General features: G+C 58.3%; 796 protein-coding genes, 20 tRNA genes, 1 other RNA gene, 5 pseudogenes and 1 riboswitch (2 of these 823 cut by a window edge). Of the genes and pseudogenes, 380 read left to right on the top strand and 442 right to left on the bottom strand.

What is annotated here, in order from left to right:
- The 5 genes from malQ to DQN55_RS08805 all read left to right on the top strand — a co-directional run.
- Positions 1 to 564: the 3' portion of a 4-alpha-glucanotransferase gene (malQ, locus tag DQN55_RS08825; RefSeq protein ID WP_048383351.1), read on the top strand. It extends 1,518 nt beyond the left edge of the window; the window shows 564 of its 2,082 coding nt (coding positions 1,519-2,082); its start codon lies off the left edge, out of view; the stop codon is at positions 562 to 564.
- On the top strand, positions 561 to 3,329 hold the full coding sequence (locus DQN55_RS08820) for a malto-oligosyltrehalose synthase (protein ID WP_048383350.1): 2,769 nt from the start codon (positions 561 to 563) through the stop codon (positions 3,327 to 3,329). Before malQ ends, DQN55_RS08820 begins: the two co-directional genes overlap by 4 nt.
- Before the next feature lie 16 nt (positions 3,330 to 3,345).
- Positions 3,346 to 3,597, top strand: coding sequence for a DUF2934 domain-containing protein (locus tag DQN55_RS08815; protein WP_048383349.1), 252 nt, complete (start codon positions 3,346 to 3,348; stop codon positions 3,595 to 3,597).
- Between the two features lie 154 nt (positions 3,598 to 3,751).
- On the top strand, positions 3,752 to 5,914 hold the full coding sequence (gene glgX / locus DQN55_RS08810) for a glycogen debranching protein GlgX (protein WP_048383348.1): 2,163 nt from the start codon (positions 3,752 to 3,754) through the stop codon (positions 5,912 to 5,914).
- Positions 5,915 to 6,132: 218 nt separating this feature from the next.
- On the top strand, positions 6,133 to 6,933 hold the full coding sequence (locus DQN55_RS08805; RefSeq protein WP_048383347.1) for an endonuclease/exonuclease/phosphatase family protein: 801 nt from the start codon (positions 6,133 to 6,135) through the stop codon (positions 6,931 to 6,933).
- Positions 6,934 to 7,015: 82 nt separating this feature from the next.
- Here DQN55_RS08805 and glgB read toward each other — a convergent pair whose 3' ends face one another.
- The 4 genes from glgB to DQN55_RS08785 all read right to left on the bottom strand — a co-directional run bounded on the left by glgB (position 7,016) and on the right by DQN55_RS08785 (position 15,543).
- Entirely contained in the window at positions 7,016 to 9,232 is a 2,217-nt protein-coding gene (gene glgB, locus DQN55_RS08800; RefSeq protein WP_048383346.1) for a 1,4-alpha-glucan branching protein GlgB, read from the bottom strand.
- Positions 9,229 to 12,579, bottom strand: coding sequence for a maltose alpha-D-glucosyltransferase (gene treS, locus DQN55_RS08795; RefSeq protein WP_048383345.1), 3,351 nt, complete (start codon positions 12,577 to 12,579; stop codon positions 9,229 to 9,231). Before treS ends, glgB begins: the two co-directional genes overlap by 4 nt.
- A gap of 57 nt (positions 12,580 to 12,636) precedes the next feature.
- Positions 12,637 to 14,634 (bottom strand): alpha-1,4-glucan--maltose-1-phosphate maltosyltransferase, encoded by a 1,998-nt coding sequence (locus DQN55_RS08790; protein ID WP_048383344.1) that lies wholly within the window; start codon positions 14,632 to 14,634, stop codon positions 12,637 to 12,639.
- Between the two features lie 411 nt (positions 14,635 to 15,045).
- The gene (locus DQN55_RS08785; protein ID WP_048383343.1) at positions 15,046 to 15,543 is read right to left on the bottom strand and encodes an MgtC/SapB family protein; all 498 of its coding nucleotides are present in this window, start codon (positions 15,541 to 15,543) and stop codon (positions 15,046 to 15,048) included.
- Positions 15,544 to 15,648: 105 nt separating this feature from the next.
- Here DQN55_RS08785 and DQN55_RS08780 point away from each other — a divergent pair, with 105 nt between their 5' ends.
- From DQN55_RS08780 to mapR, 3 genes are all read left to right on the top strand, one after another.
- Positions 15,649 to 15,888: a DUF3203 family protein gene (locus tag DQN55_RS08780; RefSeq protein ID WP_048383342.1), complete on the top strand. Its 240-nt coding sequence runs from the start codon at positions 15,649 to 15,651 to the stop codon at positions 15,886 to 15,888.
- Positions 15,889 to 16,095: 207 nt separating this feature from the next.
- On the top strand, positions 16,096 to 17,517 hold the full coding sequence (ccoG, locus tag DQN55_RS08775; RefSeq protein WP_048383341.1) for a cytochrome c oxidase accessory protein CcoG: 1,422 nt from the start codon (positions 16,096 to 16,098) through the stop codon (positions 17,515 to 17,517).
- A gap of 122 nt (positions 17,518 to 17,639) precedes the next feature.
- On the top strand, positions 17,640 to 19,049 hold the full coding sequence (mapR, locus tag DQN55_RS08770; protein ID WP_048383340.1) for a GntR family transcriptional regulator MpaR: 1,410 nt from the start codon (positions 17,640 to 17,642) through the stop codon (positions 19,047 to 19,049).
- Positions 19,050 to 19,126: 77 nt separating this feature from the next.
- Here the strand turns inward: mapR and DQN55_RS08765 are convergent, their stop codons facing one another.
- Positions 19,127 to 20,401 carry a Zn-dependent hydrolase gene (locus DQN55_RS08765; protein ID WP_048383339.1) on the bottom strand — a complete coding sequence of 425 codons (1,275 nt, stop codon included), beginning with the start codon at positions 20,399 to 20,401 and terminating at the stop codon, positions 19,127 to 19,129.
- A 51-nt stretch (positions 20,402 to 20,452) separates the two neighbouring features.
- Positions 20,453 to 21,940 carry an NCS1 family nucleobase:cation symporter-1 gene (locus tag DQN55_RS08760; protein ID WP_048383338.1) on the bottom strand — a complete coding sequence of 496 codons (1,488 nt, stop codon included), beginning with the start codon at positions 21,938 to 21,940 and terminating at the stop codon, positions 20,453 to 20,455.
- Between the two features lie 609 nt (positions 21,941 to 22,549).
- Here DQN55_RS08760 and hydA point away from each other — a divergent pair.
- Genes hydA through preA form a run of 3 tightly spaced genes read left to right on the top strand, consistent with a single transcriptional unit; the run spans position 22,550 to position 26,690 of the window.
- Positions 22,550 to 23,989 carry a dihydropyrimidinase gene (gene hydA, locus DQN55_RS08755; RefSeq protein ID WP_048383337.1) on the top strand — a complete coding sequence of 480 codons (1,440 nt, stop codon included), beginning with the start codon at positions 22,550 to 22,552 and terminating at the stop codon, positions 23,987 to 23,989.
- A 58-nt stretch (positions 23,990 to 24,047) separates the two neighbouring features.
- Complete coding sequence (locus tag DQN55_RS08750) at positions 24,048 to 25,415, top strand: NAD(P)-dependent oxidoreductase (protein WP_048383336.1); 1,368 nt, start codon at positions 24,048 to 24,050, stop codon at positions 25,413 to 25,415.
- Positions 25,416 to 26,690, top strand: coding sequence for an NAD-dependent dihydropyrimidine dehydrogenase subunit PreA (preA, locus tag DQN55_RS08745; protein ID WP_048383335.1), 1,275 nt, complete (start codon positions 25,416 to 25,418; stop codon positions 26,688 to 26,690).
- 48 nt (positions 26,691 to 26,738) lie between these two features.
- Here preA and DQN55_RS08740 read toward each other — a convergent pair whose 3' ends face one another.
- Both DQN55_RS08740 and DQN55_RS08735 read right to left on the bottom strand, forming a co-directional pair.
- Positions 26,739 to 27,359, bottom strand: coding sequence for a TetR/AcrR family transcriptional regulator (locus DQN55_RS08740; RefSeq protein ID WP_048383334.1), 621 nt, complete (start codon positions 27,357 to 27,359; stop codon positions 26,739 to 26,741).
- A gap of 147 nt (positions 27,360 to 27,506) precedes the next feature.
- Positions 27,507 to 27,863, bottom strand: coding sequence for a hypothetical protein (locus tag DQN55_RS08735; protein ID WP_048383333.1), 357 nt, complete (start codon positions 27,861 to 27,863; stop codon positions 27,507 to 27,509).
- A 252-nt stretch (positions 27,864 to 28,115) separates the two neighbouring features.
- Here DQN55_RS08735 and csrA point away from each other — a divergent pair, with 252 nt between their 5' ends.
- Positions 28,116 to 28,310, top strand: coding sequence for a carbon storage regulator CsrA (gene csrA, locus DQN55_RS08730; RefSeq protein WP_048383332.1), 195 nt, complete (start codon positions 28,116 to 28,118; stop codon positions 28,308 to 28,310).
- A gap of 295 nt (positions 28,311 to 28,605) precedes the next feature.
- The gene (locus tag DQN55_RS08725; protein WP_048383331.1) at positions 28,606 to 29,151 is read left to right on the top strand and encodes a DUF1269 domain-containing protein; all 546 of its coding nucleotides are present in this window, start codon (positions 28,606 to 28,608) and stop codon (positions 29,149 to 29,151) included.
- A gap of 66 nt (positions 29,152 to 29,217) precedes the next feature.
- On the opposite strand, the gene DQN55_RS08720 is transcribed toward DQN55_RS08725, so the two are convergent.
- Entirely contained in the window at positions 29,218 to 29,532 is a 315-nt protein-coding gene (locus DQN55_RS08720; protein WP_048383330.1) for a YbjQ family protein, read from the bottom strand.
- A gap of 276 nt (positions 29,533 to 29,808) precedes the next feature.
- Here DQN55_RS08720 and ppnN point away from each other — a divergent pair, with 276 nt between their 5' ends.
- Positions 29,809 to 31,182 carry a nucleotide 5'-monophosphate nucleosidase PpnN gene (gene ppnN / locus DQN55_RS08715; protein ID WP_048383329.1) on the top strand — a complete coding sequence of 458 codons (1,374 nt, stop codon included), beginning with the start codon at positions 29,809 to 29,811 and terminating at the stop codon, positions 31,180 to 31,182.
- A 78-nt stretch (positions 31,183 to 31,260) separates the two neighbouring features.
- Here ppnN and DQN55_RS08710 read toward each other — a convergent pair whose 3' ends face one another.
- The 3 genes from DQN55_RS08710 to DQN55_RS08700 all read right to left on the bottom strand — a co-directional run bounded on the left by DQN55_RS08710 (position 31,261) and on the right by DQN55_RS08700 (position 33,155).
- Entirely contained in the window at positions 31,261 to 31,794 is a 534-nt protein-coding gene (locus DQN55_RS08710) for a DUF3087 domain-containing protein (RefSeq protein ID WP_048383328.1), read from the bottom strand.
- Between the two features lie 85 nt (positions 31,795 to 31,879).
- On the bottom strand, positions 31,880 to 32,557 hold the full coding sequence (locus DQN55_RS08705; RefSeq protein WP_053070948.1) for a glycoside hydrolase family 19 protein: 678 nt from the start codon (positions 32,555 to 32,557) through the stop codon (positions 31,880 to 31,882).
- Positions 32,558 to 32,687: 130 nt separating this feature from the next.
- Positions 32,688 to 33,155: an Lrp/AsnC family transcriptional regulator gene (locus DQN55_RS08700; RefSeq protein WP_048383326.1), complete on the bottom strand. Its 468-nt coding sequence runs from the start codon at positions 33,153 to 33,155 to the stop codon at positions 32,688 to 32,690.
- Positions 33,156 to 33,279: 124 nt separating this feature from the next.
- Between DQN55_RS08700 and DQN55_RS08695 the strand changes: the two genes are divergently transcribed.
- On the top strand, positions 33,280 to 34,479 hold the full coding sequence (locus tag DQN55_RS08695) for a methionine gamma-lyase (RefSeq protein WP_048383325.1): 1,200 nt from the start codon (positions 33,280 to 33,282) through the stop codon (positions 34,477 to 34,479).
- Positions 34,480 to 34,566: 87 nt separating this feature from the next.
- Here the strand turns inward: DQN55_RS08695 and DQN55_RS08690 are convergent, their stop codons facing one another.
- The 4 genes from DQN55_RS08690 to DQN55_RS08675 form a co-directional block, all read right to left on the bottom strand.
- Positions 34,567 to 36,810 (bottom strand): GMC family oxidoreductase, encoded by a 2,244-nt coding sequence (locus DQN55_RS08690; RefSeq protein WP_048383324.1) that lies wholly within the window; start codon positions 36,808 to 36,810, stop codon positions 34,567 to 34,569.
- A complete protein-coding gene (locus DQN55_RS08685; protein ID WP_048383323.1) occupies positions 36,807 to 37,319 on the bottom strand; it encodes a sorbitol dehydrogenase in 513 nt (170 codons plus the stop codon). Before DQN55_RS08685 ends, DQN55_RS08690 begins: the two co-directional genes overlap by 4 nt.
- Positions 37,316 to 38,683 (bottom strand): hypothetical protein, encoded by a 1,368-nt coding sequence (locus DQN55_RS08680; RefSeq protein ID WP_048383322.1) that lies wholly within the window; start codon positions 38,681 to 38,683, stop codon positions 37,316 to 37,318. The genes DQN55_RS08685 and DQN55_RS08680 overlap by 4 nt, the downstream gene beginning before the upstream one ends.
- 617 nt (positions 38,684 to 39,300) lie before the next feature.
- Positions 39,301 to 40,215: a LysR family transcriptional regulator gene (locus DQN55_RS08675; protein WP_048383321.1), complete on the bottom strand. Its 915-nt coding sequence runs from the start codon at positions 40,213 to 40,215 to the stop codon at positions 39,301 to 39,303.
- A gap of 311 nt (positions 40,216 to 40,526) precedes the next feature.
- Between DQN55_RS08675 and DQN55_RS08670 the strand changes: the two genes are divergently transcribed.
- The 3 genes from DQN55_RS08670 to pcp are packed head-to-tail and all read left to right on the top strand — an operon-like array spanning position 40,527 to position 42,854.
- Complete coding sequence (locus DQN55_RS08670) at positions 40,527 to 41,252, top strand: DUF969 domain-containing protein (protein ID WP_048383320.1); 726 nt, start codon at positions 40,527 to 40,529, stop codon at positions 41,250 to 41,252.
- On the top strand, positions 41,249 to 42,199 hold the full coding sequence (locus DQN55_RS08665; protein WP_048383319.1) for a DUF979 domain-containing protein: 951 nt from the start codon (positions 41,249 to 41,251) through the stop codon (positions 42,197 to 42,199). The genes DQN55_RS08670 and DQN55_RS08665 overlap by 4 nt, the downstream gene beginning before the upstream one ends.
- A 7-nt stretch (positions 42,200 to 42,206) precedes the next feature.
- The gene (pcp, locus tag DQN55_RS08660; protein WP_048383318.1) at positions 42,207 to 42,854 is read left to right on the top strand and encodes a pyroglutamyl-peptidase I; all 648 of its coding nucleotides are present in this window, start codon (positions 42,207 to 42,209) and stop codon (positions 42,852 to 42,854) included.
- A gap of 128 nt (positions 42,855 to 42,982) precedes the next feature.
- Here pcp and DQN55_RS08655 read toward each other — a convergent pair whose 3' ends face one another.
- Positions 42,983 to 44,188, bottom strand: coding sequence for an MFS transporter (locus tag DQN55_RS08655; RefSeq protein WP_048383317.1), 1,206 nt, complete (start codon positions 44,186 to 44,188; stop codon positions 42,983 to 42,985).
- Between the two features lie 118 nt (positions 44,189 to 44,306).
- On the opposite strand from DQN55_RS08655, the gene DQN55_RS08650 reads away from it, so the two are divergent.
- Complete coding sequence (locus DQN55_RS08650; RefSeq protein WP_048383316.1) at positions 44,307 to 44,927, top strand: TetR/AcrR family transcriptional regulator; 621 nt, start codon at positions 44,307 to 44,309, stop codon at positions 44,925 to 44,927.
- 5 nt (positions 44,928 to 44,932) lie between these two features.
- On the opposite strand, the gene DQN55_RS08645 is transcribed toward DQN55_RS08650, so the two are convergent.
- A complete protein-coding gene (locus DQN55_RS08645; protein WP_048383315.1) occupies positions 44,933 to 45,862 on the bottom strand; it encodes a LysR family transcriptional regulator in 930 nt (309 codons plus the stop codon).
- A 129-nt stretch (positions 45,863 to 45,991) separates the two neighbouring features.
- On the opposite strand from DQN55_RS08645, the gene araD1 reads away from it, so the two are divergent.
- From araD1 to DQN55_RS08620, 5 genes are all read left to right on the top strand, one after another.
- On the top strand, positions 45,992 to 46,990 hold the full coding sequence (gene araD1, locus DQN55_RS08640; RefSeq protein WP_048383314.1) for an AraD1 family protein: 999 nt from the start codon (positions 45,992 to 45,994) through the stop codon (positions 46,988 to 46,990).
- Between the two features lie 71 nt (positions 46,991 to 47,061).
- On the top strand, positions 47,062 to 48,381 hold the full coding sequence (locus DQN55_RS08635; RefSeq protein ID WP_048383313.1) for an MFS transporter: 1,320 nt from the start codon (positions 47,062 to 47,064) through the stop codon (positions 48,379 to 48,381).
- A gap of 28 nt (positions 48,382 to 48,409) precedes the next feature.
- Positions 48,410 to 49,966, top strand: coding sequence for a UxaA family hydrolase (locus DQN55_RS08630; RefSeq protein ID WP_048383312.1), 1,557 nt, complete (start codon positions 48,410 to 48,412; stop codon positions 49,964 to 49,966).
- A gap of 48 nt (positions 49,967 to 50,014) precedes the next feature.
- Entirely contained in the window at positions 50,015 to 51,610 is a 1,596-nt protein-coding gene (locus tag DQN55_RS08625; RefSeq protein WP_048383311.1) for an aldehyde dehydrogenase (NADP(+)), read from the top strand.
- Between the two features lie 86 nt (positions 51,611 to 51,696).
- Complete coding sequence (locus tag DQN55_RS08620; RefSeq protein ID WP_048383310.1) at positions 51,697 to 52,284, top strand: LysE family translocator; 588 nt, start codon at positions 51,697 to 51,699, stop codon at positions 52,282 to 52,284.
- Here the strand turns inward: DQN55_RS08620 and DQN55_RS08615 are convergent.
- Both DQN55_RS08615 and DQN55_RS08610 read right to left on the bottom strand, forming a co-directional pair.
- Entirely contained in the window at positions 52,281 to 53,105 is an 825-nt protein-coding gene (locus tag DQN55_RS08615; RefSeq protein ID WP_048383309.1) for an AraC family transcriptional regulator, read from the bottom strand. The genes DQN55_RS08620 and DQN55_RS08615 overlap by 4 nt on opposite strands.
- A gap of 84 nt (positions 53,106 to 53,189) precedes the next feature.
- The gene (locus tag DQN55_RS08610; RefSeq protein WP_172601023.1) at positions 53,190 to 54,203 is read right to left on the bottom strand and encodes a GlxA family transcriptional regulator; all 1,014 of its coding nucleotides are present in this window, start codon (positions 54,201 to 54,203) and stop codon (positions 53,190 to 53,192) included.
- A 270-nt stretch (positions 54,204 to 54,473) separates the two neighbouring features.
- Between DQN55_RS08610 and DQN55_RS08605 the strand changes: the two genes are divergently transcribed.
- Entirely contained in the window at positions 54,474 to 54,980 is a 507-nt protein-coding gene (locus tag DQN55_RS08605; RefSeq protein WP_048383307.1) for a GNAT family N-acetyltransferase, read from the top strand.
- On the opposite strand, the gene DQN55_RS08600 is transcribed toward DQN55_RS08605, so the two are convergent.
- Positions 54,977 to 55,891: a LysR substrate-binding domain-containing protein gene (locus DQN55_RS08600; protein WP_048383306.1), complete on the bottom strand. Its 915-nt coding sequence runs from the start codon at positions 55,889 to 55,891 to the stop codon at positions 54,977 to 54,979. The two genes, DQN55_RS08605 and DQN55_RS08600, sit on opposite strands and share 4 nt — an antisense overlap.
- Before the next feature lie 198 nt (positions 55,892 to 56,089).
- Between DQN55_RS08600 and DQN55_RS08595 the strand changes: the two genes are divergently transcribed.
- From DQN55_RS08595 to DQN55_RS08570, 6 genes are all read left to right on the top strand, one after another.
- On the top strand, positions 56,090 to 56,839 hold the full coding sequence (locus DQN55_RS08595) for an SDR family NAD(P)-dependent oxidoreductase (protein ID WP_048383305.1): 750 nt from the start codon (positions 56,090 to 56,092) through the stop codon (positions 56,837 to 56,839).
- Between the two features lie 96 nt (positions 56,840 to 56,935).
- A complete protein-coding gene (locus tag DQN55_RS08590; protein ID WP_048383304.1) occupies positions 56,936 to 58,234 on the top strand; it encodes an MFS transporter in 1,299 nt (432 codons plus the stop codon).
- 18 nt (positions 58,235 to 58,252) lie between these two features.
- A complete protein-coding gene (locus tag DQN55_RS08585) occupies positions 58,253 to 59,104 on the top strand; it encodes a transketolase (RefSeq protein ID WP_048383303.1) in 852 nt (283 codons plus the stop codon).
- The gene (locus tag DQN55_RS08580; protein ID WP_048383302.1) at positions 59,097 to 60,101 is read left to right on the top strand and encodes a transketolase family protein; all 1,005 of its coding nucleotides are present in this window, start codon (positions 59,097 to 59,099) and stop codon (positions 60,099 to 60,101) included. Before DQN55_RS08585 ends, DQN55_RS08580 begins: the two co-directional genes overlap by 8 nt.
- A gap of 163 nt (positions 60,102 to 60,264) precedes the next feature.
- Positions 60,265 to 61,161 carry a serine hydrolase domain-containing protein gene (locus DQN55_RS08575; RefSeq protein WP_048383301.1) on the top strand — a complete coding sequence of 299 codons (897 nt, stop codon included), beginning with the start codon at positions 60,265 to 60,267 and terminating at the stop codon, positions 61,159 to 61,161.
- Positions 61,162 to 61,195: 34 nt separating this feature from the next.
- On the top strand, positions 61,196 to 61,576 hold the full coding sequence (locus tag DQN55_RS08570) for a RidA family protein (protein WP_048383300.1): 381 nt from the start codon (positions 61,196 to 61,198) through the stop codon (positions 61,574 to 61,576).
- A 98-nt stretch (positions 61,577 to 61,674) separates the two neighbouring features.
- Here DQN55_RS08570 and DQN55_RS08565 read toward each other — a convergent pair whose 3' ends face one another.
- From DQN55_RS08565 to DQN55_RS08550, 4 genes are all read right to left on the bottom strand, one after another.
- Positions 61,675 to 62,154: a VOC family protein gene (locus DQN55_RS08565; protein ID WP_048383299.1), complete on the bottom strand. Its 480-nt coding sequence runs from the start codon at positions 62,152 to 62,154 to the stop codon at positions 61,675 to 61,677.
- 118 nt (positions 62,155 to 62,272) lie between these two features.
- Positions 62,273 to 62,455, bottom strand: coding sequence for a hypothetical protein (locus tag DQN55_RS08560; protein ID WP_048383298.1), 183 nt, complete (start codon positions 62,453 to 62,455; stop codon positions 62,273 to 62,275).
- Between the two features lie 61 nt (positions 62,456 to 62,516).
- Positions 62,517 to 62,834, bottom strand: a complete 318-nt coding sequence (locus DQN55_RS08555) for a DUF2388 domain-containing protein (RefSeq protein ID WP_048383297.1) — start codon at positions 62,832 to 62,834, stop codon at positions 62,517 to 62,519.
- A 132-nt stretch (positions 62,835 to 62,966) separates the two neighbouring features.
- Positions 62,967 to 63,359, bottom strand: a complete 393-nt coding sequence (locus DQN55_RS08550; protein ID WP_053070947.1) for a DUF1090 domain-containing protein — start codon at positions 63,357 to 63,359, stop codon at positions 62,967 to 62,969.
- Between the two features lie 249 nt (positions 63,360 to 63,608).
- Here DQN55_RS08550 and DQN55_RS08545 point away from each other — a divergent pair, with 249 nt between their 5' ends.
- Together DQN55_RS08545 and DQN55_RS08540 are read left to right on the top strand one after the other, a co-directional pair.
- A complete protein-coding gene (locus tag DQN55_RS08545) occupies positions 63,609 to 64,496 on the top strand; it encodes a winged helix-turn-helix domain-containing protein (protein ID WP_048383296.1) in 888 nt (295 codons plus the stop codon).
- Positions 64,460 to 64,954 (top strand): hypothetical protein, encoded by a 495-nt coding sequence (locus DQN55_RS08540; protein ID WP_048383295.1) that lies wholly within the window; start codon positions 64,460 to 64,462, stop codon positions 64,952 to 64,954. The genes DQN55_RS08545 and DQN55_RS08540 overlap by 37 nt, the downstream gene beginning before the upstream one ends.
- A 13-nt stretch (positions 64,955 to 64,967) precedes the next feature.
- Here the strand turns inward: DQN55_RS08540 and DQN55_RS08535 are convergent, their stop codons facing one another.
- The gene (locus DQN55_RS08535) at positions 64,968 to 65,456 is read right to left on the bottom strand and encodes a hypothetical protein (protein ID WP_048383294.1); all 489 of its coding nucleotides are present in this window, start codon (positions 65,454 to 65,456) and stop codon (positions 64,968 to 64,970) included.
- A gap of 241 nt (positions 65,457 to 65,697) precedes the next feature.
- Here DQN55_RS08535 and DQN55_RS08530 point away from each other — a divergent pair, with 241 nt between their 5' ends.
- A complete protein-coding gene (locus DQN55_RS08530) occupies positions 65,698 to 67,257 on the top strand; it encodes an EAL domain-containing protein (protein ID WP_048383293.1) in 1,560 nt (519 codons plus the stop codon).
- 53 nt (positions 67,258 to 67,310) lie between these two features.
- Here the strand turns inward: DQN55_RS08530 and DQN55_RS08525 are convergent, their stop codons facing one another.
- Complete coding sequence (locus DQN55_RS08525; protein ID WP_074702901.1) at positions 67,311 to 67,712, bottom strand: GFA family protein; 402 nt, start codon at positions 67,710 to 67,712, stop codon at positions 67,311 to 67,313.
- 65 nt (positions 67,713 to 67,777) lie between these two features.
- A complete protein-coding gene (locus DQN55_RS08520) occupies positions 67,778 to 68,143 on the bottom strand; it encodes a winged helix-turn-helix transcriptional regulator (protein ID WP_048383292.1) in 366 nt (121 codons plus the stop codon).
- 153 nt (positions 68,144 to 68,296) lie between these two features.
- Between DQN55_RS08520 and DQN55_RS08515 the strand changes: the two genes are divergently transcribed.
- Positions 68,297 to 68,965, top strand: coding sequence for an isochorismatase family protein (locus tag DQN55_RS08515; RefSeq protein ID WP_048383436.1), 669 nt, complete (start codon positions 68,297 to 68,299; stop codon positions 68,963 to 68,965).
- A gap of 44 nt (positions 68,966 to 69,009) precedes the next feature.
- On the opposite strand, the gene DQN55_RS08510 is transcribed toward DQN55_RS08515, so the two are convergent.
- Both DQN55_RS08510 and DQN55_RS08505 read right to left on the bottom strand, forming a co-directional pair.
- Positions 69,010 to 69,249: a bacteriocin immunity protein gene (locus DQN55_RS08510; RefSeq protein ID WP_074702899.1), complete on the bottom strand. Its 240-nt coding sequence runs from the start codon at positions 69,247 to 69,249 to the stop codon at positions 69,010 to 69,012.
- 285 nt (positions 69,250 to 69,534) lie between these two features.
- On the bottom strand, positions 69,535 to 70,434 hold the full coding sequence (locus DQN55_RS08505; protein WP_048383291.1) for a LysR substrate-binding domain-containing protein: 900 nt from the start codon (positions 70,432 to 70,434) through the stop codon (positions 69,535 to 69,537).
- 110 nt (positions 70,435 to 70,544) lie between these two features.
- Here DQN55_RS08505 and DQN55_RS08500 point away from each other — a divergent pair, with 110 nt between their 5' ends.
- From DQN55_RS08500 to DQN55_RS22615, 3 genes and pseudogenes are all read left to right on the top strand, one after another.
- Positions 70,545 to 71,390: a class II aldolase/adducin family protein gene (locus tag DQN55_RS08500; protein ID WP_048383290.1), complete on the top strand. Its 846-nt coding sequence runs from the start codon at positions 70,545 to 70,547 to the stop codon at positions 71,388 to 71,390.
- Positions 71,391 to 71,502: 112 nt separating this feature from the next.
- Positions 71,503 to 72,819 carry an MFS transporter gene (locus DQN55_RS08495; RefSeq protein WP_048383289.1) on the top strand — a complete coding sequence of 439 codons (1,317 nt, stop codon included), beginning with the start codon at positions 71,503 to 71,505 and terminating at the stop codon, positions 72,817 to 72,819.
- Between the two features lie 384 nt (positions 72,820 to 73,203).
- Positions 73,204 to 73,661: pseudogene (locus DQN55_RS22615) on the top strand (integrase core domain-containing protein); the annotation flags it as partial.
- 178 nt (positions 73,662 to 73,839) lie between these two features.
- Here the strand turns inward: DQN55_RS22615 and DQN55_RS08490 are convergent.
- The 4 genes from DQN55_RS08490 to ilvC form a co-directional block, all read right to left on the bottom strand.
- Positions 73,840 to 74,100 carry a LysR family transcriptional regulator gene (locus DQN55_RS08490; RefSeq protein ID WP_048383288.1) on the bottom strand — a complete coding sequence of 87 codons (261 nt, stop codon included), beginning with the start codon at positions 74,098 to 74,100 and terminating at the stop codon, positions 73,840 to 73,842.
- A gap of 174 nt (positions 74,101 to 74,274) precedes the next feature.
- Positions 74,275 to 75,261 (bottom strand): PDR/VanB family oxidoreductase, encoded by a 987-nt coding sequence (locus tag DQN55_RS08485; protein WP_048383287.1) that lies wholly within the window; start codon positions 75,259 to 75,261, stop codon positions 74,275 to 74,277.
- 71 nt (positions 75,262 to 75,332) lie between these two features.
- Positions 75,333 to 76,877, bottom strand: coding sequence for a Rieske 2Fe-2S domain-containing protein (locus DQN55_RS08480; protein WP_048383286.1), 1,545 nt, complete (start codon positions 76,875 to 76,877; stop codon positions 75,333 to 75,335).
- 122 nt (positions 76,878 to 76,999) lie between these two features.
- The gene (gene ilvC, locus DQN55_RS08475; protein WP_048383285.1) at positions 77,000 to 78,016 is read right to left on the bottom strand and encodes a ketol-acid reductoisomerase; all 1,017 of its coding nucleotides are present in this window, start codon (positions 78,014 to 78,016) and stop codon (positions 77,000 to 77,002) included.
- Between the two features lie 123 nt (positions 78,017 to 78,139).
- On the opposite strand from ilvC, the gene DQN55_RS08470 reads away from it, so the two are divergent.
- On the top strand, positions 78,140 to 78,868 hold the full coding sequence (locus tag DQN55_RS08470) for a GntR family transcriptional regulator (RefSeq protein ID WP_197714159.1): 729 nt from the start codon (positions 78,140 to 78,142) through the stop codon (positions 78,866 to 78,868).
- A 241-nt stretch (positions 78,869 to 79,109) separates the two neighbouring features.
- Here the strand turns inward: DQN55_RS08470 and DQN55_RS08465 are convergent, their stop codons facing one another.
- Together DQN55_RS08465 and DQN55_RS08460 are read right to left on the bottom strand one after the other, a co-directional pair.
- The gene (locus DQN55_RS08465; protein ID WP_048383284.1) at positions 79,110 to 79,943 is read right to left on the bottom strand and encodes an isocitrate lyase/PEP mutase family protein; all 834 of its coding nucleotides are present in this window, start codon (positions 79,941 to 79,943) and stop codon (positions 79,110 to 79,112) included.
- A 199-nt stretch (positions 79,944 to 80,142) separates the two neighbouring features.
- Entirely contained in the window at positions 80,143 to 82,038 is a 1,896-nt protein-coding gene (locus DQN55_RS08460) for a sigma-54-dependent Fis family transcriptional regulator (protein WP_048383283.1), read from the bottom strand.
- 256 nt (positions 82,039 to 82,294) lie between these two features.
- Between DQN55_RS08460 and DQN55_RS08455 the strand changes: the two genes are divergently transcribed.
- Complete coding sequence (locus DQN55_RS08455; RefSeq protein WP_082150772.1) at positions 82,295 to 84,118, top strand: flavin-containing monooxygenase; 1,824 nt, start codon at positions 82,295 to 82,297, stop codon at positions 84,116 to 84,118.
- Positions 84,119 to 84,246: 128 nt separating this feature from the next.
- Here DQN55_RS08455 and umuC read toward each other — a convergent pair whose 3' ends face one another.
- From umuC to DQN55_RS08425, 7 genes are all read right to left on the bottom strand, one after another.
- The gene (gene umuC / locus DQN55_RS08450) at positions 84,247 to 85,527 is read right to left on the bottom strand and encodes a translesion error-prone DNA polymerase V subunit UmuC (RefSeq protein WP_048383282.1); all 1,281 of its coding nucleotides are present in this window, start codon (positions 85,525 to 85,527) and stop codon (positions 84,247 to 84,249) included.
- Positions 85,517 to 85,945 carry a LexA family protein gene (locus tag DQN55_RS08445; RefSeq protein ID WP_048383281.1) on the bottom strand — a complete coding sequence of 143 codons (429 nt, stop codon included), beginning with the start codon at positions 85,943 to 85,945 and terminating at the stop codon, positions 85,517 to 85,519. Before DQN55_RS08445 ends, umuC begins: the two co-directional genes overlap by 11 nt.
- A 259-nt stretch (positions 85,946 to 86,204) precedes the next feature.
- Positions 86,205 to 86,756 (bottom strand): DJ-1/PfpI family protein, encoded by a 552-nt coding sequence (locus DQN55_RS08440; protein ID WP_048383280.1) that lies wholly within the window; start codon positions 86,754 to 86,756, stop codon positions 86,205 to 86,207.
- A gap of 63 nt (positions 86,757 to 86,819) precedes the next feature.
- The gene (locus tag DQN55_RS22610; protein WP_408634585.1) at positions 86,820 to 87,047 is read right to left on the bottom strand and encodes a Rap1a/Tai family immunity protein; all 228 of its coding nucleotides are present in this window, start codon (positions 87,045 to 87,047) and stop codon (positions 86,820 to 86,822) included.
- Positions 87,048 to 87,343: 296 nt separating this feature from the next.
- The gene (locus DQN55_RS08435; RefSeq protein ID WP_048383279.1) at positions 87,344 to 87,613 is read right to left on the bottom strand and encodes a hypothetical protein; all 270 of its coding nucleotides are present in this window, start codon (positions 87,611 to 87,613) and stop codon (positions 87,344 to 87,346) included.
- Positions 87,614 to 87,796: 183 nt separating this feature from the next.
- Positions 87,797 to 88,216: a hypothetical protein gene (locus DQN55_RS08430; protein WP_048383278.1), complete on the bottom strand. Its 420-nt coding sequence runs from the start codon at positions 88,214 to 88,216 to the stop codon at positions 87,797 to 87,799.
- A 240-nt stretch (positions 88,217 to 88,456) separates the two neighbouring features.
- Positions 88,457 to 88,533 (bottom strand) — tRNA-Val (locus DQN55_RS08425).
- Between the two features lie 184 nt (positions 88,534 to 88,717).
- Here DQN55_RS08425 and DQN55_RS08420 point away from each other — a divergent pair.
- Positions 88,718 to 90,001, top strand: a complete 1,284-nt coding sequence (locus DQN55_RS08420; RefSeq protein ID WP_048383277.1) for an NAD(P)/FAD-dependent oxidoreductase — start codon at positions 88,718 to 88,720, stop codon at positions 89,999 to 90,001.
- A gap of 49 nt (positions 90,002 to 90,050) precedes the next feature.
- Here the strand turns inward: DQN55_RS08420 and DQN55_RS08415 are convergent, their stop codons facing one another.
- Positions 90,051 to 90,728, bottom strand: coding sequence for a lipoprotein (locus DQN55_RS08415; RefSeq protein ID WP_048383276.1), 678 nt, complete (start codon positions 90,726 to 90,728; stop codon positions 90,051 to 90,053).
- Between the two features lie 217 nt (positions 90,729 to 90,945).
- On the opposite strand from DQN55_RS08415, the gene DQN55_RS08410 reads away from it, so the two are divergent.
- The gene (locus DQN55_RS08410) at positions 90,946 to 91,125 is read left to right on the top strand and encodes a hypothetical protein (protein ID WP_048383275.1); all 180 of its coding nucleotides are present in this window, start codon (positions 90,946 to 90,948) and stop codon (positions 91,123 to 91,125) included.
- Positions 91,126 to 91,175: 50 nt separating this feature from the next.
- Here the strand turns inward: DQN55_RS08410 and DQN55_RS08405 are convergent, their stop codons facing one another.
- A complete protein-coding gene (locus DQN55_RS08405; RefSeq protein WP_048383274.1) occupies positions 91,176 to 91,931 on the bottom strand; it encodes a TerC family protein in 756 nt (251 codons plus the stop codon).
- A gap of 30 nt (positions 91,932 to 91,961) precedes the next feature.
- Positions 91,962 to 92,204: a lipoprotein gene (locus DQN55_RS08400; protein WP_048383273.1), complete on the bottom strand. Its 243-nt coding sequence runs from the start codon at positions 92,202 to 92,204 to the stop codon at positions 91,962 to 91,964.
- A 136-nt stretch (positions 92,205 to 92,340) separates the two neighbouring features.
- Here DQN55_RS08400 and nhaR point away from each other — a divergent pair, with 136 nt between their 5' ends.
- Positions 92,341 to 93,246 (top strand): transcriptional activator NhaR, encoded by a 906-nt coding sequence (gene nhaR / locus DQN55_RS08395; RefSeq protein ID WP_048383272.1) that lies wholly within the window; start codon positions 92,341 to 92,343, stop codon positions 93,244 to 93,246.
- On the opposite strand, the gene DQN55_RS08390 is transcribed toward nhaR, so the two are convergent.
- Positions 93,227 to 94,396 (bottom strand): MFS transporter, encoded by a 1,170-nt coding sequence (locus tag DQN55_RS08390; protein ID WP_048383271.1) that lies wholly within the window; start codon positions 94,394 to 94,396, stop codon positions 93,227 to 93,229. The two genes, nhaR and DQN55_RS08390, sit on opposite strands and share 20 nt — an antisense overlap.
- 366 nt (positions 94,397 to 94,762) lie before the next feature.
- Here DQN55_RS08390 and sstT point away from each other — a divergent pair, with 366 nt between their 5' ends.
- Positions 94,763 to 95,986, top strand: a complete 1,224-nt coding sequence (gene sstT, locus DQN55_RS08385) for a serine/threonine transporter SstT (RefSeq protein ID WP_048383270.1) — start codon at positions 94,763 to 94,765, stop codon at positions 95,984 to 95,986.
- Between the two features lie 81 nt (positions 95,987 to 96,067).
- On the opposite strand, the gene DQN55_RS08380 is transcribed toward sstT, so the two are convergent.
- Together DQN55_RS08380 and DQN55_RS08375 are read right to left on the bottom strand one after the other, a co-directional pair.
- Positions 96,068 to 96,577, bottom strand: coding sequence for a DUF1993 domain-containing protein (locus DQN55_RS08380; RefSeq protein WP_048383269.1), 510 nt, complete (start codon positions 96,575 to 96,577; stop codon positions 96,068 to 96,070).
- 102 nt (positions 96,578 to 96,679) lie between these two features.
- Entirely contained in the window at positions 96,680 to 97,864 is a 1,185-nt protein-coding gene (locus DQN55_RS08375) for an XdhC family protein (protein WP_048383268.1), read from the bottom strand.
- A 74-nt stretch (positions 97,865 to 97,938) separates the two neighbouring features.
- Here DQN55_RS08375 and DQN55_RS08370 point away from each other — a divergent pair, with 74 nt between their 5' ends.
- Positions 97,939 to 98,634 carry a TetR/AcrR family transcriptional regulator gene (locus tag DQN55_RS08370; RefSeq protein WP_231995661.1) on the top strand — a complete coding sequence of 232 codons (696 nt, stop codon included), beginning with the start codon at positions 97,939 to 97,941 and terminating at the stop codon, positions 98,632 to 98,634.
- Here DQN55_RS08370 and DQN55_RS08365 read toward each other — a convergent pair.
- From DQN55_RS08365 to DQN55_RS08350, 4 genes are all read right to left on the bottom strand, one after another.
- Positions 98,628 to 102,203 (bottom strand): molybdopterin cofactor-binding domain-containing protein, encoded by a 3,576-nt coding sequence (locus tag DQN55_RS08365; RefSeq protein ID WP_048383267.1) that lies wholly within the window; start codon positions 102,201 to 102,203, stop codon positions 98,628 to 98,630. The two genes, DQN55_RS08370 and DQN55_RS08365, sit on opposite strands and share 7 nt — an antisense overlap.
- Positions 102,204 to 102,217: 14 nt before the next feature.
- On the bottom strand, positions 102,218 to 102,706 hold the full coding sequence (locus DQN55_RS08360; RefSeq protein ID WP_048383266.1) for a (2Fe-2S)-binding protein: 489 nt from the start codon (positions 102,704 to 102,706) through the stop codon (positions 102,218 to 102,220).
- 254 nt (positions 102,707 to 102,960) lie between these two features.
- Positions 102,961 to 103,425 carry a MarR family winged helix-turn-helix transcriptional regulator gene (locus DQN55_RS08355; protein ID WP_048383265.1) on the bottom strand — a complete coding sequence of 155 codons (465 nt, stop codon included), beginning with the start codon at positions 103,423 to 103,425 and terminating at the stop codon, positions 102,961 to 102,963.
- A 159-nt stretch (positions 103,426 to 103,584) separates the two neighbouring features.
- Positions 103,585 to 104,637, bottom strand: a complete 1,053-nt coding sequence (locus tag DQN55_RS08350; protein WP_048383264.1) for a 2,5-dihydroxypyridine 5,6-dioxygenase — start codon at positions 104,635 to 104,637, stop codon at positions 103,585 to 103,587.
- A gap of 338 nt (positions 104,638 to 104,975) precedes the next feature.
- On the opposite strand from DQN55_RS08350, the gene DQN55_RS08345 reads away from it, so the two are divergent.
- The 6 genes from DQN55_RS08345 to DQN55_RS08320 all read left to right on the top strand — a co-directional run bounded on the left by DQN55_RS08345 (position 104,976) and on the right by DQN55_RS08320 (position 110,736).
- A complete protein-coding gene (locus tag DQN55_RS08345) occupies positions 104,976 to 106,124 on the top strand; it encodes an FAD-dependent monooxygenase (protein ID WP_048383263.1) in 1,149 nt (382 codons plus the stop codon).
- Positions 106,121 to 106,939 (top strand): alpha/beta fold hydrolase, encoded by an 819-nt coding sequence (locus tag DQN55_RS08340; RefSeq protein ID WP_048383262.1) that lies wholly within the window; start codon positions 106,121 to 106,123, stop codon positions 106,937 to 106,939. Before DQN55_RS08345 ends, DQN55_RS08340 begins: the two co-directional genes overlap by 4 nt.
- Positions 106,940 to 106,953: 14 nt before the next feature.
- Complete coding sequence (locus tag DQN55_RS08335) at positions 106,954 to 107,709, top strand: maleate cis-trans isomerase family protein (RefSeq protein WP_048383261.1); 756 nt, start codon at positions 106,954 to 106,956, stop codon at positions 107,707 to 107,709.
- 9 nt (positions 107,710 to 107,718) lie between these two features.
- The gene (locus DQN55_RS08330; protein WP_048383260.1) at positions 107,719 to 108,351 is read left to right on the top strand and encodes an N-carbamoylsarcosine amidohydrolase; all 633 of its coding nucleotides are present in this window, start codon (positions 107,719 to 107,721) and stop codon (positions 108,349 to 108,351) included.
- A gap of 262 nt (positions 108,352 to 108,613) precedes the next feature.
- On the top strand, positions 108,614 to 109,930 hold the full coding sequence (locus DQN55_RS08325; protein WP_048383259.1) for an MFS transporter: 1,317 nt from the start codon (positions 108,614 to 108,616) through the stop codon (positions 109,928 to 109,930).
- A gap of 134 nt (positions 109,931 to 110,064) precedes the next feature.
- A complete protein-coding gene (locus DQN55_RS08320) occupies positions 110,065 to 110,736 on the top strand; it encodes a YceH family protein (RefSeq protein ID WP_048383258.1) in 672 nt (223 codons plus the stop codon).
- A 39-nt stretch (positions 110,737 to 110,775) separates the two neighbouring features.
- Here the strand turns inward: DQN55_RS08320 and DQN55_RS08315 are convergent, their stop codons facing one another.
- Positions 110,776 to 111,594 (bottom strand): shikimate 5-dehydrogenase, encoded by an 819-nt coding sequence (locus tag DQN55_RS08315; RefSeq protein WP_048383257.1) that lies wholly within the window; start codon positions 111,592 to 111,594, stop codon positions 110,776 to 110,778.
- Positions 111,595 to 111,950: 356 nt separating this feature from the next.
- On the opposite strand from DQN55_RS08315, the gene DQN55_RS08310 reads away from it, so the two are divergent.
- Together DQN55_RS08310 and DQN55_RS22385 are read left to right on the top strand one after the other, a co-directional pair.
- A complete protein-coding gene (locus tag DQN55_RS08310) occupies positions 111,951 to 112,145 on the top strand; it encodes a hypothetical protein (RefSeq protein WP_048383256.1) in 195 nt (64 codons plus the stop codon).
- Between the two features lie 110 nt (positions 112,146 to 112,255).
- Complete coding sequence (locus DQN55_RS22385) at positions 112,256 to 112,450, top strand: hypothetical protein (RefSeq protein ID WP_074702897.1); 195 nt, start codon at positions 112,256 to 112,258, stop codon at positions 112,448 to 112,450.
- Here DQN55_RS22385 and DQN55_RS08300 read toward each other — a convergent pair.
- Positions 112,398 to 112,709 (bottom strand): AzlD domain-containing protein, encoded by a 312-nt coding sequence (locus DQN55_RS08300; protein WP_048383255.1) that lies wholly within the window; start codon positions 112,707 to 112,709, stop codon positions 112,398 to 112,400. The genes DQN55_RS22385 and DQN55_RS08300 overlap by 53 nt on opposite strands.
- Entirely contained in the window at positions 112,706 to 113,401 is a 696-nt protein-coding gene (locus DQN55_RS08295; RefSeq protein WP_048383254.1) for an AzlC family ABC transporter permease, read from the bottom strand. Before DQN55_RS08295 ends, DQN55_RS08300 begins: the two co-directional genes overlap by 4 nt.
- Positions 113,402 to 113,594: 193 nt before the next feature.
- Between DQN55_RS08295 and DQN55_RS08290 the strand changes: the two genes are divergently transcribed.
- Positions 113,595 to 114,110, top strand: a complete 516-nt coding sequence (locus DQN55_RS08290; protein WP_048383253.1) for a Dps family protein — start codon at positions 113,595 to 113,597, stop codon at positions 114,108 to 114,110.
- A 287-nt stretch (positions 114,111 to 114,397) separates the two neighbouring features.
- Here DQN55_RS08290 and DQN55_RS08285 read toward each other — a convergent pair whose 3' ends face one another.
- Positions 114,398 to 115,339, bottom strand: coding sequence for a class I SAM-dependent methyltransferase (locus DQN55_RS08285; RefSeq protein ID WP_048383252.1), 942 nt, complete (start codon positions 115,337 to 115,339; stop codon positions 114,398 to 114,400).
- A 240-nt stretch (positions 115,340 to 115,579) separates the two neighbouring features.
- Here DQN55_RS08285 and pbpG point away from each other — a divergent pair, with 240 nt between their 5' ends.
- Entirely contained in the window at positions 115,580 to 116,518 is a 939-nt protein-coding gene (gene pbpG / locus DQN55_RS08280; RefSeq protein ID WP_048383251.1) for a D-alanyl-D-alanine endopeptidase, read from the top strand.
- Between the two features lie 164 nt (positions 116,519 to 116,682).
- Here pbpG and DQN55_RS08275 read toward each other — a convergent pair whose 3' ends face one another.
- The 8 genes from DQN55_RS08275 to gltX all read right to left on the bottom strand — a co-directional run bounded on the left by DQN55_RS08275 (position 116,683) and on the right by gltX (position 121,179).
- The gene (locus tag DQN55_RS08275; RefSeq protein ID WP_048383428.1) at positions 116,683 to 117,135 is read right to left on the bottom strand and encodes an Hsp20 family protein; all 453 of its coding nucleotides are present in this window, start codon (positions 117,133 to 117,135) and stop codon (positions 116,683 to 116,685) included.
- A 122-nt stretch (positions 117,136 to 117,257) separates the two neighbouring features.
- Entirely contained in the window at positions 117,258 to 118,217 is a 960-nt protein-coding gene (locus DQN55_RS08270; protein ID WP_048383250.1) for a tRNA dihydrouridine synthase, read from the bottom strand.
- Positions 118,218 to 118,261: 44 nt separating this feature from the next.
- A complete protein-coding gene (locus DQN55_RS08265) occupies positions 118,262 to 118,696 on the bottom strand; it encodes an acyl-CoA thioesterase (RefSeq protein ID WP_048383249.1) in 435 nt (144 codons plus the stop codon).
- A gap of 173 nt (positions 118,697 to 118,869) precedes the next feature.
- Positions 118,870 to 118,945: transfer RNA gene (locus DQN55_RS08260), tRNA-Glu, on the bottom strand.
- Between the two features lie 77 nt (positions 118,946 to 119,022).
- A tRNA-Ala gene (locus DQN55_RS08255) sits at positions 119,023 to 119,098 on the bottom strand.
- A gap of 50 nt (positions 119,099 to 119,148) precedes the next feature.
- Positions 119,149 to 119,224, bottom strand: a tRNA-Glu gene (locus DQN55_RS08250).
- Between the two features lie 79 nt (positions 119,225 to 119,303).
- Positions 119,304 to 119,379 (bottom strand) — tRNA-Ala (locus DQN55_RS08245).
- Positions 119,380 to 119,697: 318 nt separating this feature from the next.
- Positions 119,698 to 121,179 carry a glutamate--tRNA ligase gene (gltX, locus tag DQN55_RS08240; RefSeq protein ID WP_048383248.1) on the bottom strand — a complete coding sequence of 494 codons (1,482 nt, stop codon included), beginning with the start codon at positions 121,177 to 121,179 and terminating at the stop codon, positions 119,698 to 119,700.
- A gap of 213 nt (positions 121,180 to 121,392) precedes the next feature.
- On the opposite strand from gltX, the gene DQN55_RS08235 reads away from it, so the two are divergent.
- Positions 121,393 to 122,358, top strand: a complete 966-nt coding sequence (locus tag DQN55_RS08235) for a 2-hydroxyacid dehydrogenase (RefSeq protein ID WP_048383247.1) — start codon at positions 121,393 to 121,395, stop codon at positions 122,356 to 122,358.
- Positions 122,359 to 122,369: 11 nt separating this feature from the next.
- Here DQN55_RS08235 and DQN55_RS08230 read toward each other — a convergent pair whose 3' ends face one another.
- The 3 genes from DQN55_RS08230 to DQN55_RS08220 are packed head-to-tail and all read right to left on the bottom strand — an operon-like array spanning position 122,370 to position 146,174.
- Positions 122,370 to 123,332, bottom strand: coding sequence for an alpha/beta hydrolase (locus tag DQN55_RS08230; RefSeq protein ID WP_048383246.1), 963 nt, complete (start codon positions 123,330 to 123,332; stop codon positions 122,370 to 122,372).
- Between the two features lie 10 nt (positions 123,333 to 123,342).
- Entirely contained in the window at positions 123,343 to 135,111 is an 11,769-nt protein-coding gene (locus DQN55_RS08225) for an amino acid adenylation domain-containing protein (RefSeq protein WP_048383245.1), read from the bottom strand.
- Positions 135,111 to 146,174 (bottom strand): non-ribosomal peptide synthase/polyketide synthase, encoded by an 11,064-nt coding sequence (locus DQN55_RS08220; protein ID WP_048383244.1) that lies wholly within the window; start codon positions 146,172 to 146,174, stop codon positions 135,111 to 135,113. Before DQN55_RS08220 ends, DQN55_RS08225 begins: the two co-directional genes overlap by 1 nt.
- Before the next feature lie 170 nt (positions 146,175 to 146,344).
- Between DQN55_RS08220 and DQN55_RS08215 the strand changes: the two genes are divergently transcribed.
- The 14 genes from DQN55_RS08215 to DQN55_RS08150 all read left to right on the top strand — a co-directional run bounded on the left by DQN55_RS08215 (position 146,345) and on the right by DQN55_RS08150 (position 161,259).
- On the top strand, positions 146,345 to 147,295 hold the full coding sequence (locus DQN55_RS08215; protein WP_048383243.1) for a siderophore-interacting protein: 951 nt from the start codon (positions 146,345 to 146,347) through the stop codon (positions 147,293 to 147,295).
- A gap of 191 nt (positions 147,296 to 147,486) precedes the next feature.
- A complete protein-coding gene (gene tssI / locus DQN55_RS08210; protein ID WP_048383242.1) occupies positions 147,487 to 149,877 on the top strand; it encodes a type VI secretion system Vgr family protein in 2,391 nt (796 codons plus the stop codon).
- A complete protein-coding gene (locus tag DQN55_RS08205) occupies positions 149,874 to 152,117 on the top strand; it encodes a hypothetical protein (RefSeq protein WP_048383241.1) in 2,244 nt (747 codons plus the stop codon). The genes tssI and DQN55_RS08205 overlap by 4 nt, the downstream gene beginning before the upstream one ends.
- 56 nt (positions 152,118 to 152,173) lie before the next feature.
- Complete coding sequence (locus tag DQN55_RS08200; RefSeq protein WP_088500045.1) at positions 152,174 to 153,004, top strand: tetratricopeptide repeat protein; 831 nt, start codon at positions 152,174 to 152,176, stop codon at positions 153,002 to 153,004.
- 50 nt (positions 153,005 to 153,054) lie between these two features.
- Complete coding sequence (locus tag DQN55_RS08195; RefSeq protein WP_408634584.1) at positions 153,055 to 153,942, top strand: tetratricopeptide repeat protein; 888 nt, start codon at positions 153,055 to 153,057, stop codon at positions 153,940 to 153,942.
- A 107-nt stretch (positions 153,943 to 154,049) separates the two neighbouring features.
- Positions 154,050 to 154,892 (top strand): tetratricopeptide repeat protein, encoded by an 843-nt coding sequence (locus tag DQN55_RS08190; protein WP_048383425.1) that lies wholly within the window; start codon positions 154,050 to 154,052, stop codon positions 154,890 to 154,892.
- Positions 154,893 to 155,083: 191 nt separating this feature from the next.
- Positions 155,084 to 156,295 (top strand): PepSY-associated TM helix domain-containing protein, encoded by a 1,212-nt coding sequence (locus tag DQN55_RS08185; RefSeq protein ID WP_048383239.1) that lies wholly within the window; start codon positions 155,084 to 155,086, stop codon positions 156,293 to 156,295.
- Complete coding sequence (locus DQN55_RS08180; RefSeq protein WP_048383238.1) at positions 156,292 to 156,834, top strand: hypothetical protein; 543 nt, start codon at positions 156,292 to 156,294, stop codon at positions 156,832 to 156,834. Before DQN55_RS08185 ends, DQN55_RS08180 begins: the two co-directional genes overlap by 4 nt.
- The gene (locus DQN55_RS08175) at positions 156,831 to 157,175 is read left to right on the top strand and encodes a hypothetical protein (protein WP_048383237.1); all 345 of its coding nucleotides are present in this window, start codon (positions 156,831 to 156,833) and stop codon (positions 157,173 to 157,175) included. Before DQN55_RS08180 ends, DQN55_RS08175 begins: the two co-directional genes overlap by 4 nt.
- Positions 157,172 to 157,726, top strand: coding sequence for a DUF6162 family protein (locus tag DQN55_RS08170; RefSeq protein WP_048383236.1), 555 nt, complete (start codon positions 157,172 to 157,174; stop codon positions 157,724 to 157,726). Before DQN55_RS08175 ends, DQN55_RS08170 begins: the two co-directional genes overlap by 4 nt.
- Before the next feature lie 34 nt (positions 157,727 to 157,760).
- On the top strand, positions 157,761 to 158,705 hold the full coding sequence (locus DQN55_RS08165; protein ID WP_048383235.1) for a metal ABC transporter substrate-binding protein: 945 nt from the start codon (positions 157,761 to 157,763) through the stop codon (positions 158,703 to 158,705).
- Entirely contained in the window at positions 158,702 to 159,454 is a 753-nt protein-coding gene (locus DQN55_RS08160) for a metal ABC transporter ATP-binding protein (protein WP_048383234.1), read from the top strand. Before DQN55_RS08165 ends, DQN55_RS08160 begins: the two co-directional genes overlap by 4 nt.
- Complete coding sequence (locus tag DQN55_RS08155) at positions 159,451 to 160,350, top strand: metal ABC transporter permease (protein ID WP_048383233.1); 900 nt, start codon at positions 159,451 to 159,453, stop codon at positions 160,348 to 160,350. Before DQN55_RS08160 ends, DQN55_RS08155 begins: the two co-directional genes overlap by 4 nt.
- The gene (locus tag DQN55_RS08150) at positions 160,351 to 161,259 is read left to right on the top strand and encodes a metal ABC transporter solute-binding protein, Zn/Mn family (RefSeq protein WP_048383232.1); all 909 of its coding nucleotides are present in this window, start codon (positions 160,351 to 160,353) and stop codon (positions 161,257 to 161,259) included. It begins immediately after the preceding gene.
- A 909-nt stretch (positions 161,260 to 162,168) separates the two neighbouring features.
- Here the strand turns inward: DQN55_RS08150 and DQN55_RS08140 are convergent.
- From DQN55_RS08140 to DQN55_RS08125, 4 genes are all read right to left on the bottom strand, one after another.
- Entirely contained in the window at positions 162,169 to 162,390 is a 222-nt protein-coding gene (locus DQN55_RS08140) for an MbtH family protein (protein ID WP_048382602.1), read from the bottom strand.
- Between the two features lie 82 nt (positions 162,391 to 162,472).
- Positions 162,473 to 163,870, bottom strand: a complete 1,398-nt coding sequence (locus tag DQN55_RS08135) for an aspartate aminotransferase family protein (RefSeq protein ID WP_048382601.1) — start codon at positions 163,868 to 163,870, stop codon at positions 162,473 to 162,475.
- A 151-nt stretch (positions 163,871 to 164,021) separates the two neighbouring features.
- Complete coding sequence (locus tag DQN55_RS08130; protein ID WP_074702895.1) at positions 164,022 to 165,350, bottom strand: ATP-binding protein; 1,329 nt, start codon at positions 165,348 to 165,350, stop codon at positions 164,022 to 164,024.
- Complete coding sequence (locus DQN55_RS08125) at positions 165,347 to 166,027, bottom strand: response regulator (RefSeq protein WP_048382600.1); 681 nt, start codon at positions 166,025 to 166,027, stop codon at positions 165,347 to 165,349. The genes DQN55_RS08130 and DQN55_RS08125 overlap by 4 nt, the downstream gene beginning before the upstream one ends.
- 167 nt (positions 166,028 to 166,194) lie before the next feature.
- Between DQN55_RS08125 and dsbD the strand changes: the two genes are divergently transcribed.
- From dsbD to dsbG, 3 genes are read left to right on the top strand one after another with little or no spacing between them, the layout of a single operon-like run.
- On the top strand, positions 166,195 to 167,943 hold the full coding sequence (gene dsbD / locus DQN55_RS08120; RefSeq protein WP_048382599.1) for a protein-disulfide reductase DsbD: 1,749 nt from the start codon (positions 166,195 to 166,197) through the stop codon (positions 167,941 to 167,943).
- The gene (locus DQN55_RS08115; RefSeq protein WP_048382598.1) at positions 167,944 to 168,795 is read left to right on the top strand and encodes a TlpA disulfide reductase family protein; all 852 of its coding nucleotides are present in this window, start codon (positions 167,944 to 167,946) and stop codon (positions 168,793 to 168,795) included. It begins immediately after the preceding gene.
- Entirely contained in the window at positions 168,792 to 169,574 is a 783-nt protein-coding gene (gene dsbG, locus DQN55_RS08110; RefSeq protein WP_048382597.1) for a thiol:disulfide interchange protein DsbG, read from the top strand. Before DQN55_RS08115 ends, dsbG begins: the two co-directional genes overlap by 4 nt.
- A gap of 59 nt (positions 169,575 to 169,633) precedes the next feature.
- On the opposite strand, the gene DQN55_RS08105 is transcribed toward dsbG, so the two are convergent.
- Entirely contained in the window at positions 169,634 to 182,641 is a 13,008-nt protein-coding gene (locus tag DQN55_RS08105; RefSeq protein ID WP_048382596.1) for a non-ribosomal peptide synthetase, read from the bottom strand.
- Between the two features lie 71 nt (positions 182,642 to 182,712).
- Positions 182,713 to 183,471, bottom strand: coding sequence for a thioesterase II family protein (locus DQN55_RS08100; RefSeq protein WP_048382595.1), 759 nt, complete (start codon positions 183,469 to 183,471; stop codon positions 182,713 to 182,715).
- 349 nt (positions 183,472 to 183,820) lie between these two features.
- On the opposite strand from DQN55_RS08100, the gene DQN55_RS08095 reads away from it, so the two are divergent.
- The gene (locus tag DQN55_RS08095) at positions 183,821 to 184,372 is read left to right on the top strand and encodes an RNA polymerase factor sigma-70 (RefSeq protein WP_048382594.1); all 552 of its coding nucleotides are present in this window, start codon (positions 183,821 to 183,823) and stop codon (positions 184,370 to 184,372) included.
- A gap of 69 nt (positions 184,373 to 184,441) precedes the next feature.
- Here the strand turns inward: DQN55_RS08095 and DQN55_RS08090 are convergent, their stop codons facing one another.
- Both DQN55_RS08090 and DQN55_RS08085 read right to left on the bottom strand, forming a co-directional pair.
- Positions 184,442 to 185,443: a GNAT family N-acetyltransferase gene (locus tag DQN55_RS08090; RefSeq protein ID WP_048382593.1), complete on the bottom strand. Its 1,002-nt coding sequence runs from the start codon at positions 185,441 to 185,443 to the stop codon at positions 184,442 to 184,444.
- Between the two features lie 59 nt (positions 185,444 to 185,502).
- Positions 185,503 to 186,300 carry a substrate-binding periplasmic protein gene (locus DQN55_RS08085; protein WP_048382592.1) on the bottom strand — a complete coding sequence of 266 codons (798 nt, stop codon included), beginning with the start codon at positions 186,298 to 186,300 and terminating at the stop codon, positions 185,503 to 185,505.
- 191 nt (positions 186,301 to 186,491) lie between these two features.
- On the opposite strand from DQN55_RS08085, the gene DQN55_RS08080 reads away from it, so the two are divergent.
- Together DQN55_RS08080 and ppnP are read left to right on the top strand one after the other, a co-directional pair.
- Positions 186,492 to 187,034 (top strand): 3'-5' exonuclease, encoded by a 543-nt coding sequence (locus DQN55_RS08080; protein WP_048382591.1) that lies wholly within the window; start codon positions 186,492 to 186,494, stop codon positions 187,032 to 187,034.
- Between the two features lie 79 nt (positions 187,035 to 187,113).
- Complete coding sequence (gene ppnP / locus DQN55_RS08075) at positions 187,114 to 187,395, top strand: pyrimidine/purine nucleoside phosphorylase (RefSeq protein WP_048382590.1); 282 nt, start codon at positions 187,114 to 187,116, stop codon at positions 187,393 to 187,395.
- A 168-nt stretch (positions 187,396 to 187,563) separates the two neighbouring features.
- Here the strand turns inward: ppnP and DQN55_RS08070 are convergent, their stop codons facing one another.
- Positions 187,564 to 189,366 carry an ABC transporter transmembrane domain-containing protein gene (locus tag DQN55_RS08070; protein ID WP_162199355.1) on the bottom strand — a complete coding sequence of 601 codons (1,803 nt, stop codon included), beginning with the start codon at positions 189,364 to 189,366 and terminating at the stop codon, positions 187,564 to 187,566.
- Between the two features lie 243 nt (positions 189,367 to 189,609).
- Between DQN55_RS08070 and DQN55_RS22285 the strand changes: the two genes are divergently transcribed.
- Entirely contained in the window at positions 189,610 to 189,786 is a 177-nt protein-coding gene (locus tag DQN55_RS22285) for a PA1571 family protein (RefSeq protein WP_048382588.1), read from the top strand.
- A 155-nt stretch (positions 189,787 to 189,941) separates the two neighbouring features.
- Here DQN55_RS22285 and pdxB read toward each other — a convergent pair whose 3' ends face one another.
- Positions 189,942 to 191,084 carry a 4-phosphoerythronate dehydrogenase PdxB gene (gene pdxB, locus DQN55_RS08065; protein WP_048382587.1) on the bottom strand — a complete coding sequence of 381 codons (1,143 nt, stop codon included), beginning with the start codon at positions 191,082 to 191,084 and terminating at the stop codon, positions 189,942 to 189,944.
- 348 nt (positions 191,085 to 191,432) lie between these two features.
- Here pdxB and DQN55_RS08060 point away from each other — a divergent pair, with 348 nt between their 5' ends.
- A complete protein-coding gene (locus DQN55_RS08060) occupies positions 191,433 to 191,819 on the top strand; it encodes a hypothetical protein (RefSeq protein WP_048382586.1) in 387 nt (128 codons plus the stop codon).
- A gap of 32 nt (positions 191,820 to 191,851) precedes the next feature.
- Complete coding sequence (locus DQN55_RS08055; RefSeq protein WP_048382585.1) at positions 191,852 to 192,271, top strand: hypothetical protein; 420 nt, start codon at positions 191,852 to 191,854, stop codon at positions 192,269 to 192,271.
- A 48-nt stretch (positions 192,272 to 192,319) separates the two neighbouring features.
- Here the strand turns inward: DQN55_RS08055 and tusA are convergent, their stop codons facing one another.
- Both tusA and rlmM read right to left on the bottom strand, forming a co-directional pair.
- Positions 192,320 to 192,574, bottom strand: a complete 255-nt coding sequence (tusA, locus tag DQN55_RS08050; protein ID WP_048382584.1) for a sulfurtransferase TusA — start codon at positions 192,572 to 192,574, stop codon at positions 192,320 to 192,322.
- Positions 192,575 to 192,588: 14 nt separating this feature from the next.
- Positions 192,589 to 193,665 carry a 23S rRNA (cytidine(2498)-2'-O)-methyltransferase RlmM gene (gene rlmM, locus DQN55_RS08045; RefSeq protein WP_048382583.1) on the bottom strand — a complete coding sequence of 359 codons (1,077 nt, stop codon included), beginning with the start codon at positions 193,663 to 193,665 and terminating at the stop codon, positions 192,589 to 192,591.
- Between the two features lie 215 nt (positions 193,666 to 193,880).
- On the opposite strand from rlmM, the gene acnA reads away from it, so the two are divergent.
- Positions 193,881 to 196,622, top strand: a complete 2,742-nt coding sequence (acnA, locus tag DQN55_RS08040; protein ID WP_048382582.1) for an aconitate hydratase AcnA — start codon at positions 193,881 to 193,883, stop codon at positions 196,620 to 196,622.
- Between the two features lie 144 nt (positions 196,623 to 196,766).
- The gene (locus DQN55_RS08035; protein WP_048382581.1) at positions 196,767 to 198,332 is read left to right on the top strand and encodes a methyl-accepting chemotaxis protein; all 1,566 of its coding nucleotides are present in this window, start codon (positions 196,767 to 196,769) and stop codon (positions 198,330 to 198,332) included.
- Between the two features lie 46 nt (positions 198,333 to 198,378).
- On the opposite strand, the gene DQN55_RS08030 is transcribed toward DQN55_RS08035, so the two are convergent.
- On the bottom strand, positions 198,379 to 199,089 hold the full coding sequence (locus DQN55_RS08030) for an alpha/beta family hydrolase (RefSeq protein ID WP_048382580.1): 711 nt from the start codon (positions 199,087 to 199,089) through the stop codon (positions 198,379 to 198,381).
- A gap of 73 nt (positions 199,090 to 199,162) precedes the next feature.
- On the opposite strand from DQN55_RS08030, the gene ccoN (DQN55_RS08025) reads away from it, so the two are divergent.
- The 14 genes from ccoN (DQN55_RS08025) (at position 199,163) to hemN (ending at position 213,368) form a co-directional block, all read left to right on the top strand.
- Positions 199,163 to 200,587: a cytochrome-c oxidase, cbb3-type subunit I gene (gene ccoN / locus DQN55_RS08025; RefSeq protein ID WP_048382579.1), complete on the top strand. Its 1,425-nt coding sequence runs from the start codon at positions 199,163 to 199,165 to the stop codon at positions 200,585 to 200,587.
- A gap of 10 nt (positions 200,588 to 200,597) precedes the next feature.
- Positions 200,598 to 201,206 carry a cytochrome-c oxidase, cbb3-type subunit II gene (gene ccoO, locus DQN55_RS08020; protein WP_048382578.1) on the top strand — a complete coding sequence of 203 codons (609 nt, stop codon included), beginning with the start codon at positions 200,598 to 200,600 and terminating at the stop codon, positions 201,204 to 201,206.
- Positions 201,207 to 201,218: 12 nt separating this feature from the next.
- A complete protein-coding gene (locus tag DQN55_RS08015) occupies positions 201,219 to 201,410 on the top strand; it encodes a cbb3-type cytochrome oxidase subunit 3 (protein WP_048382620.1) in 192 nt (63 codons plus the stop codon).
- Positions 201,407 to 202,345, top strand: a complete 939-nt coding sequence (gene ccoP, locus DQN55_RS08010) for a cytochrome-c oxidase, cbb3-type subunit III (protein WP_048382577.1) — start codon at positions 201,407 to 201,409, stop codon at positions 202,343 to 202,345. Before DQN55_RS08015 ends, ccoP (DQN55_RS08010) begins: the two co-directional genes overlap by 4 nt.
- Before the next feature lie 467 nt (positions 202,346 to 202,812).
- Entirely contained in the window at positions 202,813 to 204,255 is a 1,443-nt protein-coding gene (ccoN, locus tag DQN55_RS08005; protein WP_048382576.1) for a cytochrome-c oxidase, cbb3-type subunit I, read from the top strand.
- Positions 204,255 to 204,863 (top strand): cytochrome-c oxidase, cbb3-type subunit II, encoded by a 609-nt coding sequence (gene ccoO, locus DQN55_RS08000; RefSeq protein ID WP_048382575.1) that lies wholly within the window; start codon positions 204,255 to 204,257, stop codon positions 204,861 to 204,863. Before ccoN (DQN55_RS08005) ends, ccoO (DQN55_RS08000) begins: the two co-directional genes overlap by 1 nt.
- Positions 204,864 to 204,868: 5 nt before the next feature.
- On the top strand, positions 204,869 to 205,060 hold the full coding sequence (locus DQN55_RS07995; protein ID WP_003447209.1) for a CcoQ/FixQ family Cbb3-type cytochrome c oxidase assembly chaperone: 192 nt from the start codon (positions 204,869 to 204,871) through the stop codon (positions 205,058 to 205,060).
- Complete coding sequence (gene ccoP, locus DQN55_RS07990; protein WP_048382574.1) at positions 205,057 to 206,034, top strand: cytochrome-c oxidase, cbb3-type subunit III; 978 nt, start codon at positions 205,057 to 205,059, stop codon at positions 206,032 to 206,034. Before DQN55_RS07995 ends, ccoP (DQN55_RS07990) begins: the two co-directional genes overlap by 4 nt.
- A 350-nt stretch (positions 206,035 to 206,384) precedes the next feature.
- On the top strand, positions 206,385 to 207,800 hold the full coding sequence (gene ccoG, locus DQN55_RS07985; protein ID WP_048382573.1) for a cytochrome c oxidase accessory protein CcoG: 1,416 nt from the start codon (positions 206,385 to 206,387) through the stop codon (positions 207,798 to 207,800).
- Positions 207,801 to 207,812: 12 nt separating this feature from the next.
- Positions 207,813 to 208,355 (top strand): FixH family protein, encoded by a 543-nt coding sequence (locus DQN55_RS07980; protein ID WP_048382572.1) that lies wholly within the window; start codon positions 207,813 to 207,815, stop codon positions 208,353 to 208,355.
- 99 nt (positions 208,356 to 208,454) lie between these two features.
- Positions 208,455 to 210,905: a heavy metal translocating P-type ATPase gene (locus DQN55_RS07975; protein ID WP_048382571.1), complete on the top strand. Its 2,451-nt coding sequence runs from the start codon at positions 208,455 to 208,457 to the stop codon at positions 210,903 to 210,905.
- A 20-nt stretch (positions 210,906 to 210,925) separates the two neighbouring features.
- Positions 210,926 to 211,156, top strand: a complete 231-nt coding sequence (ccoS, locus tag DQN55_RS07970) for a cbb3-type cytochrome oxidase assembly protein CcoS (RefSeq protein ID WP_048382570.1) — start codon at positions 210,926 to 210,928, stop codon at positions 211,154 to 211,156.
- Complete coding sequence (locus DQN55_RS07965; RefSeq protein ID WP_048382569.1) at positions 211,149 to 211,832, top strand: sulfite exporter TauE/SafE family protein; 684 nt, start codon at positions 211,149 to 211,151, stop codon at positions 211,830 to 211,832. Before ccoS ends, DQN55_RS07965 begins: the two co-directional genes overlap by 8 nt.
- Positions 211,833 to 211,985: 153 nt before the next feature.
- Entirely contained in the window at positions 211,986 to 213,368 is a 1,383-nt protein-coding gene (gene hemN / locus DQN55_RS07960; protein ID WP_048382568.1) for an oxygen-independent coproporphyrinogen III oxidase, read from the top strand.
- Here hemN and DQN55_RS07955 read toward each other — a convergent pair.
- Positions 213,365 to 213,844: a hypothetical protein gene (locus DQN55_RS07955; protein ID WP_231995660.1), complete on the bottom strand. Its 480-nt coding sequence runs from the start codon at positions 213,842 to 213,844 to the stop codon at positions 213,365 to 213,367. The genes hemN and DQN55_RS07955 overlap by 4 nt on opposite strands.
- Positions 213,845 to 213,996: 152 nt before the next feature.
- Here DQN55_RS07955 and fnr point away from each other — a divergent pair, with 152 nt between their 5' ends.
- Positions 213,997 to 214,731, top strand: a complete 735-nt coding sequence (gene fnr / locus DQN55_RS07950; protein ID WP_111724329.1) for a fumarate/nitrate reduction transcriptional regulator Fnr — start codon at positions 213,997 to 213,999, stop codon at positions 214,729 to 214,731.
- Between the two features lie 55 nt (positions 214,732 to 214,786).
- Positions 214,787 to 215,332 carry an adenine phosphoribosyltransferase gene (locus tag DQN55_RS07945; RefSeq protein WP_048382566.1) on the top strand — a complete coding sequence of 182 codons (546 nt, stop codon included), beginning with the start codon at positions 214,787 to 214,789 and terminating at the stop codon, positions 215,330 to 215,332.
- 173 nt (positions 215,333 to 215,505) lie between these two features.
- Here the strand turns inward: DQN55_RS07945 and recR are convergent, their stop codons facing one another.
- The 8 genes from recR to DQN55_RS07905 all read right to left on the bottom strand — a co-directional run bounded on the left by recR (position 215,506) and on the right by DQN55_RS07905 (position 226,956).
- Entirely contained in the window at positions 215,506 to 216,108 is a 603-nt protein-coding gene (recR, locus tag DQN55_RS07940; RefSeq protein ID WP_048382565.1) for a recombination mediator RecR, read from the bottom strand.
- A gap of 145 nt (positions 216,109 to 216,253) precedes the next feature.
- Positions 216,254 to 216,592 (bottom strand): YbaB/EbfC family nucleoid-associated protein, encoded by a 339-nt coding sequence (locus tag DQN55_RS07935; protein ID WP_048382564.1) that lies wholly within the window; start codon positions 216,590 to 216,592, stop codon positions 216,254 to 216,256.
- A 78-nt stretch (positions 216,593 to 216,670) separates the two neighbouring features.
- Positions 216,671 to 218,710, bottom strand: coding sequence for a DNA polymerase III subunit gamma/tau (dnaX, locus tag DQN55_RS07930; protein ID WP_048382563.1), 2,040 nt, complete (start codon positions 218,708 to 218,710; stop codon positions 216,671 to 216,673).
- 273 nt (positions 218,711 to 218,983) lie between these two features.
- An RNA gene (gene ffs / locus DQN55_RS07925) (signal recognition particle sRNA small type) lies at positions 218,984 to 219,080 on the bottom strand.
- 139 nt (positions 219,081 to 219,219) lie between these two features.
- A complete protein-coding gene (gene ligA / locus DQN55_RS07920; protein ID WP_048382562.1) occupies positions 219,220 to 221,571 on the bottom strand; it encodes an NAD-dependent DNA ligase LigA in 2,352 nt (783 codons plus the stop codon).
- Positions 221,572 to 221,668: 97 nt separating this feature from the next.
- Complete coding sequence (zipA, locus tag DQN55_RS07915; protein ID WP_048382561.1) at positions 221,669 to 222,547, bottom strand: cell division protein ZipA; 879 nt, start codon at positions 222,545 to 222,547, stop codon at positions 221,669 to 221,671.
- A 258-nt stretch (positions 222,548 to 222,805) separates the two neighbouring features.
- Positions 222,806 to 226,294 carry a chromosome segregation protein SMC gene (gene smc, locus DQN55_RS07910; RefSeq protein ID WP_048382560.1) on the bottom strand — a complete coding sequence of 1,163 codons (3,489 nt, stop codon included), beginning with the start codon at positions 226,292 to 226,294 and terminating at the stop codon, positions 222,806 to 222,808.
- A gap of 2 nt (positions 226,295 to 226,296) precedes the next feature.
- On the bottom strand, positions 226,297 to 226,956 hold the full coding sequence (locus DQN55_RS07905) for a GntR family transcriptional regulator (RefSeq protein ID WP_048382559.1): 660 nt from the start codon (positions 226,954 to 226,956) through the stop codon (positions 226,297 to 226,299).
- Between the two features lie 232 nt (positions 226,957 to 227,188).
- Between DQN55_RS07905 and xdhA the strand changes: the two genes are divergently transcribed.
- The 4 genes from xdhA to guaD are packed head-to-tail and all read left to right on the top strand — an operon-like array spanning position 227,189 to position 233,197.
- Entirely contained in the window at positions 227,189 to 228,643 is a 1,455-nt protein-coding gene (gene xdhA, locus DQN55_RS07900; protein ID WP_048382558.1) for a xanthine dehydrogenase small subunit, read from the top strand.
- Complete coding sequence (gene xdhB / locus DQN55_RS07895) at positions 228,636 to 231,008, top strand: xanthine dehydrogenase molybdopterin binding subunit (RefSeq protein ID WP_048382557.1); 2,373 nt, start codon at positions 228,636 to 228,638, stop codon at positions 231,006 to 231,008. The genes xdhA and xdhB overlap by 8 nt, the downstream gene beginning before the upstream one ends.
- A 24-nt stretch (positions 231,009 to 231,032) precedes the next feature.
- Positions 231,033 to 231,890: a xanthine dehydrogenase accessory protein XdhC gene (gene xdhC / locus DQN55_RS07890; RefSeq protein ID WP_048382556.1), complete on the top strand. Its 858-nt coding sequence runs from the start codon at positions 231,033 to 231,035 to the stop codon at positions 231,888 to 231,890.
- 8 nt (positions 231,891 to 231,898) lie between these two features.
- Positions 231,899 to 233,197 carry a guanine deaminase gene (gene guaD, locus DQN55_RS07885; protein WP_048382555.1) on the top strand — a complete coding sequence of 433 codons (1,299 nt, stop codon included), beginning with the start codon at positions 231,899 to 231,901 and terminating at the stop codon, positions 233,195 to 233,197.
- Positions 233,198 to 233,308: 111 nt separating this feature from the next.
- On the opposite strand, the gene DQN55_RS07880 is transcribed toward guaD, so the two are convergent.
- Complete coding sequence (locus tag DQN55_RS07880) at positions 233,309 to 234,076, bottom strand: GntR family transcriptional regulator (RefSeq protein ID WP_048382554.1); 768 nt, start codon at positions 234,074 to 234,076, stop codon at positions 233,309 to 233,311.
- 252 nt (positions 234,077 to 234,328) lie between these two features.
- On the opposite strand from DQN55_RS07880, the gene DQN55_RS07875 reads away from it, so the two are divergent.
- Positions 234,329 to 235,519, top strand: coding sequence for a benzoate/H(+) symporter BenE family transporter (locus DQN55_RS07875; protein WP_048382553.1), 1,191 nt, complete (start codon positions 234,329 to 234,331; stop codon positions 235,517 to 235,519).
- 13 nt (positions 235,520 to 235,532) lie between these two features.
- Here the strand turns inward: DQN55_RS07875 and DQN55_RS07870 are convergent, their stop codons facing one another.
- Positions 235,533 to 236,294: an SDR family oxidoreductase gene (locus tag DQN55_RS07870; RefSeq protein ID WP_048382552.1), complete on the bottom strand. Its 762-nt coding sequence runs from the start codon at positions 236,292 to 236,294 to the stop codon at positions 235,533 to 235,535.
- 176 nt (positions 236,295 to 236,470) lie between these two features.
- Here DQN55_RS07870 and DQN55_RS07865 point away from each other — a divergent pair, with 176 nt between their 5' ends.
- On the top strand, positions 236,471 to 237,475 hold the full coding sequence (locus DQN55_RS07865; protein ID WP_048382551.1) for an NADP-dependent oxidoreductase: 1,005 nt from the start codon (positions 236,471 to 236,473) through the stop codon (positions 237,473 to 237,475).
- A gap of 52 nt (positions 237,476 to 237,527) precedes the next feature.
- On the opposite strand, the gene pyrF is transcribed toward DQN55_RS07865, so the two are convergent.
- Positions 237,528 to 238,226 carry an orotidine-5'-phosphate decarboxylase gene (gene pyrF, locus DQN55_RS07860; RefSeq protein WP_048382550.1) on the bottom strand — a complete coding sequence of 233 codons (699 nt, stop codon included), beginning with the start codon at positions 238,224 to 238,226 and terminating at the stop codon, positions 237,528 to 237,530.
- Positions 238,227 to 238,465: 239 nt separating this feature from the next.
- Here pyrF and DQN55_RS07855 point away from each other — a divergent pair, with 239 nt between their 5' ends.
- A complete protein-coding gene (locus DQN55_RS07855; protein WP_074702889.1) occupies positions 238,466 to 238,633 on the top strand; it encodes a DUF2897 family protein in 168 nt (55 codons plus the stop codon).
- 419 nt (positions 238,634 to 239,052) lie between these two features.
- Positions 239,053 to 240,189, top strand: coding sequence for an acyltransferase family protein (locus DQN55_RS07850; protein WP_048382549.1), 1,137 nt, complete (start codon positions 239,053 to 239,055; stop codon positions 240,187 to 240,189).
- A 49-nt stretch (positions 240,190 to 240,238) separates the two neighbouring features.
- On the opposite strand, the gene DQN55_RS07845 is transcribed toward DQN55_RS07850, so the two are convergent.
- The 24 genes and pseudogenes from DQN55_RS07845 to mtnA all read right to left on the bottom strand — a co-directional run bounded on the left by DQN55_RS07845 (position 240,239) and on the right by mtnA (position 268,206).
- Complete coding sequence (locus DQN55_RS07845; protein WP_048382548.1) at positions 240,239 to 240,568, bottom strand: ComEA family DNA-binding protein; 330 nt, start codon at positions 240,566 to 240,568, stop codon at positions 240,239 to 240,241.
- A gap of 109 nt (positions 240,569 to 240,677) precedes the next feature.
- Complete coding sequence (locus DQN55_RS07840) at positions 240,678 to 242,675, bottom strand: polysaccharide biosynthesis protein (RefSeq protein WP_048382547.1); 1,998 nt, start codon at positions 242,673 to 242,675, stop codon at positions 240,678 to 240,680.
- Positions 242,676 to 242,758: 83 nt separating this feature from the next.
- Complete coding sequence (locus DQN55_RS07835; protein WP_048382546.1) at positions 242,759 to 243,937, bottom strand: DegT/DnrJ/EryC1/StrS family aminotransferase; 1,179 nt, start codon at positions 243,935 to 243,937, stop codon at positions 242,759 to 242,761.
- Between the two features lie 89 nt (positions 243,938 to 244,026).
- Positions 244,027 to 244,584: pseudogene (locus tag DQN55_RS22380) on the bottom strand (NeuD/PglB/VioB family sugar acetyltransferase); the annotation flags it as partial.
- 72 nt (positions 244,585 to 244,656) lie between these two features.
- A pseudogene (locus tag DQN55_RS22375) lies at positions 244,657 to 245,244 on the bottom strand (sugar transferase); the annotation flags it as partial.
- Entirely contained in the window at positions 245,237 to 246,391 is a 1,155-nt protein-coding gene (locus tag DQN55_RS07825; RefSeq protein ID WP_048382543.1) for a glycosyltransferase family 4 protein, read from the bottom strand. The gene DQN55_RS07825 and the pseudogene DQN55_RS22375, both read right to left, overlap by 8 nt.
- Positions 246,392 to 246,428: 37 nt before the next feature.
- A complete protein-coding gene (locus DQN55_RS07820; protein ID WP_048382542.1) occupies positions 246,429 to 247,517 on the bottom strand; it encodes a glycosyltransferase in 1,089 nt (362 codons plus the stop codon).
- 1 nt (position 247,518) lies between these two features.
- Positions 247,519 to 248,310 carry a glycosyltransferase family 2 protein gene (locus DQN55_RS07815; RefSeq protein ID WP_048382541.1) on the bottom strand — a complete coding sequence of 264 codons (792 nt, stop codon included), beginning with the start codon at positions 248,308 to 248,310 and terminating at the stop codon, positions 247,519 to 247,521.
- Positions 248,307 to 249,539 (bottom strand): oligosaccharide flippase family protein, encoded by a 1,233-nt coding sequence (locus DQN55_RS07810; RefSeq protein ID WP_048382540.1) that lies wholly within the window; start codon positions 249,537 to 249,539, stop codon positions 248,307 to 248,309. The genes DQN55_RS07815 and DQN55_RS07810 overlap by 4 nt, the downstream gene beginning before the upstream one ends.
- 1 nt (position 249,540) lies before the next feature.
- Positions 249,541 to 250,776, bottom strand: a complete 1,236-nt coding sequence (locus DQN55_RS07805) for a hypothetical protein (RefSeq protein ID WP_126514205.1) — start codon at positions 250,774 to 250,776, stop codon at positions 249,541 to 249,543.
- Between the two features lie 100 nt (positions 250,777 to 250,876).
- A complete protein-coding gene (gene rfbC / locus DQN55_RS07800) occupies positions 250,877 to 251,425 on the bottom strand; it encodes a dTDP-4-dehydrorhamnose 3,5-epimerase (RefSeq protein WP_048382538.1) in 549 nt (182 codons plus the stop codon).
- On the bottom strand, positions 251,422 to 252,315 hold the full coding sequence (gene rfbA, locus DQN55_RS07795; protein WP_048382537.1) for a glucose-1-phosphate thymidylyltransferase RfbA: 894 nt from the start codon (positions 252,313 to 252,315) through the stop codon (positions 251,422 to 251,424). Before rfbA ends, rfbC begins: the two co-directional genes overlap by 4 nt.
- 152 nt (positions 252,316 to 252,467) lie before the next feature.
- Positions 252,468 to 252,989: a transcription/translation regulatory transformer protein RfaH gene (gene rfaH, locus DQN55_RS07790; RefSeq protein ID WP_048382536.1), complete on the bottom strand. Its 522-nt coding sequence runs from the start codon at positions 252,987 to 252,989 to the stop codon at positions 252,468 to 252,470.
- A gap of 338 nt (positions 252,990 to 253,327) precedes the next feature.
- The gene (locus DQN55_RS07785) at positions 253,328 to 254,653 is read right to left on the bottom strand and encodes a GNVR domain-containing protein (RefSeq protein WP_082150759.1); all 1,326 of its coding nucleotides are present in this window, start codon (positions 254,651 to 254,653) and stop codon (positions 253,328 to 253,330) included.
- 348 nt (positions 254,654 to 255,001) lie between these two features.
- Complete coding sequence (locus tag DQN55_RS07780; RefSeq protein ID WP_048382535.1) at positions 255,002 to 255,238, bottom strand: lipopolysaccharide assembly protein LapA domain-containing protein; 237 nt, start codon at positions 255,236 to 255,238, stop codon at positions 255,002 to 255,004.
- Between the two features lie 24 nt (positions 255,239 to 255,262).
- Positions 255,263 to 255,559: an integration host factor subunit beta gene (gene ihfB, locus DQN55_RS07775; RefSeq protein WP_048382534.1), complete on the bottom strand. Its 297-nt coding sequence runs from the start codon at positions 255,557 to 255,559 to the stop codon at positions 255,263 to 255,265.
- A 366-nt stretch (positions 255,560 to 255,925) separates the two neighbouring features.
- Positions 255,926 to 257,620 carry a 30S ribosomal protein S1 gene (rpsA, locus tag DQN55_RS07770; RefSeq protein ID WP_016780248.1) on the bottom strand — a complete coding sequence of 565 codons (1,695 nt, stop codon included), beginning with the start codon at positions 257,618 to 257,620 and terminating at the stop codon, positions 255,926 to 255,928.
- Between the two features lie 123 nt (positions 257,621 to 257,743).
- Positions 257,744 to 258,430 carry a (d)CMP kinase gene (gene cmk / locus DQN55_RS07765; RefSeq protein ID WP_048382533.1) on the bottom strand — a complete coding sequence of 229 codons (687 nt, stop codon included), beginning with the start codon at positions 258,428 to 258,430 and terminating at the stop codon, positions 257,744 to 257,746.
- The gene (locus tag DQN55_RS07760) at positions 258,430 to 260,652 is read right to left on the bottom strand and encodes a bifunctional prephenate dehydrogenase/3-phosphoshikimate 1-carboxyvinyltransferase (RefSeq protein WP_048382616.1); all 2,223 of its coding nucleotides are present in this window, start codon (positions 260,650 to 260,652) and stop codon (positions 258,430 to 258,432) included. Before DQN55_RS07760 ends, cmk begins: the two co-directional genes overlap by 1 nt.
- A gap of 4 nt (positions 260,653 to 260,656) precedes the next feature.
- Positions 260,657 to 261,769 (bottom strand): histidinol-phosphate transaminase, encoded by a 1,113-nt coding sequence (gene hisC / locus DQN55_RS07755; protein ID WP_048382532.1) that lies wholly within the window; start codon positions 261,767 to 261,769, stop codon positions 260,657 to 260,659.
- A gap of 11 nt (positions 261,770 to 261,780) precedes the next feature.
- The gene (gene pheA / locus DQN55_RS07750; RefSeq protein ID WP_048382531.1) at positions 261,781 to 262,875 is read right to left on the bottom strand and encodes a prephenate dehydratase; all 1,095 of its coding nucleotides are present in this window, start codon (positions 262,873 to 262,875) and stop codon (positions 261,781 to 261,783) included.
- Complete coding sequence (gene serC / locus DQN55_RS07745; RefSeq protein ID WP_048382530.1) at positions 262,875 to 263,960, bottom strand: 3-phosphoserine/phosphohydroxythreonine transaminase; 1,086 nt, start codon at positions 263,958 to 263,960, stop codon at positions 262,875 to 262,877. The genes pheA and serC overlap by 1 nt, the downstream gene beginning before the upstream one ends.
- 203 nt (positions 263,961 to 264,163) lie before the next feature.
- Positions 264,164 to 266,800, bottom strand: coding sequence for a DNA gyrase subunit A (gyrA, locus tag DQN55_RS07740; protein ID WP_048382529.1), 2,637 nt, complete (start codon positions 266,798 to 266,800; stop codon positions 264,164 to 264,166).
- A gap of 329 nt (positions 266,801 to 267,129) precedes the next feature.
- On the bottom strand, positions 267,130 to 268,206 hold the full coding sequence (mtnA, locus tag DQN55_RS07735; RefSeq protein ID WP_048382613.1) for an S-methyl-5-thioribose-1-phosphate isomerase: 1,077 nt from the start codon (positions 268,204 to 268,206) through the stop codon (positions 267,130 to 267,132).
- A gap of 106 nt (positions 268,207 to 268,312) precedes the next feature.
- Between mtnA and DQN55_RS07730 the strand changes: the two genes are divergently transcribed.
- The 4 genes from DQN55_RS07730 (at position 268,313) to DQN55_RS07715 (ending at position 271,863) form a co-directional block, all read left to right on the top strand.
- Positions 268,313 to 269,644: a TRZ/ATZ family hydrolase gene (locus DQN55_RS07730; RefSeq protein WP_048382528.1), complete on the top strand. Its 1,332-nt coding sequence runs from the start codon at positions 268,313 to 268,315 to the stop codon at positions 269,642 to 269,644.
- 63 nt (positions 269,645 to 269,707) lie between these two features.
- Positions 269,708 to 270,406 carry a bifunctional 2-polyprenyl-6-hydroxyphenol methylase/3-demethylubiquinol 3-O-methyltransferase UbiG gene (gene ubiG, locus DQN55_RS07725; protein WP_048382527.1) on the top strand — a complete coding sequence of 233 codons (699 nt, stop codon included), beginning with the start codon at positions 269,708 to 269,710 and terminating at the stop codon, positions 270,404 to 270,406.
- A gap of 3 nt (positions 270,407 to 270,409) precedes the next feature.
- Positions 270,410 to 271,081 carry an N-acetylmuramic acid 6-phosphate phosphatase MupP gene (mupP, locus tag DQN55_RS07720; RefSeq protein WP_048382526.1) on the top strand — a complete coding sequence of 224 codons (672 nt, stop codon included), beginning with the start codon at positions 270,410 to 270,412 and terminating at the stop codon, positions 271,079 to 271,081.
- 41 nt (positions 271,082 to 271,122) lie between these two features.
- A complete protein-coding gene (locus DQN55_RS07715; RefSeq protein ID WP_048382525.1) occupies positions 271,123 to 271,863 on the top strand; it encodes a YciK family oxidoreductase in 741 nt (246 codons plus the stop codon).
- A gap of 72 nt (positions 271,864 to 271,935) precedes the next feature.
- Here DQN55_RS07715 and DQN55_RS07710 read toward each other — a convergent pair whose 3' ends face one another.
- From DQN55_RS07710 to DQN55_RS07680, 7 genes are all read right to left on the bottom strand, one after another.
- Positions 271,936 to 272,721 carry a TenA family transcriptional regulator gene (locus tag DQN55_RS07710; RefSeq protein WP_048382524.1) on the bottom strand — a complete coding sequence of 262 codons (786 nt, stop codon included), beginning with the start codon at positions 272,719 to 272,721 and terminating at the stop codon, positions 271,936 to 271,938.
- Between the two features lie 46 nt (positions 272,722 to 272,767).
- Positions 272,768 to 275,227 carry an EAL domain-containing protein gene (locus DQN55_RS07705; RefSeq protein WP_048382523.1) on the bottom strand — a complete coding sequence of 820 codons (2,460 nt, stop codon included), beginning with the start codon at positions 275,225 to 275,227 and terminating at the stop codon, positions 272,768 to 272,770.
- A 193-nt stretch (positions 275,228 to 275,420) separates the two neighbouring features.
- Positions 275,421 to 277,220: an ABC transporter ATP-binding protein gene (locus tag DQN55_RS07700; protein ID WP_172601049.1), complete on the bottom strand. Its 1,800-nt coding sequence runs from the start codon at positions 277,218 to 277,220 to the stop codon at positions 275,421 to 275,423.
- A 10-nt stretch (positions 277,221 to 277,230) separates the two neighbouring features.
- Complete coding sequence (locus tag DQN55_RS07695; protein ID WP_048382521.1) at positions 277,231 to 277,866, bottom strand: DsbA family protein; 636 nt, start codon at positions 277,864 to 277,866, stop codon at positions 277,231 to 277,233.
- A 2-nt stretch (positions 277,867 to 277,868) separates the two neighbouring features.
- Complete coding sequence (trhO, locus tag DQN55_RS07690) at positions 277,869 to 278,807, bottom strand: oxygen-dependent tRNA uridine(34) hydroxylase TrhO (protein WP_048382520.1); 939 nt, start codon at positions 278,805 to 278,807, stop codon at positions 277,869 to 277,871.
- Between the two features lie 113 nt (positions 278,808 to 278,920).
- Positions 278,921 to 279,217, bottom strand: a complete 297-nt coding sequence (locus tag DQN55_RS07685; protein WP_048382519.1) for a BolA family protein — start codon at positions 279,215 to 279,217, stop codon at positions 278,921 to 278,923.
- An 11-nt stretch (positions 279,218 to 279,228) separates the two neighbouring features.
- Positions 279,229 to 279,744: a DUF2059 domain-containing protein gene (locus DQN55_RS07680; RefSeq protein WP_048382518.1), complete on the bottom strand. Its 516-nt coding sequence runs from the start codon at positions 279,742 to 279,744 to the stop codon at positions 279,229 to 279,231.
- A 192-nt stretch (positions 279,745 to 279,936) separates the two neighbouring features.
- Here DQN55_RS07680 and DQN55_RS07675 point away from each other — a divergent pair, with 192 nt between their 5' ends.
- A complete protein-coding gene (locus DQN55_RS07675; RefSeq protein WP_048382517.1) occupies positions 279,937 to 281,328 on the top strand; it encodes a class II fumarate hydratase in 1,392 nt (463 codons plus the stop codon).
- A 57-nt stretch (positions 281,329 to 281,385) separates the two neighbouring features.
- Here the strand turns inward: DQN55_RS07675 and pap are convergent, their stop codons facing one another.
- Positions 281,386 to 282,900 carry a polyphosphate:AMP phosphotransferase gene (pap, locus tag DQN55_RS07670; protein WP_048382516.1) on the bottom strand — a complete coding sequence of 505 codons (1,515 nt, stop codon included), beginning with the start codon at positions 282,898 to 282,900 and terminating at the stop codon, positions 281,386 to 281,388.
- 139 nt (positions 282,901 to 283,039) lie between these two features.
- On the opposite strand from pap, the gene mnmC reads away from it, so the two are divergent.
- The 4 genes from mnmC (at position 283,040) to DQN55_RS07650 (ending at position 290,187) form a co-directional block, all read left to right on the top strand.
- Entirely contained in the window at positions 283,040 to 285,019 is a 1,980-nt protein-coding gene (mnmC, locus tag DQN55_RS07665; RefSeq protein WP_048382515.1) for a bifunctional tRNA (5-methylaminomethyl-2-thiouridine)(34)-methyltransferase MnmC2/FAD-dependent 5-carboxymethylaminomethyl-2-thiouridine(34) oxidoreductase MnmC1, read from the top strand.
- A 385-nt stretch (positions 285,020 to 285,404) separates the two neighbouring features.
- Positions 285,405 to 287,177, top strand: a complete 1,773-nt coding sequence (locus DQN55_RS07660; protein WP_048382514.1) for an N-acetylglutaminylglutamine amidotransferase — start codon at positions 285,405 to 285,407, stop codon at positions 287,175 to 287,177.
- Positions 287,178 to 287,180: 3 nt separating this feature from the next.
- A complete protein-coding gene (gene ngg, locus DQN55_RS07655) occupies positions 287,181 to 288,926 on the top strand; it encodes an N-acetylglutaminylglutamine synthetase (RefSeq protein WP_048382513.1) in 1,746 nt (581 codons plus the stop codon).
- 73 nt (positions 288,927 to 288,999) lie between these two features.
- Complete coding sequence (locus DQN55_RS07650; RefSeq protein ID WP_048382512.1) at positions 289,000 to 290,187, top strand: osmoprotectant NAGGN system M42 family peptidase; 1,188 nt, start codon at positions 289,000 to 289,002, stop codon at positions 290,185 to 290,187.
- Between the two features lie 61 nt (positions 290,188 to 290,248).
- Here DQN55_RS07650 and cysG read toward each other — a convergent pair whose 3' ends face one another.
- The 6 genes from cysG to DQN55_RS07620 are packed head-to-tail and all read right to left on the bottom strand — an operon-like array spanning position 290,249 to position 297,788.
- Positions 290,249 to 291,643 (bottom strand): siroheme synthase CysG, encoded by a 1,395-nt coding sequence (gene cysG / locus DQN55_RS07645; RefSeq protein WP_048382511.1) that lies wholly within the window; start codon positions 291,641 to 291,643, stop codon positions 290,249 to 290,251.
- Positions 291,644 to 292,924, bottom strand: coding sequence for a serine--tRNA ligase (gene serS, locus DQN55_RS07640; RefSeq protein ID WP_048382510.1), 1,281 nt, complete (start codon positions 292,922 to 292,924; stop codon positions 291,644 to 291,646).
- 16 nt (positions 292,925 to 292,940) lie between these two features.
- The gene (crcB, locus tag DQN55_RS07635; protein ID WP_048382509.1) at positions 292,941 to 293,315 is read right to left on the bottom strand and encodes a fluoride efflux transporter CrcB; all 375 of its coding nucleotides are present in this window, start codon (positions 293,313 to 293,315) and stop codon (positions 292,941 to 292,943) included.
- Positions 293,312 to 294,637, bottom strand: a complete 1,326-nt coding sequence (locus tag DQN55_RS07630; protein ID WP_048382508.1) for a replication-associated recombination protein A — start codon at positions 294,635 to 294,637, stop codon at positions 293,312 to 293,314. Before DQN55_RS07630 ends, crcB begins: the two co-directional genes overlap by 4 nt.
- A 30-nt stretch (positions 294,638 to 294,667) precedes the next feature.
- Complete coding sequence (gene lolA, locus DQN55_RS07625) at positions 294,668 to 295,291, bottom strand: outer membrane lipoprotein periplasmic chaperone LolA (RefSeq protein WP_048382507.1); 624 nt, start codon at positions 295,289 to 295,291, stop codon at positions 294,668 to 294,670.
- Positions 295,292 to 295,343: 52 nt separating this feature from the next.
- Complete coding sequence (locus tag DQN55_RS07620) at positions 295,344 to 297,788, bottom strand: DNA translocase FtsK (RefSeq protein WP_408634592.1); 2,445 nt, start codon at positions 297,786 to 297,788, stop codon at positions 295,344 to 295,346.
- Positions 297,789 to 298,171: 383 nt separating this feature from the next.
- On the opposite strand from DQN55_RS07620, the gene aat reads away from it, so the two are divergent.
- The 6 genes and pseudogenes from aat (at position 298,172) to DQN55_RS07590 (ending at position 305,372) form a co-directional block, all read left to right on the top strand.
- Positions 298,172 to 298,852, top strand: a complete 681-nt coding sequence (gene aat / locus DQN55_RS07615) for a leucyl/phenylalanyl-tRNA--protein transferase (protein ID WP_048382505.1) — start codon at positions 298,172 to 298,174, stop codon at positions 298,850 to 298,852.
- Between the two features lie 54 nt (positions 298,853 to 298,906).
- Positions 298,907 to 299,614, top strand: coding sequence for an arginyltransferase (locus DQN55_RS07610; protein WP_048382504.1), 708 nt, complete (start codon positions 298,907 to 298,909; stop codon positions 299,612 to 299,614).
- A 98-nt stretch (positions 299,615 to 299,712) separates the two neighbouring features.
- On the top strand, positions 299,713 to 299,931 hold the full coding sequence (infA, locus tag DQN55_RS07605) for a translation initiation factor IF-1 (protein WP_002553999.1): 219 nt from the start codon (positions 299,713 to 299,715) through the stop codon (positions 299,929 to 299,931).
- A gap of 524 nt (positions 299,932 to 300,455) precedes the next feature.
- Entirely contained in the window at positions 300,456 to 300,695 is a 240-nt protein-coding gene (locus DQN55_RS07600) for a hypothetical protein (RefSeq protein ID WP_048382503.1), read from the top strand.
- 229 nt (positions 300,696 to 300,924) lie between these two features.
- A complete protein-coding gene (gene mgtA, locus DQN55_RS07595; protein WP_048382502.1) occupies positions 300,925 to 303,639 on the top strand; it encodes a magnesium-translocating P-type ATPase in 2,715 nt (904 codons plus the stop codon).
- A 95-nt stretch (positions 303,640 to 303,734) separates the two neighbouring features.
- A pseudogene (locus DQN55_RS07590) lies at positions 303,735 to 305,372 on the top strand (Na/Pi cotransporter family protein).
- A 52-nt stretch (positions 305,373 to 305,424) separates the two neighbouring features.
- On the opposite strand, the gene clpA reads toward DQN55_RS07590, so the two are convergent.
- Complete coding sequence (gene clpA, locus DQN55_RS07585; RefSeq protein ID WP_048382501.1) at positions 305,425 to 307,695, bottom strand: ATP-dependent Clp protease ATP-binding subunit ClpA; 2,271 nt, start codon at positions 307,693 to 307,695, stop codon at positions 305,425 to 305,427.
- Positions 307,696 to 307,724: 29 nt separating this feature from the next.
- A complete protein-coding gene (gene clpS / locus DQN55_RS07580; protein ID WP_048382500.1) occupies positions 307,725 to 308,087 on the bottom strand; it encodes an ATP-dependent Clp protease adapter ClpS in 363 nt (120 codons plus the stop codon).
- Between the two features lie 224 nt (positions 308,088 to 308,311).
- On the opposite strand from clpS, the gene DQN55_RS07575 reads away from it, so the two are divergent.
- Positions 308,312 to 308,590, top strand: coding sequence for a cold shock domain-containing protein (locus DQN55_RS07575; RefSeq protein WP_048382499.1), 279 nt, complete (start codon positions 308,312 to 308,314; stop codon positions 308,588 to 308,590).
- 73 nt (positions 308,591 to 308,663) lie between these two features.
- Here the strand turns inward: DQN55_RS07575 and icd are convergent, their stop codons facing one another.
- On the bottom strand, positions 308,664 to 309,920 hold the full coding sequence (gene icd, locus DQN55_RS07570; RefSeq protein WP_048382498.1) for an NADP-dependent isocitrate dehydrogenase: 1,257 nt from the start codon (positions 309,918 to 309,920) through the stop codon (positions 308,664 to 308,666).
- Between the two features lie 452 nt (positions 309,921 to 310,372).
- Here icd and DQN55_RS07565 point away from each other — a divergent pair, with 452 nt between their 5' ends.
- The 28 genes from DQN55_RS07565 (at position 310,373) to DQN55_RS07430 (ending at position 345,152) form a co-directional block, all read left to right on the top strand.
- Positions 310,373 to 312,598, top strand: a complete 2,226-nt coding sequence (locus DQN55_RS07565; RefSeq protein ID WP_048382497.1) for an NADP-dependent isocitrate dehydrogenase — start codon at positions 310,373 to 310,375, stop codon at positions 312,596 to 312,598.
- 233 nt (positions 312,599 to 312,831) lie between these two features.
- Positions 312,832 to 313,278, top strand: a complete 447-nt coding sequence (locus tag DQN55_RS07560) for an NUDIX hydrolase (RefSeq protein ID WP_048382496.1) — start codon at positions 312,832 to 312,834, stop codon at positions 313,276 to 313,278.
- 59 nt (positions 313,279 to 313,337) lie between these two features.
- A complete protein-coding gene (gene mnmA / locus DQN55_RS07555) occupies positions 313,338 to 314,468 on the top strand; it encodes a tRNA 2-thiouridine(34) synthase MnmA (protein WP_048382495.1) in 1,131 nt (376 codons plus the stop codon).
- Positions 314,465 to 315,085: a high frequency lysogenization protein HflD gene (gene hflD / locus DQN55_RS07550; protein ID WP_048382494.1), complete on the top strand. Its 621-nt coding sequence runs from the start codon at positions 314,465 to 314,467 to the stop codon at positions 315,083 to 315,085. The genes mnmA and hflD overlap by 4 nt, the downstream gene beginning before the upstream one ends.
- 128 nt (positions 315,086 to 315,213) lie before the next feature.
- Entirely contained in the window at positions 315,214 to 316,584 is a 1,371-nt protein-coding gene (gene purB / locus DQN55_RS07545) for an adenylosuccinate lyase (RefSeq protein ID WP_048382493.1), read from the top strand.
- 83 nt (positions 316,585 to 316,667) lie between these two features.
- On the top strand, positions 316,668 to 317,834 hold the full coding sequence (locus tag DQN55_RS07540) for a ribosomal protein uL16 3-hydroxylase (protein WP_048382492.1): 1,167 nt from the start codon (positions 316,668 to 316,670) through the stop codon (positions 317,832 to 317,834).
- A complete protein-coding gene (locus DQN55_RS07535; RefSeq protein WP_048382491.1) occupies positions 317,827 to 318,249 on the top strand; it encodes a GNAT family N-acetyltransferase in 423 nt (140 codons plus the stop codon). Before DQN55_RS07540 ends, DQN55_RS07535 begins: the two co-directional genes overlap by 8 nt.
- Positions 318,250 to 318,505: 256 nt before the next feature.
- The gene (locus DQN55_RS07530) at positions 318,506 to 319,045 is read left to right on the top strand and encodes a secretin (RefSeq protein WP_408634591.1); all 540 of its coding nucleotides are present in this window, start codon (positions 318,506 to 318,508) and stop codon (positions 319,043 to 319,045) included.
- Positions 319,046 to 319,289: 244 nt separating this feature from the next.
- Positions 319,290 to 320,615, top strand: a complete 1,326-nt coding sequence (aceA, locus tag DQN55_RS07525; RefSeq protein ID WP_048382489.1) for an isocitrate lyase — start codon at positions 319,290 to 319,292, stop codon at positions 320,613 to 320,615.
- Between the two features lie 560 nt (positions 320,616 to 321,175).
- Positions 321,176 to 321,589, top strand: a complete 414-nt coding sequence (locus DQN55_RS07520) for an NADH-quinone oxidoreductase subunit A (protein WP_003446990.1) — start codon at positions 321,176 to 321,178, stop codon at positions 321,587 to 321,589.
- 10 nt (positions 321,590 to 321,599) lie between these two features.
- A complete protein-coding gene (locus tag DQN55_RS07515) occupies positions 321,600 to 322,274 on the top strand; it encodes a NuoB/complex I 20 kDa subunit family protein (protein ID WP_016780200.1) in 675 nt (224 codons plus the stop codon).
- A 71-nt stretch (positions 322,275 to 322,345) separates the two neighbouring features.
- Complete coding sequence (gene nuoC, locus DQN55_RS07510) at positions 322,346 to 324,130, top strand: NADH-quinone oxidoreductase subunit C/D (RefSeq protein ID WP_048382488.1); 1,785 nt, start codon at positions 322,346 to 322,348, stop codon at positions 324,128 to 324,130.
- A 2-nt stretch (positions 324,131 to 324,132) separates the two neighbouring features.
- Positions 324,133 to 324,630, top strand: coding sequence for an NADH-quinone oxidoreductase subunit NuoE (gene nuoE / locus DQN55_RS07505; protein WP_048382487.1), 498 nt, complete (start codon positions 324,133 to 324,135; stop codon positions 324,628 to 324,630).
- Entirely contained in the window at positions 324,627 to 325,982 is a 1,356-nt protein-coding gene (gene nuoF, locus DQN55_RS07500) for an NADH-quinone oxidoreductase subunit NuoF (protein ID WP_048382486.1), read from the top strand. Before nuoE ends, nuoF begins: the two co-directional genes overlap by 4 nt.
- Positions 325,983 to 326,114: 132 nt before the next feature.
- On the top strand, positions 326,115 to 328,829 hold the full coding sequence (gene nuoG, locus DQN55_RS07495) for an NADH-quinone oxidoreductase subunit NuoG (RefSeq protein ID WP_048382485.1): 2,715 nt from the start codon (positions 326,115 to 326,117) through the stop codon (positions 328,827 to 328,829).
- Positions 328,826 to 329,833, top strand: coding sequence for an NADH-quinone oxidoreductase subunit NuoH (gene nuoH / locus DQN55_RS07490; protein WP_048382484.1), 1,008 nt, complete (start codon positions 328,826 to 328,828; stop codon positions 329,831 to 329,833). Before nuoG ends, nuoH begins: the two co-directional genes overlap by 4 nt.
- A gap of 12 nt (positions 329,834 to 329,845) precedes the next feature.
- Positions 329,846 to 330,394, top strand: coding sequence for an NADH-quinone oxidoreductase subunit NuoI (gene nuoI / locus DQN55_RS07485; protein ID WP_016780194.1), 549 nt, complete (start codon positions 329,846 to 329,848; stop codon positions 330,392 to 330,394).
- Positions 330,395 to 330,403: 9 nt separating this feature from the next.
- Complete coding sequence (gene nuoJ / locus DQN55_RS07480) at positions 330,404 to 330,907, top strand: NADH-quinone oxidoreductase subunit J (protein WP_048382483.1); 504 nt, start codon at positions 330,404 to 330,406, stop codon at positions 330,905 to 330,907.
- 1 nt (position 330,908) lies between these two features.
- On the top strand, positions 330,909 to 331,217 hold the full coding sequence (nuoK, locus tag DQN55_RS07475) for an NADH-quinone oxidoreductase subunit NuoK (RefSeq protein ID WP_048382482.1): 309 nt from the start codon (positions 330,909 to 330,911) through the stop codon (positions 331,215 to 331,217).
- Complete coding sequence (gene nuoL, locus DQN55_RS07470) at positions 331,214 to 333,067, top strand: NADH-quinone oxidoreductase subunit L (RefSeq protein WP_048382481.1); 1,854 nt, start codon at positions 331,214 to 331,216, stop codon at positions 333,065 to 333,067. The genes nuoK and nuoL overlap by 4 nt, the downstream gene beginning before the upstream one ends.
- Positions 333,068 to 333,105: 38 nt before the next feature.
- Positions 333,106 to 334,638 carry an NADH-quinone oxidoreductase subunit M gene (gene nuoM / locus DQN55_RS07465; RefSeq protein ID WP_048382480.1) on the top strand — a complete coding sequence of 511 codons (1,533 nt, stop codon included), beginning with the start codon at positions 333,106 to 333,108 and terminating at the stop codon, positions 334,636 to 334,638.
- Positions 334,639 to 334,645: 7 nt separating this feature from the next.
- The gene (gene nuoN, locus DQN55_RS07460; RefSeq protein WP_048382479.1) at positions 334,646 to 336,115 is read left to right on the top strand and encodes an NADH-quinone oxidoreductase subunit NuoN; all 1,470 of its coding nucleotides are present in this window, start codon (positions 334,646 to 334,648) and stop codon (positions 336,113 to 336,115) included.
- Positions 336,116 to 336,722: 607 nt separating this feature from the next.
- Positions 336,723 to 337,349: a response regulator transcription factor gene (locus DQN55_RS07455; protein ID WP_048382478.1), complete on the top strand. Its 627-nt coding sequence runs from the start codon at positions 336,723 to 336,725 to the stop codon at positions 337,347 to 337,349.
- A gap of 329 nt (positions 337,350 to 337,678) precedes the next feature.
- A complete protein-coding gene (locus DQN55_RS07450) occupies positions 337,679 to 338,212 on the top strand; it encodes a fimbrial protein (RefSeq protein ID WP_048382477.1) in 534 nt (177 codons plus the stop codon).
- Positions 338,213 to 338,329: 117 nt separating this feature from the next.
- The gene (locus DQN55_RS07445; RefSeq protein WP_048382476.1) at positions 338,330 to 339,106 is read left to right on the top strand and encodes a fimbrial biogenesis chaperone; all 777 of its coding nucleotides are present in this window, start codon (positions 338,330 to 338,332) and stop codon (positions 339,104 to 339,106) included.
- Positions 339,107 to 339,192: 86 nt separating this feature from the next.
- A complete protein-coding gene (locus DQN55_RS07440) occupies positions 339,193 to 341,880 on the top strand; it encodes a fimbria/pilus outer membrane usher protein (RefSeq protein ID WP_053070935.1) in 2,688 nt (895 codons plus the stop codon).
- Positions 341,877 to 342,899, top strand: a complete 1,023-nt coding sequence (locus DQN55_RS07435; RefSeq protein WP_048382475.1) for a fimbrial protein — start codon at positions 341,877 to 341,879, stop codon at positions 342,897 to 342,899. Before DQN55_RS07440 ends, DQN55_RS07435 begins: the two co-directional genes overlap by 4 nt.
- A gap of 135 nt (positions 342,900 to 343,034) precedes the next feature.
- A complete protein-coding gene (locus DQN55_RS07430; RefSeq protein WP_048382474.1) occupies positions 343,035 to 345,152 on the top strand; it encodes a TonB-dependent receptor family protein in 2,118 nt (705 codons plus the stop codon).
- On the opposite strand, the gene DQN55_RS07425 is transcribed toward DQN55_RS07430, so the two are convergent.
- Together DQN55_RS07425 and DQN55_RS07420 are read right to left on the bottom strand one after the other, a co-directional pair.
- On the bottom strand, positions 345,149 to 346,231 hold the full coding sequence (locus DQN55_RS07425; protein WP_048382473.1) for an AI-2E family transporter: 1,083 nt from the start codon (positions 346,229 to 346,231) through the stop codon (positions 345,149 to 345,151). The genes DQN55_RS07430 and DQN55_RS07425 overlap by 4 nt on opposite strands.
- Positions 346,232 to 346,339: 108 nt before the next feature.
- Positions 346,340 to 347,089 (bottom strand): FadR/GntR family transcriptional regulator, encoded by a 750-nt coding sequence (locus DQN55_RS07420; RefSeq protein ID WP_074703001.1) that lies wholly within the window; start codon positions 347,087 to 347,089, stop codon positions 346,340 to 346,342.
- Between the two features lie 520 nt (positions 347,090 to 347,609).
- Here DQN55_RS07420 and DQN55_RS07415 point away from each other — a divergent pair.
- From DQN55_RS07415 to trhP, 9 genes are all read left to right on the top strand, one after another.
- Positions 347,610 to 348,863, top strand: coding sequence for an OprD family porin (locus DQN55_RS07415; RefSeq protein WP_048382471.1), 1,254 nt, complete (start codon positions 347,610 to 347,612; stop codon positions 348,861 to 348,863).
- A 315-nt stretch (positions 348,864 to 349,178) separates the two neighbouring features.
- Positions 349,179 to 350,006: an NAD-dependent epimerase/dehydratase family protein gene (locus tag DQN55_RS07410; RefSeq protein ID WP_048382470.1), complete on the top strand. Its 828-nt coding sequence runs from the start codon at positions 349,179 to 349,181 to the stop codon at positions 350,004 to 350,006.
- A gap of 47 nt (positions 350,007 to 350,053) precedes the next feature.
- A complete protein-coding gene (locus tag DQN55_RS07405; RefSeq protein WP_048382469.1) occupies positions 350,054 to 350,941 on the top strand; it encodes a glucurono-1,5-lactonase in 888 nt (295 codons plus the stop codon).
- 69 nt (positions 350,942 to 351,010) lie between these two features.
- Complete coding sequence (locus DQN55_RS07400; protein ID WP_048382468.1) at positions 351,011 to 351,994, top strand: TRAP transporter substrate-binding protein; 984 nt, start codon at positions 351,011 to 351,013, stop codon at positions 351,992 to 351,994.
- Between the two features lie 62 nt (positions 351,995 to 352,056).
- A complete protein-coding gene (locus DQN55_RS07395) occupies positions 352,057 to 352,584 on the top strand; it encodes a TRAP transporter small permease (protein WP_048382467.1) in 528 nt (175 codons plus the stop codon).
- The gene (locus DQN55_RS07390) at positions 352,585 to 353,865 is read left to right on the top strand and encodes a TRAP transporter large permease (RefSeq protein ID WP_048382466.1); all 1,281 of its coding nucleotides are present in this window, start codon (positions 352,585 to 352,587) and stop codon (positions 353,863 to 353,865) included.
- Positions 353,866 to 353,986: 121 nt separating this feature from the next.
- Positions 353,987 to 354,901 carry an EamA family transporter gene (locus tag DQN55_RS07385; protein ID WP_048382465.1) on the top strand — a complete coding sequence of 305 codons (915 nt, stop codon included), beginning with the start codon at positions 353,987 to 353,989 and terminating at the stop codon, positions 354,899 to 354,901.
- A 24-nt stretch (positions 354,902 to 354,925) separates the two neighbouring features.
- Positions 354,926 to 355,810 carry an aldose 1-epimerase gene (locus DQN55_RS07380; protein WP_048382464.1) on the top strand — a complete coding sequence of 295 codons (885 nt, stop codon included), beginning with the start codon at positions 354,926 to 354,928 and terminating at the stop codon, positions 355,808 to 355,810.
- A gap of 68 nt (positions 355,811 to 355,878) precedes the next feature.
- Positions 355,879 to 357,219 carry a prephenate-dependent tRNA uridine(34) hydroxylase TrhP gene (gene trhP, locus DQN55_RS07375; protein ID WP_048382463.1) on the top strand — a complete coding sequence of 447 codons (1,341 nt, stop codon included), beginning with the start codon at positions 355,879 to 355,881 and terminating at the stop codon, positions 357,217 to 357,219.
- A gap of 31 nt (positions 357,220 to 357,250) precedes the next feature.
- Here the strand turns inward: trhP and DQN55_RS07370 are convergent, their stop codons facing one another.
- A complete protein-coding gene (locus DQN55_RS07370; protein ID WP_048382462.1) occupies positions 357,251 to 357,979 on the bottom strand; it encodes a dienelactone hydrolase family protein in 729 nt (242 codons plus the stop codon).
- 60 nt (positions 357,980 to 358,039) lie between these two features.
- On the bottom strand, positions 358,040 to 359,944 hold the full coding sequence (gene htpG / locus DQN55_RS07365) for a molecular chaperone HtpG (RefSeq protein ID WP_048382461.1): 1,905 nt from the start codon (positions 359,942 to 359,944) through the stop codon (positions 358,040 to 358,042).
- Positions 359,945 to 360,315: 371 nt separating this feature from the next.
- On the opposite strand from htpG, the gene DQN55_RS07360 reads away from it, so the two are divergent.
- Entirely contained in the window at positions 360,316 to 360,585 is a 270-nt protein-coding gene (locus tag DQN55_RS07360) for a hypothetical protein (protein WP_048382460.1), read from the top strand.
- 93 nt (positions 360,586 to 360,678) lie between these two features.
- Here DQN55_RS07360 and DQN55_RS07355 read toward each other — a convergent pair whose 3' ends face one another.
- From DQN55_RS07355 to sdhC, 11 genes are all read right to left on the bottom strand, one after another.
- Positions 360,679 to 361,416, bottom strand: a complete 738-nt coding sequence (locus DQN55_RS07355; RefSeq protein ID WP_048382459.1) for a DUF599 domain-containing protein — start codon at positions 361,414 to 361,416, stop codon at positions 360,679 to 360,681.
- A gap of 142 nt (positions 361,417 to 361,558) precedes the next feature.
- The gene (gene brnQ / locus DQN55_RS07350) at positions 361,559 to 362,872 is read right to left on the bottom strand and encodes a branched-chain amino acid transport system II carrier protein (protein WP_048382458.1); all 1,314 of its coding nucleotides are present in this window, start codon (positions 362,870 to 362,872) and stop codon (positions 361,559 to 361,561) included.
- A gap of 438 nt (positions 362,873 to 363,310) precedes the next feature.
- Positions 363,311 to 364,192, bottom strand: a complete 882-nt coding sequence (gene sucD, locus DQN55_RS07345; RefSeq protein WP_016780174.1) for a succinate--CoA ligase subunit alpha — start codon at positions 364,190 to 364,192, stop codon at positions 363,311 to 363,313.
- A complete protein-coding gene (gene sucC, locus DQN55_RS07340) occupies positions 364,192 to 365,358 on the bottom strand; it encodes an ADP-forming succinate--CoA ligase subunit beta (protein ID WP_047274270.1) in 1,167 nt (388 codons plus the stop codon). Before sucC ends, sucD begins: the two co-directional genes overlap by 1 nt.
- Before the next feature lie 226 nt (positions 365,359 to 365,584).
- Positions 365,585 to 367,021: a dihydrolipoyl dehydrogenase gene (lpdA, locus tag DQN55_RS07335; protein WP_048382457.1), complete on the bottom strand. Its 1,437-nt coding sequence runs from the start codon at positions 367,019 to 367,021 to the stop codon at positions 365,585 to 365,587.
- A gap of 168 nt (positions 367,022 to 367,189) precedes the next feature.
- The gene (gene odhB, locus DQN55_RS07330) at positions 367,190 to 368,404 is read right to left on the bottom strand and encodes a 2-oxoglutarate dehydrogenase complex dihydrolipoyllysine-residue succinyltransferase (protein ID WP_048382456.1); all 1,215 of its coding nucleotides are present in this window, start codon (positions 368,402 to 368,404) and stop codon (positions 367,190 to 367,192) included.
- Between the two features lie 40 nt (positions 368,405 to 368,444).
- Complete coding sequence (locus DQN55_RS07325; protein ID WP_048382455.1) at positions 368,445 to 371,276, bottom strand: 2-oxoglutarate dehydrogenase E1 component; 2,832 nt, start codon at positions 371,274 to 371,276, stop codon at positions 368,445 to 368,447.
- Positions 371,277 to 371,536: 260 nt separating this feature from the next.
- Complete coding sequence (locus DQN55_RS07320) at positions 371,537 to 372,241, bottom strand: succinate dehydrogenase iron-sulfur subunit (protein WP_048382454.1); 705 nt, start codon at positions 372,239 to 372,241, stop codon at positions 371,537 to 371,539.
- Between the two features lie 11 nt (positions 372,242 to 372,252).
- The gene (gene sdhA, locus DQN55_RS07315; protein WP_048382453.1) at positions 372,253 to 374,031 is read right to left on the bottom strand and encodes a succinate dehydrogenase flavoprotein subunit; all 1,779 of its coding nucleotides are present in this window, start codon (positions 374,029 to 374,031) and stop codon (positions 372,253 to 372,255) included.
- A 3-nt stretch (positions 374,032 to 374,034) separates the two neighbouring features.
- A complete protein-coding gene (gene sdhD / locus DQN55_RS07310; protein WP_048382452.1) occupies positions 374,035 to 374,403 on the bottom strand; it encodes a succinate dehydrogenase, hydrophobic membrane anchor protein in 369 nt (122 codons plus the stop codon).
- Positions 374,397 to 374,771, bottom strand: a complete 375-nt coding sequence (gene sdhC, locus DQN55_RS07305; protein ID WP_074702887.1) for a succinate dehydrogenase, cytochrome b556 subunit — start codon at positions 374,769 to 374,771, stop codon at positions 374,397 to 374,399. Before sdhC ends, sdhD begins: the two co-directional genes overlap by 7 nt.
- Positions 374,772 to 375,133: 362 nt before the next feature.
- Between sdhC and gltA the strand changes: the two genes are divergently transcribed.
- Entirely contained in the window at positions 375,134 to 376,423 is a 1,290-nt protein-coding gene (gltA, locus tag DQN55_RS07300; protein WP_048382450.1) for a citrate synthase, read from the top strand.
- Positions 376,424 to 376,792: 369 nt separating this feature from the next.
- On the opposite strand, the gene DQN55_RS07295 is transcribed toward gltA, so the two are convergent.
- The 3 genes from DQN55_RS07295 to DQN55_RS07285 form a co-directional block, all read right to left on the bottom strand.
- Positions 376,793 to 378,451 (bottom strand): cation acetate symporter, encoded by a 1,659-nt coding sequence (locus DQN55_RS07295; RefSeq protein ID WP_048382449.1) that lies wholly within the window; start codon positions 378,449 to 378,451, stop codon positions 376,793 to 376,795.
- Complete coding sequence (locus tag DQN55_RS07290; RefSeq protein ID WP_048382448.1) at positions 378,448 to 378,759, bottom strand: DUF485 domain-containing protein; 312 nt, start codon at positions 378,757 to 378,759, stop codon at positions 378,448 to 378,450. Before DQN55_RS07290 ends, DQN55_RS07295 begins: the two co-directional genes overlap by 4 nt.
- A 222-nt stretch (positions 378,760 to 378,981) precedes the next feature.
- Positions 378,982 to 379,839: a glycine betaine ABC transporter substrate-binding protein gene (locus DQN55_RS07285; RefSeq protein ID WP_048382447.1), complete on the bottom strand. Its 858-nt coding sequence runs from the start codon at positions 379,837 to 379,839 to the stop codon at positions 378,982 to 378,984.
- 285 nt (positions 379,840 to 380,124) lie between these two features.
- On the opposite strand from DQN55_RS07285, the gene DQN55_RS07280 reads away from it, so the two are divergent.
- Positions 380,125 to 381,684 (top strand): glycoside hydrolase family 17 protein, encoded by a 1,560-nt coding sequence (locus DQN55_RS07280; protein WP_048382446.1) that lies wholly within the window; start codon positions 380,125 to 380,127, stop codon positions 381,682 to 381,684.
- 67 nt (positions 381,685 to 381,751) lie between these two features.
- On the opposite strand, the gene DQN55_RS07275 is transcribed toward DQN55_RS07280, so the two are convergent.
- Entirely contained in the window at positions 381,752 to 382,123 is a 372-nt protein-coding gene (locus DQN55_RS07275) for a hypothetical protein (protein ID WP_048382445.1), read from the bottom strand.
- A 230-nt stretch (positions 382,124 to 382,353) separates the two neighbouring features.
- Between DQN55_RS07275 and DQN55_RS07270 the strand changes: the two genes are divergently transcribed.
- Both DQN55_RS07270 and DQN55_RS07265 read left to right on the top strand, forming a co-directional pair.
- Complete coding sequence (locus tag DQN55_RS07270; protein WP_048382444.1) at positions 382,354 to 383,652, top strand: serine/threonine protein kinase; 1,299 nt, start codon at positions 382,354 to 382,356, stop codon at positions 383,650 to 383,652.
- Positions 383,645 to 384,433, top strand: coding sequence for an MlaA family lipoprotein (locus tag DQN55_RS07265; protein WP_048382443.1), 789 nt, complete (start codon positions 383,645 to 383,647; stop codon positions 384,431 to 384,433). The genes DQN55_RS07270 and DQN55_RS07265 overlap by 8 nt, the downstream gene beginning before the upstream one ends.
- Positions 384,434 to 384,469: 36 nt before the next feature.
- Here the strand turns inward: DQN55_RS07265 and DQN55_RS07260 are convergent, their stop codons facing one another.
- Together DQN55_RS07260 and DQN55_RS07255 are read right to left on the bottom strand one after the other, a co-directional pair.
- Positions 384,470 to 385,618, bottom strand: a complete 1,149-nt coding sequence (locus DQN55_RS07260) for a patatin-like phospholipase family protein (protein ID WP_048382442.1) — start codon at positions 385,616 to 385,618, stop codon at positions 384,470 to 384,472.
- 15 nt (positions 385,619 to 385,633) lie between these two features.
- Positions 385,634 to 386,566: a lipid A biosynthesis lauroyl acyltransferase gene (locus DQN55_RS07255; protein ID WP_048382441.1), complete on the bottom strand. Its 933-nt coding sequence runs from the start codon at positions 386,564 to 386,566 to the stop codon at positions 385,634 to 385,636.
- A gap of 119 nt (positions 386,567 to 386,685) precedes the next feature.
- Between DQN55_RS07255 and minC the strand changes: the two genes are divergently transcribed.
- The 7 genes from minC (at position 386,686) to DQN55_RS07220 (ending at position 393,504) form a co-directional block, all read left to right on the top strand.
- Entirely contained in the window at positions 386,686 to 387,420 is a 735-nt protein-coding gene (minC, locus tag DQN55_RS07250) for a septum site-determining protein MinC (protein WP_111724327.1), read from the top strand.
- A gap of 199 nt (positions 387,421 to 387,619) precedes the next feature.
- Positions 387,620 to 388,432 carry a septum site-determining protein MinD gene (minD, locus tag DQN55_RS07245; protein WP_048382439.1) on the top strand — a complete coding sequence of 271 codons (813 nt, stop codon included), beginning with the start codon at positions 387,620 to 387,622 and terminating at the stop codon, positions 388,430 to 388,432.
- Between the two features lie 3 nt (positions 388,433 to 388,435).
- Positions 388,436 to 388,690, top strand: a complete 255-nt coding sequence (gene minE / locus DQN55_RS07240; RefSeq protein ID WP_048382438.1) for a cell division topological specificity factor MinE — start codon at positions 388,436 to 388,438, stop codon at positions 388,688 to 388,690.
- Positions 388,691 to 388,780: 90 nt separating this feature from the next.
- Positions 388,781 to 389,416, top strand: a complete 636-nt coding sequence (locus DQN55_RS07235; RefSeq protein ID WP_048382437.1) for an RluA family pseudouridine synthase — start codon at positions 388,781 to 388,783, stop codon at positions 389,414 to 389,416.
- 197 nt (positions 389,417 to 389,613) lie between these two features.
- Positions 389,614 to 390,903, top strand: a complete 1,290-nt coding sequence (locus tag DQN55_RS07230; RefSeq protein WP_048382436.1) for a M18 family aminopeptidase — start codon at positions 389,614 to 389,616, stop codon at positions 390,901 to 390,903.
- Positions 390,904 to 391,046: 143 nt separating this feature from the next.
- Positions 391,047 to 391,229: a hypothetical protein gene (locus tag DQN55_RS07225; protein WP_048382435.1), complete on the top strand. Its 183-nt coding sequence runs from the start codon at positions 391,047 to 391,049 to the stop codon at positions 391,227 to 391,229.
- Positions 391,230 to 391,347: 118 nt separating this feature from the next.
- On the top strand, positions 391,348 to 393,504 hold the full coding sequence (locus tag DQN55_RS07220; protein WP_048382434.1) for a mechanosensitive ion channel family protein: 2,157 nt from the start codon (positions 391,348 to 391,350) through the stop codon (positions 393,502 to 393,504).
- A 132-nt stretch (positions 393,505 to 393,636) separates the two neighbouring features.
- Here the strand turns inward: DQN55_RS07220 and DQN55_RS07215 are convergent, their stop codons facing one another.
- A complete protein-coding gene (locus tag DQN55_RS07215) occupies positions 393,637 to 394,299 on the bottom strand; it encodes a UTRA domain-containing protein (protein WP_231995682.1) in 663 nt (220 codons plus the stop codon).
- Between the two features lie 403 nt (positions 394,300 to 394,702).
- Here DQN55_RS07215 and DQN55_RS07210 point away from each other — a divergent pair, with 403 nt between their 5' ends.
- The 6 genes from DQN55_RS07210 (at position 394,703) to DQN55_RS07185 (ending at position 399,972) form a co-directional block, all read left to right on the top strand.
- Positions 394,703 to 395,770 (top strand): ABC transporter substrate-binding protein, encoded by a 1,068-nt coding sequence (locus DQN55_RS07210; protein WP_048382433.1) that lies wholly within the window; start codon positions 394,703 to 394,705, stop codon positions 395,768 to 395,770.
- Positions 395,771 to 395,862: 92 nt separating this feature from the next.
- On the top strand, positions 395,863 to 396,678 hold the full coding sequence (locus DQN55_RS07205; protein WP_048382432.1) for an alkaline phosphatase family protein: 816 nt from the start codon (positions 395,863 to 395,865) through the stop codon (positions 396,676 to 396,678).
- On the top strand, positions 396,675 to 397,511 hold the full coding sequence (locus DQN55_RS07200) for an ABC transporter permease (protein WP_048382431.1): 837 nt from the start codon (positions 396,675 to 396,677) through the stop codon (positions 397,509 to 397,511). The genes DQN55_RS07205 and DQN55_RS07200 overlap by 4 nt, the downstream gene beginning before the upstream one ends.
- A complete protein-coding gene (locus DQN55_RS07195) occupies positions 397,498 to 398,298 on the top strand; it encodes an ABC transporter permease (protein WP_048382430.1) in 801 nt (266 codons plus the stop codon). Before DQN55_RS07200 ends, DQN55_RS07195 begins: the two co-directional genes overlap by 14 nt.
- Positions 398,295 to 399,284 (top strand): ABC transporter ATP-binding protein, encoded by a 990-nt coding sequence (locus tag DQN55_RS07190; protein WP_048382429.1) that lies wholly within the window; start codon positions 398,295 to 398,297, stop codon positions 399,282 to 399,284. The genes DQN55_RS07195 and DQN55_RS07190 overlap by 4 nt, the downstream gene beginning before the upstream one ends.
- Positions 399,285 to 399,318: 34 nt before the next feature.
- Entirely contained in the window at positions 399,319 to 399,972 is a 654-nt protein-coding gene (locus DQN55_RS07185) for an HAD family hydrolase (RefSeq protein ID WP_048382428.1), read from the top strand.
- 134 nt (positions 399,973 to 400,106) lie between these two features.
- Here the strand turns inward: DQN55_RS07185 and DQN55_RS07180 are convergent, their stop codons facing one another.
- A complete protein-coding gene (locus DQN55_RS07180; RefSeq protein WP_048382427.1) occupies positions 400,107 to 401,069 on the bottom strand; it encodes an NAD(P)H-quinone oxidoreductase in 963 nt (320 codons plus the stop codon).
- Positions 401,070 to 401,207: 138 nt separating this feature from the next.
- On the opposite strand from DQN55_RS07180, the gene DQN55_RS07175 reads away from it, so the two are divergent.
- Positions 401,208 to 403,289, top strand: a complete 2,082-nt coding sequence (locus DQN55_RS07175; RefSeq protein WP_172601022.1) for a carboxy terminal-processing peptidase — start codon at positions 401,208 to 401,210, stop codon at positions 403,287 to 403,289.
- Positions 403,290 to 403,403: 114 nt separating this feature from the next.
- On the opposite strand, the gene DQN55_RS07170 is transcribed toward DQN55_RS07175, so the two are convergent.
- The 4 genes from DQN55_RS07170 to DQN55_RS07155 form a co-directional block, all read right to left on the bottom strand.
- Positions 403,404 to 403,859, bottom strand: coding sequence for a tetratricopeptide repeat protein (locus DQN55_RS07170; protein WP_048382425.1), 456 nt, complete (start codon positions 403,857 to 403,859; stop codon positions 403,404 to 403,406).
- Positions 403,859 to 404,227, bottom strand: coding sequence for a hypothetical protein (locus tag DQN55_RS07165; RefSeq protein WP_048382424.1), 369 nt, complete (start codon positions 404,225 to 404,227; stop codon positions 403,859 to 403,861). The genes DQN55_RS07170 and DQN55_RS07165 overlap by 1 nt, the downstream gene beginning before the upstream one ends.
- Complete coding sequence (locus tag DQN55_RS07160) at positions 404,224 to 404,574, bottom strand: helix-turn-helix domain-containing protein (protein ID WP_048382423.1); 351 nt, start codon at positions 404,572 to 404,574, stop codon at positions 404,224 to 404,226. Before DQN55_RS07160 ends, DQN55_RS07165 begins: the two co-directional genes overlap by 4 nt.
- 426 nt (positions 404,575 to 405,000) lie before the next feature.
- Entirely contained in the window at positions 405,001 to 405,723 is a 723-nt protein-coding gene (locus DQN55_RS07155) for an FKBP-type peptidyl-prolyl cis-trans isomerase (protein ID WP_048382422.1), read from the bottom strand.
- Positions 405,724 to 405,990: 267 nt separating this feature from the next.
- Between DQN55_RS07155 and DQN55_RS07150 the strand changes: the two genes are divergently transcribed.
- Together DQN55_RS07150 and DQN55_RS07145 are read left to right on the top strand one after the other, a co-directional pair.
- The gene (locus DQN55_RS07150; RefSeq protein WP_048382421.1) at positions 405,991 to 407,805 is read left to right on the top strand and encodes a di-heme-cytochrome C peroxidase; all 1,815 of its coding nucleotides are present in this window, start codon (positions 405,991 to 405,993) and stop codon (positions 407,803 to 407,805) included.
- Between the two features lie 43 nt (positions 407,806 to 407,848).
- Positions 407,849 to 408,985 carry a catalase family protein gene (locus DQN55_RS07145; RefSeq protein ID WP_048382420.1) on the top strand — a complete coding sequence of 379 codons (1,137 nt, stop codon included), beginning with the start codon at positions 407,849 to 407,851 and terminating at the stop codon, positions 408,983 to 408,985.
- A gap of 55 nt (positions 408,986 to 409,040) precedes the next feature.
- On the opposite strand, the gene cysB is transcribed toward DQN55_RS07145, so the two are convergent.
- The 4 genes from cysB to DQN55_RS07125 form a co-directional block, all read right to left on the bottom strand.
- Positions 409,041 to 410,015, bottom strand: a complete 975-nt coding sequence (cysB, locus tag DQN55_RS07140) for an HTH-type transcriptional regulator CysB (protein WP_048382419.1) — start codon at positions 410,013 to 410,015, stop codon at positions 409,041 to 409,043.
- 113 nt (positions 410,016 to 410,128) lie between these two features.
- On the bottom strand, positions 410,129 to 410,629 hold the full coding sequence (locus DQN55_RS07135; protein WP_048382418.1) for a universal stress protein: 501 nt from the start codon (positions 410,627 to 410,629) through the stop codon (positions 410,129 to 410,131).
- 94 nt (positions 410,630 to 410,723) lie between these two features.
- The gene (locus DQN55_RS07130) at positions 410,724 to 411,641 is read right to left on the bottom strand and encodes a 5'-nucleotidase (protein ID WP_048382417.1); all 918 of its coding nucleotides are present in this window, start codon (positions 411,639 to 411,641) and stop codon (positions 410,724 to 410,726) included.
- A gap of 38 nt (positions 411,642 to 411,679) precedes the next feature.
- Positions 411,680 to 412,006: a YbbN family protein gene (locus DQN55_RS07125; protein ID WP_048382416.1), complete on the bottom strand. Its 327-nt coding sequence runs from the start codon at positions 412,004 to 412,006 to the stop codon at positions 411,680 to 411,682.
- Positions 412,007 to 412,064: 58 nt separating this feature from the next.
- Between DQN55_RS07125 and DQN55_RS07120 the strand changes: the two genes are divergently transcribed.
- Positions 412,065 to 412,511, top strand: coding sequence for a PilZ domain-containing protein (locus tag DQN55_RS07120; protein WP_048382415.1), 447 nt, complete (start codon positions 412,065 to 412,067; stop codon positions 412,509 to 412,511).
- 131 nt (positions 412,512 to 412,642) lie between these two features.
- On the top strand, positions 412,643 to 413,719 hold the full coding sequence (locus tag DQN55_RS07115) for a 3-deoxy-7-phosphoheptulonate synthase (RefSeq protein WP_048382611.1): 1,077 nt from the start codon (positions 412,643 to 412,645) through the stop codon (positions 413,717 to 413,719).
- An 86-nt stretch (positions 413,720 to 413,805) separates the two neighbouring features.
- Here the strand turns inward: DQN55_RS07115 and DQN55_RS07110 are convergent, their stop codons facing one another.
- Entirely contained in the window at positions 413,806 to 414,087 is a 282-nt protein-coding gene (locus DQN55_RS07110; RefSeq protein ID WP_048382414.1) for a GNAT family N-acetyltransferase, read from the bottom strand.
- A gap of 453 nt (positions 414,088 to 414,540) precedes the next feature.
- Here DQN55_RS07110 and oprI point away from each other — a divergent pair, with 453 nt between their 5' ends.
- Positions 414,541 to 414,792 (top strand): outer membrane lipoprotei OprI, encoded by a 252-nt coding sequence (gene oprI / locus DQN55_RS07105; protein ID WP_003172710.1) that lies wholly within the window; start codon positions 414,541 to 414,543, stop codon positions 414,790 to 414,792.
- Positions 414,793 to 414,918: 126 nt separating this feature from the next.
- Here oprI and DQN55_RS07100 read toward each other — a convergent pair whose 3' ends face one another.
- The 3 genes from DQN55_RS07100 to DQN55_RS07090 form a co-directional block, all read right to left on the bottom strand.
- A complete protein-coding gene (locus DQN55_RS07100; RefSeq protein ID WP_048382413.1) occupies positions 414,919 to 415,932 on the bottom strand; it encodes a L,D-transpeptidase family protein in 1,014 nt (337 codons plus the stop codon).
- A 96-nt stretch (positions 415,933 to 416,028) separates the two neighbouring features.
- The gene (locus tag DQN55_RS07095) at positions 416,029 to 416,322 is read right to left on the bottom strand and encodes a hypothetical protein (protein ID WP_003446817.1); all 294 of its coding nucleotides are present in this window, start codon (positions 416,320 to 416,322) and stop codon (positions 416,029 to 416,031) included.
- A gap of 58 nt (positions 416,323 to 416,380) precedes the next feature.
- A complete protein-coding gene (locus DQN55_RS07090; protein ID WP_048382412.1) occupies positions 416,381 to 416,986 on the bottom strand; it encodes an arylesterase in 606 nt (201 codons plus the stop codon).
- Between the two features lie 10 nt (positions 416,987 to 416,996).
- On the opposite strand from DQN55_RS07090, the gene DQN55_RS07085 reads away from it, so the two are divergent.
- From DQN55_RS07085 to greB, 3 genes are read left to right on the top strand one after another with little or no spacing between them, the layout of a single operon-like run.
- Positions 416,997 to 417,680 carry an ABC transporter ATP-binding protein gene (locus tag DQN55_RS07085; RefSeq protein WP_048382411.1) on the top strand — a complete coding sequence of 228 codons (684 nt, stop codon included), beginning with the start codon at positions 416,997 to 416,999 and terminating at the stop codon, positions 417,678 to 417,680.
- Positions 417,680 to 420,184 (top strand): ABC transporter permease, encoded by a 2,505-nt coding sequence (locus DQN55_RS07080; protein WP_048382410.1) that lies wholly within the window; start codon positions 417,680 to 417,682, stop codon positions 420,182 to 420,184. The genes DQN55_RS07085 and DQN55_RS07080 overlap by 1 nt, the downstream gene beginning before the upstream one ends.
- Before the next feature lie 34 nt (positions 420,185 to 420,218).
- Positions 420,219 to 420,716, top strand: coding sequence for a transcription elongation factor GreB (gene greB / locus DQN55_RS07075; protein ID WP_048382409.1), 498 nt, complete (start codon positions 420,219 to 420,221; stop codon positions 420,714 to 420,716).
- Positions 420,717 to 420,732: 16 nt separating this feature from the next.
- On the opposite strand, the gene DQN55_RS07070 is transcribed toward greB, so the two are convergent.
- A complete protein-coding gene (locus DQN55_RS07070; RefSeq protein ID WP_048382610.1) occupies positions 420,733 to 421,506 on the bottom strand; it encodes an AraC family transcriptional regulator in 774 nt (257 codons plus the stop codon).
- 355 nt (positions 421,507 to 421,861) lie between these two features.
- Between DQN55_RS07070 and DQN55_RS07065 the strand changes: the two genes are divergently transcribed.
- The 5 genes from DQN55_RS07065 (at position 421,862) to DQN55_RS07045 (ending at position 428,501) form a co-directional block, all read left to right on the top strand.
- The gene (locus DQN55_RS07065) at positions 421,862 to 423,508 is read left to right on the top strand and encodes an APC family permease (RefSeq protein WP_048382408.1); all 1,647 of its coding nucleotides are present in this window, start codon (positions 421,862 to 421,864) and stop codon (positions 423,506 to 423,508) included.
- Positions 423,509 to 423,562: 54 nt separating this feature from the next.
- The gene (locus tag DQN55_RS07060) at positions 423,563 to 424,489 is read left to right on the top strand and encodes a 4-hydroxyproline epimerase (protein ID WP_048382407.1); all 927 of its coding nucleotides are present in this window, start codon (positions 423,563 to 423,565) and stop codon (positions 424,487 to 424,489) included.
- A 75-nt stretch (positions 424,490 to 424,564) separates the two neighbouring features.
- Positions 424,565 to 425,512: a dihydrodipicolinate synthase family protein gene (locus DQN55_RS07055; RefSeq protein WP_048382406.1), complete on the top strand. Its 948-nt coding sequence runs from the start codon at positions 424,565 to 424,567 to the stop codon at positions 425,510 to 425,512.
- 120 nt (positions 425,513 to 425,632) lie between these two features.
- A complete protein-coding gene (locus DQN55_RS07050; protein ID WP_048382405.1) occupies positions 425,633 to 427,210 on the top strand; it encodes an aldehyde dehydrogenase (NADP(+)) in 1,578 nt (525 codons plus the stop codon).
- 4 nt (positions 427,211 to 427,214) lie between these two features.
- Positions 427,215 to 428,501, top strand: coding sequence for an NAD(P)/FAD-dependent oxidoreductase (locus DQN55_RS07045; protein ID WP_048382404.1), 1,287 nt, complete (start codon positions 427,215 to 427,217; stop codon positions 428,499 to 428,501).
- A 46-nt stretch (positions 428,502 to 428,547) separates the two neighbouring features.
- Here the strand turns inward: DQN55_RS07045 and DQN55_RS07040 are convergent, their stop codons facing one another.
- From DQN55_RS07040 to DQN55_RS07030, 3 genes are all read right to left on the bottom strand, one after another.
- The gene (locus DQN55_RS07040) at positions 428,548 to 428,856 is read right to left on the bottom strand and encodes a hypothetical protein (protein ID WP_048382403.1); all 309 of its coding nucleotides are present in this window, start codon (positions 428,854 to 428,856) and stop codon (positions 428,548 to 428,550) included.
- A 243-nt stretch (positions 428,857 to 429,099) separates the two neighbouring features.
- Entirely contained in the window at positions 429,100 to 429,534 is a 435-nt protein-coding gene (locus DQN55_RS07035; protein WP_048382402.1) for a DoxX family protein, read from the bottom strand.
- Between the two features lie 102 nt (positions 429,535 to 429,636).
- A complete protein-coding gene (locus DQN55_RS07030; protein WP_048382401.1) occupies positions 429,637 to 431,055 on the bottom strand; it encodes an MltF family protein in 1,419 nt (472 codons plus the stop codon).
- A 236-nt stretch (positions 431,056 to 431,291) separates the two neighbouring features.
- Between DQN55_RS07030 and DQN55_RS07025 the strand changes: the two genes are divergently transcribed.
- The 3 genes from DQN55_RS07025 to DQN55_RS07015 all read left to right on the top strand — a co-directional run bounded on the left by DQN55_RS07025 (position 431,292) and on the right by DQN55_RS07015 (position 434,011).
- A complete protein-coding gene (locus DQN55_RS07025; RefSeq protein WP_048382400.1) occupies positions 431,292 to 432,095 on the top strand; it encodes a TatD family hydrolase in 804 nt (267 codons plus the stop codon).
- A 209-nt stretch (positions 432,096 to 432,304) separates the two neighbouring features.
- A complete protein-coding gene (locus tag DQN55_RS07020; RefSeq protein ID WP_048382399.1) occupies positions 432,305 to 433,621 on the top strand; it encodes a methyl-accepting chemotaxis protein in 1,317 nt (438 codons plus the stop codon).
- A gap of 132 nt (positions 433,622 to 433,753) precedes the next feature.
- Positions 433,754 to 434,011 (top strand): hypothetical protein, encoded by a 258-nt coding sequence (locus DQN55_RS07015; RefSeq protein WP_053070934.1) that lies wholly within the window; start codon positions 433,754 to 433,756, stop codon positions 434,009 to 434,011.
- Here the strand turns inward: DQN55_RS07015 and DQN55_RS07010 are convergent, their stop codons facing one another.
- The 3 genes from DQN55_RS07010 to DQN55_RS07000 all read right to left on the bottom strand — a co-directional run bounded on the left by DQN55_RS07010 (position 434,012) and on the right by DQN55_RS07000 (position 435,964).
- Positions 434,012 to 434,809, bottom strand: a complete 798-nt coding sequence (locus DQN55_RS07010; protein WP_048382398.1) for an acyl-CoA thioesterase — start codon at positions 434,807 to 434,809, stop codon at positions 434,012 to 434,014.
- A gap of 79 nt (positions 434,810 to 434,888) precedes the next feature.
- Positions 434,889 to 435,656, bottom strand: a complete 768-nt coding sequence (locus tag DQN55_RS07005; protein WP_048382397.1) for a CHAD domain-containing protein — start codon at positions 435,654 to 435,656, stop codon at positions 434,889 to 434,891.
- 29 nt (positions 435,657 to 435,685) lie between these two features.
- Positions 435,686 to 435,964, bottom strand: coding sequence for a hypothetical protein (locus tag DQN55_RS07000; protein WP_048382396.1), 279 nt, complete (start codon positions 435,962 to 435,964; stop codon positions 435,686 to 435,688).
- A gap of 169 nt (positions 435,965 to 436,133) precedes the next feature.
- Between DQN55_RS07000 and DQN55_RS06995 the strand changes: the two genes are divergently transcribed.
- Positions 436,134 to 437,177 carry a patatin-like phospholipase family protein gene (locus tag DQN55_RS06995; RefSeq protein WP_048382395.1) on the top strand — a complete coding sequence of 348 codons (1,044 nt, stop codon included), beginning with the start codon at positions 436,134 to 436,136 and terminating at the stop codon, positions 437,175 to 437,177.
- Here the strand turns inward: DQN55_RS06995 and DQN55_RS06990 are convergent.
- The 8 genes from DQN55_RS06990 to DQN55_RS06955 all read right to left on the bottom strand — a co-directional run bounded on the left by DQN55_RS06990 (position 437,174) and on the right by DQN55_RS06955 (position 446,985).
- On the bottom strand, positions 437,174 to 437,863 hold the full coding sequence (locus DQN55_RS06990; RefSeq protein ID WP_048382394.1) for a response regulator: 690 nt from the start codon (positions 437,861 to 437,863) through the stop codon (positions 437,174 to 437,176). The two genes, DQN55_RS06995 and DQN55_RS06990, sit on opposite strands and share 4 nt — an antisense overlap.
- A gap of 36 nt (positions 437,864 to 437,899) precedes the next feature.
- A complete protein-coding gene (locus tag DQN55_RS06985; RefSeq protein ID WP_048382393.1) occupies positions 437,900 to 440,566 on the bottom strand; it encodes a sensor histidine kinase in 2,667 nt (888 codons plus the stop codon).
- 81 nt (positions 440,567 to 440,647) lie between these two features.
- The gene (kdpC, locus tag DQN55_RS06980) at positions 440,648 to 441,199 is read right to left on the bottom strand and encodes a potassium-transporting ATPase subunit KdpC (RefSeq protein WP_048382392.1); all 552 of its coding nucleotides are present in this window, start codon (positions 441,197 to 441,199) and stop codon (positions 440,648 to 440,650) included.
- A 19-nt stretch (positions 441,200 to 441,218) separates the two neighbouring features.
- Entirely contained in the window at positions 441,219 to 443,291 is a 2,073-nt protein-coding gene (kdpB, locus tag DQN55_RS06975; protein WP_048382391.1) for a potassium-transporting ATPase subunit KdpB, read from the bottom strand.
- 10 nt (positions 443,292 to 443,301) lie between these two features.
- Complete coding sequence (kdpA, locus tag DQN55_RS06970) at positions 443,302 to 444,996, bottom strand: potassium-transporting ATPase subunit KdpA (RefSeq protein ID WP_048382390.1); 1,695 nt, start codon at positions 444,994 to 444,996, stop codon at positions 443,302 to 443,304.
- An 8-nt stretch (positions 444,997 to 445,004) separates the two neighbouring features.
- Positions 445,005 to 445,094 (bottom strand): K(+)-transporting ATPase subunit F, encoded by a 90-nt coding sequence (gene kdpF, locus DQN55_RS06965; RefSeq protein ID WP_048382389.1) that lies wholly within the window; start codon positions 445,092 to 445,094, stop codon positions 445,005 to 445,007.
- A gap of 168 nt (positions 445,095 to 445,262) precedes the next feature.
- Positions 445,263 to 446,507 (bottom strand): hypothetical protein, encoded by a 1,245-nt coding sequence (locus DQN55_RS06960; RefSeq protein WP_048382388.1) that lies wholly within the window; start codon positions 446,505 to 446,507, stop codon positions 445,263 to 445,265.
- A gap of 28 nt (positions 446,508 to 446,535) precedes the next feature.
- On the bottom strand, positions 446,536 to 446,985 hold the full coding sequence (locus DQN55_RS06955) for a YcgN family cysteine cluster protein (RefSeq protein ID WP_048382387.1): 450 nt from the start codon (positions 446,983 to 446,985) through the stop codon (positions 446,536 to 446,538).
- A 167-nt stretch (positions 446,986 to 447,152) separates the two neighbouring features.
- Here DQN55_RS06955 and DQN55_RS06950 point away from each other — a divergent pair, with 167 nt between their 5' ends.
- Positions 447,153 to 447,746 carry a nitroreductase family protein gene (locus tag DQN55_RS06950; RefSeq protein ID WP_048382386.1) on the top strand — a complete coding sequence of 198 codons (594 nt, stop codon included), beginning with the start codon at positions 447,153 to 447,155 and terminating at the stop codon, positions 447,744 to 447,746.
- Between the two features lie 223 nt (positions 447,747 to 447,969).
- On the opposite strand, the gene DQN55_RS06945 is transcribed toward DQN55_RS06950, so the two are convergent.
- From DQN55_RS06945 to rnd, 3 genes are all read right to left on the bottom strand, one after another.
- Positions 447,970 to 448,902 (bottom strand): D-2-hydroxyacid dehydrogenase, encoded by a 933-nt coding sequence (locus DQN55_RS06945; protein WP_048382385.1) that lies wholly within the window; start codon positions 448,900 to 448,902, stop codon positions 447,970 to 447,972.
- 124 nt (positions 448,903 to 449,026) lie between these two features.
- Positions 449,027 to 449,320 (bottom strand): YcgL domain-containing protein, encoded by a 294-nt coding sequence (locus DQN55_RS06940; RefSeq protein ID WP_048382384.1) that lies wholly within the window; start codon positions 449,318 to 449,320, stop codon positions 449,027 to 449,029.
- On the bottom strand, positions 449,317 to 450,450 hold the full coding sequence (rnd, locus tag DQN55_RS06935) for a ribonuclease D (RefSeq protein ID WP_048382383.1): 1,134 nt from the start codon (positions 450,448 to 450,450) through the stop codon (positions 449,317 to 449,319). The genes DQN55_RS06940 and rnd overlap by 4 nt, the downstream gene beginning before the upstream one ends.
- Positions 450,451 to 450,705: 255 nt before the next feature.
- Here rnd and ampC point away from each other — a divergent pair, with 255 nt between their 5' ends.
- The gene (gene ampC / locus DQN55_RS06930; protein ID WP_048382382.1) at positions 450,706 to 451,866 is read left to right on the top strand and encodes a class C beta-lactamase; all 1,161 of its coding nucleotides are present in this window, start codon (positions 450,706 to 450,708) and stop codon (positions 451,864 to 451,866) included.
- On the opposite strand, the gene DQN55_RS06925 is transcribed toward ampC, so the two are convergent.
- Together DQN55_RS06925 and DQN55_RS06920 are read right to left on the bottom strand one after the other, a co-directional pair.
- Positions 451,863 to 452,510: a class I SAM-dependent methyltransferase gene (locus DQN55_RS06925; protein WP_048382381.1), complete on the bottom strand. Its 648-nt coding sequence runs from the start codon at positions 452,508 to 452,510 to the stop codon at positions 451,863 to 451,865. The genes ampC and DQN55_RS06925 overlap by 4 nt on opposite strands.
- Positions 452,511 to 452,720: 210 nt before the next feature.
- Complete coding sequence (locus tag DQN55_RS06920; protein ID WP_048382380.1) at positions 452,721 to 454,100, bottom strand: glutamine synthetase family protein; 1,380 nt, start codon at positions 454,098 to 454,100, stop codon at positions 452,721 to 452,723.
- Positions 454,101 to 454,650: 550 nt separating this feature from the next.
- On the opposite strand from DQN55_RS06920, the gene poxB reads away from it, so the two are divergent.
- Positions 454,651 to 456,372 (top strand): ubiquinone-dependent pyruvate dehydrogenase, encoded by a 1,722-nt coding sequence (gene poxB, locus DQN55_RS06915; protein WP_048382379.1) that lies wholly within the window; start codon positions 454,651 to 454,653, stop codon positions 456,370 to 456,372.
- 60 nt (positions 456,373 to 456,432) lie between these two features.
- Here poxB and DQN55_RS06910 read toward each other — a convergent pair whose 3' ends face one another.
- Complete coding sequence (locus DQN55_RS06910; protein ID WP_126514204.1) at positions 456,433 to 456,711, bottom strand: hypothetical protein; 279 nt, start codon at positions 456,709 to 456,711, stop codon at positions 456,433 to 456,435.
- A 253-nt stretch (positions 456,712 to 456,964) separates the two neighbouring features.
- Here DQN55_RS06910 and DQN55_RS06905 point away from each other — a divergent pair, with 253 nt between their 5' ends.
- Entirely contained in the window at positions 456,965 to 457,225 is a 261-nt protein-coding gene (locus DQN55_RS06905) for a ParD-like family protein (RefSeq protein ID WP_048382377.1), read from the top strand.
- Positions 457,222 to 458,013 (top strand): type I methionyl aminopeptidase, encoded by a 792-nt coding sequence (map, locus tag DQN55_RS06900; protein ID WP_048382376.1) that lies wholly within the window; start codon positions 457,222 to 457,224, stop codon positions 458,011 to 458,013. The genes DQN55_RS06905 and map overlap by 4 nt, the downstream gene beginning before the upstream one ends.
- 98 nt (positions 458,014 to 458,111) lie before the next feature.
- Here the strand turns inward: map and DQN55_RS06895 are convergent, their stop codons facing one another.
- The 4 genes from DQN55_RS06895 to DQN55_RS06880 are packed head-to-tail and all read right to left on the bottom strand — an operon-like array spanning position 458,112 to position 460,897.
- A complete protein-coding gene (locus tag DQN55_RS06895) occupies positions 458,112 to 458,633 on the bottom strand; it encodes a pyridoxamine 5'-phosphate oxidase family protein (protein ID WP_048382375.1) in 522 nt (173 codons plus the stop codon).
- Positions 458,630 to 458,974: a hypothetical protein gene (locus DQN55_RS06890; protein WP_048382374.1), complete on the bottom strand. Its 345-nt coding sequence runs from the start codon at positions 458,972 to 458,974 to the stop codon at positions 458,630 to 458,632. Before DQN55_RS06890 ends, DQN55_RS06895 begins: the two co-directional genes overlap by 4 nt.
- An 11-nt stretch (positions 458,975 to 458,985) precedes the next feature.
- Complete coding sequence (locus DQN55_RS06885) at positions 458,986 to 460,155, bottom strand: hypothetical protein (RefSeq protein WP_048382373.1); 1,170 nt, start codon at positions 460,153 to 460,155, stop codon at positions 458,986 to 458,988.
- Position 460,156: 1 nt separating this feature from the next.
- Entirely contained in the window at positions 460,157 to 460,897 is a 741-nt protein-coding gene (locus DQN55_RS06880; RefSeq protein WP_053070933.1) for a class I SAM-dependent methyltransferase, read from the bottom strand.
- 321 nt (positions 460,898 to 461,218) lie between these two features.
- Here DQN55_RS06880 and DQN55_RS06875 point away from each other — a divergent pair, with 321 nt between their 5' ends.
- Positions 461,219 to 461,944 carry a putative N-acetylmannosamine-6-phosphate 2-epimerase gene (locus DQN55_RS06875; RefSeq protein ID WP_197714158.1) on the top strand — a complete coding sequence of 242 codons (726 nt, stop codon included), beginning with the start codon at positions 461,219 to 461,221 and terminating at the stop codon, positions 461,942 to 461,944.
- 121 nt (positions 461,945 to 462,065) lie between these two features.
- On the opposite strand, the gene DQN55_RS06870 is transcribed toward DQN55_RS06875, so the two are convergent.
- Entirely contained in the window at positions 462,066 to 462,740 is a 675-nt protein-coding gene (locus DQN55_RS06870) for an MgtC/SapB family protein (RefSeq protein ID WP_048382371.1), read from the bottom strand.
- Positions 462,741 to 463,018: 278 nt separating this feature from the next.
- On the opposite strand from DQN55_RS06870, the gene DQN55_RS06865 reads away from it, so the two are divergent.
- The 7 genes from DQN55_RS06865 to DQN55_RS06835 all read left to right on the top strand — a co-directional run bounded on the left by DQN55_RS06865 (position 463,019) and on the right by DQN55_RS06835 (position 473,048).
- Entirely contained in the window at positions 463,019 to 463,780 is a 762-nt protein-coding gene (locus tag DQN55_RS06865) for an HpcH/HpaI aldolase family protein (RefSeq protein WP_048382370.1), read from the top strand.
- Between the two features lie 26 nt (positions 463,781 to 463,806).
- Positions 463,807 to 465,915, top strand: a complete 2,109-nt coding sequence (locus DQN55_RS06860) for a TonB-dependent receptor family protein (RefSeq protein ID WP_048382369.1) — start codon at positions 463,807 to 463,809, stop codon at positions 465,913 to 465,915.
- 75 nt (positions 465,916 to 465,990) lie between these two features.
- The gene (locus DQN55_RS06855; RefSeq protein ID WP_048382368.1) at positions 465,991 to 467,190 is read left to right on the top strand and encodes an ATP-grasp domain-containing protein; all 1,200 of its coding nucleotides are present in this window, start codon (positions 465,991 to 465,993) and stop codon (positions 467,188 to 467,190) included.
- Positions 467,187 to 468,968 (top strand): IucA/IucC family protein, encoded by a 1,782-nt coding sequence (locus tag DQN55_RS06850; protein WP_048382608.1) that lies wholly within the window; start codon positions 467,187 to 467,189, stop codon positions 468,966 to 468,968. The genes DQN55_RS06855 and DQN55_RS06850 overlap by 4 nt, the downstream gene beginning before the upstream one ends.
- Positions 468,953 to 470,095: an MFS transporter gene (locus DQN55_RS06845; protein ID WP_048382367.1), complete on the top strand. Its 1,143-nt coding sequence runs from the start codon at positions 468,953 to 468,955 to the stop codon at positions 470,093 to 470,095. Before DQN55_RS06850 ends, DQN55_RS06845 begins: the two co-directional genes overlap by 16 nt.
- Positions 470,092 to 471,867, top strand: a complete 1,776-nt coding sequence (locus tag DQN55_RS06840; protein WP_048382366.1) for an IucA/IucC family protein — start codon at positions 470,092 to 470,094, stop codon at positions 471,865 to 471,867. The genes DQN55_RS06845 and DQN55_RS06840 overlap by 4 nt, the downstream gene beginning before the upstream one ends.
- The gene (locus DQN55_RS06835) at positions 471,864 to 473,048 is read left to right on the top strand and encodes a type III PLP-dependent enzyme (protein ID WP_048382365.1); all 1,185 of its coding nucleotides are present in this window, start codon (positions 471,864 to 471,866) and stop codon (positions 473,046 to 473,048) included. Before DQN55_RS06840 ends, DQN55_RS06835 begins: the two co-directional genes overlap by 4 nt.
- Before the next feature lie 105 nt (positions 473,049 to 473,153).
- On the opposite strand, the gene DQN55_RS06830 is transcribed toward DQN55_RS06835, so the two are convergent.
- Positions 473,154 to 474,074 carry a LysR family transcriptional regulator gene (locus tag DQN55_RS06830; RefSeq protein WP_048382364.1) on the bottom strand — a complete coding sequence of 307 codons (921 nt, stop codon included), beginning with the start codon at positions 474,072 to 474,074 and terminating at the stop codon, positions 473,154 to 473,156.
- 116 nt (positions 474,075 to 474,190) lie between these two features.
- On the opposite strand from DQN55_RS06830, the gene DQN55_RS22520 reads away from it, so the two are divergent.
- The 7 genes from DQN55_RS22520 (at position 474,191) to DQN55_RS06795 (ending at position 482,276) form a co-directional block, all read left to right on the top strand.
- Positions 474,191 to 474,322 carry a hypothetical protein gene (locus DQN55_RS22520; protein WP_268876069.1) on the top strand — a complete coding sequence of 44 codons (132 nt, stop codon included), beginning with the start codon at positions 474,191 to 474,193 and terminating at the stop codon, positions 474,320 to 474,322.
- A gap of 3 nt (positions 474,323 to 474,325) precedes the next feature.
- On the top strand, positions 474,326 to 475,366 hold the full coding sequence (locus DQN55_RS06820; protein WP_048382363.1) for an SDR family oxidoreductase: 1,041 nt from the start codon (positions 474,326 to 474,328) through the stop codon (positions 475,364 to 475,366).
- Positions 475,367 to 475,638: 272 nt separating this feature from the next.
- Positions 475,639 to 476,202, top strand: a complete 564-nt coding sequence (locus DQN55_RS06815) for a nucleotidyltransferase family protein (RefSeq protein WP_048382362.1) — start codon at positions 475,639 to 475,641, stop codon at positions 476,200 to 476,202.
- A 41-nt stretch (positions 476,203 to 476,243) separates the two neighbouring features.
- Positions 476,244 to 477,257 carry an XdhC family protein gene (locus DQN55_RS06810; RefSeq protein WP_048382361.1) on the top strand — a complete coding sequence of 338 codons (1,014 nt, stop codon included), beginning with the start codon at positions 476,244 to 476,246 and terminating at the stop codon, positions 477,255 to 477,257.
- A 237-nt stretch (positions 477,258 to 477,494) separates the two neighbouring features.
- Positions 477,495 to 480,428, top strand: coding sequence for a xanthine dehydrogenase family protein molybdopterin-binding subunit (locus tag DQN55_RS06805; RefSeq protein WP_048382360.1), 2,934 nt, complete (start codon positions 477,495 to 477,497; stop codon positions 480,426 to 480,428).
- 2 nt (positions 480,429 to 480,430) lie between these two features.
- A complete protein-coding gene (locus DQN55_RS06800) occupies positions 480,431 to 480,970 on the top strand; it encodes a (2Fe-2S)-binding protein (RefSeq protein ID WP_231984400.1) in 540 nt (179 codons plus the stop codon).
- 10 nt (positions 480,971 to 480,980) lie between these two features.
- Positions 480,981 to 482,276 (top strand): cytochrome c, encoded by a 1,296-nt coding sequence (locus tag DQN55_RS06795; protein WP_048382358.1) that lies wholly within the window; start codon positions 480,981 to 480,983, stop codon positions 482,274 to 482,276.
- Between the two features lie 473 nt (positions 482,277 to 482,749).
- On the opposite strand, the gene cyoD is transcribed toward DQN55_RS06795, so the two are convergent.
- From cyoD to dapA, 10 genes are all read right to left on the bottom strand, one after another.
- Complete coding sequence (cyoD, locus tag DQN55_RS06785) at positions 482,750 to 483,085, bottom strand: cytochrome o ubiquinol oxidase subunit IV (protein ID WP_048382357.1); 336 nt, start codon at positions 483,083 to 483,085, stop codon at positions 482,750 to 482,752.
- Positions 483,082 to 483,714, bottom strand: coding sequence for a cytochrome c oxidase subunit 3 (locus tag DQN55_RS06780; protein ID WP_048382356.1), 633 nt, complete (start codon positions 483,712 to 483,714; stop codon positions 483,082 to 483,084). Before DQN55_RS06780 ends, cyoD begins: the two co-directional genes overlap by 4 nt.
- Entirely contained in the window at positions 483,711 to 485,822 is a 2,112-nt protein-coding gene (locus DQN55_RS06775) for a cbb3-type cytochrome c oxidase subunit I (protein WP_408634590.1), read from the bottom strand. The genes DQN55_RS06780 and DQN55_RS06775 overlap by 4 nt, the downstream gene beginning before the upstream one ends.
- Positions 485,823 to 485,833: 11 nt before the next feature.
- Positions 485,834 to 486,778 (bottom strand): COX aromatic rich motif-containing protein, encoded by a 945-nt coding sequence (locus DQN55_RS06770; protein WP_048382355.1) that lies wholly within the window; start codon positions 486,776 to 486,778, stop codon positions 485,834 to 485,836.
- Positions 486,779 to 486,912: 134 nt separating this feature from the next.
- On the bottom strand, positions 486,913 to 489,186 hold the full coding sequence (locus DQN55_RS06765) for an FdhF/YdeP family oxidoreductase (RefSeq protein WP_048382354.1): 2,274 nt from the start codon (positions 489,184 to 489,186) through the stop codon (positions 486,913 to 486,915).
- Between the two features lie 800 nt (positions 489,187 to 489,986).
- Positions 489,987 to 490,076, bottom strand: a tRNA-Ser gene (locus tag DQN55_RS06750).
- A gap of 92 nt (positions 490,077 to 490,168) precedes the next feature.
- Positions 490,169 to 490,882 (bottom strand): phosphoribosylaminoimidazolesuccinocarboxamide synthase, encoded by a 714-nt coding sequence (purC, locus tag DQN55_RS06745; RefSeq protein WP_048382353.1) that lies wholly within the window; start codon positions 490,880 to 490,882, stop codon positions 490,169 to 490,171.
- Between the two features lie 28 nt (positions 490,883 to 490,910).
- Complete coding sequence (locus DQN55_RS06740) at positions 490,911 to 491,669, bottom strand: MBL fold metallo-hydrolase (protein WP_048382352.1); 759 nt, start codon at positions 491,667 to 491,669, stop codon at positions 490,911 to 490,913.
- A 4-nt stretch (positions 491,670 to 491,673) separates the two neighbouring features.
- Positions 491,674 to 492,789 (bottom strand): outer membrane protein assembly factor BamC, encoded by a 1,116-nt coding sequence (gene bamC, locus DQN55_RS06735; RefSeq protein ID WP_048382351.1) that lies wholly within the window; start codon positions 492,787 to 492,789, stop codon positions 491,674 to 491,676.
- Between the two features lie 17 nt (positions 492,790 to 492,806).
- The gene (gene dapA / locus DQN55_RS06730) at positions 492,807 to 493,685 is read right to left on the bottom strand and encodes a 4-hydroxy-tetrahydrodipicolinate synthase (protein ID WP_048382350.1); all 879 of its coding nucleotides are present in this window, start codon (positions 493,683 to 493,685) and stop codon (positions 492,807 to 492,809) included.
- A gap of 327 nt (positions 493,686 to 494,012) precedes the next feature.
- Between dapA and DQN55_RS06725 the strand changes: the two genes are divergently transcribed.
- Both DQN55_RS06725 and DQN55_RS06720 read left to right on the top strand, forming a co-directional pair.
- Positions 494,013 to 494,573 carry a glycine cleavage system transcriptional repressor gene (locus DQN55_RS06725; RefSeq protein ID WP_048382349.1) on the top strand — a complete coding sequence of 187 codons (561 nt, stop codon included), beginning with the start codon at positions 494,013 to 494,015 and terminating at the stop codon, positions 494,571 to 494,573.
- A 12-nt stretch (positions 494,574 to 494,585) separates the two neighbouring features.
- Positions 494,586 to 495,059: a peroxiredoxin gene (locus DQN55_RS06720; RefSeq protein ID WP_048382348.1), complete on the top strand. Its 474-nt coding sequence runs from the start codon at positions 494,586 to 494,588 to the stop codon at positions 495,057 to 495,059.
- 59 nt (positions 495,060 to 495,118) lie between these two features.
- On the opposite strand, the gene queF is transcribed toward DQN55_RS06720, so the two are convergent.
- Together queF and copI are read right to left on the bottom strand one after the other, a co-directional pair.
- Complete coding sequence (gene queF, locus DQN55_RS06715) at positions 495,119 to 495,949, bottom strand: NADPH-dependent 7-cyano-7-deazaguanine reductase QueF (protein ID WP_048382347.1); 831 nt, start codon at positions 495,947 to 495,949, stop codon at positions 495,119 to 495,121.
- 81 nt (positions 495,950 to 496,030) lie between these two features.
- Positions 496,031 to 496,561, bottom strand: coding sequence for a copper-resistant cuproprotein CopI (copI, locus tag DQN55_RS06710; RefSeq protein ID WP_048382346.1), 531 nt, complete (start codon positions 496,559 to 496,561; stop codon positions 496,031 to 496,033).
- A gap of 153 nt (positions 496,562 to 496,714) precedes the next feature.
- Between copI and DQN55_RS06705 the strand changes: the two genes are divergently transcribed.
- On the top strand, positions 496,715 to 497,395 hold the full coding sequence (locus tag DQN55_RS06705) for a heavy metal response regulator transcription factor (protein WP_048382345.1): 681 nt from the start codon (positions 496,715 to 496,717) through the stop codon (positions 497,393 to 497,395).
- Positions 497,395 to 498,756, top strand: coding sequence for a heavy metal sensor histidine kinase (locus tag DQN55_RS06700; protein WP_048382344.1), 1,362 nt, complete (start codon positions 497,395 to 497,397; stop codon positions 498,754 to 498,756). Before DQN55_RS06705 ends, DQN55_RS06700 begins: the two co-directional genes overlap by 1 nt.
- 220 nt (positions 498,757 to 498,976) lie before the next feature.
- On the opposite strand, the gene DQN55_RS06695 is transcribed toward DQN55_RS06700, so the two are convergent.
- The 3 genes from DQN55_RS06695 to DQN55_RS06685 form a co-directional block, all read right to left on the bottom strand.
- On the bottom strand, positions 498,977 to 500,221 hold the full coding sequence (locus DQN55_RS06695; RefSeq protein ID WP_048382343.1) for a lipoprotein-releasing ABC transporter permease subunit: 1,245 nt from the start codon (positions 500,219 to 500,221) through the stop codon (positions 498,977 to 498,979).
- Positions 500,222 to 500,283: 62 nt separating this feature from the next.
- The gene (lolD, locus tag DQN55_RS06690; RefSeq protein ID WP_162837539.1) at positions 500,284 to 500,967 is read right to left on the bottom strand and encodes a lipoprotein-releasing ABC transporter ATP-binding protein LolD; all 684 of its coding nucleotides are present in this window, start codon (positions 500,965 to 500,967) and stop codon (positions 500,284 to 500,286) included.
- A gap of 7 nt (positions 500,968 to 500,974) precedes the next feature.
- On the bottom strand, positions 500,975 to 502,225 hold the full coding sequence (locus tag DQN55_RS06685) for a lipoprotein-releasing ABC transporter permease subunit (RefSeq protein WP_048382341.1): 1,251 nt from the start codon (positions 502,223 to 502,225) through the stop codon (positions 500,975 to 500,977).
- Positions 502,226 to 502,319: 94 nt separating this feature from the next.
- On the opposite strand from DQN55_RS06685, the gene DQN55_RS06680 reads away from it, so the two are divergent.
- Together DQN55_RS06680 and DQN55_RS06675 are read left to right on the top strand one after the other, a co-directional pair.
- Positions 502,320 to 502,904: a PilZ domain-containing protein gene (locus tag DQN55_RS06680; protein ID WP_048382340.1), complete on the top strand. Its 585-nt coding sequence runs from the start codon at positions 502,320 to 502,322 to the stop codon at positions 502,902 to 502,904.
- Positions 502,905 to 502,957: 53 nt separating this feature from the next.
- Entirely contained in the window at positions 502,958 to 503,680 is a 723-nt protein-coding gene (locus tag DQN55_RS06675) for a glycerophosphodiester phosphodiesterase (RefSeq protein ID WP_048382339.1), read from the top strand.
- A 42-nt stretch (positions 503,681 to 503,722) separates the two neighbouring features.
- On the opposite strand, the gene sthA is transcribed toward DQN55_RS06675, so the two are convergent.
- A complete protein-coding gene (gene sthA, locus DQN55_RS06670) occupies positions 503,723 to 505,117 on the bottom strand; it encodes a Si-specific NAD(P)(+) transhydrogenase (protein WP_048382338.1) in 1,395 nt (464 codons plus the stop codon).
- A 712-nt stretch (positions 505,118 to 505,829) separates the two neighbouring features.
- A complete protein-coding gene (locus DQN55_RS06665; RefSeq protein ID WP_048382337.1) occupies positions 505,830 to 507,293 on the bottom strand; it encodes a glyceraldehyde-3-phosphate dehydrogenase in 1,464 nt (487 codons plus the stop codon).
- 287 nt (positions 507,294 to 507,580) lie between these two features.
- Between DQN55_RS06665 and mfd the strand changes: the two genes are divergently transcribed.
- Together mfd and DQN55_RS06655 are read left to right on the top strand one after the other, a co-directional pair.
- Complete coding sequence (gene mfd / locus DQN55_RS06660; protein ID WP_048382336.1) at positions 507,581 to 511,030, top strand: transcription-repair coupling factor; 3,450 nt, start codon at positions 507,581 to 507,583, stop codon at positions 511,028 to 511,030.
- A 21-nt stretch (positions 511,031 to 511,051) separates the two neighbouring features.
- Complete coding sequence (locus DQN55_RS06655; RefSeq protein WP_048382335.1) at positions 511,052 to 513,754, top strand: DEAD/DEAH box helicase; 2,703 nt, start codon at positions 511,052 to 511,054, stop codon at positions 513,752 to 513,754.
- 29 nt (positions 513,755 to 513,783) lie between these two features.
- On the opposite strand, the gene nagZ is transcribed toward DQN55_RS06655, so the two are convergent.
- On the bottom strand, positions 513,784 to 514,794 hold the full coding sequence (gene nagZ / locus DQN55_RS06650) for a beta-N-acetylhexosaminidase (RefSeq protein WP_048382334.1): 1,011 nt from the start codon (positions 514,792 to 514,794) through the stop codon (positions 513,784 to 513,786).
- A gap of 181 nt (positions 514,795 to 514,975) precedes the next feature.
- Positions 514,976 to 515,683, bottom strand: coding sequence for a TetR/AcrR family transcriptional regulator (locus tag DQN55_RS06645; protein ID WP_048382333.1), 708 nt, complete (start codon positions 515,681 to 515,683; stop codon positions 514,976 to 514,978).
- Positions 515,684 to 515,943: 260 nt separating this feature from the next.
- Between DQN55_RS06645 and lexA the strand changes: the two genes are divergently transcribed.
- Positions 515,944 to 516,552: a transcriptional repressor LexA gene (gene lexA, locus DQN55_RS06640; RefSeq protein WP_048382332.1), complete on the top strand. Its 609-nt coding sequence runs from the start codon at positions 515,944 to 515,946 to the stop codon at positions 516,550 to 516,552.
- 10 nt (positions 516,553 to 516,562) lie between these two features.
- Positions 516,563 to 517,036 (top strand): SOS-induced cell division inhibitor SulA, encoded by a 474-nt coding sequence (sulA, locus tag DQN55_RS06635; RefSeq protein WP_048382331.1) that lies wholly within the window; start codon positions 516,563 to 516,565, stop codon positions 517,034 to 517,036.
- 72 nt (positions 517,037 to 517,108) lie between these two features.
- Here the strand turns inward: sulA and DQN55_RS06630 are convergent, their stop codons facing one another.
- From DQN55_RS06630 to DQN55_RS06595, 7 genes are all read right to left on the bottom strand, one after another.
- The gene (locus DQN55_RS06630; protein ID WP_048382330.1) at positions 517,109 to 517,342 is read right to left on the bottom strand and encodes a hypothetical protein; all 234 of its coding nucleotides are present in this window, start codon (positions 517,340 to 517,342) and stop codon (positions 517,109 to 517,111) included.
- Between the two features lie 117 nt (positions 517,343 to 517,459).
- Positions 517,460 to 517,981 carry a DUF6586 family protein gene (locus DQN55_RS06625; RefSeq protein WP_048382329.1) on the bottom strand — a complete coding sequence of 174 codons (522 nt, stop codon included), beginning with the start codon at positions 517,979 to 517,981 and terminating at the stop codon, positions 517,460 to 517,462.
- 304 nt (positions 517,982 to 518,285) lie between these two features.
- The gene (topA, locus tag DQN55_RS06620) at positions 518,286 to 520,913 is read right to left on the bottom strand and encodes a type I DNA topoisomerase (RefSeq protein WP_048382328.1); all 2,628 of its coding nucleotides are present in this window, start codon (positions 520,911 to 520,913) and stop codon (positions 518,286 to 518,288) included.
- 114 nt (positions 520,914 to 521,027) lie between these two features.
- Complete coding sequence (locus DQN55_RS06615; RefSeq protein WP_048382605.1) at positions 521,028 to 521,264, bottom strand: DUF1653 domain-containing protein; 237 nt, start codon at positions 521,262 to 521,264, stop codon at positions 521,028 to 521,030.
- Between the two features lie 106 nt (positions 521,265 to 521,370).
- Positions 521,371 to 522,546, bottom strand: coding sequence for an acetyl-CoA C-acyltransferase FadA (fadA, locus tag DQN55_RS06610; protein ID WP_048382327.1), 1,176 nt, complete (start codon positions 522,544 to 522,546; stop codon positions 521,371 to 521,373).
- A gap of 27 nt (positions 522,547 to 522,573) precedes the next feature.
- Positions 522,574 to 524,721 (bottom strand): fatty acid oxidation complex subunit alpha FadB, encoded by a 2,148-nt coding sequence (gene fadB, locus DQN55_RS06605; RefSeq protein ID WP_048382326.1) that lies wholly within the window; start codon positions 524,719 to 524,721, stop codon positions 522,574 to 522,576.
- A 262-nt stretch (positions 524,722 to 524,983) separates the two neighbouring features.
- Positions 524,984 to 525,421 (bottom strand): hypothetical protein, encoded by a 438-nt coding sequence (locus DQN55_RS06595; protein WP_048382325.1) that lies wholly within the window; start codon positions 525,419 to 525,421, stop codon positions 524,984 to 524,986.
- Between the two features lie 103 nt (positions 525,422 to 525,524).
- Between DQN55_RS06595 and DQN55_RS06590 the strand changes: the two genes are divergently transcribed.
- A complete protein-coding gene (locus DQN55_RS06590) occupies positions 525,525 to 525,965 on the top strand; it encodes a universal stress protein (protein ID WP_048382324.1) in 441 nt (146 codons plus the stop codon).
- Positions 525,966 to 526,043: 78 nt separating this feature from the next.
- Here DQN55_RS06590 and DQN55_RS06585 read toward each other — a convergent pair whose 3' ends face one another.
- On the bottom strand, positions 526,044 to 527,963 hold the full coding sequence (locus tag DQN55_RS06585; protein ID WP_048382323.1) for an ATP-binding cassette domain-containing protein: 1,920 nt from the start codon (positions 527,961 to 527,963) through the stop codon (positions 526,044 to 526,046).
- Positions 527,964 to 528,177: 214 nt separating this feature from the next.
- Here DQN55_RS06585 and DQN55_RS06580 point away from each other — a divergent pair, with 214 nt between their 5' ends.
- Positions 528,178 to 530,106, top strand: coding sequence for a transglycosylase SLT domain-containing protein (locus DQN55_RS06580; protein ID WP_048382322.1), 1,929 nt, complete (start codon positions 528,178 to 528,180; stop codon positions 530,104 to 530,106).
- Between the two features lie 831 nt (positions 530,107 to 530,937).
- Here the strand turns inward: DQN55_RS06580 and DQN55_RS06575 are convergent.
- The 3 genes from DQN55_RS06575 to yegS all read right to left on the bottom strand — a co-directional run bounded on the left by DQN55_RS06575 (position 530,938) and on the right by yegS (position 533,739).
- Positions 530,938 to 531,744: an MOSC domain-containing protein gene (locus DQN55_RS06575; RefSeq protein ID WP_048382321.1), complete on the bottom strand. Its 807-nt coding sequence runs from the start codon at positions 531,742 to 531,744 to the stop codon at positions 530,938 to 530,940.
- A gap of 74 nt (positions 531,745 to 531,818) precedes the next feature.
- Complete coding sequence (locus DQN55_RS06570) at positions 531,819 to 532,754, bottom strand: chemotaxis protein CheV (protein ID WP_048382320.1); 936 nt, start codon at positions 532,752 to 532,754, stop codon at positions 531,819 to 531,821.
- Positions 532,755 to 532,839: 85 nt separating this feature from the next.
- The gene (gene yegS, locus DQN55_RS06565) at positions 532,840 to 533,739 is read right to left on the bottom strand and encodes a lipid kinase YegS (protein WP_048382319.1); all 900 of its coding nucleotides are present in this window, start codon (positions 533,737 to 533,739) and stop codon (positions 532,840 to 532,842) included.
- A gap of 260 nt (positions 533,740 to 533,999) precedes the next feature.
- Here yegS and DQN55_RS06555 point away from each other — a divergent pair, with 260 nt between their 5' ends.
- The gene (locus DQN55_RS06555) at positions 534,000 to 535,463 is read left to right on the top strand and encodes a mannose-1-phosphate guanylyltransferase/mannose-6-phosphate isomerase (protein ID WP_048382317.1); all 1,464 of its coding nucleotides are present in this window, start codon (positions 534,000 to 534,002) and stop codon (positions 535,461 to 535,463) included.
- A 24-nt stretch (positions 535,464 to 535,487) separates the two neighbouring features.
- Here the strand turns inward: DQN55_RS06555 and DQN55_RS06550 are convergent, their stop codons facing one another.
- The gene (locus DQN55_RS06550; RefSeq protein WP_088500032.1) at positions 535,488 to 536,714 is read right to left on the bottom strand and encodes a molybdopterin molybdotransferase MoeA; all 1,227 of its coding nucleotides are present in this window, start codon (positions 536,712 to 536,714) and stop codon (positions 535,488 to 535,490) included.
- Positions 536,698 to 537,237, bottom strand: a complete 540-nt coding sequence (gene moaB / locus DQN55_RS06545) for a molybdenum cofactor biosynthesis protein B (protein ID WP_048382316.1) — start codon at positions 537,235 to 537,237, stop codon at positions 536,698 to 536,700. The genes DQN55_RS06550 and moaB overlap by 17 nt, the downstream gene beginning before the upstream one ends.
- Positions 537,238 to 537,315: 78 nt before the next feature.
- Between moaB and DQN55_RS06540 the strand changes: the two genes are divergently transcribed.
- Both DQN55_RS06540 and DQN55_RS06535 read left to right on the top strand, forming a co-directional pair.
- Complete coding sequence (locus tag DQN55_RS06540) at positions 537,316 to 537,525, top strand: hypothetical protein (RefSeq protein ID WP_048382315.1); 210 nt, start codon at positions 537,316 to 537,318, stop codon at positions 537,523 to 537,525.
- 78 nt (positions 537,526 to 537,603) lie between these two features.
- Positions 537,604 to 537,825 (top strand): YgdI/YgdR family lipoprotein, encoded by a 222-nt coding sequence (locus DQN55_RS06535; protein WP_048382314.1) that lies wholly within the window; start codon positions 537,604 to 537,606, stop codon positions 537,823 to 537,825.
- Positions 537,826 to 537,885: 60 nt separating this feature from the next.
- On the opposite strand, the gene DQN55_RS06530 is transcribed toward DQN55_RS06535, so the two are convergent.
- Complete coding sequence (locus DQN55_RS06530; protein WP_048382313.1) at positions 537,886 to 538,776, bottom strand: pseudouridine synthase; 891 nt, start codon at positions 538,774 to 538,776, stop codon at positions 537,886 to 537,888.
- A 96-nt stretch (positions 538,777 to 538,872) separates the two neighbouring features.
- Positions 538,873 to 539,109, bottom strand: coding sequence for a glutaredoxin family protein (locus DQN55_RS06525; RefSeq protein WP_048382312.1), 237 nt, complete (start codon positions 539,107 to 539,109; stop codon positions 538,873 to 538,875).
- A gap of 255 nt (positions 539,110 to 539,364) precedes the next feature.
- Here DQN55_RS06525 and DQN55_RS06520 point away from each other — a divergent pair, with 255 nt between their 5' ends.
- The 7 genes from DQN55_RS06520 (at position 539,365) to DQN55_RS06490 (ending at position 548,435) form a co-directional block, all read left to right on the top strand.
- Positions 539,365 to 541,101 carry a cation:proton antiporter gene (locus DQN55_RS06520; RefSeq protein ID WP_048382311.1) on the top strand — a complete coding sequence of 579 codons (1,737 nt, stop codon included), beginning with the start codon at positions 539,365 to 539,367 and terminating at the stop codon, positions 541,099 to 541,101.
- 105 nt (positions 541,102 to 541,206) lie between these two features.
- The gene (locus DQN55_RS06515; protein WP_048382310.1) at positions 541,207 to 541,521 is read left to right on the top strand and encodes an ElaB/YgaM/YqjD family protein; all 315 of its coding nucleotides are present in this window, start codon (positions 541,207 to 541,209) and stop codon (positions 541,519 to 541,521) included.
- Between the two features lies 1 nt (position 541,522).
- Positions 541,523 to 541,900: a phage holin family protein gene (locus tag DQN55_RS06510; protein WP_048382309.1), complete on the top strand. Its 378-nt coding sequence runs from the start codon at positions 541,523 to 541,525 to the stop codon at positions 541,898 to 541,900.
- Positions 541,897 to 542,235: a hypothetical protein gene (locus DQN55_RS06505; protein WP_048382308.1), complete on the top strand. Its 339-nt coding sequence runs from the start codon at positions 541,897 to 541,899 to the stop codon at positions 542,233 to 542,235. The genes DQN55_RS06510 and DQN55_RS06505 overlap by 4 nt, the downstream gene beginning before the upstream one ends.
- Positions 542,236 to 542,456: 221 nt before the next feature.
- On the top strand, positions 542,457 to 543,788 hold the full coding sequence (locus DQN55_RS06500) for a deoxyguanosinetriphosphate triphosphohydrolase (protein WP_048382307.1): 1,332 nt from the start codon (positions 542,457 to 542,459) through the stop codon (positions 543,786 to 543,788).
- Positions 543,789 to 544,182: 394 nt separating this feature from the next.
- The gene (locus tag DQN55_RS06495; protein ID WP_048382306.1) at positions 544,183 to 544,809 is read left to right on the top strand and encodes a response regulator transcription factor; all 627 of its coding nucleotides are present in this window, start codon (positions 544,183 to 544,185) and stop codon (positions 544,807 to 544,809) included.
- A gap of 8 nt (positions 544,810 to 544,817) precedes the next feature.
- Complete coding sequence (locus DQN55_RS06490) at positions 544,818 to 548,435, top strand: transporter substrate-binding domain-containing protein (protein ID WP_048382305.1); 3,618 nt, start codon at positions 544,818 to 544,820, stop codon at positions 548,433 to 548,435.
- 86 nt (positions 548,436 to 548,521) lie between these two features.
- On the opposite strand, the gene DQN55_RS06485 is transcribed toward DQN55_RS06490, so the two are convergent.
- Together DQN55_RS06485 and DQN55_RS06480 are read right to left on the bottom strand one after the other, a co-directional pair.
- The gene (locus DQN55_RS06485) at positions 548,522 to 549,004 is read right to left on the bottom strand and encodes a GAF domain-containing protein (RefSeq protein WP_048382304.1); all 483 of its coding nucleotides are present in this window, start codon (positions 549,002 to 549,004) and stop codon (positions 548,522 to 548,524) included.
- A complete protein-coding gene (locus DQN55_RS06480; RefSeq protein ID WP_048382303.1) occupies positions 548,997 to 549,890 on the bottom strand; it encodes an ATP-binding protein in 894 nt (297 codons plus the stop codon). Before DQN55_RS06480 ends, DQN55_RS06485 begins: the two co-directional genes overlap by 8 nt.
- Before the next feature lie 175 nt (positions 549,891 to 550,065).
- On the opposite strand from DQN55_RS06480, the gene DQN55_RS06475 reads away from it, so the two are divergent.
- Complete coding sequence (locus DQN55_RS06475; protein ID WP_048382302.1) at positions 550,066 to 552,384, top strand: hybrid sensor histidine kinase/response regulator; 2,319 nt, start codon at positions 550,066 to 550,068, stop codon at positions 552,382 to 552,384.
- A 79-nt stretch (positions 552,385 to 552,463) separates the two neighbouring features.
- On the opposite strand, the gene DQN55_RS06470 is transcribed toward DQN55_RS06475, so the two are convergent.
- Both DQN55_RS06470 and msrB read right to left on the bottom strand, forming a co-directional pair.
- Positions 552,464 to 552,946 (bottom strand): glutathione peroxidase, encoded by a 483-nt coding sequence (locus DQN55_RS06470; protein WP_048382301.1) that lies wholly within the window; start codon positions 552,944 to 552,946, stop codon positions 552,464 to 552,466.
- Between the two features lie 16 nt (positions 552,947 to 552,962).
- Complete coding sequence (msrB, locus tag DQN55_RS06465; RefSeq protein ID WP_048382300.1) at positions 552,963 to 553,358, bottom strand: peptide-methionine (R)-S-oxide reductase MsrB; 396 nt, start codon at positions 553,356 to 553,358, stop codon at positions 552,963 to 552,965.
- Positions 553,359 to 553,580: 222 nt separating this feature from the next.
- Here msrB and DQN55_RS06460 point away from each other — a divergent pair, with 222 nt between their 5' ends.
- Positions 553,581 to 554,792: a pyridoxal phosphate-dependent aminotransferase gene (locus tag DQN55_RS06460; protein WP_048382299.1), complete on the top strand. Its 1,212-nt coding sequence runs from the start codon at positions 553,581 to 553,583 to the stop codon at positions 554,790 to 554,792.
- Between the two features lie 372 nt (positions 554,793 to 555,164).
- Positions 555,165 to 556,052, top strand: a complete 888-nt coding sequence (gene htpX, locus DQN55_RS06455; protein ID WP_048382298.1) for a protease HtpX — start codon at positions 555,165 to 555,167, stop codon at positions 556,050 to 556,052.
- Positions 556,053 to 556,109: 57 nt separating this feature from the next.
- Here htpX and DQN55_RS06450 read toward each other — a convergent pair whose 3' ends face one another.
- Positions 556,110 to 556,769, bottom strand: coding sequence for a thiopurine S-methyltransferase (locus DQN55_RS06450; RefSeq protein WP_048382297.1), 660 nt, complete (start codon positions 556,767 to 556,769; stop codon positions 556,110 to 556,112).
- Positions 556,770 to 556,870: 101 nt separating this feature from the next.
- Here DQN55_RS06450 and DQN55_RS06445 point away from each other — a divergent pair, with 101 nt between their 5' ends.
- Positions 556,871 to 557,638 (top strand): DODA-type extradiol aromatic ring-opening family dioxygenase, encoded by a 768-nt coding sequence (locus DQN55_RS06445; protein WP_048382296.1) that lies wholly within the window; start codon positions 556,871 to 556,873, stop codon positions 557,636 to 557,638.
- Between the two features lie 116 nt (positions 557,639 to 557,754).
- Here the strand turns inward: DQN55_RS06445 and DQN55_RS06440 are convergent, their stop codons facing one another.
- Both DQN55_RS06440 and DQN55_RS06430 read right to left on the bottom strand, forming a co-directional pair.
- Positions 557,755 to 559,425 (bottom strand): DEAD/DEAH box helicase, encoded by a 1,671-nt coding sequence (locus DQN55_RS06440; protein ID WP_048382295.1) that lies wholly within the window; start codon positions 559,423 to 559,425, stop codon positions 557,755 to 557,757.
- Between the two features lie 371 nt (positions 559,426 to 559,796).
- Complete coding sequence (locus tag DQN55_RS06430) at positions 559,797 to 560,552, bottom strand: spermidine synthase (protein ID WP_048382294.1); 756 nt, start codon at positions 560,550 to 560,552, stop codon at positions 559,797 to 559,799.
- 159 nt (positions 560,553 to 560,711) lie between these two features.
- Between DQN55_RS06430 and DQN55_RS06425 the strand changes: the two genes are divergently transcribed.
- Entirely contained in the window at positions 560,712 to 562,058 is a 1,347-nt protein-coding gene (locus DQN55_RS06425; RefSeq protein WP_048382293.1) for a class II 3-deoxy-7-phosphoheptulonate synthase, read from the top strand.
- 66 nt (positions 562,059 to 562,124) lie between these two features.
- On the opposite strand, the gene DQN55_RS06420 is transcribed toward DQN55_RS06425, so the two are convergent.
- Complete coding sequence (locus DQN55_RS06420; RefSeq protein WP_048382292.1) at positions 562,125 to 562,346, bottom strand: DUF1127 domain-containing protein; 222 nt, start codon at positions 562,344 to 562,346, stop codon at positions 562,125 to 562,127.
- A 96-nt stretch (positions 562,347 to 562,442) separates the two neighbouring features.
- On the opposite strand from DQN55_RS06420, the gene DQN55_RS06415 reads away from it, so the two are divergent.
- On the top strand, positions 562,443 to 563,300 hold the full coding sequence (locus DQN55_RS06415) for a LysR substrate-binding domain-containing protein (protein WP_048382291.1): 858 nt from the start codon (positions 562,443 to 562,445) through the stop codon (positions 563,298 to 563,300).
- Here the strand turns inward: DQN55_RS06415 and DQN55_RS06410 are convergent.
- The 3 genes from DQN55_RS06410 to earP form a co-directional block, all read right to left on the bottom strand.
- Positions 563,290 to 564,042, bottom strand: coding sequence for a sulfite exporter TauE/SafE family protein (locus tag DQN55_RS06410; RefSeq protein WP_048382290.1), 753 nt, complete (start codon positions 564,040 to 564,042; stop codon positions 563,290 to 563,292). The two genes, DQN55_RS06415 and DQN55_RS06410, sit on opposite strands and share 11 nt — an antisense overlap.
- Before the next feature lie 141 nt (positions 564,043 to 564,183).
- Entirely contained in the window at positions 564,184 to 564,756 is a 573-nt protein-coding gene (locus DQN55_RS06405; protein WP_048382289.1) for an elongation factor P, read from the bottom strand.
- A 49-nt stretch (positions 564,757 to 564,805) separates the two neighbouring features.
- The gene (earP, locus tag DQN55_RS06400; protein WP_048382288.1) at positions 564,806 to 565,942 is read right to left on the bottom strand and encodes an elongation factor P maturation arginine rhamnosyltransferase EarP; all 1,137 of its coding nucleotides are present in this window, start codon (positions 565,940 to 565,942) and stop codon (positions 564,806 to 564,808) included.
- Positions 565,943 to 566,101: 159 nt separating this feature from the next.
- Here earP and DQN55_RS06395 point away from each other — a divergent pair, with 159 nt between their 5' ends.
- On the top strand, positions 566,102 to 566,584 hold the full coding sequence (locus DQN55_RS06395; protein ID WP_048382287.1) for a GreA/GreB family elongation factor: 483 nt from the start codon (positions 566,102 to 566,104) through the stop codon (positions 566,582 to 566,584).
- A 38-nt stretch (positions 566,585 to 566,622) separates the two neighbouring features.
- Here DQN55_RS06395 and DQN55_RS06390 read toward each other — a convergent pair whose 3' ends face one another.
- Positions 566,623 to 566,874 (bottom strand): hypothetical protein, encoded by a 252-nt coding sequence (locus DQN55_RS06390; RefSeq protein WP_003446553.1) that lies wholly within the window; start codon positions 566,872 to 566,874, stop codon positions 566,623 to 566,625.
- A gap of 178 nt (positions 566,875 to 567,052) precedes the next feature.
- Here DQN55_RS06390 and DQN55_RS06385 point away from each other — a divergent pair, with 178 nt between their 5' ends.
- From DQN55_RS06385 to DQN55_RS06375, 3 genes are all read left to right on the top strand, one after another.
- Complete coding sequence (locus DQN55_RS06385; protein ID WP_048382286.1) at positions 567,053 to 567,373, top strand: ElaB/YgaM/YqjD family protein; 321 nt, start codon at positions 567,053 to 567,055, stop codon at positions 567,371 to 567,373.
- A 189-nt stretch (positions 567,374 to 567,562) separates the two neighbouring features.
- Positions 567,563 to 568,765 carry an MFS transporter gene (locus tag DQN55_RS06380; protein ID WP_048382285.1) on the top strand — a complete coding sequence of 401 codons (1,203 nt, stop codon included), beginning with the start codon at positions 567,563 to 567,565 and terminating at the stop codon, positions 568,763 to 568,765.
- A gap of 106 nt (positions 568,766 to 568,871) precedes the next feature.
- A complete protein-coding gene (locus DQN55_RS06375; RefSeq protein WP_048382284.1) occupies positions 568,872 to 569,168 on the top strand; it encodes a DUF6388 family protein in 297 nt (98 codons plus the stop codon).
- Between the two features lie 53 nt (positions 569,169 to 569,221).
- Here DQN55_RS06375 and DQN55_RS06370 read toward each other — a convergent pair whose 3' ends face one another.
- Both DQN55_RS06370 and DQN55_RS06365 read right to left on the bottom strand, forming a co-directional pair.
- Positions 569,222 to 569,752 carry a DUF4142 domain-containing protein gene (locus DQN55_RS06370; RefSeq protein ID WP_048382283.1) on the bottom strand — a complete coding sequence of 177 codons (531 nt, stop codon included), beginning with the start codon at positions 569,750 to 569,752 and terminating at the stop codon, positions 569,222 to 569,224.
- A gap of 509 nt (positions 569,753 to 570,261) precedes the next feature.
- Positions 570,262 to 570,351, bottom strand: a tRNA-Ser gene (locus DQN55_RS06365).
- A gap of 310 nt (positions 570,352 to 570,661) precedes the next feature.
- On the opposite strand from DQN55_RS06365, the gene DQN55_RS06360 reads away from it, so the two are divergent.
- The 3 genes from DQN55_RS06360 to DQN55_RS06350 all read left to right on the top strand — a co-directional run bounded on the left by DQN55_RS06360 (position 570,662) and on the right by DQN55_RS06350 (position 573,405).
- The gene (locus DQN55_RS06360) at positions 570,662 to 571,351 is read left to right on the top strand and encodes a crotonase/enoyl-CoA hydratase family protein (RefSeq protein WP_048382282.1); all 690 of its coding nucleotides are present in this window, start codon (positions 570,662 to 570,664) and stop codon (positions 571,349 to 571,351) included.
- A 217-nt stretch (positions 571,352 to 571,568) separates the two neighbouring features.
- Positions 571,569 to 572,351: a lysophospholipid acyltransferase family protein gene (locus DQN55_RS06355; RefSeq protein ID WP_048382281.1), complete on the top strand. Its 783-nt coding sequence runs from the start codon at positions 571,569 to 571,571 to the stop codon at positions 572,349 to 572,351.
- An 82-nt stretch (positions 572,352 to 572,433) separates the two neighbouring features.
- Complete coding sequence (locus DQN55_RS06350) at positions 572,434 to 573,405, top strand: magnesium and cobalt transport protein CorA (RefSeq protein WP_048382280.1); 972 nt, start codon at positions 572,434 to 572,436, stop codon at positions 573,403 to 573,405.
- A gap of 34 nt (positions 573,406 to 573,439) precedes the next feature.
- On the opposite strand, the gene DQN55_RS06345 is transcribed toward DQN55_RS06350, so the two are convergent.
- Positions 573,440 to 574,165: an amidotransferase gene (locus tag DQN55_RS06345; protein WP_048382279.1), complete on the bottom strand. Its 726-nt coding sequence runs from the start codon at positions 574,163 to 574,165 to the stop codon at positions 573,440 to 573,442.
- Between the two features lie 649 nt (positions 574,166 to 574,814).
- Here DQN55_RS06345 and DQN55_RS06340 point away from each other — a divergent pair.
- Positions 574,815 to 575,624, top strand: a complete 810-nt coding sequence (locus DQN55_RS06340; RefSeq protein ID WP_048382278.1) for a c-type cytochrome — start codon at positions 574,815 to 574,817, stop codon at positions 575,622 to 575,624.
- Positions 575,625 to 575,754: 130 nt separating this feature from the next.
- Here the strand turns inward: DQN55_RS06340 and DQN55_RS06335 are convergent, their stop codons facing one another.
- The 10 genes from DQN55_RS06335 to DQN55_RS06290 all read right to left on the bottom strand — a co-directional run bounded on the left by DQN55_RS06335 (position 575,755) and on the right by DQN55_RS06290 (position 583,584).
- The gene (locus DQN55_RS06335; protein WP_048382277.1) at positions 575,755 to 576,096 is read right to left on the bottom strand and encodes a ribonuclease E inhibitor RraB; all 342 of its coding nucleotides are present in this window, start codon (positions 576,094 to 576,096) and stop codon (positions 575,755 to 575,757) included.
- Between the two features lie 272 nt (positions 576,097 to 576,368).
- Positions 576,369 to 576,971, bottom strand: a complete 603-nt coding sequence (locus tag DQN55_RS06330; RefSeq protein WP_048382276.1) for an START domain-containing protein — start codon at positions 576,969 to 576,971, stop codon at positions 576,369 to 576,371.
- Positions 576,972 to 577,018: 47 nt separating this feature from the next.
- A complete protein-coding gene (locus DQN55_RS06325) occupies positions 577,019 to 577,273 on the bottom strand; it encodes a YkgJ family cysteine cluster protein (protein ID WP_048382275.1) in 255 nt (84 codons plus the stop codon).
- Between the two features lie 153 nt (positions 577,274 to 577,426).
- Positions 577,427 to 577,900 (bottom strand): hypothetical protein, encoded by a 474-nt coding sequence (locus tag DQN55_RS06320; RefSeq protein ID WP_048382274.1) that lies wholly within the window; start codon positions 577,898 to 577,900, stop codon positions 577,427 to 577,429.
- Positions 577,901 to 578,004: 104 nt separating this feature from the next.
- Complete coding sequence (locus DQN55_RS06315) at positions 578,005 to 579,444, bottom strand: aminotransferase-like domain-containing protein (RefSeq protein WP_048382273.1); 1,440 nt, start codon at positions 579,442 to 579,444, stop codon at positions 578,005 to 578,007.
- Between the two features lie 321 nt (positions 579,445 to 579,765).
- A complete protein-coding gene (locus tag DQN55_RS06310) occupies positions 579,766 to 580,581 on the bottom strand; it encodes an OmpA family protein (RefSeq protein WP_048382272.1) in 816 nt (271 codons plus the stop codon).
- Entirely contained in the window at positions 580,578 to 580,934 is a 357-nt protein-coding gene (locus DQN55_RS06305) for a DUF4398 domain-containing protein (protein WP_048382271.1), read from the bottom strand. Before DQN55_RS06305 ends, DQN55_RS06310 begins: the two co-directional genes overlap by 4 nt.
- A 9-nt stretch (positions 580,935 to 580,943) precedes the next feature.
- The gene (locus tag DQN55_RS06300) at positions 580,944 to 581,762 is read right to left on the bottom strand and encodes a substrate-binding periplasmic protein (protein WP_048382270.1); all 819 of its coding nucleotides are present in this window, start codon (positions 581,760 to 581,762) and stop codon (positions 580,944 to 580,946) included.
- Positions 581,763 to 581,902: 140 nt separating this feature from the next.
- Entirely contained in the window at positions 581,903 to 582,832 is a 930-nt protein-coding gene (locus DQN55_RS06295) for an electron transfer flavoprotein subunit alpha/FixB family protein (RefSeq protein ID WP_074702879.1), read from the bottom strand.
- Positions 582,833 to 582,834: 2 nt separating this feature from the next.
- A complete protein-coding gene (locus DQN55_RS06290; RefSeq protein ID WP_074702877.1) occupies positions 582,835 to 583,584 on the bottom strand; it encodes an electron transfer flavoprotein subunit beta/FixA family protein in 750 nt (249 codons plus the stop codon).
- A 557-nt stretch (positions 583,585 to 584,141) separates the two neighbouring features.
- Here DQN55_RS06290 and DQN55_RS06280 point away from each other — a divergent pair.
- Entirely contained in the window at positions 584,142 to 585,806 is a 1,665-nt protein-coding gene (locus DQN55_RS06280) for an electron transfer flavoprotein-ubiquinone oxidoreductase (RefSeq protein WP_048384105.1), read from the top strand.
- Between the two features lie 103 nt (positions 585,807 to 585,909).
- Here DQN55_RS06280 and DQN55_RS06275 read toward each other — a convergent pair whose 3' ends face one another.
- On the bottom strand, positions 585,910 to 586,809 hold the full coding sequence (locus DQN55_RS06275; RefSeq protein WP_048384107.1) for an AraC family transcriptional regulator: 900 nt from the start codon (positions 586,807 to 586,809) through the stop codon (positions 585,910 to 585,912).
- 181 nt (positions 586,810 to 586,990) lie between these two features.
- On the opposite strand from DQN55_RS06275, the gene DQN55_RS06270 reads away from it, so the two are divergent.
- Positions 586,991 to 588,055, top strand: coding sequence for an NAD(P)-dependent alcohol dehydrogenase (locus DQN55_RS06270; RefSeq protein WP_048384108.1), 1,065 nt, complete (start codon positions 586,991 to 586,993; stop codon positions 588,053 to 588,055).
- 51 nt (positions 588,056 to 588,106) lie between these two features.
- Here the strand turns inward: DQN55_RS06270 and DQN55_RS06265 are convergent, their stop codons facing one another.
- The 31 genes from DQN55_RS06265 to DQN55_RS06115 form a co-directional block, all read right to left on the bottom strand.
- Complete coding sequence (locus tag DQN55_RS06265) at positions 588,107 to 588,892, bottom strand: IclR family transcriptional regulator (protein ID WP_048384110.1); 786 nt, start codon at positions 588,890 to 588,892, stop codon at positions 588,107 to 588,109.
- Between the two features lie 62 nt (positions 588,893 to 588,954).
- Positions 588,955 to 590,259 carry an MFS transporter gene (locus tag DQN55_RS06260; protein WP_048384112.1) on the bottom strand — a complete coding sequence of 435 codons (1,305 nt, stop codon included), beginning with the start codon at positions 590,257 to 590,259 and terminating at the stop codon, positions 588,955 to 588,957.
- Positions 590,260 to 590,400: 141 nt separating this feature from the next.
- Entirely contained in the window at positions 590,401 to 591,549 is a 1,149-nt protein-coding gene (dgoD, locus tag DQN55_RS06255; RefSeq protein ID WP_048384114.1) for a galactonate dehydratase, read from the bottom strand.
- 40 nt (positions 591,550 to 591,589) lie between these two features.
- A complete protein-coding gene (locus DQN55_RS06250) occupies positions 591,590 to 592,219 on the bottom strand; it encodes a 2-dehydro-3-deoxy-6-phosphogalactonate aldolase (RefSeq protein WP_048384116.1) in 630 nt (209 codons plus the stop codon).
- Between the two features lies 1 nt (position 592,220).
- Complete coding sequence (locus DQN55_RS06245; RefSeq protein WP_048384118.1) at positions 592,221 to 593,210, bottom strand: 2-dehydro-3-deoxygalactonokinase; 990 nt, start codon at positions 593,208 to 593,210, stop codon at positions 592,221 to 592,223.
- 145 nt (positions 593,211 to 593,355) lie between these two features.
- On the bottom strand, positions 593,356 to 594,324 hold the full coding sequence (gene araH, locus DQN55_RS06240; RefSeq protein WP_048384119.1) for an L-arabinose ABC transporter permease AraH: 969 nt from the start codon (positions 594,322 to 594,324) through the stop codon (positions 593,356 to 593,358).
- Positions 594,325 to 594,344: 20 nt separating this feature from the next.
- Positions 594,345 to 595,877 (bottom strand): L-arabinose ABC transporter ATP-binding protein AraG, encoded by a 1,533-nt coding sequence (araG, locus tag DQN55_RS06235; RefSeq protein WP_048384121.1) that lies wholly within the window; start codon positions 595,875 to 595,877, stop codon positions 594,345 to 594,347.
- A gap of 49 nt (positions 595,878 to 595,926) precedes the next feature.
- A complete protein-coding gene (locus DQN55_RS06230; protein WP_048384123.1) occupies positions 595,927 to 596,931 on the bottom strand; it encodes a substrate-binding domain-containing protein in 1,005 nt (334 codons plus the stop codon).
- Between the two features lie 60 nt (positions 596,932 to 596,991).
- Positions 596,992 to 597,810 carry an SDR family oxidoreductase gene (locus tag DQN55_RS06225; RefSeq protein WP_048384125.1) on the bottom strand — a complete coding sequence of 273 codons (819 nt, stop codon included), beginning with the start codon at positions 597,808 to 597,810 and terminating at the stop codon, positions 596,992 to 596,994.
- A 270-nt stretch (positions 597,811 to 598,080) separates the two neighbouring features.
- A complete protein-coding gene (locus DQN55_RS06220) occupies positions 598,081 to 598,956 on the bottom strand; it encodes an SMP-30/gluconolactonase/LRE family protein (RefSeq protein WP_048384128.1) in 876 nt (291 codons plus the stop codon).
- Positions 598,957 to 599,040: 84 nt separating this feature from the next.
- Positions 599,041 to 599,604, bottom strand: coding sequence for a DUF1285 domain-containing protein (locus DQN55_RS06215; protein WP_048384130.1), 564 nt, complete (start codon positions 599,602 to 599,604; stop codon positions 599,041 to 599,043).
- A gap of 15 nt (positions 599,605 to 599,619) precedes the next feature.
- Complete coding sequence (locus DQN55_RS06210) at positions 599,620 to 600,225, bottom strand: DUF4823 domain-containing protein (protein WP_048384132.1); 606 nt, start codon at positions 600,223 to 600,225, stop codon at positions 599,620 to 599,622.
- Positions 600,226 to 600,364: 139 nt separating this feature from the next.
- Positions 600,365 to 601,558, bottom strand: coding sequence for a hypothetical protein (locus tag DQN55_RS06205; protein WP_231995657.1), 1,194 nt, complete (start codon positions 601,556 to 601,558; stop codon positions 600,365 to 600,367).
- A gap of 36 nt (positions 601,559 to 601,594) precedes the next feature.
- Positions 601,595 to 602,785 (bottom strand): hypothetical protein, encoded by a 1,191-nt coding sequence (locus tag DQN55_RS06200; RefSeq protein WP_074702875.1) that lies wholly within the window; start codon positions 602,783 to 602,785, stop codon positions 601,595 to 601,597.
- Positions 602,778 to 606,107, bottom strand: a complete 3,330-nt coding sequence (locus DQN55_RS06195) for a toxin VasX (protein ID WP_143028882.1) — start codon at positions 606,105 to 606,107, stop codon at positions 602,778 to 602,780. Before DQN55_RS06195 ends, DQN55_RS06200 begins: the two co-directional genes overlap by 8 nt.
- A gap of 93 nt (positions 606,108 to 606,200) precedes the next feature.
- On the bottom strand, positions 606,201 to 607,067 hold the full coding sequence (locus DQN55_RS22280; RefSeq protein ID WP_231995680.1) for a DUF4123 domain-containing protein: 867 nt from the start codon (positions 607,065 to 607,067) through the stop codon (positions 606,201 to 606,203).
- Between the two features lies 1 nt (position 607,068).
- A complete protein-coding gene (locus DQN55_RS06185) occupies positions 607,069 to 609,129 on the bottom strand; it encodes a type VI secretion system Vgr family protein (RefSeq protein ID WP_074702873.1) in 2,061 nt (686 codons plus the stop codon).
- A gap of 146 nt (positions 609,130 to 609,275) precedes the next feature.
- The gene (locus DQN55_RS06180) at positions 609,276 to 610,244 is read right to left on the bottom strand and encodes a GTP 3',8-cyclase MoaA (protein WP_048377813.1); all 969 of its coding nucleotides are present in this window, start codon (positions 610,242 to 610,244) and stop codon (positions 609,276 to 609,278) included.
- A gap of 142 nt (positions 610,245 to 610,386) precedes the next feature.
- Positions 610,387 to 611,028, bottom strand: coding sequence for a TetR/AcrR family transcriptional regulator (locus DQN55_RS06175; RefSeq protein ID WP_048377814.1), 642 nt, complete (start codon positions 611,026 to 611,028; stop codon positions 610,387 to 610,389).
- A 508-nt stretch (positions 611,029 to 611,536) separates the two neighbouring features.
- A complete protein-coding gene (locus DQN55_RS06170; protein ID WP_048377815.1) occupies positions 611,537 to 612,316 on the bottom strand; it encodes a TatD family hydrolase in 780 nt (259 codons plus the stop codon).
- Positions 612,317 to 612,351: 35 nt separating this feature from the next.
- Entirely contained in the window at positions 612,352 to 613,338 is a 987-nt protein-coding gene (locus DQN55_RS06165; protein ID WP_048377816.1) for a DNA polymerase III subunit delta', read from the bottom strand.
- Positions 613,331 to 613,963 (bottom strand): dTMP kinase, encoded by a 633-nt coding sequence (gene tmk, locus DQN55_RS06160; RefSeq protein WP_048377817.1) that lies wholly within the window; start codon positions 613,961 to 613,963, stop codon positions 613,331 to 613,333. The genes DQN55_RS06165 and tmk overlap by 8 nt, the downstream gene beginning before the upstream one ends.
- A 22-nt stretch (positions 613,964 to 613,985) precedes the next feature.
- Positions 613,986 to 615,071 carry an endolytic transglycosylase MltG gene (gene mltG, locus DQN55_RS06155; protein ID WP_048377818.1) on the bottom strand — a complete coding sequence of 362 codons (1,086 nt, stop codon included), beginning with the start codon at positions 615,069 to 615,071 and terminating at the stop codon, positions 613,986 to 613,988.
- 3 nt (positions 615,072 to 615,074) lie between these two features.
- A complete protein-coding gene (pabC, locus tag DQN55_RS06150; protein ID WP_048377819.1) occupies positions 615,075 to 615,893 on the bottom strand; it encodes an aminodeoxychorismate lyase in 819 nt (272 codons plus the stop codon).
- A complete protein-coding gene (fabF, locus tag DQN55_RS06145) occupies positions 615,893 to 617,137 on the bottom strand; it encodes a beta-ketoacyl-ACP synthase II (RefSeq protein WP_048377820.1) in 1,245 nt (414 codons plus the stop codon). The genes pabC and fabF overlap by 1 nt, the downstream gene beginning before the upstream one ends.
- A gap of 111 nt (positions 617,138 to 617,248) precedes the next feature.
- Positions 617,249 to 617,485 (bottom strand): acyl carrier protein, encoded by a 237-nt coding sequence (gene acpP / locus DQN55_RS06140; protein ID WP_003175607.1) that lies wholly within the window; start codon positions 617,483 to 617,485, stop codon positions 617,249 to 617,251.
- A gap of 191 nt (positions 617,486 to 617,676) precedes the next feature.
- Positions 617,677 to 618,420, bottom strand: a complete 744-nt coding sequence (gene fabG, locus DQN55_RS06135; RefSeq protein ID WP_048377821.1) for a 3-oxoacyl-ACP reductase FabG — start codon at positions 618,418 to 618,420, stop codon at positions 617,677 to 617,679.
- Positions 618,421 to 618,436: 16 nt separating this feature from the next.
- The gene (gene fabD, locus DQN55_RS06130) at positions 618,437 to 619,375 is read right to left on the bottom strand and encodes an ACP S-malonyltransferase (protein WP_048377822.1); all 939 of its coding nucleotides are present in this window, start codon (positions 619,373 to 619,375) and stop codon (positions 618,437 to 618,439) included.
- A gap of 126 nt (positions 619,376 to 619,501) precedes the next feature.
- Positions 619,502 to 620,512 carry a phosphate acyltransferase PlsX gene (plsX, locus tag DQN55_RS06125; RefSeq protein WP_048377823.1) on the bottom strand — a complete coding sequence of 337 codons (1,011 nt, stop codon included), beginning with the start codon at positions 620,510 to 620,512 and terminating at the stop codon, positions 619,502 to 619,504.
- Between the two features lie 4 nt (positions 620,513 to 620,516).
- Positions 620,517 to 620,699: a 50S ribosomal protein L32 gene (gene rpmF / locus DQN55_RS06120; RefSeq protein ID WP_003442519.1), complete on the bottom strand. Its 183-nt coding sequence runs from the start codon at positions 620,697 to 620,699 to the stop codon at positions 620,517 to 620,519.
- 13 nt (positions 620,700 to 620,712) lie between these two features.
- Positions 620,713 to 621,240: a YceD family protein gene (locus DQN55_RS06115; protein ID WP_048377824.1), complete on the bottom strand. Its 528-nt coding sequence runs from the start codon at positions 621,238 to 621,240 to the stop codon at positions 620,713 to 620,715.
- A gap of 105 nt (positions 621,241 to 621,345) precedes the next feature.
- Here DQN55_RS06115 and DQN55_RS06110 point away from each other — a divergent pair, with 105 nt between their 5' ends.
- A complete protein-coding gene (locus DQN55_RS06110) occupies positions 621,346 to 621,924 on the top strand; it encodes a Maf family protein (RefSeq protein ID WP_048377825.1) in 579 nt (192 codons plus the stop codon).
- A 117-nt stretch (positions 621,925 to 622,041) separates the two neighbouring features.
- Here DQN55_RS06110 and DQN55_RS06105 read toward each other — a convergent pair whose 3' ends face one another.
- The 3 genes from DQN55_RS06105 to rluC are packed head-to-tail and all read right to left on the bottom strand — an operon-like array spanning position 622,042 to position 624,659.
- A complete protein-coding gene (locus DQN55_RS06105; protein ID WP_048377826.1) occupies positions 622,042 to 623,028 on the bottom strand; it encodes a S49 family peptidase in 987 nt (328 codons plus the stop codon).
- 22 nt (positions 623,029 to 623,050) lie between these two features.
- A complete protein-coding gene (locus DQN55_RS06100) occupies positions 623,051 to 623,713 on the bottom strand; it encodes an HAD-IA family hydrolase (RefSeq protein ID WP_048377827.1) in 663 nt (220 codons plus the stop codon).
- Positions 623,703 to 624,659: a 23S rRNA pseudouridine(955/2504/2580) synthase RluC gene (gene rluC / locus DQN55_RS06095; protein ID WP_048378437.1), complete on the bottom strand. Its 957-nt coding sequence runs from the start codon at positions 624,657 to 624,659 to the stop codon at positions 623,703 to 623,705. Before rluC ends, DQN55_RS06100 begins: the two co-directional genes overlap by 11 nt.
- Positions 624,660 to 625,355: 696 nt before the next feature.
- Here rluC and rne point away from each other — a divergent pair.
- Positions 625,356 to 628,601, top strand: a complete 3,246-nt coding sequence (gene rne / locus DQN55_RS06090) for a ribonuclease E (protein WP_442056968.1) — start codon at positions 625,356 to 625,358, stop codon at positions 628,599 to 628,601.
- A 78-nt stretch (positions 628,602 to 628,679) separates the two neighbouring features.
- On the opposite strand, the gene murB is transcribed toward rne, so the two are convergent.
- The 7 genes from murB to DQN55_RS06055 all read right to left on the bottom strand — a co-directional run bounded on the left by murB (position 628,680) and on the right by DQN55_RS06055 (position 635,087).
- Positions 628,680 to 629,699 (bottom strand): UDP-N-acetylmuramate dehydrogenase, encoded by a 1,020-nt coding sequence (gene murB, locus DQN55_RS06085; protein ID WP_048377829.1) that lies wholly within the window; start codon positions 629,697 to 629,699, stop codon positions 628,680 to 628,682.
- A gap of 58 nt (positions 629,700 to 629,757) precedes the next feature.
- Positions 629,758 to 630,522 carry a 3-deoxy-manno-octulosonate cytidylyltransferase gene (gene kdsB, locus DQN55_RS06080; RefSeq protein WP_048377830.1) on the bottom strand — a complete coding sequence of 255 codons (765 nt, stop codon included), beginning with the start codon at positions 630,520 to 630,522 and terminating at the stop codon, positions 629,758 to 629,760.
- Entirely contained in the window at positions 630,519 to 630,704 is a 186-nt protein-coding gene (locus DQN55_RS06075) for a Trm112 family protein (protein ID WP_048377831.1), read from the bottom strand. Before DQN55_RS06075 ends, kdsB begins: the two co-directional genes overlap by 4 nt.
- 25 nt (positions 630,705 to 630,729) lie before the next feature.
- Positions 630,730 to 631,740, bottom strand: coding sequence for a tetraacyldisaccharide 4'-kinase (lpxK, locus tag DQN55_RS06070; protein ID WP_048377832.1), 1,011 nt, complete (start codon positions 631,738 to 631,740; stop codon positions 630,730 to 630,732).
- On the bottom strand, positions 631,740 to 632,168 hold the full coding sequence (locus DQN55_RS06065) for an ExbD/TolR family protein (protein WP_048377833.1): 429 nt from the start codon (positions 632,166 to 632,168) through the stop codon (positions 631,740 to 631,742). The genes lpxK and DQN55_RS06065 overlap by 1 nt, the downstream gene beginning before the upstream one ends.
- Positions 632,165 to 632,800 (bottom strand): MotA/TolQ/ExbB proton channel family protein, encoded by a 636-nt coding sequence (locus DQN55_RS06060; RefSeq protein WP_048378438.1) that lies wholly within the window; start codon positions 632,798 to 632,800, stop codon positions 632,165 to 632,167. The genes DQN55_RS06065 and DQN55_RS06060 overlap by 4 nt, the downstream gene beginning before the upstream one ends.
- Positions 632,801 to 632,870: 70 nt before the next feature.
- Positions 632,871 to 635,087, bottom strand: a complete 2,217-nt coding sequence (locus DQN55_RS06055) for a DNA internalization-related competence protein ComEC/Rec2 (protein WP_074702869.1) — start codon at positions 635,085 to 635,087, stop codon at positions 632,871 to 632,873.
- Positions 635,088 to 635,221: 134 nt separating this feature from the next.
- On the opposite strand from DQN55_RS06055, the gene DQN55_RS06050 reads away from it, so the two are divergent.
- A complete protein-coding gene (locus DQN55_RS06050; RefSeq protein WP_048377835.1) occupies positions 635,222 to 635,737 on the top strand; it encodes a DUF2062 domain-containing protein in 516 nt (171 codons plus the stop codon).
- Positions 635,738 to 635,779: 42 nt separating this feature from the next.
- Here the strand turns inward: DQN55_RS06050 and DQN55_RS06045 are convergent, their stop codons facing one another.
- The 3 genes from DQN55_RS06045 to DQN55_RS06035 all read right to left on the bottom strand — a co-directional run bounded on the left by DQN55_RS06045 (position 635,780) and on the right by DQN55_RS06035 (position 638,256).
- Entirely contained in the window at positions 635,780 to 636,559 is a 780-nt protein-coding gene (locus DQN55_RS06045; RefSeq protein ID WP_048377836.1) for an ABC transporter permease, read from the bottom strand.
- On the bottom strand, positions 636,556 to 637,488 hold the full coding sequence (locus DQN55_RS06040) for an ABC transporter ATP-binding protein (protein WP_048377837.1): 933 nt from the start codon (positions 637,486 to 637,488) through the stop codon (positions 636,556 to 636,558). Before DQN55_RS06040 ends, DQN55_RS06045 begins: the two co-directional genes overlap by 4 nt.
- Positions 637,489 to 637,632: 144 nt before the next feature.
- Complete coding sequence (locus tag DQN55_RS06035; protein ID WP_048377838.1) at positions 637,633 to 638,256, bottom strand: glutathione S-transferase family protein; 624 nt, start codon at positions 638,254 to 638,256, stop codon at positions 637,633 to 637,635.
- A 149-nt stretch (positions 638,257 to 638,405) separates the two neighbouring features.
- Between DQN55_RS06035 and DQN55_RS06030 the strand changes: the two genes are divergently transcribed.
- The gene (locus DQN55_RS06030; protein ID WP_048377839.1) at positions 638,406 to 640,853 is read left to right on the top strand and encodes an acyl-CoA dehydrogenase; all 2,448 of its coding nucleotides are present in this window, start codon (positions 638,406 to 638,408) and stop codon (positions 640,851 to 640,853) included.
- A 62-nt stretch (positions 640,854 to 640,915) separates the two neighbouring features.
- The gene (locus DQN55_RS06025) at positions 640,916 to 641,332 is read left to right on the top strand and encodes a PA2817 family protein (protein ID WP_048377840.1); all 417 of its coding nucleotides are present in this window, start codon (positions 640,916 to 640,918) and stop codon (positions 641,330 to 641,332) included.
- Positions 641,333 to 641,462: 130 nt separating this feature from the next.
- Here the strand turns inward: DQN55_RS06025 and DQN55_RS06020 are convergent, their stop codons facing one another.
- From DQN55_RS06020 to DQN55_RS05980, 9 genes are all read right to left on the bottom strand, one after another.
- The gene (locus tag DQN55_RS06020; RefSeq protein ID WP_048378439.1) at positions 641,463 to 642,296 is read right to left on the bottom strand and encodes a quaternary amine ABC transporter ATP-binding protein; all 834 of its coding nucleotides are present in this window, start codon (positions 642,294 to 642,296) and stop codon (positions 641,463 to 641,465) included.
- Positions 642,293 to 643,144, bottom strand: coding sequence for an ABC transporter permease (locus tag DQN55_RS06015; protein WP_048377841.1), 852 nt, complete (start codon positions 643,142 to 643,144; stop codon positions 642,293 to 642,295). Before DQN55_RS06015 ends, DQN55_RS06020 begins: the two co-directional genes overlap by 4 nt.
- Positions 643,145 to 643,174: 30 nt before the next feature.
- Positions 643,175 to 644,188 (bottom strand): ABC transporter substrate-binding protein, encoded by a 1,014-nt coding sequence (locus DQN55_RS06010; protein WP_048377842.1) that lies wholly within the window; start codon positions 644,186 to 644,188, stop codon positions 643,175 to 643,177.
- A gap of 264 nt (positions 644,189 to 644,452) precedes the next feature.
- Positions 644,453 to 644,528, bottom strand: a tRNA-Gly gene (locus tag DQN55_RS06005).
- 5 nt (positions 644,529 to 644,533) lie between these two features.
- Positions 644,534 to 644,609 (bottom strand) — tRNA-Glu (locus tag DQN55_RS06000).
- A gap of 174 nt (positions 644,610 to 644,783) precedes the next feature.
- A tRNA-Gly gene (locus tag DQN55_RS05995) sits at positions 644,784 to 644,859 on the bottom strand.
- Positions 644,860 to 644,864: 5 nt separating this feature from the next.
- Positions 644,865 to 644,940 (bottom strand) — tRNA-Glu (locus tag DQN55_RS05990).
- A 103-nt stretch (positions 644,941 to 645,043) separates the two neighbouring features.
- A tRNA-Gly gene (locus DQN55_RS05985) sits at positions 645,044 to 645,119 on the bottom strand.
- Positions 645,120 to 645,121: 2 nt separating this feature from the next.
- Positions 645,122 to 645,197: transfer RNA gene (locus DQN55_RS05980), tRNA-Glu, on the bottom strand.
- Between the two features lie 379 nt (positions 645,198 to 645,576).
- Between DQN55_RS05980 and DQN55_RS05975 the strand changes: the two genes are divergently transcribed.
- Positions 645,577 to 646,335 carry a hypothetical protein gene (locus DQN55_RS05975; protein WP_172601021.1) on the top strand — a complete coding sequence of 253 codons (759 nt, stop codon included), beginning with the start codon at positions 645,577 to 645,579 and terminating at the stop codon, positions 646,333 to 646,335.
- Between the two features lie 237 nt (positions 646,336 to 646,572).
- Here the strand turns inward: DQN55_RS05975 and DQN55_RS05970 are convergent, their stop codons facing one another.
- Entirely contained in the window at positions 646,573 to 646,917 is a 345-nt protein-coding gene (locus DQN55_RS05970; protein WP_048377843.1) for a YggL family protein, read from the bottom strand.
- Between the two features lie 231 nt (positions 646,918 to 647,148).
- On the opposite strand from DQN55_RS05970, the gene dacB reads away from it, so the two are divergent.
- Entirely contained in the window at positions 647,149 to 648,615 is a 1,467-nt protein-coding gene (dacB, locus tag DQN55_RS05965; RefSeq protein ID WP_048377844.1) for a D-alanyl-D-alanine carboxypeptidase/D-alanyl-D-alanine endopeptidase, read from the top strand.
- 94 nt (positions 648,616 to 648,709) lie between these two features.
- Here the strand turns inward: dacB and rlmKL are convergent, their stop codons facing one another.
- Complete coding sequence (gene rlmKL / locus DQN55_RS05960; RefSeq protein ID WP_048377845.1) at positions 648,710 to 650,980, bottom strand: bifunctional 23S rRNA (guanine(2069)-N(7))-methyltransferase RlmK/23S rRNA (guanine(2445)-N(2))-methyltransferase RlmL; 2,271 nt, start codon at positions 650,978 to 650,980, stop codon at positions 648,710 to 648,712.
- Positions 650,981 to 651,519: 539 nt separating this feature from the next.
- Between rlmKL and rmf the strand changes: the two genes are divergently transcribed.
- A complete protein-coding gene (gene rmf / locus DQN55_RS05955; RefSeq protein ID WP_074702867.1) occupies positions 651,520 to 651,735 on the top strand; it encodes a ribosome modulation factor in 216 nt (71 codons plus the stop codon).
- A gap of 120 nt (positions 651,736 to 651,855) precedes the next feature.
- Here rmf and DQN55_RS05950 read toward each other — a convergent pair whose 3' ends face one another.
- The 9 genes from DQN55_RS05950 to ppsA form a co-directional block, all read right to left on the bottom strand.
- On the bottom strand, positions 651,856 to 652,881 hold the full coding sequence (locus tag DQN55_RS05950; RefSeq protein ID WP_048378441.1) for a quinone-dependent dihydroorotate dehydrogenase: 1,026 nt from the start codon (positions 652,879 to 652,881) through the stop codon (positions 651,856 to 651,858).
- Between the two features lie 143 nt (positions 652,882 to 653,024).
- Complete coding sequence (locus tag DQN55_RS05945; RefSeq protein WP_048377846.1) at positions 653,025 to 653,996, bottom strand: OmpA family protein; 972 nt, start codon at positions 653,994 to 653,996, stop codon at positions 653,025 to 653,027.
- A gap of 106 nt (positions 653,997 to 654,102) precedes the next feature.
- A complete protein-coding gene (gene sigX, locus DQN55_RS05940) occupies positions 654,103 to 654,693 on the bottom strand; it encodes an RNA polymerase sigma factor SigX (RefSeq protein ID WP_088499998.1) in 591 nt (196 codons plus the stop codon).
- A gap of 90 nt (positions 654,694 to 654,783) precedes the next feature.
- Entirely contained in the window at positions 654,784 to 655,608 is an 825-nt protein-coding gene (locus DQN55_RS05935) for a mechanosensitive ion channel family protein (protein ID WP_048377848.1), read from the bottom strand.
- Positions 655,609 to 655,610: 2 nt separating this feature from the next.
- Positions 655,611 to 655,856 (bottom strand): hypothetical protein, encoded by a 246-nt coding sequence (locus DQN55_RS05930; protein ID WP_048377849.1) that lies wholly within the window; start codon positions 655,854 to 655,856, stop codon positions 655,611 to 655,613.
- Between the two features lie 63 nt (positions 655,857 to 655,919).
- Complete coding sequence (locus DQN55_RS05925; protein WP_048377850.1) at positions 655,920 to 656,915, bottom strand: CorA family divalent cation transporter; 996 nt, start codon at positions 656,913 to 656,915, stop codon at positions 655,920 to 655,922.
- Positions 656,916 to 656,938: 23 nt separating this feature from the next.
- Positions 656,939 to 657,430: a ribonuclease E activity regulator RraA gene (gene rraA, locus DQN55_RS05920; RefSeq protein WP_048377851.1), complete on the bottom strand. Its 492-nt coding sequence runs from the start codon at positions 657,428 to 657,430 to the stop codon at positions 656,939 to 656,941.
- A gap of 143 nt (positions 657,431 to 657,573) precedes the next feature.
- Positions 657,574 to 658,596, bottom strand: a complete 1,023-nt coding sequence (locus DQN55_RS05915; RefSeq protein ID WP_048377852.1) for an alpha/beta fold hydrolase — start codon at positions 658,594 to 658,596, stop codon at positions 657,574 to 657,576.
- Positions 658,597 to 658,700: 104 nt separating this feature from the next.
- Entirely contained in the window at positions 658,701 to 661,076 is a 2,376-nt protein-coding gene (gene ppsA / locus DQN55_RS05910) for a phosphoenolpyruvate synthase (protein ID WP_048377853.1), read from the bottom strand.
- Positions 661,077 to 661,253: 177 nt separating this feature from the next.
- Between ppsA and ppsR the strand changes: the two genes are divergently transcribed.
- A complete protein-coding gene (gene ppsR, locus DQN55_RS05900) occupies positions 661,254 to 662,072 on the top strand; it encodes a posphoenolpyruvate synthetase regulatory kinase/phosphorylase PpsR (RefSeq protein WP_048377854.1) in 819 nt (272 codons plus the stop codon).
- Positions 662,073 to 662,101: 29 nt separating this feature from the next.
- Here the strand turns inward: ppsR and prpD are convergent, their stop codons facing one another.
- From prpD to DQN55_RS05870, 6 genes are all read right to left on the bottom strand, one after another.
- Positions 662,102 to 663,592, bottom strand: a complete 1,491-nt coding sequence (prpD, locus tag DQN55_RS05895) for a 2-methylcitrate dehydratase (RefSeq protein ID WP_048377855.1) — start codon at positions 663,590 to 663,592, stop codon at positions 662,102 to 662,104.
- Between the two features lie 168 nt (positions 663,593 to 663,760).
- The gene (gene prpF, locus DQN55_RS05890; RefSeq protein WP_048377856.1) at positions 663,761 to 664,951 is read right to left on the bottom strand and encodes a 2-methylaconitate cis-trans isomerase PrpF; all 1,191 of its coding nucleotides are present in this window, start codon (positions 664,949 to 664,951) and stop codon (positions 663,761 to 663,763) included.
- Between the two features lie 47 nt (positions 664,952 to 664,998).
- Entirely contained in the window at positions 664,999 to 667,590 is a 2,592-nt protein-coding gene (gene acnD, locus DQN55_RS05885) for a Fe/S-dependent 2-methylisocitrate dehydratase AcnD (protein WP_048377857.1), read from the bottom strand.
- A 73-nt stretch (positions 667,591 to 667,663) separates the two neighbouring features.
- Positions 667,664 to 668,791, bottom strand: a complete 1,128-nt coding sequence (gene prpC, locus DQN55_RS05880; protein WP_048377858.1) for a bifunctional 2-methylcitrate synthase/citrate synthase — start codon at positions 668,789 to 668,791, stop codon at positions 667,664 to 667,666.
- 145 nt (positions 668,792 to 668,936) lie between these two features.
- A complete protein-coding gene (gene prpB / locus DQN55_RS05875) occupies positions 668,937 to 669,824 on the bottom strand; it encodes a methylisocitrate lyase (RefSeq protein WP_048377859.1) in 888 nt (295 codons plus the stop codon).
- Positions 669,821 to 670,543 carry a GntR family transcriptional regulator gene (locus tag DQN55_RS05870; RefSeq protein WP_048377860.1) on the bottom strand — a complete coding sequence of 241 codons (723 nt, stop codon included), beginning with the start codon at positions 670,541 to 670,543 and terminating at the stop codon, positions 669,821 to 669,823. The genes prpB and DQN55_RS05870 overlap by 4 nt, the downstream gene beginning before the upstream one ends.
- A gap of 285 nt (positions 670,544 to 670,828) precedes the next feature.
- On the opposite strand from DQN55_RS05870, the gene rloA reads away from it, so the two are divergent.
- From rloA to DQN55_RS05845, 5 genes are all read left to right on the top strand, one after another.
- Positions 670,829 to 671,365, top strand: coding sequence for a retropepsin-like aspartic peptidase RloA (gene rloA, locus DQN55_RS05865; protein ID WP_048377861.1), 537 nt, complete (start codon positions 670,829 to 670,831; stop codon positions 671,363 to 671,365).
- Positions 671,366 to 671,370: 5 nt separating this feature from the next.
- Positions 671,371 to 672,903, top strand: a complete 1,533-nt coding sequence (gene rloB / locus DQN55_RS05860) for an osmotic stress tolerance membrane protein RloB (RefSeq protein ID WP_048377862.1) — start codon at positions 671,371 to 671,373, stop codon at positions 672,901 to 672,903.
- Positions 672,903 to 673,886 (top strand): alpha-L-glutamate ligase-like protein, encoded by a 984-nt coding sequence (locus DQN55_RS05855; RefSeq protein WP_048377863.1) that lies wholly within the window; start codon positions 672,903 to 672,905, stop codon positions 673,884 to 673,886. Before rloB ends, DQN55_RS05855 begins: the two co-directional genes overlap by 1 nt.
- A 208-nt stretch (positions 673,887 to 674,094) precedes the next feature.
- Complete coding sequence (gene pabB, locus DQN55_RS05850) at positions 674,095 to 675,438, top strand: aminodeoxychorismate synthase component I (RefSeq protein ID WP_048377864.1); 1,344 nt, start codon at positions 674,095 to 674,097, stop codon at positions 675,436 to 675,438.
- Positions 675,439 to 675,506: 68 nt separating this feature from the next.
- The gene (locus tag DQN55_RS05845) at positions 675,507 to 676,241 is read left to right on the top strand and encodes a phosphoadenylyl-sulfate reductase (protein ID WP_048377865.1); all 735 of its coding nucleotides are present in this window, start codon (positions 675,507 to 675,509) and stop codon (positions 676,239 to 676,241) included.
- Between the two features lie 193 nt (positions 676,242 to 676,434).
- On the opposite strand, the gene DQN55_RS05840 is transcribed toward DQN55_RS05845, so the two are convergent.
- The 4 genes from DQN55_RS05840 to DQN55_RS05825 all read right to left on the bottom strand — a co-directional run bounded on the left by DQN55_RS05840 (position 676,435) and on the right by DQN55_RS05825 (position 676,996).
- Positions 676,435 to 676,511 (bottom strand) — tRNA-Asp (locus DQN55_RS05840).
- A gap of 19 nt (positions 676,512 to 676,530) precedes the next feature.
- Positions 676,531 to 676,606, bottom strand: a tRNA-Val gene (locus DQN55_RS05835).
- A gap of 218 nt (positions 676,607 to 676,824) precedes the next feature.
- Positions 676,825 to 676,901, bottom strand: a tRNA-Asp gene (locus DQN55_RS05830).
- A gap of 19 nt (positions 676,902 to 676,920) precedes the next feature.
- Positions 676,921 to 676,996: transfer RNA gene (locus DQN55_RS05825), tRNA-Val, on the bottom strand.
- 160 nt (positions 676,997 to 677,156) lie between these two features.
- Here DQN55_RS05825 and rdgC point away from each other — a divergent pair.
- The 3 genes from rdgC to sugE all read left to right on the top strand — a co-directional run bounded on the left by rdgC (position 677,157) and on the right by sugE (position 679,623).
- Positions 677,157 to 678,077 carry a recombination-associated protein RdgC gene (gene rdgC, locus DQN55_RS05820; protein ID WP_048377866.1) on the top strand — a complete coding sequence of 307 codons (921 nt, stop codon included), beginning with the start codon at positions 677,157 to 677,159 and terminating at the stop codon, positions 678,075 to 678,077.
- Between the two features lie 146 nt (positions 678,078 to 678,223).
- Positions 678,224 to 679,189, top strand: coding sequence for a bile acid:sodium symporter family protein (locus tag DQN55_RS05815; RefSeq protein ID WP_048377867.1), 966 nt, complete (start codon positions 678,224 to 678,226; stop codon positions 679,187 to 679,189).
- A 119-nt stretch (positions 679,190 to 679,308) separates the two neighbouring features.
- Positions 679,309 to 679,623, top strand: coding sequence for a quaternary ammonium compound efflux SMR transporter SugE (sugE, locus tag DQN55_RS05810; protein ID WP_048377868.1), 315 nt, complete (start codon positions 679,309 to 679,311; stop codon positions 679,621 to 679,623).
- 90 nt (positions 679,624 to 679,713) lie between these two features.
- Here sugE and DQN55_RS05805 read toward each other — a convergent pair whose 3' ends face one another.
- Together DQN55_RS05805 and DQN55_RS05800 are read right to left on the bottom strand one after the other, a co-directional pair.
- Entirely contained in the window at positions 679,714 to 681,588 is a 1,875-nt protein-coding gene (locus DQN55_RS05805; RefSeq protein WP_048377869.1) for an MFS transporter, read from the bottom strand.
- 135 nt (positions 681,589 to 681,723) lie between these two features.
- Positions 681,724 to 682,875 (bottom strand): TDT family transporter, encoded by a 1,152-nt coding sequence (locus DQN55_RS05800; RefSeq protein WP_048377870.1) that lies wholly within the window; start codon positions 682,873 to 682,875, stop codon positions 681,724 to 681,726.
- A gap of 275 nt (positions 682,876 to 683,150) precedes the next feature.
- Between DQN55_RS05800 and DQN55_RS05795 the strand changes: the two genes are divergently transcribed.
- Complete coding sequence (locus DQN55_RS05795) at positions 683,151 to 686,621, top strand: hybrid sensor histidine kinase/response regulator (RefSeq protein WP_048377871.1); 3,471 nt, start codon at positions 683,151 to 683,153, stop codon at positions 686,619 to 686,621.
- A 76-nt stretch (positions 686,622 to 686,697) separates the two neighbouring features.
- Here DQN55_RS05795 and rmuC read toward each other — a convergent pair whose 3' ends face one another.
- Complete coding sequence (gene rmuC / locus DQN55_RS05790; protein WP_162837529.1) at positions 686,698 to 688,062, bottom strand: DNA recombination protein RmuC; 1,365 nt, start codon at positions 688,060 to 688,062, stop codon at positions 686,698 to 686,700.
- Positions 688,063 to 688,234: 172 nt separating this feature from the next.
- The gene (locus tag DQN55_RS05785; RefSeq protein ID WP_048377873.1) at positions 688,235 to 688,558 is read right to left on the bottom strand and encodes an SEL1-like repeat protein; all 324 of its coding nucleotides are present in this window, start codon (positions 688,556 to 688,558) and stop codon (positions 688,235 to 688,237) included.
- A gap of 994 nt (positions 688,559 to 689,552) precedes the next feature.
- Between DQN55_RS05785 and DQN55_RS05775 the strand changes: the two genes are divergently transcribed.
- The 3 genes from DQN55_RS05775 (at position 689,553) to DQN55_RS05765 (ending at position 691,951) form a co-directional block, all read left to right on the top strand.
- Complete coding sequence (locus tag DQN55_RS05775; RefSeq protein ID WP_019407963.1) at positions 689,553 to 689,777, top strand: hypothetical protein; 225 nt, start codon at positions 689,553 to 689,555, stop codon at positions 689,775 to 689,777.
- A gap of 268 nt (positions 689,778 to 690,045) precedes the next feature.
- Positions 690,046 to 690,525, top strand: a complete 480-nt coding sequence (locus tag DQN55_RS05770) for a hypothetical protein (RefSeq protein WP_048377874.1) — start codon at positions 690,046 to 690,048, stop codon at positions 690,523 to 690,525.
- Between the two features lie 145 nt (positions 690,526 to 690,670).
- Positions 690,671 to 691,951 carry an OmpP1/FadL family transporter gene (locus DQN55_RS05765; RefSeq protein WP_048377875.1) on the top strand — a complete coding sequence of 427 codons (1,281 nt, stop codon included), beginning with the start codon at positions 690,671 to 690,673 and terminating at the stop codon, positions 691,949 to 691,951.
- An 85-nt stretch (positions 691,952 to 692,036) separates the two neighbouring features.
- On the opposite strand, the gene DQN55_RS05760 is transcribed toward DQN55_RS05765, so the two are convergent.
- From DQN55_RS05760 to cobO, 14 genes are all read right to left on the bottom strand, one after another.
- The gene (locus DQN55_RS05760; RefSeq protein ID WP_048377876.1) at positions 692,037 to 692,588 is read right to left on the bottom strand and encodes a glutathione peroxidase; all 552 of its coding nucleotides are present in this window, start codon (positions 692,586 to 692,588) and stop codon (positions 692,037 to 692,039) included.
- A 58-nt stretch (positions 692,589 to 692,646) separates the two neighbouring features.
- Positions 692,647 to 692,769, bottom strand: coding sequence for a hypothetical protein (locus DQN55_RS22515; RefSeq protein WP_256930356.1), 123 nt, complete (start codon positions 692,767 to 692,769; stop codon positions 692,647 to 692,649).
- Positions 692,766 to 693,974: an MFS transporter gene (locus tag DQN55_RS05755; RefSeq protein WP_048377877.1), complete on the bottom strand. Its 1,209-nt coding sequence runs from the start codon at positions 693,972 to 693,974 to the stop codon at positions 692,766 to 692,768. Before DQN55_RS05755 ends, DQN55_RS22515 begins: the two co-directional genes overlap by 4 nt.
- Positions 693,975 to 694,026: 52 nt before the next feature.
- Positions 694,027 to 694,440, bottom strand: a complete 414-nt coding sequence (locus tag DQN55_RS05750) for a MarR family winged helix-turn-helix transcriptional regulator (protein ID WP_048377878.1) — start codon at positions 694,438 to 694,440, stop codon at positions 694,027 to 694,029.
- Between the two features lie 71 nt (positions 694,441 to 694,511).
- A complete protein-coding gene (locus tag DQN55_RS05745; RefSeq protein ID WP_048378442.1) occupies positions 694,512 to 695,183 on the bottom strand; it encodes an adenosylcobinamide-GDP ribazoletransferase in 672 nt (223 codons plus the stop codon).
- 59 nt (positions 695,184 to 695,242) lie between these two features.
- Positions 695,243 to 695,821 carry an alpha-ribazole phosphatase family protein gene (gene cobC, locus DQN55_RS05740; protein WP_048377879.1) on the bottom strand — a complete coding sequence of 193 codons (579 nt, stop codon included), beginning with the start codon at positions 695,819 to 695,821 and terminating at the stop codon, positions 695,243 to 695,245.
- Complete coding sequence (cobT, locus tag DQN55_RS05735; RefSeq protein ID WP_048377880.1) at positions 695,818 to 696,873, bottom strand: nicotinate-nucleotide--dimethylbenzimidazole phosphoribosyltransferase; 1,056 nt, start codon at positions 696,871 to 696,873, stop codon at positions 695,818 to 695,820. The genes cobC and cobT overlap by 4 nt, the downstream gene beginning before the upstream one ends.
- Positions 696,870 to 697,391: a bifunctional adenosylcobinamide kinase/adenosylcobinamide-phosphate guanylyltransferase gene (cobU, locus tag DQN55_RS05730; RefSeq protein WP_048377881.1), complete on the bottom strand. Its 522-nt coding sequence runs from the start codon at positions 697,389 to 697,391 to the stop codon at positions 696,870 to 696,872. Before cobU ends, cobT begins: the two co-directional genes overlap by 4 nt.
- Position 697,392: 1 nt before the next feature.
- Entirely contained in the window at positions 697,393 to 698,859 is a 1,467-nt protein-coding gene (locus DQN55_RS05725) for a cobyric acid synthase (protein WP_048377882.1), read from the bottom strand.
- Positions 698,856 to 699,860 (bottom strand): threonine-phosphate decarboxylase CobD, encoded by a 1,005-nt coding sequence (cobD, locus tag DQN55_RS05720; RefSeq protein ID WP_048377883.1) that lies wholly within the window; start codon positions 699,858 to 699,860, stop codon positions 698,856 to 698,858. The genes DQN55_RS05725 and cobD overlap by 4 nt, the downstream gene beginning before the upstream one ends.
- Positions 699,853 to 700,761, bottom strand: a complete 909-nt coding sequence (gene cbiB / locus DQN55_RS05715) for an adenosylcobinamide-phosphate synthase CbiB (protein WP_048377884.1) — start codon at positions 700,759 to 700,761, stop codon at positions 699,853 to 699,855. Before cbiB ends, cobD begins: the two co-directional genes overlap by 8 nt.
- Entirely contained in the window at positions 700,758 to 701,408 is a 651-nt protein-coding gene (bluB, locus tag DQN55_RS05710) for a 5,6-dimethylbenzimidazole synthase (protein WP_048377885.1), read from the bottom strand. The genes cbiB and bluB overlap by 4 nt, the downstream gene beginning before the upstream one ends.
- Positions 701,405 to 702,718, bottom strand: a complete 1,314-nt coding sequence (locus DQN55_RS05705; protein ID WP_048377886.1) for a cobyrinate a,c-diamide synthase — start codon at positions 702,716 to 702,718, stop codon at positions 701,405 to 701,407. The genes bluB and DQN55_RS05705 overlap by 4 nt, the downstream gene beginning before the upstream one ends.
- A 10-nt stretch (positions 702,719 to 702,728) precedes the next feature.
- Positions 702,729 to 703,340, bottom strand: a complete 612-nt coding sequence (gene cobO / locus DQN55_RS05700; protein ID WP_048377887.1) for a cob(I)yrinic acid a,c-diamide adenosyltransferase — start codon at positions 703,338 to 703,340, stop codon at positions 702,729 to 702,731.
- A 79-nt stretch (positions 703,341 to 703,419) separates the two neighbouring features.
- Positions 703,420 to 703,719, bottom strand: a riboswitch (cobalamin riboswitch).
- Between the two features lie 129 nt (positions 703,720 to 703,848).
- Here cobO and DQN55_RS05695 point away from each other — a divergent pair.
- Positions 703,849 to 705,156, top strand: coding sequence for a PQQ-dependent sugar dehydrogenase (locus DQN55_RS05695; RefSeq protein ID WP_048377888.1), 1,308 nt, complete (start codon positions 703,849 to 703,851; stop codon positions 705,154 to 705,156).
- A gap of 84 nt (positions 705,157 to 705,240) precedes the next feature.
- Here the strand turns inward: DQN55_RS05695 and DQN55_RS05690 are convergent, their stop codons facing one another.
- From DQN55_RS05690 to DQN55_RS05670, 5 genes are all read right to left on the bottom strand, one after another.
- Positions 705,241 to 705,780, bottom strand: coding sequence for a C40 family peptidase (locus tag DQN55_RS05690; protein WP_048377889.1), 540 nt, complete (start codon positions 705,778 to 705,780; stop codon positions 705,241 to 705,243).
- Between the two features lie 144 nt (positions 705,781 to 705,924).
- On the bottom strand, positions 705,925 to 706,548 hold the full coding sequence (locus tag DQN55_RS05685) for a C40 family peptidase (protein ID WP_048377890.1): 624 nt from the start codon (positions 706,546 to 706,548) through the stop codon (positions 705,925 to 705,927).
- Between the two features lie 207 nt (positions 706,549 to 706,755).
- Positions 706,756 to 707,460, bottom strand: coding sequence for a DnaA regulatory inactivator Hda (gene hda / locus DQN55_RS05680; protein ID WP_019410803.1), 705 nt, complete (start codon positions 707,458 to 707,460; stop codon positions 706,756 to 706,758).
- Positions 707,461 to 707,685: 225 nt separating this feature from the next.
- Complete coding sequence (locus DQN55_RS05675) at positions 707,686 to 708,756, bottom strand: AI-2E family transporter (protein ID WP_048377891.1); 1,071 nt, start codon at positions 708,754 to 708,756, stop codon at positions 707,686 to 707,688.
- A gap of 34 nt (positions 708,757 to 708,790) precedes the next feature.
- Positions 708,791 to 709,825: a DUF2066 domain-containing protein gene (locus DQN55_RS05670; protein WP_048377892.1), complete on the bottom strand. Its 1,035-nt coding sequence runs from the start codon at positions 709,823 to 709,825 to the stop codon at positions 708,791 to 708,793.
- Between the two features lie 381 nt (positions 709,826 to 710,206).
- Between DQN55_RS05670 and purM the strand changes: the two genes are divergently transcribed.
- From purM to DQN55_RS05650, 4 genes are all read left to right on the top strand, one after another.
- Positions 710,207 to 711,265 (top strand): phosphoribosylformylglycinamidine cyclo-ligase, encoded by a 1,059-nt coding sequence (purM, locus tag DQN55_RS05665; protein WP_048377893.1) that lies wholly within the window; start codon positions 710,207 to 710,209, stop codon positions 711,263 to 711,265.
- The gene (gene purN / locus DQN55_RS05660; RefSeq protein ID WP_048377894.1) at positions 711,265 to 711,915 is read left to right on the top strand and encodes a phosphoribosylglycinamide formyltransferase; all 651 of its coding nucleotides are present in this window, start codon (positions 711,265 to 711,267) and stop codon (positions 711,913 to 711,915) included. The genes purM and purN overlap by 1 nt, the downstream gene beginning before the upstream one ends.
- Positions 711,916 to 711,923: 8 nt before the next feature.
- Positions 711,924 to 712,637: a DUF3108 domain-containing protein gene (locus DQN55_RS05655; RefSeq protein WP_048377895.1), complete on the top strand. Its 714-nt coding sequence runs from the start codon at positions 711,924 to 711,926 to the stop codon at positions 712,635 to 712,637.
- Positions 712,638 to 712,899: 262 nt separating this feature from the next.
- Positions 712,900 to 713,082 carry a hypothetical protein gene (locus DQN55_RS05650; protein WP_048377896.1) on the top strand — a complete coding sequence of 61 codons (183 nt, stop codon included), beginning with the start codon at positions 712,900 to 712,902 and terminating at the stop codon, positions 713,080 to 713,082.
- A 64-nt stretch (positions 713,083 to 713,146) separates the two neighbouring features.
- Here DQN55_RS05650 and DQN55_RS05645 read toward each other — a convergent pair whose 3' ends face one another.
- The 7 genes from DQN55_RS05645 to DQN55_RS05615 form a co-directional block, all read right to left on the bottom strand.
- Entirely contained in the window at positions 713,147 to 713,692 is a 546-nt protein-coding gene (locus DQN55_RS05645; RefSeq protein WP_048377897.1) for a DUF2058 domain-containing protein, read from the bottom strand.
- A 22-nt stretch (positions 713,693 to 713,714) separates the two neighbouring features.
- A complete protein-coding gene (gene mazG, locus DQN55_RS05640) occupies positions 713,715 to 714,548 on the bottom strand; it encodes a nucleoside triphosphate pyrophosphohydrolase (protein WP_048377898.1) in 834 nt (277 codons plus the stop codon).
- A 115-nt stretch (positions 714,549 to 714,663) separates the two neighbouring features.
- Positions 714,664 to 716,916, bottom strand: a complete 2,253-nt coding sequence (gene relA, locus DQN55_RS05635) for a GTP diphosphokinase (protein ID WP_048377899.1) — start codon at positions 716,914 to 716,916, stop codon at positions 714,664 to 714,666.
- 119 nt (positions 716,917 to 717,035) lie between these two features.
- Positions 717,036 to 718,388: a 23S rRNA (uracil(1939)-C(5))-methyltransferase RlmD gene (gene rlmD, locus DQN55_RS05630; RefSeq protein ID WP_048377900.1), complete on the bottom strand. Its 1,353-nt coding sequence runs from the start codon at positions 718,386 to 718,388 to the stop codon at positions 717,036 to 717,038.
- Positions 718,388 to 719,290 carry a cysteine synthase CysM gene (cysM, locus tag DQN55_RS05625; RefSeq protein ID WP_048377901.1) on the bottom strand — a complete coding sequence of 301 codons (903 nt, stop codon included), beginning with the start codon at positions 719,288 to 719,290 and terminating at the stop codon, positions 718,388 to 718,390. The genes rlmD and cysM overlap by 1 nt, the downstream gene beginning before the upstream one ends.
- A gap of 109 nt (positions 719,291 to 719,399) precedes the next feature.
- Positions 719,400 to 720,770 (bottom strand): sensor histidine kinase, encoded by a 1,371-nt coding sequence (locus DQN55_RS05620; RefSeq protein WP_048377902.1) that lies wholly within the window; start codon positions 720,768 to 720,770, stop codon positions 719,400 to 719,402.
- A complete protein-coding gene (locus tag DQN55_RS05615) occupies positions 720,760 to 721,488 on the bottom strand; it encodes a response regulator transcription factor (RefSeq protein ID WP_048377903.1) in 729 nt (242 codons plus the stop codon). Before DQN55_RS05615 ends, DQN55_RS05620 begins: the two co-directional genes overlap by 11 nt.
- A gap of 191 nt (positions 721,489 to 721,679) precedes the next feature.
- Here DQN55_RS05615 and DQN55_RS05610 point away from each other — a divergent pair, with 191 nt between their 5' ends.
- The 4 genes from DQN55_RS05610 to DQN55_RS05595 are packed head-to-tail and all read left to right on the top strand — an operon-like array spanning position 721,680 to position 726,376.
- Positions 721,680 to 724,445 (top strand): response regulator, encoded by a 2,766-nt coding sequence (locus DQN55_RS05610; protein WP_048377904.1) that lies wholly within the window; start codon positions 721,680 to 721,682, stop codon positions 724,443 to 724,445.
- Positions 724,446 to 724,494: 49 nt separating this feature from the next.
- Entirely contained in the window at positions 724,495 to 725,484 is a 990-nt protein-coding gene (locus tag DQN55_RS05605; RefSeq protein WP_048377905.1) for a 2-hydroxyacid dehydrogenase, read from the top strand.
- Between the two features lie 53 nt (positions 725,485 to 725,537).
- Complete coding sequence (locus DQN55_RS05600; RefSeq protein WP_048377906.1) at positions 725,538 to 725,975, top strand: hypothetical protein; 438 nt, start codon at positions 725,538 to 725,540, stop codon at positions 725,973 to 725,975.
- Entirely contained in the window at positions 725,972 to 726,376 is a 405-nt protein-coding gene (locus DQN55_RS05595) for an META domain-containing protein (protein WP_048377907.1), read from the top strand. Before DQN55_RS05600 ends, DQN55_RS05595 begins: the two co-directional genes overlap by 4 nt.
- 48 nt (positions 726,377 to 726,424) lie before the next feature.
- Here the strand turns inward: DQN55_RS05595 and DQN55_RS05590 are convergent, their stop codons facing one another.
- Positions 726,425 to 726,886 (bottom strand): TlpA disulfide reductase family protein, encoded by a 462-nt coding sequence (locus DQN55_RS05590; RefSeq protein ID WP_048378443.1) that lies wholly within the window; start codon positions 726,884 to 726,886, stop codon positions 726,425 to 726,427.
- 125 nt (positions 726,887 to 727,011) lie between these two features.
- On the opposite strand from DQN55_RS05590, the gene arsC reads away from it, so the two are divergent.
- Genes arsC through DQN55_RS05575 form a run of 3 tightly spaced genes read left to right on the top strand, consistent with a single transcriptional unit; the run spans position 727,012 to position 728,391 of the window.
- The gene (gene arsC, locus DQN55_RS05585) at positions 727,012 to 727,365 is read left to right on the top strand and encodes an arsenate reductase (glutaredoxin) (RefSeq protein WP_048377908.1); all 354 of its coding nucleotides are present in this window, start codon (positions 727,012 to 727,014) and stop codon (positions 727,363 to 727,365) included.
- On the top strand, positions 727,362 to 727,967 hold the full coding sequence (gene wrbA / locus DQN55_RS05580; RefSeq protein ID WP_048377909.1) for an NAD(P)H:quinone oxidoreductase: 606 nt from the start codon (positions 727,362 to 727,364) through the stop codon (positions 727,965 to 727,967). Before arsC ends, wrbA begins: the two co-directional genes overlap by 4 nt.
- The gene (locus tag DQN55_RS05575) at positions 727,960 to 728,391 is read left to right on the top strand and encodes a DUF2069 domain-containing protein (protein WP_048377910.1); all 432 of its coding nucleotides are present in this window, start codon (positions 727,960 to 727,962) and stop codon (positions 728,389 to 728,391) included. Before wrbA ends, DQN55_RS05575 begins: the two co-directional genes overlap by 8 nt.
- Here DQN55_RS05575 and DQN55_RS05570 read toward each other — a convergent pair.
- On the bottom strand, positions 728,385 to 729,056 hold the full coding sequence (locus tag DQN55_RS05570; protein ID WP_048377911.1) for a DNA-3-methyladenine glycosylase I: 672 nt from the start codon (positions 729,054 to 729,056) through the stop codon (positions 728,385 to 728,387). The genes DQN55_RS05575 and DQN55_RS05570 overlap by 7 nt on opposite strands.
- A gap of 56 nt (positions 729,057 to 729,112) precedes the next feature.
- Positions 729,113 to 729,937, bottom strand: coding sequence for a tRNA 2-thiocytidine(32) synthetase TtcA (ttcA, locus tag DQN55_RS05565; RefSeq protein WP_048377912.1), 825 nt, complete (start codon positions 729,935 to 729,937; stop codon positions 729,113 to 729,115).
- Between the two features lie 271 nt (positions 729,938 to 730,208).
- Between ttcA and DQN55_RS05560 the strand changes: the two genes are divergently transcribed.
- Both DQN55_RS05560 and DQN55_RS05555 read left to right on the top strand, forming a co-directional pair.
- Positions 730,209 to 730,811, top strand: a complete 603-nt coding sequence (locus DQN55_RS05560) for a Yip1 family protein (protein WP_048377913.1) — start codon at positions 730,209 to 730,211, stop codon at positions 730,809 to 730,811.
- A gap of 171 nt (positions 730,812 to 730,982) precedes the next feature.
- On the top strand, positions 730,983 to 731,477 hold the full coding sequence (locus DQN55_RS05555) for a SprT family zinc-dependent metalloprotease (RefSeq protein ID WP_048377914.1): 495 nt from the start codon (positions 730,983 to 730,985) through the stop codon (positions 731,475 to 731,477).
- Positions 731,478 to 731,525: 48 nt separating this feature from the next.
- Here DQN55_RS05555 and DQN55_RS05550 read toward each other — a convergent pair whose 3' ends face one another.
- The 3 genes from DQN55_RS05550 to DQN55_RS05540 form a co-directional block, all read right to left on the bottom strand.
- Positions 731,526 to 732,860 carry a dicarboxylate/amino acid:cation symporter gene (locus DQN55_RS05550; protein ID WP_048377915.1) on the bottom strand — a complete coding sequence of 445 codons (1,335 nt, stop codon included), beginning with the start codon at positions 732,858 to 732,860 and terminating at the stop codon, positions 731,526 to 731,528.
- Between the two features lie 295 nt (positions 732,861 to 733,155).
- Complete coding sequence (locus DQN55_RS05545) at positions 733,156 to 734,502, bottom strand: ATP-binding protein (protein WP_048377916.1); 1,347 nt, start codon at positions 734,500 to 734,502, stop codon at positions 733,156 to 733,158.
- Complete coding sequence (locus DQN55_RS05540; RefSeq protein ID WP_048377917.1) at positions 734,499 to 735,176, bottom strand: response regulator; 678 nt, start codon at positions 735,174 to 735,176, stop codon at positions 734,499 to 734,501. Before DQN55_RS05540 ends, DQN55_RS05545 begins: the two co-directional genes overlap by 4 nt.
- Before the next feature lie 181 nt (positions 735,177 to 735,357).
- On the opposite strand from DQN55_RS05540, the gene DQN55_RS05535 reads away from it, so the two are divergent.
- The 6 genes from DQN55_RS05535 to DQN55_RS05510 all read left to right on the top strand — a co-directional run bounded on the left by DQN55_RS05535 (position 735,358) and on the right by DQN55_RS05510 (position 742,251).
- Positions 735,358 to 736,098: a 4'-phosphopantetheinyl transferase family protein gene (locus tag DQN55_RS05535; RefSeq protein WP_048378444.1), complete on the top strand. Its 741-nt coding sequence runs from the start codon at positions 735,358 to 735,360 to the stop codon at positions 736,096 to 736,098.
- Positions 736,099 to 736,171: 73 nt separating this feature from the next.
- Complete coding sequence (locus tag DQN55_RS05530; RefSeq protein WP_048377918.1) at positions 736,172 to 737,926, top strand: sensor histidine kinase; 1,755 nt, start codon at positions 736,172 to 736,174, stop codon at positions 737,924 to 737,926.
- A 4-nt stretch (positions 737,927 to 737,930) separates the two neighbouring features.
- Entirely contained in the window at positions 737,931 to 739,256 is a 1,326-nt protein-coding gene (locus DQN55_RS05525) for a sigma-54-dependent transcriptional regulator (RefSeq protein ID WP_048377919.1), read from the top strand.
- 183 nt (positions 739,257 to 739,439) lie between these two features.
- Positions 739,440 to 740,762, top strand: a complete 1,323-nt coding sequence (locus DQN55_RS05520; protein WP_048377920.1) for an MFS transporter — start codon at positions 739,440 to 739,442, stop codon at positions 740,760 to 740,762.
- Positions 740,763 to 741,171: 409 nt separating this feature from the next.
- Positions 741,172 to 741,468: a hypothetical protein gene (locus DQN55_RS05515; protein WP_048377921.1), complete on the top strand. Its 297-nt coding sequence runs from the start codon at positions 741,172 to 741,174 to the stop codon at positions 741,466 to 741,468.
- Between the two features lie 162 nt (positions 741,469 to 741,630).
- A complete protein-coding gene (locus DQN55_RS05510) occupies positions 741,631 to 742,251 on the top strand; it encodes a flavin reductase family protein (RefSeq protein ID WP_048377922.1) in 621 nt (206 codons plus the stop codon).
- 3 nt (positions 742,252 to 742,254) lie between these two features.
- Here DQN55_RS05510 and DQN55_RS05505 read toward each other — a convergent pair whose 3' ends face one another.
- A complete protein-coding gene (locus DQN55_RS05505) occupies positions 742,255 to 742,488 on the bottom strand; it encodes a hypothetical protein (protein ID WP_048377923.1) in 234 nt (77 codons plus the stop codon).
- Between the two features lie 41 nt (positions 742,489 to 742,529).
- Positions 742,530 to 742,859: a putative quinol monooxygenase gene (locus DQN55_RS05500; RefSeq protein WP_048377924.1), complete on the bottom strand. Its 330-nt coding sequence runs from the start codon at positions 742,857 to 742,859 to the stop codon at positions 742,530 to 742,532.
- Between the two features lie 333 nt (positions 742,860 to 743,192).
- Between DQN55_RS05500 and DQN55_RS05495 the strand changes: the two genes are divergently transcribed.
- On the top strand, positions 743,193 to 744,122 hold the full coding sequence (locus DQN55_RS05495) for an AraC family transcriptional regulator (RefSeq protein WP_048377925.1): 930 nt from the start codon (positions 743,193 to 743,195) through the stop codon (positions 744,120 to 744,122).
- On the opposite strand, the gene DQN55_RS05490 is transcribed toward DQN55_RS05495, so the two are convergent.
- Positions 744,117 to 745,754: a 5-guanidino-2-oxopentanoate decarboxylase gene (locus DQN55_RS05490; protein WP_048377926.1), complete on the bottom strand. Its 1,638-nt coding sequence runs from the start codon at positions 745,752 to 745,754 to the stop codon at positions 744,117 to 744,119. The genes DQN55_RS05495 and DQN55_RS05490 overlap by 6 nt on opposite strands.
- A 111-nt stretch (positions 745,755 to 745,865) precedes the next feature.
- Between DQN55_RS05490 and DQN55_RS05485 the strand changes: the two genes are divergently transcribed.
- Positions 745,866 to 746,753, top strand: coding sequence for a LysR substrate-binding domain-containing protein (locus DQN55_RS05485; RefSeq protein WP_048377927.1), 888 nt, complete (start codon positions 745,866 to 745,868; stop codon positions 746,751 to 746,753).
- 64 nt (positions 746,754 to 746,817) lie between these two features.
- On the opposite strand, the gene DQN55_RS05480 is transcribed toward DQN55_RS05485, so the two are convergent.
- Entirely contained in the window at positions 746,818 to 747,432 is a 615-nt protein-coding gene (locus DQN55_RS05480) for an NAD(P)-dependent oxidoreductase (protein WP_048377928.1), read from the bottom strand.
- Between the two features lie 54 nt (positions 747,433 to 747,486).
- A complete protein-coding gene (locus DQN55_RS05475) occupies positions 747,487 to 748,371 on the bottom strand; it encodes an MBL fold metallo-hydrolase (RefSeq protein ID WP_048377929.1) in 885 nt (294 codons plus the stop codon).
- Positions 748,372 to 748,484: 113 nt separating this feature from the next.
- Between DQN55_RS05475 and DQN55_RS05470 the strand changes: the two genes are divergently transcribed.
- Together DQN55_RS05470 and DQN55_RS05465 are read left to right on the top strand one after the other, a co-directional pair.
- Positions 748,485 to 749,390: a LysR family transcriptional regulator gene (locus tag DQN55_RS05470; RefSeq protein ID WP_048377930.1), complete on the top strand. Its 906-nt coding sequence runs from the start codon at positions 748,485 to 748,487 to the stop codon at positions 749,388 to 749,390.
- Positions 749,391 to 749,862: 472 nt separating this feature from the next.
- Complete coding sequence (locus DQN55_RS05465) at positions 749,863 to 751,380, top strand: MDR family MFS transporter (protein WP_048377931.1); 1,518 nt, start codon at positions 749,863 to 749,865, stop codon at positions 751,378 to 751,380.
- A 63-nt stretch (positions 751,381 to 751,443) separates the two neighbouring features.
- On the opposite strand, the gene DQN55_RS05460 is transcribed toward DQN55_RS05465, so the two are convergent.
- The 3 genes from DQN55_RS05460 to DQN55_RS05450 all read right to left on the bottom strand — a co-directional run bounded on the left by DQN55_RS05460 (position 751,444) and on the right by DQN55_RS05450 (position 754,326).
- Positions 751,444 to 752,271: a hypothetical protein gene (locus DQN55_RS05460; RefSeq protein ID WP_048377932.1), complete on the bottom strand. Its 828-nt coding sequence runs from the start codon at positions 752,269 to 752,271 to the stop codon at positions 751,444 to 751,446.
- Between the two features lie 110 nt (positions 752,272 to 752,381).
- Positions 752,382 to 753,380 carry an NAD-dependent epimerase/dehydratase family protein gene (locus DQN55_RS05455; protein WP_048377933.1) on the bottom strand — a complete coding sequence of 333 codons (999 nt, stop codon included), beginning with the start codon at positions 753,378 to 753,380 and terminating at the stop codon, positions 752,382 to 752,384.
- A gap of 52 nt (positions 753,381 to 753,432) precedes the next feature.
- Entirely contained in the window at positions 753,433 to 754,326 is an 894-nt protein-coding gene (locus DQN55_RS05450) for a LysR family transcriptional regulator ArgP (protein ID WP_048377934.1), read from the bottom strand.
- Positions 754,327 to 754,434: 108 nt separating this feature from the next.
- On the opposite strand from DQN55_RS05450, the gene DQN55_RS05445 reads away from it, so the two are divergent.
- The 7 genes from DQN55_RS05445 (at position 754,435) to DQN55_RS05415 (ending at position 763,643) form a co-directional block, all read left to right on the top strand.
- On the top strand, positions 754,435 to 755,037 hold the full coding sequence (locus DQN55_RS05445) for a LysE/ArgO family amino acid transporter (protein WP_048377935.1): 603 nt from the start codon (positions 754,435 to 754,437) through the stop codon (positions 755,035 to 755,037).
- A 307-nt stretch (positions 755,038 to 755,344) separates the two neighbouring features.
- Positions 755,345 to 755,941, top strand: a complete 597-nt coding sequence (locus DQN55_RS05440; protein ID WP_048377936.1) for a superoxide dismutase — start codon at positions 755,345 to 755,347, stop codon at positions 755,939 to 755,941.
- A 217-nt stretch (positions 755,942 to 756,158) separates the two neighbouring features.
- Entirely contained in the window at positions 756,159 to 758,210 is a 2,052-nt protein-coding gene (locus tag DQN55_RS05435; RefSeq protein WP_048377937.1) for a putative bifunctional diguanylate cyclase/phosphodiesterase, read from the top strand.
- Between the two features lie 162 nt (positions 758,211 to 758,372).
- Positions 758,373 to 759,716, top strand: coding sequence for an imelysin family protein (locus DQN55_RS05430; protein ID WP_048377938.1), 1,344 nt, complete (start codon positions 758,373 to 758,375; stop codon positions 759,714 to 759,716).
- 302 nt (positions 759,717 to 760,018) lie between these two features.
- Positions 760,019 to 761,440 (top strand): di-heme oxidoreductase family protein, encoded by a 1,422-nt coding sequence (locus DQN55_RS05425; protein ID WP_048377939.1) that lies wholly within the window; start codon positions 760,019 to 760,021, stop codon positions 761,438 to 761,440.
- Between the two features lie 26 nt (positions 761,441 to 761,466).
- A complete protein-coding gene (locus DQN55_RS05420) occupies positions 761,467 to 762,531 on the top strand; it encodes an imelysin family protein (RefSeq protein ID WP_048377940.1) in 1,065 nt (354 codons plus the stop codon).
- A 14-nt stretch (positions 762,532 to 762,545) separates the two neighbouring features.
- Entirely contained in the window at positions 762,546 to 763,643 is a 1,098-nt protein-coding gene (locus DQN55_RS05415) for a DUF1513 domain-containing protein (protein ID WP_048377941.1), read from the top strand.
- Between the two features lie 121 nt (positions 763,644 to 763,764).
- On the opposite strand, the gene DQN55_RS22370 is transcribed toward DQN55_RS05415, so the two are convergent.
- The 9 genes from DQN55_RS22370 to DQN55_RS05370 all read right to left on the bottom strand — a co-directional run bounded on the left by DQN55_RS22370 (position 763,765) and on the right by DQN55_RS05370 (position 771,380).
- The gene (locus tag DQN55_RS22370; RefSeq protein ID WP_048377942.1) at positions 763,765 to 763,992 is read right to left on the bottom strand and encodes a hypothetical protein; all 228 of its coding nucleotides are present in this window, start codon (positions 763,990 to 763,992) and stop codon (positions 763,765 to 763,767) included.
- Positions 763,992 to 764,708: a lipopolysaccharide kinase InaA family protein gene (locus DQN55_RS05405; protein WP_048377943.1), complete on the bottom strand. Its 717-nt coding sequence runs from the start codon at positions 764,706 to 764,708 to the stop codon at positions 763,992 to 763,994. The genes DQN55_RS22370 and DQN55_RS05405 overlap by 1 nt, the downstream gene beginning before the upstream one ends.
- A gap of 3 nt (positions 764,709 to 764,711) precedes the next feature.
- The gene (locus DQN55_RS05400; protein ID WP_048377944.1) at positions 764,712 to 765,392 is read right to left on the bottom strand and encodes a class I SAM-dependent methyltransferase; all 681 of its coding nucleotides are present in this window, start codon (positions 765,390 to 765,392) and stop codon (positions 764,712 to 764,714) included.
- A gap of 195 nt (positions 765,393 to 765,587) precedes the next feature.
- A complete protein-coding gene (locus DQN55_RS05395; RefSeq protein WP_048377945.1) occupies positions 765,588 to 766,868 on the bottom strand; it encodes a sensor histidine kinase in 1,281 nt (426 codons plus the stop codon).
- Positions 766,858 to 767,541, bottom strand: coding sequence for a two-component system response regulator ColR (gene colR / locus DQN55_RS05390; protein ID WP_048377946.1), 684 nt, complete (start codon positions 767,539 to 767,541; stop codon positions 766,858 to 766,860). The genes DQN55_RS05395 and colR overlap by 11 nt, the downstream gene beginning before the upstream one ends.
- A 332-nt stretch (positions 767,542 to 767,873) precedes the next feature.
- Positions 767,874 to 769,520, bottom strand: coding sequence for a chaperonin GroEL (gene groL, locus DQN55_RS05385; RefSeq protein ID WP_048377947.1), 1,647 nt, complete (start codon positions 769,518 to 769,520; stop codon positions 767,874 to 767,876).
- Between the two features lie 49 nt (positions 769,521 to 769,569).
- The gene (locus DQN55_RS05380) at positions 769,570 to 769,863 is read right to left on the bottom strand and encodes a co-chaperone GroES (protein ID WP_016779794.1); all 294 of its coding nucleotides are present in this window, start codon (positions 769,861 to 769,863) and stop codon (positions 769,570 to 769,572) included.
- Positions 769,864 to 770,109: 246 nt separating this feature from the next.
- A complete protein-coding gene (locus DQN55_RS05375) occupies positions 770,110 to 770,583 on the bottom strand; it encodes an FxsA family protein (protein ID WP_048377948.1) in 474 nt (157 codons plus the stop codon).
- Between the two features lie 71 nt (positions 770,584 to 770,654).
- Positions 770,655 to 771,380: a HugZ family pyridoxamine 5'-phosphate oxidase gene (locus DQN55_RS05370; RefSeq protein WP_048377949.1), complete on the bottom strand. Its 726-nt coding sequence runs from the start codon at positions 771,378 to 771,380 to the stop codon at positions 770,655 to 770,657.
- A gap of 133 nt (positions 771,381 to 771,513) precedes the next feature.
- Here DQN55_RS05370 and DQN55_RS05365 point away from each other — a divergent pair, with 133 nt between their 5' ends.
- Positions 771,514 to 772,272, top strand: coding sequence for an SDR family oxidoreductase (locus DQN55_RS05365; protein ID WP_048377950.1), 759 nt, complete (start codon positions 771,514 to 771,516; stop codon positions 772,270 to 772,272).
- 88 nt (positions 772,273 to 772,360) lie between these two features.
- Here the strand turns inward: DQN55_RS05365 and DQN55_RS05360 are convergent, their stop codons facing one another.
- Positions 772,361 to 773,374 carry a DUF481 domain-containing protein gene (locus DQN55_RS05360; protein WP_048377951.1) on the bottom strand — a complete coding sequence of 338 codons (1,014 nt, stop codon included), beginning with the start codon at positions 773,372 to 773,374 and terminating at the stop codon, positions 772,361 to 772,363.
- Between the two features lie 132 nt (positions 773,375 to 773,506).
- Here DQN55_RS05360 and DQN55_RS05355 point away from each other — a divergent pair, with 132 nt between their 5' ends.
- From DQN55_RS05355 to DQN55_RS05340, 4 genes are all read left to right on the top strand, one after another.
- Positions 773,507 to 773,881: an MGMT family protein gene (locus DQN55_RS05355; RefSeq protein ID WP_048377952.1), complete on the top strand. Its 375-nt coding sequence runs from the start codon at positions 773,507 to 773,509 to the stop codon at positions 773,879 to 773,881.
- A gap of 42 nt (positions 773,882 to 773,923) precedes the next feature.
- A complete protein-coding gene (locus DQN55_RS05350; protein WP_048377953.1) occupies positions 773,924 to 775,468 on the top strand; it encodes an AmpG family muropeptide MFS transporter in 1,545 nt (514 codons plus the stop codon).
- A 103-nt stretch (positions 775,469 to 775,571) separates the two neighbouring features.
- Positions 775,572 to 777,287, top strand: coding sequence for a proline--tRNA ligase (locus DQN55_RS05345; RefSeq protein WP_048377954.1), 1,716 nt, complete (start codon positions 775,572 to 775,574; stop codon positions 777,285 to 777,287).
- A 17-nt stretch (positions 777,288 to 777,304) separates the two neighbouring features.
- Positions 777,305 to 778,258 (top strand): hypothetical protein, encoded by a 954-nt coding sequence (locus DQN55_RS05340; RefSeq protein ID WP_048377955.1) that lies wholly within the window; start codon positions 777,305 to 777,307, stop codon positions 778,256 to 778,258.
- A gap of 25 nt (positions 778,259 to 778,283) precedes the next feature.
- On the opposite strand, the gene dinB is transcribed toward DQN55_RS05340, so the two are convergent.
- Complete coding sequence (dinB, locus tag DQN55_RS05335; protein WP_048377956.1) at positions 778,284 to 779,345, bottom strand: DNA polymerase IV; 1,062 nt, start codon at positions 779,343 to 779,345, stop codon at positions 778,284 to 778,286.
- A gap of 288 nt (positions 779,346 to 779,633) precedes the next feature.
- Between dinB and DQN55_RS05330 the strand changes: the two genes are divergently transcribed.
- From DQN55_RS05330 to DQN55_RS05310, 5 genes are all read left to right on the top strand, one after another.
- Positions 779,634 to 779,710, top strand: a tRNA-Met gene (locus DQN55_RS05330).
- Between the two features lie 160 nt (positions 779,711 to 779,870).
- A tRNA-Met gene (locus DQN55_RS05325) sits at positions 779,871 to 779,947 on the top strand.
- 161 nt (positions 779,948 to 780,108) lie between these two features.
- Positions 780,109 to 780,185 (top strand) — tRNA-Met (locus tag DQN55_RS05320).
- A 257-nt stretch (positions 780,186 to 780,442) separates the two neighbouring features.
- Positions 780,443 to 783,085 carry a bifunctional lysylphosphatidylglycerol flippase/synthetase MprF gene (gene mprF / locus DQN55_RS05315; protein ID WP_048377957.1) on the top strand — a complete coding sequence of 881 codons (2,643 nt, stop codon included), beginning with the start codon at positions 780,443 to 780,445 and terminating at the stop codon, positions 783,083 to 783,085.
- Entirely contained in the window at positions 783,085 to 784,365 is a 1,281-nt protein-coding gene (locus DQN55_RS05310) for a virulence factor family protein (RefSeq protein ID WP_048377958.1), read from the top strand. The genes mprF and DQN55_RS05310 overlap by 1 nt, the downstream gene beginning before the upstream one ends.
- Positions 784,366 to 784,488: 123 nt before the next feature.
- Here DQN55_RS05310 and DQN55_RS05305 read toward each other — a convergent pair whose 3' ends face one another.
- A complete protein-coding gene (locus DQN55_RS05305) occupies positions 784,489 to 786,390 on the bottom strand; it encodes a potassium transporter Kup (protein ID WP_048377959.1) in 1,902 nt (633 codons plus the stop codon).
- A 379-nt stretch (positions 786,391 to 786,769) separates the two neighbouring features.
- Between DQN55_RS05305 and rimO the strand changes: the two genes are divergently transcribed.
- The 5 genes from rimO (at position 786,770) to tsaA (ending at position 790,833) form a co-directional block, all read left to right on the top strand.
- A complete protein-coding gene (rimO, locus tag DQN55_RS05300; protein WP_048377960.1) occupies positions 786,770 to 788,107 on the top strand; it encodes a 30S ribosomal protein S12 methylthiotransferase RimO in 1,338 nt (445 codons plus the stop codon).
- Between the two features lie 107 nt (positions 788,108 to 788,214).
- A complete protein-coding gene (locus DQN55_RS05295) occupies positions 788,215 to 788,679 on the top strand; it encodes a GNAT family N-acetyltransferase (protein ID WP_048377961.1) in 465 nt (154 codons plus the stop codon).
- 71 nt (positions 788,680 to 788,750) lie between these two features.
- Positions 788,751 to 789,461 (top strand): rRNA pseudouridine synthase, encoded by a 711-nt coding sequence (locus DQN55_RS05290; protein ID WP_048377962.1) that lies wholly within the window; start codon positions 788,751 to 788,753, stop codon positions 789,459 to 789,461.
- Between the two features lie 76 nt (positions 789,462 to 789,537).
- Positions 789,538 to 789,999: a YehS family protein gene (locus DQN55_RS05285; protein WP_048377963.1), complete on the top strand. Its 462-nt coding sequence runs from the start codon at positions 789,538 to 789,540 to the stop codon at positions 789,997 to 789,999.
- A 138-nt stretch (positions 790,000 to 790,137) separates the two neighbouring features.
- Positions 790,138 to 790,833: a tRNA (N6-threonylcarbamoyladenosine(37)-N6)-methyltransferase TrmO gene (gene tsaA, locus DQN55_RS05280; protein WP_048377964.1), complete on the top strand. Its 696-nt coding sequence runs from the start codon at positions 790,138 to 790,140 to the stop codon at positions 790,831 to 790,833.
- A 75-nt stretch (positions 790,834 to 790,908) separates the two neighbouring features.
- Here the strand turns inward: tsaA and fpr are convergent, their stop codons facing one another.
- Entirely contained in the window at positions 790,909 to 791,688 is a 780-nt protein-coding gene (fpr, locus tag DQN55_RS05275) for a ferredoxin-NADP reductase (protein ID WP_007923929.1), read from the bottom strand.
- Positions 791,689 to 791,805: 117 nt separating this feature from the next.
- On the opposite strand from fpr, the gene DQN55_RS05270 reads away from it, so the two are divergent.
- The gene (locus tag DQN55_RS05270) at positions 791,806 to 792,732 is read left to right on the top strand and encodes a LysR family transcriptional regulator (protein ID WP_048377965.1); all 927 of its coding nucleotides are present in this window, start codon (positions 791,806 to 791,808) and stop codon (positions 792,730 to 792,732) included.
- On the opposite strand, the gene DQN55_RS05265 is transcribed toward DQN55_RS05270, so the two are convergent.
- The 3 genes from DQN55_RS05265 to DQN55_RS05255 all read right to left on the bottom strand — a co-directional run bounded on the left by DQN55_RS05265 (position 792,729) and on the right by DQN55_RS05255 (position 794,860).
- Positions 792,729 to 793,091, bottom strand: a complete 363-nt coding sequence (locus DQN55_RS05265; RefSeq protein ID WP_048377966.1) for a diacylglycerol kinase — start codon at positions 793,089 to 793,091, stop codon at positions 792,729 to 792,731. The two genes, DQN55_RS05270 and DQN55_RS05265, sit on opposite strands and share 4 nt — an antisense overlap.
- Positions 793,092 to 793,164: 73 nt before the next feature.
- Positions 793,165 to 793,815 carry a response regulator transcription factor ErdR gene (gene erdR / locus DQN55_RS05260; RefSeq protein ID WP_048377967.1) on the bottom strand — a complete coding sequence of 217 codons (651 nt, stop codon included), beginning with the start codon at positions 793,813 to 793,815 and terminating at the stop codon, positions 793,165 to 793,167.
- A 298-nt stretch (positions 793,816 to 794,113) separates the two neighbouring features.
- Positions 794,114 to 794,860: a tRNA-uridine aminocarboxypropyltransferase gene (locus DQN55_RS05255; protein ID WP_048377968.1), complete on the bottom strand. Its 747-nt coding sequence runs from the start codon at positions 794,858 to 794,860 to the stop codon at positions 794,114 to 794,116.
- 227 nt (positions 794,861 to 795,087) lie between these two features.
- On the opposite strand from DQN55_RS05255, the gene DQN55_RS05250 reads away from it, so the two are divergent.
- Positions 795,088 to 795,498, top strand: a complete 411-nt coding sequence (locus DQN55_RS05250) for a PA3611 family quorum-sensing-regulated virulence factor (protein WP_048377969.1) — start codon at positions 795,088 to 795,090, stop codon at positions 795,496 to 795,498.
- Between the two features lie 225 nt (positions 795,499 to 795,723).
- The gene (locus DQN55_RS05245) at positions 795,724 to 796,836 is read left to right on the top strand and encodes an LOG family protein (protein ID WP_048377970.1); all 1,113 of its coding nucleotides are present in this window, start codon (positions 795,724 to 795,726) and stop codon (positions 796,834 to 796,836) included.
- An 87-nt stretch (positions 796,837 to 796,923) separates the two neighbouring features.
- Here the strand turns inward: DQN55_RS05245 and recX are convergent, their stop codons facing one another.
- The 5 genes from recX to DQN55_RS05220 form a co-directional block, all read right to left on the bottom strand.
- The gene (gene recX, locus DQN55_RS05240) at positions 796,924 to 797,391 is read right to left on the bottom strand and encodes a recombination regulator RecX (protein ID WP_048377971.1); all 468 of its coding nucleotides are present in this window, start codon (positions 797,389 to 797,391) and stop codon (positions 796,924 to 796,926) included.
- Between the two features lie 8 nt (positions 797,392 to 797,399).
- A complete protein-coding gene (gene recA / locus DQN55_RS05235; RefSeq protein ID WP_048377972.1) occupies positions 797,400 to 798,512 on the bottom strand; it encodes a recombinase RecA in 1,113 nt (370 codons plus the stop codon).
- An 83-nt stretch (positions 798,513 to 798,595) separates the two neighbouring features.
- The gene (locus DQN55_RS05230; RefSeq protein WP_048377973.1) at positions 798,596 to 799,096 is read right to left on the bottom strand and encodes a CinA family protein; all 501 of its coding nucleotides are present in this window, start codon (positions 799,094 to 799,096) and stop codon (positions 798,596 to 798,598) included.
- A 92-nt stretch (positions 799,097 to 799,188) separates the two neighbouring features.
- Positions 799,189 to 799,530: a phage holin family protein gene (locus DQN55_RS05225; protein WP_048377974.1), complete on the bottom strand. Its 342-nt coding sequence runs from the start codon at positions 799,528 to 799,530 to the stop codon at positions 799,189 to 799,191.
- Positions 799,531 to 799,802: 272 nt separating this feature from the next.
- Entirely contained in the window at positions 799,803 to 800,531 is a 729-nt protein-coding gene (locus tag DQN55_RS05220; RefSeq protein ID WP_074702862.1) for an XRE family transcriptional regulator, read from the bottom strand.
- A gap of 193 nt (positions 800,532 to 800,724) precedes the next feature.
- Between DQN55_RS05220 and mutS the strand changes: the two genes are divergently transcribed.
- Positions 800,725 to 803,304 (top strand): DNA mismatch repair protein MutS, encoded by a 2,580-nt coding sequence (gene mutS / locus DQN55_RS05215; RefSeq protein ID WP_048377976.1) that lies wholly within the window; start codon positions 800,725 to 800,727, stop codon positions 803,302 to 803,304.
- A gap of 129 nt (positions 803,305 to 803,433) precedes the next feature.
- On the top strand, positions 803,434 to 803,757 hold the full coding sequence (gene fdxA / locus DQN55_RS05210) for a ferredoxin FdxA (RefSeq protein ID WP_048377977.1): 324 nt from the start codon (positions 803,434 to 803,436) through the stop codon (positions 803,755 to 803,757).
- An 84-nt stretch (positions 803,758 to 803,841) separates the two neighbouring features.
- Here the strand turns inward: fdxA and DQN55_RS05205 are convergent, their stop codons facing one another.
- From DQN55_RS05205 to DQN55_RS05195, 3 genes are all read right to left on the bottom strand, one after another.
- Positions 803,842 to 804,471 (bottom strand): CoA transferase subunit B, encoded by a 630-nt coding sequence (locus DQN55_RS05205; RefSeq protein ID WP_048377978.1) that lies wholly within the window; start codon positions 804,469 to 804,471, stop codon positions 803,842 to 803,844.
- A gap of 2 nt (positions 804,472 to 804,473) precedes the next feature.
- Positions 804,474 to 805,172 carry a CoA transferase subunit A gene (locus DQN55_RS05200; RefSeq protein ID WP_048377979.1) on the bottom strand — a complete coding sequence of 233 codons (699 nt, stop codon included), beginning with the start codon at positions 805,170 to 805,172 and terminating at the stop codon, positions 804,474 to 804,476.
- 474 nt (positions 805,173 to 805,646) lie between these two features.
- Complete coding sequence (locus tag DQN55_RS05195; RefSeq protein WP_048378445.1) at positions 805,647 to 806,285, bottom strand: TetR family transcriptional regulator; 639 nt, start codon at positions 806,283 to 806,285, stop codon at positions 805,647 to 805,649.
- A 265-nt stretch (positions 806,286 to 806,550) separates the two neighbouring features.
- Here DQN55_RS05195 and DQN55_RS05190 point away from each other — a divergent pair, with 265 nt between their 5' ends.
- The 3 genes from DQN55_RS05190 to DQN55_RS05180 are packed head-to-tail and all read left to right on the top strand — an operon-like array spanning position 806,551 to position 812,309.
- On the top strand, positions 806,551 to 807,702 hold the full coding sequence (locus DQN55_RS05190) for an efflux RND transporter periplasmic adaptor subunit (RefSeq protein WP_048377980.1): 1,152 nt from the start codon (positions 806,551 to 806,553) through the stop codon (positions 807,700 to 807,702).
- A 3-nt stretch (positions 807,703 to 807,705) separates the two neighbouring features.
- Complete coding sequence (locus DQN55_RS05185; protein ID WP_048377981.1) at positions 807,706 to 810,861, top strand: efflux RND transporter permease subunit; 3,156 nt, start codon at positions 807,706 to 807,708, stop codon at positions 810,859 to 810,861.
- Positions 810,858 to 812,309 (top strand): AdeC/AdeK/OprM family multidrug efflux complex outer membrane factor, encoded by a 1,452-nt coding sequence (locus DQN55_RS05180; RefSeq protein ID WP_048377982.1) that lies wholly within the window; start codon positions 810,858 to 810,860, stop codon positions 812,307 to 812,309. Before DQN55_RS05185 ends, DQN55_RS05180 begins: the two co-directional genes overlap by 4 nt.
- Positions 812,310 to 812,372: 63 nt before the next feature.
- Here DQN55_RS05180 and pcaC read toward each other — a convergent pair whose 3' ends face one another.
- The 8 genes from pcaC to pcaR all read right to left on the bottom strand — a co-directional run bounded on the left by pcaC (position 812,373) and on the right by pcaR (position 820,315).
- Complete coding sequence (pcaC, locus tag DQN55_RS05175) at positions 812,373 to 812,765, bottom strand: 4-carboxymuconolactone decarboxylase (protein WP_048377983.1); 393 nt, start codon at positions 812,763 to 812,765, stop codon at positions 812,373 to 812,375.
- Between the two features lie 10 nt (positions 812,766 to 812,775).
- The gene (gene pcaD / locus DQN55_RS05170; protein WP_048378446.1) at positions 812,776 to 813,576 is read right to left on the bottom strand and encodes a 3-oxoadipate enol-lactonase; all 801 of its coding nucleotides are present in this window, start codon (positions 813,574 to 813,576) and stop codon (positions 812,776 to 812,778) included.
- A gap of 25 nt (positions 813,577 to 813,601) precedes the next feature.
- Positions 813,602 to 814,966 (bottom strand): 3-carboxy-cis,cis-muconate cycloisomerase, encoded by a 1,365-nt coding sequence (locus DQN55_RS05165; RefSeq protein ID WP_048377984.1) that lies wholly within the window; start codon positions 814,964 to 814,966, stop codon positions 813,602 to 813,604.
- A gap of 47 nt (positions 814,967 to 815,013) precedes the next feature.
- The gene (locus tag DQN55_RS05160) at positions 815,014 to 816,306 is read right to left on the bottom strand and encodes an MFS family transporter (RefSeq protein WP_048377985.1); all 1,293 of its coding nucleotides are present in this window, start codon (positions 816,304 to 816,306) and stop codon (positions 815,014 to 815,016) included.
- A 134-nt stretch (positions 816,307 to 816,440) separates the two neighbouring features.
- A complete protein-coding gene (gene pcaF, locus DQN55_RS05155; protein WP_172601020.1) occupies positions 816,441 to 817,646 on the bottom strand; it encodes a 3-oxoadipyl-CoA thiolase in 1,206 nt (401 codons plus the stop codon).
- The gene (locus tag DQN55_RS05150; protein ID WP_172601048.1) at positions 817,643 to 818,425 is read right to left on the bottom strand and encodes a CoA-transferase subunit beta; all 783 of its coding nucleotides are present in this window, start codon (positions 818,423 to 818,425) and stop codon (positions 817,643 to 817,645) included. Before DQN55_RS05150 ends, pcaF begins: the two co-directional genes overlap by 4 nt.
- Positions 818,422 to 819,279, bottom strand: a complete 858-nt coding sequence (locus DQN55_RS05145; RefSeq protein ID WP_048377988.1) for a CoA transferase subunit A — start codon at positions 819,277 to 819,279, stop codon at positions 818,422 to 818,424. Before DQN55_RS05145 ends, DQN55_RS05150 begins: the two co-directional genes overlap by 4 nt.
- 193 nt (positions 819,280 to 819,472) lie before the next feature.
- The gene (gene pcaR, locus DQN55_RS05140) at positions 819,473 to 820,315 is read right to left on the bottom strand and encodes a pca regulon transcriptional regulator PcaR (RefSeq protein ID WP_048377989.1); all 843 of its coding nucleotides are present in this window, start codon (positions 820,313 to 820,315) and stop codon (positions 819,473 to 819,475) included.
- 730 nt (positions 820,316 to 821,045) lie between these two features.
- On the opposite strand from pcaR, the gene DQN55_RS05135 reads away from it, so the two are divergent.
- Both DQN55_RS05135 and DQN55_RS05130 read left to right on the top strand, forming a co-directional pair.
- The gene (locus DQN55_RS05135; RefSeq protein WP_048378447.1) at positions 821,046 to 821,246 is read left to right on the top strand and encodes a hypothetical protein; all 201 of its coding nucleotides are present in this window, start codon (positions 821,046 to 821,048) and stop codon (positions 821,244 to 821,246) included.
- 300 nt (positions 821,247 to 821,546) lie between these two features.
- Positions 821,547 to 823,019 (top strand): inorganic phosphate transporter, encoded by a 1,473-nt coding sequence (locus DQN55_RS05130; protein ID WP_048377990.1) that lies wholly within the window; start codon positions 821,547 to 821,549, stop codon positions 823,017 to 823,019.
- Positions 823,020 to 823,181: 162 nt separating this feature from the next.
- Here the strand turns inward: DQN55_RS05130 and ccoM are convergent, their stop codons facing one another.
- The 3 genes from ccoM to DQN55_RS05125 form a co-directional block, all read right to left on the bottom strand.
- The gene (gene ccoM, locus DQN55_RS22565; RefSeq protein ID WP_048377991.1) at positions 823,182 to 823,298 is read right to left on the bottom strand and encodes a cytochrome c oxidase subunit CcoM; all 117 of its coding nucleotides are present in this window, start codon (positions 823,296 to 823,298) and stop codon (positions 823,182 to 823,184) included.
- Between the two features lie 163 nt (positions 823,299 to 823,461).
- On the bottom strand, positions 823,462 to 823,623 hold the full coding sequence (locus DQN55_RS22275; RefSeq protein WP_088499999.1) for a hypothetical protein: 162 nt from the start codon (positions 823,621 to 823,623) through the stop codon (positions 823,462 to 823,464).
- 115 nt (positions 823,624 to 823,738) lie between these two features.
- Entirely contained in the window at positions 823,739 to 824,068 is a 330-nt protein-coding gene (locus tag DQN55_RS05125; RefSeq protein WP_048377992.1) for a hypothetical protein, read from the bottom strand.
- Positions 824,069 to 824,240: 172 nt separating this feature from the next.
- Here DQN55_RS05125 and rapA point away from each other — a divergent pair, with 172 nt between their 5' ends.
- The gene (gene rapA, locus DQN55_RS05120; protein WP_048377993.1) at positions 824,241 to 827,087 is read left to right on the top strand and encodes an RNA polymerase-associated protein RapA; all 2,847 of its coding nucleotides are present in this window, start codon (positions 824,241 to 824,243) and stop codon (positions 827,085 to 827,087) included.
- Positions 827,088 to 827,387: 300 nt separating this feature from the next.
- Here rapA and DQN55_RS05115 read toward each other — a convergent pair whose 3' ends face one another.
- Complete coding sequence (locus DQN55_RS05115; RefSeq protein ID WP_048377994.1) at positions 827,388 to 827,693, bottom strand: DUF2288 domain-containing protein; 306 nt, start codon at positions 827,691 to 827,693, stop codon at positions 827,388 to 827,390.
- 356 nt (positions 827,694 to 828,049) lie between these two features.
- Between DQN55_RS05115 and DQN55_RS05110 the strand changes: the two genes are divergently transcribed.
- The 5 genes from DQN55_RS05110 (at position 828,050) to DQN55_RS05090 (ending at position 833,054) form a co-directional block, all read left to right on the top strand.
- On the top strand, positions 828,050 to 829,177 hold the full coding sequence (locus DQN55_RS05110; protein ID WP_172601047.1) for a branched-chain amino acid ABC transporter substrate-binding protein: 1,128 nt from the start codon (positions 828,050 to 828,052) through the stop codon (positions 829,175 to 829,177).
- A gap of 234 nt (positions 829,178 to 829,411) precedes the next feature.
- Entirely contained in the window at positions 829,412 to 830,335 is a 924-nt protein-coding gene (gene livH, locus DQN55_RS05105; RefSeq protein ID WP_048377996.1) for a high-affinity branched-chain amino acid ABC transporter permease LivH, read from the top strand.
- A complete protein-coding gene (locus DQN55_RS05100) occupies positions 830,332 to 831,588 on the top strand; it encodes a high-affinity branched-chain amino acid ABC transporter permease LivM (RefSeq protein WP_048377997.1) in 1,257 nt (418 codons plus the stop codon). Before livH ends, DQN55_RS05100 begins: the two co-directional genes overlap by 4 nt.
- Positions 831,585 to 832,352: a high-affinity branched-chain amino acid ABC transporter ATP-binding protein LivG gene (livG, locus tag DQN55_RS05095; RefSeq protein ID WP_048377998.1), complete on the top strand. Its 768-nt coding sequence runs from the start codon at positions 831,585 to 831,587 to the stop codon at positions 832,350 to 832,352. Before DQN55_RS05100 ends, livG begins: the two co-directional genes overlap by 4 nt.
- Positions 832,353 to 833,054 carry an ABC transporter ATP-binding protein gene (locus tag DQN55_RS05090; protein ID WP_048377999.1) on the top strand — a complete coding sequence of 234 codons (702 nt, stop codon included), beginning with the start codon at positions 832,353 to 832,355 and terminating at the stop codon, positions 833,052 to 833,054.
- A 67-nt stretch (positions 833,055 to 833,121) separates the two neighbouring features.
- Here DQN55_RS05090 and DQN55_RS05085 read toward each other — a convergent pair whose 3' ends face one another.
- Positions 833,122 to 834,042: a LysR family transcriptional regulator gene (locus DQN55_RS05085; RefSeq protein WP_048378000.1), complete on the bottom strand. Its 921-nt coding sequence runs from the start codon at positions 834,040 to 834,042 to the stop codon at positions 833,122 to 833,124.
- 105 nt (positions 834,043 to 834,147) lie between these two features.
- On the opposite strand from DQN55_RS05085, the gene DQN55_RS05080 reads away from it, so the two are divergent.
- From DQN55_RS05080 to DQN55_RS05070, 3 genes are all read left to right on the top strand, one after another.
- Complete coding sequence (locus DQN55_RS05080) at positions 834,148 to 834,747, top strand: short chain dehydrogenase (RefSeq protein ID WP_048378001.1); 600 nt, start codon at positions 834,148 to 834,150, stop codon at positions 834,745 to 834,747.
- Positions 834,748 to 834,806: 59 nt separating this feature from the next.
- Positions 834,807 to 835,478, top strand: a complete 672-nt coding sequence (locus tag DQN55_RS05075) for a COG3650 family protein (protein ID WP_048378002.1) — start codon at positions 834,807 to 834,809, stop codon at positions 835,476 to 835,478.
- A gap of 119 nt (positions 835,479 to 835,597) precedes the next feature.
- Positions 835,598 to 837,208, top strand: coding sequence for an NAD(P)/FAD-dependent oxidoreductase (locus DQN55_RS05070; protein WP_048378003.1), 1,611 nt, complete (start codon positions 835,598 to 835,600; stop codon positions 837,206 to 837,208).
- 79 nt (positions 837,209 to 837,287) lie between these two features.
- On the opposite strand, the gene DQN55_RS05065 is transcribed toward DQN55_RS05070, so the two are convergent.
- The gene (locus DQN55_RS05065) at positions 837,288 to 838,382 is read right to left on the bottom strand and encodes a PLP-dependent cysteine synthase family protein (protein WP_048378004.1); all 1,095 of its coding nucleotides are present in this window, start codon (positions 838,380 to 838,382) and stop codon (positions 837,288 to 837,290) included.
- 268 nt (positions 838,383 to 838,650) lie between these two features.
- On the opposite strand from DQN55_RS05065, the gene nhaA reads away from it, so the two are divergent.
- Positions 838,651 to 839,832, top strand: coding sequence for a Na+/H+ antiporter NhaA (nhaA, locus tag DQN55_RS05060; protein WP_048378005.1), 1,182 nt, complete (start codon positions 838,651 to 838,653; stop codon positions 839,830 to 839,832).
- Positions 839,833 to 839,927: 95 nt separating this feature from the next.
- On the opposite strand, the gene DQN55_RS05055 is transcribed toward nhaA, so the two are convergent.
- On the bottom strand, positions 839,928 to 840,392 hold the full coding sequence (locus DQN55_RS05055; protein WP_048378006.1) for an outer membrane lipoprotein: 465 nt from the start codon (positions 840,390 to 840,392) through the stop codon (positions 839,928 to 839,930).
- Between the two features lie 185 nt (positions 840,393 to 840,577).
- On the opposite strand from DQN55_RS05055, the gene DQN55_RS05050 reads away from it, so the two are divergent.
- On the top strand, positions 840,578 to 840,859 hold the full coding sequence (locus DQN55_RS05050) for a hypothetical protein (RefSeq protein ID WP_048378007.1): 282 nt from the start codon (positions 840,578 to 840,580) through the stop codon (positions 840,857 to 840,859).
- On the opposite strand, the gene pdxH is transcribed toward DQN55_RS05050, so the two are convergent.
- From pdxH to dinG, 6 genes are all read right to left on the bottom strand, one after another.
- On the bottom strand, positions 840,807 to 841,454 hold the full coding sequence (gene pdxH / locus DQN55_RS05045; RefSeq protein ID WP_048378008.1) for a pyridoxamine 5'-phosphate oxidase: 648 nt from the start codon (positions 841,452 to 841,454) through the stop codon (positions 840,807 to 840,809). The two genes, DQN55_RS05050 and pdxH, sit on opposite strands and share 53 nt — an antisense overlap.
- A 23-nt stretch (positions 841,455 to 841,477) precedes the next feature.
- Positions 841,478 to 842,632, bottom strand: coding sequence for an OmpA family protein (locus DQN55_RS05040; RefSeq protein WP_048378009.1), 1,155 nt, complete (start codon positions 842,630 to 842,632; stop codon positions 841,478 to 841,480).
- Positions 842,633 to 842,741: 109 nt separating this feature from the next.
- Positions 842,742 to 843,887 (bottom strand): serine hydrolase domain-containing protein, encoded by a 1,146-nt coding sequence (locus DQN55_RS05035; protein WP_048378010.1) that lies wholly within the window; start codon positions 843,885 to 843,887, stop codon positions 842,742 to 842,744.
- 211 nt (positions 843,888 to 844,098) lie between these two features.
- Positions 844,099 to 844,314 (bottom strand): hypothetical protein, encoded by a 216-nt coding sequence (locus DQN55_RS22365; protein WP_048378011.1) that lies wholly within the window; start codon positions 844,312 to 844,314, stop codon positions 844,099 to 844,101.
- 111 nt (positions 844,315 to 844,425) lie between these two features.
- Complete coding sequence (locus tag DQN55_RS05025) at positions 844,426 to 846,777, bottom strand: beta-galactosidase (protein WP_048378012.1); 2,352 nt, start codon at positions 846,775 to 846,777, stop codon at positions 844,426 to 844,428.
- A 91-nt stretch (positions 846,778 to 846,868) separates the two neighbouring features.
- Entirely contained in the window at positions 846,869 to 849,013 is a 2,145-nt protein-coding gene (gene dinG, locus DQN55_RS05020) for an ATP-dependent DNA helicase DinG (protein ID WP_048378013.1), read from the bottom strand.
- A gap of 98 nt (positions 849,014 to 849,111) precedes the next feature.
- Here dinG and DQN55_RS05015 point away from each other — a divergent pair, with 98 nt between their 5' ends.
- On the top strand, positions 849,112 to 849,576 hold the full coding sequence (locus DQN55_RS05015; protein ID WP_048378014.1) for a CopD family protein: 465 nt from the start codon (positions 849,112 to 849,114) through the stop codon (positions 849,574 to 849,576).
- A gap of 62 nt (positions 849,577 to 849,638) precedes the next feature.
- Here the strand turns inward: DQN55_RS05015 and DQN55_RS05010 are convergent, their stop codons facing one another.
- From DQN55_RS05010 to DQN55_RS05000, 3 genes are all read right to left on the bottom strand, one after another.
- On the bottom strand, positions 849,639 to 850,397 hold the full coding sequence (locus DQN55_RS05010; RefSeq protein WP_048378015.1) for a hypothetical protein: 759 nt from the start codon (positions 850,395 to 850,397) through the stop codon (positions 849,639 to 849,641).
- The gene (locus DQN55_RS05005) at positions 850,390 to 850,668 is read right to left on the bottom strand and encodes a DUF1145 domain-containing protein (protein ID WP_048378016.1); all 279 of its coding nucleotides are present in this window, start codon (positions 850,666 to 850,668) and stop codon (positions 850,390 to 850,392) included. The genes DQN55_RS05010 and DQN55_RS05005 overlap by 8 nt, the downstream gene beginning before the upstream one ends.
- A gap of 153 nt (positions 850,669 to 850,821) precedes the next feature.
- Positions 850,822 to 851,514, bottom strand: coding sequence for a PA1041 family peptidoglycan-binding anchor lipoprotein (locus DQN55_RS05000; RefSeq protein WP_048378017.1), 693 nt, complete (start codon positions 851,512 to 851,514; stop codon positions 850,822 to 850,824).
- Between the two features lie 165 nt (positions 851,515 to 851,679).
- On the opposite strand from DQN55_RS05000, the gene DQN55_RS04995 reads away from it, so the two are divergent.
- From DQN55_RS04995 to DQN55_RS04970, 6 genes are all read left to right on the top strand, one after another.
- Positions 851,680 to 852,177 carry a DUF6231 family protein gene (locus DQN55_RS04995; protein ID WP_048378018.1) on the top strand — a complete coding sequence of 166 codons (498 nt, stop codon included), beginning with the start codon at positions 851,680 to 851,682 and terminating at the stop codon, positions 852,175 to 852,177.
- A 4-nt stretch (positions 852,178 to 852,181) separates the two neighbouring features.
- Positions 852,182 to 852,658, top strand: a complete 477-nt coding sequence (locus tag DQN55_RS04990; RefSeq protein ID WP_048378019.1) for a YchJ family protein — start codon at positions 852,182 to 852,184, stop codon at positions 852,656 to 852,658.
- A gap of 92 nt (positions 852,659 to 852,750) precedes the next feature.
- Entirely contained in the window at positions 852,751 to 853,236 is a 486-nt protein-coding gene (locus DQN55_RS04985; protein ID WP_048378020.1) for an LEA/WHy family protein, read from the top strand.
- Positions 853,237 to 853,243: 7 nt separating this feature from the next.
- A complete protein-coding gene (locus tag DQN55_RS04980) occupies positions 853,244 to 853,456 on the top strand; it encodes an SEC-C metal-binding domain-containing protein (RefSeq protein WP_074702860.1) in 213 nt (70 codons plus the stop codon).
- A gap of 198 nt (positions 853,457 to 853,654) precedes the next feature.
- Positions 853,655 to 854,296 carry a glutathione binding-like protein gene (locus DQN55_RS04975; RefSeq protein ID WP_048378022.1) on the top strand — a complete coding sequence of 214 codons (642 nt, stop codon included), beginning with the start codon at positions 853,655 to 853,657 and terminating at the stop codon, positions 854,294 to 854,296.
- Between the two features lie 203 nt (positions 854,297 to 854,499).
- The gene (locus tag DQN55_RS04970) at positions 854,500 to 856,962 is read left to right on the top strand and encodes a penicillin acylase family protein (protein WP_048378023.1); all 2,463 of its coding nucleotides are present in this window, start codon (positions 854,500 to 854,502) and stop codon (positions 856,960 to 856,962) included.
- Between the two features lie 120 nt (positions 856,963 to 857,082).
- On the opposite strand, the gene DQN55_RS04965 is transcribed toward DQN55_RS04970, so the two are convergent.
- Together DQN55_RS04965 and dcd are read right to left on the bottom strand one after the other, a co-directional pair.
- The gene (locus tag DQN55_RS04965) at positions 857,083 to 857,283 is read right to left on the bottom strand and encodes a hypothetical protein (RefSeq protein ID WP_048352666.1); all 201 of its coding nucleotides are present in this window, start codon (positions 857,281 to 857,283) and stop codon (positions 857,083 to 857,085) included.
- A gap of 98 nt (positions 857,284 to 857,381) precedes the next feature.
- Positions 857,382 to 857,948 carry a dCTP deaminase gene (dcd, locus tag DQN55_RS04960; protein ID WP_003443164.1) on the bottom strand — a complete coding sequence of 189 codons (567 nt, stop codon included), beginning with the start codon at positions 857,946 to 857,948 and terminating at the stop codon, positions 857,382 to 857,384.
- Positions 857,949 to 858,301: 353 nt separating this feature from the next.
- Between dcd and DQN55_RS04955 the strand changes: the two genes are divergently transcribed.
- Complete coding sequence (locus DQN55_RS04955; RefSeq protein WP_002554837.1) at positions 858,302 to 858,511, top strand: cold-shock protein; 210 nt, start codon at positions 858,302 to 858,304, stop codon at positions 858,509 to 858,511.
- Positions 858,512 to 858,673: 162 nt separating this feature from the next.
- Here the strand turns inward: DQN55_RS04955 and apbC are convergent, their stop codons facing one another.
- A complete protein-coding gene (gene apbC / locus DQN55_RS04950; protein WP_048378448.1) occupies positions 858,674 to 859,768 on the bottom strand; it encodes an iron-sulfur cluster carrier protein ApbC in 1,095 nt (364 codons plus the stop codon).
- 180 nt (positions 859,769 to 859,948) lie between these two features.
- On the opposite strand from apbC, the gene metG reads away from it, so the two are divergent.
- The 4 genes from metG (at position 859,949) to DQN55_RS04930 (ending at position 864,204) form a co-directional block, all read left to right on the top strand.
- Complete coding sequence (metG, locus tag DQN55_RS04945; protein WP_048378024.1) at positions 859,949 to 862,000, top strand: methionine--tRNA ligase; 2,052 nt, start codon at positions 859,949 to 859,951, stop codon at positions 861,998 to 862,000.
- Positions 862,001 to 862,215: 215 nt separating this feature from the next.
- On the top strand, positions 862,216 to 863,208 hold the full coding sequence (gene rsxB / locus DQN55_RS04940) for an electron transport complex subunit RsxB (RefSeq protein ID WP_048378025.1): 993 nt from the start codon (positions 862,216 to 862,218) through the stop codon (positions 863,206 to 863,208).
- A gap of 68 nt (positions 863,209 to 863,276) precedes the next feature.
- Positions 863,277 to 863,915 carry an endonuclease III gene (nth, locus tag DQN55_RS04935; protein ID WP_048378026.1) on the top strand — a complete coding sequence of 213 codons (639 nt, stop codon included), beginning with the start codon at positions 863,277 to 863,279 and terminating at the stop codon, positions 863,913 to 863,915.
- A gap of 106 nt (positions 863,916 to 864,021) precedes the next feature.
- Positions 864,022 to 864,204: a PA3496 family putative envelope integrity protein gene (locus tag DQN55_RS04930; RefSeq protein WP_048378027.1), complete on the top strand. Its 183-nt coding sequence runs from the start codon at positions 864,022 to 864,024 to the stop codon at positions 864,202 to 864,204.
- A gap of 87 nt (positions 864,205 to 864,291) precedes the next feature.
- Here the strand turns inward: DQN55_RS04930 and DQN55_RS04925 are convergent, their stop codons facing one another.
- Entirely contained in the window at positions 864,292 to 864,918 is a 627-nt protein-coding gene (locus DQN55_RS04925; RefSeq protein ID WP_048359026.1) for a response regulator transcription factor, read from the bottom strand.
- Positions 864,919 to 866,146: 1,228 nt separating this feature from the next.
- Between DQN55_RS04925 and DQN55_RS04920 the strand changes: the two genes are divergently transcribed.
- Positions 866,147 to 866,923: a hypothetical protein gene (locus DQN55_RS04920; RefSeq protein WP_053070881.1), complete on the top strand. Its 777-nt coding sequence runs from the start codon at positions 866,147 to 866,149 to the stop codon at positions 866,921 to 866,923.
- A gap of 75 nt (positions 866,924 to 866,998) precedes the next feature.
- On the opposite strand, the gene DQN55_RS04915 is transcribed toward DQN55_RS04920, so the two are convergent.
- Both DQN55_RS04915 and DQN55_RS04910 read right to left on the bottom strand, forming a co-directional pair.
- Positions 866,999 to 868,216 (bottom strand): argininosuccinate synthase, encoded by a 1,218-nt coding sequence (locus DQN55_RS04915; protein WP_048378028.1) that lies wholly within the window; start codon positions 868,214 to 868,216, stop codon positions 866,999 to 867,001.
- A 128-nt stretch (positions 868,217 to 868,344) separates the two neighbouring features.
- Positions 868,345 to 869,250, bottom strand: coding sequence for a flagellar protein MotY (locus tag DQN55_RS04910; RefSeq protein WP_048378029.1), 906 nt, complete (start codon positions 869,248 to 869,250; stop codon positions 868,345 to 868,347).
- A gap of 154 nt (positions 869,251 to 869,404) precedes the next feature.
- Here DQN55_RS04910 and pyrC point away from each other — a divergent pair, with 154 nt between their 5' ends.
- The 4 genes from pyrC (at position 869,405) to bfr (ending at position 872,233) form a co-directional block, all read left to right on the top strand.
- The gene (gene pyrC, locus DQN55_RS04905) at positions 869,405 to 870,451 is read left to right on the top strand and encodes a dihydroorotase (protein ID WP_048378030.1); all 1,047 of its coding nucleotides are present in this window, start codon (positions 869,405 to 869,407) and stop codon (positions 870,449 to 870,451) included.
- Positions 870,448 to 871,119, top strand: a complete 672-nt coding sequence (rnt, locus tag DQN55_RS04900) for a ribonuclease T (protein ID WP_048378031.1) — start codon at positions 870,448 to 870,450, stop codon at positions 871,117 to 871,119. The genes pyrC and rnt overlap by 4 nt, the downstream gene beginning before the upstream one ends.
- 226 nt (positions 871,120 to 871,345) lie before the next feature.
- Positions 871,346 to 871,564 carry a bacterioferritin-associated ferredoxin gene (locus tag DQN55_RS04895; protein ID WP_048378032.1) on the top strand — a complete coding sequence of 73 codons (219 nt, stop codon included), beginning with the start codon at positions 871,346 to 871,348 and terminating at the stop codon, positions 871,562 to 871,564.
- Between the two features lie 198 nt (positions 871,565 to 871,762).
- Positions 871,763 to 872,233 (top strand): bacterioferritin, encoded by a 471-nt coding sequence (bfr, locus tag DQN55_RS04890; RefSeq protein ID WP_048378033.1) that lies wholly within the window; start codon positions 871,763 to 871,765, stop codon positions 872,231 to 872,233.
- 93 nt (positions 872,234 to 872,326) lie between these two features.
- On the opposite strand, the gene grxD is transcribed toward bfr, so the two are convergent.
- The gene (gene grxD, locus DQN55_RS04885; RefSeq protein ID WP_048378034.1) at positions 872,327 to 872,668 is read right to left on the bottom strand and encodes a Grx4 family monothiol glutaredoxin; all 342 of its coding nucleotides are present in this window, start codon (positions 872,666 to 872,668) and stop codon (positions 872,327 to 872,329) included.
- Between the two features lie 462 nt (positions 872,669 to 873,130).
- Between grxD and argF the strand changes: the two genes are divergently transcribed.
- Positions 873,131 to 874,051, top strand: a complete 921-nt coding sequence (argF, locus tag DQN55_RS04880; protein WP_048378035.1) for an ornithine carbamoyltransferase — start codon at positions 873,131 to 873,133, stop codon at positions 874,049 to 874,051.
- Positions 874,048 to 875,157, top strand: coding sequence for an ABC transporter ATP-binding protein (locus tag DQN55_RS04875; RefSeq protein WP_048378036.1), 1,110 nt, complete (start codon positions 874,048 to 874,050; stop codon positions 875,155 to 875,157). The genes argF and DQN55_RS04875 overlap by 4 nt, the downstream gene beginning before the upstream one ends.
- A 62-nt stretch (positions 875,158 to 875,219) precedes the next feature.
- Here the strand turns inward: DQN55_RS04875 and ybaK are convergent, their stop codons facing one another.
- On the bottom strand, positions 875,220 to 875,690 hold the full coding sequence (ybaK, locus tag DQN55_RS04870; protein ID WP_048378037.1) for a Cys-tRNA(Pro) deacylase: 471 nt from the start codon (positions 875,688 to 875,690) through the stop codon (positions 875,220 to 875,222).
- 381 nt (positions 875,691 to 876,071) lie between these two features.
- Here ybaK and DQN55_RS04865 point away from each other — a divergent pair, with 381 nt between their 5' ends.
- The 11 genes from DQN55_RS04865 (at position 876,072) to DQN55_RS04815 (ending at position 888,558) form a co-directional block, all read left to right on the top strand.
- Positions 876,072 to 876,923 carry an MIP/aquaporin family protein gene (locus DQN55_RS04865; protein WP_048378038.1) on the top strand — a complete coding sequence of 284 codons (852 nt, stop codon included), beginning with the start codon at positions 876,072 to 876,074 and terminating at the stop codon, positions 876,921 to 876,923.
- 88 nt (positions 876,924 to 877,011) lie between these two features.
- The gene (gene glpK, locus DQN55_RS04860; RefSeq protein WP_048378039.1) at positions 877,012 to 878,517 is read left to right on the top strand and encodes a glycerol kinase GlpK; all 1,506 of its coding nucleotides are present in this window, start codon (positions 877,012 to 877,014) and stop codon (positions 878,515 to 878,517) included.
- 136 nt (positions 878,518 to 878,653) lie between these two features.
- Positions 878,654 to 879,409, top strand: a complete 756-nt coding sequence (locus tag DQN55_RS04855; protein ID WP_048378040.1) for a DeoR family transcriptional regulator — start codon at positions 878,654 to 878,656, stop codon at positions 879,407 to 879,409.
- Positions 879,410 to 879,658: 249 nt separating this feature from the next.
- Positions 879,659 to 881,197: a glycerol-3-phosphate dehydrogenase gene (glpD, locus tag DQN55_RS04850; protein WP_048378041.1), complete on the top strand. Its 1,539-nt coding sequence runs from the start codon at positions 879,659 to 879,661 to the stop codon at positions 881,195 to 881,197.
- A gap of 345 nt (positions 881,198 to 881,542) precedes the next feature.
- Positions 881,543 to 882,472 (top strand): glutamate/aspartate ABC transporter substrate-binding protein, encoded by a 930-nt coding sequence (locus DQN55_RS04845; protein WP_048378042.1) that lies wholly within the window; start codon positions 881,543 to 881,545, stop codon positions 882,470 to 882,472.
- Positions 882,473 to 882,673: 201 nt separating this feature from the next.
- A complete protein-coding gene (locus DQN55_RS04840) occupies positions 882,674 to 883,420 on the top strand; it encodes an amino acid ABC transporter permease (protein ID WP_048378043.1) in 747 nt (248 codons plus the stop codon).
- Complete coding sequence (locus DQN55_RS04835; protein ID WP_048378044.1) at positions 883,420 to 884,094, top strand: ABC transporter permease subunit; 675 nt, start codon at positions 883,420 to 883,422, stop codon at positions 884,092 to 884,094. The genes DQN55_RS04840 and DQN55_RS04835 overlap by 1 nt, the downstream gene beginning before the upstream one ends.
- Positions 884,091 to 884,825: an amino acid ABC transporter ATP-binding protein gene (locus tag DQN55_RS04830; protein WP_048378045.1), complete on the top strand. Its 735-nt coding sequence runs from the start codon at positions 884,091 to 884,093 to the stop codon at positions 884,823 to 884,825. The genes DQN55_RS04835 and DQN55_RS04830 overlap by 4 nt, the downstream gene beginning before the upstream one ends.
- A gap of 159 nt (positions 884,826 to 884,984) precedes the next feature.
- The gene (gene aauS, locus DQN55_RS04825) at positions 884,985 to 886,889 is read left to right on the top strand and encodes a two-component sensor histidine kinase AauS (RefSeq protein ID WP_048378046.1); all 1,905 of its coding nucleotides are present in this window, start codon (positions 884,985 to 884,987) and stop codon (positions 886,887 to 886,889) included.
- A gap of 44 nt (positions 886,890 to 886,933) precedes the next feature.
- Positions 886,934 to 888,211, top strand: coding sequence for a two-component response regulator AauR (gene aauR, locus DQN55_RS04820; protein WP_231995678.1), 1,278 nt, complete (start codon positions 886,934 to 886,936; stop codon positions 888,209 to 888,211).
- A 20-nt stretch (positions 888,212 to 888,231) separates the two neighbouring features.
- Positions 888,232 to 888,558, top strand: coding sequence for a GlpM family protein (locus DQN55_RS04815; protein WP_162199344.1), 327 nt, complete (start codon positions 888,232 to 888,234; stop codon positions 888,556 to 888,558).
- Between the two features lie 175 nt (positions 888,559 to 888,733).
- On the opposite strand, the gene metE is transcribed toward DQN55_RS04815, so the two are convergent.
- Positions 888,734 to 891,043 (bottom strand): 5-methyltetrahydropteroyltriglutamate--homocysteine S-methyltransferase, encoded by a 2,310-nt coding sequence (metE, locus tag DQN55_RS04810; RefSeq protein WP_048378049.1) that lies wholly within the window; start codon positions 891,041 to 891,043, stop codon positions 888,734 to 888,736.
- A gap of 107 nt (positions 891,044 to 891,150) precedes the next feature.
- Between metE and metR the strand changes: the two genes are divergently transcribed.
- On the top strand, positions 891,151 to 892,068 hold the full coding sequence (gene metR, locus DQN55_RS04805) for a transcriptional regulator MetR (protein WP_048378050.1): 918 nt from the start codon (positions 891,151 to 891,153) through the stop codon (positions 892,066 to 892,068).
- Positions 892,069 to 892,199: 131 nt separating this feature from the next.
- Here metR and DQN55_RS04800 read toward each other — a convergent pair whose 3' ends face one another.
- The 3 genes from DQN55_RS04800 to DQN55_RS04790 are packed head-to-tail and all read right to left on the bottom strand — an operon-like array spanning position 892,200 to position 893,840.
- Positions 892,200 to 892,721, bottom strand: coding sequence for a GNAT family N-acetyltransferase (locus tag DQN55_RS04800; RefSeq protein ID WP_048378051.1), 522 nt, complete (start codon positions 892,719 to 892,721; stop codon positions 892,200 to 892,202).
- Positions 892,722 to 892,733: 12 nt separating this feature from the next.
- Positions 892,734 to 893,372 carry a LysE family translocator gene (locus tag DQN55_RS04795; RefSeq protein WP_048378052.1) on the bottom strand — a complete coding sequence of 213 codons (639 nt, stop codon included), beginning with the start codon at positions 893,370 to 893,372 and terminating at the stop codon, positions 892,734 to 892,736.
- A gap of 24 nt (positions 893,373 to 893,396) precedes the next feature.
- Positions 893,397 to 893,840, bottom strand: coding sequence for an NUDIX hydrolase (locus tag DQN55_RS04790; RefSeq protein ID WP_048378053.1), 444 nt, complete (start codon positions 893,838 to 893,840; stop codon positions 893,397 to 893,399).
- A gap of 374 nt (positions 893,841 to 894,214) precedes the next feature.
- Between DQN55_RS04790 and DQN55_RS04780 the strand changes: the two genes are divergently transcribed.
- The 3 genes from DQN55_RS04780 to DQN55_RS04770 all read left to right on the top strand — a co-directional run bounded on the left by DQN55_RS04780 (position 894,215) and on the right by DQN55_RS04770 (position 902,337).
- Positions 894,215 to 895,834 (top strand): FMN-binding glutamate synthase family protein, encoded by a 1,620-nt coding sequence (locus DQN55_RS04780; RefSeq protein ID WP_048378055.1) that lies wholly within the window; start codon positions 894,215 to 894,217, stop codon positions 895,832 to 895,834.
- 130 nt (positions 895,835 to 895,964) lie between these two features.
- Complete coding sequence (locus tag DQN55_RS04775) at positions 895,965 to 897,068, top strand: OpgC family protein (protein WP_048378056.1); 1,104 nt, start codon at positions 895,965 to 895,967, stop codon at positions 897,066 to 897,068.
- Positions 897,069 to 897,288: 220 nt separating this feature from the next.
- A complete protein-coding gene (locus tag DQN55_RS04770) occupies positions 897,289 to 902,337 on the top strand; it encodes an NEL-type E3 ubiquitin ligase domain-containing protein (protein WP_074702858.1) in 5,049 nt (1,682 codons plus the stop codon).
- 55 nt (positions 902,338 to 902,392) lie between these two features.
- Here the strand turns inward: DQN55_RS04770 and DQN55_RS04765 are convergent, their stop codons facing one another.
- Positions 902,393 to 903,811 (bottom strand): amino acid permease, encoded by a 1,419-nt coding sequence (locus DQN55_RS04765; protein WP_048378057.1) that lies wholly within the window; start codon positions 903,809 to 903,811, stop codon positions 902,393 to 902,395.
- A 369-nt stretch (positions 903,812 to 904,180) separates the two neighbouring features.
- On the opposite strand from DQN55_RS04765, the pseudogene DQN55_RS04760 reads away from it, so the two are divergent.
- The 3 genes and pseudogenes from DQN55_RS04760 (at position 904,181) to DQN55_RS04750 (ending at position 908,759) form a co-directional block, all read left to right on the top strand.
- Positions 904,181 to 907,290: pseudogene (locus tag DQN55_RS04760) on the top strand (transglycosylase domain-containing protein).
- 111 nt (positions 907,291 to 907,401) lie between these two features.
- Positions 907,402 to 907,977 carry a PadR family transcriptional regulator gene (locus tag DQN55_RS04755; RefSeq protein ID WP_048378059.1) on the top strand — a complete coding sequence of 192 codons (576 nt, stop codon included), beginning with the start codon at positions 907,402 to 907,404 and terminating at the stop codon, positions 907,975 to 907,977.
- Complete coding sequence (locus DQN55_RS04750; RefSeq protein WP_048378060.1) at positions 907,974 to 908,759, top strand: siderophore-interacting protein; 786 nt, start codon at positions 907,974 to 907,976, stop codon at positions 908,757 to 908,759. Before DQN55_RS04755 ends, DQN55_RS04750 begins: the two co-directional genes overlap by 4 nt.
- Positions 908,760 to 908,872: 113 nt before the next feature.
- On the opposite strand, the gene DQN55_RS04745 is transcribed toward DQN55_RS04750, so the two are convergent.
- Complete coding sequence (locus DQN55_RS04745; protein ID WP_048378061.1) at positions 908,873 to 909,547, bottom strand: Pr6Pr family membrane protein; 675 nt, start codon at positions 909,545 to 909,547, stop codon at positions 908,873 to 908,875.
- A gap of 7 nt (positions 909,548 to 909,554) precedes the next feature.
- The gene (locus DQN55_RS04740; protein ID WP_048378062.1) at positions 909,555 to 909,785 is read right to left on the bottom strand and encodes a VF530 family protein; all 231 of its coding nucleotides are present in this window, start codon (positions 909,783 to 909,785) and stop codon (positions 909,555 to 909,557) included.
- Positions 909,786 to 909,995: 210 nt separating this feature from the next.
- Between DQN55_RS04740 and DQN55_RS04735 the strand changes: the two genes are divergently transcribed.
- From DQN55_RS04735 to DQN55_RS04725, 3 genes are all read left to right on the top strand, one after another.
- On the top strand, positions 909,996 to 912,032 hold the full coding sequence (locus DQN55_RS04735; protein WP_048378063.1) for a TonB-dependent receptor: 2,037 nt from the start codon (positions 909,996 to 909,998) through the stop codon (positions 912,030 to 912,032).
- A 324-nt stretch (positions 912,033 to 912,356) separates the two neighbouring features.
- A complete protein-coding gene (locus tag DQN55_RS04730) occupies positions 912,357 to 913,694 on the top strand; it encodes a carbohydrate porin (protein WP_048378451.1) in 1,338 nt (445 codons plus the stop codon).
- 119 nt (positions 913,695 to 913,813) lie between these two features.
- Positions 913,814 to 916,228: a glucose/quinate/shikimate family membrane-bound PQQ-dependent dehydrogenase gene (locus DQN55_RS04725; RefSeq protein ID WP_048378064.1), complete on the top strand. Its 2,415-nt coding sequence runs from the start codon at positions 913,814 to 913,816 to the stop codon at positions 916,226 to 916,228.
- A gap of 64 nt (positions 916,229 to 916,292) precedes the next feature.
- Here the strand turns inward: DQN55_RS04725 and DQN55_RS04720 are convergent, their stop codons facing one another.
- The 5 genes in view from DQN55_RS04720 to DQN55_RS04700 are tightly spaced (each overlapping or abutting the next) and all read right to left on the bottom strand, a layout consistent with a single transcriptional unit that may run on beyond the window.
- Entirely contained in the window at positions 916,293 to 917,249 is a 957-nt protein-coding gene (locus tag DQN55_RS04720; RefSeq protein WP_048378065.1) for a DUF6708 domain-containing protein, read from the bottom strand.
- A complete protein-coding gene (locus DQN55_RS04715) occupies positions 917,236 to 918,207 on the bottom strand; it encodes a DUF6708 domain-containing protein (RefSeq protein WP_048378066.1) in 972 nt (323 codons plus the stop codon). Before DQN55_RS04715 ends, DQN55_RS04720 begins: the two co-directional genes overlap by 14 nt.
- The gene (locus DQN55_RS04710) at positions 918,204 to 921,539 is read right to left on the bottom strand and encodes a toxin VasX (protein WP_048378067.1); all 3,336 of its coding nucleotides are present in this window, start codon (positions 921,537 to 921,539) and stop codon (positions 918,204 to 918,206) included. Before DQN55_RS04710 ends, DQN55_RS04715 begins: the two co-directional genes overlap by 4 nt.
- A complete protein-coding gene (locus tag DQN55_RS04705; RefSeq protein WP_048378068.1) occupies positions 921,536 to 922,384 on the bottom strand; it encodes a DUF4123 domain-containing protein in 849 nt (282 codons plus the stop codon). The genes DQN55_RS04710 and DQN55_RS04705 overlap by 4 nt, the downstream gene beginning before the upstream one ends.
- A protein-coding gene (locus DQN55_RS04700; RefSeq protein ID WP_048378069.1) for a type VI secretion system Vgr family protein crosses the window boundary here: on the bottom strand, positions 922,381 to 922,746 show its 3' end. It continues 1,665 nt past the right edge of the window; 366 of the gene's 2,031 nt are visible here — the last part of the coding sequence; the start codon falls outside the window, past its right edge; the stop codon is at positions 922,381 to 922,383. Before DQN55_RS04700 ends, DQN55_RS04705 begins: the two co-directional genes overlap by 4 nt.

The following is a 922,746-nucleotide window of genomic DNA, read 5'->3' as shown; positions in this document are numbered from 1 at the left end:
CCCGAAGGCCTGCGTGACAAACTTGGCGAGCGCTCAATCCTGGGCATGCGGGTGCTGTTGTTCGAACAGGACTACGGCGCTCGTTTCCGCCCCATTCTGGACTGGCCGGACAACGCCCTGGCCACCACCAGCACCCATGATCTGCCGACCCTCAATGGCTGGTGGCTTGGACGCGACATTGACTGGAGTGTACGTCTGGGCCTGCTGGACCCGGCCACCGAGGCACACTGGCGCGAGAACCGCCAACATGAACGCGCAGGCTTGCACGATGCCCTCAGTCATGACCCGCAAAACTTTCAGGAGGAGTCCTCGGGCAGCGATCAGGTCCTTGATGCCAGTGTGCGCTTTCTCGGCCATACCCGGGCGCCGCTGGTACTGCTGCCCATCGAAGACGCCCTGGGCCTCGAAGAACAGGCCAACCTGCCCGGGACGGTCAGCCTCCATCCCAACTGGCAACGGCGTTTGCCCGGCGACTGTGAAACCGTGCTCGATAATCCGGCGGTGGCCCGGCGCCTGGAGTTGCTGGCCTGTGCCCGACTGCAGGCGCAAGAGCGTGACCAATGACGCCCCGCACCTGCACGGCACTGCGCGCCACGATGCGCCTGCAGTTTTACCCGGGGTTCACCCTCGATGATGCTTGCCGGCAGGTGCCGTATTTCGCGCGTTTGGGCATCAGTCATGTCTACGCTTCGCCCTTGCTCACCGCCCGGGAAGGTTCCCTGCATGGCTACGATGTAGTCGACCCGACCCGAGTCAGCCCGGCTCTGGGGGGCGAACCGGCCCTGCGGCGGCTGGTGGCCGGGCTGAGGGCACACGGCATGAGCCTGATCCTCGATATCGTGTCCAATCATATGGCGGTCGGTGGGGCGGATAATCCGTGGTGGCAAGACCTTCTGGCCTGGGGCCGCTCCAGCCCGTACGCCGAATTCTTTGATATCAAGTGGCACTCCTCCGACCCTTTGCTGGAAGGGCAACTGCTGCTGCCCTTTCTCGCCAACGATTACGCAGCCACCTTGCAGGACGGCAGTGTCCGCTTGCGCTACAACCCCGATGCCGGGGATTTTCACGCCGAGCACGGCAGCCATCACTTCCCGATTTGTCCACGGGATTACGGCAAGTTGTTGAGCGGTTCCGGGCAGCCCGCACTCCACGCACTGGCGGCGCGCTTCGAGGGTTTACAGGGCTCTCACGACCCCAGGCACCACGCGCAAGCGTTGCAGGCCGAACTGGCGCACCTGACGCAGGCACCTTCGTGCCGGCAAGCAATTGAACAGCAATTGCTGCAGTACGATGCCCGGGGTGCTGCGGGCTTTGAGCGCCTGCACCAACTGCTGGAGCGCCAGTCGTACCGGCTGGCCAGTTGGCGCACGGCCGCCGATGACATCAATTGGCGACGCTTCTTTGATGTCAACGAGCTGGCCGGGTTACGCGTGGAGCGTCCAACGGTATTTGAAGCCACCCACGGCAAGATATTCCAGCTGATCGCCGAGGGGCTGGTTGACGGTCTGCGCATCGATCACATCGACGGGCTCGCAGACCCCAGGGGCTATTGCCGCAAATTGCGACGGCGGATCGAGCGCCTGGTGCCGGGCCGTCACTTCCCCATTCATGTCGAAAAAATTCTGGGCCTGGATGAACAACTGCCCGGCGACTGGTGGGTAGACGGCACCACCGGTTACGAGTTCATGGATCAGGTTTCGCTGCTGCAGCACGACCCGCAGGGCGCACAACCCCTGGCCGACCTGTGGGCCGCGCACAGCCACCGGATCGGCGAATTCAAACCCGAGGCCTTGCTTGCCCGCCAACAGATCCTGAACGGTTCTCTGGCAGGCGACACGGAACGGGTCGCCCGCGCCCTGATGGACGTTGCCCGCGATGACCTGATGAGCCGTGACCTGACCCTGGGCGCCATCCGCCGGGCATTGAAGGCACTGGTCATACATTTTCCGGTGTACCGCACCTATATCAGCGCGGCCGGGCGCAGGCCGGCCGACGAAGCCGTATTCCAGCAAGCACTGCAAGGTGCACACAGCGACCTGAATGAATCCGACTGGCCCGTACTGGATTACCTGGAGCGCTGGCTTGGCACAGAACGCTGGCGCAGTCGGCTCCCGGGCCGCTCCCGCAAACTCCTCAGGCATGCCTGCGTGCGCTTTCAGCAGCTAACCTCGCCCACGGCGGCCAAAGCGGTGGAAGACACCGCCTTCTATCGCTACGGCGTACTGCTCTCACGCAACGACGTGGGTTTCAGCACCGAGCGCTTCAGTGCGACGCCCGAAGCCTTTCACCAGGCCTGCCAGCAACGGCTCGAACACTTCCCGGACAACCTGCTGGCGACCGCCACCCATGACCACAAACGCGGTGAAGACTGCCGCGCACGACTGGCCGTGCTCAGCGAACGCAGCATCTGGTATGCACACTGTGTCCAGGCGTGGCGCGCCCTGGCGGTCCCGCTGCGCACAGATACCAGCGGGCCGACGCCGGGCGATGAGCTGATCCTCTATCAGACCTTGCTCGGCACCTGGCCACTGGAACTGCGTCCCGATGACGCCGAAGGCTTGCAGCGCTACTACGAACGGCTCTGGCTGTGGCAGCTCAAAGCCTTGCGCGAAGCCAAGCTTGAGACGGCATGGGCGGCGCCGAACGAACCCTATGAGCACGCCGTAGAGACGTTCCTCCAGCGCCTGCTGCTGCAAACTGACGGCTTGGTACTGCGCACGGCAGTGCACAAGGCCTGTGAGTCGATTGCCAGCGCGGGGGCCTTGAACGGGCTGAGCCAGTGCCTGCTGAAAATGACCACCCCCGGTGTGCCCGACTTCTATCAGGGCAGCGAACTCTGGGACTTGAGCCTGGTGGACCCGGACAACCGCCGTGCGGTGGATTTTGACCAGCGCCAGGCAATGCTCGACAGCCCGCGGTCAGCCCCGCAAATGCTCGCCGAATGGCGCAGCGGCGCGATCAAACAGGCCTTGATTGCCCGTACATTGAAATGCCGGGCCGAGCACCCCGAACTGTTCAGTCGCGGCCGTTATCTGCCCCTGAAAGTGACCGGCCCGCATGCGGATCAGGTGCTGGCATTTGCCCGGCAGTCAGGTGATCAATATGCAGTGATCGCGGTGCCCCGGCTCACTGCGAATACCACTCAAAATCATACACTTGGCGAAAACAATCAATCCATATGGATAGATACGGTCATTGAATTACCGTTTGCCGGATCGGGTGACACATTAAAGGGACTTTTGGGAGACACCACAGTCATTAAAAAGAAGGGGCTGAGGGTCTGCGACGCTTTCGATACGTTGCCGGTCAACCTTTTAATATCCATCTGAGTTCAGGAGATGAGTGATGAACAATGACGACAAGCGCATTCGCGAATTTGCTTATCAAATCTGGGAATCCGAAGGACGGCCGGTCGGCCAGGAAGCCCGGCACTGGGAAATGGCCCACAAGCTGGCGCAGGCCGAGGCGCAGGTGCCTTCCGCGACCAAACAGCGCAAGGCGCCCGCCAAGCCGGCGCCAGTCGTGACAGCCAAACCTGCTGCGAAACAACCCGCAGCTAAAAAACCACGGGCACCGCGTAAACCCGCCACGCCCTGACCCTGGCGGCAGGGTTTATCCAGATCCGTTGATGGCCACTGGAAGGTGGCGGTCATTTGACTGTGACGCCTGAAAGCTGAACCTGCAGGAGCTCACTCGCTCCTGCAGAGACCTTTTTCGCTCGACTGACTGGCATTACCCGACAGGAGCCATCATGACCCAGCGCAAGCCATCGCCACCCAAGACACCGGACGTTGAACCCTCACGGCTGCGCGAGGGCTTGCCCTTTCCGTTAGGCGCTACCTGGGATGGACTCGGTGTTAACTTCGCGTTGTTTTCTGCCAATGCCACCCAAGTTGAACTGTGCCTGTTCGATGCTACAGGCGAGGTTGAACTTGAGCGCATCGCGCTTCCCGAGTACACCGATGAGACCTTTCACGGCTATCTGCCGGATGCTCATCCGGGGCTGATTTACGGTTATCGCGTCTACGGGCCTTACGATCCGCAAAACGGTCACCGCTTCAACCACCACAAATTGCTGATCGATCCCTATGCCAAACAGCTGGTGGGAGAACTGAAATGGTCGGAAGCCCTCTTCGGTTACACCATTGGCCACCCGGATGCCGACTTGAGCTTCGATGAGCGCGACAGTGCCCCTTTTGTCCCCAAATGCAAAGTGATTGATCCGGCCCACACCTGGGGACACGACCACCGGCTGGTCGTGCCATGGGAACGCACGATCTTTTACGAAACCCATGTCCGCGGCATCAGCATGCGTCATCCGGCCGTACCGGAAGCCGTGCGTGGCACTTTTGCCGGTTTGATGGTGGATGAGGTCATCGAACATATCCGCACGCTCGGCGTGACCAGCGTCGAATTGCTGCCCGTGCATGCATTCGTCAATGACCAGCACCTGCTGCAAAAAGGCATGACCAATTATTGGGGTTACAACAGCATCGCCTTCTTTGCCCCCGACCCGCGCTACCTGGCCAGTGACAAGATTGCCGAATTCAAGGAGATGGTTGCACACCTGCACGAGGCCGGGCTGGAGGTGATTCTCGACGTGGTCTACAACCACACTGCCGAGGGCAACGAACAAGGCCCGACCCTGTCCATGCGCGGTATCGACAACGCGTCCTACTATCGCCTGATGCCCGAGGACAAACGCTATTACATCAATGATTCCGGCACCGGCAATACCCTGGACCTGAGCCATCCGTGCGTGCTGCAAATGGTCACCGATTCACTGCGCTACTGGGCGCATGAGATGCATGTCGATGGTTTCCGCTTTGATCTGGCGACCATTCTGGGGCGTTATCACGACGGTTTTAACGAGCGCCACAGTTTCCTGGTGGCTTGCCGTCAGGACCCGTTGCTGCGTCAGGTCAAAATGATTGCCGAGCCGTGGGACTGCGGCCCCGGCGGCTATCAGGTCGGGGGTTTCCCGCCGGGTTGGGCGGAGTGGAACGACCGCTTCCGGGATACCGTGCGCGCCTTCTGGAAAGGGGATGACGGCCAGTTGGCCGACTTTGCCGGACGCATGACCGCGTCAGGTGAACTGTTCAATCAACGCGGCCGACGGCCGTACGCTTCGGTCAACTTCATCACCGCCCATGACGGTTTCACCCTGCACGACCTGGTGTCCTACAACGACAAGCACAACGAAGCCAACGATGAAGGCAACCAGGACGGCAGCAACAACAACCTGTCCTGGAACCATGGCGTCGAAGGCCCCACTGACGATCCCGAGATCAACAGCCTGCGCCTGCGGCAAATGCGTAACTTCTTTGCCACCCTGCTGCTGGCCCAGGGCACCCCGATGATCGTGGCCGGCGATGAGTTTGCCCGGACCCAGCATGGCAACAACAACGCCTATTGCCAGGACAGCGAGATCGGCTGGATAAACTGGGACCTGGATCAGGACGGCAAGTCGTTGCTGACCTTCGTCAAGCGCCTGATCAAACTGCGCATAAACTACCCTATTCTGCGCCGCGGACGCTTTTTGGTCGGGCATTACAACGAGACACTGGGGGTCAAGGATGTCACCTGGCTGGCCGCGGATGGCTCGGAAATGACCACCGAACAGTGGGAAGACACACAGGGCCGCAGCCTCGGCATGTTGCTCGATGGCCGGGCGCAGGTGTCCGGGGTTCAGCGTGCCGGAGCCGACGCCACGTTGCTGATCATCGTCAACGCGCATCATGACGGGGTCGACTTCACCTTGCCCGAGGTGCCGCAAGGCATGGGCTGGAGAGGCATCCTCGACACCTTCGATGCGCAGGCAAAAGGCACCAGAACCCTGTCTTTCAACAGCACCTATTACGTCAATGGCCGTTCGTTGGCCCTGTTCGAACTGGAACATGAGGATGACGCCTGAGCATGGACCTGCCCGACTTTTTAAAGCGCTGCACATCGCGCCTGGACTGCAGGGCCAAAGGCGGCTTCGGTGATTATCCGAGATCGCTGCAGGCACTCGCCAATCTTGATCCACGTCAATGGCAAGCTCGCTCCGGAGCGCTATAAAAAACCCGGCATGGAACGGCTAAACTCATTACGAGTCGAACCCGGCGTATGTTTTAAAGCCCAGGAGATGCCATGAGCCTCGATATTGTCGGTAATAACCTGGAACCGCCTGCACCTGCGCCAACACCTGATGTGCATCGAATGAAGGTACTCACGGTGAATACCCACAAGGGTTTCACCGTCTTCAACCGGCGCTTTATCCTGCCGGAGCTGCGTGACGCCGTGCGCAGCACGTCGGCTGATCTGGTGTTTTTACAGGAGGTGCTGGGAGAGCACGAAAAACACGCCTCGCGCTATGACCAATGGCCAGTGATGTCGCAATACGAATTCCTCGCCGACAGCATGTGGAGCGACTTCGCCTACGGGCGCAATGCGGTGTACCCGGACGGCCATCACGGCAATGCCGTGCTGTCCAAATACCCCATCAAGTCGTATCGCAACCTTGATATATCGATCACCGGCCCTGAGCGACGCGGCTTGCTGCATTGCGTGCTGGACGTACCCGGCCACGAACAGGTGCATGCGATCTGCGTGCATTTGAGCCTGCTTGAGAGTCATCGCCAATTGCAGATCGTACTGCTCAATCAGTTGCTCAAATCATTGCCGCCCAAGGACCCGGTGATCATTGCCGGTGACTTCAATGACTGGAAACTGCAAGGCAATGCAGCCCTCGCCCAGCGTGACGACTTGCACGAAGTGTTCGAGCGTCATCACGGAAAACTGGCCAAGACCTACCCGGCACGCTGGCCCTTGCTGCGCCTGGACCGTATTTATTTACGCAACGCCACCAGCCACAACCCGACCGTGCTCGGCAACAAGCCGTGGACGCACTTATCGGATCACCTGCCGCTGGCAGTCGACGTGCATTTGTAACGAATGCCCCTTGCGTACCGCTCAGTCTCCTGCCGAACGCCGGGGTTCGCGGATCCCGGGCTTCGGCAGCGACGGTGAGTTTTCAGCCTTCTTGCGGGCGCAATATCAGCACACCCAGCGGCGGCAGGTTGAGTGCCACTGACACACTCTGGCCATGGCTCGGCCGGTTGTCCGTGCTCACCCCGCCACCATTGCCATAGTTGGAGCCGGCATAGAGGTCGGCATCGCTGTTGATGACTTCCTCCCAGGTACCCGCGAACGGCACACCGATGCGGTAGCCCTCACGCGGTACCGGGGTGAAGTTGGCCACCACCAGCAACGGCTTGCCGTCTTTGCTCCAGCGCAACCAGGCATAAACGCTGTTGGTGGCATCGTCACCGATCAACCACTCGAAGCCCTGCGCCACATCGTCCTGATCATGCAGGGCCGGGTGTTTGCGGTACACCCGGTTCAAGTCTCCGATCAATTTCTGCACGCCTTTGTGCTCGGGGTACTGCAACAAATACCAGTCCAGTTGCTGATCGTGATTCCACTCGCGCCACTGGCCGAACTCGCAGCCCATGAACAACAGTTTTTTACCCGGATGGGCCCACATGAAACTCAGGTAGGCCCGCAAGTTGGCGAATTTTTGCCAGCGATCACCGGGCATCTTGTCGATCAGCGAGTGTTTGCCATGTACCACTTCGTCATGGGAGATCGGCAGGATAAAGCGCTCGCTCCAGGCGTAGACCAGACCGAAGCTCAATTCATTGTGATGGTGTGCGCGGTACACCGGGTCCTGCTGGATGTAATGCAGCGAATCATGCATCCAGCCCATATTCCACTTATAGGAAAACCCCAGGCCGCCCTCTGCGGTGCTTTTGCTGACGCCGGGCCACGCGGTGGACTCTTCGGCAATGATCAGCGCGCCAGGCGCCTCCAGGGCGACCACATCGTTGAGGTGTCGCAGAAAGTCGATGGCCTCCAGGTTCTCCCGCCCGCCATGCCGGTTGGGTACCCACTCGCCTGCATCGCGTGAGTAATCGCGGTACAGCATCGAAGCCACGGCATCCACCCGTAACCCGTCGACATGAAAATGCTTGAGCCAGTGCAAGGCCGAAGCCAGCATGAAACCGTGCACTTCCGTCCGTCCCAGGTTGTAGATCAGCGTGTTCCAGTCCTTGTGAAAACCTTCCAGCGGGTTGTCGTACTCATACAATGCGGTGCCATCAAACTGCGCAAGACCGTGTTCATCATTAGGAAAGTGCGCCGGCACCCAGTCCAGAATCACCCCGATCCCGGCCAGATGGCAGGCATTGACGAACGCCCCGAAGTCATCCGGGGAGCCGTAGCGGGCACTCGGGGCAAATTGTGACAAGGGCTGATACCCCCATGATCCCCCGAACGGGTGCTCCATGATCGGCATCAGCTCAATATGGGTGAAGCCCAATTGCTGCACGTAGGGAATGAGTCGCTCGGCCAGTTCATGCCAGTTGTACTGGCGCTCGACGTCTCCGGCATCATCGACCTCGCACTGCCACGATCCCACATGCAATTCATAAATCGACAGCGGCGCATCAGGTCGCTGATGGGCCGCCCGCGCCTGCATCCAGGCATCGTCCTGCCACTCCACCGCCAGCGGCACAGCCACTTTTGACGCGGTTTCAGGAGGCAACTGAGTGGCCAGCGCCATTGGATCAGCCTTGAGCGGCAGGATCCCGTGAGGGCCCAGAATTTCATATTTGTAAGCTGCTCCCGGCTCCAGGCGCGGAATGAACAATTCCCATACCCCGCTCGGATGCCGCAAGCGCATGGGGTGACGCCGGCCATCCCAGATATTGAAATCGCCCACCACTGAAACCCGTTGCGCATTCGGTGCCCATACCGAAAAGCGCACACCCGGGATGCCATCGACCGCCATCACTTGCGCGCCCAGGCAACGGCTCAAGTCCCGATGGTTACCCTCGGCAAACAGGTACAGGTCCAGCTCACCCAGCAACGGACCAAAGCTGTAGGGGTCTTCGCTGGTGTGTTCGCCGCCGGCCCAACTGGTTTGCAACTCATACGCCTGGGGGCGGGCAAGGTGGCCCACGAACAAACCCGGGACATGCGTGCTGTCGAGGCTGGCGATCTGCTCACCCGAGCCGCGGGCCAGCACCCTGACACTCAATGCCTGGGGCAGGAACGCCCGGATGATCAGCCCGCCCTGCCCGTCCGGATGCGGGCCCAGCACGGAGAACGGATCGCGGTGCCGAGCGGTGATCAGTGCCTCAATGTCCTGGCGCCCCGGCATCAAACCCTTAACGTTGCTGACACTCATGACTGCTCTCCATCCGGTAAAGGTTTCGCCGTATCTGGCAGGTGGTTCAGTAAGTCACTCAGACCTTGTAGAGGCACTCTTATCCAGGCAGGTCGGTTTGTCGCCTCATAAATCACTTCGTAAGCGGCCTTTTCCAGACTGAACAATGCCAGTGCCGCGTCTGGCCCTTCCGGTTTTTTCCACGTCGGAGCAAGACTAGCTGTTGCCAGCCGATAAGCCTGAATCAAAGCACTTCGGGCTTCGCTGACATAGCGCTCGGCTACCCGTTGCCGCGCCTGCTCGGCCTCTATCGAATGGTCGGCTTGCTGCACATTGCTGACCGCCATGGCAGCGGCATAATCAAATGAGCGAAGCAAGCCGCTGATGTCCTTGTAGGGGCTGTGCTTGCCGCGCCGCTGCGACAAGGGGCGTGTCGGCTCGCCTTCAAAGTCAATGAAGTACGCATCGCTCTGGACCACCAGCACTTGCCCCAGGTGCAAGTCACCATGCGCCCGAATCCGCAGCCCGCCAAGGGTATCCTCGGCCAGTTGCTTGATGTAGGCGGTGATCGCACGCTGCCGCGACAACAGCCGCTCGACCCGTTGCTGATCCGCTGGCGGCAAATCGGCCCGATGTTTTTTAAGCTGTTGCAGGGCCTCTTTGACCTGGTGGCCGATATGCGTGGCCCACCGTCGCGCATGTTCAAGGGTGGTGGTCTCGGGGTCAAAATCGGAGTCCGGGGCGGGACGTGCCAGCAAGAGATGCATTTCACCGAGACGCTGCCCCAGAATGGCCGCGAAATCTGCCAGCTCGCTCAGGGCGTTGTAATGCTGTTCATGGGCGGACATAACATCTGCCAGCTCATCACGAATGGCGCGTTCAAGGTTATTCTGGGTCCAGGTCCAAGCATCGCCCTGATTGCTCAAATAGCCTTGGGCAATCATCAGAAGACTTTCATTCCCCTCCCCATCGCGGCGTACGACCGAACCCAGCAACGGCGAAATATTCAGGTAGCCGGCGGCCGTCAGGTAAGCCCCCATTTCCAGCTCGGGGTGCACCCCCATGCTCACCTTGCGAATCAGCTTGAGCACCAGTGACCCACCGATCACCACCGAGCTGTTGGACTGCTCGGCCGTCAGGTAGCGGATCTCGCTGTGCTCATCGAGCGCCAGGGACGCCAGGTTGGGCATGGGCTGAAAGCAGATATCGCCCGCACTGCTGGCGACCGTACTGGCATTTTGCAGACCGGCTATCACCGCGCGGACAAAGGGTTCAAGGTGGAAAGCATCCGTGATAAACCCCACCTCACGCCCACGCCGTACACGGGTCAACACCAACTGTTGGGCCAGCGCGGTGCTGAACTGATCCTCGGACAACAGCCCCATCGGCAGTTGATACCGATACTGTTGCTGGCCGCAGGTGACTTCGACTTCGGTCAGCAGCAGAGGATGCCGCGCCTCACCGAAGCGTGTGCCGTAGATAATCCTGACCTGTTCGATCGGCACGTCCTTTTGCCCGAACCAGCGCCGGTTGGGTAACCATGCGGGGAGCGTCACCTGCTCCAGGGTGGTGCGCGCCGGCGCTTCGAGCAACTCTTCGAGGCGAGCCTTGAGCACCAGGGTCACCAGTTCCGGCAGGCTGTGCGCAGGCTCGGCATGCCAGCTCGGCATCTGGCTTTCACTGGCCAGCAGGAACCAGTAAAAGCCATAGGGCGCCAGGGTCAGCATGAAATGCAATTGGCCGATGGGCGGGAAGGCATTCCCGCCCAGCATTTCCACCGGAACGCGACCGGCAAACTCCGAGAGGTCCAGCTCGACGGCCTGGGCACTGCGTGAGACGTTGGCCACACACAGCAGGGTTTCGTTGCTGCCATCACTGTCTGTGTATTCACGGATGTAAGCCAGAATCCGCCGGTTTCTCGGCGAGAGCATTTTCAAAGAGCCGCGGCCAAAGGCTTTTTGCTGTTTGCGCACCGCCAGCAGGCGCCGGGTCCAGTTAAGTAGCGAATGCGGGTCGCTGGCTTGCGCTTCAACATTGATCGAGTGGTAGCCATACAGCGCATCCATGTTGGGTGGCAGCACCAGGCTGGCCGGGTTGGCCCGCGAAAACCCGCCGTTTCGGTCGATCGACCATTGCATCGGGGTACGTACACCATCCCGGTCGCCCAGGTAAATGTTGTCGCCCATGCCAATTTCATCGCCGTAATACAGGGTGGGTGTTCCCGGCATCGACAACAGCAGGCTGTTGAGCAGTTCAACCCGACGGCGATCGCGCTCCATCAACGGCGCCAGACGTCGGCGAATCCCCAGGTTGATCCGGGCCCGCTGATCGGCGGCGTAGTAATTCCACAGGTAGTCACGCTCCTTGTCGGTCACCATCTCCAGGGTCAGCTCGTCGTGGTTGCGCAAGAAGATCGCCCACTGACAATTCGCCGGGATCTCCGGGGTCTGGCGCAGGATATCGGTGATCGGAAAACGGTCTTCCTGGGCCAGCGCCATGTACATGCGCGGCATCAGCGGAAAGTGAAAGGCCATGTGGCATTCGTCGCCGTTGATGCCATCGGAGTCGCCGAAATACTGCTGGGTGTCTTCCGGCCATTGATTGGCCTCGGCCAGCAGCATGCGGTCAGGGTAGTTGGCATCAATCTCGGCGCGGATCTGTTTAAGAATCTGGTGGGTTTCCGGCAGGTTTTCGTTATTGGTGCCATCGCGCTCGACCAGATAGGGAATGGCGTCCAGGCGCAGGCCATCGATGCCCATGTCCAGCCAATAGCGCATCACGGACAGCACTTCTTTCATGACTTGCGGATTATCGAAGTTCAGATCCGGCTGGTGGGAATAAAACCGGTGCCAGAAATATTGGCCCGCCACCGGGTCCCAGGTCCAGTTGGAGGTTTCGGTGTCGAGAAAAATAATCCGCGTGCCGTCGTACTTCTGGTCCGTATCCGACCACACATAATAATCCCGCGCCCTGGAGCCCGGTTTGGCGTGCCGGGCTTTCTGAAACCACGGGTGTTGGTCCGAGGTGTGGTTGATCACCAGTTCGGTAATCACCCGCAGGCCGCGAGCATGGGCCTCACGAATAAAGCGCTTCACATCGCCCAGCGTCCCATAGTCCGGGTGCACCCCACGATAGTCCGCGATGTCATAACCGTCATCGCGCCGCGGTGAGGGATAAAACGGCAAAATCCAGAGCGTATTGACCCCCAGCTCGGCGATGTAATCGAGTTTGCTGATCAAGCCTTTGAAATCGCCGATTCCGTCGTTATTGGAGTCAAAAAAAGACTTTATGTGCACCTGATAGATCACCGCATCCTTGTACCAGAGCGGGTCTTTGATAAAGCTTTGCGAGTCGGGCTTGTTTGCCATGGGACATACCTGTCGTCTTCGACTGACCAGCGCCTTGAGGGCCGCCGGGCAATGCCTTTAAAGAGGTTTTATGCGCCAGATACCGAAGGGTTGCTGCGAAGGGTCGAGGCGCATCCATTGAGTTTTGCCGTACCAGGTCCAGCGATGACCCGTCATCAGGTCTTCGCCCGCGGTGTGGGCGTCATCGGCCAGGCCCATTTCCCATAAAGGCAGTTCAAAATGCGCCTCCTGCACGTTGTGCGGATCCAGGTTCACCGCCACCAGTACAAAGTTGCTGCCATCGGCGCTGCGTTTGCCAAAATACAAAATGCTGTCATTCCAGGCGTTGTACAGCGTGAGCCCGAGATGACTGTGCAAGGCCGGGTTCTGCCGCCGGATGCGGTTGAGCTGGCTGATTTCGGCCACGATGTTGCCCGGGGCGCTGAAATCCCTGGGGCGAATCTGATATTTCTCGGAGTCCAGGTACTCTTCCCGGCCCGGCAATGCCGCCGACTCGCAAAGTTCGAAACCCGAGTACATCCCCCACAAACCGGACCCCATGCTCGCCAGTACGGCACGGATCAGAAACCCGGGCCGGCCCGAGTCATGCAGAAACGACGGATTGATGTCCGGCGTATTGACGAAAAAGTTGGGGCGAAAGCAATCGCGCAACGGGCTTTGATTCAGCTCGGTGAAGTACGCCGATAATTCAGCCTTGGTGTTGCGCCACGTGAAGTAGGTGTAGCTCTGGGAATAGCCGACCTTGCCCAGGCGCGCCATCATCGCGGGCGTGGTGAAGGCTTCGGCGAGAAAGATGACCTCGGGGTGGACGGCGCGGACATCCGCAATCAGCCACTGCCAAAACGGCAAGGGCTTGGTGTGCGGGTTGTCGACCCGGAAGATTTTCACCCCTTCGACCACCCAGCCCAGCACGATATCGCGCAACTCCAGCCATAACGCCGGGATCGCATCCGGGGCATAAAAATCGACGTTGACGATGTCCTGGTATTTTTTCGGCGGGTTCTCGGCGTAGCGAATACTGCCGTCAGGGCGCCAGTTGAACCACCCCGGATGTTGCTGCAGCCAAGGGTGGTCCTGTGAGCATTGAATGGCGAAGTCGAGGGCTATTTCCAGACCATGATCGGCTGCGTCTGCCACCAGGCGCCGGAAGTCTTCACGAGTGCCCAGTTGCGGGTGAATGGCCTCATGCCCGCCCTCCTCGCTGCCGATGGCGTAGGGGCTGCCGGGATCATCGGGGCCCGCCTGCAGCGAATTGTTCGGACCTTTACGATAGCGCCGGCCGATGGGGTGAATCGGCGGAAAGTACAACACGTCAAAGCCCATGTCGTGAATCATCGGCAACCGTTGCCGGACATCATTGAACGTACCGTGGCGGGACGGATCATCGGTCACCGAGCGAGGAAAAAGCTCGTACCAGCTGGCAAATTGCGCCAGCCCGCGCTCAACCTCCACCGGATAATGCGGACTCTGACTCAGATACGCCCGCGATTGCGCCTGCGCCATCAGTTGCGTGCTGTGCTCACTGATAAACAACGCCACCTGTTCGGTCTCCAGCAAGCCGGACAAATCACGCAGCAGTGCCTGTAGCTGCGTCTGCAATGGCCCTTGCGTTAACTCTATGGCGTGTTGCACCAGCACGCGGCCTTCCTGCAATTCCAGGCTGACCGGAACACCGGCCTGATGTTTTTTCTCCAGTTCATGGCAAAAACTGGCGAAGCGATCAATCCAGGCTTCGATGAAAAACACGTAGCGACCCTTATCCTCAACCGGGAACGCTCCGCACCAGGTGTCATTGCCCATAAACTGCATGGCCGACGTGTTCCACGCCTCAGAACCGGTCACGCGCCAGGACAGGGTCACGGCCAGTTGATCATGGCCGTCAGTGAACACCTTACTGGTCACCGGCACCTGCTGCCCCACCGTCGCCTTGGCGGCAAACTGGCCGCCATCGAGCACAGGTGAAGTGCTTTCAATTGCAATACGGGGCATCAATAACGCCTGAGCCAAAGGCAAGACGGCGCTTGAATCGGGTTCCTGAGGTAAATCAGCAGTCATCGAGCTCACTCCTCACGCCCTTGGACGCTTCTGTGTGGTCGTTTCAAACCCTGTCCGGCCCGTGCACCGGGCATTGAATTGGGAACCGGCAGGCGCTGCAAAAGTTCAGATTGATTTGCGCTCCGCCGTTGGTCGCGGCAGGTGAGCTAGGTCTCCGAAGTTGCGGTCAACCCAGTGTCAGTCTTGACCATGCAGCAAAGAGGCCAGTTTGATGAATATTCCGATTCCTCCCGAAACACCGGACCCCAATATCGACGATCCTGTCCTGCCGCCTTCGCAACCTGAGCCCATACCGGAGCAGGAGCCACCGACGGCCGACCCGAATCCCATTGGCGATCCACCCAATGAAAAGGTGCCCATACGGGGAACCGGAGCTTGACTCACTGGATAACCGGCGTGCTGGCTGTGACGTCAACGCTTTTCCAGAAAGTCTACGATCCTGGGCATCACACTGAAGATAACCAGGGCCAACAGTGTGCTGAGTACCGCGGTGGCCTCACGACCCACCCCGGCGGATACGCCTATGGCGGCGGTCATCCACAAGCCGGCAGCGGTGGTCAGGCCTTTGACGTGCTCAACGCTTTCACCTTCAAGTTTATTTTTGAGAATGGTGCCCGCCCCCAAAAAGCCGATACCGGCAATGACCCCCTGCACGACTCGGCTCATGGCATCGGCCTCGGCACCGGACATTTGCGGCACCAGGACAAACAGGGCCGCACCCAGGGCAACCAGCATGTGGGTGCGCACACCCGCGGCCTTGCCTTGCTGCTCTCGCTCGAACCCCAAGATGCCCCCCAGCAGTGCCGCCATCAGCAAGCGGACGGTAATCTGGGTGATTTGTTTTGCATCGGTAATGTCGGCGAACTCGGCGACTAACGTCAGCCATACCTCGTGCCACCACGCGTCCATGAGCGTCTCCCGGGGCAATGAGCACACTGCCCGCTCATCCATTAATCCGAACCCCACCGACTTCCAGGAGACTAAGGTTTAACTCCCCCCAAAAGGAAACCGGACATGGCTATCAGGATAGAAGAGGCAGATAACACCTGCTGGGTTGATTCCCCCGAAGGTATCGAGCATGTCCGCGTAGAGGACGTCACAGTGGTGACAGATGCTGCAACGCGCATGTCCATGGCGTCGATCAATGGCATGAAAATCGCCATTACCGAAGATGAAGCGGATCGCTTGACGGTGGCCGGGGCCGTCGATGGCAGAAAACACCTGAATGCTACCAGCAGCGATTCACCGATCTAATTGATCCTGATCAATTTCAGCTTTTGGCGTTCGCCCCTTGAATGCCAAAGGCTTGCCATTCAAGGACTTAAATGAGACTGAAGGCCTTGTCGCGGCCCGCCTCATCAAGTATCTGATATGCTTTTTATTCAGATAGCTGAGTCTGTTATGCAAACAGTTCGCTGGTCATAGTGCTCATGCCTGATGGAGGCGGATGAGCGAAAGATCATGAGCGAACATATTCCCGTCCAGAGACTTGAGTCCTTTGAGGCTTCGCGCCCTAGGGCTACACAACTCAAACATACGTCCAGTGACAGCCAGATCCATACCCGCAGTTTCACCGGCCTGTTCCGCACACTTCGAGTATTCGGTGCAGGCTTTCTGTTTTTGCTGTTCTTCGGCACCGTCTGGTTGAACTGGGACGGTCGTCAGGCCGTTCTCTGGGATTTGTCCGAGAGCAAGTTTCATATCTTCGGTGCCACATTCTGGCCCCAGGATTTCATCCTGCTGTCAGCGCTGCTGATCATTGCCGCCTTTGGCCTGTTTGCGATTACGGTCTTTGCCGGACGCGTCTGGTGTGGCTACACCTGCCCGCAAAGTACCTGGACCTGGCTGTTCATGTGGTGCGAAAAGATCACCGAAGGTGACAGAAACCAACGCATCAAGCTGCAGGCCTCACCCTGGAGCCTGAACAAAATCATGCGCCGCACCCTCAAGCACACGCTGTGGCTGGCGATCAGCGTGCTCACAGCGCTGACCTTTGTGGGCTACTTCACCCCGATCCGACCACTGGCGATGGAACTGCTGACCCTGGAAATGGCCGGTGTCAGCTTGTTCTGGATGCTGTTCTTTACCGGCGCCACGTACATTAATGCCGGCTGGCTGCGTGAAGCGGTGTGCATGCACATGTGCCCGTATGCCCGGTTCCAGAGTGTGATGTTTGACAAGGACACGCTGGCCATTTCGTATGACGTCGCCCGGGGCGAAAGCCGGGGGCCACGCAAACGCGGGGTTGAGCCGGCACAGGCCGGGCTGGGCGATTGCATCGATTGCCAGATGTGCGTGCAAGTATGTCCAACCGGCATCGACATTCGCGATGGTTTGCAGATGGAATGCATCGGCTGCGCGGCGTGTATCGATGCCTGTGATTCAGTCATGGACAAGATGGGCTATGCCCGCGGCCTGGTGCGCTACACCTCGGAGCACGAGTTGCAGGGCGGCAAGACCCGCTTGCTGCGCCCACGCCTGATCGGCTACGCCCTGGTGCTGGTGGTCATGATCGGAGCACTGATGGCAGCCCTTGAACAGCGCTCGATGGTGTCACTGGACGTGATCAAGGACCGGGGGCTGTTCCGCGAGAACAGCCAGGGCCAGATTGAAAACATCTACAGCCTCAAAATCATCAACAAGACCCAACAAACGCAGCACTACCGTGTGCAACTGCAGGACGCTGAAGGTTTCCAGCTGCAAGGTAAAACCGGACTGACCCTGGCCCCGGGTGAAATCATCGACGTGCCGGTGTCCGTCGCCCTGCTCGCCGAGCGCCCGACCAGCAGCTCGCAGACCATTACCTTCGAAGTGATCGATACCGACGAGCCAAATGTGCGCAGTGTGGCCAAGAGCCGTTTTGTTGCTCCGCTCAATCGTTGAATGATAAATCCCTGCAGGTGCGGCCTTGCTCGCGATAGCATCGCCCACGGTCACCCCGACAGACCGTGCCGCAGTTACCGCGAGCAACCTCTCGCCTACAGGATCAGCCGAGCCTTATCCCCATGAAACGCTACGAAAAATTCGCCGATGATATTGCTGAGCTGATCCGCTCCGGGGTACTCGGTCCGGGGCAACGCGTGCCATCCGTGCGCTATGCCAGTCAGACCTATGGCGTCAGCCCGTCCACCGTGTTTCAGGCGTATTACCTGCTGGAGCGCCGTGGCCTGATTCGGGCCAAACCGCGCTCCGGCTACTTCGTCAATGTGAATACCCCCAGCCCGTTTTCCGAGCCAGTATTCAGCAGCCATGCGACCGAACCCACTCAGGTAGATGTCAGCGCGCTGGTGTTTTCGGTGCTGGACTCGATCAAGGATCCGCACACCGTGCCGTTCGGTTCGGCATTCCCCAGCCCGATGCTGTTCCCGCTGCAGCGCCTGGCGCGCTCGATGGCCACGGCCAGCCGTGACATGGACCCGCGTATGGTGGTGACGGACATGTCGCCCGGCAATCCGCAGTTGCGCCGGCAAATTGCCCTGCGCTACATGGTCGGCGGGCTGATGCTGCCGATGGAAGAACTGCTGATCACCAACGGTGCGCTGGAGGCCCTGAACCTGTGCCTGCAGGCCGTGACCGAACCCGGTGACTGGGTGGCCATCGAAGCCCCAGCGTTTTATGCATGTCTGCAAGTGCTGGAACGGCTCAAGCTCAAGGCCGTCGAGATTCCCGTCCACCCACGTGACGGTATTGACCTCGGCGTGTTGGCGCAAACCCTGGAACGGCACCCGATCAAAGCGGTGTGGTGCATGACCAACTTTCAGAACCCGATCGGCGCGAGCCTGCCCGAAGCCCGTAAAAAATCCCTGGTCGAGCTGTTGCGCGAGCATCAGGTGCCGCTGATTGAGGACGATGTCTACGCCGAGCTGTATTACGGCCAGCATGCACCGAAACCGGCCAAGGCGTTTGATACCGAGGGGCTGGTGATGCATTGCGGTTCGTTTGCCAAAAGCCTGGCGCCCGGTTATCGGATTGGCTGGGTGGCGGCAGGCCGTTACGCACAAAAGATCGAGCGTCTGAAACTCATGACCTCACTGTGCGCCTCAATGCCCGCCCAGGCCGCCATCGCCGACTACTTGCAACACGGTGGCTATGACCGCCACTTGCGCAAGCTGCGTGATGCACTGGAAGAACAACAAAGCGCGATGCTGGCGGCCATTGCCCGTTACTTCCCTGCCCAGACCCGAGTCAGCCAGCCCGCGGGCGGCTACTTTCTGTGGCTCGAACTGCCGGAGCACGTCGACTCGCTCAAGCTGTTCCAGATGGCCCTGGCCCAGGGCATCAGCATTGCACCGGGCCCCATCTTCTGCGCCACTCAGCGTTTTCGAAACTGCATTCGCCTGAACTACGGCAGCCCTTGGGACGCGGTGAGCGAAAAGGCCATGGAAACCCTGGGCAAGATCATCCGCTCATTTTAGCGCCCTCGCAGCCTTCGGCAGCGGCTACAGGATTGCTCGTAGCCGTTGCCGAGTGAATCGTTACGACCCGGACGCGGCTAGCGCTTGTTCGCCACGGTGTTCGACGCCGCCAGCATGGCTTTCAGTAGCACGGCACAGCCGGCACCGAGGTCTTTGGGGTCGGCGTTTTCGATTTCGTTGTGGCTGATGCCGCCTTCACAAGGCACAAAAATCATGCCTGCCGGCCCGAGTTCGGCGAGGAAAATCGCGTCGTGCCCTGCCCCGCTGACAATATCCATATTGGATAACCCAAGCTCGTTGGCGGCTTCGCGCACGGCGTTGACGCAATCCGGGTTGAAGTACAGCGGCGGGAAATCCGCAGTGGGCGTGAGTTCGAAACTCAAGCCGTGCTGTTCACAGGTGGCTTCGATCACTGCGCGGACTTCTGCAATCATCGAGTCCAGCCGCTCCGGGAGCAAATGGCGAAAATCCAGGGTCATGCGCACTTCACCCGGGATCACGTTGCGCGAGCCCGGGTAAGCCTGCAGGCAACCCACGGTGCCGCAGGCATGGGGTTGATGGCCAAGGGCGGCTTTGTTAACCGCGGCAACCACCGCTGCCGCACCCACCAGCGCATCCTTGCGCAAGTGCATGGGCGTTGGCCCGGCATGGGCTTCTACGCCGCGCAGATTAAGGTCGAACCATTTCTGGCCCAGGGCGCCCAGCACCACGCCGATGGTTTTACGCTCGTCTTCCAGTATCGGACCTTGCTCGATATGGGCTTCAAAATACGCCCCTACCGGGTGTCCGCTGACGGTGCGGCTGCCGGCATAACCAATTGCATTCAGTGCTTGCCCCACGGTCACGCCTTCGGAATCGGTCTTGGCCAGGGTTTCTTCAAGGCTGAATTTCTCGGCAAACACCCCGGATCCCATCATGCAGGGCGCAAAGCGCGAGCCCTCTTCGTTGGTCCAGACCACCACTTCCAACGGTGCCTCGGTCTCGATGTTCAGGTCATTGAGGGTGCGTAACACCTCCACCCCGGCCAGTACGCCAAAACAACCATCGAACTTGCCGCCGGTGGGCTGGGTGTCGATATGGCTGCCAGTCATCACGGGCGGCAAATCAGGGTTGCGTCCCGCACGACGGGCAAAAATATTGCCCACGGCATCCACGCTTATGCTGCACCCAGCGTCTTCGCACCAGCGTACGAACACGTCGCGGGCCTGACGGTCGAGATCCGTCAGGGCCAGACGACACACGCCGCCTTTGACGGTGGCACCGAGTTGAGCCAGCTCCATCAGTGAGGCCCATAGGCGTTCAGTGTTGATGGCAAGGGCGTGTTGCTGCTGAAGGTCTTGTACAGCGTTCATAATCGTTTCCTCAGGCAGTTTCTTATAAGAGTCGAACAGTGATAAAGAACGTCAAACAGCGCCTTTGACGGTGACCGCTTGGGCGCTGCCCAGCCGGCACAATGCGTAATAGATCAAGGCGCCGAGCAACGAGCCGGTGAACCAGCCGTAGTCGTAAAACCAGCTGAAGGCGCTGCTGCCCAATGACAGCACGGTCAACACCACCGGCAGCCCGAAAGCGATGAAGCCGTTCCAGTTCCAGGCCGGGTACACCCCGTCGCGGTACAACCCGGCCAGATCGAGTTTTTGCTGACGGATGATGAAATAGTCGACCACCATGATCCCGGCGATCGGGCCCAACAGGCTGGAGTAGCCCAGCAGCCAGTTGGAGTACACCGTCTCCAGATTCACGTCCGACACCAGCAGGCCAAGCTTTTTCAGCAGCTCATGGGCCATCAGCGCCAGCCCCACCAGACCGGTCAAGATCACCGCAGTGGTGCGGTTGATCAGCTTGGGGGCGATGTTCTGGAAATCATTGGTCGGCGACACGATGTTGGCTGCGGTATTGGTCGAAAGGGTGGCAATCACGATCAGCGCCATGGCCAGGGCAACCCAGCCGGGGCTTTGAATATGCCCGATCAGCGTCACCGGATCGGAGACCGTCACCCCTACCAGTTTCTCCGACGCAGCCGTCAGCACTACACCCAGGGCGGCGAACAGGAACATGGTCAACGGCAGGCCGAATATCTGGCCCAGGATCTGGTCTTTCTGGCTTTTGGCGTAGCGGCTGAAGTCCGGGATATTCAGCGACAGCGTCGCCCAGAACCCCACCATCGCCGTCAGCCCAGCAAAGAAATAGCCGTAGACACTGGCGCCCTCTGGACGCTTGGGTGGCTGGGCCAGCAGTTCGGTCATCGAGACATTGGGCAACGCCCACACCAGCAGGCCTATACCCACCAGGACCAGCAACGGCGCGGAGAGCGTTTCGAGCCATTTGATCGACTCGGCACCGCGCAATACTACCCACAGGTTCAGCACCCAGAACACCATGAAGCCGATCACTTCACCGGTGCCGCCGAGACTCTTCCAGCCCTCGAATACCGACCCCAGAAACAGGTGAATCGCCAAGCCGCCGAATAATGTCTGGATCCCGAACCAGCCACACGCCACCAGGGCACGAATCAGACAGGGCACATTGGAGCCGATGATCCCGAAGGAAGACCGCAGCAACACCGGAAACGGAATCCCGTATTTAGTGCCAGCAAATGCGTTGAGCGTCAGCGGGATCAAGACCACGATATTGGCCAGAAAAATCGCCAGCAAGGCTTCGCCCACCGATAATCCGAAGTACGCCGTCAGCACACCGCCCAAGGTGTAAGTGGGGACGCAAATCGACATACCGACCCAGAGCGCGGTGATGTGCCATTTGTTCCAGGTCCGCTGATGAACTTTGGAGGGGGCGATGTCGTGGTTATACCTGGGACTCTCTAGAACTTCAGGTCCGGCGTCCAACTCATACAAACCGTTACATTCGGTAACTTTGGATCTGCTCGGTTGCATGCTCGTTCACTCTCTTGTTGTCGTGATGAACCCTGCGCGATAGCGCAGAGCGATTCCCTTGCCTGGGCAATAACCTGTGAACTTCGGCCCGTCCGGTCATCGCAGCGGCAATCAAGAACTGTGCCGTGTTAATGAATGCCGCGTTGTGCGCAGTTTTCAAACACCTGCAACTGTCTGGTTTTAAAACGTTTTAAATCTTCCACTGAGTGTCTTTGGCGCGTTAGAAAAATACTTGCCCGGTGACGCCCCGGATTTCGATATAACAAAACGAAACACTTTGGTGCACGCTTATTTTTTTTCTACTCCCTCCGCCGCTTTGCCGACACCGCACAAGCGCCTGATTTAGCATAAGAAACTTCGCTCATATTTGGATCCTGTCAAGTGAGTCAAAATGGTGATTCGACGCACCATTTTGGTAACACTCAATAAATATCCTTATTTATCAAATAGTTATAAACAAAAACACCCATATAAAATAAAGTTTGAACATTTCACCGCAACACACTAGATTTCATTCCTGACACCGGTGACAGGAATCAAGTCTGCACACCTGTCGCAATAACAACACTTAGAACCGGTTATAGCCGGTCTGCCTGCGAGGAACTCGGTATGTCACTGTTAATCCGTGGCGCTACGCTTGTGACCCATGATGAAAGTTATATAGCCGATGTATTTTGCGCGGACGGTCTAATCCGCGCGATTGGCACTGATCTTGATGTTCCGGCCGGCTGCGAAGTGCTCGACGGTCATGGCCAGTACCTTCTTCCAGGCGGTATTGATCCCCACACTCACATGCAATTGCCGTTTATGGGCACCGTGGCCAGTGAAGACTTTTTTAGTGGCACGGCAGCCGGTCTGGCCGGCGGTACAACGTCAATTATTGATTTCGTGATCCCCAATCCACAGCAATCCTTGCTGGAAGCTTTTCACCAATGGCGCGGCTGGGCCGAGAAGTCCGCTGCGGACTACGGCTTCCATGTCGCCATTACCTGGTGGAGTGAACAAGTTCGCGAAGAAATGGCCGAACTGGTCAGCCAGCACGGCGTGAACAGCTTCAAGCATTTCATGGCCTACAAAAACGCGATCATGGCCGCCGACGACACCCTCGTTGCCAGCTTCGAGCGCTGCCTGGAGCTGGGCGCGGTGCCCACCGTGCATGCGGAGAATGGCGAGCTGGTGTACCACTTGCAACGCAAGCTCATCACCCAGGGCATGACCGGTCCCGAAGCGCACCCGCTGTCCCGTCCTTCACAGGTTGAAGGCGAAGCTGCCAGCCGGGCGATCCGGATCGCACAAACCATCGGCACGCCGTTGTATCTGGTACACGTCTCGACCCGGGAAGCGCTGGATGAAATCACCTATGCCCGCAGCCAGGGGCAGCCGGTGTATGGCGAAGTCCTGGCGGGCCATCTGCTGCTGGACGACAGCGTGTACCAACACCCCGACTGGCAAACCGCGGCTGGCTACGTGATGAGCCCGCCCTTCCGACCTCGCGGGCATCAAGACGCGCTATGGCACGGTCTGCAGTCGGGCAACCTGCACACAACCGCCACCGACCATTGCTGTTTTTGCGCGGAGCAAAAAGCCGCAGGACGTGACGATTTCAGCAAGATCCCCAACGGTACGGCGGGCATCGAGGACCGCATGGCGTTGCTGTGGGATGAAGGCGTCAACACCGGTCGGCTGTCGATGCAGGAGTTCGTGGCGCTGACCTCCACCAACACCGCCAAGATTTTCAATATCTACCCGCGCAAAGGGTCGATCCGGGTCGGTGCCGATGCCGATCTGGTGCTGTGGGACCCGCAAGGCACACGCACCATCAGCGCCAAGACCCACCATCAACAGGTCGACTTCAACATTTTCGAAGGCAAGACCGTTCGCGGGGTGCCCAGCCACACCATCAGCCAGGGCCGTGTGGTCTGGGCCGACGGCGATCTGCGGGCAGAACGCGGGGCCGGTCGCTATATCGAACGCCCGGCCTACCCTGCCGTGTTCGATTTACTGAAAAAGCGCGCAGAGCATCACACACCAGTCGCTGTTAAGCGCTGAGTGCAACACCACTGTCCGACAGAGACAGAACGCTTCCCACCACCGTGAGGCAATCAACGTGAACAAGTCCCTGAATCATTTGCCGCATCCCCATGAAGATGCGCTAACGCTCGCGAGTCATTTCACCGACCTGGCGCCGCCACTCAGTGCACGCCAGGCCCAGCTGGAAAGCTCGCGCTGCCTGTATTGCTACGACGCGCCTTGCGTCAATGCATGCCCCAGTGACATCGATATCCCCTCGTTCATTCGCAATATCCAGCAAGAAAACGTCCAGGGAGCTGCACAGAAAATTCTCTCGGCCAACATCCTCGGAGGCAGTTGCGCGCGGGTCTGTCCGACCGAGGTGCTGTGCCAGCAAGCCTGCGTACGCAATAACGCTCAAGAGTGCGCGCCCGTGTTGATCGGCCTGCTGCAGCGTTACGCCGTCGATCATGCGCAATTCACCGCGCACCCGTTCACCCGTGAAGCACCGACCGGCAAGCGCATTGCGGTGGTCGGCGCCGGCCCGGCCGGTTTGGCCTGCGCGCATCGGCTGGCCCTGCACGGGCATGATGTGGTGATTTTCGAAGCCCGGGAAAAGGCTGGCGGGCTCAATGAATACGGGATAGCCAAATACAAACTGGTGGATGATTTCGCCAGGCGCGAGGTGGATTTCGTGCTGGACATAGGCGGTATTGAAATGCGCCACGGCCAGCGCCTGGGTGACAACCTCAGCCTGAGCGACCTGCACCTGCAATTCGACTCGGTATTCCTCGGCATCGGCCTGGCCGCCAGTCGCCAGCTCGGCCTTCCCCACGAAGACGCCCCCGGCCTGCTCGCCGCCACCGACTACATTCGCGAATTGCGCCAAAGCGACGACCTGACGCAATTACCGCTGGCCGACCGTTGCATTGTGCTGGGTGCAGGCAACACCGCGATCGACATGGCCGTGCAGATGGCCCGCCTCGGCGCGCGCGAAGTGAACCTGGTCTACCGTCGCGGGCTGGAAGACATGGGCGCCACCGGGCATGAACAAGACATTGCCAAGGCCAATCAGGTGCGGCTCATGACCTGGGCACAACCACAAGACGTGTTGCTCGATGAACAGGGTCGCGTGCGCGGCATGCGATTTGCCCGCACCCGCCTTGAAGGTGGGCGCCTGGTGAGCACCGGCGAAACCTTCGAGCTTGAGGCCGACGCCGTATTCAAGGCGATTGGCCAAACCTTTGATGATGCTGCGCTGAGTGATCCGCTGGCACAGGCCCTTAACCGCGTGGGCGACCGCATCGAGGTTGACGAGCAACTGCGCACCAGCGTACCCGGGGTCTATGCCGGAGGCGATTGCACCGCACTGGGCCAGGACCTGACCGTCCAGGCGGTACAACACGGCAAGCTGGCCGCAGAAGCCATCCATGCCCAACTCATGCTCAATCAGGAGGCTGCGTAAATGGCCGATCTATCGATTAACTTCGCCGGTATCAAAGCGCCCAATCCTTTCTGGCTGGCCTCCGCACCACCTACCGATAAAGCCTACAACGTCGTACGCGCCTATGAGGCCGGCTGGGGTGGCGTGGTCTGGAAAACCCTGGGCGAGGATCCGGCCGCCGTCAACGTGTCCTCGCGCTATTCGGCCCACTTCGGCGCCAATCGCGAAGTGTTGGGCATCAACAATATCGAGCTGATTACCGACCGTTCACTGGAGATCAACCTGCGGGAAATCACCCAGGTCAAAAAAGACTGGCCGGATCGGGCGCTGATCGTGTCGTTGATGGTGCCCTGCGAAGAGGAATCGTGGAAATTCATTCTGCCGCTGGTGGAAGCCACGGGATGCGATGGCATCGAGCTGAACTTCGGCTGCCCCCACGGCATGCCGGAGCGAGGCATGGGTGCGGCGGTGGGCCAGGTGCCTGAGTATGTAGAGATGGTGACGCGCTGGTGCAAGACGTATTGCTCGCTGCCGGTGATCGTCAAGCTCACGCCCAACATCACCGATGTGCGCCTCAGTGCCCGGGCTGCCCATCGCGGTGGTGCCGACGCGGTGTCGCTGATCAACACCATCAACTCCATCACCAGTGTCGATCTGGAACGGATGGTAGCGATGCCAACGGTAGGCAGCCAGAGCACCCACGGTGGTTACTGTGGTTCTGCGGTCAAGCCGATTGCGTTGAACATGGTGGCCGAGATCGCCCGCGATCCCCTGACCCAGGGTTTACCGATTTGTGGTATTGGCGGCATTGGCAACTGGCGCGACGCGGCTGAGTTCATCGCACTGGGTTGTGGTGCGGTGCAAGTGTGTACCGCCGCGATGCTGCACGGCTTTCGCATTGTCGACGAGATGAAGGACGGTTTGTCGCGCTGGATGGACAGTCAGGGTTACACCCGGCTGGAAGACTTCTCTGGGCGCGCTGTCGGCAATACCACTGACTGGAAATACCTGGATATAAATTATCAGGTCATTGCCAAGATTGATCAGGACGCCTGTATCGGCTGCGGGCGCTGCCACATTGCCTGCGAAGACACGTCGCACCAGGCCATCGCCAGCTTGAAGCAAGCCGATGGCACCCATCGTTACGAAGTGATCGACGACGAGTGCGTGGGCTGCAACTTGTGCCAGATCACGTGCCCGGTCGAGGATTGCATCGAGATGGTGCCGCAGAACACTGGCCTGCCGTTTCTGGACTGGAACCATGATCCGCGCAACCCGTACCGGGTGGCTTCGTAAACCCGGCAACATTGCCGGCTGACCCGCCAAAGGGTCGGCCGGAGCCTTTCAGGGCTCCAGGCCGATCCCGCGCAGGATGACGCTGGTCACGGTCTGCACGGCTCGTTCGAACTGGATGTCGGACAAAGGCTGATGCTGATTGAGAATCTTCACTTGATGGTCGAAGTCAGCGTAATGCTGGGTCGACGCCCAGATCATGTACAGCACGCTGGAAGGCTCCACCGGTAAAATCCTCCCGTCTGCCACCCACTGGCGGATTCTGGCTTCTTTCATCTTTGCCCAGTCATACAAGCTGGCGTCCAGCGTCAGGCCCAGTGTCGGAGCGCCATGAATGATTTCATTGGCCCAGACTTTCGAACCATGGGGCCGGGTACGTGAATGGTTCATTTTGGCGCGAATGTAACTGCTGAGCACAAGCCGCGGATCGTCATAGGTTTCGAAGCACAGCGCGTCCTGCTTCCAGACCTCGAGCAAGCCCAGCAGCACCGCACTGTACAGCTCATGCTTGGTGCTGAAGTAATAATGAAGGTTGGAGCGTGGTAACTGGACTTCTGCGGCGATGTCCGCCATGGCAGTGCCGGCAAAGCCTTTTTCAGCAAAGACCTTTTCGGCACCGAGAAGGATTTTTTCTACATTGCTGCGACGAATTTCAATCTTGTGATTGCTCATGCTTTAGGCCCTTGCCGTCGCGCGTTGCCGATGTGCGCCATGGCAATGAAGGCACCCCACCAGCGTAAAAACAAAAAAATTCCGCCAGAGGCGTCGAATAGCGCCTGTTGCGGCTACGCTTAGGCGACCAGGCGACGCGTCAGCAGATTATTTTGCGGCGGGCAGCTCAACCACGTTGGTTTCAATGCCTTCCAGCTTGGGTTTCAGCTTGATCTGTTCCTGCGCTTCGAGTGCTTGTGCCTCGGTCGCATACGGCCCGATCAGGAAATGTTTAACGCCGTCGCGCTCGGAAATAAAATTATTGAAACCATGTTCGATAAGCCTCCCGGTGGTGTCAGTGATTGTCGCGCGCTGGCCCTGGGTGATCTCTAACGCCCAGTGGGCAACCGGAACCTGGACCGTCGTTGATTCAGAAGCTACTTTAGCCGGCTGGATTTTATCGTTAGACTCCTGACCGCAAGCCGTCAAGGCCAATATTGCTGTCATCACGATGACTTTACGCACTGCGTTTCCCCTGTCTGTTTGAGTAGGTCGATTTTATCACTGGGGCAGCGGCCTTTGCTCTCCTTGAACGAATCTAATCTGCCCCTATTTAAGGCTCGTACGCTAGAGTTTCCCCCATGTAGGGATTTTTACCTCTGGCTATGACGTCAGTAATGAGCGGCGCATTTATATGCACTTAGCAGTATTCTGTAGCCATGACCGAAGCCGCACCGTCTTAGAGACGTGCCTTACAAAGCCATCAAGGAGAAAAAAATGCTGATACTCACCCGCAAAGTTGGTGAAAGCATAAACATAGGTGACGATATTACGATCACAATTTTAGGTGTGAGCGGCCAACAGGTCCGAATCGGCATCAACGCGCCGAAAGATGTTGCCGTACACCGCGAAGAAACCTACCAGCGTATCCAGGCCGGCCTGAATGCACCGGATAAAGCGGATAACACCTAAGCCTCCGAGGCACCAGCCCTTGGAGTGAGTGTCAGGGCTGCCCAGCCAGCCCTCCTCAGTCCGGCGCCAGCCTGCTGCAGCGACGCTTCTTTACCTGCTCGATCCTCTCTCGCGGCTAATTGTTCGAACGATCGACTTGACCGTTTCAAGGTTAGCGACCACGCTCATTCCTCGCACAAGGTTCTCAGCCTCTGACACGCTGCGTATCCCGCGTTATGGCCTCATGACGTCTTGCGAGACGTTTCCCTGTATCAGCCCTTCAGGGCTGGACCTGTACCATCAAGGAATGAAAGACATGTCCGATTTAATCGTAGTGGGATTTTCAGACACGGAAAAAGCAGATCGCGCCCTCACCAAAATGGTTTCGCTCAGCAAGGAGCATCTGGTAGAGCTGGAAGATGCGGTCATTGTGGTGCGCAATGAACAGGGCAAGATCCATATCAAGCAAAGCGTTAACCTGACTGCCCTGGGGGCGACTTCAGGCCTGGTTACCGGCGGACTTTGGGGGGCGCTGGTAGGTTTGCTGTTCCTCAATCCTTTGGCCGGTTTTGCCATCGGCGGTGCCCTGGGCGCCGGCACCGGCGCACTGTCTGGCTCATTGAGCGATTACGGCATTGATGACGATTTCATCAAGTCACTGAGTGAAACCATCCCGAACAACTCATCGGCCCTGTTTGTGCTGCTGCGCAAGTTCCAGCCGGAAAAAGTCTTGCAGGAGCTGGAAGCATCGAACTTCAAGGGCAAGGTTTTACGGACCTCCCTGTCACCCGAGCAAGAACAGAAACTGCAGGATGCATTGTCCAAAAATACCGCAGAGGCACCTGCCGCTACCACGATCTGACGCTGCGCACTTGCGCAACAGAGTGAATCCGGCCGCCACGCAGGGTGGCCGGATCACCCGGCATGCCTAGCTCAGTCGCACCGCAGTCCCTGTGGCAAACACCACCAGCATGCCACCCCGGCCGGACGGCATGCTGATTTCAAAATCCAGTCCCACAATGGCGTCGGCATTGCCTGCCCTGGCGCGTATCTCATCGGTGACTTCCGTCCGCGCTTCCTTGAGTGCCCGCTCCAGCGTCTGAGAGCGACCGCCAAAAAAATCGCGCACACCGGTAAAAAAGTCCCGCACGACGTTGATGCCGTGCACCGATTCCGCACTGACAACCCCCAGATACTCGGTAATCTGACGGCCTTCAATGCTGTGTGTCGTGGTAATAATCATCAATGTATCCCTGGTTGCAATCTGCCGCCGAGGTTACCTCATTCATGGCCGCGTGAACGGGATCAGCGCATCGCTCTGGTCTTATGCGTTGCCAATGTTACTGTAGCCACCGGCTACTGGCGTGAAGTCGCAACGCGTCTACTGCCTGACTATGCTTAAAGCTAATTTATCTAAAGACAAAAGAGTCGGGACGCCTCGCTCGCCTGTTCAGCATCACTGACACGAACTCAACGGCTGCGCCAAGCAACTTTTTGCCCTGCTCACAGGAAGTCAATTATGGTCCAAAGACACGTCATCAACGCTTCGGTCAGCCCAAAAGGCAGCCTGGAGACGCTTTCACAACGTGAAGTCCAACAACTCAGCGAAGTGGGCTCAGGCTCCAGCTACACACTGTTTCGCCAATGCGTACTGGCTATTCTCAATACCGGCGCTCACGTCGATAACGCAAAAACCATTCTTGAGGCATACCAGGACTTCGAGGTCCGCATCCATCAGCAAGACCGTGGCGTACGTCTCGAGTTGCTGAATGCTCCCGCTGACGCGTTTGTAGACGGCGAAATGATCGCCAGTACCCGGGAGATGCTGTTCAGCGCCCTGCGCGACATTGTCTACACCCAAAGCGGCCTCGACAGCCCGCGCATTGACCTGAGCAACTCGCAAGGCATCACCGACTACGTGTTCCATCTGTTACGCAACGCGCGCACGCTGCGTCCGGGCGTCGAGCCCAAGATTGTCGTGTGCTGGGGCGGTCACTCGATCAGCACCGAAGAGTACAAGTACACCAAGAAAGTTGGCCACGAACTGGGCCTGCGCAGTCTGGATATCTGCACCGGTTGCGGCCCCGGCGTGATGAAGGGGCCCATGAAAGGCGCGACCATTTCCCATGCCAAACAGCGTCTGGTCGGTGGACGCTATCTGGGGCTTACCGAGCCGGGCATCATCGCCGCCGAAGCGCCAAACCCCATCGTCAACGAGCTGGTGATCCTGCCGGACATCGAGAAACGTCTAGAAGCATTTGTCCGGGTTGGCCACGGCGTGATCATTTTCCCGGGCGGTGCCGGGACAGCCGAAGAGTTTCTGTACCTGCTCGGCATCCTGATGCACCCCGACAACAGTGAAGTACCGTTCCCGGTGGTGTTGACCGGGCCAAAGGATTCCGCACCCTATCTCCAGCAACTGCATGAATTTGTGGGGGCCACGCTGGGTGAAGCGGCACAGCAGCATTACCAGATCATCATCGACAATCCGGCCGAGGTGGCCCGCCAGATGACGGCAGGCCTCAAGGCGGTGAAGCAGTTCCGCCGCGAACGCAATGACGCGTTTCACTTCAACTGGCTGTTGAAAATCGATGAAGGTTTTCAGCGTCCGTTCGACCCGACGCACGCCAACATGGCGGCGCTGCAACTGCGTCGCGACCTGCCCCCGCATGAGCTGGCAATCAATCTGCGCCAGGCCTTCTCCGGGATCGTGTCAGGGAACGTGAAAGAGAAAGGCATTCATATGATCGAGCAGTTCGGGCCTTATGAAATTCATGGCGACGCTGCCGTGATGGGGCCTCTGGACAAACTGCTGCAAGCGTTTGTCGAACAGCACCGCATGAAACTCCCTGGCGGCGCTGCGTATGTGCCGTGTTATCGGGTGATCAGCTAACCCGTCTTCCCTCAATGGGGCCTGTTGAGCGAAGCGCCTGGATCACTGCGCACATCGCTTGGCCGGCCCATCGATGAATCACTTCAAAGGCGAAAACGCCTTCACCGCCTCAAGCCAGGCAGGGTCCAGCCGTGTCTGTCCGGTCTCGATGCCGAGCGCTTCAAGGCGAGCCTTGTGCACATCAATTTCGCGCACCATCTGGCTCAGCGCACTGGAGTTGGCATCCAGCTGGTACATCTGGGTGATGCCCAGGTGATAAAAGCGCAACAACTTCATTGCACTCACATCGCCGGCCATGACGCCCGCCGTGACGTGGTGCATGACATTCGTCACTTTCATCAGGCTGCGCTTGAGCTGCCAGCCGTAGACCGCCGGTGCCATCCACGGCTGCGACCAGGCGTAATAGCGCACCCAGGCGACCGTCAGGCCCAGGGCCACAATGACCCCGCCCAGGTTCAAACGAAAATTGTCCCCCTCCGGCTCCCCCCACAGCATGACCGCCAGCCCGGAGACCAGCAGCGACAACACCGCAAAGGTCAGCGCGATATAAAGCGTGCTGCGTCGGGTCTGTTGGCGATACAGCTGCGGATCCATCGGTTTTAATTCAAACATCACGGCTTAAGAACTCCTGCATGGCTGGGGATGCTGCGCGGGCATTATGGCCTGATCAGTGCTCATTGCCTGCTGTTACAGCGTATTAATCCAACAGGCGCAGTGCCTTCTGGAACACATCCGCACGTTGGGCGTGACCATTGAGGCCACCATTGATGGCCTGAGTGACACGCGAAAAATCATCACCCTCTGCCAATGCATTCACTTGCCGCCAGTGCCAGTACCACCCGGCCGACTCGATCGCCCAGCGACCTTCTTCGAGCAGTTGCGGGGTCGCGAGCAAGCGTTCATCACCGAACAAATCCAGACTGCAGTGCCGGTAATTGGTCTTGCCGGTGATCTGGATCAAACCGCGTCCCCGGTAGCGCCAGCCATCGCCCGTGGAGGCGTCACCATTACCCAGACGCTCGCTGTACACCCGATTGGCAATGACCTGCGGCTTGCGCTGGATTTTTTCCGCCTCGGCATTCGGCACCCGCCTCAAACGTCCGTCTTCCATGACCTGCACGTAATTGCCGGCCGCATCGGTCTGCGCAAAGCGGTTACCCCAGGTCGCAGCAAGGCCTTGCGCGCTGTAGTTGAGGTTTTCAAGCATAAGACTGAACCCCGCACTTTCATGGCCGACCTGGGATAAAAAAGCGGCCAGACGCCGGGGGGTGTTGATCTGTCGCCGGGCAGCGACGCTCTGCAATGAGTCCAGGTGCACGTCTGTGAACGCGGCACTGTCAGGAAAAAGCAGCAGCATTATTTCGCGGGTTAACATGGGCATCGCTCTTGATTCAAAGGAATCAAAAGTGAAGCACCCAAGTGCTCTCTACAGCACAGCCAGGTGCATGAAGAGAGCTTTGCAATCGGGCTTTGGGATTTATCCTACAGAGGGCCTTGATCGCCGATTACAGAACCGGGATGACCCGCAGTGGCTTGACCGACTTGAACGAAAAGCTTGAATAGATTTCTTTGACCGCCGGCAAGGTCTGCAGTACCTCACGGGTAAATTCCCCGAACGATTCCAGATCTTTGGCCACTACCTCCAGCAAGAAGTCATAGCGACCGGAGATGTTGTGACAGGCCACGATTTCAGGAATCTCCAGTAACCGCTGTTCAAAGCTGCGGGCTGTTTCACGGGAGTGCGAAGCCATCATCAGACTGACGAACGCCGTCACGCCATAACCCAGTTCCTTGGGTGAAATAATCGCCTGGTAGCCGGTGATCAGCCCACTGTCTTCCAGCATTTTTACCCGTCGCCAACACGGCGAGGTGGTCAGGGAAACCCGCTCCGACAGCTCTGCGACGGTTAATCGGGCGTTGCCTTGCAAGGCGCTAAGCAAGGCTTTATCGGTTCTGTCCAGGCTGAGCGGCATGTTTTGCCTCCAATAGGCGAAGCGACGGTTTTTTATCCCAATAAAACCTTGTTATGCAGGCCCATTTGGAATTTTTTACGTTGAGTTTGAGCATAGCATCGTAGGAAATATCGGAGAGTGCGCCATGAAAGATATAAAAAGTGACTTCGGTTTTTCGACACGGGCCATTCACCACGGTTACGACCCGCTGGAAAATGGCGGTGCATTGATTGCGCCCATCTACCTCACCACGACCTTTGCCTTTCCAACAGCCGAATACGGGGCCAGTTGTTTTGCCGGTGAAGAAAGCGGCCATTTCTATACCCGCATTTCCAATCCGACCCTGGCCCTGCTTGAGTCGCGCATGGCGTCTCTGGAAAACGGTGAAGCGGCAGTGGCTTTCAGCTCCGGCATGGGTGCGATTGCGGCGACCTTCTGGACGTTGCTCAGACCCGGCGACGAAATCATCGTCAACCGCACGTTGTATGGCTGCACCTTTGCCCTGCTGCATCACGGCATCGGCGAGTTCGGGGTGGAGGTCAAACATGTCGACATGTCAGACCTGGCCGAGCTGGAGGCTGCCATCAGCCCGGCCACTCGCATGATCTACTTTGAAAGCCCGGCCAACCCCAGCATGCAGCTGATGGACATCAACGCCGTTGCCAGCATTGCCCATGACCACGACGATCTTCTGGTGGTCATCGACAACACTTACTGCACCCCGTACTTGCAACGACCGCTGGAAATGGGCGCGGACATCGTGGTGCATTCGGCCACCAAGTACCTGAGTGGACACGGCGATATCACTGCCGGCATTGTCGTCGCCAGCCAGGCGCTGGCTGATCGCATTCGCTTGCAAGGGCGCAAGGACCTGACGGGCGCCGTGCTGTCGCCACAGGATGCCAACCTGCTGATGCGCGGCCTGAAAACCCTGGCCTTGCGCATGGACCGCCACTGCAGCAACGCCCTTGCCATCGCGCAGTACCTTGAACGTCATCCCGCCGTCGAGTCCGTGACCTACCCTGGCCTGCCCTCCTTCGCCCAATACACACTGGCCTCACGGCAAATGAAACAGTCAGGAGGCATGATCGCCTTTGAGCTCAAGGGTGGCCTGGAGACCGGCCGGCACTTCATGAACGCCCTGCAACTGTTTAGCCGTGCGGTCAGCCTGGGCAGCGCAGAATCCCTTGCACAGCATCCGGCCAGCATGACTCACTCCACTTACACCCGTGAAGAGCGCGCGCGACACGGTATCAGCGAAGGCCTGGTCCGCCTGTCGATCGGTCTGGAAGATATTGACGATTTGCTGGCCGATATCACACAGGCACTGAAAACCTGTATTTGAGGTGATCTGATACCCGCCGGGAGGGCGGCTTGCCCGCGATGACCTCAACGGTCTGGATCGCGGGCAAGCGGGTTGCTTTTTTCCAGCCTATGGCACCGTGCCGAAAGCCACCTGCACCGTCAACGCTCCGCTGTTGTCCTTCAGCCCCGGGCCATAAAGCCCATGCAGATCATCATTGATACACAGTTGCAGTTCACCTTGCTGTCCCGCCGGAACCTGCGCCAGGTTGCCTATCAAAAAGGGCGTGCCCGAGCTGCCGACGCGACCGATCAACGCCCCTTCATTGGCCCCTTCCAAGGTATAGCCGGCCTTGGCAGGCAATCTTGCCTTGCCATTGCCATCGACCCAGCCGCCCACCGGGCTGGCGAACCAAAACCCGCTGACATACTGCACGCGTCGCGGGCTCAACCCGTTGATCTGCACCCCGGTCCCCTGCCAGGGCTGATTCGCCTGGACCTGCACGGTGACAGCCTTCAAGTCGTTGGCCAGGGTATCACCGGCCTGGAACGACAGCGCGGCGATGGTCAGGCTCGGATTGGCCGTGCCGCTGGAAGGAAACACACCATCCCCCACCAAAAACAGGTTGCTGTGATCCCAGCTGCGCTGATCCTTGTCGACCACCGAGGTGGTCGGATCAGTGCCCATGCGGTAGGTGCCCATCAAGTGCCCCGCCCCCTGATAAGCATAGGTCTGGCCATCGTACTTGAACGATGCCGGCACCGCAGGCGCAGGCGGGACGGTGGGTGGCAGCAACTCACTGGTCAGCTCAGTGGCCCCCAGCAACTGCGTAATGATGTGAGTCGACAGGATACGCGCCTGCTTGAACCCTTCCTTGGTGTAGTCCGACAAGTCGTAATGGATCTCGGGACGGGGAATACCCAGCCGATCCTTGTATTGGGCAGACGGCACGATGTAGCAGTTGGCGTTATCCGGATCGTCCTCTACTTGCTCCACCAGGAAGCCGATACGAAACTGGCGCGTCAGCAAATTGTTGAGCTGCTGCACCAGGGCCGTCCCGTACAGCACCTGCGAGGGGCCGCTGCCGTCAGGCAGCGGGTTGGTGCGACTGACGTTGCTGCCATCGATCAGGTCGGCAGCCGTGGTGTAGGGGTCGCCGATTGGCCAGTTGAACCCTTCGTTGCCGATTTCGATCCGCCAGGCTGCGCGCTGACGGCGAAAAGCACCGTCGCGCAAGCTCTCGATCCCGGCGGTGGACACCGGACCGCGATATGGATACACCGCCTTGCCTTCGGGCATCAGCCCCCAGGCCAGGTAAATCGGGTGATCCGCGAGGCTGCGTCCCACCTGGCCACTGCTATTGGCCACACCTTGGGGCCAGGCGCTGGTAGCGGAGTTCAGCAGCAGCTTCGGTGTTTCGATGGCGTGCGCAGCAATGACATAACGCTGGCCGATGGCGATGCCAGTGCCGGTGGGCGGCCCGTCGCCGAGTTGATATTGAATGAACTCGATACCGCTGATGCTCTTGTCTGCCGCCACCGTAACCTTGCTCGCCACGGTCTTGTACAGGACCCGCACATTGCCTGTGTTGAGCGCATTGTTCATCGTCACCGTGGCGTCGTACTTGGCCTGGATCGGACAAATCGGCGTGCAGTTGGTGTTCCCGGCACACACCCGCCGCCCCGCGTAGGGCTGGGAGTTGCGCCCTGCCGGAGTCGGGCTGACCACCAGCGGCAAACCCTCGAACGCCTGCCCTTGAACCGCCGCCACAAAACTGCCGTCGACCAGCGATAGCGGAATACTGGTCATCGGAAATTGATAACCCCCGGGAAAGGTGATGCCCAGATAAGCCTGGTCGGTGACGCTGGCCGACACACCGATCTCGGCCTCGGCCCGGCAATAGGCGCTTTGCAAATCGTTGTAGCTGATCGGCCAGTCCACACCGACGCCATACGCCGACTTCATCCGGAAATCGTTGGGCACCAGGCGCAGGCATGTCGCGACCCAATGCCAAGTGGTCCCCCCTCCTACCCGCTCATAAGTGCTGGTAAAGGGCAGCGGCCCCTTTTGCACCAGATAACTGATATCGGGATCACTCCAACCGAGGATCAAATCCGCGATGGTCGCTCGGGGTGCGTTCTGTAAAGCAGGATTGCGTGCGGGGCTCAAGGTACTGACCGGAGGATACGGTGACTCCGGGGTTTTCAGCGTAGCGGTGTAAAAGCGTTCGAGGTACTGGGTGCGATTGGCCGGTATCTCCGGCCCTGACTCCAGCACCAGCACGTTGACCCCGGCCAGCCCCAGTTGGTAGGCAATGATACTGCCGGCCAGCCCCGCACCGACGATGACCACATCTGCTTGCTCGGTACTCATGACGATGCTCCTGGCTGGTCGCTGGCGGTGACGCCTGTGAAGTCCTCAAGGCTCGGTGGCTCGCTGTTCCAGTAACCGAAGAAAAACTCGCTGTAACCCATGGGATGCGCCTGGGCGATGTTCCATGCCCAGCCCTGGGTATATGCCTGATCCGAAACCACCGTCTGCTCCTGTGCGGTGAAAGTGTCCTGGGTGTAAGGCTGATACCAGACGCCCAGCAACCAGAGCTTCATGATCGAGCGTGCTGCCTGGGCGGTTTGCGTGGGCGCCGGTAATCCGTCCTGCATCAACACGGCTTGGGCGATCTCATCGGGAGTGGCGTGATTGGCCAGCAGCGTCGCGTACTGGTTGAGGAGCGTACTGAGCACGGTCTCACCTACACGGGGCGTGATGAACTCGAGGAATGCCGTCGGCAAACCGATGGGATCGACCCTCGGCGCCAGCAAGTCCTGGCCAATACCGGTCAGAACGGATGACAGGCCTGTGAAGTTTTCCAGATCGGTACTCATGGCTGACTCCTTGTGGCACCCGTGGACTGGGCACGCTCGAGCAGGTAGGTAAAGTCCGCAAAACTGGTGCGCGGAGACTCGGTCACATGGGTGGCGGCATTGCCATGGCAGGCGATGCAGCTGGAAGACGCTTGCGGCACCGTGCCCTGGATGTAGGTTTCCAGGGTCGCGTTGGCGAGGAAGGCCGGCGCCGGCTTGCCCAGCGGAACCGTTTTGGATATCTGGCAAGGTGGCTGGCCGGTGAGCGTTGGCCATTGAGTGCTGATCAACTGATAGTTGGCCCAGACACTGTCCGGGTTCACCGTCCGCAGCAGCGTTTGATAGGTGCTGTTCAGGCTCTTGGTGGCATCGGTCAATGGCTCTTCACGCACAATCTGCGAAGGTGTGGCCTTGACCTGAGGGTTCCACGGCCGGGGTGGCGGCTGATTGACCTCAGCCTGGCTGCTGGCGTTGTAGAACAGATACGGGCCTGTGCGCTCAGACACCGGCGTGGTCTTTTCCGGCACATTGTTGACGTGCTCGAAGGTCGACCAGATCCACTGTGGCGCGCTGCTGGTCTTGTGCACAATGTGCAGCCCCACCAGTCCGACCGGCTCGGCCTTGCAGGATTCCGCCACCACCGGTCCCTTGTTCGGGTCGCTGTTGCCGGGGGTGTAGACCAGCGCAGCGACCGTATGGAAACTGCCCGGGCGATCATTGCCGTCCAGCACTTTCCAGGACGCCTTGACCATCAGCGAGCCCACTTCACTCGTGTCCGTGTTGCCGCAACTGAACGCCACGGCATTGGTCGGGTTGGCGGCGAAAAATGCCTGCTGCCCTTGAATACTGTACAAACCGTTGTTGACGATACTGTCGAACATCGGTTTGTTGACCACGATCTCGTTGCGCGTATACACACCGCTTTGGTCCACCAAAGGGCCGCTCTGGAATGGCTGGATAAACTCATCAAGCACATCCGGGACTTTGCCCATTTGCTGGAGCAAACGCCCGCCTCCCAAGCCTTCGCAGACCTTGGGAATACTGGCTGGGGCTTGCCAGGGTGCCGGCGTCTGGCCTTGGGGCAGGAAGATCTGATAGCTCTCTTTCCAGCTTTCCCAAACGGTCGCGCCATCGTGCTGACCAATCTGGACACCCGTATTCGGCTCGCCATTGGCCAAGGCAGGCCAGTTCAATGCGATGAACGTCTGCCAGGACATATCATCGAAATTGCGTTGCAAGCTGGTCAGGGTAAAAGGCGGGGTCGCCGTAACATCGAAGGGGATTTGCGTGGACAGCGTGGGGGCTGCATTGGCCATCGGGATCAGTAATGCGCTGAACAACGCGCTGCCTAAACCCGGCCAAGGGCGGTGGGCATTGGTTCTCATCGGTCTCTCCTTAGCATCAGCATCCAGGAGATACACCGGCCCTTCATGGACGTTTTGTCTTGGCTCCTGGCACAAATCCAAGACTAGACAAAAAGTTTCTGCCGCAGATCACGACCAATAGACTTATTCGTAATACAGCCGAGAGCTAATGGGTTCATACCCTCCCGGCGTTTTGTGACGGACGCGACGGGACCGAAAACGGCTGGCGGTCGCGCTGCAGATCACGACAGGCGCGGACAGTCAGGCACCACACTGCCGACACTCACTGCCAGCCATGCCTTGTAAAGCACTTGAATGCAGCCCGATGGAACTGCTCAGGTCGAGCGGGCAATCAGCCATGCCCGCTGCAGGTGTTGCTCCGGCCTGCGAATCAACCCGGCGGAATGGTCGCCAGAATACCGATACCAACGGTCAGCACTAGAAAACCGCCTAAAAACCATCCCATCTTGGCCATACGTGTTCCTCTCATCCGCTCAATTTAAAACAGGTACAGAGCAGGCGCTGACACCGTGCGATCAGCATTTCAGCCTCATGTCCCGTTGCGTTGGGCCTTATTGTCTGCCGACTGCTGAGTACATAACAGATGCAGGTGACGACGGAAAATGCGGATCAGTTGCTCAGGGCAATATCAGATGTGCTGGCTGGACGCTGCGCTGATAGGCTTGCACCACGCTCTGGCTCAACTTGACCACTGCCTCGTTCAGCTCCAGGCCCGCCCCTGCCCGCCAGCTGGCATACACCGAAAAACCCGGTGCAGCGTCGATCGGCAACGCAATCATGGCCCCGCTTTGCAGTTCGCGGCTGACCAGCACCGGGGGCAAGGCGCCGATGCCGAATCCGTCCGCCACCAGCTTGATGATTGCCGCCACCGAGTTGATACAGCTGACCCGTGGCGCAGCAATGCCCTGTTGATGCAGAAAATTAAGCACGTCCTGATGGGGCCGCGACTGCCGGGAAAAGGTCAGCAAACGCTCCTGGCACAGATCCGCCAGATTCTCATAAGGGCGATCCAGCACGCCCTCCTTGGCAACCACCCAGCTCAGTGGGTAGTAGGCCAGTTGCACATTACGCACCCCGTCGGCACGTAACAGGTCAGTCTGAAAAATCAGATCCAGCTGACCTTTAAGCAATTGCTCGTTCAGGTTAAGCGCCGTATCGGCCGTCAGTTCGACTTCCACCTGCGGGTAATCACGGCTCAGGGCGCTGATCAGATCACTCAGCCAGCTGTGGATCACCGTGTCCATCACGCCGATGCGCAAGCGTCCGGCAAAGCTGTCAGCCTGCCCGAGCGACTGCAGCAAGCGCTGTTGGGTCGCCAGCATTTCCTCGGCATAGCCCAGGACTTTATGGCCTTCGCGGGTCAGGTTTACGCCGCGCGAATCACGCTGAAACAATTGCACGCCGAGCTCGGTTTCGAGGACTGAAATTCGACTGGAAATGGCCGCTTGGGTGCTTGAAAGCTTTTCTGCGGTCAGGCGAAAACTGCCAAGGCGTGCCACCCAAACGAATGTCAGAAGAAATCGCATGTTCATGTTGGAGCCCTCACATCAGCCAAACCGGGTCGGCACTGTAAACCGTTGCCGGTGACTCAGGCCAGTCGGTTTAAGTCGGTGATTGGTAAAACATTTTCTGTTCAGCGGTGACAACTTTTATTGACTGGACGCCTCACGCAAAGCCACCAAAGATAACGTCCAAATGACACCCGCCCAGCGTGCGTCAACAATAAAAAAACACGCTGAGTCCGGCAGCGTACCGATTTTGCGAAAGTGAGCCCGACCGCTTTCGCCTTGCTCGCGCTAGCCTGCCCTGGCGTTGCAGCAACCAGCCAAGGGATTCCTTCCCCATGCAAACCGTCGTCAATCTATGGCCCTTGCTAGGCGTGCTCGTCATCGTCGCGGGCTTTGTGCTGCGTTTCAATCCATTGTTGGTGGTCACCCTCGCGGCGATTGTCACCGGCTTTGCCGCCAACTTTCCCCTGGAAAAAATCATCACCCTCATGGGCGAAGGCTTCCTGGAAACCCGTGCCCTGCAATTGATCCTGCTGTTGCCACTGGCCGTGATCGGTTTGCTGGAACGGCATGGCCTGCGCCTGCATGCGCAAAACTGGATCGCCGGCTTTCAGCGTGCCACGGTCGGTCGCTTGCTCATCATGTACCTGTTCGTGCGCGAGACCACCGCTGCAGTCGGCTTGACCAGCCTTGGCGGCCATCCGCAGATGGTACGCCCGTTGCTGGCTCCGATGGCCGAAGGCGCTGCCGAGAACAAGTACGGCAAACTGCCGCCTGCCGTGCGGCAGAAGGTACTCGCCATGTGCGCAGCCACCGATAACGTGGGGTTGTTCTTTGGGGAGGACGTATTCGTCGCCTTTGGTGCCATCGCCCTGATGCACACGTTCCTGCTTGGCTCCGGCCTCGACGTCGAGCCGCTGCACATCGCCTTCTGGGGCATTCCAACGGCGATCTGTGCCTTTATCGTGCATGCGCTACGGCTGTACCGCTTTGATCTGATGCTATCGCGCAGCATGGGCGAAGTCGTTCAGGCAGACGTATCGCCACAGGTGGCCAAATGATTATTTCGATTGAGTACTTCTACTGGCTGGCTGGTGTCCTGTTGCTGATTACAGCCGGCATGATTGCCAGCGACAGCAGCCATCCCAAACGCTGGAGCAGCGCCCTGTTCTGGGCCCTGTTCGCCCTGGTGTTCCTGATTGGCGATCGGTTGTCGCCGTTTGTGGTCGGTGTCGGCGTGCTGATCATGGCGGCGATTGCCGGCACCGGTGGCGTAGGCCGTGGCGCCCATGCTGAATTGCACGTCAGCGCCGCTCGGGCGAGCGCAGGTCGCCTGGGCCATAACCTGTTCATTCCGGCCCTGTCGATTCCGCTGGTGACCGTGATCGGTTCGATCCTGCTCAAAAACACCCACATCGGTGGCGTGCCGCTGCTCGACCCGAAGAACACCACCTTCGTTTCATTGGGCATGGGCTGCATCGTGGCCCTGGTCCTGGCCTGCCTCCTGACCCGTGACACGCCGCTGCAGGGTTTGCGTGAATCGCGACGCCTCACCGAAGCCCTTGGCTGGACCATGGTGCTGCCCCAAATGCTGGCCATGCTCGGCCTGCTGTTCAATGACGCCGGGGTCGGTACTGCCGTGGCTCATGTGGCGACGGCGTACATCAATATGGACTACCGCCTGGTGGCGGTGATGGTCTATGTGTTGGGCATGGCGTTGTTCACCGTGATCATGGGCAACGGTTTCGCCGCCTTCCCGGTGATGACGGGCGGTGTCGGTGTGCCGGTATTGGTGGGGATTTACGACGCCAACCCGGCCGTGATGGCCGCTATCGGCATGTTTTCCGGCTACTGCGGCACATTGATGACGCCGATGGCGGCCAACTTCAACATCGTGCCAGTGGCCCTGCTGGAACTACCGGACAAGTACGCGGTGATCAAGGCGCAGATGCCTACGGCGCTGATGATGCTGGTGGTCAATATTGTCCTTCTTTACCTGCTGATGTGAGGCCACCATGCATAACGTACTCCTGACCGGTTTCGAAGCGTTCGACCAGGACACGCTCAATCCCTCCTGGGAAACCGTGCGCCGCCTGGACGGCACCCTGCTGAGCGACGATGTGCGCATCGTCGCCCGCCAGTTACCCTGCGCGTTCGAGCAGGCCCCGGAACGCCTGCGCCAATGCCTGGCAGACGTGCAGCCGATCCTGGTGATTGCTGTCGGGCTGGCCCAGGGTCGCAGTGACCTGTCCATTGAACGTGTGGCAATCAACCTTAACGACGCGCGCATACCCGACAACCTCGGTCATCAGCCGATCGACACCCCTGTCGTCCCCGGTGGGCCGGCGGCGTACTTTTGCAGCCTGCCGATCAAGGCCATGGTCCGCGCATTGCGGGCCGCCGGGATTCCTGCCTCGGTGTCGCACAGCGCAGGCACCTTTGTCTGCAACCAGGTGTTCTACAGCCTGCAACACGCCCTTGCGGGGTCGGCGGTACGCAGCGGTTTCATCCATGTACCCTGGCTGCCGCAGCAAGCGGCACAGGCGGGCTCTGCCCTGCCATCCATGGCGCTGGAGACGTTGGTTGAAGGGCTACGAATAGCTGTCCTCACCGCCCTGAACACCGAGCACGATGTACTGGAAACCGGCGGTCAGGTGAGCTGAGCTTCGCCTCAACAGCGCAAGGTCTCGCCGGTGGTGATGCCGGGTTGTCGGCAACCTCGACGCCATCACGGGAAGCCGCTCGCGCATTGAACCGGGGCTCCGTCAGACGACGGGTTCGATGCCCCTGTTCAATGCCCGGCAACCACCTGCCCTGCTTGCCGTTGACCCTGTGGAAAGCCATGAGTCCTCGCGTTAAAGACAATCCACAGCCCCATCAGTAACAGCACCAGCAGCACCCATGGAAAGACGCCGACGCCCACCTGGTCGAGCAGCACACCTCCGCTCAATGCACCCACGGCTATGGCGCCGTTCCAGGCGACCACGTTCATCGACAGCGCGACATCAGCGCCCTCGCCTGCCGCGTCAGCCAATGCCGTTTGCAACAGGGTCGCAGCGCCACCAAAGGACAGCCCCCAGACGAAAATACCGGCATACACCACGGCCACCGAACGGGCGAACAAACCAAACAGCAAGGCGATCGCGGCGAAGGCCACCAGACAGGCCAGCACGGTCGTGCGCAAATGTCGGTCCACCAGCCGGCCGGTCAGCCAGATCCCGAGCAGCGCGGCCAGTCCGAACACCAGCAGTACCCGATCGACCTCTGCATCGAGCCCGGCGGGGGTCACGAACGGGGCGATGTAGGTGTAGAGAATGTTGTGCGCCAGCATCCAGGCGATCACCACGGCGAGCACCGAACGCACCCCCGGGGTGAACAGCACTCGGCGCAGCCCGATACGCTGATCCGAAGACTGGCCGGGGTAATCGGGTACTTTGACCAGTACCCAGACAATCAGTATCAGCGTCAGGATCGACATCAAACCGAAGGTGGTCCGCCACCCCATGAGTGTCCCCAGCCAGGTCCCCAGCGGCACACCCAGCGACAGCGCAATCGGCGCCCCCAGCATGGCCACCGCCATGGCGCGGCCCTGCTGGTGCGGGGCGACCATACGACGTGCATAACCCGCGAGCAGGCTCCAGGCCAGACCGGCCGAGGCTCCGGCAAAAAAACGCGCCACCAGCGTCACGCCATAATCGGTGGACCACGCAGTAATCGAATTGAACAGCAGAAAGCCCACAATTGTCAGCAGCAGCACATTGCGCCGGCGCCAGCCCTGAGTGGCAATGGTCAGCGGGATGGCCGCCAGCAACGAACCCAGCGCGAACACCGTCACCATCTGCCCCGCCAGTGCAGAGGACACCTCCAGCCCTTGACTGATCTCGTTTAACAAGCCGGCGGGCAAGGTCTCGGTTGCAATGCATATAAACCCCGTCATCGCGAGTGCAAGAAGTGCCCCCAGGGGAAGTCGCCCCGGTCTGTGTTGATTAATTGCCATGTCCTGTGCCGCCCTGCTAGTTATGTATCGATAGGTACAGATGTTGACCACGCAAAAGGTATTGGTCAACGACTTTTGTATCGAATAGTATTTATGTATTGAAATGAAGGAGACTGACATGGCACAGATGGGCCGCCCGCGTACGTTCGACCGCGACGCTGCAATCACACAAGCCATGCACCTGTTTTGGGAGCATGGCTACGATTCAACGTCCCTGAGCCAGCTCAAGGCCAATATGGGCTCCGGCATTTCCGCGCCCAGTTTTTACGCGGCCTTTGGCTCCAAGGAAGCCTTGTTCAAAGAGGTGATGGAGCGCTATCTGAACACTCACGGACGCGTGACCGAAAGCCTGCTCGACACGGCCCTGCCCCCGCGAGATGCCATCGAACTGGCCATGCGCCGGTCGGCCAGGATGCAATGCGAGCCTGATCATCCACGGGGGTGTCTGGTGGCCTTGGGGCTACTCAGTGCCTGCTCGCCAGAAACCGTTGCGATATGCGCTCCGCTCGCCGCCGCCCGGGCCCGCAACCGGGCAGGCTTCCTGGCCTGTGTCGAGCGCGGCATGGCTTCATCCGAGCTGACCGCACAAACGGATGCAGCGGCGCTGGCCACGCTGTTCGAAAGTTTCTTGCTCGGGCTGACAACCCTGGCCCGGGACGGTGTGCCGCATGCTGTTCTGGATGCTTCAGTGACGCAGGCAATGAGCGCCTGGGATGCCATGCGCTCCGATAAAGCCTGAGGTGCTTAGCCCTGCTTTTGGTGGGTCAACTCATCAATCAGCAACTGGGTCGGCGCAGTCAGTGCGACGCCTTGGCGGGTGACTATTTCGTAGGGTTCACTGCGGGACTTCAGCTCCAGCGGCAGATGCACCAGCATGCCGTGGGTGACGGCCATGCGCGCCACGTCGACCGGCATCACCGCCACCAGTTGTGGGTCTTGCAGGAGCAATGACAGGGTGGTGAAGGTTGAAGACGTTTCGATCGGGTACGTCGGGAAGTTGAGCCCGGCTTCACGAAACTCACGCTCCAGGGTCAGGCGCATGGGCATGTTGACCGGAAACACCACCCAACGTGAATCGGCCAGATCGCTCAGTACCAACGTCTCGCTCGCGGCAAATCGGTGGCCGGTGTTGGCCACCACAATCAACGGCTCCTGATCGCGGAGCCGGCAGTCGTAGGCAGCCGGGTGTTTGCTGACACTGGTTCGGCAAATGGCCAGATCCAGCCGCCCTTCATCGAGCAACGCCAGCAAACGGGCGCTGGTGTCCTCGACAATCTCGACCGAGAGTTCTGGCTGTTTGGCCCGCAAGCGCGCCAGACACTCCACCAGCACCGGCACCGCGCCCATGATCACGCCAATGGACAATCGACCGCCGTGGCCTTGCATGATGCCGAGCATTTCTTCGCGCAGATGGGCCACGTCGGTGTGGATCAGACGCGCATAACGGATCACGCAACGCCCCAGATCGTTGGCGACCAGGCCTTTGCTGGTGCGCTCGAACAAGGTCGACCCGAGAGTCGATTCAATTTCATGCAGCGCCCGCGTCGCGCCAGGCTGGGTAATGGCCACGGACTCTGCGGCCTTGTGCAGCGAACCGAATTCGTCCAGGGCGATCAGCAGCCGCAGTTGCTTGAGTCGCAAGCGGGAAATGATGGTGGTCAGAGATGGCAGCATGGGGGATGACAAATAGTTATCGCTCAATCAGCAGCTGTCATTAGGCAGCAATAGTCGCAAAACTTAAAGTGGGCCACACAAGGTTCTCAACGAACCGTCAATAACAACAATCTGCAAAGAGCCCACTTCATGCGTTTGATCCAGTTTGAAACAGCCCAAGGCCAGCGTCACGTCGGTGTCATTGAAGGCGATGTGATCCAGGTGGTTCGTGCAACCGAAAACACACGTGAGCTGGCCCTGAGTGCGATTCGCCAGGGCCATAGCCTGGCCGACGAAGTTCACGCCCGAGGCTGCGAGCCAAGCCCGGACAGCTATCGCCGGACGCTACAGGAAGGCCGGGTTCTGCCGCCACTGGATCATCAGGATCCGGCGCATTGCCTGATCAGTGGTACCGGTCTGACCCACCTGGGCAGCGCTTCGACCCGCGACAAAATGCACCAGCAAAATGCCGCCGATCAAAGTGCCATGACCGACTCGGCACGAATCTTCCAGTGGGGCATCGAGGGCGGACGCCCGCCGGCCGGCACCGCAGGGGTGCAACCTGAATGGTTCTACAAGGGCGACGGTTCGATTGTTGTGCGTCCGGGCAGCGCCTTCCAGACCCCCGCATTTGCCGAGGATGCCGGCGAAGAACCCGAGCTGACCGGGCTGTATGTGGTCGGCGACGATGGCAAGCCCTACCGCGTCGGGTTTGCCTTGGGCAACGAGTTCTCCGACCACGTCATGGAACGCCGTAACTACCTGTATCTGGCGCACTCCAAGCTGCGTAATTGCAGCTATGGCCCCGAGTTGCGCGTGGGGGACTTGCCTGGCCACCTGACCGGCATGAGCCGGATCCTGCGGGGCGAAGATGTGCTCTGGGAAAAGGAGTTCCTCAGCGGCGAGGACAACATGTGCCACAGCCTGGAAAACCTTGAATACCATCACTTCAAATACGCGCAATTCCTGCGCCCGGGTGACGTGCACGTGCATTTTTTCGGCACCGCCACGCTGTCCGTTGCCGACAATATCCAGACCCGTCCCGGGGATCGTTTCGAGATCAGCATGGCCGAGTTCGGCGAACCACTGATCAATGGCCTGCAAGCCGCGGCCCCGGAACTGAAGGCCGGAAAGGTGAATACTCTGTAAAAACGGCGGGCCTGATAACAGGCTCGCATCCCCTGCCCGCTTGATAAAAAACATAAAAAAGCGAGATGAGTATGAACAGTAAAACCGCTGCGCCAGGGCTCACCAAGGCGGCTGATGACGTAGCCGCCGCACGCCCCACCACCGTACGCTGGCGCATTTTCTTGATTCTGCTGCTGTTGTCGGCGATCAACTATATCGACCGCGCCTCACTGTCAGTGGCGATGCCGCTGATTTCCTCCGAGTTCGAAATGACCCCGGCGATGGAAGGCCTGATGCTCAGTGCCTTTTTCTGGTCGTACGCGCTGATGCAAATTCCCGGCGGCATGCTGCTGGACCGTTTTCAGGTGCGCAATATCGTCGGCGTCGCCACGGTGGGCTGGGGCTTCTTCCAGGCCATCGCCGGCGGCGCGCACAGCTGGCTGACCCTGCTGGCCACCCGCATCGGCCTGGGGGTGGCGGAGTCACCGATCATGCCGGCAGGCGCCAAGCTCAATGGCGCCTGGCTAACCCCCAACGAACGTGGACGCGGCGCGACCCTGGTGGACGGCGGTGCTCCGCTGGGCACCGCACTCGGCGCCATCATCATCGCCGGCCTGATCACCTGGTTCGATTCCTGGCGTATCGCATTCGTGATCGCCGGGGTCGGCACCATGATCGTCGGCGTCTGGGCCTGGTGGTACATCCGCAATAACCCTGCCGAACACCCGAAAGTGAACGCTGCTGAACTGGCGTACATCACCAACGCCAATGCCGAGGCCGCCAAGACCAATGGTGAGCGCAAGGCGATCCTCAAGGACCTGCTGAAAAGCCGTTCGGTACTGGCCATGTTCGCCGGCTACGCCTGCTACAACAGTGTGTTCTACGGCCTGTTGACCTGGATGCCGAGCTATCTGCACAAGGCCCATAACCTGGACATCAAGGCCATGGGCGGCGCGACATTTTTGATCTTCATGTGCGGTTTCGTCGGTGAGATCTTCGGCGGCTGGCTGGCAGACAAGTGGAAAGACGCCGGCGGTGCACCGAACAAGGTGATGCGCAGCATGTTCGCTGGCTCGGCCGCGATAGCCGCCTTGTGCATCCTGCTGGTGGCGTACACCCCCGATGCAGTAACCGTGATTGCACTGCTGTGTGTCGCCCTGTTCTTCATCCGCTGGTGCGGCATGTACTGGTGCCTTCCGGCGATCCTCGGCGGCAAGTCCAAGGCCGGCGTTCTGGGTGGCAGCATGAACTTCTGCGGCAACATGGTCGGCGTGATCGTGCCTATCCTCATCGGTCTGATCGTGCAGTTCACCGGGTCCTATTTCCTGGCGTTGATCTTCTTTGTGGTCATGGCCTTCGGCCTGATGCTGTTTTCCTCCCTCATCGACTACCGCGAACGCGGTCTGGCGTGAGTTTGCTCCCTTTATTCAGGTAACCGTGATGCAGCTGATAACTAAAACAGGCGGGGAAAACATTGCCAACGCCGTGATCCGTCTTAACCCGCTCGACGATGTACTGATTGCCCGCCAGCCGCTGCCCAAAGGGCTGGAGCTGGCGATCGAAGGCCTTGTCGCACTGGACGCGATTCCCTCGGGACACAAAATTGCGACCCGGGCCATCGACGCCGGTCAGCCTCTGCGTCGATACGGCCAGATCATTGGTTTCGCCAGCCAACCGATCAAGGCCGGTGAACATGTACACGTGCACAACCTGGCCATGGGCGACTTCTCCCGTGACTACGCGTTCGGTGTGGACGCTCGCGGTATCGGCCATCCGACCCGCGATACCTTCATGGGTATCGTGCGCCCCGATGGCCGGGTCGCCACGCGCAACTATGTGGGGATCCTGACGTCCGTCAACTGCTCGGCAACCGTGGCCAAGGCCATCGCCGATCATTTTCGCCGTGACATCAACCCGCAGGCCCTGGAGGACTTCCCGAACGTCGATGGCGTGGTCGCCCTCACCCACAGTTTCGGCTGCGCGGTAGACCCGGGCGGTGAAGCCCTGGCCATGCTGCGGCGCACCCTGGGGGGTTATGCCATCCACCCCAACTTTGCGTCCGTGCTGATGATCGGCCTGGGGTGCGAAACCAATCAGATTGCTGACTTGCTGGCCGCCCAGGGTCTGGAAAAAGGCGAGTTTCTGCGTGCCTTTACCATTCAGGGCACCGGCGGCACCTCGAAAACCATCGCCAGCGGGATCGCCCAGGTCAAATCGCTGCTGGCGGACGCCAATCGCGTGCAACGTGAGCCGGTGAGTGCCAGGCACCTGATCATTGGCCTGCAATGCGGTGGTTCGGATGGCTACTCGGGCATTACCGCCAACCCGGCGCTGGGCAATGCCGTTGACCGGCTGGTGGCGGCCGGCGGTACCGCGATTCTGTCTGAAACCCCTGAAATCTATGGTGCCGAACACTTGCTGACACGACGCGCCGTCAGCCGTGAAGTCGGTGAAAAACTGATTCAGCGCATCCACTGGTGGGAAGCCTATTGCCAGCGCATGAACGCTGAACTGAACAACAACCCGTCCGCCGGGAACAAGGCCGGTGGCTTGACCACCATTCTGGAAAAGTCGCTGGGTGCAGTGGCCAAGGCCGGCTCCAGCGACCTGGTGGACGTGTACGAGTATGCCGAGACTGTCCGCGCCCACGGTCTGGTGTTTATGGACACCCCGGGGTATGACCCGATCTCGGCCACGGGCCAGGTCGCCGGAGGCGCCAACCTGATCGCCTTTACCACTGGCCGGGGTTCGGCCTACGGCTGCGCACCCGCGCCATCGATCAAGCTGGCGACCAATACCCGGTTGTGGGAAACACAGGAAGAGGACATGGATGTGAACTGCGGCGGCATTGCCGACGGCAGCATGACCATCGAGGAGCGGGGTGAATACATCTACCGCATGATGCTGCGAATTGCCTCCGGTGAGCGCAGTAAAAGCGAGCAGCATGGTTACGGTCAGAACGAATTTGTGCCGTGGCAGATCGGCGCAATCACTTGATCGCCTGCGGGCGCCGTACGCGAACACCCATTTTTTGAGGACACATGCATGACGCAGATTACCGGCCACAACTTTATCGGCGGCCAGCGCAGCGCTGCCGGCACGGTGCAATTGCACAGTGTCGATGCCACCACCGGTGAGGCCTTGCCGTATCAGTTCATCCAGGCAACCGAGCAGGAAGTCGATGCCGCCGCCATGGCGGCAAGCGCGGCGTACCCGTTGTTTCGCAGCCTGGCCGCGGCCCGCCGCGCCGAGTTCCTGGAGGCCATCGCTGAAGAAATAGACGCCCTGGGCGATGATTTTGTCGCCATCGTCTGTCGCGAAACCGCCCTGCCCGCCGGGCGGATCCAGGGCGAGCGCGGCCGTACCAGCGGTCAAATGCGCCTGTTCGCCAACGTGCTGCGCCGGGGGGATTTTTATGGGGCCCGTATCGATCAGGCATTGCCCGAGCGCAAGCCCCTGCCACGGGTGGACCTGCGTCAATACCGCATCGGGGTAGGTCCGGTTGCCGTGTTTGGCGCGAGCAATTTCCCGTTGGCCTTCTCCACGGCCGGGGGTGATACCGCCGCCGCGCTCGCCGCGGGTTGCCCGGTAGTGTTCAAGGCCCACAGCGGGCACATGGCAACCGCCGAACAGGTGGCATTGGCGATTCAGCGCGCGGGCGAACGGACAAGCATGCCAGCGGGCGTGTTCAACATGATCTACGGCGCGGGCGTCGGAGCGACACTGGTCAAGCATCCCGCGATTCAGGCGGTTGGCTTTACCGGCTCATTGTCGGGCGGACGTGCGCTGTGTGACATGGCCGCGGCCAGGCCTCAACCGATCCCGGTGTTTGCCGAGATGTCGAGTATCAACCCGGTGCTGGTGTTGCCGGATGCCTTGAGCGAACGCGGGCAACAGATTGCCCAGGAACTGGGGGCCTCGGTGATGCTGGGTGCCGGCCAGTTCTGTACCAGCCCGGGGCTGGTGCTGGGCATCCGCTCCCCGGCTTTCAGCGATTTTGTCGAAGCGCTCGGGCAGTTCTTCAACGCCCAGCCTGCCCAGACCCTGCTCAATGCCGGCGGGTTGCGCAGCTATGCCCAGGGCATCAGCCGCCTCGCTGCGCAGCCCGGTATCCGTCTTATCGCCGGCCAGCCGCAACAGGGTCGCCAGGCCAGCCCGCAGCTGTTCCAGGCAGATATCCGCCTGTTGCTCGACGGCGCAGAGGTGCTGCAAGAGGAGGTGTTCGGCCCGACCACGCTGGTGGTCGAAGTGGCGGACAAGGCGCAGCTGATTCAAGCCGTGCACAGCCTGCACGGCCAACTGACCGCCACCTTGATTGCGCAGCCCGCCGACCTGCATGCCTTCGCCGAAGTCGTGCCGTTGCTGGAGCACAAGGCCGGGCGTCTGCTGCTCAATGGTTACCCGACAGGTGTCGAGGTATGCGATGCGATGGTTCACGGTGGCCCCTACCCTGCCACCTCGGACGCCCGCGGGACGTCAGTCGGCAGCCTGGCCATCGATCGTTTCCTGCGCCCGGTATGCTTTCAGAACTACCCGGACAGCCTGCTGCCCGATGCCCTGAAAGACGCTAACCCTTTGGGTATCCCGCGCCTGGTCAACGGCCTGCCGTGTGAGCGAACCTCGGGATCAATGCCCGGATAAAATGCCAGCAAGGGAGTTTTGTTCAATACGCCATTCACTCCAGCGTCTACCTTGTACGCTCACTCACAACAAGGATTAGAACGGCGATGAGCGTGTTGATCTCTATGGCAGCGTTTGCCCTGGCGGCATCCATTTCTCCGGGCCCGGTTAACGTCGTGGCCCTGAGTTCCGGGATGCAGTTCGGGCTTGTCCCCAGCTTGCGTCATGTGTTCGGAGCAACGGCCGGCTTTGTGGTACTGCTACTGTTTACCGGCTTCGGACTGCATGAGGTTCTGAAACAGTGGCCAATCCTCACCGAACTGATTCGCTGGGCGGGCGTTGCCTTCCTGCTGTATCTGGCCTGGAAACTGGCAGCCGATGATGGAGAACTGAGGGTTGACCGGGCCACACAGCAGCCGTCATACCTGCGCGGCGCCGTCATGCAATGGCTCAACCCCAAGGCCTGGCTGGCTGCAGTTGCCGGGATGGGAGCCTTCGTCGCCAGCGCAGAAACCACCCTGATCTGGTCATTCGCACTGATCTACTTTGTGGTCTGCTACCTGTCGGTAGCCTGCTGGGCCTTTGCCGGGGCGTTCCTGGGGCAATACCTGCGCAGCGCGGCCCGTATCCGCCTGTTCAACCGCTGCATGGCTGCCATGCTCGCAGGCTGTGCGTTGTCCTTGCTGTTTGTTTAAAGCTTGTACTGGCCCGGTGTGGCCGCCAGATGTTTTTTGAATACCCGCTGAAAATGCGCCTGATCCGCGAACCCGGTGGCCTGGGCGATATCGGCGATCTGTGCACCTTTGCGCAGTTGCGTCTGGGCGTGCTGGATCCGCCGGTTAATCAGGTAGGCATGTGGTGTCATGTGGTAGCGCTGCTCGAAAGCGCGGATCAGATAAGCCTCCGACAAACTCGCAGCCTCGCAGATATCGTGCAGGCGGACTGCATGCAGGAAATGCGCGTTGATGTACTCGGCAGCGCGCTCCACCTTCGGATTGACCTTCTTCAACGGTGGAACCGGACCACCCAGCGTCTGCTGCATCCGCATGAAAAAAGCCACGGCGGCTTCGTATTTGACCAGCGCGTCGAGGCTCGGATCAATCAGCTGTGTGTACAGCCCCATCAGCCCTTCGAACAAAGCGGGGGATGTCGTGTGAGTCGCCGCAAGCGGCTCGAATCCCTGCGCCGCGCCGTTGTCACAGCCCTGCTGAAGGTTGGCCAGCCAGTGCGCATCCACATACATCATCACGTAGGACCAGGGTTGATCCTCAATCGGATTGCAGGCGTGGACTTCACCCGGATTCATCAGCACCACCGTACCGCGACGGATGGTGTGCCGGGTCTTTTCATGCAGGTAGAGACTGCACCCCGAGGTAATCGCACCAATGGAGAAAATCTCATGGGAATGCAGGGCGTAGCAGACCTCACGGCCATCCTCTATCGAACGGGCCTCGATGAAGGGCAGCTGTGCGTCTCGCCAGAATCGGGGGGTAGCCGGCGTGGCCTCTATCGACATGGAAAGTACCTGATCAGGAACACTCATCACCTGCGGGACATCGAGCGCCTGGAGAAGCACCACACCCGCTGCTTGGGTTAACGGCTATTTGATCAACCTCGCTTCCTTGGACGGTCGATAACCAAAGTAGGCGCAGTAACACTTGCTGAAATGGCTGGGTGATACAAAACCGCACGCCACTGAAACGTCGACGATATTCAATGATGTGTGCTGCAGCAAGCGGCGGGCTTCAGTGATGCGCAAATCCATGTAGTAGCGCTGGGGGGTGGTCCCGAGTTGATCTTTAAACAGGCGCTCGATCTGCCGGCGTGAACGCCCGGCATAGAGGCACAGCGTTTCCAGCTCAAGCGGCTCCTCCAGATTGGCGTCCATCAAATTGACCACTTCGCGCAAAGGTCCGCTCACCGATGCATTCAACGACGGTTTTATCCGCCGGTAACGGGACGCCTCAAATGCAAGGATGTCTTCTATCCCGTCGGTAAGCCCCTTGTCGTACAAGGTCCTGATCCATTCCAGAGCCATGTAGAACGAGCCCGTCGGGCTGGAGGCCGTAAGGCGGTCGCGATCCACCACGTACGCTTCACTGGTGACCTGCGCCAGCCGTGCAAGCTCTGCCAACGCGGGACGATGTTCGGGATGAATCGCACACCGATACCCGTCGAGTAGCCCCGCCCGCCCCAGGAACCAGGCGCCGTTCCATATCCCCGCCAGGCTAACGCCCAGCTCACATGCTCCCTGCAGCAAACCCAGAAGCCGCTCATCGGCCTTGAGCTCTGTGCGGTATCCGCCGCAGATCACCAATAGATCCAGGTCTTGTATCTGCGCGTGGGAAAGCTGGTCATCGGGGCGGATCACCAGCCCCAGATCGCTGATCACTTCCCCTTTGGTCAGGCCAAAGGTCTTGCTGGTGAACAGCTCCGGCCTAAGCAGGTTCGCCGTAATGATCGTATCGAGCGCCTGGGTAAATGCAGGTAACGAAAAGTGCTCCAGCAGTAAAAAACCTGCCCGGGCGCCCAAGGCCGCCTGGCCTTCATGCTCTTTCAGATAACGAAGGTTCTTGCCCTTCATTGCACCACTGAACTGACGTCGCTCGATCAACGTTCGCCTCGCTTGGCAGGATTAAGATGAGCCTCCCTCCAGGATCGGTGGTTCCTGACCCGGCGGATCAGCCATCGAGGCAGACGCTGCAACAGCACACTACCGCACCCGGTTATCCACGACAAAGAACCTAAGAGGCCAACCGATCATCGCCTGAACAGGGTGACGTGGCAATGCCACTGCATGCCTCCCGCATCACGGGTCAATGGACCCCAGTCAACCAACGGGTTTTGCGACACAATGCAGCGGTCTAAAGATCTGGAGTATTCAATGTCCACCCTGCACTTTCGTAATGCCAAGCCCTCAGACGCCGTCCGCTGCTATCAAATCGAGTCGTGCGCCTATGAAGGCGACGAAGCCGCGACGCTGGAGAAAATTTCAACTCGCATTGCCCGGTACCCGCAGGGCTTTCTGATTCTGGAACAGGCCGAGGCAATCATCGGATTCATCAACAGCGGCTGCGCCCATCAGGTGGTGATGTCGGATGAAGCCTTCAAGGAGTTGGTGGGCCATGCCGAAGATGCACCCAACGTGGTGATCATGTCGGTGGTGGTAGACCCGGCACAGCAGGGCAAGGGTTACGCCAGCCTGATGATGCGCGAGTTCGTGCAGCGCATGCAGGGTCTGGGCAAGACCCACATTCATTTGATGTGCAAGGAACACCATGTCGGCCTGTATGAGCGAATGGGCTATCGCTACGTACAGCCTTCGCCTTCTGAGCATGGCGGCATGGCCTGGCATGAGATGGTCATGGCGCTGCCGACTACAATCGCCTAATACGTAAAGTCGTGTCCGAGCTCCTGCTGCATCCACTCCAGAAAGCGTCTGACCCGTGGAAAGTTCGAGTGCGCCCTGGGGAAAACCAGATGGTGCGCCGTGATTGAGGCACTCAGTTGCGGCGCAACTTCAACCAGGTCTCTCCGCGCCAGATACGCCTGTGCCAGTAAGGTGCTTTCCAGGGCAAAGCCAAGGCCGTGACTGGCAGCCTCCAGCGTCATGTATGAACGATCGAAGCTCAGCGTATAAGGCTTTTCAGGCCGTGACAGGCCGTATTGCGCGAACAGTTGAGGCCACTTGATCAGCGTGGCTTCCGAGAGGATCAACGGGCTGTCCAGCAAGTCGGCGACAGCGTTTATCGGGCGCTTTGCCAGAAGTTTCGGAGAAGCCAGCACCGCGATTTTTTCGTCGCGAACGGTACGGACTTCGTAGCTCGGCCAGTTGGGCATGCCATGCCGGATGTCGACATCAATTTTGTCACGACTGAAATGCAGCGACTCGTACGAGCATGAGAGATTGAGCTGGATATCAGGATGGCTCTCGCGAAACTGCTCCAGCCGCGGCATCAGCCACAGCAGGCCAAAACTGGGCGACGAGTGCAACCGCAGGCAGTCGAGGCTGACATCACTGGCGGCGCGCTCGGTGGCGACGGCCAGGCTGTGAAGCAGTCCGGAGACCTCGGTCAGGTATTGCTCGCCCACCGGGGTCAACGTCACACCCCGGGCGGTACGCAAGAACAATTGCCGACCAATCATGGCTTCCAGTTTGGCCAGTTGGTGGCTAACAGCCGAGGGCGTCAGGTCGAGCAGTTCTGCGGCACGGGCGACATTGCCAAAGCGTGCTGTTTGCTCGAAGGCCTGAATGGCTTTCAGGGGTGGCAGGATTGAAGGTGCATCGCCAGCTGACTTCATGATCTCGATTATTCCGCTGCAAAAGGCTTGAACCGGGCGTTCGGCTATTCAAGCATCGAAGCAGATCGCTGGCGAGTGCTGAATTTTTTTCAGCACTGAGTGAGAGTCTCGTTATTGCTCGAGCCCCGGCGGGAGGCCAAGCTGAGGCATCGATTCATTGCGGGTCGACCCAATAAGAATAATCAGAGGTTCTCTCACATGCTTCTACAAGGCAAAGTTGCGATCATCACCGGCGCAGCCTCCGCACGTGGCATTGGCCGCGCCACCGCCACCACCTTCGCCCGAGAGGGTGCCCGCGTCGTGATCCTCGATCTGGATCTGGCCGCCGCACGGGACGCCGCAGCGTCTCTGGGTGAAGGTCACCTCGGTCTCGCGGCCAACGTCGCGGACGAATCCCAGGTGCAGCTGGCCGTTGCACGCATCATCGAACATTTTGGCCGCATCGACATTCTGGTCAATAACGCTGGCATCACCCAACCCCTCAAGACCCTGGACATCCGCCCTTCGGATTACGACAAGGTGCTGGATGTCAGTTTGCGCGGCACCTTGCTGATGTCTCAGGCCGTCATTCCCACCATGCGCCAGCAAGCGAGCGGCAGCATCGTGTGCATGTCATCGGTGTCCGCGCAACGCGGGGGCGGCATTTTCGGCGGCCCGCACTATAGCGCGGCGAAGGCAGGCGTACTGGGCCTGGCCCGGGCCATGGCGCGTGAACTGGGTCCGGACAACGTGCGGGTGAACTCGATCGCTCCCGGACTGATTCACACCGACATCACGGGCGGCCTCATGCAGGACGATCGCCGCCACGCGATCATTGATGGCATTCCACTGGGACGTCTGGGTGAAGCCCGGGATGTGGCCAATGCTGCCTTGTTCCTGGCCAGCGACCTGTCCACCTACCTGACGGGAATCACGCTGGATGTGAATGGCGGCATGCTGATTCACTGATGACACCTGGCGGGCCACCCGGCCCGCGGATCTGGATCGACGACGCAGCCAGGCCCCCGGGCCTGGCGGTCAATAAAAACAAGAGATCAGACCATCATGACCACCCTGTCGCTCGAAGCGGTTTCGACCGTGCGCTCCAACGCCTACCGTAAAACCGCATGGCGCCTGATGCCGTTCCTGATGCTGTGTTACCTGTGTGCTTATCTCGACCGGGTCAACATCGGCTTTGCCAAGTTGCAGATGATGAACGATCTGGCGCTCAGTGAAACGGTTTATGGACTGGGCGCCGGTGTCTTCTTCATCGGTTATTTCCTCTGTGAAGTTCCCAGCAACATCATGCTCCACAAGATCGGTGCGCGGATCTGGATCGCCCGCATCATGATCACCTGGGGCATCATTTCCGCGCTGTTCGCTTTTGTCGAAACGGCCTGGCAATTTTATCTGCTGCGTTTTCTGCTGGGGATCGCCGAAGCGGGTCTCGCGCCCGGTTTATTGTTGTATCTGACCTACTGGTTTCCGTCGTACCGGCGAGCGCGCATGACCGTGTTGTGGTTCATCGCCATTCCGCTTTCCGGCATGGTCGGCGGCCCGCTATCGGGCTGGATCATGACGCATTTTGCCGGTGTCCACGGATGGGCGGGCTGGCAATGGATGTTCGTACTGGAAGCCGTGCCCACGGTGGTCGTCGGGCTTCTGGTGTTGAGTTATCTCAAGGACGGCGTACATCAGGCCAGCTGGCTCAGTGACGAAGAAAAGGACCTGGTCAGTCAAGAACTGGCAGAGGATGAACAGCACAAGGTCAAGCATGCTTCTGTGGGGGACTTCATTCGCGACCGTCGCCTCTGGTTGCTGGCCTCCATCTACTTCTGCGTCGTGATGGGGCAGTACGCAATCACCTTCTGGTTACCGACACTGGTGCGTAACGCAGGAGTCTCCGATCCGATGAAAGTCGGGCTGCTGACCAGCCTGCCGTACCTCTGCGCCATTGCCGCGATGCTGCTGGTGGGACGCAGCGGTGACAAACACCGTGAGCGGCGCTGGCACCTGATCGGCCCGATGCTTGCCGGTGCATTCGGCCTGACACTGGCGGCTGCGATGGGCGGCAACTTGCTGCTGTCCATTCTCAGCCTGTGCCTCGCGGCGTCCGGCATTCTGTCTGCCTCATCCATGTTCTGGATGTTGCCCACCACGTTGCTGGGCGGTGTATCCGCTGCCGCGGGTATCGCCGCCGTCAACAGTTTCGCCAACCTTGCCGGTTTCTTTTCGCCCTATCTGATCGGCTGGGTTACCACCCTCACGGGTTCAAGCGCCATCGGCATGTACCTGATTACCGGCGTCCTGGCAGGCGGTGCCTTGCTGGTACTGCGCATTCCCGCCGCCCTGGTCAATCGTTGAGTTAACGGAGTTTTCATCATGACTGCACATTCTTCATCCGCGTCATCCATCCCCTTGGTCGAACGGGCTCACAACATTCGCCGGCATGCGCTGAAAATGGGTCAAGTCCAGGGTCAGGGCTATGTCGGCCAGGCTCTGGGGGCAGCCGACCTGCTGGCCGTGTCGTATTTTCATGCGATGAACTATCGCCCGCAAGACCCTGAATGGGAGGCTCGCGACCGCTTCTACCTGTCGATCGGTCATTACGCCATTGCGCTGTACGCGGCCTTGATCGAAGCCCGGATCATTCCGCTGGATGAACTGGAAACCTACGGTTCGGATGACAGCCGCTTGCCGATGTCAGGAATGGCCGCCTATACCCCGGGCATGGAAATCACCGGAGGCTCGCTGGGTCAGGGGCTGGGCATCGCCGTGGGTGCTTGCCTGGGGCTCAAGCGCAAACGCTCGACGGCATTCGTCTACAACTTGCTGTCGGACGGCGAGTTGAACGAGGGATCGACCTGGGAAGCCGTGATGTCAGCCTCCCACTGGAAGCTCGATAACCTGATCGCCATTGTCGACGTCAACAACCAGCAGGCAGATGGTCACTCCAGTGAAATCCTTTCGTTCGAGCCCATCGTTGACCGCTGGCAAGCGTTCGGCTGGTTCACCCAGCGGGTGGACGGCAACGATCTGGAAGCACTGGTCGCCGCGTTCGATGCCGCGCGCAGCCATGCCGGACCCCAACCTCGGGTCATCATCTGCGATACCCGGATGGGCAAGGGGGTGCCGTTTCTGGAAACCCGCGAGAAGACTCATTTCATTCGCGTGGAAGAGCACGAATGGGACCTGGCACTGAGCAACCTTGAGGAAGGAAAAAACAATGAATAACGCTGCCAATACCCCGGCAAAAAAACGCCTCACGACCTCGGCAATGATTGCCTCGATTGCCTCTGAAGGCCAGGCCACAAAGTCGGCACCCTTTGGTCACGCGCTCGCTGAACTGGCAAATCAACGCCAGGACATCGTCGGCCTGTCAGCCGACTTGTCCAAGTACACCGACCTGCACATTTTCGCCAAGGCCCACCCGGAGCGTTTCTATCAAATGGGCATGGCCGAGCAATTGCTCATGAGTGCCGCGGCCGGGATGGCGCGTGAAGGCTTCGTACCTTTCGCCACCACCTACGCCGTGTTTGCCTCTCGCCGCGCCTATGACTTCATCTGCATGGCCATTGCCGAAGAGAATCTCAATGTAAAAATTGTCTGCGGCTTGCCCGGCCTCACCACCGGTTATGGCCCAAGCCACCAGGCAACCGATGACCTGGCCATCTTTCGCGCCATGCCGAACCTGATGATCGTCGACCCTTGCGATGCGCTGGAAATCGAACAGGCAGTGCCGGCCATCGCCGCACATCAGGGGCCGGTCTACATGCGCTTGCTGCGCGGTAACGTGCCATTGGTCCTGGACGAATACGGTTACACCTTCGAGATTGGCAAGGCCAAGACCCTGCGCACTGGCAACGATGTATTGATCATCTCGACGGGTTTGATGACGATGCGAGCACTGGAGGCCGCCAAGCTGTTACAAGCCGATGGCGTGGACGTGGCGGTGCTGCACGTACCGACGATCAAGCCGCTGGATGAGCAGACCATTCTCGCCGAAGCCCGCAAGCCCGGGCGGTTGGTGGTGACCGCAGAAAACCATTCCATCATCGGCGGCCTGGGCGAGGCCGTTGCGACCGTCCTGCTGCGCAACGGGGTGACCCCCACCTTTCGGCAAATCGCATTGCCCGATGCCTTCCTCGATGCCGGCGCCCTGCCGACCCTGCATGATCGCTACGGTATTTCGACAAATGCCGTCAGTGCCCGGATCAAAGCCTGGCTCTGAGCTGCCTGCGCCAGCGGCTACGGACCGTAGCCGTTGACGAGTGGAACGAGGCTGCGGTCTGCCGGATCAGGTACACGGGATTACGACTGCTGTGCAGCCGGACGCGGCCTCGCTCGCGGCATAGCGTAGAATCCCCACAACTCCTGACGCAGAGCCTTTGTCCATGCTTGTTTCCCTTGTCTCGAACAGTAAGCCGCTGCCACCTGAACAACCCGATGTCGTGGTGCCCTGGTGGAGTTTTACCAAGACGGTGCTGGCGGCAGCTTCTCTGACTCTGGTCCGCGATGGACTGATCGGTCTGGATGATAGCGTGAGCGAAGGCCCGTTCACTCTGCGCCAACTCCTGCGTCATCAAGCCGGGCTCGCGGATTACAGCGAGCTTGCGCATTACCACACAGCCGTATTTCAGGACGAAACACCCTGGCCGGCAGACGACATGCTGCAGCGTCTCGATGCCGCCCGGTTGCGTTACGAACCTGGGACGCACTGGCACTATTCCAATGTCGGCTACCTGTTCGTGGCCCGACTGATTCAACGGATCACCGGCCTGACACTTGAGCAAGCGCTGGCCCAGCGTGTGTTTGCACCGCTCGGCGTGACACAGGTCCGGCTCGCCCGCACCCGGGAGGATTTGAAAGGTGTGCGTCTGGGCAGCGCGCCTGCCTATGATCCGGGCTGGGTCTATCATGGCTTGCTGGTCGGCCCTCTGGCGCAGGCCACCCAGTTGCTGGATCAACTCTTGGGCGGGGCACTGCTGCCTGTTTCGCTGCTGCGCGAAATGCAGACACCGGTTCACCTCGGCGGCCCTATTCCCGGCCGGCCCTGGAACACCCCCGGTTATGCGCTGGGCCTGATGATCGGGGACGTAGACAGTGGCCTGACACTCCGCGGACACACAGGCGCCGGCCCGGGCAGCGTGCTGGCCGTTTACCGGTGTGTTGAAGGAGGCAATACGGCGACCTGCGCGGTCTTCGCTGAAAGCGATGATCAGGGCAGCGCCGAAGCACACGCGCTGGAGCACCTTTCTGCAGCCCTTGGGAGCCGCCAGTCAATCACGTAAACTCGCGTTTTTTACCACTCAGGCAAGCATTCCCATGGCTAACCACGACCTTACCTTCGTTCCGGATCCTGACCCGGAATCCATCTCTTCCGATGTCGCCGGCTCCGGTGGCCTGCTGGTTTCCACGCAAATCCCGACCCGAGCCGATGGCAGCCTGGAGCTGGGCGGGATCATCGAGCAAAGCGAATGCACGCTGCAGGCGCTCAAGGTTGCACTGGAACGTGCCGGCAGTTCCATGGATCGCGTCCTGCACCTGACCATCTACCTCACCGACATGGCGGACCGTGCGGCGTTCAATGAGGTTTACCAGCGGATGTTCGCCAAACCCTGGCCGGTTCGTGCGGCCGTTGGCGTCGCCGCCCTGGCGGTCGAAGGCATGCGTGTGGAAGTCACCGCGATGGCTGCCAAGGGCTGACAGCCAACGCGACGCTGACCTGCCTGCTGATGACATTTATCAACAGGCCATGCCCCTGCAGGGGCCCGGTTAAACTGTCAAAAAGCCATTAAGCGCGGTCAGCCCTTAAGGGCCACTTCGAGCGCTGCAATATCAATTTTGCCCATCGTCATCATGGCCTCGAATGCACGCTTGGCCACTGCTCGATCCGGATGCTTGATCGCGGCTGTCAGGGCACGCGGCGTGATTTGCCAGGACAATCCCCACTTGTCCTTGCACCAGCCGCAAACACTCTCTTGTCCGCCGTTGCCGACAATCGCATTCCATAAACGGTCGGTCTCAGCCTGGTCGTCGGTCGCGACCTGGAACGAAAAGGCTTCACTCTGTTTGAACTCGTCCCCTCCATTCAGGCCCAGACACGGGATGCCCATCACCGTGAATTCGACCGTAAGGACGTCTCCCTTCTTGCCCGAGGGGTAATCGCTTGGCGCATGGAAGATCGACCCCACCGAGCTCTCCGCAAACGTATCGGCATAGAACTTCGCAGCTTCCAGCGCACCGCCGTTGTACCAAAGGCAAATCGTGTTTTTGCTGGTCATCTTGGCTCTCCAAAATGGGTACTGGGGTATTAAGTCTAGACCCACTTCGCTACAGCGCCATTCTGAGAGCCTCTGCAAACGACATGACATCGCCTGGACAGCGATGAGAAAAACTCATTTATTTTTTGACACGTGCCGCCGCCGCATTGGCTCTTTTTATCTTCTCGCCACGCGCTTTTTTATCGTAACTGTCACGCGCTTGCATGACCCCGCCCGCAGCCTGAACCCAGTCACTGGTCGTACATCCAGACACGCACAGGACGGAGATAATCATAAACACCCAAGACAATGAGCCTTTCATCGTTCCACTCCTTATTTACCCGCTGCACCATAAACTGACAAAAAACACCGCACTGACGGCGCTACTCACAACAATTTACAAGCAATATCTGAATGGCCAGTTCCCTAGCGCTGACCGTGCTCTCCGGATGAGCGGCCCGATACTGATTCAGTGACGCCAATAAATAAGGGCCTTGCAGTTCACCGTCACTGGCAACAAAACTAGTTGCATCATCTTGAACAGCCAGCACCTGTTTATTATCCCGCGACGACAAATATGAAGTCCCTACCGTCGTGCTCGAAAATACCGTTTCAAGCCAAAACTTATTGATTGCCATCGCCGAACCAGAGAAAAGCAAAAACACATGAAACGATGCGATCACTGCAAAAACCTTGTACATGCTTCATCCTGCTCGATTATTAAAGATATACCTGCCAGACAACCAAATGGTACGCCTCACTCCTGCCACCTTTTTATCCAGTGCCCCTGCGACTTTGACAACGCTCTAATTCAATACTACGAACCTTTGCAGTTACTGTCCTGTTGAGCCGTGCGCAATCTCCAACTTCCTGAGCGCCAACTCCAACTTGGCGTGGTATTTTTTGATCAGGACCGGTGAATCGGTTTCAATGGCAGCATCGAGTTGATTGCTTCTGAGCTCTACTTCAGACTCGGCACGGGAAATTCTGTCTTCGTGTTTATCAGACACCCTGTCACTGCAGTACCGATTCACATAACTAAGCGCCGTCTCCAGGCCTGATTGTTTATGGGTGTTCCCCTCGGCGCTCGCGTGCTCGATTTTATTCATAATGGCCGCACGCTGTTCTTCGCAGGTATCACCCTGTTGAGCGTTCGCATATCCACCCATTAAAAAACACCCCACGCCTAAAAAAAGCCTGAATATTGATACGCCTCTGCTTTGCATGATTGAAACCCCTGAATGAATTACTGCCCGCAGTATACTGCCCTCACGCGCTCATACCGCACGCGGCCTTACTCGCGGGATGATTCAATCTTAAAAAATCTTACTGGCCCTTTCGCTGAGCAAATTATTGACACTCATCGATACTCAGCCAGCAAAATCAACTCTCGACTCACGTCAAGCTTGACTGATAACAGCCCTTTATGTTCTATTTGCACAAGAATTAATCAAGCTGCGCCAAGGGTATGCAAGATGCTGGACGACCGTAACACTTCAACTGAATGTACTGCGGTTAAATGCACCTATGACCATGACAAACTTCTGCTGCGCTGCCCCCCGCTGGAAGTTACACTCTCGAGCAATGAAGGACATCTATTACTGGCATTGATTGAAGGGGCAACAGACAAAGAAGATTTAATCAGTCGCGTCTGGGGTGACCGAGGACTTATTGTATCGGACAGCAGTTACTACAAGGCACTTCATACCTTAAGGCATTACCTCTCGGAAGTTGGCCTGGACAGGTCCATATTAAAAACACTCCCCAGGCGTGGCGTGGTATTGCTGTTAAAGATCGAAAAGGTCTCTGGCGAGACAAGCACTGATGACGCTCCCGCTCCCATTGAGCACGATATAAACGTTCATGAGCCCGACAATGTCAGCAGCGCACATGAAACAGTGCCCGCCCCGGTTCACCCCCCCTTTGAGTCACGCGCCCGTCAAGACTTTCATCTGGCGGACATACCGGACACACCGGCAGTCCATGCTGACATGATCAACACTTCGCCCGAGAACAGTATTCGCAGGCGCCTGCATCGAACAGCGTACGCGCTGATACTTCTCCTGGGCGCTGCGTTACCGCTCTATTATGCGTATATCACTTTTACCCAGCCCGTCGAACTTGAAGAATGGCGAGTGCTCTGGCAGTCCGGTAATACGCAACTCCATGTTGAACTGGGCGAGCAGTCGTCAAAAGATGACATCCTGGCTTCCCTGTCAGTTTTCAACGCCTCCGTGGGTACTGCAGGGGTGAATTACTATGTCAAGAAAACATTATCCGAGCTTTTGATCAGCTGCGAGAAGCCCGACAGCAAAGGAGAAGCGCTGTGCACCAACTACCTTATCATCGAACAAAAAAAGTAACCCTGCTTCTCGGCCTTGTATCAACCCTCGTTTTTGGTTCACTCATCGCGTGGCAGTCCTATACCTCTTACAAGGACACGCCCCAGGCGCCGTGCTACGCCTCCATTGACTTCGTGTATTCACCAGATAATGAGCAGCGCTGGGTCGGCAAGGGCGACATGTCCATCAACATGAAGTCGGGGGCTATTTACTTGTACTTCAGTCTGTTAGACCCTGCCAAAAATCAATCTATTTACAACCGTAGACTCGACGTGGAATTTGACCATCTGGACAGCTCCAGGTTTTTATTCAATACGTTGAACACCGTCACCTTCGAAGGTGATACCAGCGCACAGAAAGCGCCGTTTATGCGCCGCGGGCTGGAAGGTGGACTGATTACGTATTCGCGTTTCTCCGATGTCGAGTACTTCTACAACATCAACAATATACTAATGGGTGTTTGCCACGTACCGACCTAGTGATGACAAACGTTCAAGTGCCGTAAGCAGCCGCCAACCCTCGTCTTTTAATAGTCAAGGCGCCCACCGTGATCTCCCTCTGAAATTCACGCTGCACAAATAACGAAAAACACGTTAGCGCCCCTCGCCCGTACAAGCTGACGTCCTCACGTTTCGCTTTATACAGCGCCCACAACAAGCAATGGACTGCTTCCCCAATGCTCAACGAACGCTTACTTGAACAGCGTACCAGTTCAATCGCGTTCGCCAAGGCAAGACTGTACTGCGGAAACATGGTCAACGGCCGATAACTGCCACACCGACTGAGATGCGCACTTATCTGATGCACGACTTCGTTAACCTCGTGAGTTGTCATCAAACGACCTTGCCGAGACAGCACATCAAGAAAACGCAATGCATTACGAAAATCAATACACCGATTCTCATCAGACGCTTTAACGTCGACGGTCGCCCTGAACGCAAAATCTCTACCCACCATCGGTATCATATTGAGTCTGCGCATAAATAATCACCTTCTACTGACCTCAGCGTCTATATTTGCACAGCTCCTTCCTGGTTCCCCCACCTGCAACCTTATATAAACTTTCGCCCCCTTACTCTTTCTTACTTTACTTGGGAAACACGCTCGCCGGGTGTTGCTGACAATCAATACCGCCTATTATGACCCCCTGAAATTTGACCACTGCATGACGTTGTTTCCCGCCTGCACATATGCACTGACCGCTATCTTGTAGAGCTGACCCATGAATCGAGCCATTCGTTATTCCTCGAAAAAAGCGCTGCTGATCGCGCTTGTCATCGGCATGATCCCTTCGATTCTGGGAGGGGCTTTAGTGTATCTGAAGTCCAATGCCGACCTTTCCGGCTTGTCCGCCACCGCTGTCAAAGAAGCCGCCAGGCAGATCGATGTGATGCTTGAAGAAGCAGAAAATGCATCCGACATATTATTGACTCGCGCGGGACTTCCCTGCCCAGGAAACATCTCTCGACAACTACAAGAGCTGGTAGCTACTTATCGCTTTCTGCGATCAACTCATCTCGCCATTGACGACAAAATTTATTGCAGTTCCTTGCCGCCCTCCGAAGCGAGTCCAGGAACCGACCCGAACAACTATCTGCACGGGAGACTGCACCTCGGTAACCAAACACTGACGGGATCCAACAGTTCGGCACTGACCTTGCGCTCCGCCCTGAACAATGCAAGTTCTCTGGTGGAAATTGACGGTCGGCATATTCAGGATGCTCTGCACCTGATTGACAGGCATAGCAATCTGGTACTCGAGATCGGTCGCCACTGGATGAGCCAGGACGGTATCATCCATCACGCGTCGTTCGAAAATTACCCCATTGCATCGACCGCACTGTCCTCTGAAAAATACGGCTATACACTTTATGCTGCCTACCCGGCGGGAACACTGTTGACGTATATGCTCAACACCTACCTGCTGCTCCTCGTTCTATTATTGGCACTTGGCCTGTTTGCCGGCGTGTTCACCTATTGGATGTTAGGTCGCGTACTTGCACCCAGCCTCGAACTTCAACGCGCACTTTCAGCCGATGAATTCACGCCGTACCTCCAACCCGTCATTTCGTCTACCTCGGGCAAGTGTGTCGGGTGCGAAGTCCTGGCCAGGTGGTATCACCCGCAAGAGGGCAGCATATCGCCCAATAGTTTTATTCCTCTGGCTGAACAATCCAACCTCATCATCTCCATCACCAAACGGCTCATGGAAAAAACAGCGCAAGAACTTGTGCCTTATGCGTCAAAACTTGAGGCGCCCTTCCACATTGGTTTCAATATTTCCGCCAAACATTTCGAGAGTTTTGAATTGGTGGATGACTGCATTTCATTTCTCAAGTCATTCAAGCCCGGTCAAATCATTCTGGTGCTGGAACTGACGGAGCGGGAACTCATCCAGCCCACCAGGACCGCAACCCGACTCATTGAAAAGCTTCATGCCCTGGGCGTCAAAATTGCGCTCGACGATTTTGGCACAGGTCATTCCAGCCTGAATTACCTTCAGCTCTTCAAGGTTGACTACATTAAAATCGACAAGAGTTTTGTTTCAATGATCGGGGCCAATGCGTTGTCCGTTCATATACTCGATTCCATTCTGGATCTCGCACTGAAACTCGATTTGCAGGTGTTGGCTGAAGGGGTTGAAACGGAAGAACAACGTGATTACCTGGGCGCGTGCGGTGTCGATTTCATGCAAGGTTATTTCTACGCGAAACCCATGCCGGTCACTGACTTCGTGAGCAAGGCGCTTCATCATCCCCAAAAAAATCCGGCACTGCCCTGAGTCCGGGCGGCGCTACAGGCCTCACCTTGGCTGTCTGCGCCGTGCCCACGCCATCAGCCTTGAGGGTGAAAGGGATCGAGTGGCGTGTACCAGTTAACGCTGGATCCGACATACACGTGTTTTTGTTCACGAGGCGTGAAGTGCGTGTCCAGTGTGCCGAGCGCTATAGAAACCCAGCCGGAAAATTCGCCTTGCGTGCGTGACCAGAACAAGGTCGAACCACAGCGTGCGCAGAACTCGCGCAGCACTGATTCGGAGGAGGAATAGGCGGTGATGCTGTCGACGCCGCTGAGTATTCGCAGCGCGCTACGGGGGACGCTTGCATAGGACGCGAATGCCGCACCGTGACCTTTTCGACACTGGCCGCAATGGCAATGACTCACGGCTTTGGGGGCCGTGAGCAGCTCGTAACTGACCGCCTTGCAAAGGCAGCTTCCCTGATAGACCACTGTCATGCCCTCCCCCCTGAATCTGGTCGTCGTTCGACTGCGTTAATACCCCTGGACACGCGTCAGCGCTATCAATCTGCCGGGCTCGAATTCCGGGATGTTCTTTTGGTTTTTTCTTGCCTTGCTTCCAGAAACGTTCCCCAGTCCGCCATCGCATGCAGGATAGGCGACAGGGTGATCCCCAGCGAAGTAATCGTGTACTCAACCTTCGGGGGAACCTGCGCAAAAACCTCACGAGCAATAACGCCGTCCTCCTCCAGTTCACGCAGTTGCTGAGCGAGCGTTTTGGGCGATATGCGCCCCAGACATTTCGCCAGTTCACCAAATCTCTTGGTGTCCTCCAGCAGGAAATGAATGATCAGTACTTTCCATTTCCCGCCAATGACTTTCAGCGTGGTTTCGACGGGACAGCTTGCATCTTTTTTACCGGTAGCCATCGTAACTTCTCAGTACCTTTTGGGAAGTAAGTATCATACATGTGCGTACTTGTGGTTTGGACATCCGGCATCTACTTTGTAATCGATTGGTTAAGGCGCCTCACCGCATGGGTGGGGCACATCGGCGTCACCCTGCACTTACGAGGCAACTACATGGCTACTACCAATGGAATGCTGGACCCGAATGATGCCGTCATTTTGCTTATCGATCATCAGAGCGGATTGTTCAACACCGTTCGCGACGTCCCCATTCCCGATCTTCGCAACTACGTTATAGCCATCGCCAAGACCGCGACGCTGCTGAACATTCCGGTGATCACTACAGCATCCGTTCCGGACGGGCCCAACGGTCCACTGATTCCAGAAGTCCATCAGTACGCTCCTCACGCGGTGTATGTCCCACGCACGGGGCAGATTAATGCCTGGGACAATCCTTTATTTGTGAAGGAGATTGAAAAGACCGGGCGCAAAACGCTGATCATCGCCGGCACCCTGACCAGCGTGTGCATGGCCTTTCCAGCCGTAAGCGCGGTCCAGGCGGGTTACAAAGCCTATTGCGTCGTTGATGCATCAGGCAACTGGAGCAAGTTGGCAACTGACACCACTATCGCCCGAGTCACGCAGGCTGGCGCGATTCCGACCGATACCTTCGCCATCGTCGCTGAACTGATGCAAACGTGGAACCGTCCAGAAGGCTCGCGCTTCGCTCAAATCCTGGCGGACCATGTGTGCCCTGAATACAAATGCCTGATGGAAAGCTTTGGCAAGGCTCAGGCGGTGGTCAAGGATGGCCCTGAGACTCACCTCGACAAGTTTCAGTAACAGCCAGCCGGTAACCTGACCCAGGGCAGCCCGGCGGTCACTTGCTACCGGCCATTGAAAAAGCCCGCCTGCGCGGGCTTTTTCACGGTCCCCGAAAAATAAGGAGTTATTGTGTTTTTTACCACCCGCAGCGGTGTATGTGGCGCATAGAAGCGAGGGTTGAAACCAGGCAGAGCGTTGGCCTTCACGTCACTCCTTGACGGTTTTGCAAGACCTTCAGGCGTGCACGGGATCTCTTCCTCAGGCCAGTAAATAAGATCTGAACCAGCGGGATGCCCCGTCATACGTGCGAAATTATCCAGCAACGGATCTAAACGTTATCGGACTGAACCTCCTCACATTCATGGAACAATCTCCGAGTTCGCGGCGTAAAATTTTCAACCCCTCGGATGCCCCTCTGACTATGTCGACGGCAAGTAACTGCATTTGCAACGGGTCGATAGCAACCCTTCACATCTGCCAAAGAGCGCGTAGCTGATTGCTGCACCTATCATCAGTTGACTTTATCGACGGCCTTAATTTGCGTCAACTCAACTAGCTCGGCCTGCTCTTAAATTGACCATTTGTATTCAGCCTTCATTTTGACAAGCATCAGTTAGCCATTCACGAAAGGCAACGATCTTAGGCGAGTTTCTCTGCGTGTGCCGATAACAAAGAAAATGAACCTCACGCATCACTGAGTTACAGCCTTCAATTTTGTATCTAACCAAACTGCCATTTGCTAGCTCCTGCTGAGAAAACCGTACGCTTTCAAGCGCAAGGCCTAATCCATCCACGGCTGCAGCCAATGCCAGAGCACCCCGGTCGAATGAGGGGCGGTGCATGATTTCCGGAACCGCCTTTCCATGCTGGCGGAAGAAGTCGTGCCAAGAGAGTGGATTGAGTTGCGACTCAATGAGCGGAATAAAGGCAAGTTCGTTGAAGCCGATGTCTACCCTCCCCCCAAAAAGCGTCGGAGCCCCCAATGGACAGCACTCTTCCAATCCCAAACTTTGTACGCAGATATCCGAACTTTTAAATGCCGTACCGTAGGGGATGATCATGTCCAATTCGGGATGTTTGTGAAGGTCTATCGGAGTCGCGCTCGATGACATTTGCAGTGTGAACTGTGGGTATTTGGCGAAGAAGTCAGGAAGACGCGGCCCCAGCCATTTGCTCGCAAAACTGGGCGAGCAATGGACAGCGAGCTTCCCCGTATCTGCAAATGGTCGAAGCTCTGTGCAGATCTGATCAACCGCATCGAAGGCTGGCTTTATGACGCTGAACAAACGCCGGCCTTGATAATTAAGCTCAAGGTGCCTGCTGTGACGGATGAACAATGGAAAGCCAAAGTAATTTTCAAGGCTTTTAATTTGGTGGCTGACTGCAGACGGCGTTTGGTGAAGTTCGGCAGCCGCGACGCTGAAATTTCCATGTCGCGCAGCGGCTTCAAACGCTCTCAGTGCTACCAGGCTGGGTCGATTACTCATTATTCTTATCCTGTGAAATTATTTCACAACACAGTGAAATAGCATCGTTTGTCGCCGCTTGCAAGGTTTGTGAAGGTACAACCTCAATCGAGTCAATGGAGGATGCCCGCATGAATATCAGCGTTAAACAACCCGATAGCGCACTGACTAAATCCAAAAACAGAATCTCTATTTATCAGCCTGAACAAGAGGGCCTGATCTATCCAGAAGTACCTGAATTCGAAACCTATGCAGAACAACGCAAACATCTGAAAGAGCGCCTTGTTGCAGCATGCCGCGCTTTCGCCCAACAGGGTTATGACTATGGTTTTGCTGGTCACCTGACGGTTCGGGATCCTGAGTTTCCAGAGCTGTACTGGACCAACCCGATGTGCGTCCACTTCTCGCAGGTCAAGGTGTCAAATCTGATCTTGGCCGATCACAATGGAAAAATTGTTGAAGGCGACTACGCCATCAACCGTGCCGGTTTCGTACTGCATGCCAATGTCCATGAGGCCCACCCACACATCCTTGCGATGTGTCATGCCCATACCGTCTATGGCGGTGCGTGGGCCAGTACCGGTTTGCCTCTGGAGCCGATTACCCAGGACGCTGCAGCATTTTTCGAGGATCAGTTAGTAATCACTGCCGAGGCTGGTGCCGTAGCGGTCAAGACTGATTCGGGCAAATCCATCGCCTCGCTTTTCGGTAAGCACAAAGCCATCCTGCATCAAAACCACGGCCTACTTACAGCAAGTAGCCACAGTATCGAAAGCGCCGCATTTTGGTTCATTGCGCTTGAACGTTGTTGCCAACAGCAACTGATGATAGCTGCAACAGGTATCAAACCAAAACTTGTGACTGACGAGCGCGCCCGCTTCAGTCGCGAAAACGTGGGCAGTGATTACATCGGCTGGCTGCACTTCCAACCTATCTGGGGGCAACTGTTGCACACCCAGCCAGACATGCTGGATTGAAAAAGTACTGATGTGAACTGCTGAGAAAAATGACACCCCTTGCGACGTTGCAACACTCGACAAGGGGTGAGACGCGAGCCTTATAAATTTAACAATGCTTGGAGGCGTCCCCATGACTACCATTGCCGACCGTGCCCGGCCACTAACAGGAACACTGATTAATGCAGAAGACCTCATCTATAAAAAGGTGATGCTCCGACTCATTCCGTTCCTGTTCCTCTGCTATGTATGCTCCTACCTCAACCGTATCAACGTAAGTTTTGCCAAATTACAAATGGCTCAAGACCTGGCTTGGAGCGATACCGTTTATGGTCTCGGCGCAGGTATGTTTTTCATTGGCTACTTTGCCTTTGAAATTCCGAGCAACATTATCATGTACAGGGTTGGGGCCAGACGCTGGATTGCAAGGATTATGGTGACTTGGGGTTTGATCTCCGCAGCCATGATGTTCGTCAATACACCAACGCAGTTTTACGTCATGCGATTTTTATTGGGCGTAGCTGAAGCCGGGTTCTTCCCTGCCATCCTCCTTTACATCTCCCAATGGTTTCCGTCATCCAGAGGCGCCAAGGTCACCGCGCTGTTTATGGCGGCAATTCCAATGTCCGGCGTGATAGGTGCACCGCTTTCCGGTTGGATCATGCATTCCCTGAGCGGGGTACAGAACCTAGCTGGCTGGCAATGGCTATTCATACTAGAAGGAATACCGACGATTCTCGTGGGTATCTTCGCTTACTTTTATCTGACAGATAGAATCGAGGATGCACACTGGCTGGGCGAAGAGGACAGGAAAATTCTTCGCCACAATCTCGACAAGGAATCTACCGGCAAGCACCTTCACCGGATGATGGACGGGCTCAAAGATCCCAAGATATGGCTGTTGAGCTTTATCTACCTGTTCTTCACGATGGGGCTGTATGGAGTCAGCTTCTGGCTCCCAACGCTTATACAGGCTTCTGGTGTCACCGACTCTATGCATCTGGGGCTGCTCACTGCGATCCCTTATGCGTGCGCTGTGGTCACCATGATTCTAGTAGGTAGGAGCTCGGATCGTTTGAAAGAACGCCGCTGGCACCTCGCCATACCTGGAGTACTTGCAGCGGTTGGCTTCCTGATCAGTGCTTCATTTCAGTCAGATATCCTGATCAGTCTTCCTGCGTTGTGCCTGGCCACAATGGGTGTCATGACCACTATCTCGCAATTCTGGACATTGCCACCTGCAATCTTAACCGGCGCTGCAGCCGCTACGGGTATTGCATTAGCTAACTCCATAGGGAGTGCCTCGGGTTTCATCAGCCCCTTCATCATGGGCACGATCAACGCGGCAACACACAGCACAAGCGCAGGAATCATTATGCTCTCCGGCGTGCTAGTCGGCGGCTGCCTCCTTGTATTCTTCGTCCCTAAAAAACTGCTCACTTACAAATAATATCCAGAGGCCCTCTTTCAGAGGGCCTCTCATTTGCTCCTTATTCATCCGTTCACTGGCTTAGTATCTGCGCCGAAATGTAGCGGCTTAATGATTTCGGGCACTCGTGCAGGCGTGTATACCCGCCTTATCGAGGCGTCAGATGACCCCGCAATACCGTGCCCTTTCCACTGAATTCAAACGCGGGGCTACCGACTTCGTATTCAAGAAATTTTAAAACGAGGCGCAGACCCCAGAGCAGCAAAAGATTCATGAACTTGAAGTCCGAAACGCTCGTCTAGTACGAGAGCAAACGATATTAAAAACGTAACCGCACGCTTGATGTCGGAACCAGAGTTGATCAGCAACAGCCTGCCCCCTACAAAAACAACTGTCTAACAGACTGACATTCCGAACTCGTTGGATCGAGAACTCGATGACCCCGAGCCCAACAAAGTCTGCTACGTGATATCTCCTGCATCTGGGCCCAATCAGGGGAGCCGGATGCAGGCATGGTGATCAAGTCGCTGCACCTGACCTTCAAACAACGTGAAAAGCCTCAAGGGCTGCTGTTTCATTCCAATCAGGGATCGCAATAGGCCAGCTGCCAGTTTCGTCAGCGCCGGCGACGGTATCGCATACGCCAGAGCATGAGTCGCCGAGGTAATTACCACGAAAACTTGCCAATGGAACGTGTCTTACTAAGTTTGAAAAACGAGTGGACACCCTCGGCGGGCTAGATGTCGGCTCCGCAGGTCCAGCGGGGGTATCAGCCATTATTTGATGCACTGCACCGCTACAATCGCATACGGCCTCATCAACTCAATGGCGGTCTAACGCCCGCTCAGGCCGAGAAAAAATGATCATTGTGAGGAAATTAGTTGACCGCTATAACTACCAACCTTACTTGGTGAAATTCGTCATATGAAGTAGCCACAACTACGGGCTGCCTGTAAGTACTTATGACATTATCCAGACAAAAAAAAGCCCAGGCAAAAATCACGTGCCGGGGCTAACGTTTATATGCAACCTGCTACGTCATTAATCACACTCCGAAAGTTCCTCCCTCAGAGCCTTCATAGCATGAACTACCAACCGCGCAACATGCAAAACTTTCATGCCCTCAGGGCTGAGCGTCGTTTTCCGGGATGACCGATCGAAGAGCGCAACACCGAAGTCAACTTCGAGTGAGTTCAGATGCTTGCTCACTGCAGGCTGGCCTATGTTCAGCTTCAACGCCGCAGCGCTGACGGTGCCGCAATCAACCGTGGCCAAAAAACTTTCCAGTTTGATCACATTCATGGCCGTACCCCTAAATCATGAATGGCATCTCGATGCGTATCTAGCGTTACAAGTCCAGGGCGATGGCGTTGAATTCGACGCCAAACATGCACCCCCTGTCTGCACCATTTTCTAACTCTTACTAAATGTAATCATGTGCGAGTTTGGCCAAACACTTGCCGCCCCCATTATCATTCAGAGATCCAGCAGCAGAGTTCCGCCTGCGGCACGAGATACACAGCACGTCAGAAAATCAGGTCTCTCGCTGTCATCAAGAATGAAATCCTGATGATCGACTACTCCTTTCAGATAGCGCACCTTGCATGTCCCGCACAAGCCCGACTGGCAAGACGTTTCCACGGAATAGCCGGCATTGTTCAGAGCCTCTGCCAGGCTTTCGCTGGGCCCTACTTCCAGTTTCTCACCGGTGCTAGCGATCTCGGCAATGAACCCCCCGACAATCGGGCACTCCTCAGTTTCCTTCTTGACCGGCGCCTTGAAATGCTCGAAGTGCACCGATCCGCTCGGCCAATGCTCTGAAGCTTCTTTACACGCCTGCATGAAGCCCCCAGGCCCACAGTAGTAAAGATCGCATTCACCCTTAGGATTTTTCAGGATCGAAGAGATGTCCAGCTTATTGCCAGGATCGCCACCATCGAAATGAAAACTGACGCTGCCAGATTTCGCCAACCCCTCGAGCTCAGCTTGAAACGCTGCGTATTCAGGCCCTTTAGCGCAGTAGTACATCTGGTATTCAATGTTTTGTGCTTCCAGTTGATGCGCCATCGACTTCATCGGCGTCACCCCAATGCCGCCAGCCAGCAGCACGACTTTGGTTGATCCTGGATGCAACTCGAAATTATTCCTGGGCACGCTGACACGAACCCGGTCACCAACCTTGATGGTTTCATGAACAGCCGCAGATCCGCCGCGACCATTTGGATCCTTCAACACGGCGATCATGTAGCGATGTCGCTCTGAAGGAGAGTTGCACAGCGAGTACTGACGAATAACGCCACCACCGACGTGAACATCAATGTGCGCGCCAGCAGTGAATGGAGGTAAATTGGAACCGTCCGCAGAGACGAACTCGTAAGAGTTTACTCCGTTCGCTTCCATCCTGATTTGTTTGACCACCAGTTCTAGATGCGTTGCGGCAGTGCTATCAACTATTGCGTTCATACCTCACCTCGGCATTGCGCTTAAAACTTCCGAGATAAAGCCCATCTCGGAAGTTGATGTGGGCCTTTTTGTTATTTTTTAAAGCTTTGCTCAAGTTGCTCTAGTCGTTCTGTGACGAATGTGGCCCGGTCTTGCCCCCTCAATTGATCCGCCTCGGTAAGAATTACCACCGTTTCTTTGGCCAGTCGACGACGGTTGGCAACCTCCTGTTCTACGGTGCCAGCGATTGGCATTTCAAAAACGTTGCCTGTGCAATAGCTATTGGGTGCCCCGTTCATTGAGCGCAACCATTCTGCGAAACCATGCGCACTTGCTGCTGGATTGGTTCCGCGAATAGCGTCACGTAGCATTTTGCGGAACGCATAAACACCCGCATCGAACTTGGTGGGATTTTCAAGTTTGTGCACAGCGATAGGTCGCTGGGAGATGATTGCCTCATAATCACCAGGCGCGTATTGGGCGTCCTTATAGATCTCACGCTCACGATGGTTCGCAGGAATTGGGGGAATATCTTCCAGCTTGTACTTACCGAAACGCTCTGGTCTGCGCATGGCAACTTGGCCTTCTAGGAAGTCGATGGTCTCGTAGCCAACCATGCTCTTGTCACCAATGCCACGCGTATCGATACCCGGCCCCATTACACGCCAGCCCATCATTTTGCTGTTCTCGTCGTCGACTGGAACAGTCCACCGGACAATGTGGAAGCGACTGAAGAGTTTTTTCGCCGAACCATCTTCGGAGGTGTACGCGTGCAAACTCAGATTGGGCAGTACCTGATGCTGGATGCGCAGGAACATCTTGTCGTCGTTTACTCGACGTGCGCCGGCACAGGCAAGGCTTCGCCCTTGGTGCACAGAAATGAATTGCATGTCCGGCGCGACTTCCATAGAGGCTGCGCCGACCTCATCAAAAGTTGTGCCCTGGAAGTTCTTGTTCACCACGTTTTTGGCCGAGTGTAAGGCGGTGGGGTGGAAATTGTCTGCAGCGTTATCCTGAACCTGCATCCAGTTGCAATGCTGGAAGTTGCTATACGGAACCAACTCATCACCCTCGGCGACAGTGAAGTTTTCCTCCCACTCAGGGAACGGTGGCTCCTCATCTGGAGGCCCCATGTACGCGAAGACCAGGCCATGCCGCTCGAACGCTTTGTACGCACCTTGTCGAATTGAGCAGGCATATTTTTCGGCCTCTTTCTCCTCACCTGCGGGGAAAGGCACGTGCAAGCAGGCTCCGTCGACGTCAAACACCATTCCGTGGTAGCAACACTTAATACCGCGCTCTTGGATAGCGCCATATTCCAATGACGCCCCGCGATGGCAGCAATGGGCATGCAAAAGACCGATCTGGCCACTGCCATCCCGGAACGCAACTAACTCTTCACCCATGATTTTCAGGAAGCGAGGGGTATCTGTCAGCTCTAGCGCCATACATACCGGATGCCAGAAGCGGCGCAGATACTCTCCCATCGGAGTACCAGGGCCAGTTTCAGTCAATTCAGGATCATGACCCGGAACGTTGTTGGTGTGGTACCCACCATAGGCGATCAGTTTCTTGGCAATGGGTGTACCGGCACCGCTCGTTTGTTTGGCTTCGTGCTGCTCTAATTTCTCGGTCATGACCATGTCTCCGTTCTTATTTTGCGTTAGAGCTCAGACTACGGAGCTCTGTATACAGATATTATGGGTGCGATAATGCTATCAGCTTTGCTCTCGGGGTTACTTATTTCCTCATCAATCAGTTAGTTATGTACTTTGTCCACTAAAGCGGATGCCTTAATCCACGGCATCATTGCCCGCAACTGCTCACCAACAGTTTCGATTGGGTGGCGTTTTAGTTGGTTTCTGCGCGCGGTGAGTAGCGAATTTCCTGCCTTGCTTTCGAGAATGAATTGCTTGGCGTACGAGCCGTCCTGGATGAAGGCGAGAACCTCACGCATGGCCTGCTTGGTTTCAGCGGTAACAATCTTCGGTCCGGAGACATATTCGCCAAACTCAGCATTATTGGAAATGCTGTAGTTCATGTTAGAAATACCGCCTTCATAGAGCAGATCAACAATCAGTTTTAGCTCATGCAGACATTCGAAATAGGCAAGCTCAGGCGAGTAACCAGCCTCCACCAATACCTCAAAACCTCCCTTGATCAGCTCTACAGCACCTCCACACAATACGACTTGCTCACCAAAAAGATCGGTCTCTGTCTCTTCTCGAAAATCCGTCTCAATAATGCCTGCTTTTCCGCAACCGATGGCCGAGGCATACGACAATGCCAGTTCCTTTGCGAGATCAGAGACATTCTGGGAAATGGCGATCAATGCTGGCACTCCACCACCTGCCGCGAAGGTCGAGCGTACGGTATGACCGGGTGCTTTAGGGGCAACCATGAACACATCGAGATCACTGCGAGGCGTGACCTGACCATAGTGAACGTTGAAGCCATGGGCGAAGACCAGTGCCGCGCCCTTGCGGATGGCTGGCTCCACATCATTGGTATAAACCTCTGCAATCGATTCGTCTGGAATCAGCATGACAACCAGATCCGCACCACTTACCGCCTCACCTATTTCCATGACAGGCAGACCAGATGCTGCGGCCTTTGTCCAGGAAGCTCCACCTGCTCTTAACCCGACAACGACGTCGATTCCACTGTCGCGTAAGTTCAGCGCCTGAGCATGCCCCTGCGAGCCATAGCCGATGACAGCTACCCGTCGGCTTTCCAGCAAGGCCAGATCAGTATCTTTGTCGTAGAACACTTTCATTGGTATTCCCCTTATGAATTCTATACTCTACATACCGTGTTCTGTATACAGATAATTCATTCTTGGCTCGGACACCAAGATTGTCAAGCCACCCCGTTGGAATCATTTTGGAGAACATGGACAATGACCATCGCAATCAAACCAACGAAGGCACCCCTGAACGTCATGACAACGAAGCTGCAGAGAATTCAAGCGCGCCCCGACTACGTTGATGAAGTCTACAAAGCTCTTCTAGACGCGATTAGTGACGGGACCATGGCCCCCGGTGTTCGATTCACTCAAGAAGAGATTGCGGAACAAATGCATGTTTCTCGATCCCCCGTCCTCCAAGCCATTCGTCTGTTAAAAAAGGACGGGTTGGTTCAAGACGCCCCAGGTAAAGGGGTATTGGTGACACCATTGACCGTTACCTCTATCAGCAACCTTTATCTGATAAGGGGAGCGCTGGATAATTTAGCGGCAAAAATGGCAGCTGAAAGACGTCACCAGATGGATCCCATGATCATTGAAAATGGCCGGCTCGCTGCCCAAGGGAAAGATCTCAAAGCAATGGTTGACGCTGATGTCGCCTTCCATCACGACATTTACGCAGCTTCGGGAAATCCGCTAATTGCCGAGAGTGCCCAAGTCTATTGGGTGCACCTGCGTCGGGCGATGGGAACAGTGCTGCAATCTTCTGCTTCTCAGCGTCAGTCAATCTGGGACGAGCATGAGGCAATCGCCAAGGCGATTGCGGATGGTGACTCGAAAAGGGCTGGCGAGCTTTCTGATGTCCACACCACAAAAGCACGAGAATACCTTGCCTCACAACTTGATGAGTATTTAGAGCAGCGAGAACGCCAAATCCAGTAATCGTTAGCTGTCGATTTCCAGCCACATCTCATAATCGCTATTCAGCGTCGATAACCCTCGGCGTCTTCTGGGGGATCGCGGTTGCTAATCGATAATTCGTCCCACACCTTTGCCTGCAAAATCATCGCATTCCAGATTGCCATTCCAAGAGCAAAGTAAGTTACGCGCCTGCTCATCGGCACTGCTTGGACTGAAGTGGTAAACCACAGTCCTGAGCACCGAAAAACAGTGTGGTGTTGGCTCACATTTCAAATGGCTCCATGAATGCGTTAGCCTCTTGGAAGCTAAGGGCATTGTTGGCAAAACTGAAAGTGCCCATGGTTTTTACCTCATGCGCTGCACGGATAAACTCACCCATTGCAGCCCTGGCAAATGAACTACCCAGACTGATCCTTCGAACACCAACCCCTGCAAGCTCACCCACAGAAAATGTAGAGTCTGCCAATCCGACTACCACGTTGAGTGGTTTTTGTAACGCTTCACAAACAAGCTGGATAGCATTCAAGTTGGGTAGCCCGGGAGCGAATAAAATGTCTGCTCCAGCACTTTCAAATGCGATGAGCCGGCGGATTGTATCGTCCAGATCATTTATCCCAGCACTGAAATTTTCAGCACGAGCCACAAATACAAAAGGGACCGACAAGCTGCGCGCAGCCTCAACCCCAGCGATAACGCGTTCCAGCGCATGCTCGAACTCGTAAACTGGCGATTGTCGGTCTCCAGTGGCATCTTCGATTGAACCGCCAACAAGCCCAATTTCAGCAGCCATGCAAATAGTTCTGGACACCTCTTCAGGTGAATCTCCAAATCCGTTTTCCAGGTCTGCGCTGACTGGTAAATGGGTTGCCTCAACGATGCTTTGAGCATTGGCGAGTATCTCCCTCCGCGACAGGGCGCCTTCCGCATCTCGACGGCCCAGACTAAACGCCAGACCTGCACTCGTCGTAGCTAATGCCTCAAACCCCATGGCGGTCAGAACTCTTGCGCTGCCGGCATCCCACGGATTTGGCAGGATAAGTGGCTGTTTGCGCAAATGAAGTGCTTGAAACGCCATGGCTTTATCAAGATTCTGCATTAAGGCTTCCTATTATTTGATCCAGGCAACCGCTAGGTTAGCCCTGGATGTCCATTAGCGCCGAGCGCTTTAACAGGAGCATCATCGATTACAGAACAAAGGGCATTTCGGATCGTCCCGGACTTTCTAGACACTCAGCCATTGCTCATATGGGAAACAAGCGGGCTGAGTGACTGGGGACGACAACGTCTTTCTGTATTCAGCCAGGTCGGGAAATGCCGTGATGGCGCAGTTTGCGATACAGCGTGTTGCGGCTGATCCCGAGGCGCTCGGCAACATGGGCGATATGCCAGTGTTCTGCCTCAATCAATGAAAGCAGCGTTTGCCGTTCGGATACGCCAAGCGGGTTTTCGGTCAGCGCGACTGCCTCGGGTGTTGTCGGCAGCAACTCTGCCAAGTCGTCTAGCGTGACACGCCCTTCCAACGCCAACGCTACCAGTGTGCGCAGACACGTACGCAGCTGCCGGACATTTCCCGGCCAAGGATGCGTCAACAAGCGATCTCTAACACCCGCCTCCAGCCGGACCCTTTCATCTTTAGCCTCTTCACGCAGCAGAAGGTCGATCAGACGGCCCTTGTCTGATCGTTCGCGAAGCGGCGGGAGTTGTACGGCAAAACCAGCAACTCGATAGAAAAGATCCTCGCGAAAGCGCCCTTCGGCTACACAGGTGTGAAGATCCTGGTTACTGGCACTGATGAGACGTACGTCGAGCGGAGTCGCCGTCGCGCCGCCGAGCGGTACGACCTGCCGCTCCTCCAGCACACGCAGCAGGCGAGTCTGTAAAGCCAGTGGCATATCGGCGATTTCATCGAGGAACAGAATGCCGCCATGGGCCTGCTCCAGCTTACCTATCATCCCGTCCTTGCGTGCGCCGGTGAAACTGCCTCCGCGATAACCAAACAGCTCGCTTTCGATCAGCGTTTCTGGAATGGCCGCGCAATTGATCGCGACAAAGGGCTGGCTCGCGCGTGTGCTGGCGCGATGCAGTGCCGCTGCAAAAGCTTCTTTACCGGTACCGGTCTCCCCTTGTAAAAACACTGGTACGTCACGCTCCAACACACGCAGCGCGCGCGCAAAGCCTCGTTGCAAACGCGGGTCTTCCAGGCACACACGCACATCGTTGATTTCGGAAGAGGCAGGCGTGGCTAGAGGCGTCCGGCGTATAGGCTCTCGCAGCTGCCCATAGAGCAAACGTCCGTCAACCAGCCGTATTGGCCAACAGACACTCGGATGTTCGCTGCCTTGACTCAGCACATGGTCAATAGGCGTTTCCAAAAACGTCGTCAACGCTTGCCCGACCACGTCGCCACGGCTGAGCCCCAACAGCTCCAGCGCAGCATGGTTGACTGAGCAAATACGGGCACTCTCGTCAAAACTGAGCAGGCCTTCACCCAGTAGTCCAACGAAGCCTGCCTCAGGGTGGAAGCGCAGCAAATATCGTTGCGGATCATGCCCCAAGAAAAAACAGCTCTCGATCAAATTGGCTGATAGTTGAGTCAACGCCATAGCTTTGAAGTGCTGCTGAAGACTTTGCTCCTCCCGCACAGAAGAGAGGTTCAGCACGGCAAGCAACTCTCCGCCCGCATCAAATACCGGGCTCGCAGAACAGGTCAAGCCAACGTGTTTGCCCCGGAAATGCTCATCACGACGGATGGTTACATGCTGCCGTTCGACCAGGCAGGTACCGACACCATTGGTTCCCTCGTAATCTTCGCTCCATACCGAGCCAAGCCACAGCCCGGAACGCTGGAACTCGGCTCGCTCGGATTCATTGAACACACTGTCGATCGCAACACCGCGCGCATCGGTGAGGAGCACCACGTGGCCGTCACGCCCGAGCTGTTGGTGCAAACTGCTCATTTGCCAATGCGCCACAGTAATCATGTGTTCCAGTGGCGCACGGTGATCCTGCAAGCGTGGTTGTTCAACCACGTTAGGCGAACGGCGGCTGGCCGGATCGAGCTGATACTGATCGAGGCACCGACGCCAGGATCGGGTAATGGCCAGGTCCGCTATAGGGTTGTGGTTGCCAATAGTGCCCTGCACGGCTTGCAGCACTTGCTGTGCATGGGCGTTGATCAAGGCCGGCTTCATTGTTCTTGTTCTCCGCTACGATCAGGACACGGGTCTGTTCGCAGCTTATATGAAAAGACTGCAACGAGCGCTCTCAACACCGCGTGACACTCTGTCATTCCCCCTTCTCAGATTCGTGACAGAGTTTCGGCTCAAAGCCTCGGCAGTACCGCAGCAATACCGCAGCTACGGCTCTGCAACGGGGCTTTCGCAAAGATGGCCCGCACCTTGCTCAAGGGTAAGTTGTTACAAAAACAACAAGAACGGGAGAAGCCCCATGAACATCGCTATCAAACCACCTCTGCAAGCGCCAACTGATCAGCTCGCGGCTTGGGTCGAAAACCTCAACGAACGTCTCGTCCAACGTGATCTGGATGGTGCACTCGAACTATTTGCCGAAGAGTGTTACTGGCGTGACCTGCTGCTTTTCAGCTGGAACTTAGTGACCCTGGAAAACAAGCCTGCCATCCGGGAGATGCTGGAAACACGCCTCGACCAGACTCGCCCTGAAAAGTGGAAAGTAGAAGGTGAAGCAACGCTGAATAACGGTGTGCTCGAAGGCTGGATCAGTCTGGAAACCGAAGCGGCGCGGGCTAAAGGTTACGTGCGTCTCAAGGAAGGCCTGTGCTGGACGCTGCTGACGAGCATGCGCGAACTCAAAGGGTTTGAAGAACCCAGCGGCCGCCGTCGCCCAATGGGTGCGAGTCATGGTCACGCCCACGCTGACAAGCGCAACTGGCTGGAGCGCCGACGCGATGAAGAGGCTTCGCTGGGTATTACCACCCAACCCTATTGCCTGATCGTGGGCGGCGGTCAAGGGGGGCTGGGGCTCGCCGCGCGGCTCAAGCGAATGGGCGTTCCAACCCTGATCGTCGACAAGGCTGAGCGTCCTGGCGATCAGTGGCGGGGCCGCTACAAGTCGCTGTGTCTGCACGACCCCGTCTGGTATGACCATATGCCTTACCTGCCCTTCCCCGATCACTGGCCAGTCTTTACACCAAAAGACCAGATTGGCGACTGGCTGGAAATGTACACCAAAATCATGGAACTCAATTACTGGCCGCGCACAGAATGCGTGAGCGCCAGCTTTGACAATCACAGTGGCACCTGGAGAGTTGAAGTACAGCGCGATGGCGAGCGCATCACCTTACAACCTACGCAATTGATCCTCGCCACCGGTATGTCCGGCGTGCCCAATATCCCTACTTACCCGGGGGCCGAGGTTTTCAATGGCCAACAGCATCATTCCAGTCGTCATCCCGGCGGAGATGCATGGAGTGGCAAGCGCGCGGTGGTAATCGGAGCGAACAATTCGGCTCACGATATCTGCGCTGATTTGGTGGAGAACGGCGCCGAGGTGACCATGGTGCAACGCTCGAGCACCCACATCGTGCGCTCCGACAGCTTAATGGATCTCGTCTTCGGCGGGCTCTACTCAGAAGACGCCCTCGAGACGGGTTTGACCACGGACAAGGCTGACATGCTGTTCGCCTCGATCCCCTACAAGGTGATGCCCAGCTTTCACCAACCAGTCTTTGACATGATCAAGGAGCGTGACAAGGACTTCTACGAGCGCCTGTCCAAAGCCGGCTTCATGCTCGACTTCGGTGACGACGACTCTGGCCTTTTCATGAAATACGTGCGTCGTGGCTCTGGTTACTACATCGACGTCGGTGCCTCAGAACTGATCGCGAATGGCACGATCAAACTCAAAAGCGCGCCTGGCCTGGGTGTCGAGCGCATCGAAGCAGATGCCGTCGTACTCAACGATGGCAGCCGGCTCCCGGCAGACTTGATCGTCTATGCCACGGGCTATGGCTCAATGAATGGTTGGGCAGCGAAGCTGATTTCCCAGGAAGTAGCTGACAAGGTCGGCCGCTGTTGGGGCTTAGGTTCCGGAACCACGAATGATCCAGGCCCCTACGAGGGCGAACTGCGGAACATGTGGAAGCCAACGCAGCAGGAAAACCTCTGGTTCCACGGTGGCAACCTGCATCAGTCACGGCATTATTCGCTGTATCTGGCGCTGCAGTTAAAGGCGCGCTTCGAAGACATCGACACTTCCGTCTACGGCCTTGCCGAGAGTCACCACACTGGCTGAGTCAAATGGCGCCCGACCATGGTCGGGCGCCACGCCACAATGCAGCGGATACAGCCTGGTCGTAGAGATTGATGGCTGGCAGCAATCTATGGCGTCTGCCGAGGGCGCAGGGCCATTACACCTTTTTCTTAATTACAAGCAACCCGCCACAGTTGATCCAGGCGCGTGGTATAGCCCTGACTCATCATTTCCCGGCGCATGCCCCAGTCCGGTTTGCCTGGAACGCTGGCGGCGCGCAGCGTCCCCCTTCCCCAGCGGCCATTGATCTCGTCCAGCACCGCCATCACCCTTGAGGCTTCAGCGGGCTGGTTAACGGCAAACAGATCATCCGAAAATTCGCCTGGCTGCCTGAGGTCCAGGAGCAGGACCTCCGCCTTGCTGTACCTGAACCCCTGCTGAAAGACATGGTCCAGCGCATCGACCGCAGCCTTGGTCAGCAGCCGCACGTCATCAGTCGGATACGGCAACGTCACCACCACCCCTTTGGCGTATTTGGCTTCGTCCGGATTGAACATGCCGGTACGGATGCTGACCCTTATCTTCTTGCAGTAGGACTTCTGCGCCCGGAGTTTTTCAGAGGCACGCATCATGTAGGTGGCCACCGCCTCTTTGATCGGCGCCAGCTCGGTCAGTCGCTTGCCAAACATGCGGCTGCAGCAGATCTCCTGCTTCGGCGGATCAGGTTCGTCCAGCTCCAGGCATGGCGTCCCTGATAATTCTCGTGCCGTTTTCTCCACGACCACGCTGAACTTCTTGCGCAGTGTCCACGGATCCGTTTTGGCCAGGTCCATGGCGGTGCGGATGCCCATGTTTTCAAAGTGAACCACCATTCGCCGCCCTACCCCCCACACCTCGGACACCGCCGTATTGCGCAACACCCAGTCGCGCTCATGGTCGCCGCAGAGATTCACCACCCCTCCCGTATGAGTCTGGAGACGCTTGGCAGTGTAATTGGCGAGTTTGGCCAGCGTCTTGGTGTGGCCGATACCGACCCCTACAGGAATGCCGGTGTACTTGATAATGTTGGCGCGTAACTGCCGGCCCATTGCACCGACATCCGCAATCCCGGTCAGGTCAGCAAACGCCTCATCGATGCTGTAAACCTCAACCGCCGGCACCATTGACTCAATCAGGCTCATGACGCGCTCGCTCATGTCCCCATACAGCGCATAGTTCGATGAAAACGCAACGATCCCCAACCCCTCTAGACGATGCTTGATCTGAAAATAGGGTTCGCCCATTTTGATATGCTGCTTGGCGTCATAACTGCGCGCGATCACACAGCCGTCGTTGTTACTCAGCACCACGATCGGGACTTTGGCCAGGTCAGGCCGGAAGACACGCTCGCAGCTGGCATAGAAGCAGTTGCAGTCAATCAGTGCGAAAACCGGCTTGGGCTTAATGACCATGGCTGCGCACGCTGTAAGTCACCACACCCCAGATCGACAGATCGTCGCCTTCCATGATGTGCCTGTCCGGGTATTGGGCGTTTTCAGACTTGAGGATCACATCCTTCCCGCGCATGCACAGACGCTTGCAGATCGGATCATTGTTCAACAGCGCCACCACAACATGACCGTGAGCGGGCTCAATAGAGCGATCAATGACCGCCAGATCACCTGAAAAAATCCCGATCCCTTGCATGCTGTCGCCGTCAATTGACGCGAGATAGACATGCGGCGCACGCACGTTAAACACCTGGTCCAGGGAAATGACCTGCTCAATGTGATCCGCAGCGGGAGACGGGAAACCGGCCGGAATCTTGAACGAGCACAGCGGCAAGCCTATCCCGCCTTCAGCAAGAGGACCCAAAAGTGTGAAGCTCATGACGCACGCCTTCATTAAACTGTATGAATATACAGTTAACGGCGTAGGAAGATTCTGGTCAATATTTCTGTCAGAGATTACGACGAGAGGAGCGCCGAGGCCTTTAACCCCGGCAAGCGGCCATCACAACGTGCCAACGATTTGTGCAGTGCCAAGCCTGGCTACGGATCAATGTCACCGGAGAGTTTGGCCAGACAACAAAAATGGCCCACCTTGCGGTGAGCATCACCTGATCGGCTATTTTTACGGGAGCAAGCAGTTACACATGTTCCGCTGCCAACATTGACCTGAACTGAGAAATGATCTCTGACGACAGCCCGGCAGCTTCGAATACTGCGCAGGTGAAGCTAACGGGTGCAGGGCCTGGAGCAGTTATGATGCGGTCTGCAACCACCGCTACAGAACTGTTTCGATAAAACGCGTGCCCTGCATAACCTGCGGCATTCTCTTGTAAGAAGTCAGCGCTGTTCGAGGTATGAGGAATCGTGTCGAGAAGACCGGCCCTCGCAAGCGCCAACGTTCCCCCGCAGATACCGGCAAGTGTCGCTCCACGTGAACGGCAAGCATGCAGAAAATCTCGAATATCCGGGGCTTCTGCACTTTCCCAGACCATTGCTCCAATAACGACAGCAACGTCCGGTTTCCAGTCCAGGCATTGTTGCAAGCTGCTATCGATCGTGACAGCCAACCCGCCCTGCGAGTGGATCTGTCCCGTAGCAGCAGCAAAAAACCTGACGTCGATCCCGTAAAACGGGGACCCGGTTCCAGCAATGAAAGCATATTCCCAGTCCGCAAAACCGGGGCGATTCACTCAGCATATCTCTGCCCCTCAACCATCATCCACATAACTACGAGAATGGACTCCGTGAATTCGTTACTTCTTGCAGGGAAATGCACCCGCATAGGCGATTAAAGTTAGGGCTGCCGCAGGAAGATGTAGTTGGTCTGGGTGTTCCAGCATGTACTTCACAACGATCCTTGCTTTCTGGATATTTGTAGTTCCATTGGCTGGGTAGCAGGTTTTCATGCCTGGCTTTACCGAATCATTCAATATGATTACTGCTCCCTCTACACCCTCAACGATGCCAGTGCACTGACCCACATCGAAAGGAGATACATCCTTGGCACCGTCGGAATACCTAATTGTCGTTTAACAAGCACTAAGCAGCCCATTTCCGTCCAAGGCCACAGCACTGCCGCTTGCCAACAGCCCAACCAGTGCAATAGCCCCAATCCATGCCTTCATGCTGAATCCCTTATGAGTGAGTTTCTCATGCTGCTGGCAGTTATGATTGACCAAGCATCACGCTACACACTCAGCCGAGTGCAAGACGCTAGAGGCCACACTACATCAAGCGGTGCAATTCTGTGCACAGCACCTCGCACAGCTCCTTCAATCTACCCGTTGAACCCATCAAGCCTTGCATCCGAAATCATTGCCAACTGCTTACCGTTGTAGCACTGACGATTGAACATAAGCATTGCGTCGTTTAGCTGACCAGCTCTATGAGTATCAATCCGTGATGCAATTAGGTTCGCCTCTACCTCGCTTGCGCCATCACTTCGTGAAGCCAAGTAGACATAAGCACGTACTGCCTTTTTGCCCCTGCTCATGCTGAACACGAACAGCCCAATGACGACTGCAATTACTACGACGACAATTTCCATTCAGCATGATGCTCCGTGATTTATAAAACGCCACAAGGCCACCCAAAGTAGGGTCTGCAGGAGTACCGGCTACCCATCCAACTCTTTCAGTTCAGGCACGCCGAAACTACAAGTGCAAAAGCTGAGAATGCTAATTCTCCCTACTGAAACCAACTCCAGACAGATCGCACCGCCACGCACTCACTACTTGCTCAGCAACATGTCAACTAACGGCACTACGATTGAGATCAGGAGGGCTATTGCGGACAAGACGGTCGCCCATTGGAATTTGCTGTTTTCCTCTTGCAACCCCGCAAGCACAGATGCAAGAAGCGGGAAGTTTACGCAGTGCCTGTCAACCCCTACACCCAACGAGAAGAATGCGACCCTGCTACCACCTTCTCTTTTATAGCCGTACCTCTCCTCCAAGTGGTAGTAGAGCCTTCCAAAAACGATGTCACTATCCACGCCCAACTCCCTAGCAATCATCTTACAGTCGATGGGCACATGAATTTTACCCACCCGACCGTTTTGAACGTCGGGCTCCTGTGTGAAGCTCTGAAACTCGTCGTAGTACAGCTTGTAGATTACGTCGAGAATCTTAAGATCTGAGGGAGGCTTCATGCGATACATCCTTGTGAGTAAGAATCCAGCTTACCGCATTACATCGGACGTGCTTACTCACACCATCCCACCTTAATTCAGCCGCCTCGCCATACTCAAAACACCTTTCAACGGCATTCACATTGCCCTGTGTGAACGAACCCGATATTTTGTGAACGTTCTGCATGAAATCCAAGACAACAAAAAAGGGCCCACCTTTCGGTGAGCCCTTCTAGACCGCCCAGCAGAGCGGATTTTGTTTGGTAGGCGCGATTGGACTCGAACCAACGACCCCCACCATGTCAAGGTGGTGCTCTAACCAACTGAGCTACGTGCCTGCTGTGGGGTCGCATTCTATAGATTTGCGGAGGGGTGTCAACACCTTTTTTGCAGCTAACCCTATGAATAGTCGAATTTTTTATTTGATAGGCAAAAAAGCGTCGTCCGGGGTGGCTGGCGGGGGGATTTCAACTCAGGTAGCATCGGCGGCACTCGTAAAAAATATAAAACAGAGGCTGCAGAATGTCGAACACTCCCTACCCCCAGTCCTACTATGCAGCTTCGGCCAATCCGGTTCCTGAGCGCCCTGCCCTGCAAAATGATGTCGAGACAGACGTTTGTGTGATCGGTGCCGGTTATACCGGGCTGTCGAGCGCGCTGTTTTTGCTGGAGAGCGGTTTCAAGGTGACGGTACTGGAAGCGGCCAAAGTGGGGTTTGGCGCGTCGGGTCGTAATGGCGGGCAGATCGTTAACAGCTATAGCCGCGACATAGATGTGATCGAGCGAACGGTGGGGGCCAGGCAAGCGCAGTTGTTGGGGCAGATGGCTTTTGAGGGCGGGAAGATCATTCGCGATCGCGTCGCCAAGTATCAGATCCAGTGCGACCTGAAAGACGGCGGTGTGTTTGCAGCCATCACCAGCAAGCAGATGGGGCACCTGGAAGCGCAGAAGAAGCTCTGGGAGCGTTATGGCAATACTCACCTGGAGCTGCTGGATCAGCGCCGGATTCGTGAGGTCGTCGCCTGTGATCACTATCAGGGCGGGCTGCTGGACATGAGTGGCGGGCATATTCACCCGCTCAATCTGGCGCTGGGCGAGGCGGCGGCGGTTGAATCCCTGGGTGGCACGATTTACGAGCAGTCACCGGCCATTCGCATTGAGCGCGGCGCCAACCCGGTGGTGCACACGCCGCAGGGCAAGGTCCGGGCCAAGTTCATCATCGTGGCGGGCAATGCGTATCTGGGCAATCTGGTCCCTGAGCTGGCCTCCAAATCCATGCCGTGCGGCACACAGGTGATCACCACCGAACCGCTGGGCGAAGAACTGGCCAGCACCCTGCTGCCACAGGACTATTGCGTCGAAGACTGTAACTACCTGCTCGATTACTATCGCCTGTCCGGTGACAAGCGCCTGATCTTTGGCGGCGGGGTGGTGTACGGCGCGCGGGACCCGGCCAATATCGAGGCGATTATTCGCCCGAAAATGCTCAAGGCATTCCCGCAACTCAAGGACGTGAAAATTGACTACGCATGGACGGGCAACTTCCTGCTGACATTGTCACGCCTGCCTCAGGTCGGGCGCATCGGTGACAACATCTATTACTCGCAAGGCTGCAGTGGCCATGGCGTGACGTACACCCATCTGGCAGGCAAGGTGCTGGCCGAGGCCTTGCGGGGTCAGGCGGAACGTTTCGATGCCTTTGCTGACCTGCCGCATTACCCGTTCCCCGGCGGACAACTGTTGCGTACGCCGCTGACTGCGCTAGGTGCGTGGTACTACAGCCTGCGCGACAAGTTCGGCTTTTAAGCTAAGCGCCTGCGCACCCTCGCGGTCACCGCTTCAATCACGGCGACCGTCAGGGGCGTGCCTCCAGGGTCCGAATAGCCCGGGCCGCAGCCTGCTCCTGGCCTGCACGGGACAATTCGCTGGCGGCTGTCAGCCAGCGAGCCTTATCGACGTCGGCCGGCAACTGATCCGGCGACATGATCAGCACCGCCCAATTGCCGGCATCTGCCCAGGCCGCTTCAAATGCCTTGAAGCCCATCAGTCGGCGACGGTCCATGCCGGCCCGCAACAACACCGTCTGCTTCGCGCGGTTGTAGCCCACCAGCATGGCGTAGCGCGGTTCGGACCAGATTCTGCCTTCGCTGAATCGCAGCATCACAGGGTACCCCGCCGCCACTTGAGTCAGCAACGCCTGCATGGATGTGTCCAGCGGATACACCATCAGCCCGTACTCGGCGGCCAGTCGTTCCATATTGCCTTGTAATGAAGCCTCCGCCTCTGGCAGCTTCAAGGGCTTGAGCAGCAGTCCCGGGGTCATCCTGATCCGTTGCTCGCCGAGCATGCTGGCCAAGACATGCGGGCCACTTTGGTGGGCATTCCCCCGAAAAAAAGGCACCCCATTGAGTTCGACCCTTTCCGGCAAACCTCGAATTTTCGGTGGCTCGACACTGGCACAACCCATCACCGCCACAGCACAGGCGGCCACCAGCCACTGCCGCACGGATCTCAAACCAATCACTCCCTGCATGTTCCCTCGCTTGAATGAACCCGGACGGCCCGACATGGCTGCTGATCATAGGACGCGAACTGAAAGAGGTATACCCTTACCCCACAGCAGGACTGTTCAGATAGAGCAAATCAGTTAGTCCCACGCGACCTTTGGTCAATAGACTGCAACGCTGCTCAGGCTAGACTGTCCACTGCTTAGACATGTGTTGTGCCCGTTGTGGGCAAGGGAGGCACTGATGAGCCCGGCATTGACTGTTTTTCTGCTGTTTACCGGCTGGCTGGCCGTTGCCGCCGCCATGCTGTGGGGCGTGATGCGCATCAGCCGTCGCCACCATCACCCTGAATCTCACGTAGAACCTGCTCCAAAAAGCCCCCCTGCCAAATCGGCAGTTGGCGCGGCAAACACCCCAATGTAAAAAGCCGCCTTCCTTATGCAGGAGGGCGGCTTTTGGTGTTCGACTCGAGATTACTTCACCAGAGCAGCCTGGCGTTTTTCGCGAATCTTTCGTGCCACGATGTTCAGTGTCTCAACCGTGGCCGAGAACGCCATCGCCGCATACACATAGCCTTTAGGCACATGGAAGCCGAAACCTTCAGCGATCAGGGTCATGCCGATCATGATCAGGAAAGCCAGGGCCAGCATGACGACGGTCGGGTTCTCATTGATGAACTTGGCCAGAGGCTCGGAGGCCAGCAGCATCACCAACACCGCTACCACAACGGCCACCACCATGATCGGCAAATGCTCGGTCATGCCGACCGCGGTAATGATGCTGTCGATGGAAAACACCATGTCCAGCATCAGAATCTGCCCGATGGCCGCGGCAAAGCCCAACGTCACCGTAGACGTCTTGATGGTAGACTCATCCTCCACCACCGGCTGCATGCTGTGGTGCATTTCACTGGTAGCCTTCCACACCAGGAACAGGCCACCGGCGATCAGGATCATGTCCTTCCACGAGAACGCCTGCCCCAACACCTCAAACACCGGCGTGGTCAACTGTACGATGTAGGCGATGGTGCTGAGCAGACCCAGACGCAAGATGAGCGCCATGCCGATGCCGATGCGCCGCGCCTTGGTGCGGAATTGCGCCGGCAATTTATTGGTCAAAATAGAGATGAAGATCAGGTTGTCGATACCCAGTACGACTTCCATCACGATCAAGGTGGCCAACGCGACCCAAGCGGCGGGACTGACCGCCAGCTCTAAAAGATATTCCATAGGTGTACTCAGACTCTGCGGTAAGACAAATTAAATGGTGTGTGACGACGACTCTTGACGCTCTTGCTCAGGCTGTTCCTTTTCGACTGGCCGGCCTGTGGCATCGTGCAGCGCCTGTTCGGCCGCCTTGTGGGTGTCATCAATCGCCTGCTTGGCCGACTCGGCGGTTTTATCCAGCATCTGTTGTGCAGCCTTTTCAGCCTGATCACAGCCACTGATGACGAAAAGAGCCGTCGCCAACAGTACAGCAACACCTGCGTGCTTAATCTTCATCGTGATTTCCTTCTATAAAATCAGCAGTCAACAACATGACCCGTGAATAGCGCGGGATTCTAAAGACTCCAACACTTCAGTAAAATTCGTATTTTCAAGGGTTATACTTCGGTTTTTACGAAGTGGAAAGCGCCCAATGCTTAATTACCGCCAACTCCACTACTTCTGGGTCGTGGCCAAAACAGGCAGCATTGTCCGCGCCTGCGAGCAATTGAATCTCACGCCACAGACCATCAGCGGGCAAATCAGCCTGCTGGAACAAACCTATGGCCTGCCGTTGTTTCGTCGCGTCGGCCGGCAACTGGAACTGACCGAAACCGGGCGCCAGGTCTTGCCCTATGCCGAACAGATTTTCCAGGTCGGCAGCGAACTGGAGAGCATGCTGCGCATGTCCCCCAAAGAACAGCAGGTGCTGTTCAAGGTCGGGGTTGCCGACGTGGTGCCCAAATCGATTGTCTATCGCCTGATCGCCCCGACCATGGAGCTTGATGAACCGATCCGCATCACCTGCCGCGAAGACAAGCTGGACCGGTTGCTGGCAGACCTGGCCATCCAGCGCCTTGACCTGGTGATTTCCGACAGCCCGATGCCCTCTCACCTGGACATCAAGGGTTTCAGCCAGAAGCTCGGCGAGTGCGGCATCAGTTTTTTTGCCGCCCGCAGCCTGGCCAAAGACTATGCCGAGAACTTCCCGCAGTGCCTGCAAGGTGCCCCGCTGCTGATCCCCGGCCCCGAAACCGTGCTTCGCAGTCGCCTGCTACGCTGGCTGGCCGAGCAGCAAATACAGCCGCGAATTGTTGGCGAGTTCGATGACAGCGCCCTGATGCAGGCTTTTGGCCAATCCGGAATCGGGGTTTTTATCGCACCCAGCGTGATTGCCCAGGAAGTGATGCGCCAGTTCGACGTAGAGCTGATCGGACACACTGAAGCAGTCACCGAATCCTTTTACGCCATTACCGTTGAGCGCAAGATCCGTCACCCCGGCATCGTGGCCATCACCGAGAGTGCCCGGCGCGAGTTGTTTACCGGTCCGGGCAGTTGATCACGGGCGACACGGGCTTGCACTTCATCAACCACAGTGCGAGCACGATCGACAGCAGGATCAACCCGGCCGCCGCCAGCCCGAGACTGCCCAGGCCGTAGTTGTCGATCACTCGTCCACCGATCATTGCCCCCAGGCCAATGCCCAGATTGCCGCCGGCAATGTTCAACGAGGCACCGAACGCAGGCGCATGGGCCGCGACTTTCATCAACCGCACATGGCTGATCAGGAACATGGCCGCCTGGGTCACGCCCCAAACCCCCATCGCCGCCGCCAGACCCAAAGTGGAATGGATGCTCGGTACCAGCGCCAGCAGGCCGCCGATCATAAAGGCACAGAACACGATCGAGGCAATCAGCGGATGGCGATCGACCATGCGTCCGCCCAACGAATTGCCAACCAACCCCACCGCGCCAAAGCCCATGAGGCACCAACCGACCACCGTGCCATCGAATCCAGCCAACCGCTCGAGTATGTCGGCCAGATAGGTGTAGGCGGTAAACATGCCGCTAAACACCAGCACCGAGAGCAGGATATGGCCAATGACCAGCGGGCTGCGCAGCATGACAAATTGTGAACTCAGGCTGGACTGCTCATTGACCACCCGGATCGCCGGCAGATACACCCACAACAGCGCGGCCTTGGCCAGCGCCACCACCGCCAGAATACCGAACGCACTGCGCCAGCCCCACGCATCCGAGATCAGCGTACCGACAGGGATACCGAACACCGTCGCACAGACGATGCCAAAGCCTATCTTGGCAATCGCCCGGCCGGCGTATTCAGGTCCTGCGATACCCACTGCCGTTTCACTGGCCAGCGCCCAGAACACCGGCAAACCCAACGCTGGCAACAAACGCGCAAAACCCATCACCCAGATGTTGGGCGCCAGCGCGGCCACAGTATTGGCAAAGGCGAACATCAACAAAATGACAATAAACAGGCGCTTGCGCTCGAACCGCGCAAAGTAGGCAGTCAAGAACGGCCCCAAGGCTGCCACCGTGAAGGCGAACAGCGTGACCAGCAACCCGGCCTGAGGCACGCTCACGTCAAGGTCCCGGGCAATCGCAGGCAGCAGCCCGACAATAATGAACTCGGTCGTAAGCACGGTAAAACCGGCCGCAGACAGCAGCAGGATGGGCAACAGCATGAATAACTCCAGAAACAGCGACGCCAGTGACGACCAAAAGGCCCACTGACTTGAAGAAATATGAGGATGGCAAATAGTAACAGAATGAGTACCCAGCAGGGATCGGTTACCGGGCTGTGGATACACAACGGGTGTGGCAGATTGCCCCTTACCCGGGAATCATCCTGCATCTCTATGATAAAGTCCGCCGCCCGCCATGAGCTTGGTCAGACAGACGTGCCCGGCACGCACGACTAAACTCGGCCGCTGCATCTACCTTAAACAAAACGTTTATGCTTACTGGTTCTCGTCGATCAGCCTGCCCACTTGTTGCTGACCGGCCACACGTTTTCGTATGCGCCACCCAAAACAACTAGAGACGCCTTTATGACCGACACTCCCCCTTCCCTGTTTTACAGGCTAAAACACACCAGCCTGGTGACCCAGATTGTCATCGGACTGATTGCCGGGATTCTGCTGGCCTGGCTCGCGCCTGCCGGGGCACTTTCCGTGGCCTTCATTGGCAAACTGTTCGTCAGCGCCTTGAAGGCCGTGGCCCCGATTCTGGTGTTTGTCCTGGTCATGGCCTCCATCGCCAACCACAAGCACGGACAAGAAACCCACATCCGCCCGATCCTGGTGCTCTACCTGTTCGGCACCTTTGCGGCAGCGGCTGTGGCCGTGGTTGCCAGCATGGCATTTCCGTCCTCTCTGGTACTGGTCACGCAGGACATTCCGGTGTCAGCCCCCGGCGGCATCAGCGAAGTCCTGCAAAGCCTGCTGCTGAGCGTGGTCGACAACCCGGTCAGCGCCCTGATGAATGCCAACTTTATCGGCATTCTGGCGTGGGCCATCGGCATGGGCATCGCCATTCGCCATGCCGGCGACACCACCCGCACGGTGCTTAACGACCTGTCGAACGGCGTGACCGTGATCGTCCGCGTGGTGATCCGCTTTGCCCCGCTGGGCATTTTCGGCCTGGTAGCCTCTACACTCGCCACCGCCGGCTTCAGCGCGCTGCTGGGCTACCTGCACCTGCTCGCAGTGCTGATTGGCTGCATGCTGTTCGTAGCACTGGTGGTCAATCCCCTGATCGTTTTCTGGAAACTGCGGCGCAATCCGTATCCGCTGGTGTTCCTGTGCCTGCGCGAAAGTGGCATCACGGCATTTTTCACCCGCAGTTCGGCGGCCAACATCCCCGTGAACATGGCGTTGAGCGAGCGCCTGGGCCTGCATGAAGATACTTACTCGGTATCGATTCCGCTGGGCGCCACGATCAACATGGCCGGTGCGGCGATCACCATTACCGTGCTGACACTGGCCGCGGTGCACACCTTGGGGATTCAGGTCGATCTGCCCACTGCATTCCTGCTGAGCGTGGTGGCAGCGGTGTGTGCCTGCGGTGCTTCCGGGGTGGCGGGAGGGTCGTTGCTGCTGATTCCGCTGGCGTGCAGCCTGTTCGGCATCCCGAGCGAAATTGCCATGCAAGTGGTGGCAGTGGGCTTCATCATCGGCATCCTGCAGGATTCTGCCGAAACCGCACTCAACTCCTCCACCGACGTGTTGTTTACCGCTGCGGCCTGCCTGGCCAAAGAAGACCAGACCGCCTGAATCAGGGCGTATCCAGGAGCGCCCGCAAGGGCGACTCCTGAACCGCTGGCAGGGCGCTACTCAGCGCCCATGCTCACTCAGTCAGAACGCACCCATGTAATCGCGCTTGCCGACTTCAACGCCATTGTGGCGCAGGATCGCGTAAGTGGTCGTGACGTGGAAGAAGAACTGCGGCAGACCGTAGGTCAGCAGGTAAGACTGGCCACTGAAGCGTTTTTCTTTGGGCGTCCCTGGACGGGTCACGATTTCAATCCCTTCCTTGCCATCGACCTGCTCGGGCTTGATGGTGTCAACAAAGGCCAGCACCTTGCTGATCAGCGCTTGCAGGTCAGCAAATGTGGTTTCGCTTTCGTCGTACTTCGGCAATTCGATTTCAGCCAGACGGCCCGAAACGCCCTTGGCAAAATCAACCGCGATTTGCACCTGACGCACCAGCGGGAACATGTCCGGCGCCAGACGCGCCTGCAGGAACACACTCGGGTCGATGTTCTTGGCCGTAGCATGCGCTTCAGCCTTGGTCAGGACACCGCTCATGGCGTTGAGCATTTGTTTGAACACGGGAATGGAAGCAGCGTACAGAGAGATAGTCATGAAAGTCTCGACAGTCTGTGGGCGGGAAATAAATGTGCGGCGATTATAGACCTGCCCGGGATTTTCAGGCGTATCAAGAAGGCATCGATCTGGGGTTAATCTTCATCGGCAGACATCCGGTTCGCACACGACCGTGCGGCATCCTGGCGTCACGTCATGAATGGTGCTGTTACGGCCCTTCAGCATCCCGCCCTGACGCTGGTTAAAACAGGCCGCGATTTCACTGACAATGGCCAAAGCGACCACTTCAGGGGTATCGCCTCCCAGATCCAGGCCCATGGGATAGTGAACGCGCGACCTTGGCCCGCCAGTCGCCGGACAGATGTCCAGTTCATCAAAAAGCCGCTCACTGCGCTCTTTCGGCCCTAACTGCCCGATATAGAGTGGCGCGCACTCCAGGACGTTTTTGAGCCAGTAACGGTCCTGACGATAACTGTGAGTCATGACCACCACCGCTGCCCCATCAACCACCGGCGACAAATCGACAGGCTGCTCAATAGACATCCTCGCGACATGGTCCGCCTCGGGAAAACGCTCAGGCCGGGCAAAATGCACACGACCGTCAAACACCTGAACATGCCAGTTCAGCGCCTTGGCAAAACGCACCAATGGCTGAGCATCATTGCCGGCCCCAAAAATCACCAGTCGACGTTGTGGGGCTATGTATTCAAGAAATACCTCGACGGCCACGGCACCCAGCTCATAAACCATCCGTGAAGACGTCCTGCGCTCAAGTGTCCTGAGCAGATCCGCTTGAACCCATCTCTGGAAGGCCTCGTCATGAACCCCCTCGCTCGTTTGAATGCCGTCCGCCACCCCCACTCGGGCACCTATCTTCAGACCCGGGCTCGCGCCTGCCGACAGCACGGTCGCCAGCGCGGCAGGTCGGCCGGTGGCACGCACACGCTGCAATAGAGCGTCCAGCAGTGTGGGTTGCCCGGCCTCACGCCGCTCAAGAAGCACATGCACCGTGCCATTACAGCCCAAACCAAATGCCAGTCCGGCACCGCCATCCTCAGATTCGTCATCGTCCCGCGCCGCGGTACTGTAACTACGAATGACCGCCTGGCCCGACTCCGTCAGCCACCAGGCTTTCCTGACCAACTCCTGTTCCAGGCAGCCACCGCTGACCGTCCCCACCGCCTGGCCGCCACTCGGTATCAACATCCGGGCGCCCGGGCGCCGATACGCAGAACCTTCCACCTTGATCACCGTCGCCAGTACGGCATGGGTGCCAGCCTTGTCAGCGCTGTCCATTGCATCCAGCAAGCAAAACAAATCAGACATAACGCCAGCTCCGCACTTTAATCAGTCAATTGTCGTACCATCGCCTGCACAGGCGCAGTGGCGCCGGATAAGGCATGGCCCTGGGTCAGGTCAGCATGAAGGACATACGCTTGAACAAGAAAACCGGGATCAGAGCTCATCAAGCCGATCAAACCAAAGCTCGCATTCTCAAAGCGGCAGTGGCGGTATTCGCCCGCAACGGTTATGCCGGCGGACGGATCGAGCAAATATCCAAAGAAGCCGAATCCAACGACCGGATGATCTATTACTACTTCTCCAGCAAGGAGAACCTGTTCGTCCATGTGCTTGAGCACATTTACGATGCCTTCAACCAAGCCGAAAGCACCCTGCGCCCCGATCTGTCCAAACCAATCGAGGCCTTGCGCGAACAGGTAGCCTTTTTCTGGAACTACTACGTGCACCACCCTGAGTTCGTGGCCATCCTGACGATCGAGAACCTGCACAAAGGCAAGCATGCCCAGCAATCCCGCGAGCTTGGACGCCTGTCCACGACCACCGTAGGCGTGATCCGACCGATCATCGAGGCCGGCCAGCAACAGGGTATTTTTCGCCAGGACGTCGACACCAATCACGTTTACTTGATGATCGCTTCGCTGTGCTACTTCTATAACTCGAACCTGCACACCCTCACCTCATTTCTCGGCCAGGACCTTGCCCATCCTGACCAGCGACAAGACTGGCTGACCTTTATCAGCGATCAGGTGGTTCGCGGAGTCATGACGCTGCCGGCCACCACCGAGCATCAATGAGTTCCAGGGTTGGCGCGCAAGTGCACAACCCGTTGCTGCAAGCCCTGCCAGGCAGGTTCCGCCGGGGCAAAGCGGTTGCGTAAATAAGCCGCCAATTCGCTGATTTGCCGATCCGACAAGCTGTCCTTGAATCCGGGCATGTAGCCCAGGTCTGCCGTCGCCGGGGTCGTAATGCCCTGCAAAATGACTTTTATCAAGTTGTCGGGCAGTGCACTGTGGACATTGCTATTGCTCGCCAGCGATGGACTCACGCCGAACAGTTCTGGGCCCAGGCCATCGGCGTGACAGCCCTGACAAGCGCCCTCGAAAACACGCCGGCCATTGCCCAATGAAACCGTGGATGCACTCGCCTGCTCGCTGGCCTGCAGGGTTGCGGCGGACTCGGCCGCAGCCTCGCCCTTGAGTGAGGCGAGATACACCGCCATTGCACGCCGGTCAGATTCGGGCAGCTTTGCCAGCTCGCTGACCACCGGCCCCATAGGCCCCGCCGCCACGCCATGAGCGTCGGAGTAGCCCGTACTGAGGTAGGTAAACAATTGGTCTTCAGTCCAGGGTGTCGGGGCTTTGGACAAACCGTTGAGTGCCGGCGCCTCCCAGCCATCGACCATGCCGCCGGCCAAAAATGACTGACCTCCCTTTTCCGCCCCCATCAGATTCCGCGGCGAGTGGCACGCCGCGCAGTGCCCCAGGCCATTGACCAGATACGAACCTCGATTCCATTGCGGACTGCGTTGCGGTTGCGGCTTGATTTCACCTTGACGCAGGAACAGTGCATTCCAGCCGGCCATCAACGGTCGCTTATTGAAAGGGAACTGCATCTCGTTGTTTTGGGCCGGCTGGGAGACCGGCGCCTGAGACATCAGGTAGGCATACAACGCCTGCATGTCGGCATCATCAATGTTCCTGAAGGCGGTGTAAGGGAATGCCGGGTACAAATGCTTACCGTCGCGGCTTATGCCCTCGCGCATGGCGCGCTCGAACGCCGTGTAGGACCACTTGCCGATGCCGGTTTCCGGGTCAGGCGTGATGTTGGTGCTGTACAACTTGCCAAAAGGGGTCTGCATCGCCAACCCCCCCGCGTTGGTCACGCCGCCCGGGGCGGTATGGCAGACGGCGCAATCGCCCACCGCCGCCAATAATCGACCACGTTCGAGCGTCGCCGCAGACCAGGTGCCCGCCAAAGGAGGCGTGATAGGGGCAATCTCTGCGCGCCAGGGCAACGCCGTGACAGCAATGCCCGCCAACGCGCCGAACCCGGCCAACAGTGACCCAAACAACCACTTCGAGCGCCTGGGCTTCGGCGCCTCGTCAGGCTCGGGAGTCACACCCGCTTCGTTTGGCGATTGTTTGAGTGCAGCCAGTACCCGCTCCGGAGTAATCGGCAACTCCCTGAAGCGGATGCCGGTGGCATCGTAGATTGCGTTGGCAATGGCTGCCGCACTCGGCACACCCGCCGACTCGCCGGCCCCCATGGGTGGCTCGTGCTGACGCGGCATCATCAGCACGTCGATTTTCGGCACCTGCTTGAACGTCAGGATGGGATAAGCACCCCACTCCTTGCTGGCCACCGTCGACTCTTCGAACGTCACCCGCTCCTTGAGCACACGGCTGGTAGCCTGGATCACATTGCCATGGATCTGATGCTTCACGCCTGCCGGATTGATCATCATCCCCGCGTCATGCCCGATCACGACGCGTGTCACCGACACCTCGCCACTGAGTTTATCAACCGCAACATCCGCCACCCATGCCGCCCATGCGGCACCGAAGCCCGGAAACTTGCTGTGGATATAACGGGCATAGGCGAAACCACGGCCACGCAGCACATTATCCTGCTCAGGTATCTGCATGGGCTCGGTGCGCGCCACCCATTGCGCACGGGCCGCAGTGGCCCGCACCAACTCCGAAGCGCGCTCGTCATTCAGATAACGCAAGCGATACTCGACCGGATCGACTTTCGCGGCAAAAGCCAATTCATCAATATACGACTCATGCGCAAAGGTATTGGGCAGTGCAGAGACACCCCGCATCCATGAAGCCCGAACGATGGGCGCCATGTCATTGATGGTTACGCGCATGTGTTCGAAATCGTACGGCGGGATCGAGGTGCGATCTCCCATCTCGAACATTGCCGCCACCGGCTCCACCCGCCCTGTCAGCAACAGGGCCAGGGTCGGCGCGCCATTGGACGGATAGCTGGTCTGAAAGTCATAGCCCGCCACCGCGCCATCGGCATTGAGCCCGCCGCTCACTTCCATCAATTGTGCCGAGCCTTTGGGCTCCCAGACATGCTCCTGCTCACGGGTCAGCTGCACCCTTACCGCAACCCCCACGGCACGGGACAGCAACAGTGCATCCGCGCACACGTCATCGGCACAATTGCGCCCATAGCAACCCGCAGCCTCCATGCGGATCACTTCAATGCGCTCTTCGGGATACTCCAGCAACCAAGCCAGGTCAGCGCGCAATAAATGCGGGTTTTGCGTACCGGACCACACACGTATGTGGTCGCCCTGATAATCCGCCAGGCCACAGGACGGACCAATGGAGCCATGGATTTGATAGGGCCACAGATAAGTACGGTTCATCTGCTCGCTGGCCTGCTCCAGCGCCTGTTCCACATTCCCCTTGTCCAGCACGACCCTCTGGACCCGCGGGTTGGCACGGATTGCCTGCTCGACATCGTTCATGTCCGGCAGCTTGAAATTCCAGTCCTTCCAAGTGACTTTCAGCGCTTGAGCGGCTTTTACTGCCTGCTCTTCACGCATCGCAACCACGCCCACAAAGTCGCGGATCACCACGACCTTGACGATGCCCGGGATGTGAGCAATCGAGGACTCATCCACCTGCAGCAGGCTATTGCCAACAAAATCACCGCTATCAAGTCCAGCGTAAGGCGGGCGAATGACACGGCCATGCAACATGCCCGGTACGCGCATATCGTGCACATAGGTCAGTTCGCCGGTGGCTTTGCCAGGAATATCGACCCGGGCCGAGTCCTTGCCTACCCGCTGGTAATCTTCCGGTCGTTTGAGCGGAGCATCGCCGGCGATACCGATCTCGAAGTGTTCACCCTCGACCAGTTGAGCGAATGTCAACTGGCGGCCATCGTCACTCTTGACCACCCCATCCTCTATCACCAGGGTGTGAACCTCGACACCGAACTGCGCACCAGCCCTTGCCAGGAGGAAACGCCGCGCTTCGGCCGCCGCATTGCGCAAAGGAATCGCCGTGATCTGAATGGTCGCACTGGCAATGGTGGCGCCCTGGTTAGGCGCACTGGCGGTGTCCCCCAGCACCATGCAAACCTGATCCAGGGTCAAATCCAGTTCTTCCGCAACGATTTGCGCTAACGAGGTTCTGATACCGGTCCCGAGATCCACATGACCGTTAAATGCATACACCAGACCATCATCGTTCACAGCAATAAACAGCCCCAATTCCTTGGGTTTGAACACCGGGACCCCGCCTTTGGGCACCAGCCCGGGGGGTGGCTGAATCTCATCAACCACCAACAAAACGCCGGACTTGGCCAGCAACTGATCACGGGTGAGCGTGGTAAGGGACATAGTCATCAATCCGTTCAAGGCTTTCGGCAAGCGGCAAGCATGACCGCACGAATAATTTCGACATGGGTGCCACAGCGGCAAAGGTTGGCAGACAACTCGTTTCGTACCTGCGCCTCGCTGGGGTGCGGGTTACGGTCGAGCAAAGCCTTGGCAGTCATGATCATTCCGTTCATGCAGTAGCCGCATTGCGCCGCCTGCTCATCAATGAACGCCTGCTGCACAAGGTGCGGGGCAGCCCGCGTACCAAGGCCTTCGAGGGTGGTGATTTCACGCCCCTCAGCCCCGGCCAGCGGAAACACACAAGATCGGGCAGCCACTCCGTCAATGATCACGGTACACGCACCGCATTCACCCAGGCCGCACCCGTATTTGGGGCCGTTAAGCTGTAAATCGTTACGCAGAATCAACAGCAACGGCGTATCAGCCATTGCAGTGACCTCTATGCCCTGCCCGTTCACCTGCAGTGTTACCGTCGTAGTCGGTGCCAGCGTTTGATCACTCATGTCCCGCTTCCCCAGGTGGCATCGTCCGCACTGTTTTAAAGCGGATCTTATTAAGTAATCACTTCATGAAAAGGGCAAAACAAGTCGCCGCGCAGGTCAAGCGTGGGCACGCAAGCGCAGTGCACGTAAAAGGTGCAGGCGTTAAAGGACAAAAATCTATCCAGCGCTCGGCGTTACCTCTGGCACCCTTTTTTTGATGAAGTGACTACTTAACCAAAAAGGAGCAAGAATAATGCCAAGGCCTGCAAGAAAACTCAGTCGCTGCTTTCATCCACCATTTTGCGCAGCAAATAAAGTATCGCCACGCGCTCGGCAGGATTGAGCTTGCCTAACGTCAGCTCACTCACCCGGGCGGCGCTGGGCTGGGTATCACGCACCAACTGCTGACCGGCTTCAGTCAGGCTTACGATGACCTTGCGCCGGTCATGGGCGGCGGGTTCCAGCGTAATCAGGCCACGTCCTTGCAAGCGCTCAACAATGCCGCGAATCGTTGCCTGATCAACGGCCGTGGCCTTGATCAATTCACTCAAGGAACTGGGACCGTGATCATGCACCGCGCACAGGGTGATGAACTGGACGGCAGTCAATTGCGAGTCCCCGATGTTCTGCTGAAAAATGGCCATATTGCGCTGGTAAGCCTTGCGCAACAAATGGCCCACCTGCTCGGAAAAGTCATATGCAACGGTACTGTCCGGGGTTTGGTCTGTCGTATCCGACACTGCAGCCTCTATCGATCAAAAAGGGTTAAAAGGGCAATTCCAGGTGTAAACGGCAACTACCTTAACTGCCAGAATGCCATCAAGGTAAACCTCGTACGCAAAAGGTCTGCGTTCGCAGCCGGGGCCGAGTAAAACAAGGCACCCGGGCTGCGCGGTGTCTCACGAAGCAATAGAACCTTGCGGGGCCACGACTACGCCTGCGGCCACCACCGCCTGGTCATCGAGGTAGATATCGCAGTGGCGCAACGGGATATCCAGATGGCATGGCGTTTTACGTGTCCCTCCCACCTCGGTATTGGGCCCGGTCGAAAATAGGAAGTTGCCGTAAAACGCCCGCGCATCCATGCACATGCCGTCGTTTTTGTCATGCAAGCCCATCGCGGTCCACTGTGCACGCGGCTGCAACCCCCAACCGATGTGAGAGATACCGTAGACCTCGGGGTCATTGAAATACTTCAGGTAATCGCGCAGGTATTCGGCCTCGAAACCGCCGTGAATCGATGTGATGAAGCCCTTGTCGATTTCCAGGGTGATCTGCTCTCGCGAATAATTTTTGAACGGCAGCACGATGTCCCCCACATCGATCACCAGCACTCCTTGCGCGGTTTCTTCATTCGGCCAGCTGAACAGAAAACCGCTGGGCCAGTGATCCCAGCGCCCCGGTTCATCGGCAAAACCATATTCGGTCACTGCGGGATACTGCCCCAGCGCAGCCCTGAAATCACTGCCCGCCTTTGATCTGACATGAATGGAGCGCGCTTGTTTGAGGAGTTTTTCAGCGGCCATCACGCGCTCTTTGTCCGCCAGCGTTGGCAGCATCCGCGCCAGCACTTCCGGTGGTTCGACAGCCAACAAGATACGGGTACCGGTCTTGAGAATCTGTTCCTGTTCCGGGGAGTGCAACAACATCATGGTATCGACCACCAGATCTGCCGCTTCCAGCGCCCGCTGCGCCGCAATATTGCCCGTCAGCGCGGTATCCCCACAGTAAGCCGTCATGTCATTGCCCATCGCCATCGGGTGATTGAACGACGGCAACTCGACGGCATACACCTTGGCCCCGAGCCGCTGTGCCGCATCCATGGCCGCCCGCACGGTACGCGGGTCCGAGTAATGACTTTTCAACACGGCAACGCTTTGGGTCGCGTCGACTTTCGACAATTTCAACACGTGCTCAAACATCTGAGTCAACTCGCAGTCGCTCACCGGCATTTTCTGTTCCTCTCAATTGATGTGCTGAGTGAATGACACGCCCGCCTTTCGATCCAGAAGGACAGCGGCGTTTCATGATTCTAATTTAAAGCGTATACGCTAGTTATTGGTAAGCCTCCAATATTTTTATAGATTTTATAAAAATGAGAAGAAACGTAACACATCGAAAAAAAACCAGCAAATACCGGGTGCAACCTGAAAAAAACCTCGACTGTGGATTAATTTTATTTTCAGGAAGGTATGTACATCGACAAAAACAATAGCGTATACACTACAAATAATCGCTCATGAACCCCATGTGCTTTCCAGCCACCTCAAGAAGAAAAAAGGAACACTGCATGCGAAACACACAAAAAATCGCCATTGTCGGCGCAGGCCTGGGAGGCGCTGCGGCGGCAACATTGCTCCAGAAGGCAGGATTCCAGGTTGACGTTTATGAGCAGGCCCCCGAGTTCTCCCGCATCGGCGCGGGAATTCACATGGGCCCCAACATCATGAAAATTTTCCGCCGCATGGGTATCGAGCAGCAATTGAGCGATATGGGCTCACACCCGGACTTCTGGTTCAGCCGAGACGGCGCCAGTGGTGACTATTTGTCCCGGATCCCTCTGGGTGAACACGCGCGCAAAGAATACGGCGCGGCCTATATCACCGTTCACCGCGCAGACCTGCATGCACTGCAAATGTCGACCATTGCAGCAGGGACCATGCACTTCAATAAGTGCCTGATACGGATTGAAGAGACCGAAAATCTGGTGCGCCTGCATTTCAACGATGGCACCAGTACCGAGGCCGATATTGTGATTGGCGCTGATGGCATCAACTCCAAAATCCGCGAAGAACTGCTCGGTGCAGAAAAGCCGCTTTACAGCGGATGGGTCGCCCACCGCGCACTGATCCGCGGTGAAGCGCTGGCCAAGTACAACTTCGACTTCGAAAACTGCGTGAAGTGGTGGAGCGAGGATCGCCATATGATGGTTTATCACACCACCGCCAAGCGTGATGAGTACTACTACGTAACCGGCGTACCCCACCCGGCCTGGGATTTCCAGGGCAGCTTTATCGACAGCAGCCGTGAAGAAATGTCCGAGGCATTCAAGGGTTACCACCCCACCGTTCAGGCCTTGATTGAATCCAGCGAGAGCGTGACCAAGTGGCCTCTGCTCAACCGTAACCCACTGCCGCTTTGGAGCCGTGGGCGCATGGTATTGCTCGGCGATGCCTGCCATCCCATGAAGCCACACATGGCCCAAGGCGCAGGCATGGCGATTGAAGATGCCGCCATGTTGACCCGCTGCCTGCAAGAAACCGGGCTGACTGACTACCAGACCGCTTTCCAGTTGTATGAGGCCAACCGCAAGGATCGCGCTTCGCGGGTACAGGCCGTCTCGAATGCCAACACGTGGCTGCGGACCCAGGAAGATCCGGCCTGGGTGTACGGCTACGACATCTATAGCCATTCACTCGAAACGGAAGCCCTGGCATGAGTACGTTCATACATGGAGGAAACGTCCAGGCCAACGGCATCCGTCAGCATTATCTGCGCTATGGCGGCCAGGACAACGGCCGCAAACCGGTCTTGCTGCTGATCCCCGGCATCACCAGCCCTGCGATCACCTGGGGGTTTGTTGCAGAACGGTTGGGGGAGCATTTCGACACCTACGTACTGGATGTGCGGGGGCGCGGTTTATCGTGCAGCGCGCCTGAACTCGACTACGGCACCGATGCATGCGCCGACGACATCAGTGCGTTCGCCCATGCCATGGGCTTTGTCGACTACCACCTGGCCGGCCATTCCATGGGCGCCCGCTTTGCCGTGCGCAGCACTGCGCGAAACCCCGCAGGCGTCAAAAGCCTGGTCTTGATCGACCCCCCGGTATCCGGCCCCGGTCGTCGCGAATATCCGAGCAAGCTGGCGTGGTACGTGGACTCCATACGCCTGGCCCAAAGCGGCATGGATATCGAAGCCATGCGTACCTTCTGCCCGACATGGAGCGATGAGCAATTGCAGTTGCGCGCCGAATGGCTGCACACCTGCCATGAACCCGCCATCATCCGCGCTTTCAATGATTTCCATGACGTGGACTTCCACCAGGATCTTCCCAAGCTGCAGGTGCCGACATTACTGATGGTCGCCGGACGTGGCGGGGTCATTCAGGAGGCCGATGAAGCCGAAATTCAGGACCTGCTGCCGACCCTCCAGATCGCCCGCGTCGCACAGGCGGGACACATGATCCCGTGGGATGACCTCGAAGGCTTTCTGGGTGCATTCAATCTGTTTTTCAACCACTCGCCGACCTGAAAAGGAGAACCCCCGTGATCAAGCCTTATCGCATCGGCCAGATTGTGCCGAGTTCCAACACCACCATGGAAACCGAGATCCCGGCGATGCTCACCGCGCGCCAGTTGATCCGCCCCGAGCGCTTCACCTTTCACTCCAGCCGCATGCGCATGAAACAAGTACGCAAGGAAGAGCTCGCTGCAATGGATGGTGAGTCTGACCGCTGCGCTGTTGAACTGTCCGATGCCAGGGTCGATGTGCTGGGCTATGCCTGCCTCGTCGCCATCATGGCCATGGGCCTGGGCTATCACCGCCAGTCCGAGAAACGCCTGACCCGGGCCACCGCCGAAAACGATGCCAACGCTCCGGTCATTACCAGTGCCGGCGCACTCATCGATGGCCTCAAGGTCATGGGGGCAAAAAAAATCGCCATCGTGGCGCCCTATATGAAGCCGCTGACAGAGCTGGTGGTCGATTACATTCGCGCAGAAGGGTTTGAAGTGGTGGATTGGCGCGCCCTGGAAATCCCCGACAATCTGCAAGTCGCCCTGCATGATCCGGCCAACCTGCCAGGCATTGTCAACGGCATGAATCTTGAAGGCGTGGACGTGATCGTGCTGTCTGCCTGCGTACAAATGCAGTCGCTGCAAGTCGTGCCTCAGGTTGAAGCCCAAACCGGAAAGCCGGTGCTGACCGCCGCCATCGCCACCACCTACGCAATGCTCAAGGCCCTCGACCTTGAACCTATCGTCCCGGGTGCAGGCGCATTGCTTTCAGGCGCTTATAAATAGGAGCGAATGATGAATCAGGAACAAAGTGCCGACGCCAACTATGCAGGCGTCTGGGGGCAACGAATCGGCTTTGGCAACAAGCCTGCACTGCTCATGATTGACTTCATGAAAGGCTACACCCAGGAAGGAGCTCCCCTGTTCGCTCCCGGCGTGGTCAGTGCCGTGGCCCAGAGCGTTGAATTGCTGGCCTGTGCCCGCCAGGCGAACATCCTGGTTGTGCATACCAACATCCGCTATCACCCGGGACACTTTGCCGACGGCGGTATCTGGATAAAAAAGGCACCGGTCATGCGGGACATGGTTGAAGGCAATCCTCTGGCAGACTTCTGCGAACCCTTGCAGCCCAACGCTGATGAGGTCGTGATCAGCAAGCAATATGCCAGCTCGTTTTTCGGCACCAGCCTGGCCTCACTGCTGCGCGCCCAAGGCATCGACACCGTGGTGCTGGCCGGCTGCTCCACCAGCGGCTGTATCCGCGCAACGGCGGTGGACGCCGTGCAGCACGGTTTCCGTACCATCGTGGTGCGAGAGTGTGTAGGCGATCGCCACAGCGCACCGCACGAAGCCAATCTGTTCGATATCGACAGCAAATATGGCGACGTCGTGAGTAAACAGGAGGCCATGAACCACTTCAGCCAATGATGCAATTTCAACGCCCTGAACAGCACACTGCAATGAAGGGCAAACCTGACAATGCTGCACGCTCACGCTGCATAAAAAACTGGCGGACAGGGATTTCCGCTCAAGAACCAGGCCGCAGAGCACTGGTCGACAATTACTGGGCGACGACCTGAACCAGGCGCGCCCAGTCTTCTGACACTGCCTTTGGAAGCCGCTGCAAGAGCCTGCCAAAGCACTGATCGCGGCTACATAACAACCATAAAGTCACCGCCAGGAGACACACATGCCCTCTGCAAATGCTGGTACACCCGTTGCAACTGCAACCGCTGACCCTGTTCAGGCGCTCTATCGAAAAATCACCTGGAAGCTGATCCCGTTCCTGTGCTTCTGTTATCTCGCGTCCTACCTGGACAGGATCAACATTGGCTTCGCCAAATTGCAAATGCTCGGGGAGCTGCAATTCAGCGAAACGGCATTCGGGCTGGGTGCCGGCCTGTTTTTCGTCGGTTATATCTTGTTTGAAGTCCCCAGCAATCTGGCACTGGAAAAGGTCGGCGCAAAAATCTGGATCGCCCGAATCATGATCACGTGGGGCCTGCTATCGGCGTGCACCATGCTGGTAACCACCCCGACCCAGTTCTACGTCATACGCTTCCTGCTCGGCGCGGCCGAGGCGGGTTTCCTGCCCGGCGTTCTGTTCTACCTCACCACATGGTTTCCCACCTACCGGCGCGGACGCATCATTGCCCTGTTCATGATCGGCATGCCGCTTTCCAGCGTGATCGGCGGCCCCTTGTCCGGCTGGGTCATGGGCGCATTCGACAATATGGCTGGCCTTAGCGGCTGGCAATGGCTGTTCATCATCGAAGCCATCCCCAGCGTGGCACTGGGCATCCTGACTTTTTGGGCATTACCCAATAATCATCACACTGCCAAATGGCTCAACACTGAAGAAAAAGCGCTGCTTGAACGCGAGCTGCGCCTGGATGACACAGAAGGCAAGAACAGCAAGCACAGCTTTCGCGACGGATTCTTCAATCTCAAAGTCTGGATACTCGGCGGAATCGACTTTTCGATTTTGCTGAGCGCTTATGCCATGGCTTTTTGGATGCCGACCTTTATCCGCAACGCCGGCGTGGCTGACAATTTCCACATTGGTATTCTCACTGCCCTGCCCAGCGCTGCAGCCGTCATCGGCATGTTAATGATCGGTGCCAGCTCGGATCGGCGTCGTGAGCGACGCTGGCACATTATCGTGCCCTTTTTGATTGGTGCAGCCGCGATGGCGTGTACACCGTTCTTCATCCACAACGTATTCGCCACCGTCGTGCTGTTCGCCATTGCTTCAGCCGCCATCATCGGCGCAGTCCCCGTGTTTTTCAGCTTGCCTGCGACCTTTCTCAAAGGTCGCGCCGCAGCAACCGGGTTCGCACTGGCCTGCTCGCTGGCCAATATTGCCGGACTGGTCAGCAACTCCTTGATGGGTATTGCCATTGACCTTACCGGCAGCGGCGCCGGTGCCCTGTGGTTCTTTGCCGGCTGTCTGCTTCTGAGCTGCTTGCTGGTCATTGCCCTGCCCGCAAAACTGGTCAACCGCTAAGGCGCGCGCCTTGATCTCCCGCCGGAACTGGCGGGAGATCGAATCACCAATGAGCTGATCTCACAAAAGTCGCCCTGCTTGCGAAAAAACTCCACAATGGCCGCTGACAACAGTTGCTGAAGATGGAGAAGAAAATGGATGTCCCCGTGAGTCAGTTTCCAGAAACCACACCCACCGAGTCTGGCAGCGAGCCCCGTTTGAACACGGTCGAGCTGCGAGTCCTCGGCTCCCTGATTGAAAAACAGGCCACTCATCCTGACACTTACCCGCTGACCCTGAATGCACTGGTACTGGCCTGCAACCAGAAAACCAGCCGCGAGCCCGTGATGAACCTCAACCAGGGTCAGGTCGGTCAAAGCCTGCGAGCCCTTGAGGGGCGTGGCTTTACCCGTCTGGTCATGGGTAGCCGTGCCGACCGCTGGGAGCATAAGGTCGACAAAGCGCTGGAGCTGGTGCCCGCCCAAGTGGTGTTGATGGGGCTGCTGTTTTTGCGAGGACCGCAAACGCTGAACGAGCTGTTGACCCGCAGCGCACGCATGCACGACTTTGAAGACAGCGCTCAGGTTCAGCATCAGCTCGAACGCTTGATCGCCCGGGATCTGGCGCTGTTGCTGCCGCGCCAGAGCGGCCAGCGCGAAGACCGCTACATGCATGCCTTGGGCGACCCGGCCGACATCGAGGCCATCCTCGCCGCTCGCCAGCAGCCTGCCGAACGCAGCCCGGGGTCAGCAGACACCCTGGAGCGCTTCGAGGCCCTTGAAGCCCGGATCGCAGCGCTCGAAGCCCGCCTCGCCGAACTCGAATAACCCCGTAGCCGGGCGAGACCCTGCTCGCCCGGCGCCGCCTTACCCCCGGGCAAACGCCACTGCCGCCTGGAACTGTGCCTGCGTCGGCCGAACGCCGGTGTAGAGCACAAACTGCTCCAGGGCCTGGATCGCAATGACCTCAAGGCCGGTGATGACCTTTTTGCCCTGATCGCGACCACGCACAATCAAGGGGGTTTCTGACGGGATCGCCACGACATCGAAGATAATCTCGGCACGATCAACCGCATCAGCCTCGAACGCCAGTAAATCGGCCTCCGCCCCGCCTGTCATGCCCACCGGGGTCACATTGATCAGCATCTGCGGCCTGTGCGCACCCAGCGCTGGTTGCCATTCATAGCCGCAGCTCTTGGCCAGGGCAGCACCCGTGGCTTCATTGCGCGCCACAATCACCCCGTTGTCATAACCGCCATCACGCAACGCCGAAGCCACCGCCTTGGCCATGCCACCGCTGCCCCGCAGCGCAAACGTCGTGTCCCGGGGCACATCATGGCTGTCGAGCAACTGCGCAATGGCGATGTAGTCCGTGTTGTACGCCTTGAGGTAGCCATCGGTGTTCACAATCGTATTGATCGACTGGATGGCCTGAGCAGACGCATCCAGCTCGTCAACCAGTGCAATGCAGGCTTCCTTGAAGGGCATCGACACCCCGCAACCACGAATGCCCAGGGCGCGGATCCCTGCGACCGCACCCGCAAGATCCTGGCTGCTGAAGGCCTTGTAGTAAAAGTTCAGGCCCAGCTGTTCGTACAGATGATTATGAAAACGCAGTCCGAAGTTCCCCGGTCGGGCCGACAATGACATGCACAGCTGGGTATCTTTGTCCGGATTCATTTGCATGCTCATCTCCTTGCAAAAGGCTGTTGGATAAACGGCGCACGCCGTCATGGTTTCTTGTCGATATTGTTACCCGCGCGCGTGCTGAAACGCGTCAGCGGAATCAGACCTTACACAAAATCCAGGCCTAGGTGACACTCTGTTTAAATTGCCCCCCCTGCACTGACTCACCGCGCAGCAGAGGCTGCAGTTCAGGCCGGCCCGCTTGCCAAAGGAGCCCGTGAACACGCCTTGCGCTACTCCCGGGATGTCGGCGGCACTGCTGATCGTCGCCGAGGCCATGCAGGCAGGCTTGTACAGCGGATGGCAGGTCTGATAGAAACAGGGAATATCGGCACATAACAACAAGGATGACTGCAATGCCCACACAAAACCCCCATCGCACCGCTGGCCTGTGCACGTCGAGCAAGGTGTACAACACCTTGACCGAGCTCAAGCAGCTTGAAGCCCATCGCAGCGCCAAGCTGGTTTCGTTACTGGCCCAGCATCTGGTGGCCAAGGGCTTGATGAGCGATCAGGACGTCATGCACATGCTCGACCAGGTGGTCGATTAAACCACCGCTCCAAACACCTTCACCGCTATCGATGGCGACTATCACGCGCAATGATTTTTTGTGCGACGGCCCACACCGTAAAGTGATGCCATTGTTTACAGGAGGTGTCTATGTCAAAGCTTCAGGTGATGTCTGTCGTAGGTAGCGCAGTACCCGCTCCGCTTCGCGCCGACGGACTTCTCGCCTGCTGGTATGTGGTCAGCGAAGGTGTTGCCGTCAGCGGCCCCTTTACGTCACGGGCCGCCGCACAGGTCAAAGCCAGCCGCGAAACAGATAAAACAGCGCAACACTGGACGCAACACTGAGCAACACGTTACGGCTCCAGAGCATCAACCCTATCGCACACAGGCCGGCCAGCAGATACGGATTGGTCGGACTCAAGTCCAGCGCATGATCCTTGACGAAAATGATCGGCCCGCAAATCGCAGTGAGCATGCCCGGCACGGCAAACCCCAGGAACTCCCGAACCCCGCGATTCAAGCGAATCGGTAATCGCGGCTCCAAAAACAGGTAGCGATTGAAAAACAGAATCAGCGTCATCCCCCCGATAATCACCCACATCATGCCAAGAGCCCTCCCAGTCGCTTGCACAGATACCCGGCGGTCATGCCCGCCAGCCCGGCCAGCACAATGGCCGACTCCCATTGCCAGTAACTGAACAGCACCACGCTCAACAGTGAAACTGCGACGCACACGACCGTGGGCACGGAGCGCACCACGGGGGTGATCAGGGCGATGAAGGTCGCGGCAATCGAGAATTCCAGCCCCAGTTGATCGAGCCCGGGAATGCTTTTGCCCAGCACCACGCCGAGGCAAGTGAACAGGTTCCAGCCTACGTACATGCACAGCCCGACACCCAGCGCATACCAGCGGTTGAATGTCTGCCGGTCAAACGGGCTGACCAGCGCAAAGAATTCATCGGTGAGCAAGAAACCCAGTCCGCATCGCCACTTGGGTGCCAGCGGCGACAGCACCGGACGCAAGTGCATGGCGTACAGCAGGTGCTGCGACGTGAGCAGCAGGGTCGTGAGCAAAATCGACAGCACACTGGCCCCGCCCTTGATCATGCCAATGGCCACCAGTTGGGCGGCTCCGGCAAACACGAACATTGACAACCCCTGGGCCTGCATCGGGGTCAACTGCGCATCAATGGCGGTCGAGCCTGCCAGCAACCCCCAGGGCGCACATGCCAGCGTCAGTGGAAGACAAGCGATCGTGCCGCGAATGAAGGCGACGCGAGGAAGTGAAGTAGGCATCAAAAACATCCCGGCAGTAAGCAGCGGCAAAGGGTCGCAACAACACCCGCGCAAGTCTTGAATGATCTTGCTCTTTGTCCCTCCGGCAAGGATTTAGCTCCGGGCCGCGGGTTTGACGAAAGCCTGTTCCTGGTCTTAAGTCAGCCGCAATGACACGGTGTGTCCCCTTCAACTGACTGCATGAGGAACCATCATGAAAGACCTGAAATCCGCCAAGGAAAGCAGAAAGGCCGATCTGCGGACCCCTTCAGCGCTAAGTGAAGAAGCGTGCATCAATATCGCCGCCGAACTGAACGCGCTGCTGGCGGACACCTTTGCCATCTACCTGAAGACCAAGAATTTCCACTGGCACATGTCCGGCCCGCACTTCCGCGACTTCCACCTGCTGCTGGACGAGCAGGCGGACCAGATTTATGCCACCGTCGACGCCATCGCCGAGCGCGTGCGCAAGCTGGGGCGCACCACGATCCGCTCCATTGGCCATATCAAGAAGCTCCAGCGACTGCTGGATAACGACGCCGACTTCGTCACCCCGGCAGACATGCTGGCTGAACTGCGGGAAGACAACATCCAGCTCGCAGCCTACATGCGCGAAACCCACGACATGTGCTCGGAACTGGGAGACGTTGCCACCACCAGCCTGCTGGAAAACTGGATCGACGAAGCCGAACGCCGCGTGTGGTTCCTGTTTGAATCGTCGCGCACCTGATTCCCGTAACCACAATCTGTAGCAGCGATCGAGTACAACGAGGTCGCGTCCAGCTGCGCCACATCGGAACCGGGGCGCTTTTGTAGCCGCCGCCGAAGGCTGCGATAAGGTCCGAAGGGACTTCAAGCGTTCAGGGTCGCTTCGCAACCCATCGCAGCCTGAGGCAGCGACTACGGTCGAGATGAATTTTATTTCACTGAACTCGCCGGCTGCAGGTTATAGAGTCGGGATGCTCATTTAATGAACCCTTCGCCCGCACCCTCCCCCGCGGGCTTTTTTTTTGCCTGTCAGATGCCCTGCCTGAACACCAGCGCCTTCAAACCGCACTCCGCATCGGCGTCAGGAAACTCCGGCGGATTTTCAAGCCGCTGCTCAAATCGCAGGCCAGGCGCATCACGGGTCACACCGTCGATCAAAAAGTCCGAACCCAGTGACGGGTCGTTCATGCACGCCAGTACTGTGCCGTTCTCGCTCAGCAACTCCGGCAAGCGCCGCACCACTCGCTGATAATCCTTGGTCAGCAAGAAACTGCCTTTCTGAAAGGACGGCGGATCGATAATCACCAGATCGTAAGGCCCGGTACTTTTGACCTTGCCCCAGGATTTGAACAACTCATGCCCCAGGAATGTCACCCGGGTCATGTCATGCCCGTTCAGCCGATGATTATCGCGACCACGGCTCAAGGCCGCACGGGACATGTCGAGATTGACCACATGTTCGGCGCCCCCTTCAATCGCGGCCACCGAGAACCCGCACGTATAGGCAAACAGATTCAAGACTCGCTTGCCTTCGGCGTTGGCCCGCACCCAGTCGCGACCGTAGCGCATATCCAGAAACAGACCGTTGTTCTGCTTGCGACCCAGGTCCACACGGTAGCGTAAACCGCCTTCGGTCAGGGTCCATTCATCGATTGCCTCACCCACCAGCCACTCGGTATCGCTCTGCAGCGTATAACGATGCTGCAGCACCAGCGTGTGGGCACCACTGGCTTGCCACGCGGGTGATTGAGCAACCTCCAGCAGCAACGCTTTCAGCGCGGCCAGTTGCTCTGCATCCGGTGCCTTGAACAGCGAGACCAGTACCACGCCTTGCAGCCAATCGACTGTCAGTTGCTCAAGGCCCGGCCAGCAACGTCCACGGCCATGAAACAAGCGCCGGGTTTCGTCGGGCGCAGTCTGCAGCGCAGTCAATAAGTGAAGTTGCAGGATGCTTAAGGCTTCAGGGGTCATCGGGCGGGCCGGTCATTTTCAAGAGCCGGCATTTTACACAATTGCCGGCCCTTCAAGCGCTTCCTGCCGCAGCCGCAGGCAGGAAAATCCGCGAACAATTATTCACATGAAAAACACGCTCCAAGCCCCTGCAATGTCAGGCATTTTGAACGTTATTGATCCATACTCTCTAAATGTAACGCAATGTGTAAAACAACCGTTGCGACACAGCACATCCCACCCCTCCTTGAGTCAATCTGCGTGAAAATTCATCTATCCATTTTGAGCCTGTTTCTCGTTCTGACAGGCACTGGCGCCTCTTCAATCGCCGCAGCGGCTGAAAGCATTTCTGCCCCACGGGATACCTCACAACTGCACATCGCCTCCGGTAGCGCGATGTTGATCGACCTGAAAACCAACAAGATCATTTATGCCAGCAACCCGGACGTGATTGTCCCGATCGCCTCGGTGACCAAGCTGATGACGGCCATGGTGGTTCTGGACGCCAAGTTGCCGATGGATGAATTCATCTCGGTCAATATCAGCGACACCCCGGAGATGAAAGGCGTGTTTTCCCGCGTCAAGCTCAATAGTGAGCTGTCCCGTCGGGAGATGATGCTGATCACCCTGATGTCATCGGAGAACCGCGCCGCAGCCAGCCTTGCCCACCATTATCCGGGCGGCTACGTGGCCTTTATTGCCGCGATGAACGCCAAGGCCAAACGCCTGGGCATGATGAGCACCCATTATGTCGAGCCGACCGGCCTGTCGACCCACAACGTCTCGACGGCCCGGGACTTGAGCAAACTGCTGGCCGCCGCACGCCATTACCCGGTGCTCAGCCAGCTCAGTACCACCAAGGAAAAGACCGTCGCATTCCGCAAGCCCAACTACACCCTGGGCTTTCGCAATACCGACCATCTGGTGAACAAGGAAAAGTGGAATATCCATCTGACCAAAACCGGCTTCACCAACCAGGCCGGACATTGCCTGGTGCTGGTGACCGAGATGGGGAATCGTCCGGTGTCGCTGGTGATCCTCGATGCTTTCGGCAAATACACGCACTTTGCCGATGCCGGGCGCATTCGCAAATGGATCGAAACCGGTAAAAGCGGCAGCGTGCCGGAAGTCGCGTTGCGCTACAAAGCCGACAAAAACCTGCAGAACCGCCAGGGCACTGCCAGACAGGCCGCCCAGTAATCGCCCGGTGGCAGGGTCGAGGGCATGAAGGAAAATGCAGGCACTTGCTCCGGGGAGAGGGTCAAAAGCAAATGCCTGCGTACTGCCCGTCAAGACACATGCCTGCACGCTCCCTGACCTTCAAAAGAACCCCGCCTTGACGACGGGGTTCCACGCGGTCCGGATCAGTGCTGCAGTGCAGGCTGTTGCTCCCCGTTGATAGGGATGCGTTTGGCTTTTGCCTCTTCCGGTACGACCCGCTGCAGGTCGATGCTCAGCAAGCCATTGCTCAAGCCTGCGCCTTTGATCTCGATGTGGTCATCAAGACGGAAGGACAACTTAAAGGCCCGCTGGGCAATGCCCTGATGCAGATAGGTCAGGCCTTCGTCGTTAGCAGTTTCACGCTTGCTGCCGCTCACCGTCAGCACACCTTTCTCGACTTGCAGATCCAGGTCTTCTTGCTGGAAGCCTGCTGCCGCTACAACGATGCGGTATTGATCTTCACCGCGTTTTTCAACGTTGTAAGGTGGATAGCCACCACTCGACTCATTGCGCAATGCTGTTTCAAACAAATCACTAAAACGGTCAAAACCGACAGAATTACGGAACAGTGGCGCCATGGAAAATGCGTTGCTCATCATTTAGCCTCCTGATTTCAGCGAGATTTTGTCTCCGCGACCCGGTTTCGGCATCGCGTACTCGCTAAATAAGGATCGGCAATGTCATTTCAAGGGGCTTTTTTGAAAAAAATTCGCCCTGCTCAAACCGCTTGAAAATCTGAGCTGTTAACCAGATGACGGACCTTCTCACAGTCGGTCTCGCGACGCATGGCGTTGAACAGCACTGCCGCCTCAGGGTAATTGCGTGTCAGCATGGCCAGCCACTGCTTGAGACGCCCCGGAGCCGAACGCGGAGTCAACTGAGCCTCTGCCTGGGCCCAAAAGTCACGGATCATGGGCTGCAAGTCCGCCCAGGTCATTTCCACCACCTCTTCGCCCGCCTGCGCCGCAGCGATTTGCCGGGCCAGATCCGGACGTGACACCAGCCCGCGACCCAGCATGATGTCTTGCGCGCCACTGATTTCGCGACAACGGCGCCAGTCTTCCACCGACCAGATGTCACCGTTGGCAAACACCGGCACCTTGACCGCCTCTTGCACCTGGGCGATGTACTCCCAGTGCGCCGGAGGCTTGTAACCGTCCATCTTGGTCCGCGCATGCACCACGATCTGGCTGGCGCCGCCTTCGGCAAGGGCAATGGCGCATTCATTGGCACTGTCAGGCGTGTCAAACCCCAGACGCATCTTGGCCGTCACCGGGATATGCGCAGGCACCGTACGCCGTACTTGCAGCAGGATGGCGTGCAACAGCTCGGGCTCCTTGAGCAGCACCGCACCGCCACGGGACTTGTTCACGGTTTTGGCCGGGCAACCAAAGTTCAGGTCAATCACCTCCGAGCCCAGCTGGCAGGCCAAGGCCGCGTTGTCCGCCAGGCAGGCCGGATCCGACCCCAGCAATTGCACGCGCAAGGGCACACCGGCACGGGTTTTGGCGCCGTGCTGGAGTTCGGGAGCAAGCTTGTGGAAGTAGGCTTCGGGCAGCAGCCGCTCGGTGACCCGAATAAATTCGGTCACGCACCAATCAATACCGCCGGTACGGGTCAAAACATCACGCAGGATGTTGTCGACCAACCCCTCCATCGGCGCCAAAGCAATTTGCATGGGTGACTCTCATAAAAAACGTGCGGCAGTTTACGGGGCTTCGTTCAGCTCGTCACGACCACCGGGCTATAACCTTCGAGAAACTCCGCAGGCAAGCGCTTGGCCTTGCCGCTGGACAGCTCGATACAGACAAACGTGGTTTGAGCGCGCAGCAAGGTCTTGCCGTCACTCGGACGTATCAGCTGGAAGCGCCGCGTCATGCGCAGGCGCTGGTCACAATCGACAATCCAGGTCGCCAGTTGCAACTCGTCGCCTTCATAGGCGCTGGCGAGGTAATCAATCTCGTGCCGGCCCACGGCCATTGCCCGGTCAAGCCTGCGGTACTCGGCAAGGTCGAGCCCCAGTCGTTGCGAATGACGCCAGGCGCAACGTTCCAGCCAGACGACATAGGCGGCGTTATTGGCATGGCCAAACCCGTCGATGTCTTCGGCCTGCACTTGCAGATCAATGATGAACGGTGTCGCCAAATCCCAACTCATGCCTTGTCTCCGTGTGCGCACATAAAGGGCGCAGTGTAACGCACCCCGCCTGCGCAAAGGCATGAGGTGGACTGAGACGGGCGCAAAAGGTCAGGATCGGGCAAACGCCAGACAAACAAAAGGGCCATTCAATAATTGAATGACCCTTAAAAATCCCGCAGAGCGGGTAATCGTGGCGTCCCCTAGGGGACTCGAACCCCTGTTACCGCCGTGAAAGGGCGGTGTCCTAGGCCACTAGACGAAGGGGACACAAACCCTTCTAACAGTGATCAGGCGTTTGGCCTGATCGATTCAACGTCAGTGTGGCCCGACGTTGAACTGTAAATTGGTGGAGCTAAACGGGATCGAACCGTTGACCTCTTGCATGCCATGCAAGCGCTCTCCCAGCTGAGCTATAGCCCCGATTTATCGCCTGGCGGCGGAGCATCACCGAAGTGCTGCTTCTGTAAAACTGGCGTCCCCTAGGGGACTCGAACCCCTGTTACCGCCGTGAAAGGGCGGTGTCCTAGGCCACTAGACGAAGGGGACGTAACCCTTCTATACAACTGACCAGTGCTGAGCGCTGATCGATTCAAGGCCGGTGTGGCCAGACCTTGAACTGTAAATTTGGTGGAGCTAAACGGGATCGAACCGTTGACCTCTTGCATGCCATGCAAGCGCTCTCCCAGCTGAGCTATAGCCCCAAACAGTCAGTGTTGCGTGTTGCTGTGTGGACGGGGCGCATATTAAGACCGGTTCGGGAGGCTGTCAAACTTATTTTAAAAGTTTTTTAAAAAAATTTGCCGTGAGAACAACCACTTACCCCCCTGCCCCCGTAAATACGGGCCCAAGTCTCAACCGCAGTGCCGTAGCAGCTGCCGAAGGAACGAGGCTGCGTTCGATTGCAAAGCCACCGTAAAACCTGAATGCGCGATTTTTCAGTCAAACCTTGCACTCAGCCTTTACGAAGGCTGCGCCCCAAACCCAGCCTTCGCCAGCGGCTACGGATTATTAAACGCGGATCAATTCATCGCGCTGAACAGCTTTTCCCACTCTTTATTTTCTTTCTTGGACACGCCGCCCAGCAGATCCAGTGCCTGGCGCAGACGGAAACGGGTCAGGTCCGGCCCCAGGATCTCCATGGCGTCCAGAACCGAGACCGAGCTGGCCTGGCCCGTGATCGAAGCGAACATCAGCGGCATGGCATCGCGCAGTTTCAATTCAAGGTACTCAACTACCGACTGAATGCAGGCGGTAATCGGCTCTTTTTCCCACTGGCGCAGGCTCTCGAGCTTCCACAGGATCAGTTGCATCAGTTGGCGCACTTGATCATTGGACAGCTTCTTGTGTTCGAACAGCTTGGCATCCAGTTGCAGGCCACCTGCGAAGAAGAACCCGGCCAGTGGCGCGATCTGGCTGAAGGTTTCAACCCGGCCCTGGACCAGCGGCGCGATCTTCATCATGTATTCAGGGTTCAGCGCCCATTGCTGAACGCGACTGGCGAACTCTTCCAGCGGCAGGTCACGCAGCCACTGACCGTTAAGCCAGGACAGCTTCTCGACGTCAAAGATCGGCCCACCCAGCGAAACACGGGACAGGTCAAAGTTGTCGACCATTTCCTGCAACGAGAACTTCTCGCGCTCGTCCGGCATCGACCAGCCCATGCGGCCCAGGTAGTTGAGCATCGCTTCAGGCATGAAGCCCATGCGCTCGTAGAACGTCACCGATGTCGGGTTCTTGCGCTTGGACAGCTTGCTTTTGTCCGGGTTACGCAGCAGCGGCATGTAGCACAGCTGGGGTTTTTCCCAACCGAAGTATTCGTACAGCAGGATCAGCTTCGGCGCCGAAGGCAGCCATTCTTCACCGCGCAGGACGTGGGTGATGCCCATCAAGTGGTCGTCGACCACGTTGGCCAGGAAGTACGTCGGCAGGCCGTCGGTCTTCATCAGAACTTGCATGTCCATGCGATCCCACGGGATCTCGACCTCGCCACGCAGCAGGTCCGGCACCACGCACACACCTTCGGTCGGCACTTTCATGCGGATCACGTGGGGCTCGCCAGCGGCCAGGCGGCTCGCAACTTCTTCTTTCGACAGCAGCAATGCACGGCCGTCGTAGCGCGGGGTTTCACCCTTGGCCATTTGCTCGGCGCGCATCTGGTCCAGCTCTTCAGCGGTACAGAAGCACGGGAACGCATGGCCCATGTCGACCAGTTGCTGGGTGTACTTCTTGTAGATCTCGCTGCGTTCGCTTTGACGATAAGGGCCATGCGGGCCGCCAACGTCAGGGCCTTCGCTCCAGGTAATACCCAACCAGCGCAGGGCGTCGTAGATCTGCTCTTCGGACTCGCGGGTCGAACGCAACTGGTCGGTGTCTTCGATCCGCAGGATGAACTCGCCGCCATGCTGCTTGGCAAAGCAGTAGTTGAACAAAGCGATGTAAGCGGTGCCGACGTGGGGGTCGCCGGTGGGCGATGGCGCGATGCGCGTGCGAACGGTGGTCATGGGCGGTCTCGAAGTGGAGATAAAACAAAGGGCGAATGGTAACAGGCTGACCCGGCCCGGCTCCAGCACAGGACGGCCCGGTGAGCCCAGATCCCCTGCCGCGCAGCCGAAAAACCCGAAAAAACACACTTTTCCTCGACCCGCCCCACGTAAACCCTTGTACCAGAGGTGCTAACCTCGTGCCCTCTCGACATTCCAAGGCTGGAGACACAGATGCCCCATGTAGTGCTGGTGCTGGTTGAAGCGGTAAACGATTACTTGCCGCTGCTGGAGCAAGCGGGTTTTGAACTGATTCGTGCGCCGACACCGGCCAGCCGCGCCGAAGCGATTGCCGAACATGGCGGCCGCATCCAGGCCGTATTGACGCGTGGGCCATTGGGCCTGAGAGCGGATGAAATTGACGCCCTGCCCGCACTCCAGATCATCTGCGTGATCGGCGCCGGTTATGAGCAAGTGGATTTGCAGGCGGCAAGCAATCGAGTGATTACCGTGACCAACGGTGCCGGTGCCAACGCCCCGACGGTCGCCGATCACGCGATGGCGCTGCTGCTGTCACTGGTGCGCAGCATTCCCCAACTGGACGCCAGTGTGCGGCGCAGTGAGTGGAACAAACCCATGCTGCCAACCCTGGAAGGCAAGCGCATGGGTATCCTCGGCCTCGGTGCCGTAGGCCTGGCCATCGCCAGGCGAGCCGCCCAGGGTTTTGACATGAACATCAGCTACCACAATCGCCAGCCCCGTCCCGGTACGCCGTACACCTACTGCGCCAGCGCGCTTGAGCTGGCCAGCACGGTGGATTTTCTGATCGTGGCCACGCCGGGCGGAGGCGACACCCGGCACTTGATCGACCGCAGCGTGATTGATGCCCTGGGCCCGCAGGGCTACCTGATCAACATTGCTCGCGCCAGCGTGGTTGACACCCAGGCCCTGGTTGAAGCGCTGGCCAACGGCCGCATCGCCGGGGCCGGACTGGACGTGTTCGATGACGAGCCTCAAGTGCCTGACGCCCTCAAGGTGCTAAGCAATGTGGTGCTCACGCCGCACGTCGCAGGTCAATCGCCCCAGGCCGCACAGGACACCGTGCAACTGGTGCTCGACAACCTCGAGGCCTTTTATGCCGGACGACCCGTGCTGACCCCGGTGCAGTTGCCCGCCGCCACCCGGCACACAGCGCTATAGGACGGCCGGGATCAGCTCGCCAACTGCTGATCCAGCCACGCAGCCACCCGCGCATGAATACCAGGGATTTCTTCCAGCAGCCCGCTCATGCGCATGAAATCGTGGGTCATGCCCGGCTCTTGCAGCAGCACGACCTCATTGCCTGCCTGCTTGAGCCTCTGGGCATACGCCAACCCTTCGTCATACAGCGGGTCGTAGCCGGCCAGGTACACCAGTGCCGGCGCCAGCCCGCTGACATCGGCCGCCAGCAACGGCGAAAGGCGCCAATCGCTCAGATCGCCGGCGTTGCGGGCGTAATGCTGGTAGAACCAGTCCATGCTCGCGGTTTCGAGCAAATAGCCCTCAGCAAATCGCACATGGGAATCGCGCTTGCGACTGCCGTCTGTGACCGGATAAAGCAACACTTGAGCCCGCGGGATAATGGCCAGTTCCTGCGGATCGGTGACTGCCAGTATCGACAGTACCGTGCTCAAGGTACCGCCCGCGCTGTCACCGGCAAACGCCACCCGCGTCGGATCCAGACCGTGCTCGGTGCCGCCGCGCAGCAGCCAGTTGGCCGCGTCGCACGCATCATGTACCGCGGTGGGGAACAGCCACTCCGGCGCCAGCCGGTAATCCACCGCCAGCAGCGCAAAATGCCCCGCCGAGGCCAACCGGCGGCACAGCGCGTCATGGCTGTCGAGGCTGCCAATCACGTAGCCGCCGCCGTGGAAATACACCACCACAGGCAACAGGCCCGCCTCCAGCCCCGGCCGGCGATACACCCGCGCCCGCAGGCTGAAACCATCGCGCGCCGGAATCCGCAGGTCGTAGCTGTCCACATCGGCTACAGGCACATCAAACACCTGTGAGCTTTGGTCAAATTCAGCGCGGGCCTGGGCCGGTGTCATCTCGTGCATCGGCTGGCTCTTGCCGGTCATGCGGCTCAATTCAGCCAATTCCAAAAACGCTTCCAGTTCGGGTAACACTGACATTTCAATTCCTTCAATTCAGGGAGTCGCTGGCGAGCAGGCATACAGATGCCTGCGCCAATAATTCATCGAGCTGTGCCAGCAATGCCGCGTGATTCAACAACTCGTAGTGACCGCGCTCCACTAAGGTGTGACTGGCCCCGGCACCGGTTTGCGCCGCATGCACCCGGCGCTCGTCCTCGCGGCCGGGCACCCACCAATGGTGAGCAGCCACGTGGGTGCGAGGCAACGCACGCTGCTCCAGGGCCAACTGCTTGAGGCGCGCGCCCACCGCAAAGATCTGGCTCAACTCCGCCGACCCCAGCAGGCCGTGCTCAGCCTGGTTGTCCCGAGACTCGGCCATGGCCGCCTCAATCACCTGCTCCGCGTTCAGCGTCGGATCCTGCGTCAACGTCTGCGCCTCGGCGTCGGGCATGCCCAGTACAAAGCGTAAAAAGTCTTGCAAGTCTTCACGCCCGTCAGTGGCCTCAGCCGTACCGGCGACATAACTGTCCACCAGTCCGGCGAACGCCACCTGCTGGCCTTGCGCTTCCAGCGCCTGTGCCACCAGCAACGTCAATGCGCCGCCCAGCGACCAACCCAGCAAGTGATACGGCCCGTGCGCCTGTTGCTGACGAATGCGCTCGGCATACGCCCGCGCCATGTCCTGCAACGAGCCGTCCTGCCAGTGCGGGTCGAGCAACATGCGGCACTGCACACCATAAACGCTGCGACGCCCGTCCAATTTACGGGCCAGTGGCTCGTAATCGAACACCGTGCCAAAACCGGCATGCAGGCAGAACAACGGCGGCACCGAGCTGACCCGGCTATTGAGTGCCAGCAACGGGTCTGGCGCCCCGGTTTGAACAGCGGGTTCATAACCGCTGAGTTCGCCGATGCAAGGTTTTTGCATCAGGTCGCGCAGTTTGAGGTTCAAGCCCAGCTCAGGCTGATGGCGCACCCGCGAGATGACTTTGAGCACCTGCAACGAGTCACCGCCCAGCTCGAAGAAGTTATCGTCAATACCGACCCGCTCCAGCCCCAGCACGTCTTGCCAGATCCCTGCCAAGGCCTGTTCCAGCGCATTGCGCGGGGCGCGATAAGTGCCCTGGCGCAGTTGCGGCTCAGGCAAAGCGCGACGGTCCAGCTTGCCGTTGGCCGACAGCGGGAAACGCGCCAGCGCCACGATGTGCGCAGGCACCATGTAATCCGGCAGTTGCGCGTGTAATTGCTGTTTGAGATCACGCTCCAGGGTGGCGCTGGCGGTTGCCACCACATAACCCGCCAACTGTTTACCGCTCACCCCGTCGATCACAGTGACCGCCGCATCCTGCACCCCGCTGCACTGACGCAGACGGGCTTCGATTTCCCCCAGCTCGATACGGAAACCGCGAATTTTCACTTGCTGGTCGAGGCGGCCCAGATAGTCGATCAGCCCGCACTCGCGCTGGCGCACCAGATCACCGGTGCGGTACATCCGCCCACCGTCGCCCTGGAACGGGTCCGGGACGAAACGTTCGGCGCTCAACCCCGGCTGGCGATGGTAACCCCGGGCCAGACATTCCCCGCCCAGATACAACTCACCGCTGACACCCACCGGCAACGGGTTCATGTCCGCATCCAGCACGTACACTCCACGCCCGGCCACGCTACGGCCAATCGGCGCGTAAGCCGCATCGCAACACGCTGAGACGTCGGCGCGCCACAGCAGCGGCGTGACCACGGTTTCGGTCGGGCCGTAACCGTTGACCAGACGCTGCGGTTGCAACGCCCGTTTGGCCAGTTCAAAACTGGCATCCGGCACGGCGTCGCCGCCAAAGCAATAGGTGTGAACAGCAGGCGGATTGCCCTGCACCAGCGCCACTTGCGCCAATTGCTGCAAGTACGCCGGCGGGAAGCACGCCACCGTCACCCGCTGTTGGTGCAGCACCTGCAACGTCTGCTCCGGGGTCCACAGCGAATCCTCGCGAATCACCAGGCTGCCACCGGCCAGCAGCACACTGAGCCAGCGCTCTTGGGCGCCATCGAAGGCGAACGACATAAAGTGCAGTTCGCGGCTCTGCGGGCTTAGCTCATACAGACCGATAATGCCCTGGCAGTGCCGAGCAATCGGCTCGCGCGCCACGGCCACACCCTTGGGCTGACCGGTGGAACCCGAGGTGTAGATCAGATACGCCAGGTGTCCGGGCAGCGATTGGACCGCACGCGGCGCGGTGTCTATTTCGCTCAGTTGATCCAGCCACAAACGCGGTGTCTGCACATTAAAGGCCACCCGCTGATCCACATCGCTGTTGCACAACAACAGGCTGGCTGCAGAGTCGGCCAGCATGAAATCCAGGCGTTGCGCCGGGTAATCGAGGTCCAGCGGCAAGTACGCGGCACCGGTCTTGAGCACCGCCAAAAACGCCACAATGGTCTGTTCCGAACGCGGCAACGCCACCGCCACCAGGGCTTCCGGGCCAATGCCATGGGCCTGTAAGTGCGCCGCCAACATATCGGCCTGAGCCTCCAGCTGCGCATAGCTCAGCGCTCGCCCCTCACAGATCAGGGCCACGGCCAGCGGTTGATGTGCCACCTGGGCACTGAAGCCCTGCACCAGATCCGTCACTGGCGCGTCGGCGCGTGGCAACTCCAGTCGCGCCTGCGGCAGGCCGATGTCGCCGATCAGGCACCCTGCATCGTTCGGTAATTGCGCCAACAAACCTTCAAGCCCGGCGCGAACGCGTTGCGCTTCAACCTCGCTAAAACGTTCGCGCAAATACAGGTACTCCACTTCAAGTCCCTGGTCGGTGGCGCTGACCATCAGGTCCATCGGGAAGTTGGTCACACCGCCGCTGCCGACCTCGGCAAACTTCAGCTCGCCATCCTGCTCGCCGCGCAACGCACGGTCCACCGGGTGGTTTTCAAACACGATGATGCTGTCGAACAGCCCTTGCCCGCCCTGCCCGGCCCAGCGCTGAATGTCCGCCAGCGGTGTGTGTTCAAAGTCGCGAATGGCCAGGTTGTAATCCTGCAATTGGCGCAACCAGTCACCCAGCGGCTGCTGCGGGTCGAGGGTCTGAATCACCGGCAAGGTATTGATAAACAGTCCGAGCATGTCCTGGGCCCCGGCCAGTTCGGTCGGACGCCCCGCCACCGTGGCGCCGAAGGCCACGCAGCGCTGCCCGGTGTGACGCTGCAACAGCAACAGCCAGGCCGCTTGCACCAGAGTGTTGAGGGTCACGCGCTGGCGGTTGGCAAACTGCTGCAAACGCTCGCTCGCCTCACGGTCGAGGTAGCTGTACAGCACACCATGACCATGGCCTTCGCTATTGGCTGCATTGGCCAGAATGGTCGGGGTTTGCAGTGGGCTCAGACGCTCGCGCCAGAAGTCTTCGGCCACGCTGACGTCCTGTTGCGCCAGCCAGCTGATGTAGTCGGCATAGCGCCCGGTCAATGCGGGCAACGCCTGATCAGCGTACAGGCGCAGCATTTCCCCAAGCAGGCGTGAAGCACTCCAGCCGTCCAGCAATAAGTGATGGTAAGTCCAGATCATCTGGAACTGACGCTCGCCCAGGCGCACCAGGGTAAAACGCATCAACGGCGGGCAGCTCAAGTCAAAGCCCCGGGCCTGATCCTGCGCCGCCAGGGCCTGCAAGGCGGCCTCGGGTGCCGCGTGTTCGCGCCAGTCCAGCTCGACGATCGGCAAGCTGGCCTGGCGGTAGACCGCCTGCAGCGGGTCGGCCAGACCGTCGCGCCACATAAAGGCTGCGCGCAGCACTTCGTGACGTTCGAGCAAGACCTGCCATGCCGCCCGGAAACGCTCCACCTGCAAGCCTTCCACCGCTACGCTGAGCTGGTTGACGTAGAGGTTCAGCTCCGGGGATTCAACACAGTGGAACAACATGCCCTGCTGCATCGGCGACAGTGGGTACAGGTCGTCCAGCACGCGGCGATCCACCTTCACCGCGCCCGGCACTTGAGCAAAGGCCAGGGTTTGGAGCCCCGGCAATGACTGCCGCCCGATGGTGCTGGCCACCGCCGCCAGCCCGCGAATGGTTTGCGCCTCGAACAATTGCTTAGGGGTAAACGCCAGCCCGCGTTGTCCGGCACGGCTCACCGCCAGCAGCGAAATAATCGAGTCGCCACCCAGGTCGAAAAAGTTCTCGGTCACGCCAATTGCATCCAGCCCCAGCACGTCTTGCCAGACCTCGGCCAGCAAGGCCTCGGCCGGTGTCGTCGGCGCCACCCGCTGCGCGGCCTGACGACTGGCCTCGGGTGCAGGCAAGGCCTGGCGATCGAGTTTGCCATTGGGGGTCAGCGGCAGAGCCGCCAGGCACATCAGGTGCGCCGGTAACATATGGGCGGGCAAGCGGCTGCGCAAATGCGCCAGCAAAGCTTCGCGCAACCCGGCTTCATCGGCCATTGGGTCGCGGGCCACCACGTAGCCCACCAGTTGCCGGCTGACCGGCCCCTCACGGTCGACGACAAAGGCTTCGCGCACCCCTTGGTGTTCCAGCAAGCAGGCTTCGATTTCCCCCAGTTCGATGCGGAAACCGCGAATCTTCACCTGCTGGTCGATACGCCCCAGATACTCGACCACGCCGTCCTCACGCAACCGCGCCAGGTCGCCACTGCGGTACAGGCGTGCCCCCGATACAAAGGGATCGGGCACAAAGCGCTCGGCGGTCAGGGCCGGGCGCTGGTGATAACCGCGGGCAACCCCTTCACCGCCCAGGTACAGCTCCCCGGCCCCCCCCACCGGCAGCGGTTGCAGGCTGCCATCCAGCACATAGGCGCTGCGTTCACCGACCGGACGCCCGATGGGCAAAAACGCCGATTCGAATTGACTGCCCGGGTACGCGCACCAGATCAGCGGGGTAATCACCGTTTCGGTCGGCCCGTAGCCGTTGATGATGCGCGGCGGCTGCAGCACCCGCTGCACTTCATCAAAGGCGTGCTTGGGCATGCCTTCGCCGCCCACGGTGTAGGAACGAATGGGCAATTTGCGCCCGGCTTCGCCCATGTAATCGGCCATTTGCAGCAAGTAACTCGGCGTGAAACAGGCAATGGTGATGCCGTGTCGCTCGATCTCCTCGCAGGTGCGCTGGGCACTCCAGACCTCGTCATCGCGGGGCATCAGTGCCGAGCCGAACACCAGCGGGGTCAGCCAGCGTTCGTGGGCACCGTCAAAACTGATGGAGGCGAACTGAAGCTCGCGGTCGTCCGGGGTCATGCCGTACAACGCGCCAATCGACAGGCAATGCATGGCCAGCGGGCCGTGAGCCACGCTCACGCCCTTGGGGCGGCCGGTGGATCCCGAGGTGTAAATCAGGTAGGCGAGGTTGTGCGCATCGGTCAGGTTGCGCGGGTTGTCGTCCGGCAGATGGCCCACGGCCTCGCGGTCCAGTTCCAGCACCGGCAGACCTTCAATCTGCGGCAGTGCGGCGCGCAACCACGATTGGCTGAGCAGCAGCGCAATGCCGCTGTCCTGCATCAGATAGCCCAAGCGCTCGGCCGGATAGGCCGGGTCCAGCGGCACGTAGGCGCCGCCGGCTTTAAGAATCGCCAGCAGGCCAATGATCATCTGCGGCGAGCGCTCCACCGCGATCCCGACACGGACCTCCGGGCCAACCCCCAGTTCGCGCAGGCGATGGGCCAGACGGTTGGCGCGCTGGTTGAGGTCGGCGTAACTGAACGTGGTGTCGGCAAAAATCAGGGCTGTGGCCTCGGGGCGAATGGCCGCCTGTGCCTCGATCAACTGATGCACGCAGTGTTGCGTCGTGGGGCCTGGCGGCGGATTCCAGTCCTGCAAGAGCCGGGTCTGTTCGCCAGCGCTCAGCAGCTGCAACTCACCCAGACTGGCCTGCGGCGTGGCCACCATGGCGTGCAGCAGGCACGCCAGATGTTCACTCATGCGGGCAATGGCGACCGGGCTGAAATGGCTGAGCAAGAAACTCCACGTCAGGCTCAACTGTCCTTCACTGACGGCTGCCAGGGTCAGCGGGTAATTGGTGCGCTCATGGTTGTCCGGCACCGAAAAGCTCAAACCGTCCGGTGCGCCCTGCTGCAAGGCCTGGGCAATCGGGAAGTTTTCAAACACCAGCAGACTGTCGAACAGCGGCTCGCCCGTACGCCCGGCCCAACGCTGCACATCACTCAGGGCGGTGAATTCATGCTCGCGCAATTCCAGGTTGTGCGCCTGCAAACGGCCCAGCCACTGCACCACGCTTTCGGCGGCTTGCGGCCGGGTGATCACCGGCAAGGTATTGATAAACAGGCCGAGTTGCTGCTCCGCCCCCGGCAAGTCGACCGGCCGCCCGGAGACCGTGGCACCGAACGCGACCGTCTGCTGGCCGCTGTAGCGCTGCAACAACAGCGCCCATGCGCCCTGAACCAGGGTGTTGAGGGTGACCGCATGTTGCCGGGTAAAAGCGGCGAAGGCCGCGCTGCTGCGCGCATCGAACACCTGGCGGTGGTCGGCATGCGCGCTGTCCGCAATCTCATCGGCGGCATGCGGAGCCAGGGTCTGGGCCAGCAAGGTCGGGTTTTCCAGTGTCGCCAGTTGCTCGCGCCAGAACGCCTCATCAGCCATCGCATCCTGAGCCTGCAGCCAGCCGATGTAGTCGGCAAAGCGCCCCTGTTGAGGCGCCACTTCAACCCCGGCGTAGCGTTGCAGGACTTCCCCCAACAGCAAGGCATTGCTCCAGCCATCCAGCAGCAGATGGTGGTGGGTGTAGATCAGTTGCTGACGCTGCTCATCCAGGCGCACCAGTGCCAGGCGCAGCAAAGGCGGCTGGGCCGGGTCGAACTGCAAGCGTTCGCTGCGCGCCAGCAATTGCAGCTCTGCCGAGTGCTCGGCACGGCCACGCCAGTCGAGCACGGTCAACGGCAACGCCAATGCGCGCTGCACCAGTTGCACCGGCGCCGCAGCGCCTTCGGGCCAATGGAAGCCGCTGCGTAAAATCGGGTGTGCATCCAGCGTCGCTTGCCACGCCCGGGCAAGGCGTGCCGCATCCAGCCCCGTGACTTCAACGCTGAGCTGATTGACGTAAGCCCCGGCCTGGGGTTCGTACAGGCTGTGGAATAACAGGCCGCTCTGCATCGGCGACAGCGGGTACAGGTCTTCAATCTGGCGTGGCGCCACTGGCAATTGATCGAGCTGGGCCTGGGTCAGGCTGGCCAAGGCAAAATCGGCTGGGGTCACGCCGCTGTTGTCCGGCGCCAGACAATGTTCGACCAGTGCCTGCAACTGCGCGGCAAATCCATCGGCCAACGCTTGAATGGCCTGCGTGTCAAAACACTCCTGGCTAAAGCTCAGGTCCAGCTTCAGCTCACCGCCATACACCTGGCCGTCCACCGAAAGCCAGTTGGCCAGCGGCGAATCTAGGCTTTGCGTCGCGCCACTGGCCTCACGGGCCGGGACAAACAGCGCATCTTCGCTGAAGCTCTGATCGAACTGACCCAGGTAATTGAAGGTCACCCGCGCTGGCGCCAGCGCCGCAAGGCTGGCCTGGGCAGCGGCATCCCCCTGATAACGCAACAGGCCAAATCCCAGGCCTTTGCCCGGCACCTCGCGCAGCTGTTGCTTGATGGCCTTGATCGAGCCGGCGATATCGGCCGCCGGGGTCAATTTGACCGGGAACAGGCTGGTGAACCAGCCCACGGTGCGGGTCAGGTCGATGCCGTCGAACAGCTCTTCGCGGCCGTGGCCTTCGAGCTGGATCAGTGCGTCGGCTTCCCCGGTCCAGTCGCACAAGGCGCGGGCCAGAGCCGTCAACAGCAGGTCGTTGATCTGGGTGCGATAGGCCGCCGGGGCTTGCTGGAGCAATTGCCGGGTCTGCTCGCGGCCCAACCCCAGGCTGACCACCTGCCGATGACGCAGCGCCTGACTGCCATTGGCCTTAGCCAATGGCAACTCGCCGCTGACGCCGTGCAATCGGGCCTGCCACCACGCCAGCTGTGCCGCCAGCTCCGGGCTTTTGGCGTAGGTATCGAGTCGGGTGGCCCAGTCTTGCAGCGCGCTGGTTTTTTCCGGCAACGCCTGCCCGGCGTAAGCCGCTTGCAAGTCTTCGAGCAGCACCCGCCACGACACGCCGTCCACCACCAAGTGGTGAATCACCAGTAACAAACGCTGGCCGCCGTCTTCATGATCGATCAGCACCACCCGCAGCAACGGGCCGTCATGCAGCGACAGACTGCGCTGGGCCTCATCGCACAAACCTTGCAGCGCCTCGGCGCTTTGCACTTGAGCGGTCCACAGCAAGTCGGTGGCCGCCACGCTGTCCAGCGTCGCATAGCGCGCGGTCCATTGCCCGGCCTGCTGCCGGAACTGCAAGCGCAACGCGTCATGCCGGGCCAATACCTGCTGGACAGCCGTTTGCAGACGCAGCAGCTCCAGGGGTTCGCGCACCTCAAGCAGAACCGACTGGTTCCAGTGCCCGGGCTGCACGCTCTGATTGTCGAAGAACCAGCGCTGCACCGGCGTCAGGGCCTGGAGGCCGACACTCGGTCCCTGGGCAATGGGCGCCACCGTTTGCTGGCTGACCACTGCCGCCAGCGCGTGCAGGGTCGGTTGTTGAAACAGGTCGCGGGGTTGCAAGCGCAGACCAGCGCGGCGGGCCCGGCTGACTACCTGGATAGAAATGATCGAATCGCCGCCCAGCTCGAAGAAGTTGTCCTGGCGCCCGACCTGTTCCAGGCCCAGCACGTCTTGCCAGATGGCCGCCAATTGCCGCTCGTTGTCAGTGCGCGGAGCCTCGAAGACACGCTGGCTGATGCTCACCTGTGGCGCCGGCAACAGCCTGCGCTCCAGTTTGCCATTGGGGCTCAGGGGCATGCACTCGATCAGCACCCAGTGCGTGGGCAGCATGTAGTCCGGCAGGCTGCGCAGCACATGCGCCTTCAAGGTTTCGCGCAATGCTGCCTGGGCCTCGGGTTGCTCACGCCACTGCGGCTCGGCAGGCACCAGATACGCCACCAACTGATTGTCCAGCGCCACCACCACCGTTTCCTGCACCTGCGGATGACCGTGCAGGCACGCTTCGATTTCACCCAGCTCGATACGCAGGCCGCGCAGCTTCACCTGATGGTCGATCCGTCCGCAGTATTCAATGGCCCCGTCAGTGCGGTAACGGGCCAGGTCGCCGGTGCGGTACAAGCGTTCGCCGCTGCCAAAAGGATCAACCACAAAACGGTCTGCGGTGAGGCCCGGTCGGGCGTGATAACCCCGGGCCAGACCGCTGCCCGCCAAGTACAGTTCACCCATGGCGCCCGTGGGCAAGGCTTGCAGTTCGGGGCTCAGGATGTAAGTGCGCAGGTTGGCAATCGGGTGCCCGATCGGCACGCTGTCGCGGCCTTCTTCGACACAGGTCCAATGGGTGACGTCGATCGCGGCTTCGGTCGGGCCATACAAGTTGTACAGCGCCGTCTGCGGCAGGCAGCGCAGGGTCTCGCGCTGCAATTGCATCGGCAGCGCTTCGCCGCTGCAGACCACACGGCGCAGGCTCGTGCACTGCGAGGCTTCGTCTGCACCGATAAACGCTTGCAGCATCGACGGCACAAAATGCAGGGTGGTGATCGCCTGCTCGACAATCAATGCCGCCAGTTGCTGCGGGTCACGATGGACGTCGGGCGCGGCCACCACCAACGTGGCACCGTGCATCAGCGGCCAGAAAAACTCCCACACCGACACGTCAAAGCTGAACGGCGTCTTTTGCAGCACCCGATCCGCCGCCTTCAAGCCGTACGCCTGCTGCATCCAGGCCAGGCGGTTGTACAGCGCGCCGTGGCTATTGCCCGCGCCCTTGGGCTTGCCGGTGGAGCCGGAGGTGTAGATCACATACGCCAGGTTCTGCGGGCAGGCCAGGTTGATCAGGTTCTCATCACCTTGGTCGTCCAGCCACGCCGGCCCTGGCTCAAGGCACAACACCGGCAACCCCACGGGCAGCGGCAGTCGCTCCTGCACAGAGGCCTGGGTCAGCAACAGGCTGATACAGCTGTCTTCAAACAAGTAAGCCAGGCGCTCCGCCGGGTACTGCGGGTCCAGTGGTACGTAGGCGCCGCCGGCCTTGAGAATCGCCAGCAAGCCGATCACCAGTTCCAGCGAGCGCTCGCACGCCACGCCAACCCGTACTTCCGGGCCCACGCCTCTGGCGCGCAAGTGCTGCGCCAAGCGATTGGCCCGTTGATTCAGTTCGCGGTAGCTCAGCTGTTGCGCACCAAACACCAGCGCACAGGCCTGCGGGGTGGCCAGGGCCTGCGCTTCAATATGCAGGTGTACGCACTCTGGGCCGGGATAGGTGTGCTGCGTGGCATTCAGCCCGTGCAAGGTCGATTCGACGTGCGCCGCTGCCAGCATCGGCAGTTCGCCGATCGCACACTCGGGGTTGGCAACGATGCCCGCCAGCAGGTTACGCCAATGCTGCGCCAGGGTGTCGATACGCTCGGCATCAAACAGATCGGTGGCGTAGGTCAGGCTGGCCATCAACTGCTGACCTTCCTCGTGGGTATCCAGTTGCAGGTCGAACTGGGTGGTGCGCCCCGGTAATTCCAGGCTTTCGACGGTGAGCCCGGCGAGCATCCCGCTCAACGCTCCGGGGCGGCTTTGCTGGTGATTGAACATCACCTGGAACAACGGGCTGTGGCTGAGGCTGCGCTCACCTTGCAACGCCTGCACCACCTGCTCGAAGGGCAAGTCCTGATAGCCCTGGGCATCCAGCGAGCAGTCGCGGGTTTGCGTCAGCAGCTGCGCAAACGACAGGTGCCCGTGCAGTTCGGCACGCAGCACCTGGGTATTGACGAAAAAGCCGATCAGGCCTCGGGTTTCGGCGCGGCTACGGTTGGCCACCGGCACACCGATCCGCAGATCCTTTTGCCCGCTGTAGCGGTGCAGCAAAACCTGAAAACTGGCCAGCAGCAACATGAACGGGGTCACCCCGCGCTCCCGGGCCAGGGCCATCAATCCCTGGGCCAGCAGCGGGTCCAGGGCAAAATCCAGGCGCGCTCCGCGTTGCGAAGCCTGGGCCGGACGCGCGCGGTCACCGGGCAATTCCAGCACCGGCTGTTCACCGCCCAATTGCTCGCGCCACCAGTCCAGCTGGCGTTCCTGCTCGCCGGCCTGCATCCAGCGCCGTTGCCACAATGCGTAGTCGGTGTACTGAATCGGCAACGCAGGCAGCTCAATGGCCGTGCCTTGGGCGTGGGCCGCGTACAGCTGCGAGAACTCGTCGACCAGCACCCCCATCGACCAGCCGTCGGCGACGATGTGATGCAAGGTCAGCAGCAACACGTGGTCGCCTTCGTCCAGCTGGATCAGATTCACCCGCAGCAACGGACCGTGCTGCAAATCGAACGGCCGGGCGATGTCCTGTTCCAGCAGCTGCATAGCCACACTCAGGCGCTCGGCCTCAGGCCGGTCGCGCAGATCATGGCGAGTCAGTTGCACGGCGGGCGAACCTTCGCCCGCGCACCGTTGTTGGCGAATCTGGCCATCGGTTTCAATGAACACGCTGCGCAGGCTGTGATGGCGTTCAAGCAGGGCATCGAAGCTGCGCTGCAAGGCCTCGACCTGCAGTGGGCCGTGCAAACGCAAGGCCGCAGGGATGTGATACGCCGCGCCTTCGGGGTCGAGTTGCCACAAAAACCATTGGCGCTGCTGCGCATAAGACAGCTCGCACGACTCATCCGCCGGAGCGGTGGCCGGGATCGGCAGCTGGCCAAAGCTGACGCCCTGTTCCTGCATTTTTTGCAGGAACTCGCGGCGTTGGTCAGGCGCCAGGCTGGCGAAGCGGTTGGCAATACGCCAGGCGGTCGAGTTTTCCATCAGTTGATCTCCATCTCGTCGAGCAGCGATTCGAGCGCGCTCAGACGAACATCGTTATCCGCAGGCGTTTGTGCCTGTGCCAATGCGGCATAGGCTTGAAGGTCGGCAGCTTCGAACAGCGCACGCAGCGCCAGGTCGATGCCCAGTTGCAGTTCGACCCGGGCACTGGCCTGGGCCGCGAGCAGCGAATGCCCGCCCAATTCAAAGAAGTTGTCGTGACGCCCTACCCGCTCGATATCCAGCACGCTGGCCCAGATCTCGGCAAGTCGGGTTTCCAGCTCGCCCACCGGCGCGCTGTAAGGGCGCTGCCAGGTATCGGCGTCGGGTGACGGCAAGGCCTTGCGGTCGAGCTTGCCGTTACCGGTCAGCGGCAAGGCATCGAGCAGCAACCACTGGCTCGGCACCATGTAATCCGGCAGGTCGGCCTTGAGCGCGGCGCGCAAGTGTTCGCGCCAGGCCAGCGGGTCCAGCGGCGCCTCGTCCGGCACCAGATAGGCGCACAACTGCGGACCGTTGGCGCTGTGGTGCACGTTCAAGACCGCTTCGGCGACACCGGCCTGCTGCTTGAGGCAGGCCTCGATTTCCCCCAGTTCGATGCGCAAGCCGCGGATTTTCACTTGCTGGTCGATACGCCCCAGGTAATCGATCATGCCGTCCGCCCGCTGACGGGCCAGATCGCCGCTGCGGTACAGCCGCTCCCCGGGCGCAAACGGGTTGGGCACAAAGCGCTCGGCACTGAGTCCGGGGCGAGCGTGATAACCGCGAGCCAGGCCGGCCCCGGCGATGTACAGCTCGCCCGCACAGCCCGGCGCAACCGCTTGCAACTGGCTGTCGAGCAAGTACCACTTGAGGTCGCTGATCGGCCGCCCCATGGGGCTTTGGGCCGCGGCGTCGAGGTCCGCCGGGCTCAGCGCACGGTACGTCACGTGAACCGTGGTCTCAGTGATGCCGTACATGTTGACCAGGGTCGTTGGGTGTTCGCCAAAGCGTTCGTACCACGGGCGCAGGCTCGACACCTCCAGCGCCTCGCCACCGAAGATCACCCAGCGCAGCGCCAGCGGTTGCGGGCTGTTGCAGACAACCGGCAGCAGTTGGCGGAACGCAGTGGGGGTCTGGTTGAGCACCGTGACCTGCTCATCGCACAACAATTGATGGAACGCCTGCGGCTCACGGCTGGTGTAATACGGCACGATAACCAGGCGCCCGCCCGTGCACAGCGCACCGAACAGCTCCCACACCGAAAAGTCGAAGGCAAAGGAGTGGAACAGGGTCCAGACGTCTGCCGGGCCGAAGCCAAAGTCTTGCGCCGTGGCGCTGAGCAAACGGGTGACGTTACCCAGACTCAACAGGGCGCCCTTGGGCCGCCCGGTCGAACCCGAGGTATAAATCACATAGGCCAGGTTTTCGGGCCGGGTGAGGTTCTCCGGGTTCTGCTCGCTGAAGCCGTCCAGCGCCAGATGCTCAAGGCACAGCGTCTGCACCCCGACCCGTGGCGGCAGGGCTTCCAGCAGGTGCGCCTGGGTCAGCAACAGGTGAATGCCACTGTCTTCGATCAGGTAGCTCAGGCGCTCGGTCGGTGACTGCGGGTCCAGCGGCACATAGGCCCCCCCGGCCTTGAGAATCGCCAGCACCCCGACCACCAGCGCAATCGACCGCTCAGTGGCAATCCCGACCCGTACTTCCGGGCCCACCCCCAACTCGCGCAGCTTGTAGGCCAAGCGGTTGGTCCGGGCATTGAGCGCTGCGTAACTCAGCGTCTCCTCGGCACAACTCAGGGCGATGGCCTGCGGTTGCAGGGCGGCCTGCGCTTCAAACAACTGATGCAGATTAAGCGGCGACGCTTCAGCCAGCGGCGGGATCTGCGGGTTCCACTGGCGGATCAGCGCCTGTTGCTCATCGGCCTCCAGCAACGGCAACCCGGCAATCCGCTGTTGCGGCTCACGCACCACGGCGCGCAGCAGGCTCAGCCAATGCCCCGCCAGACGCTGAATCGTGGCGGCGTCATACACCTCGCTGGCGTAGGTCAGGCTGGCATGCAGGTGCTCGCCCTGCTCTTCGGTATCCAGCGCCAGGTCGAACTGGGCCGTGGATGGCTGCCAGTCCATACGCTCGACACGCAGGCCCGGCAAGCTGCGTTCAACGCTTTCACCTATCGCCCGCTGGTGGTTGAACAGCACCTGAAATAACGGACTATGGCTCAGGCTGCGCTCGGGGTGCAGGGCCTCGACCAGTTGCTCGAAGGGCAGATCCTGATGCGCTTGTGCCCACAGCGCGGTGGCCTTGACCTGTTGCAGCAGGCTGGCGAAAGACTGCTGGCCATCGATGTCGGCACGCAGCACCTGGGTGTTGATGAAGAAGCCGATCAGGCCTTCGGTTTCGATCCGTCCGCGTCCGGCATTCGGCACGCCGACAGGGATCGCCGACTGGCCGCTGTAGCGATGCAGCAGGGTCTGGAAACTGGCCAGCAGCAACATGAACAGCGTGACGTTGTGCTGTTGCGCCAACTGCCGCAACCCGGTGACCAGCTCCCGGTCGATGCTCAGTTCGAGGCGTGTCCCCTGCTCGCTGCGCGTTGCCGGGCGAGTCAGTTCGCTGGGCAATTCCAGCGGCGAGTGCTGCGATCCGAGCTTCTCGCGCCAGGCCTGCAGCTGACGTTCGCCTTCACCGGCGTGCAGCCAGTCATGCTGCCACGCGGCGTAATCGGCGTAGCTCACCGCCAAGGCCGGCAGCCGCGCAGGCTGACCCTGGACATGGGCCGCGTACAGGGCGCTGAATTCATCGACCATGACCTGCATCGACCAGCCATCGGCGGCGATATGGTGCACGGTCAGCACCAGCACATGCTCATCGGGGCCGACGTCAAGCAGCAGCACCCGCAGCAGTGGGCCGTTGCGCAGGTCAAACGGCTGGGCCATTTCGTGGGCCACCCGGGCGTCAATCTCAGCGGCGGTGGGGGCGTTCAAGGACAGCTCGCGCAAGGCCAGCGGCAGACTCGCGTGCTGCACCGCACGCGCCTGTTGGCCATCCTGGCTGAACGTGGTGCGCAAGGTGGCGTGGCGCGCTTGCAAGTCAGTGAAGCTGCGCAACAATGCGTCACGGTCGAGCGCGCCCTTGAGGCGCAAGGCGGCCGGAATGTTGTACGCGGCGCTGTGTGGGTCCAGCTGCCAGAGAATCCATTGGCGCTGCTGGGCATAGGACAACCGCAGAGGCTGATCCATGGCCTGCGGGCGCAAGGCCGGCGGGTTGACGCTGTTCGGCCGAGCCTCGCAACGCGCGGCAAACGCGCTGAGCACGCTGGCTTCAAACAGGCTGCTCAGGGGCAGTTCGATATTCAGTTGCTGGCGCACGCGGGACACCACTTGCGCCACCAGCAGCGAATGCCCGCCCAGCTCGAAGAAGTTGTCGTCACGGCCCACCGCGTCCAGCTTGAGCACCTCCTGCCAGATCGCCGCGATACGGCTTTCGATCCCGGCGCGGGGCGCGACCACGTCGCGCTGCCAGTCCGCCGCGTGGGCCTGGGGCAGCGACTTGCGGTCGACCTTGCCGTTGGCATTCAGCGGCAGCTGGTCGAGCCGCTGCCATTGCTGCGGCACCATGTATTCCGGCAGTTGCGCCTTGAGCCCGGCCTTGAGCTGCTCACGCAATCCGGCCCAGTCCAGCGCCTCATCGGCAGGCACTACGAAGGCCACCAGCGCCTTGCCGGTCGGGCCGTCCTGCACCACCACCGCGGCTTCACGCACGCCAGCAAGCTGGCGCAGACGGGATTCGATTTCCCCCAGTTCGATGCGAAAACCGCGCACTTTTACTTGCTGATCGATGCGGCCGACATATTCCAGCTGCCCGTCGGCGCGTCTCCGTGCCAGGTCACCGGTGCGGTACAGGCGCTCGCCTGCCTGCACGGCATAAGGGTTGGGCAAAAACGCCGCCGCGCTGCGCAGCGGGTCGCCGAAGTAGCCACGGCCGACCCCGGTGCCCGCCACATACAGCTCACCCACCACCCCGGCCGGCACGGGCTGCAAGCCCGCATCCAGCACGTACAGGCGGTTGTTGTCGGTGGCCAGGCCAATCGGTAAATACGCGCCTTCAGCCGAGGCCGCATCCACCCGGAACAGCGCCACATCGTCCGAGCATTCCGCCGGGCCGTAGGCATTGACCAGGCCGGTCTGCGGATAACATTGCAACCAGCGGCGGGCCAGTTCGGGCGGCATCGCCTCGCCGGTCGGCAGCATCCAGCGCAGGCCGGCCAGTGAAACCCGGGGTTCTTCGAGCAGGCTTTGAACCATGGACGGCACGCTTTCTAGCACGCTGATCCCACGCGTCGCCACGTGTGCCAGCAAGGCCGCCGGGTCATGGGCGATGGCGTTGGGCACGATGTCGACCCGGGCCCCGAACAGCGGCGCGGCGAGGAACTGCCACACCGAAATGTCAAAACTCTGCGACGCGGTTTGCGCCACTCCATCGCGGCCGTCGAGGCTGAGGTACGGTTGCTTGCTCAGTTGGTTATTGAGCATCCCGGCCTGCTCGACCATCACCCCTTTCGGCGTGCCGGTTGAACCTGAAGTGAAGATCACATACGCCAGGTTATTCGGGCCGGTATAGATCCCCGGCGGCTCGCTGGAATAACCGCCCGCCTGCACGTCCTCCCAGATCAACAGCGCGGGTCGTTGCTCAGGGTCAAGCAGCGCCAGCAAATCACGGGCCTGATCACGGCAGGCGGCGCTGGTCACCAAGGCCGGAACCTGGCCCAATTGCAGCAGATCCAGCAAGCGTTGCGCCGGCAGTTGCGGGTCCAGCGGCAGGTAAGCGGCACCGGCCTTGAAGCTGCCAAGCATCATGCCCAGCAGTTCCAGGCTGCGCTCGGCAAGCAAGGCCACCGGCTGGTCGATACCGACACCCGCCGCACGCAGGCCGTGACCGAGGCGGTTGGCCCGGGTATCGAGGTCGCGATAGGTCCAGTGCCGGTCCAGGCAGGTGGCGACAATCTGCTCGGGATGCGCAGCCAATTGCGCTTCAAACAGACGCACATAACCTTGGTTCAGCGGGTAGTCGCGGGCGGTCTGATTGCCCGCTTGCAACAGGTGCCCGCGCTCGGCCTCGGCCACCACCGGCAAGTCGGCGAAATGACCGTCGGCATGTTGCTCAATTGCCAGCAACAGGCGCTTGAAGTCCGCCAGCAGGCGCTCGGCCGTGGCGTCATCAAAAAAGCGCTGGTCGTAAGATAAATGCAGGCCCAGCGCATCGCCGGGGTACACCACCACTGTCATCGGGTAGTTGGTGTGGGTCCGGGCGCTGTCGGATTTGGCGCTGATCTGCTCGGCCCCCGTGACCACCGCGCTTTCCACCGGAGCGTTTTCGTAGACAAACAGGCTGTCGAAAATCGACTGGCCTTTTTCCAGTGCGCTGCAGGCCTGGATCTTCAACAGCGGCAAATGCTCATATTCACGCAACGCCAGGTTGTGCTCGAACAGGCCTTGCAGCCATGCACGCACGCTGATGTGCTGACCGGCACGGGGCAAGTGCATGCGCAGCGGGATGCTGTTGATGAACAGCCCCACCGTGTCCTGCATTTCCGGGCGGTTGACCGGACGCCCGGCCACCGTCACCCCGAACAACACTTCGTCGAGGCCGCTGTAACGTTGCAACACCAGCGCCCAGGCCGCCTGGGTCAAGGTGTTGACCGTCAGCTGGTAACGCTGGGCCAGTTCGCGCAAGGCACGACCCTGCGCCACCTCCAGATCGACATAGCAATCACCGATCTGCGAAAACCCGCCCTGGCGGCGTACGGCTCGGTCGAACGGCAGCGGTGTCGGTTGCTCGAACCCGGCCAGCTCGGCCGTCCAGGCCTCCAGTGCTTCGCGCTCACCTTGCATCTGCAACCACTGGATAAAATCGCGATAACGCGCCGCCGGTGGCAGGCTGCGCTGGCCGCTGTACAGGGCAAAAAAGTCTTGCAGCAACAGCGAGCGGCACCAGGCATCGATCAGGATGTGGTGGTTGCTGAGGATGAACCAGTAATGCCCGGCGCTGCGGCGAATCAGGCGCAGGCTGAACGGCGGCGTGTTGAGCAAATCAAAGCCCCGGGCCCGATCTTCGGCCAGCAGCGCTTGCACGGCGGCTTCGTGCTCGGCCTGGGGGCGCTCGCTCCAGTCGTGTAACTGCACCTGGGGTGCAGCATCGCGGTGGATGATTTGCAGCATCTGGCCTTCGTCGTCGAGGCTGAACGAAGCCCGCAGCGCATCGTGCCGTTGCACCACGGCATGCCAGGCGGCGGTAAAGCGCGGCAGGTCGATCTCACTGTCGATGATGTAGCGGTCTTGCATGAAGTAAATGCCCGAGCCCGGCTCAAGCAAGGTGTGCACCAACAAGCCTTGCTGCATCGGCGACAGCGGGTAGATGTCTTCAATGGCGCTGGCCGGCACGTTGAGGTTGTCCAGTTGAGCCTGAGTCAAGTTCGCCAGCGGGAAATCGGACGGGGTCATGCCGCCTTGCCCGGCACTGGCGCAGTGCGCAACAAGGCCGGTCAATTCGTCGCGGTAATCGTCCACCAGCGCCTGCACGGTGGCGTCCTCAAACATCCCATGGCTGTAGGTCCATTGCAGGCTCAGCTCGCCGCCATATACCTGACCTTCGATGCTCAGCCAGTTGGCCATGGGGGCGTTTTCGTCCTGAGCCGCACCTGCACGTTCGGTCGCCGGGGCGAACAGCGCCTGTTCGTCGAACTGACGGTCGAACTGGCCGAGGTAGTTGAAGGTGATCCGCGGTGTGGCCAGCGCGGCCAGTTGCGCGCCCACCGCCTCGCCCGCCAGATAACGCAGCAGGCCGTAGCCCACGCCTTTTTCCGGTACGCTGCGCAGCTGCTCCTTGATCGATTTGATCGAGGCGCCCAGCTCGCTGTGCGGAGTCAACTGCACCGGGAACAGGCTGGTGAACCAGCCCACGCTGCGCGACAGATCAATGTCGTCGAACAGCTGTTCACGGCCATGACCTTCCAGTTGAATCAATGTGCTGGCGTGCCCGCTCCAGCGGCACATCACCCGCGCCAACGCCGTCAGCAGCAGGTCATTGACCTGGGTGCGGTAGGCCGCGGGGGCCACTTGCAGCAATTGCCGGGTCAGCTCGGCATCCAGTTTCAGTTCCAGCTTGCGCGCGTGCCGGTTGTCCAGCGCCGCGTCGCTGTGCTCACACGGCAAGTCGCTGCGGGCGCCGGCCAGTTGCGCCTGCCATTGGCTTAGCTGCTCGACACGCGCCAGCGCAGCCTCCGGCAAGCGGGCGGTCCAGGCCTGATAAGCGCTGGTTTTGGCCTGGGGCGCCTGATCGGGCCGGGTGTAAAACTGTTGCAAGTCTTCCAGCAGGACCCGCCATGACACACCGTCCACCGCCAGGTGGTGAACCACCAGCAACAAGCGCTGGCTGTGGTCAGGCAAGTCGACCAGCAGCGCACGCAGCAACGGCCCGTTTTGCAGATCCAGGCTGCGCTGGGCCTGTTCACAGAGCCCATGCAGTTCGTCGGTCGAAGCCGCCTGCCGATGCCACAGCACGCTGCTTGCCGACACCTCGGCATAGGCTTGCTGCCAACCGCCGTCACGCGGCTCAAAGCGCAGACGCAAGGCATCATGCTGGCTCAGCAATTTGATCAGTGCTTGCTCCAGCTCTCCGGCCTCCACGGCCTGGCGGGGTTGCAACAGCAGCGATTGGTTCCAGTGCTGACGCACCGGCATGGCCTGCTCGAAAAACCAGTGCTGCACCGGCGCCAGGGCAACAGCGCCAGTGGCCGGGCCTTGCTCGACCAGGCTCTGCTGGCTCAGCTCGGCGACCCGGGCCAGGCTGCGAATGGTTTGGTGTTGGAACAGGTCGCGCGGGCTGAACGAAATCCCGGCCTGTCGGGCGCGGCTGACCACCTGAATCGAGATGATCGAATCACCGCCCAGGGCGAAGAAGTTGTCATCGATGCCCAACTGCGGCACGCCGAGCACCGCTTGCCAGATCTGCGCCAGGCGCTGTTCCAGTGCGTTGCCGGGGGCCACATACGCATGTTGCGACGCGCTCAGGTCCGGGCGCGGCAACGCCTTGCGCTCAAGCTTGCCGTTGGGTGACAGTGGCAAGCGCTCAAGCGCCATCCAGTGCCCGGGCACCATGTATTCCGGCAAGCCCCGCTGCAGATGGCTGATCAGTGCCGCCTGCCACTCTCCGGCCTCGCTCGGCTCTTCAAGCACCACGTACGCCACCAGTTGCTTGCCCTCGTGCACCAACACCACGGCTTCGCGGACGCTGGGGTGCTCAGCCAGTCGCGCTTCGATTTCTCCCAGCTCGATGCGCAGGCCGCGCAGCTTGACCTGATGGTCGAGGCGACCAAGGTACTCAAGTACCCCGTCCACCCGCTGGCGGACCCGATCCCCCGTGCGATACAGGCGCTGCCCCGGGTTGAACGGGCACGGCACGAAACGCTCGCCGGTCAGGCCCGGGCGCCGATGGTAGCTGCGCGCCAGACCGGCACCACCCAGGTACAGCTCACCCGCAACCCCCTGCGCCACCGGGGCCAGATCGGCATCCAGCACCAGGGTGCGCAGGTTGGCGATCGGTTGGCCGATCGGCACCCCGGCCGCGCCTTCTTCGACACAGGTCCAGTGGGTGACATCGATGGCGGCTTCGGTGGGGCCATACAGGTTGTACAGCTCGGTGTCCGGCAGTTTGGCGAACACGTGCTGCTGGGCATCCACCGGCAGCGCTTCCCCGCTGCAGACAATCCGCCGCAGGCTGCGGCAACGCTCGACAGCGGTTTCGTGAATAAAGGCCTGCAGCATCGACGGTACAAAATGCAGGGTAGTGATGTGATGCCGGACGATGGTTTCGATCAGACGCAGCGGCTCTTGATGCTCGCCGGGCTGCGCCACCACCAGTCGCGCGCCGGTCATCAGCGGCCAGAAAAACTCCCAGACCGACACGTCAAAGCTGAACGGGGTCTTTTGCAGCACTGCGTCGTCTGCACCCAGCGCGTACGCCTGTTGCATCCAGCACAAGCGGTTGACCAGCGCCGCGTGGGTGTTGCCCGCGCCTTTGGGGCGACCGGTGGAGCCGGAGGTGTAAATCACATAGGCAAGGTGCTGCGGATCCTGGGCGACCTGCGGGTTATCCACGCTGTAGGCGTCCAGCCAGTCGGCGTCCTGATCCAGGCACACGGTCTTGATCCCCGCCACCGGCAACGTGGCCAGCCATTCGTGCTGGGTCAATAACAGCCCGATGCGGCTGTCCTGGATCATGTACGCCAGACGCTCTTGCGGGTAATGCGGGTCCAGCGGCACGTAGGCGCCTCCGGCCTTCAGAATCGCCAGCAGGCCGACCACCATCTCGACCGAACGTTCGACCGCGATGCCCACCAGCACGTCCGGCCCCACGCCCTGCTCGCGCAACCCATGAGCCAGTTGATTGGCCCGGGCATTGAGTTGCGCATAGCTCAGGGACTGCTCGCCGAACACCAGCGCAGTGGCCTGCGGGGTGCGCTCGACCTGTGCCTGCAACAAATGCTGCAGGCAATGCCGGGTCGGATAGTCCGCCCCGGTGCGGTTCCAGTCATGCACCTGGGTCTGCAGCTCTGCGGCATCGAGCATCGGCAATTCGCCGACCCGGCGTTCGGGGTTGTCCACCAGTGCCCGCAGCAGATTGCTCCAGTGCCGAGCCATGCGCGTGATGGTGGTGGCGTCGAACAGGTCGTTGGCGTAGGTCAGCGCCGCGTACAGGCGGCCAGCCTTTTCATAGGTGTCCAGGCTCAGGTCAAACTGGGTGGTGCGCCCCTGCCACTCGATCAGGCCCAGCTCCAGGCCGGAGGCGGTCTGCACCGCTTCAATGTCCGCAACCTGCGGCTGATGGTTGTACATCACTTGAAACAGCGGGTTGTGGCTCAGGTTGCGCTCCAGCTTGAGCGCATCAACCAGTTGCTCGAAGGGCAAGTCCTGATGCGCCTGCGCGCCGAGGGCGGCTTCCTTGACCGCACTCAACAGCTCAGCCACTGAGGTCCGGGCATTCAGCTGGGTACGCAGCACTTGGGTGTTGACGAAGAAGCCGATCAGACCTTCGACTTCGCGGCGATTACGGTTGGCGATCGGCACCCCGACCCGCAGGTCGTCCTGCCCGCTGTAGCGATGCAGCAGGATATTGAACGCACCCAGCAACAGCATGAACAAGGTGACGTTGTGCCGTTGCGCCAAGCCGCGCAGTTGGTCCACCAGGGCCGGGTCCAGGGCAAATTCGTGGCGGGTGCCGCGATAACTCGGCATCGCCGGGCGCGGGTAGTCCGCAGGCAAGGTCATGATCGGGTGCTCGTCACCGAGCCGGGCCTGCCAGTACTCCAGTTGCCGGGCCTGCTCGCCGGCCTCCAGCCAGCGACGCTGCCACAGCGCATAGTCGCTGTATTGAATCGGTAGCTCGGCCAGCTGTGGTGTCTGGTCACGCTCAAAGGCGTCATAACAGCGGATGAACTCGTCGATCAGCACATTCATCGACCAACCGTCAGAAACGATGTGATGCAGGGTCAACAGCAACACATGCTCGCACTCTGCCAGCCTCAGCAAGCTGACACGCAGCAACGGGCCGTGGGCCAGATCGAATGCCTGCAAGGACTGGCGCTGCGCCTCGGCGGCCACCGCCTGCTCGCGCTCGATGGACGGCAGCAGGCTGAAGTCCAGGTGCTGCACCTCAAGCGGCGCGCTCAGGGCCACTTGCTCCAGGCTGTCATCGGCGTTCTGGCGAAACACCGTGCGCAGGGTTTCGTGACGCGCCACCAGACTGGCGAAAGCCTGCTCCAGGGCCGCGATATCCAGTACACCGCTCAGGCGCACCGCGCCGGGCAGGTTATAGGCGCCGCTGTCGGGGTCCAGCTGCCACAAGAACCACATGCGGCGCTGGGCGTAAGACAGCGCCTGGCGGTCTTCGGCCGGGACCTGGGCCGGAATCGGGAATTGCGAAAAGTCGATCCCTTCAGCGCGCAGGCCGTCGAGGAATAACCGTCGTTTTTCCAACGGCAACTCGATGAAGCGGCGGGCAAGTTTGAGGGACTTTTCAGCATTCATCTGACTTCTTCCGTGCATGTTGGCTATCGAGCATTGGCTCGGCTATCCCTACGGAACGGATGAAGTCACAGGAAAATTAATACACAAACACCAGACATGACCCACTTCTAAATCATGAAGACAGCGACTCGTTAAAGAGAATGACTCCTACTTATTAGAAGGTGCGTTTTATGTCCGCTGTTACCACGCTGGTGCAAAATCTGCGCACACGCCTGAGTAAACCGGCCGGGTACCGGCTGTTCGATATCCAGCTCAAGCAACGCCTGGTCTTAAGCCCGTCGCTGGTGCGCCTGGTGTTCAGCGGCCGCGACGTGGCCCTGATGCAGACCCTGGGCCCGGACCAGCGGGTCAAACTGTTTTTCCCCGGGGCCAATGGCGTGGCTGTCAACCTGCCCAGGCACGGCGACTGGCAGGCCGCCAGGCGCCAATTGGGCCCTGACTGCGCACCCGCGATGCGCACCTACACCCTGCGCAACCTGCGCCCTGAATGCGGCGAGCTGGACATCGACTTTGTACTGCACGGCGAAACCGGGCCCGCTTCACGCTGGGCGCTGCATGCGGCGCCAGGTGAGCGCTTGCAAATCGTGGCCCCGAATGCCGAATGCGACACCGATCCCGGCGGTTATGAATGGCTGCCGCCCGCAGGGGTGCGCAACGTGCTGCTGATCGGCGACGAAACGGCGCTGCCAGCGCTCGCCGGGATTCTCGAACAGCTCGCCACTCACCCGGATGCGCCTCGGGTACAGGCGTTTATTGAGGTGCCCGAAGAAGCAGACTGCCTGGCGTTACTTTGCGGCCTCAACGCCAAGGTCCACTGGCTGCCCCGTGCCAGCCTGGGTACCCGGCACGGCGACGGCATGCTGCTGGCGGCCCGTGAACTGGCAAGCCTGCCGCCGCTTCGCCCTCAGGCCAGCGACAGCGGGCCGCTGGATGAACTCGACCTTGACCATCAGCGCCCCTGGGAAAGAGCCAGTGCCCGCCACAGCGATTTTTACGCCTGGGTCGCCGGCGAGTCAGCGGCCGTCATGGCGATCCGGCGGTTTCTGATCAATGAACGCGGCCTGGACCGCCAGGCACTGACGCTGATGGGCTATTGGAAACTGGGGCGCTCGCTGGAGTGACGATTCAGTCATCAGCAGCAGTTGTCCTCTGCCTACAGCGCAGAGTCCGTAGTCCTACTCGATACTCGCTTAAAGCCCTAGCCAAGAGAGAACCACCTTACAGCCAGCTTTGATACCGCCTTGCACACTTGCGCGATCGAAAAGTCCGGAGGGTCACCCCGCCGGAATTCCCTCCGCGCAAGGAAACGCGAATGCCCTCTCCAGCCTCGCAATCTCGCTTCAGCCTGTCCCTCGAAGGTCTCAGCAGCGACCTTCAGGTCCTTTCATTCAGCGGCCATGAGAGCATCAGCCGGCCTTATGCGTTTGACGTGGTGCTGGTCAGCGAACGCCCGGACCTGGACCTTGAGCGCCTGCTGCATCAGCCGGCTTTTCTGGGTTTCGCGGCGGATGGCGCAGGGATTCACGGGCATGTCCACGCGATTTCCCAAGGTGAAACCCTTAAGCGTCTGACGTACTACAACCTCACCCTCGTACCGCAGCTGGCGTACCTGCAGCACTGCAGCCAACAACGGATTTTCCAGCATTTGACGGTTGAACAAATCGTGTCCCAGTTGCTCGAAGAGCACGGCATTTTCACCGATGCCTACGAGTTCAAGCTCGACACGACGTATCTGGCCCGTGATTACTGCGTGCAATACCAGGAAAGCGACCTGCACTTCATCCAGCGCCTGTGCGCGGAAGAAGGCATTCATTACCACTTCCAGCACAGCCCCGACGGCCATCGCCTGGTGTTTGGCGACGGCCAGAACACCTTTACCAAACTCGATCAGCCGCTGCCTTTTCACGCCGGCAGCGGGCTTGTCCCGTCAACCCGTACGGCCAGCCACTTCGAGGTAGCCCTGCACACCCGGGCAACCCGTACCAGCCTGCGTGACTACACCTTCGAGACCGCCAGCCGCGAACGGGTGGCCGACCACGGGCCGGACAACCGGACACCCGAGCCCGACCTCGAAGACTATCGCTACCCCGGCGACTTCAACCACGAACAGCGGGGCAAGCAACTGAGCCGGCGGGCCCTTGAGCGACTGCGTGCAGACCGCCATCAGGCCCAGGGCAAAAGCGATCAGCCGGCGCTGGTCTGCGGGCACTTCCTTACGCTGTGCGAACACCCCTGCAACGACTGGAACGCGCTGTGGCTGCTGACCGCCATCCATCACCAAGGGCGGCAGCCGCAGGTGTTGCAAGCCTATGCCGTGGACCCCGGGCCAGCCCCCGCCGACGGTTTTGTCGAAGGCTATCGCAACACCTTTGTCGCCACCCCTTGGGACGTGTTTTTCCGCCCCCCTCTCGACGCTCCAAGGCCCCGGATAGCGGGCGCGCAAACCGCCCGCGTGACCGGGCCGAACCAGGACGAGGTGCATTGCGACGAATACGGCCGGGTCAAGGTGCAGTTCCACTGGGACCGCAACGGGCAACAGGACGACAACAGCAGCTGCTGGCTGCGCGTAGCCTCCAACTGGGCCGGCGATAGCTACGGGGCCGTCACGCTGCCGCGGGTGGGCATGGAGGTGCTGGTGGTGTTCCTCGAAGGCAACCCCGACCAGCCGGTCATCTCGGGCTGCCTGAGCAATAGTCTCAACCCCCCGCCCTACCCGCTGCCCCGGCACAAGACCCGCAGTGTATGGCGTAGCCGCAGCACCAGCGCCGCCACCGGCTACAACGAGCTGTACCTCGAGGACCGCAAAGGCCAGGAGCAGATCTACCTGCGCGCCGAGCGCGACCTGGAGCAGCACATCAAGAACGACAGCCGCCTGCATGTCGAAGGGCAGCGCACGCAGACCATCACCGGCAACAGCGTGTCCGTACTCAAGGGCGAAGACCAGCGCCGGGGCAGTGGTGACCGCAAGGTACAGCTCAAGGCCAATGACCATCGCAGCGTTGCCCTCAGCAGCCACACCCGCGTCGGGCAAATCCTGACCGTCGGCGCTGGCCAGGAAGTCACCCTCAAGGCCGGTGCCAGCGTCGTCCTGAGCGCAGGTGCCAGCATCACCCTGATCGCCGGCGGGCAGCACCTGATCATCAGTGCCGCCGGCATCTTCTGCAGTTCACCGATTCAGCCGGGCGGCGTACCGCTGCCGGGCACGCCGGCCAGCCCTTTGCCCCCTGACAGCCTGGATGGATTGCGCAGTACGGCACCCACATCGGCATCGGCATCGGCACAAACGTTAAGCCCGCCTGCCGGCCAAGGGGCCGCCAGCCCGTCGACTGTCGACGCACCGGCGCCGCGCCTGCAGATCAAGGTCAGGCCTTTGCCCGGCCTGCCCGGGTACGAAAATGAGCCTTACCGATTGCTGGCCGACGGCTTGCCGATAAAAGAAGGCCTGACCGGGGCCGACGGCCTGATCGCCTTTGACCCGGTGCCCGCCTGCAAGGTGTACAGCGTCGAACTGGCCAACGGGCATCACTTCAGCCTGCGCGCCGATCCCCCCTCGGCAGATGACCCGGACAACCGGCGCCGGGCACAACAGGGCCATCGCACCTACGACGTCCGCGCTACGCAACACAAACCCGCGGCGACGCCGGAGGCCTACCGTACGCAGTCCGCAGAGCCGGGCGCAGAAAGCGAGGAGCCCGCGCCATGACCGATCTTTACAGTCCGCAGTCCATCCCCTTTGATCCGGATGCCCCCGTCTCGGTCGACCTGACCCCTGACTGGTTTGCCAACACCTCCTTTTATCCGCCCCGTGCCGGGGTCGTGATCGAGCCTCTGGTCAATGGTCAGGCGGCCTTTGGCGCCGTGAATGACGCCATCGATCAAGCCCGGCACAGCGTAGACATCATCACCTGGGGATTCGACCCCGCCATGCGCCTCAAACGGCCCGGCGGCTTGCGCGTAGGGGAACTGCTGGCCATCAAAGGCCGGCAAGGAATCAAGGTGCGCGCACTGGTATGGCGCAATGTGCTCGCCACCGCTGTCGAAAACACCCTGCCGGGGGCCGGACTCGGGGGTTCGGGCGGCACTGCCCTGGGGTCGGGCATGCTGAGCGGCGATGCCGCCGAAAATCAGGTGTTCCTGCTGGATCAGCGTCGCAGCAAAAATCTCAAGGCCATCCGTCTCCTGCATCAGGACCTGCTTCAGGCCCGGCATTACCAATCCATCAACTCCCGCAGTTACGACCCGGTCTTCGTGGCGAGCGCCAATAAACGCTTGCGCGCGCTGGAAGCCGAAAATGCCGAGATCAATCGCCTGGCCGATCAGGCAGAGCAAGCCCAGGGCTATAACAAGCTCTCCGGCTCGGGCGGCACCCTGCAAGACCCCTGGGGCCAGATATACACCCGGGACTGGTTCAAGCAGGTCAAGAACGAGGACATGCGCAATGTCGAGTTCAGGACCCGGGATTTCACCTATGGCACCCACCTCATCATGAATGAAGGGCAAAGCCGCCTTGTGCGCGGCCGCGTCAACATACTTATCAACTTGCTGAACGCCGATGGCATTAGCGATTTGAGCATCGGGCAGATGATCCTGCTGACCCAGTTCGCCAGCCATCATCAGAAGATGGTGCTGGTGGACTACGGCACGCCGCAGGCCATCGGCTTTGTCATGGGGCACAACCTTCATCGCAACTACTGGGACACCGACGCTCACCTGTTTGACGACCGAAAAGCCGGGCGCGACCTGGGCTTTGGTCCCTGGCAAGACATCTCGATGAAAGTCAGCGGGCCGGTGCTCACTGATCTTGGCCAGAACTTCTCCCAGGCCTGGGACCTGGAAAAGCCCTGGTGCTGCTGCTGGTTTCCCGAGGCATCGCTGGAGGTCGAGCGCCATGCGCTACCCACGCCGAAAGTTGCCACCGTCAATGCCCACAGTGTGGCCCAGGTCTGCCGCACCCAGCCGCAGGATGACGAAACCTCGATTCTGGAGCTTTACCGCAAGGCCATCGGCAACGCCACCGATTACGTGTACATGGAAAACCAGTACTTCCGCTACCCCGACTTTGCCCGGCGCTTGAAAGAGACCGCCAGCCGCCGTGCATCCCGGGAAGTCCCCGATGATCTGTACCTGTTCGTGGTCACCAACACCCCCGACTCCAGAACGGCGTCAGCGACCACCTACGCCATGCTCCAGTCCCTGGGCCAGGAACAGTTGATGCCGCAGGTTCAGCGCGACCTGTCCCAAAGCCTGCGGGACTATCAGGACAGCCTCGAACAATTGCAGAGCCACACCCGGCTGAACTCGCCCCTGGAGCTCCTAGCCAAACAGCACATCATCGAGGGGCTCGAGGAGAAAATCCAGGCACTGCGCGAACAGGGCATTACCCCCGAGGTAGAAGCGCGCATGCGTGACCGGCAACCCGAACACATTGCCCATCTGGCCGAAGACATGAGCAAGGACGACGCAAAACCCTATGAGCTGAGCGACATCCCCGGCCTCAAAGTCGTCATCGCCACCCTCAACACCAGCGACCCTGCCCCTGGCAGCCCACAACCGAAACCCTTGCCTGACGCCTGCGAAGCCAGCCTCGGCGCCCCTACGCTCAAAGCCCGCTACAAGCACATCTATGTGCACTCAAAACTGCTGCTGGTGGATGACGTGTACACCCTTCTCAGCTCCGCCAACATCAACATCCGCAGCCTGCACAGCGACTCGGAACTGGGGATCGCCCAGCCGAACCCGGTGCTGGCGAAATCATTAAAGGAGAAGTTGTGGGGGATGCATGCGGGAGAGGTGAAGTTGACCTCAGAAGGCAATTACGAACTTTGGAATGAACAAATGAATAGAAACTGGCGCGCGCAGATTGCAGGTCACCCCTTGACCTCACACCTGACCCGGTTCTGGGACGTGACCACGCCTTACAGCCCTCACTTTACGGTGGATTGATGCACTTTATTAACCGCTTTGCCCTGATGCTTTTCTTATCCCTGGGAACCACTGCCATGGCCGAACCTGCGCCCTTTGTCTGCGTCCACGAAAAAGACCACCTGCCTGCGCTCGACCCGCTCGCCGACAGCTGGTACCGGGAGGCTGCGGCCCTGGCCAAACCTGGCACCCGACGGCCCTGGGCGCGCATCGTCGAGCTCTATGGCAAAGCCGTCGAGCGCGATCACTGGAAAGCCATGCACAACCTCGCGGCGCTGTACCGCACGGGGTGGCCGGGAAGCATCGAGCAGGACAGGCAAAAGTCTCTCGACCTGTATCAACGCATGATCGATCTGGGCGTTCCCCAGGGCTTCTACAACATGGCCGCCATGATCGGTAACAAGGCCGGGGTCAAAAACCCGGCAACAGATGGCCTGACGTTCCTCGACAAGGCGGCGCGCATGGGAAATCCAGCAGCCCTGACCGAACTGGGCAAGTTATATATCTACTACGGAAAAAAAGAGGATCTCGGGTTGCAGTACACACGTTGTGCCGCCGAACAGGGCTATGGGCTAGCAAACCATGAACTGGCCCTTTATTACGAAATACTCAAAGGCAACTTTCCTCTTGCATTGCAGCATTACCAAATCGCGTTTTCACAAGGACATCGCCCCGCCGCTTTTCTAATGATGCGCGTGTTCGATAAGGAAACCCCTCGACATACCGCCATGTGGTACACCCCAGATGAAAATCTCACAGCACTGTATACCGACTTACGTACTCAACTTGTAAACGATTCTGACATACGCTTCCCCACTCTAATGAAAGACCATCCCCTTCCACCTCACCCGACCCAGGGCTATGACGCAGAAAGACCGGACTGGAAGCCCGAGCACGCCAGGCCATGAACAACAAACGCCCCCAACGGCTTAGCCCATGCACGGCACAAGGAGAGTTGATGCACATCATTCAGCGTTGCGCCCTGATGCTTTTCTTAACCGTGGGCACAACGGCCATGGCCGAACCTGCACCCTTTGTCTGCGTCCACGAAAAAGACCACCTGCCTGCGCTCGACCCGCTCGCCGACAGCTGGTACCGGGAGGCTGCGGCCCTGGCCAAACCCGGCACCCGACGGCCCTGGGCGCGCATCGTCGAGCTCTATGGCAAAGCCGTCGAGCGCAATCACTGGAAAGCCATGCACAACCTCGCGGCGCTGTACCGCACGGGGTGGCCGGGAAGCATCGAGCAGGACAGGCAAAAGTCTCTCGATCTGTATCAACGCATGATCGATCTGGGCGTTCCCCAGGGCTTCTACAACATGGCCGCCATGATCGGTAACAAGGCCGGGGTCAAAAACCCGGCAACGGATGGCCTGACGTTCCTCGACAAGGCGGCGCGCATGGGAAATCCAGCAGCCCTGACCGAACTGGGCAAGTTATATATCTACTACGGAAAAAAAGAGGATCTCGGGTTGCAGTACACACGTTGTGCCGCCGAACAGGGTTACGGACAGGCGAACTACGAATTGGCCCTTTATTACGAAATACTAAAGAGTAACTATCCAATCGCGTTGCAGCATTACCAAGTTGCACTTTCGCAAGGCCATTCGAGTTCTGCACTGGTAATGAAGTATGCATTCTCCAGCAGCTCAAAACCTAATTCAAGGATGTGGTACGCGCCAGATGATTCTTTATATGAGGTTTACGCGGAGTATTATTCACAACTAAGAAATGACCCTGACATACGCTTCCCCACCCTGATGAAAGACCATCCCCTTCCACCTCACCCGACCCAGGGCTATGACGCAGAAAGACCGGACTGGAAGCCCGAGCACGCCAGGCCATGAACAACAAACGCCCCCAACGGCTTAGCCCATGCACGACACAAGGTGAGTTGATACACATCATTCAGCGTTGCGCCCTGATGCTTTTCTTAACCCTGGGCACAACGGCCATGGCCAAACCTGCGCCCTTTGTCTGCGTCCACGAAAAAGATCACCTGCCTGCGCTCGACCCGCTCGCCGACAGCTGGTACCGGGAGGCTGCGGCCCTGGCCAAACCCGGCACCCGACGGCCCTGGGCGCGCATCGTCGAGCTCTATGGCAAAGCCGTCGAGCGCGATCACTGGAAAGCCATGCACAACCTCGCGGCGCTGTACCGCACGGGGTGGCCGGGAAGCATCGAGCAGGACAGGCAAAAGTCTCTCGACCTGTATCAACGCATGATCGATCTGGGCGTTCCCCAGGGCTTCTACAACATGGCCGCCATGATCGATAACAAGGCCGGGGTCAAAAACCCGGCAACGGATGGCCTGACGTTCCTCGACAAGGCGGCGCGCATGGGAAATCCAGCAGCCCTGACCGAACTGGGCAAGTTATATATCTACTACGGAAAAAAAGAGGATCTCGGGTTGCAGTACACACGCTGTGCCGCCGAACAGGGCTATGGTTTAGCAAATTATGAATTGGCCCTTTATTACGAAATACTAAAGAGCAACTATCCAATCGCGCTGCAGCATTACCAAGTTGCACTTTCGCAAGGGCATCTAGGCTCGGCAATGTTCATGGAAAGTGTCTTTGATGCAAAAACCCTTCCCCACCAAGCGATGTGGTACACCCCTGACGAAGAGCAGAAAAAACACTATCAAAAGTTATATATACAGCTTGAAGATAACTCAGACATACGCTTCCCCACCCTAATGAAAGACCATCCCCTTCCACCTCACCCGACCCAGGGCTATGACGCAGAGAGACCGGACTGGAAGCCCGAGCAAGGGGGTGAATCGATTACGCCATGACTCCATACCGTGCCCGATTCCGGGGTTTCAGGGCGGTGAAAAAAGCGTTTTTCGCCCACTGCCCGCGCACATAGAAACATCCACTTACAACTCCAGCTTCAGTTTCCGGACGGCTCATTCGTCCTACATGGATAAGCAATCGCTTCTCAATGCGATTACACACCCGCTCAACCGCGAGTTTGCCGTTTCCCATGTCCAAAAAGTCCCGTTCAAAACTCTGGTTTCTGGTCCACAGCTGGCTCACGTTGCCGATCTGGTTCTTTGTCCTGATTGTCTGTGTCACCGGTACGCTGGCGGTGGTCAGCCAGGAGATTGTGTGGCTGGCCACCCCTGAAGCCCGTGCCAGTCAACCGTCGGATGATGCGCCGCTGCTGTCCTATGAGCAGGTGTTGCGCGCGATTCATCAGGCCGAACCTGCCCTGGCGGTGCAGTCGATCAGTCGCCCGGATGAGTCGCATTTTGCCTTGGTGGCCGATGTGGTGTATCCGGACGGACGTTCGCCGTCGCTGTATATCAACCCGTACACCGGGGCGATTCAGGGTGAGAGCCCGAGCTTTGATTTCAAAGCATTTACTCGCGCCCTGCATGGTTGGTGGCTGGTGCCGTTCACCAACGGTTACAGCTGGGGCTGGTACCTGGTGTCGTTCCTCGGCCTGCCGCTGCTGGGGTCATTGATTACCGGGCTGGTGGTGTACAAAAAATTCTGGAAAGGCTTCTTCAAACCCAATCTGCGTTTTAACCACGGTGCACGCATTTTCTGGGGTGATTTTCATCGCCTGTGCGGCATTTGGTCGATCTGGTTTATCGCGGTGATTTCCATCACCGGCCTGTGGTTTTTGATTCAGGCCTTTATGTTCGATAACCAGATTTCGATTTCGACCGCCGGCAATCCACCGGTGGTGGCGCGTCAGGATGTGCCTATTACCCCGGACGGCAGCCCCGCGCCGAAGATCAGCCTGGATCAGGCGGTAAACATTGCCGCCGAGAATATTCCCGGCCTGGACGCCAGTTTCGTCAGCCTGCCCAGCAATGCCTACGGCCATATCGAAGTCGGTGGCCCGGGCTGGTACCCGCTGCTGTTCCAGACCGCCGACATCAACCCGTACAACGGCGCGATTGAAGGCTCACGGATGATTGCCGACCGCTCCGGCCTGGAGTTGGTCACCGAATCCATGCGTCCACTGCACACCGGTGATTTCGGCGGGTTGTGGGTCAAGCTGATCTGGTTCTTTTTCGGGCTGGTCCTGAGCATGATGGTCCTCAGCGGCCTGCTGATCTGGACCAAGCGCACCGCGCTGGCCACCGCCCATGCGCTCAAACGCAGTCATGCCCCGACCCGCACGGCAGCTGGAACCCGGGTCGCCAGCGCCCGTCACGAACAGGCTTCGGAGGCCAATGTATGAGCAAGTCCGTGACGGCACAGCCCGCGTCTGCCCTGGGCCGGTTTTGGCACAAATGGCGCTTCCACCTGAATATCCTGCTGTTGCTGGTGCCGCTGGGCTTTATGCCCAAGTACTTTGCCGATGCTTCGCTGTTTCGCGGCGACAGCGGTCTGGGTGAGCGCGAAATCGGCACGGTGCAGGTCGGTCCCTGGAGCCTGCAACTGGCCGAGATGCGCAACGAAGCGCCGCGCCCGGACGGTCCGGCCGGGTTTATGAAAAGCTTTAACGCAGCGCTGTGCGATACCTGCATCGATCAGGTCAAGGCCGGTTACTTGCGTATCGGCAAACCCCGCAGCCTGCGGGCTGCCGGGGTGATCTTTTTCGGCACGCCGTACCGCATGGGAGCCACCTTGCCTATACCGCAGAAGACCAAAGCCGACGCTGAGCTGTGGATCACCCTGGAAGGCTGGGACGGTTCCATGCATCAGGCCTCCATTCCCCTGAGCCAGGCCTCACCCGCAACGATTGCCTGGCTCGCCCAACGAGGAGCCAAACCATGATTTCGCGCCTGTTCAAACACCCCGCCCGCCTGCTGCTGGCCGCCGGGGGCCTCGCATTGCTGGGCCTCAGCGGCCCGGCCCTGGCCCATAACCCGATGTGCGAGTGCACGCAAATCGAAGGCGAGCAGATCCGCTGCACCGGCGGGTTTTCCGATGGCAGCGGCGCTCCCGGCGTAACCCTGGATGTGATCGGCTACGACGAAACCATTCTGGTGCCTGGCAAACTGGGGCCAGATTCCACCCTCACGTTCAAGCGCCCGGATTCCGAGTTTTACGTTTTGTTTGATGCGGGCCCTGGGCACATCGTCGAAATCGACCAAGCCGACATCGAGGCCCCATGAGTACTCACGTTGTACGCCCGGCCGGTGCCGGGCACGAAACCCTGTATGTGCTGCTGTTATGCCTGCTGATCATGGCGGTGGCCGGTTCAGTGGTTGCCTGGCGCCATGAATCGCAGGTGGTGACGTCGGTGGCCGCCCACCAACTGGATGCACGCCGCGACCTGAATGCTGCCGAACAAGGGATCTACGCCGACCTGCGGGTCACCCTGGACGAAATCCAGTGGCTGCGCGAGGCGTCGAGCGCACTGCCCTCTGCGGCGCAACTGGCCGACGAAGGCTTCGCACCCTTTGCCAGCGACGCCAGTTCCGTCAGCCGTGGCGAGCATGCCTGGCAATTGCTGGGCGAAACGGCGTACCTGGGCATGGGCCCCAAACCTGAGGTGGCGGGGTCGTTTTTGCTGCGTATCGGCGCTCAGCCGGACGTCTGGCTCAACCGCAACAGCCACGTCAGCGCCCCTGTCGACTTCAGTGACGCCGCCCTGAAGCTGAGTGGCTGGCAGCAAGTGATCGCGCAATTCGATGCCGGGGTGACTCGCCAGCATCGGCACTGAACCCACCGTTTGACCTGAGAGAAGACTGCTCGCCATGTCCATTTCATCTGTTTTGCGCCGCCGCTCGCTGTTGCTGGCCGGCCTGTTCGCGCTGTGCCTGGCGCCACTGGCCTATGCCGAAACCGCTGCCCCCGCGCCCCTGGCCAAACCGCTGCGTATCGGTATCACCCTGCACCCCTATTACAGCTACGTCAGCAACATCGTCGGCGACAAGGCCGAGGTGGTACCGCTGATTCCGGCGGGTTTCAACCCCCATGCCTATGAGCCCCGTGCCGAGGACATCAAGCGCATCGGCAGCCTGGATGTGATCGTGCTTAACGGCGTCGGCCATGATGACTTCGCCGACCGCATGATCGAAGCCAGCGAGCGTCCGGACATCCCGCTGATCGAAGCCAATCAGAACGTGCCACTGCTGGCCGCCACCGGCAATGCCGCACGCGGCGCAGGCAAGGTGGTCAACCCGCACACGTTCCTCTCGATCAGCGCCTCGATTGCCCAGGTCAACAATATCGCCCGCGAACTGGGCAAGCTCGACCCGGCCAATGCCAAAGCCTATACCGCCAATGCCCGCGCCTATGGCAAACGCCTGCGGCAGATGCGCGCGGCGGCCCTGGCTAAACTGACCGAGGCACCTGACGCCGACCTGCGTGTCGCCACGGTACATGCGGCATATGACTATCTGTTGCGCGAATTTGGTCTTGAAGTCACCGCCGTGGTCGAACCGGCTCACGGTATCGAGCCGAGCCCGAGCCAGCTGAAAAAGACCATCGATCAACTGCGTGCGCTGGATGTAAAAGTGATCTTCTCCGAGATGGATTTTCCGTCGTCCTATGTCGACACCATTCAGCGCGAGTCCGGGGTCAGGCTGTACCCGCTGTCGCATATTTCCTATGGCGAATACAGCGCCGAGAAATACGAAAACGAAATGACCGGCAACCTCAACACGGTGGTCAAGGCGATTCAGGAAGGTGGCGCATGACCATCGCTGAACCGCTGGCCCTGAGCGCCGGGCCGGGCATCGAGTTTGACCGGGTGTCGCTGACCTTGGGGCGCACCGCCATTCTCGACCGTATCAGCTTCAACATTCGGCCTGGCAGCGTGCATGCACTGGTCGGCCCCAACGGTGGCGGTAAAAGCTCACTGATCAAGACCCTGCTCGGGCAAATGCCGCATCAGGGCCGCCTGTGCCTGGACTGGCCCGGCGAACCCGGGCTGATCGGCTATGTGCCACAAGCGCTGGAGTTCGACCGCGGGCTACCGATGACCGTAGACGACTTCATGGCTGCCATGTGCCAGCGACGACCGGCCTTCCTGGGCTTGTCGCGCAAGGTGGCGCCGGCCATCGGCGAGGCGCTTGAACGGGTCGGCATGCAGGACAAACGCAAGCGGCGCATGGGCGCCCTGTCCGGCGGGGAGCGCCAGCGCGTGTTGCTGGCCCAGGGCCTGATCCCGGCCCCGCAACTGCTGGTGCTGGACGAGCCCATGTCAGCGCTGGACGAAGCAGGCGCCCAGGTCTTTGAGCGATTGCTGAATGACTGGCGGCAGGCCGGAGTCACCGTGGTCTGGATCGAACACGACCTGGCTGCCGTCAAACGGCTCGCCGAACGTGTCACCGGCCTCAATCGCCAGGTGCTGTTCGAGGGTCCGCCCGACGAGGCCCTCAGCCCGGAGCGTTTACTGAACCTGTTTTCAACCCATCCCAAAGCTGTCGGGAGCGATCGTTCATGAGTTATGAAGCTGTGCGCCAGATCGTCCAGGACTGGGCTTCGGCGGGGTATCTGCCCGAAGTGCTGGCCTACGGTTTTGTGGTCAACGCCCTGCTCGCCGGCCTGCTGATCGGCCCGGTCCTGGGCGGATTGGGCACACTGGTGGTGGTCAAGCGCTTTGCGTTTTTCTCCGAAGCCGTGGGGCATGCTGCCCTGACCGGTGTCGCCATCGGCATTTTGCTCGGTGAACCCTACACCGGCCCCTATGGCAGCCTGTTCGGCTATTGCCTGTTGTTCGGGATCTCGCTCAATTACCTGCGTAACCGCACCGGGCTCGCCCCGGACACCTTGATCGGGGTGTTCCTCTCGGTGTCGCTGGCCCTGGGCGCCAGCCTGCTGCTGATTCTGGCCGGCAAGATCAATGTGCACATCCTCGAGAACGTGCTGTTTGGCTCGGTCCTGACCGTCAACGGTAACGACCTGCTGGTGCTGGCGGTCGTCGGCGCACTGGTGCTGGGCCTCAGCCTGCCGCTGTACAACCGCATCATGCTGGCCAGCTTCAACCCGCAACTGGCCGCCGTGCGTGGTGTTGCGGTGAAGACACTGGACTATCTGTTCGTGATTCTGGTCACGCTGATCACCGTGGCCGCGGTCAAGGTCATCGGTGCGATCCTGGTCGGTGCCCTGCTGGTGATCCCCGCAGCGGCCGCACGCTTGCTCAGCCAGTCACTGAAAGGCTTTTTCTGGATATCGGTCTTGATCGCAACGGTCAGCACTTTGTGCGGGATCCTGCTGCCGATCGTGTTTGACCTGCCAATTCCGTCCGGAGCCGCGATCATTCTGGTGGCCGGTATCGCCTTCGCCATCGCCGCCATCGCCCGTGGCGTGGTGCCCAGCCTGAAAGGGAATATTGGATAAATGTTCACTCTGCGCAAACTGATTCTGCCTCTGGTCCTCACCGGCCTGCTCGGCGCCCCGCTGCTGGCGAGCGCCAGCCCCTCCACAGCGCCGGTGCGCATCCTCGCCAGCCTGCCGATCACCTACGGGCTGGGGCAATTACTGCTCAAGGACAGCGATGTGGAGTTGCAACGGGCAGCGGCAGCCAACCTCCCCGGCAGCCGCCAAAGTGCCTACTTCAGCGGTCGTGGTGCGGCCGCGCTGCACAGCCTTGCGGAAAACGCCGACGCCGTGATTGGCCTGCGCTCGCTGTGGAGCGACGACCCGCTTTACCCCATGGCGCGCCGCAGCAACATCCGCATCGTTGAAGTCGATGCCGCACGTCCGGTGGACGGCAGCCTGCCGGGTATCGCCCTGCAACCGGGCACACCCGCCGACAGCCTGAACAGCCAGCCGTGGCTGACCAGCAACAACATGGGGCGCATGGCCGACGTGATCGCCGCCGACCTGGTGCGCCTGGCCCCGACAGCCAAACCGCAGATTGAAACCAACCTGGCCAGCCTGAAGCAGCGCCTGCTCAAACTCAGCGCCGACAGCGAAGCCAGACTGGCCAAGGCTGACAACCTGAGTGTCGTCAGCTTGTCAGATCGCCTGGATTACCTGATCGGCGGCTTGAACCTGGAACCGGTCGAGGTCGAGCACAAGGCTGATCAACCGTGGGCCCCGGACGCACTCAACGCCTTGACCCAAACCCTTAAAGACAACGATGTGGCCCTGGTACTGGATCATCGCGCACCCTCGCAAGCGCTAAAAGCGGCAGTGACTGCAGGCGGCAGCGAGTTTGTGCAAGTCAGTGCCGAGAGTACCGACCCTGTGGCCGACCTGCAGAACACGATTGACGCCATCGTGCAGGGATTGGCAAAAAACTGACCGGTAGAACGAGGTGACATCGCCTTCTGATCCGGAAGCCCATACACCGCCTTTACGACGGCTACGCCGCCGGACGCAGCCTTCGGCAGCGGCTACAGAAGCACCGTAAACCCTGTAGCAGTTGACGAGTGCAACGAGGCGACTTCAGCTTTTGATCCTGATCCGGAGGGTCATGCACCGGTTTTACGACGGCTGCGCCGCCGGACGCGGCCTCGCTCCACTCGTCCGCTGCTACGGAGCGTGGTAAGGATCTTCACGATTGCGTAGCAGTTGACGAGTGCAACGAGGCGACGTCAGCTTTTGATCCTGATCCGGAGGGCCCTGCACCGGTTTACGACGGCTGCGCCGCCGGACGCGGCCTCGCTCCGCTCGTCCGCTGCTACGGAGCGTGGTAAGGATCTTCACGATTGCGTAGCAGTTGACGAGTGCAACGAGGCGACGTCGCTTTTGATCCTGATCCGGAAGGCCATACACCGGCTTTACGACGGCTGCGCCGCCGGACGCGGCCTCGCTCCGCTCGTCCGCTGCTACGGAGCGTGGTAAGGATCTTCACGATTGCGTAGCAGTTGACGAGTGCAACGAGGCGACGTCAGCTTTTGATCCTGATCCGGAGGGCCCTGCACCGGTTTACGACGGCTGCGCCGCCGGACGCGGCCTCGCTCCGCTCGTCCGCTGCTACGGAGCGTGGTAAGGATCTTCACGATTGCGTAGCAGTTGACGAGTGCAACGAGGCGACGTCAGCTTTTGATCCTGATCCGGAGGGTCATACACCGGTTTTACGACGGCTGCGCCGCCGGACGCGGCCTCGCTCCGCTCGTCCGCTGCTACGGGTTGCGATAAGGGCCCTCATAGCGGTTAATCCGCACAAAAAAGCCAACTCAACGTTGGCTTTTTTAAACCGCGCTGGGCTCACTGCACAGCCACGGCGTCCATCTTTTGCCGCAGGCTCAGCGGGCGCATGTCGGTCCAGACTTCTTCGATGTAGGCCAGGCACTCTGGCTTAAAGCCACTTTTGCCCACGGCGCGCCAGCCGTTGGGGATCGCTTTGTAATCGGGCCAGATCGAGTACTGGTCCTCGTGGTTGACCACCACCTGAAAGAGGATGTCGTCGCGGTCAAATACTGAACTCATGGGTGGGTCTCCGTCGCAATAAGCTGGCTGCGCGAGTACGCGCAGCAGGGGTATTAAACAAACGATTGGTCGGCAACAGGAATTAGAGCCGGGTGATGGCCGCCGCCAGGGCATTGCCGAAGATGGCGGCCACCTGGTCGATTTCACTGGCAGAGATGATCAGCGGCGGCAAGAAGCGCACGACGCTGCCCTGCCGCCCGCCCAGCTCAAGGATCAACCCGCGCTTGAGGCATTCGCGCTGGACCAGCGGTGCCAGGCGTCCAAACGCCGGTGGGTGGCCCAAGGTGTCGGGCTTGCCGCTCGGGTCGACCAGTTCAACCCCGAGCATCAGCCCGCGACCGCGAATGTCTCCCAACTGAGGGAAGTCCCGTTGCAGGATGCGCAGGTGTTCACTCAGGCGTTCGCCCATTGCGTTGGCGTGTGCCGCGACATCATGTTCCTTGAGGTAGCGCATCACAGCACTGCCGGCGGCCATCGCCATCTGGTTGCCGCGGAATGTGCCGGCATGGGCGCCGGGCAGCCAGGTGTCGAGCCAGTCGCGATACACCACCACCGCCAGCGGCAGGCTGCCACCGATGGCTTTGGACAACACCACCACGTCCGGAATGATCCCCGCATGCTCAAAGGCGAACATCCGCCCGGTCCGGGCAAACCCGCTCTGGATTTCGTCGACGATCAGCGCCACGCCCGCCTGTTCGGTAATGCGCCGCACACCGCGTAACCAGTCAAGATCCGCCGGGATGACGCCACCCTCGCCCTGCACCACTTCAACAATCACCGCCGCCGGCAATTGCACCCCGGCTTCCGGGTCAGTGAACAGATTTTCAAGGTAATGCAGGTTGGCTTGCACGCCCTGCCGTCCGCCCAGGCCAAACGGGCAGCGGTAATCGTACGGGTACGGCATGAACTGCACACCATTGCCGAGCAAAGCGGCCAGGGGCTTTTTCGGTCCCAGGCTGCCCATCAGGCTCAACGCCCCTTGACTCATGCCGTGATAACCACCCTGAAACGAGACCACGGTATTGCGCCCGGTGGCGGTGCGCACCAGTTTCAACGCCGCTTCCACTGCATCGGTGCCGGTGGGGCCGCAGAACTGGATTTTCGCTTCCCGGGCCAAAGCATCAGGCAACAGGCCGAACAGGTCCTGGACGAACTGGTCCTTGACCGGGGTGGTCAGGTCGAGGGTGTGCAGCGGCACGCCGTCGCTCAGCACCTGCTGGATAGCCTCGATCACAACCGGGTGGTTATGCCCGAGCGCCAGGGTCCCGGCACCGGCCAGGCAGTCGATGAAACTCCGCCCTTCGACGTCCTCGACATACAGGCCACTGGCACGCTTGAGCGCCAGCGGGATGCGTCGCGGGTAGCTGCGGGCATTGGATTCCTGACGGCTTTGACGGGCCAGCAGCGGTGACTCTTCGAATTCATACAGGGTTTCTGCCTGAACCGGATGATCGTCGGCAAGACGCGTAGCAACTGACATTTCTGGGACCCTCAATACGCTGATGAGATTGACCAAAACTTTCCTGCTTTGGAAACGCATCAGCGCCAGGAGGATTTAGAGGGGAATCACATAATCCCGGCCAGTACCCTCACCCGACCGGCTGCGGGCGCGGGTCGGGCGTCATCTTGTGCTACTCGTTAACGGCCAGGGGCATTCGCAACTCAACCCGCAACCCGTCGGGCTGGTTGTCGAATGTCAGTGTGCAGGCACAGCGCTCGACGATCGCCTGCACGATCGCCAGCCCCAGGCCGCAGCCACTGCTGTTGCTGTTGCGCCAGAAGCGCTGGGTCATGTGTTGCAGGGTTTCAGGCGGGATGCCGGGGCCGTGGTCGCGGACCACGAAACGTACGTACGCGCCTTCGCGTTGCACCGACAGCCCCACGTGGGTGCCATCCGGGGTGTGGCGCAAGGCGTTGTCCAGCAGATTGCGCAAGGCGGCAATCGCCAGCACGGACGGCACCTGCAGCGCCGTGGCCGGCAAGTCGGAGGCCAGGTGCAGGGCGATATGCCGATTGTCGCCGCCGGTCGCATCGTGAATGGCCAGCCGCGCGACCTGCTCAGCCGAGCAATTGACCCCGTCATCGAACGACAGGCTACCTTCGACCCGGGCCAGCAACAGCAGTTGCTCAAGGGTGCGGTGCAGGCGATCGGCCCCTTCTTCGGCGTGGGCCAGCGACTGCTCACGGGCCTCGCCGTCGGTCATCCGGGCCACTTGCAGGTGCGTTTTGATCGCGGTCAGCGGGCTGCGCAATTCGTGGGCGGCGTCGCCGGTCAAACGCCGTTCGCGTTCAATGGCCTTGGCGATACGCGCCAACAGTTGGTTCTGCGAATCCAGCAAAGGTTGCAGCTCGCTGGGCAGCGGTGTGATCTGCAGCGGCTGCAGCGAGTCGGCATCACGCCGCATCAACGCATCGCGCATCCGGTTCAGGGGCGCCAGGCCCTGGCCGATCCCCAGCCACAGCAATAACAGGCAACCCATCAAGGCCATTCCCACTGGCACCGAGGCCGCCAGTAACACCGAAAGGTTCAGCGCTTCACGCTCGACCTGGCGGTCAGCCGTGGTTATGCGGATATCGCCACGGTCCAGGGTGAAAGTACGCCATGCCGCACCGTCGATCATCTGATCGCGAAAACCTGTGGACCCGGATTGCAGCGGCTGGTCGGGATTATTGTGACTGCGCGCCAGCACCTCGCCGCGCAGGGAACTGACCTGGCACGCCATCCCGCCCGGGATCGTCAGTTGCTCGGCGCTGAAATGAGTGCCCTCGCCCTTGACCGGTACTTGCGGCAGTTGCTCCAGCAGCCCGCCGACCATGCGCGCCGAGGCCACCAGGCGCTGATCCAGAGAGAACATCATCTGCTGACGCAGGTCGCTGAGCATCCAGGCCGCCGCCAGGGCCCAGATCAGGACAAAGGCCGAGCCGATGGTCAGGCTCAGCCGCAAGCGCAGACTCATCATGCCCCAGGCTCTGTGCCATCGGCCGGGCCCAGGCGGTAGCCAAGGCCGCGCACGGTCTCGACGATGCCATTGCCCAGCTTGCGCCGCAGGTGATGGATATGCACGTTGAGGGCATTGCTCTCCAGCTCGTCTCCAAAACCGTAGATGCTGTCCTTGAGTTGTTCGCTGGACAACACCCGGCCACGGTTGTGCAACAGGGCCTGCAGCAACGCCTGCTCGCGGCGGGACAAGTCCACCGGCTGGCCGCCGAGCAAGGTCACGCGGCTGCTCGGGTCATAGCTCAGGCGGCCATGCTCGATCAGGTTGACGCTGCGCCCCGCCACCCGGCGCAACAGGGTATGCAGACGGGCCGCCAGCTCCCGCAGGTCGAAGGGTTTGAGTAAATAATCGTCGGCTCCGGCTTGCAGGCCATCGACGCGGTCCGTCACCGAATCGCGGGCGGTGAGGATCAGCACCGGCAGTTCAAGCCCTTGCTGGCGCAATTGCTGCAGCAACTTGAGGCCATCCTCGTCGGGCAGCCCCAGGTCGAGCACCATCACATCGAACTCGGCCGCTTTGAGCATGGCCCGTGCGGCCCGGGCACTGGCCACGTGCTCGACCGTCAGCCCCTGGGCGGTCAACCCGGCCTTGATGCCGCTGGCAATCAGTTCGTCGTCTTCACAAACCAGTACATGCATGCTGATACCCGCGTACGTAAATGTGCCGATTTAAAAGGTTCGGGATTAAGGACGGATTATGCCGCGAACCTTCTGATATTAGGCCACTCGTCGCGGTTGCGGTTAATGATCGGTTAATCGCGGGACCGCACTCTGGCGCCATCTTGCACCTGCTCAAGGTTTTATTTATGCGTTTGCTGTTGACCTTTTTCCTGATGTTTTTTGCCGGTCTGGCTCAGGCCCAGACCTCGGGCGACCCTTTTGCCCAGCCGGACTTCCTCCCGGCCACCAAAGCCTTTGTGTTCACAAGCGAGCCGTTGCCCTCAGGCGAAATCAGCCTGAAGTGGAAAATCGCCGATGAGTATTATCTGTACCAGAAGCGTTTCAAGTTCGACGGCCTGGATCAGGCCCATACCCCGGCCTTCCCGCCGGGCCTTGAGCACAGTGACGAGTTCTTTGGTGCCACCCAGGTGTACCGCAATGAGGTTGAACTGCTGATACCGGCAGGCGCCAGCGGTCAGGTCAAGGTCAGCTGGCAAGGCTGCGCCGATGCCGGATTGTGCTATCCACCGCAGAGCCAGACCCTCGACCTGGGCGGCACCCCCGTCGCTAGCGGCCAAGGGCAGGCACAAGACCAGTCGCTGGCCGCCAGCTTGCAGCAAAGCTCGCTGGGCTGGAGCCTGTTGCTGTTCTTCGGGCTGGGCCTGTTGCTGGCGTTCACCCCGTGCTCGCTACCGATGTTGCCGATTCTGGCCGGGCTGGTGGTGGGCAGTGGCGCCAGTGCCGGACGCGGCTTTGCGGTTGCCGGCAGTTATGTGATCAGCATGGCGCTGGTGTATGCCGGACTGGGCGTACTGGCGGCGCTGTTGGGCGCCAACCTGCAGGCACTGCTGCAACAACCGTGGATCCTGGGCAGTTTCGCCGCACTGTTTGTGTTGCTGGCGCTGCCGATGTTCGGCTTTTTTGAACTGCAACTCCCGTCCGCCCTGCGTGACCGTCTCGAATCGGCCGGGCGCGGGCGCAAAGGCGGCAGCCTGTTGGGCGCGGGTATTCTCGGCGCCTTGTCCGGCCTGTTGGTGGGCCCGTGCATGACAGCACCGCTGGCCGGTGCATTGCTCTTTATCGCGCAAAGCGGCAATGCGCTGCAAGGCGGTCTGGTGCTGTTTGTCATGGGCCTGGGGATTGGCGTGCCGCTGTTGCTGCTGGTCACGGTAGGCAGTCGCTTCCTGCCTAAACCCGGGGCCTGGATGGACCTGATGAAAGGCCTGTTCGGCTTTCTGTTCCTCGGCACGGCACTGGTGCTGGTGCGTCCGGTACTGGACGAAACGCTGTGGGTCGGACTGTGGGGCGTGCTGCTGCTGTTGTTCGCCACCAGCCTGTGGTTGCAGGCGCAGCAATTCCAACGGGCCAGGCCCTTGTTTACACCGCTCAGCCTGTTGGCGGGTTTCTGGGGCAGCCTGGTGCTGCTGGGTGCCGCCGGCGGTGGCAGCGACCTGTGGCAGCCGCTGCAGGTGTACACCGCCAATACCGTGGCGGGCAGCACCGTGGGCAAGCCCGGCAATGCCCATGATGCCTTTATCACCCTGAAGGATCCGGCCAGCCTTGAGCGCGAACTCGAAAGCGCCAAGGCCCAGGGCCAATGGGTGCTGCTCGACTACTACGCCGACTGGTGTGTATCGTGCAAAGTCATGGAAAAAAAGGTGTTTGCCAAGCCGCACGTGATGGAAGCCTTGCAAGGGGTGCGCTTGCTGCGCCTCGACGTCACCGCCGATTCTGACGCCAGCCGCGAGCTGCTCAGCCGCTATCAGGTGCCCGGCCCGCCCAGCTTCATCTGGATCGGCCCGAACGGTGTCGAGCGCCGCGCCCAGCGCATCACCGGCGAAGTCGACGCCGAGACCTTCTTGAATAACTGGAACGCCACCCGGGAACTCCTCTAAATGCTCACCCTGACCATCGGTTCGTTTGCCTTGGCCATCAATCATCTGCTGCTGATCCTGGCGCTTGCCCTGGCGACACTGGTGGGTTGGCGTGTGGCCAAACGCGGGGGCGAAAACCCGGAGTCGGTGCTGTTCATCCTGTTTTTGCTGGGTTTGCTCGCCGCCCGGGTCTGCTTTGTCGTGACCTACTGGCACGTGATTCAAAAAGACCCGTTGAAGATGTTCGACCTGCGTGACGGCGGCTTTATGCTGTGGCCGGGGCTGCTGGTGGTGATCGGTGGCGGGCTGTTCTGGGCCTGGCGTCGGCCGGGGCTGCGCCGCCCGCTGGGTTGGGGGCTGGGCAGTGGCCTGGCGTTCTGGCTACTGGCGACCTTCTCGTCGAACCTCTATGAGCAAGGCACCCGCCTGCCGGAACTCGACTTGCGCAACGCTCGCGGCGAGTCAGTGCAATTGAGCAGTTATCAGGGCGGTCCGCTGGTGATCAACCTGTGGGCCACCTGGTGCCCACCCTGCCGGCGCGAGATGCCGGTGATGCAAAACGCACAGCTCCAGCATCAGGACGTGACGTTCCTGTTTGTCAATCAGGGCGAAAGCATGCAAAGCGTCAGCACCTTTCTTGAAACCCAGGGCCTGAACCTGACCAACGTGCTGTTCGACAGCGGCGGCCAACTGGGACAAAAAGTCGGTTCGATGGCCCTGCCGACTACGCTGTTCTATAGCGCTGAAGGCCGTTTATTGAACAGTCATTTGGGCGAGTTGTCAGAAGCCAGCCTGGCCCGGGCGCTGGAAAGCTTCGATCAAACACAATCCATGCCGGCCCATCAGGCCGTCCCCGTAAGGAATCCGCAATGAACTTCAACCGTAAGCTGCTGAATCTGGGCATGACCACCCTGCTCGGCGCAGCCCTGTTGCAATCGCCTGCACTCCAGGCAGCAGAAGAATTGCCCGCCGCGATCAAGAAGATCGAGGCCAAAGGCGCAAAAATCATCGGCAGTTTCGATGCACCCAGCGGCATGCGGGGTTACGCAGCGCAGTTTCAAAACCGTGGCATGGCCCTGTACCTGACCCCGGACGGCAAAAACGTACTGGTGGGCAACCTGTATGACGCTGACGGCAAAGACCTGAGCCTCGCGCCGCTGCAAAAGCTGGTGTACGAACCGATGGCCAAACAAGTCTGGGCCAGTATGGAAAAAAGCCACTGGATCGCCGACGGCAAAAAAGATGCGCCGCGCGTCATCTACCTGTTCAGCGACCCGAACTGCCCGTACTGCAATATGTTCTGGGAACAGGCGCGGCCTTGGGTAGATTCCGGCAAAGTCCAGCTGCGGCACATCATGGTGGGTATCATCCGCGAAGACAGCGCGGCCAAGTCCGCGGCACTGCTGGCTGCCAAAAACCCGCAGCAAGCCCTGCACGATCATGAAAAGGCCGGCAAGGGCAGTTCGCTCAAGGCATTGGGCAAGATCCCGGCTGACGTCCAGGCCAAACTGGACGCCAACATGCAGTTGATGACCGAGCTCGATGTGGCCGCCACCCCGGCGATTTTCTACCTCGACGAACAGGGCAACCTGCAACAGCAACAAGGTGCGCCTTCGCCGGACAAACTGGCAAAGATCATGGGGCCCAAGTAACGCCACCGACGGCCGGCACGCGCAGGCGCTCGTGCTGGCCGGACGGCTTCATGTGACCGCTATAATCCCTCCAGCTCGGCCATCAGATCACTCAGGCGATCGACCTTCTCTTCGTTGATTTCACTGTTCTGCAGGCCCTCGATGTACAGCGCCAGCGCTTCGACGCAACTGCATTCAAACATCGCCCGCAGCGGCACATTGCGTTGCAGGGTTTTCTGCACCCGCGAGGCGATTTGCGTGGCCAGCAGCGAATGCCCGCCCAGTTCGAAGAAGTTGTCGGTGACCCCCACCCGCTCCACGCTCAGCACCTCGGCCCAGATTGCGGCCAGGGTCTGCTCCAGCTCAGTACGCGGCGCCACATAGTCTTCACGTTGCAGTTGGCCAATCTCAATCACCGGCAATGCCTTGCGGTCCAGCTTGCCATTGGCGTTGAGCGGTAACGCATCCAGCCATGACCAGTGCAGCGGCACCATGTATTCCGGAAGTTCGGCACGCAGGCGCTGCCTGATCCGGTCCAGGCGCTCTGCCGGGCTGAGCGCGCCCGCGGTGGCCACCAGATAACCCACGAGGTACTTGCCGTTTGGCCCTGACTGAACGCTGACCGCGGCATCGCGGACTTCCGGTTGTTCATGCAGACGCGCTTCAATTTCCCCCAGCTCGATGCGGTAGCCGCGAATCTTCACTTGATGATCGATACGCCCCACGTACTCCAGCACCCCGTCCCGACGCCGCCGCGCCAGGTCGCCGGTGCGATACAAACGCTCGCCCGGGGCGCCAAACGGGTTGGGCACAAAGACGCTCGCCGTGCGCAACGGATCGCTGACGTACCCCCGGCCTACGCCGGTTCCCGCCACACACAGTTCACCCACCGCTCCCAGCGGCACCAGTTGCAGCGCTTCATCCAGCACATACAAGCGGTTGTTGTCGGTCGGGGTGCCAATGGGCAAGTAGCTGCCCCGGGTCGAGGCCTGGTCGACGCGGAAGAACGCCACGTCATCCGAGCACTCCGCCGGGCCGTAGGCATTGACCAATCCAACCTGCGGGTAGCGCAGCAGCCATTGCTGGGCCAGTTCCGGCGGCATGGCTTCCCCGGTCGGCAGCATCCAGCGCAGGCCGTCGAGGTCAACAGGCGCTTGCGCCAGCATGCCCTGGATCAACGACGGCACGCTCTCCAGCACCGTGATGCCCTGCTGGTTGACCTGCGCCAGCAACGCCTGGGGATCATGGGCGATGCTGTTTGGCACAATCTCGACCCGGGCGCCCAGCAGCGGCCCGGCGAGGAACTGCCAAACCGAAATATCAAAGCTTTGGGACGCCGTCTGGGCGATCACATCGTGTTCGCTCAGTTGCAGGTACGGCCCTTTACTCAACTGGTTGTTCAACATCCCGCGCTGTTCGACCATCACCCCCTTGGGCAAGCCGGTGGAGCCTGAGGTGTAGATCACGTACGCCAGCGAATCCGGCCCGCTGTAGACCTGCGGGTTGTGCTCGGCCAGCGCGGCCGTTTGCAGCTGTTCCCATACCAGCAAGCGCGGACGGCTGGCGCAGCCCGACTCGTCGAGCAACGCCTCGGCCTGTTCACGGCACGCTTGCGTGCACACCAGCAACGGCGTGCGGCTCAGCTCAATGATGCGGCTCAGGCGCGCTTGCGGCAGAGCCGGGTCCAGCGGCAAGTAACCGGCACCGGCCTTGAAGCTGCCGATGATCATGCCCAGCAGATCCAGCCCGCGCTCGGCCAGCAGCGCCACCGGTTGATCCGGCCGGACCCCGGCCGCCAGCAAGGCGTGACCGACGCGATTGCTGCGGGCATTGAGTTCGGCGTAGCTCCAGTACCGATCCAGGCAACTGGCGACAATGCGCTGCGGGTGCCGCGCCACTTGCACTTCAAACAGTTCTGCGTAGCTCTGCTCCAGCGGATACGTCCGCTGGCTCTGGTTGCAGTCATCCAGCAAAAACTGCTGCTCGTCAGCACCCATCAGCCCCAGCTGCGCCATGTCGCCGTGCAGGCCATCCATCAGAGCCAGCAGCAAGCGCTTGAACTCGGACAACAGCCGCTCAACGCTGCTGCGTTCAAAAAAGCGCTGGTCGTAGGACAGGTGCAGGCCGAGGTCATCGCCGGGATAGCACACCGCGGTTAGCGGGAAGTTGGTGTGGGTTCGGCCCGAGTCCGACGTCGCATTGAGGCTTTGCGCGCGGTCCATCACCGTCATGTCCACCGGCGCGTTTTCAAACACGAACAGGCTGTCGAACAGCGGCTGCCCCTTGGGCAGTTCACTGCATTCCTGAAGGGTCACCAACGGCAGATATTCGTACTCGCGCAGCTCCATATTGTGCGCCAGCAAGTCGCTCAGCCATTGACGTACGCCCAGCGCCTGGCCGTCCTGCGGCATCCGCACGCGCAACGCCACGCTATTGATAAACAGCCCCACCGTTCGCTGCATGTCCGGCAGTTCTACCGGACGCCCTGCCACCGTGACCCCGAACAGCACATCCCGCTCGCCGCTGAAACGGCGCAATACCAGGGCCCATGCAGCCTGGGCGAAGGTGTTGATGGTCAACTGATGCTGTTGCGCCAGTTCACGCAAGCGCACGCCGTCACGGACATCGAGCCGGGTGTAGCAATCGCCCACCAGCATCCCGCCGCTGTCACCCGCGTGTTCACGCAGGAACGGCCGGTCGCTGGGGATCGGCGTGGTTTGCTCGAAACCTTGCAGGTTGCGCTGCCACCAGGCATTGGCCTGCTGCAGGTCTTGCCGTTGCAGCCAGCCGATATAGTCGCGGTAGCGTGGCGGCACGTTCAGTTGCGGGTCTCGGCCCTCACCCAGAGCGCTGTAGATCTCGAAGAAATCACTCATCAGCAACGAGCGGCACCAGGCATCGATCAGGATGTGGTGGTTGCTCATCATGAACCAATAGCGCTCGGCCCCCAGGCGAATCAGGCGCAGGTGGAACGGGGCCTGATTGAGCAGATCGAAACCGGCCTCGCGCTCCTGTTTATGTAACGCCTGCAAACGCGCTTCATGGCCTTCTTCGGGCTCGGCACTCCAATCGAGGTAGTCGATGGCCGGGGTGCCCGGGCGATGGATGATCTGCAGCATCGCTTCGCCCACGTTCCAGCAGAACGAGGCGCGCAACGCTTCGTGACGCGCAATGACCGCCTGCCAGGCCTGGGCAAAACGTTGCGGGTCGAGGGCGCTGTTGATGCGGTAACGGTCCTGCATGTAATACAGCCCGGTGCCGGGTTCCAGCAGGGTGTGCAGGAGCATGCCCTCTTGCATCGGGGTCATGGGGTACACATCTTCAATGCGCTCGGCAGCCACCGGCAAGGCGTCGAGCAGCTCCTGGCTGAGGCCGGCCAGAGGAAAGTCGGACGGCGTCAGGCCACCCGCCTCGTGGCTCAGGCAATGGCCGATCAGCGCGTCCAGTTCCGTGACATAGGCCCGGGCCAGGGCCTCAATGGTCTGCGGGTCATAGCGCTCGGCGCTGAAGGTCCAGCGCAACAGCAATTCACCGCCATACACCTGGCTGTCGATGCTCAGTTCATTGGGCAACGGTGCCAGCGGGTCATGGGCGGCACCCGTCGGCTCATCCAGCGGATAGAGCAACGCATCGCTGGCAAAACTCTGGTCGAACTGCCCCAGATAATTGAAGGTCACCGCCGCCTCGGGCAATGCCGCCAGCGCCTGTCGAATGCTGCTGTCGGTCAGGTAACGCAGCACGCCATACCCCAGCCCTTTGTGCGGCACGGTGCGCAACTGCTCTTTGATGGCCTTGATGGAAGCGCCCTGCCCCTCGGCACGGGGCGTCAACCGCAACGGATAGGCGCTGGTAAACCAGCCCACGGTGCGGCTCAGGTCGATCTCGTCGAACAGGGTTTCACGGCCATGGCCTTCCAGTTGCACCAGCGCGGAGGGTTGACCGGTCCAGTGACACAGAACCCGCGCCAGCGCGGTCAGCAGCAGGTCGTTGACCTGAGTCCGGTAAGCGCTCGGCGCCTGTTGCAGCAGTTGCCGGGTGCGCTCGGCATCCAGCCGTACGCTCACGGTGCGGGCATGGCAGTTTTGGCGGGCGCCCTGTGGCCGGTCACAGGGCAACTCGACCTGCGGACCACTCAATTGTTGCTGCCACAGGCTCAGTTCCTGGCGCAACGAGTCGCTGCCGGCATACGCCTGCAAGCGAGCCGCCCAGGCCCGCGAGGCGCTGGTTTTGCCCGGCAGTTGCAGCGGCTGCTGCGCAGCCAGTTGGCGATACAGAGTGTGCAGATCTTCCAGCAGCACGCGCCACGAAACGCCGTCCACCGCCAGGTGATGGATCACCAGCAACAGGCGTTGCTCGGCCTCTGGCCCCTCCACCAGCACCGCCCGCAACAAGACGCCTTGCTCCAGATCGAGGCTGCGCTGGGCGTTGGCAAACAGTTCCGGGCATTGCTGCAGGTCCGTCACCGTGGCCTGCCACAACAGCTCGTGATCCGCCTGTGGGCAGTATTCGGCGCGCCATTGCCCGGCCACTGGCCGGAAGCTCAAGCGCAAACCGTCGTGGTGCTCAAGCAGCGCCGCCAGAGCCTGCTCCAGCCATTGCGGTTCAAGACGAGCGGTGGGCGCCAGCAACAAGGACTGGTTCCAGTGCTCGCGGCGCGGCATGTCGGTGTCGAAAAACCAGTGCTGGATCGGTGTCAGCGCTGACTCTCCATTGAGCACGCCTTGCTCGGCGTGCGCTTGCCCGGTGTGGGTCGCCACACTGGCCAGTGCCTGCACAGTCTGATGCTGGAACAGATCCCGCGGGCTGAAGTGAATCCCCAATTGGCGGGCACGACTGACCACTTGAATCGACAGGATCGAGTCACCGCCCAGTTCGAAGAAGTTGTCGTTCAGGCCCACTTGCGCGAGGTTCAGCACATCGCACCAGACCTGCGCCAGGCGGTGCTGCAGCGGGTTGCCCGGGGCCACGTACTGCTGGCGATTAAGCTCGATGTCGGGGGTCGGCAAGGCCCGGCGGTCGAGTTTGCCGTTGGCCGTCAGCGGCATGCCGGGCAGCAGCATCAGGTGCGCAGGCACCATGTAGTCCGGCAGTTGGGCCTTGAGCCGGCGCTTCACGTCGTCGCGCAACACGTCCTGCTCATGCTCGTCCTGCTGCGCCGCGTCACACACCAGATACGCCGCCAGTTGCTTGCCACCGGGCATGTCCAGTGCCAGCACCACGGCTTCGCGCACTGCCGGGTGATCCAGCAGCCGGTTTTCGATCTCCCCCAGCTCAATGCGGAAACCACGGATCTTGACTTGATGGTCGACCCGCCCGAGGTACTCAACCAGGCCATCGGCGCGCTGGCGCACCCGGTCGCCGGTGCGGTACAGGCGCCCGCCCTCCCCGGAGAACGGATCGGCGACAAAGCGCTCGGCCGTCATTCCCGGGCGGCGATGATAACCCTGGGCCAGACCTGCGCCCCCGATATACAGCTCACCGGTGCCGCCCTGCGGTACCAGCGCCAGGGCCTCATCGAGGATATAGGCAACACGCGCCCCGATGAGCCGGCCGATAGGCACGCTGGTGGCACCCTCTTCCAACTGTTGCGGGGCCAGGCTGGCCAGCGGCATCACCACGGTTTCGGTGGGACCGTAAGCATTGAAAAACACACGGGGATGGAATGCTGCCCGGATGCGTTGCAGGTGTTCACCGGTCAGTGCTTCACCGCCGGTGATGCACATGCGCACCGGCAACGTCTGCCCTTGGGTCGCCAGCCATTGCGCCAGCTGACTGCCATAACTGGGGGTGAAACCGAGGACCGTGACCTGCTGCTCGCGAATCAGCTCGCAGATCTGCTGCGGGTCCCATTGCCCCTGGGCACGCAATACCAGGCGTGCGCCACACAGCAACGGCACCAGCAAGCGCTCGGTGGCGGCATCAAAGTTGATCGAATAAAAATGCAGCTCGCAGTCATCCGCCTGCATGCCGAAACGCTCTATCACCGCTTGGCAGTGCATGGCGATTTCGCCGTGGGACACCACCACGCCCTTGGGCTGGCCGGTGGAACCGGAGGTGTAGATCAGATACGCCTGATGCTGCGCCAGGCTGATGAACGGCAACTCATCGGATGGATACGCGGCCAGTGCCGGGGCGTCGTCCTCAAGGCACCATTGCCCGACACCCTCGGGCAAATCACCGAGGGCGTCAAACAAAGCGCGATGGCTCAACAGCAGGCCAACGCCGCTGTCTTCAATCATGTAGCTCAGGCGTTCCAGCGGGTACTCCGGGTCCAGCGGCACATACGCGCCTCCGGCCTTGAGAATCGCCAGCAGGCCCACCACCATCTCCAGTGAACGCTCCAGCGCCAGGCCCACCCGCACCTGCGGGCCGACCCCGCGCTCGCGCAGCATCCAGGCCAGACGATTGGCGCGGCTGTCGAGCTCGGCGTAGCTCAGGTGTTGCCCGGCAAAGGTCAGGGCAATCGCCTCCGGTCGTGCCTGCGCCTGCTCGGCAAACAAGCGGTGAATGCATAAGTCCAGCGCATGCTCCCCCGCCGGCGCAGCCATGCCGTCCAGCAGCCGCTGTTGCTCTGGCACCTGCATCAACGGCAGTTCGCTCACGCGCTGTTGCGGGTCCGCCAGCAACGCCTCCAGTAACGTGCACCAGTGCCCGGCCATTTGGGCTATGCGCGGCTCATCGAACAGGTCAGTGCTGTAGGTCAGGCAGCAACCGAGGCGATGGTCCAGGTCGGTGACTTCCAGGTTGAGGTCAAACTTGGTGGCCCGCGCATCGTTGGCCAGGTACTCAACAGTCATGCCGACCAGCTCACGGCGTTGCTGGAACTCCCAGCGCTGCACGTTGCACATCACTTGGAACAGCGGGTTATACGCCGTGCTCCGGGGAGGCTGCAGGGCTTCAACCAGATGATCGAACGGCAAGTCTTGATGGGACTGGCCTTCGATCACGGTTTGCCGCACCTGCTCGAACAGTTCGCTGACGCGCATGGTACCGTCGAGTTGGCAGCGCAGCACTTGGGTATTGAGGAACGCCCCGATCAACCCTTCGCTTTCCGGACGGATGCGGTTGGCCACCGGAGCGCCGATGCGCAGGTCGGTCTGGCCGCTGTAGCGATGCAGCAGCACCGCCAGGGTCGCGGTCATGGTCATGAACAGGGTCAAACCATGTTCGGCATTGAACCGGCGCACCCGGGCCGCCAGCTCATCACTGAGGTCGAACCGGTACAGCTCACCCTGATGGCTTTGTAGCGATGGCCGCGGGCGGTCCGACGGCAGTTCGAGCAAAGGGTGCTCGTTGCCGAGCTTGGCGGTCCAGTAATCGAGCTGACGCTGGCGCTCCCCCGACGCCAGCCATTGGCGTTGCCACACGCTGTAATCCAGGTAATGCACCGCCAACGGTGTCAGGGGTGAAGCACGGTCATCGACAAAGGCTTCGTACAGTGCCCCCAGTTCGCGGGCAAAAATATCCATCGCCCAGCCTTCGGTGACGATGTGGTGCAGGGTCAGCACAAAGTAATGCTCACGCTCGCCGGCCTTGACCATGCAGGCCCGCAGCAACGGCCCGCGCGCCAGGTCGAACGGCTGATGCGCTTCACTGTCGGCCAGCGCCTGCAAGCGCTGCTGGCGGGTCGATTCATCCAGGGCGCTGAGGTCGAGCCAGGCCATCTTCAGCCCGATGTCCGGGTGCACCTGCTGGCAGGCCACGCCATTCACGTCGGGGAAGGTGGTGCGCAGGGTTTCGTGACGCAGGATCAACGCCTGCAGGGCCGTCTCAAAACGCCCGACATCCAGCACCCCTTTGAGTCGCGCCATACCGCCAACGTTGTAGGCCGGGCTGTCGGGCTCCATTTGCCAGAGGAACCACATCCGCTGTTGCGAGTACGACAGCGGCACCGGCTGGTTGCGGTCGATACGCTCGATGGGCATGTAGCTATTGCGCTGCCCCGAGGCTTGAATCAGTTGCACCTGCTCGGCAAACGCGCCCAGTTCGCTGGCATCAAACAAGGTGCGCAGCGCCAGCTCCACGTCACACGCCTGGCGTACCCGCGAAACGATTTGTGTGGCCAGCAATGAATGCCCGCCCAGGGCGAAGAAATCATCACGCAAACCGATGCGCTGCTGACCCAGCACTTCGCGCCAGATGGCGGCGATGCGCTGCTCCAGTTCAGTTTGCGGTTCGACATGCTCGCGAACTTGCCACTGCGGCTCCGGCAATGCACGGCGATCCAGTTTTCCGCTGGGGCTCAAGGGCATGGCGTCGAGGCGCAGCAACTGCGCGGGCACCATGTAGTCCGGCAGCTCGGCCGCCAGCGCGACCTTCAACTGCGCGGTGAAGGCGTCTTCTGGCAGGGTGCCGTCGAGCACGCTGTAGTAACCGATCAATTGCGAACCGCTGGCGGTTTCGCGTATCAACACCGCAGCTTGCGCGACACCCGGCTGCGCCAGCAAGCGGGCTTCGATCTCTTGCGGTTCGACTCGAAAGCCCCGCAGTTTGACCTGCTGGTCCAGGCGACCGAGGTAGTCCAGCACGCCGTCGGCGCTCCAGCGCACCTGGTCGCCGGTGCGATACAGACGGGCACCGGGCGCGCCCAGCGGGTCGGCAATAAAACGTTCCGCGGTCAGCCCCGGACGGTCCAGATACCCCCGGGCCAGCCCGATGCCGCCGATGCACAACTCACCCGGTACCCCGGCCGGCAGCGGATTGAGCTCGGCATCGAGCACGCGGCACAGCACGTTGCCCAGCGGGCGGCCGATAGGCGAGCGGCTGCCGTCTTCGGCACGGCACTGCCAATGGGTGACGTTGATCGCGGTTTCGGTCGGGCCGTAACGGTTATGCAGCGGCACCTGTGGCCATTGCTCCAGCACCCGGTTGCGCAGTTCACCGGGCAAGGCTTCGCCCCCCGAGAACAACCGACGCAAACTGTTGCAGTGCGCGGCCTGCGGCTCATCGACAAACAGCCGTAACAGGGGCGGCACAAAGTGCAAGGTGGTCACCCCGAACTGCTGGACCAACTGCGCAATACGTTGCGGGTCCCGATGCTCGCCGGGGCCGGCCAGCACCAGGCGGCACCCCGTGATCAACGGCCAGAAGCATTCCCAGACCGACACGTCGAAGCTGATCGGCGCCTTCTGCATCAGCACATCGTCAGCCTGCAGCGCGTAGGTGGCCTGCATCCATTGCAGGCGCTCAGCGAGCGCGGCATGGGTGTTGCCCACCCCCTTCGGCTGGCCGGTGGAGCCCGAGGTGTAAATCACGTAGGCCAGGTTGTCACCGTGAAGGTGCAAGCCCGGGGCATGGGTCGGCCAGGTGTCGAGTTTGAGGTGGTCCATGGCGATCACGCTGACCGCCTCCACCTCCGGCAAGGCGTCGCGCAAATGGCTTTGGGTAAGCAGCAGCGTCGCACCGCAGTCGCGCAACATGAACCCCAGGCGCTCGGCCGGGTAATCCGGATCCAGCGGCACGTACGCACCACCGGCCTTGAGAATCGCCAGCAGACCGATCAACAGTTGCGGTGAGCGCTCGACGGCAATCGCTACCGGCACATCCGGGCCCACGCCCTTGTCCCGCAGATAATGCGCCAGGCGGTTGGCCTGCGCGTGCAGGCTGGCAAAGTCGAGGCTGCCTGCGTCCCAGAGTACGGCAATGCGCTCAGGTGTGCGTTGCGCTTGCTGCTCCAGCCGATGCGGCAAAAGGTGCTCGGCCGGCGCACACGGCGCCGCGCTCCAGTCCTGTTGTTCATGCAGTTGCCCAGGGCTGAGCATCTGCAAGTCACCCAGCGCCTGCCCGGTGTTGACCGTGACCTGGCGCAGCAAGCTGACAAAATGCTCGGCCAGCCGCGCAATGCTGCTGGCATCGAACAGCTCGTCGGCGTAATCGAAAGACAGTTTCAAGCGGCCCTGATGATCTTCTTCGCTGTGCAGCTGCAGGTCGAACTTGGCTTCGCGGCTGTGCCACTCCAGTTCTTCGGCGAGCAAGCCCGGCAGGCGCCGCAATGCGCCGAGGTCACGCTGCTGGTGGTTGAACATAATCTGGAACAGGCCATGTTCACGGGCCTCAGGGAAGGCTTCAAGCAGTTGCTCGAAGGGCACGTCCTGATGGCTTTGGGCGTCGAGCGTGGCCTGACGGGTGTGCTCCAGCAACGCGGCAAACGGCAGGCGCCCATCCAGTTCGGCACGCAGCACCAGGCTGTTGATAAAGAAGCCGATCAGGCCGTGGGTTTCCTGACGCGTACGGTTGGCGCTGGGTACGCCGATACGGATATCGCGCTGGCCGGTGTAGCGATGCAGCAGGGTCTGGAACACCGCCAGCAGCAGCATGAACGGCGTGGCGTCATGGGCCAGCGCGGTCTGGCGCACGGCACTGCCGAGGGCTGCATCGAGTTTAAGGCTGTAGCGCGCGGCACTCTGCGTGTGCAGCGCCGAGCGCGGGTGATCGGTGGCCAGGCTCAACGTCGGCTGTTCGGCACCCAGTTGCTGCTTCCAGTAGGCGAGCTGGCGTTCGGCCTCGCCTTGCGCCAGCCAGTGCCGCTGCCAGCTGCCGTAGTCGGCGTACTGCAGGGGCAGCGGTGCCAGGGACAGTGTTTGCCCGAGACAGGCCGCCGCATACAACCGGGAGAATTCGTCGATCAACAGGTTCAGCGACCAGCCATCGGCAATGATGTGGTGCAAGGTCACCAGCAATTGATGATCTTCGTCGTCCAGCTTGACCAGCGTGACCCGAAACAGCGGGCCATGTTCCAGGTCGAAGCGGCTGCGGGCTTCAGCCTCGCGGATCTGCTGCGCATGGGCTTCACGCTCATGACCCGGCAGGTGGCTGATGTCGCTCACCCGCAGCTCGAAATCGACGCTCTCTGCCACCTGTTGCAATGCCTGGCCATCGCGCTCAAAAAAGCGCGTGCGCAGGGCTTCATGGCGTTTGATCAGTTGCGTGAAGGCCGTACGCAACGCCGCCTGATCCAGTTCACCGCGCAAGCGCAAGGCGCCGGGGATGGTATACGCGCTGCTCTGCGGATCGAGCTGCCACATGAACCACAACCGGTTTTGGGCCAACGACTGGGGCATGCCCTGATCACGGGCCAGGGCGATGATTGCGTCAGGCGTCTGCCCGCCCGCCCGCTGCAGCGCCGCCACCCCGGTAACAAAGGCGCTCAGGGTCGGCGCCTCGAACAGCAGGCGCAGGTTGAGTTCGAGTGTGAGCACTTCACGCAAGCGGGCGATGACCTGGGTGGCCAGGATCGAGTTACCGCCGAGCAAGAAGAAGTGATCGTGAGCGGCCACCTGTTCAACCTGTAAGTGTTCGCACCAGACCCCGGCGATCAAGGCGTGCAGCTCATTGCCGGGTTGCGCCGCACCGACGGGCGCAGCAGCGCTGTCGACCCCTGGGAACTGCGCGTAGCTGTCCAGGCTGCCCTCCGCCAGCCGGGTGCGGCAGGCTGAACGCTGCAGCTTGCCGCTGGAGGTCTTGGGCAATGCCCCCGGATTGAGCAACACCACCACGCTCGGTGCCTGCTGGCAGGCTTCGGCCACCGCCTGACGAATCGCTGTGATCAACGCGTCGCTGGGCAGGATTTTTTGCACGCTGCGGCTGATTTCGACGGCGACGCCAATTCCCTCCTCGCCTTCGACAGTGACCGCAAACACTGCCACACGGCCTTTGCGCACCGCCTCGACTTCTCGTTCGATGGTTTTTTCGAGGTCCTGGGGGTACAGATTGTGCCCGCGCACAATCAGCAAATCCTTTAGGCGCCCGGTGATGAACAACTCACCCTCGCGGATAAAACCCAGGTCGCCGGTGCGCAGCCACCGGCCGCCCTGATACTCGACAAACGTCTGTGCGCTGGCCTCGGGGTTGCGCCAGTAGCCTTGGGCGATGCTCGGGCCGCTGGCCCAGACTTCCCCCACGCGGTTTTCAGGCACGCAGGCCAGGGTGTGCGGGTCGACGATCAACACCCCGTGATCCGGCTGCTGGGTGCCGCAGCTCATCACCGCGCTGCCCTCTCCCGGCACGATGCGGTGAGCGGCCAGCGCCCGATCATCCAGGCACAACGCCGGGATGCCCTGGCCACGCTGGCCTCCGGCAACAAACAAGGTGGCTTCGGCAAGGCCATAGGACGCGAAATAGCTGCTGGCGTCGAAGCCGCAGGCGCTGAATTTTTCGGCGAATCGCTGCAGCGTGTCCTGGCGAATCGGCTCGGAACCCGAATAGGCCACGCGCCAGCGGCTCAGATCGAGCCCCGCCAGCGCTGCTTCACTGACACGCTCGCTGCACAGTCGGTAGGCGAAATCCGGGCCGCCACTGATGGTGCCGCCGTATTCGCTGATGGCCTCCAGCCAACGCAGCGGACGGGTCAGGAAATACGCAGGCGACATCAATACGCACGGCACGCCACTGAAGATTGGCTGCAGCAAACCGCCAATCAATCCCATGTCGTGGTACAGCGGCAACCAGCTGACGATCACGTCGTCAGGGTTAAGGTCGATGCCGAACCCGCGGCGGATCAGTACTTCGTTGGCCACCAGGTTGCCGTGGGTCACTTGCACGCCTTTGGGCAAGGCGGTCGAACCCGAGGTGTATTGCAAAAAGGCGATGTCATCGGCCTGCAACGCCACCGGCTGCCAACGCTGCGCCAGGTCCGGCTCCAGGCGGTCGACACAGAGCAAGTACGGCGCATCGGCGCCAGCCAGTTCACGGATCTGCAACAAGGGCTGTCGCAAGTCATTGCTGGTCAGCAGCACCCGCGGCTCGGCATCGGCCAGGATCGACAGCAAGCGCTCCTGGTGATGGCGGCGGGCCGACTCGGGCGGATAGGCCGGTACGGCAATCACACCGGCGTACAGGCAGCCAAAAAATGCCGCGACGTAGTCCGGGCCGCTGGGGAACAGCAAAACAGCGCGATCACCGGCCACGGTATTGGCCTGCAAGGCAGCGGCGATGGTTCGCGCACGAAGGTCCAGCTCACGATAGCTGAGCACCTGGGCAGCAAGCGGGTCGTCGGCGAGGAAGCGCAGCGCCAAGCGATCAGGGGTCTGGGCAGCCCGTTGCTGCAGGGCCTGGGCCAATGTGCCGGGGAGTTCGAACGCGTCCATCATGGGGTTTCCTGCCTGAAGTCGGCTTGAAAGAAAATCGGTGTGCTTGAAATACGAAAGAGTGCAGCGGCGCTTTAAACGCTGGCGCGGCTCAACGGCCAGGCCTGCTGATTGCGCCAGCGAGCCAGATGCTCTTCGGCGTAACGGCGCAGGCAACGCAGCAGCGGTATTTCTTGCTGGACCAGAAAGAAGTGGTGCCCCTCAAACATGTCGAGGGAAAACGCGGCACAGGTGTCGACCTGCCAATCCAGCAGTTGCTCGACGCGGACGCTGTCCTGCTTGCCACCGAACACATGGATCGGGACTGCCAGTGGCGGACGGCCCGCGTGGCTGAAGCTGCCGCACAGCAGAAAGTCGGCGCGCAGGATCGGCAGCATCAACTGCATCAGCTCTGCATTGGCCAGCACGGCGTCATCAGTGCCTTTGAGCTCGCGCAAACGGGTCATCAGTTGAGCATCGGTCTTGGCCACGGCGTACTCGCTGACATCGCGTCGCGCCGGGCCGGCCGTGGCCGACGCAAACAAGGCCAGGGGCGCAGGCAAGCCGCGCTCACGCAAGGCATGAGCCAGCTCAAACGCCATCAAGCCGCCGAGACTATGACCGAACAGTGCATAGGGGCGGTCGAGTTCAGCGCTGATTTCATCGGCCAGTTGCGCGGCCAGGCGAGGCATGTCGCTCTGCAGGGGTTCGTCCATGCGCATGCCGCGCCCGGGCAACTCCAGCGGACGCACCTGCAGCCATTGCGGCATTGAGCGGCGCCAGCGGCCATAGCTCATGGCACTGGCACCGGAGTAAGGCAGACAAAACAAACGAAGCTTGATGACGTCGCTCATAACCGAATGCCGCCATGATCGCAACGTAGCCACCGGGTGCCTGCATCCGGCAGAAACGCCGCCTGTTCACACTCAAAAACCATCTCGCCCTCCTGTCCGGGTCAATTGACGACCGCATGCATCGACGGTCCTTGTCCATTGAGGACGGTTGAACCAGGCAAATAATTAGTCGGCGCGATAGTGGCGTTTTGAGGCCATCGAGCGGTGATGTGAGCTGTTTCGCAAACCCTTCCACACGACGAGTATTAATTCTGTTTCTCAATTGACAATAATTATCATTCATCCTAATTTGTTGCCAACTGTGTAGGCAGCTTCCCGCCTCACTCATCCATTGCAGCAGGTGATCTCCATGACGGAACAAGCGGCCACAAGCAGGTGCGACTCACCCTTACTTCAAGCCTTTGTCGATAATCGGCTAATCCTGGTCAAAATCGCAGCGCGTATCACCGGCTGCCGATCCAGGGCTGAAGATGTGGTGCAGGACGCCTTCTTCCGCTTGCAGTCAGCGCCGCAGATCACCTCTTCGTTCAAGGCGCAACTGAGCTACCTGTTCCAGATTGTGCGCAACCTGGCCATCGATCATTACCGCAAGCAGGCACTGGAGCAGAAATACTCCGGCACGGAAGAGGAAGGCTTGAATGTCGTGATTCACGGCGCATCTCCGGAAACCTCGCATATCAACTTCTCGACCCTGGAAAACATCGCGGTCGCCTTGACCGAATTACCGAGCCGTACCCGCTATGCGTTCGAAATGTATCGCTTGCACGGTGTGCAGCAAAAAGACATCGCCAAGGAGTTGGGCGTATCACCGACGCTGGTGAACTTCATGATCCGCGATGCGTTGATTCATTGCCGCAAGGTGTCGGGCACCCAGAGCGATACATTTGCACGACGCCACTGACCAGCACCGGTAGAGCCCATCGTTACTGTCCCCCAGACGCACCGCCCGGGGGACAGATCATTTATCCCTTCAGGTCAGCGCACAACGATCGAAAAAACGCTCCCGGCTCTGCATCATCAAGGCCGCACGTTTGTGCGGAAAGTCGAATGCCTTCTCGCAGTGATAGCCTTGCGCCTGCATGTAGCCGATCATTTTGTCATTGTCGGCACGGGGCTCCGCCACGACGCGGCGGGTACGCGGATCGGCCAGGAACAAATAATGGGTAAGCGCCGACAGCCAACTGGCAACCTTGTGCGGACCGCGATGAGCCTGCTCGCCCACCAGCATGTGAATCCCGCGGTCGTAATCGTCCACCTCGTAAAACGGCGCAATGCGATCCTCCTTGGCCCAGTAGGCTTCGAAGTAGGCAAATGGCTGATCATCGAAGCAACCGATCAGGGTCAGCGTATGCGGGTCGGCCGCCAGTTTTTCGAGGAACTGCCGATGCTGCTCCAGGCTGCCGCCCTCCTCCCAAAAGTCCATCACCCGTGGCGTGTTCTGCCAGCGACTGAAGCGTTCGAGATCGACGTCGATATCCAGCGTGCGCAAGGAAATCCAGACGCCGAGGCGCACATCAAAACGCCGATAGACTTCACCCTGGGGTTTGGGCCCGCGTAACGGGTGACGTTTGCCCGCACTGATCACGTGCTGCTGCGGATACACCGGCAGCGGCTCGTCGCCTAGCCACGGTTGCGCCCGCTGCCAGAACAGGCTGCGCTGACAGATGTACAGCCCTTCGATATCGGTGCTGTGCAACAAGCCGCTGCACAATGCTTCGTTCGGCGGCAGGCGCAAGTGCCAGGTCAATTGCTGGCGCTGCGGGTCGCTTGCCAATAACCAGTAGCAAGCCGCCCACAGCGCCTGGAGCGTGGGTTGGACGGCAGCGTCATGCAGGCTCAGGTGAAGCGATGCTCCACGCTCAAGCTGCAGGTCGAGCAAGGTCTGGCCAGCGAGTGTCAGTGTCAGCCGGGTATCGGTCTCATCGGCATTCAAATCACGCCAGCGCGGTGGGTACAAGGAAGCAGAGGTCATGGGAGGCTCACGATTTTCGTCAACAGTCATGCACTGTGACGTGAGCCACCCGGCGAAATTTAGGGCGCGCCTGCCACATGGGCCGGCACCCCGGACTCTACCGCAATGTTGTAAGGATCAAAGATCGTATCCAGTTGACCATTCTCGCGAAGGGCTTGCAGCAGTTGCGCGAACTGCGGGGCCTGAATCGGTGATTGCGGCCGCAGCAAGGCGTAATGGTGATAGATCTGGTCGATACGCCTGGACACCATGACCTTGTGCCTGACCTGAGGATGACGCCGGAACATGTCGGCCAGGTTGGAGCGAGTGATCAGCGCAATATCTGCCCGGTCACGCAGCACCATCAGCATGTTGCTTTCATGGGAATACGTGAGGGTGGCATTGAACGTATCAATCAGGTAGCCGGGCGAAGGGTTGAACCCGGCGAAGGCGTAGTGATAACCGTTGAAGAGCGCGAGCCGTTTGTGGGTCAAGTCCTCGAAGTAGGATTGCCGACGGCCCGGCAGGCGTCTGGCAATGAACACCTCTGCGTCCACGAGCCCCATGTCTACAGGGTTGTACACGATGCCCTGCCAGCCCCAGGCGGGGTTTTCAAACATGACGATATCGACCCGGCCGTGCTCAAAGTCACGGAAGCGCCGGGCAATGGAGGTGGGGACCAGCACGAAACGGTAGTCACTTTGCTGCCGGTTGAGCGCCTCGAGCAGTTGCGGCAAAAGCCCCGAATCGGCACCTCGCTCAGGACGGATGGTATAGGGCGGAAAGTGCGCAGCGCCGACCCGGACTTCAGAGACAGCCTGGACAGGTGTCAGCCAGCTCGCTCCCAGGCTCAACAACATGCAGTGGACCATACGCATTGGCAAACACTTCAAAACCTTACACCCCTGGTGTTGCCCCTGGACTGGAACTTATTGATCAACACGCGACCTGAGATCGAGCACGCACACAAATAAAGTGTATATAGGGATGCGTCAACAGATCCTATGCGGATCCAGGTGCTTTAGCTACGCTCCATCCCCAACGCCGATGCTGTTTAAGGAAGCTGCACATGCCTCACTGGCTGGTAATTGACCTGGAAGCCACCACGGATGATGGCGGCTGGCCGCTGGAGGAAATGGAAGTGATTGAAATCGGCGCCAGCGTGGTGACTCGCTCAGGTCGGGAAGTCGATCACTTCCAGCGCTTTATTCGTCCACAGCGTCGACCACTGCTAACCCCTTTTTGTCGCCAGCTGACCCGCATCACCCAAGCCAATATTGATAACGGGGCGTCAATGGAACAGGTCTGGGAACAATTCGAGCGATGGCTCGGGCAGCACCTGCCACAACTGGAAGGCTGGGCCAGTTGGGGAGACTACGACCGCAAGCAACTGGAACAGGAATGGCGGCAGAAAAAACTGGACAGCGCCCTGTCGCGCCTGCCGCACATGAATCTCAAGCAGCAATTTGCCCAGGCCCGCCAGCTAAAGCGCCCGCTGGGGCTTAACAGTGCGCTGCAACTGGCTGGCATGCAGTTCAACGGGCAACAGCATCGCGCCCTGGAAGATGCCCGCAACACCGCCCGCCTGTTACCGCTGACCCTCAAGATTTAGCAGTCATAAAAGCGCGTGACGAGATAAAACGGCTTCTGCATACTGGCCAGCCTTTTTTAGCCCATTCCGAGGAATCGCCATGTTTAAAGTCAACGAATACTTCGACGGCACCGTCAAGTCGATTGCCTTCGCACAAGCCGAAGGCAAGGCCACCATTGGCGTCATGGCTCCGGGTGAATATGAGTTCGGCACCGCCGAACGCGAAGTCATGCACGTCGTATCGGGTGAACTGAGCGTCAAGCTGCCGGGCAGCACCGAATGGCAAACCTTCGCCACCGGCAGCCAGTTCAACGTACCGGCCAACAGCAAATTCCAGCTCAAAGTCATCGTTGAAACCGCCTACCTCTGCGAATACCGCTGAGTCAAACAGGGCCTCTGTGGCCGCCGCTGCAGGCTGTGATGAGTTGCACATGAAGGCCCTACGGCCCTTTTCGCAGCCTTCGGCAGCAGCTACAGAAGCATTCAAAACCCGTAGAGCGCCGTGAGCATTCAACGGCGGGTTTTACGACGGCTTCGCCGCCGGACGCTGCTACAGGGTCTCTGTAGACTTTGACTGGGCTGATCCCCCCATTTCCACATTGAATTGCAACGCCGCCAGCCGCGCATACAGCGGGTTGCTGGCGATCAACTGTGCGTGGGTGCCAATGGCCACTAGCTTGCCTTGATCCATCACCACAATGCGGTCGGCATTCTGAACGGTAGCCAGACGGTGGGCGATGACCAGCGTCGTGCGGCCGTGCATCAGGCTGGGCAGGGCTTGCTGGATCAGGTGTTCACTCTGGGCATCCAGTGCACTGGTGGCTTCATCCAGTAGCAGGATCGGGGCATCAACCAGCAGGGCCCGGGCAATGGCCAGTCGCTGACGCTGCCCTCCGGACAATCCAAGACCGCCATCGCCCAAATGGGTTTTATAGCCTTCGGGCATTTGCAGGATGAAGTCGTGGGCATGGGCAATGCGGGCCGCGGCCTCGACTTGCGCATCACTGGCCTGGGGGTTGCCATAGCGAATGTTGTCTTCCACCGTGCCGAAAAACAGCGCCGGGGTTTGCGCCACCATTGCAAAACAACGGCGTAAATCATGCGGGTCGAGCCGGGTAATCGGTACCCCTTCCAGCAGGATCCGCCCCTGTTGCGGGTCGTAAAAACGCAGTAGCAAATCAAACAGCGTCGACTTGCCCGCACCTGAAGGACCAACCAGCGCCAGGGTTTCTCCAGCCTTGATCGACAGGCTTAACCCTTCAAGCGCATAGCTTTCCGGTCGCGACGGGTAGGAAAAATACAGATTCTCCACTTGCAGATTGCCCTCCACACGCGCCGGCAGCACCTGCAAGCCCTTGCTCGGTGGCAACACCAGACTTTTCGACTGCAAGAGTTCGGCAATTCGCTGTGCAGCACCGGCCGCCTGCTGCAGTTCGCCAATGACTTCACTCAGAGTGCCAAAGGCGCCGCCGACCACAAGGCTGTAAAACACAAACGCAGCCAGCTCGCCGCCCGTGATACGCCCTGCGATCACGTCCATGCCGCCGACCCAAAGCATGACGCCAACAGCCCCCAGCACCAGCGAGATCACCAGGGTGATCAGCCATGCCCGCTGAAAGATACGTTTGCGCGCCGTGGCAAACGCATCTTCGACAGTTTGCGCAAAGCGCTGCTGATCCTGTTGCTGATGGTTGTAGGCCTGCACCGTTTTGATTTGCCCCAGGGCTTCGGCCACATAACTGCCGACATCGGCAATGCGGTCCTGGCTCTGCCGCGACAGGTTGCGCACCCGCCGACCGAAAATCAGGATCGGTGCCAGCACCAGCGGCAAGGCAACCACCACAATGCTGGTGAGCTTGGGATTGGTGACAAACAGCAGCACGATGCCACCCAGTACCATCAGGCTGTTGCGCAGGAACAGGGACAACGAAGAACCGATCACTGACTGCAACAACGTGGTGTCGGTGGTCAGCCGTGACTGGATTTCCGAACTGCGATTGTTCTCGTAGAAGCCCGGGTGCAAGCCAATCAAGTGATTGAACACCTGTCGCCGAATGTCGGCGACAACCCGCTCACCGATCCAGGACACCAGGTAAAAGCGCACGAAGGTGCCTACGGACAGCCCCAGCACCAGCAACAGGAAAAAGCCGATGGACTGGTTGAGCAGTTCCGGGGATTGGGTCATGAAACCTTTGTCGACCAACAGGCGAATGCCCTGGCCCATCGACAGGGTAATGCCCGCCGTGACCACCAGCGCCAGTAAAGCCCCCAGCGCTTGCCAGCGATAAGGGGCAACAAAGTGAGTGGTCAGACGAATGGCGTGACGATGACGCGATGACAACATGAGGAGTATCCGAGTGGAGGATAAACGTGAAAAGCCTTGTATAGCCTACATCCTAGTTCGACTTGGCCCCGTAAACCTTTCTCAATCGTTTTGAATATGACCCGGGACACTACGCCCTAGGCCCGAATGGTCTAAATTCAGGGTGGAAGTTTCAGAATATTTCTGTTGGACTGAGATGGTCGCCAAGCTGTGTCACAGCTTGGTCATTAAACGGATCTACAGTAGCGCTACACCTTGATGAGGAGACAGGCCATGGATTTGCAACTCGATGCTCAAGCAGTACCGGTAATTCGGACCCAGCCCCACCAGTCACTGGGGTGTGCGATTATCGATGAGAATGGCCAGGAAGTGTCGATCACTGAAGAGATGATTCAAGACGCCTGCCACGAACTGGAGCAGCGTCTGGTCAAGCCTTCGCACAAGGATTGATGCCCTCGTATTTATAAACCGGCCCTTTAGGTTAATGCCGGTCAGTCAAGAACAATGGGATCAGAACCTGTAGGAGCGAGCTTGCTCCTGCACAGATCTCTTTGGCTTAACTGACCGGCATCACCCTTGAGGCCGGTTTTTTATGCCCGCCGGTATTAAACCAGCACCGCTCCCAGTGCTTTGACCAACTGGTTCAAAGCCACTGAGTCGCCCTTGATGTGTACGGGCAAGCCTTCTACTTCACGGCGTTCCGGGTAGTTCTTGCGCAAGGCATCAAAGGCCAGGCGCTGCGCTTCGACACTGCCGATCAGGCTGCGACGGAAGTCCGCATCGTCGCGTCGCGGGTCGTACACGCCACGGCAAAGCATCGCCAGGGCCCAGGCCGGATCGCTATTGGCGCTGAGCTCTACCTTCGCCAGCCATGGTTCGGGCAGCAAGTCGGCAAGCTGTACCTGCGGCGCTTGCCCGAGGAAATCACACAAGGCCTGATAGATCTGGGCCGTGCCCCGCTGCTTGCCATCCAGGCTGTAACCGGCGATATGAGGCGTTGCCAGCACGCATAAATCGGCCAGTTCCACGTCTACCTGAGGTTCACCTTCCCACACATCCAGCACGGCTTGCAGGTCATCGCGGCAGGTCAGCACCTCGCGCAGCGCAGCATTGTCGACCACCGGACCCCGGCTGGCGTTTATCAGCCAGGTGCCGGGTTTAAGCTGGTTCAAGCGCTGTTGATCCAGCAGGTGCCAGGTCGGGAAAGTGCCGGTTTTACTCAGCGGTGTGTGCAGGCTGAGCACATCGCACTGTTCGATAATCTGTTCGAGACTGACGTAGTCGCCGCCTTCGGCTGCCTCGCGCGGCGGGTCACAGACCAGAACCTTCAAGCCCAGGCCACGAAGAACGGTGACCAGGCGCCCGCCCACTTCGCCGGCGCCAATCACGCCGTAGGTGCGGTGCATCAGTTCGACACCTTCGATTTCAGCCAGCGTCAGCAAGCTGCCCAGTACATAGTCCACCACGCCGCGGGCGTTGCAACCCGGGGCACTGGACCACTGGATACCGGCCTGCTCAAAGTAATCGAGCGCCAGGTGATCGGTGCCGATGGTGCAGGTTCCGACAAACCGCACCGCGCTGCCTTCGAGCAACTCACGGTCGACCCGGGTGACCGAACGCACGAGCAGGATATCTGCGTCATGAACGTCTGCGCGGGTGATCTGGCGCCCCGGCAAGCGGCGTATTTCACCGAAGCCAGCGAAGAACGCTTCGATCAGCGGAATATTTTCGTCAGCAACAATCAACATGGCAGGCTCCTTTGGCGGAGTGGCAGTGTAGGCGTTGTTGTGAGGGATGGGCCAGCAAGGAGTGCCAAGTACGCAAAACTGGCTCTGACAATCCCTACATGAATACCGCCATACGCACCCAATTCAAGGGACTGATCCTACATTCAGTTGGCAGCCTTGCTTGGTACCTTTCGCGACTCATCGCCCGCCGACGTTCATCCCTGTCAGCAGGCTGCCGCGCAAGGAAACGCGAATGTTCCCCTCCCCCCTGCGCTGCAACCTCGCTGGCTACGAGTGTCTGCTTGCACCCCGCTCGCACGCGAACTGATGGCCCGACCTGACCACGCCCCAACCTGACGAGAGACGCCCATGCTTCATGTTGTGTTTTATCTGATGTTTATCATTCTATGCGTGATGGCCAACCTGCTTATTCCCATTAGCAGTTATGCCGCCATCGCCCTGTGTGCCGTTGCCGTCACCTTTATTCCCTTGTGGGTGACCGATATCTACCCGCCCCGCTCAAGGCCGCGGTACATCTGCCTGATCTCCACCGTGGGCAATGGATTGATCATGGGGACCCTCTTTGCCTCGATCTTTACCGTCTATGTGTTTTTCGGGTCCTTCGCCCCCTATGACATGCCTTACATCAACTTCAAAAGCCTCTTTTTAAACAGCCTGGCCAGCGCTGCGGCCGGCAGTGTCGCGGTGATTGTCCTGTATGGCTGGATGAAAACACGGGGCTGGTTTAATTACTGAGTGCGGTCATGTCCGCCTGACGAGGGAGCGCCATGCTGCCGTATATTGTTTTTTATCTGATGTTTGGCGCTTTGTGCGTGGCGGCCAACATGCACTTTTTAATTGTCAGCGTGCCTGACATCGTGCTGTACACCTCGCTCGCCAGCCTTATTACCCTGTGGGTGACAGGTAAATACCGGCCGCGCTTCAAGCCCCTGCATGATTCCTGGCGAATGGCCCTGGCCAGCGGGTTTATCTTGGGGGCGATCTTTGCCTTGCTGCTGGTGCTGAACTACTTTCTCCTGTCCCTTGCCAGGGACGCTGAAGGGCCAGCCTATCGCTTGCTTTACCTGACCTTCAAAGGCTTCTTTCTGGACAGCCTGGTCGTCGCCTCTTTCACCAGTGCGGTTCATATTTTCCTGTATGGCCAGGTCAGCATACAGGGCCGCCCCACACCCAAAACCAAACGCTGACCGGCGCCGGCACACCCTGCGGGATGTGCCGTGGATGCCGAGGGCGTATCAGTCCTGCTTTTTGCGAATCCAGTACAGGTAGGTGCCCGCCTCTTCCGCTTGCCCAACCAGTTCATGGTCCAGAAATACGCAGAATTTGGGGATGTCGCGGCGGGTCGACGGATCGGTGGCAATCACTTTCAACAAGCCGCCAGGCACCAGGTCGCGAATGTGCTGGTGCAGCATCATCACCGGCTCAGGGCAGTTCAGGCCGCTGGCGTCGAGCACGCCATCGACCGGCGTATCGGTGTTAAACAAACTCATCAATGACTCCTGAATCAGCGAGATTTAGGTTTTTTTACGTCCAGTCGACGCAAATGACAGGTAACTTCTTCACGGTCGTGATACAGCTGCTTGCAGCCGATTTCAACCTGGATACCCCGTGCTTTGAAGCCTTCGGCAATCCTGTCGAGCAAACGGCGTACTTCGGCATAACGCTGTTTCATCGGCAATTTCAAATTGACCACCGCCTCACGGCAATGCCCTTCACCGATCCACTCTTCCAGCATCGCAGCGTTGCGCGCCGGTTTTTCAACGATGTCGCAGACCATCCAGTCCACCGGTTGCTTGGGCTTGAAGGTAAAGCCATCCGCCATCAAGTGCTGAACCAGACCGGTGTCCATCAGGCTTTCCGCCATCGGGCCGTTATCGATAGCCGTCACGATCATGCCGCGATTGACCAGTTGCCAGGTCCAGCCACCCGGTGCGGCGCCCAGATCAACGCCGGTCATGTCGCTGTGCAAGCGCTCGTCCCATTGATCTCGGGGGATGAAATGGTGCCAGGCTTCTTCCAGCTTCAGCGTGGAGCGGCTGGGGGCTTCGCGGGGGAACTTCAGGCGCGGAATGCCCATGGGCCACATCGCGCAGTTATCAGACTCCGCCAGGCCGAGAAACACCTCACGTCCACTTTTAAAAGTCAGCAACAGCCGCGGCTTGTGGGCGTCGGTTTCCACCAGTTTGCCAGCCGTGATCAAGGCCTTGCGCAAGTGAGCTTCAAACTTTTTGCAGAAGTTGGACAGCTCTTTACCGTCATTGGTGTCGACCATTTCCAGCCACAGGCTGCCACACACCGGGAAATCGGCCATGTGCTCCAGGATGACGCTGATACGGTCTGTTTCTGGCAGTTCAACAAAACTGCCCCGTGCCCACTGCCGGGGGAAAATCAGTTCGGCGAAGCGCAAGCCGCGCATCAGACGCTCTGCCCCGCCTTCTTCGGTGCATACAAATTCGGCACAAGCGCTGCTCGGCTTGGCTTTGGCGTAGCCGGACACATTCAGGCGGGCAGCGTGCTCGGCGAATTCCGAGCAGACTTCACCTTCAAAACCAGGTCGGCAGTGCATAAAAACGGTGTTCATTGAATTACTCCTGGGCAGCTGGCGGAAATTGGCCCGCTGCGCAACCTTGCTTTGGCGCAAGGATTGTCACGAAAAGGCCGGCATGATAGCCGAGTTCGGAACCTTGAACGCCACCGGACAGTCCAGTTATTAGCCAGATCAACTATTCAGGGCTAGGTTAGAAGCTCTGTCCGTTCCATACGATCCGTTCCGTGCGGATCTCAAGGAGTCATGTCATGTCTTCCCTCGATAGCCTGAACACTCTCTCCACCCTAAAAGTCGACGACAAGACTTATCACTACTTCAGCCTTCCCGAAGCTGCGAAAACCCTGGGTGACCTGAGCAAGCTGCCCATGTCGCTCAAAGTCTTGCTGGAAAACCTGCTGCGCTGGCAAGACAACAAGACCGTCACCGAGCCCGACCTCAAGGCTCTGGCCGCCTGGCTCAAGGACCGGCGCTCCGACCGGGAAATCCAGTATCGCCCGGCCCGTGTGCTGATGCAGGATTTTACCGGGGTTCCGGCCGTGGTCGACCTGGCCGCCATGCGTGCGGCGATGGCCAAAGCCGGAGGCGACCCGCAGCGGATCAATCCGTTATCGCCGGTGGATCTGGTGATCGACCACTCGGTAATGGTCGACGCGTTCGCAAGCCCCACGGCCTTCGAACAAAACGTCGACATCGAAATGGAGCGCAACGGGGAGCGCTATGCGTTTTTACGCTGGGGGCAAAATGCCTTTGATAACTTCAGCGTGGTGCCACCCGGCACCGGCATTTGCCACCAGGTTAACCTGGAATACCTGGGCCGCACGGTCTGGACCAAGGACGAAGACGGACGCACCTACGCGTTCCCCGACACGTTGGTGGGCACCGACTCCCACACCACCATGATCAATGGCCTGGGCATCCTGGGTTGGGGCGTCGGTGGCATCGAAGCCGAAGCCGCCATGCTCGGACAGCCGGTGTCGATGCTGATCCCGGAAGTGGTCGGGTTCAAACTCAGCGGAAAATTAAAAGAAGGCATCACCGCCACCGACCTGGTGTTGACCGTCACACAAATGCTGCGCAGCAAGGGTGTGGTCGGGAAGTTCGTCGAGTTCTATGGTGATGGCCTGGCGGATCTGCCCCTGGCGGACCGCGCCACTATTGCCAACATGGCGCCTGAATACGGGGCCACATGCGGCTTTTTCCCGGTGGACGACATCACCCTGGATTACCTGCGCCTGTCTGGCCGACCGCAAGCCACGGTGAAACTGGTGGAGGCTTATTGCAAAGCCCAGGGCCTTTGGCGAATCGCCGGGCAAGAGCCGATTTTCACTGACACCCTGGCGCTCGACATGGGCAGCGTCGAAGCCAGTCTGGCCGGGCCAAAACGTCCGCAAGACCGGGTGTCGCTGCCCAATGTTGCACAAGCGTTCAGTGACTTCCTGACCCTGCAATTCAAACCCACCAATAAAGAAGAAGGTCGCCTTGAAAGTGAAGGCGGTGGCGGCGTGGCTGTGGGCAATGCGGATCTGGCCGGCGAAGCCGACTACGACCACGACGGTAAAACCTATTGCCTGAAAAACGGCGCCGTCGTGATTGCGGCGATTACCTCCTGCACCAACACCTCAAACCCGAGCGTCATGATGGCCGCTGGGCTGGTGGCCAAAAAGGCTGTCGAAAAAGGCCTGAAAAGCCAGCCTTGGGTCAAGACCTCCCTGGCGCCAGGCTCCAAGGTGGTCACCGAGTATTACGATGCCGCCGGGCTGACGCCCTACCTTGAGCAACTGGGCTTCTCGCTGGTGGGCTATGGCTGCACCACCTGTATCGGTAACTCAGGCCCGTTAGCCGAACCGATCGAAAAGGCCATCACTCACTCCGACCTGACAGTCGCCTCGGTGCTGTCGGGCAACCGTAACTTTGAAGGCCGGGTTCACCCGCTGGTGAAAACCAACTGGCTGGCCTCGCCACCGCTGGTCGTGGCCTACGCCCTGGCCGGCACCGTGCGTATTGATATCAGCCGCGAACCGTTAGGCCTGGACAAGGACAACAAGCCGGTTTATCTGCGCGATATCTGGCCGAGCCAACAGGAAATCGCCGATGCGGTGGCGCAAGTAACGACGGGCATGTTTCACAAGGAATATGCCGAGGTATTCGCCGGTGATGCACAGTGGCAAGCCATTGAGGTGCCGCAAGCCGCGACTTACGTCTGGAAAGAAGACTCGACCTATATTCAGCACCCGCCGTTCTTCAATGATATAGATGGGCCATTACCCGTCATCAGCGATGTTAAAGGTGCACGGATGCTGGCGTTGCTGGGCGATTCCGTAACCACCGACCATATCTCGCCGGCCGGCAACATCAAGGCCGACAGCCCCGCCGGGCATTACCTGCGGGACAAAGGCGTCGAGCCCCGGGACTTCAACTCCTATGGTTCGCGGCGTGGCAATCATGAAGTGATGATGCGCGGCACGTTCGCCAATATCCGGATCCGCAACGAAATGCTGGGCGGTGAAGAAGGCGGTAATACGCTCTACATTCCGACAGGCGAGAAGCTGGCCATCTACGATGCCGCCATGCGCTACCAGGCGACAGGCACACCGTTGGTGGTGGTTGCCGGCCAGGAGTATGGCACGGGTTCAAGCCGTGACTGGGCGGCCAAAGGCACCAACCTGCTGGGGGTCAAAGCGGTGATTGCCGAGAGCTTCGAGCGGATCCACCGCTCAAACCTGGTCGGCATGGGTGTGCTGCCGCTGCAGTTCAAGCTCGATCAGAACCGCAAAACTCTCAAGCTCAACGGTCACGAAACCTTCGACGTGCTGGGCTTGACCGGCACGGAACTGCAACCGCGGATGAACCTGTCCCTGGTGATCACCCGTGAAGACGGGCAACAGGAAAAAGTCGACGTGCTGTGCCGGATCGACACGTTGAACGAGGTGGAGTACTTCAAGGCGGGAGGCATCCTGCATTACGTGCTGCGGCAGTTGATTGCCTCTTGAGCATGCTTGATCACCTGGCCTGACCCGCTGGCCTGTACACCCCGAACCGTGTTCGGGGCGTACAGGCCAGCGGCAGCCGAAATTAAATTAAACAAATCCCCAAGCATGCCGAAACCCTGTCAAAGCCTTGCGGACAGACACGACATGCGTAACAACCAGCCCATCACCCAACGCGAACGCACTTTCCCCGCGCAACAACGGTTGATCTCCACCACCGACACCAAAGGCGTCATCAGCTACTGCAACGACGACTTTGTCGAGATCAGCGGGTTTACCCGTGAAGAGCTGATTCGCGCCCCACACAACCTTGTACGCCATCCTGATGTCCCTACAGCGGTGTTCGAGCACATGTGGGGCACCCTGAAAAAGGGTTCTCCGTGGATGGGCATCATCAAGAACCGTTGCCGCAACGGTGACCATTACTGGGTCAACGCTTACGTGACGCCGGTGTTTGAGAACGAGCGTGTAGTGGGCTATGAGTCGGTGCGCGTCAAACCGACCGCTGAACAAATCCGCCGCGCCGAAGCCCTGTACTCACGATTGAACCGCGGCAAGTCGGCAGTGCCCCAGCGCGACAAGTGGCTGCCGGTCGTGCAGGACTGGCTGCCGTTTATTCTGGTCAGCCAATTGAGCTTCATGATTGGCGCTCTGTTCAATTCCAGTTGGGGCTTTGCCCTGGCCGCCGCGCTGTCGATTCCACTGGGGCTGCTCGGTCTGAGCTGGCAACAACGCGGGATCAAGCGCTTGCTGCGCCTGGCCGAACAAACCACCTCTGACCCGCTGATAGCCCAGATGTACACCGACAGCCGCGGCCCGCAAGCACGTCTGGAAATGTCCATCCTGAGTCAGGAAGCACGCTTGAAAACCTGCCTGACCCGTCTGCAGGACACCGCTGAGCATTTGAGCGAGCAAGCCCGCCAATCGGACATCCTGGCGCACAAGAGTTCCACCGGACTGGAACGCCAGCGCCTGGAAACCGAACAAGTGGCCACCGCGGTCAACCAGATGGCCGCCACCACCCAGGAAGTGGCCAGCCATGTGCAACGCACAGCGGACGCCACTCAGGAAGCCAATCGCCTGACCAGCCGCGGGCGTGACATTGCCGGGGAAACCCGCGAGGCCATTGAACGCCTGTCCAACGTGGTGGGTGAGACCGGCGCTACCGTGACGCAACTGGCCAAGGACAGCGATGAGATCGGCGGCGTGGTCGACGTGATCAAAGGCATTGCCGACCAGACCAACTTGCTGGCCTTGAACGCCGCGATTGAAGCGGCGCGCGCCGGTGAAATGGGCCGGGGCTTTGCCGTGGTCGCCGATGAAGTACGGCAACTGGCGCAACGCACCAGCCTGTCCACCGGGCAGATTCACGGTTTGATCGCCAAGCTGCAGCAGACCGCCGCCACCGCCGTGCAGACGATGAATGCCGGGCACCGTCAAGCCGAAGAAGGTGTCGCCCGCGTACTGGAAGCCGACCAGGCCTTGGTCGGGATCAGTGAAGCCGTGGCCAACATCACCGACATGACCACCCAGATTGCAGCAGCGACCGAGGAACAAAGCGCCGTGGCCGAAGAGATCAGCCGCAATATCAGCACCATTGCGGATCTGGCCGACCAGACCTCGGAACAGGCGCAACACTCCGCACAACTGAGCGAAGAACTGACCCGAACCGTCAACACCCAGTATTCACTGGTAGAACGCTTCAACCGCTAGCCTGCAGAGTCCGGCATGCAACCTGGACGCAGCCTCGTTCCACTCGTCAACTGCTACAGGTTGGGGGATTCTTGAGCCAATGCGCAATGTTGTCCGCCGCGGCGTCAAGGTGCTGCTCATGGGTAAAGCCTGAGGCTTTAAGCGGTTTGAGGTCGTGATCGCCTGCCACATACCAGCTCAGCTCAATGCCTGGAGCCAGGGCATAGGCTTCAACCGCCTGCCGGTTGCCCAGGGCATCGCGCTCGCCCTGCAGGATCAGTGTCGGCGTTTGTAGCTCGGCCAGGTGCGCCACACGGGGCTTTTCCGGTTTGCCAGCAGCGTAAAACGGATACCCCAGGCACACCAATCGATCAGCACCCAGTTCATCCGCCAGCAGACTGGCCATTCGCCCGCCCATGGACTTGCCGCCAATGGCCAATGGTCCCGTGACATGCCGTCGCACCTCGGCATACACCTCGCGCCAGCATTCGAACAATTTGACCTGCGGATTAGGAGGCCTTTTGCCTCCATCCAGCCGTCGCTGGGCCATGTACGGGAATTCGAAGCGCAATACGCTCACCCCGCGTGCAGCAAGGCGCTCAGCCATGCCCGTCATCCATTCGCTGTCCATCGGTGCACCTGCGCCGTGGGCCAGTATCAGGGTGCTCGACCGGGGCCCGCCGACCCCGCTGACAGCCGCATTCCACAGCCAGCCACGAGCCTGCGCGCACTGCGCCCATTGATCCCCGTCAATACCGACACCGCCTGTTACACCCATGCTTGCCTCGCTTTTAGTCTGCCTATAACTCCAGGCGCGCATCTGTACGCGCCTGATCCGTGGATGGGGAACCATGAACACTTCTACAAGTACCGCCTACAACTACAAGGTGGTCCGCCAATTTGCCATTATGACGGTGGTGTGGGGCATCGTCGGTATGGGGCTCGGCGTTTTTCTCGCCGCGCAGTTGGTCTGGCCGGAACTCAACTTCAATTTGCCCTGGACCAGCTTCGGGCGCCTGCGCCCTTTGCACACCAACGCGGTGATTTTTGCCTTCGGCGGCTGCGCCTTGTTTGCCGCTTCGTTCTATTCGGTTCAACGCACCTGCCAGGCCACACTGTTCGCGCCAAAAATTGCCGCTTTCACGTTCTGGGGCTGGCAGTTGGTGATCCTCCTGGCGGCCATCAGTCTGCCGTTGGGCTTCACCAGTTCCAAGGAATACGCCGAGCTGGAATGGCCGATCGACATTTTGATCACCATTGTCTGGGTCGCTTATGCCGTCGTGTTCTTCGGCACCATCATGAAGCGCAAGACTCGGCACATTTACGTGGGCAACTGGTTCTTCGGCGCATTTATCGTGACCGTGGCCATTTTGCACATCGTCAACAACCTGGAAATTCCGGTCAGCTTTACCAAGTCCTACTCGCTCTACGGTGGCGCCACTGACGCCATGGTGCAGTGGTGGTACGGCCATAACGCCGTGGGCTTCTTCCTGACGGCTGGTTTCCTGGGGATGATGTACTACTTCGTGCCGAAACAGGCCGAACGTCCGATCTATTCCTATCGCCTGTCCATCGTGCACTTCTGGGCGCTGATCACCCTGTACATCTGGGCCGGTCCGCACCACTTGCACTACACCGCACTGCCGGACTGGGCCCAGTCCCTGGGCATGGTGATGTCTCTGATCCTGCTGGCACCCAGCTGGGGCGGCATGATCAACGGCATGATGACCCTCTCTGGAGCCTGGCATAAGTTGCGCAGCGACCCGATCCTGCGCTTCCTGGTGGTGTCACTGGCGTTCTACGGCATGTCGACCTTCGAAGGCCCGATGATGGCCATCAAGACCGTCAACGCCCTCTCCCACTACACCGACTGGACCATCGGCCACGTACACGCCGGTGCGCTGGGCTGGGTTGCCATGATCTCGATCGGCGCGCTGTACCACATGATCCCGAAAATCTTCGGTCGCCCGCAGATGTACAGCCTGGGTCTGATCAATGCGCACTTCTGGCTGGCGACGATCGGCACCGTGCTGTACATCGCGTCGATGTGGGTCAACGGCATCGCCCAAGGCCTGATGTGGCGCGCAGTCAATGCCGACGGCACGCTGACCTATTCCTTCGTCGAAACCCTGGTGGCCAGCCACCCGGGCTATGTCGTGCGCCTGATCGGCGGGGCGATCTTCTTCATCGGCATGTTGCTGATGGCTTACAACACTTGGCGCACCGTGCGTAACGCCGAGCCCGCCGAAGTCGTAGCCGCCGCGCAGATGGCCTGAGGAGTTCGCCATGAACCATGAAGTCGTAGAGAAAAATATTGGTCTGATGCTGCTGCTGATGATCCTGTGCGTAAGCGTCGGCGGTCTGACACAGATCGTCCCGCTGTTCTTTGAAGACGTGACCAACACCCCGGTGGAAGGCATGAAGCCCTACACCGCCCTGCAACTGGAAGGCCGCGATATTTATATCCGCGAAGGCTGTGTGCAGTGTCACTCGCAGATGATTCGTCCGTTCCGGGCCGAGACTGAGCGTTACGGCCATTACTCAGTCGCCGGTGAAAGTGTCTGGGATCACCCGTTCCTGTGGGGTTCCAAACGCACCGGACCGGATCTGGCAAGGGTCGGCAGCCGCTATTCGGATGACTGGCACCGCGCACACTTGTACAACCCGCGCAACGTGGTACCCGAGTCGAAAATGCCGGCCTATCCGTGGCTGGTATCAAACCCGGTCGACAGTAGCCATACCGAGAAAAAACTCGAAGTCATGCGCACCCTCGGCGTGCCGTATACCGACGACGACATCGCCAACGCCAAACAGTCGGTGCAGGGAAAAACCGAAATGGACGCGCTGGTGGCGTACCTGCAAGTACTCGGCACTGCCATCAAGAGCAAGAGGTGAGTCATGGTTGAGATGAGCAGTGGAATGATTCGCGGCCTGGGCACCGTCGTGGTGGCGGTGGCTTTTATCGGCCTGTCGCTGTGGGTATTCAGCCCTCGGCGCAAATCCGAGTTCGACGACGCAACCTTGCTGCCCTTCAAGGACGATCCAGAGGCCATTCAACACGTCGAGCAAGAGCAAGCATCTAGGAGTAACAAAGCATGACCACCTTCTGGAGTGTTTATATCTGCGTGCTGACCATCGGTACGCTGATCGGCCTGAGCTGGCTGCTGTTCGCTACCCGCAAGGGAGAAACCAAAGGCGAAACGATCGAAACCATGGGGCACAGCTACGATGGCATCGAGGAGTACGACAACCCGCTGCCACAGTGGTGGTTCATGTTGTTCGTGGGCACCCTGGTGTTTGCCGTCGGGTATTTGATCCTCTATCCGGGCCTGGGCAACTGGAAAGGCCTGCTGCCCGGCTACGAAGATGGCTGGACCGGCGTCCACGAGTGGGAAAAGGAGATGGACAAGGCCGATGCCCGCTTCGGGCCGATTTTCGCCAAATACGCCGCCATGCCGGTGGAGCAAGTCGCTCAAGACCCGGCCGCGCTGAAAATGGGCGGTCGCCTGTTCGCTTCCAACTGCTCGGTGTGCCACGGCTCGGATGCCAAGGGTGCTTTCGGCTTCCCTAACCTGGCTGACAACACCTGGCGCTGGGGCGGGGATGCCGACACCATCAAGGCCACCATCATGGGCGGACGCATGGCCGCGATGCCGGCCTGGGGTGAAGTGCTGGGCGAGGACGGGGTCAAAAACGTCTCGGCGTATGTGCGCCATGACCTGGCCGGCCTGCCCTTGCCCCAAGGCAGCAGCATTGACCTGAATGCGGGCAAGCAAGCCTTCGAAACCACCTGCGTGGCCTGTCATGGCAGCAACGGCAAGGGCAATGCATTGATGGGGGCACCTGACCTGACACAACCCGCGGGCTTTATCTACGGCACCAGCCTGGCGCAATTGCAGCAAACCATCCGTCATGGTCGCCAGGGTCACATGCCTGCGCAGAGCGAGTTGCTGGGTAACGACAAGGTGCAACTGCTGGCTGCCTACGTGTTCAGCTTGTCACACGATAATCAAGAGGGAAAAACAGCCCAATAATTACCGGACATTTCCTGCCGCATCATTCTGATGCGGCAACTCCCGCGACCAAGTGTCGCACCTCTTTTTAGTCCGTCTTTGCTCTCCGGCCATTCAGGACTAAGCTCTTCTATGACGTGAGCGTCGGTCACCGGCTTCATGCCATGTGAAATCAATCGGCACGTTGAAGGACACTGTTACGGGCCACACGAGCGGGTTTGCACCGGCTATCGTCCATTGCGATTTTCGCCATGATGTCGCTGTGCCTTCTCCCCTCCCGGGATTACCCGTCTCCCCCCTTCGGCTTTCCCCTCCATGCGGCATTTCGTCCGAGGCCTGTTTGACCTTACTCTCAGCATGGAAAGGCCGCAGAATAAGCCTTGGAAAGCAATGACCGGGGTCATGCTTCATTGCAATAACCCTACGCTTTATCCATACTTGCGACCGATTTTTATCCTAATAAAACACCTAAACCGTGGAACCTTAGAATGAGCACAGCAATCAGTCCGACTGCTTATAACTATAAGGTAGTCCGCCAGTTCGCCATCATGACGGTGGTCTGGGGGATCCTTGGCATGGGGCTTGGGGTTTTCATCGCGTCACAGCTTGTGTGGCCTGAATTGAACCTTGGCCTTGAGTGGACGACCTTTGGCCGTTTGCGTCCCTTGCACACCAACCTGGTGATTTTTGCCTTTGGTGGTTGTGCGTTGTTTGGTACTTCCTATTACGTCGTGCAGCGAACCTGCCAGACGCGATTGATCTCCGACGCACTGGCTTCGTTTACCTTTTGGGGTTGGCAGGCGGTCATTGTCGGCGCGATCATCACGTTGCCGCTGGGCTACACCACGACCAAGGAATACGCAGAGCTGGAATGGCCTTTGGCTATCCTGCTGGCCATCGTCTGGGTGGTCTACGGCATTGTGTTCTTCGGGACCATTACCAAGCGTAAAACCAAGCATATCTATGTCGGCAACTGGTTCTACGGTGCGTTCATTGTCGTGACGGCCATGCTGCACATCGTCAACCACGCCTCCCTGCCCGTGAGCTTCTTCAAGTCCTACTCAGCTTATGCGGGTGCGACGGATGCCATGATTCAGTGGTGGTATGGCCACAACGCTGTAGGTTTCTTCCTGACTACCGGCTTCCTGGGCATGATGTACTACTTCGTGCCGAAGCAGGCCGAGCGTCCGATCTACTCCTATCGCCTGTCCATCGTGCACTTCTGGGCGCTGATCACCCTGTATATCTGGGCCGGTCCGCACCACTTGCACTACACCGCACTGCCGGACTGGGCCCAATCCCTGGGCATGGCGATGTCGATCATTCTGCTGGCACCAAGCTGGGGCGGCATGATCAACGGCATGATGACCCTGTCGGGTGCCTGGCATAAGCTGCGCACCGACCCGATCCTGCGCTTCCTGGTCGTGTCCCTGGCGTTCTACGGCATGTCGACCTTCGAAGGCCCGATGATGGCCATCAAGACTGTCAACGCCCTCTCCCACTACACCGACTGGACCATCGGTCACGTTCACGCCGGTGCGCTGGGCTGGGTTGCCATGATTTCGATCGGTGCGCTCTACCACATGATCCCGCGCCTCTACGGCCAAAAGCAGATGCACAGCATCGGCCTGATCAACGTGCACTTCTGGCTGGCAACGATCGGCACTGTGCTCTACATCGCTTCGATGTGGGTCAACGGCATCACCCAGGGCCTGATGTGGCGAGCAATCAACGACGACGGCACGCTGACCTACTCGTTCGTTGAAGCGCTGCAAGCCAGCCACCCTGGCTTTATCGTCCGCGCCATCGGCGGTGCTTTCTTCGCCAGCGGCATGCTGTTCATGGCCTATAACGTGTTCCGTACCGTACGCGCCTCGAACCCGGTAGAAGCTGAAGCAGCGACCAAGATCGCTGTAGTTGGAGCCCACTGATGAAGCACGAAACAGTCGAGAAGAATATTGGCCTGATGGCCTTCTTCATGGTCATCGCCGTCAGTATCGGTGGCCTGACCCAAATCGTTCCGCTGTTTTTCCAGGATGTCACCAACACGCCGGTTGAGGGTATGAAACCCCGTTCAGCGCTGGAACTGGAAGGCCGCGACATTTACATCGCCAACGGTTGTGTCGGCTGCCACTCGCAGATGATCCGCCCGTTCCGCGCTGAAACCGAACGCTATGGCCACTACTCGGTCGCTGGTGAAAGTGTCTGGGATCACCCGTTCCTGTGGGGTTCCAAGCGTACCGGTCCGGACCTGGCCCGAGTAGGCGGTCGTTACTCCGATGACTGGCAGCGTGCGCACCTGTACAACCCGCGCAACGTTGTACCCGAGTCGATCATGCCGGCTTACCCGTTCCTCGTAGAGCGCAAACTGGACGGCAAGTACACGGCGAAAAAAATGGAAGTCTTGCGTGATCTTGGCGTTCCTTACACCGACGAAGATATCGCCGGAGCCAAGGATGCCGTGAAAGGCAAAACCGAAATGGACGCGCTGGTGGCCTATCTTCAGGGCCTGGGCACCATCATCAAAAGCAAACGGTGATCTGAATGGATATCGGGATGATTCGTGGCCTGGGCACCGTCGTTGTGATGGTGGCTTTTATCGGTTTGGCATTGTGGGTGTTCAGCCCTCGGCGCAAGTCTGAGTTTGACGACGCCACACTATTGCCGTTCAAGGATGATCCCGAAGCCATCAAGCACGTCGAGCAAGAGCAAGCTTCTAGGAGTAACAAAGAATGACTACGTTCTGGAGTCTGTACGTTACAGTCCTCACTCTGGGTACTATCTTCGCCCTGACCTGGTTGTTGCTGGCCACCCGCAAGGGCCAGCGCAGCGAGCAGACCGACGAGACAGTCGGGCACGCTTACGACGGGATCGAAGAGTACGACAACCCGATGCCCAAATGGTGGTTCATGCTGTTCGTCGGCACCATCGTTTTTGCCCTCGGCTACCTGGTGCTCTACCCGGGCCTGGGCAACTGGAAAGGCCTGTTGCCGGGCTATGGGTACCTGGATACTAAAGCCGAGACCGGGTTTGCCGATGGCAAGACCGGCTGGACCGGTGTTCACGAGTGGGAAAAGGAAATGGCCAAGTCGGACGCCAGGTTTGGTCCGATCTTCGCCAAATTCGCCGCCATGCCGATCGAAGAAGTCGCCAAGGATCCGCAAGCCCTGAAGATGGGTGGCCGCCTGTTTGCCTCCAACTGCTCGGTATGCCATGGCTCGGATGCCAAAGGTGCTTACGGCTTCCCGAACCTGACCGACGCCGACTGGCGCTGGGGCGGCACTCCGGCAGACATCAAGACCACCATCATGAATGGCCGTCACGCGGTCATGCCGGGCTGGTCTGAAGTGATTGGCGAACAAGGCGTCAGCGACGTCGCCGCCTACGTCCTGACCAACCTTGACGGGCGCAAGCTGCCCGAAAGTGCCAAGGCCGACCCGGCCAAAGGCAAGGAACTGTTCGCCACCAACTGTGCGGTGTGCCATGGCCCGGAAGGCAAAGGCAACCCGCTGATGGGCGCGCCTGACCTGACCCACCCAGCGGCGTTCATTTACGGTTCGAGCTTTGCGCAACTGCAGCAAACCATCCGTTACGGTCGTCAGGGGCAGATGCCTGCCCAGGCCGATCTGCAAGGCAACGACAAGGTTCACCTGTTGGCCGCCTACGTCTACAGCCTGTCCCATGGCGATGAGGCCAAGGCAGCCGAGTAACGCAGTCGCCTGAACGCTCCAGACTGCGGCCCCGCCAGCTCATGTTGGCGGGGCCGTTTTTGTTTCAGGCTGTCTTTTCGGGCAAGGTTCCCGGAGGGGCATTGCAGGACGACTCGCACCCGCCACGAAGCCAGAAACAGAGCAGGTGCAACTGACCCGCCGACCGATGTCAATTGATCCAGGTCACGACTTGTTACAACTGCTATACCAACTTGATCATTTTCGGAACGCGACCAAAGGTCGCACCCTTGAACTAGAGTCACAGGCGTATCATTACGCCACTGCTATACCTTCTGACCGCGGTCGGCATGTACTGACCGAGGCATTTTCCACTGCCGTGGGACGCACTAATGAGCAATCAGATTCCAGTACGCAACGTCACTCCGCCTGCCCCGAAAAAAACTGAAAGTGTCGATTTGTACGCAGCCCGGGAAAAAATCTACACCCGCGCTTTTACCGGACTTTTCCGTAACCTGCGCATGATCGGCGGTGCCCTGCTGTTCTTGCTGTATTTCGGCACGGTCTGGCTCAACTGGGGCGGACACCAGGCCGTCTGGTGGAACCTGCCCGAGCGTAAGTTCTTTATTTTTGGTGCCACTTTCTGGCCACAGGATTTCATCCTGCTGTCCGGGCTATTGATCGTCGCTGCCTTCGGCCTGTTCTTTATTACCGTATACGCAGGCCGCGTGTGGTGCGGCTACACCTGCCCGCAGAGCGTCTGGACCTGGGTGTTCATGTGGTGCGAAAAGGTCACTGAAGGTGATCGCAACCAGCGCATCAAACTCGACAAGGCGCCCATGAGCGCCAACAAGTTCCTGCGCAAGTTCAGCAAGCACACGCTCTGGCTGTTGATCGGCCTGGTCACGGGCCTGACCTTTGTCGGTTACTTTTCGCCAATACGTGAGCTGGTCATCGATTTCTTTACCGGCCAGGCCGACGGCTGGTCCTATTTCTGGGTAGGCTTCTTCACCCTTGCCACCTATGGCAACGCCGGTTGGTTGCGCGAGCAAGTGTGTATTTACATGTGCCCATATGCCCGGTTCCAGAGCGTGATGTTCGACAAGGACACGCTGATTGTTTCGTACGACCCACGTCGCGGTGAAGTCCGGGGCCCGCGCAAGAAAGACACTGATTACAAGGCACAGGGCCTGGGCGACTGTATCGACTGCACCATGTGCGTCCAGGTGTGCCCGACCGGCATCGATATTCGTGACGGCTTGCAGATTGAATGCATCGGCTGCGCTGCCTGCATCGATGCCTGCGACAGCATCATGGACAAGATGAACTACCCGCGCGGCCTGATCAGCTACACCACCGAGCACAACCTCTCCGGGCAGAAAACCCATAAGCTGCGTCCACGCCTGATAGGCTACGCACTGGTGTTGCTGACCATGATCGGTCTGTTGGCGGCGGCCTTTTTCACCCGCACGCTGGTCGGCTTTGATGTGAGCAAAGACCGTGTGCTCTACCGCGAAAACGCCGAAGGCCGCATCGAGAACGTTTACAGCCTGAAGATCATGAACAAGGATCAACACGACCACACCTACGTGCTGGAAGCCAGCGGCCTGCCTGACCTGAAACTGCAGGGCAAGCGTGAAATCAAGGTGGCCGCCGGCGATATCGTGAGCCTGCCGGTCGAGTTGTCGATTGCCCCTGAACAGCTGCCGTCGAGCACCAACGAGGTGTTTTTCACCCTCAAGGATGCCGACGACAACGACATCAACGTCAAAGCCAAGAGCCGCTTCATCGGCCCTCAAATCAGATAAGAGAAATGTGTCATGCCTCCAGCGAACATGCCCTGCCCCTGGTACAAGCAACTCTGGCCATGGATCATCATTGCCATTCTTGCCTGCTCGGTGACCCTGACCCTGTCGATGGTGACCATTGCCGTTAACAACCCGGATCACCTGGTTAACGACAATTACTATGAAGCCGGCAAAGGCATCAACCGTTCGCTGGATCGCGAGTTGCTGGGCCAGACATTGCAACTCAAGGCCAAGCTGCGACTGGACGAGATGACCGGTGAAGTCGTGTTGCTGCTTGAAGGCAACAGCGCGCCCCAGACCCTGGAATTGAACCTGATCTCCCCGACCCAACCCGAAAAAGACCGCAATATCAGCCTGAGCCAGAGTGGGTCAGAGCCAGGCCGTTATGTCGGGCAACTGGATGACAAAGTCGAAGGTCGCCGGTTTGTCGAGCTCCTGGGCGTTGAAGAGGGCAAGACCTGGCGCCTGTTTGAAGAAGAGCGGGTCGAGCATGACAAAGACCTGCTGCTGGGCGACGAGCCACTGCAAGGTGCTGAAGACCACAACAAGCGCTAACCCCATCGCCCGCCTGCGCCAGCACAAAGCAACGCGAACCGTGTGCAGGCGGGCGGTGATGACAGCCGTCCAGGCAACACCCTATCGCGACAGACAGCCATGACCACGCCCACCCCCTGCTATCACTGCGCCCTGCCCGTTCCACCCGGCAGCCGGTTCACCGCCACGGTACTGGGCGAGATCCGCGAGTTCTGCTGCCCGGGCTGCCAGGCGGTGGCTGAAGCGATCGTGGCTGGCGGCCTTGAGAGTTATTACCAGCATCGCAGCGAAGCATCAGCCAACCCTGAAGCGCTTCCCGTGCAACTGACCGAAGAGCTGGCGCTGTACGATCGCCCCGAAGTGCAAAAACCCTTTGTCCGTCATGAGGGCGAACAGGCCGAGACCACGCTGCTGATCGAAGGCATCAGCTGCGCGGCGTGTGGCTGGCTGATTGAAAAACACTTGCGCGGTCTGCCCGCCGTCAGCGAAGCACAGCTCAACCTGTCGAATCACCGTCTGCATGTACGCTGGGCCGACAGCCAGTTGCCGCTGAGCAAGGTGTTGAACGAACTGCGTCACATCGGTTACGCGGCGCACCCTTATCAAGCGGATCGCGCCACCGAGCAACTGGCTCACGAAAACCGCCTGGCGCTACGCCAGCTGGGCGTCGCCGGCCTGCTGTGGTTCCAGGCCATGATGGCCACCATGGCCACCTGGCCTGAATTCAACATCGACCTCAGCCCCGAAATGCACACCATCCTGCGTTGGGTGGCACTGTTTCTGACTACACCCATTGTTTTCTACAGTTGCGCACCGTTCTTCAAGGGGGCGATGCGTGATTTGCGCACCCGCCACCTGACCATGGATGTGTCCGTCTCGCTGGCCATCGGCGGCGCATATATCGCGGGTATCTGGACCGCGATCACCGGCACTGGTGAACTGTATTTCGACGCAGTCGGCATGTTCGCCCTGTTTTTACTTGCTGGACGCTACCTCGAACGCCGTGCCCGCGAGCGTACGGCCGCCGCCACTGCGCAGCTGGTCAATCTGCTGCCCGCCTCCTGTCTGCGACTGGAAGCCGACGGCCAGAGCGAGCGCATCTTGCTCACTGAGCTCAACGTCGGTGACCGTGTGCTGGTTCACCCCGGGGCCATTCTCCCGGCGGACGGCAAAATCCTTGATGGCCAATCGAGCGTCGACGAATCGCTGCTGACCGGCGAATACCTGCCACAGCCCCGTAGCGTGGGGGATGCGGTGACCGCCGGGACCCTGAATGTGGAAGGCGCGCTGACAGTTCAAGTCATGGCGCTGGGCCAGGACACCCGTTTGTCAGCCATCGTGCGCTTGCTCGATCGTGCACAAAACGAAAAACCGCGCCTGGCCGAAATCGCCGACCGCGCCGCACAATGGTTTCTGCTGTTCTCACTGATCGCCGCGGTAGGTATCGGTCTGCTGTGGTGGCAACTGGCCCCTGAGCGGGCCTTCTGGATCGTGCTGGCGATGCTGGTCGCCACTTGCCCCTGCGCCCTGTCACTGGCGACCCCCACGGCGCTCACAGCTGCCACCGGCACCTTGCACAAGCTGGGCTTGCTGCTGACCCGCGGTCATGTGATCGAAGGCCTGAACCAGATCGACACCGTGATCTTCGACAAGACCGGCACCCTGACCGAGGGCCGCCTGGCGTTGCGGGCCATCCGCCCCTTGCGCGACCTGGACAGCGATCAATGCCTGGGCTTGGCCGCCGCACTCGAAAATCGCTCGGAACACCCGATTGCCCGCGCTTTTGGGCGCGCACCGCAGGCCGCAGATGAAGTCCATAGCAGCCCCGGGCTGGGCCTTGAAGGGCTGGTCGAGCAACAGCGACTGCGCATCGGCCATCCCGGTTTCGTCTGCGCGCTGAGCGGCTGCAATGTGCCGCAAATGCCCGACGAGCCGGGCCAATGGCTGCTGCTGGGCGACACCGAAGGTGTGCTGGCCTGGTTTGTCCTCGATGATCGCCTGCGCACGGATGCACCGGCATTGCTGGCCGCCTGCAAAGCGCGGGGCTGGCACACGCTGCTGCTCTCTGGTGACAGCTCACCGATGGTCGCCAGCGTGGCGGCGGAACTGGGCATCGATGAAGCCCGGGGCGGTCTGCGCCCGGACGACAAGTTGCAAGTACTGCAACAGCTGCACGCACAGGGGCGCAAAGTGCTGATGCTGGGCGACGGGGTCAATGATGTGCCGGTGCTGGCCGCTGCCGACATCAGCGTGGCCATGGGTTCGGCCACCGACCTGGCCAAGACCAGCGCCGATGCGGTGTTACTGTCAAATCGCCTGGAAGCGCTGGTGCAAGCCTTCAGCCTTGCGCGCCGCACCCGTCGGGTGATCATTGAAAATCTGCTGTGGGCCGGTTTATACAATGGTCTGATGCTACCCTTCGCCGCCCTTGGCTGGATCACGCCCATCTGGGCCGCGGTGGGTATGTCGCTCAGTTCGTTGACCGTGGTGCTCAATGCCTTGCGCCTGACTCGCATGCCCCGCCAGGCGCATACTCAAGCCACGTCACACACTCGCCCGCTGCCGGTCTGAGCCGGTCGCCTGGAGCCTATATGCCAGCGCTTTACGTCATGATCCCGGCTGCCCTGCTGATTGTCGGCATCGCCATCTACATCTTTTTCTGGGCCGTCGACAGCGGCCAGTATGACGACCTCGACAGCCCGGCCCACAGCATCCTGTTTGACGACCAGGACCCGCAGCACACTGCCGCCGTGGAAGAGGCCAAAGGCAATCGCCCGGACTCCGCCAGCGACGCTGACAGCCACACCCCGCCCCATGCTTGAGTTGGCGCCGCTGCTGGTCTCTGCCCTGATTCTGGGGTTGCTCGGGGGTGGCCATTGCCTGGGCATGTGCGGGGGCCTGATGAGCGCCCTGACCCTGGCTATCCCCAAAGAACAGCGCAGCCGACGCTTCAGGCTGCTCCTGGCCTACAACCTGGGGCGAATCCTCAGCTATTGCGCTGCCGGGCTGTTGCTCGGACTCGCAGGATGGGCGGTGGCCAACAGCCCCGCAGCCCTGTACATGCGCATTCTGGCCGGGCTTCTGCTGATTTGCATGGGGCTGTACCTGGCCGGCTGGTGGAGCGGCCTGACCCGGATTGAGAGTCTGGGGCGCGGTCTGTGGCGACATATCCAGCCGGTCGCCACCCGCTTGCTGCCTGTTTCAAGCCTGCCCCGTGCCTTGCTGCTGGGCGCACTGTGGGGCTGGCTGCCGTGTGGACTGGTCTACAGCACGCTGATCTGGGCCGCCAGCCAGGGCAGCGCAACCGAGAGCGCATTGCTGATGCTGGCGTTTGGACTCGGTACCTGGCCCGTATTACTCGCCACCGGCCTTGCCGCCGAACGCGTCACCGCACTGCTGCGCAACCGCGGTGTGCGCATGGGCGGCGGCCTGCTGGTCATCCTGTTCGGCCTCTGGACCCTGCCCGGTCCGCACCAGCACTGGCTGATGGGGCATTGAGCCTTCGGCAACTGCGCGCTTGCCCGAAAATCAGACGCCCCTTGATTCACTGAGAAATCCTGTCCTGCATTGCCGTTGATGCAAATCAAGGTGCATCAAATCCCCACCCCCTAGACTCCAGCGCATTGTCAGTCATCCCAGGGGAATGCACGCATGCTCGACGCCATTCGTTGGGACTCAGATCTCATTCGCCGCTACGATCTGGCCGGACCGCGCTATACCTCGTACCCGACAGCCCTGCAGTTCCACGACCAGGTCAGCCCGTTCGACCTGTTGCATGCGCTGCGCGAAAGTCGAAAGGCTCTGCGCCCGCTATCGCTGTACGTGCACGTGCCCTTTTGCGCGAACATTTGCTATTACTGCGCCTGCAACAAGGTCATCACCAAAGACCGTGGCCGGACACAGCCCTACTTGCAGCGGCTCGAACAGGAAATCCAGCTGGTAGCCTGCCATCTCGACCCGAAGCAAAAGGTCGAGCAACTGCATATCGGCGGGGGGACTCCCACGTTTCTCAGTCACGACGAACTGCGCCAGTTGATGGCCCACCTGCGCAAGCACTTCAATCTGCTGGACGACGACTCGGGGGACTACGGGATCGAGATCGACCCGCGTGAAGCGGACTGGTCGACCATGGGCCTGCTGCGCGAGCTGGGCTTCAACCGGGTCAGCATCGGCTTGCAGGACCTCGACCCGGACGTACAGCGGGCAGTCAATCGCCTGCAAAGCCTGGAGGAAACACGAGCCGTCATCGACGCTGCCCGCACGCTGCAGTTCCGCTCGATCAATATCGATCTGATCTATGGCTTGCCCCGGCAAACCCCTGACGCCTTTGCACGCACCGTTGACGAAGTGATCCGTCTGCAACCGGATCGCCTGTCCGTCTTCAACTACGCGCACTTGCCCGAACGCTTCATGCCACAGCGCCGGATCAACACCAGCGACCTGCCTTCTGCGACCGATAAATTGCTGATGCTGGAACGCACCATCGAACAGCTCACCGGCGCGGGTTATCGGTACATCGGCATGGACCATTTCGCGCTGCCGGATGACGAACTGGCCATCGCCCAGGAAGAATCAACCCTGCAACGCAACTTCCAGGGCTACACCACCCATGGTCACTGCGATCTGATAGGCCTTGGTGTGTCGGCCATCAGCCAGATCGGAGAACTGTATTGCCAGAACACCAGCGACCTCGCGCAGTACCAGCACACCCTGGGCAGTGCTCAACTGGCGACCAGCCGCGGCTTGCTGTGCAATCAGGATGACCGGATACGGCGCGAAGTCATCCAGCAAATCATCTGCAACCTGCAGCTGCCATTCGCGTACGTAGAACAACGTTTCAACATCGACTTCAGAGGTTATTTCGCTCCACAGTGGCCGTCTCTGGAACAGATGGCCGCAGACGGGCTGATTGCACTCGACAACCAGCAACTGACGGTACTGCCTGCCGGTCGACTGCTGGTACGTTCGGTGTGCATGGTGTTCGACGCCTACCTGGAACAGCAAAACCGTCAGCGCTTCTCGCGGGTCATCTAACGCGCCACCAACGAAGCCGCCTTGAGCGCATCGTCGGCACTCAGGTCTTTCATGGCCTTGGCCAGACTGGCCGTTGCCGTCATCAAGGCCGCCGTCAAACTGGCTATTTGCGTTTGCAGTCCCGCCACTTGAGCGCGGGCCTGGTCAGGACTCAAGCGGCTATTGGTCATCACCTGCTGCAATTGGGCCTGCTTTTCGGCGATCTGCTTTTTGATCTCGCGGATCATCTTCAGGATCTTCTGGGTCTGATCCGGCAAGCCGCTTTCTTCGATATCACTGTTCTGGCTTTTCTGTTCACGGGCCGCTTTCATGGCGGCCCCGGAAATTGTCACCCTGACACCTTCTACAGGTGCCGTCACGGCCTCATCCGGTGCCGGATCCTTGGTACCGGATGCGGCATTGCGGGGAGGCGTAACCGGTTCTGAAACCGGCAACATCCCGCTTTGACTCAGGGTAACTCCACCCAGTGATGACATCGTCAGTGCTTCCTGCTGTTCGCTGTTACCGGGTTATCGGCACTGCCAACGGCAACTTGAGAGAGGCATCAGGGCAGTGCTCGCGCTGGTCTCGATTCCCCCGCTGAGTTACCCTTGCAGATTATGTGTGTTTTCCCACAAGGATCGAAGAAATGTCCGAGCCAGTAAAACTGCGCGCCCTCAACCAGGCTCACTGCAAGGACTGCAGTCTGGCACCTCTGTGTTTACCGCGTTCGTTGAATCTGGAAGACATGGATGCACTGGAGGAAATCGTCAAGCGCGGCCGCCCCCTGAAAAAAGGCGAATTTCTGTTTCGTCAGGGCGACACCTTTGGCTCGGTCTACGCCGTACGCTCTGGTGCGCTCAAAACCTTCAGCCTGAGTGACAACGGCGAAGAGCAAATCACCGGTTTCCACCTGCCGAGCGAACTGGTCGGCCTGTCAGGCATGGACACTGACACCTACCCGGTATCGGCTCAGGCCCTGGAGACCACCCCAGTCTGCGAAATCCCCTTCGAGCGCCTGGATGAGCTTTCCGTGCAACTGCCCCAGTTGCGCCGCCAACTGATGCGTGTCATGAGCCGAGAAATTCGTGACGATCAGCAAATGATGCTGCTGCTGTCGAAAAAGACCGCCGATGAGCGTATCGCGACCTACCTGGTCAACCTCTCGGCACGCTTCCGCGCTCGCGGGTTCTCGCCCAATCAGTTCCGCCTGAGCATGTCGCGCAATGAAATCGGCAACTACCTGGGTCTGGCCGTTGAAACGGTGTCACGGGTATTTACTCGCCTGCAAGAAAACCAATTGATCACCGCCGAAGGCAAGGAAGTCCACATCCTTGACCCAATCAGGCTCTGCGCCCTGGCGGGTGGCACACTGGACGGTTAAAACAGGCGTGACCGGGCTATACTGGCGCGCTTAACGCACGCCAGGACACCCGATAATGGTCTTCGACGACTTCTGCCTCAAAACCCTGATTCGCCCTGTGATCGATTTCCCCAAGCCGGGGGTCATTTTTCGCGACATCACCCCGCTGTACCAATCCCCCCGCGCCATGCGCGTGATCGCCGATAGCTTTATCGAGCGCTATGTCGAGGCTGACTTCAGCCATATCGGTGCGATGGACGCCCGAGGATTTCTGATCGGTTCAGTACTGGCCCATCAACTCAACAAGCCGCTGATCCTGTTCCGCAAGCAAGGCAAATTGCCCGCTGACGTTTTGGCCGAAGGCTATCAGACCGAATATGGTGAAGCGTTCCTGGAAGTTCACGCCGACAGCCTGTGTGAAGGCGACTCACTGCTGATTGTCGATGACCTGATCGCCACCGGCGGAACGCTGATTGCAGCAGCCAACCTGGTTCGTCGCATGGGAGCACAGATCTTCGAAGCTGCCGCCATCATTGACCTGCCGGAACTGGGCGGTTCCAGACGCCTGCAAGAAATGGGCATCCCGAGCTTCTGCCTGACCGAGTTCTCGCTGACCGAGTAAAATTGCGCAGCCTTCGGCAGCGGCTACAGGAGGCCCGTAGCCGTTGACGAGCGGAGCGAGGCTACGTCCCAAGGCGGGAACACTGCACCCCACACTGCTACGCAGTCCGACGCGGCCTCGCTCTACTCGACCGCTGCTACAAACAGCCTCTGTAGCCGCTAAACAGTCCGGATTTACAAGGTGATCGGTTTGCGCCCGGCGAACGAGTGAGCCAGGGTGCCGCCATCCACCAGCTCCAGCTCGCCGCCCAGCGGTACACCGTGGGCAATCCTCGAAGCGATCAGGCCTTTGCTGCTCAATAGCTGGGCAATGTAATGCGCGGTGGCTTCACCTTCGACGGTCGGGTTGGTCGCCAGGATCACTTCACTGAAGGTGCCCTGCTCTTCAATACGCGCCATCAGTTGCGGAATGCCGATCGCCTCGGGCCCCAGCCCGTCCAGTGGCGATAAATGCCCCTTGAGCACGAAGTAACGACCGCGATACCCGGTCTGCTCGACGGCGTAGACATCCATCGGACCCTCTACGACGCACAGCAACGTGTCGTCCCGGCGCATGTCCGCACACTGCGGGCACAAGTCGTCTTCGGTCAGGGTTCTGCACAGACGGCAATGACCCACGCCTTCCATCGCCTGACTCAAGGCCAGCGCCAAACGCGAGCCACCGCTGCGATCACGCTCGAGCAATTGCAGCGCCATGCGCTGGGCAGTCTTTTGGCCCACACCCGGCAAAGTACGCAAGGCATCGATCAGTTGGCGAATCAGGGGGCTAAAGCTCATAGGGAAAAGTCCGACAAAACAACAAGACGCGGTTTATACCCGCGGACCGGGCCAGCGTCAAATACCTGCGACCGTTCGATTCGACGCTGCCTGCCGGGCAGGCAAAAAAATGCCAGGCACATGGCCTGGCATTGTCGAACCCGCCTTAGAAAGGCAGCTTCATGCCCGGCGGCAGTTGCATACCGGCAGTCACACCCGACATTTTGTCCTGGCTGTTGGCTTCGACCTTGCGCACGGCGTCGTTGACGGCGGCGGCCAAAAGCGCCTCGAGCATTTCGAGGTCTTCTTCGCTGACGCCTGCAATCACGGACGGGTCAATGCTGACGCGCTTGATGTCGTGACGACCGGTCATCACCACACTCACCATATCGCCACCTGCCTTGCCGGTGACTTCAGCATTGGCCAGTTCTTCCTGCATCTTGGCCATTTTTTCCTGCATCTGCTGCGCCTGCTTCATCAGGCCGGCCATGCCACCTTTCATCATGGGAATCACCTCAAACGTTATTTGGACAATGCACCCGCGATCAACACTGACCTCGGGCTGTAAGTGCCTATCCTGGTGTTACGAAGCCTTGGCCTCGACAACATCGACAGGTTGAATCGTATCGTCGCGGACAGCCGCGCCAAACTGTTGAATCATTTGCTGGATCAAAGGATCGGCATAAATCGATTCTTCTGCCAATCGCTGACGCTCAGCCCGGAAGCGGGAAGCTGCCTGAGCCGGGGTTTCCTGCTCGGGCTTGACCAGCTCTATCGTGACTTTGAGTGTGCGCTGGTGGTACTGGTTCAGTGCATCGTTCAACCGGCGCTGCTGAGTCGCATTGAACAGCGCACTGTGGGCCGGGTCCAGATGCAGCAGCCAGTCATCACCGTCGACCGCAATCAGGGTGCAGTTGGCACCGATGCTTGCCGTCATGCCCGATACCGGTAATTTGGGGAACATGCTCAGCCATTCAAGGGCCAGCCCGGTTGCAGGCATCGCAGCCGGCAAGGGTTCTGGCTCAGGTGCAGGCTCGGAAGCATGCTCACTGGCGAGCTCATCGAGGTAGCTGTACGCCGCCGAATCCATATCGGGCTCGATGTAATCTTCGTCCAGCGGCGGCTCATCGTCACGATCCATGCCAGACAGCGCAGCATCCACCTGACCGGCGGTTGGCTCAGGCAGCGGCGCGGCGGTCCAGTCCGGCGCATCCGGAACCACACTGTCCGGGATGGGCAGCGGCATGGGCGGCAAATCCGGCTGCTCACCCGCCGTATCCAGAACGGGCTCAGGCTCAGGCGCAAGCTGCTCCTCCACCTGCGGAGCTGACGGCTCGTTCCAGGGCAAGTCCTTGGGCACGGCAACCGCTACAGGCGCAGGCTCGATGACAGGCGCCGGCACGGGCGCAACCACCGGCTCGGATTCATGGGCAACTACCGGAGCGACAGGTGTCGCACCCGCCACGGCCTGGGAGGAATCAACTGTGGCCTGGCTGATCCCCACTGGCTTTAGCGGCTGACTCGGTGTGTCAGCGGTATCAGCCGGACGGAACGCCAGCATCCGCAGCAGGACCATTTCAAAGCCACCCCGCGGATCCGGTGCCAATGGCAGGTCACGCCGGCCGATAAGGCCCATCTGGTAGTAAAACTGCACGTCTTCGGCGGGTAACGCCTTGGCCAGTGCCAACACACGGTTGCGGTCTCCGTGCCCGTTGTCGACACCCTCGGGCAACGCCTGGGCAATCGCCACACGGTGGAAAACGTTAAGGATTTCCGACAGCACGCCATTCCAGTCCGGGCCTTGTTCAGCCAGATGGCGCACGGCTTCCAGCAATGCCCGCGCATCGCCTTCAATCAAAGCATGCAACAGATCGAACACCTGACCGTGATCAAGCGTCCCCAGCATGGCACGCACATCGGCGGCCAAAACCTTGCCCTCACCGAAAGCAATGGCCTGGTCCGTCAGACTCATGGCATCACGCATCGAGCCGTCAGCGGCGCGCCCCAGCAACCACAGGGCATCGTCTTCAAACGGAACGTTTTCGACACCGAGTACGTGGGTCAAATGCTCGACCACTCGCTCGGGCGTCATGTTTTTCAGCGAGAACTGCAGACAGCGGGAAAGAATAGTGGCCGGCAGCTTTTGCGGATCCGTGGTCGCCAGAATGAATTTGACGTAGGGCGGCGGCTCTTCAAGGGTTTTCAACAGCGCATTGAAGGAATGGCTGGACAGCATGTGCACTTCGTCGATCAGGTAGACCTTGAAGCGCCCACGGCTTGGCGCGTACTGCACGTTGTCGAGCAGCTCACGCGTGTCCTCGACCTTGGTGCGGCTGGCGGCGTCGATTTCGATCAGGTCGACAAAGCGCCCCTCGTCGATTTCGCGACAGACCGAACACGTTCCGCAGGGCGTCGAAGTGATACCTGTTTCACAGTTCAGGCATTTGGCGATGATCCGCGCAATGGTGGTCTTGCCGACGCCACGGGTACCGGTAAAAAGGTAGGCGTGATGCAGGCGCTGACTGTCCAGGGCATTGATCAGAGCCTTGAGCACATGGGTCTGGCCGACCATTTCGCGGAACGAGCGCGGACGCCATTTACGTGCAAGAACCTGATAACTCATTGATAACCGTCGCGTCTGAAAAGCGGAGGGGGCTAATGCTAGCGGAGCAAGGCCAAAATTGCATCTGATGCGCTCGCCTAATATGCCGGCACGGGCATTTAAACAACCCGAACGGGCTGAAAATCCGGACGCGACAAAACATCAACCGTTCACGGGAACGTTGAATACGGGCTTGATCGGGAATGACACGGCAACGCCGGAGCGCCTGTGAAGCGGACTCGCTTCGCTTTGAAGCAACAACCCTATGGAACAGGGTTCTTGAAATGGAGGCAACCCCACCAGCCACACCCCGGCACACAATGTTCCCGCTGTGGCTGCTTCCTTCCGGATCTGACCAGGTTCACGGGTAATCGTTGCGGGGGGACCGATAGGGTCACCATAACAACATCCGCCTAGCAGCGAACGGCGCCATTGTACCTGTCTGACGAAAAGTTACAACCGCTCGGGCAAGAATAAAAAAATGAGCGGGTTCAAGCACTTGGATTCAGCTTGCTCGCCCCCGCCGCCCTTCAGATGCCCGGCTGGCTCAAAAACGCTACAAAGGCTTCTTCATCCAGCACCTTGAGCCCCAGCTCATTGGCCTTGACCAGTTTTGAACCGGCTCCCGGCCCCGCCACCACGCAATGGGTTTTACCGGACACCGAGCCCGAGACCTTGGCGCCCAGGCTTTCCAGCCTGGCTTTGGCTACATCGCGGCTCATCAATTCCAGCGAGCCGGTCAGGACCCATGTCTGTCCAGCCAGCGGCAAGCCTTCAACGGTCTTTTTCTCGCTCTGCCAGTGCATGCCGAAGTCCCGCAGTTGCGCTTCGATCGCCAGCGCAGCCCGGGCGTTGTCAGGCGAGTCGAAAAACTCACGCACCGATTTGGCCTGCTTCTCGGGCAACGCCTGACGCATGTCCAGCCAGTCGGCCTCGATGACACCCTGCAGCGAGCCGAATTTTTCGGCCAGCTTTTGTGCGCCACCCGGCCCAACCGAAGGAATGTGCAGCTTGTCGATCAACCCGCCCAATGTGGTACTGGCCGCAAATTCAGCACCCAGCTCACCTTGATCCTGCAGCTCCAGGCCTCGCTCCAGTAACTGACCGATCACCTGCTGGTTGTGCGCATCGCTGAAGAAGCTGTGGATCTCATAAGCCACCTCCAGACCGATATCCGGCAAATAGGTGAGCACTTGCGGCAACGCGCGCTGTACGCGCTCCAGAGAGGCCAGCGAGCGCGCAAGCACCTTGGCGGTTTCTTCACCAACGTCCGGGATGCCCAGGGCATAGATGAAGCGTGCCAAGGCCGGGCGTTTGCTGTCGGCAATGGCCTGCAGCAAGTTCTTGCTCGACAGCTCGGCAAAGCCTTCGAGGTCGACGATCTGCTCGAAGGTCAGGGTGTACAGGTCAGCCGGTGAGCTCACCAGGCCTTCGTCCACCAACTGTTCAACACTCTTCTCACCCAGGCCTTCAATATCCATTGCCCGGCGAGAAACAAAATGAATAATCGCCTGTTTAAGCTGGGCACCACAGGCCAGACGCCCGACACAACGATACACCGCGCCTTCACTGATGGTTTCACGGCCCTTGCTGCGCTTGACCAACTGTGTGCGCTCGACATGGGAGCCACACACCGGACAGCGCTCAGGAATATGCACCGGCCGCGCATCCCCGGGGCGACGCTCAAGCACCACCTGCACCACTTGCGGGATCACATCTCCGGCGCGACGAATGATCACCGTATCGCCGATCATCAGCCCCAGGCGCGCGACTTCGTCCATGTTATGCAGCGTGGCATTGGACACCGTGACACCGGCCACCTTGACCGGCTTGAGGCGAGCCACCGGGGTCACCGCACCGGTACGCCCGACCTGGAATTCCACATCCAGCAACTCAGTCAGCTCTTCCATTGCCGGGAATTTATGCGCAATGGCCCAGCGCGGCTCACGGGCACGGAAGCCCAGCTCGCGCTGCGATGCCAGGCTGTTGACCTTGAACACCACGCCATCGATCTCATAGGGAAGAGAAGCCCGGCGCTCACCAATGTCACGGTAGTAATCCAGGCAGTCGGCAATGCCCCGGGCCAGCTTCAACTCATGACTGATGGGCATGCCCCACTGCTGCAGTTGCTTGAGATTGCCGATATGAGTGTCCGAAAATTCTTCAGACACTTGCCCCAGGCCGTAGCAGCAGAACTCCAATGGACGGCTCGCGGTGATTTTCGAGTCCAGTTGACGCAAGCTGCCTGCTGCAGCGTTGCGCGGATTGGCAAAGGTTTTGCCGCCTGCCGCCAACTGGGCCTCATTAAGTCGATCGAAACCGGCCTTGGACATAAAGACTTCGCCGCGCACTTCCAGCACCGCAGGCCAGCCGCTGCCATGCAGCTTGAGCGGAATATTGCGCACGGTGCGTACGTTGACGCTGATGTCTTCACCCGTGGTGCCATCACCTCGGGTAGCGCCGCGCACCAAATAGCCATCCTGATACAGCAAACTGACCGCCAACCCGTCCAGCTTGGGCTCGCAACTGTACTCAACCTCGGCACCGCCACCGAACAGATCACCTGCCGGCAGGTCCAGACCTTCGCTGACACGCCGGTCGAACTCACGCATATCGGTGTCGTCGAAGGCGTTGCCCAGGCTTAGCATGGGCACTTCATGACGCACCTGAGTAAAAGCTGAAAGCGCCGTACTGCCGACGCGCTGGGTGGGCGAATCCGCCGTGACCAGCTCCGGATGCTCAGCCTCAAGCGCTTTCAGCTCACGGAACAGGCGATCGTACTCGGCGTCCGGAATGCTCGGCTCGTCGAGCACGTGATAACGATAGTTATGCTGATCCAGTTCAGCGCGCAGCTCTAGAATGCGGGTGTTGGCGGCGGTCATGGGGTGTTCTCTCACAAAGCAAAAGAGCAGCCGAGGCTGCTCCTGTGTTAATCATTTTGCTCCGCACCGGGGGCAAGCCTGCCGCCCCCAGGGGATTTCAACGTTTTTGGGTCAAGGCCCGACGCTCGAACTCAACAATGCGCTGACGGTAATGCTCGATGGTCTGCGCGGTCAAAACACTGCGCTGATCATCCTTGAGCTCACCGTTAAGCTCCTGGGACAGTTTGCGTGCTGCGGCAACCATCACATCGAAAGCCTGCTTTGGATGGCGCGGACCAGGCAAACCGAGGAAGAAGCTCACAGCTGGTGTGGAGAACAGGTCAATGTCGTCCAGATCAAATACGCCCGGCTTGACGGCGTTGGCCATGGAGAACAGTACTTCGCCATTGCCGGCCATGCTTTCGTGGCGATGGAAAATATCCATCTCGCCAAAACGCAGACCGCTTTCAAGGATGTTCTGCAGCAGCGCCGGGCCTTTGAATCCGGCCGGATCGCGGCTGATCACGCTGATTACCAGGACTTCCTGAGCGGCCTGCTGAGGCTGCTCTTTTTCCTCAACCGCGGACACGTTTGGCACTGAACGCCCACGTGAGCGGGTTTCGTCCGGAAAATCATCATCACGGGCGCTCAGGCTCGGGCCGCCATCCAGGTCGAGGTCCAGGTTCAGGTCGCCCTGGCTTGGCTCACCGCCACGCTTGCTGCGCTTGGAACCCTTGTCACGCGCCGACATGCTCACTGATGGCAAATCGTGCTCATCGAGCTGGGGCTCTTTGTGGTTAGGCGTGTCCAGGACACGTGAAGGACCCAGCAACTCAGGGCTGGTTTCTTCCTCGTCAGGGGCGTTGGAGAAGCTGCGATCAAGGCGAAACTTGAGCTTGCCCTTGCCGCCACGCATACGGCGCCAGCCATCAAAAAGAATACCGGCGATGACCACTATGCCGATGACTATCAGCCACTCGCGCAGACCGATTTCCATGTAATCCCGTGCCCCTAAAAAATGATTCTATAAAGAAGAGCCTAAAGCCCTTTAAAACGTGGCGCCAACTCTATGTTCTGAATGGCGTTTTACCCACGTACAAAAAAATTAGACGTTAAATTAACACGACCAAAGATAACTTTACACCGTCTGTCGCATTGAGCTAAGCCCATGTAGCCGCAGACCTACAAGTCATATCAGTCAAATCCTTAGGAATTTTCTGACAAGAAGAAAATTTTGGCCCTACTTGCTTATAGCTCAAGCGTCGACCATTGCCATTGCCTCCTCGACATCAACCGCCACCAGACGCGAACAACCCGGCTCATGCATCGTCACGCCCATCAACTGATCCGCCATCTCCATGGCGATTTTGTTGTGAGTGATGTAGATGAATTGCACCGTCTGCGACATCTCCTTCACCAGGCGTGCGTAGCGACCCACGTTCGCGTCATCCAGCGGCGCATCAACCTCATCGAGCATGCAGAACGGTGCCGGATTGAGCTTGAAAATGGCGAAAACCAACGCTAGGGCTGTCAGCGCTTTCTCCCCACCGGACAGCAAATGAATCGTGCTGTTCTTCTTGCCCGGTGGTCGCGCCATGATTGTTACCCCTGTATCGAGTAGATCTTCGCCCGTCAGTTCCAAATAAGCGCTGCCGCCCCCGAAAACTTTTGGGAAAAGTGCCTGTAATCCACCATTTATCTGATCAAAGGTGTCTTTGAAGCGACTACGAGTCTCTTTGTCGATCTTGCGAATGACGTTTTCCAGCGTATCGAGCGCCTCTACCAGATCGGCATCCTGGGCATCCAGATAACGCTTGCGCTCGGACTGCTGCTGGTACTCATCGATGGCGGCTAGGTTGATCGCCCCCAACCGCTGAATACGCGCAGCAATCCGCTCCAGCTCTTCTTCCGCCTGCTGCTCATTGAGCTCGCCATCCAGGGTAGCCAGTACCCCGTGCAGGTCATAGCCATCGGCCAGCAACTGATCCTGCAACGCCGTTCGTCGCACCGTCAGCGCCTGCCACTCCATACGCTGCTGCTCCAACTGACCACGTATCAGCTGCGATTGTTGCTCGGCCTGATTCCGGCGCTTTTCGGCGTCGCGCAACTCGCGATCGGCATCCTCAAGCGCTGCCTGGGCGACCTTAAGCTCTTCGTCCACGCTCAGGCGCTTGTCGAGCAGCTCTTCGAGCTTGAGGCGCAGCTCTTCGAGAGGTGCTTCGCCCTCCTCCAGATTGAGCGTGAGCTGCTCGCGCTTTTCAGCCAAGCGCTCGGCCTGCAGCTCCAGACGCTCCAGTGCCTGGCGGGTCGAGTCGTGCTGTGCTTTGAGGGCTCCCATGCGAACCGCCAGCTGGTGGGCGTGATCCTTGTGTTGACGCGCGTCCTGGCGCACCCGGTCGAGCCGCTCGCGCAGGCTGTCACGCCGGGCCAGCAACAGTTCTCGCTGCTCGGTGTCGGTGGCCATGGCCTCCAGCGCATCCTGCAACCTCAGGCGCGCCTCACCTACATGTTCATGCTCCAGTGTTCGCTGCTCAGCGAGCTCGGCCAGTTCTTCGTCCAGTCGACGGCGACGTAAAGTCAATTGCTCGACCTTGGCTTTGCTTGCAGACAGTTTGGCCTTGATCTCACCCTGCTGCCGCGCCTCGTCCTGCAAACGACGACGAACTTGCTCACGGGCGTCTTCTTGCGTGAGCTGCTGCTCACGCAAATGTTGAAGCTGTTCTTCAAGACGCGCGAGCGTGGCCTCACGTTCTTCGCGTTCAAGCCCAAGACGCTGGATTTCCTGACCGCGGGCCAGTACGCCGCTTTCGGCTTCGCTGGCACGGCGCACGCGCAAAAAGTGACGTCCGACCCAATACCCGTCGCGAGTGATCAGGCTTTGGCCCTCGCCCAACTGAACACGCAATGCCAGCGCCTGCTCAAGGGTTTCGACCGGCCGGACTTGCCCAAGCCATGGCGTCAGATCAACATCGGCCTCGACCTTGTCCAGCAGGCTGCCTGAGGGATGCACGCCTTGCGAACCGGCACTGAACAGACGCAAATCGCCCTGGGCGAACCCCGCCAGGTCCAGTGTCGAGAAATCATCTACCAGCACCGCCTGCAAATCTGCACCCAGCACGGTTTCTACTGCCAGTTCCCATCCAGCTTCTACCCGCAACCCTTCGGCCAGTCGCGGACGCTCGACGAGCTGCTGCTCACTCAACCATTCACTGGCGCCAGTGCCCGGATCAAGCGCTGCCTGCTGCAAGGCCTCCAACGAAGCCAAACGGCCGTTGAGACGCTGCAAGTCGCCCTGGGCCTGCTGCTGATTCTGCGTGGCTTGCTGCAGGTCATGCCGCACTTGCTCCAGGCGCTCAACCAGCTGTTCCTCGGCGATCTGCAGTTCCTCGTGCGTCAGTTCGCTGGTCGCCAGGTATTCGCTCAACTCGAGGATCGCTGCGTCTTCCGGGTCTGCGGCCAGTAACGCGCGCTCTTCAGCCAAACGGCGCTGGCGTTCAGCCACACGCTCCATGCTGGTTTCCAGCTGCTGGATACGCGCCTGCAACACCTCGGACTGACGCTGCGGTTCGGCCGAGCGCAAGTTGAAGCTGTCCCACTGTTCTTGCCACCCGTGCATCCCGAGTTCGGATTCTTCCAGAGCGACAGCAGCTTCTTCAGCGGCAGCGCTGGTCACTTCCTGCTCCGGCTCAAGCATTTCAAGCTCTTCGCCGAGGGTCGCGAGCATCGTGCGGTCATGCCCCAGATGGGACTCGGTTTCGAGACGCGAGCGTTCGGCTTCGCGCAAATCATCCTGCAGTTGGCGCAAACGCTGCTGACCGTGCTGGATGCTTTGCTCAACCCGGGCAATGTCGCCACCCACCGAGTAGAAGCGCCCTTGCACCAGATTGAAGCGCTCGGACAGATCATGGTGCCCGTCACGCAAGAGTTCGATGCTGGCATCGGCGTTACGCTGCTCGGCCACCAAGGCCTCGAAGCTGACTTCCTGGTTGCCGATGACTGCTTCGCGCTGCCCCACTTGTTCATTCAGGGCCTGCCAGCGCAGGGCTGACAACCGGGCCTTGAGCTGACGCTCCTCGGCCTTGTATTCCTGATACTTCTCGGCCGCCTGAGCCTGTCGATGCAAGCGTTCGAGCTGACGACCCAGCTCTTCACGCAGGTCGGTCAGGCGAGCCAGGTTTTCATGGGTACGGCGAATGCGGTTTTCGGTTTCGCGGCGGCGTTCCTTGTATTTGGAAATGCCGGCGGCTTCTTCAATAAAGTTGCGCAGGTCTTCAGGCTTGGACTCGATCAGCTTCGAGATCATGCCCTGCTCGATGATCGAATAGCTGCGCGGCCCCAGGCCCGTGCCGAGGAAAATATCGGTGATGTCACGCCGACGGCACTTGGTGCCATTGAGGTAATACGTGGTCTGGCTGTCGCGGGTGACCTTGCGCCGGATCGAAATCTCGGCGTAGGCCGCGTATTCGCCCAGCAAGGTACCGTCGGAGTTGTCAAAAACCAGCTCGATGCTGGCCTGGCTGACAGGCTTGCGCGTGGTCGAGCCATTGAAGATGACGTCCGTCATCGACTCGCCGCGCAGGTTTTTGGCCGAGCTTTCGCCCATCACCCAGCGCACGGCGTCGATGATGTTCGATTTGCCGCAACCGTTCGGCCCGACGACAGCAGCCATGTTGCTCGGGAAGGTTACCGTCGTCGGGTCAACGAAAGACTTGAAGCCTGCGAGCTTGATACAGGTAAGGCGCACGCTCAGGCAACCGTCAAGGCAGACAGCACCAGATCACAGCTGCGCTGGGCATACTGGCTCAGCACCACGCGAATTTGCGGCAGATCCCGCGCCAGCACAGCCTCGAGCAACTGCGCGAACAGCGCTAGAAACTCGCTCATCTCTGCCTTGCGCTGCTCAAGCGCCAGGTAGTAGGCGCGACTCATGGCCGGGTGCAGGTTTTCGACGGTTTCTTGCAAGTACGGGTTGTCGGCAAACGGGTAGGCGGCACGCATCACATTAAAGCTGTCGTCAACGAACGCGCTGATGTCCTGGCGCTCGTAGCTGGCAATCAGCCGCTGCTGAATTTGCAAAAACGGGCCAAGGTCGGCTTGCACAGCCCAGCGCTGGGCAACGGCATTGCCCAGCAGGATGTACATCTCGCTCATCAGCGTGCACAGGCTCTGCACCTTGTGCGGCGTCAGCTCGGTCACATGGGCGCCACGCCGCGGAAGGATGGCGATGAGGTGTCGACGCTCAAGAATCAGCAACGCTTCGCGCACAGAGCCGCGACTGACATTAAGCGCCAGCGTCACCTTCTGTTCTTGAATGCGCTCCCCAGGCTTGAGCTCGCCGCGAATGATGCGTTCGGCGAGGTGATGAGCGATTTGCTCGGCGAGGCTATCCGGCGCCTTGAACGTCATGTTTACCTTCAAAATCTTTGATCAATGCAAGCGGCGCAGTGTAACGCACTTGATACCCGCTCGCGGAGTGCCCCAAGTGCTGAATTTGGCACGAAACAAGCAAATAAATCGGCAATATCTGCCACAGAACATCGATTGGCCAGGCTTTACTCATTTTATTGACCCGCAAGTCAGTTATGACTAAATTCAGCTTGAGCTGCTCGAGAACAATGACGATTATGCGAGGTCTTCCGTGATCCAGTTCCTACTCAATCAGACACTGCGCACCGAGCACGCACTGGACCCGACTCTGACCGTACTCAATTACCTGCGCGAGCATCTGCACAAGCCCGGCACCAAAGAAGGCTGCGCCAGCGGCGACTGTGGTGCCTGCACCGTCGTCATTGGTGAAGTACACACCGATGAACAAGGCCTGGAGACTTTGCGTTACCGCAGCCTCAACTCATGCTTGACCTTTGTGTCTGCGTTGCACGGCAAACAACTGATCAGCGTAGAAGACTTGAAACACGAGGGCCAGTTACACAGTGTGCAAAGCGCAATGGTCGACTGCCACGGCTCCCAATGCGGTTTTTGCACACCAGGTTTTGTCATGTCGCTGTTCGCGCTGCAAAAGAACAGCAGCGGTGCCAATCCTCAGCAAACCCACGAAGCACTGGCGGGCAATCTATGCCGCTGCACCGGTTATCGCCCTATCCTCGCCGCCGCAGAGCGCGCCTGTACGGTGCAAGCGAACGATCAGTTCGACCGGCACCAGGCCGAGACACTGGCCCGGCTCAAAGCCATTACCCCGCGGCAGACCGGCGAACTCAACAATGGCGATAAACGCTGCCTGCTGCCTTTGACCCTGAGCGCCCTGGCCGACCTGTATGACGCACACCCTCAGGCGCGCCTGCTGGCAGGCGGCACCGACCTCGCGCTGGAGGTCACGCAACTGCATCGCTCGCTGCCGGTGATGATTTACGTTGGCCACGTGGCCGAGATGAAGCGCATCGAATACTTTGAAGACCGTATTGAAATCGGCGCCGCGGTGACGCTGACCGATGCCAGTGACGCACTCACGGCCCAATACCCGGACTTCGGCACGCTGTTGCAACGGTTTGCCTCATTGCAGATCCGCAATCAAGCCACGCTGGGGGGCAACATTGGCAACGCCTCACCGATTGGCGATTTGCCGCCCTTGCTGATTGCCGTCGACGCGCACCTCGTTCTGCGTAAAGGGGAGCGCCGCCGCACGCTGGCGCTCGAGGATTACTTCATCGATTACCGGGTCACGGCACGCGAGGCAGGTGAGTTCATCGAGAAGATCATCATCCCCCGGGCCGACCCTGCGGACGCATTGCGCGCCTACAAAGTCTCGAAACGGCTGGATGACGACATCAGCGCGGTGTGTGCAGCGTTTAACCTGCGTGTCGACAACGGTTGGATCCGCGAAGTCCGGGTGGCCTTCGGCGGCATGGCTGCCACTCCCAAACGCGCCCGGGCCTGCGAGGCGGTCCTGCTGGGTGCGCAATGGTCGGCTGCCAGCATTGAGCGCGCCTGCCACGCATTGAGCGAAGATTTCTCGCCGTTGTCGGACTTTCGCGCCAGTAAAGAGTACCGCTTGCTGATCGGGCAAAATCTGCTGCGCAAATACTACATCGAGCGACAACATCCACACCTTGATACGCGGGTGACGGCTTATGTCTGACCATCACAGCACCGGGCTGACCCAAGCCGGGATGATCGCCCGGTTTCAGCAGGACTTGCAGACCGGCGTAGGCCGCAGCCTCCCCCATGAAAGCGCTGAAAAGCACGTATCGGGCGAAGCGCAGTACGTGGATGACCGGCTGGAGTTCCCGAACCAGTTGCACCTCTACGCTCGACTCTCGGACCGCGCTCACGCCCGCATCATTCGGGTCGACACCACTCCGTGCCTGGCCTTCGCAGGCGTGCGCCGAGTGATCACTCATGAAGACATTCCCGGCCTCAAGGACATTGGCCCGCTATTGCCGGGCGATCCGTTGCTGGCCATCGACAAGGTGGAGTTCGTCGGGCAGCCGGTGCTGGTCGTGGCCGCCTGCGACCTGAACACCGCTCGCCAGGCGGCGATGGCCGCGATCATCGAATACGAAGATCTGGAGCCGGTGCTCGATGTTGTCCAGGCACTGCGCAACCGGCATTTTGTGCTCGACAGCCACACTCACCGGCGCGGCGACTCGGCCGGCGCCCTGGCAACCGCCGAAAACCGCCTGCACGGCACGCTGCACATCGGCGGGCAGGAACACTTTTACCTGGAAACCCAAGTGTCATCGGTCATGCCGACCGAAGATGGCGGGATGATCGTGTACTGCTCCACTCAGCATCCGACCGAAATCCAGAAGCTGGTGGCCGAAGTACTCGGCGTGTCCATGAACAAGGTGGTGGTCGACATGCGCCGTATGGGCGGCGGTTTTGGCGGCAAGGAAACCCAGGCCGCCAGTCCGGCCTGCCTGTGTGCTGTGGTCGCTCACCTCACGGGCCAGCCGACCAAAATGCGCCTGCCACGGGCCGAAGACATGCAGATGACCGGCAAGCGCCACCCGTTTTACGTCGAATACGATGTCGGGTTCGATGCCTGCGGTCGGCTACAAGGCATTCAGATAGATCTGGCGGGTAATTGTGGCTATTCACCTGACTTGTCCGGATCAATCGTGGACCGCGCGATGTTTCATGCCGACAACGCCTACTACCTGGGCGATGCCACGATCAACGGTCATCGCTGCAAAACCAATACCGCTTCGAATACAGCGTTTCGTGGCTTCGGCGGCCCGCAAGGCATGCTCGCCATCGAGGAGATCATGGACCGTATCGCTCGCCATCTGGGCCTTGATCCCCTGGCCGTGCGCAAGGCCAATTACTACGGCAAGACCGAGCGCAATGTGACCCACTATCACCAGGTCGTGGAGCATAACCTGCTGCAAGAAATGACTGCCGAGCTTGAAGCCAGCAGCCAGTACGCCGAGCGCCGGGCAGCCATCCTGGCCTTTAACGCCGGCAGCCCGATCCTGAAAAAAGGCCTGGCGCTGACCCCGGTAAAATTCGGCATTTCCTTTACCGCCAGCTTCCTCAATCAGGCCGGGGCGCTGATCCATATCTATACCGACGCCAGCATTCACCTGAATCATGGCGGTACGGAAATGGGTCAGGGGCTCAATACCAAAGTTGCGCAGGTGGTCGCCGAAGTGTTTCAGGTCGACATCAGCCGCGTGCAAATTACCGCCACCCACACTGGCAAAGTCCCCAACACCTCCCCCACTGCCGCCTCCAGTGGTACGGATCTCAATGGCAAGGCTGCGCAGAACGCTGCTGAGATCATCAAGCAGCGCCTGGTCGAGTTTGCGGCTGGCAAGTATCAGGTCAGCGAGCAAGAGGTGGTCTTTCACAACGGGATGGTGCGCGTTGGCCAGCAGATCCTGAGCTTTGAAACCCTGGTACAACAGGCTTATCTCGGCCAGGTGTCGCTGTCGAGCACCGGCTATTACAAAACGCCGAAGATCTTTTATGACCGGACCCAGGCCCGCGGACGGCCGTTTTACTACTATGCGTTTGGTGCCGCTTGCACCGAAGTGATCGTTGACACGTTGACTGGCGAATACAAAATGCTGCGTACCGACATCCTGCATGACGTCGGCGCGTCGCTAAACCCGGCCATCGATATAGGCCAGATTGAAGGCGGCTATGTGCAGGGCGCGGGCTGGCTGACAACAGAAGAACTGATCTGGAGCCCCAAGGGCCAGTTGCTCACCGCCAGCCCGGCCAGTTACAAGATTCCGGCCGTGGCGGACATGCCGCTGGACCTGCGCGTCACCCTGGTTGAAAACCGCAAGAACCCCGAAGACACAGTGTTCCACTCCAAGGCCGTGGGAGAGCCGCCCCTGATGCTCGGCATCGCCGCCTGGTGCGCAATCAAGGATGCAGTCGCCAGCCTGGCCGACTATCGTGTACAGCCTGACATCGACGCGCCGGCCACCCCTGAACGGGTGTTATGGGGCTGCGAGCAGATGCGCGCGAGCCGCTCGGGTAAGCCTAAATGACCACCGAACCACGGGAGGCTCGCCATGAATGACTGGATCAGCGCACTGGCCGACCTGCAGCGACAGGGCGAGCCCTGCGTGTTGGTGACGATCATCGAGGAGCAAGGCTCGACACCGCGCAATGCCGGCTCGAAAATGGTCATCAGCGCCACGCAGAACTTCGACACCATCGGCGGCGGCCACCTGGAATACAAAGCCCTGCAGATCGCCCGCGACATGCTCGCCAATGGCAAGCACGATACCCATTTGCAGCGCTTCATCCTCGGCGCCAGCCTGGGCCAATGCTGTGGCGGGGTGGCGGTACTCCTGTTTGAACCGATGGGCCAGGTGCAAGCGCAGATCGCCGTGTTTGGCGCCGGCCATGTTGCACGGGCCCTGGTGCCGTTGCTGGCCAACCTACCCTGCAGGGTGCGCTGGATCGACTCCAGGGAGCAGGAATTCCCGGCTGCAGTACCTCAAGGTGTACGAAAAATTGTGACTGATGAGCCCGTGTTTGAAGTGGCTGACCTACCAAGCGGTTGCTACTGCATCGTCATGACGCATAATCACGCCCTGGATCTTGAAATATGCACCGCCCTGCTCAAACGCAACGACTTCACCTACTTCGGTCTGATTGGCTCAAAAACCAAACGCATGAAGTTTGAACATCGTCTGCGCGAGCGCGGCATCAGCGCATCACAGGTGCAGCGCATGCGCTGCCCCATGGGACTGAGCGAAGTCAAAGGCAAACTGCCGATCGAAATCGCCATTTCCATCGCCGGCGAAATTATCGCCACTTACAACACCCACTTCGGCCAGCACACTGCCTGCGCTGAATCCGCTGCCGTTGAACCCATTAAAAAATGGCTACCGTCCTCACGACGCAGCCACGCCACGAATTGAGAAACGTCATGACCTGTAAAGCCTATCGCGCCGCCATTCTGCACAGCATCGCCGACCCCGCCGAAGTCGGGATCGAGGCTTCGTATGAATACTTCGAAGACGGCCTGCTGGTGGTCGACAACGGTCAGATCAAAGCAGTCGGCCACGCCACCGAGTTACTCGCGTCGCTGGCAGCAGATACACCGATCACTGAATACACCGACGCACTGATTACCCCCGGGTTTATCGATACCCATATCCACTTCCCGCAAACAGGCATGATCGGCGCCTATGGCGAGCAATTGCTCGACTGGCTCAACACCTACACGTTCCCCTGCGAGAAACAGTTCGCCGACAAGGCCCATGCCGACGAAGTAGCCGATATCTTCCTCAAGGAACTGCTGCGCAACGGCACCACCACGGCGCTGGTGTTCGGCAGCGTGCATCCGCAATCTGTCGACGCCTTGTTCGAAGCCGCACAGCGCCTGGATCTGCGCCTGATTGCTGGCAAAGTGATGATGGACCGTAATGCACCGGAGTACCTGACCGACACGGCCGAAACCGGCTACAGCGAAAGCAAGGCACTGATTGAACGCTGGCATGGCAAAGGCCGCCTGCATTATGCGGTCACCCCGCGCTTTGCTCCCACCAGCACCCCTGAGCAATTAACCCTGGCCGGTAAACTGCTGGGCGAATACCCGGATCTGTATTTGCACACTCACATCAGCGAAAACCTGCAGGAAATCGAGTGGGTCAAGTCGCTCTACCCGGAACGCAAAGGTTATCTGGACGTATACGACCATTACCAATTGCTGGGTGAGCGTTCGGTATTCGCCCACAGCGTGCATCTGTGTGATGAAGAGTGCGCGCGACTGGCCGAAACCGGCTCGGCCGTGGCCTTCTGCCCGACCTCCAACCTGTTCCTGGGCAGTGGTCTGTTCAATCTACCCATGGCAGAGAAACACAAACTCAATGTCGGATTGGGAACAGACGTTGGCGCCGGCACCAGCTTTTCGCTGCTTAACACCTTGAACGAAGCCTATAAGGTCATGCAGCTGCAAGGCGCACGCCTGAATCCGTTCAAATCGTTATATCTGGCGACGCTGGGTGGCGCACGCGCACTGCGCCTGGAAGAGCGGATTGGCACTCTGCAACCGGGCACCGATGCCGACTTTGTGGTGCTCGATTACAACGCCACACCGCTGCTCAGCTACCGCCTCAAGCAATCAACCGGCATTGCCGAGACCCTGTTTGCATTGATGACTCTGGGCGACGACCGTACCGTTCAGCAGACGTACGCCGCGGGCAATCTGGTGCATCAGCGCTGATCACTGCAAAAAACCTGTAGTCGCAGCCGCAGCCTGCGATAAGGTCCGAAGGGCCTTCATCCCGGCATGGATGCCGGGCTACAGAGTGCCTACAGGGAATGCAGGCAACGGTTAAAGCTTGACCGAGGACCGGGCTGGCTTGCCCTTGGTTTGCAGCAAGTGCGAAAACACCGCGTGCAGGTCATCAGATGCGCTTTCTTCGTCAAGATTGAGCTTGCTGTCGATGTGATCCATATGGTGCATCATCAGGTTCACTGCCAGGGTGACATCCCGTGCTTCGATGGCATCGATCAGTTGCATGTGCTCGTCATAGGAACAATGTGAGCGGTTGCCACTTTCATACTGGGCAATGATCAACGACGTTTGCGACACCAGGCTGCGCTGAAAGCTGATCAGAGGGGCATTTTTTGCCGCTTCTGCCAACTTCAGGTGGAACTCGCCCGAGAGCCTGATCCCGGCCCCGCGGTCGCCGCGCGAAAAGCTGTCACGCTCTTCCTGCACCATTTTTCGCAGTTCCGCGAGGTCTTCGGCAGTCGCATGCACGACGGACAGTTCGGTGATGGCCCGCTCAACCAGGCGTCTAGCCAAAAATACCTGGCGCGCCTCCTCGACGCTCGGGCTCGCCACCACCGCACCGCGGTTGGGGCGCAACAGCACAACACCTTCATGGGCCAGGCGCGACAGGGCACGGCGAATGATGGTGCGACTGACTCCAAAGATTTCTCCCAGCGCTTCTTCGCTCAATTTTGTGCCAGGCGCCAGACGCTGTTCGAGAATCGCCTCGAAAATATGTGCGTAGACGATATCGTCCTGGGTTCCACTGCGGCCGGCCTTGCCAGCACGGGATTGTTTCTTGAGAGGCTGCAACTGTTCGTTCATGGTCACTCGTGTGGGGAAGCTGCGGCGAATAAGGCGTTACGTTAATACGTTAACGGGCGTCGCGGGCAAACAATTAATGCAAAAAAAACATGACGCATTGTACACAAGCCAGAGTGCCAGTACGACTGTACGGTCGTTTGCGACCCCGGCTGTATCGCAATGAAATATGAACTTTGCGTTTAGGCTGACGCCCTGTTCATGCATCTTCAAAGAACACCCTTTAGAACAAGTTAGAACAAGGAAGACCGCTCCATGACCGACGTGACTCAACCGCGCCTGCATCCGTTGGCGGACTCTTCGCCTTCGGCAGTGGTCGCAGGCTTCATTGCGATGATGACCGGCTACACCAGTTCACTGGTGCTGATGTTCCAGGCCGGCCAGGCAGCAGGTCTCACCAGCGGTCAAATCTCATCGTGGATCTGGGCGCTGTCCATCGGCATGGCTGTTTGCAGCATAGGCCTGTCGTTGCGATATCGCACGCCCATCACCATTGCCTGGTCGACACCGGGAGCAGCATTGCTGATCACCAGCCTGGGCGGAGTCAGTTATGGCGAGGCGATCGGCGCCTACATCACCTGCGCCGTACTGGTGATTATCTGCGGCATGACCGGTAGTTTCGAGCGTCTGGTCAAGCGCATTCCAGCCTCTCTGGCTGCCGCCTTGCTGGCCGGCATCCTGTTCAAGATCGGCAGCGAGATTTTCGTCGCCGCCCAGCATCGCACCGGGCTGGTCATCGGGATGTTTTTCACTTATCTGATCGTCAAACGCCTGTCACCACGCTACGCGGTGCTGGCGGCATTACTGATCGGCACCCTGCTCTCGGGCCTGCTGGGCCTGCTGGATTTTAGTGGCTTCGCACTGGAGGTGGCTGTTCCGGTATGGACCACACCTTCGTTCTCGCTGGCAGCCACCATCAGCATCGGCATCCCGCTGTTTGTGGTCGCCATGACGTCGCAAAACATGCCGGGCATCGCCGTTCTCAGGGCCGATGGCTATACCGTACCGGCATCGCCATTGATCACCACCACCGGCGTGGCCTCGCTGCTGCTCGCTCCTTTCGGCTCCCACGGGATCAATCTGGCCGCCATCAGCGCGGCGATCTGTACAGGGCCACATGCCCACGAAGACCCTAAAAAGCGCTACACCGCGGCCATGTGGTGCGGCATTTTCTATGGATTTGCCGGCATCTTTGGCGCCACCCTGGCGGCGCTGTTCGCCGCGCTGCCCAAAGAACTGGTGCTGTCGATCGCCGCACTGGCCCTGTTCGGTTCGATCATCAACGGCCTGAGCATTGCCATGAGTGAAGCCAAGGAGCGTGAAGCCGCCCTGGTTACTTTCATGGTCACGGCTTCCGGCATGACACTGTTCTCGGTTGGCTCGGCATTCTGGGGGATTGTCGCTGGCGTGCTGACCTTGATGATCCTGAACTGGAAAACACGCTAAGCAAACCGCAGGCTCAGATCGCCATCGCCCCGCCATCAACCGCCAGGGCGTGGCCGGTGGTGAACGCAGCGCCATCGGAACATAAATACAGTACGGCACTGGCCACTTCCTCGACCGTGCCGATACGACCGACCGGATGCACCGCTGCGGCATAGTCGGCTTTGCGTGGATCCAGTTCATACGCACGCCGGAACATATCGGTATCGATGACTGCCGGGCACACGGCGTTAACCCGAATATGCTTTCTCGCATACTCGATGGCGGCCGAGCGGGTCAGGCCAATCACCGCATGCTTGGATGCCGAGTAGATACTCATTTTCGGCGCTGCCCCCAGCCCTGCCACAGAGGCCGTATTGACGATTGCCCCGCCGCCCTGAGCCAGCATCAGCGGTAGCTGATATTTCATGCACAACCAGACGCCTTTCACGTTCACACCCATGATCGCGTCAAATTCATCCTGAGTTCCATCGGCCAGGCGACCGTGCTCAATCTCAATCCCTGCGTTGTTGAATGCATAGTCGAGCCGACCATAAAGGTTGATGGTTTCTGCCATTAACTGCTTGACGTCGGCCTCCAGGGTCACGTCGCACTGCATGAAGACTGCCGTGCCGCCTGCTGCCATGATCTGTTCTGCGGTGCCCACTCCCCCTGCTGTGTCCAGGTCAGCGACAACCACCTTCAACCCCTGCGCTGCAAACGCCAACGCTGCTGCGCGCCCGATACCGGCTCCTGCGCCAGTGACCACCGCCACATGCCCTGCAAACGTCATACTCATCATTCTTATCCTCAGAAGGTAATGGCGCTCAGCCTTGTGCCTATCTATAGAAGTGATAAAAGCATGCATACCAACATCACTAATATTGATAAATATCCATTTCAGTTGACTCACTCACTTGCCCTGAACCTGAAGAGGGTTTATCAACAGGCATCACTTCCTGAAGAGTTATTGCAATGACTGACCAGACAAACCGCCAATTCCTGCTCGCCAAACGTCCAGTCGGCGCAGCAACCCGCGAGACGTTCACTTACCAGCAAGTACCCGTCGTCCAGCCCAAAGACGGCCAGATTCTGGTCGAGAATCAATTCCTGTCCCTCGACCCGGCCATGCGCGGCTGGATGAATGAAGGCAAGTCCTACATTCCGCCCGTCGGCCTTGGTGAGGTCATGCGAGCCTTGGGCGTCGGCAAAGTCATCGCATCCGCTCACCCCGGTTTTGTGGCAGGCGACTACGTAAACGGCGCACTGGGCGTCCAGGATTATTTCGTAGGCGAGCCTAGAGGCTTCTACAAAGTCGACCCGACACTCGCCCCCCTCCCGATGTATTTGTCCGCCTTGGGCATGACCGGCATGACCGCCTATTTCGCACTGCTGGAAGTCGGCGCCCCCAAAGCTGGAGAAACAGTGGTCATTTCCGGTGCCGCCGGTGCTGTTGGCAGCATTGCCGGGCAAATTGCCAAGTTGAAAGGCTGTCGCGTGGTGGGTATCGCCGGCGGAAAAGAGAAGTGCTCACTGCTCAAAGAAGAACTGGGCTTTGACGGGGTGATCGATTACAAAAGCGAAGACGTGATTGCGGGCCTCAAGCGCGAATGCCCTGAAGGCGTCGACGTGTACTTCGACAACGTGGGCGGCGATATTCTTGATGCCGTCCTCAGCCGTCTGAACTTCAAGGCGCGCGTGGTTATTTGTGGCGCCATCAGCCAGTACAACAACAAGGAGGCCGTAAAAGGGCCGGCGAACTATCTGTCGCTGTTGGTGAATCGCGCACGCATGGAAGGTTTTGTGGTGATGGACTACGCCGATCGGTATGTCGAGGCCGGGCAAGAAATGGCGGGCTGGCTGACCAAGGGTCAATTGAAAAGCAAGGAGCACATTGTCGAAGGTCTGGAAACCTTCCCCGAAACCCTGATGAAGCTGTTCAACGGGGAAAACTTCGGGAAGTTGATCCTGAAGGTGTAAACCCTGGGCAGCTTGAGAGAGCAGCATTGCGCTGCTCTCAAGGTCCAGGCGTTTACGCCAGCTCAGCGACCACAGCAGCCAGCGCCTTGGCCGGATCAGCCGCCTGACTGATCGGACGGCCGATCACCAGGTAATCAGAGCCAGCGTCCAGCGCCTGACGCGGAGTCAGGATGCGACGTTGATCATCCAGGGAGCTGCCCGCCGGGCGAATCCCCGGGGTCACCAGTTGCAGGCCCGGATGCGCGCTTTTCAGCGCTTGTGCTTCCAGGGCCGAGCACACCAGACCATCCATGCCGGCCTTCTGCGCCAACGCAGCCAGACGCAGCACTTGCTCCTGAGGTTCGATATCCAGGCCAATCCCCGCCAGGTCTTCGCGTTCCATACTGGTCAGCACGGTCACACCGATCAGCAACGGCTGAGGACCGGTACGCTGGTCGAGCACTTCACGGCACGCAGCCATCATGCGCAACCCGCCCGAGCAATGAACGTTAACCATCCACACACCCATTTCGGCAGCGGCTTTCACAGCCATGGCCGTGGTGTTGGGAATGTCGTGAAACTTGAGATCCAGAAACACATCAAAACCCTTGTCGCGCAATGTGCCGACAATTTCCGATGCACAGCTGGTGAACAATTCTTTACCCACTTTGACGCGGCACAGCTTCGGGTCCAATTGATCAGCCAGCTTCAGTGCGGCGTCACGCGTCGGGAAATCCAGGGCGACGATAATAGGAGTCTGGCAGTCGGACATTAGCGGGTTCTCAGGCTGGTCGAAATCGGCGCGCATTGTAGCGGAACATGCTACCTGCCGGCACCCGATGATCGCAATTTAGAGATTTTAGTCACTTTGTGACGCTTCACGGCCACAACCGGACAAGCATCACCCCGTTGGAACCACTACACTCTTGTTTGTTCGAAGAAGGTAAAGAGACACCGTGACTCACTGCGCAAAATCCTTGCTCAGTGTTTACCCATCAAGGAGAGAACATAATGCCCTGGTATGCTTGGTTAATTTTGATTGTTGCCATCGGTGGCATCGTAGGCGGGCTGATGACCCTGCGTGACACTGCCAACAAAGTTGAACTTACTGACGAGCAACGCAAGCGTGTCGCTGAACGGAACGCTGAGATGGACGCCAAGGACTCGGATGACCGGTAATACCCACCGCTGAACAAAACATCCGGCGGGCGGGTTACCGAGGACAGTCTCTACGCACAACTTCGTGCACAACCTGTCCCGCACAAGCCTGCAGCCTCCCATGCCAACCTCCGGGGCTTACCCGTAGGGCTTGATCTGCCCGCCCGGGCTTTGAATACGGGCAGCCGATACATTGCACAGTACGGCAATGTAGAAATGGGCGTTCCCTACCACCGCATTTTCGACATGTCGCATTCAGCTAGTCTTCCTTGACGGCCCACTTTACTATCCCACCACGATTTGGCCCATAAGAAGGCCTACGTCTACGTTGAGCGCAATCCATTGCCTCCCGCATGGCATGTATGTTCTCAAAAACAAAAAATATCCTGCTGAGCGGGCGGCCAAGAAAAATGAAGACTGAGTACTCAATAGAAACAGCAATGATCACGCTCCTGATCATTTCCCTGTTCTTGATATTTTCTACGCTCTTCAAGCACAAAATAGAACAAGCAGAAACCCAGCATGCCTACAAATTCATTAATGGCATGCGCGGGTTGGCGGCCATCTTTGTCGTCGTTAACCATGCACCGTTCATGCTTGCCAACATGGGCATCAAGAACGAAGTATTCTCTTCATGGGGATGGATATATGCCAACCTGGGTTCTTTTGGCGTGCAAATCTTTTTTTGCATCACCGGGTTCTTGTTCTTCGACAAAATAATGAAATCACCCGCTATCAAGTGGGAGCACTTCTTCGAATCACGCGTCCGCCGCGTCGCACCTCTTTATTACTTCGCCTCATTAATCGTGTTTTTGATAGCGTGTTTTTTCTCCAGCACCGATATCTTTAACAAGGATACGTTAATGACGGCTGCAGGGCTCTTGACCTTCAGCTTTCTGGATAACCCGTCCAAAATCGGTGACATCGCATTAACGCCTTTAAACTCTGTTACCTGGACACTCATTCACGAATGGCGTTTTTATGCCGTGTTGCCACTCGTCGCGCTAACCTACAAGTCCAGGTACAACAAGCTGGTTCTCCTGATCGCCATGCTATTGGCTGCCATTGATCTGGGTACCAGTGCGATCGTCTGCTGGGCCTATTTCCTGACAGGTATCATCGCAGCCATCCTCCACAAAAACGCTCACTACAAACGGCCACCTGCATGGCTACTGTCCATCATTGCCTTATGCATATTCCTGCTCACATCCGGAATCACTGAGAGCCAAGGATATGGTTACGTCAGATTCTTACTGACCTCCGCATTCTTCTTATGCATAACGATTGCAAACCCTAAAATACTCCATGCGCAGTGCTTGAACCGCCTGAGCGACATTAGCTACAGCATTTACCTTATGCATTTGCCGGTACTGTATTTAACGTTCAAGGCCGCCGCTCTGTATTTTGATCTGAGCCATATCTCCAGGCTGACATTCTGGTCTATCAATTTGGCTGCCATTCCTCTCATCACCTTCGTTTCAGTGCTCACTTATGTTCACATTGAAAAACGCTTCATGAGCCAGAAGAAACCGGCCCCCTCGGTACCTTCTGCCACCAAGGCCGAGTACGGCGTTTAAAAAAAAGGCCAGTCAAATCAATGACTGGCCTTTTTAGTATGGTGACACTTCAGTTCACAGCCACCTTATCGCGGTTCTTCTCATAGATGGCTTTGCCTACCCCTTTGACTTCCAGCAACTCATCTGCCGAAGCAAAGTCACCGTTAGCCTCACGGTAAGCCACTATCGCCCTGGCTTTGGCAGCCCCAACGCCAGTGAGCTCACGCTGTAGCGTCGCCTCATCGGCTGTATTGAGATTAATCGTCACTACCTGAGCATCAGGCGCGAGTTGTGCAGCCACCAGGGACTCAACATGATCTGCCGGTGAAGCAGCATGAACCACACTGGAAATACCGACTATCAAAGCCAAAAAGATCGAAGAAAGAAAGGCAGTACGCATAGGTGACACTCCAATACATCGTTAAGTGGAAACAGCTTTCCTGAGCTGTATTTCAAACCTAGGCGATGACTGGAGCGTGTCAAAAATCAGTGCGTTGCAGGGTGTGTAATCAAGAGGGTTCAGAACGACGCTGCTGGTAGATCCAGTCGACTATTTCACCTTCTGGTGCATAACCACTGACCGTGTCCCGCAACAGTTGTCTGACCCGGGCATAGTCATCTTCATCAACCGCATCGAGCAAACTGGCCAGGCGATCCTTGAGGACCTCCCAAGGCAGCATGTCTTCATTGGCACTCATGATCATCGGGTGCCGGGTGGCCACTACGTTGTCACCAATCAGCAACTCTTCGTAAAGTTTTTCACCTGGGCGCAGGCCGGTAAACTCGATCTCGATATCACCGTGCAGGTTTTTCTCGGAACGGACACTCAGGCCTGAAAGGTGGATCATCTTCTCTGCCAGCTCGACGATGCGCACCGGCTCACCCATGTCCAGCACAAACACGTCACCGCCCAGCCCCATGGAGCCTGCCTGAATGACCAGTTGTGCAGCCTCGGGAATGGTCATGAAGTAACGTGTGATTTTAGGATGCGTAACCGTCAACGGCCCACCAGCTTTTATTTGCTTGTGGAACAACGGAATCACAGAACCGGATGACCCCAGCACATTGCCAAAACGCACCATGGTGAACCGCGTTTTGTTGACCCGTGAGATATTCGCCTTGTCGCCAAACAACACCGGAGCCATTTCGCAGCTCAATGCTTGAAGCGTCATCTCGGCCAGACGCTTGGTGCTGCCCATCACATTGGTGGGCCGTACAGCCTTGTCGGTAGATATCAGTACAAAGTTCGCCACGCCCGACTGCAAGGCGGCCTGAGCGGTATTGAGCGTGCCGATGACATTGTTCAGAACGCCTTCGGCAATGTTGTGCTCAACCATGGGCACATGCTTGTAGGCCGCGGCGTGATAGACGGTGTCCACATGCCAGGTCTTCATCACGTCCAGCAATTTGTGCGCATTGCGCACCGAGCCCAAAATTGGCAGCACTTTCACTGACAGCGACTCACGATTAACCCGCTGCTCCAGTTCGGAAAGAATGCTGTAAAGATTGAACTCACTGTGCTCATACAACAGCAGCGTAGTGGGTTTGAGCACCAGAATCTGCCGACACAGTTCAGAGCCGATGGAACCACCTGCACCCGTGACCAGGACACACTGGCCCTGGATGCAGTGTTCAAGCAATTCGTCTTGCGCAGGAACCGCATCACGGCCCAGCAAGTCGGCAATGTCCACTTCCTGAATATCGTCGACCTTAACCCTGCCGCTGGCCAGATCCATAAAACCGGGGACACTGCGAACGTGCAGCGGGAAACCTTCAAGCAAACCCAGAATCTCGCGGCGACGACCACGAGATGAAGAAGGGATCGCCAAAAGAAGCTCTTGCGCTCCGGTACGGTCGATCATTTTCTGTATGTCTTCAGGCTTGAAAACCTGCAAGCCGGAAATGACGCGATCCGCGATGCTTTCATCATCATCAATGAAAGCCACAGGACGCATCAGCCGCCCCATGCGCAATGCCGCGACCAACTGGTTTCCCGCAGCGCCGGCACCATAGATCGCAACACGTGAAAGCCTGTCATCGCGACTGGTGAACGGCACATGCTGAGCAGCTGCAAACCAGTCGCCCAGGAAATACTGGCGCATGGCTAGACGCAAGCCGCCGAGCATGATCAGGCTCAACCACCAGTAGTTAAAAATAATTGAGCGCGGGACAACGTTATCAGGCGTGCTGTACCAGTACATCACAACAGCCAGGATCAATGAAGACAAGCTGACGGCCTTGATGATCACGACCAGGGCGTCGTTGCCAAAGTAGCGCATCACGGCACGGTACATGCCAAAGCGGACAAAGAGCGGGATAGCGATAACGGGTGCACAGATGAACAACCACAAGTGCAACTTGAGTGGATTGACCATATCGTCAACACCCAGCCGTACGACAAATGCAAACCACAGTGCAAGCCAGACCAATACAACGTCTGTTGCGACCTGAATAACCCGCTTTTGCTGCCGCGAGAGACTGAGTAAATATGCGCGAATCCTATCCATAAATCCTTATCACACCTAGACCGCTCTTATAAACCATCAACCCCTCACACCTCAGGGCCAATTCATTATCGCAAGGTGGCACCTCACGCCAATGTTGCGTCCTGAACAACTTGACTCAAGACGCTGCATGTCAAATTCATCTCTTGCTCAGTCAACGTAGGATGAACCAAGAACATCATACTCGTCTCGCCCAGCTCTTTGGCATGCTGGAGACGTTGTGCAGGGCGCCAGTCCGTATTGTCGAATGCCTTCTCAAGATAGACTTCAGAGCATGACCCTGAAAAGGCAGGCACTCCACGTGAAACCATTTCATTGAGAATGCGATCGCGGGTCCAGTCGGCTTTCAGCAACTCAGGACGAACAAAGACGTAGCATTTATAAGCGGCATGTACATCGCTGGCCGGAATGACAGGCACACGCAGTGCGGGTAACTGCGATGCCGCACTCCAGATACGCTGGGCGTTATTCAAGCGAGTTGCCTGCCACTCTTGCATCCGGCGTAGTTGAATGCGGCCAATGACGGCTTGAACTTCCAGCATCCTCCAATTCGTGCCGAAGCTTTCATGCAGCCAGCGAAAACCCGGGGCATGCTCGCGCTCATAAACGGCCTCCCAGCTCTTACCGTGATCCTTATAAGCCCACATATCAGCCCAGAGCTGACGATCATTCGTGGTAACCATTCCACCTTCACCCCCAGTGGTCATGATTTTGTCCTGACAGAATGACCACGCACCGATATGACCGATGGAACCCACCGGGCGGCCTTTGTAATAAGCACCATGTGCCTGGGCGCAATCTTCGATGACTTTCAGCCCGTGGGTGTCGGCCAACGCCATGATTGGGTCCATGTCACATGGCCAGCCAGCCAGGTGCACACAGATCAGCGCTTTGGTTCGAGGCGTCAATACCGCACTGATGGTTTCGGCGGTGAAGTTCTGCGAGTCAAGATCCACATCGGCAAATACAGGAATCGCACCCGCGTTGACAATACTCGAAACCGAAGCCAGGAACGTTCGAGAGGTCACAATCACCTCATCCCCCGCACCTATGCCCAACGCTTTAATCGCCACGTCCAGCGCTACGGTCCCGTTGGCCAAGGCCACCGCATGCTCCGTACCCGACCAGGCGGCAAACTCCCGTTCAAAGCTGCGTGCCTCCTGCCCTGTCCAATAATTGACCTTGTTGGATAAAATCACGTCGCGAACAGCGTCTGCCTCTTCTTCAGTGAAAGATGGCCACGGAGAAAACGGGGTGTTAAGCACGATCGAGTACCCTTGATTAAAATTAGAATAAAAACTTACCCGTACCCATCAACAATATCTCTGACGTTATCTAACGCCAATTACTGCTGTTAGTCTGCCAAAACCTTGGCCGGGACACCCGCAACCGTCAACTCATCAGCAATGTCACTTACCACTGCCGCCCCCGCCCCGACTACGACTTTAGAGCCTATGTTGATCGACTGCCTGACACTCGCCCCGATTCCGATCCAGCTGAGATGGCCGACACGCACTGAGCCTGCCAGCCTGGCCCCCGGACTGAGGTGTACGCACTCACCCAGATAGCAGTCATGATCAACACTGCAGCCGGTGTTGAGAATAGTACCAGCGCTGACGGTCGCACCTGTATTGACAACCACTCCGCCAAAAGCCACGACGCCTTCGCCAAGACTAGCGTAGCGACTGATTGTTGCTGCCGGATGAATCAGTGAAATCAACGGAGCACCTGCGTCATTCAAAGTACCCATTTTTGCAGAACGAATTTCGTTATTTCCAATGGCCACAATCACGCCACCAAACTCATTCAGACGTCCCAACAAATCAGCCGTATTACCGGTCACATTCCAAATGCCGACCTGCTGTGTGGAAGGCCAATCATCATCGAAAAACTCAATTTCACTCCAGCCGCAACACTCAGCAGTGTCAGCGACCACTCTGGAATGCCCTCCAGCTCCCAGAATGGCGAGTTTTCGGGTCTTGGCGCCCCCTGTAAACTTTGTCATAGTCGCTTCACCAGCAGCATTTATGCCTTCACGTATAAATACCTTTTTGAGCGTGAGGGCAATAATTTTCAAATCCAGCCAGAACGATTGGTTATCGACATACCAATTATCGTACTGAAATTTTTGCTCCCAACTAATTGCGTTTCGTCCGTTGACTTGTGCCCAGCCAGTAATGCCTGGCTTCACGTCATGACGTCGTGCTTGTTCAGCGCTGTAAAGTGGCAGGTACTCGACAAGCAGCGGTCGAGGGCCGACCAGACTCATATCACCCTTTAAAACATTCCAAAGGCCTGGCAACTCATCCAGGCTGCTTGAACGTAAAAAAGAACCAAATGATGTTAAACGCTCCGCGTCAGGCAGTGGATTACCCTGACTGTCAACAGCATCTCTCATGGTTCTGAATTTCAGCATTTCGAAGGGAACGCCCTTCAGCCCGGGTCGGACTTGCCTGAAAAGAACAGGACTGCCTAATTTCCGGCGAACGGCCCACGCCAATAATGCAATGATCGGAGACAGCAGTAACAAGCCGAAAAAAGAAGCCGTCACATCAAATAAACGTTTAATCAAGACCCAGCTCCTGTAAATAAAAATCTTTCATTCGAACACGGTGAGCGGCTTGATCAAAACGCTCAGCAATTCGCGAGCGGGCAAATTTTCCCAACGCCTCGAGTTCTACCTTAGGCGTAACCATTGCTTGCGCCATTGCCACTTGAAGCGCATAGGCATCTTTGGAAGGAACGACCCAGCCGTTCAATCCCGGCTCAATGATCTCGTTACTCCCACTGATATTGGTCACGACAGCCGGCTTGCCCAGCGCACCGGCTTGTAAAACCACATTCGGAAAACCTTCCCTGTAACTTGGCAGAACAAGAACATTCGAGGTTGCCAGTGCTACACGAATATCCGCCTGGAAACCGAGCACATGGATCCTGTCATGGTCCCTGAACAACTGGAGAGTGGCATCATCCACAGGAGCCGCTGAATCCAGGCCTCCAACCAGTATCAAGCGGGCTGTATCAGGCAGCGCTTTAAATGCAAGCCCCAATTCCTTCAGGCCTTTATCTCTATTCAATCGTCCGACATAACAAAAAACAAAATCTGTACTCGCTATGTTCAGCGCCGCCACCAACGCTCGGGATTTGTCATCCACCTCATCAATGCCAGGTCGAAAATAATCCAAGTCCACACCGGCAATATTCCCATGGCCGATAACATCCAGTGGTTTGCGGGTAATACTGTACTCGACCAGGTCTTTTTTAACCCCCCGGCCCTCCGGAACAATCCGGGTGGCACAAAAGCATATTAAACGGTCAATATTAATAAGGAGCTTTTGTTTAACACCCGTTTGCGTTGGAAAAATAAGACCGGTAAATGTATGGACCCGAACAGGCACCCTGCAAAGAAAACCGGCAACCATCGCAACCATGCCGGCCTTGGGCGTATAGGAATGTACAACGTCAGGCTTGAGTTTGCGCAGCAGACGACACATGGCGAAAATTGAAACCAAATCACGAAACGGACTCATTCCACGCTGCATCGTTACTTCATGAACCGGGACACCTTCGCGGGCAGACAGTTTTTGCATCTCGCCTGCGCCGGAACTGGCCAAGTGCACTTTAAATGACTGGTTCAAAAAACCGGGTTGAGTGGCCAGGATGGTCATCAACGTCTCAGGCACGGTGGTCACTATAAGCAACGTTTTATCTTTCATCATTCAATCCAGAAGCACCCCGTAAACCATTGGTTTTCCGTCAGGATGTATAAATTTCGTGCCATACGTTGACGATTTCTGTGAGGGAGTAGTTTTGAATAATTCGAGCTCTCGCCGCCGCGCCCAATTTAATCTTTTCATCCGGTGAAAGCAGCAATGCGTTTTTCATGGCGGCCCCCAAAGCGACAGGATCTTTGATCGGCACCAAATAACCACAGTCACCGACAACCTCCTTCACTCCGCCGCAGTCTGTGGCCACCACGACCTTCTCCGTGGCCATCGCTTCGGCCACTACCAGGCCAAAGCCTTCCCAGGCAGAAGACAGGACGTATATATCCGCGGCGTTATAAATCTTCGCAACGTCCGATCTCACGCCGAGAAAACTGATTTTGTCGGCGAGTTTCAATCTGTCTACAAGATCAAGAATTTTTTGCTTTTCGATTCCGTCACCAATGATCCATAACCTGACATTGTCAGACTCCCTTGCCACATCATTAAAGGCATGCACAAGGTTTTCATAATCTTTGGCGGGCATCAGGCGACCGACTGCCAGGATCACGCGGTCATCTTCAGAGACGCCGTTCTCCTCCCTGATCACGAAACGAGCCTGCGAATCAGGCTTGTATACCTCGGTATCAATCCCGTTCGATATAGCGCGCATTGTCCCTATCGGACAGGCTTTTTTCTGCTCAAATACCCTGACGGCTTCCTGTGTGACGTTGGTCGTCACATCTGCCAGCCGATGCGTCAATCGATAAGCCAGCATTCGAGCCTGGCCACCCTCGTTAGTATTATGTGCCGTGTTGATCAATTTAGTGATCGGACAAATAAGCCGTACCATGCGCGAAAATAAATTGGCATGCACCATGTGTGCGTGAACGACATCAGGCGCAAACGCTTTAATAATGGCTCGCAGCCTGACGATCCCTTTCACAAACCCCGCAGCCGACTTTTCAAGTCCCACACCCAGTAATTCAACGCTGTCATGTTTAGGTCGTAACAGTACAGGCTCAACCAGATAACAAATTTTGACAGTGTGCCCCTGCCCGGCAAATTGATCAGCCAGGTCGAGTACCTGTCTTTCGGCGCCACCGACACCGAGTCCGGTGATGATATAGAGTATTTTCATGTCAGCTCTTTCTTCCCTTCAACACGCCAAACACTCGACATTGAACATATCGAACGAGGCACTTGACCTTCCTGGTCAAACTTTTTTCACGCCCTATCTGGTGTTTATAATACACGCCAAAACCACGCGGGTTACGCCGTAGATTCTGAGCAAAATTAGCGGAATATCCGTCTTCCAGATACTCACACAAATAAATGATCTTATGATCAAAATACTGGATGCTACCTTCGTCCGAAAGTCTGTTCCAGATTAATAGTTCCGGTACAAACTTCTCGCCTTCAAAGGTCGGAAAAGGATGTTTGAGCATTGCCTCGCGCCTGAATATATAGGCAAGGTCCCCCTGGTATAAGGCGGCCGCTTCAGTCGGGCTCACAGGCTCCGCAAGGCGCGGCGCAGTGATCACATTCCCTACCATATTTCCCGCCAGATCAGCCTTCCGATAGCAATAGCCGACGCTGTTTTCTCTTGTGCTGTCTTTCACATCACTCAAGAACATCTCGATGGCGTCAGGTGGCAGCGCATCATCGCTGTCGACCAAAAAAATCCACTCGCGCCCGGCCAGAGCAACACCGGTATTGATGGCTACATGCTTGCCCGAGTTCCGCTGCTCCACCACCCTCATCGGGAAGGTGGCGGTCTGTTGAAAACCATCCAAAAGGGCTTTGCTGTTGTCGGTGCTGCCGTCGTCCACCACGACCCACTCGAACTGCTTATTGGTTTGACGCTCTAAACTTTCATATAACCTGGCCAAGGTATAAGCACGATTATAAGTCGCCGTCAGGACAGTGATCATACACGCACACCCGCTTGTTTTATTTTTATCGCCAACATGATCAACGACACAGAGAACAGCACTTCCGATATCACAAAGCCGTACACAATACCCTCCAGTGCAAACCAGTAAGACAAGAGCGCTGCCAGCAACAGGGAGAACATTGAAAACAGCATTAACATCCCGCTGAGGACTTTATCTTTACCCAAGGGCATGAACACGGTCAGACCCAGCGCCTGATTCATCATTCGAAATGGAATGATCAAGACAAATAAATGCAGTATGCCGATCGCCTGCTCGAACCCTGGCCCCAGCATCATCTGGATCAGAAATTCCCCTAACGCGTAGATAATACCGGCCCCAATAACACCCAGTACAAATATTACCGCCACGATCACACTGGAAAGCTTAAGGTTCATCGACGTGGACTGCAGTAACTTCCGACTCAGGTAGGGATATAACCCAATCAAAACGGGGCTCACCAACCCGACAGACGCCTTTATGATTTTCTCGGCCGGCGCAAATTTTGCCACTGCGGCCTGCCCGCACATAACACCTACCAAGGCAGGCCCGGCACTGAGCATAATGTTGTTCGAGCTTTTATAAATAAAACTGTGGAACCCGCTTTTGACCTGCTCGACCCCGGCCCTGACATTGAGCGCAAACCCTCCCACCACTGTATAGGCGAGGTAGAAACCGACCAGTGTATTTACCAATGCAAAGCTGGACATGATCATGAGTGCGCTGTTTGCATCCGCAGGCCCAGAGATGAACAGATACAACCCCAAGAGGCAGACAAATCTCAAGCACACTTCAAATATGATGATAAATGAAATTCTTTCCAGCCCCTGAAACAGCCAGACATTACTAAAACCAAACGCAAAAAAGTACAGGTAGCCCCAGACAATCGCCTGAGCATCGAGCCCGGTCTGAAAAAGTGCCAGCACGACACCTGCAACGGCGCCCATTGTCAGTGACAGCAGTAACTTTGCAGAAATCACACCACTGTAAATACGGGCGAGTCGAGGCTTGTCGTTGTCACACAATGCCACCTGCCTCGCACCACTCAACGAAAAACCATATTCCACCACCAGCGAACACAAAAGCGCCGTGGTTTGAATCAGTAAGATCTGTCCATACTTTTCAACCCCCAGCGCTTTTGCCAATATTGGAATTTCCAGTATGGGAATCAAGTAGCTGACCAACTGAGCAATGAACAGCAAGCTCACATTTTTGAACTGCAAAATCATATTACGCACCCAACTGATACTTTAATTCCGGATCGTCGTTCGTCATGCGTTGCGACATCACCGACAGTGCAGAAACCATGACAATCCAGATACCCCATTCCGAAAGCTCTGTGCTGAAGGGATGAAGCATGAGTAACAGGATGTACCCCGCCACCCCTCCAAATGCAGCCACTGCATAGGCGAGGTCTCGCGCTGGTTTGTACTTGAGCGCGCTGTACTTATACAGCCGGGTAAAAAAGAAGAGCACGGGGGAGAACATCAGAATGGCCAAACCCATCAAGCCCCCCAAACCCAAATCGCCCACTGAGGACAGGTAGGCGTTATGGACAACCATCACGCCCCCCTCCACATCCGATACTGTTGTACCGAATCCACATCCCAGCGGCAGGCACTCCAACGAATGTGCAACGCCATCAACCAGCATTTGCATTCGCACCGGATCTCCGGCAGCCAGTCGATCCAGAACCAGCGGTGCATCATCAGGATTCATGGATGTGAAACCGCCACTGTACAGCAGCAAGCCTAATATTCCGGCACAGACACATCCGATAAACGCACCCACAACCGTTTTGGGGCGGGTGTAGAGTCCTAACAACCCCATCAGTAAGACGACCAGTGCAAAAATAATAAAGCCTGTTCGACTTGAGTCTGCGATCAATAAATAAAACCCTATTATAAAAGCGGTGACCGCTATTTTTTTAGCCCGCCCATCAAACAGCATCCCTACGATCACAAACCCGATAAAAAAGGCGCAGGTTTTCCACAGGACACCCGGAAAGGCAAAAAGGCTACCCTGCCTTCCATCACCCAGTACGACATAAAAGGCTGGAACTGCGTACTTTGACATGAGAAAGAACAGCAGTCCCACACACAGAACGGTCACACTGATAGCATAAAACTGCCTTCCTTCCAGGTGCTGGGCATGAATATAAATACATACAAAAATAGCGGCCACACAGCATATTTTCACACCCTGATACAGCGTCGCTACATCGCTATTCATGATCGCACTGAGTACAAATGACATGACCACCATGAAGAAGCCTGCCAAATAGGTAAACAATTCAGCACTGACTCTAAAACTGAATACGCACCCCTTGGAGGCATACCCGAAAAGCCCTACCAGGCACCAAGCAGCCCAATATCCCGCAGGACTTATCAGCGAGCGTATATCACCGAGCGCGACAAGGACACATGCACACAACACAATGCAGTACGAAGTTGTATTACCTTTCAAACCCGCCCTCCCGAGCCACTAGCCTCATCATAACTATCCGGCATCAAAAGGTGGCCGCACAATGGCAGAACAACGCTTGAATGCATATACAATGTTCGCTCTAACTTGATAAGCAAGGTGCATTTTTATCTTTATCACTGAGCAGGTAACGTTCCAGCCTTGGCCATTTAATCCCTAATAACTGATCCTTCCAAAACACACTGCACTCAGCCTCTTTATTATAGTAACGGGTGGTCTTGTAGTTCACACAGGTCTCATCCTCAAGGGCCAGAAAACCATGGGCAAACCCCTCAGGAATCCACAGCATCTTTTTATTCCTGGCATTTAATTCAAGTGCAAACCATTTTCCATACGTGGCTGAGGTCGAGCGAAGGTCCACAGCCACATCAAATGCAGCGCCTCGAGTGACACTTACCAGCTTTCCCTGTGCATGAGGCGCACGTTGATAATGCAAGCCGCGCAGCACCCCTTTCTTTGAGCAGGATTGATTATCCTGAACAAACGATTCCGGTGCCGGAATACCCAAATCCTGCAAACCCTTGCTAAAACAGCGCTGGTTGAAACTCTCCATGAACCAGCCCCGCTCATCGACAAAAGTACGAGGCTCAATGACAACCACACCGGGAAGATTCGTCGCTAAGAATTTCACAAGCCGGCACGCTCAGACAATAGCCGGGACAAGTAGCATCCATACCCTGTCTGCTTCAGCTTTTCAGCCTGTTCGGCCAGTTGCCCGGGTGTGATCCAGCCGTTATTGAAGGCTATTTCCTCGAGGCAGGCGACTTTCAAGCCTTGACGCTGCTCAATGGTGCGCACAAAAGAACTCGCTTCCAGTAATGACTCGTGTGTGCCTGTGTCCAGCCAGGCAAACCCACGCCCAAGTACTTCAACGGTCAACTGCTCGCGCTGAAGGTAGATACAGTTCAGGTCTGTGATTTCAAGTTCGCCACGCAAAGAGGGTTTTATACGCTTGGCGATGTCGACCACTTTGTTATCGTAGAAATATAAACCGACAATGGCAAAATTCGATTTTGGTGCCACAGGCTTTTCTTCAATACTTAACACACGACCTGAACTGTCGAACTCCACCACCCCAAAACGCTCTGGTTCAGAGACGTGGTAACCGAATACTGTCGCACCTTCGGTTTGAGACATGGCGGCCCGGAGATTGTCCGAAAAATGATGACCGTAGAAAATATTGTCACCCAGGATCAGGCAGACAGGATCGGTGCCAATGAACGCCTCCCCGATAATAAATGCCTGGGCCAACCCATCGGGACTCGGCTGTTCAGCATAGCTAAGCTCAATGCCGTACTGACTACCATCGCCCAGCAACTTTTTAAAGCAGGGCAAATCATCAGGCGTTGAAATGATCAGAATTTGACGCATTCCCGCCAGCATCAGTACCGAGAGCGGGTAGAAGATCATTGGCTTGTCGTAAATTGGCAACATCTGCTTGGACACACCCATGGTGAGCGGGTACAGACGCGTACCTGAACCGCCGGCGAGGATAATGCCTTTACGGTTGATAGTAGCCATGGTGAGTGTTTTACCTCAATTGAGCGGGTACAAGCCCTACTGCGACAGATAACAGGTTGGATGGGGCATCTGAAAAACACGCTACCGCCCCAGGATTTATCGTTGATTTCCTGAGAACGGCTCCATTCAGAATACTCTGACAAGGTGACCGGTTAACGACAGGCAATCCTCGCGAGAGGCAAGCTGATCTGCTGCTGACGACTCATTAGATTGATAAGCAGAATAACCCGCTCTTCCCCCTCCATTGCCATGAATATCGACTCAATGCCCGCAAAGCCTTGATCTAGAATCGTGACGTTGTCACCCGGACTGAACGTAGAAATGACGTGTGATTGCGCACGACCCTGCAACTGGAGAATCAACTCGTGACCGACAGCCAATGGACGACTACCGAAAGCAACTACACGGGCTACGCCGCGAGTTGAGCGCAACGGGGCCCAATTTGCACCGTGTGGCATATGAATAAACAAGTATCCAGGGAACAGGGACTCCTGGGCACATTGCACCTGCCCGCGCAGAGTTTTCTCACGCCGGCAGACAGGACGTGAACAGGTATACCCTTGTCGCACGAGGTTCTCCTCGGCACGTTCATCCTGTTTGGGCTTGCATTGCACCAGATACCAGTCGCGAGATCCGGATGCGGCAGGCTCCTGGGCGAGCAGGGAGCTTGTCATGTATATAGGCAGTTCATAATGGTTCTTCCGTGTTTTATCATCATGCCAGGCAGCGGGAGCGTTCTTTAAAGGGCTGCCACACTGAATCGAAAGAGACAATGCATCGACAAAGTCATTTTGAGCTCGACATCGCCCTCACAGTTCATCTGCAAAGGCTCATTTGATCTGTATTTCGCTATACCTGAAACAAAACCAATCACATCCTGTTGATCTGCATGAGCGGAATATCCACTCAATGGGTAATGCCTGCTCGAATGATACAGCCCTCGCCTTCCAATTCAACAAAACCTCCTCCCTGCCCGCACTTTTACGTGGTCGCGTATAGCGGGTCGGGTTCTCTAGTTGTCGCCTGAATCCTTCGACGGTGCAGCCGGGCCAGCGGACTGAAGACGGGCAGCACGGCTGGCCACAAAGTGCCTGACCAAAGCAATCAACACACCTAAAAACCCTCCCAGGAGCAACCCCAGCACGACGACCAAGACCTTCTTGGGCTTAATCGGCTCCATGGGTTCCAGCGCCCTGCGATCGACTGCCACCAATTTAATGTTGCTGGTATCGAGACTACCCACATTGCCCAAACGCACAACCTCGGCACGCAGGGGTTGCACGCCACTTAGAAACAGATCTTCATTCTGGCGCTGCTTGAGCACTTCAACTTCTCGGTTGCTTTGCAACAACTGCAGTTCGTGGGCAATTTTAGCGATACGGGCTTCAGTGAAATCATCGGTTTTACGGTTCTGCAATGCCGTGCGCTCTGCTTCCAGCGCATCAACTCCCATGAAATACAAGGGAGTCTGCTGATTGTTGATTTCCGTACGCATGACATTGGTATTGCTGGCGTCAGTCGACCCACCCAGAGCCAAAGGTGTCGTCGGTTTTTGAATACCCAGGGATTTGGCAATACCTATCGCCTCATTCAACTCGGCTATGCGATCGAATCGGCCGACCTTGAGCTGTTGACGCAACGCCTTGAGCTCGTCCTGCAGTTGCGCACGCTTTATATTGTCCGATTCGAGCAAGGTCGCAATTTGCGCGCTTTTTTCTGACTCGTAATTTGAACGCGCTGCGTCAATCTTGCCTCTCAGCTCAGTCAAGCGATTATTGACAATGACCTTGAGGTCAGCGGCAATCTGCTTTTGCTCGGCATCCACAGCGTAGTCTACAAAGCCGTTGAGAATCTGAACGCCGTCAACACCCTCGGGATAACTTAACTCCAGGCCGATAAAAGCACCGAGAGAGTCAGCTTTATTGGGGTCAGGAAGAATAAGTTTCAATGAAGAGCGATTGAAGTGCTCAAAGCTTTGCTCCAGCGTTCGGCCCGGGCGCTCGAACTGACTGAACAGCGCCTGGTTAGCCCTGAAAAAGCCCAGCCGCGTATCGTAGGACTCAAGGGAAGCGCCTACCTTCAACAAGGCTTCACTCGGCGGCAGGGTATAGACGCCGGAACGGTTGAGCGCATCCAGTTCGTTGATCGCAGCCGGACGGATAACGCTGCTCACCTGATACTCAGGCGTCACTAACGATGCATAACCCCAGGCAGCAAGGCCACACAGCACCGACGCCGCAATGATGATATTTTTTTGCAGCCAGACAGCCCGGACCAGAGCAACAAAATCTACGCCGTCAGAGGCTGCGCCGTGGGAGATACGAGAAAAACTGCTCATCTAGACCTGCTAACGGGAATATGCTGCGGACTTGTAATGCAGGGATTTTCATACACTGGCAACCACTTACCAATAGACATATGCATCCATGCACACCCAAGAAGTATATGAACAGCTGATAATCGGGTTCGGCCTGAATTCTGCCAGTACTGACCAACAATACAAAGCCGCACTTTGCGTAGGAATACTTACCGCATCTTGAATGCTTCGGCGGAAAACCTGCCGTCATGTAGCGAGCACGCATCCCGCGGCCTGAGCATTTCAAGCCACGTCATTCATCGCCAGCGTCATTCACCTTCACCTATTAGCCAGTCGGCATAAGCCCGGGAGAGCGCCTTACGGTTGAAGCTAGTTATGCTTTAATCTGGCCGCTTTTCGCCTGTAGGCTACGAACCCCATGACAGGCCCGATCACCATGCCAATCAGGAGCGCAGCAATAAAGAACAGCGATGCAGGCAATTCTGCTGAGCGCCACCCCATGAACATCAAGGAGGTCGGCTGCTGGTTCTCGAGGATAAAAACCACCACCCCGAAAAGCACAATGAGGGCAAGCACCACCAGCATTGCTCGCTTAAAATTACGCATCAACAACTCCTTGTTCCTTAAGGGTTAAACGTCTTCTTCCTCATCTTCATTCACTCGATCGCGGAGCTCTTTGCCCGGTTTGAAATGAGGAACAAATTTACCATCGAGACTGACAGACTGGCCGGTTTTCGGATTCCGACCTACCCGGGGTGCTCGGTAGTGCAGCGAGAAACTGCCAAAGCCACGGATCTCAATTCGATCTCCGGTCGCCAGGCACTGTGACATTTGCTCAAGCATGGTCTTGATAGCCAGCTCAACATCCTTGGATGAGAGTAGCCCTTGATGGGTGACAATTCGTTCGATCAACTCCGACTTCGTCATATTTTTCCCTTCTTTTTCAAGCAGCTAGATCAGCGCTTCAAAGGTTTTAGCATGATCGAATGACTTTGAACAGCCCAGGATTTGACTTATCTTTTCACACATCACGGCAAGAGCTGGCAACCAACAAGGGACATGAAACAACTATGGCAAATGGATATCAGCCCGCTCCGACCGGCCTGCGCCTCCTGCAGAGCCTTGAACCCTCATACACCGCCAATACCCGCCCACGGCTCTGAAGCACCTGTTGCGCCAGGACCCCGCACAGACACCTTTAACAACTATAAGCCCCACTCCCAGCACCTGACTCAAATTTCAGGCACAAAAAAGGGCGACCTAAGTCGCCCTTTTTTAATGGTCAGTCAGAACTTAGTTCTGCTTTTCCATTTGTGCACGCAGCAGGTCGCCCAGAGTGGTCGGACCAGCAGCAATGTCAGAGGTAGCTGGCTTGTCGCGCAGGCTCTGAATTGCTTCTTTCTCTTCAGCATCATCTTTCGACTTGATGGAGAGTTGGATTACGCGGCTCTTGCGATCAACGCTGATGATCTTGGCTTCTACTTCTTCGCCTTCTTTCAGAACGTTGCGCGCGTCTTCAACGCGGTCACGGCTGATTTCGGAGGCTTTCAGAGTCGCTTCGATATCGTTGGCCAGAGTGATGATGGCGCCTTTAGCGTCAACTTCTTTCACGATGCCCTTAACGATTGCGCCTTTGTCGTTCTCTTGTACGTACTCGGAGAACGGATCGCTTTCCAGCTGCTTGATACCCAGGGAGATGCGCTCGCGCTCTGGATCAACAGACAGGATAACGGTGTCAAGCTCGTCGCCTTTCTTGAAACGACGTACGGCTTCTTCGCCCACTTCGTTCCAGGAGATGTCGGACAGGTGAACCAGGCCGTCGATGCCGCCGTCCAGACCAATGAAGATACCGAAATCGGTGATCGACTTGATGGTGCCGGAGATTTTATCGCCCTTGTTGAACTGGCCAGAGAAATCTTCCCATGGGTTAGATTTGCACTGCTTGATGCCCAGGGAGATACGACGACGCTCTTCGTCGATGTCCAGAACCATAACTTCCACTTCGTCGCCGACTTGTACGACTTTCGAAGGGTGGATGTTTTTGTTGGTCCAGTCCATTTCAGAAACGTGTACCAGACCTTCAACGCCTTCTTCCAGCTCAGCGAAGCAGCCGTAGTCGGTCAGGTTGGTTACACGCGCGGTAACGCGAGTGCTTTCTGGGTAACGGGCTTTGATAGCAACCCATGGATCTTCGCCCAGCTGCTTCAGGCCCAGGGAAACACGATTGCGCTCGCGATCGTACTTCAGAACCTTGACATCGATCTCGTCGCCAACGTTGACGATTTCGGAAGGATGCTTGATACGCTTCCAAGCCATGTCGGTAATGTGCAGCAGGCCATCGACGCCACCCAGATCGACGAATGCGCCGTAATCGGTGAGGTTTTTGACGATACCTTTGACTTGCTGGCCTTCTTGCAGGGATTCCAGCAGAGCTTCACGCTCAGCGGAGTTCTCTGCTTCAAGAACGCTACGACGCGAAACAACAACGTTGTTGCGCTTCTGGTCAAGCTTGATGACCTTGAATTCCAGCTCTTTGCCTTCCAGGTGCGTAGTATCGCGCACTGGACGAACGTCAACCAGAGAACCTGGCAGGAACGCACGGATGCCGTTAACGTCGACAGTGAAGCCGCCTTTAACCTTACCGTTGATAACGCCCTTGACCACTTCTTCTGCTGCGAAGGCTGCTTCCAGAACGATCCAGCATTCAGCGCGCTTGGCTTTTTCACGGGACAGCTTGGTTTCGCCAAAGCCGTCTTCGACCGCGTCCAGCGCAACGTGAACTTCATCACCGATGTTGATGTTCAGTTCGCCAGCGTCGTTGTGGAACTGCTCCAGCGGGATGAGGCCTTCAGACTTCAAACCAGCGTGAACGGTTACCCAACCAGCTTGGTAATCGATATCAACGATGATAGCGGTGATGATCGAGCCAGCCTGAAGATTCAGGGTTTTTAGGCTTTCTTCAAAGAGTTCTGCAAAGCTTTCGCTCATTTTAATTCCTGTTGTTCAAGGGCGAAGGAATACGCCCATCAGCCACATTCCAGACAATGTGGGTTACGTTCATATAAAAGAAGGCATGCAGGACTATTTCTGGTCTCCTGCACGCTTTCTTGGTCATCCAGTGATATCGCGAAGTGCGATTTCACTCATGATGCGTTCAAGCACCTGCTCGATGGATAACTCCGTAGAGTCCAGCTGTATCGCATCAGCCGCCGGTTTGAGCGGGGCTATTGCTCGCTGCGTGTCACGCTCATCGCGGGCACGAATCTCATCTAGCAGACCAGAGAGACTAACATCATCGCCCTTGGCCTTCAACTGCAAGTAACGACGACGCGCCCGTTCCTCGGCGCTAGCCGTCAAAAACACCTTTAGCGGCGCATCAGGAAACACCACGGTGCCCATGTCGCGACCATCGGCGACAAGACCCGGCGCCTCCTGAAAAGCACGCTGGCGCAACAGCAAGGCCTCGCGCACAGCAGGCAGGGCCGCGACTTTCGAGGCACCGGCAGCGACAGTCTCACTGCGGATGGCGTGGGTTACATCGTCACCTTCGAGAATAATGCGCGCAGATGTACCTTCCGTCGCCCCGACGAACTGCACATCAAGATGTGCAGCCAGTTTCTCCAGCAAGGCTTCATTATCCAGGGCAACGCCATGGTTACCCGCCGCGAAAGCCAGCAAACGATACAAGGCACCGGAATCCAGCAGATTCCATCCCAAACGCTTGGCCAGGATCCCGGCCACAGTGCCTTTGCCCGAACCGCTTGGGCCATCAATGGTAATTACAGGAGCCAGAGCCATCACGAGTTCGCCTCTTGCGCAACGCGCATGCCCACTTGCTTGCAGAGTGCAAGGAAGTTCGGAAATGAAGTGGCTACGTTGGCACAATCGTGGATACGGATCGGAGCGGTTGCCCGCAATGCCGCCACGCTGAACGCCATCGCAATACGATGATCACCATGACCATGAACTTCACCACCACCGATCGGACCGCCGTCGATAATGATGCCGTCCGGCGTAGGCTCGCATTTGACACCCAGCGTCAGCAGACCATCAGCCATGACCTGGATCCGGTCTGACTCCTTGACACGCAACTCCTCTGCCCCGCGCAGGATCGTACGACCCTCGGCAACAGCAGCCGCAACAAACAATACCGGGAACTCATCGATTGCCAGGGGCACCAGCTCCTCAGGAATGTCGATGCCTTTGAGGCGGGCCGATCGCACACGCAAATCAGCAACCGGCTCACCGCCCACTTCGCGCTGGTTTTGAAGGGTGATATCCGCCCCCATCAAACGCAATATGTCGATAACCCCGGTACGCGTCGGGTTGATGCCTACGTGCTCAAGCAACAGGTCAGAGCCTTCAGCGATCGAAGCCGCCACCAGGAAGAATGCCGAGGACGAGATGTCACCCGGCACTTCAATGTGGGTCGCCGTGAGCTTGTGCCCCGACTCAACGGAAGCGGTAGCCCCCTCGACACTGACCGGATAACCAAAACCGCGCAGCATGCGCTCGGTATGATCACGGGTCGGCGCAGGTTCCGTCACCGAGGTTTTGCCCTCAGCGTACAACCCGGCCAGCAGCAGGCAAGACTTCACCTGGGCACTGGCCATCGGCAGGGTGTAGTCCATGCCTTTAAGCGCGTGACCGCCACGAATGGTCATTGGCGGACGACCTTCGGCAGCGGTATCAATGACCGCGCCCATTTCACGCAGCGGATTAGCCACGCGATTCATCGGACGCTTGGTCAGCGAGGCATCGCCCGTCAGGGTGGTATCAAAGCTCTGCGCGGCCAAAAGGCCGGACAGCAGGCGCATTGAAGTCCCCGAGTTACCCAGATAGATGGGCCCTGGCGGCGCTTTCAAGCCATGCAGGCCAACACCGTGAATAGTCACGCGACCATGGTGAGGGCCTTCAATCACCACGCCCATGTCACGAAACGCCTGCAGTGTTGCCAGGGCATCTTCGCCCTCAAGGAAGCCTTCTACTTCGGTAGTGCCTTCAGCCAGCGAGCCGAGCATGATCGAACGGTGCGAAATGGACTTGTCGCCCGGCACACGGATCTGCCCGGTTACGTTGCCACCAGGTTCAGCCAGGAAAATCAGATCATTTGAATTCATAGGGTCCACATAAGCCCGGCGGGCCAGGATTTTACTGAAATGTTCGCGAGCAACCCGGGCGCGGGTAAAAACGCCCAGCAATTGATGCCCGTCCCCAGCATCGACCGCGTCGCGCAAGGCGTCGAGATCGCTGCGAAACGTATCTAATGTGCGTAACACTGCTTCGCGATTGGCGAGAAAAATGTCATGCCACATTACCGGGTCGCTTCCGGCGATTCTTGTAAAATCGCGAAAACCACCCGCCGCATAACGAAAGATATCCAGATTTTCATTACGCTTGGCCAGAGAGTCCACCAGCCCGAAAGCCAACAAATGAGGCAAATGACTGGTTGCAGCCAACACCTCATCGTGACGCTCGACCTGCATGTGCTCGACGTCCGCCCCCAGCGCTCGCCACATCATGTCGACCAGCGCCAGCGCCTGCGCGTCAGTTTCAGCCACAGGCGTCAAAATCACCTTGTGCCGCTGGAACAGGCTGGCATTGGAAGCCTCGACGCCGCTTTGCTCGGAACCGGCAATCGGATGCCCGGGAACAAAGCATGCAGGCATCGCACCGAATGCCTGCGCCGCAGCCCGCACGACATTGCCTTTGGCACTGCCCACATCGGTCAACACGGCCTTGCCAAGATCAATGCCCGCCAGCAACCCGAGCATTTTTTCCATGGCCAGGATCGGCACGGCCAGTTGAATGACATCTGCATCACGGCACGCTGTTGCCAAATCCGCCTCACAGCGATCGACAACACCCAGCTCCACGGCAAGCGCACGGGATTCCGGGTCAAGATCGACCCCCACCACCTCCGTGCACAAACCGCTTTCGCGCATGCCTTTAGCGAAGGATCCACCAATCAGGCCCAACCCGACAACGACCAGCCGACCTACGACAGGCTTTACCGACATGACATCAACCACGAGCAAGAACCCTGCCTAGCGCTTCAAGCAGACGCGCGTTTTCTGCCGGCAGGCCAATGGTGATACGCAAGTGGTTCGGCATGCCGTAGTTGGCCACCGGACGCACAATCACGCCTTCGCGCAGCAAGCCTTGATAAACCGGCATTGCCTCTCGCCCAAGGTCCACCGCAATGAAATTGCCCCGCGAAGGAATCCAGCCCAGCCCCAGCTCACGAAAGCCGTCCTGCAACTGCAGCATGCCCGCTTCGTTAAGACGGCGACTTTCAGCAAGGTAGTCAACATCCTGCAGCGCGGCACAGGCCGCAGCCAGCGCCAGGCTGTTGACATTGAATGGCTGACGAACCCGGTTCAGCACATCTGCAACCACCGCCGTTGACAGGCTGTAGCCCACTCGCAGGGCAGCCAGACCATAAGCCTTGGAAAACGTACGCGACACCAGCAGGTTTGGATAAGCCGAAAGGAATTCCAGGCCATCCGGCAGATCACCACCTTCTGCATATTCGATGTAAGCCTCGTCCAGCACGACCAGAACGCGCTCGGGTACATCCTGCAAAAACTCGTTCAACGCATCCGCACCAAACCAGGTACCGGTGGGGTTGTTCGGGTTCGCCAGGAAGACCACGCGGGTATTGCTGTCGATGGCCTCAAGCATGGCTGGCAGGTCATGCCCCCATTCCTTGGCCGGCACGACACGCGCCTGCGCGCCCACCGCCTGAGTGACGATCGGATACACGGCAAATGCATGCTCACTGAACACGGCATTCAGACCCGGCGCCAGATAAGCCCGTGCGACCAGCTCCAGAATATCGTTGGAGCCGTTGCCCAGCGTCACCTGATCGAGCTGCACACCGCAGCGCCCGGCCAACAGCTGCTTGAGCGCGAAACCATTGCCGTCCGGATAACGCGTCAGCTCAGCCAGCGCTTCACCAATGGCCGCCAGCACGCGAGGGCTTGCACCCAACGGGTTTTCGTTGCTTGCCAGCTTGACGATGGTGGCCGGATCGATATCCAGTTCACGCGCCAGTTCATCCACGGGTTTGCCCGGGACGTAAGGCGAAAGTTGTTGCACGCCCGGCTGTGCCAGGGCGAGAAAATCACCACTCATGTATGACCGCCTCAGAGAACCGCTTTAGGGTAAGAACCCAGCACTTTAAGTGCGACTGCTTCTTGACTGATTTGCTCCAGCACACTTTTAACCAATGGGTCGCGGTGGTGGCCAGCAAAATCGATGAAGAATACATAGGTCCATTTACCGCTACGCGAAGGACGTGTTTCGATGCGCGTCAGGTCGATACCGTTCTCATGGAACGGCACCAATAGCTCATGCAACGCACCTGGACGGTTGCTCATCGACACGATGATCGAGGTCTTGTCGTCACCGGTCGGCGGCACTTCCTGATTACCAATCATCAGGAACCGCGTGGAGTTGTCCGGACGGTCCTCGATCTTTTCAGCCAGACGGGTCAACCCATACAAGCCTGCGGCCATATCACCCGCAATGGCCGCCGAGTTCCACTCGCCCTTGACCCGCTTGGCTGCCTCGGCATTGCTCGACACAGCAACACGCTCGACATTCGGGTAATGCGCGTCCAGCCATTTGCGGCATTGAGCCAGCGACTGTGCGTGGGAGTAGATGCGACTGATGCTGTCGGTCTTGGTGTTCTCGCCAACCAGCAGGTGATGGTGAATGCGCAGCTCGACTTCGCCGCAAATCACCATGTCGTGCTCAAGGAAGCTGTCCAGCGTATGGTTCACAGCCCCTTCAGTGGAGTTTTCCACCGGCACCACACCGAAATTGACAGCACCCGCCGCCACTTCACGGAAAACTTCATCGATCGCAGCCATTGGCTTACTGATGACGGCATGCCCGAAGTGCTTCATCGCCGCGGCCTGAGTGAAGGTACCTTCCGGCCCCAGGTACGCCACTTTCAGCGGCTGCTCCAGCGCCAGGCAGGAAGACATGATCTCGCGGAACAAACGCGCCATCTCTTCATTACCCAACGGCCCCTTGTTGCGCTCCATGACGCGCTTGAGCACCTGCGCCTCACGTTCAGGCCGATAAAATACCGGCACTTCACCCTCTGCCAGCGAAGCCATTTTGACCCGCGCAACTTCTTGAGCGCAGCGGGCGCGCTCGCTGATCAGCTCCAGAACCTTTTCGTCCAGGCTGTCGATACGCACGCGCAGCGCCTTGAGTTCTTGCTCAGACATTAGCCGTGTTCCTTTTCGAACTCTGCCATGTACGCCACCAACGCATTAACCGCGGTGATGTCCACAGCGTTATAGATCGATGCACGCATGCCGCCTACCGAACGATGCCCCTTGAGGTTCAGCAGGCCGCGCGCTTCGGCACCCACGAGGAATGGCTTGTCGAGACGGTCATCCGCCAGACGGAACGGCACGTTCATCCAGGACCGGTCAGACTTGTTGATCGGGTTGCTGTACAGGCCGCTTGCATCGATAAAGTCATACAGAGTGCGCTTCTTGACTTCGTTGAGCTTGCCGATCGCCTCAACCCCGCCCTGCTCTTTGAGCCACTCGAACACCAGGCCAGACAAATACCAGGCCAGTGTCGGCGGCGTGTTGTACATCGAACCGTTATCCGCTGCGACCTTGTAGTCAAGCATCGTTGGACAGATAGTGCGCGCACGCCCCAGCAGGTCTTCACGAATAATGTTGACCACAATACCGCTTGGCCCGATGTTTTTCTGGGCGCCTGCGTAAATCATGCCAAAACGCGAGACATCCACCGGGCGCGACAAAATGTCGGAGGACATGTCAGCGACCAACGGTACATCACCGGTTTGCGGGATCCAGTCGAATTCCAGGCCACCAATGGTTTCATTTGGCGCGTAATGAACGTAAGCCGCATCACTCGACAGCTTCCACTCGTTCTGGCCTGGAATGGCGAAGTAATCATAAGGCTTGGCCGTTGCTGCCACGTTCACGCGACCAAAGCGCGAAGCCTCTTCAATCGCCTTTTGCGACCAGATGCCGGTGTCGATGTAATCTGCCTTGCCATTCTCGGGCAGCAGATTCAACGGAATTTGAGCAAATTGCTGGCTGGCGCCACCCTGCAGAAACAGGACCTTATAGTTCGAGGGAATAGACAGCAGGTCCCGCAGATCCTGCTCGGCCTTGGTCGCAATGGATACAAACTCATCACTGCGGTGGCTCATCTCCATGACGGAGAGGCCCTTGCCGTGCCAGTCGAGCAACTCGGACTGGGCACGCAACAGGACGGCTTCAGGGAGCGCAGCAGGACCTGCGCAGAAGTTATAGGCTCGTTTGCTCACATCCACTCTCACTCTGATTTGGTGGGTCACGCGATAAATCATGATATCAGTCGACACTGACCTGATGCGGAGCGAACTGCGGCCCGAACGGCAAACCGCGTTGCTGCTATCGCGAGCAAGCTCGCTCCTGCAGGTGGTCGATACTTTCATACGGGACATACAACAAGGGGGCGAATTTTCATCCGCCCCCCCTGTGTGTCCGCTTACACCTGCGGTGCTTCTTCGTCAGCGCCAGCGTCTACTGGTTGCTCGCATTCAAGCTCGACACCCTCCTCGCCTTCACCTTCGAGTTCTTCACCCTCGACTTCCGACGGTTCCTGAACGCGCTCCAGCCCGACCAGCGTTTCATCACTGGCAAGCTTGATCAGGGTGACGCCCTGAGTGTTACGCCCCAGGCTTGACACTTCGTCGACACGAGTACGCACCAGAGTGCCCTGGTCGGAAATCAGCATGATTTCTTCCCCGTCCTGAACCTGAACCGCACCGACCAGACGGCCATTACGATCGTTGCTGACCATGGCAATAACACCCTGACCGCCACGCTTGTATTCAGGGAACTCGCTGATGGCCGTGCGCTTGCCGTAACCACGCGCCGAAGCGGTGAGGATCTGGCTGCCTTCTTCAGGGATCAGCATCGAAATCAGCTTCTGCCCTTCCGGCAGACGCATGCCGCGCACACCGCGAGCCGTACGGCCCATGGCACGTACGTCGGATTCCTTGAAGCGTGTCACCTTGCCACCATCGGAGAACAGCATGACTTCGCGCTCGCCATCGGTGATGGCAGCACTGATCAGCACGTCGCCTTCGTCCAGTTCCAGCGCGATCAGACCGACGCTGCGTTGACGGCTGAAGGATTCCAGAGGGGTCTTCTTCACGGTGCCGTTAGCGGTTGCCATGAAGATGAAGTGACCTTCGGTGTACTCCTCGACCGGCAGCATGGTGGTGATGTATTCACCCTCGCCCAGCGGCAGCAGGTTGACCAGCGGACGACCCCGCGCAGCCCGGGAAGCTTCCGGAATTTCATAGGTTTTGAGCCAGTACACCTTGCCTTTGCTGGAGAACAGCAACAGCGTGGTGTGGCTGTTGGCAACCAGCAGGTGAGCGATGTAGTCCTCATCCTTGACGCCAGTTGCCGACTTGCCTTTACCGCCACGACGCTGGGCCTGGTACGCAGCCAATGGCTGGGTCTTGGCATAACCACCGTGGGAGATGGTCACAACGCGCTCTTCTTCCGGGATCATGTCACCCAGGGTCAGATCGAGACGGGCATCGAGAATTTCGGTACGACGCACATCGCCGTATTCGGCACGGATCAGTTCCAGCTCTTCACGGATCACTTCCATCAAACGCGTAGAGCTGTTGAGGATGCGGATCAGTTCGCCGATCTGGTTGAGGATCTCTTGATACTCGGCCAGCAGCTTTTCGTGCTCCAGACCGGTCAGGCGATGCAGACGCAGCTCCAGAATGGCTTGAGCCTGCTCCGGCGACAGGAAGTACTTGCCTTCACGCAGACCGTATTGCGGGTCAAGGTTGTCTGGACGGCACGAATCGGCACCGGCACGTTCGACCATTGCAACCACCGCACTCGACTCCCAAGGCGTGCTGACCAGCGCTTCCTTGGCTTCCGATGGCGTTGGCGAAGCCTTGATCAGCGCGATGACCGGATCGATGTTGGACAAGGCTACAGCCTGGCCTTCAAGGATATGGCCGCGTTCACGGGCCTTGCGCAGCTCGAATACGGTACGACGGGTAACCACTTCGCGACGGTGACGAACGAAGGCTTCCAGCAGATCCTTGAGGTTCAGGATGCGTGGACGGCCATCGATCAGCGCGACGATATTGATACCGAACACCGCTTGCAGCTGGGTCTGGGCGTAGAGGTTGTTGAGGATCACCTCAGGTACTTCGCCGCGACGCAGTTCGATCACGACGCGCATGCCGTCCTTGTCGGACTCGTCACGCAGCTCGGTGATGCCTTCAAGCTTCTTCTCTTTAACCAGCTCGGCGATCTTCTCGATCAATCGCGCCTTGTTCAACTGGTAAGGGAGTTCGGTAATGACGATCTGCTGACGGCCACCGACCTTGTCGATATCTTCGATGATCGAGCGGGCACGCATGTAAATACGGCCACGCCCGGTGCGGTAGGCTTCGATGATGCCGGCACGACCGTTGATGATCGCAGCGGTCGGGAAGTCCGGACCGGGGATGTACTGCATCAGCTCATCGATGCTCAACTCAGGGTTGTCGATGAGTGCCAGGCAACCATCGATGACTTCACCAAGGTTGTGCGGCGGGATGTTGGTGGCCATGCCCACGGCGATGCCGCTGGAGCCGTTGACCAGCAAGTTGGGAATTCGCGTCGGCATGACCGCCGGGATCATTTCCGTGCCGTCGTAGTTCGGCACCCAGTCCACGGTCTCTTTGTGCAAGTCGGCCAGCAACTCGTGGGCCAACTTGGTCATGCGCACTTCGGTGTATCGCATGGCCGCAGCGTTGTCGCCGTCGACCGAACCGAAGTTGCCCTGACCATCTACCAGCAGGTAGCGCAGGGAGAATGGCTGAGCCATTCGAACGATGGTGTCGTAAACCGCGGTATCACCGTGCGGGTGATACTTACCGATCACGTCACCGACCACACGGGCAGATTTCTTGTACGGCTTGTTCCAGTCGTTATTCAGTTCGCTCATCGCAAACAGCACGCGCCGGTGCACGGGCTTCAAGCCATCGCGTGCATCAGGAAGCGCCCGCCCGACAATTACGCTCATCGCGTAGTCGAGGTAGGACTGTTTCAGCTCGTCTTCGATATTGACCGGGAGGATTTCTTTGGCCAGTTCGCCCATGAGAAGCCTGATTCCTTTTTCGGGTGAAACTTCGCCACATCCATTCGGGACGAACGAAGCTCGCCGCTGCTGACCACGTGCCATGCAACGACTTACGACAAATCAACGAGTTATGCTACGGATTTGCGCAGTAAGGGCAACCATTGTGGGCCACCCTGGAAACCGCCGAATGTTATCACAAACGCCGCCACGCACCTATCCCTCAGATGCGCATGGATCACAGTAAGCGAGCCGGTTATCGGCCTGAGCGCGCTCAGAGGGGCCGAGAGCGGCAAATGACCCGCGCCACCAGGCTCGTGATTGACTGCTTCATGCGGCCGCGATGCACCTCAATGCAAACGCTTGCGACACATCAGCTGCGCCATTTTTGCCGCATCCGGACGCTCGACAATACCCTTCTCGGTCACGATGACGTCGATCAGATCGGCCGGCGTCACATCAAACACCGGGTTGAACCCCCGGACATTGGCACCCACCCGAACGCCACCTACATCCAGCAGCTCGCTGCCGTCACGCTCTTCAAGGGCAATGTCCTCACCGCTGGCCAGTGCCATGTCGATCGTAGCGCTGGGGGCAACCACCATAAAGCGCACACCGTGGTGCATGGCGTTAACCGCCAATTGGTACGTGCCTATCCTGTTCGCCACATCACCGTTGGCGGTAATAATGTCCGCTCCCACAATCACCCACGTCACACCCTTGGTTTTCATGATATGCGCCGCCGCCGAGTCGACATTGAGCGCCACCGGGATACCCTCGCTCTCCAGCTCCCACGCGGTCAGGCGGGAACCTTGCAACCAGGGCCGGGTTTCGCCTGCGTAAACCTGCTCGATCATGCCGTCCAGCCAGGCCGCCCGAATCACTCCCAGCGCCGTCCCGAAACCACCGGTTGCCAACGCACCGGTGTTGCAGTGGGTCAGCACGGCCTGCGCATTTCCCTGGTGCCGACGAATCAGCTCGACACCCAGTTGCGCCATCGTCAGATTGGCCTCACGATCACTCTCATGAATCGAGACCGCCTCAGCTTCAAGCACCTGAAGCGCATCAGCGCTGGCCTGGATTCGCCGCAACCGGTCACGCATCCGGTTCAAGGCCCAGGTCAGGTTCGCTGCCATCGGGCGAGAATCGGCCAGCAACGTGAAGTCGTCTTCCAGTGCTGCTACCCAGTCACCTCCGGCAGCCTTTCGCTCACGCGCCGCCAGCACCACACCATAGGCCGCGGCTATACCAATCGCGGGCGCACCGCGCACCACTGCGTCGCGGATCGCCTCGGCGACACCCTGCGCATCCGCGCATGCCAGCCAGTTTTCCTCAAAGGGCAGACTGCGCTGATCCAGCAGGTAAAGGGCTTCACCCCGCCAATCGATGGACTTAACCTTTTCCGCCGCCAACAGTCGATCGCGCATGCCTTCCCCCAAACCCAGAAACAAAGCCGCCGATTATAGCGAGCCCACCTGTAAGGCGCTCGGGTATACTTCGTCTCCTTTTAGAAAGCACTGGAAGCCGTTTTTGATGCCGACACCGACCACGCCCCTCGACTTACTACTCTTGCCTACCTGGCTCGTGCCGGTCGAACCTGCCGGTGTCGTCCTCAAGGACCACGGGGTCGGCATCCGGGACGGGCGGATCGTGTTCATTGGTCCACGCCACGAAGCCTTGCAGTACACCGCCCTCGAAACCCGCGAGCTGCCCGACACGCTGCTCGGCCCGGGCCTGATCAACGCCCACGGCCATGCCGCCATGACGCTGTTCCGCGGCATGGCCGACGACCTGCCTTTGATGACATGGCTAGAGCAACATATCTGGCCGGCAGAGGCCAAATGGGTCGATGAAGGCTTCGTACGCGATGGCACCGACCTAGCCATTGCCGAGCAACTGAAGGGGGGAATCACGTGTTTCAGCGACATGTATTTCTACCCCGGGATCGCGACCGAACGCGTGCACAACAGCGGCATCCGCGCACAAATTGCGATTCCGATCCTCGACTTTCCGATCCCCGGTGCAAGCTCGGCCGATGAGGCCCTGCGCCAGGCCATCGAATTGTTCGGCGACCTGAAACACCATTCGAGGATAAAAATCGCTTTCGGCCCTCATGCGCCCTACACCGTCAGCGACGAAAATCTCGAAAAAGTCCGGATCATCGCCGACGAGCTTGACGCAGCCATTCAGATGCATGTGCATGAAACCGCTTTCGAAGTGCAGCAGGCTGTCGAACTCAATGGCGAGCGCCCCATGGCCCGTCTTGCCCGACTGGGCATGCTGGGGCCCCGCTTCCAGGCCGTGCATATGACCCAGATCAGCGACGACGACCTGGCCATGCTGGTTGAAAGTAACGCCTGCGTGATTCATTGCCCCGAGTCCAATCTCAAGCTGGCCAGCGGTTTCTGCCCTGTAGAACGCCTGTGGCAAGCGGGAGTCAATGTCGCGGTCGGCACCGACGGCGCGGCCAGCAACAATGACCTCGACCTGCTTGGCGAAACTCGCACCGCCGCCCTGCTGGCCAAAGCCGTCGCAGGTTCGGCCACCGCCCTGGATGCCCACCGCGCCCTGCGCATGGCAACCCTGAACGGCGCCCGCGCCCTGGGCCTTGAAAATGATATCGGCTCGATCGAGAAGGGCAAGGCGGCCGACCTGGTTGCGTTCGACCTCTCCGGGCTGGCCCAGCAACCCGTCTACGACCCTGTTTCACAATTGATCTATGCCTGCGGCCGCGATTGCGTGAAACACGTCTGGGTTGCCGGCAAACAATTGCTGGACGATGGCCGCCTGACCCGCATGGACGAGCAACAGCTCTGCGCAACAGCCAAAGCCTGGGGCGAGCGCATCAGCAACCATACTCACTGATTCAGACGCTTGGGCCTGCGCCCGAAGCATTACCAGGATTTTTCAGCTTTAGAGGAATGACCCATGAGCAACGTCGACCACGCCGAGATCGCTAAATTCGAAGCCCTTGCCCATCGCTGGTGGGATCGCGAAAGCGAGTTCAAGCCGCTGCACGATATCAACCCGCTACGCGTCAACTGGATTGACGAGCGCGTGCAACTGGCAGGCAAAAAAGTATTGGACGTCGGTTGCGGCGGCGGCATTCTCAGCGAATCCATGGCTCAACGCGGTGCGACCGTAATGGGCATCGATATGGGCGAAGCCCCGCTGGCCGTGGCGCAACTGCATCAGCTCGAGTCCGGGGTGAGTGTTGAATACCGGCAGATCACCGCCGAGGAGCTGGCCGTCGAAATGCCCGAGCAATTCGATGTCGTTACCTGCCTTGAAATGCTGGAACACGTTCCGGATCCTGCCTCAGTGATTCAAGCGTGCTATCGCATGGTGAAGCCCGGTGGCCAGGTCTTCTTCTCGACCATCAACCGCAACCCGAAATCCTACCTGTTCGCGATCATTGGCGCGGAATACATCATGAAGCTGATCCCCCGCGGGACACACGACTTCAAAAAATTCATCCGTCCATCCGAACTGGGTGCCTGGAGCCGTCAGGCCGGCCTGAGCGTCAAAGACATCATAGGCCTGACCTACAACCCGCTGACCAAGCATTACAAGCTGGCCGACGATGTTGACGTCAACTACATGATCCAGACCCTTCGCGAGGAGTAATACATGCGTTTAAGAGCAGTTCTTTTTGACATGGACGGCACCCTGCTCGACACCGCGCCGGATTTCATCGCCATCTGCCAGGCCATGCGTGCCGAGCGCGACCTGCCTCCTCTTGCAGACAAACTGATCCGCGATGAAATCTCCGGCGGCGCCCGCGCCATGGTTGCCGTTACCTTCAACATGGACCCGCAAGCCCCGGGCTTCGAGGCGCTGCGCCTGGAGTTCCTTGAGCGCTACCAGCGCGATTGCGCGGTGCACACCCGGCTGTTTGACGGCATGGCCCAATTGCTGAGCGATATCGAAAAAGCTCATCTGGTCTGGGGTGTTGTCACCAACAAACCGGTGCGCTTTGCTCAGCCCATCATGGAGCGACTGGGCCTGGCCGAGCGCTCAGCGGTGCTGATCTGCCCGGATCACGTAACACGCAGCAAGCCCGATCCCGAGCCGATGATACTGGCCTGCAAGCTGCTCGATCTTGATCCGGCCAGCGTGCTGTTTGTAGGCGATGACCTGCGCGATATCGAGTCCGGACGCGATGCCGGGACCAAGACGGCCGCCGTACGCTTTGGCTATATCCACCCGGACGACAACCCGGATCACTGGGGGGCCGACATCGTTGTCGATCACCCGAGTGAGTTGCGCAAAGTCCTTGATAACGCGATGTGCAGCTGCTGACATGCACGTCGGGCTATCGATGAATACTGCTGAGGTTTTTTATGTTTGATTACTCCGCCCGACCCGACCTGCTTCAAGGCCGGGTGATTCTGGTCACAGGCGCGGGTCGCGGCATTGGCGCTGCGGCTGCGAAAATCTATGCCAGCCACGGTGCGACCGTGCTGCTGCTGGGTAAAACCGAGGCCAACCTGAGCCAGGTTTACGACGAAATCGAAGCTGCCGGGCACCCACAACCCGCAGTGATACCGTTCAATCTCGAAACGGCCCAGCCCCATCAATACGATGAGCTGGCCGCGATGATCGAAAATGAATTCGGCCACCTGGACGGGCTGCTGCACAACGCCTCGATCATTGGCCCGCGCACGCCCCTGGAACAGCTGTCAGGCGAAAACTTCATGCGGGTCATGCAGGTTAACGTCAACGCCATGTTCATGCTCACCAGCACGCTGCTGCCTCTGCTCAAGCTGTCGCAAGACGCCTCGGTGATATTCACCTCCAGCAGCGTCGGCCGCAAAGGTCGCGCTTACTGGGGTGCATATGGCGTGTCAAAGTTTGCCACCGAAGGTCTGATGCAAACCCTGGCAGACGAAGTCGACGGTGTGGCTGCCGTGCGTTCCAACAGCATCAATCCTGGTGCGACTCGCACCAGCATGCGCGCACTGGCGTACCCGGGAGAAAACCCCGAGAACAACCCGAAACCGGAAGAAATCATGCCGGTTTACCTGTACCTGATGGGCCCTGACAGCACAGGAATCAACGGTCAGGCATTCGACGCGCAATAACACGGCCACATAAAAAACCGCAGATTGCGACAAGCGCAGCCTGCGGTTTTTTTATGCCGGATCCGGCCGGAGTCAACCTTCAGCCAGTTCCCGTCGCTCAGACACCACCAGGTTCTTTTCGAACTGCAGGCAGCTTTGTAAAAACAGGTGCATGTAGTCATAACTCTTGCAAATAGCCTTGCGAAGCTCCGTCTGCAGCGCCCGGCTCGGGTTCATGCCCGCCAGCGTACAAATGATGTCCAGCGCCTCCCACGGATGCTCATCATCATACTGAGCGTGCATTTTAAGCCACTTCATTGCGCGCTTGCGCTCCTCAGGGGGAAATGACTCCTCATAGACAGGGCTGGAGCACACCACCGCGGACCACTCGCCCACCGCCCCTTCAATGGCATAGTTGGTTGCGGCCATGGCCACCGCCAGAGAATCACTCACGCAGGTGTGCCAGCACCAATCATTGAGCGCCTGAAACTCAACCGGAATGTCCTGCGCGCTCATCTTTTCAAGGGTTATGCCGTGTGCCCCGGCCCAGTTCACCCAGTAATCGGCATGGTTGAGCTCAACCCGTATATTACGAATCAGCCAGCGACGCGCCTTGTCTTCGCCGGGATGACGCCCATAACGGGTTTTGCCCAGATTACGCCCCATATACAACGAAAACTGCTCGACTACAGGCCAGCCGCCGATCAGATACAAGCGCAAGGTTTTGGGGCTCAGCGTGTTATCGCGCATGCGCCTGTAAAAATCATGCTCGACAACCCGACGCTTGCTCTCGCTACAGTCACGAATCAACTGCTGAGCCCAGTCCGGATAACTGGCTGGCTCCATGAGCGGCCCAGTACGGTTGAATGCATCAATCACTATCGAATTCCTTTTGATGGGTGATGTTTCAGTATCCTGCGCGCTGTCAACGCAACGCTCCTGGCGACTTTAAAACCTGGGATTTACGTCGCTCAGGTCGACACAACAAGCTTTCGCAGTTGAATAACTTTGGACGTTCAATTGTATACCCTTGGGCAAAATCGACACCGATCTCGATCAATGCCCGCTCAATTTGCGGGCTCTCGACGAACTCGGCAATCGTACGTTTACCCATCACATGACCAATGTGATTGATGACCTCAACCATAGCCCGGTTTATCGGGTCATCGAGCATGTCCCTGACGAAGCTGCCATCAATTTTCAAAAAATCCACCGGCAAATGCTTCAAGTAGGCAAACGAGGACATACCGGCACAAAAATCATCCAGGGAAAACTGGCAACCCAGCCCCTTCAAATCATTGATAAAGCGAATCGCGCTGCCCAAATTGGCAATGGCACTGGTTTCGGTAATTTCAAAACAGATCATCTCGGGGGCGACGCCATAACATTCGAACTGCTCATGCAGGAACGCTAAAAAGTCCTCGTCACCAATGGTGGTACCCGACAGGTTGATAGCGCATACCGCCATCGGACGGCCCGGAGACCGGGCTGCGCATTCAGAAATGATCCTGAACACGTTTTCGACCACCCAACGGTCAATTGAAGACATCAAGCCATAACGCTCAGCGGCGGGTATAAAACTGTCAGGCAAGATCATTCGCCCGCTTTCATCATACAAACGCAATAAAATCTCGATGTGGCCAGCAGCGTCCCGAGTGCTACCCAGCTCGGCAATTTCTTGTGCATACAGGCAAAAACGGTTGTCTTCCAGGGCAACATGCAAACGCTGAACCCATGCCATTTCGCCAAAACGCAGAGACAGCTCGGAGTCATCGGCGTGGTAGACCTGGACCCGATTGCGGCCCTTCTCCTTGGCCATGTAGCACGCCATGTCCGCTGCCTGCAGCAGGCCTTCAATCGTTACGGGGGCCAGGTGAATGTGTACCAGTCCGATACTGATGGTGGTCAGGAATGGCCGGCCCTTCCAGACAAAATGCAAACTCTGTACCGTCTGGCGCAGGCCATCAGCGATTGTCTCCGCGACATCGGGCGGGCAGTTTTCCAGCAGGATGCCAAACTCATCTCCTCCGAGGCGCGCAAGCGTGTCTCCCTCACGCAAACCGGCTTGCAGCAACGCACAAACGTGACGCAAAAGCTCATCGCCCGCCGCATGGCCGCAGGTATCGTTGACCAGTTTGAATTGGTCAAGATCGAGATACAGCAAGGCATGACGGCCTTGCTGGCGAGCCAGGTTTTGCAATACCAGCTCCAGCCGGTATTCAAACTCACGGCGATTGGTCAGCCCTGTCAGCGAGTCATGGGTCGTCTGCCAGGACAGATTGGCGAGGTATTGCCGCTCACGGGTCATGTCGTGCAGTACCAGCACGGCCCCGCTCACTTGTCCGGCGTGAAGGATCGGGGCACCCACCAGCGTGACAGAAACCGTACTGCCATCCGCGCGCTGAATCAGCTTGGCGTGCTCACTGTGGTTGCCCAGCTCGCCGCCGAGAATGCGGTCGATCAACTTGAAGCCATCATCCTGGGCATTTTCGTCGAGCAACTTGAACAGCGCGGCCAAGGGTATGCCCTGAGCATGCTCGGACCTCCAGCGGGTCAGTTGCTCCGCTGCAGGGTTCATGTAGGCAATTGCGCCATTGACGTCCGTGCTGATGACCCCGTCGCCAATGGACTCCAGGGTTATTTGCGCCCGCTCCCTTTCCATTTGCAACGCTTCGGCAAATGCGCGGCGCTGGGCAAGTATTTTGCGTGTGCGCAACAGGGCCAGCAGAATCAGGCCAAGCGCAGTAGCGAGATTCGTCAACACCAACAGGTTCAGGATAAATCGCGACCCTTCGCCCAAGGCGTCGCTAAAGGCTTTGGCCGTTGGCGTGACGCCTTCATTGATGGCGAAGATATCAGCCTTCCAGCGCTGGATATCGGCAGCGCTCGCTTGATGGGCAGATGTATCCCGGTGTATTTCCCGGGCCAGCGCATCGAGCTGATCCAGATAGCTGTCACCCACGACCCATTTCTCAATGGCCCGGTCCAGGTAACTGAAGTTCCGAAAGTACCGGTAGAACCAGATAATGCTCGAGACGTCTTCCGGGCTATTGCCGCCCTGCAAAATACCTTCGCGAGCAGCGTCCAGATCAGGGGGCGTCTGGTCCAGCGCCTTACGCAGGACGTAGCCGCCCTTGGGCACCCTGATCGCTTGTTCATATTTGGCGAAAATGGCCGGGTCCTGGCCGTCGGCATACAGTGTGAGGAAGTAGATGGCGTCTTTTTGCCCCTTGGACCATAAGCTCTCGCCTGCGACATAGCCTCTCACGGCCGAGAGCATGTATAGGCTGACACACCCCAATAACGCCTGAAACAGCACGACTGCGATAAAGGGCCAGACAATGCCCAACAACCGCGGCGCGTCGAGGGTACGTTCTTGCTTCATGAGCTCCCTTTGCGTCAGCTGACCGGTCAAAAACCAGAGAACAACCTCTCCACAACACATCAGCCTAGGCTAATTTGCGAATAACAGAGCAACGGCAGGAAGGGCACTAGCAAAAAGCCTGCAGCCAGTCCCTGCCACGCACAGCTAAATGCCTGAAAGACGTCAGCCAATCAGCCCGCAAGCCTGCCCGGCATCAGTTCTGTTGCAGGTGTCCGTACAGCCTTGCGTAAAGGCCGCCATCGGCGATCAACTGCTGGTGATCACCCTCTTCGGCAATGCGTCCACCATCAAACACCAGCACCCGATCTGCCTGTTTTACCGCAGACAGGCGATGAGCGATGATTAATGTGGTGCGACCATTCAAGAATTTTCCCAAAGCGTGATGCAGGTTGTATTCCGTGGCCGCATCGAGCGCGCTGGTGGCCTCATCGAGAATCACCACGCGAGGCTCGGCCAGGACCATTCGGGCAATCGCCAGGCGCTGGCGTTGACCTCCCGACAGGCGCACACCCGAACGCCCGACAATACTGTCCAGCCCTTGCGGCAGGTTCAGAATGGTGCCGTCGAGCTGAGCGATTTCCAGCGCCCGCCAACAGGCTTCGTCAGAGCGCTCACGGCCCATGGTCAGGTTGGCGCGTACCGTGTCGTTGAACAGTGCCGGGTGCTGCAGTACCACGGCAACGTGTTCGCGAATGGTTTGCAGACCAATTTGCGACTGACTGGCGCCGGCAAAGTAAATATCTCCCGACTGTGGGGTGTAAAGCCCCAATAGCAGCTGCACCAGCGTGCTCTTGCCACCGCCACTGGTTCCCACAATGGCCACCTTCTCACCTGCTGCAATGTTCAGGTTCAGGTGATCCAGCACCTTTTCTTCGCCGTAGCTGAAGCTCAGGTCCCGCACTTCTATGCCTACGGTCTGGAGCCCCGCAAAGGGATTCACGCCGCCGGGATATTGCGGTTCATCGGCACGGGCCAACAGCTGGTTGATCCGCGTCACCGCCCCGCCTGCCGCATAAAAAGCGTATTGCAAGTTAAGCAATTGCTCGACAGGACCGATCATGAACCACAGATAACTGAACACGGCGAGCATCTGGCCGATCGACAGATCCGAAAACAGCACAGTCAACATCGCCGCCGCACGGAAAATGTCGATCCCGAACTGGAACAACAAACCGCTGGCCCGGTTCGAAGCGTCGCTTTTCCACTGCGAAGCCACCGCAAAGTCACGCACTTCACGAGCACGTTGTCCCAAGCGACCCAGGAAAAACCCCTGGCGATTGCCTGCGCGTACTTCCTGAATGGCATCCAGGGTTTCGGTCAGGGCCTGGGTAAAGCGTGCCGTGCTGTCGTTTTCCAGTTTTTTCAGGTGTTTGACGCGCTTGCCCAATTGCACCGTGGCGTAAATCACCAACGGGTTGAACAGCAGGATCAGCAGCGCCAGTTGCCAGTGCATCCACAGCAAAATCGCCGAAGTCCCCACCAGCGTGAGCATGGCGACCAGAAAGCGGCTCAGCGTCTCACCGACAAACTTGTCCAGCGTATCCAGATCCGTGACCAGGTGCGTGGTCACGGTGCCGCTACCCAGGCTTTCGTACTCGGCCAGCGAAATGCGCTTCAGGCGCTCGATCAAACGCAAGCGGATGCGAAACACAATATCCTTGGCCAGGCTCGAAAACAGCCGGGCCTGAAGCACGTTGAACAGCAACGCTCCGCAACGCAGCACAAGGGTAATCGCCAGCATCAGGCCGATATAGCCCACCGCGCCTTGCCAGGCCTGTGGCAACGCGTGATTCATGATTTTCAGGGCCGCATCGCCATTGCCCAGCAACACCTCATCGACCAGCAAGGGCAGCAGCAAGGGGATGGGAACACTGCACAAGGTGGCCAGTACGGCGACCCCGTTGGCAATCCACAAGGCTTTTTTATGGCGCAGGGCCAAGCGCCGGATCTCGCCCCAAGTCAGGCGATCCGGTGTTTTTCCGCAAGGCGGCACCTCAGAAGGATCAAACACGCGTAGCGCGTTCTAGCCAGCGACCGAGCAAGTCCGACAAAGGCCCAAGCGGTTGATAACCGTTGGTCAGTAACGCGAGTTGCCCGTCGCGCTCAGCCAGCAAGGTCGGGAACCCGGCAATGCCCAGGTCTTGCACCCAACTGAAGTCGGCAGCGGTGGCGGCGTGTTGTTCCGCAGTGTCAAAGGCTGCCGCAAACTCGATACGCGGCAACCCTGATGCCTCTGCCAGCTCAACCAGGACACTGGCTTGAGTGACATCCCGACCCTGCATGTAAAACGCCTGCTGGATCAGCTTTACCAGTTTCCAGGCGCAATCGGGGGCCAGACTGCGGGCTGCCACCAATGCCCGACAAGCGGGCTCGGTGTCGTACACAAAGCCCTCGGACAAAGCACCTTCAAAGGTAAACGGTTGACCGGTGGCGTCTGCGACGGCCTGCCAATGCTCAAGGATGTAGCGACGCTTTGCGGCGTCCATTGACGCGCCGCTGCCGGTACGCAGACCACCCACCACCAGGTGCAACTCGACACCTGCGGCCTGCGCCTGCTCTACCAGGGCTTCGGCGACGGGTGAAAAACCCCAGCACCACGAGCACATCGGGTCCATCACATAGAGCAAGCGCGCAGACATCATCAGGCCTCGGCAGGTTTACGGTAGTTATGACCGATCGGATGTGGTTGATTGCGGGCCTTGGCCAGTTCGATCTGCTTTTGGCGATCAATGGCACTGCGCCGCGTCTTCTCGCTCAGTTTGTCCCAGCAATACGGGCAACTGATACCCGGCTGATAGTGCTCGGACTCGCGGTCGGCCGCGCTGATCGGGGTGCGGCAGGCGTGGCACTGGTCGTATTCGCCTTCGCTCAAATCGTGACGCACGGTGACACGATTATCAAACACGAAGCAGTCGCCCTGCCATTTGGTTTCTTCCTGCGGCACTTCTTCGAGGTACTTCAGGATCCCGCCCTTAAGGTGATACACCTCGTCAAACCCTTGGCTGAGCATGTAGCTCGAAGCTTTTTCACAGCGAATGCCACCGGTGCAGAACATGGCGACTTTCTTGTGCCTGGCCGGGTCGAAGTTGGCCTTGATGTAGTCGGGAAACTCGCGAAAGCTGGTGGTCTTGGGGTCAATTGCCCCCTCAAACGTACCGATGGACACTTCGTAATCATTACGGGTATCGATCAGCAGCACCTCTGGATCGCTGATCAGCGCGTTCCAGTTCTCGGGGTCAACATAGGTTCCGACTTTTTTGTTCGGATCTACGCCTTCTACGCCGAGGGTGACGATTTCTTTCTTCAGTTTGACCTTGGTCCGGTAGAACGGCTGGTCATCGCAGTAGGATTCCTTGTGATCGATGTCGATCATGCGCGGGTCGGACTTCAACCAGTCCATCAGCCCGTCAATTCCTTCGCGGCTACCGGATACAGTGCCGTTGATACCTTCTTCGGCAATCAGCAATGTCCCCTTGATGCCGTTATCGACCATGGCCTTGAGCAAGGGCTCACGCAGTTCGACGTAATCTTCAAGGGTGACGAATTTGTACAGTGCAGCTACTACAATCGGCGATGTCATCGCGTCTCTCTCCAGGTGGCTACCCTCGTAAAGGGTGAACCGGATGCAAAAAAAACGCGCCGACTAAGCGGCGCGTTGCAGATTCTAACAAAAAGCCAGCTGACTGCGCTAACTCAGTGCCCACCGCCGGCACAGGTCGGCGAGGCCGGGGCTGTGCCGATTTCTGCCCATTCCTCAGGCGTGTATGTGTGCAAGGCCAACGCATGGAATTCGCCCATCAGGTCACCCAGTGCGGCGTAAACCTTCTGGTGACGCTTGACCCGGTTGAGCCCGGTGAACTGCTCGCTGACCACCACCGCCTTGAAGTGGGTCTGTAGCCCGCGACTGTGCATGTGGCTTTCATCCAGCACGCTCAGATGCTCGGGTTGCAATGCGCCAAGCGCCAATTCGATACGATGTTGCATGTCCATTCAGGCTCCGCTTACTTCTTTTTGGCCGGGGCCGCTTTTGGCGCCAGTTCTGTCGTCATGTCTTCAAGCAACTTGTTGACGACCGGCACTGCGCCTTCCAGCTTGGCCTGGGTCATTTGCGCCGATTGCTGGGTCAGCTGCGGCATTTTTTCCAGGACTTTTTTGCCCAGGGGCGACTGATAGAACGCCACCAGATCCTTGAGTTCGGATTCGCTGAAGTTGGTGGTGTACAGCTTGACCATGTCCGGTTTCAGCTTGTCCCAGCCAATGGCCTGATCCAGAGCCGTGTTGGCTTTGGCCTGGTAGGTTTCCAGCAAGGCTTTCTTGGAAGCAGGTGCCTTTGTCTGCTCAAAACGCTGAGCAAACATTTGCTGCACTTGCATGTACACCGGGGTACCCAGCTTGTCGGCATGTGCCAGCTTCAGGAACGTTTCAGCACTGGCGGCGTGACTGGCGGTATCGGCGAAAACCTGGCCGCTGGCGCAAACCAGAGCAACCGCAGTACAGATGGCGCGAAGACGGGTCATCGAGTTTCCTTTTCTAGCAAGCGAGGCAGAACCCCAAGGGCGCCCATTCTGCGCCTAACAAAGTGCGTCACTCAACCCCGAGACTGATAGACGTTCTCATCAACCGACCAAAAGCCCTCTAAACACAAGATTGAACCCCTGCCCGCAATCTACGCCTAAGCTGTCTGGTCAGACCTTAAGGAGAAAGTGACGATGAGCCGTATCGAAACCGACAGTCTGGGTGAAGTTAGCGTCGCCGATGAGGCCTATTGGGGCGCCCAAACCCAGCGGTCGCTGATCAATTTTGCAATCGGCAAGGAAAAAATGCCGCTTGCCGTGCTGCATGCCCTGGTGTTGATCAAAAAAGCCGCCGCACGGGTCAACGACCGCAACGGTGACCTGCCTGCCGATATCGCCCGCCTGATCGAACAGGCCGCCGACGAGATACTCGATGGCGAACACGACGACCAGTTTCCGCTGGTTGTGTGGCAAACCGGTAGCGGCACCCAGAGCAACATGAATGCCAACGAAGTGATTGCCGGACGAGCCAATGAGCTGGCAGGCAAAGGTCGGGGGGGCAAGTCGCCGGTCCACCCCAATGACCATGTCAATCGCTCGCAAAGCTCGAATGACTGTTTCCCGACCGCCATGCACATTGCCGCCGCCAAAGCGGTCAATGAGCATCTGCTGCCTGCCATCAATGAATTGTCCGGGGGGTTGGCCGAGTTGTCGGCGCGCCACATGAAGCTGGTTAAAACCGGCCGTACCCACATGATGGATGCCACGCCGATTACTTTTGGCCAAGAGCTGTCAGCGTACGTCGCACAGCTGGACTACGCCGAGCGGGCCATCCGTGCAGCCTTGCCGGCCGTCTGCGAACTGGCCCAGGGCGGCACTGCCGTCGGCACCGGGCTTAACGCCCCCCACGGTTTTGCTGAAGCCATCGCCGCTGAAGTCGCCGCCCTGTCCGGCTTGCCGTTTGTCACTGCACCGAACAAGTTTGCCGCCCTGGCCGGGCACGAACCACTGACCACTTTGTCGGGTGCGCTCAAGACCCTCGCCGTGACCTTGATGAAGCTGGCCAATGACTTTCGCCTGCTGGGTTCCGGGCCACGGGCCGGGCTGGCCGAAATCAAGCTGCCGGCCAACGAGCCCGGCAGCTCCATCATGCCGGGCAAGGTCAACCCGACCCAATGCGAGGCGCTGTCCATGCTGGCCTGCCAGGTCATGGGCAATGATGTGGCGATCGGTTTTGCCGCCAGCCAGGGGCATCTGCAACTGAACGTGTACAAGCCCGTGATCATCCATAACCTGTTGCAGTCCATCCAGTTGCTGGGGGACGGCTGCAGTAACTTCCAAAAACACTGCGTTACAGGTCTTGAACCGGATGCCGCAAAAATGGCCGAGCACCTGGAGCGGGGGCTGATGCTGGTGACGGCGCTCAACCCTCACATCGGCTATGACAAATCTGCCGAAATCGCCAAGAAAGCCTATGCCGAGGATTTAACCTTGCGCGAAGCGGCACTGGAGCTTGGCTATCTCACTGATGCCGAGTTCGATCAGTGGGTACGCCCGGAAAACATGCTGGGGCCTGGCAAGCATTAAGCCGCGTTAGCCTGGGCTTCTCCGGCAGGAGAAGCCCAGGCGCGGGTTCAAAACACCTTACTTCTTACGCTTTTTATCGTGTTTATCGCGCTTGTCGAAGGCCGCTTCCAGGGCTTCGTTGATCGTGCGTAACACCTTGACCCGCGCCCAGCGCTTGTCATTGGCTTCGACCAGTGTCCAGGGCGAGATTTCAGTGCTGGTACGGTCAACCATGTCGCACACTGCACGCCGATACAGGTCCCATTTTTCCCGGTTGCGCCAGTCGTCTTCGGTAATTTTGAAGCGTTTGAAGGGGATTTGTTCACGCTCCTGGAAGCGCTCCAGCTGCGTGTCCTTGTCGATTGCCAACCAGAACTTGACGACGATCGCTCCCGCATTGGTCAGTTGTTCTTCAAAGTCGTTGATCTCGCCATAAGCACGCATCCAGTCGACCCGCGTACAAAACCCCTCGACCCGCTCAACCAGTACCCGGCCATACCAGGAGCGGTCGAAGATGGTGAATTTGCCCCGTGCCGGAATTTGTCGCCAAAAGCGCCAGAGATAGGGTTGCGCACGCTCGTCTTCCGAAGGTGCCGCAATGGGCACGATGTCGTATTGACGCGGGTCCAGCGCAGCCGCTACCCGGCGTATCGAGCCCCCTTTACCGGCGGCGTCGTTGCCTTCAAATACTGCAATGAGTGCGTGGCGACGCATGCGCTTGTCACGCATCAGCCCTGACAAGCGGGCCTGCTCGGTAATCAGTTGCTCCTCGTAATCGTTCTTGCCCAGGCGCAAGCTCATGTCCAGGCAATCAAGCAGGCTCACGCCACTGAAGTCGTCGATAAAAGGCGCTTCATGGGTAGAGTGCGCCGTGACGGGGGGCGCATTGAGCGCTGCCTGCAGCCCTTCCAGCAGGATTTTGCCCACCGTAAGGCTGCGATAGTACGGATCAACACCCTCGACAATGTTCCACGGGGCATAGTCACGGCTGGTGCGGCGAATGGCTCGCTCGCCATAGCGCACAAATTTTTCATACGTCTTTGACTGCTGCCAGTCGAGCGGGCTGATGCGCCAGCTGTGCAACGGATCGTCCTTAAGTGTGTGCAAGCGCGCCTTCATTTGTTTTTTGGACAAGTGAAACCAGAACTTGAAAATGATCGCACCTTCATCGCAAAGCATTTTTTCCAGACGCTCGGCACCATTGATCGCCTGATCAAGCACCGCGTTGTTGAACAGGCCGTGCACCCGACCTTGCAACATCTGGCTGTACCAGTTGCCAAAGAACACACCCATGCGGCCTTTGGCCGGGAGCAACCGCCAATAACGCCAGGCCGGTGGATGCGCCAGCTCTTCGTCGGTCTGGCGGTCAAAGGTGCGTACCTCAATCAGGCGCGGGTCCATCCACTCGTTGAGCAACTTGACCGTTTCACCCTTGCCGGCTCCTTCAATGCCGTTGATCAGCACAATCACCGCAGCATTCTTCTGTTGGTGAAGCTCAAACTGAACTTCAAGCAACGCCTCACGTAAGGCAGGAGCCTCTCTTTCGTAGGTTTCTTTGTCTATGAAATGACCGATTTCCGCAGATTCGAACATGGAGAGCTCCCTGGCAAGTTGTCACAAGACTAGCGGAGTGCTCTCTAAGGTGTAGGAACAATCCGCACAAACCTGTCACAGAGCAATACCTTGGGGGCTGATCAGCTAGAATGGCCGCCTTGCCGTTGCCGAGCCGCACATGACTATTGAAACGCCCAATGCCCAGATTGACTGGGATGACCAAGGCCGCCCTCATTCTCGGGCGTTTGATGATGTGTATTTTTCGGACCAGTCCGGTCTCGAAGAAACCCGTTACGTATTTATCGAGCAGAACGCTCTCAAAGAGCGCTTCAGCGCCCTGCCCGCCCATGGCGAGCTGGTGATTGGCGAAACCGGATTCGGCACCGGGCTCAATTTTTTGTGCGCCTGGCAACTGTTTGAGCAGACAGCACGGCCCGATGCCCGTCTGCACTTCATCAGCGTCGAAAAATACCCCCTGACCCGCGACGACTTGCAGCGCGCCCTCGCCCTGTGGCCAGAGCTGACGCGCTACAGCGAGCAATTGCTGGCGGTCTATTTCGCGATTCACCCCGGTTTTCAGAGCCTGTGCCTGGACAACGGTCGAGTGACGCTCACCCTGCTGATCGGTGATGTACTGGAACAGCTGCCGCAACTCGACGCACGCATCGACGCCTGGTTTCTCGACGGCTTCGCCCCGGCGAAAAATCCGGACATGTGGTCCCCCGAGCTGTTCGCGCAACTGGCTCGCCTTGCGGCGCCCGACTCCACCATCAGCACCTTTACCAGTACTGGCTGGGTGCGCCGGGCGTTAAACGACGCCGGCTTCAAAATGCGCCGTACGCCAGGCATTGGCCACAAGTGGGAAATCCTGCGCGGCGCTTTTATCGGTTTGCCGGAGCAAGCAACCCCCAGCCCAACCATCAAGCCTTGGTACGCCCGCCCGCCTCAGATCGAGGGCGAGCGTAAAGCCCTGGTGATCGGTGGTGGTCTGGCGGGCTGTGCCAGTGCCAATAGCCTGGCCAAAAGAGGTTGGCAAGTCAGCTTGCTGGAGCGCCATGAGAAACTGGCCAAGGAAGCCTCGGGCAATCCGCAAGGGGTGCTGTATCTGAAGCTTTCCGCCCACGGCACAACCCTGTCGCAACTGATTGTCAGCGGTTTTGGCTATACCCGCCGCTTGCTGGAGCAACTGCAGCGCGGACGCGACTGGGATGACTGCGGTGTGCTGCAATTGGGCTTCAACGCCAAAGAGAGCGAACGTCAGGCGCAATTGGCGGGTGCCTTTCCTCCGGCGCTGGTGCACTTGCTCGACCAGCCCCAGGCCCAGGCATTGGCCGGCATCGAACTGGCCCATGGCGGCCTGTTCTACCCGGAAGGTGGCTGGGTGCATCCACCAGCACTGTGCCATTACCAGGCGCAGCGCCCAGGCATTCAAGTCCTGACCCACCATGATGTCGTGCAACTGCGCAACGTCGACGGCCAGTGGCAGGCCTGCCAGGGCGATGAGGTACTGGCCAGTGCGCCGGTGGTGATTCTGGCCGGGGCTGCCGAGGTCAAGCGTTTTGCCGCCAGCAGCGGCTTGCCGCTCAAACGCATTCGCGGCCAGATCACCCAACTGGTCGAGACCCAGGACAGCGCCGCGTTGAACACCGTGGTATGCGCGGAAGGTTACGTTGCCCCCGGGCGCTTGGGTGAGCACACCCTGGGCGCCAGTTTCGATTTCAATAATGAAGACCTGACCACGACACCAGCCGGCCATCAGGGCAATCTCGATCTGCTCCAGGAGATCTCCCCGGACATGGCGCAACGCCTGGGTGGCGAGCACCTGGACCCCGAACATCTCAGCGGCTGGGCAGCTTTCCGTTGCACCAGCCCTGACTACCTGCCGATCGTCGGGCCGCTGGCCGACCCCGAGGCCTTCACCGAGGCTTATGCTGTGCTGCGCAAGGACGCACGCCAGGTGCCCGGCACCGAATGCCCATGGCTGCACGGCCTGTACGTCAACAGCGGTCACGGTTCGCGCGGCCTGATCACCGCCCCGATCTCCGGCGAGCTACTGGCGGCCTGGATCGATGGTGCACCCTTGCCTGTCCCCCGCAGCATCGCCGAAGCCTGCCACCCCAATCGCTTTGCACTCAGGGCGTTGATCAAAGGGTTGTAACCCCCCTCTGGACGGGCGCTCGGGACGCCCTTCAGGCAGGCGGCCGGGTGCCACTCATCCACCCGACGTGAAAATTTATTGAACGATTGCGACGCCTGGGTACTCGAAAAAAACGATTACTCGCGGCGGCGCGCTCTGACAGTGTGTTCGCGCCGCAAGGATCGGGAGAAAGGTCAGAGCGCTGTGTCCGATCCAAAACAGGACCTGAGCGCTACGGGGTGCAAGCATTGCCGGATTTTTTCGGCTTGCGCCTTTGCACGGTGGACCCGCTCGCCGATTGACGGGAGCGAGCCGGTGAACCCGAAAAGGCTGTAGAGGGTACGCATCAGGTACCCAGGAATCAGCAGTAGCGCTGCAGGCCCGGATTCAAAAGGGTTAAAGCAGCATGTGCGGATTAGCTGGAGAGTTACGTTTTGATCACCAACCTGCCAACCTGGCAGCCATCGAACGCATCACCCATCACCTTGCACCACGCGGACCCGACGCTTGGGGATTTTACAGTCAGGGGCCAGTTGCCCTGGGGCATCGGCGCCTCAAGATCATGGACTTGTCAGACGGTTCCGCGCAGCCGATGGTCGACAACTCACTTGGCTTGTCGCTGGCCTTCAATGGCGCGATCTATAACTTCCCCGAATTAAGAGCTGAACTGCAAGACCTCGGATACACCTTTTACTCCGAGGGTGACACCGAAGTCCTGCTCAAGGGCTATCACGCCTGGGGCGAAGCCTTACTGCCCAAACTCAATGGCATGTTTGCCTTCGCCATTTGGGAACGCGACGCCCGGCGTCTGTTCATCGCCCGTGACCGCCTTGGGGTGAAACCGCTGTACCTGTCGCGTACCGGTGAACGCCTGCGCTTTGCTTCCAGCCTGCCGGCGCTGCTCAAGGGTGGTGACATCAACACCTTGCTCGACCCGGTAGCGCTCAACCATTACCTGAATTTCCACTCTGTAGTGCCCGCCCCCAGGACGCTGATTGCCGGGATTGAGAAACTGCCGCCGGCCACCTGGATGCGCATCGACGCCAACGGCAGTACCGAACAGAAAACCTGGTGGACACTGCCCTACGGCCCCCATGCCGATGAAACTCATCTGACCCTTGAAGACTGGCGCGACCGCGTGCTCGACAGCACCCGCGAAGCCGTCGCCATACGCCAGCGTGCAGCCGTGGATGTCGGTGTATTGCTGTCGGGCGGGGTCGATTCGAGCCTGCTGGTGGGGTTATTGCGCGAGGTCGGTGTACAAGACCTGTCGACTTTTTCGATCGGTTTCCAGGACGCTGGCGGCGAGCGCGGTGACGAATTCCAGTACTCGGATCTGATCGCCCGGCACTACGGCACGCAGCACCACCAGTTGCGGATTGGCGAAAACGAAATCATCGAACAGTTGCCAGCGGCCTTCCGTGCCATGAGCGAGCCGATGGTCAGCCATGACTGCATCGCTTTTTACTTACTGTCCCGCGAAGTCGCCAAGCATTGCAAAGTGGTACAGAGCGGTCAGGGCGCGGACGAACTGTTTGCCGGTTATCACTGGTACCCGCAAGTGGATGGCGCCCGCGATCCCTACGCCGCCTACCGCGAAGCATTTTTCGACCGCAGCCATGACGAGTACAAAGCCACTGTCCAGCCACAGTGGTTAACCGCCAATGATGCGGCGGGAGATTTTGTCCGGGAACATTTCGCCCAACCGGGTGCCGACGCCGGAGTGGACAAGGCCCTGCGCCTGGACAGCACGGTGATGCTGGTGGATGACCCGGTAAAACGGGTCGATAACATGACCATGGCCTGGGGCCTTGAAGCCCGCACACCGTTCCTCGATTACCGTCTGGCTGAACTGTCGGCCCGGATTCCGGCCCGTTTCAAACTGCCGGACGGTGGCAAGCAAGTGCTCAAGGAAGCGGCGCGACTGGTGATTCCCAGCGAAGTCATCGACCGTAAAAAGGGTTATTTCCCGGTTCCTGGGCTCAAACATTTGCAAGGCGACACCTTGAATTGGGTACGGGACCTGCTGCTGGATCCGAGTCAAGACCGCGGGCTGTTCAAGCCGGCCATGCTTGACCAGTTGCTGACCAATCCCCAAGGTCAGTTGACCCCCTTGAACGGTTCAAAGCTGTGGCAACTGGCAGCCTTGAACTTGTGGCTGAGCGAACAAGGAATCTAACCAATGAAACCCCTCGCTACGGCTTACAGCCAGCGCTTGATACGCGGGCAAACACCGTCTTATGAGCGCCTCCAGGCGCGCTTCGCCGAAGACGGCAGTGAATTGGGCGCCCTACCTGTCGCCGTGCATTGCGGCTGGGGCCGGCTACTGATCGGGCATACTTTCCCCGACCCGCTGAGCCTGGCCAACGAGTTACTCAAGGAACGCCCCGGCGAGCGCGATATCGCGCTCTATGTGGCCGCGCCCCAGCAGGTGCTGGCGCAATCTCCGCAACAGCTGTTTCTCGATCCCTCGGACACCTTGCGTCTGTGGTTCAGTGACTATCGCCCGGCCACCCGGGTATACCGCGGCTTCCGGATCCGGCGCGTGCAAAGCGAGTCCGACTGGGCAGCCATCAACAGCCTGTATCTGGCGCGCAATATGCTGCCTGTCGACCCTGCCCTGCTGACCGCGCGGCATAAAGGCGGGCCGGTGTACTGGATGGCCGAGGATGAAGACAGTGGCGCGGTGATTGGCAGCGTCATGGGCTTGAATCACCATGCAGCGTTTCATGACCCGGAGAACGGCAGCAGCCTGTGGTGCCTGGCGGTTGATCCTCACTGTACCCGACCCGGGGTCGGTGAAGTGCTGGTGCGGCACTTGATCGAACACTTCATGAGTCGCGGCCTGAGCTATCTGGACTTGTCGGTGCTGCACGACAACGCACAGGCCAAGAATCTTTATACGAAGCTGGGGTTTCGCAACCTGTCGACGTTTGCCATCAAACGCAGAAACGGCATCAACCAGCCGCTCTTCCTTGGCCCCGGTCCTGAAGCCGGGCTCAATCCCTATGCGCGGATCCTGGTCGAAGAGGCCTACCGGCGCGGTATCGACGTGCAGATTGATGACGCCGCAGCCGGACTATTCACCCTCAGCCATGGCGGGCGCCGGATCCGCTGCCGGGAATCGCTGAGTGATCTGACCAGCGCCATCAGCATGAACCTGTGCCAGGACAAAAGGCTGACCCACAAAGTATTGAGCCAGGCGGGGCTGAATTTGCCGGTCCAGCAACTGGCCAGCAATGCCGATGACCATCTGGCATTTCTGGAGGAGCACGCGCGGATCGTGGTCAAGCCCGTGGATGGCGAGCAAGGCAATGGTGTGGCGGTGAACCTGGACACCCTCGAACAGGTGCAACAGGCCATCGAAACGGCGCGTGCGTTCGACAGCCGGGTGCTCCTCGAAAGCTTCCATGAAGGGCACGATCTGCGGATTGTGGTGATCGGCTTTGAAGTCGTCGCCGCCGCCATCCGCCGACCCGCACAAGTGACGGGCGATGGCCTGCACAGCGTTGCACAATTGATCGAGGCCCAAAGCCGTCGGCGGCAGGCCGCCACCGAAGGCGAAAGCCGCATTCCGCAAGACGCCGAAACCCTGCGCACGGTGCAGGCGGCAGGCTACGAGTACACAAGCATTTTGCCCGCAGGTGAACCCCTTGTCGTACGCCGCACTGCCAATTTGCACACCGGCGGCTGCCTGGAAGATGTCACCGACATACTGCACCCGACGTTGGCCGACGCGGCGATTCGCGCGGCCCGGGCACTGGACATTCCCGTGGTAGGCCTGGACCTGCTGGTCCCGGCCGCCGATCAACCCGAGTATGTGTTTATCGAGGCAAACGAACGTGCCGGCCTGGCCAACCATGACCCGCAACCGACGGCAGAACGCTTTATCGATTTGTTGTTCCCCCATAGTCAGCCGGCGCCCTGACCCGCGTCGCTGAACGTCATCCCGAGCCGCGCTGCGTTCACAAGACGCAGCGGGCCTCGCCTCTGGAGCTTTCATGAATCCCACAATCCCTGAACCCGACCTCGAGTACCTGCAACGGGTATTGCTGGAAATGCTCGCCATTCCAAGCCCTACCGGCTTTACCGACACCATCGTGCGCTATGTCGCCGAACGCCTCGAAGAGCTGGGGATTCCGTTTGAACTGACCCGGCGTGGCACGTTGCGCGCCACGCTCAAGGGCCAGAAAAACAGCCCGGACCGCGCCGTCTCCGCTCACCTCGACACCATCGGCGCCAGCGTGCGGGCAATCAAGGACAACGGCCGGCTGGTCCTGGCCCCCGTGGGCTGCTGGTCCAGTCGCTTTGCCGAAGGCAGCCGCGTCAGCCTGTTTACCGACAACGGCGTGATTCGCGGCAGCGTATTGCCGTTAATGGCCTCGGGTCATGCGTTCAATACCGGCGTCGATGAGCTGCCGATCAGTTGGGATCACATCGAGCTGCGTCTGGACGCGTACTGCGTCACCCGTGCCGACTGCGACTCTCTGGGGATCAACGTCGGCGATTTCGTCGCCTTTGACCCTCTGCCGGAATTCACTGAAAGCGGTCATATCAGCGCTCGGCATCTGGATGACAAAGCCGGTGTCGCGGCCCTGCTCGCCGCCTTGAAGGCGATTGTCGAGAGCGGTCAGCAACCCTTGATCGACTGCCACCCGCTCTTCACCATTACCGAAGAAACCGGAAGCGGTGCGGCCGCAGCCTTGCCGTGGGATGTGAGTGAGTTTGTCGGTATTGATATTGCGCCGGTAGCGCCGGGGCAGCACTCCAGTGAACATGCGGTCAGTGTGGCCATGCAGGATTCAGGCGGGCCTTACGACTACCACTTGTCACGGCACTTGTTGCGCCTGGCCAGCGAAAACGAACTGCCGGTGCGCCGGGACATGTTCCGCTACTACTTCAGCGATGCCCATTCAGCGGTGACCGCAGGGCACGATATTCGTACCGCGTTGCTGGCCTTCGGCTGTGATGCCACCCACGGCTATGAGCGCACCCACATTGATAGCCTCGCAGCGCTGAGTCGCTTGCTGGGTGCCTATATGCTCAGCCCGCCGGTGTTTGCCAGCGATGCACAACCGGCACAGGGGTCACTGGACCGCTTCAGCCATCAGCTTGAGCATGATGCACAAATGGAAAGCGACACACGGGTGCCGTCGGTCGACAGTCTGGTAGGGGATAACCGGAGTTAGTCATGGCCTGCAGGAGCAACCGGCGGAAAACCGATTGCTCCTGCGGGAAAGGCCGGAGGCCTCAGACCTGAGACTGCGCGCCTTCGAACCAGGCAAGCTTTTCACGCAACAGCACCACTTCACCCACAATCACCAGGGTTGGCGCATGAACTTCGTGCTCTGCCACCAATGATGGCAAATCCTTCAGCGTACCGGTGAACACCCGCTGGTTCGCGGTGGTGCCTTGCTGAATCAAGGCTGCCGGGGTATCCGCCGAACGACCATGTTTAATCAGTTGTTCGCAGATGACCGGCAAGCCCACCAGGCCCATGTAGAACACCAGTGTCTGTGCCGGCGCGACCAGATCGCTCCAGGGTAGATTGCTGGTGCCGTCCTTCAAATGCCCCGTGACAAAACGCACGGATTGCGCGTAATCACGATGGGTCAGTGGAATCCCGGCATACGCCGAGCAACCACTGGCAGCCGTAATCCCCGGCACCACCTGAAAGGCAATGCCATGGGCTGCCAGCTCTTCAATTTCTTCGCCACCTCGGCCGAAGATGAACGGGTCGCCGCCCTTGAGCCGCACCACCCGCTTGCCTTGCCGAGCCAGGTCCACCAATTGCTGGTTGATCTGATCTTGCGGCACGGCGTGGTCAGCGCGACGCTTGCCGACATACACCCGCTCGGCATCACGACGGCACAGCTCAAGAATCGCCGGTGCCACCAAGCGGTCGTACAACACCACATCCGCTTGTTGCATCAGACGCAAGGCGCGGAAGGTCAGCAGATCGGGATCACCCGGCCCTGCCCCCACCAGATAAACCTCACCGGTGGTCTTGACCGGTTCACCCTTGATTTTCGCCAGCAACATGCGCTCGGCTTCAGCCCCCTGCCCGGCCAGTTGACGGTCGGCAATCGGCCCCTGAAACACGTCTTCCCAGAAGCCGCGGCGCTGCTGTACGTCCGGAAACAGGCCTTTGACCTGAGTCCGGAAACGCGCCGCAAGACCGGCAAGCTGCCCGTAAGTCGAAGGTATCCAGGTTTCAAGCTTCGCGCGAATCAACCGCGCCAGTACCGGTGCATCGCCGCCGCTGGAGACGGCAATCACCAAGGGCGAACGGTCAACAATCGCCGGAAAAATCACACTGCACAAGGCCGGAGCATCCACCACATTGACCGGTACGCACCGGCGATTGGCATCCGCGGACACCTGGGCATTGAGCGGCTCATCGTCGGTCGCTGCGATGATCAGGACGCAGCCGTCCAGATCCGCTTCAACATAGCCGCGCAACACTTGCTCGCCGCCACTGCTGTTTACCAACTCGCACAACTGAGGTTCTATTTCGGGTGCGACAACCCGCAGCACCGCGCCGGCATCGGCCAGCAGCCGGGATTTGCGCAAGGCAATCTCCCCGCCGCCAACCACCAGCACACGGCGGCCACGCAGGTTATGAAACAGCGGCAGAAACTCCATTTAGCCGATGACCTCGATGCCGCCCATGTAAGGCTTGAGTACTTCAGGCACACGGATCGAGCCGTCTGCCTGCTGATAGTTTTCCAGCACGGCTACCAGGGTACGGCCTACTGCCAAACCGGAACCGTTCAAGGTGTGGACCAGTTCCGGTTTGCCGGTTTCCGGGTTACGGAAACGCGCCTGCATGCGACGGGCCTGGAAATCACCGCAGTTGGAGCACGACGAAATCTCGCGGTACTTGTCCTGGCTCGGAACCCATACTTCCAGATCGTAAGTCTTGACCGCGCTGAAGCCCATGTCGCCGGTGCACAGCGCCAGGGTACGGTATGGCAGTTCCAGCAGTTGCAAGACTTTCTCGGCATTGCCGACCAGGCCTTCCAGCGCGTCCATCGACGTCGATGGCTCGACGATCTGCACCATTTCAACCTTGTCGAACTGGTGCTGACGAATCATGCCGCGGGTATCACGGCCTGATGCACCGGCTTCACTGCGGAAGCACGGTGTGTGCGCCACAAACTTGATCGGCAGGGTTTTGTGATCGACGATTTCGCCGGACACGATATTGGTCAGCGACACTTCAGCGGTCGGGATCAGGTACAGATCGGCTTCGCCTTCGCGGCTGATCTTGAACAGGTCTTCCTCGAACTTCGGCAACTGGCCGGTGCCCTGCAACGCAGGCGCCTGGACCAGATAAGGCGTGTAAGCCTCTTCATAGCCGTGTTCATTGATATGCAGGTTGAGCATGAACTGTGCAAGGGCACGGTGCAGGCGTGCGATTGGCCCGCGCAGCAAGGCGAAACGCGCACCAGACAGTTTGGCAGCGGTTTCGAAGTCGAGCCAGCCGTACTGCTCGCCCAGTGCAACGTGGTCCTTGATTTCAAAATCGAAGACCTTGGGCGTGCCCCAGCGACGGATTTCGACGTTGCCGTCTTCGTCAGCGCCGACCGGCACCGATTCGTGCGGCAGGTTTGGCAGGCTCAGCAGGATCGAGTCCAGTTCAGTCTGAATCGCTTCCAGCTCGACTTTACCGTTGGCCAGATCGCTGCCCATGGTTTCGACACTGGCCATCAATGGCGCGATGTCTTCACCGCGCGCCTTGGCCTGGCCGATGCTCTTGGAGATGGCATTACGCTCGGCCTGCAGCTTCTCGGTCAGGGTCTGGACTTCTTTACGCTTGGCTTCCAGCGCGTCGATGCGCGCCACGTCCAGCTTGAAGCCACGGGATGCCAGGCGATCCGCTACGTCCTGCAGGTTGCTACGTAACAGTTTGGAATCGAGCATGTCGGTTTCTCGTTTATCAAAGTTTGGTCAGGGACAGGCCAGCCCAGGTTGCGAGCAGCCCGCCGAATACGCTGAGGGCCGCATAGCCCAGTGCCAGCGGCACTTGCCCGCTTTCAAGCAGGCGCACCGTATCCAGTGAAAAGGATGAAAAAGTGGTCAAGCCGCCCAGGAAACCGATCATCAGCCCGGCTCGGACTTCAATCGGTACTTCCGGGCGCATCAAAAAAAGGCCGTAAAGGATGCCAATCAGCAGGCAGCCCACGATATTAACGGCCAATGTCGCCGTATAAAAGTGCCGAGGCCAATTGGCGTTGATCCAGTTACCCGTGGCAAAGCGCAACAAGGTGCCCGCAACACCGCCGGCCGAGACGGCAAGAACAACAGGAATCAAGGTTTTCTCCGCTGTATCGGGCTGGCACGGTCCAGAGCGGCAAGGTGCTTGAGCTTCTCGCCGATTTTGAGTTCCAGCCCGCGAGGCACCGGTTGGTAGAGCGCCAAGGGCTCCAGCTCGTCCGGAAAATAGTCTTCGCCCGCAGCATAAGCCTCGGGCTCGTCATGGGCGTAGCGGTATTCGTCACCGTAGCCGAGCTGCTTCATCAGCTTGGTCGGCGCATTGCGCAAGTGCAGCGGCACTTCGAGCGAGCCATATTCGGCCGCGCTGCGCAGTGCAGCCTTGAAGCCCATGTATACGGCGTTGCTTTTTGGCGCGCAGGCCAGGTAGGTAATGGCCTGCGCCACTGCCAGCTCACCTTCCGGACTGCCGAGCCGCTCTTGCACGTCCCAGGCCGAGAGGCACAGGCTCAAGGCCCTGGGGTCGGCGTTGCCGATGTCTTCACTGGCCATGCGTACCACTCGCCGGGCGATATACAACGGGTCGCAGCCGCCATCGATCATGCGGGCAAACCAGTACAGGGCACCATCCGGGTTGGAACCGCGCACCGACTTGTGCAGGGCCGAGATCTGGTCGTAGAACGCTTCGCCGCCCTTGTCGAAACGACGCTGGGTGTCGCCCAGCAAGCTTTGCAACAGTTCGGTGCCAATTTCGCTGTGGTCTTCAGCCAGGTCCGAGGCGTTCTCCAGCAGGTTGAGCAAGCGCCGGCCGTCACCATCCGCCGCCCGCAGCAGCGTCTGGAAGCCTTCATCGCTAAGGGTCAGATCACGCTTGCCCAGACCACGTTCTTCGGTCAACGCACGCTGCACCAGCTTGTGCAGAGCCGCTTCATCGAGGCTTTTGAGCACATACACCCGCGCCCTGGACAACAACGCGTTATTGAGTTCAAAGGAGGGGTTTTCAGTAGTCGCCCCGATGAAGATCAAGGTACCGTCTTCGACGTAGGGCAAAAACGCATCCTGCTGCGACTTGTTGAAGCGATGCACTTCGTCGACGAACAAGATGGTGCGCCGGCCATACTGCGCGGCCTGCTGCTTGGCGATCTCAACGGCCTGGCGGATCTCCTTGACCCCGGCCAATACCGCCGAAACCGTCTCAAAGTGCGCATCCGAGACTTCAGCCAGCAACCGCGCCAGGGTGGTTTTACCCACCCCCGGCGGGCCCCAGAAGATCATCGAATGCAGCGCACCCTGCTCCAGCGCTTCGCGCAAGGGCTTACCGCGAGCGAGCAGGTGTTCCTGACCGACATACTCATCCAGGTTGGCTGCGCGCAGACGGGCAGCCAGCGGTTGAGCGATCGGGGCACTTCGAAACAAATCCATGGGCAGCGTTTCAAACCTCTTGTTCCAGGATTACTCCTGGATGACGTCAGCCCCTTTCGGGATCTCGAACTTGAATTTTGAGGCTGGGATCGGCTTGTTGACCTCAACCCCGTTGAACAGAATGTTGGTGCGCTGTCCTACGCTGTCGATCAGTTGCATGTCGTTGATCTTGCCGCCGCGAAACGACAGACGCAGGGAGTCGAACAAGGTGTCCTTGGTTTTCGGCTTGAGGGTGAAGTCCATCACGTCACCGGCCTGTTTTGAGGTGATGTCAAAACTTTCACTGATCTTCGACACATCACCGGACAGCAGCAGGGCCGGGGTCTGGGTCAGACGCTGATCCAGCTTCTTGATAGTGGCCTGTTCCAGGTCCGGGTCCCAGAGCGTCACTTTCTGCCCGTCGGATATCATCGTCTGCTCTTGCGGAGCATCGGTGTGCCAGTAGAACAGGCCCGGACGCTTGACCGCCATCTCACCGGCGGTTTCCTGCAGCTGGGTGCCGCTGCCATCCAGCGTCAGCTGGGAGAAACGCGCAGTGATGGTGTCCGACTGCCCGAGCAATTGGCCAAGACGCTTCACACTGTCAGCGTCAGCGTGGGCCGAAAGCGAAGAAAAAGCCAATACCGGTAGCAAAAGCAGGCTGGCAAAACGCATGGAATTCCTCATTGATTAGTGCAAGGCCGCTTGCGGATTTTCCGCAGGCCGGTCAATCGCGTACAGGGGCTGGCGCCAGCACTTCGCGGGAGCCATTGGTGTTCATCGAGGTCACAACCCCGGCCATTTCCATGGACTCGATCATACGGGCCGCACGGTTGTAGCCGATTTTCAGTTTGCGCTGTACGGCAGAAATTGAAGCACGGCGGCTCTCAAGGACGAACTGCACGGCCTCGTCATAGAGCGCATCGGTTTCAGCGTCATCGCCGCCTTCGCTGCTGCCACCGTCAAACCCGCTGCCAGGTTCTTCGACGCCAGCCAGGATGTCATCGTTGTAATCCGGGCTGCCGCGCAACTTCCAGGCTTCAACGACGCGGTGAACTTCTTCATCGGAAACGAACGCGCCGTGAACACGAATCGGCAAGCTGGTACCTGGCGGCATGTAGAGCATGTCACCATGCCCCAGCAGTTGCTCCGCGCCACCCTGGTCGATGATGGTGCGCGAGTCGATCTTGCTCGAAACCTGAAACGCCATACGGGTCGGGATGTTGGCCTTGATCAGGCCGGTGATGACATCCACCGACGGACGCTGGGTGGCCAGGATCAAGTGAATGCCTGCGGCACGGGCTTTCTGGGCAATACGGGCGATCAGCTCTTCAACCTTCTTGCCAACGATCATCATCATGTCGGCAAATTCGTCGACCACCACCACGATGGTCGGCAACTTGGTCAACAGCGGCGCTTCGTCGTGAATGCTTTCTCGCTTGTACAACGGATCGGTCAACGGCTCGCCTGCCGCTTCAGCCTCTTTGATCTTCTGGTTGAAGCCGGCGAGGTTACGCACGCCCATCTTGGCCATCAACTTGTAGCGACGCTCCATCTCGGCCACGCTCCAGCGCAAGGCGTTCGCGGCGTCTTTCATGTCCGTTACCACCGGGCACAGCAGGTGCGGAATGCCTTCGTAGATCGACAGCTCAAGCATTTTCGGGTCGATCATGATCAGCTTGGCGTCTTCCGGGCCCGACTTGAACAGGATCGACAGGATCATGGCGTTCACACCCACCGACTTACCGGAACCGGTTGTACCGGCCACCAGCAAGTGCGGCATTTTCGCCAGATCGGTAATCACCGGCTTGCCACCGATGTCATGCCCCAACGCCAGGGTCACAGGGGACTTGGCATCATCAAACTCCGGGGTCGACAAGACTTCGGAGAACCGTACGATCTGACGGTCCTCGTTAGGGATCTCGATCCCCACCGTGGTCTTGCCCGGAATCACTTCAACCACCCGCACACTGGTCACGGCCAGCGAACGGGCAAGGTCTTTGGCCAAGTTGGCAATACGGCTGACCTTGACCCCGGCTGCAGGTTGAATCTCGTAACGGGTGATCACCGGCCCCGGGTGAATCGAATCGACCGACACCTCGACCCCAAACTCCTTGAGCTTGATTTCAAGCAGGTGGCCAACGGCCGCCAGGGATTCAGGGGAATAGTTGAGCTGTTTCTTCTCGGCCGGGTCAAGAATCGAGATTGGGGGCAGCGTACCTTCCACCGCGCTGTCGACGAACAACGGGGCCTGCTTTTCTTTCTGCACACGCTTGCTTGGCTCGGGGGCTTTGGCAGGTGCGGGCGCAATCACAGCCGGCACGTGTTTTTCGCGCTCGGACATATGTTTGGTCAGCGCCTGCTCGCGTTCGATCAAGCGTTCCTTGGCCTTGGCTTGCTCACGCTTGTCGGAGACGCTCGGCGCAACCACTTCATTGACCCGGCTGTCGGCTTCACGCAATTGAGCCACCAGTTGCTTGCGCTCGTTACGGTCCGCCCACCAGCGATTGGCAGCCCCCTGGATCAGCTCAAACAGGTCCAGGGTGATCTTGCCGGTCACGTCCATCACCTTGAACCATGACAGGTCAGTAAATACCGTCAGGCCAAACAGGAACAATGCAATCAGCAGCAAAGTGCTGCCCTGGACGTTCAACGCGTTCTTGGCCAGATCTCCCAGGCTCTCGCCCAAGGCCCCCCCGGCACCTGCGGGCAGGCCCGCCGCCGAGTGGAAGTGCAGATGAGCCAGGGCCGCGCCCGAGAGCACCAGAAACAGCAGCCCGACCAGGCGCCACGAGAACAGCCAGCCGCTCCACTGCCACGGCTGATGCCGCTCACGAAAAATCTGGTAAGCCTTGACCGCCAGCAACAACGGGAAGATGTAGGCGAAATAACCCAGCACCATGAACAGGATGTCAGCGCTGTAGGAGCCTGCCGGCCCGCCGAAGTTCTGTACATCCACTACGCGGCTGTTATGACTCCAGCCGGGATCGTCCTTGCCGTAGGTCAGCAGGGCCATCATCAAAAACAGACATAAGGCCCCAATAGCGATCAATGCACCTTCCTTGAGCCGGTAGTGCAATTGCTGACGCCAGAGAGGAACTGCTTTGGGTGCTGCTGTGGATTTCTTCAAAACGCGTCTTTTCCTGCGCCTGTGGCGCGCCCAACTATTGATTGACTGCAAAATACTGCTCGCATCGAGCAGGTGACAAGTTCAGACATGAAACTGGACTAGCCTTGCACACGGCCTTGTATGATTACCTGCAACTGCATGACCAGCCCGCCATGCAACCCAGTGAATTCTGTGCAGTTTAGAACAGCTCAAACAAGCGGGCCATTGTACGGGTTTAAGCCGTGGATGCCATGCCGCCGCCAGGGACGCTGACATTTACCGTCCATAGGCCTGAGAGGCGCTAATTTGAGCATGCATTGCCTTTTGTGACAAAGACTTATACCACTGTCAAAACCGACGTTGCATTTAACTGGCAGATCGACTGAGACCACACCCGTGCGACAGAGTTGCAGCCGCCCTCCCCTACTTCAGTAAGACTGATTGCCATGCTGACCTGGTTAAAACGCGACACCCTCACCTTCCCGCCCTTGAACAAGGCCATGCGCGAGCCCAATGGACTGTTGGCGGCAGGCGGCGACCTGTCGGCCGACCGGTTGATCCAGGCCTATCGCCACGGCTGCTTCCCGTGGTTTTCCGAAGGCCAGCCGATCCTCTGGTGGTCACCGGACCCGCGTACCGTGCTGTTCCCCGAAGAACTTCACGTTTCGCGCAGCCTGGGCAAGCTATTGCGCCAACAGCGCTATGACGTGAGCTTTGACCGCGACTTCGCGACCGTCATACGAGCGTGCGCAGCGCCCCGCGCCCATGCGGATGGCACATGGATCACCGATGACATGCAAGCGGCCTACATCGAGCTTCATGCACGGGGCCACGCCCATTCGGTTGAAGTATGGGACAACGGCGAACTGGTGGGCGGCCTGTATGGCCTGGCAATGGGCCAGCTGTTTTTCGGTGAATCCATGTTCAGCCGCGCCGATAACGCCTCGAAATTCGGGTTTGCGACGCTGGTCAAGCAACTCCAGGCCTGGGGATTCGTCCTGATTGACTGCCAAATGCCCACCGACCACCTGCAAAGCCTGGGCGCCCGCTCTATTGCCCGCAACCAGTTCGCCGAGTATCTGCGCAATCATCTGGATCAGCCTGCAACTGCTCAATGGGTTTTGTAGGCGAGTTCTGTACGCTGGCTTACACTTAATTCAAAGATTTTCCGAGGGCCAATCATGACCGAGCTGGCGCGCTTGAAGTTTTATGCCACTCAACCTCACGTTTGCAGCTACCTGCCCGACGAACAGGCCACCACGCTGTTCCTCGATCCCAGCCAGCCGATGGATGTGCAGGTCTACGCCGACTTGTCCGAAATGGGCTTTCGGCGCAGTGGCGACCATCTTTATCGGCCGCATTGCCTGAAGTGCGACGCCTGCACGCCTGCGCGCATTCCTGTGGCGCTATTTACCCCCAATCGTCAGCAAAAACGTATTTTCAAGCGCAATGCCGACTTACAGGTACAAGCCAAAAAACCCGGCTTCAGCGAAGAGCATTTTGACCTTTACAAACGCTATATCGAGCAGCGGCATGCCGATGGCGACATGTTTCCACCGAGCCGCGATCAATTTTCGACCTTCCTGGTACGCGACCTGCCGTTCTCGACCTTTTACGAGTTCCGCCTTGGCCCACGCTTGCTCGCCGTCGCTGTCACCGATGTGCTACCCAACGGTTTATCGGCGGTCTACACCTTTTACGAACCCACCGAAGAACGCCGCAGTCTGGGTCGCTACGGGATTCTCTGGCAAATCGCCGAAACCCGGCGACTGGGGCTGGACGCGCTCTATCTGGGGTACTGGATCAAAAACTGCAAAAAGATGAATTACAAGACCGAATATCGGCCCATTGAGCTGCTCATCAATCAGAGATGGAGCACTCTTAACTGAACCCTTGGCTTAAACCCCATTTTTCGGGCACAATGCACGCCGCTTTTGCCTGGCGCAGTTGCACCGGGCCATTCATTGGACACCGAGGGCTTTACTGCATGTCGAAAGAAGACAGCTTCGAAATGGAAGGCACTGTCGTCGACACCCTGCCCAACACCATGTTTCGCGTGGAGTTGGAAAATGGGCACGTCGTAACCGCGCATATTTCCGGCAAGATGCGCAAGAACTACATTCGTATTCTTACCGGTGACAAAGTGCGCGTCGAGCTGACGCCCTATGACTTGAGCAAAGGGCGTATTACTTACCGCGCTCGCTAAGCAAGTCAATACAAAACGCCCGGCTCTGCCGGGCGTTTTTGTTTGTCTGCGATTTGTGTACCCGTGGTAGCGAGCCCGCTCGCGAAGCAAGCGAGGCGATCTTTTGGAAAAACCACTGCGCTGCCTTCGCGAGCAGGCTCGCCCCCACAAGGATGGCTTAATATATAAATCTTGAGCCGCTGTCACTATTTTGTCTTATTAGTTATAGATCTAACTCAAACTTCCACACCCTTCAAACTACCTGAACCGATGCTGTACCGGACACACTTTCCGGGCTTTAAAGTTGACGGACCACCGCCCAGTGAGTAGATTGCACAGGCCGGTCATTCAGGCCGCCTATAAACTTCACAAAAGAAGCCAATGGACACAGTATCTAGACGCTGTCCGGTCACCGTGTATACGGAGTACCGGACGCCTAACCCAGACATTGACGGGACTCGCCTGCACGGCGAGGTCAACTGCGCTAGAGCCTGACGCTCCAACGTAACGACCTCACCGGCATCAGTCCGGTCACGAGGTGTGTTATGACCTTTAAAACCCATGTTCTACCCGGCGTTCGCGCCTTTACCTCCAGCATGCGCGTAAAACTGTCCCGCGAGCCCACCTATGCTCGCTCGGCAAAATCACCTTTTTCCACAGCCGTTCCCGGCAATAAACCAGCGCACCGCCAGGTGCATTGGCGCGTCAGCCCGGCCACAGGCCAACTGGAACAGCGCTGGAGCATGGCCGACTCTCAGGACCCGCAGAGTCGCTTCTTGCGCTGATTTTAAATCAATTAATAACACCTGTTAGTTAACTGGAGCTCCTTATGGAAGACGCCAGTAGTTACCCGCTGCGCGAGTATTAATTACCTCGTAGCAGCGGGCATTTGAAGCGCACTTAACACTTCAATTAAACCGATTGCGAAGTTTGCGACTCGGCCTGCATTGGCGCGCCTTTAAAAAGGTAAACCACTGTTAGTCGGGTCAAGAGTTGGCGACAGGAGTACTCATCATGAGCGCCGTAAAAAACACTAAAGTTCGAGACAAGAACAGCGCCAGCGACAACAGCAAACTGTCCATGCGTGCCGCACGGGAAGCACAAAACGGCCTCAGCGCCACCCTGGCCAATGTGCGCACAACAACCACCGGCCTGACCGAACAGGACGCCGCAGAACGCCTGAAGGACGACGGCTACAACGAGGTGGCCCATGACAAGCCGCCTCACGCCTTCGTTCAGTTCATGCTGGCCCTGCATAACCCATTCATTTATGTACTTCTGACCCTGGGCGTTATCAGCTTTTTCACCGACTATTGGCTGCCGGAGCGCGATGGCGAAGAAGGCGACCTGACCAAAGTCATCATCATTGGCTTGATGGTCGGCCTCAGCAGCTTGCTGCGCTTCTGGCAAGAACACCGCTCTGCGAAGTCTGCCGAGGCACTCAAGGCCATGGTCCGCACCACCGCTACCGTTGTTCGGCGAGACAAGACCAGCGGAAAAACCTCGGTGCACGAAGTGCCGATGCGCGAACTAGTCGCCGGCGATATCGTCTGGCTATCCGCTGGCGACATGATTCCGGCAGACGTTCGCCTGATCGAATCCCGGGACCTGTTTATCAGCCAGGCCGTGCTCACTGGCGAAGCCTTGCCCGTAGAGAAATACGACACCCTGGGAGATGTTGCACAAAAGTCCGCCTCCAGTACCGCCGCAGACCAGAGCAACCTGCTGGACCTGCCCAACATCTGCTTCATGGGCACCAACGTGGTCAGCGGCACGGCCCGGGCCGTGGTGGTGGCCACCGGTCCGCGCACCTACTTCGGCTCGCTGGCCAAGGCCATCGTCGGCTCTCGCACGCAAACCGCGTTCGACCGCGGGGTCAACAGCGTCAGCTGGCTGCTGATCCGCTTCATGCTGGTCATGGTGCCCATCGTGTTTTTCCTCAATGGGTTCTCAAAGGGCGATTGGGGCGATGCCTTCCTGTTTGCCCTGGCGGTGGCCGTAGGCCTGACCCCTGAAATGCTGCCCATGATTGTCAGCGCTAACCTGGCCAAGGGCGCTAACGCCATGGCCAAGCGCAAAGTCGTGGTCAAGCGCCTGAATGCGATTCAGAACTTGGGCTCGATGGATGTGCTGTGCACCGACAAGACCGGCACGCTGACCCAGGACCACATCATCCTTGAGCACCATGTCGATTCCACCGGCAAACGCGACGAGTCGGTGCTGGCCCTAGCCTGGCTCAACAGCCATCACCAGAGCGGCATACGCAACCTGATGGATCAGGCAGTGGTGCAGTTTTCCCGGCAGGACCCACAGTTCAACGAACCTCTCAACTACAGCAAGGTGGATGAGCTGCCCTTTGACTTCGTGCGTCGGCGTCTGTCGATCATCGTCAAGGACACCCGTGGCGACCACCTGATGGTGTGCAAGGGCGCCGTGGAAGAGATGCTGGGCATTGCCACCCATGTGATGGAAGGCGATACCGTCGTCTCGCTGGACGCTGCTCGCCGCGAACAATTGCTGGCCCTGGCCACCGAGTACAACGAGGATGGTTTCCGCGTGTTACTGGTCGCCACCCGCGAAATCCCGAAAGCCCATTCGCACAAGCAATACAACACCGCGGATGAGCGCGATCTGGTAATACGTGGTTTTCTGACCTTCCTTGATCCTCCAAAGGAAACCGCTGGCCCGGCGATTGCCGCCCTTCAAGATATCGGCGTAGCGGTCAAGGTACTGACCGGTGACAACGCCGTGGTCACCAGCAAGATTTGCCGTCAGGTGGGCTTGGAGCCTGGTACCCCGCTGCTGGGCCCGCAGATCGAGACAATGGACGACACCGCGCTCCAACTGGAGGTCGAACAGCGCACGGTGTTCGCCAAGCTCACCCCGCTGCAGAAATCCCGTGTGCTTAAAGCGTTGCAAGCCAATGGCCACACCGTTGGGTTCCTCGGCGATGGCATCAACGACGCCCCTGCCCTGCGCGATGCCGACGTAGGCATTTCGGTGGACAGCGGAACGGATATCGCCAAAGAGTCGGCTGACATCATCCTCCTGGAAAAGAGCCTGATGGTGCTGGAAGAAGGTGTGCTAAAGGGTCGCGAGACCTTCGGTAACATCATGAAATACCTGAACATGACTGCCAGCTCCAACTTCGGCAACGTGTTCTCAGTACTGGTGGCTAGCGCCTTTATCCCCTTTTTGCCGATGCTGTCGATTCACCTGCTGCTGCAAAACCTGATGTACGACATCTCCCAGCTGGCGTTGCCCTGGGACAAGATGGATAAGGAATACCTGCAAAAACCGCGCAAGTGGGACGCCAAGAATATCGGGCGCTTCATGATCTGGATCGGGCCAACGTCGTCGATCTTCGACATCACAACGTTCGCCCTGATGTGGTACGTGTTCTCGGCCAACAGCGTGGAAATGCAGACCCTGTTCCAGTCCGGCTGGTTTATCGAAGGACTGCTGTCGCAAACCCTGGTGGTCCACATGCTGCGTACCCGCAAGATCCCGTTCTTCCAGAGCACGGCTGCATGGCCCGTCACCATGATGACCATCATTGTGATTGTGCTGGGGATCTACGTACCGTTCTCGCCGCTGGGCACCATGGTCGGCCTGGAGCCGCTGCCGCTGTCGTACTTCCCTTGGCTGGTTGCCACCCTGTTCAGCTATTGCTGCGTCGCACAGCTTATGAAAACCCTCTACATCCGTCGTTTCAAGCAGTGGTACTGACTTGAATCGCCATGGGCTGGTGCAGTACTGCGCCAGCCCATGCCTTCGTATTACGACCTCGTAAAACATGAATGTTTGTTCTGTGGAGATTCCTCATGTCGGGAACCACTCTGTTACTCAACCTCGCGGGCGCCATCGCACTTTTGCTGTGGGGCACCCATATGATTTCTACCGCCCTGCTACGTGGATTCGGTACTCAACTGCGCAACTGGATGGGGCGCAACCTCAATAACCGCTGGATGGCGCTGATCTCCGGGATTGGTATTACCGGCGTACTGCAAAGCAGTACGGCGGTCAGCCTGATGGCAACCTCGTTCACCGCCGCGGGCACCCTGAGCCTGGCACCCGCCCTGGCAGTGATGCTGGGTGCCAACATCGGCTCGACCTTAGTGGTGCAGCTTCTGAGTTTCGATACCTCGCTGGCGATGCCTGTCATCTTGCTGGTGGGCTTTATCGTCTTTCGCCTGCGCGATGATTCGCGCCATGAAAGCGTGGGCTGCGCACTGATTGGCCTGGGCCTGATGCTATTGGCCCTGGGTTTGCTCAGCGCCAGCCTGGGCCAGATGGAAGCGACCTCGGTGTTTCGCGCCGTAATGCAAAGTCTGGAAGGTGACGTGATCATTGCGGTGGTCGCCGCCGTGCTGCTGACCTGGATCTGCCACTCCAGCGTCGCGGTCGTGCTGCTTATCGCCTCTTTGGCAGGCGCTGGCATGATGACCCCGACCACCGCCATCGCCCTGATGCTCGGCGCCAATATCGGCGGCGCCTTGCCATCCGTGATGAGTGCCAGCTCGCCAGTAGCGCGACGCCTGCCCGTGGGCAACCTGTTGATCCGCCTGCTCGGCACCTTGGCATTGCTGCCATGTCTGCCGCTGATGGCCACCTACATAACCAGCACCGATAGCGGTCTCGCGCAGTGGGTCGTGTACCTGCACACCGCGTTCAATCTGCTGCTGGCAGTGGTGTTTATCGGTTTGACCGAGCCTTGCGCTCGCCTGCTGACCCGCCTGTTTGCACAGCAGGAGCCGCCAGCAGACCCGGGCATGCCGCAATATCTAGACGAGGCCGGGCTGGAAGTCGCCAACATCGGGCTGTCAAATAGCGTACGGGAAGCCTTGCGCCTGGCGGACATGACATCCTTGATGCTTAACTAGGTCTTGCAGCTGTTCGAGAAGCCTAACCAGCAGACGATGGATAAGGTGCGCCAACTGGATCACTCCGTGGACCTGCTCAGTGCGGCGATCCGCGCCTATCTTGCCGACATTGGCCAGGATGGCCTGAGCGATGCCGATGCCGACCGCGCGCAGGAAGTCCTGATGTTTGTGATCAACCTGGAGCATGCCGGTGACATCCTCAACAACCTGGCGCAGTTGGCTATTCGCAGAACTCGCCGGGGTGAGCGCTTTTCCTCGTTCGAACTGGTTCATATCCAGGCCATGCACCTGGCCCTGCTGGACAGCCTGAACCTGGCCATTACTGCGTTTCTACGCGAAGACGTAGTCGCGGCTGACACGCTGATCAGCCACAAGGAAACCATGCGCAAGCTGGAAGCAAGAGCCAGCCGTGAGCACTTTCGCAAGCTGCAAAATGACAAGACGGCATGGGCAGAATCAGGGGATATCTTTCAGCGTGTGCTGCGCGACTACCGTCGCGTTCATCACCACATAGCCGCCCTAGGCTACCCGGTGCTGGAGCGCAACGCCGAGCATGCACCAACCCCGATCCTGATCTAACTCCAGACAGCGAAAAGGCGCCCGAAGGCGCCTTTTTTACTGCGTGACTACATCAAGCCATCTCGACAGCCGTTTCAAACTCAAAGACCAGCTCGCCATCCTTGAGATCGACGTGAACCACACCGCCGTGATCGGCCAGCTCTCCGAAGAGGATTTCCTCGGCCAGAGGACGCTTGATCTTGTCCTGGATCAGGCGAGCCATTGGCCGCGCACCCATTTGCACATCGTAGCCTCCGGCAGCCAGCCAGCCGCGGGCAGCATCTGACACCACGAGCTGCACGTGCTTGTCGTCCAGCTGGGCCTGCAGCTCGGTCAGGAACTTGTCCACCACATGCTTGATGACCTCATGGCTGAGGCGACCAAACTGAATGATGGTGTCCAGACGGTTGCGGAACTCCGGAGTGAAGCTCTTCTTGATCGCTTCCATGGCATCGGACGCGTGGTCCTGAATGGTAAAACCGATCGAAGCCCTCGCCGCTGTTTCGGCACCGGCGTTAGTGGTCATGATCACGATGACGTTGCGGAAGTCGGCCTTGCGCCCGTTGTTATCGGTCAGCGTGCCGTGATCCATAACCTGCAGCAGCAGGTTAAAGACCTCGGGGTGCGCCTTCTCGATCTCATCGAGCAGCAATACGCAGTGCGGTTGCTTGGTGATGGCCTCAGTCAGCAGACCGCCCTGATCAAAGCCCACGTAACCTGGAGGTGCACCGATCAAACGTGAAACGGTATGGCGCTCCATGTACTCGGACATGTCGAAACGCACCAGCTCGATCCCCAGCGCCTTGGCCAGTTGACGGGCAGCTTCGGTCTTGCCCACACCGGTAGGCCCGGCGAACAGGAAGGAACCCACTGGTTTGTCAGGCGACTTGAGGCCGGCACGCGACAACTTGATCGCGGTCGACAACGAATCAATCGCGGCATCCTGACCGAATACGGTCAGGCGCAGATCGCGCTCCAGATTACGCAGCAGCTCTTTGTCCGAGCTGGAAACATGCTTTGGAGGAATACGGGCGATTTTCGCCACGATGTCTTCGACCTGTGCCACTTCGATGCGCTTGACGCGATTTTCAACCGGTTGCAAACGCTGGTAAGCGCCCGCTTCGTCAATCACATCAATTGCCTTGTCCGGCATGTGCCGGTCATTGATGTAACGCGAGGCCAGTTCAGCCGCCGCGCGCAGGGCTTCGTCACTGTATTCGATACCGTGATGCAGCTCGAAACGCCCTTTCAGGCCACGAAGAATACCGATCGTGTCTTCAACCGAAGGCTCGGAGACGTCGACTTTCTGGAAACGTCGCGCCAGGGCACGGTCTTTTTCGAAGATCCCGCGGAACTCCTGGAACGTCGTCGACCCGATGCAACGGATGTCGCCCGAAGACAACAACGGTTTGAGCAGGTTGGATGCATCCATCACGCCGCCGGAAGCAGCGCCGGCACCGATGATGGTATGGATTTCATCGATGAACAGAATGGCCTGCGGGCGTTTTTTCAACTCACCCAGCAGCGCCTTGAAGCGCTTCTCAAAGTCGCCGCGGTATTTGGTACCGGCCAGCAAGGCCCCGAGATCCAGTGAGTAGACGATGCTGTTAGCCAGCAGATCCGGCACCTGGTTGTCCACGATGCGCTTGGCCAGACCTTCGGCGATGGCAGTTTTACCCACACCCGCCTCGCCGACCAGCAGCGGGTTGTTTTTGCGTCGACGCGCCAGAATCTGAGCGACACGCTCAACTTCCATTTCACGCCCGACCAGCGGATCAATACGCCCCTGACGAGCCAGCTCGTTCAGGTTGCTGGCGTAGGCATCCAGCGGGTTGCTGGAGGACGACGACTCGCCGCCCTCTTCATCCTGCATGTCATGATCGCCATCGGAGTGATCCCCATGCCCGGGCACCTTGGAGATCCCGTGGGCAATAAAGTTGACCACATCAATGCGGGCAACGCTCTGCTGCTTGAGCAGGAACACCGCTTGGCTCTCCTGCTCGCTGAAAATCGCAACCAGGACGTTGGCCCCCGTAACTTCGCGCTTGCCGGAGCTTTGCACATGGAAGACGGCACGTTGCAAGACACGCTGAAAACCCAGGGTTGGCTGGGTTTCGCGGTCTTCATCGTGAGCGGGGATCAGCGGGGTCGTAGAATCAATAAACTCTTGCAGGTCATGCTTGAGTTTGTCGAGGTTTGCGCCACAGGCGCGTAGAACGGTTGCGGCCGCCTCATTATCCAAAAGCGCAAGAAGGAGGTGCTCAACCGTCATGAACTCATGACGCTTGGAGCGGGCTTCCTTGAAGGCAAGATTGAGGGTGACTTCGAGCTCGCGATTTAACATGGCTTCACCTCATACCCAAGTGGTCGGCGTTAACCGTCCTTCTCGATTTCACAGAGTAGCGGATGCTGGCTTTCGCGTGCGTACTGGTTTACCTGCATCGCCTTGGTCTCGGCAATATCGCGGGTAAAAATGCCGCACACGGCCCGTCCTTCTGTATGAACGGCCAGCATAACCTTGGTCGCCAATTCGCGATTCAAGTTAAAAAACACCTCAAGTACTTCGACAACAAAGTCCATGGGCGTGTAGTCATCATTGAACAAAACCACCTTGTACATCGGTGGCGCCTGAAGCGCAGGCTTAGCCTCTTGCACAGCCAAGCCCGCGGAGTCTTCGCCATCAAAATCGGGCTGATCCTGATTGAATGTTAGTCGAGTCTGGCTAATTGCATGCATGGAAAGAAAGGTTCGTCGTTGAGCGAATACAGTGATGGAGGCAAACGTATCAAATTTCAACAGCGCTGCCGCGTGGCCTTGACTATCGGTAAAACGGTGTTACAACCATTAGAAGCCACAATGTGGAATAAAGGTCCGCACAGTCAACCATTTTAGTGGGCAATGTGCGAGTCAACTGGATGATACTCCAGTGATGGAGTCGTTTGCAGCAGAGGGATATGAGTATGCAAGGCAAAGTCAAGTGGTTCAACAACGCCAAAGGCTTCGGCTTTATCAATACGGAAGCCAAGGAAGGCATTGATGAACACGGACACCCGATCGACTTTTTTGCCCATTTTTCAGCTATCCAGATGGACGGCTATAAAACACTCAAGGCTGGCCAGCCCGTGAGCTTTGAAATCACCCAAGGCCCCAAGGGTTTGCATGCAGTCAACATTACCGACGCCAATGCCATCCTGCTGCCTCAAACGGCAGTGACACAGGTACACACGGTGTCGGTCTGACCTGACGGAACCGTCGCCATCTGCAAAAAAGGCCGACTCATTCAATGAGTCGGCCTTTTTGTTGGCCACACGTTTACATATGGGAGATCAGGGCATCACCGAAACCGGAGCACGACACCAACCGGGCACCGTCCATGAGCCTCTCGAAGTCATAAGTCACGGTTTTGGCCGAAATCGCACCATTGGTGCCCTTGATGATCAGGTCCGCAGCCTCGGTCCAGCCCATGTGCCGCAACATCATTTCAGCGGACAGGATCAGTGACCCTGGGTTGACCTGGTCCTTGCCTGCGTACTTGGGCGCGGTACCGTGGGTCGCCTCAAACATGGCAATTGTGTCAGACAGGTTGGCCCCCGGCGCAATACCGATACCGCCCACCTCGGCAGCCAGGGCGTCAGACAGGTAGTCGCCATTGAGGTTGAGCGTCGCAATTACGTCATACTCTGCCGGACGCAACAGGATTTGCTGCAGCATGGCATCGGCGATGGCGTCTTTGACGATCACGTTACGCCCGGTCGCGGGATTCTTGAACTGCATCCACGGTCCACCGTCAAGCAAGGTGGCACCAAATTCCTCAGCAGCCACTTCATACGCCCACTCTTTGAAGGCACCTTCGGTGAACTTCATGATGTTGCCCTTGTGGACGATTGTCAGCGACTCGCGGTCGTTGTCGACCACGTACTGCAGCGCCTTGCGCACCAGGCGCCGGGTGCCTTCCCGGGAGACCGGCTTGACGCCAATGCCGCAGTCCTGATCAAAGCGGATTTTGGTCACACCCATTTCTTCTTTCAGAAACTTGATGACCTTGATCGCTTCCGGCGAACCGGCCTTCCACTCAATACCGGCATAAATATCCTCGGAGTTCTCGCGAAAGATAGTCATGTCGACATCGCCGGGCTTTTTGACCGGACTGGGCACGCCTTCGAACCAGCGCACCGGGCGCAGACACACATACAGGTCAAGCTGCTGGCGAAGCGCGACGTTCAGGGAACGGATGCCGCCACCGACCGGAGTGGTCAACGGGCCTTTGATCGATACGACGTAGTCTTTGACGGCATCCAGTGTTTCCTGAGGCAACCACGTGTCCTGATCATAGACCTGGGTCGCCTTCTCGCCCGCATACACCTCCATCCAGGAGATTTTGCGCCGGTCGCCATACGCCTTGCTGACGGCTGCATCGACAACCTTGATCATGACGGGGCTGATGTCGACACCGATGCCATCACCTTCAATGTAGGGAATGATCGGGTTGTCAGGCACATTCAGGGAGTGGTTTGCATTCACGGTGATTTTCTCACCTGCGGCTGGAACCTTGATCTTGTTGTATCCCATGCTGAACTCCATTTATGAGTGGAACATCATGCCGAGCACGAGCGTAACCCAGTTGAATCGGCACGCAAACCGAATGTTCCACACAGGCGACCACCGCCCCTTCCCACCCCGTAAATACAAGGGGAAATCGCCAAAACCCGGCCTGTTTCAGCCGCACACCTTAGACCAAAGGATGCCCTTCGATTCGCCTCCCCCCTCGCAGGAACATTAGTGACCTATGTATACTGCGCCGGTGACCACGGAGTCACAGCGAAATACCTACAGGAATGAGTCTTTCAGGCCTAGAAAGGCTGAGCTGTTACCCCGGCTCGACCGCTTGACGCTCTACTGATGCATTCACATCACCGCGAAGAACCTCGACTTTCGGCTCATTGTTCACTGTGAACGAAAGCGCCTACCCTGCGCATCTCGAGAATCTGAGCACGCTCAGCAAAGAAGAGAGTTAATCCGAAATGCCCAACCGTTCGAAGATCATCTATACCTTCACCGACGAAGCTCCGGCGCTCGCCACCTATTCACTGCTGCCTATCATCGAAGCCTTTACTGCAAGCGCTGATATCGCCGTTGAGACGCGCGACATCTCTCTGGCAGGCCGTATTCTCGCCAGCTTCCCCGAGCAATTGGGTGCAAAGGCCGTAGCAGACCACCTCGCCGAACTTGGCGCCCTGGCCGTTACCCCTGAAGCCAACATCATCAAGCTGCCTAACATCAGCGCCTCGGTCCCGCAATTGCAGGCCGCGATCAAAGAACTGCAAGCGCAGGGCTTTAACATTCCGGACTACCCGGAAACCGTGACCACTGACGCCGAAAAAGAAACCAAGGCGCGCTACAGCAAGGTCATGGGCAGCGCCGTAAACCCGGTTCTGCGTGAAGGCAACTCTGACCGCCGCGCTCCGCTGTCGGTTAAAAACTACGCTCGCAAGCACCCGCACAAAATGGGCGCCTGGACCGCAGACTCCAAGTCCCACGTTGCTCACATGAGCGAAGGCGATTTCTACGGCAGCGAAAAAGCCGCCCTGATCGAAGCCCCGGGCAGCGTTAAAATCGAATTGATCGCTCAAGACGGCACTACCACCGTCCTGAAGGAAAAAACCGCCGTACAAGCCGGCGAGATCATCGATTGCTCCACCATGAGCAAAAAAGCCCTGCGCCAGTTCGTAGCGGCCGAAATCGAAGACGCCAAGAAACAGGGCGTACTGTTCTCCGTGCACTTGAAAGCCACCATGATGAAGGTCTCGGACCCGATCATGTTTGGTCAGATCGTCGCTGAGTTCTACAAGGATGCGCTGGAAAAACACGCTGACGTCCTGAAGGAAATCGGCTTCAACCTGAACAACGGTATCGGCGACCTGTACGCTCGTATCAAGGTGCTGCCAGCCGAGAAGCAAGCTGAAATCGAAGCAGATATCCAGGCTGTGTATGCCACCCGTCCTGCGCTGGCCATGGTCAACTCCGACAAGGGCATCACCAACCTGCACGTGCCTAGCGACGTTATCGTCGACGCCTCGATGCCGGCCATGATTCGTGATTCCGGCAAAATGTGGAACACCGAAGGTCAGCTGCAAGACACCAAGGCCGTGATCCCGGATCGCTGCTACGCCACTATTTATCAGGCGACCATCGAAGACTGCCAGAAGCACGGCGCTTTCGATCCGACCACCATGGGCAGCGTGCCAAACGTTGGCCTGATGGCGCAAAAAGCCGAAGAATACGGTTCCCACGACAAAACCTTCCAGATCAAGACCCCGGGCGTTGTGCGGGTTACTGACAGCAACGGCAACGTGCTGATGGAACAGAAAGTCGAGGAAGGCGATATCTGGCGCATGTGCCAGGCCAAAGACGCGCCGATCCGCGACTGGGTCAAGCTGGCCGTCAACCGCGCTCGCGCCAGTAACACCCCGGCCGTATTCTGGCTGGACCCAAAGCGTAGCCATGACGCAGAAATGATCAAAAAGGTCGAAACCTACCTGAAAGATCACGACACCAGCGGCCTGGACATTCGCATCATGGCCCCGGTAGACGCCATGAAGCTCACTCTGGAGCGTACCCGCGCCGGCCTGGATACTATCTCGGTCACCGGCAACGTACTGCGCGACTACCTGACTGACCTGTTCCCGATCATGGAACTGGGCACCAGCGCCAAAATGCTCTCGATCGTACCGCTGATGAATGGCGGCGGTCTGTTTGAAACCGGCGCCGGCGGCTCGGCACCCAAGCACGTGCAACAACTGCTGGAAGAAAACTTCCTGCGTTGGGACTCGCTGGGTGAGTTCCTGGCACTGGCCGCTTCCCTGGAACACCTGGGCACGACCTACAACAACCCGAAAGCGCTGGTGTTGGCCAAGACCCTGGACCAGGCTACCGGCCAGTTCCTCGACAACAACAAATCGCCATCGCGTAAAGTCGGCAACATCGACAACCGCGGCAGCCACTTCTACCTGACGCTGTACTGGGCACAAGCCTTGGCAGCCCAGACCGAAGACAAAGAGCTGCAAGCACAATTCGCCCCTGTGGCAAAAGCCTTGACCGAGAACGAAGCAACCATCGTTGCCGAACTCAACGCGGTACAAGGCAAGCCAGTCGACATCGGTGGTTACTACCACGCTGATGCTGCACTGGTGAGCAAGGCCATGCGCCCAAGCGCAACCTTCAACGCGATCATCGCGTCGCTGGTGTAAGAGCAACAGGCAACACCACAAACCCCGGCCCACGACGCCGGGGTTTGTGTTTTCCGAGAGACAGAAATGCCGTAGCCGCTGCCAAAGGCTGCGTATGGCGACACAGTCGTCGTAGAATCAATTCCCGCGACCCGTCAGTACAAACCCGGTTCTCAGGTTTTACGATTGCTTCGCAACCGACGCAGCCTTTGACAGCGGCTACGACTCATCATCCGATACAACGAGACCTGCCCATGGAATGGAAACCCCATATCACCGTCGCCACCGTTGTCGAAGACAATGGCCGCTTCCTGATGGTCGAGGAGCTCAAGGGCGAACGTGCCGTACTCAACCAACCGGCGGGCCACCTTGACCCGAACGAAAGCCTGATCGACGCCGCAATCCGCGAAACCCTCGAAGAAACCGGCTATGACGTCGAGCTGACCGGCGTCATCGGCATTTACCTCTACACCGCCCCCAGCAATGGCGTGACCTATCAGCGTGTCTGCTTCGCCGGCAAAGCCCTTCAGCACCACCCCGACTACGCCCTGGACACCGGCATCATCGGCCCGCTCTGGCTGACCCGTGACGAACTGCTGGAGCAACGTCACCGCTGGCGCAGCGAGCTGAGCCTGCAGTGCATCGACGATTATCTGGACGGCAAACTGTTCGACCTCACGTTAATCCGCCCTTCGGTTTAGCCTTGAGCGCTCGGGCCTGTTAGAATCGCGTCCTTTTTCAAGACACTCATTGAAACCTTATGCGTGATCCAGCCTTAGTCGCCCCCGAAAAACAGCGTGTCATCGTCGGCATGTCCGGCGGTGTAGATTCTTCCGTTTCCGCCGTTCTGCTCATGGAGCAGGGCTACCAGGTGGAAGGCCTGTTCATGAAGAACTGGGAGGAAGACGACGGAACGGATTACTGCACCGCCATGGATGACCTGGCGGACGCCCAGGCCGTGTGCGACAAAATTGGCATCAAGCTGCACACTGCCAACTTTGCCGCCGAGTACTGGGACAACGTGTTCGAGCACTTCCTGTCCGAATACAAGGCCGGTCGCACCCCGAACCCGGACATCCTGTGCAACCGTGAAATCAAGTTCAAGGCGTTCCTTGACTATGCCCTGATGCTGGGCGCCGACCTGATCGCCACCGGGCACTATGTGCGCCGCCGCGACATCGACGGCCGTACCGAGCTACTCAAGGGGCTGGATCCGAACAAGGATCAGAGCTACTTCCTGCACGCCGTCGGCGGCGAGCAGATCGCCAAGACCCTGTTCCCGGTCGGCGAACTGGAAAAGCCGGAAGTACGCAAGATTGCTGAAAAGCATGACCTGGCCACCGCCAAGAAAAAAGACTCTACCGGTATCTGCTTTATTGGCGAGCGCCGCTTCAGCGACTTCCTCAAGCAATACCTGCCTGCCCAACCGGGCGAGATCAAAACCACCGAAGGTGAAGTCATCGGCCGCCACCACGGCCTGATGTACCACACCATCGGCCAGCGCCAGGGCCTGGGCATCGGAGGCCTGAAAGACGCCAGTGACGAGCCGTGGTACGTGCTGGTCAAGGACCTCGAGCACAACGAGCTGATCGTTGGCCAGGGCAATGACCACCCCTGGTTGTTCTCCCGCGCCCTGCTCGCCTCGGAAATCTATTGGGTCAACCCGATCGACCTGAGCAGCCCGCTGCGCCTGACCGCCAAGGTCCGGTATCGCCAGAGCGACCAGCCCTGCACCCTAGAAAAGACCGCCAACGGTTATCGCGCCACGTTCGATGACCCGCAACGCGCCGTGACACCCGGCCAGTCCGTGGTGTTTTACGATGGCGACATCTGCTTGGGCGGTGGCGTGATCGAAGTCGCAGAGCCCTGCACCCGGGACAGCCGCGCATGACTCCCACTCAGGAGCAACTGATCGCCCTGGGTGGCGTGTTTCTCGCCGCCGTGCTGGTGGACAAGATAGCCAAGACCGGTCAGGTCAGCGAGGCCGACCTGAGCTGCATGCTCGGCAGCCTGTTGATTCGCGACCCCAAAGACACGCTGGAAGTCTACGGCGGTGACGACATCAACCTGCGCGAAGGTTATCGCGCCCTGATCGGCGCCCTCGAACGCGACCCCAACACCCTGCAGCGCGAACCCTTGCGCTATGCCCTGTCGATGCTGGGCCTGGAGCGCCAACTGGCCAAACGCAACGACATGCTGGAGCTGATCGGCAAACGCTTGCCGCAGATCCAGTCGCAGGTCGAGCACTTCGGCCCGGCGCACGAAAACGTGGTTGCCGCGTGTGGCGCGCTGTATCAGGACACCCTGAGCACTTTGCGCCAACGCATCCAGGTGCATGGCGACATGCGCAACCTGCAACAACCGAACAATGCTGCAAAAATTCGTGCCCTGCTACTGGCCGGTATCCGCTCGGCGCGGCTTTGGCGTCAACTGGGTGGTCACCGCTGGCAGCTGGTCATCAGCCGCCGCAAGCTGCTCAAAGAGCTTTACCCCATGCTGCGCAACTGAAACACGCCAGCAGGCACACCTTGTAACGTCGATACGCGTATGACGCCGGTCAGTTGGCAACGGACCGGCCGTTTTTTTCATGTATGATACGCGCCCCATTTCGTTGCCCGACTGTCCGAGAACACCCCATGCAGCTTTCTTCGCTCACTGCGGTTTCCCCTGTTGACGGCCGCTACGCCGGCAAAACCCAGGCCCTGCGCCCAATTTTCAGCGAGTACGGCCTGATCCGTGCCCGCGTTCTGGTTGAAGTCCGCTGGCTCCAGCGCCTGGCAGCTCACGCCGCCATCCCTGAAGTCCCGGCCTTTTCCGCCGAAGCCAACGCCGTTCTGAACGAACTGGCCGAAAACTTCTCTCTGGAGCACGCCGAGCGCGTGAAAGAGATCGAGCGCACCACCAACCACGACGTAAAAGCCATTGAGTACCTGCTCAAGGAACAGGCCGCGAAGCTGCCTGAACTGGCCAATGTCAGCGAATTCATCCACTTTGCCTGCACCAGCGAAGACATCAACAACCTGTCCCACGCCCTGATGCTGCGCGAAGGCCGTGATGACGTGATGCTGCCGCTGATGCGCCAGACCGCTGAAGCCATCCGCGAGCTGGCCATCCGCTTCGCCGACGTGCCGATGCTGTCGCGCACCCACGGCCAACCGGCTTCGCCGACCACCCTGGGCAAAGAACTGGCCAACGTGGTGTACCGCCTGGAGCGTCAGATCGCTCAGGTCGCTGCGGTACCGCTGCTGGGCAAGATCAATGGCGCCGTAGGTAACTACAACGCCCACCTGTCGGCCTACCCGCAGATCGACTGGGAAGCCAACGCCCGCGCCTTCATCGAAGACGAACTGGGCCTGGGCTTCAACCCGTACACCACTCAGATCGAACCACACGATTACATCGCCGAGCTGTTCGATGCCATCGCGCGCTTCAACACCATCCTGATCGACTTCGATCGCGATATCTGGGGCTACATTTCCCTGGGCTACTTCAAGCAGCGCACCATCGCGGGCGAAATCGGCTCCTCGACGATGCCGCACAAGGTCAACCCGATCGACTTCGAAAACTCCGAAGGCAACCTGGGTATCGCCAACGCCCTGTTCCAGCACCTGGCCAGCAAATTGCCAATTTCCCGCTGGCAGCGCGACCTGACGGACTCCACCGTACTGCGCAACCTCGGCGTCGGCTTTGCCCACAGCGTGATCGCGTACGAAGCCAGCCTCAAAGGCATCAGCAAGCTCGAACTGAATGCTCAAAAGATCGCCGCCGATCTGGATGCCTGCTGGGAAGTGCTGGCAGAGCCCATCCAGACCGTGATGCGCCGCTACAACATCGAAAACCCGTACGAGAAGCTCAAAGAGCTGACCCGCGGCAAGGGCATCAGCCCAGAAGCCCTGCAAACGTTCATCGACGGCCTTGAAATGCCGGAAGCGGCCAAGGCCGAGCTGAAGCTGCTGACACCTGCCAACTACATTGGCAACGCTGTCGAGCAGGCCAAGCGCATCTGATTGCTGCAACGACCTACTAACGCCCGGCCGTGCCGGGCGTTTTTATTCCCGAATACAAAGCGCAATTTTTCAATAGGTTACACATGAATCCTGATACTCCTCTTCAACTTCTGGGCGGCATCACTGCACGCGAATTCCTGCGCGATTACTGGCAGAAGAAACCGCTGCTGATCCGCCAGGCCATTCCTGACTTCGAAAGCCCGATCGACGCCGACGAACTGGCCGGCCTGGCACTTGAAGAAGAAGTCGAATCGCGCCTCGTGATCGAACACGGCGAGCGCCCATGGGAGTTGCGCCGCGGCCCGTTCGGCGAAGACGAATTCGGCAAATTGCCAGAGCGCGAGTGGACCTTGCTGGTACAAGCGGTTGACCAGTTCGTGCCGGAAGTCGGCGAATTGCTGGAAAACTTCCGCTTTCTGCCAAGCTGGCGCATCGACGACGTGATGATCAGCTACGCCGCCCCGGGTGGCAGCGTCGGTCCGCACTTCGACAACTACGACGTGTTCCTGCTGCAAGGCCACGGCAAGCGCCACTGGCAGATCGGTCAAATGTGCGATTCGGACAGCCCATTGCTGGAGCATGCCGACCTGCGCATCCTTGCCGACTTCCAGGCGACTGACGAGTGGACCCTGGAACCCGGCGACATGCTGTACCTGCCACCGCGCCTGGCCCATTGCGGCGTTGCCGTGGATGACTGCCTGACCTACTCGGTGGGCTTCCGTGCACCAAGCGCCGCTGAAGTGCTGACTCATTTCACCGACTTCCTCAGCCAGTACCTGCCGGATGAAGAGCGCTACACCGATGCCGATGCGCAACCGGTCAGCGATCCGCACCAGATCCAGCACGACGCTCTCGATCGCCTGAAAGGCCTGCTGACCGAGCACATGAGCGATGAGCGCATGCTGCTGACCTGGTTCGGTCAGTTCATGACCGAGCCGCGTTATCCGGAACTCGTGGTGGGCCCTGAGCTCGAAGAAGAAGACCTGTTGGGCAGCCTGGAACAGGGCGCCGTCCTGATTCGCAACCCGAGCGCCCGCCTGGCCTGGTCTGAAGTGGACGAAGACCTGCTACTGTTCGCCAGCGGCCAAAGCCGCCTGCTGCCGGGCAAGCTGCGCGATTTGCTGAAAATGATCTGTGCCGCCGACGCGCTGCACAGCGACAACCTCGGCCAATGGCTGGCCGATGAAGATGGACGCAACCTGCTCTGTGAGCTGGTTAAACAAGGAAGCCTGGGGTTCGCTGATGAATAGCATTCACGTACGTGTCGCCGACTGGCAAAAGGACAACGCCGAACTTCGACGCATCCGTGAGGCGGTGTTTATTGCAGAACAATCAGTTCCTCCAGAACTGGAGTGGGATGCAGATGATGCCGACGCCGTGCATTTCCTGGCCTACGAAGGCGACTTTCCGATCGGTACCGCCCGGCTGCTGCCGGACGGTCATATCGGCCGCGTGTCGGTCCTCAAGGACTGGCGCGGACTTAAAGTCGGTGACGCCCTGATGCAAGCGACCATCAGCGAAGCTGAAAAGCGCGGGCTCAAGCAACAGATGCTCAGCGCACAAGTGCATGCCACCCCGTTCTACGAGCGCCTGGGCTTCAAAATCGTCAGCGCGGAATTTCTGGAAGCAGGAATTCCGCACGTTGATATGGTGCGCGAGGGCTGAGCAAACCTTGCGACTGGCGCTACAGATCGTACAGGTGTAGTCGCTGCCGAAGGCTGCGAAAAGGACCGAAGGACCTTCAGGGTCACTTTGTAACCCGTCGCAGCCTGCGGCAGCGGCTACAGGCTCTGTATTAAACGCCCTGCCATCCTCCCCGGATCGCAGGGCGTTTTGCTATCTGGCACACTCTCCACAAGCACTTTCGAGCATTGCGGAGATAACGGACATGTCCCTACGCCCCTTCATCGTCGGTTTGCTGATGCTTTCAAGCATCAGCGCCGTCGCCGACACTCAGCCTTCACCCCCCCGACGCCTGCTGATCACCGTCGAAACCCGTGACGGCAACCTGCCCGCCGACAACAGCCAGACCCGCACGATCAGCACCGACAGCCGGGAGGGAGGCACTCAACAAATCCAGGTCACCGAAGGTGTACCCGCCTTCATTCAGACCGGGCAAAGCGTCCCCCTTACCAGCATGGGGACCGATGCTTATGGCCGCCCGATGGCGCAGACGGAGTATCGCGACGTCACACAAGGTTTCTATGTCACGGCCAATGTAAAGAATGACATCGTAAATCTCGCCATCAGCACCGAACAGGACCGAATCAGCCAGGAACGTCGCGATGTAGTAGAAATACGAAGAGCCAACACGCAGATCAGTGGCCCACTCGGCCAGTGGATCACCCTGGCCAGCTTCAACGCTCACAATCAGACCGGACAACAAGGCTCAACCCTTACGTACTCTACTCAAAGCCGGGACGGCCTGAGTTTACGGGTCAAAGTCGATGCGCTCGACTAACAGGGCCAAAACTGACTGACAGGTCGTATTAGACCAAATATGTAGTGCCGCAAAAAAAGCACTACAAAACGTTTGACGACACAAAAAAGCAGAGGCATGATGGCCCCGCTCCCGCTGATCAGAGGCCCTGCCAAGCGCCCCGGATCGTTAGCGAGCAGCCATTCACGCACTCACTCAAACAACATTTTGTGTGCCTGGTGGAGCAGAATTTTCAACCCAGACCTATGCGACGAGGTTTATCTCCATGGCACTGACACGCGAACAGCAAATTGCAGCCCTTGAAAAAGACTGGGCCGAAAACCCGCGCTGGAAAGGCGTGACTCGCGATTACTCCGCTGCTGACGTGGTCCGCCTGCGCGGCTCGGTTCAACCCGAGCACACCTTTGCGAAAATGGGCGCCGATAAGCTGTGGAAACTGGTGACACAGGGCGCACACCCGTCCTTCCGTCCTGAGAAAGATTTCGTCAACTGCATGGGCGCCCTGACCGGGGGCCAGGCAGTACAACAGGTTAAAGCCGGCATCCAGGCTATTTACCTGTCGGGCTGGCAAGTGGCGGCAGACAACAATTCTGCCGAATCCATGTACCCCGACCAGTCGCTGTACCCGGTGGACTCCGTACCTACCGTGGTCAAGCGCATCAATAACTCATTCCGCCGCGCCGACCAGATCCAGTGGAAAGCAGGCAAGAACCCGGGTGACCAAGGTTACATCGATTACTTCGCACCGATCGTGGCCGACGCCGAAGCCGGTTTCGGCGGCGTACTGAACGCCTACGAACTGATGAAAAGCATGATTGAAGCAGGCGCCGCCGGCGTTCACTTCGAAGATCAGCTGGCCTCGGTTAAGAAATGCGGCCATATGGGCGGCAAGGTGCTGGTGCCTACCCAGGAAGCCGTACAAAAGCTGACGGCTGCCCGACTGGCTGCTGACGTTGCCGGTACACCGACAATCATTCTGGCCCGTACCGACGCCAACGCCGCCGACCTGCTGACCTCGGACTGCGACCCTTACGACCAACCCTTCGTCACAGGTGAACGCACCAAGGAAGGTTTCTACAAAGTCCGCGCCGGTCTTGATCAAGCCATTGCCCGTGGCCTGGCCTACGCACCGTATGCCGACCTGATCTGGTGCGAAACCGCCAAACCGGATCTGGCAGAAGCGCGCCGCTTTGCTGAAGCGATCAAAAAGGAATACCCGGACCAACTACTGTCCTACAACTGCTCGCCTTCCTTCAACTGGAAGAAAAACCTGGACGACGCGACCATCGCCAAGTTCCAGCGCGAACTGTCAGCCATGGGCTACAAGCACCAGTTCATCACCCTGGCCGGCATTCACAACATGTGGCACAGCATGTTCAATCTGGCGCACGATTACGCCCGCAACGACATGACCGCCTACGTGAAACTGCAAGAACAGGAATTTGCTGACGCCGCCAAAGGCTACACCTTTGTGGCGCACCAGCAGGAAGTGGGTACTGGCTACTTCGACGACATGACCACCGTAATTCAGGGTGGCTCGTCATCGGTCACCGCCCTGACCGGCTCCACCGAAGAAGAACAGTTCCACTGACAGCAGAACCATGGCCATTGCCTGACATGCACAGAACAAGCGCAAGGCCTTGAACATTACGCCCCGACTGGTTCGGGGCGTTTTTTATCCAAAAGGTGACTGACCTCTTCACGTAGCAACTGGCGCAGGAACGAGGCGATCACACCAGATCACCAAAACCTTGACCCAGATCCATACCCCAACATCCAGACCCGGTTACAAAGCCAAGTCCCAAACTTGCCAACCGTACATATATAAGCCAACTTGGGAGGGTTCAGCGGTAATCAGCACTTCCGGCAAGCGCCCAAACGATATTAATTATCATTTAGAGTTGCTGTTGTTGATTATCCCGCCAACAAAACACAATCATCAAAATTTGCTGTAATGCCCGCACTGCACGGCTTACACAGACTTTACGGAAGGCTATACCACTAAAGGATTGAATTAATTCATCTTAGAAAATTTACTTGCTGGGTGTTTAGCCATAAAATCGCGCCCATCAATTGAGCTGCGACATATCGTCACTGCTTTATTACCTTTTCAAGCTCAGAGACCGTTGCTCTCTGTTAAGGATTACCAGCATGCCCGAAGCGACAGGACTCATAGCCCACAACTGGGGCTTTGCCATTTTCCTTCTCGGCGTTGTCGGCCTTTGCGCCTTCATGCTTGGCGTGTCCAGCCTCCTTGGGTCAAAAGCCTGGGGTCGCAGCAAAAACGAACCGTTCGAGTCCGGCATGCTACCTACAGGTGGCGCCCGCTTACGGCTCTCAGCCAAATTCTATCTGGTCGCGATGCTGTTCGTGATCTTCGATATCGAAGCCCTTTTTCTCTTTGCCTGGTCTGTGTCTGTACGCGAAAGCGGCTGGACCGGATTCGTCGAAGCTCTCGTTTTCATAGCAATTCTGTTGGCAGGCCTTGTCTACCTATTTCGGGTGGGTGCTCTTGATTGGGCACCGGAAGCTCGTCGCAAGCGGCAGGCCAAGCTGAAACAATGAGGCTTTGGCGATGCAATACGAACTTACCAGGATCGACCCGGACGCTCCTAACGAGCAGTATCCGATCGGCACACGGGAAACCGTTGCCGATCCGTTAGAAGATCAAGTCCACAAAAACATCTTCATGGGCAAGCTTGAAGACGTGCTGAACGGCACGGTCAACTGGGGGCGTAAAAACTCCCTGTGGCCGTACAACTTCGGCCTGTCGTGCTGCTACGTGGAAATGACCACCGCCTTCACGGCGCCCCACGACATCGCGCGCTTCGGCGCCGAAGTTATCCGGGCATCGCCGCGTCAGGCGGATTTCATGGTTATTGCCGGTACCTGCTTCATCAAGATGGCGCCCATCATCCAGCGCCTCTATGAGCAAATGCTCGAGCCTAAATGGGTTATCTCCATGGGTTCTTGCGCCAACTCCGGTGGCATGTACGACATCTACTCCGTGGTTCAAGGGGTCGACAAGTTCCTGCCCGTGGACGTTTACGTGCCAGGCTGCCCACCCCGCCCTGAGGCTTTCCTGCAAGGCTTGATGCTCTTGCAAGAGTCGATTGGCCAGGAGCGTCGCCCACTTTCCTGGGTTGTCGGCGAACAAGGCGTTTACCGCGCCGAGATGCCGTCGCAAAAGGAACAGCGCCGTGAACAGCGTATTCAGGTCACTAACCTGCGCAGCCCCGACGAAGTCTGATCCAGACCGCTTCTTACATAGAACGAAACCCTGGCTTCATTCTTTACGTTGACCGAAAGCGATAAAAAACCATGACTACAGGCTCCGCTCTGTACATCCCGCCTTATAAGGCTGACGACCAAGATGTGGTTGTCGAACTGAACACTCGTTTTGGCCCTGATGCGTTCACCGCACAGACCACGCGCACCGGCATGCCGGTGCTTTGGGTTGCCCGCGCAAAACTGGTCGAAGTACTGACTTTCCTGCGCAACCTGCCAAAACCTTACGTCATGCTCTATGACTTGCATGGTGTGGACGAACGTCTACGTACCAAGCGTCAGGGCCCGCCATCGGGTGCAGACTTCACCGTCTTCTACCACCTGATGTCGCTTGAACGTAATAGTGACGTAATGATCAAGGTCGCCTTGTCCGAGAGCGACCTCAGCGTACCGACCGTGACCGGTATCTGGCCGAACGCCAACTGGTACGAGCGCGAAGTCTGGGACATGTTCGGTATCGACTTCAAAGGTCACCCGCACCTGTCGCGCATCATGATGCCGCCGACCTGGGAAGGTCACCCGCTGCGCAAGGACTTCCCGGCCCGTGCCACCGAGTTTGACCCGTACAGCCTGACCCTGGCCAAGGTGCAGCTGGAAGAAGAAGCCGCGCGTTTCCGCCCGGAAGACTGGGGCATGAAGCGTTCCGGCGAAAACGAGGACTACATGTTCCTCAACCTGGGCCCGAACCACCCTTCGGCTCACGGTGCCTTCCGTATCATCCTGCAGCTGGACGGTGAAGAAATCGTCGACTGCGTGCCAGACGTCGGCTACCACCACCGTGGTGCCGAAAAAATGGCCGAGCGCCAGTCCTGGCACAGCTTCATCCCGTACACCGATCGTATCGACTACCTCGGCGGCGTGATGAACAACCTGCCGTACGTGCTGTCGGTCGAAAAGCTGGCCGGCATCAAGGTTCCGGATCGGGTCGATACCATCCGCATCATGATGGCCGAGTTCTTCCGTATCACCAGCCACCTGCTGTTCCTGGGTACCTATATCCAGGACGTGGGCGCCATGACCCCGGTGTTCTTCACCTTCACCGACCGTCAGCGTGCCTACAAGGTAATCGAGGCCATCACCGGCTTCCGTCTGCACCCGGCCTGGTACCGCATCGGTGGCGTTGCCCACGACCTGCCGAACGGCTGGGAGCGTCTGGTCAAGGAATTCATCGACTGGATGCCCAAGCGCCTGGACGAATACCAGAAAGCCGCTCTGGACAACAGCATTCTGCGTGGCCGTACCATCGGCGTTGCCGCCTACAACACCAAAGAGGCCCTGGAATGGGGCGTCACCGGTGCCGGCCTGCGTTCGACCGGTTGCGACTTCGACCTGCGCAAGGCACGTCCGTACTCGGGCTACGAGAACTTCGAATTCGAAGTCCCGCTGGCAGCCAATGGTGACGCCTACGATCGTTGCATCGTGCGTGTCGAAGAAATGCGCCAGAGCCTGAAAATCATCGAGCAGTGCATGCGCAACATGCCGGCCGGGCCGTACAAGGCGGATCACCCGCTGACCACGCCGCCGCCTAAAGAGCGCACGTTGCAGCACATCGAGACCTTGATCACGCACTTCCTGCAAGTTTCGTGGGGCCCGGTCATGCCGGCCAACGAATCCTTCCAGATGATCGAAGCGACCAAGGGCATCAACAGTTATTACCTGACGAGCGATGGCGGCACCATGAGCTACCGCACCCGGATTCGTACTCCAAGCTTCCCGCACCTGCAGCAGATCCCTTCGGTGATCAAAGGTGAAATGGTCGCGGACTTGATTGCGTACCTGGGTAGTATCGATTTCGTTATGGCCGACGTGGACCGCTAAGCATGAACAGCACGCTTATCCAGACAGACCGTTTCGCCCTGAGCGAAACCGAGCGCTCGGCCATCGAGCACGAGATGCATCACTACGAAGACCCGCGCGCGGCGTCTATCGAAGCCCTGAAGATCGTCCAGAAGGAACGCGGCTGGGTACCGGACGGTGCGGTATACGCCATCGGCGAACTGCTCGGCATCCCGGCCAGCGACGTTGAAGGGGTGGCCACGTTCTACAGCCAGATCTTCCGTCAGCCGGTTGGCCGTCACATCATTCGCGTGTGCGACAGCATGGTCTGCTACATCGGTGGCCACGAATCCGTGGTCAGCGAAATCCAGACCAAGCTGGGCATCGGCCTGGGCCAGACCACTGCAGACGGCCGCTTCACGCTGCTGCCGGTGTGCTGCCTGGGCAATTGCGACAAAGCGCCGGCGTTGATGATCGACGACGACACATTCGGTGACGTGCAGCCTGCTGGCGTCGCCACGTTGTTGGAGGGCTACCCATGAGCCTGACTTCTTTCGGTCCTGCCAACCTGATCAAGCGTTCGGCAGAGACCCATCCCCTGACCTGGCGTCTGCGTGACGACGGCGAGCCGGTATGGCTCGACGAATACCAGGCCAAGGACGGTTACGCGGCGGCGCGCAAGGCATTTGCCGACATGGCGCAGGACGATATCGTCCAGACCGTCAAGGACGCCGGCCTTAAAGGTCGAGGCGGTGCAGGCTTTCCCACGGGTGTGAAGTGGGGGCTGATGCCTAAAGACGAATCCATGAACATCCGTTACCTGCTGTGTAACGCCGATGAAATGGAGCCCAACACCTGGAAAGACCGCATGCTGATGGAGCAACTGCCCCATCTGCTGATCGAAGGCATGCTGATCAGCGCCCGCGCGCTGAAAACCTACCGTGGCTATATCTTCCTGCGTGGCGAATACACCACCGCTGCCGTGCACCTGCGTCGTGCAGTGGAAGAAGCCAAGGCAGCCGGTCTGCTGGGCAAGAACATTCTGGGCAGCGGCTTCGACTTCGAGTTGTTCGTTCACACCGGTGCCGGGCGTTATATCTGCGGTGAAGAAACCGCACTGATCAACTCCCTCGAAGGCCGTCGTGCCAACCCGCGTTCCAAGCCGCCGTTCCCGGCAGCCGTGGGCGTGTGGGGCAAGCCGACCTGCGTGAACAACGTCGAAACCCTGTGCAACGTGCCGGCCATCATCGGCAACGGCGTTGACTGGTACAAATCCCTCGCTCGCGAAGGCAGCGAAGACCACGGCACCAAGCTGATGGGCTTCTCCGGCAAAGTGAAGAACCCTGGCCTGTGGGAACTGCCATTCGGCGTGACCGCACGCGAGCTGTTCGAGGATTACGCCGGTGGCATGCGTGATGGCTTCAAGCTCAAGTGCTGGCAACCAGGCGGTGCCGGCACCGGCTTCCTGCTGCCCGAGCACCTGGACGCACAAATGTATGCCGGTGGCATTGCCAAGGTCGGCACCCGTATGGGTACCGGTCTGGCCATGGCCGTGGACGACAGCGTCAACATGGTCTCGTTGCTGCGCAACATGGAACAGTTCTTCGCTCGCGAATCGTGCGGCTTCTGTACCCCTTGCCGTGATGGCCTGCCCTGGAGCGTCAAGCTCTTGATGTCCATCGAAAACGGCGAAGGTCAGCCCGGCGATATCGAGACCCTGCTGGGTCTGGTGGGTTTCCTCGGCCCGGGCAAGACCTTCTGTGCTCACGCACCGGGTGCCGTGGAGCCATTGGGCAGCGCGATCAAGTATTTCCGTCCAGAGTTCGAAGCCGGTATTGCGCAAGCAAAACCTGGCGTTCCTCCCCTGGCACGCCCGATTGTAATCGGCGCGTAACACTTTGAAGGAGGGTGGCCCGTGCCGCCCTCTGATCGTTCGATAACGCCGTAAGGCTGAGTTGTTTCGAACGCATAACAAGATTCCATTAGCCACGCCCGCTGACACCGGGCCAACGAAGACCTTTGAACCATGGCCACTATCCACGTAGACGGCAAAGATCTCGAAGTCGATGGGGCAGACAACCTGTTACAGGCGTGTCTGTCGCTAGGGCTCGATATCCCGTATTTCTGCTGGCACCCAGCCCTGGGCAGTGTTGGCGCTTGCCGCCAATGCGCCGTCAAGCAGTACACCGACGAGAACGACAAGCGTGGTCGTATCGTCATGTCATGCATGACTCCGGCCACCGACGGTAGCTGGATCTCCATCGACGACGAAGAAGCGAAAGTATTCCGCGCCAGCGTCGTTGAATGGCTGATGACCAACCACCCGCACGACTGCCCCGTGTGCGAGGAAGGCGGTCATTGCCACCTGCAAGACATGACCGTGATGACCGGCCACAACGAGCGCCGTTATCGCTTCACCAAGCGTACCCACCAGAACCAGGAACTCGGCCCGTTCATTTCCCACGAAATGAACCGCTGCATTGCCTGCTATCGCTGCGTGCGTTTCTATAAAGACTACGCCGGCGGTACTGACCTCGGTGTATTCGGTGCCCACGACAACGTGTACTTCGGGCGCGTTGAAGACGGCGTGCTCGAAAGCGAGTTCTCGGGCAACCTCACCGAAGTCTGCCCGACCGGTGTGTTTACCGACAAAACCCACTCCGAGCGCTACAACCGCAAGTGGGACATGCAGTTTGCGCCAAGCATCTGCCACGGTTGCTCCAGCGGCTGCAACATCAGCCCGGGCGAACGTTATGGCGAGCTGCGCCGCATCGAAAACCGCTTCAACGGTTCGGTCAACCAGTACTTCCTGTGTGACCGTGGCCGTTTCGGCTATGGCTACGTCAACCGCACCGATCGTCCACGTCAGCCGCTGCTGGCCGACGGCACCAAACTGAGCCTCGACGCTGCACTGGACAAGGCCGCTGACCTGCTGCGCGGGCGCAACATCGTCGGTATCGGTTCGCCTCGTGCCAGCCTCGAAAGCAACTACGCGCTGCGCGAACTGGTCGGTGCCGAGCATTTCTACTCGGGCATCGAAGCCGGTGAACTGGAGCGCATCCGTCTGGTGCTGCAAGTTTTGAAAGACAGCCCGCTGCCTGTGCCGAACATGCGCGAGATCGAAGATCACGACGCCATTTTCGTCCTCGGCGAAGACCTGACCCAGACCGCCGCCCGTATGGCGCTGTCGCTGCGTCAATCGGTCAAGGGCAAGGCTGAAGACATGGCTGACGCCATGCGCGTTCAGCCATGGCTTGACGCTGCGGTTAAAAACATCGGTCAGCACGCGCTGAACCCGCTGTTTATTGCCAGCCTGGCCGAAACCAAGCTCGACGACGTCGCTGAAGAATGTGTACACGCCGCTCCGGATGACCTGGCGCGCATCGGTTTCGCCGTGGCCCACGCCATCGATGCCAGCGCACCTGCCGTCACCGGTCTCGACGCCGAGGCCCTGGAGCTGGCCAAGCGTATCGCTGACGCCCTGCTCGCAGCCAAGCGTCCGCTGATCATTGCCGGTACTTCCCTGGGCTCCAAGGCCCTGATCGAAGCCGCAGGCAACATCGCCAAAGCCCTGCACCTGCGCGAAAAAGCCGGTTCCATCAGCCTGGTCGTGCCGGAAGCCAACAGCCTTGGCCTGGCCATGCTCGGCGGCGAATCGGTAGACGCCGCGTTGCAAGCCGTGATCGACGGCAAGGCCGACGCCATCGTGGTGCTGGAAAACGATCTGTTCACCCGCGTTGATGCCATCAAGGTCAATGCTGCGCTGGACGCCGCAAAAGTGGTGATCGTGGCCGACCATCAGAAGACGGCGACCACCGACCGTGCCGACCTGGTACTGCCGGCCGCCAGCTTCGCCGAAGGCGACGGTACCCTGATCAGCCAGGAAGGCCGCGCCCAGCGCTTCTTCCAGGTGTTCGACCCGACTTATCTGGACGCCAGCATTCTGGTCCACGAAGGCTGGCGCTGGTTGCACGCCCTGCGCAGCACCCTGCTGAACAAGCCGGTTGACTGGACCCTGCTCGACCACGTCACTCAAGCCACTGCTGCAAGTACGCCTGCTCTGGCCCGCATCGTCGATGCCGCGCCGTCTGCTGCGTTCCGCATCAAGGGCATGAAACTGGCCCGCGAACCGCTGCGTTACAGTGGCCGTACCGCGATGCGCGCCGATATCAGCGTGCACGAGCCGCGTACCCCGCAAGACCCGGACACCGCGTTCGCGTTCTCGATGGAAGGTTACTCGGGCTCCGTTGAACCACGCCAGCAAGTACCGTTCGCCTGGTCGCCGGGCTGGAACTCGCCACAAGCGTGGAACAAGTTCCAGGACGAAGTCGGTGGTCACATCCGCGCTGGCGACCCGGGCACACGCCTGATCGAAAGCACAGGCGATTCGCTGACCTGGTTTGCCAGCATTCCGGGCGCTTTCAACCCGGCGCGTGGAACCTGGCAAGTGGTGCCGTTCTATCACCTGCTCGGCAGTGAAGAGAACTCTTCGAAAGCCGCGCCGGTTCAAGAACGCATTCCGGCCGCTTATATCGCACTGGCCAAGTCCGAAGCCGACCGCCTGGGTGTCAACGATGGCGCCCTGCTGAGCCTGAACGTTGCTGGTGTGACCCTGCGTCTGCCGCTGCGTATCAATGAAGAGCTGGGTGCAGGTCTGGTGGCATTGCCAGCAGGACTTGCCGGCATTCCGCCTGCAGTCTTTGGCCTTACCGTTGACGGATTGCAGGAGGCAGCCCAATGACCTGGTTTACGCCTGAAGTGATCGACGTGATTATCTCGGTGGTCAAAGCCGTGGTGATCCTGCTCGCCGTAGTGGTTTGCGGCGCGCTGCTGAGCTGGGTTGAACGTCGCCTGCTGGCCCTCTGGCAGGACCGTTACGGTCCGAACCGCGTAGGCCCGTTCGGCGCGTTCCAGATCGCAGCCGACATGATCAAAATGTTCTTCAAGGAAGACTGGACGCCACCGTTTGCCGACAAGGCGATCTTCACCCTGGCGCCGGTTGTGGCCATGAGCGCGTTGCTGATCGCCTTTGCCATTATCCCGATCACCCCGACCTGGGGTGTGGCGGATCTGAACGTCGGTATCCTGTTCTTCTTCGCCATGGCCGGGTTGTCGGTCTATGCGGTGCTGTTCGCCGGCTGGTCGAGCAATAACAAGTTCGCCCTGCTGGGTGCCTTGCGTGCCTCGGCCCAGACCGTGTCGTACGAAGTGTTCATGGGCCTGGCGCTGATGGGCATCGTGGTGCAGGTTGGCTCGTTCAACATGCGCGACATCGTTGAATACCAGGCACAAAACCTGTGGTTCATTATTCCGCAGATCTTCGGTTTCCTGACTTTCTTCATTGCTGGCGTGGCCGTGACTCACCGTCACCCTTTCGACCAGCCGGAAGCGGAACAGGAACTGGCCGATGGTTACCACATTGAATACGCCGGCATGAAATGGGGCATGTTCTTCGTCGGTGAATACATCGGGATCGTGTTGATCTCGGCACTGCTGGTAACTTTGTTCTTCGGTGGCTGGCACGGGCCTTTCGGCATCCTGCCGCAGATCCCGTTTATCTGGTTCGCCCTGAAGACCGCGTTTTTCATCATGATTTTCATCCTGCTGCGCGCTTCGATTCCGCGCCCACGGTATGACCAAGTGATGGACTTCAGCTGGAAGTTCTGCCTGCCGCTGACCCTGATCAATTTGCTGGTGACCGCCGCAGTCGTGTTGTTGAACACGCCCGCCGGCGCGGTTCAGTGAGGATAGAAACCCATGTTCAAGTATCTGTTTGACATCGTGCATGGCACCTACACCCAGCTTCGCAGCTTGGTGATGGTATTTGGCCATGCCTTCCGCAAGCGCGACACGCTGCAATACCCGGAAGAGCCGGTGTATCTGCCACCGCGCTACCGTGGCCGTATTGTCCTGACCCGCGACCCGGACGGCGAAGAGCGCTGTGTAGCCTGCAACCTGTGCGCCGTGGCGTGCCCGGTGGGCTGCATCTCGCTGCAAAAAGCCGAAACCGAAGATGGCCGCTGGTACCCGGAGTTTTTCCGCATCAACTTCTCACGCTGCATTTTTTGCGGCCTGTGTGAGGAAGCCTGCCCGACCACCGCGATCCAGTTGACCCCGGATTTCGAAATGGCCGAGTTCAAACGTCAGGATCTGGTGTACGAGAAAGAAGATCTGCTGATCTCCGGCCCCGGTAAGAACCCTGATTACAACTTCTATCGTGTTGCAGGTATGGCCGTTGAAGGCAAGCCGAAAGGCGCTGCCCAGAACGAAGCCGAGCCCATCAACGTGAAGAGCTTGCTGCCTTAAGGAAGAACGATGGAATTCGCTTTCTATTTCGCATCGGGTGTCGCTGTTGTGTCCACGCTCCGCGTGATCACCAACACCAACCCTGTGCACGCCCTGCTCTACCTGATTATTTCGCTGATTGCCGTGGCGATGACGTTCTTTAGCCTGGGTGCACCGTTTGCCGGTGTACTCGAAGTGATCGCCTACGCCGGCGCCATCATGGTGCTGTTCGTGTTTGTGGTGATGATGCTCAACCAGGGCCCGGCCTCGGTGACGCAAGAACGCCATTGGCTCAAGCCTGGCATCTGGGTCGGACCGACCATTCTGTCCGCCCTATTGCTGGCCGAACTGCTGTACGTGCTGTTCGTTCAGCCAAGCGGTGCGGCAATCGGTCAAACCACCATTGATGCAAAAGCCGTGGGCATCAGCCTGTTCGGCCCGTATCTGCTGGTGGTCGAACTCGCCTCGATGCTGTTGCTTGCTGCAGCCGTGACGGCGTTCCACTTGGGCCGTACTGAGGCGAAGGAGCAATAACATGCCAGGAATACCTCTCGAACATGGCCTCGCGGTAGCGGGCATCCTGTTCTGCCTCGGCCTGGTTGGCCTGATGGTCCGTCGCAATATTCTCTTCGTGTTGATGAGTCTGGAAATCATGATGAACGCCTCTGCTCTGGCATTCATCGTGGCCGGTGCACGCTGGGCTCAGCCGGATGGACAAGTCATGTTCATCCTGGTGATCACCCTGGCAGCTGCCGAGGCCAGTATTGGCCTGGCAATCCTGCTGCAGCTGTATCGCCGCTTCCATACGCTTGATATCGATGCTGCCAGTGAGATGCGCGGATGAACCTTCTCTTTCTGACTTTCGTATTCCCCCTGATCGGCTTTTTGCTGCTGTCGTTCTCCCGTGGACGCTTCAGTGAAAACCTCTCGGCCCTGATCGGCGTCGGCTCCATTGGCCTGTCGGCCATCGTTGCCGCGTATGTGATCTGGCAATTCAACGTCGCACCGCCTGAAGGCGGTCACTACACGCAAGTGCTGTGGCAGTGGATGTCGGTGGAGGGCTTCCAGCCCAACTTCGCCCTCTACCTCGACGGCCTGTCGGTGACCATGCTCGGCGTGGTAGTGGGCGTAGGCTTCCTGATCCACGTGTTTGCCTCCTGGTACATGCGCGGTGAAGACGGCTACTCGCGCTTCTTTGCCTACACCAACCTGTTTATCGCCAGCATGCTGTTCCTGATCCTGGCCGATAATCTGCTGTTCGTGTACTTCGGCTGGGAAGGCGTGGGCCTGTGCTCCTACCTGTTGATCGGTTTCTACTACAGCAACCGCAACAACGGTAACGCGGCACTCAAAGCCTTCATCGTGACCCGGGTCGGCGACGTGTTCATGGCCATCGGCCTGTTCATCCTGTTCCAGCAGTTGGGCACGCTGAACATTCAAGAGCTGCTGGTTCTGGCACCTCAGAAGTTCCAGGCCGGTGATTTCTGGATTGTGCTGGCCACCCTGATGCTGCTGGGCGGTGCTGTCGGTAAATCGGCACAACTGCCGCTGCAAACCTGGCTGGCGGATGCCATGGCCGGCCCTACCCCGGTTTCGGCACTGATCCACGCCGCAACCATGGTAACTGCCGGTGTGTACCTGATTGCCCGTACCCACGGCCTGTTCGCCCTGGCGCCGGACGTGCTGCACCTGGTCGGCATCGTCGGTGGTGTGACCCTGGTGCTGGCCGGTTTTGCTGCCCTGGTGCAAACCGACATCAAGCGAATCCTCGCCTACTCGACCATGAGCCAGATCGGTTACATGTTCCTGGCACTGGGCGTAGGGGCATGGGACGGTGCGATCTTCCACCTGATGACCCACGCCTTCTTCAAGGCCCTGTTGTTCCTTGCTTCCGGTGCGGTGATCGTTGCCTGCCACCACGAGCAGAACATCTTCAAGATGGGCGGCCTGTGGAAAAAACTGCCACTGGCCTACGCCAGCTTCATCGTGGGTGGCGCGGCATTGGCTGCCCTGCCGCTGCTGACCGCCGGTTTCTACTCCAAGGATGAAATCCTCTGGGAAGCGTTCGCCAGTGGTAACAACGAGCTGTTGTATGCCGGTCTGGTGGGTGCGTTCATGACCTCGCTGTACACCTTCCGCCTGATCTTCATCACCTTCCACGGTGAAGCCAAGACCGAAGCCCATGCAGGTCACGGTGTGACCTACTGGCTGCCGCTGAGCGTGCTGATTGTGCTGTCGACCTTTATCGGCGCCATGATCACCCCACCGCTGGCGGGCGTGTTGCCACAAAGCGTGGGTCATGCCGGCGGCGAAGCCAAGCACAGCCTGGAAATCGCCTCGGGCGCCATTGCCCTGGCCGGTATCCTGCTGGCAGCCCTGCTGTATCTGGGCAAACGCCGCTTTGTGACGGCTGTTGCCAACAGCGGCGTGGGTCGCTTCCTCTCGGCCTGGTGGTTCGCCGCGTGGGGCTTCGACTGGCTGTACGACAAACTGTTCGTCAAACCGTACCTGTTGATCTGCCGCTTGCTGCGCAAGGATCCGCTGGACCAGACCATTGGTTTGATCCCGCAGATGGCCAAGGCCGGGCATAACGCCCTGAGCCGCAGCGAAACCGGTCAACTGCGTTGGTACGCTGCTTCCATGGCCGCCGGTGCTGTACTGGTCATGGGCGCCATCGTACTGGTAGCGGTCTGATATGAACCTTCGACTTTGCGAAAGGAATTGAGCCCGTCATGATTCTGCCTTGGCTAATCCTGATCCCCTTTATCGGCGGCCTGCTGTGCTGGCTGGGTGAGCGCTTCGGCCCTACCCTGCCACGCTGGATTGCGTTGCTGACCATGTCCCTTGAGCTTGCCCTCGGCCTTTGGCTGTGGTCCCAGGGGAATTACACACTGGCACCTGCGCCGGGCGCCGATTCGGCCTGGGCGCTGGAGTTCCAGCACACCTGGATCGCACGCTTCGGTATCAGCGTGCACCTGGCGCTGGACGGCCTGTCGCTGCTGATGATCCTGCTCACCGGTTTGCTCGGTGTGCTCTCGGTACTGTGTTCGTGGAAAGAAATCCAGCGTCACGTGGGCTTCTTCCACCTGAACCTGATGTGGATCCTGGGCGGTGTGGTGGGCGTGTTCCTCGCCATCGACCTGTTCATGTTCTTCTTCTTCTGGGAAATGATGCTGGTGCCGATGTACTTCCTCATCGCGCTCTGGGGTCACAGTTCTTCGGACGGCAAGAAAACCCGCATCTACGCTGCGACCAAGTTCTTCATCTTCACTCAGGCTTCCGGCCTGATCATGCTGGTGGCGATCCTGGGCCTGGTGCTGGTCAACTTCAACCAGACCGGCGTGCTGACTTTCAGCTACGCCGAGTTGCTGAAAACCAAGATGTCGCTCACCACTGAGTACATCCTGATGCTCGGCTTCTTCATTGCGTTTGCGGTGAAGCTGCCGGTGGTGCCGTTCCACTCCTGGTTGCCGGATGCCCACGCACAGGCGCCAACCGCCGGTTCCGTCGACCTGGCCGGTATCCTGTTGAAGACCGCTGCGTATGGTCTGCTGCGTTTCGCCTTGCCGCTGTTCCCGAATGCTTCGGCCGAGTTTGCGCCGATTGCCATGACCCTGGGCCTGATCGGGATTTTCTACGGTGCATTCCTGGCCTTCGCGCAAACCGACATCAAGCGCCTGATCGCGTTCTCCAGCGTTTCGCACATGGGCTTCGTACTGATCGGTATCTACTCCGGTAGCCAGCTGGCGCTGCAAGGTGCCGTGATCCAGATGCTGGCCCACGGTGTTTCAGCTGCTGCGCTGTTTATCCTCAGCGGTCAGCTGTACGAGCGTCTGCATACCCGCGACATGCGCGAGATGGGCGGCCTGTGGTCGAAGATCGCTTACCTGCCGGCCATCAGCCTGTTCTTTGCAGCCGCATCGCTGGGCTTGCCGGGGACCGGTAACTTCGTCGGCGAGTTCCTGATCCTGATCGGCTCGTTCGCCAGCTTCCCGTGGATCACGGCAATTGCCACCACCGGCCTGGTATTCGGCTCGGTCTATTCGCTGATCATGATTCACCGCGCCTATTTCGGCCCTTCCAAGTCGGACGCTGTCCTGGCCGGCATGGATGCACGTGAACTGATCATGGTGCTCGGTCTGGCGGTATTGCTGGTGCTCATCGGCGTCTATCCGCAACCGTTCCTCGATACCTCCGCTGCGACCATGCATGGCGTGCAGCAATGGCTCGGCACCGCCTTCACTCAACTCGCTTCGGCCCGGTAAGAGCGCTATGGAATTTACGATCCAACACTTTATCGCGCTTGCTCCACTGCTGATTACCAGCCTCACCGTTGTTGTGGTGATGCTGGCAATCGCGTGGCGCCGCAACCACTCACAGACCTTCCTGCTTTCGGTGGCCGGTCTTAACCTGGCACTGTTGTCGATTTTCCCGGCGTTGAAAGTTGCTCCACTGGCTGTCACTCCGCTGTTGATGATGGACAACTTCGCCTACCTGTACATCGGGGTGATCCTGGCCTCGACCCTGGCCTGCGTTACCCTCGCCCACGCCTATCTGGGCGATGGCGGCACGGGTTACCCGGGCAACCGAGAAGAGCTTTACCTGCTGATCCTGCTGGCTGCGACCGGCGGTATCGTGCTGGTCAGCGCGCAACACCTGGCCGGCTTGTTTATCGGCCTGGAGCTGCTCTCGGTGCCGGTCTACGGCCTGGTGGCCTATGCCTTCTTCAACAAGCGCTCGCTGGAAGCCGGTATCAAGTACATGGTGCTGTCGGCCGCCGGTTCTGCGTTCCTGTTGTTCGGTATGGCCTTGCTGTACGCCGAAGCCGGCAGCCTGAGCTTCAGCGGTATCGGTCACGCCCTGGCAGCCACTGGCGTCCCTGCGCCGCTGGCCCAACTGGGCCTGGGCATGATGCTGGTGGGGCTGGCGTTCAAACTGTCGCTGGTGCCTTTCCACCTCTGGACCCCGGACGTGTACGAAGGGGCTCCGGCTCCGGTCGCGGCGTTCCTTGCCACCGCATCCAAAGTGGCCGTGTTTGCCGTGATGGTGCGTTTGTTCCAGATCACTCCATCGGCGACTACTGGTGTGATGAGCGATGTACTGACCGTGATCGCGATTGCCTCGATCCTGTTCGGTAACCTGCTGGCCCTGGTCCAGAACAACCTCAAGCGTCTGCTGGGTTACTCCTCGATCGCTCACTTCGGTTACCTGCTGATCGCCCTCGTGGCGAGCAAAGGCATGGCGATGGAAGCGATCGGCGTGTACCTGATCACTTACGTGCTCACCAGCCTGGGTGCGTTCGGCGTGATCACCCTGATGTCTTCGCCTTACAAAGGCCGCGACGCAGATGCCCTGTACGAATACCGCGGCCTGTTCTGGCGTCGTCCGTACCTGACCGCGGTCCTGACCGTGATGATGCTGTCGCTGGCCGGTATCCCGCTCACCGCAGGCTTTATCGGCAAGTTCTATATCATTGCCACCGGCGTTGAGGCTCACCAATGGTGGCTGGTCGGTTCACTGATCCTGGGCAGCGCCATTGGCGTGTTCTACTACCTGCGCGTGATGGTGACCCTGTACCTGGTCGAGCCAAAACTGCATCGCCACGATGCTCCGCTGAACTGGGAGCAAAAGACCGGCGGCGTGATGCTGCTGGCCATCGCGGTACTGGCGTTCTTCCTGGGCGTTTACCCTCAGCCGATGCTGGAACTGGTGCAACACGCAACCTTGGGCCTTGCTGGCTAAGCGTTGCCTGCCCCCCTAAACCCCGTGAAGGCCTGGCCTTCACGGGGTTTTTTTTAGCCGCTTGCATGACCCCTTGCGGGCCTGCCGGGCTGATTGCAGAGGCGTTGGCTTACACCGCAGGTTAAATCGTAAGAATTACCCTACAAAATCTTGAGCGATTTCATCTCGCCACCTGTTCAGGTGATCCCTATCCTGTGCCGCATGCAACAGGTAAGCAATTAATCGCTTTCCCGCCCTGAGTCATCTCTTCATCTTTCTTTACAGGGCACTTTTTCAGGGGGCACACCATGTGTGCCCCCGGGGCTCGTAAACCGAGCCTGATGCATGGGCTGACAACCGAACGTATTCAATCATTATCCCCTCAAACAACTTTATATTTAATCGCACTTCGACGCGTCGTGCTTTATATCCGTTCGTCTTGTGTTTTATTGACAGCACTCGGCTTTATCACTTTACCCAAATAACGTGAGGGCGTTTAACCGTCGTGCTACTCCAGTTATTGAAGATGATCTCTGAGACTATAAACAAGGAAGTTTGCGAGGCTGGAGTGAGCCTATGGATCCCCATAAGCCGTCATTATTTCCCCGCTCTTTACTCAGAGGTTCAAATGCGCACTGCCCTGATTGTGGATGACCATCCGTTTATTCGTTCGACCGTTAACATGATCCTCAAGGATCAACACTTCAACGTCGTCGCAGAAGCCGATAATGGCTCGGATGCGGTACAACTGGCTCGCGAACATAAACCGGACCTTGTTCTGCTCGATATCTCGATGCCCAAGCTGGATGGCCTGGAAGTTCTTAATCGCCTTTACGACCTGGGGCCAGCGGTCAAGGTCATCGTGTTGACGTCCCTCTCGCCCACCTTTTATTCGATGCGCTGCATGAAGGCCGGGGCCGTGGCTTATGTCTCGAAAACCCACGGGCTCAATGAGCTGGTCAGGGCCATCAATGCCGTGATGTCAGGCCATACGTTCTTCCCGTTGCTCACCGCTGACTCTGTGCGTCGATCCGATGGCTGGACATCGGAGCTGGAGTTGATCCAGCGGCTTTCCGAACGTGAACTGAGCATTTTTCAACAGCTCGCCAAAGGCATGAGCAACAAGCAGATTGGCGAGGAAATGCTGCTGAGCAATAAAACCATCAGCACCTACAAGGCGCGCCTGATCGAGAAGCTCAATGTCAGTTCACTGGTGCATCTGGCCGACCTGGCCAAACGTAACGAACTGATCTAAGCGCTCCCACTCTTCCCCCTCTCCCCCCCCACTTAGCAATAGAGTCGCCTGTTGCCCGAAGACTCTATTGCCGCCTTTTTTTTTGCCTCCGTACAGTGTTTAACAACAACTTCAGCACCTGAAAATAGTGTTTTAACGACCCCACCACAATAAAGCCCACCAAACCTTTATCACCCTCCTGCGCTACAGATGCTCATTTAAAAAACAGCACTAAATACTCGGGAATATTTCCTACAAATCCTTAAGCGGTTTCGTCTCGTTACATCTTCACGTGATCTATATCGTGCGCACCTCACTTTACTCAACCGCACTATCAGGAACTAAAGACCGTGAAAAACAAATCGATTATCGCCATGACCCTGGCCGCTGCCGCCGCCGGCATGATCAGCTCTTCCGCCTTCGCCGCAGATGGCGTCATCAACTTCACCGGCGAAATCAAAAACGCCACCTGTGAAGTCGGTACCGGCGGCACCCAGGCAATCAATATGCCTGCACTTGCCAAAGGCAACCTGGATGTCACGGGCGCAACCGGCCCTCAATACGGCTTTGACGTTGAACTGTCGGGGGCTGATTGCACCGGCACCAATGTGCAAATCTCGTTTGAGCAAGACCCGAGCACCATCGACCCGGATGGCACCCTGGTGAACACCGACGCCACGACTGGCTCTAGCGTTGCCGTTGAATTGCTGGACGGTACCGGTACCCGCATCAATCTGGCGGACACCACATACAAAACCACACCGGTGGTGATCAACAACAGCCAGGCCAAGATCCCTCTGCGCGCTCGCTACAAAGCCAAGACCGACACCGTTGTCGCGGGTCCGGTCCTGGCCTCGGTTGGCGTGATTGTCGAAACCAACTGATCACGCGCCCCCACTGAACTTGCGTTGCCCTGTTGCGGCGAATGAAGTTACGGCATTGAGTCCCGGTTTTGCACCGGGACTCAATGGAGGCTTATTGCCTAATTGGATTTAATTGACATGCACTATTCATCCCGTGTTCTGCCACGTTGTTTCGCCGTGGCCACTTTGTGTCTCACCACGTGGTTATCCATCTCACCGGCCCAGGCCGGGATCGTCATCAGCGGCTCACGCCAGGTCTACCCGGCTCAAGAGCGCGAAATCACCGTTCAGTTGAGCAATGAAGACAAGAAACTCCCGTGTCTTGTGCAGGTGTGGCTCGACGCTGGCAATGAAAAACTGACACCGGAACAAAGTGATGTGCCCTTCACTATCACCCCGCCCGTATTCCGCATTGAAGGTGGCAAAAGCCAAGCCTTGCGTCTGTCCTACACCCAAGAGCCACTGCCGACCGACAAAGAGTCCGTGTTCTGGCTCAACGTGCTGGAAGTCCCACCGGTTGTGGCCAGCAGCGAAGACCAGTTGCGCTTCAGCTTCCGTATCCGCAGCAAGGTGTTTTTCCGCCCGCAAGGCCTGGCCGGCACCCCACAGGACGCCGGATCACAGTTGCGCTGGTCGTTGCACAAGACCGCCAAAGGCAGCGAACTGGAAGTCCATAACCCCTCGGCTTATCACGTGTCGTTTCAGGAAGTTGCTCTGGCGTTGGGCGCCACGCCGGACGCCAAACGCAACAAAAGCGAGCACTACACCATGGTCGCTCCCGGCGGCCGCGAGCGTTACCCGCTGAAGGACACCGTTGGCAACCTGCCAGCCGGCGCCCATGTCGCGTTTTCGTTCCTCAATGACTATGGCACCGCCGTACAGGTGCAAGCGCCTCTGCAACCTGCCACCCACTGATTCCGTCTCCAGCCACTGGAAAGTCGCCTGTCCACAGGCGTCGGTGCTGTCTTTCGTCCGTTGTATTTTTTGAAGAACGCCTAACCATGATCCGCTCAAGAGCCATCCGTTACTCACGGCACCGCAGCCACAACGCTGCCGTGCTGCGACTGCAGCCGAACCTGCTAAGCCTGATGATCGCCAGCCTGATTTCGGGTGCCTTGGCAAGCCCCGGGGTCAGCGCCGCACCGGCCACACCCGATGTGGCTGCCATGACGTTCGACGTCGGCATGTTTGCCGGGCGCAGCCGGGCGGATGTCGATTATTCGCGCTTCAATCAGGGCAACGTGATTTTGCCGGGTACCTACCGGCTGGACATCATGGTCAATGAAAACCGCATGGCCCGGCGCGACGTCAGGTTCAGTGCAGTCGATGGCCAGGACAGTGCCAGCGTGTGCTTCAGCCGCAGCATGCTGGCCGAGCTCGGGGTTGATCCGGACAAGGTGGCGCGCGGCACTCCGGGTGCTGACACCGCAGACGGTACGCCGATCCCTGACGGCCAGCTGTGCGGCGATCTGGGTACCTGGATCCCGGGGGCCAGTGCCGAATACGATGCCGGTGAACAACGGCTGGCGTTGAGCGTGCCGCAGATTTTCATGAACCTGTCGGCCCGCGGGTATGTCGACCCTAAAGAGTGGGACAGCGGCATCGATGCCGGGCTACTGGCCTATAACTTCAGCAGTTCGACCGCCACCCGTGGTGATGGCGGCCGCCAGGGGTATCTGGGCCTGGTCGGCGGTTTCAACCTGGGCGACTGGCGTTTTCGGCACCAGGGCGCCCAGGGCTGGAGTTCGTTGCAAGGCCGTTCGTCCTACCAGAACACCGCCAGCTACATGCAACGCAGCATTGCCGCCTGGAAATCGCAGCTGACCATCGGCGACAGCTTCAGCAGCGGCAGTATTCTCGACAGCGTGCGCTTGCGCGGTGTCAGTCTGGCTTCGGATGACCGCATGCTGCCGCAATCGCAGCAAGGGTATGCGCCGGTGGTTCGCGGGATCGCCGAAGGCAACGCCACGGTGAGCATCACCCAGAACGGCTACAAGATTTATGAAACCACGGTGGCGCCCGGGCCGTTCATCATTGATGACCTGTACCCCACCGGGTACGGCGGTGACCTGACGGTGACCGTGACCGAAGCCGGCGGTCGCCGGAACACCTATGTCGTGCCATATGCCGCGGTGCCGGAATTGCTGCGCGCCGACACCACAAAATACGCCCTGGCCGTGGGCCAGTTGCAGCAATACAGCACCGCCGCCAGCCAGCCGACGGTTTTGCAGGCGACCCTTCAGCACGGCCTGAGCAATTCGCTCAGCCTGTATGGCGGCACCACCCTGAGCAGCGGCTACACCCAGACCAAACTGGGGACCGCATTTGCCACGCCCATCGGGGCCATCTCGCTGGACGCTACCCACTCCAGCACGCGTTTGCCGGGCCAGGGCACCCTGCAAGGCCAGAGCTTCGGCATGGCCTACAACAAGAACATCCCGGAAACCGGCACCAACTTTGCGCTGGGTGCCTATCGCTTTTCCACCCGAAACTACCTGACGCTGAACGACGCCATGAACCTGCGTGATCGCACGGGCGTCGACCAGACCAACGGCCAACTGGCCCGGCAAAAAAGTCGCCTCGACCTGAACATCCATCAAAAGGTCGGTGACGGCACATTGACCCTGTTTGGCAGTTCGGTGGATTACTACGCCAGCAACCTTGGGCGCCAGACGTCGCTGACCGTGGGCTACGGCTCGCGCTGGAAAGACGTCAACTGGAACCTTTCGCTGCAACGCTCACGCATCCAGTCAGTGCCCTTGAGCCTTGAGCAGGAACGTCAGCAACAAAGCGACAATATTTTCTTCGGTCCCGGCTACAACAGCGACCGCATCGACAACCGCCTCATGCTGACCCTGAGCATGCCGCTGGGACGCGCGTCGAATGCCCCGCACATGACCACCAGCTACTCACACAGCACAGGCGACACCCAAGGCAGCAACCTCAATACCGGGATCAGTGGCAGCCTGGGCGAACAGCACAACATCACTTACGGCGCCTCGGCGTCCCACAGCAATGCCGATGGCCGTGCCAGCAGCAACTACAACCTGAATGGCGGTTACCGAGGCAGCAAGGCCACCTTGCGCACGGGCTACAGCCAGTACGGCGACAGCAGCCAGCTTTCGTTCGGTGCCGACGGCGGCATCGTCCTGCACGGCAGTGGCGTCACCCTGGCGCAGAAACTCGGCGACACCGTGGGCCTGGTGCATGCACCAGATGCCGAAGGCGCGGGCATCACCAATGCGTCCGGTGTAACGCTCGACGGCAATGGCTACGGTGTCGTGCCTTACCTGACGCCCTTTCAGAACAACAACGTCGGCATCGACCCCAAGGGCACTTCGCACAATGTCGAGCTCCTGGAAACCACGCAAAGCGTTGCGCCAACACTGGGGGCCGTCAGCCTGCTGCACTACGAAACCGTGAGCGGCCGCGCCGTGGTGTTCAAGGCAAGGCAACCGGACGGCCAATCGCTGCCGTTCGCCGCTCAGGTCTTCGACGAAGCCGGCCAGGCCATCGGGGTAGTCGGTCAGGGCAGTAAAGCCTTCGTCCGTGGCGTCGCCGACAGCGGCATCCTGCTGGTCAAGTGGGGCGAAGCCGCCGACAGCCAATGCCGCATCACCTATGCATTGGCACCGCCGGCCAGGGATCAGAAGTATTCAGAGGTGATTGAGGGGCGTTGTACGCCATGACCGTGATCCATTCCATGCCCCCAACGCACATGCACCATGACAGGATAATGAAGATGAACAAGTGTGTATTAACCGGCGTACTGTCCCTTGCTTTGAGCGGGTACTCGGCCATTTCCCATGCCCTCTGCACGACAGTCCCGCCACAAAGAATAACCGTGGCTTTTCCAGATCTCGTGCTCGCTAAAGACATACCCGTCAACACGGTACTGCACGAGTTTACTGATTCGACCATCAACGCAATCGGCGTCGCGTTCAACTGCGGGACTGGGAGTGTGGCTGACGCAACGCTGTGGGAGGCGGTGAACGGGTTTCCCTTGCCCCAGATAGGCTCAACGAGCCCTACCAATATTCCCGGTATTGGATTGAGTGTAATAACTGAGCGGGCGTTCACGCAGGATGGCAGTATCTTCAGGAGGCGATCGGCGCTCTGGTGTAACAGAAATCCCTATCAGATGTGCGGGCCCGCCTTTGGACCGGTTACTTTTCAGTTGATCAAGACCGGCGAAATCGATAGCGGTGGTGTACTGACTATCCCGGGCACATTTGCTATCTCGGCCAGGCAAACCAGGATATCGAGCGGGTCGCAGTATGCATTTACATCCTCTCAAGTCAGCCTTGCGGCGTGTTCGGTCACCGTGCCCGGGCCCGTCGATCTGGGCACCGTCGACAAACGAAAGTTTCCTGGCCCGGGTGTCCCTTACCCTGACGAAGCGCCGTTTGAACTTGAGCTCACTGGATGCGACCCGCGAAACATACAAATCGATCTGCGCCTGGACGGCACCACGGATACCCAGCCCGATGTGTTGGCACTGACCCGCCCCAATTCCGGTGTTGGGATTCAGGTACTGGACAAAAATACCAATACCCCCATTACGTTTAATCAGGATGTGAACGTTGGCAACACCGGTGGCGCAACAACCTACAAGATCCCCTTGGCAGCACGTTATTTCCAGGTCGGCCAGCAGATCGTACCTGGCGACGCCGGCGCCAATGCCCAGTTCACCGTGATCTACAAGTAACCCGCTCTTCTACCATGTCTTGCTGCAACTGTTTCAGCGCACCGTGCCCACGGCCGGGCTCTGCGGCAGTTGCAGCGCATTCCGGGCTTGTATAGGCTGGCGCGCCGCCTGCCTCTCGACCCGGAACTGACGTTAATGCGCCCCGCCCTTTCTTCACTGTTGCCTTTGGCTTTTGTCTGCACTGCCCCGGCCTATGCCGGCCCGCTGGAGTTGGGGGAGGTTCAGGTGCGCACTGAGCAGAGCAGTGAGCTGGACATGGCCCGCGCCGCGCTGGATGAGGTGCCGGGGGCCAGCAACCTGATTGACTTGAACCGGGTCGAAAACGGGCGGACTGCCAGCAACACCGATGTGCTGGCCTATCAGCCGGGGATTTACGCGCAGTCGGCGGGCAACGACGGGGCCAAGGTTTCAGTGCGCGGCTCGGGCCTTAACCGGGCACCCAGCGCTCACGGTTCCGGGCTGTATGTGCTGTTCGACGGTTTGCCGCTGACCGGCCCCGGCGGAACCCCCTACGAGCTGTTCGAACCCCTGTGGCTGAGCCGCGCCGAGGTGCTGCGCGGTGCCAATGGTTTTGAGCGCGGCTCGCTGGCCCTCGGCGGTTCGATCAATTACGTAACCCACACCGGGTACGACGCCCCGGCGTTGCAAGTGCGTTACGAAGCCGGCAGTTATGGTTACCAGAAGCGCCAGATCAGCTCCGGGCAGGTACTGGGCGATCTCGACTATTACGTGGCACTGACGGATTCCGACACCGATGGCTATCAGGACCATACCCGCGGCAGCAGCAAAGGCTTCGTGGCCAACGTCGGTTATCGCTTCAGCCCCCAGCTGGAAACCCGTTTTTATATGCGCTACCGCGAAACCGACAACCAACTGGCAGGCCGGGTTACCAAAGACCAGATCAAACACCACCCGCGCTCAGCCAATCCGGTGTACGTGACGGGCGACTACACCCGCCCTCAACCCGGCAGTACCTGGCTGGGCAACAAAACCACGATGTACCTGGACGATGACTCGCAGCTCGAAGTCGGGCTGGTGTATCACGACTACCCGATGGACCTGCACGAAGGCCCGAACCGGTTAAAAGTCGCCTACACCGATGTCAGCGGCACCCTCAACTACAAGCGGCGCGACACCCTGTTCGGCCTGGAAAGCAAAACCACGCTGGGCCTGCGTTCGACCAAGCACCTGCCCAACAGCGGCGCATCGGAATACGTACGTCTGCCCCGGGGTAACACCGCAGGCTATGCACCGGGCAGCAAAATCCGCGATTTCAGCTATCAGGGTTCGGATACGGTGTTGCAGGCCAGCAATGACCTGGAACTGATCCCCGACCTCTGGCTGACCACCGGCATGGCGTTGATCTACACCCGACGCGAAAGTGACGTGAGCTACCCGGACAGCGGTGGCAAGGTCAGCCAGCACGATTGGGATTACGCGCCACGGGTCGGCCTGCGCTATGAATTCAACCCGCACCTGCAGGTGTACGGCAACCTCAGCCGCTCGGTCGAGCCGCCGCACCCATGGTCGATGATCTGGGGGTCGCCGACGCGCTTCCCGTCGGGCAGCGGCCCGGCCACCGGTCAGCAAAGCACACCGGTGGCGTTGCACAATCAAACCGCGACCACCCTCGAGCTGGGCACCCGTGGCGAATCCTGGATCGGACAATGGGACCTGGCCTGGTACTACTCGGCAATCCGCCATGAATTGCTCAGTGTCGAAACCCAGGCTGCCACCGCGGATCAAGTGGCCATTGTCGGCGAAGCCAACGCCAGCCCTACGGTGCACCAAGGGGTCGAAGCCGGGTTGAGCAGCCTGCTCTGGGAAGGTCGGGCCGCAGGCAAGGTGTCGCTGCGCCAGGCCTACACCTTCAGCGACTTCCGCTACCGCGATGATGAACGCTTCGGTGACAACCGCCTGCCGGGCATTCCTCAGCATTACTACCAGGCAGAAGTCCGTTACGACCATCCGCAAGGCTTCTATGCGGGCCTTAACACCCAAGTAGCCTCACGCATGGCGGTGGATTACGCCAACTCGTATTACGCTTCGTCGTACAGGCTGTTGGGTGCGACCCTGGGCTACGCCTCACCCAAGCAGGACTGGCAAACCTGGCTTGACCTGCGCAACCTGACGGGCGAACGCTACGCTGCCACGGTCACTCCAGGCTACGACGACAAAGGCCTGGACGCAGCACGCTCCACCCCGGGCGAAGGCATGGGCGCCTACGTCGGGGTGTCGTACAGTTTTCGTTAATGCCCGGTGTTGCTATCGGCAGGCAGACGCACTCGGCGACGTGTGCCGCCGAACAGGCCCCAACTGGCCAAGAACAGCGCAGCAATCAACGGCCCGATCACAAAACCGTTGAGGCCAAAGATCGCCATGCCGCCCAGGGTTGAGATCAAAATCAGAAAGTCCGGCATCTGGGTGTCTTTGCCGACCATGATCGGACGCAGCACGTTATCCACCATACCGATCACGAACACGCCGTACAGCGCCAGCACCACGCCTTCCCAGACCATGCCCGAGATCAGGAAGTAGACCGCCACCGGCCCCCAGACAATGCCTGCGCCAACCGCCGGCAACAACGACAGGAACATCATCAGCACTGCCCAGAACAGCGTGCTTTGAATGCCCAGGTACCAGAAGATCAGCCCCCCCAGCGTCCCCTGGGTAATGGCCACCGCCAGGTTGCCCTTGACCGAGGCCCTCACCACGCGCCGCAACTTGAGCTGCAACAAGCGTTTTTGTTGCTCGGCCAGCGGGACTGCATTGCGGACGGCGCGGACCAATTGCTGGCCATCGCGAATAAAGAAATACAACAGGTAAAGCATGATGAAAAAGCTCACCACCAATTCAAAGGTACTCTGACCGAAGCTGAACACCTGCGTGGCAAAAAACTGGCTGCCTTCCAGCGCGCCCTTGGAAACCTTCTCGCTCAAGCCCGCGATATTGCCCATCCCCAGGCGGTCAAGCCAATCCTGGATGGTGGGTGGCAGGATATCCTTGAACTTCATGACGTAACTGGCGACGTTGATCTTGCCGCTCTCCACGTCTTTATAAAGTGTGGCCACCTCTTGCACGAGCAGTCCCGTGGTGATGATCACCGGCAAGATTGCAATCACCGTGCATACGCACAGCGTCGCGAACGTCGCCAGGTTTCGGCGGCCTTTGAGCTTGAGCAGGAATTTGCGCTGCAAGGGCGCGAACAGAATGCCCAACGCCACAGCCCAGAAAATCGCGCCGTAAAACGGCAGCATGATCCAGATAAATGCGATGGTGACCAAGGCCAGCAACAAGAGCAGGGTTTTACGTTGAAGACTTGTCTCGTTCATAGGCCGTCCATGTCAGTAAAGCGCCGCAATTTGGGCTAGCCGCAGTTTAGCCAGCAAATGCCCAAGAGGATGCCTTCTTTCGGTTCGGCCTCTCCTTACCGCGAGACTTCAACCGCGTTGCGCTTGCGCCTCTTCATGGGCATGGCGCAGGCGCTCACGGCTGTTGGTCAGGTGCAGGCGCATGGCCGCGCGTGCAGCGTCGGCATCCTGACGGGCAATGGCTTCGTAGATTTCTTCATGCTCGCGGTTCAGGCGCGTCATGTAGTGCTGTTGGTCATCGTGGGCCAGGCGCGCCGAATTGAGCCGGGTACGCGGAATGATGCTGGTGCCCAGGTGGGTCATGATGTCCGTGAAGTAGCGGTTACCGGTCGACAGCGCGATCTGCAGGTGAAACTGAAAATCCGAGGCCACCGCATCGCCCTCACGGGCAGTGCTGTCGTTCAAGGCATCCAGCGCCGCCCGCATGCCCGCCAGTTGTTCGGCGCTGCGCCGTTGCGCGGCCAGCCCGGCCGACTCGACTTCAAGGCTGATGCGCAGCTCCAGAATCGCCAGCACATCGCGCAACGTCACCACGGTGGCCGGGTCGATGCGAAAGCCGCTGGGGCTTGGCGTGTCCAGCACGAAAGTACCGATGCCGTGCCGGGTCTCGACCTGCCCTGCCGCCTGCAGCCGGGAAATCGCTTCACGCACCACCGTGCGGCTGACGCCATGGGCCGCCATGATCGCAGACTCGGTGGGCAATTTATCGCCTCGCTTGAGCAAGCCATCGCGGATCTGCTCGGACAATACCGTCACCAACTCTTGCGCAAGGCTGCGGCGTTTGCGAGGAAGGCGCGGGACGTCGATCTGGTTTTCCATGGTGAACATTTATCTCGGATTCAAGGGATTACGGGGTGGCACAGGCCTGTATCATAGCTTAAGGCGGTTGTACGATCACAGACTGCAGACGACATCAGCCCCGGTTAATACCGACCAAGGCTTTAGCCCGGGGCCTCGGAATTGATTAACAGGCACTGGATTGACAAAGCGATTGCAGCTGTAAATAATCGGGCAAAGTTGTACGACAACGGATAACAAAAACAACAATAATGAGCAAGGAATTTCCGTATGCCAACGCTCCTCTGCGTACTCCGTCCTGCCGCATGCACCCCACATGCCCGCTGCCCTCATGCGTCAGGCAGTGAATCTTTCTTTCGAGTCCGTCCCTCAACCTGTACGATCCCTCCCGATTTTGCTGGGGGTTAGTCCACACGCAAAAGACTCGCTCGCATTCGCGGCTTGAGTCATCGCCCATATGGGCACTCCATATCGCCTCCGCATAACGGGTCGCAATACAGGCCGAGGAGGACATATCTGTCAAAAAGGGAGCAAAACAATAATGAAACACAAAAATACTCGACCGTTGATTCTGATGGGGCTGGGGAGCATGGCTATGGCCTTGCCGCTAGCAGGCATGGCTGAAGGCTTTATTGATGACACCAAAGCCACATTGAATCTGCGTAATGCCTACATCAACCGCAACTTCACCAACCCGGCATATCCTCAGGGCAAAGCCGAAGAGTGGACCCAAAGCTTCATCCTCGACGTCAAGTCCGGCTTTACCCAGGGCACCGTCGGCTTTGGCGTGGATGTACTGGGCCTGTACTCGCTGAAACTGGATGGCGGTAAAGGAACCGGTGGAACCCAATTACTGCCAATCCATGACGACGGCCGCCCGGCCGATGACTTCGGGCGCCTGGCTGTCGCTGGCAAGGCAAGAATATCCAACACGGAACTGAAAATCGGCGAATGGATGCCGGTGCTGCCGATCCTGCGCTCCGATGATGGTCGCTCACTGCCTCAAACCTTCCGCGGTGGCCAGATCACCTCCAAGGAGTTCGACGGCCTGACCCTGTACGGCGGTCAGTTCCGCGGCAACAGCCCGCGAAACGATGCGAGCATGGAAGACATGTCGCTCAACGGTAAAGGGGCCTTCACCTCCGACCGTTTCAACTTTGGCGGTGGTGAGTACAGCTTCAACGAGAAACGCACTCAGGTCGGCCTGTGGTACGCCGAGCTGGAAGATATCTACCAGCAGCAATTCCTCAATGTCTTGCACAGCCAACCGTTTGGCGACGTGACCCTGGGCGCAAACCTTGGCTATTTCCAGGGCAAGGAAGACGGCAGCAAACTGGCAGGCGACCTGGACAACAAAACCGCTTACGCCCTCCTCTCCGCCCGGTATAAAGGCAACACCCTGTATGTCGGCCTGCAAAAAGTGGGCGGCGATGATGGCTGGTTCCGCGTCAACGGCACCAGTGGCGGCACATTGGCCAACGACAGCTACAACTCCAGCTATGACAATGCCAAGGAAAGGTCCTGGCAACTGCGCCACGACCTGGACTTCGCCGTACTCGGGGTTCCGGGCCTGGTCATGATGAACCGCTATATCAGCGGTGATAACGTGCACACCGGCACGATCACCGACGGCAAAGAATGGGGCCGCGAGTCGGAACTGGCCTACACCGTGCAAAGCGGCACCTTCAAGAACCTCAACGTGCGCTGGCGCAACTCAACCATCCGTCGTGACTACAGCAGCAACGAATTCGATGAAAACCGTATTTTCATCAGCTATCCGCTGTCCCTGCTGTAACCCCCCTCCTCACCCTCAGCGGCCGCAGGAACGCGGCCGCTTTCTACGGGTCAATGGCTAGCGGACATCCCTGGCCGTTGCACCATATCCAAGCTTTGTGTCGGTCCTTACGTCGGCTTTTCAGCCCGGCGCGACCTCTCCTCACTCCCCACCCTGCTGCTGATGACGGGCGCTGTCCCGGACAGATGGCAAATTGACTTCATCCCGCGCATTTTTCGCCTCACTGCGCATTGACAACCACTGCATTGACTGTGAATAATCCGACCCAAGTCATACGACAACAGATGACATTAATAAGAAATGCAGGGATTTTTGATGACAACCACTCGTACTGTCCAAACCCCCTTCAATCGCCTTCTCCTCACCGGTGCTGCCGGTGGCTTGGGGAAGGTGCTCCGCAACAGCCTGAAGCCTTATGCCAAGGTTCTGCGTCTCTCAGACATCGCCCCCATGGCACCTGCTGCCGATGCCCGTGAAGAAGTCCAGATCTGCGACCTCGCCGATAAACAGGCGGTTCACCGGCTGGTCGAGGGTGTCGATGCGATTCTGCACTTTGGTGGGGTTTCGGTAGAGCGCCCGTTCGAAGAAATCCTCGGCCCGAATATCAGCGGCATCTTCCACATTTATGAAGCGGCACGCCGTCACGGCGTCAAACGTGTGATCTTCGCCAGCTCCAACCATGTGATCGGCTTTTATAAGCAGGACGAAACCCTCGACGCCCATGTGCAGCGTCGTCCCGACAGCTACTACGGTCTGTCCAAGTCCTACGGCGAAGATATGGCCACGTTCTACTTCGACCGCTATGGCATCGAAACCGTGAGCATCCGTATCGGCTCGTCCTTCCCCGAGCCGCAAAACCGCCGAATGATGAGCACCTGGCTGAGCTTTGATGACCTCACCCAGTTGCTCGAACGTGCGCTGTACGCGCCGGATGTCGGCCACACCGTGGTCTATGGCGCCTCGAACAATGCCAACGTGTGGTGGGACAACCGCTTTGCTGCGCACCTGGGGTTTGAACCCAAGGACAGCTCTGAAGTGTTCCGCGACAAGGTTGAAGCCCAGCCGATGCCGGCCGCCAATGACCCAAGCATGGTGTATCAAGGCGGTGCCTTCGTCGCAGCCGGGCCGTTCGGGGACGAATAAACCGCGTTCAGCTCCCGAATAATAAAACCGACAGAGATCGAGCTGCCATGACCGCTGAACTGATTATCGATGCACGCAATGCGACCGGCGAAAGCCCGGTCTGGAACACTGCGCAACAGGCGTTGTACTGGGTGGACATTCCTGCCGGCCGTCTGCACCGCTGGACCCTCGCCGATGGCCGCCACCAAAGCTGGGATGCCCCACAAATGCTCGCGTGCATTGCTCAAAGCGGTGATGGCAGCTGGATCGCCGGCATGGAAAGCGGCCTGTTCAACCTGCAATTGCACAGCGATGGCCGACTCGATGCCAGCCTGTTGAGCCCGGTCACCCACGCCCAACCGAACATGCGTTTCAACGATGGCCGTTGTGATCGACAGGGCCGTTTCTGGGCCGGGACCATGGTGATGGACATGGCCGCAGGCGCACCGGCAGGCGCCCTGTACCGCTACGCAGCCGGACAAGGCGCCCCGCTCACCCCTCAGCTTGAGGGGTTGATTGTCCCTAACGGGCTGGCCTTCAGTCCCGACGGCACCCTCATGTACCTCTCCGACTCGCATCCAGACGTGCAGAAAATCTGGGCATTCGACTACGACATCGACAGCGGCACCCCCCACAACCGCCGTCTGTTGGTGGACATGAATCACTATGCCGGCCGGCCTGACGGCGCCGCGGTCGACGCCGAGGGCTGTTACTGGATCTGCGGCAATGACGCGGGCCAGATTCATCGCTTCACCCCCGAAGGCAAGCTCGACCGCTCATTGCACGTTCCGGTGAAAAAGCCTGCGATGTGTGCCTTTGGCGGCGCGCACCTGGACACCCTGTTTGTCACCTCGATCCGTCCTGCAGGCGACATCAGCGATCAGCCGCTGGCAGGCGGTGTATTTGCCCTCAATCCCGGTATCAAGGGGTTGCCAGAGCCCGAATTCAAACACTGAAGACTGACTGCTTTCCCGGTAATGCGGATCCGACAACTTTTATAAAAACAACAAAATTTGGAGTTTCACATGAATTTCAAACGCAAATTGCTCATCGCTGCCCTGCCGCTGGCTTTCTGCCTCAGCGGCGTCGCCCAGGCCGAAATCAAAATCAAGTTTGCCGAAGTTCACCCGACCGGTTACCCGCCCGTGCTCGCCGAACAGGAAATGGGCAAGAAGCTTGAGTCACAAAGTAACGGTGACATCAGCTTCAAGATGTTTGCCGGCGGCGTGCTGGGCTCCGAGAAGGAAGTGGTTGAACAGGTGCAGTCCGGCGCAGTGCAAATGACCCGGGTCAGCCTCGGTATCCTCGGCCCCGTCGTACCGGAAACCAATGCATTCAACCTGCCGTTCGTGTTCCGTGATCAGGCCCACATGCGCAAAATCATCGACGGCGAAATCGGCCAGGAGATGCTGGATAAAATCACCAATTCCGATTTCAACATGGTCGCATTGGCCTGGATGGATGGCGGTACCCGCAACCTGTACACCAAAGAGCCGGTCCGCACACTGGCCGACCTCAAGGGCATGAAAATCCGCGTCCAGGGCAATCCGGTGTTTATCGACACCATCAATGACATGGGCGGCAACGGTATTGCGATGGCCACCGGAGAGATCTTCAGTGCCTTGCAAACCGGTGTGATCGACGGCGCGGAAAACAACCCGCCTACGTTCCTTGAACACAACCATTACCAGAACGCCAAATACTTCACCTGGACCGATCACCTGATCCTCCCGGAACCGATCGTGATCGCCAAAACCACCTGGGCCAAGCTCAGCCCTGAGCAACAGGCGCTGGTGCAAAAGCTGGCCCGTGAGGCGCAGATGGAAGAACGCGTGCTGTGGGACAAGAAATCGGCCGAGAGTGAATCCAAACTCAAGGCTGCCGGCGTGGAGTTCATCACCCTCACTGCGGAACAGAAAAAAGCCTTCTACGATGCGACTCAGCCCGTTCGTGACAAATACGGTGCGAACTACAAAGACCTGATCTCTCGCATCGAAGCCGTTCAATAAGCCAGTCCGATTACGCCGCGGTGGCGGGCGCAAGCCCGTTTGCCGCCGCAGTGGTGAGCCCCATGAAAAATACCGTGCTGCGCTTCAATGACATGCTTTACAAGGTCTGTATCGGGATCGCCGGGTTGTCGGTACTGACCATGACCCTGATCATTCCGTGGGGCATCTTTGCCCGTTATGTACTGGGCAGCGGTTCCAGTTGGCCGGAACCCACCGCCATTCTGTTGATGGTGGTCTTCACCTTTTTTGGTGCCGCCGCCAGCTACCGAGCCGGCGCCCACATGGCCGTGTCGATGGCCGTGGAACGCATGCCTGAGCAGGTGCGCAAAGTGGCTGCGGTGCTGGTACAGATTCTGATGGTAATCGTCTGCCTGTTCATGACCGTCAAGGGCTTCAAGCTCTGCGCCACGACCTGGAATCAATTTGTCGGTGAAATGCCGTCCTTGCGGGTAGGGATTTCTTATCTGCCGATCCCGGTCGGCGGTCTGGTAACCCTGATCTTCGTCCTGGAAAAACTCTTCCTGGGTGACCAAAGCCACCGCCGCGTTGTGCGGTTCGACATCGTAGAAGCCAGCGAAGAGGCCGTATAAATGGACGCTTTCGTACTGTTGGGCAGCTTTATCGCCCTGATCCTTATCGGCATGCCGGTTGCCTACGCGCTGGGCCTCTCGGCACTGATCGGGGCCTGGTGGATCGATATTCCGTTCGATGCCCTGATGATCCAGGTCGCCGGTGGCGTGAACAAGTTCTCTCTGCTGGCGATACCTTTCTTCGTCCTGGCGGGTGCAATCATGGCCGAAGGTGGCATGTCACGCAGGCTGGTGGCGTTCGCCGGGGTACTGGTGGGCTTCGTGCGCGGCGGTCTGTCACTGGTGAACATCGTGGCCTCAACCTTCTTCGGCGCAATCTCCGGCTCGTCGGTGGCGGACACGGCATCGGTCGGCTCGGTGCTCATCCCGGAAATGGAGCGTGCCGGTTATCCCCGTGAGTTCTCCACGGCGGTGACGGTCAGCGGCTCGGTGCAAGCCTTGCTGACCCCGCCAAGCCATAACTCGGTGCTCTACTCGCTGGCAGCCGGCGGTACAGTATCGATCGCTTCGCTGTTCATGGCCGGGATCTTGCCCGGGTTGCTGCTCAGTGCCGTGATGATGGGCCTGTGCATGATCTTTGCGCGCAAACGCAACTATCCCAAGGGCGAAGTCATTCCCCTGCGCACGGCCCTGAAAATCGCCGGTGAAGCGCTCTGGGGCATGATGGCCATGGTCATCATCCTCGGCGGCATTCTGTCGGGCATTTTCACCGCCACCGAGTCAGCCGCCATCGCGGTGCTGTGGTCATTCTTCGTCACCATGTTCATCTACCGTGACTACAAATGGCGCGACCTGCCCAAGTTGATGCACCGGGCGGTACGTACCATTTCCATCGTGATGATTCTGATCGGTTTCGCCGCCAGCTTCGGCTACATCCTGACGCTGATGGAAATCCCGATGAAGATCACCACTGCGTTCCTGACACTGTCGGATAACCGCTACGTGATCCTGATGTGCATCAACGTCATGTTGCTGCTGCTGGGTACCGTGATGGACATGGCGCCGCTGATCCTGATCCTGACGCCGATCCTGCTGCCCGTGATCATCGGCATCGGCGTCGACCCGGTGCATTTCGGGATGATCATGCTGGTCAACCTGGGGATAGGCCTCATCACACCGCCGGTAGGCGCCGTCCTGTTCGTCGGCGCGGCAGTGGGTAAAGTCACGATCGAAAACACCGTCAAAGCCTTGCTGCCGTTCTATGCCGCGCTGTTGATGGTGCTGATCCTGGTGACCTACGTTCCGGCCATCTCGCTGTGGCTGCCAAGCATCGTGCTGTAAGAAGCACTTCAACCCTGTAGCCGCTGCCGAAGGCTGCGATGAGAGACACGCGTCCCCCATCGCACCTTCGGCAGCGGCCGCAAGGTTACCGATTCTGTCCAGCCAAGGAGGCTGGTTACTTATGTCTGCTCCTGCCTTGTTCCCCCGCCACATCGCGGTATTGATTCTCGTGCTGCTGGCCTGCGCCTTCGCCGGTAACCATATTGCCGCCCGAATTGCCTTCGACCATGACACCGGCTTGCTGCTGGCGATACTGTGCCGCGCCGGAGTGACCTTGCTGGTGCTTACCAGCCTGGTGCTGTGGCAACGTGAACGCCCGCGACTAACGCCCAGTCAATGGCGCTGGCAATTACTCCTCGGGCTGCTCATCGCGGCTCAGAGTTTTTTCATTTATTCCGCCGTGGCACGGATTCCAGTGGCACTGGCCCTACTGATTGCCAACGTGGCACCCATCCTTCTGGTGCTGCTGACCTGGGCTCTGGGCGGTGCTGCCCCGAGTCGGCGTGCCGCCTTGCTCATGGGCCTGATCATGTGCGGCCTGGTCTTTGCCCTGGACGTACCTGAGCGCCTGTCCAGTCAAGGCAGCACTGAAGCGCAATGGGGGGAAGGTATCGCCTTCGGCTTCGCCGCGGCCTCGGTCTTTGCCTGTGCGCTCTGGATCACTGATCACAAGCTGTCGAGTGTCCGGGGCAGCGTACGCAGCATGCTGACGATGATCATTGTGTTTTGCGCCGCCGCGCTGGCAGGCACCAGCGGCGTCATGCCGGGCGGTGTGTCGCTGCCCGGCTCGTCGACCGGCTGGATCGCCCTGGGCTGCCTGGTGGCGCTCTATGGGCTGGGGTTCTGCCTGCTGTTCATTTGCCTGCCGCGCCTGAACATGGCCCGCAACGCACCCGTCATGAACGTTGAACCGGTGGCAAGCCTGATGTTTGGCTGGCTGATCCTGGACCAGGTACTCAGCAGCGGGCAAATCATCGGCGGCCTGATCGTCGTAACCGGGATTGTGTTACTGACCTGGCGGCGTGCCGCTGATTAATCTGCCCCTTGGCAGTGGAGTCCCATGAACACAAGCCTATTGACCCTCGAAGACGGACTGACCCGCCTGACCCTGGCCCCGCAGATCGGCGGCAGCATCCTGGACTGGCGCGTCATTGCCAGCGGCCACCCGTTATTGCGCCCCAGCAAGGCCGGAGCCCTGGACAAGGGGCAGGCCAACCAATTGGCCTGCTTCCCGCTGGTGCCGTGGTCGAATCGCATCGGGGCTGGCGGTTTTGACGGGCCGCAGCACTGGTTCGCCTTGCTGCCCAACAACCCTCCCGGGCCTTTGCCCATCCATGGCAGTGCCTGGCAACAAGCCTGGCACGTGATGGAGCACAGCGACCGGCATGCCTGCCTGCAACTGGAGAGCCGACTGCCCTTCGCCTACCGTGCGCAACTGCGCTACAGCTTGAGCGATGGCCAACTGAGCATCGAGCTTGAGGTCACCCATCAGGACGCCCAGGCCGCCTGGCATGGCCTGGGCCTGCACCCTTACCTGCCACGCACCGCGCGTACCCGGTTACAGGCACAAGCCGAACACGTCTGGCTGTGCGATGACGCCGGGCTGCCCACGCAGCGGGTGCCCATTCCGGCTGAATGGGACTTCAACCACGCCGGCAACTTGCCTGAGGCACGTCTGGACAACTGCTTTACCGAATGGGATGGCTGTGCGCTGATCAGCCAGCCAGATCTGGGTTACACGCTGGAATGTCGAGCCACGGGCAGCCCGTACTACCTGGTATATTGCCCGCCGAAAGAGGATTTTTTCTGTTTCGAGCCGGTCAGCCACCCGGTCAACGCGCACCACCTGCCCGGCCGGCCGGGCTTGCAATTACTGCACGAGGGGCAATCCGCACGCATGAGTTTCAGCCTGCGTTATCGCGCCCTGTCACAAGCTCGCGATTAGTAGACCCAGATCAATGGCTCCGTGGGCAGGCTCGTCTAGGATCGCGCCTTTTTACGAACGATCTGACTATGCGCCTTGCCCCGCCCGAACTCCTCGCCCCTGCCGGCACCTTGAAAAACATGCGCTACGCCTTTGCCTATGGGGCTGACGCCGTCTATGCCGGCCAACCCCGCTACAGCCTGCGAGTGCGCAATAACGAATTCGACCACGACAACCTGGCCATTGGTATCGCCGAGGCGCAAGCACAGGGAAAACGCTTTTACGTAGTGGTCAACATTGCCCCGCACAACGCCAAGCTGCGCACGTTCCTCAAGGATCTGCAGCCCATCATTGCCATGGCCCCCGATGCGCTGATCATGTCCGACCCGGGCCTGATCATGCTGGTGCGCAGCCACTTCCCGGACATGCCGATCCATTTGTCGGTTCAGGCCAATACGGTGAACTGGGCCAGCGTCGAGTTTTGGCGCCAGCAAGGCCTGAGCCGGATCATCCTGTCGCGCGAGCTGTCACTGGAAGAGATCGAAGAAATTCGTCAGCAAGTGCCTGGCATGGAATTGGAGGTTTTCGTGCATGGTGCGCTGTGCATGGCGTACTCCGGTCGCTGCCTGCTGTCCGGTTACATGAACAAGCGCGACGCCAATCAGGGCAGCTGCACCAATGCCTGCCGCTGGAAGTACGAGGCCAGACCGGGCACGGAAAACGAACTGGGCAATATCGTCAATGTGGTTGAACCCACACTCGGGGCGGGCACACCCAGCAATGAGGTATTTGTGCTGCATGAGTCCGGGCGCCCGGATGAGCCCATGCCCGCGTTCGAAGACGAACACGGCACCTACATCATGAACTCCAAGGATTTGCGTGCCGTGCAGCACGTTGCACGACTGATCGAAATGGGTGTTCACTCACTGAAAATCGAAGGACGGACCAAATCGCACTTCTACTGCGCACGCACGACCCAGGTGTATCGCAAAGCGATTGACGATGCCCTCGCAGGTCACGCGTTCGATCGCAGCCTGATGACGGATCTGGAATCTCTGGCCCAGCGCGGCTACACCGAAGGCTTTTTGCGGCGCCATGTCCATGATGAATATCAGAACTACCTGCATGGCAGCTCTCTGTCGCAGCGCCAGCAATTTGTCGGTGAACTGACGGGCGAGCGGCGTAACGGCCTGGCAGAAGTCAAAGTCAAAAACCGCTTTGCCCTGGATGACCATCTGGAGCTGATGACACCGCAAGGCAACTATCACTTCGACCTTGACCGCTTGCACAACAGCGTCGGGCTACCGATCCAGATCGCGCCGGGTGATGGTCATACGGTGTACCTGCCCATCCCCGAGCAAGTGAACTTGAGCTACGGATTGCTGATGCGGGACTTGAAGGTGAGCGAGGTCATGCAGCGTTCGCTGTGAGCGCTGCTTCGGACCTGCTGCACTGGCAAGATCAGTCCCTGAACACTTCATCCAGCAGATTATGCATGGCCATAAACGCTCGGCTGGCGGTTTTAGCGTCATACATCATCTTGCCGGGGACGTTGGCGTGGGGATCGGTGAACGAATGCACCGCGCCGCCATAGCTGGTCAGTTGCCAATCCACGCCAGCAGCATTCATCTCGGCTTCAAACGCCGGTAGCTGCTCGCTTGGCACCAAAGGATCAGACGCCCCGTGCAACACCAGCACCGCCCCTTTGATGCTCTGCGCATCGACCGGGTTGGGGGTATCGAGTGTGCCGTGGAACGATATGGTCGCTTTCAGCGGCGCGCCGCTGCGCACCAGCTCCAGCGAACAGCAACCGCCAAAGCAGAAACCAAAGGTCGCCAGCTTATTGCTATCGACCTGGGCCAGCCCCTGATTTTTCAGCATGTCATAGGCCGCCCACATGCGCTTGCGCAACAAGGCGCGGTCATTCTTGAGCGGCATCATCGCTGCGCCCGCCTCGTCCGCATTGGCCGGGCGGGTAGCCTGGCCATACAAGTCGGCAATAAGCACCACGTAGCCTTGTTCTGCCACGGATTTGGCGATCTCTTCAGCGCCATCGCTGATGCCCATCCAGTTGGGGGCCATCAACAGGCCCGGCAACGGATCTTCGCGGCTCGGGTCAAACGCCAGGCGGCCTTCGTAGGGTTGGCCATCGATTTGATACGCCACAGAAGTGACCGTAATGGATTTCATGAAAAACTCCTGAGTTCAGAACAAAAAAAAACCCGCCGAAGCGGGTTTTTTATAGCGTTGTTACACCGACAACTCAACCAACAGCTTGTTCAGACGACGGACATACGCCGCCGGGTCCTTCAAGCTGTCACCGGCTGCAAGGGCAGCCTGATCGAAGAGAATGTGCGACAGATCGCCAAAACGCTCTTCGCTGTGCTCCGCATCGAGTTTTTCAATCAGCGGATGGGCTGGATTGAATTCAAAGATCGGCTTCGAATCCGGTACTTTCTGGCCGCTGGCCTCAAGAATCTGACGCATTTGCATGCCCAGGTCCTGCTCACCAATAGCCAGAATGGCTGGCGAGTCGGTCAAACGGTGCGATACCCGCACTTCGCTGACGCTTTCGCCCAGTGCCGTTTTGATACGCTCAACCAGGCCTTCTTTAGCCTTGGCGACTTCTTCTGCGGCTTTTTTGTCCTCTTCGGAGTCCAGATTGCCCAGGTCGAGGTCACCGCGTGCCACGTCGACAAATGTCTTGCCGTCGAAATCGCTGAGGTAGCTCATGAGCCACTCGTCGATGCGATCGGTGAGCAGCAGCACTTCGATGCCTTTCTTGCGGAAGACTTCGAGATGCGGGCTGTTTTTCACCTGGGCGTAGGTTTCGCCGGTCAGGTAGTAAATCTTGTCCTGGCCTTCTTTCGCACGCTCAAGGTACTGAGCCAGGGAAACCACTTGCTCGCCACCGTCTTCGTGAGTGGACGCAAAACGCAGCAGGCCGGCGATTTTTTCCTTGTTGGCGAAGTCTTCAGCCGGGCCTTCTTTCATGACCTGGCCAAAGTTCTTCCAGAAGCCCTGGTATTTCTCAGGCTCGTTCTTCGCCAGTTTCTCCAGCATGTCGAGGACACGCTTGGTCAGCGCCGACTTCATCGAGTCGATAATCGGGTCTTTCTGCAGGATTTCACGCGACACGTTCAACGACAGGTCGTTGGAGTCGATTACACCTTTGATGAAACGCAGGTACAACGGCAGGAACGATTCGGCCTGATCCATGACGAATACACGCTGCACATACAGCTTCAAACCTTTGGGTGCTTCACGCTGGTAAAGGTCGAACGGCGCACGGGCCGGTACGTAGAGCAACGAGCTGTATTCCAGCTTGCCTTCAACCTTGTTGTGGCTCCAGGCCAGCGGGTTCTCGAAGTCGTGGGCGATGTGTTTGTAGAACTCCTGGTATTCCTCGTCCTTCACTTCAGTGCGCGGACGGGTCCACAGGGCACTGGCGCGGTTGACGGTTTCCCATTCCAGCGCGGGCGCCTCTTCGCCTTCGGCCACGGTCTGTTCTTTAGGCAGCTCGATCGGCAAGGCAATGTGGTCGGAGTACTTTTTGATAATGTTGCGCAGGCGCCAGCCGTCAGCGAACTCTTCGTCGCCCGACTTCAGGTGCAGAACAATTTTGGTACCGCGCTCGGCTTTCTCGACGGTGGCGACTTCAAACTCGCCCTCCCCCTTGGAAGACCAATGCACGCCTTCACTTGCCGGGGTGCCGGCACGGCGGCTGAACACGTCAACCTTGTCGGCCACGATAAAGGCGGAATAGAAGCCCACCCCGAATTGACCGATCAGGTGCGAATCTTTTTTCTGGTCGCCCGACAGGTTTTTCATGAAATCGGCCGTACCGGACTTGGCAATCGTCCCCAAGTGGGTGATGACGTCATCGCGGTTCATGCCGATACCGTTGTCTTCAAGCGTGACGGTATTGGCGGCCTTGTCAAAGCTCACACGAATTTTCAGCTCGCTGCCGCCTTCAAGCAATTCTGGCCTGGATAGCGCTTCAAAGCGTAATTTGTCGACAGCGTCAGAGGCGTTAGAGATCAATTCGCGAAGGAAGATTTCCTTGTTGGAGTACAGCGAATGGATCATGAGGTGCAGCAGTTGCTTGACCTCGGTCTGGAAGCCCAGGGTTTCCTTTTGAGTTTCCACGCTCATTGTTATCAAACTCCGATCAGATGGCATGAGCCACGCCCTAGAGGGTTAGCGGCGGGATGTCATCAAAGTTGGGGCCCGCGCTTCAAATTTCAAGGCCCAGCGGATCTACGTCACAGCTTTCTCTTTAAGCCGGGGCCCCACGCAAGATGACACTGCCTTTGGCGCACAAATTAAACTATGCTCCTTGAGCCCTCTGAACTGAGCTTTTCAGTTATTAAGCGAAGCCTCTGTCCGGGGTCGTGACGTGAATTTTGTGTGCGGTGTCGATCTCGCCGGTGACGCACCGTTTATATATCTGCACGCCTATGGAACTTAAACTGCCAGCCTGTGCTCAAACGGCCAGTAGATATATCAATAAGGAGATACACCCCATGCGTAATACTTTCGCTGTTGCCTTGATGTTGGCTGCTTCCCTCGGTCTCGCTGCTTGCGACAAAAAATCCGAAGATAAAGCCCAGGACGCTGCTCAACACGCTGAGCAAGCTCAAGAAAAGATGTCTGAAGCACAAGACAAAGTAAACGACGCTGCCAAAGAGAACGCTGACGCGGCTAAAGCCCAGGCAGAATCGAACGAAGCAGCAGTTGAAGAAGCAGCACCGGCTACCCCTGCTGCACCTGCGGCCACTCCAGAAAGCAAGTAACAGGCTTTTTGAGTCGCATAATAAAGCCCGCCTTGCGCGGGCTTTATTTTGTCCGGGATTTAACGATTCACCCGCAACAGGTTAACTTTTTGATTAAGGTGCTTCCCGGGACGGATCAGGCAATGGCGCATCTGTCGGGGTAAAGACCATCACCGCCAATACATCGGAATGAAACTCGCGTCGGTACAACACAACTACGACCCCGGCACTCATCAACATGAATAACCAGGGGCTCACAAACCAGGCAAGCATGGTCATGCCGAAGTAATAAGAGCGCAACCCGAAGTTGAACTGGTTGGCCGCCATTGATATGACTTTCGCCGCCCTTAATGCAAATGCCTTGCGTTCCTGCTCAGTCACATCACGCTCACCAATCATCGGTGCAGATCCGATCAGAATCGCCGCAAAGTTGTATTGGCGCATACACCAACTAAACGTGAAAAACGCGTAGACAAACACCAGCGCCAGGCACAACAACTTGATTTCCGACATGCCCTGCGATGCCTGCTGCACCATGGGAATGTCCGCCAGCAACGACACTGCGCGCTCGGAAGCACCGAGCACGGTCAATATCCCCGCCAGGATAATCAGGGTGCTTGAGGCAAAGAACGATGCATTGCGCTCCAGGTTACCGATCACACTGGCATCGGCAATGCGGTTGTCGCGCAGCAACATCCGGCGCATCCAGTCTTTGCGATACAGGTGCAGCACACTGGCCAGGCAAGCGGTATCGCGGCCTTTCCAGGTCGCATAGCGGGTATAGCCGCCCCAGCATATGACGAACCACAGGGCCGCCAGAAGGTGGATCAAGTTAGCGTGGATGAATGACATGGGTTTTCCCGAAGCCTGAAAGGTACGCACCCATCTTCGACGCTTTAACGGGCAAAAAGACACGCCCATAAAAAAAGCCCTGTATCTAATTGATACAGGGCTTTTCGAGTGACTCAAGGCGCGCTTTTGGCGCGCCGAATCATTACGCCAGTGCTTCCTGGCGTTTGCCCAGCAGACGGTCGCAGACCACCGCACCGAGCAAGGTGATGAGCGAAGGCACCAGCCATGCCAGACCTTGCTCACTGAACGGCATGTTCGCCAGCACGGCAGGAATCGAATCGCCAAAGCCCGCGCCTTTCAGCGCATCGATCGAACCGAAGATGAACGACACCAGCATCACCGGGCCGACAATCCGGGCCTGTGCATGCCACAGGCCTTTGCAGAAGCTCAAGGCCACCAGCACGATGCAGGGCGGATAGATTGCCGTCAGCAGCGGAATGGAGAACGCAATCAACTTGGTCAAGCCGAGGTTCGACACCACCAGCGAGAACACTGCCAGAATCACCACCAGAGTCTTGTAGGACAGTGGCAATATCTTGCTGAAGTACTCCGCACAAGCGCAGGTCAGACCTACCGCGGTCACCAGGCAAGCCAGGGCAATCAACACGGCCAGGAAGCCGCTGCCCAGCGAACCGAAGGTGTACTGAACATACGCGTGCAATACCGCAGCACCATTGGTAGCACCGGCGGCAACTTCATGGCTGCCCGAACCCAGGCGGAACAGACTGAGGTAGACCAGCGCCAGACCCACACCCGCGATCAGACCGGCAATGATCGCGTAGCGCGTGATCAGCTTCGGAGATTCGACGCCACGGGAGCGAATGGCGTTAACAATCACAATCCCGAACACCAGCGCGCCCAGGGTATCCATGGTCAGGTAACCATTGATAAAGCCCTGTGAGAACGGTGCAGCTGCATATTCCGGGGTCGCAACACCGATATCACCGGCAGGCAAGACGAGCGCGGCAATACCCAGAATCGCCAGGGCGATGATTTTCAACGGTGCCAGGAAGCGACCGACTGTATCCAGCAAGCGGCCCGGGTACAGCGACACGAAGAACACGATCAAGAAATACACTGAGCTGTACAAAAACAGCGCCAGCGGGCTTTCGCCAGTCAGCGGGGCCAAACCGACTTCAAACGAAACGGTAGCGGTACGCGGGGTGGCGAACAACGGGCCGACAGCCAGGTAGCAAACGGCTGCCAGAATGCCACCCGCCAATTTGCCGATCGGGCTGCTCAGTGCATCCATGCCGCCGCCGACCTTGGCCAGCGCAATAACGGTGATGACCGGCAGGCCTACAGCGGTGACCAGAAAACCCAATGCGGCCATCCAGACATGAGGTCCGGACTGCAGGCCAACGATTGGCGGGAAAATGATGTTGCCAGCCCCAACGAACAGGGCAAAGGTCATAAACCCAAGCGCCAGGATGTCCTGGCCTTTCAATACTTTCATTACGGAAATACCACACTACTGAATCGGAATTTAGAGGGGAATTTCCCGTGCGGATGTGGGAAATGCTGTCGACCTGAATAGGGCCAACCCGTCTAGCGCGTGGCTTCCTTATGGGATGCACACGCAGAAATGCAGAATGCCGGCAAGATTACCGATTTTTTTCCTACAACGCACTGTTACAGGGCAGCCTGTCCGATGAACGCACGTAGTTGTCGCCTGAATGACATCGAAAAATGGTTTGCTGTGGTTTTCCTACAACGAAGTACATGGAACGTGTAGGAACAGGCGGGTGCGCGATTCAGGCAATGTGTTTTACCTGACGCCATGCCCTCTCCTGTCGAGAGCCAGCGCGCTGTTGCAGATTACGATTGCCCAGAATGCACAAAGGCCACCCGAAGGTGGCCTTTGCCTGGCGTAACAATCAGTTAAGCGCGTGGCTTATTTGATTGCCCAGCCAGTCAGCTCGGACAGAGCCTTGCCGATGTCTGCCAGCGAACGCACGGTTTTAACGCCTGCGTCTTCCAGAGCAGCAAACTTCTCGTCTGCAGTGCCCTTGCCGCCAGAGATGATTGCGCCAGCATGGCCCATGCGCTTGCCAGCAGGGGCAGTCACACCAGCGATGTAGGAAACAACCGGCTTGGTCACGTTTGCCTTGATGTAGGCAGCCGCTTCTTCTTCAGCCGAACCGCCGATCTCACCGATCATGACGATCGCTTCGGTCTTCGGGTCTTCCTGGAACAACTTCAGGATGTCGATGAAGTTGGAGCCCGGGATCGGGTCACCACCGATACCAACGCAAGTCGATTGACCGAAACCGGCGTCAGTCGTTTGCTTCACAGCTTCGTAAGTCAGGGTGCCGGAACGCGACACGATGCCTACTTTGCCTGGCAAGTGAATGTGACCTGGCATGATGCCGATCTTGCATTCGCCTGGCGTGATAACGCCTGGGCAGTTAGGGCCGATCAGGGTAACACCCAGCTCGTCGCACTTAACTTTAGCGTCCAGCATGTCCAGGGTAGGAATGCCTTCAGTGATGCAAACGATCAGCTTGATGCCGCCGAACGCTGCTTCAAGGATGGAGTCCTTGCAGAAAGGAGCTGGAACGTAGATGACGCTGGCGGTTGCGCCAGTGGCTGCTACGGCTTCTTTCACGGTGTTGAAAACAGGCAGGTCCAGGTGAGTGGTGCCGCCTTTGCCCGGAGTAACGCCACCTACCATCTTGGTGCCGTATTCGATGGCTTGCTGGGTGTGGAAGCTACCCTGCGAACCAGTGATGCCCTGGCAGATAACCTTGGTGTCTTTATTGATCAGGACGCTCATTACTTGCCCTCCGCAGCTTTAACAACTTGTTGAGCAGCGTCGGTCAAGCTGGTAGCAGCGATGATGTTCAAACCGCTTTCTGCCAGTACTTTAGCGCCCAGTTCAGCGTTGTTGCCTTCAAGACGAACAACCACCGGGATTTTCACGCCGACTTCTTTCACTGCACCGATGATGCCTTCGGCAATCATGTCGCAACGAACGATGCCGCCGAAGATGTTGACCAATACTGCAGCGACATTGCTGTCGGACAGGATGATCTTGAACGCTTCAGTTACGCGTTCTTTGGTTGCACCGCCGCCCACGTCAAGGAAGTTGGCTGGCTTGCCGCCATGCAGGTTGACGATGTCCATGGTACCCATGGCCAGGCCAGCACCGTTGACCATGCAACCGATGTTGCCTTCCAGCGCTACGTAGTTCAGTTCGAACTGGGCAGCGTGCGCTTCGCGCGGATCGTCTTGCGACGGATCGTGGAAAGTTTTCAGCTTAGGCTGACGGTACATGGCGTTTGCGTCGATGTTGATTTTCGCATCGAGGCAGTGCAGATCGCCGTCAGTCTTGATAACCAGCGGGTTAACTTCCAGCAGGGCCAGATCGTGGTCCTGGAACAGTTTGGCCAGACCAACGAAGATCTTGGCGAACTGGGAAACCTGCTTGCCTTCCAGACCCAGCTGGAATGCCAGCTCGCGACCCTGGAATGGCTGTGCGCCAACCAGTGGATCGATAGTGGCTTTCAGAATTTTTTCTGGAGTGTCGTGAGCGATTTTCTCGATGTCCACGCCACCTTCGGTGGAAGCCATGAACACGATGCGACGGCTCGAACGGTCAACGACAGCGCCCAGGTACAGCTCTTTAGCGATATCAGTGCACGACTCAACCAGGATCTTGGTGACCGGCTGACCATTGGCGTCAGTCTGGTAAGTCACCAGACGCTTGCCCAACCACTGTTGTGCGAATGCTTTAGCGTCTTCTTTGCTGCGAACCAGCTTAACGCCGCCCGCTTTACCACGACCACCTGCGTGAACCTGGGCTTTTACAACCCATTCGGTTCCGCCGATTTTATCGCAAGCTTCTGCGGCCGCTTCCGGGGTATCTACTGCATAACCCTTGGATACTGGCAGGCCGTACTCAGCGAACAGCTGCTTACCCTGATACTCGTGAAGATTCATGCTTTTTACCGTCTTCGTTAGGTACTGCGCATTCGGCGCTGCACTTTAATTAGTGCCGCACCACCTGTGACTGCTGCTTGTGCTGCTTCGACAAACCTGGCACCCGCTATTGCGGGGCCAGGCCCGACTGAAACAAGACAAGACTGCGTCCGGCGGAGGTTCCGCGGTGAGGCTTGCGAGCAAGGCTCACGACGGGCAAACCGCCGTGGTTTCTTATTGTCTGGTCTTAACGTTTCTTACGGTTGGCAATGTGGATGGCGCCGCCATTCACTGCCAGCGCTGCTTCATGCAACGCTTCGGACAGGGTTGGATGGGAGAAAACCATCATGCCCAGATCCTCGGCACTGGTGCCGAATTCCATACCGATTGCGCCCTGCTGTACCAGCTCTGCTGCGCTCGGGCCAATCACGTGGACGCCCAGAACGCGGTCAGATTTAGCATCAGCAATGACTTTGACAAAGCCACCGGTGTCGTTTGCTGCCATGGCACGGCCACTGGCTGCGAACGGGAAGGTGCCGACGTTAACTTCAACGCCTTCAGCTTTCAAGGCCTGTTCGGTTTTCCCGACCCACGCGATCTCCGGGTGAGTGTAAATAACCGATGGAATCAGGTCGTAGTTCATCTCGGTCTTGTGACCTTTGATGCGCTCGACAACCATGATGCCTTCTTCCGACGCCTTGTGCGCCAGCATCATGCCGCGAACCACGTCACCGATGGCGAATACGCCCGGTACGCTGGTGGCGCAATGATCGTCAACAAACACGAAACCGCGCTCGTCAATGGTCACGCCGCTGTCGGCTGCCAGCAGTTCAGTGGTCACTGGACGACGGCCAACCGCTACGATCAGCTTGTCGAAGGTGATGGTCTGTTCGCCGTTGGAATCGGTGTAGGTCACAACGACTTCTTCGCCATTCACCTTGGAACCGGTCACACGAGCGCCCAGCTTGATGTCCAGACCTTGTTTGGTCAGGGTCTTGTAGGCTTCCTTGGATACGGCAGCGTCAGCAGCCATCAGGAACGTGTCCAGAGCTTCCAGAACCGTTACTTCAGCGCCCAGACGGGACCATACTGAGCCCAGTTCCAGACCGATTACGCCAGCGCCGATAACGCCCAGACGCTTGGGTACGGACTGGAATTCCAGAGCGCCGGTAGAGTCAACGATCACGTTGTTGTCTACTGGAGCCGGTGGAATGTCGATCGGGCGCGAACCCGAAGCCAGAATCACGTTCTCGGCTTCGATGATTTCAACGCTGCCGTCCGGCTTGGTCAGTTCAACTTTCTTGCCGGCCAGCAGTTTGCCGTGGCCTTGCAGGGAAGTCACACCGTTGGCCTTGAACAGCGTAGCAACGCCGGAAGTCAGGCCTTTAACGATGTTGGCCTTGCGGCCGACCATGGCGGCCACATCCATTTTCACGTCACCGGTGGTGATACCGTGGATGGCAAATGCATCCTTGGCTTCGTGATATTTCCAGGAGCTGTCCAGCAGCGCCTTGGAAGGAATGCAACCGACGTTCAGGCAAGTACCGCCCAATGCCAGCTTGCCTTCCTTGTCAGTGTACTTTTCGATGCAAGCAGTCGTGAGACCCAGTTGTGCAGCCTTGATGGCAGCAACGTAGCCGCCAGGGCCAGCGCCAATCACTACGACGTCAAATTTCTGTGACATGAAAAAGAGTCCTCTTTTAGCTACCAGCTTCAAGCTGTAAGCCACAAGCCAAACCGCAATTGTTTGCAGCTTCACACTTGCGGCTCATAGCTGTTTCCTATTATGCGGACCCCGGGGCCGGACTGCCGTTAGCAGCAACCTGACCCTCGAAGTACACAGCTGCTTCTATCAGATATCAAGCAGCAGACGAGCTGGGTCTTCCAGCAGGTTTTTGATTGCTACCAAGAAACTTACAGCTTCTTTGCCGTCGATCAAGCGGTGATCGTAGGACAGAGCCAGGTACATCATCGGACGAATAACAACTTGCCCGTTGATCGCCATTGGGCGTTGCAGAATGTTGTGCATGCCCAGGATAGCTGCTTGCGGCGGGTTGACGATCGGGGTCGACATCATCGAACCGAAAGTACCACCGTTGGTGATCGTGAACGTACCACCGGTCATTTCGTCGATCGACAGTTTACCGTCACGGGCTTTCTTGCCGTAAGCAGCGATGCCGCCTTCGATTTCAGCCAGGCTCATCAACTCGGCGTTACGCAGAACCGGAACAACCAGGCCGCGGTCGCTGGATACGGCAACGCCGATGTCAGCATAACCGTGGTAAACGATGTCGGAACCGTCGATCGAAGCGTTGACCGCCGGGAAGCGTTTCAGCGCTTCAGTAGCGGCTTTCACGAAGAAGGACATGAAGCCCAGGCGTACGCCGTTGTGGGACTTCTCGAACAGGTCCTTGTACTTCGAACGCAGCGCCATGATTTCGGTCATGTCGACTTCGTTGAACGTGGTCAGCATCGCCATGTTCGATTGAGCTTCTACCAGGCGCTTGGCCACGGTAGCGCGAACGCGGGTCATTGGAACACGCTTCTCAACGCGGTCGCCTGCAGCCATTACCGGTGCAGCCGGTGCAGCAGGAGCCTTGGCCGGTGCAGCAGCCGGAGCGGCTTTCTTGGCGGCAACAGCCGCTACCACGTCTTCCTTGGTGACACGACCGCCTTTGCCAGTACCGGCAACGGAAGCGATGTTGATACCGTTCTCTTCAGCAATCTTGCGTGCAGCAGGCGCTGCTACAGGATCGTCTTCACCATCGGCAGCTGGAGCAGCGGCTTGTGCAGCCGGTGCAGCAGCAGCGGCTGGAGCGGCAGCAGCGCCGCCTTCAACGATGGAGCCCAGGACTTCGTCGGACAGAACGGTGTCGCCTTCGTTCTTGACGATTGCGCCCAGTACGCCGTCGGCAGTTGCCAGTACTTCCAGTACCACCTTGTCGGTTTCGATGTCGACAATCAGGTCGTCACGCTTTACAGCGTCGCCTGGTTGCTTGTGCCAGGTGGCAACGGTGCCATCGGCAACCGATTCCGGAAAAGTAGGGGCTTTGATCTCGATAGCCATGTTCGTGGTTCCTTAAATTCGGTTTCAGTGCGCGAAGGCGTTAAACAGTAAACGCGTCTTGCAACAGTTTTGCCTGTTGCTCAGCGTGCATCGATGCATAACCACAAGCAGGAGCAGCAGAAGCGTCACGGCCGGCGTACTCAAGTACGAGCGACTTGTTGTGACCGCTGATGATGCGGCGCATGTGATGCTGGCTGCAGTACCAGGCACCCTGGTTCATCGGCTCTTCCTGACACCAAACGATATGTTTGAGGTTTTTGTACGGAGCCAGGACTTCAATCAAGTCGTCCTCAGGGAACGGGTACAGCTGCTCAAGACGCACGATGGCGATGTCATCACGACCTTCGGCACGGCGTTTTTCCAACAGGTCGTAGTAGACCTTGCCGCTACACAGCACAATGCGTTCGACTTTCGCCGGATCTTGCGCATCGATTTCCGGAATAACGGTCTGGAACGAACCTTCGGCCAGATCTTCCAGGGTCGAGACTGCCAACTTGTGACGCAACAACGACTTCGGCGTCAGTACGATCAGCGGCTTGCGCAGCGGACGGATAACCTGACGGCGCAGCAGGTGATAGATCTGCGCTGGAGTAGTTGGTACGCACACCTGAATGTTGTGCTCGGCACACAATTGCAGGTAACGCTCAAGACGTGCGGAGGAGTGCTCCGGGCCCTGCCCTTCATAACCGTGTGGCAGCAACATGGTCAGACCGCACAGACGGCCCCACTTGTGCTCGCCGCTGGTGATGAACTGGTCAATTACAACCTGGGCGCCGTTGGCGAAGTCGCCGAACTGGGCTTCCCAGATAACCAGGGCATTTGGCGTAGTGGTCGAATAACCGTATTCGAACGCCAGGACCGCTTCTTCCGACAGCAGCGAGTCGTACAGGTCAAAACGAGGTTGACCTTCGTACAGGTGCTTGAGCGGAATGTAGGTGCCGGCATCTTTCTGGTTGTGCAACACAGCGTGACGGTGCGAGAACGTACCGCGGCCGATGTCCTGACCGGTCATGCGGATCGGGTGACCTTCGAACGCCAGGGTTGCGTATGCCATGGTCTCGGCATAACCCCAGTTGATCGGCAGGCCGCCGGCTTGCATTTTCTGACGGTCTTCGTAGATCTTCGACACCTGACGCTGAACCACGAAGCCTTCTGGAATTTCCAGCAGCTTGGCTGACAGCTCTTGCAGGGTTTTCAGATCAAAACGGGTGTCGTGACGCGCAGTCCAGGCGTGGCCCAGGTATGGACGCCAGTCAACGAACAGCTCTTTGTTCGGCTCTTTGACCAGACTTTTCACAACATGCAGGCCGTTGTCCAGCGCGTTGCGGTACTCGTCGATCTTGGCCTGAACGCGTTCTGCGTCAACCACGTTTTCTTGCGTCAGACGTTCGGCATACAGTTCACGGGTCGTGCGCTGCTTGGCGATTTGCTGATACATCAACGGCTGCGTACCGTTTGGCTCGTCGGCCTCGTTGTGACCGCGACGGCGGTAGCAGAACAGGTCGATCACGACATCACGCTTGAACTGCATGCGGTAGTCGATTGCCAGCTGGGTCACGAACAACACGGCTTCCGGATCATCACCATTCACATGGAGGATCGGTGCCTGAATCATTTTCGCAACGTCAGTGCAGTACTCGGTGGAACGCGAGTCTTCAGGGTTGCTGATGGTGAAGCCAACCTGGTTGTTGATTACCAGGTGAACCGTACCGCCCGTCTTGAAGCCGCGAGTCTGCGACATCTGGAAGGTTTCCATCACCACGCCCTGACCTGCGAATGCAGCGTCACCGTGGATGGAAATCGGCAGAACCTTGTCGCCCGCCGCGTCGTTACGACGGTCCTGACGAGCGCGTACCGAGCCTTCAACCACTGGAGAAACGATTTCCAGGTGGGAAGGGTTGAACGCCATTGCCAGGTGAACTTCACCACCGGAGGTCATGACGTTGGAGGAGAAGCCCTGGTGATACTTGACGTCACCCGAACCCAGCTCGATTTTTTTCTTGCCTTCGAACTCGTCGAACAGGTCGCGCGGGTTTTTGCCGAAGGTGTTCACCAGGACGTTCAGACGGCCACGGTGGGCCATGCCGATAACGACTTCCTTGGTGCCGTAGTTGCCCGAACGCTGGATCAGTTCGTCCAGCAAAGGAATCAGGCTTTCGCCGCCTTCGAGACCGAAACGCTTGGTGCCCGGGTACTTGGTGCCCAGGTACTTTTCCAGGCCTTCTGCGGCAGTTACACGCTCAAGCAAATGACCTTTGACTTCAGCCGAGTAGGTCGGGCGGCCACGTACGCTTTCGAGGCGCTGTTCAAACCAGTGGCGCTGTTCGGAATCGACGATGTGCGTGAACTCTGCGCCAATGGTGCGGCAATATGTCTGCTGCAACGCTTCGAGAATTTCGCGTAGGCTCGCTTCCTCTTTGCCGATGTACAGGTCGCCGGCACGGAAGGTCGTATCAAGATCGGCATTGGTCAAGCCGTAATGATTGATCGACAGGTCTGCAGGTGCAGGACGCTGCCACAGCCCCAGCGGATCAAGCTGGGCTGCCTGGTGGCCGCGCATCCGATAGGCCTGGATCAATCGCAGCACTTCAACCTGCTTCTTCTCGTGCTCACTGCTCACGCTCCCGGCAGAAACCGGTTGGGCGCGGCGCTGGTTCTTTGCCAGCAGCACGAAATGGTCGCGGATTGTGGAGTGCGAAACATCGATGGCAGAGTTGCCGTCATTCGGCAACGTCTGAAAGTAGGTGCGCCACTCTTCTGGCACAGCGTTAGGGTCGTGCAGGTAGAGCTCATAGAGCTCTTCCACATAGGCAGCGTTACCACCTGAAAGATAGCCGCTGTTCCACATGCGCTGCATCACGCTTTCTTGCATGCTTGGTCACCCTCGGTTAGGGGACACCATCGGCGAAAACACCAGAGCATGCTTGAAAAAGTCCGAATACAGCGACTAGAACAAGCCACTTAGGATCACGCTGATAGTCCGGGTACCAGCCCGGATGCCCCTGCTGGTCTCATTTCTTCAAAATAAGAGCCGCAGCTTCATGAGCTGTTGCTCAGGTTAAAACCACGGCGCCGGTTGAAGCCTGCGCCGCAGTATCTACGGTTACAGCGATGCTGCGGTATAGCTGTGTATCAAATGCCGCTTTGCAGCAGCATGCTACGCACGTGACCGATGGCCTTAGTCGGGTTCAGGCCCTTCGGACACACGTTGACGCAGTTCATGATCCCGCGGCAGCGGAATACGCTGAACGGGTCATCCAGTGAAGCCAGACGCTCCGTGGTCCTGGTGTCACGGCTGTCAGCCAGGAAACGATAGGCTTGCAGCAGTGCAGCAGGGCCCAGGAACTTGTCCGGGTTCCACCAGAAGGACGGGCACGAAGTCGAGCAGCAAGCGCACAGGATGCACTCGTACAGACCGTCGAGCTTTTCACGCTCTTCTGGCGATTGCAGACGCTCGATGGCCGGAGCCGGAGTATCGTTCTGCAGGAACGGCTTAACTTTTTCGTATTGCTTGTAGAAGATGCTCATATCGACGACCAGGTCACGGATAACCGGCAAACCTGGCAGAGGACGAACGATCAGCTTGTTGCCTTTAACAACAGCGGACAGCGGCGTTACGCACGCCAGACCGTTTTTGCCGTTGATGTTCATGCCGTCGGAGCCGCAAACGCCCTCACGGCAAGAGCGACGATAGGAGAAGCCCTCGTCCTGCTCTTTGATCAAGGCCAGCACGTCCAGCACCATCAGGTCTTTACCGTTGGTATTGACCTCGAACTCTTGCATGAACGGCGCGGCGTCCTGATCCGGGTTGTAGCGATAAACACTGACTTTCAACATATCGGCCACCCTTAGTAAGTACGAACCATAGGTTCGAAGGTCGGAACGGTTTTCGGCGAGAAGTTCACCGAACGTTTGGCTACGCGCTTCTCACCCGGGAAGTACAGGGTGTGGCACAGCCAGTTAACGTCGTCACGATCTTCGAAGTCTTCACGGGCGTGAGCACCGCGCGATTCTTTACGGACTTCAGCAGCGATTGCAGTTGCTTCAGCCACTTCGAGCAGGTTTTGCAGCTCAAGGGCTTCGATACGGGCCGTGTTGAATGCCTGGCTCTTATCGTTGATCTTCACGTTGGCAATGCGCTTGCGCAGGTCTGCGAGCTGGGCAATACCCTTCTGCATGTATTCGCCAGTACGGAATACGCCGAAGTAGTTCTGCATGCAGCTTTGCAGTTCTTTACGCAGGGTTGCCACGTCTTCGCCGTCGGTACGCGAGTTCAGGCCATCCAGTCGCGCCAGAGCAGCGTCGATGTCGGACTGACGAGGACGAGCGTAATCAACGCCTTCTTTCAGGGTCTGCTCAAGGAACAGGCCGGCAGCACGACCGAACACCACCAGGTCGAGCAACGAGTTGCCGCCCAGACGGTTGGCACCGTGTACCGATACGCACGCCACTTCACCCACTGCGAACAGGCCAGGGATGATCTGGTCAACGCCTTCAGCGTCCTGAGTGATCGCCTGGCCATGAATGTTGGTGGCAACGCCGCCCATCATATAGTGGCAAGTCGGAACCACTGGAACTGGAGCCAGCACCGGGTCTACGTGAGCGAAAGTCTTGGACAGTTCGCAAATACCTGGCAGACGGCTGTGCAGAACTTCTTCACCGAGGTGATCGAGCTTCAGCATTACGTGGTCGCCATCCGGACCGCAACCGTTGCCCGCGATGATTTCCTTCACCATCGAGCGAGCTACAACGTCACGACCTGCAAGGTCTTTGGCGTTCGGAGCATAACGCTCCATGAAACGCTCACCGTGCTTGTTGATCAGGTATCCACCTTCACCACGGCAACCTTCAGTAACCAGTACACCGGCACCGGCAATACCGGTCGGGTGGAACTGCCACATTTCGATGTCCTGTACTGGCACGCCTGCACGCAGGGCCATGCCGATACCGTCACCGGTGTTGATCAGGGCATTGGTGGTCGACGAGTAGATGCGACCTGCACCGCCTGTCGCCAATACGGTCGCGTTAGCGCGAACGTAAGAGGTCTCACCAGTTTCGATACAAATAACGATCATGCCTACAAAGGCGCCGTCTTCGTTCTTAACCAGATCGACACCGTAGTATTCGTTCAGGAATACAGTGCCAGCCTTCAGGTTGGCCTGGTACAGGGTGTGCAACAGCGCGTGACCGGTACGGTCGGCAGCTGCACACGTACGGGCAGCCTGGCCACCTTTACCGAAGTCTTTCGACTGACCACCGAAAGGACGCTGGTAGATACGGCCCTGCTCGGTACGGGAGAACGGCAGGCCCATGTGCTCGAGCTCGAACACGGCTTCCGGACCAACGGAACACATGTACTCGATAGCGTCCTGGTCACCGATGTAGTCGGAACCCTTGACGGTATCGTACATGTGCCAGCGCCAGTCATCGTTCGGATCTGCAGAGGCGATTGCGCAGGTGATGCCACCCTGAGCCGATACCGTGTGCGAACGAGTCGGGAAAACCTTGGTGATTACAGCGGTCTTGTGACCGCCCTGGGCCAGTTGCAAGGCAGCGCGCATGCCGGCACCGCCGCCGCCAATGATAATGGCGTCGAACGAAAGTGTATTAACTGTGTTAGTAGCCATGAATCAGATACCCCAAAGAATCTGCACACCCCAGACGAAGTAAGCGAACATTGCAACGCCGCAGACTGCCTGGAAGAGGAAACGTACCGCTGTTGCGGACTTGCCCAGCGCCATTGGCGTCAGGTAGTCAGTCGCGATGGTCCACATGCCGACCCAGGCGTGAGCGCCCAGAGCAACGAGGGCCAACAGGCTGAAAATACGCATCCAGTTGCTTGCGAACAGCTCATGCCATTGGGCATAGCCCAGGCCCGGGTTCGCAACGAGGTACCCGATCAGGAAAATGAAATAAGCCGCTAGAACAACCGCAGACACACGCTGTGCCATCCAGTCATAGAGGCCCGAACGCGACAGGTTCGTAACGCTGGTTACCATATCCAAACTCCCGCCAGAACGATCATCACCACGGAAATGACGATCACGATTTTCGAGCCCAGCTTGCCGCCTTCCAGCGTCTCACCGATGCCCATGTCCATGATCAAGTGGCGAATACCGGCCACAAGGTGGTACAGCAAGGCAGATAGCAGGCCCCACGCAACGAATTTGGCCAGCGGACTGGTCAAGCATGCCTTCACCTCGGCATAACCTTCTTCGGAACCCAGGGATTTGCTCAATGCATAAAGCATGATGCCCAGGCCGAGGAAAAGAATAATGCCCGATACACGGTGCAGAAATGACGTAACGCCGGTAATGGGGAGTTTGATGGTCCTTAGGTCTAGGTTTACAGGTCGTTGGCTATTCACGGCTTTTTCACACTGAAGAGCCCCTAACAATCAGGGCAAAGTTGTTGGGATGTGCACTGGTCAGGTACCCACCATCCAGGGAGTGACGACCCCCATCTAAACGGGCCCAAAAGCCCCTGGCGGTCGGCTGCCGAGTATAGACAGTTAGGTCGCTAATGACAACGCAATCACCTGCCTCTAATAGCTCATTGCGCTCTTGCGATAAAAGGCGTAAACGGCTGGGATATTCGCGGAAAAAGACTGCCCAAAGCCTTGTACAGCAAGACTTTAGGCAAATTGACATTCAAATTTATCTCACTATAGTGGTGCGGGCCCTGCGTGGGGGGTCTGTCTGATGATTTCAAGCATAAATAGGAGGCCACATGGCTGACAAAAAAGCGCAGTTGATCATCGAGGGCGCAGCCCCCGTCGAGCTGCCCATTTTAACTGGCACCGTGGGTCCCGATGTAATCGATGTGCGAGGCCTTACGGCCACGGGCCGGTTTACATTTGACCCTGGCTTCATGTCGACTGCATCTTGCGAGTCGAAGATCACCTATATTGATGGTGACAACGGTATCCTGCTGCACCGTGGCTACCCGATCGAACAGCTGGCCGAACACTCTGACTACCTTGAAACCGCTTACCTGCTGCTGAACGGCGAACTGCCGACCGCAGAGCAGAAGGCTCAATTTGTCAGCACCGTAAAGAACCACACCATGGTTCACGAGCAGTTGAAGACCTTCTTCAACGGCTTCCGTCGTGACGCCCACCCGATGGCAGTCATGTGCGGTGTAGTCGGCGCCCTCTCGGCCTTCTACCACGACTCCCTGGACATCAATAACCCGCAGCATCGCGAAATTTCCGCGATCCGCCTGGTTGCCAAGATGCCGACACTGGCCGCGATGGTTTACAAGTACTCCATGGGTCAACCCATGATGTACCCGCGTAACGACCTGACCTACGCCGAAAACTTCCTGCACATGATGTTCAACACACCGTGCGAGATCAAACCGATCAGCCCGGTGCTGGCCAAGGCCATGGATAAGATCTTTATCCTGCACGCCGACCATGAACAGAATGCTTCGACATCAACCGTACGCCTGGCGGGCTCTTCGGGTGCCAACCCGTTCGCCTGTATTGCTGCCGGTATCGCTGCACTGTGGGGCCCTGCCCACGGCGGTGCCAACGAAGCCGTGCTGACCATGCTCGACGAAATTGGCGATGTGTCAAACATCGACAAGTTCATCGCCAAGGCCAAGGACAAAAACGATCCGTTCAAGCTGATGGGCTTCGGTCACCGCGTTTACAAAAACCGCGACCCTCGTGCAACCGTCATGAAAAAGACTTGCGACGAAGTGCTTAAAGAGCTGGGCATCAAGAACGATCCGCAACTCGAACTGGCCATGCGCCTGGAAGAGATCGCCCTGACTGACCCGTACTTCATCGAGCGCTCGCTGTACCCGAACGTCGACTTCTACTCGGGGATCATCCTCAAGGCGATCGGCATTCCGACCAGCATGTTCACTGTGATCTTCGCCCTGGCCCGCACAGTCGGCTGGATCTCCCACTGGAAAGAAATGCTCTCCAGCCCGTACAAGATTGGCCGTCCACGCCAGCTGTACACGGGTTACGAGTCGCGCGACCTGATCAAGCTGGAAGACCGCAAGTAAGCCTTTATCCTGCGATAACTGCCTGATTGCATCGAATACGGCCTCTATTTATATAGAGGCCGTATTTTTTTGCGCCCGGAATACCTCCGTCGCAGCCTTCGGCAGCGGCTACAGAAGCACGCGAGTCTGCAGCGGGCGCGTCCAGAGAACCTTGGTAGCCGCTGCCGCAGGCTGCGATAAGGGCCGAAGGACCTTCAAGAGCAGGGTCGCAGCGCAACCCGCCGCAGCCTTCGGCAGCGGCTACAGCAGCATTCCGGACCGCCCCATCCACTTGACCGCTGCTACAAAAGGTCTTTGTGGCCGCACAAACAAAAATACCCCTGCCTTTCGACAGGGGTATTTCATGAGTGCTTACAACGTTTGAGCGTTTTAGTGAGACACCGCCCCGCTCGCCCCCAGCCCTGTCTGTGAACGCACAAACTGCGGGAAGAACAGCGCACGCTCTTTCTCGGCCGACTTGGATTTGTCGGTAATCGAGAAGAACCAGATACCCACGAACGCGATGATCATCGAGAACAACGCCGGGTATTCATAAGGGAAGATGGCTTTTTCATGATGCAGAATCTGCACCCAGATGGTCGGGCCCAGGATCATCAAGCCAACCGCGCTTATAAGCCCCATCCAGCCACCAATCATTGCTCCGCGAGTGGTCAGGTTTTTCCAGTACATGGAAAGCAGCAGGACCGGGAAGTTGCAGCTCGCGGCGATGGAGAACGCCAGGCCCACCATGAACGCAATGTTCTGGCTTTCGAACAGGATGCCCAGGCCAATAGCCAGAACGCCCAGGATCACAGTGGTGATTTTCGAAACGCGAATCTCTTCCTTGTCATTGGCTTTGCCTTTTTTGATCACGCTGGCATACAGGTCGTGAGATACCGCCGACGCGCCGGCCAGGGTCAGACCCGCAACCACCGCCAGGATCGTGGCGAAGGCCACTGCCGAAATAAAGCCCAGGAAGATACTGCCACCGACCGCATCCGCCAGGTGCACGGCTGCCATGTTGTTGCCACCCAGCAAGGCACCCGCAGCGTCCTTGAATGCAGGGTTGGTGCTGACCAGCAAGATCGCGCCGAAACCGATGATGAAGGTCAGGATGTAGAAGTAACCAATGAAGCCCGTTGCGTAGAGCACACTTTTACGTGCTTCTTTGGCATCGCTCACCGTGAAGAAGCGCATCAGAATGTGCGGCAGGCCCGCAGTACCGAACATCAGCGCCAGCCCCAGAGAGAACGCCGAAATAGGGTCTTTCACCAGGCCGCCCGGGCTCATGATGGCATCGCCTTTAGGGTGAACCTTGACGGCTTCGGCAAACAGCGAGTTGAAGTCGAAGTTGACGTGCTTCATTACCATTACGGCCATGAACGTCGCACCCGACAGCAGCAGCACCGCCTTGATGATCTGTACCCATGTAGTCGCCAGCATGCCGCCGAACAATACATACAGGCACATCAGGATGCCCACCAGAATCACCGCAACGTGATAGTCCAGCCCGAACAGCAGTTGTATCAGCTTGCCAGCACCCACCATTTGCGCGATCAGATAAAACGCGACCACCACCAGAGAGCCGCAGGCCGACAACGAACGGATCTGGGTTTGACCCAAACGGTACGAGGCCACGTCAGCAAAGGTGTACTTGCCTAGGTTACGCAGACGCTCTGCGATCAGGAACAGGATGATTGGCCAACCGACCAGGAAGCCGATCGAATAGATCAGGCCGTCATAGCCAGAGGTGTAAACCAGCGCGGAAATCCCCAGGAAAGACGCCGCAGACATGTAGTCGCCGGCAATCGCCAGACCGTTCTGGAAGCCTGTGATTTTACCGCCCGCAGCGTAGTAGTCCGCTGCCGACTTGTTACGCTTGGAAGCCCAGTAGGTGATGCAGAGGGTTGCGCCGACAAACAGCACAAACATGATGATTGCCGAGACGTTGAGTGGCTGCTTTTGCACCTCTCCGGTCAGGGCTTCCGCCGCCCAGACACTCGGGGCAAAGGCAGCAACGCCCAGTGTTGCCAGTAGACGCCGGCTCATTTCCCTGCCTCCTTGAGAATTGCATTGTTCAGGTCATCGAATTCACCATTGGCGCGGCGCACATAGATGCCGGTCAAGATGAAGGCTGAAACGATCAGCCCGACACCGATGGGGATACCCCAGGTAATCGTCGAATCGGGGGTTATTTTTGCCCCCATGATGTGTGACCCGTAAGCAATCAAAAGGATAAAGGCGGCATATAGCCCAAGCATGATCGCCGAGAGAATCCAGGCGAAGCGCTCCCTTTTTTTAACCAGCTCCTTGAAACGCGGGCTGTTTTGAATCGAGAGGTAAATGCTGTCGTTCATTATTTTTGTCCTCGCAGCACAGATAAGATGGAACGTTTTCACTATTGGGGCGCTTCAAAATCTAAGCCAGACGACTTTAGTAGTAGAACTTGAAATCTGGCGTAGCCCCCGGTTTCTCTAGGCTGCAAGGAAAATGACTACAAGCGTAAAAGCCAAAAAAAGCAAAACCGTTTGGCGTAAACACCAAACGGTCTTGTGTGCTGCGGACTAGACGCTTCGCCGTTATTTAGCCGTCCACTCGGCTACACGCTGAGGATGTTTGGCCACCCACTCTTTGGCAGCCGCTTCAGGTTTTGCACCCTCTTGAATGGCCAGCATCACCTCACCAATTTCGTCTTTTGAATCCCAGGAAAACTTCTGCAGGAAATTCGCCACCTCAGGCGCCTTGGCCTCAAGCCCCTTGCTGCCGATGCTATTGACGGTTTCTGCTGCGCCATACACACCTTTGGGATCATCCAGGAAGCGCAGTTTCCATTTGGCGAACATCCAGTGAGGCACCCACCCGGTCACGGCAATAGGGTCTTTCTTGGCATAAGCACGCCCCAACTCCGAAGTCATGGCAGCCCCCGAACTGGCTTGCAGCTTATAGCCCGCGAGGTCGTAATCCTTGATTGCCTCATCGGTCTTCAGCATGACGCCCGAGCCCGCGTCGATCCCGACAATCTTTTTCTTGAAGCCGTCGTCGGTTTTTAAATCTGCAATGGACGTGGCTTTCACGTACTCCGGCACGATGAGACCGATCCGGGCGTCTTTGAAGTTCGGACCGTAATCGACCACCTTGTCTTTGTTCTTGGTCCAATACTCGCCATGGGTAACAGGCAGCCAGGCGGACAGCATGGCATCCAGCTTACCCGTGGCGACGCCTTGCCACATGATCCCGGTCGCCACCGGCATCAGCTTTACGTCATAGCCGAGCTTCTGCTTGATGACTTCAGCCGCGACATGGGTGGTCGCCACACTGTCGGACCAACCGTCAACGTACCCAATGCTCAAGGTGGGTTTATCCTGTGCGCTTGCCTGGCCGGCACTTATTGCCAGCACTACGGCAGCCCCCACGCCCAATAGTCGTCGCATTCTCATTATTGATTCCCCACAGTGCCGGGCCCGACGAGTGCCGGACCGCATAAGGATCGTTTTCAGGGCACAATGCGCGCCCAAGCCAAACCCTCCCCTTGATCATCAACCTCACCCGGCGCCCGTCCTTTGCTGACGACGACATCAAGGCACCCGCCAGCGACATTCAGCAAAGGTGAAAGCACACAGCGGCTTACTCTGCCCAAACTTTGCATGTCAAAATCATACGGAGGCGCTGAGCGCTTCTAATTACAGGTAAGATGCGCGGCTTTGTTCCCATACGGCCCGACCATGTCCGCGACTGCCCGCTTCCCCGTCCTGCCTTATCTGTTTGCCTGTCTACTGGGCGCATTTGCCATTGCCGGTTTCTGGTACGGGCTGGGTCAACCGGTAACGCTGCCCGACGCCGCCACTCCGACGCACAAACTGCAGTGCGCGTCCTACACGCCATTCGATAAGGATCAGTCCCCCTTCGACCAGCCTTTCGTACCTCGCGTTGAACGCATGGACGCAGACCTGGCGCTGCTCGCTACGCGCTTCGAGTGTATTCGCACCTATTCACAAACGGGCCTCGAAGCCCTGCCGGAACTGGCCCGCAAGCATGGTTTGAAAATCATGAGCGGTGCCTGGGTAAGCCCCAACCCGGTGGACACGGCCAAGGAAGTCAACGCCTTGATTGCCTCCGCCAATGCCAATCCGGACGTGATCAGCGCGGTCATCGTGGGCAACGAAACCCTGCTGCGTAAAGAGGTTACCCCTGCCCGCCTGGTCATGCTGATCAACCAGGTTAAAAGTCAGGTCAAGCAACCCGTAACTTATGCCGATGTCTGGGAGTTCTGGCTGCAACATCCGGAAATTGCCCCGGCAGTCGACTTCCTGACCATCCACCTGCTGCCTTATTGGGAGGATGACCCTGCCGGTATCGACCAGGCTGTTAATCATGTCGCCCAGATCCGTCAGGTATTCGGCAATAAATTCGCCCCGAAAGACATTCTCATCGGCGAGACCGGCTGGCCGAGCGAAGGCCGTCAACGTGAAACAGCCCTGCCGAGCCGGGTCAATGAGGCCAGGTTCATTCGCGGCTTTGTCACTCAAGCCGAGCAAAATGGCTGGAAGTACAACTTGATCGAGGCCTTTGATCAGCCCTGGAAACGCGGTAGCGAAGGTGCAGTGGGCGGCTACTGGGGTCTGTTCGATGCCGATCGCCAGGACAAAGGCATCCTGGCTGGCCCCGTGTCCAACCTGCCGCACTGGCCGATCTGGCTGGGACTCGGTGGCACATTGTTTATCGGCACTCTGGTGTTGGGCGGACGGCTTCGTCATACCCGCGCCGCCTTGCTGCTCCCGGCCTTGGGGGCTGTCGCCGGGTGCAGCATCGTGGCATGGGCCGAACTGGCCTCGGTGACCAGCCGTTTTGTCGGAGAATGGCTATGGGCCGGCCTGCTGATTGCCCTGAACCTGATCGTGCTGGCCCATGCAGCATTGGCGCTTGGCGACAGAAGCGGATGGCGCGGACGCTGGTTCAATGCCTTCGAGCGTCGTGCTGGATGGTGGCTGGCGGCTGCGGGCTTTGCGGGTGCCGTGATGATGCTGGGGCTGGTGGTCGAGCCGCGCTATCGCAGCTTCCCGAGTGCCGCCCTGCTATTGCCGGCGCTGGTTTACTTGTTGCGCCCGGTCAAAGACGGACCTCGCCGGGAATTCGGCCTGCTGGCGTTCATCGTGGGTGCCGGGATTCCATTGCAGCTGTATCGCGAAGGTCTGAACAATCAACAGGCCTGGGTCTGGGCACTGGTCAGCGCGTTGATGGTGCTGGCGCTATGGCGCAGCTTGCGCACGAAGACCGCTCGATAATCAACGTCTTCACAGCCTGCCGGCTTTTGCAGCATGGCCGCAGGCTGTGATCAGGCCTGAAGGCCCCTCAAAGACGAGACGTACGTGCCCGAACCAGTCTCAGCCCGGCAATGACCACTGCAAAGACCGCCAGGCTGGCGTTATACAACGCCAGTGCCGGCAGCCCGAACAACAGGCCCAGCACCGCCAGTCCGCTGCCAAGCCGACCTGGCACGGCGACTGCGAGCACCGCCACTGTCAGCGCTGCCCAACCCATCACCCTGAAATGTATCAGCCACCCCAGGCTCGCACGCATCTGACATTCCCACCGGGCAGCCTCCGCCACACACGCCCCCACCCATTGCGGATCCTCCATGAAGCCATAGCGCAGGCCATAACTGGCAGCCAGCCATACGGGCAGAGCAATAAGCAGCAAGACAAATGGCATACGAAAACGCATAGAAACTCCGATAGGCAAAAGCGGCGCCCAGCTTAATCGCCCTCATTGGGTATGCAAGCCTTGCAATCAGATATCTGTTCACTAAAGTCATTCAACGTGTATCGTCTGGTAGTTTTTGCCTGCCTGCGACTCTTGGGGGATTTATTTAGTGCCTTCGCACGGCACTTCGGCGGTAGCCCTGTGGTCATAGCCTGCGAATCTTCTCCGCACCTTTTCTTGGGAAAGTCGTCATGCTTCGTTCTCTACCCCTCGCTGCCTTATTGGCCGGCCTAATATTGAGTGCGTCAGCACAGGCGGTCGATATCGACCCCGCCACCTATGGCTACCCCATCACCAACCCGTTCGAGGCTACGATTGCCACGACGCCACCGGAGATGCGCCCTCTACTGCCCCATGAAGAGGACATCAACCAGTCGGATTACAGCCTTAGCCTGCGACCAGAACGTGAGTTCACGCTGCCGGCGAACTTCTGGGCCGTGAAAAAACTGACCTACCGCATGGCCAAGCAAGACCATCCAGCCCCCTTGATGTTCCTGATTGCCGGTACGGGTGCCGCCTATGACAGCAGCCTCAACGAGTACCTGAAAAAACTCTTCTACCAAGAGGGTTATCACGTTGTGCAGCTGTCATCACCCACCAGCTATGACTTCATGAGCGCTGCCTCGCGCCTGGCCACTCCGGGTATCAGTCAGTACGACGCCGAAGACCTGTATCACGTCATGCAAGCGATACGCGCTCAGCAAGCCGATGTGCCGGTCACCGACTATTACCTTAGCGGCTACAGCCTGGGCGCTCTGAATGCTGCTTTTGTCAGCCACCTGGACGAAACCCGCAAATCGTTCAACTTCAAAAAAGTATTGATGCTCAACCCCCCCGTCAATCTCTACACCTCGATCAGCAATCTCGACAAGCTGGTCCAGACCGAGGTCAAGGGCATCGACAACAACACCACCTTTTACGAGTTGGTACTGGGCAAGCTGACCCGCTTCTTCCAGCAAAAAGGTCATATCGACCTGAATGCGGCGCTGGTCTACGACTTGCAGAATTCCAAGGAACGGTTGACCAACGAACAGATGGCGATGCTGATCGGCACCATGTTCCGCTTCTCGTCGGCCGATATCGTGTTCACCTCGGACCTGATCAACCGCCGGGGCCTGATCACCCCACTGAATTACCCGATTACCGAAAGCACCAGCCTGACGCCGTTCCTCAAGCGTTCGTTGCAGTGCGACTTTGACTGTTACCTGACCGAGCAGGTCATCCCCATGTGGCGCGCTCGAACAGATGGTGGGGGGTTGTTGCAGTTGATTGACCAGGTCAGTCTCTACGCGCTCAAGGACTACATGCAGAACAGCCCGAAGATTGCCGTGATGCACAACGCCGACGACATTATTCTCGGCCCCGGCGACCTGGGTTTTCTGCGCAAAACCTTTGGCGACCGTCTGACGGTTTACCCCTATGGCGGCCACTGCGGCAACCTTAACTATCGTGTAAACGCTGACGCTATGCTGGAGTTCTTCCGTGGCTAAACGACTATTGCTTCTCGCCGCGCTACTGGGTGCAAGTTTCGCCCAGGCGGACAACAGCAAAGCGCATACCGAGCGCACGCAAGACATCGACGGCTTCACTCAGCCGCTGAAATTGCTGAAGTTCAATCCGGGTCTCGACCAGCGCGAGTTCGAGCGCGCCACCATGAACGCGCTCAACGTGTATGACCCGCTGGAATCGATCAATCGCAGGATCTACCACTTCAACTACCGCTTCGATCAGTGGGTCTTCCTGCCTGTGGTCGACGGTTACCGCTATGTCACCCCCAGCTTTCTACGCACCGGGGTGAGTAACTTCTTCAACAATCTGGGTGATGTGCCCAACCTGTTCAACAGCCTGTTGCAGCTCAAGGGGCAGCGCTCGCTGGAGACCACCGGCCGCTTGTTGCTGAACACAACGCTGGGGGTCGCAGGACTGTGGGACCCGGCCACGGCAATGGGCCTTCCCCGCCAGAGCGAAGACTTCGGGCAAACCCTGGGGTTTTATGGTGTACCGGGCGGCGCGTACCTGATGCTGCCGATTCTCGGCCCTTCAAACCTGCGCGACACCACCGGGCGGCTGGTCGACTATGGCGCCGAACAGCAGATCAACTTCCTCAATGTGGCTCATGAAAGCACCCGTCATCCGGAAATCTGGGTACTGGGCGCGGTAGACAAACGCTATACCACCAGCTTCCGCTACGGCCAGTTCGACTCGCCATTCGAATATGACAAGTTACGCTATATCTACACCGAAGCCCGCAAGTTGCAGATCGCCGAATAGTCACGTGTCATCCGGGCTGCGCTGCGCGCAGCCCGTTCAATCTGCCTGCAAAAAACGACAAAGCTCTTCGCGCTTGGCCAGGGCATCACGTCGACCCAACGCGATCAGTTCCTGACAGTAACCCGACTCAAACAACAAATAGCTCAACACACCGGCGCCGCTGGTTTTTGTGGCACCCGGCCCACGCAAAAACATGCGCAGGGCTGAAGGCAGCTCGTGACGATGTCGGGCGGCAATTTCATCGATAGGTTGGCTCGGGGCAATCACCAGCACCTCAATCGGCGCCAATCCCAGACTATGGGGTTGTGCAGGCAACAAACTGCTGAAGTGGTTAAGACGCTCCAGCAACTCGATATCGCTTTCGAGACTGTCAATGAACGTACTGTTGAGCATGTGCCCGCCAATTTGGGCCAGCGTCGGCTGCTGAGCACTGTACTGTCGTTGCTGGCCGCCCTGCATATCCGGGCCTCGCGGGTTGCCGCTCACGCCAACCACCAGCACCCGGGTCGCCCCCAAATGCAACGCAGGGCTGATGGGCGCAGACTGGCGCAACGCGCCATCACCAAAATACTCTTCGCCAATTTTGATCGGCGCGAACAGCAGCGGGATCGCCGAGCTTGCCAGCAGGTGCTCGACAGTCAACAACGTGGACAAACCAATCCGTCGATGCCTTAGCCAGCCATCGATCACGCCCTTGCCCTGGTAAAAAGTCACCGCCTGTCCGGAAGAGTAACCAAACGCAGTCACGGCAATCGCATGCAATTGCTGTTCGGCAATGGCCTGCTGTATGCCCGAGAAGTTGATTTTTTCATCCAGCAAATCGCGCAAGGGTGAACTATTGAGCAGTGCCACCGGCACATCGGCGCCAACCCCCAGCAGGCTGTGACCGACAAATCGCCCGGCCTGGTGAATCACTCCCGGCCAATCGCTGCGCAGGACGCGATGACTCTCGAATCCTTGCCAGAATGCAGTCAGGTGCTCGACAGCCCGGGCGAAATCCAGTGCGCCACTGGCCAGGCTGACCGCATTGATTGCCCCCGCCGAGGTCCCGACAATCACCGGGAACGGGTTGGCAGCACCACCGGGCAGCAGTTCTGCAATTGCTGCCAATACCCCCACCTGATAAGCAGCCCGCGCGCCGCCACCTGAAAGAATCAGCCCCGTGACCGGCGCGCCCGTGCTCACGGATGACGCCCTTGGTCAGCGACGCTTGTCGTAGAGCTTTGGCTCGCCCGGCGGGCGGGTCTTGAAGCGGCGATGGGCCCACAAGTATTGCTCGGGACACTCACGCACCGCTCGCTCGACCCAGTGATTGATTCGCAGGCAATCAGCCTCATCGCTTTCTCCGGGAAAGTCCTTCAGGGGAGGATGAATGACCAGTTTATAACCGCTGCCATCGGCCAGCCGTTGTTGAGTAAAGGGCACAACCTGCGCCTTGCCCAGTCTGGCGAATTTACTGGTCGCGGTGACGGTCGCCGCCGGGATACCGAATAGCGGCACGAAAATGCTTTGCTTGGCGCCGTAATCCTGGTCGGGCGCATACCAGATCGCCCGCCCGGAACGCAGTAACTTGAGCATCCCGCGAACGTCATCACGCTCCACTGCCAGCGAGTCGACATTGTGCCGCTCACGGCCCCGTCGCTGGATAAAGTCGAACAGCGGGTTCTTGTGCTCACGGTACATGCCATCGATCGTGTGCTTCTGACCGAGCAGCGCAGCGCCGATTTCCAGCGTGGTGAAGTGAAACGCCATCAGGATCACGCCCTTGCCATCCAGCTGAGCCTGCTTGAGGTGTTCCAGCCCTTCGACATGAGCCAGCCTGGCCAGCCGCGGCCTGGACCACCACCAGCTCATGGCCATTTCAAAGAACGCGATACCCGTGGACGCAAAATTGTCCTTGAGCAAGCGCTTGCGTTCAGCGGCGGTTTTTTCCGGGAAGCACAATTCGAGGTTACGGGCAGCAATGCGTCGACGGTCCCCCGCTACCCGGTACATCAGCGCACCCAGCCCGCGACCGATGCACAGCTGGGTTTTATAAGGTAATTGAACGACCAGCCATAGCAGCCCCAACCCTGACCAGAGCGGCCAAAAGCGCGGATGAAAAAAAGCAGCTCGAAAACGCGGGCGATCCATGAGTGATTCCGGACAGACAGATGGCCGGGCATTCTACATCGTTAGACCCCGCTTGCGGCTCGCCAGCGTTCTCGTTATAAGTCTCAGCACTTTAAGTGACAAGCTGTGTTAAACAAACCATGAGCCCAACCGAATCGCTAGACCAAGCCCCTGTGTTCCAGTTAAAGGGCAGTATGCTCGCCATTACGGTGCTGGAACTGGCACACAACAACCTTGAAGCCCTTGATCGCCAACTGGCTGCCAAAGTGGCACAAGCACCGAATTTTTTCAGCAACACTCCGCTGGTACTGGCACTGGACAAGTTGCCCGCCAGCGAAGGTGCAATCGATCTGCCGGCCTTGATGCGCGTGTGCCGCCAACATGGCCTGCGTACCCTGGCCATTCGTGCCAGCCGTATCGAAGATATCGCCGCTGCCATCGCCATCGACCTGCCCGTGCTGCCACCCTCCGGTGCACGTGAGCAGCCGATCGAGCCTGTAGAGGCCGTGCCCAAAAAACCTGAAAAACCGGCCGAGCCCGTGATCAGGCCAACCAAGATCATTACCAGCCCGGTACGTGGTGGCCAGACGATATACGCCGAAGGCTGCGACCTGGTCGTCGTCGCTTCAGTGAGTCCCGGTGCGGAACTTATGGCCGATGGAAACATCCATGTGTACGGGCCTATGCGCGGTCGAGCGCTGGCTGGCCATAAAGGCAATGCCAAAGCGCGCATTTTTTGCCAGCAACTGAGCGCCGAGCTGGTGTCCATTGCCGGCAAGTACAAGGTCAGTGAAGACCTGCGCCGTGATCCCTTGTGGGGAGCAGGTGTTCAAATCAGTCTGTCAAGCGACATGTTGAACATCACCCGTCTTTAACGGATACTCTCGCCATTTTCCAACCATCTCAAAATCGTAGAGAAAACAGATTAAAACTTGTAGGAAGTCAGCAAGCAGGAAGCGCCTACGTCATGTAGACCGACCCGAAACGATGGCCCGCCAAGACTGTTGACCTGCAGTCGTTACAGAGATGTTATTCAGGGGCTAAAAAGTCCTTTTTCCTTAGGGGTGAAACACCTTGGCCAAGATTCTAGTGGTTACATCCGGCAAGGGTGGTGTGGGTAAGACCACCACCAGCGCCGCTATCGGTACCGGCCTCGCTCTGCGCGGCCACAAAACAGTGATCGTCGACTTCGACGTTGGCTTGCGTAACCTGGACTTGATCATGGGTTGCGAGTGCCGCGTGGTGTACGACTTCGTCAACGTGGTCAATGGCGAAGCCAACCTGCAGCAGGCCCTGATCAAAGACAAGCGTCTGGAAAACCTCTACGTACTGGCTGCCAGCCAGACGCGTGACAAGGAAGCCCTGACCAAGGAAGGCGTCGAAAAAGTTCTGATGGAACTTAAAGAAACCTTCGAATTCGTGGTCTGCGACTCCCCGGCCGGTATCGAAACCGGCGCTCACCTGGCCATGTACTTCGCCGATGAAGCGATTGTCGTGACCAACCCTGAAGTGTCTTCGGTACGTGACTCCGACCGCATGCTCGGCCTGCTGGCCAGCAAGTCGCGTCGTGCCGAACTGGGCGAAGAACCGATCCGCGAGCACTTGCTGCTGACCCGCTACAACCCCGAGCGCGTGAGCAAGGGCGAGATGCTGGGCGTAGAAGACGTTAAAGAGATTCTGGCCGTAGCCCTGCTGGGCGTGATTCCAGAATCCCAGGCGGTACTCAAAGCATCCAACCAGGGCGTGCCCGTGATCCTTGATGATCAGAGCGACGCCGGTCAGGCTTACAGCGATGCGGTTGATCGCTTGCTGGGCAAAACCGTGGAACACCGTTTCCTCGATGTGACGAAGAAGGGATTCTTCGAGCGCCTGTTTGGAGGCAACTAAGCAATGAATATTTTTGACTTCTTTCGTGCCAACAAAAAGACCACTACCGCGTCGGTCGCGAAAGAGCGTCTACAGATTATCGTGGCGCACGAACGCGGCCAACGCACCAGTCCTGACTACCTGCCAGCCCTGCAAAAAGAGCTGGTCGAAGTGATCCGCAAATACGTCAACATCGAGTCAGATCAAGTACAGGTTGCACTGGAAAACCAGGGCAGCTGCTCGATTCTGGAACTCAATATCACACTGCCTGATCGCTGATCGATCCGGCTGACACCACGGCGGCTTGGGCGCCTTCTCTGCAGAGGAGGTTCCCACGTCGCCGTTGGCGTTTGTTAAGAGGCTGTTTTAATGCCGTTGTCGAATATCCACATCATCCATCAGGACGCAGGCGTTCTGGTCGTCAACAAACCGACGTTGCTGCTTTCGGTGCCGGGCCGGGCCGAAGACAACAAGGATTGCCTGATCACTCGCCTGCAAGAAAACGGCTATCCGGAAGCGCGCATTGTCCATCGCCTGGACTGGGAAACTTCCGGAATCATTCTGCTGGCCCGGGATGCGGATACCCATCGAGAATTGTCGCGCCAGTTTCACGACCGCGAAACTGAAAAAGCCTACACCGCTTTGGCCTGGGGTCAGCCCGAACTCGACAGCGGCACCATTGATCTGCCCTTGCGTTACGACCCGCCCACCAAGCCTCGGCATGTGGTCGATCACGAGTTTGGTAAAAACGCACTGACGTTCTGGAAAGTCCTGGAACGCTGTGGCGACTATTGCCGAGTTGAGCTGACGCCCATTACCGGACGTTCGCACCAGTTGCGCGTGCACATGCTGTCTATCGGTCATCCACTGTTGGGTGACGGGCTTTACGCTCACCCACAGGCCCTGGCCGCCTGGCCGCGCCTGTGCCTGCATGCCAGCATGCTCAGCTTCACCCACCCGCAAACCGGCGAGCGCCTGCGCTTCGAGTGTCCGGCACCGTTTTAAACCGCCGCCGGCCGCGGCCTTAGTAACCTCCCAGATCCGTAGCCGCTGACGCGCGGAGCGAGGCTGCGTCCAGGGCATCAAGCGCCTTGGCCGCTTGATGCCCCGCCTTCTGCAGCGGCTAAGGATCAAAAGATCGCAGCCTGCCAGCTCCTGAGGGAAATGCGTTAAACTCGCGGCCTTGCTGTCTGGAGTAACTTATGCGCGAAGAGTTGAACCAAGGCCTGATCGACTTTCTGAAGGCCTCCCCTACCCCCTTTCATGCCACTGCCAGTCTTGTTCAACGTCTGGAGGCTGCAGGTTTTCAGCGCCTCGACGAACGCGAAACATGGTTCACCGAAGCCAATGGCCGTTATTACGTCACCCGTAATGACTCTTCCATCGTTGCTTTCAAGCTGGGTCGTCACTCTGCGCTGCATGGCGGCATCCGCATGGTCGGTGCTCACACAGACAGCCCCTGCCTGCGGGTCAAGCCACAACCCGAATTGCAACGTCAGGGTTTCTGGCAGCTGGGTGTCGAAGTCTACGGCGGCGCCTTGCTGGCTCCCTGGTTCGACCGCGACCTGTCGCTCGCCGGGCGTGTCACCTTTCGCCGCGATGGCCAGGTTGAAAGCCAGCTGATCGATTTCAGGGCGCCAATTGCGACCATCCCCAATCTGGCGATCCACCTCAATCGCGCCGCCAACGAAGGCTGGCCAATCAATCCCCAGACCGAACTGCCGCCAATCCTGGCTCAGGTCGCCGGCGATGAGCGCGTTGATTTCCGCGCCCTGCTCACCGACCAACTGGCGCGCGAGCACGGTCTCAACGCTGACGTCGTGCTCGATTACGAGTTGAGTTTCTACGACACTCAAAGCGCCGCAGTCATCGGTCTCAATGGCGACTTCATCGCCGGCGCACGCCTCGATAACCTGCTGTCGTGTTACGCCGGCCTGCAAGCCCTGCTCAATACCGAGACCGAAGAAACCTGCCTGTTCGTGGCCAACGATCACGAAGAGGTCGGCTCGTGCTCGGCGTGCGGCGCCGACGGTCCGATGCTCGAACAAATCCTCCAGCGCCTGCTGCCTGAGGGTGACGAGTACGTGCGCACCATTCAAAAGTCGCTGCTGGTATCAGCCGATAACGCTCATGGCGTGCACCCCAACTATGCCGACAAGCACGACGCCAACCACGGCCCGAAACTCAATGCCGGACCGGTGATCAAGGTCAACAGCAATCAGCGTTACGCCACCAACAGCGAAACAGCCGGTTTTTTCCGTCATCTGTGCATGGCCGAAGAAGTTCCGGTGCAGAGCTTTGTCGTGCGCAGCGACATGGGCTGCGGATCAACCATTGGCCCGATCACCGCCAGCCATCTGGGCGTGCGCACCGTGGACATCGGCCTGCCGACATTTGCCATGCATTCGATTCGAGAGCTGGCCGGCAGTCATGACCTGGCACACCTGGTCAAAGTATTGAGCGCGTTCTACGCCAGCCAGCAATTGCCATAACGCCTCCTGCCCCCGCTACCGCAATCTGCGGCAGCGGGGTTGCTGCATCAAAAAACAACTCACATCATTTTTTGATGCGCATCACTCCCCCTCTGCACAAAGCCGCCTAGACTCAGAGCATTCATTCCTTCAGGTTCATAACCATGATTGAGCTGTCTGCGTTCCACTCCATGATGATTCCCATTGTCTGTGGCATGTTGTTGCTGACCATAGGTTTCAACTTTCGCGAACGCCCTAGCGGTATCGGCGTGCTGATGATCTGGTGTGGGATGCTGCTGATTTTTGGCACCATCATCTTCAAAATCCTGGCCAAACTGAACGAATAGGAACCGGCGTCTTCTGCACCCGCCCTGCGATCATTCATTTTTGTGTGACAAAAAATGAATGATCGCAGGGCCTAGCGTACACTCGGCCAAATCCGTATTTCTCGAGGTTGATCGCCTAGTGTTCCTTCGTCTGTTCGCACTGCCCTCCTACCTGCTTATTTGCTTGCTGGCCTTGCTGCCCGTGGCGTCAACTCAGGCCGCGGGCTTGCCAGGCTTGCTTGGCAGCTCGACAAGCCAGGCGCAACCGACTGAGCCGTTAGGGCAGTCGCTGGACGAGGTGATCAAGAACCTGGAGAACGATCAGCAACGCAGCAAGTTATTGGCTGATCTGAAGAAGCTGCGCGACGCGACCAAACAGGCGCAGCCCGAAGCCGAAATCGGCGTTCTGGGGCTGATCGGCAGCACCCTCAGCGACCTCGAAAAACAATTTTCGGGCGATGACAGCCCTACCTATCGCTGGTCCCGGGAAATTGAACAGGCCAAGGATGAGCTCGTCGCATTAATGCTGCCGGCGAGCCAATGGCTACCGATCATTTTTGCCTTTGCGCTGATTATCATGGTGTGGAGCCTGCTGGCCGCGTTGCTGATTTGGGTGAGCCATCGGGTACGCCTGCGCTTTGGCCTCAGCGAAGAATTGCCACAACACCCCAAAGCCGTCGATATGTTGCGTTTTGCCTTGCGCAAGCTGGGCCCCTGGCTGGTGGCGCTGGTGATCACCGTGTACATGAGCTATGCCTTGCCGTCGTCGCTGGGCAAAGACCTGGCGATGGTGCTCGCATATGCCCTGGTGATCGGCACCTGTTTCTCTGCCACGTGCGTCATCCTCTTTTCCTTGCTTGACGGCCCGCACCGCCACCATGCCCTGCATATTCTTCGGCATCAGGCCTTTCGCCCGCTGTGGTGGATCGGCAGTTTTGCGGCCTTTGGCGAGGCGCTGAGCGATCCGAGACTGGTCGCCACACTCGGCGTGCATCTGGCCCATACCGCCGCCACCTTTGCCAATGTCATGGCTGCACTGTCCACCGGGCTGTTCATCATTCGCTTCCGGCGCCCCATCGCCCACCTGATCCGCAACCAGCCGCTGTCCCGTCGTCTGACCCGACGCGCATTGAGTGACAGCATCGAGCTCATCGGCACCTACTGGTACGTGGCGGCATTGATTCTGGTAGGCGTTTCACTGGTCGCGACCTTTATATCGGCGGGCGATACCAGCACCGCCTTGCGCCAGTCGCTGATCTGTACCGTACTGGTGGTGTTGTGCATGGTGATCAACGGCCTGGTACGCCGGCATGCGCTAAAACCCCAGCGCGGACACAAACGCCACGCACTGTATTCCGATCGCTTGAAAAGTTTCGTCTACACCCTCGTCCATTTAATGGTCTGGCTCGTGTTCATCGAACTGGGGCTGCGGGTGTGGGGCATGTCGCTGATTAGCTTCACCGAGGGCGATGGCCATGAGGTCAGTGTCAAATTGTTCAGCCTCGGCGGGACGCTGCTGTTTGCCTGGCTGATCTGGATTCTGTCCGATACCGCCGTGCACCATGCCCTGACCCGCTCACGCAAAGGCTTGGCCAATGCCCGCGCACAAACCATGATGCCGCTGATCCGCAACGTTCTGTTTGTAGCAATCTTCATCATTGCGCTGATCGTTGCCCTGGCAAACATGGGCATGAACGTAACGCCTCTGCTGGCCGGTGCGGGCGTCATCGGTCTGGCCATTGGTTTCGGTGCTCAATCACTGGTTGCCGATCTGATTACCGGCCTGTTCATCATCATCGAAGACTCCCTGGCCATCGACGACTACGTGGATGTCGGCGGCCACCTGGGGACAGTAGAAGGCCTGACAATTCGAACCGTGCGCCTGCGGGACATCGATGGCATCGTGCACACCATCCCGTTCAGCGAGATCAAAAGCATCAAGAACTACTCTCGTGAGTTCGGTTACGCGATCTTCCGGGTAGCGATCCCCTACAACATGGAAATAGACGACGCGATCAAGCTGATGCGTGATGTCGGCCAAAAAATGCGCACTGATCCGCTGCAACGTCGCAACATCTGGTCGCCGCTGGAGATTCAGGGCGTGGAGAGTTTTGAGTCGGGCAGTGCGATTCTACGTGCGCGCTTCAAGACGGCACCGATCAAACAATGGGAAGTATCCCGCGCCTTCAACCTGTCGCTGAAGCGGCACCTGGATGAAGCCGGCCTGGACCTCGCCACCCCGCGCCTGAGCGTGCAGGTGGTGACCACCAGCGGCGGGATTTTGCAGAAGGATTGAGCACAAGCTAAAAATCGTGGTGTAGCCGCTGCCAAAGGCTGCGAAAAGGGCCGAAGGACCTTCAATATCAGGCTCACTGCGCACAATCCATCGCAGCCTTCGGCAGCGGTTACAGGGTGATTGCGCGCCCTTTCAACGCTCCAGCACATCGGCGCCGACGTGAATCGCATCATGTCGCCAGTATTCCAGGTCGCAGTCGATCAGCCGCTGGTGCTGGTCATAATTGACCCGGGCAATTCTCAGACCCGGGCTCCCGGTTGATACTTTCAGGGCCGCTGCCGCGTCCAGGGGCAAGGCCGTGGGGACGATCTCGAAACGCACCCGCCCGTACTGCAAATCGTAATGCCGCGCATACAACTCAGTGATCGACTGCGTTAAATCGAACTGCAAGATCTGAGGGAAGTATTGCGGATTCAAGTAGTGCTCAACGTACAGCACCAATCGCCCGTCAATTCTGCGCCTCCGACAAATCTGGATCACGCTGGACAACGCTGGCAACTGCAAGCGCTCACACACCACCGCCGAAGCCGGCTGCAAACGCGCCGAAATTACTTCGGTCGTGGGCACCCGGCCTTGGGCGCTGACCATGGCATGAAAGTGGCTGCGCTGCATCAGGTTGTAGGCCAGGCGCGGAGGTGAAACAAACCAGCCACGCCGCTCTTCACGGTAAACCAGACCTTGGGATTCAAGCTGCAGCAGGGCCTCGCGCACGGTCACCCGGGTGGTGGCAAACAACTCGCTCAGCTTGCGTTCTGCAGGCAGCTGTCGCCCGTACGCCAGCAAACCGTGTTCAATCTGCTATTGAAGCGTGCGACTGATCGCTGTAACCGCCTTGGGTGCACCTTCTCGCATCATCGTTACCTATCTGGACTAGGCCAACCTGCAAAGCACGCAGGATGAACCTGCAAACCGTCATTCTCTGAGCTCGCCAGCCTAGGCAGAACACATGACTGTTGGATGACAGCGCCTCCCTCTAAAACCCCGCATGAGACGCCAGGGGCCTTGCCGGGCGGGGGCTGCGCCATGGTCTACGCTTACTCGCAATGAGCACATTGGTCTGTGGCAGGCCCATCACAGGCGACACCGACATTAAAGTGTCATCCATCCGGCTTAAATTGGCTCAGGTATTGCTGACCTAGACCAACACCCTGCAGAAAATCAATAAAACCCAGCGTTGAAAACGACCAAGGAGCTACGGATGAAACAGTTTTTCCTGGCATCACTGTTAGGTTCAAGCATCGCCCTGTGCACCACTGCCATGGCCGCCGATGTCGATTTGAAAACCCTTGAAGCCGCAGCGCGGGCAGAAGGCGCAGTCAACAGCGTCGGCATGCCGGACGATTGGGCCAACTGGAAAGCCACGTGGGCAGACTTGAACAAACTGTATGGCCTCACGCACATCGACACCGACATGAGTTCGGCACAGGAAGTGGCCAAGTTTGCGGCGGAAAAAGACAACGCCAGCGCCGACATCGGCGACGTCGGTGCAGCCTTCGGCCCGATTGCCGTGGCCAAGGGCGTGACTCAACCTTATAAACCCACGACCTGGGATCAGATCCCGGAGTGGGCCAAGGACAAAGACGGCAACTGGGCACTGGCCTATACCGGCACCATCGCCTTCATCATCAACAAAAAACTGCTGCACGGCTCCGAGGCCCCTACCAAGTGGGCTGACCTGGCCACCGGTAAATACAAGGTTTCCATCGGTGACGTGAGTACCGCTGCACAGGCCACCAACGGCGTGCTGGCTGCTGCGATCGCCAAGGGCGGCAGTGAAACCAACATTCAACCCGCCCTGCTGATGTTCGCTGACATCGCCAAGCAAGGGCGTTTGTCCCTGGCCAACCCGACCATCGCCACCATGGAAAAGGGTGAAGTCGAAGTGGGCGTGGTCTGGGATTTCAATGGCCTGAGCTATCGCAACAAAATGGTCAACCCGGACGACTATGTGGTGCTGATTCCTTCCGACGGTTCGGTGATCTCGGGTTACACCACCATTATCAATAAATACGCCAAGCATCCGAACGCAGCCAAACTGACCCGCGAATTCATCTTCAGCGATGCCGGGCAAACCAATCTGGCGCGGGGCAATGCACGTCCGATTCGGGCCGAACACCTGAAGCTGCCTGAGGACGTACAAAAACAGCTGCTGCCCAACGAGCAATACAAGAACGTGACTCTGATCAAGGACGCGGCTGCCTGGGAAAAAACCTCCAAGGCCTTGCCACAGCTGTGGCAGGAAGAAGTCATTATCAATATGCAGTAACTGACTGGCCAACACCTGTAGCCACGTGCCGCAACCTGCGGCAATGGCTGCAGAGTGCTGCCCGGCTACCTGTGCCAACGGAGTCGCTGTACATGACACACACCGTTATTCTGGTCGTGCTCGACGGGTTGAACTACACCGTCGCCCGCCACGCCATGGGCCATCTACAGGCTTATGTCGGGGCCGGACGCGCCGCGCTGTATCAACTCACCTGTGAATTACCCGCGTTGTCGAGGCCTCTCTACGAGTGCATCCTCACCGGCGTGCCCCCCATTGAAAGCGGCATCGTGCACAACAACATCGCTCGCCTGTCCAACCAGCGCAGCGTGTTCCATTACGCCCGCGACAGCGGGCTGAGTACCGCTGCTGCGGCCTATCACTGGGTCAGCGAGCTGTACAATCGCTCCCCCTTTGTCATCCCCCGCGACCGTCACACCCGGGCCGCCGATTTACCGATACAGAACGGGTATTTCTACTGGAGCGATCATTACCCCGACTCCCACCTGTTCGCTGACGCCGAAAGCCTGCGCCTGGCGCATGCACCGGATTTTATGCTGGTACACCCCATGAACATCGACGATGCCGGGCACAAGCACGGCCTCGACACGGCGCAGTACCGCAACAGCGCACGTTCGGCCGACATTATCCTGGCGGACTATCTGCAAGGCTGGCTCGATGCCGGGTATCAAGTCCTGGTCACAGCCGATCACGGGATGAACAACGACCGATCCCACAACGGTCTGCTGCCGGAGGAACGCGAAGTCCCGCTCTTTGTATTGGGCGACGCCTTCAGCCTCGACCCACAAGCCACACCACGCCAAACGGAGCTCTGTGGCACGATTTGCGAACTGCTTGGCGTTGCTCACGACAAGCCGGTGTGCCGGGACTTGTTGAGACTTGCGTCATGAGCCGGGGTAAATGGCTGGCGCTGTTATGCCTTGTGCCCTTCGCCGTTTTTTTCATCGTGTTTCAGATCGCCCCCTTGGTCTGGGTGCTTATCCACAGCGTGCAATCGGAAGACAGTGGCTGGGGACTGGCCAATTTCAGCAAGATATTCAGCTCGAAATTCTATTTGCAGGCCATCCGACACAGCCTGGAGATCAGCTTTTGGTCCAGCCTGTTTGGCATCGTGATCGCCGTACTCGGCAGTTATTCGCTGCGCAAGGTGGACTCGCGGCTACGCAACTTCGTCAACGCATTCGCCAACATGACCAGCAACTTTTCCGGTGTGCCGCTGGCGTTCGCCTTTATCATTTTGCTGGGCTTCAACGGCAGTATCACGATCATGCTCAAACAGGCGGGGATCATCGAGGATTTCAACCTCTACTCCAAAACCGGCCTGATCATTTTGTACACCTACTTCCAGATCCCGCTCGGGGTGTTGCTGCTCTATCCGGCCTTCGATGCCTTGCGTGAAGACTGGCGCGAGTCGGCTTCATTGCTCGGTGCCAGCAGTTGGCAATTCTGGCGGCATATCGGGCTGCCGGTGTTGACTCCGGCGCTGCTCGGTACGTTTGTCATTCTGCTGGCCAACGCCCTCGGGGCCTATGCCACGGTGTACGCCCTGACCACGGGTAATTTCAACGTGCTGCCCATCCGCATTGCAGCGATGGTCTCGGGCGACATCAGCCTGGACCCCAACATGGCCAGCGCCCTGGCGGTGATTCTGGTCGGCTTGATGACCCTGGTCACACTGGTGCATCAGTGGCTGCTTAAAAGGAGCTACCATGTCGCGCGCTGAATCTTCCCAGGCCAGCCTCTACCACCGCAGCGTGGTGTGGCTGCTGTTTATCATTTTGCTGCTGCCGCTGGCCGGCACCCTGATTTACTCCATTGCCAGCAGTTGGTCTGCGACCGTGCTGCCCAGCGGATTCACCTTCAAGTGGTACAGCCAACTGTGGAGCGACCCGCGCTTTCTCGCTGCATTCGGTCAGTCGCTGCTGGTCTGTGTTGCGGCGCTGGTGCTGTCGGTTGTACTGATCTTGCCGTTGCTGTTCGTGGTGCATTACCACTTCCCCAAACTCGACGCCTTGATGAACATCCTGATCCTGCTGCCATTTGCCGTGCCTCCGGTGGTGTCGTCGGTGGGCCTGCTGCAACTGTACGGCTCCGGCCCGCTGCAAATGGTGGGTACGCCGTGGATCCTGATCGGTTGCTACTTCACCGTGGCGCTGCCGTTCATGTACCGGGCCATCACCAACAACTTGCAAGCGATCAACTTGCGCGACCTGATGGATGCCGCCCAACTGCTGGGAGCCAGCACCTGGCAGGCGGCGTTCCTGGTGGTGCTGCCCAACCTGCGCAAAGGCTTAATGGTCGCACTGCTGCTGTCGTTCTCCTTCTTGTTCGGCGAGTTTGTGTTCGCCAATATTCTGGTCGGCACCCGCTATGAAACCTTGCAGGTGTTCTTGAACAACATGCGTAACAGCAGCGGCCATTTCACAAGTGCGCTGGTGATCTCCTATTTCCTCTTTGTATTGGTGCTGACCTGGGTCGCCACCTTCCTGAACAAGGACAAAAACCAATGAGTTTCGTCAGCGTCGAACACCTGCAAAAAAGCTATTCAGGCACCCCGGTATTCAGCGATATCAACTGCAGCATCGCCAAAGGTGAATTTGTCACCCTGCTTGGCCCTTCCGGTTGCGGCAAATCCACACTGCTGCGCTGTATCGCCGGACTGACGCCGGTAGACGGCGGGAAAATCTTGCTGGATGGCCAGGACATCGTGCCGCTGAGTCCGCAAAAACGCGAGATTGGCATGGTGTTCCAGAGCTATGCCCTGTTCCCCAACATGACGGTTGAACAAAACGTGGCCTTCGGCCTGCGCATGCAGAAGGTCCGCGCCAACGACAGCCACAAGCGAGTGGCCGAGGTCCTGCAATTGGTGGAGTTGAACGACTTCGCCAAACGTTACCCGCACCAGTTGTCAGGCGGCCAGTGTCAGCGTGTGGCCCTGGCGCGCTCGCTGGTGACCCGGCCACGCCTGTTACTGCTGGATGAGCCGCTGTCGGCGCTGGATGCGCGCATTCGCAAACATTTGCGCGAACAAATTCGCAGCATTCAGCGAGAACTGGGCCTGACCACGATTTTCGTCACCCACGATCAGGAAGAAGCCCTGACCATGAGCGACCGCATCTTCCTGATGAATCAGGGGCGCATCGTACAAAGCGGCGACGCCCAGACCCTCTATGCCGCACCGGTGGATGCCTTTGCCGCAGGGTTTATCGGCAACTACAACCTGCTGGACGCCGAAACCGCCGGCAGGCTGCTGCAGCGTCCGGTCAGCAAACGTATAGCCATTCGTCCGGAAACCCTGGGGCTGAGCCTGCAAGGCGAGCCCGACACCGTTATTCGCGGCCACAGCCTGCTGGGGAATGTGATTCGCTACCGCGTAGAAGTTCGCGGTGTAAACCTGATTGTCGATGTACTCAACCGCTCACCCGACGATCTGTACCCCGATGGTCAACGAGTCGCCTTGTCCATCGATTCGAACACCCTTTGTGAGGTAGCCTGATGCCCCTGAAATCATTGAAGAGAGAGTTGCGCTGATGGCCCTGGCAATTTTTGATCTGGACGAAACCCTGATTCACGGCGACTGCGCCACCTTGTGGAGCGAGCAAATGGGGCGCTTGGGATGGGTCGATGCGGTGCCGTTCATGCAGCGTAACAACGAACTGATGGACGCCTACAGCCAAGGCCGATTGAGGATGGAAGAGTACATGACCTTCAGCCTTGAGCCGATGGCCGGCCGTACGCCTGAAGAGGTTGAGCACCTGGTCGGCCCCTGGGTTGAAGACTGCATCGAGCCGATCATCTTCAGCGATGCCTGCACCGCCATCGCCGCGCACCGCAAGGCTGGCGATCGCATTCTGGTGATTTCAGCGTCAGGCACCCACCTGGTCAAGCCCATTGCAGAACGACTGGGCATCGACGAAGTGCTGGGCATTGAGCTGGAAGTCAAGAATGGCGTGTACACCGGCAATACCGTAGGCACCCTGACCTACCGCGAGGGCAAGATCACTCGGCTGATGGAATGGCTCGATGAGCATGAAGAGAACCTGGAAGGTGCCAGCTTTTACTCTGACTCGCGCAACGACTTGCCACTGCTGCTCAAGGTCGACCACCCCCACGCAGTCAACCCCGACCCGGTACTGCGCGAACACGCAGAAAAGGCGGGATGGCCGATTCATCACTGGAAATAACCGGCCTCGGCAGCTTCTACGCAATCCTGTAGCCGCTGCCGCAGCCTGCGACGAGTTGCGCAGCGACCCCAGCTGAAGGTCCTTCGGCCCTTTTCGCAGCCTTCGGCAGCGGCTACAGAGTTCCCGTACCGTTGTTACACCAGGCTGCTGTCGATCACCAGCACCAGCTTGCCGGACACCTGATTACTGGCCAGTTCGGTAAAAGCCGCCTGGGCCTCTTCGATCGGGAAGGTTTTGGCCAGTTGCGGGCTGAGCCGGCGCTCGGTAAATAATGGCCACACCTGTTGCCCAAGGTCGCTGAGCAAGTCCGCCTTGAACTGGTCGTCACGACTGCGCAAGGTTGAACCCAACAGCTGGATACGCTTGCCCAGCACCAACGCCAGATCCAGTTCAGCCTTGCGCCCCCCCATCAAGCCGATCAATACCCAGCGCCCGTCGAGCGCCAATAACTTGAGGTTGGACTCGACATAGTTAGCGCCGACCGGGTCCAGTACCACATCGAAAGGTCCGAGCGACTTTAAGCTGTCCAGCCCGTCGGTGCGTACTACCCCGCCCTGGGCGCCCAATGCCTGGCAATACTCAAGACGCTCCGATGAGCCCACGGTCACCCAGCAGGGACTTCCGAACGCCTTGCACAGCTGAATCGCCGCGGAACCCACGCCACTGGCACCGGCATGCAGCAGCACTTTTTCACCGGGCTTGAGGCCGGCCAGCTGGAACAGGTTCAGCCACGCGGTGCTGTAAACCTCGGGCAGAGCCGCCGCTTCAAGCAGTGACAGGCCTTCAGGTACCGGCAGTGCGTGACGCGCATCCACAACCACTTCTTGCGCCATGCCGCCACCGGCCAACAGGGCACAGACCCGATCACCGATTTTCCACGATGAACCCGGGCCGACTTCGCTGACCACGCCTGAACATTCCAGGCCCAATACCTGACTGGCGCCAGGGGGTGGCGGGTATAAGCCGGCGCTTTGCAGCAGATCGGCCCGATTGAGTCCTGCCGCGGCCACACGAATCCGAATTTGTCCTACATCACAGGTGGGGCTTGGCTCTTCAACCCACTTCACTTGACCTTCAACGCCTTGCAATGCTTTCACAGTGCCTCCATAGTGAGTCTGGACTGAGCCCGGAGCTGTTGCGCCGGGTTTCTTGCATTATGCGGCCGGTTCTTACGGAACCGGCGACTTCAAAGACGGCCTAATATGCGTTATCAATTGCCCCCGCGTCGAATCAGCATGAAGCATTTATTCCCTAGCACCGCACTTGCCCTCTTCATTGGCCTCGGCGTTTTGCCGTTTTCAGCCAATACGTTCGCCGCTAACAGTTGGGATAACCTTCAGCCCGATCGTGATGAGGTGATTGCCAGTCTTAACGTCGTTGAGCTGCTCAAGCGCCATCATTACAGCAAGCCGCCACTGGATGACACCCGCTCTGCGATCATCTATGACAGCTACCTGAAGCTGCTCGATCCGTCGCGCAGTTACTTCCTGGCCAGCGATATTGCCGAATTCGACAAATGGAAAACCCAATTTGACGACTTCCTCAAAAGCGGCGATCTCAATCCAGGCTTCACGATCTACAAACGCTACCTGGACCGAGTCAAATCGCGCCTGGAGTTCACCCTGGCCGAACTGAACAAGGGTATCGACTCGTTCGACTTCACGGCCAAGGAAACCTTGCAGATCGACCGCAAGGATGCGCCGTGGCTGACCAGCGAAGCCGAACTCAATGACCTGTGGCGCAAACGCATCAAGGACGAAGTCCTGCGCCTGAAGATCGCGGGCAAAGAGCCGGCGAAGATTCAGGAGTTGCTGACCAAGCGCTACAAGAATCAACTATCACGCCTCGACCAGACACGCAGCGAAGACATCTTCCAGGCGTACATCAACACGTTCGCCATGTCCTATGACCCGCACACGAACTATCTGTCGCCAGATAATGCGGAGAACTTCGACATCAACATGAGCCTGTCGCTGGAAGGCATCGGCGCCGTGCTGCAGAGCGATAACGACCAGGTGAAAGTGGTGCGGCTGGTGCCTGCCGGCCCGGCCGACAAAACCAAGCAGGTCGCACCGGCTGACAAGATCATCGGTGTAGCCCAGGGCGACAAGGAAATGGTCGACGTGATCGGTTGGCGCCTTGATGAAGTGGTGAAGCTGATTCGTGGCCCCAAAGGCTCGGTCGTGCGCCTGGAAGTGATTCCGGCGAGCAACGCTCCGAACGACCAGACCAGCAAGGTAGTCTCCATCACCCGTGAAGCGGTGAAGCTCGAAGAGCAGGCCGCGAAAAAATCGATCCTGAACCTCAAGCAAGATGGCAAGAACTACAAGTTGGGCGTAATTGAAATCCCGGCGTTCTACCTGGACTTCAAGGCCTACCGTGCTGGCGACCCGAACTACAAGAGCACGACCCGCGACGTCAAGAAACTGCTGACCGAGTTGCAGAAGGAAAAAGTCGATGGTGTGATTATCGACCTGCGCAACAATGGCGGCGGCTCGTTGCAGGAAGCCACCGAGCTGACCAGCCTGTTTATCGACAAGGGCCCTACGGTGCTCGTGCGTAACGCTGACGGTAAAGTCGACGTACTGGAAGACGAAAACCCGGGGGCATTCTACAAAGGCCCGATGGCGTTGCTGGTCAATCGCCTGTCAGCCTCGGCCTCGGAAATTTTCGCCGGCGCCATGCAGGACTACCATCGAGCTCTTATTGTCGGCGGCCAGACTTTCGGTAAAGGCACCGTGCAGACCATCCAGCCGCTGAACCATGGCGAGCTTAAACTGACACTGGCCAAGTTCTACCGGGTATCCGGTCAGAGCACCCAGCATCAGGGCGTGCTGCCTGACCTTGCGTTCCCGTCGATCATCGACACCAAGGAAATCGGTGAAAGCGCACTGCCTGAAGCGATGCCATGGGACACCATTCGCCCGGCCATCAAGCCGGCGGTCGATCCCTTCAAGCCATTCATTGCCCAGCTTAAAGCTGAACATGAAGCGCGGGTGGCCAAGGATGCCGAGTTCACGTTTATTCGCGACAAACTGGCCCTGGCCGAGAAGTTGATGAACGAGAAGACGGTCAGCCTGAATGAGGCCGAGCGTCGCGCCCAGCATGCCGACATCGATGCCAAGCAACTGACCATGGAGAACATCCGACGCCAGGCCAAAGGCGAAGCACCGCTCAAGGAAATGAAGAAAGAAGACGAGGACGCCTTGCCGGTCGAGCCTGAAAAGACCAAGCCGGAAGACGATGCCTACCTGAGTGAAACCGGGCGGGTTCTGCTGGACTACCTGAAGCTCAACACTCAAGTGGCCAAGCAGTAAGGAGCCAAAGCTGCGGGGGCACCTGTGTGCCAGCCGCTCAGCATCAAGGGAACGATGCAAAAAGGGCGGGCCGCACAAGCGGACCGCCCTTTTTTATTGGCGAATGAGTGACGACTAACGCATCCCGGACCGGTAACGCTGCGCCAGCTCCGGATCGGCAAGCACGCCCGGACCGCCCTGCTCATATAGCGCCACCAGCCGCGACGCCGCCAAAGGATGCCCGGCCTTGGCCGCTATCGTCCACCAGCGCACAGCCTCGGCAGCATCCGGTGCTTTAGAGGGCGTACCTGCCAGACTGAAAACCCCCACCTGGTAGGCCGCCTTGCCATCGCCTCCCAGTGCCGCCAGACGCAATAAGCGCACGCCCTCCTCGCGTGCGCCCAAACCCTGGCCGCGAAAGGCCAGGATGTGCCCATAGAAGCTTTGGGCGCGAATGTCCCCCAGATTGGCCATGCGTGCAAACTGGCCCTCCATCCACTGCCAGATACGCGGCTGCCGGACGCACCAGGACTGGTGAAACAACCGGCGCGCCAGCCAATAGCCAAGACGCGCCCTAAACCGCAGCAACATCAGGCTTCTTCGTGTTCGTAAACGAACTCAAATACTCGCACCACCTCAGAAGCATGCCACGAGGCTGCCGCCACCCCATCGGAGGGGCCTGAGAAACGCCCCAGTTTTTCTGCACACTCGAAAAAACCGGTACGCGGCAACCGGCTCGCGCCCTGGCTGATCACCAAGGAACTGCGCAACGGCTGATCAGCCTTGGCATCCATACCGGCCAGATGCTCAAGAGCTGCCGTCAGCGTGAGCATTGCCGGACTGGGCAATTGCAATCGTTCCAGCAACGCACGATAGGTCAGCAAGTGACGCTGTCGTCGCGCTTGTTCGAGCTCAGCCAGCAACCCATCCCAGTGTTGACGACTGATACGTACATTCATGATGCTTCCCTCCAGCCTGCAACACCCAGCTCCCACGCCAGGCTACGACGAATGGCGAGGTCAGGCAGACGCTCACCGGTTTCTATCATTCCAAGATAAGAAGGGCTAATGCCTACAGTACGTGCCAGCGCTTCAAGAGCCAGGCCCTTGCGCTCGCGCAATCCACGCAATTGATCGAGCCCGGGCAGCGTCGGTTCAGGCGCAGGGGAAGGTATATCGCTGGGCGGGGCTGCACCGGGCGCTGCCTGATCGCTCAGACCTGCTGCCTTGAGCAGTACTTGATAGCTTTCCCATGAGAGAACCGCGTATTCGGGTTCACCATTACGCTTGATGATTTGAAGATCCATTGTTAAACCCCGTCAGACTGATAGACAAATCGAGTCAGAACTTTCCTTAGAAGCTTAACCCTAACAGTAGCTAAGGTCTCGGGGGTTTTTAATCTACAGCGCAGTCTTTATGGAAAATGGAGAAAAACAGCCAGGTTCGATGCCCCGAACGGTAAATGTTATCCACACAAATTGTGGATAACCTTGTGAACAGAGCAGATTTTCATGGCTGAAAGGCCCGCCCCATAAGGGCTTCAGTCAAATCGGGCATTTTTTACACACATAAAAAAACCCATAAATTCATTGACTTGAAGGTCAGTAGCCACTACCCCGACCCGAGCATGGAACAAATCGACGCAGGCCCATGCCCGCGATAAACGCAGAAACGGGCCCTGCAAAAACAACAACGCCCCGTCGAAACGGGGCGCTGGGCGTACAAGATTTCGCTTATTTGGCAGCGTCGCCTTGCTCGGATTTTGCAGGGTCTTTGATACCCAGCAGTTCCAGATCGAACACCAGCACCGAGTTGGCCGGGATTGCAGGGCTTGGGCTTTGCGCGCCGTAAGCCAGCTCGCTTGGAATGTACAGCTTGTACTTCTCGCCTACGTGCATCAGTTGCAGGCCTTCAACCCAGCCCGGAATCACACCGCTTACCGGCAGATCAATCGGGCTGCCGCGCTCAACCGAGCTGTCAAAAACCTTGCCGTCGATCAGCTTGCCTTCGTAGTGGACAGTCACAACGTCAGTGGCCTTAGGCTGCGGACCGTCGGCTTTTTTGATCACTTCGTATTGCAAGCCGGAAGCAGTGGTCACTACACCTGCTTTCTTGCTGTTTTCTTCGAGGAATTTTTTGCCTGCAGTAGAGGCTTCTTCGCTCATTTTGGTCAGACGCTCTTCTGCACGTTTTTGCAGGGCTGCGAACGCCTCAATCAGTTCTTCGTCCTTGAGCTTCTGCTCTTTCTTGCCAACAGCATCTTCGATGCCTTGGGCTACTGCCTTGGAATCCAGATCATCCATGCCTTCTTGGGCAAGGCTCTTGCCCATGTTCAGGCCGATGCCATAAGAGGCTTTTTGTGCCGGTGTTTTCAGCTCTACGCTGGTCTGCGAATCACAACCCGCCAGTACCAGGCTTACCAGGGCCACAGCTGCCGCCAACCGATGCTGTTTCATGCTTTTTCCTTGTTCATGCGCCAAATGGGCAATCGAATAAAGCCGCGAGCTTATCAGGCGGCCGCGACCAATGGCTACAGGCATGAGAGGGGCAAACGGCTGATAAGTTCATACCGCAAACACAATTCATAACTACCGCAACTATTGCTAACACTTCTGAGAACCTGTCAAACCCCGCCCTCTTCTCACTGTAGAAACTTATACCGACTTGATGCTGGGCGGTAGCTAAGGCATAAGACTGTAAAAATTCTTACAAGGAGAGTTACTGTGCGTCTGTTTTACCGTTTGTTGCTGGTGCTGGTTGTGGCATTGGCCGTCGTGCTTGGCCTGGTGATTTACTTCACCGCCAACCCAAAATTGCCCGCCTATACCCCCCCGCAGAAGTTGCATTACCTGGATCAGTGGAGCCCTGCCGATCGCCAGACTTATTACTTCACGCCCCAGGGCACGCAGGTCAAAGGCCTGCATTACGACTGGTTCAGCGCGCTTGAACTGCCTTTTTCGCAACAGCGTTTCGCTGCACCGGAGTACTTGGCGCGCTTTGGCTTTTTAGTTGATCCCGCGCAACAGGCCAGCCCTGCCAATCCGGCCAATTTGCCCGTAGGGTTCACCCGCCATCAGAACCCGGGCAGTGACACACAGTACCTGGACATCACTTGCGCGGCCTGTCACACAGGCGAATTGCGCTATAAAGGCCAGGCTTTGCGAATCGACGGTGCCCCGGCACAGCATGTGCTGCCCTCCAGCGTCCCGACCTTGCGCGGTGGCAGTTTTGGCCAGGCACTGGTCGCGAGTCTCGCAGCCACCTATTACAACCCATGGAAATTCGAGCGTTTTGCCCGCACCGTGCTGGGCGAGCGCTATGACGAGCAGCACAAACAGCTCCGTACGGACTTCAAGGCGTCTCTGGACAACTTTCTGGCCGTGGCGTGGAACGACACCCATCGCGGTCTCTATCCGACCCTGGAAGGGCCGGGCCGTACCGACGCATTTGGCCGGATTGCCAACGCCAGCTTTGGCGATGCCATTTCACCCGACAACTACCGTGTGGCTGACGCGCCGGTGGACTACCCGCATTTGTGGGATATGTGGACGTTCGACTGGGTGCAGTGGAACGGCTCAGCCAAGCAACCCATGGCGCGCAACGTCGGAGAAGCCCTCGGGGTCGGTGCGACCCTGAACTTTTTCGACAGCAATGGCCAGCCCCTGCAAGGCGATGCCCGCTACCCGTCCAGCGTGCGAGTGCACGATTTGTATCTGATCGAGCAAACCCTGCAAAAACTCAAGCCCCCGACCTGGCCTGAAACCCTGTTTGGCACAATCGACAAGCCACTGGCCGCCAAAGGCCGGGCGCTTTTCGCCGAGAACTGTGCTGCCTGCCACGTACCGCCTGAAGTTGAAGAGAACGGGCGCATGGTCAAGCAGTTGCGCATGTTGCCTGTCGACGTGATCGGCACGGATCCCAATACCGCGAATAACATCGCCGACAATCGCTATGACCTCAGCGCCCTGCAATGGGACCCGGCTGAGCTGTCGCAGCTCGATGTGACCTTGTCACCGACGCCCGAAGCGCCGCTGGACATGAGCAATCTGTCGGTGGCCAAAGGCCTGGCCTATGTAACCGCCTTCGTCGAAGATCATGCTTACCGCCAGGCCGGGGTCAGCCCTGAAGAACGGGCACGCCTTAATGGTTATGGCTTACCGATTGGTGTCATGGAGTTGCGTGCCTACAAGGCGCGACCTCTCGACGGGATCTGGGCCACCGCACCGTTCCTGCACAACGGCTCAGTGCCCACGATTTATCAACTGCTCTCACCTCAGTCGGAACGGGACATCACGTTCTATCGCGGCAGCTTTGAATATGACCCGCGCCACCTGGGCTATCGCACGGAAGCCTTTGACGGCGGGTTTGTCCTCGACACGCGCGTCAGCGGCAATCACAACAGCGGTCATGAATTCCGTGCCGGCCCACGGGGCAACGGCGTCATTGGTCGCCTGCTGCAACCCGAAGAACGCTGGGCCTTGCTCGAATACCTGAAAGTCTTGGGCGGCCCTCTCGAACAGCAGCTACCGACCCCATGAAGCGACCTGAACACACCCACGACTTTGCTAAAAGGATATTTGCATGTTGAGCACTTTCTGGCTTCGCCTCGGCTCCTGGCTGGGCAAGTCACTGTTGATCCTGATCGGCCTGGGGTTGCTGGCCTGGGGCATGGCCAGCGGCTGGTACGCCTGGCAGCATCGCGGCCCGGTCTCGACTCAGGAAGAGATCCCGGCCGATGAAGCCGGCATGACCCAGGACACCCTGCAGACGGCCATCCGCATCGTCGACCAGCATCGCGAAAACACTCGCTATCTGCGCGATGCCCACGCCAAGGCGCATGGCTGCGTCAACGCGCAGGTCCGGGTGCTGGATGACCTCGACCCGGAGTTGCGCCAGGGTGTATTCAGCGAACCGGGTAAAACCTGGCAAGCGGTGATGCGCCTGTCCAATGGCAATGCCTACCCGCAGTTCGACAGTATTCGCGATGCCCGCGGCATGGCGATCAAGTTGCAGGATGTACCGGGGACTCAGCTACTGGCCAGTCAGCACGATCGGGCCGAACAGGACTTTGTGATGTTCAACCATCCCAACTTCTTCGTCAGTGATGTAGCCGAGTACCGTCAGAACATCGCGGCACAGGCCGAGGGTAAAAAAGTCATGGCGTTCTTCCCGTCATGGGACCCGCGCACCTGGCAAGTCCGCCATTTGTTTATCGCACTGGCCACCTTGGCACCGGCGCCGGCCAGCCCGACACAAACCACCTACTTTTCGGTATCGCCTTACAAGTTCGGCACTGCGAATGCAAAGTTTCGCGTAGCCCCCGACCCTGACAGCTGCCCAGCCTACACACTGCCCGAGCAAAATCAGGCCCTGCCCAACTTCTTGCGCAGCGCCTTGAATCAGCAATTGTCGACCGATCGGGTGCCCGCGTGTTTTGTGCTGCAGATCCAGCGCCAGAATGCCAATCGCTACATGCCAATTGAAGACACCAGCATTGAATGGCAGGAGTCGGATTCGCCTTTCGAGACCGTGGCCCGAATTGAAGTGCCAGCGCAGGATTTTGATACGCCCGGCCAGAATCTGAGATGTGACAACCTGTCATTCAGCCCTTGGCACGGTCTTGAAGCCCATCAACCCATTGGTGGCATCAATCGTCTGCGCAAGGCGGTGTACGACGCGGTAAGCCAATACCGTCACACCCGTAACGCAGAGCAATAAGGCCCGCCCCTGCAGGAGCGAGCGGGCTCGCTCCTGCAGGGGGATGGTTGGCTGATCAGTGAACCGGCAGCTCGACACCTTCGAACAGGTCTTCGAGCTCTTGCTTGTTGTGGCAGGCGATCGCCTTGGCCATGACTTCACGGGTCAGGTGCGGGGCGAACTTCTCAATAAAGTCACACATGAATCCCCGCAAGAAGGTGCCACGACGGAAACCGATCTTGGTGATGCTGGATTCAAACAGCTCGCTGGCATCCAGTACCACGAGGTCACTGTCGAGCTTGGTATCAACGGCCATTTTGGCCACGATGCCAACCCCCAGGCCCAAGCGCACATAGGTTTTGATCACGTCGGCATCGGCGGCGGTAAACACCACTTTAGGCGTCAGGCCACGATGGCTGAAGGCTTCGTCCAGCTTGGAGCGGCCGGTAAAGCCGAATACGTAAGTCACGATCGGGTATTCGGCCAGCGCTTCAAGGGTCAGCTTCGGCAGTTTGGTCAGAGGGTGACCCTGGGGCACGACCACGCAGCGATTCCAGCGATAGCACGGCATCATCACCAGATCGCCGAACAATTCCAGAGCTTCAGTGGCAATGGCAAAGTCAACAGTGCCGTCTGCCGCCATCTCGGCGATTTGCATCGGCGAACCTTGATGCATGTGCAGCGCGACATCCGGGTATTGCTTGATGAAGTTGCTGATCACCGGTGGCAAGGCATAGCGCGCCTGAGTGTGCGTGGTGGCGATCGACAAAGTGCCTTTTTTCTCGTTGGAGAATTCTTGCGCGATCTGCTTGATGCTTTCGACCTTGCGCAGGATTTCGCCAGCGGTGGTGATGATCCGCTCACCGGCGGGCGTTACGCGGGTCAGATGCTTGCCGCTGCGGGCAAAAACTTCGACGCCCAGTTCGTCCTCGAGCAGGCGGATCTGTTTGCTGATACCCGGCTGTGAGGTGTAAAGGCTCTGCGCAGTAGCCGAAACGTTGAGGTCGTGGTGCGCCACTTCCCAGATGTAGCGCAATTGTTGAAGCTTCATATGCATCCCTCAAAGCAGTTAGACGCCAAGGGTATCGGCGGCGATATATAACTATATGGAAGGTAAGAAGAATAAATCTAGAACTTTTTTATCATTCCCGCCGTTCACTGACCTCACCTGTCGGCACGGTGACGACGCTGCATAAGCGGCACCAGATACACCGGAACCTGCGCCAGGTCGATAACCCGGGCAGCCGTGCGCCCCAAATGGCTGATACTGCCCGTTGGCTGACCGTGGCTGCCGAGGATCAGCAGGTCAACCGACAACTTGCGTGACTGCCTCAGAATGACGTGTGCCGGCTCCCCCTGAATAACCTTGACCGAGCGAATCAGGGCCAGATCCTGCTGCCCCTCTGCCAGTTCATCGCGCAGACTCTCCAGCACCCGCTGTTCGATATTTGAGAGCATGGTCGCCATGCCCTGACGGTGCAGTTCGCTGAAGGCCTGCTCATCGAGATAGCTTTGCAACACCGACTCGGCGAACAACCCCATGGGTTCTACGACGTGGACCACATGCAAATCTGCACTAAAACTGCGAGCCAGCCCGAGGGCATGCTGCATCACAACCGGTGCGTAAATCCCGAGGTCAGTGGCGAACAGTATCGAGCGAATCATACGACCTCCTCGACTGCCTGAATGGCCGAGATCAAATGAGCTTAGCAGCGCCATGACAATCGGTATTGCCCGCGCGATGACTTACCCGCTGGGGCTACTCGGGTATCCGATCAGGCCGCTCGTTGCTGATCCCGTGGGGAACATGACCGGTGGCAACCACCTGACGGGCCCTTTCGCAATGACCGGTCTGGTCATCGAAAAACACATCGGCCGCAAAAGCCTCCAGGAATGCCGACTTGTCGAGCCCGCCGAGAAACAACGATTCATCCAGACGGATATCCCAGTCACGCAGCGTGCGAATCACCCGCTCATGGGCGGGCGCGGAGCGTGCGGTCACCAGCGCCGTGCGAATCGGGCACGTCTCGTCGGGGAATTCGCGCTGCAGCAGGTTCAGGGCTTCGAGAAACCCCTTGAATGGCCCGCCGCGCAATGGACTGTGCGCTGACGTGCGCTCCAGCGACTGAAACGCCTCAAGCCCTCCAGACTGGTACACCCGCTCGGACTCATCAGAAAACAGCACGGCATCCCCGTCAAAGGCAATGCGCAGCTCGTTGTTTTCCGCACGCCGCGCTCCCCCCGAGAGAATCGTCGCGGCGGCAAAGCCCGCATCCAGTGCGCTGCGGACATCTTCAGCGTGGGTCGACAGAAACAGGTCACAACCAAATGCGTTGAGATACGGGTGCGGGTTGCGCCCACCGGAAAAAGCCGCCCGGGAGATGGCCAGATCGTAATGTTGTATGGAGTTGAATACGCGCAGGCCCGTGTCAGCGCTGTTGCGCGAGACCAGCACCACCTCGACCCGCTCACGCCCGAGGCTGGCATTGATGCTGAGGAGTTTTCTGACCAGGGCGAATGCATCGCCTGGCTCGAGCACCTCATCTTCATGTTCGATCTGATATTGGCGGTAAGCCTCGATTCCTTGCACCATGTACACCTGATGGCTGTCACTCAAATCGAATAACGCCCGGGAAGAGATGGCCAGTACCAGCTTGCCGTTCAAGCCTTTACTCATGTTGCCTCCGCAGGATGGGATGGGTATGCAACGCCGGTTCAAGGGAGTTCGTCAGGCTCAAGCATCAAGGCAAGCCGAATGTGGTGCGCCAGCTCGCCCTCGCTCAGGCGCGATTTCAACTCGCCGTGGAATGCCCCGTCCCGCACGACGAACAGGCTTGGCAAATGGAAGATGCCGTAGCGCTCGACCAGCCCGCCGTTGTTCCCCGCGTCAATCCAGCACAGTTGATCGATGGGCAACTGCATACCGGGCAACAGCCTGCGCGCCGTCCGGCACCCCGAACACCCATCGCTGGTGAAGACCACCAGCGAGGTACCGGGCAGCGCCAGCAAACGCTGATCGGCATCAAAATCAGTCAGTTCCATTTCGCTCACTATACTCAGGAAAACAATATCGAAGCGCTAGCACTTGGAGTGTGCGTTCATGGGTCGTTTCTTACCTCACCCAGATGATGTTCCTGTTGAGATAACACCCCGCAACCAACCATCCCTTTCACGCCGCAAGTTGCACTCTATCAGCCTCGGCGGCGTGTCATGCAATAGTGATAGACGCTGGCGACGTGGCGTCGCTGTGGAGATGCGCATGCCTACCCTGGGTGCGAGTGCGCATTACCCCGGGTATGTTGCCTGGTGCGAGAAAACCCCCGAGGGGTATCGCATCGGGGTGGCCTTTACCGATGAACAAACCCTTTTTGGTGCGCGGATGGGTGAACAGGTATGCCAGATCGAACACTATTACCGGCTCCAGCAACAGCTCAACCTGACGCCCGAAAGCATGAATACCCTGGCCATCGAATGGGTCAGCCATCACGCCCCGGAGTTCTCACGGGCCACTATGGACCGCAAGCTCGCGCTGCCATTGCTGGATTAAAGCTGCGCCTGCCCATTGTCGAATAACGGGATAACGCGTTAAGGTTCGGCTCCCCGGTGCGCTCAATCATGCTGTGCTCCGCCGCTCGGGGATCGCTGGCGGCCGGCACCCGTGACCTGACGAGTAACACGATGGCTGATTTACCGATCGACGACCTAAACGTTGCCTCCAACGAAACCCTGATTACACCTGCACAACTCAAGCGCGAGATGCCTCTTAGTGAAGCCGCGCTGCAGACGGTAACCAAGGGACGCGAGGTGATTCGCAACATCCTGGATGGCAAGGACCATCGACTGTTCGTTGTCATCGGGCCTTGCTCGATCCACGATATCAAGGCGGCTCACGAATACGCCGAGCGCCTCAAGGTGCTCGCTGCAGAAGTCAGCGATACCCTGTATCTGGTCATGCGCGTCTATTTCGAAAAACCACGTACCACCGTGGGCTGGAAAGGGCTGATCAACGACCCGTACCTGGATGACTCGTTCAAGATCGAAGACGGCTTGCACATCGGTCGCAAACTGCTGCTGGATCTGGCTGAAATGGGTTTGCCAACCGCAACCGAAGCCCTTGATCCGATTTCCCCGCAGTACCTGCAGGACCTCATCAGTTGGTCAGCCATTGGCGCACGCACCACCGAATCCCAGACTCATCGCGAGATGGCGTCGGGCCTGTCTTCGGCCGTGGGCTTCAAAAACGGCACGGATGGCGGCCTGACCGTTGCCATCAATGCCCTGCAATCCGTGTCCAGCCCGCACCGTTTCCTGGGTATCAACCAGGAAGGTGGCGTGTCGATCGTCACCACCAAGGGCAACGCTTACGGTCACGTGGTACTGCGTGGCGGCAATGGCAAGCCGAACTACGACTCCGTCAGCGTGGCTCTCTGCGAGCAAGCACTGAACAAGTCGAAAATCAGCCCGAACATCATGGTGGACTGCAGCCACGCCAACTCCAACAAAGACCCGGCCCTGCAACCGCTGGTAATGGAGAACGTGGCCAACCAGATCCTTGAGGGCAACCAGTCGATTATCGGCCTGATGGTCGAAAGTCATCTGAACTGGGGCTGTCAGGCAATCCCGAAGAACCTCGAAGACTTGCAGTACGGTGTTTCAATCACTGATGCCTGTATCGATTGGGCCAGCACTGAAAATACCCTGCGCAGCATGCATGCCAAACTCAAGGATGTACTGCCGGCACGTGAACGCGGCTAACAGCGTCCACTGAAAGCAAAAACGCCAGCGACCTTAAACTAGTCGCTGGCGTTTTTTATTGCCTGTTCTCAGGGAGCGCAGTGTGCTCAGAGCTTGGCCATCTTGAGCTGATGGCGCTCCATGTAGCGTTCGACATAAGAACATGACGGGATAACCGAATACCCCATGTCTTCCGCGTACTTGAGTGCAGCCTCGGTCAATGCCGCCGCGACACCGCGACCGCGCAAGGCATTGGGCACAAACGTACGATAGATATCCAGCGTCTGTTTGCCCAGATCCATATAGGTCAGGTAAGCACGATGACCGTCGACAGTGGTCTCAAACTGGTGACCTGCCTGGTCATGGTGGATGGACAACGCCTCGCTCATCATTGCTCCTTAGCGGGTCTTGAACCGTGACCCCTACATTACTGATGTTTTTCCGCCGAGGGAACCACTAGGGGAACGCTCGCAAAACAAATGCTCAATCGCATACGGTCATGGCGTCGAGGTCGTGCGCAGAAACATCTGCTCAACCATCTCATCAGGCAGACAACATGAGAGTAACCCTGAACATTTTCCGGAAGGTTGAGCCTATGACGTACGCGCACACATAAAGTCACGTACTAACGTATCGGGCACGTCTTCTTCAGCAACTCCGGACTGACTATTTTTCAAGCACAATCAGATAAATTTAGCCCATCTATATTGGTTGCCAATTATTTTTTTTGGTTCTTGCGCTCGGTCAGTTTACTTACTACAAGTAATGGGTACTATGTACGCCGGCTGTATCCTCACGTTGAAGGAGCAGCTTCAATTAGAAAGTCCTTGAAGGGGAACACGATGAACAACGTTCTGAAATTCTCTGCTCTGGCATTGGCCGCAGTTCTGGCTACCGGTTGCAGCAGCGTATCTAAAGAAACTGAAGCCCGTCTGACTGCAACTGAAGACGCAGCAGCTCGCTCCCAGGCTCGTGCTGACGAAGCCTACCGTAAAGCTGATGAAGCTCTGGCTGCTGCTCAAAAAGCACAGCAGACTGCTGATGAAGCAAACGAGCGCGCTCTGCGCATGCTTGAAAAAGCAAGCCGCAAGTAATAGTCCTTCGGGATTGTTACCAAGCCGCCCCATTTATGGGGCGGCTTTTTTATTGCCCGTCACTCAGTCGGCAGGCAATAAAAAACCGCCGCGGGTATTAACCGCGGCGGTTTTTTTAGTCCATGCTTACTGCACGTAGTCCAGCGACTCTCCGGATGTTATGGTGGTGTCGACCCCCACTTCGGTGGGCACTCCAGTCTCCGCACGAACAACCGCCAATGCCTTGTCCCGGTCGATCTGAATATTCATCTTCAGATCGGGGCGATTCAACACCTTATTGACCACCGCGGCATATCTTTCTGCCACTTCTTCGTCGGAAGCTTCCGACGGCGCACCTTTGGCAACCAGAGAGCCGTCGCTGACATTCAACGGCTGATGAAGCTCAAGGTAAACCTTGCCACCGCTCACGCCGAGCTTGTACGGCTCATTAATGATTCTGACCGGCGTACCGACCGGCACCATGTCTGCCATTTCCAGTACGTTCTTGTTGAACATGCGGAAGCAGCCATGACTGGTCCCTGTACCGATTCCAAATTTCGCATTCGAGCCGTGGATCAGATAACCCGGCATCCCCAGGGTGAACTTGAAAGGCCCCAGCGGGTTGTCCGGCCCCGCGGGCACGACGTTGGGCAGCGGATCACCATTCATAGCGTGTTCGGCCTTGATCGAAGCCGGAGGCGTCCAGGTCGGATTAGGGGTCTTGGCGGCGATCCGGGTAGTCCCTACAGGCGAACCCCAGCCTTCACGGCCAATGCCCAGCGGGAATGTGTAGACCACATCCCGGCCTTTCGGATAGTAGTACAGGCGGTACTCGGCGAGGTTGATCACGATCCCTTCGCGTTTGCCCGGCGGCAGGACAAACTGGGTCGGCAACACCACGTCGGCCTCTTCACCCTTGGTCTTCACCGGCAGCCAGGCGTCTACCCCCGGGTTGGCCGCGACCATTTCCGAGTACCCCAACTCGTACGTTTCACCCAGATCAGCGAATGAGTCTTCGTATTGAGCCTTGATCACCTGCACCTGGCCGACGACATCCTCACCAGGCGGCGGCAGCGGAAATTCAAGCGCAGCAACGGGACCCGCAACACACAGTGCGGCAACTGACAGGTAGCGGGTGACGGCAGGTAGGCGCGGCAACATCCGGAACATCCTTCGCATAATCAACGGGGGATAAAAGAGCGAGTGTACACCTCGCCCACAGGCACCGGGAGGCGCTAAAGCGTCAGATCAATTGCATCATAATTCAAAGCGCAGTTCCGGCCAGATCGGCTCGGTTCCACGGCGCTGCGATTCGATAATCGCCCGGCACAGCGGACACAACCGATGATCCTGGAAAACTTTGCGCGTGACATCCGACCAACGCGGCTGCGCGGGCAACAACGAACCGCACAAGGTGCGATCGATCGTGCCTCCCAGCTCCAATTGACGCGTCACCAAATGTACCCGAACCTCCTGGCAGGCGAACAAATCGAGCTGCTCATCGGGCTCGATCAGTTGATAGGCGTATAAAGACCAGGCAGGACGCGACATCGGGGGCTCCAAATCGGGGGGGCGCCACCTTAGCCGAAACACTGCAACTAGAAAAGCATCAAAGCAGGGGTTTTAACGCTGGCCACACATTATCCAGCAGTTTGCCCTGGGCACCGACAGCCGGATGCACGCCATCAGCCTGCATCAGCTCAGGATGCCCACCTACGCCCTCAAGCAAAAACGGCACCAGTGCCACGTTCTTTTCGCTGCCCAGTTGGCTGTAAACCTCGGCAAAGGCCCGGGTATACCGCGCACCATAATTGGGTGGCAGTTGCATCCCCAGCAGCAGGACTTTGGCACCGGCCTTTTGCGACGCTTCAATCATGCTTGCAAGATTCTGTTTCAATTGAGCGGGCTGCTGGCCACGCAGGCCATCATTGCCGCCCAACTCGAGGATCACCACCTCGGGTTTATGCGCTGCAAGCAGCGCGGGTAAACGCGCCAGGCCTCCTGCGCTGGTATCACCGCTGACCGACGCATTGACCACTTTATCGTCGTATCCCTGCTGCACGAGCCGCTGCTCCAGCAATGACACCCACCCAAGACGGGTATCCAGGCCGAAAGCCGCGCTGATACTATCGCCGACAATCAGGATTGTTCCCGCCGTTGCATTTTGCGCCATGCACATCAGGGCCAGAGCAGCACTTAAAAACCACACACGCATTGGATTCTCCATGGGCGAAAGTATTCTCACCGCGCAGAACCTTAGCAAAGTGGTCTCCAGCACGGAAGGCGCTTTGACCATCCTCCACCCGTTGAGCCTCGAGCTGAACAAGGGCGACAGCCTGGCCATCGTCGGTGCTTCCGGTTCCGGCAAGTCGACCCTGCTGGGATTGCTGGCCGGCCTCGACCTGCCAAGCCAGGGTGAAGTGATCCTGGCCGGGCGCGCCTTGAGCACCCTCGACGAAGACCAGCGAGCACGGGTACGGGCCGAACACGTCGGCTTTGTGTTCCAGTCGTTCCAGCTTCTCGACAGCCTCAACGCACTGGAAAACGTCATGTTGCCTCTGGAACTCGAAGGCCGCAAAGATGCCCGCGAGCACGCCCGGCACTTGCTGGAACGGGTCGGCCTGGGCCAGCGCCTGAGTCATTCGCCCCGCCAGTTGTCGGGAGGCGAGCAACAGCGGGTCGCCATTGCTCGGGCGTTTGCGGCCAATCCGGATGTGCTGTTTGCCGATGAGCCCACCGGCAACCTCGACAGCCACACCGGCGAACGCATCACCGACTTGCTCTTCGAGCTGAACAAGGAAAGCGGTACCACACTGGTACTGGTTACCCACGACGAGCGCCTGGCCCATCGTTGCCGACGCCTGATCCGCCTTGAAGCCGGCCATCTGGTCGGCCCCCTGGAGCCTTGATGGCACGCTTGCCGCTGTCGCGCCTGTTTAGCCTGGCCGTACGCCAACTGCTGCGCGATGCCCGCGCCGGTGAACTGCGCGTACTGTTCTTTGCGCTGCTGGTGGCGGTGGCCGCCAGCACCGCCATCGGTTATTTCGGCGCTCGCCTCAACGACGCAATGCTGCTGCGCGCCACCGAGTTTCTAGGCGCCGATCTGGTGCTCGATGGCAGCTCTCCGGCGCGCGACGAGCAAATCAGGGTCGGCAAAGAACTGGGGCTCGAACATGCCCGAGTGGTCGAGTTCTCCAGTGTGATCGCGACCGACACCGGCATTCAGCTGTCCAGTATCAAGGCCGCCGATGAGGCTTATCCGTTGCGCGGCGAGCTTAAAAGCGCGGCCCGACCTTATGCTGAAGAACAGTCGGGCGGCGGGCCAAAACCCGGAGAGGCATGGGCCGAGTCCCGTCTGTTGACGGCGTTGGACCTGAAGATCGGTGATGAGATCGATGTCGGTTCCAAAACCGTGCGCATTACCCGGGTCCTCACCTACGAACCCGACCGCGCCGGAAATCTGTACAGCCTGACCCCACGGGTCCTGATCAACCTTGAAGACCTGGCGGCCACCGGCATCGTGCAGCCCGGAAGCCGGGTGACATTCCGCGAGCTGTGGCGCGGTACCCCCCCCGCGCTGGCGTCGTATCACCAGGTGATCGAGGCCGGCCTCGAACCTAACCAGCGCCTGCTGGATGGCCGTGATGGCAATCAACAAATCGGCGGCGCGCTGGGCAAGGCCGAGCGTTATCTGAATATGGCCAGCCTGGTGGCAGTGCTGTTGTCCGGTGTTGCCGTGGCCTTGTCTGCCACCCGCTTCGCCAACCGACGCTTCGATGCCAGCGCCCTGTTGCGTTGCCTGGGTTTGTCCCGTCGCGAAACCCTGCTGCTGTTTACCCTGCAACTCACAATCCTCGGACTGCTGGCCAGCCTCGTCGGAGCGGCGCTCGGCTGGCTGGCGCAACTGGGGCTGTTCGCCTTGCTGCACGACCTGCTGCCGGCCAACGTCCCCGGCGGTGGCCTGATGCCCGCCATTGCCGGCATTGGCACCGGGCTGGTGGCATTGGCCGGCTTTGCCTTGCCACCGCTGGCCGCACTGGGCCGCGTACCGCCACTGCGTGTGTTGCGCCGCGACATGCTGCCCGTCCCGGCCGGCACCTGGGCCGTTTACGGTGCCGCGCTACTGGCACTCGGGCTGATCATGTGGCGCATGAGCCTTGACCTGGTGCTGACTTTTGCCCTGCTCGGCGGTGGCGTAGTGGCCGCGCTGGTACTCGGTGGTCTCTTGCTGCTGGGTCTGCAAAGCCTGCGTCGCCTGCTGGCACGCGCTTCATTGCCCTGGCGCCTGGGGCTGGGGCAATTGCTGCGTCACCCGTTGGCAGCGGCAGGCCAGGCCCTCGCTTTCGGCCTGATTCTGCTATCGATGGCCCTGATCGCCCTGCTGCGCGGCGAACTGCTCGACACCTGGCAAAACCAACTGCCGGAAAACGCCCCGAACTATTTCGCCCTGAATATCCTGCCGGCCGACAAAGATGCCTTCGGTGCCCGCCTGCATGAACTGCAAGCTCAGGCTGCGCCGTTGTACCCCGTGGTACCGGGGCGCCTGATCAGCATCAACGGCCAGCCGGTGCAAGACATCGTCAGCAAGGACTCCAGCGGCGACAAAGCCATCCAGCGCGACCTGAGCCTGACCTGGGCCGCCAACCTGCCTGCAGGCAACGCGTTGACTGCAGGTAGCTGGTGGACCCAGCCGCCCGCCGGCGCAGTACCCGGAGTATCGGTTGAAGCCAAGGTCGCCGAGAGCCTGAAGCTGAAGCTGGGCGACCACCTGATGTTTACGGTCGCCGGGGTCAACCGCGAAGCCCGGGTCACCAGTTTGCGCAGCATCAACTGGGACAACTTCCAGCCGAACTTCTTCATGATCTTCCAGCCCGGTACGTTGCAGGACCTGCCCGCCACCTACCTCACCAGCTTCTATCTGGCACCGGGGCACGACCCGCAGATCATCGAACTGTCGCGCAGCTTCCCGGCCGTCACCATCCTGCCCATCGAAGCCTTGCTGGCACAGCTGCGCAGCATCCTCGCGCAAGTGACCATGGCGGTTGAATATGTGCTGCTGTTTGTATTGGCCGCGGGGATGGCGGTGCTGTTTTCCGGTTTGCAATCCACCCTTGACGAACGTATCCGCCAGGGTGCGTTGCTGCGTGCGCTGGGGGCCGAGCGACAACTGCTGATCAAGGCACGGCGCATCGAGTTCGGCTTGCTCGGCGCCACCAGCGGCTTGCTCGCCGCACTGGGCGCCGAACTGGTCAGCCTGGTGCTCTATCGTTTCGCCTTCGACCTGCCCTGGCATCCACATCCGTGGTTACTGCTGCTGCCTGTCATCGGCGCCTTGATGGTCGGCGGCGCAGGCGTATTCGGCACTCGCAGGGCACTCAATGCCAGCCCGCTGACAGTGTTGCGCGAGGGCTGATAGACTCGCGCCCTTTCCTGCAAACGGATTGCCCATGAGCCGCTATCGCCCTCCCCGCCCTGCCGGCACCGCGCTGATCACCCCTGAAGGTGAAGCGCGGATGCGCGCCGAGCTGCACGAGCTGTGGCACGTGCGCAGGCCCAAAGTCACCCAGTCTGTCAGCGAGGCAGCCGCTCAGGGCGACCGTTCGGAAAATGCCGAATACACCTACGGCAAGAAGATGCTGCGCGAGATCGACAGCCGCGTACGCTTCCTGACCAAACGCCTTGAAAGCCTCAAGGTAGTCAGCGAAAAGCCCAGCGACCCGAACAAGGTCTACTTTGGCGCCTGGGTCACCATTGAAGACGAGGACGGCAAGCAGTCCCGCTACCGCATCGTCGGCCCCGACGAGCTGGACCTCAAACTGGGCCTGATCAGTATCGACTCGCCTCTGGCGCGGGCGCTGATCGGCAAATCACTGGATGCTGAAGTCCGGGTGCAAACACCCACCGGAGAACAGTGGGTGTACATCGTCGCGATTGAATACCTCTAGACCGTGAGCAGGCTGCTCACTGCGCCGTTGCCTGCCGGTACAGGCGCGGAGTAAAGCCGGTCAATGCCTTGAACTGACGAGTGAAGGCACTGTGGTCGGTATAACCGCATTGCAGTGCCACTTCGGTAATCGGAATGTCAGTGTGCAGCAGGCGATGCGCATGCTCGAGGCGAACCTTCTGGATCATCTGACGCGGTGTCAGATGGAACACCCGCTTGCAGTACCGCTCAAGCTGGGCTACCGAGATCCCGGCGATCCGCGTCAGCTCCCCCAGCGTGATCCGTCGATTGAAATGCGCACGAATATGTTCGTCGACAGCTGCCAGTCGCTGGTAGGCCGGGTGTGTGTCGCTGGCCGACTGCAGGTCGACCGAAATGCCGGCCAGGCCGATGATTTCACCTTCACGGTTATACAGCGGCCGCTTGTGGGTCAGGCACCATCCGGGTTCCCGGCTGCCATACAGGTGCAACTCCAACTGATCCTCCAGTACCCAGCCTTGCTCCAGAACACGCCGGTCCTGTTCGGTGTAGCCAGGCCCCAACTGTTCCGGAAACACCTGCGCACTGGTCTTGCCCAGCAACGGCTGCAGATGCTTCAAGCCACAGCGCTGCACCAGGGTGCGATTGGCCAGGACATACCGTGCTTGGACATCCTTGATAAAGATCGCCGCATTCGGAATCACATCCAGCATTGGTAACAGCAGCGCCACTCCCCTCAGTAATTCCTCAAGGGTTTCAGGACGATTCATGTCGTCGCCCTGGCACAGGATCGCAAAAGCGCTCTGCGTCATGAACATCATTCCCCGCTGTCCGGATGGTGAAAATATGCTGATTTCGTCATCAGCACCTGCAGAAAACATCAATCGCGTGCCTGCTCGGCGGTTCACTCTATAGCCATTGAACGCTGAGCTAAAACCGCAGGCGACATGACAAACGAATATCACCCCGGACACAAGGAAACGACGATTACCTGTCCTGGGGATGTGAAGAACAACGGTTGCCGGCGATCAGGACAGGCCGGCATTAGAACCGATTTTTAATAAAAACGCGGCTGATTGGCCGCATCGCCATCTTCGGTATTTCGAGGCTGGCGCTTCCAAGTGACATCACACCTGCCTATCCAATAACTCACAAGAAGGCGACCCAATGTCAGGCAAAGGCAAATTCAAAAAACAGCTCTCACTGATGGACCTCACCTTTATCGGTCTGGGGGCCATCTTCGGTTCAGGCTGGCTGTTTGCAGCCAGTCACGTTTCGGCCATCGCCGGGCCCGCGGGAATTTTCTCCTGGTTGCTGGGCGGCTTTTCCGTGTTGCTACTGGGCATTGTTTACTGTGAACTCGGCGCCGCGTTGCCCCGAGCCGGGGGCGTAGTTCGCTATCCGGTGTACTCCCACGGCCCGCTACTCGGTTACTTGATGGGCTTCATCACGCTGATCGCTTTTTCCAGCCTGGTGGCGATCGAAGTGGTCGCGGCTCGCCAATATGCCGCGGCCTGGTTCCCCGAATTGACCAAGGCCGGTTCAAGCAATCCGACAATCCTTGGCTGGCTGCTGCAATTTGCCCTGCTGTGCCTGTTCTTCATGCTCAACTACCGCAGCGTGAAGACCTTTGCCACGGCCAACAACCTGGTCAGCGTGTTCAAGTTCATCGTCCCGCTGCTGGTTATCGGTGTGCTGTTTACCTTCTTCAAACCGGACAACCTCCACTCTCAGGGCTTTGCTCCCTTTGGCCTGTCGGGTGTCGAAATGGCCGTTTCCGCCGGCGGCATCATCTTTGCCTATCTCGGCCTGACACCCATCATCTCGGTGGCCAGCGAGGTCAAGAACCCGCAACGGACGATTCCCATTGCGTTGATCCTGTCCGTACTGCTCTCCACCGCTATCTATGTGTTGTTGCAGATCGCTTTTATCGGCAGCGTACCCGTCGAAATGCTGGCCAACGGCTGGGCCGGTGTAACCAAAGAACTGGCACTGCCTTACCGCGACATCGCCCTGGCACTGGGCGTGGGCTGGCTAGCTTATCTTGTGGTGGCTGATGCGGTGATCTCCCCCAGCGGTTGCGGCAACATCTACATGAACGCCACTCCCCGGGTGATCTATGGCTGGGCGCAAACCGGCACATTCTTCAAGATCTTTACCCGGATCGATGAAAAGTCCGGTATTCCACGCCCTGCACTGTGGCTGACCTTTGCCCTCTCGGTGTTCTGGACCTTGCCGTTCCCGTCCTGGGAAGCGCTGATCAACGTTGTCTCCGCCGCACTGGTCCTGAGCTACGCCGTTGCTCCCGTGTCCGTGGCCGCACTGCGCCGCAATGCACCTGACATGCCGCGCCCTTTCCGGGTCAAGTGGATGAGTGTGCTGGGCCCGCTGTCCTTCATCATCGCGTCGCTGATTGTCTACTGGTCAGGCTGGAACACCGTGTCCTGGCTGCTCGGCCTGCAGATTCTGATGTTCGTCGTGTACCTGCTGTGTGGGCGCTATGTACCTACCGGGCACCTGAGCCTGAGCCAGCAAGTGCGGTCGTCCGCCTGGCTGATCGGCTTCTACATCACCACCATCGTGCTCTCAAAACTCGGCAGCTTCGGCGGCCTGGGCATCCTCAGCCACCCCTTCGACACCCTGATCGTGGCGACCTTCGCGATGGCTATCTATTACTGGGGCGCTGCCACCGGTGTGCCGGCGCACCTTGTCCGCCTGGAGCAGGACGACGATGAAAGCGAGGCCGAGCCCGCTCCCGCCAGCCCTGCTTCAGGTCAGCGCCCTGCGGCCGCATACCGCCAGGCGTCGTCATGAGATTCCGGCAGCACTGCCTTTTCACGTCTTGGCGCTCTTCTAATGGATAGATTTATGAAACGAGTACATGTCATTGATTCCCACACCGGCGGCGAACCGACTCGCCTGGTAATGGATGGCTTCCCGCCCTTGTCCGGCCAGACCATGGCCGAGAAGCGCGACGCCCTGCGCGACCACCATGATCAATGGCGCCGGGCCTGCCTGCTGGAGCCCCGCGGCAATGATGTGCTGGTCGGCGCGCTCTACTGTGAACCGGTCTCGGCGGATGCCACCTGCGGTGTGATCTTCTTCAACAACACCGGCTACCTGGGCATGTGCGGGCACGGCACCATCGGCCTGGTCGCATCGCTGCACCACCTGGGTCATATCAGCCCGGGCGTGCACAAGATCGACACACCGGTGGGCCCGGTCAGCGCCACGCTACATGAAGACGGCACCGTCACCCTGTGCAACGTGCTCGCCTATCGCTACCGCCAGCAGGTGCCGGTGGATGTCCCGGGGCATGGCCGCGTGTATGGCGACATCGCCTGGGGCGGCAATTGGTTCTTTCTGGTGAGCGATCACGGCCAGGTCGTGCACATGGACAACGTCGAAGCTCTGACCGAATACACCTGGGCAATGCTCAAGGCGCTGGAAGCCCAAGGCATTCACGGTGAAGACGGCGCCTTGATCGACCATGTGGAACTGTTTGCCGACGACGACGTGGCCGACAGCCGCAACTTTGTCATGTGCCCAGGCAAAGCCTACGACCGTTCGCCCTGCGGCACCGGCACCAGCGCCAAGCTGGCGTGCCTGGCGGCGGATGGAAAACTGGCGGCCGGTGAGCCGTGGATTCAGGCCAGCATCACCGCGAGCCAGTTCGAAGGCAGCTACCAATGGGAGGGGGAACGCATCCGCCCATTCATTACCGGACGCGCCTACATGACCGCCGACAGCACGCTGCTGATCGATGAACAGGATCCCTTCGCGTGGGGCATTTGAGCAGCCACGCGGGATGCCGCCCTGGCGGCCAACTTTTTAACACCCTCTGAATAAACGCCTCAAGGAGTTACAACAATGAGCGATAACATCTTCACTGGCTGCATTCCTGCACTGATGACCCCCTGCACCGCAGAGCGCAAGCCGGACTTTGATGCACTGGTGGCCAAGGGCCGCGAACTGATCGATATCGGCATGAGCGCCGTGGTGTATTGCGGCTCTATGGGCGACTGGCCTCTGCTCACCGAAGCCGAGCGCCAAGAAGGTGTCGCACGTCTGGTGGCCGCGGGTATTCCGACCATCGTCGGTACCGGTGCCGTCAACAGCCGCGAAGCGGTGGCCCATGCCGCCCATGCTGCCAAAGTCGGCGCCCAGGGCCTGATGGTGATTCCTCGACTGCTGTCCCGTGCAGCGTCGCCGGCCGCGCAAAAAGCCCACTTCGCCGCCATCCTCAAAGCGGCCCCGGGTCTGCCTGCCGTGATCTACAACAGCCCGTATTACGGCTTCGCTACCCGTGCGGACCTGTTCTTCGAATTGCGCCGTGAATACCCGAACCTGATCGGTTTCAAGGAATTCGGCGGCGCCGCCGACATGCGCTATGCCGCCGAGCACATCACCTCCCAGGACGATGACGTAACGCTGATGGTCGGCGTTGACACCCAAGTGGTGCATGGTTTCGTCAACTGCAACGCCACCGGAGCCATTACCGGTATCGGCAACGCATTGCCCCGCGAAGTGCTGCAACTGGTGGCCCTGAGCAAGCAAGCCGCGCAAGGCGATGCCAAGGCCCGTCGTCTGGCCAGAGAGCTGGAGTCTGCATTGAGCGTGCTGTCGTCGTTCGACGAAGGCACCGACCTGGTGCTCTATTACAAGCACCTGATGGTGCTCAATGGCGACCAGGCCTACAGCTTGCATTTCAACGACACCGACGTCCTCAGCGATGCCCAGCGTCGCTATGCCGAGAACCAGTACGCGCTGTTCCGCCAGTGGTACGAAATCTGGTCAGCCGAACAGAACGTCGCCTGATCCCTGCCTGTATGGCGGCGCGCCGGATGCGCGTCGCCCCTGTTATTACCCGTTGCGTTACACCCCTGTTTCGCAACGGCGCCCAGCTCGTTTCCCGCCTTACTTATCCAGGAGCACGTCATGACTCTGACAGGCAAGATGCTGATCGGTCAGCACGCCATCACCGGTAACAGTGCAGCAATCAGGGCGATCAATCCTGCCACCGACCTGCCGCTCGAACCGGCCTACCCGGGCGGTTCCGGCGAGCATGTCGAACAGGCCTGCGCCTTGGCACGAGCTGCTTTTGACAGTTATCACGCGACCTCGCTGGCCACCCGCGCCCGTTTTCTCGACACCATGGCCGATGAGATTGAAGCCCTTGGCGATGAGCTGATCGAGCGCGCGGTTGCCGAGTCCGGTCTGCCGCGTCCGCGCATCCTCGGTGAACGGGGGCGGACCTGCCAGCAACTGCGCACCTTTGCCCGCACCGTGCGGGCGGGCGAATGGCTGGATGTACGAGTCGATCCGGCATTACCGGAACGCCAGCCCTTGCCACGCTCGGACCTGCGTCAACGCCAGGTGGCCTTGGGCCCGGTGGCCGTGTTCGGTGCCAGCAACTTCCCGCTGGCCTTCTCGGTCGCCGGCGGTGACACCGCTTCGGCACTGGCCGCGGGCTGCCCGGTGATCGTCAAGGCTCACAGCGCTCACCCCGGCACCAGCGAACTGGTGGGGCGCGCCGTTGCCCGCGCCGTGGAAAAATCAGAACTGCACCCGGGGGTCTTTTCATTACTGTTTGGCTCGGGGCGCGAAGTGGGCATCGCTCTGGTCAGCGACCCGCGCATCAAAGCCGTGGGCTTCACCGGCTCGCGCAGCGGCGGGATGGCCTTGTGCAAGGCGGCTCAGGCCCGTCGCGAACCCATCCCGGTGTACGCGGAGATGAGCTCGATCAACCCGGTCGTACTCTTTCCGGCAGCCCTGCAGGCACGAGGCGAAGCGCTGGCGCAGGGATTTGTCACCTCCCTGACCCAGGGTGCCGGCCAGTTCTGCACCAACCCCGGTCTGGTCATTGCCCGTCAGGGCCCGGCCCTGGAGCGCTTCATCAGCGTGGCAGCAGATCTTGTGCAGCGCAGCCCGGCGCAAACCATGCTGACGCCCGGTATCTTTCAGGCCTATGAGTCCGGTATCGGCTCATTGCTTGAGCATGCTCATGCACAGCCAGTGGCAGTCGGGTTGAAGAGGGAAGCGCCAAACCAGTGCCAGACCCATCTGTTCGTCACCCGCGCCGAGGATTTTCTGGCCGACACTGCCTTGCAGGCTGAAGTGTTCGGGGCTGCAGCGTTGATCGTTCAATGTGCCGACGATGAGCAGATTCGTCAGGTGATCGAGTTCCTGGAAGGTCAACTGACCGCCACCCTGCACCTGGATGACGCTGACGTAGAGGCTGCCCGGGCGTTACTGCCAACCCTGGAACGCAAGGCCGGACGCCTGCTGGTCAATGGCTGGCCAACGGGCGTTGAGGTGTGTGATGCAATGGTTCACGGCGGGCCGTTCCCGGCCACTTCTGATCCGCGCACGACCTCGGTCGGCACTGCTGCCATCCAGCGCTTTCTACGCCCGGTGTGCTACCAGGACTTCCCGGACACTCTCCTGCCTGCCGCGCTCAAGCACAGCAATCCGCTGCAGCTGCGTCGCTTGCTCGACGGTCAGAGAGAAGCCTGAAACCATGCCCAATCACCCGACTTCAAACACCCTGCACGACACCCCCGACATTGCCGTGGTCGGCGCCGGCATCATCGGCGTCGCCAGTGCGCTGCAACTGGCACGCCGGGGGCTGCGGGTGGTCGTCATCGATCAGCAAGACCCTGGCCGCGGTGCTTCGTACGGCAATGCCGGGCATCTGGCCACCGAACAGGTCTTCCCCATTGCCGACCTGTCCATCCTGAAACGGCTGCCCGCCATGCTCATGGACCCGATGGGACCGCTGCGCCTGGACTGGAAGTACATGCCGCGCGCCCTGCCCTGGTTCGCACGCCTGCTGCTGAATCTGCGCCCAACCCCTTACCAGCGCACGGTGGCCGGTATTCGCGCACTGAATGAAAGCAGCCTGGGCGCCTGGAATCGGTTGCTGAAAGAGATTGCCCGCCCTGATCTGTTGAAAGAAGACGGTTCATTGCTGGTATTCGAGCGCCCCGATTCACAGCAAGCGATCGATGCGCTGCTGGCTCGCCTGCACGGGCAACACGTGCCGGTCGACAGGTGGCAGGCCAGTGCCGTGCGCGAGGCAGCACCGCAATTGAGCGAGCATCTCCAGGGCGGGTTGTTCTTTCCGCGTACCGGACATTTTCTCGACCCTTATCAGGTTGTCAGCGAGCTGGTGCACGCCGCCAGGCTCAGCGGTGTGCAGTTTCTCAAGCAGCGGGTTGAAGGCGGGCATCTGGAGCAAGGTGGCGTTTCGCTGATCACCGATCAGGGCCGGGCCACCGCTCGCCAGGTATTGATCGCCTGCGGTGCCCACTCGGCGAAACTCACCGCTGCCCTGACCGGCAAAAAGGTGCCACTGGATACCGAGCGCGGGTACCACTTGATGCTGCCCCATGAACATGGGCGATTGCCTTTCGCCGTGACCTCGCTGGAGCGAAAATTCATCATGACGCCGATGAGTGATGGCCTGAGGCTGGCTGGCACGGTCGAGTTCGCCGGCCTCGAGCGTCCGCCGAGCATGGAGCGCGCCTGGCAGTTGCACCGGCTAAGCAAGGGCCTGTTCAAACGCGACTTGAACGCAGATGCGGCGACGCCCTGGATGGGGTTCCGCCCGTCTTTGCCAGACTCGTTACCGATCATCGATAAAGTATGCGACGGCAAGGTGCTGCTCGCGTTCGGCCATCAGCATCTGGGGTTGACGCAAGCCGCGATCACGGCCGAACTCATCGGCCAGCTGGCAGTACCCGGAACGGCTACCGGCACTCATGGGTTACCGTCGATCGAAGCCTATCGATTGCAGCGTTTTTGAAGATCACCGGCGGGGGCCTGCGGTCTGTCGAGTCCCCGCAGGTGCCTCAGCGCAGGGTAATCAACCCTTGTCGAGAGACCCGGGTCAGGTTGCCAATCACCTGTGCGGCCAGCTCTGCGCTCGGCGACTGAATCACCGCCAGGTCAAAGCTGTCATTGGCAAAACGCGCCAACCCGTCGCCCTGCTCGACAAACTGAATCACAAACGCAGTGGCACGTCCCTTGCGACGCGGCCAGCCGTCGAGATAACGCAGCAACGTCGGCTGATGCTTACCGCCCAGAAGGATTTTTGGATTGCGTAACGAATGGCCCGCCGTAATCGGCGCAAGACGTACCAGGGGACGTGGTTGACTCATGTATCGGTTCTCCGCCTCAAGATTCTGCGTGGCAGGTGAGAGGCAACACCGAACCAGCGCTTTAGCGGTATTTCGAGGCCTGCTTCAAGCCTCTTAGGTGATCTTTCGATAACCTGGCGCCCCGCAAGTAGCTGTTTAAATCGGCGCAAGAAAACATCCTAGATAAACCGGCTTATAACTGTCAAGAATCTCGTATAACGAAAAAGGCCCGTACTAGACGGGCCTTTGACAGAACGCAGAGGGTTACTTGCTGATTACACCGTCGAAAGACACCTTGCCTGCACCTTCAATCAGTACCGCAACCGTGCCGCCCAGCAACGCCAGGGCAAACTCGTAACCGTTGTTGGCCATAAACAGACCGTTACTGATATGCACGGTGAAAATCGCCACCAGCAAGGTGAACGTCAGACCCAGAGCTGCAGGGCGAGCCAGCAAACCGATAATCAGGGCAAGACCGCCAAAGAACTCGGTGCCACCCGACAACAGGGCCATCAGCACGCCGGGTGCAAGGCCAATACTTTCCATCCATTGGGCTGTGCCCGCCAATCCGTTACCACCGAACCATCCAAAGAGCTTTTGCGAGCCGTGAGCGGCAAAAATGATGCCTACGAAAATACGCAGAACAGTCAGGCCATAACCGGCGTGAGTGCCTAGAACGGTTTGGGTCAGTTTGCTCATGTTGAAATCCTTTAAGTGATCAGTTGGGAATGGCCGCCATATTAATCAGCTTTTAAAATAGTAAAAGTCGAATAAACCCTAAATAACAATCGAATAATTCGATTATTTGCGGAGGGCAAACTTATCCCCTGCAGGCTCCAGCGAGCCGCGCTCACGGTCGAAAGCCAAGTAGTATTTATTCACACTGTTAACATAGCTGACAGCGCCCATTCCCACCTGCTCCATGGCAATCCGTTCCACCTGAAAGAACCATTGATTGGGATTAAGCCCACGTCGCCGGGCCTCCGCACGCATCCCTTGAACCCTCTCCGGGCCCATGTTGTAGGCCGCCAGCATAAAAGCCATGCGCTCTCGCTCATTGAGTTTTGGGCTGGAAAAAAACTTGCGACGGATCAATGACAGGTACCTGACCGCGGCCAGCACATTGTTATCGACATTTTGAATGTTGCTGACCCCCACCCGCCGGGCCGCCGAAGGGGTGATTTGCAGCAACCCGGTCGCCCCGCCACCGCCCCTCGCATTGGGATTCAGCGTGGACTCCTTGAACGCCAGCGCGGCCAGGTTCAGCCAGTCCATGCCCTGCTGCCGGGCGTGCTTCTGCAACACCGGCCTCAATTTTTCAAGTTTTTGGCGATCGGCCCGGGCCAACGGGTAATGCACCCGATACAACCGGCGATAAACCCGTTCAAACGCTACATCCTGATCGGCCGGGACCTTATAGAGGGTCAGAAACCGGTCAATGCTGGCACGCAACATGGAGGCATCACGCCGCACATACCAGCGCATGGCCGCCGGTTCACTGATCAGCACTTTGCGTTCGAAGCGCAATTTTGGCATCAGCCTGGCCCAACGCTCGGCAATGGGCTTTTCAACGATGGTCAGGCGAAAAATGCCGGCCTGCACCATCTCCAGCACGTCTTCGACGGCCAGGGTCGGATCCACCCATTCGATCGTGACCGGGGGTAATTTGCGCAAGGCCAGTTTTTGATTGAGCTGATTAATGGCGGCACCCGCGACACTGCCGGTGGTCAATGCGACGGTGCGACCCGAGAGCTGTTCAAAGCGTGTAAAGCGCTTTCCGCCCTTGCCTCCCACCAGCAACAAAGGCACCTGGTGGATGATCGGGGCGCTGGCGCTGATGCCGCGACTGGCTTTGGCGTCGATCAACTCGCCAGGAGCAACCAGATCGCCTTCTCCACGCGCCAGGGCACCCAGCAACTGATCCTTGGCCTTGGGAATGATTTTCAGGGTGATTTCCTGGCCGTCCCGGGCCTGAACATTGAGGTAGCGCTCAAAGGCGCGCAAACGGTGATATTCAACGCCGATATCCTGACCCTTCACCTCACCCGAACTGTTGCGGCTCTGGTTGACCAGAACACGCAGCACCTGGCTGCTGCGAATTTGCGCCAGATCGCGGACCTGACTCGGCTGACCCACCTGCAAGGGGCCGGCCACACGAGCCAATACCGGCAATGGCATCAGCATCAGGCACAGCACAATCAATAGCGTCGGTCTCGTCATCCGTTCTCCGGAAGGAATACAGTCCAGCACCGTGGCGGATTACCCGACCACCGGTGCCCTTTTTCAGGGCTAATCACGCTGGAAACAGTGTACGAACGCGTTGCAACAGCCAGGAACACGCTGGGCATTACGCGGTCGCGGCATTCAAAGACAACCATAACTGCCTGTAGTTCTTGGTTTTTCTTATAAATCTACAGCTCTGATATGCTTTCCGGCCTGTGGCCTGAGGTAGCACCATGCAACTCATCGATATCGGCGTCAACCTGACCAACCCTAGCTTCGACAACAAGCACCAAGCGGTTTTAGACCGTGCTTACGCAGCCGGGGTCAGCCAATTGGTGCTCACGGGCACCAGCGTGGACGGCAGCGAACAGGCCTTGGAGCTGTGCCGCGCGCTGGATGAAAGCGCTCAGCAACTGTTCTCCACCGCCGGGATTCACCCCCACTCTGCCAGTGACTGGAACGGCGACAGCGCCCAGCGTTTGCTGGCCCTGCTGAAAGAGCCGACGGTGCGTGCCGTGGGTGAATGCGGGCTGGACTTCAACCGCGACTTCTCGCCCCGCCCTCAACAGGAAAAAGTTCTGGAAGCCCATCTGGCGATGGCGGTGGACTTGCAGCTGCCGGTGTTTTTACATGAGCGCGATGCCAGCCAGCGACTGCTTGAGATCCTGCGTGACTACCGCGACCGCCTGCCGGCTGCTGTGGTGCACTGCTTCACCGGCGAAAAGCAGGCATTGTTCAGCTACCTCGATCAGGACCTGCACATCGGCATCACCGGCTGGATTTGTGATGAACGTCGCGGCACCCACTTGCACCCGCTGGTGCGCGACATTCCCCGCGGCCGCTTGATGCTGGAAAGCGACGCACCTTATCTACTGCCGCGCACCCTGCGGCCGAAACCGAAAAATGGCCGAAACGAGCCGGCCTACCTGACCGAAGTACTGCGCGAAGTCGCCGTGCATCGGGGTGAAAGCGAGCAAGACCTGGCAGAGCACACCACCGCCTGCGCCCGAGCATTTTTTGGCCTGCCACGGATCTGACGTCGCAGCGGCCGAGCAGAGCGAGGCCGCGTCCGGCATCGACATCCTGTAGCCGCTGCCGAAGGCTGCAACGGGTTGCGCAACAACCCTGAAAGCCTGCCTACAGAACCTGTCTCGGGTTGACCCACATCAACCCAGCCTGCCCTCGATGACGGCACAATGATGGCACCTTGCCAATATTGTTTGCGCGACCTCAGAGAAGACCTTCCATGGGTGCCTGGCTTAGCAACATCTCGCTTAAATACAAATTCTGGGCCGTCAACGCGGTGGCCTTTGTCACCACGCTGTTGCTGGTGCTGTACGCCGTGCAGCTTGAGCAACAATCGCGCAGCGCTGCCGCTCAGGCTGGTGCCCAGGCTCAGGCGCAATTACTCCAGGTCTGGCCTGCCGGGCAACCGCTGCCCCAAACCCTCCCGGTTCAGCTTGAGGCCCCCAGCCTGGCCCAGGTGTTTATCGAGCGCCTGCCCAACTATGCCGTTGCGGTACTGGTGCTGATGCTCGCCATGCTTGGCGCCTCGCAGTTGCTGATCCGCTTCTTGCTCAGCCAGCTCAACACCCTCAAGGACGTGATGCTGCATGTGGAACAAAGTGGCGATTTGTCTGCCCGCGTACCGCTGGCCGGTACAGACGAAGTCGGGCAGATGGCCAGTGCTTTCAATGCCATGCAGGCCGGTTACCAGCGCGTTGTGAACACGGTGGCCGACACCGCCGCGCAGCTGGACACCGGGGCCGCGCGACTGGCCCACAGCATGGATGAAGTGCGTCACGGCATGCTCGGTCAGCAGAGCGAAACCGACCAGGCCGCCACTGCGATCAACGAAATGTCGGCCACGGTCTACCACATTGCCCAGCACGCCAGCGCTACCCGTGATCTTTCACAAACCGCCGACAACCTGGCCGGCAGCGGGCAGCAAGTGGTCAGCCGGGTGCAAGACTCCATTTCCAGCCTCTCCAATGGCGTGCAAACCACGGCCCAGATGATCCAGCAGCTCGCGCAGGAGAGCCAGAAGATCAATGGCGTGGTCAGTGTGATTCACAGCATTGCCGAGCAAACCAACCTGCTGGCGTTGAATGCCGCCATCGAGGCCGCCCGGGCGGGCGAGCTGGGACGTGGCTTCGCGGTGGTGGCCGATGAAGTGCGGCATTTGGCCAAGCGGGTCCAGACCTCTACAGACCAAATCACCTCGATGGTGTCAGTGTTGCAGACCGGCACCCGGGATGCGGTGGACTTCATGCAGGAAAGCTCATCCAAGGCGGACGACTGCGTGAAACTGGCGCAAGAAGCCGGCATGGCCCTGGCCGAGATCACCCATGCCGTGGCGCAAATGCGTGAAAACAATACGCAAATTGCCGTGGCTGCCGAGCAGCAAAGCCAAGTGGCGGAAGAGATGAACCGCGCCGTGGTCAGCATCCGTGACGTCACCGAAAATACCGTCCAGCAAACGGTTGACTCCGCCACCACCAGCTATCAACTGGCGACCCTGGCCGGGGAATTGAACCGGGCCATAGGCCAGTTGAAATTGTAGATCGTGGCATTGATAGAGAACGCCCTATCAGGTTTATAGCCAGAGTTGATTCGCCCCCTGAACGCCCCGGACTTATGCTTTGTCTATCCGGTTCAGACAGCCCTGAACCCAGACAAAACAAGGAGTGCACTCATGGGCAAACGTCACCCCAACCTGCCTGCATGGCAATGGCGCTCGAACCCGCAGAGCCATCAAACCCCTGCGCACCAGGCACTGAACATGATCGCAGTGCCAATGATCGTTGTGGCCTTTCTGCTGCTGGTATCAGGGATATTCAGCAGCAATGCGCCAAGCGCCATCATCGGCCTGGTCGCATTGGTTGCAGCATTGGGCTTGCAGCATCAGGGCCGCCGGCTCGATGCCCGGCCAGAGCGCAGCAAAACCTTTTAATCAACCAAAAACGGTCACGGTCTGGCGACTGATAGCAATCAGCTCGCCTCCGGGGCCCCAGAGGTTGGCCGCCACATGGCCGTAGCCGTCACGCGCATGTTCGATGACCGCCAGGTATTTGCACCACTCCCGCGTGCTGACCGCCGGCAACGGCTGCACGAACTCGATGGTCCAGGTCAGCGTACTGCCGGCTACCGGTTTGCTCAGCAGCGGCAACAAGGCCGGTGGCCAGGCATCCACCAGCGCCAGCAGATGCGTCTCGGTCAGGGCCTCGTCTTTGACCTCCCCGGCAAGGCGCACCCAGCCGCCCATTTCCCGCGTGCCCTTGCCAGTAAACGGCAAGGCACCCACCGCCCACCCCATCGACAGATGACGCATGAACTCCGGCGTGATGCCTTTGATGTAGGGCAATAACGGGCATTCGTCGACGGTTTTCATCTCTGGCGCAGGCAACGCTTCGACACTCACCACTGACTCACTCGATGCGCCAAAACTGCCCTGGACCAGGGTCACGACCTGACCGTTTTGTACGGCCCGCCCCAACACCTGACTGACCGCCTTGCCTTCACGCAGCACGTCGACCTCAAAGCGGATCGGAACGCCCGGCTCGGCAGGGCCGACAAAGGTCACGGCCAGCGATCGCAAGGCTCGCTCGCTGGACACGCGCGCCCGCATGGCCTCGTACTGCAAGGCCGCCATCAGCCCGCCGAAACTGGCGCGCCCCTGTCCCCAGTCCTCACCGATCGTCACGTCCAGCGGGTTATTGCGCACCGCTTCAACCAACTCTGAAAACTGCATGAGCACCTCGATACAGGAAAATACCCGAGGGATGGTACCCACACAGTCGGGACTGCGCAGCGCCCATATCGGCCAAATCCTAGGAGTGGAAGCAAGCCGCACTCAATTTGATCAGCGCCTTGTCAGCCTGTTTTTCCCCGCTGACAAGGGCTGCGCGCCATTGCTCAACGCAAGGTTGCAGGTCGGGCTGCTGCTCGGCCTGAAGCAACCACTGCCACGCATCGTGCCACTGTCCCAAGGCTTTTTGAGCCGTTTTGAGTCGGGTCACCACCTGTTCAGGCAAGTGATCCAGCTCGGGATAGGCTTCGCCCGCATAACGCACCCGCTTGATCAGCAGGCGGACGCGATGCCGATCATGCCCCGGATCGTTGAGGGTTTTTTCGAGGGTCAGCCACTGTTTATCCAGCACCGCTTCAATGCGCTGACGCAGACCGCGCAGCATGTCTTCACGCTGTGCGGCACGGAGAAAGCGCGGAAAGACATCGAGGATCAGCAGCAATTGCTCAAGCTGCACGCTCTCGGCAATGGCCGCATACACGCCGGACAGTTGCTCCCGGCGCCGCTCGGCCAGTTGCCTATGCCCGTGCTGCTGCAAGTAGGCCGCCATGACCTCCAGGTCTCGCCAGGGCGTGGTCAGGGTGCCGACCTGCGAGGCGGCCATTTCCAGTTGCACCACGCCCGGCAAACCGCGCAAGGGACGCAACAGGCTGCGTAACCGGCGAACCGTGGTGCGCAAGTCATGCAGGGCCTCTGGGTCCGTATTGGCCTGCAAGCGCGCCTGGCAGGCCAGCAACCTGACCTCCAGACGCAAAATGTTCGCCACAATCCGGTCAACCAACACTGACATCCTTATCCTCCCCTCGTCACCGCAATGGCTTAACGCCCTGCACGGGACTCACGAATATAGAAACGCGCCTTCTCGGCTTTTTTGCTGCACCCTTCAAATGCTTCGAACTGCTGCTGGGTTTTGGCCCCGGTCAGCAAAGACAACGCTTTCGAGTAACTGATGGTGCCGGCAAAGCCTTCTGCCTTGGCCAGATCAAGCTCATGCCACGCCGCATCCAATTGCGAGGCGCAACTGTCGCGATAAGCTGTTTTACCCGCACAACCGGCCAGCACGACGGCCATCAACGGCACAAAAATCCAGGCTTTCATGGTGTATTCCTCAAAGAAAAAACAGTTCAGTGCAAGATAAGACGGGTAACACGTGCAAAAGTGCCCTTCGCCCTGATTAGCCTAGCTGGCGAACACAGGGTTTGAACCCGGCAGGCGCTAGACTACACAAAAAGGCATGATGGACACCGGTAAGGCGAAGGATCGACTCATGAAAAAACGTATTGCACTGGTATTGGGCTCAGGTGGGGCGCGGGGTTACGCGCACATTGGCGTGATCGAAGAGCTCGAAAGTCGTGGCTATGACATCGCCTGCATTGCCGGTTGCTCGATGGGGGCCGTGGTCGGAGGCATCTATGCCGCCGGTAAACTCGACCTGTACCGTGACTGGATTCAAAGCCTGGACTACCTCGACGTGTTGCGTCTGGTAGACGTGAGCTTTCGCCTGGGTGCCATTCGCGGTGAAAAGGTGTTCGGGCAGATCCGCAATATCGTGGGTGAGATCAACATTGAAGACCTGCGCATTCCCTACACCGCGGTGGCCACCGACCTGACCCACCAACAGGAAATCTGGTTTCAGGAAGGTTGCCTGCACCAGGCCATGCGGGCCTCGGCAGCGATTCCAAGCCTGTTCACCCCCGTGATGCAAGGCAACCGCATGCTGGTGGACGGCGGCTTGCTCAATCCCTTGCCCATCGTGCCGGTGGTGTCCAGTCATTGCGACCTGATCGTGGCCGTCAATCTCAACTCGACCACCCAGAACCACTACCAGTTACCCGTGTTGCAACGTCCTGCCGCCTTCAAAAGCCGCTTTGATCAAGTGATCAACTCGCTGGGGTCGCACATCCCGTTCCGCAACAAACACGCCGAGCAGTTACTCAATCTCGAACAGGAAATGCTCAGCCCACTGCTCGAAGAAGTACCCGTGAATCCTTGGCTCGAATCAGCATCGCCCAAAGCCCAGCAACCAACTGGCGCCCCCACCCGCGAAGGCGCACCGAAATCCGCCACGGGTTCATTCATCGTCGATAACGTCGGGCCGGCTTCGTTGCTGGACCTGATCAACCAGAGCTTCGAGGTGATGCAAACCTCATTGGCGCAGTACAAGATTGCCGGCTATCCACCGGATATCCTGATCAACGTGCCCAAGCGTGTGTGCCGTTTCTTCGAGTTCTACAAGGCCCCGGAGCTGATCGCTCTGGGCCGTCTGATTGCCAAGGACACCCTCGACCGCTACGAAAGCGAAGAGCACTAAGCTTCCAGCAATCGATACCCCACACCGGCCTCGGTGGCAATAAAACGCGGATGGGTCGGATCATCCGCCAGCTTTTGTCGTAAATGGCCAATCACAATGCGCAGGTAATGGCTGTTTTCGACGTGAGTCGGGCCCCAAATATCCTTGAGCAGTTGCTGCTGGGTGATGACCCGCCCCGGATGCCGTGCCAGTTGCGCCAGCACCGCGTATTCCTTGCGGGTCAACGCCACTTCAACGTCCTCAAGCAGGACGCGCCGATAGGCCAGGTCGACCGTTAGCGGGCCAACCTGAACAGCCGTCTCCCGGGCTTCCCCCTGGGGCGCCTGGCGCAGCAAGGCTCGAATGCGCGCCAGAAATTCCTGAATCCCGAAAGGCTTGGTAACGTAGTCATTGGCGCCGCTGTCCAGCGCTTGAACCTTTTGTGCTTCGCTGGCGCGCACCGAAAGCACCAGCACCGGTACGTTTGACCATTCGCGAAATTCGCGCAGCACCTGCTGGCCGTCCATGTCCGGCAACCCCAGGTCCAGCACCAGGACATCGGGTTGCTGCAACGCAGCCATGCTCAGGCCTTCGGCCCCCGTGGCGGCCTCCAGCACGGTATACCCCTGGGAAACCAGGCTGATGCGCAAGAACTTGCGAATCTGCGGTTCATCATCGATGACCAAAATAGTCGCGCACAGGCTCATGGCATTTCATCGCGAGAAAAGAATGGCCGTAGAGTATCAGCCTTCATGTTCTGACTCTTCACGGTAAGGCTCGGGCTGCTCACGTAGTGGCAAATGAAACGTGATGCAGGTGCCTTGACCGGCAATCCCTTCGCCCACGCTGATTCGCCCGCCATGGGCGCCCACCATGCCCTGGCAAATCGCCAGGCCCAGACCAGTGCCATGGCCCCCGCGATCCCCTCGGGCTGCGGTGTAGAACATGTCAAAAATCTTGCTGCGCTCTTGCTCGGGAATCCCCGGCCCCTGATCGCTCACGGCAAACCATAGCTCGCCCGCTGCGGTACCGGCGCTCAATTGCAATTGCCCGTGGGGCGGCGAAAAGCGCGCCGCATTCTCCAGTACATTGACCAGCGCCTGCTCGATCAGCGCCGCATGCACATGCAGCAACGGTAATTGCGCGGGGACATCGACCTGCACCTGAAGCGGCGCCAGCACCGCTCGCAAGCGATTCAGGGCGCTGCCTGCAATGTCGGCCGGCGACACCCAGTCGCGTGCCAGCTTCAGCGCGCCGTGGCCCAGACGTGTCATGTCCAGCAAGTTCTGGATATAGCGATCCAGACGCTCGGCTTCGTCGCGGGTGCCTTCGAGCAATTCACGGCGGTCCTCCAGCGGAACGGCCTCACCCAAGGCCAGCAGGGTGTCGATACTGCCGCGCATGCTGGTCAGAGGCGTACGTAAATCATGGGACACCGAGGCCAGCAAGGCACTGCGCAACTGCTCGGTTTCGCCATGCAAGCGCGCGGCTTCAAGGTCCTGGGCCAGACGGGCGCGGGCCAGGGCCTGCGCCAGCGGTTGACTGAGCGCCATCAGCAAGCGCCGACGCTGGCCGCTCAACGTCTGCCCTTCCCGGGCGCGCACGCCGAGCAGGCCCAGCGGCCCGCCGTCCACGCTCAAGGGCCACCACCACCAGCGACCTGCGGGCAACGTTCCGGTACCCATCCCTGCCGACTGATCGTGTGCCCAGGCCCAGTCCGCTGCAGCCCGCTCGGTTTCGCTGAACTGGAGGGGGCCACCGGTTTCGGTACTCCAGTTACCGCTGCTGTCGCGATTGAGCAAACACACGCTGAGCTCTTTCCAGGCACTCAAATGCTGACTGGCAGCGTTGATCACCGCCTGACGATCAGTGGCCGCCGTGAGTTTGCGCGACAGGTCGAGCAGCTCGGTGGTTTCCTGTTGCGTCTCTCGCAATGCCTGCAACTGCCGGCGCTGTCGAGCAGCAAGCTTTCCGGTCAAGGCCGCCATCAGCAGGAAGAACAGCAGTGTCAGCACATCTTCTTCACGCTGGATGCTGAACGAGAAGTTGGGCGGGATAAACAGAAAGTCGTAGGCCAGAAATGACAATGCCGCACAGGCCAGCGACGGTCCGGGACTGCTGCGCACGGCCACCAGCAATACGGCGGCCAGAAACACCAACGAAATATTGGGCAAGGCCAGCACACTGGAGACGCCCCAGGCCAATGCACTGGCCAGGACCGTGGCGAGCAGCGCCAACCCATAGTCAAACCACACCCATGACCGCTCGCCACGACCCGGTTTGACCTCGGGTGTCGGCTCCTGATCGAGTACGTTGATTTCCAGGCCATGGGCATCTCGCAGCAATCGTACGGCCAGCCCGCCACCGAATAGCCGGCGCCGCCACCCGGGACGCGACTGCCCGACCAACAGCAAACTGGCGCGTCGTTCCGCCGCGTGCTGAATCAGGGTTTTCGCCACTTCCCCGGCGCGCAGCAGCACCACCTCGCCGCCCAGGCGTTCAGCCAATTGTTGAGCACTTTGCAAGCGCAGACGCGATTGCTCGTCACGTACGGTGCCGTTGTCGACGTGCACCAGACTCCAGGGCAAATGCCGTCGCTCTGCGACCCGGCTGGCGTGGCGTACCAGGCGCTCGGCATGTATGTCGCCATCCACGCCCACCAGCAGCCGGCCGCGCAATGCAGGCGCTGCCTGACCGAGCTGGCGATAGCCTTTGTCCAGTTCATCGTCGACATACACCGCAGCCGTCTGCATCGCCAGTTCGCGCAGGGCGTTGAGGTTGGTCTGGGTAAAGAACGCATCGATCGCCGCCCGTGCCTGCTCTGGCACGTAGACCTTGCCTTCGCGCAAGCGCTCCAGCAATTCGCGCGGAGGCAGGTCGATCAACAGCAATTCGTAGGCTTCCTGCACGATCCAGTCCGGCAGGGTTTCACGCACTTGCACCCCGGTGATGCCGCGCACCTGATCGTTGAGGCTTTCCAGGTGCTGGACGTTGACCGTGGTGTAAACATCGATCCCGGCGGCCAATAACTCCTGCACATCCTGCCAGCGCTTGGCATGTCGACTGCCGGGCGCGTTGCTGTGGGCCAGTTCGTCCACCAACACCAGTCCGGGACAGGCTTGCAGCAGACCATCGAGGTCCATTTCCTCGAGTTGCACCCCGCGATACTCAGAGCGCAGCAAGGGCTGTTGTGCCAGACCGTTGAGCAGCGCCTGAGTCTCGGCACGGCCGTGGGTTTCGACCACTCCCACCAGCACCGCCAGCCCTTGCCGAACCTGGGTGTGAGCGGCCTGAAGCATGGCGTAGGTTTTGCCTACGCCGGGGGCCGCACCCAGGAACACCTTAAGCCGTCCACGTCCTGCCCGTGGCAAATCAGCTAGCAGCGCATCGGCGCGACCGGAATCTGTCATGTCGTTACCTATTCACGTGGATAAAACTTGCCGTTCGCAATCCGTTGCAGCGGTCAAGCAAAGCGCGGCCGCTGCACTGTTTCATTTTTCCAGCTGCGCCAGAGCCTGGTTGAGCAGTAATACGTTCACCACCGGCGGGCCCACCAGCGGCTGCTCGATGTGACGTTGCAGCAACTGCTCCAGCGCTTGCAGCGGCAGACCTCGGGCCGTCGCCACACGGGCTAGTTGATAGCGTATTGCCTCTGGTGGCAAGTGCGGGTCCAGTCCGCTGCCGGAAGTGGTCAGCATCGCCAGCGGTACCGGCCCTTGGCCCGGCACCGCCCATTCGGCGGCGCTGTCCTTGATCCGCGTCGCCAGGGCCGGGTTGCTCGGGGCCAGGTTGCTGGCGGCACTGGAAACAGTGGCGAAGGCGCCTGCCGACGGGCGTGGGTGGAACCATGCCTCTCCGGTAAAAGACTGGGCTATCAGCGCGGAACCGTTGACCGTCCCGCCGGCATCGCGCACCAGACTGCCATTGGCCTGTTCCGGGAACGCCAATTGCGCAATGGCGGTAACGCTCAGTGGATAAATCACACCCGTGATCGCGGTCATCAACAGCATCAGGCACAGGGCCGGACGAAACAAAGTAGCCATGATGTTTACCTCCAGAGGTTTAAACCAGGTGCAGCGCCGTGAGCAGCATGTCGATCAACTTGATGCCTGCAAAGGGCACCACCAGCCCACCCACGCCATAGATCAGCAGGTTGCGCCGCAGCAACTGCGCCGCGCTCGCCGCCTGGACCCGTACCCCGCGCAGCGCCAGCGGGATCAGCACCACGATGATCAGGGCGTTGAACACAATGGCCGACAGGATTGCGCTTTGCGGGCTGCTCAAGTGCATCACGTTGAGTACACCCAATTGCGGATAGATCGAGGCGAACAAGGCGGGCAGGATCGCAAAATATTTGGCCACATCATTGGCAATCGAAAACGTGGTCAACGCGCCCCGGGTGACCAGCAGTTCCTTGCCGATTTGCACCACATCCAGCAGCTTGGTCGGGTCACTGTCGAGATCAACCATGTTGGCCGCTTCGCGCGCCGCCTGGGTACCATCGTTCATCGCCATGCCGACATCCGCCTGAGCCAGTGCCGGCGCGTCATTGGCGCCGTCGCCACACATGGCAACCAAACGGCCATCGTTCTGTTCGTGCCGAATGCGCGCCAGTTTTTTCTCGGGCGTGGCTTCGGCCAGCACGTCATCGACTCCGGCTTCGGCGGCGATGGCAGCGGCGGTCAACGGGTTGTCACCCGTCACCATCACGGTACGGATTCCCAGCTTGCGCAACTCGGCAAAGCGTTCGCGAATACCGGGCTTGACCACGTCCTTGAGGTGAATCGCGCCCAACAGGCGGCCCTGGACACACACCAGCAAGGGGGTGCCGCCACTTTGGGCAATGCTGTCGATTTCCCGCGATAACGCCGGAAGGACTTCGCTGCGTTGCAGACCGATAAAGGCCAGCACTGAATCCACGGCCCCTTTGCGGTAGGTCCGTCCCTGATAATCAATACCTGACAAGCGTGTTTCAGCGGTAAACGGCACCGCGTCAAATTCCGCGGCGGCCGGCTCCGACCAATGCCCCTGGGCGCGGATAAACTCGACAATCGACTTGCCTTCGGCCGTCTCATCCGCCAGCGAAGCCCGCAGCGCACCTTCAGCCAACTCAGAGGCGGTGACCCCGGGAGCGGCATACAGCGCGGTGCAGCGCCGGTTGCCGAAAGTGATGGTGCCGGTCTTGTCCAGCAACAGCACATGCACATCGCCAGCGGCCTCGACGGCACGCCCGGACTTGGCGATGACGTTCAAGCGCACCAGACGGTCCATGCCGGCAATCCCGATCGCCGACAACAACCCGCCGATGGTGGTTGGAATCAGCGTCACCAGCAGCGCCACCAAAAACACCAGCGGCAGGCTGCCGCCGGCAAAGTAAGCGAAGGGCTGCAAGGTCACGACCACGATCAGGAAGATCAGGGTCAAGCCGATCAGCAGGATATCCAGCGCCACTTCGTTGGGGGTTTTCTGGCGTTTGGCGCCTTCAACCAGCGCAATCATGCGGTCCAGCGTCGACTCGCCAGGGTTGCTGCTGATTTGCACCAACAACCAGTCCGACACCAGCCGTGTATTGCCGGTCACCGCCGAGCGGTCGCCGCCCGATTCGCGAATCACTGGCGCCGACTCGCCCGTAATCGCGGCTTCGTTCACGGCGGCAATCCCTTCGATCACCTCACCATCCCCGGGGATCATCTCCCCCGCCTCGACGCGCACCACATCACCTTTGCGCAGACGCGTTGCGGGGACCACCTCAAAGCTGCCCCCGGCGGTTCGCCGCCGCGCACTCAAGCCCACGCTGCCAGCCTTGAGGCTGTCGGCCCGGGCTTTGCCCCGGCCCTCGGCCAAGGCTTCGGCAAAGTTGGCAAACAACACGGTGAACCACAGCCACAAGGCGATTTGCAGCGCGACGCCTGTGGGGACTTCAGGCGCTGGCATCACGCACAGGACAGTAGTGAACACAGCCGTCAGTTCAACCACCAGCATCACCGGCGATCGCTTGAGCTGACGCGGGTCAAGCTTGACGAACGCACTCAGTAACGCTGGGCGCCAGAGGTCGGCAAATGCGGTTTTCGGTGACTCATGGAGTTTGGACTCAGGCGCCGGAGTCACACTTGAAACAGGTGCAGGCATTGTCATCATCGTCTCCTCAGAAACCCGGGGTCAGGTGTTCAGCGATTGGCCCCAAGGCCAGGGTCGGCAAAAAGGTCAGGCCGCCTACCAGCAATAAGGTCATGGTCAACAGGGCAACGAACAGCGGCCCGTGGGTCGGGAAACTGTCTTGACCGCTGGGCGCCGATTTTTTCAGCGCCAGGCTGCCCGCGAGCGCCAGGACCGGCAAGATGTAGCCGAAACGGCCGATCAACATGCCCAGGCCCAGCATCAGGTTGTAAAACGGTGTGTTGGCATTCAGGCCAGCGAATGCCGATCCGTTGTTGGCTCCGGCCGAGGTGAAGGCATACAGCAACTGGCTGAAACCATGGCTGCCAGGATTGCTTACTGAAGCCACGGCACTCGGCACACTGGCGGCAATTGAGCTCAGTACCAATACCCCCACCGGCATCACCAGCAAGGTCACCACCAATAACCGGACCTCCGGGGCTTGCAGTTTTTTACCCAGGTATTCGGGGGTTCGACCGATCATCAGGCCCGCGAGGAACACCGCGATCAGGACGTTGAGCAGCATTCCGTAAAGCCCGGCTCCGACACCGCCGAAGATCACCTCGCCGACCATCATATTGACCAGCGCCACCATGCCGGTCAGCGGATTGAGGCTGTCGTGCATGCCATTCACCGAGCCGTTGGAAGCCGCGGTAGTGGTTTCGGTCCACAGTACTGTGCCAGTGGTACCAAAGCGCACTTCCTTGCCTTCCAGGGGTGCCGAATGTTCAACCAGCGAACTGCTCAGCGCCGGATTGGGTTGATGTTCGGCATACAACGCGCAGGCACCGCCGATTGAAAACAGCAGCAGCATGCAGGCGATGATCGCCCTGCTCTGCCGCAGATCCTTGACGTAATGGCCGAAGGTAAACACCAGCGCCGCCGGGATCATGATGATCGACGCCATCTCGAACAGGTTGCTCCAGGCCGTGGGGTTCTCGAACGGATGCGCTGAGTTCACCCCGAAAAAGCCCCCGCCGTTGGTGCCCAATTGCTTGATGGCAATCTGGCTGGCCGCCGGGCCAAGCGGGATCACCTGCTCTGCGCCTTGCAGAGTGACGGCCTGTACGTAGTGAACAAAGGTTTGTGGCACGCCCTGCCACACCAGCAACAGCGCCAGAACCAGGCACAAGGGCAGCAGGCCATAGAGGGTGGCACGGGTCATGTCGACCCAGAAATTGCCCAGCGTGAGGGCCGAACGCCGGCTGATACCACGGCACAGTGCAACCAGCACTGCCAGGCCCGTGGCGGCGCTGACAAAGTTCTGCACGGTCAAGCCGGCCATTTGGCTGAAATAGCTAAGGCTTGCTTCGCCGCTGTAGCTTTGCCAGTTGGTGTTGGTGACAAAACTCACGGCCGTGTTGAATGCTTGCGTCCACTCCTGACCCGGCAACTGCTGAGGGTTGAGCGGCAGGTACTGCTGAAACAACAGGATCGAGAACAACAGCACAAAGCCCGCCAGATTAAAGGCCAACAGGGCCAGGGCGTACTTCTGCCAGCTTTGCTCGGTGTTCGGGTCGACCCCGGCCACCCGGTAACAGACTTTTTCGACCGGGCCCAGTAACGGCGTCAGCCAGGTGCGCCGGCCCTCCATGACGTTGTAGTAAAAACGCCCCAGCCACGGAGCCGGCAGCAGCACCAACACCAGGAAAGCCAGGATCAAGCCATAATCATAACTGTGCATAGCGGCTCCTAGTTCCGATCTGCGCGCAACAGCGCAACCAGCAGATAAATGAACAGCCCTATGGCCAACAGCAGCGACACCCCATCCAGAACGCCCATGCAAACTCTCCGCAAAACGGCAATTGCCGCGTGTGGGGAGAGTGTGCGCAACACAGGCGTAAAGGATCGAGATCGAGACAGAGGCAGGGGCGTAAAGAAGCTGTAAACAATGCGCCAGCGGGCGCGAGCGTGCTCACGTTCAGAACGACGCGGGCACGCTGTGAGGCGTCAGCGCAACAGCGGGCTGTCCAGGACGTCCGAAGAGCCGCCCAGTACGCTCTCACTGAGCTGGATAAAGGTCGGGGTGTCGACCTTGTCGAGTCGCATCAGCGCCTGGCTGACATCGTCCAGCGAGCGCTTGTTGTGGGTCTGCAGGCGAATTTCGCGATCGAGGGCCTGAAGCAATGTGACAGCCCGCGCCACCATGGCCTGGCTGGCATGCGGGCCACGCAAACGGGTGACGCCTTTGCCGGCGGCACTGAGCTTGTGCTGAAGGGTTTGATAGCGCTCGTCGCTCATGCCGCCGGCACGGCGCATGAGTTCGATGGCGTAGTATTCGCTGATCCCTTCTGTGATCCAGTCGTCACCGGGGGCTTCATTGATGCCGCTGAACACCTGCACCAGTTCACGCAACAACGGGCTGGTACCGGACTCGCTCACCAGCGGCAAGGCACTGTGAACATAGATCGAGTTGCGCGTGGCGACGCTGCCTTTCCACATGGGATTCCCCGCCCCCACGATCAGCAGTTTTGCCGGGTTACGCGGGAACACCGCTTGCACCTGCGGCCAGACGAAGGTCAGCAGTGTCAGCACATCCATGCGCCGCATCCCCTCCCCCTGCGGCGCGGACACGGTGACGTCAGTTTCACCCAGTGTCGTTCGGCGGCTGCCCAGATTCCCCGCAAGCACCCAGCCGGTGGGCCGATCAAACAGGCGCGCGGCATCATCGATCCGGAAGCGGTTTTTTCCGATACGTGGCCAGGCTGTTTCAACGCTTTTCCAGCCGGTCGGCAGCTCAAATGCAAGGCGCGCCACCAACTCGGTGCCGTCCTGCTGATCGAGGCTGGCCGCAGGCACCAGGTTCTCACCGCGCAGCAAGGCCCAGTGAGGGGTGATCAGCGTTTCAGGGCCGTTTTTTTTACGCGGCGGGTTCAAGTGCACGCGATAACTCAGGTGGGCCTTGCCCGGTGCCGGGTGCCAAAGGCCCCGGCTGTGGGTCGGGTCGGGGGTGAGTTGCCACGTGCCATCGGCCTTGAAATCGCTGTAACTGCCCGGCACGCCCAGATCGAAATCCAGGCTGCGCACGGCCGAGCCTTCGGCCAGGGTCAAGCGCACCTCAGCCTGGTTGCTTTGCGGCAACAGTCGAACGTGGTAGTCCAGATCAACTTTTTTGGCGGCCCAAAGCGGGCTGCAGAGCATCAATAGCAGCAGACCCGCGCCCATCTCCTTGGGCAATATGTAACGCAGCGGCATACGCACTCCTTGGAAACCGCTTCGGCCTTTAGCCGGCGCGGAAAATCAGATGATCTTCCCAGTCTTCTTCCGGCACGCTGCCTTCGGCGAGCATACGGCCTGACTGTGAGATGCGCTCATGGTGCACAGCGTCCGGATCACCGCAGACCAGGTGATGCCACAACGGCAAATCCTTGCGCTCGCTGACCAGGCGGTAGCCACAGGTCGGTGGCAACCACTTGAACGATTCGGCCTTGCCCGGCGAGAGCTGAATGCAGTCAGGCACTGAGTCCCGACGATTCGGATAATCGGTGCACTGGCAGGTTTTGAGGTCGAGCAATTTGCAGGCAATGCGCGTGTAGTAGACGCTGTTATCGTCTTCATCCTCGAGCTTTTGCAAGCAGCACAGCCCGCAGCCGTCGCACAGCGACTCCCATTCCTCTTGATCGAGTTGATCGAGGGTTTTGCGGATCCAGAACGGTTCAACTTTTGCGGCCATGGCTCAAACGTCAACATCAGGGAGTGGAAAAGGCCGCCAGTCTAGTACCCCGGGCCCTGTGGGCCAAGCGCTTGTGACTGACGGTGCAACAAGACTTGTCACGTTGGGGGCTTAACAGTAGTTTGACAGCCGGAATGGACCGTTAAATTCAAATTCAGGAAACTCGAATGTCTGCGAATCCCCGCATTGCCGATCACACGATTCATGAGCAATTCACCCAGCGCTGGTCGCCTCGCGCCTTCACCGACGCTACCATCGACAAGCCGACACTGATGAGCTTTTTCGAAGCCGCTCGCTGGGCCCCATCGGCTTACAACTCGCAGCCGTGGCGCTTCCTGTTCGCCCTGCGTGGCACACCCGACTTTGACCGTTACCTGAGCCTGCTGGTGCCGTTCAACCAGGGCTGGGCCCAGCATGCTGCGGCACTGGTGGTGATTGTCTCGAAAACCACCTACGCCTCGCCGGGCACGACCGAGCAAAAACCGTCCCCCACCAACGCTTTCGACACAGGCGCAGCCTGGGGCCATCTGGCACTGCAAGCGCAACTGAGCGGCTGGCACACGCATGGCATGAGCGGCCTGGATTACGAACGCGCCCACCAAGAACTGAAAATCCCCGAGGGTTATGCGGTTCAAGCCATGGTTGCCATCGGCAAGCTGGGTGACAAGGCAAGCCTGGTGGATTACCTGCAAGCCAAAGAAGTCCCAAGCCAGCGCGAGCCATTGAGCAAGCTGGTGGCTGAAGGTGATTTCAGCCTGTAACCCACATGCCCTGCAGCCGCTGCCGCAGGCTTCGACCGGCGGCAGCGCCGTCGTGAATTCACTGGTTGCAGGCGTTCAGATGAACCGCGTGCTCTGGCTCTGCGATCGCTTCGCAATCGGACGTAGCCTTCGGCAACTGCTACACAAGTAGCGCTCGGCACAAGCCCTTTAATCGGCGGCAGCGCCGCCGTGAGTTCGCTGGTTGCGGTGCGTGACGCGACGGTTAATACCCGCGTTCGAAGTCCACTTCGCCGCGCATGGCCTGTTCGGTCTGGTAGGCCCGCAGGTTGTCGACAAACAGTTGCACCATCATGGGCGGGGATGTCGGAGCAGAACTGTGGCCGGTCAACAACAATCCCCAGGCCGTCCAGAACGGGTGTTTGGAAGGCAACGGTTCCTGACGGCAAACGTCAATGATCGCGGCCGCAAGATGCCCCTGGCGCAAGGCTTCGACCAGATCGGCATCCACCACCGCCACACCACGGCCGACGTTGATAAACACACCTTCGGGCTTGAACTGCGCAAACAGCGGCGCATCGTATATATCGTGGGTGTCCGCGGTGTTGGGCAGCAGGTTGATGACGTAATCCATCTGCCCGACCAGACGCGGCAAATCGCTCAAGGTCGCCACTTCTTTAAACGGTGCCTGTTCGCGCGCCGTATTGGCAATGGCATACAACTCGACGCCAAACGGCTGCAGAAACTGCGCCACGGTCTGACCGATATCCCCGGCACCGACGATCAGCACCTTACGCCCGACCAGGCTCTGGCCTTTGCGCTCGTCCCACTTGCGCTCGACCTGGCTGACCAGCCGCGCCATGACTTCACGCTCGTGGCCGAGCATGTAGGTCAGCACATATTCAGCCATCACCTGGCCAAAGATCCCCACGGCACGGGTCAATCGATACGTGCGCGGCAAACCCTGCGCCAATAACGGTGTAATACCCGCCCAGGTGGATTGCAGCCACTGCGGCTTGTGCCCCTGGCGCAGCAGGGTGGCCAACAAGTCGGGCTGCCCCAGCCACACAGGGCATTCGGCAGCCATGCGCGACAGTTGCTCGGAGTCGCCGCTGGACTGTATCTCCAGATCGGGCGCTGCTTGTTGCAGGAGTCGGGTGTACAGCGAGTAGTCGTGCTCGGCAATCAGGACGCGCATGCTTGTAGCCTTTTTAAACACTGCCAGCGTCCGCCGCCGAGGTTCACCTCGTTGCGTTCGGCCACCGTCAAATCAAATGAGTCGGTTCAGACAGGTGCCCGGAACCGGGCACCTGGCGTTGCGTTTACATCGGGTCGTTGCGGCGCAACAGCTCTTCGGGCAAGTGCTCGATGTATTCGTCTTCGGCTGGCGGCATTTGCAAGTGATAGCCCTGGGCCTCCAGGTTGTCCAGCACCTGGGTAATGTCTTCACGGGACAGCTTGCGCTCTGGCGAAAGCACCAGGTCAAACGCATGCACCGGCTTGCCAAACGCCAGCATCAGGGTTTCCGGAACGCGCTCCAGGGCATCGGCCTTGAGCACGTACAGGTACATGCCATCTCGCTTGGTACTGCGGTAGATCGAACAAATGCGTTTCAAGACGGTTCTCCAGCGGTGGCCAGGCAATCGAGCAAGGCCTGGCCCATCAGCTCACGGCGCCAACCGCGCAATGATTCCGGTAATTGGTAAGGGCCATTGGGGAAGCCACTTTTAAGCAGGGCTTCCAGGGTTTTCTTGCGCAGCATCAGCTCGGGAGCGATGCTCAATCGTTCAGCCTGTGCCTGCCCGATGGCACGCAGGCGCTTGATCAATAGCGTGGCCTCGACCGGTAGCGGCTCAGGCACGGCTGGCGGCCATTGCTCTGGAGGCAGGCTACCGGCACGCTTGATCAGATCAAGCAGAAACTCGCCGTCCTGACGCACGGTACGCGGGTGCATGTCTTCAATGCGCGCCAGCGAAACCAGATTGTCCGGCTGAGTCTTGGCCAACAACCAAAGCGCCTGCTCACGTATGACGCGGTTGCGCGGCAAGTCGCGTGCCCGGGCTTCCTGCTCGCGCCAGGCGCAGATTTCACGCAGGACAGCAAGTTGGTCCCGGGAGAGTTTCCAGGCCAGCTTGGCTTCGCGATACACCTCGAAGGGGTCCACTTCACGGCGAAGATTGGCCACCAGTTCGGCACCATCCTCCAATACCCAGCCGTATTTTTCATCCGACAGGCGCGGACGCAGCAACACATAGACTTCGGCCAGATGCAGCGCATCTTCGGCCGCGTAGCTGATCTGGGTTTCTGACAGAGGGCGTTGCAGCCAGTCGGAGCGGGTCTCGCCCTTGGGCAGGTCGATATCCAGCACCTCTTTCACCAGGCGCGAGTAGCCCATGGAGAAGCCGAGGTTCAGGTAGGCCGCGGCCAACTGGGTATCGAACAATGGCGCCGGCAGGCTGCCGGTCAGGCGCAGCAAAACCTCGAGGTCTTCGCTGCACGCATGCAGCACCTTGACCACCGCCGGGTTTTCCAGCAGCGCCGCAAGCGGCTGCCAGTTATCGATTGTCAACGGGTCAATCAGGTAGGCTCGCGTCCCATCGCCAATCTGAATCAGACCGGCAATCGGATAAAAGGTGTCGACCCGCATAAACTCGGTGTCGAGAGCTACGAACGGCAAATGTTGCCATTCAAGGCAATGTTGGCTGAGGCTATCGTTGTCGCGAATCCAGTGAATATCGATGGCCACACGGCTCTCCCTTGAAGAATGGCGCGCAGTATATATCGCCGTCAGGGATTTCCGAGCATTGACTCTCAATCTTGCACACGAAAAAACCTACAAATAATCGGTCTACAACCTACATATAGATTCAGCTTTTCGATGTAACTTGCCGGAGCCGCCGAGCGCTTCCAGCTCAAATACCCCCTTGGGCGGTCAACCGTCCGGGAGCGTTCCCTGAGGCCCCGGTTAATGCTGAGCTTGATAAAACACAGGATCACTCGAATGCAGGTGCTGCGAAAACTACCCATGATCTCTCTTGCACTGATCGGCCTCTGTGCCTCTGCCAGCCTCGCTCAGGCAGCCAGTACAGAGCCCGGAATCGATGCCGTGGTACACACGGCGGCTACCCGGGTCATGCAGGAATATGCCATTCCCGGCCTGGCGATTGCGCTCAGCGTTGAAGGCAAACCGCGCTTCTATTCCTTCGGTGTCGCCTCAAAGGACACCGCTGCCGGGGTGACGCCCGACACGCTGTTCGAGGTGGGCTCGGTCAGCAAAGTATTCACCGCCCTCCTCGCCGCCCAGGCTCAGGGCCAGGGCCTGCTTTCGCTCACCGACAGCATCGAAACGTACTTGCCTGAACTCCAGGGCACGCCCTTGGGCAAGGTACCGCTCATCCATCTGGCGACCCATACCGCCGGCGGCTTTCCATTGCAGTTGCCCGACAACGTGCAGAATCCGCGTCAACTGATGGCTTATTTCAAGGAATGGAAGCCGACGTATGCCGCCGGCTCACAAAGAAGCTACGCCAATCCCAGCATCGGCCTGCTCGGCATGATTACCGCCAACCGCATGCAGCTCCCCTATGTCCAGGCGGTGGAGCAGCAGCTGTTCCCGGCATTGGGCCTGAAAAACAGCTACATCGACGTGCCTGCCAGCAAGATGGCGCTGTACGCCCAGGGCTACGACAAAAAGAACCAGCCCGTCCGGCTGAATGCAGGCTTGCTGGGTAACGAAGCCTATGCCGTGAAAACCAGCGCTCGCGACCTGCTCCATTTCACTGAATTGAACATGGGCCTGGGCAACGTTGCCGAACCGCTGCGTCAGGCCATGGCAGACACGCGCACAGGTTACTTCCAGGTCGGGCCCATGACTCAGGACCTGATCTGGGAGCAGTATCCTTACCCGGCTACGCTCAAGGCGCTGGAGGAAGGCAATTCCAACACGATGGCTTACGAGAACAACCGTGCCATCGCCCTCGACCCGCCGCTGCCCCCACAACAAGCGGTGTGGATCAACAAGACCGGTTCAACCAATGGCTTTGGCGCGTACGTTGTGTTCGTCCCCGAGCACCGTCAGGCAGTGGTGATCCTGGCTAACAAGAACTACCCCAATGCTGCCCGTGTCGAACTGGCCCATGCCATTTTCAATGCGCTGAACTAGGTGCCCTTGCGCACGATATAAATGCTGCCCCGCTCACAACCGGGCAGCACATCGTACTGTTTGAGAGGGCTGAAACCCGCTTGCATGAACTGCGTTTCGAGTTCGATTTTATTCACCACCACCCGCTGAGTGCCATCGAGGTGAGTCGCCGAACGGCCCACGCACACGGACAGGATCAAGGTGTCGCGGCTGACTCGATGAAGCTCGCGCAAGATGGCCAGTCGATGCGCGCTGTCGTGCACATGATGGAACAGCTGCATGCAAAAGATGCTGTCCACCGCGTTCTCGGACATGTCGATAGAGAACACTGAGCTTTTGAATGTCTTGATACGCGTCAGCAAGTGGGCTGAATGATGGGTCTGCGCATGATCGAGCATGCCCTGGGAGGGGTCGGCGGCCAGAATCACCCGATTTTCGTGCTCAGCCAGTACGGGCCAGAAGCGCCCGGCGCCGCAGGCCAGATCCAGGACCAGGCCCGGCTCCCCTGCTACCTTGAGGGCACGGCGAACCAGACACTTTTCGCGCCACACGGCCAATCGCCGGGCAAACCCTTGCGGGCGCACTTGTAGACAGACCCGCGCATGCTCACGGTCATAACGCTCGGCGAATTCAAGCTCAGTGGTGGACGGTAGCTGCGATGACATGGCCCGCGGACTCTGGCGTTTAATGATCTTCGGCACAGAGACTAACGGCACGCCAGTGAAAAAATTGTCAGAAAGGGATGAAAAGTACACATCGTTTTTATACCCCCCTGCCCTTGGCCATTGATGAGTCGATCAAGGCTGCGTCCGGCTGTGCGCTTGCCGGAGCATGTCGTTGACGGACGCGGCCTTGCTCCGCTGTGGCGCTGCGCCTTACGCCTGCTGCAGGTACCAGCGCCAATCCTGCTCCCCGACTTCCCCCATGAACTGGCGGTATTCTTCGTTTTTGACCGCCAGGTAAACCTTCAAAAATTCCGGCCCGAAGGCTTCTTTGGCCCATGCTGAGCCTTGCAGCGCGCGCAGGGTGGTCAACCAGTCGGTGGGCAATCTTTCGCTGGTCTGGGCATAGCCGTTGCCTTCAACCGGAGCACCCGGATCCAGCTGCTCGCGGATCCCGCGATGAATCCCGGCCAAAATGGCTGCCGCGGCTAGGTAAGGATTGGCGTCCGCACCGCAAATACGGTGTTCGATGTGTCGCGAGAACGCCGGGCCACCCGGCACACGCAAGCTCACCGTGCGGTTGTCCACGCCCCAGGTCGCCGCCAGTGGCGCATAGCTGTTGCTTTGAAAGCGACGATAAGAGTTGGCATTGGGGCAGAACATCAACAGCGAATCGAGCAACGTACTGAGCATTCCGCCCACCGCGTGCCTGAGCAAGGGCGTACCGTCCGGGGCCTCGCTGGCGAACAGATTGTTGCCGTCCTGATCGGCCAGACTCACATGCATGTGCATGCCGGTACCGGCCAGATCATCAAACGGCTTGGCCATGAAACAGGCCACCATCCCGTGCTTGTGCGCCACGCCCTTGACCAGACGCTTGTAGCGCACAGCTTCGTCCATCGCCTGCAAAGCATCGCTGCGATGCTCCAAAGTGATCTCCACCTGCCCCGGTGCGTACTCGGAAATCGCCGTGCGTGCCGGAATCCCCTGCAATTTGCAGGCGCTGTACAGGTCCGCCAAAAATGGCTCGATCTGCTCCAGTTCGCGCAGGCCATACACTTGGGTGGCACGCGGGCGCTGACCATCGGCGTCACGGGCCGGTTGCGGCCGGCCATTGCTATCGCGCTGCTGATCGAGCAAATAGAACTCCAGCTCTGCCGCCATCACCGGGTAATAACCGTCCGCCTTGAGCTCATCAATCACTTTGGCCAGCAAATGTCGGGGGTCGGCCACGGTGGCGGGCATGCCTTGCTGCGGGTGCATGCTGACCTGCACCGCCGCCATTGGCATCAGGCGCCACGGTATGCGCTGCAAACTGCCACTGATCGGGTAGGCCCGGCAGTCTATATCGCCCACGTCCCACACCAGTCCGGTGTTTTCGACATCATCGCCCTGGATGCTCAAGCCCAGAATCGTGCTCGGTAACGGCCGTCCACTCTCATACACCGCCAGCAACTCATCACGGTGCAACAACTTGCCCCGGGGCACGCCGTTATTGTCGAGGATGAACAGCTCGAACATCTCGATATCCGGGTTCAGTTGCAGAAAATCCAGGGCTTCTTGCGGCGCAGCAAAAGGAGAAGTGGCACTCATGGGAATACTCGTCATTTCGTATCTGACAGGCGCACAGGTGCGCCGATTCAGCCGAGCCCCTTAGGGGCATCGACCATCAAGACTTAACGGAACAGACCAGAATCCGGCGGGCGGGCGTGACGACAGTGATACAAGGCCCAAAAGGCCAGTTTTGAAGGGAGCGTGTGCAGACTGGAGGCAGGCTGGGTAAAAAATCGATCGGGTACAAGACACAGCAGAGTGTCCTGCATGTCCCGACGACCGATTATGCCCATTCGCCCAACGCCCATGACCCGCAACCGTGTTACCGAAGATCCGGCAGCCTCACACGACCGACCGGACACATTAAATGCAGAGTTTTCGACCTTTGGATGCCACACGACTAAACATTGAAGCTCATACCCGTTATGGGGGCTCCTCCTTAAACGTAGAGATTCGGCCTGCCTCGGGCAGATGAACGCGTATTCATTGAACGTATTTAAAACCGGTGAAGTCGGATCCTGTGTCTATCCTTCCTGGGCATCGCTTGCATCGCGAACCTGAAGCATTTTTTTGACTCTAAGGAGCTCCCATGACCAGAACGGTTGCCGATTTCATCACCGAAACTTTGCAGCAAGCCGGCGTCAAGCGGGTGTATGGCGTGGTCGGTGACTCCTTGAACGGTTTTACTGACTCGCTGCGCCGTCAGGAACAAATCCAGTGGGTTCATACGCGTAATGAAGAATCTGCCGCCTTTGCAGCCGGGGCCGAAGCACACTTGACCGGTGAACTCGCGGTTTGTGCCGGAAGTTGCGGTCCCGGCAACTTGCATCTGATCAATGGTTTGTTCGACGCCCATCGCAGCGGAGTACCGGTTCTGGCCCTGGCGGCACATATTCCCGGCAGCGAAATCGGGATTGATTATTTTCAGGCAACTCACCCTGAGAGCCTGTTTAGAGAATGCAGCCACTACGTTGAACTGGTGTCTCGAGCCGAGCAGTTACCGCAAATCCTCGAGCGGGCCATGCGGACTGCCATCGCCCTGCGCGGGGTTGCAGTGGTGGTAATTCCGGGAGATGTAGCCCTGCAAGCCTGCGAAACCAAGGTACCTAACTGGCTTAAACCCACACTGCCACTCATACGACCTGACGACACTGATATCCGCCACCTGGCGTCGTTTCTCAATGATGGCAAAAAAGTCACGTTGCTGTGTGGCGCTGGCTGCGCGGGAGCCCACGACGAAATCCTGGCGCTGGCAGAACGCCTGCAAGCGCCCATCGTGCATGCGCTGCGCGGCAAGGAGCACGTCGAGTATGACAACCCTTACGATGTTGGCATGACCGGACTGATTGGCTTTGCTTCCGGCTATAAGGCGATGATGAATTGCGACACCTTGTTGATGCTCGGTACCAACTTCCCTTATCGCCAGTTTTACCCCGAGCACGGCCATATCGCGCAAGTCGATTTGCGTGTGCAAGCGCTGGGCAATCGCTGCCCTCTGGAACTGGGGTTAGTGGGCGATGTAAAGCAAACGCTGCTGGCTGTTCTGCCCCATGTGCTGAAAAATCCTGACCGCGGCCATCTGGACGCCGCGCTCAAGGATTACAAAAAAGCCCGCGAAGACCTCGATGCACTGGCTGAGAGCAGCCCGAACAGCTCGATCATTCACCCGCAGTACCTTAATCGACTGGTCAGTGAACTGGCTGAAGACGATGCCATTTTCACCTGCGATGTCGGCACCCCTACTGCTTGGGCTGCACGCTACCTGAAGATGAATGGCAAGCGGCGATTGGTGGGTTCGTTCAATCATGGGTCAATGGCCAACGCCATGTTGCAAGCGATTGGCGCGCAAGCCGCTTTTCCTGACAGACAGGTAATTTCCATGTCGGGTGATGGTGGCTTCACCATGATGATGGGCGATTTCCTGACGCTGAATCAGGTGGGGCTACCAATCAAAATCATTGTGCTCAACAACGGCACCCTGGGTTTTGTTGAAATGGAAATGAAAGCCGCCGGATTCCCCGATGTGGGCTGTAACCTGAAAAACCCCAACTTCGCGGCAATGGCCGAAGCCATGGGTGTCAGGGGAATTCGCGTGGAACATCCGGAAGAATTGGAAACAGCCCTGCGCGAGGCCTTCAGCCATAACGGCCCGGTATTGGTCGACGTGGTAAGCGCCCGCCAGGAACTGGTCATGCCGCCGACCAAAACATTTGAGCAAGCCAAGGGTTTTAGCCTGTTCATGCTCAAAACCGTAATGGACGGCCGGGCGCGAGAGTTAATTGACCTGGCCAAGGTCAATATGTGGCGCTGACCTCGTCCCGTCTAAATAAGCCCTCGGGCGCCAGCCCAAGGGCTTTGCCCTCTGCGGGTCTCAGCGTGAATGAAAACGCCGGTTCAACGCGATTCTTTTCGCCAGGATAATGCGCGCACGTCGGCGCCGGACAGCCACCACCCCTCCCCAGAGACTGCCCATCAGCAGGAGCACGCCCGCCGACCAGAATACGTAAGGCATGGCGTTGAACTGCAACCCAAGCCAGAGCCCCGCCTGCCCGATCAGCGTACCGCTGTCCTCTGCCGCCCAGACCGGCGACGTACTGAGCAGACTGCATGCAGCAACGCTGGAAACCCGCCATGACATTCGCTGATTCATGGCTCTGCACCGCCGACACGGGTCAAGGCCAAGACTGATAAAAATAACGTTCTGCGCGATATCACTTACATCCCCCTGATCGTCTAAATAAAGGCTCATTGCCCGGAAACAAAGAACCTAGACCTTAAACACAGCGGATTGTTGCGTGAAGTGTAAAAAACATCTCTTTGCGATGGGGATGCCGTTGAGTTTGCGAACGCGCCTCTCAATCGAATAGTATACGTTTCATATACATTTCATATTGAGTCATTCAATGGGCATCGTGAAAATCTCAGACCACCTGCATGAAAACCTGCGGGTCGCCAGCAACGCACTGAGCCGCTCGATCAACGCGCAGGCCGAGCACTGGATACGGATCGGTATGTTGACCGAACTGCACCCCAACCTTGATCACAATCAGATCTGCCGCTTGCTGGTACGAGCGGAGCTGGCAGGCGACCTCGATTTGAAGCAGCTGTGCGAGCTGGTCGAGGTTGCCCAAAACGTCCAAAACCCTAGCGGAGCCAAACAATGAGAGCCAACGTCACCCTCAATAGCCCGGCGCAAATCGCCCAATCCAAAGTGGCGGGCAAATTGGCTGCCGAGGTCCTGGCCATGATCGGCCAACACGTGAAGGCAGGTGTGACCACCGACCAGCTGGATCAGATCTGCCATGACTACATCGTGAATGTACAGAAGGCCATCCCCGGCAATGTGGGCTATCACGGCTTTCCGAAAACCGTTTGTGCGTCGGTCAACGAGGTGGTGTGCCACGGCATTCCGTCGAATCGCGTGCTGAATGATGGCGATATCGTGAATATCGATATCGCCGTGATCAAGGATGGATGGTACGGCGATACCAGCCGCATGTACTTCGTGGGGGAGCCCGATCCGCAAGCCCGGCATCTGGTCAAGACCACCTACGACGCCATGTGCGCCGGCATCCGCGTGGTCCGACCCGGCGCAACACTGGGCGACATCGGGCATGCCATTCAATCGGTGGCAGAGAAACAGGGATTCAGTGTGGTGCGTGAATATTGCGGCCACGGCATCGGCAAGGTGTACCACGACGAGCCGCAAGTCCTGCATTACGGCTACCCCGGCCAAGGCATGAAGCTCAAGACCGGGATGATTTTCACCATCGAACCCATGCTCAACGCCGGCAAGCGTCATGTAAAAACCCTTGCCGACCAGTGGACCGTGGTCACCAAGGATTTGTCATTGTCAGCCCAGTGGGAACACATGGTGGCGGTCACGGACACCGGCTTTGAAGTACTGAGCCCATGGCCTGACAGCGTGGATGACTACCCGGTAATTACCTGACTCGAGGGTAGGCTCACGGGACAATATCGGCGCAGAGTCACGCATGTTGGCGCATGACGACCAACGAAGAAAAACCGGAGCCTGCCATTTTATTCAGATCACAAACGAGCGCCCTCAAACGGGAGCACAACCTCGATACGCTGGTCATTTTTATCATAAGACCAGCGATCCAAATCCAATAGCCAAAGCTGCTCAATCGTCAGTTCGTAAAAACTGCGCTTTTCTGATTGCTTGAATTCAGCGAGCGGAAGCACCCATTGCGCCCTGATACGCTCATCGGGGAAATTTATCCGGTAATAGCTTTCGTGAGCCGATTGAACCTCGTCGTCCGGTACTGAACGAGCAGTGCCGCAGAACTGTATGCCATCAAGCCCGACCGGCGGGGCCTCAGCACCTAAATCCGTCCTGAATAAAGAGCCTGAGAGCACTGATACTTGTTCAATGTTACGTGAGTGCCGGGCATCCGACATCGAGTACCACAACAGTGTTTGCGTTTCACTTCGATAAACATAGTTGACGGTGGATGCCCACGCCTCACCGTCTGCCGACACCGTCGCCAATGTGACAAAGCGAGTGGTATTCAACAGTCTTAGGCATCTCTCTTCCAAGGAAAGTGTCATGGGGTGTTCCTTCTTGGAACGGGAGCATCGTTCACTAAACGGGCGTCCAGAATTTCCCACCACTCATCTTGCTCAACCCGTTTCTTTTCCCAGCTTTCGATATGGGAGCGTGCCGAAACAGCTTTACGATAAGCCCCCCATGCTGCTTCATCAGCAAACGATATCCAGTGTTCAACGGAATGAACATGGGGGGCAATGGTTTGCACATACCACCGGGGATTAGACGCCATGTCCAGGCCATCATAAAACCAAGCTTCCCGCTCCCGAACCCACTCCCAAAACTCGGCATGTCGGGATCTGGCTTTTGCACTAGGACGAAGCAAATAGATGAGGTGCAACATATGAATCTCCTTTACAAATGCGTTAAAAGACGCCAGTCCGCGCTTAAACTCGATTTGAATCGCGTTTTATAGTCTTGGGCAAAGCGGTAATTATGCTGGCGCACAGCATCTCGATTAAACGTATCTTCACCAGAAATCACCACCGCCGCCAAAGGTTCAATCAAACTTCCACGCTTGGCTTTGGCCTCTAATGCAGAAGTGGAGAGGCAGCACTTTTTCAGCCCGTGAAATGCCGCGTAATCCAGAGAAAGATAATAGGTGAGTACAAAATAGCGGTAGTCGTTGTCAGCCAACGTGTAATCGGACCCAAAGTATCGTGCGTGCAGGGATTCGCCAAATTTATAAAAGACCGTTACAGCACTCACTTGATCCCCCCGTTCGGCAAGCACAGCAATGGCACTGTGAATGACGCCGGACTTTCTTTGCCCCCTTAAGTTTTCAATCATCCACTGTTTATCTTGAGCCGATCCATACTTGTTTCGATTATTGGTAATGAGCGTCGCCACACGGTCATCTAAATCACTCGTCAGCGGAAGCCACCGCACCTTGTTTTCATATTTTTCAAATGCCGCAATTTCTGCCTTGCTTCGTACACGATCATGAGACCGCCAGGAGTCGAGCATCTCCGTTAATCCTCCTGCGGGTACAGGCATCACGGCTTCTGCTGCATGCAGGAGGACATGAGCTTCAGGCGTACAGTCGACAATTTCCAATGCTCGACGCAGAGGCATGTACGGGATCAGAAATCCAGAAAAGTTGTGCTCGCTCGCATACGTACAGCCAGAGTAAAACACTTGGCGAAGCGCCTCCTGGCGGCTGGCACCCTGGGTACAGACAAGCTCATTATGGGTACTGCGACGGGCTCCCCCCCAGAGATACTTGTTCCCCCACTGTTCCGACATATTGGGGAACAGAGCTTGAGGAGTGAACAGTGTGGTCCCTGCGTCTCCAGTCCAGAGCGGGCAACCAGCCAAGAGCCCGGAGGCCCCGTAGACTTTCAAAATATCGGCGGGGCCCTGCGCATGCTCCAGGCTTGCAAGCCAGTCATATGAATTATAAAAATTCTCATCGTTTATCAAACCGTCCCACTCATGTCGATCAACATAAGCAGCCAGGCAAGAAACGGCAGAGGTTAAATCACTTCCACGACCTTTTTTAAAGGAATGAGCGACGGCGTCCATTTCAGTGCCCCATGCTGCAATCTAAGATGGCCGCATGGGGGGAGTCTTTGTAGTTCTTCCAATAGTGCGCGCCTAAACGTTCAAGCCCTTCTGGCGTGGGCTGATTTTTTCGCCAGTGCACCCTCTTGAAGCCTGCTTGATTCAAGGCTCTCTCGAGCGCGTCGGCAGTCCAATAATAGGCTGTCACTTGGATATCATAAGGGGGCTGACATAGATCCAGGGTCACTTCAGAGGCATCACGCGCATTGTCATCGCCTGCCGGAATAAGTCGCAAACCATAGGTTTCATAGTAATCAGGACGGGGACAATAATCAGGGTGGATAGGCAGCGTGATGAGCCTTCCGCCCGGTTTAAGCAACGATGCCATGCTTGCACACATGGCATCGAGCGTAGAAACATCCCCCGCGTACGGAAGCACATAGATAGCAACAACCACATCAAATTTATTCAACAAGTCCGAATTGATCGCCGTCGTAAATTCAATACCCAGTTGCTCTTTTTCCTCCCGACGCCTTGCATAATCAAGCATGCCCATTGATTGATCGTAACCAACAACCCTGTGCGCCCCTTGTTTTTTCAGCATTCGTGAATACAGCCCGTTGCCGCAGCCGAAGTCAAAAATATCCAGCCCTGAGACGTCACCAAGGGCGTCAAAAACAGAAGGAATTTCACAGTACTTTCTGAACGGCCATTCAGCCATATTTTCATAAAGTGCTGCCAGCTCATCAAATTGACTGGTCATCGATAATTCATCCCTGATAATGCGTGAATGAGTACAATTGAGCCGTGAAATATTCGCGACCGACGCACTGGCGTCAGGACCGAAAAAAAACTGTAGATTAATACTTTAGTCTTCGCAAATATCAAACAGAGATAACGCTTCCGTGTTTTACACAATTTAATCCTGCCCCCTGCAAGCGGCATATAAACTAACGTACGGTATATTTTTAATTTCCATTCAATCTAAGCGATATCATCAGATGCGCTAGGGTCCTCTGAGCCCTTCTTAGCGCGGGGGAGATTCAATATTTATAAGGCAGCGACGGTCCAGGGAGGTAACTCGATGTTCAGAAAATCAATGCTTGATAGTGTTATGGGAGGGCTGGTTGTTTCGTGTCAGGCACTGGAACATGAGCCTTTACATGGCTCCCTTCACATGAGCGCCATGGCATTAGCTGCGGCCGAGGCTGGCGCAGCAGGTATCATTGCGAATGGAGTATCCGATATTGCCGCGATAAAAAACTGCATATCCTTACCTGTCATTGGAGTCTTGACCGCTCGTTACCCGCAATCAGATATCACGCTGACCCCTACCCTGTTAGAAATCGCAACGCTGGCGAGGGAAGCACCGGACATGATCGGGCTGGATGCTACTGATCGCAGGCGCCCCAACGGGGAGTCACTCGAGGGCTTTATCGAAGCCATACGCTCGCAGTTTCCAGACCTGTTACTGATGGCCGAAATCGCAACTGTCGAAGAAGCCATTTACGTACAATCCCTGAAGTTTGATTGCATCTCCACAGCCGCCTACGGCGCCACGCCAAATACGGCCGGAAAACGACTGTATCAGGATGATTTCGCACATTTTACAGCCATACGCCAGGTCGTTTCCCAGTGCCCGCTGGTTGCTGAAGGAGGAGTCGGTAGCCCTGAACACGCTTGCCGGGTGCTCCAGTTAGGAGCTGACATAGTCGTGGTGGGAAGCGCGATAACCCGGCCACAAGTCATTACCGAGTCGTTCATCAATGCGATGATTGAAGGTCGCCGCCCGTCCGCCTTGCACGGCTAGCAATCACCACCGACATGCCTGCGCGCCCATAGGGCAACTGCCTGATGGCGATTGCCCCGCAAATTGAGCATCCAGGTCTGCAGGCAATACACCACTCACGACAACCTGACCTCGCCGCGGATCAATCCGAATGGGGCGCTTCCCGGACGCCCTCCATGTTCAAGAGTATCTGCAGCATCGCTTCAGCCTGAGGCCGGGTGGCGTTTCGAAACTCGATAGTGACATCTTCGAAATCCTTCTCTACGCCCTGCTCGACAATGACCTGCCTGATACAGCCCGCGCGCTCACCTAAAATCTGTTTCAGATGCATCAGGGACAACGAGCCGGCCGGGGCCACCAGCTTGATGACATGCACTTTCATGTAGTCCCGGTACTTCTTTTCCAGAGGGCCTATCGCGACCAGGATCGTCAGGATAATGAGCGTGGCCACAGTACCCAGCACATAAAGCCCACCACCGACGGCTAACCCTATCGCTGCGACCGCCCACAGACTGGCAGCTGTGGTCAGCCCCTTGATCACTTCACCGCGCAGAAGAATCGAACCGGCGCCCAGAAAGCCAATGCCGGTGACAACCTGGGCCGCAATACGAGAAGGGTCCAACTGAGTACCGGTCTGGGTCAACGCCTGCTGGAAGCCGAAAGCCGAGACCATCATGAACAGGCATGACCCGGTTGCCACCAGCATGTGCGTGCGCAGGCCAGCCGTCCAAAACAGGTGTTCGCGCTGAAACCCGACCAAGCTGCCCAGCACCACCGCCAACAATAAACGCAGACACATTTCCCAATCAGAAATCATAAGACCTCCCTGTCCCGATGCGAGTCGAAACGACTCTGAGCCTAAGCAGCATAGAACGCCTTGCATCCAGGTCGGTTTTTTTCACGACCCAGGCCGAGCAGCAACGCAGTGCTTTAGCTGATAGCGACTGACTTCAGGCCCAGTGCTCAGCAGTAATGCGCCCATGAGGATATTTTTATGAAGACCATCACGAATTCACCCATCTCCGATAAAAAATATTTACATACGATTGCAAATGATTACTATTAACGCGCATTCATTCTGAAGGATATGCGTCAGTGATACGAACCTCTCCGGTGTTTTCCCGGCTACAAAAAGGGGACAACGTCTACGGCCTGCTCAACTCTCTGCCTTCGCCGATGCTGTGCGAAATGCTCGCGTTTGCGGGCTACGATTTCGTCATTCTCGACCTTGAGCACTTGCTGCGTTCTGAAGAAGACCTCATGCATTGTGTCCGTGCCTGTGAGGCCGCAGGCATTTCGCCTTGGCTGCGTATCCCTCAAGTGGATGAAAAGCTGATCGGCCGCGCACTGGATGCCGGTATCGAAGCCATCGTGCTGTCACGCACCGAAAGTGCTGCGCAAGTTCAACGCGCCATCGAAGCAGCCTTCTTTCCTCCCTTGGGAAAACGCGGAATCACCGGCGGCCGCATTACCGGATTCGGGCGCCTGCCCTTGCCCGAGTACATCGCCCTGGCCAACCGTCAAACCCCCATTATTCCCATGATCGAAAGCCGCGCCGGGGTCGACGCGCTTGGCGAAATCCTCAAGCTGCCGGGTGTCGGCATGATCATGGAAGGCGCACTGGACCTGTCCCTCGACCTCGGCCTGGGGCCAGACCCTCTTCATCCTCAAGTCTGGCAAATGCTGCAAGACATGGCTGATGCCTGCCTCAGCGCCACAATCCCGTTCTGCGCAAACCCGCGTACGGCTGAACAGAACACGCTGTGGCGCGCGCGCGGGATTCAAAGTTTTCTGGCCGGGGAAGACCGCGGCTTGCTGCACAACGCATTGAAAGCCCGCCTGCACTCTCTCCAATAGCAAAAATATGAGCCAACGTCGCCCAAATGAAAATAACAACAACACCCCTGCATTTTTCACTCAGCCTTCTCACATTGGGCATCTGTCACGCTGCCATCGCTGCTGAACCACCCAGCGAATTGACCACGGCCCCCGCCAGTAGCGTGCAACTGGCGCCCATGACGATTCAGGGCGATGTTCTCGGTACGGCCAGTGACCAAGAGGTGCGCACCTATGCCGGCAGCCGTAGCGTTATCGACGCCAGCGAACTGAAAAAAGCCAGCGTCCGCGGCCTGGACGACGCGCTGCAACGGGTCCCCGGGGTCAAGATCTTTGACGAAACCGGCACAGGCGCTTTGCCACAGATTTCAGTACGCGGCTTGTACGAAAGTCGCAGCGGCAGAATCCAGGCGCTATCGGACGGTATTCCTCTGGCCCTGGCGCCCTACGGCCAGACCGGCCTGTCACTGTTTCCAATGACCATGGCGACGGTCGACCGCATTGATATCGTGCGTGGGGGCGCAGCGGTGCAATACGGCCCGAACAACGTCGGCGGGGTGATCAACTTCATCAGCAAGCCGATTCCGCATACGTGGGAAACCACGCTGCAGGAGAAAATCACGTTCAACCCCGCTGGCCGCCAGTTGTGGGACAGCTACCTGGGAACCGGCGGCTACCTGACCGACAACTTCGGCCTGCAACTGGACATCAACACCCTGAGTGGCGAATACGGGCGCGAACACTCCGACACCGATGTGCAGAACTACCGCCTGCGCGGTCAGTGGAACATCGATGACGATCGCGATCTGAGCTTCGGCATCCAGCGCTACAAGGCCGACATGGACCTGGCCGGAGCCCTCAGCGTCCAGGACTACAAGCATGATCCGCGGCAATCGACGCGCCCGCTGGACCGTTTCGAGGGTGACACCAACCGCGTATGGGGCACCTATACCCAACGGCTGGGCGCCATGGGGCCGTTCGACTCAGTCGAGTTCAGCTGGACCAACTTCGCCCACGACAGCTACCGCAATTTCGTGGTCGGACTGCCCTTCACACCTGACGGAACAGCGGTGACCAAACAGGATGGCCCGCGCGACTTTAAAGTCTGGGGGACGGAGCCGCGTATCAGTGCCACCATCGATGGCGACACTGTCGGGCAGACCTGGTTGCTGGGTGCCCGTTATGTGAGCGAAGACATCGACTACAAAGTGAATCGCCAGAACATCACGACCGGCGTCACCGCGCCTTTCCGGGACTGGAAGTTTGATGACGACGCCCGTGCGTTCTACATCAGCAATGCCATCACCCTGCTCGATCATCGCCTGACAATCACCCCGGGCGTGCGCTACGAAAACGCCCGCATGGATTACGCTGACGGTATCACCGGAGCCGCCCGCGAGAACAAATCAGAAGAGTGGCTGCCGGGCCTGACTGTGGGTTATCAGGCGACCGACACCTGGTACGTCTACGCCAACGCCCAGAAGTCCCTGCGTCCACCGCAAGTCACGCAAATCGTCAAGGAAGGCGATGTCGGCGCAGAGCTGGCGTGGAACTATGAGACTGGCGTGCGCTACACCCCTTGGGACGGCCTGCGCGCCGACTTCAACCTGTACCGGATCGATTTCGACGACCAGATCGTCTACAACGCCACCACTGACCGCTTCGACAACCTTGGCAGCACACGTCACCAGGGCTTCGAGACCGAGTTGTTCTGGACGCCCGAAGCGCTGCCGGCTCTGGACCTGCATGCCAGCTATGCGTACCTCGATGCCAAACAGCGCAACGGCACATTCAAGGGCAACGAAGTGCCGTATTCCTCGCGCAATCAGTTCACCATCGATGGTCGCTACCGTTTTGCCGAGCACTGGACCTATAACCTCGATGGTCTGTATATCAGCAGCGCCTATACCGATGCCGACAACTCCAGAGATGAAAACGCCACTGCCAGCGTAGGCAAACTGCCTGCTTACTGGGTGTGGAACACCGCCCTTGAACGTGAGTTCGAGTTGGCCGACAAGAGCCTCCTGACCACGTCAGTGGGCATCAGCAACCTGTTCAACCGCGAATACTACTTCCGCGGTATCGACACCAGCCCTTGGGGTCGTCAACCCGCGCCAGAGCGCTCGCTCACCCTAGGCGTCAACTACCGCTTCTAAACCGCGCACTTGCGCCTCTGCAAACCAGTTGCCCGATCCTCCGGGACGGGCAACTGTTGCCCCCAGGAAACTGCCATGCACCGCCCATTCGTCATTCTTGCTCACGTCGCCCACCCGGCGATTCTCGAAGGCTTCCTGCCGGCCGCGCACAAACGCGGGCTGCCGATCGTGGTCATCACCGACCACGCTCAGGAACATCGACGCCTGCTCGCCACCTCGCACATATCGCCGGATGAGCTACGCGTTATCGAATGTGATGTGTTCAATCCGCTGGCTGTTATCGAAACACTCAACAGCCTGGGCTTGCGCCCCGCCGCCGTGTTTTCCAACAGCGATCACCTTCAGACCGCGACAGCGATAGTGGCTGAAGCCTTTGAATGCCCAGGCAAGGACTGGCGACTGTGCTATGCGGCAAAGAACAAGGCGGCCATGCGCGAGCGCATGCAACGCCTGGGCTTGCATGGCCCGTGGTTCCAGGTGCTGGCATCTCATTCAAAACTGCCAACCGATGCCCCTTGGCCCGTGGTCGCCAAACCCCGGGAAGGCGTCGCCAGCCTGGACGTCAGGCTGTGCCACAACGCCGCCGAACTGGCCGTTTACTGTGAGCAATTCTGGCAGCAACAACCGGGCCGGGCACTGTTGCTGGAGGCGTACATGGAAGGCCCCTTGTTCACCCTCGAGACACTGGGCGACGGACGCAGCCTGCAAGCCATTGGTGGCTTCGACGTCACCCTTTCAGCGCCGCCGAATTTCGTAGAACTCGCCGCGCGCTGGAATGGGCAAATCAGCCAGGCCCAACGTGCCGCAGCGCTGGCACAGGTGGCCGCGTTCGGGGTCAATTTCGGGGTTTGCCACAGTGAATTCATTCTGACAGCCCAAGGCCCGGTACTGGTCGAAATCAACTACCGCAGCATCGGCGATGGCCGCGAATTCCTGCTGGATCGATTGCTGCCACAGGGCTGGTTTGACCGCATCATTGCCTTGCACCTGGGAGAAAAACTGATCGAGGCACAACCCGCATGTGCCGAAGCAACCGTTCATTACCTTGTGGCCGACCGCTCGGGACGCCTGAACCAGGCCAGCGCCAGTTTCAATATCGAACGTGAAGGCCATTGGTGCGATTACCGAGCACTTCACAACACGGGCGACACCCTGACGATCAGCCACTCCAACAAGGACTATGTCGGCGTTCTCAGGCTGATTGCGCCTGACGACCTGAGCCTCGAAGCACAATTGAGCTCGACCCTGAACGACCTGAAATGGGTGATGGCATGAACCTGTCCCCGGACAACGCAGATCAGGCGTTCATGACCCGACGCATCATCGATTGCTGCCTGCGTGAAGACATCTGCGGGATCGTCAGCAAGGCCGAAATGTGCCAGCTGCCCCACGGGTTAAGCCACTGCTTGCCACAGCAGCCCGACACACACTGGCTACGCATCACACACCTGGGGGCCGATGAACTCTGGCTGCCGGTGGTCAAGGCGTATCCGCTGCAAGACTGGATCGGTACCGGTGACGCCTGGATTGCAGTGTCACCGCACAGCCACACCGAGGTTGAACGCGGATACCGCACCTGGTTGCAGCGTTTGAGCCACGGTCTGGACGAAGAAAGCCTGACATTGTTCGGTGCTTACCTGAAAGAAGCGGATTGCGCAGCCGAACACCGGACCCTGTGCAATCAGGCATACCGCCAATATGCCCCCGCGTTGAGCGACGTGATCGAGCTGAAGGACTGGTCGCAAAGGCTGCTGAAGATCGACCAGCTGGCGAGCTATCTGGACCATCCGTTCTACCCGACAGCACGCGCCAAAAGCGGCTTCGATGGCGCCGCGCTCAAACGCTACGCGCCGGAGTTTGCACCGTGCTTCGAACTCAACTGGCTGGCCATTCCCAATGAAGCCATGACCCTGACGAGCCCTCAGCCAGCGCACTGGCCGGACTTTGAGGACGTCGGCTTGTCGCCGGCCTTGCAAGGCAGCCATTCATTAATGCCCGTTCATCCGCTGACGTGGGAGGTGCTTGATCAGTATGGCCTGCCTGAAGGTACGCTCAGGGCTCCCCGTACCGCCATGCAGGTCGAACCTACGCTGTCCGTGCGGACCGTGGCCTGCACCCGTCAACCTCAGTGGCACATAAAACTGCCGCTGTTGGTCAGCACCCTCGGCGCACGTAATTTACGCCTGATCAAACCCGGCACCTTGTATGACGGTCATTGTTTTCAGACGCTCCTGCTGGCCCTGAAAAAACACGATCCGGCCCTGGCAGCACGCTATCTGCATGTCGACGAAAAACACGGCGGGCATGCCGCCGAAAGTCGCCATCTGGCCTATATCGTGCGTCGTTACCCGGACGGTCTGGAGAACATCACACTGGTGCCTGTCGCTGCGCTGGCCAGCCCGCTCGTCGATGGGCGCCTGTTCCTTGAACAACTGGTCGAACGCTTTCATGCAGGTTCGCTGCAACACTGGCTGGACGCTTATCTCGATCTGCTGTTGCAGGTTCATCTGCGACTATGGCTGAAATACGGCATCGCGCTGGAAGCCAACCAGCAGAATGCCGTGGTGATGTTCGAACACGGCCAGCCCTTGCGCCTGCTGATGAAGGACAACGACGCCGCTCGCCTGTGGCCCCAGCGTTTCGCTTCAGCCTGCCCGGATCTCGCCGATCTGCCGGCAGCCTTGCAGGATGAGCGCATTCGCGTCGACAGCAGCCAACCGTTGGCCGAGATGTTCTGCACCATCACCTTGCAGCTGAACATCGTTGCGATCCTGGAAGCATTGGCAACCGCCGGCCTGGCTTCTCGATCCAGCCTGTACGGCACACTGCGCCAGCGACTGGAGGCTTGCCTGCAACAACTCGAAGCAGAAGGCATCGACTGTCACGATGCACGCCGATGGCTGCTCGACAGCCCGAAATTGCCGGTGAAATACCTGCTCAGCGCCGGCAGCCTGTTCAGCAAGAAACACTCCGGCGCCAGCGACATCAACAAGTTTTATGGCTACAGCGCTGCAAACTTCCTGCTGGAGGACGCCCCATGCAGCGGCGTTTGATTTCCAGCGTCTTGCTCGGTCACTACCTCTCAGCCTTCACGGCGCTGGGTATTCCCTTGTACCTGCCGCGCATCCTGAGCGACCTGGCACCCGACACACCGGGTTGGGCCATTGGAGTGCTGTTCGTGCTACCGACGCTATGCACCGCACTGGCGGCCCCGCTCTGGGGACGATGGGCCGATAACAACGGATGTCGCCTGTCGTTGCTGCGTGCTCATGCCGGGCTGTTCGCCGGTTTTCTGCTGGCAGGGTTCAGCCCCAACCTGACGGTGTTCGTCCTGGCGTTGATCATCCAGGGGACTTTCGGCGGTGCAATGGCCGCCTCCAACGCCTATCTGTCGACTCAGTTCAAGGGCGGCGATTTGTCCCGAGCCCTGAACTGGACCCAGTACTCGGCACGCCTGGCAATGATCAGTGGACCGATCCTGCTGGGACTGCTGACCGCGCAGGGCTTGGGATTAGACCTGTACCGATACCTGGCCTGGTTACCGCTGCTGGCCTTCATACTGATCCTGCCGTTGCCCAAGGATGCCCCAAAGCATGCCCTGAAAAGCAAGCAGGCCGAGGGTGTGGGTGAACTGCCCGAAGACATGCCGCGACTGCTGGCCGTGCAGTTTCTGTTCAGCTTCGCGATGGTCGTGACGTTCCCTTACTTCATGCCCTTCGGCGAGCAACTGGGCATTGGCAACGATGCGCTGATCGGCCTGCTCTACAGCCTGCCGCATCTGGTTTACCTGCTCGCGCTGCCCTGGGTGCAGAAGCATCAGGGCAACCTGCTGTTGCCGGGGCTGGCGCTGCTGGCAATCAGTAATGCGCTGCAGTTCTGGAGCGTGCAGGCCGAACCGCTGTTTATTCTGCGCTTGCTCAGCGGCGCCGGCATGCTGCTCAGCTTTGTCGGACTGCACCGCTGCCTGAGCCAGCGCAGCCGCAAAGGCAGTGCCGGCCGCCTGTTCGGCTGGTTCGACTCCAGTGGCAAATGGGCCGGTGCCGCCGCCGGTGTCGTCGCGGCGCTGGTCAGTCAGACCTGCGGTATCGCCTCCCCCTTTCTCGTTGCCTGCCTGGCGGCCATGACGGCCATGGTCTTCGCGCGCCCTCTATTGATGACTTCCCGGGAGATTCCGGCATGACGTTCGCTCTCAATACCGCATCGTTGAACACGCTGTCCCTGCAGGATCATGCCCTCGACGGCGAAGCCCAGCGGCATGCCATCGAATGCCTGCTCAATTGTTATTTGCGCGAATACGCATTGCCGCGCAACGAAGCGAACCTGCACGATCAAACCCATGATTTGCCCATGAGCCTGCGTCAGGGCAACGGGCGCTGCATCAGCATTGCCCTGCCCAGCGGCCGGTTGGTAGTGCGTACCGAGCGCACCAGCCTCCTGGGCCGTTGCCATTACAACAGCGCGCCTTATTTCAAAGGCAATAACCAGAGCTGGCAACCCTTGCAGGCCAACGAACTGGCGCGCCTGCTCTGTACTCCACTCAGTGGTGCGGAGCGCGTGAGCGAGATGCTGCAACAGGTCGCCAATAGCCTGCAAATCACCCGTACCTTCCTTCGTCACTCACGCCCGGCCAATGACGAAGCCGACAGTTTGCTGGCGTCCGAGCAACATCAACTATGGGGCCATGCCCTGCATCCAACCCCTAAAAGTCGCGAAGGGATCTCCCATGACGATTTGCTGGCCTGCTCACCGGAGGTCGGGGCGTGTTTTCAGTTGTACTGGTTCAAGGTCGATCCCACGCTGCTTCGTCATCAGGGCGAAGACCCGCGCAATACCCTGAGTCAATTGTCAGGACGCGACGATGCTTATCCATGCCACCCCTGGGAAGTGGCCCGGGTACTGGCCGATCCGCTGGTCAAGCGCGCTCAGCAATTGGGCTTGATCCAATACCTCGGCCCTCTGGGTCAGGCCATGTACCCGACATCCTCGGTGCGCACCCTCTACCATCCGCAAATGGCCTATTTCCTGAAGTTCTCCATGCATGTGCGCCTGACCAACTGCGTCCGCAAAAATGCCTGGTATGAGCTGGACAGCGCGGTTGCCCTCACTCGCCTGCTCGCTCCGATCATGAGTGAACTGGCCATACAGCAACCGGGCTTTTTGTTGATGCCCGAGCCCAGCGCCACCAGCCTCGATCTCAGCGCTTTCGGCACACTGGAAGAGGCCCGCGAAGTCACCGAGTGCTTCGGCATCGTTTACCGGGAGAACCTTCCCCTCGCCGACCGCGAACAGTACCGGCCGCACGTGGCAATGGCGCTGTTCACCTGGGACCAGCAGGATCGCAGTGCCTGCCGTCAACACGTACAGCGCTATGCCGACAACAAGGGGCTGAGCCTTGAGCAGGCCACACTCAACTGGCTCGACGCGTACGCCGGTCAGATGCTCGGCGGCGTGCTGTATTGCCTGTTCGGCCAGGGCGTGGTGCTGGAACCGCACTTGCAGAACACCGTCATTGGCTTTGCCGAAGACGGGCTGCCCTGCCGGGTCTGGATTCGCGATCTTGAGGGCACCAAGCTGGTCCCTGAAATCTGGCCCGCAGCACGTCTGAGTGCGCTGGATGAGCGCACCCGCAGTTCGGTGTACTACAGCGCGCAGAAAGCCTGGCAGCGCGTTGGGTATTGCGCGCTGGTGAACAACCTCGGCGAAGCGATCTTCCATCTGGCCAACGGCAGCGACACCCTGGAGCAACAATTGTGGGCGCGAATCAGCGACCTGCTGAGGGCGCAATCCACGCGTCTCGGCCATCCGCCAGAGTTGCGTGAACTCTGCGCAGGGGGGCCTTTCCCGAGCAAGGAAAACTTCATGACACGTCTATTGATGCGCGCCGACCGCGAGGCCGGCTACACCTTGCTGCCCAGCCCGTTGGCGACCCCTGAAGAGAAGAAAAGCGCATGAGCCTGCCTGCCTCCGTAACTCGAAGCATCGAACAACTCAAGCATCAACACGAAGCGCCCTTGTGTGCCTACGTCTACGACCTGCCAGCCCTTGAACGACACGTAAAGGCAATGCGTCAGGTGCTGCCCGAAAACTGCGAACTGTTCTACGCCGCCAAGGCAAACCCGGAAGCCCCGGTTCTGAAAACCCTGGCACCGTGGGTAGACGGTTTCGAGGCAGCCTCGGGCGGCGAATTGACCTGGCTGCATGAGCAGTGCCCCGACCAGCCGCTGATCTTTGGCGGCCCCGGCAAACTCGATCACGAGCTGGACCTTGCCCTGCAATACCGGATTTCAGCGTTTCATGTGGAGAGCGTAACCGAACTGCGCAGCCTGGCACGCATCGCACGCCAACGCGGCGAGCGGGCGCCGGTCATGCTCCGGCTTAACCTGAAGCTGGCCCGGGCACCCCAGAGCCGATTGGTCATGGGAGGCAAACCCACACCGTTCGGACTGGATGAGGAAGGCCTCGCAAGCGCCCTTCAATTATTGCAACAAGAGCCGTCTCTGGAGCTCAAGGGGCTGCACTTTCACTTGCTGTCCCACCAGTTGGACGTCGACGCCCACCTTGAACTGATTCGCAGCTACTTCCTGACGTTCCGCCAGCTATGCGCCGACCATCACCTGCAACTGCCCCTGCTGAATGTTGGCGGAGGCATGGGCATCAACTATCAGGACGCGACACAGTCATTCGACTGGTCACGATTTTGTCAGGGCCTGAAAGTGCTCATCGAAGAGTACGACATGGGCGAGACCCGAGTGCGTTTCGAGATCGGGCGCTTCATTAGCGCAGCATGTGGCTACTACGTCATGCAGGTGCTGGACATAAAAAGCAGCCATGGTGAATTTTTTGCCATTGGACGCGGCGGCACTCATCACTTCCGCACACCGGCGGCCCAAGGCCACGACCATCCGTTCACGGTACTGCGAGGTTCTCAGCCAGCACAGCTGCGCGATCAGCCCGTCACACTGGTGGGCCAACTGTGTACGCCAAAGGATGTCCTTGCCAGACAACAACCGGTGGCCCAGCTCGCCATGGGTGATCTGCTGGTGTTCACCCTCGCGGGTGCTTATGCCTGGAACATCTCGCACCAGAACTTCCTGATGCACGAACCCCCGCTGAAGGTTTTCATCACGGACTAACCCTCGCGGTCCATCTCCAGGGCTGTTTGCCCATTGCGTTGCCAGCGCTTCGGGATACACAAACGGCCCTGTCGGGTTGAATGCCTTGATCCACCGCCACAGGGTTCACCGACTGGGCGGACTGAACAGCGATGTCCCCAAGCGGTAATCGTCGACAGTCTCAACACTCAGGGTTTCGAGCAGGAGCGGTTCCAGGATGGCAAAGAAATATTTGATGTGAGCCTGCTTCAACGCCTGAGGACGGGTGACCAGATAGACCTCCATATCCGGAAGTTCAAGATCCGGAAACAACTCGCTCAGGCCCTTCGCCAGAATACGGGGCATGACCGCCACCCCCATCCCTCGTCTTACCGCTTCAAGTTGTGCGACGAACGAGTTCACGCTGATCGGCGCACGATCCAGACCCGCCGCCTTGGCCGCACGTATTTGAGGCAACATGTCCAGCGGCGGAAGCAAGCCGATGCTGTCCGCCGTGGCCAGCGTCAACCCGGGAAACCGCTTCAGGTATCCGGCATCCGCAAAGACACCATAGGCGAGCCTGCCTACGGGTCGATAAATCAGCGAGGGCTCGCCCAGATGCGATGTGCGTAGCGCAATGTCTGCCACGCCACGGGCGACCTTGTGAAAGTCGGCGGTCACCAGCAACTCCACGGAGCAAGCCGGGTACAGGGCAGTAAAACGACGCGCGGCTTCCAGCACACAAGAGGAGAACCCTTCCCCTGCACTGACCAGGACATTGCCACACAGCGCTGCTTGCACCCCGGACAAATCAGCCGCCGCTTGACGCCTCAGGCCCGCTTCCGCTGCCAGCGCAACGTCCACCAGAGACTGGCCCCTCGAGGTCAGCCAGCACCCTTCAACACCCCGTTCGACGAGAGGCTCGCCCAGTGCCACCTCCAGCTGGGTCAGGCGACGGGATACCGTAGACGCCGCGATACCCAATAACTGGCCAGCCTGCAAAAAGCTGCCACGCCGCGAGACGGCCAATAACAGACGAAGATCGTCCCAGTTTGCTTGCAACGCCATACCTCCCATCCTCCCTGATGTGCAAATGCGCAAAGCCATTATGCAGGAGACGCTGTTTTTCAGGCGCCGTCTCAACGGTATATCTACAGGCCTTCGAAACCACTGGAATGGAATGTATGACTACGGGCCCTCAAGCGTTTGCAGAACGCGCCGCGCACTTCACCTTCCGAGACGGGCTGGCGATCCATAAAGAGGCCATCTTCGGCCTGGCAGTGTTGATACCGCTCACTGAACAGGACAAGGGATAAGCCATGCGCAGCACATTCGTTACCGGAGCAACCGGCTTGCTCGGCAACAACCTGGTGCGGGAGTTGGTCGCGCGTGGCTACGCGGTCAAAGCCCTGGTCCGCTCAAGAATTAAAGGTGAGCAGCAATTCAACGATCTGCCGGGTGTGGAACTGGTTGTCGGGGACATGGCTGACATCGAGGCGTTCGCAGCCGCCCTGCAAGGGTGCGACACAGTGTTTCATACCGCTGCTTTTTTCCGCGACAACTACAAAGGGGGCAACCACTGGGAAGCACTCGAAAAAATCAATGTCACCGGCACCCGCGAGCTGATTCACCAGGCCTATCGCGCGGGGATCCGGCGGTTTGTCCACACCTCTTCAATTGCCGTACTGGACGGTCCACCTGACACCGTTATCGATGAAACATGCCTGCGAGCCGAAGCCGACGCGGATAACTATTACCGCAGCAAAATTCTCGCTGACCGTGAGGTTCTGGCGTTTCTTGAAACGCATCCCGAGATGCAGGCCTGCATGGTTCTACCCGGCTGGATGTGGGGACCCGGCGACATTGGACCGACGTCCTCGGGGCAACTGATCAAGGATGTCGTCAACAGAAAATTACCCGGGCTGATTCCCGGTACGTTCTCCCTGGTCGATGCCCGCGATGTGGCACGGGCCCAGGTTTCGGCCGCCCAGCACGGCCGCCGAGGAGAGCGTTATCTCGCGGCAGGCCGCAACCTGACCATGCGTCAGATAGTCCCCCTGCTGGGGCGCATCGCAGGGGTCAAGACACCCGCTCGGCATCTGCCGATACCCGCGCTGTACATACTGGCCAGTGTGCAGGAGGCCTACGCACGCCTGACCGGCAAACCCGTTTTGCTGAGCATGGCAACCTTGCGCCTATTGATCCGAGAGGAGAATCGCACCTGTTTTAACCACCGCAAGAGTGAACAAGAACTTGGCCTGACTTTTCGGGGGCTGGAGCAGACAATAACGGACACCATTACCTGGTACCGGGAACATGGCGGGTTTAAAACCACCACCCCGATGCAGCACGCGGGATAGCCACAGATCGCTCGTAAAAGACCACTCACGCGCCGAAGAAGGGCCTGCCTGAAAATCCCGAAACAACGTGATGACATAGCGTCCTCCTTCCTAAATAAATCCCCAGAGCTTCAATAGCGAGCTATCGTGATGCACTCTGTCGCGTCGACAAAGCGCCTCTAAACGATGAGGCCGCCCTGAAGGATATCCAGAGCGACCTGACCAATGGAACCAATTGCCGGGGTGGTTTCAAAAATGTTTTCAAGCATCTGCGAGAGCAGTGGTTTTGGACCATGAACATGAACGTAACGGTGTTAGTGCTGGCAGCAGGTAAAGGAATGCGCTTTGCTTGCAGTGGTGGCCATACACATAAACTGCAAGCGCTACTGGCTGGAAAACCGGTAATGAGCCATGTGCTGGAAGCCGTGGAAAAGGCTGGCTTGCAGTGCCATGTAGTCAGTCCTGCAGGAGCAGAGACTGAGGGTATGGGTGACTCCATTGCCTGCGGTGTGCGTTCTACGCAGGGTGCGGCGGGTTGGTTGATCTTGCCTGCTGATATGCCACTGGTGTGCTCTACAACACTTCGCACCGTTGCGCAGGCTTTAATCACTGACGAACCCTATCAGGCCGTCGTGCCGTACTGGAAACAGCGCCAAGGCCACCCTGTCGCTTTCGCAGCGAGTTGTGCTGAGGCGTTGCTGGACTTGCGGGGTGACCAAGGGGCTCGCTCAGTACTGCAAGCCCTGGACAGTCAAGGGCAAGTCAAAGCCCTGTTGGTTGATGACCCAGGCATCGTGCATGACATCGACACCGTAGAAGATTTACAACGAGCCGAACTCTGGCTTTGTACCCATTGATCACACCTCACATGTGTCACAACGTTGTTGTCGGAGAAGCCATGGATGCTATCGATATAACAGTTTTGCGTGCTCTGCACGCATGGCGCCAAGCAGGGCAAGCCGCGTTGCTCATCACTGTTGTAAAGACCTGGGGGTCATCACCTCGTCCAGTCGGAGCGATGCTGGCCCTGCGAGTCGGGGCAGAAATGGTGGGGTCAGTCTCGGGCGGGTGCATTGAGGATGACCTGTTTGATCGCTTTAAAGATATTGAAACGACGCCATCAACCACTGTGGTTCGTTATGGCGTGACCGCAGAGGAAGCAAACCGTTTTGGCCTGCCTTGCGGGGGCACCATTGAGTTGATGGTGGAGCGCAACCCTTGTGCAGAGCGGCTTGAACAGCTACTGGAATATCTGGATGGCGGGGCCTTGGTGCGGCGTACCGTGGATTGCGAAACCGGGGATGTGCAGTTAACCGTCGTCAACAAGTACGCGCCTTTGTTTTTAGATGATCAGCAACTGGCAATGTACATAGGCCCGCGATGGCGCATGTTGCTGATCGGTGCCGGGGTACTCGCAAGGTATCTAGCGGCAATTGCCCAGAGCACGGGATTTACGGTCACGGTATGCGACCCTCGTCCTGAACATACATTCAGCTGGAACGAGAGCGAAGTCCCCCTGTTACGGTGTATGCCAGATGATGCAGTCACCGCTTTCAGGCCAGATCCAAGCTCATGCGTGGTGACGCTTAGTCACGATCCTAAACTGGATGATTTGGCGATAATCGAGGCGCTCCAGAGCCCCGCTTTTTATGTCGGTGCCATTGGTTCGCGTCAGAACAATGAGGCTCGGCGTGCACGATTGATTGAGCACTTTGAGATTGAAAAGGAAACGATGCAACGGCTGCATGGCCCCATTGGTTTATTCATCGACAGTAAAACGCCTGCTGAAATAGCGGTGAGCATTATGGCGGAGATTATTGCCATTAAAAACGGTGTCATCCTTGAACCTGCGATGCAGATTAGCGTGGGCAAACTAAAAAAAAGCAGCTTGAGCGCAGCCGACTTAGTCTGACCCCATGAAAGCCTTTAAAAAGCAAGTCATTCGACCTCAATATCAAAACTGGCGTGCGGGTAAATCTCCGCGACTGTTTTTAGAGAGAACGATCGGTACGTTTATTTAACTTTCAGGTGGCTTTCTATCGCTTTTTATCTAGGATTTTTATCTCTCGCCTAATGATTTTTTTCTTGCGTTTGCATCTATGCTCAATGACGACTTAAACCGGTATGACTGTGTTTAGAGGAAACAAACATGGCATCAGGCATCAATCGACGCGACTTTATCAAGCTTGGAACGTTTGCGGGTATCACTGTTATGTTCGGCCGCTTGCCTGCGCTTCAGGCGCGTGAAGTTCATTCAGGAGCGCAAACATCCGAATGGATGGCGCCCGATGGCAATGTGAAATATCGATGGGATGCGATACGAAAAGTCACGGGCGAAAAAGTATTCGCCCGTGACTTCCGCTCCAAAAACCTGCCTGGCTGGCCTGAAAAACAAGCACATGGTTTTTTCCTCAAAGCAACCGACGTCGAACATGCATTTGACGATATTGACCTGTCGATGCTTGGGCCAGACTTGCAGCCAGATCGGGTTTTAAAGCATGCCGATTTGGAAAAAGACGGTGTTCGGGTCCCCGAACTGGCAGATTTAGGCGTTGGGTTTTACGGTCAGGACTTTCTGCTGCCGGCGGGTAACACGGCCCCACTATACGGGCACCCTGTGGCTTTATTGATCTTCCATGACTTTGACCGTTTTGAAGCGGCCAAGCGGCGTTTGCGATTCGAAACCACTGCAGTCAAATATGGCAGAAAGACGGGATTGATCCAGCCTCCCAATTATGGAGCGGCGCGTTATGTGAGAATCGGTGGTGAGACGCCATCTGCCCCTCCTGCCTTTGCACCTATCCAGGATGCTGTTATTTGGGGGAATTTTGACGGTGATACGCCGACCTGGCCTAAAGCGGATCCGGACGGCATCTTTGTTCCGCGTTCAGTCTTGTTGCCCCATCGCGGCGGTGGCGGCGTTCGCGATCCATTAAAGGTCGCTCAGCAGACCGATGAGCCGATGCGCCGGGGTATGGCCGCTGCGGGCATTATTGAGGCAGAGATTGAAGCTGCACGTAACAACCCTGCAAAACTTGTTGTGCAACGCCAGGGTTTTTCGCAGTCCATTGACCCCAGTGCCATGGAGCCTGATAACGGCAATGCTTGGTACGATGCATCGACGCGTACCTTGCATGTACTGATTGCTGCGCAGTCTCCGTATGAAGTTGCGCGGGTTGCCGCGTTCATGGTCAAAGATAACAAGCGCTTTCCAGTTGAAAAGATTGAACTGGTGTCTGGCACCACCGTTGGATATGGCTCCAAAGATCACTCCATTTTCCCTTTCTACACGATTGCAGCTTGTTTTTATGGCGATGGCCTGCCCGTGCGCCTGGCAAATGACCGCTACGAGCAGTTCCAGTTGGGTATGAAGCGCCACAGTATCGAGATGGATCTAACGCTGGTCGCTGATCGCAAGACCGGGAAGTTCGAGGTGCTTAAAGCTTTCTATAATTGTAATGGTGGTGGTCGCGCCAACTTTTCTTTCTCAGTGGCGCAAGTCGCTGCCACCGCAGCTCAGTCCATCTATTATTTTCCCAAGTCCGATCTGGCCACTGCTGCGATTGCAACAGCCGCAGTCGAAGCGGGCTCGATGCGCGGGTACGGCACTCTCCAGGCCATGTCTATCACAGAGTTACTGATTGACGAAGTTGCTGCGCAGTTGGGAATGGACGCCATTGAGTTACGTAAGCGAAATGCATTGCAGGCGGGCGATCCAAACACTCAGGGTGCTGTCCAGCTGGGTGACCCACGTAATCTGGAGATGCTTGACCTCGCCTCGAGTCATCCACTGTGGCTAAACCGCGAGCAGGAAAAAGTTAAATACGAGGCAGCCAATCCCGGCCGTCGCTACGGCGTGGGCTTTGCACAAGTTCAGAAAGACTATGGAACGGGGGCAGATACAACGGCGCTGTTATTAGAGTTCGATGCAGCAGGCAAGATTACAATGCGCCACTGCGTACAAGAAATTGGTACCGGTGCTACGACGGCGCAGCAAGTCATGGTGCAGCGCTTGTTGGGCAAGGCACCTGATATCGCAATTTTTGGTGAAACCAACTTCGCTCAGTTGCCGCTCAAGAGTAATTTCGAACCGTTCTCCATTACACAGGAACAACAGGACGAGTTTGCACGGGACCCCTTCTGGGTACCCGCTATTTTGCCCGCGATGAGCGCTTCAAACAGTGTCTACTTCATCGGATTTGGTACACGTCAGGCTGCTCAATTTCTACTTGAAAATACTGTTTGGCCGGCTGCACAGGCCATTTGGAGCAGTGGTCCGGCAGGAGGCCAACTGGCGAGTGGCTATATGACCGCCAAAGACCTGCGGGCAGTGCCTGGCGGCATCGGCGGCGGTGGTATGGCGCCAATAGCATTCGAAGCAATCGCCCGTAAAGCGCATGAAATGGGACTTGTCACAGGCGTTGCCCTGCACTGCTTCAGCCGTTGGCAATGGGCTCGTGCCGATTTCGAGATTCCTGGACTGGGGATCAAGAATCTACCCGCAGATGCAATCGCAGTGCGCTATGGAGATGCGGCTCCTGAGTCGTTGAAGGCAAGAATGTCTACCGGAGGCTATGACTTCATCAAGCGCAGTAACGTTCAGTTTCCGTCTGCCCAGCGCAACAACGCGGGTGTCACCACCTATACACCCGCAGCCTGCCTGGTAGAACTAAATGTCAACACCTTCACAGGGCACGTTGAGATCATGAATCATCACAGCTTGCTCGATCCCGGCAATATCATTGTGCCTGCTCTGGTGTCAGGCCAGCAGCAAGGCGGTATCGCCATGGGTATTGGTCACGCACTGATGGAAGAACTCCCTTTGTACGGTGATGGCCCGGGGAACGGCACCTGGAACTTCAACCGCTACAGGTTGCCACGGGCCAAAGATGTCGCCGTGTGGACGCAAACGGCCACCTATCTTGATCCTCTCACTGAAACATCCCCACCCAAAGGGTTAGCCGAGGTGGTGATGATCCCGGTTGTCGCTGCGACGGGTAATGCCATTACTCATGCCATTGGAACGCGCTTCTATCACCTTCCCGTGACAGCCAACAAAATTAAAAAGGCGTTGATGCTATGAGTATTGAGAAACGCTCACTGACCCTCACCATAAACGGTCAGAAAGTAGGTCCGGTAGACGCGCCTGTGGGCATGCCCATGATCGATTTTTTGCATGATCATCTTGATCTGACAGGCACTCGTTTTGGTTGCGGGCAAGGTATTTGCCATGCGTGCACCGTCATGGAAATTCAACCCGACGGAATCCCCATAGAGACGCGTACGTGTATCTTTGACGCCCATTTTTTTAATGGCAAAACGCTGATTACCATTGAAGGCCAGGCTAAGCGGGATGAGCATGGCGAGGTGAGCGACCTGACCCCGATACAGCAGGCATTTATCGAACACTTTTCATTTCAGTGCGGTTATTGCACTCCGGGGTTCGTGACTGCAGCCACCGTGTTTGTTGAATCTTTAAAACGCCAACCTGTAAAACGTGCCGACTTACAAAGTCGAATCGAAACAGCGCTCAATGACCATATCTGTCGTTGTACCGGGTATGTCCGTTACTACCAGGCTGTTCAGGACGTCGCGCTGAAGACTCCTGGCTGTGTGATCGACTAAGGAGCAGGCGATGAAAAGTAATCGTTTACGCAATGGCTTGGTGGGTTTCATAGGTGTCGCGGTTTTGCTTGCTCTAGCCGTACTCCTGGGTGTGTTCCGTCCCTCAACGGTTGCACCTGATGTACAACAACCGCTGACAGATGCGCAGACCCGGGAGTTGCTCCCTCGTGGCCGTGAGTTGGCCCTGGCTGGAAACTGCATGGGCTGCCATTCGCTGCCTCAGGGGCCAAGAGGCGCCGGCGGTGTACCTATTGATACACCGTTTGGAACCCTCTATTCGACCAACATAACCCCTGACAAGACCTATGGCATCGGCAAGTACAGCCGTGAAGACTTTCATCGTGTGCTGCGTGATGGCATCGCACCCGGCAACAGGAATCTGTATCCGGGCATGCCTTTTGTTTTCACGCATATCACGCGCGCCGAAGACATTGATGCCTTGTATGCCTACATCATGAGCCTGCCGTCTATTACTGAGCCCAATGTTGCTAACACCGGAGTGTTCAGGCTGCCTGTGCGGCCATTCATGAACTTTTGGGCATTGATCAACTTTCCAGACCGTCAACCGCCTGTACGGGAGGGGGCATCGGAACAATGGTTGCGCGGCGCTTATTTAGTGGAAGGTCTGGGGCATTGCGGGGCCTGTCATACGCCGCGCAATGTCACGATGGGTGTTTCTTTTGCACGCTCCCTGGAGGGAGGTGACGTCGTTGATGGCCTGGTGGTCCCTGACATCACTGCACAGACGCTGGCAAAGCGAGGCTTCAACACTCAGTCATTGAGCGAGTATCTGAGCTCCGGCATCTCTGCCCAAGGCACAGCCTTTGGCAGCATGTATACCGTGACGCACTTCTCTACCAGTGCGATGCAAGCGGCTGATGTGGATGCTATCGCCTCATACCTGATGACCGGTAAGGATGGTCAATTGCTTAAGCCTGCAAAAGGACCTGAGCCACTACCTGCTGCCAGTGATACGCCGTTGCAGCGTGGCCGACTCAGTTACCTCTCCGCGTGTGCCGGATGTCACGGGACCAATGGGGAAGGCATTCCAAATGTTGCGCCGCCAATGAATGGCAATATTGCTGTCGTCATGGACAGCCCGGTTAATCTGCTGACCGTTATTTTGCAGGGGGTTCCTACACAAACGTTCACCGGGAATCAGCGTATGTATGCTATGCCGGGATTTGCGGATCGCATGAGTGCTGAGGAAGTGGCCGGACTAGCCTCCTGGATGCGTGCTCAATGGGGCGGCCAGGGCAAGGCAATTACGGCAGAGCAAGTCGAGGCAATCGCTCCTGCCAAATAAAGTACGCTTTCGTGGGATGATGAAAAACACTGTTCAATTGACCACACTGTTTGCTCTGTCCAACCTCTGGAAGGCTCGAAAAACATCTGGGGGGGTAAGTGTGAATTGCGTGATCGCGCCTCATTGAATCGTCCTTAAGTTCCGGTCTTTAAATACCATGCTATTGTTTGGCGGTTTAATCGATCTTCGGGCCGCGCGCACTGGCTTGAACATTTCAGGGTGTAAAGAGGAACAACATGAGAGACAAAATCAAGAAGCATCATGTCATCGTGGTGTGTTTGGTGGTATTTGCGGTATTCAGCTTTTTAATGACGAACTGGGATCAGTCATTATGATCTGTGGTTGTCCAAAAACAGCCCCGTGCGCATGACGTAGCGGCTGCCTTGAGTCAAGGCAGGCCTGTCGCGCCTGAATACCGAAACAAAAAAGGGTGAACGCCATGCGTTCACCCTTTTTTGCTGCCGCCTGCCCCGTTACATCATGCGTGCATGTTGATCCCACAAGATCCAGATGGTCCCCAATACAATCAGCAGCAGTATCAATGAAGTGAACAGGATGAGCATCAGGTCATCATGATGGGACTTGCCCAAATCGATGTGCAAGAAGAAGCGCAGGTGCACCACCACTTGCACCAGCGCCAACACCCCCAGCACAGCGAGAGCCTGAGTGCCGCTCACCATGTTCAGCCAGACCAGGCCGAACGCGATCAGGGTCAGCAACAGCGCCAGGCAGAGGCCGACACAATAGTTGCGCTGCTCATTGCGCGACTCGGCCGGCGGGACGCTGTTCGATGCGGTTTTTAGATTCATGCGGCGACTCCGAACAGGTAGACGAAAGTGAAGATCCCCACCCAGACGATATCCAGCATGTGCCAGAACAGCGCTAGGCGCAGGAGGCGCAGTTTGACAAGGGGGTTGGGCCCAAGCGTCATCACCTGAACCGCCAGCACGATCATCCACAAGAGGCCTGCCGATACGTGGACGGCATGGGTGCCAGTCAGCAGGTAGTAAGCGGACAGGAAGCCGCTGGTTTGCGGCCACGCATTATTGTTCTCGATCATCACGTAGTAATCGTGAAGCTCGAACGCCACGAACGCCGCACCGAGCAATGCCGTGACACCAAGCCAAGCCAGCAACCGCAGACGGCTGGTGCTGTACTTCATGGCCAATATGGCGAAGCCGAACGTGAAACTCGACAGCAACAGCAACAGCGTTTCAATAAACGCCGAACCGAGGTCAAAGACCTCGGAGGGGACCGGCCCTTGAGCAATGCCTTGTGTGCTCATGGCCGCATACGTGGCAAAGAGCGCGGCAAACAGCACCAGGTCGCTCATCAGGAAAATCCAGAAACCGAAGATGACTTCTGACGCTTTCTCATGGCTCTTGCGGTCAGTCACATCCAGGTTCACGCCTGGATGCAGAGGTTGAGATGCATTCATATCGCTGACTCCAGCACGTCATCAGGTCGTTTCTGGCCAGGCTGTCCAAGCCTGTCGGGAGCAGCCTTGCCTCGGTTTTCAGGGCTCATTTCCAGGTCACGCGTCACCCCGGGGGTGACGCGTGCAGCAGCCAGAAAAGCTTCGTTCTCGGCCTCTACCCGGCTGGCCGGGATGATTTCGTGGGTCTGCGAGACAAACGATCGAGCGATCACCCCCCCCCAGACCAAGATGAACGAAACCACGGCTAGCCACCAGATATGCCACACCAGGGCAAACGACAAGGTAAAGGTAAAGATGCCAATCAGCGGCGCGACCATGGAATTGCACGGAATTTCAATGTCGCTGTAAGCCGCCGGTGAGCGATAGGCCTGACCGTCTTTCTTGGCCTCGGTAAAGGCGTCCCGGCCGTCCACCTGTGGCACCACGGCAAAGTTCCAGGCTGGCGGTGGCGAGGGAATCGACCATTCCAGCGAGCGCCCGTCCCAAGGATCGCCCAGCGGTACGGCAAGCTGACGGCGCTGACGGATCGACACGCCGATCTGTACCAGCAAGAACACAGTGCCCACCAACAGCAGCACCGCTCCCAGCATCGCCAAGGCCAACCAAGGGTAAAAAGCGGGGTCTGCCCACATCACGGTGCGACGTGGCGCGCCATTCATGCCGAGCCAGTAGAGCGGGAAAAACGCCAATAAAAAGCCCGGGGCCAACGACCAGAACGCCGCCTTGCCCCAACCTTCGTGCAAACGGTACCCAAAGGCTTTGGGGAACCAGTACTGGACGGCGGCAAACATGCCAAACAGCACACCCGGAATGATCATGTTGTGAAAGTGCGCAATCAGAAACAGGGAGTTGTGCACCTGGAAGTCGACAGTGGGGTTGGCCAGCAGGATGCCGGTCATACCACCCAGTACAAAGGTCAGCAGGAAGTTGATATGGAAGAGCATAGGCGTGGTGATGCGGATCCGGCCCCGGTACATGGTCAGGATCCAGTCGTACACCTTAACGCCGGTGGGTATGCCAATGATCATCGTGGCAATACCGAAAATGGCGTTAACGTTGGCACTTTGCCCCATGGTGAAAAAGTGGTGCAGCCAAACGCCGAACGAAAACACCGCGATGCACATCGTGGCGTACACCAGTGAGGTATAGCCGTAGATTCGCTTGCCAACAAACGTCGACACCACTTCAGACCACACACCCAATGCCGGCAGCAGCAGGATGTAGACCTCCGGGTGCCCGAACAGCCAGAACAGGTTGGCAAAGTTCATCATGTTGCCACCGTCACCATTGGTGAAGAAGTGGAAACCGGCGTAGCGGTCCAGGGCCAACATGATCGTGGCGACGGTGAGTGGCGCCATGGCGAAGATCATCAAAATCGAGGTGCAAAGCGTCGTCCAGCAAAACAGCGGCATGCGGAACATGTCCATGCCCGGGCAGCGCTTTTTATAGAGTGTGACAGCGAAGTTGAGCCCGGTCAGGGTCGAGCCGATCGACGCCAGGGTGACGGACCATATCCAGTAGTCCACGCCCTCTCCGGGGCTGAACTCGATGCCGGTAAACGGCGGATAGCCGCTCCAGCCGCCGGTTGAGAACTCACCCACCACCAGCGACACCATGATCAGACCTGCGCCAGCCGCCGTCAGCATCAGGGAAATAGCATTGAGCAGCGGGAAGCTGACATCCCGCGCACCAATCTGCAGAGGCATCACATAGTTCATGAGCCCGGTGATGAACGGCATCGCCACGAAGAAAATCATGATGGTACCGTGGGTCGTGAACAACTGACCAAAGTGGTCAGCCGACAGGTAGCCGGCACTGTCGTAAGCGGCCAGTTGCTGAGAGCGCATCACACCCGCTTCGATCAGAGCTCTCAAAAACATGACGAGGGCGATCACGATGTACATGATGCCGATTTTCTTGTGATCGACACTGGTCAGCCAGTCGCGCCAGAGCGGCCCCCACCAGCGCATCGCGGTGAGCAGAACCACAACGGCGACGGCCCCCAGCACCACAATGCTACCCGCACCAAACGCCACAAACTCGCTGGCGGAGGGGTGTTTGATGGCACCGGTGAAGACCAGCGAGTCCCAGCCAAGTTGTCCGAAAATAGTCTCCCAACTCACTGCTCTGCCCCTTTTGCATTGTTCTGTGGGTGATGGTGCTCGCTCGGCGGTGTCGCCTCGGGGGCTGTTCTGCCAGCGTGGGCATGACCGCCGGTAAAACTGGAGAGAACGCGATCAAACAAACCGTTTTCAACCGTGCCGTAATAACGCGGTGCATGCTCGACACTGGGTTTTAGCAGTGCGTCATACGTGGCCTGGTCCAGTGTCTGAGTGCTTTTTCGCGTGTCCTGGACCCATCGGTCGAACTGCGAAGCGGGCATCACCGTGGTACGAAAGGATTGGGTGGCGAAACCATCGCCGTTGTATTGCGTGTTCCGCCCCAGATACTCACCCTCACGGTCGGCCATCAGGTTCAATTGCGTGGTCATGCCGGCCATGGTGTAAATCTGCCCGGCCAATTGCGGGATCATGAAGGACTGCATGACCGTACCGCTGGTGAGCTTCAGCCTGACAGGACGGTCTTGCTCAAGGGCCAGATAATCCAGCGTTGCGATGCCCTGTTGCGGGTAGATAAACAGGAATTTCCAGTCCAGCGAGACCACTTCAATGTCCAGCGGGTCGTTGCCAAGCGGACGGTAAGGGTCGTACTTGTGTGTGTGCGCCCACAGCGCCAAACTGAGGATAATGATCAACACAATGGGGACGCCCCACAAAACAGCTTCGTTGCCCCAGTTGAAATCCCAGTCCGGCCGGTACGCACCGCGTCCGCCCCGTCGGTAACGCCACAGCACCCACGGCACCAGAATAAAAATGGGCACGACGACGATAAGCATCAGCAAAATGATCGTCTTGAAGTGCTCGAATTGCGCGGCGGCGACCGGGCCTGCCGCGTCGATAAACCCGGCGGAATACACTTGCGTTTCGGCAGGTGAAGCGGCTAGTGCCAAGGTCGGCAACGAAAGGGCCGAAACAACCAGGGCCCACGTGAAAACTCCTTTCACACTGTAATCTCCTTGAGTCTTACTACTTGATCAGCACTTTTATGAGAGGTGCCTTTAGGCAAGGCATGCGCCGGGATGACGCCCCGTCCATGCCCTGTCAGGAGGCTGATTCGTAATTAACGCTTACCAAAGGCTCAGTTCAGGCCCGAACGCGTGACGCGTACCGGCACCGACTTGTAAGCCGGAATACCGCTCTGAGGGTCGATATTCTCCAGCGCGATCAAGCAGTTGGCTTCCGGGTAATAAGCCCCCACAGAGCCTGGCGTGATCTTGTGTTCCACCGCCGTGATTTTTTCATAGCGCATGCGTCGACCCGCATGAACGGTCTCGATGTCCACCAGATCCCCGTGGGCCAGGCCGCGGGCCTGAAGGTCTTCGGCGCTGATAAACAACACATCGCGACGACCAAAAACGCCCCGATAGCGGTCGTCCATGGAGTAAATCGTGGTGTTGTATTGATCATGACTGCGCAATGTCATCAGACGCAGCACGTCGGGGTCCTCCACGACCCAGTCTTCATCGACGCCCGGGTACACATAGAACTCAGCCTTGCCGGAAGGGGTTGGCCAAATGCGTTCGGTGGGCGGCAAGGGCAACCTGAAACCTCCGGGCACGCGGATTCGCTGGTTGTAGTCGTCAAAGCCGGGGATAGTTTTTTCGATCAGATCACGGATCCGGTCGTAATGCTCTGTCAGGTCCTGCCACTCGATCGGCAAATGAGGCAGTGTGGCGCTGGCCATGCCGGCCACAATGGCGGGCTCGGAGCGAAGGTGTTCGGAAGCCGGTGGCAAACGGCCTGAAGAGGCATGCACCATCGACATCGAGTCTTCGACCGTAATCGCCTGCGCGATACCGTTTTGCAGGTCCAGTTCGGTACGGCCCAGACAAGGAAACAGGTAGGTCTCTTTCGCCACCAGCAAATGCGAGCGGTTTAACTTGGTCCCGATGTGCACACTCAGGTCCAGTTGTTTCATGGCCGGGAAACATCGCTCGGGGTCTGGCAAGGCAACTGCAAAATTGCCGCCCAGGCAAATCAATGCTTTTGAGTTGCCTGTCACCATGGCCTGCATGGTTTGCACGGCATTGTGGCCCGCTGCAGCAGGCGGCTTGAAGCCCATGACCTGTTCAATTTTCGCCAGGAAGCTGGCCGAGGGTTTCTCGGTAATGCCCACCGTGCGGTTACCCTGCACATTGGAGTGGCCACGCAAGGGGCAGATACCAGCACCCGGTTTGCCCAGGTTGCCGCGCAGCATCAACAGGTTGCACAACGAACGCACGTTTTCAGTGCCCGCATTGTGCTGAGTGATGCCCATGCCATAGGTGATGATGGTGGCATTGGATTTGGCATACGCTGCCGCGACACGCTCCAGCGCATCGCGGGTCAAGCCACTGTGGTGCTCGATCACTGTCCAGTCAGTGGCGATCAAATCGGCTTTCAATGCTTCGAAGCCGTTGGTGTGCGTCGCGATAAAGTCATGGTCAAGCACGCCGCCCACACGCTCCTCAAGGGCCAGCACCGCCTTCATCACCCCTTTGATGGCGGCAACATCACCACCGGCCTTTACGTCCAGGTAGGTGGAAGCAATCGGCGTAGAACCATAGGTGGCCATCTCCACCATGTTTTGCGGGTCGGCAAAGATTTCCAGGGCACGTTCACGGATGGGATTGAACACCAGAATCGGCACCTTGCGCCGCGATACCTCATGCAGCGTACCCATCATACGTGGGTGATTAGTGCCGGGGTTATGCCCAACCGATATCACCAGCTCACACTGATCAAAGTCTTCCAGGGACACGGTGCCCTTGCCGATACCGATGGAGCGCGGCAGCCCGACACTGGTGGGCTCGTGGCACAGGTTAGAGCAGTCGGCAAAGTTGTTGGAGCCCAGCCCCCGGGCGAACAACTGGAACAGGTAGGCCGCCTCGTTAGAAGCACGACCGGACGTGTAGAACTCCACCTGGGTTGGGTCAAGGTTGCGCAGCACTTCACCAATGCGCTCAAACGCGGTTTCCCACGCCACGGGCTTGAAGGTGTCTGAAGCACGGTCGTAGACCAGCGGGTTGGTGAGGCGCCCGTAGTTCTCCAGTTCGTGATCGCTGCGATTCAGCAGATCGCTCACCGTGTGAGCCGCAAAAAGCTCCGGGGTCGCGCGTTTGCTCGTCGCTTCCCACGTCACAGCCTTGGCACCGTTCTCGCAAAACTCGAAGGTGGCGTGGTGCTTTTTGTCTGGCCATGCGCAGCCAGGGCAATCGAAGCCGTCGGGCTGGTTGGTTCTCAGGAGGGTGGTAACGGCATCCACATTCTCCATTTGCTCGCGAATGGCATTGGCCGTTGCCTTTAATGCACCCCACCCACCGGCGGGTGCCTTGTAATCACGAATACCATCGACTTTCCCTTCTTTAGACATGCTCACTCCTTGAACAGCTTGGAACCTTTCGCGCCTTGGCCGGACGTCATACCCGATGCAAAGCGTAGCCAACAGGCTCACTCAGGATTATTGGTATGCTTTTTATAGGGGTATTAGGAAACGATTGACCATAGGTAAGCGATATAGATCTGTCAAGAATGAGGCTACTGACCTTAGGGGCCGCTCTGAGCCAAGGTGTGGACTGCCCCCAGCAACCAAAATGAGGTTTGTGTAGCTGGTTGAGTGCATCATCTGCTTTTCAGCCATCTGCATCATCATTGCGATGTTTTTGTCACGCTCGCAGTACTGCTGAAATCTCTTGATGTCGTTGATCTCATTCACCACGGACTCCACCGCATTCTCCATGGCCTCATGCCAATTACCCTCACCTCGCCTCATAACGCCCCCTTAACGACTATCGTCCATGTGTAATTTCGTGAGGTGATCCGCATGCATTGCAATCCGCCATCAGTTGCCCGAATAGCACAGAAAATACTGCTACATTGAAGGCTAATTCATCGGGGGAAAACAGGAACAATGCCTGTTCGTCGAAGCGGCAATTTTGACCTTAACGCTGGCGTTGTGCAGCTTACACGAGAGAAGCTTGCAGGCTTCCTTGACGAGACAGAGCTTGCTCAGACTGAGGTCAAGCTTGAGGGAGGGAAGATCAGTTTTGTGGCCCCCGAATCCGTGCTGGCGAAAATAACTCAGCACTTAGGACAGCCAGCGGGCAGATTGAGTAGTACAACCGGAAAACAAAAAAGCCCCGCAGACGTTAATCTGCGGGGCTTTCATTTGTATGGCGGAGAGATAGGGATTCGAACCCTAGGTACTGTCGCCAGTACAACGGATTTCGAATCCGTCCCATTCGGCCACTCTGGCATCTCTCCAACGGCGCGCATGATAACAGCGCTTTTTGTTTCAGGCAAAGCCTTATTTCAAAAAAATCGCGTGCTATCAGTTGCTTGCGCGCTTTTACGGCTTAAAGCGGGACGCCAAGGCGCTGGGCAACTTCTTCGTAGGCTTCGATAACGTCGCCCAGACCCTGGCGGAAGCGGTCCTTGTCCATTTTCTTGCCGGTGGCCTTGTCCCACAGACGGCAGCCGTCCGGGCTGAATTCGTCACCCAGGACGATGGAGCCGTCGTGGAATACGCCGAATTCAAGCTTGAAGTCCACCAGCAGCAAGCCGGCGTCGTCGAACAGTTTGTTCAGGACTTCGTTGACCTTGAGCGACAGTTCTTTCATGCGAACCAGTTGCTCGGCAGTGCCCCAACCGAATGCCACAACGTGGGATTCGTTGATGAACGGGTCGCCCTTGGCGTCGTCCTTGAGGAACAGTTCGAAGGTGTGCGGGTTGAGCTTCATGCCCTCTTCCACACCCAGGCGCTTGACCAGGCTGCCCGCTGCGTAGTTACGCACAACGCATTCGACCGGGATCATGTCGAGCTTTTTCACCAGGCATTCGTTGTCGCCCAGCAGTTTGTCGAATTGGGTCGGCACGCCGGCTTCTTCGAGTTTCTGCATGATGAAGGCGTTGAACTTGTTGTTCACCATGCCTTTGCGGTCGAGCTGTTCGATACGCTTACCGTCGAACGCCGAGGTGTCGTTGCGAAACAACAGGATCAAGCGGTTTTCGTCATCGGTCTTGTAAACCGATTTCGCTTTACCGCGATAGAGTTCTTCACGTTTTTCCATGATGGGCTCCGCATGCTAAGTAGGTGGGCTAGGCGATTGTGCGCCAGTCGAGCCCTGAATCTTGATCGGCCAGTTGCAGCCAGTCCGGGTCGCACCCTAGGGTGTCGACAAAACATTGCCGGGCCAGCTGCGGCAGGTTGTTCTTGCTGCTGAGGTGAGCCAGTACCAGGTGTTGCAGGTCCTGCCAGCCCAACTCGGCCACCAGGCTTGCGGCCTGATGGTTGTTCAAATGTCCTTCCTGGCCACCGACCCGCCGTTTGAGAAACGCGGGGTAGTGACCACGGGCAAGCAGGTCGCGGCAATGGTTAGCCTCGATCATGAGCGCATCCAGGTCGCGGTAGCTGTCCAGGATGCCTGCGCAATATGAACCCAGATCGGTCAACAGGCCGAAACGCCGCTGACCGTCGCTGAACACATACTGGGTAGGCTCCTGGGCATCATGGGCGACGCGGGTCACATGGACACTCAATGCCCCGATCTGCAACGTCTCGCCATCCGCCACGAAGCCGGCAGGTTCCAACGGCTTGCGCATCCCGCGCTGAGTACCACGACTCATGTACACCGGCAAATTGTAGCGCCGAGACAGCAAACCCACGCCATGCACGTGGTCGGCATGTTCGTGGGTGACCAGAATCGCGCTCAGCTGGTGTGGGCTGACGCCCAACCGAACCAGGCGGCGCTCGGTTTCTCGCAAGGAGAAACCGCAATCGACCAGGATACAGGTGTTGTTGCTGGCTATCAGCGTGCCATTCCCTTGGCTACCACTGCCGAGAACGGCAAAACGCATGCTGTCAGCCCAGGTTGTCTTGAATGACGCCCAACACTTTGCGCGCCACTTCCGGCGAGGCAACCTTGTTGATGTTTTCTTCGACAGTCACTTGCACCGTCTCGCCAACCTTGCTCAGACGCACCTGATAACGCTCGGCACGTGCTTCAACTTCTTCCTGGTTCGGCTTGCTGCCAAAGAGGCCGGAGAAGAAACCGGGTTTCTCGTCCTTCTTCTCGGCTTTTTCGGCCAGGTTGATGTAGTACAGGCCCAAGGTACGGTTGATGTCTTCAACGCGCCATTCGCCCTGCTCAAGCGCACGGCCGACACTCGACCATGCACGATCGAGGTCTTCGTTGAGGCTCAGCACCGGGTTACCGCTGCCGTCTTCGCTCAGGCTGACGCGGGTCGGGGTATCGAAGTCCCGTGCGGCCAGCAACGACACCGAACCGCCCTTCTCGGCGTTGCGGTTCATGCTGATCAGCATTTCGTCAACCAGGGCAGCATCCAGACCGGTATTGACCGAACGGTTGCTGAACTCGGCATTGGCGGTGCTGCCGGCAGGCCGGTTGGCACTGACGATGTAGATTTCGCTGGTATTGCGCTGCACGCCGGGCTCGATGCGGACCCGCAGGCGGGTTTCGCTGTCGGCGGCAAGGCCGCTGCTGCCGATATGGCGGGCCATCGGCGCCGAAAGCTCGTCAGCGCGCTGCCAGGTCGTGGTGAACTCGCCGGTCTGCGGGCGTTGCTCGTCGATACGGAAACCGTTGTCCTGGAAGAACTGCGTCGCCACCGACCAGACTTCTACCGGCGGACGCTGCGCCATCACCCAGCGGCTGTCGCCACTCTTTTGCAGGGTGAAGTCGCTGGCATTCGCGGCCACCAGCAACGGTTGCGGGCGCGGCACTTCAAACTCGCCCTTGACGCTGTCGTCGGGCACGTTGCCGGGGATTGGCAACAGCGGTACAAGGCGCTTGTCAGTCTGGACACCCGGCGGCAATTGCATGGGCGGTGCTTGATGCGCTTCCAGATAATCGCTGCCACGGTCCCGGAAATAACCTTCTGGACCCCACAGCCAACCACAGCCGCTGGTGCTCGAAATAATCACGGCTAGTGCGGAAAGTCCGGCCAATCGCTTCATGCGTAGTGCTTCCTCAATTAAACCAAAACACCGGACTGGCGCAGAGCCTGACGCAGCGGTTCGTGGCAGGGTTCGCTGAGCCAGGTGAGCGGCAGACGGATACCGTCCGGCATCAGGCCCATCTCGTGCAGCGCCCATTTCACGGGGATCGGGTTGGATTCGATAAACAGGGTTTTATTGAGCGGCATCAGCTTTTCGTGAATCGCACGCGCTGTGGCCGCATCGCCACGCATGGCCGCCGCACACAATTCGCTCATTTCACGCGGCGCCACGTTGGCGGTGACCGAGATGTTGCCCTTGCCGCCGAGCAGAATCAGCTCGACTGCCGTCGCGTCATCGCCGGAGTACACCAGGAAGTCGCTGCTGACGCCGGCCAGGATGTCCGTGACGCGCTGCAGGTCGCCGGTGGCTTCCTTGATACCGATGATGTTCGGTACGCTCGACAGGCGTATGACGGTGGCTGGCAACATGTCGCAGGCCGTACGGCCCGGCACGTTGTACAGGATCTGCGGAATGTCGACTGCTTCGGCGATCGCACGGAAGTGCTGATACAGGCCTTCCTGGGTCGGTTTGTTGTAATACGGCGTGACCAGCAGGCACGCATCAGCGCCGGCGGCCTTCGCGTTGGTGGTCAGCTCGATCGCTTCACGCGTCGAGTTGGCGCCCGTGCCGGCAATCACCGGAATGCGCCCTGCAACCTGCTTGACGACGAAACGAATCACTTCGATGTGTTCGTTCACATCCAGTGTTGCCGATTCACCTGTAGTGCCAACGGCAACAATGGCGTTGGTGCCCGCTTGCAGGTGAAAGTCCACCAGTTTGCTCAGGGCGTCCCAATCGAGACGACCTTGTGCATCCATCGGTGTGACCAGTGCCACCATACTGCCCGCAATCATGCAACCGCTCCTGCCGGAAAAAGAGAGCCGTAATGGTACTGGCGCCATGACCCTTGCACAAGCAACAGCGCGCCCGATGAGCATTCCCCTTCGCGTTGCTTTTCGCTACCCTTCAGCCTTTGATTGGTACTGATGCGCGCGAGAGTCTGCCAAACAGCTCTATATCAAGCGCCCAAGGCCCCGCCCAAACGCCTCCGGACACGATTTGCAGAGTCTGCAAATCGTCCGCAACGGTGTATTGGCGGGGTTGTGGCGTTTGCGAGAAAACTGATATTGGATTCGCAACGCGTCGACCGTACTGACCGCTCATCGTTTTAGGAAGGCTGCATGTCCACCCCCACAGTCCGCGAACAATTCCTTGTCATCAGTGCCCTTGGCGCCAACCCAATGGAGCTGACTAACGTCCTGTGTCGCGCCAGCCATGAAAATCGCTGCGCCGTCGTGACCTCCCGCCTGACTCGCCACGGCGAATGCAGTGCGCTGGTCCTGGAAGTCACCGGTAGCTGGGACGCCCTGGCTCGCCTTGAGGCCGGGCTGCCGGCTCTCGCCAAGAAACACGCCTTCAGCGTTAACGTGGTGCGCAGTGCCGCGCTCGAAACCCGGCCCCAGGCGCTGCCGTACGTGGCTTATGTCAGCTCGGCGTACCGCTCGGACATCATCAATGAGCTATGCCAGTTTTTCACCGACCACAACGTCGAGCTGGAAAACCTGACCTGCGACACCTATCAGGCACCGCAAACCGGCGGCACCATGCTCAACGCCACGTTCACCGTGACCTTGCCGGCCGGCGTACAAATCAGCTGGCTGCGTGATCAGTTCCTGGACTTCGCCGACGCGCTGAACCTCGATGCACTGATCGAACCGTGGCGCCCACAGAACCCAATGTAAGGAAGCCGACTCATGGCCGTAGCAATTGATCAGCCGGTAGGCGAATTCACGCTCCCGGCAACGGGCGAGCAAACCGTCAGCCTGTCGCAGCTTAAAGGCAAGCAGGTGGTGATTTACTTCTATCCCAAGGACAGCACCCCGGGCTGCACCACTGAAGGCCAGGGCTTTCGTGACCATTACCCGGCGTTTCAGGCGGCCAATACCGAAATCTTCGGTGTGTCGCGTGACAGCCTCAAGTCCCATGAAAACTTCAAGGCCAAGCAAGGTTTCCCGTTCGAGTTGCTGAGCGACAAGGACGAAACCCTGTGCCAGCTGTTTGACGTGATCAAGCTGAAAAAGCTTTACGGCAAGGAATACATGGGGGTCGACCGCAGCACGTTCCTGATCGACAAGGACGGCGTGTTGCGCCATGAATGGCGCGGCGTGAAAGTACCGGGTCATGTTGACGCGGTGCTGGAACAGGCAACAGCATTGAACCAGGCCTGATTCCTGCTGCAGGAGCGAACGTGCTCGCTCCTGCACAGGCAACAGGTGCCGGGGCGTTATTACTGACGCACTAAGCGCAGATTCTGGAACTCAACCGCTTCGGTGCTGCGGTACGGGTTGATGTCCAGCCCGCCACGACGCACATAACGCGCATACACGGTCAGTTTTTCAGGCTTGAGCAGACGCTGCAGGTCGAGAAAGATCCTCTCCACACATTGCTCATGAAAATCCGAGTGCTGGCGAAAGCTGACCAGATACGCCAGCAGGCTGGCGTGATCCAGCGCCGCACCGCGGTACTCGACGACCACTGTCCCCCAGTCTGGCTGACTGGTCACCGGGCAGTTGGACTTGAGCAGATGGCTGTACAGGCTTTCTTCAATGACCCGTGACTCATCGCACTTGAGCAGCTCAGGACGTGGCTGGGCGTAATCACTGACGCTGATATCCAGCTCATCGATGCACACACCCGGCAAAGTACCCACGCCATCCGCCTGAACGTCATTCAAGCTGCGCACGCGCACGCTGACAGGCTTCCCGGAAGCCGCTGACAAATCAGCCTGCAAGGTCGCTTCAAGGCTTTGCACATCGGTAAAAACGGTCTGGTTCAGGGAGTTCAAGTACAGCTTGAAAGACTTGGATTCAACGATGTTCGGCGAATCTGCGGCAAAGCAGAACTCGCCAATGGCTACCACTGGCTTGCCTGATGGCAACAGCCATGACAGTTCGAAGCAGTTCCAGAAGTCCACCCCGACATAAGGCAGCGTTTCGGCGCTCAGGCCCAGCTCGGCCCATTTTGCTGCACGCGGGATCGGGAACAGCAAGGACGGCGTGTAAGTGCTGATGTATTCACTGGACTTGCCCAGCGGCGAATGTTCGGCTGCGGGATGCATAACAAAAACCTGGCTAGAAAAACCCGGCAATTCTAGCGGGTTTACGCCTGTCTTTCAGCGTTCACAGACGATCAGCCGTGTTCAAGGCCCAACCTTTACCGTTCCGACCATTCCCGCCTGATAGTGGCCGGGCACATTACAGGCGAATTCCAGGTTGTCCGCCTGGCTGAACGTCCAGGTCAACTCAGCGGTTTTACCCGGTTCCACCAGCACACTGTTGGGATCATCGTGCTTCATCTCGCCGCTGGCACCGTGCCCCATCGCGGCATGATCCATGTTTTCGTGATTCATGCCGGTCGGGGTCATCATCCCGCCCTGCTGCATTTTGAGCATTTCTTTCTGGTGCCCGGCGTGCATCGCCGCATCTCCCAGGTTGAACTCGTGCAGCAACTGCCCCTTGTTGACCAGGAAAAATCGCACTGTCTCCCCTGCTTTGACCTCCAGAGACGTGGGCGTGAAGGCCATGTCCGTCATGTGCACTTCAATCGTGCGCGTGGCACTGGCGGCAGCCGCTGGCTGACCAAAGGCATAGTGCCCCGCAGGTGATGCCAGCGCCGGCATGCTCAATACCAGAAAAAACCCCGCAAGGGCCAAACGAAAATGCACCGTCATACCGACTCCGGAAATAAATGATCGAACAGGTGCCTACTTTAAAAGCCCGGCGCTGGCACTCAACTGACCGTAAGATTACAACTTTGTCAGTTTGGCCCCGCATCGCGGGAGTCGGGGTATAAGGCTGAGGTCATTTTTTGCGATGAGTTGCCCATGAAACTGCTGATAGTCGAAGACCAGGCCAAAACCGGGCAATACCTGCGCCAGGGCTTGAGCGAGGCCGGCTTCAATACCGAACTGGCCGCCGACGGCATCACTGGCCAGCATTTGGCACTGACCGGTGATTACTCACTGCTGATTCTCGATGTCATGCTGCCCGGCCGTGACGGCTGGCAAATCCTGCAGGCAGTGCGCAGTGCCGGACTGAGCATGCCGGTGCTGTTCCTGACCGCCCGCGACGCTGTTGAAGACCGTGTACACGGCCTGGAACTGGGGGCTGACGACTATCTGGTCAAGCCCTTCGCGTTTTCCGAATTGCTGGCCCGGGTGCGCAGCCTGTTGCGCCGTGGCAGCAGCGCTCCCCAGGAAACCAGCCTGCAACTGGCCGACCTGCGCCTGGACCTGATCCGTCGCCGCGTCGAGCGTGACGGGCAGCGCATCGACCTCACCGCCAAGGAGTTCTCCCTGCTGGAGTTGCTGCTGCGCCGCCAGGGCGAAGTGCTGCCCAAATCCTTGATCGCCTCGCAGGTGTGGGACATGAATTTCGACAGCGACACCAATGTGATCGAAGTCGCGATTCGCCGCCTGCGCCTGAAAATCGATGACAGCTACGAGCGCAAACTGATCCATACCGTACGCGGCATGGGTTACGTCCTCGAAGAGCGCACCCCGTGATGCGCCGCCTGTCGCTGAGCAGCCGTCTGGCGCTGCTGTTCGCCGGGTGCACGGCCGTGGTGTCTCTGTTTGCCGGGGTATTGTTCGGGCGGGCCAGTGAAGTGCACTTCGTGGAGCTGGACCAGCAGTTGATGGAAAGCCGCCTCGCTGTTCTGCGCGGCACGCTGCAGGGTGCCGACACCCTGGAGAACTTCACCGGGCGCCTGCCCGCACTCCTGCAAGACCTGGCCCATCAACCGGACCTTGCCGTCCGGGTGCGAGGTCCGGACGGGCATTTGTGGTTTGACAGTTCACCGCGCCTGCCGCTGGAGCTGCCTTCGCGTCCGGGACTGGGCAGCCTGCAGATCGATGGCATTGACTACCGGGTATTGAATCCGGTGCCCGACACCCAAAACGCACCGCGCCTGACACTGCTGCTGGACATCACCCACCACCAGCACTTCTTGCAGCGCATGCAGCACTTGATCTGGATGACTGTCGGGCTCTCAGCCCTGGCCACTGCCATTCTCGGTGCCTGGGCGGCCCGTAGCGGCTTGCAGCCCTTGCGCCGCATGAGCGCGATTGCCGGCAGCGTCTCGGCGGACTCGCTCAATGCACGCTTGCCCCAGGCGCAAATGCCGGCCGAGCTGGCTGACCTGGCCAAGGCCTTCAACGCCATGCTGGAGCGACTGGACAGCTCATTTCAGCGCCTGTCGGCGTTCTCTGCCGATATTGCCCATGAGCTGCGCACGCCATTGTCGAACCTGCTGACCCACACCCAAGTCACCCTGACTCGCCCCCGCAGCCTCGAAGAGTACCGTGAGGCACTGCACAGCAACCTCGAGGAGTTGCAGTGGATGGCTCAGTTGGTCAACGACATGCTGTATCTGGCCAAGGCCGATCACGGCTTGCTCACCCCCCGACGTGAGCCTTTGGAGCTGGCCCGGGAAGTGGACGCCCTGCTCGAGTTTTATGCGCCCTTGGCCGAAGACTCGCAGATTGCTCTGAGCCGCACGGGTAACGGTCAGATCGCGGGTGACCGCAGCATGCTGCGCCGCGCCCTCTCCAACCTGCTGGATAACGCACTGCGCTACACCCCCGCGGGCGGAACGATCAGGGTGTTGATCACTGCCACGGCTTCCCACCTGCGCATCAGCCTGGAAAACACCGGCACCCAAATCCCCGCAGAGCAGCTTCCGCGCCTGTTTGACCGATTTTATCGAGCCGATCCGGCCCGTCGAGAAGGCAGCAGTGAACATGCCGGATTGGGGCTGGCGATTACCCAGTCCATTATTCGTGCCCATGGCGGGCAGATAGGATGCGAGTCGCAAGAGGGGTTGACCCGATTTGTGATTGAGCTGCCGCCAGGACAGACCCCGTAGCGGGACGCGGCCTCGCTCCGCTCGTCCGCTGCTACAAAGGCCAAGGACCTTCAAAAGCGGCCGCAAAGGCAGCACCGTGTCACGCTCAATGGAAATGTACAAAGGGCCCTTGTAGCCGCTGCCGCAGGCTGCGATAAGGGCCGAAGGACCTTCAAAAGCGGGGTCGCTGCGCAACCCGTCGCAGCCTTCGGCAGCGGCTACAAATCCCCCCGCTCAACGATCAGGAGTAGCGCAACGCATGCGCCGGCTGGATTTTGGCGGCACGGTATGCCGGGTACAAGGTGGCCAAAAAGCTCAAAACAAAACCCGCACCGCAGATCAAGGCCACATCGCCGCCTTGCAGTTCTGACGGCAGGTTGCTCACGAAATACACATCAGAACTGAAAATATGCTGTCCGGACACCCGCTCCATCCAGCCCACCAGTTCACTGACATTGAGCGCCGCGATAACCCCCAGCACACCACCAATCAACGTGCCGACAATCCCGATCACCGTGCCCTGCACCATGAAAATCGCCATGATCTGCTGAGGCGTGGCGCCAATGGTGCGCAAAATGGCGATGTCGGCGCCCTTGTCGTTCACCACCATAATCAACGTGGCGATGATGTTGAAGGCTGCCACGGCAACGATCATCAGCAGCAACAGGCCGATCATGGTTTTTTCCATTTTCATGGCGCTGAACAGGCTGCCCTGGGTATGGGTCCAGTCATCCGCCGCGTACCCGGCCCCCAAGCCCGCAGCAACCTGCTGCGACACCTTCGGCGCGGCATACAGGTCCTTGACCGCCAGGCGCACACTTTGAACCTGGTTCGGCTCCCAGCGCTGCAGGGCAGCCGCATCGGCCACGTGGATCAAGCCCATTGAGCCATCCAGTTCAGCCCCGACCTTGAACACACCCACCACGTTCAAACGCTGCAGACGCGGGGTAATCCCGCCGGGCGCGGTACTGGCCTCAGGCACGATCAGGGTGATCTTGTCTCCGACACCCAAACGGAAGCGCCGCGCGGTAATTTCACCCAGCACCACGCCAAACTCGCCGGGTTTAAGATCTTCCAGGCGCCCCTGGACAATATGCCGGGCAACGATCGACACGTTGCCTTCCAGCGCCGGGTCGACACCACTGATCTGAATCGGCTGCATCGATCCTTTATAGGACAGCATGCCTTCCATTTCGGTAAACGGCACGGCCCCGGTGACCTCGGGGTTTTTCATCGCAGCCTCGGCGACCGGGCGCCAGTCATCTATCGGCTTCACACCGACGATCGTGGCGTGCGGCACCATGCCAAGGATGCGATTACTCATTTCACGCTGAAAACCGTTCATCACCGACAACACCACAATCATCGCCAGCACGCCCAGGGCGAGGCCGATCATCGAGGTCATGGAGATAAAAGAAACAAAACGATTTCGGCGCTTGGCACGGGTATAGCGCGTGCCGATAAAAATCGATAACGGTCTGAACATTCGCGGGCACCGTATAAAAATTAAAGACCCGACACCGTCAACCGGTGTCGGGTGCTGCTCGATCAAATCGCGGTCAGGCAACCTTCCTGAAGGTGCAATACACGATCCATCTGACGGGCCAGGTTCATGTCGTGGGTCACCACCAGAAACGCCGTGCGCATCGAAGTGCTGAGCTCCAGCATCAGGTCTTGAATGCCCTGCGCGGTATGCGAGTCGAGGTTGCCCGTAGGCTCATCGAGCATCACCAGCCCCGGGTTATTGACCAGTGCCCGGGCAATGGCCACACGCTGGCGCTCCCCTCCCGACAACTCGGCCGGCTTGTGCTCCAGGCGATGGCCCAGGCCAACCCGGGTCAGCAGGGCCGTGGCGCGTTCGCGGGCCTGCGGGATCGGCGTCTTGCCGATCAGCAACGGCATGCAGACGTTTTCCAGCGCGGTGAACTCGGGCAACAGGTGGTGAAACTGATAGACGAAGCCCAGCGAACGGTTACGCAACAGGCCACGGGCCTTTTCATTCAGCGCCGAAAGCTCTTCACCGGCCAGCCAGACACTGCCAGAGGACGGGGTATCCAGGCCTCCGAGCAAATTCAGCAGCGTACTTTTGCCCGAACCCGAGGTGCCGACAATCGCCACTCGCTCGCCCGGGTGCAGCTGAAGCTGCAGGCCCGAGAGTACGACTACCGACTCCGGACCTTCCTCGTAGGACTTGCCCAGATCACGGCAACTCAACACTGCTTGTTCTTTCATGCCCAACTCACTCATAACGAAGCGCCTGCGCAGGCTGGGTGCGCGCAGCACGCCAGGCCGGGTACAAGGTCGCGAGGAAACTTAGAACCAATGCCGCGCCGCACACCATCAACACGTCCTCAGCCATCAATTGCGAAGGCAGGTAGTCGATGAAATATACGTCGGCGTTGAGGAATTTATGACCCAGCAGGCTTTCAAGGCCCGAGATTGCGGCGCTGACATTCAGCGCGGCGAGCATACCGACCACGGCGCCAATGGCGGTACCGACCACGCCGATCACGGTGCCCTGGACCATGAAGATCGCCATGATCTGGCCAGGCGTGGCGCCCAGGGTACGCAGGATCGCGATATCACCTTTCTTGTCATTGACCACCATCACCAGCGTGGAAATGATGTTGAAGGCAGCGACCGCCACGATCAGCAACAGCAGCAGCCCGATCATGGCTTTTTCCATGCGGATTGCCTGATACAGGTTGCCATGGGTGCGGGTCCAGTCGCGGGCGTAATACTGGCTCTCACCGAGCCTCTCGGCGATTTCCCATGCTGTACGCGGGGCCTCGAACAGGTCGTCGAACTTCAGGCGCAAGCCCTGGACCTGATCGGGTTTCCAGCGCTGCAGGCGCGCCAGGTCCTGCAGGTTGGTGATACCCAGAAAGCCGTCGATCTCACCGGCGCCGACATGAAAAATGCCCTGCACGGTGAAGCGCTTCATACGCGGGAACATCCCCGCCGGGGTCACCGTGACTTCAGGCGCGACGAACGTCAGCTTGTCGCCAATGGCCACGCCGAGCTTTTTAGCCGCCTTGTCGCCAATGATGATGCCGAAGCTGCCGGGAGTCAGCGAGTCGAGCTGCCCCTGCTGCATGAAGCGGTCGATGATCGACACCTTACGCTCCTGCTCCGGATCGACAGCATTGAGCAGTACTTTCTGCACATTGCCATCGTGGGTCAGCAAGCCCTGCATCTGGGTATACGGCGCTACCGCCTGCACCTTGGGGTTTTCCTGGACCTTGACGGCCAGGCTTTGCCAGTCGCTGATCGGTTGATCACCGACGATGGTCGCGTGGGGCACCATGCCCAGCACGCGGGTACGCATCTCATGATCGAAGCCATTCATCACTGAAAGCACCACGATCATTACGACCACGCCGAGGGCGAGTCCGATCATGGACGTCAGTGAAATGAACGACACAAAATGATTGCGACGCTTTGCACGGGTATAACGCGTGCCAATAAATACGAAGAGAGGTCTGAACATGTCGGGGCTTGTTCGAGGGAAAAGAAGACGTCCTTGTGGCGGGGCCTGATAAGCAGCTTTACACTCAGACCACAGCCGCCATCATGGGTTCGCCATGTCGACATTAGATGAAGCAGATCGCCGCGAATACTACCGTATCGAGGATGTGATCGCACTGGAAATAACCCCGCTGTCAGCCGCCGAGGCCGAGAGCGGCGAAGTGTTGCAGGATGCTTCTCCCCTGTTCAATTTACTCAGTGAATTGCACCTGAGCGAGTTCGAATCCCAGCACCTGCTGCGCCAGATCAGTGAACGCGACCGCACGCTTTCCAGCTACCTCAAAACCCTGAACAAGCGGGTCGACCTGCTCAGCCAGATCGTCGCGCAAACGGTACTGGGCAAGGTGGGCGAGTTGCAGCCGGTCAGACTGTCCGAAGCTGGCATCGAGTTTCATCACGCCCACGCCTACCCAACCGGCAGTCATCTCTCGGCCAAACTGGTACTGATGCCACAAGCCCTGGGCTTGTTGCTGCGCGCACGCGTCACTCATTGCCGGGCACAAGATGGCGGGTACGATATCGGCAGCGAGTTTGAATCCATCACTGACACACAACGGCAGCTACTGGCGCGATACATTTTGCAAAAACAGGCGCAGGCGCGCCGCCAGGCCCGTGAGCTGAACGAACCCGCAACGGAATAAGCCTCTACCGGCGCCCCATCGAAACGCAGCGAATGCTGCATGAAGGAGTAATTGTGACTCTGATTTATGGCCATCGCGGCGCCAAAGGCGAAGCACCGGAAAACACCCTTGCCAGCTTTGAACAGTGCCTCAAGCACGGCGTTCACCGCTGCGAGCTCGACCTGCACCTGTCCAAGGACGGTGAGCTGATGGTGATCCACGACTCCACCCTCAAGCGTACGACTGACCGCCGCGGCAAGGTCGCCGAACACACGGCCGCTGAGCTGGTGACGTACGACGCGCGCCAGGGAGGTCCGGGCTGGGTACAGCCGTGCCCGATTCCGCGACTTGAAGAGCTGTTTGAAAAGTGCAACTTCGAGCACTGGCAACTGGAGGTCAAAAGTGCCTCGCGCACCCGTGCCGCCAGTACCGTATTGGCTATCCGCGAAATGGCGCAGCGTCACGGTCTGCTGGACAAGGTCACCATCACTTCCAGCTCTCGCGAAGTGCTCAAGGCTGCCGTGGAGCTGACACCCGACGTATCACGCGGGCTGGTAGCCGAATACGCCTTGCTCGACCCGCTGAAGGTCGCCCAGAGTTATGGCTGCGAGATATTGGCGCTGAACTGGACACTCTGCACTCCGGAATTTCTGGAGAAAGCCCAGCGTATGGGGCTGCACGTGTCGGTATGGACAGTCAACGAGCCTGCGCTGATGCGCAGACTCGCCGACTTCGGCGTAGATAGCCTGATTACAGACTTTCCCGGTTTGGCCACTGCCACCCTCGGGAATGGCTGAAATCGGTCTCCCCGGCCGGCTCAGGCCACCGGCCGGAGCCGCTCAAAAAAGCCGGTTTAGACCATCGTAAGCGGCTACCCGATAGGCTTCGGCCATGGTCGGGTAGTTGAACGTGGTATTCACAAAGTACTTCAAGGTATTGAGCTCACCCGGCTGGTTCATGATGGCCTGGCCGATGTGCACGATCTCCGAAGCCTGGTAACCAAAGCAGTGAACGCCCAGTACTTCGAGGGTTTCACGGTGGAACAGAATCTTCAGCATGCCCTGGGGCTCGCCGGCAATCTGCGCGCGCGCCATGCTCTTGAAGAACGCTTTGCCCACTTCGTACGGCACTTTGGCCTGGGTCAGCTCTTGCTCGTTCTTGCCGATCGAGCTGATCTCGGGAATGGTGTAAATGCCGGTCGGCACATCATTCACAAAACGCCAGCTGCCATTGTCGACGATGCTGCCCGCAGCGGAACGACCCTGGTCGTGCGCAGCACTGGCCAGGCTTGGCCAGCCGATGACGTCGCCGGCGCCGTAGATGTTCGGCACACTGGTGCGGTAGTTTTCATCGACGCTGATCTGGCCACGGCCATTGACCTTGATGCCGATGTTTTCCAGACCCAACAGATCGGTGTTGCCGGTACGACCGTTACACCAGAGCAAGGCGTCCGCCTTGATCTTCTTGCCCGACTTGAGGTGCAGGATCACGCCGTTTTCGACGCCTTCAACCCGCTCGTACTCCTCGTTGTGGCGCACGGTGATGTTGTTGTTGCTGAAGTGGTAGCTCAGCGCCTGCGAGATCTCGGAATCGAGGAAGCTCAGCAGTTGCTCACGGTTGTCCACCAGCTCGACCAACACCCCCAGGCCGCTGAAGATGGATGCATATTCACAGCCGATTACACCGGCGCCATACACAATCAGTTTGCGCGGGGTATGACCGAGGCTGAGGATGGTGTCGCTATCGTAGATACGCGAGTGGCTGAAATCGATATCCGCAGGGCGATACGGACGCGAACCGGTGGCGATGATGATTTGCTTGGCCATCAGGGTTTCAACGACGCCATTGGCGCAGACCACTTCGATGGTTTGCTCGTCGGTGAAGCTGCCGGTGCCGAAGAACAGGTCTACCCGATTGCGGGCGTAGAAGCCGGTGCGTGAGGCGACCTGTTTGGAGATGACTCTTTCGGCGCTTTTCAGTACGTCCGGGAACGAGAACCAGCGCGGCTCACCAATGGCCCGAAACATCGGGTTGGTGTTGAACTGCATGATCTGCCGAACCGAGTGACGCAGGGCTTTGGACGGGATAGTGCCCAAGTGCGTACAGTTGCCGCCCACTTGACGCCGGCTATCAACCATTGCCACCTTGCGCCCTGCTTTTGCGGCGTTCATTGCCGCACCTTCTCCTGCCGGGCCGGAGCCCAGTACCACTACGTCGTAGTTGTAGACAGCCATGCGTACTCCTCAGAACAGGCCGAGGTCCCTCTTTGGACACCTGCGGCTAACTCATGGCGCGGCCAGCGCCATGAAAGATCAAAACGTGGTGCACAGTCTATAGAAGCCTGAACGCTGCGAACATTAACCCTTGGTCTCGTCGATGGCTATTTTTGCGTTCACTGCAGCAACCGCCTCCCCGCAGCCCTTCAGGAGAGGGCCTCCAGAGATCAACACACATTCAACATATGACATAAGCTCTAACAACTCAGTCACCAGAACCACCCTCATGCCCCATATATGGATCCTGCTGGTATTGATCTACAGCGCCGCCAGCCTGGCCGAGGAGTCTTCATAATTAAAGGCAGCCAACTTTCCAGCCCAATCGCGAGACGGATCACAACGCGGGCTGAATATCGAGCGCAATGGCACGGTCATTTCCAGTAGCCTGAACCATGAACCGGCCAAACGCTACCTCAGGATATGGCTGGCGCCCGAAGGCCTGCCGGAAAAATTGCGTCGCGATTTGCTTGCGCAAAAGCCTTGAGCCGGACGTGTAGCGCCCACACATGTGACCTACAACCTTTGGAGTACACTTCAGGCTACGGTTTAACCGGGTCACCGTAATGTTTTCATCGCAAACAGGTGCGCATCGAAAACCTGTAACGCTCGCCCGGCAAATCACGCCCATAAAAAAACCCCGAATGATCGGGGTTTTTTTATGGGCAGTTGCTTAGCGCGGGAACGCTGGCGGGTTGACCCCGGCCATGTCTTCCATCACGCGGACTACCTGGCAGCTGTAACCGAATTCGTTGTCGTACCAAACGTACAGTACAACGCGGTTGTCATTGCAGATAGTGGCTTCAGCATCCACCACACCGGCGTGACGCGAACCTACGAAGTCAGTGGAAACCACTTCCTGCGAGTTCACGTAGTCGATTTGCTTGTGCAGGTCGGAGTGCAGCGCCATGTAGCGCAGGTACTCGTTCATTTCTTCACGGGTCGCCGACTTCTCAAGGTTCAGGTTGAGGATGGCCATGGAAACGTTCGGCGTCGGAACGCGGATCGCGTTACCGGTCAGCTTGCCGGCCAGCTCAGGCAGAGCCTTGGCCGCAGCGGTAGCAGCACCGGTTTCGGTGATGACCATGTTCAGCGCGGCGCTACGGCCACGGCGATCGCCCTTGTGGAAGTTGTCGATCAGGTTCTGGTCGTTGGTGTACGAGTGAACCGTTTCAACGTGACCATTGACGATGCCGAACTTGTCGTTGACAGCCTTGAGCACCGGCACGATGGCGTTGGTGGTGCAGGATGCCGCGGAAACGATCTTGTCGTCTGCGGTGATTTCGCTGTGGTTGATACCGTGAACGATGTTCTTCAGCTTGCCTTTGCCAGGCGCGGTCAACACCACGCGATCGATACCCGGGCAGGCCAGATGCTGGCCCAGACCGTCGGCGTCACGCCATACACCGGTGTTGTCCACCAGCAATGCGTCCTGAATACCGTACTGGGTGTAATCCACCTCGGTCGGGTTCTTCGCGTAGATCACCTGGATCAGGTTACCGTTGGCCGTGATGGTGTTGTTGACTTCATCAATGACGATGGTGCCATCGAACGGGCCGTGCACCGAGTCGCGGCGCAACAGGCTGGCACGCTTGACCAGATCGTTTTCGGCGCCTTTGCGCACAACAATGGCACGCAGGCGCAGGCCATCGCCACCACCGGTTTTTTCGATCAGGATGCGCGCCAGCAGACGACCGATACGACCGAAGCCGTACAGTACGACATCAGTGCCTTTGCGGGCAGAAGCGTTTTGCTGACCTACAACTTCGGCCAGTTCTTCGCGTACGAACTGCTCGGCAGTCCGGCCATTGCCTTCGGCCTTGAACTTGACGGCCAGCTTGCCCAGGTCTACCGAAGCGGCACCGAGCTTGAGCTCGCTCATTGCTTTGAGCAGCGGGAAAGTTTCGTGCACGGACAATTCGCTGTCATCGGACTGACGATGACGCGCAAAGCGATGAGCTTTGAGAATCGCAATGACTGAACGGTTGATCAGGCTGCGGCCATAGATCGAGCTCACCACGTTGTTATTGCGGTAAAGCTGACCGATAAGCGGAATCATCGCTTCAGCGAGTGCTTCACGGTCGATCCATTCACCAAGACACTGGTCGGGCTTCTGAGTCACGGGAACCTTCCACATGTAGGGGCTGAAAAAAGGGGCTACATTATGCAGTTGTGTCCATACAGGGGCAATGCACGCCTGTCATACGCTGTAACTGAAACGATTAAGCCTCAATAAACTAAGGCAAAAAAAATTTCACCACCCCCCTTTTCAAGACCTCACCCCCTGCAACGCCCCGCTGCGCCCCTCTCTTTTCAAGTACCTCGCGTTGATTTCAGGCCTCCCCTGAAGACGGCAACTGACAGCCAGCCCTTTGGCCCGCTACAATTGCCAACTTTGTCGCAACGCTTGGAGCTCAACCTTCCGTGCCCGTCCTGCGTCTACCGAAACTCCCTGCCACCGCAGGTAAACAGCATTGGGGCAACCTGCCCGGTGCCGCCCTGAGCCTCGCGATTGCCGAGGCCGCCAGCGCCGCCAAGCGCTTCACCTTACTCCTGACAGCCGACAGCCAAAGCGCCGAACGCCTGGAGCAGGAGCTGCGGTTTTTCGCGCCCGAATTGCCAGTGCTGCATTTCCCCGACTGGGAAACGCTGCCCTACGACCTGTTCTCGCCCCACCAGGACATCATTTCCCAGCGCATTGCCAGCCTGTATCGACTCCCCGAACTCGATCATGGCGTTTTGGTAGTACCTATCACCACGGCCCTACATCGCCTGGCACCGACCAAATTTCTGCTCGGCAGCAACCTGGTCCTGGACATCGGCCAAAAGCTGGACGTGGAGCAAATGCGCACCCGGCTTGAGGCCAGCGGTTATCGCTGCGTCGATACGGTCTACGAACACGGCGAGTTCGCCGTTCGCGGCGCATTGATCGACCTGTTCCCGATGGGCAGCAAACTGCCCTACCGGATTGACCTGTTCGACGACGAAATCGAAACCCTGCGCACCTTCGACCCGGAAAACCAGCGCTCGATCGACAAGGTCGAATCGGTGCGATTGCTGCCGGCACGCGAATTCCCCCTGCAAAAAGATGCCGTGACCCGCTTCAAGGCTCGCTTTCGAGAGCGCTTTGATGTCGACTTCCGCCGTTGCCCGATTTTCCAGGACCTGAGCAGCGGGATCACACCGGCCGGCATCGAGTATTACCTGCCGTTGTTTTTCGATGAAACCTCGACCCTGTTCGACTACTTGCCGGGCGATACCCAGGTGTTTTCCTTGCCAGGTATCGAGAACGCGGCGGAGCATTTCTGGTCAGACGTGCGCAACCGCTATGAAGAACGGCGCGTTGACCCGTCACGCCCCTTGCTGCCGCCCGCCGAGCTGTTTCTCCCGGTCGAAGACTGCTTCGCCCGGCTGAAAAACTGGCCACGGGTTGTAGTCAGCCAGGACGATCTGGACACCGACACCCGCCGTGAGCGCTTCCCCGCCCGACCGCTGCCGAATCTTGCGATCGAGGCCAAGGCCAATCAGCCACTGGCCGCCTTGTCGGGCTTTATCGAGCAGTTTGATGGTCGCGTGCTGTTCACCGCCGAATCGGCCGGTCGCCGCGAGGTGCTGCTGGAGCTGCTTGAACGCCTCAAGCTGCGCCCGAAAACGGTCGACAGCTGGCCCGATTTCGTTGCCAGCAAACATCGCCTGGCCATCACCATTGCCCCGCTGGATGAGGGCCTGCTGCTCGATGACCCGGCACTGGCACTGATTGCCGAAAGCCCTCTGTTCGGTCAGCGGGTGATGCAGCGCCGACGCCGCGAAAAGCGCGCTGACGCCAATAACGATGCCGTGATCAAAAACCTCACCGAGCTGCGCGAAGGCGCACCGGTGGTGCATATAGACCACGGTGTCGGCCGCTATCAAGGGCTGGCAACCCTGGAAGTCGACAACCAGGTGGCCGAGTTCCTCACCCTGGAATACGCCGAAGGCGCCAAGCTTTATGTGCCCGTGGCCAACCTGCACCTGATCGCCCGCTACACCGGCAGTGACGATGAGCTTGCGCCACTGCACCGCCTGGGCTCGGAAACCTGGCAAAAAGCCAAGCGCAAGGCCGCCGAACAGGTACGCGATGTCGCCGCCGAGCTGCTCGACATCTATGCCCGTCGCGCCGCCCGCGAAGGCTACGCCTTTGCTGACCCCAAGGCTGATTACGCAACCTTCAGCGCCGGCTTCCCGTTTGAAGAAACACCCGACCAGCAGACCACCATCGAAGCCGTGCGCGAAGACATGCTCTCGCCCAAGCCGATGGATCGGCTGGTGTGCGGCGACGTGGGCTTCGGCAAAACCGAAGTGGCCATGCGCGCGGCCTTCATTGCCGTGCATGGCGGTCGCCAGGTAGCCATTCTGGTGCCCACCACCCTGCTCGCCCAACAGCATTACAACAGTTTCCGCGACCGCTTTGCCGACTGGCCGGTAACGGTTGAAGTGATGAGCCGCTTCAAGTCTGCCAAAGAGATCAATGCCGCCGTCGCCGATTTGGCCGAGGGCAAGATCGACATCGTGATCGGCACCCACAAGCTGCTGCAAGACGACGTCAAAATCAAAAACCTGGGCCTCGTGATCATCGACGAAGAACACCGCTTCGGCGTTCGCCAGAAAGAACAGCTCAAGGCCCTGCGCAGTGAAGTCGATATCCTGACACTCACCGCAACACCGATCCCGCGCACATTGAACATGGCCGTGTCAGGCATGCGCGACCTGTCGATCATTGCCACGCCACCTGCGCGCCGATTGTCGGTGCGGACCTTTGTCATGGAGCAAAACAACAGCACGGTCAAAGAGGCCCTGCTGCGTGAGTTGCTGCGTGGCGGCCAGGTTTACTATCTGCACAACGACGTCAAGACCATCGAGAAATGCGCCGCCGAGCTGGCCGAACTGGTACCGGAAGCCCGGATCGGCATCGGGCACGGCCAGATGCGTGAACGCGAACTCGAACAGGTGATGAGCGATTTCTATCACAAGCGCTTCAATGTGCTGATCGCCTCGACCATCATTGAAACCGGCATCGACGTCCCCAGCGCCAACACCATCATCATCGAGCGCGCCGACAAGTTCGGCCTGGCGCAGCTACACCAGTTGCGCGGCCGCGTCGGACGCAGTCACCACCAGGCGTATGCCTATCTGCTGACGCCGCCGCGCCAGCAAATTACCGGAGATGCGCAAAAGCGTCTCGAAGCCATCGCCAACACCCAGGATCTGGGTGCAGGCTTTGTGCTTGCCACCAACGACCTCGAAATCCGGGGCGCGGGCGAGCTGCTAGGTGACGGCCAGAGCGGCCAGATCCAGGCGGTGGGTTTTACCCTGTACATGGAGATGCTCGAACGCGCGGTGAAGTCGATCCGCAAGGGCGAACAGCCCAACCTTGACCAGCCACTGGGTGGCGGCCCGGAAATCAACTTGCGCGTACCGGCGTTGATTCCTGAAGCCTACCTGCCCGATGTTCATGCCCGACTGATCCTTTACAAGCGCATTGCGTCCGCCAGCGATGAAGAAGGCCTCAAGGATCTGCAGGTCGAGATGATCGACCGCTTCGGCCTGCTGCCGGAACCGACCAAAAACCTGGTGCGCATCACCCTGCTCAAATTGCAGGCCGAGCATCTGGGCATCAAAAAAGTCGATGCCGGCCCGCAAGGCGGGCGGATTGAGTTTGCGGCCGACACGCCGGTTGACCCACTGGTGCTGATCAAACTGATTCAGGGTCAGCCCAACCGTTACAAATTCGAAGGCGCGACGCTATTCAAGTTCATGGTGCCCATGGAGCGCGCGGAAGAACGTTTCAATACCATTGAAGCCCTTTTTGAACGCCTGGCGCCGAAGTCGTCCTGATGGCCAGACAATGACGCCCCCATGCCCTTGAGCCAGACACCTCGGCTGACCAAGCCGCTCGCAGCGACCTGGATCAGCCGTTTCAAAGAGCAAAGCCTTGAGCGTGGCCGGCGCTACGCACTGGAAAACCGTGTCAGGATCGTGCAAATCGGCGACAGCCTGATCACCGCCAGCTGCCAGGGCTCAAGCGACAACACTTACCGCCAGACCATTCAATTACGCGAGTCCGCCAAGGGCACGCTGCTCCTGGTGAGCGCGAACTGCACCTGCCCCGTCCGCACGAACTGCAAACACACCGCAGCCGTATTACTGAAGATTGAAGACACCTTGAATTACCCTGCCGCAGCCCGGGACGCCGAGCTTCTGGAAAAACTCCAGGCCGTACTCGACTCACGCCGCCCCGCTCAACTGCCCGAACACGTGGTCGATGATGCCCGGCCCATACCTCGCCTGTGGCTGGCCAGTGTCGAGTTCAGCGCCTTTGAACCGCGCAACGGCAAAATGCAACGCTACATCCAGCACCGAGCCGCATTGTCGTTCAACTACCTTGACCAGTACGTTTCGGGGCAAAAAAACGCTGACATCCTGATTCGCCAGGAGCAGCAGATCCTGCGCATCAAGCGTCACTCCGAAACCGAGAACGCCTGCCGCGAACAACTGCGCCGCCTGGGCTTCAAAATTGCCACGCGGCAAAGCAAGGCGCTGCCGGAAAGTGCCGGCGAACTGTTCGAGATGGTCAACGACAGTGCCTGGCTGAACTTCACCCTCAACGAGATGCCCGGCTTGCGCGAACAAGGCTGGGAACTGCAGATCGATGAAGACTTCGGCTTTGACCTGAGCCCGGTGGAAGACTGGTACGCCAACGTCGATGAAGCGCCGGAACGTGACTGGTTCGACCTGGAGTTGGGGATTATCGTTAATGGCCAACGCCTGAGCCTGCTGCCGATCCTGCTGAATCTGATGCGCTCGCACACCGACATTCTCAGCCCTGAAAAGCTCGCCCGGCGCCAGGATAACGAGCTGATCCTGGTGAACATCCCGGCCACGCCCAACAGCCCCCATGGCCCGCTGCAAGTTGCCCTGCCATATGGCCGCCTGAAACCGGTACTGGCGACTCTGGGCGAGTTTTACCTGAACGAGCCCGGGGCCACTACGCTACGCATCAAAAGTGCAGATGCACCACGCCTGAACGCCCTGGATGCGCTACCCCTGCGCTGGGAAGGCGGCGAACACATTCGCGGTTTTGCCCAGCGCCTGCGCGACATCAAGGACTTCGCTGTTGAAGCGCCCGAGGGGCTGAATGCCAATTTGCGCCCTTACCAGCTTGAAGGCCTGAGCTGGATGCAGTCCTTGCGTCAGCTTGAGGTGGGCGGAATTCTCGCGGATGACATGGGACTGGGCAAAACCCTGCAAACCCTGGCCCATATCCTGTGTGAAAAGAATGCCGGTCGACTGGACCGCCCGGCCATGGTGGTGATGCCCACCAGCCTGATCCCTAACTGGCTCGACGAAGCCGCGCATTTCACGCCGCAACTCAAGGTGCTGGCGCTGTTTGGAGCCTCGCGCAAAAAGCATTTCGAGCAACTCAACGATTACGACGTGATCCTGACCACGTACGCCTTGCTGCCCAAAGACATTGAGCAACTGGCGAAACTGCCGTTGCACATCCTGGTGCTGGACGAAGCGCAGTACATCAAGAATCCCGGCAGCAAGGCCTCGCAAGCGGCCTGTGAACTGGTTGCACGGCAACGCTTGTGCCTCAGCGGCACGCCGCTGGAAAACCACCTGGGTGAGCTGTGGTCGCTGTTCCACTTCTTGTTGCCCGGCTGGCTGGGGGACGTTAAAACCTTCAACCGCGATTACCGGGTACCGATTGAACGCCATGGCAACGACGAGCGCCTGCAGCACCTCAATGCCCGGATAAAGCCGTTCTTGCTGCGCCGCACCAAGGAGCAAGTGGCCACCGAACTGCCGCCCAAAACCGAGATCATCCACTGGGTCGACCTCAACGAAGCACAGCGGGACGTGTACGAAACCATGCGCTTGGCGATGGACAAGAAGGTTCGCGACGAAATCACCCGCAAAGGCGTGGGACGCAGCCAGATCATCATCCTCGAAGCGCTGCTCAAGTTGCGTCAGGTCTGTTGTGACCTGCGTTTGGTCAGCGACAGCCCGCCGAAAAAAGGCAGCACCTCGGGCAAACTCGACAGCCTGATGCTGATGCTCGACGAGCTGTTTGCTGAAGGCCGGCGCATTTTGCTGTTCTCACAGTTCACCTCAATGCTCGGCCTGATCGAGGCCGAACTGAAGAAGCGCAATGTCAGCTACGCCCTGCTCACCGGGCAAACCCGCGACCGCCGCACGCCGGTCAGGGATTTCCAGAGTGGCAAGCTGCAGATCTTCCTGATCAGCCTCAAGGCCGGTGGCGTGGGGCTGAACCTCACTGAAGCGGACACCGTGATTCACTATGATCCGTGGTGGAACCCGGCTGCCGAAAACCAGGCGACCGACCGCGCCTACCGTATCGGCCAGGAAAAACCGGTATTCGTTTATAAAATGATCGCGCGCGGCACCGTGGAAGAGAAAATCCAGCACTTGCAACAGGAAAAGTCAGACCTGGCAGCCGGTATTCTGGATGGGCGAATCGCCGGAGACTGGAAACTGCAGGACGACGACATCGACGCCCTGTTTGCGCCGCTGCCGCCGAAAAGCGAGAAGCGCTGAAAGCACCGCTCGCGCCTGCCAGGAATGGCTCAATCGATCAATTGAGCGTCTTTGAGGGCACCCATCGCCACCCGCCAGCGCGGGTCCTGACGATAATCGGTACTGGCCCAGGCCTGACCCCGCATGCGTGCAATCCGCGGCGAAGGGGTCACCTTCATGCGCTGGGCAGCGCTGAGCGCCAGCTCTGCCGCAGCACGGTCGTTGCACACCAGCCCCATGTCGCAACCGGCCGACAGAGCTGCCTCAATTCGACTGGCGGCATCACCCACCACATGCGCACCGGCCATCGACAGGTCATCACTGAAGATCACGCCATCGAACTGCAGCTCGCCGCGCAGGATGTCCTGTAGCCAGCGACGGGAAAAACCGGCGGGCTGACTGTCGACCTGAGGGTAGATCACGTGGGCGGGCATGACCGCGGCCAGGTGTTTGCTCAAACGGGCAAACGGCACAAGGTCATGGGCCCGAATCTGCTCAAGGCTGCGCTCATCGGTCGGAATGGCCACATGGGAATCCGCCTCAGCCCAGCCGTGCCCCGGAAAATGCTTGCCCGTGGCCGCCATGCCCGCGTCATTCATCCCGCGAATAAAAGCACCTGCCAGCACAGCGGCACGCTCCGGATCACCTTCAAACGATCGACTGCCCACCACCGCGCTGCGCTGGTAATCCAGATCCAGCACCGGTGCAAAGCTCAGGTCCAGCCCGACGGCCAGCACTTCGGTCGCCATGATCCAGCCGCATTGTTCTGCCAGATACTCGGCATTCGGGTTGTCGGCAATGGCGCGCATGGCCGGCAAACGCACAAAGCCCTGACGCAAGCGCTGCACCCGCCCGCCCTCCTGATCGACTGCCAGCAGCAGGTCCGGGCGCAGGGCACGAATCGATGCGCTCAACTCGCGCACCTGGCGTGGATGCTCAATGTTGCGTGCGAAAATAATCAGCCCGCCCACTTCAGGCTGGCGCAGCAAGTGCCGGTCTTCAGCCGTCAGCCAGGTGCCGGCGACGTCGACCATCAAGGAGCCTTGCAAGGCAGAACTCATGGGTAATCCTTTAAAAAGAGAATGTTCACCCCCCGCTCGGCATACCCGGGTACAGGCATGCGCACCTCAGGCAGACGTAGCATCAGCAAGTCGACAAGGTGTGCGGATGAGGGGAATGAATCGAGGTTAGGCATGGCAGCTAGCTTAGCGGAACTCAGCTGCCACGCCCACCCGCAGCGGCTCAAACCTTGGTAGCGGCCGGCGGGGTTTTGCTGCGAGGGCGCAACTGGGCTGCAGCCATAGCCGGATCGATCACGCCACTCTCGGCACGCATGCCCGCGGCCAGAAAGGGCACCATCAGGCGCATCACCTGCTCTATCGAGGTATTGACCCCGAAGTCGGTCTCGGCAATGGCACGCAGTGCCTTGATCCCGGACATGCTGAAAGCCGCCGCGCCGAGCATGAAGTGCACGCGCCAGAACAGCTCGATAGGCGGGATCTGCGGCGCAGCTTCATTAACCAGCAGCATGTAGCGACGGAACACCTTGCCGTACATGTCTTCGAGGTAGCGCCGCAAATGGCCCTGACTCTGGCTGAACGCCAGCCCCAGCAGGCGCATGAAGATCGACAGGTCGTTGCCGCTGCGCGGCTGAATGACCAGTGCCTGCTCGACCAGCATCTCCAACAGCTCTTCAAGCCCCGGGCGATTCTCCGGTTTGGCCTGACGGCGTTCCAGTTCACGGTCGAGGTTGGCACAGAAAGGCCCCAGGAAACGCGAAAAAACGGCCTGGATCAGCGCCTTTTTCGAACCGAAATGGTAATTGACTGCCGCGAGGTTAACCCCGGCCTTGCTGGTAATCAGCCGCAATGAGGTTTCGGCAAAACCTTTTTCCGCGAACAGCTGCTCGGCAGCATCAAGGATACGTTCAACGGTTTCCGACTGGGCCATGGCTACTCCGCCTGACAAACATTTAAACAGTTGTTTGAAACATACGTTTCAGCTTGTAAAAAGTCAAGATGACGCATTCGTTTTACGACCGGGCAGTTCTGCATTTAACCACAGCCTTGGCGAATCAGGACTTGCCTCATCCACCGCCCTTTACGCCACGTTGAAGCGACCGTCCAGCGGACGGCTTGAAATGGGTGATTGCCAATAAACTTTCACTGTATATAATCCCAGTCACTGTATAAAAAGACAGAGCGATCATCATGCTAAAACTGACGCCACGCCAAGCTGAGATCCTGGCCTTCATCAAGCGATGCCTGGATGACAACGGATACCCGCCCACCCGTGCCGAGATCGCACAGGAGCTGGGCTTCAAGTCTCCAAACGCTGCCGAAGAGCATCTCAAGGCCCTGGCCCGCAAGGGCGCCATCGAGATGACACCCGGTGCCTCGCGCGGTATTCGCATCCCGGGCTTCGAAGCCAAGTCCGACGAATCCACCTTGCCCATCATTGGCCGGGTTGCGGCCGGTGCGCCGATTCTGGCGCAGGAACATGTCGAAGAATCATGCAACATCAACCCGACCTTCTTCCATCCACGCGCCGACTACCTGCTGCGGGTACAAGGCATGAGCATGAAAGACGTCGGCATCTTCGACGGCGACCTGCTGGCCGTCCACACGTGCCGCGAAGCCCGCAATGGCCAGATTGTCGTCGCCCGTATCGACGACGAGGTCACGGTCAAACGCTTCAAGCGCGAAGGCAGCAAGGTCTGGCTCATCGCTGAAAACCCGGACTTCGCGCCCATTGAAGTCAACCTCAAGGACCAGGAACTGGTCATTGAAGGCTTGAGTGTCGGCGTCATTCGCCGCTAAAGGAGGCTTCATGCAGTTCCCACACACACCGCTTCCAGCACAACTCCCGCTGTTCGAGGTCTTCATGGCACAACCCATGGCACCTGCGATCAAAGACGTGCTCGATTCACCCTGGAGCGCCGAACCTGAAGTATTCAGTGAACTGTCGTTACGCGGTGCTGCCGGAAACTGCCTGAACCTGCTTGCTCCCATGCTGCGCGAACTGAGCGAACAGCAAGACGCTCGCTGGTTGACCCTGATCGCTCCTCCGGCGAGCCTCACACAAAGCTGGCTGCGCGAGGCAGGGTTGAACCGTGAACGCATTCTGCTGCTTCAACCCAACGGCAACAAAACCGCCTTGCAACTCACGTGCGAAGCCCTGCGCCTGGGCCGTAGCCACACAGTCGTCAGCTGGATCAACCCGCTAAACGCCACGGCACGCCAACAGCTCATTGGCGCAGCGCGCACGGGCCACGGGCAAAGCTTGAATATCCGATTGGGTTAAACAGACACTACTGCCGCAGGGCTTTTGCAGAACACAAAAGCCTCCCTGTGACATGTCTCGGTCATGGGTCGCTTAATGAAGAATACGCGGCCCATCATCTTTTTCGAGCTCGCCTTCAGCCAGCCGACCAGCCATCTGCACGCCTACGCTAAGCATGGCTTTCGCCACCTCGACGTGCTGCCCCTGAAGAAACTCTTTGGCATCTTCAGAGAAGTTCAGCGTCACCAAAGACCCTTCGTCTTCAGCCCGGCGCAACTCGATACGGCCGTCTGGCAACTCGACAATTTCTAGAAAGGACGTTGGCATTAAGTTTGTTCTCCACGAAAGCGCGAGATTATACCAGTCATCGTTTACAAATTTTCCAGGATATACGCCGCATTCACTCCGGACTGATGAATGACTGTACGGTTTTGGCGATAATCCTCAGCACTCATTGAGTCCATCACGAAACCGAATGGCCAGCCCTTTCAAGGACTGACGCCACGCCTCAAGGGTCTCCCGGCTCAATTCCTCGGACGCCTCATCCTCAAGATTGACCGCCTCGATCAGCGGCTGAAAGACATCGACCTTGACCTTTTTGGGCGCCTGCAAGGGCTGGTACAGCGCGGCATGGGTGGCCACCAGCTGCGCCAGCCATGTCTGCGGAGCCCGTGCCAGCTCGACCATTTCTGCAAGCTCGGGAATAGCTGTTGCATCCAGCACTTCCTGCGTCAGCAGTAGCTCAACACGAGGCGCATTGGCTTGCGGCAGGCGATAAAAACCTGCGATCTCATGGCACAAGCCCAAAAGCGCACCATACAAATGGAATATTGCAGACTCGCGCTCAGCCTGGACCAACCCCTGCGCATTCATGGCGCGCCCTTCCCCGGCCTTGTTCATGGCATCCAGGGCCAGGCCGGCGAAATAGATTTTCTGATTGGTGCGGGTATAGAGTTCATGAGCCATGAGGGCGCTCCACAGCGAATTGAATTAGGGCTGGCAAACAGTCTCAGGGATGAGAGGCTGTGGGCGCAAGGAGCAAAGCCGGATGCCCGCTTCGCAGCAGTTGCCGCAGGCTGAGCCCGATTGCGCGGTCATCATCAATACGCAGCGTCAAACTCAACTTTCAAACCGCAGTGCTTGAGTTTGCGACGACTACGTCGCCGGACGTAGCCTGCGGCAACTGCTACGGGATAGAGGTGCACTCACAAACAAAAACCGCGCAAGGCAGACAAGCCCTTGCGCGGTTTTTTTAAGCCAGCGGCTCAGATCAAGCGTCTTTTTCCTTACGCTTGTCTTCAACCTTCCAGCTGTTACCGTCATAGAACGCACGCCAGCCGGTCGGCTTGCCATCCACTTCAGTCTGCACGTACTGCTCTTTGGTTTTGCGACTGTAGCGAATCACGGCTGGACGGCCATCCGGGTCTTTTTTCGGTGCTTCACACAAGAAGTGGTACTTGGGGTCAATTTCGTCCTTGTGCGGAACAATTTCGATCACCAAAGGCGCACGGGTCTCACGGTTTTTCGGGAATTGACTGGCAGCCAGGAACAACCCCGAAGCACCGTCACGCAGAATGTACGTATCGTTAACCTTCTCGCACTTGAGCTCCGGCATTTTCACCGGGTCCATTTTCGGCGGCGCCGCTTCACCGCTTTTCAACAGCTTGCGGGTGTTCTTGCACTCGGCATTGGTGCAACCGAAGAACTTGCCGAAACGGCCGGTCTTGAGCTGCATCTCGCTGCCGCACTTGTCGCACTCCAGGCTAGGCCCTTCGTAACCCTTGATGCGGTAGCTGCCTTCTTCGATTTCGTAGCCGGTGCAATCCGGGTTGTTACCGCAGATGTGCAGCTTGTGCTTCTCATCCAGCAGATAGGCATCCATCGCAGTGCTGCAAATCGGGCAGCGATGCTTGCCCAACAGCACCAGCGATTCTGACTCGCCTTCATCGTCAGCAGCGATTTCGTCGCCCGGCACCAGGTTGACCGTCGCCTTGCAGCGCTCTTTGGGCGGCAGGCTGTAGCCCGAACACCCGAGGAAAACACCAGTCGATGCCGTACGAATCTGCATTGGACGACCGCATTCCTTGCACGGAATATCAGTCATCACCGGCTGATTGGCACGCATGCCGCCATCTGGAGCGGCTGCAACTTCGAGTTTCTTTTTGAAGTCGCCGTAAAACTCGTCCAGCACATTTTTCCAGTCGCGCTCACCGTGCGCGACGTCATCGAGATTTTCTTCCATGCCGGCGGTGAAGCCGTAGTCCATCAGGTCAGAGAAGCTCTCGGACAAGCGCTCGGTGACGATATCGCCCATTTTCTCGGAGTAGAAACGGCGGTTGTGCAGCGCCACGTAACCGCGATCCTGAATGGTCGAGATGATTGCCGCATAGGTCGAAGGACGACCGATACCGCGTTTTTCCATCTCTTTTACCAGGCTGGCTTCGGAGTAACGTGCAGGCGGCTTGGTGAAGTGCTGGCTAGGATCGAGATCGATCAATTTCAGCACGTCGCCCTGCGCCATGTCCGGCAACACATCGTCGTCGCCCGGCTTGGCGATTTGCGGCATGACACGGGTGTAACCGTCGAACTTCAGGATGCGGCCCTTGGCACGCAGCTCAAAGTCGCCAGCAGCCACGCTGACGGTGGTCGACAAATACTTGGCCGGCAACATCTGGCACGCCACGAACTGGCGCCAGATCAGCTCGTAGAGGCGCTCAGCGTCACGCTCCATGCCCGACAGCTTGGTCGGATGCATGTTGACGTCAGAAGGACGAATCGCTTCGTGAGCCTCTTGGGCGCCTTCCTTGCTGCTGTACACGTTCGGAGCAGGCGGCAGGTACGATGCGCCGAACTCACCTTCAATATAAGTACGCGCCATTTCGACCGCATCGGCCGAAAGGTTGGTGGAGTCGGTACGCATGTACGTGATGTAGCCCGCTTCATACAAGCGCTGGGCCATCATCATGGTTTTCTTCACACCAAAGCCCAAGCGATTACTGGCGGCCTGCTGCAAGGTGGACGTGATGAACGGCGCCGACGGTTTGCTGCTGGTCGGCTTGTCTTCACGTTTGGCGATGGTATAGCTGGAGCTCTTGAGCTTCTCCAGCGCCGCCATGGCCTGTGCTTCGTTCAGCGGCTTGAAGGCCTCGCCTTTTTCACGGGCCACATCAAAACGCACCTTGGCACCCTTGGCGGTGCCCAGGTCGGCATGGATTTCCCAGTACTCTTCAGGGTTGAAGGCACGAATTTCGCGTTCGCGCTCCACCACCAGCTTCACTGCAACCGATTGCACACGGCCAGCCGACAAGCCGCGGGCAATTTTTGCCCACAGCAATGGCGAAACCATGTAACCCACTACGCGATCGAGGAACCGACGCGCCTGCTGGGCGTTGACACGATTGATGTCCAGCTCGCCCGGCCTGGAGAAGGCTTCCTGGATCGCTTTCTTGGTGATTTCGTTGAACACCACGCGCTTGTAGCGGCTGTCATCGCCACCGATGGCTTCGCGCAGGTGCCAGGCAATGGCTTCCCCCTCGCGATCCAAGTCGGTTGCGAGATAGATGGTGTCAGCATCCTTGGCGAGCCGGCGCAGCTCTTCGATGACCTTTTCCTTGCCCGGGAGGATCTCGTACTTGGCTTTCCAGCCATGATCGGGATCGACACCCATGCGCGAGATCAGCTGTTTTTGAGCCTTCTCTTTTGGCGACAGGGCCGGCGCTTCGCCCGCCGCTGCCTTGCCACGCTTGGCAGCCGGTTCTTTGCTGGCGCTAGCCGAACCGCTGGTGGGCAGGTCTCGGATATGGCCGATACTCGACTTCACCACGTACTCGTTGCCCAAGTACTTGTTGATGGTCTTGGCCTTAGCCGGGGATTCCACAATGACCAGCGATTTGCCCATGGATCAGAAAATTCCTGAATTCTAGAAGTGAAAGGCGGTTCGCGCCTGACGCGGCACCGCTATATATAGTGGCTACAAGGTGAGGTCAAGCACAGGGTTCTGCGCGACCTCGCCTCAGGGCCGGGAAAAGAGGCTGGGTTCAGCCTGGATCAGAGCAAAGCGCGGCACCTGCTCACCTTCGACGGTGACGGTTTCCAGAAACATGCTCAACGGACGCACCCAAAAACCGAAATCGCCATACAGGGCCTGGTAGAACACGACTTCTTCTTCGGTTTCAGAGTGGCGAGCCACATTGAATACCCGATATTGCGGCCCTTTGTAATGTTGATAGAGCCCAGGTTGTAGCTGCATATTGCGGCCCTCCTCATACAAATAAAAAAATACACTCAAGAAAAAATAAAAACTGCCCAAAAACAAAAACCGGGGCACATGGCCCCGGCTTCCCTCAACGCAACGCTTAAACGCGTTCGAAGACGGTGGCAATGCCCTGGCCGAGGCCAATGCACATGGTGGACAACCCGAAAGTGCCGCCATTTTGCTTCATGACATTGAGCAAGGTGCCGGAGATACGCGCACCCGAGCATCCAAATGGATGACCCAGAGCGATGGCGCCGCCGTGCAGGTTAACCTTCTCATTCATCTTGTCGAGCACTTTCAAATCTTTCAGCACTGGCAGTGCCTGTGCAGCGAAAGCTTCGTTGAGCTCAATGAAGTCGATATCGGCCATATTCAAGCCCGCACGCTTCAATGCTTTTTGTGTAGCCGGTACTGGACCATAGCCCATGATCGCCGGATCCACACCGGCAACCGCCATCGAGCGAATCACCGCCAGCGGCTGAATGCCCAGGTCCTGGGCACGCTGCGCCGACATCACGATCATGCACGAAGCACCATCGGTGATCTGCGATGAAGTACCCGCTGTCACGGTGCCGCCCTTGGGGTTGAACGCCGGTTTCAGGGCGGCCAGGCTTTCCAGGGTGGTTTCCGGACGAATGGTTTCGTCATAGTCGAAAATTTTCAGGAAGCCGTTTTCATCATAGCCCTGCATCGGGATGATTTCGTCCTTGAACTTGCCTTCCAGCGTCGCCTTGTGGGCAAGCTGGTGGGAACGCACGCCAAAGGCATCCTGCTGTTCGCGGGTAATACCGTGCATCTTGCCCAGCATTTCGGCCGTCAGGCCCATCATGCCCGAGGCTTTTGCCGCGTACAGCGACATGTGCGGGTTAGGATCAACGCCATGCATCATGCTCACATGCCCCATGTGCTCGACGCCGCCAACCACGAAAACGTCACCATTGCCGGTCATGATTGCCTGGGCTGCGGTGTGCAGGGCGCTCATGGACGAACCGCACAGGCGGCTCACGGTCTGGGCTGCGGAAGTGTGCGGGATCTGGGTCATCAGCGACGCCATGCGCGCAATGTTCCAGCCTTGCTCCAGGGTCTGGTTCACACACCCCCAAATCACATCTTCGACTTCGTTCGGGTCAACCTTGACGTTGCGCTCCAGCACTTTGCTGATCAGGTGCGCAGACATGTCTTCAGCCCGGGTGTTGCGGTGCATGCCACCCTTGGAGCGGCCCATCGGGGTGCGACCGAAGTCAACAATCACCACGTCTCTAGGATTCAAGCTCATAATTTCACTCTCACTCTAATGGGGCGCTTAACCGAAGAAGCTCTGGCCGTTCTTGGCCATCTCACGCAGCTTCGCAGTCGGGTGGTACAGCGCGCCCAAGTCAGCGTACTGATCGGCCAGGGCCACGAACTCTGCAACACCGATCGAATCGATGTAGCGCAGGGCGCCGCCACGGAACAGAGGGAAGCCAATACCGTAGACCAGGCCCATATCGGCTTCGGCTGCGGTTTCAACGATGCCGTCTTCCAGGCAACGCACGGTTTCCAGGCACAACGGGATCATCATCCAGTTGATGATGTCTTCGTCGGTGACTTCACGCTGCTCGTAGACGATCGGCTTGAGCACTTCAAGCACGCTCGAATCAACGACTTTCTTCTGCTTGCCGCGCTTGTCTGCCTCGTAGGCATAGAAACCCTTGCCGTTTTTCTGACCCAGGCGCTTGGCTTCGTACAGAGCATCAATCGCCGAGCGGCGATCGTCTTTCATGCGATCCGGGAAACCTTCAGCCATGACGTCACGGCCGTGGTGACCGGTGTCGATGCCGACCACGTCCATCAGGTAAGCCGGGCCCATTGGCCAGCCGAATTTTTCCATGACCTTGTCGATGCGCACGAAGTCGACACCGGCACTGACCAAGCGGGCGAAACCGCCGAAATACGGGAACAGCACGCGGTTGACCAGGAAGCCCGGGCAATCGTTGACGACGATCGGGTTCTTGCCCATTTTCTTGGCGTAGGCAACGGTGGTTGCTACAGCCAGATCGCTGGACTTCTCGCCACGGATCACTTCAACCAGCGGCATCATGTGCACCGGGTTGAAGAAGTGCATGCCGACAAAGTTTTCCGGACGCTTGAGGGCCTTGGCCAGCAAGCTGATGGAAATGGTCGAGGTGTTGGAGGCCAGAATGGCATCTTCCTTGACGTGGTTTTCCACTTCAGCCAGCACGGCTTGCTTGACCTTCGGGTTCTCGACTACCGCTTCGACCACCAGGTCGACGTGGCCGAAATCGCCGTAAGACAAGGTAGGACGAATGCCGTTGAGCACTTCAGCCATCTTCGCCGGGGTCATACGACCTTTATCAACGCGACCAACCAGCAGCTTGGCGGCTTCCGCCAGGCCCTGCTCGATGCCGTGTTCATTGATGTCTTTCATCAGGATCGGCGTACCTTTGGAGGCCGACTGATAGGCAATACCGCCACCCATGATGCCTGCGCCAAGTACGGCTGCCTGCTTCACGTCCCTGGCAATCTTGTCGTAGGCCTTGGCCTTTTTCTTGAGTTCCTGATCGTTCAGGAACAGGCCGATCAGGCACTGCGAAGCGGACGTCTTGGCCAGCTTGGCAAAGCCGGCAGCTTCCACTTCCAGCGCCTTGTCACGACCGAAGTTGGCGGCTTTCTGGATCGTCTTGATCGCTTCAACCGGGGCAGGATAGTTCGGGCCTGCCTGGCCGGCCACGAACCCCTTGGCCGTTTCGAAAGCCATCATTTGTTCAATGGCGTTGAGCTTGAGCTTCTCGAGCTTCGGCTGACGCTTGGCCTTGTAGTCCAGCTCGCCACTGATGGCGCGCTTGATCAGGTCCAGCGCGGCATTCGCCAATTGAGCGGGGGCAACCACAGCATCAACGGCGCTGACTTTCAGCGCATCTTCAGCGCGGTTTTCCTTGCCGGAGGCAATCCACTCCACAGCATTGTCGACGCCAATCAGACGTGGCAGGCGAACGGTGCCGCCAAAACCCGGGTAAATGCCCAGCTTGACTTCAGGCAGGCCAATCTTGGCGCTGTCGGCCATGACCCGGAAGTCCGCGGCCAGGCACATTTCGAGACCGCCACCCAGTGCGATGCCATTGATGGCCGCAACTGTCGGTACGTTGAGGTCTTCGAAATCACTGAAGATTTTGTTGGCTTCGAGATTGCCTGCAATCAGCTCGGCATCCGGCAACTTGAAGTTTTCGACGAATTCGGTGATGTCTGCGCCGACGATAAAGACGTCTTTACCGCTGGAAACGATGACACCCTTGACCGAAGCATCTGCCTTGATCGCATCCACTGCCTGACGCAATTCGTTCAGGGTTAGACGGTTGAACTTGTTGACGGACTCACCCTTGAGGTCGAATTTCAATTCGACGATGCCGCTTTCAAGAGCCGTTACCGTGATGGCTTTACCTTCGTAAATCATCAACTGATCTCCACGATATGGAAGCTGAACAGTACACGTCGGACGCTAGCGTCTGGCAGTCATTGACCTTTGCGTCAATGCTAACGCCAATCCGTCAGGCACACCCGCCAACGCGATAGTCGGGGTTATGTGAGCGTTGTCTGACATGACAAACACTCGATTCATACGCCCGTTTGATTTGGGTGACGACACCTTCACGGAAAAGCCATCGATTGTCAATTGTCCAAAACAATGATGACAAACGCTGCAGCCGCTGCCTGTATCACGCCAGAGCCCTCAGGACCTGATCAATCGCTTTCAATACGTCAGCATCGCCCTTCTCGCCCCAGACCAGCACAATCATCTGCGTATCGGCCTCGATCTTGTATACGTTGCCCGGCAGCTTGCCGAACTGTTCCAGCAGGTGGGGATCCACGCATTCTTCCTGCCAGCGATTGAGCCATTTTCCCGGTACTGATTGCCAATAGCACCATACATCTGGCTTAGTACTGCGCCGCGGATGGTGATACTGCGCGCAGGGGCTAGGCGGCTCGGGTTCGATCCAGTGAGGCCATTCCTGAGGCGCCAGCTGCATAGCCAACCCCATGCGTCGTGCTTCCATGCGCAGGTTCATGCGCCCACTCTGACTTCGAGAGGGTCGCAACCACGCCAGGGGGCTCAAAACCAGCGCCAGGATTGACACCACTATCCATACCGTCATATCTGTACTCTCATTACTTGAAAAACGAGTGACCCTGACTTGAAGCAAGGCCTTGTAAAAGGTCCATACTCATAATTAATCGCCATTTACAGGAGCGACTCACATGCCCTACGAACATATTTTGGTCGCCGTCGACCTGACCGAAGAATGTGACCCCGTGATCAACCGCGCCAGCGAAAGCGCCAAGGCTAACGGAGCCAAACTGTCACTGGTACATATCGTTGAGCCAATGGCCATGGCGTTTGGTGGCGACGTGCCAATGGACCTCTCACAATTGCAGCAACAACAATTCGATCAGGCCAAGGAACGCCTTGAGCGCCTTATCCACAAATACCCGCAGCTCTCAAAAGACAACTGCCACCTGACCTATGGTCAGCCGCGCCAGGAAATCCATGCCCTGGCCAAAGCGCAAGCCTGCGACCTGATCGTGGTCGGCAGTCATGGCCGTCACGGCCTGGCACTGCTGCTGGGCTCTACCGCCAACGACGTACTGCATGGTGCACCCTGCGATGTTCTGGCTGTAAGCCTGAAGAAAGCCGAATAAGGGCACACGCCCGCCATAGCAAAAAAGCCCGGCACCTTGTTCAAGGTGCCGGGCTTTTTCATATCAGCAGGCGCTCAATCAGGCATCCAGCTCAGCCCAACGCTCGACCAATTGCTCAAGCTCTGCCTGCAGCTTTTCAAGCTTGGCGATCACTTCTGCAGTTTTGGCCGCAGGCAGCAGGTAAAAGCCTGAATCCGCCATTTCGGCTTCAACGACAGCAATCGCCTGCTCTTTCGCATCAATATCACCCGGCAAGGCTTCCAGCTCGCGCTGTAACTTGTAGCTGAGCTTCTTTTTTGCCACAGGTGCAAGCTGAGCGGCAGCAACCGGTGCCGGAGCGGCCTCCACTACGGCAGAGTTCAAGTCGGCTTTGCCGGACTTGCTCTCGGTCACGCCCAACAGGCGAGGTGAACCGCCCTGACGCAGCCAGTCCTGATAGCCGCCCACGTATTCGCGGACCTTGCCTTCGCCCTGGAACACCAGAGTACTGGTCACCACGTTGTCGAGGAATGCCCGGTCGTGGCTGACCATCAGCACGGTGCCTTTGAAGGTCAGCAAAACCTCCTCCAGCAGCTCCAGCGTTTCAACGTCCAGGTCGTTGGTCGGCTCATCCAGTACCAGCAGGTTGGCAGGCTTGCTGAACAGCTTCGCCAGCAACAGACGCGCACGCTCACCACCTGACAGCGCCTTGACCGGCGTACGGGCACGCTGAGGGCTGAACAGGAAGTCGCCCAGATAACTGAGCACGTGGCGGCTTTGGCCGTCGATCTCGATAAAGTCGCGGCCTTCAGCCACGTTATCGATAACGGTTTTTTCCAGGTCCAACTGGTGACGCAACTGATCGAAGTAAGCTACGTCGATTCGAGTGCCCTCTTCAACCGTACCCTCGGTAGGCGTCAGACCGCCCAGCATCAGTTTCAACAGCGTGGTTTTACCCGTACCGTTGGCACCCAGCAGACCGATACGGTCGCCGCGCTGGAGCACCATCGAGAAGTCCTTGAGCAGGAACGGACCACCCGGGTGAGCAAAGCTGACGTTTTCCAGCACCATCACCTGCTTGCCGGACTTGTCGGCGGTGTCGAGCTGGATGTTGGCTTTACCGGTGCGCTCACGACGCTCGCTGCGCTCGACGCGCAATTCTTTCAACGCGCGAACACGGCCTTCGTTACGGGTACGGCGCGCCTTGATGCCCTGGCGAATCCACACTTCTTCCTGGGCCAGGCGTTTGTCGAACAAGGCGTTAGCCGTTTCTTCAGCCGCCAGGGTCGCTTCCTTGTGAACCAGGAAGCTGGCGTAGTCGCCGTTCCAGTCGATCAGGCCGCCACGATCCAGTTCCAGGATCCGGGTCGCCAGGTTTTGCAGGAATGAACGGTCGTGCGTAATGAACAGAACCGCGCCCTGGAAATCCTTCAGGGCTTCTTCAAGCCAGGCGATTGCGCCGATGTCCAGGTGGTTGGTCGGTTCGTCGAGCAGCAACAGATCCGGTTCGGAAACCAGTGCTTGCGCCAGCAGGACGCGTCGACGCCAGCCACCGGACAATTCTGCAAGCGTTTTGTCAGCCGGTAGCTGCAAGCGGCTCAGGGTGCTATCGACCAATTGCTGCAAGCGCCAGCCGTCACGGGCTTCGAGGTCTTGCTGGACGTGCATCAGCTTGTCCAGATCGGCATCGGTCACGATGTTCTGGCTCAGGTGGTGGTACTGCGCAAGCAGTTCGCCCACACCGTCCAGACCTTCGGCCACTACGTCGAACACGGTCCGTTCGTCGGCAACCGGCAACTCTTGCGGCAATTCGCCAATCTTGAGGCCGGGTGCGCGCCAGACAGAGCCGTCGTCGGGCTTTTGATCACCTTTAACCAGCTTCATCATGCTGGACTTGCCGGTGCCGTTGCGGCCGATGATGCACACCCGCTCTCCACGGGCGATCTGCCAGGACACCTTGTCCAACAACGGCATAGAGCCGAAAGCAAGGGACACATCGCTGAATTTGAGCAGGGTCATGAGCTTCTCCAAAAACTGGGCGCGCATTCTACCTGATTTGAGGCCTCGGGCGGCCGGGTATTTACTGCACGCAGCCCTCTTGCCTTCATTTAGTGCCAAGTTGTGCCCGTTGGCCGACAAGCCGTTCACGACCCGCTGGCAAAAGGCTAAGCTACGACCCAATCAGTGCCGGGCGTCCCTGCACTTGTCGCATTTTCATCAGTACGGAAGCCTCATGCGCAGTCGTCTTTTCAACTTTTTATCCTGCCTGCTTCTCACTGGCTGCGCCGCGCACTACGCCCAGGCCGCAGACCTTACCCAACAACGCCAGCTGTATGACGATGCAAAACGGGCCTTGGGCAAGGGTGACTCCGGGCCGTATTTGCGCAATGCCGACGCCCTGAAAACCTATCCGTTGACGCCTTACCTGGCCTACGACGAGCTGACGGCGCGCCTGAAATCGGCCAGCAATCAGGAAATCGAACGGTTCCTCGCCGACCATGGCGATCTGCCCCAGGCCAACTGGATGAAATTGCGCTGGTTGCGCTGGCTGGCCGAGCGTGGCGACTGGGCAACCTTTGCCAAGTACTACGACCCCAAGCTCAACTTCACTGAACTGGACTGCCTGAACGGCCAGTATCAGGTCCAGCACAAGCTCAAGGCAGAAGGCTATGCCACCGCCGAGAAACTGTGGCTGGTGGGCAAGGCTCAGCCTGCCGCCTGTGATGCATTGTTCAGCCAGTGGGCCGCCGAGGGCCAGTTGACCGAGCAAAAACGCTGGCAGCGGGTGAAACTGGCGGCCGAAGCCCGGAATTACGGGCTGGCCACTTCTCTGGCCAATGGCCTCAACACCCTGGGCCCACAGGCAAGACTGATGATTGATGTCGCGCAGAAGCCCGACATGCTGAGCCAGCCTTCGCGCTTTCTACCGGCCAGCGAGGCCATGTCTGACGCCGTTGGCCTGGGCCTGCGCCGCTTGGCACGTCAAAATCCGGAAAAAGCCGCATCCCTGCTCGACACCTATGCCGCCAACATGCATTTCTCCCGCGACGAAAAAGTCGCCATCGCTCGGGAAATCGGCCTGACGTTCGCCCGCCGCTACGACAGCCGCGGCCTGGACATCATGACCCGGTACGACCCTGAACTGCGGGACAACACCGTCACCGAATGGCGCCTGCGCCTGCTGTTGCGCCTGGCCCGCTGGGAAGACGCCTACCAGTTGACCCGCAAGCTGCCGCAAGATCTGGCTACGACCAGCCGCTGGCGTTACTGGCAAGCTCGCAGCCTTGAGCTGGCCGAGCCCAAGAACCCGCAAGCTCAGGCCCTGTTCAAGACCGTGGCCAAAGAGCGTGACTTTTATGGCTTCCTGGCCGCCGACCGGGCGCAAACACCCTATCAGCTCAACAACCGTCCGTTGATGCTCAGCCCGCAGGTGATCAAAAAAGTACGCAACACCCCGGGTATTCAGCGCGCTCTGGAATTCCATGATCGCGGGCAAATCGTGGATGGTCGTCGCGAGTGGTACCACGTCAGCCGATTGTTCAGCCGTGATGAAATGGTCGCCCAGGCCAAGCTGGCCTACGACATGCAGTGGTATTTCCCGGCAATTCGCACCATCAGCCTGGCCAAGTATTGGGATGACCTGGACATTCGCTTCCCGATGGCTCACCGCGACACACTGGTGCGTGAAGCCAAGGTGCGCGGATTGCACTCGAGCTGGGTGTTCGCCATTACCCGTCAGGAAAGTGCATTCATGGCCGACGCCCGTTCTGGCGTGGGCGCCACCGGCCTGATGCAGTTGATGCCTGCCACCGCCAAAGAGACCGCACGAAAATTCAGCATCCCGCTGGCTTCGCCCCAGCAAGTGCTGATCCCTGACAAAAACATCCAGCTGGGTGCAGCCTACCTGAGCCAGGTCCACAGCCAGTTCAATGGCAACCGGGTTCTGGCATCAGCGGCCTATAACGCCGGCCCCGGCCGTGTTCGCCAATGGCTCAAAGGCGCGAACCACCTGGGTTTCGACGTATGGATCGAAAGCATTCCCTTCGACGAAACCCGCCAGTACGTACAAAACGTGCTGTCATATTCGGTGATCTACGGCCAAAAGCTCAACGTACCGCAACCGCTGGTGGACTGGCACGAGCGATATTTTGATGACCAATGATCCTTGCAGGAACTGAGCTCGCGCCTACAGGAGTTTGAGCACCGCCTGGCCCCTGTAGGAGCCGAGCTTGCTCGCGATGGCATCACCGCGTTCTCTCAGGGAGCTCCGCGACGCCTGGATCGCGAGCAAGCTCGCTCCTACAGAAGTTTGAGCACCACCCGGCCCCTGTAGGAGCCGAGCTTGCTCGCGATGGCATCACCGCGTTCTTGCAGGGAGCTCCGCGACGTCTGGATCGCGAGCAAGCTCGCTCCTACAGAAGTTTGAGCACCACCCGGCCCCTGTAGGAGCCGAGCTTGCTCGCGATGGCATCACCGCGTTCTCTCAGGGAGCTCCGCGACGTCCGGATCGCGAGCAAGCTCGCTCCTACAGGAATTTGAGCACCGCCCCGCCCCTGTAGGAGCCGAGCTTGCTCGCGATGGCATCACCGCGTTCTTGCAGGGAGCTCCGCGACGTCCGGATCGCGAGCAAGCTCGCTCCTACAGAGGTTTGAGCACCACCCCGCCCCTGTAGGAGCCGAGCTTGCTCGCGAAGGCATCACCGCGTTTTTACAGAGAGATTCGCGACGCCCGGATCGCGAGCAAGCTCGCGCCTACAGAAGTTTGAGCACCACCCGCCCCCTGTAGGAGCCGAGCTTGCTCGCGATGGCATCACCGCGTTTTTGCAGGGAGTCCTGCGACATCTGGATCGCGAGCAAGCTCGCTCCTACAGAGGTTTGAGCACCGCCCGGCCCCTGTAGGAGCCGAGCTTGCTCGCGATGGCATCACTGCGTTCTCGCAGGGAGCTCCGCGACGTCTGGATCGCGAGCAAGCTCGGCCCCTACAAAGCGGGGGATTATTCGAGAATCGTCACCGGCATGCCGACTTCCAACAGGCCGTTGCCGTCGTTCACCAGGTTCTGGCCGAACATTGTCCCCTCTGCCTGCTTGCGATAGGTCATCAAGGTCGCCAGCGGTTCACGCTGCTCGTCACGCACACCGGTTTGCGGGTCAATGGTGGTCAGAATGCAGCGTGAACAGGGCTTGACCACTCGGAACTCGACATCCCCGATGCGAATGCGCTTCCAGCCGTCCTCGGCAAAGGCTTCGCTGCCTTCAATCACCAGGTTTGGCCTGAAGCGCAGCATCTCCAGCGGCCTCCCAACTTTGTGCGAAACATCATTCAGCGACGCCTGACCAATCAGTAGCAGCGGGTAGCCATCAGCAAACGCCACTTTGTCATCATCCCGGCCATAACCCGCTTCGGTGGTGCGCGCACGCTCGAGCGGGACATGCACCAGCCGCACCGATTTGCCAACAAAACGGCTTAGCCAGTCAGCGGCAGCATCACCTGCATCCGGTACGCGCAAGGTATCGCGCCAGATCGTGACGCCACGCAAGCCGGTTTCGGCATCCGGCACCGGGACCTCCAGCGCATCAAGGCCGTGGGCGCTCAACGTCAGCCCGCCGGAGGCATTCCACAAGGCCGTGAGCTGGCTCAGCCCGGGGTCGGAACGCTGAGTCAGAAAGCGCCCGCTCGCTTCGTCCACCAACATCCAGCGCCTGTCACCTGCCAGACCCAGTTTGTCGAGTCGGGCCTGAGACAGGCTTTCGCCTTTTCCAGATTTCACCGGAAAACGATAAAGCGCACTTAAACGCAGCATTGGTCAGCTCCCTGCCAAGTTCAAAAACGCCACAGTATACGAGTCGCCAGCCGCTGTTGCTGCTTCGTTGTGGATCACGCCGGCTCTTCGTCACGCAGCAGGCGCTGACGGACCACATCCACCAGTTTGTCCGGCTGAAACTTGGAGAGGAAATTGTCGCAACCGACCTTTTTCACCATCGATTCGTTAAAGCTTCCGGACAACGAGGTATGCAGCACCACGTACAGATCACGCAACCGCGGGTCGTTACGAACTTCAGTGGTCAGGCGGTAACCGTCCATTTCCGGCATTTCGGCATCGGTGAATATCATCAGCAATTTGTCGGTTATGTCTTCGCCCGTATCAGCCCACCCCTTGAGCAGGTTCAAGGCCTTGAGCCCGTCACTGGCGACGTGCATTTTGATCCCCAGTTGAGACAGGGTTTCGCGTAACTGGGACAACGCCACACTGGAGTCATCGACCAACAGCACTTCACGCCCGCGCGCCCGCTCAAGGATTGGATCGTCCAGTTTTTCGCGGGAAACCTTGGCACTGTAGGGCACGATCTCGGCCAGCACTTTTTCGACGTCGATGATTTCGACCAGTTGCTCTTCGACCTTGCTAATGGCAGTCAGGTAATGGTGGCGTCCGGCACTCGCCGGTGGCGGCAAAATGGCCTCCCAGTTCATGTTGACGATACGGTCCACACCGCTCACCAAAAACGCCTGCACCGAACGGTTGTACTCGGTCACGATAATCGTGCTGTCGGGACCTGGCACCAGCGGCCGCATGCCGATCGCCTGGGACAAGTCGATCACGGGGAGCGTTTTACCGCGAAGGTTGACCACTCCGCACACGTGAGGGTGGCGGTGTGGCATCAACGTCAGTTTTGGCAACTGCAGCACTTCTTGCACCTTGAACACGTTGATCGCAAACAGCTGTCGACCTCCCAGGCGGAACATAAGCAGCTCCAGTCGGTTTTCACCGACCAACTGCGTGCGCTGGTCTACCGTGTCGAGAATACCGGCCATGAATAACTCCTGGGCGTAAGAACGTGATGTCCTGCGTTATCGGCTGACTTGCACGGATCTTGACGCCAGGTCTCGCGTTTATGTGTCAGCCGGGCTGACCAAGCAGCGGGGAGTCCTCCGGCAAGTGGACTTTCAAGGCTTGCTGACGCACGCTGAAACGCAGGCTGTCGCCTTCAAGAGGCTCGCCGTCGAGGTTGATCGACAGGCCTTCGGAGGACTTGATTTCAATCCAGGGCAAACGCGCCCGGATGAACATGTTGTCCAGGCCCCAGCCGCCCTCCATCAAGCCTTTCAACGTACCCACCACCTCTTGTGGCGCCGGCAGGATACTGATGTCGAGCAAGCCGTCATCGGCCAGAGCACCCGGGCACAGTTCATGACCGCCACCGGCCTGACGACCATTGCCGATTCCCAGCGCCAGCAATTCGCCCCTCCAGTGGAAGTCCGGGCCTTGTAACTCGGCGTAGGCGGCATGCAGCTCACTGAAGCGCGAAAGTCCGGTAAACAGATACGCCGCACCGCCCAGCACCTTTTTCAGGTCTTCCGATGTATTGGCCGTGACCTGGCTGCCAAAGCCACCGGTTGCCATGTTCAAGAACAGCTCACCCCCGACCTCCCCCAGGTCGATGCGACGAACGGGGGCATCCAGCAGATCCAGGGCCTGGCGCGGGTCCAGCGGAACACCTGCGGCGCGGGCAAAGTCGTTTGCGGTCCCCAGCGGCATCAGCACCAGACTGGCCTCGGTATCGGCCAAGGCCATGGCTTCGCAAATATCCCTCAGCGTGCCATCACCGCCTCCGGCGATCACATGGGTGTAGCCAGCCGCCAGCGCTTCCTGCACCAACCGTTGCGCATCACCCGCTTCCCACGTCAGTCGCACCGCCAGTTCCCAGCCCAGCTCACGCCGGTGCTCAACGGCCGCACGCACGTCTTCATTGAGTGCTTGCTTGCCATGCAAAATCAAAAACGCCTTACCTGCACTCATGTGTCATCCCTCGGAATGTGTGTCTGATTTTTATGGACAACAAACAAACTGAAAAAGCCCATAAATACGCAATCTCTGTAGCTTAGATTTGTAGGCGTTTTCCTCTTCGGCTGCCTGCCCGTTGCATTCAAGCTTCGCTCAATGCCGCAAAACCCGTCAGACTTGAGCACAAAGCCACTCACCCGCCGCAGCATTTGATACTTCATTAGCACAATGAACGACCCTACTGGCAACAATCCCGAGATCAAGAGGCCTTCTGAATGAGCACCCTCATCCCCTGCATCATCGCGGGTGGCGCGGGCACCCGGCTTTGGCCAGTGTCGCGCGAGGCCATGCCCAAACCCTTCATGTGCTTGCAGGATGGCGAGAGCCTGTTGCAAAAAACCTTTCGCCGCGCCGTTGGCTTGTGCGATACAGGTCAACTGCTGACGGTGACCCAGCGCGACGTGTTTTTCCGTACCCTCGATGATTACCGGTCGCTGAACGATGAAGACGTCGAGCTGGATTTCATCCTTGAACCCTTCGGCCGCAATACCGCTCCGGCAATCGCCGCAGCCGCCTTGCATGTTTCCCGGCATCATGGAGCAGAGGCGCACTTGCTGGTACTGCCAGCCGATCACCTGATCACGGACCTTGCCGCATTCGGCGCAGCGGTCGACGCTGCCCGGCGACTGGCCGACGAAGGCTGGCTGGTGACTTTCGGTATTCAGCCGACCAAGGCCGAAACCGGGTTTGGCTATATCGAGAAAGGTCAGGCGCTGAACAACGAGGGCTTTGCCGTGGCCCGCTTTGTCGAGAAGCCCGATGCGACAACAGCCCGGCAATATCTCGACGGCGGCTTGCACCTGTGGAACAGCGGTATGTTTTGCATGCGCGTCGACAGCCTGTTGCAAGAACTCAAGACCCATGCGCCGCAGTTGCTGAGCGCTGTCGCCAACTGCCTTGAGCAGAGCCAGATCTTTAAAGGCAAACAGGAACTCCACCTCGAACTGGACAGCCGTACCTTCGCCCAGGTACCCGACATATCCATCGATTACGCGCTGATGGAGCACTCGCAAAAAGTCGCTGTGGTTCCATGTCAATTAGGCTGGAGTGATATCGGCAGCTGGCAGGCGGTGCGCGAGCTGAGCCCGGGAGATAGCAATGGCAACCAGTGCAATGGCGAACACGTGCTGCACGATGTGCATAACTGTTACATCGATTCACCCAAACGTCTGGTGGGCGGGGTCGGCCTCAATGACCTGATCATTATCGACACCCCGGATGCCTTGCTGGTTGCCGACGGCAAACGCAGTCAGGAAGTGAAGTTCATCGCCCAGGCACTTAAACGCCAAGGCCATGATGCCTACCGCCTGCACCGCACCGTTACGCGCCCATGGGGCTCGTATACCGTGCTGGAAGAAGGTCCGGGGTTCAAGATCAAACGCATCGTGGTCAAACCCCAGGGCGCACTGTCCCTGCAAATGCACCAGCATCGGAGCGAGCACTGGATCGTCCTCAGCGGTACCGCACAGGTGACCAATGGCGATCTCGAATACCTGCTCGCCACCAATGAGTCCACGTTTATCAAGCCCGGTAAGCACCATCGACTGGTCAACCCGGGCGCCGTGGACTTGATGATGATCGAAGTGCAAAGCGGGGAATATGTCGGCGAGGACGACATCGTGCGTTTCGCCGACATTTATGGCCGGATGCCGCTGGAGACTGATTCGGGCAGCGCCTGACTGCCCGGCCCGTCACGGCTCGATTTAGCCCAGGACTTCGCTCAACGGGATAAAGCCGACCGGGTCACCCTCCGCCAGCGTACTGCCTTCAAGGACCTCCACCAGGCCGTCGGCCCAGGCCGCGCTGCGCAAAACCCCCGAACTCTGGTTTTTGTAGATCACCGCGCGGCCGTTCTCCAATCGCCCGCGCAAGTATTCCCGGCGGTTACTGGGCTTGGTCCAGGCAAACCCGGCCGGCACCTGGAACGTCAGCGGGTCGACAGCCTGCACTCCCTGGCGACGCAACAGATAAGGGCGAGCCAACAGCGCGAAGGTCACCAGCGTCGAAGCCGGATTGCCTGGCAAGCCAATGACCGGGGTTCCGTTGAAATGCCCGAAGGTGAGAGGCTTCCCGGGTTTGATTGCCAGCTTCCACAGGTCAAGTTCGCCGGCCTCACGCAAGGCCATGCCGAGAAAATCCGACTCGCCGACCGAAACGCCGCCCGTGGATAAAATCAGGTCGGCTGCACCCAGCTCCGCCAAGCGTTGGCGGGTCGCGGGCAAGTCGTCAGGCAGGATGCCCGCATCGATAACCTCACACCCCAGTCGGGCCAACCAACTGCACAGCACCCTGCGGTTGCTGTTGTAAATTTGCCCCGGCCCCAAAGGCTGGCCAGGCTCAATCAGCTCATCCCCCGTCGACAGGACCGCGACTTTAAACCGGCGGATCACGTCCAGCGTGGCACATCCCAAGGACGCTGCCAGCCCTTGCTCGATCGGTCCGAGGCGGGTCCCGGCAGGCAGTACGATTTCGCCAACCGTGGTTTCCTGGCCCTGGGGACGAATGTTCTGGCCTGCCTTTAAGGCTTCGGTGAACAGCACTCGGCCGTCAGCCATCACCTGGGCGTTTTCTTGCATCTCAACGCAGTTGGCACCCACCGGCACCGGAGCCCCCGTAAAGATCCGCGCGCAGGTGCCCGGAGCCAAGGGTTCGGGGGCATGCCCGGCGAAAACACGTTGACTGACTGCCAACGGCTCATCTGTCCAGTCAGCCAGGTTCAGCGCGTAACCGTCCATTGCACTGTTGGGCCAGGGCGGAAGATCGAGGGTTGAAATCAGATCGCGGGCCAGGACCCGCCCTTCGCTTGCGGCCAGCGCCACCGACTCGCTTTCGCGGACAGGCGATGCGTGCGCCAGCGCCAACAGACGCTCTCGGGCCTCCTCAAGAGGCATCAGCGCACCGGTGCGACCCGGCTTACCCACGAGAGTCACAGGCCGGTGCCTGCTTCAAATGGGCCACAAAGTTGCAGGGACGATGTCGTGAGTCCAGCTGCTCGGCCAGAATGCCGTCCCAACCGGTGCGTACCGCATTGGTTGAACCCGGCAGGCAACACACCAGCGTGCCATTGGCCAAGCCGGCCAAGGCTCGCGACTGCACGGTCGAAGTGCCTATGTCTGCCAGCGAAATGTGGCGGAACAACTCGCCAAAACCATCAACCTGCTTGTCCAGCAGGCAGCTCACCGCCTCGGGCGTACTGTCGCGGCCGGTAAATCCGGTGCCACCGGTAATCAGCACCACCTGCACGTGCTCATCGGCAATCCAGGTTGCCACCTGAGCGCGGATTTTGTAGAGATCATCCTTGAGCAATACTCGCGCCGCCAACTGGTGGCCGGATGCATTCAGACGATCGACAAAGACCTGCCCAGAGGTGTCGGTGTCGAGGGTACGCGTATCACTGACTGTCAGCACAGCGATGTTCAAAGGGACGAAAGGTGCGTCAACCTTGGCTTTCATAGTCGAGGTCCAGGGAGTAGAAAAATCAGCCCTGAGTTATATCACAGGCCTCTTTTATCGGGTGGAGCAGAGTCCTGCATGAACCCGTTTCAAAGCTCCACCCCGTTGCTCGCGAGGTTGGCACCCGCGTTCGCGCCGGCCTGGCAGCCGGGTGTGCGCAGCCCGCACAAAATCATGCTTCAGCTCAATGCACAGGCCTGGCAATGCGCAGAGAATGGCCCTCGAACGAGCAGTTTCAGCCCCCCGGACTTGCTCTGCCAGGCAGTCCTGGCGCATGAACGCCACTAGCCAAGGAACTTGCGGACGATGTATACGTCTCAGGGACAGTCATTTAAAAAAAGTACATTCATTTGTTGGAGAAACACCATGACACATCGGACTCTCGCTGCTCTTATGCTCGCTGCCGGCATGGCCGCTCTTGCTGGCTGTGCTTCGCCGACAGTGATCACGCTCAACGACGGCCGCGAAATTCAGGCAACCGATACACCACAGTACGATGAGGACTCGGGCTTCTACCAGTTCAAGCAACTGGACGGTAAAGAAACCCGCATCAACAAAGATCAGGTGCGCACCGTTAAAGAGCTGTAAGCCTTAACGTCAAAACAAAACCCGCCCTGTGCGGGTTTTGTTGCTTGTGGACGACGCACATCACCAATCCAGTCGAATCCGGCTTTCAAAGTAGCGTTCCTCGCCGGTCAGCGGGTCGGCAAACCGCAAGCTCCGGGCCAGCAGTTTCAGCGGATTGGCATAGTCATCCGGCGCGTCCTTGAGCACGTCCGGGTAGAACGGGTCATTACAGATCCCGGCCCCCAATGCAGCCATATGCACCCGCAGCTGATGTTTTTTCCCTGTCACCGGATATAAAGCATAGCGCCACAAGTCGGCATTTTTCTCACAGACCTCGACCCGAGTCTCGGTGTTTCTGACGCCCGGCCCTTCCTGCATGCGAAAAAAAGGCTCGCCTTCTACCAGGCGGCTCTTATGTACCCGCGGCAATTCGAGATCCGGCAAGGCCCGGGCGATAGCCTCATAGTGCTTTTCAATCCTGCGGGTCGGAAACAACGACTGGTAAGCCGAGCGACTCTGCGGATTGGCAGAAAACAGCACCAGCCCCGCCGTGTGCCGATCAATCCGGTGCAGCGGCACCAGGTGCGGATTATCCAGGGTTCGGATCAAGCGCCGCAGCAGGGTTTGCTCAACGTATTCACCGGCAGGTGTCACTGGCAGAAAATGCGGTTTGTCCGCCACCACCAGATGCTCGTCGGCATACAGAATGGTCTCTTGCACCGGGATCGGCACTTCGTTGGGCACTTCACGAAAGTAGTGAATGCGTAGGCCTTCCTTGTACCCCAATTCAAGGCCAATCGGCGCACCGCTGGCATCCAGCACCCGGCCACGGGCGATGCGATCGAGCCACTGCTCACGACTGATGGCCTGAAAGTGCTCGCACAAACAGTCAACCACCGTCCGCCATGTGCCAGGAGGCAGATACAAGGTACTGGCTTGGTGCTCGGCGGCGTTAAACGGCTGGGTCGACATAGAAAACTCGGAGGGATCAATACAATGCGCGATTATCACTCAGCGGTTGGCGATGGCCTAGGCCTGAGGGGTTGCCAGCCACGCCGGCAGCCGTCTTTAGCGAAGAAAGTGCACGACCTGCTCGGTATCAAACGGCCAGCCCAGCTCTTCACCGGTATCGATACGACGCAGAACCGGGATCCGCAAAGCGTAGACTTCAAACATGGTGTCACTGTCGGCAATGTCGACCAGCTCAACCATCAGCCCATGCTCAACCAAAGGCATGACGACCTCTTCGGCAATTTCGCAGAGATGGCAGCCCAATGTGCCGAACAGTTGACATTCGGGAGGCATAAATAACGGCCTTGGTTAAATAGGCCTTCAGTTTAAGAGCCTTGCCAGTTCGCGTCGACCCGGAGAATTTTCTGAATGCAGCCCCCCGTCAGCATCGTGCGACTACGCTTGCTCCACACTCGGAAGAATTCGCGTTAAGCGATGATGTGCATCAGCGCCATGCTGTAGCAATTGATAGAGTCTGTGACTGCGTTGTCAGGCCTCAGCCTCTGATTGCTTGCGACTTGTGTACTCGTACTGACAAGGAAGCCCTTAGTGTTTGCCAATTTGCTCATCATCCTGGCCTCATCTCTGGTGGTCATCGCTCTGTTCCGGCGCCTGCAGCTACCGCCGGTTCTGGGTTATTTGTGTGTCGGCCTGCTGATTGGCCCCACAGCGCTGGACTGGATCAACGACAGCCCTGACCTGCCTGACCTGGCCGAGTTGGGGGTGGTTTTTTTGCTGTTCTCGCTGGGACTGGAGTTCTCGCTGCCCAAGATGCTGGCGTTGCGCAAAGTAGTATTTGGCCTGGGCAGCCTGCAAGTAGCCTGCACCACTGCCGCGCTGGGCAGCCTGCTGTATGCATTTGGCATGAACCCCACTGCCGCATTTCTGCTCGGTGCCGGGCTCGCGCTGTCATCCACGGCCATCGTGAGTAAAGAGCTCACCAGTCTGGGCGAAATTTTCAGCCGCCACGGCCAGAATGCCATCGGTGTGTTGCTGTTTCAGGACGTGGTCGCGGTTCTGCTGTTGACGTTGGTGCCCGTTTTCGCGGGCAGCAGCGATCAGGTCTGGTACTGGGCCTTGCCGGTAACCCTGGGCAAGACCATCATTTTGTTCGTCGGCCTGCTGCTCGCCAGCCGTTACGTGCTGCCACGGCTGTTTCACGAGGTGGCCGCCTCCCGCTCCGCCGAGCTGTTCGTCATGCTCGCGCTGGTCATCGTCCTGCTGACGGCCTGGCTCACTCATCTGCTCGGCCTGTCGCCTGCACTGGGCGCATTCCTGGCGGGTATGCTGCTGGGTGAAAGTCACTACCGGCATCAGATCGAAGCCGATATCCGCCCTTTCCGCGACATCCTGCTCGGCCTGTTTTTCGTCAGTATCGGCATGCTGATCGACCTGCAACTGTTCATCCATGACGGCTTTTTGATCATGGGGCTGACACTGGCCCTGATGTTGATCAAAGGCTGCGTGGTCGCGGTGCTGGTCAAGTTGCGAGGCAGTGATGGTGAAACAGCCTGGCGCAGCGGGTTGGCATTGGCTCAAGGTGGCGAGTTCTGTTTTGCGCTGATGGCGCAAATGCAGCTGAACTCGCTGATCCCGCCGGATATGGCGGGCCACTTGCTGGCTGCCACGTTCACGTCAATGCTGCTCACCCCTCTGCTGCTGCGCGCTGCGCCGAAAATCGCCGCTGGCCTGCATCACAAGTCTTTTGAGGAGGCCGAACTGGAAGACATCGCCGCTCAAAGCGCTGAGCTGCAAGGGCACGTGGTGATGTGCGGTTATGGTCGCGTCGGGCAGTCAATTGGCCGGTTCCTGCGCCAGGAACGGCTGGACTTCATTGCGCTGGACTACGACCCGGATCGCATTCAGGAAGCAACAAAAACCGACAGCAGCGTGCACTACGGCGACGCCCGTCGAGGGGATCTATTGCGCGCGGTGGGTCTGGACCGTGCACGTCTGCTGGTCATCGCGGTGGATAACACCGAGATTGCCATGAACGTACTCAAGGAAGCCCGACGCATTACACTCACGGTACCTGTTCTGGTCAGAACCCGGGATGACAGCCTGCTCACTGAACTCAAGACCGCAGGCGCTACTGAGGTCGTGCCGGAGTTGCTGGAGTCGAGCCTGATGCTCGCCTCCCACGCACTGATCATGCTCGGTCTGCCGGAAAAAACCGTGCAGCGTCGAGTGGATGAAGTCCGGCTTGGCCGTTATCACTTACTGGAAGGCTGTTTTGAAGAGGACGATTCCCGTGACGTTCCCGGTTTTTCCCGCGAGGCTGAGTAATTTAAGCTACTGTCTTGACCGACTCTGTCGGTCCCCGCGAAATGCAGTGAACCTTCAACGAGTGCTTACACTCGAACCATCAAGAAGCCACTAACGGAGTTCATCATGGCCCGCAAAACAGCAACGAATGCTCAAGAGATACTGATGGCGGATTTCCAGGCCCTGGTCAGCGATACCGAACGTCTGCTGGAACACACTGCGTCTTTGGCTGGCGACCAGGTCGACGAACTGCGTGAGCAAATCAAAGAAAGCCTGCTCAAAGCCCGCGAGTCCCTGGAAGAAGGCAAGGAAACGTTGGAAGCCCGTGGCCAGGCCGCCATGGTCGCCACCGAAGAGTATGTTCAGACAAACCCTTGGCAGTCAGTGGGCATCGCGGCTGGCGTTGGATTTTTGATTGGTCTGCTAGCAACTCGGCGCTGATATGACAAACGAAGACTCCGACTCCTCTCGCTCTTCACCGCGGCGTCTGGGCGCTGCGTTTCTGGGATTGCTGCACAGCCATGTCGAGCTGCTCGGCATTGAACTGCAGGAGCAGAAAGCACGTACCGTCAGCCTGCTTCTATTCGCCGGACTGGCACTGGTGTTCGGGTTGCTGCTGCTGGTGGGGCTTTCGGCACTGGTGCTGATACTGCTGTGGGACAGCTACCGGCTTCCCGGCATCATCGGACTTTGCCTGTTTTACGCGATCGCCGCTGTATTCTGTGGCCTGCGCCTCAAAGCCGCCGTGTTCGACGAATCCTCTCCTTTCAACGCCACGCTCGAAGAGCTGGCCAAAGACCGCGAGCGCTTGCTGCCATGAGCCTGCCTGAAATGCCGCATAACCCCTCACGCCGAGAAATGCGCAAAATGCTGATCCGCTTGCGGATGGAGATGCATCGCCAAGAGATTCGCCACGAATCCCAACAGTTGATGGAGCCTTTGCACAAAATGCGTGGCATGACCAGCAACTGGCGAGAAAGTCTGGGGTTCAAGCATGCGCCTTTGTGGGGTATAGGGGCGGTGACCCTGCTCGGATTCCTCACCGGCAAAGGCGCCAAGAGCAAAGGCCGCGGCATGTCGCGTTTGATCGGTTTGACGACAGGCCTGCTGCCATTGATCAAGATGATCATCCAGGGCTCTTCGCGCAAACCGTGAATCCAGCGTTCACTCGCAAAGGAAGCGATCTTCTGGAGGTAAGGCAACCCATGCTTGCCGGACCTCGAACCAGAAGATTGCAGCCTCGGTCGATGGCTGTTCACGGGGTATTCCTCCCCCGCCACACAGGCCTGTCGAGCGTGACTGAACGTTGCTCCCCCTTGCGCCATCAAGCCTGAGGCGAGAAGCTGCGTCATCAGTCACTTACGGAGCACAGCGCCTTGGATTGGCACACCCTGCTTAATCGCGAACGCCTTGGCAAACCTCACCCGAGCCCCGAAGAGCTCGGGCGCAGCCCTTTCCACAAGGACCATGACCGGATCATTTTTTCGGGCGCATTCCGTCGCCTCGGGCGAAAAACCCAGGTTCATCCCGTCACCAGCAACGATCATATTCACACCCGGCTCACCCACTCGCTCGAAGTCAGTTGCGTGGGTCGTTCTTTGGGCATGCGCGTAGGCGAAACCATCCGCAGCGTCTTGCCTGTATGGTGCGATCCCGCCGACCTGGGCATGGTGGTGCAATCGGCCTGCCTGGCCCATGACATCGGTAATCCGCCGTTTGGTCATTCCGGTGAAGACGCCATACGCAACTGGTTTCTCCAGGCGGCTGACCGCGGCTGGCTGGATGACATGAGCGAGGCGGAGCGCAACGACTTCCTGAGCTTCGAGGGCAATGCGCAGGGCTTCAGGGTGCTCACCCAACTGGAATACCACCAGTTCGATGGGGGCACGCGCCTGACCCACGCCACGCTGGGCACCTTTCTCAAATACCCGTGGACAGCGCGCCATGCGGATTCCCTGGGCTACAAGAAACACAAATTCGGGTGCTACCAAAGCGAGCTGCATCTGCTTGAAGGCATCGCCCACAAGCTGGGCCTGCCCCAGATAGAAGACCAGCGCTGGGCACGTCATCCCTTGGTCTACCTGATGGAAGCGGCCGATGACATCTGCTACGCGCTGATCGACCTGGAAGACGGGCTGGAGATGGATCTGCTGGGGTACGCCGAAGTCGAGTCCCTGTTGCTGAATCTGGTGGGCGATGACTTGCCGCAAACCTATCGCCAACTGGGCCCGAGGGATTCCCAGCGGCGCAAACTGGCGATCTTGCGCGGCAAAGCCATCGAGCACCTGACCAACGCCGCCGCCCGGGCGTTTGTCGAACAGCAGGAGGCCTTGCTGGCGGGCACCCTGCCGGAAGATCTGGTCGAGCACATGCATGGCCCTGCAAAGCGTTGTGTGCTGGATGCCAAAGACATGGCACGGAACCGAATCTTTCAGGACAAACGCAAAACCCTGCATGAAATCGGTGCCTACACCACGCTTGAAATTCTCCTCAATGCATTTTGCAGCGCTGCACTTGAGCAACATGGCGGTCGCACGCCGTCCTTCAAAAGCCGTCGCATCCTTGATCTGCTGGGTAATAACGCGCCCGACCCGCACTGGCCCTTGCATCGTTCATTCATGCGCATCATCGACTTTATTGCGGGGATGACCGACAGCTATGCCACTGAAATGGCCAGAGCAATGACCGGGCGCTCAGGTCAGGCCTGAACCCGGCCGGTACGCCTGATAAACCGGAGAGTACGCAGTGTCCTTTAACCAGGGACACTGCATGTCGCCGCGCGAGTGAGTACAAAGTTCAACACTTGTTTATTTAAACGTGCAACCGGCCCTATTAAACACCAGAGCCTTACATACGAAGCCAACTGTAGGAATAGTCCTGCAACCACAAAGAATATGTAAGCGCACACAAAGTTTTACATTAAAAACCCGACTCCACAGCACTTCCAGACACCCACTAACCATTAATTAAATCGTGAGTCTACGCCTTATTTAATGTAGGAATATTCCCATACTACGTTTGTAGGCCGCTCGATTCGTACCCCCGTCCATATATCTAAGCTAAGGTGCGCGCTTTCTATGCAGTACTTTATGGGGATCCCACATGAACACGGTTTTTATTGTCGACGATCACCCGGTTATCCGGCTGGCCATTCGCATGTTGTTAGAGCATGAAGGGTATGAAATAGTCGGCGAAACCGACAATGGTGTAGATGCAATGCAAATGATCCGCGAGTGCGTCCCTGACTTGATCATTCTCGACATCAGCATTCCAAAACTTGATGGCCTGGAAGTTCTGGCGCGCTTCAACGCAATGAACTCAACCTTGAAAACACTGATCCTGACAGCTCAGTCACCCGCACTGTTTGCGATGCGCTGCATGCAATCGGGAGCTGCCGGGTATGTATGCAAACAGGAAGACCTCAGTGAACTTATCAGTGCGATAAAGGCAGTATTCTCTGGCTACAATTACTTCCCCAGCCAAGCATTGACTCCTGAAAAACACGAGGACGACAACTTTTCCGAAATCGAGCTATTCAAGTTAGTCAACGACCGTGAACTCATGGTCCTGAAGCTCTTTGCCCAAGGAAAAACAAACAAGGAAATTGCCACCGGTATGTTTCTGAGTAATAAAACCGTGAGCACTTACAAAAAACGGCTCATGCAAAAATTAAAGGCCGACTCACTGGTTGATCTTATCGAACTGGCCAAACGTAACGCCTTAGTGTGAGAAACAGGATGCCCACGCGGTTAAACAAGTACCTATCACTGCTCGCAGGTGTACTCCTCTGCGTGCCCGTGTCTGCCGACTCATTACGAACAGAACGCTATTCCCTGCTCAGCCGCTCGGGCACCTATCACATGGAAGTCCCGCTGGATAAAAAGCAGCGCTACTGGCTTCAGGAGAAACGCGAACTCGTGGTGGGAGCCTCCTACCCGGACTATCCACCGTTCGACATGACTATCAGCAGTCAGGACTATGAAGGTTTCACTGCCGATTACGTCGGCCTCCTGGCCAACGCCCTGAACGTATCGATCAAAGTGCAGCGTTTTCCGTCCCGGGACGCTGCCATCCAGGCACTTGAAGACGGCAGGATTGACCTGCTTGGCACTTCGAACGGTTTCGAGGCTGCCAACCCTGAGCTGAAACTTTCCCGGCCCTATGCCATCGACCAGCCTGTGCTGGTGACCCGTGAGGGAGAGACGCGCTCGCTCTCCCAGGGCCTTGCAGGCTTGCGCCTGAGCATGGTTTACCATTATTTACCTCTGGATGAAGTCAAGGCGCTTTATCCCAAGGCAATCATCCAGTCATACCCGTCTTATCAAAATGCGATCAATTCAGTGGCTTTCGACCAGGCCGACGTGTTCCTGGGGGACACGGTGTCAACTCACTACATGATCAACAAGGGGTATCTGAAAAACATCAAAATGGCCAATTTCGGCAAGCACGAAGCCCACGGTTTCAGTTTTGCCGTACGCCGCGATAACACGCAATTGCTGGACATCATCAACACCACTCTCAGCGCGGTCCCCAACACTGAGCGAGAGAGCATTGCCAAACGCTGGAGCGCTGGCAGCGACATATTGCTGACCGACCAGAAACTGCAACTGACGGAGCGCGAGGAGCGCTGGCTGGCGCGGCACCCGGTCGTCAAAGTGGTGATCAATGAAACACTGGCCCCCCTGACCTTTATTGATTCAGAAGGAAACTTCAGGGGAATCACGGCCGACCTGCTGGAAGTCATACGCCTGCGCACCGGGCTGCGCTTCGAAATACAGCGCGCTCACAGCCTTAACGCCATGATCGAAATGATCAATCGGCATGAGGCCGACATCATCTCGGCCATCAGCCCTTCTACCTCTCGAGAAAACACCCTTCATTTCAGCCGACCCTATCTCGAGAACTCCTTTGTCCTGCTCACCACCAAAGGCTACGAGCAGCCGTCAAGCCTTGAACAACTGGCCGGTAAACGCCTGGCCCTGCCCCTGGGCAACCCCCTGACCGACTACCTGCGCAAAGAGTACCCACAGATATCGCTGGTCGAAACCGGCGACCTTTATCACGCCACGGAATTACTGGCCGAAGGCAAAGTACAAGGTGCGGTCAGCACGCTGGTCATTGCCAACTATCTGCTGTCATCCCAACTGTTTCAGAATCGCTTGCAGATCAGCGCGACGATCGGCACGCAACCCGCAACGTTCTCACTGGCCACCGCCCGGGATGCCACCGAGTTGAGCTCAATCCTCAACAAGGCACTACTCAGCATCGCGCCTGACGAACTGGGCATCATCAATAGCCGCTGGCGCGGATACGTACCGGCATCAGACACTTACTGGCGCAATTACCACCGCCTGATTTATCAGGTCATCATCGGCACAAGCCTGTTATTGATATTGTCACTGCTCTGGAATGCCTATATGCGGCGCCAGATTCGTCAACGGGAAATGGCCGAGCGAGCCCTTAACGACCAGTTCGAGTTCATGCGGGCGCTGGTCGATGGCACCCCTCATCCGATTTATGTGCGTGATCGCCAAGGGGCTCTGCAAACCTGCAACGACAGCTACTTGAAGGCCTTTTCGGCCAGGCGCGAAGACGTCATCGGCAAGACGGTGATGCAAACCTGCAGCATTCTGAACAACGAGCACGAAGCCCATGATTATCAGGCCGACTACCTGAGGGTCATGGGCGAAGGCACGCCGATGATCGTCGATCGCCCGCTGCGTATCGGCGACAGGACGCTCACTATCTACCACTGGATCCTGCCCTACCGGGACTCTCTGGGTGAAGTGCAAGGCATCATTGGCGGCTGGATCGACATCAGCGACCGGCGCCAGCTTTTCGATGAACTGCGCACAGCCAAAGAACTAGCAGATGACGCCAACCGCGCCAAAAGTACGTTCCTGGCCACCATGAGCCATGAGATCCGGACACCGATGAATGCCGTCATCGGCTTGCTGGAACTCACCCTCAAGCGTGCAGACCAGGGGCACCTTGACCGCCCCTCCATTGAAGTCGCCTATAACTCGGCCAAAGACCTGCTGGAGTTGATCGGCGACATTCTGGACATCGCCCGCATCGAATCCGGGCGGCTGAACCTGTCTGCGGAACGGGTCAATCTGCAGGATCTGGCACACTCGGTGATCCGTGTCTTTGATGGACTGGCTCGACAAAAAAACCTGACCCTCTCATTGATTTTCAAACCGGACGATCAGGTCCCGCATGTACTGATCGACCCGCTTCGATTCAAGCAAATCCTGACCAATCTGGTCAGCAATGCCATCAAGTTCACCGAGCGCGGGCAGGTCACGCTCGAGATCAATATGCTGCCAACCGAGACCGCGGATCAGGTTGAGCTGAACATGAGCGTTACAGACACCGGTATCGGTATCAGTGAAACTGATCAGGCGCGTTTGTTCGAGCCCTTTGCCCAAGTGGAAAACAGCGGGCAGTTGGCGCTCAATGGCGCAGGGCTGGGACTGGTGATATGTCGCAGCCTGTGCGAAATGATGGGGGGCAGCCTCGAACTGAGCAGTCAGCCCAACGCTGGTACCCAGGTTCGTGTCTCGCTCAGGATCCCGACACTGGCGCCTGGCTTGTCCCCCGCCACACAAGAACCGGAAATCACCCCCGCCACCTGTCCGTTAAACGTGCTGGTGGTGGACGACCATCCTGCCAATCGTTTGTTGATGTGCCAGCAACTGGGATTTCTGGGGCATTGTTTTACCACCGCGCAGAATGGGGCTGCCGGGTTTGATCTCTGGAAAGAAGGCACATTCGACCTGGTTATCGCTGACTGCAACATGCCTGTGATGAACGGCTATGACCTGACCCGGGCCATCCGCGCACATGAGCAGGCATCGCAACGCCAGCGCTGTACCGTGCTGGGATTCACTGCCAATGCTCAACCCGAGGAACGCTTGCGTTGCCAGCAGGCGGGCATGGACGACTGCTTGTTCAAGCCCATCAGCCTGACACTCTTGAGCCAACGCTTGAACAAGCTTGAGCCGCTCCCCCCGTCGCAAAGCGTGTTTAACACAGAAAGCCTCTACTCGCTTTCGGGGCAAGACGACACACAAATACAGCACTTGCTTGAAGAGCTGTTGCGCAGCAACCGGCAGGATCTCAAGGTACTGCTTGAACTGCGTGCCGAAGACGGTTTGCAACGTTTTGCCGAGATAGCTCACCGGATAAAGGGGGCCGCGAGAATTGTGGGGGCCAACGAACTGATCAGGCACTGCGAAACACTGGAACACGCCAGCCCGTCCACACTTGAACCAAGCCGCAAGGCCGTGAAAAACGCCATGAAGTCTCTGGAGCGGGCGTTGACCCGGGAGCTGGCCAGGCCCAGACCGTAGCGCTGGATGCCTGGCGCTTTCGAGCCTGAACACATCGTCCGGGGCGATGCGTCGAGGCTCAGGGCTGGCTGCGCATCAACGGATGATCAGCACTCGCTCAAACGCATGAAGATGGCAGCCAGGGCTTCAATGCCTTGCTGATCCTGCTCTGTAAACCGGCCAATACAAGGGCTGTCCAGGTCCAGTACGCCGATCAGGCGACCCTCCTTGATCAAGGGCACCACCAACTCGCTGTTGGAGGCGCTGTCGCAGGCAATATGCCCGGGGAACGCGTGTACATCTTCCACTCGCTGGGTTTGTCTGCTTGCCGCCGCCGCCCCGCACACTCCCCGCCCGAAAGGAATACGGACGCAGGCAATCTGGCCCTGAAACGGTCCCAGCACCAATTCTTCATCGCGATTCAGGTAAAACCCCGCCCAGTTCAAGTCTTCAAGCTGGTGGTACAAAAAAGCCGAAAACTGTGACGCATTGGCAATAAAATCGCGCTCATCCGCCAGCAAGGACTCCAACTGGGCCTTTAGCAAGGCGTAGCCGTCCAGACCCGCGCCTGTGGCGTTCAAATCAATCATGAGCTTGCTCCAAGAGTTTCAATCCAACCCAATAACGTGCGAACTGATAAGCGCAGCGGCCGTTACGGTTGCCGCGCCCGGTCGCCCAGCGTACGGCCAAAATATCCAGCGCCTCATCGCGCTGCCATTGCAAACCGGCTTTGCCGGCCAGTACATCAATCCAGTGCTCGACGACACTCAGGAAATGTTCCTGGGTAAAGGGATAGAACGACAGCCAAAGGCCGAAACGATCAGACAAGGCAATCTTGTCTTCCACCGCTTCGTTGGGGTGCAGCTCACCATCGACGTTCTTCCAGTTTTCGTTGTCGCTCTCTTTTTCAGGCACCAAGTGCCGGCGATTAGAGGTGGCGTAGAGCAAGACGTTGTCCGGAGCCTGCTCCAGCGAGCCATCAAGCACGCTTTTCAGCACCCGGTAATCGCTCTCGCCAGCCTCAAAGGACAAATCATCGCAGAACAATACGAATCGTTGCCCCAACCCTTGCAGCTGTTCGACCACGCGCGGCAGGTCGGCCAGATGATCACGTTCAATCTCAATCAGGCGCAAGCCCGACGACGCATACTCCGCGAGCAAGGCTCGAATCAGCGAGGACTTGCCAGTACCGCGCGACCCCCAAAGCAGGGCATGATTGGCCGGCAACCCGTCGAGGAATTGTTTAGTATTGCGTCCCAACTGATCACGCTGATTATCGACACCGATCAAGTCTGTCAGACGCATTTCAAGGCTGACATCCAGCGGCATCAAATAACCCGAACGACCCTCACGTTGCCATCGGGCAGCCAGACAACCGTGCCAGTCGATAGGCTCACGAGGAGCCGGCAACAGAGGCTCAAGACGCGCCAGAACCGCTTCGGCACGTTCTAGGAAGGCATTCAGTTTAGACTCCACAACATCTCCTTGGACTGATACACATGGATGGCATGTTAGTAATGCATGCATGGAACGTCCCTCTACGAGCCGACTCACATGCAATACCCGGAAACAGCGCAGTTTGCCTGCCGGTCAGGTCGTTAATCGACTACTCTTGCCCGCCGACAGAGAATGGAATCAGGTGCAGCACCCTATGGATATAAAACTCGCCCACCGCCTGTCTTTCAAGCAAGCAAAGCTGACAGTGCTGGTCGGCTTTATTCTGGGGACATTGCTCAGCCTGCTGCAAATCGGCATCGATTATGCCAGCGAAAACGCTGCTATCAATCGTGAAATCGACTCACTGCTTGAGATCAGTCATAACCCGGCATCACGCATTGCCTACAACCTGGACTCAGAACTCGCCCAGGAGTTGGCGCTGGGCTTGTTGCGCTCACCGGCAATCGTTGGCGTGCAGGTCCTTGATAACGATAAAGCGGCGCTCGCCTCGGTACGTGATCAACCTGAAGACGGACGTTATCGGGCACTCAGTGATTTTTTATTCGGGACCAACCGCTCATTTGACGACCGGCTGTACTTCGATCATTTGCCTGAGCAAAGCGTGGGTGTACTGCACATTGAAGTGGACACGTATCCGTTTGGCAGCCGGTTCCTGCACCGCGCCGAGATCACGCTCTTATCCGGTTTTGCCCGCAGCCTGATCTTGATATTCATCCTCCTGGGTTTGTTTTACGTGATGCTGACCCAGCCGCTGGTGCGGGTTATTCGCGAGCTCAGTAACAGCAAGCCGGGAGATCCCAAGCAATCGCGGATCCATTGCCCGCCCGGCCATGAAGACGATGAAATTGGCGTACTGGTCAATGCCGCCAACCAGCAATTCGACGCCATGGCCCGTGAAATTGAACATCGACGCAACGCCGAAAACCGCCTGACGGAATACCTGGCGCAGCTGGAAACCATCGTATCGACACGTACTCAAGAGCTGAAAGCCATCAACGACCGGCTCTGCCTGTCCAATCAAGAGCTTGAAACCGCACGAAGCACCGCACTGGAGATGGCTCAGGCACGATCGGCCTTTCTGGCCAACATGAGCCACGAAATACGCACCCCTCTCAACGGCCTGCTTGGCATGCTGGCTCTGTGCCTGGACAGCCCGCTGAATGCCGAACAACACCAGCAGCTATCGATTGCCCACGACTCGGGTAAGGTATTGGTCGAATTGTTGAACGACATCCTCGACCTGTCGAAATTCGATGCCGGGCAACTGGAACTTGAACATATCGCGTTCGACCTCGGCGCGCTGGTTGAGGACACGGCCAACCTGCTATCGCAGAACGCAGCTCCCAGTGTCGAGCTGACCTGCCTGATCGACCCGCACTTCCCTGCGCTGGTGCTGGGAGACCCGACCCGGGTGCGCCAAATCGTCAGCAACCTGCTGTCCAATGCACTGAAATTCACTCGCTTTGGTCGTGTGGATGTTCGTCTTCGCGCCCAGGACGATCGAGTTCACATCGAGGTCTGTGACACCGGCATTGGCATCGCCCAGGAAGCCCAGGCAAAGATATTCAGACCCTTTACCCAGGCCGGAGCCGGCATCACTCGCCAGTTCGGCGGCACAGGCCTGGGTCTGGCGTTGACGTGCAGCCTGTGCGAAGCCATGCAGGGGCGGTTGACGATCAGCTCAGAAGTCGGTTTTGGCAGTCAGTTCTGCGCCGAACTGCCCCTGCCCTGCCATACCCCTGCGCCACCGCCAAAACAGTTGTCTGGCTGTGTCATTGCGGTCAGTGCTGCAAGCAGTGGCCTGAGTGAGTTGCTGAGCCTGTATTTGCCATTATGGGGGGTGGAGTATCAGCGTTTTTCAATGAACGATTCGTTGGCCGGTATCGACCCACAATTGCTGATTACGGACTGTCCTGAATGCCTGTTTGGCCTGCGCCCCGCCATCAGCGCGCCCATTTTGCTGGTCACGGCCTACGGCAACTTCATGCCTGGAGATCAAGTCAAGGCGCTTGCCCCGTTACAGCAAAAGGCCCGTCCTCTGTCACGGCATGCGCTGTATCAAAGCCTGCAGTTCTTGCTGCAAAAAGAGGCCGGCGAAAATACCGGTGCGCCCGTCGACAGTAAGCCCGCGTCGCATCGCGCACGCATCCTGCTGGTCGAAGACAACCCGGTCAATCAACTGGTTGCCAAGGGAATGTTGAGTAAATTGGGATGTGACGTGGTGGTCGCAGCCCATGGCGGCGAAGCACTCAGTCAGTTGGAACAGCACAACTTTGATCTGGTGCTGATGGACTGCAACATGCCGGTGATGAATGGCTACGAGGCTAGCCGCCAAATCCGGCACAGCGGGCGCTGGCCGGAGTTGCCCATCGTCGCATTGACGGCCAATGCCATGCCCGAAGAACGTGAGCGCTGCCGCTCGGCGGGCATGAACGACTACCTGGCCAAGCCGTTCCGCCGCGAAGAACTCGCCGCCCTGCTCGACACCTGGGTGCCGCATCCCCCCCTGTAGGAGCAAGCGCGTGCTCGCGTCGGGCTCAGCCAGGTTTGACGACCTGCCGCGTTGCCTGCATCGCGATGCATGCCCGCAGCTACAGATACGCCTCGATATCGCTTTTGAGCGCTTCTGGCTTGGTGGTCGGGGCATAGCGTTTAACCCGCTGCCCCTGTGCACTGATCAGAAACTTGGTGAAGTTCCATTTGATGCGTTGAGACCCCAACAGCCCGGGTGCGCGCTTTTTCAACTGGACAAACAACGGATGCGCCTGGTTGCCATTGACTTCGACTTTCTTGAAAAGCGGGAAGCTCACACCGAAATTCACTTCGCAAAACCCGGCAATGGCCGCTTCATCACCAGGTTCCTGCTGCCCGAACTGATTGCACGGGAAGCCCAGCACAACCAGGCCGCGATCCTTGTATTGCTGCCACAGCGCTTCAAGCCCGGCGTATTGCGGAGTGAAGCCGCACTTACTGGCGGTGTTGACCACCAGCAGCACTTTGCCTCCGAACTCTGCCAAGGTCTTTTGCTCACCGTCGAGGGTGATGCAGGGTATATCGAGCAGGTTGTCGTTCATGCCGGGCCTCGAAAAGTCAGTCGCGGGGAACCAGGTCCAGGCAGACCGAGTTGATGCAATAACGCAGCCCGGTGGGCGGTGGGCCATCGGGGAATACATGCCCCAGATGCGCATCGCATGTGGCACAGACCACTTCGGTACGGATCATCCCGTGGCTCACGTCGCGGATCTCGACCATCGCACTGCCGTCAATCGGCTGGTAAAAGCTCGGCCAACCACAGCCCGAATCGAACTTGGCGCTGGAGTCGAAAAGGGGCTGATTGCAGCACACGCAGTGATAAACACCGTCAGTTTTGGTTGCGTTGTATTTACCCGAAAATGGGCGTTCGGTGCCTTTCAGGCGGCACACGTTGTACTGCTCTGGATCGAGCATGGCCTTCCATTCGTCCAGGGTTTTGCTCAACTTTTCCATTGTTCTGCCTCTGCAGCTGAAAAACCCCGACCTGTGGCTTTTCCAGGGGTCGGGCGGCACGTATGATTGGGCCTCGTTATGCGCCAGTCTGGCACCCGCTCAAGTTGCATTCAAACGGATTCTTGAAGCGAAGCGGTGTTAGTCACTGTGTGAAAACGCAGAATTTCCCAGCGCAACAGTGCCCTCACTGTCTGGATCGTTCATTTTCGGGATCACATCGCCATGCAGGTCAGCAAATCAAACAAGCTCGCCAACGTCTGCTATGACATTCGCGGCCCAGTGCTCAAGCACGCCAAACGACTGGAGGAGGAAGGTCATCGCATCCTCAAGCTGAATATCGGCAACCCGGCACCTTTTGGTTTTGAAGCGCCGGACGAAATCCTTCAGGACGTGATCCGCAACCTGCCGACAGCCCAGGGCTACAGCGACTCCAAGGGGTTGTTCAGTGCCCGCAAGGCGGTGATGCAGTACTACCAGCAAAAAGAGGTAGAAGGCGTCGGGATCGAAGACATCTACCTGGGCAACGGTGTTTCCGAGCTGATCGTGATGTCGCTGCAAGCGCTGCTTAACAATGGCGATGAAGTGCTGGTACCCGCACCGGACTATCCGCTCTGGACTGCCGCCGTAACGCTGGCGGGCGGTCACCCGGTGCACTACCTGTGTGACGAGCAGGCCAACTGGTGGCCTGACCTGGAAGACATCAAGGCCAAGATCACCCCGAACACCAAGGCCATGGTCATCATCAACCCGAACAACCCGACCGGCGCAGTGTATTCCAGGGAAGTGCTGCAGGGCATGCTCGAGCTCGCACGCCAACACAACCTGGTGGTGTTCTCCGACGAGATCTACGACAAGATCCTTTACGATGACGCCGTTCACATCTGCACGGCCTCGCTGGCCCCCGATGTGCTGTGCCTGACCTTCAACGGCTTGTCCAAGTCGTACCGGGTTGCGGGTTTCCGCTCTGGCTGGATCGCCATCTCCGGGCCCAAGCACAACGCCCAAGGCTACATCGAAGGCATCGACATGCTGGCCAACATGCGCCTGTGCGCCAACGTGCCTAGCCAGCATGCCATCCAGACCGCGCTGGGCGGCTACCAGAGCATCAATGACCTGGTGCTGCCAAACGGTCGCCTGCTGGAGCAACGCAACCGTACCTGGGAGTTGCTGAACAACATCCCTGGCGTCAGCTGCGTGAAACCGATGGGCGCGCTGTATGCCTTCCCGCGGATCGATCCAAAAGTGTGTCCGATCATGAACGATGAAAAGTTCGTTCTCGACCTGCTGCTCTCGGAAAAACTGCTGGTGGTTCAGGGCACCGCGTTCAACTGGCCGTGGCCAGACCACTTCCGTGTCGTGACCTTGCCGCGTGTCGATGAGCTGGATCAGGCCATTGGCCGCATCGGTAACTTCCTGAAGACCTACAGCCAGTAAACGCGTGCAGGCTACCGAGAATCTGATCTGGAAATTATTGAAAACTTGCTATCAGTAATTTCTTCGCATGGTGTGCGACCAAGGAAAAGTCGCACAACATGTGTCGGATGAAAAAAACTTCACCCACGCCCCCTACCCCGCCTTATTCACCACCTGACTCACGTAAAAACATGTCTTCGCCCAATATTTACAGGGCCGCAACTGAATTTTCGGGCCAAAAAAAAGTCAATCCGTATTAGGAAATGGCTGGCCCTGGATCAGAATCCAGTTGTAGGACACAGTTTGAAATAGTCACTCGGTTGAATAGCCTGTAGCAGCACCTTATATACCCGCATACGGCAACACCCTTAAGACGAGGAGATTCTTACAACCATGATGCGCATCCTGCTGTTTTTGGCCACTAACCTGGCGGTCGTGCTGATAGCCAGCATCACCTTGAGCCTGTTCGGCTTTGACGGGTTCATGGCGGCCAACGGGGTTGATCTGAACCTCAATCAGCTGTTGGTATTCTGTGCAGTCTTTGGTTTCGCCGGGTCTTTGTTCTCGCTTTTCATTTCGAAATGGATGGCGAAAATGAGCACCAGCACCCAGGTGATTACTCAGCCTCGTACCCGTCACGAACAATGGTTGATGCAAACCGTTGAACAATTGTCCCGCGAAGCCGGGATCAAAATGCCTGAAGTGGGGATTTTCCCGGCTTACGAGGCGAACGCCTTTGCCACGGGCTGGAATAAAAACGATGCATTGGTCGCTGTCAGCCAGGGCTTGCTGGAGCGTTTTTCGCCCGATGAAGTGAAAGCCGTACTGGCCCATGAAATCGGCCACGTTGCCAACGGAGACATGGTCACGCTGGCACTGGTGCAAGGCGTGGTAAACACCTTCGTCATGTTCTTCGCCCGCATCATCGGCAACTTTGTCGACAAAGTGGTGTTCAAGAACGATGAAGGCCGCGGCATTGCGTATTACGTCGCGACCATCTTTGCCGAACTGGTACTGGGTTTCCTGGCCAGCGCCATCGTGATGTGGTTCTCGCGCAAGCGTGAGTTCCGCGCAGACGAAGCCGGCGCTCAATTGGCCGGTACTGCAGCCATGATCGGCGCCCTGCAGCGCCTGCGCTCGGAGCAAGGCCTGCCGGTGCACATGCCTGACACCATGGCGGCCTTTGGCATCAATGGCGGGCTCAAGCAAGGCCTGGCTCGGATGTTCATGAGCCACCCGCCTCTGGAAGAACGCATTGACGCACTGCGTCGTCGCGGTTAACACCCGCGACAATTAAAAAAGGGCGACCCGGGTCGCCCTTTTTAATTGCCGTCCGTTTCAGGCCGTTTTTTGCAGTCGATACACCCTCTCCACCAGCCGGGTGGCCCCGCCCTTGAGGAACTTCCAACTCTGACCGAGGATGTCTGGCTGCTCGATGATTGCCAATGCCCAGGCAGGACCCAGCAAACGCTGAACCTCGGCATCCGGCACTGAGAATGGCGGCCCCTTCATTTCGCTCTGCTCATAATCAAGCGTGATCAACAAGCCCTTGCAGCCCTGCGGCAAAATCCGTGACAGGTGTTGCGCATAGGCTTCGCGCATCTCGGGTGGCAAGGCAATGATTGCCGCCCGGTCATAAATCCCGACACAGTCCGCGACATCCGCCGCACCCAGGGCAAAAAAGTCTCCGCACCAGATCGTCACCGGCCCCGCCTCGTACACCGTGAAGGCGCCTTGCTGGCGAACCTGCGGCGTGACCTGCTGCTCAGTGAAAAAGCATTCTACGGCGGTCTGGGACAGCTCTATCCCCATCACCTCATAGCCTGTAGAAGCCAGCCAGCTCAAATCCAGGCTTTTTCCGCACAACGGCACCAGTACGCGACCGCCTTGGGCCAGATCAAGCGCTGGCCAATGACGCTGAAGGTATGGATTGACCTCCTCCAGATGAAAGCCGATCTGATTGCGGCTCCAGCGGTCGTGCCAAAATTCGGGCTGCATGATTCACCTTTAAATTCGATAAATAAGCACTAAAACTTATATTGGATTTAGATCAATGATCCGACTGAAGATAGCGCATCTTACCTCTGAGGTCCCTCACCATGCTGCCCAGCCTGTTTATCTCGCACGGCTCCCCGATGCTCGCGCTGGAGCCCGGCGCCAGCGGCCCTGCCTTGAAGCGCCTGGCCGCCGGGCTGCCCCGCCCAAAAGCGATCGTACTGGTATCGGCCCACTGGGAAAGTCCTGAGCTAACTGTCGCCAGTCACCCCGCACCGGCCACCTGGCATGATTTCGGAGGCTTCCCCCCAGCCCTGTTTGCCGTGCAATACCCAGCCCCGGGCGAGCCCGCCCTGGCAGCACGAATTGTTGAGCTGCTCGCAGCCCATGGTCTGACGGCCAGACTGGACGCCAAGCGGCCATTCGACCACGGCGCCTGGGTGCCAATGTCATTGATGTACCCGGAGGCCGACATTCCTCTTATACAAATCTCACTGCCCAGCCAGCGCGGCCCGACAGGTCAAACCGAGATAGGTCGTGCACTGTCCAGCTTGCGCAACGAAGACATTCTGCTCATCGGCTCGGGCAGCATCACTCATAACCTGCGCGAACTGGATTGGCAGGCAGGGCCTGAAAGCATTGAGCCCTGGGCCAAGGCCTTTCGCGACTGGATGATCGACAAGCTCACCGCTGACGATGAAATTGCACTTCACGATTACCGTCGTCATGCGCCGTTTGCAGTGCGCAGCCACCCCACTGACGAACATCTGTTGCCGCTGTATTTTGCCCGCGGGGCAGGCGGGTCCTTCGGCCTGGCTCACCAGGGCTGGACTCTGGGCGCGCTGGGGATGGATATCTACCGGTTTGATTGACCCCAAATCTGTAGCCCTTATCGCAGCCTGCGGCAGCGGCTACAGCAAATTGCAGGCAAAAAAAAATCCCCGAACCAGTCGGGGATTTTTTTAGCGATCAATCACTGCAGCAGTGATTAATCTTCGCGATAGCGACGCAGCTTGAGCTGCTTGCCGGCAACGCGGGTGTCTTTCAACTTGGCCAGCAGTTTTTCCAGGCCATCTTCCGGCAGTTCTACCAGGCTGAAGCTGTCACGCACCTGGATGCGACCGATTGCTTCACGTGCCAGGCCACCCTCATTGAGGATAGCGCCCAGCAGGTTCTTGGCAGCGATACCATCACGCGCACCCAGCGCGGTACGGCAACGAGCACGGCCTTCGGCCAATGGAACCGGAGCACGACGCTCGCGATCACCACGATCCGGACGGTCACCCGAACGCTCGGAACGCTCACGCGGTGCGCTGTTAGGCACCAGTGGACGCTCACGCTCGATGGCAGCCAGGGTCAGGGCCTGACCGTTGGTTGCCTTGCGCAGCAGGGCTGCGGCCAGGGCACGCGGGCTGCAACCGATATCGGCAGTCAGACGATCCAGCAGCTCGCCATGAGTCGATTCAGCGTCAGCAACCAGTGGCGCCAGGCTGTTGGTCAGTTTCTTGATGCGCGCATCGAGAACGGCCTGAGCATCCGGCAGGCGGACTTCAGCAACCTTTTGACCGGTTACACGCTCAATCACTTGCAGCATACGGCGCTCACGCGGCGTTACCAGCAACAGCGCACGACCTTCGCGACCTGCACGGCCAGTACGGCCGATACGGTGAACGTAGGACTCTGGATCGTAAGGCATGTCAACGTTGAACACGTGGGTGATACGTGGAACGTCGAGACCACGAGCAGCTACGTCAGTCGCTACAACGATGTCCAGACGGCCATCCTTGAGGGAATCGATAACGCGCTCACGCTGGTTCTGAGCAATGTCACCGTTCAGCGCAGCGGCTTTATAGCCTTTGGCTTCAAGGGCGCTGGCCAGATCCAGGGTCGCTTGCTTGGTGCGCACAAACATGATCAGCGCGTCGAAATCTTCAACTTCCAGCAGGCTCAATACAGCCGAGGTCTTCTGGTCAGCGTGAACCAACAGGTGAGCCTGTTCGATCGCGGTAACGGTCTGAGTCTTGGTCTGGATCTTCACGTGTTGCGGATCGCGCAGATGGCGTTCAGCAATGGCACGGATCGACTGCGGCAAGGTTGCCGAGAACAATACGGTCTGACGGGTCGGTGGCAAGGCCTTGAAGATAACTTCGAGGTCGTCCATGAAACCCAGTTTGAGCATTTCGTCGGCTTCGTCGAGAACCAGGTGGTTCACGGTTGCCAATACTTTTTCGTCACGACGCAAGTGGTCGCACAGACGGCCCGGAGTGGCGACAACGATCTGTGCGCCATTACGGATTGCTTTCAGTTGTGGGCCCATCGGGGCGCCGCCGTAAACGGCTACAACAGTAACGCCCGGCATTTGCTTGGCGTAGGTTTCGAAAGCGGTTGCTACTTGCAGCGCCAACTCACGGGTTGGCGCCAGGATCAGGGCTTGCGGCTCGCGCTTAGCAGGATCGATGCGGTGCAGGATCGGCAGGGCGAACGCGGCGGTTTTACCCGTACCGGTTTGCGCCTGACCAATCATGTCGTGACCGGCCATGATGATCGGGATCGATTGCTGCTGAATAGCCGAAGGCTCTTCGTAGCCAGTCGCGATGACGGCTGCAAGAATATTCGGATTAAGATTAAAAGCGGCGAAGCCGCCGGTTTCCTGGGTCATGGGTCTGCCTCTAAGTGCATCCGCAAAGACCCATGCTCCAAAGCTGCGCATGCCGTGTAAGACTCAAGAGTCGCCCTGGCTGCTTTGTCGGCGGGGATTTGCGAAAACGTTTAAATGAATGGAGCGTTCAGGGTAGTCCGCGAAACGGACGAGCAGCCGAAGCGTGCTTCGGGAAATGCAACACCTAAACGTGGCCCGGCTAAAGGCCGGCGCGTACTATACCGGATTTATCAAAAAAAAGAAGCGCTTTTTTAGGGCAAAATCGTCTGCATGCCTCTACAGAGGGGGCTTTGACGATATTTTCGATCGCGAAAATATCGTCAGCCCCTGGCCCCGCAGGGGCAAACGCTAAAACGGTTCATCTTGTCGCGTCAGGTGGCCGGACGAATAGCCTTGATCAACGACTCCAGCGAATAGCCCAGGCGCGGGGCCAGGGCTTGTGCCCGCGCCATCAGCGCGTCCATGTCCAGGGTCTGATCAAGATCGCCGGGAACCAGCAGGATAACGTTGCCTTCCTTTACGGGCAGCTCCCAATAATGGCGATGGTACAAACCGCGAAACAAGGCGGCACCTAGCGGCTTGCCATCATCGGTTGCCCACTGATTAATGATGAGCCAACCGTTGGGGGCGAGCTTCTTTTGACAGTTCTCAAGGAATGTCCACGCCAGATGACCGGCCGCGGGGCCAAGATCGTTGTACAGGTCAACGAAGATCAAGTCGGCGGGCTCGGCGCTGTCCAGCAGCTCCAGGGCATCGCCTATACGGATATACAAGCGCGGATCATCGTCCAGCCCCAGGTATTCGATGGCCAGGCGCGGCACGTCCGGACGCAACTCAATGGCTTCGACATCTTCGAGGGGCAAAAACTTGAGGCAGGCTTGCGTCAGGGTGCCCGCCCCCAACCCCAGGAACAGGGCACTTTCAGGGGCTTCAGGGCACAGCGCGCCAATCAGCATGGCACGGGTGTAATCGTATTCCAGCCAACTGGGATCAGCGGTAAAGACACAACTTTGCTCGATCGCATCGCCAAATTCGAGGAAGCGGTAGTCTTCCACCTCCAGCACCCGAATCGTGCCGAAGTCATCATGGACTTCAGCGAGCAGACGCTCAACGCGCTCCTCAGACATTTCCTCTCCTTGCCGCACCCCGGCCTGTCCCGGGTATCGCGTTAAAAAACAACCACTCGGCGCCGAGCAGAAAGCGCCGATTGTCGGCCATTGCAACGCAGCAGGTCACGCACTAATTGCTGCTAACATGCAGCATCCCCTTGAATACTTGAGTCTGCGATGAGCCAACCCTGGAGCCCTGACAGCTGGCGCGCCCTGCCGATCCAGCAACAACCCCACTACCCTGATGCAGCTCATTTGCTGCGCGTCGAGCAAAGCCTGGCGAGTTATCCGCCGCTGGTGTTTGCCGGGGAAGCCCGTGAATTGCGCCGTCAATTTGCCGAAGTCACTCAGGGCCGCGCCTTTCTGCTGCAAGGCGGCGACTGCGCCGAAAGCTTTGCCGAGTTTTCGGCTGCCAAAATCCGCGACACCTTCAAGGTGCTCCTGCAAATGGCCATCGTCATGACATTTGCCGCGGGCTGCCCGGTGGTCAAGGTCGGGCGCATGGCCGGACAGTTCGCCAAACCGCGCTCGGCCAATGATGAAACGATCAACGGCATCACGCTGCCGGCCTACCGCGGCGATATCGTCAACGGTATCGGCTTCGATGAAAAAAGCCGCGTCCCCGATCCGGAGCGCCTGCTGCAGTCCTATCACCAGTCCACCGCCACCCTGAACCTGCTGCGCGCCTTTGCCCAGGGCGGCTTTGCCGACCTGCACCAGGTGCACAAATGGAACCTGGACTTCATCGCCAACTCGGCGCTGGCCGAAAAGTACAGCCAACTGGCCACGCGCATCGACGAAACACTGGCCTTCATGCGTGCCTGTGGCATGGACAGCTCGCCTCAACTGCGCGAAACCAGCTTCTTTACCGCCCACGAAGCGCTGCTGCTGAACTACGAAGAAGCCTTTGTCCGCCGCGACAGCCTGACCAATGATTACTACGACTGCTCGGCGCACATGCTGTGGATTGGCGACCGCACGCGTCAGCTTGACGGGGCTCACGTGGAGTTTCTGCGCGGAGTGAACAACCCGATCGGGGTCAAGGTCGGCCCGAGCATGAATACCGAAGAGCTGATCCGCCTGATCGACATTCTCAACCCCGATAACGACCCGGGCCGACTGAACCTGATCGTGCGCATGGGCGCCAACAAGGTCGGCGATCATTTGCCGCATCTGATCCGCGCCGTAGAAGGAGAAGGCAAGCAAGTGCTCTGGAGTTGCGACCCGATGCACGCCAACACCATCAAGGCCAGCAGCGGCTACAAGACCCGCGACTTTGCACAGATCCTCGGCGAGGTGAAACAGTTCTTCCAGGTGCATGAGGCCGAAGGCAGTTATGCCGGCGGGATTCATATCGAGATGACCGGGCAGAACGTCACCGAGTGCATCGGCGGAGCCCGGCCGATCACCGAAGACGGCCTGTCGGACCGTTACCACACTCACTGCGACCCGCGGATGAACGCCGATCAGTCACTGGAACTGGCCTTCCTGATTGCCGAAACACTGAAGCAGGTCAGGCGCTGAATTGAAAAGCCCTCACGCCACCTCTTTCCGTAAGAAGGTGGTGCGAGGGCTTCAGGTGTTGCCGACTCACTTGCTGAACGGGTCATCCCAAAAAGCCCGATGGCTTTCGATCTCGATGTCCGCCCTGCTCAACCCAAGATCCTTGAGCGCCGCATCACTGATTTTCCTCAGGCTGGCCCTTTCCCGCGACAGCTGATGCCAGCGGGCGACGCGCACGAGCAAGCGTTTTACCCAGGATGAATGACTGTCGGGCTGGGCAACCCCGTACACACTTCTCATACCTTTCATCGCTTGATACCTCCTTAGGGATGGCTCAAGTCTCAACCCAGGCATAAGATCAATCCAACGAATGTTTCTTATGTGACTCATCTGCGAGATTGATCAATGGCCGAGTTCCCCAGCATCGATACCGACCTGCTGCGCACGTTCGCCGCAATTGCCGACCATGGCGGCTTTACGCGTGCAGCCGATGTCGTCAATCGCACGCAGTCGGCGGTGAGCATGCAAATGAAACGTCTGGAGGAGGATGTACTGCAATGTGCCCTGTTTCAGCGTGAAGGCCGCAATGTCACCCTGACAGCCGAAGGTGTGGTGCTGCTCGGCTACGCTCGGCGAATCCTCAAGCTGCACAGTGAAGTGTTCAACACGCTGCGACAGCCGCACATGGTGGGAACGGTCAAGATTGGCTCGCCCGATGATTATGTGATGCGCTTTTTGCCCGGCGTACTGGCGCGCTTCGCCCAAGACTACCCGTTGATCAACGTTGAGGTTCACTGCGAGCCTTCGGCGAACCTGCTGCAACGCAATGATCTGGACTTGAGCATCGTCACTCGCGAACCCGGCAGCGAGGTGGGCCAGATCCTGCGCCAGGAACGTTTCGTATGGATGGTGGCTCAGGGTTTTTCACCCCACGAACAAGCGACGCTGCCCCTGGCCATGTTCAATACCGACTGTTTTTGCCGGACCTGGGCCTGCAATGCGCTGGACGTCATGGGCCGCGCCTATCGGGTGGCTTACACCAGCGCCAGCCTAGCGGCGATCAATGCGGTCGTGAGCACCGGTCTGGCCGTAACGGCGCAGCTTGAGAGCTTGCTGACACCGGACCTGAGAGTGATTGGCGAGGAAGAACACCTTCCCCGATTGCCATCGGCCAGCATTGTGCTGCTGCGCAACCCCAACAGCACCGCCTCCCCCATCATCGAATGCTTTGCGCAGTACATCGTCGACGGTTTTAAATCTTGATCGCGAGCAATGCTGCGCAGAGCAGCAAAAAGGCGCAGTAAAAACCGCGCAGCTTACGCTCGGACAGCGCGTGGGCCACTTTCACCCCCCAACTGATGCTCAGCATGCCGCCCACGGCCATCGGCACGCCCATCAGCCAATTGACCTCGTCATGCACCGCGTAAGTGAGCAACGTCACGCTGGTGCTCGGCGCCGCCAGCGCCAGCGAAAGCCCTTGGGCGACAACTTGGGAAGTACCGAAGACGCTGGTCAAAACAGGTGCCGCCACCACGGCCCCACCCACACCGAACAAACCGCCCGTGGTACCGGCCACCGCCCCCAGCACGCCAAACCAGGGCCAGCCATAGCGCGCACCCGTCACTGGCCGGGCAGGTCCGCCGTAGAGTTTGATCAGGTTGTAGAGCGTTATCGCCAGCAGAAAACCAATAAACCCCCAACGAATACTCCGCGCATCCAGCCCGACAGCCAGCATCGAGCCCAGCCAGGCGAAGCAAAAGCTCATCACCACCAGCGGCAACGCCTGGCGCAGATCAATGCGGTTTCGCTGGTGATAGCGGTACAACGCGACAAACACATTGGGCACCGACATGACCAGTGCTGTCCCTTGTGCAATCTGCTGATCAAGGCCAAACCACAACCCCAGCACCGGAATAGCGATCAGACCGCCGCCAATCCCGAACAAACCGCCCATCGCGCCCAGAACGATGCCCAAGGTTGTGTACATTGCAAAATCAATCAGCATTGCGCCCCCTCACTGTGAATGACCATGCTACTCAGTCGCCTGTCAGCGGCAAAGCTCAAATCCGGAGCTGTGCAGATTATCCGGGGCAAAAAAAACCCGGCAGTGAGGCCGGGCTTTTCAGTGGTGCGGTTAACGCAAGGCTTAAACCTTGGCGCGGCCCTTGTAGGAGCCACCGTCACGGGTATCGATTTCGATCCAGTCGCCGATTTCAACGAAATCTGCAACGCTCAGCTCGGTACCGTTTTTCAGTTTGGCAGGCTTCATCACCTTGCCCGAAGTGTCGCCGCGAGCGGAACCTTCGGTGTAGTCAACCTGACGCACGATAGTGGTCGGCAGCTCTACGGAAACCAGACGCTCTTCGAAGAAGATTGCTTCGCAAACGTCGGTCATGCCTTCTTCGATGAATGGCAGAACGGCTTCGATGTCTTCAGCGTTCAGCTCGTACATGGTGTAGTCAGTGGTGTCCATGAACGTGTAGGTGTCGCCGCTGATGAAGGACAGGGTCGCTTCTTTGCGATCCAGGATCACGTCATCCAGCTTGTCGTCAGCGCTGTATACGATTTCAGTCTTGTAGCCAGTCAGCAGGTTCTTCAGCTTGGTCTTCATGATTGCGCTGTTACGACCGGACTTGGTGAATTCAGCTTTCTGAACCAACCAAGGGTCGTTTTCGAGCTTGATGACTGTACCGGGTTTAAGCTCTTTACCAGTTTTCATTGCGAGTATCCGAATTTGGATTGAGATTTACAAAAATCTAGGCCGCGTATCATAGCCAATTTCGATAAAAGTGTACTAGCGCTTGCGCAAGATCAGCCTGTAAAGACTGTTGTAGACACCAGCGTTCGGCATGCGCAGTGAGTTCCGGCCAGTGTTCAAGGGTCGAATTCCACGCGCCCCCCATGTCCGAGCCTGCATTCCAGGCTTGCCAGAGGGCATTAAACGCCTGTGCTGCGGCAGGTGAAAGACCTTTGAGGTAAACGTCCAGGAACGCATTGAGCTTGACCCAGTGCGCGTCCTCTTCCTGCTCATAGATATGCCACAGCAGCGGGTGTCCCGCCCACTGCGCCCGGACAAACGAGTCTTCGCCACGCACCGCGTTGAAGTCACAGCTCCACAAAATATGGTCGTAGTCTTCCTGGCGGACGAACGGCAAGGCCTGGATCACCAGCGATCCCCGTTGCTCAACTGCCCCGAGCGGCAGTTCGCTGACCCCAAGCCAGCGCAACAGATCACCCATGATCCGGCCCTGAGGCACCAATAGATGCGTCGCCACGCTGCCCGCGGCCATCGCATCCAGCCAACTGGCCAGGCCGGCGTTTTCATAAGCGAACAAGGAAATCAGCCGGGCATTGTCGGCCGGGAACACACCCAGCCCCCGCAAAAACTCGCTTCGCGCCCGAGGATCCTGCTCGAACGCTCGCCGACGCTGGATCAGATCGGCCTCACGCAGTAGACCGCCGGTGCCCGCCTCGAACCCCGGGAAGAAGAACATGCGCTTCAGGCCATCCGGGCGCAAGGACGGCAACCCGTGACAACCGCTGACCCAGTCCTCAGCGCTCAAATACTCAAGATTGATCCACAGTGCCGGCTTTTCGCGGGCCTTCATTGCCTGTAGATAGCCTTCGGGCAGTTTGCAGGCGAACGCTTCGACCACCACATCGGCAACCTCTACAGAAGACGGCCACTGCAGCGGCCACTGGCACACCTCAACGCCCTGCCGGGTTTGCCGCAGCGCCGTGGCATCCGCGTCCGGGCATAGCGCAACGAATGCCTGAAAATCGTCAACCCACAGCCTGACTGCCTGCTGATGCTCGGCCACCATCTGTCGAGCCAAACGCCAGGTCACACCAATGTCGCCGTAGTTATCGACCACACTGCAAAAAATATCCCAGGAGGCTTTCATTCCGGGTTTCCTACATTAAAAAATTGATTGTCCGTATGAATCGACACATACCGAAAGCTGAAGGCGGGTCATCTGCCGGGCGCTCGTGCGACAATCGTCGCTCGCCTGAACCCAGCGCCTGCCAAGCGGCGGCCATGCCCCTATTGAAACCCACGACCCATGAACAAGAACGCCGTCTACCTGCTGATGCTGGAAAAGCTTGAAGTTGACCTCGACGTGTTGCAACGCGCAGCGCAAACCGCCTACGAAGCTGCCACACACGAAGAAAACGTAGCCGAGAACAAATACGACACCCTCGGGCTTGAAGCCTCTTATCTGGCCACGGGCCAGGCACGCCGGGTAGAAGAGATTCGCCAGGCACTCAAGCACTGCCAGGCCATGAGTCTCACCCCCTGCAACGCTACGCACGGCATTCAAAGCGGAGCACTGGTGAACCTGCAGGCTGAAAACGGCAGTGAGCAGTGGTTATTCCTGGCTCCGGATGCCGCCGGCCTCAAACTCAGCCACGACGGACACACGATCACCGTCATCACCCCGCGCTCCCCCCTCGGCGCGGCCTTGCTGGGCAAGCAGCAGGATGATGAGGTGTGGATCAACGTGGGCGGCGTGACCCAGGGGTTTACCGTTTGCGCGGTTGATTGAGGTCAACCCCTGCAAAAGCCTGTTAAAGGCGTGCCCGGTTACTTGGCGGCCATCAGGCGATTGACTTCACTGCGTACCATATTGGCGTATTCCGGGGGCGACATCGCGTCCAGTTCCGAACGTACCCATTCAGCCCATTTGCCCTTGCGCTTGGCGCGCTCACCGAACAAACGCGCCGCGTCGCCTTTGGCCTTGCCCAGATTGCTCTGCCAAAGGTCGTACAAACGGGACTTTTCGTCTTCCAGCGCAGCACGCTCAGCGAGAGGCTTGTTGGCGAGGTTGAAGCTCATGAGGATTTCCTGCGGCGTAAATTAGGCAACATCTTACACCTTCAAAAGAACTGTCTCAGTCTGGTTTTTAACTACGCTGTCAGCTCAAGCTCCAGACCGGCCCAAAAACAGATGCAACTTTTTAGCACGGGCCTGACTCCATTACTCATCACCCTATTCACCTGCAAGGAGTACCGCAATGGCTCGAAAAAATGCCGTACAAGCCGCTGAAGATCAAATCAAGGATCAAGCGTTCAGCGAGCTGCAAGAATTGATTGCCGAATCTGACAAGCTGCTCAAGGACAGCGCGTCACTGGTCGGCGAAGAGGGTGAAACCCTGCGGGCGCAGGTTGGCCTCAAGCTCAAGCAGGCGCTGGACTCGGTGAATAATGTGCGTGAACGCACCAAACCCGTGGTGGACGCGACAGAAAGCTATATCGGCGGTCATCCGTGGCAGACCGTGGCCATCTCGGCCGGTTTCGGCTTGGTGGTGGGCCTGCTGTTGGGGCGCCGCAACTAACGCATTCACGCCCTTTTTCAATACCGCCTGCGGCGATGTTATCGAAAAGGCTGTGTAACACACGAAGCCCCTCATCATCTCGACGAGGGGCTTCCTGCTTCAAAAAGCAAAATTCTTTGACATATTCAGTGACATTCAAGGCAGGCATTCCCGATACTCCCCCGCTCTCTCACGCCAACGAGACAGCCAATGTCTGATTCCGCACCCGCTACCCAACCCCTGAGCACGGCTCTGATCCTGCTGATGGCGACCGCCACCGGCCTGGCCGTCGCCAGTAACTATTACGCGCAACCCTTGCTGCACACCATTGCTCAAGAGCTGGGCCTGGGCATGAGCAGCGCAGGCACCGTCGTGATCACCGCGCAATTGAGTTACGGTGCGGGCTTGCTGCTACTGGTGCCGCTGGGCGATCTGTTCGAGCAGCGTCGGTTGATCGTCAGCATGACGGTACTCAGTGCGCTGGGCTTGCTGCTCAGCGCCTTTGCGCCCTCCTTGACCTGGCTCCTGATCGGCACGGCCATGACCGGATTATTTTCAGTCTCGGCCCAGGTGCTGGTGCCCATGGCCGCCAGCCTTAGCGACCCGTCGAGCCGCGGCCGCGTGGTCGGCACCTTGATGAGTGGCCTGTTATTGGGCATTTTGCTGGCACGCACCGTGGCCGGCGCATTGTCGTCGGCGGGTGACTGGCGGACCATTTATCTGGTGGCTGCAGGCCTGATGCTTATCAGCGCCATTGCACTGCAACGCGGCTTGCCCCGGCACCACCACAGCGCCGGCCTGAGCTATCCGGCGTTACTGGGCTCGGTGTTCAAGCTGTTTGTCGAAGAACCCATACTGCGCCTGCGCTCGATACTGGGCCTGCTGACCTTCTCTTTGTTCGCCTTGTTCTGGACACCTCTGGCCTTTTTACTGGCCGTGCCGCCCTACAGTTTCTCGGACGCTGTTATCGGCTTGTTTGGCCTCGCGGGTGCGGTTGGCGCAATCGCCGCAAACTGGGCCGGGCGCATGGCCGATCGCGGCAAAGGCCAGTTGGCCACCACCGTCGGGCTAATGGTTCTGCTCGGTTCCTGGCTGCCCATGGCCTTCGCCGGACATTCATTGGTGGCCCTGCTGATCGGCGTGCTGGCACTCGACTTTGCCGTCCAGCTGGTTCACGTCAGCAACCAGAACGCCGTCTTCAAAGTCCGCCCGGCAGCGCGTAATCGCCTGAATGCCGGTTACATCACCTGTTATTTCATCGGCGGCGCACTGGGCTCGCTGGTCGGCGCTCAGACCTACCCCGCGTATGGCTGGGACGGTATTGTGATCGTCGGGGCCGTGGTCGCTACGCTGGCACTGGCGATCTGGGGCTACACCTTGCAGCGAGAAAGCAAGCTGCAGCCCGTCGACTGACTGCCTATCTGACACTTTCCATCACTTGGCGAACTCGCTAGCATGCGAGAAAACGCCCTGACGACGGTCTGCATACACAGACCGTTCCAACGATCCGAGACGCCACATGATCCCTAAAGAATCCCGTAACGAACTGGCCCTGGATACTTTCATCAAGGCGCACCCTGAACTGCTCGAAGAAATGAAAGAGCTGAGCGCCGAAGACCGCCAGCAGCAAATCCTCTGGGCCTTCGAGAATGAAGCCGACGACCTGGGTATCGAAGCCTGGGAGCTTGCCCTGCAATTGATCGCCCGCTCGCCCGAAGAGCTCGCGGCCATGCGCCTCGAAGTCCATCAGGAGGTCGCCGAGGCGCTGGAAATGAGCTGGGAAGAATACTGCGGGCTGAATGACATCGCCGTCTGACCCACTTCTCGCATGACGCAACGGTTGCCGTGCAACCGTTCGCCTGCGCAGCACTAAACGCCGGTATTACCCTTGATATGAGAAGCTGCCAGCTTCCTGGCCATGTCCAGGTGCATCTCCAGCTTAGGCAGGTACTTTTCGGCAAAAGCCTTCAATTCGGGCGAGCCGGGTTTGTCGATCTGTTCTTTGAACAGGGCAATCGCCTCCTCATGGGCCTTCATCTGATTGGCCACATAGGCCGCGTCGAATGACTCGCCTTCCGGCACCTCAAGCATCATTTTCCTGGCCTTGCCGAGCACCTCCTCTTCGCTCGCCACTTTCAGGCCCTGCCTTTGCGCGAGATCCTTAAGATCCCGATTGGCATCCGTGTGATCCTTGATCATCTCAACCGCATAACTGTTGATATCTGTGGCAGAGGTTTTCTGAATCGCCAGGCGGCTGGTTTCAATCTCCGCAATCCCTGCCGCAGACGCCTCGTCAACAAAATCAGCCGGAGCCGCAGCCACAGCGGCCCCCACCATGAATACGGCGCAGGCCAATGCGCAGCCAGTGACAAAACGTTTAGGGGCACTCGGGGTTTTCATAGCTTCCTCCAGAAAAAGGCAGGTTTATTCCCTGCAACGAATCTGAAGGCACCTGCCGGCAAAGGTTTAGAAAAACCCGTCCCAACCGACGAGCGGTGACCTCGACTCGACTCACGAATACTACAAGTCACGTTTGGGCTCTGCTGCAGCGGATGCCGAACCTGCCCGGATCTTCGAGCCATCGGAGCAATTGGAAACCTTCACAGGGCTCGAGCGTCCTTCGCAGACACCTCCAATTGTGATACCGGAGGGTGAGATGCATATCGCCTTGATCGCAAACTCCACACCAATGCAGAGGTTGTGGTTCAGCTTTTAGAGGACAAGTCCGCCTGTGGACTGGCATTTTGCCTGATCAACAAAAGCCGAGACTGACCCACACTTAGCAGAGGTTATTCAAACCTAAGATGGCCAGTATGTTTAAGCACTCCCGACCAGCCTCTTTTTCAGGCGCCAGAAACCACAAAACCCCCGGCTTCGCGTGGAAGACCGGGGGTTTTGCGTACTTAATGTGGCGGTGAAGGAGAGATTCGAACTCTCGATACAATTTCTTGTATACACACTTTCCAGGCGTGCTCCTTAAGCCACTCGGACACTTCACCGTATCTCTTCAAACATGTTCTGTCTGTCGAGGCGCGCTAATGTAGTCGAAAGCTTTCGATATGACAAATGTTTTTTTCAGAATTTTCATGCGCTTACGGGGCTCGAGGTTTTTGCCACTCGGGCAAGGCGGGTGATTCTGCCATTTTCCGGGCTTGCCGCATGCGATGCATGCCCAACACGGCCGCCGCAGCGCTGGTGTCTATATAGAAGGTGAAGGCCAATTCCCTGACTCACTGGTCAGTCTTAGCGCTTTACCTGCGCGGTGGGGCTGGGTAACGTCTGCTCCACTTCAATACAAGGAATTGCGCCATGAGTGACTTGATTTCCTATCTCCTGGAAGACGGTATCGCCACCCTGACCCTGAGCAATGGCAAGGTGAACGCTATCTCTCCGGATGTGATCGCGGCGTTTAACACCGCGCTGGATCAGGCCGAGCAGGATCGCGCCGTGGTCATTATCACGGGACAGCCAGGGATTCTGTCGGGCGGTTATGACTTGAAGGTGATGACGGCCGGTCCTCAGCAAGCCATTGAACTGGTGCGTCTGGGTTCAACCCTGGCTCGCCGCTTGCTGGCGCATCCATTCCCGGTGGTGGTCGCCTGCCCTGGCCATGCTGTGGCCAAAGGTGCATTTCTGTTGTTGTCGGCGGATTATCGCATCGGCGTTGAAGGCCCATTCAGCATCGGATTGAACGAAGTGCAAATCGGCATGACCATGCACCATGCCGGGATCGAACTGGCCCGTGACCGGTTGCGCAAGTCGGCCTTCCATCGCTCGGTTATCAACGGCGAAATGTTCACCCCGCACAGCGCAGTAGACGCCGGCTTCCTTGATCAGGTGGTCAAGCCCGAGGCGCTGCAGGCAACCGCCCTCGAGGTAGCGCGCCAATTGAAGAAGATCAATATGAAGGCGCACAAGAATACCAAGCTCAAAGTCCGCAAGGAGCTGCTGGAAACCCTGGACAAGGCGATCGAGTTGGACCAACACCACCAACTGTAACGTTGCGCCTCTGAAGAATACCTCCCGGCTGCCCCTGCGGCCGGGATCTGCCGCCCCCCTTCCCGCCGCTTCCGGACTGCCCGCCCTAACCCGCCGCGCACCTGCCTCGCCGAAACATATGCTTAAACATCCGCAATCTCCTACACGTGTCGGGGTAATTGCCGTAGACAGTGCACATCCGTACACTGCGCCAACTTTTGTTTTCGCGAGCCTGTAAATGCTACTTTCGATACGTATGTTGTTGATGAGCCTGCATTTTATGGTCTCAGGGGTACTCGGCGTATTACTCGGTATGTGCCGCCCTTTTAATCCGGACAACAGCCGTCTGTGCGCGCGCCTGTACGCCTGGCCCTCCAAATGGATCCTGGGTTACAGGCTCAAGGCCGAAGTCGGCCCCTTGATGGACAAACCGCAGAGCTGCGTGATCATCGCCAACCATCAGTCCAACTATGACTTGTTTGTGTTCGGCAACGTGGTGCCTTACCGCACCGTGTGCATCGGTAAAAAAAGCCTGAAATGGGTTCCGTTGTTCGGCCAGTTGTTCTGGCTGGCCGGTAACGTACTGATTGATCGGGGCAACGCCCATAAAGCCCGCAAATCGATGCTGGCCACCACCCGCACCCTGCAAGAGAAAGAGACCTCGATCTGGGTCTTCCCGGAGGGCACGCGCAACCTGGGCAAAACCCTGCTGCCGTTCAAGAAAGGGGCATTCCAGATGGCGATCAGCGCCGGCGTGCCGATCGTCCCGGTGTGCGTCAGCACCTACAGCCAGCACCTGAAGCTCAACCGCTGGCACAGTGCCGATATCCTGATTCGCTCCTTGCCGGCGATTCCGACTACCGGCCTGACGCTGGATGACATGCCCGCACTGATGGCGCAGTGCCGTGAGCAGATGCTCGACTGCATTGAAGCCATGGACCGCGAACTGATTACCCGAAAAAATCTCCGCCTGCCGCACGTGGCTGGCCGCAAGACCGCCGAATCCAACCCGAACCTCTGAACGTTTCTCGACTCAAAACGGGGCATTGCACGCTAAGCTGCATCCTGTGCCATAACCCTTTGAAGAAGAAGCGATTAGAACTATGGGGAGAGTCGTTGCTGCCGCAGTCTACAGTGCGGGCAAAAAAGTCACCGATATCACGTTGGACGAAGGCATCGCTTGGGCCAACAAGCCCGGCCACTTCGTCTGGATCGGTCTGGAGCAACCCGACGCGCAAGAGCTGAACACCTTGCAACGCCAGTTCAAGCTGCATGAACTGGCCATCGAGGATGCGCTTGAGCAACACAGCCGGCCCAAGCTCGAAACATTTGGCGATGCGCTGTTTATCGTGATCTATTCGCCCGTTCGCCATGAGAGCAAACTGGAGTTCGTCGAAACTCACATCTTTGCAGGCAACGGTTACATCATCACCAGCCGCAACGGCCATTCTGCTTCATACAAAGCCGTGCGCTCACGGTGCGAGGCTCGCCCGCTGCTGCTGGAGCATGGCGAAGACTTTGTGCTGTACGCCCTGCTCGATTTCGTGACCGAGAGTTACCAACCCGTCAGCGAAGCCATCCACGCCGAAATCGACGCGCTGGAAAAAAGCATCATGGGCAGCGCCCTCAATGAAGCCGACATTGTGCAATTGCATGCCCTGCGCCGTGATGTGCTGCGGTTGCGACGTTATGTGGCGCCCATGGTTGAAATCAGCGAAGAGCTGCAGCGACTGGCCTTCCCCTTTATTGATAAGAACATGCGCCCGTACTTCCGCGATGTGCAGATCCACGTTACCCGCCAGATGGAAGACCTCACCACCCTGCGCGATATCGCCTCCCAAACCATTGAAATCGTCGTACTGCTGGAGGCGTCGCGGCAAAGCAACGTGCAGCGCAAGTTCGCAGCCTGGGCGGCCATACTCGCCTTCCCTACCGCCGTGGCGGGGATTTACGGAATGAACTTCCAGAACATGCCGGAGCTGAGCTGGCATTACGGCTATTTTGGCGTGCTGGGCTTTATTGCCGTGGGTGTGACAGGGCTCTGGGCCAGCTTCAAGCGCTCGGGCTGGTTGTAACCGGGGCAGGCGCGATCTACGCGCCTGCCCGCACTTATGCCGACACCTGGGGTTTGTGGGCTACAAATCGCATCATCCACTCGGCCACGGTCTGACCGTGATGACCTTGCTCCAGGCTGGCAATCCCGGTGTTATAGATCTGCTCGCCCAGATGCTCCTGACGCAAGTCGAGCAAAGCCCGCGAATAATCGTGAATGAACTCGGGGTGCCCCTGAAAGCACAGCACTTGATCATTGATGTGATAAGCCGCAAACGGGCAAAAATCACTGGATGCAATCACCGTGGCGTTTTCCGGCAGGGCAGTAACCTGGTCCTGATGGCTGATCAACAACGTCAACTCTTCAACCACCGGTGTCATCCAGGGTGCCCTGGCAGCCAGCGTGTACTGATGGGTGCCAACGCCCCAGCCCTGAGTGGCCCGCTCGCTTTTGCCGCCCAGCAGCAATGCCAGCAACTGATGACCGAAGCACACACCCAGCAGCTTGTCTCCCCGCTCATAACGCGTCAGCAAATAGCTTTTAAGGGTCTGGATCCAGGGATCGGCACCAAATGAATCGGCTTTACTACCCGTGACCAGATAGGCATCAAAGACTTGATCGTCCGCCGGGTACTCGCCCTGCATCACGTTGAACACCGTGAACTCGGCCGCAATCGGCTGCGAGGAAAACAACCTCACGAACATTTGTCCGTAGCCCTGATATTGATCAACAAACTCTGGACGCAGAATGTCGGTTTCCAGAATGCAGATGCGTAGCGACATAAAAGTACCTGGCACGAAAAAGGCGGAAAAGATGATAGCGGTACTGTAGAGCCTGCCTCGAAAGCGTATTTCAAGGCAAGTGCCGCAGACCGGGCCAACTCGCTCAACACGCCCGGACGAACGGTAGGAGCCTAAGCGTTATCTTCCTCGCCCAAGCCATTGCGTCTAGCAACGGGCTGACAGAGCAGCCTCGAAAATTCTAATAGCGTTTTAGAAACCTAATGCACCTGGATGATGTGAAAGGGTTCTAAGCCATGTGTTATACGGGCTCTAAGGTTAACTTTATCAACCACCGCAGCATTTATTTCAGGTTTTAGCGCCTGATGTGGCGTGTTGTCGTTCAGGAATAACAATAAAAGGCGGATCGCCATGTTCAAACACACGAAAGTACGTCAGGCCGGGCTTATTCTCTTTGCCACCACTTTGCTGCTGATTTTGCCGAACCTGACCAAGGTCATCGGCTAAGGCTCTGTCTGCCCGAATTTATCGACCCTCGTCTGCGACGCGACGCTTGTGATTTAAAGTGACAGCCTCCACCCTTTCTCTTCAAGCCGAAACCGCGCCTGTTGCGCGCGGACGTTCGGCTACATCCACCGCTGCGCAAGGGGCGCCCGGTGACACTGCCATTGACTGAGGTCGCAATCAGCCATTGAAATACATAACTTTTTTGTTCGCCACCCTCTTCAGCCTGCCACTGTGTGCGGCGCAACTTACGCTTGAACTGGGTGACCACAGCCGCACCTGGCAAACCGCTGAACTGCTGCTGCACCCTGCTACACAAACCCTGCACGTTGCCGATGATGTTTCGTACAAGCGGGACATGACGTACCGGGCGATCCCCATGGCGGTACTGCTTGAAGGCCTTAAACCCGAAGACCACCTGCAAGCGGTAGCGCTGGATGGATTTGCTGCCGAACTGACCGCAGCGCCACTTCTGAACCAAAGCGGTGCAAAAGCCTGGCTGGCGATTGAAGACCCTGCCCGGCCATGGCCACCCCTGAGCCAGAGCAAGCCCAGTGCCGGTCCGTTTTATCTGGTGTGGACCAACCCTCAAGCCAGCCATATCAGCCCCGAGCAATGGCCGTTTCAGGTTACCCGCTTCACACGCCAATCCCCCGTTGCAGAACGCTTCCCGGTTTTGCGTCCCGACGCCCGGCTGGCAGCCGACTCGCCCATCAATCAAGGGTTTGCACTGTTCCAGAAGCATTGCCTGGCGTGTCACCGCCTGAACGGTGCCGGTGACGCCCAATTCGGGCCCGACCTGAATCTTCCGCACAACCCGACGGAGTACTTCAGTGGCAACTTTCTCCAACAATACATCCGCGACCCGCAAAGCCTGCGACACTGGCCCCAAGCGCGCATGCCAGGCTTTAACCCCAGCGTGTTGTCCGATACGGAGCTCGATCAGTTGATCAGTTACTTGCAACACATGGCCACGCGCAAGGTCATACTGCCTTGAAAGACGTTTGCCGCCTGAAAGGACAGAGGGCGTGGCAAGGGTCGAGCCTGGCTGACAATCGCTGAAGCGCCTTGTAAAAACCAGAACGGCCAGCCCTGAGGCCAGCCGTTTGCATCTCACTGCACTGTATTCAGTTCAGCAGGCCACGCACCTCCTGCTTAACTCCCCAACCTTCGATGATCCCGCCCAGCGGTACCACGACCGCCTCAAAGTCCTGCTCAAAATCACCAATGCCGCCGTAGGTGGCGTACATCAACTTGCTTAACTCCAGATGCCAGACACCGTCTTCACGCACGTTGACCTGGGCATTCAGCGACTCACCACAAAATTTTCCTGCAGCTCTGCGTGCGCCTTCCTCGTCAGGGAATACGGCGTAAAACTCGATGGGATGGATGCGTGCAAAATCAAAACCGCCTTCTTTCATGCGGCGCAGCACATAGCTGCTGAGGTCTTCTTGATGGGCTGTGCTCATGAAACGTCCTCCTCGCAATGGATAGACATTCAGCACTCCCCCAACAGCAACAGATTGGCTATACAGGGGAGGAAATAAGCATGTAGCGAACAAGATCAGAGTCAGTCGATTACTTCGCTGCTCTGATTGCAGAGTAGCCTCAGCGCGTAATCTCTGCCAAGAGGAGAGGCTAAAATAAGCGCGTTTGCGTGCGGGTCAGGCCACATTCTACAGGTCGGGGCCTGGCAACTGGACAGATGCGCTGTCCAGGGCCAGGCACGCAATGACAGGGATTACTTCTCTGCGCGTGTTTTCAAGGCCTTGAGGGTATTGAACGGCGCATCGACCACGAACTTGTTGGCCAGCCATGACGGCACGCTACCACCCGGCTCGGTGTGAACCTGGTAAGTCACTTCGGTCTGATCCCCCTTGGGCACAAACTTCCAGAAACCCTCGACCTGGGAAACACGGACGAAGCCTTTTTCTTCAGGGATGTATTTGGGCTCGCCCTTGAGCGTGCGGGTCAAGCTGCCATCGGCACCTTCAGTGGTCGTCACCTTCAGAACCGAGTCGCGTGCCGTGACAGGCCAAGGGGTATTGAATTGAGTGTAGGTCCAGCTCTGGTTACCCTCATGCTTGAGCAGCTTTTGCGATTTGCACTCATGAATCCAGGCGCAAGCGCCCGCCACGTCTTCTTGCAAGGCACGCAACTTGGTGATGGGTGCCTTGATCAGCGTGACACCTTGATAAGCCTTGTACTGAGAACCGGGGACTTCGCTCAGCGACACCTTGATGCCGTCTTCGTTTTTGGCGACTTTCCAGTCTTCTGCCTGGGCTACGCCTGTCAACAGAACGCTCAAACCACATGCCAATGCCACTCGATGCAATGAACCCATTGTCTTATTCCTTATTGTTGAAGGTTTGTTCATTGAACAACAACGCACTAGGCCGCGGTCATCTGCTCCCACCAGCCAATCAGATTGATGGCCTCTTCCCGGCTGCTGCCGCACACCTCGATATCCGCCTTGAAGGCACCGCATACGTCAGGGCGTTCCGGCTGCCCGAACAAACCGCACAGAAAATCGACAGAGAGATGCAGGCAACGCTCCCCCGCGGGTTTGCCATTGGGCATGCCAGGGATCGGTGTACTGATGGAAGGGGCTATGCAACAAGCGCCACAGCCTTCACGGCAATTCATGACGTTAGCTCCTCATTCGGGGCAAAGTGCGTTGATGACAAGGGATAGTACTCGCTGGAACAGGTGTTTGAAATTGACCGTTCAGCAGAATGTGCGGATAAATGACAGTGACTGAGCAGTCAGTTTAGAAGCCCGTTTTCGAGCACTCGGCACTTACTGCTTGAACTCGAAATCTAGGGCGGCACCATCGATCTCCTTGTCGCGCCCTTCATTGCGCAGCTGAAGGTTCATTTCATTGTTGATCAAACGCCCATTGAGCTGAAAAGGGCTTTCAGCCTGGGGCTTTTCACCAAACATATTCGGCAACAAGCGTTTGCGCTTGGGCTGCGTCACTGCACCCAACGGCTGGAGCTGCCTGACCATTTCTGGCGGCAAGCTTAAATCAAGCCGGGGGCTGGGCAAACGCTTTTTGGCGATTTCACGGGCGGACCTGGATTTGGATGAGATGGGGGCACGCTGTTTGGCCGGTACTTTGTTCGGACTGGCTGCGGCTTTTTTTTCCGTCGCGCAAGCGGTATGCGCCCTGGCCGTGGTCACAGACGGTGTTTGAGACGCTGCAGCCGCACCAGCGCCAAGCGCGGTCAGCACGCCCACCAATATGAGTCCCGCACAATAGGTCGCTTTCATGGCTCCACAGTTTTGACGGCCGGGGGTGCGTATGCTCGCGCTTTACGCACAGGGTGACAAGTCAGATATTGGCACAATGCCATCCACTGTAGCCAGCCGGACGGTCATAGCAGGCCTGACGCTTCCTGACAAAGCTGATTGGCAAGCATGCCCAACGTCATCAAGGCCCGCTCAGCCTCGCGATCCCACGGGATCCCGCAGTTCAAGCGTATGCAATGGTTGAATTGTTCGGTGTTACTGAAAATCAGCCCCGGCGCGATGCTGATACCTTGTTGCAACGCACGGACATGCAACTCTTGGGTATTCACCCGGCCTGGCAGGCTCACCCACAAAATGAAGCCGCCACTGGGACGGGACATTTGCGTGCCTTCCGGAAAGTGCTGCTGAACCGCCAGCTGAAACGCGCTCAGATTCTTCCGGTACTCCTGACGGATGTATCGTAAATGACGATCGTAGCCGCCATTTTCAAGATAGGCCGCCACGCCCATCTGCGTCACGCTGCACGCCGAATGGGTGGTAAAGGTTTGCAGACGCTGGATTTCCTGCTGAAACTTGCCAGCGATCATCCAGCCGATTCGCACGCCCGGTGACAAGGTTTTGGAAAAGCTCGAACAGTAAATCACCCGATCCAGGCGGTCATAGGCCTTAAGGGCCTTGGTCCGCCCCACCTCGAACATCAACTCGCCATAGATGTCGTCTTCAACGATCTGGATATCGAAATCAGATGCCAAGCGCAGCAATTGCTTTTGTCGCTCTTCGGGCATCGTGCCGCCCAATGGATTGCTCAAGCGCGTCGTCAGTACCAACGCCTTGATCGACCACTGGTTAGCGGCTAGCTGCAGCGCCTCAAGACTCATCCCCGTGGCCGGGTCGCTAGGGATCTCGATGACCTTCAAGCCCAGCAGATCGGCAAGTTGCAGCAATCCGTAATACGTTGGGGACTCGGCCGCAATCAAATCACCGGGCCGGGTCAATACCCGCAGCGACATTTGCAGCGCATCGACACAGCCGTGGGTGATGATGATTTCCGAAGGATCAACCACCACTCCCGCATCACGCATGCGGATGGCAACCTGACGGCGCAGCGGTTCAAACCCCGGGCTGAACATGTAGCTGAACGCCCGCGGACTATGAAAACGCGTGACCTTTGCCAGCTGCTGATGCAACGCACGTACGGGCAAGTAGTCGACACTCGGCACTGCAGCGCCCAGCGGGAACACCCCTTCACGGCGCGACTCGACCAATACTTGCTGGATGATGCTGCTGCGGGTGACCAGCCCCGGACGCTCAACCCTGGCGATGTCGGGCGTGGGCGCCGTCAGCGCGGGGGTCTGGTGCACGTAATAGCCCGACTGCGGCCGCGCCCGGATCAGCCCCTGATCTTCAAGATTGGCATAGGCCTGCAACACCGTGGCATGACTGACATTGAGCTGCGAACTCATCTTTCGCACCGAGGGCACACGCTCGCCCGGCTGGTACACGCCACGCCGGATGTCTTCAGCCAACTGCTGGGCAATACGTTGATAGAGCAAAAGATTGGTCATTGCGCAGCACTCGATGTTCAGGCATTTATTTTTGTATGAAGCATTTTTTGTGAAGAACAATACCGGAACAGTTTAGAAGTGTACGGGCACAATTGTCACCCATCTGAGCAGTACAGTCCTGATCGAGGGATAACTGTATGGGTACAGGTGGGCAAGCTAATGAAATCGGGAGCGTGCGAGCCAGGCGTTGCAGCGGCTACGGAGCGAAAAACGCGTGGACGGGATTTGTAGCCGCTGCCGCAGGCTGCGAAAAGGGCCGATGGCCCTTCAAGAGCGGAGGTCGCTCTCTGCAACCTGCGGCGCGCTGAACAGCTGTTTAGCTTAGCGCGCGGCGCCGAGCTGACCTTTTTCGTCAGAAAACACGATCTCGACGCGACGGTTCTGGGCCCGCCCACGCTCGGTGGCATTGACGTCCACCGGATACTGGTCGCCATAGCCTTCGACCTGAATGCGCTTGTCGTCGACACCCAGGTCGATCAGCACATTGGCCACCGCCTGCGCACGGTCACGGGACAACTTGAGGTTGTCTTCCTTGCCCCCGGTACTGTCGGTATAGCCCTCGATGCGCACCACGCGCTTGGGGTTCAACTGCAGGAACTGCACCAGCTTGAGCACCGTACGGTTGGCCGAGTTCTTCAGGTCGGCCTCACCGGTATCGAACAGCACATCGCCCAGCGTCATGACCAGACCCCGGTCGGTTTCAGTGGTGGCCAGACTGATGATTTGCTCCTCGAGCCATTGCCCCTGCTGCTGAACGCTCAGCAGCTTGGCTTCACGCAGTGCCAGTTGCAGACGCTGACGCTCCAGCTCGAGCTTGGCGGCATGCTCTTCGTTCAGCACCTGCTGAGTGTGCTCACGGGCAATTTCACTGTAGCGCTGGCTGAGATACGCATAGTGCGCCACGTCTGCGCCGCTGCCCCAGTAACTGCTCAGGCGGTCAGCGCGGGCCAGGGACTCACCGGCCCGGATCACATCCTTGGGCGCGATGCGCAGTACATTGCTGTCTTCCTTGACGATCTGGAAATCAGCACTGGCCTGCTGTACGGCCTGCTCGTTGCTGTGCTGCCCGGCGCAACCGGCCAGACCTATGCAACCGAATACCAGCGCAGCGCTGAAAACTCTGGACTCAGGGCTCATTGGGCCTCCGCCAGCTGTTTGCGCAAGCGCGCGATACGGGTATTGAGCACGTTCAACTGTTCCTGGCTCTTTTGTGTCAGTACGCGGGCTTCAGCCAGTCGCGCATCGAGCTCCGCTTGCTCGGCCAATATCCGGGCGTCCTTGAAGGATTTCTCGGCCATCTCGGCCTGGGCTTGCGCCAGCTTGCTTTCGGCTTGTTTGAACTCAGCCGTTTCGTCTGCACTTGCACCGACAGCCCTGGCTTGCTCCAGTGCTTGCCCGGTCAAACGCAATTGTTCATTCGGCGCCGGATCGGCTGCACAACCCGCCAGAGCCAGAACGGCAAGGGCAGCGAAAAGAGGTCGAATCGTCACTAAGTATTCCTACTGTTTTGGGGCGCTGAGCGGTTGTTGCAGCTGGGCTTTCCACCGCTCCAGATTGCGTTGCACTGCCGCCTCGGTCAGGCCGGAGATGCGCAATTCTGTCATCTTTTTGGCGAGCTGTCCGCGCAACCACGGCTCATTGCAGGCCGAGTCATGGGAAACCGCCAAAAACAGCCCTGGCTGATCGATGGGCAACGGGCGCGCCAAGAGGTCATCAGCAATGCCAAGGGTTTGTACCGTGGCCATACCGGAGTAGCGTCCTGCCAACACGTATTCAACCTCGCCAAGCAGCAGCTTTTGAAAAGCGTGGGTCAGCCCGGGCTGGCGTTCAAGGTTTAACTGTTGCTGCGCGAAGGTGTCGAAGGTTTCACTCAGACGAGCCTTTTGTGACACCGCTCCGACATGCCCGTGCAAATCGGCGGGGGTTTCATAGGCCAGGTTCGAGTCCTTGTGCGTCCACACCAGATAGTCGTTACGAACCAAGGGCGGATGAATGTAATCGAGAGACAAGAGCCCGGCCAGCGTCAGTGGCGCATCCAGCAGCATGTCCATTCGCCCGGCCCGAACTTCGTCCTGAGCCTCTGAACGTTTTCCGGCATACAGCACTTCAACCTTGATGCCTAACCCCTGGGCCGCTTGCTGAAACAGGTCGGCACTGGCTCCGATCAAGTGGCCCGGATCGGCAGGATCACGCCACAGATAAGGTGGCGCGTCCGGGCTGCCGGTTACAACCAGGCGCTCACACTTGCCTGCGGCTTCAGCCAGCACCGGCAACAGTGCCAATCCCAGCAACATTCTGCCCACCTGACGCACATCCATAAACAACCTCTGCACAAAGCCGATTCGAGGGCACTAAAAAGCCCGATCACCCAGGCCATGAAGAACCAGCTGAAACACTCGGTGTTTCGCTCGTCCCCACAGCCCGGATGACCGGGCTCTTTATAAGTGAAGCAACTGGATTAAACCAGCTTCTCCAACTCCGGCACTGCTTCGAACAAGTCCGCTACCAGGCCGTAATCCGCTACCTGGAAGATCGGGGCTTCTTCGTCCTTGTTGATCGCGACGATCACTTTGGAGTCTTTCATGCCCGCCAGATGCTGGATCGCGCCGGAAATACCAACCGCGATGTACAGCTGTGGCGCAACAATTTTGCCGGTCTGACCGACCTGCATGTCGTTCGGCACAAAACCGGCGTCGACCGCAGCACGCGAAGCGCCAACAGCAGCGCCCAGCTTGTCGGCCAGAGCGTACAGGTGTTTGAAGTTGTCGCCGTTCTGCATGCCACGACCGCCGGAAACGACGATTTTGGCAGCGGTCAGCTCAGGACGGTCAGACTTGGCCAGTTCCTCACCAACAAACGACGAAGTGCCTGCATCGTGAACCGCTGCAACCGCTTCAACCGCCGCCGAACCGCCTTCTGCAGCAACCGGATCGAAACCGGTGGCACGTACGGTGATGACTTTGACCGGCGCTGTGGATTGCACGGTAGCAATGGCGTTACCGGCGTAGATCGGGCGCTTGAAGGTGTCAGCGCTTTCAACCGAGATGATCTCGGAGATCTGATCGACGTCCAGCTGCGCGGCGACGCGCGGCAGGATGTTTTTGCCGTTGGAGGTCGCGGCGGCCAGGATGTGGCTGTAGCCGGCACCCAGCTCTGCAACCAGGGGCGCTACGTTTTCTGGCAACTGATGCGCATAAGCGGCGTTATCGGCCACCAGCACTTTGGCCACACCAGCGATTTTTGCCGCAGCTTCAGCCACGGAACCGATGCCCTGGCCTGCAACCAGAACGTTGATATCGCCGCCGATTTTGGCAGCGGCGGCTACGGTGTTCAGCGTAGCCGGAGCCAGCACCTTGCCGTCGTGTTCTGCGATTACCAAGATAGTCATGATTAGATTACCTTCGCTTCGTTTTTCAGTTTCTCGACCAGTTCAGCCACCGACTTGACCTTGATGCCAGCGCTGCGTGCTGCCGGCGCTTCAACTTTCACAGTCTTGTTGGTCGAAGCTGTGGAAACGCCCAACGCGTCTGGCGTCAGCACTTCAAGCGGCTTCTTTTTAGCTTTCATGATGTTTGGCAGGGACGCATAACGCGGCTCGTTCAAACGCAGGTCGGTGGTGATAATGGCCGGCAAACTCAGCGAAACCGTTTGTGCGCCGCCGTCGATTTCACGGGTGACAGCAACCTTGTCGCCCGCCACTTCAACGTTCGAAGCAAAGGTGCCCTGACCGTAACCGGTCAGCGCCGCCAGCATCTGGCCGGTCTGGTTGTTGTCGCTGTCGATGGCTTGTTTGCCCAGGATCACCAGCTGTGGCTGCTCCTTGTCGACCACCGCCTTGAGCAGCTTGGCCACGGCCAGCGAGGTCAGGTCTTCGGCAGATTCGACGAGGATGGCACGATCGGCACCCAGAGCCAGCGCAGTACGCAGCTGTTCCTGAGCCGTGGTCGGACCGATGGAGACGACGACGATTTCAGTCGCAACGCCCTTCTCTTTCAGGCGTACGGCTTCTTCCACTGCGATTTCGCAGAAGGGGTTCATCGACATCTTGACGTTGGCGAGGTCAACGCCGGAGTTGTCCGCTTTGACGCGAACCTTAACGTTGTAATCGACCACTCGTTTGACAGCTACAAGAACCTTCATGGATTCCTCGTTACTCTCCGGTGAAAAGAAAGTCGCCTAGGCGAACCTGGCGGTTGATGCTCATCAGCACAAGGGCACCTCCAAAGATCGTTGCCTTCCTCAGAACAGGAAGCGATGAGTGCCTATAACCTTGCATGCGACCGTCTGTCCGGCATGACGAGTAAGTCATCGACCAAAAGGACGTGTAAACTCCGCTCCAGGAATGGCAGGCTCTTACAGGCTAACGCCTGTGCCCTGTCTTTAGAGGTGCTCTTGAAACCGACAATCAGCCTACGGCGAGCGCAAAACCGACCGTATCTTGACCGGAACACCATTTGCGGTCAATACAGCAAATCGGCCACTTTCGGGCCGCGTGTCTTTGATTTAACTGGCTTGCAGCAGATTCAAACAAACGTTTGTATTGGACGCTGCTAGTGGTGTAGATATAATGCTGCGCCCATAGAGAGAGTGGTATGTCATCCATTGCGCCTTTCAGCCTCGCAAGCGAGGGAATAATGGATGAAGTGCCAAACCTCCAATTAGAAAAATACCGTTGAGCCTTGAGTAGGAGATAGCCTGTGGAACGCGAATACATGGAATTCGACGTGGTCATCGTCGGCGCCGGCCCCGCCGGTTTGTCCGCCGCCTGCCGTCTAAAGCAGAAGGCCGCCGAAGCCGGTAAAGAAATTAGCGTCTGCGTGGTTGAAAAAGGCTCCGAAGTCGGTGCTCACATTCTATCCGGTGCGGTGTTCGAACCCCGCGCCCTGAACGAACTGTTCCCTGACTGGAAAGAACTGGGCGCCCCGCTCAATACACCAGTCACCCGCGACGACATTTATGTACTGCGCAGCGAAGCCACCGCGACCAAGGTGCCTGATCTGTTTGTGCCTAAAACCATGCACAACGAAGGCAACTACATCATCTCCCTGGGCAACCTGTGCCGCTGGCTGGCACAGCAGGCCGAGAACCTGGGCGTAGAAATCTACCCGGGTTTTGCTGCCCAGGAAGTCCTGTTCGACGAAAACAATGTCGTGCGCGGGATCATCACCGGTGATCTGGGCGTTGACCGTGAAGGCAACCCCAAGGAAGGCCTGTATACCCCCGGCATGGAACTGCGCGGCAAGTACACTTTGTTCGCTGAAGGTTGCCGTGGCCACCTTGGCAAGCAACTGATCGAACGCTTCAAGCTCGACAGCGAAGCAGACAGCCAGCACTACGGCATCGGCCTGAAAGAAATCTGGGAAATCGATCCGGCCAAACACCAACCAGGCCTGGTAGTTCACACGGCTGGCTGGCCGCTGGACATCATCAGCCGCGAAAACACCGGCGGTTCTTTCCTGTACCACCTGGAAAACAACCAGGTGGTTGTCGGCCTGATCGTTGACCTGTCCTACAGCAACACGTTCCTGTCGCCCTTCGACGAGTTCCAGCGTCTCAAACATCACCCGGTACTCAAGCAGTACCTGGAAGGCGGCAAGCGCATCAGCTACGGCGCTCGTGCCCTGGCTAAAGGTGGCCTGAACTCCCTGCCGAAAATGGTCTTCAACGGTGGCGCACTGATCGGCTGCGATCTGGGCACCATGAACGTGGCCAAGATCAAAGGCAGCCACACGGCAATGAAGTCGGGCATGCTGGCGGCAGACGCTGTGGCCGATTCGCTGCTCGCCGGCTCCGAAGGCGGCGATGCACTCAACACCTACGTTGAAGCCTTCAAAGGCAGCTGGCTGTTCGACGAACTGTTCGCCAGCCGCAACTTCGGTCCGGCGATGCACAAGTTCGGCCCGATCATGGGTGCAGGCTTCAACTGGCTCGACCAGAACATTTTCGGCGGCAAGCTGCCGTTCACCCTGCACGACACCAAGCCCGACTACGCTTGCCTCAAGCACGCCTCGGACTGCAAGAAGATCGACTACCCGAAACCCGATGGCAAACTCAGCTTCGACAAACTCAGCTCGGTCTTCCTCTCCAGCACCAACCATGAAGAAGAGCAGCCGTGTCACCTCAAGCTACGCGACCCGAGTATCCCGATCAGCGTCAACCTGCCGCTGTACGACGAACCCGCGCAGCGTTACTGCCCGGCAGGCGTGTATGAAGTAATCACCCAGGAAAGCGGCGAGAAGCGCTTCCAGATCAACGCGCAAAACTGCGTTCACTGCAAAACCTGCGACATCAAAGATCCGTCGCAAAACATCACCTGGGTTACCCCGGAAGGTGCCGGCGGTCCGACTTACCCGAACATGTAAGCCGTATCGCGCTCACGAAAAAGGCTCCTGCGGGAGCCTTTTTCGTGCCCGTCGGAAGCCATCGCGAGCAAGCTCGCTCCTACAGGTTCTGGTCGTATTGCTCTTAACTGACAGTTGCTGCCCCCTCATGCCCCGGGCTGCGTTCGAAGTAGCGCTTGTACTCGCGGCTGAATTGCGAGGTGCTTTGATAACCCACGCGCTCGGCAACCTGGGCTACGCCCAAACCTTCGCTCAGCAGCAATTGCTGAGCCCGCAGCAAGCGCAGACGCTTGAGGTACTGCACCGGTGAAAGCAGGGTGCTGCGCTTGAAATGCTCATGGAAGGTGGAAGCGCTCATGTTGGCACACCGCGCCAGCGTCTCAACACTCAGCGGTTCGGCAAAGTGCTCGTGTAAATGACTCAACGATGCCGCCACTCGCGCAAATTGTCCCTGTTGCTCGACCAGGGCCCGCAGCACTCCGGCCTGGGGACCACGCAATGCCGCAAACAACACTTCGCGCAACCTCGCCGGCCCCATGATCCGGCATTCCATCGGGTCATGCAGGCAACGCAACAGTCGCTCGACCGCCTGGCGCATTTCGTCATCCAGCACCGCCGACGTCATCGACTCAGGGGTCTGCGGCACGGCACTGCGCTGCGGGTCCAGCCCCATCGCCAGCACCAGTTCGCCCAGTACCGCCCGGTCAATACTGATCGCCACACCCAGTAACGGCTCCTCGTCAGAGGCAAAGGTTTCACACTCAAAGGGCACTGATAACGCCTGCACCAGATAATGCCCGGCGCCGTATTCCAGGGTGCGCTGACCCAGATAGGCCAACTTACTGCCTTGGGCAATCACCATTAGGCTAGGCTCATAAATCTGCGGCATCCGGGCCACCGCTTCACAGGCCGAGACGACACGGACTTGCGGCAACAAGGTCGAGACAAAACCCGACCGGGTCGCCAACGGTTTGATCAGCGACACCAGTGTGGCGTTCTCATCACGGTGACGGGTCAAAAACATGGCAATACGTTCACAAGAGGAATAGACCGCCGCATCTTCGCAGAATTGCCGGCTAAAGCGACACTCAGTCCGCGGCTCCGGACGAATAGGCATGACAAGCGGAGGAATCGTCATAGTTCTGCAAGACGCACGGGCGCAAACTCACACCCTTGTTCACAGTCAACGTTTCGCGAGGTTCTCCATGTCCACTGTCACCTACAACGCCATCGGCTATGCCGCTAAAACAACCTCCGCACCTCTGGCTCCGCTGCCGTTCAACCGCCGTGAACCGCGCCCGGATGACGTAGCCATCGAAGTGATGTACTGCGGCGTTTGCCACTCCGACATTCACCAGGTGAATAACGATTGGGGCTTCGCGGTTTACCCGGTTATGCCAGGCCACGAAATCGTCGGCAAGGTCACCGCGATCGGTAGTGATGTCACCCAGTACAAAGTCGGGGATCTGGTCGGGGTGGGCTGCATGGTCGATTCGTGCCGCGAATGCTCCGCCTGTAAAGAAGACCTGGAGCAATATTGCCTTGAGGGCTTCACCCAGACCTATGGCTCACCGGACCGTATCGATGGCACGACAACCATGGGCGGCTACTCGGACAGCATCGTCGTCCGCGAAGCCTTCGTCGTACGAATCCCGGAAAACCTCGACCCGGCCAGCGCTGCCCCGCTGCTGTGCGCAGGCATCACCACCTACTCGCCGCTGCAACACTACGGCGTTGAGCCTGGCGACAAGGTCGGGATTCTGGGCATGGGTGGCCTGGGCCACATGGGCATCAAATTTGCCAAGGCCATGGGCGCTGAAGTCACACTCTTCACCCGTTCCGAAGCCAAGGCTGCAGAAGCCCGCCGTCAGGGTGCCGACCACGTGATTGTCTCCACCGACGCCGAACAGATGAAAGCCGCAGCCGGTCATTTCGACTTCCTGCTGGACACCATCCCGGTCAAGCACGACCTGAACCCCTACCTCGAAACCCTGCGTTTTGATGGGGTGCACATTCTGGTGGGGCTGATCGAACCGATCGAACCTGCGCTGGATGCCTTCAACCTGGTGTTCAAACGCCGCGTACTGGCCGGTTCATTGATCGGCGGGATCGCAGAAACCCAGGAAATGCTCGATTTCAGCGCTGAACATGGCATTACGTGCGACATCGAAATGCTGGATATCAAAAACATCAATGAAGCGTTCGAGCGCGTGGTCAAAGGCGACGTGAAGTATCGCTTTGTGATCGACATGAAAACGTTGAAGGCCTAAACCCGAAGCACCCTCGCCCTCTCCTTCCGGGAGAGGACGCGGGCAAGGGAGTTAACCTCCCAGCTCTGCCGATAGTTGTCGTGCTGCGTGAGTGATGACCGGGATCAGGCCGGTCATTTTCTCGTGCGGCATGTACGGCACGGTGCTGGCGATGCTGATGGCCGCCACGATTGCATGGCTGGCATCACGTATCGGTGCAGCCACACAACGAATCGAGGGCTCGTTGTCTTCCAGGTCAAACGCATAGCCTCCCGCAACATAACTGCGCATCCGCTCCTCGAACTGCTCCCACGAGGCCTCCTCGTGATCCGGCCATAGCGGGTTCTTGCCGCCGACAGGCTGGCTGAGCTCGAACACCCGCCGCCATTCGGCCACGGGAGCGTCCAGCAGCATGGCCTTGCCGATACCCGTACGCGCAATGGGCATCCGGTGCCCCACCCGCGAACGCATCTCCGGACCATTGCGGCCCGGATTCTTGTGCAAGTACAGCACTTCGTCCCCTTCGCGCACCGCCAAATGAATGGTGTCGCCGGTCAACGCCGACAGTTCATCCAGGTACGGCTGTGCCAGGGTTACCAGCGGCAATTCCTCCCGGGCCTGAAACCCTAGCTCGATCAGCTTGGGGCCCAGCAAATACCCCACCTTGGGCAAGACCCGCAGATAACGTTCGTCCACCAGGCAACTGGCCAGTCGGTGCGTCGTGCTGCGCGTGGTCCCGATCACCCGGGCAATGTCCTTCAGATCCCGTGCGCCATTGGCCACCGCTTGCACCACAGCCAGCCCGCGGAGCAGGGTTTGAGTGCCGGTCGGTGCGATTTTCGTGGAGTCGTCCTGCATAGCCAGCCATTCCATTAAGGGTGAGAACCGGACGGCATTATGGTCGCCCGGGCAACCGACTTCTACAGTTCGATCCTCTCAACCTTGCCCACCAGCAAGATGTAAGACAGCGCCCCCAGCAGTGCCAGCACCGAAATATAGGTAATTGCCGGAGCAAACGAGTCACCCGTCGCCAGAAAACCGATCACGATTGGCGTGGCGATGGCGGACAGATTGCCGATGAAATTGAACACGCCTCCGGTCAGCCCCAGCAGTCGCGCCGGAGCCAGGGTCGACACCAGCGACCAGGTGATCGATGCCAGGCCGTTACCGAAAAACGCCAGCGCCAGAAACGCAATCACCAGCGGCGTCGATTCGACAAAGTTGGCGCCAATGATCGAGGTCGAAATCAGCAGCCCGCCAATGATCGGTAGCTTGCGGGCAAAACCCACCGAATAACCGCGGCGAATCAGCCAGTCGGAAAAGAACCCCGAACACAGCACACCGACAAACGCAGCCAGGAACGGCAGCGAAGCCAGCAATCCGGATTTGATGAAGTCCATGCCGCGGTATTTCACCAGGTAGGTCGGGAACCAGGTCAGGAAGAACCACAGCGTCGAGTTCAGGCAAAACTGGCCCAGGTAGATGCCCCACAACTTACGCTTGCTGAGCACGATACCGAGGTCGTACCAACTGAATGGCGCCTTGCGCTTAGCCGTTTGCGCCTGGATATCCACCAGCCCGCCGCCTTCGATAATCAGGTCGATCTCCGCCTGGTTGGCGCCTTTGAAATCACGCGGCTCGCGGTACACCGCGTACCAGATAACTGCCCAGATAATCCCGACCACACCGGTGCTGACAAACACCATGTGCCAACCCCATTGATGCTGCAGCCACGCCAGCACCGGGGTCAAAAACGCTAGCCCGACAAACTGCCCTGAGGTGTAAAAGCCAATGGCGGTGGCGCGTTCGCGCTCCGGAAACCAGGTGGTCACGACACGGCTGTTGATCGGGTATGCCGGGGCCTCCAGTGCGCCCACAGCCATGCGCAGTACAAACAGCGCGATAAAGCTGGCAGCGAAACCGAGCATCACCGTGGCCACCGACCACAGCAGCAACGCGACGCTGTAGAGAATCCGTGGCGGCACGCGGTCCACCAGCCAGCCGCCAGGGATTTGCATGGCAGCGTAGGTCCAGCCAAAGGCCGAGAAGATCAGCCCGACGTGAATCGGGTCAATTCCCAGGTCGCTGGTCAGCGCGGGGGCGGCAATCGACAGGTTGCTACGGTCCAGATAGTTGATCACCACGGTGATAAACAACAGAACCATAATGAAAAAACGCTTGCGGCTAGGCGCCACCAGTGACGCTTGCGCGACAGTGCTTGTCATGGGACATGCCTCATTTTTAGAGTTATTGAGGTCGTAAATGCAAACCCTGTAACCGCGATAAAGATCGCAGAGCCTTTGACAACAGGCCTGCTGCGCTGTCCATCGCAGCCTTCGGCAGCGGCTACAGGGTTTTAAGAGGTATTACCACTCGGCGAAGCTGCCGTCGGCATGGCGCCAGATTGGGTTGCGCCAGCGATGGCCGATCACAGCACGCTCCTGGACGTACTCTTCGTTGATTTCAATCCCCAGGCCCGGGCCGTTGGGGATTTTGACGAAGCCTTTGTCGTAGTCGAATACCGCAGGATCCTTGACGTAATCCAGCAGATCGTTGCTTTCGTTGTAATGGATGCCCAGGCTTTGCTCCTGGATGAAAGCGTTGTAGCACACCGCATCCAGCTGCAGGCACGCCGCCAGCGCGATCGGACCCAGCGGGCAATGCAGTGCCAGCGCTACGTCATAGGCCTCGGCCATGTTGGCGATCTTGCGGGTTTCGGTGATCCCGCCCGCATGGGAAGCATCGGGTTGAATGATGTCGACATACCCTTCGCTGAGCACACGCTTGAAGTCCCAGCGCGAGAACAGGCGCTCGCCCAGGGCAATCGGGGTACTGGTCAGCGGTGCCAGTTCCTTGAGCGCTTCGTAGTTTTCGCTGAGCACCGGCTCTTCAATGAACATCAGCTTGTAGGGGTCAAGCTCCTTCATCAGCACCTTGGCCATCGGTTTATGCACGCGACCATGGAAGTCCACGCCGATACCGACATTCGGCCCAACGGCATCGCGCACTGCCGCTACGTTGGCCAGTGCCAGGTCAACCTTTTCAAAACTGTCGACGAACTGCAGCTCTTCGGTGCCGTTCATTTTCACAGCGGTAAAGCCGCGGCTGACCGCTTCTTTGGCGGCGCGAGCGGTATCAGCCGGACGGTCGCCACCGATCCACGAATACACGCGAATCTTGTCACGCACCTGGCCACCCAGCAGGTCACTGACCGAGACGCCCAGCGCCTTGCCCTTGATGTCCCACAGCGCCTGGTCGATGCCGGCCAGCGCACTCATGTGCACCGCGCCGCCACGGTAAAAACCGCCGCGATACAGCACGGTCCAGATGTCTTCGATATTGCGCGGGTCCTTGCCGATCAGGTAATCGGACAGTTCCTCAACGGCGGCCGCCACGGTATGCGCCCGGCCTTCGACCACAGGCTCGCCCCAGCCGGTAACGCCTTCGTCGGTTTCAACTTTCAGGAACAACCAGCGCGGCGGGACCAGGTACGTTGTCAGCTTGGTAATTTTCATCTTTTTGTCTCTCTTGTTCGATGGGGCGCGAAAGCGCCGGTCAGTCAGCCTGACGCCGTGCGTTCCAGGCCTGCATATACGCCTTGGCGCGAACAGCCACTTCGGCAGGGCTCAGGCCCGGTTTGAACAGCCCGGAGCCCAGGCCAAAACCGGAGACACCGGCATCCAGAAATACCTGCATGTTGTCCGGGGTAATCCCGCCGACGGGGATCAACCGGGTGCCGGCGGGCAGTACGGCCAACCAGGCCTTGACCACGGCCGGGCCCATTTGCTCGGCCGGGAACATTTTCAGCACATCGGCGCCTTCGGCCAGCGCGGCAAACGCTTCGGTCGGCGTCGCAACCCCGGGTGACAGGTACAAACCGGCGGCCTTGGCTGCGCGCAGGACTTTCGGGTCGCTGTGGGGCATCACAATCACTTGCCCGCCGGCGGCCTTGACCTGCTCGACCTGCTCCGGGGTCAGGACCGTGCCGGCACCGACCAGGCAGTCGGCGGGCAAGGTACTGCGCAGAATACGGATGCTTTCATAAGGCTCGGGGGAATTGAGGGGGACTTCGAGGGTGCGGAATCCCTCGTCATACAACACCTTGCCGATGGCCTGCGCTTCTTGCGGACGCAAACCGCGAAGGATGGCGATCAATCCGTTTTTTGCCAGAGCTTGCTTGAGCATCTCAGCCCTCCTGATGAGTGTGTTGAAGTAACCCGGCCGCTTGGGCCAGGTGCCATAAACCCTGTTCGGTTGCCTGTTCTGCCAGGCTCACCTGGGTGAACCCGCAGACGTCCAGCGCCCGTTGGTAGCGTTCACACAGTTGGGAAGTGCCGATCAGAATGATCGCGGGTAGCGGTTGCTCGCCCCGACGCTGACGCAGGGCATGACTCAGCGCCGACAGCTCATGACCGATCAGCAGCCCGGACACATAATCAGGTTGCTGGGTGGCACTCAGTTGGCCGGTCAGGCCCAGCGTGCGCGCACTGAACAGGGTCGACAGCGGCCCGAGCTGACCATCGGCCGACAACGCCACGTGCACGCCCCGCTCGAAGGCGGCGAGGTCAAACTGCGGGGATGCTTGCTGGGTACGCCCCAGGATGGTGTGCTCACAGACGGCAGCGAACAGCTCGCCGGTCATGAAGGTGTCGAAATGCACCAGGCACCCCGCTTGCACCTGCACCCATTTGGAATGGCTGCCAGGAAGACCGATCAAACAGTCGTTCAGATGGGCATGACTGTGCAAGACCCCCAGGACCTGGGTTTCTTCGCCGCGCATTACATTGGGTAAGGTTGAACGCTCGATGACGCCGGGAACGATGTGAACATCCACTCCCCGCACACTGCGCACGATCTGCAAGGCGGTGCTCAAGGCCGGCAGGCTGGCCGGGGTTTCACGATAAGGCGCTTCACGCCAGCCCTGAGCGCTGCCAACCATGCCACAGGCAATCACCGGGATGGCAGGGTTGGCATCCAGCCAGTCGCCACAGGCGTCGTCAAACGCGAGTTCAAAGCCGTCAGTACACCACTGGCCTGCGACCCGCCGAGGGTTGCTCGGCAACTGCATGATCCCGCAAGCCAGCGAGCGCCTGTTCAGCACCTGCCCAGCGGGACCGAGTAAATAAGCACGAAGGGAGGTTGTCCCCCAATCGAGCGCGATCAATTGCGCCTGCATCGCTTCACCTGTTTTGTTTTTAGCAGTGAATGCCGTGAATCAGTGCAGGCGACTATAAACCTTCGCAGCGTTAAATCTCAATATATAAATTGCAGTCTCATATATAGGGATATATTAATATCACATATCCTGTAGGCGCGAGCTGTCAGCGTTGTTTCAAGCGATCGATCACCACCGCCAGCAACAGGATCGAGCCACGGATCACGTACTGGTAGAAGGTGTCGATGTTCTTCAGGTTCATCGCGTTTTCGATGATGGCCAGAATCAACACGCCGGCGATCACATGGCGAATCATCCCGACGCCACCGCTCAGCGACACACCGCCCAGCACACAGGCCGAAATCACTGTCAGCTCAAAGCCCTGGCCGATCATCGGCTGGCCTGACGTCATCCGCGAGGCCAGGATCACCCCGGCCAACGCCCCGATCAGCCCGTGGACGGCGAAGATGATGATCTTGGTCCGGTCCACATTCACTCCGGCCAGCAATGCCGCTTCCGGGTTGCCACCGATGGCCATGGTATTGCGCCCGTAGGTGGTGTAATTGAGCAGCCAGCCAAAGAACAGAAAGCAGACGATGGTGATCAGAATCGGCACCGGCACCCCGAACAACTGGCCGTTGCCGAACACAAAGAACGATTCCTGGGACACCCCTACCGCTTTGCCATTGGCGAATATGTACGCCAGCCCCCGCACGATCTGCATGGTCGCCAGCGTGGTGATCAACGCGTTGACCCGCAATTTGGCGATCACGATGCCATTGATCAACCCGACGATCAGCCCCATGCCCAATGCTGCACTGACACCCAGAAACACGCTGTCGGTGTCACGCATGACCACCGCCGCCACCACCCCCGAACAGGCAATCACAGAGCCCACCGACAGATCGAAATGCCCGGATGCCAGGCAATACAGCATGGTGCAGGCGGCAATCCCGGTAGTGGAAATCGCCAGGCCAAGGCCCCGCATGTTCAGCGGCGAGAGGAAGTTATCGATCAGCAAGGTGCAGAGCAGGAATATTGCCAGCGCCGCCAGCAGCATCACCCAGTCGTCCAGAAAACGCCGCAGGTCGAGAGGTTTGCGCGATGCGGGCAGTGTCGTGTTTTGCGTAGTCATGTTAATCCCTCGGATTGACGTCAGCCGCGCTGGCGTGGCAACGCCATTTGCAACAGATTGGATTCATTGGCCTGGTCGCGAGACAGCTCGCCACACACCGCGCCTTCGCACAGCACCAGCATGCGATCGCAAATACCGATCACCTCCATCAGGTCACTGGACACCACGATCACCGCAATGCCGCTGGCCGCCAGGTTGTGGATGATCTGGTAGATCTCGGCCTTGGCCCCGATATCAATGCCCCGGGTCGGCTCGTCGAGCAGCAATACTTTCATGGGCATCGACAGCCAGCGTCCGAGAATGGCTTTCTGCTGATTGCCGCCGGACAGGTACATGATTTTCTGTGCAGCACTCGGGGTCTTCACGTTCAGCGCCCGGATCTGCTGCGCGGCGTTGTCGCGCTCCCACACCCCGCGCAACAGGCAGCCCAGCGTCGAATGAGCGCCACGGGCGCTGATGTTGATGTTTTCGGCGACGCTGGAGAGCGGCATGATGCCTTCTTTTTTGCGGTCTTCAGGACACAGCAATACCCCGGCTGCAATCGCATCCCGTGGCGAACGCAGTTTGAGTTCGACACCTTGCAATTCAAGGCTCCCCGCACTCTGCCGTGCCAACCCGCCGAGTAACCGCAACAGCTCTGTGCGCCCGGCTCCCACCAGCCCGAACAGCCCCAGGATCTCGCCCTTGTGCACCTCGAAACTTACCGGTTCGCGCAGCCCAGGCCCCAGCAGACCGGTTACTTTCAACGCCACCTCGCCGCGCTCTCGGGCGCGGTAATCGTAGATATCCTGAATATCGCGGCCGACCATGCAGGTCACCAACTGGTCATGGGTCAGCTCGCTCATCTGCTCGAAAGTACGCACGTAGCGGCCGTCCTTGAATACCGTCACCGCATCGCAAATCCGAAACACTTCTTCCATGCGATGAGAGACATACAGCACCACCTTCCCCTCATCCCGAAGGCGGCCAATGATCGCCATCAGCCGGTCAATTTCCCGGGCCGACAAGCTGCTGGTAGGTTCATCAAACGCAATCACATGAGCGCCACGGGACAGTGCCTTGGCGATCTCCACCAATTGCCGTTGACCGAGGGATAAACGCGCGACCTTTTCCTGCGGGTCAATTTCGTCGGCCAATCCCTTGAGCAATGCCAGCGCCCGATGGCGCAACTCACCGCGCCTGATCAGCCCGAAGCGTGCGGGTAAATGCCCGAGAAACAGATTCTCGGCCACGGTCATTTCCGGCACCAGATGCAGCTCCTGATGGATGACCGCGACCCGATTGGCAATGCTCTCGGCCGTAGACTTGAAGGTCAACGACTGTTCGCCAATCTGCAAATGACCGCTACTGGGGACGTACGCGCCCCCGAGAATTTTCAAAAGTGTGGATTTGCCCGCGCCGTTTTCGCCCATGAGCGCATGCACCTGCCCCGGATGAGCGACAAAGCTGATATTGGCCAGCGCCTGCACTCCGGGGAAGCTTTTGCCAATGCCATTGAAGCGCAGGCTGGCGCCCGCGCGGACAGGTTCTTGCCTGACTGTTTGCTGCTGCATAGCCACCTCGATCCTGACTGTGAACACCTGTCGCGTTAGTAAAAACGGCTCAGTTCCACAGCCCGATTTTGGTCAGCTCTTCCTGGAAGTTGTCACGGGTGATCAGGGTTACATCATCCATGGCGGTGTACTTGGCTGGCTCCTTGCCCGTGGTAATCCACTCAAACATCATGCTCGCGGTGTTATAGCCCTCGATATGCGGGCTTGGCAGCATCGAACCGAAAAAGCCGCTGTTGGCTTTTTTCAACTCGCCGATCGCGTCCGTCCCATTGATCCCGATACCGATCACGTTGGCCGCCGCGAAACCGGCACTTTCAGTGGCGCGCACACCTCCGAGCACGGTGTTGTCATTCATCCCGCCGATGATCAGGTTTTTCGCTTCGCCGGGCAGCTTGACCAACGCCGAATTGGTGGCGTCCATGCTGCCGGGAACATCGAGGGTCTTGAGCGCGGAGAATAAAATGTGATTCTCCGGCAAGCCTGCATCTTTCAAGGATTTGACCGAGCCGTCGGTGCGCTTCTTACCAGTGTCCAGTTCGTTATAGGTATTGATGAGCGCGTAGGTGTCCTTCCAGTCCCAACCGCGCTTTTTGGCCTCGTCGACCATCGCATTGCCCTGCTTCTGGCCGACTTCGAACGCTGCCATGCCCAGATAAGGCACGTCTTCCATGAACTGGCCCTTGGCATCGACAAAGCGGTCATCCACCGCAATCACCTTCAAACCGTTGAGCTTGGCCTTGGCCATGATCGCAGGCCCGAGTGCCACATCCGGCGGGCAAATGACAAATCCCTGAGCACCGTTGGCCGCCAGGCTGTCAATGGCCGACAGGGTCTTCTCGCCGTCCGGTACGGCAATTTTAATCAGCTCAAACCCTTTGTCTTTTGCCGCTTTCTCCGCAAAGGCCCATTCAGTCTGGAACCAGGGCTCTTCCGCCTGCTTGACCAGAAAGCCGATTTTCACCGGATCGGCAGCCAGCAACGCACTGCTCAGGCTGACGGCGGTCACGGCCAATGCCGCACAACACAGGGAACGAATAGCAGAACGACGTTTCATGACAACTCCTTCTTATTATTGTTAAACGTGTTTGAAGCCTGTGAGGGGGGAAAACGGTGGTCAATCGTGGTACAGCACCGAGCGGCCGCCATCGATGGTGATGCAGGATGCATTGATAAAAGGCGCTTCATCGCTGGCAAGGAACACCGCGGTCATGGCGACTTCCATGGGCTGGCCGATGCGTCGTGGCGGATGCAGATCGAGTGCACGCTGCCGTTCGGCATGAGGGTCGGCAAAACCGTTCCAGTAGTCGACGTTCAGTTGCGTCTCGATGTAGCCCGGCGCGATGGCGTTGACCCGGATACCTTTGGGCGCATATTCGATACCCAGGGCACGGGTCAGGCCCAGCAGACCATGCTTGGCCACCGGGTACGGGAAACAACCGGGAATGATGTGAGTCGAATGGGTCGAAGCAATGTTGATAATGCTGCCGATGCCTTGCGCAATCATCTGCGGCAGGACCGCCTTGCAGCCATACCAGGCACCGTCCAGGTCGATGGCAAAACAACGGCGCCAGTCTTCCTCGGTCATCTCCAGCGGATCACGGAACACATTGACCCCGGCGCAGTTGACCAGCACATCGACCCGACCGTGAAGCTCCAGCGCCAGCTCGACCATTGCATTGAGGTCGGACTGACGGGACACGTCGGCTTTGACCGCCTGCACCTCGCCCCCTTGTGCACGCCAATGAGCGGCAACCTGCTCGACCTTCTCTGCCTGAATATCACTGATGACCATTTTCGCCTCCTGCGACACGAAACTGGCGACGATGGCTTCGCCAATCCCTTGGGCCGCCCCCGTCAGCAAAACCACTTTGTTTTTCAGACGCTCGCCACGGGGAGGCTCCGCCACCGCCGGCAGGGAAAGAGGTTCAGCCATGAATAAAGACTCCTGAGGGAAGGCACGACGAAAACCGGGCATCTGTCGATGACCGGTTGATAAACGGGGAGAATCGGGGTGTCAGGCAAGCCAGCGCATGGCCTGGAACGTGACAGACAGGATCACCTGTGCGCAGGAGCACCCTGGGATAGTTCGGCATCACTTCACCTGTTTTATTTTTTTAAGTGTGAGTGCATGGAGCTGTGGCCGACTATAAACCCGGGCGCGGCATAATCTCAATATATAATTTTTAGTCCCACATCATGGGATTCACCCTGCAAAACGGGTGCACGGAGTACCGGGTAGATCAACCCGAATCGACAGCACGGCCCCATCCAGAGGCCCGTTGGCAGGGCTCGCGGCGCTGGTGATATACAGCGTGCGCAAATCGTCACCACCAAACACACAACTGGTGGGGCGGCTGACAGGCAACTCGATTACACGATCAACCTGACCATCGGGGGCCAGACGCAGCAGACAGCTGCCGTCCCAGCGGGCATTCCAGACATACCCCTGAACATCCATCGCAGAACCGTCGGGACCACCCCGCGGATGTGGACCGCGCCAGACTTCAGGCGCGCTCAGATAACCGTCAGTCATGAGCGCATATTGATAAATGGTGGCGTCCAGGCTATCGGCAAAATACAAAGTGTCGCCGTCTGCACTCCACACCAGCGTATTGGGAATGCCCAGGCCATTGAGCAACGGCGTAACCTGCCCGTCGGCCCCGACTCGAAACAGCCCACCGCTGCGCCGCCCAATCGGCAGCTCCTGGCCCTGTTCGCCAATGTTGTTCTGCATGGTGCCTATCCAGAGTTGCCCCTGGGCATCACACCGGGCCTCATTGGGCCGATTGCCCGGCTGCGGATCGACCTGGCACAACAAACTCAGGCGCGGCGCATGACCCGCAGACTTTAGATCAAGCCGATACACGCCGCTGCTTAAGGTCACCAACGCGTCGCCGCTGACACAGGGAATAAAGGCCGACACATGCTCCGGCATCTGCCAGCTCTCAACGGTATCTCCCATCAGGCGCAGCGCTTGCTTGCCCGCGATATCAACCCAGTACAGGGCCTGCCGGGGTCCATCCCAGAATGGCCCCTCACCGAGTCGGGCACGATGTTGGGTAACGGCTGTCCACGCCATGAGCGCTCCTGATTTTTATTGTAGGGAGACATATTGTGTGTTCGACACGGGCAAAGCCCTGGCAGGCCCTACCGGGGTGGTCGCTTACGGTTCAAGCCCGATCGGGAAGAACACGCCGCTGCTCCAGACGCCTAACCAGCGCTGCCCGTCGATTTCCCGAGTCACGGCCAGTTCGACCAATTGGTAGAAGACGTTACGATGAATCAGGGCTTCGAGGTTGCGTCGTACATGAACGTAAGGCGCAGGTTCCTGGGTCACGGGATCGATCACGATCCGCAGCGGGTGCTCGCTGCCCGCGATGAGTTGCTCATCCACGTTGGTGGTGAAACGCAGGACTTGTTGCTCATCGGCCCCTTCAACCTCAACGGCAATCGCGACAAAAGGCGCGTCATCGACTTTGATCCCGACCTTCTCCACCGGCGTGATCAGAAAGTAATCATCGCCATCACGCCGAATGATGGTCGAGAACAGCTTGACCATGGGCTTGCGGCCAATCGGCGTACCCATGTAGTACCAGGTGCCATCACGGGCGATGCGCATGTCAATGTCACCGCAAAACGCCGTGTCCCACAAATGAACAGGCGGCAAGCCCTTATCGGCCTTGGGGATTTGCGCCAACAGGCTACTGACGTCCACCGGCTCACTCATGCTGTTCTCCTCGACTTATTGATCGCTCAAGCCTATCAAGCTGCGCGCGTACTTAGCCAGCGGCGGGCCGATCAGGTCAGCCGGCCTGTTGTCATGGAACGTCAGCAAACCGCCGCGACTGCGAAGGGTGGCGGTATCGATCAGGTACTGGGTGCTGGTTTCGATCAACATCACCTGGATCACCCCGCTGTCGACCCCCAGGCGGCTGTTCTCTTCCTGATCGAGCCATTCGTCGCTGTTGCCGATACGGTCATCGGCCCGGGCAAAACGCGTGTACAGCAAGTAATGGGCGCCAAAGCTACGGGCCTCGGCCATGGCATGATCCAGCCCCAACGGCGCCTTGGCACGACGCACCATCGGGAAGTATTCGATAAAGCTATTGTAGGCTTCTTCGGCCACCACATTGGGGGGCATGTAGGGATCGCCGACCGGAGCAAAGGCCCCCTGGGCAATATAGACAAAGGAATCCGCCTGGATCCTCAGTGAGTTGCTGCGCCGCGTGTTGCTGTGGTCCAACAGGCCTGCGTCACTCAACTGATCACGCGCGCCCTCCCCCAGATCACTGACTTTCATACAGCCACCCAGCGCCAACAAAGCCAGCATTACAATCAGACCACGCATCCCGCTCTCCCGATGGCCGGCGACAGAAAACCGGCGAATAGTCGCGTAATGCAGATTGCGCGCCAGAATGGCAAATCACGTTTGAGCGCTTTCACCTCAGATCGTGACCACTCGTTACCCGACTGACGGGATCAAGCTCTCAATGCAAACCCGCCTCTTTGCAGGCCGCCGAAAAAGCCGCGCCCTGTTTATCCATGGCGAAACGGACCTGTTGATTGGCTTTTTGCAGGGCCGGGCTGGGGGGCACCCATTGCTCGGGAGGCAGGGGTTCGGACCAGCGTTGCACTTGATCCGGAAACGTCGGGCGCCCCTTACGATGACCCCACTCAGCCAGCAGGTACGGCATTTTCCAGAAGCTCAGGACGCGACGCACATACCACCAGCGCAATGGCCAGGGGGTTCGTTTGGAGTAACCATACCTTTCGCGTTCTTCCGCGCTTAAATGACCACCAGCATCATCCAGGCGCCCCATAAAGCGCGCACCAAGGCGTTCAATCTCAAAAGTATGCAGTCCCTCGTACGGTTTCAGTTCATCCTCCGTGAACACAACCCCCAATGCGCTAAGCCATGGATCTGGCGCATCCACCAGCACCCCTTCTTCCATATAATTGCGAATGGCCGTCCACAACCCCAAGGCATGGGCGTCGCTGAACTGCGGGATAAGGACAAATTGCACCCGGTCCTGCGCTTCGTCCTCCAGCCCCATGCCAAAACAATACTGGCGGGTCGCCCCATAGGGCGTGACCGATTGGTTGTTGGACACCCAGGCCACCACCCGCTCCCAGGGCACGATCAACACCCGATGAGTCGTGCTGTCGACATAACACACTTCGCGCCGCTGACGGTTGAAACGCACGGGGTAGGTTTTGGCTTGTTTGTAGACATCGGAAACCATGCCCTGGATGAAAATCCCCACCATCAGCACGCCTCCAGGCACGCCATAATATGCACTGGCCTGAAGCGCAAGCTTCATGGACGTCGCAATATCCTGCTCAAAGTCGGGGTTAGGGAATAACGTAAAAAACACACCGACAATGAGCGGAAGACCAACAATAAAACCTATAAACATCCAGACCAAAGCCGCCAACCACTTGCCTTCCTCAACCATCCCCCGGTTACTGCCACCCAACTCCAAATACACTTCGTTCATCTGCGAGAAGTTTTGGCGGCCTATCGGCACCTGCCCGGTGTACACCGGCAAGGGCGCCAGGAACAGGGTTTCACTCGAACCCTGAGTTCGGATTTCACCGGCCCTGGGCGACTGGTTATCCCGGTCGAAAGGGGGTTCATCGGTAGTCGCTTTACGCTTAAACCACTGTTTAAACATAGGCATCCCCCCTTCCATTGCCTGTCATCGCTTTCAGGGCTCTCAATGCAAACCCGCCTCTTTGCAGGCCGCCGAAAAAGCTGCGCCCTGTTTATCCATGGCGAAACGAACCTGTTGATTGGCTTTTTGCAGGGCCGGGCTGGGGGGCACCCATTGCTCGGGAGGCAGGGGTTCGGACCAGCGTTGCACTTGATCCGGAAACGCCGGGCGCCCCTTGCGATGCCCCCATTCAGCCAGCAGGTACGGCATTTTCCAGAAACTCAGGACGCGACGCACATACCACCAGCGCAATGGCCAGGGGGTTCGTTTGGAGTAACCATACCTTTCGCGTTCTTCCGCGCTTAAATGACCACCAGCATCATCCAGGCGCCCCATAAAGCGCGCATCAAGACGTTCAATCTCAAAAGTATGCAGTCCCTCGTACGGTTTCAGTTCATCCTCCGTGAACACGACCCCCAATGCGCTAAGCCATGGATCTGGCGCATCCACCAGCACCCCTTCTTCCATATAATTGCGAATGGCTGTCCACAACCCCAAGGCATGGGCGTCGCTGAACTGCGGGATAAGGACAAATTGCACCCGGTCCTGCGCTTCGTCCTCCAGCCCCATGCCAAAACAATACTGGCGGGTCGCCCCATAGGGCGTGACCGATTGGCTGTTGGACACCCAGGCCACCACCCGCTCCCAGGGCACGATCAATACCCGATGAGTCGTGCTGTCGACATAACACACTTCGCGCCGTTGACGGTTGAAACGCACGGGGTAGGTTTTGGCCTGTTTGTAGACATCGGAAACCATGCCGTACAAAAATGCGCCTAATGTGATCACCCCTCCAGGGATGCCATACAGTAGACCTACCTGAAAGACGAGCATCATGGCTAAGCCTATGTCCTGTTCGAAATCCTCATTCCCAAATAACGCCAGATAAACGCCCAAGAATATCGGAACGCCAAAGATAAGCATGATCAACAACCAAATCATGAACGCCAACATCTTTCCCGCTTCAACCATCCCCCGGTTACTGCCACCCAACTCCAAATACACTTCGTTCATCTGCGAGAAGTTTCGGCGGCCTATCGGCACCTGCCCGGTGTACACCGGCAAGGGCGCCAGGAACAGGGTTTCACTAGAACCCTGAGTTCGGATTTCACCGGCCCTGGGCGGCTGGTTATCCCGGTCGAAAGCCGGCGCCTGTTCATTGCTTTTTTTACCGTTTAGCCAGCGACTAATCATCCGCACGCCCCAACTCATCACGGTGAATCAACCAGGGTTTTGCGGCTTCAAGTGTCGCGGGCAATGCCTCTACCGGCTTGAGCTTGAACGTTCCTTGTAACGGAATACGGTAACCCCGTGCGTCATAGCTATGCAGGTCTTGCACGAGAAAACAGGTGCGGTGAATCAATTCACGCTCGGCCTCCAGTTGATAGCCAATACTCAAGGCCAACGTGAAGTCCGACGCTTGCAACGCTTGGGAGACGGGAAAATGCAGGACCAAGGCTTCATCGTCTTGACTGGCCACTTGGGCCGTACCGGCCCACGCCGCACTGCGTTCGTGCCACCGGGTGGGATGCCGCGGATTGAAACCGGAGGCGGACGGGGCGTCTCGCTGGCATTGATAGGCCAGCAACTGCAGCTGGCGGCTGTCCAGTTCTCGCGTGCGAATGCCCGGCAACACAAAACGCAGGTAAGTGCCCTTGGCATTGCGCACAAATGCGCCGTAGGGCTGTTGAACCGCGCGGGCCAGGGCGCTCCAGTCATCTTGCAGGGTACGCTGCAGGTTACCGGTGCCCCAGGCACTGTCTTCAAGCCATTTTTGCATCGCATCGCGATGAACATAGTTGTACAGGGCTTCGCCTGCTAACTGTAGCGCCGTGCCAATCAGCCCTACCACATTGGCCCTCACTGCAATGCTCAACAACCTCGGACTGGCTTGCGCCCAAGCCAGCGCGCGCAACTCAGACGGGGTAACCATCATCTGCTGTACAATCGAAGAGGTATGGCGAAGCGCCCATACATTCGTGCCCAACAATATGCCATCCCCAGTAAGTTGCATCGTCGTGGCCGCCAGCGCTTTACGATTGCCTGAAGCCAGTGCTTCGCCCCATTGCTGCGTATGTTTACTGAGATCGAATAAGGCACTCACAGCCCCAAACAAAAATGCACCAAGCCCTGAAAAACCTACCCATCGACCTAAACGGCTCATTGCGTTGAGCTTGCCTGCCACACTCTCCATCCGCTGGATCTGCGCTTGAAAAACCGTTACCGACACCCCTTGTACCGCAGCCAAGCTGACCGCGGCGAGTCCAACAATGGCCTCAAAAAAGGGTAAAGCGCTTGCCATCGACTTATCTTTCTGCGCTTTGAGTTCCACCAGCGTTTCTATGAATTTATGTCCCTGTAACACCACCAGTGTCAGTGCAAGCAAGTCGCCCTTTGAACTCAATACACTGCGTACAGGCGCGGTAAAGGTCCCGTTGGCGTGGAAGTCACGCACGCTGCGGTTCAGCTCCTCTCGCAGTTGCGGGCTCCAGCCATCGACGACAGTACCGATTTGACCCGGACTGCCGCTGCCGACGCTCAAGCTCAGAACCAGCCGGTCTTCAAGCGGCGCCAGCGCGGCCTGTAATTCAGTAATGGCACGGTTGTAGGGGGCTTCACTGCCTGCCGGCTCAAGGCCGTGCAGCTGACGGCTTAGGGACCTTTTCCGCTCCTGGTACAGGGATTTAAGTTGAGCGCGGTGACTTATCGCCGTGTCCCGTGTCTGGTTATACACCTGGATTTCAGCAGGTGTTGCACCCCTGACACTCAAGCCATTGAGGGCAAAATCTCTCAGCAACTGTATGCGTACAGCCCTACCAGCCTTACGAATAAACTCATTAGGATCTATATGCTGACTGAGTTGAAACGCTCTGTGCACTCTATCCAGCTCATCCGCCATACTTAGCTGCTTGGCCGGGCTATACGCCCCGTCAAGCATGCTTTGCAGCCCCTGAAATCGCGTATGCAGGGCGGCATAGTTAGGCAGGCGTTCGGCCATCAGGCTATTGAACTGATTGGACAGCACGGTGGCATTATTCAGGCTGTCCCCCGCCTCCAGTACATTGATTGAGAAGTTGCTCAGGTCCGCCAGTTTTTTAGCGATGTCGACTTGATCCTTCTGGTGCAGGGAGTCCAGCCCCGGGATCAGGGTCAGCAGGTTTTGTTCCAGGTAGGCTGCCAGTTTTTCTGCTGACTCGCGATTGCCGCACAAGGCCGCCACACACACGAACTCCGTTTCGAGTCGATGCCTGATTTGCGCGTCCTGCTCAAAATCGTAGTACCAGGCAGCCCGATGAAAATAGCCGCCTATGATCATCTGCAATCGATCTTCGCGGACCCTTTCAAGGCGGGCGTGCCAGTGCCTCAACAACGCCTGTTCGCGAGCGACAAAGTCTTGCATGGGGAGACGGTAGGTCAGGTCATCGATTCCGGGCTGCCCCACTGACGCTCCTTCCAATGCATCCCAGGACTCATCGGCAAAGCTGAAGATTGCGTTCTCATGACGAGACCACAGCACAGGCCCCAACAAGTCTTGCATCGCAAGCCAGGCGCAGTCATAGCGGGTTTTGTGTACCAGCGCGCGGATGATCTTCTCCGGTGCGCGAATCACCGGTCCCTGATGATCGCGCATTGCTTTCAAGTAGTCATAGATCGCCGCTTGTTGCTCTGGCGTGGTCTCATCCATCAGTGCTTTGACGGCGGGATCGACTGCGCTGCGCTCGCTGAGCCGTGACGCATTTACGTCATACAACGACTGGATGTAACTCCCGGTGAGGTATTTGCGCTGGGCCTGCTCATCCGCACTCCAGTGTTCAATCCACTCGCCGATTTTCAGCTGTTCATTCGCCAGATCGCGCATCACGCCAAAATCATCGCGCAACACCAAAAAAAGAAAATCGTTCTTGTACGGCCCCAGCACCTGGCTGGTCAGGGTTTGAATCCCGGTGTCATAAAACAGCTGCTCGGCTTCCCAACTGTACGGCTGCCCTTCTTCTGCATTGGCCCCCTCGGGCAATACCGGTGCGGGCCCGGTGGTTGAAGTGCTCTCGGCAACCTCAGCCAACCACTGTTCGGCCTGTGCCTGGCTCAACAGATGGCGCCCGCCCTTCGAAGAACAGGCGGTAGCCGGTTCGATCCGCTGCATCAACCGCTCGCGCTCGGCCTTGTCCTTCAAGACCTGCGAGCACTTGAAGGCAGTCCACTGGATTTCCGAGTAGCAGGCATGCAAGGTGTTTTGCCGCTTGAACACCAGATACGGTTCACCGACTGACGCAGTGCGTACGTCGGCAGCCACTTCGTGGTCTTTCCACAGCAACTTGGTGATCTGGCCCTTTTCTATCTGGTACTCGTGCAGATAGCCACTGGCGCTGTCGATGATGTACAGATAGCCATCGCGCAACAGCCGAACACCCAAGGGATGACTATTCAACTTCAGCGGGATTTCCAGGGCTGAAGAAGGATCAAGTCGTTCGACCAGGCCGTAACGCAGAGGTAACAACTGCACTGTGCTGTTCATCAACTCGCACATGCCCATCGGCGAGCGGGTATCTTTTTCATTCTCGGCCAGGGCGACGACATTGGCCCTGACTCTGGGGGGGGGCTTGAACGGTCATTGTGGATGTCCTTGTACCGTGACCTGCCGGCTTTCAGCCAACTCGGCCGCCCGCAGCACTCGCTGCAAGGGCAGGAGCGCTGATGGCTGATTAAGCAATTGGTCTATGTCGGGGTGTGATTCGATCGATTGCCCGGCCAAGTAACCCAGTACGTTGGCGTACAACATGATTTGCTGCGCGGAGTGAAACCCTTTGTCGTAGGCGATTTGCGCAATCTGTTGCGCACGACGCCTGCGCTCTGCCCCGGAGAACGGCGCCATCATGTCGGGGAAGTAAGTCGTGAGGTGCTGAGTCAACCGCACCACAAACTGCCTGAACTCGACCTCACCGAGCGCCGTCAGCTCTTGATCAGTCAGGCGCAAGGTCGACGGCTCGACAGTCACCGCACTGGCGGGCCGCCGGTGCTCTTGCCAAGTACCCTGTATGGCATCGGGCAGACACACCTGTTCAACCGGCCCAAACCAGCGCCCGCTCGATGCCTGCTCAGACACCGTCATCAACTGGTGGGCAACTGCCGGTTCCGCCACCCTCATCATGACTTCATCACCCGAGGGGTGCTGTACCACGATCAGGCTGCGTAACCACGTGGTCAACGTGTGGGTATCAGCCCGGCTAAACAGGAGGTAGCCGGGTTCAAGCCAGGCATTGGTTTGAAAATAAGCCAGTACCGGATCATTGGGGCCCGTCAAAGAGATCAGGTACGGCGAGAGATCCAGCAGCTCACGCCAACGGGTGCTCACGAACAGACACTCGGCGGCGTTTGGCCAAAGGTGAAGCTGCTTTGCCAAGCCGGGTAGCCGCACGCCATCCAGCAATAGCCAGGCACCCCTATGCCAAGGCAGGTTATGTGGGAGGGCCGGCATTTCAATCATTGGCAGAACCTTTTTGCTGGGCGGCCTCTTCACAAATGGCACATATCGCGTGCTGCTTGAGCATGGTTTGGCGCTGTCTTTCCAGGAGGTACGGCACCGGCGGGGCAAAAAGCGGGTCCGACAAACCCAGGCCGGCAACCGTGCCTGGCACCAATGGCATCGCCGGCGTCCCCGGCACCGGTACGCCGCCGGGCACAATCGGGCTGCTGCTGTAGATCCCCGCCGCGCTGATCACGATGTGTTGCCCACCGGCCATCAGGGTGATGCTGGCGCCGGCATCGAGTACCAACCGCGCGCCGGCCTTGAGGTGGACTTCCAGCCCGGCTTCGGCCACCAGCGCCTGGCCGACGCGGGTGTGGCTGCTGGCGGCGATGTTCAGGTGGTCGTTGGCATTGAGTTGCACCTTGCGGTCACCGCTGACGGTGCGTTGCTCTTCGGCTTCGAGCACCGCCACGCTGTCCCCGCTGATGGTCGCTTCGGACTTGCCATCAATCTGCACGCGGCTGTCATGTTTGACGTGTTGTTCCAGATCGCGCTGGGCGTGCAGGTAGATCAGCTCCTGGCCTTTGCGGTCCTCGATGCGCAGTTCGTTGAAACCGCTGCCACCCGGCGTGCTGCGACTGCGAAACACGCTTTGGGTTTTGTCTGCAGGCAATACCAGCGGCGCCGGGTTGAGGCTGTTGACCAGGCAACCGGAAATGATCGGCCTGTCGGGGTCGCCGTCCAGATACGTCACCAGCACTTCCATGCCCACCCGGGGGATGGTCACGCTGCCATAGCGGTCTCCGGCCCAGCTCGACGCTACCCGCACCCAGCAACTGCTTTGATCGTCGTTGATTGCGCTGCGATCCCAATGAAAGCTGACCCGAACCCGGCCAAACTGATCGCAATGGATGTCTTCCCCCGCCGGGCCAGTTACGCGGGCGGTCTGGCTGCCGAGGATCCTCGGCTTGGCGAAAACCTGTTGCGGGCGGTAGGTCACGTCTTCAGGGGTGACGTGAAAAGTGTTGCGGTAGCCCTGGGTAAAGCCGTTCGAAGCGGTCATCTGCGGGATGCGGCCTTGCTCTTCGAGTGCTTGCGGTTGTTTGCCCTCGTGGTGAACCCGGGTCAGCAACCAGCGGGCATTCCAGGCCGCATGCGGGTGCTCGCTGATGGTCAGAAAGTGACCGCTGCTCAGGCACGGTTGGTCACTGCTGCCATTGCCCTGGCGATAACCGGTTTGATGGTGCTCAAGGGCCCGCTGATTTTGTTGTTCACCGTGGGCGGTTGCGCTGAAGCCGCCGGGGTAGCTGTAGTGTTCGAGGACCTGCCTATCGGGGTCGGCGCTGCTTTCAGCCTGCAGGATGCGGCTGGCTTTTTCGAAGTCATAATCGCGACGCACCGTGCGGTTGGTCCGGGTTTCGAGGTGCAAGCCAAAGCGCTCGATCGACGGTTCCCTGGCCACCATCCCGGCATCTTGCACGTAAGGTGTAGGCCGCGTGAGCAGGCTGAACGCCTGTTGTTTATCACCGAACACCAGCACATGGCCGTCAGGCGAATGCCGAAAATGGTAGTGAAAACCCTCTTCAAAACACAGGCGCTGAATAAAGTGCAGGTCCGATTCGCCGTACTGCACGCAGTACTCCCGAGGCGGGTAGGACGAGAGTGAATTGAACAGGTAGGCATTGCTGAAAATGCCGTGCTCTTCAAGCACGGTTTCGATGATTTGCTGCACGGTCTGCCGCTGGAAAATTCGCTGGTTGGTGCGATGTTCCAGGTAGGCCAGTTGCGGCACCAGCGTCAGACGGTAGTGCGTCAGCCGCGGGCCCGGGCTGCTCAGGGCGATGCTGGAAATCTTCCCGTGAACACCGTTGCCCTCGCCGTCAAACGCCAGATAAGCCGGCTGATGCAGCAACGCGTCGAGCGCCAGATCAGCGCGCTCGCTGACCAGTTCGACGGTAAAGGCAAAGGGCGTGCTGATGGCTTCATCGCCGGTAAACCCCAGTACCTGAAACTCGGATTCGGCAGCGTTGATGCTCAGGCTAAAGCGCTTATGACGGTCATAAGTGGTCATCCGTGATTCTTCCCTTAAAGAAAGGGCTGAACGCTAACGGATAGGCCGGAATCGTGGATGTAGGAGACTTCTGAAAGGATTTAGCGAAGTGTTTCTTTATCGTTCTTGCACCTGCCCTCGATGCATGAGGACGCAGCCAGAACGAGCTAACCGCCGATGATTTTCATCACGGTAGCACCACCCGAGAAGGCGACTTCCTGTTTGTCGCCCAAGGCTTTCAGCAGCAGCCCTTGCAGCGCCGGGAGGGCCTCATGCCGCGGCTTGTTCAGCAGATCGCCCACATAATGCCTGTTGCTCGACGACAGGCATCCATGCAGCCACCCCGTGGACGACAGCCGCAGGCGCGAGCAGGTTCGGCAAAACGGCACGCTCTCATTGGCAATCACCCCGAAATAACCGAGGCCCGGTATCTGATAGCGCACTGCAGTGGCATCGACCGGCGCATCGGCCTGCAGGTACTCATAGCGCTCGCCGATCAATGACAACAGTTGTTGCAGGCTGACGAACTGTTGCAGGAACGCATTTCCATCGCTGGCCAAATGCCCCATGCGCATCAACTCAATGAAACGCAGTTCGTAGCCCCGCTCCAGGCAGAACGCCAGCAGCGGCATGACCTGATCCAGGTTCTGCCCGCGCAGCGGCACCATGTTGACCTTGATCTTGATCCCGGCGTCATGAGCCTGCTGCAGGCCGTCAAGAACGGTAGGCAAATCGCCGCCACGGGCAATCGAGCGGAAGGCATCCGGGTCAAGGGTGTCGAGGGAAACGTTGAGGCGGCGAATGCCGGCCTCCAGCAGTAATGGCAACTTGCGTGCGAGCAGTTGGCCGTTCGTGGTGAGGCTGATGTCACTCAACCCTAGCTGGCCGACGTCGCGCATAAAGGTTTCGAGCTTGGGGCTGACCAGCGGCTCGCCCCCGGTAATCCGTAATCGCTCGATGCCGGCGGCTTCAATCAGGTAAGCCACGCCGCGCACCATGGCCTCGGCCGACAGTTCATCCTGCGCCGCGACCAACCGCTTGCCATTGGGCACACAGTAAGTGCAGGCATAGTTACAAGCAGACGTCAGACTGATACGCAAATTGCGAAAACGTCTGCCTTGGCGATCAACGATCATGGATGACTCCGGCGGGGGGAAGGCAGCGTGCCAAAACCCGGTTCAAGCATCAAGTTCCCCCAGAGGGGTGACCGTCATGACACGACCACAGGCTCTGACGCAGTCTGAGTATAGGCTTCAGGCTGCGAGCCGTGAATGTAACTTACTCGACTGCCGGGGTGTCGGTGTCACGCTTGCGTTTGTTGCCCATACGCACACCGATGTCCATCAAGAACTGAAAGAAACCTTCCTGATCTTCCAGCACATTACTCCAGAACGGCGAGTGATACAGCGCAACGGCGCCGTGCACCAAGGCCCAGGCGGCGCAGTAATGGAAGTAAGGCGGTACATCTTCGAGTTTGCCTTCGCTGATACGGCCTTTGATCAGCAGGGTCAGATGCTCAAAGTTGGAAGCGCGAATCTTATGCAGTTCTTCAACCAGTTCGGGGACCTGATTGCCCTTGACGACCTTTTCTTCCAGGCGGTCAAACAACCGGTAGCGCTGCGGATCGCGCATGCGAAACTCAAAGTAGGCGCGCGACAGCGCTTCTTTGTCCTTGTCCACGTCAGCAGAAAGCAGCAGTTCGTTCAAGTCGCGCTCATAGTCGAGCATCAGGCGCAGGTAGATCTCGGCCTTGGACTTGAAGTGCTTGTAGATCGTGCCTTTGCCGATACCTACGGCATCAGCGATCATCTCGACGGTGACGCTGTCTTCACCTTGTTCGAGGAACAGCTTGAGCGCGGTATCGAGAATTTCTTGCTCGCGGCGACGAAACTCACGGACCTTACGGGGTTCTTTGTGCATAAGAGAAGGTCTGTAGGGGTCAAAATCGAAGCCAAGCATTATGCCTAAGTCACGCTAAATTGCACGGATCATCCTGCATATCGATATTTTCACCTGTGCTCGCCCTGCCACGATACGGACTCAAACGAATGACACGTATTCCAAATCTGTTTAAAAAATGAACAATATCGACTGGAAGTCCGGCAAAGCTGGCCAATACTTAAGTAGGTCGGCGTAGCACCTCCCCCAAGTGATTCGCCGATAAAAGGCAGCAACGGAATGTCGGCCTTTGTTTTACTCCTAATGGTCTTAACCCGGATTCCCCAGAGCCCGGGTTTTTTTTAACTTCCATTCAGACGCTGCCGAGCCCCGCCATGGTGCTTCGTCTGCGGCTACAGAGATGATGGAGCGCGTGATGGAGCAGCGGACGAGTAGAACGAGGCCGCGTCCTGCACCGCGGCCATAAAACCTGACACGCCGAGAGGCCTGAATTCACGACGGCTGCGATGCTTGACTGGCAGCAGAGCCTCTACAACCGGGCCTGCGGGAACAAACGCTTGAAGTTCTCGGTGGTCTGCTCGGCAAAGTGCTCATAGGACTCCCCACGCAACATGGCCAAAAACTCGGCCACTTCGCGCACGTATTGCGGCAGGTTCGGTTTGCCACGGTAAGGAATGGGCGCCAGGTAAGGCGAGTCGGTCTCAACCAGTAAACGGTCGGCCGGCACCTGACGAGCTACATCGCGTAATGCTTCGGCATTCTTGAAGGTCACGATACCCGACAAGGAGATGTAAAAACCCAGGTCCAGTGCCGCCTTGGCCATGTCCCAGTCTTCGGTAAAACAGTGCAGCACGCCGGCCTGAGGCAAGGCCGCCTCACGCAGCAACGCCAGAGTATCGGCCCGGGCGCCGCGGGTATGTACCACCACTGGCTTGCCGGTCTGTTGCGCCGCTTGCAAATGCACCCGGAACGACAGTTGCTGCAACTCGGCCGCTTCGGGTTCGTAGTGATAATCCAGGCCGGTTTCACCAATTGCCACCACTCGCGGGTGATTCAACTCACCCAGCAGCCAGTCCAGTGCCGGTGCCGCGCCGGGCTGAACATCCAGCGGATGAACCCCCACCGAGCAATCGACATCGGCATAGCGATCGGTCAGGGCTTTGACATCGGCCGCGTTGTCGGCACTCACACCGATACACAGGAAGTGTCCGACACCGCGCTGGCGCGCAGCCTCAAGGGCGGCGTCCAGCGAGCCGTCATGGGCACTCAGATCAAGACGATCGAGATGGCAATGGGAGTCAACCAGCATACAAATTTTTCCTGCCTGTCAATTTCAGTCTCAAATCAGCGCTGGCCGGGCAGATTTGCCCACTGCACCAGTAACGCCTCCAGCAACAGATCACGGTTAAGATTGGCCTTGCCCAGCACCTTTTGACGCTGGGCAAGAATCCAGTCCTGAATGCTCAGAACTTTTTCCTGCGGTGCTTTCTGCGCCAGGTACTGCAACACTTTACGCATGTCCGCCAACCCAAGCCCTTCTTCGTCTTGAGTCAGTTGATAACGCAAAATCAGGCTGGCCCAATCGCAAAACCAGTCAAACAGCAGCAAAAGCGGGATGGCCTTCCAACTCTCAACCAATTGACTGGCCGACAGTTCGCGCTTGAGCAGCTTCTTGACGCCCTCCACCACCGCCGCACGCTGTTCGCGTACACCCTGCGCCTGCAACTTGACGGCGACCAAAGGGGAACCGACCGCCAATGTCAGCAACTCGACACGCTCTTCGGGGCTGGAATCGGGCAAGGCTTTAACGAGCCATTCAAGGCTCAGGGCCTCGCTCGGCAATGGGCACGCTTGCTGCACGCAGCGACTGCGAATGGTCGGCAACAGGCGACTCGACTGATGACTGACCAGCAGCAGCACCGTATTGCCTGACGGCTCTTCAAGGCTTTTGAGCAAAGCATTGGCGGCGTTGATGTTCATCGACTCGACTGGCTCGACCAGCACGACCTTGCGCCCGCCCAACTGAGCGGTCTGCACAACAAAACTGACCAGATCGCGCACCTGGTCGACCTTGATCGCCTTGTCGGCCTCTTCAGGCTCAAGAATGTAATTGTCGGGGTGGCTCCCGGCTGCCAGCAATGCGCACGACTTGCAGGTACCGCAAGCCTCGAGCCCGGCCGGCGTCTTGCACAGCAAGCTGGCCATGAGTCGCTCCGCCAGGGCGCGTTTGCCAATCCCGGCCGGCCCATGCAGCAAATAGGCATGCGCATGCTGCGCGCGCCCCGCCATCTGCTGCCACAGGCTGTCTTGCCATGGATAAGCCTCAGCCACGGTGCAACTCCAACAATTGCGGGAGCAAGCCATCCAGCTGGCCCTGAACGTTTTCCAGTGATTGAGCCGCATCGACCAGGCGGTAACGTGCCGGCTCGGCCTCGGCACGCTTGAGGTAGGTGCTGCGCACGGCATCAAAGAACGTACGGCCTTCCTGCTCGAAGCGATCCAGCCGGCCCCGGGCACTGGCCCGTGCCATGCCGACTTCGATCGGCAAATCAAATACCAGTGTCAGGTCTGGACGCAGCGAGCCTTGTACAAAGCTCTCGAGCACGGCGATACGCGCTTGCGACAAACCTCGACCGCCGCCCTGATAGGCATAGGTTGCATCGGTAAAACGATCACACAGCACGACGGCCCCACGGGCCAGTGCAGGCCGAATCACTTCGGCCAAATGCTGGGCGCGGGCAGCGAACACCAGCAGCAGCTCAGTGTCGGCACACATGGCCTCGTCACTCGGCGCCAACAGCAGTTCACGGATACGCTCGGCCAAGGGCGTGCCACCTGGCTCACGGGTCAGCACCACATCGATACCGGCGGCGCGCAAACGCTCGGCCAGGTATTCGCGGTTAGTGCTTTTACCCGCACCTTCGGGGCCTTCCAGGGTAATAAACAAGCCAGTCACAGGCAGCAGTCCTTAATCAGTGTCATTGCGCGCCTTGCGGCTCGGCCTCGACAGGCGCCGGTTCGGCAGCTGGGGCTGGCGCAGGGCTCGAACGGTAATCGGCGCGGCGTTTGAGCTGGAACTCTCGCACAGCCGTGTTGTGCGCATCCAGATCATTGGAAAATATGTGGCTGCCATCACCCTTGGCCACAAAATACAGGCTACTGCCACTCACCGGGTGCAAGGCTGCATTAATGGCTTCACGCCCGACCATGGCAATCGGTGTCGGCGGCATGCCAGGAATGGTGTAGGTGTTGTACGGCGTCGGCTCGCGCAAATGCGCACGGGTCAGCTTGCCGTTATACCGCTCGCCCAATCCGTAGATCACCGTAGGGTCCGTTTGCAGTGGCATACCGATTTTCATGCGGCGCACGAAAACCCCGGCAATCTGCCCGCGCTCCTGCGGCACTCCGGTTTCCTTTTCGACCAGAGAGGCCATGATCAGGGCTTGATAAGGGTCGCTATACGGCAGGTCAGGAGCGCGTTGCTCCCATTCCTGGGCCAGGACTTTCTCCAGGCGATCATAGGCTTTACCGAGCAGCTCGGCATCGGTCATGCCACGCACAAAGCGATATGTATCCGGGAAGAATCGACCTTCGGGAAACTCGCCCGAGTGACCGAGTTTTTCCATGACAGCGCTGTCGCTCAGACCATCAAGAGTTTGCTCAATCTTTTCGTGACGGGACAATGCACTGCGCACCTGACGAAAGGTCCAGCCTTCGACCAGCGTCAGGCTGTACTGCACCACTTCGCCACGCTGCCAGAGGCCGATCAGTTCCTGGGCGGTCATGCCGGGCATCATGCGGTACTCGCCGCTGTGCAAGGGCTGACCTTCCAGGTTGAAGCGCCAGTACAGACGCAGCCAGAGTGCATCCTGAAGCGTGCCGCTGGCTTCAAGACGATTAAAGGTTCCGGTCGGGGTTGCGCCTGCCGGTACATCCAGCAATTGTTCTTGAGTCAGGTTGAGCGGTTGTTCCAGCGCAGAATTGAGCTTCCAGGCACTGGCGCCCAGCAACAGGCCGGCCAGCACCAGAGCTGTCTGTAGCAGCACCAAGCATTTACGTTTCACGAATCAAACATCCAATAGGGTGCGAGCAATACTTTGCAGTTTACGGGTGAGCGGCCCCACCGGCCAGCTCAGGTCGGCAAATGCGCGTACGGGCCAAACGCCATACACGCTGTTGCAGACGAAGAGTTCATCAGCCTGTTGCAACTGCTCCAGGCTGATGTCTGTGACATGAAAAGGGATCGCCAGGCGTTCAGCCTCGACCAACAGTGCAGCCCGCATGACACCGGCCACACCGCAGCGCTGCAGGTCAGCCGTGACCAGAACTCCGTCACGTACCAGGAACAGGTTGCTGAACACACCTTCAATGATCCGGCCCGAGGTATCACGCATCAGACCTTCGGCATAGGTCGGGTCTTGCCATTCGGAGCGGGCAATCACCTGCTCCAGGCGGTTGAGGTGTTTGAGCCCCGCCAGCAGCGGCTGCTCGGCCAGACGAGTGGCGCAGTCGAACAGCTCGATACCTTGCAGCGCGTTGGCCTCAGGGTAAGCGGCGGCAGGACCGGCTTGAAGAATTCTTCGGGGTTGGGCCCCCGGGGATACGCCATAACCGCGCAGGCTGTCGCCTCGGGTCAGGATGAGCTTGAGCACGCCTTCGCCCATCGCTTGGGCATAAGCCAGCAATTCGCAGCGGATCAATGACTGATCCGCCGCGATCGCCAGCCGGCTGCATCCGTTCGCCAGACGCTGCAAATGCAGGTCCAGCAACAGTGGCTGGCCGGCCTTGACCGCAACAGTCTCGAACAGACCATCGCCGTAGGCCAGCCCACGGTCTTTAAGCGACGCCAAGGCGTGCGCGGGGTGACCGTCGACCCAGCTTTGCATCACTCGGCGTACCGGCGGAAAACCAGCGAACCGTTGGTACCGCCAAAGCCGAACGAGTTGCTCAGCACCACGTCGATCGGCATTTCGCGCGCAGTATGCGGCACGAAGTCGAGATCACAGCCTTCATCAGGCTCGTCGAGGTTGATCGTCGGCGGCGCCACCTGGCTATTGATCGCCAGCACGCTGAAGATCGCCTCGACTGCACCGGCCGCACCCAGCAAGTGACCGGTCATGGACTTGGTCGAACTCACAGCCAGGTTATAGGCGTGATCACCAAACACCGACTTGATCGCCGAGACTTCTGCCAGGTCACCGGCAGGTGTCGAAGTGCCGTGGGCGTTGATGTACTGCACTTGCTCGACGTTCACCTTGGCATCACGCAGGGCATTGGTGATGCAGCGTGCGGCACCGGCACCGTCAGCGGGAGGCGAAGTCATGTGATAAGCATCGCCGCTCATCCCGAACCCGATCAGCTCGGCATAGATGGTCGCACCGCGAGCCTTGGCATGCTCCAGCTCTTCAAGTACCAGCGCACCGGCACCATCGGACAGGACAAAACCGTCACGGCCTTTGTCCCAGGGACGGCTGGCACGGGTCGGGTCGTCGTTGCGGGTCGACAGTGCACGGGAAGCACCGAAGCCGCCCATGCCCAGTCCGCAAGCGGCCATTTCAGCACCGCCGGCAATCATTACATCGGCTTCGCCGTAAGCAATGTTGCGCGCCGCCATGCCGATGCAGTGCGTACCCGTGGTACACGCCGTGGCGATGGCGTAGTTAGGCCCCTGTGTACCCAGATGGATAGACAGGAAACCGGAAATCATGTTGATGATCGAGCCTGGCACGAAGAATGGAGAAATCCGTCGCGGGCCTTGATCATGCAAGGTACGGCTGGTTTCTTCGATATTGGTCAAACCACCAATACCCGACCCCATCGCCACACCAATGCGCTCACGATTGGCGTCGGTAACTTCAAGACCGGCATTACGCACAGCCTGAAACCCGGCTGCCAAACCGTATTGAATAAACAGGTCAAGTTTTCGGGCTTCCTTGACGGAGAGGTAATCCTCAACGTTAAAGCCCTGAACCGAGCCGCCAAAACGGGTGGTATAGGCAGAAAGATCCGTGTGTTCGATCAGACCAATGCCACTTCGGCCTGCCAGAATGCCTTGCCAGGTGCTTGGCACATCAGCACCCAGTGGCGACAACATCCCCATACCGGTGACTACGACGCGTCTACGCGACACAGCACTCTCCTTTATTCTATTGACGACACTTTGCATCACGCCTAAAGAAAAAACCGCACGCCATAGCGGCAGTGCGGTTTTTCCATGACAGCGAGCAACGATTACAAACTATTAAGCCTGGTGGCTAGTAACGTAATCGATAGCGGCTTGTACAGTAGTGATCTTTTCAGCTTCTTCGTCAGGAATTTCAGTCTCGAATTCCTCTTCCAGAGCCATCACAAGCTCAACGGTGTCAAGGGAGTCGGCACCCAGGTCTTCTACGAAGGAAGCAGTGTTAACGACTTCTTCTTCTTTCACGCCCAGTTGCTCGGCAACGATTTTCTTGACGCGTTCTTCGATGGTGCTCATACCTTGTTTTCACTCCTAATGGACAAATTCAGGCAGCTGGCCAGTGGGCAAGTGTATCGAAAGGCTTTTCAGTTTTTCAACTGAAAGCTTTGCACTCGTCCCGCAATAACCCGCTGACTATAAATAGATTGCAGCTTTATAACGGATTTTAGACAGCTCGTATGACATTTTTTTAAAACAATCCGTCACATTTAACTCATGTACATCCCACCGTTGACCGGGATTGTAGCCCCGGTCACGTAGGCTGCACCGTCCGAAGCCAGGAAAGCGACCACGCTAGCGATCTCTTGAGCCTGACCCAAACGGCCCAGCGGAATCTGCGCCTGCAAGGCTTCACGCTGTGCTTCTGGCAACTCCCGGGTCATATCGGTATCGATAAACCCTGGAGCCACCGAGTTGACCGTAATCGAACGCGAGCCAACTTCACGTGCCAATGCACGACTGAAACCTTCAAGGCCAGCCTTGGCTGCGGCATAGTTTACTTGGCCTGCGTTGCCCATGGCACCCACAACAGAGCCAATACTGATAATTCGTCCCCAACGCGCCTTGGTCATGCCGCGCAAAACACCCTTGGACAGGCGGAACAGACTGTTCAAATTGGTGTCGACAACGTCATGCCATTCGTCATCTTTCATGCGCATCATCAGGTTATCGCGTGTGATACCGGCATTATTGACCAGGATTGCCGGCGCGCCGAACTGCTCCTGAATGCTGGCCAGCACCGCAGCAACTGATTCGTCGCTGGTGACATTGAGTTCCATGCCAGCGCCCTGAATACCATTTTCCTTCAGGGTGGCAGTAATACGCTCGGCACCGGTGGCAGACGTCGCAGTACCAATGACAACGGCACCCATACGACCCAACTCCAACGCGATAGCCTGGCCAATGCCACGGCTCGCGCCCGTTACCAGTGCAACTTTACCTTGCAAGCTCATGAAGGCTTCTCCTAATTCAGGCCAGTGCCGCACGAGCGGCAGCGAAGGCATCCGGGGTGTTCAAGTTGTGAGTCGTTACGCCTTCAGCGCAACGCTTGCTGATGCCGACCAGGACTTTGCCCGGGCCGCACTCAACCAATTCAACCGGGCCTTTGGCGGCCAGATATTGAACCGACTCAACCCAACGTACAGGCTTGTACAGCTGCTCGAGCAGATCACGCTTGAGGGTTTGCAAATCAGTCGCAACCGAAGCACTGACATTCTGCACCAGCGCGATGGTCGGCATTTTCCAGTCAATGGCTTCGATGGACTCGGCAAACCGTTCAGCCGCCGGACGCATCAGCTCGCAATGCGAAGGTACGCTGACCGGCAGCGGCAGCGCACGCTTGGCGCCACGCGCCTTGCAGCCTTCCATAGCGCGCTCGACAGCAGCCTTGGCACCTGCAATCACGACCTGGCCAGGAGAATTGAAATTCACGGCACTGACCACTTCGCCTTGCGAGGCTTCAGCGCATGCTGCCAGCACGTCTGCATCTTCCAGACCCAGGATCGCCGCCATGGCGCCCTGACCGGCTGGAACGGCCTCCTGCATCAAACGACCACGACGCTCGACCAGCTTGACGGCTTCAGCCAGTGTCAGGCATTCAGCTGCAACCAGGGCGCTGTACTCGCCCAGGCTGTGCCCGGCGACAAACGCAGGACGGGCGCCACCTTCAGCCAGCCACAGGCGCCACAAGGCAACTGAAGCGGTGAGGATGGCAGGCTGGGTAATATCAGTCTGGTTCAACTGCTCCGCGGGACCCTCTTGGGCCAGCGCCCACAGGTCGTAACCCAGAGCATCGGAAGCTTCCTTGAATGTTTCCAGGACCAGCGGATGCTCCGCGCCCAGCTCGGCCAACATGCCGAGGGACTGCGAACCCTGCCCTGGAAAGACGAATGCGAGGGATGTAGACATGTAACAAGCCCCTAATAATCTTGTCGTCGGAGAATTGACGTCCTGCCGTGGCGGACGCAAGAAACTGACAGTTGGATGGCTGATTAGACCGAGCGGTCACATTAAAGCATCCGGCCGGTAAAACGCCTACGGCAACATCCCGTCAAGGCGCCCATACAAACGCTTTGGCAGGTCTTCATGGATTTCAATCAGTGCGCGCTCTATCGCACTCTGAAAGCCCTGAGCACCTGCCGAACCGTGACTCTTGATCACAATCCCCTGAAGCCCGAGAAAACTCGCACCGTTGTGCCGGGCAGGCGCAAGGTCTGCCCGCAAACGCCGCATCAGCGGCAACGCGAGAACACCCACGAACCGGCTGAACAGCGTACGCCTGAATACCGCCTCGAGCCTGTCCGAGATCATCGTCGCGAGACCTTCACTGGACTTGAGCAAGATATTGCCGACAAAACCATCACACACCACCACATCGGCTTCGCCACGGTACACACCATCACCTTCGACAAAGCCGATGTAATGCAAACCTGGCGCAGCCTGCAACAAGGCTGCCGCCTCCTTGACCTGCTGGTTACCCTTGACGTCTTCGGTGCCAATATTGAGCAAGGCAACCCGAGGACGAGGAACACCCAGCGCCTGCGCCGCCACAGACCCCATTACCGCAAACTGGAACAACTGTCCGGCCGTGCAATCGACATTCGCCCCCAAGTCGAGCAACTGACAGTAGCCGGATTGGGTCGGGACTGCCGCAACCATCGCCGGGCGGTCAATCCCCGGCAAGGTCTTGAGCACATGCCTGGACAACGCCATCAGCGCTCCGGTATTCCCGGAACTCACGCACGCCTGAACCTTGCCATCGCGAAGCAGCTCCAGCGCCACACGCATGGACGAGTCCGGCTTGCCGCGCAATGCATGCGAAGGCCGCTCGCTCATGGCGATAACATCTGAAGCATGGGTAATCGTAAGGCGCGAGCGATCCACAGCCGAATGGCCGGAAATCAGTTCTTCAAGCAAGGAGGATTGACCGACGAGGGTCAGGTGTAACGAGGGAGTAGCAGACAGGCAGGCAATGCACGCCTGAACAATGCTGCGGGGACCGAAGTCCCCGCCCATTGCGTCGATCGCGATGACCTGAACGGACAAGTGATTACTCGTCAGCGCCCTTGTCGATCACTTTACGACCACGGTATACGCCTTCTGGCGATACGTGGTGACGCAGGTGAATTTCACCGGTGGTTTTTTCTACAGACAGAGTGCTAGCCGAAAGAGCATCGTGCGAACGACGCATGTCACGGGCAGAGCGGGATTTTTTGTTCTGCTGAACAGCCATAATTGATTAACTCCTAAACGTTTGGGTCACGCTTTAACTGCGCCAATACACTGAACGGGTTGGACCGCGTTACCACGTCCTCGCACGGTTCGGGCTCATCGAGACCCGCCGGCTGCTGGCATTCTTCCGGATGATGAGCAGGCACAATGGGCAAGGCAAGCAAAAGCTCCTCCTCGATCAGTGACTGCAGATCCAAAGGATCTTCGCCCAGTTCCAGCACGTCATAACCTTTCGGTAACGACTGGGTATTCGCACCCTCTTTCACCACAGCATAACTGCATTCGCTGTGGATCGGCAGGGTGACCAGCTCAAGACAACGCTGGCAAACCATTTTGACCTCAACGTCGATGGAGCTGTGTATTACCACAGATCTTCGCTCGTCGCGCTCAAAAACAAATTTAGCCTGGACCTTACCGACAGTGTCGGAAAGCGGGTCGCAGAGTCTCTCCAAATCAGCCAGCAGCACTTCACCTTGAAGGGTAGTGCCACGATCAGCTAATTTGCGCGGGTCAACGTGAGGTGGAATCGGGTCATTCAACATAGGCGCAGCATTCTAGGGACGACCCCCTCACCTGTCAAAGGAAATTGTGCCTGTGCGACAACCGATACTCTCGCTAGAATTCCCGGTTACCCACAGGAGACGTGAATGCTGCCTTTATTACTCGCTTCAAGCTCGATTTATCGCCGCGACTTATTGGCTCGCCTGCGTCTGCCTTTCAACTGCAGTTCACCCGATATCGACGAAAGCCACCGCCCGGGCGAGTCCGCACGCGAACTGGTCGAGCGCCTGTCCCTGGAGAAGGCCCGCGCACTTGCCGACAGTCATCCCGGACACCTGATCATCGGCTCCGACCAGGTGGCAGTACTCAACGGCCACATCATCGGCAAGCCCCACACCTTCGACAAGGCTCGCCAGCAGCTAATGGACGCCAGCGGAGCCAGCGTGACGTTCCTCACCGGCCTCACCCTGCTCAACTCCCAGACCGACGGTCACCAGACCGACTGCGTTCCCTTCACCGTCCACATGCGCACACTCGACACAGAACAGATTGAGCGCTACCTGCGCGCCGAAAAACCCTACGACTGCGCCGGCAGCTTCAAAGCCGAAGGCCTAGGGGTCAGCCTGTTCCAGCGCACCGAAGGCGACGACGCCACCAGCCTGGTAGGGCTGCCACTGATTCGCCTGATCGACATGCTACTCACCGAGGGCGTTATCATCCCCTGAACTGCAAGGACTTGCCTGCCCCTCGCAAAGGAGCAAGCCAGCCCGACGGTCAGATGCCTGTCCAGCGCCCACAAAAAAGCCGGCCTTCTCAGGCCGGCTTTTTTTGACGCCTGGCGATCAACGCAAGGTCGGCCCCTGAAACCCCATCCACAGGGCCAGTTGCTCCGCCACACTCGCACCCAGCTTTTTCGAGAAGCGGTCGAAAGGCGACTCTTGCACCGTAAAGTCAACCAACTCCTTTTCACCGATCACGTCACGCGCCACAGAACTGGCATTACCCAATCCATCGATCAAACCCAAAGGCAGCGCCTGCTGACCGGTCCAGACCAACCCCGAAAACAGCTCAGGATGCTCCTTATCCTTCAAGCGGTCGCCACGCCCCTGCTTGACGCTGGCAATGAACTGCTCATGGGTCACATTCAGCACACCTTGCCAGAACTTGGTCTCGCCCGGCTTCTCAGGCTCAAACGGATCCAGGAACGCCTTGTGCTCACCCGACGTGTAGGCCCGACGCTGAATACCCAGCTTTTCCATGGCACCGACAAAACCGAAGCCTGCCGCCGTCACACCAATGGAACCCACCAGACTGGCCTTGTCGGCATAGATCTGGTCGGCAGCACTGGCTATGTAATACGCGCCGGAAGCACCCAGATCCGAAATCACCGCATAGACCTTGGTCCCGGGATGCAAACCACGCAAACGACGGATTTCATCGTAGACATAACCCGACTGCACCGGACTGCCACCCGGACTATTGATCCGCAGGACCACACCCTTGACCTTTGGATCATCAAACGCAGCCTGCAGGCTGGTGACTAGGTTATCCGCACTCGCAGGCTCTTTATCGGCAATCACACCGCGCACATCGATCAGCGCGGTATAGCCCTGACCACTCATTGCACCACGCTCCATCTCCATCAGCGGCGTTAGCGACAACAACGCAACCAGCAACAGGCAGAACGTGAGCAATTTGAAGAAAATGCCCCAGCGCCGGGCTCGACGCTGTTCCTGGATCCCCGCCAGCAGGGTTTTTTCCAGCAACTTCCAGCTTTTGTCATCACCCGCGACCGGTTCAGACTCAGGCGCCTTCCATTGATCAACCATGCATTACTCCCAGTCTGATTCTTTAATTGGCCTGCCGACCCAGCCAGGCGTGCAACTGCGAAAAGGTGTCAATCGCCAGCCGGGGCTCGAATGCCAGCAGGCGCTCCATTGACTGAGCACCATAGCCTACCGCCACAGAGTCAATGCCCGCATTGCGCGCCATCTGCAAATCGAAGGTCGCATCACCCACCATTAAGGCGTGCTCCGGCCGCACATCGCAATGGGCCAGAATCTGGTTCAGCATCAATGGATCAGGCTTGCTTGCCGTCTCATCAGCCGCACGGGTGACATCGAAGAAGTCCTCCCAGCCATGCGCCTTGAGTACACGATCAAGCCCGCGGCGCGCCTTGCCCGTGGCAACCGCCAACCGATAGCCCTCGGCACGAAACGCCTCAAGCGACTCCAGAACACCGTCAAAGAGCGGCGAAGGCTCGGTGTCCATGGCGATATAGACATCCGCATAGTGCTGGCGAAAATCAACCACCTGCGCATCCGTCATCTCGGGATAGAGCGTAAGAATGGCCTCGGGCAAACCCAGACCAATAATGCCCTTGACCGAATCTTCGTCACGCTCCGGATGACCCGAACGCTGCGCTGCGACCTGCATCGCGGTCACGATACGACCAATGGAGTCTGCCAGCGTGCCATCCCAGTCAAAAATCAGCAGCTTGTACTCAGTCGGCACTCAGTCGCTCCACGGTTTTGGCCCACATTTCATCGACCGGCGCCTGCAACTTCAACTCGCCGCCATCCGGCAGCGGCACCGTGAGCATGTAGGCATGCAGGAACAAACGCTTGCCGCCCAAGTCACGAATCTCTTTAGAGAACCCCTCGTCGCCATACTTGGTATCACCTGCGATGCAGTGCCCCGCGTGCAGCGTGTGCACACGAATCTGGTGCGTACGCCCGGTGATGGGCCTGGCCTCGATCATGGTGGCGAAATCACCGAAGCGGCGCAGTACCTTGAACACCGTGACGGATTCCTTGCCTTCTTCATTGACCTCAACCATGCGTTCGCCGGAGCGCAAATTGCTCTTCATCAGCGGCGCACGTACTTGCTTGATCGAAGTCGCCCAGTTGCCACGCACCAGCGCCATGTAGCGCTTGTCGACACCATCGCCACGCAATGCTTCGTGCAGGTGGCGCAACATGCTGCGCTTTTTGGCAATCATCAGCAGGCCGGAGGTGTCACGATCCAGACGGTGCACCAGTTCCAGTTCCTTGGTATCCGGACGCATCTGGCGAAAGGCTTCAATCACGCCGAAAGTCAGGCCGCTACCGCCATGCACGGCGATACCGGCTGGCTTGTTCAACACAATCAGCGCTTTGTCTTCATAAACAATCGCCGCCTCGAGCCGTTGCAGCAAGCCCTGCGCCACAGGCACAGGCTCGTCACGCTCAGGCACGCGAACCGGCGGCACGCGCACAATGTCGCCCGCCTGCAATTTGTACTCGGGTTTGATCCGGCCCTTGTTCACACGCACTTCGCCTTTGCGCAAAATGCGGTAAATCAAGGTCTTGGGCACACCCTTGAGTCGGGCTAGCAGGAAGTTGTCGATGCGTTGGCCGGCATATTCCGGCAAGACCTCAAGCAGCTGAACGCTGGGGGTCGGGGGGGTCGTGGTCGTCATGCGGCGGATGATAACAATTTTTATGGAATTGAAGCACTTAATCATTGCTGCTATAGTCGCGAACGCCGCCAAAAGCGGCCTGGACAGCGGATTAACGGTGTATCACCGGCCCTGACCAACGCTCTTCACGAGGACGCGAGGCCGTCCTACGGGGCTTTTGCTGCATACGGAATACTTGGAGTTGTAACAAGCGCAGGTGACATGAGGCCTGAAGCGAGCCTGGAAAGCAGAGTGAAAACTCGCCTTTTATGCCGATATTCACGGCCAGTTCACAAAGTGCAGTCAGCCTCGGGAATTTCGAGCGAATGTTTCGGAAACATCGCCTTTATTAGCCATGATGCGTGAACTCCCCTTTTGGAGAACACGGTAAATGCCAACCCGCTGCGGATTCTGCGCGCGGCAGCACCCGAATTATCAGGGATACGTGTAGGGTGGAGATGCACAACCGTTGGACTGTGTAGCAATAGGCTTTATCAAGACGCTTCATCTCGTCCACAGCCACCGGTTGATTCCTCCTCCTGACTGAGTGCTTAAGTCACCACAGCAAGCAGGAAGCGTAAGTCGCGACTTCGCCCCCTTTGGTCGAACTCGCTGGACACTGGAGTGGCCAACTGCTCCTGACGCACCTGACACCGACCGTGAGAAGTCGTGTGTGCCGAACGCCGTTTCCGGTAGCCCGGAAACCGACGGTACAACATGAAAAGAATGCTGATTAACGCAACTCAACCTGAAGAGTTGCGTGTTGCACTGGTAGATGGCCAACGCCTCTACGACCTGGACATCGAGTCGGGTGCGCGCGAGCAGAAGAAAGCCAACATTTATAAAGGCCGTATTACTCGCATCGAACCAAGCCTTGAGGCTGCCTTTGTCGATTTCGGCTCTGAGCGCCACGGCTTCCTGCCCCTGAAGGAAATCTCCCGCGAGTACTTCAAGAAAGCACCTGAAGGTCGCGTAAACATCAAGGACGTCCTGACCGAAGGCCAGGAAGTCATCGTGCAGGTTGAAAAAGAAGAACGTGGCAACAAGGGCGCAGCCCTGACCACCTTCATCAGCCTCGCCGGCCGCTACCTGGTGCTGATGCCCAACAACCCGCGTGCCGGCGGCATCTCCCGCCGTATCGAAGGCGAAGAGCGCAACGAGCTGCGTGAAGCCCTGAACGGCCTGATCGCTCCTGCCGACATGGGCCTGATCGTTCGTACTGCCGGCCTTGGCCGCAGCAGCGAAGAAATGCAGTGGGACCTCGATTACCTGCTGCAGCTGTGGACCGCCATTAAAGAAGCCTCGCTGGATCGCGCCGCGCCATTCCTGATCTATCAGGAAAGCAACGTGATCATTCGCGCCATCCGTGATTACCTGCGCCAGGACATCGGCGAAGTACTGATCGACAGCGTTGAAGCCCAGGACGAAGCCCTGACCTTCATTCGCCAGGTGATGCCGCAGTACGCCAGCAAAATCAAACTCTACGAAGACAGCGTTCCGCTGTTCAATCGTTTCCAGATCGAAAGCCAGATCGAGACCGCCTTCCAGCGCGTCGTTGAACTGCCTTCCGGCGGCTCCATCGTTATCGACCCGACCGAAGCCCTGGTGTCCATCGACATCAACTCGGCCCGCGCCACCAAAGGCAGCGATATCGAAGAAACCGCACTGCAAACCAACCTTGAAGCGGCTGAAGAAATCGCCCGTCAGTTGCGCTTGCGCGACATCGGCGGCCTGATCGTCATCGACTTCATCGACATGACCCCAGCCAAAAACCAGCGCGCCGTGGAAGAGAAAGTCCGCGAATGCCTGGAAGCAGACCGCGCCCGCGTTCAAGTCGGCCGTATCTCGCGCTTCGGCCTGCTGGAAATGTCCCGTCAACGCCTGCGTCCTTCCCTGGGCGAGAGCAGCGGCATCGTGTGCCCGCGCTGCAACGGCACCGGCATCATCCGTGACGTCGAGTCGCTGTCCCTGGCCATTCTGCGCCTGATCGAAGAAGAAGCCCTGAAAGACCGTACTGCCGAAGTACGCGCCCAGGTGCCAATCCCGGTTGCCGCTTTCCTGCTGAACGAAAAACGCAACTCGATCACCAAGATCGAACTGCGCACCCGTGCCCGCATCGTCATTCTGCCGAACGACCATCTCGAAACGCCGCACTTCGAAGTTCAGCGTCTGCGTGATGACAGCCCGGAAGCCCACACCAACCAGTCCAGCTATGAAATTGCTGCGGCTGCCGCTGAAGTGGAAGAAGTGCAACCTGCTGCCGCGACCCGCACCCTGGTTCGCCAGGAAGCTGCAGTCAAGACTGCCCCGGCACGCACCTCGGCACCGGTTCCGACCGAAGCCGCCGCGCCAGCACCTGCAGCAGCGCCAGCACCGACCGTCTCCGAGCCAAGCCTGTTCAAAGGTCTGGTCAAGTCGCTGGTCAGCCTGTTCGCCTCCAAGGAAGAACAGCCGGCGACCCCTGCCGTGGCCGAGAAGCCAGCAGCCACCCCGGAGCGTCCGACCCGCAACGAAGAACGTCGCAATGGTCGCCAGCAGAGCCGCAACCGTAATGGTCGCCGCGACGAAGAGCGCAAGCCGCGTGAAGAACGTGCACCTCGCGAAGAGCGCGCCCCGCGCGAACCCCGTGAAGTACGCGAGCCTCGCGAAGAAACGCCAGCCGTTGCCGTGACGCGCGAAGAGCGGGCTCCACGCCCTCCACGCGAAGAACGTGCTCCTCGCGCGCCTCGTGAAGACCGCAAGCCACGTGGTGAAGGCCGTGAAGAACGCGTACGCGAATTGCGCGAACCTCTGGATGCCGCACCTGCCGTCGCCGTCGCTGCCGCTACCACGACTGCCACAGACGAACGCCCTGCTCGTGCACCGCGCGAAGAACGCCAACCGCGCGCGCCACGTGAAGAACGCGCTCCGCGCGAAGAGCAAGTGATCGCGGCAGTTGAAGACGAAGAAGCCGTATCGACCGCTGAGCAAGCCCAGGACGAGTCGCAGGAGAACGCCGAAGGCGATCGTCCTCGCCGCCGCTCCCGTGGTCAGCGTCGTCGCAGCAACCGTCGTGAACGTCAACGCGATGCCAACGGCAATGTGATTGAAGGCTCGGAAGAGAACAGCGAAGAAGCCAACGCTGAAAACGCGCCAGTAACCACTTCCGAACTGGCCGCCGGCCTTGCTGTTACTGAAGCTGTTGCCAGCTCGGTCATCAGTGCACCTGCTGAAGCCGAGGCCAATCAACAAGCCGAACGTGCCACGCAAGCCACCCGGGAAGCGGTACCCGCCGAGGCCGAAGTTGCTGTCCAGGCACCGAGCGAAGTCACTGCCGTTGAAACCCCGGCAGTCGAAACTGCTCCCGTTGTTGAAACCCCGGCAGCAGAGGCTCCAGTGGTTGAAACATCTGCCACTGAAGTTACCAGGACTCCGGATGTTGAAGTTGCACCGGCACCCCAGGCTCAACCTGAAGCCCAGGTCGTGATAGAACCTGCCCCTGCAATCGAAACGCCAGTAGTCGCTGCCCCGGAGCCTGTGATCGAAGTCGCAACTCCAGCGGTTGAAACCCCGCGCGCAGAAACGCCGGTTACCGAGGCGCCAGTCATCGAAAAGGCCCCTGAACCCGTCAAGGAAGTCCGCGTAGTCCGCGAGCCAATTGCCGAGCCAGCCATCGTTGAGGCCGCACCGGCTCCAGTAGCAGAACCGGTTCTCGCTGAAGTCGCCGCACCTGACGCCGTGGTAGAGACTGTTGTTACCGAACAGCCTGTAGCCACTGAAGTCGTGGCTTCGGAACTGGTAGACGTGGTTGCTCCAGCAGCTGCTCCGGCTGTGAGCACTCTGCCAAGCAATGGTCGTGCACCGAACGACCCGCGCGAAGTACGCCGTCGCAAGCGTGAGGCGGCTGCAGCTGCTGCCGCTCAGGCATCTGCGAACGAAACCGTAGCCCAGGATAAAGAGCCCGAGTCTAAACCCCTCGCCTAAATCCAAAGGCCACTAAAAAGCCCCGCCAGTGTTGAACTGGCGGGGCTTTTTTTATGTCGCTTCCGACACTGTAAAACGTCAGTACACGTTAGGCTCCATCTCCAGCTGCACCCCAAAGCGCTGCTCGATATCAACCTGGATTCGATGTGCCAACGCCAATAGCTGAACGCCGGTAGCCGAACCGTAGTTGACCAGCACCAGCGACTGCAAGCGATGCACGCCCGCATCCGCCTCGCGGAAGCCTTTCCAGCCAGCAGTTTCAATCAACCAGCCCGCTGCCAGCTTCACTTGCCCGTCAGGTTGCGGGTAACCGATCAAACCGGGGTACACCAGCTTCAATTCAGCTGCGAGTAACGCCGGAACCACGGGGTTCTTGAAGAAGCTACCCGCGTTGCCCAGCACGGCCGGATCCGGCAGCTTTTCGCTGCGAATACTGCTGATTGCCCGACTGACATCACTGGCAGTGGGGTGCTCAACGCCTTGCTCGCTCAAGCGCTGTCGCACAGGGCCATATTCCAGGTGCAAGTGCGCGGCACGACTCAGGGCAAATCTCACCCGCAAAATCAACCAGCGCCCGGGATGCTGCTTGAACACGCTATCGCGATAGCCGAAATTGCACTCGGCCAGCTCGAACTCCCGCAACTCGCCGGTGTGCCGATCAAGCGCTGTCAGCCCGGCAAAGACATCTTTGATCTCAACCCCGTAAGCCCCGATATTTTGCATCGGCGCAGCCCCTACCGTGCCGGGGATCAGACTGAGGTTCTCAAGGCCGGACAGTCCTTGCTCCAAAGTCCACAGCACAAAGGCGTGCCACACTTCCCCCGCCTCGGCCTCAACCACCACCCGTTCGCCGTCATCCTCCAGCAAGCGAATGCCGCGACTGGCCATCTGTAAAACCAGCGCCTGGACATCACCGGTCAGCAGCAAGTTGCTGCCTCCACCAATGACCAGCAAAGGCAGTTTTTGCTCAGCCGCATACAACAGCGCCTCATGCACATCGGTATCGCTGCGGGCTTGCGCAAACAGGCTTGCCCGGACATCAACGCCAAAGCTGTTGAAGGGTTTGAGCGAGGCATTGATCTGCAACTGCAAACTCATAAGTGTCCCTTCAGTTCAATCATCAGCACGTCGTCTGCCGGTTTCAGGGTATGACCCATCACCCCTCCAACAAACGCCGAACGCGCTCAAGATCTTCGAGCGTATCAACGCCCGCAGGCGGTGCTTCGAGCACGTCTGCCACGTGTATCCGCACCCCATGCCACAACGCCCGTAATTGTTCGAGACGCTCGGTATTCTCCAGCCAGCAAGGGCCCCAGCCCACAAAATCGTGCAGGAAACCTGCCCGATATGCGTAGATGCCGATATGGCGACGGTATGGCACGCCCGCCGGCAACACGTCAGGCTGCCGGGCGAAGTCATCACGGGCCCACGGCAACGTGGCACGGCTGAATGTCAGGGCCAGCCCATTGATGTCGCTGACCACCTTGACCACATTCGGGTTGAAGAGGGTTTCAACGTCTTCGATCGGCTCTGCCAGGGTCGCCATGCTCGCCTCGCTGTGAGCGGCCAGATTGACCGCTACCTGATCGATCACCTGCGGCGGAATCAGCGGCTCGTCACCCTGGACATTGACCACAATGGCATCGCTGGCCAGGCCCAGTTGCGTCACCACTTCGGCCAAGCGGTCGGTGCCCGACTCGTGATCAGTACGGGTCATTAACACTTCAGCGCCAAACGCCTTGCAGGCTTCGACAATACGCACATCATCCGTGGCAACCACAACCCGTTGCGCGCTGCTTTTACAGGCCTGTTCCCAGACATGCTGAACCATCGGCTTGCCGGCAATCATCAGCAGCGGTTTGCCAGGCAACCGGGTCGAGCCGAAGCGCGACGGAATAACGACTGTAAAAACCGGGATCATTTATCCAGACGCTCATCAGGACTGAGGGTACGGGCTTCGGTTTCGAGCATGACGGGAATGCCGTCACGGATCGGATAGGCCAGGCCTGCGCCTTTGCTGATCAGTTCGGTCTTGTCGGCGCTGAGCTTGAGCGGGCCTTTGCAAACAGGGCAAGCAAGGATATCGAGCAGTTTGGTGTCCATGAGTATTCCCCTGGATAAAGATAAGTTAGGGCAAAAGACGATCAGGTATAAGACGCGCGAGCTGTTGGTCAAACCAAAGGACAAAAGCCTCGGACGGCACCGCATCTACCGCCAGGTACCACCAGTCCGACGACGCGAAGTCACGGCACTTCACCGCATCCTTCTCGGTCATGACCAGGGGTAATGGCGGGGTAAAACTCAAGACCTCGGCGCTGTAGGGCGCATGGTCAGCAAAAGCATGGGCAACAGGCCGCCAGTGTAGCGTTTCAAGGGTGTTGAAGAAACGCTGCGGATTACCGATTCCGGCCACCGCATGCAGCGCTTGTTGCGCCGGGAAAAAGTCCAGCGGCTGGCGTTCACCACTGCGTAGATTGATCAGCGCCGTCGGCTGCAATTGAAAGGCAAAACCACCTTGCGGGTCGCAGGCGGCACCGTTGTAAAGCACGGCATCAACACTCTGCAGACGCTCGGCCGGCTCACGCAGCGGCCCGGCAGGCAGGCAACGGCCATTGCCCAGACCTCTGGCGTTGTCGATCAGCACCAGCTCCAGATCGCGGGCCAAACGGTAGTGCTGCAAGCCGTCATCGGACAGGATCAGGTCCAGCGGTTCGCTGTCCAGCAGGGCCTTGACCGCCCGGCTGCGATCCGGATCGATCATCAGGGGCACACCGCTGCGCTGCACAATCAGCAATGGCTCATCACCCGCCTGTGCGGCACTTTGCCCGGCACTCACCCTCCACGGCAACTGCGGGGGGTTGGCGCCATAGCCCCGGCTCACCACACCGACCTTCAGACCCTTGCGCTGGCAATGGTCGATCAGCCACAGGATCAGAGGCGTCTTGCCGGTGCCCCCGACCGTGATGTTGCCGACGACGACCAGCGGCACCGGTGCCCGATAGATATCACCCTCGCCCGCCACAAAGCGCGCACGCTTGCGTTCGACAACACGGCGATAAAGCGACTCCAGAGGTCGTAACAGCGTGAGCAACGGATGCCCGGCGTACCAGGCGCGCAACAAGCGATCGGACATGGCCATCAGGGAGTCGCCTGCGCCTCGACGGTGGTCATGCGCAAGTGGCTGAAGCCGAGTTTGCCGGCCGCGTCCATTGCCGTGATGACCGCCTGGTGTGGGGTCTTGCCATCAGCCGAGATCGACAGCGCAAGCGTCGTGTCGCCGCCGGACTCTTTCTGCAGCGCCTCGATCAGGCTCGCCAGATCGTTTTTCGGCAATACCTGGTTGTTCACCGAAAAAACGCCGTCTGCACTGATGGCGATATCGACTTGCCTGGCATTTTGATCCTCACTGGGAGAACCGCTGACAGCCTCAGGCAAATCGACCTGCAACTGGGTTTCACGGGTGAAGGTAGTGGTCACGACAAAAAACAACAGCAGGATGAACACCACATCGATCAACGACGCGAGGTTGATATCGACCGTTTCCCGGGGCTTGCGGCGAAACTTCACGCTTTGCTCCCGACCATGTCGACTTCACGGTCGCCCTGCACCACTTCGACCAGCTTGATCGCTTCCTGTTCCATGCCGACCACCAGCTCATCGACACGACGTTGCAGGAAACGATGGAAAAACACCGCCGGAATACCGACCATCAGACCGGCAGCAGTCGTAATCAGCGCCTTGGAGATCCCGCCCGCGAGGACAGCTGCGTTGCTGGTCATGCCCGCACCCATGAACGAGCTAAAGATATCGATCATGCCCAGCACGGTACCGAGCAGGCCCAGCAAAGGCGCCATCGCTGCAATCGTACCCAGTGCATTGAGGTAGCGCTCCAGCTCGTGAATCACACGTGCGGCGGCTTCTTCGATGCACTCTTTCATGATCTCGCGGCCATGCCTGGAATTGGCCAGGCCAGCGGCCAGGATTTCGCCCAGCGGAGAGTCGGCGCGTAACTGCTGGAGCTTGTCCTTGTCCAGTTGTTTGTCCTTGATCCAGACCCAAACCTGACCGAGCAGGTGCGCCGGCGTCACACGACTGGCACGCAGGGTCCACAGACGCTCGACAATAATGCCCAGCGCGGCAACAGAGCTCAGAATGATCGGCAGCATCATCCAGCCGCCGGATTTGACCAGTTCCCACACAGTGACAGTCCCCTCGAAAAAGTGCGCCACTCTACCACAGGATTGACCCTGCCCCAGAAAGCCCGTGCCTTCAGCCCCGCCAGAAACGACGCTGCTCACGCAGCCCGCGGGCACTGTCGAAGGCCCCCAGGCGAAACCACACCGCGCCCTGCTCGGCACTGTCCAGAACCTGCATGCCCAACGCCCGATAGCGCGCCATCACTTGTGGATGCGGGTGTCCAAAGGTATTCCCGTGACCGCGGGAGATCAACACGGTATCGGCAGACAGCGCCTTGAGAAACACCATGGACGAAGATGTACGACTGCCATGGTGCGGTGCTTGCAGCCACTGAGTAGGGACACTCAAAGGGCTTTGCAGCAAGGCCCGCTCGGCCTGCACGTCGATGTCACCGGTCAACAGTAACCGCTCGTCATTGGCTTCAACCTGCAGCACACACGATTTTTGATTGCTGTCCCGGGCCCCGTCCCATTGCCAGAGTGAAAACTTCACACCTTCCCACTCCCAACTTTCGCCGCTGATGCATGGATGTGCCTGCAGGGCGGCAGGCAAGCCAGCGGCGTCACCACTGAGCACTCGCGCCACGCTGAACGCTCGCTGCACGGCCAATGCGCCCCCCGCATGATCCGCGTCGGCATGGCTCAGCAGCATCAGGTCCAGACCTTGAACGCCCAGTGAGCGCAGCACCGGCACCACGACCCGCTCGCCTTGATCAAGGTTTCTGACCTTGGGACCGGCGTCATACAGCAACGTGTGATGCCGGGTGCGCAACACAAACGCCAGACCCTGCCCGACATCCAGCTGCATCACCTCGACCTGACCCAGGGGGACGGACTCACGGGGCATGAACACCGCCAGCAGCACCAGTGGCCAGCCCAAGGGCCGGAGCACGACCCCGGCAGGCAACAACACTATAAGGGCGCCCACCGCACTCAGCGCCCAGACACTGATGGGGACCGAGCCCGGCGACCAGGGCGAAAAATACCCGGCCAATGCCGTGAGGCCGAGTATCAGCCAGTCAAGCAAGCCACCGGACACCCACAACAGGCCATCGCCCAGCCAGGGTACCGGCATCAACACAGCGCCCAGCAGCGCCGCAGGCAATACCAGCAGGCTGATCCAGGGCACGGCGACCAGGTTTGCCAGCGGCCCGCTCAGGCTGATGGGCAAAGCGAGTATCCACAGTACTGGGAATAACCCCACGGAAATCAGAACTTGAGGACGTACCCACGCGGCTTGCCAGTTCCAGGGCCCCAGGCGTGCGCCAAAGGTGAAGATCAATACCGCCACGGCAGTAAACGACAACCAGAAACCCGGCCTCAAACTCGCCAGCGGTTCAATGATCAAGACTGCGTTCAGCGCCAGCAGAAACGGCAACCACAGGCCCAAATGGCGAAATCGCAGGCGCCATATCAGCACCAGCCCAAGCATGACGCACGCCCGCTGAACCGGCACCTCGAACCCTGCAAGCACCCCATACCCCAAGGCACCCGCAAACGCCAGGCCACAGGCCCACGGCAGCCAGGGCAATGCACGCGGCCATGCGCCGTACCGCGCCAGCAAAGCGATCAGCCCGTAGATCAACCCGGCAAACAGCCCGATGTGCTGCCCCGAAATCACTAGCAAATGCACGGTCCCGGTCGCTTGCAGGACTTTCCAGTCCTCAGGACTCAGGCCTGAACCGTCCCCCATGACCAAGGCCGCCAGCCAGGGCGCCCGGCCATTGGCGTCACTGCGTAACAGACGCTGGCGCAAACGATCACGCCAGGCATGACTCGCCGGGGCCAGTAACTGGCCATCCTTAACGGTTCCGGTAGCACCGATGCGCTGTGCCAACAACCAGGCTTCGTAATCGAAACCCTGCGGGTTGAGCAACCCTCTGGGCCGCTTGAGCGTGACTGCCAGCCGCCAGTGCTCGCCAGTGTTGACCCGCGGCCCGCCGTACCAGCTCAGTCGAAGGGTTTTGGGTAATGTTGCGTGGCGCGACCTGGCGCCCTGCAATTCAAAACGCACGACAGCATCAGCGTGCTGTGCCAGCCCGACCACGCGCCCTTCCACCCACAGCGTTCGACCATCCAGCCCCGCGGGCAAGCGGTCATCAATTGCTCGCTGCCCCTGAAAACAGGCCCATGCCAACCCCAGCAGAAAAAAACCGAAGGCAAACCTGCGCCAGAACAACAGGAATAACCCCGCACACAGCATTGGCAGTAACCAACCGACCGGCGGCAATACCGGTAAATAACGCAAGGCAATCATGCCTGACGCCAGCCCCAACATCCCTGTATGCATGCACAGACCCAATAAATCCTTTACCCTCGGATTAGTCCGGATCTCTGGCGTACGCTTAAATAATTGTCACAAAGTCTGAATAGGCAATTGGCCGAATTTGGGCATACTCCGTTCTTGATTCCAGGGAGAGGCCTATGCCACGGCGTTTATTCAGACGTTACATGCCAGACCCGGCCAGTATCAGGGAACATAAGTCCTTACGATTTCTCGGCACCCTGCTGCATGATCCCAATCTCTGGCATTTGAATCGTCACTCGGTCGCCCGCGCGATGGCGGTGGGCATTTTTGCGGCTTTTATCCCCATGCCGTTCCAGATGCTGTTGGCCGCATTCCTGGCCATTACCGTGCGCAGCAACATGCCCATCTCGGTCAGCCTGGTGTGGTTGACCAATCCGTTCACCATGCCACCGGTTTTCTATTGCACCTACCAGATGGGCGCGTGGCTGATGAATGTTCCTCCCAGGCATCTCCCCGACGAACTGACCTGGGAGTGGATCAGCAGCCAGCTCTCAACCCTGTGGCAGCCTTTCTTGCTGGGTTCAGTCGTGTGCGGCGTGATCCTGAGTGCGCTGGCGTACTGCCTGACCATGCTTTACTGGCGCTGGTGGGTCAGCCGCCAATGGAAGCGCCGACAAAAAAGACGCCCATAAAAAACGGCCCCAACAGGGCCGTTTTTTATCACCGAGAGTCGGCTACTGGCGCATGCCTAGCCCGCTGACCAGCAAGCGTGCGCAGGCGAAATACAGCACCAGGGTCGCGACGACCATGAAGGTCAGCGCCACACTGATCTTGATGTCCGAGACCCCCAGAATCCCGTAGCGGAAAGCGTTAACCATGTGCAACACCGGGTTCGCCAGCGACACGCTCTGCCAAAAAGGCGGCAACAGGGTAATGGAATAGAACACCCCGCCCAGGTAAGTCAGCGGCGTCAGGACGAATGTCGGAATAATCGAAATGTCGTCGAAGTTGCGCGCAAAAACAGCGTTGATGAAACCGAGCAGCGAGAAAATCGTTGCGGTCAGAACCACCACCACGATGGTCAAGCCCAGGTGATGCACTTGCAAATGGGTAAAGAACAGCGACAACAGGGTCACGATTGCACCCACCATCAGGCCGCGCAAAATACCGCCCACGGTGAAACCGATCAGGATCGTGTGGGGCGAAACCGGCGAAACCATCAGCTCTTCAATCGAGCGCTGGAATTTGCTGCCGAAGAAACTCGACACCACGTTGCCGTAGGAGTTGGTGATCACCGACATCATGATCAGGCCCGGCACGATGTACTCCATATAGGTGAAACCACCCATATCACCGATTTGCCGACCGATCAGGTTGCCGAAGATGACGAAGTACAACACCATGGTGATCGCCGGCGGCAGCAGGGTTTGTGGCCAGATACGCATGAAGCGGCGGAATTCGCGATAAACAATGGTGTTCAGGGCGACCAGGTTAGGGCGTAGCTCCGAGCTCATACCGCCACCTTTGCCAGATTTTTTTCGACCAGCGACACGAACAACTCCTCAAGACGATTGGTTTTGTTACGCAGGCTCACCACTTCAATGTTTTGCGTGGCCAGTTGAGTGAACAAACCGGTAATACCTACGGCCTTGTCCACTTGCACTTCCAGTGTGTGATTGTCGAGCAACTGACTCGGGTAGCCAACCAGGTGTACCGGAGCACTCCGGGTGTTTTTCAGATCGAGCAAAAAAGTCTCGACGTGCAGCTGGCCAAGCAGTTGACGCATGCTGGTGTTTTCAACAATGGTGCCGTGATCGATGATCCCGATATTGCGGCACAGCTGTTCGGCCTCTTCCAGGTAATGCGTCGTAAGGATGATGGTCGTGCCTTGCTCATTGAGCTCGGTGAGAAACGACCACATCGAACGACGCAATTCAATGTCCACGCCGGCAGTCGGCTCATCGAGGATCAGCAGACGCGGCTCGTGTACAAGCGCCCGGGCAATCATCAGGCGGCGCTTCATGCCCCCGGACAGTGAACGCGATGGCGTATCGCGTTTGTCCCAAAGCCCCAACTGCGTCAGGTATTTTTCAGCGCGTTCCTTGGCGATTTTCGCCGGAATACCGTAGTAACCCGCCTGGGTCACAACAATATCGAAGGTCTTTTCAAACTGGTTGAAGTTGAACTCCTGCGGCACAACGCCGATGCAGCGCTTCAGTGCAGCGGGTTCACGGTCCAGGTCATGGCCAAAGACATTCACTGTGCCGCCGGTTTTATTGACCAGGGTCGAGAGAATACCGATGGTGGTGGATTTGCCGGCGCCGTTGGGGCCCAGCAGGGCGAAAAAGTCACCTTCAGCAACATCCAGATCGATACCACTCAGGGCCTGGAAACCGTTGCCGTAGGTTTTGGTTAGCTGCCGTATGGACAGAGCGGAACTCATATCTGATTACGCACCAAGATGGAGGAATGGGAGTTGTAGATGTGGGCGAGCCGTCCGTCATACAAGTCCAACGCGGCCTTTTCACACACCGCATGGTGCTTGGCCCCGTCGGACAAGTACAGTCACCCGTATTAATAGTGGGTATTAAGTCAACGCGGTCATGACGCCGTTACGGTAGGCCGGACGCAATTTCAGGCGCTCGTACCAGGCGCTGAGGTGCGGTGCGGGCGGGCGCTCGATGGGCATTTCAAACCAGGCATAAATGAACGATCCAAGCGGGATGTCGCCCATACCGATTTCATCACCTGACAGATAAGGCTTTTCAGACAAGGCCTGATCCACGAGGACGAGCAACTCGGCACACGCTTTGATGCCGGCATTGATCTTGCCCCAGTCCTGCTCCGCTACAGGCGTGCGCAAAACACCCCAGAACACATCCCTGAAGGGACCTGCGAAAGAAGCCGTGGTCCAGTCCATCCATTTGTCCGCCTGGGCACGCACCTTGGCATCGGCTGGATACAAGGAGGTATCTGAGCCGTATTGGGCCGCGAGATAACGCACGATGGCATTCGACTCCCAGAGCACGAAGCCATCATCTTCGATCATCGGCACCCGGCCATTGGGGTTCAACGCCCGGTATTCAGGGCTATCGACCACACCAAAAGCGCCGCCTGCTTCGATGCGGCTGTATGGCACCGCCAGTTCTTCGACACACCACAAGACCTTTCTTACATTCGACGAATTATTGCGACCCCACACTTTCAGCATGATCTGGCTCCTGATTGATAAACGCCGATGCAGTCTACGCCGTGAATCCGAACTCCGCCTCCGGCGCGGGGTCACTATCCTTACCCCTTGATCGATAGTTGCGACTAAGCTCACACAGGGCCTGCCCTTGGGTTCATGGAGGATTGAATATGCTGTTGTTGTGGATACTGGTTCTGATTATTGGCATCGCCTGGATGGCCCATCGGCGCATCGCGCCCCTGCCGGCCATTGCAGGGGTAGCCGTTTATCTCCTGGCCATGGGGTTGTTCAGTCATGCATCTGGCTGGTTACTGGCCATTTTCTGGATAGTGCTGGCGGCCCCGACCGTCCTGCTGCTGTTGCCTGACCTACGGCGCAAAGTCTTCACCATTCCGCTCTTCAGTTGGTTTCAAAAAACCCTGCCTCCCATGTCGCAAACAGAACGCGATGCCATCGATGCCGGTACCGTATGGTGGGACGGCGAGCTGTTCAGCGGCCGCCCCGACTGGAACCAGCTTCTGGCCTATCCCAAGGCACAGTTGACGGAAGAGGAGCAGGCGTTCCTCGATGGACCTGCCGAAGAATTGTGCGCGATGGTCAGCGACTGGGAAATCGGCCAGGCGATGGATTTGCCGCCGCAGGCCTGGGCGCACATCAAGGAGCATGGTTTCTTCGCCCTGATCATTCCCAAGGAATTTGGCGGCAAAGGATTCTCGGCCTATGCCCATTCACAGGTGGCAATGAAGCTGGCGACCCGCAGTGGCGACCTGGCATCCACGGTAATGGTGCCCAATTCTCTGGGCCCGGCAGAGTTGCTGCTGCATTACGGCACAGAAGCCCAACGCAACCATTACCTGCCACGCCTGGCCAGGGGTGATGACATCCCCTGCTTCGCCCTGACCGGCCCGCTGGCGGGTTCCGATGCCGGCGCCATGCCCGACACCGGAATCATCTGCAAGGGCCAATGGCAAGGCGAAGAAGTACTGGGCCTGCGACTGAACTGGGAAAAACGCTATATCACTCTAGGCCCGGTGGCGACCCTCCTTGGTTTGGCGTTCAAGGCACACGACCCCGACCACTTGCTGGGCGATAAAGAAGACCTGGGCATCAGCCTCGCCCTGATCCCAACTGAGACACCTGGCGTTGAAATCGGCCGTCGCCATCTGCCTCTGGGGGCGGCGTTCATGAATGGTCCGAACTCGGGTAAAGACGTATTCATCCCGCTGGATTACCTGATCGGCGGCCAGGAGATGCTGGGCAAGGGCTGGATGATGCTGATGAATTGCCTGTCTGTAGGGCGCTCCATTTCCCTTCCAGCTGTAGGCACCGGCGCCGCCAAGTTCACCAGCCTGGTGACCGGACAGTACGCACAGGTGCGCGAGCAGTTCAATGTGCCACTGGCCGCCTTCGAGGGCATTCAGGAGGCCCTGGCGCGCATTGGCGGCAATGCCTGGCTGATGGACAGCGCACGCATCCTGACCGCCAACGCGGTGGATCTGGGAGAGAAACCTTCGGTGCTGTCGGCGATTCTCAAGTACCACCTCACCGAACGGGGGCGCGAGTGCATCAGCCACGCCATGGACGTTCACGGCGGCAAAGGCATCATCATGGGGCCCAATAACTACCTGGGCCGTAATTGGCAAGGGGCACCGATTTTCATCACCGTGGAAGGGGCAAATATTCTCTCGCGCAATCTGATGATCTTTGGTCAGGGTGCCATTCGCTGCCACCCCTTTGTCCTCAAGGAAATGGCCCTGGCAGGACGCGAAGACCGCGATCAGGCCCTGCTGGAGTTTGACGACCTGCTGCTCAGGCATATCGGGTTCGCCGTCAGCAATGCTGCTAGCACGCTGGTATTGAACCTGGGCTTTGGCCGTCTTGAGAAATCCCCCGGCAATGCCTTGAGCCAAGGCTATTTCCGCGCACTGAACCGCCAGGCCGCAGCCTTTGCGATGCTGGCAGACCTGAGCATGATGCTTCTGGGGGGCACTCTTAAACGCCGCGAACGCTTGTCCGCCCGCCTGGGAGATGTACTGAGTCACATGTATCTGGCCTCGGCAGCGCTCAAGCGTTATCACGACCTCGACTCCCCCGAGCACCTCAACCCGTTGTTCAAATGGGCGATGGAGGAAAGTCTCGGTCATGCCGAGCGTGCGCTGGATGAACTGCTGAAGAACTTCCCGAACCGCCTGCTGGGCATTTTGCTGCGGGGCGTGGTGTTTCCGTTTGGCCGCCGCCACACCGGCCCATCGGACGCACTCGACGCTGAAGTAGCAGCGGTATTGGGCCGCGCCAAGGGGGATCCAGCGCTGGAGGCCATCCTTGCCGGTTGCTACCGCCCGCAATCAGAGGAGGACGCGGTGGGAGCCCTGCAACATGCCTGCGACCTGCTGGATGCAGCACAACCCGCCTACAAAAAACTCCATGAAGCCCTGAAAAGCGGTCAGGTAAAACCGGCTGCTGGTGAGCCGTCCATCGATTCAGCCCTGCAAGCAGGTGTGCTGCAACCTGCCGAGGCCGAGACACTACGGACCGCCGAAGCCGCGCGGCGCAAGGTGATCGACGTGGACGATTTCTCCAAGGAGGAACTCAGCCATAGCGAAGGCAAGATTCGCTAGCAGGACAGCGGGCGCTGAGAGCTTTATACTCTCGCGCCCGTTTTGCTCTAGAGGACACCCTGATGGCCACCAATGATCTCAACCATAATCTCGCCCTGCTCGATCTGCTGCGCAGCATCCTGGTTGCTGTCGGTGACGCCGAACAGATCCCCGAGGAAAGCCACGCCCTGTTTATTGAGCGCTTCGATGAAATGAAGAGCGCCCTGCCTGTCGATCCGATTGATAGCCAATACCTGGGTCAGGACATCATGTGCCAGGTCATCGAACGCTACCCGCAAATTGCCCATCTGGTTCCCCGTGACCTGCTGTGGTTCTTCGGCGGTGCGTGCTTTAACTTCCTGTCCGATGAAGAACTGGACATGTATGAAGCGCTGGAAGAGCGTCGCTACGAAGCTGAACAAAACGACGAACCGTTCGACTGGAACCAGGAAAAACAGCTGATCGCGCTGCCGACCACACAGGACAGCACACAGCACTGATTGCTCGCTGATTCTCAAGGCCCGCCCGGTTTAGCCCGGCGGGCCTTTTTTTGTTTTGAACACCGGTTGCTTTAAAGCAGTTCGGCCTATGCGCACCCAATAGCAACATGAGCTTCAATCCTGTGCCGACTCAATCAACTGGCGTACGGCGGCGCTGCACAAAACGGTCGACATACTCATCGGCCGGCGACAGCAGAATCTCTTGGGGCGTGCCCACCTGAATCAACTGACCGTCCTTGAGGATGGCAATCCGGTTGCCAATGCGCAGGGCTTCGTCCAGATCATGGGTAATAAAGACGATGGTTTTTTTCAGCGTACGCTGCAGCTCAAGCAACTGGTCCTGCATTTCAGCCCGGATCAAGGGATCAAGCGCGCTGAAGGCTTCATCCATCAGGATGATATCGGTGTCGGTTGCCAAGGCCCGCGCCAGGCCGACACGCTGGCGCATGCCGCCGGACAACTGATGAACAAACGCCTGCTCATAGCCCTGCAGCCCCACAACTGAAATCCAGTGCCGGGCGCGCTCATCGCATTGCGCCTTGCTCTCGCCACGGACTTTAAGACCGTAAGCCACGTTTTCCAGCACGTTCCGATGAGGCAGCAGACCAAAATTCTGGAACACCATACTGATTTTATGCCGGCGAAACTGGCGCAGAGCGCGCATGTCATAGCCAAGAATGTCCTCGCCATCCACCAGAATCTGGCCGCTGGTAGGATCGATCAGACGATTGAGATGACGTACCAGCGTGGACTTTCCAGAGCCGGAAAGGCCCATGATCACAAAAACCTCCCCCGGATTGATTGCCAGGGAAAGGTCGTTGATCCCCACGACACAGCCGGTTTCAGCCAGCACTTGCTCCTTGCTTTTACCCGCCCGGATCAACGCCAGCACGTGTTTTTCATGACGGCCGAACACTTTGAATACGTGACGGACCTCAATCTTGCAGGTTGCCGCATCACTCATGGGACTTCCTTATGCCGGGGCCGGCCATACGCTTGAGTAATACGGTCGATGACAACTGCCAGGATCACGATGGCCAGTCCTGCTTCCAGCCCTTTGCCGACGTTAAGGGTCTGGATGCCCACCAGCACATCCTCGCCCAAGCCCCTGGCGCCGATCATTGAGGCTATGACCACCATCGACAACGCCATCATCGTGGTCTGATTGACTCCCGCCATGATGCTTGGCATCGCCAGCGGCAGTTGCACGCCAAACAACTGCTGCCAAGGGTTGGCACCAAACGCATTGATGGCCTCCATCACTTCACGATCGACCTGACGCAGGCCCAGGTCGGTCAGACGGATCAACGGTGGCACGGCATAAATCACCGTTGCAAAGATCGCGGGCACCTTGCCCAGGCCGAACAGCATCAAGACCGGGATCAGGTACACAAAGCTGGGCAGGGTTTGCATGATGTCCAGCAAGGGCATCAACACCGTGCGCAAGCGATTGCTGCGGGCCGCGAGAATCCCCAGCGGAATCCCCAGCAGGACTGAAATCACCGTCGCCACCATCATCAGCGCGAGGGTTTGCATCAGCTTGTCCCACAAGCCGACGGCGCCGACTAAAAACAACAAGCCCACTATCAACAGCGCGCTGAAGATCCTGCGAGTGGCATGCCAGGCAATTGCCCCCACAATCGCCAGCATCAACCACCATGGTGTCATACGCAGCAGGCCTTCGAGGTGGATGATCACCCATAGCAGCGTGTCGGAAATGTGCCGGAACACATCCCCATAGTTGCTCACCAGCGCATCAACCCCGTCATTGACCCACGCCGCAATTGAAAATGTCAGATTCTCAGGAAACATACCGCGCTCTAGTTCAGTGAGTCAGACGCCTCAAAGCGCCGCCTTGATCTTTTCCGCCGCTTGCGGGGTGACCCAGGCCTGCCAGACCTGCGGCTGCTCCCGCAAAAAAGCTTCTGCGGCCTTGTCGGGTTCGGTGCGTTTTTCACTCATCTGAGCGAGGGTCCGGTTCAACAAGTCGATGGGGAAATCGACCTTTTCAAAGAACTCAACCAACTGAGGGTGCTGCGCCTTGAAAGGTGCCGAAACGCCAATCGCCAGTTTTGCCGGCAGCGATCGGGTGCCTTTTGGGGTTGGGTTCCCGGCGTCAGTCAGCGTTTTCCAGGCTTCAGCATCAAAGGGCGGCTCATCCAGCTTGATCAGTTTGTAACGACCAATCAGCGGGGTCGGCGACCAGTAGTAGAACAACACCGGTTTGCCGCGTTTGATCGAAGAACTGATTTCGGCATCCAGCGCGGCCCCGGAACCTGTGCGGAAGTTTACAAAATCGCTGTCCAGGCCATAGGCCTTGAGCTTTTGACTGTTTACGGTTTCGGACGTCCAGCCGGACGGGCTGTTCAAAAAACGCCCGCGTGTCGGATCTTCCTGATCGCGGAACACCTCTTTGTAACGCGACAGATCCGCCACTGACTTCAAGTCCGGCGCCATCGCCTTGATCCCTTTCTCCGGATCCCCCTTGACCACATATTCAGGCACCCACCAGCCCTCACTGGCATTTTTGACAATATCGCCCAGACCAAACACCTTGCCCTCGGCCTCGGCCTGGTTCCAGACCGGGCTACGCCCAGCCCACTCCTCTGCAATTACCTGGATATCGTTTTTAGCCAGGGCGGCTTCCAGGCTGACGGTACTGCCGGGCAAAGTATCCGTTGCCACGCCATAACCTTTTTCGGTGATAAAACGCAGCACTTCGGTAATCAGACTGCCGCTTTCCCAGGTCAGGTTGCCGAAATACACCGGGGTCGGTGAGTCGTCCGCCCAAGCGGGATGGGACAAAAGTCCGAGTGTCAGCAGCAAGCTGCCGAGCCATTTTTTTAGATGTGTCATGCGGCTCTCATGTCTAGAAGGAGATAGTCGATGCACCCATGTTCCGGGCATGTCAGCAAATGTCACCTGCTAACCAGCCTAGCGCAGACTTGAGGCAACCGCAGAAACGAAAGATTCAACCTTGTTGATACGCGGCACGAACGCCATGGGTTGCAGACGAATGTGTACTTCTGGAAGGGACGAAGACGCAGAAACGCAAAAAGCAGCCCTAAGGCTGCTTTTTGTGTGTTTTTTGAACTGTGCGTAGCTCCAAAAAACAAAATTTGGAGCGGGAAACGAGACTCGAACTCGCGACCCCGACCTTGGCAAGGTCGTGCTCTACCAACTGAGCTATTCCCGCAATAATGGCGTCCCCTAGGGGACTCGAACCCCTGTTACCGCCGTGAAAGGGCGGTGTCCTAGGCCACTAGACGAAGGGGACGTTGCCCGAAACATACACTGCATGTTTCAGTGCCAACTGCGTTAACCGAGGTTATCACGCTGGCTTTCACCCAACCCTGCCCTGAGGCAAAGTTGCTTGTGACACAAAAAAAATCAGCCATCGGCTGATCTTTTTCTGCTTTCTGGACTCTGCGTAGCTCCAAAAAACAAAATTTGGAGCGGGAAACGAGACTCGAACTCGCGACCCCGACCTTGGCAAGGTCGTGCTCTACCAACTGAGCTATTCCCGCAATAATGGCGTCCCCTAGGGGACTCGAACCCCTGTTACCGCCGTGAAAGGGCGGTGTCCTAGGCCACTAGACGAAGGGGACGTTGCCCGAAACATACGCTGTATGTTCCAGTGCCAATCGCATTGACCGAAGTCAGCGCCTTGGCTTTCACTCAGTCACGCCCGAAAGCGAAACTGCTTAAAAATGGAGCGGGAAACGAGACTCGAACTCGCGACCCCGACCTTGGCAAGGTCGTGCTCTACCAACTGAGCTATTCCCGCAATGGCGTCCCCTAGGGGACTCGAACCCCTGTTACCGCCGTGAAAGGGCGGTGTCCTAGGCCACTAGACGAAGGGGACACGCTACAACTTCACTGGTTACTGCGTTTCGCTGTGTGCTTTACGCTGCAATTGGCGCGCATTCTAGGGATGGATTTGGAAGTCGTCAACCCCAATATGAAAATATATTGAAATCAATGACTTCCCTCCTCTTACAGCACTTTCATAGGCGGTATGAAGTCTAAACCGCTGCGTATGTACTCCAGCATCCTACAAGACGTTATGATTGACGCGCTTCAGTGATGGCAATTTGCACCCCGCTGTATTCCAGTCTCTTTTATAGAGCATGGCGCATCGTCCATTCGAGGCAACCGGCTCACGCCAGAGCAAGCCCTATTGGCAATCCTGCGCGCCACCGCAGGCAGACAACCCTGAAGAGGTTTTAACGTTGACTCCCTCCATGATCGCCCTGCTTGTCGTCGCCGGGATTGCACTGCTGATAGCCATCGGTTACCTGAACCATGTGGTGGAACGAAACAAACTGGAGAAATCGCGCCTCAAGATCGAACTCGATGACCGTATACGTCGCTGCGGCGTAGTCAACGAGACCTTTCCGGGTCAGTTGATGTCGTCGGCACTCAAACTTCTGCTGACCCGTCTTGAGCTCAACGCCACACAGCGCCTGTTGCTGGTACAGAAAAACGATGCCTCGCTGAAGGCACAAATAACCGAGCTCAACGCGCTGATTGCCAGAGGAGAATCGATCCCGGTCAACAACCCGCCGCGGCCGGTTCTGACTGAAGCCATCGCTAAAGACGTGCGCTTCCAGCTTGAAACACTGCACGGGCAAATCACCCGGGCAGCCAAGGATGGTTTCTTGCCGGGCAACGAAGCCAAACAATGGCTCAAGGAAGTTCGCCACTTGCTGGTAGTGCTGCATATCGAATTTTTTAATCACCTGGGCAAGATTGCCTTGCAGCAGAACCAGCCCGGACAAGCGCGCCTGGCCTATGAAAGAGGCGTTCAGTACTTGCGCTCACAACCCGTGCCAGCCATGTATGGGGCACAGCTGAAAGAGTTCGATGCCCAATTGGCACGCGTCAACGCCCAAGTATTGAGCGATCAGCAGCCCGCAACAGATGAAGTCAACGAGTTGACTGAAGGCCTGAAAACAGACGAGACCGATACCGACTGGAAGAAAAAATCCATTTACGACTGAGCCGGTAGCCACAGCGATTCCGGGCTTGAGTACGCTTCGGCGCTTATCGCGACCTGTACCCGCAACCACAAAGTACGTAAACCGTCGGAGCGGCTGCGAAACGCCCACGCAGTTTCGTACCAGGCAACGGGTGCGCAGTATTCAACTATTTAAGGACGGTCAAGTACCCGGAACGGGTCAGAAGGGAAATACGTAAAACACATAAAGGCAGCCGCACGGGCTGCCTTTATGTTGACATCAGGCTACCGGATTGATTGGCTTTTCCGGGTACCATACGTCCATCAGCGGGCTAGCTTCAACGCTGGTCAGCTCTGGGCGAGCCTTCAACCAGGCTTCAACAGCGGCACGCTGCTCTTCGCTGACCGAACCGCGCTTCTGCAGGCAAACCAGACCGTAGTCGTCGCCGCCAACATAGCCCAGACCGTTAGCTTCCATGGCTTCTTTCAAGAACGCTTCGAGGAAAGCGTCGATAGCCTCTTCCGACAGGTCTTCTTTGAAATCCAGGTTCAGCTCAAAACCCAGCTCCTGAAATTCATCAACGCACAGTTTTTTGCGCAGACGCTGGGAACGATTAGTAGCCATTGAACAATCCTCTTAAGTAATAACGGCGGCACTTTACCAGCTTCAGGCCTCGACTGCCCGGTTCCGTGTGAGCGGCTCATCGTTTTCTACGCTTAAATAAGTCATAACCGACACCAGACCGATGCGCAACCGCAATGGCGTTGGGGCATAATGCCAACACTTTTATGACCATGAAGGCGCTTTTCATCATGCCTTCTTATTTTTCCCCTCGCCTGCAGGGTTTTACTTCATATGATCAAATCTTTACGACCATTGCTTCTCGCCGGCTTTTTCCTGCCGCTCGCCTTCGGGGCCAACGCAGCCCCCATCAACACCACTCTTTCACCCAAGGTTCAGCAAGCCCTCAAGACCAATAAACTGCAGAACGAGGCGCTGTCGCTGGTAATGCTGCCACTCAACGGCCCTGGCATACCCACCGTATTCAATGCTGACGTCTCGGTGAATCCGGCCTCTACCATGAAACTGGTGACCACCTTCGCAGCCCTGGAAATGCTCGGCCCTACCCATCAGTGGAAAACCGAGTTCTACACCGACGGCACCCTGAGCAATGGCATCCTACAAGGCAACCTGTACCTCAAGGGCGGCGGCGACCCCAAGCTGAACATGGAAAAACTCTGGCTTTTGATGCGCGACCTGCGCGCCAATGGCGTACAGCAAGTCACGGGGGATCTGATCCTGGATCGCGGCTTCTTCGTACAACCGCAACTTCCGACGTTTGATGACGACGGCAATGACAAAAACAAACCGTTCCTGGTCAAGCCCGACTCGTTGCTGGTCAACCTCAAAGCCCTGCGTTTCATTGCACGCAATGATTCCGGCAAGGTGCTGATTTCGGTCGAACCACCGATTGCGAGCATTCGCATCGACAACCAGGTCAAGGCAGTCAACAGCAAGCAGTGCAACGGGAACGTCCGTTATAACCCGGTACCGCAGGCTGACGGCTCGGTACTGGTCACCGTAAACGGTCAATTGGGCGATGGCTGCAACTCCCAGACTTACCTGTCGCTACTTGATCATGCGACCTACACAGCTGGTGCCGTACGCGCCATCTGGAAAGAACTGGGCGGCAGTATTCAGGGCCAGGACCGTCTGGGCAGCGTTCCAAAAAGCGCCAAGGTCCTGGCACGGGCCTTCTCGCCAGACCTGGCCGAAATCATTCGCGACATCAACAAATACAGCAACAACACCATGGCCCAGCAGCTGTTCCTGAGTCTCGGCGCGCAATTCCGCAATAACGCCGATGGCGACGATGCCAAAGCCGCACAACGCGTCGTGCGTCAGTGGCTGGCCAAAAAAGGCATCACAGCCCCGCATCTGGTCATGGAAAACGGCTCCGGCCTTTCACGTGCCGAGCGCGTCAGTGCCCGGGAAATGGCGCAGATGCTGCAAGCCGCCTGGAAGAGCCCCTACGCCGCCGAGTTCATCAGCTCCATGCCGATTGCAGGCAAGGACGGCACCATGCGCAAACGCCTGAAGACCACCGCCATGAACGGCCAGGCACACATCAAGACAGGCACCCTGAATACTGTACGCGCCATTGCCGGCTTTAGCCGCGACAGCAATGGCAACACATGGGCCGTTGTCGCCATTCTCAATGACCCACGCCCTTGGGGCGCCTCGGCAGTGCTCGATCAGGTTCTGCTGGACCTGTATCGCCAACCTCAATTGCCCAACAGCGCGGTGTCCATCGCACAGTAAGGGTTCTGGAACACAATAAAAAACGCCCCCGACCATAAGGCCGGGGGCGTTTTTTTATTGCCTGTCGTACATCGCGTTGATGGCGGCAGACAATTTACCGGGCGCTGATCTTCCAGGCACGGTGGATTTTGCCATTACGGGCAAAGTCCGGATCGATGGTGCTGGCAGTAATTTCCTCGACCGCATAACGGGCTTCCAGATGCTCATCGAGGATGAACTTACGGAAGTTATTCGAGAAATACAGCACTCCGCCTGGCGCCAGACGCGCCATGGCCAGGTCCAGCAACTGCACGTGATCGCGCTGGACATCGAAAATGCCTTCCATGCGCTTGGAGTTGGAGAAAGTCGGCGGATCAATGAAGATCAGGTCGTACTCTTCTCGGCAGGCATCCAGCCACACCATCACATCGCCCTGCTCCAGACGGTTCTTGTCCGAGAAGCCGTTCAGGGACAGGTTGCGACGCGCCCAGTCCAGGTACGTCTTGGACAAATCAACGCTGGTAGTGCTGCGCGCGCCTCCCTTGGCAGCATGCACACTGGCGGTTGCGGTGTAGCAATACAGGTTGAGGAAGCGCTTGCCCGCAGCCTCTTTCTGAATACGCATGCGCATAGGACGATGATCCAGGAACAGCCCGGTGTCCAGGTAGTCCGTGAGGTTGACCAGCAGCTTCACACCGCCTTCATTGACCTCAGTGAACTTGCCCTGCGCGCTCTGACGCTCGTACTGCTTGGTGCCGCTCTGGCGCTCGCGACGCTTGACGATCACACGGCTCTTGTCGATGTTCAAGGCTTGGGGGATAGCCGCCAGCGCATCGAACATACGGGCCGAAGCCTTTTCTGGATCGATGGATTTTGGCGCAGCGTATTCCTGGACATGAACCCAATCGTGATACAGGTCGATGGCCATGGAATACTCAGGCATGTCCGCATCGTACACACGGTAGCAATCGATGCCTTCACGCTTGACCCACTTGCCCAACGCCTTGAGATTCTTCTGCAGGCGGTTGGCAAACATCTGCCCGCCTTCACTCAAGCGCGGCTGCTCGATCACTACCGGGGCCGGCTTGATCGGGTTACCGTTCTTGTTGAACTTCTCGTATTTGCCCGGTGCTTCAAGATTGGACGGCAGATCAGACTCAGCCTGTTCCCGTTCGACCTGACGCTGCTCAGGGGTACGACGCTCGCCCGTCACGAACTGATCCGGCACAACCTTGATCAACAGCAGCTTGCACGGCAAGGCGCCGTTCCAGAAGGAATACTGCTTGTGGCTGCGAATACCCATGCGCTTGCCCAGATCCGGGGCCCCGGTAAATACCGCAGCCTCCCAATTCAAGCACGCCTGACGGAGCCGCTCGCCAAGGTTCTGGTAGAGGTAGAGCAAGCTCGCCTCATCGCCCAGACGCTCACCGTACGGAGGGTTGCAGATAACCAGACCTTTCTGGTTCTGGTCTGGACGAGGCTCAAACGTCGCGACTTCACCCTGGTAAATCTTGATCCAGTGACTCAAGCCTGCCCGTTCAATGTTGTTGCGCGCGGGCTGGATCAGACGCGGGTCGGCTTCATAGCCACGAATCCACAACGGCGGCTTGGCCATGCCGACCTCTGCCCGCCCGGTCGCTTCTTCGTGAAGTTTTTTCCAGATGGCAGGCACGTGACCGAGCCAGGCATCGAAGCCCCAGTGGATACGATTCAGGTTGGGCGCCATGTCGGCAGCGATCATTGCGCCCTCGACCAGGAACGTGCCCACACCACACATCGGGTCAGCCAGGGCAGCGCCTTCGGCCGCCAGACGCGGCCAGCCGGCACGAATAAGGATCGCGGCGGCCAGGTTTTCTTTCAGCGGAGCCGCGCCTTGCTGCAGGCGATAGCCACGCTGGTGCAAGCTGCTGCCCGACAGATCGAGGGACAAAATGGCTTCGCCACGGTCCAGGCGCAAATGGATGCGCATGTCCGGGCTGATCTTGTCGATGGACGGACGCTCGCCAGAGGGCGTGCGCAACTTGTCGACAATGGCGTCCTTGACCTTCAAGGCACCAAAGTGAGTGTTATCGATGCCCGAGCCATGGCCGCTGAATTCAACAGCCAGCGTGCCGTCCGGGACCATATGATCCTGCCAGTCCACATCCAGAACGCCGTGGTACAGGTCTTCCGCATCTTTCATCGGGAAGCGCTTGAGTACCAGCAATACGCGGTTGGCAAGACGCGACCACAAGCACAAACGGTAGGCCGTTTCCATGCTCGCCATGCCACGGATGGCCGAAGTGTGCTCGCGGGCTTCCTCTAGACCAAGGCCGGTAGCCTCCTCAAGGAGCAGACCTTCAAGGCCTTTGGGACAGGTAAGGAAGAGTTCGTAACGATCCGACATGGGATTCCTGAGCTTTTAGCTATCAGTGAAGAGGCAACGCATTGCCTGCTCCGTTTTCAATCAAGCGCTTTTCTTGAAGAGCGCTCGTGTGGCACGAAACTGTGCCGTTCCACCCCAACGATCATTCATGCCCGCAGGCACGAAGAGTTTAGACGCAGGGGCAGGTCATTCATCGAGAAATACGATGTCACTCTCAGACCCTTCGTCGAATAGTCCCCGGACAATACAGAGGGTATTCGCAGCGGAGAATGAAACGCATCAACGTTGCAAACTCTCACCCCATCAGGCTTTGGTCGAATCCGACCTTGAAGTGAGAGCCTTTCTTATGGCCTTAACACCAATATCGTTACGTCCTTATGACAAAACGATCATTCACACGCCATGACGCATTGGTTAGAACTGGACGCATGTTGTCGCCGCACAGACGGCAACGAAAATGCTCGCCACGCCGGCAGCGAGCACCAACGGCAGAAGCATTCTGCCCCGACCTTTGTCAGGTCGACGCGATATACACAGTCAACAAGTGAGGGCAACACCCTATGAGAAGACTTAAGCGTGATCCGTTGGAAAGAGCTTTTTTACGCGGATACCAATATGGCGTTCATGGAAAATCCCGTGAGCTTTGCCCTTTTACTCTACCGTCGGTACGCCAAGCCTGGATTAACGGCTGGCGCGAAGGACGCGGCGACAACTGGGACGGTATGACAGGCACTGCGGGCATCCACAGACTCAACGAACTACGCGCCGTCGGCTAGGGCAACTCTGGGCAAACTCCGACATCATCTTGAATACGCAACGACTTAACCATGCTCGTCCCATCCGGACGGCGGGCTTCGGCCCAGGGGCTCCTTTAGGGAGCCCTTTTTTATGCGCCGTTATCCGCGCGGCAATGCAGAAATGGCATCGACCGACTCACGAATCAATGCCGGCCCCTTGTAGATGAAACCTGAATAGAGCTGCACCAGACTAGCACCTGCAGTGATCTTCTCTGCTGCGTACTTACCTTCAGTGATCCCGCCCGCTGCGATAATCGGCATGCGCCCAGCCAGTTCGGCTGCCAGCACTTTGACCGTATGGGTGCTTTTATCGCGTACCGGAGCACCGGACAGACCACCGGCCTCGTCACCATGCTCCATACCCTCAACGCCTACACGACTTAAGGTGGTGTTGGTCGCAATCACTGCATCCATGCCGGTCTCAAGCAGCGCCTGAGCCACGAGAACAGTTTCCTCGTCGGTCATGTCGGGGGCGATCTTGATCGCCAGTGGTACGCGCTTACCGTGGCGTTGTGTCAGCTCGTTCTGACGCAACTGCAAAGCTTCAAGCAACTGCTTGAGCGAATCGCCAAACTGAAGAGTGCGAAGTCCGGGAGTATTCGGCGAGCTGACGTTCACGGTCACATAGCTGGCGTGGGTGTACACCTTATCCAGGCAGATCAGGTAATCATCCACCGCCCGCTCGACCGGGGTATCGAAGTTCTTGCCGATATTGATTCCCAGGATGCCGCTATATTTGGCTGCCTGAACCCGCGCCAGCAAATGATCAACGCCCTGGTTGTTAAACCCCATGCGATTGATGATGGCCTGCGCTTCTGGCAGTCGAAAAATACGTGGCTTTGGATTGCCTGGCTGAGGGCGCGGGGTCACCGTACCGATCTCAACAAAGCCGAAGCCCAGCTGTGCAAAACCATCAATGGCTGCACCGTTCTTGTCCAGACCTGCGGCCAGCCCGACCGGGTTTGGAAAGTCGAGTCCCATTACCGTCACTGGCAGTTTTGCCGGTGTCTTGCACAACAAACCATTGAGCCCCAGACGGCCGCCCGCACCGATCAGGTCCAGGGACAGATCATGGGAAGTTTCAGGGGAGAGTTTGAAGAGCAACTGGCGGGCCAGGTTATACATGGGCTGAATGGACTCAAAGGGTGACTTGAAGAGGACGCGATTATAGCCGGCCATCCCTCATGCAAGCGAGGGGCACCAAGCCAAATCGCAGACAAAGAAAAACCCGACCGAGGTCGGGTTTTTCTGAACAGCCTAGCTAAATATTACTTAGCTTCTGCTTGAACGGTCGCTTCTACACGACGGTTCAGTGCACGGCCATCAGCAGTTGCGTTGCTTGCAACTGGGTTAGCTTCGCCGTGACCGACTGCGTCTACACGGTTAGCTTCAACACCTTGGTTAACCAGGGCTGCACGAACAGCGTCAGCACGACGCTGCGACAGCTTTTGGTTGTAGGCGTCTGGGCCTACGCTGTCAGTGTAACCAGCAACAGTAGTGTTGGTCGCAGGGTACTGCTTCATGAAATCAGCAACGTTGTTGATGTCAGGCATGTACTGCGATTTAACAACCGACTTGTCGAAGTCGAATTTCACGTCAAGTTCAACGCGAACCACTTCAGCGATCGGAGCTTCTGGTTCTGGCTCAGCAATCGGTGCTGGAGCAACTGGAGCAGGAGCTACTTGGCCGCCGTTGCCGCCGAAGTTCACACCCAGACCAACGGTAGGAGCGTAGTCCCACTTGCCGTTGTCCAGTTTGTAGTCAGCTTCAACGCCTGCACGAGCGAACAGGTTGTTGGTGATGTACCACTTAACACCAGCGCCTGCAGTCAGGAAAGTCGACTTGTCGCGACCGTTGTGGCCATTGGCCTCAACGCCGGTCATGCTCTTGTGAGCAACACCGCCGGAAACGTATGGACGCAGAGCGTCGCCAACGGTGCCGAAGTGGTACTGAGCGTTCAGACCAAAGTTGTCGCCTTTGATTTTCTGGTGATCACCCTTCGAGGAACGAGTGTGGTGAGTCGCGTCGTAGGTCAGGTTCAACGAAACGTCGTCGGTCAGGAAGTAACCGATCGATGCGCCTGGGTTGTAACCGTCTTCTACGGACTTGACGCTGTCGTTGTACTGTTTTTTGTAGAACAGTTCACCCTCGACCGCGCCTTGGCCTTGTGCCAGGGCACCGAACGAAGTTGCGGCTACAAAGGAACCAATGGCAATGCCCAAGGTGTTTTTCAGTTTCATCCGTTAAATCCCCATCTGGTGATTGTAAAGCAGTCCCACATACCGGGGGACAACTCGGCGGCAAGTCTATCAGACCTTGCCTACACGTAGAGCGATTTGCGCTGAACTAAGTTTCAGCAATACCTGCAAATTTCTCACGCAATTTGTCAAGTGCACGCTTGTATCTCATTTTTGTTGCACTCAAACCCATATGCATTATGTCTGCGATTTCCTGAAATTCCAGTTCTGCGACAAAACGCAGCACTAAAATTTCCCGATCAATCGGATTCACATGCACCAGCCAGCGATCAAGTCCGCCCTTTTCCTCAGGTTTCGGCGCCTTTTCCTCAGACGCTTCCTCAAGGGGGTCAATACTTAATGCGTCCATCAAGCGACGCTTTCGCCGTTCCTTTCGATACTGTGTAATGCATTCGTTATAGGTGATGCTATATAGCCATGTCTTGAATTTCGATTTGCCCTCGAAATTTTTCAGACCATACAACACTTTAAGCATCACCTCCTGACAGACATCGTCAGCATCACGATCGTTCCCTAAATACCTTGAACAAACGCTGAACAAAGTTCGTTGATAACGCCGCATCAACTCTTCATAAGCACGTGTGACGTGAAACAACTCATCATGCGCGCGCGCCACTAACTCCTCATCAGAGAGCTCGCGGGGGTCGTAGCGCATGGATAGCGGTTGGGCTTTATTCAAAACGAGTCGTGCCGACAGTCAGGTCAATATCCGCCACAGCCCAGGGAACAGACTTTTTTGCGGCGGCATACATTAGCAGGGTTTGCCGCATCAGCGGCTGGTCACGTGCTGCTCCAGCAAGATCCGATTCGAGATGGAGACTAGCTCACCCTCATCGGTCAGCAACGTCGTTTTAACCGTACCAATTTCTTCGATCTGCCCTTCGACCTCGCCCACACGCACTTCTTGCCCTACTTGATATAGCTCACGCACATAGATCCCGGCAAGGATCTGACCCGCAATTTCCCGACTTCCTAGCCCCATTGCCAAAGCAACGGCCAGACCAACGGTTATCAACACAATCACGATCACGTGGTTCAGCAGGTCGGTTTTGACCTCTAGCTGGCTGATCGCCACGGAAATACTGATGATGATCACCAAGCCTTGAGCCACACGTCCCAAGCCACTGGCGTAATCAAACCCGACACTCTCGCAGGCGCCACGGACCAAGCCATTCAGCAATTGTGCAACCAGCACACCCGCCAACAGCACCAGAATCGCGCCAAAGACCTTTGGCAAGTACAGGGTGAAAATATCCAGAGTAGCTGAAACACGTTCCAGGCCAAGCGATTGAGCCGCCGAGACCAGGAAAATCAGCAGGATGAACCAATAGACAATTTTGCCTATCAGGGTAGAGATCGGTACCTGGATCCCTGCGCGCCCCAGAATCTTGGTGAGGCCGGTGCCGGCCATCAGGCGATCAAGGCCCAGCTTGGCAAGCAATTTGGACAGCAAGGTATCAAGCAGTTTTGCAACCACGAAACCCAGCAGGACCACCACCAACGCACCGAAGAGGTTGGGAATGAAATTGGCAATTTTAGTCCACAAGGCAGTCATTGCCGTGACGAGGCTCTGGGTCCAGAGATCAAGTTCCATGTTCAATCAGCCTTATCAGCAGGGCGAGCAGCAGGTTTGCGTCGCGAAACGGGCGCAATATGAGCTGAACCGCTGTTCAAAGCAATCATCAGTGCTTGCATCCAGCGGCCCAGAAGACTGAAAAGATCACCCGCGCCGACCTGGCGGTTCGCGGTTTTCAGTACTCTGCCCAGGCAAGCGTCGTCGTCGCGATTGGACGGCGGCGCCTTGAGCATTTCACGTAACGACTGTTCAAACGGATCGTGCATAAGCACCTCTCGATATGTCTGTTAAAGACGCGAACATCACCAGCCGGGTCACATTCCCCCAATTCAAAGCCACTGAAGCCTACGATAAAACCACCATTGCCCTACACCGATGACCAACATCAAACCGCAGGTCACCGCAAAGCCGTACGAGTCATCGGCGAACGGCACGCCGCCCACATTGATACCCAGCAAACCGGTGATAAACGTGATGGGCAAGAAGATCCCGGTGAGTACCCCGAAGCGATACATGATGCGGCTCATGCGTACGTTCAGGCGCCTGTCTTCCGCCTCAAGGACAAGCCCCACGCGCTCGCGGGTCAACTCAAGTTCTTCCAGGTAGCGGGTCAGGCTGTTGTTCAGTTCGTTCCAGTAATCGGCATCATCCGCGCTGAACCACGGTAATCGAATGCGCGTCAGTTGCCCGAAAATATCACGCTGAGGGGCCAAAAAACGACGCAAAGCAGCGGCTCGACGACGGATCTGCAGGATGGAGCCGTGCTCAGGAGTGTACCGTTCGTCGGCATCTATTTTATCTTCTTCGTTATCGACAATTTCTGACAGCTCGCCGATCAAATCCTGAACCTTGAGCGTCAGGTGCTGGGCCAGGTAGAGGATGAGCTCTGCAGGGTTTTTAGGGCCTTCGCCCAGATCAAACTCGCCCAGCAGTTCATCAGTGGCGCGCAGCGGGCGCAGGCGCAATGAAATAACGCGTTGCGCACTGCCGAATATACGCAGTGAGACCATGTCCTCAGGCTCTGCGCCAGGGTTGAGATTGACTCCGCGCAAGAACAGCAGCAACTCATTGTTGGGCAAAGGCAACAAGCGTGGACGGGTATTTTCTTCAAGCAGCAAATCGCAGCTGAAATCGCTTAAACCACTCGAATGACGTAACCAACCCTGGGTTTGCGGATGACTTCGATCCAGATGCAGCCAGAGGCTTTCGTGGGGTTGCAGGTGCAGATCGTCCAGCTCGGTACGCGCAATTGACCGCGCACCGCCCTCGCCGTCCAGCACCAATGCGTGTACCAGCCCCCACTGAGCGTTTTCTTCCTCGTACATCCGTGTTCCTTAGCGTTAGGCGGTTATTGCGGGGGATTCAACGCAGAAGGCGAAATAATCACGCCATTATTGTCGGCATAGATAAATTCGCCTGGACGGAAAGTGACACCCGCAAAAGTAACCGCCACGTTCAGCTCACCAACACCTCGCCGTGTGCTTTTCATCGGGTGGCTGGCCAGGGCCTGCACGCCGAGATCGGTTTGTGCAATGACATCAACATCACGGATACAGCCGTAAACCACCAGGCCTTCCCAGCCATTTTTTGCCGCTTTCTCAGCCAGCATGTCACCCAGCAACGCACAGCGCAGCGAGCCACCGCCATCAACCACCAATACCTTGCCATCACCTTTGAGCTCAACCTGCTCCTTGACCCGCGAGTTGTCTTCAAAACACTTGATGGTCACGATCTCGCCACCAAAGGAATCGCGCCCGCCAAAATTGCTGAACATGGGCTCAAGCACTTGCACCCGCTCAGGATAGGCATCGCACAGATCGGGAGTGATGTAGTGTTTCATGAATAACTCCAGTAATAGGTGGCAACTGCCGGGATGAAAGGTTGAACACTATCTTATAGACGCTCTGGCAGGAGCCGGTTTTAAACTTGCCATGGCCATCGTCACAGGACTCACCAAGAAAGTGACCGCGACAGACGGAATCGTCACATAGTAGCCGTTGCCCCAGTGGCCCGATACCCCGCCTCCACATCAGTAATACTTCCCGCCTGCATTTTCGGCGTGCTGTGTTCGACTAACCACGTATAGACCTTTGGCCATACTTCCTGCTGAGCTGCCTGGCTGACAAGCATTTGTACATGGTCAAAATCAACGCTAAAGCCGTGCTCGCGCCCTAGGCTCATAAAGGTGCGCTGCTGCGAACCCAACTGATCATAAAGCTTGCGGCACGCCCATTCCGGCGTCACACGATCACCTGCAGCAGCGACAGCCAGCAGGGGAACCTGCACGTCAGCGAGCCCGGCCCACCAATCGCGCTCGGTATCTTTGAAGCGCCCCATGAAGCCATTCCAGCGCAAGGCTTCGAGGGCAATACCGACGGGTTCGTCTTCCGGACCGCGCTTGAGCCGAGAACCTGACAACCGAGGAAAACGCTTCAATAACAGATAAGCCGCCCACTGTATGGGCGGAATTTTAAGCGCCCAGTAACGACGACTGACCTGACATCCAAAAAATGCCACCGACGCCACGTCCCCTGCGTCCAGATACTGCCCGCCCAGCGCTGCGGCCAGGCTGATACCACCCTGGGAGTGCCCCATCCAGTGCGGCACCTGCCCGCTCTGCTCGCGCACAAACGCAGCGATAGCCGGCAAATCATAACGGGCATAGTCCGCCACACAGTTGCTTGACCAGCGCTGGTTACGCGAGGAAAGGCCGTGGCCGCGCATCTCTGGCAGCCAGACATCAAAACCGGCGCGAGCCAAAAAGGCACCCAGCCCGACACCTTTGGGCGAATACCAGAAGCGTCGGTTAGAAAAACCGCCATGCAATAAAATCACGGGCACGCCTCTGACCTGGCTGGCGCTTGCCATGCCCAGCCGGGTCACCACCAACTCCACGGAAATATCCGGGCTATTGGCGGGTTTCAAGCGATAAACGTCTTCGCTCAGATCACCCCGACGCTCAGCGCTGATCAGGGCAACGGGAAAAAGCTGACTGCTGCTTTGCATAATGCTCTTGCACAAAAAAGGGCGAACCCTTGACGGAACTCGCCCTACCACTGCGTATAAAGAGAAGAACCGCCGTCTGGCGGCTCTCCTCTTCTCTCAACGACTCAAGCCTGAGCCTGGCCTTCAGCCAGGAAGAACCAGGTTTCCAGCACGGTATCTGGGTTCAGGGACACGCTTTCAATGCCCTGTTCCATCAACCACAGCGCCAGATCCGGGTGGTCGGATGGGCCCTGACCGCAAATACCGATGTATTTGCCAGCCTTGTTACACGCCTGAATGGCGTTGGACAGCAGCTTTTTCACTGCCGGGTTGCGCTCGTCGAACAAGTGGGCGATCACACCGGAGTCGCGATCCAGACCCAACGTCAGCTGAGTCAGGTCGTTGGAACCAATGGAGAAGCCATCGAAGAATTCAAGGAACTCTTCAGCCAGGATCGCATTGGAAGGCAGCTCGCACATCATGATCACGCGCAGGCCGTTTTCGCCACGCTTGAGGCCGTTTTCAGCCAGCAGGTCAATCACCTGGCTCGCTTCGCCCAAGGTCCGTACGAAAGGCACCATGATTTCGACGTTGGTCAGGCCCATCTCGTTGCGCACACGCTTGAGCGCACGGCATTCCAGCTCGAAGCAATCGCGGAAGTTTTCGCTGATGTAACGCGAAGCCCCACGGAAGCCAAGCATCGGGTTTTCTTCTTCTGGCTCGTACAGCTTGCCGCCGATCAGGTTCGCGTATTCGTTGGACTTGAAGTCCGACAGACGCACGATGACTTTTTTCGGTGCAAACGCAGCCGCGAGGGTGCTGATGCCTTCAACCAGTTTTTCGACATAGAAGCCGACCGGATCATCGTAGCCGGCAATACGCTTGTCGACGCTGTCCTTGATGTCCTGTGGCAGGCCGTCGTAGTTCAGCAGGGCCTTGGGATGCACGCCGATCATGCGGTTGATGATGAACTCCAGGCGGGCGAGGCCCACGCCGGCGTTCGGCAACTGCGCGAAATCAAAGGCGCGGTCGGGGTTGCCGACGTTCATCATGATCTTGAACGGCAACTCCGGCATCGCATCTACCGAGTTTTTCTTGATGTCGAAGCCCAGTTCACCTTCGAAGATAAAACCGGTATCGCCTTCGGCACAGGAAACCGTCACGCCCTGGCCGTCCTTCAACAGCTGGGTGGCATTGCCACAGCCAACGACTGCCGGGATCCCCAGTTCACGGGCGATGATCGCCGCGTGACAGGTACGGCCGCCGCGGTTGGTCACGATGGCGCTCGCGCGCTTCATCACCGGCTCCCAGTCGGGGTCGGTCATGTCCGACACCAGTACGTCGCCCGGCTGGACCTTGTCCATCTCGGACACGTCCTTGATGATGCGAACCTTGCCTGCGCCGATGCGCTGACCAATGGCGCGACCTTCTACCAGCACGGTGCCGGTTTCTTTCAGCAGGTAGCGCTCCATGACATTGCCCGCCGAGCGGCTCTTCACGGTTTCAGGACGGGCCTGAACGATGTACAGCTTGCCGTCATCACCGTCCTTGGCCCACTCGATGTCCATCGGGCACTTGTAGTGCTTCTCGATGATCATTGCCTGTTTGGCCAGCTCGCTGACCTCGGCGTCGGTCAGGCAGAAGCGGGCACGATCCGCTTGATCAACGTCGATCACCTTGACCGATTTACCGGCCTTGGCTTCGTCGCCGTAGATCATCTTGATTGCCTTGCTGCCCAGGTTGCGGCGCAGGATGGCAGGACGACCGGCTGCCAGGGTTTGTTTGTGAACGTAGAACTCGTCCGGGTTGACCGCGCCTTGTACGACGGTTTCGCCCAGGCCGTAGGCGCCGGTGATAAACACCACGTCACGGAAGCCGGATTCAGTGTCCAGGGTGAACATCACACCTGCGGTGCCGGTTTCGGAGCGCACCATGCGCTGCACGCCAGCAGACAGGGCGACCAGCTTGTGGTCGAAGCCCTGGTGCACACGGTAGGAAATCGCACGATCGTTGAACAGGGAGGCAAAAACCTCCTTGGCCGCACGAATGACGTTTTCTACGCCACGGATGTTCAGGAAGGTTTCTTGCTGGCCGGCAAAAGAGGCGTCCGGCAAGTCTTCAGCGGTGGCCGAAGAGCGCACGGCCACCGCCATGTCCGGGTTACCCTCGGACAATGTGGCGAATGCGGTGCGAATTTCAGCATTGAGCTTTTCCGGAAACTCGGCTTCCATGATCCATTGGCGGATCTGGGCACCGGTCTTGGCCAGCGCATTCACATCATCGACGTCCAGCGCATCGAGCGCCGCGTGAATCTGATCGTTCAGCCCGCTGAGTTCAAGAAAATCGCGGTAAGCCTGAGACGTCGTGGCAAAGCCACCGGGAACCGAAACACCAGCGCCTGCAAGATTACTGATCATCTCGCCGAGGGATGCGTTCTTGCCCCCCACATGCTCTACATCATGGACGCCGAGCTTATCGAGGGAAACTACGTACTCTACCAAGGTGATCTCTCCACTAACTGTGTTGGAAAAGCTCAGGGCACTGGACGCTCATCAGGTGGGCATCGCAGCGATTGTGGCCTGGACCTGGAAAATAAGTGACACTGCCTGCCATTCAGGGCGACAAAATCGCGCCTATCATATCCAAGATTTGTCACCAGCTTAAGGCCCAAGGCGCAAATGAAACGATCTGCTTTCTTTATCTCCGATGGTACCGGCATTACCGCCGAAACCCTCGGCCAAAGTCTGTTGGCACAATTCGAAAATGTGTCTTTCAGCAAATTCACACGCCCATATATAGACAGCGCCGAAAAAGCCCGGGCAATGGTACAACAAATCAATAACGCCGCCGATAAAGACGGTTTTCGACCAATTATCTTCGACACCATCGTCAATCAGGACATCCGTGAGATCCTCGCAACGTCCAATGGTTTCATGATCGACATCTTCTCAAGCTTCCTCGCACCGCTGGAGCAGGAGATAGGCGAACACTCTTCGTACTCGGTCGGCAAATCCCATTCGATCGGCCATAACTCCAACTATATGGAGCGTATCGAAGCCGTGAACTTCGCCCTCGACAACGACGATGGCGCCCGCACCCACAAATACGACAAGGCGGACCTGATTCTGGTCGGCGTATCGCGCTGTGGCAAAACCCCGACCTGCCTTTATATGGCCATGCAATTCGGCATCCGAGCAGCCAACTACCCGCTGACCGATGACGACATGGAAAGCCTCAAGTTGCCTGCAGCATTGCGCGAACACCGGCACAAGCTGTTCGGCCTGACGATCGATCCTGACCGCCTGACCGCCATTCGCAATGAGCGAAAACCCAACAGCCGCTACTCCAGCTACGCCCAGTGCGAGTTCGAAGTGCGTGAGGTCGAGCACCTGTTCCAGCGCGAAAACATCCCGAACATCAACTCTACGCACTTTTCGGTAGAAGAAATCTCGGCCAAGATCCTGGTCGAAAAAGGCGTAGAGCGGCGGTTCAAATAACCCTCACGTAACCCGGCCGTAGCCGCTGGCTACGGCTCAATCACGAACAAATCCACAAACCGGTTAACCGGTGTCGCTTCCAGCTTTGCCTGATCCTGATACAGCTCAAAAATTTCGGTGCAGCGCGGCCCTTCAAAGCGCGTTGCCAGGTTGGCCATGAACTTCTCTCCCAGCAACGGGATTCCCTCTGCGCGGCGGCGACGATGGCCAATCGGGTACTCCACCTCGACTTTCCCGGTGCTCGAACCATCCTTGAAAAACACCTGAATCGCATTGGCAATCGAGCGTTTGTCTGCCTCCAGATATTCGCGGGTGTAACGCGGATCTTCAACGATCAGCATCTTTTCCCGCAGCTCATCAATGATCGGATGCTGGGCATGGAAGTCGTCTTCGTACTGCTCAGCGACCAGAGTGCCAAAAGCCAGCGGTACGGCGGTCATGTATTGAATGCAGTGATCGCGATCCGCCGCATTGGCCAATTTGCCCTGCTTGGAAATGATCCGAATCGCCGATTCGTGGGTTGTTATCACGATTTTCTCAATGTCGTGCAATCGATCCTTGACCAAGGGGTGCAGGGTCACTGCAGCTTCACACGCGGTTTGGGCATGGAACTCGGCCGGAAAGCTGATTTTGAACAGCACGTTTTCCATAACGTAAGTGCCATAGGGCTGTGACAGCTTGAACTGGCGCTGATCCGCGGGCTTGAGCGCAAGGTCCTTGTTGGTGTGGCTGAACGAGACATCGTAGAACCCCCACTGCGGCGCGGTCAGCACGCCGGGGATACCCATTTCGCCCCGCAGTGCGATATCCGCAAGGCGCACACCGCGACTCGATGCATCCCCTGCCGCCCAGGATTTGCGTGACCCCGCGTTCGGCGCATGACGATAGGTGCGCAGCGCCTGCCCATCGACAAAGGCATGGGACAACGCGGACAGTAGCTGCTCACGACTGGCCCCCATCAGCTTCGCGCAAACCGCCGTCGACGCGACTTTGACCAGCAACACATGATCAAGCCCGACGCGATTGAACGCGTTTTGCAGCGCAATCACGCCCTGAATCTCATGCGCCATGATCATGGCATCCAGCACGGTACGCACTGTCAATGGTGCTTCACCCTTGGCCACACGTTTTTGTGACAGGTGATCGGCTACCGCCAGAATCCCCCCCAGATTGTCCGAAGGATGCCCCCATTCCGCTGCCAGCCAGGTGTCGTTGTAATCCAGCCAGCGCACAATGCAGCCGATGTCCCACGCAGCCTTTACCGGATCGAGCCTGAAACCTGTGCCCGGCACCCGCGCACCAAAGGGCACCTCTGTGCCCTCGACTATCGGCCCCAGATGCTTGGTGCACTCTGCAAAGCCCAGCGCCAGCAGGCCGCAGCCCAGTGTATCGGCCAGGCAATGACGCGCTGTATTCAGGGCTTCGGGCGAGGTGATGGTGTAGGTCAGGACATAGTCGGCAATGTCCTGCAAAACCTGGTCGTACTCGGGGCGGTTGTTGAGATCAACGTTGGCGCTCATGGGGCAGTCTCCAGCAGGAATTATTGAGAGTGGTCGTTCATCCTCAGGCTTATCGTGTTAATGCAGGTCTGGCGTGCCTGCTTGATGGATCCGAATCAACATCAACAGCCCTCACCCGGCCCCTCCCCGGAAGAGGAGGACTTGAGTGAGGACTAAGGGTTCACGCAATCAGAAGCAATCCCCCGGCACACGTACCCAGCCTTCCATCAGCACTCGCGCACTGCGGCTCATGATGGCCTTGGTGACAGTCCATTCGCCCTCCACCTGCCGCGCTTCGGCACCTACGCGCAAAGTGCCCGATGGATGACCGAAGCGCACGGCACTGCGTTGCTCACCGCCGGCAGCCAGGTTTACCAACGTGCCAGGGATCGCCGCCGCCGTACCGATGGCCACAGCCGCAGTGCCCATCATTGCATGGTGCAACTTGCCCATCGACAACGCGCGCACCAGCAGGTCCACACCTTGCGCACTTACCGGCTTGCCGCTGGACGACAGGTAATCCGCCGGGCCTGCGACGAATGCCACTTTAGGGGTGTGCTGACGCTTGGCGGCGTCTTCGAGCTTTTCGATCAGGCCCATGCGCAACGCGCCGTGGGCACGGACGGTTTCGAACATCGCCAGCGCTTTCGGGTCACTGTTGATGTCGTTCTGCAACTCTGTACCGGTGTAACCAATATCCCGCGCGTTAACAAAAATCGTCGGAATCCCGGCATTGATCATGGTCACCTTGAGCGTGCCGACACCCGGCACATCGAGGTCATCCACCAGGTTGCCAGTCGGAAACATCGACCCGCCGGCGCCCTCTTCGTCCGCTGCCGGGCTGAGGAACTCCAGCTGCACTTCGGCTGCCGGAAAGGTCACGCCATCCAGTTCAAAGTCACCGGTTTCCTGTACCGAACCATCGGTAATCGGCACGTGGGCGATGATCGTCTTGCCAATATTGGCTTGCCAGATCCGCACGGTGGCGATGCCGTTGTGCGGAATACGCGCAGCATCCACCAGGCCGCTGCTGAGGGCGAACGATCCCACCGCTGCCGACAGGTTGCCGCAGTTACCGCTCCAGTCCACGAATGGCTTGTCGATGGCGACCTGACCGAACAGGTAGTCGACATCATGCCCGGCGCGCTCGCTTTTGCTCACGATCACCGTCTTGCTGGTGCTGGACGTCGCCGCGCCCATGCCGTCGATTTGTTTTTCGTAAGGATCCGGGCTGCCGATGACCCGCAATAACAAGGCATCACGGGCTGCACCCGGTACCTGTGCGACCTCAGGCAGGTCGAGCAGGCTGAAAAAAACACCTTTACTGGTGCCGCCCCGCATATAGGTTGCGGGGATTTTTATTTGAGCTGCATAGGCCATAAAACACAGTCCTGTTGAGGCCGGGGCACCAGGCCCCGGCGCTATGATCAAGCGGTAGCCGATTCCAGGAAGTCCTGGGCAAAGCGCTGCAACACGCCACCCGCTTCGTAGATCGAGACTTCTTCAGCGGTGTCCAGACGGCAGGTGACCGGCACCTCAAGGCGCTCCCCGTTTTTGCGGGTAATCACCAGCGTCAGCGTGGCACGCGGTGTGCGCTCACCGATCACGTCGTAGGTTTCGCTACCATCGATCTGCAAGGTTTTACGGTCAGTACCCGGCATGAACTCCAATGGCAGTACCCCCATGCCCACCAGGTTGGTGCGGTGGATCCGCTCGAAGCCTTCGGCGGCGATAGCCTCGACCCCGGCCAGACGCACGCCCTTGGCCGCCCAGTCACGAGACGAGCCCTGACCGTAGTCGGCACCGGCAATGATGATCAGCGGCTGCTTGCGATCCATGTAGGTTTCAATGGCTTCCCACATGCGCATCACTTGACCTTCAGGCTCCAGGCGGGTCAGCGAACCCTGCTTGACCTTGCCATCCTCGATCACCATCTCGTTGAACAGCTTGGGGTTGGCGAACGTGGCGCGCTGAGCGGTCAAATGGTCACCACGGTGGGTGGCGTACGAGTTGAAGTCGACCTCCGGCAGGCCCATTTTCGCCAGGTATTCACCGGCAGCGCTGTCGAGCATGATCGCGTTGGATGGCGACAGGTGATCGGTGGTGATGTTGTCCGGCAGTACCGCCAGCGGGCGCATGCCCTTGAGCGGACGAGCCCCCGCCAACGCACCTTCCCAATACGGCGGACGGCGGATGTACGTGCTCTGCGGGCGCCAGTCGTACAGCGGCTCGACTTTCGGGCCGGTGTCTTCGTGAATGGCGAACATGGGAATGTAAACCTGGCGGAACTGCTCCGGCTTGACCGAGGCTTTGACCACCGCATCGATTTCTTCGTCGCTCGGCCAGATATCTTTCAGGCGGATTTCCTTGCCATGGGCATCCAGGCCCAGCACGTCCTTTTCGATATCGAAACGGATGGTCCCGGCAATGGCGTAGGCGACCACCAGCGGCGGGGACGCCAGGAAGGCCTGTTTGGCGTAAGGGTGAATTCGCCCGTCAAAGTTGCGGTTGCCCGACAATACGGCGGTGGCGTAGAGGTCGCGGTCGATGATTTCCTGCTGAATGACCGGATCCAGTGCGCCCGACATGCCGTTGCAGGTGGTGCAGGCAAACGCCACTACGCCAAAACCCAACTGCTCAAGTTCATCGGTCAATCCGGCTTCATCAAGGTACAGGGCCACGGTTTTCGAACCTGGCGCCAGGGACGACTTGACCCACGGTTTACGGCTAAGCCCCAGCTTGTTGGCATTGCGCGCCAGCAGGCCTGCAGCAATTACGTTGCGCGGGTTACTGGTGTTGGTGCAGCTGGTGATGGCGGCAATGATCACTGCCCCGTCGGGCATCTGCCCCGGGACATCGTCCCATTGACCGGCAATACCCTTGCTCGCCAGATCGCTGGTGGCAACCCGGGCGTGCGGGTTACTCGGGCCCGCCATGTTGCGTACGACGGATGACAGGTCAAAGCTCAGGCTACGCTCGTATTGCGCGCCTTTGAGGCTATCACCCCACAACCCCGTGACCTTGGCGTAGTTTTCCACCAGCTGTACTTGCTGGTCTTCACGGCCGGTCAATTTGAGGTAGTCGATGGTTTGCTGGTCGATGTAGAACATTGCCGCGGTGGCGCCGTATTCAGGGGCCATGTTGGAAATGGTGGCACGGTCGCCCAGGGTCAGCGCACCGGCGCCTTCGCCGAAGAATTCGAGCCAGGCACCCACGACCTTTTGCTTGCGCAGGAATTCGGTCAACGCCAGCACCATGTCGGTGGCGGTGATGCCCGGCTGCAACTTGCCGGTCAGCTCGACGCCGACGATTTCCGGCAGGCGCATCCAGGAGGCCCGACCGAGCATGACGCTTTCCGCTTCGAGGCCGCCAACACCAATGGCGATCACTCCCAGCGAGTCAACGTGCGGGGTATGGCTGTCTGTACCGACGCAGGTGTCAGGGAAGGCAACACCGTCGCGCACCTGGATCACCGGAGACATTTTCTCCAGGTTAATCTGGTGCATGATGCCGTTGCCCGGCGGGATCACATCGACGTTCTTGAAGGCCTTTTTGGTCCACTCAATAAAGTGAAAGCGGTCTTCGTTACGACGGTCTTCGATGGCGCGGTTCTTTTCAAACGCCTCGGGGTCATTACCGCCACACTCCACGGCCAGCGAGTGGTCGACGATCAATTGGGTCGGCACCACCGGGTTCACCTGAGCCGGATCACCGCCTTGCAGGGCAATGGCATCACGCAGACCGGCGAGGTCGACCAGCGCGGTCTGGCCCAGAATGTCGTGGCACACCACACGCGCCGGGAACCATGGGAAATCCAGGTCACGTTTGCGTTCAATCAGTTGGCTCAGCGAAGCATTCAGAGTCGCCGGATCGCAACGACGCACGAGGTTCTCGGCCAGCACACGAGAGGTATACGGCAGCGTGTCGTAAGCACCGGGCTTGATCGCATCGACAGCCGCACGGGTGTCGAAATAATCCAGCCGGGTGCCCGGTAGTGTTTTACGAAATTCAGTATTCATGGCGTGGGACTCGATCACGGGGTGTTCAGGGGGACAACGGCAGCCGGGACACGGGCCGCCGAGCCCCTGCTTGTCAGCGACGTTCGATTGGCACGAACTTGCGCTGTTCGACGCCGATGTACTCGGCACTTGGGCGAATGATGCGGTTATTGGCCCGCTGTTCGTAGACGTGCGCGGCCCAGCCAGTCAGGCGCGAGCAGACAAAGATCGGCGTGAACAGCTTGGTCGGGATGCCCATGAAGTGGTACGCCGAGGCATGGTAGAAGTCGGCGTTGGGGAACAGCTTCTTTTGCTCCCACATGGTTTTGTCGATGGCTTCGGACACCGGGAACAGCACTGTGTCACCCACTTCATCCGCCAGTTTTTTCGACCAGCCCTTGATCACCTCGTTGCGCGGATCGCTGTCTTTATAGATTGCGTGGCCAAAGCCCATGATCTTGTCTTTGCGCGCCAGCATCCCGAGTGTGCCTTCGACCGCTTCCTGTGCAGAACCGAAACGCTCGATCATTTCCATCGCCGCTTCGTTGGCACCGCCATGCAGCGGGCCGCGCAGCGAACCAATGGCCGCGGTAATGCATGAATACAGGTCGGACAATGTCGATGCGCAGACCCGCGCAGTGAATGTCGAAGCGTTGAATTCGTGCTCGGCATACAGGATCAGCGAAACGTTCATCACTTTGACGTGCAGCTCGCTCGGTGTCTTGTCATGCAGCAAATGCAGGAAGTGACCACCGATAGACTCTTCATCGGTCACGCAGTTAATGCGCTTGCCATCGTGGCTGAAGCGATACCAGTAGCACATGATCGCCGGGAAGGCGGCCAGCATACGGTCAGTGACATCGCGCTGACGGTCGAAGTCGAGCTCCGGTTCCAGGTTACCCAGGAACGAGCATCCGGTACGCATCACGTCCATCGGGTGGGCGTCGGCCGGAATGCGTTCCAGCACCTCTTTCAACGCTTGCGGCAGGTCTCGCAGCTTTTGCAGCTTGCCCATATAGGCCGCCAGCTCGGTTTTAGTCGGTAGTTCGCCGTAAAGCAGCAGATACGCCACTTCTTCAAAACGGGCTTCGGCAGCCAGCTCGCGGACGTCATAACCACGATAAGTCAGCCCGGCACCTTCCATGCCGACGGTCGACAGAGCCGTTTGACCGGCCACCTGGCCACGTAATCCGGCACCACTCAATACTTTTGCTTCGGCCATGGTTCTTCTCCAATTTTTGTATTTATGACTGTAGGAGCCAGCTTGCTCGCGAAGAACGCAAAGTCATCGCGTATCTCCAGGGTTCCCGCGTTATCGCTGACGATTTTCGCGAGCAGCCACGCTCCTGCAATTGAATGGACTGGGTTTATTTCTTGGCAGCAAACAATGCATCCAGCTTCTGTTCAAAGTCGTGATAGTTGATGGCGTCGTACAGTTCCATACGGGTTTGCATGGTGTCGATCACGCTTTGCTGGGTGCCGTCACGACGAATGGCGGTGTATACGTTTTCTGCCGCCTTGTTCATCGCACGAAATGCCGACAGCGGGTAGAGCACCAGCGACACGTCAGCACCGGCCAGTTGTTCGGTGGTGTACAGCGGCGTCGCGCCGAACTCGGTGATATTGGCCAGAATCGGCGCTTTCACCCGATTGGCGAACAGCTTGTACATTTCAAGCTCGGTGATGGCTTCAGGGAACACCATGTCGGCGCCCGCCTCGACACACGCCGCGGCACGTTCAAGGGCAGACTCCAGACCTTCTACCGCCAGCGCATCGGTACGCGCCATGATCACAAAGCTGTCATCGGTACGGGCATCGACTGCCGCCTTGATGCGGTCAACCATCTCCTGCAGCGAGACGATTTCCTTGTTCGGGCGATGACCGCAACGCTTGGCTCCGACCTGGTCTTCGATGTGAATCGCCGCAGCACCGAACTTGATCATCGATTTCACAGTGCGGGCTACGTTAAACGCCGACGAACCAAACCCGGTGTCCACGTCCACCAACAGCGGCAGGTCGCACACGTCGGTGATTCGGCGCACGTCAGTCAGTACGTCATCCAGGCCGGTAATGCCCAGATCAGGAACGCCCAGGGAGCCCGCAGCGACACCTCCGCCCGACAGATAGATCGCCTTGAAGCCGGCACGCTTGGCCAGCAATGCGTGGTTGGCGTTGATCGCGCCCACAACTTGCAGAGGGTGCTCACTGGCGACTGCATCACGGAAACGCTGGCCTGGACTGTTTTTATTGCTCATGACTCACCTCGTGGAGTGGCTGTCTGCTGGGCGCTGTCTTGGTAGTGACGCGCAATATTGCGTTTCGACGCACCGATATGTCGGCGCATCAACAACTCGGCCAATTCGCCGTCGCGATCGGCAATGGCATCGAGAATCCGGTGGTGCTCGGCGAACGCCTGATGCGGGCGGTTGGGGGTCGCGGAAAACTGGATGCGGTACATACGCACCAGTTGATACAGCTCCCCGCAAAGCATCTGGGTCAGCGTGCGGTTGCCGCTGCCTTGAATGATTTTGTAATGAAAATCAAAGTCACCCTCTTGCTGGTAGTACCCGACACCCGCCTGAAACGCCTCATCACGCTCATGGGTTTCCAGTACGCGGCGCAGCTCGGCGATGTCTTCATCGCTCATGCGCTCGGCAGCCAAACGACAGGCCATGCCTTCGAGGGATTCGCGGATTTCATACAGTTCGATCAGTTCGGCGTGGCTCAACGAGACCACGCGTGCGCCCACATGGGGCACACGGACCAGCAGGCGCTGGCCTTCAAGACGGTGAATCGCTTCGCGCAAGGGGCCACGGCTGATGCCGTAAGTACGTGCCAGCTCAGGCTCGGAGATCTTGCTGCCCGGAGCAATATCGCCTTTGACAATTGCGGCCTGAATACGCCGGAAGACGTTCTCGGACAAGGTTTCCGAATCGTCTTGGGAGATCACGGCAGGCTCTAGTGCTTCCAGCATATTGTCGACACCTTGAAAATCAATAGCGCCAAAACTAGCCATTTAAGCGCTAACGGTCAAAGGATATTTGAACATTGTCGACAATCGTCTAATGAAAGGCCTTTTTAATTGATCTTTTCATATAGGCCGCCGCAAACAGGTCTCAACGCTGGCGCCATAAAAACATCATGTTAGAATGCCGCCGCATCGCCCTGCCCCGCCTTATAGTGGGCAGCCGCACGAGGAACTTGCGCTGTACTGCCAGTCGCCTTGAACTGAAGATTGCAAGAGACCGCGCTCTGATTTATGAAATTCATCCCCCTCTCTACCCTTCTTTGCCTCCTGAGTTTGCCGGGCCTGAGCCATGGCAGCGAAAAAACCGTGTATGGCCTGAATGAGTACGCCGAGCTGGCCGGCATTGACCTGCAAGTCGCTGCCAAACTCGACACCGGCGCCAAGACCGCCTCCCTCAGCGCGCGCGACATCAAGCGCTTCAAGCGCGATGGAGAGAGCTGGGTGCGCTTTTACCTGGCCATTGATGATGCCCACTCGCACCCTATCGAACGCCCTCTGGCCCGCGTCAGCAAGATCAAACGCCGCTCGGGGGATTACAATCCCGAGTCAGACAAAAACTACACTTCGCGCCCAGTGATTTCGCTTGAAATCTGTATGGGCAAAGCTTTACGCACAATAGAAGTGAACTTGACTGACCGAAGCGCGTTCCAATACCCGCTATTGATTGGCTCCGAAGCACTAAAACGCTTTGATGCGCTGGTCGACCCCAGTCTTAAATACGCTGCTGGCAAACCTGCCTGCGCCGCCAACGCTCAAACCGCAGAGTAATTGAAATGCGCGCTCTTACCCTTCACTTGAAAATATTGATCACCATCCTTGTGGTGCTGGGCATTTCGATCACGGCCTATCAGATTTTCGCCCTCGGCATCCCGGTGACCGAAGACGCTACCGACGATTTGTGGAACATCGACGCCAAGGTCGAATTCGTCGCCAACTCGAAAGATCCGGTCAAGGTCCAGATGTTCGTACCGCCGCTCAACCGCGACTACGTCAGCCTGAACGAAAGCTTTATCTCCAATAACTACGGGGTGAGCGTTAACCGGGTTGACGGTAACCGCAAGGTCACGTGGTCAGCACGCCGAGTCAGCGGTAAACAAACCCTCTACTACCGCCTGGTATTGACCAAGCGTTACTCGGGTGACAAAACCAAGGTCAAAGGACCGGTATTCCGCGACAGCATCGCCGTCGAAGGCCCGGAAAAAATCGCTGCCGAAGCGCTTCTGGCCCCCATTCGCCAGCACTCGGCTGACGTCGAAACCTTTATCAGCGAGACCATCAAGCGCGTCAGCAACCCGAACGATGACAACGTGAAACTGCTGCTGGCGGGCGACCCTTCGACGCCGCACAAAGCTCAGATCATCGAACTGCTGCTGTCGATTGCTCACGTACCGCTGGAAAAAGTCCACACCATCCGCCTGGTCGCCGATCAGCCGCAAAGCCCCGAGCTGTGGCTGCGCAGCTTCAATGGTAATGACTGGCTGTATTTCAACCCGGAAACCGGCGAACAAGGCCTGCCTTCTGATCGCCTGTTGTGGTGGGTCGGCGACGAGCCGATGGTCACCGTTGATGGCGGCAAAAAACCCGCTGTTACCTTCAGCCTGAACAACAGCGAAATGAACGCCATTCGCCTGGCCAAGCTGACAGATGAAAACACCGATGCCAGCTTCCTCGAATACTCGTTGTACGGCTTGCCACTGCAGACACAGCAAACCTTCATGATCATGGTCGTGATCCCGATTGGCGTACTGGTCATTCTGGTACTGCGCAACCTGATCGGACTGCAGACGCTGGGGACGTTTACGCCGGTGCTGATCGCCCTGGCGTTCCGCGAAACCCAACTGGGCTTCGGAATCATTCTGTTTACGGTGATTACCGCCCTCGGATTGACGTTACGCTCCTACCTTGAACACTTGAAACTGCAGATGCTGCCAAGGCTATCGGTCGTGCTGACATTCGTGGTGATGCTGATCGCAGCCATCAGCCTGTTCAGTCACAAGCTCGGCCTGGACCGTGGCCTGTCGGTAGCGCTGTTCCCGATGGTGATTCTGACCATGACCATCGAACGCCTGTCGATCACCTGGGAAGAGCGCGGGGGCGGCCACGCAATGAAAGTCGCAGTCGGCACCCTGTTCGCCGCCTCCCTGGCGCACCTGATCATGAGCATCCCGGAACTGACCTACTTCGTGTTCACCTTCCCGGCGATTCTTCTGATCCTGGTAGGTTTCATGCTGGCCATGGGTCGCTACCGCGGTTACCGCCTGACCGAACTGGTGCGCTTCAAGGCTTTCGTGAAGGCTGATTCCTGATGTTTGGCCTGTGGAAGACCTGGAAAGCCCTGGAAGCCAGGGGCATCATGGGCATCAATCGGCGCAACGCGGATTACGTACTCAAGTACAACAAACGCAGCCTGTACCCGATTGTGGATGACAAGATCATCACCAAGGAACGCGCCCTCCAGGCCGGCATCCACGTGCCGGAAATGTATGGCGTGATTTCCACCGAGAAGGAAATCGACAAGCTCGACGAAATCATCGGTGGTCGCAGCGATTTCGTGATCAAGCCTGCGCAAGGCGCGGGCGGCGATGGCATTCTGGTTATCGCCGACCGTTTCGAAGACCGGTTCCGTACCGTCTCGGGCAAGATCATCAGCCATGAAGAAATCGAATATCAGATTTCGAGCATCCTGACCGGTTTGTACTCCCTGGGCGGTCACCGTGACCGGGCGCTGATCGAATACCGGGTAACCCCCGACCAGATCTTCAAAAGCATCAGCTACGAGGGCGTGCCGGACATCCGCATCATCGTCCTGATGGGCTACCCGGTGATGGCCATGTTGCGTCTGCCAACCCGCCAATCGGGCGGCAAGGCCAACCTGCACCAGGGCGCAATCGGTGTGGGCGTGGACCTGGCCACCGGCCTGACGCTGCGCGGCACCTGGCTGAACAACATCATCAGCAAGCACCCGGACACCACCAACGCGGTGGATGGCGTGCAACTGCCCAACTGGGACGGCTTCATGAAGCTGGCCGCCGGGTGCTATGAGCTGTGCGGCCTGGGCTATATCGGCGTAGACATGGTGCTCGACCAGGACAAGGGGCCCCTGATCCTGGAGCTGAACGCGCGTCCCGGCCTGAATATCCAGATTGCCAACGACTGTGGCCTCACACTGCGCACCCACGCCGTAGAAGCCCACATTGAAAAACTGGCAGCCCAGGGCATCAAGGAAACAGCCGAAGAGCGCGTACGCTTTGCCCAGGAATTGTTTGGGCATATTCACACCAACGATTGACCTGCAGCCGCTGCCGCAGGCTGCGTCCGCACGCGTAGCGGGCGTAGCCCCTGAGTACCGGACCCAACCGGTACACTACAGAATCAGGCTTTACGACGACTTCGTCGCCGGACGTAGCCTGCGGCAACTGCTACGGGGACACGATTGGCTTTGCCGCCCCCCACAAGACTACAATCAGCACCCCGCTCCCTTGGCTGATTTGCTTCGCATGCTGACCTGCACCGTCCACCCCCTGCCTTACCTCCCCGATCCTGCCGGCTATTTTGCGGCGATCCGTCATGCCCCGGGCGCCGTGCTGCTGGACAGCGGCCGCCCCCAGGCAGAACGTGGCCGCTATGACCTGATGAGCGCCTGGCCGCGCACAGCGTTAAGCGTGCAACCCAACGAATCGGGGCGCGATTTCCTGCAGCGCCTGCGCGACAACCTGAATCAACTCGGCAACGCGCAATTGCCCGCGCCCTACGAACTGCCATTTGCGGGCGGCCTGATCGGCTACCTGAGTTATGACTTCGGACGCCTGCTTGAGCAGCTTCCGGCTCAGTCACGGGATGATCTGCAACTGCCGGATGCGCAACTGGGTCTGTATGCCTGGGCATTGATCAGTGATCACCAGGCGGCCACTAGCCAGCTGGTATTTCATCCGAGCCTGGAAGCTGACGAGCGCGAGCGCCTGATTGCGCTATTCAGCCAGCCGGCTCACTCACCCGTTGGCCGCTTCAGCCTCAAACAGCCGATGCAGCCCGACATCAGCGCCGGGCAATATCAGCAAGCACTCGAACAAATCCAGCGCTACATCCAGTCCGGTGACTGCTATCAGGTCAATTACACCCAGCGTTTCAGTGCCCGGTGTCAGGGCGATGCCTGGGCCGCCTATTGCGCATTGCGCATGGCTTGCCCTACCCCGTTCTCGGGCTTTATGAGCCTCGCAACCGACAGCGCCATCTTGAGCCTGTCGCCTGAGCGCTTCGTGCGCGTCAGCCAGAACCAGGTCGAAACACGCCCAATCAAAGGCACCCGACCCCGAGGCAAAACTCCCGCCGAAGACGCCGTAAACGCGGCCGAGCTACTGGCCAGCGCCAAAGATCGCGCTGAAAACCTGATGATTGTCGACTTGCTGCGCAACGACCTCGGTCGCACTTGCCGCATCGGCTCCGTCACCGTGCCGCAGCTGTTCACCCTGGAAAGCTACCCCAACGTTCACCACTTGGTGAGCAGCGTGGTTGGCGAACTGGCAGTGGGTAAAGACGCGCTGGACCTGATTGGCGACAGCTTCCCCGGAGGCTCGATCACTGGAGCGCCCAAGATCCGCGCCATGCAAATCATCGATGAGCTGGAACCTGCCCGACGCAGCATTTATTGCGGTTCGCTGCTGTATCTCGATGTACGCGGCGAAATGGACAGCTCAATCGCGATTCGCAGCCTGCTGATCAAAGACGGTGGCGTCAGTTGCTGGGGAGGCGGCGGGATTGTGGCCGACTCGGACTGGCAGGCCGAATACGAAGAATCCATCACCAAAGTGAAGATTCTGCTCGATACGCTACAAACCCTGTAGCCCACGGTTTTTGCTAACATCGCGACACTAGAGAGCGCCCAGCGCCATTCACAGTAGGAAGCCGCCTGATGAGCCACCCGTTCAACGTCGCTGAACTCGCCGCGACATACGCCAGCAAATCCCCGCAAGACATCCTCAAACTCGCCTTTGAACACTTTGGCGATGAGCTATGGATCTCGTTCAGCGGCGCCGAAGACGTGGTGCTGGTGGACATGGCCTGGAAACTCAACAAAAACGTCAAAGTGTTCAGCCTCGATACCGGTCGCCTGCACCCTGAGACTTATCGTTTTATTGAGCAAGTGCGTGAGCATTACAAGATTCAGATCGAAGTGATATCGCCCGACCAGACTCGCCTTGAGCCTTTTGTTAAAGAAAAAGGCCTGTTCAGCTTTTACAAGGATGGTCACGGCGAGTGCTGCGGCATACGCAAGATCGAACCGCTGCGCCGCAAGCTATCGACCGTAAAAGCCTGGGCCACTGGCCAGCGCCGCGATCAGAGCCCCGGCACCCGCAGCCAGGTCGCCGCACTCGAAATCGACGGCGCCTTCTCCACTCCGGAACGCCCCCTGTACAAGTTCAACCCGCTGGCGCAAATGACCAGCGAAGAAGTCTGGGGCTACATCCGCATGCTCGAACTGCCTTACAACAGCCTGCACGAGCGCGGGTTTATCAGCATAGGCTGTGAGCCTTGCACCCGCCCGGTACTGCCTAACCAGCACGAGCGTGAAGGTCGCTGGTGGTGGGAAGAAGCCACACAAAAAGAATGCGGGCTGCACGCCGGCAATCTGATCGCCAAAAACTGATCCCGAATCACCCTGTGGCCGCTGCCGCTGACTGCGACAAGGATCGCAAGCCCCTTAAAGGGTCAATGCGCCATCCATCGCAGTCAGCGACAGCGGCTATTCGCGCTTTAAAAAACATACGCGCACAAAAAAACCTGCACAAGGCAGGCTTTTTTGTTGATTACAAGCGTTCAAGGGGCTTGTGATCTTAATATGGCGCAGCGGACGGGACTCGAACCCGCGACCCCCGGCGTGACAGGCCGGTATTCTAACCGACTGAACTACCGCTGCGCGTAACACTGAAAGCGAATGGTGGGTGATGACGGGATCGAACCGCCGACCCTCTGCTTGTAAGGCAGATGCTCTCCCAGCTGAGCTAATCACCCTTTCACTTCACTCTCGTTGCGGGGCGCATTCTCTCACACTTTTCGTGTAAGTGGTTGTTTTTATTCGATTTTTTTCAAAATCTTTAAAAACATCCGTTTCCGGCGCCCTGCTCTTTGATCCACCAGAAAACTGCTAGACCGAAGACAGGCAAGAAAAACCCCGCATTCTGCGGGGCTTCCCCGAACCACAAGCGTTCAAGGGGCTTGTGGCAAAAATATGGCGCAGCGGACGGGACTCGAACCCGCGACCCCCGGCGTGACAGGCCGGTATTCTAACCGACTGAACTACCGCTGCGCGTAACACTGTGAGCGAATGGTGGGTGATGACGGGATCGAACCGCCGACCCTCTGCTTGTAAGGCAGATGCTCTCCCAGCTGAGCTAATCACCCTTTCACTCTCGGTGTGGCGCGCATTCTACGGAGCGACCTGTGGTCTGGCAAGCACTTTTTAAAATAATTTTTCTAAGCCTACCAAAGGCTTAGCGCAGGGTTGGCCTATGGCTTCATGAAGCGAATAATGCCGTCTTTGTATAAAGGAGTGATTCACCCCATGTGGTTCAAAAACCTGCTTATCTATCGCCTGACCCAAGATCTGCCTTTTGATGCGCAGGTGCTGGAAACTGCACTGGCCACCAAACCGGCCCGCTCGTGTTCAAGTCAGGAATTAGCCACCTACGGTTTCGTTGCCCCTTTCGGCAAAGGCGAAGACGCTCCTCTGGTTCACGCCAGCCAGGACTTCCTGTTGATCGCAGCCCGAAAAGAAGAACGCATCCTGCCTGGCAGCGTAGTACGCGATGCCTTGAAGGATAAAGTTGAAGAGATCGAAGCCGAGCAAATGCGCAAGGTCTACAAGAAGGAGCGCGATCAGCTCAAGGATGAAATCATCCAGGCGTTCTTGCCTCGCGCCTTTATTCGTCGCTCGGCGACCTTTGCCGCCATCGCACCCAAGCAAGGCCTGATCCTGGTCAACGCTTCCAGCCCGAAGCGTGCCGAAGACTTGCTGTCCACCTTGCGTGAAGTGATCGGCTCACTGCCGGTTCGTCCGTTGGCAGTCAAGGTTGCCCCGAGCGCTACCATGACTGAATGGGTCAAGACCCAAAAGGCTGCTGACAACTTCTTCGTCCTCGACGAATGCGAGTTGCGCGATACCCATGAAGACGGCGGCATCATCCGTTGCAAACGTCAGGACCTGACCAGCGACGAAATCCAGCTGCACCTGAGCACCGGTAAAATCGTGACTCAGCTGTCGCTGGCCTGGCAAGACAAGCTGTCGTTCGTACTGGACGACAAACTGGTGGTCAAGCGCCTGAAGTTTGAAGACCTGCTGCAGGATCAGGCCGAACAGGACGGCGGTGATGATGACCTGGGCCAACAGGACGCCAGCTTCACCCTGATGATGCTGACCTTCGGTGAGTTCCTGCCTCAGCTGTTTGAAGCGTTGGGCGGTGAAGAGATTCCTCAGGGGATCTAAAGGTGCACTGTATGTAGCCGCTGCAGCAGGCAGCGATCGGGCCGCAGGACCTTCACCTCAAAGCCGGGTCGCTGCGCCCCACATCACAGCCTGCGGCAGCGGCGACAGTGTTGTGCCAGATACTCTAATTACAATAAAGGACCTCCATGCGCGCACTCGCTGCTTTAAGCCGCTTCGTCGGCAACACTTTTGCTTACTGGGTACTGATTTTCGCCGTATTGGCGTTTTTCGAGCCTGGGTGGTTTGTCGGCCTTAAAGGCGCCATCGTGCCGCTTCTGGGCGTGGTGATGTTCGGCATGGGCCTGACCCTCAAGCTTGAAGACTTCGCCGAAGTCGCTCGCCACCCCTGGCGCGTGGCCTTGGGCGTAATTGCTCATTTCGTGATCATGCCCGGCGTGGCGTGGTTACTGTGCCAAGTGTTTCACCTGCCGCCTGAAATCGCCGTTGGTGTGATTCTCGTCGGTTGCTGCCCTAGCGGCACATCATCCAATGTCATGACCTGGCTGGCACGAGGCGATCTGGCCCTGTCCGTGGCCATTGCCGCCGTCACCACCCTGCTCGCTCCGTTATTGACTCCCGCGCTCATCTGGCTGCTGGCCTCGGCCTGGCTTCCGGTATCGTTCATGGAGCTGTTCTGGTCGATTCTGCAAGTTGTGTTGCTGCCCATCGTGCTCGGCGTTCTGGCTCAGCGCCTGCTGGGCGCGCGGGTTCGTTTTGCGGTCGATGTCCTGCCGCTGGTCTCGGTGATCAGCATCGTGATCATCGTCGCTGCCGTAGTGGCTGCCAGCCAGGCACAGATTGCCGAGTCAGGCCTGCTGATCATGGCTGTGGTCATGCTGCACAACAGCTTCGGTTATTTGCTGGGCTACTTTACCGGCCGTCTATTCAAGCTGCCGCTGGCCCAACGCAAATCCCTGGCCCTGGAAGTCGGTATGCAGAACTCCGGGCTGGGTGCCGCATTGGCCAGCGCCCACTTTTCACCGCTGGCCGCCGTGCCCAGTGCGCTGTTTAGCGTGTGGCACAACATCTCGGGAGCACTGCTGTCGACATATTTCCGCCGAATGAGCGAGAAAGAAGACCGTTTGAGCGCTACCAAACCCGCGACTGACTGAAATTTCAGGGGTTGCCTGTCAGATTAATCGTGGGCAATATACTGCGCACAGCGAGGACGACCTCGCGACTCATCGAGTGATTATTCTGGGGACGACCCCATCAATTGATGGAGGCAACCATGTCCTGGATTATTTTGTTTTTCGCTGGTCTGTTTGAAGTTGGCTGGGCCGTCGGCCTGAAATACACAGACGGCTTCACCCGCCCTCTGCCCACAGCCCTGACCATCGGCGCCATGGTGGTGAGCCTTGGCTTGCTGGGCCTGGCCATGAAAGAGCTGCCATTGGGCACGGCCTACGCGATCTGGACCGGCGTTGGCGCAGTGGGTACGGTTATCGCCGGGATCATTCTGTTTGGTGAATCCATGGCGCTGTTCCGTCTGGCCAGCGTTGCACTGATCATTGCCGGCCTGGTCGGGCTGAAGATGAGCACTTAAACCACACGCTTGCACCCGCTGCCGCGACCCTGAACCTAAAGGTCCTTCGGACCTTTTTGCAGCCTGCGGCAGCGGCTATTCAAAGCCCCCTTACAGCACATCCCCTCTTAATTCCGTCACCCGCTCCCGCAATTTCTTTTGCGTAGCCTCATTGGCCGCCATTGCAGTGCCCGCTATCAATGTCACTCGCGACCATAACCGGCGAAAGATCCCCTTGTCCGGATCACGACTAAAGAAGCTTCCCCACAAACCTTGCAACGCCATGGGAATCACCGGCACCGGCGTACACTCCAGAATCCGCGTTACCCCTGCCTTGAACTCGCTGATCTGTCCGTCGGTGGTGAGCTTGCCTTCAGGGAAGATGCACACCAACTCACCGTCATTCAGGTATTCGGCAATCCGCCTGAAAGCCTGCTCGTAAATCACCTCGTCTTCAGCTCGCCCGGCGATGGGAATCGTTCCCGCCGTGCGGAAGATAAAATTAAGCACTGGCAGGTTGTAGATTTTGTAATACATCACGAAGCGAATCGGACGACGCACTGCCCCGCCAATCAACAGCGCATCCACAAACGACACGTGATTGCACACCAGCAAGGCAGCACCCTCCTCGGGAATGACCTCCAGCCCCTTGTGCTCAACCCGGTACATGGAATGGCCAAGCAGCCAGATCATGAAGCGCATGCTGAATTCAGGGACGATTTTGAAGATGTAAGCGTTGACGGCAATGTTCATCAACGACACCACGAGAAACAACTCGGGGATCGTCAGCTTGGCCATGCCCAACAACACAATGGTGACGATAGCCGACACCACCATGAACAGGGCATTGAGGATATTGTTGGCCGCAATTACACGCGCACGCTCGTGCTCAGCCGTGCGCGACTGAATCAGCGCATACAGCGGCACAATATAAAAGCCACCGAAGATACCGAGCCCGAGGATATCCAGCAGCACCCACCATGCCTGACTGAACCCCAGCACGCCCAACCAGTCATTGGCCTGGATGTTCTGCGGCATTTGCCCCGAATGCCACCACAGCAGCAGGCCAAACAGCGTGAGGCCAAATGAACCGAACGGTACCAGACCGATTTCGACCTTACGCCCGGACAGCTTCTCGCAAAGCATTGAGCCCAAGGCGATTCCCACCGAGAACACGGTGAGAATCAGCGTGACAACAGTCTCGTCGCCATAAAGCCAGTCTTTGGCATAGGCCGGAATCTGTGTCAGATAGATCGCGCCGACAAACCAGAACCACGAGTTACCCACGACAGAACGTGACACTGCAGGCGTCTGATTCAGACCCATGCGCAAGGTAGCCCATGATTCGCTAAAAATATTCCAGTTAAGCCGCAAGTCGGGTGTATCGGCGGGTGCCCGGGGAATTGCGCGACTGGTCAGATAACCAAGTACCGCTACTGAAACAATCACCACCGACACGACTGTCGTGTAATGACTGGTCGACAGCATGACACCCGCGCCGATGGTCCCTGCCAGAATCGACAGAAAGGTACCCATCTCGACCAGGCCGTTACCTCCGACCAGTTCATCCTCATGCAGGGTTTGCGGCAGGATTGAATACTTGACCGGCCCGAACAGCGCCGAGTGGGTGCCCATCGCAAAGAGCGCCACCAGCATCAATGCCAGATGATCGAAGGCAAACCCCATAGCGCCCACCAGCATGATCGCGATTTCGCCCAGCTTGATCAGGCGGATCAAACGGTCCTTGGCGTACTTTTCACCGAACTGACCGGCCAATGCCGAGAACAAAAAGAAAGGCAGGATAAAGAGCAATGCGCAGAGATTGACCCAGATCCCCCTGTCACCGTCGATGCTCAACTTATAAAGGATGGCGAGAATCAGCGACTGCTTGAACAGGTTGTCATTGAGCGCCCCCAAGGACTGGGTCACGAAAAACGGCAGGAAGCGGCGCTTCCTTAACAAACTGAACTGTGAAGGGTGGCTCATCTTCCATGTACTCACGTTGCGCCGAAGGGCTTTCTCATTGGAGTGCCGTTGTAACACTCGGGACACAACCTTACCCGGGTTCTGCACTCATTCGCGTTATGTTCAGCGATTTCATACAGAACCCAAGTACATCTCTTACCTCTTCAACCCAGCGATGCAGGGCGAAACAAACAATTCGCCACGGTAGGCACCTTGCAGGGTCCGGTTGCCCACAATCAGCCACATCAACGTGAGCCCGGCAACCAGTACGCACCCGAACACATCAAAGAATGTCAGGTTGAGAACATTTCCCAGGCGTAGCGTGGCCAGGGAATACACGCCGAGCGGAAAGGTAAAGCCCCACCAGCCAAGGTTGAACGGGATACCGGCACGCATGTAGCGAACAGTGATCAGTACCGCCATCAGCATCCACCACAAGCCAAAGCCCCACAATGCGATCCCGCAGATCAGCCCCATCCCTTCAGCAACCTCGCCGATCCGGGCAAAACCATTGGCAGCGAAGATAGCCGGCGAGTCAGCTCCCAACAACAATAACCCCAGGGCACCGGTACCAATCGGCCCCAGCGCCAGCCAGCTCGAGGCGGCCATGTTCTCGTGGGGCAACTTATGCAGCGCCATGCGCAGCATGAGAATCGTCAAGATGCTGAATGCTACCGGCACCGAGAACGCCCACAGCACATAACTGGTAACCAGCACGTGGAACTGCGCCACCGGATCAATGAGATGCGGCGCCAACAGCCCGCCACTGGCCGCAGCGACCTCTGCCGCCACCACCGGCAACAGCCAGACCGCGGTCATTTGGTCAATGCTGTGCTCCTGACGGGTAAACATCATGTAGGGAATCATCACCCCGAAGGTCAGAGACATCGCCACATCCACCCACCACAACACATGTGCAACCTGCACCATATCGCTGCCCCAACGAGCAACACCGAACAGCAGAAAACCGTTGATGATGGTTGCCAGGCCCATGGGGATGGTACCGAAGAACATCGACACGGTTGAATGCCCGAAAATACGCCGTGCCTCGTCGTAAAACATGATCCAACGTGCGCCATACAGCACGCTGAACAGGATGAACAACGCGATATTGAACAACCACAAACCTTCGGCAAAGGCATACAGGCCAGGAATCTTGACGGGCAACTGAGCCAGCGCCAGCGCCAGAACCCCCGTGCCCATGGTCGCGGCAAACCAGTTCGGGGTGAACTGACGGATCACTTCTCGCGGATGCTGCAACTGGCTAAATGGCCGGAAACCGGCTTGAGCCTTATTTGAACAATTCATGGGTTCCTCCTGCTCCTCATATGAGGTCAACCAAGAATAGAACCAAATCGAATATCCATATAACGGGTATTTTCTCTAACTGTTATCGATTTTATAGATAAGCAACTAAATGGATGGAAGGTCAAGACCTGATCAACAAAGCCGGCGCCCTCCCCTCAGCCTGCGACACCAGACCGCGCTCCGACCATGGTCGACACTGACGCCGCCCAAACATCGTGCGAGACTTACTCGCTGGCGCTGGATTGCTGCCGGTTAAAACACACTCAGGAGCCATCATGTCGCTGTCCAGCGGGCTTATCGCCGCCGTCGCCCTGGCCTATATGGCCATCATGTTCGCGATTGCCTTTTACGGTGATCGGCGCAGCACACCGCTGCCACCACGGGTGCGTGCATGGGTATATAGCTTGTCGCTGGCGGTGTACTGCACCAGCTGGACCTTCTTTGGCGCCGTGGGCCAGGCGGCCGAACAGCTCTGGGCGTTCTTGCCGATTTACCTGGGGCCGGTCCTGCTCTTGGTATGCGCACCCTGGGTGCTGCAAAAAATGGTGATGATCAGCAAACAGGAAAACATCACCTCAATTGCCGACTTCATCGCGGCCCGTTATGGCAAATCCCAATCACTGGCCATTGTGGTGGCGTTGATCTGCCTGGTCGGTGTCCTGCCCTACATCGCCCTGCAACTCAAGGGCATTGTGCTCGGAGTCAATCTGCTGATCGGCGCCGGAGCAGATGCCACGGGCTCTCGGGTCCAGGACACCGCTCTGATTGTGACGCTGATTCTGGCACTGTTTACCATTGTGTTCGGTACACGCAACCTCGATGCCACCGAACACCACCGGGGCATGGTGCTGGCAATTGCCTTCGAATCCCTGGTCAAACTGTTCGCCTTCCTCGCCGTCGGCGCCTTCGTCACGTATGGCCTGTATGACGGCTTCGAGGATCTGTTCAGCCAGGCAATGCTGGCCCCGCGACTTGAGGAGTACTGGAAAGAAACCGTTAACTGGCCATCGATGATCGTTCAGACCGGCGTCGCGATGATGGCGATCATCTGCCTGCCCCGCCAGTTCCACGTGACGGTGGTGGAGAACATCGAGCCGCAAGACCTGCAACTGGCCAAATGGGTGTTTCCGGCCTATCTGATTCTGGCAGGCCTGTTTGTCGTGCCGATTGCGCTGGCGGGGCAAATGTTGCTGCCCAGCTCGGTATTACCCGACTCGTTCGTCATCAGCTTGCCACTGGCCCAGGCGCACCCTGCCCTGGCGATGCTCGCTTTCATTGGCGGGGCCTCGGCCGCCACCGGGATGGTGATCGTCGCCAGTGTCGCGCTGTCGACCATGGTGTCCAACGACATGCTGCTGCCGTGGCTGCTACGGCGTAAGAACGCCGAACGCCCGTTCGAGGTGTTCCGCTACTGGATGCTTTCGGTGCGCCGCGTATCCATCGTGGTCATTTTGCTGCTGGCCTATGTCAGCTACCGCCTGCTGGGTTCGACCGCCAGTCTCGCCACTATCGGCCAGATCGCGTTCGCCGCCGTCACGCAACTGGCTCCGGCCATGCTGGGTGCGCTGTACTGGAAACAGGCCAACCGCCGCGGAGTATTCGCCGGCCTGGCAGCAGGTACCTTTATCTGGTTCTACACCCTGGTGCTGCCACTGATTGCCCACAGCCTGGGCTGGCACCTGAGCCACTTCCCCGGACTGGCCTGGCTGCACAGCAACCCGCTGGGGCTACCGATCACACCTCTGACCCAAGGCGTGGTGCTGTCGCTGGCAGGTAACTTCACACTGTTTGCCTGGGTGTCGGTACTGTCGCGCACCCGGGTGTCAGAGCACTGGCAAGCCGGACGCTTTATCGGCCAGGAGCTCAGCAACCATCCCAGTGGGCGATCAATGCTCGCGGTACAAATCAATGACCTGTTGACCCTTTCGGCGCGATTCGTCGGTGAAGAACGGGCCCGCCAGAGTTTTATTCGCTTCGCTTACCGCCAGGGCAAGGGTTTCAACCCCAGTCAAAATGCCAATGGCGAGTGGATTGCCCATACCGAACGCCTGCTGGCAGGGGTACTGGGTGCATCCTCGACTCGAGCGGTGGTCAAAGCCGCCATCGAAGGCCGGGAAATGCAACTTGAGGACGTCGTGCGCATTGCCGACGAAGCGTCCGAGGTGCTGCAATTCAACCGTGCCCTGCTTCAGGGGGCGATTGAAAACATCACTCAAGGCATCAGCGTCGTCGACCAGTCGCTCAAACTGGTCGCCTGGAACCGACGGTATCTGGAGCTGTTCAACTACCCGGACGGACTGATCAGCGTAGGTCGTCCGATTGCCGACATCATTCGGCACAATGCAGAACGCGGCCTGTGCGGCCCCGGTGAAGCAGAAGTGCATGTCGCCCGTCGACTGCACTGGATGCGTCAAGGACGAGCTCATACCTCTGAGCGCCTGTTCCCCAATGGCCGGGTGATTGAGCTGATCGGCAACCCCATGCCGGGCGGCGGCTTCGTCATGAGTTTCACCGACATCACGGCATTCCGTGAAGCCGAGCAAGCACTTACCGAAGCCAATGAAGGGCTGGAGCAACGCGTTGCCGAGCGCACCTTTGAATTGTCGCAGTTGAATCAGGCCCTGATCGAGGCCAAAGGTGTGGCCGAGACGGCCAACCAATCCAAAACCCGCTTTCTGGCGGCCGTCAGCCATGACCTGATGCAGCCGATGAATGCCGCCCGACTGTTCTCGGCAGCCCTCTCCCATCAAGAGGACAGCTTGAGCCCAGAGGCACAAAAACTGGTGCAGCATTTAGACAGCTCCTTGCGTTCCGCTGAAGACCTGATCAGTGATCTGCTGGATATTTCCCGCCTGGAAAACGGAAAATTCACCCCCGATATCAAGCCTTTCGCAATTAGCGAGCTGTTCGACACCTTGGGCAATGAATTCACCGCCCAGGCTCAGGAACAGGGATTAAGTTTCAGAGTGCGCGGAAGCCGCCTGCGGGTCAGCAGTGACATCAAGCTGCTGCGCCGGATTTTACAAAACTTCCTGACCAATGCCTTCCGATACGCCAAGGGCCCCGTGCTACTGGGTGTACGCCGCCGAGGGAGCGAGTTGTGCCTGGAGGTCTGGGATCGAGGCCCCGGCATTCCAGAAGACAAGCTGCAGGTCATTTTTGAAGAATTCAAGCGTCTGGACAGCCATCAGACGCGTGCAGAAAAAGGCCTTGGCCTTGGCCTGGCGATTGCTGATGGCCTGTGTCGCGTACTAGGACACACCTTGCAAGTCCGTTCATGGCCTGGCAAAGGCAGTGTGTTTAGCGTCAGCGTGCCACTGGCTCAAAGCCAGTCCGCGCCACGTCCCGTGGTGTCGGAACAGAACGGACAACCGGTCATAGGTGCTCAGGTGCTATGCGTCGACAACGAAGACAGCATTCTGATCGGCATGCAGAGCTTGCTGACACGCTGGGGCTGCCGTGTCTGGACGGCCCGCAACCGCGAGGAATGCGCGGCCTTGCTGAATGAAGGCGTTCGTCCGCAACTGGTGCTGGTGGATTACCACCTGGATGATGGCGAAGTCGGGACAGAATTGATGGGCTGGCTGCGGGCGCAACTGGGCGAACCCGTACCCGGCGTAGTCATCAGCGCCGATGGCCGCCCTGAAATGATCGCTGAAGTTCATGCGGCAGGCCTGGAGTACCTGCCCAAACCCGTCAAGCCGGCAGTGTTGAGAGCGCTGCTGAGCCGGCATGTGCCGCTTTGATACTCCTGTGCTGCTTCCACAGGCTGCGATAAAAGCCAATATGCAGCCTGCGGCAGCAGCTATGTGCAGCACACTTTTATTCCGCCGGATGCGCCACGCCATCGACGTCGGTCATGGCCCGCTCCAGCAGGTCGGGCGGCAGGCTTTTGCTGGCCCGCGCGCCCAGTAGCTTGAGTTGCTCGCTGCGACTGACCAGGTTGCCGCGGCCATCGGTCAACTTATTACGCGCCGCACTGTAAGCCTTGTCCAATTGCTGAAGGCGACTGCCTACTTCATCCAGATCCTGGATAAACAATACGAATTTGTCGTACAGCCAGCCCGCCCGCTCTGCAATTTCCCGGGCATTCTGGCTCTGGCGCTCCTGCTTCCACAAGCTGTCGATCACCCGCAAAGTGGCGAGCAACGTGGTCGGACTGACAATCACGATATTGCGATCAAACGCTTCCTGAAACAGATTGGGTTCCGCTTGCAGTGCTGCGGAAAATGCCGCTTCGATCGGGACAAAAAGCAGCACAAAGTCCAGGCTGTGCAGCCCTTCAAGACGCTTGTAGTCTTTGCCGGCAAGGCCCTTCACGTGGTTGCGCAACGACAGAACGTGCTGCTTCAAGGCGACTTGCCCGATGACATCGTCATCCGCAGCCACATACTGCTGATACGCCGTCAGACTGACCTTTGAGTCGACCACGACCTGCTTGTCTCCCGGCAACAGGATCAACACATCGGGCTGGAAGCGTTCACCGTCTGGCCCCTTGAGGCTGACCTGGGTCTGATACTCACGGCCTTTTTCGAGCCCGGCGTGCTCCAGAACCCGCTCAAGAATCAATTCCCCCCAGTTACCCTGGGTCTTCTGCCCTTTCAGGGCGCGAGTCAGATTGGTCGCCTCGTCACTCAAACGAAGATTCAACTGCTGCAACCGCTCCAGCTCCTTGCCAAGAGAAAAGCGTTCACGGGCTTCTTGCTGATAGCTTTCTTCAACTCGCTTTTCGAAAGACTGAATGCGCTCCTTGAGGGGATCGAGCAATTGCCCGAGACGCTCATTACTGGTTTCAGCGAAACGCTGTTCACGCTCATCAAAAATCTTGCCTGCCAGCTCGGCGAACTGCGCACGCAGTTCATCACGCGAACCTTGCAAGTCGTTGAGTCGTTGCTGATGGCTATCTTGCTGCTCACGCAACTCTGCCGCCAGTGCAGCCGCATGAGCGTCCAGGCGCCGTAGCTCGCTTTCTTTCTGGCCGCGCTCAAGGCTCCAGGCGTGGGCAGCATCGCGAGCGTTATCACGCTCCACCTGCAACAGCTCGACCTCGCGGCGCAGGGCTGCAAGCTCGGCCTGCTTCGCCGCATTGGCCTGCCCAAGATCGCTGACTTCGTCACGACAGGCATCGAGTTGAACGCTGAGCCCTTCCTGTGCCAACTGAGCCATATTCAGGCGTTCTTCGAGCAATGCCAACTCAGCCGGGTACGCACTGGCGCGACGCTGTAAATGCCATATAAATGCCAGCAACGGTACGCCGGCTACCGCCAGGCCCAGCAAAATGCTGTTCAAGTCCAGGGCCATAGCCCCTCCGCACGAGGTAAAGGAGCAAGGTTAACCAAGCTATCCGCGTGAAGACAGCTCAGTCTTCGATCTTGCTCAGTTCTTGCTGGGCCAGACGGTCGCCAGCACGGGCAGCCTGGCGCAGGAGTTCATGACCGATTCGCTGGTCGCGGGCACTGCCGCAATCACGGCACATCAGTTGGCCCAAACGGCTTTGAGCCAGCACCACGCCTTGACGGGCAGGCTGTTTCAGCAAGTGGCCGGCCACATGCTTGACGCTAGGTTTGGTGCTCAATCGAGGGTTGTCCAGCAACCAGATAGCAACCCGCAAAGAAAAGCGCTTGGGGGCTTGAGGAGGCGTATCGGGACGAGTAACAGAGGAAGTAGGTGTGCGGAACTTCATATGACACTGTAGGGCAGAACGGAAGGCGCGCCACTCTACTCCTTTTTTCGCTCGGGTAAAGTCGAAAAAGGTCTACAGGCGCGTTCTAGAGCAAGCGCGTGGGACAATCCACAGATCCTGTGGATAACTCAGTGGACAACCCAAATTTAACCGTCGCAAACGCCCACCCTACGGGGCCTAAGGTCAAACTGACGATTTTTTCACCAATTAAAAAAAACGATGTTTTTCATTGACTTAAATTTGCCTAACAGGCTAGGAGGAGTTGTCTCTTGTGCATCTGAACTGTTATCCCCGGCTCTGCCCCCAGTGTGCACAAGCCCACATTCAGTTCAAGAGGAAGAGCAAAAAAAGAGCAAGATATGTAGGCAAGTCCCGCTGCATGGCCTGCCTTTCAAGGTGGTATCCGGTGACATGCCTTGCGCCCTGCTCACTGGACTAAACGTCATAATCGACTAGTACCAAACCTTCGCGGCACGCAAAGCAGATCACCTTTTCGCGCCTGCCACGGGCGAGGCCCAGCCTCTTTTTTCGCTAGCACACTTGCGTTTAAATTTTCAACCGGTTAGTATCCGCAGCGTTAGTACCAAGCTGAAAGTCAATTCGGGCCGAACAAATCCCCCACAGCCAACTTCCCTTGATGAGAAGTCGCACTGAAAAACGGGATCGACCCCCTCGATGGTTTCCAGGTAAATCTTGTGTCGATACAGCCTTTGAACAAACACAAAGGGTATCGCAAAGCTCTTCTACTCTGACCGAACCAACCTGCAAATTGATCAGGATCTTCACCCGGAGCACGGAACCTTAGCTCTTGTTGTGATTGCCTGCCCTCCTAAGTACCTACCTGCCAGCCCAAGCGCTACCAATTTAATGCGCTCCAACTGGCGGCTTTGTTCCAGTCAGGTTCTTCGTCCAGCCAAAGATGGCTCGACGTCACTGGAACGTTTTAACGTTGCACGGATCAGAACCGTGTCATTTGTAGGAACACCTAATAACTATGTCTACTCAAATCCATACTCAGGATGCCATTCGCACCCTAACCAATGCCTTCGCACCAATGAACTGCCTGATTATGGCCGCTCGCAAAGGCTGCTTTAGCTTCACCCTGGTCAACGAACATGGCATCGCACGTCACAGCGAGCGTCTGTACCCCGATCAATATTCCAGCGCAGAACCCCTGCAGGCTGTGATCGAGCGTACTCGTCAGGCACTTATTGCCTGATACTCGGTAAGCGTCCACACAAAAAGCCCTGCCTGATTAGCAGGGCTTTTTGCTGCCTGTTATTTGAGAAATATCTGGCATCGCTTAAGTACTTGCGGATATATCGCGAACAGCTCGAAGCTGTAAATGATTTAAAAACAGAACATTACAGCAGAGATATGACACTACACTTCAACTCAAGCGGCCAATCCGCTTCCGGCGAGCCCTCCCGACTCATTGCTGCCAAGCCCTTGGGTGTCGCCGGCCATTTTCAGGCTTCGAGGACTATATGGGTATCGCTGCCAGAGAGTTGAACCTTTATGTGATTCGCCCCACGCTTCTTTATTTGGGCCAGAACAACCCGAATGCAGAAGCATTGTTACTGGGCATTGCAGCCAGTCAGTCCAATCTGGGCTCGGCACTGCATGATCGACGCGGTCACGGCCTCTACTGCATTCGCGAACCTCGTCACGCAGCGCTGTGGGATGACTATCTGGCCCATGACCCCGATCTAGCGAGCCTGGTTCGCGGGTTGGCCAGCCAACATGCTTTTTTGTGCAGCCCGCATCTCGAGCTCACCGTTAATTTGCGCTACGCCACCGCCATTGCCTGGTTGTTGATTGAAGAACAACACCTCGTCATTCCACCCGCCGACGACCTGCTGGGCATGGCCAGGATCTGGCGCCAAGCCTTTGAGCCACAAGGACGTTTGCGCGATTTCACCCGCGCATGGCACGCATGTGTCTCACCTCTCAACCAGGTTGCCTGAAATTCAACTGTCGGCAACACCCTGTAAAAGATCTAAAACTGGTCGGATTGTCCTACAAAACAACGCTATCTTCTGCGATTTAGCCTATAGCGCTTACACAAAAATGTTGGTAGTTTTCGTCCGGTGATCAAAAGGAGTTCTAATAATGAAAAAAGTAATGCTCAAGACCACACTTAGCCTCGCCGTCACTTTGGCTTCAAGCCAGATTTTCGCAAGCGGCTTCGCCCTCAACGAACAAAGCGTAAGCGGTATGGGGACCGGTTTCGCAGGTCGTTCATCTTCTGCCGATGATGCAAGTACCGTTTTCGGTAACCCTGCCGGTATGGCCCGCCTCAAAGGCCAGCAAGTCACTGGCGGCGTCGCTGTCATCGACGCGTCCACTGACATCAAGGATGCCCAGGGCAAATACCCTGGATCCAACAAGGGTGACATGGTGCCGTTCACCGGCGTTCCGATGGGCTTCTACACCAACCAGCTAAACGATCAATGGTCTGTGGGCTTTGGTGTTTACGCGCCCTTCGGCCTGGTCACCGACTATGAAAGCGGCTTCCAGGGCCGTGCGTTTGGCAGCAAAAGTGAAGTCAAGGTTGTTACGCTGCAACCGACCGTCAGCTACGCATTCAACGATCGGGTTTCGATTGGTTTCGGTCCGACCATCAACCGTATCGCAGGCACCTTGGAATCTGACATCACGTTCAACCCGGCACTGGGTGACAACAACGTGAAGATCAAAGGCGACGATACCGCACTGGGCTTCAACGCCGGCGTGCTGGTCCAGGCCACCGATACCACGCGCATCGGCCTGACTTACCACTCCAAGGTCAAATACAAGCTCAAAGGCCACACCGAAATATCTGCCAGCGCCGGCTCCAGCGCCATGGGCCTGCTGAAAAACGGCCGCTATGACGCGTCGCTGAAAATCGAAACCCCAGAATCCTGGGACCTGTCGGTTACTCAGGACCTGAGTGATGCCTGGAAACTTTACGCAGGTACCACCTGGACCCGCTGGAGCCGCCTGAAAGACATCACCGTCGAGAACGATGGCGTTACTGGCGCCGGTGGTGCTTATGCGCCTGGCCTGTTCAGCACCATCAAGGAAGACCAGAACTGGCACGACACCTGGGCTTACGCCATCGGTACGTCGTATCAGGTGAACAAGCAGTGGGTACTGCGTACTGGCCTGACATTCGACCAGTCACCTACCAACAACGAAAATCGTTCGCCACGCATTCCTACCGGTGACCGTACGATCTTCAGCCTGGGTGCTGGCTATAACGTGACCGACGACCTGACTATCGACATGGCTTACTCCTACCTCAAGGAAGAAGCAGTCAAGGTCCACGACTCGAATGCACTTAACAACTACAGCGCCAAATACGAAAACAGTGCCAATGGTTATGCCCTGGGTGTGACGTACCGCTTCTGATTCACAGCGAGGCCAACCCCCTCGCCTGCTGAATCAAAAAAGCCCCGCTCTCTTCACCGAGGCGGGGCTTTTCAATGAGCGCAATTCAAGGCCTGGAAGCAATCGCGGCCTCAATGGCTTCAATCAACTCAGGACTGTCCGGTTTGGTGAGGCTGGAGAAGCTGGCAACTACATTGCCCTTACGATCAACCACATATTTGTAGAAGTTCCACTTCGGCGCGCTGCTTTGCTGTGCCAGGACTTTAAACACATTCGCCGCATCGGCGCCGCGAACCTTTTGCGGATCGATCATGGTGAAGGTCACGCCATAATCGACGTAACAGACCTTGGCTGTTTCCTCGCCATCCTTGGACTCTTGCTTGAAGTCATCCGACGGTACGCCAATCAGCTCCAGCCCTTGCCCCTTGTAGCGCTGATACAGCGCTTCAAGCCCCTTGAACTGTGGAGCAAAGCCGCAAAAACTGGCGGTATTGACGATTACCAGCGGCTTGCCAGCAAAACGCTGACACAGGTCGATCGACTCCTTGGCCCGCAACTTGGGCAGAGAGCCCTCCAGCAACGGCGGACAATCCGCCCCCCAGACAGAACCCGCTCCCGCAAGCAACAGTACAGGTATCGCAATCCAGCGCTTGAGCATCAGCCGTGTCCTGAGGTGATGAGAGGGATATACCAAACTTACTCGTCACTGTGCCGCACTAGCAAGTACCCATGCCCAACTGCATCAGCGCCAGACCACCCTGATGCCAGCCCCACCAGGCCAGCGCCAGCAACAATAAACCACCGCTGGCGGCTCCCAGCCATGCCCAGGTTGTATTCATGCCATTCCCTCCTGCATCTGCAGTCGAGCGACCGGACGCTCACGTACCGGCCAGTTCAAGGCTGCCGCCAGCACACTCAATAGAATCGAAACCTGCCAGATCAGATCATAGTTGCCGGTTTGATCGTAGACCACGCCCCCAAGCCATCCGCCCAGGAATGCACCCAATTGATGGAACAGGAATACGATCCCGCCCAGCATCGACAGGTTACGGACACCAAACATTGTCGCAACCGTGCCATTGGTCAGCGGCACCGTCGACAGCCATAGAAAACCCATGGCCATGCCAAACAGGTAGGCACTGAATTGCGTCACCGGCGCCCACAGGAACAACACGATCACCACCGCACGCGCCAGGTACAAGCCCGTCAACAAACGGGGCTTGGACATGCGGCCGCCGAGCCAGCCAGCAGTGTAAGTGCCAAAGATATTAAACAGGCCAATCAGTGCCAGCACCGTCGTGCCCACTGTTGCAGGCAAGTGCTGGTCCACCAGATAAGCCGGCAGATGGATACCGATAAACACCACCTGAAACCCGCAGACAAAAAAGCCGAAGGCCAACAGCCAGAAGCCGGAGTGCGTACAGGCTTCCCTTAACGCTTCCTTGAGGCTTTGTTCGCCTCCCAGGCTGGGCAACGGACGATCCTTGAGCATGCTCACCAGCGGCACGACCAGCGCCACCAGCAATCCCAGCACCAACAGCGCTGCAGACCAGCCCAGCCAGCCGATCAGGCCAAGCGTGCCAGGCAGCATTGCGAATTGCCCGAAAGAACCTGCCGCACTGGCAATCCCCATCCCCATACTGCGCTGCTCAGGAGGCAAGGCGCGGCCCACCACGCCGAGAATGACGGAGAACGAAGTACCGGACAGGCCGATGCCGATCAACAGGCCGGCGCTTAGCGACAGTGACAACGGCGAGTCCGATAGCCCCATCAACAGCAAGCCCACGGCATAGAGCACGCCGCCGACGATCACCACTTTGGCTGCGCCGAAACGATCAGCCAAAGCGCCGGTAAAGGGTTGAGCCAAGCCCCAGATCAGGTTCTGCAAGGCGATGGCGAAGGCAAACACTTCACGCCCCCAGCCAAACTGAGCGCTCATGGGCGGCAGAAACAGCCCGAATCCATGCCTCACACCTAAAGACAACGCCAAAATAAGCGCACTGCCAAGCAAGACCCAACCACTGTTTCGCCACACCGCTGTCATTGTTATTCTCCGGAAGCGGGTATATACCCATTTATGATCGAGCGACTGGCCTTCAGTCCGAACCCGCCAACTCATCCAATAATTGCAAAAGCTGCGTACGTTTCTCTTCGCCCAAGCGATCCATCAAACGCTGCTGTGCGGCCTCCCAGGCGGGCAAGGCCGCCTTCAGACGTTCCAAGCCCGCCGGAGTCAAGCACACCACACGATTGCGCTGATCCGCGCCTTCGGTCATTTTCACCAGACCCGCACCCTCCAGTACCCGCAAATTGCGGCCTAACGTACTGCGATCCAGCCCCATGGCTTCAGCCAGGCTGGAAATACTCGGCTGATCCAGACGCTTGAGGTTACTGAGCAAAGAATACTGGGCAACGTTGATCCCGAAGCCATCAAGGGCGCCGTCGTAATGCCTGCTTACGCCACGTGCCGCGCGTCGCAGATTGGTGCATAAACACTGAGTTGGTAACATTTTGTATGTATATACCCGCAATAAAACACAATCAAGCATTAACTCGCCACGACGAGACACATAGCCGCTAGTCAGATAAGCGCCAGCCCTACCAGCACCCCGACTTCGAGTAATTCGAGCAACGCGCCGGCGGTGTCACCGGTAGTTCCGCCCAAGCGGCGCATCATTACCTGCCGCAGCCAGACAAACCCTGCCGTCGCCAGCCCCAGCGACCACAACCCGGCCACACCCGCCAGCAGCACACACGCCAGGGCACTAAGGCCCAACACCCACCACCCGGCCTTGCGCGGCAGGTGATCCGCCAGTGCCTGGCCCAGACCTCCGGCCCGCACGTAGGGCGTTGTCAGGAACACGCCCAGCAAGGCGCTGCGCCCTATCAGCGGTACGATCAGCAATGCCACGCTGTGCTGCTGCTCGATCAGCGCCAACAGCGCGCAAAATTTGAGGAGCAACACCAGCACCAGCGCGACCACCGCAATCGGCCCGCTGCGCGGGTCTTTCATGATGGTCAGGGTACGTTCGCGATCACCAAAGCCGCCCAGCCAGGCGTCTGCGCTATCGGCCAGACCATCGAGGTGCAGGCCACCACTGAGCAGCACCCAGGCGGTCAGCAACAACGCGGCATGCAACAGTGACGGCGTACCTGCCAGCAGCGCATTCAGCCCCCATAGCAGCACGCCAAACAGCAGGCCCACCAACGGGTAATACAACAGTGAGCGCCCCAGCGCCCGGGGTTGCGGCATGCCGGGCAGACTAATCGGCAAACTGCTCAAAAACTGCAGGGCGATCCAGAACGGCGACGTCACAACTCAGCCTCTTCGAGACGGCCACCCTCTGCCACCTGCAAGCCGAACAGCGCGCCGTGTGCCACTACGACCTGCAACAAGTGCTCACGGGGCAAGCCCCTGGCCTGCGCCAGCAACAGCTTGATCACCCCGCCATGGCAGACCAGCAATACCCGTTCTCCCCCAAAGCGTTGCTGCAGCCGATTAACGGCCGAGAGCACGCGTGCCGAAAATGCATGCACCGGCTCACCGTCTGGCGGCGTGAACGCGTAGGGATCGTTCCAGAACAAGCCCAATGCTTCGGCATCGGTCTCCATCAACGCCGCCGCGCTCTGCCCCTCCCATGCACCAAAGTGCAGTTCTTGCAGGTCTTTTTCGAACGACACCGGCAAATTGAGCTGCTCGCTCAGTTCGCGGGCAAACAAAGCGCAACGTTGCAGCGGCGAACTGACAATGCGGTCCCAGGGCCCTCGCCCTTTGACCGCCTCGCGCATCTGCTCCCAACCCAATGCCGTCAACGCATCATCCAGGCTACCGCGCAGGCCGCCGCCCAGTTCGGTTTCACCGTGACGCAGCAGCTCCAGATACACCGTCATGCCGGACGATCTGCCACGGCGGCCTCGGCAAATGTCGCCATCTGCCCATGGAGGTCACATGCCAGACGCACCAGCGGTACTGCCAGCGCCGCGCCACTGCCTTCACCCAGGCGCAAACCGAGGTCAAGCAACGGTTCAGCCTGCAAACTTTCCAGTACATGTTGATGGCCAAGCTCGGCACCGCGATGACTGTAGATCAGCCACTCGCTGCACGCCGGACTCAAGCGAACGGCGACCATGGCCGCGACGGTGCAGATAAACCCGTCGACCAGCGCTACGATGCCTTCCTGGGCACAGGCCACATAAGCCCCGACCAAGGCAGCGATTTCAAAGCCACCCAAGCGAAACAGCGCCTGTAACGGGTCATCGAGATGCCCGGCATGCAACGCCAGGGCCCGCTCTATCACCCGGGCCTTGTGACTGACTTCGGCGGCATTCAGCCCCGTGCCCGGGCCAGTCAGGCGGGATGCCGGGCAATTCAGCAACGCGCTGGCCACGGCGCTGGCAGAGGCGGTGTTGCCAATGCCCATTTCACCACCGAGAAACAATTCGCTGCCCTGCGCCTTCGCCCGCAGCACGCTGTCACGCCCCGCCTGCAACGCCTGCAGGCCCTGCGCATCAGTCATTGCCGGCCCCGTGGCAAAGTTCGCCGTGCCCGCACCAAGCTGCAAATGGCGCACCCCTGCCAAGTTGAGCATAGGCGTGACCGTTCCAAGATCCACCACATCCAGTTGCGCACCCAATTGACGGGCCAACACACTGATTGCAGCCCCGCCGCTGACAAAGTTGTGCAGCATTTGTCCGGTGACGGCTTGCGGATAGGCCGAAACCCCTTCGGCGACAATCCCGTGATCTCCGGCAAATATCGCAATCCACACGTGATCGACACGCGGCTTGAGCCGACCTTGCAAACCAGCCATCCGCACCGCGAGCTCTTCAAGCTGGCCCAGCGAGCCCGCCGGTTTGGTCAACTGCTGCTGATGTTCGGCTGCAGCCGCTTGCATGTCACGGTCCACCGGCTTGCACGGGGTCAGCCACCAGGGGGTTTTCATAGCGCAGGTCCTTTCAACATCAGGGGCAGGCCCGCCACAGTCAACACTACCCGCTGACAGTGCGCGGCCAAGGCTTGATGCAACCAACCGGCTTCATCGACATAGCGGCGAGTCAATTCGCCCAGCGGCACGACACCCATTCCGGTTTCGTTGCTGACAAACACAATTTCACCCGGCAGTTCAGCCAGGCATTCCAGCAGCGCATCGCGCTCGGCACCGAGCTGCAGGGGATCGTCCAACATCAGCAGATTGGTCATCCACAGCGTCAGGCAATCCACCAGCAGGCAGCTGTCGGCACTCGCGTTGTCACGCAGCACCCGGGCCAGTTCGACCGGTTCTTCAATCAATCCCCAGTGCGCCGGACGACGTTCGCGATGATGACGCACGCGCTCGTTCATCTCGCCATCCAGCGGCTGGCTGGTCGCAATGTAGGTCACTGCGAGCCCGGACTCGCTCGCCAGTTTCTCGGCCAGGCGGCTTTTGCCAGAACGGGCACCGCCCAAAATCAGCTGCAACATGTCAGGGATGCTCCCGGCTCAGACCACAAAGTGCTCGCAAATAAGCAGTGTCCAGGTGGTTTTCCACCAGGTCGGCCAGACGCTCGATATCCCGCTCACGCAGTGCGTGGTAATCCACCGCCTGCACGTCCTCCAGCCCGGCCCAGCGCAGCAGCGCGCTGCAAGCGGCAGGCGACTCGAACAAACCATGCAGATAGGTGCCCAGAACTTGTCCGTCCGCACTTTGCGCGCCGTCGCAACGACCGTCATCGAGATGCACCATCGGCTGCTCAAGAGCAACGCCGGTGGTGACGCCCGCGTGAATTTCGTAGCCAGTGACTTCAGCGTTTTCCAGCTGCAAATGCCCGCGCACGTTACGCAGCTGTTTTTCGGCCTCCAGCTCGGTACTGAATGCCAGCAAGCCCAGGCCGCTGCTTGAGCCCGGCGCACCCTCGAGCCCCAGCGGGTCATGGACCTGCTCGCCGAGCATCTGCAGGCCGCCGCAAATCCCCAGCACTCTTCCGCCATAGCGCAGGTGACGGTTGATCGCCGTGTCCCAGCCATTGGCCCGCAGATAGGCCAGATCGCTGCGCACGCTTTTGGAGCCCGGGAGAATGATCAGGTCGGCCGACGGAATCGCCTGTCCGGGGCCCACAAACTGCAAATCCACCTGCGGATGCAAACGTAATGGATCGAAGTCCGTGTGATTGCTGATCCGCGGCAATACCGGCACCACGACCTTGAGCACACGTTCGACCTTGTCGGTCTGACGCTGATCGATGCCGTCTTCAGCCTCAAGGTGCAAGTCCATCACATAGGGCAGAACCCCGATCACGGGCTTGCCGGTCCTCTGCTCCAGCCAGTCAAGACCAGGCTGCAGCAAAGCGATATCACCGCGAAAACGGTTGATGATGAAACCCTTGACCCGTGCCTGCTCGGTGTCGGACAGCAGCTCGAGGGTGCCGACCAAATGAGCGAACACTCCGCCGCGATTGATATCGGCGATCAACACCACCGGGCAATCCACCGCCTCGGCAAAGCCCATGTTTGCGATGTCTCCAGCCCGCAAATTGATTTCGGCTGGAGAACCCGCGCCTTCAACCATGACCACCGGATAGCCGGCACTCAGCCGTTGATGCGAAGCCAGTACCGCCTGCATGGCGATGGCCTTGTAGTCGTGATAGGCGACAGCGTTCATGCTGGTGACGGCTCGCCCATGGATAATCACCTGGGCGCCGGTGTCGCTATTGGGCTTGAGCAGCACCGGATTCATATCGGTGTGCGGCGCCAGCCCCGCGGCTTGGGCTTGCACGGCCTGAGCCCGGCCAATCTCACCGCCCTCGGCGGTCACGGCACTGTTGAGCGCCATGTTCTGCGGTTTGAAAGGCACCACGCCCACACCCTGGCGAGTCAACCAACGGCACAGGGCTGTGACCAGCGTGCTTTTACCGGCATCGGACGTGGTGCCTTGCACCATTAACGTGCTCATGGGTTTTCCTTGGTACAGGCCTCGGTGTACGCGGACAAGGCCTGCTCCAGCCGCAACCAGTCAGCGTCGTCGGCAGGCAGGCCAAAACGCACGCTGCTGTTGTGGGCAAACAGGCGCAGCAGGATGCCACGCTGCGCCATAAAGTCGTAAAGACGCTCGGCGTAGGGCGTGGCCAGCCACTGAAACAACGCGCAGCCTCCCTGGGGCGACAAGCCGTGCAGCGTCAACAGCGCCGCCAATCGTTCGCTGGCCAACTCGCTGCGTTCACGCTGGCGAACATGGGCTTCGGTGTCGACCAGACACGCTTGGCCGACAATCCGCGTCGGCCCGCTCACTGCCCAGGGACCGACTTGCTCGGCCAACAATTTGAGCAGTTTGAGTTCAGCCAGCACAAAGCCCAATCGAACCCCCGCCAAACCAAAGAACTTGCCAAACGAGCGCAACACGATCAGCCCGGCGCGGTGACTTTGCGCGGCCAGGCTCAACGCAGGCGTGTTGTCCATGAACGCTTCATCCACCACCAGCCAGCCACCCCGCTGTGCCAGCCGTGCATGCCAGGTCAGCAACTGCTCAGGCGTCAGACTCAGCCCTGTCGGGTTGTTGGGATTGACGACCACCAGCACATCCAGGCTGTCGAGGTAGAAGTCGACCTCTTGCTCAACCACTTCACGCACGATGTGCCCGTTGCGACGCCAGGCTTCAGCATGTTCGGCATAACACGGCGACAACACGCCGACCTTGCCGCCACGACGCAAACGAGGCAGCAACTGAATCGCGCACTGGGAGCCCGGCACCGGCAACACATTGGCGGCGCCGTAGTAGGTACAGGCCGCTTGTTCTAGCCCGTCATCGGTTTCCGGCAACCGCGCCCAGGCACGCTCGGGGATCACGGGAATCGCAAAAGGCCAGGGCGCCAGGCCGCTGGACAAGTCCAGCCATTGCGCCTCGGCGATGCCGTAGTGCAAGGACGCTTGGCGTAAACGTCCACCATGCTCAAGCATAGAATTCACTCCACATGCACAGGATCAAGAGCCACAGCCATACCCCTCGCTGCACCAGTTGCCAGCCACGGCCAATCGAGTCGGCATCGGCGGGCACGCCTTCACCCAGTTGCGCACGCTCATGCAGTTCACCGTGATAAATCGCCGAACCGCCCAATTCGACGCCCAAGGCACCGGCACCGGCCGCCATGACCGGCCCCGCATTGGGGCTGTCCCACTGCGGGGCCTGTTTGCGCCAGCACTTCAAGGCCAGGCGGGTTTTACCCAGTACGGCATAAGTCAGCGCCACCAACCGTGCAGGAATGTAGTTGAGCACATCGTCGATCCGGGCGGCGGCCCAGCCAAAACGCTCAAAGCGCTCATTGCGATATCCCCACATGGCGTCCAGCGTATTGCTCAGGCGATAGAGCACCACGCCCGGAGCACCGGCGACGACAAACCAGAAAATCGCGGCAAAGACCGCATCGCTGCCGTTTTCCAGTACGGACTCGGTCGCCGCGCGGGCGACTTCGGTGGAATCAAGTTCGCTGGTCTGACGGCTGACCAGATAACCGACCCGTGTACGTGCCTCCTCGAGATCATTGCTGCGCAAGGCTTCAGCCACGGGCTGCACATGTTCGCCCAGACTGCGCATTCCGAGCGCGCAGTACAACGCCAGGATATCTACCAGCCAGCCGATATAAGGCAGCCAGGACAGCGCAGTCGCCAGAATCGTCAGCGGAATGACCGTCAGCACCCAGGCGGTAACGCCATGACTGCGCCAGCCACGGCCGCCGGAATTGAAACGCTGCTCAACGCGACCGGCCATGCGGCCGAACGCGACCAGCGGATGCCAGCGCTTGGGCTCACCGAACAGCGCATCCAGCGCCACCCCGGCCACGCACAGCAACGCCACACTCATGGACTCACTCCCCAATAATTCTCATACACCAGCTCACTCAGCGGACGCGCGCGCGCCCACCCTTCCAACACCAGCATCGGCGCCGGATAAAAGGCCTCTACCGGCCCCAGACACAATACCGCCAAGGGCTTGGCACCCGCTGGCAACCCCAGTAAATCAGCCAGCGCCCGCGGCTCGAACAATGACACCCAGCCCATGCCCAGCCCTTCGACGCGAGCGGCCAGCCACAGGTTCTGGATCGCGCAGGACAACGAGGCCATGTCCATTTCGGGCAGGGTACGGCGACCGAATATGTGTTTTTCCCGGTCATCCATCAACGCGGCCACCAAAACCTCGGCACAGTCGTTGATCCCTTCGACCTTCAGGGTCATGAACTCATCGGAACGCTCGCCCAGCGCTTCAGCAGTACGCACCCGCTCCTCCTCCACCAGGGCCTGGACCTTGCCGCGCAACTCACGGTCGGTGATGCGGATAAAGCGCCACGGCTGCATCAGCCCCACACTCGGGGCCTGATGCGCCGCCTCCAGCAGGCGCGCCAACAACTCAGGCGCTACCGTGCCACCACTGAAGTGACGCATGTCACGCCGCTCGGCGATGGCCCGGTAAACCGCTGCACGCTCTTGGGGACTAAACGCGTTGTCGCTCATGGCACCTTCACGGCGCAGGGTGCGAACAGCGCAGCAATGGCCTGGGGGTTGGACGGAAAGTAAAAATGCACATAAGAAGCCGTCATTCGACCTTCGCGATAGACCGCTTCGGCCCCACGCCCACCGTTGGGACTAAGTCCGCGGGCGATGGGTTGCAACTCCGTATTGGTCAGCGAATGATGATAGGTATGACCGCGCAACAGCCCTTCAGGCATTTCCACGGCCTGCAAGGCCAACGCGGCCAGACGCTTTTGCATCGTTGCTTCGCCCGCCAGCAGCCCGACCAGCTCGGCACGCTGGCCGTCGGTATCGGTCAGGGCATCCAGCAGATACAGCATGCCACCGCACTCGGCCAGCAAGGGCTTGCCGGCGTCATGGTGTGCACGAATCGCGGCCAGCATCGAGCGGTTGCGTGACAGCTCAACGTGATGCAGTTCGGGATAACCGCCGGGCAAATACAGGCTGTCAGCTTCTGGCAACTGCGTGTCGCGAATCGGTGAGAAAAATACCAGCTCAGCGCCCATTTCCCGCAACAACGCCAGACTCGCACCGTAGGTGAAGGCAAAGGCCTCATCGCGAGCCACGGCAATGCGCACGCCGGCCAGCAATGGCTCGACCACCACCGGTTCAGGGGCTGCAAACTCGACCGCAGGCGGCAGCGCTACCTCGCAGGTGCTGGCCAGTGCATTGGCTGCCGCGTCGAGACGGGCATCAAGGTCATTCAGCTCACTGGCCTGGACCAGCCCCAGATGCCGGCTCGGCAGCTCAATCCCGGTTTCGCGGGACAGCGCGCCGTACCAGCGCAAGCCTTCGGTCAGGCTGCCTTCCAGCAACTGCGCATGGCGTACGGTTCCCACCCGATTGGCCAGTACTCCGGCAAACGGCAGGTCCGGCTGATAGCGCGCCAGGCCCAATGCCAGCGCGCCGAACGTCTGGGCCATGGCGGTGCCATCAATGACGCCCAGTACCGGAACCCCGAAATGCCGCGCCAGGTCGGCGCTGGAGGGTGTGCCATCAAACAAGCCCATCACACCTTCAATCAGGATCAGGTCCGCCTCTGCGGCAGCTTCCCATAGCAAGCGGCGACTTTCATCGGCACCCACCATCCACAAATCCACCTGATACACCGGCGCACCACTGGCGCGCTCCAGGATCATGGGGTCGAGAAAATCCGGGCCACATTTAAACACCCGCACCTTGCGCCCCTGATTGCGGTGCAATCGGGCCAAGGCGGCTGTAACAGTGGTCTTGCCCTGACCGGAAGCCGGTGCGGCAATCAATACCGCCGGGCAATGACGCGACTCTCTCATGCTGAAACACTCACAGTTCGATGCCTTTCTGAGCTTTGATACCGGCCTGGAAGGCATGCTTGATCACACCCATTTCAGTCACGGTATCAGCCAGATCAATCAATTCGGGTTTGGCGCCGCGCCCGGTGACCAGCACATGCTGCATCGGCGGACGGGCCTGCAGGTCAGCCAGCACCTGCTCAAGGTCGAGATAGCCATGCTTGAGGGCGATGTTCAGCTCATCCAGTACCAACAGGCCGATGGCGGGGTCACGCAGCATCTCGCGGGACACTTCCCAGGCCGCTTCGGCAGCCGCGATGTCACGCTGACGGTCCTGGGTTTCCCAGGTAAAACCTTCGCCCATCACGTGATAGCGCACCTGCTCCGGGAAACGGCGAAAGAACAGCTCTTCACCGGTGCTGTTGCGCCCCTTGATGAACTGCACCACACCACACTGCATACCGTGGCCCATGGCCCGGGCCAACATGCCAAATGCCGAGCTGCTTTTGCCTTTGCCATTGCCGGTCAACACCAGCAGCAGCCCGCACTCGTTCGGCGAGCTGGCAATGCGCTCATCCATGACGGCTTTTTTGCGCAGCATGCGCGCCTGGTGACGTTCGTCGCGTTCGGGGGATTCGTTCATGGCAGCTCTCCGTTGGGGCTGAATTAAGCAAACGGGAGGCGGGGGGAATTCAACAACGACACACCATCGCCCGCCGCGAGTGTGCTGGATGGATCAGGCCGGTCTCCGGGCTCATGAGCGGACCATCCCCAGGGACAGCACCTGACACGCGCCTTCCCATGTACAAGACACAGTGGCGTCCGGAGCTGGCCAGGCCATTGCGACGCGTAATGCGTGTCAATGAAATAGCGGCAGACCCTGGCGTGGCATTGACTCATTTACCGTTGCGGGGGCAGCGCCGGGATCGTGACGTTTGAACCGCTCCAACACGTCCTCACCGGCTTCCCTGTTTCACTCTGTCGACCGTTTGCCACAGAGCACCTGAAACAAGCGGCAAAGGTTAGAGGGTTGGGGGTGGAGCGTCAATTAAAGGTGCGCTGCAATACGCCTGAATACGCACACAAACCTGAACCTTTGAGGCGCTATGCTTCTCTATAGATTAACCCGCCCGGACCTTATGGAGATTCACATGTTCAAGTGCCAGCACGCTGTTGTCATCGCACTTGCGGCAGGATTGGCCGCCTGCGGTGAAACCTCGACCTTGCAAGTGAGCGACGGCACTGGACCTTCGCCGAAACTGCCCGAACCCAACAAGACGCTGATACCCACCGTCAATATCGCGCCTGCTGTTGGCTGGGCGCCCGGAGCCACACCCATAGCCGCTCCCGGGACTAAAGTGGCAGCATTCGCCGAAGACCTTGACCACCCCCGTTGGCTCTATGTACTGCCCAACGGTGATGTACTGGTCGCCGAAACCAATGCCCCGCCCAAGCCGGACGACAGCAAGGGCATTCGTGGCTGGGTCATGGAAAAGGTCATGGGCCGGGCCGGGGCTGGCGTACCCAGTGCGAATCGCATCACGCTGTTACGAGATGCTGACCACGATGGCATTGCGGAAACCCGTAGCGTGTTTATCCAGAATTTGCACTCCCCCTTCGGCATGACCCTGGTCGGCAATGACCTGTACGTGGCGGATGCCGACAAGTTGCTGCGCTTTCACTACCAGGCTGGCGATAACATCCTCAACACCCAACCCACCAAAGTGGTGGATTTACCGGGCGGCCCACTTAACCACCACTGGACCAAAAACGTCATTGCAAGCCCGGATGGTAAAAAGCTGTATGTGACCGTCGGTTCGAACAGCAACGTGGGCGAAAACGGCATGGATCAAGAAGAGGGTCGCGCCGCCATCTGGGAAGTTGACCCGGCCACCGGCAGCCACCGTATTTTTGCCTCCGGCTTGCGCAATCCTAACGGCATGGCTTGGGAGCCAACGTCCGGCAAGCTCTGGACCGCTGTCAACGAACGCGACGAAATCGGCAGTGACCTGGTTCCTGACTACATCACCTCAGTGCAAGACGGTGGCTTCTATGGTTGGCCTTACAGCTATTACGGGCAGCACGTCGACGTTCGGGTCGAGCCGCAAAATCCGGCACTGGTGGCCAAAGCCATAGCACCGGATTACGCCCTCGGCCCGCACACGGCTTCTTTGGGCCTGAGCTTCGCTGAAGGCAGCACACTGCCCAACCTTACCGAGGGCGCATTTGTAGGCCAGCACGGCTCCTGGAACCGCAAGCCGCACAGTGGCTACAAAGTGATTTTCGTGCCCTTTGCAGACGGCAAACCCACAGGCATGCCGGTAGACGTGCTGACCGGCTTCCTCAATACGGATAAAAAAGCCATGGGCCGCCCGGTTGGCGTAGTGATAGATAAACAGGGTGACTTGCTGGTAGCCGATGATGTAGGCAACAAAATTTGGCGGGTGTCGGCACAATGAAACTGTAACCCTGTAGCCGCTGCCGCAGGCTGCGACACTGATCGCCGCCTCGCTTCGCTCCTCAGCGGCTACAGAGGTTCGATGTTACGGCAAACGTGCCAGATGCTGCTCGTTCGGCAGTACGCGTTTGGCGTTGAGATAGGCTTTTTGCCAATAGGCTTTGGACAGACTGTCCAGCTTGACCGTGCCGCCCGTAGCGGGTGCATGCACGAAGCGGCCTTCACCGACATAGATACCGGCATGACTGACCTGCGAGCCGCCGCTGGTGGCAAAGAACAGCAGATCGCCAGTTTGCAGCTTGTCTTTGCCGACATTCGGCGCACTCATCACAATCATTTCACGTGTCGAGCGCGGCAACGAAATACCCGCCGCGTCGTTGTAGACGTACTTGATCAAACCACTGCAATCGAAACCTGAATCCGGAGTATTGCCGCCCCAGCGATAAGGTGTGCCGACCAGACCCAAGGCACGAAACAATACGTCGGCGGCAACGGGCGAGAACTGTTCTGAGGGCGGCGCATACACCCGGGGCTTTTGGGCCACTGGCGTCGGAGGGGTATGGCTTGCGCAAGCACTGAGCAGTGCTGCTAAGGTAAGAAGAGCGACTCGGGCCATGGTCGACATAAACAGAATGTTCCTGATTCTGGATACGGCAACATGGGCCGCGAACCCTGAAACCGCGCAGAGGGGATCTGCACGGTTTCAAGAATTTAAGAATGCGACTGAATTCTAGCCCTTAGAGAGCAAACTTCAAGTAAGACTTTAACTTTACTTGCGGGCAACTACGCTTGTAGGTGCCATCGCCAAGGCCCGTTTGGCCTCCATAAAGGTCTTGCTCCAGTAGCTGTCACCCAACTTGTCAATTCGTACACCCCCGCTGCGACGGCTGCTGGAGTGAATGAACTGGTCATCGCCCAGGTAAATCCCGGCATGACTGACACGACCACGACCGTTGGTGCTGAAGAACAGCAAATCACCCGGCTTGAGGTTATTTCGTGCGACGAGCGGTGCGTCAACATTGATCATTTCCCGAGTGGATCGCGGCAATTTCATGCCGGCTTCCTCGCGAAACAGATAACCGATAAACCCGCTGCAATCGAAACCCGACTCGGAGGTGCCGCCATAACGGTAACGGGTGCCGATCAAGGACATGCCGCGCTCAAGAATACTGTCAGCCAAGGCTGGCAGCGCGTAAGGTTTGCTGTTTTCGGAGAATTGAGCCAACTCTTTTTCAGTCGCCAGTTCTTCCTGATAAAGAGCGGAAGCTTGGGATGGAGTCGACTTTTGCACCTGAGATTCAGTGACATGCTGGGACACTGGAGTGTGTGCAGCGCAGCCAAACAACAGGGTAACGAGTGCGAGGGGCACGAGGGGTGCGAAGCGATTTAGCATGGGCACGACCGTGGCTTGTAGGAATAATTGTCGCGACTATGCCCTCTATGATCCTCATTTGCAAATTCAATCGATCTAAATGTGACTTGGTGGTTTCATCCCGACATCTAAGGGCTTACACCCCTGACACTGAAAGCTGCGCGCGCAGCCCTCTGAAGCGCGGGTTTTCTGGCGCCTGAAAATTGCCGGCACCAGTGAACAGCCGCCTTACCAGCCGAGGGTTTCTTTCAGGAAGGGGATGGTCAGCTTGCGCTGCGCTTGCAAAGACGCCTGATCGAGACGCTCGAGCAACTCGAACAACGCGCTCATGCTGCGGGTTCCGCGCGTAAGTATGAAATGCCCGACCTCGTCGGTCAGGTGCAGGCCGCGACGGGATGCGCGCAACTGCAAAGCCCGCAGTTTGTCTTCGTCTGACAAGGGGCGCATCTGGAAAATCAGCGCCAGGGTCAGGCGGGACTTGAGGTCGGCCAACTTGATCGGCAATTCACGGGGCGAAGCCGAAGCGGCGATCAACAGTCGACGACCGCTGTCACGCAGGCGATTGAACAGATGGAACAGCGCCTCTTCCCAATCCGCACGCCCTGCCACCGCCTGAAGATCATCCAGACAGACCAGTTCGTACTGCTCAAGGTTGTCGAGAATTTCGATGCCGCGATCCAGTAGCTCAGCCAGCGGTAAATAAACAGCCGGCTCGCCCATCTGCTCAAAACGCAGGCACGCAGCCTGTAGCAAGTGCGTGCGCCCGACCCCCTGCTTGCCCCAGAGGTAGATCAGGCTTTCTGTCCAGCCGGCATCGGCTTCGCACAGACGCTCGACGTAGCCGAGTGCAGCGGCATTGGCGCCTGGATAGTAATTTATGAAGGTAGCGTCATCACGCAGACGCACACCTAGGGGCAGCTGAATCGGTTTCATGCTGACTGAACAGTTCAAATGAACTGTTAGTGGCCTCTATCTGAAGTTTTAAAAGTTTATACCCGTGTAGCTGGGCGCACAATGTAACAGACCACGAGCAAAATCAAAGGTTTGCATTAATTGGCGGCCTTATTTGGCTCGTGCGCCGGTTCATTCTCTTGAAGCTGACCGGGTCGGACGAAGATCCTGACCCGGCAGCCGCTCACACTCGACACAAGCCCATCCTTACAATTCGGGCTCTTCACCTTTGTAGACTTGCGAGTCCTTGTACAAATCATGAACGTGGCGCACCAGCACCATGATCACCGCCGCTACCGGCAACGCCAGCAACACACCGGTGAACCCGAACAGTTCGCCACCCGCCAGAATCGCAAAAATAACCGCTACCGGGTGCAGCCCGATTCGATCGCCTACCAACAACGGCGTCAGTACCATGCCTTCCAGCGCCTGCCCGACCATAAACACCGCCACGATGCCAATCATCGGATACAGATCACCCCCGAACTGGAACAGCCCGGCGGTCAAGGCAGCGCCAATCCCGATGATGAACCCCATGTACGGTACGATCGCTGCGAGCCCGGCCATCAATCCAATCAACAACCCAAGTTCAAGCCCCAGCAGCATCAGCCCCGCCGAATAGATCACCCCCAACGCCAGCATCACCAGCAGCTGGCCGCGAACGAAGGCTCCCAGCACGTCATGGCATTCTTTTGCCAGTGACACGATCTGCTCTTCACGCTCACGCGGCAACAGGCTGCGAATCTTGGCCATCATGATGTCCCAGTCACGCAGCAGGTAGAACGCAACGACCGGAATCAGAACCAGGTTGGCCAAAAACCCGATCAGCGCCAGGCTTGAGGCCGTCGCCTGCGACAACACCACCCCGACGATGTCGGTGGTTTGCCCCATGTGCTCGGTAATGGCGGCCTTTATCTTGTCGAACTTCCAGAAACCATCGCTCAGACCCAGCTTGGCCTGCACCCATGGCATCGCCGAGTGTTGCAACCAGTCCAGTATTTGCGGTGCCAGCTCATAAAGCTTCAGCAACTGCTTGGCCAGCATGGGTACCAGTACCAGCAGTAACGTCATCAGGATGACGATGAACAGCGCAAAAACCGTGATCACCCCCCAGGTTCTTGAAAAGCCGAACCTTTCCAGACGGTCAACCACCGGGTCGAACATATAGGCCAGAACGATTGCGATCAGGAAAGGCGTGAGAATCGGATGCAAAAAATACACAAACAGGCATGCACCCAATGCCACGCCCCACCAAACCCATCGTCGCGAATCTGCCATGAACCATCCCATCCTTTATATAGAAAAGAAAAACCTACCAGCGAAACCGCAATTGCGGGGCCGGTGCTGCAACGACGCCGGGCGCCTGCCCAACCACGGGGCCGGAAGGCGCCTCACCTGCGGGCACCTCCTGCAAGTGAGCCAGGCCCAACTGCGAACGCAACTGTTCGCTGCTGCCATTCACCTGATACACAATGCGATCACCGTCGACACGCTTAAGCTGCCCGCCAAATGGCTCCAGCAAACGCCCCAACTGGGCATAACGTTCCAGTGTCATGCCCTGAACCTCAAGCAACTGTTCGGTTGAAACCCCGGGCTTGACCGCATAACGCGGAGCCAGTCGCTCGCTTACGGCCAGCATCACAGCATCAGCCAGAGCGGCTTGATCCGGCGCCTGGGCGCTGCCTTGCTCTTGCTGGCTGTCCACCCACAAGCGCCATTGGGCACTCCACTGCCCCTCTTCTTCACGGGCATGGACCGCCAACAGGACATCCGCACCGTAACGTTCGGAGGCCTCTTTCAACGGTGCGGGGTCACTGCCCTCAAGGTTCTCGGCCGTGCCGACCAGTTGTTCACTCAAGTCTGCCAATGGCAAGCGCAGCGGCAACCCGCGATGTTGCGCCGCGCGCCGCAAGGGCTCCGCTGCGGATTGGCCATCGCCTACCAGGCTCGACCCTTCTACAGAATCGCTCAACCACCAGCCCAGCAGCGCTGGCCGATTGCTGCCCCACAACGACAGGCCCGCCTGCGACAAGGCCCGGTCAGTGCTTACCGGGTCAAAGTCCACGCGCAAGCTTTGCGGTGGACCGGCGTCATAACCGTATTGGCTGATGATTTGCTGTGGATCCTTGCGAATCGCTTCGAGTGCGGGACGCTGGATGGCCTTGGTATCGCCGGTGAGACGCAGCACCAGTGTTTCCAACGCCTTTTGCGTTGCCTGGGCGCGCTCTTCAGGCGCTTGACCGGTGACCGGTTCGTTAACCTGATACAGGCCCGTCAGGATTTCGGCGTGGCTCGCCAGACTGAAAAAGGATAAGCAGCCCACCGCTAACAATTGACTCAAACGCATGAAAGATTCCCGATAACAAAAAAGCCTTGAAAGACTTCATAAAAGCAGGCGAGCAGAGGTTCTGACAGGACCCAGGCCAAATCATTCATACCCGTCGCGCAGTTTTCATTCAGTCATAAAAATTCAAAAGTGAACCGCTATACCTTATACAGGCCCACATGCAGACCCTAGCACGACTAAATAAGGTTTTTTTCACCGGATATAACCCTGCCCGTCGGCCCGAGGATGGCCGCTGCCTCACAAGCCTGATAAAATCGCGCGCCTTCGCAGACCGGCTATGGCCGGGCACTCTGCAAATGCTCTGTTTCACTCAATGAGCATTTGCCAGCGGGCCCCCTGAACTCGGTCGATACCCCCGAATCCCCCCTAAAGGCCTGGATTATGAGCAAGCAACCTTCCCTGAGCTACAAAGACGCCGGTGTAGACATCGACGCCGGTGAAGCATTGGTCGAACGCATCAAGAGCGTGGCCAAGCGCACTGCACGCCCGGAAGTGATGGGCGGCCTCGGCGGTTTTGGCGCCCTCTGCGAAATTCCGGCTGGTTACAAGCAGCCTGTCCTGGTATCCGGCACCGACGGTGTAGGCACCAAACTGCGCCTGGCTCTGAACCTGAACAAACACGACAGCATCGGCATCGACCTCGTCGCCATGTGTGTTAACGACCTGATCGTGTGCGGCGCCGAGCCACTGTTCTTCCTCGACTACTATGCCACCGGCAAGCTCAACGTAGAAACCGCGACCCAAGTGGTCACCGGTATCGGCGCTGGCTGCGAACTGTCCGGCTGCTCGCTGGTAGGCGGCGAAACAGCCGAGATGCCTGGCATGTACGAAGGCGAAGACTACGACCTGGCCGGCTTCTGCGTCGGCGTGGTTGAAAAGTCCGAAATCATCGACGGCTCCAAGGTTGCAGCCGGCGACGCCCTGCTCGCCCTGCCGTCTTCCGGCCCGCACTCCAACGGCTACTCGCTGATCCGCAAGATCATCGAAGTCTCCGGTGCCGACATCGAGAACATCGACCTCGACGGCAAGCCGCTGACCGATCTGCTGATGGCGCCGACCCGTATCTACGTCAAGCCGTTGCTCAAGCTGATCAAAGAGACCGGCGTTGTCAAAGCCATGGCCCACATCACCGGTGGCGGCCTGCTCGACAACATCCCGCGCGTGCTGCCTAAAGGCGCACAGGCCGTGGTTGACGTGGCCAGCTGGCAGCGCCCTGCAGTCTTCGACTGGCTGCAAGAAAAAGGCAACGTGGCTGAAACCGAAATGCACCGTGTGCTGAACTGCGGCGTTGGCATGGTGATCTGCGTGGCTCAGGCCGACGTTGAAACCGCGCTGAACGTACTGCGTGAAGCCGGCGAGCAGCCATGGGTCATCGGCCAGATCGCCACGGCCGCCGAAGGCGCTCCACAAGTTGAGCTGCAAAACCTCAAGGCGCACTAATGCCTGATACCTGTGATGTAGTGGTGCTGCTTTCCGGCACCGGCAGCAACTTGCAGGCCTTGATCGACAGCAATGACGTCAAGGACAGTCCGGCCAGGATCCGCGCGGTAATCTCCAACCGCGCAGACGCCTTCGGCCTGCAACGCGCCAAAGACGCGGGTATCGATACCCGGGTGCTGGATCACAAAGCATTCGAGGGCCGCGAGGCCTTCGATGCTGCACTGATCGAAATCATCGACACCTTCAACCCGCAACTGGTGGTTCTGGCCGGATTCATGCGCATTCTCAGCGCAGACTTCGTACGCCACTATCAGGGTCGCCTGCTCAATATCCACCCTTCGCTGCTGCCTAAATACAAAGGCTTGCACACGCATCAGCGCGCGCTGGAAGCAGGGGATCGCGAGCATGGCTGCAGCGTGCATTTCGTAACTGAGGAACTCGATGGCGGCCCTCTGGTCGTACAGGCAGTGATACCGGTAGCGTCTGATGACTCAGCCAACAGCCTGGCGCAACGGGTTCATGCTCAGGAACACCGGATTTATCCGCTTGCAGTGCGCTGGTTTGCCGAAGGTCGCTTGTCTCTTGACGAGCAAGGCGCATTATTGGACGGTCAATTACTCGCGGCCAGCGGCCACTTGATACGAATCTAGGAGACATTATGCGTCGTGCCCTGCTCCTCGCCCTCAGCCTGCTAGCTATCCCAGCAGTGCAGGCGGCCGAACTCCATCCTTTCAAAGCCAGCTACACCGCCGACTGGAAACAGTTGCCGATGAGCGGCTCTGCAGAACGCAGCCTCAGCAAAAACGACAACGGCGTCTGGACCTTGAATTTCAAGGCCTCGATGATGATTGCCAGCCTGAACGAAGAAAGCACCCTCAAGCTGGAAAAAGATGCGCTGATCCCGCTGACCTACCACTTTGAGCGTGGCGGCCTGGGCAAGGCCAAGAACGTTGACCTGGATTTCGACTGGTCAGCCAAGATGGTGACCGGCATCGACAACAAAGATCCGGTCAAAGTGCCACTCCTTACTGGCATGCTCGACAAGTCTACCTACCAGTTGGCGCTCCAGCGCGATGTGGCGGCAGGCAAAAAAAGCATGAGCTACCAAGTGGTCGACGGTGAAGACGTAGACACCTATGACTTCCGCGTTATCGGCCCGGAAGTGGTCGAGACCAAGGCCGGCAAAGTGGACGCCATCAAGGTCGAACGCGTGCGCGATCCGACCCAGAACAAGCGCATCACTGAAATGTGGTTCGCCAAGAACTGGGATTCATTGCTGGTCAAACTGCGTCAGGTAGAAAAAGACGGCAAGGAATACAACATCATGCTGCTGGACGGCACGGTGAATGGTCAGACGGTCAAGGGCAACTGAGCCAACGACTGTCTTGATCAACAAAAAACCTCACTTCGGTGGGGTTTTTTTTGGCCAATTTCCCGACTAAAACATGAAACTTTTGTCATAAAACTATTGAAAAATTCGTCAACCCCCACGGATTTAAAGGGCTGCAGGGGAGTTCCGTTTTTAACAACATGACAGCGCGTCGACGGGGTGTTTACTTAGGAAGCTAACAGATTCTATAAAGAAGACCTGCGACGCCTTGCCGCAGACCCTTACCAGAATTGGGAGCAAGCAGATGACTGTCAAAGTAACTGAACGCGACGATTCACATATGTCCCGCCAACTCGTAGCCCACGGGGTGCATCTGTGGGACGTTCACCAGCAGGATCTACTGGTCGGCATGTTCCACCGCGAAAGCGATGCTCAGCGCTACAAAGCCGAACTGGAAAAACTGGAAGCACAAAACAGCCAGGCCTGAACGACAGCAACTACAGTCTTGAAAAAAACAAACCCCGCCGAAGCGGGGTTTGTCACATCAGGCCTTACCACATCAGATCGTCAGGGATCTGATAAGCAGCATACGGATCGTCTTCTTCAGGTGTCTGAACCTCGCTCAGGATGTTGAGCTGAACGATTCGACGCGGGTCACGCTCCTGGATCTTGAGTGCCGCCTCACGCGGGATCACTTCGTAACCACCGGCATGCTGCACAATCGCCAGCGAACCGTTGGCCAGCTTGTTGCGCATCAGGGTATTGACCGACAGGCGCTTGACCTTCTTGTCATCAACGAAGTTGTAATAATCTTCGGTGGTCAGCTTGGGCAAACGTGAGACTTCGATCAATTGCTTGATCTGTGCGGCACGGGCCTTTTGTTCGACCTTTTCCTGCTGCTGACGGTTGAGTTCCTGATCGCGCTTGACCTTCTCGGCCTTGGCTTCAAGTGCCAGCCGCTGCTGGGTATCGTCCAGCTCGATCTGCCCCTTGTGGGCCAGGCGCTGTTGCTTTTGCTTTTCTTTGCCGGCCTGTTTGGCCTGCTTCTCGTTAACCAGTCCCGCTTTGAGTAACTGGTCGCGTAGGGAAATGCTCATCTACTTACTCACTTAGGCAAACTCAGCCGCAGCTGGGCAAATTCTTTTCCTGGCGCTTGGCTTCGCCCCACAGGGCGTCCAGGTCTTCAAGGGTGCAATCTTCAATGGGACGCAGGGTATCGCGCAATGCCTGCTCGATAAACCGGAAACGTCTGTCAAATTTGTTATTGGCGCCGCGCAAGGCAGTCTCGGGGTCAACTTTGAGGTGACGCGCCAGGTTGACCACCGAAAACAGCAGGTCACCGATCTCGTCATGAATGGCTGCCGAGTCGTTGTCCGCCATAGCCTCCAGCACCTCATCCAGCTCTTCACGCACCTTGTCCAGCACCGGCAGCGCCGCAGGCCAGTCAAAGCCCACTTGGGCTGCACGTTTTTGCAACTTGGCAGCACGGGACAGCGCCGGCAGCGCTACCGGCACATCATCGAGCAACGACAGCTGCTCGGGCGCACTGGATTGTTCGCTACGTTCTTCAGCCTTGATCTCATCCCAGCGGATTTTGACCTGCTCTTCACTCAAGCGCGGAATATCCACGGGTGCGTACAGATCGCCCGTGGGAAATACATGGGGATGGCGGCGGATCAGCTTGCGGGTGATGCTGTCGATCACCCCGGCAAATTCAAACCGGCCTTCTTCGCGGGCCAACTGGCTGTAATACACCACCTGAAACAGCAAATCGCCCAGTTCACCCTGCACATGCTCAAAGTCGCTGCGCTCAATGGCATCGGCAACTTCGTAGGCCTCTTCAAGGGTGCAGGGAACGATGGTGGCCCAGGTTTGCTTGATATCCCACGGGCATCCGTACTGCGGGTCTCGCAGACGGGCCATCAGGTTAAGCAGATCGTCGAGGTTGTACATCATTGCTCTCTTGGCAGAACGCGGTAGCCGCTGCCGCAGGCTGCGATGGATTGCTGAGTGACCCTGCCCTTCAAGGTCCTCGGCCCTTATCGCGACCTGCTGCAACGGCTACCGGTTAACGTGGCTCGCTACGCCCTATCCGGCGGGTTTCGATGATGTTCGGCAACTGCGAAATTCGCCCCAGCAAACGCCCCAATGCATCCAGACCCGGGATCTCGATGGTCAAGGTCATCAGCGCCGTGTTGTTCTCTTTGTTCGAGCGGGTGTTGACCGCCAAAACGTTGATGCGCTCGTTGAGCAGCACTTGTGAGACATCGCGTAGCAGGCCCGAACGATCATAGGCGCGGATCTCGATATCGACCGGGTAGGTCGACACCGGGATCGGCCCCCAGTTGACCTGAATGATCCGCTCGGGCTCACGGCTGCCCAATTGCAGGACCGAAGCGCAGTCCTGGCGGTGAATGCTCACTCCACGGCCCTGGGTGATGTAGCCGACAATCGCATCGCCCGGCAACGGCTGGCAGCAGCCAGCCATTTGCGTCAACAGGTTGCCAACCCCTTCGATCTGGATATCCCCGCGCTTGCCCGGCTTGTAGCCCGTGGCCTTGCGCGGGATCAGCTCCATCTGCTCGTTGCCGCGTTCCGGCTCGACCTGTTGTTGCGCCAGGTTGATCAACTGCGCGAGACGCAAGTCGCCCGCACCGAGGGCAGCGTACATGTCCTCGGCGGTTCTCATGTTGGCCTTGTCGGCGAGCTTTTCGTAATCCACAGCAGGCAAGCCTAAACGGCTCAGCTCACGCTCAAGCAGGGTTTTACCGGCGGCAACGTTCTGGTCACGGGCCTGCAGCTTGAACCAGTGAACAATTTTGGCCCGTGCCCGCGACGTGGTGATGTAGCCCAGGTTAGGGTTCAGCCAGTCGCGACTCGGCGTGCCGTGCTTGCTGGTGATGATCTCGACTTGCTCACCGGTTTGCAGGCTGTAGTTGAGCGGCACAATGCGCCCGTTGATCTTGGCCCCACGGCAGTTATGACCGATTTCGGTGTGGACCCGATACGCGAAGTCGAGCGGTGTCGCCCCCTTGGGCAGGTCAATTGCGTGACCGTCCGGGGTAAAGATATAAACCCGGTCCGGCTCGATATCGACGCGCAACTGTTCGGCAAGTCCGCCGATATCACCCAGTTCTTCATGCCATTCCAGCACCTGACGCAGCCATGAGATTTTCTCTTCGTACTGGTTGGAGCCGGCCTTGACGTCGGTGCCCTTGTAACGCCAGTGCGCGCACACACCCAATTCGGCCTCTTCATGCATGGCGTGGGTGCGGATCTGCACCTCCAGAACCTTGCCTTCCGGGCCGATTACCGCCGTGTGCAGCGAACGGTAGCCGTTCTCCTTGGGGTTGGCGATGTAATCGTCGAACTCCTTGGGAATGTGCCGCCATAACGTATGAACGATCCCCAGTGCGGTGTAGCAATCGCGCATTTCCGGAACCAGCACGCGTACTGCGCGCACGTCATAAATCTGGCTGAAGGCCAGGCCTTTGCGCTGCATTTTGCGCCAGATGGAATAGATATGTTTGGCCCGGCCGCTGATGTCCGCGTCGACCCCGGTTGCCTCCAGTTCAGAACGCAACTGGCCCATCACATCGCTGATGAAACGCTCACGGTCAAGACGGCGCTCATGCAACAGGGTGGCGATCTGTTTGTACTGCTCGGGCTCAAGGTAACGGAAGGACAAGTCTTCCAGTTCCCATTTGATATGACCGATGCCCAGACGGTGCGCCAGCGGCGCATAGATATCGAACACTTCGCGGGCGACACGGTTGCGCTTTTCGTCCGGTGCATTTTTAACCGCACGAATCGCACATGTACGCTCAGCCAGCTTGATCAGTGCCACACGCACGTCATCAACCATCGCCACGAGCATTTTGCGCAGGTTCTCGACCTGGCCCTGAGTGCCCAGCACCATGGACTGACGAGGGCTGAGACTGGCGCTGATCGCGGCCATGCGCAGCACGCCATCGATCAGTTTGGCCACCACCGTACCGAAACGCTGGCTGATCGCCGGAAGCTGAATCTGCCCCTCGCGTACGCCCCTGTACAGAATGGCTGCGACCAGCGAATCCTGATCCAACTTGAGATCCGCAAGAATTTCAGCGATTTCAAGGCCGGTTCGAAAGCTCGACGTACCCTCGGCCCACAGGTTTTTAGCCGCATTGGCTTGCTGTTCAGCCTCACGCGCGTACTCGCACGCTTCTTTCAAGGCTTCACGGTCCAGCGCCACATCGACACTCACCGCATGATCAAGCCATGCCTCGAGGTTGAGAGTGCCGTCGGTGTTGATCGGCTGGTGTGCTCTGACCTGTACCATCTTGCTTACCTTCCCTACAGCGCAGGTTGAGTGCGCTGAATACACTGACCCTAATCCCAACCCCGCACTACAGGGCCAAGTAGCGCGAAGTTGCGGGCCCGTCGAAATAAACAGACGTCCTAGTCTGCCTCAAATAACGCCATCGCCTCGACATGCGCGGTTTGCGGAAACATATCGAGGATCCCGGCACGTTTTAACCGATAACCCTGTTTCATCAATTCAATGGTGTCGCGCGCCAGCGTGGCCGGGTTGCACGACACGTACACCAAACGTTTGGCACCCAGGCCAGACAGCTTGCGCACGATTTCAAAGGCACCATCGCGCGGTGGATCGAGGAGCACGGCACTAAAGCCTTCTTTGGCCCATGCGGCATCCACCAGCGGTTGCGACAGGTCAGCCTGTACAAACGATGCATTATGCAGCGAATTACTGACCGCGTTTTGCGCGGCGCGTTCGACCATCGTCGCAACCCCTTCGACTGCTACCACCTCGCGGACTTGCCGCGCCAGTGGCAATGCGAAGTTACCCAGCCCACAGAACAAGTCAAGAATCCGTTCGTCAGCTTGCGGCGCCAGCCACTCCAGCGCCTGCGCCACCATGGCTTCATTGACACCGGCATTGACCTGAACAAAGTCGCCCGGGCGATACGCCAGCTCCAAATTCCACGACTCCAGACGGTAGCCCAGAGTCCGGCTCAAATCGACCGGTTGCGGCTCACTTTCACCATGCAGCCACAATTGGGCGTTATGCGTGAGGCAAAAATGCTGCAACACCTGCATGTCGGCATCGTTAAGCGGTGCCATATGACGCAACAGCACTGCAATCGCCGAACCACTGAACAGCTCGACATGCCCCAGGGCCTGCGGCTTGCTCAACTGGCGCAGCATGGCGGGTAACCCGGTCATGATGGGTTGCAGGGCCTGTACCAGCACCAGACAGTGGTCGATGGCCACGATGTCCTGGCTGCCGGCAGCCCGAAATCCTACGTCCAGGCGTTTGGCCTTTGCATCCCAGCGCACCGCAATCCGCGCGCGACGGCGGTAGCCGAACTCGGGGCCGGTCAGGGGCGCAGCCCAGGCTTCTGGCTCGACGCCAGCCACACGCATTAGCTGCTCGGCCAGCATGCGCTGTTTCAGAGCAAGCTGCTCCTCGTGAGGCAAATGCTGCACGCTGCAGCCACCGCACTTTCCGGCATGGGCACAGGGTGCGGCACGGCGGATCTCATTGGCCTTGAATACGCGCTCGGCACGTGCCTCCACGATTTTGCCATGAGCGCCCAGTACCCGCGCTTCAACTTCTTCACCGGCCAATGCCCCCGACACAAACCAGGTACGCCCTTCCAAAAAGGCAATACCCCGGCCGTCGTTGGCCAAACGCTCGATGTTCAAACGCTGTTTCTTGCCCGTAGGCACTTGCGGGGCCCGAGTGCCGCCAGCGGGCTGGAAGCGCAGGCCTCTCTCTTGCTTAGCCATCAGTTGGGAGCATCGTAGATGCCGGTCGACAGGTAACGGTCGCCCCGGTCACAAATAATCGCAACCATGACCGCGTTTTCGACTTCCTGCGACAGGCGCAACATGGCAGCCACGGCACCACCCGAGGAGACGCCGCAGAAAATGCCTTCTTCGCGAGCCAGGCGACGCATCACGTCTTCAGCCTCGGCCTGGGCCATGTCGACAATCCGGTCGACACGATCGGCTTGATAAATCTTCGGCAGGTACTCCTGCGGCCAGCGACGGATGCCCGGAATCGCAGCACCTTCCATCGGCTGCAAACCGATGATCTGCACAGCCGGGTTTTGCTCCTTGAGGTAACGCGATACCCCCATGATGGTGCCGGTGGTGCCCATCGAACTGACAAAGTGGGTGATCGTGCCTCCAGTCTGGCGCCAGATTTCCGGGCCAGTGCTGGTGTAGTGCGCCTCTGGGTTGTCACCGTTGGCAAACTGATCGAGCACCTTGCCACGGCCTTCGGCCTGCAGCTTGTCGGCCAGGTCGCGAGCACCTTCCATGCCCTCTTCCTGGGTGACCAGAATCAACTCGGCGCCATAAGCGGTCATGGCCGCCTTGCGCTCGGCACTGGAGTTGTCGGGCATGATCAGGACCATCTTGTAGCCCTTGATCGCCGCAGCCATGGCCAGCGCGATACCGGTATTGCCCGAAGTCGCCTCGATCAGGGTATCGCCCGGCTGGATCTGGCCACGTGCTTCAGCACGGGCAATCATCGACAATGCCGGACGGTCCTTGACCGAGCCCGCAGGGTTATTCCCTTCGAGCTTGAGCAACAAGGTGTTGGTGGTGGCTCCGGGCAGGCGCTGCAAACGCACCAACGGAGTGTTGCCGACGCAATCGGCGATAGTGGGGTACTGCAATGTCATGGCGTATTCGCAATCCAGACTGCGGGGGCGCACATCATACCGACAAACGCAGGCAGCCCATATCACGCAAAGTACGAAGCTTATGGCTAAAGGATATAAGGCCCCTTGCTCATTCCCCGATAGAGGCTTGCCTGGCAAGCAGGCATAGATGCACCTTCAACCCTTGCGCAGTGTTTTGTGCCCACAGCCTGCCCCCCTGCAATCGCAGCGCATTGCGGGCGATACTCAGGCCCAGGCCAAAGCCCCCGTCGCCGGGGCGAGAGCCGTCCAGCCGAGTAAACGGGGCGAAGATCCGTTCGAGTTCTTCAGGGGCCACACCACCACCCTGATCTTCGAGCCACAAATGCCATTCGTCGCCTTCGCGCTGCCCACCGAGACTGACAATGCCATCGGGCGGCGAGTGACGAATGGCGTTGCGCAATATGTTTTCCAACGCCTGCGCCAAGCTATTGAGATGCCCCTGAACCCAGCAATCGGCCCCCACAAAACACGGCAAGCGCGCTTCAGGCCAGCCGCTTTCAAAACGGGCATTTTCGGTGAGCATCTCCCACAACGCCTGAATCTGTATGTCTTCCCGTGGCAAGGCCCCCCGTTCGGTGTCGAGCCATGCCAGCTGCAAGGTGTCTTCGACCAGCCGTTGCATGCCGTCGACTTCCCGGCTCAAGCGTTCCCGCAAGGCCTCGACACTCTGCTCGCTGTCGCAGGCCACGCGCAGACGGCTCAAGGGGGTGCGCAGTTCGTGAGACAAGTCGCGCAACATTTGCTGCTGCAGGGAGATCGTGCTTTGCAGACGTTCGGACATCTGATCGAAGGCGCGTCCCAGTTCACCGAGTTCGTCCTGGCGGCTGGTGGTCAGGCTCGACAGGCGAACCCCCAACTGGTCGGCCCGCCATGCATTGGCCTGTTCGCGCAAATGATTCAGCGGCACGATCAGCAGGCGGTATAGCCCTACGCACAACAGCAACGTAAACAGCCCGGGAATGAGGCCGTTGGTAATGACCCGCCATACCATCTGCGAACGACCCGGCATGTAGCGCTGGGGCAACTCAATCACCAGATAGCCGGCTGACAGGTCCTTGGGAAACGGCACCTTGATCCATGGCCGTGCCGTCTTGAGATGGCTGATAGGCCAGTCCAGGCCACGCAGAAAAGTCAGGCGCTGGCTTTCGGCGTCATTGAGCGGGTAGCTGCTCAATGCTTGCAGGTCCTGACCGATGACCCCTATCCAACCTGACTCCTTGCGCCCCATTGCCTGCAGCCAGCGGTCCACTCCGGCCTGCTGCCCGGTCGCCCAGGCGTGCTCGGCCTCAGCGGCGTAATTGAGCAGCGTGCTGCGGGCCTGTTCAGACAGATAGGCGGTGCGCTTGTCCATGTAGCGGCCCCAGGACCAGCTCAACCAAATCATCAGCAAACAAAAGGCCACCAGCAGACACGCCAGCTTCCAGAAGACGGAGGATTTACCGGGCAGCTTATAGCGCATCGCTGGCACTCAAGACGTAACCCTTGCCCCACACCGTGCGCACTTCGCAGGCCTGGTAATCGATCGCCTTGAGTTTGCGCCGGATCTGGCTGACATGCATGTCCAGGCTACGGTCGTGGGCCGCATAGCCGCGCTGCAAAACATGCTGATAAAGAAACGGCTTGCTCAGCACTTCGTCGGCGTTGCGCCTCAACGTGTCCAGCAGGCGGTACTCGCTGCGGGTCAGGCCGGCCCAGAGCGGGCCAAAGCACACATCCGAGCGCTCATCATCGAACAATAGCTCGATCCCGGCTGACGCCTGATCCTGAGCGACGCTGACCGGCGGCAGGCGGTCCAGTGCAACGCGACGCAAAATCGCCTGGATCCGCACCCGCAACTCGGCCACGCTGAAGGGTTTGGTCAAATAATCATCGGCACCCAGCTGAAAACCGCTGATGCGATCTTCTTCAGCGCCCAGTGCCGACATCAGGATGACCGGCAATGCGTGGGTCTGACGCAGTTGAGTGAGCACATGCAGGCCGTTCATGCCGGGCAGCAGAATATCCATCAGCACCACATCAAACGGCTCTTTGCGAGCACGCGACAACCCCTCCTGGCCGTTCTGGCACCAAATGACGTCAAACCCGCAGCGCAGCAGCTGTTCTTGCAGGTAGGCGCCCAATACAGGATCGTCTTCAATGGCCAAAAGCCGCGATGGGCTAACAGTTACGGGATTCATTAACGTCTGCAAGTCATTCTCAATCGGCGATTATTAAAGATTGGGACGGGGGGAGCAACCGGCATGACGGGGGCTCCGCCAGACGGGATGACAAATTTTGAAAGATTTGCCCTGCCTCAAGTGGCTACACTGCGAGCTGATTCGGGTCCGAACACCCGCGGACTCATAAAAATGCTGGGCTGGAGAGTGGCGTGCTTAAAAATCTGGGTATCAAAGGCCGCGTATTGCTGCTGACGCTGTTGCCCGTGACCTTGATGGCAATGGTGCTGGGCGGCTACTTCACGTGGCTGCAACAGTCCGAGCTGCAATCGCAGCTGTTGCAGCGCGGCGAAATGATTGCCGAACAGCTGGCGCCGCTGGTAGCCCCCGCCATGGGCCGTCATGACACCGCCTTGCTGGAACGCATCGCCACAGAATCCCTTGAGCAGCGAGACGTGCGGGCCGTGGCGTTCCTCAACGCCAACCACGAGCCTCTCGCCCATGCCGGGCCGATCATGCTCAATCAGGCGCCCTCGGGTAACAGCACACACCTGCTGCAACGGACCGATAACGATGCCACGCGCTACTTGCTGCCCGTGTTTGGTCGTCATCGCAACCTGGCCGGCGACATCATTCCCAGCGAAGCCCACCGCCTGCTGGGCTGGGTCGAGCTTGAGCTGTCCCATAACAACATGTTGTTGCGCGGTTACCGCAGCCTGTTCGCCAGCTTGCTGCTGATTGTCACCGGGCTGATCTTGACCACCTTGCTGGCCTTGCGTTTGAGCCGCACGATCAATGCCCCTCTGGGGCACATCAAGCAAGCCGTGGCCCAGCTCAAGGACGGGCATTTGCAAACCCGCCTGCCGCCGCTGGGCAGCCATGAACTGGATGAACTGGCCTCCGGCATCAACCGCATGGCTGAAACCTTGCAAAATGCCCAGGAAGAACTGCAGCACAGCGTCGACCAGGCCACAGAAGACGTACGGCAAAACCTCGAAACCATCGAAATCCAGAACCTCGAACTCGACCTGGCCCGCAAGGAAGCCCTGGAGGCCAGCCGCATAAAGTCAGAGTTTTTGGCCAACATGAGCCACGAAATCCGCACCCCGCTCAATGGCATTCTCGGCTTTACCCATTTACTGCAAAAAAGCGAGCTCACGCCGCGTCAGTTCGACTACCTGAATACCATCGAAAAGTCGGCAGGCAATCTGCTGGGGATCATCAACGAAATCCTCGACTTTTCGAAGATCGAGGCCGGCAAACTGGTACTCGACAGCACGCCTTTCAACCTGCGCGACCTGTTGCAGGACACCCTGACCATTCTTGCGCCCTCCGCCCATGACAAAGGACTGGAACTGGTCAGCCTGGTCTATCGCGATACCCCGCTGTCACTGGTCGGCGACCCGCTGCGGCTCAAGCAGATCCTGACCAATCTGGTCAACAATGCCATCAAGTTCACTCGCGAAGGCACGATCGCCGTGCGGGCCATGCTCGATGACGAGGATGAAAACAAGGTCGACGGTTGTGTGCAGTTGCGCATCAGCGTACAGGACACCGGCATCGGCCTGACCAGCCAGGATGTCAGGGCACTGTTCCAGGCGTTCAGCCAGGCCGACAACTCACTGTCACGCCAGCCCGGCGGTACCGGGCTGGGCCTGGTGATTTCCAAACGTCTGATCGAGCAGATGGGCGGCGAAATCGGAGTCGAGAGCACCCCCGGCGAAGGCTCGGTTTTCTGGATCAGCGTCAGCCTGCCCAAAGCGCACGATGACGCCGAAGACTTGCCTGCTGCGCCGTTGCTGGATCGGCGCGTGGTTATTCTGGAAAAGCACGACCTCGCACGCCAGGCCTTGCAGCATCAACTGGAAGATTGCGGGCTGGACGTCACCCCCTTCACCACGCTCGAAAACCTCACCAACTGCGTGACCAGCACCCACCAGACACCTCAGGCCATAGACCTTGCCGTGCTCGGCGTCACTGCTCTGGATATCCCTCCGGAGCGCCTCAACCAGCATATCTGGGATCTCGAGCGCCTGGGTTGCAAGGTCTTGGTGCTGTGCCCGACTACCGAGCTGGCGCTGTTCAACACTTCGGTTCCCAACCCCCATAGCCAGCTCCAGGCCAAACCGGCCTGTACTCGCATGTTGCGCCGGGCACTGACCGACTTTATCAACCCGCGACAGGTTCGCCCTGAGCCCGGCGAGTTGCTGGCCAGCCGAGCACCGCGGATTCTGTGTGTGGATGACAACCCGGCCAACCTGTTGCTGGTACAAACCCTGCTCGAGGACATGGGGGCCAAGGTCACGGCGGTCGACAGCGGCTATACAGCCATTGACGCGGTCAAGACCGGAACCTTCGATCTGGTGCTGATGGATGTACAAATGCCCGGCATGGACGGCCGTCAAACCACCGAAGCCCTGCGTCAATGGGAAAGTGGCCGCGCTTGCGCGCCGTTGCCCATTGTCGCGTTGACCGCCCACGCCATGGCCAATGAAAAGCGTGCTCTGCTACAAAGCGGCATGGATGACTATCTGACCAAACCCATCAGCGAACGGCAGTTGGCCCAAGTGGTGTTGAAGTGGACCGGGCTGGCTTTGCGCAACCAGATCAGCGATGGCCACCAGGAACCGGCCCGCCAGCACGCCAAACTGCCAATACTCGATCATGACGAAGGCCTGCACCTGGCCGCCGGCAAAGCCGACCTGGCGGTCGACATGCTGGCCATGCTGCTGGCCTCGCTGGACGCTGATCGCCAGGCGATCCTGCAAGCCCGTAATGACAATGACCATCACGCGCTGCTAGAACGCGTACATCGCTTGCACGGCGCTACACGTTACTGTGGCGTTCCGCAGCTGCGCGCGGCCTGCCAACGCAGCGAAACCCTGCTCAAGCAACAAAGCCCCCAAGCCAGCGAGGCTCTCGAGGATCTGGACCAGGCCATCATTCGCCTGGCCAACGAGGCGCGCAGCATGGCCTAGAATACCTGTCACTTAGCAGTCGCTGCCGCCATCACCCAAGGAAGATCGTATGCGCACTATTCTGTTCAGCAGCCAGGCTTACGACCGCGACAGCTTCACCGCGGCCCTGCAAAACGACGGTATTGAGCTGCACTTTCAGCCGGCACGGCTGAGCCTCGACACGGCCGCCCTGGCTCACGGCCACGAAGTGGTCTGCCCGTTTATCAATGACGATCTGAGCGCCCCCGTGCTGGAGCAACTGGCCGCCGGCGGCACGCGCCTGATTGCCCTGCGCTCGGCCGGTTACAACCACGTTGATTTGCCAGCCGCCAGGCAGTTGGGGTTAAGCGTCGTACGCGTGCCCGCGTACTCTCCCCATGCCGTGGCCGAACATGCCGTGGCCTTGATTCTTGCCCTGAACCGGCGCTTGCACAGGGCCTATAACCGCACCCGAGAAGGCGACTTCACCCTGCACGGGCTGACCGGTTTTGATCTGGTCGGCAAAACCGTCGGAGTGGTGGGCACGGGCCAGATCGGTTCGACCTTTGCCAAGATCATGGCCGGCTTCGGCTGCAAACTGCTGTGTTTTGATCCGTACCCGAACCCTGCACTTCAGGCCTTGGGCGCGCAGTATGTCGACCTGCCCGAGCTGCTGGCAGGCTCGCATATCATCAGCCTGCATTGCCCGCTGACCGCCCACAACAAGCACCTGATCAACAGCGCCAGCCTGGCGACCCTCAAACGTGGCGCCATGCTGATCAATACTGGGCGCGGCGCCCTGGTTGACACACCAGCACTGATCGATGCGCTTAAAAATGGCCAGCTGGGGTATCTGGGGCTGGATGTGTACGAAGAAGAAGCGCAGCTGTTCTTCGAAGATCGCTCGGACCTGCCCCTGCAGGATGATGTGCTGGCACGGTTACTGACGTTTCCCAATGTCATTATCACCGCGCATCAGGCGTTTCTCACCCATGAGGCGCTGAACGCCATTGCCAGCACCACGCTGGACAATATCGCGGCCTGGAAAAACGGCACGCCGCATAACCTGATCGACGGTTGATCACTCAAGCCTGGTGGGCTGCGTGCTAGCATAGCGGCCTATTTGGAGGACCCATGGTCGAACACGATTTCCGCTACAGCCTGCTCAACCCGCAGCACACCCTGATTGAATGCCGCGCCCTGATGCCGGGCCGCTATCAAGTCACCGGCAATGGTGGTTCGATTCAGAATGACGATGTGCTGATTGTCACCCTCAAGGGCAGCAAGGACTTGTCCATGCGCCTGACCGTCGAAAAGGTTCGTCATCTGATCAACCCGCGCGGCCAGTGGGTTGCCGTGGCCCGAGGACCGGTTTTCGGTGAGTTGGCGATTCATGAATGGCAGGTCAACTGCGATAGCTGTGCCAAAGAACTGAAATTTGAGTTCGCCGTCGATGCCAAGCTGGGCACCAAGGCGCAAAAACCTGCGGCCAGCGCGCGTATTGCCGAGTTGGGCTGGAGCACCGAGGGCAGCAAGCATCAGTGCCCGCAATGCCAAAAGGCCGCGCAATGAAACGCCTGACCCTCATGGTATTACTGGGCGCAAGCCTGGCGGGCTGTGCGGGTGATCCGGTGAAATTGCAGCAGAATCACACCTATGTCCTGGAGTGGATCGGCGAACGACCGCTGATCGACAACAGCCACTTGACCGTCACCCTGGACGATGCCGGGCGGGCGTATGGCAGTGGTGGTTGCAACCACTGGTTCGCACCTTACACCCTGGACGGTCACACCCTGACCTTCGGCGGTGTGGGCAGCACTCGCAAAGCCTGCGCCCCGGCGTTGATGGAGCAAGAGCAACGGTTCTTCAAAGCGCTGCAAACCGTCGAACGCTGGGACATCTCCCCGATCGAACAAGTGCGCTTCTGGCCTGCTCAAGGCAAACCCCTGCGGTTGTGGCCTGAAGAGGGCTGACACCCTTTTGCAGGAGCGGGCGTGCTCGCTCCTGCAAGACACACGCTCTTAACCGCGCAATTCCTTAAGCTTGGCCAATACCCCTGCAGCGGTCTGCTCGCCGAGCATCTGTGCCCGTACCTTGCCTTTGTCGTCGATGATGTAGGTCACCGGCAATGCTTCACTGCGCGGCAACTCGAATTGCTCGGCCGGGTCCTGGGCCAATACGGTGAAGGTAATTCCCAGGGCCGTGCTGGCATCACTCAATTCCTTGCCCTGCAGACCATCGAAGTTCACCCCGAACACCTCGACCGATTGCCCTTGGAGTTGTTTGTCCAGCGCGTTGAGTTCCGGAATTTCAATCCGGCACGGTCCGCACCATTCAGCCCAGTAGTTGATGACTTTCCACTGTTTGTCCAGACGCTCGGAAGCGATCTTCTGGCCGTGCTGGTCGACCCCGTAGTCATTCCCGCAACCAGTCAGCAATAACGTGGCAGTGATGGCAGCCAGCGCCATGAGTCGCTTAAACATGTGTTGATCCTTCTTGATGAATGCATACAAAAACCATTGGACGGCGGCCATTTACCGCATTGGGTTCAGGCGCGCCCGTCAGGCAGGTAGAATAGCCGCCACCTTACGCAAGATGCGACCCGCACATGACCGATCTGACGCTTTATCACAACCCGCGCTGCTCGAAATCGCGCGGCGCACTTGAACTCCTCGAAGCCCGAGGCCTGACTCCCACCGTGGTGCGTTACCTCGACACTCCGCTGAATACCGCGCAGCTGCAAACCCTGCTGGGCCAGTTGAACATCAGCGCCCGTCAGCTGCTGCGTACCGGCGAAGACGAGTACAAAGCCCTGAACCTGGCCGACAGCACCCTCAGTGACAGCCAACTGATCGAGGCCATGGCCGCGCATCCCAAGCTGATTGAACGCCCGATTCTGGTGGCTGGCGACAAAGCCGTCATCGGCCGGCCGCCGGAAAAAATCCTGGAGATCCTGCCGTGAGCACACCCTACGTTCTGGTGCTGTATTACAGCCGCAATGGTTCTACCAGTGAAATGGCACGACAAATCGCTCGTGGCATCGAACAGGGCGGCCTAGAAGCCCGCCTGCGCACCGTGCCCGCCATCTCGACCGAATGCGAAGCCGTGGCCCCGGCCATTCCGGCCGAAGGTGCGATGTACGCCAGCCTTGATGACCTGAAGAACTGCTCGGGTCTCGCCCTGGGCAGCCCGACCCGTTTTGGCAACATGGCAGCGCCGCTCAAGTACTTCCTGGATGGCACCAGCAACCTGTGGCTGACCGGTGCACTGGTCGGCAAGCCCGCCGGCGTGTTCACCTCCACTGCCAGCCTGCATGGCGGCCAGGAGAGCACCTTGCTGTCGATGCTGCTGCCGTTGCTGCATCACGGCATGCTGATCACCGGCCTTCCTTACAGCGAGTCAGCCCTGCTGCACACCACCGCGGGTGGCACGCCCTATGGCCCTAGCCATCATGCCGGTGCCGACGGCAAACGCGGGCTGGACGAACATGAAGTCAGTCTCTGCCGGGCCCTGGGTCAGCGCCTGGCCACCATCGCCCTGAAACTGGAGAACACCCGTGGCTAAAAAGCCGAAGGTGCTGCCGTCCGTCGAGTGGCTGGAGCCACGGGTACGGCTGATGCGCGTGCTGAGCCTGGCGTGCTTCTTCGGCCTGATCGGCTTGCTGTGCGTGTATTACCTGGTGTTTGCCAACCTGCACGGCGCGCGTCCCTGGGTGATCCTGCTGATTGAACTGGTGCCTCTGATGCTGCTGGTACCGGGGATGCTCAAAGGCAGCCCGCGCGGGCACTCGTTCACCTGCTACGTGGTCAACCTGTATTTGCTCAAGGGCGCCCTGGCCGCATTTGACTCCAACCGCCAGCTGTTTGGCCTGCTGGAAATCGCAGCCAGCGTGGCCGTGTTCGTCAGCGCCATGTTGTTCGTGCGCTGGCGCTACCAGCTGGATCGGCGGTTGGCGGGCGAAGGGACGTCGCGGGCATCCGCTCAGTGATTGACGGTAAACGCCAGCATCTGTGACAACTGGCACATCGGCCGTCCGCTCTCGGCGTGCCATTGATTGAAAGCGTTTTGCACAATCGCCAAATCCCGCAGGCTGGTGGGCACCTTGTCCACCAGTTGCTGCGCATTCAATGCCGCGACCACATCATAGCTCGGCACAAAGGTGTCCTTGCCGACCATGCGCAAAAAGCGCGGGGCCGAAAGACCACCCAACTGATGACCGTGCTTGGCCAGGTACTTCCACAATCCGACAATATCGGTGACCGGCCAATCCGCGATGAACGCACCGAAACTGCCGTGTTCGTGGGCGATGTCGAGCACCAGTTGCGCATTGCGCGGAACGCTCTTGAGCTTGCCCAGATGGCGGATGATCCGCGCATCCTGCATCAGCCGCTCCAGGTGTTCAGCGCCCATCAGCACCACTTTCTCCGGGTCGAAGCCGAAAAACACCTCTTCAAATACCGGCCATTTGGCGTCCACCACGCTGTGTTTGAGCCCGGCACGAAAGACCCGCAAGGCCAACGTCGACAGATAGCGATCGTCGCTGATCTTGCGCAATTGTGCAGGCGTTCGCGGCACCGGCAGCTCAGCTTCCAGCGCGGCTGCCGAACCAAAGCGGTTCAAACAATATTCGTGCAGCCATCTGTAGTCGCGCATGCCCTCTCCTCTTGGCAAACATAATGTTACTTGCGGGTTCAGAGCCCTCGACAGGCCTAGAGGTTCAGCAGATTGACGAAGCGCGGTGTCGCGTTTTCATCGATTTTCAGGCTGGAGAAGTCAAACAGGTTACGGTCCGCCAACTGTGACGGGTGAACATTCTGCAGGCTGCGAAAGATACTCTCTGTCCGCCCTGGCGTCTTGCGGTCCCATTCCTGCAGCATGTCCTTGACCACCTGACGCTGCAGGTTCTCTTGTGAACCGCACAGGTTGCAGGGAATGATCGGGAACTGCTGCAGATCGGAATACGCCTGGATGTCTTTTTCGTTGCAGTACGCCAGCGGCCGGATCACCACATTGCGCCCGTCATCGGAACGCAGCTTGGGCGGCATGGCCTTGAGCGTGCCGTTGAAGAACATGTTGAGAAAGAAGGTTTCAACAATGTCATCACGATGATGCCCCAAAGCCATCTTGGTCGCCCCGATCTCGTCGGCAAAGGTGTACAGCGTGCCACGGCGCAACCGTGAACACAGCGAGCAAGTGGTCTTGCCTTCCGGGATCAGTTCCTTGACCACCGAATAGGTGTCTTTTTCAACGATGTGATACTCGACGCCCAGCCCCTTGAGATAGGCCGGCAAGATATCTTCAGGAAAGCCCGGCTGCTTCTGGTCCATGTTCACGGCAACGATCTCGAACTGGATCGGCGCAACCTTTTGCAGATGCAGCAACACATCCAGCAACGTGTAGCTGTCCTTGCCACCCGACAGGCAGACCATCACCTTGTCGCCGTGCTCAATCATGTTGAAGTCGGCTACAGCCTCACCGGTCAGTCGGCGCAGGCGTTTCTGGAGTTTAATTTGAGAGACCGAGAGAGTGCCCATAACGCTTCAAATCCGTGAGTCAAAACCAAAAGCTGGCGATTTTACCGAAAAATGCTTGCTCGACGAAGCCCTTGGGCCGGCTAAAGACGCCAACGCGATTAAACCCGCGTCCATCAGCAGAAGATGCTCTAAAGCAGCAAGTACCTTGCACGCAGGGCTTCCTATACTGCGATAAAGGCCGCACATCCATCTGGCTGCTTATTGATTCTGGCTGCGCGACCTGCACGCGTCCCACTGGGGGGGCGATGCGTCCATTACAGGAGCAACAGCCATGATCCATCACGTTGTGGGACTTTTCACCCACCCCGATCAAGAGTGGCGCGAAATCCGTGGCGATGCCGAAGAAAGCATCAGCCATATGTACCTGACTCACACATTGGTCCTGGCCGCGATTCCGGCCCTTTCGGCGTTTATTGGCACCACTCAGGTCGGGTGGGTGATTGGCAATCGAGCACCGGTGATGCTGACGATGGACAGCGCATTGTGGATGACCCTGATGTCTTATGTGGCAATGCTGGTGGGGGTCGGTGTGATGGGCGCGTTCATCCACTGGATGGCGCGAACCTATGATGCCCAGCCGAGCATGTCCCGCTGTGTTGCTTTCGCCACTTACACCGCTACACCGCTTTTTATCGGCGGATTGGCAGCGTTGTACCCGCATATGTGGCTGGGCATGGTGGTGGGTACGGCTGCCATTTGCTACACGGTGTATTTACTGTACGTCGGTCTCCCCACGTTCATGAGCATTGATCCGGATGAAGGCTTTCTCTTTTCAAGTTCGGTGCTTGCGGTAGGCCTTGTGGTGCTGGTGGCGATCATGGCGTTTACCGTGATTGTCTGGGGCCTGGGGGTAGGCCCGATCTACACCAACTGAAAACCACCCTTCCAGACGCTGCCGCAGACCGCGATGGTCTGCGCTGCAGCGCTTATCGCAGCCTTCGTCAGCGGCTACACCCTCTGCGCTGCAAATGACCGCTCAGCACCTTCAGGCTTCGGAACCCTTCCCGCTTGCGGCATAATTGTCCGCTCTGGAGAACCTGATCGCATGCCCGAGCAACTCAATACCCGCGTCGAAGACTGCTTCCAACAAGCCGAGGCTTTTTTCAAACGTCCCTTCAAACGCCCGGTCGTCAGCTTGAAACTGCGCGGACAAAAAGCCGGTGTCGCTCATCTGCACGAAAACCTGCTGCGTTTCAATCCACAGCTGTACCGCGAAAACAGCGACGACTTCCTCAAGCAAACCGTCGCCCATGAAGTCGCCCACCTGATTGCTCATCAATTGTTTGGCGACCGCATCACACCGCATGGCGAGGAATGGCAACTGATCATGCGCGGTGTGTACGAGTTGCCACCCAATCGCTGCCACACCTACGCCATTAACCGTCGCAGCGCCACCCGCTACATCTACCGCTGCCCTTGTCCCGACAGCGACTTCCCGTTCTCGGCCCAGCGCCACGGCCTGGTCAAGCAGGGTCGCGGCTATCTGTGCCGCCGTTGCCGCGAACCCCTGGTGTTTACCGGCCTGACCCGAGTCGAATGACACGCATAAAAAAACCCATCCGAAGATGGGTTTTTTGTGTGCCTGAACTTACTTCAGCAACGAAGGAGCCGGGCCTTCGGCTACACCCAGATCGTCTTGGGGGCCTGTATTTTCCAGTGGGCGACCACCGGAGTTCAGTTCCACTTGCAGCTGGTCTTCGTCCAGTTCTTTAACCCACTTGGCAACCACCAGCGTGGCAACCGCGTTACCTACCAGGTTGGTCAGGGCACGGGCTTCAGACATGAAGCGATCGATACCCAGGATCAGCGCCAGACCGGCAACCGGCAAGTGGCCCACGGCCGAAAGGGTCGCCGCCAGCACGATAAAGCCACTGCCGGTCACGCCTGCAGCACCTTTGGAAGACAGCAGCAACACCAGCAACAGCGTGATCTGGTGCGTGATGTCCATGTGGGTATCCGTCGCTTGTGCGATGAACACGGCCGCCATGGTCAGGTAAATCGAGGTGCCGTCGAGGTTGAACGAGTAGCCGGTCGGAATCACCAGACCCACCACCGACTTTTTCGCGCCCAGACGCTCCATTTTCACCAGCATGCGTGGCAGCGCTGATTCCGAGGAGGATGTGCCCAGTACGATCAGCAGCTCTTCACGGATGTAGCGGATCAGCTTGATCACGCTGAAACCATGGGCCCGGGCAATACCGCCCAGCACCACCAGCACGAACAGCACGCACGTGATGTAGAAGCAGATCATCAACTGGCCCAACTGCACGAGCGAACCCACGCCGTAAGCACCGATGGTGAACGCCATGGCGCCCAGGGCACCCAATGGCGCCAGCTTCATGATCATATTGATGATGTTGAACATCACGTGGGCAAAACGATCGATGAAGTCCAGAACCGGCTTGCCGTATGCACCCAGGCGATGCAGGGCGAAGCCGAACATGACCGAGAACATCAGCACCTGCAGGATGTCGCCATTGGCGAACGCCCCCACAATGGTCGACGGGATCACATTGAGGATAAAGCCAACGATGCTCTGATCGGCACCGGCAGTGACGTAGGCCGCGACTTTGGAAGCGTCCAGCGTGGTTACGTCAATGTGCATGCCGGCACCCGGCTGAACCACGTTGACAACGATCAGACCGATCAGCAGCGCGATCGTCGATACGACTTCAAAGTAGAGCAAGGCATAACCGCCGGTCTTGCCAACCGATTTCATGCTCTGCATACCGGCAATGCCGCTTACCACCGTACAGAAAATGATGGGCGCGATGACCATTTTGATCAGTTTGATGAAGCCATCGCCCAACGGTTTAAGGGCAACCCCGGTTTCCGGGTAGTAATGGCCGAGCAAAATACCGAAAGCGATCGCTACGATCACCTGTACGTACAGGGATTTGTACAGTGGCTGACGAGTCGTCATTGTCAATTTCCTCAAGTGCGTCACTGCGTCGTCATTCCATCTGAGACCGGTGACACCTAAAGCGCGAACCCTCCTGTACTTGGAGGGATTTGTTGTGTCGGGCTGCTCTGGTGGCAGACCTCTCGCACTTATTGCAAGGCACGGGCCACATTGGGCAAATGCTGCTCAATGGCCTGTAGCGCCTAACCTTGTAAGAAATTACAGATGCTTTTTGTAAGAGACATGTTGGCGGATTCCCGCCCATTCAGCGGGATGAGGCGAATGATATGGCGGATATCCGCCTCCTCGAGGCGCATCAGTCCACCAGAAAGTGAATCCGAAAGACCGCCCCCCCCAAAGGGGAATCATCCAGGGTCAGTTGCGCGTCATAGCTTTCGATAATGTCATTGACCACAGCCAGGCCAATGCCCTGCCCCGGGTGTTGACGGTCCAGACGCTCACCGCGGCGCAGTATCCGCGCCCGCTGGTCCGCAGGAACGCCCGGGCCGTCGTCTTCGACGCAGACGTCAATCCCTTGGGGCCGGTATTGCAGGCTGATCCGCACCTCCCCCAGACACAGGCGGTAAGCGTTTTCGAGCAGGTTGCCGAGCAGTTCGAGCAAGGCGTTTTGCTCGATAGGGACATAGCTCTGTGGAGGGATGTCGTAGCTGACTTTGACCCGCTTGTCGCGATAGACCTTGTCCAGTGTGTTGCACAGGCTTTCCACAACAGGCAGCAACTCCACCTGATGACGCACCAAGCCGCTTTTACGCAGGCTGGCGCGTTGCAACTGATAGCTGATTTGCTGGTTCATGCGTTCGATCTGGGTTTGCAACACCCAGGCCTGCTCACGCTCAGCCGGACGCTGAGCCATGCTTTCGCTGACCCCCTGCAACACTGCCAGCGGTGTTTTCAGGCTGTGGGCAAGGTCGTCGAGTGAATCACGATAGCGCGCACGCTGCTCACGCTCGCTTTGCAGCAAACGGTTCAGCGAGCCGGTCAGGCGCAGTAATTCGCGGGGATGTTGTTCACTGAGGCTCTGGCGCGCACCGGTTTCAATCTGGTCCAGTTCCTGACTCAAACGGCGCAGCGCACGCAGGCCCCAGGTCAGGCCGATCCACAGCAGCGCCAGCAATACGAACAGGGCGGCGCCAAATCCCAGGTAAAGATTCTCGCGAAGCCCGGCGAGGGTCATGTTGTATTCGTGCATGGGTTGCAACGCGACAAAACTGAAAGCCGCACTTTTGCCACCCAGCAGTTTGACCTCCACGTCGTAGACAAAAAACTCTTCGCCGTCACTTTCGCGAATGCTCGCAAACTCGTTGCCACGTCCGTCGTAGCGCGGTTTATAGCTGATGGGTTTGTCTTGCGTGGCCCGCGAGCGCCAGACCAAATGGCCCTCGCGGTCATAGATGTAGCCCAACAAACGACTGTCAGGCAGGTCGAACTGTTCATCCGGCAACAGGACCGGCATTTTGAGATGACCTCTTTCGACCTTGGCCGCCGAAATCAGGGTGGTCACATCAGATGCCAAGCGTTGCTCAATGGCATCCTTGAGGGCCAGGCTAAAGGCCCCCTGCATGGCGGGTAACAGCGCCAGCATAAACAGCACGGCCAATAGCGTAGCCGCCAGCATCAACCGAACGCGAAGCGAACGGATCATTGGCAGCGCTCAGTAAACAGATACCCCAGACCGCGTACCGTATCGATTGGCTTAAAGCCGTTTGCCCCCTCAAGCTTGCGTCGCAGGCGCCCTACCAGCACCTCGATCACATTCGGATCACGCTCCTCGTCATCCGGGTACAGCTGTTCCATCAGGCGGTCCTTGGCAACCACTTGCTGATGATGGCGCATCAGGTATTCCAGTATCCGGTACTCATAAGCCGTCAGCGCCAGCGGCTCACCATCGAGTACTGCCTGCTTGCGATTGATGTCCAGTACCAGCTCGCCGGCCACGATGGTCGATTGGGTGAAGCCACTGGAGCGACGCAGCAGCGCATTCAGGCGGGCCTCCAGCTCTTCGAACTGGAACGGCTTGACCACATAATCGTCGCCCCCCGCCGCCAGCCCTTCGACTTTGTCCTGCCAGTTACCGCGTGCGGTGAGGATCAGGATCGGGAAGGTCTTGCCCCGTGCGCGCAGTTGACGAATCAGCTCCAGCCCGCCCATACCCGGCAAGCCGAGGTCGATCATGGCCAGGTCATGATTGAATTGTTCGGTCTGGTACAGCGCCTCTTGCGCATTGGCCACGGCCTCGACCACATGACCGCTTTCCCGCAGACGGGTTTGCAGGTGATGGCGCAATAAGGCTTCATCTTCAACCACCAGCAGTTTCATCACACTCTCCCCTGCCAAATCCGCGCCCTGAAGGGCGTATGCCCCCTGTCGAGCCTGCACTTATACAGCTTAGCCAGCTTAGCCGGTTGGCCCTGAACACTCTCTGAACGCCTTTTTAACACCCCGGCCAATCATGACAGGCTACTACCCAGCGTGGTTCAGAACCGGCAAAATGCCCGGCATGAATTCTCTCCCCGCCTTGCCTGCCTGCTGCACGCCACTTTGCGCCGACTGGCCGCTGCCCCATGCGTTGCCCGGCAGCATGTGGCTCAGTACCTGCTTCAACCCAGACCACCTCGCTGCAGATGACTTTGCCCGCAGTGCCATTGACAAGCCTGCGAGTATTCAACGCTCCGTAGCCAAACGCCAGGCGGAATTTCTCGCCGGCCGCCTCTGTGCCCGGGCCGCCTTGCTGCAACTGGACGGCACCCGCGCCACCCCCGGCATCGGTGATGACCGCTCTCCTGTGTGGCCTGCGCATATCTGCGGGAGCATCACCCATAGCAACGGTCGTGCAGCCGCCCTGGTGGCTCACAAGGATCAATGGCAAGGACTGGGCATCGACCTCGAGAACCTGCTCAGCACCGAACGCGCCCAACGCCTGGCCAGCGAAATCCTCACCGGCCCCGAGCTCCAACGTATGACCGCCGGACCTGCTGCCGATATCGCGCTGTTGGTGACCTTGACCTTTTCGGTCAAGGAAAGCCTGTTCAAAGCCTTGTTCCCGCTGGTGAAAAAGCGCTTCTACTTCGAGCATGCCGAAGTCCTGAGCTGGACTCCCCAAGGCCACGTTCGCCTGCGATTGCTGACCGATCTGTCTCCTGAATGGCATCACGGCCGAGAGCTGGACGCACAGTTCTGCCTGTTCGAAGAGCAGTTGCTGAGTCTGGTCGCAATCAGGGCTGCATCTGCGGCAGACTGAGGTCACTTCCTGAGCAGATGCGCCTGCGGTGCCGTGCTATCGTTTGCGCCCCCTAATCGAGCGGTTGCCCCCTATGCCCGTGACGTCTCGCTATCTGCGTGTTGCGCTCTACAGCCTGTTTATCCTGGCCGGGGCGGCGGTTGCGGGAAGCTGGGCAATGCGTCAGGCCGAACAGCACACGCTGGAAGAAAGCGCCCGCCGTGGCCCCGAGCAACTGAGTCTGTACGCCAATTCGCTGCACACCTTGATTGAGCGCTACCGTGCGCTGCCTGCCGTCCTGGCGCTGGACGCAGAGCTGATCAATGCATTGAGCCAGCCCGTCACTCCTGAAATACAGGCCGGGCTCAACCAAAAGCTGAAGCGGATCAATGGGGCGGCACAGTCCTCGACCCTGGAGCTGCTCGACAGCACCGGGCTGGCCGTAGCAGCCAGCAACTGGGACACACCCACCAGTTATGTGGGGCATAACTATGGTTTTCGCCCCTATTTCAGCCAGACCCGCAGTCAGGGCACCGGACGCTTTTACGCGGTAGGTGTGACCAGCGGCATACCAGGTTACTTTTTGTCCAGCGCGGTGCTCGATGCCAAGGGTCGGTTCCTGGGGGCCATGGTGGTCAAACTGGAATTCCCGCAACTGGAACGCGAATGGAGCCAGGGCAACGACACGCTCTTGGTCAGCGATGCACGAGGCATCGTATTTATTGCCAATGACCCCGCCTGGCGCTACCGCTACCTGCGTGAGCTGAGCGATGACGATCGCAGCGAAATTTCCAGCACGCGCCAATACCACAAGCAACCGCTAACCCCCATGGCTACCCGCACCCTGCGCAGCTTTGGCGACAACAGTTACCTGATGCGCGTCAGTGGTCCGCAAGGTCCCGAAGATTACGTATGGAATTCGCTGCCGCTCACGGCCGAAGGCTGGACCCTGCACCTGCTGCGTCGTCCCGTGGTGACGGCCGAAGACAGCCGCAATGCAGCGCTGGCGGCCATCGGCCTATGGCTGACGTTGGTGTTTCTGGTGCTGTTTTTGCTGCAACGCTGGCGCCTGGCACGGATGCGCCAGCGCAATCGCGAAGAACTGGAACAACTGGTCGAAGCCCGCACCCGGGATTTGCGCACCGCCCAGGATGGGTTGGTGCAATCGGCCAAACTGGCCGCGCTGGGGCAGATGTCAGCCGCGCTGGCCCATGAGATCAATCAACCGCTAACCGCCCAGCGCATGCAACTGGCCACCCTGCGCCTGTTACTCGATCATGGTCGCATCGAAGAGGCGTATAAAGCGCTCACGCCGCTGGAGCAGATGCTCACGCGCATGACCGCCCTCACCGGGCACCTCAAGACCTATGCACGACAAAGCCCCAGCGGCTTGCGTGAACGACTTGATCTGGCGCTGGTCGTCGACCAGTCCTTGCAACTGCTTGAGCCTCGACTAAAGGAAGAACATATCGACCTGCACGTGAACCTGATACGTCCGGCATGGGTCCGCGGCGATGCGATCCGCCTGGAGCAAGTACTGATCAACCTGCTGCGCAATGCCCTTGATGCGCTGCACGACAAACCCCGCAAACGTCTGGAGATCCATATCGAGGCCCGGCAACAGCACTGGAACCTGAGCGTCAGCGACAGTGGGGGCGGGATAAGCGAGGCGTATTTGGGTAAAGTGTTTGACCCGTTCTTCACCACCAAGCCCGTGGGTGACGGACTGGGCCTTGGGCTGGCGGTGTCTTACGCCATTGTTCACGAACTCGGCGGTCGCCTGACCGTCTGCAACCATGCTGATGGGGCGCAATTCACCTTGACGCTGCCGACCGCAGAGGACCTTTGAAAACATGCTCAACTCGGTGATCGTGGTCGATGATGAGGCCAGCATCCGCAATGCGGTGGAGCAATGGCTAAGCCTCAGCGGGTTTGACGTGCAATTGCACGGTTGCGCCGAAGACTGCCTGAGCCGGCTGCCCACGCATTTTGCCGGGGTGATCGTCAGCGACGTACGCATGCCGGGCATGGGCGGCATGGCCCTGCTCAACCGCTTGCAGCAACTGGACCCGGACCTGCCGGTCATTTTGCTGACCGGGCACGGCGATGTGCCAATGGCCGTCGAGGCCATGCGCGATGGCGCCTATGACTTTCTCGAGAAGCCCTTCAGCCCCGAAGCGCTGCTGAGCAGCCTGCGGCGGGCCCTGGAAAAGCGCCAGTTGGTGCTGGAAAACCGCCGCCTGCATGAACAGGCCGATCTGCGTGAGCAGATCGACGGACGTCTGCTCGGCGTATCCCGCAGTTTGCAGACCCTGCGTCGACAGGTGCTGGATCTGGCGCCACTCCCGGTCAATGTTCTGATCCGGGGCGAAACCGGCAGCGGCAAAGAACTGGTCGCTCGCTGCCTGCATGACTTTGGCCCACGGGCCGACAAACCTTTCGTGGCGCTGAACTGCGCGGCCATCCCCGAACAACTGTTCGAGGCCGAACTGTTTGGCCACGAGAGCGGTGCCTTCACCGGCGCCCAGGGCAAACGCATCGGCAAGCTGGAGTATGCCGACGGAGGTACGTTGTTTCTGGATGAGATCGAAAGCATGCCACTGGCCCAGCAAGCCAAATTGTTGCGGGTGTTGCAGGAGCAAAAGCTGGAGCGGCTCGGTTCCAACCAGAGCATCAAGGTAAACCTGCGTGTAATTGCCGCGACCAAGCCCGACTTGCTGGAAGAAGCCCGGGCCGGACGCTTTCGCGAAGACCTGGCCTATCGCTTGACCGTGGCCGAGTTGCGCCTCTCTGCACTGCGTGAACGCCGCGAAGACATTCCAGTTTTATATGAGTTCTTTTCCCGCACCGCCGCCGAGCGACTGGGCCGTGCCGCAGCGCCTTTGTCCGGTGCGCAACTGTCACGCCTGCTGAGCCACGACTGGCCGGGTAACGTCCGGGAACTGGCCAACGTTGCCGAGCGTCAGGTGCTGGGAATGGGCGAACCGCAAGTGGATGATATCGACAGCGGCCAATCACTGGCGGCCCAGCAGGAGGCCTTTGAAGCCCAATGCCTGCGTGCCGCATTGAATCGTCACAAAGGCGATATCAAGGCAGTGCTCACGGAGCTGCAACTGCCGAGGCGCACCCTCAACGAAAAAATGCAAAGACATGGCCTCGTACGTGAGGCCTTTCTGTAGAAAGCCCCCAATAGGCGGATTTCCGCCTATCACCACCCTGCCAATCAGCGGATTCCCGCTCACCAACACCTATAAAAGCCTTATAAATCAATAAATTATCCGTTGGCACAACTCCTGCTAATAGACCTGCAAGCTCGCGTTTCAACACGCGATAAAAAAACAAATAAGAGAAGGATCCATTTAATGGATAGTTCAAGCACCCTGCCTGTCGGGTCTGCCTCGGCGACACCTCAAGTCAAGACCACCTCCAGCCGCATCAAATCGATTTTCAGTGGTTCCGTCGGCAACATGGTCGAATGGTACGACTGGTACGTTTACGCTGCATTCTCGCTGTATTTCGCCAAAGCGTTTTTCCCTAAAGGCGACACCACCGCCCAGTTGCTCAATACCGCCGCGATCTTCGCCGTGGGCTTCCTGATGCGCCCGATCGGTGGCTGGCTGATGGGCCTGTACGCCGACCGCAAAGGCCGTAAAGCCGCATTGATGGCATCGGTGTTGTTGATGTGCTTCGGCTCGCTGCTGATCGCCCTGTCGCCCGGTTATGAAACCATTGGCGTCTGGGCTCCGGTCCTGCTGGTTTTCGCCCGCTTGCTGCAAGGCTTGTCGGTGGGTGGCGAATACGGCACCTCGGCCACCTACCTCAGCGAGATGGCAACCAAGGAACGCCGCGGGTTCTTCTCCAGCTTCCAGTACGTCACCCTGATCTCGGGCCAGCTCATCGCGCTGGGCGTACTGATCGTGCTGCAACAAACCCTGACTGAAGAGCAACTGTACAGCTGGGGCTGGCGTATTCCGTTCGTGATCGGCGCGCTGTGTGCCGTCGTGGCGCTGTACCTGCGACGTGGCATGGAAGAAACCGAGTCGTTCAAAAAGACCAAGGTCAAAGCCAAAGAAAGCGCCATGCGCACCCTGCTGCGTCATCCTAAAGAGCTGATGACCGTTGTGGGCCTGACCATGGGCGGTACGCTGGCGTTCTACACCTACACCACGTACATGCAGAAGTACCTGGTGAATACCGTAGGGATGAGCATCTCGGACTCCACGACGATCTCGGCCGCTACGTTGTTCCTGTTCATGTGCATTCAACCCATCGTCGGCGCGTTGTCGGACAAAATCGGCCGTCGTCCGATCCTGATCGCATTTGGTGTATTGGGTACGCTGTTCACCGTGCCGATCCTCACTACCTTGCACACCATCACCACCTGGTGGGGCGCGTTCTTCCTGATCATGGCCGCGCTGATCATCGTCAGCGGCTATACCTCGATCAACGCTGTCGTAAAAGCCGAGCTGTTCCCGACCGAAATCCGTGCGCTGGGTGTTGGCCTGCCGTATGCCTTGACCGTATCAATCTTCGGCGGCACCGCTGAATACATCGCGCTGTGGTTCAAAAGTGCAGGTCTGGAAACTGGCTACTACTGGTACGTAACCGCTTGCATCGCCTGCTCGCTGCTGGTGTACGTGACCATGAAGGACACCCGCAAACACTCGCGTATCGAAACCGACTAAGCGCCAGGGCTGACGCCCGAACTGCCCCCGTACCTGCGGGTGCAGAGCGTTGAAGGTCTAGAAAAGCCCAGCCATTACCGGCTGGGCTTTTTCGTTTTAACACTGCCAACGCCTCGCCTGATGCCTGCCTGGCCTTGGATTACCCGCGCCCAGCAGGCCGAATGCCAAGCATTAACGATCCGTTAACCTGGCTCGGCCATTCTTCTCGACACAACGCCCCTCTCAATGCCGACCGACGCCAAGGCTCGTTGCCCCCTTGTGCGTACTCAGTGCGGCGGTGAGGCCGCCCCCTTAAACATCTAATAATTCGATTGTTAAGCTCAAATTTATGCGCTTTTTAATCATATTAATCGGCGTAACCTTAAACCCATACCCACTTCATCTTCGACTACGCAACAGGAGCACGACCATGAAAACTCGCCTGATTCTCGCCGCAGCCCTCTCGGTACTGGCCTTCAACAGCTTCGCAGCCGATGGTTTTGATCGCACCCACTCTTCGAGCTTCGCTGAAGATGGCTACAGCCGTACCGGTTCCGCCACAATCGCCGCCGATGGCTATGACCGTACCGGTTCTGCGACCTTTGCTGAAGACGGCTTTGACCGCACCCATTCCGCGACCTTTGCTGAAGACGGCTTTGACCGCACCCATTCTGCGACCTTCGCTGAAGACGGTTATGACAAAACCCACGGCGCACGTTTCAGCTAACACCTAAAGCGGCACTCCAGCCCGGCCTCGGCCGGGCTTAGTCATTTTTGGCGTCAGTAAAAATCTTCGCGATGAGGTGCCAGCGTCAATCTTGTTTTGTCATTCGTCCAAATGCCTTGCACTATAGAGGCCCTCTATCTCAGCCGTTTTCGGACAATCCCCATGCATGACGATATCCATTACTACGAACCTTCGCAGGGCCATGGCCTGCCTCATGATCCGTTCAACGCCATCGTCGGGCCTCGCCCCATTGGCTGGATTTCGTCACACGATGCCCAGGGCCGGCTGAATCTTGCGCCGTACAGCTTTTTCAACGCGTTCAACTACATTCCGCCAATCATTGGGTTTTGCAGTGTGGGGCGTAAAGACAGCCTCAATAACATTGAGCAAACCGGCGAGTTCGTATGGAACCTGGCGACGCGCCCGTTGGCCGAGGCCATGAACCAAAGCTGTGCGATGGTCGGACCTGAAGTGGATGAATTTGAGCTGGCCGGACTGACCACAGCGCCTTCACGCGTGATCAGCGTGCCACGTGTCGCCGAGACACCGGTGTCGTTCGAGTGCAAGGTGACGCAGATCATTCAGCTGCAGCGGGCCGATAAAGCGCTCGTGCCAAGCTGGCTGATTTTGGGGGAAGTGGTGGCGGTTCATATCGCCAGGCATCTGCTCAAGGACGGGATCTACGACACGGCAGCAGCAGAACCGATTTTACGCGGCGGCGGCCCGGCGGATTATTTCCAACTGGGCCCCGAAGCCTTGTTCAAAATGCATCGCCCACGATAACGCTTACCAGATCAGCTCGGCGTCTTCAGTGACCCCTTGCAGGGCCTCGAGTTGTTCGGCAGCGGCTGCATCGGCCTGGGTCGCTGTCTTGAAGGTTTGCTCCAGCAGGACTTTGTGAAAGCGCGGCGCTCCACCTTCGTACAGGGCCTTAACGGCAATCGCCGCGTGGTAAACCCCTGGTTCTACCGGGACAACGGCAGATACTGCTTCAAACTGTGCAAATTCTTTACGCGCCATGCTTCACATTCCGGCCAGTTAAAAACCGGCATTCTACCCGCTTAACTGGCACGCATCTGCAACGGAACGGGCAACGCTTTGCTGAAGGTCTGAAAATCCAGACTGTCGACGACCTGTAGCTGCAGCAGTTTGCTGTACACCTCCATCGTCGTGGAGTTGAAGTAAGCCTGCATCGATGTCTCATCCAGCCAATACCCGACCACCCGCCACACCAATGGATCGCTATGGCCATGCTGCAAGGCAAAGTGCAGGCAACCCGGGGTGTTAAGGGTGGGTTCGATCATCTGGTTCAAGCAGGCCTGCACTTGGTCCGAGCACCCGACGCGTGCGCGAACCAGGGTCATGTGGCTGACAGCATTTGGCTGGGGCATGGTGGCCTCCACAAAGAAAAGTGGCGTGAGGGGGAGGTTCAAAGCTTAAGGCTCAACGAATCGCATCGTTAGTCGATTCCTGCGCCTGGCTTGCACGATTCTGCAAAACCGCATTGATCCAGGGCCCAGTACCTGGCGGCAAGCACCTCGGCCACCCGCATGATTTCGAGCAATGCAGGCCTGCTGAAAGGCGCTCGGCAGCTCAGTACCCTTTGGCACTGGCAGGATCAGGCAAGGTTGCAGCAGAAATCGGCTACCCCTGAGCCTTGCACAAACTTAAGCTATGGCTTCTTGCTGCCCTACGGGCCCACTGCCTGAATCAGGAGATGCCCCATGTCACTGCCGGAGCCTGCACGCCCTGCGCTCGACCCTGAGCTTGAAGCCCGACGCGTAGAGCTGGCCGACCTCATCTACCGCCACACCGGCGAGGATGGCACCTGTGCCACGGGGGTCGAGTCGCTGTTTGTCTCGCGTTACAGCGAGTCCAACGATTTTGCCCCTAGCTTGCCGCAACCGGCACTGTGCGTTCTGGCCCAAGGGCGCAAAGAAGTGCGTCTGGCAGATGAGGATTTTGCCTACGACCCCCTCAACTACCTGGTGGTGTCAGTATCGATGCCCATCAGTGGCCGCGTGGTGGAAATCTCCCCGGAGCGACCGGTGTTGGCCCTTCGCCTGGATATCGACCCGGTGGAGATCACCACGCTGATCAGCGAGGCGGGGCCCATCGGTGTCCCGTCACGCCCTGGCGGCCGCGGCCTGTATGTCGAGCCCATCGATCAACTGATGCTGGACGCCCTGCTGCGCCTGACCCGTTTGCTCGACACCCCCAAAGACATCGCCATGCTTGCGCCCCTGATCCGCCGCGAGATCCTGTATCGCCTGCTGCGCAGTCCCCAAGGCTACCGGCTGCATGAAATTGCCACCGAAAACAGTCAAACCCACCGTGTAAGCCGTGCGGTTGCCTGGCTCAACGGCCATTTCGCACAACCGCTGCGCATCGACAACCTGGCCCGAGAGGCCAACCTCAGCGTCTCGACCCTGCACCATCGCTTCAAGGCGATGACCGCCATGAGCCCCTTGCAATACCAAAAACAACTGCGCCTCAACGAAGCCCGCCGGCTGATGTTGAGCGAGGGGCTGGACGCATCGGCCGCAGGCTATCGCGTGGGTTATGAAAGTCCGTCGCAATTCAGCCGCGAGTACAGCCGCCAGTTCGGCGCACCACCGGTAAGGGATTTGGCGCGCCTGCGCATGCAGCTATAGCGCCAGCGATTGCTGCCACTGCTGCTCATTCACCTCGATCACGCTGGGGCTCTGACGGTCACCCGCGCTGGACAGTGCAGCACGCAATTGTGCTTCGCCCTCTACCGACTGCGCCGCACACCCCAGGGCCCTGGCCACGCCAATAAAGTCCGGGGTGTAGATGTCGACCCCCACCGGTTCGATGCCACGGTTGAGCATGTATTTTTTGATTTCACCGTAGCCCCGGTTATTCCAGAGCAGCACGATGATCGGCGTACGTGCTTCAACGGCGCTGGCCAGCTCGGCCAGGGTAAATTGCAAGCCGCCGTCGCCGATCAGGCATATAACCGGGCCACCCGGCTTCCCCCCGGCACGCCGTCCCAACCAGGCCCCCACCGCAGCCGGCAAGGCATAACCCAAAGTGCCGTAACCGGTTGAAGAGTTAAACCAACGGCGGGGCTGCTCCGGGTTGAACGTCAGGTTGCCGGTGTACACCGGTTGGGTCGAGTCCCCCACACAGACGGCCTCTGGCAGCACCTCGAACAGCGTCTGCAAAAAGCGCGTTTGAGCACGGGTGGGCGCATCCCATTCAGCCTCCAGCTCTGCACGCAGACGCATGACCCGCGCCCCGCCCCACTCGCTTGAGGGCACAACACAGGCCTGCATGCCGAGACTGGCCAGCAACGCTTCTGTGGCCACGCGGGCATCAGCCACCAGCGCCAGCGTCGGCGGATAGTTGCGTACGGTTTGATCGGGGTCGATGTCGATACGCAGCAAGGCACCAGGAATCTCAAAACCGCCGGCAAACGTTATGTCGTAATCGGTTTCGGCCAGCTCAGTGCCAATCGCCATCACCACATCGGCCTCAGCCACCAGCGCCCGGGTCGCTACCAATGACTGGGTAGAGCCGATCAAGAGTGGATGGTCCGATGGCAGCATGCCTTTAGCGTTGATGGTCAGTGCGACGGGGGCACCCAGTTGCTCGGCCAGACGGATCAATGCAGGCGCCGCTTCAATCGCGCCACCACCGGCCAGGATCAACGGACGCCGGGCCTGGGCCAGTCGCTGGCTCATCTGCTCGATCGCTGCCGGAGCCGCCCCGGCGCGGGCGATGCTGACGGGCTGACTGACCAGCAGCGCGTCAGCGTTTTCCACCAGTACATCCAAGGGGATTTCGATATGCACTGGGCGCGGGCGACCCGCCTGAAACACGGCAAATGCCCGCGCCAGTACCCCCGGCAACTCGGCGGCCGACATCAATGTATGGGAAAAAGCCGCAACACCGGCTACCAGCGCGCCCTGATTCGGCAGCTCATGCAACTTGCCGCGCCCGCCTCCGAGCTGGCTGCGGGACTGCACGCTGGAGATCACCAGCATCGGGATAGAGTCGGCATAGGCCTGGCCCATGGCCGTGGTGATATTGGTCATGCCCGGCCCGGTGATAATGAAGCACACACCCGGTTTGCCGCTGGTACGGGCATAACCGTCAGCCATGAACCCGGCGCCCTGCTCATGGCGCGGCGTCACGTGGCTGATCGTCGAATCCGCCAGCCCACGATATAACTCAACGGTGTGCACGCCCGGGATACCGAATACCTGTTCGACCCCGTACGCCTCCAGTAACTTGACCAATACTTCGCCACACGTCGCCATCTGCACAGTCCTGTTGTTGTTCTCGTCTGAGCTATTGAAGCCGCCACGTGTGGCGCGCACAACGCAAAACTGCGCATACTAGCCATGTCCTGGGCTCATGGCTGAACTGCGATGAAACGTCTACCGCCACTTCCTGCGCTGCATACTTTTGTAATCACGGCCCAATGCTGCAACTTCACCCGTGCTGCCGAGCAGTTGTGCATCACCCAAGGTGCGGTAAGCCGGCAAATTGCCGGGCTTGAGGATCAACTGGGTTACCTGCTGTTCCATCGCCAGGCCCGTGGCCTGAGCCTGACCGAACAAGGCCAGGCGCTGTATCCGCGCATCGAGCAGGCGTTCGACTTGATCGGCGAGGCCATCGAGTACGCCAGCATTCGCCGCACCCCGCTGCAAATCAAAGCCCCCACCTGCATGCTGCGCTGGCTGCTGCCCAAGCTGCTGCAATGGAAAAAACTGCACCCGGACATGCCGGTAGAGCTGACCAGCAGCGTGCAGCATGGCGTCGATTTTCGCCGCGAAGCCTTCGATGCCGCCGTGGTGTACAGTCCACAGCCAGGCCCGCGGCGCGAAGGCCAGCACTTGTTCGACGAACAACTCACCCCGGTTTGCGCCCCGGACTTGCTGGAAGGCAGCCAAGCCATCAATAGCCTGAAAGACCTTGAACGACACACATTGCTGCATCCCAGTCGGGACCAACAAGACTGGACCCACTGGCTGAATGCGGCTGGGGGCGACGTGTCACTGATTCGTCAAAGTCAGTATTTCGACACCCTGGACCTGGCCATGACCGTTGCCGCCCAAGGTAATGGCGTGGCCATCGGTGATTGGGCGCTGATCGGCGACGACCTCAAGGCCGGGCGCCTGGTCATGCCGTTCGACTTGAAGATACGTACCGGCGGCGCCTATTACATGCTGTGCTCGCCGCGTAACGAACCCTCCCCGCCGCTGCGTGAGCTGATGGCATGGCTGCTGAAGCAGGCACAGGAACAAGCGTCGTAAACGTAAGGAGGACACGCGCGCCCGACACAGGACGGCGCGCCCTGAATGTTCGGCAGACAGCAGGTCAATACCCCACCGTAAAACGCTGACGCGAATGCCGAGGCTGTTCAACCTCGTCCAGCATCGCGATGGCGAAGTCCGCGAAAGTGATCCAGCTTTTGCCTTCAGTACTGACCAGCAGGTGGTCTTTGCCCAAGCGGAAGATGCCTGTGCGCTCCCCCTCTACAAACTCGGCAGACGGTGACAGAAACGTCCAGTCCAGCTCTTTTTCGGCGCGCAAGGTTTCCAGATAAACAGCACCTGCCGAAGCTTCAGCCTTATAGGCATCCGGGAAGCCCGGGCTGTCGAGGACGCGTGTGCCGTCCGGCAACAACAGCGAAGCGGCACCACCAACGAACAGCAAGCGCTTGACCCCGGCCCCCTTCACCGGCTCGATGATTGCGCCGGCGGGCAAGGTCGAGAAATGAGCCGCACTGAGCACGACATCGTGGCCAGCCACGGCATGTTGCAGGGCGTGGGCATCGTTGATGTCCACGTCTTTGCTCACGACACCGGCCCGCTCGCCCAGCCTGGAGGCATGCCGGGCGATAGCGGTGACACGATGCCCGCGACGCAGGGCTTCTTCCAGCAATTGGCTACCGGCACGACCGGTAGCTCCGAGAATGGCTATGTTGCTCATGATGTGCTCCACGGTTTGATTACGCGGGATCAACCCGCAAGGGTCGTACTCAGATCACCACTTCATTTCGCCCTTGGCGACTTTAGCGCTCAATTCCAGCGAAGAGACCTCACCCAGATCCGGGTAGCGTTGTTTCATCGCGGCGATCAACTCGTCAGCATTGTTGGCTTTGACCGCGTGTTCATCGAACGCCTTGATGTAGTCACGGGTGAAGTGCACCGAGCTCAATGAACGATCGTTCGCACCCAGGTAATGGCCCGGCACCACGATCGAAGGTTGCAGGCTGTCGATACGCTTTAAGGTCGCCAGCCATTGTTTGTGCGATTGCGGGGTTTGAGTGTCGGCCATCCACACATGAAGGTTGTCGGCCACGACCACGCCACCCACCACTGCCTTGAGTGATGGAATCCACACGAAGCTGCGGTCTGGCTGGCGGCTGTTGAGACCCACGATGTCCAGTTCCTGACCTTCAAGATCCAGGGTATTGCCCTTCAGGACGTCGGGCACGATCAGTTTGCGGGGAGCATCTGTCCCCATCTGCGGCCCCCAGAACGCCAGTTTTGCATCCTTGGTCTTGACGATGTGCTCAACGGTGGGAGCTGAGGCCACAACCTGTGCGTCCGGAAATGCCTGCGTCAGCGTATCCAGGCCGAAGTAGTAATCCGGATCGCCATGGCTGATATAGATCTGGGTGAGGTGTTTACCACTGGCGCGGATTTTGTCGACCACCTGCATGGCCTGAGCCTTGCCGAACTGGGCATCAACCAGAATCGCGTCTTTCTCACCGCTGACCAGCACCGAAGAAACCGGGAAAATCGCAGTGGCTCCCGGGTTGTAGACATCCAGGGTCAAAGGCCCCGGCGCGGCCAGGGCGTGGGCGGCGAAGCTCAGGGCAATCGCGCCGAACAGGTGACGAGGGAGCATTGAAAATCCTGTCATGGTGTTTTTCCAGGTTCATGGCCCGCAGCGGGCAGTGGACAGAGCTTAGTTGCCCGATCACCAACAAAAAATGCGATGCTTCGACATAGTTTGTTTCAGATATCGGGCAGATCATGGATCGTCTTATCGCAATGCGCGTGTTCGTCACCGTCGTGGATCTTGGCAGCCAATCAGCTGCCGCTGACCAACTGGACCTCTCGCGACCCGTGGTATCGCGCTACCTGGCCGAGCTGGAAGCATGGGTTGGCGCGCGTTTGATGCACCGCACTACGCGCAAGCTGAGCCTGACGACAGCCGGCGAGGAAACCCTGCCACGCTGCCGACAAATGCTCGAGCTGGCCGATGAGCTGCAGGCTGCCGTCACCCTGCCCGGCGATGCACCGCGAGGGTTATTGCGCATCAGTGTCAGCACCTCGTTCGGCCAGGCGCAATTGGCCGCTGCCGTCACCGACTATGTGCGTCTTTACCCCGAGGTCAACGTCGACCTGCAAATGCTCGACCGCACAGTGAACCTGGTGGATGAGCGTATCGATCTGGCAATTCGCACCAGCCATGAGCTGGACCCGAGCTTGATCGCTCGTAAGCTGACTGTGTGCCGCTCTGTGCTCTGTGCCTCGCCGGCGTATCTGCGTGAGCACCCCGCTCCGCAAGAGGTCGAAGCACTCAGCCGGCACAATTGCCTCAGCCATTCCTATTACGGCAAAAGTCTGTGGCATTTCACCCGCAACGGCGAGGACGTGTCTGTTCCGGTCCAGGGCAACATCACCGCCAACGAGGCCAGTACATTATTGAGCGCGGCCCTGGCGGGTGCAGGTATTACGCTGCTGCCCAGCTATCAGGCAGCAACCTATGTGCAACGCGGCGAACTGGTACGCCTGCTGCCCGAAGCCGAACCCCGGGTCATGACCATTTACGCGGTGTATGCCTCGCGCAAACAGATGCCCGCCACGCTGCGCAGCATGCTCGACTTTCTCGCAAGCCGTTTCACCGACCCTCCGGAGTGGGATAAGGGTTTGTAGCGAGTAGTCCATTTGAGGGATGAAACGCGCCAGCACCACTCGTACAACTGGCAGGGCAAGTGCGAGGGTCTGAGCTAGCCTCAACGGTGTGAAGTCTAGGTCTGACTCCGATGGTTAAGGAGAAATGAGTGCCATGACTACTAAAACAAAAACCAGATGCATGACCGTGTTTATCGTATTTGCTGTCGCAGTATTGTTTGCAGGCGCTTGCTACCGCGCCGAGCAAACACGGCAAGCCGGATTGACCGCCAGTTGTCAGGGCGGACACTGCTATTCGTTGAACGCCACGTTCAGCGCTCTGAGGTAAGGAAGCCCCGGAGTATCAGGCCGGACTGACCCGTCAGTCCGGCTTGCTCAATACCCATCGCTCAAAAAAGGTATTCGGGCACTGAAAAAAAACACCTTTCAAGTACACTGCCCGGCACAGCCACCACAGGCTTGTCGCCCTGTGGCCTTGTCCTGCAGGTGCTCAGTGACCAACCTGAATCAACCCCCACAATCCAGACCCGCCATCCGCAGCATCCTCCTCGCCCTGATGCTGGCGATTTTTCTGGGTGCTCTGGATCAGACCATTGTCGCCGTCTCGATCCCGGCCATCTCTGCTCAGTTCAAGGATGTCAGCCAACTGGCGTGGGTGATTTCCGGCTACATGGTAGCCATGACCGTAGCGGTTCCGATCTACGGCAAACTCGGGGACCTGTACGGGCGGCGGCGCCTGATGCTGTTTGGCATGGGCCTGTTCACCCTTGCTTCGCTATTTTGCGGACTCGCGCAGAACATGGAACAACTGGTGCTGGCGCGGATCATCCAGGGGATTGGGGCCGGTGGAATGATTTCAGTGAGCCAGGCAATCATCGGCGATATCGTGCCGCCCCGTGAACGCGGGCGCTATCAGGGCTATTTCAGCAGCATGTATGCGGTGGCCAGCGTGGCCGGCCCCGTGCTCGGCGGCTATATGACCGAGTACCTGTCATGGCGCTGGGTATTCTGGATCAATTTGCCATTGGGGCTGGTGTCGTGGTGGATCGCTCATCGCACCCTGGTCGGGCTGCCGATTCCCCAGCGCAAACCGGTCATCGATTATCTGGGCACCGTGCTGATGATTGTCGGCCTGACATCCTTGCTGCTGGGTATCACATTGATCGGCCAGGGCCACAGCTGGCGCGATGATCAGGTGCTGGCACTGCTGGCGGCAGCGCTGATGGCACTGATTCTGTTTGTGTGGCACGAACGCCGCACCCCGGAACCTCTTCTGCCCATGCACCTGTTTGCCAATCGCAATGCGGTGCTGTGCTGGTGCACGGTGTTCTTCACCAGTTTTCAGGCGATCTCACTGATCGTACTCATACCGCTGCGCTACCAAAGTATCACGGGCGCCGGGGCCGACAGCGCCGCATTGCACCTGCTGCCCTTGGCAATGGGCTTGCCCATGGGTGCTTATTTTGCCGGGCGCATGACGTCGGTGACCGGCTACTACAAACCGATGATCCTGACCGGTGCGATGATGATGCCGCTGGCCATTCTCGGCATGGCGTTCAGCCCGCCGAATGCAGAGCTGCTAAGCGGCGTATTTATGCTGCTCAGCGGAATCGCGGCCGGCATGCAGTTCCCGACGTCGCTGGTAGGGGCGCAGAACTCAGTAGAACAGCGCGATATCGGGGTATCCACCAGTACCACCAACCTGTTTCGCGCCTTGGGCGGTGCCGTCGGCGTGGCATTGATGTCGGCCTTGCTCCTCGCGCTGCTTCACGGCACGTTGCTGACCCCTGTGGCCGGGCAAGCACTACTGGGAGAAGGCAGCTCGGGCAACGTCCTGCTCGACAGCCTGAACGCTGCTCAGGGCCCCGCCCTCGATCATTTGCGTCAGGAACTGCAGCAGACGTTCCGCCACTTGCTGAGCATCAGCGCAATGATCTCGCTGCTCGGATTATGCGCAGCGATCGCAATGCCCAACCAGGTCTTGCGCGGGCGAGAAGACAAGGCCCGGTAATCCCCGGGCTGACTAAGGGGCGCTGCGCACCATCGCAGCCTGCGGCAGCAGCTAACAGAGCCTTTAGCGGGCGCTGATCTGTTTTTGCAGGTTCTGAATCTGGCTTTGCAGGGTGTTGATATTGCGTGTCACTTGACCGCGAAACGCATCGAACTCGGCGGTGCTGGCTCCCTGGGTCGGGGCCGGACGGGTTTCCAGCTCGCTTTTGAGCACGATCAGGTCTTGCTCCAGGCGTTGAACAGCGGCCCCCGGATTGCCCTGTTTTTTCAGGGCCGTGACATCAGCGCTCAGACCTTTGATCTGAGTATCCAGCCGGGCCTGTTCTGCAACGGCACTTTTCAGCGTGGCCAACTCGGCTTCAAGTTTGGTCTGGCTTTCTTTTTGAGCGGTCACCTGCATCAGCATTGCGGCATTTATTTGCTCAAAACGCTTGTCCAGCTCCCCTTGCTGACCCGTCACCGCAGTTTGCTGACGCTTGCCCTGTTCAAGCAGTTGCTCTTCGAGCTGCCTGATTTGCAGCTTCAGGGCTTCACTGCCGTTGTTGAGGTTCGACTCGCTCGCAACCACCTTCCCGCTGATCGCCTGCAAGCGTCCCGCGGCGTCTTCACTGATCCGCGCAAAGCTTTCCTGCGTGGCCACCAGTTGCTGCTCCATCAACGAAATCTGCTGAAAACTCCACCATCCCAGCCCGGCCATCGCCAGCACCAAGGCACAGATCAATGCCCACAAAGGTCCAGTACTCGGGCCCTTGACCTTGACCACCGGCGTGTCGCGCGAGTAGACCGCGGTGCGCTCCCGCGCCCCGGCAGTCGGCGCCAGCGGGGCGTCGTCGTCCACCGTGGCACGCAAGGTCGGCACATCATCAAAGTCGTCGCGGGAATCGTTACGCATGGCAAAACCTTTTCTAAACCTGAGTAAAAGCTGAATGGCCAGAGTATAAACCGCCGACTCTTGCCCTAGATCGTCCTTGGACAGCCGATAGCCGCTTCAGTGCTGCCCCCTCAACGGTAAGTCGTTTCCTGGGCTTTCCACCAGCCGCAAAACTCGTCGAGCGCCGCCCACAGGCTGACGTTGGGCGTGTAGTCGAGATAGTGCCGGGCACGACTGATGTCGAGCGTGAAGTCCTTGTCCATCATCTGTGCGCCCAGTCGTGACAAGGCCGGTTCCGGCTGGCCGGGCCACAGCTTGCAGCCGGCTTCATTAAGCGCTCCCAGACTGTAGGACAGGCCAAACCCCCGATAACGCGTAACCTGCGGTACGTTCATCTGGCGCATCACGTAATTGATCACATCCCACAGCGGAATCGGCGTGCCATTGCTGATGTTGTACGCCTTGCCCAACGCTGAACCGGTCGCCAGCAAGCTGCTCAATAAAGCTTCGTTAAGATTCTGCACACTGGTGAAATCGACCTTGTTCAGGCCATTGCCGACGATAGCTACACGGCCTTTGCGCTGCAATTTCAACAAGCGCGGAAAAAGGCTCATGTCCCCGGCACCCGTGACGAAGCGCGGGCGCAGGGCGATCACCTCAAGCCCGAACTCCTGGGCGCCGAACACCTTTTGTTCCGCCAGGTTTTTCGTCGCGGCATACGGGTATTTGAAACGCTTGGGAAGTTGTTCTTCCGTCAACCCCACGTGCGAGCGGCCATCGAAATACAGTGACGCGCACGACAGGTGCACCAAGCGGCGCACGCGCTGTTTCAGGCAAGCCTCCACCACGTTTTCGGTCACCAGCACGTTATCGCGGTGCAAATCCTGAGCGCGTCCCCACGCTCCCGCTGCCCCCGCGCAATGCACCACTGCGTCGACATCCACACACAGATCGCGCACCAGCAAACCATCAGTCATGTCACCCGGGATAAACTCAGCCCCGCGTCGCACCAGATGTTCGACACCTTCAGCCCGTGGCCCGCTGACCCGCACGTCAAAGCCTTGCTCCAAGGCAAAACGCGCAAAGCGTCCGCCAATAAAGCCGCTCGCGCCAGTGACCAGAATTTTCATCAATCGCTCCAAATGCTGTAATTCGTGTTGCCTGCTGTTTAAACGCTGGTTTTCAGGCCCAAGGCACTAACCAGCGGGACGCCGAACGGGATAAATGTTCGGTCAATTGCCCCAGCAGTTGTCCACCATTGCGCCAATGATGCCAGTACAGTGGCACGTCGATCACTTTATCTGGCAGAAGCTCAACCAGCGTGCCGCTCGCCAGTTGCTCGCGCACCTGCAACTCAGGTGCCAGCCCCCACCCCAGGCCGGCCTCGGTCAGGCGGATAAAACCTTCGGACGACGGGCACAAATGGTGCTCGAATCCGCCGTCCACCCCTAACGCCGCCAGGTAACGATGCTGCAGGAAGTCGTCCGGACCAAACACCAGAGCCGGTGTCCTGGGCAGTAATTCGGCACTCACCCCAGCCGGAAAATGCCGTGCGATAAACGCCGGGCTGGCCAGCGCCCGATAACGCATGGCTCCCAGTAACACACTGCGCCCACCCGCAACCGGACGTTCACTGGCACACAGGCAGGCCGCCACTTCACCGGCACGCATACGCTTGAGGCCCACGGTCTGATCCTCGACCACCAGATCCAGCAACAGGTGCTTTTCGGCGCAAAAATCTCCCACCGCCTGCGCCCACCATGTCGCCAGGCTATCGGCATTCAAGGCGATGCGCAGGCGCTCGGGCAAGCCTTCGTCGTCCAGCGCCGGCACGGCACTTTGCAAGTCACGTTCAAGCAGGCGAACTTGCTGCACATGGTTGAGCAGGCGCCGACCGATCTCGGTCGGCGTTGGCGGGGTTGCCCGAATCAACACCGGCTGACCGATGCGCGCTTCCAGCAGCTTGATGCGTTGGGAGATGGCCGATTGGGACAAGCCCAGTACCTGAGCCGCACGTTCAAAACCGGCTTGCTCTACCACGGCGGCCAACGCAGACAGCAATTTATAGTCGAACATCAGTTTTCCTAATGAGCGATCAGCAATATTGGTTTTTCTTATACAGCCAAGGGCCGGAGAATAGCCAGCAACAAACCTCTCTTACGTTGTCGTTATCGAGTAAACCTTATGTGGCAAAGCTACTTGAATGGCCTGTTGGTCGCATTCGGCCTGATCATGGCCATCGGCACCCAGAATGCATTCGTACTTGCGCAAAGCCTGCGCCGTGAACATCACCTGCCCGTGGCCGCTTTTTGCGTGGTCTGTGATGCGTTGCTGGTCGCCGCCGGCGTCTTCGGGCTGGCAACCCTTCTGGCGCAAAACCCGGTCTTGCTGAGCGTGGCACGCTGGGGGGGCGCGGTGTTTTTACTGTGGTATGGCACCCAGGCGTTGCGGCGGGCCTTTTCTGCTTCCAGCCTGGAACAGTCGGCCGGTCACACGGCGCGCTCGCTCAAGGCCGTCATGCTCAGTGCACTGGCAGTGACCTTGCTCAACCCGCACGTTTACCTTGATACGGTGCTGTTGATCGGCTCCCTGGGGGCACAACAAAGCGTACCCGGAGCGTATGTGGTCGGTGCGGCCAGTGCGTCGCTGCTGTGGTTTTTCACCCTGGCACTGGGGGCTGCCTGGCTGGCGCCCTGGCTGGCACGGCCCAATACCTGGCGGCTGCTGGACCTGTTGGTTGCGGTCATGATGTTTACCGTGGCAGTGCAATTGATCGTCTCGGGTTGAACCGCTAGCCTGTCTTGAGGGCCAGGCAGGCATGGGAAAGAACGTCAGCACAGGTGAGCATTGTCCGAACAGGCATGCCGCTGACGATTCAATCTCGAGCACGCTCACGCCTACCGTGAGATCGCAGCCCTTTTCATATCAATCGGGCTGGAACCTCTATTCCACACAGTTGTTGCGTGGTTAAGCCGACACCCCGGTGCTATGATCTTTGCCCTGCGCCGCAAGGAGTAAAAACTCCCCGGCGCGTGTTTGGCCGCCCGTGATCGGCCTTGCGCTCACCGCAACTGACCTGATTAGGAGAATCATCATGGCTTTCGAATTGCCGCCGCTGCCGTACGCACACGATGCCCTGCAGCCGCACATCTCCAAAGAGACCCTGGAGTTTCACCACGACAAGCACCACAACACCTACGTCGTGAACCTGAACAACCTGGTGCCAGGCACCGAGTTCGAAGGCAAAACCCTGGAAGAAATCGTCAAGACTTCCTCGGGCGGCATCTTCAACAACGCCGCTCAGGTCTGGAACCATACGTTCTACTGGAACTGCATGACGCCAAACGGCGGCGGCGAGCCTACCGGCGCACTGGCTGATGCCATCAACGCCTCGTTCGGCTCGTTCGACAAGTTCAAGGAAGAGTTCAGCAAGACCTCCATCGGCACCTTCGGCTCCGGCTGGGGCTGGCTGGTGAAGAAAGCTGACGGTTCCCTGGCGCTGGCCAGCACCATCGGTGCCGGCAACCCGCTGACCAGCGGCGACACCCCGCTGCTGACGTGCGACGTTTGGGAACACGCTTACTACATCGACTACCGCAACGTACGTCCGAAGTATGTTGAAGCGTTCTGGAACCTCGTTAACTGGAAGTTCGTTGCCGAGCAGTTCGAAGGTAAAACCTTCACCGCTTAAGCCTGACTCCAGGTAAAAAAACCCGGCATTGGCCGGGTTTTTTTTGATCGGAATAAAAACGCCCGAGTATTACTCTGTTCTACGATTCAAACTCAGGGAACAAAAGCACGACCCGTAAACCGTAAGGATGCTGCGCGACGCCTTGCCTTCTTTGTCCGCACGGATTATTCAGGGGCATGGCCACATGCATTGTCGGCAAGGAACAAGGAATAGCCCTTTGAAGCGGGACCTCAAAAATAGCCTGTCGGTCACGTTATTGCGGATCGTACTGCTAGCGGCATTGGCCGTAGGCGGTGTACTGAGTTGCGCACAGATTGTTTTCGACGCATACAAGACGCGACATTCGGTCGAAGTGGATGCCGAACGCATCCTCGACATGTTTCGCGATCCATCGACGCAGGCGGTGTATAGCCTGGACCGTGAAATGGGGATGCAGGTCATTGAAGGGCTTTTCCAGGATACGGCTATGCGTCATGCCTCTATCGGCCACCCGAACGAAACCACCCTGGCCGAAAAGTCACGCCCCCTGGATGACTCGCCCAGCCGCTGGCTGACCGATTTAATCATGGGAAAGGAACGCACGTTCACGACTGCGCTGGTGAGTCGCGAACCTTTCAGCGAATACTACGGTGACCTGAGCATTACCCTCGACACGGCCACCTACGGCCAGGCCTTTTTGCTCAATGCCCTGATCCTTTTCATCTCGGGTGTAATGCGTGCCCTGTTGATGGGGCTGGTGCTGTACCTGGTTTATCACTGGCTGCTGACACGCCCGCTGTCACACATCATTGAGAATCTGGCCAGCATCAACCCGGATCGCCCCGGTGAGCGCGTACTGCCGCACATCAAGGGCCATGAGCGCAACGAATTGGGGATCTGGGTCAACACTGCCAACCAGTTGCTGGCCTCGATAGAGCGTAATACGCGGCTGCGCCATGAAGCCGAAAGCTCCTTGTTGCGCATGGCTGAGTACGATTTTCTGACCGGGCTGCCGAACCGCCAGCAATTGCAGACGCTGCTGGGCAAAATCCTTGTCGATGCGGGTCGGTCACAACGCCGCGTCGCGGTGCTGTGTGTCGGCCTGGATGACTTCAAGAGTATCAATGAACAGTATGGGTATCAGGCCGGCGACCAATTGCTGCAAGCCCTGACCGATCGCATGCGCGTCCACAATGCAAGCCTGGGCGCTCTGGCGCGTCTCGGGGGCGACCAGTTCGCATTGGTACCGGCCCACATCGAACACCCCTATGAAGCCGCCGAGCTGGCGCAAAGTATTCTGGATGACCTGGAAAACCCGTTCTTCCTGAACCCGCAAAGCATCCGCCTGCGCGCCACGATCGGTATTACGCTGTTCCCGGAAGATGGCGATACCAGTGAACAGCTGCTGCAAAGAGCCGAGCAGACCATGACGCTGGCCAAAAACAGCTCACGCGGGCGCTACCAGTTTTATATCGCCAGCGTCGACCGTGAGATGCGCCGCATACGCGAGCTGGAAAAAGACCTGGGCGAAGCCCTGCTGCGTGACCAGCTCTATCTCGTCTACCAGCCGCAGATCCGCTACAGCGACCACCGCGTGGTCGGTGTCGAAGCCTTGTTGCGCTGGAAGCACCCCGTACTCGGGATGATTGCCCCCGATGTGTTCATCCCCCTGGCAGAAAAAAACGCCAGCATCATTGCCATTGGCGAGTGGGTACTGGACCGGGCCTGTCATCAGTTGCGTGAATGGCATGTTCAGGGCTTTGGTGAACTGCGCATGGCGGTCAATCTGTCCACGGTGCAGCTCCATCACGCCGGGCTGCCACGGATGGTCAATACGCTGTTGCAGCGCTACCACCTGCCAGCCCACAGCCTTGAGCTGGAAGTCACCGAAACCAGCCTGATGGAAGACATCAACATCGCCGCTGAGCACTTGCTGAGCCTGCGGCATTGCGGGGCACTGATTGCGATCGATGACTTCGGCACGGGCTATTCATCACTGAACTACCTCAAGACCCTGCCACTCGACAAAATCAAGATCGATAAAAGCTTCGTGCAGGACCTGAATGACGCTGACGACGATGCAACCATCGTGCGCACCATCATTCAGCTGGGTCATAACCTGGGGATGCAAGTCATTGCAGAAGGGGTTGAAACCCTTGAACAGGAAACCTATGTCATCCGTGAAGGCTGTCATGAAGGCCAGGGTTATCTGTACAGCAAACCCTTGAATGCAAGTGAGATGAGCCTTTACCTGAAACAGGCACAGCACCGCAATCCAGTGATTGTGTAAGCAACCATTTCTGAATTGACCAATGCGCTGGACCAGACACAAAGTAAATAAGAAATATTTACAACGCTAACCCTTTACACAAAATGCAAATCTTTCGCATCATGTGGCATGTTCTGTGTGCAGTCGCACGCTTGTCCCACCTCTCGAAGCAGGATTTTCGCCATGATTCGTATGCCTCTGGCCACCGCCAGTCTGCTGGCCATTGCTATTTCACTCGCCGGTTGTGGCGACAAGGACCAGGAAAAAGCCGCGACGGCGCCAACGTCGGCAACCGCCAGCTCCGCGACACCCGCTTCCGATGTCAGCGCAGCCAAAGTTGACGAAGCTGCTGCCAAAGCAGTTGTAGCCCATTACGCAGACATCGTTCATGCCGTTTACAGCGATGCCGAGTCCACTGCGAAAAAACTGCAAACAGCGATCGATGCCTTCCTCGCCAAGCCGAACGACGAAACCCTGAAAGCTGCCCGGGCCGCTTGGGTCGAAGCCCGCGTACCTTACCTGCAGAGCGAAGTATTCCGCTTCGGCAACACCATCATTGATGACTGGGAAGGCCAAGTGAACGCCTGGCCACTGGACGAAGGCCTGATCGACTACGTCGACACCAGCTATGCCCACGCACTGGGTAACCCGGGAGCCAACGCCAACATCATCGCCAACACCCAGATTCAAGTCGGCGAAGACAAGGTCGACGTGACCGAAATCACGCCTGAAACCCTGGCCAGCCTGAACGAACTGGGCGGCTCTGAAGCCAACGTAGCCACCGGCTACCACGCCATTGAATTCCTGCTGTGGGGCCAGGATCTGAACGGCACCGGCCCTGGTGCGGGCAACCGCCCGGCTTCGGACTACCTTGAAGGCGAAGGCGCCACCGGTGGACACAATGATCGCCGTCGCGCCTACCTCAAGGCTGTGACCCAATTGCTGATCAACGACCTGAATGAAATGGTCGGCAACTGGGCACCGAACGTGCCTGACAACTACCGCGCCACGCTGGAAGCCGAGCCGGTACAAAACGGTCTGCGCAAAATGCTGTTCGGCATGGGCAGCCTGTCGCTGGGCGAACTGGCAGGCGAGCGCATGAAAGTGTCGCTGGAAGCCAACTCCCCTGAAGACGAGCAAGACTGCTTCAGCGACAACACGCACAACTCGCACTTCTACGATGCCAAAGGCATTCGTAACGTGTACCTGGGCGAATATGTCCGCGCTGATGGCACCACCATGACCGGCCCAAGCCTGTCGTCGCTGGTTGTGGTCATCGACCCGACCGCAGACGCCACGCTGAAATCCGATCTGGCCGACACCGAAACCAAGATCCAGGTCATGGTTGATCGCGCCAACAAGGGCGAGCATTACGACCAACTGATTGCCGCCGGTAACGAAGCGGGCAACCAGGTGGTACGTGACGCCATCGCCGCCCTCGTCAAGCAGACCGCCGCCATCGAACAGGCTGCCGGCAAGCTGGGCATCGGCGACCTGAACCCGGACAACGCCGATCACGATTTCTGATCTGCCAGGTTTGAATGAGGCGGCCTTCGGGCCGCCTTTTTTGTGGGCGGCAAGCTGCATTGCGTAGCCGCTGGCGAGGCACGAAGGCTGAACACAGCGGTCGCAAATCAGCGCTTCGGCGTATCGGAAATAGTCAGTGATCCGGTCTCAGGCTGCTTCGCACCCGATCGCAGCCTCGTACCTCTCAGCGGCTACAAAGCGGAACAGCTACCTGCCAAACCAAACGCTAATTCCTCTTATTTCAATTCAGCTTCCCTGCTAAACTTTGCGCCCTCGATTTTGCTCACGGAACTGGACGCTCGATGCCTTCGCTGCCTCTTCGCGTCTCTCTGCTGCTACTGGCCCTTGGCCTTGGCGGTTGTGATGATGCCCCGCACTTTACCCAGCCCGAACCCGGCGAAGCCCGCTCTGGCGGGGCTGCGACAGTGCGCAAAAGCGATCACAATGCGTTTTCCATGCCGTCGGCAAATCTCTCCCCTACACGACGCCTGGATTTCAGTGTCGGCAACAGTTTCTTTCGCAGCCCTTGGGTGATGGCCCCGTCCACCACCACCGCCCGTGATGGCCTGGGCCCGCTGTTCAATACCAACGGCTGCCAGAACTGCCATATCAAAGATGGCCGGGGACACCCGCCGGCACCGGGCGCCAAGAACGCCGTGTCGATGCTGGTACGTCTGTCGATCCCCAACGACCCCACTTATGCCACGCTGATCGAACAGGCCGGGATCGTGCCCGAGCCCGTTTACGGCGGCCAACTGCAAGACATGGCGGTGCCCGGCGTGGCTCCCGAAGGCAAGGTCCGGGTCGATTACGAAGCAGTCACCGTGCGTTTCACAGACGGTACCGAAGTCGAATTACGCAAGCCCACGCTGAAAATCACCCAGTTGGGCTATGGCCCGATGCATCCCGACACCCGTGTTTCGGCTCGAGTTGCGCCGCCGATGATCGGGCTGGGGCTGCTGGAGGCGATTCCTGACGAGGCGATTTTGGCCAACGCCAAAGCCAATAACCGCGACGGCATCGCCGGACGCCCTAACCGGGTGTGGGATGACGCTCAGCAAAAAACGGTCTTGGGTCGTTTTGGCTGGAAAGCAGGCCAACCGAACCTCAATCAACAAAATGTTCACGCGTTTTCTGGTGACATGGGGCTGACCACCTCCCTCAGGCCGTTTGATGATTGCTCTGCGACCCAAACCGCCTGCCTCGAGGCCCCCAACGGCAATGGCCCCGATGGCGAGCCCGAGGTCAGCGACAATATTCTGCGCCTGGTTGAATTCTATACGCGCAACCTCGCGGTCCCGGCTCGACGTGATGTGGGCTCTGCGCAGGTGCTGGCCGGGAAAAACCTGTTCTATCAGACCGGCTGCACCTCGTGCCATACCCCGTCATTCACCACATCAGCCACTGCCGCTGAACCGGAACTGGCCAACCAGGTCATTCGCCCCTACAGCGACCTGCTGTTGCACGACATGGGGCCAGGCCTGGCCGACAACCGCACCGAGTTTGCTGCCAGTGGCAGCGACTGGCGCACGCCCCCCCTGTGGGGCATTGGTTTGACCCGGGCCGTCAGTGGCCACACTCAGTTTTTGCACGATGGCCGTGCACGCAACCTGCTTGAAGCCGTGCTGTGGCACGGCGGCGAGGCCGAGCCGGCCAAGCAGCAGGTTTTACGCTTTAATGCCGAGCAGCGCGCTGCGTTGCTGGCGTTCCTGAACTCTCTTTAACGTCTTACAACACCGGGGACCCCGACATGTTTCGACCCAAACTGTTGTTCACCAGCCTTGCAGCCCTCGCCTTGGGCGCATGCTCACCACAAGACCCTCAAGCCGTGACGTCGGCCGCGATCGCCAAGCAAGTGATTTTGCCCACCTACACCCGCTGGGTTGAAGCCGATCGCCAATTGGCAGTCAGCGCCCTGGCCTTCTGTCAGGGCAAGGAAACACTCGAAACTGCCAAGGCTGATTACTTGCACGCGCAAAAAGCCTGGGCCGAGTTGCAACCGCTGCTGATCGGGCCGCTGGCTGAGGGCAATCGCTCCTGGCAGGTTCAGTTCTGGCCGGACAAAAAGAACCTTGTGGGGCGTCAGGTTGAGCAACTGGTGATCGCCCAGCCGCAGATCGATGCCGCGGCACTGGCCAAGTCCAGCGTAGTGGTTCAGGGCTTGTCGGCCTATGAGTACATTCTGTTCGACAGCAAGATCGATCTCGCTGACGATGCACAAAAAGCTCGCTACTGCCCGCTGTTGACCGCCATCGGCGAGCGTCAAAAGCTGCTGGCCGAAGAAATCCTGGCGGGCTGGAACAACACGGATGGCATGCTCGCCCAGATGAGCAAGTTCCCGAACCAGCGTTATGCCGACTCCCACGAAGCCATCGCTGACCTGCTGCGTGTACAAGTGACGGCACTGGACACCCTGAAGAAAAAGCTCGGCACCCCAATGGGCCGCCAGAGCAAGGGCATCCCTCAGCCATTCCAGGCCGATGCGTGGCGCAGCGAATCCTCACTGCAAAGCCTGGCAGCCAGCCTCGCTGCAGCCCAGACCGTATGGCTCGGGGTCGACAACAAAGGCCTGCGCGGCTTGCTGCCGTCTGACCAAAAACCACTGGCCGACAAGATCGATGCGGCCTACGCGGCATCGATCAAGCTGTTCAACGACAACCCGCGCTCGCTCAACGAGATGCTGGCTGATGACGCCGGTCGCACCCACCTGAACGCCATCTACGACAGCCTGAATGTGGTTCACCGCCTGCACGAAGGTGAGCTGGCCAAAGCGCTCGGCATCCAGCTGGGCTTTAACGCCAACGACGGCGATTGATGAGGGAAGGTTCGATGATGCGCAGGCAAGCACTTAAGCTCGGCAGTTTGCTGCTGACTGCAGTCACACTGGGCGGCTGGTCGCTGTTCAAGCAAAAAGGCCAGGCCCCGCTGCTTTTGAGTGCCCGTGACGATGTGGACGGTAATCATTATGCCGTCGGCTATCGACTCGACGGCACCCGGGTCTTCAGTACCCGGGTCGGCCAACGCTGCCATGACATCATCAACCATCCGACACTGCCTATTGCCCTGTTCGTGGCCCGGCGCCCCGGCACCGAAAGCTACCTGATCAACCTGGATGACGGGCAGTTGCTGCAAACCGTGACGTCCCGGCCCAACCGCCATTTCTATGGGCATGCGGTGATTCACAAGGATGGTGAATGGCTGTATGCCACTGAAAACGACACCACCGACCCGGGTCGAGGGTTGTTGGGGGTTTATCGCTTTGAAGGCGAACGCCTGATCCACAGCGGCGAAATCCCTACCCACGGCGTGGGCCCGCATCAGGTGTCTTGGATGCCGGACGGCGAGACGCTGGTGGTGGCCAACGGCGGTATTCGTACCGAGGCCGAAAGCCGGGTCGAGATGAACCTCAATGCGATGGAACCCAGCCTGGTGCTGATGCAACGCGATGGTACCCTGCTGAGCAAGGAAACCCTGAGCCAGCAAATGAACAGCGTTCGGCACTTGGGTATTGCCAGCGATGGCACTGTGGTGGCGTGTCAGCAGTTCATGGGCGATGCCCACGAGTTGTCCGAATTACTGGCCATCAAGCGGCCCGGCCAAGCGTTCGAACCGTTTCCGGTGGATGAGGCACAACTGCGTGCCATGGGTCATTACACGGCCAGTGTCGCGGTTCACAGTGAGCTGCGACTGGTCGCACTCACCGCTCCGCGAGGCAATCGGTTCTTTGTCTGGGATCTGGACAGTGGCGCCTTGCGCCTGGATGCACCCTTGCCGGACTGTGCCGGGGTCGGCGCGGTGAAAGAAGGTTTTGTCGTCACATCCGGTCAAGGCCGATGCCGTTTCTACGATTGTCGCCAGATGCCCCTGACAGCCAAACCGCTGGACTTGCCATCCGGGCTCTGGGACAACCATTTGCACGTCATGTAAACGCCAACAGGGCCGAACCGGGGGCTTGTAGCCGCTGCCGAAGGCTGCGACAGGCTGTATGCCAACCCGAGCGAAGGCCCCGGGCCCTTTTCGCAGCCTGCGGCAGAGGCTACAGGGCGTATCAGCCCTGCGGTCGCAGCCCTTGGGACATTCCGAACATAAACAGCAGCAGCTGATGATCAGGCTGCGCCACCGTCGTCACTTTAGCCATTCGCGGCAACGGGCAATACGTCCCACTGGTTGCCGAACTTAACACCTCAAATCGGGGTTCTTCCCAAGCTGCCATCGCCACAGAAGCGATGGCCAGAGCTGCCAGCAAAAACAAACTTCGTGCTATTTCTCGCCTCATCACCGTAACCCTTTGATGGCGCTGCCAAACACCGTTTCATAAAAGTAGTTCAGTTTGTTCCAGTCGTTGGCATTCCACGACGAATGGCGACGAAGCTGTTTGAGGTCGTGCGAGGCCGCCTTGTAGGGCGTGAGACGTTGACGGCTTTTTTCCAGGTCCAGCAGGGCTATATTCACCTGCGCAGTGTCACCGCTACCGATGACCCGAACGAACACATGCTTGGGGTACAGGCAGCCATGTTGCCACCGCCCCTGGTGCATCTGCGCCAGGGTCTGGGCAATGGTTTCAAGCACACGGTCATGTACAGTTTCACCGTGACGTTCACGTTCACCAGCGGCATACCAATTATCAATTTCGACAAAACCGTCCAAGGCTGCAGTCACCAGCAATGCCCGCCATTGTTTGTCTGCACCTTGCCGTGCTCCGCAGTACACCAACTCTGGCACGCCCACCGCCAGACGCTGCAATGCCTGGAGGGCATCACGCTCACGCAGGACCGTGGGACGACCCAGCGGGTAACGCCAGCTGCGGTAGATATGCCCGACCTGTCGTTTGACATAGAGCAACCGCCCATTGGCATCGTGAATGCGCTGCACACCACTCTCCCCCCCACGACGCTGGTTGGGTTCCTCCACCCATTCGCCTTGCTGGTTCCAGTAGAACTCGAACGGATCTTCGGTCACCGATGGGGAATGCTGTGCAAAGTCAACGGCCATGCTTTACCTCTTGCTCAATACGTAAACCCGCCACATCGCGTAGTACGGGATAAAATCCAAATGATCCTGAATGATGAAGCCGGCCTTTTTAAACTCCGCCTCCACTGTAGCTGCTGGTAACACAAAACGATTTTGGTAACTGTACTGCTCAGGGGCTCCCGCCCTCTGGCGCTCAAGACGCTTGCGTCTCCATGCCTTGAAGTTGCCATCGACCCACAAAGACACAATCACACTGTCACGACTGACTCGATGAAACTCCCGCAATAGAGCCATTCGATGGCTTGCATCACCGATATGGTGCAACAGGCGCATGCAAAAAATACTGTCCACTGCATTGTCTGGCAGATTTATATCGAAAGCAGACGTCTGCAAGCGCCGTACCCGTTTGACCACCTCTGCGGGTTGAGAGAGAGACGCGACCTCAAGCATGGAGGCCGAATTGTCTGCACCTATGATCTCCCGCCCGGACTTTTCAGCCAGCAACGGCCAAAACCGTCCTGCGCCGCACGGCAGATCCAGCACGACCTGAGGATCTGCTGACAGCTTCAAGGCACGACGCGCCAGCTGTACATCACGCGCATGCGAAACGCGACGAGTCAGTCCGTCCTGATGTTTCAACAGATATTCAGTGGCGTGCTGCTGATCGTACTTCTCGGAAAACTTGAGCTTGATTGACGGTCCCATGACAGGCACTCCTGATACATATGGACGCCACGTTAAGGAACCGCCCGTGAGCATCAGGTCATCGTCAGGTGAAAAAATTGTCCCTTGAGCCATGAAAAAGTTGCAAGGTTTTACAGGGAGCAAGCAATGGCATAGGGCCACTAATTACTGCAAAGAGGACCGGCATACGGCCCGTAGGGCGCGGGCCGTGGCAGTTCAGGTTCCTGCCGGATCAAGTTCGACGTGGAAACGACAACCGTTGGGTTCCATCGTGGTCAACGAAACCCGCCACCCCTGGCTTTCACAGATCCGTTGCACCAGTGACAGACCCAGGCCTAATCCTTCTCCACGCTTTTCACTGCCGCGAACAAAGGGCTGGAACATGGCCAGGCGTTTTTCTTCAGGAATCCCCACGCCACTGTCTTCCACCACAAACCCCGTGGGTTCGAGGCTCAATCGGATAAAACCGGTATCGGTGTAATGCAGGGCATTACGCAACAGATTCCCCATGACTGCATGCAGGAGCGTAGCGTTGTAACGCTTGTCCAGTGGGTTACCCGGGTCGTAGATCAGCTCCAGGCCTTTGGCCTCTATCGGTCCTCGCCACAGGCTGATCAAGCCTTCAGCCACGGTGGTCAGGGTCACGCTCGGCGAAACGTTCGCGTCTTCATGTTGCGACCTGGCCAGCATCAGGAATGTCTGCACCAGTTCGCGCATTTCCTCGCAGGCGCGGGAAATACGCTCCACTTGCGAGCGACTGCGCTGATCCAGAGAAGGACTCTCCAGCAACAATTCACAAGAGCTCGCCAGCACCATCAAGGGTGTACGCAGCTCATGACTGACATCGCTGGTAAACAGCCGCTCCCGGGTCAGCGTTTCACGCAAGCGGCCCAGTGTGGCATCGAACGCCACAGCCAGTTCCCCGACTTCATCTGCCGCGTAGTCAGGCGCCAATGGTGGTGCCAGCCCCAGTAACTGATCACGATGACGCACCTGACGCGCCAGGCGCACTACCGGCGCCATCACTCGGCGCGCCAACAGCCAGCCCAGACAGACCGCCAGCGCAAGCGCCAGAACGAAGCCGACCAGTACCACTGCAAACAGCACGCGCTCGCGCTCTTCAAAATCGCTTTGGTCCTGCAGCAACACATAGCGCCTTCCATCTACCACTTCCACCATCGCGTGGTACGACAGCTGGTCCCTGAACACCTCGTGAAAACCCGGGTCCAGATGGCGCAAGTCTTTGGGCAGGGCAAAATCACCGCGTCCGCCACTGAAGTAAAACAGTTGATCCGGCTCTGGACGATGATTCCAGTCGGTCACGCTGTCCATCATCAAAAGACGCTGCAGATCACCCCCCAATCCTGCCGAGATAAGTTTTTCCTCGACCAGGTGCACGGTGGCAACAATGCCCATGGCGAATGTGCCTGCCACCAGCGCACTCATCAGCGCAAAGGCGATGATGATCCGCTGGGCAAGACTTTGCTTAAACTCCATCGCGCAACTCAGCGAGGCGATAGCCGACACCATGTACCGTTTGCAGGAGCGGCTTGTCGAACGGTTTGTCTATCACTTGACGTAATTGGTGTACGTGGCTGCGCAGGCTGTCGCTGTCAGGGCAATCATCGCCCCACAGCGCTTCCTCCAGCACCTCACGACGTAATACGTGCGGGCTCTTTTGCATCAGCACGGCCAACAATTTCAACCCGACCGGGTTGAGCTTGAGCGTCCGGCCTTCACGCGAGACTTCGAGTGTGTCGAGGTCATATTTCAGATCGGCCACCTGCAGCTCGCGGCGCCCTCCACCCTGGGCCCGACGCAATACCGCCTCAATACGCGCCGCCAGTTCCGACAGGGCAAAGGGTTTGAGCAGGTAGTCATCCGCTCCGGACTTGAAGCCTTGCAGGCGATCGTCCAACTGATCACGGGCAGTCAGCATGATCACCGGGGTATCACGGCGGGCATCTTCGCGCAGACGTTTGCACAAGGTGTAGCCATCGATACCGGGCAACATGATGTCGAGCACGATCAAGTCGTAATGCTCTGTGGCAGCCAGGTGCAGGCCAGACAAACCATCCTGCGCACAGTCAACGGTATAGCCTTTCATTCCCAGGTAATCCGCCAGGTTGGCCAGGATGTCGCGGTTATCTTCAACCAGTAGAATTCGCATGGGCATTTTCTCCGTACACAGTTACGGCCGTCTTGGCCCGCGCAGCTTAGAGCGAAGATCCGCTGAGAGCCAGCATCGCAAGGCGCTTACACAACTTAGTTGCGGTCTTCGGGGATTTAACGGTTTTTTCACTCGAACTTCATTCTCCACAGACAATAGTCTACGCATACTGATTTCCCCACGGGCTTACCCTCTACCCTTGCAGTTGCGCACGCCCGGGATTGCAGAGCGCTCACCCGCGATCCGGACCGGCCGATCGTTCTGCAAAACAGCCACAAAAAAGCCCCGCACGGTTACCCGTGCGGGGCTTTTGGTACAGGGGTAAGGCTGGCTTACATCATGCCGCCCATACCACCCATGCCGCCCATGTCTGGCATGCCGCCGCCAGCAGAGCCTTCAGCCTTCGGCTTGTCAGCAATTGCAGCTTCGGTGGTCAGGATCAGGCCACCGATGGAAGCTGCTGCCTGCAACGCGGAACGAGTCACCTTGGTAGGGTCCAGGATGCCCATTTCGATCATGTCGCCGTAGATGCCAGTCGCAGCGTTGTAACCGTAGTTACCTTTGCCGTTCTTGACTTCGTTGACCACAACGCTTGGCTCGTCACCGGAGTTGGCAGCGATCTGGCGCAGCGGTGCTTCAACAGCACGACGCAGTACAGCGATACCGACGTTCTGGTCAGCGTTGTCACCAGTCAGACCTGTCAGCGCTTCCAGAGCACGGATCAGCGCAACGCCACCGCCAGGTACCACGCCTTCTTCAACGGCTGCACGGGTTGCGTGCAGAGCGTCTTCAACGCGGGCTTTCTTCTCTTTCATTTCAACTTCGGAACCAGCGCCAACCTTGATCACTGCAACGCCGCCGGACAGTTTGGCCAGACGCTCTTGCAGTTTTTCACGGTCGTAGTCGGACGAAGTTTCGGCAACCTGGGCACGGATCTGGGTGATGCGAGCCTGGATATCCTGTTCTACGCCAGCACCGTCAACGATGATGGTGTTTTCTTTGGAGATGGTCACGCGCTTGGCACTGCCCAGGTTTTCCAGGGTGGCGCTTTCAAGGCTCAGGCCGATCTCTTCAGAGATAACGGTACCGCCGGTCAATACAGCGATGTCCTGCAGCATGGCCTTGCGACGGTCGCCGAAGCCTGGAGCCTTGACGGCTGCGACTTTAACGATGCCACGCATGTTGTTCACAACCAGGGTCGCCAGGGCTTCGCCTTCAACGTCTTCGGAAACGATCAGCAGTGGGCGGCCGGCTTTTGCAACGGCTTCCAGTACTGGCAGCATTTCGCGGATGTTGGAGATCTTTTTGTCGACCAGCAGGATCAGCGGGCTATCCAGCTCGGCAACCATGGTGTCCGGCTTGTTGACGAAGTACGGGGACAGGTAGCCACGGTCGAACTGCATGCCTTCTACAACCGACAGTTCGTTTTCCAGGCCAGTGCCTTCTTCAACGGTGATCACGCCTTCCTTGCCGACTTTTTCCATGGCTTCGGCAATGATGTCGCCGATGGAGCTGTCGGAGTTGGCGGAGATGGTGCCTACCTGAGCGATAGCCTTGGTGTCAGCGCATGGCTTGGACAAGTTTTTCAGCTCAGCAACAATGGCGATGGTCGCCTTGTCGATGCCGCGCTTGAGGTCCATCGGGTTCATGCCGGCAGCGACGGCTTTGTAGCCTTCGTTGACGATTGCCTGAGCCAGAACGGTGGCGGTGGTAGTACCGTCGCCTGCGTCATCGTTGGCACGGGAGGCAACGTCTTTGACCAGCTGCGCGCCCATGTTTTCGAAACGGTCTTCCAGTTCGATTTCTTTAGCGACGGAAACGCCGTCCTTGGTGATGGTCGGAGCGCCGAAGCTCTTCTCGATGATCACGTTACGGCCTTTAGGGCCCAGGGTCGCTTTAACCGCGTCAGCCAGGACGTTTACACCGGCGAGCATTTTTTTACGGGCGGAGTCGCCGAATTTAACTTCTTTAGCAGCCATGTTCGTTCTTCCTTAAATACTTTGTAGTAACGGGAAAATGAGCGGGTAATCAGCCTTCGATAACAGCGAGAATCTCGTTCTCAGCCATAACCAGCAGGTCTTCGCCGTCGACTTTCACAGTGTTGCTGCCGGAGTAAGGACCGAACACAACCTTGTCACCCACTTTAACGGCCAGTGCACGCACTTCACCGTTGTCCAGAACGCGACCGGTACCAACGGCAATGACTTCACCGCTGTTGGCTTTTTCAGCAGCCGAACCAGGCAGAACGATACCGCCAGCGGTTTTCTTTTCTTCTTCGCTGCGACGGATTACGACGCGGTCATGCAGAGGACGAAGCTTCATTGTCGATCTCTCCTAATTGTGGTGTTCATCGGCCGGTGTCAATACCGGCTGGGTTTGCAGTTCCGGAAATGCCGGGTGCGATTCGCTGAAGGGTGACTGCTGTTTCCAGCAAAACCCTGCGGTGTCCGTTACATAAGGGCGTATCCACCTATTACAAGGGCATACCCACGAATTTTTTTAGCGATTTGCAGCATTTGAAAAACAAACACGGCCCCCTGAGGCGCCGTGCTGGAGTGATGAAGTGCCTTACTTGTCGCGATGCTCGAACTCACCTTCAATCACATTGGGTTCACGGCCAACGGGCTGATGGGTGCCTGGACGCGCCTGGGCTTGAAATTCGTCAGCGAAAGCACGCTGGCGAATGGCTTGCTCTTCTGCGCGCTTGCGCAGACGGTTGACCAGAAAGCGGCGCACCGGCGGGAGCAGCAGCAACAGGCCGGCCACATCACTGATGAAGCCCGGAAGTACCAACAAGCCGCCACCCAGGGCCAGCATCAGGCCTTCAAGCATTTGCTGGGCTGGCAGTTCTCCGCGATTGAGACTGGCACGGGCGCTCAGGGCCGTGGCCAGACCGGCAAGACGAACCACCAGAATACCCAGCATGGATCCGGCAATGATCAGCAGCAACGCCGGGAAAAACCCGATAGCGGTGCTGACCTTGAAAAAAACGTACAGCTCTAGCACTGGAAACAACAGAAAGAGCAATAGAAAAGCGCGCATCAAATGATTCCTCTCCGGAAGAATATCTTCCAACCCGTCTTAGATGACGGCGCCTGACGCTAAATTCAAGGTCAGGCGGGCTGTTTTTTAGGCCACTCATCAGCTCGAGCCAGAAAAACCAGCGCTTCGCGGGCTTGTGCCGGGGTGTTGCACGGCGCCTGGAAGCCCAGCCAGAACAGGCTGTCACCAATGCGTAAATGCATACCTTCGCTGTCGATGCCCACCAGGCGCGCCGGGGCTGTTTGCGGCAACCCCGCAAGCTTGACGTAATGAGCGATGGCCTCGGCATGGTCGGCGTTCATGTGTTCGATCATTCTCAGTTCAGCCTGACCGGCAAATGGGTTGGACAGCGTTATCTGGTCCAGCCAGTGGATGGCACCAAAACCACCGATATAGCGATGTCGGACCGGTTTCAGCACCCAAAAATCGAAATCATGGGCACTGTGATAACTCTGCGACTCCGGGAAATAGCGGTAGTAACGCAAGGCCGCTGCATCGATGGCCGCAGGATCACTCAGCTGCTCGGCTTCGGCGAGGTAAGTCAGACGGCCAACGGCTTGAATATCCTCAGCCCCGCGCTCCCCTACCATGAGCGAGCACTTGGGGTCCTTGCGCAAGTTGTGCGTGTGCTGGGCAATGCGGCTGATGAGGATCAGTGGCCGACCTTCTTCGTCCAGGCAATAAGGTACGACCGAGCCGAACGGAAAGCCGGGCATGGCCTTGGAGTGCGTGGACAAGGCGCCCCGGTATTCCTTGAGCAGTAATTCTCGGGCATGCTTGGAAGCTTCAACGCTCAACTTATGACTCCTTATAAAAAACCCGTCGAAACGGACAAGTTCAGGGCTGGCTGCATGAAAGGCGACCTCTCATCCGGTGCCGATCAAAGGTCTGGTAAGGAATCACTCTGATGAATTGCTACCGAGGACTGACATGCAACTAAAAGACAAAGTAATCATTATCACGGGCGGTTGCCAGGGACTAGGTCGCGCCATGGCCGAGTATCTGGCCGACAAAGGCGCCAAACTGGCACTGGTGGACCTGAACCCTGAAAAACTCGAACTGGCCGTGGCCGCTTGCCAGGCCAAAGGTGTCGAGGCGCGCGCCTATCTGTGCAATGTGGCAGATGAAGAGCAAGTCATCCACACCGTGACCCGGGTTGCCGAAGATTTCGGTGCAATCCATGGCCTGATCAACAACGCCGGCATCTTGCGCGACGGCCTGCTGTTGAAGGTCAAGGATGGCGTGATGAGCAAAATGAGCCTGGCACAATGGCAGGCGGTGATCGACGTCAACCTGACCGGTGTTTTCCTGTGCACCCGTGAGGTGGCGGCAAAAATGGTCGAGCTCAACAATCAGGGCGCGATTATCAATATCTCGTCGATTTCCCGTGCAGGCAATGTCGGGCAAACCAACTACTCGGCAGCCAAGGCTGGTGTAGCCGCCGCGACCGTGACCTGGGCCAAAGAACTGGCGCGCTACGGCATTCGTGTTGCCGGGATCGCTCCCGGGTTCATCGAGACTGAAATGACCCTGGGCATGAAACCCGAAGCCCTTGAGAAAATGACCTCGGGCATCCCACTCAAGCGCATGGGTAAAGTCGAAGAAATCGCCCACTCCGCCGCTTACATTCTTGAGAATGACTACTACAGCGGGCGGATTCTTGAACTGGACGGTGGCTTGCGGATCTGATTCCTCCCGACACATGGCGCGAACACGCTTACACCTGCAGGATGCCGCTATTTCTGCAGGGACGAGCGTGCTGACGATGCAGCGGTGATTACCAACTCACCCCAAAGCCTGCGGTATAGCGGGTTTTGTTGAGGTTGCCATCGCTGACATTGCCACTGCCAATCAGGTCTTTTTCAGCCTTCAGGTTGAGCGAAGCCCATTCAGTCACTTTGTAGCGCAAACCGATTTCGGCATCGAGGCTGTAATCCGCAGCGTTGCCCAGCGGTTTACCGACTTCGCCATTGGTAAAGAGGGATACCGTCTTGCCCAGCAGGAAGCGGTTGTAGTCCCACTTCATGGCAAGCGAGTAAAAGTTGTCTTTCTGGCCATCTGAATACTGGTAATCAGTGCGGTTCAGCAATGAGCCCAGCGAGAATGCGCCCAATTCATCATCCCAAAACTGGTAACCCGGGCCGGTACCCACGGTGCGCTGGCGGGAAATGTCTTCCACCTTGTCGCGCTTATAGGTCAGTCGACCCTGCCAGTACCACTTCTCGTCAATAAAGTGGTCCAGGGCATATTCGGCGCTCCAATTGTCGGTGGTCACCACATCGTCCTGGAACTCACGGTTGTATTCGCCTTCGGCGTTATGACGCCAGGCCCCGTGGCGAGCCGTGGTCTTGAAATCAATGTCGTAATCATCGGTGTCTTTATCTGCACGCTTGTAGTCCAGAGCGACATCAACGTTGCCTTTCCAGGTCAAGTCTTCGATGAGCGGCTTGGGCTTGAGAATCTGCTGAATGCTCGCCAGCTCCACCGTCTTCGGCGCTTCGCCGTTGGCCAAAATCACTTTACCCTCTTCAGCGGCCTGCAGCGACTTGGCCTTCTCGCCAGTGTATGCATCTTGCTTGACCAGTAGTTCCTGGTCGCTTTCCAGCGTCTTGACCTGTCGCCAGTCAATCGGCACAGACCCGGCATACTCCGTCTGGATGAGTAACTTGCCGCCATCGAAGACCCGGATCTTGCCGGTCAGGCGGTCACCGTTTTTCAACCAGACCGTATCGGCAAACAAAGGCGTAGACACACTCAAGACAGCAAGGCATAACAGAATTCTGGACAGCATAAGCAGATGGGAAACTCGGATTTGCGAAAGAATGCCGGCATTATCCAGATGGATATGCCTCTGACCAAGAAAGACCGGTCGCTTGTGTTGTAGTTCCTTCATTAGTCCAATTGACAGAAATGTCTTCCAGCCATGAACGAGAAGAATCCCCAGATCAGAACAGCCGACGAAGCCCCCCAAACACCCGCGCAAATTCGTCGCGTGGCGCTGTATTCCACCTTGATGATGGTGCCTCCCGGACATGTCGTGACCTATGGTCAACTGGCTGAGCTGGCCGGTCTGGGCCGCGCTGCGCGCTGGGTGGGGCGCACACTCTCGCAACTGCCTGAAGGCACCCGCTTGCCATGGCACCGGGTGCTGGCGGCAGGAGGACGTCTCAGTCTGCCAGCAGGCAGTGCGTCCGGTGATGAGCAACGGGCCCGCCTGCGCGACGAGGGTTTGAGCATTGTGAATAATCGCGTGGATATACAGCGTCATGGCTGGCGCCCGATAGAGCACTGCGGTTAGAGTGCGCCCTTTGTTTCCGTAATCTGAGGCAGACTCCAGCCCATGCCCCGTAAAACCTGGCGCGCCGCGCTCGCTGCCTATGCCAGCCCCTCGACTCTTGTGCTGTTGTTGCTCGGTTTTGCCGCCGGCTTGCCGTACATGCTGGTGTTCTCGACGCTCTCCGTGTGGTTGCGCGAAGCTGGCGTGGCCCGCGAAACGATTGGCTATGCAAGCCTGATCGGACTGGCCTACGCCTTTAAATGGGTGTGGTCACCGCTACTCGATCAGTGGCGCCTGCCGCTGCTGGGTAAACTCGGCAGGCGTCGTTCATGGCTGGTACTTTCCCAGTCGCTGGTGATCCTGGGCCTGGTCGGCATGGGCTTTTGCGACCCGCAACAACACCTTTCGTGGCTGATTGCCATTGCTGTGGTCGTGTCGTTCGCTTCGGCGACCCAGGACATTGCGGTGGATGCCTACCGCCTGGAAATCGCCGAGGACAGTCGCCAGGCTGCGCTCGCCGCCAGCTACATGTCCGGTTATCGGGTAGCCGCCCTGCTGGCAACCGCCGGCGCCCTGTTCTTTGCCGAGGGGTTCGGCTCGACCGGTTTCAATTACAAGCACTCCGCCTGGACCGGCACCTACGTGCTGTTCGGCCTGCTGATGGTCCCGGCCCTGCTCACGAGCTTTTTCATGCGTGAGCCGCCGGTGCCGTTACGCACCCAATTGTCGGCCGGCCGTTACAGCTTTGGTCATCAACTGGCGTCCGTGTTTGTACTGATCGTGCTGCTGGTTTCAGTCCCGGCCATGTTCACCCAGCTCTATAACACCGACTTTGCCGGCGTGCTGTTCGAGGGCATCAGCCCGATGAATCTGGTGCTGGAGGACCGGGCCTTTTTACGGGCCATCCTGTACACCCTGCTCACGGTACTGTGCTTGTCGTCCATCGGACGACGCGGCCTGGCACCGGTGCTGACCCCGGTAAACGATTTTATCCTGCGCTACCGCTGGCAAGCTTTGCTGCTGCTCGGCCTGATCGCGACCTATCGCATGTCTGACACGGTCATGGGCGTCATGGCCAACGTGTTTTATATCGACCAAGGGTTCACCAAGGACCAGATCGCGGGCGTCAGCAAGATATTCGGCCTGATCATGACCCTGGTCGGGGCCGGCATGGGCGGTTTGCTGATCGTGCGGTTCGGTATTTTGCCCATTTTGCTGATTGGCGGCGCGGCGTCTGCAGGCACCAACCTCATGTTCATGCTGCTGGCCGACATGGGCCCCAACCTGCAAATGCTGGTGGTCACGATCTCACTCGACAACTTCAGCTCCGGGCTTGCGACCTCTGCTTTTGTGGCTTACCTGTCCAGCCTGACCAACCTCAAGTTCTCCGCCACCCAATACGCCCTGCTCAGCTCAATCATGCTGCTGCTCCCGCGCTTGATGGGCGGTTACTCAGGCGTACTGGTCGAGAAGTTCGGCTATCACAACTTCTTTATCATTACCGCTCTGATGGGCATTCCGACACTGCTGCTGATCAGCCTGCACTGGTTCCAGGAGAACCGCCGGGCACGCCTGAACCCTCCGGTCAGCCTCGAAAAAACCTCGTAAACACCCGGGGGAGCCGCTCTCCCCCGCCTGCCCTGTACGCAAGCACGTCTCACCCGTACAATGCCCAGTCATTTCTAGTCATCAGCAACGGCAACGGCTAACCATGCGCACCAGTCAATATTTGCTCGCCACACAGAAAGAAACGCCTTCAGACGCGGTCGTTATCAGCCACCAGCTGATGCTGCGCGCCGGCATGATCCGTAAACTGGCTTCCGGCCTGTACACCTGGCTGCCCATGGGCCTGCGGATCATGCGCAAGGCAGAAGCCATTGTTCGCGAAGAAATGAACGCTGCCGGCGCCCTGGAAGTGTTGATGCCCAGCATCCAGCCGGCTGAGTTGTGGCAAGAGTCCGGTCGCTGGGAAGAGTACGGCCCGGAACTGCTGCGCCTGAAGGATCGCCACGGTCGTGAGTTCTGCGTTGGGCCAACCCACGAAGAAGTCATCACTGACCTGTGCCGCAACGAGTTGAACAGCTATAAGCAGCTGCCGATCAACCTGTACCAGATCCAGACCAAATTCCGTGATGAAATTCGCCCGCGCTTCGGCTTGATGCGTGGCCGTGAATTCATCATGAAGGACGCCTACTCGTTCCATGCTGACCAGGCATCGCTGCAGGTCACGTACGACCGCATGCACCAGGCCTACTGCAACGTGTTCACCCGCCTGGGCCTGAACTTCCGTCCAGTTGAAGCCGACAACGGCTCCATTGGCGGTGCCGGCTCTCACGAGTTCCACGTTCTGGCCGAGTCCGGCGAAGATGACATCGTGTTCAGCAACGGTTCCGACTACGCGGCCAACATCGAAAAGGCCGAAGCCGTTCCTGCCGAAACCTCGCGGCCTGCAGCCACTGAAGAGCTGCGCCTGGTCGATACTCCGGACGCCAAGACCATTGCTCAATTGGTAGAAGGCTACAACCTGCCAATCGAAAAAACTGTCAAGACGCTGATCGTTCACGCCGCCGAAGCAGGCAAGCTGATCGCTCTGGTGATCCGTGGCGATCACGAGCTCAACGAAATCAAGGCCGCCAACCACCCACTGGTAGCCAGCCCGCTGACCATGGCTTCAGACGCAGAACTGTTCGCCGCCATCGGCGCCGGTGCCGGCTCCCTGGGCCCGCTGAACCTGCCATTGCCGTGCATCATTGACCGTTCGGTTGAACTGATGAGCGACTTCGGCGTGGGTGCCAACATCGACGACAAGCACTACTTCGGCGTGAACTGGGAACGCGACCTGCCTGTACCGACCGTGGCCGACCTGCGTAACGTTGTCACCGGCGACCCTAGCCCGGACGGCAAAGGCACGCTGGAAATCAAGCGCGGCATCGAAGTGGGCCATATTTTCCAGCTGGGCACCAAGTACAGCGAAGCCATGAAGTGCCAGGTTCTGGGCGAAAACGGCAAGCCTGTCACCTTGGCGATGGGCTGCTATGGCATCGGTGTCTCCCGTGTCGTCGCCGCTGCCATCGAGCAGAACAACGACGCCAACGGCATTATCTGGAGCGACGCCCTGGCACCGTTCCAGGTTGCACTGGTGCCCCTGCGTTACGAAACCGAAGCCGTACGTGAAGCCACTGACAACCTCTACGCCCAACTGACGGCCGCCGGTTTTGAAGTACTGCTGGACGATCGCGACAAGAAAACCAGCCCGGGTAACAAGTTCGCAGACATGGAACTGATCGGCATCCCGCACCGGATCGTGGTCAGTGACCGCGGCCTCGCCGAAGGCAACCTCGAATACAAGAGCCGCACCGAAGCAGACGCTCAAGCGCTGCCCGTTGCCGATGTGCTTGCGTTCCTCCAGGCCCGTATCCGTCGCTGAATCCAGATAGAGACGTCATGTTCAAGCGAAGTACCTTAACCCTCGGGGGCGCCGCCATGTGCGGCGCCCTGCTATTGAGCGGCTGTGCCAATCACATGTCGCAACGCAGCGAGCACGAGGAGCGCATCGAGCGAAAACTGCTCGCGCACAGCCTCCAGATCGACGTTGGATCACCCTCGGTGCTTGAGCTGCCGCAACGACGTGTGCGCATCAATGAACAAAAGACCTTTGAGGTCACTGAGTTCGATGTCACACGCCATTACGACCGCTACACCCCATATCAACCCTGGCGCGAAGTCTATGAGATTCCGCTGGGAGCAGTTGCGGTGGTCGCGGGGGTCGGTGCCAATGTGCTTAACGTCTTTATGTTCGGGCAATTGCCGGACAGCGTGACCAAGGATTGGGTACGTTATGGCTTCGCCGGCCTTAACCCGGCCATGAACGTGCAATCTCACGGCCGTGCCGAGCAGAACCTGGCGGGAATTGATGATATTCAGCGCGACAAGCGCCTGGAATACTCAAGCCTGCCGTGGGCCGAGCGTCCGGTCATGGTCAAGGCTGGCAAGCAAAATCATGAGCTCACCACCGACCGGCATGGCATCTTGCGTCTCAACCTGCTGGACAGCCCGTTTGCCGAGCAAGACCTGAATCGCATCGGCAAACTGACCATTACCGTTGAAGATGCCCAGGACGAAACCCACTCTGATTCAACCCTGTCGATCAGCAGCAACCTTCGGGGCAAACTGCTGGAAGCGCACAACCTGATCTACGACGACCTGGAAGGCGACGACGTCAGCCAGTGGGTTCATCGGGTCAAGCGTCTGTCGGAGCTGGGGCTGGAAGAAGAAGCCAGCGAACTGGAACAAAGCCTGATCGAACTCACGCGTAACGATCCTGAGTTACAGCATGAATTCCTTCAGTCCCTGACCAAAAATGCCGGACGCCTGGTGGCTGACCCCGGGGTTGGCTGAAGCAATGCCTACAGCGGTGGATTGCCTAACGCTTGAACAGCTCCAGCTGTTCATGCCCACCACTTAAATCCTGTAAACGCACGCCCAGCCCCAGTAACCGAACGGGCCGGGCGCCGCGCGCAAACGCCTGACTCAGCAATCCCTGATAACTCTCAAGATCCCGCCCGGCACCGGACTGTTCTAGCGTGGTCTGGGTAAAGTCGTGGAACTTCACTTTGACGAACGGCTTGCCTGGGCGATAGCTGCTGTCGATACGCGCAATGCGTCCATTCAGAGTGGCCAACAGCTCGGGCAACTTTTCCAGACAACTGGCCAGGTCCGGTAAATCCGTGTCGTAAGTGTTTTCAACACTCACAGACTGACGTCGGCTGTCGCTCTGCACCAACCGCTCATCTATCCCTCGTGCCAAACCCCATAGCCGCTCGCCGAAACTGCCAAATTCACGCACCAGCGCCAGCTTGTTCCACTCGCGCAACTGAAGACAGGTTTCGATACCCAAGCGCCCGAGCTTGTCTGCGGTCACCTTGCCTACGCCATGCAACTTATTGACTGGCAGCGCCGACACAAAGTCATCCACCTGATCCGGAGTAATCACAAACAGACCGTTGGGCTTCTTCCAGTCACTGGCGATTTTGGCCAAAAACTTGTTGGGCGCCACACCCGCGGAGACAGTGATGTGCAGCTGATTGGAAACCCGGCGCCGGATATCCTGGGCAATACGCGTGGCGCTACCGGCAAAATGCGGGCTATCGGAAACATCCAAATAAGCCTCATCCAATGACAGCGGCTCAATCAGCTCGGTGTAATCACGCAAGATGCCATGAATTTCTCGGGACGCTTCTTTATAGGCGTCCATTCGGCCATTGACGATAATCAGATCCGGACACAGCTTGAGTGCATGCCGGGAAGCCATCGCAGAGCGTATGCCGTACGCCCGCGCTTCGTAATTACAGGTAGAAATCACGCCACGATGATCCGCAGAGCCACCCACCGCCATCGGCTTGTTCGCCAGGCTCGGGTCATCACGCATTTCAATAGCGGCATAGAAACAGTCACAGTCGACGTGGATGATTTTGCGCTGCGTCATGTAAGGCAGTGTTCTTCAAGAGAGTAGGCAATGCAGAGCGTCAGTATGTCATCGTGAACTGTATATAGCACCAGTAGTCTTGATTACCCCCGACAAGCGTAGGAAAAATCCACGTTGAATATATTTAACTAATCGAACATCTGTCTCTGATAGAGTCAAACCCATAGCGCACAGGGCCTGCAGCCCTTTCCACTTGCACAGTTATTATCTAACCGATTGAACCAGAACAGTTTTTTCTAAATTAACGTTTGACACCCCAGCGTATCGCTGTAGAATCCACCCCACAGACGCGGGATGGAGCAGTCTGGTAGCTCGTCGGGCTCATAACCCGAAGGTCGTCGGTTCAAATCCGGCTCCCGCAACCAAACATCGAAAAAGGCTACTCGAAAGAGTGGCCTTTTTTGTGCGCGTCTATTTTTCGAATAAACCCGGCAGCACACAAAACGAGCGGCACGGCCTTATTTGCTGCATTTATGCATTAAAGGTTGACTCATCCCCACATCACTGTAGAGTGCGCACCACAGACGCGGGATGGAGCAGTCTGGTAGCTCGTCGGGCTCATAACCCGAAGGTCGTCGGTTCAAATCCGGCTCCCGCAACCAAACATTAAAAGGCTGCTCGAAAGAGTGGCCTTTTTTGTGCCCGCCTGTTTTTCGCCCTCCCCGCCAAGGTCAGGGCTCCAGATTAAAGCCGGGCTTTTCAACCGCTTACGCGATTAAAGGTTGACACTTCGGCGTTCCTCTGTAGAATGCGCCCACACAGACGCGGGATGGAGCAGTCTGGTAGCTCGTCGGGCTCATAACCCGAAGGTCGTCGGTTCAAATCCGGCTCCCGCAACCAAACATCAAAAAAGGCTACTCGAAAGAGTGGCCTTTTTTGTGCGCGCTCGAAACGTGCCTCCAGCATGAATGTCCATACCCCGCCCTATCCCATGGACGAAGACCGCCTACGCTTGCTTCATGCTTTGCCCTCTGTTTAACGCCTCGAACCTGAACAAAAGGCAAACAGCTTAAAATATTTCAAGATATTTCAAGCCAGGGGATTGGTTACTTGAGCCCATGCCCCCATTCTGTCGCGCACGATCCACGAGGTGATTGATGCCCGATAACTCGCCAGAACCCAAAAAAACCGTGACTGCCGCCCTCCCTATTACAGCCAGGCGTTTGCACCTGCTGGATGTGCTGAGCAAGTATCGCCAGCCTATTGGGCTCGCGCTGACTCTGTTGCTGTTTACGGTCGCCCTAATTGCCTGTCGCCATCTGCTCAGCGAACTCGACTTGTATGCCTTGCACGACTCCATTCTGGAAGTGCCCAAGCCCGCCCTCCTCGGTGCCTTGGCCGCAACGGCGGTGGGGTTTCTGATACTGCTCGGATACGAGTGGTCAGCCAGTCGCTACGCCAACATCAAACTGCCCTTCAGAATCCTGGCCCTGGGTGGATTCACTGCCTTTGCCGTAGGAAACGCCATTGGCCTGTCACTGCTCTCCGGCGGCTCCGTGCGTTACCGCTTATATGCTCGGTTCGGACTGGGGGCGTCTGAAGTTGCACACATGACGCTATTTGCCAGCCTGTCCCTGGGCTGCGCGTTGCCGCCACTGGCCGCCCTGGCAACATTGAGCAACTTGCCTGCTGCCTCTGCAGCGCTACACATTCCGGCCCTTCTATTGGGTGCAATCGCGTTCGCCGTTCTGGCGCTCTCGGCATTGCTGGCACTGGGCATTTATCGCCGCCGCCTGCCCGAACAGCCGATCCCGGACAATCTGCTGGTCAGGGCCGGGCGGCGCACCCTACGTTTGCCCAGCGTGCGCCTGTCATTGCTTCAACTGCTGATCACCGCGCTGGATGTCGCCGCAGCGGCCACCGTGCTGTATCTGTTGCTGCCAGAAGCCCCGCCCTTCGCTCCATTTCTGCTGGTGTATCTGCTGGCACTGGCCGCCGGCGTACTGAGCCATGTTCCGGGCGGGGTCGGGGTTTTCGAGGCTATCTTGCTTGCAGCCTTTGCTGACAAGCTGGGGGCCGCGCCTTTGGCTGCCGCGTTGCTGCTGTACCGGATGATCTATGTGATCCTGCCGCTGCTGGTGGCCTGCCTGATGCTGCTGATCACCGAAGCACAGCGCCTGATTCAGACCCGGCAAAGCCTGCGGGTGGCCTCCGGCCTTGCAGCGCCGGTGCTGGCGGTGCTGGTATTTATATCCGGCGTGGTTTTGCTGTTTTCCGGCGCTACCCCGGAAATCGATACGCGCCTTGAGCACATCGGCTTCCTGATCCCCCACCGACTGATTGACGCCTCACACTTTGGCGCCAGCTTGATCGGTGTGCTGTGCCTGTTACTGGCTCAAGGCTTGCGTCGACGCTTGTCTGCCGCCTGGATGCTGACCATGGTTTTGCTGCTGGTGGGTGCCGTACTCTCTCTGCTCAAGGGCTTTGACTGGGAGGAAGCCACTATCCTGGCGTTGACCGCCAGCCTGCTGGCACTGTTTCGGCGCTCGTTCTATCGCCCCAGTCGCCTGACCGAATTGCCTTTTTCGCCGTTGTACGTGGTGGCCAGTGTGTGCGTGCTAGGGGCCTCTATCTGGCTGCTGCTGTTCGCCTACCAGGACGTCCCTTACAACCATGAGCTGTGGTGGCAGTTCACCCTGGATGCCGACGCCCCGCGCGGATTGCGCTCATTGCTGGGGGCGGCAGTGCTCCTGGTGATCGTTTCCCTGACTTGGCTACTGCGTACCGAACGCCCGGTGATTCACCTGCCCGACGCAGCAGAACTGGAGAAAGCCGAAAAAATCCTGCTCGCTTCCGATCAACCGGATGGTGGACTGGCCCTGACCGGCGACAAGGCGCTGCTGTTCCACCCGGACGACAACGCCTTCCTGATGTACGCCCGCCGTGGCCGCAGCCTGGTGGCACTGTACGACCCCATAGGGCCCAACCAGCAACGCGCCGAGCTGATCTGGCAGTTTCGCGACCTCTGCGACACGCACCACGCACGCCCCGTGTTCTATCAAGTGCGCGCAGAGAACCTGCCTTTTTATATGGACATCGGCCTGACTGCGATCAAGCTTGGAGAAGAAGCCCGGGTCGACTTGCATCGCTTTGATCTCGATGCCAAGGGCAAAGAGATGAAAGACCTGCGCTACACCTGGAACCGTGGCTCCCGTGATGGCCTGTCATTGGAAATTCATGAGCCGGGCGAGGCACCGCTGGATGAACTCAAGGTCATTTCCGACGCCTGGCTGACCGGCAAGAACGTACGCGAAAAAGGCTTCTCGTTGGGACGCTTCAGCCCGGACTACATCAAGCACTTCCGGGTCGCGATCATTCGCTTTGAAGGCAAGCCGGTGGCCTTTGCCAATCTGCTGGAGACCCACAGTCATGAACTGTCGAGTCTGGACCTTATGCGCGCCCACCCGCAGGCGCCAAAACTGACCATGGAGTTCATGATGGTCGGCCTGATCCAGCATTACAAAAAGCAGGGCTACGCCCGTTTCAGCCTGGGGATGGTGCCGCTGTCCGGCCTCCAGCCTCGTCGCGGCGCCCCCTTGACCCAGCGTTTTGGATCGATGGTGTTCCAGCGCGGCGAGCAGCTGTACAACTTCCAGGGTTTACGCCGCTTCAAAGACAAATTCCAGCCGGACTGGGAACCTCGTTATATGGCCGTGCCTGCCGGGCTTGATCCGCTGGTAGCACTGGCTGATACCGCCGCCCTGATTGCGGGTGGCTTGACTGGATTGGTGAAACGCTAATGAAACATCGTTCCTGGCGGTTTTTGCTGGTAACCCTCGTGGTACTGGTCGCGTTTGCTGCAGGCGGCTACTGGTACTGGAATCGTCCCGCCCCCGAACCCTCCCTTGAACACCTGAGCCAGGCCGATGGTTCAACCCTGACCCGGGTGACCCCGGGCCAATCGGTTCACGCCAGGGTGGTCATCGCTGCTCCGGCCGAAGAGGCGCTCAATGACAAGCAATTGTTGGCCCTGAGCCGTAGCGGCGACGCGCAGTTGGTGCAGGTCATTCTGCCCAAGGATGATTGCATCTTGCAGCAGCAAGCCCTGCAAGGCGCCCTGCAGCAACTTAAAGGCAGTGCCACGCTGGTCAGCGGCATAGGCCCGGGCGCGAGCCTGGCCTGGCGCTGGCTGGCCGGGCAAACCAGCGACAAGGCTCAAGCCGTGTCGGTGGGCTTCACACTCGAAGCACCCGGTTGCACCCTGCCTCTGCCGAAAACAGCCGCGCACGGTAACTGGCTGGTGGCCTGGAACGACAACCCGGACGACCCCAGTGCCGCATTCGTACGCGATCAGCCCCGGGCGCAAACCAGCATCAGCGACTATGACATTCACCTGCCACAGGTGCTGAGCAATGAACTGCGCAAGATACTGGTGGGCAATGAAAATGGCGGACTGAACATCCCCGTCGTCGAAGTGCCCGCAGGTCAGCAAAACAGCACCGTCACCCTGTTCCTCTCCGGTGATGGTGGATGGCGCGATCTGGACCGCGACGTCGCCGGGGAAATGGCCAAGATCGGCTACCCGGTCGTCGGCATCGACACACTGCGCTATTACTGGCAGCACAAAACGCCGGAACAAAGCGCCAGCGACCTCACCGAACTGATGCAGCATTACCGGCAAAAATGGGGCACCCAGCGTTTTGTGCTGGTGGGTTACTCGTTCGGTGCAGACGTATTGCCCGCCACCTATAACCGCTTGCCGCCTGCCGAGCAAAACCGGGTAGACGCCATCATCATGCTGGCTTTCGCACGCAGCGGCAGCTTTGAAATCCACGTCGATGGCTGGCTGGGTAAAGCAGGCGCAGAGGCTGACACCGGCGAGGAAATGTCAAAACTGCCGGCGGCCAAAGTGGTGTGCATTTATGGCGAAGAGGAAGTCGATGAAAGTGGCTGCACGGCCAGGACAGCCGTGGGCGAAGGCATGAAACTGCCAGGCGGGCATCACTTTGATGAGAACTACCCGGCACTGGCCCAGAGGCTGGTAGACGCAATCAAACAGCGTCAGGGGGTTGTGCAGTAAACCCGATAGCCTCGAACGGCTACGAGTATCCTGTAGCCGCTGCCGCAGGCGGCGATGGGTTGGGAAGCGACCCTGTTTTCGAAGGTCCTTCGGCCCGTATCGCAGCGTGCGGCAGGTCGGCTATTACATTTCGACCTGGGTTCCCAGCTCAATTACCCGGTTGACTGGCAACTTGAAGAACCGCAGGTTGCCGTTGGCGTTTTTGAGCATGAAGGCAAACAAGGCTTCGCGCCAACGCGCCATGCCCACCGGTTTGGTCGCAATCACCGTTTCCCGACTGAGGAAGTAAGTGGTGCGCATCGGATTGAAGTCCAGATCATCGAGATGGCACAGCTTCAGCGCTTCAGGCACGTCCGGCTCATCCATGAAACCAAAATGCAGGATGACCCGGAAGAAGCCCTCACCGTAGGTATCAACCTCAAAGCGTCGATCCGCCGGAACCCGCGGCGAGTCTTCGTTGACCACTGTCAACAGCACCACTTGTTCGTGCAGCACCTGGTTATGCAGCAGATTGTGCAATAACGCATGGGGGACCGCATCCGGGCGCGCCGTCAGAAACACCGCTGTGCCCTGCACACGATGCGGCGGTTGCACACGAATACTGCTGATAAACAGCGGCAGCGGTAGCGCGCTTTCGTCCAACCGCCCCACCAACAGCTGTTTGCCCCGGCGCCAGGTGGTCATGAGCACAAACAACACGATCCCCGCCAGCACCGGAAAGGCACCACCCTGCACAATCTTCGGCACGTTGGCCGCGAAAAACAGCCCGTCCACCAAGAGAAAGCCGATCAACACCGGCACTGCCAGTACCGGTGGCCATTTCCACAGCAGCAGCATGACCGCCGTCACCAGGATGCTGGTGATCAGCATGGTCCCGGTCACCGCCACCCCATAAGCTGAAGCCAGTGCCCCTGAAGACTCAAAACCCAGCACCAGCAAAATAACGCCCACCATCAACGACCAGTTCACGGCACCGATGTAGATCTGGCCTTGCTCATCACTGGAGGTATGCTGGATATGCATACGCGGGATATAACCCAGCTGAATGGCCTGGCGAGTCAACGAGAAGGCCCCGGAAATAACGGCCTGGGACGCAATGACTGTCGCCAGCGTGGCCAGCCCTACCAAGGGAATCAGCGCCCAATCGGGTGCCAGCAGGTAGAACGGATTACGGGCTGCAGCCGGATCTCCCAGCAACAAGGCACCCTGACCGAAATAGTTAAGCACCAGCGCGGGCAGCACCAGAAGGAACCAGGCGCGAGCGATCGGCTTGCGGCCAAAATGGCCCATATCGGCATACAGCGCTTCGGCGCCGGTCAGCGCCAGCACCACCGCGCCCAAAATAGCCACGCCCATCCCGGGGTGAGACACAAAGAAGCGTACTCCCCAGATCGGATTGAGGGCATTAAGCACTTCTGGATGCTGGTAGATGCCATGGATGCCGAGCACCGCCAGCACCACAAACCACAGCACCATGATCGGACCAAACAGCTTGCCCAGCGTGGCCGTACCGCGACGCTGAATCAAAAACAACGCCACCAGCACAATCAGCGCCAACGGCACGACCCACCGCTCCAGCCCGCTGAAGGCCAGCTCAAGCCCTTCAACCGCGGACAACACCGAGATCGCCGGGGTGATCATGCTGTCGCCATAAAACAGCGAGGCGCCGATCAGCCCCAGAATCACCAGCAGCGAGCGCAACCGCGGATAAGGTGACGCGGCCCGTCGCGCCAGCGCCGTCAAGGCCATGATCCCGCCCTCGCCCTGATTGTCGGCGCGCAGGATAAACAGCACGTACTTGATCGATACCACCCAAATCAGCGACCACAGGATCAGCGCCAAAATACCGAAGACGCCATCATGGTTGACCTGCACACCATACCCACCGGAAAACACCTCTTTAAGGGTGTAAAGCGGGCTGGTGCCAATATCGCCATACACCACACCTACCGCTGCTACCAGCATGCCGATAGGCTTTGCTGCTGAGTGGCCGCGCTCTGCGGCCTGACTACCTGCCTGCCCCATCAATCACTCCCGCACTCAAGACTGGAACTCATATAAACAGTACGACGCACTCGCTGACCCGAGCTGCCCCGGCCTAAGCCATACCCCACATCTCCGGCCCCATACGAGGAGGGAGAGACGCGATACCCGGCCCGGGAAAACCTGCACAGCATGCGCTGCTTTACTTCCAGTTACAGATGTTTTCTTGACCTGATGACCCTACCAATATCTGGCGGCGCGAAGCATAGCGCAGCACTCGTCGCAAATCCCCGTTTAACGCTGGTCAACTGCGTTGACCATAGCTAAAATTGCGCACTTTTTTTGATTAGAGGCGCACCAAGCGCCCGTTCGTCGTGCAGCCTTTACGGGCATGTAACGTCACTACATACCGAGGTTCGCCATGTCCACCGTTACCACGCCAGCCAACCCAAAGGTCGGCTTCGTCTCACTGGGTTGCCCAAAAGCACTGGTCGACTCCGAGCGCATCCTTACGCAGCTGCGTATGGAAGGCTACGATGTCGTCTCCACCTATCAGGACGCCGACGTCGTGGTGGTTAACACCTGCGGCTTTATCGACAGCGCCAAAGCTGAATCGCTGGAAGTCATCGGTGAAGCCATCAAGGAAAACGGCAAGGTCATCGTCACGGGCTGCATGGGTGTCGAAGAAGGCAACATCCGCGACGTGCATCCAAGCGTGCTTGCGGTTACCGGCCCGCAGCAGTACGAACAAGTGGTCAACGCAGTGCACCAGGTCGTGCCGCCTCGCCAGGATCACAACCCGCTGATCGATCTGGTGCCGCCGCAAGGTATCAAGCTGACGCCGCGTCATTACGCCTACCTGAAGATTTCCGAAGGCTGCAATCACAGCTGCAGCTTCTGCATCATCCCGTCGATGCGCGGCAAACTGGTCAGCCGCCCGGTCGGCGACGTGCTCGACGAGGCCCAGCGCCTGGTCAAGGCCGGCGTGAAAGAGCTTCTGGTGATTTCCCAGGACACCAGCGCCTATGGCGTCGATGTGAAATACCGCACCGGCTTCTGGAACGGCGCCCCGGTCAAAACCCGCATGACCGAACTGTGTGAAGCCCTGAGCACCCTGGGTGTCTGGGTACGCCTGCACTACGTTTACCCGTACCCGCACGTTGACGAGCTGATCCCGCTGATGGCCGCCGGCAAGATCCTGCCGTACCTGGACATCCCGTTCCAGCACGCCAGCCCGAAAGTACTCAAGGCCATGAAACGCCCGGCCTTTGAAGACAAGACCCTGGCACGGATCAAGAACTGGCGCGTAATCTGCCCGGACCTGATCATTCGCTCGACCTTCATTGTCGGCTTCCCGGGTGAAACCGAAGAAGACTTCCAGTACTTGCTCGACTGGCTGACTGAAGCCCAGCTCGATCGCGTCGGCTGCTTCCAGTATTCGCCGGTAGAAGGCGCCCCTGCCAACCTGTTGGACGCCGCCATCGTGCCGGATGAAGTCAAGCAGGATCGCTGGGAGCGTTTCATGGCCCACCAGCAAGCCATCAGCGCCGCTCGCCTGCAGATGAAAATCGGCAAGGAAATCGAAGTCCTGATCGACGAAGTCGATGAGCAAGGCGCCGTTGGCCGCTGCTTCTTCGATGCTCCGGAAATCGACGGCAATGTCTTTATCGCCACCGAAAAAGACATCAAGCCCGGCGACAAAATCATGTGCCGAGTGACGGACGCCGACGAATATGACCTGTGGGCTGAAGCACTTTAAGCCCCGGGCATAACCCGTTCAAAAAGCCCTGCCGCTTCTGCGTCAGGGCTTTTTTTGCAGCTATGGTTAACCCATTGTCTAATTACTCGCCTCAGGAGACACGCTGGATGAGTCAAGCATGGGTCGTTCATACGCCGCGCCTTACAGACTTCAATGAATTAACTGACGTATGGGAAGCATCCGTTCGCGCTACCCATGACTTCTTGCCAGACAGCTATGTTCAATTACTGCGCGACCTGGTGAAAGACCAATACCTGAACGCGGTGATGCTGGTCTGCTGCAAGGATCCGCTTACCCAGCGCATTGCGGGCTTTGCCGGCGTTGCCTCTGGCAAAGTTGAAATGCTGTTTATACACCCCGATTACCGCGGCCAAGGCATCGGACAGCGCTTGCTGATGTTTGCCATCAACGAACTGAACGCCGAGCGCCTCGACGTCAACGAACAAAACACTCAAGCGGTCGGTTTTTACTTCAAACAAGGCTTTGAGGTCGTTGGGCGCAGTGAAAAAGACGGCCTTGGACAGCCATATCCTCTGTTGCACCTGCGGTATAAACGCTCTACCCGTGCATAAGGCAAATGTTGCCGGGCTTAACCGACGCCAGGCGGGTACAATAGCCGCCCAATTCCATTACGGCCCCTGTCATGTCTGAACCGATACGTCTCTCCAAGCGCCTCATCGAACTCGTCGGCTGCTCCCGCCGTGAGGCCGAACTGTTCATTGAAGGTGGCTGGGTCACGGTAGATGGCGAAGTCATCGACGAACCACAATTCAAGGTCGACAACCAAAAAGTCGAGCTGGACCCGGAAGCCAAGGCTACCGCGCCCGAGCCTGTGACCATTTTGCTGAATGCGCCTGCGGGCCTGGATACCGACAGCGCCCTGGCGTTGATTGGCCCGCAAACCCTGAGCGAAGAACACCGCTACGGCAAGCGTCCGCTCAAGGGACACTTTCTGCGTCTGACTGTTGGCAACGAGTTGCAAGCCAACGCCAGCGGCCTGCTGGTGTTCACCCAGGACTGGAAAATCGTGCGCAAGCTGACCGCCGATGCCAACAAGATCGAACAGGAATACGTGGTCGAAGTCTCCGGCGAAATGGCTCCCCACGGTTTGAACCGCCTCAATCACGGCATGACCTACAAGGGTCGGGAATTGCCGGCCGTCAAAGCCAGCTGGCAAAGTGAAAATCGCCTACGCTTTGCGATGAAGAATCCGCAGCCAGGGGTTATTGCACTGTTCTGTCAGGCCGTCGGCCTTACCGTCATTTCCATCCGCCGTATTCGCATTGGCGGCGTGTCGATGGGCAAGCTTCCCGTCGGTCAATGGCGCTACATGTCGGCCAAAGAAAAGTTCTAAGTACAGCCCTACCCCGCACATTTAGACACCGCAGCACAGCCTGCGGTGCTCACTGCTGAATATCAGGATTGCCCACATGATTCATAATGACGTACTGCGCAGCGTGCGCTACATGCTCGACATCAGTGACAACAAGGTTGTCGACATCATCAAGCTTGGTGGCCTGGAAGTGACCAAGGAAGACGTCCTGACCTACCTGAAAAAAGATGAAGAAGAAGGATTCGTCCGTTGCCCGGACGACGTGATGGCGCATTTTCTGGATGGCCTGGTGATTTTCAAGCGCGGGAAAGATGAAAGCCGTCCGCCACAGCCGGTGGAACTGCCCGTCACCAACAACATCATCCTGAAGAAATTGCGCGTGGCCTTCGAACTCAAGGAAGACGACATGCACGCCATCCTCAAGGCCGCAGAGTTCCCGGTGTCCAAGCCAGAGCTGAGCGCACTGTTCCGCAAATTTGGTCACACCAACTACCGCACCTGTGGCGACCAGTTGCTGCGCAACTTCCTCAAGGGCCTGACCTTGCGCGTACGCGCCTGATCCACCGTTGTACCGACAAAGCCTTTGTAGCCGCTGCCGCAGGCTGCGATAAGATCAAAAAGATCTTCGAGGCCTATATACCGGGGCCGCAGCGCTGCCCATCGCAGCCTGCGGCAGCGGCCACAAGGTTTATTACCCATGTCCTACACCGTCTCCCCCATCGGCTTTGTGCGCTCCTGCTTCAAGGAGAAGTTCGCCATTCCACGCCAACCGCAACTGGCCCCGGCGGCCCGCGGCGTGCTGGAATTGGTCGCACCGTTCGACCAGGGTGATGCCGTACAAGGCCTGGAACAGGTCAGTCATGTCTGGCTGCTATTCGTGTTCCACCAGGCACTGGAAGACAAACCACGCCTCAAGGTGCGCCCCCCACGGCTGGGCGGCAATAAATCAATGGGGGTGTTCGCCACCCGTGCGACCCACCGCCCAAATGGCATCGGCCAGTCAGTGGTGAAGCTGGACAAGGTTGAGGCCAATCGGCTGTACATCTCGGGTATTGATCTGCTTGATGGCACACCGATTCTCGATATCAAGCCTTATGTGCCCTACGCCGACATCATCGGCAGCGCCAGCAACAGCATGGCCAGCGCCGCTCCCGGCCTCATCCCCGTGCAATGGACAGATGCCGCTTTGCAACAGGCCCACGGCCAGGCGCTGCGTCTTCAGGAGCCCTTGGTGGAGCTGATTGAACAGTGCCTGGCCCAGGACCCCCGACCTGCCTACCAAACGCCCACGGCAGAACGTGAATACGGTGCGCAATTCTGGGACCTGGACGTACGCTGGCATTACCCTGAGCCCGGTGTTATCCGTGTGCTCGAGGTGATTGCGGCCACTTGACCATTGCCTGGTTAACGCCAGACAACAAAAAGCCCGTGGGATCCAAGGATCCCACGGGCTTTTTGGTCTGCGGGCTTACTTCTCGACGAAGGCGCGTTCGATCAAGTAGTCGCCCGGCTCGCGCATACGCGGCGAAACGGTCAGGCCGAAGCTGTTGAGGACTTCGCTGGTTTCATCGAGCATGCTCGGGCTGCCGCACAACATGGCACGGTCATCCTGCGGGTTGATCGGTGGCAGACCAATGTCGCTGAACAGCTTGCCGCTGCGCATCAGGTCAGTCAGGCGGCCTTCATTTTCAAAAGGCTCGCGGGTCACGGTCGGGTAGTAGATCAGCTTCTCACGCAGCGCTTCACCGAAGAACTCATTCTGCGGCAAGTGCTCAGTGATGAACTCGCGATAAGCGACTTCATTGACGTACCGCACGCCGTGGCACAGGATCACTTTTTCGAAACGCTCGTAGGTTTCCGGGTCCTGGATCACGCTCATGAATGGCGCCAGACCAGTACCCGTGCTCAGCAGATACAAATGCTTGCCCGGCTTCAAATCGTCAAGCACCAGAGTGCCTGTCGGTTTTTTGCTGATGATGATCTCGTCGCCTTCCTTCAAGTGCTGCAACTGGGAAGTCAGCGGACCATCCGGCACCTTGATGCTGAAGAACTCCAAATGCTCTTCCCAGTTAGGGCTGGCAATCGAATAGGCACGCATAAGCGGACGGCCATTGGGCTGTTGCAGGCCGATCATCACGAACTGACCGTTCTCAAAGCGCAGACCCGGATCTCGGGTGCACTTGAAGCTGAACAGGGTGTCGTTCCAGTGATGAACACTGAGGACACGTTCGTGGTTCATGTTGCTCATGTACGGGGCTCCTAAATTCGCCAGCGCTGACTAAGGGCGCGATTGCATAGCATTCTAATGGCGAGGACAATATCTGTTAACTGAATTATTAAGATAAGGGTTATCGGTTATATCGATATGCGATTTACTCTCAGACAACTCCAAGTGTTCGTCACTGTCGCCCAACAAGAGAGCGTGTCACGCGCTGCCAGCTTGTTGGCCCTTTCTCAATCGGCAGCCAGCACTTCGATCACCGAACTGGAACGCCAAACCAGCTGCCAACTGTTCGATCGCGCGGGAAAACGCTTGAGCCTGAATGCCCTTGGCCGTCAACTGCTGCCTCAAGCCGTAGCGCTTCTGGATCAGGCCAAGGAAATCGAAGACCTGCTCAATGGCAAATCCGGTTTTGGCTCGCTGACCGTGGGCGCGACGCTCACCATTGGCAACTACCTGGCTACCTTGCTGATCGGCAGTTTTATGCAGGCCCACCCAGAAAGCCAGGTCAAACTGATCGTTCAAAACACAGCGCATATTGTGCAACAGGTCGCCCATTATGAAATTGACCTGGGTCTGATTGAAGGCGACTGCACTCACCCGGACATCGAAGTCCAGAGCTGGGTCGAAGATGAACTCGTGGTGTTTTGTGCACCCCGGCATCCGCTTGCCACTCGTGGTCATGCCACCCTCGAAGAACTCACTCATGAAGCGTGGATCTTGCGTGAGCAAGGCTCCGGTACCCGCCTGACGTTCGACCAAGCCATGCGCCATCATCAAAGTTCACTCAACATCCGCCTTGAACTGGAACACACCGAAGCGATCAAGCGCGCCGTTGAATCAGGCCTCGGCATTGGCTGCATTTCGCGATTGGCATTACGTGACGCCTTCAGACGCGGCAGCCTGGTCGCCGTGGAAACCCCCGACCTGGATCTGTCGCGGCAGTTTTACTTCATCTGGCACAAGAAGAAGTACCAAACATCTGCCATGCGCGAATTTCTGGAACTGTGCCGCGCCTTTACCGCAGGGGTTCAGCGCAGCGACGAGATCGTATTGCCGACAATTGCTTAAAGCAGAATAACCGCCCACACCACAGCAATCATGCTCAGCACCACAAACTGGGCAGCGCTGCCCATGTCCTTGGCGTTTTTCGACAGCGGGTGCAAATCCAGGGAAATGCGATCAATCGCCGCCTCAATCGCCGAGTTCAGCAGCTCAACGATCAGCGCCAACAGACATACCGCAATCAGCAACGCGCGCTCTACCCGACTGACGTTCAGGAAAAAGCTCAGCGGAATCAAGATCACGTTAAGCAAGACCAACTGCCGAAATGCAGCTTCGCCCGTAAAGGCAGCGCGCAAACCGTCCAGCGAATAGCCGCCAGCATTCAAAATCCGTTTAAATCCGGTTTTACCTTTAAAAGGCGACATAGATAGGCAACTGCACAAAAAATGAGAGGGAACGCTAGTTTACAGCGCGTCAAAAAAGCGTGAAACCCAGCGTTTAATGGCTTGAGATAGATTCAAGTTGCTGTAACAGCAGCGCTGCCTGAGTCCGAGTGCGGACTCCAAGCTTGCGGAAAATAGCCGTGACATGAGCCTTGATGGTCGCTTCGGACACACCCAACTCATACGCAATCTGCTTGTTCAGCAAACCTTCGCACACCATGGTCAACACTCGGAACTGTTGGGGCGTGAGGCTGGCCAGCCCCTCACTGGCAGCCTTGGCCTCAGCAGACACCTGAACCTCTTCAAAGGCCTGAGGTGGCCAGCTGACATCGCCATCCAGCACTGCGCGCACTGCCTTTTGAATCTCTGCCAGCGAACTGGACTTGGGAATGAAGCCACTGGCGCCGAACTCACGGGAACGCACCATGACCGAGGCCTCTTCCTGGGCCGAAACCATCACCACCGGAATTTGCGGGTATTGGCCCCGCAACAACACCAGCCCGGAAAAGCCATAGGCACCCGGCATGTTCAAATCAAGCAGTACCAGATCCCAATCAGCCTTGACTGCCAGTTGTGTCTCAAGCTCAGCAATACTGGCGACTTCAACCAGCCGAACATCAGAACCCAGCCCAAGCGTCACGGCCTGATGCAAGGCACTGCGAAACAGCGGATGGTCGTCGGCAATCAGGACTTCGTATGTGGCCATTTTTTAAATGATCCTGTTTCAGGCAAGCCCTGAGGAATTCCAGAACTCGCTAAGGCAACTTAAGCAACAGCGCAGAGACTGTGGCGTAAAGGAGGCGATTTACGCTAAACGTCAGTAAATAAAAGCGTTTGAGCTGCAGCCGGAGCCGAACGGGGGCCAGCATGCCCAGCACAACGGAGAGGGTCAAGTTGAAAACCTGAAGCCCTGAGCCCGTGTTTGTTTCGGCTGCCCCCCTTGTTGTAAATCAACGCGGGTACCTGCTGCATCGTACTGAAAATTGTAGCGCTACTTCTTTAGTCTATTGAGACCGATTATGGGGAAGGTCTTTTACAAAAACGCCCAGTTCCTGATGCGCCACGCTGGACTCATTGATCGGCAATTGATTCTTGGCATCCAGGTAATGCTGACTGAACACATCGAAATAGGCATCCAGAGCGCTCGAGGCTTCGCTGTCACCGGCAAGTTCCAGGCATAAGCTGGCCACTTCCGCCGTGCACAAATGCTCACTGCGCGTGGATCTGCGCAAGCGATAGCGCGAAAGCTTTTCGGGCAACAGGCTCAAAATTGGCAACGCGTCAAAGTACGGGCTTTTACGAAAGATCTTGCGCGCTTCGGTCCAGGTTGCATCGAGCAAAATAAACAAAGGCCGCTTGCTACTGGCGATCTCTACCGTATGCGTAACGCGCTCTGGCGCAACATATTCACCGGGAAACACCAGATACGGCTGCCACTGCGGGTCAGACAATAACGCGAGCAATCCATCGTCAGTTTCGGTACGCGACCAAATGAATGCAAAGTTGTCGCTGACCACATCAGCGATCAGCCAACCCGTGTTACTGGGCTTGAACACTTCCTTTTTAGTCATGATCAGGCATACACCCGAACGCGCGCTCACCTTGGGCCTCCAACTGCACAGGCAGTGACTTTCAATCACACGGCAAGTATGGCAACGCGGCGCACGTGAGCCACGCGCCAAATAAGGCTTGGTACTCTCCTCTTCACGCTCGTCTCGTAAACGGGCTACTGCATTCGGGGAAAAGGTCATCGAGGTCATGTTTTTTACTTAAAGGCGCCGACCGTCCACTCGCCACGGGTTGGCGCAGGAACGGGCTCACAAGAGAAAGGCCTCAAGTTTAACAGAGGCTGAGTACCGGGACGTTAATCCATACGCGTTGGCATTTCCTGCATGCTCATGCTGACCTATACTTGCGCGCCAGTGAACGCACACCTATGTGGCCGGTCAAACCTGCATCACTGAATCAGGAGAGTTTCATGTTGCGCTATATCATTCCGACCGTCGCTCTTGTGCTCGCGCTCCCCTTGAGCGTACAAGCAGCCTCTCTTAAAGACTATGAACTGAACAAGACACTGCAAAAAGTTGCGGCAAAAAGCAACGAAGGCAAACCTCGAGCCATCAATGCCGACCTTCTGGATAAAGGGTTTACGGTTGACGGGACTGTCCTGATCAACAACCTGGAAGCCAGCCCGACATTGGCCGCTCAGATGCGCTCCAACCCTGAAGAGACGATTCCGCAATTAGGCCGCAGCGTTTGCAGCAACGCAGGCTTTCGGACCCTGATGAACCAGGGCGCGACATTGCGCTACAGCTTCAAGGAATATAAGAACAACAAGTCTGTGATGACCCAGGATTTTCGGGCCGAGAACTGCCAGCGTAAAAAGTAGCTTCCCGCCCATAGCCGCACGCCGCCATTCTCTGCGGCGTGCAAGCTGCAACACTCCTGCCCAGTACCTCCCAGCGCTCGATAATTCTTCATCGGCATCAGGCAATTAGCTATTGCCAGTCAAGACACGGCAGGACCATCATCAGGCCATCATCCTTGACACTTTGTGTTGCTGCGCCCAGCACTTTGCGGCGCGCCCAAGGATGTTGTACAGAAGGAGAAGTACATGCCCGACCAACCCAATGACCTGCAGCAGCACTTCGAAAGCCAAGGTCTGAACCTTGTTGATCAGATCGACGTGCAACTTCAACAGGTGGCTGCCGGCAGCCCGAATCTTGCGCTCTACCGTGAAATGATGCTGACCGTTTTGCGCATGGCCCATGACGATTTCGATCGTTGGAATGCCAAGATCACCCTGCAGGCGATACGCGAACTCGAGAAAACCTTTCGCGTACTTGAACAATTCAAGGGACAACGCAAAGTCACTGTTTTCGGCTCGGCAAGAACACCCATCGAGCATCCACTGTATGCACTGGCCCGAGAGGTGGGCGCGGAGCTGGCCAAATCAGACATGATGGTCATCACCGGCGGCGGTGCGGGAATCATGGCCGCAGCCCATGAAGGCGCAGGCCTGCAGCACAGCCTGGGATTCAATATCACCCTGCCGTTTGAACAACATGCCAACCCCACCATCCACGGCTCGGACAACTTGCTGTCGTTTCACTTCTTTTTTACCCGAAAGCTTTTTTTCATCAAAGAAGCGGACGCGCTGGTGATGTGCCCTGGCGGCTTCGGGACGCTGGACGAAGTGCTGGAAGTCATGACACTGATGCAAACCGGTAAAACGCCGTTAGTGCCCCTGGTTTTGCTGGATATGCCCGGCGGGACATTTTGGCAAAGTGCACTGGATTTCATTCGCGGCCAACTGCAGGCCAATCAGTACATCTTGCCCAATGACTTGAAATTGTTACGCCTGGTGCACAGTGCAGAAGAGGCGGTGGCTGAGATCAATCAGTTTTACGCCAACTTCCATTCGACCCGCTGGGTGAACAAAACCTTTGTGATGCGCATCAAACGCCCTCTCAGCGCCCAGGCGCTGGAGCAGATCCGGCAGACATTTGCCGATATTTGCTTGAGTGAGGGCTTCCAGCAACAAGGTTATGACAGCCAGGATTTCGATGACCCGAAACTCGCCCATCTCACCCGCTTGACCTTCGCCTTCAGCGGTCGTAACCAGGGACGCCTGCGTGAGCTGATCAACTTTATCAACCTGCCGCATAATTGGGCCGCCGTCGAAGATGCCGACGCCGTGGTCATGCGCGAGCCAATGACAGAGTAATAATAGAAGGGGGAGCTTGCGGGAAGATTGACGAGCATTTCGTCATTGAGCGCAGCCTTCAATATCGGCTACACAGCGACACCGGTTTCAATCGTCAAACTCTCGGCCGCTTAACAAGCGGCCGATCATTTCAAGCGGATACCCGCGATAGCTGAGAAAGCGCCCCTGACGAGCGCGCTCTTTCGCATCTACCGGTAACTGTCCCGAAAACTTGCGGCGCCAGGTGTCCTCCAACTGCTCTTGCCAGTTAAAGCCACACTCGCGTAACGCCTCCTCAATATCCCCACGCGACAAGCCGCGCTGGCTGAGCTCTTCGCGAATACGCAAAGGGCCATAGCCGGCGCGGGCACGGTAGTTGATAAAGCTTTCGAGGTAACGCGACTCCGACAACAGCCCCTCTTCCGTCAGGCGATCAAGGGCAGTGTCGATCATCTCCGGGCAAGCGCCGCGCTGACGCAGTTTGCGCGTCAGCTCGACTCTACCGTGCTCGCGTCGCGCGAGCAGATCCATTGCAGTTCGTCTTACCGCGACGAGGGTATCCAGAACAACCGTCATGATGTCTATCAGTTATCGTTTTCGGCAGCGTTTTCCAGTTCCATTTCTGCCGCTTCATTCTCTGCCGCAGCAGCCTTGGCAGCTTTGCTCATTTTTGGCATCGACTTCATGTCTGCCAGCTCACTTTCGCTCTTCGGGCCCAGCAGCTTTTCGCGCAGCTGCTTCTCTAGAGCATCCTTGATCTCAGGATTATCATCCAGGAACTTGGCCGAGTTGGCCTTGCCCTGACCGATTTTGCTGCCCTGGTAGCTGTACCAGGCACCGGCTTTCTCAACGAAGCCATGCAATACGCCCAAGTCGATCATCTCGCCATTGAGATAGATGCCCTTGCCGTAAAGAATCTGGAATTCGGCCTGACGGAATGGCGGAGCAACCTTGTTCTTGACCACTTTGACACGGGTTTCGCTGCCGACGACCACATCACCTTCTTTCACGGCACCGGTGCGACGGATATCCAGACGTACCGATGAGTAGAACTTCAGTGCGTTACCACCGGTGGTGGTTTCCGGGCTACCGAACATGACACCGATCTTCATCCGGATCTGGTTGATGAAGATAACCAGGCAGTTGGCGTTCTTGATGTTGCCGGTAATTTTACGCAGGGCCTGGGACATCAGACGCGCTTGCAGGCCAACGTGCATGTCGCCCATGTCGCCTTCGATTTCAGCCTTGGGTGTCAGTGCGGCAACGGAGTCGATGATGATGACGTCTACGGCGTTGGAGCGCACCAGCATGTCGGTGATTTCCAGGGCCTGCTCGCCCGTGTCTGGCTGGGAAACCAGCAGATCGTCGACGTTTACGCCCAGCTTGGCCGCATATTCAGGATCAAGGGCATGCTCGGCATCTACGAAGGCGCAGGTTGCACCGACCTTTTGTGCCTGCGCAATGACAGACAGCGTAAGGGTGGTTTTACCCGAGGACTCCGGGCCGTAGATTTCAACAATACGGCCTTTAGGCAGGCCGCCAATGCCCAGCGCGATGTCCAGACCCAGCGAACCGGTAGAGATTGCCGGCACAGCCTGGCGCTCCTGGTCGCCCATCAGCATCACGGCGCCCTTGCCGAATTGACGTTCGATCTGACCCAGGGCCGCAGCCAAGGCTTTCTTCTTGTTGTCGTCCATTAAAGTCCTCTCGTAATCAATAAGGCCTGACGGCCGATAACTGTATAAGTAGCCAGTATTATTCCACAGCGCTAAACGATCGCCTACCCCTGATTTTTTATTTCTCGTACCGTTCGGCGTATTAAGCCCTCCAAAGCCGCCACCACGGTTTGTCGGCGGACCTCATCGCGATCGCCGGAAAAATGCCGGCACTCGGCCGACACCGTATCGCCGGCGACCCATGCCAGCCAGACGGTACCAACCGGTTTCTCCGGCGAACCACCGCCGGGCCCGGCCACCCCGCTCACCGCGACGGAAAAATACGCCCCGCTCTGCTTCTGGGCGCCAAGCGCCATCGCCTCAACCACCTCGCGACTCACGGCACCGACACGGGAAAACAAGGATTCGGGAACCTCCAGCTGCTTGGTCTTTTGTTGATTGGAATAGGTCACAAAGCCTGCCTCGAACCAGGCAGAGCTGCCGGCAATTCGGGTAATTGCCTCAGCTATCCCGCCACCGGTGCAGGATTCGGCCGTTGTCACCTGAAGCTTCAGAGCCAGCAAGTGCTTCCCAAGTTCAGCAGCGAGTTTCGATAGCGGGTCCATGATCGATCTCCTGAGGGGCGGATAAACGCCATAACCTACACGAGCAGGTCGCTGTTGCAAGACAGCATGATCGTCACGGGCGTTATCCTGCTCTAGGGTTCAATCCGCGAATCGACCTCCGAGTCAGCAACACCCAGCCGCTTGGCAGCCCAGCGCTGATACAGGCTTATTGCTGCGTCTGCACCCGCCAGGGCAGTAAGGCAACCAAAGGCACCCGCGGCCAGGACAGACATCCCCGCTGCGTACAGCAACATAAAGGTAGAGACGCCGCACACCATGCACGCTCCCGAGCGTAGCGCCAGCCGTCGAACCAGAGACCACCCGCTCGCGCCGTCCTTGTCCGCCCGCCACATCTCACCGAAGACCCCGCCTACCAGAGCGAGAAGGATGACCAGTAAAACCGGCATATCCAGCAATACTTGTGGTTCATTCATCTTGTCATCACTCCTGAGTCCTTATTGATAAGCGCCAGTTCCGGCATGAGCACAGCAAGCGCCCAGTACGACGCCGCCTCCCTGCTTGAATGCGATCACGGGCCGTCATGCAGCCAAGACTAAGCCTGTATGTATATACAGTCAATGCATCAATGCATATATTTACCCGCGTCTTTTGGCAAGCACTCTCAGAGGGCGCGAATCGTAGTTCAGGTCTTTCAAGAGGCAAAAAAAAGCCCACATTCATGTGGGCTTTTTCCTGAAGTCGACCTCTAGCGTGCGTACATTCCCCACCAGAAAACATGGCCGAGGATCACAAGCTGTTCGTCCTCCAACTCGCTGTAGACGTAGTCCTCGTCGGGGTACTCGTCGCGGTTGAAACTGCGCAAACGGAGACCGCTTGCCAAGCGATAAAGCTGTTTCACCCGTAACTGACCATTGTGATTGATCGCATACAGATCTCCGTCGATGACCTCGTCGAGGGTGCGTTTACCGGCATTGACCCCCACCGTTGCACCATCCCGCAGTACAGGCAACATGCTGTCACCGCGAACCGTCACGCACTTCGCCTGGTCGAATTGCACACCATTGTGGCGCAGGCTGCGCTTGCCAAAACGCAGCCGCGCGCGCTCGCTCTCCTCAATGACAAAGCGCCCGGAGCCTGCCGCCAGTTCAACCTGACGCAGGAACGGTATGGACACTTCATCATCCGCGACCGGCGTGTCGTCATCCCACAGGCAGATGTCCCGCAACTCCGGGTGCAGGGGTTCAGACGGGGGCAGCGCTCGCGGCTCATCACGACCGCGCAGCCGGTCGGTGCTGATATTGAAGTACTCGGCAATCCTGGAGATATGCCGATCGGAGGGATCGACAATCTTGCCACTCAAGATGCGCGACAGCGTGGACTGCGGTACGCCCGTGCTTCGATGCAGCGTCATCGCGCTGATCTGGTGCCGGATGAGCAGTTCTTTAAGGACGGTGGAAACAGTTCGTTTAGACATGGATAGAGATAGTGCTGAGCGTGATTACCGATGGCAAATGCTATTTCTTCTATTTATAGAGCAACCGCCGAATACCTGCTGCCCGCGTCCCTGTAGATGCAGGGGGCTGACATGTTAACCTTGCGCCCATTGCGAAACCCTCAGGCCACGCGCCTGCTTTTCCCCACTTATGAACGAATCCGCCTAAGCCCAGATGAGTAAAAATACCTCCGACCTGTCCTCACACACGCCGATGATGCAGCAATACTGGCGCCTGAAGAACCAGCACCCCGACCAGCTGATGTTCTATCGCATGGGCGACTTCTACGAAATCTTTTATGAAGATGCGAAAAAGGCTGCCAAGTTGCTGGATATCACGCTGACGGCGCGCGGGCAGTCTGCCGGGCAAGCAATCCCGATGTGCGGGATTCCTTACCACGCGGCCGAAGGTTACCTGGCCAAGCTGGTAAAGCTCGGCGAGTCCGTGGTCATTTGCGAGCAGGTCGGTGATCCGGCCACGAGCAAGGGGCCCGTAGACCGCCAAGTGGTGCGCATCATCACGCCGGGTACCGTCAGCGACGAGGCGTTGCTGGATGAGCGTCGCGACAACCTGATTGCAGCAGTACTCGGCGATGAACGCTTGTTTGGCCTTGCAGTACTGGATATCACCAGCGGCAACTTTTCGGTACTGGAGATCAAGGGCTGGGAAAACCTGCTGGCAGAGCTGGAACGCATTAACCCGGTTGAGCTGATGATCCCCGACGACTGGCCACAAGGCCTGCCCGCCGAAAAACGCCGTGGCGTCCGACGCCGTGCGCCATGGGACTTTGAACGCGACTCTGCTCTGAAAAGCCTGTGCCAGCAGTTCTCTACCCAGGACCTTAAAGGTTTCGGCTGCGAGAACCTGACCCTGGCCATCGGTGCTGCCGGTTGCTTGCTCAGCTACGCCAAGGAAACACAGCGTACAGCCCTGCCCCACTTGCGCAGCCTGCGCCATGAACGGCTCGATGACACCGTGGTGCTCGACGGCGCCAGCCGGCGTAACCTCGAGCTGGACACCAACCTGGCCGGTGGCCGCGACAATACCTTGCAGTCCGTGGTCGATCGCTGCCAGACCTCCATGGGTAGCCGTTTGCTGACCCGCTGGTTGAACCGTCCATTACGCGACTTGAACGTGCTATTGGCTCGTCAAACCTCGATTACCTGCCTGCTGGATGGTTATCGCTTCGAAAAACTGCAGCCCCAGCTCAAAGAAATCGGCGATCTGGAACGCATCCTGGCCCGTATCGGCCTGCGCAATGCGCGCCCACGGGACTTGGCGCGCTTGCGCGATGCATTGGGTGCCCTGCCAGAACTGCAAGATGCCATGCAGGGCCTCGAAGCACCGCACCTGCAACAACTGGCCGTCACCACCTGTACCTACCCCGAGCTGGCGGCCTTGCTGGAAAGAGCCGTCATCGATAACCCGCCCGCGGTCATTCGCGATGGCGGCGTATTAAAAACCGGGTATGACGCCGAGCTGGATGAGCTGCAGTCGCTCAGTGAAAATGCCGGTCAGTTCCTGATCGATCTGGAAGCCCGTGAAAAAGCCCGTACCGGCCTGGCCAATCTCAAGGTCGGCTACAACCGGGTGCATGGCTATTTCATCGAGCTGCCAAGCAAGCAAGCCGAACAGGCACCAGCCGACTACATCCGCCGTCAAACCCTGAAAGGTGCGGAACGCTTTATCACTCCGGAGCTGAAAGCCTTCGAAGATAAAGCCCTGTCGGCCAAAAGCCGTGCCCTGGCCCGCGAGAAAATGCTTTACGAAGCCCTGCTCGAAACGCTGATCGGGCACTTGCCGCCACTGCAGGACACCGCGTCGGCCCTGGCCGAACTGGACGTACTGAGCAATCTGGCCGAACGAGCCCTGAACCTCGACTTGAACTGCCCGCGTTTTGTCGATGAGCCGTGTATGCGCATCAGCCAGGGCCGTCACCCCGTGGTCGAACAAGTACTGACCACGCCGTTCGTGGCCAACGACCTGGGGCTGGATGACAACACCCGCATGCTGGTGATCACCGGCCCGAACATGGGCGGTAAATCGACCTATATGCGCCAGACGGCGTTGATCGTACTGCTGGCACACATTGGTAGCTTTGTACCCGCGGCCAGCTGCGAACTGTCTCTGGTGGACCGGATTTTTACCCGGATCGGCTCCAGCGACGACCTGGCCGGTGGACGCTCGACCTTTATGGTGGAAATGAGCGAAACCGCCAATATTTTGCACAATGCCACTGAACGCAGCCTGGTACTGATGGATGAAGTGGGCCGCGGTACCAGCACCTTCGACGGTCTGTCGCTGGCCTGGGCGGCGGCCGAACGGCTTGCCCAATTGCGCGCTTACACTTTGTTCGCCACCCATTACTTTGAACTGACAGTACTGCCTGAAAACGAGCCATTGGTCGCCAACGTGCATTTGAGCGCCACCGAACACAATGAACGCATCGTATTCCTGCACCATGTGTTGCCGGGGCCGGCCAGTCAGAGTTATGGTTTGGCGGTAGCGCAACTGGCCGGGGTTCCAACGGCCGTCATCACCCGCGCCCGCGAGCATCTGAGCCGACTGGAGACCACCAGCCTGCCCCATGAAGCACCGCGTCCGACGCCCGGCAAGAAGCCCGCGCCGCTACAAAGCGATATGTTTGCCAGCCTGCCACACCCGGTACTGGATGACCTGTCCAAGCTGGATCTGGACAACATGACGCCGCGTAAAGCACTGGATTTGCTCTACACACTAAAGACACGCCTTTAAAAGCTGCTAGAATCGCGCGCGGTTCGGGATGCTACTGGCCTATTAGCCTGTTCAGTAGATATCACTCCCGAGCCCGGCGAACCCGAACTGGAAGGGCTTCGCTGCCGCCGCCTGAGGAGAAAATTAGAAATGACCTTCGTCGTCACCGACAACTGCATCAAGTGCAAGTACACCGACTGCGTAGAAGTCTGTCCGGTGGACTGCTTTTACGAAGGCCCGAACTTCCTGGTGATTCACCCGGATGAGTGCATTGACTGCGCGCTTTGTGAGCCTGAATGCCCTGCACAAGCGATCTTCTCTGAAGATGAAGTGCCTGCAGACATGCAAGAGTTTATTCAGTTGAATGTTGAGCTGGCTGAAATCTGGCCCAACATCACCGAGAGAAAAGATGCTCTTCCGGACGCGGAAGAGTTTGATGGTGTGAAAGGCAAGATCAAAGATCTGGAACGCTGATTCACGCTGCAGCAAAAAGCCCCGGTTCCTGCGAGCCGGGGCTTTTTGCGTTTGGGGCGCAGGCATTCACGCCTGACACCGGGCCTAGGCCTTGATGTCGCAGCCAGTCGCCGCTTGCAGTTGCTCCAGCGTAACGCCTGAAGCCAGCTCAACCAGCTTGAGCCCTTGCTCGGTCACATCGAGTACGCCCAGGTCGGTAATGATCCGATCGACCACCCCCACGCCTGTCAGCGGCAAATCACATTGTTTGAGCAGTTTGTGGGTGCCGCCCTTGGCAGTATGTTCCATTAGCACCACCACGCGCTTGACCCCTGCCACCAGGTCCATAGCGCCCCCCATGCCTTTGACCATCTTGCCCGGAATCATCCAGTTGGCCAGGTCACCCTTCTCGGAAACTTGCATCGCCCCCAGAATGGAGAGATTGATGTGCCCTCCGCGAATCATTGCGAATGAGTCAGCGCTGTTGAAAAAACTGCTGCCGGGCAACGTGGTGATCGTCTGTTTGCCAGCATTGATCAGGTCGGCGTTCACTTCGTCTTCAAGCGGGAACGGGCCAATGCCAAGCAGACCGTTTTCACTTTGCAGCCAGACATCCATCCCCTCGGGAATGTAATTGGCCACGAGCGTTGGCAGACCAATACCCAGGTTGACGTAAAAACCGTCCTGCAGTTCTTGGGCGGCGCGTTGCGCCATTTCTTCACGAGTCCAGGCCATGGTCAGGCGCTCCGCACAGTGCGTTGTTCGATGCGTTTTTCCGGGCTGGCATTCAGTATCAGCCGCTGTACGTAAATCCCGGGCAAATGGACCTGATCTGGCTCAATCTCGCCGACTTCGACGATTTCTTCCACTTCAACCACACACACCTTGGCTGCCATCGCCGCCAACGGGTTGAAGTTGCGGGCCGTTTTATTGAACAGCAGGTTGCCGGATTTATCGGCCTTCCAGGCTTTGACCAGTGCCACATCGGCGCGCAACGAACGCTCCATGACGTACCACTCACCATCGAACTCGCGGGTTTCCTTGCCTTCTGCCACCAACGTACCGTAACCGGTCTTGGTGTAAAACGCCGGAATCCCAGCCCCGCCAGCCCGTAACTTCTCAGCCAGGGTCCCCTGCGGAGTGAACTCCAACTCAAGTTCGCCCGCCAGGTACTGACGCTCGAACTCTTTGTTTTCGCCTACATACGAAGAAATCATCTTGCGGATCTGGCGCGTTGCCAGCAGTTGGCCCAGACCAAACCCGTCCACGCCGGCGTTATTGCTGATCACGGTCAACTCACGTTTGCCGGTGTCACGCAAGGCAGCAATCAGTGCCTCTGGAATCCCGCACAGTCCAAAACCGCCCACAGCCAGCGTCATGCCGTCTTCGACAAGCCCTTGCAAGGCGGATTCAGCACTCGAGTAAATCTTGTTCAATTTTTATTCCTCGAATTCACCGCGACACAGCGCACTCTCGCGGTCTGTTTGCTTTAGTCGATAACGGACAAAAACATCATGGCAGTCGCCCGCTCCCCGATTTAGCGGCTCCGACCCAAGGCCAGAGCGTTCTTCGAGTGTAGGGGAAGCCGACGCGGGAACTCCAGGGGTGCTTTCAATTAGTTTCCGCTCTGCGCAAGCCCATTGAGAATTCCTGGAGCTATAGGATGATCACTTAAGAAAAGCTGGGAAAATTCCTGGATCCTTAAGCGCTAAAACTCTCGCAGCATGAAGGTCAATTAACCCATAGCTGTCAGGCTTTAACCCCCTTGTAACAATTAACCTACAAATTACATAGCTCGCTAACTTTAAACCCGCGAGCCAGACGTATATAAAGGCGCTTTGTTATCTAATGCCTCGTAGGAAGAATCTTCCCTAGCCTTATCGCTTGATCGAACTAGACTCATGTCAAACTCAATCTCGGTGTCGTAAGGCCGGACTCAGGCGCAGCATCTCAATGCCGATGTCTACCCACGACTCAGCCTCCTTGTGAAGCGCAAAGCTGTCGGGAACCAGCAGCCATTGTCCGAGTATTCCGTCGATATAGGCATGCAAGGAGATTGCAGCACGACGTGTATCCAGCGCTGCAGGGAGCTGCTCCCGATGAACGGCATTATTCAGGGCCACTTCGATTCTGCTGTTGCAGTCGACACTGGCCACTTGGCGTTGCCGACGCAAATCACACATTTCGTCAGTAAATTCACACTTATGAAACAAGATTTCATTGATACGCCGGGTCTTGGGATCAATGGCAACCTGGCGAAACAAATGCACCAGCAGCTTGCGCATGCAGCCGAGCGGATCAAGCTCGTCCTGGTTTTCGCTGGCTTTGGCCAGCTCATCCAGCGGCTCGTGCAAGGTATCGAGCATCGCCTGCACCAGGTCGGCCTTGTTACTGAAATGCCAGTAAATCGCCCCCCGGGTGACTCCCGCCAATGCCGCGATATCGGCCAGAGTCGTACGCGCAACACCCCGTTCGTAAAAGGCCTGCTCGGCCGCTTCGAGGATTTTGCTCCGGGTTTCCAGAGCTTCTTCTTTGGTACGACGCACCATGACAATCAAAACCTCAATCAGGGGGGGTCGGACAATGCTGAGCACTTATCCAAACCAGCATCGGGTGGCGTTTGTTCTGCCTTATCCCGGCCTACTTCATGCTTCAAAAAAGGCACTGCAGCGTCTGTAACGACACGTTGCCGCTATTTACAAACAGACACGAATGTAAGTATATTCCTTAGCAAGCTACTTATCCACCCGGAACAGCTTTCTTTACCCTTCCACTATTCTTGTGCGCTTTCGCGTGCCTGACCCGAGGATCTTCATGCAATTTAAGCCAGCTGTTACCGCTCTGGTTGCTGCCATCGCCCTAGCATCGCTGCTCAGCGGATGTAAAAAGGAAGAAGCAGCACCTGCCCAGCAAATCCCTCAGGTCGGCGTCGTGACGCTGAAAACCCAGCCATTTACTTTGACCAGCGACCTGCCAGGCCGGACAACGTCCTACCGCTCTGCAGAAGTTCGCCCTCAAGTAAACGGGATTATTCTCAAACGCTTCTTCAAGGAAGGCAGCGACGTCAAAGCCGGCCAACAGCTGTATCAAATCGATCCGGCTATCTACGAAAGCAACGTGCTCAGCGCAAAGGCCACTCTACAATCGGCCAAATCGCTGGCTAATCGCTACAAGCAATTGGTCGCAGAGCAAGCGGTGAGCCGTCAGGAATATGACAACGCCGAGTCTGCGCGTCTTGAAGCAGAAGCTGCACTGAATACCGCTCAGGTCAACTTGCGCTACACCAAAGTGCTGGCGCCCCTGTCTGGCCGCATTGGTCGCTCGCTGTTCACTGAAGGTGCACTGGTGACCAGTGGCCAGGCGAATGCCCTCGCCGTCATCACTCAACTGGACCCGATCTATGTTGATGTGACGCAATCTTCGGTCGAAATGCTTGAGCTGCGTCGCGACCTGGCCGATGGCCGCCTGAAAAGCGCTGGCGCCAACGCCGCCAAGGTCAAGCTGACCCTGCCCGATGGCAGCGAATACCCGGAAGAAGGCCGACTCGAGTTCAGCGAAGTGTCGGTTGACGAAACAACGGGCTCCGTAACCTTGCGTGCCGTGTTCCCGAACCCGAATGACACGCTGTTGCCGGGCATGTTTGTGCACGCGCAACTGGAAGCAGGGGTCGACAGCAATGCGATCCTCGCACCTCAGATCGGCGTGACACACAACCTCAAGGGCCAACCGACGGCGATGATCGTCAATCAGGACAACAAGGTTGAACAGCGCGTACTTCAAGCAACGCGTACGGTAGGCAGCGACTGGCTGGTAGAAAAAGGCCTCAACGCTGGTGATCGCCTGATTACAGACGGCCTGCAGTACATCAAGCCAGGTGTTGAAGTAAAAATCATGGAAAAACCACAAGGCGCAACCCCGGCATCTGCCCCGGCAACAGAAAAAGCTGCAGGCAGTAAAGGGGAGTAAACCATGTCGAAATTTTTTATCGACCGTCCGATTTTTGCCTGGGTAATTGCCCTGGTCATCATGCTGGTCGGGGCTTTATCCATCCTGAGTCTGCCAATCAACCAATACCCGAGCATCGCGCCACCGGCCATCTCGATTGCAGTGAACTACCCGGGCGCTTCGGCGCAAACCGTGCAGGATACTGTGGTTCAGGTGATCGAGCAGCAGCTCAACGGGATTGACCACCTGCGCTATGTATCCTCGGAAAGTAACTCCGACGGCAGCATGAGCATCACGGCTACGTTCGAGCAAGGTACTGACCCGGATACCGCTCAGGTTCAGGTTCAGAACAAGCTCAACCTGGCAACGCCCCTGCTGCCTCAAGAAGTTCAGCAGCAGGGTATCCGTGTCACCAAGGCAGTGAAAAACTTCCTGATGGTGATCGGCGTGGTGTCGGAAAACGGCAGTATGAACAAGGACGACCTGTCGAACTACATCGTCTCCAACATGCAGGACCCGATTTCCCGTACTTCAGGTGTGGGCGACTTCCAGGTGTTTGGTGCTCAGTACGCCATGCGTATCTGGCTCGACCCGGCCAAGCTGAACAAATTCAACCTGACCCCGGTGGACGTCAAGTCGGCCATCAGCGCACAGAACGTACAGGTGTCCTCCGGGCAACTGGGCGGCCTGCCAGCAGTAAAAGGTCAGGAGCTGAACGCGACCATCATCGGTAAAACCCGTCTGCAAACCGCTGAGCAGTTCGAAAAGATCCTGCTCAAGGTCAACACCGACGGCTCACAGGTACGCCTGAAAGATGTCGCCGAAGTTGGCCTGGGTGGTGAGAACTACAGCATCAGTGCGCAGTACAACGGCATGCCGTCTTCGGGCCTTGCGATCAAGCTGGCTCCGGGCTCCAACGCCCTGGACACCGCCAAGGCACTGCGCGCAACCATCGCAGACCTGGAACCCTTCTTCCCCGAAGGCATGAAAGTCGTTTACCCGTATGACACCACTCCAGTGGTTTCTGCATCGATCGAAGGCGTACTTGAGACGCTGGTCGAAGCTGTCGCGCTGGTGTTCCTGGTCATGTTCCTGTTCCTGCAGAACTTCCGTGCCACCATCATCACCACGATGACGGTGCCCGTGGTATTGCTCGGCACTTTCGGGATTCTGGCCGCTGCCGGCTTCAGTATTAACACCCTGACCATGTTCGGCATGGTACTGGCCATCGGCCTGCTGGTGGACGATGCGATCGTCGTGGTTGAAAACGTCGAGCGGGTAATGTCCGAGGAAGGACTGCCACCCAAGGAAGCCACCAAGAAATCCATGGAGCAGATCCAGGGAGCGCTGGTCGGTATTGCTCTGGTGCTGTCGGCAGTATTGCTGCCAATGGCCTTCTTCAGCGGTTCGACCGGTGTGATTTACCGCCAGTTCTCGATCACCATTGTTTCGGCGATGGGCCTTTCGGTGCTGGTTGCCCTGATCTTTACCCCGGCCTTGTGCGCCACCATGCTCAAGCCAATTGCCAAAGGCGATCACGGCGAGAACAAGCGCGGCTTCTTCGGCTGGTTCAACCGCACCTTCGACAGCGGCGTAAAACGCTATGAAAAAGGTGTTGGCAGCATCCTGCGCCATAAGGCCCCGTACTTCCTGGCCTATGTCCTGATCGTTGTCGGCATGGTGTTCCTGTTCACGCGCATCCCGACCTCCTTCCTTCCGGAAGAAGATCAGGGCGTACTGTTTGCTCAGGTGCAAACACCGGCAGGCACGACCGCAGAGCGTACACAGGACGTCATCGACCGGATGCGTGAGTACCTGTTGACCGATGAGTCGGCAGCCGTATCTTCCGTATTTACCGTAAACGGCTTTAACTTCGCCGGTCGCGGTCAAAGCTCCGGCATGGCGTTCATCATGCTCAAACCCTGGGGCGAGCGTGATGCCGACAACAGCGTATTTGCGCTGGCAAGACGGGCTCAGGCGCACTTCTCAACGTTCCGCGATGCCATGGTGTTCGCTTTTGCACCGCCGGCAGTGATGGAGCTGGGTAACGCAACCGGTTTTGACGTTTACCTGCAAGACCGCTCCGGTATTGGTCACGAGAAGCTGATGGAGGCCCGCAACCAGTTCCTGGGGATGGCCGCTCAAAGCAAGATCCTGGCCGGTGTGCGCCCGAACGGCCTGAACGATGAGCCGCAGTACCAGCTGGAAATTGACGACGAAGCGGCCCGCGCCCTGGGCGTTGAGCTGAGCGACATCAACAACACCCTGTCGATCGGGCTGGGTGCCAGTTACGTCAACGACTTCATCGACCACGGCCGTGTGAAAAAGGTTTACCTGCAAGGTAAAGCCGATTCGCGGATGAACCCGGAAGACTTGAAGAAGTGGTACGTGCGCAATGGTGACGGAACCATGGTGCCGTTCTCGGCCTTCGCCAAGGGCAAGTGGATCTATGGTCCGCCCAAGCTCTCGCGTTACAACGGCGTAGAAGCCATGGAAGTTCTGGGTGCTCCGGCACCGGGCTACAGCAGTGGCCAGGCCATGGCTGAAGTTGAAGCACTGGCCAAGAAACTGCCGGCCGGTGTGGGGATTTCCTGGACAGGGCTGTCATACGAGGAGCGTCTGTCAGGATCCCAGGCCCCTGCCCTGTACGCTATATCCTTGCTGATGGTATTCCTGTGCCTTGCTGCACTGTACGAAAGCTGGTCGATCCCGATTGCCGTCATGTTGGTGGTGCCACTGGGGATTATCGGGGCGTTGATGGCGACGAGCCTTCGCGGGCTGTCCAACGACGTGTACTTCCAGGTGGGCTTGCTCACGACCATCGGTCTGGCCTCGAAAAACGCCATTCTGATCGTCGAGTTTGCCAAAGAGCTGCACGAGCAAGGACGAACCCTGACGGAGGCCGCGATTGAAGCGTGCCGCATGCGTCTGCGCCCGATCATCATGACCTCTCTGGCGTTTGTACTGGGCGTGATCCCGCTGGCCATCTCCTCGGGCGCAGGCTCGGGCAGCCAGCATGCGATCGGTACCGGCGTTATCGGCGGTATGATCACCGCTACCGTACTGGCCGTATTCTGGGTACCGCTGTTCTTTGTCGCCGTATCGTCCTTTGGCAGCAAAAAAGATTCAGAGAAAAAAGTGGACCTGACTAAAACTCCAAGCAACGAGGCTGGCCAATGAGCAAGTCCCTTCTAGCCCTCGCTGTCGCCGCGTTTACCCTGGGCGGCTGCTCGCTGATCCCGGATTACCAGCGCCCAGAAGCGCCGGTAGCGGCTCAGTACCCCGAAGGCCCGGCATATTCGCCAACCGAAGCGGCCAATCAGGCCGCCGCGGAACAAGGCTGGCGTCAGTTTTTCCATGACCCGGCCCTGCAACAACTGATTCAGACGGCTCTGGTCAACAACCGCGACCTCCGGGTCGCTGCGTTGAACATCGACGCCTATGCCGCGCAATACCGTATCCAGCGTGCAGACCTGTTCCCGGCGGTTTCGGCCAATGGCAGCGGTAGCCGTCAACGTACACCGGCAAACATGTCGCAAACCGGAGAGTCGGGTATCAGCAGCACCTACTCGGCGACGCTTGGGGTCAGTGCGTATGAACTCGACTTGTTCGGCCGGGTGCGCAGCCTGAGCGATCAGGCCTTGCAGAACTACTTCGCTACTGAAGAAGCCCGCCGCTCGACTCAGATCAGTCTGGTCGCCAGCGTCGCGAATGCCTACTTGACCTGGCAGGCCGACAAAGAACTGCTCAAGCTCACTCAAGACACGCTGAAAAACTACGACGAGAGCTATAAGCTCACCTTGCGCAGCAATGAAGTCGGAGTGGCCTCGGCCCTTGATCTGAGCCAGGCACGCACCTCGGTTGAAAACGCCAAAGTACAGCTGGCGAAATACACGCGCCAGGTCGCTCAGGACCAGAACAGCCTGGCCCTGTTGCTGGGCACGACCCTTCCGGACAACCTGCCGGCTAGCAAACCGTTGGCGGCAGATCTGTTGACCGAAGTGCCGGCTGGCTTGCCATCCGACTTGCTGCAACGTCGTCCGGACATCCTCGAAGCCGAGCACAAGTTGTTGGCCGCTAACGCCAACATCGGCGCGGCGCGGGCCGCATTCTTCCCGAGCATCAGCCTCACAGCCAATGCCGGGACCTTGAGCCCTGACCTGTCAGGGCTGTTCAAGGGCGGCTCGGGTACGTGGCTGTTTTCGCCGCAAATCAACCTGCCGATCTTCAACGCAGGGGCTTTGCGCGCCAGCCTCGACTATTCGAAAATCCAGAAGGAAATCACCGTTTCTCAATACGAGAAGGCGATCCAGACGGCATTCCAGGAAGTCTCCGACGGCCTGGCAGCACGCCAGACTTACAACCAACAATTGCAGGCACAAACCGATTTCGTCGCAGCCAACCAGAACTACTACCGCTTGGCCGAACGTCGCTATCGGATTGGTATCGACAGCAACCTGACCTTCCTCGACGCTCAGCGCTCGCTGTTCAGTGCACAGCAATCGCTGATCACCGACCGTTTGTCGCAGTTGACCAGCGAGGTCAATCTGTACAAAGCGCTAGGTGGTGGCTGGTTCGAACAAACCGGGCAAAACCGCCCTGTTTCGGACAAGCCGCCCAAGGCTTGATCGATACTGAATAAACAATAAACCCGCCAATAGGCGGGTTTATTGTTTCTGGACGAGTAAAGGTCAAACCCGCGATTCAACGCCCAGCTCATCCCACACCGACTCTGCCAGGTGGAACGTCGCATTGGCTGCCGGAATGCCGCAGTAGATCGCGCTTTGCATCAGCACTTCCTTGATCTCTGCGCGGGTGACACCGTTGCTCGCCGCCGCACGCAAATGCAGCTTGAGCTCTTCATTACGGTTCATCCCGATCAGCATTGCGATCGTGATCAAGCTGCGGGTATGCCGCGGCAGGCCCGGACGTGTCCAGATGTCGCCCCAGGCATGGCGGGTGATCATTTCCTGGAACTCGCTGTTGAACTCAGTCAGGGCATTCAGGCTGCGATCGACGTGAGCATCACCGAGCACTGCACGACGTACATTTAGCCCTTCGTCGTAACGTTGCTTTTCGTCCACAAATTGCTCCTTAAACCGCTTTGTCCGCCAACAAGAACGCCAGCACGCATTGGCTGAACGCTTCACCGGCCTGAACGTTGGACAGGTGGGCAGCATAGAATTCAGCGTATTGCGCACCCGACACACGCTCCTGAATAAAATGGCCACCCGACGGAGGTGTGACAGCGTCCTGCGTCCCGGCAATCACCAACATGGGCACTTTGATCCACCCCAGTTGATCGCGAAAATCCGCATCACGCACCGCCGCACAGTTGGCGGCATACCCTTGAGGCGAAGTGGCCGCAAGCATGTCGGTAATGCGCTTGGCCTGCTCTGGATGTGCCTGGGCATAGTCCGGTGTAAACCAGCGGGCAATCGATGCATCGCGCAATGCGACCATCGCGGCCGCCCCATCACGCAGCACGGTTTCAATACGCGGGTTCCACACCGAAGGCTCGCCAATCTTGGCGGCCGTGTTGCACACCACCAATTTTTTCAACCGCTCACCGGCATTGATCCCCAGCCATTGACCGATCAAACCGCCCATCGACAGCCCGCAAAAATGCGCACGTTCAATCTGCAGGGCGTCCAGCAGCGCCAGCACATCACGCCCCAACTGCTCGATGCTGTACGGGCCCTCAGTCACCAGCGACTGGCCATGCCCCCGGGTGTCGTAACGCAACACCTGGAAGTGCTTGGCGAACGCAGCCACCTGCGTGTCCCACATTCCCAGATCAGTACCCAGCGAGTTGGACAACACCAGCACCGGGGCACCTTGCGGGCCATCGATCTGGTAGTTGAGTTCACCATCAGCGAGTTGTACACGTTTCACCAGCTTCTCCTTTAGCAGCGCCAATTCAATGCGCCAACGAAAAATGTTCAGCCACTGCACGCTCGACCCAAGTCGTCGCCTGGCCGAGGTAATGGGCCGGATCGAGCAAGCAATCCAGTTCGGCCGCACTCAGGTGTGCGGTCACGCCAGGTTCATCGCCCAGCACCGCCCGCAAATGGCGTTGCTCGGACACCGCACGCTTGCAGCACTGTTCCAGCAGATGGTGTGCCGTCTCTCGGCCCACGCGCTGGGCCAGCACGATGCTGACCGCTTCTGCCAGCACCAGGCCATGGGTCAGGTCGAGGTTGCGTGCCATGCGCTCGACATCCACCTCCAGCCCTTCAGCAATATTCAGTGCCTGAGCCAGGGCCCCGGATACCAGGCAGCAGATTTCGGGCAAGGTTTCCCATTCGGCATGCCATAAGCCCAGGCTGCGCTCGTGCTCCTGAGGCATGGCGCTGAACAGGACGCTCAACAAGCCTGGCACCCGTGTCGCGGCACTGATCAAGACCGCCGACCCCACAGGGTTACGCTTGTGCGGCATGGTCGATGAGCCGCCCTTGCCCGGCGCCGCCGGCTCAAACACTTCGGCGGCTTCGGTCTGCATCAGCAGGCTGATATCACGCCCTACCTTGCCCAGGTTCCCGGCAATCAGGCCCAACACCGCGCCAAACTCCACCAGTCGATCACGCTGGGTGTGCCAGGGCTGATCAGGCATCTGTAAACCAAGCTCATCCGCCAGCGCCCGGGTTACAGGCAGGGCCTGATTACCCAAGGCCGCCAAGGTGCCTGACGCACCACCAAACTGCAGGCACAGCAGGCGCGGTTTCAATTCCAGCAATCGTTGGCGGTTACGGGTAACGGCTCCCAGCCAACTGGCGAGTTTCATGCCCAACGTGACAGGAGTGGCCTGTTGCAGCCAGGTGCGGCCTGCCAGCGGGGTCGCGGCATAACGCCGGGCTTGCCGAGCGAGGACCTCACCGAGACGCGCCAGATCATCCTCGATCAATACCAGAGCGGCACGCAATTGCAGTACCAGACCGCTGTCCATTACATCCTGGCTGGTCGCCCCCAAGTGCACATAGCGTTCGGCTTCAGGGGCCACAGCGGCAATCTGCTTACCCAAGGCCTTGACCAGCGGAATGGCCGAATTACCGGCGACGGCAATGGCCTGCCCCAAGGCATCGAAGTCGTAGAGTTCGGCCTTGCACGCCGCGCGGATCGAATCAACCGCTGACTGAGGAATCAGTCCGACCCTGGCTTGCGCCCGGGCCAGAGCCGCTTCAAAGTCGAGCATGGCCTGTACACGGCCATGGTCACAAAACACCTCGCCCATGGCCTTGGCCGTGAAATAAGCCTCAAACAGTTGATTGCTCGTTCGATCACGCATAACTCATCCTTTCGAGGCGCGCGCCACACTCGGCACGCGCAAGCACATCAGAGATCGTGGTGCAGGTATTTGGGCTGTTTGGGCAAGCGGAAGCTGAACAGAAAAGCAATCGCCATCATCACCGTCACGTACCAATAGAAAGTGTTTTCCATGCCCATCGACTTGAGACCCAAGGCAACGTATTCCGCCGAACCACCAAAGATAGCGTTCGCGACAGCGTAGGCCAGGCCAACCCCCAAAGCCCGCACCTGTGGCGGAAACATTTCGGCCTTAACCAGCCCACTGATCGAGGTGTAAAAGCTGACAATTGCCAGCGCCAGCGTGATCAGCACAAACGCCAAAAACGGGCTGGTGATGGTTTTCAAACTCAGCAAGATCGGCACTGTGCACAGCGTGCCCAAGGCGCCAAACCAGAGCATCGAGTTACGGCGACCAATCTTGTCTGCCAGCATGCCGAATATCGGCTGCATGCACATATAAAGGAAGAGCGCACCGGTCATGATGTAACTGGCGGTCTTGGCATGCATGCCAGCCGTGTTCACCAAGTACTTCTGCATGTAGGTGGTGAACGTGTAGAAAATCAGCGAGCCGCCTGCTGTGTAACCCAGCACGGTAATAAACGCAGCCTTGTGGTCGCGGAACAGAGCAGCCACGCTGCCTGCATCCTTGTCCTGTCGGGTTTCGGCGCTGGTTGTTTCTTTCAGGCTGCGACGCAGCAGCAGCGAAATCAGTGCCGCAAGAGCCCCGATGACAAACGGGATGCGCCAGCCCCAAGCCCGTAGCTCGTCTTCGGACAAAAACTGTTGAAGAATGACCACGACCAGCACCGCCAGCAATTGACCGCCGATCAAGGTCACGTACTGAAACGACGCAAAGAAACCACGCTGGCCCTTAAGCGCCACCTCACTCATGTAGGTCGCGGTGGTGCCGTATTCACCCCCCACCGACAATCCCTGGAACAGCCGCGCCATCAATAGCAAAGCGGGTGCCCAGGCGCCAATGGCGTCGTAAGTCGGCAAAAAGGCAATGACCAATGACCCGGCACACATCATGAGCACCGAGATCATCATTGAGTTCTTGCGTCCGTGCTTGTCAGCCACTCGGCCAAACAGCCAGCCACCAATCGGACGCATCAAGAAGCCAGCCGCAAACACCCCGGCCGTGTTCAACAGCTGAACGGTGGGGTCATCTGAGGGGAAAAAAGCGGGGGCGAAGTAGATTGCACAAAAGGCGTACACATAGAAATCGAACCATTCGACCAGGTTGCCCGAGGAGGCGCCCACAATCGCAAAGATCCTTTTCCTGCGTTCCTCTCCTGTGTAGTGAGTATCTGTTGTCATGTTGTAAAGACTCATCCAGGGTTAGTTGCACGTAGAAATATCTTGCAACACTCAGGACCGCAACCACAATTTGTCTGAGCGACAGAGACCTCTGGCGCTCAGACAAGTGTTGGTTCCAATGCTTGCGGCTCGCCTCAGACCCGTTCTATGGCCAGCGCCAAACCTTGGCCGACGCCCACACACATCGTCGCCAGGCCTTTCTTGCCCCCGGTTTTTTCCAGTTGATGCAGCGCCGTCATGACGATGCGAGCACCGCTCATGCCCAATGGATGACCCAGCGCAATCGCTCCGCCATTCGGATTGACCTGGGGTGCGTCATCCGCCAGCCCCAACTCGCGCAACACCGCCAAGCCCTGGCTGGCGAACGCTTCGTTAAGCTCAATCACGTCAAAATCGCTGACCGCCAACCCCAGGCGTTCCACCAGCTTGCGTACGGCAGGCACCGGGCCGATCCCCATAACCCGGGGTGCTACACCGGCGCTGGCCATGCCCAGTACCCGTGCACGCGCTGTCAGGCCGTGCCGTTTTACCGCATCGGCCGACGCCAGGATCAGCGCCGCAGCGCCGTCGTTAACACCCGAGGCATTGCCCGCGGTGACGGTTTTATCAGGACCGTTGACCGGCTTGAGTTTGCTCAAGGTCTCAAGGCTGGTGTCCGCACGCGGATGCTCATCGCGCTCGACCACGGTTTCGCCTTTTTTATGGGCGATACGTACCGCCACAATCTCTTCTGCAAAGTAGCCTGCCGCCTGAGCCGCCGCGGTACGTTGCTGGCTGCGCAAGGCGAAAGCATCCTGGTCTGCGCGTGAGATCCGGTAATCGTCGGCCACGTTATCCGCGGTTTGCGGCATTGGATCGACGCCGTATTGAGCGCTCATCAGCGGGTTGATAAAACGCCAGCCAATGGTGGTGTCTTCAAGCTTCATGTTGCGCGAATACGCCGCGTCAGCCTTGCCCATGACAAACGGCGCGCGCGACATCGACTCGACGCCCCCGGCAATGGCCAGCTCCATTTCGCCGCTGGCAATCGCCCGGAATGCCGTACCGATTGCGTCCATGCCCGAGGCACACAAACGGTTCAAGGTTACGCCCGGAATGGTCTCCGGCAACCCGGCCAGCAATGCCGCCATCCGTGCGACGTTACGGTTGTCTTCGCCCGCCTGGTTGGCGCAGCCGAAAAACACCTCATCAACTTCGTCCCACTTCACGCCCGGGTTGCGCTCCATCAGTGCCTTGATCGGCGTTGCAGCCAGATCATCAGCGCGCACGGCAGCCAGGCCACCGCCAAAACGGCCAATCGGCGTACGGATTGCGTCACAGATAAATACTTCGCGCATCATGCTTCTCCTGGCGCTTGACCGTGGGCCAGCGCGGTGCGCGTCTCCAGATCGCGCAAGGCGCTGAGTTCAACCTCAGTCGGCTCGGCAGTCAGTTCCACGTTGTCGGCAAAACGGATGGCCCAACCGGTAGCTGCAGTGACTTGCTCACGGGTTACACCCGGGTGCAAGGCCGTGACCACAAACTCATTGGTTTGCGCTTCAGGCTCCATGATGCACAGGTCGGTGATGATCCCAACCGGGCCAGCCCCCGGCAGCCCGAGGCGTTTGCGGGAATCGCCGCCTTCGCCGTGACCGACCGAAGTGATGAAGTCCAGCTTGTCGACGAACGAACGGGCGGACTGCTTGAGAATGATCAGCACACTTTTCGCCGAACCGGCGATCTCAGGTGCGCCACCGGCACCCGGCAAACGGACTTTAGGCTGGTGGTAATCGCCCACGACCGTGGTGTTGATATTGCCGAAGCGGTCAACTTGAGCAGCGCCCAGGAACCCCACATCCACCCGGCCACCTTGCAGCCAGTAACGGAAAATTTCGCTGGTAGAAACGACGGTATCGGCGGTTTCGGCCAGTTCACCATCGCCGATCGACAGCGGCAGCACGTCGGGCTTGGCACCAATCGGGCCGGACTCGTAAATCAGTACCACATCAGGCGACGACGTCAGTCGCGCCAGGTTGGCAGCTTTGGAAGGCAGGCCGATACCGACAAAACACACCGAACCGTTTTTCAAACGGCGAGCGGCAGCTACGGTCATCATTTCATTAGTGGAGTAAGCCATTATTTTGCCTCCGAAGCGCTGGCCAACTTGGCCTGGAACTCACTGAAATTGGCAGTGCCGAGGATGTATTCATTGATCCAGGCAGTAAACGTCTCACGGTCGCGGGCAATCGGGTCCCACGCCTGATAGAAACGGTTATCGCGTTCTGTGTAACCGTGAGCGTAAGACGGGTGCGCCCCGCCCGGCACATGGCACACCGCACTCAATGCCCAGGTCGGCAAGACGCACGCGTTCATCGGGGCTTGCAGATCGTCGACGATTTCTTCAACCGTAACGATGCAGCGCTTGGCCGCCAGTGCTGCCTCTTTCTGCACGCCGAGGATGCCCCAGAGCAAGACATTGCCTTTGCGGTCGGCTTTTTGTGCATGAATGACAGTGACATCGGGGCGTACCGAAGGGACGGCGGCCAGTACTTCGCCTGTAAACGGACAGGTCACGGTTTTGATCAGCGGGTTAACTTTGGGCAGATCCGATCCTGCGTAGGCTCGCAGCACCGCGAATGGAAGGCCCGAAGCCCCAGCCACGTAGGCATTGGCCAGGTCGGCGTGGCTGTGTTCTTCGATTTCCAACGGCTGCGGCCATTGCTTTTCAACGGCATCGCGCAGACGGTGCAGCGAACCCACGCCAGGGTTGCCTCCCCAGGAGAAAATCAACTTTCGTGCACAACCGGCACCAATCAACTGATCGTAGACCAGGTCAGGTGTCATCCGTACCAGTGTCAGGTCTTTTTTACCCTGGCGGATTATTTCATGGCCCGCAGCAGTCGGGATCAGATGAGTGAAACCTTCAAGCGCAACGGTGTCGCCATCGCTCACAAACTGTTTCACGGCGTCGTGTAACGAAATGATATCTGCCATCTGGGGTAGCTCCCGATTCTTGTTGGCCACTGCAGTAGAAGAAGGTGTGCCAGGGGCGACACCGTATGCCTGCAGGTTAAGCCGCCGTCACGGGCCAAAACAATCCGATAATCGACTATGTGTTCGTTTATCGAACACATAGTTAGCTTGCTGGCTAATGTCAGATTGAAGCAGCGGGGGAGCTATTGCGCCATCATGTAAACAGCTGAGCACTCAACTCACGGCTGGAACTGAGCATGATCGGCAGGAAGCGCTGCTCCAGCTCTGTGCGTGTCACCCGACCGGCGTGGGTGCTGACATTCAAGGCCGCCAGCACTTGCCCTGAAGCGTCGTATACCGGTACGGCAATCGAGCGCAGCCCTTGCTCCAGTTCCTGATCGACCACACACCAGCCCTGCTCGCGCACTTGCTGCAAACACTCAAGTAATGCCTCAGGCGTGTGCAGGGTGCGGCTGGTCTTGGCTTGAAAGTCACCGTGCGCCAGGTATTCGTTTAGCGTCACGTCATCCAGGGCAGCCAACAGGATGCGGCCCATGGACGTGCAGTACGCCGGCAGCCGGCCACCCACGGACAAGTCCACCGAAATTAATCGCTGGGTCGTTGCCGAGCGGGCAATGTAAAGGATGTCATCGCCTTCAAGCGTCGCCATGTTGCAAGCCTCGTGCAATTGCTCGCTCATGCGATCCAGATACGGTTGGGCGGAAACCGCCAGAGGGGTCGATGACAAATAGGCATGCCCCAGGGTCAAGACCTTGGGCAACAGAGAGTAAGTGCGGCCATCGGTGGTGGCATATCCGAGCTTGATCAACGTATACAAGCAACGACGCACCGCCGCTCGCGGAATTTCAGTGCGATGGCTGATCTGGGCAATGGTCAGGTGCCGTTTGCGTTCCTGGAACGCCTGCACCACAGCCAGACCACGGGCCAGCGAGGCCATGAAGTCAGGATCGCCGGTAAACGCTTGAATACGTTTTGCAGGCGAAGCCACAATCGGTGGCGCGATACTGGCAACGGCATTGCGCAATTGATCACTCATTCACTGTCTCCGGCTGAAGCTCGTTCTCGTTATTGTTATTACATCCCGCCCGCGGCACAGAGCACCCTCGGCACGCATGACCCGGGCGATTATCGAACCACTGACCGATAATCGCAATTCGATCCTCCTCCCTCCGAGAACTCATGAGTCTTCCCCAGGCTACTTTCTCGCGGCACATGACTTCACCCGTGTTAATTCAAATCACCCAGGCTAACAACCGGATAAAGGATAGAGAGCGTCGGTTATATATCGCTCAGCCTTTAAACTCCGCCAGCGTGTGAGTAACTTGCACGGGCAATTAGCCGCTGCCTTATTATTAGATCAATCCCGGTAACTTTTCTCCTCAGAAACAGCTCCCTCAATAGAACATTGACGTGCCTAAAGGGCTTCGGCGATAGTAGCGGTATTACTCAGGCATTCTGTCCCTCAGTAATTGAATGCACAGGATCAAGCGATCACTGCGGCAGTGAACACTCTTGCACCGCCTGCTCACTACGCCCCCATGGTTAAACATCCCGGTGCACCGCGAGTTACCTCCCTGACGGGTGAGTACTTAACTGCCGCGACGCTCATGCATTATGAATGACCGCACGCTGTGCAGAGAAAACGGTGTATTAAATCTGATGCTGCCCAACGCCTTTGGCCCAGTGCAGAACACCGACATTAAATGAATTGGCCATTCACGCATGATGGCCCACCCGATTAAATCCTTACTCAATTAGGTATGACTGTGACGAAAGACGAACTGCGCGCAGAACTTGAGCGTCAGGAACAACGTTACAAGGATGTATACGGTGGTGAAGTGACCACCTACGCCGCTCAACCCGAGCCTGAGCGTAAACCGTGGCGTAAACGCGCCAGCCTGCTCGACCAGGCGTTCACCCAGGAAATTCAAAAAATCGAAAAAGAACTCAAGTCCGAAGAGCCCTGAGCTCGCAGGCTGAAAACCGGGCATAACGACAGACCTTAAAGCCCGGCGCCCTCCTGAACGCCTCTGATATGAGAAATTTCATGCGCTCGATGCAGGTCATGACAAAGGGTTTAAGCGGCTCTTCAGGATCGCTTATACCCTTTGAAATCAGGGGCCTGTAGAGGTTTTCTGACGCCAAGGAACGGACGCGTCTTACAAGCTTTTTCATTTACAGATGTTACCAACGTACAGCTAATGCATCGAATGCCTCGGTTTTCTGGCATAATCCGGCCCCCTTTATGACCGTGTCAGAAAACCTTCATGATCGATCTATTAAGCGGATTGGACGCCTGGGTTCTTATCAGCCTCTTCTTCGCCCTAGCCTTTGTTCTCGCGTTTGAGTTCATCAACGGCTTTCATGACACCGCGAACGCGGTAGCGACTGTCATCTACACCAAAGCCATGCCGCCTCATCTGGCGGTGTTCTTTTCCGGTGTGTTCAATTTTCTCGGCGTTCTGCTGGGCGGGGTCGGCGTGGCATATGCCATCGTTCACCTGCTGCCGGTAGAGCTTCTGGTAAATGTAAACACCGGACATGGCCTGGCCATGGTGTTCTCACTGCTTGCAGCAGCCATCACCTGGAACCTGGGTACCTGGTACTTCGGGATTCCGGCGTCGAGCTCGCATACCCTGATCGGCTCGATTCTGGGCGTCGGCCTGGCCAACGCCCTGATCAGCGGAATTCCGGTGAGCGACGGGGTTAACTGGCAAAAGGCTATCGACATTGGTGCCTCGCTGGTGTTCTCGCCAATGGCTGGCTTCCTGGTTGCCGGTCTGGTGCTGGTCGCCCTGAAGTGGTGGCGTCCGGGGTCCAAGATGCACAAGACCCCTGAGCAACGCCGCAAGCTGGATGACAAGAAGCATCCGCCGTTCTGGAACCGTCTGGTTCTGGTGATCTCGGCCATGGCGGTGAGCTTCGTTCACGGTTCCAACGATGGCCAGAAAGGCATCGGCCTGATCATGCTGGTACTGATCGGCATCGTGCCAAGCGCATTCGTTCTGGATCTGAACAGCACGACCTATCAGATCGAGCGTACTCGCGACGCCACCCTGCACCTGAATCAGTTCTATCAGCGCAACAACGCTTCGCTGACCGAATTCCTGGCTCTGGGCAAAAGCATCAAAGGCGATCTGCCGGATCAGTTCAGCTGCAACCCGCAGCAAACCGAACCGACCATTGACGCGCTGCTAGGCTCGTTGAAAGGCGTGTCCGACTACCACTCGATCCCGGCTGAAAAGCGTATCGAGATCCGTCGCTACCTGCTTTGCCTGGACGACACCGCAAAGAAAGTCAGCAAATTGCCAGTGCTTGATTCCCGCGAGAAAGCGGACCTCGAGAAACTGCGCAAAGACCTGACCGCCACCACTGAATACGCCCCGTTCTGGGTGATTCTGGCAGTAGCACTGGCCTTGGGCCTGGGCACCATGGTCGGCTGGAAGCGCGTGGTTAAAACCATCGGCGAGAAGATCGGCAAGCAGGGCATGACCTATGCCCAGGGCATGGCGGCCCAGATCACCACTGCCTTCGCCATCGGCATGGCCAACATCTTCTCCCTGCCGGTATCGACGACGCACATTCTGTCGTCGGGTGTAGCGGGTACCATGGTCGCCAACAAGAGCGGCCTGCAAGGCGGTACGATCAAGACCATCCTGATGGCATGGGTGCTGACCTTACCGGCCACCATCGCATTGTCTGCAACGCTGTTCTGGCTGGCGTCCAAAGTTCTCGCCTGATCCGCGCCGTACAAAAAGGTACGCCTCTCACGGGGCGTACCTTTTTTTATGCCCTGAATCCGTCCGGAATACGGGTTACATCTTCTGATCACTTTTCTCCGGACAAAAAAATAGGCGACCGAAGTCGCCCAAAATGCCTTGCGTGCTCATCCCCTGGCGGACTCAGCGCTGTTTGCGCTTTTGCATGTCCTTCCAGATAAAAATGCCCAGACCCGCGAAAAACAAAAGCATGAGGCCGACGGTCAGTACTCCGGCGATAACCACATTATCGAGAAACATGACGACCTCCTGCGCTCTGCCCGTGCATCCAGGGCGTGTCCGTATGTGTTGAAGCCAGATTAACCGGACGCGCAGCCGAGAACTTGACCGGGATCAATAATGATCAACGGTCACGCAGCATTAAGAGGGGATTATTGATACAGATCATCTAAAACGCCGTGGCTCAGCGTTTTTTGGGTTTGCCCTTCGGCTTTTTCTTGGCTTTTACCAAAGGCATTGCCTGCTCGAAGGCCTGCCGCACTTCATTCAATCGCTTTTCATTCAGGTCATGCACGCGCTTTGCACGCTCGGCACCCAGGTCAACCAGCTTGTTGTCTTGGCTCATAGCGCAATAAGGTCACTGTCAGTGTGTTCAAGTCGGAGGACTGAGGCCATAACAGCCCTAGTCAATACGGCCAATAATGCGACGCCCCAGCCTCGCTGACCAGAAAAAATCTGGCTCACACTTCAATATCGACCCATAAACCCTGACGCTGGGCGACATCGGCCAAAGGAGAAGACGGTACGGCGCCGTCCGCATTCAGCGCTCCACCGGGGTCAACCTCACCCTCCTCCGCCTGAGCCTCACGGCGGCGCTTGTCATGCTGGCGCTGCTGCTCCTCACGCAACAGCAAAGCCGCCTGATCCGTATCGTGGTGTTTGAGATCAATTGCATTCTCACCCGTGCTGGCTTGCGTAGCCGTCACTGGAGGAATGTCTGGCCGCTGACGGGCCGGGTCTTGCGAGGAGGTAACCGGAACAACGCTGAGCGGTAGGATCGGCGGCAACATAGTGATCGTGCTCCTGTTTGAAGGTGTCGGTGGCGAGTCGATCGACGTGGGCCACTCGTCGAAAATCAACACCGGACCGATTCAAGCCGCGTAGCTTTTTATGAGAGTGCTTTGGACTGAAGCCCATGATCCGTTAATATACTCGGCTTTTTCGAAGCGGGAGTCAGGCAGCATGGCGCAGCAGTATCAACCGGGGCAACGCTGGATTAGTGACAGCGAAGCTGAGCTAGGTTTGGGCACCGTTCTGGCACAGGACGGTCGCTTGTTGACCGTGCTCTATCCGGCCACTGGCGAAACCCGTCAATATTCGCTGCGCAATGCACCGCTCACGCGTGTACGTTTCTCGCCGGGTGACACGATCATCCACTTCGAAGGCTGGAAGATGACCGTGCGCGAAGTCGAAGATGCCGACGGCATCATGGTCTACCACGGGCTCAACGAGCAAAACGAAGCCGTCACCCTGCCGGAAACCCAGCTCTCGAACTTCATCCAGTTCCGCCTGGCCAGTGATCGCTTGTTTGCCGGCCAGATCGACCCGCTGTCCTGGTTTTCCCTGCGCTACCACACCCTCGAACACACCAGCCGCCAGTTGCAATCGCCGCTGTGGGGCCTGGGTGGCGTACGGGCACAACCGATTGCCCACCAATTGCACATTGCCCGTGAAGTGGCAGACCGTATCGCACCCCGTGTACTGCTGGCTGACGAAGTGGGTCTGGGTAAAACCATCGAAGCCGGTCTGGTCATCCATCGCCAGCTGCTCAGTGGCCGTGCCAGCCGCGTGCTGATCGTCGTGCCGGAAAACCTGCAGCATCAGTGGCTGGTTGAGATGCGCCGTCGTTTCAACCTCGAAGTGGCGTTGTTCGACGAAGAACGTTTCATTGAAAGCGATGCCAGCAACCCGTTTGAAGACTGCCAGCTGGCGCTGGTAGCGCTGGAATGGCTGGTAGACGACCCCAAGGCCCAGGACGCCCTGTTTGCAGCCGGCTGGGACCTGCTGGTGGTCGACGAAGCGCACCACCTGGTATGGCATGAAGATCAGGTCAGCCCCGAGTATGACCTGGTTGAACAACTTGCCGGGGTGATCCCGGGCGTGTTGCTGCTGACCGCAACTCCGGAACAACTGGGCCAGGACAGCCACTTCGCCCGTTTGCGCCTGCTCGACCCGAACCGTTTCCACGATTTGGCGGCCTTCCGCGCCGAAAGCGACAACTATCGCCCTGTGGCCCAGGCGGTTCAGGAACTGCTGGATAAAGGCCGTCTGTCGCCAGAAGCCCATCAAACCATTCATGGTTTCCTGGGTGCCGAAGGGGACAGCTTGCTGGCTGCCGTCAACGAAGGCGACGCCGAAGCCAGCGCTCGCCTGGTGCGCGAATTGCTGGACCGTCACGGCACTGGCCGTGTCCTGTTCCGAAATACCCGCGCCGCGATTCAAGGATTTCCTGAGCGCAAACTGCACGCTTACCCGCTGCCGTGCCCGGACGAATACCTGGAGCTACCGCTGGGTGAACACGCCGAACTGTATCCGGAAGTCAGCTTCCAGGCCCAGCCGGACACCAGCGAAGAAGAACGCTGGTGGCGCTTCGACCCTCGGGTTGAGTGGCTGACCGACACGCTGAAGATGCTCAAGCGCACCAAAGTGCTGGTGATCTGTGCTCACGCGGAAACCGCAATGGATCTGGAAGACGCTCTGCGCGTGCGCTCCGGCATCCCAGCGACGGTCTTCCACGAAGGCATGAACATTCTTGAGCGTGACCGTGCAGCAGCCTACTTCGCAGACGAAGAGTTCGGCGCCCAAGTACTGATCTGCTCCGAAATCGGCAGTGAAGGCCGTAACTTCCAGTTTGCGCACCACTTGGTGCTGTTCGACATGCCGTCCCACCCGGATCTTCTGGAACAGCGTATTGGTCGTCTGGACCGAATCGGCCAGAAGCACGTCATTGAACTGCATGTGCCTTACCTTGAAACCAGCCCGCAACAGCGCCTGTTCCAGTGGTACCACGAAGCACTGAATGCCTTCCTCAATACCTGCCCTACCGGCAACGCCCTGCAACACCGGTTCGGTCCACGCCTGCTGCCGTTGCTTGAAGCCGCAGACGATGAAGAGTGGCAGGCCCTGATCGATGAAGCGCGGGCCGAGCGCGAACGCCTCGAACAAGAACTGCACACCGGTCGCGACCGCCTGCTGGAGCTTAACTCCGGTGGTTCGGGCGAGGGCGAGGCGCTGGTTGAAGCGATCCTTGAGCAAGACGATCAATTCACCTTGCCGATTTACATGGAAACCCTGTTCAACGCCTTTGGCATCGACAGCGAAGACCATTCCGAAAACGCCTTGATCCTCAAGCCCAGCGAAAAGATGCTCGACGCCAGCTTCCCGCTGGGCGACGACGAAGGCGTCACCATCACCTACGATCGCAACCAGGCGCTGTCGCGTGAAGACATGCAGTTCATCACCTGGGAACACCCTATGGTGCAGGGCGGCATGGATCTCGTGCTCTCCGGCTCGATGGGCAACACGGCGGTAGCGCTGATCAAGAACAAGGCACTGAAGCCCGGGACAGTCCTGCTTGAGCTGATTTACGTCAGTGAAGTGGTCGCGCCCCGCGCCTTGCAGCTGGGTCGTTACCTGCCGCCGGCTGCCCTGCGCTGCCTGCTGGATGCCAACGGCAACGACCTGTCGTCCCGGGTAGCCTTCGACACCCTGAACGAACAACTGGAAAGCGTACCGCGGGCCAGTGCCAACAAGTTCGTTCAAGCACAGCGTGACAGTCTCACGCCGAAGATCAACGCCGGCGAAGCCAAAATCGCACCGCGTCACGCAGAACGTGTCGCAGAGGCCCAGCGTCGCCTGGCAGCCGACACCGAAGAAGAGCTGGCACGCCTGACCGCCCTGCAGGCGGTTAACCCGAGCGTGCGCGACAGCGAACTGGTTGCCTTGCGCAAACAGCGCGAGCAAAGCCTGGCAATGCTTGAAAAAGCCGCCCTGCGCCTTGAAGCAATTCGCGTCCTGGTTGCAGGCTAACAGCGGTAACCGCGACCGCAGGTTGTGATGGGGCATCGTTGAGGCCCGTCGCAGCCTGCGGCAACGGCTACAACGCCCATCACGGGCTGTTTCTCCCCCCCCTCCCTAATCCGGCCGATTGGCACGGCGACCTGCCGTTCATGACCGCACACATCGCCGGACAGACACAAAAAAAACGCCGCAGCAGCAACTGTGGCGTTTCTCTACGGCAATTTGCCACTACCCAGTTTCGAGTTACTGGCCTACACACTTAAGGTGTGTGAGTCCCGGCAAATAACCGCCCTGATTTAGGGCGCTGAATTATTTTTGCGCCCTTTCCTGGATCATTATCCAGGGCGTGACCACCACTGCCCAAAGCTCAGGGTCGCGCTCAACGAAGTCCAGAGCCTGCGATGCAGACACTTTGCTTAAAGATCCCGAGGCCATCCAGGCCGCGACTTTCTCTGCCTCATCCTGGCTCATTGCCTGCGCCGCTTCGATCAAGTCGAGCTCGGGTGCGATCCACAACACTTCCCCCTTGGCGAAGAATTTCTCCAAGGCTTTCCATTCGATAGTTGAGGTCTCGCCAAGCAGCTTGGCATAGAGGGTGCTAGGTTCTTGGTTCATGGGTTTCACCAGGTAAAAAATCGACGCAATGATAGCGCCGCATACCCGGTAGAAAAACCCGATTTCAGGTAAAGGCGCGAGGAAAGAACAGAGAGTCTTGGCAGCAGCGTTGAGATAGCAACATTCTGATAAATATCACCAGCCTGATTCGCCGCCATTCTGTCTCTTTCTTTCGTTTAAGCGACATTTCCTGTTTTTTCCCCTGGCAGCCTGCTATTCAAGCGTTGAACCGGCGCTCTACACTGTACCGGTACAGTTGCAAGGGGGAATGATCGGGAATTTCGCTCAAAGAAGACCCGGTCCGGCTGCCTTGGCTTCCAGGACTATAAAAATTACAACAGAAGAGTGGAGCACCAATAAAGATGGCTAAGAAGCAGATTACTAAACTGTTTGCCGCGATGGTTCTGGCCGGTGTTGCCAGCCATTCGTTTGCGGCGGATACCATCAAGATCGGTATCGCGGGCGCCCGGACAGGCCCAGTCACTCAGTATGGCGACATGCAGGTTGCCGGCGCCGAAATGGCCGTCGAGCAAATCAACGCCAAGGGCGGCGTTAACGGGAAAATGCTTGAGGCCAAGGTGTACGACGACGCTTGCGATCCAAAACAAGCCGTTGCCGTCGCCAACAAAATCGTCAATGACGGCGTCAAGTTTGTGGTCGGTCACCTGTGCTCCAGCTCCACTCAGCCTGCTTCGGACATCTACGAAGACGAAGGCATCATCATGATTACCCCGGCAGCCACGGCTCCGGAAATCACCGCACGCGGTTACAAGCTGGTGTTCCGTACCATCGGCCTCGACAGTGCCCAGGGTCCGGCGGCCGGCAACTACATCGCCGATCACGTCAAACCGAAAACCGTTGCCGTCCTGCACGACAAGCAACAATACGGTGAAGGTATCGCCACTGCCGTTAAAAAGACCCTGGAAGACAAAGGCGTCAAAGTTGCTGTCTTTGAAGGCGTCAACGCTGGCGATAAAGACTTCGCGGCCATCATCTCCAAGCTCAAGCAAGCAAACGTCGACTTCGTCTACTACGGCGGCTACCACCCTGAGCTGGGGCTGATCCTGCGCCAGGCCAAGGAAAAAGGCCTGAACGCCAAGTTCATGGGCCCAGAAGGCGTGGGCAACGATTCCATCTCGCAAATTGCCCAGGGCGCATCCGAAGGCCTGCTGGTTACCCTGCCGCAGGCATTCGACCAACTGCCGGAAAACAAGGCACTGGCTGATGCATTCCAGGCCAAGAAGCAGGACCCGACCGGCCCATTCGTGTTCCCGGCCTACTCCGCAGTTGAAGTCATCGCCAAGGCCATCGAGCAGACCAAAAGCGAAGACACCGACAAAGTTGCCAAAGCCATCCATGAGGGTACTTTCAAGACCCCAATGGGCGACCTGAGCTTCGATGAGAAAGGCGACCTGAAGAACTTCAAGTTCGTCATCTACGAATGGCACTTCGGCAAACCTAAAACCGAGGCAAATCCTCAGTAAGGTCCGGTTCTTGATCTGACAATGAAGCCCACTGCATGCGCGGTGGGCTTCGTTTTATGGAATATGGGCCGCGCTTTCGTGATCCGGAAGTCTCCCCACCTGAAAATCTTTAAAACCGTCACCAGCGGTTCGCTGGCAGAAGACCTGCGCTCAAAGTGGGTGAAACCCCCTACCGCCCAGGCCGGAAAATGACTCCACCAGTGAAATGCGTCTCAGGTTTTTAGGAGCTTTGTAATGCCTGACATCTATCACTTCTTCCAAATGCTGGTTAACGGCCTCAACGTTGGCAGCACCTATGCCCTGATCGCCATCGGCTATACGATGGTTTACGGCATTATTGGAATGATCAACTTCGCCCACGGCGAGGTGTACATGATTGGTTCCTACATCGCGTTCATCGCGATTGCAGGCCTCACCATGATGGGTCTGGACAGCGTTCCGCTGTTGATGACCGTAGCGTTCCTCGCCACCATCGTGGTCACCAGTGCTTACGGTTACAGCATCGAACGGGTGGCCTATCGTCCCCTGCGCGGCAGTAATCGTCTGATCCCTTTGATTTCTGCCATTGGTATGTCGATCTTCCTGCAAAACATGGTGTTGCTGTCCCAGGACTCAAAAGACAAATCTATTCCCAACCTGATCCCGGGCGGTTTCAGCTTTGGTCCGGGCGGGGCTCAGGAAGTCATCATCTCCTACATGCAAATCGTGGTCTTCGTGGTCACCGTGCTGGCCATGCTCGGCCTGACCCTGTTCATCTCCCGCTCCCGCATGGGCCGCGCCTGTCGCGCCTGCGCCGAAGACATGAAGATGGCCAACCTGCTGGGCATCAATACCAACAACGTGATCGCCCTGACATTCGTCATCGGTGCCGCCCTGGCAGCCGTGGCCGCAGTGCTCATCAGTGTGCAATACGGCGTGATCAACCCTAACGCGGGTTTCCTGGTAGGCCTCAAGGCCTTTACCGCTGCGGTACTGGGCGGAATCGGCAGTATCCCCGGCGCGATGCTCGGCGGCCTGGTACTGGGTGTAGCTGAAGCCTTTGGCGCCGATATTTTCGGTGACCAGTACAAAGACGTTGTGGCTTTTGGCTTGCTGGTGCTGGTGCTGCTGTTCCGTCCGACCGGCATCCTGGGGCGTCCGGAGATTGAAAAAGTATGACTAGGAATCTTAAATCGGCGTTTTTCAGCGCCCTGTTGGTCTGGGCCGTCGCCTACCCGGTACTCGGCTTGAAACTGACTATCGTCGGGATCAACATCGAAGTTCACAACACCAGCACCTTTACCTTGAGCGTGATTGCGATCTGCTCCCTGCTGATGTTTGTGCGCGTCTTGTTCAACCAGCAATTGAGCGCCGCCTGGAAAGCCTCGCCCAGCCTGCCAAAAGTCCCCGCCAAAGCGGCCAGCTTCATGACCCTGCCCAGCACTCAGCGCTGGATCATTCTCGGTCTGGTGGTGGTGGCATTGATCTGGCCCTTCTATGGCTCGCGCGGTGCAGTGGACATTGCCACCCTGATCCTGATCTACGTCATGCTTGGGCTCGGCCTGAACATCGTGGTCGGTCTGGCCGGGCTGCTTGACCTGGGCTATGTGGGCTTCTATGCCGTGGGCGCCTACACCTACGCCCTGCTCTCGCATTACTTTGGGCTGAGCTTCTGGGTCTGCCTGCCATTGGCCGGCATGATGGCCGCCACCTTTGGTTTCTTGCTCGGATTCCCGGTACTGCGCCTGCGCGGCGACTACCTGGCTATTGTTACCCTGGGTTTTGGCGAAATCATTCGTCTGTTCCTGCGTAACCTGACGGACCTCACCGGCGGACCAAACGGCATCAGCAACATCCCGAAACCCACGCTCTTCGGCCTGAGCTTCGACAGAACCGCAGCAGAAGGCATGCAGACGTTCCATGAATACTTTGGCATCGCCTACAACTCGATCAACAAGGTCATTTTCCTGTACCTGATCGCGTTGGTCCTGGTACTGGTCGTGCTATTCGTGATCAACCGCCTGCTGCGCATGCCCATTGGCCGGGCGTGGGAAGCCTTGCGCGAAGATGAAATTGCCTGCCGTGCGCTGGGCTTGAATCCTACCGTCATCAAACTGTCAGCCTTTACCCTCGGCGCCAGCTTTGCCGGTTTTGCAGGCAGTTTCTTTGCTGCACGCCAGGGGCTGGTCACTCCGGAGTCGTTCACCTTCCTTGAGTCGGCGATCATTCTGGCAATTGTGGTATTGGGCGGCATGGGCTCGCAACTGGGCGTGATCCTGGCTGCCGTGGTCATGATTCTGTTGCCGGAAATGATGCGAGAGTTCAGTGAGTACCGGATGCTTCTGTTCGGCGCCTTGATGGTGCTGATGATGATCTGGCGCCCGCAAGGTCTGCTGCCAATGCAACGTCCTCACCTGGAGCTGCGAAAATGAGCCGCGAGATTCTGAAAGTCAGCGGCCTGAGCATGCGCTTTGGCGGCTTGTTGGCGGTCAATGGCGTCGCCTTGACCGTCAAGGAAAAACAGGTGGTGTCCATGATCGGCCCTAACGGCGCCGGCAAGACTACCGTGTTCAACTGCCTGACCGGGTTCTACAAACCGTCGGCTGGCAGCATCCTGCTGGATGGCGAAGCCATTGAAGGGTTGGCGGGTCATGAAATCGCCCGCAAGGGCGTGGTGCGGACCTTCCAGAACGTACGCCTGTTCAAGGACATGACCGCCGTTGAGAACCTGCTGATTGCCCAGCACCGTCACCTCAACACCAACTTCCTGGCCGGTCTGTTCAAAACCCCCGGGTTCCGCAAAAGCGAACGTGAGGCAATGGAATATGCCGCGTACTGGCTGGACAAGGTCAACCTGACCGAATTCGCCAACCGGCCGGCCGGTACCTTGGCCTATGGTCAGCAACGCCGCCTGGAAATTGCCCGGTGCATGATGACGCGCCCGCGCATCCTGATGCTCGACGAACCGGCGGCGGGCCTGAACCCCAAGGAAACCGAGGACCTCAAGGCGCTGATCAGCGTTTTGCGCAACGAGCACAACGCCACAGTGCTGTTGATTGAGCACGACATGAAACTGGTCATGAGCATTTCCGACCATATCGTGGTGATCAATCAGGGCACGCCTTTGGCGGACGGGACGCCGGAACAGATCCGTGACAACCCTGAAGTGATCAAAGCCTATTTGGGGGAAGCGTAAATGCTGCAATTTGAAAACGTTTCAACCTTCTACGGCAAGATCCAGGCACTGCACAGCGTCAATATTGAGGTCCGCCAAGGCGAAATCGTGACCCTGATCGGGGCCAACGGTGCCGGTAAATCGACCCTGATGATGACACTCTGCGGTTCACCGCAAGCCCACAGCGGCAGCATTCGCTATCTGGGCGAAGAACTGGTGGGCCTGACCTCGGCGCAAATCATGCGTAAAAGCATCGCCGTTGTGCCCGAAGGTCGTCGGGTATTTGCTCGTTTGACTGTCGAAGAAAACCTCGCCATGGGCGGTTTTTTCACCGACAAGAGCGACTATCAGGAACAGATGGACAAGGTTCTGCATCTTTTCCCGCGCCTGAAGGAACGCTTTACGCAACGCGGTGGCACCATGTCCGGTGGTGAGCAGCAAATGCTCGCCATTGGCCGGGCGCTGATGAGCAAGCCCAAACTGTTGTTGCTCGATGAACCGTCACTGGGGCTCGCACCGATCATCATTCAGCAGATTTTCGACATCATCGAACAACTGCGCAGTGAAGGTGTGACCGTGTTTCTGGTGGAGCAAAACGCCAACCAGGCACTGAAAATTGCAGACCGTGCCTATGTGCTGGAAAACGGCCGGGTCGTAATGCAGGGCACCGGTGAACAATTGCTGAATGATCCAAAAGTACGTGACGCGTACCTCGGCGGATAGCCTGGGATGTGTTGCGAAACGGCCCTTCGGGGCCGTTTTTTATGGCGGGTGAAAACACATGAGTGGATCAAAGCCCGGGTTTAAAACTCACCAGCGCCTGGTCATTGCGCTGGAACCATCTCGCCAGATAATCCACCAGCACCTGCGTGCGCTTGGGCAGGCCGCCTTGATAAGGGTGCACCAGATACATTGGATTGCTGCGAGTCTGATAGTCGCGCAACACCGCACGCAAACGTCCGTCCGCCAACTCGGCATGAAGCATGTACGACGGCAATCGGGCGATACCGGCACCAATCACCGCGGCTTTTTTCAGCAGGCTGTAATGGTTACTGGCAAACACGCCCGAAACCCGGACACGATGCAGTTCATGCTGCTGATGGTAATGCCACTCCTCGCGACCACTGTAATGACTGTTCAACAGACAGCGGTGCTCGAGCAAACACTGCGGTGTGTCCGGCTCGCCAAACTGATCAAGATACGCCGGGCTGGCGCAGGTAATTTCATGCCAGTCGAGCACGGGCCGGGCGACCAGACGCTCGTCATTTCCCACGTGCGAACGGATCGCCAGATCAAACCCCTCTCTCGCCAGATCGCGGTAATTGTTATTGAGCTCAAGTTCAATCTGCACCTGCGGGTATTCCCGTGAGAACTCCAGCAACAAGGCATCGAAGAACGTTTCTCCCAGCGACACAGGCACCGTCATGCGTACCGGCCCGGCAATGTCGTCCTTGAGTCTGGCCAGCGCCTGACGCGCTCGCTCGACTTGCACCACCAGCGCCTGGGCCTGGGGCAACAACGCCGCTCCGGCGGCCGTCAGACTCAAGCGCCGGGTCGTACGGTGCAGCAACACCACAGAAAACTGCGCTTCCAGGTGGCTGATGCGCTTGGACAACTGCCCCTTGCTACACCCCAGTTGCTGGGCGGCCACAGTAAAACTCCCCGCGTCGATCAGCAACGCGAAAGCCGCCAAGTCATCCATTTCACTCATTGACTGTTTCCATATGAAAACCAAAAGTTGCTTATTAGTGCGCTTATCGAGATAAAAAACCAGTTCTAAACTGGGCGTACTCCCAGCCACTCAAGGAACACCCCCATGAAAATCCTGTTGATCGGTGCTAATGGCACTATTGGTTCGGCCATTGATCGTGAACTGTCACCACGGCATGAGATCGTGCGCATTGGCCGCAAAAGCGGCGATTTTCATGTCGATATCAGTGACAGCACATCAATCCGCAAGTTGTTCGAGCGCACGGGGCCTTTTGACGCCTTGATCTGCGCAGCCGGTAACGTCAACTTCGTTCCGCTGGCCGACATGAGCGAAACAGACTTCGCCCTTGGCCTGCAGGACAAATTGATGGGCCAGGTCAATTTACTGCTGATTGGCCGCGAGTTCGCCAATGACGGCGCTTCGTTCACCTTCACCAGCGGCGTGCTCAACCGTGAGCCGATCCGCACCGCAAGTTCAGCCGCAATGGTCAACGCCGCTCTGGACGGATTCGTCAAAGCCGCGGCGATCGAACTGCCACGCGGGCTGCGGGTGAACTCGGTCAGCCCGACGGTACTGGAAGAGGCCATGGCAAAATATGCGCCCTACTTTCGAGGCTTCAAGCCCGTCAGCGCTGCCGATGTAGCACTGGCCTACGCCCGAAGCGTCGAGGGTCTGCAGACCGGGCAAACCTATCAAGTGGGCTAAACACTTGTGATGCACCCCGTGCCTAAGTAACGTGGCGGCATTAGCCAGGAGTCCCAACGATGCGTGCTGCCCGTTCCCTTATTCTGTTCGCCTTGTTGCCCGTGTTCGCGGGCTGCCAACTGTTCAACAGCCAACCCGTCGACACCGGCACCAGTCTGACCCGCTTGCAAGGTGAACTGGTCCCGGCCAATGGCCAGTTGGTGTTCCAGCCGTGTGTTGGCCAACAGCGTTATGTTGTACGCGACAGTGCCGACACCACACTCGTGCAAGACGCTGCCGACATGCCTGACCAGTCCGGGCCTTTGTTTGCCGACATCCGCGGTAACTTCATTGCAAGCAAGACCCCGGGCACCGATGGCGAAGTCCAGCTCCAGCAGCTCTACCGCCTGGAGCGTAGCAGCACGGCCTGCAAGGATCCGAACTTCAAACAGCTGACGGTGTACGCCAACGGCAATGGCCCGGCGTGGAATATCAAAGCCGGGGCCAAGGGCCTGATCCTGCAGCGTGAAGGCCAGCCGCAACTGGCGCTGCCGTATGTTGAGGAACAGGCTGGCGACGGGCGGTTTTCCTTGTCGACTGAAGCCAACAATCAGCGGATCGAGTTGTGGGTAGCCCCGCAACGCTGTACCGACACTGCCACCGGCAGCGTGCAGCATCTGGGTGCCGAACTGCGGATCAACGGCCAAGTGCAGCGGGGTTGTGGCTATTTTGGCGGCGCCCGCAACGACTAAACGACGACTGTTAGTGCGTATTGTCGTTTTAGCCTGACCCCGGGGCCGATAAGCCGCTTATAATCGCCGGTTCGCATAAGGCTGCCGGGGTACACCTGGCCCCGATACTGGACACTGTCATGTTACGAATCACCGAACTCAAGTTGCCGATCGATCACCCTGAAGAAGACCTGCGCTCTGCCATCGTGCAGCGCCTGGGCATTGCCAGCGATGACCTGCTCGATTTCACCTTGTTCAAGCGCAGCTACGATGCGCGTAAAAAAACGTCCGAATTGTGCTTTATCTACACCATCGACCTGAGCGTGCGTGATGAAGCGCCCCTGCTGCTGAAGTTCGCAGAGGACCGCAATATCAATCCCGCGCCGGACGTCAGCTACAAAGTCGTCGGCCGAGCTCCGCAAGACCTGGCCGAGCGCCCGATCGTGGTCGGTTTTGGTCCGTGCGGTATTTTCGCCGGGCTGCTGCTGGCACAGATGGGCTTCAAGCCGATCATTCTCGAGCGCGGCACCGAAGTACGCCAACGCACCAAAGACACCTGGGGCCTGTGGCGTAAAAACGTACTGAACCCTGAGTCCAACGTGCAGTTTGGTGAAGGTGGCGCGGGGACGTTCTCCGACGGCAAGCTCTACAGCCAGATCAAGGACCCGAAACACCACGGCCGCAAAGTCTTGCACGAGTTTGTAAAAGCCGGTGCACCGGACGAAATCCTCTACGTCAGCAAGCCGCACATCGGTACCTTCCGCCTGACCGGCGTGGTCGAAAACATGCGTCATCAGATTGAGGCGCTGGGAGGTGAAGTCCGTTTTCAGCAGCGTGTTACTGACGTCCTGATCGACAACGGCCAACTGACCGGTGTGGTGCTCGCCGATGGCGAGCAGCTGAATTCGCGTCACGTCATCATGGCTCTGGGTCACAGTGCACGTGACACCTTCCGCATGCTCCATGACCGCGGCGTGTACATGGAAGCCAAACCGTTTTCGGTAGGTTTCCGGATCGAACACCCGCAGTCGTTGATCGACAGCGCGCGCCTGGGCAAATATGCCGGCCACCCGAAACTGGGAGCTGCCGACTACAAGCTGGTGCATCACGCCAAAAACGGTCGTTCGGTCTACAGCTTCTGCATGTGCCCGGGTGGTACGGTGGTCGCTGCTACCAGCGAACCGGGACGTGTGGTCACCAATGGCATGAGCCAGTACTCGCGTAACGAGCGCAACGCCAACTCGGGCATCGTCGTCGGCATTACACCAGAAGACTACCCGGGCGGGCCATTGGCCGGCATCGAGCTGCAAGAACGCCTCGAAGCCCACGCCTATGTCCTGGGGGGCAGCAACTACGAAGCCCCGGCGCAACTGGTCGGCGACTTTATTGCGGGCAAACCGTCTACGGCCCTTGGCAGTGTTGAGCCGTCCTACAAGCCGGGCGTGTCCTTGGGTGATTTGGCGCTGGCCTTGCCGGACTTCGCCATTGAAGCCATTCGCGAAGCCTTGCCGGCGTTCGAGAAGCAGATCAAGGGCTTTTCGATGCATGACGCGATCTTGACCGGGATCGAAACCCGGACCTCGTCGCCCCTGCGCATGACCCGCGATGCCTCGATGCAAAGCCTTAACGTCAAAGGGCTGTTCCCGGCGGGTGAAGGTGCAGGCTATGCCGGCGGGATTCTGTCTGCGGGCGTGGACGGTATCCGCATTGCCGAAGCCGTGGCCCGCGAGATCCTCGGTATCGAAGCGTAAGTTTCGACCGTGCACAAGCTTGCCCGCGATCGTATCGCGGGCAAGCTCGGGCCTGAAGCCGCACCCCCGCGGCCGTCAATTAAATCCCCGCCCTCAGCACCCCCGGCGGCAATGCCGTGCCCTGCTCCGCGCAGGCCTTGACCGCAGCAATCAAACCTTCCAGCTCATAACCCTGTGCCTTGAGCCAGTTGTCATCGTAGTAGGTAGTTGCATAACGATCGCCGCCGTCACACAAAATCGCCACGATAGATCCACTCTCACCACTCCCGCTCATCTGTTGTGCGGCAATCAACGCCCCCACCAGATTGGTCCCGCTGGAACCACCCACTCGACGTCCCAAGCGTTGAGCCAGATAGTGCATGGCCGCCAGCGACAAGGCATCAGGCACCTTTACCATCGCATCGATCACCCGCGGTAAAAACGAGGCCTCGACCCGAGGACGGCCAATGCCTTCAATTCGCGACCCGCAGTCCAGGCGCAGATCGGCATCGCCGGTCTGGTAAAAATCGAAGAACACCGAACGTTCCGCATCGGCGCAAAGCACACGAGTACCGTGCTGGCGATAACGCACATAACGCCCCAGCGTCGCAGTGGTGCCCCCAGTGCCGGGGCTTGAAATCAACCAGCTCGGTTCGGGGTGGCGCTCAAAACGCATCTGCTGAAAGATCGACTCGGCAATGTTGTTGTTGGCCCGCCAGTCTGTGGCCCGCTCGGCATAGGTGAATTGATCCATGAAATGGCCTCCGGTTTCCCGGGCCAGGCGTTCGGACTCTTGCTGAATTTGCGTCGGATCTTCGACCAAATGGCTTTGCCCACCATAAAAGGCAATTTGCTCGATCTTGGCAGGCGATGTACTGGCGGGCATCACGGCAATAAAGGGCAGCCCCAGCAAGCGAGCAAAATAAGCTTCTGACACCGCCGTCGAGCCACTGGACGCCTCAATCACTGCAGCATCCGCCTTCAGCCAGCCATTACACAGGGCATACAGAAACAGCGATCGGGCCAAGCGATGCTTGAGACTGCCCGTGGGGTGGCTCGATTCATCCTTGAAGTACAACTCGATCCCCGGGAAACCCGGTAACGTCAGTGGAATGAGGTGAGTATCAGCACAACGTTGAAAATCAGCTTCGATTGTCCGTATCGCTTCGCGGGCCCATTGGCGGTCTTGGTTCATGGTGGATTGACTCATATAGGCAGCATCCCGGCGTTGCCCGGAAGGGAACGTGCAGCGTGCACGCAGTACACATAATTGTTAATCCTAAGATATTTCCTGTAGCGCACACAGGCACAATCACGACTCAATTTGACACATAACTGCTAGGCTTTTCGCCGATGCAAAAGCAGATCATCGCTTATAACAAAAAAGAATATAGTTTTTGTTTTAACAACTAACAGTACAGGTTAGGGTGTTGCACCCTATACCTATTCGATGGAGAGCCACCTTGCCTCTGCGTAGCACTTTCACTCGTTTCTTTCAGTTGGAAGCTGCCAGCGGTCTGTTGTTGATTGCTGCAGCAGCGCTGGCTTTGATCATCAATAACTCGCCACTGTCCCACTATTACGCGGCCTTTCTGGACGTGCCGGTAGCCGTCCAGGTCGGTGCCCTGCAAATCGCCAAACCTTCCCTGCTCTGGATCAACGATGGCCTGATGGCCTTGTTCTTCCTGTTGATCGGGCTGGAGGTCAAACGCGAGTTGCTTGACGGCCACTTGTCCAAACCTTCGCAGGTGATACTGCCCGGCGCAGCAGCGATTGGCGGTATGGTGGTGCCAGCTCTGATCTACTGGTTCCTTAACAAGGACAACCCGGCAGCCCTGGGCGGCTGGGCCATTCCGATGGCCACCGACATCGCATTCGCGCTCGGCGTGCTGGCCTTGCTCGGCAAACGTGTCCCGGTATCACTGAAGCTGTTTCTCATGACCCTGGCAATCATTGATGACCTGGGTGCGATCATCGTGATCGCAGTGTTCTATTCCAGCGAACTGTCCGGCCTGTCATTGATACTGGCGGCAGCCTGCCTGATAGCCCTGATCGTGATGAACCGAATGGGCGTCGTGAAAATTGCGCCGTACATGATCATCGGCCTGATTCTTTGGGTCTGCGTGCTCAAGAGCGGTGTACACGCCACACTTGCCGGCGTGACCCTGGCCTTCTGCATTCCGTTGCGCACTAAAAACTCCGAGCCGTCGCCTTTGCTGACCATCGAGCATGCCCTGCATCCGTGGGTGGCTTTCGGGATTCTGCCGTTGTTCGCGTTCGCCAATGCCGGTGTATCACTGGCTGGCGTCAACCTGCACAGCTTCACCCACCACGTACCGATGGGGATTGCGGCAGGCTTGCTGATCGGGAAAACCGTGGGTGTGTTTGGCCTGACCTGGCTCGCGATCAAAACCGGCCTTGCAGCATTGCCGGCAGGCGCAAATTGGGGGCAGGTGTTTGGCGTTGCGATTCTGTGCGGGATCGGCTTCACCATGAGCCTGTTCGTCGGTTCGCTGGCGTTTGTCGCGGGCAGCAGCGAGTACGTGGGCATGGACCGCATGGGCATCCTCACCGGCTCGATCCTGGCAGCCTTGATTGGCTATGCGGTAACAGCGTTCTTTAGCCGCAAGCAGCAAACCGCTTAACCGCAGCAACGGCCTGCGAGCTGCGGGCTACTGAAAACAAAAACCCCGGCCAGTGAACACTGGCCGGGGTTTTGTTTTTACAGCTACAGCGAGGTTTAGTGTGTAACGCGGCTGGTTCCGTCAACGGTCATGATGCGAACACGCTCACCCGTACGAAACACTTGATTCGGTTCAACCTGCTGTACATAAGCGCGGGTGCTGCCGTCATCTTCACGTACAGTGATTTCTACGCCCTGGGTCTTGGTCAGACCCGACTCGGCTGCCGAACCCAGCAGACCGCCCGCAACCGCACCGATCACAGCGGTCACGATGCTGCCACGACCGCCGCCGATCGCACTGCCGCCTACGCCGCCAACAACGGCACCCGCTGCTGCGCCAATCGGGGTCTTGGTGCCCTCGATCTGCACCGGACGCAAGGAAACGATGGTGCCCATGCGAACAGTCTGTACGCGACGCGCTTCATCTCGTGAGTAAGTATCGCCGGTCAGGCTGGAGGCACAACCGCCCAACAAGACTGTCATGGTGGAAAAAGCAGCAATTAACAGTACAGATTTACGCATAGGATCAACTCCAAAAGATCAGGTGTTCATTAGACGCCGCCACCGAGTGCCTGTCACGATACGGCGCGGATAAATGTCGTCTATTCAGCGCCCGTACAGCTGACTCGAGCTAGACAACCATTTCGAAATTACACAAAGGGTAGCGCGTAAAAGCTGCATGCGCCTCACCCGGCACAGGAATTGTCATGGACTATTTCATTATTTTTATCACCACAGCCGCAGGCTTGTATTTTCACGGGTGGCTTTATGTGCGCATCAAGCGCTGGATGGACCGCGACCTGGCGCTGTCGTTGGCAGGAAACAATCCTGAGAAGAAGGTCTTTATGCTGCAGCGCCTGGCATTGGCCCGTACGCACAAAGTAAAACGCCGCGACTTGCACACTGTGCTGCAAGCCGCGGCGAATGATTATGACCTCAAGGCGCCAATCGCTCGAGAGTCCAGTCTGTCCCCTCACGTCGATAGTTAAGGCGATCATGCAGGCGACTCGGCCGCCCCTGCCAAAACTCGATCCGTTCGGGTAACAACCGGTACCCGCCCCAATGCTCAGGGCAGTGCGGTTGAGTGTCATTGAAGCGAGCCTGGGTAGCCTTTAGCAACTCGGCGAGCTCTTCCCGATCAGCAATCACCTGGCTTTGCGGCGAAGCCCAGGCGCCAATCCGACTGCCCAAGGGGCGCACCTGGTAGTAGGCATCGGACTCCTGAGGTGTCACTTTGACCACTCGACCTTCGATACGCACCTGGCGCTCGAGCGCAGGCCAGAAAAAGGTCATGGCGGCAAAAGGACGTGCCGACAATTGTTGCCCTTTGGCGCTGGTGTAGTTGGTGAAAAAGGTAAAACCCTGTTCATCCAGCCCTTTGAGCAACAGCACCCGACAATGCGGGCGCCCTTCTGCATCGACTGTCGCCAGGGTCATCGAATTGGCTTCAACAGGCGGCTGTTCGGTTTTGACCGCTTCATCAAACCACTGACGGAACAGCGCAAAAGGCTCGGCCGGGGCCTGAGCCTCGACCAGCCCGTCACGGGTGTAATCACGGCGCATATCTGCCAGCGCTTGACTCATGACGCAATCCTTCCCTGAATCACTCAGTTCTTGGTCTGGTCGTTAGCAGCAACTTTCTTGCTTGTGTCCGCTTTAGCGACCACAGGCTTTTTAGCGGCTGCTGGCTTGGCGGCCTTTTTGGCAGGCGCTGCTTTTTTGGCAACAACGGCTTTTTTCTTGGCCGGCGCTTTCTTCTTGGCAATCGTTGGGGCAACAACAGCCGGTTGCACTGCCGCCAACTCAGCAGGCGACAAAGCCGGCTGACTGTACCTGCTGACCAAAGCCAGCATGGTCGCTTGAGGAGTCATGAGGATTTCAACCCGACGGTTAAGTGCCCGCCCTTCATTGCTGTCGTTAGCCGCCCGCGGCATGACAGATCCCATCCCCCGCAGAGTCAGTCGGTTGCTTTGCAAGCCGCTCATACGGAAAATCGCAGCGACTGATCTGGCACGATCCAGGCTCAGCTTGGTGTTGCCGGCCATGGCACCCGAAGCATCGGCATGCCCCAGTACCAGTACGGCGGTTTTCGGATCGCCTTCAACCACTTTAGCCACGCGAGTGAACGGGCCAAGCATGGATGGCATCAACAAGTCCGGGCGGGTGGCTTTAAACGAGCTGTCGGCAGCGGCCACAATCACCAGCAGGCTTTCACGGCGTTCCAGCTGCAAGTTCGTACCTTTGATCGCCGCACGCAGCCGTGGCTCGTACTCGTCCAGCCAGGCTTGAGTGATTTTTGGATCGGGCATCGGCACGACTTTGGATGCAGTGCTCTTCGAGCCCTTGGCATCGCTACCGAAAGGCCACCACCAGTTTTTTTCAGAGGTTGCACCCGCTGCAGGGGCAGCAGCTACTTTGGCATTCTCAGCCGGAGCGTCTTTCTTGGCGCTGTCCGCACCAAAAGGCCACCAGTTGAAGCCGCTGTCCTGGCCTTTGTCTTCTGTAGCCGTGGCTTTAGCCACTGACTCGGTTAAGTCTTTGTCCTTCGCCGTGGCAGCCGCTTTAGCCACAGGTTTGGTCACTTCCTTATCCTGCACATTGGCCGCCGCTGCAGCGACCTTTTTATCCGCCGGAGCAGACACCTCGTCAGAGGAGCCCAACTGCCACCATTTGTGGCCGCCCTCGGCGTCATTCTGCGGAGTTTGTGCGCAACCAGTAATGGCCAGGCAAAGAGCCAAAGCGAGGGTCTTATTAGATGACATTGAATATCCACACAATGAATTAAGAATAAAAAGGCACAACGCCCACTAAAAAACCGTATTGAACGCATAAAAGCTACATGGTTCCGACCTACGGACTACAAATGCCCTGTCAAAGACACTCCGCCAGGCACTTCACCAGTTTTTGAGCCCGTGGATCCATCAGCACGTAAGGACCCAAGGTATTGGTGACAAAGCCAAACGCCACGTCGCGCTCAGGGTCGGCAAACCCCACAGAACCTCCCGCTCCCGGATGGCCAAACGCTTTTGCCCCCAGACCGAATGTCGCATTGGGAACATCCGGTTGATCCAGCATGCAGCCTAGCCCATGTCGGGTTTGTGTCAGCAAGGTCTTATCCTGGCCAACACTGTGTTCCCGGGTCAGTTGCTCCAGCATTTCGGCCTCAAGTAAACGGCCATCCAGCAAACCGCTGTAAAAACCGGCCAGGCTCCGGGCATTGCCATGGCCATTGGCCGCCGGCTGCTCCATGCGCCGCCACTCCGGTTTGTTGGTACTGGTCATGATAGACGGCGGATTGGTAAATGCCCGAGTGCTCATGGCTGCAGGCTCATGCATCATCGTCTTCAACAACCGCTGCGCCGCTGCATCCCCCATGTTGCCTTTGCTGCGGGCAATATGAGCGACCCGGTAAAACTCCTCGTCCGCCAGCCCGACGTGAAAGTCCAGCCCCAGCGGCATGGCCGTGCGCGCCACAATCGACTGGCCTGCACTGCGGCCATCGGCCCGGCGAATCAGTTCACCCACCAGCCAGCCATACGTGATCGCGGCATACCCATGCCCCTGCCCCGGCGTCCACCAGGGGGCTTCTGCTGCCAGCGCATCGACCATGGTTTGCCAGTCGTACAGCGCAGCAGGCGGCATCAGTTCTCGCAACGCAGGCAAGCCCGCCCGATGACTCAGCAATTGACGCAACGTGATGGACTCTTTGCCTGCCGCACCGAACTCAGGCCAATAGCGGGTTATCGGTACATCCAGTTCCAGCTTGCCCTCTTCGACCAACTGCAACGCCGTCACCGCGGTGAAGGTTTTAGTACACGAGAACAGATTGGCAATCGTGTCAGTGTGCCAGGGTTGCTCACCATCCTTGTCTGCAGTTCCAGCCCAGAGATCGAGCACCGTTTCGCCGCCAATCTGAATGCACAGAGCCGCACCCCGCTCTTGCGGATCATTGAACAGATCAGCAAATGCCTCACGTACAGCTTCGAACCTGAGGTCGTGAAAACCCTGAATCTGCACCCCAACCTCCTGGATCAAGCATGGCTTTACAAGGCGTGCATTGTTCCAGTACCTGTAAGATTTTGAAACAGCACAAACAACACGTTGCGAACATTTTTGCTCATTAGCAGCGCGCGAAGAGACTACCGGTGCAACCGTCCATTTTTTGTGAAAAGACCAGCCTCGACAGGCCACATCAAAATCGCCCTCCCCGGATCAGGAAGGGCTGCGCTCAGCGCGCGCCGTAAACCAGTTCAGCCAGTATTTTCGCTCGAGGATCCATCAGCACATGGCTACCCATGGTGGTCGTAACAAAGTCGAAATTCACGTCGCAGTGCGGGGCCGCGAAGCTGACCGGACCGCCCGGCCCTGCTCCTGGCTTTTGCGAACCCTCGAAGGTTTGCTGAACAGCTTCGAACCCACTTTCACACTCTCCTTTCGCTTCCATGTCGAAGACTCCATTCAATTGAATGGAGGACCTTAGCCACACATGCTATTTAGGAAAGCGCCAAAAACCCGAGAGCGATGTAATACATCACCGCTGATCGGGTTTCATGGATCAGTGACCTTTGCCCGAGTGTCCACCTGCATGCCCCGAGCCAGAGCGGTCGCTGCCACCCTCCGCAGGAGTGTGACGCGGCGCTTTGAGTGCGCTTTCGGCAGCAATCCTGGCTTTGGCCGCTTCTTGGCTCAACTGGTCAATGGCCTGCAGGTTGGCTTTGCGTACGCTGTCGACAAAGCCGGTGAAAGGCAGGTCAGTGATACCGATCATGCCGAAGTGGCCGTTCTCGCCATCCAGCAAGCGTCCGGTAACCGGCTGGTCCAGATACTGGAACCAGTGCACGCCGACAATCGAGGGCTGCGCCACCGCCTGCTTAAGGAACTTGGCATAAGCCGGCCCACGGGCCTCTTCGCTGGCCACTTCGGTTACGCCTCCCCAAAACGGGCCACGGTCGCGGGAGCCAAAGTTGAATTCAGTAATCATCACAGGCTTGTCCAGTTCGCGCAGCTTGGCGAAGTCATAACCATCCTGCGGCTGCAGGGTATAGAAGTTGAAACTCAGCACATCGCAATATTGTGCGCACGACGCCACCGCTTCCGGGGTACTGACAGCAAAGCGCCCGCCCAACAGCAAATGATTCGGGGCGTGCCATTTCAATGAGTCGGAAATGGTCTTGAAGTACGCATCGGCAAACACCTTCTGGAAATGCTGATAGTCCGCTTCGATTTCCGGGTGTTCAGGGGTGGGCAATGGCGCTTCGAACCCTGGGTCTTCCATCAGCTCCCAGGCGGGAATATCGACACCCCAGGCTTTGGACAGGCCTTGCTGGTTACGGTACTTGTCACGCAGTTGCTTGAGGAAGGCACGCTTTGCCGGAACATCGGTGGTCATGCGCAACGTGCCATAGGCCAGTGCATAGCGTGATTTCGGATCGTTGCCCGGACCGGCCCACGCCAATTCGTTATCGGCAAAATAGCCGATCAGCCATGGATCATCACGATGATCGCGAGCGGCGATGGCCACGGCACGCTCGGTGGCCATGGCAAAGCGCGGGTCGAACGGGTCAGGCATGCCACCCCACCAGTCGGTACCGGTGCTGATGCTGGCGTAATCGCCGACAATCGATAGCGGCAAGGTGTAAGGCACGCGGTCATTGAGACCCAGCTCAGGATCGCTCCAGTTGCCAATGGTATTGAAACCCCAGGCTTGCAAGCGATCCAGGGTATGGGTTTGCCAGCGCTTGGCATCAAACGCTTCAGCCGCGCACGGAATACCGGGGGCTGTCCCTTCTGCCGAGGCAGCCGCAGGGCAGGGTTGTCCATAAATGCGCTGCAGGTTTGCACCGTAGAAGTTGTACCAGCGCCCTGCGTTAAAACCTCGACCTTGCGAGGCGCCGTTGCCGTTGTGGTGGTCCGATGTACCGTAGTAACCGGCCAGCGGGGCACCCTCTTTGGGCAAATCAGTAAACATCCACTCGCGCCCGCCAACGTAGGTCTGGCTGTCGAGGGCCGTCACCGCATTCAGGCCCAGAGAGTAAAACGGGTGACCTTCAGGCGTGACCAGGTTCCAGCGCCCATTGCGCTTTTCAGTGCGAAAAAAACCGGTGGCATCAAATGCCGGCCCTTTGAGCGATCCACCATAGGTGTCGTGCTCCGCGCGCTTTGCCAGCCAGCCGCTGAGTTGCTTTTGTTCCTGGGCTGCCGCTGCCTTGAGCTGTGCGTCGCTGGTGACCCGCTCGGGCCATTTGGCCCGCGTCGACTGACCGTAACCATCGACGATCGATCCGTATACGGCGTTGATCACACCCTCACCGTCCTGTACCCCAAAACGCTCCAGCAAAATGCTCTGGGCCGCTGTGGGTTGCGGGATTGACAAGGTCACGGACACCACCTGACTGCGATCGATCTCGCCCTCGCTAGCCGCCAGCAGGATGCGCTGACCCTCGACCGTCATGGGCATTGGAGGGCCAGCACGCATGCCCTGTGTATGGGGCGAATTCGCCTGGAGTGGCAACAACAGCGTTTGCGCCGGCCCTGCGGGCAGGTCGACACGGCTGGTGAGGGTCTTGCCGTCATTGCTTTGCACCGTCACATCAAGCGTGAGCGCCCAGTTCATGGCGTTTTGCAGACGCAGGGTCATCATTTCCGATTGCGACCAGTCCCACGCACCGGTCTGCGGGGTTAAACGCAAACTGGGCGCCGCTGCCGGGTTGAAGGTCACGCGACGCAAAACTTCGCCTTCCGCTGTTTGCTCCGCATTGTATTGCGGCAAGAACGCATCCACCGTCGCCACTTGCACCACATCGGCGGGGCGTACGAAATTGAACAGCGTCTGTTGACCGGCTGGCCCCGCAAAAACAGGGCTCACGATCATCAATGCAAAAACGGCGGACAAAGAACGGCGAATCATATGGATCTGGTTCTCCCTGACGGCCGATGACGGCCTGTGAGGTGGTAATTGAGAGCTTAGACAGCAAAGCCGGCGCTAACGCCGGCTTGCCTCAAGAAATTTCGCGACGGAAAGGCGGCAAGGCATTCAGGATTGCCTTGCCATAGCGCTGGGTGACCAGTCGCCGATCCAGTAGCGTGATCGTGCCGCGGTCCTGCTCGGTGCGCAGCAGACGACCGCAGGCCTGAACCAGTTTAAGCGAAGCATCGGGGACCGAGATTTCCATGAACGGATTACCGCCCCGGGCTTCGATCCATTCAGCCAGCGCCGCTTCGACCGGATCATCAGGGACTGAAAATGGAATCTTGGCGATCACCACGTGCTCACAATAAGCACCGGGCAAGTCCACGCCTTCGGCAAAACTGGCCAGGCCGAACAGCACGCTGGAGTCGCCACCATCGACCCGCGCCTTGTGCTTGTTCAGGGTTTCCTGTTTGGACAGGTTGCCCTGGATAAACACTTGCTTGCGCCAGTCACGCTCAAGGCCATCGAACACGTCCTGCATTTGTTTGCGTGACGAGAACAGCACCAATGTGCCGCGAGATCCTTCTACCAACCCGGGAAGATCGCGGATGATGGCCGCGGTGTGAGCCATCGCATCCCGCGGATCGGCCTTGAGGTCAGGCACTCGCAACACGCCGGCGTCGGCGTGATGGAACGGGCTGGGTACAACTGCCGTAACCGCTTTTTTCGGCAGACCTGCACGCATGCGAAAGCGGTCAAACGTGCCGAGGGCGGTTAATGTGGCCGACGTGACCAGCGCACCGTATGCCACGTTCCACAAGTTGCGGCGCAACATTTCAGCGGCCAGGATCGGGCTGGCATTGACCTCGATGTCAAACAGCGAGCCGCTTTCGGCCAGAGTCAGCCAGCGGGCCATCGGCGGGTTGTCTTCAGGGTCTTCGACGGTAAAGGCGGTCCACAACTCCCAATTGCCTTGAGCCCGGGACAACAAGCTGCCAAACAGCGGGTACCACTCTTCGGCCTGATTGCTGGTAATGCCGATATTGACCTCGCCATCCATGCCGTCCTTGAGGATTTCGGTCAGGCGTGTAAACAGATCGGTCAGGCGCGAGAAGCCCTTTTTCAGCTCAGTGCCCATTTCACGCAAGTGATCGGGAATCAACCCGCCAACAAATCGATGGCGCGGGCGTTCACGACCCTCGGGCTCCTCGCCGACCTTGAAGTCGGCAATTTGCTCACAGGCGCTGAACATGAATTGTTGCTGTGCCTTGATCTCTTTCGCCAACTCGGGCACTTGCTCCAGCAAACGCCCCAGATCTCCCGGCAGCGGGTGCTGTGCCAGCAACTTCGTGAGGTTTTTGGCGGTTTGTTCCAGCCAGTCGGCCGTCGAGCGCAAACGCGTGTAGTGGGCGAAGTGGCCAATAGCCTTGTCCGGCAAATGATGCCCTTCGTCGAACACATACAACGTGTCACGCGGGTCCGGCAGCACGGCTCCGCCTCCCAGCGCCAGGTCCGCCAGTACCATATCGTGGTTGGTGACGATCACGTCCACCTTGCTCATGCCTTCGCGGGCCTTGTAGAAGGCACACTGGCCGAAGTTCGGGCAATGACGGTTGGTGCACTGGCTATGATCCGTCGTCAGACGTGCCCAGTCCTGGTCTTCAAGCGCCTGGGGCCAGCTGTCGCGGTCGCCGTCCCATTTATTGCCGGCCAGCTTCTCGATCATGCTGGTAAACAGTTTTTGGCTGGCTTCATCGACTTCAATCTTGAAGCCTTCCTCCTCGAACAGCTGCGCCGTCGCGGTTTGCGCGTGGCCCTCTTGCAGCAGCATGTCGAGTTTGGACAGGCACATGTAACGCCCTCGACCCTTTGCCAGCGCAAAGCTGAAGTTCAGCCCGCTGTTACGCATCAGGTCAGGGAGGTCCTTGTAGACGATTTGTTCCTGCAGCGCGACAGTCGCGGTGGCAATCACCAGGCGCTTGCCCGCAGCTTTTGCCGTTGGAATGGCCGCCAGACTGTAAGCCACCGTTTTACCGGTACCGGTGCCTGCCTCTACGGCGACCACAGCCGGCTCGCCACTGCGGTGGCCTTCTTCGTCGGTGTCGATATCGCCCAGCACTTTGGCGACTTCGGCAATCATCAACCGTTGGCCGTAACGCGGCTTGAGGCTCTTGGCTTCGAGAAAACGCGTGTATGCGCCCTGGATCTGGGATTTGAGTTCGTTACTAATCATGGTTCTTCGGGCGCAAGAAACGCTGGATAAATTTTCAGTGGTTCGAATGGCCGCTATCATACCCCGCTAATTCATCCCGCGCCGAACGGAGTACCCCAATGACCGCCTTTGCTCTTACCTACAGCCTGCATGTATTGGCCGCCCTGATCTGGGTGGGGGGTATGTTCTTCGCCTGGATGGTCCTGCGCCCCGCCGCCATGACAGCCCTCGAAGGCCCGCAACGCCTCAAGCTATGGGTGGAAGTCTTCAAGCGCTTTTTTGTCTGGGTATGGATCGCCGTCGTGATTTTACCGATCAGTGGTGTCGGCTTGCTGCAGTTGCGCTTCAATGGCTTTGAGACCGCCCCGCGCTACGTGCAGATCATGATGGGGTTGTACATCGTGATGGTGGCGCTGTTTATCCGGATTCAATCGCTGCAACTGCCCGAGCTGCGCAAGGCCGTGGAAGCCGGGCAATGGTCAGAAGGTGCCGCGGCCCTGGGCCGGATTCGCCGACTGGTCGGGATCAATTTGATTGTCGGTCTGGTGCTGGTGGCGATTGCCTCGGCACGACCTATGTTTTGATGGCATCAAAGCCGGGGGGATGTCGTAGCGGAGTCTGAGCGCCACGACATCTCCAGCACCGATCACAGCCGCTGAATCGTCACTGCGCCCGGCGTACCAGCCTCACCCTGTTGGCCCGCCAGACCAGAGCGCCCGGATTTACCGCCATCGGCACGGTAAACGATGCAGCCTTTGGATTTGCCGCCGCTCCCTGGGCGACCCGCCGGGCCAGGTTTTCCGCCCGCGCCCCCGTCAACCAGGACAAGAATTTGTTCGGCCGGGTAATCGCGAGGCAGTTCGATCCGGACATGCCCCCCTGCTGCGCCCGTCTGCCCATTACCGCCATCATCACCATCGGCACCCTCACCGGCAGCGCCCCAGGTGCAGCCCGGAGCAACCCCGTTGCCGCCATCCAGCCCGGCAAAACCCGGCGCCCCCGTGCCACCGCGGGCATCGACGGACAGCTGCGGGGCTTGCAACGACTCGATCCGCAAGCTTAGATCGCGAGCAGGCCGGGCAGCTTTTTCAAAGGTTCCCGGAGCCCCGCGAGCGTTGATCTGACTGCCGTCTTCGAGTTGCGCACGGGCCACCCGCACCTCAATTCCACGCTCGGCAGGCACGATCGTGATACGGGCTTCATGGCCCAGGTGCAGTTGATCGATGTCGAGCCGGGTCACCCCGGCCGGTATCAACAGCGTGCCATAGTCTGCCACTTCGAGACTTTCCAGCTGCAGGGCACCGGTATTGCCGGGCAAGCGCATCAACGAGTTGGCTTCAACTTTCACGGCGTCTGCATGAGCAAACGGACTGCACAGAACAGCGAGCAAACATAACTTACGCATGGTGGATGTCTCGCTCGCGGGAAGTACGAAGGGTTTGTACATGGAACATTCCAAACAAAAGAATGTACAAGCGGTCACGCCAGGGATGCGGGCGGCCTCGCAGGCTGCCATTGAACAGCATGAGCTCAAGCAAATGGGTCAGCGCCAGCAAACTGCCCGCCAGGTTAATCAACAAATCGAACGGATTGACCAGCGGTTTGAGCAGATTGGTCAGTACCACTGCCCAGAACAACAGCGTCAGAAGCTTCCCCAGCCCCCAAAAAAACTTCATGCAGCGGCCCCTTTATGTTTTTTCTTTGAGCGCACATTAACGGCTCGCATGACGGGGACGCCAGCGGCCATTAGAAAAAATAGCCGCTACCGCACCTCGTCAAAAAAACCAGCGCCTCCCTGGGCGCTGGCAGCATTCACTGTTACAGCGGATTCAACGAATGATTTGAATCTCGGTCCGGCGATTCTGCGCGCGTCCCTCAGGCGTCTGGTTACTGGCAACCGGGTTCGATTCACCGCCGCCTGCCACGGAGACGAATTGACTGCGCGACAGGCCACTGTCGATCAAGTATTCAACCACTGACTGCGCGCGTTCTTTGGACAGTTTCACGTTGTAAGCCTCGCTGCCCACGCTATCGGTGTAGCCAGTAACCTTGAGCTGAGCATTGGCCGCGTCTTTTTTCAGACGTGCCGCAATCACATTGAGCTTGTCCTTGTCGGCAGCGGTCAATCTGGCTGAGTTGAACTCAAAGTGCACATCACGCACCACGATGGTTTCTTCCTGAACCACCACGACCTCTTCCGTCACGACCACCGCAACAATCGGGCAGCCCACCGCGTCAACTTTAAGGCCTTTGGGGGTGTCAGGGCACTTGTCGCCGCTGTCCGGAACGCCATCACCATCCGTATCGCCATCACCATAAACCCAGCAATAGGCCGCTGCCATGCCGGCCCCGAACAAAGCCCCGCCGCCGGCCCAAGCAGAGCTTTTTATCGCGCCTAGCGCCGCACCGCCTACACCACCGACCGCGGCACAGGTAGGCCAGTCGGTTTTTTGCAAACCGGCACAGCCCGTTAATACGCTCGTAAGAACAACCAAAGGTACCGCTGTTCTGATGATGCTCATAAGGGGATCACTCCTGAGGGTCGGCCGTTGGCCGATGCCCTGAAAGTAAAGACGCCCTGAGGGGGATGCGCCAGAAAGCGCCTTTCGCGTTTGCCCTGTATTCAGACAGAACTAGGCTGTCAGGCTGCAGCACGCTAGTCTGGACGCTCTGATTGAGGACTTTCGATGACGCCCGGTATTTCCACACGTACGCCACAACACGCACTGGCGGCACTGCTTGAGCTTTATGCTCCCCAGCGCCTGCTGGTAGTCGGCGCCAGCCACTTTCCGGCACTGGCGGCGTTTCAGAGTGCGCATCCCGATGCGCTGATCGCCCGCACACCGCCCGGCGTGCTGCCAGCCGATCTGGCGGCGCAACGGTTTGACCTTGCGCTGGTGGTGGACTGCCTGGAACACCTCCCCAAGCGCGCAGGGCTTGAACTGCTGGGGGGGATCCGTAATCTGAATGCCAGCCGCATCGCGGTACTCGCAGATCTGGCCGCTTGCGATTGGAAAGAAACCGACTTTTACGCACTGGCGCTGCAGAGCAATGAGCGCTTTCAGCGCGACGAACAGGTTTTGACCCTGTTCACTTATGATCTGCGCGAGTACAAACAAGTACCCGACTGGTTGAATGCCAGGTTTTGGGCCAATCCGGAAAATTTTGGCAAGTATTGGTGGTAAGCCGATGAGCACATCCATTTGCCCGTGTGGCAGCGGCAATTTGCTGGACGCCTGTTGCGGGCATTATCACGCCGGGCATCCGGCTCCCGGCGCTGAAACGCTGATGCGCTCACGTTACAGCGCATATGTACTGGGCCTGACTGACTATCTGGTTGCAACCACGCTTCCCGTCCAGCAACCGGGCCTGGACCGCCAGTCCATTGCTGACTGGAGTGCACAAAGCACCTGGCTGGGACTTGAGGTCGAAAGCAGCGAAGTGTTCGGAGGGCAACCTGAACATGCATTTGTGACCTTTACTGCACGCTGGCACGACACCAAGGGTGAACACAGCCACCGTGAACGCTCCTCCTTTGTACAAAGCGCAGGACGCTGGTACTTCATCGACCCGACGGTGCCGCTTAAAGTCGGACGTAATGATGCCTGCCCATGTGCCAGCGGTCTTAAATTCAAAAAATGCTGCGCCGGTTTTTTTGGTCAATGAGCCCGATATTCAACGCAACTGTACAAGCGTGGTCCACGCGCTGCCCCGGCCGCCGGCAGTTTTTTCAGGCCTGGCCTGGTTGGGAGTAAATCATGGATTATCGGGTTCAAATCAGAACAGCCTTCACCCTTGTGACGCTTCTGGCCCTGTCGGGCTGCACATCGTGGTTCTACTCGGCGGACAAGGATCCTGAAGTGCACCTGGAGCAGGTCGAACTGATCCGGGCCAAATTGCTGGAGCAACGCTTCAAGCTGCATCTGAGGGTCGATAACCCGAACGATTCAACACTCACCGTACGTGGCCTCACCTACAAGGTTTACCTTGGGCCCGTGCAATTGACTGAAGGTGAGTACCACGAATGGTTCAGCGTTGAGCCCAACAGCCATGCCGAGTTTGTGGTGCCGATTCGCACCAACCTATGGCAACACGTGCGACCGCTGGTGAAATTGCTTGAAAGCCCTGACCAGCCCATCCCTTATCGACTCGAAGGAACACTGGAAACCGGTTTGTTCTTCGGTTACGACGTGCACCTGATGCGCAAAGGCGAGATAATCCCCGGCGATTTTATTCCAGAGTGATTGAGTAATGACCCAACAACCCCACGTTCATGGCCCAGACTGCAACCACGATCATGATCATCATGCTCACACCCATGACCACGACAACGGCCACGTGCATGGCCCACATTGTGGCCACGCGCCTCAAGAGCCTGTGCGCAATGAACTGAAAGACGTCGGCCGCAACGATCCTTGCCCGTGCGGCAGCAGCAAAAAATTCAAGAAGTGCCACGGCGCCTGATCCCCTCAGCACGCCCCATCTGCGCCGCACCCGCCTCAAGGCAGGTGCGGCGCAGCTGTTTCAGCCGCACGAAATTACCCGCGTACCCCGCCCCGGGCCTTTCAACCGACCTGCCATTGGGAGTAAAACTGACAGACCGTAAACGGCTACCTTTGATGGCATCCGTAACTGCATGAACATTCCCTTCTGGAGCCCTTCATGATCGATCTTTATTACTGGACTACTCCCAACGGCCATAAAATCCCGTTGTTCCTTGAAGAAGCCGGCCTGCCTTACACCGTGCACCCGGTGAACATCAGTAAAAATGAACAGTTCGAACCTGCGTTCTTGAAGATCGCCCCCAACAACCGTATCCCGGCTATTGTCGATCAGGCACCTGCTGACGGCGGCGGCCCCCTGTCGCTGTTCGAATCCGGTGCCATCTTGCTGTACCTCGCAGAAAAAACCGGACAGTTTCTACCCAAAGACCTGCGCGGCCGGCAAATGGCCCTGCAGTGGCTGTTCTGGCAAATGGGCGGACTGGGGCCTATGGCCGGGCAAAACCACCACTTCAATCGCTTCGCGCCCGAAAAAATCCCGTATGCGATGAAACGCTATGTGGATGAAACCGCCCGACTGTACGGCGTACTGAACAAACAACTGGAAGGTCGCCTGTTTGTGGCGGGCGACGAGTACAGCATCGCAGACATGGCGATTTACCCCTGGATCGTGCCCCATGAATGGCAAGGTCAGAACCTCGATGATTTCCCTGCATTGAAGGCATGGTTCCAGCGCATCGAGAACCGTCCGGCGACAAAACGGGCCTATGCACTGGCGGCAAAAATCAATCCGCCAAAGTAAGCCGCAAACCGATGCTACTGCCGCCACAGGCGGCTGGCATCAGGTTGCCGGGGGCCGGATAACGTCGCGGCCTCTCGCAACCTGCGACAGCGATAGCAGGGTTTGAGGGATGTACCTGTGACAGGCCCAAGATAGCGCTTGCACGGCGTCAGCGGCCTCACTAACGTAGCGCCTTTTGATGCCCATCCCGCAGGAGCTTTGCCATGGCCTCGCCAGCCCTCATTCGTGTTCTACCCCGGTTCGGCGTTGCCGCGGCAGTGGTCAGCCTGCTGGGCTTGACCGGTTGCCAGATAAACAACCACTCCACAGAAAGCCTGGTACCCACCTCGGGTGTGCAGCCGCTGAAAGGGTTGGCACAGAACGTATCGGTTCGCCGTAATAGCCAGGGCATGCCGTTGATCGAAAGCAGCAGCTTTCACGATGCACTGTTCACTTTGGGTTACGTACACGCCAGCGACCGCATCAGTCAGATGGTGCGCTTGCGCTTGCTGGCCCAGGGCCGGCTGGCCGAGCTTGATGGTAGCGAGGCACTGGATACTGACCGGCTGATGCGCAGCGTCAACCTGAAAAAGAACGCCGCCGAACTCTATAAAAGTGCGTCACCCCGCCTTCAGAGGTTTTTCGAGGTATACGCCCGCGGCGTCAACGCCTACCTCTTCCGCTATCGCGACAAGCTTCCTGCGGATCTGGCCCAGGCCGGTTACAAAGCCGAGTACTGGAAACCTGAAGACAGCGCGCTGATTTTCAGCCTGTTGAATTTCGGGATGTCGGTCAATCTGCAGGAAGAACTCAACTCATTGCTGCTGGCGCAAAAAGTCGGCACCGATAAATTGCCCTGGCTGACGCCGACCTACCCCAATGAAACCTTGCCAACCAGCGAGGCCGACAAGCTCAAAGGACTGGACCTGGGCAACCAGCTCTCGGGATTGAGCACGGTTACCCAAGCCGTTGAACACGTGACCCGTCTGAGCCTGCCGGGTGTTACGGCATCCAGTAACTGGGCAATTGGCCCGCAACGCAGCCGTCACGGCAAAAGCCTGCTGGCCAATGATATCCATCAGCCGATCGGCGTACCTTCGGCCTGGAGCTACGTGCAGATCCGGGCGCCCAAATATCAGGCCGCCGGGGCTTCGATCGCGGGTTTGCCAACGCTGTTTGCCGGGTTTAACGGCAAGGTGGCCTGGGGCGTGAGCATGGCCATGGGAGATAACCAGGATGTGTTCGTGGAGAAACTCAAACGCCAGGGCAACAAGCTGTACTACCTGGCCGACGGGAAATGGCTGCCCGCAACGGCGCGCACCGAAACGTTTTTCGTCAAAGGTCAGCGCCCGGTTCGTGAAACCATTTACGAAACACGTCACGGAGCACTGCTCAACAGCCTGCTCGGTGAGCCAGGCGCCCTGAACAGCAACCTGGGTCTGGCCCTGCAAACGCCGGCGCTGAAAGGCGACAAAACCCTGGATGCATTTTTTGACTTGTCCCGCGCCCAAAACAGCGAAAAGGCTTCGGATGCCAGCCGGGAAATCCGCGCTGTCGCCCTGAACCTTGTGTACGCGGATGCCAGTCACACCGGCTGGCAAGTCACCGGTTTGTACCCTAATCGCCGCGAGGGCCTCGGGCTGTTCCCTTCACCGGGCTGGGACAGCCGTTACGACTGGGATGGTTACGCCGATCCAATGCTGCACCCCTACGATCAGGATCCGGCCCAAGGCTGGCTGGGGACGGCCAACCAGCGCACCGCAGCCTTTGGCTACGGTATGCAGTTGTCCAACTCCTGGCTATCGCCGGAACGCAGCGAACGTCTCGCACAGCTGGCGGGCAGCGGCAAACACGACGCTCGCAGCATGATCGCGATGCAGTACGACCAGACCACACTGTTTGCGGCCAAGCTGAAAACCATGTTCACCGCACCGGGAATGGCACAACCTCTCAAGCAGGCCATTGCGGCCTTGCCACCGTTGGACAGGGCCAACGCCAATGCTGCACTGAGCCATTTGATGGCCTTTGACGGCAAACTGAGTGCCACATCCGCGGATGCGGCACTGTATGAGCTGTTTCTGCAAGAAAGCACCCGACTCACTTTTCTCGACGAGCTGGGGCCACAGAGCAGCCCGGCCTGGAAGGCCTTCTCGGCCAACGCCAGCCTGTCTTACTCAGCCAATGCCGATCACCTGCTGGGACGCGAAGACAGCCCGTTCTGGGACGATATCCAGACCTCGCAAAAAGAAGACAAACCGACCATTCTGGCGCGCACCCTCGCGGCAACCATCAGCACCGGCGATACCTTGCTGGGCAGTGACCGCAAGGCGTGGCAGTGGGGCAAGCTGCATCATTACCTGTGGCGCAATGCAAGCGGCCAGACCGTCCGTGGCCCGATTGCAGCAGGCGGCGATCACACTACGTTGAATATCGCGGGCTACAACCCAGGCGACAACAACTTCGAGACCACCCTGATTCCCGCAATGCGCATGATCGTTGATTTCGGGCAAGTCGAACCGATGATGGGCCAGAACAGCAGCGGGCAATCCAGTAACCCGGCCAGCCCGCACTACACCGACGGTATCGAGCCCTGGCTCAAGGGCCAATACATCAGTTTCCCGATGCAGCCGCAGAACTTCAACAAAATCTACGGCAACACGCGCCTTACGCTCGTTCCGGGCAAATAAACAACGATCCCCACAGAAACGACAACGTTTTTGTGGGGCCTTGACCAGCTGTTTGCGCTGTCCAGATCATTGCCCGATGACGCCCTGAGCTCTCCAGCGCACGCTCACGAGGCACACCTCTCAGGCAACAGGCGCAGGTGGTGGTTCGTCAGGCACCGTTGGTACACCTGGTTCAGTCGGTTGGGGGGTATCGGGGTCAGGCTGGCCGGGGATGCCGCCTGCGTTCATCTGAGGCTGGGCAAGTAATGACCATGCCAGCACTCCGACTTGATTCGGCTCCAGGCGTGCAAGCTGGGCGCGGATACTCGGATCGATCTTCATAAGGGCACTCCTGAGCGATGATCCGGCTCGCTGGGTGCGTAACCGGAAATCAATACACTCAATAGAGTGCCTTATCGCTCAGGAATTCCCGCTGTTCGTCAGGTGCGTGGCAAGGTCACGCCGCGCTGGCCCTGATACTTGCCGCCACGATCCTTGTAAGACACTTCACACTCTTCATCCGACTCGAAGAACAGCATCTGCGCGACGCCCTCGTTCGCGTAAATCTTTGCGGGCAAAGTGGTGGTGTTGGAGAACTCCAGCGTTACGTGGCCTTCCCACTCAGGCTCAAGGGGCGTCACGTTAACGATGATCCCGCAACGGGCGTACGTGCTTTTACCAAGGCAGATCGTCAGCACATTGCGTGGAATACGGAAGTACTCAACGGTGCGTGCCAGGGCGAAAGAGTTGGGCGGGATGATACAAACATCGCTGGTGACATCAACGAAGCTGCCCTCATCGAAGTTCTTTGGATCAACGGTTGCCGAATTGATATTGGTGAATACCTTGAATTCATTAGCGCAACGAACGTCGTAGCCGTAGCTCGACACACCGTAGGAAATCAAACGGTTTTCGCCTTCGCCACGCACCTGACGCTCGACGAAAGGTTCAATCATGCCGTGCTCTTGCGCCATGCGGCGAATCCACTTGTCTGGTTTGATGCTCATGGCGGGTGTCCTGAATAGCGAGGTAGAAAAATTCTGTTGGGCATCTTACCGGGGCTGCGTCCCCGGTTCAAAAGGCTGGGGCAAATTTATCGAAAATAGCTGTAGAGACCGTGAATACAGGCTCTAAGGGCAACCGTCAGTCACGTTTTTAGAGAAACCTTCGCAAAGACCCTTTGCACGTTCGGAAAAAAGCGTTAAGGTGGCGCCACTGTGCTGCTTGTGTCACTGAGAATCTCTACACGATATGTTGAATTTCGATCCAACCATCTCCAAGAATTTTTCCTGCTCTTTGCACTCAGTCTCGGCCAGGGCTTTTCCTGCGTCGCAGTTATCTTTGTTCAAGGAGTTACACCATGTCTAATCGCCAAACTGGTACCGTTAAGTGGTTCAACGATGAAAAAGGCTTCGGCTTCATCACTCCACAGTCCGGTGACGACCTGTTTGTTCACTTCAAAGCAATCCAGTCCGACGGCTTCAAAAGCCTGAAAGAAGGCCAACAGGTTTCTTTCATCGCTACTCGCGGTCAGAAAGGCATGCAAGCTGAGGAAGTTCAAGTTATCTAACTTGTACTGATCCAGTAAAAAACCCCGCCCTTAAAGCGGGGTTTTTTTATGCCCGTAATAATGTAGCTGCTGACGATGTACGTGACTGCGACAATCAAATCCATCACAGTCTCGCACCTCGACAGCGGCTACAGATAATTCCAGAGCCGCACTCTTTACGTATCAGTCGTCGCTAGTGGTAATCGTAGGCATCGCCTGTGAAGCCGCTTCGTGCATGACAATACGCGCTCCCACCTGACGGGCCAGCTCCTGATAGATCAACGCAATCGGGCTTTCGGGATCAGCAACCGCTGTTGGCTTGCCGTTGTCGGCCTGCTCGCGGATTTCCATCGACAGCGGCAACGAAGCCAGCACTTCAACGCCGTATTGCGTCGCCAGCTTCTCGCCGCCGCCCTCACCAAACAGATGCTCTGTGTGACCGCAATTTGAGCAAATGTGTACCGCCATGTTTTCTACAACACCCAACACCGGAATGTTCACCTTGCGGAACATCTCGACACCCTTGCGCGCATCCAGCAATGCCAGATCCTGTGGCGTGGTGACGATCACCGAACCGGTTACCGGGACTTTTTGCGCAAGCGTGAGCTGAATGTCACCCGTGCCAGGCGGCATATCGATGATCAGATAGTCCAGATCATTCCAGGCCGTTTGCGTCACCAGTTGCAAAAGCGCCCCTGACACCATCGGACCGCGCCAGACCATCGGCGTATTATCGTCCGTCAGGAATGCCATCGACATGACTTCAACGCCATGGGCCTCAATTGGCACGAACCACTTCTGGTCACGAATTTTCGGCCGGGTGCCCTCGGCGATACCAAACATCACACCCTGGCTCGGCCCATAGATATCGGCGTCAAGTATCCCGACCCGCGCACCCTCACGGGCCAGCGCCAGGGCCAGGTTCGCGGCCGTGGTGGATTTGCCTACGCCACCCTTACCGGAAGCAACTGCCACAATGTTTTTCACATTGGCCAGCCCCGGGATTTGCGCCTGTGCCTTATGCGCAGCAATCACGCAGCTGACCTCGACCTTGGCCGAAGTCACGCCATCCATGTTTTCGAGGGCCATTTGCAGCATTTGCGCCCAGCCCCCCTTGAACAGACCGGCGGCATAACCCAGTTCAAGCTGGACGCTAACCCGCGCGCCCTCGATCTCAATGCTTTTCACGCATCCGGCACTGACCGGATCCTGATTCAAATAAGGGTCGGTGTATTGGCGAAGGACGGCCTCCACCGCTGCGCGATTGACTGCGCTCATGGGCAACTCCCGAAAGACTGAGTAAAACAGGTCGCTATCGTACCTGTAATAAACCTCGGACAGCAGGCTTTTGAGCCGATCAACTGCAGCGTAAACGATCAGATATACACCCACTGGGTGAAATATATCGTCCGGCGCTTTATAGTGGCCGACCACCGTCTCATCAAGTAGCCGAGCCCCATGTCCGAGCCACGCAAGATCCTCGTCACCAGCGCCCTGCCCTATGCCAATGGTTCAATTCACCTTGGCCATATGCTTGAGTACATCCAGACCGATATGTGGGTGCGCTTCCAGAAGCATCGCGGTCATCAGTGCACTTATGTCTGCGCAGACGACGCCCACGGCTCGGCAATCATGTTGCGCGCCGAAAAAGAAGGCATCACCCCGGAGCAACTGATCGCCAACGTCCAGGCTGAACACAGCGCCGACTTTGCCGAGTTCCTCGTCGACTTCGATAACTTCCATTCGACCCACGCCGAAGAAAACCGTGAGCTGTCGAGTGCGATCTACATCAAGCTGCGCGAAGCGGGCCATATCGCTACCCGTTCGATCACCCAGTACTTCGACCCGGAAAAGAAAATGTTCCTGGCCGATCGCTTCATCAAGGGCACATGCCCGAAATGCGGCACAGATGATCAATACGGTGACAACTGCGAAAAATGTGGTGCCACCTACGCCCCCACCGATCTGAAAAATCCGAAATCCGCGATCTCGGGCGCCACGCCTGTCCTCAAGGACTCCGAACATTTCTTCTTCAAGCTGCCCGACTTCGACGCCATGCTCAAGAGCTGGACCCGTAGCGGCGCATTGCAAGATGCCGTGGCCAACAAAATTGCCGAATGGCTGGACGCGGGCTTGCAGCAATGGGATATCTCCCGTGATGCGCCGTATTTCGGCTTCGAAATCCCGGATGCTCCAGGCAAATACTTCTATGTCTGGCTGGACGCGCCGATCGGCTACATGGCCAGCTTCAAGAATCTCTGCGCCCGCCGTCCGGAGCTGGACTTCGATGCGTACTGGGCCAAAGACTCCACCGCCGAGCTGTATCATTTCATCGGCAAGGACATCGTGAACTTCCACGCCCTGTTCTGGCCAGCCATGCTCGAAGGCGCCGGCTACCGCAAGCCAACGGCGATCAACGTCCACGGCTACCTGACCGTCAACGGCCAGAAAATGTCCAAATCCCGCGGCACCTTTATCAAGGCCCGCACTTATCTGGATCATTTGTCGCCGGAATATCTGCGCTACTACTACGCCTCAAAACTGGGCCGTGGCGTCGATGACCTGGACCTGAATCTGGAAGACTTCGTACAGAAGGTCAACTCGGACCTGGTCGGTAAAGTCGTGAACATTGCCAGCCGTTGTGCAGGTTTCATTCACAAGGGCAACGCCGGGGTCATGGTCGAAGGCAATGCCGCGCCAGAACTGACCGAAGCGTTCCTCGCGGCAGCACCGAGCATTGCCGATGCGTACGAAGCCCGTGACTTCGCTCGCGCCATGCGTGAAATCATGGCACTGGCCGACCGCGCCAATGCCTGGATCGCCGAGAAAGCGCCTTGGGCAATGGCCAAGCAGGAAGGCAAGCAGGACGAAGTCCAGGCAGTCTGCGCCCTTGGCATCAACCTGTTCCGACAGTTGATCATCTTCCTCAAACCGGTACTGCCTTTGCTCGCGGCCGATGCCGAGGCGTTCCTCAATGTCGCTCCCTTGACCTGGAACGATCACGGCACGCTGCTGAGCAACCATCAGTTGAACGCATTCAAGCCGCTGATGACCCGCATTGACCCGGTAAAAGTACAAGCCATGACCGACGCATCCAAAGAAGACCTGGTTGCCAGCCAGACCGACACCAACGCCGCGGCCCCTCAAGGCAATGGCGAGCTGGTAAAAGAACCGCTGGCAGCAGAAATCGACTTTGATGCATTCGCCGCGGTTGACCTGCGTGTCGCACTGATTCTCAAAGCTGAAGCGGTTGAAGGTGCAGACAAGCTGCTGCGTTTGACACTGGATATCGGTGACGAGCAACGCAATGTATTTTCGGGCATCAAAAGCGCCTACCCGAACCCGGCAGAGCTTGAAGGCCGTCTGACCATGATGATTGCCAACCTTAAGCCGCGCAAAATGCGTTTTGGCATGTCTGAAGGCATGGTGATGGCTGCTGGTCCTGGAGGTGAAGAGATTTACCTGCTGAGCCCGGATAGCGGCGCCAAGCCAGGTCAACGCATCAAGTAACACCACTTCTGACAGCCCCGTACACCCCTCAGGGCATACGGGGCTGCTCATTCAGTAGCCGTCCTTCTTGCCTTGTCGGATAATCAGCTTCGTACGCCTGACCGTATCGATCATGACTGACCTGACACTCACGCTTTATTGCCAAACCCTCATTAATCACCGCGCATGATGAATGTCGCCCGGGTGCGGCTCGCTGTCGCTGGACTAATCACACCATGAGCCTGATCCAACGTATTGATGCTTTATTGCCGCAAACCCAATGCGGGAAATGCGGCCACCCCGGCTGCAAACCCTATGCGCAAGGTATTGCTCAAGGCGAAGCCATCAACAAATGCCCGCCAGGAGGCGCTGAAACCATCTCGGCGCTGGCCAGCCTGCTCAAGATCCCGGTAGTGGCGCTGGATACAGAGCGCGGCACTGCTCCACCCCAAGTGGCCTATATTCGAGAGGCTGAATGCATTGGCTGTACCAAATGCATCCAGGCATGTCCGATCGATGCCATTCTCGGCGCGGCCAAGCTCATGCATACCGTCATCATTGATGAATGCACGGGCTGTGACCTTTGCATCGCCCCTTGCCCTGTCGACTGCATAGAAATGCGGCCATTGCCTGAGAGCGTGATCGCGGTCGTCGGCGGACTTGCTCATGAAGCGGAGCAATATCAGGCGCGCACACAAAAAAGGGATCATGCCCGCACCCGTTACGAGCGCCGTACAGAACGCTTGAACCATGAGGAACAGCAAAGGCTCACAGAACGCTTGGTGCGTACCCAGCGATCTGCACCAGTGGCAGGCACGTCCCAAAACGCAGAGGACATGCCCCTTGTCGTTGCCAATCCCAACGATGCAGCGCTAAAAAAAGCTAAAGTCACACTGGCCATGGCGCGTGCTCAATTGAACAAGTCGCTCAAGGCGTTTGGTCATCCTCCAACGCGGCAACAGCAAGCCCAGTTGGTTCTGCTTCAGGAGCAGTTCGAGTCCGCGGAACAAGCACTCGCTAAACTGGAGAGCACCAGCGAGGTTTCTGCGCCAGCCCCCGTTAGCAATAACGCAGAGCTAAAGCGCGCCAAGATCCAGCTTGCCATGCGTCGCGCCGAACTGAAAAAGGCCAGCGCCCAAGCGCAATCCAGCTCTGAACTGACCCTATTGTGTGATGCGGTTGCAGCGGCCGAATTGACGCTGAGTACGTTAGAGCAATCTGAAGCCTGATACGTTCTCAAGTGCAATACACGCTCATCGTCGTTTAACGGACTGCTATCCAGGAAACGTTTTTACTCATGAATGCAGCAAAACGTCTTGAAATATTTCGTCGATTTCACGAAGACAATCCCGAGCCAAAAACCGAGCTGGCCTACTCCTCGCCTTTCGAGCTGTTGATTGCTGTGATTTTGTCTGCCCAGGCTACTGATGTCAGCGTCAACAAGGCGATGGCCAAACTGTTTCCTGTCGCCAATACCCCAGAAGCCATCTACGCTCTGGGTGTAGAGGGACTGTCGGCGTACATCAAGACCATTGGCCTGTATAACAGCAAGGCCAAAAATGTCATTGAGGCATGCCGCTTACTGATTGAGCGGCATGACAGTCAAGTTCCGCAAACACGAGAAGCGCTTGAAGCACTTCCTGGTGTCGGTCGGAAAACGGCAAATGTGGTGCTAAACACAGCATTCAGGCAGTTAACGATGGCCGTTGATACGCACATTTTCAGAGTCAGCAACCGTACTGGAATCGCTCCTGGAAAAAATGTCGTGGAGGTAGAGAAGCAATTAATGAAGTTTGTACCCAAGCCTTACCTGCTGGATGCCCACCATTGGCTCATCCTGCATGGTCGCTACGTATGCCAGGCCCGCAAGCCGCGCTGCGGAAGCTGCCGCATAGAAGACCTGTGTGATTTCAAGGAAAAAACCTCTGACGATTGAGTAATAGAGATCTTATGGGCTGATCGATTGAGAAAATCTTTTTTACCCGCGCAGCGATTATCGCTATAAGGGGCGCCATTGACTGTCTTAGCCTGGAGTGAACTGAATGAGCACTGGCAAAGAAGAACTGGAAGTAGAAGAAGATTTTACGACGGCCGATCAGGAAGAGATCGTAGAGCCTGTTATTGAGGTGGCCAAAACCAATTTGGCCAAGCGTCGCACCATCGACGCTCTCCTGGAAGAAAAACGGCTCAGAAAAGAGTTGGAAGACTATGGTTACGATCTCTAAGACCGACCCGGATTATCAAAAGCCTCCTTTATCGGAGGCTTTTTGTTTTCAGGGGCCACTGGGTTTCAGTCACCCGCTGGCACCTCCTCATACCAGGCCATTACGCTGTGCAAGCTCGATCAGATCCACCAGCGAACGGGCATTAAGTTTCAATAGCAGGCGTGTCTTGTAGGTACTGACCGTTTTATTGCTCAAAAACATGCCATCGGCTATTTCCTTGTTGCTTTTACCGCGCGCCAGTTGCTGCAGCACCATCATCTCGCGCCCCGAAAGGCGGTTGACCATATCGGCCTCACTCGCATTGCCCAGACTGGAACGCACCGAATGAAGCGCCTGATTGGGAAAGTAGCTGTAACCTGAAAGTACGGCCTTGATGGCACTCAAAAGCTCCGTCAAATCCTGCTGTTTGCATACATAGCCTGCGGCACCCGCCTGCATGCACCGCATGGAAAAATGACCGGGTGCTTGCGAAGTCAGCACCAGCACTTTAATCGGTACTGCAGGCGTTGAAAGTCGCGCAATCACTTCAAGCCCGTCCAGTTTGGGTATACCTATATCCAAAATAACAATATCTGGCGCATGCTCACGCGCAAGTTGCAAAGCATCCACACCATTGTCCGTCTCGGCGATAACTTCATAGCCATGTCGCTCCATGAGCATACGAACGGCAAGACGAATTACAGGATGATCATCCACGATCAGCACTTTATTCATGGGAAATTCCAATTTTTTTCGCTGTTCGAATTTTAGAGTCAGCACAATAGCCTAGTCACAACACCCTGGGCATAGTGCCCCCCCCAAGCACTAACAAGCAAAGACATTTCCTACAGATAAAAAAGATTTACCTTACAAAAAAATCACTCACAGAGATCAAGCCGCGCCACACCTTCTCGTTAAGAGACCCGCAAACGAGAGCATCCAGAACAGAACTGCCAACACTCCACTCGCAACCTTAGTAAATATTGGTAATAACTTTATACACCCCAAAAGAAACGCTCTGACTTACCCCGAAACGCCCGGAAGCAAGTTTTATTTAACCGTCAATACAGCACATGACTCCTACGGGCCACAACCCGATTCTCTTTCAGGCTTACCTCCTCTCTTCTCTCGAAAAAACCTACGAAGTTCGAAGGAAAATCAGCTTCAGCAAATAATACAGAACTCAAAATGCGTCACTACACATGATCATTCCGCAGAACGCATGATACTAATCTGACACCCCCAATAACTAACGGACTTAATCCCACTGCCTTTATCCCACAACCGAAACCTTACAGACGACATATGTAAATTACCACCTCCCTTTAAAAATGATCACACTTTCAACCACAAAAAACATAGCTTCATTACAGATTTATTAAACTCACAAAGCATTACGCTGAAAATCTACTCTGTTTCCAGAAAAAAATATTACTATTTCGTACTTAAAGAAGAAGACTACACGACATTCGGAAATCACCTGAAAACAAGATGCCAAACACTAAACGCCTGACCTTCAAACTTCAGGTCGTCGCCCCCCTTCCAAAAAACAACGTTTCACTCACAACAACTCAGCAAGTACCGCACTCATTTTCAGTGACCAACCAGCACCGACTTTCTTTACAGCGCCCTACACCAAAAACTTAATAACACCTAATACATGGCATCATCATTTCACGGCCCAGCTCCTACACAGAAAGTAATACATCTGAAAAACAGTCAGCTCGCCCACATAAATCAATGAGCAATCGATACATTTTATTTGCACACTTAAAATCCGGGGTCTAACTTTACTGGAAACCCTTCGCATCGGGCCGTATTCCAGGCGGAGCCGTGCTGTAAACCGACAATAGGTGCAGCACGGACTCATACCAAAAAAACATTATTTAAATATTATTTGTCCTTTTTCGTGCACGACGCGGATATCTCACTGAAATAAAACACCTCATCTATAGGTCATCCCATGATCAAAAACAAAATCAACATCAATAACCCGCTCACGGTTATCGCTATTTTTTCGATGCTGACCGAAGCCTCTGCAGCGGCCTCGCTACCCTATATCAACAGAGAAAATCAGAAAATATACGTCTGGTTTCTTATCGTATTCCCTTCATTCCTGATCACCCTGTTCTTTCTGACGCTTAATTTCAATAACAAAACCCTTTATACCCCGGCTGACCTGTCCAAGGAGAGAGCCACTCTTGCGGCGCCAGCTTCCACTGAGGCTTACCCGGATCAGTCCATTGCAGAGTCAAATAACCACACCGACCTGTCCCCTTCCGGCCTGCTTTCTCAACCCGGTATTAAATTCAGCTCATGTTCCCCTCTGCGTTATATTTTCCTGCCCCAACCCCCCAAGTACAGGCCCCATAACCTGAAAGCTGCGGCATACGCAGACAATACGCCCTTCAACCTGTCCGAGGTGTCCAGTACCCGAACTGAAACTACCGCATTTAAACACTTCCACCTGATTGACCTGAACTGCACCGCCTGGCAACTGACACCCAAGAACACATTAAATGATGTGCTGCGCAAACATTTTAAACTCAGCCAACTGCCAAAAAGCAGCACGCAAAAAAATGATCTTGTTCTCTTGCTCACCGATACAGCATCCGAAGTTGAAACCTGCCTTCAATACACCTCCATAAGCAAACACAAAAGCGCTGCACTTTTCGGCCAGGCGACGGTGCTGACATACAATATAGAAACCCGGCAGCTGAATAGATTACGCTCACCCTGAGCCCGATGAACTCTGTCCCTTTTTAAATCAAAAAAAACCCCGGCGAAAGGCCGGGGTTTTTAATACGCGCTAGCGTCAGAACAACTTACGGCCTTTGTTCGCCGCAATACGCATGCGCAAGGCATTCAACTTGATGAAGCCTGCTGCATCTTCCTGATTGTAGGCGCCGCCATCTTCTTCGAACGTTGCAATATTGGCATCAAACAACGATTCATCAGACTTACGACCGGTAACAATTACGTTACCCTTGTACAGTTTCAGGCGAACAACACCGTTAACGTGTGCCTGAGAAGCATCAATCATTTGTTGGAGCATGAGGCGCTCAGGGCTCCACCAGTAGCCGGTGTAAATCAGGCTGGCATACTTGGGCATCAACTCGTCTTTCAGGTGAGCGACTTCACGGTCCAGAGTGATGGACTCAATGGCACGGTGAGCACGCAGCATGATGGTGCCGCCCGGGGTTTCGTAGCAACCGCGAGACTTCATCCCGACATAACGGTTCTCAACGATGTCAAGACGACCGATGCCGTTCTCACCGCCGATACGGTTCAATGTGGCCAATACCGTAGCCGGGGTCATTTCGACGCCATCCAGTGCAACGATATCGCCATTGCGATAAGTCAGTTCCAGGTAGGTCGGCGTGTTAGGCGCGTCCTCTGGCGACTTTGTCCAGCGCCACATGTCTTCTTCGTGCTCGGTCCAGGTATCTTCCAGCACACCGCCCTCGTAAGAGATGTGCAGCAGGTTGGCATCCATCGAGTACGGGGACTTTTTCTTGCCATGACGCTCGATCGGGATTGCGTGCTTTTCAGCGTAATCCATCAGCTTTTCACGCGAGAGCAAGTCCCACTCACGCCAAGGAGCAATCACTTTGACCCCTGGTTTCAGCGCATAGGCACCCAGTTCGAAGCGAACCTGATCATTACCTTTGCCGGTAGCGCCGTGGGAAATGGCATCGGCGCCGGTTTCGTTGGCGATTTCAATCAGACGTTTGGCAATCAGCGGACGTGCGATGGAAGTACCCAGCAGGTACTCGCCTTCGTAAACGGTGTTGGCACGGAACATCGGGAAAACGAAGTCACGAACAAACTCTTCGCGCAGGTCATCAATGTAGATTTCCTTGACGCCCATGGCTTGTGCCTTGGCGCGTGCAGGTTCGACCTCTTCGCCCTGACCAAGGTCAGCGGTGAAGGTTACGACTTCACAGTTATAAGTATCCTGCAGCCACTTAAGGATCACCGAAGTGTCCAGGCCGCCCGAATAAGCCAGAACGACCTTGTTTACGTCCGCCATGCCATCACTCCACGGGTTGTTCGAAAAGCCGAACAGTCTACCGCTCAAGTGTATTAATTTACAGAGGCGCGACAGCTTAAGACGACAAAGCGACAGTTAGTTTCAAAGGCGCGACTCAAGCAGATTTTTTAGCGTACTTCTGAAGAGGAGGTTGTGCTGGTTATCGGAACTGATTTTTCAGGCACTGGAAGGCGCTCAAGCCGCACGCTGACACGACGGTTTTTCGCACGATTCACAGCACTGGTGTTCGCTGCCAAGGGGTATTGTTCCCCATGAAACCGCAGTGTGATCTGTGACTCTTGCAGGCCGTTTTCCTTGAAGTAATCCATAACGGCTAACGCCCGACGGCGTGACAGCTCGCGATTGGTCAAACGATTGCCTGTATTGTCCGAATAGCCATCAAGAAAGACGTGATTGACCGTCGGGTCTGCCTTCAAGTAGTCCACCACCACTTGCAGGCTGTTCCGGGCCTGAGCATCCAGTTCGGTTCCGCTGCCCGGAAAACCGATCCGGCTTTGCCGCACCTGTTCAAAATTCCTGGGCAGCAGCTTGACGGTACAGGCTTCGTAATCCGCATACGCTTGACGGAATTTCACCGGTAAAAGACGCACCTCCGACACTTGGCCTTCACGGGAATAATGCCTGACCACTGGACTTCTCCCCTCCAGCAGACCACGAAACAACCCTCCGGCCTGGCTTTGAGAGCTGTTGAACAGAACCTGACCCCGACCGATGCGCACAGCCCCCAAACTTATGTCACCCCGCCCCGGCTGCCAGGGGGCAGCCGCTGCCAAGAGGGTCGCAGAGCCTTCTCCCAGCATTGAGTTGTAGGCATTCAGTCGGAAAACAGCTTGCTCACCGGCGCGACGCACGAAGGCTCCAGAACCAAAATCGGTAATGGGCTGAATCAGACGACACTCGAACTGATCGCCTTCAACCTTCCACTCCACACTCTCCAGTCGCGTCTGAAAAGTCAGGGCCATGGCAGGCAGGCAGGTAAACAGACCGAACAGAATGAGATAACACTGGCGCACGGGAGGCTCCACAGGCTTGTACTGCAAAAAATCAGTCAGCCGGTTACGGCATACCCTGGATATATCGGTTAGCCGCTACAAAACTTGATAGCGAGTGCCTGAGAGAGTCTTTTCCGGTAGCATTCACATCAGTTTGACCCGCCTGGAATCCCCAATGTCTGACCGCCTGACCCTGCTGCGTCCCGACGACTGGCATATACATCTTCGCGATGGTGCTGTGTTGCCCCACACTGTCGCGGATGTTGCGCGCACCTTTGGCCGCGCCATCATCATGCCTAACCTGGTACCTCCGGTGCGTAATGCGGCCGAAGCCGATGCCTACCGCCAACGCATTCTGGCGGCTCGCCCGGCTGGTAGCCGTTTCGAGCCGTTGATGGTGCTGTACCTCACTGACCGAACCCAGCCAGAGGACATTCGCACGGCCAAGGCCAGCGGCTTCGTCCATGCTGCCAAGCTGTATCCGGCTGGAGCAACGACCAATTCCGACTCTGGTGTCACCAGCATCGATGCGATCTTCCCGGTCCTCGAAGCCATGGCCGAAGTCGGCATGCCATTGCTGATACACGGCGAAGTCACCCGCGCCAACGTGGATGTGTTTGATCGCGAGAAAATCTTCATCGACGAGCATATGCGTCGTGTCGTGGAACGCTTCCCGACCCTGAAGGTTGTCTTTGAGCACATCACCACCGCAGATGCGGTGCAGTTCGTCACCGAGGCTTCGGCCAATGTGGGCGCAACCATCACGGCTCATCACCTACTTTACAACCGCAATCACATGCTGGTGGGCGGCATTCGCCCGCACTTCTATTGCCTGCCGATCCTCAAGCGCAACACCCACCAGGAAGCCCTGCTGGATGCGGCCACCAGCGGCAGCGCGAAGTTCTTCCTTGGCACAGACTCGGCTCCGCACGCCCAGCACGCCAAGGAAGCTGCTTGTGGCTGTGCCGGTTGCTACACCGCCTATGCAGCCATTGAGATGTACGCTGAAGCCTTCGAGCAACGCAATGCGCTCGACAAACTGGAAGCCTTTGCCAGCTTGAACGGCCCTCGCTTCTATGGCCTGCCTGCCAGCACTGAACACATCACCCTGGTTCGCCAGGAGTGGACCGCCCCTGCCAGCCTGCCTTTCGGCGAGCTGAATGTAATTCCGCTGCGCGCCGGTGAAAAACTGCGCTGGCGCCTGCTGGAGGAACAACTGTGAGTGACGACCATTTTGATGACGAACACGAAGGCGGTCATGGTGGCCCACGCCATCCGATGGCCGAGCGCTTTCGCGGCTATCTGCCGGTCGTAATCGACGTTGAAACCGGCGGCTTCAACTGCGCCACTGATGCACTTCTGGAAATAGCCGCTGTCACGATCGGCATGGATGAGAAAGGCTTTGTGTTCCCGGAACACACCTACTTCCATCGTGTTGAGCCTTTTGAAGGCGCCAATATCGAAGCCGCCGCGCTGGAATTCACCGGGATCAAGCTGGATCACCCACTGCGCATGGCGGTCAGTGAAGAGACTGCGTTGACCGACATCTTCCGCGGCGTACGCAAGGCACTGAAAGCCAATGGTTGCAAGCGTGCCATTCTGGTAGGGCATAACAGCAGTTTCGACCTGGGCTTCCTCAACGCGGCGGTTGCACGCCTCGACATGAAGCGCAATCCGTTTCATCCGTTCTCCAGTTTCGATACCGCCACCCTCGCGGGCCTGGCTTACGGTCAAACCGTGCTGGCCAAGGCATGCCAGACCGCTGACATCGACTTTGACGGACGCGAAGCTCATTCGGCACGCTACGACACAGAAAAAACCGCCGAGCTGTTCTGCGGTATCGTTAACCGCTGGAAGCAAATGGGCGGCTGGAAAGACTTCAACGACTGATCCTGTTGTTTACCCCTTCTGCGCTACATAAAAAGCCGGGCCCTGCTGCCCGGCTTTTTTGTCCGCGACAATCGGTCGTCGACGGCAGCCCGGTAGAAAGGTGCCCCAGACCGTTCGTCAGCAGACGTCAGACAAAGCGCAATCAAGACCCAATGCACTTTGACAATCATTCTCGTTAACATTAAGATCCAAGGCATTGAATCCCAACCAGCGATGGTTCTTATTTATGTACGTTTGCCTTTGCACTGGCGTCACCGATGGAAAAATCCGCGACGCAATCTACGACGGTTGCTGCAGCTATCGCGAAGTCCGCGAAGCAACCGGTGTTGCCAGCCAATGCGGCAAATGTGCCTGCCTAGCCAAACAAGTGGTACGCGAAACGCTGTCTTCGCTACAAGCCAGCCAGACGGTGATGAGCTATCCGGCAGAATTTTCGGTCGCCTGATTCACCCGTTTTAAAGAACCGGACTTAGTGTCCGGTTTTTTTATGCCCATAATTCAAGTGCTTACGCCCTAGACGCGGAACACAAACATTCTTATTCCGATTAATTTTCATTTATTATTCAAACACTTAGGTTTGACAGTCGTAAGTGTGCGGCTCAAACTCTGCTTTATATACGGTTAATTAAGGCAGGCCCAAGCCATGAAAGGCGATATCTCAGTCATCCAGCACCTCAATAAAATTCTCGGCAACGAGCTGGTCGCTATCAACCAGTACTTCCTGCATGCCCGCATGTATCAGGATTGGGGCCTGGAGAAATTGGGGGCACACGAGTACCACGAGTCCATCGACGAGATGAAGCACGCGGACAAACTGATCAAGCGCATTCTGTTCCTTGAAGGCCTGCCTAACGTGCAAGACTTGGGCAAGCTGCACATTGGCGAGCACACCAAAGAAATGCTCGAGTGCGACCTGCGCATTGAAAAGACCGGCCACGCTGATCTCAAGGCCGCTATTGCACATTGCGAAGTTGTTGGGGACTTTGGCAGCCGTGAACTGCTCGAAGATATTCTTGAGTCCGAAGAAGAACATATCGACTGGCTGGAAACTCAGTTGGGCCTGATCGATAAAGTGGGTATTGAGAATTACCTGCAGTCGCAGATGGGTGAGTAACTAACGCCCACTAAAAAGCCCCGCTCTGGTATTCAGAAGCGGGGCTTTTTTATGCACTGTAACTTCTATAAGGAAATTACAACTGCGTACCGATCAGGCATCAGCCTTTGCGGCAGCGGCTTTCTCTGCAGCGTCTTTGATCAATGCCTGCAAGGAACCGTCTGCAGCCATTTCAGCCATGATGTCGCTGCCGCCAACCAGTTCACCAGCAACCCACAGCTGTGGGAACGTTGGCCAGTTAGCGTATTTCGGCAGATTGGCGCGAATTTCTGGATTTTGCAGAATGTCCACGTAAGCGAACTTTTCGCCACAGCCCATGACGGCCTGAGCAGCTTTAGCCGAAAAGCCACACTGCGGGGCGTTTGGGGAGCCTTTCATGTAGAGCAGAATGGTGTTGTTAGCAATCTGTTCTTTAATAGTTTCGATGATATCCATGGAGCACCTCGGCTGAACTTTCCGACTCAGTTGTCGGCACGGTGGCGCATTGTAACGGAAAGCCGAGCATGACGCTTGGTCTCCCCGACAGACAATAGTCTGAATCCTTACGCCTGAATCAAGCATGCAAGCCCGCCCCACGGGCCTGCCTGCAGAACCGTCCCCCTGCGACAGCCCCTCCCCTGCGCACGCCGAATTGCCAAGCAACGTACGTGCAGTGTACAAATGAGCAGCTGAGGTAAGGCAAATCACTGTACGGTGGTTTTAGCCGCGCTCATGCAGCGCAAGACTCGCTCTGACCTCTAAACTCGTGACCCTTATTGGCAAGACGCGACATTTCCTTATAAGATCGCGCCTTCTCCTATTTCGTCGCCACGTGCGGCTTTCGCCGCAGGTCTCGCCCGTTTTTCCGTAAAACCAGGCTTTGAGTATCTGCGGTCGTTGCAAAAAAGGTAGTTAATGATGAGCGCAAGGCACTTTCTCTCCCTGATGGATTGCACGCCCGAAGAGCTAGTCAGCGTGATTCGTCGCGGTATCGAGCTAAAGGACCTGCGTCATCGCGGCGTTCTCTTCGAACCCCTTAAAAACCGTGTACTGGGCATGATTTTCGAAAAATCATCGACCCGAACACGCCTGTCCTTTGAAGCAGGCATGATCCAGCTGGGCGGCCAGGCTATTTTCCTGTCGCCACGCGATACCCAGCTCGGCCGGGGCGAACCTATTGGCGACTGCGCGATTGTGATGTCACGCATGCTCGATGCGGTAATGATCCGCACCTTCGCCCACAGCACGCTGACCGAATTCGCCGCCAACTCCCGCGTACCGGTGATCAATGGCCTGTCAGACGATCTGCACCCGTGCCAGTTGCTGGCGGACATGCAGACCTTCCTTGAGCATCGCGGCTCGATCAAGGGCAAAACCGTCGCCTGGATCGGTGACGGCAACAACATGTGCAACAGCTACATAGAAGCGGCTATCCAGTTCGACTTCCAGCTGCGTATTGCCTGCCCTGAAGGCTATGAGCCCAATGCAGAGTTTGTTGCCCTGGCTGGCGATCGCGTCACCATCGTGCGCGATCCGGGTGAAGCCGTACGAGGCGCACACCTGGTGAGCACCGACGTCTGGACGTCCATGGGTCAGGAAGAAGAAACGGCCAAACGCCTAAAGCTGTTCGCGCCGTATCAGGTCAACCGCGCCTTGCTCGACCTCGCTGCAGAAAACGTGCTGTTCATGCATTGCCTGCCGGCCCACCGGGGCGAAGAAATCAGCCTTGACCTGCTGGATGACCCGCGCTCCGTCGCATGGGATCAAGCTGAAAACCGCTTGCATGCGCAAAAAGCGCTGCTCGAATTCCTGGTCCAACCGGCGTATCACCACGCATGAGTCAGCCTCTATTGCTAAACCTCCGCGATCTGGCCTGTGGGTATCAAGGCCAGAGCGTTGTGCAAAATCTCAACCTGCACCTCAACGCTGGCGATATCGGTTGCCTGCTGGGCTCTTCAGGGTGCGGTAAGACCACGACGCTGCGGGCCATTGCCGGTTTTGAACCGGTGCATCAGGGTGAGATTCAGCTCGCAGGCGAAGTCATCTCCAGCGCCGGCTTCACGTTGGCACCCGAGAAGCGTCGCATTGGCATGGTGTTTCAGGACTACGCCCTCTTCCCGCACCTGAGCGTGGCAGACAACATCGCGTTCGGCATTCGCAAGCATCCGGACAAAGAGCGCGTGACCGAGGAGCTGCTTGAGCTGGTCAACCTCAAGAACCTTGGCAAACGCTTTCCCCATGAGCTATCCGGTGGTCAGCAGCAGCGAGTGGCTTTGGCCCGCGCGCTCGCGCCAGAGCCGCAGTTGCTGCTACTCGACGAGCCATTTTCCAACCTCGATGGGGAGTTGCGTCGCAAGTTGAGCCATGAAGTCAGGGACATCCTGAAGGCCCGAGGCACCAGCGCGATTCTGGTCACACACGACCAGGAAGAGGCCTTCGCCGTCAGCGACCACGTCGGCGTATTCAAGGAAGGTCGTCTGGAGCAGTGGGATACGCCCTACAACCTCTACCACGAGCCGCTTACGCCGTTCGTAGCGAGCTTTATTGGCCAGGGCTACTTCATTAGAGGCCAACTCCTGACGCCTGAATCAGTGCAAACCGAACTGGGTGTGTTACGCGGGAATCGGGCTTATACATGGCCTACCGGTGGCGCAGTCGATGTACTGCTTCGCCCGGACGATATCGTCTACGCCCCCCATAGCGATTTGAAAGCGCGGATCATCGGCAAGACCTTCCTCGGCGCTTCAACCCTCTACCGTCTGCAATTGCCGACTGGCAGCCAGCTGGAATCGATTTTCCCCAGCCATGCCGATCATTTACCAGGCACGGAAGTGGGTATCAGCGTAGCCGCCGAGCATCTGGTGATGTTTCAAACCAGCGGCAGCAAGGCAGCGCAGATTCCTCATACCGAAACCGGTGTCAGACGTTTCAGCGCCGCCAGCTGAAACACAGGCTCCCGTAGCGGCTGCCAAAAACGCGTATGGCAGCTGCTATGGACGATCGCAGCTCAGGCTCGACCTATTTCAGCAAACGCCGCCTGCGTGTGCTCAGACAGGGCTCCTGCCGCCAGCTCCACTTCCAGTCCGCGTCGCCCGGCGCTGACAAAAACGGTCGCAAAACCCAGCGCACTCTGATCAATAAAAGTGCGCAGGCGCTTCTTTTGGCCCAAAGGGCTAATCCCTCCCAGCAAATAGCCTGTGGCGCGCTGTGCCGCCATCGGATCAGCCATCTCGACTTTCTTCACTCCAGCCACGTGTGCCAGTGCCTTCAAATCAAGGCTTCCGACGACCGGTACAACAGCCACCAGCAATTCGCCCTTTTCAGAGCAGGCCAGCAGCGTCTTGAACACTCGGGCAGGCTCAAGACCAAGCTTCTCTGCGGCTTCCAACCCATAAGAAGCTGACTTGGGATCATGTTCATAGCTGTGCACGCGATGTTCGGCGCGAACTTTTTTCAGCAGGTCCAATGCAGGCGTCATGTCAGTTCCAATCGCGAAGTAAATATAGAAAACCGATGGGCAATTCTAGGCCATTAGCCCATGAAAAGGCGCTGGGGCGGGTCTTTCGGCCAAGAAAACCAGCTGAAACGTTAAACGCCTGCCTACCAATTTGTAGTTTTTCCTTACAGAAAAACCAACACCACAACCCCTGCCAAAAGTCAGAATGTGAATGCCCGTTCACTTTCGACCTTTGACAGCAGTGTTTCTTGTCTATATTTTTTCGAATCTGAATATATCTGTTCGTAACTTGTTTATCTGCCCGCGCATACTGAAAACTGGAATTTACCCTTTCCAGCGTTTGCGCAACTCCATGACCCCGGACCGACACCGTCTAAAAAATAACAAAAACGAGGTTTCTGAATGACGACTGCATCGCATCATCCCACGCTTTACGGCCAGTGCATGGCCGAGTTTCTAGGCACTGCACTGCTGATCTTCTTCGGTACCGGCTGCGTTGCAGCGCTCAAGGTGGCAGGCGCCAGCTTTGGCTTGTGGGAAATCAGCATCATCTGGGGCATTGGCGTCAGCATGGCCATCTACCTGACAGCCGGTGTTTCAGGTGCGCATCTGAATCCGGCAGTGAGTATTGCGCTCTGCCTTTTCACCGATTTCGAAAAGCGTAAATTACCCTTCTATATCCTCGCCCAGGTCGCCGGTGCCTTCTGCGCAGCCGCGTTGGTTTACACGCTTTACAGCAATCTATTCTTCGATTACGAACAAACCCATCAAATGGTGCGCGGCAGTCAGGCCAGCCTCGAATTGGCGTCCGTATTTTCGACCTATCCGCACCCGGCACTCTCGACCTTGCAGGCCTTCCTCGTCGAAATGGTGATCACCGCCATCCTGATGGGAGTGATCATGGCACTGACTGATGACAAGAACGGACTGCCCCGCGGCCCATTGGCGCCGTTGCTGATAGGCTTGCTGATTGCCGTAATTGGTAGCTCGATGGGCCCGCTGACAGGCTTTGCGATGAACCCTGCGCGTGATTTCGGACCTAAACTGATGACGTTCTTTGCTGGCTGGGGTGAAGTCTCGTTCACAGGTGCCCGCGAGATTCCTTATTTCCTGATTCCGATCGTTGCACCGATCGTGGGGGCTTGCCTGGGTGCAGCCATTTACCGCGGGTTGATCGCTCGCCATTTACCTGATGCTGAATCAGTGGCAACGGCTAACCAGGCCACCACTGAAGTGAAAACCCAGACTTCCTGATACTGACTTTGAAACGGGGCGCACGAGACCATTGCCCGCTACCTTTCTCGCGCCCTGAACCCACTACTTAATTCTGCAAGGCAATCCCATGACCGATATTCAGAATAAGAACTACATCATTGCCCTCGACCAGGGCACTACCAGTTCGCGAGCGATCATCTTTGATCGTGACGCTAACGTGGTATGCACCGCACAGCGCGAGTTCCAGCAGCATTACCCACAAGCCGGCTGGGTTGAGCATGACCCGATGGAAATTTTCGCCACCCAGAGCGCCGTCATGGTGGAGGCACTGGCACAGGCCGGCCTGCACCACGATCAGGTTGCCGCCATCGGTATTACCAACCAGCGCGAAACCACCGTGGTCTGGGACAAGATCAGCGGCCGGCCGATTTATAATGCGATTGTGTGGCAATGCCGACGCAGTACCGAGATCTGCGAGCAACTCAAGCGTGATGGCCATGAGCAATACATCAGCGACACCACAGGCCTGGTAACCGATCCGTACTTCTCCGGCACCAAGCTGAAGTGGATCCTCGACAACGTTGAAGGCAGCCGTGAGCGCGCCCGTAACGGCGAACTGCTGTTCGGCACCGTCGACAGCTGGCTGATCTGGAAATTTACCGGCGGCAAAACCCACGTCACCGATTACACCAATGCCTCACGCACCATGCTCTTCAACATCCACACCCTGGAGTGGGACTCCAGGATGCTGGAGGTGCTGGATATCCCGCGCGAAATGCTGCCGGAGGTCAAATCGTCCTCGGAAATATACGGCCATACCAAAAGCGGCATCGCCATCGGCGGTATTGCCGGGGACCAGCAAGCCGCGCTGTTTGGCCAAATGTGTGTCGAACCCGGCCAGGCCAAGAACACCTATGGCACTGGCTGCTTCCTGCTGATGAACACCGGCACAAAAGCCGTCAAATCAACACACGGAATGCTGACCACCATCGCCTGCGGTCCTCGCGGAGAAGTTGCCTACGCATTGGAAGGCGCAGTATTCAACGGCGGCTCCACCGTTCAATGGCTGCGTGACGAGTTGAAAATAATTAACGACGCTCACGACACCGAATATTTTGCCGGCAAGGTAAAAGACAGCAACGGCGTGTACCTGGTACCTGCATTTACCGGCCTGGGCGCTCCGTACTGGGACCCGTATGCCCGTGGGGCATTGTTTGGCCTGACCCGCGGCGTACGCGTGGATCACATCATTCGTGCAGCGCTCGAGTCGATCGCCTACCAGACCCGCGATGTACTGGATGCAATGCAACAAGATTCGGGCGAACGCCTCAAAGCCTTGCGCGTTGACGGCGGAGCAGTGGCCAACAATTTCCTCATGCAGTTTCAGGCGGACATCCTTGGCACCATGGTCGAACGCCCGCAAATGCGCGAAACCACAGCCTTGGGCGCTGCATACCTGGCCGGCCTGGCGTGTGGTTTCTGGGGCAGCCTGGAAGAGCTGCGCGGCAAGGCCGTGATCGAACGTGAGTTCGAACCGGCCCTTGAGGAAGCCAGCAAGGAGAAACTCTATGCCGGCTGGAAAAAGGCCGTGAGCCGTACCCGTGACTGGGCTCCCCACGACGAGAACAACTAAGCACTCAGGGCAATAACCACAGCGGGCGACCATGGCGCCCGCTGTCACATTCGCAGTTCATGGCACCAGCAAGTAGCAGGCTGCGCTTTCCTGCGGCATCATGGGCGAATTTGCTTCGCCGCCCAAAGGAAACTCCATGAATCTGCCTCCACGCCAACAGCAGATCCTCGAACTCGTACGCGAACGCGGCTATGTCAGCATCGAGGAAATGGCTCAGTTGTTCGTCGTTACACCGCAGACCATCCGTCGCGATATCAACCAGTTGGCTGAAGCCGACCTGCTGCGTCGCTATCACGGTGGCGCCGCCTATGACTCCAGCGTTGAAAATACGGCCTACGCCATGCGGGCTGATCAGATGCGCGATGAAAAACGCCGTATTGGCGAAGCCATTGCCCTGCAAATTCCAGATCACGCCTCTATTTTCATCAACATCGGCACCACCACCGAATCGATTGCACGGGCATTGCTCAACCACAATCACCTGAAAGTCATCACCAACAATCTACATGTGGCATCGATCCTGAGCGCCAAGGACGATTTCGAAGTGCTGATAGCGGGCGGCAACGTACGTCGCGATGGCGGTATTGTGGGTCAGGCCAGTGTCGACTTTATCAACCAGTTCAAGTTCGACTTCGCCTTGGTAGGCATCAGCGGTATCGATTCCGACGGCAGCCTGCTGGACTTTGACTATCAAGAAGTACGCGTTTCTCAGGCCATCATCGCCAACGCCCGACAAGTCATACTCGCCGCTGACTCAAGCAAATTCGGACGCAACGCAATGGTTCGCCTGGGGCCGATCAGCCTGATCGATTGCCTGGTGACCGACCAGCCGCCAGTACCGGAACTTGCACAATTGCTGGCCCAGAACAAGATTCGCCTCGAAGTGGTTTAAGCACCCGCCCCTGCTGCCACTGTCACCTACCGGGACAAAAGCACGCAAAACTGCAGGGGCTGCTTCGCAGCCAGGCGCGGCAGCAGTATGCTCACTCGCAAAATGTTCGAAAATCTTCCTTTATTCACCTTTCGATGAGTTTTTTCAATCGAGTGAGGCTGGATACGCGCGTCCTTATGGGCTACTATTTTCGAAAGCGAACATTAATGTTCGAATTCAAATATGCGCACAGACGCGAGGCCCCCCTACATGACCCTGAGCACTTTGCCTGCCACTCCTCTCGCTGAGGTCTACGACGTTGCCGTGATTGGTGGCGGAATTAATGGCGTCGGAATCGCGGCAGATGCTGCAGGTCGCGGGTTGTCGGTCTTCCTGTGCGAAAAGGATGATCTGGCCAGCCATACATCATCAGCCAGCAGCAAACTGATTCACGGCGGCCTGCGCTACCTTGAACATTACGAGTTCCGTCTTGTGCGCGAAGCATTGGCCGAGCGCGAAGTACTGCTGGCAAAAGCACCGCATATTGTTAAGCCCATGCGCTTTGTCTTGCCGCATCGCCCGCACCTGCGCCCCGCGTGGATGATCCGTGCCGGCCTGTTCCTGTATGACCACTTGGGCAAGCGCGAAAAACTGGCGGGCTCTACCAGCCTCAAATTTGGTGCAGACAGCCCGCTGAAGCCAGCGATCACCAAAGGCTTCGAGTACTCGGATTGCTGGGTCGATGACGCACGACTTGTGGTCCTCAATGCTATGGCTGCACGGGAAAAAGGCGCGCATGTTCACACCCAGACGCGCTGTATCGGTGCTCGTCGCAACAAGGGTTTGTGGGAATTGAACCTGGAGCGGGCAGACGGCAGCCTGTTCTCGATTCGCAGCAAGGCACTGGTCAACGCTGCCGGGCCCTGGGTCGCCAAGTTCATCAAGGACGACCTGAAACTGGACTCCCCTTATGGCATCCGCTTGATTCAGGGTAGCCACTTGATCGTGCCTAAAATGTATGACGCGCCTAACGCGTTCATCCTGCAGAACGAAGATCAGCGGATCGTCTTCACTATTCCGTACATGGATCAGTTCACCATCATCGGCACCACGGACCGCGAATACATTGGCGATCCGGCCAAAGTCAGCATCACTGAAGAAGAGACCGACTACCTGCTGAACGTGGTCAACGCTCACTTCAAGCAGCAAATCAGTCGCAGCGACATCCTGCGGACTTATTCCGGTGTGCGCCCATTGTGCAATGATGAGTCCGACAACCCTTCAGCCGTTACCCGCGACTATACCCTTGCGCTGTCCGGCGCCCCGGGCGAGGCACCACTGCTGTCCGTATTCGGTGGCAAGCTGACGACCTACCGCAAGCTGGCCGAGTCGGCCCTTGCTGAACTGGCACCTTACTTCCCTCAGATGGAACCCGGCTGGACGGCCAGCGCAGCCCTTCCGGGCGGTGAAGACATGACCACACCTCAGGCCTTGAGTGCAGCTCTGTGCCTCCAGCACAGCTGGCTGGACGCGGCGATCGCCAAGCGCTGGGCCATCACCTACGGCAGCCGCTCATGGCGCTTGCTGGACGGCGTGAAAAATCTCGATGACATGGGCGAGCACATCGGCAGCGGCCTTTATACCCGTGAAGTCGATTACCTGTGCAGCCAGGAATGGACCCTCGATGCCCAGGACATCCTCTGGCGCAGAACCAAGCTGGGCCTGTTTACCACCAAAGAAGAACAGGAACATCTGGCGCAATACATGGCCACGCTGAACCTCATGCAGCGCAAAGTGCAAGCCGCTTGACCTCACTTCAGTAGATGTTGCAGCAGCACGGCTGCCCTTCCCCAGGGCAGCCCGGCGCCTGCAAACATTCCGTGACCCCGGTCACACTTCCTTCATTCGGTTTTCCGAACAGCTCAGGCCGCAGTGATTCGGCTTTCCGGGTAATGTCGCTCTGCGCGACGCGCACAAAAATACAAAAAATCCTTATAAATCAATCGCCTGAATATAAATACTGAAGCTGGCACGGCTCATGCTCTACACTCAGAGCCGAATGCTTAAACAGTGCGTTTAGCCTGTTAGGACATTTGAAGTACAAAAGGGCTCGTGAACGGGCTCAATAAAAAAAACAATGTCGAGGAAACACCGATGCGTATCGTTCCGCAACTGTTGGCCGCAGCTATTGCTGCAGCTCTGATTAGCACTCCAGTATTCGCCGCCGAACTGACCGGCACGCTGAAGAAAATCAAAGACTCCGGCACCATCACCCTTGGGCATCGTGACTCCTCCATTCCGTTCTCCTACATCGCTGATGCTTCCGGCAAGCCGGTTGGTTACTCCCATGATGTGCAGATGGCAATCGTCGACGGGCTGAAAAAGCAACTCGACATGCCTGACCTCAAGATCAAGTACAACCTGGTCACCTCTCAAACCCGTATCCCGCTTGTGCAAAACGGCACAGTCGACGTTGAGTGTGGTTCCACCACCAACAACGTAGAGCGCCAGCAGCAAGTGGACTTCTCGGTCGGCATCTTCGAAATCGGCACCCGCCTGCTGTCCAAAAAGAACTCGCCTTACAAGGACTTCGCTGACCTCAAAGGCAAGAACGTTGTGACCACTGCAGGCACCACCTCCGAGCGCATCCTCAAGTCGATGAACGCCGACAAGCAGATGGGCATGAACGTGATCTCGGCCAAGGACCATGGCGAAGCGTTCAACATGCTTGAATCGGGTCGCGCTGTCGCGTTCATGATGGACGACGCCCTGCTGGCCGGCGAGATGGCCAAGGCCAAGAAGCCGACTGACTGGGCAGTGACCGGTACGCCTCAGTCGTTCGAAATCTACGGCTGCATGGTTCGCAAAGGTGACCCGGACTTCAAGAAGGCTGTGGATGACGCCATCATTGCTTATTACAAGTCCGGCGAAATCAACAAGACCTACGACAAGTGGTTCCAATCGCCTATCCCGCCTAAAGGCCTGAACCTGATGTTCCCTATGAGCGACGAGCTCAAGGCGCTGATCGCCAACCCGACCGACAAGGCGGCTGACGAAAAGCCGGCGGATGACAAGAAGGCCTGACACCCGGCACTTCTGGCCCCGGGCGTGAATATCCACGTTCGGGAGCCTGACCATCTGCTGCACTGGCTTCTCATTGCACGAGTGAACACTCGAACCGCTGGTTATCGAGCGGGGTACGTGTGCCCGACGCGCCTGTCGGGAGAGAAAGGATTCCCTGAAGCAAGTGTTTGTTTATAGACCCATCTGAGGGGGAGACCCTGCATGAATTACAACTGGGACTGGAGCGTGTTCTTCAAGTCCACCGGCGTAGGCAGCGAGACTTATCTCGACTGGTTTATCTCCGGCTTGGGCTGGACCATCGCGATCGCTGTCGTGGCCTGGATCGTTGCATTGTTGCTGGGTTCGCTGCTGGGCGTCATGCGCACCCTGCCGAACCGTCTGATTGCAGGCATCGCCACGGTTTATGTCGAAATCTTCCGTAACGTGCCGCTGCTGGTGCAACTGTTTATCTGGTACTTCCTGGTGCCCGATCTACTGCCGCAAAACCTGCAGGACTGGTACAAGCAAGACCTGAACCCGACCACCTCGGCGTACCTGAGCGTTGTCGTGTGCCTGGGACTGTTTACTGCCGCCCGTGTCTGCGAGCAAGTACGCACCGGGATTGAAGCACTGCCACGAGGCCAGGAATCCGCGGCCCGCGCAATGGGCTTCAGCCTGTCGCAGATTTACTGGAACGTGCTGCTGCCACAAGCTTACCGGATCATCATTCCACCCCTCACCTCTGAATTCCTGAACGTATTCAAGAACTCGTCCGTGGCCTCTCTGATCGGCTTGATGGAACTGCTGGCACAAACCAAACAGACGGCCGAGTTTTCCGCCAACCTGTTTGAAGCCTTCACCCTCGCCACGTTGATCTACTTCACCTTGAACATGAGCCTGATGTTGCTGATGCGCCTGATCGAGAAGAAAGTCGCAGTGCCCGGCCTGATGTCTCTGGGGGGCAAATAATGGACTTCTTCGATTTCAGCGGCATCGTTCCCGCCCTTCCGGGCCTCTGGAACGGCATGATCATGACCTTGAAGCTGATGGTCATGGGCGTTGTCGGTGGGGTGTTACTCGGTACCGTGCTGGCATTGATGCGTTTGTCGTCAAGCAAGCTCCTGGCCAATCTGGCCGGCGCTTACGTGAACTACTTCCGCTCTATCCCGTTACTGCTGGTGATTACCTGGTTTTACCTCGCGGTGCCGTTTGTACTGCGCTGGATCACCGGCGAAGACACCCCTATCGGTGCCTTCGAGTCGTGTCTGGTGGCCTTCGTCATGTTCGAAGCCGCTTACTTCTGCGAGATCGTACGGGCAGGTGTCCAGGCCATTTCCAAGGGCCAGATGAGCGCAGCCAAGGCCTTGGGCATGAGTTACGGCCAGGCCATGCGCCTGATCATCCTGCCGCAGGCATTTCGCAAAATGACGCCTTTGCTGTTACAGCAGAGCATCATTTTGTTCCAGGACACCTCGCTGGTTTATACCGTTGGCCTGGTGGACTTCCTCAATGCTTCGCGCTCCAGTGGCGACATCATCGGACGCTCCAACGAGTTCCTGATCTTCGCCGGTCTGGTGTATTTCATCATCAGCTTTTCCGCCTCGCTGCTGGTCAAGCGTCTGCAAAAAAGGTTTGCCGTATGATCTCGATCAAGAACATCAACAAGTGGTACGGGGACTTCCAGGTACTGACCGATTGCAGCACTGACGTCAAAAAAGGCGAAGTGGTTGTGGTCTGCGGGCCCTCGGGCTCGGGCAAATCGACCCTGATCAAGTGTGTCAACGCCCTTGAGCCGTTCCAGAAAGGCGACATCGTGGTCGACGGCACATCGATCGCCGACCCGAAAACCAACCTGCCTAAACTTCGCTCGCGTGTCGGCATGGTGTTTCAGCACTTCGAACTGTTCCCGCACATGACCATCACCGAAAACCTGACCATCGCCCAGGTCAAGGTACTCGGTCGCAGCAAGCAGGAAGCCACCAAAAAAGGCCTCGAATTGCTGGAGCGCGTCGGCCTGTCGGCTCACGCCCACAAGCACCCGGGCCAGCTTTCGGGCGGGCAGCAGCAACGTGTGGCCATTGCCCGTGCGCTGGCGATGGATCCGATCGTCATGCTGTTTGACGAACCGACCTCGGCACTCGACCCGGAAATGGTTAACGAAGTGCTTGATGTGATGGTGCAGCTCGCTCACGAAGGCATGACCATGATGTGCGTAACTCACGAAATGGGTTTTGCACGCAAGGTCGCCAACCGGGTGATTTTCATGGACCAAGGGAAAATCGTCGAAGACTGTGAAAAAGAAGAGTTCTTCGGCGACGTGAGCGCCCGCTCGGAGCGCGCACAGAACTTCCTCTCCAAGATCCTGCAGCATTAAGGCGCAACACCTGTAGCCGCTGCCGCACGCTGCGACAAGGCCCGAAGGGGCTCCGCTTTCATGAAAGCAGGGCTGCTACGCAGCCCGTCGCAGCCTGCGACAGTGGCTACAGGGTTCGTAAGATCCTTATCGCGCAGTGGTTGACCCAAGGCATCTGTGATGAAATGCGACCCCACTCTTTATCGCGGTGCCCCGCCCTCACTTGCCGTGAAACCTCGTCTGCTCCGTCACTTTCTGCTGCCGCCGCTGATCATCCTGTTGACGATCGGCCTGGGTTACGCGGGCTATCGCATCAGCGAGCACTTCAGTATTCGCAGCCTCAGCGAAAACGGCGAACGCCAGCTGGAGCTGCACGCGCGTACCGTTGAAAGCGAACTGAGCAAATACACGTACCTGCCCAGCCTGCTTGAGCTGGAATCCAGCGTGTCCCATTTACTGGCTGACCCGAACGCTTCCAATCGGGTCACCGTCAATCAATACCTCGAAGGCCTCAATCGCCGCAGCCGCAGCCGAGCGATCTATGTGCTCGATACCACCGGTCGCGTGGTAGCCACCAGTAACTGGCGCGATACCGACAGTTATCTGGGCGAGGATCTATCGTTCCGCGCTTACTTTCAAGATGCCATCCGCGGTCAGCCCGGGCGTTTCTATGGCATTGGCAGCACGTCCGGCGAGCCGGGCTATTACCTGGCCCACGGCCTCGAAGAACAAGGCAAGATCATCGGTGTCGCCGTGATCAAAGTACGCCTCGAAGCACTGGAAGAACGCTGGCAACGTGCTCGTCTCGAAGCCTATGTCAGCGACGAAAACGGCATCATCATCCTCTCCAGTGATCCGTCCCGGCGACTCAAGGCAGTACGCCCGCTGAGCGCCGAAACCAAAGAGCAACTGGCCCGCAGCCTGCAATATTACTGGTGGCCGCTCAATGAGCTGGAGCCGCTGAACCGCGAGCACCTGTCCGAAGGCGTCGAAAAGGTTACGTTTGCCGTCAACAGCGAAGTCATCACCGACCAGCAGCAAGTCAGCTATCTGGCGCAAACCCGCAACCTCAATGACACCCCATGGGACATCACCCTGCTCACGCCGTTACAAGACCTGCGCCGCGAAGCGATCAACCAGGGCATGCTGGTGGCAGTGGCATTCGGCTTGCTGGCGTTTCTGCTGATTGCCTGGAATGAGCGACGCAAAGTCATCGCTACCCGGCTTGCTGCACGTGAAGCGCTGCAAGAAGCCAACAACCAGCTGGAGCGCAAGATCGCCGAGCGCACCACTCATCTGCGCGCCAGCAACGAACGCCTGAAGGGCCAGATTCGCGAACGTCGCCTGGCCGAAGACACCCTGCGCCACGCCCAGGATGAACTGGTACAAGCTGGCAAACTGGCGGCCATCGGTCAGATGTCGACCAGCATTGCCCACGAGCTGAATCAGCCACTGGCCGCGCTACGTACGCTGTCCGGCAACACGGTGCGCTTTCTGGAACGCGGAGACCTGAAGGTGGCGGCGCAGAACCTCAGTACCATCAACAACCTGGTGGATCGCATGGGCCGTATCACCGCCAACCTGCGCTCGTTTGCCCGGCGCGGTGATGATCAGGGCCAGGCCAGTCTGGTTAAAGCGGTCGACGCCGCCCTGCAGCTGCTCACCGGTCGCCTAGAAGAGTCCGCGGTTGAATTGCATCGCGATGTTCAGGATGTCGCGCTCAAGATCGATCAGACTCGCCTGGAACAAATCCTGGTCAATCTGATCGGCAACGCACTGGATGCCATGCAAGGTCAGCCAAGCCCTCCCCGACTTTGGCTCGAAGGCGAGTTCAGCGAAGACAAATACCGTTTGCACGTGCGCGATAACGGTCCCGGCATTGCCCCCGAGGCCCGCAAGCATTTGTTTGAACCCTTCTTCACCACCAAACCCGGCGAACAAGGCCTGGGACTTGGCTTGACCCTTTCGGCAAGCCTGGCCGCCGCCGCCGGCGGCAACCTCAGCGTCGAGTTCCCGGCAGCCGGTGGCGCTACATTTGTCCTCTTATTACCGCTGGTGCAACCCGCTAAGGCTGAACCGTTATGAACAACGAGCTGACCGTCCTGATAGTCGAAGACGACCCCCATGTCCTGCTCGGATGCCAACAGGCGCTGGCACTGGAAGACATTCACAGCGAAGGTGTGAGCAGTGCCGAACAGGCTCTCGCGCTGGTCGGTGACAACTTTGCCGGTATTGTGATCAGCGATATTCGCTTGCCGGGAATCGACGGGCTGGAGCTGCTCAAGCGTCTCAAGACCCGTGACCGCAGCTTGCCGGTGGTATTGATTACCGGGCATGGCGATATTTCGATGGCCGTGGGCGCCATGCGTGATGGCGCGTATGACTTTATGGAGAAACCGTTCTCCCCCGAGCGTCTGGTCGATGTCGCCCGCCGTGCGCTGGAGCAACGCAGCCTCGCACGCGAAGTGTGGTCGTTACGTCGGCAATTGGCCGAGCGGGACTCCCTGGAAGGCCGGATCATTGGCCGCTCGCCCGCCATGCAACAGTTGCGCGAACTGATTGCCAATGTGGCCGATACATCAGCCAACGTGCTGATTGAAGGCGAAACCGGCACCGGCAAGGAGCTGGTCGCCCGCTGCCTCCATGATTTCAGCCGTCGTCAGCCGCAGCAGTTTGTCGCTCTAAACTGTGGCGGCTTGCCGGAAAACCTGTTTGAAAGCGAGATCTTCGGCCACGAGGCCAATGCTTTCACCGGTGCAGGAAAACGCCGTATCGGCAAAATAGAACACGCCGATGGCGGCACGCTGTTTCTCGACGAAGTCGAAAGCATGCCCCTCAACCTGCAGATCAAATTGCTGCGAGTACTGCAAGAACGCACCCTCGAACGGCTGGGTTCCAACCAGAGCATCGATATTGATTGCCGGGTCATTGCAGCCACCAAGTCCGACCTTGATCAACTGAGCAAGGCCAGCCAGTTCCGCAGCGACCTGTATTACCGCTTGAATGTGGTCACACTTGAACTCCCGCCTTTGCGTGAACGCCGCGAAGACATCCTGCAGCTGTTCGAGTACTTTCTCCAGCAATCCTCCCTGCGCTTTGACCGCACCGCGCCGGAACTGGACAACCAGACCCTGTCGAACCTGATGAGCCATGACTGGCCAGGCAACGTGCGTGAACTGCGCAACGTGGCAGAACGCTTCGCCCTGGGGTTGCCGGCATTTAAAAAACCGGGCAGTAACGCAGCCCAGGGCCTGGGCTTTTCGGAGGCGGTTGAGGCTTTCGAGCGCAACCTGCTGAATGATGCCTTGCAGCGCAGCGGTGGCAACCTGACCCAGGCCAGCCAAGAACTGGGCATGGCCAAGACCACTCTGTTCGACAAAGTCAAAAAGTACGGTCTGGCTCACTAAGCGAGGAAAGTGTGGATCTGATTCTGAAAGCTGCTCTTGGCGCTGCCGTCGTGATCATTCTGGCGATGCTGGCAAAGACCAAAAACTATTACATTGCCGGACTGGTGCCGCTGTTCCCGACCTTTGCCCTGATTGCGCATTACATCGTCGGTAAGGGCCGTTCGCTGGATGATCTGAAAACCACCATCGTCTTCGGCATGTGGTCGATCATTCCATATTTCATCTACTTGGCCGCGCTCTATATCCTGGTCGATCGCATGCGCCTTGAGCTGTCATTGGCCCTGGCGGCAGTGGCCTGGCTGATAGCAGCCACCGTTCTGGTCAGCGTGTGGGTGCGGTTGCACTGAGCCTCGGAACCATGTAGCCGCTGACGAGGGACGAGGCTGCGTTCGGCGGCGAAGCCGTCGCAAAATCAGGTTCTTCGGTGTACCTGGTGGATCGAGGGCTCAGGGTTGACGGCCGCTTCGCGCCCGATCGCAGCCTCGTCCCTCGTCAGCGGCTACAGAAGGATCAACGTACGTCTTACGCCGCTTGCGTCCTCAACTGGCGCGCGGCGGCGACCATATTGATCAGCGCGGCTTCAGTCTCGGCCCAGGCACGGGTTTTGAGGCCGCAGTCCGGATTGACCCACAAGCGCTCGGACGAAATGTGCTGCGCCGCCTTGCTCAGCAATTTGACCATCTCGTCCGTGTCCGGTACTCGTGGAGAGTGGATGTCATACACGCCCGGGCCGATATCGTTCGGATAGTCGAACGCTTCAAACGCCTTCAGCAGTTCCATGTCCGAACGCGAGGTTTCAATGGTTATGACGTCCGCGTCCATCTCGGCAATCGACTGGATGACATCATTGAACTCGCTGTAACACATGTGAGTGTGAATCTGGGTCTCATCAGCCACACCTGAGGCGCACAAACGGAAAGCTTCCACCGCCCAGTCCAGGTAGTCCTGCCACTGCGCACGACGCAGCGGCAAGCCTTCACGAAAAGCCGCTTCGTCTATCTGGACAATTTTGATCCCGGCTTTTTCCAGATCGAGCACTTCATCGCGGATCGCCAGCGCCAACTGCTGTGCCTGGACCTTACGCGAGACATCTTCGCGGGGGAATGACCACATCAGCATGGTCACAGGCCCGGTCAGCATACCTTTCATCACTTTGTCGGTCAGGCCCTGCGCATACTTGATCCATTCCACAGTCATGGCTTTGGGGCGACTCACATCGCCAAAAATAATGGCCGGTTTTACGCAGCGCGAACCATAGCTCTGAACCCAGCCGTATTGGGTAAATACGTAGCCCTCCAGTTGCTCGGCGAAGTACTCCACCATGTCGTTACGCTCGGCTTCACCATGCACCAGGACATCCAGCCCCAAACGCTCCTGAATCTGCACGGCCTGGCGGATTTCGCTGTGCATGGCATCGGTGTAGTCATTGACCGACAGCTTGCCTTGCTTCCAGGACTGACGCGCCAGACGAATTGACGCTGTTTGCGGGAACGAACCAATAGTGGTGGTCGGGAATGCGGGCAGATTCAAGCGCTCACGCTGAACCTCGATGCGTGCCGCAAACGGTGATTGGCGCTGGCTGTCCGCTTTGGTGATTGCATCAATGCGAGTTTGAACGGCCGGTTTGTGAATCCGCGTCGAGCCCTCACGGCTTTGTTGCACGGCCTGGCTTTCAGCCAGGGCCTGTTGCACCGTGGGCGCCTGCGGAATGTTCAGCGCATCACGCAAGACTGCAATTTCACTGCATTTTTGCCGGGCAAAGGCCAGCCAGCTTTTAAGCTCGGGGTCCAGCCCGGTTTCACGCTCCAGATCGACCGGGCTGTGCAGCAGCGAGCACGAACCGGCCACCCACAGGTTATCGCCAAAACGCTCCTCGGCTTCTTGCAATTGCGCCAGCGCGTTTTCCAGATCGCAGCGCCATACGTTGCGACCATTGACCAGACCCAGCGACAGGACTTTATAAGTCGGCAGTCGATCCAGAATCCCGTGCAACTGATCCGGAGCGCGCACCAGATCAACGTGCAAGCCTTCCACCGGCAAGCCAACAGCCAGGCCGAGGTTATCTTCCAGACCACTGAAGTACGTCGCTACCAACTTTTTCAACGGCGAATACTGAAGGATGTGATAAGCGCGTTCGAACGCGTTTTTCCAGACTTGTGGCAAATCCAGCGACAATATCGGCTCGTCGATCTGTACCCATTCCACGCCCTGCTCGGCCAATCGGGACAGGATGTCGCCGTACACTGGCAGCAAATCTTCCAGCAGCTCAAGCTTGTCGAACGCGTTGCCCTTGGCCTTGCCCAGCCACAAGTACGTCAGCGGGCCGATGATTACCGGTTTGATGGTATGACCCAATGCACGGGCCTCAGCGACTTCCTCGAACAATTCGAACCAGCTCAACTCAAAACGCTGGTCGGCACTGAACTCCGGGACAAGGTAGTGGTAATTGGTGTCGAACCACTTGGTCAGTTCCTGGGCGTGTTGAGCGGTGTGCTCAGCACCGCAACAGCGCTGACTCGCGCCACGGGCCATACCGAACAAGGTATCCAGGGTTGGACGACGCTGAGCGTCAAGGGTGCTGGCAAAGCGCTCAGGGATCACACCGAATGTAAGTGAGTGCGCCAGGACCTGGTCGTACCAGGCAAAGTCACCCACCGGCAGCAAATCGATACCGGCGTCCTTTTGCATCTGCCAGTTTGCGGCCCGCAGTTCGCGTCCTGCATTTTGCAGAGCGGCTTGGTCGATATCACCTTTCCAGTAGGCTTCGAGTGCTTTTTTCAGTTCACGATCAGCACCGATACGTGGAAAACCAAGATTGTGGGCCAGGGCCATGACGACATTCCTTCGGGTAAGTAATGGCGTAATTATCGACAGTCGAAGCAACATGAGACAAACTCAACGTTTTCGTGTTGAACATCAAATTTACTCATGGAGCCACCGTGCTGGAAATTCGTCACCTCAAAACCCTGCACGCATTACGCGAATCCGACAGCCTGGTCGAAGCCGCTGAACGCCTTCACCTGACCCAATCAGCGCTGTCGCATCAGTTCAAAGAGCTGGAAGAGCGTATGGGCATGCCGCTGTTTGTCCGCAAAACCAAGCCCGTACGCTTCACCAGTGGCGGATTGCGCCTGTTGCAACTGGCCGATGCCATGCTGCCACTGCTGCGTGGTGCCGAGCGCGACATCGCACGTCTGGTTGGCGGTACGGCCGGGCGCCTGCACATGGCCATTGAATGCCACAGCTGTTTCCAATGGCTGATGCCGACGATCGACCAGTTCCGCGATGCCTGGCCTGAGGTCGAACTGGACCTGGCGTCGGGTTTCGCCTTCGCCCCGCTCCCGGCATTGGCGCGGGGCGATCTGGACTTGGTGGTCACTTCTGACCCGCAAGAAATTGCCGGGCTGACGTATGTGCCGCTGTTTACCTATGAAGCCATGCTGGCAGTGGCCAACCAGCATCCACTGGCCAGCAAGCCGTTTATCGTGCCCGAAGACCTCAGCACCGAAATTCTCATCACCTATCCGGTAGAACGCGATCGGCTCGACATTTTCACCCGTTTCCTGGAGCCCGCCGACATTGAGCCGGCACAAGTCAGAACCTCAGAATTGACGGTGATGATGATGCAACTCGTGGCCAGCGGCCGTGGCGTATGCGGGATGCCGCATTGGGCCCTGCATGAATACAGCTCACGGGGTTATGTGAGAGCCAAGCGCCTCGGCGAAAAAGGCCTGTTCGCTACCCTGTACGCCGCTGTACGGGCCGACATGCTGGACGCGCCGTACATGCGCGACTTCTTGCTGACAGCAAAAGATACGTCGTTCTCGACGCTGGATGGTGTAAGTGCGGTGCGTTAAAGGTTACGCAAGCCCGCTCAGTACCGGAGCAAGGCAGTTCTTGTAGATAGTTCTGAGGGACGAAGGCTGCGGCCAGAATCGCAGCCTTCGTCCCTCGTCGGCGACAACAGAACGCTGATTCGCAGGTCGCCTCAGAATCCTGCCTGCAAGCCCTTCTCAACCAATCGCCGCATATGGACGCGGTCGTAATAGTCTTCTCCTGCCCGGATCGCGCAGTCCTCGAGCCCCGACTGTTCAAAGCCGCAACGCCGGTACAGCGCCAGTGCGGCTTTACTGCCGGCGCTGACGGTCAGCTCGATCACCTTGATCTCGGGCTCTTCCTCCGCCAATGACACTACCGCCTGTATCAGGTGTTCGCCCAGCGCATGCCCGCGAAAGGCCTGCGGTACATATAAACCAAACAAGGTGGCCTTATGCTGGGCTTCGTCCCAGGGCTCGAAGGCCAAACCGACGATGCCTGCCAAGTGGTCATCGACAAAAGCGCCAAAAATGGCACTCAACTCATCCTCCAGCTGCGCCTCCCACCAGCTCAGCGGCAACTTTTCACGATGGGCGATGGTTGAAACAAACGCTTCAGGATGCAGCGCATAGGCCTCCAGCATTAACTGGCGATAGGCCCTGGCGTGCGAGGGGTCAAGCAGTTCTATAGCCATTACGGGTCCAGGTTATACGGTTTTACGTTGTTCCAGCATCAGTTTGACCGCCAGGGCCCCCAGCACGAAGCCCATGACATAGCGCTGTAGCATCAGCCATAGCGGGTTACGCACAAACCACACGGCGATGCCCGAGGCAAACAGAGCAATCAGCAGGTTTACGGTGAAACTGACACTGATTTGGGTCAGGCCCAACAGGATACTTTGGGTGAACATCGAGCCGTAGTCCGGATTGATGAATTGCGGAAAAACGGACAGGTAAAACACCGCGACCTTGGGATTCAATACGCTGGTCATAAAGCCCATCAGCACCAGTTTCGACGAGGAGTCCGGCGCCAGCTCCTGCGCTTCAAACGGTGAGCGAGCGCCCGGTTTCAGCGCTTGCCAGGCCATCCACAGCAGGTACAACGCCCCGGCCCACTTCAGTACCTCATATGCCATCGGAACGGCCAGAAATACTGCGGTCAATCCGGCTGCGGCTGCAAGCATATGCACAAAGAAGCCGCCAACAACCCCGATCAACGACGTGACTCCGGCTTTGCGGCCCTGGCAGATTGAGCGCGAAATCAGATAAATCATATTCGGTCCCGGCGTCAAAACCATCAGCAGGCAAGCGGCAGCAAAAATCAGCAGTTCATGAACAGGCATCATGGGCAGTCCTTGTCAGGTGAGGGATCAGACAGCGGTCAACACAACATCACGATAAAACGGCAGGATCACTTCGCGGGTCAAAGGCGCCAGTTGCAAACCTCCATCACCGTTCGGATCGATCCATTGCACTTCTTCAATTTCCGCAGCGGGAGCCACGACTTGATCGATATGCAGCAGAAACACCTCTGCCTGCACCTCATAACCCGGCTCATTGACCGCAGGCGCTGAGAAGTGGCCCAGATAAGTCGCCTTCGCAGGATCGATTACCAGCGCCAGTTCTTCTTCAAGCTCCCGGACCAGAGCCATGACAGGTTGTTCGTGGGCTTCGATTTTACCGCCGGGCTGCATGAACGCCCGAGTTCCGCGCTTGCGCACCAGCAAGGTTCGACCATCCGGACCGATCAAAACGGCAGCGGCAATTCGAATGATACGAGGCGTTGGGGCGGTGCAGATGTCAGAAAGAGTCACGGGAAGTCGGCCAGCAGCAGAGAAAGAGCGTAAAGCATCACACGCCCCGACCACGTCGCAAAGACACAGATCACGTCACAGGTCGAAGCCTCTGTATGGAAACGACCTCCGGGTCATGCTGCCAGGATGTCGAGAGTGAGGGGAACAGGCCCGCCCACGACTTTCGTCGGGATGCTGCGTCGAACGAAATCCCGTTCAATGGTTAATCTGATTTACGATGGCGCTTGCCTGAAGCGTGGCAATCACCTCCCTCCGGGAAAACCTCCAGGGTAAAGAGAGGCTCCTGGCCACTGCCGAGTTGTCGTACTCGCTGTGTGCGATCCCCGCAGGCACAACAGCCTGACGGAACAGATAAGCCTGAAACAGGAAACCGTATGAGCCTGTCATTGTTAAGCCGTTATGCGTTTTTTGCCTTTTGTGTGATTTTCACCCTCGCCAGCCTGCCGTTCATGCACCACGAATGGCTATGGCCCTTTACCGCCGTGACTCTGGCGTTGAGCCTGCTCGGTATTTTCGACTTGATGCAAGGCCCGCACGCAGTGCGTCGCAATTACCCGATCCTGGGCAATATTCGTTATCTGGTCGAAGCCATCCGCCCTGAGATCCGCCAGTACCTGCTGGAATCTGACAGCGATGCATTGCCCTTCTCACGTGCTCAGCGCTCGTTGGTGTATTCACGCGCCAAAAACCAAACCGCTGACAAACCGTTTGGCACCCTGATTGATGTGTACCAACCCGGATTCGAGTTTATCGGCCACTCCATGCGCCCGGCGCCACTGACCGACCCGAGCAGCTTTCGGGTCGTGGTCGGTGGCCCGCAGTGCACCCAGCCCTATTGCGCATCGATCTTTAATATCTCGGCCATGAGTTTTGGCTCACTGAGTGCAAATGCCATTCGTGCCCTCAATCAGGGGGCAAAACTCGGCAACTTTGCCCATGACACGGGCGAAGGCAGCATCAGCGCCTACCATCGCGAAAACGGCGGTGATCTGACCTGGGAACTGGGGAGCGGCTACTTTGGTTGCCGCACCGCCGATGGCCGTTTCGATCCGCAACGGTTTGCCGAGCAAGCCCGTACCCCGCAAGTCCGGATGATCGAAATCAAAATGAGTCAGGGCGCCAAGCCCGGGCATGGCGGTATCCTGCCCAAACACAAAGTGACCCCGGAAATTGCCGAAACCCGCGGCATACCGATGGGTGAAGACTGCATTTCACCCTCGCGCCACAGTGCATTCTCTACCCCGATCGAGCTGATGCAGTTTATTGCTCAACTCCGGGAGTTGTCGGGCGGCAAACCGGTAGGCTTCAAGTTTTGCCTGGGCCACCCTTGGGAATTCATGGGCATTGCCAAGGCCATGCTGGAAACCGGCATCCTTCCGGACTTTATCGTGATCGACGGCAAAGAGGGCGGCACTGGCGCAGCGCCTGTCGAGTTCACCGACCACATTGGCGCACCGATGCGCGAAGGCCTGCTATTCGTCCACAACACCCTGGTCGGCCTGAACCTGCGAGACAAGATCAAGCTGGGAGCGAGCGGCAAGATTGTCAGTGCCTTCGACATCGCCAGCGTGCTGGCCATTGGCGCCGACTGGGCCAACTCGGCCCGGGGCTTCATGTTCGCCATCGGCTGCATCCAGTCGCAAAGCTGTCATACCAACAAATGCCCGACCGGCGTTGCGACCCAGGATCCTTTGCGCCAGCGCGCCCTGGTCGTGCCGGACAAAGCCCAGCGTGTGTTCCAGTTCCATAACAATACGCTCAAGGCCTTGGCCGAGATGCTCGCAGCAGCAGGCCTGGAACACCCGGCCCAGCTCAAGGCCAAGCACCTGGTGCGAAGAATGTCGGCCACCGAAATCAAACTGTTTTCGCAATTGCATGTGTTCCTCAAGCCAGGCGAGCTGCTGACCGGCGAAGTCAACGGTGAGTTCTATTCGCGCATGTGGCAAATGGCGCGGGCAGACAGTTTTGAGGCGAATGAAATCGTCGCGGCTTGAGACATTCTGCAATACCAGACCTTTGCAATTACCCCGTAATACCTTCACCCTGCGCGCCGCCGATGTGCGGCGCGCAACCTCCGCTGCAGCTGCCGGTCTTCATTAAACCTTTGTTCGAGTACTCGCCGTCATGCTTAACGGACGTGACCAACGCATCGACTTTTTCCGAGGTCTGGCGCTGATCTTTATTTTTTGGGACCACATCCCGCACAACCCGTTAGCCGAGTTGACTGTACGTAATTTCGGATTCAGCGACGCGGCGGAGATTTTTGTATTTCTGGCCGGCTATGCCGCGGTTTTGGCCTACGGAAAAATTGCCCGGCGCGATGGTTACCTCATTGCCAGTGTGAAAATTCTGCGTCGCGCCTGGGTGCTGTACGTGGTGCATATCTTCTTGCTGGCGGTGCTGATGGGCATCGTGTTCTTTGCCAACAGCCATGTCGAAACCCGCGATCTGGTGCAGGAAATGGGCTTGCAGTACTTCTTGAGCAACCCGCAACAGGCACTGACCGACGAACTACTGTTGCGCTTCAAACCTAACCTGATGGACCCGCTGCCCCTGTATATCCTGCTGTTGCTGGGCTTGCCGCTGGTGCTGCCAATGCTGCTGCGCAAGGCGCGCTACGTGGTCATGGCGTCATTCGTTGTCTATTGCCTGGCCCCGAGCTGGAACCTCGCCGCGCAAGAAGGGGGCGTCTGGTTTTTCAACCCGATGGCCTGGCAACTCCTGTTTGTTCTCGGCGGTGCGGCGGCGATGTATGGGCAACAGCAAAAAATCACACCACCGCGGCCGTTATCGAAGCAACCCGTGTTTATCGCAGCACTGCTGTACCTGCTGATCACCGGTCTGGTTGCGCTCTCGTGGCGCTGGCCACAGGTCCACGATGCATGGATGCCGCTTTGGCTGGGTGAATACCTTTACCCCATCAGTAAAACCAATCTGTCGCCGGTCCGCCTGCTGCACTTTCTGGCGCTGGCTTACGTCGTTGCCAAATGCGTACCCCACAGTGAATGGCTCAATACCTGGTGTGCCCGCCAGTCCTGCCGCATGGGCCGCTACTCTCTGGAAGTGTTCTGCCTTGGGGTGATTTTGGCGCCCTTGGCGGACATGCTGAATGCGCTGGGAGGAGACTCGCTGGTCATCAAGCTGTTCAGCGCACTCACAGGCGTTGGGATCATGGCCGCACTGGCAATGTGGCTCGACTGGAACAAGCGTCTGGGGAAAGCCCTCTAGGTACACCGGACTCGGCCAAGGCTGCCATATGTTCCTTTGGGGCATGTGGCAACAAGCCGCAACTTCTATATGAAAAGCCCACTAAAACGGCACTAACTATCTATATAAAACGTTCAAATAACTTATAACTGGCGCCCTGCTCGCATCGAGTCTTTCATCTTTTTTACGCCCTCCCTTCTGCCTAGACTCAAATGATCTCTAGCACTATGGACATGCGACCATGCCCGTTATTATCCATAACGAACTCCCCTCTGCCCCGCCTTTAGAAAAAGTCGGCTTTCATTACGACGTGCTTGCAAAAAAAGCCGCCTCCCTGCTTGAACAGGGTTCCGCGATATTTCTCGATCACCTCCCGGGTCATACTCAAGTTATTCCACCCTGGTATGAAACAACCCGCTCACGGCGTCTGAAACTTCATCATCATCTGAAGCTCAATCAACGCTCTCTCACTGAAGTCAGTGCGGTGCTGGACAAGGTCGGGACTGTCCAGTCCTTCGCCACCCATGTACTGGAGCCAGCAATGCAAGCGCGCTGGAACTACAAGCCGGATGTGCACGAAAACATATTCGTGCGTACCACACATGAGACACCCCTGCCGGAAGGCGGCTGGATCTACATCTCAGAGGTCGATATCGACGATTTCATACGTATCCAGCGGTATCCCGACAGCCAGGAAGTCACGAAAACCGAGACCCAAACCCTGCTGCAAGCCGCCCTGCACAACTTTGAAGAGCGCGATACCGTCAAAGGCGCCTTCGAGTCAGGGTCCGGACTCCTGAAAAGCAGGTCATCCATTGCGCCGGACAATGTGTTGCCAATCCCCCCTGAACATTTCGCCGCGTTCGTCCGCAACCTGAACATTGGCGAGCAGTACCAGCAACACCTTGAGGGTATCTTTTTCCCGAGCGACAGCCTTGAAAAAGCCACACTTGAGCAAACCTTTATCCAGCAAGAGCGGCATTCATTATTGTTTCAGGCCGATATTGCCTATTTAAAAAAAGATATCAGCGAAGCCGTTTATACCTGTTTAATAAACTTCGGCTCCCGACCCGGCACATTGACACTCAATGACCAGCCCTTCATCTATGAACACCTCGAACTTGACCGTACAGGTTTGAACACCGTTATTGCCTTTCATGCGAGCGATCTGTCCATAGACCCTCGTTGTATTCCTTATATTCCCGGCGACCCCGTCAGTTGCCTTAAAGAATACGCCAACAAAGGCGAAGCCCATCGTGACCTGCTGAACAAGTTAAGTGACAAGGGTTACCGTGGTTTCTTTATTCACCTGGCCGCGCAACGGTACTCGCTGCAATTGCTCAAGCGCCTGAATGCACGCTTCGAGCATGGTGCGAATGCCCCCCTGCGCTTCGATGAAGTTCAGCACACGCAAGAATTCTTCCGTTACATGTACGAAGCCCGGGTCGCAAAACTGTTCGATGATGCTCGCTTCCTGGCCGTACCCACTGCACAGACGGACCGCGTATCGCTGATTGAACGCCTTGAGCATTACCTCGAAACAGGCATTACGGTCTTGAATGTCGCGGCGTTCTTCGTGCCCGGTCTCGGTGAAGCAATGATGGCGGTGTTTGCAGCCCAACTGTTGACCGATACGTTCCATGGTATCGAAGCCTGGGAACAGGGTGAAAAAAAGCAAGCCTGGTCGTACGCACAAAGCGTGTTGTTAAACATTGCGATCGCGGCCGGGATCGGCAAGCTCACATCAGTCCTGGGAAAGGCCACGGAAATTATCCCTCCACCGCTGATAGAAGGACTGGATGCGGTGCAAATGTCCGATGGTGAAACCCGGCTCTGGAAACCCGAACTCGCCCCCTTCGAACATGATGTCAGCCTCCCGCCTGACTTGAGGCCCGATGAACGGGGTTTGCTGCGGCATGAGGGCAATACTTACCTGCCGCTGGAAGACAAACTCTATCGCGTGCAAAAGAGTAGCGATGGCCAATACAGCCTGATGCACCCGACCGATCCTGACGCTTACCGGCCGCGGCTGTCACACAACGGCCAGGGCGCCTGGAAAAATGAAACCGAGTCGCTCTCGGAGTGGGACCGGACCACGCTGGTCCGGCGGCTGGAGCCCTCGTTTGCCGGATTGAGTGATGAGCAGGCCGAGGATCTGTTACGTATCAACCAGATTGAAGAACCCGTTCTACGCCAGTTGTATATCGATGGTTTACCCCCGCCGGCGGTGATTCAAGACAGTATCGACCGCTTCCGTATTGATCAGGAACTGCGCTTTTTCATCCGGCAAATGCGCGGGGGCGACCTTAGTGCCGATCCGCAAACCCAGCTACAGCTACTGACCCAGGAAGACATGTGGCCCGCCACCAAAGTACTGCGTTTTATCGGTGAAGACGGGCATGCAGTGGCCGAATATGGCAATCGCCAGGTGTCACGAGTCCCGGTCGTGCAAGTGCTGGATGTGCAGTTGCGTGAAGGCAACCTGCTCAAAACCGTCCTTGAGGTACTGGACGAGTCTGAAGTCAGCGCCTTGTTGGGGAACACACCGGTGAATCTGGAAGTACGAACCGAAGCCCTGCGAAAGAGGATTGTGCGAAGTGCCGAGCAGCACTTCGACAAGCTTTTTACCTCCCGTTATCAATCGTTGCAAAACCGGCACGCACCGCTGCAAGGCTTGCTCACCAAAGCGTTTCCGGCGCTGCCGGTATGTGCCGCGCAAGAACTGATCAATGCCGCCCGCAGTGCAGAGTATTGGCAGTTACTCGATACCGGGCAGATCCCTCTGCGGTTGGCCGAAGAGGCCAGCCTCTATCTGGAAGAGCTGCGTCTGAGCCGCGCTTACGAAAGCATACGCTTTAACCCAATGTACAATCCGGATACGCAGAGGCTGATTTTGCACAGCCTTGAGCACATGCCCGGGTGGTCGGACCAGATCACTCTGGAGGTGCGTGAACACTCATTGCACGGGCCCATCATTGATCGCGTAGGCGCCCCTGAAGCGCCCATTCGAAAGATCCTGGTCAAAGAGGGGGATCGCTACCAGACCTTCAGCGACCTCGAAGAACACTTGCATGGCAGCGACGATCTGTATGCCTCGGTTTTGCATGCGCTCCCGGATGAACAGCGCAACGCACTGGGGTTCCCGCATACCTGGCAAGGCCCGGCCTTGAAGGAGGCACTGGCACAGCAGCCGCTCATGCCGCGCAAGGCGCTCAGGGCCCTGCTGAAAATGCCACCCGAGCGCGATGCCCGCTCCCCCATGAAGCTGGCAACAGGCCGCGAAGGCTACCCGCGTCCAGAGGTCGGCGCCGTGCGTTGCCGGCGTTCTCCCCTCGCCTGTTTTGGCCGACCACCCAGAAAAATCCTGCGCCTGATGGAAGAACTGTATCCCACCCACACACCCGACGCCGTACAAGAATTCCTGGGACTTGAAAACCTCACCGGGCGAGCGGTGCTGACCCGCCTCGAAAACCTGAAGGCTGAGTTCAGCAAACTCTGTAAAACCCTTGATGCCTGGGTCAACGAACCTCCCGACTGGATTTCAGTGAGTGAGCACCACATTCGTCATGTCCGGGTAGAAGATAAAAGACACGTGGCGCTTGCCATCAAGCGTTGCTGGCAACGACTGACCCGACGAATCCGACTGGCCGACGGAACAGAGCAGGGCCATGAACTGAAGATCGATGGCATCAGCGTAGGCCAGCTTCCCCTCCTGACGGCTGACTTCAGCCATGTCAGCTCATTGCAGTTTAAAAACCTGTATCTGGGAAACGACTTCAACCTCTTCCTGGAGCACTTCCCCAGCTTGCGCTGGCTTGACCTTGAATCCGCCGGGCTCGAGCAACTCCCCGTTGCGATGGGCAACATGCCCCATTTGACCAAGCTTTATCTGAGCGGTAACCGGATCACCCTGACCCCTGATACTGCCTCAATAATCAGCCGCATGAACACACTCAAGATCCTTGAGCTCAATGACAATCCGCTGCGCGTGGTACCTGACTTTACCGCCCTGACCGATCTGCGCTTGCTCAGGTTGCGCAACACCCGGATAAATCAATGGCCGCAAGGCATTGAAACCCTCCCCGAACTGCACACCGTAGACTTGCGAGAAAACCGGATCAGCACCTTGCCGGACGCTTACTTCCGAATGAGCGCCAGCCGGATCGACAACCTTTTACTGCACGACAATCCCTTGACCGACGACATGCAGCGAGAGGTGGACACTTTGCGCGAGCGGCTCGGATTGCGCAGTGTGGCGCGCACCCATGCCCCCGAGTCAGATAACCCGGTCAATCTCTGGCTAAGAGACGAATCCGTGCCAGCCGCACTGGACCAGAGAAAAGCACTGTGGCACAAGCTGGTGGCGGAGCCCGACAGCGCGGCCTTTTTTGGTGTTATCAAGGATCTGGTCATCTCGCCCGGTTACCATCAGGCGCGTTCCGTGCTTGCTGCCCGGGTGTGGCGAGTGCTCGAGGCCGCCGGCGAAGACACTGGACTGCGCGAGCAGTTGTTCGCTGCCGCTCTCGAGAATGAAACTTGCGTGGACCGCGCAACAACGGTTTTCAGCCGAATGGGTTTCAAGGTTCTGCTGCATGAAGCCGCCCGCCTTGAAGGCAGCGCCAAAGAACTGGAAATCCTCAAGCTGATGAAAGGCCACCTGCGCCTGCTGCAGCTCAATGACATCGCGCAAACACAAATCGCCCTGCAACAAGCGCGCTACCAACGAGCCATCGCGGATCAGTTACCCTCAGCCGAAATTGGCAGGCTCAAACCTGACCCGCTCGAAGTACAGTTGATCTATCAGGTCGATTTGGCCGAGCGCCTGGAACTCCCCTGGCAGCCAACGCACATGCAATTTCGTGAAGCCGCCAAGATAAAGCCAGAGCAAATCGAGGAGGCCTATCGCATTGTCATCAACCAGGAGAACAAGCCCGGCTATCTGGTGAACGAGCTGCTCAAACAGGGTGTGTGGGTCGACCATCTGGAGGCGGCACACGGCGAATGGATAAAATCCGAAAACGTGCGCCTGGATCAACAGTTTGAAGACCTTGAAAACCTGCGTGAAAAGCAGGCCTTATGGGCAGACAGAACATCCGGCGTGGCCCGCACGCAGCTGGAAGCTGACTTGAAAACACTGGCACTGAAACTGGAGATTGCCGAGGCTAACATCTTCACGGGCGAGCCCATGACAGACGTCGACTACAACGAACAACTGCTTAATATCGATCTTCTGAAGAAAGACATACTCAGACACCTCACCCGGCAAGCACTGGATGCGGCTGCCGGGTGATGCTCTAGCGGTGTTGAACGCCCCCCCAGCCAATGCGTGAGGGGGGCGAGTTCAATCAGTTAGCCGATGAAACACCAGGCGACTGTGTTTTAGGGGACAGCTTGAACACATAGAACAGTACAGTGAGCAGCACCAGGAATGCCGGGCCCACGTACAGGGCAATCCGTGTTTCTTCAAAGTAGGCCATCAGCCCGATGACCACCGCCAGAAACGCCAGCGCCACGTAAGAGCTGAACGGATAGAGCCACATGCGATAGCTCAGACCGGCAGCCTCTTCGCGACTCAGGCTACGACGAAACTTCAACTGCGCCAGCAGAATCATGGTCCAGGTCCAGACCGCCCCGAAAGTGGCAATCGCGGTCACCCAGACAAAGACTTTTTCCGGCGCCAGATAATTGAGCAGTACACCCAGCAACAAGGCACCGATCGAAAGCAGCAACGCCTGACGAGGCACACCGTTTTTCGAGGTGGTGGCAAAGTTGGCAGGTGCCTGGCCATTTTGCGCCAGGCTGTAGAGCATGCGACCAGTGCTGAAAATACCGCCGTTGCAAGACGACAGTGCAGCCGTAATCACCACAAAGTTGATGATCCCTGCTGCGGTCTTGATACCCAGGCGCTCAAAGGTCATGACGAATGGGCTGCCTTGCGTGCCAATCTCGTTCCACGGGTAGATGGACAGAATCACAAACAATGCCCCCACGTAAAACAGCAGGATCCGCCAGAACACCGAGCCAATGGCACTCGGAATGGTCTTTTGCGGATTCTTGGCTTCACCGGCAGTCAGGCCGATCATCTCGACACCCAAGTACGCGAACATCACCATTTGCAGGGACATCAACACACCCTGAATACCATTGGGCATGAAGCCGCCGTGGGCCCAGAGGTTGGAAATTCCCAGCGCAACCCCATCATTACCAAAGCCGAAGGCAATGATGCCAATGCCGCCGATGACCATTGCAATGATGGTGACGATTTTGATCAACGCAAACCAGAACTCAAACTCACCGAATGCCTTGACTGCAATCAGGTTGATCGAGCCCATGCTCACCAGTGCAGCCAGCGCCCAGATCCAGCGCGGTACATCGGGGAACCAGACGCCCATGTACACCGCGACCGCAGTGATTTCTGCAACGCAGGTCACCAGCCACAGGAACCAATAGTTCCAGCCTGTCAAAAAGCCCGCCAGCGGGCCGAGATAATCTTGTGCGTAGCGACCAAAAGATCCGGCTACCGGATTGTGCACGGCCATTTCGCCCAGCGCGCGCATGATCACCAGAATGGCCAGGCCGCCGATGATGTAAGACAGCATGATGGCCGGACCGGCCATTTCAATGGCCTTGGCCGAGCCCAGAAACAGGCCCACGCCGATGCAGGCGCCAAGCGCCATCAGGCGGATATGGCGTTCGCCAAGTTCGCGTTTGAGAGGACCGCCTTCCACGGTTTCACCATGTGACGGGTGGTTGCCGACTGGCATAAAAATACAACCTCATATTGTTATTGGGTGTACATCAGCAGGGCGTTCTATCAAGCCTGGCGGGTCACCTGGCGCGCCTGACGATCGGACCTGGCCTTGTAGGTCAACCGATCTAAAGGGAAATGCCCTACTGAGATCGGCGGCGAGTATTGCACAGGGTTGGTGCGCCGTCATTCCCCTACCTAGGGCGAATTTACCTAGTCCAACAGCTCTATTCCTACAGTTTCCGACAGATAACCGGGAATTCCCAACCAGTAGGCAGCTCCGCAAAAGTATTGCGTTTTAGCGCACACAATTTTTTCGTTTGGAGCTGCCAACGTCTACGCTTCACTCAAGCGCATCCAATATGCGTACGTGGATCAGGTAACTATGGGCGCACTGTGGCATTCCAATTCGAGTAGAACAGCGGTGCCTGAAACGACATTGGCGGATACCCCGCCCCCGCCGCAAAAGCCAGGGGGCAAGCGCTATGGCTGGCGCATGTTCTGGTTAATCGCGGTGATCGCACTGGTCGCTCTGGGACTTGCGGTCGCCAAGGAAACACGCACCTCAAAACTGCAGGCCAAAGAGTTCAGTCGCTTTGCCAGTTCACTGAGCTACTCGATGCAGCCCGGCCCCTCCGACTCGATGCTTTACCCCGGCGAAGGCCCCTTTGATAAACGTTTGGGCTATAGCGCGATAGACGATTTCCTGCCTCGGCTGCTCAAACGTGGCTACATCATTGCCGAGCAAGCCCGTTTTTCGCCTGAACTGCTGAGCTATACCGAAAAGGGGTTTTTCGTACCCTATGCAGAAAAAATTCAGGCAGGACTCTCAATCACTGATTGCGCTGCGGTACCGCTCTATCAATATCACTATCCGCAGCAGCTGTATTCGAGCTTTGCGGACATCCCGCCGCTGGTGGTTCACAGCCTACTGTTCATTGAAAACAGAGACCTGCTTGACCCGAAACAGCCTCAGGCGAACCCGGCTGTCGACTGGCCGCGCTTTGCCATGGCCGCCTACTCGCAAGTGGCCAAGCTGTTGCATTTGCCTGGACAGTCTGCGGGCGGCAGCACGTTGGCCACCCAGCTTGAAAAATATCGCCACTCGCCAGACGGTTTGACGGGATCGGGCAGCGAAAAGTTGCGCCAGATGATATCGGCCAGCGTGCGTGCTTATCAGGATGGCCCACAAACCCTGCCTGTACGGCAAAAAATCGTACGTGACTACCTCAACAGCGTGCCTCTGTCGGCGGTGCCCGGTCACGGTGAGGTACACGGCATGGCTGAGGGCTTGCGCGTGTGGTACGGCGCCGACTTCAATCAGGTCAATCAACAACTGGCCAGCACCGCTACAGACCCTGAAAGCCTGGCGCAACGAGGCCTGGCATTGCGCGAAGTGCTTTCGCTGATGATCGCCCAGAGGCGGCCGTCGCATTATCTGGCCAAGGGCCGCGAGGAGTTGGCGCAACTGACAGACAGCCACATCCGCCTGCTGGCGCAGAACAATGTCATCGACCCGGCCCTGACCGCCGCAGCGCTGGCAAGCCGCGTGACCTATCGCGACTGGCGAGTGGCGCCGACCATTCAACCCATCGAAACCAACAAGGGCATCAGCGTCGCCCGAAGCCGACTTTCGTCCTTGCTCAAGCGCTCATTTTACGACCTCGATCGCCTCGATCTGACGGCCACCAGTACGCTGCAGACTGAGCTGCAGCAGCAGGTCAGCAATTATTTGCGCCAACTGGCAGACCCGGTGTTTGCCGGCAAGCTGGGATTGCTCGGCGAACGCTTGCTGACGCCAGGCAGCACCGCTCAGGTGCGTTACAGCTTCACCTTGTTCGAGCTCACACCGGACGGCGCGCGAGCCCGGGTGCAAACCGACAACACCGACCAACCCTTCGACATCAATGAAGGCAGCAAACTGGAGCTGGGGTCGACTGCCAAACTGCGGGTCATGACTTCGTACCTGCAAATCATTGCCGAACTGCACGAGCGCTACGGCAACCAGTCCAGCGCCCAACTGAGAAAAATCCAGATCAGCGATCAAGACCCGCTAACTAAATGGGCACTGGCCTACCTGATCCAAACCCCCGGTTCGAGCCTCGCCAACATGCTTGCTGCGGCACTCGATCGCAAATATTCCGCCAGCCCTGCCGAAGGATTCTTTACCGGCGGCGGCATGCATCGCTTTAACAACTTCCGTCATCAGGACAACGGCCGCAGCCCAACTTTGCGCGATGCCATCCGAGAGTCGATCAACCTGCCCTTCGTACGCCTGATGCGTGACGTGGTGCGTTACACCATTTATCAAGCACCGAGCAATAATGCCGACCTGCTCAAGGACGATCGCAACCCTTTGCGTCAGGAATACCTCAGTCGCTTCGCCGACCGCGAAGGGACGACCTATATGCTCAAGTTCTGGAAAAGTACAAAGGCAAGGACTCCCAGGCCCGACTGGATACTTTTCTGGACAGCATGCGTCCCACAGCCATTCGTATGTCAGCGGTGCACCGCTATCTGTTCCCCAGCGCCGATCAAGCTACATTCAACACCTTCGTGCGCTCACACCTGGGCAGCGCGAAAGTCCCCGATGATCGTCTCGACAGGCTCTATCAGAGCTATGGCCCCGGGGCTTACGACCTGCCCGACCAAGGCTACATAGCCAAGGTCCACCCCTTGGATCTGTGGTTGCTGGGTTATTTACTGAACAATCCCCAAGCCACTTTCCAGCAGGCGGTTGCCGCCAGTCAGTTCGAGCGTCAGGAAGTGTACAGCTGGCTGTTTAAGAGTCGGCACAAGAGCGCACGTGACAGTCGTATCCGCACCATGCTGGAAATCGAAGCGTTTCTGGATATCCATCAGCGCTGGCAAAAAGTCGGGTACCCGTTCGATCACCTGGTACCCTCGCTCGCGACCGCGCTGGGCAGCTCCGGAGATCGCCCTGCTGCCCTGTCGGAGTTGATGGGGATCATTCTTAACGATGGCGTGCGCTTGCCGGTCTTACGCATCGATACCCTGCATTTCGCCGCAGATACGCCCTATGAGACACGCTTGATCAATGACCCCGACAAAGGCGAGCGTGTGATGCCCAGCGAAGTCGCCACGGCCCTGCGTGAAGCCCTGTCGCAAGTGGTGGATGCCGGTACCGCACGCCGGGTTTCAGGCAGTTTCACCCTGAAAGACGGTTCGCCTCTGGCCATGGGAGGCAAAACAGGCACCGGCGATAACCGGATCGAAAGCCTTGGCGCGGGCGGGCGCCTGATCAGTTCCAAGTCAATCAACCGCACCGCCACGTTCGTGTTCTACATCGGCGAACATCATTTTGGCACCCTGACCGCATTCGTCCCGGGACGCTCGGCCGAAACCTTCAAGTTCACCTCCGCGCTGCCTGTGCAAGTGCTCAAGGGCATGGCGCCCATTCTCACGCCTTATCTGCAACCCGGCACCCATACGTTGTGCCATCCCCCGCTTCAAGCGAACACCGCCGCGAAATAAGCGTGAAGGCAAAACGGTCAATGATGAGAATCATTACCGTTCGTCTGCTGCGTTTGCAGCCTATTAAGATATATCTTAAGTTCTATCTTATCGAAAATAGGAGCAAGAGATATGAGAGAGCATCATCACCACAAAACACAGGGTGTCGGCCAAGACGGCTTTGAAAATCGTCCCGGGCGCGAACGCGGCGGGCGCGGGCCCAGGGTCTTCGCCCCTGGTGATTTGAAATTACTGCTGCTGGCACTGATCGCCGAGCAGCCTTGCCATGGCTATGACTTGATCCGCCAGATCGAAGGCATGTTTGACGGTGCTTACAGCCCGAGTCCGGGCGTTATCTACCCGACCCTGACCTTTCTTGAAGAGAGTGAACTGATCCAGGGTGACGCTGAAGGCGGGAAAAAACGCTATACCGTCACCGATGCAGGTCGCCAGTCTCTGACTGATCAAGCCATTGCCCTGAACGGCGTGCGCACACGGATTGACGTCAGCAAACGCTCCCTGCGTGGCCATGATCGCCCCGCTGAAATTCATGAAGCGGTACACAACCTGCGCCATGCCTTGCAAATGCATCACGGTCGCTGGAATGCGGTTGAGATAGCGCGGGTCAGCGACTTGCTCAACAGCACCGCCAAAGCCATCGTCGAGGGGCCTGTCACGGCCCGGTCTGCGCAGGAGAATCCCGAATGAATACTGCCAACGCCCCGACCATTCACCGGGTCATGCATGAAATAAAGCGCCGCAAACTCGAAGTGCTACGGGTGGTCGAGCTGACCCCGCGCATGCGACGCATCACTGTGGGTGGCCCGGAGTTGGCGGGCTTTATCAGCTTGGGCAGCGATGATCACGTAAAACTCTTCTTCCCGCAGAACGCCGAAGAGCAGGCGATGCTGGACACGCTCGAATTAAGCGCCGGCTTGAAAAACCAGGCGATGCCGCCGATGCGTGACTACACACCGCGCCGCTATGACCTGAACACCCTTGAGCTGGACATCGACTTTGTATTGCATGGTGATGGCCCCGCCGCCACTTGGGCGGCTCAGGCCAAGCCTGGCCAGTGCCTGCACATCGGCGGCCCGCGCGGGTCGATGGTGGTACCGGATATCTTCGACAGTTACCTGTTGATTGGTGACGAAACCGCTTTACCGGCCATCGCTCGCCGCCTGGAAGAGTTGCCCGCCAATCGCCGTGTTCAGGTCGTGGTCGAGGTGCAGGATGCAGCTGAAGAACAAGCCTTGTGCAGTGCCGCTACCGTCGACGTGACGTGGGTCCAGCGCAATGCACCGGCGCACACGCTGCTTGAGACGGTTGAACAGCTGTCGCTGCCCGAAGGCACGCTATACGCCTGGGTCGCAACGGAGAGTGCACTGTCACGCAAGGTGCGCAAAGTATTGCTCGACCGTCATGGATTGAGCGAAGCGTTCGTCAAGGCGGTAGGTTACTGGCGCCTGGATGACAGCGCTGAGGCGTAAGTCCTCCTCACGAAAAAGCTTTAAAGTGTGCAGCGCACTCCACTGCTATGAATGGCCTTGTTGTCGCTGCCGCAGGCGGCGACAACAAAATTTTGAGTGCAACGTGGCTACCGCTACGCCTGAGGCCGGGCCCTGCCCCCGGACAACCGATCCAGGCCCACCGCGACCAACGCCATCCCTACAAAACCCGCCAGGATCCCGCTGGCATTGATACAGGCCTGCACATAACCCAGGTTGTCGACATCAATAAACGGATACGGGTAAAAGCCCAGCAGATCTCCACGCAACAAAATGCAGGCGAAGTACAGGATCGGATACAGCACCCATAATCCGATATGCCTCAATCGCAGCAAGCCCTTGGGGACAAAAAACCACCAATACAACGTAAACAGGACAGGCATGACATTGTGCAGTAACTCATTCGCCAGCCATTGCATCCCTTGAGGTTGCCAGAGCTGACGCAGCAGCACGTTGTAAGCCACTCCGACAACGATAATGCTGACGGTAATGCCGCTACTGACCCACGGCTGCAAAAAAAACGCCTGACACTTTGTGGACTCACGATGGTCCGCAGCGCAGGTCAGAACAGCCGCGGCCAGTATGTTGGTGAGGATGGTGAAAAAACTGAAATAATTCACCAGGCCGCCCAGCAAACTGGCGTCCGACATCCAGCGGCCAAGCAATATCAGATAAAGCTGAATAGCCAGCCCGCCCCATCCCAGTAATGCCATCAGGGTAAACAGCCGCTGCTTTTGCGCAGTGCTCCATCTCCCCCACCGAGGACTCATGAACGGGTCAACGCTCGCGTTTGGTGCGGGCGTACTTCACGTAGAGCTTCTCGACCTTTTCCCGTGCCCACGGCGTTTTGCGCAAAAACGTCAGGCTCGACTTTATGCTCGGGTCACTCTTGAAGCAGCGTATATCGATACGCTCAGCCAGCCCTTCCCATTCGTAATGCGCTACCAGCGCCGTGAGGATCTGTTCCAGCGTCACGCCATGCAATGGGTTGTTATTGGGTTCAGTCATGCCGAGCCTTTTTAAGCAAGAGAGGGAAAGCCGCGCACCATAGCCGAGCACTTGCTCAGGGGGAAGCGCATTCGCCCGCGACTGAGTTTAGCTATGGCTGATGACTGGCAAAAAAGTTCCGCTCGGCGATCACAAAAGAGATGTTATATTGTAACAACAGTTAATATCATAACCTGCGTTGAACGCCCCCTCTCTGCCAAGGAACCTGCAATGTCATCCCCCGCTCTCCCCCGTCACGTGCGTCGCCTGCGCCTGACGCCGCTGGCCACCGCACTGCTGATCTCCTCTCCGGTCTACGCGCTGGAGTTGCAACCCCAAGTTATTACCGGCAATCCCTTGGGGAGCATCCAGCTCGCCTCACCGACCACGGTACTGGAAGGGGATGACCTGACCTTGCAGCAGCAAGGCAGCTTGGGTGAGACCCTGAATAAACAACCCGGGGTGTCTTCGTCCTACTTCGGCCCGGGCGCCAGCCGTCCCATCATTCGCGGGCTGGACGGCGATCGCATTCGTGTTCTGCGTAACGGTGTTGGCGCGCTGGATGCCTCGTCGCTGTCCTACGATCACGCGGTGCCACTGGATCCGGTCACTGTCGAGCGCATTGAAATCGTTCGTGGCCCGGCCGCGCTTCTGTACGGCGGTAATGCCATTGGCGGCGTGGTCAATACCTTCGACAACCGCATCCCCACCGAGGCCATTGAAGGCATTCAGGGCGCCGGAGAGCTGCGCTACGGGGGAGCTGCCACGACCCGCAGCGGCGCAGGCAAACTCGAAGCCGGTGATGGGCGCTTCGCCCTGCATCTGGACGCTAACTCCCGCACATTCAGCGACCTGAAAATCCCCGGAGAAGCGCGCAGTCGTCATGCTCCGGAAAGCGAAGACGGTGACGGTAAAAAAGGACGCTTGGGTAATAGCAATGGTCGTCAGGATGGCGGCGCGGTGGGCGGCTCCTACACCTGGGACGATGGTTATGCGGGTCTGTCCTACAGCACGTATGACGCTAATTACGGTTCACCAGCCGAGCAGGATGTACGCATCCGCATGAAGCAGGATCACTACGCCTTTGCCTCCGAACTGCGCAACCTGCAAGGTCCGTTCACCTCGTTGAAATTCGACGCGGGCTATACCGACTATGAACACCGCGAAATAGAAGGGGGCGAGATCGGTACTGTGTTCAAGAACAAGGGCTATGAGGCCCGTGTTGAAGCACGTCATGTCCCTTTCGGAGCCCTGAACGGGGTGGTCGGCGCGCAAATTAATCGCAATGAATTTTCAGCACTGGGTGAAGAGGCCTTCGTGCCTCAGACCGATACCAACAGCGGCGCGCTGTTTATTCTCGAAGAGCTGCAGGCCACCGAGCGTCTCTCGCTCAGCCTGGGCGGGCGGCTGGAACATACGGTGGTCGACCCGGACGCCAAGGGCAATGAGCGCTTTAACGCAGCCGACCGCTCCAATCGCTTTACCACTGGCAGCCTCTCATCCGGCGCAGTTTTCACGCTGACGCCCATCTGGTCGGTGGCTGCCACGCTGGGCTATACCGAACGCGCCCCTACGTTCTACGAGCTCTACGCCAACGGCGCTCATGTCGCCACGGGCACTTATGAAGTGGGCAATGCCAACCTTTCGAAAGAAAAAGCCATGTCCAGCGATCTGGCACTGCGTTTTGATAATGGCACCCACAAAGGCAGTGTCGGCGTGTTTTACAGCCATTTTTCCAATTACATCGGTCTGCTGGGAACTGGTCGCACACTTAACGACGAAGGAGAACCTGACGCCGACGGTATCCCCGAATACACCTATTCCGGGGTCAGAGCACGCTTCACCGGCTTTGAAGCCAAGGATCTCTGGCAGCTTGGCGAAAGTGCATACGGCAAGTTCGCACTTGAACTGTCAGGCGACTACACCCGAGCCACCAATCTCGACACCGGCGAGCCGCTGCCACGGATCGCGCCCCTGCGCCTGAGCAGCGGTTTGCTATGGGAGCGGGATCGCTGGCAGGCACGAATAGACGTCGAGCACGCCAGCAATCAAGGCAGAGTTCCGGAAAACGAAACAGGTACTGATGGCTACACCACGTTGGGCGCAAGCGCCGGATACCATTTTGATCTCGGCAGTAGCCAGTGGCTGGCATTCGTCAAAGGCGACAACCTGACCAACCAGACCGTGCGTTATGCCAGCTCAATTTTGCGCGACATCGCACCAGCGCCGGGACGAGGAATAGAGGTAGGGCTACGCACCACCTTCTAAGCTGCAGGCCAGACAGCACAAGGGCTCCCCCCGCTTTGGAGCCCGCACTGTCTGAGACAAAAAACCACTGAGACGAAGGGTCGCAGCCCACTGTTACCGATTCCGAAATGATCCATGTCATTTAAAGTGCTGTTTCTAAACGTTTCCTGCCTTTATCATTTCCACATTAAGGGCTGAAACGTTTCATACCGCCCCTTAACTCTTGAAGGATCAGTCCTGTCTATCAAGACAGCGCTACCCACGACACACTCATACCTATAAAGACTCGCACCTCGACCTATGTCCAACTTCTTGATTTTGCGCAAACCCCGCGCGCTGTGCCCTATGGCCGGGCAAAAAACCCTGGGCCTGATTGGCGGTCTGACCGTTATGGGCTTTGCTGCCTGTGTGCAGGCGACCCCCGCTTTCGATAGCGACTCCAAGTGGATGCTAGGCGATTGGGGCGGTACCCGTACCGAGCTGGAAAAACAAGGCTATAGCTTCTCGCTCGACTACGTGGGCGAAGTAGGCTCCAACCTGCATGGCGGCTATGACCACGACCGTACCGCGCGCTACAGCGATCAGTTCGGCCTGGGGACGCACCTGGACCTGCAGAAGATTTTGGGCTGGGAAGATGCTGAGTTTCAACTGACGGTGACTCACCGCAGCGGCAACAACATCAGCAATGACCGTATCAATGACCCGCGTGTCGGCGGATTCACCTCGGCTCAGGAAGTCTGGGGCCGTGGTCAAACTACGCGTCTGACCCAGATGTGGTACCAGCAAAAGTTTCTCGACCGCAAACTCGACATCAAAGTCGGCCGTTTCGGTCAAGGCGAAGACTTCAACAGCTTCCCGTGCGACTTCCAGAACCTGGCGTTCTGCGGCTCGCAGGTTGGCAACTGGGCCGGCAGCATTTGGTACAACTGGCCCGTCAGCCAGTGGGCATTGCGCGTCAAATATCACCTCACGCCTGAACTGTACGCACAGGTCGGAGCCTATGAGCAAAACCCGTCCAACCTGGACCGCGGCAATGGTTTCAAGCTCAGCGGCAGCGGTACCCAAGGCGCGGTCATGCCGATTGAACTGGTATGGACGCCAAAAATTAATGGCCTGCCAGGGGAGTATCGTGCGGGTTACTACTACAGTAATGCCAAGGCAACCGATGTTTACAAAGATGCCAATGGTCAGCCGGCAGCACTGAGCGGCGAGGCTTACCGCAGCAGTTCGAGCAAACATGGGATGTGGCTGGGCGTGCAACAGCAGCTCACTACCCGCGCCAGCGATCAGTCGAGGGGGTTGAGTGTGTTCGCCAATGCCACGATGCACGACAAAAAAACCAATGCCGTCGATAACTATATCCAGGCAGGCATCGTCTACAAAGGTGTGTTCGATGCCCGGGCCAAGGACGACATCGGCTTTGCAATGGCACGTGTTCACGTGAATCCGGCGTACCGAAAAAATGCACAGGCCACCAATCAGGCACGTGCAATCTACGACTTTGACAACCCGGATTACCTGCCACCTCAGGATACGGAGTACAGCGCTGAACTGTACTACAGCGTCCATGTCACAAACTGGTTAACCGTTCGACCGAACCTGCAGTACATCCGTCATCCGGGTGGTGTCAGCAAGCTGGATGACGCTCTGATCGGCGGCCTGAAGATCCAGAGTTCGTTCTGATGAACGAACGGTAGCCCACTTGAAGCAAAACACTTTTTTCAGTTGATTCATTCCCGCGTCGGCCCGTCATTACGACAAGCATTCGCGGGTACACCTTTAACGTAACGGAGAACCACACTATGAGCACTGATGGTGCTTTCAGTCGCAGTCGCTTGCTACCGAGCCTCCTCGGTATCTTGCTGCTGCTAATGGGCCTGGCCATGTTGGCCGGGGGTATCAAGCTGGTCACACTCGGCGGGTCGATGTATTACCTGCTGGCCGGTATTGGCTTCGGGCTATCGGGCGCCTTGCTGATAGCTGGACGTCGCGCCGCTCTGGGCCTGTACGCACTGGTGTTGTTCGCCAGCACTGTCTGGGCCCTGGTAGAAGTCGGCCTGGACTGGTGGCAGCTGGTGCCGCGTCTGGCCCTGTGGTTTGCCATCGGTATTGTGCTGTTGCTGCCATGGTTCCGTCGTCCGGTTCTGCGCGGTCAACCGGCACCGGTTGCTACCGGCGCGCTGAGCGTTGCCGTGGTATTGGCCGGCCTGGCTGCATTGGCCAGCCAGTTCACCAGCCCGGGTGAAATCAAAGGCCAGCTGGACCGTGATGCCGTACCTGACATGACCAACACCGCACCGGCAATGCCCGATGGTGACTGGCAGTCCTACGGTCGTACCGCTTATGGTGACCGTTACTCGCCGCTGAAGGAAATCACTCCGGAAAATGCCCACAAGCTGGTTCCAGCCTGGACATTCCGTACCGGTGACATTCCGAATGATGGCGATCCCGGCGAAACAACGGCCGAAAATACCCCGCTGAAAGTCAATGGCATGCTGTACGTGTGTACTCCGCACAGCCAGGTCATTGCTCTTGACCCGGACAGCGGCAAGGAAATCTGGCGCTACGACCCGAAGATCAGCACTCAGAACGCTGAAAACTTCAAAGGCTGGGCGCACATGACCTGCCGCGGCGTGACTTATCACGACGAAAACACCTACGCCAAAGCCAGCACCGAACAAAGCGCTGCCGAGCCTGCTGCCACTTCGAGCAACTCGTGCCCACGCCGCCTGTTCCTGCCGACTGCCGACACCCGCCTGATCGCACTGAACGCCGACACTGGCAAAGTGTGTGAAGACTTCGGCACCAATGGTGCAGTTGATCTGCGTCACAACATCGGCAACTTTGCTCCCGGTGGCTACTACTCCACCTCGCCACCTGCCGTGACCAAAGATCTGGTTGTGATTGGCGGCCACGTGACCGACAACATCTCCACCGACGAACCATCGGGCGTGATCCGTGCGTACGACGTACGTACCGGCAAGCTGGTGTGGAACTGGGACAGCGGCAATCCGGAAGACACCACGCCGATTACCGAAGGCCAGACCTACACTCGTAACTCGCCTAACATGTGGTCGATGTTTGCCGTCGACGAAGACCTCGGCATGCTGTACCTGCCGATGGGCAACCAGACGCCAGACCAATATGGCGGCGACCGTACCGAAGATTCCGAGCGTTATGCCGCAGGCATCACGGCTCTGGACATCAAGACCGGTAAAGTCCGTTGGTACCGTCCGCTCACTCACCATGACCTGTGGGACATGGACGTGGGTGGTCAACCAACTCTGATGGACCTGAAAACGGCTGATGGCGTGAAAAAGGCTCTGTTGGCTTCCACCAAACAGGGCAGCATCTACGTTCTGGACCGCAACACCGGTGAAGACATCGTACCGATCCACGAAATCCCGGTTCCGGGTGGCGCTGTAGAAGGCGACCATACGGCACCGACTCAACCTCGTTCAGACCTGAACATGATCCCGCCGGTCCTGACCGAACGTGACATGTGGGGTGTAACACCTTTCGATCAGATGCTGTGCCGGATCAACTTCAAATCCCTGCGTTACGACGGCATGTACACTCCGCCATCGCTGCAAGGTTCGATTGTGTATCCAGGTAACTTCGGCGTGTTCGACTGGGGCGGCATCTCGGTTGACCCGGTTCGTCAGATTGCATTCCTGAACCCGAGCTACATGGCCTTCACCTCCAAGCTGGTTCCACAGGCCGATGTGGCTGCAATGGGCCCGCGCAAAGGCGAAACCTCCGGTGTTCAACCGAACAAAGGCGCACCTTACGGCGTGATCCTTGAGCCTCTGCTGTCGCCACTGGGCCTGCCTTGTCAGGCGCCGGCGTGGGGTTATGTTGCAGCGGTCGACCTGACCAACAACAACGTGATCTGGAAACACAAAAACGGCACCGTGCGTGACAGCTCGCCGGTTCCAATTCCATTGTCGATGGGCGTCCCAAGCCTGGGCGGCACCTTCACCACCGCAGGTGGTGTTGCCTTCCTGAGCGGCACCCTTGACCAGTACCTGCGTGCTTACGACGTGAGCAACGGCAAAGTACTGTGGGAAGGTCGTCTGCCTGCTGGCGGCCAGACCACCCCAATGACCTACACCGGTAAGGACGGCACTCAATATGTGCTGGTCATGGCTGGCGGTCATGGCGGTCTGGGCACCAAAAAAGGTGACTATGTAATGGCGTTCAAACTGGCTGACTAAGCATCACAGCCCGTTGCAGAAAAGGCGGCTATCGAGAGATAGCCGCCTTTTTTTGTACGCAGGATTAAAGCTGGACCGCTTCCGCAGCCAGCTCGACTTCGCGCCGCATGATGGCACTTTCAAGTTCTGGCGAGCGCTTGGCCCACTGTTCAGGCGGGAGGGGTTTGGACCATTCGATAATGTCGGGATAGGTGAGGTCGGGGGGGGGACAGAGTTTCCAGTGTTGCAGCATGTATATTATTGGGCTGCCAAAAATAAAGACCCCGAATATTAATGAGGCGGCCTGGCCTATCTCCGCAGCCCGTAGATGCAACCAAAAACTGTGCGCATAATCGAAGCACGTCCCCCAAATAACTCCCCGCTGCTTCAGACTGCCCCATCCCTCTTCAAAGTCATTGCCTGGGGGCAACGCGTGCGGGCCGATTTCCATATAACTGCGCATGCATTCCCACAACGCCATGGCAGCCTCATTGCCCCCGCAATTGAACCCCCAGTAGAAGTGTTTATTGTCCTCATCGGCTTCAGGATCGGGATTGTCGAAGCTGATAAAAAGCAACCCCATCGTACTGGGCCCCGCCCGGCTTACCGCCGTGTGCTGAGAGGCTGCGGCAGTGACCGACTCCCATGGCACGACCCAGTATTCGCCGTCTTCACGGGGTACACAGACTTCGCGACGTTGGCGGTTAAAGCGAATGGGTAAAGGGGTTGGACGAATCAGGTTGTAGATAAAGACGAGTGTGGGGATGCCAATTATGACCATTGCTCCGATCACAGCAATGTAAAAAAGATCGTCATGCCTTGAGTGGTAACCCAGCACTATAAATATTAGAGACATAAACCAGATCACCATCACCGCGCCACCCACGTTGAAGTTTCCAACGTCTAAAAACACGTCATTCTTGCGCCAAATGATATTGAGCATGTCGACCGGTGTTTTTCCGGTAGGGATCGGTAACGGGGCCAGATAATCCTGCTGTGAAAACACGCCCTTTTTGCGCACACCCGCTTCAGAACGGCTCATGGCTTAAGCCCCCGGCCGCTAATTCAGCTTCACGCTGCGCAATGGCACTTTCAAGTTCTGGCGAGCGCTTGGCCCACTGTTCAGGCGGGAGAGGTTTGGACCATTCGATAATGTCGGGATAGGTGAGGTCGGGGGGTGGAGAGAGTTTCCAGCTTTGCAATATAAACACCAAGGGGCCGCCAAAGATAAAGATACCGAGTACCAACCATAAGGCCTTGCCTATTTCCTCGGCTTTCACATGCAGCCAAATGCTATACGCGTACTCGCAGCAGATGCCCCAAATAATTCCCCGCTGTTTCAGGCTGTCTCCTCCCGTCTCAAAGTCATTGCCTGGAGGCAACGCGTGCGGGCCGATTTCCATATAACTGCGCATGCATTCCCACAACGCCATGGCAGCCTCATTGCCGCCGCAATTGAACCCCCAGTAGAAGTGTTTATTGTCCTCATCGGCTTCAGGATCGGGATTGTCGAAGCTGATAAAAAGCAACCCCATCGTACTGGGCCCCGCCCGGCTCACCGCCGTGTGCTGAGAGGCTGCGGCAGTGACCGACTCCCATGGCACCACCCAGTATTCGCCGTCTTCACGGGGTACACAGACTTCGCGACGTTGGCGGTTAAAGCGAATGGGTAAAGGGGTTGGACGAATCAGGTTGTAGATAAAGACGAGTGTGGGGATGCCCACAATTACCGCACCTCCTAAAAACATACCGGTACTCCCTTCCGGGGAAATATCTCTAAACCCAAAACCAAAGCTCAGGAAAAACATCGACATAAACCAGATCACCATCACCGCCCCGCCCACGTTGAAGTTTCCAACGTCTAAAAACACGTCATTCTTGCGCCAAATGATATTGAGCATGTCGACCGGTGTTTTTCCGGTAGGGATCGGTAACGGGGCCAGATAATCCTGCTGCGAGAACACTCTTTTTTTGCGGGCACCCGCTTCAGGACGGCTCACGGCTTAAGCCCCGGTTGTAAGTAAACCGAGCATTGCTGCCCGCCGAGCACATAACGCTTTGCCCTGTCCAAAGCAGGTGTTGGATCGTCGCGCAATGCCACCACGCCCGCTGATTCGCTTAAGGTAAAGGCCATGCCGTGCTCCCCGCCGATAAAACTGAGCGCTCCGAGCATTGAGGTCAGGGGTGTCTGATAACGTAAACGCAAGGACACTTTGGTGGGTTGCGAGGCAAACAGGTTTTTAATTTCTTTGGCATAAGCGCCCGTCAGGCGCAGGCCCTTGCCTTGTGCATAAGGAATCCACTCACACCGACTGCCATGAAGCCAGCAATCGGCAATATCTTGCATGGGCTCTTCTGCGCGATAGACACCCTCCCCGTTTTTAACGCGCTCGCGCATCGCCAACGTATCCCGCGGATTGCCTATCATGCTCAGCTCCAGGTAAACCCCATTGGGTTCAGCACCTGGCAAATCGATGGTCAGGGAGTCGATATAGGAGGTGAACAGCAATCCCATATGACTGCTGGTGCCCTTGGGCTCATTACGCCCGACAAAGCTGACCCTCGGCGCATACAAAATGTTGTATAGCTTGCTCAGTTCTTGTTGCTGAGCGGCAAACGACAGCGGGCCTAGATCACTGGCGCGGGCTTTTGACCAGCAGCAATAATTCAGAAAGTTTTGCATGGGGGTTTGCTGGAGAAACCAGGCAGTCAAATACAACACGCCCAGCACGGCAAGCAGAAAACTGAGCGGCCCCATCCATAGGGAAAAACCCGCCATCGCAGCCTCAGCCGTCAAGGTTCCAGCCAAAGCCCGGGCGGTGTAGTAAATACCGGCCAGCCCCATTGCCCCATAAGTCGCGAGCTGTCCGCCAACAACATCGTGCCGTGTGTCTAACCAAGGGTCTAAAGTGCTGTGTGCATTTTCTATTTGTATTTGGAGGGAGCCAAACTCTTTAAAGGCTGCAAAAAAAGACAACCCGCCAATCAACGCCCCGAAAAGTGTTAAAGCAGGTGCAGCAGTCCATGCGCTATAAGGAAACTTCACTGCAAACACCCTGTTCGCATCCTTGCCCCGCACCTGGCTATCTATCACCGCCACCAAAGCGGCCCCGGCATAGAGCGTTGCGGATATCGTGTCACTAGAGCGCTGCTTATCCATCCCCTCCAGCGCACCCGCCTGCGCCAGATAAATCCCGGCATTCCAGCTATTGAGCAATAAGGCTGTCACTGCCACCAATCCTCCCGCGCCCTGGACGGCAGAAGAGTTGACGATGTTCTTCACTTGCCCGGCAGCAATAGCCTTGCCCATCGTATTGGCCCAGCGGGTGAGGTTCTCCGCATGGCTGCCGAACAATTGCCAGACACGCGTGCCACCTTCACTGATGGTACGCAAGCCCACCCCGCAGCCCAGACGCGCCGCGACCAAAATCCCCAACCATGGACCGCTGGGCACACGGGTGTGTTCGCCCTGGAGCAGCATCAGCGCAGCACCCAAGCGCTTGATCAGGATGTTCCAGTGGCCGTTCGTATCCTGGGCGCGCTGCGCAAGGCTGGTCACCAGCGGCTCATTGAGAACGCCTAACACTTTGACAATGGCTTGCTTGGCATTTGCCTGATTTTCAATCCCCAGCGCAGCAATCAATTCCCCGGCGCGACTGGTGCTGTTCACGGCCCCCTCCAGGCTCGGAATCCACCCGAAAAATAATTGGCGCAACGCTCCGTCATCCGGGCTGCGTACATAATCGGCATATTGCCCGGCGCCTTGTTTGCGCAGGCATTGCCCGCTGAGACAGGCCACAGCCAGTTTGTCGAGCCATTCGCGATGATCCGGGTCACTGTAATCTACAGACCAGGTGCCGCTGTGATGCCTGGACAAGTACAGCCCACGGTCGATAAACAAGGCTTCATGACGCTGCTGTACATGCGTGAAGTGTGCGGGCGCCGTTATGTCGAGCCATTGGTTCATCGCAGGCAGGTCGATGTATTGCTCAACCTTGACGCTGGCGTGGTGGTTTTCAAGGTTGGCAATTTTTTCGGCGCGATAATCGCGGATAACCGATTCAACTTCCGTGTGCAGTTCGGGCGGAATAAAACCGCGTACCGGAGCAACTGCCGCCTGTACGTCGGCGTGGACTTTGCGCAGCAATGCGTCCGCCTCTTTATTGCCGTACAAACCTCCGCGCTGTTGGTTAATGCGTACCTCCTCCTTGAACAGCTCCTCCAGTCGGTGATGGGCCTTGAGCAAGGTTCTACCCTGCTCCGGGGTCAGCTCTATCTCATGTTCACGGTAGCGATAGCTCAAATTGCCCGCGAGCTCAGCGCCGTCCTCAGAAATCAAGCTGCGTATAAACCCGCCAATGCTCAGCCGTAGCTTGTTGTCGGCCTGCCATTGCTCATGCCGTGATTCGAGCAACTCTTGTTCGTGGTTGATGTCACGCAGTACACCGAGATCGTCGTCGAGGCAGGCCAGAACGGTGTACAAGCCTCGTGCCTGGGTATGGCCGCTCTCGATGACCTGTTGCGTCAGGCCAGGAGCCCAGGGCACAGCACTCCACGCCCCCGGAGGCGGGACTTCGGCCGGAACCGGGGGATAATGCGCAGCCACTTTCTCTCGTTCACCGAGCCAGCGCATCGCATCCGTGTAGGCCTTGATATTGATTGGCGTCGCGGCCTTGAATGCCAGATCCCCCAGTTCATCGGCACTTTTGCGCAGCGTGGTCTGATTGCGCTGGTAGTCAATCGCCAGCGCCAAGTCATAAGTACTCGGAATCAACTCGGCCATCACCTGCCTGGCTTCGGTCAACGGCACACAATGCGGTGCTTGCAGGGTGTTGGCGACCTGCCGCAGGTCGAGGTGGCGCATACGTTTGGCGCGGGCTTCGGGCTCTTTGAGTTGCTGGCAGCTGGACGGGTTGAGCGGGATTTCGCTGTAAAGCATCCAGGCTTCCTGGTGTTTATCCAGCGCAACACCGCTCAGGCTCCCGACTTCGATGACGGTGTCATCGTCGCTCAGCGCTTGCGGACACAGCCATTTGTTCAGGGCCACGGCGTAGCGCTGCAGCGGGCCGCGGCCCTGCCAGACGTATACAAACCCGGTGCGCAGCAGGCGCGCTGCCATCGGGTGGCTTTGGGGCTCTACGCCGGGTTGGGAAGCCGGATGGCCGGCGGGCTCTTCGCTGAGGGCGTAGCGCACCGGGACCACAAAGATCTGCCGGGCGCTGGCCTGGCATTGTCGGACGGTGCTGTTGATATCCGTATGCGGGGACGCTTTGGCCACCCGCGTGGCTTCGGATAAACGGGCCGCAGCGGCCAGGCCTGTTGGGTTGCTCATGCCGCGACCTCCCCAATGATGAGCTGGCGGATTAATTCATCCAGCACGTTATCAAGGCGCTGTTGCGGTGAAGCATCGCGCTCGGCCAGTAATTGGCGGAAAACATCGTGGCTCGGTGCATCCGGGAAGGTTTCGCCCAGACAGGCATACAAGCCCACCCAACTCATCACTTCGTCTTCTGCGCTATAGCCCTGGCGCGCGGCATTATGCTGACAGCCTTGCGCCCATTGCTCCCGGGCTGCCGGAGCCAGCCCCTGCAAACTCGCTGGAAAATAACGTTGGCAATGGGCAATCAATCGCTGCGCAAACTGCGTTCGCTTACCTTGGCACAGATGCTCAAGCCGCTCGGGACTCAGGCTCAACCAGGGTGCGTGACCGTAGCGGTTAAACGGCTGATCGGGGTTTTCCTGGCGCAGCAACCATGTACTGCCATCGTCATTGGGCAATCGAATCAGTCGCACCGGCCCCATGAGCCGATCACGCTCGCCAGCGGGCAAATCGGCTAACCACAAGCGGGTAATTCGCGGATCGTAGAATCGAAAGAAAGCCGTCACATCGCTGCCAAGCGCCACATGGACAAGGCTGCGCAAATGCGCGACCAGGGTGGCTTCATCAACATCGGACTCCAGCCAGATGCCCGCCTTTTCCTGCCATTGCTCAACAAAGACCCTGGCCAGCGCACTGTTGGGTTCTACGGCCGCCAGCACCGGGCCACGGTGCGCCAGCTCGGCGTAGCGGGTGGTCAAATACAACGAATGAGGCGTGGTGAGTTGCGCCAATTCATACAAACGCGGATACAGATTCGGGATCTGATGGCTGTCGAGCAGCAGGTAGGCGCGAGTCATGGCTGAACCTCCTTCAGTTGTTCGCAAACCAGGCACACCGGTTCTACCTCGCAGGCTGAGCGCTCGAATGCGTGCATCTGGTCAGTCAGCGCAACGGACGTCATCCCTTCCAGTTGCCCCGGCACTCCGGGCTCGGCGGGCACCCCCGGGACTGCAACCCCGCCCGGCAGAATCGGCGTGCTGCTGTAGACCCCTGCCGGGGTCAGCAGCAGGTGCTGTCCGCCAGCCATCAGTGTCATCAACGGTCCGCCATCAACCACCATCGTGGCGCCGGCTTTGAAGTGCACCTGTTGCCCGGCGTCGATGGCCAGTACTTGCCCGACCCGGGTGTGGGTGCTGCTCGCGACTTCCAGGTAGTCGCT

It is taken from the genome of Pseudomonas taetrolens, assembly GCF_900475285.1.
Classification (GTDB): domain Bacteria; phylum Pseudomonadota; class Gammaproteobacteria; order Pseudomonadales; family Pseudomonadaceae; genus Aquipseudomonas; species Aquipseudomonas taetrolens.
This window is presented reverse-complemented; position numbering and strand designations above follow the sequence as displayed.

What these genes read in the sequence shown, in the direction of transcription:
- DQN55_RS08545 (WP_048383296.1), top strand. Translation starts at nt 63,609, where the DNA reads ATGCTGGACGACCGTAACACTTCAACTGAATGTACTGCGGTTAAATGC.
- DQN55_RS08415 (WP_048383276.1), bottom strand. Translation starts at nt 90,728, where the DNA reads ATGCAGGGAGTGATTGGTTTGAGATCCGTGCGGCAGTGGCTGGTGGCC.
- DQN55_RS06245 (WP_048384118.1), bottom strand. Translation starts at nt 593,210, where the DNA reads ATGCAGGCGCAATTGATCGCGCTCGATTGGGGGACAACCTCCCTTCGT.
- DQN55_RS05195 (WP_048378445.1), bottom strand. Translation starts at nt 806,285, where the DNA reads ATGGTGCGTCGTACCAAAGAAGAAGCTCTGGAAACCCGGAGCAAAATC.
- DQN55_RS08525 (WP_074702901.1), bottom strand. Translation starts at nt 67,712, where the DNA reads ATGACAGTGGTCTATCAGGGAAGCTGCCTTTGCAAGGCGGTCAGTTAC.
- DQN55_RS05595 (WP_048377907.1), top strand. Translation starts at nt 725,972, where the DNA reads ATGAAACGCCTGACCCTCATGGTATTACTGGGCGCAAGCCTGGCGGGC.
- DQN55_RS04835 (WP_048378044.1), top strand. Translation starts at nt 883,420, where the DNA reads ATGGACTTCTTCGATTTCAGCGGCATCGTTCCCGCCCTTCCGGGCCTC.
- DQN55_RS06845 (WP_048382367.1), top strand. Translation starts at nt 468,953, where the DNA reads ATGCAGCGGCGTTTGATTTCCAGCGTCTTGCTCGGTCACTACCTCTCA.
- DQN55_RS05295 (WP_048377961.1), top strand. Translation starts at nt 788,215, where the DNA reads ATGAGTCAAGCATGGGTCGTTCATACGCCGCGCCTTACAGACTTCAAT.
- DQN55_RS22275 (WP_088499999.1), bottom strand. Translation starts at nt 823,623, where the DNA reads ATGAGCCAAGACAACAAGCTGGTTGACCTGGGTGCCGAGCGTGCAAAG.
- mprF (WP_048377957.1), top strand. Translation starts at nt 780,443, where the DNA reads ATGCCCGATAACTCGCCAGAACCCAAAAAAACCGTGACTGCCGCCCTC.
- DQN55_RS08265 (WP_048383249.1), bottom strand. Translation starts at nt 118,696, where the DNA reads ATGAGTTGGGATTTGGCGACACCGTTCATCATTGATCTGCAAGTGCAG.
- DQN55_RS05445 (WP_048377935.1), top strand. Translation starts at nt 754,435, where the DNA reads ATGTGGCAAAGCTACTTGAATGGCCTGTTGGTCGCATTCGGCCTGATC.
- DQN55_RS06275 (WP_048384107.1), bottom strand. Translation starts at nt 586,809, where the DNA reads ATGTTTTTGACCCGTCACCGTGATGAGAACGCCACACTGGTGTCGCTG.
- greB (WP_048382409.1), top strand. Translation starts at nt 420,219, where the DNA reads ATGAGCCGCTATCGCCCTCCCCGCCCTGCCGGCACCGCGCTGATCACC.
- DQN55_RS05080 (WP_048378001.1), top strand. Translation starts at nt 834,148, where the DNA reads ATGAAAATCCTGTTGATCGGTGCTAATGGCACTATTGGTTCGGCCATT.
- DQN55_RS07015 (WP_053070934.1), top strand. Translation starts at nt 433,754, where the DNA reads ATGGGCAAACGTCACCCCAACCTGCCTGCATGGCAATGGCGCTCGAAC.
- cysG (WP_048382511.1), bottom strand. Translation starts at nt 291,643, where the DNA reads ATGGAGTTTCTGCCGCTGTTTCATAACCTGCGTGGCCGCCGTGTGCTG.
- DQN55_RS07575 (WP_048382499.1), top strand. Translation starts at nt 308,312, where the DNA reads ATGCAAGGCAAAGTCAAGTGGTTCAACAACGCCAAAGGCTTCGGCTTT.
- DQN55_RS06355 (WP_048382281.1), top strand. Translation starts at nt 571,569, where the DNA reads ATGCTACTTTCGATACGTATGTTGTTGATGAGCCTGCATTTTATGGTC.
- htpX (WP_048382298.1), top strand. Translation starts at nt 555,165, where the DNA reads ATGATGCGCATCCTGCTGTTTTTGGCCACTAACCTGGCGGTCGTGCTG.
- DQN55_RS06525 (WP_048382312.1), bottom strand. Translation starts at nt 539,109, where the DNA reads ATGCCTCCCGAATGTCAACTGTTCGGCACATTGGGCTGCCATCTCTGC.
- DQN55_RS05480 (WP_048377928.1), bottom strand. Translation starts at nt 747,432, where the DNA reads ATGAGCAACATAGCCATTCTCGGAGCTACCGGTCGTGCCGGTAGCCAA.
- DQN55_RS06765 (WP_048382354.1), bottom strand. Translation starts at nt 489,186, where the DNA reads ATGTCTAAAGAAGGGAAAGTCGATGGTATTCGTGATTACAAGGCACCC.
- erdR (WP_048377967.1), bottom strand. Translation starts at nt 793,815, where the DNA reads ATGGCCACATACGAAGTCCTGATTGCCGACGACCATCCGCTGTTTCGC.
- DQN55_RS07630 (WP_048382508.1), bottom strand. Translation starts at nt 294,637, where the DNA reads ATGGATTTGTTTCGAAGTGCCCCGATCGCTCAACCGCTGGCTGCCCGT.
- DQN55_RS05495 (WP_048377925.1), top strand. Translation starts at nt 743,193, where the DNA reads ATGTCACTGCCGGAGCCTGCACGCCCTGCGCTCGACCCTGAGCTTGAA.
- relA (WP_048377899.1), bottom strand. Translation starts at nt 716,916, where the DNA reads ATGGTACAGGTCAGAGCACACCAGCCGATCAACACCGACGGCACTCTC.
- DQN55_RS08195 (WP_408634584.1), top strand. Translation starts at nt 153,055, where the DNA reads ATGCACATCATTCAGCGTTGCGCCCTGATGCTTTTCTTAACCGTGGGC.
- DQN55_RS05455 (WP_048377933.1), bottom strand. Translation starts at nt 753,380, where the DNA reads ATGAAAATTCTGGTCACTGGCGCGAGCGGCTTTATTGGCGGACGCTTT.
- DQN55_RS04725 (WP_048378064.1), top strand. Translation starts at nt 913,814, where the DNA reads ATGAGCACTGATGGTGCTTTCAGTCGCAGTCGCTTGCTACCGAGCCTC.
- ppnN (WP_048383329.1), top strand. Translation starts at nt 29,809, where the DNA reads ATGGTCCAAAGACACGTCATCAACGCTTCGGTCAGCCCAAAAGGCAGC.
- mupP (WP_048382526.1), top strand. Translation starts at nt 270,410, where the DNA reads ATGCGTTTAAGAGCAGTTCTTTTTGACATGGACGGCACCCTGCTCGAC.
- DQN55_RS07855 (WP_074702889.1), top strand. Translation starts at nt 238,466, where the DNA reads ATGCCCTGGTATGCTTGGTTAATTTTGATTGTTGCCATCGGTGGCATC.
- DQN55_RS06530 (WP_048382313.1), bottom strand. Translation starts at nt 538,776, where the DNA reads ATGTCGACCCAGCCGTTTAACGCCGCCGAGCACCAAGCCAGTACCTTG.
- DQN55_RS05345 (WP_048377954.1), top strand. Translation starts at nt 775,572, where the DNA reads ATGCGCACCAGTCAATATTTGCTCGCCACACAGAAAGAAACGCCTTCA.
- ybaK (WP_048378037.1), bottom strand. Translation starts at nt 875,690, where the DNA reads ATGACGCCTGCATTGGACCTGCTGAAAAAAGTTCGCGCCGAACATCGC.
- DQN55_RS07390 (WP_048382466.1), top strand. Translation starts at nt 352,585, where the DNA reads ATGGACGCTTTCGTACTGTTGGGCAGCTTTATCGCCCTGATCCTTATC.
- DQN55_RS08630 (WP_048383312.1), top strand. Translation starts at nt 48,410, where the DNA reads ATGCAGCTGATAACTAAAACAGGCGGGGAAAACATTGCCAACGCCGTG.
- ttcA (WP_048377912.1), bottom strand. Translation starts at nt 729,937, where the DNA reads ATGGGCACTCTCTCGGTCTCTCAAATTAAACTCCAGAAACGCCTGCGC.
- DQN55_RS06570 (WP_048382320.1), bottom strand. Translation starts at nt 532,754, where the DNA reads ATGGCCGGTATTCTCGACACGGTAGACCAGCGCACGCAGTTGGTCGGT.
- DQN55_RS05795 (WP_048377871.1), top strand. Translation starts at nt 683,151, where the DNA reads ATGTCGCTGTCCAGCGGGCTTATCGCCGCCGTCGCCCTGGCCTATATG.
- DQN55_RS06030 (WP_048377839.1), top strand. Translation starts at nt 638,406, where the DNA reads ATGCTGTTGTTGTGGATACTGGTTCTGATTATTGGCATCGCCTGGATG.
- DQN55_RS08520 (WP_048383292.1), bottom strand. Translation starts at nt 68,143, where the DNA reads ATGGCTACCGGTAAAAAAGATGCAAGCTGTCCCGTCGAAACCACGCTG.
- DQN55_RS07435 (WP_048382475.1), top strand. Translation starts at nt 341,877, where the DNA reads ATGACCGTGATCCATTCCATGCCCCCAACGCACATGCACCATGACAGG.
- DQN55_RS06195 (WP_143028882.1), bottom strand. Translation starts at nt 606,107, where the DNA reads ATGAACAGCACAGTGCAGTTGTTACCTCTGCGTTACGGCCTGGTCGAA.
- DQN55_RS07135 (WP_048382418.1), bottom strand. Translation starts at nt 410,629, where the DNA reads ATGATTCGCTCGATACTGTTCGCCACTGACCTCGGGATTTACGCACCG.
- ccoP (WP_048382577.1), top strand. Translation starts at nt 201,407, where the DNA reads ATGACCACCTTCTGGAGTGTTTATATCTGCGTGCTGACCATCGGTACG.
- purM (WP_048377893.1), top strand. Translation starts at nt 710,207, where the DNA reads ATGAGCAAGCAACCTTCCCTGAGCTACAAAGACGCCGGTGTAGACATC.
- pyrC (WP_048378030.1), top strand. Translation starts at nt 869,405, where the DNA reads ATGTCTGACCGCCTGACCCTGCTGCGTCCCGACGACTGGCATATACAT.
- DQN55_RS07825 (WP_048382543.1), bottom strand. Translation starts at nt 246,391, where the DNA reads ATGATGAAAGATAAAACGTTGCTTATAGTGACCACCGTGCCTGAGACG.
- DQN55_RS06880 (WP_053070933.1), bottom strand. Translation starts at nt 460,897, where the DNA reads ATGACCAGTCAATTTGATGAGCTGGCAGCACTTTATGAAAATATGGCT.
- DQN55_RS08115 (WP_048382598.1), top strand. Translation starts at nt 167,944, where the DNA reads ATGCTCACCCTGACCATCGGTTCGTTTGCCTTGGCCATCAATCATCTG.
- DQN55_RS04930 (WP_048378027.1), top strand. Translation starts at nt 864,022, where the DNA reads ATGAGCACTGGCAAAGAAGAACTGGAAGTAGAAGAAGATTTTACGACG.
- DQN55_RS06270 (WP_048384108.1), top strand. Translation starts at nt 586,991, where the DNA reads ATGTCCACTGTCACCTACAACGCCATCGGCTATGCCGCTAAAACAACC.
- DQN55_RS05005 (WP_048378016.1), bottom strand. Translation starts at nt 850,668, where the DNA reads ATGAAGTTTTTTTGGGGGCTGGGGAAGCTTCTGACGCTGTTGTTCTGG.
- DQN55_RS08725 (WP_048383331.1), top strand. Translation starts at nt 28,606, where the DNA reads ATGTCCGATTTAATCGTAGTGGGATTTTCAGACACGGAAAAAGCAGAT.
- purN (WP_048377894.1), top strand. Translation starts at nt 711,265, where the DNA reads ATGCCTGATACCTGTGATGTAGTGGTGCTGCTTTCCGGCACCGGCAGC.
- DQN55_RS07035 (WP_048382402.1), bottom strand. Translation starts at nt 429,534, where the DNA reads ATGAGCAAACTGACCCAAACCGTTCTAGGCACTCACGCCGGTTATGGC.
- DQN55_RS08555 (WP_048383297.1), bottom strand. Translation starts at nt 62,834, where the DNA reads ATGTACAAGGTTTTTGCAGTGATCGCATCGTTTCATGTGTTTTTGCTT.
- sucC (WP_047274270.1), bottom strand. Translation starts at nt 365,358, where the DNA reads ATGAATCTTCACGAGTATCAGGGTAAGCAGCTGTTCGCTGAGTACGGC.
- apbC (WP_048378448.1), bottom strand. Translation starts at nt 859,768, where the DNA reads ATGAGCGCAGTCAATCGCGCAGCGGTGGAGGCCGTCCTTCGCCAATAC.
- pabC (WP_048377819.1), bottom strand. Translation starts at nt 615,893, where the DNA reads ATGCAAAGCTGGGTCGACGGTCACCCCGCGCACGCCTTGGCGTCGCTT.
- DQN55_RS06170 (WP_048377815.1), bottom strand. Translation starts at nt 612,316, where the DNA reads ATGCTGGTTGACTCCCATTGCCATCTCGATCGTCTTGATCTGAGTGCC.
- rloB (WP_048377862.1), top strand. Translation starts at nt 671,371, where the DNA reads ATGCGCGCTCTTACCCTTCACTTGAAAATATTGATCACCATCCTTGTG.
- glpK (WP_048378039.1), top strand. Translation starts at nt 877,012, where the DNA reads ATGACCGATATTCAGAATAAGAACTACATCATTGCCCTCGACCAGGGC.
- DQN55_RS08150 (WP_048383232.1), top strand. Translation starts at nt 160,351, where the DNA reads ATGTTCACTCTGCGCAAACTGATTCTGCCTCTGGTCCTCACCGGCCTG.
- DQN55_RS06045 (WP_048377836.1), bottom strand. Translation starts at nt 636,559, where the DNA reads ATGAGCTCGGAGCTACGCCCTAACCTGGTCGCCCTGAACACCATTGTT.
- ilvC (WP_048383285.1), bottom strand. Translation starts at nt 78,016, where the DNA reads ATGAAAGTGTTCTACGACAAAGATACTGATCTGGCCTTGCTGGAAAGC.
- DQN55_RS08510 (WP_074702899.1), bottom strand. Translation starts at nt 69,249, where the DNA reads ATGACGGGGCATCCCGCTGGTTCAGATCTTATTTACTGGCCTGAGGAA.
- DQN55_RS07235 (WP_048382437.1), top strand. Translation starts at nt 388,781, where the DNA reads ATGCCGTTGTCGAATATCCACATCATCCATCAGGACGCAGGCGTTCTG.
- ccoO (WP_048382575.1), top strand. Translation starts at nt 204,255, where the DNA reads ATGAAGCACGAAACAGTCGAGAAGAATATTGGCCTGATGGCCTTCTTC.
- DQN55_RS06625 (WP_048382329.1), bottom strand. Translation starts at nt 517,981, where the DNA reads ATGGCTCATGAACTCTATACCCGCACCAATCAGAAAATCTATTTCGCC.
- DQN55_RS06705 (WP_048382345.1), top strand. Translation starts at nt 496,715, where the DNA reads ATGAAACTGCTGATAGTCGAAGACCAGGCCAAAACCGGGCAATACCTG.
- DQN55_RS08815 (WP_048383349.1), top strand. Translation starts at nt 3,346, where the DNA reads ATGAACAATGACGACAAGCGCATTCGCGAATTTGCTTATCAAATCTGG.
- DQN55_RS05775 (WP_019407963.1), top strand. Translation starts at nt 689,553, where the DNA reads ATGTCTACTCAAATCCATACTCAGGATGCCATTCGCACCCTAACCAAT.
- DQN55_RS07055 (WP_048382406.1), top strand. Translation starts at nt 424,565, where the DNA reads ATGAGCGATAACATCTTCACTGGCTGCATTCCTGCACTGATGACCCCC.
- DQN55_RS07610 (WP_048382504.1), top strand. Translation starts at nt 298,907, where the DNA reads ATGACCGAGCTGGCGCGCTTGAAGTTTTATGCCACTCAACCTCACGTT.
- DQN55_RS05305 (WP_048377959.1), bottom strand. Translation starts at nt 786,390, where the DNA reads ATGGGGCAGGCAGGTAGTCAGGCCGCAGAGCGCGGCCACTCAGCAGCA.
- DQN55_RS08330 (WP_048383260.1), top strand. Translation starts at nt 107,719, where the DNA reads ATGAATCAGGAACAAAGTGCCGACGCCAACTATGCAGGCGTCTGGGGG.
- DQN55_RS07675 (WP_048382517.1), top strand. Translation starts at nt 279,937, where the DNA reads ATGAGCCGTATCGAAACCGACAGTCTGGGTGAAGTTAGCGTCGCCGAT.
- DQN55_RS07980 (WP_048382572.1), top strand. Translation starts at nt 207,813, where the DNA reads ATGCCTCCAGCGAACATGCCCTGCCCCTGGTACAAGCAACTCTGGCCA.
- rpsA (WP_016780248.1), bottom strand. Translation starts at nt 257,620, where the DNA reads ATGAGCGAAAGCTTTGCAGAACTCTTTGAAGAAAGCCTAAAAACCCTG.
- DQN55_RS05755 (WP_048377877.1), bottom strand. Translation starts at nt 693,974, where the DNA reads ATGACAGCGGTGTGGCGAAACAGTGGTTGGGTCTTGCTTGGCAGTGCG.
- poxB (WP_048382379.1), top strand. Translation starts at nt 454,651, where the DNA reads ATGACCAGAACGGTTGCCGATTTCATCACCGAAACTTTGCAGCAAGCC.
- DQN55_RS07210 (WP_048382433.1), top strand. Translation starts at nt 394,703, where the DNA reads ATGAAACAGTTTTTCCTGGCATCACTGTTAGGTTCAAGCATCGCCCTG.
- DQN55_RS04705 (WP_048378068.1), bottom strand. Translation starts at nt 922,384, where the DNA reads ATGACTCGCGCCTACCTGCTGCTCGACAGCCATCAGATCCCGAATCTG.
- cysM (WP_048377901.1), bottom strand. Translation starts at nt 719,290, where the DNA reads ATGACATTGCAGTACCCCACTATCGCCGATTGCGTCGGCAACACTCCG.
- DQN55_RS06860 (WP_048382369.1), top strand. Translation starts at nt 463,807, where the DNA reads ATGAAAATAACAACAACACCCCTGCATTTTTCACTCAGCCTTCTCACA.
- DQN55_RS07230 (WP_048382436.1), top strand. Translation starts at nt 389,614, where the DNA reads ATGCGCGAAGAGTTGAACCAAGGCCTGATCGACTTTCTGAAGGCCTCC.
- DQN55_RS08205 (WP_048383241.1), top strand. Translation starts at nt 149,874, where the DNA reads ATGACCGATCTTTACAGTCCGCAGTCCATCCCCTTTGATCCGGATGCC.
- DQN55_RS06950 (WP_048382386.1), top strand. Translation starts at nt 447,153, where the DNA reads ATGTCTGCGAATCCCCGCATTGCCGATCACACGATTCATGAGCAATTC.
- DQN55_RS08515 (WP_048383436.1), top strand. Translation starts at nt 68,297, where the DNA reads ATGGCTACTACCAATGGAATGCTGGACCCGAATGATGCCGTCATTTTG.
- DQN55_RS07110 (WP_048382414.1), bottom strand. Translation starts at nt 414,087, where the DNA reads ATGAGCGAGGCGTTGTCCATCCACCATGACCAGGCAGGTCACCAGTTT.
- DQN55_RS07695 (WP_048382521.1), bottom strand. Translation starts at nt 277,866, where the DNA reads ATGTCTGCGCGCTTGCTCTATGTGATGGACCCGATGTGCTCGTGGTGC.
- DQN55_RS06585 (WP_048382323.1), bottom strand. Translation starts at nt 527,963, where the DNA reads ATGACCCTGCTCAAATTCAGCGATGTGTCCCTTGCTTTCGGCTCTATG.
- DQN55_RS05945 (WP_048377846.1), bottom strand. Translation starts at nt 653,996, where the DNA reads ATGAAACTGAAAAACACCTTGGGCATTGCCATTGGTTCCTTTGTAGCC.
- DQN55_RS08480 (WP_048383286.1), bottom strand. Translation starts at nt 76,877, where the DNA reads ATGACCGAGAAATTAGAGCAGCACGAAGCCAAACAAACGAGCGGTGCC.
- dgoD (WP_048384114.1), bottom strand. Translation starts at nt 591,549, where the DNA reads ATGAAAATTACCAAGCTGACAACGTACCTGGTCCCGCCGCGCTGGTTG.
- DQN55_RS06395 (WP_048382287.1), top strand. Translation starts at nt 566,102, where the DNA reads ATGAACAAGAACGCCGTCTACCTGCTGATGCTGGAAAAGCTTGAAGTT.
- nuoM (WP_048382480.1), top strand. Translation starts at nt 333,106, where the DNA reads ATGATTCTGCCTTGGCTAATCCTGATCCCCTTTATCGGCGGCCTGCTG.
- DQN55_RS06510 (WP_048382309.1), top strand. Translation starts at nt 541,523, where the DNA reads ATGACAAACGAAGACTCCGACTCCTCTCGCTCTTCACCGCGGCGTCTG.
- DQN55_RS08710 (WP_048383328.1), bottom strand. Translation starts at nt 31,794, where the DNA reads ATGTTTGAATTAAAACCGATGGATCCGCAGCTGTATCGCCAACAGACC.
- DQN55_RS05255 (WP_048377968.1), bottom strand. Translation starts at nt 794,860, where the DNA reads ATGACCTTTTCCCCGAATGCAGTAGCCCGTTTACGAGACGAGCGTGAA.
- guaD (WP_048382555.1), top strand. Translation starts at nt 231,899, where the DNA reads ATGACCTGTAAAGCCTATCGCGCCGCCATTCTGCACAGCATCGCCGAC.
- DQN55_RS06850 (WP_048382608.1), top strand. Translation starts at nt 467,187, where the DNA reads ATGAACCTGTCCCCGGACAACGCAGATCAGGCGTTCATGACCCGACGC.
- DQN55_RS08460 (WP_048383283.1), bottom strand. Translation starts at nt 82,038, where the DNA reads ATGAAGCCGGCCTTGATCAACGCCCATGCACAGCAAGTGCTGCAAGCC.
- DQN55_RS08215 (WP_048383243.1), top strand. Translation starts at nt 146,345, where the DNA reads ATGTCCGCTGTTACCACGCTGGTGCAAAATCTGCGCACACGCCTGAGT.
- DQN55_RS06020 (WP_048378439.1), bottom strand. Translation starts at nt 642,296, where the DNA reads ATGAGTGATGCGGCAACCTGCAAGATTGAGGTCCGTCACGTATTCAAA.
- DQN55_RS06780 (WP_048382356.1), bottom strand. Translation starts at nt 483,714, where the DNA reads ATGAATGCATCTCAACCTCTGCATCCAGGCGTGAACCTGGATGTGACT.
- ngg (WP_048382513.1), top strand. Translation starts at nt 287,181, where the DNA reads ATGAAACCCCTCGCTACGGCTTACAGCCAGCGCTTGATACGCGGGCAA.
- DQN55_RS04730 (WP_048378451.1), top strand. Translation starts at nt 912,357, where the DNA reads ATGGCCGGGCAAAAAACCCTGGGCCTGATTGGCGGTCTGACCGTTATG.
- DQN55_RS05225 (WP_048377974.1), bottom strand. Translation starts at nt 799,530, where the DNA reads ATGAATGAACCACAAGTATTGCTGGATATGCCGGTTTTACTGGTCATC.
- pcaR (WP_048377989.1), bottom strand. Translation starts at nt 820,315, where the DNA reads ATGAGTGATCAATTGCGCAATGCCGTTGCCAGTATCGCGCCACCGATT.
- mazG (WP_048377898.1), bottom strand. Translation starts at nt 714,548, where the DNA reads ATGTACAACCTCGACGATCTGCTTAACCTGATGGCCCGTCTGCGAGAC.
- DQN55_RS05065 (WP_048378004.1), bottom strand. Translation starts at nt 838,382, where the DNA reads ATGAACCAAGACCGCCAATGGGCCCGCGAAGCGATACGGACAATCGAA.
- DQN55_RS04990 (WP_048378019.1), top strand. Translation starts at nt 852,182, where the DNA reads ATGAGCACATCCATTTGCCCGTGTGGCAGCGGCAATTTGCTGGACGCC.
- DQN55_RS07120 (WP_048382415.1), top strand. Translation starts at nt 412,065, where the DNA reads ATGGGTCGTTTCTTACCTCACCCAGATGATGTTCCTGTTGAGATAACA.
- DQN55_RS08585 (WP_048383303.1), top strand. Translation starts at nt 58,253, where the DNA reads ATGACTGCACATTCTTCATCCGCGTCATCCATCCCCTTGGTCGAACGG.
- DQN55_RS07905 (WP_048382559.1), bottom strand. Translation starts at nt 226,956, where the DNA reads ATGACGTTCAAGGCGCCGGATAGCCTCGCCGAGCAAATCGCTCATCAC.
- DQN55_RS06840 (WP_048382366.1), top strand. Translation starts at nt 470,092, where the DNA reads ATGACGTTCGCTCTCAATACCGCATCGTTGAACACGCTGTCCCTGCAG.
- DQN55_RS07100 (WP_048382413.1), bottom strand. Translation starts at nt 415,932, where the DNA reads ATGTTGCCGCGCCTACCTGCCGTCACCCGCTACCTGTCAGTTGCCGCA.
- DQN55_RS06295 (WP_074702879.1), bottom strand. Translation starts at nt 582,832, where the DNA reads ATGACTATCTTGGTAATCGCAGAACACGACGGCAAGGTGCTGGCTCCG.
- DQN55_RS22365 (WP_048378011.1), bottom strand. Translation starts at nt 844,314, where the DNA reads ATGGAAGCGAAAGGAGAGTGTGAAAGTGGGTTCGAAGCTGTTCAGCAA.
- lexA (WP_048382332.1), top strand. Translation starts at nt 515,944, where the DNA reads ATGCTAAAACTGACGCCACGCCAAGCTGAGATCCTGGCCTTCATCAAG.
- DQN55_RS07400 (WP_048382468.1), top strand. Translation starts at nt 351,011, where the DNA reads ATGAATTTCAAACGCAAATTGCTCATCGCTGCCCTGCCGCTGGCTTTC.
- earP (WP_048382288.1), bottom strand. Translation starts at nt 565,942, where the DNA reads ATGAAAGCCTCCTGGGATATTTTTTGCAGTGTGGTCGATAACTACGGC.
- DQN55_RS08370 (WP_231995661.1), top strand. Translation starts at nt 97,939, where the DNA reads ATGGCCCTGGGTCAGGTCAGCATGAAGGACATACGCTTGAACAAGAAA.
- lpdA (WP_048382457.1), bottom strand. Translation starts at nt 367,021, where the DNA reads ATGTCACAGAAATTTGACGTCGTAGTGATTGGCGCTGGCCCTGGCGGC.
- DQN55_RS06590 (WP_048382324.1), top strand. Translation starts at nt 525,525, where the DNA reads ATGCCCTACGAACATATTTTGGTCGCCGTCGACCTGACCGAAGAATGT.
- DQN55_RS04920 (WP_053070881.1), top strand. Translation starts at nt 866,147, where the DNA reads ATGATCAAAAACAAAATCAACATCAATAACCCGCTCACGGTTATCGCT.
- DQN55_RS06835 (WP_048382365.1), top strand. Translation starts at nt 471,864, where the DNA reads ATGAGCCTGCCTGCCTCCGTAACTCGAAGCATCGAACAACTCAAGCAT.
- DQN55_RS08635 (WP_048383313.1), top strand. Translation starts at nt 47,062, where the DNA reads ATGAACAGTAAAACCGCTGCGCCAGGGCTCACCAAGGCGGCTGATGAC.
- DQN55_RS05685 (WP_048377890.1), bottom strand. Translation starts at nt 706,548, where the DNA reads ATGCTAAATCGCTTCGCACCCCTCGTGCCCCTCGCACTCGTTACCCTG.
- DQN55_RS08505 (WP_048383291.1), bottom strand. Translation starts at nt 70,434, where the DNA reads ATGAGTAATCGACCCAGCCTGGTAGCACTGAGAGCGTTTGAAGCCGCT.
- DQN55_RS07295 (WP_048382449.1), bottom strand. Translation starts at nt 378,451, where the DNA reads ATGAGCCGGCGTCTACTGGCAACACTGGGCGTTGCTGCCTTTGCCCCG.
- DQN55_RS04750 (WP_048378060.1), top strand. Translation starts at nt 907,974, where the DNA reads ATGAATACTGCCAACGCCCCGACCATTCACCGGGTCATGCATGAAATA.
- DQN55_RS07405 (WP_048382469.1), top strand. Translation starts at nt 350,054, where the DNA reads ATGACCGCTGAACTGATTATCGATGCACGCAATGCGACCGGCGAAAGC.
- icd (WP_048382498.1), bottom strand. Translation starts at nt 309,920, where the DNA reads ATGGGATACAACAAGATCAAGGTTCCAGCCGCAGGTGAGAAAATCACC.
- DQN55_RS08190 (WP_048383425.1), top strand. Translation starts at nt 154,050, where the DNA reads ATGGCCAAACCTGCGCCCTTTGTCTGCGTCCACGAAAAAGATCACCTG.
- livG (WP_048377998.1), top strand. Translation starts at nt 831,585, where the DNA reads ATGAGCCGCGAGATTCTGAAAGTCAGCGGCCTGAGCATGCGCTTTGGC.
- DQN55_RS06720 (WP_048382348.1), top strand. Translation starts at nt 494,586, where the DNA reads ATGGCCGTAGCAATTGATCAGCCGGTAGGCGAATTCACGCTCCCGGCA.
- DQN55_RS07975 (WP_048382571.1), top strand. Translation starts at nt 208,455, where the DNA reads ATGACCACGCCCACCCCCTGCTATCACTGCGCCCTGCCCGTTCCACCC.
- DQN55_RS06450 (WP_048382297.1), bottom strand. Translation starts at nt 556,769, where the DNA reads ATGCAGCCCGAATTTTGGCACGACCGCTGGAGCCGCAATCAGATCGGC.
- DQN55_RS08235 (WP_048383247.1), top strand. Translation starts at nt 121,393, where the DNA reads ATGCCCCATGTAGTGCTGGTGCTGGTTGAAGCGGTAAACGATTACTTG.
- DQN55_RS05000 (WP_048378017.1), bottom strand. Translation starts at nt 851,514, where the DNA reads ATGAGCATCATCAGAACAGCGGTACCTTTGGTTGTTCTTACGAGCGTA.
- cobC (WP_048377879.1), bottom strand. Translation starts at nt 695,821, where the DNA reads ATGACGGTGTATCTGGAGCTGCTGCGTCACGGTGAAACCGAACTGGGC.
- DQN55_RS05460 (WP_048377932.1), bottom strand. Translation starts at nt 752,271, where the DNA reads ATGCGTAACGATTCCCGCGACGACTTTGATGATGTGCCGACCTTGCGT.
- gltX (WP_048383248.1), bottom strand. Translation starts at nt 121,179, where the DNA reads ATGACCACCGTTCGCACGCGCATCGCGCCATCGCCCACCGGCGACCCC.
- sulA (WP_048382331.1), top strand. Translation starts at nt 516,563, where the DNA reads ATGCAGTTCCCACACACACCGCTTCCAGCACAACTCCCGCTGTTCGAG.
- DQN55_RS04845 (WP_048378042.1), top strand. Translation starts at nt 881,543, where the DNA reads ATGCGTATCGTTCCGCAACTGTTGGCCGCAGCTATTGCTGCAGCTCTG.
- metG (WP_048378024.1), top strand. Translation starts at nt 859,949, where the DNA reads ATGTCCGAGCCACGCAAGATCCTCGTCACCAGCGCCCTGCCCTATGCC.
- DQN55_RS04735 (WP_048378063.1), top strand. Translation starts at nt 909,996, where the DNA reads ATGTCATCCCCCGCTCTCCCCCGTCACGTGCGTCGCCTGCGCCTGACG.
- DQN55_RS06050 (WP_048377835.1), top strand. Translation starts at nt 635,222, where the DNA reads ATGCCACGGCGTTTATTCAGACGTTACATGCCAGACCCGGCCAGTATC.
- DQN55_RS04720 (WP_048378065.1), bottom strand. Translation starts at nt 917,249, where the DNA reads ATGAGCCGTTCTGAAGCGGGTGTGCGCAAAAAGGGCGTGTTTTCACAG.
- DQN55_RS08400 (WP_048383273.1), bottom strand. Translation starts at nt 92,204, where the DNA reads ATGAAGATTAAGCACGCAGGTGTTGCTGTACTGTTGGCGACGGCTCTT.
- groL (WP_048377947.1), bottom strand. Translation starts at nt 769,520, where the DNA reads ATGGCTGCTAAAGAAGTTAAATTCGGCGACTCCGCCCGTAAAAAAATG.
- DQN55_RS07760 (WP_048382616.1), bottom strand. Translation starts at nt 260,652, where the DNA reads ATGTCGGTAAAGCCTGTCGTAGGTCGGCTGGTCGTTGTCGGGTTGGGC.
- rne (WP_442056968.1), top strand. Translation starts at nt 625,356, where the DNA reads ATGAAAAGAATGCTGATTAACGCAACTCAACCTGAAGAGTTGCGTGTT.
- DQN55_RS06925 (WP_048382381.1), bottom strand. Translation starts at nt 452,510, where the DNA reads ATGTCATCGCAGCTACCGTCCACCACTGAGCTTGAATTCGCCGAGCGT.
- pyrF (WP_048382550.1), bottom strand. Translation starts at nt 238,226, where the DNA reads ATGTCCGACTGCCAGACTCCTATTATCGTCGCCCTGGATTTCCCGACG.
- DQN55_RS08130 (WP_074702895.1), bottom strand. Translation starts at nt 165,350, where the DNA reads ATGATGAGTCTGCGCTTGCGGCTGAGCCTGACCATCGGCTCGGCCTTT.
- DQN55_RS06390 (WP_003446553.1), bottom strand. Translation starts at nt 566,874, where the DNA reads ATGAGCTTCAACCTCGCCAACAAGCCTCTCGCTGAGCGTGCTGCGCTG.
- DQN55_RS07020 (WP_048382399.1), top strand. Translation starts at nt 432,305, where the DNA reads ATGGGTGCCTGGCTTAGCAACATCTCGCTTAAATACAAATTCTGGGCC.
- DQN55_RS08325 (WP_048383259.1), top strand. Translation starts at nt 108,614, where the DNA reads ATGCCCTCTGCAAATGCTGGTACACCCGTTGCAACTGCAACCGCTGAC.
- DQN55_RS04965 (WP_048352666.1), bottom strand. Translation starts at nt 857,283, where the DNA reads ATGAAGATCGATCCGAGTATCCGCGCCCAGCTTGCACGCCTGGAGCCG.
- DQN55_RS06875 (WP_197714158.1), top strand. Translation starts at nt 461,219, where the DNA reads ATGTTCAGAAAATCAATGCTTGATAGTGTTATGGGAGGGCTGGTTGTT.
- DQN55_RS08500 (WP_048383290.1), top strand. Translation starts at nt 70,545, where the DNA reads ATGAATATCAGCGTTAAACAACCCGATAGCGCACTGACTAAATCCAAA.
- DQN55_RS05525 (WP_048377919.1), top strand. Translation starts at nt 737,931, where the DNA reads ATGCTCAACTCGGTGATCGTGGTCGATGATGAGGCCAGCATCCGCAAT.
- DQN55_RS22385 (WP_074702897.1), top strand. Translation starts at nt 112,256, where the DNA reads ATGTCAAAGCTTCAGGTGATGTCTGTCGTAGGTAGCGCAGTACCCGCT.
- DQN55_RS08030 (WP_048382580.1), bottom strand. Translation starts at nt 199,089, where the DNA reads ATGGGTGTAACAGGCGGTGTCGGTATTGACGGGGATCAATGGGCGCAG.
- gltA (WP_048382450.1), top strand. Translation starts at nt 375,134, where the DNA reads ATGGCTGACAAAAAAGCGCAGTTGATCATCGAGGGCGCAGCCCCCGTC.
- DQN55_RS04740 (WP_048378062.1), bottom strand. Translation starts at nt 909,785, where the DNA reads ATGACTGAACCCAATAACAACCCATTGCATGGCGTGACGCTGGAACAG.
- ccoG (WP_048382573.1), top strand. Translation starts at nt 206,385, where the DNA reads ATGAGCAATCAGATTCCAGTACGCAACGTCACTCCGCCTGCCCCGAAA.
- DQN55_RS05555 (WP_048377914.1), top strand. Translation starts at nt 730,983, where the DNA reads ATGCCCGAGCAACTCAATACCCGCGTCGAAGACTGCTTCCAACAAGCC.
- DQN55_RS07600 (WP_048382503.1), top strand. Translation starts at nt 300,456, where the DNA reads ATGACCTTTAAAACCCATGTTCTACCCGGCGTTCGCGCCTTTACCTCC.
- DQN55_RS08620 (WP_048383310.1), top strand. Translation starts at nt 51,697, where the DNA reads ATGAGCGTGTTGATCTCTATGGCAGCGTTTGCCCTGGCGGCATCCATT.
- DQN55_RS07070 (WP_048382610.1), bottom strand. Translation starts at nt 421,506, where the DNA reads ATGACGCAGAGCGCTTTTGCGATCCTGTGCCAGGGCGACGACATGAAT.
- DQN55_RS07380 (WP_048382464.1), top strand. Translation starts at nt 354,926, where the DNA reads ATGAACACAAGCCTATTGACCCTCGAAGACGGACTGACCCGCCTGACC.
- nuoK (WP_048382482.1), top strand. Translation starts at nt 330,909, where the DNA reads ATGCCAGGAATACCTCTCGAACATGGCCTCGCGGTAGCGGGCATCCTG.
- pheA (WP_048382531.1), bottom strand. Translation starts at nt 262,875, where the DNA reads ATGTCTGAGCAAGAACTCAAGGCGCTGCGCGTGCGTATCGACAGCCTG.
- dcd (WP_003443164.1), bottom strand. Translation starts at nt 857,948, where the DNA reads ATGAGCATCAAACCAGACAAGTGGATTCGCCGCATGGCGCAAGAGCAC.
- kdpA (WP_048382390.1), bottom strand. Translation starts at nt 444,996, where the DNA reads ATGCACAGTTATGATTATGGCTTGATCCTGGCTTTCCTGGTGTTGGTG.
- DQN55_RS06615 (WP_048382605.1), bottom strand. Translation starts at nt 521,264, where the DNA reads ATGCAGCTACAACCTGGGCTCTATCAACATTACAAAGGGCCGCAATAT.
- DQN55_RS06945 (WP_048382385.1), bottom strand. Translation starts at nt 448,902, where the DNA reads ATGCGCGTCCTGATTGCCGAGCACGACTACTCGCTGTACACCCGACTC.
- DQN55_RS05505 (WP_048377923.1), bottom strand. Translation starts at nt 742,488, where the DNA reads ATGGCGCGTAAAGAATTTGCACAGTTTGAAGCAGTATCTGCCGTTGTC.
- DQN55_RS05365 (WP_048377950.1), top strand. Translation starts at nt 771,514, where the DNA reads ATGCAACTAAAAGACAAAGTAATCATTATCACGGGCGGTTGCCAGGGA.
- nuoE (WP_048382487.1), top strand. Translation starts at nt 324,133, where the DNA reads ATGAACAGCACGCTTATCCAGACAGACCGTTTCGCCCTGAGCGAAACC.
- DQN55_RS07145 (WP_048382420.1), top strand. Translation starts at nt 407,849, where the DNA reads ATGTTGAGCACTTTCTGGCTTCGCCTCGGCTCCTGGCTGGGCAAGTCA.
- DQN55_RS05695 (WP_048377888.1), top strand. Translation starts at nt 703,849, where the DNA reads ATGTTCAAGTGCCAGCACGCTGTTGTCATCGCACTTGCGGCAGGATTG.
- DQN55_RS05265 (WP_048377966.1), bottom strand. Translation starts at nt 793,091, where the DNA reads ATGTCGCCTTTTAAAGGTAAAACCGGATTTAAACGGATTTTGAATGCT.
- DQN55_RS07650 (WP_048382512.1), top strand. Translation starts at nt 289,000, where the DNA reads ATGAATCCCACAATCCCTGAACCCGACCTCGAGTACCTGCAACGGGTA.
- DQN55_RS06920 (WP_048382380.1), bottom strand. Translation starts at nt 454,100, where the DNA reads ATGAGTGCCACTTCTCCTTTTGCTGCGCCGCAAGAAGCCCTGGATTTT.
- DQN55_RS05620 (WP_048377902.1), bottom strand. Translation starts at nt 720,770, where the DNA reads ATGCGCTATAAGCTGCCCGGTAAATCCTCCGTCTTCTGGAAGCTGGCG.
- DQN55_RS06035 (WP_048377838.1), bottom strand. Translation starts at nt 638,256, where the DNA reads ATGCTGAAAGTGTGGGGTCGCAATAATTCGTCGAATGTAAGAAAGGTC.
- copI (WP_048382346.1), bottom strand. Translation starts at nt 496,561, where the DNA reads ATGACGGTGCATTTTCGTTTGGCCCTTGCGGGGTTTTTTCTGGTATTG.
- DQN55_RS06420 (WP_048382292.1), bottom strand. Translation starts at nt 562,346, where the DNA reads ATGAAAGGTATGAGAAGTGTGTACGGGGTTGCCCAGCCCGACAGTCAT.
- ccoG (WP_048383341.1), top strand. Translation starts at nt 16,096, where the DNA reads ATGAGCGAACATATTCCCGTCCAGAGACTTGAGTCCTTTGAGGCTTCG.
- DQN55_RS06555 (WP_048382317.1), top strand. Translation starts at nt 534,000, where the DNA reads ATGAGCACCCTCATCCCCTGCATCATCGCGGGTGGCGCGGGCACCCGG.
- cysB (WP_048382419.1), bottom strand. Translation starts at nt 410,015, where the DNA reads ATGAAGCTTCAACAATTGCGCTACATCTGGGAAGTGGCGCACCACGAC.
- hisC (WP_048382532.1), bottom strand. Translation starts at nt 261,769, where the DNA reads ATGAGTGGTGATTTTCTCGCCCTGGCACAGCCGGGCGTGCAACAACTT.
- prpB (WP_048377859.1), bottom strand. Translation starts at nt 669,824, where the DNA reads ATGAGCAATAAAAACAGTCCAGGCCAGCGTTTCCGTGATGCAGTCGCC.
- mapR (WP_048383340.1), top strand. Translation starts at nt 17,640, where the DNA reads ATGAAACGCTACGAAAAATTCGCCGATGATATTGCTGAGCTGATCCGC.
- DQN55_RS06415 (WP_048382291.1), top strand. Translation starts at nt 562,443, where the DNA reads ATGGCCGAGTTCCCCAGCATCGATACCGACCTGCTGCGCACGTTCGCC.
- DQN55_RS05550 (WP_048377915.1), bottom strand. Translation starts at nt 732,860, where the DNA reads ATGACGACTCGTCAGCCACTGTACAAATCCCTGTACGTACAGGTGATC.
- aauS (WP_048378046.1), top strand. Translation starts at nt 884,985, where the DNA reads ATGAAATGCGACCCCACTCTTTATCGCGGTGCCCCGCCCTCACTTGCC.
- DQN55_RS06265 (WP_048384110.1), bottom strand. Translation starts at nt 588,892, where the DNA reads ATGCAGGACGACTCCACGAAAATCGCACCGACCGGCACTCAAACCCTG.
- DQN55_RS08360 (WP_048383266.1), bottom strand. Translation starts at nt 102,706, where the DNA reads ATGAGTGATCAAACGCTGGCACCGACTACGACGGTAACACTGCAGGTG.
- DQN55_RS05025 (WP_048378012.1), bottom strand. Translation starts at nt 846,777, where the DNA reads ATGATTCGCCGTTCTTTGTCCGCCGTTTTTGCATTGATGATCGTGAGC.
- DQN55_RS08805 (WP_048383347.1), top strand. Translation starts at nt 6,133, where the DNA reads ATGAGCCTCGATATTGTCGGTAATAACCTGGAACCGCCTGCACCTGCG.
- DQN55_RS05515 (WP_048377921.1), top strand. Translation starts at nt 741,172, where the DNA reads ATGAAAACTCGCCTGATTCTCGCCGCAGCCCTCTCGGTACTGGCCTTC.
- DQN55_RS06830 (WP_048382364.1), bottom strand. Translation starts at nt 474,074, where the DNA reads ATGGCGTTGCAAGCAAACTGGGACGATCTTCGTCTGTTATTGGCCGTC.
- DQN55_RS07385 (WP_048382465.1), top strand. Translation starts at nt 353,987, where the DNA reads ATGTCTGCTCCTGCCTTGTTCCCCCGCCACATCGCGGTATTGATTCTC.
- DQN55_RS08140 (WP_048382602.1), bottom strand. Translation starts at nt 162,390, where the DNA reads ATGAGTTCAGTATTTGACCGCGACGACATCCTCTTTCAGGTGGTGGTC.
- DQN55_RS05425 (WP_048377939.1), top strand. Translation starts at nt 760,019, where the DNA reads ATGCCTTCGCTGCCTCTTCGCGTCTCTCTGCTGCTACTGGCCCTTGGC.
- DQN55_RS06040 (WP_048377837.1), bottom strand. Translation starts at nt 637,488, where the DNA reads ATGAGTTCCGCTCTGTCCATACGGCAGCTAACCAAAACCTACGGCAAC.
- nuoC (WP_048382488.1), top strand. Translation starts at nt 322,346, where the DNA reads ATGACTACAGGCTCCGCTCTGTACATCCCGCCTTATAAGGCTGACGAC.
- DQN55_RS06495 (WP_048382306.1), top strand. Translation starts at nt 544,183, where the DNA reads ATGAACACGGTTTTTATTGTCGACGATCACCCGGTTATCCGGCTGGCC.
- trhP (WP_048382463.1), top strand. Translation starts at nt 355,879, where the DNA reads ATGCGCCTTGCCCCGCCCGAACTCCTCGCCCCTGCCGGCACCTTGAAA.
- DQN55_RS08340 (WP_048383262.1), top strand. Translation starts at nt 106,121, where the DNA reads ATGAGTACGTTCATACATGGAGGAAACGTCCAGGCCAACGGCATCCGT.
- DQN55_RS08175 (WP_048383237.1), top strand. Translation starts at nt 156,831, where the DNA reads ATGATTTCGCGCCTGTTCAAACACCCCGCCCGCCTGCTGCTGGCCGCC.
- DQN55_RS05405 (WP_048377943.1), bottom strand. Translation starts at nt 764,708, where the DNA reads ATGGCCGTTGACTTTGCACAGCATTCCCCATCGGTGACCGAAGATCCG.
- serS (WP_048382510.1), bottom strand. Translation starts at nt 292,924, where the DNA reads ATGCTCGATTCCAAACTGTTACGTAGCAACCTGCAGGACGTAGCGGAT.
- DQN55_RS05725 (WP_048377882.1), bottom strand. Translation starts at nt 698,859, where the DNA reads ATGAGCACGTTAATGGTGCAAGGCACCACGTCCGATGCCGGTAAAAGC.
- DQN55_RS08290 (WP_048383253.1), top strand. Translation starts at nt 113,595, where the DNA reads ATGAAAGACCTGAAATCCGCCAAGGAAAGCAGAAAGGCCGATCTGCGG.
- fadB (WP_048382326.1), bottom strand. Translation starts at nt 524,721, where the DNA reads ATGATTTACGAAGGTAAAGCCATCACGGTAACGGCTCTTGAAAGCGGC.
- DQN55_RS07095 (WP_003446817.1), bottom strand. Translation starts at nt 416,322, where the DNA reads ATGTCGCGTCCTGCCTGGTCTTTATACGCCTATCAACTGATCGAGCCC.
- fdxA (WP_048377977.1), top strand. Translation starts at nt 803,434, where the DNA reads ATGACCTTCGTCGTCACCGACAACTGCATCAAGTGCAAGTACACCGAC.
- DQN55_RS08550 (WP_053070947.1), bottom strand. Translation starts at nt 63,359, where the DNA reads ATGCAAAGCAGAGGCGTATCAATATTCAGGCTTTTTTTAGGCGTGGGG.
- rloA (WP_048377861.1), top strand. Translation starts at nt 670,829, where the DNA reads ATGAAATTCATCCCCCTCTCTACCCTTCTTTGCCTCCTGAGTTTGCCG.
- DQN55_RS05395 (WP_048377945.1), bottom strand. Translation starts at nt 766,868, where the DNA reads ATGGAGTTTAAGCAAAGTCTTGCCCAGCGGATCATCATCGCCTTTGCG.
- DQN55_RS05250 (WP_048377969.1), top strand. Translation starts at nt 795,088, where the DNA reads ATGTTGCGCTATATCATTCCGACCGTCGCTCTTGTGCTCGCGCTCCCC.
- DQN55_RS06515 (WP_048382310.1), top strand. Translation starts at nt 541,207, where the DNA reads ATGGCCCGCAAAACAGCAACGAATGCTCAAGAGATACTGATGGCGGAT.
- DQN55_RS22280 (WP_231995680.1), bottom strand. Translation starts at nt 607,067, where the DNA reads ATGCCGGCCCTCCCACATAACCTGCCTTGGCATAGGGGTGCCTGGCTA.
- glpD (WP_048378041.1), top strand. Translation starts at nt 879,659, where the DNA reads ATGACCCTGAGCACTTTGCCTGCCACTCCTCTCGCTGAGGTCTACGAC.
- DQN55_RS08055 (WP_048382585.1), top strand. Translation starts at nt 191,852, where the DNA reads ATGCTGCCGTATATTGTTTTTTATCTGATGTTTGGCGCTTTGTGCGTG.
- treS (WP_048383345.1), bottom strand. Translation starts at nt 12,579, where the DNA reads ATGGCAAACAAGCCCGACTCGCAAAGCTTTATCAAAGACCCGCTCTGG.
- DQN55_RS06200 (WP_074702875.1), bottom strand. Translation starts at nt 602,785, where the DNA reads ATGATTAGTCGCTGGCTAAACGGTAAAAAAAGCAATGAACAGGCGCCG.
- cyoD (WP_048382357.1), bottom strand. Translation starts at nt 483,085, where the DNA reads ATGAATCTAAAAACCGCATCGAACAGCGTCCCGCCGGCCGAGTCGCGC.
- DQN55_RS08570 (WP_048383300.1), top strand. Translation starts at nt 61,196, where the DNA reads ATGGCTAACCACGACCTTACCTTCGTTCCGGATCCTGACCCGGAATCC.
- DQN55_RS06995 (WP_048382395.1), top strand. Translation starts at nt 436,134, where the DNA reads ATGAAAAAACGTATTGCACTGGTATTGGGCTCAGGTGGGGCGCGGGGT.
- recA (WP_048377972.1), bottom strand. Translation starts at nt 798,512, where the DNA reads ATGGACGACAACAAGAAGAAAGCCTTGGCTGCGGCCCTGGGTCAGATC.
- DQN55_RS05785 (WP_048377873.1), bottom strand. Translation starts at nt 688,558, where the DNA reads ATGAAGTTCCGCACACCTACTTCCTCTGTTACTCGTCCCGATACGCCT.
- DQN55_RS08575 (WP_048383301.1), top strand. Translation starts at nt 60,265, where the DNA reads ATGCTTGTTTCCCTTGTCTCGAACAGTAAGCCGCTGCCACCTGAACAA.
- DQN55_RS05650 (WP_048377896.1), top strand. Translation starts at nt 712,900, where the DNA reads ATGACTGTCAAAGTAACTGAACGCGACGATTCACATATGTCCCGCCAA.
- DQN55_RS06580 (WP_048382322.1), top strand. Translation starts at nt 528,178, where the DNA reads ATGCGCAGTCGTCTTTTCAACTTTTTATCCTGCCTGCTTCTCACTGGC.
- DQN55_RS04985 (WP_048378020.1), top strand. Translation starts at nt 852,751, where the DNA reads ATGGATTATCGGGTTCAAATCAGAACAGCCTTCACCCTTGTGACGCTT.
- DQN55_RS07270 (WP_048382444.1), top strand. Translation starts at nt 382,354, where the DNA reads ATGCTTCGTTCTCTACCCCTCGCTGCCTTATTGGCCGGCCTAATATTG.
- DQN55_RS05160 (WP_048377985.1), bottom strand. Translation starts at nt 816,306, where the DNA reads ATGACAACAGATACTCACTACACAGGAGAGGAACGCAGGAAAAGGATC.
- DQN55_RS05520 (WP_048377920.1), top strand. Translation starts at nt 739,440, where the DNA reads ATGGATAGTTCAAGCACCCTGCCTGTCGGGTCTGCCTCGGCGACACCT.
- DQN55_RS07190 (WP_048382429.1), top strand. Translation starts at nt 398,295, where the DNA reads ATGAGTTTCGTCAGCGTCGAACACCTGCAAAAAAGCTATTCAGGCACC.
- DQN55_RS08455 (WP_082150772.1), top strand. Translation starts at nt 82,295, where the DNA reads ATGAACATCGCTATCAAACCACCTCTGCAAGCGCCAACTGATCAGCTC.
- DQN55_RS06325 (WP_048382275.1), bottom strand. Translation starts at nt 577,273, where the DNA reads ATGAATTGCCGTGAAGGCTGTGGCGCTTGTTGCATAGCCCCTTCCATC.
- DQN55_RS04745 (WP_048378061.1), bottom strand. Translation starts at nt 909,547, where the DNA reads ATGAGTCCTCGGTGGGGGAGATGGAGCACTGCGCAAAAGCAGCGGCTG.
- DQN55_RS08470 (WP_197714159.1), top strand. Translation starts at nt 78,140, where the DNA reads ATGACCATCGCAATCAAACCAACGAAGGCACCCCTGAACGTCATGACA.
- DQN55_RS06795 (WP_048382358.1), top strand. Translation starts at nt 480,981, where the DNA reads ATGAAAAGTAATCGTTTACGCAATGGCTTGGTGGGTTTCATAGGTGTC.
- DQN55_RS05180 (WP_048377982.1), top strand. Translation starts at nt 810,858, where the DNA reads ATGAGCAAGTCCCTTCTAGCCCTCGCTGTCGCCGCGTTTACCCTGGGC.
- DQN55_RS06485 (WP_048382304.1), bottom strand. Translation starts at nt 549,004, where the DNA reads ATGATTGATTTGAACGCCACAGGCGCGGGTCTGGACGGCTACGCCTTG.
- DQN55_RS05015 (WP_048378014.1), top strand. Translation starts at nt 849,112, where the DNA reads ATGACCGCCTTTGCTCTTACCTACAGCCTGCATGTATTGGCCGCCCTG.
- dnaX (WP_048382563.1), bottom strand. Translation starts at nt 218,710, where the DNA reads ATGAGTTATCAGGTTCTTGCACGTAAATGGCGTCCGCGCTCGTTCCGC.
- DQN55_RS07415 (WP_048382471.1), top strand. Translation starts at nt 347,610, where the DNA reads ATGAAACACAAAAATACTCGACCGTTGATTCTGATGGGGCTGGGGAGC.
- DQN55_RS07255 (WP_048382441.1), bottom strand. Translation starts at nt 386,566, where the DNA reads ATGGATCGCCCGCGTTTTCGAGCTGCTTTTTTTCATCCGCGCTTTTGG.
- clpA (WP_048382501.1), bottom strand. Translation starts at nt 307,695, where the DNA reads ATGTTAAATCGCGAGCTCGAAGTCACCCTCAATCTTGCCTTCAAGGAA.
- DQN55_RS08295 (WP_048383254.1), bottom strand. Translation starts at nt 113,401, where the DNA reads ATGCCTACTTCACTTCCTCGCGTCGCCTTCATTCGCGGCACGATCGCT.
- DQN55_RS06410 (WP_048382290.1), bottom strand. Translation starts at nt 564,042, where the DNA reads ATGCTGATTGATTTTGCAATGTACACAACCTTGGGCATCGTTCTGGGC.
- DQN55_RS06185 (WP_074702873.1), bottom strand. Translation starts at nt 609,129, where the DNA reads ATGACCACTTATGACCGTCATAAGCGCTTTAGCCTGAGCATCAACGCT.
- DQN55_RS08350 (WP_048383264.1), bottom strand. Translation starts at nt 104,637, where the DNA reads ATGCCGGTGAGCGACTGCGAGTTGACTCAGATGTTTGAGCACGTGTTG.
- DQN55_RS08695 (WP_048383325.1), top strand. Translation starts at nt 33,280, where the DNA reads ATGAAAGATATAAAAAGTGACTTCGGTTTTTCGACACGGGCCATTCAC.
- nth (WP_048378026.1), top strand. Translation starts at nt 863,277, where the DNA reads ATGAATGCAGCAAAACGTCTTGAAATATTTCGTCGATTTCACGAAGAC.
- DQN55_RS08820 (WP_048383350.1), top strand. Translation starts at nt 561, where the DNA reads ATGACGCCCCGCACCTGCACGGCACTGCGCGCCACGATGCGCCTGCAG.
- DQN55_RS08595 (WP_048383305.1), top strand. Translation starts at nt 56,090, where the DNA reads ATGCTTCTACAAGGCAAAGTTGCGATCATCACCGGCGCAGCCTCCGCA.
- DQN55_RS04755 (WP_048378059.1), top strand. Translation starts at nt 907,402, where the DNA reads ATGAGAGAGCATCATCACCACAAAACACAGGGTGTCGGCCAAGACGGC.
- DQN55_RS04975 (WP_048378022.1), top strand. Translation starts at nt 853,655, where the DNA reads ATGATCGATCTTTATTACTGGACTACTCCCAACGGCCATAAAATCCCG.
- DQN55_RS04980 (WP_074702860.1), top strand. Translation starts at nt 853,244, where the DNA reads ATGACCCAACAACCCCACGTTCATGGCCCAGACTGCAACCACGATCAT.
- DQN55_RS06210 (WP_048384132.1), bottom strand. Translation starts at nt 600,225, where the DNA reads ATGCGTGGTCTGATTGTAATGCTGGCTTTGTTGGCGCTGGGTGGCTGT.
- colR (WP_048377946.1), bottom strand. Translation starts at nt 767,541, where the DNA reads ATGCGAATTCTACTGGTTGAAGATAACCGCGACATCCTGGCCAACCTG.
- nuoL (WP_048382481.1), top strand. Translation starts at nt 331,214, where the DNA reads ATGAACCTTCTCTTTCTGACTTTCGTATTCCCCCTGATCGGCTTTTTG.
- DQN55_RS07195 (WP_048382430.1), top strand. Translation starts at nt 397,498, where the DNA reads ATGTCGCGCGCTGAATCTTCCCAGGCCAGCCTCTACCACCGCAGCGTG.
- DQN55_RS22285 (WP_048382588.1), top strand. Translation starts at nt 189,610, where the DNA reads ATGGATTTGCAACTCGATGCTCAAGCAGTACCGGTAATTCGGACCCAG.
- DQN55_RS05085 (WP_048378000.1), bottom strand. Translation starts at nt 834,042, where the DNA reads ATGAGTGAAATGGATGACTTGGCGGCTTTCGCGTTGCTGATCGACGCG.
- DQN55_RS05050 (WP_048378007.1), top strand. Translation starts at nt 840,578, where the DNA reads ATGGACTATTTCATTATTTTTATCACCACAGCCGCAGGCTTGTATTTT.
- DQN55_RS05535 (WP_048378444.1), top strand. Translation starts at nt 735,358, where the DNA reads ATGAATTCTCTCCCCGCCTTGCCTGCCTGCTGCACGCCACTTTGCGCC.
- DQN55_RS06110 (WP_048377825.1), top strand. Translation starts at nt 621,346, where the DNA reads ATGCTGCCTTTATTACTCGCTTCAAGCTCGATTTATCGCCGCGACTTA.
- DQN55_RS08780 (WP_048383342.1), top strand. Translation starts at nt 15,649, where the DNA reads ATGGCTATCAGGATAGAAGAGGCAGATAACACCTGCTGGGTTGATTCC.
- DQN55_RS07185 (WP_048382428.1), top strand. Translation starts at nt 399,319, where the DNA reads ATGGCCCTGGCAATTTTTGATCTGGACGAAACCCTGATTCACGGCGAC.
- DQN55_RS07705 (WP_048382523.1), bottom strand. Translation starts at nt 275,227, where the DNA reads ATGAAGCAAGAACGTACCCTCGACGCGCCGCGGTTGTTGGGCATTGTC.
- DQN55_RS06460 (WP_048382299.1), top strand. Translation starts at nt 553,581, where the DNA reads ATGCAGGTCAGCAAATCAAACAAGCTCGCCAACGTCTGCTATGACATT.
- oprI (WP_003172710.1), top strand. Translation starts at nt 414,541, where the DNA reads ATGAACAACGTTCTGAAATTCTCTGCTCTGGCATTGGCCGCAGTTCTG.
- DQN55_RS06310 (WP_048382272.1), bottom strand. Translation starts at nt 580,581, where the DNA reads ATGAGCCCTGAGTCCAGAGTTTTCAGCGCTGCGCTGGTATTCGGTTGC.
- DQN55_RS04895 (WP_048378032.1), top strand. Translation starts at nt 871,346, where the DNA reads ATGTACGTTTGCCTTTGCACTGGCGTCACCGATGGAAAAATCCGCGAC.
- zipA (WP_048382561.1), bottom strand. Translation starts at nt 222,547, where the DNA reads ATGGAAATCGGTCTGCGCGAGTGGCTGATAGTCATCGGCATAGTGGTC.
- DQN55_RS07125 (WP_048382416.1), bottom strand. Translation starts at nt 412,006, where the DNA reads ATGGAACTGACTGATTTTGATGCCGATCAGCGTTTGCTGGCGCTGCCC.
- DQN55_RS08035 (WP_048382581.1), top strand. Translation starts at nt 196,767, where the DNA reads ATGCGTAACAACCAGCCCATCACCCAACGCGAACGCACTTTCCCCGCG.
- DQN55_RS06815 (WP_048382362.1), top strand. Translation starts at nt 475,639, where the DNA reads ATGAACATGAACGTAACGGTGTTAGTGCTGGCAGCAGGTAAAGGAATG.
- DQN55_RS05090 (WP_048377999.1), top strand. Translation starts at nt 832,353, where the DNA reads ATGCTGCAATTTGAAAACGTTTCAACCTTCTACGGCAAGATCCAGGCA.
- DQN55_RS05285 (WP_048377963.1), top strand. Translation starts at nt 789,538, where the DNA reads ATGATTCATAATGACGTACTGCGCAGCGTGCGCTACATGCTCGACATC.
- DQN55_RS08645 (WP_048383315.1), bottom strand. Translation starts at nt 45,862, where the DNA reads ATGCTGCCATCTCTGACCACCATCATTTCCCGCTTGCGACTCAAGCAA.
- pcaF (WP_172601020.1), bottom strand. Translation starts at nt 817,646, where the DNA reads ATGATGCGCGAAGTATTTATCTGTGACGCAATCCGTACGCCGATTGGC.
- DQN55_RS06350 (WP_048382280.1), top strand. Translation starts at nt 572,434, where the DNA reads ATGGGGAGAGTCGTTGCTGCCGCAGTCTACAGTGCGGGCAAAAAAGTC.
- DQN55_RS04795 (WP_048378052.1), bottom strand. Translation starts at nt 893,372, where the DNA reads ATGATGCCTGTTCATGAACTGCTGATTTTTGCTGCCGCTTGCCTGCTG.
- ppnP (WP_048382590.1), top strand. Translation starts at nt 187,114, where the DNA reads ATGTTTAAAGTCAACGAATACTTCGACGGCACCGTCAAGTCGATTGCC.
- DQN55_RS07285 (WP_048382447.1), bottom strand. Translation starts at nt 379,839, where the DNA reads ATGAGAATGCGACGACTATTGGGCGTGGGGGCTGCCGTAGTGCTGGCA.
- DQN55_RS08105 (WP_048382596.1), bottom strand. Translation starts at nt 182,641, where the DNA reads ATGATGGACGCGTTCGAACTCCCCGGCACATTGGCCCAGGCCCTGCAG.
- DQN55_RS08125 (WP_048382600.1), bottom strand. Translation starts at nt 166,027, where the DNA reads ATGCATGTACTGGTTTGTGAAGACGACGAACTGATTGCCAGCGGCATC.
- DQN55_RS07275 (WP_048382445.1), bottom strand. Translation starts at nt 382,123, where the DNA reads ATGCGTTTTCGTATGCCATTTGTCTTGCTGCTTATTGCTCTGCCCGTA.
- DQN55_RS08090 (WP_048382593.1), bottom strand. Translation starts at nt 185,443, where the DNA reads ATGACCTCTGCTTCCTTGTACCCACCGCGCTGGCGTGATTTGAATGCC.
- DQN55_RS05510 (WP_048377922.1), top strand. Translation starts at nt 741,631, where the DNA reads ATGCATGACGATATCCATTACTACGAACCTTCGCAGGGCCATGGCCTG.
- ccoN (WP_048382579.1), top strand. Translation starts at nt 199,163, where the DNA reads ATGAACACTTCTACAAGTACCGCCTACAACTACAAGGTGGTCCGCCAA.
- DQN55_RS08685 (WP_048383323.1), bottom strand. Translation starts at nt 37,319, where the DNA reads ATGAGTACCGATCTGGAAAACTTCACAGGCCTGTCATCCGTTCTGACC.
- DQN55_RS08720 (WP_048383330.1), bottom strand. Translation starts at nt 29,532, where the DNA reads ATGATTATTACCACGACACACAGCATTGAAGGCCGTCAGATTACCGAG.
- DQN55_RS04840 (WP_048378043.1), top strand. Translation starts at nt 882,674, where the DNA reads ATGAATTACAACTGGGACTGGAGCGTGTTCTTCAAGTCCACCGGCGTA.
- DQN55_RS04955 (WP_002554837.1), top strand. Translation starts at nt 858,302, where the DNA reads ATGTCTAATCGCCAAACTGGTACCGTTAAGTGGTTCAACGATGAAAAA.
- DQN55_RS08590 (WP_048383304.1), top strand. Translation starts at nt 56,936, where the DNA reads ATGACCACCCTGTCGCTCGAAGCGGTTTCGACCGTGCGCTCCAACGCC.
- umuC (WP_048383282.1), bottom strand. Translation starts at nt 85,527, where the DNA reads ATGGTCATTAAGCCCAAGCCGGTTTTCGCACTGATTGACTGCAACTGC.
- tusA (WP_048382584.1), bottom strand. Translation starts at nt 192,574, where the DNA reads ATGAGTTTGTTTAACACCGATACGCCGGTCGATGGCGTGCTCGACGCC.
- DQN55_RS08180 (WP_048383238.1), top strand. Translation starts at nt 156,292, where the DNA reads ATGAGCAAGTCCGTGACGGCACAGCCCGCGTCTGCCCTGGGCCGGTTT.
- DQN55_RS08310 (WP_048383256.1), top strand. Translation starts at nt 111,951, where the DNA reads ATGCCCACACAAAACCCCCATCGCACCGCTGGCCTGTGCACGTCGAGC.
- DQN55_RS06360 (WP_048382282.1), top strand. Translation starts at nt 570,662, where the DNA reads ATGAGTGACTTGATTTCCTATCTCCTGGAAGACGGTATCGCCACCCTG.
- DQN55_RS08405 (WP_048383274.1), bottom strand. Translation starts at nt 91,931, where the DNA reads ATGGAATATCTTTTAGAGCTGGCGGTCAGTCCCGCCGCTTGGGTCGCG.
- DQN55_RS08465 (WP_048383284.1), bottom strand. Translation starts at nt 79,943, where the DNA reads ATGCAGAATCTTGATAAAGCCATGGCGTTTCAAGCACTTCATTTGCGC.
- DQN55_RS06345 (WP_048382279.1), bottom strand. Translation starts at nt 574,165, where the DNA reads ATGTCGCTACGCATCTGCATTCTGGAAACCGACATTCTGCGTCCAGAG.
- prpF (WP_048377856.1), bottom strand. Translation starts at nt 664,951, where the DNA reads ATGGCCTATGCAGCTCAAATAAAAATCCCCGCAACCTATATGCGGGGC.
- DQN55_RS07535 (WP_048382491.1), top strand. Translation starts at nt 317,827, where the DNA reads ATGAATAGCATTCACGTACGTGTCGCCGACTGGCAAAAGGACAACGCC.
- DQN55_RS07115 (WP_048382611.1), top strand. Translation starts at nt 412,643, where the DNA reads ATGGCTGATTTACCGATCGACGACCTAAACGTTGCCTCCAACGAAACC.
- DQN55_RS07370 (WP_048382462.1), bottom strand. Translation starts at nt 357,979, where the DNA reads ATGAAATCCATTACGGTCACTTCTGTGGCGTATCAAATCGATGGCCAA.
- DQN55_RS06425 (WP_048382293.1), top strand. Translation starts at nt 560,712, where the DNA reads ATGAGCCAACCCTGGAGCCCTGACAGCTGGCGCGCCCTGCCGATCCAG.
- DQN55_RS06645 (WP_048382333.1), bottom strand. Translation starts at nt 515,683, where the DNA reads ATGGCCCAGTCGGAAACCGTTGAACGTATCCTTGATGCTGCCGAGCAG.
- DQN55_RS05950 (WP_048378441.1), bottom strand. Translation starts at nt 652,881, where the DNA reads ATGTATAACCTGGCCCGCCAGTTGCTCTTCAAACTCTCCCCTGAAACT.
- DQN55_RS08185 (WP_048383239.1), top strand. Translation starts at nt 155,084, where the DNA reads ATGTCCAAAAAGTCCCGTTCAAAACTCTGGTTTCTGGTCCACAGCTGG.
- DQN55_RS08375 (WP_048383268.1), bottom strand. Translation starts at nt 97,864, where the DNA reads ATGTCTGATTTGTTTTGCTTGCTGGATGCAATGGACAGCGCTGACAAG.
- DQN55_RS06055 (WP_074702869.1), bottom strand. Translation starts at nt 635,087, where the DNA reads ATGCATACAGGGATGTTGGGGCTGGCGTCAGGCATGATTGCCTTGCGT.
- DQN55_RS05750 (WP_048377878.1), bottom strand. Translation starts at nt 694,440, where the DNA reads ATGTTACCAACTCAGTGTTTATGCACCAATCTGCGACGCGCGGCACGT.
- DQN55_RS05545 (WP_048377916.1), bottom strand. Translation starts at nt 734,502, where the DNA reads ATGATCCGTTCGCTTCGCGTTCGGTTGATGCTGGCGGCTACGCTATTG.
- DQN55_RS08670 (WP_048383320.1), top strand. Translation starts at nt 40,527, where the DNA reads ATGCAAACCGTCGTCAATCTATGGCCCTTGCTAGGCGTGCTCGTCATC.
- DQN55_RS06490 (WP_048382305.1), top strand. Translation starts at nt 544,818, where the DNA reads ATGCCCACGCGGTTAAACAAGTACCTATCACTGCTCGCAGGTGTACTC.
- DQN55_RS05705 (WP_048377886.1), bottom strand. Translation starts at nt 702,718, where the DNA reads ATGAGAGAGTCGCGTCATTGCCCGGCGGTATTGATTGCCGCACCGGCT.
- DQN55_RS08705 (WP_053070948.1), bottom strand. Translation starts at nt 32,557, where the DNA reads ATGTTAACCCGCGAAATAATGCTGCTGCTTTTTCCTGACAGTGCCGCG.
- DQN55_RS06405 (WP_048382289.1), bottom strand. Translation starts at nt 564,756, where the DNA reads ATGAAAACTGGTAAAGAGCTTAAACCCGGTACAGTCATCAAGCTCGAA.
- DQN55_RS06805 (WP_048382360.1), top strand. Translation starts at nt 477,495, where the DNA reads ATGGCATCAGGCATCAATCGACGCGACTTTATCAAGCTTGGAACGTTT.
- DQN55_RS05310 (WP_048377958.1), top strand. Translation starts at nt 783,085, where the DNA reads ATGAAACATCGTTCCTGGCGGTTTTTGCTGGTAACCCTCGTGGTACTG.
- lolA (WP_048382507.1), bottom strand. Translation starts at nt 295,291, where the DNA reads ATGCGTTTTGCCAGCCTGCTTTTGCTACCGGTATTGGCTTTTTCTTCG.
- DQN55_RS06655 (WP_048382335.1), top strand. Translation starts at nt 511,052, where the DNA reads ATGCCCTTGAGCCAGACACCTCGGCTGACCAAGCCGCTCGCAGCGACC.
- DQN55_RS05400 (WP_048377944.1), bottom strand. Translation starts at nt 765,392, where the DNA reads ATGGGACCGTCAATCAAGCTCAAGTTTTCCGAGAAGTACGATCAGCAG.
- preA (WP_048383335.1), top strand. Translation starts at nt 25,416, where the DNA reads ATGGCCGATCTATCGATTAACTTCGCCGGTATCAAAGCGCCCAATCCT.
- DQN55_RS06665 (WP_048382337.1), bottom strand. Translation starts at nt 507,293, where the DNA reads ATGTGGAAGGTTCCCGTGACTCAGAAGCCCGACCAGTGTCTTGGTGAA.
- DQN55_RS08665 (WP_048383319.1), top strand. Translation starts at nt 41,249, where the DNA reads ATGATTATTTCGATTGAGTACTTCTACTGGCTGGCTGGTGTCCTGTTG.
- DQN55_RS08580 (WP_048383302.1), top strand. Translation starts at nt 59,097, where the DNA reads ATGAATAACGCTGCCAATACCCCGGCAAAAAAACGCCTCACGACCTCG.
- DQN55_RS07995 (WP_003447209.1), top strand. Translation starts at nt 204,869, where the DNA reads ATGGATATCGGGATGATTCGTGGCCTGGGCACCGTCGTTGTGATGGTG.
- DQN55_RS07815 (WP_048382541.1), bottom strand. Translation starts at nt 248,310, where the DNA reads ATGATCACTGTCCTGACGGCGACTTATAATCGTGCTTATACCTTGGCC.
- livH (WP_048377996.1), top strand. Translation starts at nt 829,412, where the DNA reads ATGCCTGACATCTATCACTTCTTCCAAATGCTGGTTAACGGCCTCAAC.
- DQN55_RS08785 (WP_048383343.1), bottom strand. Translation starts at nt 15,543, where the DNA reads ATGGACGCGTGGTGGCACGAGGTATGGCTGACGTTAGTCGCCGAGTTC.
- DQN55_RS06175 (WP_048377814.1), bottom strand. Translation starts at nt 611,028, where the DNA reads ATGCACAAAGAACCCCGTAAGGTCCGTGAGTTTCGTCGCCGCGAGCAA.
- DQN55_RS08135 (WP_048382601.1), bottom strand. Translation starts at nt 163,870, where the DNA reads ATGTCAGTTGCTACGCGTCTTGCCGACGATCATCCGGTTCAGGCAGAA.
- DQN55_RS05540 (WP_048377917.1), bottom strand. Translation starts at nt 735,176, where the DNA reads ATGAAACTGCTGGTGGTTGAAGATGAAGCCTTATTGCGCCATCACCTG.
- DQN55_RS06955 (WP_048382387.1), bottom strand. Translation starts at nt 446,985, where the DNA reads ATGGCCGCAAAAGTTGAACCGTTCTGGATCCGCAAAACCCTCGATCAA.
- DQN55_RS07160 (WP_048382423.1), bottom strand. Translation starts at nt 404,574, where the DNA reads ATGGATCTTCAAATCATCAAGCGTAATGGTGAACCCGAATACGCGGTT.
- DQN55_RS06960 (WP_048382388.1), bottom strand. Translation starts at nt 446,507, where the DNA reads ATGCCGCTGCGTTACATATTGCCCAAGGAGATGGGCGCGGGTCTGCTG.
- fabD (WP_048377822.1), bottom strand. Translation starts at nt 619,375, where the DNA reads ATGTCTACATCCCTCGCATTCGTCTTTCCAGGGCAGGGTTCGCAGTCC.
- sdhA (WP_048382453.1), bottom strand. Translation starts at nt 374,031, where the DNA reads ATGGCTACTAACACAGTTAATACACTTTCGTTCGACGCCATTATCATT.
- DQN55_RS05870 (WP_048377860.1), bottom strand. Translation starts at nt 670,543, where the DNA reads ATGCTGGAAGCACTAGAGCCTGCCGTGATCTCCCAAGACGATTCGGAA.
- DQN55_RS04765 (WP_048378057.1), bottom strand. Translation starts at nt 903,811, where the DNA reads ATGCCAGTCGGCAACCACCCGTCACATGGTGAAACCGTGGAAGGCGGT.
- DQN55_RS08650 (WP_048383316.1), top strand. Translation starts at nt 44,307, where the DNA reads ATGGCACAGATGGGCCGCCCGCGTACGTTCGACCGCGACGCTGCAATC.
- DQN55_RS06540 (WP_048382315.1), top strand. Translation starts at nt 537,316, where the DNA reads ATGAACCCGTTTCAAAGCTCCACCCCGTTGCTCGCGAGGTTGGCACCC.
- DQN55_RS08485 (WP_048383287.1), bottom strand. Translation starts at nt 75,261, where the DNA reads ATGAACGCAATAGTTGATAGCACTGCCGCAACGCATCTAGAACTGGTG.
- DQN55_RS05415 (WP_048377941.1), top strand. Translation starts at nt 762,546, where the DNA reads ATGATGCGCAGGCAAGCACTTAAGCTCGGCAGTTTGCTGCTGACTGCA.
- rlmD (WP_048377900.1), bottom strand. Translation starts at nt 718,388, where the DNA reads ATGGCTAAGCAAGAGAGAGGCCTGCGCTTCCAGCCCGCTGGCGGCACT.
- DQN55_RS07060 (WP_048382407.1), top strand. Translation starts at nt 423,563, where the DNA reads ATGAAACGAGTACATGTCATTGATTCCCACACCGGCGGCGAACCGACT.
- dapA (WP_048382350.1), bottom strand. Translation starts at nt 493,685, where the DNA reads ATGATTGCGGGCAGTATGGTGGCACTGGTCACACCGATGGATGCACAA.
- DQN55_RS08165 (WP_048383235.1), top strand. Translation starts at nt 157,761, where the DNA reads ATGTCCATTTCATCTGTTTTGCGCCGCCGCTCGCTGTTGCTGGCCGGC.
- DQN55_RS08410 (WP_048383275.1), top strand. Translation starts at nt 90,946, where the DNA reads ATGAGCCCGGCATTGACTGTTTTTCTGCTGTTTACCGGCTGGCTGGCC.
- DQN55_RS08200 (WP_088500045.1), top strand. Translation starts at nt 152,174, where the DNA reads ATGGCCGAACCTGCGCCCTTTGTCTGCGTCCACGAAAAAGACCACCTG.
- DQN55_RS07955 (WP_231995660.1), bottom strand. Translation starts at nt 213,844, where the DNA reads ATGTCATCACTGGGTGGAGTTACCCTGAGTCAAAGCGGGATGTTGCCG.
- nuoN (WP_048382479.1), top strand. Translation starts at nt 334,646, where the DNA reads ATGGAATTTACGATCCAACACTTTATCGCGCTTGCTCCACTGCTGATT.
- DQN55_RS05590 (WP_048378443.1), bottom strand. Translation starts at nt 726,886, where the DNA reads ATGTTTAAGCGACTCATGGCGCTGGCTGCCATCACTGCCACGTTATTG.
- infA (WP_002553999.1), top strand. Translation starts at nt 299,713, where the DNA reads ATGTCGAAAGAAGACAGCTTCGAAATGGAAGGCACTGTCGTCGACACC.
- dinG (WP_048378013.1), bottom strand. Translation starts at nt 849,013, where the DNA reads ATGATTAGTAACGAACTCAAATCCCAGATCCAGGGCGCATACACGCGT.
- DQN55_RS07065 (WP_048382408.1), top strand. Translation starts at nt 421,862, where the DNA reads ATGTCAGGCAAAGGCAAATTCAAAAAACAGCTCTCACTGATGGACCTC.
- DQN55_RS06505 (WP_048382308.1), top strand. Translation starts at nt 541,897, where the DNA reads ATGAGCCTGCCTGAAATGCCGCATAACCCCTCACGCCGAGAAATGCGC.
- DQN55_RS08700 (WP_048383326.1), bottom strand. Translation starts at nt 33,155, where the DNA reads ATGCCGCTCAGCCTGGACAGAACCGATAAAGCCTTGCTTAGCGCCTTG.
- acnD (WP_048377857.1), bottom strand. Translation starts at nt 667,590, where the DNA reads ATGAATACTGAATTTCGTAAAACACTACCGGGCACCCGGCTGGATTAT.
- topA (WP_048382328.1), bottom strand. Translation starts at nt 520,913, where the DNA reads ATGGGCAAATCGCTGGTCATTGTGGAATCCCCGGCTAAGGCCAAGACC.
- DQN55_RS07205 (WP_048382432.1), top strand. Translation starts at nt 395,863, where the DNA reads ATGACACACACCGTTATTCTGGTCGTGCTCGACGGGTTGAACTACACC.
- DQN55_RS08605 (WP_048383307.1), top strand. Translation starts at nt 54,474, where the DNA reads ATGTCCACCCTGCACTTTCGTAATGCCAAGCCCTCAGACGCCGTCCGC.
- DQN55_RS08445 (WP_048383281.1), bottom strand. Translation starts at nt 85,945, where the DNA reads ATGAGCTTCACACTTTTGGGTCCTCTTGCTGAAGGCGGGATAGGCTTG.
- DQN55_RS07845 (WP_048382548.1), bottom strand. Translation starts at nt 240,568, where the DNA reads ATGCGTACTGCCTTTCTTTCTTCGATCTTTTTGGCTTTGATAGTCGGT.
- DQN55_RS06115 (WP_048377824.1), bottom strand. Translation starts at nt 621,240, where the DNA reads ATGTTGAATGACCCGATTCCACCTCACGTTGACCCGCGCAAATTAGCT.
- DQN55_RS08060 (WP_048382586.1), top strand. Translation starts at nt 191,433, where the DNA reads ATGCTTCATGTTGTGTTTTATCTGATGTTTATCATTCTATGCGTGATG.
- DQN55_RS05615 (WP_048377903.1), bottom strand. Translation starts at nt 721,488, where the DNA reads ATGAATCCCGTAACTGTTAGCCCATCGCGGCTTTTGGCCATTGAAGAC.
- DQN55_RS22370 (WP_048377942.1), bottom strand. Translation starts at nt 763,992, where the DNA reads ATGAGGCGAGAAATAGCACGAAGTTTGTTTTTGCTGGCAGCTCTGGCC.
- rdgC (WP_048377866.1), top strand. Translation starts at nt 677,157, where the DNA reads ATGTGGTTCAAAAACCTGCTTATCTATCGCCTGACCCAAGATCTGCCT.
- DQN55_RS05230 (WP_048377973.1), bottom strand. Translation starts at nt 799,096, where the DNA reads ATGGACCCGCTATCGAAACTCGCTGCTGAACTTGGGAAGCACTTGCTG.
- prpD (WP_048377855.1), bottom strand. Translation starts at nt 663,592, where the DNA reads ATGAGCGCCAACGTTGATCTCAACAACCGCCCCGAGTACGACCAGGTT.
- minC (WP_111724327.1), top strand. Translation starts at nt 386,686, where the DNA reads ATGAGCCCAACCGAATCGCTAGACCAAGCCCCTGTGTTCCAGTTAAAG.
- DQN55_RS08300 (WP_048383255.1), bottom strand. Translation starts at nt 112,709, where the DNA reads ATGATGTGGGTGATTATCGGGGGGATGACGCTGATTCTGTTTTTCAAT.
- DQN55_RS07005 (WP_048382397.1), bottom strand. Translation starts at nt 435,656, where the DNA reads ATGTCAGTGTTGGTTGACCGGATTGTGGCGAACATTTTGCGTCTGGAG.
- DQN55_RS04780 (WP_048378055.1), top strand. Translation starts at nt 894,215, where the DNA reads ATGAGCCTGTCATTGTTAAGCCGTTATGCGTTTTTTGCCTTTTGTGTG.
- DQN55_RS04875 (WP_048378036.1), top strand. Translation starts at nt 874,048, where the DNA reads ATGAGTCAGCCTCTATTGCTAAACCTCCGCGATCTGGCCTGTGGGTAT.
- DQN55_RS08690 (WP_048383324.1), bottom strand. Translation starts at nt 36,810, where the DNA reads ATGAGTACCGAGCAAGCAGATGTGGTCATCGTCGGTGCGGGGCTGGCC.
- DQN55_RS08675 (WP_048383321.1), bottom strand. Translation starts at nt 40,215, where the DNA reads ATGAACATGCGATTTCTTCTGACATTCGTTTGGGTGGCACGCCTTGGC.
- trhO (WP_048382520.1), bottom strand. Translation starts at nt 278,807, where the DNA reads ATGACATCGCCGATTGTAGTAGCTGCACTGTACAAATTCGTCACCCTT.
- hydA (WP_048383337.1), top strand. Translation starts at nt 22,550, where the DNA reads ATGTCACTGTTAATCCGTGGCGCTACGCTTGTGACCCATGATGAAAGT.
- cmk (WP_048382533.1), bottom strand. Translation starts at nt 258,430, where the DNA reads ATGGCTCTGGCTCCTGTAATTACCATTGATGGCCCAAGCGGTTCGGGC.
- DQN55_RS07170 (WP_048382425.1), bottom strand. Translation starts at nt 403,859, where the DNA reads ATGTTGCTGCGGTTTAGGGCGCGTCTTGGCTATTGGCTGGCGCGCCGG.
- DQN55_RS08380 (WP_048383269.1), bottom strand. Translation starts at nt 96,577, where the DNA reads ATGACTATCTCTCTGTACGCTGCTTCCATTCCCGTGTTCAAACAAATG.
- nuoJ (WP_048382483.1), top strand. Translation starts at nt 330,404, where the DNA reads ATGGAATTCGCTTTCTATTTCGCATCGGGTGTCGCTGTTGTGTCCACG.
- rapA (WP_048377993.1), top strand. Translation starts at nt 824,241, where the DNA reads ATGGCGCAGCAGTATCAACCGGGGCAACGCTGGATTAGTGACAGCGAA.
- DQN55_RS07045 (WP_048382404.1), top strand. Translation starts at nt 427,215, where the DNA reads ATGCCCAATCACCCGACTTCAAACACCCTGCACGACACCCCCGACATT.
- DQN55_RS07565 (WP_048382497.1), top strand. Translation starts at nt 310,373, where the DNA reads ATGCCCAACCGTTCGAAGATCATCTATACCTTCACCGACGAAGCTCCG.
- DQN55_RS06985 (WP_048382393.1), bottom strand. Translation starts at nt 440,566, where the DNA reads ATGACAGATTCCGGTCGCGCCGATGCGCTGCTAGCTGATTTGCCACGG.
- pcp (WP_048383318.1), top strand. Translation starts at nt 42,207, where the DNA reads ATGCATAACGTACTCCTGACCGGTTTCGAAGCGTTCGACCAGGACACG.
- DQN55_RS07440 (WP_053070935.1), top strand. Translation starts at nt 339,193, where the DNA reads ATGATCCGCTCAAGAGCCATCCGTTACTCACGGCACCGCAGCCACAAC.
- DQN55_RS06225 (WP_048384125.1), bottom strand. Translation starts at nt 597,810, where the DNA reads ATGGCTGAACCTCTTTCCCTGCCGGCGGTGGCGGAGCCTCCCCGTGGC.
- DQN55_RS08270 (WP_048383250.1), bottom strand. Translation starts at nt 118,217, where the DNA reads ATGCAAATTGCTTTGGCGCCGATGGAGGGGTTGGTCGACAACATCCTG.
- DQN55_RS07870 (WP_048382552.1), bottom strand. Translation starts at nt 236,294, where the DNA reads ATGAGTATGACGTTTGCAGGGCATGTGGCGGTGGTCACTGGCGCAGGA.
- DQN55_RS07420 (WP_074703001.1), bottom strand. Translation starts at nt 347,089, where the DNA reads ATGGAAAACCAGATCGACGTCCCGCGCCTTCCTCGCAAACGCCGCAGC.
- DQN55_RS04995 (WP_048378018.1), top strand. Translation starts at nt 851,680, where the DNA reads ATGACGCCCGGTATTTCCACACGTACGCCACAACACGCACTGGCGGCA.
- DQN55_RS08100 (WP_048382595.1), bottom strand. Translation starts at nt 183,471, where the DNA reads ATGAGCGACGTCATCAAGCTTCGTTTGTTTTGTCTGCCTTACTCCGGT.
- rmf (WP_074702867.1), top strand. Translation starts at nt 651,520, where the DNA reads ATGAGAAGACTTAAGCGTGATCCGTTGGAAAGAGCTTTTTTACGCGGA.
- DQN55_RS07395 (WP_048382467.1), top strand. Translation starts at nt 352,057, where the DNA reads ATGAAAAATACCGTGCTGCGCTTCAATGACATGCTTTACAAGGTCTGT.
- DQN55_RS08790 (WP_048383344.1), bottom strand. Translation starts at nt 14,634, where the DNA reads ATGACTGCTGATTTACCTCAGGAACCCGATTCAAGCGCCGTCTTGCCT.
- bluB (WP_048377885.1), bottom strand. Translation starts at nt 701,408, where the DNA reads ATGAGCGACAACGCGTTTAGTCCCCAAGAGCGTGCAGCGGTTTACCGG.
- DQN55_RS07355 (WP_048382459.1), bottom strand. Translation starts at nt 361,416, where the DNA reads ATGTCATTCATCCACGCTAACTTGATCCACCTTCTGGCGGCCCTGTGG.
- mnmA (WP_048382495.1), top strand. Translation starts at nt 313,338, where the DNA reads ATGCGTGATCCAGCCTTAGTCGCCCCCGAAAAACAGCGTGTCATCGTC.
- kdsB (WP_048377830.1), bottom strand. Translation starts at nt 630,522, where the DNA reads ATGATCCCGGTTTTTACAGTCGTTATTCCGTCGCGCTTCGGCTCGACC.
- DQN55_RS05970 (WP_048377843.1), bottom strand. Translation starts at nt 646,917, where the DNA reads ATGGCTACTAATCGTTCCCAGCGTCTGCGCAAAAAACTGTGCGTTGAT.
- fabG (WP_048377821.1), bottom strand. Translation starts at nt 618,420, where the DNA reads ATGAGCTTGCAAGGTAAAGTTGCACTGGTAACGGGCGCGAGCCGTGGC.
- DQN55_RS06315 (WP_048382273.1), bottom strand. Translation starts at nt 579,444, where the DNA reads ATGACCAATCTTTTGCTCTATCAACGTATTGCCCAGCAGTTGGCTGAA.
- DQN55_RS06470 (WP_048382301.1), bottom strand. Translation starts at nt 552,946, where the DNA reads ATGAACGACAACCTGCTCGATATACCCTGCATCACCCTCGACGGTGAG.
- ampC (WP_048382382.1), top strand. Translation starts at nt 450,706, where the DNA reads ATGCAGGTGCTGCGAAAACTACCCATGATCTCTCTTGCACTGATCGGC.
- queF (WP_048382347.1), bottom strand. Translation starts at nt 495,949, where the DNA reads ATGCATCCCGCAGCCGAACATTCGCCGCTGGGCAAGTCCAGTGAATAC.
- DQN55_RS07165 (WP_048382424.1), bottom strand. Translation starts at nt 404,227, where the DNA reads ATGAATGTACGTATCAGTCGTCAACACTGGGATGGGTTGCTGGCTGAG.
- DQN55_RS08560 (WP_048383298.1), bottom strand. Translation starts at nt 62,455, where the DNA reads ATGAAAGGCTCATTGTCTTGGGTGTTTATGATTATCTCCGTCCTGTGC.
- murB (WP_048377829.1), bottom strand. Translation starts at nt 629,699, where the DNA reads ATGAGTTTGCAGTTGCAGATCAATGCCTCGCTCAAACCCTTCAACAGC.
- recX (WP_048377971.1), bottom strand. Translation starts at nt 797,391, where the DNA reads ATGACGGTTGTTCTGGATACCCTCGTCGCGGTAAGACGAACTGCAATG.
- nagZ (WP_048382334.1), bottom strand. Translation starts at nt 514,794, where the DNA reads ATGAGTTCTGCCTTGCAAGGCTCCTTGATGGTCGACGTCGCCGGCACC.
- DQN55_RS05145 (WP_048377988.1), bottom strand. Translation starts at nt 819,279, where the DNA reads ATGGCAGATATCATTTCGTTACACGACGCCGTGAAACAGTTTGTGAGC.
- DQN55_RS07730 (WP_048382528.1), top strand. Translation starts at nt 268,313, where the DNA reads ATGCCGACACCGACCACGCCCCTCGACTTACTACTCTTGCCTACCTGG.
- DQN55_RS06695 (WP_048382343.1), bottom strand. Translation starts at nt 500,221, where the DNA reads ATGTTCAGACCGTTATCGATTTTTATCGGCACGCGCTATACCCGTGCC.
- DQN55_RS06205 (WP_231995657.1), bottom strand. Translation starts at nt 601,558, where the DNA reads ATGCCTATGTTTAAACAGTGGTTTAAGCGTAAAGCGACTACCGATGAA.
- glgX (WP_048383348.1), top strand. Translation starts at nt 3,752, where the DNA reads ATGACCCAGCGCAAGCCATCGCCACCCAAGACACCGGACGTTGAACCC.
- DQN55_RS05475 (WP_048377929.1), bottom strand. Translation starts at nt 748,371, where the DNA reads ATGACAGGATTTTCAATGCTCCCTCGTCACCTGTTCGGCGCGATTGCC.
- hflD (WP_048382494.1), top strand. Translation starts at nt 314,465, where the DNA reads ATGACTCCCACTCAGGAGCAACTGATCGCCCTGGGTGGCGTGTTTCTC.
- DQN55_RS07225 (WP_048382435.1), top strand. Translation starts at nt 391,047, where the DNA reads ATGATTGAGCTGTCTGCGTTCCACTCCATGATGATTCCCATTGTCTGT.
- rfbA (WP_048382537.1), bottom strand. Translation starts at nt 252,315, where the DNA reads ATGGCTACTATCAACCGTAAAGGCATTATCCTCGCCGGCGGTTCAGGT.
- DQN55_RS08080 (WP_048382591.1), top strand. Translation starts at nt 186,492, where the DNA reads ATGCCTCACTGGCTGGTAATTGACCTGGAAGCCACCACGGATGATGGC.
- DQN55_RS05805 (WP_048377869.1), bottom strand. Translation starts at nt 681,588, where the DNA reads ATGAGCCACCCTTCACAGTTCAGTTTGTTAAGGAAGCGCCGCTTCCTG.
- DQN55_RS07320 (WP_048382454.1), bottom strand. Translation starts at nt 372,241, where the DNA reads ATGTTGAAAGTCAGTGTTTATCGCTACAACCCGGATCAGGACGCCGCG.
- DQN55_RS04855 (WP_048378040.1), top strand. Translation starts at nt 878,654, where the DNA reads ATGAATCTGCCTCCACGCCAACAGCAGATCCTCGAACTCGTACGCGAA.
- DQN55_RS07200 (WP_048382431.1), top strand. Translation starts at nt 396,675, where the DNA reads ATGAGCCGGGGTAAATGGCTGGCGCTGTTATGCCTTGTGCCCTTCGCC.
- DQN55_RS08230 (WP_048383246.1), bottom strand. Translation starts at nt 123,332, where the DNA reads ATGTCAGTGTTACCCGAACTGGAAGCGTTTTTGGAATTGGCTGAATTG.
- sdhD (WP_048382452.1), bottom strand. Translation starts at nt 374,403, where the DNA reads ATGGTAACCAGCGTTACGAACCTGTCGCGTTCGGGCCTCTATGACTGG.
- DQN55_RS07030 (WP_048382401.1), bottom strand. Translation starts at nt 431,055, where the DNA reads ATGACGAGACCGACGCTATTGATTGTGCTGTGCCTGATGCTGATGCCA.
- DQN55_RS06260 (WP_048384112.1), bottom strand. Translation starts at nt 590,259, where the DNA reads ATGACAAGCACTGTCGCGCAAGCGTCACTGGTGGCGCCTAGCCGCAAG.
- DQN55_RS06375 (WP_048382284.1), top strand. Translation starts at nt 568,872, where the DNA reads ATGATCCCTAAAGAATCCCGTAACGAACTGGCCCTGGATACTTTCATC.
- sucD (WP_016780174.1), bottom strand. Translation starts at nt 364,192, where the DNA reads ATGAGCGTCCTGATCAATAAAGACACCAAGGTTATCTGCCAGGGCATC.
- DQN55_RS06575 (WP_048382321.1), bottom strand. Translation starts at nt 531,744, where the DNA reads ATGCTGCGTTTAAGTGCGCTTTATCGTTTTCCGGTGAAATCTGGAAAA.
- mtnA (WP_048382613.1), bottom strand. Translation starts at nt 268,206, where the DNA reads ATGCGCGATCGACTGTTGGCGGCGGAAAAGGTTAAGTCCATCGATTGG.
- DQN55_RS04830 (WP_048378045.1), top strand. Translation starts at nt 884,091, where the DNA reads ATGATCTCGATCAAGAACATCAACAAGTGGTACGGGGACTTCCAGGTA.
- DQN55_RS07455 (WP_048382478.1), top strand. Translation starts at nt 336,723, where the DNA reads ATGCGCACTGCCCTGATTGTGGATGACCATCCGTTTATTCGTTCGACC.
- DQN55_RS08565 (WP_048383299.1), bottom strand. Translation starts at nt 62,154, where the DNA reads ATGACCAGCAAAAACACGATTTGCCTTTGGTACAACGGCGGTGCGCTG.
- DQN55_RS05770 (WP_048377874.1), top strand. Translation starts at nt 690,046, where the DNA reads ATGGGTATCGCTGCCAGAGAGTTGAACCTTTATGTGATTCGCCCCACG.
- DQN55_RS08095 (WP_048382594.1), top strand. Translation starts at nt 183,821, where the DNA reads ATGACGGAACAAGCGGCCACAAGCAGGTGCGACTCACCCTTACTTCAA.
- DQN55_RS06445 (WP_048382296.1), top strand. Translation starts at nt 556,871, where the DNA reads ATGCTGCCCAGCCTGTTTATCTCGCACGGCTCCCCGATGCTCGCGCTG.
- DQN55_RS05845 (WP_048377865.1), top strand. Translation starts at nt 675,507, where the DNA reads ATGAGCCACCCGTTCAACGTCGCTGAACTCGCCGCGACATACGCCAGC.
- DQN55_RS06630 (WP_048382330.1), bottom strand. Translation starts at nt 517,342, where the DNA reads ATGCCAACGTCCTTTCTAGAAATTGTCGAGTTGCCAGACGGCCGTATC.
- araH (WP_048384119.1), bottom strand. Translation starts at nt 594,324, where the DNA reads ATGACTACGCAAAACACGACACTGCCCGCATCGCGCAAACCTCTCGAC.
- DQN55_RS05500 (WP_048377924.1), bottom strand. Translation starts at nt 742,859, where the DNA reads ATGCCCCAGCCAAATGCTGTCAGCCACATGACCCTGGTTCGCGCACGC.
- dacB (WP_048377844.1), top strand. Translation starts at nt 647,149, where the DNA reads ATGATCAAATCTTTACGACCATTGCTTCTCGCCGGCTTTTTCCTGCCG.
- DQN55_RS07325 (WP_048382455.1), bottom strand. Translation starts at nt 371,276, where the DNA reads ATGCAAGAAAGCGTGATGCAGCGCATGTGGAACAGCGGCTATCTTTCA.
- DQN55_RS06380 (WP_048382285.1), top strand. Translation starts at nt 567,563, where the DNA reads ATGTCTGATTCCGCACCCGCTACCCAACCCCTGAGCACGGCTCTGATC.
- DQN55_RS06905 (WP_048382377.1), top strand. Translation starts at nt 456,965, where the DNA reads ATGGGCATCGTGAAAATCTCAGACCACCTGCATGAAAACCTGCGGGTC.
- DQN55_RS08275 (WP_048383428.1), bottom strand. Translation starts at nt 117,135, where the DNA reads ATGAGCAACGCATTTTCCATGGCGCCACTGTTCCGTAATTCTGTCGGT.
- msrB (WP_048382300.1), bottom strand. Translation starts at nt 553,358, where the DNA reads ATGGAAAAGTTGAGCAAAACCCTGGACGAATGGAAGGCCATGCTCGAT.
- nuoG (WP_048382485.1), top strand. Translation starts at nt 326,115, where the DNA reads ATGGCCACTATCCACGTAGACGGCAAAGATCTCGAAGTCGATGGGGCA.
- DQN55_RS07000 (WP_048382396.1), bottom strand. Translation starts at nt 435,964, where the DNA reads ATGAAAGCCTGGATTTTTGTGCCGTTGATGGCCGTCGTGCTGGCCGGT.
- pdxH (WP_048378008.1), bottom strand. Translation starts at nt 841,454, where the DNA reads ATGAGTCAAGCGCTGGCAGATATGCGCCGTGATTACACCCGTGACGGG.
- DQN55_RS08680 (WP_048383322.1), bottom strand. Translation starts at nt 38,683, where the DNA reads ATGAGAACCAATGCCCACCGCCCTTGGCCGGGTTTAGGCAGCGCGTTG.
- kdpB (WP_048382391.1), bottom strand. Translation starts at nt 443,291, where the DNA reads ATGACAATGCCTGCACCTGTTTCAAGTGTGACTCCGGCGCCTGAGTCC.
- mutS (WP_048377976.1), top strand. Translation starts at nt 800,725, where the DNA reads ATGAGTAAAAATACCTCCGACCTGTCCTCACACACGCCGATGATGCAG.
- DQN55_RS08740 (WP_048383334.1), bottom strand. Translation starts at nt 27,359, where the DNA reads ATGAGCAATCACAAGATTGAAATTCGTCGCAGCAATGTAGAAAAAATC.
- DQN55_RS05570 (WP_048377911.1), bottom strand. Translation starts at nt 729,056, where the DNA reads ATGCGCGACTACAGATGGCTGCACGAATATTGTTTGAACCGCTTTGGT.
- DQN55_RS06895 (WP_048382375.1), bottom strand. Translation starts at nt 458,633, where the DNA reads ATGACACTTTCCTTGGAAGAGAGATGCCTAAGACTGTTGAATACCACT.
- purB (WP_048382493.1), top strand. Translation starts at nt 315,214, where the DNA reads ATGCAGCTTTCTTCGCTCACTGCGGTTTCCCCTGTTGACGGCCGCTAC.
- DQN55_RS07945 (WP_048382566.1), top strand. Translation starts at nt 214,787, where the DNA reads ATGGTCTTCGACGACTTCTGCCTCAAAACCCTGATTCGCCCTGTGATC.
- dsbG (WP_048382597.1), top strand. Translation starts at nt 168,792, where the DNA reads ATGAACTTCAACCGTAAGCTGCTGAATCTGGGCATGACCACCCTGCTC.
- DQN55_RS08435 (WP_048383279.1), bottom strand. Translation starts at nt 87,613, where the DNA reads ATGGAAATTGTCGTCGTAGTAATTGCAGTCGTCATTGGGCTGTTCGTG.
- fpr (WP_007923929.1), bottom strand. Translation starts at nt 791,688, where the DNA reads ATGAGCAACATGAACCACGAACGTGTCCTCAGTGTTCATCACTGGAAC.
- DQN55_RS06740 (WP_048382352.1), bottom strand. Translation starts at nt 491,669, where the DNA reads ATGCGTTTTGCCGTTCTCGGCAGTGGTAGCCAAGGGAATGGCACGCTG.
- arsC (WP_048377908.1), top strand. Translation starts at nt 727,012, where the DNA reads ATGACCGATCTGACGCTTTATCACAACCCGCGCTGCTCGAAATCGCGC.
- DQN55_RS06335 (WP_048382277.1), bottom strand. Translation starts at nt 576,096, where the DNA reads ATGAGCACAGCCCATCAAGAAGACCTCAGCAGCTATGTGCTGCGCCGC.
- DQN55_RS07780 (WP_048382535.1), bottom strand. Translation starts at nt 255,238, where the DNA reads ATGCGTAATTTTAAGCGAGCAATGCTGGTGGTGCTTGCCCTCATTGTG.
- ccoO (WP_048382578.1), top strand. Translation starts at nt 200,598, where the DNA reads ATGAACCATGAAGTCGTAGAGAAAAATATTGGTCTGATGCTGCTGCTG.
- DQN55_RS07530 (WP_408634591.1), top strand. Translation starts at nt 318,506, where the DNA reads ATGCTTTCAAGCATCAGCGCCGTCGCCGACACTCAGCCTTCACCCCCC.
- rlmM (WP_048382583.1), bottom strand. Translation starts at nt 193,665, where the DNA reads ATGAACACCGTTTTTATGCACTGCCGACCTGGTTTTGAAGGTGAAGTC.
- DQN55_RS06300 (WP_048382270.1), bottom strand. Translation starts at nt 581,762, where the DNA reads ATGGATGTGCGTCAGGTGGGCAGAATGTTGCTGGGATTGGCACTGTTG.
- DQN55_RS06810 (WP_048382361.1), top strand. Translation starts at nt 476,244, where the DNA reads ATGGATGCTATCGATATAACAGTTTTGCGTGCTCTGCACGCATGGCGC.
- DQN55_RS07840 (WP_048382547.1), bottom strand. Translation starts at nt 242,675, where the DNA reads ATGGATAGGATTCGCGCATATTTACTCAGTCTCTCGCGGCAGCAAAAG.
- DQN55_RS07130 (WP_048382417.1), bottom strand. Translation starts at nt 411,641, where the DNA reads ATGAGTAAAGGCTTGAACGGCAAGCTGGTACTGGCCATCTCTTCCCGG.
- DQN55_RS06220 (WP_048384128.1), bottom strand. Translation starts at nt 598,956, where the DNA reads ATGGCGTGGACAGCCGTTACCCAACATCGTGCCCGACTCGGTGAGGGG.
- DQN55_RS08345 (WP_048383263.1), top strand. Translation starts at nt 104,976, where the DNA reads ATGCGAAACACACAAAAAATCGCCATTGTCGGCGCAGGCCTGGGAGGC.
- DQN55_RS05975 (WP_172601021.1), top strand. Translation starts at nt 645,577, where the DNA reads ATGATCGCCCTGCTTGTCGTCGCCGGGATTGCACTGCTGATAGCCATC.
- DQN55_RS08760 (WP_048383338.1), bottom strand. Translation starts at nt 21,940, where the DNA reads ATGCAACCGAGCAGATCCAAAGTTACCGAATGTAACGGTTTGTATGAG.
- DQN55_RS07080 (WP_048382410.1), top strand. Translation starts at nt 417,680, where the DNA reads ATGGCACGCTTGCCGCTGTCGCGCCTGTTTAGCCTGGCCGTACGCCAA.
- DQN55_RS06330 (WP_048382276.1), bottom strand. Translation starts at nt 576,971, where the DNA reads ATGGGTTCATTGCATCGAGTGGCATTGGCATGTGGTTTGAGCGTTCTG.
- lpxK (WP_048377832.1), bottom strand. Translation starts at nt 631,740, where the DNA reads ATGGCCATGTCCGATCGCTTGTTGCGCGCCTGGTACGCCGGGCATCCG.
- hda (WP_019410803.1), bottom strand. Translation starts at nt 707,460, where the DNA reads ATGAAACCGATTCAGCTGCCCCTAGGTGTGCGTCTGCGTGATGACGCT.
- acnA (WP_048382582.1), top strand. Translation starts at nt 193,881, where the DNA reads ATGTCTTCCCTCGATAGCCTGAACACTCTCTCCACCCTAAAAGTCGAC.
- pabB (WP_048377864.1), top strand. Translation starts at nt 674,095, where the DNA reads ATGCTGACCTGCACCGTCCACCCCCTGCCTTACCTCCCCGATCCTGCC.
- kdpF (WP_048382389.1), bottom strand. Translation starts at nt 445,094, where the DNA reads ATGGGCGTTCTGGATGGGGTGTCGCTGCTGTTGGCCATAGGGCTGTTC.
- DQN55_RS05470 (WP_048377930.1), top strand. Translation starts at nt 748,485, where the DNA reads ATGGATCGTCTTATCGCAATGCGCGTGTTCGTCACCGTCGTGGATCTT.
- xdhB (WP_048382557.1), top strand. Translation starts at nt 228,636, where the DNA reads ATGTCTGACCATCACAGCACCGGGCTGACCCAAGCCGGGATGATCGCC.
- DQN55_RS07685 (WP_048382519.1), bottom strand. Translation starts at nt 279,217, where the DNA reads ATGGACATGCAACATCGTATCGAATTGGCGCTTGGCGCATTGCAACCC.
- DQN55_RS08085 (WP_048382592.1), bottom strand. Translation starts at nt 186,300, where the DNA reads ATGCGTATGGTCCACTGCATGTTGTTGAGCCTGGGAGCGAGCTGGCTG.
- odhB (WP_048382456.1), bottom strand. Translation starts at nt 368,404, where the DNA reads ATGGCTATCGAGATCAAAGCCCCTACTTTTCCGGAATCGGTTGCCGAT.
- purC (WP_048382353.1), bottom strand. Translation starts at nt 490,882, where the DNA reads ATGGAAAAACGTGAAGAACTCTATCGCGGTAAAGCGAAATCGGTTTAC.
- rlmKL (WP_048377845.1), bottom strand. Translation starts at nt 650,980, where the DNA reads ATGTCGGATCGTTACGAACTCTTCCTTACCTGTCCCAAAGGCCTTGAA.
- DQN55_RS07680 (WP_048382518.1), bottom strand. Translation starts at nt 279,744, where the DNA reads ATGACCCGTCTTCGCGCCATCTGTACTGCGGTTGCTCTGGTTTGCGCC.
- DQN55_RS07715 (WP_048382525.1), top strand. Translation starts at nt 271,123, where the DNA reads ATGTTTGATTACTCCGCCCGACCCGACCTGCTTCAAGGCCGGGTGATT.
- DQN55_RS05655 (WP_048377895.1), top strand. Translation starts at nt 711,924, where the DNA reads ATGCGTCGTGCCCTGCTCCTCGCCCTCAGCCTGCTAGCTATCCCAGCA.
- DQN55_RS05925 (WP_048377850.1), bottom strand. Translation starts at nt 656,915, where the DNA reads ATGTACGAGGAAGAAAACGCTCAGTGGGGGCTGGTACACGCATTGGTG.
- DQN55_RS08285 (WP_048383252.1), bottom strand. Translation starts at nt 115,339, where the DNA reads ATGACCCCTGAAGCCTTAAGCATCCTGCAACTTCACTTATTGACTGCG.
- DQN55_RS06890 (WP_048382374.1), bottom strand. Translation starts at nt 458,974, where the DNA reads ATGTTGCACCTCATCTATTTGCTTCGTCCTAGTGCAAAAGCCAGATCC.
- DQN55_RS05760 (WP_048377876.1), bottom strand. Translation starts at nt 692,588, where the DNA reads ATGCTCAAGCGCTGGATTGCGATACCTGTACTGTTGCTTGCGGGAGCG.
- DQN55_RS08225 (WP_048383245.1), bottom strand. Translation starts at nt 135,111, where the DNA reads ATGGAAAACTCGACCGCCTGGCGTATTGCCAACCGCTTCGCCAGCCTG.
- DQN55_RS06105 (WP_048377826.1), bottom strand. Translation starts at nt 623,028, where the DNA reads ATGGTTGATCAATGGAAGGCGCCTGAGTCTGAACCGGTCGCGGGTGAT.
- DQN55_RS05430 (WP_048377938.1), top strand. Translation starts at nt 758,373, where the DNA reads ATGATTCGTATGCCTCTGGCCACCGCCAGTCTGCTGGCCATTGCTATT.
- DQN55_RS07515 (WP_016780200.1), top strand. Translation starts at nt 321,600, where the DNA reads ATGCAATACGAACTTACCAGGATCGACCCGGACGCTCCTAACGAGCAG.
- DQN55_RS05125 (WP_048377992.1), bottom strand. Translation starts at nt 824,068, where the DNA reads ATGTTGCCGCCGATCCTACCGCTCAGCGTTGTTCCGGTTACCTCCTCG.
- cobU (WP_048377881.1), bottom strand. Translation starts at nt 697,391, where the DNA reads ATGTTGCAGCTGATTTTGGGCGGTGCCCGTTCTGGCAAAAGCCGCCTG.
- DQN55_RS06475 (WP_048382302.1), top strand. Translation starts at nt 550,066, where the DNA reads ATGGATATAAAACTCGCCCACCGCCTGTCTTTCAAGCAAGCAAAGCTG.
- DQN55_RS07965 (WP_048382569.1), top strand. Translation starts at nt 211,149, where the DNA reads ATGCTTGAGTTGGCGCCGCTGCTGGTCTCTGCCCTGATTCTGGGGTTG.
- moaB (WP_048382316.1), bottom strand. Translation starts at nt 537,237, where the DNA reads ATGAAAGCCAAGGTTGACGCACCTTTCGTCCCTTTGAACATCGCTGTG.
- DQN55_RS05930 (WP_048377849.1), bottom strand. Translation starts at nt 655,856, where the DNA reads ATGCACGATCCGTTTGAACAGTCGTTACGTGAAATGCTCAAGGCGCCG.
- DQN55_RS05245 (WP_048377970.1), top strand. Translation starts at nt 795,724, where the DNA reads ATGCCCGACCAACCCAATGACCTGCAGCAGCACTTCGAAAGCCAAGGT.
- DQN55_RS06535 (WP_048382314.1), top strand. Translation starts at nt 537,604, where the DNA reads ATGACACATCGGACTCTCGCTGCTCTTATGCTCGCTGCCGGCATGGCC.
- DQN55_RS07085 (WP_048382411.1), top strand. Translation starts at nt 416,997, where the DNA reads ATGGGCGAAAGTATTCTCACCGCGCAGAACCTTAGCAAAGTGGTCTCC.
- argF (WP_048378035.1), top strand. Translation starts at nt 873,131, where the DNA reads ATGAGCGCAAGGCACTTTCTCTCCCTGATGGATTGCACGCCCGAAGAG.
- DQN55_RS07820 (WP_048382542.1), bottom strand. Translation starts at nt 247,517, where the DNA reads ATGAAAATACTCTATATCATCACCGGACTCGGTGTCGGTGGCGCCGAA.
- DQN55_RS08315 (WP_048383257.1), bottom strand. Translation starts at nt 111,594, where the DNA reads ATGCAAATGAATCCGGACAAAGATACCCAGCTGTGCATGTCATTGTCG.
- nuoI (WP_016780194.1), top strand. Translation starts at nt 329,846, where the DNA reads ATGTTCAAGTATCTGTTTGACATCGTGCATGGCACCTACACCCAGCTT.
- DQN55_RS06885 (WP_048382373.1), bottom strand. Translation starts at nt 460,155, where the DNA reads ATGGACGCCGTCGCTCATTCCTTTAAAAAAGGTCGTGGAAGTGATTTA.
- DQN55_RS05040 (WP_048378009.1), bottom strand. Translation starts at nt 842,632, where the DNA reads ATGTCATCTAATAAGACCCTCGCTTTGGCTCTTTGCCTGGCCATTACT.
- DQN55_RS06385 (WP_048382286.1), top strand. Translation starts at nt 567,053, where the DNA reads ATGGCTCGAAAAAATGCCGTACAAGCCGCTGAAGATCAAATCAAGGAT.
- DQN55_RS04970 (WP_048378023.1), top strand. Translation starts at nt 854,500, where the DNA reads ATGGCCTCGCCAGCCCTCATTCGTGTTCTACCCCGGTTCGGCGTTGCC.
- DQN55_RS08160 (WP_048383234.1), top strand. Translation starts at nt 158,702, where the DNA reads ATGACCATCGCTGAACCGCTGGCCCTGAGCGCCGGGCCGGGCATCGAG.
- DQN55_RS06725 (WP_048382349.1), top strand. Translation starts at nt 494,013, where the DNA reads ATGTCCACCCCCACAGTCCGCGAACAATTCCTTGTCATCAGTGCCCTT.
- DQN55_RS05530 (WP_048377918.1), top strand. Translation starts at nt 736,172, where the DNA reads ATGCCCGTGACGTCTCGCTATCTGCGTGTTGCGCTCTACAGCCTGTTT.
- aceA (WP_048382489.1), top strand. Translation starts at nt 319,290, where the DNA reads ATGGCACTGACACGCGAACAGCAAATTGCAGCCCTTGAAAAAGACTGG.
- DQN55_RS22520 (WP_268876069.1), top strand. Translation starts at nt 474,191, where the DNA reads ATGACTACGGGCCCTCAAGCGTTTGCAGAACGCGCCGCGCACTTCACC.
- DQN55_RS06290 (WP_074702877.1), bottom strand. Translation starts at nt 583,584, where the DNA reads ATGAAGGTTCTTGTAGCTGTCAAACGAGTGGTCGATTACAACGTTAAG.
- cobD (WP_048377883.1), bottom strand. Translation starts at nt 699,860, where the DNA reads ATGCTTGAGCATGGTGGACGTTTACGCCAAGCGTCCTTGCACTACGGC.
- DQN55_RS05070 (WP_048378003.1), top strand. Translation starts at nt 835,598, where the DNA reads ATGTTACGAATCACCGAACTCAAGTTGCCGATCGATCACCCTGAAGAA.
- DQN55_RS06820 (WP_048382363.1), top strand. Translation starts at nt 474,326, where the DNA reads ATGCGCAGCACATTCGTTACCGGAGCAACCGGCTTGCTCGGCAACAAC.
- DQN55_RS05115 (WP_048377994.1), bottom strand. Translation starts at nt 827,693, where the DNA reads ATGAACCAAGAACCTAGCACCCTCTATGCCAAGCTGCTTGGCGAGACC.
- DQN55_RS08170 (WP_048383236.1), top strand. Translation starts at nt 157,172, where the DNA reads ATGAGTACTCACGTTGTACGCCCGGCCGGTGCCGGGCACGAAACCCTG.
- DQN55_RS04800 (WP_048378051.1), bottom strand. Translation starts at nt 892,721, where the DNA reads ATGGCTATAGAACTGCTTGACCCCTCGCACGCCAGGGCCTATCGCCAG.
- DQN55_RS08615 (WP_048383309.1), bottom strand. Translation starts at nt 53,105, where the DNA reads ATGTCGATAGAGGCCACGCCGGCTACCCCCCGATTCTGGCGAGACGCA.
- cobO (WP_048377887.1), bottom strand. Translation starts at nt 703,340, where the DNA reads ATGAACGAATCCCCCGAACGCGACGAACGTCACCAGGCGCGCATGCTG.
- DQN55_RS05855 (WP_048377863.1), top strand. Translation starts at nt 672,903, where the DNA reads ATGTTTGGCCTGTGGAAGACCTGGAAAGCCCTGGAAGCCAGGGGCATC.
- DQN55_RS07090 (WP_048382412.1), bottom strand. Translation starts at nt 416,986, where the DNA reads ATGCGTGTGTGGTTTTTAAGTGCTGCTCTGGCCCTGATGTGCATGGCG.
- DQN55_RS04710 (WP_048378067.1), bottom strand. Translation starts at nt 921,539, where the DNA reads ATGAGCAACCCAACAGGCCTGGCCGCTGCGGCCCGTTTATCCGAAGCC.
- DQN55_RS05290 (WP_048377962.1), top strand. Translation starts at nt 788,751, where the DNA reads ATGTCTGAACCGATACGTCTCTCCAAGCGCCTCATCGAACTCGTCGGC.
- DQN55_RS06010 (WP_048377842.1), bottom strand. Translation starts at nt 644,188, where the DNA reads ATGACACATCTAAAAAAATGGCTCGGCAGCTTGCTGCTGACACTCGGA.
- kdpC (WP_048382392.1), bottom strand. Translation starts at nt 441,199, where the DNA reads ATGGCTACTTTGTTTCGTCCGGCCCTGTGCCTGATGCTGTTGATGACC.
- DQN55_RS06320 (WP_048382274.1), bottom strand. Translation starts at nt 577,900, where the DNA reads ATGAAAGCGACCTATTGTGCGGGACTCATATTGGTGGGCGTGCTGACC.
- DQN55_RS05355 (WP_048377952.1), top strand. Translation starts at nt 773,507, where the DNA reads ATGAACGAGAAGAATCCCCAGATCAGAACAGCCGACGAAGCCCCCCAA.
- ubiG (WP_048382527.1), top strand. Translation starts at nt 269,708, where the DNA reads ATGAGCAACGTCGACCACGCCGAGATCGCTAAATTCGAAGCCCTTGCC.
- DQN55_RS07050 (WP_048382405.1), top strand. Translation starts at nt 425,633, where the DNA reads ATGACTCTGACAGGCAAGATGCTGATCGGTCAGCACGCCATCACCGGT.
- DQN55_RS05420 (WP_048377940.1), top strand. Translation starts at nt 761,467, where the DNA reads ATGTTTCGACCCAAACTGTTGTTCACCAGCCTTGCAGCCCTCGCCTTG.
- DQN55_RS07865 (WP_048382551.1), top strand. Translation starts at nt 236,471, where the DNA reads ATGACTGACCAGACAAACCGCCAATTCCTGCTCGCCAAACGTCCAGTC.
- DQN55_RS05815 (WP_048377867.1), top strand. Translation starts at nt 678,224, where the DNA reads ATGCGCGCACTCGCTGCTTTAAGCCGCTTCGTCGGCAACACTTTTGCT.
- DQN55_RS05745 (WP_048378442.1), bottom strand. Translation starts at nt 695,183, where the DNA reads ATGCCGCAACCCCGGGCGCTGGGGCGCTCACTGTTGTATTACCCGTTG.
- DQN55_RS06180 (WP_048377813.1), bottom strand. Translation starts at nt 610,244, where the DNA reads ATGATCGTTGATCGCCAAGGCAGACGTTTTCGCAATTTGCGTATCAGT.
- DQN55_RS06250 (WP_048384116.1), bottom strand. Translation starts at nt 592,219, where the DNA reads ATGCTCAAGCAAGCTCTGGCAAAAAACGGATTGATCGCCATCCTTCGC.
- brnQ (WP_048382458.1), bottom strand. Translation starts at nt 362,872, where the DNA reads ATGAAAGTATTGAAAGGCCAGGACATCCTGGCGCTTGGGTTTATGACC.
- DQN55_RS05360 (WP_048377951.1), bottom strand. Translation starts at nt 773,374, where the DNA reads ATGCTGTCCAGAATTCTGTTATGCCTTGCTGTCTTGAGTGTGTCTACG.
- DQN55_RS22515 (WP_256930356.1), bottom strand. Translation starts at nt 692,769, where the DNA reads ATGAATACAACCTGGGCATGGCTGGGAGCCGCCAGCGGTGGTTTATTG.
- DQN55_RS07810 (WP_048382540.1), bottom strand. Translation starts at nt 249,539, where the DNA reads ATGATTTTGCAGTTCAAAAATGTGAGCTTGCTGTTCATTGCTCAGTTG.
- DQN55_RS08625 (WP_048383311.1), top strand. Translation starts at nt 50,015, where the DNA reads ATGACGCAGATTACCGGCCACAACTTTATCGGCGGCCAGCGCAGCGCT.
- DQN55_RS07445 (WP_048382476.1), top strand. Translation starts at nt 338,330, where the DNA reads ATGCACTATTCATCCCGTGTTCTGCCACGTTGTTTCGCCGTGGCCACT.
- DQN55_RS08015 (WP_048382620.1), top strand. Translation starts at nt 201,219, where the DNA reads ATGAGCAGTGGAATGATTCGCGGCCTGGGCACCGTCGTGGTGGCGGTG.
- DQN55_RS06370 (WP_048382283.1), bottom strand. Translation starts at nt 569,752, where the DNA reads ATGAAAACCCCGAGTGCCCCTAAACGTTTTGTCACTGGCTGCGCATTG.
- DQN55_RS07360 (WP_048382460.1), top strand. Translation starts at nt 360,316, where the DNA reads ATGCGTAATACTTTCGCTGTTGCCTTGATGTTGGCTGCTTCCCTCGGT.
- DQN55_RS07175 (WP_172601022.1), top strand. Translation starts at nt 401,208, where the DNA reads ATGAAGCATTTATTCCCTAGCACCGCACTTGCCCTCTTCATTGGCCTC.
- DQN55_RS08765 (WP_048383339.1), bottom strand. Translation starts at nt 20,401, where the DNA reads ATGAACGCTGTACAAGACCTTCAGCAGCAACACGCCCTTGCCATCAAC.
- DQN55_RS05485 (WP_048377927.1), top strand. Translation starts at nt 745,866, where the DNA reads ATGAAACGTCTACCGCCACTTCCTGCGCTGCATACTTTTGTAATCACG.
- DQN55_RS07520 (WP_003446990.1), top strand. Translation starts at nt 321,176, where the DNA reads ATGCCCGAAGCGACAGGACTCATAGCCCACAACTGGGGCTTTGCCATT.
- DQN55_RS07155 (WP_048382422.1), bottom strand. Translation starts at nt 405,723, where the DNA reads ATGAAACAGCATCGGTTGGCGGCAGCTGTGGCCCTGGTAAGCCTGGTA.
- DQN55_RS05605 (WP_048377905.1), top strand. Translation starts at nt 724,495, where the DNA reads ATGCGCACTATTCTGTTCAGCAGCCAGGCTTACGACCGCGACAGCTTC.
- htpG (WP_048382461.1), bottom strand. Translation starts at nt 359,944, where the DNA reads ATGAGCGTGGAAACTCAAAAGGAAACCCTGGGCTTCCAGACCGAGGTC.
- DQN55_RS05185 (WP_048377981.1), top strand. Translation starts at nt 807,706, where the DNA reads ATGTCGAAATTTTTTATCGACCGTCCGATTTTTGCCTGGGTAATTGCC.
- nuoH (WP_048382484.1), top strand. Translation starts at nt 328,826, where the DNA reads ATGACCTGGTTTACGCCTGAAGTGATCGACGTGATTATCTCGGTGGTC.
- DQN55_RS05765 (WP_048377875.1), top strand. Translation starts at nt 690,671, where the DNA reads ATGAAAAAAGTAATGCTCAAGACCACACTTAGCCTCGCCGTCACTTTG.
- lolD (WP_162837539.1), bottom strand. Translation starts at nt 500,967, where the DNA reads ATGAAAGAACAAGCAGTGTTGAGTTGCCGTGATCTGGGCAAGTCCTAC.
- DQN55_RS06990 (WP_048382394.1), bottom strand. Translation starts at nt 437,863, where the DNA reads ATGAGCCTGTGCGCGACTATTTTGGTCATCGATGATGAACCGCAGATT.
- ligA (WP_048382562.1), bottom strand. Translation starts at nt 221,571, where the DNA reads ATGACCGCCGCCAACACCCGCATTCTAGAGCTGCGCGCTGAACTGGAT.
- pdxB (WP_048382587.1), bottom strand. Translation starts at nt 191,084, where the DNA reads ATGTTGATTGTTGCTGACGAAAATATTCCGCTGATCGAAGCGTTCTTC.
- DQN55_RS08420 (WP_048383277.1), top strand. Translation starts at nt 88,718, where the DNA reads ATGTCGAACACTCCCTACCCCCAGTCCTACTATGCAGCTTCGGCCAAT.
- ppsR (WP_048377854.1), top strand. Translation starts at nt 661,254, where the DNA reads ATGAAACGATCTGCTTTCTTTATCTCCGATGGTACCGGCATTACCGCC.
- DQN55_RS08390 (WP_048383271.1), bottom strand. Translation starts at nt 94,396, where the DNA reads ATGCTGTTGCCCATCCTGCTGCTGTCTGCGGCCGGTTTTACCGTGCTT.
- acpP (WP_003175607.1), bottom strand. Translation starts at nt 617,485, where the DNA reads ATGAGCACCATCGAAGAACGCGTCAAGAAAATCGTTGCCGAGCAACTG.
- DQN55_RS06025 (WP_048377840.1), top strand. Translation starts at nt 640,916, where the DNA reads ATGGCCACCAATGATCTCAACCATAATCTCGCCCTGCTCGATCTGCTG.
- mgtA (WP_048382502.1), top strand. Translation starts at nt 300,925, where the DNA reads ATGAGCGCCGTAAAAAACACTAAAGTTCGAGACAAGAACAGCGCCAGC.
- DQN55_RS07880 (WP_048382554.1), bottom strand. Translation starts at nt 234,076, where the DNA reads ATGAACGAACAGTTGCAGCCTCTCAAGAAACAATCCCGTGCTGGCAAG.
- tsaA (WP_048377964.1), top strand. Translation starts at nt 790,138, where the DNA reads ATGTCCTACACCGTCTCCCCCATCGGCTTTGTGCGCTCCTGCTTCAAG.
- DQN55_RS05075 (WP_048378002.1), top strand. Translation starts at nt 834,807, where the DNA reads ATGCGTGCTGCCCGTTCCCTTATTCTGTTCGCCTTGTTGCCCGTGTTC.
- DQN55_RS05440 (WP_048377936.1), top strand. Translation starts at nt 755,345, where the DNA reads ATGGCTTTCGAATTGCCGCCGCTGCCGTACGCACACGATGCCCTGCAG.
- mnmC (WP_048382515.1), top strand. Translation starts at nt 283,040, where the DNA reads ATGACTATTGAAACGCCCAATGCCCAGATTGACTGGGATGACCAAGGC.
- DQN55_RS06870 (WP_048382371.1), bottom strand. Translation starts at nt 462,740, where the DNA reads ATGATTTCTGATTGGGAAATGTGTCTGCGTTTATTGTTGGCGGTGGTG.
- ccoM (WP_048377991.1), bottom strand. Translation starts at nt 823,298, where the DNA reads ATGTTTCTCGATAATGTGGTTATCGCCGGAGTACTGACCGTCGGCCTC.
- DQN55_RS08430 (WP_048383278.1), bottom strand. Translation starts at nt 88,216, where the DNA reads ATGAAGCCTCCCTCAGATCTTAAGATTCTCGACGTAATCTACAAGCTG.
- DQN55_RS06595 (WP_048382325.1), bottom strand. Translation starts at nt 525,421, where the DNA reads ATGACGGTATGGATAGTGGTGTCAATCCTGGCGCTGGTTTTGAGCCCC.
- DQN55_RS07660 (WP_048382514.1), top strand. Translation starts at nt 285,405, where the DNA reads ATGTGCGGATTAGCTGGAGAGTTACGTTTTGATCACCAACCTGCCAAC.
- DQN55_RS05165 (WP_048377984.1), bottom strand. Translation starts at nt 814,966, where the DNA reads ATGCGTGATCGAACGAGCAATCAACTGTTTGAGGCTTATTTCACGGCC.
- bfr (WP_048378033.1), top strand. Translation starts at nt 871,763, where the DNA reads ATGAAAGGCGATATCTCAGTCATCCAGCACCTCAATAAAATTCTCGGC.
- DQN55_RS05100 (WP_048377997.1), top strand. Translation starts at nt 830,332, where the DNA reads ATGACTAGGAATCTTAAATCGGCGTTTTTCAGCGCCCTGTTGGTCTGG.
- nhaR (WP_048383272.1), top strand. Translation starts at nt 92,341, where the DNA reads ATGCTTAATTACCGCCAACTCCACTACTTCTGGGTCGTGGCCAAAACA.
- sstT (WP_048383270.1), top strand. Translation starts at nt 94,763, where the DNA reads ATGACCGACACTCCCCCTTCCCTGTTTTACAGGCTAAAACACACCAGC.
- DQN55_RS06855 (WP_048382368.1), top strand. Translation starts at nt 465,991, where the DNA reads ATGCACCGCCCATTCGTCATTCTTGCTCACGTCGCCCACCCGGCGATT.
- DQN55_RS05935 (WP_048377848.1), bottom strand. Translation starts at nt 655,608, where the DNA reads ATGGAACTTGATCTCTGGACCCAGAGCCTCGTCACGGCAATGACTGCC.
- DQN55_RS07010 (WP_048382398.1), bottom strand. Translation starts at nt 434,809, where the DNA reads ATGCAGTTTTCAGAGTTGGTTGAAGCGGTGCGCAATAACCCGCTGGAC.
- DQN55_RS05690 (WP_048377889.1), bottom strand. Translation starts at nt 705,780, where the DNA reads ATGTCGACCATGGCCCGAGTCGCTCTTCTTACCTTAGCAGCACTGCTC.
- rraA (WP_048377851.1), bottom strand. Translation starts at nt 657,430, where the DNA reads ATGAAACACTACATCACTCCCGATCTGTGCGATGCCTATCCTGAGCGG.
- DQN55_RS07410 (WP_048382470.1), top strand. Translation starts at nt 349,179, where the DNA reads ATGACAACCACTCGTACTGTCCAAACCCCCTTCAATCGCCTTCTCCTC.
- DQN55_RS05010 (WP_048378015.1), bottom strand. Translation starts at nt 850,397, where the DNA reads ATGCGTAAGTTATGTTTGCTCGCTGTTCTGTGCAGTCCGTTTGCTCAT.
- DQN55_RS07025 (WP_048382400.1), top strand. Translation starts at nt 431,292, where the DNA reads ATGCAACTCATCGATATCGGCGTCAACCTGACCAACCCTAGCTTCGAC.
- ccoS (WP_048382570.1), top strand. Translation starts at nt 210,926, where the DNA reads ATGCCAGCGCTTTACGTCATGATCCCGGCTGCCCTGCTGATTGTCGGC.
- sthA (WP_048382338.1), bottom strand. Translation starts at nt 505,117, where the DNA reads ATGGCTGTCTACAACTACGACGTAGTGGTACTGGGCTCCGGCCCGGCA.
- DQN55_RS07425 (WP_048382473.1), bottom strand. Translation starts at nt 346,231, where the DNA reads ATGAACGAGACAAGTCTTCAACGTAAAACCCTGCTCTTGTTGCTGGCC.
- DQN55_RS06230 (WP_048384123.1), bottom strand. Translation starts at nt 596,931, where the DNA reads ATGAAACGTCGTTCTGCTATTCGTTCCCTGTGTTGTGCGGCATTGGCC.
- bamC (WP_048382351.1), bottom strand. Translation starts at nt 492,789, where the DNA reads ATGAAGCGATTGGCCGGACTTTCCGCACTAGCCGTGATTATTTCGAGC.
- DQN55_RS06015 (WP_048377841.1), bottom strand. Translation starts at nt 643,144, where the DNA reads ATGTTTCCTGAGAATCTGACATTTTCAATTGCGGCGTGGGTCAATGAC.
- nuoF (WP_048382486.1), top strand. Translation starts at nt 324,627, where the DNA reads ATGAGCCTGACTTCTTTCGGTCCTGCCAACCTGATCAAGCGTTCGGCA.
- DQN55_RS05490 (WP_048377926.1), bottom strand. Translation starts at nt 745,754, where the DNA reads ATGGCGACGTGTGGCGAAGTATTGGTCAAGTTACTGGAGGCGTACGGG.
- DQN55_RS06680 (WP_048382340.1), top strand. Translation starts at nt 502,320, where the DNA reads ATGTCGACATTAGATGAAGCAGATCGCCGCGAATACTACCGTATCGAG.
- DQN55_RS06215 (WP_048384130.1), bottom strand. Translation starts at nt 599,604, where the DNA reads ATGAGTGAGCCGGTGGACGTCAGTAGCCTGTTGGCGCAAATCCCCAAG.
- DQN55_RS05375 (WP_048377948.1), bottom strand. Translation starts at nt 770,583, where the DNA reads ATGCGCGCTTTTCTATTGCTCTTTCTGTTGTTTCCAGTGCTAGAGCTG.
- clpS (WP_048382500.1), bottom strand. Translation starts at nt 308,087, where the DNA reads ATGCATGCAATTAGCCAGACTCGACTAACATTCAATCAGGATCAGCCC.
- pap (WP_048382516.1), bottom strand. Translation starts at nt 282,900, where the DNA reads ATGTTCGAATCTGCGGAAATCGGTCATTTCATAGACAAAGAAACCTAC.
- DQN55_RS04775 (WP_048378056.1), top strand. Translation starts at nt 895,965, where the DNA reads ATGCTTAACGGACGTGACCAACGCATCGACTTTTTCCGAGGTCTGGCG.
- DQN55_RS07935 (WP_048382564.1), bottom strand. Translation starts at nt 216,592, where the DNA reads ATGATGAAAGGTGGCATGGCCGGCCTGATGAAGCAGGCGCAGCAGATG.
- tssI (WP_048383242.1), top strand. Translation starts at nt 147,487, where the DNA reads ATGCCCTCTCCAGCCTCGCAATCTCGCTTCAGCCTGTCCCTCGAAGGT.
- araG (WP_048384121.1), bottom strand. Translation starts at nt 595,877, where the DNA reads ATGCAGCAGCAAACAGTCAGGCAAGAACCTGTCCGCGCGGGCGCCAGC.
- DQN55_RS05055 (WP_048378006.1), bottom strand. Translation starts at nt 840,392, where the DNA reads ATGCGTAAATCTGTACTGTTAATTGCTGCTTTTTCCACCATGACAGTC.
- DQN55_RS05670 (WP_048377892.1), bottom strand. Translation starts at nt 709,825, where the DNA reads ATGCGTTTGAGTCAATTGTTAGCGGTGGGCTGCTTATCCTTTTTCAGT.
- DQN55_RS07875 (WP_048382553.1), top strand. Translation starts at nt 234,329, where the DNA reads ATGACCGACGTGACTCAACCGCGCCTGCATCCGTTGGCGGACTCTTCG.
- map (WP_048382376.1), top strand. Translation starts at nt 457,222, where the DNA reads ATGAGAGCCAACGTCACCCTCAATAGCCCGGCGCAAATCGCCCAATCC.
- DQN55_RS08490 (WP_048383288.1), bottom strand. Translation starts at nt 74,100, where the DNA reads ATGAATGTGATCAAACTGGAAAGTTTTTTGGCCACGGTTGATTGCGGC.
- DQN55_RS05205 (WP_048377978.1), bottom strand. Translation starts at nt 804,471, where the DNA reads ATGGCCTGGACTCGTGAAGAAATGGCGCAACGCGCCGCCCAAGAACTG.
- DQN55_RS08655 (WP_048383317.1), bottom strand. Translation starts at nt 44,188, where the DNA reads ATGGCAATTAATCAACACAGACCGGGGCGACTTCCCCTGGGGGCACTT.
- DQN55_RS05350 (WP_048377953.1), top strand. Translation starts at nt 773,924, where the DNA reads ATGCCCCGTAAAACCTGGCGCGCCGCGCTCGCTGCCTATGCCAGCCCC.
- DQN55_RS07430 (WP_048382474.1), top strand. Translation starts at nt 343,035, where the DNA reads ATGCGCCCCGCCCTTTCTTCACTGTTGCCTTTGGCTTTTGTCTGCACT.
- ccoN (WP_048382576.1), top strand. Translation starts at nt 202,813, where the DNA reads ATGAGCACAGCAATCAGTCCGACTGCTTATAACTATAAGGTAGTCCGC.
- minE (WP_048382438.1), top strand. Translation starts at nt 388,436, where the DNA reads ATGAATATTTTTGACTTCTTTCGTGCCAACAAAAAGACCACTACCGCG.
- cbiB (WP_048377884.1), bottom strand. Translation starts at nt 700,761, where the DNA reads ATGAGTGTGGCGTTGCTGTGCGTGGCCGGGGTGGCGCTGGATGCGCTG.
- glgB (WP_048383346.1), bottom strand. Translation starts at nt 9,232, where the DNA reads ATGAGTGTCAGCAACGTTAAGGGTTTGATGCCGGGGCGCCAGGACATT.
- DQN55_RS04915 (WP_048378028.1), bottom strand. Translation starts at nt 868,216, where the DNA reads ATGGCGGACGTAAACAAGGTCGTTCTGGCTTATTCGGGCGGCCTGGAC.
- rimO (WP_048377960.1), top strand. Translation starts at nt 786,770, where the DNA reads ATGTCCACCGTTACCACGCCAGCCAACCCAAAGGTCGGCTTCGTCTCA.
- DQN55_RS05800 (WP_048377870.1), bottom strand. Translation starts at nt 682,875, where the DNA reads ATGAATTGTTCAAATAAGGCTCAAGCCGGTTTCCGGCCATTTAGCCAG.
- xdhC (WP_048382556.1), top strand. Translation starts at nt 231,033, where the DNA reads ATGAATGACTGGATCAGCGCACTGGCCGACCTGCAGCGACAGGGCGAG.
- dsbD (WP_048382599.1), top strand. Translation starts at nt 166,195, where the DNA reads ATGCGTTTGCTGTTGACCTTTTTCCTGATGTTTTTTGCCGGTCTGGCT.
- DQN55_RS07040 (WP_048382403.1), bottom strand. Translation starts at nt 428,856, where the DNA reads ATGAGTCAACCACGTCCCCTGGTACGTCTTGCGCCGATTACGGCGGGC.
- DQN55_RS08495 (WP_048383289.1), top strand. Translation starts at nt 71,503, where the DNA reads ATGACTACCATTGCCGACCGTGCCCGGCCACTAACAGGAACACTGATT.
- DQN55_RS04925 (WP_048359026.1), bottom strand. Translation starts at nt 864,918, where the DNA reads ATGAATAAAGTGCTGATCGTGGATGATCATCCTGTAATTCGTCTTGCC.
- DQN55_RS07850 (WP_048382549.1), top strand. Translation starts at nt 239,053, where the DNA reads ATGATCACGCTCCTGATCATTTCCCTGTTCTTGATATTTTCTACGCTC.
- DQN55_RS05380 (WP_016779794.1), bottom strand. Translation starts at nt 769,863, where the DNA reads ATGAAGCTTCGTCCTCTGCATGACCGCGTCGTAATCCGTCGCAGCGAA.
- DQN55_RS07290 (WP_048382448.1), bottom strand. Translation starts at nt 378,759, where the DNA reads ATGAACGACAGCATTTACCTCTCGATTCAAAACAGCCCGCGTTTCAAG.
- DQN55_RS05645 (WP_048377897.1), bottom strand. Translation starts at nt 713,692, where the DNA reads ATGAGCATTTCCCTACGCGACCAGTTACTCAAAGCGGGACTGGTTAAC.
- DQN55_RS04770 (WP_074702858.1), top strand. Translation starts at nt 897,289, where the DNA reads ATGCCCGTTATTATCCATAACGAACTCCCCTCTGCCCCGCCTTTAGAA.
- rsxB (WP_048378025.1), top strand. Translation starts at nt 862,216, where the DNA reads ATGAGCCTGATCCAACGTATTGATGCTTTATTGCCGCAAACCCAATGC.
- hemN (WP_048382568.1), top strand. Translation starts at nt 211,986, where the DNA reads ATGCTCGACGCCATTCGTTGGGACTCAGATCTCATTCGCCGCTACGAT.
- DQN55_RS05560 (WP_048377913.1), top strand. Translation starts at nt 730,209, where the DNA reads ATGATCCATCACGTTGTGGGACTTTTCACCCACCCCGATCAAGAGTGG.
- DQN55_RS05130 (WP_048377990.1), top strand. Translation starts at nt 821,547, where the DNA reads ATGATCGATCTATTAAGCGGATTGGACGCCTGGGTTCTTATCAGCCTC.
- DQN55_RS05600 (WP_048377906.1), top strand. Translation starts at nt 725,538, where the DNA reads ATGGTCGAACACGATTTCCGCTACAGCCTGCTCAACCCGCAGCACACC.
- metE (WP_048378049.1), bottom strand. Translation starts at nt 891,043, where the DNA reads ATGGCCCTGGCCCACAATCTTGGTTTTCCACGTATCGGTGCTGATCGT.
- DQN55_RS07785 (WP_082150759.1), bottom strand. Translation starts at nt 254,653, where the DNA reads ATGAGCAGTTTTTCTCGTATCTCCCACGGCGCAGCCTCTGACGGCGTA.
- prpC (WP_048377858.1), bottom strand. Translation starts at nt 668,791, where the DNA reads ATGGCCGAAGCAAAAGTATTGAGTGGTGCCGGATTACGTGGCCAGGTG.
- fnr (WP_111724329.1), top strand. Translation starts at nt 213,997, where the DNA reads ATGTCCGAGCCAGTAAAACTGCGCGCCCTCAACCAGGCTCACTGCAAG.
- DQN55_RS08220 (WP_048383244.1), bottom strand. Translation starts at nt 146,174, where the DNA reads ATGAATGCTGAAAAGTCCCTCAAACTTGCCCGCCGCTTCATCGAGTTG.
- rluC (WP_048378437.1), bottom strand. Translation starts at nt 624,659, where the DNA reads ATGACGACCACGACCCCCCCGACCCCCAGCGTTCAGCTGCTTGAGGTC.
- rpmF (WP_003442519.1), bottom strand. Translation starts at nt 620,699, where the DNA reads ATGGCTGTTCAGCAGAACAAAAAATCCCGCTCTGCCCGTGACATGCGT.
- DQN55_RS08600 (WP_048383306.1), bottom strand. Translation starts at nt 55,891, where the DNA reads ATGAAGTCAGCTGGCGATGCACCTTCAATCCTGCCACCCCTGAAAGCC.
- DQN55_RS05190 (WP_048377980.1), top strand. Translation starts at nt 806,551, where the DNA reads ATGCAATTTAAGCCAGCTGTTACCGCTCTGGTTGCTGCCATCGCCCTA.
- ihfB (WP_048382534.1), bottom strand. Translation starts at nt 255,559, where the DNA reads ATGACGAAGTCGGAGTTGATCGAACGAATTGTCACCCATCAAGGGCTA.
- DQN55_RS07280 (WP_048382446.1), top strand. Translation starts at nt 380,125, where the DNA reads ATGTCCGCGACTGCCCGCTTCCCCGTCCTGCCTTATCTGTTTGCCTGT.
- DQN55_RS08535 (WP_048383294.1), bottom strand. Translation starts at nt 65,456, where the DNA reads ATGCGCAGACTCAATATGATACCGATGGTGGGTAGAGATTTTGCGTTC.
- fadA (WP_048382327.1), bottom strand. Translation starts at nt 522,546, where the DNA reads ATGAGCTTGAATCCTAGAGACGTGGTGATTGTTGACTTCGGTCGCACC.
- recR (WP_048382565.1), bottom strand. Translation starts at nt 216,108, where the DNA reads ATGAGCTTTAGCCCCCTGATTCGCCAACTGATCGATGCCTTGCGTACT.
- aat (WP_048382505.1), top strand. Translation starts at nt 298,172, where the DNA reads ATGCTGACCTGGTTAAAACGCGACACCCTCACCTTCCCGCCCTTGAAC.
- DQN55_RS06075 (WP_048377831.1), bottom strand. Translation starts at nt 630,704, where the DNA reads ATGGACACCAAACTGCTCGATATCCTTGCTTGCCCTGTTTGCAAAGGC.
- DQN55_RS08365 (WP_048383267.1), bottom strand. Translation starts at nt 102,203, where the DNA reads ATGTCCCTTACCACGCTCACCCGTGATCAGTTGCTGGCCAAGTCCGGC.
- DQN55_RS05220 (WP_074702862.1), bottom strand. Translation starts at nt 800,531, where the DNA reads ATGTCTAAACGAACTGTTTCCACCGTCCTTAAAGAACTGCTCATCCGG.
- DQN55_RS05340 (WP_048377955.1), top strand. Translation starts at nt 777,305, where the DNA reads ATGTTCAAGCGAAGTACCTTAACCCTCGGGGGCGCCGCCATGTGCGGC.
- DQN55_RS05270 (WP_048377965.1), top strand. Translation starts at nt 791,806, where the DNA reads ATGCGATTTACTCTCAGACAACTCCAAGTGTTCGTCACTGTCGCCCAA.
- cobT (WP_048377880.1), bottom strand. Translation starts at nt 696,873, where the DNA reads ATGAAAACCCCCTGGTGGCTGACCCCGTGCAAGCCGGTGGACCGTGAC.
- grxD (WP_048378034.1), bottom strand. Translation starts at nt 872,668, where the DNA reads ATGGATATCATCGAAACTATTAAAGAACAGATTGCTAACAACACCATT.
- DQN55_RS07560 (WP_048382496.1), top strand. Translation starts at nt 312,832, where the DNA reads ATGGAATGGAAACCCCATATCACCGTCGCCACCGTTGTCGAAGACAAT.
- DQN55_RS06685 (WP_048382341.1), bottom strand. Translation starts at nt 502,225, where the DNA reads ATGTTCAGACCTCTCTTCGTATTTATTGGCACGCGTTATACCCGTGCA.
- dinB (WP_048377956.1), bottom strand. Translation starts at nt 779,345, where the DNA reads ATGACGCAGCGCAAAATCATCCACGTCGACTGTGACTGTTTCTATGCC.
- araD1 (WP_048383314.1), top strand. Translation starts at nt 45,992, where the DNA reads ATGCGTTTGATCCAGTTTGAAACAGCCCAAGGCCAGCGTCACGTCGGT.
- DQN55_RS05675 (WP_048377891.1), bottom strand. Translation starts at nt 708,756, where the DNA reads ATGGCAGATTCGCGACGATGGGTTTGGTGGGGCGTGGCATTGGGTGCA.
- sugE (WP_048377868.1), top strand. Translation starts at nt 679,309, where the DNA reads ATGTCCTGGATTATTTTGTTTTTCGCTGGTCTGTTTGAAGTTGGCTGG.
- csrA (WP_048383332.1), top strand. Translation starts at nt 28,116, where the DNA reads ATGCTGATACTCACCCGCAAAGTTGGTGAAAGCATAAACATAGGTGAC.
- DQN55_RS08530 (WP_048383293.1), top strand. Translation starts at nt 65,698, where the DNA reads ATGAATCGAGCCATTCGTTATTCCTCGAAAAAAGCGCTGCTGATCGCG.
- DQN55_RS06910 (WP_126514204.1), bottom strand. Translation starts at nt 456,711, where the DNA reads ATGAATCAGCGAATGTCATGGCGGGTTTCCAGCGTTGCTGCATGCAGT.
- DQN55_RS07540 (WP_048382492.1), top strand. Translation starts at nt 316,668, where the DNA reads ATGAATCCTGATACTCCTCTTCAACTTCTGGGCGGCATCACTGCACGC.
- DQN55_RS06430 (WP_048382294.1), bottom strand. Translation starts at nt 560,552, where the DNA reads ATGTCTGAGGAGCGCGTTGAGCGTCTGCTCGCTGAAGTCCATGATGAC.
- yegS (WP_048382319.1), bottom strand. Translation starts at nt 533,739, where the DNA reads ATGAGTGCAGGTAAGGCGTTTTTGATTTTGCATGGCAAGCAAGCACTC.
- DQN55_RS08320 (WP_048383258.1), top strand. Translation starts at nt 110,065, where the DNA reads ATGGATGTCCCCGTGAGTCAGTTTCCAGAAACCACACCCACCGAGTCT.
- DQN55_RS06700 (WP_048382344.1), top strand. Translation starts at nt 497,395, where the DNA reads ATGCGCCGCCTGTCGCTGAGCAGCCGTCTGGCGCTGCTGTTCGCCGGG.
- DQN55_RS08155 (WP_048383233.1), top strand. Translation starts at nt 159,451, where the DNA reads ATGAGTTATGAAGCTGTGCGCCAGATCGTCCAGGACTGGGCTTCGGCG.
- DQN55_RS06440 (WP_048382295.1), bottom strand. Translation starts at nt 559,425, where the DNA reads ATGACCCAGGAAACCGGCGGCTTCGCCGCTTTTAATCTTAATCCGAAT.
- rfaH (WP_048382536.1), bottom strand. Translation starts at nt 252,989, where the DNA reads ATGACAAGCTCCCTGCTCGCCCAGGAGCCTGCCGCATCCGGATCTCGC.
- DQN55_RS05915 (WP_048377852.1), bottom strand. Translation starts at nt 658,596, where the DNA reads ATGCAAAGCAGCAGTCAGCTTTTTCCCGTTGCCCTGATCAGCGCTGAG.
- gyrA (WP_048382529.1), bottom strand. Translation starts at nt 266,800, where the DNA reads ATGGGCGAACTGGCCAAAGAAATCCTCCCGGTCAATATCGAAGACGAG.
- DQN55_RS04865 (WP_048378038.1), top strand. Translation starts at nt 876,072, where the DNA reads ATGACGACTGCATCGCATCATCCCACGCTTTACGGCCAGTGCATGGCC.
- DQN55_RS05450 (WP_048377934.1), bottom strand. Translation starts at nt 754,326, where the DNA reads ATGTTCGACTATAAATTGCTGTCTGCGTTGGCCGCCGTGGTAGAGCAA.
- ccoP (WP_048382574.1), top strand. Translation starts at nt 205,057, where the DNA reads ATGACTACGTTCTGGAGTCTGTACGTTACAGTCCTCACTCTGGGTACT.